The sequence below is a fragment of the Enterobacter sp. DVT3837 genome, assembly GCF_056238685.1.
This window is the reverse complement of record NZ_JBWDLA010000002.1, coordinates 519,045-1,435,266: the sequence shown is the minus strand read 5'-3', so window position 1 is coordinate 1,435,266 and position 916,222 is coordinate 519,045. Positions and strand designations below refer to the sequence as shown.

The window sequence follows — 916,222 nt, the reverse complement described above, 5'->3', positions numbered from 1 at the left end:
GGGCTACAGGGCAGGTGCTCTCTTCAAGACGGGTACGTTTCACAGTCAATTCTCCGGCGGGGTATGGTTTTATTATAAAACTAATCTGTCTACCGGGTAAGTCTGTTATTCATCAGTTTGAGAAATGCTTCCCGGAAAAGTGTTACGAATCTGTCACACTAAACGCGACATTTAAAACGAGTGAGGAATTAGGGATGAGAAAAGCACTACTCGCGCTGGCAATCGCCGGTTCCATTTCAGCGACATTTGGCGTGCAGGCGCAAGAGACGCCGGAAGGGTATCAGCTGGAGCAAGTTTTAATTATGAGTCGTCATAACCTACGCGCGCCGCTCGCCAATAACGGCAGCGTACTGGAACAATCGACGCCGAAGCAGTGGCCGGAATGGGAGGTACCAGGCGGTCAGCTCACCACCAAAGGTGGCGTGCTTGAAGTCTACATGGGCCATTACATGCGGGAATGGCTGGCTGAGCAGGGGATGGTGAAGACGGGAGAATGTCCGCCAGCGGATAGCGTCTACGCCTATGCCAACAGTCTGCAACGTACCGTTGCCACCGCGCAGTTCTTCATCACGGGGGCCTTCCCTGGATGCGATATCCCTGTGCATCACCAGGAAAAAATGGGCACCATGGATCCGACCTTTAATCCGGTGATTACCGATAACTCGCCTGAGTTCCGCGAAAAAGCGCTGAAGGCGATGGAAGCGGAACGGCAGAAAATGCAGCTCGGAGAAAGCTATAAGCTGCTGGAGCAGATGACCAATTATGCTGATTCGCCGTCCTGCAAAGAGAAGAAAATATGCTCGTTGGCGGACGCGAAAGATACCTTCAGCGCAGACTATGAAAAAGAACCCGGCGTATCCGGACCGTTGAAAGTGGGGAACTCGCTGGTCGATGCGTTTACGCTGCAGTATTACGAAGGTTTCCCGGCCGATAAGGTGGCCTGGGGAGAAATCAAAACCGACCAGCAGTGGCGCGTGTTGTCGAAGCTGAAGAACGGCTATCAGGATTCGCTGTTTACCTCCACCGAAGTGGCGCAAAACGTGGCGAAACCGCTGGTGAAATATATCGACAAAGCCCTGGTGACCGATCAGGCCAAAGCGCCAAAAATCACCGTGCTGGTGGGGCATGATTCGAACATTGCTTCGCTGCTCACCGCGCTGGATTTCAAACCGTATCAACTGCACGACCAGCAGGAACGTACCCCGATTGGCGGCAAGATTGTCTTCCAGCGCTGGCATGACAAAAATGCCAATCAGGAGCTGATGAAAATTGAGTATGTCTATCAGAGCTCGGAGCAGCTGCGAAACGCCAGCGTGCTGTCGCTGCAGTCTCCGGCGCAGCGCGTGACGCTGGAACTGAAGGGATGTCCGGTTGATGCCAACGGTTTCTGTCCGGTCGATAAATTCAATGCGGTAATCAACAACGCGGCGAAATAGAAGATACCCCCCGCCCTGGCGGGGGGATTGTTTCAGACGTTTTTACGTTCGATGGTTTGCTCACCCCAGAAGAGCGCGTCTTTGTCCGTCTTTTCGAAGGCGCGCATTAGCACTTCATCGCTGCCTTCTTCCCAAATCTGCTCTGCCAGCTTCTCGTCATATTTTGCGACTTCAAAAATGGCTTCGGCAATCTCCGGAGAGGTATTGCGTAAACTTGCCCATTCACCCACGCGGTGGGCTTTTGATTCTTGAGTAGGCATACTTGTCCTCCTGTTGGGTTAGCCGTTCAGTTTTTTGGCGAGACCTGCGACATATTCACCCTGATAGCGGGCGATAGTGAGCTCTTCATTGCTCGGCTGTCGGGAGCCATCGCCACCGGCAATGGTGGTTGCACCGTACGGTGTCCCGCCACGTACCTGAGAAACATCAAATAACTCCTGTGCGCCGTAGCCAATTGGCACAATGACCATTCCGTGATGAGCAAGGGTCGTCCAGGTTGAGGTGATGGTTTGTTCCTGGCCGCCACCGGTTCCGGTGGAGCTGAAGACGCTGGCAAGCTTGCCGTACAATGCGCCTGAGGCCCATAACCCGCCGGTTTGATCGAGGAAGGTGCGCATCTGGCCGGACATATTGCCAAAGCGGGTAGGTGTCCCGAAGATAATGGCATCGTAATCTGCCAGCTCCTGAGGCGTGGCGACCGGGGCATTTTGCGTTTTCCCCCCGGCCTTCGCGAAGGCTTCTGCCTGCATGGTTTCCGGTACGCGCTTCACCACAACCTCAACGCCATCCACCCTGTTTGCACCTTCTGCTACCGCGTGAGCCATGGTTTCGATGTGTCCATACATGGAATAATAGAGCACCAGAACTTTTGCCATTTTGCATCACTCCTCGTTTGTTTTTTCTGGCAGCGGATCGCTGCGTTCATTTAAAGATATGCCATCACAGCCAGACTGCAAAAATGAACGGCATTTCTTTGATTTATAACAAAATGGATGAGAAAACGCTTTGTAGCAAAATGAAACAACTTTTTGGCGGTCGATTTTTGAAACGATAAGAAAGGCTTATTAATGGCCGTTACGCAATCTCATACGAAAGGCTGAGATCATGTTGCAGGATATTACCTGTGACTTGCCTGATCGCCTCACTCCACTAAGCTTAGTCTCACGTGACACAGATAAAGGTACTCACCTGGTGTCGCGAGGTGAAAGAATCCTCTTTTACTGAATGCAATATGATGTCTAATGTTTCACATCCTGGAGGTTAGAGATGGCAAACCATCGTGGTGGTTCAGGTAATTTCGCTGAAGACCGTGAAAGAGCATCAGAAGCAGGTCGTAAAGGTGGCCAGTCCAGCGGGGGTAACTTCAAAAATGACCCTCAGCGCGCATCAGAGGCTGGCAAAAAAGGGGGTAAAAACAGCCATGGCAGTAACAAGTAATATGCCGGGCTGTACCCCTGCCGCCGGGGTTTCCCGGCGGTTTTTTTATTTCTGCAACATTGAACTGTAACCAAAGGCAACGCACACTACAGAATTGAGTTTAATTTCTGGTGCCGCATGTCTGTCTCACGCTTCAAATTCTCCGTTAAACCGCAGGAAGCCATCCTCATTCTTATCACCATGTTTTGGGGCGGGACCTTTCTGGCCGTCCAGTACGCGGTGACCCTCAGCGATCCGTTCTTTTTTGTTGGTCTGCGCTTTGCGACGGCAGCGATTGCCGTGGGGCTGATATCGCTTAAAACGCTGCGTGGACTGACGCTTAAAGAGCTTAAGGCGGGCATCGCAATCGGGGTGGCAATTGCGATGGGCTACAGCCTGCAAACGTGGGGGTTACAGACGATATCCAGCAGTAAATCGGCGTTTATCACTGCCATGTATGTACCGCTGGTGCCGTTACTGCAGTGGCTGTGTCTTGGGCGACTACCGGGGCTGATGTCCTGTATTGGCATCGTACTGGCGTTTATTGGTCTGATTTTACTTGCCGGGCCGGAAAACAACCTGCTGGCACTGGGGCCGGGGGAGATCATCACCCTGGTGGGGGCCATTGCCATTGCCGCGGAAATTATTCTGATCAGCGCCTGGGCGGGCAAGGTTGACGTTAAGCGCGTGACGGTGGTGCAGCTCGCTACGGCATCGCTAGTGGCGTTTGCTGCGATGGTTCCGGCAGGGGAGTCCGTGCCACCGATGTCCACCGGGTTGATTGTGGTCGCGCTGGGGTTGGGCATCTTTAGCGCCATTATTCAGGTCACTATGAACTGGGCGCAGCGCAGCGTATCCCCGACGCGGGCGACGGTGATCTACACAGGAGAACCCGTCTGGGCCGGGATTTTCGGGCGTCTCGCTGGAGAACGTTTACCGCTGCTGGCGCTGGTTGGTGCGGCGTTTATCGTCGTTGGGGTGTTGGTGAGTGAGCTAAAGCTCCGCAAGCGCCAAAGAGAGGTGAGTGATTTGACGGTTGAAAAAGGTTTTGATTGAAAAAATGCACAGATTTCTCCAGGATATGTACGGACAAATACCGTACATAGAAAAGTAAATCATGCCAGCACTTAAAAAACAGCGTATCGATCTTCGCTTAACCGACGAAGACAAAACAATGATTGAAGAAGCGGCGGCGATGACGAATCAAACGATCACCCAGTTTATGGTGAACAGTGCTTCGGAACGTGCTGCAGAAGTCATCGATCAGCATCGACGTCTCGTATTAAACGAAGCATCGTGGAATGCCGTAATGGATGCCATCGACAATCCACCCGAGCCGAATGAACGCCTGAAGCGAGCCGCGAAGCGTCTTAAAAACATGGAGTGAAGCGTCGTGGAAAATCTCACGATCGAAATGTTTTCAGAGGGAACCGAATACGCTTTCGAGGATTTCGATTGTGGTGAGCCCTCGCTAAATGCCTTCCTGAGAGAGCATCTGGTGCGCCAGCACAATGGGCGCATTCTGCGCGGCTATCTGCTAAAAGATCGTGACCATCCACACGTGCTGGGCTACTACACGTTGTCTGGAAGTTGCTTTGAAAAAGCGATGCTCCCTTCTAAGACGCAGCAGCGCAGGGTCCCCTATACCAACGTACCCAGTGTGACTCTGGGACGTTTAGCTGTTCATAAAACACTACAGGGAAATGAGTGGGGGACAACACTCGTCACGCATGCTATGCGGGTTGTTTACCTGGCTTCACAGGCTGTGGGTGTGCATGGCCTTTTTGTTGATGCGCTTAATGAGCAGGCAAAAAGGTTCTATCTGAAGCAAGGTTTTATCCCCCTGCAAGGTGATAACAGTAATTCTCTGTTCTTCCCTACAAAATCTATTGAACGATTGTTTGAGCAAGAGTGATTACGCTACATCCTGTTGTTCTTACTGAACATGCAGGTCGGGTAAGGCGTAGCCATTACCCGACATACAGGTTTCACGACTCCTGATGCACAACCTCGCCCTGCGGTGCGGCCGCTTTCCGGCGGCTCAGCAGGGCGTTAAGCAGAATCGCCCCGAAGGTCGCCGTACCTATTCCGCCAATCGTAAACCCGCCCAGCGTCAGGGCAAAATCGCCCGCGCCCAGTACCAGCGTGACCGCCACCATAATCAGGTTGCTGTTCTGGCTGAGATCGACGCGATGCTGTACCCAGATACGCGCGCCGGCCACGGCGATCAACCCAAACACCACAATGGATGCCCCGCCAATAACCGGCGACGGAATGGTGTGGATCAAAGCCCCGAATTTCGGTGAGAAACCGAGCAGCATGGCCATCACCGCTGCCGCCACAAAGACCAGTGTCGAATAGACTTTAGTCACCGCCATCACGCCGATATTCTCGGCATAGGTGGTCACGCCACTGCCGCCCACCGAGCCGGAGAGCATAGTCGCCAGCCCGTCACCGACAAATGCGCGGCCCATATACGGGTCCATACTGCGCCCGGTCATCCCCGCCACTGCTTTCAGGTGGCCTAAGTTCTCTGCCACCAGGATCACCGCCACAGGCGCGATGAGCATCATCGCCTGGGTGTTAAAGGTGGGAGAGGTGATCTGCGGCATGCCGAACCAGGCAGCCTGATGAAGCAGGGTAAAATCGACCGGTTTGCCAAGGCCAAAAACGTTCGCCAGCAGGGCATAGACCAGGCAGGCGACAATCAGCCCGACCAGAATCAGCAGCCGCTGGATCATCCCCCGGGTGAACACCGCCACCAGACCGATACAGAGCACGGTGATCACCGCCATCCAGCTTTCAAACGGCGAGCCGGAAACACTTCTGACCGCAATTGGCGCGAGGTTCAGACCAATCGCCATCACTACCGCCCCGGTCACAACCGGAGGCATCATGCGTTCGATCCAGCGTGTTCCGATCTTCATCACCACCAGACCGATCAGGGTGTAGACCAGACCGCAGGCGATGATGCCGCCGAGGGCCACGCTCAGGTTAGGGTTGATCCCCTGGCCTTTAAATCCGGTGGTGGCGATGACCACCCCCACAAAAGCGGCGCTGGAGCCCAGATAGCTGGGGACGCGCCCGCCGGTGACAAAAAAGAACAACAGCGTACCGATACCTGACATCAAAATGGAGAGATTGGGGTCAAGCCCCATTAGCATCGGCATCAGCACCGTGGCGCCAAACATCGCGACCGCGTGCTGGACGCCCATCACCAGGGTTTGCCCGAGAGGGAGCCTTTCATCCGGCGCGACCACGCCAGGTTCTGTGGAGGTCGATTTCAACTGCCAGTGGGGAAATCCGAACATTGCCATGAGCTGTCTCCTTAAGGAGGGTTAACAGGCGGGTCGCATAAGCGCGTGGTAGCCGCGGTCGAACCACACCAGCCCTTGCGGCGCGGGGTGGCGAATAATCGAAACAATGTCGCAAAACAGGATGTCGTGGGTACCCACGCTGACCACCTGGCTGATACGGCAGTCAAACGAGGCCAGCGCCTCTTCCAGACGCGGACAACCCGTGTCGCCCGTCTGCCAGCGGGCGGCGGCAAAACGTTCCTCCATGGGGGTTTTACCACCAAACAGGTTGGATAGCGGCTCTTGCCCGGCGCTCAGGGTATTCACGCAAAGCGTGCGGTTTGCGCTAAAGGTCGGCCAGACCGATGCGCCACGGTTCAGGCACACCAGCAAAGTGGGCGGTGAATCTGTGACGCTGCACACGGCGCTGGCGGTGAAGCCTGCCATCCCTGCCGGGCCGTCGGTGGTGATGATATTGACTGCTGCCCCGACGCAGGCCATGGCGTCGCGAAAGGTTTGTTTATCCGGTACTGTCATCATCGCTCCTTACGCCAGCCCGCAGGCATCGTCGAAGTCCAGACGCGGCAGGCGTCCGTAAAGTTTGTTCGTATCACCATAGCCAATGTTGATCAGCAGATTGCTTTTAAGCGTTGTGCCGGTGAAAAAGACCTCGTCGACCTTTTGTCGGTCAAAGCCGGACATTGGGCCGGTATCCAGCCCCAGGGCACGACAGGCAAAAATAAGGTATGCGGCCTGCATTGAGCTGTTGCGAAAGGCGGTCTCTTCGGCAAGTGCCGGGCTTGAGGTAAACCAGCTTCTGGCATCGCCATGCGGGAACAGTTCGGGCAGGCGCTCGTAGAATTCCCCGTCCCAGGCCACAATGGCTGTAACCGGGGCGGTGAGGGTTTTCTCCAGGTTGCCGCTGGAGAGGGCCGGGCGCAGCTTCTCTTTTCCCTCTGCACTTCGTACAAACACAATCCGCGCCGGGGAGCAATTGGCGGACGTGGGTCCCCATTTCATCAGGTTGTAGATCTCGCGCAGCGTCTCGTCGCTGACCGGAATGTCCTGCCAGCCGTTGTGAGTGCGCGCGCCAGTAAATAACGTCTCCAGCGCGGTGGGGTTAATGGCTTCGCTCATCAAAACTCCTTATAAAGCGGGTTCAGGGCTGTGCAGCAGGCTGGCAAGCCCGTTCAGCAGCAGGGTGTTAAAGATGTCAGGTTCGGTGACATTGCAGGCATGGCCGCCCTGGCGCATCACCGCCTTGTGGCTGTGTGGGATCGCTACCTGCAGTTCCGTGGAACACACCGAGGGCACCAGCATGTCGTCAATGGAACAGATGATGTGTACCGGGCAGCGAATGCGTACGGCGTGGCGGCTGAAGTCGGCCTTTTTCAGTGCGTCCAGCCTGCGCAACAGGTTGGCTTTGCCCTGAAAGTGGGCCAGCGCCAGGGCGTCTTCTGCCTCAAGACGCGGCGCGCGGGCGGCCATCCAGTCAGCCGGGTAGAGGAACAGCGGCTGTGCCTCTACCCACGCTTGCGCACCACCTGCATGCAGCAGACGCTCGCGGATCTGAAAGCAGCGGCGGGTATGGGCGTTTAGGGTCAGCCAGCCGTTGACGCACACCAGCGCAGTCAACGATTCAGGTTTATCGAGCGCCAGCTGCAGACCCACCAGCGCTCCCAGCGCATGGCCTACCACGCAGTAGCGCGTGATCCCGGCATCATTCAGCGCCTGCGCCAGCTCGTCGGCCATCTCAGCAAGGCTATAACCTTCCGGCAGGGTGGCGGGATTATTGCCCGTACCGCGCTGGTCATAGCACACCACCTGATACTCCTTCTCAAGTGTGGCCAACTGGGGCAGCCAGTAGCTGCCGCTGCCACCGAGTCCGGCAATCAGCACCACCACGGGCGCCCCCTCATACGGGGGCTGTGAGACAGAGAGTTTCATGGCGGCCTCACTTCGCGATGTGTGCAACGGACGCAATCTCAACGAGCGCCTCCGGCTTCACCAGCCCGCACTGAATGCAGAACCGGGCCGGTTTATCACCGGGGAAGAACTCCGCGTAGATTTCGTTAATCGCGGCGTAGTTTTTCCAGTCGGTGATAAAGATGCTGTTGAAGGTCACATCCTCCATGGTGCCACCCGCTGTTTCGATCACGTTTTTGATCGTCTCCAGCACGTGGCGCGTTTGCGCCTTTGGGTCGTTGATAAACACCACGTTATTGTCTTTATCAAATGGCAGCGTGCCGGAGACATACACCACGCCATCGGCAAGCGTGCCGGGAACAAACGGGGCAATCGGCGTACTGGTGCCTGCGGGGATGATTACGGATTTCGGCATCATGTCTCTCCTCAGGCAATACGGGCGAGTGGGGGATTCAGGGCGTCGCAGAAATCAGCCACATTACTCACCCAGCCAAAAAAGGTTTCGATATTAAACAGAGCCGCTTTCTGGGCGAATTCCGGCCCCGCCTGATGCGTTGCGTCTTCCAGCACGACACCGAAATACTCAAGGAAAAAGCCGTCACGCAGCGTGGATTCCACACAAACGTTGGTGGCAATACCGGTGAAGACCAGGTGGCGAATACCCCGGCTGCGCAGCAGGCTGTCGAGTGGTGTGTTGAAAAAGCCGCTGTAGCGTGGTTTGGGCAGCACGATATCGCCTGCCTCAGGAACCAGTTCATCCACCAGCTGGTAATCCCATCCGCCTTTTGCCAGCAGCTTGCCCTGTAACTCGGGTTGTTTGCGCATGGTTTTCAGGGCGTTCGATTTGTGGAAGTTGGGCGAGCCAGGGCCTCCAGCCTCCACGTATTGATCGTCCCAGCCGTTCTGAAACCAGATGATGAGCATCCCGGCGGCGCGGGCAGCGGCTACGGCAGTTTTAATGTTCTCAATCACCGGTTTGGTGGCGGAAACGTCGAACCCCGCCAGATCCAGATAGCCGCCCTGGCTGGCGTAGGCGTTTTGCATATCCACCACAATCAGGGCGCTCTGCTCTGCATCAAACGTGATGGTTTCCGGACGTGCAGCAAGTGTCGTCATTACGCAACCTCCTTTGTGATAGCGGGAATATGGGCGCGGCACTGCATCAGCGGCTGGATGCGCTCGCCGAAGGTTTCCACGCCGGTGAGGAAATCATCGAAGGTCAGCAGGACGCCTTCAGCGCCAGGCACTGCGGCCACTTCATCCAGCATTCTGGCGACGCTGGCGTACGAGCCAACCAGCGTACCCATATTGATATTGACGGCGGAGGTCGGGTCGGCCATCTGGCGCACGTTGGTATCTGAGCCGGAACGGGTATCCTTCTGGCTCTGTTCGGTGAGCCAGCTTAGCGCCTCCTCGTCTGCGCCATCTTTGTAACGCTCCCATCTGGCGCGAGCGGCGTCGTCGGTCTCGTCGGCAATCACCATAAACAGCACGTAGGAACCTACGTCGCGCCCGGTTTTGTCGGCGGCCTCTTTCATCCGTGCGGCGGTCGGGGCGAAGGCGGCAGGCGTGTTTACGCCTTTTCCGAAGCAGAAGTTGAAGTCAGCGTATTTAGCAGAGAATTCCATCCCCGCGTCGCTCTGTCCGGCGCAAATGACTTTCATAGGGACAGAAGGCTGCGGGCTGACGCGACAGTCATTCATGGTGAAGAAGTCACCTTTGAAATCGCTTTTGCCGGTGCCCCACAGATCGCGCAGCACCTGCACATACTCGGTGAGGTAGTCGTAGCGGCGAGAGAAGTAATCGTCACCCGGCCAGAGTCCCATCTGTTCATACTCTGGTTTTTGCCAGCCGGTCACCAGATTGACGCCAAAGCGCCCGCCGGAGATGGAGTCGATGGTGGAGGCCATACGCGCCACAATTGCAGGTGGCAGAGTGAGGGTGGCGGCGGTGGCGTAGATCTGAATACGCGAGGTTACCGTGGCCAGCCCGGCCATCAGAGTGAAGGACTCCAGGTTGTGATCCCAGAATTCGGTTTTGCCGCCAAAGCCGCGCAGCTTGATCATCGAAAGCGCAAAATCGAAATGGTAGTGCTCCGCTTTCTGCACGATGGCTTTATTCAGCTCGAAGGTCGGCATGTATTGCGGTGCGGTGGTCGAGATAAGCCAGCCGTTGTTGCCGATAGGGACGAATACGCCAATTTTCATCACGAACCTCTCTTCATCTCAGTGTGGGGTGAAAGTCAGACGTGGCGCTGCATCCTGCATATCCTGTTCAGCCTCGTGAAAAGGGTTTTGCAAAGGGGATGCCAGTTTTTAAAATGGCTTTGTTATTATGGTGTTAACGTGAAGTTGGTGAATTGAGTGCAAATAAAGTGGACTAAATGGTCAAAAGAAATGCACACAAAGCAGGCAACAGTGCGCGATGGCGGTGCAGGGGGGGAGGGGGATGCAGCACGATCCCGGTGCGGGCCGGGATCGCAAGTTAGCGTTTATTGTGGTTTCAACTGCTCGTTCATGCGTTTAGGCTCCGGCAGATCGCCCGTATCATTCAGTGCCCCCGGGAACGTCAACAGCCACGCTTTCACCTTCTGTTTATTGGTATGCACCGCGCTTAACCCTTCTAAACAGCCCCACAGCTCGCGGGTATTCTGCGGGGTGATCACGATGCAATCCGGCATCACGCGGATTTTTACCGCACGGTCATGCGCAAACCCGGAGCGGGACAACCAATCACCGGACAGCGGAAGATAGTTGCGTTCAATTCGCGTATAATGCTCTCGGGATGATGAACCCGACTATTATATGAGACAAAAGTATCAATAATGATTTTCCTTAGTTATAACCACCAATAGGAAATATATAGATCACTTGAGATCTTAACTTGCAGTAGTTGACCATGTTGTGCTCTTTCCAAAAATAGATTCAACACCATTTTGGATTTCCGAGATATCATCCAGATACATTATTCTTAAATTTTGAATCGCTCGAGAGCAGGCAACATAGAGTAAGTTTTTGGTATTAGCATGTGCTTTTTCATAAATAGGGTCGGATAATAAACGGTTACGTTCAGCCTCATTCTGCTGTAAAAAATCAAAATACCTCTTAAATTTACATATATCTTTACCAAAACTATGCTCTAAAATAATGGCAACATTCATATACTCTTCACCTTTTGTGCCATGATAAGTATGAAAGTTAATGTCACTAACCTCAATGCCATCAATAAAATTAACCCATTTGATTAAGGATTCGATTGGTAACAATAAAATACTGTCGATCTTTTCTTTCGCCACTTCCTCATCATCCGAATCACTATTCATTAATATGTTAATACTATCAATTGATAAATATTCAAGTGAATCAAGGGATGTAAGACTATCTTTATCATAGTTAACGCGTTTGATTAATAATTTAATCATGGCCTCATTTATATTACTATTTTTAAGGCAGTCTGTGATTAATTTCACCCAGTCTCCATATGACTGAATGTCTTTATTTTGTAACGCACTAATAGCCAAGCTTGCTTTGGAGAACGCGAGGTCATTTCCTAATGGACCAAAAATATTATAGTAGGAAACTATATCCTGCTGTATATCCTGATAAAGCTTAACAAAATGATAAATGGTTAAAACTGTTGGATGTAGTTTTTCTAATTGCTGAGACAAAACTTGGGTGTTCAAATTATCATAAAATATTGATGAATTTTTATACACATCATAAACATCTTCAAACCCGTTAAATGTTGCCATAAGACGATTGGTTAATACCAGACAATGAATTTTGCGATCGTTAATATCGAATTTGTCCGTATTACATAAATCTTTTTTATAATCAGCCAGGAAATTTCTCGCTGCCTCTATTTTATTGTCGTTGGCATAATGAGATAATATTACTAAACCCATGTTCCTTTCATCAAAGATAGGTTTTTGAACTATTTCATCAGAGCGAATGTCATTAGCGACATTAATTATTTGTTGATGTGAACGCCGATTGAATATTTTATATATATCACTAAGTCCACTATGAATTTGTGCAATATCTCGACCAACACCATCTTCATAAATACACTGTGCAGTGTCGCCGAAGTAACCTACCATCCAGTCTTTATTATGTTGTATAGCATAGTCATGGAGGATTTTGATAAGTTTAATAACGTTGCTGTGCGTATCTTGATATTCATCGATAAAGAAGTAAGGGTAACTATCAATAATAACACGGCAAAGAGTTGGATAAGTTTTAACGAGTTCCAATCCGTACTCAAGCAAAGTGTCATGGCTAAACTTCATATAGTGAAGCCTATCTATATTCACTCTGCTGTCGTAGAATACACGATTTAAGGTATTATTTTCTATTTTCTCTAGGCACTCTTTAAGTCTTTGTTTTTTGTAGAAAACCTCAACAACAAATTTGAAGTTTTTTATATTGCTTAAGCATTCATGTAAAAAATCCGGTTTATCGAAAAATGCGTCATTTTCATAGGCCTTTTTGAAACATTTAGCGCTAAGATTTTTAGAACGATAGAAAAAATCTCTTGTCTGCATGGCATATTGATAAAAATCTTGTCGCTTCGTTTCATCAAGATTAATATAAAACTTAGCCTTGTCAGGTTTAAATAATTCATTAGAATAATGATTTAATGCATTATGAATCTTAGCTTTATGGCAAATCAAAAGTTGAGGTTGAGCCTTTTTAATTATATCCCATAGCATTTCATGGATAGTTGAAACATGAACTTTATCTGAATTACCCAATCTGTTCTTAATTTCATTTACCGCTACATTAGTATAGGTGATACATGCTACTTTTTGCGGGCTATTAGTCGCTGCTATTTTGTTGCGCGTAACATATTTCAAAGTTTCTATAAGAGCATATGTTTTCCCAGCACCAGCACCAGCATTAAAACGAAAACTTTTAAAAACATCAATATGGCTAATAACGTTTCTTTGGACTTCTAATTCTAGAATCTCATTTTTTGTCATCAGGTTAAGCCTCTATAGTACCGTTTTTATAACTACTTTTTTAATGAGGTATTTTGTTTTTTACAGTTTAGATTCTAGCCATTTTAAGCCACTTTCTAGATAATTGGGCAACTTGGGTAAATCTTCGCCTACTTCCGCAGAAAGGAATTTAAACAACAATTTGTTTGAAAAATCACTTTTACTATCAGAAAGTTTCTTTTGTAGCATATAAGATCTACTAAATAAATTTTCTCTTGAATTGTGACCGTTGTAATTTAATGTATCTCGATATATATTAGGTTTACATTCTTTGAGTACTTCATTAATAAAATCATTGTTATAATTAGTTAGGATTAATGCCTCTTCAAAACTAGTGGCATATTGTTTCTGAATTGGGTCTTTTTGGAATACGACATAAATATTCTCATCCTCAAAAAAATCTATATCATCAAGCTTGTCAGAATCAGTTTCTGATTTATTTTGAAGTTGTACATTTAATTCTTTTAAGGTTGCATTAGTTGTTGTACGTCCACTTAGATCAGTAATTTGAACATAATCCTTTTCTTTGCCTTGCGTGTACGGTGTATCACCATCTTTGGGTTGTTGGCCGCATATGCTACAAACTTCACTTTCGTTATGCTTTTCGTTCTTTTCACACTTCTCACGTTTAATATCTAGATCGGTAACAATTAGGCTCGGAACGCTCAGTTTTTTCGCCAAAGGCAGATACAATTTACCGTGAGCACCATTGATGTTAAAAACGGAAATATAATGATTACTTAGTTTTTGATGTTTTTCTAGGTAATAATTAATTAGAGTCTCCTCTGTAATTCCCTCAACGAAGATGACTGCATCAGAGAAAAATAACTCTGATATTTTATATTTTATATGTTTTTTAATGAAGTTAAGTTTTTCCTTTTTATTTTCGTCCTCATTAGATACTACAACTTCATCAGTTAAGTTTATCGCTTTCGTACATCTATTAATAGATGTCAAGTAGTTAAGGTTATTGAACGTATTACTGCTGTGAATCTTACTATTGACGATATGAGATGAATGAGTCGTAATTGCTAATTGGCATTGTAGTATTTTTTTATTGGCAGCATAGCTATTGGCAATTTCTAACGCTTTTTTTACAGCATTATCAATGCGTTTGATGAAAAACTCCTGCATCTGAGGATGCATAAAAGCTTCAGGTTCTTCAATAAAAAGTAAATTAATTCTGCTGAGATGGCTTTTGTCTTCATAGCTGTCAACAAAATGTATTATTTCACCAATGATATTTAGTAGGTTTATGTAGCCTAAACCAAATTGGTCTTCTGGAATATAATCATCACCATCCATGAAATTATATTTGATTAGTCCCTTCATAATGGCATCATAACTAACATTTCCCGATAAGCTAAGATCAACTTTATTTGAGTTTTCTACTTGACCCAAAACTTGAGATATATCAGAACTTTTAGCGCCAACGTCTAGCGAAATCTGCTTGTTAATTCCCAGGATGCTTTTTTCCAATGTTGTGCGAGAATGAGTATCATTGCTGAACTGAAATGAAACTATTTTATTGAAAACGTCGCTTAGGACCCCTTCTTTTAGATGACGATTCGCTTTAATTTCTTTGATGTTTATTAGTTTTTTAAGTGAAAACTTTTCTGCTATCTCGTCTGATAGATCAACAAATAAAATATGATATAGATTTCCATCCACCTTAATAAGAGTGGAATCTTTCGATAGTAATGAATGGAATTTTTCGAATTGTTGTTTTTTTTCTAATTCACGGTCATCAAAACTAATTGTGCTAAAAATGTTTTTAACTTCTTCTTTGAACGCTGCCTCTTCAGCAAGAACAACTTTAACAATAATACATACAGTAACAGGTTTTCCATTTCCTTTTTCACTAATTGAGATGAAAGGAGATAAATGGGTCATCAAATCATCATCGCTAAAATCAATTTTAACCCTCAAAGTAAACTCTAGATTTGGTGTTTCTACATCTTCAAACTTTGTAGCAGGATTTTCTTCAAATTGTTTTTTATACTGACTAAATAGCTCATTAAGATAAGATAGATTGAAATCGGATGCTGACGGTTGAACATTCTGGCATAACATTTTCAACGCATTGACGATAGTTGTTTTTCCAGAATTGTTCTTACCTATTATTAAGGTTGTTGACGGAGCGATTACTGATTTTGTTTGATCTTCATCGATGCCCATTTCAATAACTGAAGGTTGAACGAAGCATATTGTATTATCTAGAGAACGAAATTTTCTATAATTTTTTATAGTGATGCTTTCTAAATACACGGTATTTCCTCCACCTATATCGGTTTAACTAGTTTGTATTGAAAATGTCCATACCATATTAACTATGTTTGTTATTTATTCAATACTATATTCAGTTTTAAATGGTTTTATTATTAAATTTGCTTTCCACTGAGCTCTAACTACTAAAATATTACGCCCACAATTGCTACATAAACCACCTATTCACCACTATACCCCCTACACATCGGCTTTCCACACCACGCTTTCGATTTTGTGTTTCTGCACAACCCCCATCCCCCAAAATGTCGAGACAACCCCCCGCATTTGCTATGCTATGGCAAACCAATAAGGAGAGCGCTGATGACACAAGGTGCAGTGAAAACACCCGGTAAACGTTCGCAGGCCGTGAGCGCCAAGAAGCAGGCCATCCTCAGCGCGGCGCTGGAGACTTTTTCACAGTTTGGTATTCACGGCACGCGCCTGGAGCAGGTGGCGGAGCAGTCCGGGGTGTCCAAAACCAATCTGCTCTACTATTATCCGTCGAAAGAGGCGCTCTATGTGGCGGTGATGCAGCAGATCCTTGATATCTGGCTGGCACCCCTCAAGGCATTCCGTGAAGAGCTGGCTCCGCTGGTGGCTATTAAGGAGTACATCCGCCTGAAACTTGAGGTGTCGCGTGATTACCCGCAGGCATCAAGGCTGTTCTGTCTGGAGATGCTGCAGGGCGCGCCGCTGTTGCAGGCGGAACTGACGGGGGATTTAAAGCAGCTGGTTGATGATAAATCGGCCATTATTGCCGGATGGGTCGCCAGCGGGAAACTGGCACCGGTCGACCCGCATCATCTGATCTTTATGATTTGGGCCTCCACTCAGCATTACGCTGACTTTGCGGCCCAGGTTGAGGCGGTGACCGGAAAAACGCTCCAGGATGAGGCGTTTTTCCAGAGCACGCTGGAAAATGTGCAGCAGATGATCATTGAAGGGATCCGCGTGCGTTAGTTTCCCGGCGGGAGAGGGCAGCTTAAGTCGCCCTCTTCACACTGCATCAGCGAGGCCAGAAACGCTTCACGCTCCACGGTTTTTTCTGCCAGACACTGATTAACGATCATTGGCTGAACGCTGCCTCCTTCCGTACCCGAACCGATAAATGTGCAGTCCGCATCGCGCAGGGCAATCCAGGCCTGCTGCGCCTTTTTCAGCAGATCTCGCTGGGGGGCTGCCGCGCGTTTGATGGCGGCCTGGTACGTCTGGTTGAGTTTTTTATCGGCAGCCTGATACTGCTGCGCGCTACAGGTGTTTAGTTCAAGCTGAGTGGTCGCTTTGTCGCACTCATCGGCCAATGCGCTGGCGCTCATCAGCATTACTGCGCCCGCAATAAGAATTCGTTTCATACACTCCCCAATAAAATAAGGCTCCGTCTCCGGAGCCTTATTAGCACAGCGTTAGCCGATTGTCATCAGGCTGGCGTTACCCCCTGCGGCGGCGGTGTTGACGCTGAGTGAGCGCTCAACGTACAGACGCTCCAGCAACAGGTTGGTTTCACCGCGGGCGAAGCCCTGCACCGAAACAATCGCCCCGCTGCGGGCTGCAACCTGCTCGCACAGTTCACGGAGCTGGTCAGAATCACCGTGGTAGATAACGGCGTCAAACGGCTGCGTCAGCAATGCATCCGCTTTCGCGAAGTGAATGCGGGACGAGACTGCTTTCGGCAGCTGTTTAGCCAGGTCGCGATGCAGCGCATCTTCCGGCCACAGCACTTCACAACCGGTCGCCGCGGCAGCAGCCAGCTGCACCAGCGCATCCTGCTCGTTATCCGCCACGCACAGCACGCGCTCACGCGGCATCAGCGTCCAGGTGTTGCGCTCGCCGGTTGGACCCGGCAGCAGACGCTGCGTACCTGCCTGCGCCAGCTCGCCATACTGCTGCGCGAGAGCACGCAGTTCAGGACGTTTTTCCGCCCACGTGATAAGCGCTTCCAGCGGCTGCGTCAGCACGGTTTTCAGCTGCGTATCCACCGGATAGTCTGCGTCCTGACGTGCCAGGGTGACGCCCAGCGCGTTCTCCGGACGGTTCGCCAGCAGACGGTACAGATAGAGCGGACCACCCGCTTTTGGACCCGTACCGGACAAGCCTTCGCCGCCGAACGGCTGCACGCCCACGACCGCGCCAACCATGTTACGGTTCACGTACAGGTTGCCCACTTTGGCGCTACCGGTCACCTGGGCGATGGTTTCGTCAATACGGGTATGGACACCCAGCGTCAGGCCATAGCCGGAAGCGTTGATCTGCTCAATCAGCGCGTTAAGGTTGTTACGGTTGTAGCGCACCACGTGGAGCACCGGACCGAAGACCTCTTTTTTCAGTTCGTCGAAGCTCGCCAGCTCAATCAGCGTTGGCGGCACAAAGGTGCCGGTGCGCCATTCGCGGGCATCTTCACTGTTTTCACGCACCGCCTGGAATACCGGACGGCCTTTGGCACGCATGGTCTGAATGTGGTTTTCGATGTTGGCTTTGGCTTCCGCGTCGATCACCGGCCCGATATCGGTGGTGAGACGGCCCGGATTGCCCATGCGGCATTCGGACATTGCACCGCGCAGCATCTTCAGCGTGTGGTCGGCCACGTCATCCTGCAGGCACAGCACGCGCAGGGCGGAGCAGCGCTGGCCGGCGCTGTCGAAGGCGGAAGCCAGAACGTCAACCACCACCTGCTCGGTGAGCGCGGAGGAGTCAACGATCATGGCGTTCATGCCGCCGGTTTCCGCGATGAGCGGCGTCGGACGACCCTGCGCGTCAAGACGGGTGGCGATGTTGCGCTGCAGCAGGGAGGCCACTTCGGTCGAGCCGGTGAACATCACGCCGCGCACGCGGTTATCGGCGGTGAGCTTCGCACCGACCGTTTCACCACGGCCAGGCAGCAGCTGAACCACGCCCGCCGGAACGCCGGCCTCCAGAAGAATGTTGATGCCCTGGGCGGCAATCAACGGGGTTTGTTCTGCCGGTTTTGCCAGCACGCTGTTGCCCGCCGCAAGCGCCGCGGCAATCTGGCCGGTGAAGATCGCCAGTGGGAAGTTCCACGGGCTAATACAGACGACCGGGCCAAGCGGACGGTGGGTTTCGTTATCGAAATCATCACGCACCTGGCCGGCATAGTAGTGCAGGAAGTCGACCGCCTCGCGCACTTCGGCAATCGCGTTGCTGAAGGTTTTACCCGCTTCGCGCACCAGGATGCCGATGAGCTGCTGCATCTGATCTTCCATCAGCACCGCAGCGCGTTCGAGAATGGCGGCACGCTCCTCTGGAGGGGTGGCGAACCAGATAGGGGCGTTATTTACTGCGCTGTCCAGCGCCTGATCCACTTCCGCGTCAGTCGCTTCACGCACGTAGCCGACGATATCTTTTGGCTCCGCCGGGTTAATCACTGGCTGCATTTCACCATCAGCGACAGGTTGCTCCAGCATTGGTTTGGCCTGCCATTTCTGCAGCGCGCTATTGAGCAGGGCAGAGGAGAGGGACGCCAGACGGTGTTCGTTGGCGAGATCCAGACCTGCCGAGTTCACGCGGCCTTTGCCGTACAACTCGCGCGGCAGGGCAATCTTCGGATGCGGCAGGCCAATCTGGCCTTCCTGCGCAGCCATCTTCTCCACCGCCTGTACCGGGTCGGCCACCAGCTCGTCCAGCGGCAGGGTGGTATCGGCAATGCGGTTAACGAAGGAGGTGTTCGCACCGTTTTCCAGCAGACGACGCACCAGGTACGCCAGCAGGGTTTCGTGGGTGCCCACCGGGGCATAGATACGGCACGGACGGTTCAGCTTGCCGTCCGCCACTTTACCGGTGACCTGCTCGTACAGCGGTTCACCCATGCCGTGCAGGCACTGGAATTCATACTGGCCCGGGTAGTAGTTCTGTCCGGCCAGGCTGTAGATCGCCGCCAGGGTGTGGGCATTGTGGGTAGCGAACTGCGGATAGATCAGGTTCGGCACGCCGAGCAGCTTTTTCGCGCAGGCGAGATAAGAGACGTCGGTGTACACCTTGCGGGTATAGACCGGATAGCCTTCCAGACCGTCCATCTGGGCGCGTTTGATTTCGCTGTCCCAGTAGGCGCCTTTCACCAGACGGATCATCAGGCGGCGACGGCTGCGGCTTGCCAGGTCAATCAGATAATCAATGACGAACGGACAGCGCTTCTGGTAGGCCTGAATAACGAAACCAATCCCGTTCCAGCCCGCCAGCTCTGGCTCGAAGCACAGTTTTTCCAGCAGATCGAGAGAGATCTCCAGACGGTCGGCCTCTTCGGCGTCGATGTTAATACCAATATCATACTGGCGCGCCAGCAGGGTCAGCGATTTCAGTCGTGGGTAGAGTTCTTCCATCACCCGGTCGTACTGCGCGCGGCTGTAGCGCGGGTGCAGCGCGGACAGCTTAATGGAGATGCCCGGGCCTTCATAAATCCCGCGACCGTTTGACGCTTTACCAATGGCGTGGATCGCCTGCTGGTAAGAAACCATATAGGCCTGCGCGTCGGCGGCGGTCAGGGCCGCTTCACCCAGCATGTCGTACGAGTAGCGGAAACCCTTATCTTCCAGCTTGCGGGCGTTTGCCAGCGCTTCGGCAATGGTTTCACCCGTGACAAACTGCTCGCCCATCAGACGCATCGCCATATCCACGCCCTTGCGGATCAGCGGCTCGCCGCTCTTGCCGATGATGCGGTTCAGGGAACGGGAGAGGTTGGCTTCGTTATGGGTCGAGACCAGCTTGCCGGTAAACAGCAGACCCCAGGTGGCGGCGTTAACGAACAGCGACGGGCTGCGGCCAATGTGTGACTGCCAGTTACCGTTGCTGATCTTGTCGCGGATCAGCGCGTCACGGGTGGCTTTATCCGGAATACGCAGCAGCGCTTCCGCGAGGCACATCAGCGCCACGCCTTCCTGTGACGAGAGGGAAAACTCCTGCAGCAGACCCTGAACCATTCCGGCGCGGCCGGTGGCGGTTTTCTGGTTACGCAGCTTGTCCGCTAATTGATACGCCAGGCTGTGTGCCTGCGCGGCAATCGCTTCTGGCAGGCGGGCCTGCTCCAGCAGCATCGGAACGGCGTCGGTTTCGGCACGGCGCCAGGCGCCGGTGATGGCGGCACGGCTGACGGATTGCGGCAGGATCTGCTCGGCAAATTCAAGGAACGGCTGATGACTGTCTTCGCCCGCGATCGGGGCTTCCTCACTTTCATTCGCCGCGCCAGCCAGCAGGGCAGGCAGCTCTGGCAGACCGTCTTCACTCTCCAGTCTTTCCAGATAATTAAAAATTGCCTGCTTGATTAGCCAGTGTGGTGTGCGGTCAATGCGGGTGGCTGCGGACTTAATCCGTTCGCGCGTTGCGTCATCCAGCTTAACCCCCATGGTGGTCATACCCATGCCAAAACTCCTGTTGTTCTTTAATAGTGTTCTGTCGTTAGCGTGAAATATCCACCATGTTGCAACTTTGTGCAACCGTGTTAAATGTGACCTGGTTTGCAACCCAGAAAATGAATGGATTGTTAATGAATGGTTAGCTGGAAAAAAGGAGCTGGCTTCTGCATCTCAGGCCTGTTTTTATGCGGCGCTTAACATTTTTAAAAGGTGCAACCCGTATAAGTGTGAGCGAGTGCAACCTATAGGAAAGTTGTATCAAGCCAGGGATGAATTTGATGTAAATGCAGTGTTAAATCGTTTGTCAGCGGGGTGCGCATACGGCAGGATAGCGCGCCCAACGGAAACACAAGATACATTCACCACGTTCCGGTGATCATATAACAAGGCAGCCCGGACGGTTGTCGCTCGACTTTTTGGAGAATTTGAATGGCTATTAGCACACCGATGCTGGTGACATTTCTCGTTTATATTTTTGGCATGATCCTTATAGGGTTTTTGGCATGGCGTTCAACAAAGAACTTTGACGACTACATTCTGGGCGGACGTAGTTTAGGCCCGATGGTGACCGCGTTATCTGCGGGGGCATCAGACATGAGCGGCTGGCTGCTGATGGGGTTACCAGGCGCGATTTTCATCTCCGGTATTTCAGAAAGCTGGATTGCCATCGGCCTGACTGTCGGGGCATGGATCAACTGGAAACTGGTGGCAGGCCGTCTGCGTGTGCATACCGAGGCCAATAATAACGCCCTGACGCTGCCGGATTACTTCACCGGACGCTTTGAAGATAACAGCCGCATCCTGCGCATTATCTCTGCGGTGGTTATTCTGCTGTTCTTCACCATCTACTGTGCCTCCGGCATTGTGGCGGGCGCGCGTCTGTTCGAAAGCACCTTCGGCATGAGCTACGAAACCGCCCTCTGGGCCGGTGCTGCGGCGACCATCCTGTATACCTTCGTGGGCGGTTTCCTGGCCGTAAGCTGGACAGACACCGTGCAGGCGAGCCTGATGATCTTCGCCCTGATCCTGACCCCGGTGATTGTGATTTTCACCGTTGGCGGCTTTGCCGATTCGCTGGAAGTGATCAAACAGAAGAGCATTGAAAACGTCGACATGCTGAAAGGGCTGAACTTCGTTGCCATCGTGTCGCTGATGGGCTGGGGTCTGGGTTACTTCGGTCAGCCGCATATCCTGGCGCGCTTTATGGCCGCGGACTCTCACCACACCATCGTGCATGCGCGTCGTATCAGTATGACGTGGATGATCCTGTGTCTGGCGGGGGCGTGTGCGGTAGGCTTCTTTGGTATCGCGTACTTCAACAATAACCCGGCACAGGCGGGCGCTGTTAACCAGAACGCCGAACGTGTGTTTATCGAGCTGGCGCAGATTCTGTTTAACCCGTGGATTGCCGGTATTCTGCTCTCCGCGATCCTGGCGGCGGTGATGTCTACCCTGAGCTGCCAGCTGCTGGTTTGCTCCAGTGCCATCACCGAAGACCTGTACAAAGCTTTCCTGCGCAAAGGTGCAAGCCAGAAAGAGCTGGTGTGGGTAGGGCGCTTTATGGTTCTGCTGGTGGCGTTGGTGGCGATTGCACTGGCGGCCAACCCGGAAAACCGCGTGCTGGGCCTCGTGAGCTACGCATGGGCGGGCTTTGGTGCGGCATTTGGTCCGGTCGTGCTGTTCTCCGTCATGTGGTCACGTATGACCCGTAACGGCGCGCTGGCGGGAATGATTATCGGTGCGCTGACCGTTATCGTCTGGAAACAGTTCGCATGGCTGGGCCTGTACGAAATCATACCGGGCTTCATTTTCGGCAGCGTTGGTATTGTGGTCTTCAGCCTGCTGGGTAAAGCGCCGTCCGCCTCCATGCAGAAACGCTTTGCTGAAGCAGATGCGCATTACCGCTCTGCACCGCCGACTAAGCTGCAGCCGGAATAATTTTTCCCTCGGAACACTGAAGGCCGGGCAAGCGGTAGCGCTGCCCGGCTTTTTTCTTGCCAAAATCCGTAATTTCCTGTGATATCCATGTGCTTATAACAATGAGGATAGCGAAGCATGACAATCAAAACAGGGGTAATGGCAGCGGCATTACTGATGCTGGCTGGCTGCACTGCGCCATCGCAACACGCGGCGGTAGAGACCTGCAAAGCGGATAACCAGATGCAGCAAACCACGCTCTATTTCGGACTGAACCGTCCGGCTGGGGCGCAGATCACCAGTAACGAGTGGCAGCAGTTTGTTGATCAGGACGTTACACCGCGTTTTCGTGACGGTCTGACGGTATTTGATGCGCGTGGGCAGTGGTTGGGGAACGACGGGAAAGTGGCGCGTGAACCGAGTAAAGCATTGATGCTGATCCACGGTAAAGATGCGCAGAGTGAAAAGAACATCGAAGCGTTACGCGGGATTTATAAATCCCGCTTCGCGCAGGAATCGGTGATGCGTGTCGACCAGCCGGTTTGCGTGCAGTTTTAATCACAACGGCGGGGTATCCCGCCGTTCTCATTTACAACACTAAACCCGCAAAACTCGCTGACAGCAGACTCACCAGCGTCGCTCCATACACCAGACGCAAACCAAAACGTGACACTACGTTCCCCTGCTGCTCGTTCAGGCCTTTAATCGCCCCGGCCACAATGCCGATGGATGCAAAGTTCGCGAACGACACCAGGAAGATGGACAAAATGCCCAGCCCGCGCGGTGACATCGCATGGGCGATTTTTTGCAGCTCAATCATCGCCACAAATTCATTCGCCACCAGTTTGGTTGCCATAATACTGCCCGCATTTAAGGCATCGCTCAGAGGAATGCCCACCAGCCACGCCAGGGGATAAAATACATAACCCAGGATTTGCTGGAAGCTCATGCCAAACAGGCTGGAGAAGAGGGCGTTAACGGCGCTAATAAGGGCAATAAAGCCAATCAGCATCGCCAGAATAATCATCGCCACTTTAAAACCAGCCAGAATATACTCGCCGAGCATTTCGAAGAAGCTCTGGGATTCATGCAGTTTTTCAAGTTTGATATCCGGCTCCGCTTCCGGGCGCGCCGGGTTGATAACGGAGAGAATAATAAAAGTGCTGAACATGTTCAGAATCAGCGCCGCCACCACAAATTTGGCATCGAGCATGGTCATATAGGCGCCAACAATCGACAAAGAGACCGTCGACATGGCTGTAGCCGCCATCGTGAAGAGACGACGTGAGGAGAGATCGCCCAGAACGCCTTTGTAGGCAATGAAGTTTTCAGACTGGCCGAGGATCAATGAACTCACCGCATTAAAGGATTCCAGCTTGCCTATACCGTTCAGTTTTGACAGCAGCGTGCCGATCACCCGAATAAATATCGGCAGAATTCGCCAGTGTTGCAGAATACCGATCAGCGCGGAAATAAAAATAATCGGACAAAGTACGCCGAGGAAAATGAACGCCAGCCCTTTTTCACCCATTCCGCCAAAGACAAAATTGGTGCCTTCGGCAGCAAATTTCAGCAGTGATTCAAAGAACCCTGAGACGTATTTAATCAGGAATAACCCGCTTTCGGCGTGCAGGAAAAAGAACGCCAGAGCAATCTCAATGACAATCAGCTGTAAAACAAAACGAATGCGAACTTTTCGGCGGTCGAAACTCGCCAGCCAGGCCAGCGCAAGAATAATCACCAGCGCCAGCAGGAAATGGACAATCTTAAACATAATTAATTTTCACCAGGTGTTTGAGGCAGGTATTTAGCCACAGCCCTGATTAACCGTAAATGGGCATTTTCGTTATAACTTATAAACTTAACGATAACGACGGCAACTATTACCAGACTTTGCGTTTACAACTCGTCATCAAAACAACACACATTTCGCTTGTTTTTCTCTTCGCCGTAATGATAATCACTATCACAAGAATTTACCTTTCTTTGCATCAGTTGACTGCGATAAACATTTAAGGTGTCGGCATGTTTGTTCCATTTCTCATTATGTTGCGTGAAGGGCTCGAAGCTGCCCTCATCGTCAGTCTCATCGCCAGTTATCTGAAGCGAACCCAGCGCGGACGCTGGATTGGCGTCATGTGGGTGGGGGTGTTCCTTGCCGCGGCGCTCTGTCTGGGCCTGGGCATCCTGATCAATGAAACCACCGGTGAATTCCCGCAGAAAGAGCAGGAGCTGTTTGAAGGTATCGTTGCGGTGATCGCGGTGGTGATCCTCACCTGGATGGTGTTCTGGATGCGTAAAGTCTCCCGTAACGTAAAGGTACAGCTGGAGCAGGCGGTGGATAACGCCCTGCAAAAGAGCAATAACCACGGCTGGGCGCTGATCATGATGGTCTTTTTCGCCGTCGCGCGTGAAGGCCTGGAGTCCGTTTTCTTCCTGCTGGCGGCGTTTCAGCAGGATGTCGGCATTTGGCCGCCGTTAGGTGCGATGCTGGGCCTTGCTACGGCTGTGGTGCTGGGTTTCCTGCTCTACTGGGGCGGCATTCGCCTTAACCTGGGGGCCTTCTTCAAGTGGACGAGTCTGTTTATTCTGCTGGTGGCGGCAGGGCTGGCGGCAGGGGCGATTCGCGCCTTCCATGAAGCGGGCCTGTGGAACCATTTCCAGGACGTGGCGTTTGATCTCAGCAACGTTCTTTCCACTCATTCACTGACCGGCACCCTGCTCGAAGGCATCTTCGGCTATCAGGAAACCCCGAGCGTCAGCGAAGTGGCGATGTACTTTATCTATCTCATTCCGGCGCTGGTGCTGTTCGCAATGCCGCCGCGTACCGGCTCGCAGGCGTCGCGCGTTACACCATAATATTTGCTTTGTTACAACATACTTTTAAAGGGAAGAGCCATGGCAATTCAGTTCCGTCGTAGTGCATTATGCGCAGGCATCGCCGCGCTGTTCGCTTCTGCATTCTCCGCCTGGGGTGCGGATGTTCCTCAGGTTAAAGTCACCGTCAATGACAAGCAGTGTGAGCCGATGACCCTCACGGTTAACAGCGGCAAGACCCAGTTTATTATCCAGAACCACAGCCAGAAGGCGCTGGAGTGGGAAATTCTGAAGGGTGTACTGGTGGTGGAAGAGCGCGAAAATATCGCTCCTGGCTTCAGCCAGAAGATGACCGCCAACCTGCAGCCGGGCGAGTATGAGATGACCTGCGGTCTGCTGACTAACCCTAAAGGTAAGCTGATCGTCAAAGGTGAAGCAACGGCCGATGCGACGAAAGGTGCGGCGGTGCTGAGCCTGGGTGAGGCGATTACCGCCTATAAAGCGTATGTCTCCAAAGAGACGGCCGACCTGGTTGCGGGTACTAAAGCCTTTACCGATGCGGTGAAAGCAGGTGATATCGAAAAAGCGAAATCCCTCTATGCGCCAACCCGTCAGCACTACGAGCGTATCGAGCCGATTGCCGAGTTGTTCTCTGACCTTGATGGCAGCATTGATGCCCGCGAAGACGATTTCGAGCAGAAAGCGGCCGATCCGAAATTCACCGGTTTCCACCGTCTGGAGAAAGCCCTGTTTGGCGACAACTCCACTAAAGGGATGGAGAAATACGCTGAGCAGCTGAACGGTGATGTGCTGGAGCTGCAAAAGCGCATCAGCGAGCTGGCCTTCCCGCCGTCAAAAGTGGTGGGCGGCGCCGCAGGGCTGATTGAAGAAGTGGCCGCCAGCAAAATCAGCGGTGAAGAAGATCGCTACAGCCATACCGATCTGTGGGATTTCCAGGCCAACGTCGACGGTTCACAAAAAATTGTCGATCTGCTGCGTCCTCAACTGCAGAAAGAGAACAGCGAACTTCTGGCTAAAGTGGATGCTAACTTCAAAAAAGTCGACTCCATTCTGGCGAAGTACCGTACCAAAGACGGCTTTGAAACCTACGATAAGCTGACCGATGCCGACCGCAACGCGCTTAAAGGCCCGATTACCGCCCTGGCGGAAGATCTCTCCCTGCTGCGTGGCGTACTGGGTCTGGACTAAGCACGATGAATAAGCATAACGAAAGCGAGGTGGTTGAGCCTTCACGTCGTCGGTTGCTAAAAGGGGTAGGGGCGCTGGGGGGCGCTCTTGCGCTGGCTGGTGGGTGTCCGGTGGCGCATGCGGCGAAGCCGCAAAGCCCGCCCGGCACGCTGTCCCCTAATGCTCGCATGGAGACGCAGCCGTTTTACGGTGAACATCAGTCGGGCATTCTGACACCGCAGCAGGCGTCGATGATGCTGGTGGCATTTGACTCACTGGCGAGTGATAAAGCGGATCTGGAGCGTCTGTTCCGTCTGCTGACGACACGTATCGCGTTTCTCACCGCAGGCGGGCCGGCACCGGAAACGCCAAATCCGCGTCTTCCGCCCATGGACTCCGGTATCCTGGGGCCGTTTATCGCCCCGGATAACCTGACGATGACCGTTTCGCTCGGTGAATCGCTGTTTGATGCGCGCTATGGACTGGCAAAACAGAAGCCAAAAACGCTGCAGAAAATGACGCGTTTCCCGAATGACTCTCTGGACGCTGCTCTCTGTCACGGTGACCTGCTTCTGCAGATTTGCGCCAATACCCAGGACACGGTGATCCACGCCCTTCGGGATATTATCAAGCACACGCCGGATCTGTTGAGCGTGCGCTGGAAGCGGGAAGGGTTTATCTCGGACCATGCTGCCCGCAGTAAAGGGAAAGAGACGCCGGTTAACCTGCTGGGCTTTAAGGACGGTACGGCCAACCCGGACAGCCACGATGGTGCGCTCATGAAGGAGGTGGTGTGGGTCACTGCCGATCAGGGCGAGCCAGCGTGGGCCGTTGGCGGTAGCTACCAGGCAGTGCGGATTATTCAGTTCCACGTGGAGTTCTGGGACCGCACGCCGCTCAAAGAGCAGCAGACGATTTTTGGTCGTGATAAGCAGAGTGGGGCACCGCTGGGCATGAAGAATGAGCATGATGTGCCCGACTACGCCGGCGATCCGAATGGCGATGTGATTGCGCTGGACAGCCATATTCGTCTGGCTAATCCGCGCACCAAAGAGACGCAGTCCAGCCTGATGATGCGCCGTGGCTACAGCTACTCTCTGGGCGTAACCAACTCCGGTCAGCTTGATATGGGGCTGCTGTTCGTCTGCTATCAGCACGATCTGGAAAAAGGCTTCCTGACCGTGCAGAAGCGGCTAAATGGAGAAGCGCTGGAAGAGTACATTAAACCTATCGGCGGCGGCTATTTCTTTGCCCTGCCAGGCGTACGCGATCAACACGCGTATCTCGCTCAAGGGCTGATTGAGGCCTGATCGCTGTCCCTGCGCCACGTTCGCAGGGACATTATTTTTTCATATGACGATTCTGTTGTTATATTTCTGTAATATTTCTGTATGAGACTGATTTCAACTGTAGGGACAGTCTTAAAGGTTGCAATCAGGTAAAATAAATGTTGCATTTATGATAACACCTGATGTAATTAAGATAAGACAGCGGTAGTTCCCGGCAGTGATGCTGAATCACTATGGAGATCGCGAATGGTTGCGTCCTGTACTGGACATGGTAAACACAACAACCGCAGCACCCGGCGCGGAGGCTCAGACTCCGGCAGCGATTTCCTCACCACTAAATTCTCCCCCCTTCCTCAAGAATCTCATTCGACCGACGTGCAGAACGGTGCGCGTAGCTGTTCCGTATCGTCATCCGATAAAGCAAGCAATGGCTTACAAGGAAGCCAACCCTCTGATGTTCGTGCGCATAATCGTGCTGAAACTGGCGCGTGTGATGAATACCAACAACTCAAGGTGCTATCCATGGGAAGACAAAAAGCAGTGATCAAAGCTCGTCGCGAAGCAAAACGTGTGCTGAGACGGGATTCACGTAGCCATAAACAGCGTGAAGAAGAATCGGTCACCTCGCTTGTGCAGATGAGTGGCGTAGAAGCAATTGGCATGGCGCGGGACAGCCGTGACAATTCTCCAATTGTGGCGCGCAATGAGGCTCAGGCGCACTACCTGAATGCTATCGAGAGTAAACAGCTCATCTTTGCAACCGGTGAAGCCGGATGCGGGAAAACCTGGATCAGTGCAGCCAAAGCGGCGGAAGCGCTGATCCATAAGGACGTGGAGAGGATTATTGTCACCCGTCCGGTACTGCAAGCTGATGAAGATCTCGGCTTCTTGCCCGGAGACATTTCGGAGAAGTTTGCCCCATACTTCAGGCCCGTCTACGACGTGCTGGTGAAGCGACTGGGGGCTTCCTTTATGCAGTACTGCCTGCGGCCAGAGATTGGCAAGGTGGAAATCGCGCCGTTCGCCTATATGCGCGGACGTACATTTGAAAATGCGGTCGTCATTCTTGACGAGGCTCAGAACGTGACCGCTGCGCAAATGAAGATGTTTTTGACGCGCCTCGGGGAGAACGTGACGGTTATCGTTAACGGCGATATTACCCAGTGTGACCTGCCATCCGGCGTGAAATCCGGACTGAGCGACGCTATGTCACGTTTTGAGGAAGATGAGATGATTGGGGTGGTCCGCTTCACCAAAGATGACTGCGTGCGATCGGCGCTGTGTCAGCGCACGCTGCAAGCGTATTATTGAGTTTGCTGTTCTGTTCAAAGCCCGGGAAACCGGGCTTTGTTTTTTTCCCTTGTATGTTTAAAGCCACTTTAGTTAACGTCGTTAAATAAAACTGTCGTCATCATCGCTGTAGTCGTCATCAGCATCGTCGTTCTGCCAGGTGTCGTTATTATTGCCGAACGGATCGTCCTGGTTGAGGAAGCGGGTGTCAGAGACATTATTAAAGTCGCCGTATTGATTACCGATAAACGACTCATTACCGGCGGGCGTTGTCGGTTCTTCGATGATGTTCACGATCTCTTCCGGCCGCGACTGATGGAACATACTGGTCAGCATCTCGGCCAGCACGACCCCACCGGCCACGCCAGCGGCTGTTTGCAGCGCGCCTGCCATAAAACTGCCGCCGCGAGGAGCCGAAGCCGGCGCTGCCGCCCGTGAATAATCCTGCGCCGGTGGCTGTTGCTGCTGGGCATTCCAGCTGTTGTCCGGCTGCGGGTTGCTTTTCCCGCCACCAAACAGGCCGCCGAGGAAACTGCCGCCCGTCGAGGGTTTGCTTTTTTGCGCGGCTAATTCGCTTTCAAGCTCCTGAACCCGGGTCTGTAGGCGTTTCAGCGCCGCTTCCTGAATCAAAATCGATTGCGCCATATAGTAGGGGGCCGCAGGCTGCTGTCTGACGAATTCCGCGATCTGACGCTCTGCATCGGCATCCCGTTGGCTGTTTTGGTGTTCGGTCTGTTTCAGACGTTCGAAAAGGCCGTTGATTAGCTGCTGTTCTTCATATTGCATGACAATAACCTTCCGCTCTCCAGGGGGGATACCGCCTAGTTTATCAGCGGTGATAAACTGTGTCTGGCGAGTGAAATGTTTGTTTAAGATTGGTTGCAAGTTAGCTGAAACTCGCTCTGCTTTTGGGGCGAAAAAAAAGCCCGCATTTTCATGCGAGCTCTTCTTTAAATATGGCGGTGAGGGGGGGATTGACTCGCTTTGCTCGCCCTGCGGGCAGCCTGTTCGCTGCGCTCTCAGTCTGTCCAACTGGCTGTCGCCAGTTGTCGAACCCCGGTCGGGGATTCTCATCCCCCCTGCATGAGTGCAACATGCGAAAAAAAAGCCCGCATTTTCATGCGAGCTCTTCTTTAAAGATGGCGGTGAGGGGGGGATTCGAACCCCCGATACGTTGCCGTATACACACTTTCCAGGCGTGCTCCTTCAGCCACTCGGACACCTCACCATATTGTTTTGCTGCCTGACCGCTTGGGGGGCAACGGGGCGCTACTATAGGGAGTTGCGCTAAAACGGTCAAGCAGATTTTCTGCTTTAGTGCCTGTTCGGTTAAGCCTTAATCAGCTCATGTCGCTTAGAGCCGGATTAACGCTGTGAATCGAGCACTTCGCTGTTTTTTACCACTTCCTGTGCTTTGCCGTAGCTTTCGATCAACAGCTGATAAGCCGGGAAGATGTGGGTATACACCTCGGCCCACTTGGCCGCGTCTTCACGGTTCCAGGTTCGCTGGATTTCTGAGGCGACTGCCGCTGTATCCATTGGCACTACGCCAGCCTGGACGACACGAGCCAGGGTGATCTCTTGTGCCATTTTGCTGTAGGTACCGGACGCATCGATCACCGCAAAGACTTTATAACCATCAGCAACCGCACTAATTGACGGGAAAGCCATGCAAACGCTGGTGATGGTACCCGCGATAATCAGCGTGCTGCGCCCGGTGGCTTTTACCGCTGCCACAAATTCCGGGTTATCCCAGGCGTTAATCTCTCCTTTACGTGGTACGTACTGCGCATGCGGCGCGTTGGCGTGGATTTCCGGGATAAGCGGGCCGTTCGGCCCCTGGGGAACGGACGCTGTCGTGATTACCGGGATCTTCGCCAGGGTAGCGATCTTTGCCAGCGCTGCCGCACGGGCACGCAGTTCCGGCATTGGCATATCCCCAACGGTCTGGAAAAGACCGCTCTGGTGATCGATAAGCAACATCACCGCATCGTTCACATCAATAACCGGACGCGCTCCGTTGAAATTTGCAGGTGTGGACATTTTCTTCTCCTTTATTACGTTCAGATCTGGCCGAAGCGGCCGGAGTTGAAATCACGAATGGCTTCGTTGATTTCGCTTTTACTGTTCATGACAAACGGGCCGTAGCCCACAATGGGTTCGTTCAGTGGCTCACCGGCCATCAGCAGCACTTTTGCATCGCTACTGGCTTCCAGATGCACTTTGTCGCCTTGCTGGCTTAAGACGACCAGTTGCGCTTCACCCGCTTCAGCCGTGCCGTTTACCGTGACGTTACCTTCCAGTACCACCAGCGCGGTGCTCCAGCCTTCTGGCTGATTGAGCGTCAAATGGCTTCCCTGATTCAGCGCAATATCCCAGACATTCAGCGGTGAAAAGGTGTGAGCCGGGCCGGTCACATCCTGGTAGCGACCGGCAATAACTCTCAGCGTGCCGCTGTTATCCAAAAGCGTCACGACTGGAATGTCGCTTTTGGTGATGCTCTGGTAGCCCGGTGCCGCCATCTTGTCTTTCGCCGGAAGGTTGACCCAAAGCTGCATCATTTTGAGTTCTCCGCCTTTCTGCGAGAACGCGCTGGAGTGGAACTCCTCGTGCAAAATGCCTGCGCCTGCCGTCATCCACTGCACGTCGCCGGGGCCAATTACACCGCCTTTGCCCGTGGAGTCACGATGCTCGACTTCACCGGAATAGACGATAGTGACCGTTTCGAAACCCCGGTGAGGATGTTGGCCTACGCCGCGTTTCGCACCATCTGCCGGAAAGGTGTATGGGCCCGCGTAGTCCAGCAGCAGGAACGGGCTGAGAGGCTCCCCGTGCGTCTGATAAGAGAACATTGAACGGACCGGGAAACCGTCGCCCACCCAGTGCTGTCGGGGAGCGGTATAAACACCTGTTACGTTTTTCATGATGAACTCCTGATGTTCAGTTGATGCAATTAGCTTATATTCAGGTTTAATATCCCGGTAGATAGTGAAAATGGCATTCACTGTTCTAATAATGGAACGATGAGGATTTATGCAGGATCTCAATGACTTCGTCTGGTTTGTGAAGGTGGTGGATTACGGTGGCTTTGCGGCGGCGGGAAGGGCGCTTGACCTGCCAAAGTCCAGGCTAAGCCGCCGGATCGCGCAGTTGGAAGAGCGCCTTGGCGTGCGGCTCATCCACCGAACAACCCGGCAATTTACGGTGACTGAGGTCGGGCAGACTTTCTATCAGCACTGTAAAGCGATGATGGTGGAGGCGGAGGCGGCAGAAGAGGCCGTGGCGGCACTGCAGGCAGAACCGCGCGGCATTGTCAGGATCACCTGCCCGATAACCCTGTTGCATGTCCATGTTGGTCCGATGCTGGCAAGATTTATGGCGCGTTATCCCGGCATCAATCTTCAGCTTGAGGCGACCAATCGACGGGTAGACCTGGTGGGAGAGGGCGTGGATATCGCGATCCGCGTCCGCCCTCGCCCGTTTGATGACAGCGATCTGGTGTTAAGGGTGCTGGCTGACAGGGGGCATTGTCTGGTCGCGAGTCCGGCGTTGATTCAACGCATGGGAGAACCGATAGCCCCGTCTGAACTCAGTGCCTGGCCCGGGCTAAGCATGAACGAGGGGAAACATATTCATAAATGGGCACTGTCCGGGCCTGGAGGTGCTAAAGCGGAGATCCATTATCACCCTCGATTGATCACCACCGATATGCTTGCGCTACGTGAAGCTGCCATGGCTGGCATCGGCGTGGTGCAGCTGCCGATTTTGATGGTGAAGGATCAGCTGGCGTCAGGCGAACTGATTCGGGTACTTGAGGCCTGGGAACCCAGACGGGAAGTGATTCACGCTGTTTATCCATCAAGACGCGGGTTGTTACCTTCTGTCAGGACGCTGGTGGATTTTCTGACCGAAGAATATGCGAAGATGGTTGAAGAATAGTTTTTTGTAGGTCGGGTAAGTGCAGCGCCACCCGACATAAAGAGCGCAGGGAGTCTCTGGATTCTCATCCCCCCGCAGCGTGCAATATGCGAAAAAAAAGCACGTACTTTCGTACGAGCTCTTCTTTAAATATGGCGGTGAGGGGGGATTGACTCGCTTTGCTCGCCCTGCGGGCAGCCTGTTCGCTGAGCTCTCAGTCTGTCCAACTGGCTGTCGCCAGTTGTCGAACCCCGGTCGGGGATTCTCATCCCCCCTGCATGAGTGCGACATGCGAAAAAAAAGCCCGCATTTTCATGCGAGCTCTTCTTTAAAGATGGCGGTGAGGGGGGGATTCGAACCCCCGATACGTTGCCGTATACACACTTTCCAGGCGTGCTCCTTCAGCCACTCGGACACCTCACCATATTGTCATCCCGTTGTTGTCGGGACGGGCGCTAATGTAAGGAAAAGCCGAACTGCCGTCAACTCACTTTTTCAGTAATTTAGCGTGTTTAGACAAACTTCAGGCAACCTGATTCTTAAATGTGCTGAAAGCGTCTTTTTTATCAGCAGCACAGTCGCGCAATAAATTTGTTATGCTGGCAATCCAGTTGAAAATCAAAATAATTCAGCGCAATAAAAGGTAGGAATGACTATGGATATACTCTTCTATCACCCCACGTTTGATGCGGCATACTGGATCAAGGCGCTTACCGCGGCGTTACCCGGCGCACGCGTTCGCGAGTGGAAGCGGGGTGACAACGAACATGCTGACTACGCGCTGGTCTGGCATCCGCCGGTAGAAATGCTGCAGGGGCGTAAACTGAAAGCTGTCTTTGCCCTGGGCGCCGGTGTGGACTCCATTCTGAGCAAGCTGAAGGCTCACCCGGAAATGCTGCCGGAAGATATTCCTCTTTTCCGCCTCGAAGACACCGGTATGGGCCAGCAAATGCAGGAGTATGCCGTGAGCCAGGTTCTGCACTGGTTCCGCCGCTTTGATGACTATCAGGCATTAAAACAGCAATCCCACTGGGAACCGCTGCCTGATTATCAGCGCGAAGATTTTACCATTGGTATCCTCGGTGCTGGCGTGCTGGGTTCAAAAGTGGCGGAAGCGCTTGCAGCGTGGGGCTTTCCGCTGCGCTGCTGGAGCCGCAGCCGCAAGGATTATCCAGGCGTTAAGAGCTTTGCCGGCACGGATGAACTGCCGGACTTTCTCAACGGTACGCGCGTGCTCATCAACCTGCTGCCCAACACGGCGGAAACAGTCGGCATCATCAATGAATCGTTGCTCAACCTGTTAGCCGATGAGAGCTACCTGATGAACCTGGCGCGCGGGGTGCATCTGGTCGAGCCCGATCTGCTGAAGGCCCTGGACAGCGGAAAGCTAAAAGGCGCCATGCTGGATGTCTACAGCCGCGAGCCGCTGCCTGCGGAAAGCCCTCTGTGGGCGCATCCGCGTGTGGCCATGACCCCGCACGTGGCTGCCGTGACGCGTCCGGCAGAAGCGGTGGCGTATATATCCCATACCATTAGCGAAATGGAAAAGGGTAATGCAGTCACCGGACAGGTCGACAGGCAGCGCGGCTACTGAGAGAAACCCGGCGTTCGCCGGGTTTTTGCTAATATTCGCCGCTGATAACTGCTATCCTTTGGAAAAACCGCAGAGGAGAGAGAGATGTATCCCGTTGACCTGCATATGCACACCGTCGCCAGCACCCACGCGTATAGCAATCTCCACGATTATATCGCCCAGGCCAAGCTTAAAGGCATCAAGCTGTTCGCTATAACCGATCATGGCCCGGACATGGCGGATGCGCCGCACTACTGGCATTTTGTGAATATGCGGATTTGGCCACGTCTGGTTGACGGCATTGGGATACTGCGTGGTATCGAGGCGAACATTAAAAATACCGACGGTGAAATTGACTGCACCGGTCCGATGCTCACTTCCCTGGATCTGATCCTGGCCGGTTTCCACGAGCCGGTTTTCCCTCCCCAGGATAAAGAGACCAACACCGCGGCGATGATTGCCACTATTGCCAGCGGCAATGTGCATATTATAAGCCACCCGGGTAATCCAAAATATCCGATTGATATTCAGGCTGTCGCCCAGGCGGCAGCGAAACACCGCGTGGCGCTGGAGATTAACAACTCCTCCTTTGTTCACTCGCGTAAGGGCAGTGAAGCAAACTGCCGTGAAGTGGCCGCTGCCGTGCGAGATGCCGGAGGTATGGTGGCGCTGGGCTCTGACTCCCATACCGCGTTTACGCTGGGTGATTTTAGTGAGTGCCTGAAGGTGCTTAATGACGTTAACTTCCCGGAAGCGCAAATCCTGAACGTGACCCCACGCCGGCTGCTCGATTTCCTCGAGTCGCGCGGCATGGAACCGATTGACGAATTTGCCGATCTTTAATTGTGTAATGGAATAATAAAAATGAACGAGTTCTCCATCCTTTGTCGCGTGCTGGGTACGCTCTATTATCGCCAGCCGCAAGACCCGCTGTTGGTTCCACTCTTTACGTTAATTCGTGAAGGTAAACTGGCGCAGAACTGGCCGCTGGAACAGGATGAGTTACTGGAGCGTCTGCAAAAAAGCTGCGATATGCAGCAGGTAGCGACCGACTACAATGCGCTGTTCGTGGGTGATGAATGCCGCGTTTCGCCATACCGTTCTGCCTGGCAGGAAGGGGCGACAGAAGCGGAAGTCCGTGCTTTCCTCTCCACTCGCGGTATGCCGTTGAGCGATACACCAGCCGACCATATTGGTACGCTGCTGTTGGCTGCATCCTGGATCGAAGACAACGCAGGTGATGATGAGAATGAAGCTATCGAAACCTTGTTCGAAACGTATCTGTTGCCATGGGTCGGAACGTTCCTTGGCAAAGTCGAAGCACATGCGACTTCGCCATTCTGGAGAACGCTGGCTCCGCTGACTCGAGACGCCATCGCGGCAATGTGGGATGAGCTGGAAGAAGAATACGAAGAGTGATTTAGATCACATTAACTATGCAACTATACATTTCAACTTACACGTAATGTGCTAGTGATCTCATTTCTATGGTGCGCTTCTGCTAAGATGCGCACCATGAACATATTACTTTGTATCGCATTAACCACTGGTATTCTCTCCGGGCTTTGGGGATGGGTAGCCGTGTCTCTCGGGCTGCTCAGCTGGGCTGGGTTTCTTGGCTGCACGGCCTATTTCGCCTGCCCGCAGGGGGGTGTTAAAGGTCTCTTTATTTCAGGCTGCACCCTGATGAGCGGTGTTATCTGGGCACTGGTGATTATGAAAGGCAGCGCGCTGGCCCCGCATCTGGAGATGCTGGGGTATGTCATGACGGGCGTGGTTGCTTTTTTGATGTGCATCCAGGCAAAACATCTGTTGCTTTCGTTCGTGCCGGGAACTTTTATGGGGGCGTGTGCGACCTTTGCAGGGCAGGGTGACTGGAAACTGGTTGTCCCCTCGCTGGCGCTGGGGTTGCTGTTTGGCTACGCCATGAAGAACAGCGGTCTTTGGCTGGCGGCGCGGCGGGAAAAAGCGCAAAGCATCACTGCGGTGAGTGAATAAAAAAAGGCGAGATAATCATCTCGCCTTTTTTATGCGCTTCCTGTCAGGATTCCGGAGGAACTGACATATCGCGGTATTTCACCAGTATCGGGTTCTGCACGTCTGCTTTGTTTTGCAAATCCCACAACCCGCGATCGATACCATCGTTAATTAAGAAGATAACGCCGGTTTCAATGGCAGACATCAGGCACATCATGACCGGTTCGTTAGAGGTGTAACCAATTTCACCCTCAAGCAAACGCTGGTAGTCGATGAAGCGGAATACCCCAGCCTGCACTTCATAAGACAGAATGGTTTTGCTGGTGTTCACCGAGGAGAGCACTTCGCCCGTACTGACGTTAACCACACGCAGGTTAACGGCGATTTGGTCGAGCTGATACTGGGTATCAGCGCCGATACCGAAGTAACGTGCTCCTACACCACCCGATTTAACGTTACTTTCGTAACCGATAATCGAACCTTCAATCATGACATTCGCGGCTGCCAGAGATTGCAGAGGCGTCCGGTTATTGTCCGCGACGGTGCCATTTTCCTGTGCTGCACGAATAATTTTTCGCTCATTCAACAGGTTCTGTAGCCCCTGGCGTTCCAGAGGAATAAACCAGTGTGAATCCTTGAGTGCGGTAACCAGCATGGCAGTGGCGCTTTGCGGCACCGCCGTGGAGAAGTTACTTGCCGGGTAAGGTTTAAATTGCCCGGTTTCATCCTGAATGTTGTAAACAGAGACAAATATCTTACCGGTTGGTGACGGTAAATGTGTTAAATCACGATAACTTTGGGCCCGAGGCATTAAAGTAGGTTTTGCAGCTTCTTTAGGTGGAGCAGTTAAACAACCGCTCAATAAGCACACTGCAACAAATATCAGGAAGCGCTGCATGATCATTGTCCTTATTTAGCTGTTGTTTAAAAATTAGTTGAATTACTTTGTAAACCGGAAACCTGGATTGTTGATGTTTTTCCAGTTTTACGATCGGTAACATTCAACTGGAGCTGTCCGTCCGTGTTGGCAATATCGACAATAAAGTCGTTGGTGACCATTCGACCAGGTTTACCGGTATTAATGTTGGTCAGTAACCCACCTAAAATCTGCGACTGAATAGCCTGTGTGAAGTTGTCCAGAGCAGACGGGGTATCAACGCTAAAATTCTTTAAGCTGGGATCTTTATAGGAGTTTTGCGCCTGAGCTTCATTCAGCAGGAACGCGCCGTTGTTAGGGTTACCGCCAAAGTTAGGGTTACGGAACTGGAACGTCATGTTCCCGGCCCAACTTATGGGGGTGATCAGCATTATCGAAACAACTGCATATGCAATACGCATGACAGCCTCCGCATATCGGTTCGTTAGAACTCGTCTTTTGCTAAATCGCTGGTGCTTAATAGGGCTTTATCTATTTGCAGGCGATTAATAGCGTCTTCTGATTGTGCCAGTGCTAAGGATACGTTTTTGTCGAAATCCATTTTGGTCGGGAATAAAAACGTTTGATAAATAACGGACTGATTAGCCGTTATTGTTATCCAGCTTCCCCATCGTGCACTGGGCCGCTCGTTGATTGTTATATTTCCAGTGTATGTGCTGTCCCATTTATCACTGAAGGCACGGTAAAAACTGTGCCCGATCGATGAGACAGTGTGGTCTGTTAACAATCCGGGAACTTCGACCTCGACGGCCTGCAGATTCCCGGCTGCGAGCAGGAAACTCGCTGCGGCGATCCAACTCAACGTGCGCTTCATGTGATTAACGCCTGAGGTTATCGTTTGCCCACGAAACCGCCTGAGTTCGGTTTTTCACAGCTATCTTCTTGAAAAGATTATAAAGGTGCGTCTTTACCGTATTTTCGCTGATAAATAACGAACGGGCGATTTCAATATTTGAAGCACCAATGCGTAACTTGTTCAGGATCTCTTTCTCACGGTGCGTTAGCAGTGCTGACTCTGAACTGTTATAGCGATAATTTCCGGAGTGTGTGATGAGGTAGCTGGCAAGTTTTTGCGAAAAATAACACTCTCCGCGCAATATACCTTGCAGCCCCTCTACTACCCGGTCCTCTTCTTCCGTGACGTAGAACACGCCATTGATATGCGGCCAGCTTTCAATATCTCTGAAAGGATACTCATCAGGCGTATTCAACAATAGCACGCGGATATTATTGTTTTTCCTGCTTAAAATATCCTGCCAGTAATGGATAAGCTTTTTATCAGCTTCCATCATATCGAGAAGAATAATGCTGCCAGGTGCAATATCATCGAAAGAACGTTGAATATTATGCAATTTCCCGCTCAGTGATAAAGATTGCTTTAAATGTTGTAATAAAGCTGTCGCTTGCAAAGAAGGTTTTGTGATCAACAGTAATGTATGACCATGTAAACTATGGACTTCATTATACATGATGAAACCCCACTTTTTTTTGGCACCTGGCAGCTGTCCTCCTGTAAAAAGAGGACACCAGAAGTACTGACAGATGTTGCACTGCTGTGTGTAGAATCAGACCATAACCTCCACAGGGAGGTAAATATAAAACCAATTTCGTACATCTAATTTCAATCTAGCTTTTACGAAGTTTAAAGCAAGTGTTAATCATGTAACTAAATGTAAAAATCAATATTAATTTGTGATATTTGGCGGTATTGAATGCCGCATTTTGATAATAAAGTTGTACATGCAAATATGTGTGCACAGATTTTAAAAATCATACAAATATTTATAATTAATTGATTTTATTGTTTATTTGTTATTTTTTAATGATTGTTGAGAGGTATGAGATGCCGATTTTTTCTAAGTCATGGAATGACGATGTTTCTGTCTTAAGAAAACACGCCTCGTGTCACGAGATGAGAAAAATGGCATCCTGCCGTTCCGTTTAAACAAGGCGGGATGAAGCGTGGACAGCCCTCGCGATGTTGTACAAGCTGGCGAGAAGAAATGTTTAATAAAAAAATAAGCTGTCCTGTTTAAAGCAATTTTTTCCTTAAATTACGACTTTGTGGTGACCCGACAAATAAAAATAAGCCGCGTGGGTGAGATATTTAAAATGTTTCAGCGGACATACTCTTCACCGTAACGACGCGTTAACACATCACGAGTCGTTTTAACAATATCATTGTTACATGGTTATGGAGTTCTTAAATAGCCAGGTCCAGGGTGACAACATGAAAAACATATCGTTATTTATGATGTTTACATTGCTGGGTGCGCCTGGATTTGTAACCGCGGCTAATTCAGATATGGCGAATGCTGAATATAATTTCGCGGTTAACGAATTAAGTCTTTCATCTTTAAATCAGGCAGCCATTATTGGTCAACGGGGCATTCTTAATGATGCTCAGGTCAACCAGGACGGTTCAAAACTATTATCAATAGTTTCCCAGGATGGGGCAGGTAACAGAGCGAGAGTTGATCAATCAGGGAGTTACAATATTGCCTGGATCGATCAAAGCGGCAACGGGAACGATGCAGGTATTACGCAAGATGGATATGGTAATAGTGCGAAAATTATCCAGCAAGGGTCGGGTAACAGAGCAAATATTACGCAGTACGGTACACAGAAAACCGCAGTTGTAGTGCAGAAACAGTCGCAAATGGCAATTAGCGTCATCCAGCGCTAACTATTTCGCGACGACTTTAATCAATCCGATGGGGGTTTACCATGAAATTTATCAAAGTGGCAGCACTCGCAGCAATCGTAGTTTCTGGTAGTGCAATGGCTGGTCTGATTGATCAGGGCGAATGGGGTCATGGCCATGGCGGATACGGTGGTCCAAATTCAACCCTGAATATTTACCAGAACGGTGGCGGTAACTCTGCTGTAGCATTGCAGACAGATGCCAGAAATTCAGTTCTGAATATTAGCCAGACCGGTGGCGGTAACGGTGCTGATGTTGGTCAGGGGTCTGATGACAGTAAAATTAACCTGACCCAGAACGGTTTCGGCAACAGTGCAACACTTGATCAGTGGAACAGTAAAAATTCTACTATGAATGTTAGCCAGTACGGTGGCCTTAACGGTGCATTGGTCGACCAGACTGCTTCTAACTCAACTGTCAACGTTACCCAGATTGGTTTTGGTAACCACGCGACAGCTCATCAGTACTGATACTGAAATCTGTGCTACAAAAAAACAGGGCATCTGCCCTGTTTTTTTTCGGGAGTTCATCATGAATACCTTAATTCTCCTCGCCGCGCTTTCCAGCCAAATCACGTTTAAAACGTCACAGCAGGAAAATATGACCACCATTATTCCGCAGGTTACTCTGACGGAGCCGTGCGATTGCCAGGTCCAGATTGTCTCTGTGCGGGAAGGGCAGGGCGGGCAAAGCTCTTCGCGACAGCAAAATACACTTTTTATACCCGCTAATCAGACGATTGATTTAATGCGGTTGAGTTTAAATATTGACGCGGGGGATACGGTAAAAATCGTTGTCACCATTACTGATGGAAAGTCGCTTCATTTATCACAACAATGGTCGCCGGCGGAAAAGAGTTTATAATTATTCATTAAATCAATATGTTATGAATGTGGCGGGCCAGCGGCGTTGAGCTATGCTGATATCAGGAACTGAGTAGTGATGTTCCGTAACGCGAGCCTTCGTTTGCCTTAATGAAGCGCGTTTACCCCTCAAGGACGATTCTCATTGAGGAGTGCATATAATGACCAAATATTTAGCTCAGCTTGCTACAGGCTTGGGTTTGATGGCTTCTGCTTTCATTCTCCCCGCTTATTCAGCCACCCTTGCAAATGGTGGGGTAATTCATTTTCGTGGTGCCATTGTTGCAGACCCCTGTGAAGTCACGCCGCAACAGCGACAGTTTGCCATGTCATGCCCGGATAATAACCGTATGCAAACGCGAATGGTCAGTTATGAAGAGGCGCTTAATGGCACGGTGACCGATTCCAGCCTCGCCACTCTCAGCATGAAATACCTTAATCCTGAAAAAACGCTCGCGATTGTCCAGATCCAGTATCGCTAATTCACTCTTCCGCTCCGCGGCGGAAGAGGATGTTGTCTGATAGTTTTTTCTCCCTGGCTCCTCTGCGATACACTTAAGAAAAAGGCGGGTTGCAGAGGGGCTTTATGAAACCGCAAATTGAAATCATTCATGGCGATATTACGACCATGCACGTCGACGTTATCGTCAATGCGGCCAATCCATCTTTGATGGGGGGAGGTGGTGTGGACGGTGCTATCCACCGGGCTGCGGGACCGCAGTTGCTGGAGGCCTGCAAAGTCGTGCGTCAACAGCAGGGAGAATGCCCTCCTGGTCATGCGGTGATTACGCTTGCAGGGAATCTTTCTGCCAAAGCGGTTATTCATGCTGTAGGTCCCGTCTGGCACGGTGGTGACCAGCATGAAGCGAGTCTTCTGGAGGAGGCATACCGAAACTGTTTGCGACTGGCTGCCGATAATGGCTATAAAACGATGGCATTCCCGGCCATCAGTACCGGCGTATATGGCTATCCGAAAGCGGCTGCAGCGACTATCGCCGTAGAAACGGTTTACCGTTATCTGTCGCTCAAACCGATGCCTGAAAAGGTTATCTTTGTCTGTTTTGACGAAGAAACCACCCATCTTTATCAACGGCTTCTGACCCAGCGTGGGCAGGAATCAGAAGCCTGAAACAACGGCGGCGCACTGAGTGCGCCGCCGTTGTTTATGACGCTTTCGCGGGTGGTTTTCCTGAAAAGAGAAAACGCAGAAGTGGGATCCGCAAATGAATCTCATAGAGTACGATGGCAACACCGACGACAAACACCAGTCCGGTAAAGAAACCCAGCGTGTTGGATGTAATATGCGGCGTGATGTAAGCCCCGAAAAACAGCGTCAGGGGATGATGCACAAGATAAATAAACAGCGATGCATTAACGAAGTAAGTCACGCGAGTGGACTTAAAGTTCAGCAGGCGGTGGCCGAGCGCGAATACCACATTGACCATCCACAAGCCCAGCAGCATGGTGATCACACTTTCCGTTTCATACATCCAGGCGTCGCCGCTTCCGTAGCGCTGATTCAGCAGATAAGCCGCAAACGCGAGTGTAGCCCCCAGCGCGCACCATGGCGATGGAGTGGTAAACAGTGATTTAAGTTTTGGATGAATAAATGCCAGCGCGCCGATTAAAAAGAACGGAATGTAGAACAGCGACTGCATCACCACGAAATTAAATAACCCATCGCTTAAAATCGGCGGATAGACGATAAACAGGGTACGTCTCAGGGCGGCATAGGCGACCCCTAACAGCAAAAAGAGCACCGTCAGTTTGCCCATCGTAATATTGGCGAAAAAGGTATCGGCTTTATAACTCAAATGGTGGCGCAGGCGGCTAAAAATCAACACACTGACCGTCGTAAGCACTACCAGAACCAGCAGGAACCACAGATGGGACACCAGCTCCCAGACCAGCGTGTTGTACTTTTCATACAATGAAAGATTCGGCCAGTTCTCCGCCTTGCCTTTGACGTATTGCAACATAATGAACTGCGGCAGCGTCAACAGCGGAATGGCGGTCAACATCGGGATACCTACGCGTTCCACGCGCACTTTCCACCAGCGTTTGAGCGGGTAACGTAGAAACAGCATGTAAGAGAAATAGCCGGATATGACAAAAAACACCTGCATACGGAAGGCGTGAATAAAGTCATTAAACAGCGTCAGCCACCAGGAGGGCATCTGGCTATTAACATGCCAGGTGTGGCTGGAGTAAATCAGTGAAATGTGAAAGGGGATCCCCAATAGCATCAGCCATGCCCGGATCGAGTCGAGGAAATATTCACGTTCTGTTGGTGTTGAGCTCATATAACTTTGTGCATTCTCAGACTTTTCGTCTTATCCCTAAGACTCATAATGGTTACATTCGAAGCCAACCCTACACCAAGACCGACACCCTGTCTCCAGGATAAGCACGTAAAGTGAATCGCGGGTTCTTTCATTTGCTTAATCCATGAGCCAGCAGCTGAACAAAGCAGTGATAATGTTGTCGGATTGCCTGAGTTTCCATTAAAATGGATCGGATCGATATAAGCACACAAAGGGGGAAGTGCTTACTTATTATGAAACATAAACCACAGATGATGAAAATGCGTTGGTTAGGTGCTGCAGTCGTGTTATCACTGTATACCTCATCGGCACTGGCCTTTAACATCGATGATGTCGCAAAACAGGCAAAATCGATGGCAGGCAAGAGCTACGAAGCGCCGAAAAGTAACTTGCCCTCCGTTTTCCGCGACATGAAGTATGCGGACTATCAGCAGATCCAGTTCAATCACGACAAAGCGTACTGGAACACTATTAAGACCCCGTTCAAGCTTGAGTTTTATCATCAGGGTATGTACTTCGACACGCCTGTTGCCATCAATGAAGTGACGGCAACGGCTGTACGTAAGATCAAGTACAGCCCGGATTATTTTAATTTCGGCGATGTGCAACACGACAAAGATACGGTGAAAGACCTGGGCTTCGCAGGCTTCAAGGTGCTTTACCCGATCAACAGCAAAGATAAAAACGATGAAATCGTCAGCATGCTTGGCGCCAGCTACTTCCGCGTGATCGGCGCGGGGCAGGTGTACGGGCTTTCTGCGCGCGGTCTGGCTATTGATACCGCGCTGCCATCAGGTGAAGAGTTCCCACGTTTTCGCGAGTTCTGGATTGAACGTCCAAAACCAACGGACAAACGTCTGACCATTTACGCGCTGCTGGATTCCCCACGTGCAACCGGTGCTTATCGCTTTGTGATTATGCCAGGTCGTGACACGGTGGTTGACGTGCAGTCTAAAGTTTACCTGCGTGACAAAGTGGGCAAACTGGGTGTTGCACCGCTGACCAGTATGTTCCTGTTTGGGCCAAACCAGCCGTCACCAGCAACGAACTTCCGCCCGGAACTGCACGATTCCAATGGCCTGTCTATTCATGCCGGTAACGGTGAGTGGATCTGGCGTCCGCTGAATAACCCGAAACATCTGGCCGTAAGTAGTTTTGCGATGGAAAACCCGCAAGGTTTTGGTCTCCTGCAACGTGGTCGTCAGTTCTCTCGTTTTGAAGATCTCGACGATCGCTATGACCTGCGTCCAAGTGCCTGGGTCACGCCGAAAGGTGACTGGGGTAAAGGGAAGGTTGAGCTGGTTGAAATTCCAACCAACGATGAAACTAACGATAACATCGTGGCTTACTGGACACCGGATCAGCTGCCGGAAGCCGGTAAAGAGATGAACTTCAAGTACACCATTACCTTCAGCCGCGACGAAGATAAGCTGCATGCGCCGGATAGCGCGTATGTTGTGCAGACTCGCCGCTCAACGGGGGATGTGAAACAGTCTAATCTTATCCGTCAGCCTGACGGCACTGTGGCCTTTGTTGTGGACTTCACAGGCCAGGATATGAAGAAACTGTCACCGGATACCGCCGTTGCTGCTCAGGCCAGCATTGGGGATAACGGTGAAATCGTTGAGAATACCGTGCGTTACAACCCGATAACGAAGGGCTGGCGTCTGACTCTGCGTGTGAAAGTGAAAGATCCGAAGCAGACCACTGAAATGCGTGCTGCGCTGGTCAGTGACGATCAGCCGCTGAGTGAAACCTGGAGCTACCAGCTACCTGCCAATGAATAATACATCTGAATATATTGATGCCATGCCGCTGACGGATATCGAAAAAGCGGCACTGCCTAAGAGCGACATCCGCGCGGTTCATACCGCGCTGGATGGTGAACATCATCAGTTTTCCCGGGATGATGATACGCCGCTGGGGTCAGTTAAGGCTCGTCTGGAGCAGGCATGGCCGGACTCGCTGGCAGAAGGGCAGTTGATTAAAGACGACGAAGGACGCGATCAGCTTCAGGCAATGCCGAAGGCTACGCGTTCCTCGATGTTCCCCGATCCGTGGCGTACCAACCCGGTTGGCCGCTTCTGGGATCGTCTGCGTGGACGTGATGTAACGCCGCGCTATCTGTCTCGCCTGACGAAAGAAGAGCAGGCTTCTGAACAGAAATGGCGTACCGTGGGGACAATCCGTCGTTACATCCTGCTGCTTCTGACGCTGGCACAGACGGTTGTCGCGACCTGGTATATGAAAACCATTCTGCCTTACCAGGGCTGGGCGTTCATCAACCCGACTGACATGATGGGCCAGGATCTCTGGGTCTCCTTTATGCAGTTGCTGCCGTATATCCTTCAGAGCGGCATCCTCCTGCTGTTCGCTGTCCTGTTCTGCTGGGTATCGGCCGGTTTCTGGACCGCACTGATGGGCTTCCTGCAGCTGCTGATGGGGCGTGACAAATACAGCATTTCCGCGTCAACGGTTGGGGATGAACCCCTTAATCCTGAGCACCGTACTGCGCTGATTATGCCTATCTGTAACGAAGACGTTGACCGCGTATTTGCGGGGCTGCGTGCGACCTGGGAGTCCGTTAAGGCGACCGGAAACGCGGAGCATTTCGACGTTTACATCCTGAGCGACAGCTACAACCCGGATATCTGCGTTGCAGAGCAAAAAGCCTGGATGGAACTGATTGCGGAAGTGCAGGGCGAAGGCCAGATCTTCTACCGCCGCCGTCGTCGTCGTGTGAAGCGTAAAAGCGGCAACATTGATGACTTCTGCCGTCGCTGGGGTAACCAGTACAGCTATATGGTGGTGCTGGATGCTGACTCCGTCATGAGCGGTGACTGCCTGAGCGGTCTGGTGCGTCTGATGGAAGCCAACCCGAACGCCGGTATTATTCAGTCATCGCCAAAAGCATCCGGTATGGACACGCTCTATGCGCGCTGTCAGCAGTTCGCCACCCGTGTTTACGGGCCGCTGTTTACCGCGGGTCTGCATTTCTGGCAGTTGGGTGAATCGCACTACTGGGGTCACAACGCCATTATCCGCGTGAAGCCGTTCATTGAACACTGCGCGCTGGCACCGTTGCCGGGTGAAGGTTCGTTTGCCGGCTCTATTCTGTCGCATGACTTCGTAGAAGCGGCGCTGATGCGTCGTGCTGGCTGGGGCGTCTGGATTGCCTACGACCTGCCGGGATCATACGAAGAGTTGCCGCCGAACCTGCTGGATGAGCTTAAACGTGACCGCCGCTGGTGTCATGGTAACCTGATGAACTTCCGCCTGTTCCTGGTCAAAGGGATGCACCCGGTTCACCGTGCGGTGTTCCTGACGGGCGTGATGTCTTATCTCTCCGCACCGCTGTGGTTTATGTTCCTTGCGCTCTCCACTGCGCTGCAGGTGGTGCATGCCCTGACTGAGCCGCAATACTTCCTGCAACCGCGCCAGCTGTTCCCGGTGTGGCCGCAGTGGCGTCCGGAACTGGCGATTGCGCTGTTTGCTTCCACCATGGTGCTGCTGTTCCTGCCTAAACTGCTCAGTATCATCCTGATCTGGTGCAAAGGCTCGAAAGAGTACGGAGGTTTCTGTCGCGTGACCCTTTCACTCCTGCTGGAAGTGCTGTTCTCCGTACTGCTGGCGCCGGTGCGTATGCTGTTCCATACCGTGTTTGTGGTCAGTGCGTTCCTGGGCTGGGAAGTGGTCTGGAATTCACCGCAGCGTGATGACGACTCGACGCCGTGGAGTGAAGCCTTTATGCGTCATGGCTCGCAACTTCTGCTGGGCCTGGTGTGGGCGGCGGGGATGGCGTGGCTGGATCTGCGCTTCCTGTTCTGGCTGGCGCCGATTGTATTCTCCTTGATTCTGTCCCCGTTTGTATCGGTCATCTCCAGCCGCTCAACGGTTGGCCTGCGAACCAAACGCTGGAAGCTGTTCCTGATCCCGGAAGAGTATTCCCCGCCGCAGGTACTGGTCGATACCGACAAATATCTGGAGCAGAACCGCAATCGCACGCTGGATGATGGTTTTATGCACGCCGTGTTTAACCCGTCGTTCAACGCGCTGGCAACGGCGATGGCGACAGCGCGCCACCGTGCCAGCCAGGTGCTGGAGATTGCCCGCGATCGTCACGTTGAGCAGGCGCTGAACGAGACCCCGGAAAAACTCAATCGCGACCGCCGTCTGGTCCTGTTGAGCGACCCTGTCACGATGGCGCGTCTTCACTACCGCGTGTGGTCCGCTCCGGAGAGATACTCTTCGTGGGTAAATTACTATAAAGAACTGAAACTGAACCCGCTGGCGTTGAAGGCGAAGTAAGTTGTTAAGTAGAGTGGGTAGCGAAGCGCCACCCGCCAAATAAAATACCGGCTTAATCGCCGGTATTTTTTTAGAGGTTTGAGATGAAAATTATCATCGTCGTCATGATGGCATGCCTGCTTAGCGGCTGCGGCAGCATCATCAGTCGCACCATTCCAGGGCAGGGCCACGGTAATCAGTACTACCCGGGTGTGAAATGGGATGTTCGTGATTCCGCGTGGCGCTATCTTACCGTGCTTGATTTACCGTTTTCGCTGATTTTCGACACGCTGCTGCTGCCGATCGATGCCAGCCACGGCCCTTACGAATAGCGTAAATTAACGCTCGTCCCACTCATCAGCTGCGGTTTGACCCTCTTCCGTATCCAGCGGTGGCTCGAGCTGAAACTCGCCCTCATCCCACTCGTGCAGGGTGTTCTCCTCCAGCCATTCCTGCCGCAGTTCGATTTCATCATAGTCGCCGTCAAAAACGGCCTGCGCACCTTCACCACTTAATATCGGCAAACATTCTCCTTCTTCCCCTTCATCGGCAAAGAATTCGGCCTGCCACATAATATCCCCATCCTGCAGAACGTATTTTTGGATATTAAGTTGTTGCACGTCAGCATCTTCTTCTTCAACGCCGGGGTTATCGGCGAGGAACTCTTCACGAGCGGCATCAATAGCTTCTTCCAGCGTGGCGTACATGGTCATTGGTGTCTCCCTGTTTTCCAGAAGGTTTCAGGGAAATAATAGCTGAATATAAGATCCTGCAAGTATGAATGCGAAAATAAGCTGTCAGGCGTTCGTGTTATTCAGCCACCGGTCGTAACGCACGGGATAAACTGAACCACGAGTAAATTGCATTGAACAGCACCACGCCCGCCGTCACGATAAAGACGGCGCGAAAACCGAAGCTTGCAGAAATGCCTGCCCCGATAAGCGGCCCGGTTACGTTACCGATGTCACGAAATGACTGGTTATAGCTAAAGATACGCCCGGCTATCTGATTCGTGGAGTTGTAGACCAGCAGGGTCTGAACGGCGGGGAGTAACGCCCCGTCGGCAGCGCCCAGCAAAAAGCGCAGAACGCCCAGCTGCCACGGGGATTGCACCATCGACATAGGGATAAGCAGCAGAACGGAAATCACCAGCGCGCAGATCAGGATCTTTTCCGGACCCACCCGGTCCCCCAGTTTGCCCAGTCTCGGGGCGCTAAGGAGCGCCGCCACGCCGGGAACGGAAGCAATCAGCCCGCTGATGAACGCAACATTGTTGACGTTACCGGCCAGGTCGCGAACGTACAGCGTCAGAATGGGGGCAATCGAACCGGTAGCTACCTGAATAATCAGGGTCGTCACGAACAGGCTCAGCACCAGTCTGGGGTTTTTCAGTGAGGTAAGAACATCCCTTGCGTGAAGCATCTCTTTTTTGGCGACAGGCGTGAAGTTTTCCCGAATACAGATCAACGTGACGACAAAGCACAGGAAAAGCACGCTGGCGGTGATGAAAAAGACGGGCCGCAAGCCGTAATTATCCGCCAGCAATCCGCCGGCCAGTGGCCCCAGCAAGGCACCACTCACGCCACCCGTTGAAAGCGTTCCCATTGCCCAGCCGCTCTTGTGACGCGGAATTTGGGTGGCTATCAGGGCATTTGCATTGGGAATAAATCCACCGAGCAAGCCCAGTAATGCGCGTAAAATCAGGAACTGCCAGACGTTTTGCGCAATACCCATCAAAGCCATGATGATGGCCATCCCCAGCGCCGAACGTAGCAGCATAATTTTACGCCCCTTACGGTCGGCAAGGCCGCCCCAGAAGGGTGTGGCAATCGCGGAAAAGAGAAACGTGACGCTGAACACCAGGCCAGACCACATATTGAGCGCGCTATGGCCCGTTACGCCCAGTTGCTCGACGTAGAGAGGCAGGAAAGGCATGACCAGGCTAAACGCCGCACCGGTAAGAAAACAACCAAACCATGCAACTGTGAGGTTACGTTTCCAGTTTATGGGGGCATCTGAGGGTGACATAACAATCCGCATAATGAGGTGCAGAACACCTGAGGCATGAAGTAATAAGCCTGCTAATTATGCGCCTGGGTTATGATTGCTGCAATGAGGAGGAGCTTTAAATGCTAAAACAGCATGCGGCCATGAAGACCGCATGCGAGTTAATACCGGGAAGGCGTGCCCTGTGGCCGCGTTTTAAAGCGACGGTGCAACCACATATACTGTTCCGGCGCGAGCATGATGCACTTCTCCACAACGCCGTTCATCCAGCGAGCGGTGGTCTCTGCATCATCCAGCGGCGGCGCGAGTTCAGGTTCCAGCATAATCAGCTCGTAACCAGACCCATCCGGTTTACGACGGGGAACAAAGGGCACGATCGCGGCTTTGGACATCCGCGCCAGCATCCAGGTGCCGGTTGTTGTGGCGGCTTCTTCAACAGCAAAAAAGGGGACAAATACGCTGGATTGCGGACCATAGTCGTGGTCAGGGGCGTACCAGACCACTTCACCTGATTTAAGCGCGCGTATCATGCCCTTTAGATCTTTACGGTCAATCATGCTTTTGTTGGAACGCATACGGCCGTTGGTCTGGATTAAATCGATGACCGGGTTATCGTTGGGGCGATAAACGCCAATACCCGGTGCCTGCATGCCAAACATTCGCGCCCCGATTTCCAGCGTCAGAAAATGCACGCCAATCAGCAGGACACCTGTCTGATTCGCCTGCAGCGTATGCACTGGCTCCATGCCGGTTCCTGTCACTTCGCTCCAGCGCGCCATACGTTTGTCCGGCCAAAACCACGCCATACCGGTTTCCATAAGCCCCATACCGACAGATTCGAAATTTTTCGAGACCATGTCATGTCGTTCTGACTCGCTCATCTGCGGAAAGCACAATTCAAGGTTGCGGTACGCAATTGTGGCACGACGCTTCATCAACTTTTGCGCGATATGGCCCAGAGATTTACCCAACCAGAAAATAACAGGGTAGGGAAGTTGCACCAGAAGCCATAAAAAACCAATGCCAAGCCAGGTCAACCAATAGCGGGGATGCAAAAGGGCGACGGTAAATTTGGGTAACTGGGTCATGTCTTTCCTGTGTTCTAACGTCCTGTTTCGCTATTGTCTCATTTTTTGAGACATAGCCAAAATATCTGCGTTCGAAACGTGCACGAATACAGCAATTGTTAAGCCTGATTAACCAGGGCGAGTGAAATGTAGCGTAAATTGTGTGGATGTAAATTAACTTTGTTTGCTATATCATGCCGACCGATTTTTCATTCTCTCTAACGATCCCAGGACTTGTACACCATGCCAGTGTTACACAACCGCGTTTCGAATGAGATGTTAAAAGCGCGTATGTTGGCTGAAACCGAACCGCGCACAACCATCTCATTCTACAAATATTTCACGATCAACGATCCGCAAGCGACTCGCGATGAACTTTACCAGGCATTCACCACGCTGAATGTCTTCGGACGCGTCTACCTTGCTCACGAAGGGATCAACGCGCAGATTAGCGTACCGGAAAGTAAAGTGAATGCTTTCCGCGATTTCCTTTACCGCTTCGATCCGGCACTTGATGGCTTACGCCTGAATATTGCTCTGGATGATGATGGAAAGTCGTTTTGGGTGCTGCGTATGAAAGTGCGTGAACGCATCGTGGCGGATGGCATTGACGATCCTGAATTTAACCCGGCGGATGTCGGTGATTACCTGAAGGCCGCAGAAGTGAATGCGATGCTGGACGATCCGGATGCCGTGTTCATTGATATGCGTAACCACTATGAGTATGAAGTGGGGCATTTCGAAAATGCGATGGAAATCCCGGCGGATACTTTCCGCGAGCAACTGCCCAAAGCGGTTGAGATGATGCAGGAACATAAAGATAAAAAGATCGTTATGTACTGCACCGGCGGTATCCGCTGCGAGAAGGCCAGCGCGTGGATGAAACACAACGGGTTTAATAAGGTCTGGCATATTGAAGGGGGGATTATCGAGTACGCCCGCCGTGCCCGTGAGCAGGGTTTGCCGGTGCGCTTTATCGGTAAAAACTTTGTCTTTGACGAGCGAATGGGTGAGCGTATTTCTGAGGACGTGATTGCTCAGTGCCACCAGTGCGGAGCACCGTGCGATACCCATACCAACTGCAAAAATGACGGCTGTCATCTGCTGTTCATCCAGTGTCCGGCCTGTGCTGAAAAGTTTAACGGTTGCTGTAGCGAACTGTGCAGTGAAGAGAGCATTCTGCCGGAAGAAGAGCAGCGTCGCCGTCGGGCTGGACGGGAAAATGGCAATAAGATTTTCAATAAATCTCGCGGCCGCCTGAATACCAAACTGGGTATCCCCGACCCGGAATAATGGTAACGCCCGGCAAGGTGAAAACCTGCCGGGCGAATTTATTATTTCTGTTGAACCCCTTCCACAGAAATAACCAGCTCGACATCCTGAGATGCCGGGCCTAAATCTGTTGTGATATTGAAATCTTTCAGATGAATTTTACCTGTTGCTTCAAAACCTGCACGTTTGCCGCCCCAGGGATCATCTCCCTGACCGATTAATTTCGCATCCAGGGTGACGGGTTTTGTTACGCCGTTAAGCGTCAGGTTTCCGGTAATATCCAGCTTATCACCCGCTTTTTTCACCTCCGTAGAGGTGAAGGTGGCTTGTGGGTATTTAGTGACATTCAGGAACTCTGCACTGCGCAAGTGTTTATCTCGTTCAGCATGGTTCGTGTCGACGCTGTTGGTATTAATGGTCACATTGACTTTATCGGTCGCAGGATTTTTCTCGTCGAAGCTGAATGTGCCGTCAAAATCCTTAAAGGTACCGTACAGCCAGCTATATCCAAGGTGCTGAATACGGAAATTGACGAAAGCATGTTGGCCCTCTTTATCAATTTTATAATCAGCCGCCACGGCGGAACCGGTGGTGAATAACAGAGAACCCAGTGCGATACCCAGCAGGTGTTTTTTCATTTTATACTCCAGAGTCAACTGACGAGCGGCCAAGCATGCGCTTTAGCGTATCGTCTTTATCAATAAAGTGGTGTTTGAGGGCGGCAAGCCCGTGCAGTACAGACAGGATCACGACGCTCCATGCCAGCCAGAGGTGAACGACCCCAGCAGTGTCAGCCTGAGAACCCGCATCGCTAAGCGTTGCCGGGACGTCAAAAATACCAAAGACGCTAATAGGTTTGCCATCTGCCGTCGAGATGAGATAGCCGCTAATGAGGATGGCAAAGAGCAGTATATAGAGCGCAATGTGCGCGGCAACGGCACTAATGCGAGTCAATTTACTGTTGGTCTTCGGCGCGCTGGGCGGTGGAGAAATATGTCGCCAAATCACGCGAATAACCAGTCCCAGCATCAACAGGACGCCAATGCTTTTATGTAACTCCGGTGCCTGATGATACCAGCCATCATAATAGCTGAGTGTTACCATCCAGAGACCCAGTCCGAACATAGCATAGACGGCAATAGCAAATATCCAGTGCAAACATATGGATATTATTCCATAGCACCGGGAAGAGTTACGTAATTGCATCAGAATGTCCATTTTCAAATTAACCGAAGGGTAAAAATGAACGGGAAGGTGTGATATTGCAACTGAAATAAATGTATATTGATTTTTATTTTATTTATTTCAGCGATTTTGAAAAGGATCGATAAAGGTAATTCAATCTCTTCGTGCAAGATGAAATTTAGAGTTTCAATAAAACTAAATTAATGTCAATTATTGTCAGTCTGGCTTTTCAATAAAATACAATGTAAACAAAATCAATAATGGCCAACAGTGCCCACAATAAGATATAGAGCATAAAATGCTCGCGAATATTATTCATAAGAAAGTTAACGATCCTGCGCATAACGCTCCGCAATGCAGCATGAATGAAACGGGCTCCGGGATGTCCGGAGCCTGTTAGGGATTATCTGTTAAAACGCGAGAGTGAGAAGGGGCTCAGATCAAACTGTGGCGTGATACCCTGAGCAAACTGCGCGGCGATTTCGCCCAGCACGGAAGCAAACTTAAAGCCGTGGCCGCTCAGTCCTGTGATGAGCAGAGTGTTGTCATGCCCCGGCAGCGTATCAATGATAAAGTCTTCATCTGGCGTGTTGTCGTAGGTACAGGCCGCGCCATACAGCAAGCCGCCGATGCCTGGAAGAATATTGCGCAGGAACGAGAAGGCCTCTGACCCATCCTGTGGGTAAGCGCCGAAGGGTTTACGCTCCTCAGGGGAGGAGATAGCCTGGCCCCCGTTGTGTTTACCGATTTTCAGTGCGTCTTTTTCTGACGGGAAGCCGTAGAACTGGTCGCCGTTGGGTAATTCGCCGGTGAAGGCCGGGAATTTATTCTGGGCGCTGTAACGACCATCCGACTGGAACCAGGAGAAGACCTTGCGCACCGGCTGGATCGGCAGAGCGGGCAGCAGGCGGGTAACCCAGGTTCCCGCGCTGACCAGCAGGCGATCCGCGGAATATTCACCGTCAAGGGTCGCTACCGTGACGCCATTATCGTCATGGGTGATGGCGTCTACCGGACAGTTGAACAGCTGCGCGCAGCCTGCCTTCGCGGCAAGCTCGATCCAGGTCTTGATCGCCGTTTCGCAATGCAGCACCCCGGAGTGGGCTTCAAAGAGGCCGATATAATCTTCCGGGACGGTAATTTCGGGCCAGCGCGCGGTAATACCCGTCGCGTCCAGCTTCTCAACGTCCAGATTAAAAGCTTTCGCGCTGCGTTCGACGTTGGCGAGAAAATCAGAACTAGCCGGGCCGAGGTTGATCACCCCTGTGCGCTCGAAAATGCGATCTTCAGTCTGTTTCGCCAGGTCATCCCACAGCGCCTGTGCGCGAAGCACCAGAGGAACATAGCGCTCACCTTCACCATACGCATGGCGTATGAGTCGGGTGTCGCCATGATGGCTACCCTCTGTATGAGGAGGGCGGTGGGCATCAATCATCAGGACGTTCAGCCCTGCCTGTGTCGCATAATATCCGGCGGCGGAACCTACGGAGCCGCTACCAATAATGATTAAGTCGTATCTCATATGCATCTCGTAAACTCACGTTATGTGAGCAGAGTAATTAACAACGCGGGGTTAGACAAGGGTGAAATAAATAAGGCACCGCAAGGGTGCCTGTTGAGTGAAAGGTTGGCATTCGTTTAGTGCCGCTTATACTCATTTTCCTGATAGTCGCCAGATTCTATTTTTGCAATACCTGCCTCTAAAATAGAAATAAACTGACGAGCGACGTCTGTTGTTAGCCACAGCGTCTGTCCAACTTCCGCTTCTTCACGGTTGAGTTGATTCGGGGTTTGGTAGTGCAAACGCAGCATCAGTGCATCGTAGCTATCTACGGTACTGATATCCCAGCCTACAAGCGGATGGGTCTGGATGACTTCACTATTCTTTTCCATTATAACCCCCTTAATGCGTGTTAGAAGACAACGGCTCTGAGGTTCAATGCATGTTTTTCTGAAGCTTTTTCAGTATACCAAGTAATAAGGGTTTCGACGGGAAAAATAAACAGGTAGCAACACATTTTTCTGCTTTTTAGGATTGTTCGAACAATAAAACACCATCTCGTTCACGATTTTTAAAGAAGATATCGGAATAATTTGAACTTTCAGAATTTTCAGGCGAAAAAAAAAGCCGGGGCGACCCGGCAAAAAAACACAATGAGGGAGCAGTATTAATCTGTGATGAACCAGTCGTCAGCGCTTTCCCATGTTTCTTGCAGAATTTCGCTGATGCGATCTTTATCTTCTTTCGCAGCACCGATGACGGAGAGGTTGTTTGCTGCCGCATAACGAACCGTTACGGCACCCGTATTGTCAGGAAAGGTGTTGTTAATTCGACGGGATAATTCCCCTGCCAGCGCATCCAGCGCGCCAACAGGCAGGACGGTAGTTTTGGCTATGGTGACTTCAATACGCATAAATGCCCCCTGTGTAATATACTGTTCATTTATACAGGTATATTGTCGGTTTGACAACAAGGGGCACTGAATATTTAGCGTTTTACTGTCCAGTGAACGGTTTCGCCCGCCAGGAATGGGACCAGAGTGTCATCCGTCAGGGCAATGGATTCCTCAACCTGGCTTGCTTTACGCTCCAGTTCGATGAAGGTGTCATTGACCGGCAGACCATAGAAGCGCGGGCCGTTGAGGGAGCAGAACGCTTCAAAATGCTGCAGTGCGTTCATCTCTTCAAACACGGTCGCGTAGCTTGCGAGGGCGGTTGGGGCGTTGAAGCAGCCCGCGCAGCCGCAGCTTGCCTCTTTACGATGGCGGGCGTGAGGCGCGGAATCGGTACCGAGGAACGCGCGAGAGAACCCGCTGGCTACCAGCTCGCGCAGGGCCTGCTGGTGAATGTTGCGCTTAAGGATCGGCAGGCAGTACAGGTGCGGACGTACGCCGCCTACCAGCATATGGTTACGGTTAAACATCAGATGCTGAGGGGTGATGGTGGCGGCAATAAGATCGTTGCCGTCACGCACATACTCTGCCGCGTCTTTGGTGGTGATGTGTTCGAACACGACTTTAAGCGCAGGCAGTCGCTGGCGCAGCGGTTCCATCACGGTCTCAATAAAGCGGGCTTCACGGTCAAAGATGTCAATCTCAGCGTGGGTGACTTCACCATGTACCAGCAGCGGCATGCCCAGTTTCTGCATGCGTTCCAGAACCGGCATGATGGCATCAATACTGGTGACACCGTGGCTGGAGTTAGTGGTGGCATTCGCCGGGTAGAGTTTTGCCGCAGTGAATACACCTTCGTTAAAACCGCGCTCTACTTCGTTCGGATCCAGTGAATCGGTCAGGTAGCACGTCATCAACGGGGTGAAATCATGCCCTTCGGGAACGGCATCAAGGATGCGCTGGCGATATGCGATTGCGGCATCGACGGTGGTGACTGGTGGAACCAGGTTAGGCATGACAATCGCGCGGCCATAAATTTCGCTGGTATAGGGCACGACGGTTTTCAGCATATCGCCATCACGCAGATGGATATGCCAGTCGTCTGGGCGGCGGATTTTAAGAACCTGGGGTTGTGCAGTCATGGAAGCTCCGGCTTGTCAGGAATCAGTCATTAGGATGGCTGTTTTTGCCGGACACAAATCATAAGCGGAAACGTTTTCGTTTGCACACTTTTCCGTAAAAAAAAGGGCGCCTCAGCGCCCTTCAGGTTAATCGGTGAAAGGAATGACAATTTCTCCCGGTTTCACCTCTATCCCTTTTGCATATTTTTTCGCAAGGGCTTCACCCTTACTCTTGTCTTCACTTAAGACATACGCAGGCTGCTGATTAAAATAATTACGCAGCGACTGGTTCAGATAGGGCATCAGCGTTTGCAGAACCGGAGCCATCTTATCCGGGGAAACCTGGGCATCGACCACTTCCATCTCCTGCAGGAAAATCGCGCCTTTCTCTTTATTGAAAACGGGAAGGGCCTTCAGTTTGAGCTTAATATTAGCTTTCTGGTTGCCAAAGAGAGAAGACATATCAAGATCTGCATCTCCTGCCAGAGTGACTTTGTTTGGCTCTTCACGTCCAATCTGGCTGGTGAGGTTGGATAGGACGATATGTGCGTCGGCAAGCCCTGGCACGCCAATGTCTTTAGAGAAATTGTTATGTTTTTCCAGCGCCTGATTAATTTCCTGTTCACTGACGGTATATTGCGTTAGCTGGTTACAGCCAACCAGCAGACCGCTGACAATCAATGCTGCGGCGAAAACAATTTTCTTCATAGTGTTCCTCAACGAAAAATCGGCGCTTCTGTCCTGTGACGTCAGTATGTCAGTGTGAAATTGCAGAAACCAGCAGAAAAAACTGAGAAATGGGAGCGGGAGTGTACTCCCGCTCAAGGGAAGTGCTACGCGCCAGGCTCGAGCATGCCGCTCGCGCTGCGTTTCTGGCTGAACTGCCACCACAGAGCCAGCAGTGTGATTAAACCCACCACGCCGAGCATCATCCAGGGCAGTTCGGGTTGATTCAGGGCTTTACCGGCATCAAATAACCAACCGCCGCCGGTGTAACCTAATGCGCCGCCAAGCGCCAGCCCCAGCCGGCTGAACCCCATATAGCTGCCACGCGCCCGCGCATCCGCAAGCGAAGCGCTCAGCGTTTCACGGGCGGGCTCGGCGATGATAGAACCAATATAGAACGTGCAAATCAGCGTAAACAGTTGCTGAAGGGAGTTCACCAGGCCGATCGGCATCATGCTCAGCGTCATCAGGAACAGCCCGGCCATCAGGCGATGCTCCAGACGAAAACGCCGTTCGCTCCAGCGGGCAATCGGATACAGCAGCGTCAACGACAGGCAGGCTTCGATGGCATACATCCATTTGACGGCAGCTGGGGTTCCTGCAATGTCGTTAACCATGATCGGCAGCATCAGCATCACCTGTACGGCGAGCATGTAGTAACCCGTCAGGGTTAACACGTACGTGACGAAACGCTTGTCGCGCAGCACACGACCGAGGCCTTCCCGGACGGGGACTTTGACCGTCGACAGTTTCCAGGCAGGCAGGAACAGGCCATTAAACAGCGCGCACAGAATAAAGAGCACCGCACCAGCGGCGCAGACCAGACGGAAGTCATACTGCAGCAGCCAGCTCCCCAGCAGTGCACCGATAACCGCACCCGCACTGTCCTGCATCATCAGAATCGAGAAGAAACGCCCTCTGTGCTGCGGACGAATGAGCTTCACCACCAGCGCAGTGCGAGGCGGATCAAACAGCGTGCCCCCGATACCGGAAAGGAAGCAGGAGAACCACAGCAGCCAGGGCTCCTGAGCGACCGCCATCGTGGCAAAACCTGCCGCGCGCAGCAGCATACCGGTAACGATCATTGGTTTCGCGCCAAAACGGTCAGCGATGGCGCCACCAAAGACACCGAGACCCTGCTGGACAAACTGGCGTAACCCCAGGGCAATGCCAACCATTAATGCCGCCCAGCCCATTTGATCGACAAAACGAATCGAGATAAGGGGGAATACGACAAAAAAGCCGAGCACGACCAGCATGTTATCGACGAGCAGGAAATATTTACCCAGGCTCCTGGCCTGTGATACGCGGGACATTTTCCCTCCGGGGAAAATAAGAAGGTGAGCACGCTAACATTCTGCGGTGTCATTCCGCTTTTTCCCACCCCTGTACGTGACAATATTTTTTTATCAAAAGGGTGCTTTGATAGAGAGTTCTCATCGAAAATGGTGAAAAGAGGGCAAAATGGTATGTCACTGTTTTCACAGACGGCGCAGGCGCAGGTATAGTAAAGCTAATGGGTAAGCAGAAGTGACGGGAAGGAGTGGGATCGATGTTTGGCTATCGCAGTAATGTGCCAAAAGTGCGTCTGACAACGGACAGGCTGGTCGTTCGTCTGGTGCATGAGCGTGATGCCTGGCGTCTGGCGGACTATTACGCCGAGAATCGCCAGTTTTTAAAACCCTGGGAACCCGTTCGGGATGAGAGCCATTGTTACCCTTCTGGCTGGCAGGCGCGTCTCAGCATGATTGCGGAATTTCACAAGCAGGGAAGTGCTTTCTATTTTGCGCTACTGGATCCCGAGGAAAAAGAGATCATTGGGATTGCCAATTTTTCCAACGTGGTGCGGGGATCGTTTCACGCCTGTTACCTTGGCTACTCCATCGGCCAGAAATGGCAGGGACAGGGGCTAATGTACGAGGCGCTAACGGTGGCTATTCGCTATATGCAGCGCACGCAACATATCCATCGCATTATGGCGAACTACATGCCGCATAATCAGCGTAGCGGTAATTTGCTGGCGCGATTAGGGTTCGAGAAAGAGGGCTACGCCAAAGATTATCTGTTGATAGACGGAGAATGGCGTGACCACGTTCTGACAGCATTAACCACCCGGGACTGGACTGCAGGTCGTTAAGGAGAAAAGATGAAATATCAGCTAAGCGGTACCGAAGCGCGCGTGATTGGGTGCTTACTCGAAAAACAGGTCACCACGCCAGAGCAGTACCCGCTCTCTGTCAATGCCGTGACGATGGCCTGCAATCAGAAAACCAACCGTGAGCCAGTCATGAACCTGAGTGAACACGAAGTTCAGGATGTGCTGGATGAGTTGGTCAAACGGCACTACCTGCGGACCGTCAGCGGCTTCGGTAACCGTGTGACGAAATATGAGCAGCGTTTCTGTAATTCCGAATTTGGCAATCTGAAGTTGAGCGCCGCAGAAGTCGCGGTGATTACCACGCTGTTGCTGCGCGGGGCGCAAACGCCGGGTGAGCTGCGTACTCGTGCTTCCCGCATGCATGAGTTTGCGGATATGCAGGAAGTAGAGCAGGTTCTGGAAGGGCTGGCCTCGCGTGAAGAGGGGCCTTATGTGGTGCGTCTGGCGCGCGAGCCAGGTAAACGTGAAAGCCGCTATATGCATCTGTTCAGCGGCGAAGTTGATATTTCAGTAAAGTCTCTGGTAACCGATGTAAGTGTTGAACAAGATGATTTGGTTACGCGCGTGGCCGCGCTGGAAGACGAGGTCGCAGGACTGAAACAGCGTCTGGATGCGTTGCTGGCACACCTGGGAGACTAAGGATGAAAAAATTACGCGTAGGCGTGGTAGGTCTGGGCGGCATCGCGCAAAAAGCCTGGCTACCGGTATTGGGTGCGGCGACGGACTGGACGCTTCAGGGGGCATGGTCACCGAATCGCGAGAAGGCCGAGCGGATCTGCGAAACGTGGCGCATCCCTTATGCCAATTCTCTTCAGGATTTAGCCCACGAGTGCGATGCGGTCTTTGTTCATACCTCAACGGCAACCCACTATCAGGTGGTGAGTGAGCTACTCCATGCAGGGGTTCATGTATGTGTGGATAAGCCGCTGGCTGAAAATGTCCAGGACGCGGAACGACTGATTGAGCTGGCGGCGCGTAAAAAACTGACGCTGATGGTGGGTTTCAACCGCCGCTTCGCGCCACTTTACCAACAGCTGAAAGCGCAGTCCGGCAGTCTGGCCTCGCTCCGTATGGATAAACACCGTACCGACAGTATCGGACCCAACGATTTACGCTTCACGCTGCTGGATGACTATCTGCACGTCGTGGACACGGCGCTGTGGCTCAGTAACGGTAATGCGCAGCTGCAAAGCGGGACGCTCCTGACGAATGAGCAGGGCGAGATGGTCTATGCCGAACATCACTTCGCAATTGACCATCTGCAGGTAACGACCAGCATGCATCGTCGTGCGGGCAGTCAGCGTGAGTCCGTTCAGGCGGTGACTGACGGTGCGCTTTACGAAATCACCGATATGCGTGAGTGGCGGGAAGAGAAGGGCAACGGCGTGGTGACGCTTCCGGCGCCTGGCTGGCAGAGCACCCTGGAGCAGCGCGGGTTCGCAGGATGTGCCCGCCACTTTATCACCTGTGTGCAAAATCAGACGGTTCCTGAAACGTCCGGCGAGCAGGCCATTATGGCGCAACGCATTGTGGAACGGCTCTGGCGAGAGGCGATGAGTGAATAATTCGCTGTAACATCTGCGGATAGTAATTCGTTGAAATCCGGGTAGACTAAGCGCCGGTTGTTGGTTTCGCCGGGTGGTGCTTACGCTTACCCGGCTTACAAATCCGTAGGGTTGTGGAAATTCACGTTAATGAACTTATTAAAATCGCTGGCAGCCGTCAGCTCGATGACCATGTTTTCCCGCGTACTCGGTTTTGCGCGCGATGCAATTGTGGCAAGGGTCTTTGGTGCAGGGATGGCTACGGACGCCTTTTTCGTCGCGTTCAAATTGCCAAACCTGCTGCGTCGTATTTTTGCGGAAGGGGCATTTTCTCAGGCTTTTGTTCCGATCCTGGCGGAATATAAAAGCAAGCAGGGTGAGGACGCGACGCGCGTATTTGTCTCTTATGTGTCCGGGTTGTTGACGCTGGCCCTGGCTGTGGTGACTGTCGTCGGGATGCTGGCAGCGCCCTGGGTGATTATGGTGACTGCGCCTGGTTTTGCCGATACGGCAGATAAATTTGCCCTGACCTCACAGCTTCTGCGCATTACCTTCCCTTATATTCTGTTGATCTCGCTGGCCTCGCTGGTGGGGGCGATACTGAACACCTGGAACCGCTTTTCCGTTCCGGCATTTGCGCCGACGTTTCTTAACGTCAGCATGATCGGCTTTGCCCTGTTTGCCGCACCGCATTTCAATCCGCCGGTACTGGCGCTGGCATGGGCGGTGACCGTGGGTGGCGTGCTGCAGCTGGCTTATCAGCTGCCGCATCTGAAAAAAATAGGCATGCTGGTGCTGCCGCGTATCAATCTCAAAGATGCCGGTGCAATGCGTGTTATTAAGCAGATGGGACCTGCGATCCTTGGCGTCTCCGTCAGCCAGATCTCGCTTATTATCAATACCATTTTTGCTTCTTTCCTGGTGTCCGGCTCGGTCTCCTGGATGTACTACGCTGACCGTCTGATGGAGTTTCCGTCCGGGGTGCTGGGGGTAGCGCTGGGGACAATCCTGCTGCCGTCGCTGTCGAAGAGTTTTGCCAGTGGTAATCACGATGAGTACTGTCGGTTGATGGACTGGGGGTTACGTCTTTGCTTCCTGCTGGCGCTGCCAAGCGCGGTGGCGCTGGGTATTCTGGCCAAACCGCTGACGGTCTCGCTCTTCCAGTACGGGAAATTCACCGCGTTTGATGCTGCCATGACGCAGCGCGCCCTGATTGCCTACTCGGTTGGTTTGATGGGGCTGATCGTCGTCAAGGTGCTGGCCCCGGGCTTCTACTCGCGTCAGGACATCAAAACACCGGTGAAAATTGCGATTGTGACGCTGATTATGACCCAGTTGATGAACCTGGCGTTTATTGGTCCGCTGAAGCATGCGGGCTTGTCATTGTCTATCGGTCTGGCCGCTTGTCTGAATGCCGGGCTGTTGTACTGGCAACTCCGCAAGCAGGATATCTTCACGCCGCAGCCGGGTTGGTCACGTTTCCTTGTGCGACTGATCGTCGCGGTGCTGGTGATGTCTGCAGCGCTGCTCGGCATGATGTACGTGATGCCGGAGTGGTCCCAGGGAACCATGCCATACCGTCTGATGCGGCTGATGGCCGTGGTGGTGGTTGGCGTGGTGGCTTACTTTGCCACGCTCGCCGTGTTGGGGTTCAAGGTGAAAGAATTCACCCGTCGTACGGCATAAACGCCAAAAGGGGAGTTCACCTTATGGTGCTCCCCACTGCATGATTTGTCGCTGCTGCTTCAAATCGAAATCTTTTTTACACCCGCAATACGTGCAGTAGCAGTCTGACCATCCGCACCGTACAGTCCGGTTTCTTTATGCGGTTTCAACACCTCAAGCGCTTGCTGATTACGCTCTATCTGACCTTCAAGCAGCCAGCCGTTATGCTGGTTAAGATCGCGCAGGTGTCGCGTTTTTTCAGTAATGGTCTGCCAACGCTCAACAATATCGTCATTTGCACTGCGCTTAGGATCTTGCTCAGCGCGGCGTTGTTGCTCCAGATAATCCAGCGTTGCCAGAAGCGAACTTTTGTCTTCAGTAATCCGCTGCAACGCGCTGCCGTTAATGTGACCGGAAGAGAGATGCTGTTGCTCTGCGTCCATTACCGTTTTCAGGTCGTTCAGGACAACCGTCATTTGATCCAGTATTTCTGACAGTCGACTCATACGGTTAGTTACTCTGTAAGAAACTCTGTGCTTCCTGAATCAGGGCATCAGCGATTTTGCTGGTGTCCATTTTCAGTTCACCGTTACGAATTGCCGCTTTCAGCGTTTCAACACGTTCCATATTGATATCGTTGCTGCCTGGCTGCATCAGTTTTGCCTGAGCATCACTCAGGGTTACGCTGGTGCTGTTAGACGTTGACGGTTTTTCCAGACGCGCTTTCTGCGCTGGCGTGTCATTCGTTTCGCGAGGTTGTACAGCGCTTACCGGCTTCAGGGCTGATGTACGATCAATGCTCATAGTGTTGTCCTCATCGAGGGTTCGCGGCGTTTGCGCCTGACATCATCATTAGTTGAATATTTATCGGCAAGCGGCGCGAAATCTTTAAAAAGATTATAGGTTAATCAGAATATTCCCATCAGAATCGACGGTTCCGCTAACCACCTGGCCTGAGGTCATTCTGACGCGGACGTTTTGTGCCACCGCAGCATTGTTTAACGCTTTCCCTTCGCTGTTGATACTAAAGCCATCTCCGTTGGCCACCACCATCACCTGCTGACCTGCTTTTATCCGCCATGCCTGGCGCAACATTGAGAGCTGTATCGGCTGGCCTGGGGCGACGTCGCGCAGACTGACAGCGTCCTGCGCCTGGTTAATTTCCAGCATCGTGCGTGGCGGCAACTGATCCAGACGGCCGCGTTTTAACGTCACGCTGTTTGTCTGCAGCACGCTGCCGCGCGCAATGGGCACGGCGGCGACAACATAATTGCCCGTCGCCTGAACTGCAACCTGTAAATAGCGTTTTTCGTTGGCGCAGCGTGCCAGCACGTTCACATTCCCCCAGAGCTTTGTGAACCCCACCACGCTGAATGAAGGCTGATCACACGTAGGGTAGAGATTCGGTGGCGTGCGTACGGTAACAGTGACGTCATCGCTAAAACCCGCCAGCTTTTCAGCGAAAAAAGCCGTCAGTTGATCCTGTAAGCCTTCAGCCTGCACCAGAGGGCTAAACAGCAAGAAAGTTGCCACCAGACCACGTTTTAACGTTTGCATCGCAAGTTCCACCGTTTCCAGAATTGAGTGAATTCTACCTGCAGTGGTTTTGCATCAACGGAATAAATAGCGACGCATTTTGCGCTTATTCCGTCGATAGGGGAGACCGGGTGAGATTTAAGCTGTGAACTGAAATTTTGCCATCAGCGGAGGAGACATGCTCGATAAACTCGACGCCGCGTTACGTTTTCAGCAGGAAGCGCTCAATTTACGCGCCCAGCGGCAGGAGATTTTAGCCGCCAACATCGCTAACGCCGATACCCCAGGGTATCAGGCGCGCGATATTGATTTTTCCAGTGAACTCAAAAAGGTGATGGAGCGTGGACGTGCCGAAGGAACGGGTGTTGCACTCGCCATGACATCCTCGCGCCATATTCCTGCTCAGGCGATGACCGCGCCAACGACCGATTTACTCTATCGCATTCCCGATCAGCCTTCACTCGACGGCAACACCGTGGATATGGACCGGGAGCGTACGCAGTTTGCCGATAACAGCCTGAAATACCAGACGGGACTGACCCTACTCGGCGGACAAATCAAAGGCATGATGAACGTCCTGCAGGGGGGCAACTGATAGATGGCCTTGCTGAATATTTTTGATATCGCCGGTTCGGCGTTAACCGCGCAGTCCAAACGTCTGAACGTGGCTGCCAGTAACCTGGCGAACGCCGACAGCGTGACTGGACCAGACGGCCAGCCTTATCGTGCCAAACAGGTTGTCTTCCAGGTTGATGCGGCACCTGGTGCGGCAACGGGCGGCGTGAAAGTGTCTGATGTGGTAGAGAGCCAGGCACCGGATAAGCTGGTGTATGAGCCCGGCAACCCACTCGCGGATGCTAACGGATACGTGAAAATGCCTAACGTGGATGTGGTGGGTGAGATGGTGAACTCCATGTCGGCTTCCCGTAGTTACCAGGCCAACGTCGAAGTGCTTAATACCGTGAAGAGCATGATGCTCAAAACACTCACTCTCGGCCAGTAAAGGAGACATGCATGTCCATCGCCGTAAATGTGAATGATCCTACGAACTCGGGTGTTAACAACACAAAGAGTACGACGGGTTCTAACTCCCTCACCGGGAGCAATGCCGCCGATCTTCAGGGCAGCTTTCTGACGCTGCTGGTGGCGCAGCTTAAGAACCAGGATCCCACTAACCCGATGCAGAACAACGAACTGACCACGCAGCTTGCGCAGATCAGCACCGTTAGCGGCATTGAGAAACTGAACACCACCCTCGGTTCCGTCTCTGGTCAGATTGGTAGCAGCCAGTCTCTGCAGGCGGCAAGCCTGATTGGCCACGGGGTGATGATCCCGGGCACCACCATTCTGGCGGGCTCCAGCACCACCGAAGGCAACACCACAACGACTACCACGCCGTTTGGCGTTGAGCTCCAGCAGGCGGCTGAGAAGGTGACTGCCACGATCACGGATTCCACTGGCGCGGTTGTCCGTACCATTGATATTGGCGAGCTGAAGGCGGGCGTTCACACCTTTACGTGGGATGGCAGCCTGACCGACGGTACTAAAGCACCAAACGGTTCCTACAAAGTGGCAATCAGCGCCAGCAACGGGACAACCCAGCTGGTGGCGCAGCCGCTGCAGTTCGCGCTGGTCCAGGGCGTGATTAAAGGAAGCGACGGCAACAAACTGGATTTGGGTACCTCAGGTACCACCACACTCGACGAAGTTCGGCAGATTATCTAAGCCTTAACACTTATCAGGAGTAAGTCATGGCCTTTTCTCAAGCGGTCAGCGGCCTGAATGCTGCGGCCACCAACCTGGACGTCATTGGCAACAACATCGCCAACTCCGCGACCTATGGTTTTAAATCCGGTTCTGCTTCCTTTGCAGACATGTTTGCCGGTTCCAAAGTCGGCCTGGGCGTCAAAGTTGCGGGCATCACTCAGGACTTTACCGACGGCACCACCACCAACACCGGTCGTGGTCTGGACGTCGCCATCAGCCAGAACGGTTTCTTCCGTATGGTTGATTCCAACGGCTCTGTGTTCTACAGCCGTAACGGCCAGTTCAAGCTGGACGAAAACCGCACGCTGGTTAACATGCAGGGCATGCAGCTGACGGGCTACCCGGTAGCGGGTACGCCGGCAACCGTTCAGACCGGTGCGAACCCACAGGCGATTACTATCCCGAATACCCTGATGGCGGCGAAATCGACCACCACCGCGACGCAGCAGATCAACCTAAACTCAACCGATCCTGTTCAAACTGCCCCGTTCGATGCGACTAACCCGGATACCTACAACAAAAAAGGGACCGTGACTGTATTCGACAGCCAGGGTAACGCCCATAACATGTATGTCTACTACGTTAAGACAGCCAACAATAAATGGGATCTTTACACTCAGGACGGCAGCGTTGCGGGTTCTACAGCAGCGAAAGCGGCGCAGATGAACTTTGATGCGAACGGTAACCTGGCGGGTGTCTATAACTACGACGCTGCGGGTGTGCTGAGCGCAACGCCAAACGCAACCCCTGCAATCAACATCACCACCGGTTCTGTCAGCGGTGCGACGGCGGCGACTTTCTCCCTGAGCTTCCAGAACTCCATGCAGCAGAACACCGGTGCGAACAGCGTGGTGGCAACCAATCAGAACGGCTACAAGCCTGGCGACCTGGTGAGCTACCAGATCAACGACGATGGCACCGTGGTGGGAAGCTACTCTAACGAACAGTCTCAGGTTCTGGGTCAGATCGTACTGGCAAACTTTGCCAACAACGAAGGTCTGAAATCGGAAGGCGATAACGTCTGGTCTGCCAGCCAGTCCTCCGGCGTGGCGCTGCTGGGTACCGCAGGTACCGGTAACTTCGGTAAGCTGACCAACGGCGCGCTGGAAGCCTCCAACGTGGATATGAGTAAAGAACTGGTGAACATGATCGTCGCGCAGCGTAACTATCAGTCGAACGCGCAGACCATCAAAACCCAGGACCAGATCCTCAACACGCTGGTTAACCTGCGTTAAGCGGCTAACAGGAAAGCGCAATGGATCACGCAATATATACCGCGATGGGCGCGGCAAGCCAGACGCTCAATCAGCAAGCCGTTACGGCCAGCAACCTGGCAAACGCCTCGACACCGGGTTTTCGTGCCCAGCTTAATGCGCTGCGCGCGGTGCCGGTTGAAGGGCTTTCCCTGCCAACCCGTACGCTGGTTACGGCATCTACCCCTGGCGCAGATATGACGCCAGGGCAGATGGATTACACGTCACGCCCACTGGATGTTGCCCTGCAGCAGGACGGCTGGCTGGCGGTGCAAACGGCAGACGGCAGCGAAGGCTATACCCGTAACGGCAATATCCAGGTGAGCGCGACGGGCCAGCTGACGATTCAGGGTCATCCGGTGATGGGGGAAGCGGGTCCGCTGACCGTGCCGGAAGGCTCGGAGCTGACTATCGCCGCGGACGGCACCATTTCGGCGCTGAACCCGGGCGATCCGGCCAATACCGTTGCGCCCGTCGGTCGTCTGAAGCTGGTTAAGGCGGAAGGCAAAGAGGTGCAGCGCGGCGATGACGGCATGTTCCGTCTGACCCAGGCGGCTCAGGCGACGCGTGGTGCCACGTTACAGGCCGATCCGAGCATCCGCGTGATGTCCGGCGTTCTGGAAGGCAGCAACGTTAAGCCGGTAGCCGCCATGAGCGACATGATTGCCAGCGCCCGCCGTTTTGAAATGCAGATGAAGATCATCAGCAGCGTGGATGAAAACGCGGGCAAGGCTAACCAACTTCTGGCTATGAGTTAACAGGACTCCTTATGATCAGTTCTTTATGGATCGCGAAAACTGGCCTGGACGCCCAGCAAACCAATATGGACGTGATTGCCAACAACCTGGCAAACGTGAGCACCAATGGTTTCAAGCGTCAGCGCGCCGTTTTCGAAGATTTGCTTTATCAAACCATCCGCCAGCCGGGTGCACAGTCTTCTGAACAGACGACGCTGCCGTCGGGTTTACAGATCGGTACCGGCGTTCGTCCGGTAGCCACCGAGCGTCTGCACAGCCAGGGCAACCTGTCTCAGACCAACAACAGTAAAGACGTGGCGATCAAAGGCCAGGGCTTCTTCCAGGTGCAGCTGCCTGACGGTACCTCTGCCTATACCCGCGACGGTTCGTTCCAGGTCGATCAGAACGGCCAGCTGGTGACGGCGGGTGGTTTCCAGGTTCAGCCTGCGATTACCATCCCGGCGAACGCCCTGAGCATCACCATCGGACGTGACGGTGTGGTCAGCGTGACCCAGCAGGGACAGGCCGCGCCGGTTCAGGTAGGCCAGCTCAACCTGACCACCTTCATGAATGATACTGGTCTGGAAAGCATTGGTGAGAACCTCTACACCGAGACGCAATCCTCCGGTACGCCAAATGAGAGCACCCCGGGCCTGAACGGCGCGGGCCTGCTGTATCAGGGCTATGTTGAAACCTCCAACGTGAACGTGGCGGAAGAGCTGGTGAATATGATCCAGGTCCAGCGCGCGTATGAAATTAACAGTAAAGCAGTGTCGACGACCGACCAGATGCTGCAGAAACTGACGCAACTCTAAGGTGTAGCCCGGTGCGGTAAACGCCGCGCCGGCTCCCTGTTTTCGAAGATGAAGGCAATGCAAAAAAACGCGGCGTTTCGTTATCCGATACTGACTGTTCTGGCTGTCACCCTCAGCGGGTGTGCCTGGATCCCGTCTAAACCTTTGGTCCAGGGTGCGACGACTGCCCAACCCGTTCCTGGCCCCGCGCCAGTGGTAAACGGCTCCATTTTCCAGACCGCGCAGCCGATTAATTACGGCTATCAGCCGCTGTTTGAAGATCGCCGCCCGCGTAACGTCGGCGATACATTGACCATTGTGCTGCAGGAAAACGTCAGCGCGAGCAAGAGCTCGTCGGCGAACGCCAGCCGCGATGGCAAAACCAATTTTGGCTTCGATACCGTGCCACGCTATCTCGAAGGGTTGTTCGGCAATGCGCGTGCTGATGTGAACGCGTCCGGCGGCAATACCTTTAACGGTAAAGGCGGCGCGAACGCCAGCAACACCTTCAGCGGCACGCTGACGGTCACGGTTGACCAGGTTCTGGTTAACGGCAACTTGCACGTTGTGGGTGAAAAACAGATCGCCATCAACCAGGGCACTGAATTCATTCGTTTCTCGGGCGTGGTTAACCCTCGCACGATCAGCGGCACCAACACCGTTCCGTCCACCCAGGTGGCGGATGCGCGCATTGAGTACGTCGGTAACGGCTACATCAACGAAGCGCAAAATATGGGTTGGCTGCAGCGCTTCTTCCTTAATTTATCGCCGATGTAAGCGAGGTGACCCATGTTTAAATCGATCTTCGCCGTGGCGCTGGCGCTGGTGGCAACGTTTGCCCAGGCTGACCGTATTCGCGATCTCACCAGCGTTCAGGGCGTACGCGAAAACTCCCTGATTGGCTATGGCCTGGTGGTCGGTCTGGATGGCACGGGTGACCAGACCACCCAGACGCCTTTCACCACTCAGAGTTTAAACAACATGCTTTCCCAGCTCGGTATTACGGTCCCGGCGGGAACCAACATGCAGCTGAAAAACGTGGCCGCCGTTATGGTTACCGCGTCCTACCCGGCGTTTGCGCGTCAGGGACAGACCATTGACGTGGTGGTCTCCTCAATGGGTAACGCCAAAAGCCTGCGCGGCGGTACGCTGCTGATGACTCCGCTGAAAGGCGTTGACAGCCAGGTCTATGCGCTGGCGCAGGGGAACATTCTGGTTGGCGGTGCGGGTGCATCCGCAGGCGGAAGCAGCGTGCAGGTGAACCAGTTGAACGGTGGACGTATCACTAACGGCGCCATCATTGAGCGTGAGTTGCCGACCCAGTTTGGCGCAGGCAACACCATCAATCTGCAGCTCAATAATGAAGACTTCACCATGGCGCAGCAAATTGCCGATACCATCAACCGCAGCCGCGGTTACGGTAATGCAACGGCACTGGATGCGCGCACCGTGCAGATCCGTACCTCAACGGGTAGCAGCAACCAGGTGCGCATGCTGGCAGATATCCAGAATATGGAAGTGAATGTTCCAGTGCAGGATGCGAAGGTGATCATTAACTCCCGTACGGGCTCGGTGGTGATGAACCGGGAAGTTTCTCTGGACAGTTGTGCCGTGGCGCAGGGTAACCTCTCCGTGACGGTGAACCGCTCCGCGAACGTGAGTCAGCCAAATACGCCATTTGGTGGTGGCCAGACGGTGGTGACACCGCAAACGCAGATTGATCTGCGCCAGAGCGGCGGGTCGTTGCAGAGCGTTCGCTCCAGCGCCAACCTGAACAGCGTGGTGCGTGCTCTGAACGCCCTGGGTGCAACGCCGATGGATCTGATGTCCATCCTGCAATCCATGCAAAGCGCGGGCTGTTTGCGTGCCAAACTGGAAATCATCTAATGCTGACCGATAGCAAACTGTTGACCAGTGCCGCCTGGGACGCCCAGTCGCTCAACGAACTGAAAACCAAAGCAGGTAAAGACCCGGCGGCGAATATCCGCCCGGTTGCCCGCCAGGTGGAAGGGATGTTTGTACAGATGATGTTGAAAAGCATGCGTGAAACCCTGCCGAAAGATGGGATGTTCAGCAGCGATTCAACGCGTTTGTACACCAGCATGTATGACCAGCAGATTGCGCAGCAGATGACTGCCGGTAAAGGTCTCGGTCTGGCTGACATGATTGTGAAACAGACCGAAGCCGCGCAAGGTATTCAGCCGCAAGAGCAGACGCAGCAAGTGCCGATGAAGTTCGACCTGGAAACGGTGACCAGTTATCAGAACCAGGCGCTGACGCAGATGGTGCGTAAGGCGATCCCGAAAACAACGGGGGGCGGTGATGAACCCCTCTCCGGCGACAGCAAAGACTTCCTGGCGCAGCTTTCTCTGCCTGCGCGACTTGCCAGTGAACAGAGCGGTGTTCCACACCACCTGATTCTGGCACAGGCCGCGCTGGAATCGGGCTGGGGTCAGCGACAGATCCGCAAGGAAAACGGCGAGCCGAGCTTTAACATCTTCGGCGTGAAGGCGACTTCCGGCTGGAAGGGACCAACCACGGAGATCACGACCACCGAATACGAGAACGGTGCGGCGGTGAAGGTCAAAGCAAAATTCCGCGTTTACAGCTCTTATCTGGAAGCGTTGTCCGATTATGTCGGCCTGCTGAGCCGAAATCCGCGTTATACCGCCGTTACCCAGGCGGCGACGGCGGAGCAGGGGGCTCAGGCTCTGCAAAATGCAGGTTATGCGACCGATCCGAACTATGCGCGTAAGCTCACCAGCATGATCCAGCAGCTGAAATCCATGGGCGAGAAGGTCAGCAAAGCCTATAGCACAGATATTGAAAATCTGTTCTGAAAGTTCTCAAGTCCCGGTGGAGGTTGCCGATAACCTTCATCAGGACTCGTGTCTGAACGTATAAAAGGAACCCCCATGTCCAGTTTGATTAACAGCGCCATGAGTGGCCTCAGTGCTGCGCAGTCGGCACTCAATACCGTCAGTAATAATATTTCAAGCTATAACGTGGCAGGTTACACCCGCCAGACCACGGTGCTGGGCGCGTCTAACAGCACGCTGACCGGCGGTGGCTGGGTGGGTAACGGGGTTTATGTCTCCGGTGTCCAGCGTGAGTATGACGCTTTCATCACCAACCAGTTGCGTGCCGCGCAAACGCAGAGCAGCGGCCTGACGACGCGCTATCAGCAGATGTCAAAAATCGACGATGTGCTGTCCGATACGACCAACTCGCTCTCTACGACGTTGCAGGACTTCTTCAAGAGTCTGCAAACGCTGGTAAGCAACGCGGAAGATCCCGCTGCACGCCAGACGGTGCTGGGAAAAGCGGGCGGTCTGGTCAATCAGTTTAAAACCAACGATCAGTATCTCCGCGATCAGGATACGCAGGTAAATACCGCGATTTCGACCAGCGTTTCTCAGATCAACAACTACGCCAAACAGATTGCGAATCTGAACGATCAGATTTCCCGTCTGACCGGTGTCGGTGCGGGTGCATCGCCAAACGATCTGCTCGACCAGCGCGATCAGCTCGTCAATGAGCTGAACAAAATCGTAGGTGTGGAAGTTTCTGTTCAGGATAGCGGTACGTTTAACATCTCTTTCGGCAACGGTTACAGCCTGGTGCAGGGCAGCAAAGCCAACCAGCTGGCGGCAGTTAAGTCCAGCGCTGATCCGGCTCGTACGACCGTAGCCTACGTCGACGACGTTGCGGGTAATATTGAGATCCCAGAAAAAATGATTACGACCGGCTCTTTAGGCGGTTTGCTGACATTCCGTAATGAAGATCTGGATAAAGCCCGTAACACCCTGAACCAAATGGCACTGGCCTTTGCCGATGCAATGAACACGCAGCATGAAGCCGGTTTTGATGCAAACGGTGATGCGGGCGGTAAGCTGTTCGACTTCGGTTCTCCGGCGGTTCTGTCCAATAGCAAGAATGGCGGTTCGGCCGTTGTTACGGCTTCTGTAACGGACAGCAAACAAGTCCAGGCGACAGACTATAAGCTGCAATTTAATGGCACCGACTGGACGGTCACCCGTACCTCCGATAAAACCAGCTTTACGATGAGCCCGGATGCAAGCGGCAATCTGTCGTTTGACGGTCTTAACGTCAATGTGAGCGGCACAGCAAACACCAAAGACAGTTTCACCGTGAAGCCTGTTTCCAATGTCATCATGAACATGGATCTGGCAATCAGTGACGAGTCTAAACTGGCGATGGCGTCGGTGCAGAACGGCGGTGAGAGTGACAACCGTAACGGTCAAAAACTGCTTGATTTGCAAAATGCCAAAGTGGTGGGGGGAAACAAAACCTTCAACGATGCGTATGCTTCTCTCGTCAGTACTGTCGGTAGCTCAACGGCGTCACTGAAAGTGAGCAGCCAGACGAAAGCGAATGTGGAAACACAGTTAGTTAAACAACAGCAGACCATCTCTGGGGTAAACCTCGACGAAGAGTATGGCAATTTGCAGCGTTATCAGCAGTATTACCTGGCTAATGCGCAGGTTCTCCAGACTGCCAGTACGCTCTTCGATGCAATTATCAACATTCGTTAAGGTTGAGGTGAACAATGCGTATTAGCACCCAGATGATGTATGAGCAGAACATGCGTGGGATCACTGATTCCCAGAGCAGGTGGCTGAACTACGGTGAGCAAATGTCCACCGGTAAGCGCGTCAATCGTCCGTCGGATGATCCTATCGCGGCTTCTCAGGCCATTGTTCTGTCACAATCGCAGTCACAAAATAGCCAGTTCGCGTTAGCGCGTACCTTTGCCACGCAAAAGGTTTCGCTGGAAGATAATGTGTTAACCCAGGTGAATACCGCGATATCCAGCGTGCGTGAGAAATTAGTCTACGCGTCGAACGGGACATTAAGCGATGATGACCGTCTTTCTCTGGCGACCGATATTCAGGGGATCCGCGATCAGCTCATGAACCTGGCCAACACGACGGATGGTAATGGTCGCTTTATCTTCGCGGGATACAAAACCGAAAGCGCACCGTTTGATGCCGCGACCGGGAATTACAACGGTGGTGCTGAGGCGATCACTCAGCAGGTCGATACGGCGCGGAATATGGCGATAAGCCATACAGGTCAGCAGATTTTCGAAAGCATCACCAGTAATGCGGAACAGCTGCCGGGCGGTGGATATGGCGAAACCAATATGTTCAAGATCCTTGATTCTGCTATTGCATCGTTGAAGACACCGATTGAAAACGATCCGGCTGCTGCCACTGCGCAAAGCCAGGTGATTGCCAATGCGCAAATCGGTATCAAAAACTCCCAGAACAATATCCTTACCGTTGTTGCGGACGTGGGCACCAAGATGAACGAGCTGGAAAAACTCGATACGCTGGGTGACGATCGTGCGCTTGGGCAGACTAAGCAGATGAGTGACCTGGTTGATGTAGACTGGAACGAAGCGATTTCCTCTTACACCATGCAGCAGGCGGCCTTGCAGGCGTCTTATAAAGCGTTTAGCGATATGCAGGGCATGTCTCTGTTCCAGCTGAACAAATAACATCTTGACCTCTTGGAACATGTCTTGAAACTGGGCATGTTTTACTGCCCAATCCGTCAGGATTGGGCATTTTTTTATGCAACTTCTGCTGGTGTGGAGGCGACTCGGGCGCTTTCAACCAGACGGATCCCCAGCGCAATGACGCCACAGACGGTTGCCAGAGCGACCACGCCCGTCCAGCCCGCCAGCGAGTAAATATTACTGCCTATGGCTGAGCCCAGTGCCATGCCGATAAAGATAACGGTAAAGAGCAGAGCATTAAGGCGGCCCCGGGCCTGTGGTTCAAGGCTGTAGACCAGATTCTGATGGGCCACCAGACTGGACTGCAGACCCAGATCGAACCCAACGGCAGAGACGGCAATCAGAATCAGCTGCCCGTGAATTCCCAAAGCAGGCATCAGGAACATCAGGGCAAACGAGACGGTCACAAGTAATGCGCCAAGCTGTGTGACTTTCCCGGCTCCCAGTTTATCTGCCAGCCCACCCGCCAGCGGGGCGGCTAATGCACCTGCTGCACCCGCAATACCAAAACCACCGGCTACGGCACTACCCAGGTGATAACGCTCCAGAAGCATAACCGCCAGCGTGGACCAGAAGGCGCTAAAGGCAATCGAGAGAAAACCCTGTGCCAGCGCTGCACGGCGCAATGCCGGATAACGACGCCACAGATGTTCCATAGAACGCATCAGCGCGGGGTAGCTCAGCGTGGAGTGAATGGCGAAACGGGGAAGTACAATCCACATCATCACCCCGATAAACGCAATGCTCACCGCAGCCAGTTGGTACATGACGCGCCAGCCAAAGGCTTCTCCCACCACGCCGCTAACAGTTCTCGACAACAAGATGCCCATCAGCAGCCCCGTCATTACCGTACCCACGGTTTTCCCCAGCTTCCCTTCCGGCGCGAGAATAGCCGCCGCCGGAACGATATCTTGTGCCATGGTGGCGGCCATGCCGATAAGCAAACTTGCCAGCAACAGGGAATGGAGTTGCCCGGTCAGGCTACAGCCCAGCAGGAACAGGGCGAGCGCCGCGCTTTTTATCAGAATTAACGTCCTGCGGTCATGACGATCGCCCAGTGGAAGCAGGAACAGAATGCCGAGCGCATAACCTGCCTGAGTTAAGGTTGGTACTAACCCCATGCCTTCAATGCTCAGATGAAGATCGGCACCCATGAGCGGAAGAAGGGGCTGGGCGTAATAGATGGATGCCACGCTAAAGCCAGCACCCAGCGCCAGCATGAAAATTACCCAGCGGCTGGCTGCGTGGGGGGAGGTCGTTGTGTTCATAAGATGTTCCTCATTCGTCGTGTGGGGCTATTTTTTATCAGTCTGCCTTGCGAGGGTAGCCAGCCCGGTGGTAAAACGCTTATACGTTAAACGTATGTCAGGGAGGTGTATGAAACGAGTTGAGCGTTTAGACAGAGTGGAATTGATGCGAACGTTTGTTCGTATCGTTGAAACCGGGTCGTTATCAGCAGCGGCAAGGCAGCTTTCAACCACTCAGGCCACGGTTAGCCGACGTTTGCAGTCTCTGGAGACCCTGCTGGGGGCTCGCTTGCTGCTGCGAACAACCCATGCGACCCGGCTTACTGACGATGGTGAGCGCTGCTATCAACACGCCCGACGCGTGATTGACAGCTGGCTGGCACTTGAAGATGAAGTTGGACAGGCTGAGGATGAACCGGTGGGGGTATTACGGGTGCGTGCACCGCACGCCTTTGGGCAGGACCAGTTTCTGAAGCCATTAACCGAATTTTTGCATCGTTATCCACAGTTGTCCGTTGAGTGGATGTTGCATGACAGGTCGGTAGATTTCCTGAGTGACAACATTGACTGCGCGATCCGCGTGGGTGCTGAGGTCGATCCGGCGACCGTATCTGTGCAACTGGCAGAGGTACCGCGCTCCGTCGTGGCATCCCCGGCACTGCTGGCGCGTTTTCCGGAGGTCAAAACGCCAGAGGATTTGCAGACACTCCCCTGGATCGCCATCAGTACCTTTTATCAGCGTCATATAGAGTTATTTGACGGCTCGGCACAACCAGCGCGTATCGCCATTACGCCGCGTCTCAGTACTGACAGTTTGTACGTGGCACGCAATACGGTACTGACCGGGCTGGGTGTCGCGATGGTCTCCAGCTGGACGGTGAAAGAGGATATTGAGGAAGGGCGCCTGATTCATCTTCTTCCTGAGTGGCAACCTGCGGCTCTGCCAGTCCATCTGGTTTATCCCTGGTCGCGTTACTATCCGGCGCGTTTACGTCGTTTTCTTGAGATGATGAAGCAAGTGATGCCGGACATTGCCGGAATGAGAAAGCCTGTAAACAAGCAATAAAAAAGCCGACCCGGAGGTCGGCTTTTTACTTGATGCCGTTACTCGACAGAGCGCGGGCGAGTCGCTGGTGCAGTCGCCTGATGCGTTGCACTGTGACCACCTGCTGAGCCTTTGCCTTCGAAATTGAAAGCAGGGCGTACCCAGTCACTGTGACGCGGGGTTTCAGGCACGTACTCAGGTGCCGGAGCGCGCGTCATAGGAGCTGTCGCCACGTGGGCAGAAGCTGGCGCAGACACAACCGGCTCCGGTTTCACCTCAGGTGCTTTCACTTCTTCGGCTGCACGAACAGGTTCAGCGACAATCTCAACATCCTGAACCACATTTTCAGTGACGGTTTCGGCCACGATTTCAGCGGTATCTTCAACAGCAGCAGCAGGCTGTACTTCTTCCGCGACCTCTTCTGCCACTACGGTATCTTCTTCAGCAATCAGCTGCGGTGCAGCATCAACCGGGGTGGCAATCACTTCCGGATGCGTGGTTTCTACCGTCACGGCATGCGGGGTTTCTACCTCAATAGCTTGCGGTTCAACCACGATGGCTGCTTCAGCTACGGCTTCTTCCACTGCTGCGACTGGCGCAATCAACTCTTCTGTCACCACCTGTTGTTCCACAACCTGCTCCGGACGAGCGACCGGGTAGCGGATCCAGACTTTACCGGATGCCATTTCAGGTGATGCGCATGCCACGGCTAATGGCATTGGTGACTGAGCAGGGTAGCGCTCATCACGATAACGACGGCGACGCTGCCCGCTGACGCGCAGATGGCGTGGAGAACGACGTGAACGGCGAGGCATACCGGCATTATCGCGGTTTTCACCGTTTTCATCCTGCTCAACCGTGTTTTCTACCACAGCAGGTAGATCAACTTTTGCCAGTTGGGTACCGGTTGCGCTCTCGCTTGTTTCAGCGGCGACAACGGCTGACTCTTCGGTAGCTTCGGTGGCGAAGCGAACTTTCTGAGTAAGCTGGCGCTGCTTGCGACGCGGCATAACCTGAGTCCGTTCTTCCTGCTCACCGTCCTGCTGTTCAACAGGCTCTTCGCGGTTCAGGTTTTTGACTTCCTGCTGCGCCTGACGTTTCTCGTCGTTACGACGACGGTTACGCTCGCGACGTGGCTGCTGGTCGTCACGCTGTTTGCTCTTCTCAGACTCATCGCCCGCCTGCTGGCGAATTTCACGATCTTCAACATTTTGCTGTTGTTTCTCGCGACGATTGCGACGGTTGTCTTCGCGTTGTTCACGGCCTTCACCGTTGTCTGAACGGTTGTCACGACGCTCGCTGCGGTCATTACGGTCGTTGCGGTCATTACGATCGCGGCGATTGTTCTGACGCTTACGACGGTCCTGCTGACGCTCAGGCTTGGTCGCTTTAGGCTCTTCTTTCGGTTGCTCTGGCTGAGCTTCCTCGCCGGCAAACATTTTCTTCAACGCGCCAAAGAAGCGGCTCAGAAGACCTGGTTGATCCGGTTGGGTTTTTTCCACGGTGGCTGCTGATTTCTGTACCGCAGGTTTTGCAGCAGGTTTTTCCAGCGCCGTTTCAGGTGGTGCTTCAGGCATGATAAAGGTGGCTAACGCAGGTTGCTCAGGCAATTTGCGCTCGGCAGGCTCTTCATCGGAAGGCAGAGCCATCTCTTCTTCATGCAGCTTCGGCAGCAGGTAGCTGAGCGTGGTTGTCTCTTCGCCTTTACGGACACGCAGCACATGATAGTGCGGGGTTTCCATCTGATCGTTTGGCACGATAATGCAGCGAACACCACCCTGACGTGCTTCGATGGCACTAACCGCTGCACGTTTTTCGTTCAGCAGGTAGGACGCAATTGGCACAGGCACAATGGCGTGAACCTCTTTGGTGTTCTCTTTCAGCGCTTCTTCTTCGATCAGACGCAGGATAGAGAGGGACAGAGATTCGTTATCACGGACGGTACCGGTGCCGGAGCAGCGCGGGCAGACGTGATGGCTGGATTCACCCAGTGACGGGCTCAGACGCTGACGGGACATCTCCAGCAAACCGAAACGCGAGATATGGCTAATCTGGATGCGTGCACGGTCCTGGCGCACTGCTTCACGCAGACGGTTTTCAACCGCGCGCTGGTGACGAACCGGGGTCATGTCGATGAAGTCGATAACAATCAGACCACCCAGGTCGCGCAGGCGGAGCTGGCGGGCGATTTCATCAGCGGCTTCAAGGTTGGTATTGAAGGCAGTCTCTTCGATGTCGCCGCCGCGTGTTGCACGCGCGGAGTTGATATCGATAGCGGTCAGCGCTTCAGTGGTATCAATAACGATAGAACCACCGGATGGCAGACGCACTTCACGCTGGAACGCTGACTCAATCTGGGATTCAATCTGATAGTGGCTGAACAGCGGGATTTCACCGGTGTACAGTTTGATTTTGCTGGTGAAATCCGGACGACCCAATGCGGCAATGTGCTGGCGCGCCAGCTCAAGCACTTTCGGGTTATCGATCAGAATCTCACCGATGTCCTGACGCAGGTAATCACGGAAGGCACGCACGATAACGTTGCTTTCCTGGTGGATCAGGAATGGAGCAGGGCGGCTTTCCGCTGCTTTCTGGATGGCTTCCCAGTGCTTCAGACGGAAACTCAGGTCCCACTGCAATGCTTCGGCTGATTTACCTACGCCTGCGGTACGCACGATAAGCCCCATGCCATCAGGCAATTCGAGACTAGCCAGCGCTTCTTTCAGCTCGGTACGGTCATCACCTTCGATACGGCGAGAGATACCACCCGCGCGCGGGTTGTTTGGCATCAGAACCAGATAGCTCCCTGCCAGGCTGATAAAGGTAGTCAGTGCGGCGCCTTTATTGCCACGCTCTTCTTTATCAATCTGAACGATAACTTCCTGACCTTCACGCAGAACATCTTTGATGTTTGGACGGCCATGGGAGTTGTAGTTTGCAGGGAAATATTCGCGGGCGATTTCTTTCAGAGGGAGAAAACCGTGACGCTCAGCACCGTAATCGACAAATGCAGCTTCAAGGCTTGGTTCAATGCGGGTGATTTTACCTTTGTAAATGTTCGCTTTTTTCTGTTCGTGTCCAGGACTTTCGATATCCAGATCGTACAGGCGTTGCCCATCCACAAGGGCGACACGCAACTCTTCTTGCTGAGTTGCGTTGATTAACATTCTTTTCATCGTAACTTACTCGTTATTCTTACATTGACGACAAAGCTGCGGGCAAGGTGACGCTTTCCGGGGTATGAACCGATGGCCTCGTGTCTATTCACGTCGCCAACCTCACGGTTGTCGCTCGCTTAAGAGGCGCAGAGTGTCGGTTGCCTGTATTTCATACGGAAACACAGCGCAATTATCAGGGGAATTGCCTGGGTAGAACTCTCCAGAGAACAATCCTTATACCGGGAAGTACTGCAACCCGCAGCCCGCTAACTGCCTGAAAGATCAATACGTCTTACGCCATTGCTGCGTGGATGATCGGTCAGACAAAATTGGTCATTCCGTCAACATCCTTACAAAACCTGGATTAAACACGGAAAACGGATTCATTATTCCACTGCTCGCCGGGTTATAGCAAGATGACTTTTACCAATTATCACCCGGTTACTCACAGTTTCTTCACTTCTGAATGGTGATTGGTTTAATAACCACCAAATCGGTTGCGTGAAACGGGGGGACAGGCCGGATAAAAGTAAATATAAGCATAGAAAAATGAGTGGCGCTAATGGCTGACGATATTTAGAATCGCCAACCATGAAAACAGAGACTCCAGCCGTAAAAATGGTTGCCATCGCCGAAGATGAAGCGGGGCAACGTATCGACAACTTTTTGCGCACTCAACTGAAAGGTGTGCCAAAGAGTATGATCTACCGTATCTTGCGTAAGGGTGAGGTGCGGGTTAATAAAAAGCGCGTGAAACCTGAGTATAAGCTCGAAGCTGGCGATGAAGTGCGTATTCCGCCAGTGCGCGTTGCAGAACGTGAAGAAGAGGTCGTTTCACCTAAGCTACAAAAAGTCGCGGCCCTGAGCGATGTGATCCTTTATGAGGATGACTACATTCTGGTGCTAAATAAACCGTCAGGTACTGCTGTTCATGGTGGTAGCGGTCTGAGCTTCGGCGTGATTGAAGGGCTGCGAGCCCTGCGTCCGGAGGCGCGTTTCCTCGAACTGGTGCATCGCCTTGACCGTGACACGTCCGGCGTACTGCTGGTGGCGAAAAAACGCTCTGCACTGCGTTCTTTACATGAGCAATTGCGTGAAAAAGGGATGCAGAAAGATTATCTGGCGCTGGTTCGCGGTCAGTGGCAGTCCCATGTGAAAGTGGTGCAGGCGCCATTGCTGAAAAACATTCTGCAAAGCGGCGAGCGTATTGTCCGCGTGAGCCAGGAAGGGAAACCGTCAGAGACGCGTTTCAAAGTTGAAGAGCGCTACGAGTTTGCCACACTGGTGCGCTGCAGTCCGGTGACCGGTCGTACCCACCAGATCCGCGTGCATACCCAGTTTGCAGGCCATCCTATCGCGTTTGATGATCGCTATGGCGATCGGGAGTTCGATAAGCAGCTGGCGGGCACGGGGCTGTCTCGTCTGTTCCTGCATGCGGCAGCGCTGAAGTTTACTCATCCAAATACGGGCGAAACCATCCGTATTGAAGCACCGCTGGATGACCAGTTAAAGCGCTGTCTGAAGGTTCTGCGCGGCTGATTTTGCCTGGTGCCCTCTCTCTGTGGGGGGCACCAGGACGCAATGGTTTTATCACGACGTCAGCGGATTACACGCTTCTCGCCTTAACATCTGACACAAGGCAATCAGCGGTAACCCAACCAGCGTGTTCGGGTCTCGACCTTCGAGTTTGTCGAACAGCGCAATCCCCAATCCTTCACTTTTAAAGCTCCCCGCACAGTTCAACGGTCGCTCACGACGCACATAATCCACAATCTCTTGCTCGCTGAGATGGCGGAAGTGCACATCGAAAGGCTCGCACTCCGTTTGCAGATGGCCAGAGGCCGAGTTGTACAGCGCCAGGCCCGTATAAAAGGTGACGATATTACCGCGTGCGCTCATCAGCTGCTGAATGGCATTCTCTTCGGTGTGAGGTTTCCCGGTGATAACGCCGTCAAGCACGCAAACCTGATCGGAGCCTATAATCAAATGCGAAGGATAATGTGCGGCGAGCGATTGTGCTTTCTCCTTAGCAAGACGCGTCACCAAATGACGCGGTGATTCGCCAGGCTGTGGCGTCTCATCAACGTCTGGTGCAGCACATTCAAACGGGATCCCGAGCTTTTCCAGCAGCATTCGGCGGTAGGGAGAAGTGGAAGCAAGTACGAGATTTGGCATATTTTTATCACCAGATATAGCGTATCGATGCCAGCCATTTTAAACTACAGGCCGCAATGTGTGCGAATAATTGGCAAAAGGCAGCCCAGGTTGCCTTTTTCTTTGACTATATGACGTTACAAAGTTAATATGCGCGCCCTATGCAAAAGGTAAAATTACCCCTGACTCTTGATCCGGTTCGTACGGCTCAAAAACGCCTCGATTACGAAGGTATCTATACTTCCGATCAGGCCGAGCGTATTGCCGAATCCGTAGTCAGTGTGGACAGTGATGTAGAATGCTCCATGTCGTTCGCTATCGATAACCAGCGTCTCGCCGTTTTAACCGGTGATGCAAAGGTAACGGTAACGCTCGAGTGTCAGCGTTGCGGGAAACCGTTTGTACAGCATGTTCACACAACGTATTGTTTCAGTCCGGTTCGTTCTGACGAACAGGCTGAAGCACTCCCGGAAGCGTATGAGCCGATTGAGGTTAACGAATTCGGTGAAATCGATCTTCTGGCTCTGGTTGAAGATGAAATCATCCTCACCTTGCCAGTGGTTCCGGTGCATGATTCTGAACACTGTGAAGTGTCCGAGGCGGACATGGTCTTTGGGGAACTGCCTGATGAAGCGCAAAAACCAAACCCATTTGCCGTATTAGCCAGCTTAAAGCGTAAGTAATTGAGGAGTAAGGTCCATGGCCGTACAACAGAATAAACCAACCCGTTCCAAACGTGGCATGCGTCGTTCCCATGACGCGCTGACTGCAGTTACCAGCCTGTCTGTAGACAAGACTTCTGGTGAGAAACACCTGCGTCACCACATCACCGCTGACGGTTTCTACCGCGGCCGCAAGGTTATCACTAAGTAATCACGCGCAAGCGTGATGAAGCTTAGTGAGGATTTCCCCGTGCAAACGGGGAATTTACCGAACCAGGCTGCGACGATACCTTGACACGTCTAACCCTGGCGTTAGATGTCATGGGGGGAGATTTTGGCCCTTCTGTGACAGTGCCTGCAGCATTGCAGGCACTGAATTCTAATTCGCAACTCACACTTCTTTTAGTCGGCAATCCCGACACAATCACGCCATTAATTGCAAAAGCTGACTTTGAACAACGTTCGCGTCTGCAGATTATTCCTGCGCAGTCAGTTATTGCCAGTGATGCCCGGCCCTCGCAGGCGATTCGCAATAGCCGTGGTAGCTCAATGCGGATGGCGCTTGAGCTGGTGAAAGAAGGGCGAGCGCAGGCTTGCGTCAGTGCGGGAAATACCGGTGCGCTGATGGGGCTGTCGAAATTGTTGCTCAAGCCTATTGAGGGTATTGAGCGCCCGGCGCTGGTGACGGTATTACCGCATCAACAGAAGGGCAAGACAGTGGTGCTCGATTTGGGCGCTAATGTCGACTGTGATAGTACAATGCTGGCTCAGTTTGCCGTGATGGGTTCGGTGCTGGCAGAAGAAGTGGTCGGGATCAACAATCCCCGTGTTGCGTTACTGAACATTGGTGAAGAAGAGACCAAAGGCCTGGACAGCATTCGCGAAGCTGCAGAATTGCTCAAACAGGTTCCTTCCATCAACTATATTGGTTATCTCGAAGCCAATGAGTTGCTGACGGGTAAAACGGATGTTCTGGTGTGCGATGGCTTCACCGGAAACGTAACGTTAAAAACCATGGAAGGGGTCGTGCGCATGTTTCTTTCTCTGCTGAAATCTCAAGGAGAAGGCAAAAAAAGCGCCTGGTGGTTGATTTTATTGAAGCGTTGGTTACAAAAAAGCCTGACGCGGCGATTCAGTCACCTCAACCCCGACCAGTATAATGGCGCCTGTCTGTTAGGATTGCGCGGCATCGTGATTAAGAGTCATGGCGCCGCCAATCAGCGAGCATTTGCTGTCGCGATTGAACAGGCAGTGCAGGCGGTGCAGCGACAAGTCCCTCAGCGGATTGCCGCTCGCCTGGAATCTGTATTAGCTAAAAGTGACTGAGCGTACATGTATACGAAGATTTTAGGTACCGGCAGCTACCTGCCAAAACAAGTGCGTACCAACGCCGATCTGGAAAAAATGGTAGATACGTCTGACGAGTGGATTGTCACGCGCACAGGTATCCGTGAACGTCGTATCGCCGCGCCAGACGAAACCGTGTCCACCATGGGTTACGAAGCCGCACAGCGTGCTATCGAAATGGCGGGCATCGATAAAGAAGAGATTGGCCTGATCGTGGTCGCCACGACGTCAGCCACGCATGCTTTCCCAAGCGCGGCGTGCCAGGTGCAAAACATGCTCGGCATTAAGGGCTGTCCGGCGTTTGACGTCGCTGCTGCGTGTGCAGGTTTCACCTATGCGCTGAGCGTTGCCGATCAGTATGTAAAATCCGGTGCCGTGAAATATGCGCTGGTCATTGGTGCTGACGTTCTGGCGCGTACCTGCGATCCAACCGATCGCGGTACGATCATTATTTTTGGTGATGGTGCGGGTGCGGTACTGCTGGGCCAGTCCGAAGAGCCGGGCATCATCTCCACGCATCTGCATGCCGATGGAAGCTACGGTGAATTGCTGACGCTGCCTAACGCCGATCGCGTTAACCCGGATAACTCCATTTACCTGACAATGGCGGGTAATGAAGTCTTCAAGGTAGCGGTGACTGAGCTTGCGCACATTGTCGACGAGACGCTGGAAGCCAATAACCTTGAACGCACCGCACTCGACTGGCTGGTGCCGCATCAGGCGAACCTGCGAATCATCAGCGCGACCGCTAAAAAGCTGGGCATGTCGATGGATAACGTTGTGGTGACGCTGGATCGTCACGGCAACACCTCTGCGGCATCGGTACCGTGCGCATTTGATGAAGCGGTACGTGATGGACGAATTAAACGGGGCCAACTGGTCTTGCTTGAAGCCTTCGGTGGTGGGTTCACCTGGGGTTCCGCGCTGGTTCGTTTCTAGGATAAGGAATAAAAAATGACGCAATTTGCTTTTGTGTTCCCGGGCCAGGGATCTCAAACCGTTGGGATGTTGTCTGAAATGGCAGCAAACTATCCGGTAATTGAAGAGACTTTCCGTGAAGCTTCAGATGCACTGGGTTATGATCTGTGGGCACTGACTCAACAGGGGCCGGCTGAAGAACTGAACAAAACCTGGCAGACTCAGCCAGCGCTGCTGACTGCATCCGTTGCGCTGTGGCGTGTCTGGCAGCAGCAGGGCGGTAAAGCGCCAGCGCTGCTCGCGGGTCACAGCCTGGGTGAATACTCTGCGCTGGTGTGTGCCGGTGTGATCGCGTTTGCTGATGCGGTACGTCTGGTGGAACTGCGCGGTAAATTCATGCAGGAAGCCGTACCAGAAGGCACGGGTGGCATGTCTGCCATCATCGGCCTTGATGATGCCGCCATTGCGAAAGCCTGTGAAGAATCAGCCGAAGGTCAGGTCGTTTCTCCGGTTAACTTCAACTCGCCGGGTCAGGTGGTTATCGCCGGTCATAAAGAAGCGGTTGAACGTGCGGGTGCTGCCTGTAAAGCCGCGGGCGCGAAGCGTGCTCTGCCACTGCCAGTGAGCGTGCCGTCACACTGTGCGCTGATGAAGCCTGCTGCCGACAAACTGGCGGTTGAGCTGAAAAAAATTACGTTTAACGCACCGACAATTTCCGTTGTGAATAACGTCGATGTGAAATGCGAAACAGCGCCGGACGCTATCCGTGACGCGTTGATTCGCCAGCTCTACAGCCCGGTACAGTGGACCAAAACCGTTGAGTTTATGGCGTCACAGGGCGTTGAGCATCTGTATGAAGTCGGTCCAGGTAAAGTCCTCACCGGTCTGACAAAACGTATTGTTGACACCCTGACAGCTTCGGCGATTAACGAGCCAGAAGCGATGTCAGCGGCACTCTCGCAATAAAAGAGGAATACCATGAGTTTTGAAGGAAAAATCGCCCTGGTGACGGGTGCAAGCCGCGGTATCGGGCGTGCAATTGCTGAAACACTGGTTGCGCGCGGCGCGAAAGTGATTGGTACAGCAACCAGCGAGAATGGCGCTCAGGCCATCAGCGAATATCTGGGTGCAAACGGTAAAGGTCTGGTACTGAATGTGACTGAACCTGCATCCATCGAATCTGTTCTGGAAAATATTCGCGCAGAGTTCGGCGAAGTGGATATTCTGGTAAACAATGCCGGGATCACTCGTGATAACCTGTTAATGCGAATGAAAGACGACGAGTGGAACGATATTATCGAAACCAACCTGTCATCTGTATTCCGTCTGTCAAAAGCGGTAATGCGCGCTATGATGAAAAAGCGTCATGGTCGTATTATCACTGTCGGTTCTGTGGTTGGTACCATGGGAAATGCTGGTCAGGCTAACTACGCTGCGGCGAAAGCAGGTCTGATTGGTTTCAGTAAGTCGCTGGCGCGTGAAGTCGCGTCTCGCGGTATTACTGTGAACGTTGTTGCTCCGGGCTTTATTGAAACGGACATGACGCGTGCGCTGACTGAAGAACAGCGTGCGGGTACACTGGCAGCAGTTCCTGCAGGTCGCTTAGGTGACCCTAAAGAAATTGCCAGTGCGGTTGCATTTTTAGCCTCTGACGAAGCGGGTTACATCACTGGTGAGACCCTCCACGTCAACGGCGGGATGTACATGGTTTAATCACGATGAAAAATATTTGCGTTATTGTAGGGATTGGCCTCAAAATAACGTAAAATCGTGGTAAGAACTGCCGGGATTTAGTTGCAAATTTTTCAACATTTTATACACTACGAAAACCATCGCGAAAGCGAGTTTTGATAGGAAATTTAAGAGTATGAGCACTATCGAAGAACGCGTTAAGAAAATTATCGGCGAACAGCTGGGCGTTAAGCAGGAAGAAGTTGTGAACTCCGCTTCCTTCGTTGAAGACCTGGGCGCAGATTCTCTTGACACCGTTGAGCTGGTAATGGCTCTGGAAGAAGAGTTTGATACTGAGATTCCGGACGAAGAAGCTGAGAAAATCACCACCGTTCAGGCTGCCATTGATTACATCAACGGTCACCAGGCGTAAGTGAACATCTCCAGGCGGTCATTCGACCGCCTGAGTTTTATCTTTTTTGTCCCACGAATCCCTTTTTTATCCCTCCCTGGAGGACAAACGTGTCTAAGCGTCGTGTAGTTGTGACCGGACTTGGCATGTTGTCTCCTGTCGGCAATACCGTAGAGTCCACCTGGAAAGCTCTCCTTGCCGGTCAGAGCGGCATCAGCCTAATCGACCATTTCGATACTAGCGCCTATGCAACGAAATTTGCTGGCTTAGTAAAGGATTTTAACTGTGAAGAGATCATCTCGCGTAAAGAACAGCGCAAGATGGATGCCTTCATTCAATATGGAATTGTCGCTGGCGTTCAGGCCATGCAGGATTCTGGTCTTGAAATTACGGAAGAGAACGCAACCCGTATCGGTGCCGCTATTGGCTCAGGAATTGGCGGTCTTGGCCTGATTGAGGAAAACCATACATCTCTGATGAATGGTGGCCCGCGTAAGATCAGCCCGTTCTTTGTTCCGTCCACGATTGTTAACATGGTGGCGGGTCATCTGACCATCATGTTTGGCCTGCGTGGGCCAAGCATTTCTATCGCGACCGCATGTACGTCCGGCGTGCATAACATCGGCCAGGCCGCGCGTATCATTGCGTACGGCGATGCAGATGCTATGGTTGCGGGTGGTGCTGAAAAAGCCAGTACCCCGCTGGGTGTTGGTGGTTTCGGTGCCGCGCGTGCGCTGTCTACCCGCAACGATAATCCTCAGGCGGCAAGCCGTCCGTGGGATAAAGACCGTGATGGTTTCGTACTGGGTGATGGTGCGGGTATGCTCGTGCTGGAAGAGTACGAACATGCTAAAAAACGCGGCGCGAAAATTTATGCTGAAGTCGTTGGCTTTGGTATGAGTAGCGATGCTTACCACATGACGTCGCCTCCAGAGAACGGCGCAGGTGCTGCGCTGGCTATGGAGAACGCGATTCGTGACGCGGGTATTACCCCGGCACAAATTGGCTACGTAAACGCGCACGGTACTTCTACGCCAGCAGGCGATAAAGCGGAAGCTCAGGCTGTTAAGTCTATCTTCGGCGAGTCTGCCAGCCGCGTACTGGTGAGCTCCACGAAATCCATGACCGGCCACCTGTTGGGCGCGGCGGGTGCAGTAGAGTCTATCTACTCCATTCTTGCCCTGCGCGATCAGGCTGTTCCGCCAACCATCAACCTGGATAACCCGGATGAAGGTTGCGATCTGGACTTCGTTCCTCACGAAGCGCGCCAGGTCAGTGGCATGGAGTACACCCTGTGTAACTCCTTCGGCTTTGGTGGTACGAATGGTTCCCTGATTTTTAAAAAGGTCTGAGCCTGACTGCCTGATGGCGATAAAAAGGTCCGCTTGTCGGACCTTTTTTATTCGGTTTTATCCCCTTGTCCGATGTTATTCACCTTGCCAGACTGTACGACCACGCATAAGGAGCCAGTATGTTTCTAATCAATGGTCTTGAGCAGGACACGCTGCCTGCAAGCGACAGGGCGACTCAGTTTGGTGACGGCTGCTTCACCACGGCGCGTATTCGTCATGGCGATGTCTGTTTACTTGCAGAGCATATCCGACGATTGCAGGGTGCCTGTGAAAAACTGCTGCTCCCTTTCACGGACTGGGACACCCTTGCCGGCGAGATGGCTCAACGGGCAAAAGGGCATTCCAGCGGCGTGCTGAAAGTGATCATCAGCCGTGGTAGTGGTGGCCGGGGTTACAGTGGCGCGAGCTGCCAGCATCCGGTGCGGATCCTCTCCGTTTCTGCATATCCTTCACATTATGAACGTTGGCGTCATGACGGTATCACGCTTGAATTAAGCCCGGTACGCCTTGGGCGAAACCCTGCGCTTGCCGGAATAAAACACCTTAACCGTCTTGAGCAGGTCTTGATTCGTGCTCATCTTGACCAGTCAGACGCAGACGAGGCCCTGGTCCTTGACAGCGAAGGGTTCATTACTGAATGCTGTGCGGCTAATTTATTCTGGCGGCAGGGCAGCGATGTCTTTACGCCGAAGCTTGATCAGGCTGGCGTAAATGGCATTATGCGCCAGTTTTGTCTACAGCAACTGGCACACTCTGGTTTTCGCGTTGTCGAAGTTAACGCAGCTGAGAATGCGCTGATAACAGCAGAAGAGGTCGTTGTCTGTAATGCGTTAATGCCAGTTGTACCTGTTCGCGCCTGCGGCCAACATCGCTGGTCATCGCGCGAGCTGTATCATTTTTTAGCCCCGTTATGTGAGCAAACCAGAACGTCATGAAGAAAATGTTGCGCTTTATCCTGCTCCTGGTTGTTGTGCTGGCTATTGCTGGCGGAGTCGGAGTGTGGAAGGTTCGTCAGCTGGCGGACAGCAAGCTTCTGATCAAAGAAGAGACAATATTTACCCTTAAAGCAGGAACCGGACGGCTGGCGCTGGGTGAACAGCTTTACAGCGATAAAATCATTAACCGTCCGCGTGTCTTCCAGTGGCTATTGCGTATCGAACCTGAGCTGTCGCATTTCAAAGCCGGTACCTATCGTTTCACACCTGGCATGACCGTCAGAGACATGCTGCAACTGCTGGAAAGCGGTAAAGAGGCTCAATTCCCGCTGCGTTTTGTGGAAGGGATGCGTCTGAGCGATTATCTCAAACAGCTGCGTGACGCGCCGTATATCAAACATACGTTAAAAGACGATAGCTATCAGACGGTGGCTGACGCGCTGAAGTTTGAACACCCGGAATGGGTGGAAGGCTGGTTCTGGCCAGACACCTGGATGTACACGGCAGGCACCACCGATGTGGCGATTTTGAAGCGGGCACATAAAAAAATGGTCACCGCAGTGGATTCCGCCTGGGAAGGGCGAATGGAAGGGCTGCCATATAAAGATCAAAACCAGTTTGTCACGATGGCCTCAATCATAGAGAAAGAGACGGCCGTCGCGGCCGAGCGCGATCGGGTTGCATCGGTGTTTATCAACCGTCTGCGCATCGGTATGCGTCTGCAAACCGACCCTACTGTCATCTACGGCATGGGAGAGAGTTATGCGGGTAAGATCTCGAGAAAAGATCTTGAGACGCCAACGGCGTATAATACCTACGTGATTAGCGGGTTACCGCCAGGCCCGATTGCCACACCAAGTGAAGCTTCTCTGCGTGCGGCCGCACATCCGGCTAAAACACCGTATCTCTATTTTGTGGCTGATGGAAAAGGGGGACATACCTTTAACACCAACCTTGCCAGCCATAATCGCTCTGTTCAGGACTATCTGAAGGCACTTAAGGAAAAAAATGCGCAGTAAATACATTGTCATTGAGGGACTCGAAGGGGCGGGTAAAACCACCGCTCGCAACGTGGTGGTTGATACACTCAACGCGCTCGGCGTTGCGGATATGGTCTTTACCCGCGAGCCGGGCGGCACACAGCTGGCTGAAAAGCTGCGCAGCCTGGTGCTGGATATTAAATCCGTCGGCGACGAAGTTATCACTGACAAAGCCGAAGTGCTGATGTTCTACGCGGCGCGCGTTCAGCTGGTTGAGACGGTGATCAAACCCGCCCTGGCCGAGGGCAAGTGGGTCATCGGCGACCGTCACGATCTGTCGACTCAGGCATATCAGGGCGGAGGACGCGGTATCGACCAGACGATGCTGGCCACGCTGCGTAATGCCGTGCTCGGTGATTTTCGTCCCGATTTGACGCTCTATCTGGATGTGACCCCGGAAGTGGGTCTGAAACGTGCCCGAGCGCGCGGTGAACTGGACCGTATTGAGCAGGAATCTCTCGACTTCTTTAACCGCACTCGTGCGCGTTATCTGGAGCTGGCAGCGCAGGATAGTTCTATTCGCACTATTGATGCGACCCAATCTCTGGAAGAGGTTACCCGCTCTATTCAGCAAACCGTGACGCAGTGGCTTCGGGAGCAGCAGGCATGAAATGGTATCCATGGTTGCGCCCACACTTTGAACAGCTGATCGGCAGCTATCAGGCGGGTCGGGGGCATCATGCATTACTGATTCAGGCGTTGCCAGGGATGGGGGATGATGCGTTGATTTATGCCATCACCCGTTTTCTGATGTGCCAGCAACCGGAAGGGCACAAGAGCTGTGGTAAATGCCGTGGCTGTCAGCTGATGCAGGCGGGCACGCATCCTGACTACTACACGCTTGAGCCTGAGAAGGGCAAAAACACGCTGGGTATTGATGCCGTGCGTGAAGTCAGTGAAAAATTGTACGAACACGCGCGACTGGGCGGCGCAAAAGTGGTCTGGCTTAAAGACGCCACACTGCTTACTGAGGCGGCAGCGAACGCACTCTTGAAAACCCTGGAAGAGCCGCCGGAAAAAACGTGGTTCTTCCTCTCTTGCCGTGACCCGGGACGATTACTGGCGACGCTGCGCAGTCGTTGTCGGCTTCATCACCTTGCAGTGCCTCAGGAATCGTGGGCGTTAAGCTGGCTGGAGCGAGAGGTGACAATGTCACAAAATGGTGCGCTGGCCGCATTGCGTCTTAGCAGCGGTGCGCCTGCGGCAGCTCTGGCACTGCTGCAACCTGATGTCTGGTCGCAGCGAGAGACGCTTTGTAAGGCAGTCGACGCTTCACTCAACAGCCATGACTGGCTAAGTTTACTGCCTGCACTGAATAGCGATCAGGCCGTTGAACGTCTGCACTGGCTGGCCTCCTTACTTCTGGATGCACTCAAGATCCAGCAAGGCGCAACGCTGCTGACCAACCTGGATGTGTGGCCGCTGGTGAACACACTGGCAAACCACCTCTCAGGTACGGTTCTGCACGCTATCCTTCATGAGGTTTGCCAGAGCCGTGAACAGCTTTTGACAGTCACTGGTCTTAATCGCGAGCTGTTACTGACCGACCAGTTACTGCGTATTGAACATTACCTGCAACCAGGCATCACACCGCCTGTTTCCCATCTCTGAGAGAGACATTATGTTTTTAGTCGACTCACACTGCCATCTTGATGGCCTGGATTATCAATCTCTGCATAAAAACGTGGATGACGTGCTGGCGAAAGCCGCCGCCCGCGATGTGAAATTCTGTCTTGCGGTAGCAACCACGTTGCCGGGCTACCGCTCCATGCGTGAGCTGGTGGGCGTTCGCGATAACGTGGTGTTCTCCTGCGGCGTGCATCCGTTGAATCAGGACGAGGCGTACGACGTTGAGGACTTACGTCGTCTGGCGGCGGAAGAGGGTGTTGTCGCGATGGGTGAGACAGGGCTGGACTATTTCTACACACCTGAAACTAAATCTCGCCAGCAGGAGTCCTTCCGCCATCATATCCGCATTGGCCGCGAACTTAACAAGCCGGTCATTGTTCATACCCGCGATGCGCGTGCCGATACGCTGGCGATCCTCCGGGAAGAAAACGTGACGGATTGTGGTGGCGTACTACACTGTTTCACAGAAGACAGAGAAACGGCGGGTAAACTGCTTGATTTGGGGTTTTATATTTCGTTTTCTGGGATCGTGACGTTCCGTAATGCAGAGCAGCTCCGTGATGCTGCGCGTTATGTTCCGCTCGATCGCATTCTGGTGGAAACAGACTCTCCTTATCTGGCACCGGTACCGCATCGCGGTAAAGAGAACCAGCCAGCCATGACGAGAGATGTAGCTGAGTACATGGCCGTGCTTAAAGGTGTCAGTATTGAAGAGCTGGCCCGCGTCACGACCGAAAACTTCTCTACGCTGTTCCATATCGACCCCGCCCGCCTGCAATCTGTTTGATACACCTGTTTTTTTTAGGCTCGTAATTAATAAATAAAACGAGTAAAGTTCACCGCCTCATTTGGGGCGGTGAGGGTGTTTTTAGACACATCCAGACATGCTTTTTGTAAATAACTGAAAGTTTTTCGACCGCCTTAAGCTGAAACGTGATAGCCGTCAAACAAACCCAGAGGGAATTATTTTACTCTGTGTAATAAATAAAGGGCGCTTAGATGTCCCGTCCACGGCACGGTACTCCCCCCGGGCCAATGCGTGAAAGCGTAAAAAAAGCACAAATACTCAGGAGCACTCTCAATTATGTTTAAGAATGCATTTGCTAACCTGCAAAAGGTCGGTAAATCGCTGATGCTGCCAGTATCCGTACTGCCTATCGCAGGTATCCTGCTGGGTGTCGGTTCTGCAAACTTCAGCTGGCTGCCAGCCGTAGTATCCCATGTGATGGCCGAAGCAGGCGGTTCTGTCTTTGCTAACATGCCTCTGATCTTCGCGATCGGTGTGGCTCTGGGCTTCACTAATAACGACGGCGTTTCTGCGCTGGCAGCAGTTGTGGCCTACGGCATCATGGTGAAAACCATGGCTGTGGTTGCACCACTGGTTCTGCACTTACCTGCAGAAGAGATCGCTGCGAAACACCTGGCTGATACCGGTGTTCTGGGCGGTATCATCTCCGGTGCGATTGCGGCCTATATGTTTAACCGCTTCTATCGCATCAAGCTGCCTGAGTATCTGGGCTTCTTCGCGGGCAAGCGTTTCGTTCCGATCATCTCTGGTCTGGCAGCGATTTTCACTGGCGTGATCTTGTCCTTCATCTGGCCACCAATTGGTTCCGCGATTCAGGCATTCTCTCAGTGGGCGGCCTACCAGAACCCAGTTGTTGCGTTCGGTATCTACGGCTTCGTTGAACGCTGCCTGGTACCATTCGGTCTGCACCACATCTGGAACGTACCTTTCCAGATGCAGATTGGTGAATACACCAACGCGGCAGGCCAGGTATTCCACGGTGATATCCCACGCTACATGGCGGGTGACCCAACTGCAGGTAAACTGTCAGGTGGCTTCCTGTTCAAAATGTACGGTCTGCCGGCTGCTGCGATTGCTATCTGGCACTCTGCTAAGCCAGAAAACCGTGCAAAAGTGGGCGGTATCATGATCTCCGCAGCGTTGACCTCGTTCCTGACCGGTATCACCGAGCCGATCGAGTTCTCCTTCATGTTCGTTGCACCGATCCTGTACGTTATCCACGCGATTCTGGCGGGTCTGGCGTTCCCAATCTGTATCCTGCTGGGTATGCGTGACGGTACGTCCTTCTCTCACGGCCTGATCGACTTCATCGTTCTGTCCGGTAACAGCAGCAAACTGTGGCTGTTCCCAATCGTTGGTGCGTGCTATGCCGTTGTTTACTACACCATCTTCCGTGTGCTGATCAAAGCACTGGACCTGAAAACTCCAGGTCGTGAAGATGCAACAGAAGACAGCAAAGCAGGTGCAACCAGCGAAATGGCTCCGGCACTGGTTGCCGCGTTCGGCGGTAAAGAGAACATCACTAACCTGGACGCGTGCATCACCCGTCTGCGTGTGAGCGTTGCCGACGTCGCGAAAGTAGACCAGCCTGGCCTGAAAAAACTGGGTGCAGCAGGTGTTGTTGTGGCTGGTTCTGGTGTTCAGGCAATCTTCGGTACTAAATCCGATAACCTGAAAACCGAAATGGATGAGTACATCCGCGGCCACTAAGTTGTGACCAGGGGAGACTAAGGCAGCCGAATGGCTGCCTTTTTTATTGGTGCGGAATATGTCTTAAAAAACGTCTCTAAGGCGCGCAAGCGGTCACTCTTCATACAGCAGATGAACATTCGGGAAAGAAATCGGGGGAGAAGGTTGAAAGGACAGGAGAAACTCGCTCATACTCTTGCGTTATGTCACACGATCGTTGAGAGAGTGTGTTAACAGCGGATGCACCACGTCAGACTAAACACAAAAGGAAAAGGTCATGGCTGAAGAAACGATTTTCAGTAAAATTATCCGTCGCGAAATTCCTTCGGATATCGTCTATCAGGATGAACTGGTGACGGCTTTCCGGGACATTTCCCCTCAGGCACCGACTCACATCCTCATCATTCCTAATATTCTGATTCCAACCGTAAACGACGTAAAAGCCGAGCACGAACTGGCGTTAGGTCGTATGCTGACGGTGGCCGCGAAAATTGCTGAACAGGAAGGGATTGCTGAAGACGGCTACCGCCTGATCATGAACTGTAATCGTCATGGCGGCCAGGAAGTTTATCATATTCACATGCATCTGCTGGGTGGACGTCCTCTGGGACCGATGCTGGCACATAAAGGTCTTTGACATGCTTAAAGGGCGTATTGCAGCGCTGATACTGATGGTGATGATTGCGGGGTGCAGCTCGCGTCCGGCGATCCCCGTGAGTGATGAACAGACGCTGGTGATGGAATCTTCTGTGCTTGCTGCGGGCATTACGGCGCAACAACCTGCGTTGACCATCAGTGAAATCAACTCTTCTGCTTCCTCTACGCTCTTTAATGAAAGACATGAGCCTGTGACGGTTCATTACCGTTTTTTCTGGTATGACGTAAGAGGTCTTGAAATGCACCCGCTGGAGGCGCCGCGCAGCGTCACGATTCCGGCAAGGTCGTCGGTAACGCTCTATGGCAGCGCCAACTATCTGGGTGCACATAAGGTGAGACTTTATCTTTATCTGTAAGGGGTGAACCTTGATTAAAAATATGAGCCGTTATGCGCTCGTGACAGCTTTTGCTTTATTCCTCGCAGGGTGTGTGACCCGTACTGAGCAGCCTGCGCCTGTGGAAGAAGCTAAACCCGGGACTGAGCAGCCGACACAACCCACGCAGCCGGAGCCAACCGTGCCGTCTGTACCGTCAATCCCGTCGCAGCCGGGCCCGATTGAACATCCGGATCAGACGTCACAACCAGCGCCACGCGTGCGTCATTATGACTGGAACGGTGCGATGCAGCCGATGGTGGGAAAAATGCTGCAGGCTCAAGGCGTGACGGCAGGCAGTGTGTTGCTGGTTGATAGCGTGAACAACCGTACCAATGGTTCACTGAACGCGGGTGAAGCGACAGAGACGCTGCGCAATGCTCTGGCAAACAACGGTAAGTTTACGCTGGTCTCGGCTCAGCAGCTCGCGGTGGCTAAACAGCAACTGGGCCTGTCACCACAGGATAGTCTCGGTACCCGTAGCAAGGCGATCGGTATTGCCCGTAACGTAGGTGCACAGTACGTGTTGTACTCTAACGCCACCGGGAATGTGAATACACCAGCTCTGCAGATGCAATTGATGCTGGTACAGACAGGCGAAATTATCTGGTCAGGTAAAGGTGCCGTTACGCAACAGTGAATTTACGCGTGAAGAGATCCTGACGCGTTATTTTCCCCAGTATCGCCTTATCGCGCCGCAGGCCCATTCCGGGCTTGGCGGCGCGAGTTGCATTATAGAGCATGGTGAACAACGACTGGTGCTGCGGCAGAATCATGATCCTTTCGCTCCTGCTTCCCATTTTCGTCGTCAGTTTCGTGCCCTGAAGCGTCTTCCGTCGGATCTTGTGCCTGAACCCTGTTTTTTCCGGCAGGGCTGGATGGCTGTTGCGTATCTGGCGGGTGAGGTCAAAAGCGAGCTCCCGGACACCCCTGTGCTTGCGGCTATGTTGTATCATTTGCACCAGCAGCCGCGTCTGGGGTGGCGAATCGCACTGCTTCCATTGCTTGAGCACTACTGGCAGCAAGCCCTGCCAGACAGACGTACTCCAATGTGGCTTGCACATCTTAAGCGGCTGCGTAAAGCGGGTGAGCCACAGCCGATGCGGCTCTCTCCGTTGCATATGGATGTTCATATCGGGAACATTGTTCATACGTCAGCAGGAGCCAGGCTTATCGACTGGGAATATGCCGGAGACGGCGATGTGGCGCTTGAGCTGGCGGCAGTCTGGACAGAGAGTGAAGCCGCGCGGCAAAACCTCGTCCGAGACTACGCCAGGATGGCACATTTTGATGTTGAAGCGCTTGCGCGTCAGGTCAGGCGGTGGCGACCTTGGGTCGTGATGCTGATGGCTGGCTGGTTTGAAATGCGTTTGCAGCAGTCCAGAGACAAACAATTTATTGCGCTGGCAGACGATGCCTGGCGTCAGTTACAAACTAAAGGATAAGAGAGGTTGGTGTGGGTCCAGTCATGTTGGATGTAGAAGGGTTTGAACTGGATGCGGAAGAGCGTGAGATTCTGGCGCATCCGCAGGTGGGTGGTCTGATCCTGTTTACCCGCAACTATCACGATCCGGCACAGCTGCGTGAACTGGTGCGTCAGATCCGCGACGCATCACGCAATCATCTGGTGGTGGCCGTCGATCAGGAAGGTGGACGCGTGCAGCGTTTTCGCGAAGGTTTTACCCGTCTGCCAGCAGCCCAGTCTTTTGCTGCGCTGCTGGGTACAGATGAGGGGGGAAAACTGGCGCAGGAAGCTGGCTGGCTGATGGCCAGTGAAATGATTGCCATGGATATCGACATTAGTTTTGCCCCGGTTCTGGACGTGGGACATATCAGCGCTGCCATTGGTGAACGCTCATATCATGAAGATCCACGTATTGCGCTGGCGATGGCGACCCGGTTTATCGACGGCATGCACGATGCGGGAATGAAAACCACCGGGAAACACTTCCCGGGCCACGGTGCAGTGACCGCGGACTCGCACAAAGAAACTCCGCGCGATCCGCGCCCGGAAGCGGAAATTCGAGCCAAAGATATGTCGGTGTTCCGCTCGCTTATCACTGATAACAAGCTGGATGCCATTATGCCAGCGCACGTGATTTACAGCGACGTCGACCCGCGTCCTGCCAGCGGCTCCCCGCACTGGCTGAAAACCGTTCTGCGTCAGGAGTTGGGGTTCAATGGCGTGATTTTCTCAGACGACTTGTCGATGGAAGGGGCCGCGATTATGGGCAGCTATGCGGAACGCGGTCAGGTGTCGCTGGATGCAGGTTGCGATATGATCCTGGTCTGCAATAATCGTAAAGGTGCCGTTAGCGTGCTGGATAACCTGTCGCCGATCAATGCACAGCGTGTTACACAATTGTATCATAAAGGTTCATTTAGTCGTCAGGAGTTGATGGATTCGGCCCGCTGGAAGGCGGTCAACGCCCGGCTTGAAGACCTGAATGAGCGCTGGCAGGCACATAAAGCCAGCCTGTAAACCCTCCCGGAAGGCGTAGCGTGGTGAGAAGACAATGATCATCTATTTACACGGTTTTGACTCAAACAGCCCAGGTAATCATGAGAAGGTGTTGCAACTGCAGTTTATTGATCCGGATGTTCGGCTGATCAGTTACAGCACGCGCCATCCGAAGCATGATATGCAACATCTTCTCAAAGAAGTGGACAAGATGTTGCAGCTCAACGTCGATGACCGTCCGTTGATTTGCGGTGTAGGACTGGGCGGCTACTGGGCGGAACGCATTGGCTTCCTGTGCGACATCCGCCAGGTGGTGTTCAATCCTAACCTTTTCCCGAACGAGAACATGGAAGGCAAAATTGACCGTCCGGAAGAGTACGTCGATATTGCGACCAAGTGCGTCAGCAATTTTCGTGAGAAAAACCGCGACCGCTGTCTGGTGATCCTTTCACGTAAAGATGAGGCGCTCAACAGCCATCGGGCTGCTGAACTGCTGCATCATTACTATGAAATTGTCTGGGACGAAGAACAGACGCACAAATTCAAAAACATCTCACCGCACCTGCAGCGTATCAAAGCGTTTAAAACGCTGGGTTAACCTCTCATCCGCAGGCACCAAAGCCCGGCCGCGAAAGCGTACCGGGCTTTCTTTTTGACCAGAATTGTCTACTTTTAAGCCATCAAAACTTGATGCATATCAATTTTGGTATGACCAATGCGCCTGACGTGGTATTCTCAATGCACCTGAATGGTTTCAGTGCTGTAACCTGTTGTTAATTAAGGGTTATTTTTATAACTTTTAATTAACAATTGGTTAATAATTTGAGGGGGTCACGTTGACTACGCCATTGAAAAAGATAGTGATTGTAGGCGGTGGTGCTGGCGGGCTGGAGCTGGCTACACAGCTGGGCAAGAAGCTGGGTCGCGGTAAAAAAGCCAAAATTACGCTGGTAGATCGTAACCACAGCCACCTGTGGAAACCGTTGCTGCACGAAGTGGCAACCGGTTCTCTGGATGAGGGTGTAGATGCGCTCAGCTATCTGGCGCACGCGCGCAACCATCATTTCCAGTTCCAGCTGGGCTCGGTGGTGGATATCAACCGTGAAAGCAAAACCATCACCCTGGCAGAGCTGCGCGATGAAAAAGGGGAGCTGCTGGTTCCTGAGCGTAAACTGGCGTATGACACGCTGGTCATGGCGCTGGGTAGTACCTCCAACGACTTCAACACGCCAGGCGTGAAAGAGCACTGTATTTTCCTCGATAACCCGCACCAGGCGCGTCGTTTCCATCAGGAAATGCTGAACCTGTTCCTGAAGTACACCAGCAATTTGGGTGCGAACGGTAAAGTTAATATCGCCATTGTCGGCGGTGGTGCGACGGGCGTAGAGCTGTCTGCGGAACTGCACAATGCGGTGAAACAGCTGCACAGCTACGGTTACAAAGGGTTAACCAACGAAGCGCTGAACGTCACGCTGGTTGAAGCCGGTGAGCGCATTCTGCCTGCGCTGCCGCCACGTATTTCCGGTGCGGCGCACAATGAGCTCACCAAACTGGGCGTGCGGGTGCTGACGCAGACGATGGTGACCAGCGCAGACGAAGGTGGCTTGCACACCAAGGACGGCGAATACATCAAAGCGGATCTGATGGTCTGGGCAGCGGGTATCAAAGCACCTGACTTTATGAAAGATATCGGCGGCCTGGAAACGAACCGCATTAACCAGCTGGTGACGGAGCCGACGCTGCAAACTACACGTGATCCTGAAATTTTTGCTATCGGTGACTGTGCTTCCTGCGCGCGTCCTGAAGGTGGATTCGTGCCGCCGCGCGCCCAGGCTGCTCACCAGATGGCAAGCCTGGTGCTGCACAACATTCTGGCGCAGTACAAAGGCAAGCCATTGAAAGGCTATGTCTATAAAGACCACGGTTCTCTGGTATCGCTGTCAAACTTCTCTACCGTCGGCAGCCTGATGGGCAACCTGATGCGTGGCTCAATGATGGTAGAAGGGCGCATTGCCCGCTTCGTGTATATCTCCCTGTACCGTATGCACCAGATTGCGCTGCACGGCTACTTCAAAACCGGGCTGATGATGCTGGTGGGCAGAATCAACCGTGTGATCCGTCCGCGTCTTAAGCTGCACTAATCTTTCACGCCCTCCGGGTCCTCCGGAGGGAGTTTTTAGCATATCATGCTGCTCATCATAGATTGAGTGCTTAAGAGTTCTCCTAAATACAATATATCTCCTCTCAACGCCCCTTTTTTGATCCTTTATCTTATTGGCGAAGCCTTGTCTCCATTGCAAAATTGTTACCAATAGCAACAAAGGAGGAAGTCCCGTGAATAAATCAATGTTGGCGGGTATAGGGATTGGCGTCGCGGCTGCGTTAGGTGTGGCTGCCGTTGCCAGTCTCAACGTATTAGATCGCGGCCCGCAGTATGCACAGGTGGTTTCTGCTACACCGATTAAAGAAACCGTGAAAACCCCTCGTCAGGAGTGCCGCAACGTCTCCGTGACGCACCGTCGTCCGGTACAGGATGAAAACCGCATTGCCGGTTCTGTTCTGGGTGCGGTAGCGGGGGGCGTGATTGGTCACCAGTTTGGTGGTGGTCGGGGTAAAGATGTGGCGACCGTGGTCGGCGCGCTGGGCGGCGGCTATGCCGGTAACCAGGTGCAAGGCGCGATGCAGGATAATGATACCTACACTACGACTCAGCAACGCTGTAAAACCGTCTATGACAAGTCGGAAAAAATGCTGGGTTATGACGTGACGTACAAAATTGGCGATCAGCAGGGCAAAATCCGCATGGATAAAGATCCTGGCACACAAATTCCACTGGATGGAAATGGTCAGCTGGTTCTGAATAACAAAGTGTAAAAAAGATGTTCTCTGAATTTAGCTCCTCATGCGCTCAGGCTGAGGAGCTTTTTTTTTGCTTCAGATTTTGAGTAGTTCAGGCCACAGTCGTAGGGTGGTGTCGGTAATACTCTGCAGTTTTTCCAGCGTTGCGCCTTCACGTGCGCTTATCGACATCCCCTGCAAAATACAGCTCAGGTATTGCGCCAGTATCTGTGGATTGCAATGCGCGGGAATTTCACCACGCTGCTGACGCTGTGCCAGAAACGCACTTAGCGTCTCCTCCTGCATGGCATGACGCGACTTCACCGTTTTAGCGATCTCTTTAGAGGACGCCGCAAGGGTGGCAGAGGTGTTAATCATAAAGCAGCCCGCAGGCGTATCTTTACTGGTGAAGCAAGTGGCGACGGTAGTGAAAAAGTCCCGTAGCGCCTGTTCAACGCTTTTCTCTTCACAAAAAAGTTGGGCTTCGTGCTTCGCTGCAAAGCGCGAAATGTATCTGTCCAGCACTGCCCTGAACAGCCCCTCTTTATTGGTAAATTCGGCATACAGCGTCGGCGCTTTGGCTCCGGTAGCTTCTACCAGATCGGAGAGCGAAGTAGCTTCATACCCATGTTGCCAGAAGAGAGTCATGGCCTTATCAAGCGCTGCATCCCTGTCAAACACTTTTGGTCGGCCACGGCTTTTCTTCGCACAACTCGTGACATCGGTTGTCATTTGCCGTTGGTCCTCTGTTGGTTTGGTGAATGACCATTATAAAAATAAACGCAACCCACCACCAGTGCAGAATGCTTAAAAATAAATTAATCATATGCGTATGAAAAATAACGACTTTAAAAATAAGTTAATGCTCGTTATAAAATTATGTTGACGCGTGACCTGGATCACACTTATCATTTACCTATCGATCGTTAACTAAATGATTAACGACCTCCAAATTCATCTGCTAAAGGTAAACATCATGAAAAACGTAAAAACCCTCATCGCTGCCGCAGTCCTGAGTTCACTTTCATTCGCAAGCTTTGCAGCTGTACAGGTGCAATCCACCCCTGTAGATCAGCATAAAGTTGGCACTATCTCTGCGTCTGCCGGTACTAACCTGGGCTCCCTGGAAGATCAGCTGGCGCAAAAAGCACAAGAGATGGGTGCAAAATCTTACCGCATCACCTCTGTTACCGGTCCTAACACGCTGCACGGCACTGCTGTTATCTACAAATAAGCCCGGCTGAACCCTCATTTATGCCACTGCAATAAAAAAACGCCCTGCATGAGCAGGGCGTTTTTCTTATCTGTGCGTTTACATCGCCTGTGAAGCGACGTTGTGATGTCGGGTGACATCGGTTGGCATTCCCGACCGGGCCTCCATTGCGCGCTCCATGACTACGCCATCGGTGCTGGTATTCGTTTTAAAACTTACCATTGCGGCATTCAGGTTAATGGGCAATGTCTGCGGGTCATCGCCGATGTTTTTCGATAATGGCTGGTGAACTTCTACCAGTCGCACGCCACCCGGCTCTTCCGAGACTTTAATCGGCGTATTGATAATATTCACCTTGGTTCCCGGTGTGATGACGTTGAAAAGCGTCTTGATATCGTCATCACGCAGACGAATACAGCCGGAGCTGACGCGCATGCCGATGCCAAAGTCTGCATTCGTTCCATGCAACAGATAGACACCACCGTAAGCCGCCAGGCGAATCGCGTGGTGACCCATTGGGTTGTCAGGTCCTGCCGGGACAACAACCGGAAGGTCGATGCCCTGTGCTTTATAACGGGCACGAATATTAGCCGTGGGTGTCCAGGTTGGGTTAGCGCGCTTATCTGATACTGTGGTAACCATCGTTGGCGTCAGGGTATCACCGCCCAACTGACCAATACCGATAGGGTAGACAGTAACTTCATTCTTACCCGGTGGGTAATAATAGAGACGTAATTCTGCCAGATTTATGACGATCCCCTCGCGCGGGGCGTCCGGCAGGATTGTTTGCAACGGGATGGTGAGTACGCTGCCCGCACGCGGTACATAAGGGTCCACGCCAGGGTTCGCCTGAAGAAGCGCCAGAAAACCGACGTTATATTTTTTGGCAATCGCTTCCAGCGAGCCACCATTGTTTTCAACCACATGAAAGCGGTTTTCCCCCACGACCTTGCTGCCCGGTGGTGGAAGTGGCCAGGTGTTTGCACGGGCAGGAAGCGCAACCGCGACGGTGGCTGCCAGCGCAAACAATGTTATCCAGCGAGTAAAACGCGAAGAGGTCATCATTACCATAATCCATATAAATATTAAGGTTATTGTTTTATAAGGCGTTAATGATAATTATGGCGAATGGGTGTGTCGGGAAGATCGGGTGAAGTGCAAAGTGTTTGTAAATTCTCCCCCCGCTAGAGGGGGAGAATGGGTTAAGCGATCGCGTTCTCTTCCAGTTGACGCATAAAGTGACGCACCCAATCCATGCGGGTTTTGCGTTCCGTTAGCTCCTGGGTAAATTTCAGGCGCGTTGGACCATCCAGACGGAAATGTTGCGGCTGCTTTTGCAGCAGACCGATCAGCCACATCGGGTTGACGTGGTTCTTCTCGGCAAATTCAATCACGCCACCTTTTTCATTCCCTTCGAGCTTCCGAATACCGAGCTTCTGCGCCTGCTGACGCAGGCGTGCGATGTCCAGCAGATTTCTCGCAGGGTCTGGCAGCAGGCCGAAGCGGTCGATCAGCTCAACCTTAATCTCTTCCAGTTCGTTCTCACTCTTCGCACTGGCGATGCGTTTATAGAACGACAGCCGGGTATTTACATCCGGAATGAAATCATCCGGCAGCAGGGAAGGCATACGCAATTCAACCTCGGTCTGCTGGCTGGTGAGATCTTCCAGCGACGGCTCGCGTCCGGCCTTCAGGGCATCGACCGCGTTTTCCAGCAATTCCATATACAGGGAGAAGCCGATGGTCTCCATGGAGCCGCTCTGGTCTTCACCCAGCAGTTCGCCGGCACCACGGATCTCCAGGTCGTGTGTTGCCAGCGCAAAGCCTGCGCCAAGATCTTCCAGGGAGGCGATCGCTTCCAGACGCTTTTGGGCATCGGTGGTCATCGCTTTCGGATGCGGCGTTAACAACCAGGCGTAGGCCTGATGGTGTGAACGCCCGACGCGGCCGCGCAGCTGGTGGAGTTGCGCCAGACCAAAGTGATCGGCTCGTTCGATGATGATGGTATTCGCCGTCGGAATATCGATCCCGGTTTCAATGATGGTGGTACACACCAGGACGTTAAAGCGCTGGTGGTGGAAGTCGTTCATCACCCTTTCCAGCTCGCGCTCACGCATCTGCCCGTGACCGATAGCAATGCGCGCTTCCGGTACCAGCTCCGCCAGCCTGTCCGCCGCTTTCTGGATATTTTCCACATCATTGTATAAGTAATAGACCTGACCTCCGCGCAGTACTTCACGCAGAATCGCCTCACGTACCACCAGATTATCGTACTCGCGGACAAAGGTTTTCACCGCCAGACGACGCGCCGGTGGGGTGGCAATAATGGACAGGTCGCGCATGCCGCTCATCGCCATGTTCAGGGTTCGCGGGATTGGCGTTGCGGTCAGGGTGAGGATATCGACATCGGCACGCATCGCTTTGATGCGCTCTTTATGACGTACCCCAAAGCGGTGCTCTTCATCGACGATCAGCAGCCCCAGGTCTTTCCACTTCACGTCGCTTTGCAGCAGCTTGTGGGTGCCGATCAGAATATCGATTTTGCCTTCACTTGCCTGTTCGAGGATCTGCGTCTGCTCTTTGGTGCTGCGAAAACGCGAGAGCATCTCAATACGTACCGGCCAGTTGGCGAAACGGTCGCGGAAGTTGTCGAAGTGCTGCTGAGCGAGCAGGGTGGTTGGCACCAGTACCGCTACCTGCTTGTTGTTTTCAACCGCAAGGAAGGCGGCGCGCATCGCCACTTCGGTTTTGCCGAAGCCTACGTCGCCACAGACTAAGCGGTCCATTGCCAGTGGCTGACACATGTCGCTCAGCACGGCGTTAATGGCCTGGGCCTGATCTGGCGTGGTTTCAAACGGGAAGCTGTCGCAGAACAGTTGATACTGTTCTTTATCATGTTTAAAGGCGAAGCCCTCTTTGGCCGCGCGTTGTGCATAGATATCCAGCAGCTCAGCCGCCACGTCACGCACTTTTTCCGCTGCTTTCTGGCGCGCGCGTGCCCAGGCATCGCCACCCAGCTTATGCAATGGCGCATTCTCTTCTGCGCCACCCGCGTAGCGGCTGATCAGATGCAGGGAAGAGACCGGAACATACAGTTTGGCGTCGTTCGCGTAGGTCAGCATCAGGTATTCACCTTTGATACCGCCTGCTTCTAGCGTGGTCATTCCCTGGTAACGCCCGACGCCATGCTCCAGGTGAACAATCGGCTGGCCCGGGTGTAGCTCGGCCAGGTTGCGAATCAGCGTGTCCGGGTTGATGGTACGACGGCTGTCCTGACGGCGACGTGCGACGCGCTCACCCAGCAGGTCGCTTTCACAAATCAGCGCCAGGTTATTGAGCGTATCAATAAACCCATGTTCGGCGGCGCCAATCATCAGATAACGACCGTTTCCGGTGGCTTCGCTCAGACGCAGGATACGCTTCGGCGCCACTTTAATGCGCCCCAGCAGCTCCCCGAGTGCTTCGCGACGGCCTTCACTTTCAACCGAGAACACCACCGGGCCGGTAAAGGATTCCAGAAACTTCCGCAGATTATCCAGCGGTGATTTCTGCTGCGCCTGAACGGCCAGATCTGGCAACGTCTGAAACGCGAGGTTGGTATTGGCGGCTTTGGCGGCAAGCGAATCGGTTTTAAGCTGCATACGCGGCCAACGCTTCAGCTCGGCGTTGAGTTCATCGGTTCGCAGCCAGAGCGCCTCCGGGGGCAACAGCGGGCGCATCGGGTCAACGCCGCGGCTTTCAAAGCGGGCGCGGGTTTCGTTTTCAAAGCGGCTGGCGCTGGCGTCGATATCTCCGGTGTTAACAATCAGCGTATTTGCCGGGAAGTAGCTAAACAGCGGAGGCAGGGGTTCATTGAAGAACAGCGGTTGCCAGTACTCAATACCTGCGGGCAGCGTACCTTTGCTGACCTGCTGATAAATATGTTCGGCATCGCGTTTGACGTCGAATTTATCGCGCCACTGGCTGCGGAACAGTTCGATAGCGGTTTTGTCCGTCGGGAACTCGTGGGCGGGCAGTAAATTGATAGATTCCACTTCTTCCAGCGTACGCTGCGTGTCAGCGTCAAACACGCGCAGGCTGTCGATTTCATCATCGAAAAAGTCCAGGCGATACGGTTGGTCACTCCCCATTGGATAGAGATCGAGTAACGCACCGCGCGTGGCGTATTCTCCGTGTTCCATCACCTGATCAACATGGCGATATCCGGCGCTGTCCAGCTGCACGCGCAGGGTGTCGCGGGACAGGCGCTGACCTTTTTTCATCACCAGCGCGTGACCGTGCAGATAGCTGTGCGGACAGACGCGCTGCATCAGGGTATTCACCGGTACAATCAGCACGCCACGCTGCATGGTCGGGAGTTGATACAGCGTCGACAAACGCGAGGAGATGATCTCCTGATGTGGGGAGAAGCTGTCATAGGGCAGCGTTTCCCAGTCGGCCAGGCTGAACACCAGGCTATCGGTGAACTGGCGAATTTCGTCGTGCAGACGCAGGGCGTTTTGCATGTCCGGGGCAACCAGAATTACCGGGCCAGGATGACGCTCAGCGATTTCCGCTACCAGCGTGGCGCACGCCGCGCCCGTGAGTTCACCCAGCTGGCGCTGGTCACCCGCTTTGACAGGCAAGGAATAACGATAGTGTTCAGGCATGGCTATGTCAGAGTCTCTTATGGATATACCAACAGTATTGGGGCATATCACTGATACGCAATGTCTTTATTATCCTCGATCGTTTTGTATAAGCAAACCAGAACCGCACAGGGGGAAAATTCGCCCCAGCAGGGGCGAAGAGAGCCATCAACGGGAGGATGGCGACAGGCTCAGCGTTGACGGAGGGGAGAAGAAAACGTCCCCGAACAGCGCGGTGGAGAGTTTACGCACCCCGAGCCCGGCAAGTGTACAGATAAGCAGGCTGGCAAACGGGTAGATCAGAAGCAGACCCAACTCCGCCCAGACCGGCCACAAGGCACTATTCATCTCGCCAATCAGGAACAGGCTAAAGGCCTCGATTAAGATGCGGTGGGTGGTATAAATCGCGATCGTGTTTGAGCCAATCACGTTCAGCAAGTTGTCAGGATGCACGGCATAACGCTGCTCAAGGTTATAAAAAAGCTTCATGATCAACACAATCGACAACACAGAGAGCAGTAGCGGGACGTTAGCAAACCACAGCACCACGGAGACGGCGGCGAAAGCGCCAGTTGCCAGCCAGATGCGGCGCAGGTTGAGGCTTTTCATCCACGCCATCATCTCTGCGCCATACCACGCCCCGAGGCTGTAGTAGATCATGTTGCGTACCACGCTGTTCATCCCCCACCACGGTAGCGGCAGGAAGTTGATCGCGATACTTGCCAGCGCCAGCAGCCCCAGTACCGGCAGCTTCCATCGGCTCAGCAGTTTACACAGCGTGAAGTACACCACCAGAGCATACAGATACCAGAGGCTGGTGCTGGCGGTGAGCATCCCCAGCACAAATCCTGAGAGCGAGTCGGCGTAGGCCGCATTCGATGATGTGGCGAGTTCACGCTCGGGTGCCAGCCAGGCATTCATATGGGTCAGCGCCTGCCATTGCAGGATGCCCCACAGCGCCAGGACCCAGACAATGCTCCAGATCCGTTTGTCGAGACTGGTTCGCCAGTCCACCTCAGCAATATAACGACGGATCAGATAGCCGGAGATAAAGAAGAAGACCGGCATTCGGAACGGAGCGAGATAGAGGTTAAAATAGACCCAGCATTTGGCGAGAAGGCCGGAGAGCGGGTGTTGCAGCCCGATCAGATGCGGATAAAACGTGATAACCGAATGGTAAATAACCACCAGGCAGATACACAGCCCTTTTATCTGGTTAATCCATAATGCTTTTTGCTTCATTGTTCGCCACTACCTTATTGCCATAAACGAACGAGCAATTGTTGTTAAACGACGCCTGGATGTAACGGGTAACAGTCTGTATCAGGAGCTTTTTCGGAAAAGGTGGAGGTTATAAGGCGAGTATTCAGACAATAGCACTCTGATTTATCTGAATTTTTCGGAAAAATGATTACCAAAGCTTACTGTTTCAGTCATTTACGCTTAGCGGATTCGCTTATATACTCGTGGGTCTGCTATCAGCAAACAGACGGATTTCATGTACCAACCTGTCGCACTCTTCATAGGCTTACGTTACATGCGTGGGCGCGCCGCGGACCGCTTCGGTCGCTTTGTCTCCTGGCTTTCGACTATTGGCATTACGCTTGGCGTGATGGCTCTGGTGACGGTACTGTCCGTCATGAATGGCTTTGAACGCGAGCTGCAAAACAACATCCTGGGGCTGATGCCGCAGGCCGTTCTCTCATCAACCAACGGTTCGGTTAACCCGCAACAGCTGCCGGAAAGCGCGGCGAAGTTACAGGGTGTCACGCGCGTTGCGCCGTTAACCACAGGCGATGTGGTGCTGCAAAGCGCCCGCAGCGTGGCGGTCGGCGTGATGCTGGGGATTGACCCGGCGCAAAACGATCCGCTGACGCCGTATCTGGTTAACGTAAAACAGACCGATCTGGAAGCGGGTAAATACAACGTGATTCTGGGCGAACAGCTTGCCGGGCAGCTTGGCGTCAACCGCGGCGATCAGCTGCGTGTGATGGTGCCGTCTGCCAGCCAGTTCACGCCAATGGGGCGCTTGCCAAGCCAGCGCCTGTTCAACGTGATTGGTACCTTTGCCGCCAACAGCGAAGTCGATGGTTACCAGATGCTGGTTAATATCCAGGACGCTTCGCGCCTGATGCGCTACCCGGCAGGGAATATTACCGGCTGGCGCCTGTGGCTCGACGCACCGTTGAAAGTTGATACCCTCAGCCAGCAAAAACTGCCGGAAGGGACCAAATGGCAGGACTGGCGTGAGCGTAAAGGCGAACTGTTCCAGGCCGTACGCATGGAAAAAAATATGATGGGGCTGCTGCTGAGCCTGATCGTGGCCGTTGCCGCGTTTAACATCATTACCTCACTGGGACTGATGGTGATGGAGAAACAGGGTGAAGTCGCTATTCTGCAAACCCAGGGACTCACGCCGCGCCAGATCATGGCGGTCTTTATGGTACAGGGTGCTAGCGCCGGGATTATCGGCGCGCTGCTTGGGGCAGTGCTGGGTGCACTGCTTGCCAGCCAGCTTAACAACTTAATGCCGATCATCGGTGCGTTGCTCGATGGTGCGGCGCTGCCTGTGGCGATTGAGCCACTACAGGTGATCGGAATTGCGCTGGCCGCGATGGCGATTGCGCTGCTTTCTACGCTTTATCCTTCCTGGCGCGCTGCCGCCACTCAACCCGCTGAGGCTTTACGTTATGAATAAGATCCTGTTGCAATGCGACAACCTGTCCAAACGCTATCAGGAAGGCACTGTGCAGACTGACGTGCTGCACAATGTGAGCTTTAGCGTGGGAGAAGGCGAGATGATGGCGATTGTCGGTAGCTCTGGTTCCGGCAAAAGTACCTTATTACACCTCTTGGGCGGGCTGGATACCCCAACCAGCGGAGACGTGATTTTCTCCGGCAAGCCGATGAGCAAAATGTCCTCAGCGGCGAAGGCCGAGTTACGTAACCGTGAGCTCGGTTTTATCTACCAGTTCCATCACCTGCTGCCGGACTTCACGGCGCTGGAAAACGTGGCGATGCCGCTGCTGATTGGCAAAAAGAAACCGGCAGAAATTAACGCCCGCGCCAGCGACATGCTGAAAGCGGTAGGGCTGGGCCATCGCGGTAACCATCGTCCCTCTGAGCTTTCCGGCGGCGAGCGCCAGCGCGTGGCGATTGCCCGTGCGCTGGTCAACAACCCGCGTCTGGTGCTGGCGGATGAGCCTACCGGTAACCTGGACGCGCGCAATGCGGACAGTATTTTCCAGCTTCTGGGCGAGCTGAACGCCTCGCAGGGCACCGCATTTCTGGTGGTGACCCACGACCTGCAGCTGGCAAAACGCATGGGACGCCAGCTTGAGATGCGTGACGGTCATCTGAACGCCGAGCTGACCCTGATGGGAGCGGAGTAATGGCTTCACCGTTATCGTTACTCATTGGGCTACGTTTTAGCCGCGGTCGCCGTCGCGGTGGCATGGTATCGCTTATTTCGGTGATTTCCACCGTGGGCATTGCGCTGGGTGTCGCCGTGCTGATTGTGGGGCTGAGCGCCATGAACGGCTTTGAGCGCGAACTCAACAACCGCATTCTGGCGGTGGTACCGCACGGGGAGATCGAGCCGGTTAACCAGCCGTGGAACAACTGGAGCGATGCCCTGACCAAAGTGGAAAAAGTGCCGGGCATTGCCGCCGCCGCCCCCTACATTAACTTTACCGGGCTGGTGGAGAGCGGGGTAAACCTGCGCGCCATTCAGGTGAAAGGGGTGAACCCGGCGCAGGAGGAGCGTCTGAGCGCACTGCCGAAGTATGTACAGAACGGCGCATGGGCGAACTTTAAGGCCGGTGAGCAGCAGATAATCATGGGTAAAGGCGTTGCCGATGCTCTGAAAGTGAAGCAGGGCGACTGGGTGTCAATCATGATCCCGAACGCCAGTGCCGACCACAAACTGCAGCAGGCTAAACGCGTGCGTCTTCATGTCACCGGTATTCTTCAGCTGAGCGGCCAGCTTGACCACAGCTTTGCGATGGTGCCGATGGAAGATGCGCGTCAGTATCTCGATATGGGCGACAGCGTGACGGGCATTGCCATTAAGGTTAACGACGTCTTTAACGCCAACAAACTGGTACGTGACGCAGGCGGTGTGACCAATAACTATGTCTACATCAAAAGCTGGATCGGCACTTACGGGTATATGTACCGTGATATCCAGATGATCCGAGCCATTATGTACCTGGCGATGGTGCTGGTGATTGGTGTCGCGTGCTTTAACATTGTCTCGACGCTGGTGATGGCGGTCAAAGACAAGAGTGGCGATATTGCTGTGCTGCGCACCTTAGGCGCAAAAGACGGTCTTATCCGCGCCATCTTTGTCTGGTACGGTTTGCTGGCGGGGCTATTCGGTAGCCTGTGCGGCGTGGTGATTGGTGTGGTGGTTTCTCTGCAACTTACGCCGATTATCAACGGCATTGAAAAACTTATTGGTCACCAGTTCCTGTCGGGTGATATCTATTTTATTGACTTCCTGCCGTCTGAACTGCACTGGCTGGACGTTTTTTATGTGCTGGTGACAGCACTTTTACTGAGTCTGCTGGCAAGCTGGTATCCGGCGCGTCGCGCAAGCCGAATTGATCCGGCGAGGGTACTAAGTGGCCAGTAATTACGTCATGATGTAGCGGTTTTGAGGCCGCTATGTCAGAAAGAGGAATGCATTATGTATTATGGATTTGATATTGGCGGCACCAAGATTGCGCTCGGCGTGTTTGATAAAGATCTCAAACTGCAGTGGGAAACCCGCGTTCCCACGCAGCGCAAAAGCTACGACGAATTTTTAACCGCCATTGCCGCGCTGGTGGCGCAGGCGGATGAACGTTTCGGCGTGAAAGGCAGCGTCGGCATTGGTATTCCGGGCATGCCCGAAACCGACGACGGTACGCTTTACGCGGCCAACGTGCCTGCCGCCAGCGGTAAACCGCTGCGCGCCGATCTCTCTGCTCTCCTTGAACGCGACGTGCGTTTAGACAATGATGCCAACTGCTTTGCGCTCTCGGAAGCCTGGGACGAAGAATTTACACAGTATCCCCTGGTGATGGGGCTGATCCTCGGCACCGGCGTTGGTGGTGGGATCATTTTCAACGGTAAGCCCATCACCGGGCGCAGCTACATCACAGGCGAGTTCGGCCATATCCGTCTGCCGGTGGATGCGCTTGATGTGGTGGGGCGTGATTTCCCGCTGACCCGTTGCGGCTGCGGTCAGCACGGCTGTATTGAGAACTACCTGTCAGGCCGCGGGTTTGCATGGCTTTACGAACACTTCTATCATCAGAAACTTGAAGCTCCTCAAATCATTACCCTGTGGGAGCAAGGGGATGCGCAGGCGCGTGAGCACGTTGAGCGCTATCTGGATCTGCTGGCGGTGTGTCTGGGAAACATTCTCACCATCGTCGACCCGGACCTGCTGGTGATCGGGGGAGGGCTTTCAAACTTTACCGCGATTACGGAACGGTTGTCCGGGCGTTTGCCCCGACATTTATTGCCGGTTGCCCGCGTGCCGCGTATTGAACGCGCGCGACACGGGGACGCAGGAGGCATGCGCGGAGCCGCATTCCTTCATCTCACCGATTAGTTTACGAGGTTTCTATGCTGTCGCGTCGCCAGGGTCGACTCAGCCGTTTTCGCAAAAACAAACGCCGCTTACGTGAGCGCTTGCGCCAGCGGATCTTTTTCAGAGACAGAATGATGCCAGAAGCGATGGATAAACCCAGAGTGGTGGTGCTGACTGGCGCGGGGATCTCCGCCGAGTCAGGAATTCGAACCTTCCGCGCGGCGGACGGGCTGTGGGAAGAGCACCGCGTGGAGGATGTGGCCACGCCGGAAGGCTTTGCCCGCGACCCGGATCTCGTGCAGGCGTTTTACAACGCCCGCCGTCGCCAGCTTCAGCAGCCAGAGATTGCGCCGAACGCGGCGCATCTGGCGCTGGCGAAGCTGGAAGAGGCGCTGGGCGATCGCTTTCTGCTGATTACGCAGAATATCGACAACCTGCATGAGCGGGCCGGTAACCACAACATCATCCATATGCACGGTGAGCTGCTGAAAGTTCGCTGTGCCTGGAGCGGTCAGGTGCTGGACTGGAAAGAGGACGTGCTGCCAGAGGATAAATGCCACTGCTGTCAGTTCCCCGCGCGGCTGCGTCCGCATGTGGTCTGGTTTGGTGAGATGCCGCTGGGGATGGATGAGATCTACAGTGCGTTGGCGATGGCAGATGTGTTTATCGCTATTGGCACGTCAGGCCATGTCTACCCGGCTGCGGGGTTTGTTCACGAGGCGCGGCTGCATGGCGCGCATACGGTCGAACTGAACCTGGAGCCAAGCCAGGTGGGAAGCGAGTTTGAAGAGAAGCACTATGGCCTGGCAAGTACGGTCGTACCGGAATTTGTCGACAAGCTGCTGAAAGGGCTGTAATCCAAAAAGGCACCCGTTTCCGGGTGCCTTTTTGTTATGAATTAAAGAACGCCAGCGTTTTCTCCAGCGACTTAGCCTGTTCGTCCAGCGAGAGGGCAGCCGCAGAGATTTGCTGAACCAGAGAAGCATTCTGCTGGGTCGTACTGTCCATTTGATTGACGGCAGTGCTCACCTGGCTAATTCCCCGATTCTGCTCGTCCAGGGCCTGAACCATATCGTTGATCACCAGATGGACATGCGATACGGCCTCAATGACCTGTTTCATCATGACCCCCGTCTCATTGACCAGCTCAACGCCTTTGCTGACGCGACCTGACGACTCGGCGATCAGCTGAGAGATCTCTTTAGCCGCGTTAGCGCTGCGCTGGGCAAGATTGCGGACTTCACCTGCCACTACCGCAAAACCGCGCCCCTGTTCGCCAGCCCGGGCCGCTTCAACGGCAGCATTCAGCGCCAGGATATTGGTCTGGAAAGCAATGCCATCGACGATGCTGTTAATCTCGCCGATCTTACGTGCGCTCTCATCAATCTCTCCAATTACAACGACCACGTCGTTCACCAGTGTTTCCCCGTGCCCGGCGAGCGTGGCGGCGCGGTCGGTCAACGTTGTCGCCTTATGCGCATTATCGGCATTGTTCTTCACCGTGACCGAAATCTCTTCCATGCTGGCGGCTGTTTCAACAATCGCTGCCGCCTGTTCTTCGGTACGTGAAGCGAGATCAAGATTACCCGCCGAAATTTCGCTGGTGCCGCCGTGTACGGAATGGCTGGCTTCGCTGATATTGTCGACGATGCGCTTGAGCTGCATCTGCATAGTGTGGAGCGCGTAAAAAATACTGCTGGTATCCCCGGGACGAACCGGGATGGTATTGTTCAGATCCCCTCGGGCAACAGCCAGGGCGATCCCCGCGGCATCTGACGGTTCGCCTCCAACCGGACGGTCAACTTTACGGGTAAATATCTGTGCCATCACCAGACTGACGGCAACGATGCTTAACACCATCAGGATGATAGCTTTCAGTAAAAATGCCCTTGCTTCGGCCATCACTTCGCTGACCGGTGTGACAATAGCCAGTTTCCACGGTGTCTGACTGTTGCCGATAACAATGTCCTGCCAGGTGATAAACACTTCTTCTTTCAGTAGCGGATCGTCCGCCCGGATGACGTCATTACCGGCAATCTTGCCCGCGTAAGGCTTGCCTGTGGCACGTTTGTCCGGACTGGAAACCACGTTATTACCCGCGGAGAGGAGCAGGGCATAACCAGTGCCGTTCCACGGTTTAATCGCCCCGATCATCGACTGCAGCGTGGCAAGCGAGAAGTCAGAGGTGACTGATCCCAGGAACTGACCATCACGCATGATGGGCGCGGCAATCGAGGTAAGCATCACGTCCACGCCGTTGTAGGGATAAATATAGGGTTCGATGATCACATCTTTATGCCGTTGCTTCGGCAGCAAATAATAATCGCCGCTGCCCGGCGATTCGAAATCCGTCAGCAAGTGCAATGCGGGTTTGCCGGTGGCGTCGCGGTCGACGTAGCGGGCGTAACGCCCGGCAGGGTCTTCACCGCTCTGCCCGGCAAAAGTGGCGTCTTTGTCGTCGAAAGCGTTGGGTTCAAAGGCCATCGACATGGAGAGAAACTGTGGGTGAGCCGAGAGATAATGGGTGAGCAACTGATTGAGGCTCTGACGATCGGTTACGCCCGCCTCGTGCAGCGCCAGAGCGCTGTTGCCCATATCCCGGGCGGCTGACAGGGCGGAATCCAGCTGTTTGCTGACCTGCAAAGACTGCACTTCGGCAATTTGTCGGATATGTTTTTTGGCGAGAATGTCTTGCTGTGCCATCCACTGCCACATCATAAACCCGATCGTTGCGGTAAAGCCCACCGTCACGGTGAGGAAAATGGACAATAGCATCAACGTCTTGACTCTCATTTTTTGTTTTCGGACTATGGCGTCTTTCATTCTCATCTCCCGTAATGTTGTGCATGTCGGGCAGGCACACATTACTTATCGGATATATCGCCTCCTTTCTGTAGAGTACCAGGTATATTTAATTTAAATTTCAGGATTTCAAATCCTGTTAGTTAGTGTGGATGCTTTTATTTTGTGCATTCAATCAAAATAGTACTCGATAATGCTCGTTATCGTCGTGTAGAAAGAGGATGCTAATAAATATAAAGTTGTAGAGGAGGATGGGATATGTACGGATTTATCGCGCGACAACCCATTTTTAATCCTGATATGAATACGGTAGCTTATGAGCTGCTTTTCAGAGATGGGATGACAAACCGTTTTCCGGATGTGTCGGCGGAATATGCCACCTCCAGAATGATATCCGACCAGTTTTTATGTGTGCCCTCTCAGCGCATCGCCGGGGCGCATGTGTCGTTTATTAATTTTCCTTCCAGGATGGTCATTGACCGCAGTGGAGAGGCGCTTGATAAAGAGAAAGTGGTCATCGAGATCCTGGAAGATGCTGTTCCAGGGGAAGAGTTATTGCTGGCCGTCAGGGAAATGCATGCGCACGGATACCACTTCGCACTTGATGATTTCACCCTTGCTCCGGAGTGGGATGCTTTTTTACCCTATATATCAATACTGAAATTCGATGTCAGAAATTATTCCTTAGCGCAAATTAAACAGTATCTGAATGAACGTAAACACCTGACCGGACATATTAAATATCTCGCTGAAAAAATTGAGACTAAAGAGGAATTCAAACTATACCGGGATGAAGGTTTTTCTCTTTTTCAGGGATATTTTTTCTGCCGTCCGGAGGTGATTAAATATAAAAGATTATCGCAAAATCAGCTGGCTATTTTCCGTCTGCAAATGGAAGTGGGACGCAATAAACCTGATTTTCGGATCATCGAGTCGTTGATAAAAACCGATCTCACCTTGTCGTATAAAATCATGCGCTATATGAAGCACACCGCATTTAAACATGTCGGCGCCTGTAATTTCAGTAAGTTAACCCTGAGTGAAGTGCTCAGATATCTCGGGGAAAACCAGCTCAGGCGGTTTGTTGCCGTCGTGGTCCTGGCGAGTGCGGGGAATGATACCGTCAGCGAGCTTTACCCGTTGAGCATGATGCGCGGAAAGTTCTGTGAACTGATTGCAGAGAAGATGAACGAACCGACGCTGGCTGAAAATGCCTTCATGTGCGGTCTGTTTTCACTGCTTGATACCCTCCTTGAACTGCCGATGGCTGAGTTGATGAAGCAAATCGCGGTGCCACAGAGTGTGAGCAATGCGCTGTGCCATCATGAAGGGCAGTTATCGGATATGGTTACGCTTTGCCGTTATTATGAGCAGCAGCGGTGGGACGATGCGACAAGGGTTCGTCAGGCGCTTGGGCTGTCAGATGAGGATGTGGTCGAGGCAATGCGAAGGGCAACACTCTGGGCGGGGGAGAATGCCGTGAGTTAAACGCTTCCTCACGCCGTACAGACGGCGTGACGAAGAACGCGGTGTGTTTATCTGCCCGCTTTCAATCTCTGGTAGTACTCCTCGTAAAGGCGGCTGGCGTCACCGACATCGTTTTGCCATTCACCTTTGCTGATGGTTTGGGCATCCGGATAAAGCGATTTATCGTTCGCCACAGCCGGGCTGAGCAGTTTGCGCGCAGCCAGGTTGGGTGTCGGATAGCCAATCGTCTCAGCAACCTGTTTAGCCACGTCCGGGCGCAGCAGGAAGTTAATCAGCTTCAGAGCACCATCCACGTTTTTCGCATTGGCAGGAATTGCGAGACTATCCATCCAGAAGATACCACCTTCTTTCGGCCAGACCACCTCAAGCGGCGTACCGGCCTGGCGGGCGACATACGCTGAGCCGTTCCAGACCATGCCCAGGTTCACTTCACCTTCCATATACGGGTTTGCCGGGTTATCAGAGTTGAAGGCCGCCACGTTAGGCATCAGCTTTTTCAGCTCGGTATACGCCGCTTCAATCTCTTTTGGATCCGTCGTGTTGCCAGAGTAGCCCAACTTGCGGAGCGCAACCTGGAATACCTCGCGTGCGTCGTCGGTTAACAACAGGCTACCTTTATACTCCGGTTTCCACAGATCGGCCCAGCTAGTCACCGATTTCGGATCGACGGCCTCGCTGTTAACGCCAATCGCAGTTGCTCCCCAGATATATGGAATGGAGTAGTCGTTATTTGGGTCGAACGGCTTGTTGAGCATCTCAGGATCGAGGTTTGAAAAATTGGTTAGCTTCGTTTTATCGATCTTCTGGATCATGCCCTCTTTGCGCATTTTATCGACAAAGTAGGTGGAAGGAACCACCAGATCGTACGCGCCGTCTTTGTAGGTTTTGAGCTTGGCGTACATGGTTTCATTCGATTCGTAGGTCGAGTAGATAACCTTGATGCCCGTCTCTTTGGTGAACTGTTCCAGCAGGCCCGGCGGCACATATTCGGTCCAGTTATAGAAGTAGAGCGTTTTGCTGTCATCAGCGTGTGCCGCACCCATGCCAAGCACCAGCGCCGCAGCGGCGAGCATTTTTTTCATTTCATTGTCCCCTGAGATTTTGTTTTATCACGAGCAATAACCTGGCTGGCGATCACCAGAACCAGCGAAAACACCAGCAGAATGGTCGCCAGCGCGTTCACCTCAGGTGAAACGCCGACTTTTACCATCGAATAGATTTTCAACGGCAGAATTTCATAGCTCGGCCCGGTCACAAAGGAGGAGACGACAACGTCATCCATCGACAGGGTAAAGCTGAGCAGCCATCCAGCCGCCACGGCGGGCATCGCCAGCGGCAGGATGATTTTGCGCAGGATGGTCATCTCGCTGGCGCCCAGATCTTTCGCCGCCTCCAGCATGCGCACGTCAAAACCTTTCAGGCGCGCAAAGACGGTCACCACCACAAAAGGCAGACAGAAGGTGATATGGGAAAACAGCAGTGACCAGAAGCCAAGCTGAACGCCCAGCAGCATAAACAGCACCAGTAGCGAAATCGCCATGACGATATCGGGTGACATCATCACCACAAATAGCATGCCGCTGACGAACGGTTTGCCGCGAAAGCGATAGCGGTAGAGCGCCACGGCGGTAAGGGAGCCAATCAGCGTCGCGAAGGTGGCGGAGAAAATCGCCATCGTCAGCGAGTGCTGAGCGGCCTGCAGCAGGCTGTCGTTGTTCATCAGCAGGCTGTACCAGTTGGTGGTAAACCCCTGCCAGTTAATCCCGAAGCGCGAGCTGTTAAACGAGTTCACGATCAAAATGATAATCGGGATATAAAGGTAAGCGTAAATGGCGGTCATAAAACCGCCGCGAAGCAGTCGACCGATCATTCGAGTTCTACCTTCTTGTTCAGCAGCCTTGAAGCGCGCCAGTAAATCAGCAGCATCAGGCCCATTACCACCGTCAGGGTAATGCTGGTGGCCGAGCCGAACGGCCAGTCACGGATGTTGAGGAACTGGCTTTTAATGACGTTACCAATCAGCAGGTTTTTCGCTCCGCCCATCAGGTCAGAAACGTAAAATAGCCCCATCGCCGGCAACATCACCAGCAGACTGCCCGCGATAATGCCGGGCATGGTCAGCGGAATGATAATGCGGGTAAAGGTCTGCAGTTTATTGGCACCCAAATCTTTAGCCGCTTCAAGCAGGGGTTTATCCAGCTTTTCAATGCTGGAGTAGAGCGGCATGACCATAAACGGCAGCAGGATATAGACCAGTCCAACGATCACTGCGCCCGGCGTAAACATGATGCGCATTGGCGTATCAATCACCCCCAGCCACAACAGAAACTCGTTGAGATAGCCTTTAGTACTCAGGAAGATTTTCAGCCCGTAGATGCGAATGAGCGAGTTGGTCCAGAAAGGCACTATCAGTAAAAATAGCAGCACCGGGCGGACCTTTTGCGGCAGATGCGCCAGAAACCACGCAAATGGATAACCGAGCACCAGACAGGCAACGGTGGCGAACAGCGCCATATTGAGTGAATGAAGAAGCACGTCAAAATAGAGCGGATCGAGCAGGCGCGCGTAGTTTTCCAGCGTAAAGACCAGCGAAACGAAGTTTGTATCGTCACGGGTCAGGAAGCTGGTGGCAATGATCATCAGGTTGGGTAAAAAGACAAATAACACAAGCCAACCGACGATAGTGGCAATCACCACATTCTGGAATTTACTTGTGTTCTTCATCAGCCAGTACAACCTCCCAGCTTTCTACCCAGTTGATAACCATTTTCTGGTCGAGAGAGTGGTCGAAGTCAGGGTCATCCTCATTAAAGAACTCGCTGACCATCACCATTTTGCCGTTCTCCAGTTCGACGACGGATTCCAGCGTCATCCCTTTATAGTTCCGCTCGCGGATATATCCGATAAGCCCCTCAGCCTCCGTATTACCGTGAATTTCATCGACACGCAGATCTTCCGGCCGCAGCAGAACGTTGAGTTTTTGTCCCTTTTCGACGGGGAAATTCACCGTGATATTGCACTCGCGACCTTCAACACTGGCGCGCACGCGCTGGTCGTCCAGACGTTCAATCACCGTGGCATTGAAGATATTGATCTCACCAATGAAGCTGGCGACAAACAGATTTTTCGGCTCTTCGTAGATTTCGCGTGGGGTACCGTCCTGTTCGATTTTGCCGTCGCGCATGACCACAATACGGTCCGACATGGTCAGCGCCTCTTCCTGGTCGTGGGTCACGAACACAAAGGTGATGCCAAGCTTGCGCTGCAGGGCTTTAAGCTCGTTCTGCATCTGCTTGCGTAATTTGTAATCCAGTGCTGAAAGAGACTCATCCAGCAGGAGCAGACGCGGTTTATTCACCACGGCGCGGGCGATGGCCACACGCTGCTGCTGACCGCCGGAAAGTTGATGGGGCTTACGCTGTGCGAACTCTTCCAGTTGCACCATACGCAGCGCGTCAGTGACACGCGGAGGGATTTCGCCGGCCGGCGTTTTTTGCATGCGCAAACCAAATGCCACGTTCTCGAACACGGTCATATGCGGGAAAAGCGCATAGCTCTGAAAGACGGTGTTAACGTGACGATCTTCAGCGGGGACCTGGGTAATATCCTGGTTTTCAAGATGGATTGTGCCGCTATCGACATTTTCCAGCCCGGCAATAAGGCGTAGTACGGTTGTCTTGCCGCAGCCAGAGGGGCCAAGCAGCGTGAGGAACTCACCGTCATTGATGGTCAGGTTGAGCTCTGAAATGACCTCTTTACCATCAAAACTCTTACGAATTCGTTCCAGTTGCACCAGCGGTGAACGTGAACGGGATTGTGTATTCAATTTTTGCGCTGTCCCATATAGACGCCTCAGGCAGCAGACTGAAGCGGGGTTTGTGTGTAACCACCTTGGTGACTCGTAATGAGGGCGGACATTCTACGGTAAACCACTGGAATCGCCAATCCTTGTCACTGATTCATAAGCTACATTTACTAGCGTATAACGATATAAACGGAATCTATGGTCACTCCCGTTTTTGCAACACCGATTTTGACGACAAGTTGGCTTGCTTGAATCTATCCGGCGTCTGAATGGGATTTTATTCCCGCGCCTTGATGAGTTCCGCGCCTGATGAACCTCCAGAAAATATACGGCTTCAATGAGCCTTTCCGTTTTACAGGTTCCTCAACAGGCCGGTGGGCCGTTAGTATCATCAATATCAGTATTCGCAAAACCAGATCAGTAATTCTTTAAACCGGTGTATTTCTGCCGTTATGCTACATAAGTTTGCTGTCGTGCCGTTAGGGCCCAGGCTATTCTGGCCAGCTTGTTTGCCAGAGCACAAGTGACGACAAAGTTGCTTTTCCGGCACAGTAAATCCCTGACCCAATCGGCCAATTTGCCAGACTGGTGTTCCAGTTTTTGTATGAATACCCTGGCACATTGAACCAACAAAGTTCGGATCTTTTTATTACCTCGCTTACTAATTCCCAGCAATGTCGTCCTACCTCCCGTGCTGTACTGCCGAGGTACAAGCCCTGTTGCCGCCGCAAAGTCACGGCTGCTGGCGTACTGCTTCCCGTCGCCAATCTCAGTTGAAATAGTACTCGCTGTCAGTGTTCCGACGCAGGGAATGCTCAGCAAGCGCTGTCCAACCTCATCTTCGTCCAACTTTCGTTTCAACTGGGATTCCAAATCTTTAATCTGCTCAACAAGATAGTGATAATGCTGTTGTAATTTCAGCAATAACTGGCTGAGGTAAAGAGGCAAACTATTATCCTCAAGAATGGTACTCAGTCGGCTAATAACGGCAGCTCCTCGGGGAACGCTAATGCCAAATTCCAGCAGAAAAGCATGCATTTGATTGGTTGTTTTTACCTTATCCTGAACCAGGGATTCACGGACACGATGCAGAGCCCGCATTGCCTGCTGAGATTCCGTTCTGGGCTGCACAAAACGCATAGACGGACGCGATGCAGCTTCACAAATAGCTTCGGCGTCGACAAAGTCGTTTTTATTGCTTTTAACGAACGGGCGGACAAATTGTGGTGATATCAGCTTTGGGGAATGCCCCAACTCTTCCAACTTGCGTGCCATAAAGTGAGAACCGCCACAGGCTTCCATTGCGATGGTTGTAGCGGGGCATGTCGCCAAAAATTCGATCAACTTTGGCCGGGTAAATTTTTTACGGTAAACAGCCTTCCCGCGACGATCCTGGCAATGAATATGGAAAGAGTTTTTACCCAGATCGATACCAATGAGCGCAATGTTTTCCATGATAGTTCTCCGAATGAAAGCCTGTCCTCAGCATAGTACCGGGAAGGAGGGAGTGACCATCTCATTAAATATTCTCGTTTGCGGGATAAAAGTGACCTGACGCAATATTTGCGTTTTGATGCTTATTGATAATGTTGTCACAAAAAGTGAGGGTGACTGCATGGATAAATTACTTGAGCGTTTTTTACAGTACGTTTCGCTGGATACCCAATCTAAACCGGGTGTCCGCCAGGTGCCGAGCACCGAAGGCCAGTGGAAGTTATTAAACCTGCTTAAAGAGCAGCTTGACGCCATGGGGCTGGTTAACGTCACGTTAAGCGATAAAGGCACTGTGATGGGAACGCTGCCTGCAAATGTCCCGGGCGATATTCCGGCGGTTGGTTTTATCTCCCATGTCGACACCTCTCCGGACTTTAGCGGCAAACACGTGAACCCGCAGATTGTTGAAAACTACCGCGGCGGTGATATTGCGCTGGGCATTGGTGATGAAGTGCTCTCTCCTGTGATGTTTCCGGTGCTGCACCAGTTACTCGGCCAGACGTTGATCACCACCGACGGGAAAACGCTGCTGGGGGCAGATGACAAGGCGGGGATCGCGGAAATCATGACCGCGCTGGCGGTACTGAAGGGTAAAAATATTCCACACGGTGATATCCGCGTGGCATTCACGCCTGATGAAGAGGTCGGAAAGGGGGCGAAACATTTCGATGTGGAGGCCTTCAACGCGAAGTGGGCTTATACCGTCGATGGTGGTGGTGTAGGTGAGCTGGAGTATGAAAACTTCAATGCCGCATCGGTGACGATCAAGATTGTCGGGAACAATGTTCATCCAGGCTCCGCCAAAGGAGTGATGGTGAATGCGTTGTCGCTGGCATCACGCATTCATGCGGAAGTACCTGTAGAAGAAAGCCCGGAGCAGACGGAAGGCTATGAAGGTTTCTATCACCTGACCAGCATCAAAGGCACCGTAGATAGCGCGCAGATGCACTACATCATCCGCGATTTTGACCGCAAAGCGTTTGAAGCGCGCAAGCGTAAAATGATGGAGATCGCGAAGAAGGTTGGGAAGGGCTTGCACCCTGACTGCTATATCGAGCTGATCATCGAAGACAGCTATTACAATATGCGTGAGAAGGTGATGGCGCATCCGCATATTATTGATATCGCCCAGCAGGCGATGCGCGATTGCGACATTGAACCGATCTTAAAACCGATTCGTGGCGGCACTGATGGATCCCAGCTGTCATTTATGGGGTTGCCTTGCCCGAACCTGTTTACCGGTGGCTACAACTACCATGGCAAACACGAATTTGTGACGCTGGAAGGGATGGAAAAAGCAGTGAAGGTGATTGTGCGGATAGCGGAGTTAACCGCGAAGCAGTAAGACATTGCCCGGTGTCGCTACGCTTACCGGGCCTACGATCAGAATGTAGGCCGGGTAAGGCGCAGCCGCCACCCGGCGTTAAGGCAAGGAATGCCCATGTCAAACTATCGTCGCCTCTACATCCCCGGTGGAACCTGGTTTTTCACCGTCAACCTGCAAAACCGCCAGAGTGATTTGCTTACCCGCCATATCAATAGCCTGCGTTCCGCCACTTCAACGGTTAAACGAGCTAAACCCTTCACCATCAACGCCTGGGTTATCCTTCCTGAACATATGCACTGTATCTGGACCTTACCGGAAGGAGACTGTGATTTTTCGGCTCGCTGGCGGGATATCAAAAAAACGTTCAGTCGTAACATTGAAATGCGTCACATCTGGCAGTCGCGCTTCTGGGAACACACCATCCGTAACGAAGAAGACTATCGGCGGCATATGGATTATATCTACATCAACCCGATGAAGCATGGTTATGTTAGCAAAGTTATCGACTGGCCGTATTCAACGTTTCATCGTGAAGTACGGGAAGGGTTGTATCCGGTGGATTGGGCTGGAGAGATTGAGGATTTTGCAGCGGGTGAGCGCAAATAATAATGCCCGGTGGCGCTGCGCTTACCGGGCCTACGGGATCGAGCTTTTGTAGGCCGGGTAAGGCGCAGCCGCCACCCGGCAAATGTTTACAACTCAGTCCTCAAAGAACCAGTACCCGCTGTTTACAAGCGCAGAGAGCATCGCGAGGAAAGAGGGATCTTCCAGCGCATCGCCGAAGGTATCAGCAGTCAGCACCAGATGGCTGGCGATGGCGTCGAGGGCAGGACGGTGTGGTGAATCCAGCTTCTCGCCATTGACGAACACCTCTTCGCCAATCCGCAGAACGCGCAACCCGCCCAGACGAACCAGCTTGTCGCCCTGTTGCAACGCATCATAAATTTCATCGGCCTGATACGGAGGTTCTGGCGGCGCAACGTCCAGCTCATGACGCGACTGGCTGATAAACTCACCAAACCACTGACGGAAATGTTCGGGCTCGTTGATCAAATCCAGCATCATGCCGCGCAGTTTATCCAGCTCTTCTGGCAGAATATCAGCCGGGTGCTCGCGCGCTGGGACATCGGGATCGCTGTAACGATAACTGCCCAGCTCGCGTTGCAGAACATAGTCGGCAAAACCGCTGATCATCTCGCGACCGCTTGGTGCACGGAACCCGACAGAGTAGTTCAGCGAATTTTCCAGTGAATAACCTTCGTGCGGGAATCCAGGCGGAATGTAGAGAATATCCCCCGGCTCCAGCTCTTCGTCGATGATCCCTTCAAAAGGGTCTACCTGCAGCAGGTCCGGATGTGGGCAGTGCTGTTTCATCGGCACTTTTTCGCCCACGCGCCAGCGGCGGCGGCCAGTTCCCTGAATGATAAATACGTCGTACTGATCCAGATGCGGACCCACACCGCCGCCAGGTACGGAGAAGGAGATCATCAGATCGTCCATTCGCCAGTCAGGCAGGGCACGGAACGGACGCATTAATGCGGCAGTCGGCTCGTGCCAGTGGTTGACCGCCTGCACCAGCAGTGACCAGTTGTTTTCACCGAGATGATCATAGCTTTCGAAAGGACCGTGGCTGACCTGCCATTTCCCGTCCTGGTGGCTGACCAGGCGGCTGTCGACTTCGTTTTCCATGGCCAGACCGGCCAGTTCGTCTGGAGAGATGGGGTCGATAAAATTACTGAACCCGCGTTTCAGAACCACCGGGCGTTTTTGCCAGTAACGTTCGATAAACTCAGGCCAGTTAAGTGTTAAGTGATAGTCCATATTTTTTTATTCCGCAGGCTCTTACTGACTCGGATTATAACGGAAGCTCAGGAGCCTGGGTGCGAGATCCTCGCATTTTTCACATAACGGGTTAACTATCGTTCAATATGGGCTGCTGACGACCAAAAATCACTTCCATTCTGGCGCCGCCCAGTAAGCTATCACCGGTTTCGATGTTGCCATCGTACTGGTCGACAATCTCACGTGCGACGGATAATCCCACTCCCTGGCCGGGACGCAGTGTGTCGGCACGCTGGCCGCGATCGAACACCATTTCACGTTTATTAAGTGGAATGCCCGGGCCATCATCTTCAACAATAATGTGCAGTTCGTTCTCTGTCTGACGCGCCGACACTTCTACAAACTCCAGGCAGTACTTGCAGGCGTTGTCGAGCAGGTTCCCCATCACTTCCATAAAATCATTTTTCTCGCCGACGAAGCTGATCTCTGGCGAGATATCGAGGCTGATATTTACCCCTTTTCGCTGATAAACCTTGTTCAGTGCAGACGTGAGGTTGTCCAGCAGTGGCGCTACAGGATGTAATTCGCGGCTTAATAACGCGCTACCCGAGCGCATACTGGCGCGATGCAGATAGTAGCCAATTTGCTGAGAGATACGGCTGATTTGTTCAAGCATCACCGGTTCAGCATCATCGACGCTGAGTTTTGAACTGCGCATTGAACGCAATGTGCTTTGCATTACCGCAAGCGGTGTCTTGAGGCTGTGCGTCAGGTCGGTAAGTGTGGTGCGGTATTTGTCATAGCGTTCGCGCTCGCTTTTCAGCAGGCGGTTGAGGTTCCGCACAAGGCTTGTCAGTTCACGCGTGGTTGCAGGGTTGAGCTTTTCACGGTGGTGTTCTTCCAGTTCGCGAACCTCTTTCGCCAGTGATTCGATGGGGCGCAAGCTCCACCACGCCGCCACCCACAGCAGTGGGATCACCAGCAGCAGATTCGCGGCCAGAACATAGATGAACCAGCTCCAGACCATATAAGAACGTTTCAGTTCCACTGGAATGGTGTCGATCACTACGATGGTCAACTGCGGCATGTTCAACGTCGCCGGATAAAGATTGATTGCAACGGAGTGAGTCATTTCCGTTTCGGCATCATCGGCGCGGATCTCATTCAGTTTCTGTTGCAGAGAGCGATCTTCACGAATCAGCGAGCTGGTGGTATTAAGATCGGCTTCAATTTCATGAAACCCGTTGGTTTTAAGCCACTCCGGACGAATGCTGTTGACCAGCCAGGGAATATCGCGCTGTGCCCAAAGCAATTTTCCCTTTTCGTTATAAATCAGGGCCAGCGTTGGACTCTGCTGGTTGAGGTTTTCCGGCATTTCAACGGTGATTTTGTTGTTTTCCCACTTTGCCAGGGTATAAAACAGATTACTTTCACCGCGCAACAGTCGGAAGGTCGTTTTATCGAAGCTGACGCTGTAGCCCACCAGCGCCACCATACCGTACGAAAGCGACAAGACCAGGACAACGGCGGCCGTTGCCAGTAAAAAACGAACCCGTAGCGAGAGGGGCAGTATGTGGCGCAAAATCCGTCTCATTTAGCGTAATTCGAACAGGTAGCCCTGACCACGGACGGTGGTAATCACATCCTGTGGATACTGCGCCTGAATTTTCTTACGCAAACGTCCCATTAGTACGTCAATGGTATGGCTCTCGCGCAGTTCAGCATCTGGATAAAGCTGGAGCATTAAAGAATCTTTGCTCACCACTTTGCCATTGTTACGGATCAGCGTTTCCATAATGGTGTATTCGAAGGCGGTTAGCTTGATCACTTCATTGTTGATGGCTAATTCCCGCCGGGAGAGATCAACCTGGAACGGAGGGATAGAAATGACCTGTGAGGCCAGCCCGCTGTTGCGGCGTAACAGCGCCTGCATGCGCGCCGCCACCTCTTCAATATGAAACGGCTTGGTGACGTAATCATCTGCACCCGCACTGAGCACTTCGACCTTGTCCTGCCAGCCTTCACGGGCAGTCAGAACCAGAACCGGGAGAGAAACATCATGGCTGCGCCAGCGACGAATTAACGACAAACCGTCTTCATCAGGTAACCCTAAATCGACGATGGCGATATCCGGCAGGTGTTCATTGAGATAATAATCGGCTTCTTTTGCATCTTCGGCATCGTCCACCTGATGTCCCATCTCCTGAAGCTGTACTTTCAGGTGATGGCGTAGCAATGCATTATCCTCAACAACCAATACGCGCATCATCTCTTCTCCCTAAATTAATGGTATGAATAGTTTAACGCTGATTATGTAGTTTGGAATCAGCGTCATGAAATTAAATGACTTTTTTAATACTCCCAATACCTTGGGGGCGTCCTGGGGGCACGGCTGTCGGCATCTGGTTGTTCAGCATGTTGACCTGGTCCTGGTTCATATCGCCGATCCACTTCGAATAAACCTCATACACCATGCGCGCATCCTCATGACCCATCTGGCTGGCGATAAAGGAAGGGTTAGCACCGGCCATAAGCGTCCAGCAGGCGTATGTGTGTCGGGACTGATAAGGATTTCTCTCACGTATTCCCGAAAGTTTAGTGCCCCGTTTCCATCCATACGAAATCGAGTTTTTGGAAAAAAAGCTCTCATTCACTGACGATTTCTTTTCCGGGGAAAACACAAACCGCAGATTTTGCGGCTCTGTTTTGCCGATTTCCCGGTGATGGAAAATGATCTGCTGCCTTGGGTTATTGCCGGTGATTTCGAACTGCTCTAGCAGCGCATCATGAGCAGGCTTAAGCAGTGTAATCGTTCTGATGCCAGCATCTGTTTTCGGCGGCACAAACACCCGTTTGTTTGTCAGGCTTCTTGATACGTGAATCTCACCTTTTCTCAGATCGATATCCTCCCACGCCAGAGCACAAATCTCGCCGGGCCTCATTCCCGTGTGGACGGCTACGATGATGATCAAAGCCAGTTTTCGGGGAAGGGCGGCAATCAGTGCCTGGTACTCATGAAGTAGAAGCGGATCGGGGTCTGCCTTAGATAGCTTCAGCCGGGACACGCCCTCATAAGGAGCGTGTAATATAAACTGACTTCGATTAGCAAGCTTCAGCATTTCTGATAAAACCGCCATCTGTTTATTGACTGTTGAGGGCGCGCGTCCCTTTTTAACCAGGTTAGGCATTGAAGGGTTTAATACGCTGCCGGTCAGCAGTTCTTTGCGGTAATTCAGGATATCGGCGTGCTGAATATCAGCCAGTGGAGTATTTTCTCCCACAACACGTTTCAGTGTGTTAACTGCAGATGTGAGAGAATGAAGGGTAGCCCCCGACACCTCCAGAGCCTTTGTATCAATGAAAAAATCGCTCAGCTCTTTAAATGTCGTGATCCGCTTTGTTGATGAAAACTTTTTCAGAGCCTTCGATTCAGGGAAGCGCGCAGCGTAGTCGAACTGGCCGAACTGGATCTCACTTACGATGACTGCACGAAGGTTTCCCGCCTTCTTGATGTTACTGCTGTTAACCACCCAGCCACGGAGAACTTCGCGGCAGCGAATGCCGCGATAGGTAAACGTGATTCTGATTTTTCCGTTATGAAGTTCAACGCCGGTTGGAAAGTTCATCATGCTTCCTGAATAAATCTATTAATCAGCGGAAAGTTGTACCAGACCAAAGCGCGTTTGCTTTCTCCACCGGGTACCGCGGGTACTCGCTTAAAATGAACCCCTTCAATCCAGCTTCCGAGGCGATAAGCTTTTATTTGCCTTTCATCCAGCCCCGTTTTCTCAGTTAGCCTTCCCGCCACCATCCACTCTTCATCGAAAATGATTTGCGCCATGCTTAACTCCATGACGCCGCCACGAGCACAATACCGTAGCGGCAGATAGTATATTGATTGTCAAAAATCACCGACCAAGGCCAGGGAGGCACATAAGATGCCTGGCACCGATCATTGCCGTTGCCACGTAACTACGGGGGCGGTTAACAACCTCAACCGTAATTTTTCTCCCTTTGAACTTGATGGTGTAAAAAGTCTCTTTGTCGCTGCGACCATGCTCGCCATATTTTTCAAAATGGCATTTGAGCGCGGCGGCGCATGCTGGCCCGCCGATGCTGTCTCCCTTGCTACGGTTAATCAGACGCACAGGAGCCTTCCTGATGGTTGATCACGCCGCGGGCAAGCCCGGCGGCCATAGCCGGTAATTCCTCATACTGATTGCAATATGCCGGGTTGGAACATAAGCCCTGCAGTGCTGCAATGGTCAGCTGCTGCAGGTATGTAACAGAAGAAAGCGGAGCGTTTGTTTCAGGTGCTGGTTCGGGCTCTGCTTTGGGCTTTGCAGTAACGGTCGGCGGAACGAGTACGACAGATTTTGGTGGTTCCGGTCGTCGGTATTCCACGATCGCATCAAGCGCTATTTTCTGGCGTTCACTTTGATCATCAGACCATTGATCAAGGATGCAGGCTGCCACCATTTGAATCTCATCAATTTCAAAATCGGGAGAGAGACAAAATTCAGTATCTGCAATATCTGTGATCATTAAATCTATGAGGTGCGCGACCGGATGCCCTGTACGCAATACATCACTTTCGGATTCCTCAAGAGACAGTTCCCGAGTGCGACCCGACATAAGATCGTTAAGGGCGTAGGCAATTTCTATTTCCCGCTCGCTCATTTCCGGACAATTTTCCGTTTTTTCGACTTCATATGAGGGGGAATTATTAATCAGCGCATCGACAGAGAAGACACCGCCGCCCAGGTTCTCCACCTTCGGCTGGTCCGTGGGCTGCTGCACTGGCGAGGAGCTCTGAGCGAATGCCTCGTTGAGTTCTTTGTCGAGCTGCGCAGCTTTGGCAGGGCAAACTGCTGGCGGCTGAGTTTCGCTAGGTATAGGCGGTTTGGTTTCAGCATTGTTTTTCTCCTGCTTGATGTTGCCGCATGCGATATCAACAGTTTTTTGATCCGGTTTAGCGTGGTTAGATTCGACGAGGTTGCGGTTAATGTAAGCACGCAGATCAACCGGCCTAAGATACAGGTCTTCCGGAGCGGTTTTAATCAGCGCGATAATGGCTGCGCGGGAGAAATCCAGAATTCCCGGCGTGCCACGTAATTTATTCCACCATGCAGAAAAGCGAGGGTCTGTTCCTGCACTTTCGATTTCTTTGGCGCGGCGCATAATTTCGGATGGTATGGCGTAGATATCGAAATCCATAGCAACCGAGAGAATACCAAGCGCGGTTTCCAGACGGAGAGTAGCGAGATTATGCACCAGGTCAGGGCTGCGATCGGTAGGGTTACTGCCGCCAAGGTTGGCTGATGTGTCTGGCTGGATGTCAGGGGATACGGGCTCACGTTTGGCGGCCGGAGTATCAATCCACTTAGTGATCCCTTTTTTGATATCAGGCCATTGCGTTGAAACCTTCATGGTTTTGCGCACCCACGCCAGTAATTCTTCCTGCCGCTCACCGCTAAGGGCAAACACTCGTGGCTCCTTCACAAAGGCCTGGGCCAGTTCACGCTGGAAGCATCCATCGTCATCATTATTTAAATCCACAACCTGGCCGTACTGCGAATCGGTGATTTCCTCCACTGCGCCGAATAGGGCAAGGCATGCCGCGCGGGAGTCCTGATCGAGGTTGCGTACTATCTTCATGCCCGCGGTACGGCCAGTTTCGATAGTATCGGTTTCTGGCTGCGGTGCAGCAGCAGGTTCACCTGCATTCACATTCCAGATAGCCACGGTATCGAAAAAATCAGACGAGAAAACATCCAGCTCAGGGCAGGGTAAATCCTCACGGGTAATGGTGCCAACTTACTGATTTAGTGTACGATGGTGTTTTTGAGGTGCTCCCGTGGCTTCCATCTCCATCAGTTGTCCCTCCTGCTCAGCTACTGAAGGCGTGGTGCGTAACGGTAAAAGTACTGCCGGACATCAGCGCTATCTCTGCTCTCACTGCCGTAAAACATGGCAACTGCAGTTCACTTACACCGCTTCTCAACCCGGTACGCACCAGAAAATCATTGATATGGCCATGAATGGTGTTGGATGCCGGGCAACCGCCCGCATTATGGGCGTTGGCCTCAACACGATTTTACGTCACTTAAAAAACTCAGGCCGCAGTCGGTAACCTCGCGCATACAGCCGGGCAGTGACGTCATCGTCTGCGCGGAAATGGACGAACAGTGGGGCTACGTCGGTGCTAAATCACGTCAGCGCTGGCTGTTTTACGCGTATGACAGGATACGGAGGACGGTTGTGGCGCACGTCTTCGGTGAACGCACTCTGGCCACACTGGAGCGTCTTCTGAGCCTGCTGTCGGCCTTTGAGGTCGTGGTATGGATGACGGATGGCTGGCCGCTGTATGAATCCCGCCTGAAGGGAAAGCTGCACGTAATCAGCAAGCGTTACACTCAGCGAATTGAGCGGCATAACCTGAATCTGAGACAACATCTGGCAAGGCTGGGACGGAAGTCACTGTCGTTCTCAAAATCGGTGGAGCTGCATGACAAGGTCATCGGGCATTATCTGAACATAAAACACTATCAGTAAGTTGGAGTCATTACCCCTTTGTTAAAGCAAATCCTGAACTAGTGCAGACAGCCGCCAAATTCGGCGCGGCGCTGCTGGGTGTTGGCGTGTCCATCGGCGTGTTATCACGTGCAATCAAAATCCTGAACACGGTGATCAATCTGTCTCCTGCCAAACTGGCGATAACTGCGCTGGCGGCAGGCGCGATGCTGATTATTCAGAACTGGGATGATGTTGCCCCGGTGATAAAGGCTGCATGGGTTGAAGTGGATAAAGTTGCCCAGGCATTTGGCGGCTGGGAAACTGTTCTGGGCGGTGTTGGCCTGTATATGACAGGGGTGTTTACTGTCAAAACGCTAGGTACTCTTCGTACAGCTCTGACCTTAGCAACGCAGCTTTCCGGTGTGCTGGGAAAAATTGCTACGCTGGGGGCGACCACTGTTCAGATTGCTGTCGCGATATACATGTTTGAGCAGCTTAAAGAGATAGCTGATGCAGCGAAGGAAGCCGACCATACCGATTCATTCTGGCAGTCGCTGAAAAATCGCTGGAACTCAGGCGGCTGGTATAACAACAAGCAGCAGGTGCAACAGCGTGAAATGCTGACAGGGCAGACAACGAGGGATAATTTTTCGCTAAATCCACCGTTCCTGGGTCAGGGGCCGGTGCTTGATCGTGCAGCTGCGCCAGCGGCACAACGCAGTGAGTTAAAAGTCACTTTTGATAATGCTCCACCTGGCATGAGAGTGCTGGATATCCCGAAAGCGGGTAATCCACTGATGGATGTGACTCACGATGTCGGTTATTCACCTTTCAGAAACAAATAGATGTATTTATGCTAGCATAGACGCCTGTTCTAGAAATGCTTTGGATATGTTTATGGGTGAGTCAATTTTACTGGCAATACTTTATGGGATTATTTTAAATGTACCTGCAGCTGTTTGTGGTGTGTTGGTTAATTTAATAGCTTTTCCCAAAAATAAACCATCTGCAGCCATAGTGGCTATATTATGCTTGGTCTTTTTGTTGGTGGCATTTCCTTTAGTAATGGATTTGTTCGGTAACAAAATAGGGATGTATGGCGCAGTCATAGCTACTATAATTTCCCTATTCTCATTTAACAGAACTGTAGATATTTAAACTAATAAGTATTTGTCAAAGATTAAAACCCGCTTCGGCGGGTTTTTTCATTGAGGTAACTCTATGGCCTTTTTTTCTTCAAACGACTGGCGCGATCGTCTTCGTGATGCGTCGTTTCGCGGCGTACCCTTCTCGGTGGAAGACGATGAAGGTTCATTTGGGCGCCGTGTTCAGGTACACGAATACCCCAATCGTGATAAACCGTTCACGGAGGATTTAGGACGGGCAACGCGCCGGATGACCATTAATGCCTATCTTGTGGGTGATGATTACGCCGATAAGCGCGATCGTCTTATAGGCGCTATTGAAACCGCCGGGCCGGGTACGCTTGTCCATCCTCAGTATGGAGAAATGCAGGGCAGTATCGACGGACAGGTAAGGGTCACGCACAGCAGTGCCGAAGGGCGCATGTGCCGCGTTTCCTTCCAGTTCGTGGAAAGCGGCGAGCTTTCTTTTCCTGTGGCGGGGATGGCGACGGCACAGCGCCTCACACAATCAGGCGGCCTGTTTGATGACGCTATCGAAAGCATGTTTTCTGCTTTCTCACTCTCCGGCATCGCTGATTTTATTCAAAATGACGTACTGGCCGACGCAGCCGCGATGCTCGGCGATGTTGCCGACGCGTTCCGGATGGTTGATTCCGGCGTCTCAGCGGCGATGCGACTGCTGCAGGGGGATTTGTCAGTCATTCTGATGCCGCCCAGCGCAGCCAGTGATTTCGTGAGAGCGCTGCAAAAAGCATGGCGCGCCGGTGACAGGCTTACAGGCGATACTTCAGACCTGGTGACAATGATAAAAACCATGTCCGGTGTAACCCTTGAGCCAGGGCTGGCGCCACGGGGAACCTGGCCGACAGAACCCGGTTCCGTTGGGATGCAGAAATCCCGCAGTAATATGGTTGCTGCAGCGATCCGTTCCACGGCAATCAGCACGGCATCCCAGACCGTCGCCACACTGGCACAGCCGAAAACCATCGTGGCGCCGCAGGGGCAAACCGGGAAGTTAACCGGCGGTGCATCAACTAACGATATCATCAATATTTCACATCCCGCGCTGGACGGCTCGGGCAGTACGACGGTGAAAGAAGATCCGCCCACGTGGGACGAATTAACTGAAATTCGCTCGGCACTGAATTCAGCTATCGATCAGGAGCAGCTGCGCATCACCGACGACAGGATTTTTCAGCAAATCACTGTGCTCAGAACGGACCTGAACCGGGATATTTCTGCACGTCTTGCACAGGTGGAAATCACGGCTGAGCGCACTCCCCCGGAGGTTCTCCCTGCGCTGGTGCTGGCGGCGGGCTGGTATGACGACGCGGCGCGGGAAGATGACATTCTCACCCGTAATGTGGTTCCCCATCCGGGTTTTGTGCCTGTTAAACCTCTGAGGGTACCGGTCCGATGAACAATACCGTTTTTTTACGTGTGAATGGCCGCGAGTGGGGCGGCTGGACATCTTCCCGCATCAGCGCGGGGATTGACCGTGTTGCCCGTGATTTTAACGTGTCGATCACCCGTCGATGGCCTGGCAGTGATGGTGTGCCGCAGATTAAAAACGGCGACCGCGTTGAGGTGATGATAGGTGATGACCTGGTGATTACGGGTTGGGTTGAGGCGTTACCGCTACGCTACGATGCAACGGCAATCACCATGGGGATCGTTGGCCGCAGCAAAACAGCAGACCTTATTGACTGTTCGGCGGCGCCAGCACAGCACAATGGTAAAAATCTTTTCCGTATCGCCAGCGCGCTTGCTAAACCGTTCGGTGTGGACGTCGTGGACGCAGGTACACCTGCGACTGCAGTCATTGACGCTCAGCCGGAACACGGTGAAACGGTGGTGGAGTGTCTTAACCGACTGCTGGGGCAGGTGCAGGCGCTGGCCTACGATGATGCACAGGGCAGGCTGGTGCTCGGTAAGCCAGGGGCTGAGAAAGCGGCCACGGCGCTTGTACTGGGAGAAAATATTCTTTCGTGCGATACAGAGCGCAGTGTCCGCGATCGGTTTTCCAGCTACCTGGTCACCGGCCAGCGCCCCGGCACAGATGACGATTTCGGTGAAGCAACGATCGCCGCCATTCGACAGAGCACAACAGATACCGGAGTGACCCGCTACCGCCCGCACACCGTCCAGCAGTCCGGCCCCGCGACGACGGACAGTTGCAAATCCCGCTGTGAGTTTGAGGTCAGACAACGTGCCGCAAAAACGCGTGAAACCACGTACACGGTTCAGGGATGGCGGCAGGGCAACGGCGAACTCTGGCGGCCAAATCTCTCGGTCATTGTCTACGACCCGTTGAATGGTTTCGATAACGAAACGCTTGTGATCGCCGAAGTGACATACATCAAAGACAACAACGGCACTACGTGTGAAATCCGCGTAGGGCCTGCTGACGCATACCTGCCAGAACCGGCTGCGCCGAAGAAAAAGAAAAAAACATCGGGAGGCTCAGAATTCTGATGGCTGGATCTTCTCTTCAGAACGTTGTCACGCGCGCTGTTATCACTGCGCTTGATACTGCAAAAAAATGTCAGGCTGCCGGTCTTCGGCTGATCGCCGGCGAACTGAAAGAAAACGTGGAACACCTGGAGCCGTACGGCTTTACGTCCGCTGCGCAAAATGGTGCAGAAGCCGTGATGCTGTTTCCTGGTGGCGATCGTTCCCACGGTGTTGCCGTGGTGGTCGCTGACCGGCGGTACCGTCTGAAAGGCCTGGCACGCGGAGAAGTCGCCATTTACGACGACCAGGGGCAGTCGGTAACGCTGACCCGTGCCGGGATCGTTGTCAACGGTGGCGGTAAACCGATAATTTTTACCAATGCTCCTAAAGCCCGTTTCGAAATGGCTATTGAGGCCACCGGCGAGATAAAAGATCTCTGCGATGGCGCGGGCAAAACGATGTCCGCTATGCGCACGACATATAACGGGCATACCCACAAAGAAAATGGCGACGGCGGCGGTACGACGGATAAACCAAACCAACCGATGAGCTAAATCATGATCCTCTATGTCAACGGGCTCCTGAAGGAGTCCACGGACCCACTCGACCTTTTAACACGTTCTGTCGTTATTTCTCTTTTTTCGTGGCGGCGCGCCGAGAGCGACGACCGTACACCAGACCCCTACGGCTGGTGGGGTGATACCTGGCCGACGGTACAGAACGATCGCATCGGCTCCCGCCTGTACCTGCTGAAACGCCGGAAGCTCACTAATAAAACTCCACAGGATGCACGCGAGTATATGCAGCAGGCGCTGGCCTGGATGACCGAGGACGGCGTGGCCGCACGCGTTAACGTAACCGCAGAACGTACCGGGATCGATACGCTGGCGGCGGGGATAACGATCTACCAGCGTGACGGCACCATTCACAACATTACTTTTGATGACATCTGGAGTGAACTCGATGGCTGACAGTCAATTTTCACGGCCTGAACTCCCGCAACTAATAGCCACCATCCGCAGCGATTTGCTGACGCGCTTCCAGGAGGATGTGCTCTTACGCAGGATGGATGCAGAAGTGTACGCGCGGGTGCAGGCCGCTGCAGTTCATACCCTCTACGGCTATATCGATTATCTGGCGCGCAATATGTTGCCCGATTTGTGCGATGAGGACTGGTTATACCGGCACGGAAGAATCAAGCGCTGCCCCCGAAAGGATGCCATGGCCGCGGCGGGATATGTGCGCTGGGATGGAATCAGCGGAACGCCGACGCTTCCCGCCGGTACGCAGATACAGCGTGATGACCAGGTGACCTTTACTACCACGCAAACCGTGAAAGCGGCAGGTGGCGTGTTGCGCGTGCCGCTGGCGGCTGATAGCCCTGGAGCAGCAGGAAACACTGATGACGGCATTGCCTTACGCCTGGGGACGCCGATAAGTGGCATCCCATCTACTGGTTATGCCGATACGGTGGTGGGCGGCGATGACATAGAAGAGCTGGAGACCTGGCGCGCCCGCGTAATGGAGCGCTATTACTGGATCCCTCAGGGTGGTGCTGACCCGGATTATGTCATCTGGGCCAAAGAGATTGCGGGTATCACCCGGGCGTGGACACTGCGCCACTACAAGGGAACCGGAACCGTAGGCGTCATGGTGGCAACCGGCGACCCGACGCACCCGGCACCGGGCGATGATCTTGTTCAGGCTGTCCGTAACCATATTCTGCCACTGGCTCCCGTTGCAGGCGCAGGTCTTTTCGTTTTCGCGGCTACTGAAAAAGTTATTCCGATGACGATCGCGCTGGCGAAAGATACCGCAGAAATCCGCGCAGCCGTAACCGCTGAGCTGAATTCTCTGATGTTGCGTGATGGTGTTCCTGACGGAAAAGTTTACCTGTCACGCATCAGCGAAGCGATCAGCCTGGCAACGGGTGAGGTCGCTCATCAGCTGCGAGCGCCGGTTGCAGACGTTGCGCTGGGATCTACCGAATTGCCCGTTGTTGGCACCATCACCTGGGCAACCTATACGGAGGCGAGCAGCTGATGGCAATGCAGGATGAGTATGAGCAACTCCTCTACAGGTTGCTTCCGCCAGGTCCGGCATGGGAGGGGGAAAACCCACTGATAGAAGGCCTTGCCCCGTCGCTTACGCGCGTGCATCAGCGTGCAGATGCGCTGATGAAGGAAATCGACCCGGCGCAGACAACAGAGCTGATTGACCGGTATGAAACCGTCTATGGCCTGCCAGACTCCTGCACGCCGGACGGTGTGCAATCGCTGGTCCAGCGTCAGCAACGTCTGGATGCAAAGGCCAACGTGGCAGGCGGAATCAATGAACAGTTCTACCGTAACCAGCTGGACGCGCTGGGTTATACCACCGCGACGATTGAACAGTTTCAGAACCTCGACAGCAGCCCCGATCCGGAATGGGGAGAATTCTGGCGTTATTACTGGCGCGTAAATATCCCTGCTGACGCCAACGTTAACTGGCAGACCTGCACCAGTGCGTGCAACTCCGCAATCAGAACCTGGGGCGACACGGTTGCAGAGTGCGTAATCGAAAAACTTGCACCGTCACATACTGTCGTCGTTTTTGCTTACCCGGAAGGAACAGATAATGCATCGAATTGATACACCTACTGCCCAGGCCGATAAATTTGGTCAGGGCAAAAATGGTTTTACTAATGGTGACCCGGCCACCGGCCGCCGTGCAACAGACCTGAACAGCGATATGTGGGATGCCGTTCAGGAGGAGATCTGCACGGCTATAGAGTCAGCAGGACTGACGCTGGATAAAACAAAACATGATCAGTTGTATCAGGCGATCGTAAAAATAATCACTTCAAAAATACCTGATGCCTTGCTGAGGCAAAACAATTTATCTGATGTAGTGGATAAAGCACTGGCACGCGGTAATTTGGAACTTGGTTCAGCTGCAACAAAAAATGTTGGCACGAACCGTGGAGACGTTCTTCAGCAAGGAGCTTGGGGAATTGGTACTTCAGTTCAGGATAGCGCTGCGGGAAGTACGCACGTCAGCAAGTTTATGTATGAACCTTTCCAGTCTGGAACATTGTACCCGGATAGCGTTTGCATTATTCAGAGCGGGGGACCAACACCGACCGAGTGGGGGCAGATTGCTATAAGCTATGGTGCCAATTTTAGAATATTTGCAGGGCATGGTATTTATAATAACCAGCCAGAAATAACTGAGCTCTATCACGACAAAAGGAAACCAACATCCAGTGATGTAGGAGCATATCCTATAACAGGAGGAAAACTGAATGGTAATTTGCAGGCAATTGGATATGTTCAGAGTGGTAAAGGTTATGATGTTGTGTCATCGCAAGATATTTGGGCAGCAAGGTCTATCTACGAGAATGGTCTGCGTGTATATAGCCCTAACAATAAGCCTTCCACAGCATCGTTGGCGGTAAATGGTTGGGAAAAAGATCTTGCAACTGGCGTTATTACTCAATGGGGAAGGGGGCTGTATAGTGATGGGCAATTAGTAAATTTTCCGATTGCATTTCCGAATGCTGCCTTTGCAGTATCGATTTCATCTAATCCTTATGATAATGCTGCTTTGGCAGAATTAGCTCAGGCTTACCCAGTTAGTAACAGTCAGTTTAGAACTGGCTGTGCAACGTTCAGTGGTGGCAATTTTGTTTCAAGCTCATTGAATTGTACTTGGATAGCAAAAGGATATTAAGATGAAATATTATTATAGCGCTAAGAATAATGCGTTCTATCCAGCTAAGCTAGTATCTTCCTATGAGGATTCCGGGTCATGGCCAGAGGATGCAATAGAGGTCGATGATGAGGTTTATAATGAGTTTTCTGCTGAGATTACACCAGAAGGAAAAGTGCGTATAGCAGGGGAGAGCGGCATGCCTGTCTGGGACGATTTTTCCCCTCAGTCCAAGGAATTAGTGGTTGCTTTTGCTGAAAATAAAAGGCGTCAATTGTTGAATAACGCAACTTCGGTGATCACAATGCTACAAGATGCTGTAGATCTAGGCATAGCGACAAACCAAGAAGTAAATTCATTGCTGGAGTGGAAAAAATATCGGGTGTTACTAAGCAGAGTTGATGTTTCCGCTACTAGAGATATTATATGGCCGGAAGAACCAAAAGATGCGGGCTGAGCCCGCAATAATAAAATCATGCTATTCTTAATATCATGTTTTTAATTTTTTTATTATTTTCAACGAAGTGGTAACATGCGGCAGCCATAGCTGTATTTAATACTCCCAGCAAAACCCATATTTGCCAATGAGGAAGCATAGCCAATGAATCATGGTGCAATGTTATATATATCATAATGGGTAATTGCATTAGATAGAAAGAATAACTTATCTTCCCAAGATACACGAAAGGTTTAGTGAGTTTAGTTATACTAAATTCCATGCAAGACAAGCAGTAAATAATGCTACTTGTAAATAACACTGTAATGTAGTTATTTCTCATCCATCCTTCGTTATGTTTAGGAGATAAGAAAAAAAGTGCCAGTATGGAGATAAACAAAATCGTATATTTAAATCTGGTGATTTTAAACCCAGATGTAAATAAACACCCTAAAGCTATGCCAATAGTGAATTCTGGTAGTCGATGAATCGGGCTAATATAGTATTGCGGGAACTCAGTACTTCCACTTATTTGCAATGAAATGGGGATGATAAGTGATGTGGCAATGTAAGATATTATAAGTGTAGTATATGGATTGTTTTTGATGATTGAAAAAAGGAGAGGGAATACTAAATAAAAAAACATTTCTGTAGAAACTGACCAAGAGCCTCCAAAATGCCATGCATTAAATGTTGATGGAAACCAAGACTGCGAACTGGTGAAGTATAGGAATAAGTAAGATAATATTTTTTTAAAATCATACTCAAAGAGAAAAGGTAAGGATACTATACCCATCATAATGTAAGCTGGATAAATTCTTGCGATTCTCAGTGAGAGGTATCTTTCTTTTATTCCACTACGAGAGGCCCAGGCCAACACAAAGCCGGAAAGGACAAAGAAAAAAGTCATTCCGATCGCCCCATTTTTAATAATATTCGAGATCCATTGTGGAGCAGTTAGGGGATATCTTATATTACAATGGAAAATAAAAACATAAAAGGCTGCTACAAACCTGAAAATGGTTAGCCCATAAAGCTCTTGACTTTTTACCATCAGTTTTTCTCATATAAAGAATTAGATTGAAACATTGTACAATGAACCATTAGAGATTGTAAGCAGAGGGATGTATAAGGAAGAATCGACTGTAGGCTTTCAGCAATGAAATCACGTATTTCTGCAGAATATTTGACAACTCTTCACTGCTTAATGCTAACTGAGCAGCCTCGCTATATGCAATAGCGGGCTGCCCTGTGTGGTTAAGGTTGCATCCAGCGATCACGGGCACGCCGTGCGATGGCGATCATTTTTTGTATCTCACCGAGTGTGAATTTTTCTGCTTCATCGCACGGCATAACAACATAGCCAGAACGGATCACATGTTCCAGACATGAATCTGGGGTCATGATCACTTCGCCAGGCATAAGAGGGTGGCAGGCCACGGGCAGGCCGTTTTCGAAATAGGTGATAACAGAGTAATTCTGTCGAGCCGAAGCCTGACTCGCCTGATGAGCAGATTCCATTATTTCATTATCAAGGACGTCTAAGACCCACCTACGGAATTCTTTTGCGACCGGAGTTCTGGCAAACATGGCGATCAGGTGGGCGCCGCGCAGGGAGAAAACGCGATTTTCACGCTGAACGCCTTTGGTGGTCAAATTGACCACCAAAGCCATACCGTCCGTAAATTCGTCAGCGTGTCGTGTGTGTATGCGGAGCACTGATTTATCATCAGCATATTCCAGTGCGGATGCTATATCGGCAGCGGTTAACCAAATCTGGTTATTGTGCGTTACTACGGAAAAATTATGGTCATGGAATGAGAGCTGAGTAGTCATAGTGACAACCTCAAGTGGTTACTGGTTTAACCACCACTACTGACGCCAATCAGGGTGGTGAACTGTGCAGGGTTGGCGTAACCGGGTAACCACCGGCGCGGATTTCTCCGCCCCCACACAGCCCACCATAATGCGGAGATGTGACTATGCAAGCGACAATAAAAAACACGCTCGCGGCGTGTCGTTGTCGCGGTTACCATCCGGAACGCCAATTCCGGCACCAGATTTTGCTGGTGCAGGGCGAGTATGGGAAAAAATCATTTTCATGTCAACGGCGGTTAAAAAAGTTCTCAATATCCAGTGAAAAAATGCCACGAAAATGAGTCGATTTTGGGGGCAAATTTGGGGGCAAAACTGCTCTGGGGGCATGATTTGGGGCGATAAAATGACCCTTATTGTCCGATAATGTCCGCACTACAATTTCAGTAAACCACTGAATGATAAGTAACTTATTGTTTTAGTGTTGATTGTAATTTTCGTTGTGCAGTCTAACGCTGATTATGTTGTTGTGGGGATAAACATTTAGTAAACCGGGGGAAAGCAACCCTCTTTCCGGGCGGAAAGAGGGTAGAGGGCCTTTACTTCAGTTCATCAACCATGGTGATGGCGCGACCAATGTAATTCGCCGGGGTCATCGCTTTCAGGCGGGTTTTCTCTTCTTCTGGCAATGCCAGACTGTCGATAAACTGTTTCATGCCTTCAGCGTCAACGCGTTTACCGCGAGTCAACTCTTTCAGTTTCTCGTACGGTTTTTCGATACCGTAACGACGCATCACGGTCTGGATTGGCTCAGCCAGAACTTCCCAGTTGTGATCCAGTTCGTCCAGCAGACGGTCACGGTTCACTTCCAGTTTGCTCACGCCTTTCAGGGTGGACTGGTAAGCAATCAGCGCGTAGCCAATGCCCACACCCAGGTTACGCAGAACGGTGGAGTCTGTCAGGTCACGCTGCCAGCGGGAAACCGGCAGTTTGCTTGCCATATGTTGCAACACGGCGTTCGCCAGACCCAGGTTGCCTTCAGAGTTTTCGAAGTCGATTGGGTTCACTTTGTGCGGCATGGTAGAAGAACCAATTTCACCGGCGATGGTTTTCTGTTTGAAGTGGTTCAGCGCGATGTAGCCCCACACGTCACGATCGAAATCGATCAGAATGGTGTTGAAGCGGGCGATGCAGTCAAACAGTTCGGCGATGTAGTCATGTGGCTCAATCTGGGTAGTGTACGGGTTCCACTGAATACCCAAAGAGGTGACGAACTCTTCGCTGAACTGATGCCAGTCCACTTCCGGGTATGCGGCGATGTGGGCGTTATAGTTACCGACCGCACCGTTGATTTTACCCAGAATTTCAACCTGTTCCAGCTGACGATACTGGCGCTCCATACGGTACGCGACGTTCGCCATCTCTTTACCCATCGTGGATGGGGTAGCTGGCTGGCCGTGGGTACGGGAGAGCAGCGGAATGTCGCGGTATTCCACGGACAGCGCTTTTACCGCGTCGATGATTTTACGCCAGTAAGGCAGTACCACATCTTTGCGTGCGGTAGAGAGCATCAGCGCGTGAGACAGGTTGTTGATATCTTCTGATGTGCAGGCGAAATGAATGAATTCAGATACGGCATGCAGAGCAGGCACAGCAGCCACTTTCTCTTTCAGGAAATACTCAACCGCTTTCACGTCATGGTTGGTGGTGCGCTCGATGGTTTTGATACGCGCGGCATCTTCTTCGTTGAAGTCAGCAACGATTTTATCAAGGTAATCGTTTGCCTGGGCGTCAAAAGCAGGAACTTCCTTGATTGCTGCCTGGGCGGCTAGCTTTTGCAGCCAGCGTACTTCAACCTGAACACGGAACTTCAGCAAACCATATTCGCTGAAGATCCCGCGCAGCGCGCTGACTTTATCGCCATAGCGTCCATCGACAGGGGATACGGCGGTCAGTGAGGATAATTCCATAATTCGCAACTCCGGGAGGTTAACAATGAGCAAGAATTTGTTTTGCCTGAGTAGTCAGGCGATTACGAGAAAACATTAACTGCAGGCGGCCGCCGCCAACCTGATGCCACAGCACAGCGGCGCGGATCCCGGCCAGCAGGGAGGCACGCACTTTTGCCTGGACCTGAGGGCTTTGCAGAACAGCAGGGGAACCGGTGACCTGAATACGCGGGCCAAGTGGGCTAATGACGTCAACATAAATGGCAGCCATGGCACTCAGCAGCGTTTCGGACTGCAGATCAAAATGGTCGAGCTGACGTTGCAACCCGGCAATGCGGTCACCAAGCGTATTGAGTGCACCTTTCGCTGCGCTCAGTTTACGCTCAAGCACCATCAGGCTTAACGTGTAGCGGGTCAACTCTGCGTTTAATCCCTGACGGCTACTGGCGTTCAGCACGCCAAGCAGGGTTTCAAGACCGAGACGAAGATTAGTTTCACTCCCACCGAAGACACCCAGGGTTGAGCCGGGGTTGAGGTCGATAACGCTGTTGAGTGAAACGTGCAGCGCATCAGCGTCGCAATGACCCTGATGCGCCAGCTGTTGCACCAGACGGGCAGACTGGCAAATTCCCGCCAGTGCCAGGGTGATGTCATAGTAGTTCTTCGCCACACGGTCTCCTTTATGTGTGCAATCGTGTTAAACAGCGGTCAGCGGCAGGCGCTGTTCAATGATCCCGCCACCCAGGCAGATTTCGCCGCTATAGAAAACAGCAGACTGACCCGGGGTGACAGCAGCAACAGGCTCGTCGAATCGCACGTCAATGCGATCGTCATCGAGCGCGGTAACAGTGCAAGGAATATCGGTCTGACGGTAGCGCGTTTTCACCGTGCAGCGCAGCGTGCCTTTCAGCGGTTCGCGATCGACCCAGTGCAGCTGTTGCGCGATCAGGCCAACGGACATCAGACGCGGGTGGTCGTGACCCTGAGCGACAACCAGAATATTGTTTTCGACATCTTTGTCGACCACGTACCACGGATCTTCGCTACCTTCTTTCGTCCCGCCGATACCCAGGCCTTTACGTTGGCCTAAGGTGTGGTACATCAGCCCCTGATGCTGGCCAATCTCTTCCCCGTCGACGGTAACAATTTTACCTGGCTGCGCAGGCAGGTAACGCCCCAGGAAATCGCGGAATTTGCGCTCGCCGATGAAGCAGATACCGGTAGAGTCTTTTTTCTTCGCGGTGATCAGGTCCAGCTCTTCGGCGATTTTACGCACCTGCGGCTTTTCCAGCTCGCCGACCGGGAACAGGCTTTGAGCGATTTGCTCGTGGCTCAGCGTATAGAGGAAGTAACTTTGATCTTTGTTACCGTCCAGGCCGCGCAGCAGCTGGCTTTTGCCATTCACATCGGCACGACGCACGTAGTGACCGGTCGCAATGAAGTCTGCGCCCAGATCTTCCGCCGCGAATTCCAGGAAGGCTTTAAATTTGATCTCTTTGTTGCACAGAATATCCGGGTTTGGCGTACGGCCTGCTTTGTACTCTTCCAGGAACAGTTCAAAAACGTTGTCCCAGTATTCTGCGGCAAAGTTAACGGTGTGCAGTTCAATGCCGAGCTTGTCGCATACGGCCTGCGCATCGGCGAGATCCGCAGCGGCAGTGCAGTATTCCTCGCCATCATCTTCCTCCCAGTTCTTCATGAACAGGCCCTCCACCTTATAGCCCTGTTGTTGTAACAGGTAGGCGGAAACGGAGGAATCGACACCGCCGGACATGCCGACGATTACTTTTTTCTGGCTGTTATCTGACATGGAATACTCACGACATTGAACTTCAAGGCGGCGTATTCTATCACGCCCCCCCACCATTGACACCCTCTGTAAACGGCCAGTTAAATTCTCCGATGACATCCAGCGGTAAGCGGCCAGAAGACTGCCAGCAGCGAATGCTTTCCGCAACCAGCGGCGAGCGCAGGTTTGGCGCGTTCAGAATCTCGTCAGCAGTGACCCACAGGCAGCGGTCGATATCATCATCCTGCGGCTCTGTGGCGCACATTTCGTTAAGCTCAACGGCGAATAAAAAGCGCAGGAAAGGCGTGTGGTCAGGCGCTATCCACTGGTGCAGGCGGATGAAGTGCTGAGGTTCGGCATGGATCCCCGTCTCTTCCCACAGCTCGCGTTTTGCGGCCTGCACCAGCGTTTCGTTTTCTTCGAGGTGTCCTGCGGGCTGGTTCCATAAGGCTTTGCCGCCAATCGTCTCCTCGACGACCAGGAATTTACCTTGCGCGTGAACGACACAGGCGACAGTGACATGAGGTTTGAACATAGTGACTCCTTAGGAGGTAGCGTCCCGCCATTCACCGTTAGCCAGGCTCTCCAGCGAGTAGTTGCCCATGGCGTAGCGAATCAGGCGCAGGGTAGGGAAGCCAACGTGTGCGGTCATGCGCCGAACCTGACGGTTTCGGCCTTCATAAAGGGTAATTTTGAGCCAGCTTGTCGGAATGGATTTGCGTTCGCGAATGGGCGGGTTACGCGGCCACAGCCACTCCGGTTCATTCACGCGTTCAATACCTGCCGGCAGAGTTGGACCGTCATTCAGCGTGACGCCGCTGCGTAATGTTGCCAGCGTCTCTTCATCCGGTTCACCTTCTACCTGTACGAAGTAAATTTTACCCGTGCGCTTCCCCGGCTGCGTAAGCTTCGCCTGTAGGGCTCCGTCGTTAGTTAAGACCAGTAGGCCTTCGCTGTCACGGTCCAGACGCCCGGCAGCATAGACGCCCTGGACTGGAATGTAATCCTTAAGCGTGCTGCGCCCGGCTTCATCAGTGAATTGCGGCAAAACATCGTAGGGTTTATTGAACAAAATAACCCGCTTCGGCTGGCTTTCTTGCGGTCTTCTGGCGGCTTGTCGCGAGCTGAATCGCTCAACCCGGTGTTTTGTAAAAGAAGTTTTCTTCATGGTATTTTCAGGCTCTATCAATTGCCGCATTATAGCCTAATAACGAAGACCTTTCATGGCGTCGGACAATCAGGTACTATCGAAGGGCTCATTACAATTTATTAACATAAGATCAGTAACAACCAGAAGCGCTCGAAGGAGAGGTTAATGGAAAGCAAAGTAGTTGTTCCGGCGGAAGGTAAAAAGATCACCCTGCAAAACGGCAAGATTAACGTTCCTCACAATCCGATTATCCCGTTCATCGAAGGTGACGGTATCGGTGTAGACGTTACCCCGGCAATGCTGAAAGTGGTTGATGCCGCTGTTGAGAAAGCCTACAAAGGCGAGCGTAAAATTTCCTGGATGGAAATTTACACCGGTGAAAAATCTACTCAAGTTTATGGCCAGGACGTCTGGCTGCCAGCGGAGACGCTGGACCTGATCCGCGACTACCGCGTTGCTATTAAAGGCCCACTGACTACACCTGTCGGTGGCGGTATCCGTTCTCTGAACGTTGCACTGCGTCAGGAGCTGGACCTGTACGTGTGTCTGCGTCCGGTTCGTTACTACCAGGGCACACCAAGCCCGGTTAAGCACCCTGAACTGACCGACATGGTTATCTTCCGCGAAAACGCAGAAGACATCTACGCAGGTATCGAATGGAAAGCTGACTCTGCAGACGCAGAAAAAGTGATTAAATTCCTGCGCGATGAGATGGGCGTGAAGAAAATTCGCTTCCCTGAACATTGCGGTATCGGTATCAAGCCGTGCTCCGAAGAAGGCACCAAGCGTCTGGTACGTGCGGCCATCGAGTACGCCATCACCAACGACCGTGACTCTGTGACCCTGGTTCACAAAGGCAACATCATGAAGTTCACCGAAGGCGCGTTCAAAGACTGGGGTTACCAGTTGGCGAAAGAAGAGTTCGGTGGTGAGCTGATCGACGGCGGCCCGTGGCAGAAAATCAAGAACCCGAACACTGGCAAAGAGATCATCATTAAAGATGTGATCGCCGATGCGTTCCTGCAGCAAATCCTGCTGCGTCCTGCTGAATACGACGTGATCGCCTGTATGAACCTGAACGGTGACTACATTTCTGATGCCCTGGCTGCACAGGTTGGCGGTATCGGTATTGCCCCGGGCGCGAACATCGGTGACGAGTGCGCCCTGTTCGAAGCGACTCACGGTACTGCACCAAAATATGCAGGCCAGGACAAAGTGAACCCAGGTTCTATCATCCTGTCCGCAGAAATGATGCTGCGCCATATGGAATGGTTCGAAGCCGCAGACCTGATCGTTAAAGGCATGGAAGGCGCTATCGCTGCCAAGACCGTGACCTATGATTTCGAACGTCTGATGGACGGCGCTAAGCTGCTGAAATGTTCAGAGTTTGGTGACGCGATTATCGCGAACATGTAATCCAGATTCTGGGTTAAACAAGAGCGGGGGCCTGAGGGTTCCCGTTTTTTTTACCTCTGCCTGCAGGAGACAACACGATGTTAGCCACTGTCCTTATCGCTGTCGTTGCATTCATCCATCTCTACATTCTTGTGCTGGAAATGTTTCTGTGGAACACCGAAACAGGGCACAAGGCTTTTAATCTGCGTCCCGATTTTGCGCGCGACACCCGCGTGCTGGCCGCAAATCAGGGGCTGTATAACGGTTTTCTGGCGGCGGGTCTGCTCTGGAGCCTCTGGCTCGGTGAAAAGGGCGTTCATGTGGCCATCTTCTTCCTGACCTGCGTGCTGATCGCCGGGCTCTTTGGCGCAGCCACCGCCAGCCGAAAAATTTTATATGTACAGGCCGTGCCCGCTTTCGCTGCGCTGCTTGCGTTACTCATCTGAAGCAATGCTTTGGTTGAGGTAAGGCGTCCGATATACTGATGGCTTTACCCTTACAGGTTAGCAACGAGATAGTTATGAATAACGATATCCCACTGAAATATTATGATATTGCCGATGAGTACGCGACGGAAGCCGCAGAGCAGGTCGCTGAATCAGAGCTCGATGCGCTGGCACATTATTTCCAGCTGCTGCTCACCCGTTTATCAAATAACGAGGAGATCAGCGAGGAAGCCCAGCAGGAGATGGCCACTGAGGCCGGGATCCGTGCTTCCCGCATTGATGATATTGCGAATTTCCTCAATCAGTGGGGGAATGAATAGTCTTCCTCAAAAGCCATTATGCTGATGCTTTGCTATGCAGCTCAGCATCACGCTATCAGACCACATGCATTTTTTACGCAGAATATGTGAAGCGGGGGCGTCGATAAACAACGCGAAAATAACGGTCAGACAGAAAAGTACCACTGGTAATAGTAAGGATAATTTCACGTTTTTAACCAAAATAAGAGTGTGCTTCAGGGTAATCTACCGTCTGATTGTTACAACTATATGTTTTTGGGCGAGGAATGAAAATGCCTGATCCGAAAAAACATGGGCACGCCAGACATCAGTGGCTACCGCGCGACTCCGACAAGTTTCTGCGCCAGCTCACTACGGGTCAGTGATTTTGAGAAATACCATCCCTGAACCAGGGCATCGGGATATCTGTCGGCAATAAAACGATATTGTATTTCATTCTCTACCCCTTCAAAAACAAGGGATTTATTCAGTCGGGCAAGGGCATCACTAAAAATAACAAAGATGTTCTGCTTATAATGTTCACTGATGCCATCGACCAGCGATTTGTCGATTTTGATTTCATCATATTCCAGAAGTGACAGTCTGGCCAGATTTGAATTTTGCACACCAAAATCATCTATTGATACCTTTATGCCAAGAGATTTTAATTCCCGACAGAATTCTTCAAGAATATCTACAGTGGAAACGGCCTTTTCAGAGAGTTCGATTTTTATCAAGGAGAGTGGAATGCGATGAATTAAACACGCGCGACGTAAGATAGCAATGAATTGCCCGTCTTCGATTTCCGTTCGGCCAACGTTGAGTGAGACGACCAGTTGATGTTTTGTTGCAAGTGGTGCAATTTCTAAAAGGGATTTTTCGATAATATTAATGTAATATTTTCTATACAGGCCAATCTTCTTGATTAATGGAATAAAAAGCTCCGGGGAGACATCACCGTGTTTTTGATCGTGCCATCTCGACAGAACCTCAATGCCCACTATTTTTTTATCCTGAATTCGAATGATTGGCTGATATTTAACACTGATGGTATTGGTGATGACAGCCTTGACCAGCGTTCGTTCGAGAGAAAAACGGTCTTCATAAATGCGGAAGAAAAAGAACGTTATCGCTACCCAGATAAAATACAAAATGACCACAAGAAACGTAAACACAACGGGAGATAGCGAAGCAAGCCCTGCGTTGTGATGTTTCACAATGACGCATAAATCCCAGAAAGCGCTGCACTGCGTGAGGGTGATGGTAAACAATGTCGAATGCAGCAAGTCCTGTTGCTTAAACGCAGGGGTGGTCGAAAAGAATGTTCTGCCAAAGTCTTTGGTGGTTGCACTCAGAGAGTAACTCGCTGTAACCGGAGAGAATTTATCGTAAGCGTAGCGGGAGGTGAAGATAATAATGTTATGATAAATTGCCGCGTTACCTGTAAAAAACTCTTTTTTGTCAAACTGGGCCAGAAGAAAGCCCCTTGGGGTTTTATGCAGTTCTGCAGGAAGTGCAACAGGAGTAGCGAGTTTACCCCAAAAAGCAGTACAGACTATTTTTCCTTTCTCTATGAATCCGACGTCACCAAAATAGAGACTGTCGAGTTTTATTTGCCTGTAACTATCAAGACTGGTTTTATCACATCCCTGTGTAGTGATGCTTTTGAGAGCCAGTGCCACGTTTTGGGACAGGTCTTCTGAATATTGTAAAAGCGTATGGGAAATCTCAAGCTGTTTGCTCTTCTGCTGGCTAACGATAACCGCATTGACCGCATAAAGAGACAGGACGACCAGAAGCGTTGAAATGATAGCAACAGCAATGATCTTTTTCATTTTCCCGTTATCCTGTCTGCTCCCTCATTTTACAAATCCTAACACAGACAGGACCAGGCACAAGCCTGATAGTCACGCCCGTTGATCACATTCAGAACGATAACTCATGCAAAAGCATCAGTTTTTTAAGATAGCTTTTGACTAAGCTATTTTTAATGCTATATGCAACGCTGAGTTAAACATAGCGCCTTTTTCAGGAACCCTACTTGTTTTTGTGGTAAGGAAAAATCATGCGCAACCTTATGATGCCCATCCTCTGCGCTTTATTTCTCTTTCTGAGTGGCATGTTAATTATTAACTGGCAGTTATGGCATATGGCTACACTCGGTTACACCCATACCGCCGCCGCAAGCACTCAAAAAATAGATAATATTCTTGCTGAAGCTGTCAGTGCCGCCAATACCGCTAAGCATGTTGCTGCACAAGGATGTACCCGTGACGGACAGCTGGAGCTGGGGACAGAAGCCGCACTGAAACCGCATCTGCGTGCCGTGATGATTCAGCAGCAAGGCCAAATCATTTGTACCTCACTGCCGGGAAATGGCGTATTAATTGTTCGTCCTCAAACGTTACCCAACGAAACATTGATGCTGTTACCGGGTAATCGACTGGTGAATGGTATTCCGGTTCTCATTTTCCAGATGCCGATCGCGGATGGGCGCGTGATTGTCAGCGTAAGTGACGCACATTTGCGGGATGTGATTGCAAGCGCAACAAATAGCGCTGACATGGCGTTGGTTGTAGGTGAAAGAATGCTTGCGCGCACCGGTGATGTGACGGACTGGAAAGCCGCCTCATGGGCAGGGGCGTTAACGGCATCGGCACATTTCCCGTTTAGCGTGGTCTGGCAGCCACCCGCTTTTTTCAGTCTGACGCGATTACTGCAACAAGGATGGAGCCTGATACTGCTCATTCTCGCATTGTCCATTACGGTTGGATTTTTGATCCGCCGTTACAAGGGGAAAAGCTCCTCATTTGAAGACGATCTGCGGAAAGCCATTTTGCACGGAGAGATCGTTCCTTATTATCAGCCGATCGTCAATGGTGATACCGGTGGGCTGTACGGTGTTGAGGTATTAGCAAGATGGAAGCATCCAAAATCGGGTTTTATCCCGCCGGATGTTTTCATTCCGATTGCGGAACGGAGCGGTTTGATTATTCCTCTGACCAAAGGGTTAATGGCGAAGGTGGTCAACCAGCTAAAGCCGCTTCTGCCTAAGCTACCAGACGGGTTTCACATCGGGGTTAACATCAGCGCCAGACATATCAATGCACCTTCTTTTATTGGTGACTGTCGTGTCTTCGGAAAGGGGTTTCAGGGGAAAGAAGTTAAACTGGTCCTCGAGGTGACGGAGCGTGAACCGTTGATCGATAATCCTCATCTTGTGGAAAATCTCAACACGCTACATAACGCTGGCTTTGTCATTGCACTGGATGATTTTGGGACGGGCTATTCAGGGCTTTCGTGCCTTAATGCGCTGGCCATTGATTATATTAAAATTGATAAGAGCTTTGTGAACCGGGTCTCTGAGGAGAAGGATTCAACGATTCTGCTGGACTGCGTCATTGATCTGGCTAAAAAACTGTCATTGCGCATTGTGGCTGAAGGCGTAGAAACGAGGGAGCAACTGGAGTATCTCAACCGTAATGAGATTACCCTTTTGCAGGGATACTATTTTGGTAAGCCCGTCTCCTATATTGACTTTATTAAAGTCATTTTATCTAAGCCCAGGGAGACTATGAGTTTGTAAAATGCAATTAAGGCCAGCTTCTGTTGTATGCTTAAGTGCAATTCATTTTCCTCTTATCCTGAGCTTTGTTACAGTGACAAGAGTTGTCAGCCAGGGATGTCAGGCGTGATAAGGTGGAAAAGCTCGTGCATGTAAAAAATACTTTCTACACAACAACCATTACCGTCATCATTGTCTCATTGATCATCTCGCTTTCGCTTGCTGTCCAAATTAGCACATCCAGACAGCAGTCAATCCAGCAAATTAATACCAGCGTTGCCAACCTGAGTCATACCCTGGATGTGTATACTGAGGGGATCATGCGCCAAAGCGAAATGCTGATTACGACTGTATCCGACATAATCGAAATTTATGGCATGACCCCACAACAGGCGACCAATATCCAGCGGATGATAAGCAACCAGGATAATCTCCTTACCCAGATTAATAATGTGGTTGTTTACGATGTCCGGGGCGAACTCTTTACCGCATTGCACGAAACTTTTTCTGGCCCCCGGAAAGGAGCGGACAGGGCTTTTTTTATCTACCACAAGAATAATAAGAGTCAGCAGATTTTTATTGGTGAGCCTGTGGTAAGCAGAACTAATGGTAAATGGGTTATCACCATTAGCCGACGCCTTGAAACCCATACCGGAGCGTTTAATGGTGTCGTCGTTGTGACACTGGGCATCGAAAACTTTCTGGCGCTCTACGGGCAGATTAATATTGGTCATTCTGGCGTCATTGGCTTAACGACACAGTCAGGCGTCTTGCTGGTCCGTTATCCCTTTAAAAATAACTATATTGGCGCGATTGTCTCTGATTCGCCTCTCTTCAGAAAATATCTCAAGGTACAAAATACCGGGATCGCCAGTTCTATTTCCCGGTTTGATAAAATCGAACGCATTTATGCCTATGAGAAAAACACACGTTACGGACTGGTCACCACGGTGGCCGTCAGCACCGATGAAGCACTCTCTCCCTGGCGCAAGCAGGCTATTCAGCTTGCCGTTCTTATTTTCGTTTTTACCGTAATACTCATTGTGGCGTCGTATTTCCTGTATTCGGATTTATCACGAAAAACCAGAGATAACAAAGAGCTGAAGATTATTGCCTCTGAAGATGCGCTGACGGGGCTTTTCAACCGCCGCAGTTTTGATGAAAAAATACTCTCGGAAATTGCGGGTTGCATAGCGCGCGGTGCGCCGATTTCGGTGCTGATCGTGGATGTGGATTACTTCAAAAAATACAATGATAACTATGGCCATCCTGAAGGGGATCGGTGCCTGGCTCTACTGGGAGACACTCTCAGGAAAAGTCTTACCCGTGATAACCAGATTGTGGCGCGGTATGGCGGGGAGGAGTTTGCGCTGATCTTACCTGATGCAGATATCCAGGAGGCGCGGCGTATTGCTCAGACGATTATTCGCAATGTCTTCTCTTTACAAATTGAACATGCGTTTAGCCCTTTTGGGCGGGTAACGGTAAGCGTAGGGGTCTCCACTGCACGTGCTGTAGAAATAGCCGGTAGCCAGCAGAGTATTATCATTGCTGCAGACCAGGCGCTTTATCAGGCAAAACGCGGCGGCCGTAACCAGTACGCTTTTGTTGGGGTATGAGCAGAAAAAAAAGCCCACTCAAGAGTGGGCAAGAAATACTGGAAGCAATGTGAGCAATGTCGTACTGAATACTTGAGTCTTTTACTCAACTACTCAGTGTTGAGAAAGATAATCTTTCTCAACAAAAGATGCAACCCCACAATTTATGTGAAACGCTCTTTTTTGTTGGTGAATAAACAGACGCTCTCTCACTGTGATGCTTATCACAAATTTTCTTTCTCTGATCCTGTGCTATTCTTTTTGTGTCGTTGATTTAATGACAAAAACCATACAGAGAGGAAAGTTATGGGAATTTTATCCTGGATTATCTTTGGGCTTATTGCGGGTATTCTGGCGAAGTGGATCATGCCGGGCAAAGATGGCGGTGGGTTTATTGTTACCGTAATACTGGGGATTGTCGGCGCGGTCGTCGGCGGCTGGATCAGTACGCTGTTCGGTTTTGGCAAGGTCGATGGCTTTAACTTCGGCAGTTTTGTCGTTGCAGTGATTGGTGCGCTGGTTGTTCTGTTTGTCTACAGAAAAATCAAAAGCTAAATCTGAACGCGTTGAAAAAGGCTGCCAGAGGGCAGCCTTTTTTACGTAGCGGGTTTACCACCAGCCGAGCTGTGTACCGGCAAAAGCCCCAATGGCAACGATCAACATAATGAGGGTTGTTTTTCTCATTTATGCCCCCGGTGCTGCGTAACCACCGACAAAAAACCACGCCAGAAAAACCACAGCCGTTATAAAAATAACGACCGGGAAGAGGATCCCTATTCTCATATCATCACCTGTTTCGGTTTCTATAACGCCGTAGAGTGTACGGGGTTAATCCATAGTGAGAAAGCGTGTTTTGCTTTTTCCTTTCTTATCCTGATACATCGCGATATCAGCGGCGTGTAACGCACTGTCCGGATCGGTTACGTCAGGATCAACTTCGATAACGCCAATGCTGGCTCCCGGGTAAATGATATGGACACTGCCCAACCAGTATTCACCCGCAATGCAGGCGCTGAGGCGTGTTTTTAGCAGGTTTATCTGCGTGCTATCACCTTCATTGCCCGTTTTGCTCAGAGAAGCCACCAGGAACTCATCGCCGCCCAACCGGCCAATGATATCGTCCTGCTGTTTTTCTTCCGTCAAACGCTTGCCCACTTCAACCAGGAACTGGTCGCCAGCTTCATGCCCGTAACGATCGTTAATCAGTTTGAAATCATTCAGGTCAATAAACGCGATGATGGCATTACGTTTAAGGTGTCGCGCCAGAGAAAACAGGGTCGTCAGATCCTCAAAAATGGCTCGACGGTTGGGTAAGCGGGTAAGGGCATCGGTATAAGAGTGCGCGATGAGCGCGGCATTGGCTTCCCGAAGCTGGGCCACCAGAGACTCTTTCTGAATGTACTGGGCAATCAACCCGGCGAACAATTTCAGAACCTGTTCGCCGCGCTCGCTGAGCGGTTTCTTTGCCGTGCTGGTGGCGCAGAGCGTTCCGTAAAGTGAACCATCAGCAAGATGAACAGGAATACTCATGTAGGTGGTAATGCCAAGCGCTTTCGCAGCCTCGCAATCAGGCCAACGTTCAGGAACATCATTGCTGAATAGCGTGTTGCTATCCAGTGCGCGCTTACACAGTGTTTCATCCCATGGAACACTCAGTCCCTCCGGGATCTCCATCTGCTTGCTGTTGCGGGCATAGAGAATATGCTGCAGTCGTGCTTTGATATCGACCTTCGTCAGGTAAGTCGACTCCATATCGGTCACAATCTCCAGCATCTCCAGCAGCTGACGAACGAGACTTTCAAGGGATTGTTCAGTGGCGAGGGTTTCTGAAACACGGGCAAGGATGATATCCGACATGACGTAGAATGACTCCCATGCAGAAGGCGTCTGCATCTGCATGTTATGCTGAATTTTTAGACTTCTGGCATAGTAAAACATGAATATAGAAAATTTAATATATGCGGGGGGAGAGGCGCAGGCGAAAAAAAGCCCCGTTGTTGAGACCGGGGCAAAGACATCTTGATTACGGAATGATGTTCTCTGGTCATGTTGAGAACACGCCACACTATAGCGTTGAAAAGTGCAGTTAAAATGGAGAAACCATGGAGAAAGCGCGAGTGACCCGTTACCCTTACACTATTGATGATGTCAAAAGGATCAATAAGATGAGATTTCTGCTTCTGGCGCTGGCACTTCTCCTGGCCGCCTGCACCACCAAAACACCACCACCTGATGCCCCGAAACCGCCTCACGTTGTCGGTATGGCAAACCCGGCCTCCGTTTATTGTCTGGAGAAAGGCGGGGAACAGATCCCTGTTCAAAGCCCACAGGGTGTCCGCACGGAGTGCAAGTTACCGGGTGGCGAAGTGATCGATGAATGGACGCTTTATCGTCGCGATCATCCGCAACCCACCAGGTGACAATGACATATTGACTGCGATACACTTCTCTTTAGGATTATTCTTAGCCAGTTTCTGGCCACCTTTACCGTGAGAGAAGTATGTTTCAGCTTAAACCGGGCAGCATGGCGATGATCATCGGTGCCCGCACAGCCTCTGGCCGTCGCAATATTGGTAAATCCGTTGAATTGTTTGGTCTTTGCCAGCCCGGCTTGCGTTTCGTTAACCCGGTCAATGGCGTTATGACGGAACTGCCCGCGACGGCGGATCGCGCGCTATGGCTGGTAACGGGAGATGTCTACGCCTTTGACAATCAGCACGGCTTTGCATTTGTTCGCCCTGAACACCTGATGCCGCTTACCCCGGATGAAACACCGCAAACCCTTGATGAGCTGATGATCGACTGATTACAGATGGCGCAGCCAGTCGGCTAATACCAGGGCATGATTTTGTGTCTTATCTTTTGCGCCGTAGAGCAGGGTGACGGTCTGCTTTTTTGCCCGCGCCGACAGGCGCATTCCTTCCTCTTTGTGCTGCGCCAGCTCTTCACGATAGGCCTTACTGAAGGCTGCGAAATCAATGTCTTCTCCGTGAAAGGCCTTGCGTAATTCATTTGATGGCGTGAGCGTTTTACACCATTCATCATACGCGAGGTCCGTTTTTTTAACCCCTCGCGGCCAGAGCCTGTCAACCAGAACCCGATAACCATCGTCCGGGCTTGCCTGCTCATAGACGCGTTTGCATTGAATCATATTTCCACCCTCCTAATTTAAGGTATTGTGATAATTGCAGAAGATCGGTAGTCTGAGGTTCCTTATGTTATCTGATAATTCCCTGGCATAAGGAACCTTTCATGGAACACCTCCCGGTAAAAACGACGCTGCGCATTGCGCTGGTTGGCGATTACAATCCTAATGTTATTGCACATCAGGCGATTCCGCTGGCCATTGACGACGCCGCAGCAGTCCTCGACCTCACCGCCGATTACGACTGGCTTGCCACGACCGAACTTACTAGTCCTGAAGATCTGGTAGGGTACGATGCCATCTGGCTGGTTCCTGCAAGCCCCTATAAAAACACGGAAGCTGCCTTTATCGCTGCACGCTATGCCCGTGAAAACAGCATTCCGTTCCTCGGTACCTGCGGTGGGTTCCAGCATGCGTTGATTGAGTATGCCCGTAACGTATTGGGCTGGAGCGATGCGGCACATGCCGAAACGGATACCGAAGGCACCATGGTGATTGCACCGTTGGCCTGTTCGCTGGTGGAAAAAACCGATGCCATTGAGCTGCGTAATAACACGCTGATCGCGAAAGCCTATGGTAAGCCGGAAATTGAAGAGGGCTATCATTGTAACTATGGCGTATCGCCGGCGTTTGCACAGGCGCTTGAAAACGGTGATATGCGCGTGACTGGCTGGGATGAGCAGGGTGAGATCCGCGCTGCAGAGTTGGTTACCCACCCCTTCTTTGTGATCACCTTATTCCAGCATGAGCGTGCGGCACTGGAAGGTCGCCCGGTGGTACTGGTACAGGCGATGCTGCGCGCGGCGCGCGGCTAAAAAAGCAGGCCCAACGGCCCGCCACAATGTTTAACGGGGCGTGATCTCCCGGTCACGCCCGGCGAGCATACCGCAGACAGCCATGGCTACCGCAGCCAACGCACAGCCCAGAAGCGGGATGCGCCAGTCTCCCGCAGTATCGTGAATTTTTCCCATCAGCGGTGGACCGCAGGCAGCGAGCAGATAGCCAATTGACTGCGCCATACCGGATAACGCCGCCGCCTGGTGTGCAGAGCTGGCGCGCAGGCCGATGAACGTCAGGCCGAGGATCATCGTTGCGCCGGTGCCAAAGCCGAACACCAGTGTCCACAGGACTGCCATCTCAGGTACGAACCACAATCCTGCCGCGCTGACTGCACACATGAGGGCCACAACCCCGGCGATTATCCGCTGATCCTTCAGACGGTGGAGGATCAACGGCACAGCAAGACCAGGTACGGCGGTGGCGAGCTGTAACAGACCATGCACCGAGCCGGCCTGTGCTTCGCTGTATCCGTGGCTGAGTAATATCGCCGGCAGCCAGCCGATGATAACGTAGTAAATCAGCGAGTTAATCCCCAAAAACAGCGTCACCTGCCAGGCGAGAGCAGAGCGCCAGATCGCGCGATTATGCAACGCCCCAGCGCCCGTTACCGTCGCGACGTGTTTTTGACGCCACTGTGGCAGCCAGAGCAGCAACGCGATCAGCGGAAACACCATCAGCATCAGCAGTGCGCCATGCCAGCCAGCGTCACCTTGTGCCAGAGGAACAATCAGCGCAGAGCCTAACGCCGCAGAGACCCCCATCGTCAGGGAATAGGCCCCGGTGAGACGGGCTACCTGACCTGGAAAATCACGTTTAATTAATCCCGGCAGCAGAACATTCCCCAGCGCAATACCGCAGCCAATCACCGCCGTACCCGTGAAAAGCAACGTTGCCGAGGGCAGGGAGCGAACCGCAATCCCGGCGCAAATCAGCAGCAGGGCGATAAACAGGCTTCGCTCCATGCCGATACGCCGGGCGACACCTGCGGCGAGCGGGGAGACAAGCGCAAAAGCCAGCAGAGGCAGGGTGGTCAGCAGACCGGTTTGTGCCGTGCTTAAGCCATAATCAAGGCGAATAGCGTCGAGCAGCGGGGCTGCCCCGGTGAAGGTAACGCGCAGCGTGGTGGCAATCATCAGGATGCCTGCAATCAACAGCGCGCTTTGTTTTCCAGAGATGCGAATAGCAGTTGTCATTGTGTTCTCATACGTTCAAGCGAGGGCACACAATACCGATTTTCTCAGTGGTTGAAATCAGGCTAAAATGACAGTTTATCGCTAATATCGGACAACATGATGATCGGTCTGGGACTGGATGGCTACGATCCTGATAGCCAGCACGATGCGGCCGTCGCGTTCCGCATTCGCGTGGTGGCGGAGGAACAATATATTCCATTGCATCATCACCGTAAGGGGCAGCTGATTCTGGCCCTTGGTGGTGCTATCACCTGCGAAGTAGAAAATGCCATGCTGATGGTACCGCCTCAGTATGCTGTCTGGATCCCCGGCCAGATGCCGCACAGTAACAGGGCTACGCCGGGAGCACAGCTCTGTTTTTTATTCATTGAACCTGGTGCTGCCAGTTTGCCCGATCGCTGCTGCACCCTGAAAATCTCTCCCCTGGTACGGGAACTGATTTTATCTCTGGCAGAAAAATCGCGTGAGCAGCTTCATCTTGCGGCTACGTCACGCCTGGTGGATGTCTTATTTGATGAACTGCCGCTGCAGCGTCAGGAGCATTTGCAGTTACCCGTTTCACCTCATCCCAAAATCCGGCTGATGAGTGAGAAGATGGCGGAAGAACCTGCCGCCTGGCAGACGCTGGCACAGTGGGCGAGCCACTTTGCCATGAGCGAACGCAATCTGGCGCGGCTGGTGGTGAAAGAAACCGGTTTAAGCTTTCGCCGCTGGCGTCATCAGCTGCAGCTAATTGTGGCGCTACAGCATTTGATTAGCGGGAAGTCGGTACAGCAGGTGGCACAGACACTGGGCTATGACTCTACCACCGCATTTATCACCATGTTCAGGAAGGGGCTTGGCCAGACACCGGCACGTTATATGGCTAACCTGACTACGACTTCCCAATAAACAGTGAGACCAGCCCCGCTGCAATCAGCGGGCCCACTGGCACGCCGCGAAAAAGCGCTACACCCAGCACGGTTCCCACCAGCAGACCCGCCACCAGCGAGGGCTGACTGCTCATCAGCGTGACGCCACGCCCCCCCAACCACGAGACAAAAATACCGACCGCAATCGCCACCAGCGATTTCCAGTTTACAAACGAGTGCAGCAGCGTTGAGGCAGGCAGCGTACCGCTGGCAATGGGAGCCATCACACCAATGGTAAGTATGATTATCCCGATAGTGAGGCCTTGTTTTTCTATCCACGGGAAAAAGGTGTTTAAGGGCGTCACGCGCACGATGATAAGCACCAGAATCGAGATGGCGACGGTGGTGTTATGGCTGATAAAGCCGAGCGCGGCGAGCGCCAGAAGAATGAGCAGAGTAGGGTCAAACATAGGGAATCCTTGCCAAAAAAATCATCCTGCTTACTTTACGCGGAAAAACGGCGGAGGACAGTTTTTAAAAGATCTCATCACTGTCATAACCTTGTCATTTCCGCGGATTAAAACGAAGACAGAAATCGCAAAAGGGGTCGCTATCATGAACGATCACATGTTTGTTGAGACGTTAATTATCTCCTCGTCGTTTTTCGCAATTGCCGTTATTCTCGTTGCCTCTGTTCTGTTTCTGGAAAGAAAAGGCTGACAGAAATGCCAGCCTGTGTGATTAGGCCTTATGGAACGTCACAAGCTCAGGACGGGCGATACGCAGATAATCCTGGGTATCCATAATCACAGATTTATCCAGCAGACCGGCGTTGAACGCGATCTCGTCAAAACGCTCGAACAGCAGCGGGTCGGCAACCAGCGTCAGATCGGGATGGAAGCTGAAAGGCGGGATAGCGCCGAAAACGCAGGCGGTCAGAGTATCAACTTCGGCCGGGCTGGCGAGAGACGCTTTTAATCCGCCAAAATGGCTGGCAAGCTGGCTCAGGTCGGCCTGCAGATCGGCGGCCAGGATCGCCAGAACGTGTTTTTTTACACCGTTTCCCTTTACTTTGCAGACCAGAGCTTTAGCGCCTTGCCTGAGATCGGTCCCGCGAATTTCACTCACCGCCTCACATTTCCCGACCGCCTCGTGCTCCATGACGCGAAACCGCGCGCCCTGTTCGGTGAGTAAAGCGATCAGCTGCTGGTGAGTCCCTGTCCCAATAACGTCATCAGACATAACGATTTTCCCGGTGATAATTCAGTATGCAGTTTTCTACATTAGCACGGGATGAACAGGGTCGAAAGAAAACAGCCAGCGAATTCGCTGGCTGTAGGGTCAGGCATTGCTGGTTGCAGATTGCTTGTGGAACAGCTCCCTGAACACCGGATAGATGTCATCCTGGTCACGGATATGCTGCATGGCAAAGTTATCGAACATAGATTGCAGATGTTCATATTCCCGCCACAGGGTCTGGTGCGCACGACGGGTAATCTCGATATAGCTGTAGTAACGCACGACGGGCAGAATTTTCTTCGCCAGAATTTCATGACACAGCGGCGAGTCATCTGCCCAGTTATCGCCATCCGAGGCCTGCGCGGCATAAATGTTCCACTGCGCCGGGTCGTAACGCTCTTTTACCACTTCATCCATTAGCTTCAGTGCGCTTGATACAATGGTTCCCCCGGTCTCCTGGGAGTAGAAGAACTCATGCTCATCCACCTCTTTGGCCTGCGTGTGGTGGCGAATATAGACCACCTCCACGTTCTTATAGGTTCTGCTCAGGAACAGGTAGAGCAGAATATAAAAACGCTTCGCCATATCTTTGGTGGCCTGGTCCATTGAACCGGAGACGTCCATCAGACAGAACATCACGGCCTGGCTGGACGGCTCCGGACGTTTTTCGTAGTTCTTGTAGCGCAGGTCGAAGGTGTCGATAAACGGCACCCGATCGATCTTCGCCCTCAACTCAGCAATCTCTTTACGCAGGCGCTCCTCTTCCAGCAGTTGTGCCGGTTCCGTGTTTTCCACGACTTTCAGGTTGCTTTCGAGTTCGCGCAGTTCGCGACGTTTACCTGCCGTCATGGCCGTGCGTCGCGCCAGTGAATTCTGCAATGAACGCACGACGCTGATATTGGCGGGTACGCCATTGGCGGTATAGCCCGCGCGATGGGTTTTGTACTCGTTAAGCTGACGATGCTGATTCTTTCTCAGATTCGGCAGCGCCAGATCCTCAAACAGCAGGTCGAGATATTCATCTTTCGAAATCTGGAAGACAAACTCGTCCTGACCTTCACCATCCTGGCTGGCCTGTCCCTGACCGCTTCCTGAACCACCGCCGCCGCCCTGAGGACGCTCAATTCTGTCGTTCTGAACGAAGTGGTCATTACCTGGGTGTACGCGATGGCGCAGTCCGCCACGCCCCTGATGAAACATCGGTTCGCTGATGTCATCGGTAGGGATGGAGACAGATTCGCCGCTGTCGACGTCAGTCACCGAGCGTTTGTTGATGGCCTCGGAGATAGACTGTTTAATTTGCGCTTTATAACGGCGCAAGAAGCGCTGGCGGTTCACCGTGCTCTTGTTTTTGCCGTTAAGACGCCGGTCAATAAACCAGGTCATATACCCCCCGTACTGCATTTGCCAACTTGCATTTTGTAGGCCCGGTAAGCGCGAGTGCCTACCGGGCACTTGTTTTAAGACGATTTACGCACACGCAGATACCATTCGCAGAGCAGGCGAACCTGCTTGCGGGTGTAGCCTTTTTCCATCATACGGTCGACAAAGTCGTCGTGCTTTTTCTGCTCATCGGTTGAGGTTTTGGCGTTAAACGAAATAACCGGCAACAGCTCTTCGGTATTGGAGAACATTTTCTTCTCAATAACCGTGCGCAGTTTTTCGTAGCTGGTCCAGTTCGGGTTACGTCCGCTGTTATGCGCTCTGGCGCGCAGCACGAAGTTCACAATCTCGTTGCGGAAGTCTTTCGGGTTGCTGATCCCGGCAGGCTTCTCGATTTTTTCCAGCTCTGCGTTCAGGGATTCACGGTCAAACAACTGGCCGGTATCCGGGTCGCGGTACTCCTGATCCTGGATCCAGAAGTCAGCATAGGTGACATAACGGTCGAAAATGTTCTGCCCGTATTCTGAATAGGATTCCAGGTAGGCCGTCTGGATCTCTTTGCCAATGAACTCGGCGTATTTCGGGATCAGGTAGCCTTTCAGGAACTCAAGGTAGCGTTCAGCCTGTTCCTGCGGGAACTGCTCACGTTCGATTTGCTGTTCCAGTACATAGAACAGATGAACCGGGTTAGCGGCCACTTCCGCATGGTCGAAGTTAAAGACGCGGGAGAGGATCTTAAACGCGAAACGCGTAGACAGACCGTTCATCCCTTCGTCGACCCCGGCGTAATCACGGTATTCCTGATACGACTTCGCTTTCGGGTCGGTGTCTTTCAGGCTTTCACCATCGTAAACGCGCATTTTCGAGTAGATGCTGGAGTTTTCCGGCTCTTTCAGGCGCGACAGGATGGAGAAGCGTGAGAGGGTCTCCAGAGTACCGGGCGCGCAAGGGGCATGTACCAGCTCACTGTGGTTAAGCAGTTTCTCGTAAATTTTGATCTCTTCAGAGATCCGCAGGCAATAAGGCACTTTGACGATATAAACACGGTCAAGGAACGCCTCATTATTTTTGTTGTTACGGAAGGTCACCCATTCTGATTCGTTTGAGTGTGCCAGAATGATGCCGTTAAACGGCAGGGCGGAGATACCTTCCGTCCCGTTGTAGTTACCTTCCTGGGTGGCTGTCAGCAGAGGATGCAGCACTTTAATCGGTGCTTTAAACATCTCTACGAATTCCATGATCCCCTGGTTTGACCGGCACAGCGCGCCAGAATAGCCATAGGCATCCGGGTCGTTTTGCGCAAAGTTTTCCAGCTTACGAATATCGACTTTCCCCACCAGGGCTGAGATGTCCTGGTTGTTCTCATCGCCGGGTTCCGTTTTGGCGATGGCAATCTGTTCCAGAATGGATGGCCACACTTTCACTACGCGGAATTTGGTAATGTCGCCACCAAACTCATGCAGACGTTTTGCCGCCCACGGCGACATAATAGTGCCAAGATAACGACGCGGGATGCCAAATTCTTTATCCAGAATTTGCGCATCTTCCTGCGGGTTAAACAGACACAGCGGATGGTCGTTTACCGGGCTGCGTTCTCCGTTCGCACTCAGCACATAAATAGGGACGCGCTGCATCAGTGATTTCAGGCGTTCAGCCAGAGATGATTTACCACCCCCCACTGGACCCAGTAAATAGAGGATCTGTTTCTTCTCTTCCAGACCCTGGGCGGCATGCTTCAGATACGAGACAATCTGTTCGATGGCATCTTCCATACCATAGAACTCTTCAAACGCCGGATATCGGGCGACCACCCGATTCGAAAAGAGACGGGAAAGCCGGGGTTCCAGGGCAGTATCAACCATGTTTGGCTCACCAATAGCCATTAATAGCCGTTCTGCCGCATTGGCATAGGCACTGCGATCTTGCCGACAGATGGTAAGAAACTCCTGCAGTGTGAACTCTTCGTCCTTGGCAGCTTCATAGCGCTGGCGATAGTGATCGAATATATTCATGGCATGCCGTCCTTTCGTTTTTTAGCACAGGATAAGAGCCGTTCGTATGAGTAGTGGAGGCTCCCGGAAGAGAATCTCTCGCACCTCACTGCCAGAGCAGCAACCTGTGTGCCAGGTCAGACGCTAAGAACCGCAGGGTGTTCAGGAAAACTCTTCTTAAATTAAAGCGTAGATGGCATTTGCAAAACTTGCATGCCGATAAAATCTAATTTCAATGACATATCAATAACTCATCCAAAAATTTCCATTGCCGATATAAGTCATAAGGGCATTCTTCACCTGGTGGTCATATAAATGAAAACGGCCTGTCATCTGAAAAATGAAAAATAACGGGTTAATCAAAGTGATTAGCAGGCAAAAAATTTGGGGAAGTACGGGTCTGGCGGTTACACTTCACCCGCTGATTATTTGACTACAGGAAAGAATGGATTGTGACCAAACTCAAACTTCTGGCATTAGGCGTACTCGCCGTAACCGCAGTTAGCACCGCACAGGCGGAAAGTCAGTGGACGGTTGGGGCGGGCGTTGGCGTCATTAACAGCCCATACAAACAGTATGACCGTGATCTTTACCCCGTTCCGGTTGTCACCTATGAAGGCGATAATTTCTGGTTCCGCGGTCTGGGCGGCGGCTATTATCTGTGGAACGATACGGCCGATAAGCTCTCGATCATGGCCTACTACGATCCGACGCACTTCAAACCAGGTGACAGTGACAGTCACGCCTTGCGTCAGCTCGACAAGCGTAAGAGCACCATGATGGCCGGTATCTCTTATGTGCATAACACCCAGTATGGCTTCCTGCGTACCGCGCTGGCGGGAGATACACTGGATAACAGCAACGGCTTTATCTGGGATCTGGCGTGGCTTTATCGCTACACCAACGGTGCGCTGACCCTGACGCCAGGTATTGGTGTGCAGTACAACAGTGAGAACTACAACGACTACTACTATGGCGTTTCTAAAAACGAGTCCCGTCGTAGCGGTCTGAAAAGCTACAGCGCAGATGATGGTTGGGATCCGTACCTGGAGCTGACCGCGAGCTACAACTTCCTCGGTGACTGGAACGTATACGGTACTGGTCGTTACGAGCGTCTGAGCGACGAAGTGAAAGATAGCCCAATGGTCGACAAGTCCTGGGCGGGCATTTTCTCTGTTGGTGTGACCTACAAGTTCTGATTGTGCATTAATACGGTGCAGTCAGTGCATCAAAACGGGGCGCAAGCGCCCCGTTTGCTTTATCTTGGTGCAACCAGATTAACGCTTAACAATGCGAATGGTTTGCCCTAAACGAGACGGTTTTTCTTCGCTGGCTTTCTGCGGCGTCGTCACGCAAGCCGTTTCTACGCAGACGAAGGTTTTGTAACCATCGTCTGGAACGTCAGCCATGCTAACAGAAAGTGCTGGACCTGGGTTCCAGCCCACTACGTCGCTGTGATGGTGGTGAACCACTTCAATTCCGCGGTTCAGGGCTCCGTCGTGGATCACGCTGCACGCTTCCGGATGCTGATATACGCGGTCGGTACGATCAGGGAACGTTTGTACCCCGTCGCTGAGCTTGCCTTCGTTGGCGTTGTCCACTTTGTCGATAAAGGTATCGCCAAGACCGCTCACCTTCACTGCGTTGATATCACCCACGTTGAAATAGGTGTGCAGGGCAGAGGTGGTTTCGAACTCGCCATGGGCTTCCAGTTCAATTTCACAGGTTTTAGCCAGCTTAAAGCGGGCGTAAAGGGTGAAATCGTGCGGCCAGAGGGCGCGGGTTTCATCATTAGCCTGCAGCTCAAAGGTCAGCACTGCGCCGTTGTCATCTTCATTATGCGCTTTCAGCGTCCACTGCTGGTTACGGGCAAAACCGTGAGAAGGCAAACCCGGTTGCGCGGACGGGCCGAACCACGGCCAGCAGATCGGCACGCCACCGCGGATCGCGGCCCCTTTTTTGAAAGAGGTTGCATCACTCAGCCACAAACCTTCAACTTCTCCTTCAGGTTTCCAGGAGAGGAGGTGGGCGCCGTTCAGCGCTACGGAGGCTTTTACGCGCGGATGGTCAACGACGATAATATCGGCACCGTCGATCTGACGGCGGGAGAGCACAGGGGTAAGTTGTTCGACTACCGGAAGTGCAAAAATTTTATTAATCATTACGCAATCCTCTGTCTTTAAAGCAATAAAAAAGGCGACCGTAGTCGCCTTTTTGGATCAAGCACTCATCCCAACTTATTTGGAGATGTGAGCGATCAGGTCCAGTACTTTGTTAGAGTAGCCGGTTTCGTTGTCGTACCAGGATACCAGTTTAACGAAGTTGTCGTTCAGTGCGATACCAGCTTTAGCATCGAACACAGAAGTGCACACTTCGCCGTTGAAATCGGTAGATACAACGTCGTCTTCGGTGTAGCCCAGAACGCCTTTCATTGCGCCTTCGGAAGCAGCTTTGATTGCTTTCTTAATTTCTTCATAAGAAGCAGCTTTTTCCAGACGAACGGTCAGGTCAACAACGGATACGTTAGGAGTTGGAACGCGGAACGCCATACCAGTCAGTTTGCCATTCAGTTCTGGCAGTACTTTACCTACAGCTTTAGCAGCACCGGTAGAGGATGGGATGATGTTCTGAGCCGCGCCACGGCCGCCACGCCAGTCTTTGTGAGACGGGCCATCAACGGTTTTCTGAGTAGCGGTGGTCGCGTGAACAGTAGTCATCAGACCTTCGATGATGCCGAAGTTGTCGTTGATAACTTTAGCCAGCGGTGCCAGGCAGTTGGTGGTGCAGGATGCGTTAGACACGATATCCTGGCCAGCGTAAGTTTCGAAGTTTGCACCACGAACGAACATTGGGGTGTTGTCTTTGGAAGGACCAGTCAGAACAACTTTCTTCGCACCCGCGGTAATGTGTTTACGCGCAGTTTCGTCGGTCAGGAAGATACCGGTTGCTTCAGCAACAACGTCAACACCGATTTCGTTCCATTTCAGGTTAGCTGGGTCTTTCTCAGCAGTAACGCGGATGGTTTTGCCGTTAACAACCAGGTGGCCGTCTTTCACTTCAACGGTGCCGTCGAAACGACCGTGAGTTGAGTCGTACTTCAGCATGTACGCCATGTATTCAGCGTCCAGGAGATCGTTGATACCAACGATTTCGATGTCAGAACGTTTCTGAGCAGCACGGAAAACAATACGGCCGATACGGCCAAAACCGTTGATACCTACTTTGATAGTCATATATTCCACCAGCTATTTGTTAGTGAATAAAAGGTTGCCTGTAAAATTACAAAAACCTTACGCAGCGTCAAGCGGAATCGTGTCAATCATTGCGACAAATCAATCCTGTGACTAACGTTTGTGCGACTGACTCGCCTCACTTTCCCTTTGAGCTTGCAACCAAATGGGGGCTGCGCCCGGGATTTTAAAGTCCTCACAGGATAAAAATGTGAACAAGATCACAATTGCCTGACCGCTTTTTCGCGACACATAAGTTTAGAACAAAAGTGCACGCAAGGGTGTTAATGTTTTGTTAGAATCCGGGTTAAAAGATGTCTGTTTCTACAGCGAGATGTAAGCATATGTCGAACCAACGTAACCCTGACGATTTGAAAAAAAACCTCACAGAAATGCAGTTTTACGTGACCCAGAATCACGGAACAGAACCGCCATTCACCGGGCGTTTACTGCACAACAAACGAGACGGCGTCTACCACTGTCTGGTCTGCGATGCCCCACTGTTCAATTCCCAAACGAAATTTGATTCCGGCTGCGGCTGGCCGAGCTTTTATGAGCCGGTAAGCGATGACGCAATCCGCTATCTGACAGATTCCTCACACGGCATGGTGCGCACCGAAATTCGTTGTGGAAACTGCGACGCGCACCTTGGTCATGTCTTCCCGGATGGCCCTCAGCCAACGGGTGAACGTTTCTGTGTGAACTCAGCCTCTATGAGCTTTACCGATGACGAAAACGGCGACCAGATCAAAGGTTGAAAAAACGATTCAGCAAATTATTCCTTTGAAAAGGAGAGATCGTGAATATTGATGACATGATTAACGGTATGACGCCGGAAATTTATCAGCGTCTGGTTACCGCCGTAGAACTGGGAAAATGGCCTGATGGCGTTGCGCTTACCCCGGATCAAAAAGAGAACAGTTTGCAACTGGTGATGTTGTGGCAGGCGCGCAATAACACGGATGCGCAGCACATGACTATCGACACCCAGGGTCAGATGGTGATGAAGAGTAAGCGCGAATTGAAAGAAGACTTTGGTATCACGCAGAAGCCGATTGCGACAATGAAAATGCAATAACGGTGCGCCTCACGCAACCCTCTCCCACCGGGAGAGGGCTTGATTGACTCACTACTTGTGTGGGATCCCGAGCGACTCCGCCAGCTGTTTCGCTAGCAGGTTTTCGTCGTCAGCCCCATACTCCCAGAACATCGCCCCGGCGAGACCTTTCTCTTTGATGTAGTCCGCTTTGATCGCAACGGAACGCGGGTTCTCATACGAAATCGCAAACAGCGCGTTGCCATCGGTGCCCTTCACCGAGAGCCACGGCACTTTCGCCTGATCGTCCCAGTGCTCGGTAAAACGCTTCTGCGGATCGTTCAACAGCTTCTTCACGATATCGTTGTACTTCACGTAAGTATCTTTGGTCAGGTCGTAGCCGAGTGACTTAAATAACCCGATCTCCTGAGCCCCAAAGTACGGCTGGGTCACTGGATTTTTTTGTGCATCCGGTTTGCTCCAGTCGATACCTGGTTCAACAGAGCGTTTCGGCACGCGGCCATAGAAACCGATCCCAAGGTTCATTTGCTGTGGCTTTAACCCGGCGGCAAGATAGTTATTAACCACAAAATCGACGCTGTACTTGTCTGCGGCAGCCACCGTCGGCCAGGCGCTGGAATCGTACAGATTGGCGTTGAAGTACTGTGTACCGTACGCCATGTCATAGGTCATCAGGTTGATGTAGTCGAGCAGGGGCGCAATGGCTTTCACATCCACCCAGCTTTTCGGACTTTCCGCATTGGCGCCTACCGCGATGGTAACCAGCTTTTTGTGCCCGAAGGCATACCGCATCTCTTTCAGCAGGGCGGTGAAATTATCCCTGTCGGCAGGCGTACTGGCAACCAGCCCCCAGGCGCCGTTGACCGGATACTCCCAGTCGAGATCGATCCCGTCCAGACCGTATTTGTCGACAATCTCCTGTGCGGAGCGGATAAATACCGCGCGCGTTTCTTTGGTTGCCGCGGCGCCGGAGAAGCCACGCGCCCCCCAGCCGCCAACGGAGAGTAGCACTTTAAGGTTTGGATTTTGTTTTCGCAGGGCAGGGATCAGGGCCAGATCGGAAGCAACTTTTGGCGATAGCCAGATCTGATGCAATTTCGCCGGATCTTTCAGCGCGGCGTTGGTTTCGTCTTTTTCGTCGTTATAGACCAGACCGAACGAGTAGTTGAGGTGGGTGATCTGGCGAACGTCCAGTTTATTGATATCACCACCCGGTCCGGCGGTGACATCGCCACCCCCGTTAAAGTAGCCCACGGACATCAGGGGTGCGGCGGAAGCAAGTGACGCGCAAAGCAAGGGTAATGCTGCCAGCAAGGGCAAACGTTTCATACAAGTTCCTCTTTGACTTAATAAAATTAACCACGCCACGGAAAAGGCGTGGCGAAAAAACAACCTGAGGAGAATAGCATTGCCGCTTCGCTGAGGATGCGAGGGAGTTCACTTTATGGGGATTGGGGAAGAAATGCCGGGTAAGCGCAGCGCCACCCGGCTTAAAAGACTACGCCTGCGTCTCGAGCCAGTCTTCGAGCGTATACAGCGTCGCGCCTTCAGCGGCCATATCCATAAACGCCTGGGCGCTGTCCTGTGGTTGAATGTTCACCCCTCGGCAGCCGTCGGTGATGACGCTGACGGTATAACCTAACTGGAGCGCATCCAGCACGGTGAACTTCACGCAGTAATCCGTTGCCAGACCCAGTACAACCAGCTCCGTGATTTCGTGGTGACGTAACCACGCGTCCAGCGCTGTTTTCTGGCGATGCCCGTTATCGAAAAACGCGCTATAGCTGTCGATAGTCGGGTTCTCGCCTTTATGGAACACCGCATCGACGGCTTTTTGATTCAGGAGCGGATGCAGCTCTGCGCCTTCCGTCTGCTGCACGCAGTGATCCGGCCAGAAGGTTTGCGGCAATCCGTCGAGTTCACCCAGAGTGAAAGGCTCAACGCTGTGCTGGCTGGCAAAGCTGCCGTGGTTAGCCGGGTGCCAGTCCTGGCTTGCGACAACCGCTTCACCGCGAGCTTTGCACCAGTCAATCAGCGTGTTTGCCACGTCAACGGTGCTGTCACCTTCGGCGACGGCCAGCGCACCGCCCGCGCAGAAATCATTTTGCAAATCGACCAGTAGCAGGGCGCGTTGCTTCATGAGCACTCCTTATTCGTCCGGGGTCAGTTCGCCGCGCAGGTTTTGCATCATCGCGCTGCGAATGGACTGAATGTCCAGATCCTGACTCAGTAAATAGTGAAGTTTAGTCAGCGTTGCCTCAACGGTCATATCGAAGCCGCTGATCACCCCAGCATGCGCCAGCGCGTTACCGGTGGCATAGCCGCCCATGTTGACCTTTCCGGACATACACTGGGTCAGGTTCACGACCACAATTCCGCGTTCGCTCGCTTCCTGCAACTCTTTCAGGAACTCGCCGTTCTGCGGCGCATTGCCCACGCCATAGGAGCGTAAAATTAGCGCTTTTACTGGCTGACGCAGGAAGTTGCGCACCACGTCGGCGGAGATTCCCGGGTAAATGGTGACCACGCCAATCGGTTGCGGAGTAATCGGATGCACAATCAGCTCGCCGGCGGTGTTCGGTGCCGGAGGCGTTCCCAGACGACGGATATGAATACCGGCTTCCAGCAGCGGCTGCAGGTTAGGGGAGGCGAAGGCGTCAAAACCGTCGGCATGGGCTTTAGTGGTGCGGTTGCCGCGATACAGACGGTTATTAAAGAACAGCGACACTTCGTTAATCGGGTAATTCGCCGCCACGTACAGGGAGTTAAGCAGGTTGATCTGCCCGTCGGAGCGCAGCTCCGCCAGCGGGATTTGCGACCCGGTAACGATAACCGGCTTGCTCAGGTTCTCCAGCATGAAGGAGAGCGCCGAGGCGGTAAAGGCCATGGTGTCTGTACCATGCAGGATCACGAAACCGTCGTACTGGTCGTAATGGGCTTTAATGTCATCCGCGATGTGCTGCCAGTCTTCCGGCGTCATGTCGGAGGAGTCCATCAGCGGCTCGTATTCGTGGATAGTAAAGTCAGGCATTTCCGGACGGTGGAATTCTGGCATCAACGCAAGCTGACGCTGAAGGTGGCCGGAGACAGGGATATAGCCGTTTTCAGAGCGCTGCATACCGATGGTACCGCCAGTGTAGGCTACATAAATCGATTTCTTCTGCATGGTAGTGAGTTCTTGTTCTTCAAAAGAAAAAAATCCCCTCTTCGCAGGAAGAGGGGACGGTTTTTAACGGACGTTCGCGCAGGTCAGGCAAAACGCGTAACGACTCTGTGGATCGTTAAAGGCCGCGAGCTTATCGCTCTCTGCTTTCATCGCTTTGGCGGCAGTCACCACTGGCGCAGGCAGGTACGCCTGCAATACCTCAGGCAACATGGCGCGAACCGAGCCGGACATACTGTTCATCACCAGATCAAAGAACGACGGTTCATCCTGGTAATACTCAACATGCCACTGCTTGAGCTTCGCCAGCTCAGCGGCTTTCTTCACCGCGTCATCGAAGTCGCCCAGGCTGTCGACCAGGCCGTTGCTCTTCGCATCCTGACCGGTCCAGACGTGACCCTGTGCAATCTGGTCTATCTGGTCCGGCGTCTTTTTACGGGAATCTGCCACCAGAGTGATAAAGCGTTTGTAGCCATTCTCAATACTGAGCTGCATCATCTCAGAAACTTCCGGCGGCAGGGATTTGGTCACCGACACATCCGCCAGCGGAGAGGTGGCAACGCCATCGGTGTGCACACCCAGCGAATCAAGGCTGTTTTCCACGGTGTTGATCACCCCGAAGATGCCAATCGAGCCGGTCAGCGTGCTTGGGTTGGCCACGATGTAGTTGGCTGGCGTTGAGATCCAGTAACCACCAGAGGCGGCCATTCCACCCATTGATACGACGACCGGCTTGCCTGCGGCACGCGCTGCTGCCAGTTCAGCGCGGATCACCTCTGAAGCACTGACGCTGCCCCCAGGGCTGTTCACCCGCAGGACGATCGCTTTCACTTTCGGATCCAGGCGAGCATCGCGGATTTGTGACGCGGTAGTATCACCGCCCACGTTACCCGGGGTCTCCTGACCGTCCATGATGGCGCCGTTGGCAAACACCACGGCGACGCTGTCACCGCTGTCATCCGGCTTTTTCGTTGAGTAATCATACATGCTGATGGCGCTGTAATTTTTATCCTCTTTGCTCCAGCCAAACTGCTTGCTCAGGGATTTTTCAATCTCGGCACTCGTGCCCAGAGCATCAACCAGTTTGTTATCAAGCGCATATTTCGCGGTATCACCGTCAACCTTACGCAGGCCATCCAGCACGCCCTGCGCGCCAGGGAACACCTGCTCAGGCGTAATCTGGCGGTTAGCGGCAACGGTGCCCAGATAGTTCTGCCACAGCTCGCCAATCCAGCGGCTGTCGGCTTCACGGGCGGCAGGGGACATATCATCGCGAATAAATGGCTCAACGGCAGATTTATAGGTACCGACGCGGAAGACGTGGGTGGTGACTTTCAGCTTGTCGAGAAGGGATTTGTAGTACAGACCATTGGTGGCAAAGCCGTGCAGATCCACCGTGCCCTGCGGGGAGAGCCAGATTTTATTAGCAAAGCTCGCCAGGTAATACTGCCCCTGGCTGTAGCTGTCCCCTACGGCAATCACCGGCTTGCCGCTGTCGCGGAATTCGCGCAGGGCTTTACCGATGTACTGCATGGATGGCTGATCGCCTCCGGCAAAATCTTTCAGATCCAGCACGATCCCCGTGATGTTACGGTCGTCTTTCGCCTGACGAATGGTATCGACAATATCAAACAGGGAGTTTTCCTGCAGGCGGTCTGAGGTTGCGCCAAACAGCTGGCGACCAATCACGCTCAGGCGACTGCTTGTGGACGGCTTATCAACAATCACGCCGGTGATATCGAGTAATAGCGCGCCGCGCGTTGAATGCTGAGCCTGATTTGCACTGCTGATGTGCATCCAGATGCCCGCGCAAACCAGAACCAGGAAGATGAAGAAGATATTCATCACCAGGTTGCGGACGAAGTTGAGCAGTCTCCACGTCCATTTAAAGAAACCGGCAAAGATTCGCCAAAGGGTTCGCATGTATTCTCCCTAACCAGAAAATGACTGTTTCCGTCGCCACTGGACGGTAATGTTGGGTTATCGTAATGACCCAACCGCCACTTGTCAGCAGGAATCGCCTGCCAGGCTGTAACAAAATCTGCCGTCGTGTTAATTTTGTGAGTAAATTTCAAGAAAGGAGTTAACCAATGGACGCACTCGAACTGCTTGTTAACCGCCGTAGCGCTTCCCGTCTGGCCGAACCTGCCCCGGCAGGCGAGCAGCTGGAGAACATTCTGCGTGCCGGCATGCGTGCCCCGGATCATGGCACGCTGCAGCCGTGGCACTTCTTTGTGATTGAAGGCGAAGGCCACGATCGTTTCAGCCAGCTGCTGGAGCAGGGCGCGATTGCCGCCGGACAGGATGAGAAAGGTATCGACAAGGCGCGCAGTGCCCCGTTCCGCGCACCGATGATCATCGCCGTCGTGGCAAAATGCCAGCCAGACCATAAAGTGCCGGTCTGGGAACAGGAAATGTCCGCAGGCTGTGCGGTGATGGCGATGCAAATGGCTGCCGTCGCGCAAGGGTTTAACGGTATCTGGCGCACCGGTGCATTAACCGAAAGCCCGGTGGTTCGTGACGGTTTTGATTGCGGTGAGCATGACAAAATTGTCGGTTTCCTCTACCTCGGCACTCCACAGCTTAAAGCCTCCAGCACCATCAGCGTGCCGGACACCACGCCTTTCGTCAGCCGTTTCTGATAACGCACGCTAAACTGTCTGGATTCTGAGCATCTGCCGCAGAATTCAGACAGTCATACTTACCTCTTTATGGAATGAGCGCTACCATAGCGCGATTGAGATGACAGGAGACGTCCATGAGCGAGCAAACCATTCGTTTAACGCAGTACAGCCACGGAGCCGGTTGCGGTTGTAAAATTTCCCCGAAAGTGCTGGAGACCATCCTGCACAGTGAACAGGCGAAGTTTGTCGACCCGAACCTGCTTGTCGGCAATGAAACGCGCGACGATGCTGCAGTTTATGACTTAGGTAACGGCACCAGCATTATCAGTACCACCGACTTCTTTATGCCGATTGTCGACAATCCGTTCGATTTTGGGCGCATTGCGGCCACCAACGCCATCAGCGATATTTTCGCCATGGGCGGTAAGCCGATTATGGCGATTGCTATTCTGGGCTGGCCGATCAACACCATCCCGCCGGAAGTTGCCCGCGAGGTGATCGAGGGTGGGCGTTTTGCCTGCCAGCAGGCGGGGATTGCGCTGGCCGGCGGTCACTCGATTGATGCGCCTGAGCCTATTTTTGGCCTCGCCGTCACTGGCGTGGTTCCTACTGAACGCGTGAAGCGCAACAGCACTGCGCAGGCCGGCTGCAAACTGTTCCTTACCAAGCCGCTGGGCATTGGCGTACTCACTACCGCTGAGAAAAAATCCCTGCTCAAACCGGAGCACAAAGGGCTGGCAACGGAAGTCATGTGCCAGATGAACCTCGCCGGTGCGGCTTTCGCCAACATTGACGGCGTGAAGGCGATGACCGACGTGACCGGCTTTGGTTTGTTGGGGCATCTTTCCGAGGTCTGTCAGGGGGCGGGCGTGCAGGCGCAGGTCTGGTATCAGGATGTGCCGAAGCTGCCTGGCGTGGAAGAGTATATTGCTCAGGGCGCGGTCCCGGGCGGTACTCAGCGCAACTTCGCCAGCTATGGTCATTTGATGGGCGAGATGCCTGAAGAATGGCGTAACCTGCTGTGCGATCCGCAAACCTCTGGCGGCCTGCTGCTGGCGGTCACACCGGAATCCGAAGCAGAGGTACAGGCGACTGCCGCCGAATTTGGTATTACCCTGACGGCGATCGGTGAGCTGGTGACCGCGCGCGGTGGCCGACCGATGATTGAGATCCGTTAATTCGATGCGGTTGTTTATTGCCGAAAAGCCGAGTCTGGCGCGAGCCATCGCCGATGTGCTGCCTAAACCGCATCGCAAAGGCGATGGCTTTATCGAATGTGGCAACGGGCAGGTGGTCACCTGGTGTATTGGTCACCTGCTTGAGCAGGCGCAGCCGGATGTCTACGACAGCCGCTATGCCCGCTGGAATCTGAACGATCTGCCCATTGTGCCAGAGAAATGGCGCCTGCAACCCCGGCCTTCGGTCACCAAACAGCTCAACGTGATCAAGCGCTTCCTGCATGAGGCCACTGAAATCGTCCACGCGGGTGACCCGGACAGAGAAGGGCAACTGTTGGTCGATGAAGTGCTGGACTATCTGGAACTGGCACCGGAAAAGCGTCAGCAGGTGCAGCGCTGCCTGATTAACGATCTCAACCCGCAGGCCGTTGAACGAGCGATCTCCCGTCTGCGCGCCAACAGCGAGTTTATCCCACTGTGCGTCTCCGCGCTGGCCCGCGCCCGTGCGGACTGGCTGTACGGGATTAACATGACCCGTGCGTATACCATTCTTGGGCGTAACGCGGGTTATCAGGGCGTGCTCTCTGTGGGCCGTGTGCAAACGCCGGTGCTGGGGCTTGTTGTGCGTCGCGACGAGGAGATTGAGAACTTTGTCGCCAAAGATTTCTTTGAAGTGAAAGCGCATATCGTCACGCCTAAAGACGAACGCTTTACCGCTGTCTGGCAGCCGAGCGATGCCTGTGAATCGTATCAGGACGAAGAGGGGCGACTGCTGCACCGTCCGCTCGCGGATCATGTGGTTAACCGGATCACCGGTCAACCTGCAATTGTCACCAGCTATAACGATAAACGGGAATCAGAACCTGCGCCGTTGCCATTCTCGCTATCAGCCCTGCAGATCGAGGCCGCGAAGCGCTTTGGTCTCAGCGCGCAGAACGTATTGGACATCTGCCAGAAGCTCTACGAAACCCACAAGCTGATCACTTATCCGCGTTCAGATAGCCGTTATCTGCCGGAAGAGCACTTTGCCGGACGTCATGCGGTGATGAACGCGATTAGCGTCCACGCGCCGGATCTGCTGCCGCAACCGGCGGTGAACCCGGATACCCATAACCGCTGCTGGGACGATAAAAAGGTGGATGCTCACCATGCGATTATCCCGACGGCGCGCGCCAGCAACGTCAATCTGACCGATAACGAAGCGAAGGTTTATAACCTGATTGCCCGTCAGTACCTGATGCAGTTCTGCCCGGACGCGGTGTTCCGCAAGTGCGTTATTGAGCTGGAGATTGCCAAAGGCAAGTTTGTCGCCAAAGCGCGTTTCCTTGCAGAAGCAGGCTGGCGTACGCTGCTGGGGAACAAAGAGCGTGATGAAGAGAACGACGGCACGCCGCTGCCTGTCGTCGCCAAAGATGACGAACTGCTGTGTGAGAAGGGCGAAGTGGTTGAACGTCAAACCCAGCCGCCACGCCATTTCACGGATGCGACGCTGCTTTCAGCCATGACGGGAATAGCCCGTTTTGTGCAGGATAAAGATCTGAAGAAGATCCTGCGAGCAACCGACGGATTGGGTACCGAAGCAACGCGTGCAGGTATTATAGAACTGCTGTTTAAGCGCGGTTTTCTGGAGAAAAAAGGGCGTTACATCCATTCAACGGAGCCTGGACGCGCACTGATTCATTCGCTGCCTGAGCTGGCGGCAAGGCCAGACATGACGGCGCACTGGGAGTCCGTGCTGACGCAAATCAGCGAAAAGCAGTGCCGCTATCAGGACTTTATGCAGCCGCTGGTGGGGACGCTTTATCAGCTGATCGATCAGGCGCGCAGCACGCCGGTGAAGCGGTTCCGAGGGATGGTTGCGCCAGGTGCTGGCGCGAAGAAACCCTTTAAAAAGAAGAAGAGCGCGGCATGAGTTTATAGGCCGGGTAAGGCGTAGCCGCCACCCGGCGAAAAACTTAAATCACACCCTGCCCAATCATTGCATCCGCCACCTTAACGAATCCGGCAATATTCGCGCCGCGCACGTAGTTGGTTTGTGATGCCTCACCGCCGTACTCCACACACGCATGGTGAATATCCAGCATGATATGGTGCAGACGCGCATCCACTTTCTCTGCTTTCCAGCCGAGACGTGCGGCGTTTTGCGCCATCTCAAGGCCTGATGTCGCCACGCCGCCCGCGTTCGCCGCTTTACCCGGTGCAAACAGCACGCCTGCTTCCAGGAACAGATCGGTCGCTTCGATGGTGGTCGGCATATTCGCGCCTTCAGCCACCGCCTTCACGCCGTTGCTAATCAGCGTGCGTGCGGCGTCGACGTCCAGTTCGTTTTGCGTGGCACACGGCAGGGCGATATCCACCGGCACGCCCCACGGCTGCTTGCCTTCCAGCCAGGTCAGGCCAAATTCCCGGGCATAGTCCGCCACGCGCCCGTCGCGGCTGGCTTTGATCTCACACAGGCGCGCCAGCTTCTCAGCCGTAAAGCCCGCGTCATCCACCACCGTACCGCCGGAGTCAGAGGCGGTCACCACGCGAGCGCCAAACTGCATTGCTTTCTCAATTGCGTACTGCGCCACGTTGCCGGAGCCCGATACCGCGACGCGCATGCCTTCGAAGCCTAAGCCGTGACGCTTGAGCATGGCTTCAGTGAAGTAAACCAGGCCGTACCCGGTCGCTTCCGGGCGGATCAGACTTCCGCCAAACGACAGACCTTTGCCGGTAAAGACGCAGGCGCTGTTGTTGGAGAGTTTTTTCATCATTCCGGCCATAAAGCCCACTTCTCGGCCACCCACGCCGATATCTCCCGCCGGGACGTCGGTGTCCGGACCAAGATGGCGATAGAGTTCGGTCATCAGCGCCTGACAGAAGCGCATCACTTCGCCTTCGCTTTTGCCTTTCGGGTCGAAATCACTTCCGCCTTTACCTCCGCCCATTGGCAAGGTGGTTAGGGCATTTTTAAACGTCTGCTCAAAGCCAAGGAATTTCAGGATCGACAGGTTCACCGAAGGATGGAAGCGCATCCCACCTTTGAACGGGCCGATGGCGGAGTTGAACTGCACGCGCCACGCGCGGTTGACCTGGACCTGATTGCGGTCATCCACCCAGGTCACGCGGAACTGGATCACGCGCTCTGGCTCTACGAGGCGCTCAAGCAGAGACATCTGACGATAACGCGGGTTTTCTTCAAGGAAGGGCCACAGAGTGGTCATCACTTCACGTACGGCCTGCGCAAACTCACTCTGATGCGGGTCGCGCTGTTGAACATGGGCAAGGAAACTTTCCAGAGAACGTGTCTGATCCATAGATATAAGAACCCCTTATGGTGTTTTATGATTATTGCTTATGCGATTTGTGTTGTTTTTTTGACTATACCACCCGCACCGCTTTGTCAGGCAAGCAGAAATTCATGCGGAAAGGGAAATTAATCATACGCAGCGCGTCATAACAAAAAGCGATGACGAGATAAATTAAAGGTTCTGCTTCGGTTAACCGTTATAGTTGTTAACAGAACACAACAGGAAGGCAAGTCTATGAACCGTTACGTGATGACCGCGTTATGTTTGATGTTTACCGCAGGTGCCCAGGCTGACCGTATTCGCCCGGATGTTCAGGTGAATGTGCCGCCGGAGGTCTTTAGCTCCAGCGGGCAAAGTGCCCAGCCCTGTAATCAGTGCTGCATCTATCAGGATCAGAACTATTCGGAAGGGGCTGTAGTGAAGGCGGATGGCGTCCTGTTGCAGTGCCAGCGCGATGAGCGCACGATCAGCACGAACCCGCTGGTCTGGCGTCGCGTAAAACAATAAAGGCTTCCAGCAGGGGAATATCCGCGGGGGCCAGGGCGTAGTCGAACGCCTCTTCAGGCGTACACCACACCAGCGCACTGTGGTAGTGCGCCGTCAGATCACCGCTAAACGCGGGAACGTGCCAGGCATGAAGGTTGATTAACCGCTGCGAAACTTCCCGCTGATGGCTTGCCACATACTGCCCCGGCTGGGCCTGAATACCGAGCTCCTCCCACAACTCACGGACAAGCGCCTCGGGTTGTGTCTCTCCGGCTTCAACTTTTCCACCAGCGAATTCCCACATACCGGGTTGGTCAGCATGGGCCGGGCGCTGCGCGAGTAAAATTTTATGGTCTTTTTCGATGATTGCCGCAACGACATCGACTGTTTTAAGCATGGTCGTCAATACTTGAAAGCGAAAACCACCATATTATCTTGCCCTTTGTCAGAGTCCAGTCATCAGGAGAATCAGGTGAAAGAAACCTCCACCTGGGTAGTGCCCATCTCAACCCTTCCGGCGAGTTTAAAACCGATTGCCGCCATGCAGAAAAAACACTTCGGTGTGGTGCTTAACCCCACGCGATGGTGGGGGCGTATGCCGCGTCTTTTCTGGCTGGTGGCGCTGTTTGTCGGTTTCCTCGAACGGCGTCATGCACGCCTGACGCCCGTGCTGCGCTCGCTGCTGATGACGCGGGTGTCGCAGATATGCCACTGTGCTTTTTGTATTGATGCCAACAGTCTGCGCCTTGCCGAACGCGTGGGCGCGCTGGATAAAGTCCAGGCCGTCAGCCACTGGCGTGACTCCGCGCTTTTCAATGAGCAGGAGCGCGCGGCGCTGGCCTACGCTGAGGCCGTTACCGCCACGCCGCCGCAGGTGGATGAGGCGCTCAAACGCGACCTCAAACGTCTTTTCACCGATGAGACGATTACCGAAATGACGGCACTGGTTGCGTTTCAAAATCTCTCCGCCCGCTTCAACGCCGCTCTCGATATCCCGGCGCAGGGACTGTGCGACACGTTAAAAGGAAAGCCGCATGCTTGATCGACATATCCATCCTCGGGTAAAGCCTGCCCTTAACCGGCTGGCGGCCTGGTTGGATAAACCCGGTATTACGCCCGACGGATTAACCGTGGCCGGGTTTACCGTGGGCGTGCTGGCGCTACCGTTTCTGGCCCTCGGTTGGTATCTTGCCGCGCTTGTCGCCATCGTATTTAACCGCCTGCTGGATGGTCTGGACGGCGCGCTGGCACGGAGGAGAGGGCTGACGGATTCTGGAGGCTTTCTCGATATCGCTCTCGATTTTCTGTTCTATGCCCTGGTGCCGTTTGGCTTTGCACTGGCAGCTCCCGAAGAGAATGCGCTGGCCGCCGCCTGGCTGCTGTTCGCCTTTATCGGCACCGGCAGCAGCTTTCTGGCCTTCGCCGCGCTGGCGGCGAAACACGATATCGACAACCCGGGCTACGCGCACAAATCGTTTTATTACATCGGTGGTTTAACAGAAGGGACAGAGACCATTGCGCTGTTTGTACTGTGCTGCCTGTTTCCGGCGCACTTTACGCTTTTCGCGTGGGTATTCGGCGCGTTGTGCTGGCTGACCACCACAACGCGCATCTGGAGCGGTTATGTGACGTTGAAGTCACTCAATTCTTAGAGGGAACTCTCGGGCCCGCGCTCGCCGGTTGAGACCGGGTTTTGCGGGTGGCTGCTCCATTCGTACCAGCCGCCGTCATAGACGGCGACGTTCTTCCAGCCCATCGCCCGGGCGTACATAAAGGTCTCAGAGGCTCGCCAGCCGGTACCGCAGTAAAATGCGACATGCTGTTCCGGCAGGATATTCCAGCTTTTCCACATGCTGGCGATGTCGTCGGCGCTACGCATGGTGCCATCCGGGTTATGGAAATCCTCCATGTGAGTGGCGTCGCTTCCGCCATGACCCCAGCGGGCACCGGCAATTTCACCTTTCGGTTTGATGTAGCTATAGCCGCTGGTTTCGCCAATAAACTCCGGCCACGAGCGAATGCTGACCAGCGAGGCATCCTTGCGATGTAACATCCCGCGCGCCTGCTCCATATCCACCATCAGCTGCGGCTGACCGGGGATCGGCGCACCAAAATCAGCGGCAGGTTTCACCTCTGCAGGCATACCGCGTTCGACGGGCAGACCCGCATCTGACCACGCTTTCCAGCCGCCATCGAGAATACGGACATCCTTCACGCCTGCATACAGCATAATATGCGCCACGCGCGCGGCAGCATACACATCACGGCCATACAAAATGACCGTGGTGTCATGACGGATACCGTGCTTTGCCAGCATCGCTTTCAGCTTGTCGTCAGAGACTTTATTCCACAGCGGCTCGCTTTCCACTTCGTTGGTGTCGATGTAGCCCGCACCGGGAATGTGATTCAGCAGATAAAATTTCGGCGCACCCCAGGCAGCTTCGATCACTTTCCAGTCTCCCGCCGGAACGGCAGTGACGGGTTTACCCTGCTGGAGCTGGTGGATCCACTGTGGGTAGACGAGTTGCTCGAAGTGAGGCAGGCGCTGTAGACGAGCAGGCGTTTGCAGGGCATCGCTGAGAAGCGAAACATGAGTGTATCCGGATTTCTCCAGATGGGCTTTCACGGCCTGGTTTGTGTTATCGCCGCCGTAGAGTGCGAGGGAGGTTGCGGGCGTAAGGTGATGCTGTTTTGCCCAGATAGCAATCTGCTCGTCGCTCATTGCGTCAAGCCAGGAGGCTGAAAGATTGAGCGCGGCAGGTTCATGGCCGGAGGTGCCGCTTAGCGACTGTGGCCAGCCGTTATAAAAGGCGCTGGCACGGGTGTCGATCACCGCACCGTGCTGTTCCTGAAGCTGAGACAGCGTCATTGTGTCAGGCATTTCAGCCGCCAGAGAGGAAAGGGAAGCGAGGCTGCAAAACAGAGCCAGCGCGGTCAGTTGAGAAACACGTTTCATCGTATAACCTGACGTCAGTAAAAGAGGGGGGCATTGTCGTCTCTCCCGAAATGTAAAACATTGCGTTAGCACATTATTGCCAGCGAGAAATCGCAATCACTTCACCGCTGGGTGGAATGTCTTCCTCATCATGCGTGACCAGAATAACCGGTATGCCGCGTGCCCGGACAACGTCAAACACCCATGTCCGAAACGTCGCGCGTAGCGTTTTGTCGAGGCGCCCGAACGGTTCATCGAGCAGTAACGCCTGCGGCTCAGCGAGCAGTGCCCGCAGCAGACTGACCCTGGCACGCTCCCCGCCGGAGAGAGTCGCCGGATCGCTGGCGTAGTGGTTTTTAAGCCCGGCGGAACTCAGGGCCTGCTCGACCGCATCCCGCCGTGCGCGTCCGACAATCCGCTCGGGTAATGCCAGCATCAAATTTTGACCAACAGTGAAGTGGTCAAACAGCAGGGCATCCTGAAAGAGAATACCCAGCCCGCGGGATTCTACAGGAAGCCTGTCGCAGCGGCGCTCGTCTAACCATAACTCGCCCTGGGCCTGGAAATCGTCGGACAGCGCGCCCACCATCCAGGCAAAAAGGGTCGATTTCCCACTACCAGATGGTCCCATCAGGGTGACAATCTCTCCGCGAGGCACACAGAAATTGACCTCGCGGAAAAGCGGTTCGATGGTGAGATCGTTTACCTTCAGCATTAACGTAATCCCTGACGATAGCGGCCCGCGAGCCGTGATAGCAGTGCGGCAAGGCCGAACACCATGCCCGTGACCAGCAATAACCCCAGCGCCCGGTTAGCCAGAACCGGGATACTGCCCCCGCTGCTGAGTGCGACGGTCTCCGTGGTGAGCGTGGTGAAACGGCCCGCGCCCAGCCAGAGCGTTGGCATATATTGCGCCATACTGACGGAAAAACCGGTGGCAAAAGCCAGCAGAGCCGGGCGCACCAGCAGGGGACATTTCAGCAGGCAGAAGATTTTTACCCGTCGCCAGCCGAGCGTTCTGGCGGTAAGGATAAGCCGGGGATCGATCCTGTGCCAGGCGGGTTGCAGCACCAGCAGCATCCACGGTAACACCCACAGCAGATGGCTCCAGAGCACGGCGACATACTGCCCGTCGATACCCAGTCGCAACGCAATAAAATATTGCCCGGTGACGAGCGGTAGCGCCGGAAGGGCGAGGGGTAACCACACCCACAACGTACCTCGCTGCGGCCCCCATTCAAGCCAGAGAAAAATGAGGACCAGGGCAATCAGGCTGGAAAGCAGGCCGAAGGAAAGGCTGGTACCCAGGGAGCCCATCTCGTCCCGCTGTACCAGCATCAGCAGTACTGCTACGCAAAGTACGCCGCACGCGGGTAACAGCCTGCTTATCGACCGCTCGGGCAGTGGGACAGGAGACGTGCGACGCGTCCCCGGCAGATCCGAAAGCGTGCGACGCCATGCCTTCCAGGCACCGTAACCCAGCGCGGCAAGTGCAGCCAACAGCAGGAGGATGAGCAGGCATAGCAGCATCCCTTTTGTTTGTTGTTGTGCGTCGCCCTGGCTGAGCCACTGCCAGGCCAGCACGGCCAGCGTGGGAGGGTTGCCTGGCCCAAGAACGATTGCCACATCCACGACCGAAATTGACCATGCAAGAACGGCCAGCATCACCGCCCCGAGGACTGGGGCGATAGCCGGAAGGAGCAGCCAGTTGAGTATCTGAAAACGTCCATAACCGAAGGTTTGCAGCACAACTTTTTGCTGTGCAAGACGTTTTTCCGGCAGTACGGCGTAAATAGCCCACAGCACAAACGCACTCTCTTTGACGGCGAGCGTCAGGCCCAGCCCTGCACCGTATCGGTCCAGCACAGGTGTACAGACGGTACAGACCTGGTAAAAAAGACCACCTTCCGCGAATAGCAGTAGAGCGCTAGTGGCGAACGCCACGTGGGGAATGGCTAACAGCCACGGCAGGCGCGTGTTGAGACGCCGCCAGCGTTTGCCGGGCCAGAGAAGCGCCAGCAGGGAAAGGGCGATTAGCAAGGAACCCAGCGTCGCAATGAGCGTTGAGACCAGCGTGGCGACGGTCGCCTGAGGCAGTTGCGGGTCGTTAAGCAGCGACTGCCAGTGAGTCACCGAAAATGCCGGGGCGAGCAGCATCGCACCAGCGGGCAGGATCGGCAGATAGATGGCCGCCATTGCCAGCCAGACAAGCCAACTCAACGGGTGCCGTAACGACGCAGCCATTCCTGCTCCAGCGCGTTAACCCAGGCCGATTGCGGCTCAGCCAGTATCTTCGGTAGCCCTTCAGGCGTGTGGGCTTGCAACTGTTTCGCTTCACCTTCGGGGAGTAATTTTACATCCAGTACGCTCGGGTCTCCCCAGATAGCCGGGTCAGCCTTGCGAATTTGCGCCTGCGGTGAAAGCAGGAAATTGGCGACCACTTTCGCACCTGCGCTCGCGCTGGCATTAGCCGGAATGGCGACAAAATGGACGTTACCGATCATCCCGGTGTGAAAACCAAAGCTGTAGCTGTCGGCTGGCAGTTCACCACTGGCGACTTTTTGTTGCGCATGTGCCGGGTTAAAGGTCAGCGACAGGTTCAGACTGCCGCTGGCAAGCAGGGCATCCATACGTGCTGGCGAAGGGGGAAAGTCTTTGCCTTCGCGCCACAGGAGTGGGTGGAGTTTGTCGAGGTAATCCCAAAGCGGGGCTGTTACCTGGGCAAAGGTGTTATCGGGTGCCTTTTGCAGCGCATCCGGCTGTGTGGTAAGTGTCAGGAGCAACTGCTCAAGAAACGCCGTCCCGGTAAAATCGGGCGGGCGAGGATAGCTGACTTTACCCGGATACTGCCGCGCGTAAGCCAGCAACGCCTGCGGATCCTCCGGCGGCGTCGGCATGCTCTTTGTGCGTGAGATAAAGGTCAGCTGCGCGCCGCCCCACGGCGATTCCGCCCCGTCAGTGGGAACAGCAAAATCTTCCGTTACGGGTTTGCGGGGATCGACATAGCGCCAGTTTGGTAGCAACTCTGCCCATCCGGTTTGCAGCAGGTTAGCCTCTTTTAATGTGCGGAAATTTTCGCCATTAACCCACAGCAGGTCGACTGATCCGTTGGTCTTACGTCCAGCGCTGGCTTCCGTCTGAATACGTTTTACCGCATCGGCGGCATCTGCCAGTGGGACAATTTTGAGGGTAATGGCGTAGTGCGTTTTCATCTCACCGCTTACCCACTCAAGGTAGCGGTTTACCGCCGGATCGCCGCCCCAGGCGTTAAACCAGACCGTCTGGCCTTTGGCTAGTTGTTGGATGGATTGCCAGCTGTCTGCGGCATACAAAGGGGTTGCCAGCAGCAGGCTGGTCAGAAACGTGCAAAAACGCACACGGCGCATAATGCCTCACTTTTTAGACGAAGGGGTATAACGGGTAAATAGCCGGCGTGTGACCAGCGGTAATAACCCCAGTAGTGTAAAGGCGAATACCATACCCGGCGACAAAATATCGCGCAGCGTTGACACTTTTCCCAGCTCGCGCCCGGCGTTCAGAAAGACAACCGTGGCGGGCAGCATGGCGAGCTGGCTGACCCACCAGTAACGACGTAGCCCAATGCGGGTAAGACCCATCAGCAAATTCACCAGAAAAAACGGGAACAGCGGCATCAGACGCAGAGCAAAAAGGTAGCCCGCGCCGTCATGCGCCATGCCGGCGTTTACCGTTTTCATCTGCTGAGCAAACCGCCGCTGGACCCAGTCGCGCAGCAGATAACGGCTGGCGAGCATCGCCAGCGTGGCACCAAGCGTTGAGGCAAACGAGACCAGTATGGTGCCTTCCCACAGAGGAAACAGCGCACCACCCAGCAGGGTCAGTATCGCCGCGCCGGGTATCGACAGGGCGGAAACCACCACATAGAGCGCAAAAAAGATCAGCGCACTTTGTAGCGGCGCGTGTTCAACATGAGAGAGTAACGCCTGCTGGTGAGTTTTAATTCCATCCAGGGAAAGTGTGCCCGGAGGAAGCGCGATAAATGTCAGAATAAATGCGCCCAGAAGGGCGCACAGGAAGAGTCTTTTTCGAATGTTCACACGTGATTACAGCTTGAATTTTGCCCAGACCGGCGCGTGATCGGACGGTTTTTCCATGCTGCGGATATCGTAGTCGATACCGGTTTCAATGCAGCGCTCTGCCAGCGGCGAGCTGGCCAGCAGCAGATCGATACGCAGGCCACGGTTGTCATCAAAGCCTTTTGAGCGGTAGTCAAACCAGGAGAAGCGGTCCTGTGTTTCCGGGTTGGCACTGCGGAACGTATCCACCAGACCCCAGTCAAGCAGACGCGCCATCCACTCACGCTCTTCCGGCAGGAAGGAGCATTTGCCGGTACGCAGCCAGCGCTTGCGGTTGTCTTCGCCAATACCGATATCGAGATCCGTCGGGCTGATATTCATATCGCCCATGATCAGCACCGGATTCTCTTTTTTCAGTTCGGTGGTCAGGTAGTCCTGCAGATCCTGGTAGAACTTTGCTTTGGCCGGGAATTTTGTCTCGTGGTCACGGCTCTCACCCTGCGGGAAGTAACCGTTAATGACCGTGATATTCCCGAGTGCAGAAGGCACTTCCGCCATGATAATGCGACGCTGTGCTTCTTCACCATCGCCAGGGAAGCCGCGGCGGACGGATACCGGTGGCGCTTTAGTGAGCAGCGCAACGCCATAGTGGCCTTTCTGTCCGTGATAGAAGACGTTGTAGCCGAGTTTCGCCACCTCTTCGAGGGGGAACATGTCGTCGTGAACTTTTGTCTCCTGCAGGCCGATCACATCTGGCTGATGTTGCTCAACGATAGCTTCAAGCTGATGAGGACGGGCACGCAGGCCGTTGATATTAAAAGAGACAAATTTCATAGTCGCTGCCAGTGCAAGGTGAATAGTGCATGGATGGTAGCAGAATTTGCGTCAACTGTTACGGGGATTGACCAATAACTGCGACAGATAATGCCAGTGGTGCAATATTTGCACCATTCTGACGCGTATCGCCCTCAAACAGGGCATAAATGACAGATAAATTTCGCGAGCGATCACAATTCCAGAATTATATTTGGCCTCTGCATACTCTTTCTTATTTTCATGCGGCAAAGCGCCGCCTGTCGTAAAAATATTCACTTTTTATGCGCTAATAGTGAATAACTCCATGTTGTAACTTATTGATATTCTGTTGGCTCAACCCGTTTATGCATTTTTATCGCTGGCTGGCACGAAGGCTGCAATCTACATTCACAGTGCAAACACTCAATTATTTAACATTCAAATAACTTTTTATTTACCGGATGAGGTCGCTATGTCTCTGTCAATTACGCGTGAAAATTTCGATGAATGGATGATGCCAGTATACGCTCCGGCGGCTTTTATTCCGGTTCGTGGGGAAGGCTCACGCCTGTGGGACCAGCAGGGTAAAGAGTATATCGACTTTGCAGGTGGGATTGCGGTGAACGCGCTGGGCCATGCTCATCCGGCACTGCGTCAGGCACTGAATGACCAGGCGGCGAAGTTCTGGCATACAGGCAACGGGTTTACCAACGAGCCCGCTCTGCGTCTGGCGAAAAAACTGATCGACGCAACATTTGCCGAAAAAGTCTTTTTCTGTAACTCGGGGGCAGAAGCGAACGAAGCGGCGCTGAAGCTGGCGCGCAAATATGCACACGACAAGTTTGGCACGCACAAAAGCGGTATTGTCGCGTTTAAGAACGCCTTCCACGGTCGCACGCTCTTTACCGTCAGCGCGGGCGGTCAGCCTTCTTATTCGCAGGATTTTGCACCGCTGCCACCCGATATTCGTCACGGTATCTATAACGATCTCCAGTCAGCCAGCGAGCTGATCAACGACACCACCTGCGCGGTAATTGTTGAGCCGATGCAGGGCGAGGGTGGCGTGCTTCCGGCGCAAAAAGCGTTCCTGCAGGGGCTGCGCGAACTGTGCGATCGTCATAATGCGGTACTGATTTTTGATGAAGTGCAAACGGGGGTGGGCCGTACCGGTGAACTGTATGCCTACATGCACTACGGTGTGACGCCGGACGTCCTTTCGACTGCCAAAGCGCTGGGCGGCGGCTTCCCGATTGGGGCAATGCTGACCACCGATAAATTCGCCAGCGTGATGACCGTGGGGACCCATGGCACCACTTACGGCGGTAACCCGCTGGCCACAGCCGTGGCCGGACAGGTTCTCGACATCATTAACACCCCTGAGGTGTTGAAAGGCGTTAAGCAGCGTCACGACTGGTTTGTTGAACGCCTGAATGCCATCAACAGTAAGACCGGCCTGTTCAAAGAAATTCGCGGTCTGGGGCTGTTAATCGGCTGCGAGCTCACCGCCGAGTTTGCCGGAAAAGCTAAACTTATTTCACAGGAAGCGGCAAAAGTGGGCGTAATGGTGCTGATTGCCGGTGCCAACGTGGTGCGTTTTGCTCCTGCGCTGATTGTCAGCCAGGAAGAGGTGCAAACTGGTTTAGATCGCTTTGCGCTGGCCTGCGAACATGTGAAATCCGGGGTGTCATCATGATGGTCATCCGTCCCGTTGAGCGCGGCGATCTCGCCGGGCTCATGCAGCTTGCCGGTAAGACGGGAGGTGGGTTGACCTCACTTCCCGCCGACGAAAAAACACTGTCGGCGCGCATTGAGCGCGCCCTGCACACCTGGCAGGGGACGTTGCCAAAAAGCGAACAGGGTTATGTGTTCGTTCTTGAAGATACCGACACCGGTGCTGTTGCCGGGATTTGCGCCATCGAAGTGGCTGTTGGGTTAAACGACCCGTGGTACAACTATCGCGTCGGCACGATGGTTCATGCTTCGAAAGAGCTGAACGTCTATAACGCGCTGCCGACGCTGTTTCTTTGTAATGACCACACGGGCGCCAGCGAGCTCTGCACGCTGTTCCTCGACCCGGCGTGGCGCAAAGAGGGCAACGGTTACCTGCTTTCTAAATCACGCTTTATGTTTATGGCCGCCTTCCGCGATCGCTTTAACGAAAAGGTAGTGGCCGAGATGCGCGGCGTGATCGACGACACCGGCTACTCACCGTTCTGGGAGAGCCTGGGCGAGCGCTTCTTCTCGATGGAGTTCAGCCGGGCGGACTATCTCTGCGGTACCGGTCAGAAAGCGTTTATTGCCGAACTGATGCCGAAGCATCCTATCTATACCCATTTCTTAACCCCGGAAGCGCAGGCGGTGATTGGCGAAGTGCATCCGCAAACCGCGCCCGCCCGCGCGGTGCTGGAGAAAGAGGGCTTCCGCTACCGTAACTATGTCGACATCTTTGACGGCGGGCCAACGCTTGAGTGCGATATCGACCGCGTGCGTGCGATTCGTAAAAGCCGGCTGGTTGAGGTCGCTGAAGGTCAGCCTGCGCCGGGTGACTGGCCGGCATGTCTGGTGTCGAACGAGAATTACACCAACTTCCGCGCCATGCTGGTGCGTACCAACCCGAAATGTGAACGTCTGGTGCTGACGGCTGCAGAACTGGATGCCCTGAAATGTAACGCCGGCGATACGGTTCGCCTGGTGCGTCTCTGCCCTGAGGAGAAAACAGCATGACATTATGGATTAACGGTGACTGGGTCACGGGCGAAGGCGAACAGCGCGTAAAGACCAATCCGGTAGGAAAAGAGGTGCTCTGGAAAGGGAATGACGCCAGCGTCGCGCAGGTTGAACAAGCCTGTCATGCCGCGCGCCGCGCGTTTCCGGCGTGGGCAAAACAGCCTTTCGCCGTGCGTCAGGCCATTGTTGAAAAGTTTGCCGGTTTGCTGGAGGTGAACAAAGCCGAACTGACGCGCATCATCGCCTCTGAGACCAGTAAACCGCGCTGGGAAGCAACAACCGAAGTGACGGCGATGATCAACAAAATTGCCATTTCGGTGAAGGCTTACCACACCCGTACCGGTGAACAGCACACCGTGATGCCGGACGGTGCGGCCACGCTGCGCCACCGTCCGCACGGCGTGCTGGCGGTGTTTGGTCCGTACAACTTCCCGGGGCATCTGCCGAATGGTCACATTGTGCCCGCACTGCTGGCGGGCAATACAGTGATTTTCAAACCGAGCGAGTTAACGCCATTAACCGGTGAGGCGGTGGTGAAGCTGTGGGAACAAGCTGGATTGCCACCAGGCGTGCTGAATCTGGTACAGGGTGGGCGTGAAACCGGTCAGGCGCTGAGCGCGTTGAGCGATATTGACGGTCTGTTGTTTACCGGCAGCGCCGGAACGGGCTATCAGTTGCATCGCCAGCTGGCGGGGCAGCCGGAAAAAATTCTGGCGCTGGAGATGGGCGGTAACAATCCACTAATCGTGGAAGATCCTGACGATATTGACGCTGCCGTGCATCTGACCATTCAGTCCGCCTATATTACCGCCGGACAGCGCTGTACCTGTTCCCGTCGCTTACTGGTAAAACGTGGTGCGCAGGGGGATGCCTTCCTGAAACGGCTGGTTGAAGTGAGCGCGCGTCTGGTACCTGCAACGTGGGATGCCGACCCGCAGCCGTTTATGGGCGGTCTGATTTCCGAGCAGGCGGCGTTGAATGTGCTGAAGGCCTGGCAGGATCACGTCGCGCGCGGCGCGAAAACGCTGCTCGAACCGAAGCAGGTTCAGCCGGGTGCCTCGCTGCTTACGCCGGGCATCGTTGAGATGAGCGGGGCGAGCAACGTGCCGGACGAAGAGGTCTTTGGTCCGCTGCTGTGCGTCTGGCGTTACGACGATTTTGATGAGGCGATTGCAATGGCCAATAACACCCGTTACGGCCTGTCGAGCGGGCTGATTTCGCCGCATCGCGAGAAGTTTGATCGGCTGCTGCTGGAAGCGCGCGCCGGGATTGTGAACTGGAATAAACCGCTGACCGGTGCAGCGAGCACCGCACCGTTTGGCGGCGTGGGGGCATCGGGCAACCATCGTGCCAGCGCGTGGTACGCCGCGGATTACTGCGCGTGGCCGATGGCAAGCCTGGAAACCCCGGCGCTGACGCTGCCGGAAACGCTCAATCCGGGTCTGGACTTTACCGGAGGGGATCGTCATGAAAGCGCGTGAAGTCAACTTTGACGGGCTGGTGGGGCTGACGCACCACTATGCGGGTCTCTCTTTTGGTAATGAAGCCTCGACGAAGCATCGTTTTCAGGTCTCCAACCCGAAACTGGCGGCGAAACAGGGGCTGCTAAAAATGAAAGCGCTGGCGGATGCCGGTTTCCCGCAGGCGGTTATTCCGCCGCAAGAGCGCCCAAACGTGGCAGTGTTGCGTCAACTTGGCTTCACCGGCAGCGATGAGCAGGTGGTTGAAAAAGCGGGTACACAGACACCGCATCTGCTCTCTGCGGCAAGCTCTGCCTCATCAATGTGGGTGGCCAACGCGGCAACCGTCGCACCGTCAGCCGATACGCTGGATGGAAAAGTCCATTTGACGGTGGCGAACCTGAACAACAAATTCCACCGCGCCACCGAAGCGGAAACCACCGAGCGCGTGTTGCGCGCCATTTTCAGTCATGACGACCATTTTGCGGTGCATCAGGCTCTGCCACAGGTGGCGATGTTTGGCGACGAAGGGGCTGCCAACCATAACCGGCTGGGAGGTGATTATGGCGACCCTGGTGTGCAGTTGTTTATTTACGGGCGTGAGGAGGGCGGTCATTCCGAACCCGTCCGCTATCCGGCCCGTCAGACGCTGGCGGCGAGTCAGGCCGTTGCCCGCCTGAATCAGGTCAATCCTTCCCAGGTGATTTTTGCCCAGCAGAATCCACAGGTGATTGACCAGGGCGTGTTTCACAACGACGTGATTGCCGTCTCCAACCGCCAGGTACTGTTCTGCCATGAGCAGGCGTTTGCCCATCAGGAGAAGCTGCTCGCTACGTTACATGAACGCGTGCCGGGTTTTATGCCGATTCAGGTGCCGACGCAGGCGGTCAGCGTGCAGGATGCAGTGGAAACCTATCTCTTCAACAGCCAGCTGTTGAGCCGTGACGATGGCAGCATGATGCTGGTGCTGCCGCAAGAGTCCCGGGATCATAAAGGGGTGTGGCGTTATCTGTCAGACCTGGTTAAGGCCGATAACCCAATTGACGAACTGCGCGTCTTTGACCTGCGTGAAAGTATGGCCAACGGCGGTGGTCCAGCCTGTCTGCGCCTGCGCGTGGTACTGACGCACAATGAAATGCAGGCCGTTAACCCGGCAGTGATGATGAACGAAACGCTGTTTAACACCCTGAACGACTGGGTGGATCGTTACTATCGTGACCGGTTAACGCAGGCCGACCTGGTCGACCCTCAACTGCTGCGCGAAGGTCGTGAGGCGCTAGACGCGTTGACATCAATCCTGCAACTGGGATCGGTTTATCCGTTCCAGCGCTAAAGGAGTGAGTATGGAAAATCTACTGGTGCTGACCCTGGCTGATGAAACACCTGAGCAAAGTGAGGGGGAGGGGCCCTCATTCCACTGGCGCTGGTTGGGGCGCGGAGTGCTTGAGCTGACGCCGACCGCAAAAAGCGATCTGTCACTGCTGCTCTCAACGGGGATTCATGGGAATGAAACGGCACCCGTTGAGATTGTCGATCTGCTGTTGCGCGCGTTGTATCGCGGAGATATCACCCTTAAGTGTCGTGTGCTGGTGGTGCTCGGCAACCCGCCAGCGCTGGCACAAAACAAACGGTATCTGGTGAGTGATATTAACCGTATGTTCGGTGGCCGCTGGTCGCAATTTCCACAGAGTGACGAAACGGCGCGGGCAGAGTGGCTGGAGAACGTCGTGAGCGCGTTTTTTGCCGCTGCGGGGCCTGCGCGCTGGCATCTGGATCTGCATACGGCGATCCGCGCGTCTTACCATGTTCGCTTTGGTGTTCTGCCGCAGCGTCATCAGCCGTGGGATGAAGCGTTCCTGAGTTGGCTGGGGGACGCCGGACTGGAGGCGCTGGTCTTTCATCAGTCACCGGGGGGAACGTTTACTCACTTTACCTGCGAACGTTTCGCTGCGCTGTCGTGTACTCTGGAGCTGGGAAAAGCACTCCCGTTCGGCCAGAACGATCTGACTCGCTTTGCACCTACGCATCTCGCTCTTCGGGCGCTGCTGGGAGGAACGGTTCCTGAGCACGCGCATCAGCCCGTTGAACGGTATCGGGTCGTGCAGCAGATCACTCGCCGCAGCGATGCCTTCCTGCTTCATATGGCTGCACATACGCTCAACTTTACCCCGTTCCGTAAAGGCGTCCTGTTGGCCGAAGATGGTGAGGATCGTTATGAAGTACAGAAGACAACCGAATATGTGTTGTTTCCTAACCCGTCGGTGGCGTTTGGTTTGCGAGCCGGATTGATGCTGGAAAAAATCTCCTGAGTATTTCCCCTCTCATCCTCTGAGGGGGGAAGCAAAAACCTTTTCTTAACGATTAAAGCGTTCGCACTTCTTTTGCAGAATATTCCTGGTGAATTGCTTTATTATTAATCTTCACTTCGCTATACTCATGCTTAATTTCTTTAAAATCATCGTGTTGTTTATTTTTTGTTGCAACTCTCCACGCTTTATCCTTATTTCCTCCACATTTGACGAAAATTTGTTTTTTACACTTTCATTGTTTTACCGTTGCTCTGACTAATTGACGATAAAGCCCGTAAAGTTAATCTCGTCAACACGGCATAGCGCCGAAGAATAACTGAAAGAAAGGAAATAAATTATGCGTAAACTTACTGCACTGTTTGTTGCTTCTACCCTGGCTCTGGGCGCTACCAGCATGGCGTTCGCCGCAGATACGACCACCACCGCTGCCGCGCCAACTGAAGGCAAAATGATGATGCATCATAAAGGCAAGCCGGGTATGCACAACGAGATGATGATGTTTAAAGATCTGAATCTGACGGATGCGCAGAAGCAGCAGATCCGCGATATCAGGAAAGGCGAACGCGACCAGATGAAACGTCCTCCGCTTGAAGAGCGTCGCGCAATGCATGACATCATCGCCAGCGATAGTTTCGATAAGGCGAAAGCTGAAGCGCAGATCGACAAAATGGCTGAGCAGCACAAAGCCCGCATGCTGGCTCACATGGAAACCCAGAATAAGATCTACAACATTCTGACTCCGGAACAGAAAAAACAATTTAATGCGAATTTTGAGAAGCGTCTGACAGAACGTCCGGCGATGGAAGGTAAAATGCCAGCACCAACCGAATAATCGGTTCAACATCTTAAGACCGCCGGGATCCTGTCCACAAAAGCGCTATCGCTGTGGACAGGACCGGCGGTTTTTCTTTCCTTCCCTCTTGTCTGCCACCGCGAGCGCGGTATGCTCCTGTAGTCGCTTCAGAGAATGTTTGTAGAGTCATGGCGTTAGAATTTTTATTAACGTTCAGTTAATGCCTGCCCGCTCTGCTGCCGATACTGTGTCTGTGAAACCCTAACGATAACAAACAAGACAGCAACGATAGCAATATCCTTGCCCTGGCACAGGTTGTGCCATTCAGGAGTGGTGATGGAGTTCTTTGATATCCGTAAGATGCCGGTCAGTCTCTGGCGCAATGGTGCTGGCGAAACGCGAGAGATTTGTTGTTTTCCTCCCGCGACGCGGGATTTTTACTGGCGTGCCAGTATTGCGACTATTGCCAGTAACGGTGAATTCTCCTCTTTTCCCGGTGTTGATCGGGTCATAACGTTACTGGAGGGAGGAGAGGTGACGCTGGATGCCGGTCAGGCATTCTGTCATACCCTGAAACAGCATCAGCCTTACAGTTTTTCTGGCGATCTACCGGTAAAAGCACTGCTGGCGGATGGAAGGATGGCAATGGATTTCAACATCATGACCCGGCGCGATTGCTGCCAGGCAAAAGTACGCGTTGCCGATCGTACCTTTACCACCTTTGGTTCCCGGGGCGGCGTGGTGTTCGTGTTAGGCGGCGCGTGGCAGTTGGGGGATAAATTGTTGACCGCCGATCAGGGGGCATTCTGGGAAGAGGGTACCCACACTCTCCGTCTGCTGGAGTCTGAAGGCACCTTATTGTTCAGTGAAATTAACTGGCTGGCGGGTCACTCAGCACAATGATCTCATATTTGCCGGTTAATACCGGCTTACAGAGTATTTTGTAGCCGTCATGATCGAATCCGGCGGGTGTGCGTAGCAAGGTTGCCGCGTCGTTTACATTGTCAACGGCGCCCAGCCAAAGCCAGTTATTGATGATGTGATACTGGGTCATCGCTTCACCCACTTCCTTTAGGGCAACGGCATTTTCCCACGGCCAGCAGGCGACACTGATGGCCGCCAGCCCGTTGAGAAGCCGGGCATGATGTTCCTCAACACTTTCTTTCCCACAACAAGCACCTGCGCAGCGCTTCAGAGCGGATCGGAAACAGGCGCGCCCACGGGTGGTTGCCTCCAGACCCAACAGGCTGTAACAAAGCTGTAAATCATCCGCCAGCGTTTGCAGGGCCTGGAGTGCCGCACGTTTATTCGCGAATAACCCATACAGATTTGGGGCATGTGAAAAATCGACTTCACGTGCGTAGACAATCTGCGGTTTGCCCGCGGTTATCTGCAGGGAGCAAAGCTGACGATTGCGGCGCAAGCGCTTATTGAACAGCGGTTGTTGCTCTTTGATAAGTCGGGCTTCAAGCAACAGCGCGCCCATTTCTCCTGCGGTCTGAACCCAGGTAATGCGTCGTGACTGGCGCAGCATGGCGGCCTCGTCCGGCGTACGGAGATGGGATAATACCCGGCTGCGAATATTGACGCTTTTACCGATATAGAGTGGCAGGGTGTTACTCTCACCGTGAAAGATGTACACGCCAGGCTGTTTAGGCAGCGCCTCCAGCCATGGGCGAAGGTGCTCGGGATATTCGTAGATAGCCGCCGCTTCAAACTCAAGACGCGGGGCGGATTGACGCCTGCTCACATACCACTCCCTATACTGTTCAGGTATACAGTGTAGCAGGAGTGTGGTGGTTAAAAAAGAGCCGGGTGGCGGCTGCGCCTTACCCGGCCTAGATTATGCGGGTTACCGTTTTGCTCTATTTCTTCCAGAAGTCGTCAAACACCGTGATAGGCGTGTGGCGCTTGTGCTCGGTTTTCAGATACCAGCCTTCGATGATTTTCGCGGTACCTTCATCCAGTTTTTTACCTTCCAGATAATCATCAATATTGTCATAGGTGACGCCAAGCGCCGCTTCATCTGGCAGGGAAGGGCGATCGTCTTCAAGATCCGCTGTCGGCGCTTTCTTGTAAAGATGCTCAGGGCAACCCAGCGTGGCCAGCAGTTGCTTACCCTGACGCTTGTTCAGACGGAAAATGGGGTTGATGTCGGTGCCGCCGTCGCCATATTTGGTGAAGAAACCGGTGATCGCTTCTGCTGCATGGTCGGTTCCAACAACTACACCTTTGGTCATCCCGGCGATGCTGTACTGCGCTTTCATGCGCTCACGGGCTTTCTCGTTCCCACGGACAAAATCACTCAATTCTATGCCGGCTTCGCGTAGCGCCTGCTCGCTTGCCAGGACCGAACCTTTAATATTGACGGTCAGTACGCGGTCAGGCTGAATGAACGAAATGGCATCCTGGCAATCCTGCTCGTCGGCCTGCACGCCATACGGAAGACGCACGGCGATAAACTGCAGTGTCTCATCACCGGTCTCTTCGCGAAGCTCTGAAATGGCCATCTGGCAGAGTTTACCGGTCAGCGTCGAGTCCTGGCCCCCGCTGATGCCCAGCACCAGGGATTTCAGGAAAGGGTTCGTTTTTAAATAAGATTTTAAAAAATCCACGCTGCGGCGGATCTCTTCATGTGCATCTACCGCAGGCTTCGCGCCCAGCGCCTGAATAATCTCTTGTTGCAGAGCCATCATGCCCTCCATATGCAGAACATAAACCGAATGTATTTACTGCTAAAACTAACCCTTTGGGCGAGAAACGACAAGGATCACAGTTTTGAGTGCGCTAATTTGCGGCGATTTAGCAGGTTATCATTGTTTTATTAGAATTTTCCGAAATTCGTCTGGCGTAATTCACAAAGTTGAACAATCGTACTTTTTATTCCATGCTTAGATAACACGCTGATAAACAAGAGGACGGAATATGAACAAGAACGTAGCAGGAATTCTTAGCGCAGCGGCAGTACTGACTATGCTGGCAGGGTGTACAGCTTACGATCGCACCAAAGATCAGTTCACACAGCCAGTGGTTAAAGATGTCAAAAAAGGCATGACCCGTTCGCAGGTGGCTGCGATTGCCGGTAAACCTTCTTCTGAAGTGACCATGATCCATGCGAAAGGAACCTGCCAGACCTATATCCTGGGTCAACGTGATGGTAAGGCAGAGACCTACTTTGTCGCCCTGGATGATACCGGCCATGTTATTAACTCCGGCTATCAGACCTGTGCTGAATACGACACCGATCCGCAGGCACCTAAGGCGTAGTAACCCTGCGTATCTGAGGATGTTAACAAACCGACCAGTGGGTCGGTTTTTTTATGCATACAAAAATCTTATTTCTTTGCGCGAATTATTTGCCCGAAATGTGAAGGGAGTCAACAAGCCAGGTCAATGAGAGACAATTTGAGTCTGTTCAGAATTATCCCCTGTCTGTACCATTGCGTATACTCACTCCAACGACAAACAACAATACACAAGCTACCTGTCTGCCGGGACAGCGAGTCGAGTGATAGCAAGATGGCAGGTAGTCATACAAGAGGGAAATTATGATGGAAAAGAAACATATTTACCTGTTCTGCTCAGCGGGCATGTCAACCTCGCTTCTGGTGTCAAAGATGCGTGCACAAGCTGAAAAGTATGAAGTCCCTGTGGTGATTGAAGCGTTTCCTGAGACGCTGGCGGGCGAAAAAGGCCAGAAAGCCGACGTCGTTTTACTGGGACCGCAAATCGCCTATATGTTACCCGAAATTCAACGACTGTTACCGAATAAACCGGTCGAGGTGATCGACTCAGGGCTGTACGGCAAGATTGATGGTTTAGGTGTATTGAAAGCTGCTGTTGCAGCCATTAAAAAAGCTGCTAATTAATTTTTATTTTTCCCGTCAAAGAGTTATTTCACACACAATACGCCGTAACTTGTGTTGCGGCATTTAAGGGTATTTTCCTATGAGTAAAGTCATCGCTTCACTTGAAAAGGTACTCCTTCCTTTTGCTGTTAAAATAGGAAAGCAGCCTCACGTTAATGCCATCAAAAACGGTTTTATTAAATTAATGCCGTTGACGCTGGCCGGGGCAATGTTCGTTTTAATTAACAACGTTTTTCTGAGCTTTGGTGAAGGTTCCTTCTTTTATTCATTAGGAATTCGGTTAGACGCTTCGACTATTGAAACCCTTAACGGTTTTAAAGCCATCGGCGGCAACGTCTATAACGGGACGTTAGGTATTATGTCGCTGATGGCGCCTTTCTTTATAGGGATGGCGCTGGCAGAAGAGCGGAAAGTGGATCCACTGGCCGCTGGTTTATTATCCGTTGCCGCATTTATGACCGTGACGCCTTACAGTGTCGGTGAAGCGTATGCAGTAGGCGCCAACTGGCTGGGCGGAGCTAACATCATCTCCGGTATTGTTATCGGGCTGGTGGTGGCGGAGATGTTCACCTTTATTATTCGTCGAAACTGGGTTATCCGTTTGCCAGATAGCGTTCCAGCTTCGGTTTCTCGTTCATTTTCCGCGTTGATTCCAGGCTTCATTATTCTTTCCATCATGGGGATTATCGCCTGGGCGCTCTCTCACTGGGGCACTAACTTCCACCAGATCATCATGGACTCTATCTCTACGCCGCTGGCGTCAATGGGTGGAGTGGTCGGTTGGGCGTATGTGATTTTCACTTCTCTGCTGTGGTTCTTCGGCGTGCATGGTTCACTGGCACTGGCAGCGCTGGACAGCGGGATTATGACCCCATGGGCACTGGAAAACGTAGCACTTTACCAGCAGTACGGCTCTGTTGACGCGGCGCTGGCAGCGGGTAAAACCTTCCATGTGTGGGCGAAGCCGATGCTTGACTCCTATATCTTCCTGGGCGGTACCGGGGCGACCTTGGGTCTGATCATCGTGGTCTTTATTGTCTCTCGTCGTGCTGACTACCGTCAGGTGGCGAAACTGGCGCTGCCTTCAGGTATCTTCCAGATTAACGAACCGATCCTGTTTGGTCTGCCAATCATCATGAACCCGGTGATGTTCATCCCGTTCATTCTGATTCAGCCGCTGCTGGCAGCCATTACCCTGACGGCCTATTACATGGGGATCATTCCACCAATCACCAACATTGCACCATGGACAATGCCGGCGGGTCTGGGCGCGTTCTTCAACACCAACGGCAGCGTGGCGGCCTTCCTGCTGGCGATATTCAACCTCGGGATTGCAACACTGCTTTACATGCCATTCGTGGCGATTGCGAACAAAGCAGCAACCATCATTGATGAAGAAGAGAGCGAAGAGGATATTGCCCTCTCACTGAAATTCTAAGATTGACCGGCGCGGGGAAACCCGCGCCAGCCACAAGGAGCTTAAAATGTTAGATTTGGATAGTATTGTTGCAGAAGAAAGCGCAGAGAACGATCTCGAAGAAGTGGTGATGGGGCTCATCATCAATTCCGGACAAGCCCGTAGCCTGGCCTATGCCGCCCTCAAGCAGGCCAAGCAGGGGGATTTCGCCGCCGCGAAAACCATGATGGATCAGTCCCGTACGGCGCTGAATGAAGCACACCTGGTGCAGACGAAGCTCATCGAAGGTGACCAGGGGGAAGGGAAGATGAAGGTTAGCCTGGTGCTGGTACACGCCCAGGATCACCTGATGACGTCGATGCTGGCACGCGAGCTGGTGGCGGAGTTAATTGAGCTTCACGAGAAAATGCAATAAGTCAGGTCAGGCAGCAGGAGGTCAGCACGATGGAAATTAAAACCGCACTTGAGCAGCAACTGTTTAATGGCAAGAATTTTCACGTGGTCATTTACAACAAAACGGAGAGCGCCAGCGGTCTGCACCAGCATGACTACTATGAGTTCACGATTGTTCTGACCGGCCGCTACTACCAGGAAATTAACGGTAAGCGCGTCCTGCTTGAACGGGGCGATTTTGTCTTCTTACCGATGGGATCCTATCACCAGAGCTTTTACGAATTTGGTGCCACACGCATTCTGAATGTGGGCGTCAGCAGACGCTTCTTTGAGAAGCACTATCTGCCGCTGGTACCGTTCTGCTTTGTGGCATCGCAGGTCTATCGTGTCAAAAACGAGTTTATGACCTGGATTGAAACGGTTATCGCCTCGCTTAACTTCCGCGACAATGAATTTGATGAGTTTATTGAAACGGTGACATTCTATGTGATGAACCGGCTGCGCCATCATCGCGAAGAGCAGCAGGTGACGGATGATGTTCCGCAATGGCTGCGCGGTACTGTGGAACTGATGCACGATAAAGGGCAGTTCAGTGAAAATGCGCTGGAGAATATGGTTTCACTGTCGGGAAAATCGCAGGAATATCTGACTCGCGCGACACAGCGTTATTATCGTAAAACACCTGTGCAAATTATTAATGAAATCCGCATTAATTTTGCAAAAAAACAGCTGGAAATTACCAACTATTCTGTCACCGATATTGCTTACGAATCCGGATACAGTAGCCCCAGTCTGTTTATTAAAACCTTTAAGAAATTGACATCGTTCACCCCGAACAGTTACCGGAAAAACTTGACGGTAATTAATTAACTTTAGGCGGCTTTACCCGCCGCGAATATTGCCTTGATTGCTTGCCCAAATAGCGGGAAGAGTACGCTATACCTTGCAGGCGATTAACCTGATACGCTAAGGGAGATATTATGCAAAAGAAATTAAAAGTCGTAACCATTGGTGGCGGCAGCAGTTATACCCCGGAATTACTTGAAGGTTTCCTGAAACGTTATCATGAATTACCGGTTAGCGAGTTATGGCTGGTTGACGTTGAGGAAGGTCAGGAGAAACTGAATATTATTTTCGACCTGTGCAAGCGCATGGTTGAGAAAGCCGGTGTGCCTTTAACCGTGCATAAAACCCTGGATCGTCGACTGGCGCTGAAAGATGCGGATTTCGTTACCACCCAGCTACGCGTGGGTCAGTTAAAGGCGCGTGAACTGGACGAACGCATTCCACTGAGTCACGGTTATCTGGGACAAGAGACCAACGGCGCGGGCGGCCTGTTCAAAGGTTTGCGTACCATCCCAGTCATTTTCGACATTATCAAAGATGTCGAAGAGATTTGCCCGAACGCATGGGTGATTAACTTTACCAACCCGGCTGGGATGGTGACCGAGGCGGTCTACCGCCATACGGGTTTCAAACGCTTTATCGGCGTCTGTAATATTCCGATTGGCATGAAGATGTTTATCCGCGACGTTCTGGAACTGACCGACAACGACGATCTCTCCATCGATCTGTTCGGCCTGAACCACATGGTGTTCATCAAAGATGTCATTGTGAACGGAAAATCGCGCTTTGCCGAACTGCTCGACGGCGTGGCCTCCGGTCGCCTGACGGCGGCGTCAGTGAAAAACATCTTTGACCTGCCGTTCAGCGAAGGGCTGATCCGCTCGCTGAATCTGCTGCCATGCTCGTACCTGCTTTACTACTTTAAGCAGAAAGAGATGCTGGCTATCGAAATGGGCGAGTACTATAAGGGCGGCGCGCGTGCGCAGATCGTTCAGAAGGTTGAGAAGCAGCTGTTCGATTTGTATAAAGATCCGAACCTGAACGTCAAACCGAAAGAGCTGGAGCAGCGCGGCGGGGCATATTACTCCGATGCAGCATGTGAAGTTATCAATGCCATTTACAACGATAAGCAAGCGGAGCATTACGTTAATGTGCCGCATCATGGTCATATCGACAACATTCCGGCTGACTGGGCCATCGAGATGACCTGTATTCTGGGGCGTGATGGGGCGAAACCACATCCACGCATCACCCATTTTGATGACAAAGTCATGGGCCTGATTCACACCATCAAAGGATTTGAAGTGGCTGCCAGTCATGCGGCGTTAAGCGGTGAGCTTAATGACGTGCTGCTGGCGCTGAACCTCAGCCCGCTGGTCCATTCTGATCGCGATGCGGAGCAACTGGCCAGTGAAATGATTCTGGCACATGAAAAATGGTTGCCGAACTTTGCTGCAACAATAGAGAAGCTGAAGTTCAAACACCGTTAAGGGGATGCGCAATGGAAAACCTGCTGATCGTCAATGCTGATGATTTTGGTCTCTCCAGAGGTCAAAACTACGGCATTATTGAAGCCTGCCGTCGGGGGATCGTGACCTCCACAACGGCACTGGTTAATGGTGAAGCGGTTGAACACGCGGCGCAGTTGAGCCGCGATGTTCCGGCGCTGGGCGTCGGCATGCACTTTGTGTTGACGCTTGGGATGCCGCTTTCGCAGATGCCAGGTCTGACTCGCGACGGACAGCTGGGTAAGTGGATTTGGGAACTGGCGGAGCAGGATGCTCTGCCGCTCGAAGAGATTACCCGTGAGCTGGACTGTCAGTTCAACCGCTTTGTTGATGTGTTTGGCAAGGAGCCGACGCACATTGACAGTCACCATCACGTCCATATGATCCCGGCGATTTTCCCGCTTGTTGCGAAATTTGCGCGACGTAAAGGGGTTGCAATGCGCGTGGATCGTGACGTGCAGGCGCTGCACGGTCTGTCATTCTTCTCTGTGCCCACAACGGACGGATTCAGCAGCGCGTTTTATGGCGAAGGGATCGATGAAGCACTGTTCCTGAAAGTGCTGGATGATTCCGCCGCCCGAGGCGAACGGTCGGTGGAGGTGATGGCGCACCCCGCTTTTGTTGATAACACCGTGCGTAAAAGCGCCTACTGCTGGCCTCGACTGGCGGAACTGGATGTGCTGACGTCGGCATCGCTCAAGTATGCGATTGCCGAGCGCGGATATCGGTTGGGAACGTTCAGGGATCTGTAAGAAGTGCCGGGGGGCGGTTTCGCCTTACCCGGCATTTTTTTACGCCGGTATCTGGTCAATCTTACTGCTGCGCGACCAGACGCGATGAACAGCGAGCAAATCAAACAGTTTCGTCATAAACGCGTCATTGACGTTATCGCCCTCCACAATGCCATCCTCACCCTGATCCGCCACCTTCAACTGCGCTTTAAACTGTCGCGCATCGCCGGATAGCGCGATCGGTTTAAGGTGTTTATAGGCTTCCAGCAAGTAATAGACGGCGTCGCCGTTGGTCAGCAGACTGTTAATATCCCCGCACGGCACAATTACCGCATCGACGGTTAGCGATGGCGCGCCGGCAAAAGTCGCCGCCACCGGCAGCACGGAGCCGTCATCGGCGGTCACTTCGCCCATGCGGGAATAAAGCAGTTTGGCGTGCACGCCTTGCTTTTTCAGCGCCTGCATAATTCCCAGCACATCACTGGCGCGGGTTTTATCATTCAGCAGAATGGCGACCACGCGGCCTTTAATTGAGCCACCCGGCACTGCGTACAGACTCAGTGACGGATCTTTTTTCACACCATTAACCGCTTTTGGCGGCGCCAGGTTGCGTTGCTCATCGGTGAGCGTAATACCCAGGTTATCGGCTACGCTTTGAGCAAGCTGAACATCAATATGCGCCAGCTGATCGACCACGCGCTCGCGGATATAGGTGCGCACCACTTTGCTGAGCTCAAAGCTGAAGCCGCCGATAATGTGCTGCTGCTCAATCGGCGTCTGGCTGTTCCAGAACAGGCGAGGGTGGGCGTAATACTCGCCAAACGACGGGCTGCGCTCGCGAATTTTGTTGCCATCAATACGCTCCTGATACGATTCGAATCCACCGCGTTTCGGCCCGGGTGGGGTTTCGCGCGGCCAGTTATCGTTGATGGAGTTCGGTTCATAGTTCGCCGGGTTGGTATCAATATCCTGACGGTGCATCCCGTCCCGCTGGAAGTTGTGGTACGGACAGGTTGGACGGTTAATCGGGATTTCGTGGAAATTCGGCCCACCTAGACGGCTGATCTGCGTATCGGTATACGAGAATAAACGTCCCTGTAAGAGAGGATCGTTGGTGAAATCCAGCCCCGGCACGATATGCCCCGGGTGGAACGCGACCTGTTCGTTTTCGGCGAAGAAATTATCCGGGTTACGGTTGAGCACCATTTTACCCACCAGCTGAACCGGCACCAGCTCCTCCGGGATCAGTTTGGTCGGGTCAAGGAGATCGAAATCGAACTTGCATTCGTCCTCTTCCGGAATGAGCTGCAGGCCCAGTTCGTATTCCGGGAAATCGCCCGCTTCAATGGATTCCCATAACTCGCGGCGATGGAAGTCTGGATCGCGTCCGGTGAGCTTCTGCGCTTCGTTCCACACCAGCGAGGCTTTACCCGCCACAGGCTTCCAGTGGAAGCGGACAAACGTGGCTTTTCCCTCGGTGTTGATCAGACGGAAGGTATGGATGCCAAATCCCTCCATCGTACGATAACTGCGCGGAATGCCCCTGTCTGACATCGCCCACATCACGTTGTGTAAGGTTTCAGGCTGCAGGGAGACATAGTCCCAGAAGGTGTCGTGCGCACTTTGTCCCTGCGGTATGGCCCAGTGAGGCTCTGGTTTTACCGCATGGACAAAGTCAGGAAATTTATGCGCATCCTGAATGAAAAACACGGGAGTGTTGTTGCCCACCAGATCGAAAATTCCCTCTTCGGTATAAAATTTGGTGGCAAAGCCGCGGATATCCCGGACGGTGTCTGCCGAACCCGCGCCGCCCTGCACGGTGGAGAAACGCACAAACACCGGTGTGATTTTATCCGGGTCGGAGAGGAAATCCGCTTTGGTGATCGCTTTCAGACTCTTATAGGGCTGAAAGTAGCCGTGGGCCGCGGAACCGCGGGCGTGGACGATGCGTTCCGGTATCCGTTCGTGGTCAAAATGGGTGATTTTTTCCCGCAGGATAAAATCTTCCAGCAGGGTCGGCCCGCGCGCGCCTGCGCGAAGGGAGTTCTGATCGTCAGCAATGCGCACGCCCTGATTGGTGGTGAGCGCAAAACCTTCGCCGCCTTTACGGTGTGGCGCTAGAGATTTCAGTTTTTCATTTCCCGTGTCCGGTGATTTCACGCTTCCCGGTGCGGTAGGTTGTTCGCCTGGGGCTGAAGGGCCGGGAGAGGGGCGGTGAGAGCCGTCAGCAGGGGCGAGGGAGTCCATTCCCGGTTGAGACTCTTCAGTGCCATGAATCGGCGATTGATGTGTTTTATCTTTGTTCGACATTGCACGATGCTCCTTGATTCATTGCTAAAAAACCTTTTAAGGATAGGACAATGTCGCAAGATGGTTTGCTAACTAAGAGTTTTCACATGCCGTCATTAGCGAAAGAAGCCATCTCACCCACTCGGGGCGCGACGGAAGGTAGCAGGATCGGCTATCATAGAATTTTCCTGCTTCAAGAATTTGCTTTAGTGAACCAGTCGCTTATGAAACCTCTTCGCCAACAAAACCGCCAGGTTATTAGCTATGTGCCCCGCGTTGAACCCGCGCCGCCGGATCATGCCCTGAAAGTGGAGGGTTTTCGTGATGTCTGGCTGTTACGCGGTAAATATGTGGCGTTTGTGCTGATCGGTGAACATTTCCGTCGTTCCCCGACTTTTACAGTACCGGAATCCGCGCAACGGTGGGCGATGCAGATCCGCCAGGATGAAGAGGTTGAAGAGTAACAGCCATAAAAAAAACCGCCATCAGGCGGTTTTTTTTAATTGTCAGTGTTTAACGGTGCGCCAGTTCGACGTCGTCTTCACTTTCCAGAATCGCTTTGTCAGTCTGCTTCAGCCACTGGCTGGTCAGCGTACCGGCCGTCATTGAGCCGCTTACGTTCAGCGCGGTACGCCCCATGTCGATCAGCGGTTCAACGGAGATCAGCAGCGCAACCAGCGTCACCGGCAGACCCAGAGCAGGCAGCACGATCAGCGCGGCGAAGGTTGCGCCACCACCGACACCTGCAACGCCTGCGGAACTTATGGTCACAATCCCTACCAGTGTAGCAATCCAGACTGGGTCAAGCGGGTTGATACCCACGGTTGGAGCAACCATCACCGCCAGCATCGCCGGGTAAAGACCTGCACAACCGTTCTGACCGATGGTGGCACCAAAAGAGGCAGAGAAGCTGGCGATAGACTCAGGCACGCCCAGACGGCGGGTCTGTGCTTCAACGTTCAGCGGAATAGACGCGGCGCTGGAACGACTGGTGAAGGCGAAGGTCAGCACCGGCCAGACTTTGCGGAAGTATTTCAGCGGGCTAACGCCGTTCACACCCAGCAGGATACCGTGCACCACAAACATAATGCCCAGGCCCAGATAAGAGGCAATCACAAAACTACCCAGCTTGATGATGTCCTGCAGGTTAGAGCCCGCAACCACTTTGGTCATCAGCGCCAGAACACCATAAGGGGTTAACTGCATCACCAGACGAACCAACTTCATCACCCAGCTTTGCAGGGTATCGATAGCGGTCAGCACGCGTTCACCTTTTGGTGCATCGTCTTTCAGCAGTTTAAGTGCCGCCACACCCAGGAACGCGGCGAAAATGACCACGCTGATGATGGAGGTTGGGTTGGCGCCGGTCAGGTCAGCAAACGGGTTCTTCGGAATGAAGGAGAGCACCATTTGCGGAACGGTCAGGTCCGCCACTTTACCTACGTAGTTGGTTTGAATCGCGGTCAGACGCGCTGTTTCAGCACTGCCCTGAACCAGCCCTTCGGCAGTCAGGCCGAACAGGTTGGTGACCAGTACACCTACCAGCGCCGCAATCAGCGTGGTAAACAGCAGCGTACCAATGGTCAGGAAGCTGATTTTCCCCAGTTGGGCCGCGTTATGCAGTCGGGCAACGGCACTCAAAATAGAGGCAAACACCAGTGGCATAACGATCATCTGCAGCAGCTGAACATAGCCGTTACCGACAATGTTGAACCACTGAATGGAATCTTTCAGAACTGGATTGTCGGAGCCATAAATTGCCTGTAATGCCAGACCAAATACAACACCCATGACCAGACCAACCAGTACTTTTTTCGCCAGACTCCACTGTTTGTGGCGCGCCTGCGCGAGAAGCAATAGCAATACAACGAACACAATGACGTTCGCGATGAGTGGAAAATTCATCCCCGTTCTCCTGATTTATTATGGGGTCGGTTTTTACCGATCCTGTTGGCGGAAGGTTAGCAGAAGTGTGATGTAGCGCTTATATCCAAATGGAATGGGTTATGACAAATGAGATAGTTTTGTCTGTTTACTGTTCAATCTGGTGATGAATAAAACGATTGAACTGAAATTGCAGCGAATTAATCATCTGGGAAGACCAGCGGACTGCACTGTTTTCGGGCAATGTTTGCGGCATCCAGACAGCATAGGCAAACAGCGCCATGCACAATACGCGCTCAAGCTGGTTACCTTTCTGCGGTGCAAGGATGGGAAAACGGAAACGCCAGCGGCAGGGCCAAAGCAGCGGCACGCCCGCAGGCGTTAGCATATCGGCGAGAATATGGCTTAAATAGCCCAGCACCATCCCCTGGATGGCATCTGCGGGGACAATCCAGCTTTCGGGCACTTTTAAGTAGAAGAGCGTCAGCAGGCCGAACACGGCCAGCAGACTATGCGTAAATCCCCGGTGGCCAAACGCGCGAGCGATAGGTTTTGATACCCACTTAAGGCGTTGCCCAAGAAAGGATTTGGGGTGGTCAATGTCGGGCAGCAAACAGGTCAATACGGCGGAAGGGACAATATGCCACCAGTCCCCCTGCGCCAGCACGGGGGTAAGTTCAGCGTTTTTGGCAAATACTGCGCACGCAATAGAAAAAAGCAGGTGGCCTTCCGCCGTCATGATAAAACCCACAAAACTGTCAATTCATACAGTATAGGGTTTTTATACAGTAGGCGGAAGAGGTGACGGTGTAACTGTTTGTCACAAACCCAACGCAGGCATTAACCGCCCTGCAGGTGATGCGTCGTCAACCCGACCAGTGAAGTAAGCTTCACATCGGCAAGGGCAAACCGGGGATCGTGGCGGGTTTCTTCGGCTGGAACCACAATGGAGCGCATCCGTGCGGCTTTCGATGCCACCATACCGTTTACGGAGTCTTCCAGCGCAACGCAGTTGAGCGGATCAATACCCAGCTTAGCGGCACAGTCCAGATAGACCTGCGGGTGCGGCTTGCTGTAAGGCAATTTTTCCGCTGATGCCAGCGCGTCGAAACTGTCGCGCAGTTCAAACATGATGAGCACTTTTTCCAGCATATGCAGCGGTGAAGCAGAGGCCAGACCGACTTTCAGCCCCTGAGCTTTACACAGCGCGACGGCTTCACGTACCCCAGGCAGCAACGGCTTGTTCTCTTCGACCAGCGAGATGGCGCGGCTGATAATGCGTGCGGTCACTTCATCACGATCCGGGCCAACCCACGGCTGTTGGGCAAACCACAGATCGACGACCATATCAATGCGCAGGCCAAGCGTGTCTGGAAGTTCATTACGGCGGCTGATATCTACGCCAAGGCTGGCGATGACGTCCAGTTCGGCGCGATCCCACAACGGTTCGGAATCGATCAGTAATCCATCCATGTCAAAAATTGCGGCAAGAATTTGGCGCGGTGTCGACATCACAACGTCTCCTTATCCAGGGTGTTCGACAGACGATAAGTGCTAAGCACAACCTGCAATTTAGCATATTGCCTTTAAAGATCGGGCGAAATTGATGACCAGCAGGTAGACTTAGGCACAAATAACGCGTCTTTATGAAGAGGAACTGATGACGTATCAACAAGCTGGACGCATCGCGGTCTTAAAACGTATTGCTGGCTGGGTGATTTTTATTCCAGCTGTCATTTCTACGCTGATCTCTGTACTGAAATTTATGTACGATCACAGCGAAAAACAGCCGGGTATTAATGCGGTAATGCTTGATTTTGCGCATGTCATGATTGAGATGATGCGTTTTAACACACCATTCTTGAATGTCTTCTGGTTCAACTCACCCACCCCGGATTTTCATCAGCAACTGAATATCGGCTTTTGGGTCATTTACGCACTGATCTTTATCGCCCTCGCATTGCAGGCCTCTGGCGCACGAATGAGTCGTCAGACGCGCTTTCTACGCGAAGGGGTTGAGGATCAGTTAATTCTGGAGCAGGCTAAAGGCCCGGAAGGGATGAGTCGGGAGCAGATTGAATCCCGCATTGTTGTGCCGCGTCATACCATTTTTCTGCAAATTTTCCCGCTCTATATCCTCCCGGTGATCATCATTGTGGCGGGATACTTCTTCTTCTCGCTGCTCGGTTTTCTGTAACAGATAAGGGTGGCGAAAGAGCCACCCTTATCTGCCTTCACGCGGCAAGTATACGTTCAAGGGCCCGCTGCGCGTTGACCAGGTGCTCCCCGCCAAACAGGATGGCTCGGTTCATCAGCGTATAAAGCTGATACACCGGCTGGCGATCGAGGAAACCGGGCGGCAGGGGGGAAACCGACTGGTACCCATCATATATTTGCGGTGGCTGTTCCGGATGCAGCGGCAACATGGCCAGATCGCATTCTCTGTCACCCCAGTAGCAGGCCGGGTCAAAGATATAAGGGCCGTTAGGGCCTAGCGCGCAATTATTTGACCACAAATCGCCGTGTAGCAAAGAAGGCTGAGGCTGGTGGGATGCCAGACGCTGCTGAACGTGCTCAACGATGGCATCTATATTGCCAAATTCCAGCCCTTTTTCAGCTGCCAGCTCAAGTTGCCAGCCAATGCGTTGCTCAGCAAAAAACGTCGACCAGCGACGCTGCCAGGCATTAGGTTGCGGGGTGGTGGAGAGATCGTTGTCAAAATCGAGACCAAACTGCGGCTGGTCGCTCCATTGATGCAGGTGCGCTAACTGTTGGCCGAGAATGAAAGCATTATGGGCATCTAACGGACGGGCTGGGAGATATTCCATCACCAGAAAGCTGTAGTCTCGGTCACTCCCTACGGCCAGAACTTGTGGGACCGTCACCGTTTTACTGCGCGACAACAGTTCCAGCTGGTCAGCTTCGGCGGTAAAGATCGGAAGCAGTTCCCGCTCATCACATTTAACGAAAAGGTCGCGTCCAGCGTAGCGTAAATGCCACGCGGCGTGGATCTCTCCGCCTGGCAGTTCGTTACGCAGTTCAATTTCACCTTCACCCAGTTGCTCACTTAAAAGATGACTGATAGCCTGCCACATGTTGTCTCTCCCATGTTGTCTGCCAGATCATAAAGTTAGCGCATAATTGCGGTAAAAAAATACGAACTAACGCACACCTGAGCGGTTTAAATTCATGCAGGGCACTTATTGTTCTTTTTTCTTCCAGCTTTCCCAGGTTTCCACGTCAATTTCGGCAGGCTTGTCAGTCACGCTTTCCACCAGACTGGTGCCCAGCGCATGTACCTCTTCCTGGCTCAGGGGACTGATTATGCCGAATGTCAGCGTGCCTAAATCATGAACATTGCCCTCGTCATCCGTGAGCGTGAGGAGAAAATTAGCCCGGGTGAACGCGTTGTTGAGCTCATTCAGCTCGGTGAGCGATGCTTCATGAAGGTTGACGGTTACAACGTAGCGGGTGATGTCACCACTGCTCATAATTCACCTCATTGTTATCATGAAAGTTTTCTTAGCATAGTCGATAGTCTGTGTTTGGCGACTACGATGTGAATTTCCCCTCCATAAAGAAGGGGAACGGGTGTTAATTGCGTGACAGGTAATCAACGATTTTTTGCGTATCGGCCAGTGAACAGAGACGCGTGCCCTGGTTGATGGTTGCAGCACTCCCCGCCGCCACACCGTAGCGTGTCATTTCCAGCAGTGATGCGCCCTGTGCCAGTTTCAGCGTCATTGCACCGACCATGCTGTCACCGGCACCCACTGTACTCTGACTTTTCATTGGGGGTGGCACAACCTGAACGGACGACGATTCATCGACTGCCAGCGCCCCCTGAGGACCAAGGGAGACCACAACGCGTCGCGCTTTACCGCTGCGCACCAACTCCTGTGCGGCGGTGCGAACATCATCTGGTTGTGTCAGTTCGCGGTTGACCAGTGCACTCAACTCTTTCTGGTTGGGTTTAACCAGCTCAAGATTGCCAGGCACTAATGCAGCCTGCAGGGCATCGCCGCTGCTGTCGACAATGCAGCGGATCCCGCGTTGTTGTGCAGCCCGGATGAGCGCTGTTAATTTTTCCGTGCTCACGCCGGGTGGCAGGCTGCCGCTCACTACCAGCAGTGCACCGCTTTCTATCGCCAGCACTTTCTCTTCCAGTTGACGAAATTCATCATCACTGAGCTTTGCGCCAGGCATGACAAAACGGTATTGCTCTCCGCTTGACTCCACGTGTACATGCAGGTTTTGTCGTGTCCAGTCTTTGGCATCGACTGTCTCTACGGCAACATGCTCATCTGCCAGCAAAGAGATCAGGTGTTCACCGGTGGCTCCCCCTGCGGGGAATATTGCTGTCGCTTTACCGCCGAGGTGCGTAATCGCGCGCGCCACGTTGATACCTCCACCGCCTGGCTCAAAGACAGGGGGCGTGCAACGCAATTTACCTTCCGGGTAAATCTGGGGCGTCAGGGTGGCGGAATCAAGGGAAGGGGAGAGCGTCAGAGTGTAGATAGAAACCATCATTACCTCCTTTTAGCATGGGTTCTTATTAGTCTGGCACCATTTATCAGGAAGGCAATGTAAATAACAGTATGATTTTAAATATGAATAGGGATGAAATAACATTTTGGGGATATATAAAATAAAACGCAATTTGAGATCGTTCTTATTCAAAAAATGAAATAAGAAAACATTGCTATGTTATTTGCGGCTTTTTATAATTTGTTACCTTTCTCTGGACGCCTTGTCATTGATCCTCAAGAAAGATTCCGGGACCGTGTGGTCTCTTTTTTTGTTGTACGGACTCCTTAATAAAATGAAGCTTTTGAAGACAGTACCCGCTGCACTGATGCTGGCGGGTGGCGTGTTTGTGGCAATGAACGCGAGCGCCGATGATACCGTTTTTACTGTCATGGACGATCCCACCACCGCGAAAAAACCGTTTGAAGGTAACCTGAACGCCGGGTACCTGGCACAATCCGGTAACACGAAAAGCTCCTCTCTGACAGCGGACAGTACGCTCACCTGGTACGGTAACACCACCGCATGGTCTCTGTGGGGAAATGCCAGCAACACTTCCGCTAATGATGAACGCTCTTCCGAGAAATATGCGGTAGGCGGACGTAGCCGCTACAACATGACTGACTATGACTACCTGTTTGGTCAGGCAAGCTGGTTGACTGACCGCTACAACGGTTATCGTCAGCGTGATGTGTTCACTGCGGGTTATGGTCGTCAGTTCCTGAATGGCCCGGTACACAGCTTCCGTTTTGAATTCGGTCCTGGTGTTCGTTATGACGAGTACACCGATGGCGATACCAAAACCCAACCTCTTGGCTACGCTTCCGGCACCTATGCCTGGCAGATGACCGACAACACCAAATTTACCCAGGGTGTTTCAGTATTTGGTGCCGACGATACGACGCTGAACTCCGAGACAGCGCTGAACGTGGCTATCAACGAACACTTTGGTCTGAAAGTGGCTTACAACGTGACCTGGAACTCTTCACCGCCAGAAACTGCACCGGATCATACCGATCGCAGAACCACTGTTTCACTGGGTTATAGAATGTAATAATGGCGGGCCGATGAAGATGTCGGCCCGTTTTACATCTTAGGCCTGTTGACGTACTTTCTGATGACGACTATTCGCCTCTAGCCCCAAATCATTGCCGCCCAACGCAGTAACAGCATAGCGCCGCAGATGGCTATCAGCACCAGCACCATTTTCCAGTGTTTTACGGCAAATCGTTTTGTTGGCATAACCTAATCCTTGTTCCTTGATACGCATAGTCTATCAAACAGGGCAGAAAAATGCCCCATCGCAGGGCGCGATTAGGTTATACCCGCTTAGGTGAGGCTCAGAACCAGTGGAATCGTTCGGCGAGAATCAACAATAAACCTGTGGCTGAAAGGATGTTCAATATCACAACCGTTCTACTAGATACGTTCATGGTATGCACCTTTGGGTTTAATGACCTGTTCAAGAGTAGCCCATCATCTCTGGAATGCGAGCTCCGGGGATATGCAACCGGCAAATTCATGCAAAAGTGCCAGCACACCAATCTGCCAGCAGAGGGTGCAATCTCCCTTTTGTTAGTGTTAACATTGCAAGGCTTGCCGTAAATCGGACGTTGTCTGATTTTCCTGCGGGTGAATGATGACGAACCAATTTGACGATTGTTGGTCAGATGGTGTCGTAATCTATTGTCAAATCACGATTATTTTCTTTGTATATGCTCTTATGTGTGGGGCATCACTGCAAATAAGGATATAAAATGCCTGTAATTACTCTTCCTGATGGCAGCCAACGCCATTACGACCACGCTGTTAGCCCAATGGATGTTGCCCTGGACATTGGTCCTGGTCTTGCGAAAGCGACCATCGCTGGCCGTGTTAACGGTGAGCTGGTGGATGCTTCCGATTTGATCGAAAATGATGCAACGCTTGCAATCATTACAGCGAAAGACGAAGACGGTCTGGAGATCATTCGCCACTCCTGCGCACACCTGTTAGGTCATGCCATCAAACAGCTGTGGCCAAACACCAAAATGGCGATCGGTCCGGTAATCGACAACGGTTTTTACTACGACGTTGACCTTGACCACACCCTGACTCAGGAAGATATCGACGCGCTCGAAAAACGTATGCACGAGCTCGCCGAAACGAACTATGACGTCATCAAGAAGAAAGTCAGCTGGCACGAAGCGCGTGAAACCTTCGTGAAGCGTGGCGAGAGCTATAAAGTCTCTATTCTTGATGAAAACATCTCCCATGATGACAAGCCTGGCTTGTACCATCACGAAGAATACGTCGACATGTGCCGTGGACCGCACGTACCGAATATGCGCTTCTGTCATCACTTCAAGCTGATGAAAATCGCAGGCGCCTACTGGCGTGGCGACAGCAACAACAAGATGTTGCAGCGTATCTACGGGACCGCATGGGCCGATAAAAAAGCGCTGAATGCTTATCTGCAGCGCCTGGAAGAAGCCGCGAAGCGTGACCACCGTAAAATTGGTAAGCAACTTGACCTGTACCACATGCAGGAAGAAGCGCCGGGTATGGTGTTCTGGCACAACGACGGCTGGACCATTTTCCGTGAACTGGAAACCTTCGTTCGTTCCAAGCTGAAAGAGTACCAGTACCAGGAAGTAAAAGGCCCGTTCATGATGGACCGTGTGCTGTGGGAAAAAACCGGCCACTGGGACAACTACAAAGATGCGATGTTCACTACCTCTTCCGAGAACCGTGAATACTGCATTAAGCCAATGAACTGCCCGGGGCACGTTCAGATCTTCAACCAGGGTCTGAAGTCCTACCGCGACCTGCCGCTGCGTATGGCAGAGTTCGGTAGCTGCCACCGTAACGAGCCATCAGGTGCGCTGCATGGTCTGATGCGTGTTCGTGGTTTTACTCAGGATGATGCGCATATCTTCTGTACGGAAGATCAGGTACGTGACGAAGTTAACGCCTGTATTCGTATGGTCTACGATATGTACAGCACCTTTGGCTTCGAGAAGATCGTGGTCAAACTCTCAACGCGTCCGGAAAAACGTATCGGTAGCGATGAGACCTGGGATCGCGCAGAAGCGGATCTCGCCGTGGCGCTGGAAGAGAACGGCATTCCGTTCGAATACCAACTGGGCGAGGGCGCATTCTACGGTCCGAAAATTGAATTTACCCTGTATGACTGCCTCGATCGCGCATGGCAGTGCGGTACTGTACAGCTGGACTTCTCCCTGCCGCAGCGTTTAAGCGCCTCTTATGTTGGCGAAGACAACGAGCGTCAGGTACCGGTAATGATTCACCGTGCAATTCTCGGTTCTCTGGAGCGCTTCATCGGCATCCTGACTGAAGAGTTCGCCGGCTTCTTCCCAACCTGGCTTGCGCCAGTGCAGGTCGTGGTGATGAACATTACCGATTCTCAGGCGGATTACGTTAAAGAATTGACGCAGAAACTACAAAATGCGGGCATTCGCGTAAAAGCAGACTTGAGAAATGAGAAGATTGGCTTTAAAATCCGCGAGCACACTTTACGTCGTGTCCCGTATATGTTGGTCTGTGGTGATAAAGAGGTGGAAGCAGGCAAAGTTGCCGTTCGCACCCGCCGTGGTAAAGACCTGGGCAGCCTGGACGTAAGTGAAGTGATTGAGAAGCTGCAACAAGAGATTCGCAGCCGCAGTCTTCAACAACTGGAGGAATAAGGTATTAAAGGCGGAAAACGAGTTCAAACGGCACGTCCGAATCGTATCAATGGCGAGATTCGCGCCCAGGAAGTTCGCTTAACAGGTCTGGAAGGCGAGCAGCTGGGGATTGTGAGTCTGAGAGAAGCAATCGAAAAGGCTGAAGAAGCTGGAGTAGATTTAGTTGAAATCAGCCCTAACGCCGAACCGCCAGTTTGTCGTATCATGGACTACGGCAAGTTCCTTTATGAAAAGAGTAAGTCTTCTAAGGAACAGAAGAAAAAGCAAAAAGTTATCCAGGTTAAGGAAATCAAATTCCGTCCTGGTACCGACGATGGCGATTATCAGGTAAAACTCCGCAGCCTGATTCGCTTTCTGGAAGATGGCGATAAGGCCAAGATCACGCTGCGTTTCCGCGGTCGTGAGATGGCCCACCAACAGATTGGTATGGAAGTGCTTAACCGCGTCCGTGACGATCTGAGTGAACTGGCAGTAGTCGAATCCTTCCCTACGAAGATCGAAGGCCGCCAGATGATCATGGTGCTCGCTCCTAAGAAGAAACAGTAAGGCCTTCAAGCAGCAAAATCTGTGGAGCCTTCGGGTTTCATAGGTTTTGTTCGCCTATGTTTCGTTTATTTAACAATGCGAAGTGGAAGTTATTAAGATGCCAAAAATTAAGACCGTACGCGGTGCTGCTAAGCGCTTCAAAAAAACCGGTAAAGGTGGTTTTAAGCACAAGCACGCTAACCTGCGTCACATTCTGACTAAGAAAGCTACCAAGCGTAAACGTCACCTGCGTCCAAAAGCCATGGTTTCTAAAGGCGATCTGGGCCTGGTAATCGCGTGCCTGCCGTACGCATAAGTCGTTAACGTTTAACTTTTTTAACTTAGAATAGATACAGGAGAGCACACATGGCTCGCGTAAAACGTGGTGTAATTGCACGTGCACGTCACAAGAAAATTTTGAAACAAGCTAAAGGCTACTACGGTGCGCGTTCACGCGTATACCGCGTTGCCTTCCAGGCTGTTATCAAAGCAGGTCAGTACGCTTACCGTGACCGTCGTCAGCGTAAGCGTCAGTTCCGTCAACTGTGGATTGCGCGTATCAACGCAGCAGCACGTCAGAACGGTATTTCTTACAGCAAATTCATCAACGGCCTGAAAAAAGCCTCTGTTGAAATCGACCGTAAGATCCTGGCTGACATCGCAGTATTCGACAAAGTAGCGTTCACCGCTCTGGTCGAAAAAGCGAAAGCAGCACTGGCATAAGCCAGTTGAGAGAGGGGGCTTAGCTCCCTCTTTTCATTTAACACCATCAGAAGATTGACTTTTACCGGTGCAACCTTTTCAATAAGGTCTTAACGGTATTTACCACACAAGGTAACGCAAGCATGAATGCTGCTATTTTCCGCTTCTTCTTTTACTTTAGCACCTGAATTCAGGAGGCTAGCGCGTGAAAGATGAAACGAAAAACAGCGCCAGATAAGCCTCCCGATGGAGGCTTTTTTTGTGCCTGAATTTGAGAGAATAACTCCACCAAATCGGTGTCTGCACCGACATAATGAGGAAAATCATGTCACATCTCGCAGAGCTGGTTGCCAGTGCAACAGCCGCCATTAATCAGGCCTCAGATGTTGCCGCGTTAGACAATGTCCGCGTCGAATATCTTGGTAAGAAAGGGCATCTGACCCTTCAAATGACAACCCTGCGTGAACTGCCGCCAGAAGAACGCCCGGCAGCGGGTGCGGTAATTAACGAAGCCAAAGAGCAGGTGCAGCAGGCGCTGAACGCACGCAAAGCTGAGCTGGAAAGTGCAGTGCTGAATGCGCGTCTGGCTGCAGAGACTATCGACGTTTCTCTGCCGGGTCGCCGCATCGAAAACGGCGGTCTGCACCCGGTTACCCGCACCATCGATCGCATTGAAAGTTTCTTCGGTGAGCTCGGCTTTACCGTGGCGACTGGCCCGGAAATTGAAGATGATTATCACAACTTCGATGCCCTGAACATTCCTGGCCATCATCCGGCACGCGCTGACCACGACACTTTCTGGTTCGACGCCACGCGTCTGCTGCGCACCCAAACTTCCGGCGTTCAGATCCGTACCATGAAGGATCAGGAACCGCCAATCCGTATTATCGCGCCGGGCCGTGTATATCGTAACGATTACGATCAGACCCACACGCCAATGTTCCACCAGATGGAAGGCCTGATTGTTGATAAAAACATCAGCTTCACCAACCTGAAAGGCACGCTGCACGATTTCCTGAATAACTTCTTTGAAGAAGATCTGCAGGTTCGTTTCCGTCCGTCCTACTTCCCGTTCACTGAACCGTCTGCAGAAGTTGACGTGATGGGTAAAAACGGCAAATGGCTGGAAGTGCTGGGTTGCGGCATGGTGCATCCAAACGTACTGCGCAACGTAGGCATCGATCCGGAAGTTTACTCCGGCTTTGCGTTCGGTATGGGCATGGAGCGTCTGACCATGCTGCGCTACGGCGTGACCGATCTGCGTGCATTCTTCGAAAACGATCTGCGTTTCCTCAAACAGTTTAAATAAGGGCAGGACAGAACAATGAAATTCAGTGAACTGTGGTTACGCGAATGGGTGAACACCACGCTGGACAGCGAAGCGCTTTCTAACCAGATCACCATGGCAGGCCTGGAAGTTGACGGCGTTGAGCCGGTTTCAGGTGCCTTTAATGGCGTGGTCGTAGGTGAAGTGGTTGAATGCGGCCAGCATCCTAATGCAGACAAACTGCGCGTAACAAAAGTGAATGTGGGCGGCGAGCGCCTGCTGGATATCGTCTGCGGTGCGCCAAACTGCCGTCAGGGGCTGAAAGTTGCTGTGGCAACCGTCGGTGCGGTACTGCCGGGTGATTTCAAAATTAAAGCCGCGAAACTGCGCGGTGAGCCGTCTGAAGGCATGCTGTGCTCGTTCTCCGAACTGGGTATTTCCGACGATCACAATGGCATCATTGAGCTGCCGCTGGATGCGCCAATTGGCACCGATATCCGTGAATACCTGAAGCTTGATGACAACACCATTGAAATCAGCGTCACGCCAAACCGTGCTGATTGCTTAGGTATCATCGGCGTAGCGCGCGATGTTGCGGTGCTGAACCAGGTTGAGCTGAACGTACCAGACATCACGCCAGTAGCTGCAACCATTACCGACACTCTGCCAATTCAGGTTGAAGCCGCCGATGCGTGCCCGCGTTACCTGGGGCGTGTTGTGAAAGGCATTAACGTTAAAGCGCCAACCCCTCTGTGGATGAAAGAGAAACTGCGTCGCTGTGGTATTCGCTCCATTGATGCGGTTGTTGACGTCACTAACTACGTTCTGCTGGAGCTTGGCCAGCCAATGCATGCGTTCGATAAAGATCGTATCGACGGCGGCATCGTTGTGCGCATGGCGAAAGAGGGTGAAACCCTGGTTCTGCTGGACGGCAGCGAAGCAAAACTGAACGCTGATACCCTGGTGATTGCAGATCATGGTAAAGCGCTGGCGATGGGCGGTATCTTCGGGGGCGAGCACTCAGGCGTGAACGACGAGACGCAAAACGTCCTGCTGGAATGCGCCTTCTTCAGCCCGCTCTCCATCACCGGTCGCGCACGCCGTCACGGCCTGCATACCGATGCCTCCCACCGCTACGAGCGCGGCGTTGACCCGGCGCTGCAGTACAAAGCGATGGAACGCGCGACCCGCCTGCTGATCGATATCTGCGGCGGCGAAGCTGGCCCGGTTATTGATGTGACAAACGAAGACACTCTGCCAAAGCGCGCAACCATCACTCTGCGTCGCAGCAAGCTGGATCGTTTGATTGGGCACCACGTTGCCGATGCGCAGGTCACCGACATTCTGAAGCGCCTGGGCTGTGAAGTCACCGAAGGTCAGGACGAATGGAAGGCCGTTGCGCCATCATGGCGTTTCGACATGGAGATCGAAGAAGACCTGGTGGAAGAAGTGGCTCGCGTATACGGCTACAACAACATCCCTGATGAGCCTGTACAGGCGGGTCTGGTGATGGGCACCCACCGTGAAGCTGACCTGTCTCTGAAGCGTGTGAAAACCATGCTCAATGATAAAGGTTACCAGGAAGTGATCACCTACAGCTTTGTTGATCCGAAGCTGCAGCAGTTGATCCATCCGGGCCAGGAAGCGCTGATCCTGCCAAGCCCAATCTCCAGCGAAATGTCCGCGATGCGTCTGTCTCTGTGGACGGGGCTGCTGGGTACGATTGTTTACAACCAGAATCGCCAGCAAAACCGTGTGCGAATTTTCGAAAGCGGTTTGCGCTTTGTACCGGATAATCAGGCAAATTTAGGCATCCGTCAGGATCTTATGCTGGCTGGTGCCATCAGCGGTAACCGCTATGAAGAGCATTGGGATCTGGCGAAAGGGACGGTTGATTTCTACGATATGAAGGGCGATCTGGAAGCAATTCTCGATCTGACCGGTAAATTATCTGAAATTGAATTCCGTGCAGAAGCCATTCCGGCACTGCATCCGGGGCAAAGTGCAGCCATTTATTTAGACGGCAAACGTGTTGGTTTCATTGGTGTTGTTCACCCTGAGCTGGAGCGTAAACTGGATCTGAATGGCCGTACCATCGTGTTCGAGCTGGAGTGGAACCCGGTTGCAGACCGCGTCATTCCTCAGGCGCAGGACGTGTCACGCTTCCCGGCGAACCGCCGTGATATCGCGGTTGTGGTCGCGGAAAATGTGCCCGCAGCAGATATTTTGGCCGAATGTAAGAAAGTTGGCGTAAATCAGGTAGTTGGCGTAAACTTATTTGACGTGTACCGCGGCAAGGGCGTAGCAGAAGGTTTCAAGAGCCTTGCTATCAGCCTTATCCTTCAGGATACCAGCCGTACACTCGAAGAAGAGGAGATTGCCGCTACCGTCGCCAAATGTGTAGAGGCATTAAAAGAGCGATTCCAGGCATCATTGAGGGATTGAACCTATGGCGCTTACAAAAGCTGAAATGTCAGAATATCTGTTTGATAAGCTTGGGCTTAGCAAACGGGATGCCAAAGAGCTGGTAGAGCTGTTTTTCGAAGAGATCCGTCGTGCTCTGGAAAATGGTGAACAGGTAAAACTCTCCGGTTTTGGCAATTTTGATTTGCGAGACAAAAACCAACGTCCGGGCCGCAACCCGAAGACGGGGGAAGATATTCCCATTACAGCTCGCCGCGTGGTGACCTTCAGACCCGGCCAGAAGTTAAAAAGCCGTGTCGAAAACGCAACGCCCAAAGCAGAGTAATATGAACTAACTAAAAAGGCCGCTCACGCGGCCTTTTTTCTTTGCGCTCTTTGGCAAACCCGCCGTAAAATCAATTACATCTTACGTCAATAAAACTGTACACATGCTTGATTACGCCTATCGCCAGCACCGTTCCGATCAACGTCGCCTGTTTTTGCTGGTGCTGCTTCTTGTTGTCGCCGCCGGCATAAGCCTGTGTGCGGGCGACAGATGGATAGGGCCTGAAAGCTGGATGAGCCCTGACGGGCAGATCTTCATCTGGCAAATACGTCTGCCGCGCACCGTGGCGGTGATCCTGGTGGGGGCTGCACTGGCGCTCTGCGGCACCATTATGCAGGCATTGTTCGACAACCCGCTGGCGGAACCCGGGCTGCTCGGCGTATCGAACGGCGCAGGCGTGGGGCTGATAGCGGCCGTCATGCTTGGCGGGGGAGCACTTTCCGGGTGGAGTATCAGCCTGAGCGCCATTACTGGCGCATTGCTGATAACGCTCATTCTCCTGCGTTTCGCCAGACGGCACTTATCGACCAGCCGTCTGCTGCTTGCCGGGGTAGCGCTGGGTATCATCTGTAGCGCGCTGATGACCTGGGCGGTCTATTTCTCGACCTCCTTTGACCTGCGTCAGCTGATGTACTGGATGATGGGCGGTTTTGGGGGCGTGGACTGGCACCAGGGCTGGCTGATGGTTCTTCTGATCCCGGTCATATTGTGGGCGACCATGCAGGCACAACCACTCAACATGCTCGCGCTGGGTGAAACATCCGCTCGCCAGCTCGGGATGCCACTGGCGTTCTGGCGTAATGTGCTGGTTATTGCCATTGGCTGGCTGGTGGGGGTCAGCGTGGCGCTGGCGGGGGCGATTGGTTTTATCGGGTTGGTTATTCCGCATATGCTTCGCCTGTGTGGCCTCACCGACCATCGAACCTTACTTCCGGCCTCGGCAGTCGCCGGGGCGGTAACACTGCTGGTGGCCGATATCATCGCCCGGCTTGCCCTGACAGCCGCGGAACTGCCCATTGGTGTAGTGACCGCCACGCTGGGCGCGCCGGTATTTATCTGGCTACTATTAAAAGCCGGACGTTAAATCACGATCCGTAAGACAACCAGAGGGAATGCTATGCAGTCAGATATCCTGAACACCAAAGTGACCACCATTGATGGCGATAACACCACGCTGGAAGGCTACAAAGGCAATGTATTGCTGATCGTCAACGTGGCATCCAAATGTGGCCTGACGCCACAGTACGAGCAGCTGGAGAACATTCAGAAAGCGTGGGAGAAAGACGGTTTCACCGTGCTGGGTTTCCCCTGCAACCAGTTCCTGGGCCAGGAGCCGGGCAGTGAAGAAGAGATCAAAACGTTTTGTAGTACGACCTACGGTGTGACGTTCCCGCTGTTCAGCAAAATTGATGTTAACGGCGAAGATCGCCATCCGCTGTATGCGAAGCTGATTGCTGCCGCGCCGACAGCCGTTGCGCCAGAAGGCAGCGGCTTTTATGAACGTATGGCGAGCAAAGGTCGGGCACCGCTCTACCCGGATGATATTCTGTGGAACTTTGAAAAATTCCTGATTGGTCGTGATGGCCAGGTGGTTCAGCGTTTTTCACCGGATATGACGCCTGAAGATCCGATTGTCATGGAGTCTATCAAGCTGGCGCTGGCGAAATAATGTCGTTGCTGATGCAGCTCACGGACGTTGCCGAGAAGGGACGTCTGGAGCCGATAACCGGTACCCTCAATGCGGGAGAGATCCTGCATCTTGTTGGGCCCAACGGTGCAGGGAAGAGCACGTTGTTGGCCCGTATGGCGGGGCTAACCTCCGGACAAGGGCAGATATCGCTGCTGGAGCATACTCTAACCGACTGGTCGCCGGTCTCGCTGGCGCACCGGCGCAGTTACCTTGTGCAGCAACAAATGCCCCCTTTTGCGATGCCTGTCTGGCATTATCTGATGCTGCATTTGCACGACAAACAACATACGGCACTGCTGACTGAAGTGGCTGCGGCCCTGGGGCTAGAAGATAAACTGTCCCGGCACGCCAGCCAGCTTTCCGGCGGAGAATGGCAGCGGGTGCGCCTGGCGGCGGTCATTGTTCAGATTCACCCGGCAGGTAACCCTCACGGGCGGATGCTGCTTCTGGATGAGCCGATGAGCGGTCTGGATGTGGCGCAGCAGGCGGCGCTGGATTCGCTGTTAAGTAGTCTGAGCCGAAAGGGTATCGCCGTGGTAATGAGCAGTCATGACCTCAACCATACCTTGCGGCATGCCCACCGGGTGTGGTTGCTGTCACGTGGAAAGATGATCGCCAGCGGGACGCGGGATCAGGTTCTTACGCCGCCAAATCTTGCCCTTGCGTACAATATGTCGTTCCGCAGGCTGGATATAGAGGGACATAAGATGCTGATTTCTACCGGGCAGGAGTAACCGTTTCTTGCCTGTTAGCACAATTGCACGCTAAATTACGAAAAGAACAAAAAAAGCAGAGGATTCGTCTGAAAATGCGATTCTGGTTTCTCCTGATGGCAGCGTTATTTCTCGCGGGATGCAGTAGCCATCGTGCGCCGCCGCCTAACCCACGGCTTTCAGATTCTATCACCGTCATTGCCAGCCTCAACGATCAGCTGAGCAACTGGCGCGGTACGCCTTATCGTTATGGCGGCATGAGCCGTGGCGGTGTAGATTGTTCTGGTTTTGTCCTGATGACGTTCCGCGACAAGTTTGACTTACAGCTTCCGCGCGAAACGCGCAAGCAGGCAGAAATAGGGACTGAAATTGATAAAGATGAGCTTCTGCCTGGAGACCTGGTGTTTTTCAAAACCGGGTCGGGTGAAAGCGGTCTTCACGTTGGAATTTATGATACAGACAATCAGTTTATTCACGCCTCGACCAGTCGCGGAGTGATGCGATCTTCTCTCGATAATGTGTACTGGCGTAAAAACTTCTGGCAAGCACGACGTATTTAGTCTGCCCCGGATGTGTCTTTATGACGGCATGGTAGCGAATAAATCATGCCGTTTTTTCGCAAATAAGATGATTAAAGTTAAATTTACCTAAAATTAGCTAAGCCCGCATGTGTCTGTTTTATCTAAAACTGGCTATTATTCAGTAACCAGGATAAGATTATTTTAGATTCAGGGATAAATCTGAAAATTAATACGGAACTAATGAAATTAATCTTATTAAAATCAAGACAGTGGAATTGTGTCGGCAATTGCTCCAGGATGTCCTCTCTCATCTTTAATGCGGGGCGAGTGCAATGATAAGTACGCTAGATAATGCTTACCAGTCTGAACTATTGTTCATGCCTGCCCGTAATAGTGCAGGTGAGCTTAAAGGTTTAGAGGTTCTGGTTAACTTTACTGGCGTCGGCACTGATGTAAGGATCCCCACTGACCTCGTTATCCCTCGTCTTACAGCGACAGAAGAGTTAGCGTTGTTTAACGAGAAACTGCAATTGCTTGATACCTGCAAACTGTTTTTTATTCAGCATCAGTTAATTGCATGGATCAATATTACACCTGTTATTGTTGAGTTTTTATTAAGCAATGGAAACGCTGTTTCAATCCTTGAGCGTTATCCGTTTATTGAGTTTACTGTTAATGAGAACTATCCAGGTTTAAATAACGGAAAAGACGATCTCCAGTTGGCAAGAATGGCGATTCATTTCCCGTTGGTTCTGGCAAACTTTGGTGCAGGCGCAGCATCCCTCAAAGCCGTCTATGATGGATTATTTAAACGGGTGATCATCGACAAAGGGTTCATTCAGCAGCGTGCATCGGAGCTCTCTTTTGAACCTTTTATGCGTGCAATTCTCTGGCAGATAACACCACATTGCCAGTCTGTCATCGTAGCCGGAATCGACGATCACAACCTGTTGCAACGTGTCTTGTCCTTTAACGTCGGCGCGATGCAGGGAGCGCTCTGGCCAGCGGTCAGTGCAGAGCACGTCACCACGCTGGTTCAGCGATAACCCTTTCTTTCACCCGTGTTTAAGTGCGGGTAAACCCTCTACACTAAAAGCAGGAGGACTTATGACCCTGTCTTTTACTGCTCACTGGCATGACGAGTTGCCTGGTTTTTACACAGCACTCAAACCAACACCCTTACAAAATTCGCGTCTTATCTGGCACAACGATCGGCTGGCAGAGGAACTGGCGATTCCACCTGCCATGTTTCAGCCTTCAGACGGCGCTGGCGTCTGGGGGGGCGAAAAGCTCCTCGCAGGCATGCAACCCCTGGCTCAGGTCTATAGTGGACACCAGTTTGGCGTCTGGGCGGGGCAACTGGGCGACGGCAGGGGGATCCTGCTTGGTGAACAACAGCTTCCCAACGGGGAGACGGTTGACTGGCACCTGAAAGGCGCAGGCCTTACCCCTTACTCGCGGATGGGGGATGGGCGTGCGGTATTACGTTCAACGATTCGTGAATGCCTGGCATCTGAAGCGATGCATGCGCTGGGGATCCCGACCACCCGTGCGCTGTCGATTGTCACCAGCGACACGCCGGTTGCGCGCGAAACGATGGAAAAAGGGGCGATGCTGATGCGCATTGCGCAAAGTCATTTGCGCTTTGGCCATTTTGAGCACTTTTACTATCGCCGCGAGACGGAAAAGGTGCGTCAGCTTGCAGACTACGCTATCGCTCATCACTGGCCACATTTGCAGGATGAGGATGATAAATACGTTCTCTGGTTCCGGGATGTGATTGCCCGTACTGCATCAATGATCGCGCGCTGGCAAACGGTAGGATTCGCCCACGGCGTCATGAATACGGACAACATGTCGCTCCTGGGGTTGACCTTTGATTACGGTCCGTTTGGGTTCCTTGATGATTATCAGCCGGGATATATCTGTAATCACTCCGATTATCAGGGCCGTTACAGCTTTGACAATCAGCCTGCGGTTGGATTGTGGAACCTGCAACGTCTTGCGCAAACGCTGTCACCGTTTATCGACGTTGATGCCCTGAATGACGCGCTCGATAGCTATCAGGATATTTTGCTGCGTGAATACGGTATGTTGATGCGCAACAAGCTGGGGCTGATGACCCAGGAAAGGGGAGATAACGAGATCCTCAATGACCTGTTTGCCCTGATGGCGCGTGAAGGCAGCGATTACACCCGCACTTTCCGGATGCTGGGCCAGACGGAGCAGCACAGTGCCGCCTCACCGTTGCGGGACGAGTTTATCGACAGGCAGGCGTTTGACGACTGGTTTGCCCGGTACCGCACGCGGTTGCAGCAAGAGCAGGTTGACGATACCACCCGGCACGCGCAGATGAACGCGGCGAACCCGGCGATGGTGTTACGCAACTGGCTGGCCCAACGGGCGATTGAGCAGGCAGAGCAGGGTGAGTATGACGAGTTACACCGTCTGCATGTGGCGTTACGCACGCCGTTTGCCGACAGGGATGACGATTACGTCAGCCGCCCGCCTGACTGGGGCAAGCGGCTGGAGGTAAGCTGCTCAAGTTAGTCATTTTGCCGGGTGATGCGACGCTCACCCGGCTTACCCGTCACTGTGCGACCCACCCACCATCCATGTTCCATGCGACGCCCCGGACATTTACGGCGCTGTCGCTGCACAAAAATAGCGCCAGTTCGCCCAACTGTTCCGGGGTGACAAACTCACCTGAAGGCTGTTTCTCCGCCAGAAGCTGGTCTCGTGCCTGGTCTGGTGCGACGCCATCGGCAATGCGTTTGTCGATTTGCTGTTGTACCAGAGGAGTCAGTACCCAGCCCGGGCAGATCGTATTGGCGGTAATCCCCGTGCGGGCGGTTTCGAGCGCCAGGGATTTCGTAAAGCCCACTACGCCATGCTTGGCGGCGACATAGGCCGACTTTTCTTTTGACGCGACTAGCCCATGAACGGAGGCAATGTTAATGATACGGCCCCAGTTTTTCTCACGCATGGCAGGCAGTGCCAGCCGGCTGGTGTGAAACACGGAAGAGAGATTCAGCGCGATAATGTCGTTCCATTTCTCTACCGGAAATACCTCAACAGGGGCCACATGCTGTATTCCGGCATTGTTAATCAGAATATCCACACTACCAAACTGCGATTCGGCGTAGCGCATCATGGCTTCAATTTGCAGTACGTCACGCAGGTCTGCATCGTGATAGCCCGGCTTTTGGCCGAGTTGCGCAATCTCTTCTCTTGCTGATTCGCTGTCGCCGAAACCGTTGAGGATCAGCTGCGCCCCGGCCTTCGCCAGCACGCGGGCGATCCCAAGTCCAATACCGCTTGTCGAACCGGTCACCAGAGCGGTTTTACCCTTCAGATTCATTTTTCTCTCCTTAAACAATGCCGGTCAGATAGAACACGGCAATGACAAAAAGCACTGCCAGACTTTTTATGAGGGTGATGGCGAAAATACCGCCATAGGCCTGACGATGACTCAGGCCGGTGATTGCCAGCAAGGTAATCACCGCGCCATTGTGGGGAAGCGTGTCCATACCACCGCTTGCCATCGAGGCCACGCGGTGCAGTACTTCCAGAGGAATATTGGCGGCGTGCGCAGCGGCAATAAAGCTGTCAGACATTGCCGCGAGTGCAATGCTCATCCCCCCGGAGGCGGAACCGGTGATCCCGGCGAGGACGGTCACGCTGATCGCTTCGTTTAACAGCGGGTTTGGGATTGCGGCCAGCCCTTTTGACAGCACCAGAAAACCAGGCAGTGCAGCAATAACGGCCCCGAAACCATATTCAGAGGCCGTATTCATCGCTGCCAGAATGGCGCCGCTGACCGCCGTCCGGCTGCCTTCAGCCAGACGCCCGCGGATATTGCGAAAACCAAAAATCAGCACCAGCATGATGCCGGAGATCAGCGCCGCCTCCACGGCCCAGATGGCGGTGATTTTACTCACTTCGGTCACAATCGGTTTCGCCAGACCTGGCAGGGTGAGCTCATGGCTCGTACCGTACCAGCCAGGGATCCAGCGGGTAAACAGCAGGTTGAGGATACCCACCAGCAGCAAAGGGGAGAGAGCAATCAGCGGATGCGGCAGATTTATGTTGTCCGGCGTTTCTGGTTCATTTTTGAGGTCCGAGCCGTAACCTTCATTGTTATTGAGTGCTTTACGGCGCTGACGCTCCAGCCAGAGCAGGCCAAAACAGATAATAAACAGGGAACCGATCACCCCAAGCCACGGCGCGGCCCAGGCGTTAGTACCAAAGAAGCTGGTGGGGATAATGTTCTGGATTTGAGGCGTGCCGGGCAGGGCGTCCATGGTAAACGAAAATGCCCCCAGCGCCACGGTGGCCGGGATCAGCCGTTTGGGGATGCCGCTCTGGCGGAACAGTTCGGCGGCAAACGGATAGACCGCAAACGCCACCACGAACAGCGATACGCCGCCATAGGTTAACAGCGCACAGACCAGAACAATGACCGGTATCGCGTGGCGACGACCGAGGATCCGAATGGCGGAGGCGACGATCGATCGTGAGAAACCGGAAAGCTCAATCAGCTTGCCAAAAACGGCACCCAGCAGAAACACCGGGAAGTAGAGCTTGACGAAGCCCACCATTTTTTCCATAAACAGACCGGTAAACGTCGGTCCGACAGCCCCCGGGTCGGTCAGCAACACTGCACCCAGCGCCGCAATCGGCGCAAACAAAATAACGCTATATCCGCGATAGGCCGCCAGCATCAGCAATGCCAGTGCCGCCAGGGCAATTAACACACTCATTACGACTCCTCACTATCATTGTTATATTCGGGTACCAACGAGATGTTTAACGCTCGACGGTCAGAGCGATGCCTTGTCCGCCGCCTACGCACAGGGTGACGAGTCCTTTTTTAGCCCCCTGACGCTGCATTTCGTACAGCAGCGTGACGAGAATGCGGCAGCCGGAAGCACCAATCGGATGACCCAGCGCAATCGCGCCACCGTTGACGTTCACCTTTGACTCATCCCAGCCGAGCAGCTTGCCCACCGCCAGCGCTTGCGCCGCAAAGGCTTCATTGGCTTCAATGAGATCCACGTCATCGAGCGTCCAGCCAGCCCGCGCCAGAGCCGTCTGACAGGCACTGACCGGACCAATTCCCATCACGGATGGGTCAACGCCCGTCACGGCGTAACTCGCGATGCGGCCCAGGATCAGCAAACCGCTTTCCCGTGCTTTTTCCTCGCTCATCAACAGTACCGCGGCGGCACCATCATTGAGCGTTGAGGCATTACCCGCCGTGACCGTGCCTTCCTCGTGTAAAAACGCGGGGCGCAGTTGCGCGAGCTGTTCTGCGGTGGTTCCCGGCCGGGGCTGCTCATCACGGCTGATGATCAGGGGCGGCTTTTTACCCTGTTTCACCGCCACTGGCACTATCTCGGCGTCGAATCGACCGGATTCAACCGCGGATGCAGCTTTTTGCTGCGACCGGGCGGCAAAAGCGTCCTGCTGCTCACGAGAAATGCCGTACTGTCGGGCGATGTTTTCTGCGGTGATCCCCATGTGGTAATCGTTGAACGCATCCCATAGCCCGTCGGTAATCATGCTGTCCTGCAGGTCTGTATGACCAAAACGCAACCCTGATCGCGCACCGTCCAGCAGATAAGGCGCGTTGCTCATGCTCTCCTGACCGCCCGCGATAACCACGTCGGCATCGCCACAGCGGATCGCCTGCGCGGCCAGTTGCACCGCTTTTAAGCCCGCACCACACACCAGATTGACCGTTGTCGCGGGCGTTTTGACAGGTAACCCGGCGCGGATTGCCGTCTGGCGCGCGGGGTTTTGTCCACAACCTGCCGTCAGCACCTGACCAAAAAGCAGCTCATCTATTTGATCTGCATGCAAACCGCTGGTCGCAAGCAGGTGTTGTACCGCAACTGCACCCAGTTCTACTGCAGAAAGGGAGGCGAGCGAACCGCGAAAACCACCCACAGGGGTTCGCGCTGCCCCGACAATCATGACGTTTTTCATGTTGAGTCCTCAGCTGAAGCGCATCTCGCGAACGTCGTCCGCCACTGTTATTTTCCCGGCCGTTTTCGCCACGATCTCGTCGATACTCACCCCCGGAGCGTATTCCCGAAGGATGAACGCGCCATCCATGATCTCCAGCAACGCGAGGTCGGTTAAGACCCGACGGATGCAGCCCACGCCCGTGAGTGGCAGCGTGCAGCGGGGGAGTAGCTTTGACTCACCGCTTTTTGACGCGTGGGTCATCACCACTATGATGTTCTGTGCCCCGGCAACGAGATCCATTGCTCCCCCCATCCCTTTCACCATCTTCCCGGGGATCATCCACGAGGCGATATTCCCTTCGACGTCCACTTCAAACGCACCCAATACGGTCAGATCGACATGACCGCCGCGGATCATGGCAAACGACTGAGCCGAGTCGAAAATGGCAGCACCGATCCGCGCGGTCACCGTCTGTTTACCGGCGTTAATCATGTCGGCATCGAGGTTCCGTTCATCCGGGAATTCCCCCATTCCCAGCAGACCGTTTTCCGACTGGAGCATCACATCCATCCCCGGCGGAATGTAGTTCGCCACCAGGGTAGGGATGCCGATCCCAAGGTTGACGTAGTAACCGTCGCGCAACTCGCGAGCGACGCGCATTGCCATCTGTTCACGGGTCAACATTGTCAGACTCCTTCCGCGCGCAGCGTGCGCTGTTCAATGCGTTTTTCAAACTGACCGACAATCAGCCTGTCGACGTAAATTCCCGGGGTGTGAATAGCGGACGGAGGCAGTTCACCTGGTGGCACAATTTCTTCCACCTCCACAACGGTTATCCGGCCCGCCGTGGCCATCAGCGGATTAAAGTTTTGCGCGGTATGGCGATAGATAACGTTGCCGTACCAGTCCGCTTTCCAGCCCTTGATGAGCGCGAAATCACCCGTAATGGACTCTTCGAGGACGTAGTGTTTACCTGCGAACTGGCGAATTTCTTTGCCTGCCGCCACGGGAGTGCCATAGCCGGTGGCGGTGTAAAATGCCGGAATACCGGCTCCACCCGCGCGCACTTTTTCTGCCAGCGTCCCCTGAGGCGTGAGTTCAATCTCCAGCTCGCCGCTCAATACCTGTTGCTCAAACAACGCGTTCTCACCGACGTAAGACGCCACCACCTTGCGTACCTGCCGCGTCTCAAGCAGTATTCCGAGGCCGAAACCATCCACGCCACAGTTGTTTGAAACCACCGTCAGGTCGTTCACCTGACGGCGTCTGACTTCTGCAATCAGGTTCTCAGGGATACCACACAAGCCGAAACCGCCTGCCAGCAAGGTCATTCCGTTCGTCAGCCCATCCAGCGCCTGCGCATAGCTACTGACGCGTTTATCCAGTCCCGCCATCGTCATCTCTCCCGTTGTCCGTGCCGGTATCATTAGGGGCGGTGACTCATTTGTTAATTTTGAATTTGTGACTCACTCATTTGGTTTTTTTATTAATTTACTGTTAACTAAATTTTTTCAATTAGTTAACAGGATGAAAAATGAGAATGAGTGTCAAACAGTTACGCGCGTTTTTAGCGGTAGCTCACACTCTGAATTTCGCGCACGCCAGCGAACGGCTAAATCTCTCCCAGCCGGCACTGAGCCTGACGATTAAAGGGCTTGAGGATGCGCTGGGAGGGCCGCTGCTGCAGCGGAGCACGCGTAAAGTGGCGTTGACACAGGAAGGGGAGACGTTTTTGCCCATGGCGCGGCAACTGCTTGCCGACTGGGATAACGTCGAAGAGGCGATGCATCAGTGTTTTACGCTACAGCGTGGCAAAATCTCGGTCGCGGCCATGCCGTCGTTTGCCGCGAATGTCTTACCGGAGGTACTCAAAGCCTTTCGCGATCGCCACGCCGGGATCAACGTCACCGTGCATGATGTCATCAACGAACACGTGATCGAGATGGTTCGGGAAGGGCGGGTGGAGATGGGGATCGCGTTTGAGCCGGCACCCACGCATAACCTGCTGTTTACGCCCCTGGGTCTCGACAGATTTGTCGCCATTGTGCCGAAAGATTCCTCTCTTGCCGGTAAAAAACGCTTGTCATGGGAAGAGCTGCTGACGCTGGATTTCATCACCCTGCAGCGGCCCTCAGCGGTACGTCTGATGATGGAAGAGGAGCTGGCCCGAAGCGGCAGAAAACTGGATGTGGCGCTGGAGAGTCATCAACTGGTGACGGTGGGGCGGATGGTCGCCAGTGGACTGGGAGGCAGCGCTGTTCCGGCATTGTGCGAAACGCAGATGGCGGCGTTAGGCGCGGTCTGTATTCCACTGGATAACCCGCTTATTGAGAAATGCATTGGCGTGATCCATCCAGGGCACACGCAGCTTTCAAAAGCGGCGCGTGCCCTGCTGGAAACACTGAAGGATTTTTATCAGCCTGGTCAGGGGGCGAGAAACACCTGCGGCGTGGCGTAAACTGGATGTCTGCCGACGAGCACTTCTGCCCCGTACCAGTGTGCCAGCGCATCAGCCTGCAAAACGGCTTCAGGTGCGCCTTCGCAGACCAATCTGCCATTGTGTAACAGCAGGATCCGATCCGCCCACAGCGCCGCCAGATTAAGATCGTGCAGCACGACGCAGACGTGGAGATCTCCCAGATGGGTCAGGGATTTCAGCAGGCGCAGCAGATGTTGCTGGTGATAGAGATCCAGCGCAGACGTGGGTTCATCAAGGAACAGCCAGCCGCGCGGCGCACCCTCGTGCCACAGCTGCGCCAGCGCCCGCGCAAGCTGGATCCGCTGCTGTTCCCCACCGGAGAGTGCGGCAAACTGCCTGCCCGCCAGCGGTAAACATCCGGTAATCTGCATCACCTCCTGAACAACTGCGGGTTCGGGGTAGCGAGTCCAGGGAGCGCGGCCCATGCCGACTACCGCCTCCACAGGCCAGTCGAAGCCGAGCTGCGTGTTCTGGCGCATCACCGCCCGGCGGCGAGCGAGTCTTTCCGGCTGCCAGGCATTGAGGGGGATATCTGCCAGGTTGCACTGCCCGCCAGTAGGGTTTAAATAGCCCGTGAGCAGCCGCAGTAACGTCGATTTTCCGGCGCCATTCGGGCCAATCAACGCCACCATTTCACCCATGGATAAATCCAGGGATACCTCGTTTATAAGCGTCCGGTGTCCGGTGTGGAAATCTATTTTTTCTGCACAATAGCGTTCAGCCATGCTCGCCTCCACGACGAAAGATCAGCCACAGAAACCACGGCGCGCCGAGAAGGCTGGTCAGCAAACCAACCGGCATTTCCGCCGGGGCGACCAGGGTACGAGCCACCGTATCCGCAATCAGCAGCAGTGCCGCGCCGGCGAGTACAGATCCGGGGATCACCGCCCGGTGATCTGCCCCGAGCCACATGCGCATCAGGTGGGGGACCACAAGACCGACAAAACCGATAACGCCACTGACCGCTACCGCAGCGGCGACCAGCAAGGCGCTACACAGCAGCAGGATCCGCTGCACAACCGCAACCTCCACACCGAGATAGTGCGCTTCTTCTTCACCTAATTGCAGTAAATTGAGCGCGCTGGCAAGACGCCATATCACCAGAAGAGTGGGCATCATCAGCGAGGTGACGGCCAGCAATGTTGACCATTGTGCCTGGCCGAGGCTGCCCATACCCCAAAGTGAAAGCTGGCGAAGCTGTGCATCATTACTGAGCCATGACAGCACACCGACGGCTGCCCCGCACAGGGCATTAATGGCGATACCTACCAGCAACAACCGGGAAAGCGAGCTGTTACGCTGCTGGCTGAGAAGGAAAATCACGAAAGTGGCAGACAGCGCGCCGAAAAAGGCCGCGATCATCGGGGCATAAAGCATGACCAGTGCAGGTAACGAGAGCGGAATAACCACCCATAACGCAACGGCAAGCGCCGCACCGCTGCTGATCCCGAGCAGGCCCGGATCTGCCAGCGGGTTACGAAATAACCCCTGCATTACACAGCCTGCCAGCGCCAGTGAACCCCCAATAACCAGCGCCAACAGCACTCGGGGCAGGCGTATGGTCAGCCAGATCTGACGCAGCGCATCATCGCTGCCGTTCCACAGTAGGCTGACCGGTAGATGCAACGCGCCAAAACCGGTCGCCACGATCGTCATCGTCGTGAGGAGTGCGGTCAGTATCCACAGTGACAAGGTGATCCGTCGGGACATCAGGGTAGTTGCTCCGCTCTGACGCGCAACTGTTGAATTGCCTGCGGCGTTCGCACGCCAAAGCCCAGAAGCGCCATATCATCAATTGCCAGCAGCTGCTTGTTGCGTCCCGCCGGCGTTTGCGCCAGACCCGGCAGTTTCCAGAGATTGTCTTCACCGCCCAGCGCGTTGATACCCTCCTGAGAAATCACCACCAGGTCGGGCTGGCTGGCAATCACGCCCTCCTGTGACAGCGGTTGATAGCGGGTAAAACCTTGCATCGCATTTCTAAGCCCCGCCGCCTGAATGGCGGCATCCGCTGCGGTCTGTTGTCCGGCAGCCATTGCGGTCATCCCTCCATGGTTGAGGATAAACAGCACCCGCTTGTTGAGTGGCGAGGCGGGCAGGGCGGTCAGGGCCTGACGTAACGTGTTACGCAGGATTTCTCCCTCAACCTCGCGATGTGTCGCTTGCGCGATGACCCGCACCTTTTCATCAATGACGCCCAGCGCGTTACTTGCCGGAACAGTGACGACCCTGATATGGCTTTGCTCAACCTGTTTTAATGCCAGAGACGGTTGCGCCTGGGCGCTTGCCAGCACCAGGGTGGGACGCATGGACAAAATGCCTTCCGCATTCAGCTGGCGCAAATATCCCACGTCAGGCAGATCGTTTGCTGCCTGTGGCCACTGACTGGTACTGTCGCGAGCCACCAGAGACGACTGTGCGCCAAGGGCAAAGACAATTTCCGTCACGTCGCCGCCAAGCGTAACGATTTTCTCCTGCGTGGCGGCAAACGCCATCAGGGGCAGGGCGCTGAGAACGGCGAGCCATTTTTTCATGCGGCCAACCCTTTCGCCGTTAAGGCGTCAATCTGGCTACGCCATTGGCTCTGTTCCGGCTCGCCTTCGGTACGCTGACCATACAGCTGAGCGATTTGCGTGCCGTCGGCGGCAAACAGCTCCAGGCTGGTGACATGCCCGTCAGCCGTCGGTTTGCGCGTGACCCATGTTTCCGCAATGGAATCTTCAAGCAGATGCAGGGTGAAGGTTGGGTTAAAGATGTTGAGCCAGCCTTTCATCGGCACCAGCTTTTCCACCGCGCCGGTGAAGATCTGCACGCAGCCGCGGTTGCCGACAAACACCATAATTTCGTTGCCGTCCCGGCGCGCCGTCTCCAGCAGCTGCGCCAGCGCGGAGTTCTCTACCCTGCAGGCCAGATCGTCACCCACCATGCGAAACGCCTGCTGGCGGCTGAGATTGTGGCGCTTCAGCAGGCCGAAGAACTGGTGCACGTCGGTCATGGCGCGCCACTCTGTGTCCACGAGCGCGGCTTGCGCGTTTTCTGCGTGAACCGGGACATCGGCCACCTTTAACGCCAGCGGTGGATTATCGGCAAAGATAAAGCGGCGCAGTACGTCGCTCCAGGCGGATACGTCGGTGCTATCGGTGGCGTAGACCTTCAGCAGCGCATCACCCTGATGGTCGAAGAACTGGATGCTTTGACGCTCGCCGCGCGCGGTAGCTTCACTGATGTGAAAAACGCTCGCCCACTGATTGAGGAACAGACGCAGATCCAGTCCGCGTGGGTTCAGTACCAGCCCGGCGTGACCGTGGAGATGCTGATTGGTGAAGGTCCCTACCTGCTCGTGAACGGCATGGTCATTGCGGCAAATGCATTTGGTTTCGCCCACGGCTTCCAGCGCGCCAAGGATATCGCGGATCTCACCGTTCAGGCGCCAGGCATCGTGACCGACGCGGGCAAAGGTCAGTTCAGCTTCACTGATGTTCATTAAACCTGCGATGTCACGCGCGTACTTACCCGGGTTTTCTTCTTTTAGCTCAAGCCAGCGTGTGTAGTGATTCATTGTTTCGTCCTTCTTCATGGATGCCCCGGTGAACCGGGGCGAGGGGGTTACCACTGATAGCTTACGAAAATCTTGCCGTTGCGACCGTCCTGCGGAATACCCTGCGGTGACCAGTATTCTTTGTCGAAGGCGTTACCCAACACCACCGTCGTTGTGATGCCTTTCAGTTGTGTCTGACCCTGATAGCTGACGTAGAAATCGTTGACCGCGTAGCCAGGCTGCTTTTTGTAACTGCTGCTGATGTGCGTTGAACGGTCAACAAAGGTACCTATCCAGCCCACGGAGAAACCGCTTTGCGCTACCGGGATATCCAGCTTGCTGGTGACGGTGTCCGGGTTAATGCTGGAGATGTACTCTCCCGTGTCGGTATCTTTCCCGCGCGTGCGGTTATAGGCCAGGTCAAGGTTGAAGATCTCGGCGGAGTATTTCGCCATGACGTCCCAGCCCCAGATTTTGGCATTGGGAACGTTATAGGACATGGTGGTCGCCGCTGCGAAATCGACGGTAGTGGAGATGTAGTCTTTGGCTTTCGTATCGAAATAGCTCGCTTTGAACTCCAGGGCATCGTTCGCCAGCATCAGATCGTCAAAGCGCAGACCAAAACCGAACTCCTGAGTTTCATTGGTCTCCGGACGCAGGTTCGGGTTTGGCACCCAGTAGTTGGTATAGAAGCGGCCTATCGAGAAGTGCTTCGCATCGTTATACATTTCACCCATGGTCGGCGCGCGGAAGGCCTGCGCGTAAGAGCCGAACAGCATTAGCCAGTCGGCTGGGCTGACGGTTAAGCCGGCGCGGGATGACCACTTATCGGCATCCACATCGTCATAACCATCACTGCTGCCGCGATAGTTGTCATAACGCGTCCCCCCCCAGAAGGGTGATGGGCAGATCGCGCAGGGTAATTTCATCCTGCAGCCAACCGGAGCTGAAGTCGATTTTTGCGTCCGGGAAACCGGTCGTCGCACCGCCCGGGCTTTGCTCCTGGCGGTAATATTCTCCGCCGTAGGTCAGGAGGTGTGAGGCAAAGGAGTCGCTAAACAGTCGGGTGCGGTTTTCCACCTTCCCACCTTTCGTGGTTTGCTTGCGGAATTCACCGCTGCCGTTGATGTTCTGGGCGTTAATGCGCGCTTCAGACCAGTAGATTTTGGCATCGGCGTTCAGCCAGTCATTGCCTTCCGGCGCGATGTTGTAGCCCAACTGAGCGTCACGCTGGATGGTGGAACGGTCAGTCATGGGGTTGCTGGAGGCATCCGCTTTAATGGTTTGCGGATTTTTGGGTTCCTGTGCGTCGTTGTTATAGTAGCGCAGGGAGCCGCTCAGGGTCTGCGCCGGGTCGATTTTCCATCGACCTTTTGCCAGCATGTTGTTAATGGATTCATCATTTGGCGCTGCTGTACCGTTGCTCTGACGAATGTCACCCCGGTCACGGCTCGACCAGGAGACCAGACCGTCCAGCGTGTCGGTGCGGCCATACGCGCTGGCCCCCATTCCGAGGCTATGATCGCCCGTTGCACCTGTAGCAAATACGCGGTAGCCGCTGTTTTTTCCCGGCTCCAGCAGGTCTTTGGCGTCGGCAGTATCATAGGAGATCACGCCGCCCAGCGCGCCACTTCCGTAGAGCAGGGCGGATGGTCCGCGAACCACTTCAACACGTTTAATCAGCGACGGATCGAGGAAGGTGCTGTTCAGGTGGCCGGTATCGGTTCCCTGGCGCACGCCGTCAACCAGCACCAGCACGCCGCGGCGGTCATAGCCGCGCAGGTTCACGTCCTGCCCGTTGGTGCGCCCGGTGCCGTCCAGTGTGAGACCAGGAACGTTACGCAGCAGGTCGGCAGCAGAGCTGGCGGTTTGTTTCTCAGGCGCGCTGGCGTCAATCACGCTCACCATCATCGGAGCTTCAAAGGCGCTGCGGGCGTTGCCCGTGGCGGTGACGGTAATATCATCTGCGGCAGCAAACGCGACGCCCGGCAGGGTACTGACGACTGCCAGAGCCAGAATTGACGGGCGTAAAGACGCGGAATGCAGGTATGGCATAGCAACTCTCCATTAAGAATCGAAAGCGCTGGCTGCCTGGGGAACACCTGGGTGGCTGGCGAAGTTATCGTGTTGTTTATTTAGTCAGGATCAGTTTTCCGGCATGGGTCTGGCGTAGCAGGTAATACTGACCGTCATGCTCGATAATCACCCGCCCCTCATCGCCGAGCAGGGCTTTGCTGTCAATCCGACGCTCGGTGGAGGCAGGGGCTGTGTGTTTTTTTTCTGGCGTTGCCGCGTTGTTATTCGTACGTGACATAATGTTTATAAATGACAATCAATGTAACAATGATAATCATTATCAATAAACTGTAAAATCACAGCAAGCGTTTTTGTGAAAAAAGGGTGAGAGGATCAAATTTGGGGGTGAAGTGCAGCTTGATGCCCTCACCCCGCCCCTCTCCCACGGGGAGAGGGAGAAGGGCTGGATTTTAGAAGCGCGTATCTACCGCAGAAGCCAGTTTCTCCAGCAGCAGTTCGCTGTCTTCCCAGCTCAGGCACGGGTCGGTAATTGATTGACCGTACACTATTGGCTGTCCGGCAACGATCTTCTGCGTGCCTTCCTTGATGAAACTTTCGGCCATAATCCCCGCGATAGCGGTTGAGCCGCTGCGGATCTGCTGGCAAATTTCATCGCACACATCTAACTGGCGGCGATGCTGTTTCTGACAGTTCCCGTGGCTGAAATCCACGACCAGATGTTCCGGGAGGTCGAACTCTGCCAGCGTTTCACAGGCGGCCGCAATATCTTCCGCGTGATAGTTGGGTTTCTTCCCTCCACGCATAATGATATGCCCGTACGGGTTACCGCTTGTCTGGTAGATGGTCATGTGACCGCTCTTATCCGGCGACAGGAACATATGGCTGGCACGGGCAGCGCGGATCGCATCTACCGCGATACGGGTGTTACCGTCAGTTCCGTTTTTAAAGCCGACCGGACAGGAGAGGGCGGAGGCCATCTCGCGGTGGATTTGGCTTTCGGTGGTACGTGCGCCAATTGCGCCCCAGCTGATGAGATCGGCGATAAACTGCCCGGTCACCATATCGAGAAATTCGGTCGCCGTTGGTACGCCCAGTTCATTGACCTGCAGGAGCAGTTTGCGCGCCAGCTCAATACCGTGGTTCACGCGGTAGCTACCGTTCAGATCAGGATCGGAAATCAGGCCTTTCCAGCCCACTACGGTCCGCGGTTTTTCAAAGTAGGTTCGCATCACGATCTCAAGGCGATGCTGGTATTTGTCCCGCAGCCCCTGAAGTCGTTTGGCATAATCCATTGCGGCATCCAGATCGTGGATGGAGCAAGGCCCAATCACTACCAGAAGACGTTTGTCTTCACCATTCAGGATTTTTTCAATGCGCCGGCGGGAAGCCGTGACATGTTCCGCAACGGTGGCGGAAACAGGATGCCGCAGTGCCAGTTCAGCTGGGGTAACCAGGCTGTCGATGCGCGCAGTGCGGAGTTCGTCGGTTTTATTCATGGAATGTCTCAGAAAATTTTTGCTTCATCGGCAGACTACCGGGAAGTGATGGGCATCACCTTAAACCAATCCCTGCTGATTTCAAGTTCGGGGCGACACCGCCCCGTGGTTGCCGATGATGATACCTGAATCTGAGCTAATGTACTAGCATATTAGTACATGCGACGATTAAGCCCCATGATGTCGAGAATTTTGGTGGCAATTTCTTCAACCGAATAGTTGGTGCTGTTCAGCCACGGGATCTGGTTTTTGCGGTACAGCGCTTCCACTTCGGAGACCTCCATCCGGCACTGGCGCATGGAGGCGTAGCGGCTGTTCTCGCGGCGTTCTTCGCGGATGGCGGCAAGGCGTTCCGGGTTGATCGTCAGGCCGAACAACTTATGTTGCAGAGGCTTAAGGGCGGCAGGTAGCACCAGGTTATCCATGTCGTCAGCAATAAAGGGGTAGTTTGCGGCACGAATACCAAACTGCATCGCCAGATAGAGGCTGGTTGGCGTTTTGCCGCAGCGCGATACGCCAAGCAGGATCACCTGCGCCTGGTCAAGATTACGCAGCGAGATACCGTCGTCATGTGCCAGGGTGTAATCAATGGCAGCGATACGCGCATCGTACTTGGTCAGATTGCCGGGGTTTAGCCCGTGGGTACGATGAGCGATCGGGGTCGGATCAAGCTTAAGCTCGCTTTGCAGCGGAGCCACCAGCGCCTGGACGATATCCTGACAGAAGCCTTCACTTTGCAGAATGATGGAGCGAATCTCGGGGATCACGATAGAGTAGAACACCAGCGGGCGGACGCCGGTCTGCTGGTAGATGGCATCAATCTGGTCCTTCACCGCTTTGGCGCGGCTCTCATTTTCGACAAACGGCAGCGTGATGCTGTTAATCGAAACGGGAAACTGCGACATCACCGCATGGCCCAGCACCTCGGCGGTGATCGCCGTACCATCAGAAATATAAAAAACGTGGCGATCGACAGCATTATCCATTTTACTCACCCTGAATATCATACCTAATTGCCTGAAAGCATAAATTAAAAAAGTAAATTACACAGCAAAGAACTTATCTTAATTATAAATGAAACGATGTTTTTGATTTTCCTGAAAAGTGGATTTCATTTTTCAAATAGCGACTTTATTTTTGTGGTTTCTGGCTGAATATATAGGAATCATCGGGTTCGTGGGTGATGGGAAAGTATCCGAAAAGTTGAAAATTTAAATTGCTTACACGATTCACCGTTTTTTTAGCGCTAATAAATATGCCACTATAAATACGTAGTCAGGTGTTACTTACTCCGATCAAATATCACAAAAGGATTGTTTCGATGTCCAACAATGGCTCGTCACCGCTGGTGCTTTGGTATAACCAACTCGGCATGAATGATGTAGACAGAGTTGGGGGCAAAAATGCCTCCCTGGGTGAAATGATTACAAATCTGTCGGGTATGGGTGTCTCCGTACCAAACGGGTTTGCCACAACTGCCGATGCGTTTAACCTGTTTTTAGACCAGAGCGGCGTGAACCAGCGCATTTACGACCTGCTGGATAAAACGGATATTGATGACGTTACCGAGCTTGCCAAAGCCGGGTCACAAATCCGCCAGTGGATTATCGACACACCTTTCCAGCCGGAACTGGAAAAAGCCATTCACGATGCGTACAACCAGCTCTCTGCTGACGATGCGCAGGCCTCCTTTGCCGTGCGTTCTTCTGCAACCGCAGAAGATATGCCAGACGCCTCGTTTGCCGGGCAGCAGGAAACCTTCCTGAACGTGCAGGGATACGATGCCGTGCTGGTAGCGGTGAAGCACGTGTTCGCTTCCCTGTTCAACGACCGTGCCATCTCTTATCGCGTGCACCAGGGCTATGACCATCGCGGCGTAGCACTTTCCGCAGGTGTACAGCGCATGGTGCGCTCGGACGTGGGCTCATCCGGCGTGATGTTCTCCATTGATACCGAATCCGGCTTCGACCAGGTGGTGTTTATCACCTCCGCGTGGGGTCTGGGTGAGATGGTGGTTCAGGGGGCGGTCAACCCTGATGAATTCTATGTCCACAAACCAACGCTGGCTGCTGGCCGCCCGGCGGTGGTGCGCCGCACTATGGGCTCGAAAAAAATCCGCATGATCTATGCCCCAACCCAGGAGCATGGCAAGCAGGTTAAAATTGAAGATGTACCGCAGGAGCAGCGTGACCGCTTCTCCCTGACTGACGCTGAAGTACAGGAACTGGCGAAGCAGGCGGTACAGATTGAAAAACACTACGGTCGTCCAATGGACATCGAATGGGCGAAAGACGGGAACACCGGCAAGCTGTTTATCGTGCAGGCGCGTCCGGAAACCGTCCGCTCTCGCGGCCAGGTTATGGAGCGTTATACGCTGCACGCGCAGGGTAAAATCGTTGCGGAAGGTCGTGCTATCGGTCACCGCATCGGTGCTGGTCCGGTCAAAGTGATCCACGACATCAGCGAGATGAACCGTATTGAGCCAGGCGACGTGCTGGTGACCGACATGACCGACCCGGACTGGGAACCGATCATGAAGAAAGCGGCGGCTATCGTCACCAACCGTGGCGGCCGTACCTGTCACGCGGCGATCATTGCCCGCGAGCTGGGTATTCCTGCGGTTGTCGGCTGCGGTGATGCCACTGAGCGCATGAAAGACGGACAGAATGTAACTGTCTCCTGCGCCGAAGGCGATACCGGCTATGTGTATGCCGATATCCTCGACTTCAGCGTGAAAAGTTCCAGTGTTGAAACCATGCCGGACCTGCCGCTGAAGATCATGATGAACGTTGGCAACCCGGACCGCGCGTTTGACTTCGCCTGCCTTCCGAACGAAGGTGTGGGTCTGGCACGTCTCGAATTTATCATCAACCGTATGATCGGCGTTCACCCGCGTGCACTGCTGGAGTTTGATGATCAGGACCCGAAACTGCAGAACGAAATCCGCGAGATGATGAAAGGCTACGACTCACCGAAAGAGTTCTACGTCGGCCGTCTGACGGAAGGGATTGCCACCCTGGGTGCCGCCTTCTACCCGAAACGCGTGATCGTGCGTCTGTCTGACTTTAAGTCTAACGAATACGCCAACCTGGTGGGCGGCGAGCGCTATGAGCCGGAAGAAGAGAACCCAATGCTGGGCTTCCGTGGGGCTGGACGTTATGTGTCCGAAAGCTTCCGCGACTGCTTCGCGCTGGAGTGTGAAGCGGTGAAACGCGTGCGCAACGACATGGGACTGACCAACGTCGAAATCATGATCCCGTTTGTGCGTACGGTGGATCAGGCGAAAGCCGTTGTGGACGAGCTGGCGCGTCAGGGGCTGAAGCGCGGCGAGAACGGGCTGAAGATCATCATGATGTGTGAAATCCCGTCCAACGCCCTTCTGGCCGAGCAGTTCCTGGAACACTTCGACGGTTTCTCAATCGGCTCGAACGACATGACGCAGCTGACGCTGGGTCTGGACCGTGACTCCGGTGTGGTTTCTGAGCTGTTCGATGAGCGTAACGAGGCGGTGAAAGCGCTGCTGTCGATGTCTATTCGTGCGGCGAAGAAACAGGGTAAATACGTCGGGATTTGTGGTCAGGGTCCATCCGACCATGAAGACTTTGCCGCATGGCTGATGGAAGAGGGGATTGATAGTCTCTCCCTGAACCCGGACACCGTAGTGCAAACCTGGCTGAGCCTGGCAGAACTGAACAAGTAACACCACCATAACCCGAAAAGGCGAGGAGATTATTCCTCGCCTTTTTTATTTCTCTTCTTATTTGCTCCCCATCACAAATAAAGTAAAAAACCAAATATCATAATTTGTCTGTTAATTTAGACAATTGTTAGCGCGCAAACCGTTGCTAATACTTGAGCCTTACTGCGCATTTCCCTACCGATGATGCGCAACTGGTTGAAATACGTTTTAACCTGATAAAAAGGCAAATAACAATGACACTTTCCTCTGTATTGCGTACCAAAGATAAAATAGGTTACGGCTTAGGTGATATGGCCAGCGCGCTGGTCTGGCAAACGGCTACGTTATTTCTTGCTTATTTCTATACGGACGTTTTTGGGTTGCCCGCCGCGATTATGGGCACCATGTTTTTAGTGGTACGCGTGGTCGATGCGTTTGTCGACCCGTGCATTGGTGCACTGGTCGACCGTACGCAAACGCGTCATGGCCGTTTCCGTCCCTGGTTGCTGTGGTTCGCCATTCCGTTTGGCGTGAGCTGCCTCATCACCTTCTATGTTCCGGACGTGGGACCTACGGCGAAAATTGCGTATGCCTGCGTGACCTACGCGATCTTAAGCCTGATTTATTCCGCGATTAACGTACCTTACTGCGCCATGCCCGGCGCGCTGACGCTGGATCCGCGCGAGCGTCACTCTCTGCAGTCATGGCGCTTTGGCCTGTCGTTTATCGGTGGGTTGATTGTTACGGTTATTGCCCTGCCGCTGGTCTCATTGTTAGGACAGGGCAACGTGCAGAAAGGCTATTTCTATGCCATGAGCCTGATGGGACTACTCGGGATTGTACTGTTCTTCTGCTGCTTCCTGATGACTCGCGAGCGTTATTCTCCGCGCAATGATACCTCCGGCTCCATGCTCACCGATTTAAAACTGCTGGCCGGAAACAGCCAGTGGCGTATTGTGTTCGTGTTTAATATTTTGCTGTTAACGGCGGTGGTGACGCGCGGTTCCGCCACCATGTATTACGTCAACTATGTGCTGTTGCGTCCGGAGCTGGTTTTTGCCTTTATTGTTTCCGGAATGGTGGCCTCCTTAAGCGGCGCATTATTATCCGAACGGTTGCTGGGCAAATTTGACCGCGTCCGGGCCTACCAGTGGACCATTATTTCCTTCGTCATCTTCGGCGCGCTGATTTTCTTCCTTCCCCCTTCGCAGGTCTGGCTGATCTTTGGCCTCAATATTGTCTTTAGCTTTGTGCAAAACCTCACCACACCGCTCCAGTGGACCATGTTCTCCGATGTGGTCGACTACGAAGAGCACCGCAGCGGTCGTCGCCTGGACGGGCTGGTTTTTTCCACCGCGCTGTTTGCCATCAAATTTGGCCTGGCGCTGGGTGGGGCGGTCGTCGGCTGGGTCCTTGGTATGGTGGATTACGCCCCGGGACAGGCAACTCAGGCACCGCATGTCCTCTCTACCATTAATGCACTGTTCACCCTTATCCCTTGCGCGTTGTTCCTCTGCATGGTCGCGCTGCTTGCTATCTACAAACTTAACAGCCGGCTGGTGGATTCCATTGCCCGGGAGCTGGCCAGCAAACGTGAGGTGAGACCTGACACGGGGCAACTCAGCCCGGCAACCCCTTCCGCACTACAGGAGTAAAACATGACAGCTATCTATAAGGACGCTGGACGTCCCGTGCACGAGCGCGTCGCCGACTTACTGGCACGTATGACCCCGGAAGAGAAGTTTGCCCAGATGCATGCGTACTGGCTGATCCTCGATGAAAACGGTAACCATCGTGAGCGCAGCGATCTGAGTGACGAATTCTCCGGGGTGAGCGAGCAGGCTTCGCTCAGTGAACGGCTAAAGCTTGGCGTCGGGCAGATCACCCGTCCACTGGGTACCCATATCGTCGACGCGAAAACTGGGGTGCGTGCCGCTAACCGCCTGCAGCGCATGATGATGGAGGAGACGCGTCTCGGCATACCGGCGCTGTTCCATGAAGAGTGCCTGGTGGGGCTGCTGTGCAAAGACGCTACGCTGTTCCCGTCGTCGCTGAACTACGGCTCTACCTGGGATCCTGAACTGGTACAGCGCGCGGCAGAGCAGATCGGTAAAGAGGCGCGGTCCGTTGGCTGTCAGCAGGGGCTGGCGCCGGTGCTGGATGTCTCTCGCGATGTCCGCTGGGGGCGTACCGAAGAGACCTTTGGTGAAGATCCGTGGCTGGTGGGGGTGATGGCCACCGCCTACGTGAAGGGCTTACAGGGCGATAAACGCGATCTGCTGGCGACCCTGAAACATTACGTGGGTCACTCGTTCAGCGAAGGCGCACGCAACCATGCGCCGGTCCACCTCGGATTCAGCGAGCTGAACGACACCTTCCTGCTGCCGTTTGAAATGGCGGTCAAGCTGGCAAACGCCGGTTCGGTTATGCCCGCGTACCACGATATTGATAACCAGCCGGGGCACAGCGACAGCTTCCTGCTGACCACCGTCCTGCGCGAGCAGTGGGGGTTCGACGGGATTATTGTCGCGGACTACGGCGGCGTCAGCCTGCTGCACCAGCACCACGGGATTTCCCACGACGCGGCCGAATCCGCTGCGCTGGCGTTCAACGCCGGGCTGGATGTCGAACTGCCGAAAGATGACTGCGCGCGGCATCTGGCGGAAGCGGTAGAGCGCGGGCTGATCTCTATGGCGAAGGTCGATGAGATTGTGGCGCGTACGCTGACGGAAAAATTCCGCCTTGGCCTGTTTGAAAACCCGTACGCGGATGAAAATGGTATCGATCTGCAAAACGATATGGCCCGCCAGGCCGCTCGGGAAGTGGCGACGAAATCGCTCACGCTGCTGGAAAACAACGGCATTTTACCGCTCGGGGGTAAACCCCGCGTGGCGGTGGTGGGGCCGACGGCGGACGACCCGCTCGCGCTGCTCAGCGGCTACAGTTTCCCGGTGCATTTGATCATCAGCGATATGGTAGAAGAGACCTCGCAGGTCACGACCCCGCGTGCGGCGCTGGAGCATTATCTTGGTGCCTCACAGGTCCGCTACGCCAAAGGGTGTCACATTATCGAAAAACGGATGGCGGGCGCGCCGGTCTTCCCGGGCGACAGCGGCGGCAAACCGATGCAGCAGTCGCCGGTTTCTCAATGTACTGATTTGATCCCCGAGGCTGTTAACGCTGCGCAAGAGAGTGATGTTGTAGTGGCTTGCGTTGGCGACCTCGCCGGATTGTTCCAGAGCGGCACGGTAGGGGAAGGGTCTGATACCGATTCTCTGAATCTGCCGGGTGTGCAGCAGCAACTTCTGGAGGCGCTGGTAGCCAACGGCAAACCGGTGATTGTCGTGATGACCGGAGGGCGGCCATACAACCTGCAGGGACTGGAAGACAAAGTAGCGGCACTCATTATGGCCTGGGCTCCAGGGCAGGAAGGGGGCTGGGCGATTGCGGACGTACTGACAGGGCGTGCGGAACCGCAAGGGCGTCTGGTAGTGAGCGTGCCGAAAAGTGCCGGGGCAATGCCGTATTACTACAATCACAAGCTCAAAAGTGGCGGTACGCCGTTTGCGTTCCATTTCGGATCTCGTTATCCGTTTGGTTTCGGCCTTGGCTGGACGCAGTTTAACTGGGGAACGGCGAAAGTGGTGGCATCCAGCGTGCCGGTTGACGGTGAGGTGACGCTGAGTGTGGATATTACCAATACCGGAGAACGCAGTGGCAGCGAGGTGGTGCAGGTTTACGTCAGGGATAAGGTTGCCACGCAGGTACGGCCACTTCAGGAGCTAAAGGCATTCCAGCGCGTCACGCTCTCGCCGGGCGAAACCGCCACGCTCACCTTTATGCTGCCAGTTGAGATGTTCAACTTCACCCGTCGGGACGGAAAACGCATTGTTGAGCCGGGTGAGTTTGAGTTGCAGATTGGCGCATCGTCGACGGATATCCGCGAGGTGGTGACGGTTAATGTGACAGGTGAAACGCGGGTGCTGTCTGCGGAGTGGCGGATGCTCAGTAGCTGTCAGGTTAAGCGCGCAAATGAAGGCATTGCGGTGTGTTAATCAATCGGGATCAGATCGGTTACCTTTGTTCCTGAAGGAAAGAATGTTAGAACAAGCCCCTGATGGGGCTTTTATGTTTAAAACTCTCTTGAAAGAGTAATGTACCCGTTGAACCTTATAGAGCATTCATCTTTATTCATAAGGCTTGTGGCAATGAAAACAGACTTCTTCCCTGCTTTGTTTGTATATGTATATTTTGCAGTTATAGATTTAACATCGTTATCATAGAAGCTGTCAAAATATGACTTTTCATCTAATAGCGGTTTATTGTTATTTCTGGCCTTATCCTCTTCATAATCTATCTTTGCTAACTCCTCTGCATAGAATCTAGATATAGGTGTAACATCGAGGATTTTTACTTTTGCTTTCATCTCGTCTACAGTTGAAGTGTCAATTTTTAAATCTTTAGAAAGTGCATCAAATAAGGATGATTCCATCGCTGCATTAGGTAATTCACACCCCGATTGTGCATAAGATATAACAGGAATATTAAATAGTAGAAATAATAATCTCTTCATATTAATCCTCAACTACCAGTATCTTATCTGTGCTTTTATTGATCGTGATACGCCCCTTTAAACCTAATATAATGCAACCATTTTAGGCACTTGAAGGATGTGCTCCACTGTTGCCGTGAATCAGAAAACCATCACGCCCGCACATTTGATTTTCTGGATAAGGTGTCAGCCTCATAGTGTAGGCTTTTGTCCTCTTGTGATAGAAGGCCGGTCCAATAGTATAAGTGCCTCTAGGAAGTGGGCCTTTATCCTTTACACACTCATTAGCTGAATCATTCTTAAAACCCGGTTTACCTGCATACATTGCATCAAACTGGTATGTACCGTTAAGATAAAAACTATGAGCACTTACTTTATATACCCAAGTCATTACGCTACCTCCTTGTTACCATTCCAAGAGTCAGAATGAATAATATTACCATCTAAATAGTGCCATGTGATTTTTTCATAAGCTAAATAGAATGCTTCAAGATGGTTATGCTTTTCATATGTAGGATTTTTAATATCAAACATGAAAGGCTCTACTTCATTGATTCTGACATTATCTAACGTCACCCTAAAATACTCTTCCTCTTATCCGTTATGATTAATGCGATAGAATTTTAATATAGCTTGCTTAAACCGCTTACCAGATGAAACACCTTGATAGATGTAAGGAGATGAACTGTCTACTTCTTTAATTAAAAAATAGTCTCCGTGCAGTCTCTTAGAAGTGATTTTCCCTGTTAAGTTATCAGTAGGTAGTTCTACGTTATGCATTAACTCTACAATCTCTATAGAACCTTCCCTACCGTGAACATCTACAGACCCTTTTACTTGATTTCCTGCATCATCAATCAGCCATAAATAAACAGGTATAGCCATTTTTAACCCTCCATTGAAAAGGGTTATGTTAGCACCATGATTAGCAGGATCAATTATTTAGATAATGAATGAATAAAGGAGAAATATCACTGAGAGGAAAGAAAAGCCCCTACCAATGAGCGGCAAAGTGTACTGCACCCATTTTGTTGGACGATGAAATGGAATAGTCCCTGATATGTCAAAGCCAAAATACCCCTTCGAAAAGCGCCTTGAAGTCGTGAATCACTACTTCACAACTGATGATGGTTACAGGATCATCTCTGCACGTTTTGGTGTGCCTCGAACACAGGTCAGGACGTGGGTTGCCCTCTATGAAAAACATGGAGAAAAAGGTTTAATTCCCAAACCTAAAGGCGTTAGTGCTGATCCAGAGTTGCGCATTAAGGTCGTGAAAGCCGTGACCGAGCAGCAGATGTCCCTCAATCAGGCTGCTGCTCACTTTATGCTTGCTGGTAGTGGTTCTGTAGCCAAGTGGCTGAAAGTCTATGAGGAGCACGGAGAAGCTGGTTTACGCGCACTCAAGATCGGCACCAAAAGAAACATTACAATGTCAGTTGATCCAGAAAAAGCGGCGTTAGCATTGGAGCTGTCGAAAGACCGACGTATTGAGGATCTTGAAAGACAAGTTCGATTCCTTGAAATGCGGCTTACGTATCTAAAAAAGCTGAAAGCCTTAGCTCATCCCGCGAAAAAGTGAAAGTACTCAACGAGCTAAGGCAGTTTTACCCTCTTGATGAGCTTCTCAAGGCAGCGGAGATACCGCGCAGTACGTTTTATTACCATCTAAAGGCTCTCAGCAAGCCTGATAAGTATGCGGATGTTAAAAAGCGTATTGGTGAGATTTATCACGAGAATAAAGGTCGTTACGGATACCGTAGGGTAACGTTGTCTCTCCATCGAGACGGGGAACGGATTAACCATAAAGCCGTTCAGCGCCTGATGGGAACCCTCTCGCTTAAGGCAGCGATTAAGGTCAAGCGATACAGCTCCTACAGAGGAGAGGTAGGGCAAACCGCCCCCAATGTTCTCCAAAGGGATTTCAAGGCTACACGGCCAAACGAGAAGTGGGTTACCGACGTTACTGAATTTGCAGTCAATGGGCGAAAGCTGTATTTGTCTCCAGTAATAGATCTCTTCAACAACGAAGTTATTTCTTACAGCCTGTCGGAAAGACCTGTGATGAACATGGTCGAGAATATGCTCGATCAGGCATTCAAAAAGCTTAAGCCTCACGAGCATCCTATTCTGCACTCTGACCAGGGATGGCAGTATCGTATGAGAAGGTATCAAAACATCCTTAAAGAACAAGGCATTACACAGAGCATGTCCAGAAAAGGCAATTGTCTGGATAATGCAGTCGTGGAATGTTTCTTTGGAACCTTAAAGTCGGAGTGTTTTTATCTTGACGAGTTCAGTAATATAAGCGAACTGAAGGATGCTGTTACGGAATATATTGACTACTACAACAGCAGAAGAATTAGCCTGAAATTAAAAGGTCTGAGTCCAATTGAATATCGAACCCAGACCTATGTGCCTCGTGTTTAACTGTCCAACTTTTTGGGGTCAGTACAAAGGCTTTACCGGAATTGCGGCAAATAGCCCCGCTAAACGGGAAGTAAAACGGGGGCGATAGTGTAGCGGATTACACGGGATGGAACAATTTTTAAAAGGGTAATACACAAAAACAACCTTCTGATTTTTAGGGGAATTTTAAGAGGCGTACAGGGGGTAGCATTTACTGCTAATTACACGTTTAGCACACCAGTAGTACACTTAAATTTCACCGTACTTTGTAACTCACTGTTTTTAAGCGAAAAAAAAGCCCATCGTGGGAGATGGGCAAAGACTACACACAGCAATTCGTTGTTTCACTCAGGGGATTTCCATGCTTATAAACCAAGGTGTTGATTTATAACCGTGTGCTAATACTAGGCATTGTGTTATTTAGCGTCGATCAGATTCGTCTCAATAGTTAAAGAGACGTAAAGATTTCTTGAGGTTAGCAGCAGATTTAGTGCAGGGAAGGTGGGTCTGACCAGTGCTCAATGAATAAATAGTTAAGTATTACTTAAGTATTAAGGGGCCGGGTAAGCATATCTTACCCGGCACTGCGGTTACTGACTGTTCTTATCTTCCAGCTCTTCCAGCTCATTCAGGATGAGGTCCGGGTCAGTACCCGGTGGCGGCACTTCATGCACCCAGGCGGAGAACAGACGCCATGTCACGGCGAGAAGCACCGGGCCAATAAACAGGCCAATCATGCCAAAGGCAATCAATCCACCAATAACGCCTGAGAGGATCAGGATCAGCGGCAGGTCAGCACCCATGCGGATGAGTATTGGACGAATGACGTTGTCCATCGTACCAACCACGCAGCTCCACACCAGCAGAACCGTTCCCCACGTGGTATCACCTGTCCAGTAAAGCCAGATGATGCTGGGTATCAGCACCAGCAACGGTCCCAGTTGCGCGAGACAGGTCATTAACATCACAACGGTAAAGACGGTGGCGTACGGTACGCCGGAAATTGCCAGACCGATACCGCCCAGTATCGCCTGCACCAGCGCCGTTACCACAACGCCAAGCGCAACCGCGCGCACAGCCTGTGCAGCCAGCAGTACCGCTGCGTCACCCCGTTTGCCCGCCAGACGGGTAGCAAAATGACGAACACCCAAAGCAACTTGCTCACCACGCCAGTAGAGCAGGGCACTGAAGACCAGCATCAGGGTACAGTGCATCATAAAGCGACCAATATGCGCCGCCTGTCCCACAAACCAGGTGGTGGTGGTACCAATATAAGGACGCACTTTCGCCATCAACGCGCTGCCGCCCATCTCCAGCAGGCTATGCCAGCCGCTATAGAGTTTGGCACCCACCACTGGAATACTGTTTAGCCAGGCGAGATCAGGTAACGTCAGCTCGCCACTGGTAATGGCTCGAATTATCGGACCACTGGAATCCACCAGACTATTCACCAGTAAAGCAATGGGAATAATAAACAGCAGGAACAACAAGAGTGTCATAACCAGCACCGCTAGCCCGCGGCGGCCAAATAGCAGCTTCTGCAAACGCAACAGTAAAGGCCACGTGGCAACGACAACGGTCGCAGCCCAGGCGAAGCCGAGAATAAAGGGTTGAACAATCCACAGACACGCAATAATCATGAGAGCCAGGAACAGCACCGACAGCAAGATTTGCGCAACATCCCTGGGCTGGCGAAGATTGACCATATTTGAAACTTCCTTTAATGAACACCAGCGTGGCTGGCGGGAACGGAAAACCGCGTCTCTCTAATCATTAGTGATCTCGGCGATTTTTGACAGGCGGATTTTGCCCGTAATTCTACGAAGCACATAAGAAAAAAATGTGATAAAACTTTCCAGACACAACGCAAACGATTTCAAATTACTCTAATTAGGGTCGACAGTCATGATCCCACAGATTTCTCAGGCACCTGGCGTCGTTCAGCTGGTGCTTAATTTTTTGCAGGCACTGGAGCAACAGGGTTTTACAGGTGATACCGCCACGAATTATGCCGACAGGCTGACGATGGCGACTGATAACAGTATCTACCAGCTTCTTCCCGATGCCGTTGTTTTCCCTCGTTCAACGGCCGATGTCGCGCTTATCGCCCGGCTGGCAACGCAGGAGCGGTTTGCTTCTCTGGTCTTTACCCCACGTGGCGGTGGCACCGGAACCAATGGCCAGGCGCTGAACCAGGGCATCATTGTTGATATGTCTCGCTATATGAACCGCATTATTGAGATCAACCCTGAAGAGGGGTGGGTGCGGGTCGAGGCGGGCGTTATCAAAGATCAGTTGAATCAGTATCTCAAGCCTTACGGCTACTTTTTTGCCCCTGAGCTCTCCACCAGCAACCGCGCGACCCTCGGCGGGATGATCAACACGGATGCCTCCGGTCAGGGCTCGCTGGTGTACGGTAAAACCTCCGATCACGTGCTGGGCGTGCGTGCCGTTCTGCTGGGCGGTGATATTCTTGATACGCAGCCGATGCCGGTTGCACTGGCGGAAACCCTGGGTAAAGATAACACCGCCAGCGGACGGATCTATCGTACCGTGCTGGAGCGCTGCCGCGAAAACCGTCAGTTGATCCTCGACAAATTCCCCAAACTGAACCGTTTTCTGACCGGGTACGATCTGCGTCATGTGTTTAACGATGATCTGACCCAGTTCGATTTAACCCGCATACTGACCGGCTCCGAGGGAACGCTGGCGTTTATTACCGAGGCGCGGCTTGATATCACCCGGTTGCCGAAGGTACGTCGCCTGGTGAACGTCAAATATGACTCTTTCGACTCTGCGCTGCGTAATGCACCTTTTATGGTTGAAGCACAAGCGCTGTCGGTTGAAACCGTCGACTCCAAAGTATTGAACCTGGCCCGGGAAGACATCGTCTGGCACTCCGTCAGTGAGCTGATTACCGATGTGCCAGATAAAGAAATGCTTGGCCTTAATATCGTTGAATTTGCCGGCGATGACGCGGAGCTTATTGAAAACCAGGTGACGACGCTCTGTCAGCGGCTGGATGAACTTATTGCGCAGGGTGAAGGTGGGGTGATTGGCTGGCAGCTCTGTAACGATCTGGCCGGCATTGAACGTATCTACGCGATGCGGAAAAAAGCCGTGGGGCTACTCGGCAACGCGAAAGGGGCGGCCAAGCCCATTCCGTTTGCCGAAGATACCTGCGTTCCGCCTGAGCATCTGGCTGATTATATCGTTGAGTTTCGTGCCCTGCTGGACAGCCACGGCCTGAGCTATGGCATGTTTGGCCATGTCGACGCCGGGGTGTTGCACGTGCGTCCGGCGCTGGATATGTGCGACCCGCAGCAGGAGATCCTGATGAAACAGATCTCCGATGACGTCGTTGCGTTAACCGCGAAATATGGCGGCCTGCTGTGGGGCGAGCACGGTAAAGGCTTCCGCGCTGAATACAGTCCGGCATTTTTCGGCGAGCAGCTCTATGCGGAGTTGCGCAAAGTTAAAGCGGCGTTTGACCCGGATAACCGTCTCAACCCGGGGAAAATCTGTCCGCCTGAAGGTGTGGATGCGCCGATGCTGCGGGTGGATGCCGTTAAACGCGGCACCTATGACCGACAGATCCCTATCGCGGTACGCTCCTCATGGCGCGGCGCGATGGAGTGCAACGGCAACGGCCTGTGCTTTAACTTTGATGTGAAAAGCCCGATGTGTCCGTCGATGAAAATCACCAGTAACCGTATCCATTCTCCGAAAGGGCGTGCAACGCTGGTGCGCGAATGGCTGCGTCTGCTGGCCGACCGAGGAGTGGATCCGCTCAAGCTTGAGCAGGAGCTACCGGAAAAACGCGCCAGCCTGCGTTCGCTGATTGAGCGCACACGGAATAGCTGGCATGCAAATAAAGGCGAGTATGATTTCTCCCATGAGGTGAAAGAGGCGATGTCTGGCTGTCTGGCCTGCAAAGCCTGCTCAACCCAATGCCCGATTAAGATAGATGTGCCGGAGTTCCGTTCGCGTTTTCTGCAGCTTTATCACACCCGATACCTGCGTCCGGTACGTGACCATCTGGTGGCGACAGTTGAAAGTTATGCGCCGCTGATGGCGCGTGCGCCAAAGACCTTTAACTTCTTTATTAATCAACCACTGGTGCGCAAGCTCTCCGAAAAACATATCGGAATGGTCGATCTGCCGCTGCTGTCGGTACCGTCGCTGCAACGACAGCTTGTCGGACACCGCTCAGCGAACATGACCCTTGAACAGCTTGAGGCGTTAACCCCCGAGCAAAAAGCAAATGTGGTGCTGGTGGTGCAGGATCCGTTCACCAGTTACTACGATGCGCAAGTGGTCGCGGATTTCATCCGCTTGTCAGAGAAGCTGGGTTATCAGCCAGTGGTTCTGCCGTTCTCTCCGAATGGTAAGGCGCAGCACATTAAAGGCTTCCTGACGCGTTTTGCGAAAACCGCGCAGAAAACTTCTGATTTCTTAAACCGTGTGGCGCAACTGGGTATACCGATGGTTGGCGTCGATCCGGCGCTGGTGCTTTGCTATCGCGATGAATACAAGCAGACGTTGGGCGATAAACGTGGTGATTTCCACGTCATGCTGGTGCACGAGTGGCTGCCGATGGCCCTGGAGGATAAGGCTGGTCAGGATGTCAGCGGTGAACCGTGGTATCTGTTCGGTCACTGCACGGAAGTCACCGCGCTGCCGGGTGCCCCTGCCCAGTGGGCCTCAGTCTTTGCCCGCTTCGGCGCGAAGCTGGAGAGCGTCAATGTGGGCTGCTGCGGCATGGCCGGAACCTACGGACACGAAGTGAAAAATCACGCGAACTCGCTCGGTATCTACGAGTTGTCCTGGCATCAGGCGATGCAGCGTTTGCCGCGAAACCGCTGTCTGGCGACAGGCTACTCCTGTCGTAGTCAGGTGAAACGGGTAGAAGGTAACGGGGTACGCCACCCATTGCAGGCTTTACTGGAGATAATTGGATGATCTGGAAACGAGCTGTAACGCTGCAGGCGCTCAACGCCATGGGCGAGGGGAATATGGTGGGACTGCTGGATATCCAGTTCACCCGCATCGGTGACGATGAGATTGAGGCTACAATGCCTGTCGATCACCGTACTCATCAGCCGTTTGGTTTATTGCACGGCGGAGCGTCCGTCGTGCTGGCTGAAACGCTGGGCTCTGTGGCAGGGTATCTCTGTACCGAAGGGGAGCAGAAGGTCGTCGGGCTGGAGGTGAATGCTAACCATATTCGCTCGGTGCGTAGCGGTCGTGTGCGCGGTGTTTGCCGCGCGCTGCACGCCGGAAGTCGCCATCAGGTGTGGCAAATTGACATTCTCGATGAGCAGGATCGTTTGTGCTGCTCGTCGCGGCTGACGACGGCGGTTGTGTAAAGTTTTCAGATGTTTTGCCTTTGGTCAAAAGTTAGCCACTGTGTTGTGATATAGTGGTCAGGTTTTGTACATAAGCGAGGACATCATGGATACTGAAATAACCCCAACACAGCTGGCAATTGAATATTTACGTCGCGATAAGAGCAACCTGTCTCCGGCGCAGTACCTGAAAAAGCTGAAACAGCTTGAGCTGGAATTTGCAGATTTGCTGGCGCTCTCTTCGAATGAACTGAAAGAAGAGATCTACTTTGCCTGGCGGTTGGGCGTTCACGTCCATTGAGTGTATGTAAATGAAAGGGCCGCGATTGCGGCCTTTTTTGTACCCGGAATTTAGTATCTGGCGGGGAGTTTATTGATTCTAATGAGCCTGCCTTCTTCCATCTCGATAAATCCACCGGTTTTTAAATCCGCCAGAATACGCATCACGCCGCTGCGGGAGAGCTGGGTTTTCTCCCGAATGTATCGCTCCGCCGTCACGCTGCGTCGATAGCCTTCGTCTTCCTCCATTAGCTTAACGAGCTGCTGGCGAATCATCTCATACGCAGTGGGGGCACCCTGGGGCATCACGTTGTTATAAAGTCGGCTATAGACAAACATCAGCTGTCTGGAGAGCAGACCCCATAGCCCTTTTTCTTTAATAATATCAGCCACCTGTTCAGTAGGGATACTACCAATCAGGCAAGGGCTCACCGTGATGAGGTAATCATTGAAATAGATGTCTGTCAGGTTAGCAAGACCAAACAGGGCAGGGCTGCGAGCGGTGGAAAGCATCATGTTATCGCTGCTGCGGTAGAGTGCAATCGTCCCCTCCAGGATTAAATAACAGATCCCCTGACCGTTAACCTCAAGGTTAAGTCGTTCGCCGCGGCCCGTTCGACGCACGGTGCAATAGGGCTCCAGATGCGCGATCAGTTCCTGGGCGTAAGGGGAGCCGCGAGACGATTTATCTGTAGAGGACATAGCCGTAAACCTGGAAGATGACCTTATGCTTATAGTTTCGCTCTTCTCTCGCGCTATCTCCAGATATTATTGTGCTTTCAGTACTTCCGGGGTAAATGGTTAACCTCTATCAGCACGCCACGTTCCATGGTGATGTATTTCCCCGTACGCAGTTCTGCCAGAATCCGCATTATACCGCTGCGGGAAAGGTAGGTACGGCTCTTAATGTAGGCCGCTGCGGTGATGTTTTGTCTAATTGCCTCAGGCTCCTGCATTAATTCAACCAGCTGAAAGCGGATGATATCGTATGCGGACATCTGTGAAATTTGTGCACAGTGCTCATACACCCGTGATGCTGTATAGATCAGCAATTTAGAAAAATGTTCCCAGAGATCGTGCTGTGCAACCACGTTGTTAAACGCATCCAGCGACATGCACGCTAATTCGGATGTCTCCAGTGCCCTGACGTAAAGATGTTCCGATGAAAACTGACTGCTAACACCCAGTATAAAGGGGGCTGATTCCGAATTTAACACAATGCCGTCGCCGCGGCGGTGCAGCGCCACGCTGCCGTGTAATAGCATAAAACAGTGGCGTTCGTCATTTCGGTAATATTGTACGACTTCACTTTTCGAAAGAATGATTTTCTCTGCGACAGGAAGGACATTATCAATTAAGCGCTCTATGTGCTTTAAGGGTTTTAATCCCAGCACCGATGATTTCTCATTGTCTAATTCGGTTGCAATTCGCGTGTTCATAATATACCTCACTTCAACAGGTGTGATCGTTTTTCAATCAGCGTGGAGAATTATCTTAAAAATCAGCGAAGCAGGGAATAACAGTCAAAAGTCTAATAATAGACCAGGAGGAGTAGGCATCTTAACGCTATGAATTTTATCGTTATAAGGTGAAGGTCTAAAAGTAGACTGACGATAAAGCGCACAGTTTAAATGTTTATTTTTTGTTAAGCCCCAGTCTACAGCTAGACCTGAAAATAGATTGTTTCGCGGAAAAGAGTTGTATAAGTTTTGACTCGCCGACAGAAATGCCAATCTGAAACGCTCGCCATGATGAGAGTTTTATTTTGTTTCTGATGGCACCTAAAAATAATGGCAGAATGAGGATTGTCTGTTTTGCCTGAATATCAGTAATAAATAAAGTAATACAGGAAATGGCTTTATGAAAAAGAAAATTATTGCTGCCATGTTTGCGGCAGGCTCTGCATTGACAATGACTCAGGCTTTCGCTGCGGCAGGTACGGTTAATTTTAACGGTAATATTTTGGATAATGCCTGCGATGTAGATGTGGCATCCCAGAATCAGGTTGTGGTCCTCGGTGATTACTACAAAACGGAATTCCCGACAACGGGTTCCAGAACCGCGGCGACGCAGTTCGATATCGTACTGAAAAACTGCCCGGTGACCGTTACCTCCGCGAAGGTGCGTTTTGACGGAACGCCAGATTTAACCAACGCAAGCCTGCTGGCGATTGATTCCTCCGTTGTGGGTGCAGCAACGGGCGTGGCCATCAACCTGATGTCGGCTGATAAGGCCGATTTACCGCTGCATGGTAGCAACAGCTATTCCTATGCTCTGAGCAGCACAACTGATAATACGCTCAATTTCTATGCTCAGTATATTTCGACTGCGGCATCAGTGACCGCGGGCCCGGCTAATTCGGTTGCTAACTTCTCTGTGGTTTATAACTAAGTCTTTTGCAGTAATCAGTATGGGGCCACCCGGCCCCTTTGTTTTATGAGGTATTCAATGCGTTTTATCAAAACAATCGGCCTGGCCGCGACAGCGTTACCGCTGACATTTTCAATGGCCAATGCCGGCGTCATTATTGGCGGCACGCGCGTTATTTTCGACGGTGCAAAAAAAGAAGCATCAATTAGCGTAGATAATGCCGATAGCGCTTCCTTTTTAATTCAGTCGTGGATTGATACACCGGAGGGAAAAGCAGATAAAGCGCCTTTTATCATTACGCCTCCGCTTTATCGACTTGATGGCGGCCAGAAAAATATCGAACGCATTGTCATGGCGGGTTCACTCCCTCAGGAACAAGAAAGTTTATTCTGGCTCAATATAAAAGCTATTCCTTCTGCAACGAAACAGGCTAACTCACTGCAAATTGCGGTGAAAACGCGTATCAAGTTGATTTATCGCCCGGCAAATCTTCACGCGTCAACGCCTGAAGAACAGGTTGAAAAATTAGCATGGCAACGCAACGGGAATGAAATTCAGGTAACGAATCCGACTCCCTATGTAATCAATTTTAATGAAATATCCGTAGGCGGAAAAAAACTGGATGATGTTTCGTATGTATTACCCGGCGCGTCGGCCCGGTTCCCGTTATCTCATGGAACCAACGGAAATACGCTGACGTTTAAAGTTATCAACGATTATGGAAGTCCCGGCGCTTTACATCAAGCCAGTTTGTGATTTTGAAAAACGGTAATACCTGCATTACTCAGGTCATCAGCAATGAAAATACAGCATTATAAAGTACGACCTCGACGTCTGGCGACACTCATCGCCCTGGTGATGACGGGTTCTTCACCCACGCTTTATGCCAGCGAAACGTTTAATACCGAACTGGTTGAGCTGGATAACCCGGGAATAGGGAAAGCAGATTTATCCGCGTTTGAAACAGGCTCTCAGGCACCGGGGACGTACCATGTTGATATTATTCTTGACGATCAGCTCATTGAGACCCGGGATATTACCTTTGCCGCAGCGAAATCGCCCGATGGAAATGACGTATTACAGCCATGCCTGAGCATTGAACAATTAAAACAGTGGGGGGTTAAGACTGCGCTTTTTCCTCAGTTGGGCTCAGCGAAAAGCGCCTGTGCCGATCTTAAAGCCATTCCGCTGTCCTCGACGGATTTCCAGTTCAACGCGCAGCGTCTGGTTATCAGTATTCCGCAGGCTGCTATCGATATACCGGCGCGTGGCTATGTGCCGCCGGAGATGTGGGACGAAGGTATCAATGCCGCCATGCTCAATTACAGCCTGAGCGGGGCCAACACCTGGGCGAAAACCGATGAGGCTGCCAGAACCGACAGCCTGTATGCCAACCTGCGTCCGGGGATCAACATTGGGCCGTGGCGTCTGCGCAACTACACCACCTGGTCCCGGGATGCGTCGGGTCAGGATAAATGGGACACCGTTTATACCTATGCGCAGCGGGCCGTTATTCCCCTGAAAGCGCAGCTGACGCTAGGCGACAGCTCTTCTCCGGCTGACGTGTTTGACAGTATGCCTTTTCGCGGCGGCCAACTGGCATCCGACGATGACATGCTGCCGGATTCCCTGAAGGGTTACGCGCCCGTGGTTCGCGGTATTGCGCGCACGAATGCGCAGGTGGTGGTGCGCCAGAATGGCTATCAGATCTACCAGAGTTATGTCGCCCCGGGGGCGTTTGAGATAACCGACATGTACCCGACGGGCGGTGCCGGGGACCTTGACGTGACGATCAAAGAGGCTGATGGAAGTGAACAACATTTCACCCTGCCTTACGCCTCACTGCCGGTGCTGCAGCGCGAAGGGCGTCTGAAGTATGCCATCACGGGCGGCCATTATCGTGCCTATAACAGCAGGGTGGAAAAGACGCCTTTCGGGCAACTGACCGGTATTTATGGTCTCCCGTATGGCCTGACGCTATACGGTGGCGTTCAGGGGTCAGGCAAGTACCGGTCGCTCGCCGTTGGGGTGGGTAAAAACATGGGGGATTTTGGTGCGCTCTCTACCGACGTTACCCAGGCCTGGTCTACACCGGATAAAACGGCAAAAACCAACGGGCAGTCCTGGCGCGCGCGGTACAGCAAGAACTTTATCGATACCGGAACGAACTTCTCTATTGCGGGGTATCGCTATTCGACCAGCGGCTACTACGGGATGCAGGAAGTGCTGGATTCCTGGGGAGACAGTACCTCGCTGCAGGACAGGCGGCGTAACCGCGCCGAATTGACCATGAGCCAGACGTTGGGCGGGGATATGGGTTCCCTGACCCTCAGCGCCGCGCGGGAAGACTACTGGAATTCGGGCAAATCGATGGCATCCTGGAGCGTCGGGTATAACAACTACTGGCATAACATCAGCTATGGCGTGACCTGGACATACAGCAAAAACGCCAGTGCAGCCTCTTATGGCACCGAAAGCAGCAAAACGTACGACCACGATCAGCTTCTGGCATTTAACGTCAGCGTGCCGCTGGAGAAATTCCTCCCGCAGACGTGGACGAACTATGGCATGAACGCCAGCAAAAATAACGGCACCACGCACAACCTGGGTATGAACGGCGTGGCCCTGGAAAACAATGCCCTGAACTGGAACGTGCAGCAGGGCTTCGGCACGGACGGCGTCGGATATACCGGCAACATTAACGGTGACTACAAAGGGACCTACGGCGAAGTGACGGCGGGCTATGGCTACGACAGGAGCAGCGAGCGTCTGAACTACGGCCTGCAGGGGGGGATTCTGGCCCATGCGGACGGCATCACCTTTTCCCAGCCGCTGGGGGAAACCAATGCCCTGATTAAGGCACCCGGCGCCCATGGGGTGGATATTCGAAACCAGTCCGGCATGCGAACGGACTACAGAGGCTATACGGTGGTTAGCAACCTCTCCGTGTACCGCAAAAACGACCTCACGCTCGATCCGGAAAATATGCCTGATGACGTTGAGCTGGAGATCAATACGCGTACGGTCACGCCGACGCGAGGCGCGGTAGTCAGGGCTGATTACCTTTCCAAAGTGGGGCGCAAGGTGTTGATGACCTTGATGGACAACGGCCGCTTCGTTCCTTTTGGGGCGGTAGTGACGCTCGCTGGAGACGGTCACGGTAGCTTTATCGTCGGCGATCGAGGACAGGTCTACTTAACCGGCATGAGCGAGCAGGGGACGCTGGTCGTCGCGTGGGGAAATCAATCCGCCCAGCAGTGTCGTGCGGATTTCACCCTGCCGAAACAGGCCACCTACGGTGGCGTCACCCTCGTTAACGCTCTTTGCCGTCAGGGACATTAAGATGAAAACGATGAAATTTTTGCTGTTGCTGTGTTTTTTTGTGGGCTGGAATTATGCCCACGCCGGGACGTGCATGACGATCGTTCCGCAGACGTCTACGCTGTCGGTGGGCACCCTCACCGTGCAGCGCGATGCGCCTGTTGGAACGGTGATATTCTCCGGTGCTGCGTCGGGCACCGGATCGTATCTGACCGGTTGCACCAATCCATTAATGCTGGGTTTTAGCATGCGTTATAACGGCGCCACGCTCAGTACCTATGGGAATCATGTTTACAATACCAACGTCAGCGGGATTGGGATTCGATTTTCATCGAACAATTATTTCGAAAACCCGAGCAAGGTAATGGTGCCAACTTACTGATTTAGTGTACGATGGTGTTTTTGAGGTGCTCCCGTGGCTTCCATCTCCATCAGTTGTCCCTCCTGCTCAGCTACTGAAGGCGTGGTGCGTAACGGTAAAAGTACTGCCGGACATCAGCGCTATCTCTGCTCTCACTGCCGTAAAACATGGCAACTGCAGTTCACTTACACCGCTTCTCAACCCGGTACGCACCAGAAAATCATTGATATGGCCATGAATGGTGTTGGATGCCGGGCAACCGCCCGCATTATGGGCGTTGGCCTCAACACGATTTTACGTCACTTAAAAAACTCAGGCCGCAGTCGGTAACCTCGCGCATACAGCCGGGCAGTGACGTCATCGTCTGCGCGGAAATGGACGAACAGTGGGGCTACGTCGGTGCTAAATCACGTCAGCGCTGGCTGTTTTACGCGTATGACAGGATACGGAGGACGGTTGTGGCGCACGTCTTCGGTGAACGCACTCTGGCCACACTGGAGCGTCTTCTGAGCCTGCTGTCGGCCTTTGAGGTCGTGGTATGGATGACGGATGGCTGGCCGCTGTATGAATCCCGCCTGAAGGGAAAGCTGCACGTAATCAGCAAGCGTTACACTCAGCGAATTGAGCGGCATAACCTGAATCTGAGACAACATCTGGCAAGGCTGGGACGGAAGTCACTGTCGTTCTCAAAATCGGTGGAGCTGCATGACAAGGTCATCGGGCATTATCTGAACATAAAACACTATCAGTAAGTTGGAGTCATTACCCCCGAGCAATACCTTCTCATATAACGCACAAACCTCATACGTCGACTGGTATGGCGGAAAAATTGAACTGGTGGTGACCGGGCTGGTTTCATCTGGGGCACTCACGCCAGGCGTAATCGGTGTGGTAACCCTTCAGGGCAGCGACGCTATTTATCGCGATGGTCTGACAACGCAGTTAAGCAGCGGAACGATCAATGCCCTGGCATGCACAATTAATACGCCACAACTAACCTTCGCCATTGGAAATATACCCACCTCTTCTTTTAACGCAGGCGTGGGAACGTCGCCGGCAGGGGCGCAAAATACGCAGAATCTCGGATTAAACTGCAGCACCGGAACCAATATTAACGTCACTTTAAGCGGTATTCAAAATCCGGATATCAGCAATACCAGCGTAATGGCCTTAACGGGTCAAGGTAATACCGGAACGGCAAAAGGAGTGGGCGTTCAACTCATCTATAACGGTACTCCACTGGCCATGAATAGCCGCCTGTTATTAAAACAGTCGACGGGTGGAGTCGAAACGCTCCCGTTAACGGCCCGTTATTATCAAACGCAGGGGACCGTTCAGTCGGGAACGGCCAACGCCTCGGCCACGCTTAATATAACCTACCAGTAGCAGGTGAGAAGATGAAAATATCGCACAAAAAAACGCTCCTGCTTGCCCTGTTGAGCTGGAAGGTGTTTTCAGCCGATACGGTCAATATTGGCGTAACGGGGAATATCGTTGCGTCACCCTGCATATTTAATGGCGGAAATACGAATCTGGATATTAATCTTGGCAATATTCAGGCATCAAATATGGTGACGCCGGGATCCACGTCTGACCCGGTTGCGTTCAATTTGCTCTTTACAAGTTGTCCGCTGGGAACCCGTAGCATCACGGTGACGTTCACAGGTAACTCGGATCCCGCAGCAGGGGCGGACTACTACATGAACAGCGGCTCGGCCACTGGCGTTGCCGTCGCTATGAGTGACGCCGCAACCGGCTCGCTTAAAGGGACTGGCTCCAGTATCACAAAGGCCATTGCGGCAGACAGCACTGCCACGATACCTATGCAGGCCTGGGTAAAATCCGCTTCAGGCGGAGCAACGCCCGGAAGCATCAGTGCAGTTGTCGTTATGACCATGCAATATAATTAGTTAAGCAGACGTTCTGGAGGTAAATGTGCATGCCATTCACTTTTTATTGAAAGGGATGACGGTGTTGGTTCTTATTTTTTCAATTATATGGGCCTTTATTGACTCCCCCTCATTTAATAACAGCAGTATGGAGCGAAATAGCGATTCAGAGGTGGTGGTAGGTTGCCATTTCAATTCACTCATGGCAGCGGATTAACCTATGCTGAACATTCTGATAAAAGAGTCTGATTTACTGTTTCAGTATGGCTTACAGGTCTTTCTCGCTGATTTATTTCAGCGAGGTTTCAGAGAAGAGGTCCAGTTTTCATCTCATTTTACCCATGACGGCGTAAGTGTCGCCGATATTGTGGTGCTCTCGCTGTGTGTCGGCGAGGTTTTCACCTGCATACCGGAGTTACAGTCGCGTAAAAAGGGGATCGTGATAGGCCTGGTGGATGACGAGTGTCGTGAAGCAACGACCCCGTCATGTTTTGAAGATATTATTTTAATTTCGCGAAGAGCGTCGGTTTTGAAGATCAGAGAGATAATCTATTTTGCCTGGTATAAAACGCAGTTGCCCGGCTATCGCTGGAATAAAAATGTCTGTCTTGACTGCCATCATAAAAAACTTTCTCCACAGCAGATCCGCATTATGGCGAGTTTTTATAAAGGACTGTCGGTCATGGAGATTGCGCACGAGTTGAATATCAGTGATAAGACGGTATTCAGCCATAAATATATGCTGATGCAAAAATTCGATCTGCGAAATGATTATGAATTAATCGTGTTGCTTAACAGACTGGCCGAGAAAAATAGCGCTCCCAATTTTTTTCGGGACTATCTAACCATGGATATCAAGAACTATGAGGTTGCCGCGTCGTCTGCCCGTTAAATATGCCGTATTTTTAGCCAGCGCGGTCGCGTTCAACGTTAGAGGAGCCGGATTAATTGAGAATGACCGCCAGCTGCGGGACGATCTGGCGTGGTTAGCCGGGCGTCATCTGTTCGCATTATCGCTATCAACCCGGCCGCTAAGTGAGTCGGAAATCAGCCGTACGATGGCGGCGCGGTATGACGCTCGCGATCCGGTGAGCGAGCAGGTTGTTCGCCGGGTTCAGATGCGCCTTGCGCAGATAAAAACGCTCATCGTGCCGTGGGGTGACGTGGCAACCGGTCGGGACCCGCTGCCGCAGGGACCAGGCATATTCAGCGGGCAGAACAGTCGTTGAGTACGATGCTAAACACCAACGGTGAGTACTGGGATGTCACGCTTCAGGGGAACGTAGAAGAAACACAGTGGGTTTCCGATGCCTCACATCTGAACCCGAACGGTAGCTATGCTGCGGTAAGCGTTGCGAATCAATGGTTGAGCTTTGGCGAGATCCCGCAGTGGTGGGGCGGAAGAGGACGCCCTCAGACGTTGACAGCGTTTCGTGATGGCTTTTCTTGGCCGGGATAATACGGGAAGCCAGAAACGCGACCCGGGCGACCAGTTGGGCGGCATCGATCTCCAGATCCCGCCAGGGGAGATGCCTATCGCCCTTTACGGGCAGGTCATATCACGGCGGTCTGTATCAGCAGGGCTGGCCGCTGGCAGATTCCAGGTAGGAGATGACGCGGGTCTGATGGTGCAGTTCTCTATGCATAGCCCTCCCTGATTTTTCACACCGGGTGGCGCTTCGCTGACCCTGCCTACAAAATCTCAGGTGTTGGCAGGGTCAGGCGTCGCCGCTTCCCGGCATATTCTCAGACGTTGAGGGCAGTGATTAGCCGCGTCTTCATGCTTTGATAGGCCGTGGTCGCATAGTCCTCCGCCCAGCGCTGATCCTCAATCGCCTCCAACTGCACCGCGCAGTATTTCGTCTCCGGCGTTTTGGAGATGGGATCGAGGTTGTCCTGCGTCAGTTCGTTACAGGCCCCAATCCACCACTGATAGGTCATATAGACCGCCCCGGCGTTGATACGCTCGCTAATGCTGGCGCGGGTAATCACTTTACCACGACGCGAACGCACCCAGACCAGTTGCCCGTCTGTAATGTCCAGCTTAGCTGCATCGGCAGGGTTCATTTGCACGCGGCCAGGCTCGTCGGCCAGGCTTTGCAGCGCGGCGCAGTTCCCGGTCATGGAGCGGCAGGAGTAGTGCCCCACCTCGCGTACCGTACAGAGCACCAGTGGGAAATCCGCATCCGGGGTTTCCGCCGGCGCGCGCCACGGGGCGGCAAAGAGCTGCCCTTTACCGGATGCGGTGTCGAACTGATTGCCTTTGTACAGGTACGGGGTTCCCGGATGATCCAGCGTCGGGCACGGCCACTGGACATGACCCATCTCACCTATTTTTTCATACGTCACGCCGAAGAACAGCGGGCACAGCTCGCGCATCTCGTCCCAGATCTGCTGGTTAGACTCGTAATGCATCGGGTAGCCCATTTCGCTTGCGAGCAGGCTGATGATCTCCCAGTCGCGCTTCACGTTGCCGCTGGCTTCGATGGCTTTGCCAAAACGCTGGAACCCCCGGTCGGCACAGGTAAATACGCCGCCGTGTTCGCCCCAGGAGGTGGCGGGGAGAAGAACATCCGCCACTTCCGCTGTTTTGGTCATAAAGATGTCCTGAACTACCACAAAGTCGAGGGCCTCAAAACCGCTGCGAACCAGGCCGAGATCGGCCTCGGTCTGAAGCGGATCTTCCCCCATGATGTAATAGGCTTTGACCTTACCTTCCAGTGCCAGGTGGGGCACTTCAGTTATGCGTGTTCCGACACGATCGTCCATTTTGTTGACGTCAATCCCCCACGCATCAGCGAACTTCTGCCTGATTGCCGGGTCCGTGACGTCCTGGTAACCCGGGAACATATTGGGTAGAACCCCCATATCGCAGGCGCCCTGTACATTATTTTGGCCGCGTACAGGGCCAACGCCGACGGCAGGTCGTCCAAGGTTGCCGGTCAGCAGCGCCAGGCTGGAAAGTCCTTTGACCACATCGACAGCCTGACCAAACTGCGTTACACCCATGCCCCACATCACGGTGGCTGACGGTGCCGCCGCAAAAGTGCGCATCGCCTGTCGAACATCGCGGGCGGGAATGCCGGTAAGATGTTCGACATTCTCTGGTGCGTAGTCTTTTACCGTCTGACGATAGGCCTCAAGCCCTTCTGTAAAACGCGCAACGTAGTTTTTGTCATAGAGTTCTTCTTCCAGCAGCACATAACCAAAGGCGTTCACCAGCGCCATGTTACTGCCGTTTTTCAGTTGCAGATGCTGATCGGCAATGCGCGCCGTTTCAATGCGACGCGGATCGCAGACGATGATTTTTGCACCGTTTTCCCGGGCCTTCAGCACACGTCTGGCGACGATAGGGTGAGAGTCTGCGCAGTTATAGCCAAAGACCAGCAGACATTTTGAATTTTCGATGTCGTTGATGGAGTTACTCATTGCCCCGTTGCCCAACGTTTCCTGTAAGCCGGCAACGGAAGGACCGTGACAGACGCGTGCACAGCAGTCGACGTTGTTGGTGTTCAGCACAGCACGGGCAAATTTCTGCATCACATAGTTGGTTTCATTCCCGGTACCACGGGAGGAGCCGGTGGTCATGATCGACCGTGGGCCGTACTGCTCTTTAATGCTGCTGAGTTTGTGGGCGGTATAGCGGATTGCCTCTTCCCAGGTGACGGGAGTAAATGCCTCTCCTTTGTGGTAGCGGATCATCGGTTGGGTCAGGCGTGGGGTGAGGAGACGGGTATCGTTGAGGAAATCCCAGCCGTAAAAGCCTTTCAGACACAGGGTGCCCTGGTTTGTGACGCCCTCTGCCGCTTCGGCACGGATAATACGGTTATTTTCAACGACAAGGTTTAATTTACAGCCTGCACCGCAGTAGGGGCAGACGCTGGCGATCTTTTTCATCAATAACAGACCTGTTAAGAAATGAAGCAAAGTTGGCTGGAAAACCCAGCCCCGTAAACGGAAGTAAGCAGGAACCGTGCCAGATTGGCTTTGCTGGTTTTACAGGGGGTTAAGCGGGGAAGGCGCGTGTCATCGTCAGAACATTCGTCAGTTTTGACGATGACACGAGAGCAGGATGAGTGGCCGCGATATTACAGGTCGTCCATGGTGTAGCCCACGACAATTTCCAGGGTCTTGCGAATAACATCCGCCTGGACAACGTCGTTGGTCGATTCCAGCGTCTGAATGAGCCAGAGGATGATCGCTTTGTTGGAGAGATGCCCTTCGGAGGCCAGAACGCAGCGTACTGCAGTAGAAAAAACAGCGGACTCTTCAGCAAAACGATCGCCTGCGTGACGGAAATATTCCGACAGCGCACTGTCTAAAAAAGCAGAATGGTATTCGGGTTGAAGCTGAATATTTTGTCTCATTTGTTCTCACCGTAGCTGTTAAATGACAGTCAATGTATTTTTTTGGGGTTGGACGGTTTTCCACTTCCAAATAACGGCACAACATTGTCTTTGTTATCGTTGAGAGATCCCTCTCTGTTCGTTCGTCCTTGCGCGGTTCTGCGACGTGTAAAGGCGATGCTGTTTGAGCCGATCTCGGCAATCACCACCGCAAGTGTCTCCCTCCGCCAGGGATCCTTTTCATGTTTTTTCATGACCCGCAGACGCTGTAGCAATCCTTCGGTTGTCACTGGCCCCCGCTCTTTCAGAAGAGAAAGGACGGCTTCACCGATAAGCTGGTCTATCAGTCGATCTGCGTCACTGCTGTTCATGGCATTACCGCTCGAAGAGGAGACCAAGCAGCATGTGATAATGTTGTTCCTCTTCCGGGCCATCGGCCCTTTCGAGGCGGCTTAACAGTTTGGTACAGAGCGATTTGCGATTGAGGTTTCGCCCGTCGCTAAGAATCTCAACCACGACCTGCCCCAATGTTTCCTGCTGAGTAGGAAGTGCTGCTTTTTCGAAGTACTGTGCAATCGCTGCTGCCGAATCTGCGACATAACCGTTCTGTTGCATGTTTCACTCCTGTAAAAATTCGTAATCAGTAACGTTACATTTAAGGTATACATAATTCGCAAATCTGTACATTAAAAATGTACAGATTTTTGATTTATTTGTGATATTTTTAATTAATTTCTATTATTTCAATGTGTTATTTGATTTTCGTGAAACGGTATCTCTACAAGATATATTGTACAAATCAGAGCGGCACTTTTAAGTTGTACGGCGCAAAAAAAGGAATCATTAAACGGCGTAAATGATTGAGTTGTAAATTATTTGTCAGGCAATTAATGTGCTATAAAAGATCCGTATCCACATGTTTTTGTGGTCAGAACCTTAACCCCCCAGGAATAGCATGCTTACAACCATCATTTACCGCAGTCATATTTGCGAGGACGTTCCAGTGAAAGCGCTGGAAAAAATGGTCGCTGCTGCAAATAGTAAAAACCGGCAATCCAATGTCACGGGGATCTTGCTGTTTAACGGCACTCATTTTTTTCAATTGCTCGAAGGGCCAGTCGAACACGTTTCGTCAATCTATGAGCAGATCTGTAAGGACGCACGCCACCATAACGTGGTGGAGTTGATGCGCGATCACGGGCCTACCCGGCGTTTTGGCAACGTGGGTATGGAGCTGTTTGATTTGCGCCAGTTCGACAGGGAAGAGGTACTTCAGCAGGTGCTTAACAAAGGCACCACACGTTATCAGTTGACATACAATGACCGTCCTTTGCAGTTTTTCCGCACCTTTGTCGAGGCCACTGAGAAAGCCAACTATTTTGAATTGCCTCCGGCGGATTCATGGGATTTTATCCCCGAAGAAACACCGCTATCCGCGCAACCTGAGGTGGTGGCAAAAGGAGCGGACTGCAGTTTTGCGTTTCAACCCATCGTCGATCCGTTCATGCAGCAGGTCGTCTCCTGGGAGGCGCTTCTCCGCACACCGTCCGGGGATTCACCAGGTGTGTACTTCGCCAACCGCCCACGTGACGACGTGTACGCATCTGATTTGCACAGCAAGCAGGTTGCGCTCTCAATGGCCAGCGCGCTGGGGCTACAGGACCAGACATTATCCCTCAACCTGCTACCTATGACGCTGGTTAATGTTCCGAATGCCGTGGACTTCCTGCTCACCACGATTGATGCAAATGGCTTTGTGCCCGAGCAAATTGTGGTGGAGTTTACGGAGAGCGAAGCCATTTCCCGTTTCGAAGAATTTACCCATTCGGTCAGACAGTTAAAAAGTGCGGGTATCAGTGTGACGATCGATCACTTTGGTGCCGGTTTTGCCGGGCTACAGTTACTGGCACAGTTCCAGCCGGACAGAATTAAAATTAATCGCGACCTGGTCGCAAACGTGCACAAAAGCGGCCCCAGACAGGCCATCATTCAGGCGATCATCAAGTGCTGTACCTCCCTAGAAATTCAGTTCTGTGCGGTCGGCGTGGAGAAGGCGGAAGAGTGGATGTGGCTGGAGTCTGCGGGAATTTCTCAGTTTCAGGGACACCTTTTTGCCAGCCCCCGGCATGGCGGAATTCCGGCTATTGTGTGGCCAGAGAAAAAGTCCGAGTTCTGAAAAAGCTGTACACAGTTCGACTGACGTGACTGTACGAACGGTAAAATTTATACAACAATGTATGAACAGGTAAATGGCTTGTAACGCAATCACCTGCTTAAAACGAGGTCTTAGTTATACAAATGGTTTGTACAATCTGATAAGGTTGGTGTAGTTGGGTATGGAAGTACTGTGCGTGAGGGAGTTAATGGCCTATTACAGTATCGGCGAAGTGGCCGAACGATGCGGTATCAACCCCGTTACGCTGCGTGCCTGGCAGCGCCGTTATGGATTGTTGAAGCCGCAGCGCAGCGAAGGGGGTCATCGTCAGTTTGACGATGAAGATATCCTGCGTATTGAAGAGATCAAGCGCCTGATGAAAAGCGGCGTCTCGGTCGGAAAAGTCAAAGCCTTACTGGAAAACAAGGACGTACTGACTCAGGGTAACTGGGTTTCATTCCAGGAAGAGATGATGACCGTTCTGCGTTATGCCAGCCCGGCAAAGCTGCGCGCCAAAATTGGTGAGTTCCGCCGCGATCACGCGCTGGATGCACTGATTGATAACATCATCTCTCCCGTCCGCCAGCGAATGAATCAGGACCAGAACACCGTGCGTCACATGGCAAGCCTGCTTGACGGCGTCCTGATTGAATTCGCGATTGCAAGCCTGGCGGAGTCCCGCAAGAAAGCGGGTAAAGACGCGCTGCTTATTGGCTGGGAATGCGAGGACCGTACTCATCTGTGGCTTGAGGCTGCTCGCTTATCGCAGAAAGGCTGGCATATTGATGTGCTGGCGGAACCTATTGACTCACCGCGTCCGGAACTTTTCCCGGGGCAAAAAATCTTCGTCTGGACGGGGAAATCCCCAACGCCTCGCCAGCAGGAACAGCTCGATCACTGGCGTGAACAAGGGTTCTCTGTGTCGTTTCATATTTAAACTAAGGGGTCCGGAAGGGCCTTTTTGCTTTAGATTTCGTCATCATCTGACCTGTTTCGTCAATCCAGCGGCGTCGGTTCGTCGATTTCGAATACCATAATACAATAGCGTACAAAAAATAGAATAATTGATGTTCATTAAGCACAATACTCTACTTTTTTTCGGGAAATAATGTCATTAGCCTGCGATTAGCTATCACGGATTTATCTTCAGTACCGTAAGTATTTTTGATTGCTTTTTCTCAGGGCGGAATCCTTGGGGGATAGTTTGTATTTTTCAAAGTATTTTTCCTAAGGTTGAGTATAAATTAAATTATGAGGTTATATAGGATGAGGAAAAATAGCATTTTTTATTCAGGCCAGCGGCGTTCTGATGTAAGCAATAGTTATCTTCTGGGAAATGGTTACCGTGGTTTTAACCCCATTCTGAAACGTTTTACTGGCCAGGATAACATGAGCCCATTTGACGCCGGGGGGGGGAACGGTTTTGCCTATTGCAGTGGTGATAGCATTAATAACACTGATGCATCCGGGCATGGTCCATTGCTGGATTTTATTTTCATCTTTGCAGGTTTTGTTGGGCGTAATGTTCGCAGAGCCTCTGAAGAAATGGAGGTTGCCGGACAGGCAATGAACAGAGTCGAAGGGATGATGGATTTGGAGGTTGGTAGAAATGTTGTTTCAGCAGTTGCCACAGACGGTTCTTCATTTACTCCAGGAGATGCCTTAAACGCGCAAAAGGGATTTTTCGAAGATTTTTTGCGCCAACAAGATATTTTAGTAGATGGCTGGCAAAGTAATAACAAATTTAGCGCGTTATATAATAGTGATAGCCGTGAATTGAAAGGCACAATAAAACTTGTGCTCAACAAGGAAGGTGGGTTTACAGCTAGAATTAAACTTACGAAAAGAGTAGCATACCGTTTAAGTTGGGGGGAAGGTTCGGGTGTTATATTTAGGAGACCAAGCCAGACGGTGGCTAAATATTATCTTGATTCCACTGTGCATAAAGCCTTTATCAATCATTTTGAACGTTCGGTGCGAAGCCGTTTTCTGCATGCCCTACCAGATTATGCCGAGGCCTCTCAACTCTTTAGACCACGCCGACAAGGTCCGCGCATTGCCGTTGAAAATCTAAATTTACCCCCTGCCTATGATACCCTGGGTTTATTGTTTGATTCTGCACCTCCCGCATATAGTGAAGTGTAAACACGTATTATTTTGCCGATATATAGTGTAAATCTTCCTGGCCTGGCCTGGCCTGGCCAGGCCATTCGGTATGATTGAATAAGTGCTATCTCCAGGGTGGTGCTTACATATGCTGCCTGCCCGTTGTTCACTGCAAGACAAAAATCTATCTTAAAAATAGGCATTTCCGATGCATATTTTATTTTTTCCTCTTCCTTCGTGTTTTTGGATGAATAATGCATTATTTATCAATGCATTGAACAATTAAATCCATCCCTCCGGCCTGTCGCAACAGGGTCTATGCTTAATAAAAGTAGCCAAAAAGGGCGGTTTAGCCGAATGCCCCTGCTGCCAGAGGGTTGAAGTGATAATCGTTATCACTAACATGGTGTTATGCCCTGATGGCTAATCAGATGAGGTGGACCTATGGAACTGCATTCAGAAACCTTCAATCCTGCCGATTTTACCTGGCGCGGTTTAACGCTCACGCCAGCGGCGGCGGCACATATTCACGAGCTGGTGGCGAAAAAGCCCGAGATCCTCGGCGTGCGCCTTGGAGTCAAACAGACGGGATGCGCAGGCTTCGGCTACGTGCTTGATACCGTCACCGAACCCGAGAAAGATGATCTGGTCTTCGAGACCGACGGCGCAAAATTGTACGTCGCGCTGCAGGCCATGCCCTTTATCGACGGTACAGAAGTGGACTACGTACGGGAAGGTTTAAACCAGCTGTTCAAATTTCACAACCCGAAAGCCAAGAACGAATGCGGCTGTGGCGAAAGCTTTGGGGTATAGGCGGAACTATGTCTCGTAATACTGAAGCAACGAGTGAAGTAAATACCTGGAGCGGGGGGCACCTCAACTATAAAGAGGGGTTCTTCACCCAGCTGCAGACCGACGAGCTGGCGAAAGGCATTAACGAAGATGTCGTGCGGGCGATCTCGGCGAAACGTAATGAGCCAGAGTGGATGCTGGAGTTTCGCCTGAGCGCTTACCGCGCGTGGCTGGAGATGGAAGAGCCGCACTGGCTGAAAGCGCATTATGACAAGCTGAATTATCAGGACTACAGCTACTACTCAGCGCCATCCTGCGGCAGTTGCGACGATACCTGTGCCTCTCAGCCTGGCGCAGTACAGCAGACTGGCGCTGAAAACAGCTTCCTCAGCAAAGAGGTGGAAGAAGCCTTCAACCAGCTGGGCGTGCCCGTACGTGAGGGCAAAGAGGTGGCGGTAGACGCCATTTTTGACTCCGTCTCAGTGGCAACCACCTACCGTGAAAAGCTGGCAGAGCAGGGGATCATTTTCTGCTCCTTCGGTGAAGCCATTCACGAGCACCCGGAACTGGTGAAAAAGTACATTGGGACCGTGGTGCCCTCTAACGACAACTTCTTTGCGGCGCTCAACGCGGCGGTGGCCTCTGACGGTACCTTTATCTATGTGCCGAAAGGCGTGCGCTGTCCGATGGAACTCTCGACATATTTCCGCATCAACGCCGAAAAAACCGGTCAGTTTGAACGGACCATTTTGGTGGCCGATGAGGGCAGCTATGTCAGTTACATCGAAGGGTGTTCCGCCCCGGTGCGTGACAGCTACCAGCTGCACGCGGCGGTAGTGGAGGTCATCATCCATAAAGATGCCGAGGTGAAATACTCGACGGTACAAAACTGGTTCCCGGGTGACGGCAATACCGGTGGCATCCTGAACTTCGTGACCAAACGTGCGCTGTGCGAAGGTGAAAACAGCAAGATGTCGTGGACCCAGTCAGAAACGGGCTCGGCTATCACCTGGAAATACCCGAGCTGCATTCTGCGTGGGGATAACTCCATCGGTGAGTTCTACTCTGTGGCGCTGACCAGTGGCCATCAGCAGGCCGATACCGGGACCAAGATGATCCACATCGGGAAAAATACCCGGTCGACCATCATCTCGAAAGGCATCTCCGCCGGACATAGCCAGAACAGCTATCGCGGGCTGGTGAAAATCATGCCGACGGCCACCAATGCGCGGAACTTTACCCAGTGTGACTCGATGCTGATTGGCGCAGACTGCGGGGCGCATACCTTCCCGTACGTCGAGTGCCGTAACAACACGGCCCAGCTTGAGCACGAGGCGACGACGTCACGGATTGGGGAAGATCAGCTCTTCTACTGCCTGCAGCGCGGGATCAGCGAAGAAGATGCTATTTCGATGATTGTGAACGGCTTCTGTAAGGACGTGTTCTCTGAACTGCCGCTGGAATTTGCCGTTGAAGCCCAGAAACTCCTCGCCATTAGTCTTGAACACAGCGTCGGTTAAGGAAAGCACATGTTACGTATTAAAGATTTACAGGTTAGCGTGGAAGACAAAGCGATCCTGCGTGGCCTCAATTTTGATGTCAAACCGGGTGAAGTTCACGCCATCATGGGGCCAAATGGTTCCGGGAAAAGTACGCTTTCAGCGACGCTGGCAGGCCGTGAAGATTATGAAGTGACCCACGGCTCGGTCGAATTTAACGGCAAAGATCTGCTGGAAATGTCCCCGGAAGATCGTGCGGGAGAGGGCATCTTTATGGCCTTCCAGTACCCGGTAGAAATCCCTGGCGTCAGTAACCAGTTCTTCCTGCAAACGGCGCTGAATGCGGTGCGCAAGTATCGCGGCCTGGAGGCGCTGGACCGCTTCGATTTCCAGGATTTGATGGAAGAGAAGATCAAACTGCTGAAAATGCCGGAAGATCTGCTCACCCGCTCGGTTAACGTTGGTTTCTCTGGGGGTGAGAAAAAACGCAACGACATCCTGCAGATGGCGGTTCTGGAACCCGCGCTGTGCATTCTGGATGAGACCGACTCCGGTCTGGATATTGACGCCCTGAAGATTGTCGCTGACGGCGTTAACTCGCTGCGCGATGGTAAGCGTTCGTTCATTATCGTCACCCACTATCAGCGTATTCTCGACTACATCAAGCCGGACTACGTCCACGTGCTTTACCAGGGGCGCATTGTGAAATCGGGTGATTTTACGCTGGTTAAACAACTGGAGGAGAAGGGTTATGGCTGGCTTACCGAACAGCAGTAATGCGCTCCAGCAGTGGCACAGACTGTTTGAAGCCCAGGGTGAGACACGCTCTGAGCAAGCGCAGCAGCATTTACAGCAGATGCTGCGTCTCGGCCTGCCTTCGCGAAAGCATGAGAACTGGAAATACACCCCGCTTGATGGCCTGATGAACGGCGAGTTTGTCACCCGTCTGGCGGATATCACCCCGGTGCAGCGCGATGCGCTGGCACTGAGTGTGGATGCCGTGCGTCTGGTGTTTGTCGATGGTCAGTTCCGCCCGGAACTGAGCGATGACACGCAGGAGAGCGGGTTCGGCATCGCGATTAACGACGATCGTCAGAGCCTGACGACAGCAGTTCAGCCGGAAGTGTTTCTGCATCTCACTGAAAGTCTGGCGCAATCTGTGACGCATATTAATGTGAAGCGTAACCAGCGCCCGGCCAAACCGCTGTTGCTGATGCATATCACCCAGGGGCTGGACGGCGACGAGATCAACACGGCTCACTACCGCCATCATCTTGAACTGGCTGAGGGGGCGGAAGCCACGGTGATTGAGCATTACGTCAGTCTCAACGATATCCGACACTTTACCGGATCGCGTCTGACGATGAACGTTGCCGCCAATGCCCATCTTCACCATATCAAGCTGGCGTTTGAGAATGCGCAGAGTCACCACTTCGCCCATAACGATATTTTGCTCGGTCAGGATGCCGCAGCCTACAGCCACAGTTTTCTACTCGGTGGCGCCGTGCTGCGCCATAACACCAGCACGCAGCTTAACGGTGAAAACACCACGCTGCGCATCAACAGCCTGGCGATGCCGGTCAAAGCGGAAGTGTGCGACACGCGCACCTGGCTTGAACACAACAAGGGCTACTGCAACAGCCGTCAGTTGCACAAAACCATTGTCAGCGACAAAGGGCGTGCGGTGTTTAATGGCCTGATTAACGTGGCGCAACACGCGATTAAAACTGACGGGCAGATGACCAATAACAATCTGCTGCTGGGACGACTGGCAGAAGTGGATACCAAACCGCAACTGGAGATCTATGCCGACGACGTGAAATGCAGCCATGGTGCGACGGTCGGGCGGATTGATGATGAGCAGATGTTCTACCTGCGTTCCCGTGGCATCGACCAGCAGGCGGCGCAGAAAATGATTATCTATGCGTTTGCCGCCGAACTGACGGAAGCGTTGCACGATGGCCTGTTAAAACAGCAGGTGCTGGCCCGTATTGGTCAGCGTCTGCCTGGAGGCGAAGTATGAGTTTTCCCGTAGAGAAAGTGCGGGCAGATTTTCCGGTTCTGACCCGTGAAGTGAACGGTCTTCCTTTGGCCTACCTGGACAGTGCGGCCAGCGCACAGAAGCCGAATCAGGTGGTGGATGCGGAAGCCGAGTTCTACCGTCATGGCTACGCCGCCGTGCATCGGGGGATCCACACGCTGAGTGCTGAAGCGACTCAACGCATGGAGAATGTGCGTACGCAAATAGCCGCCTTTCTCAATGCACGGTCACCGGAAGAGCTGGTGTTTGTGCGGGGTACCACGGAGGGGATCAACCTTGTCGCCAACAGCTGGGGCAACGCGCAGGTCCACGCAGGTGACAACATCATCATCACCCAGATGGAGCACCACGCCAATATTGTGCCGTGGCAGATGCTCTGTGAGCGTGTGGGGGCGCAATTGCGGGTCATTCCGTTGAATGAAGACGGGACGCTGCAGCTCGAGCAGCTTGACGCATTACTCGACGATAAAACCCGGCTGGTGGCGGTCACTCAGGTCTCCAACGTACTGGGGACGGAAAACCCGGTCGCAGAGATTGTCGGGAAAGCCCATCAGTCCGGCGCGAAGGTGCTGATTGACGGTGCTCAGGCGGTAATGCACCACGCGGTTGATGTTCAGGCGCTGGACTGTGATTTCTACGTCTTCTCCGGGCATAAGCTGTATGGCCCAACGGGGATTGGCGTGTTGTATGTGAAAGAGGACATCCTGCAGGCGATGCCGCCGTGGGAAGGCGGCGGGTCGATGATTGCCACCGTCAGCCTGTCGGAAGGGACTACCTACGCCCGTGCGCCGTGGCGTTTTGAGGCGGGGACACCTAACACAGGCGGGATTATCGGACTGGGGGCGGCGGTCTCTTATGTCTCCGCGATCGGCCTTGATAGTATTCAGGAGTACGAACAGCTGCTGATGCACTATGCGCTTGCGGAGCTTGCCAGCGTGCCGGATCTGACCCTCTATGGACCTGCCGACCGGCAAGGGGTGATCGCGTTTAATCTCGGGAAACACCATGCTTATGACGTGGGCAGTTTCCTCGATAACTACGGCGTGGCGGTCCGTACCGGACACCACTGCGCCATGCCGCTGATGGCGTTTTACCAGGTGCCGGCAATGTGCCGCGCGTCGCTGGTGATGTACAACACAATGGAAGAGGTCGACAGACTGGTGGCAGGGCTAAAACGTATTCACCAGCTGCTGGGCTAACGGAGAGGCAAAATATGGCAGAGTTGCCGGATAAAGATAAATTGCTGCGTAACTTCGGGCGTTGCGCGAACTGGGAAGAGAAGTATCTCTATATTATTGAGCTGGGACAGCGTTTACCTCCGCTCAGTGAAGAGGCGCATAACCCGGAGAATACCATTCAGGGCTGCCAGAGCCAGGTGTGGATTGTGATGGAGCAAACTCACGACGGCACAATCCAGTTGCACGGCGACAGCGATGCAGCGATTGTAAAAGGGCTTATCGCCGTGGTGTTTATTCTTTATCACCAGATGTCGGCGCAGGACATTGTTGCGTTTGATGTCCGCCCGTGGTTTGAAAAAATGGCTCTGACTCAACACCTCACCCCCTCCCGTTCCCAGGGACTCGAAGCGATGATTCGCGCCATTCGCGCTAAAGCTGCAATCCTTAGCTAGACTTATAAAACAGCATTCATTCTGTTTCGCGAGGTGGTTCCCGCCTCGCTGGTTTTTCAGCTTTCTGACGTTCTGTCAGTGAATAAGGAATCTCAGCATGAAGCGCGCGTCTCTCATAACTCTATTACTCCTTGGTTCGCTCGGTGCTCTTAATTCGGCCCGCGCGATGGACTACCCATTGCCGCCCGCAGGCAGTCGTCTGATTGGGCAAAATCAAACCTACACGATACAGGAAGGGGATAATAAGCTGCAGACCATTGCCCGCCGGTTTAATACTGCAGCCCAGGTGATCCTGGAAACCAACAATACTATTGCGCCGATAAACCCTGCCCCGGGAACCGTTATTACCATTCCGTCGCAAATGCTGTTGCCGGATACGCCCCGCGAGGGGATTGTGGTGAATCTCGCTGAGCTTCGGCTCTACTACTTCCCGCCGGGAGAAAACATTGTTCAGGTTTTTCCGCTCGGCATCGGACAACTGGGGCTGGAAACACCCGTCACGACCACGCGGGTGAGCCAGAAAATCCCTAATCCTACCTGGACACCAACACCGGGCATCAGAGCACGCTCTCTGGAGCAGGGGATTAAATTACCTCCGGTTGTACCCGCCGGGCCGAATAACCCGCTAGGACGCTTTGCACTGCGTTTAGGCGTGGGTAATGGGGAATACCTGATCCACGGCACCAGTGCGCCGGACAGCGTCGGCCTGAGGGTCAGCTCTGGCTGTATGCGGATGAACGCCCCGGATATTAAAGCTCTGTTTGAACAGGTACGGGTTGGCACGCGGGTACAGATTATCAATGAGCCCGTGAAGTTTTCCGTCGAACCGGATGGTAAACGCTATATTGAAGTCCACCGTCCGCTGGCGCAGGTTGAGGGGGAAAACCCGCAGGTTTCGCCAATCACGCACTCCGCAGACTTTGCGACATTTGTTTCTCAGGTGGGAAGTGATAAAACGCTTATCAATAAGGCCCTGTCACGCCGTGCCGGGATCCCGGTTGTTGTATCGTCGGGTAGCGCGCCATCAGCCAGTAATAACGTGTTGTCGGTGCAGAACAGTCAGGCGTCTGCTGCCGTAGCGGAAGATGAAGGGGAGAAGGTGACGCAGTAGCAGTTTGATGCAGGCAAAAAAAATGGCGCACAATGTGCGCCATTTTATTAACAGGTACTATTACTTACGGTATTTAGTAGCCTGGTTGTCCAGACGCTGGTTAGCGCGAGCTGCGTCGTCTTTAGCAGCCTGAACGTCGGAACGCATTGCGTTCACGTCGTTGCTCAGCTGGTCAACTTTAGCGTTCAGAGTCTGAACGTCAGAAGACAGCTGATCGATTTTAGCGTTGCTGGAGCAACCAGCCAGCAGAGTAGAACCCAGGATTACCGCGCCCAGTACCAGTTTAGTACGATTCATTATTAATACCCTCTAGATTGAGTTAATCTCCATGTAGCGTTACAAGTATTACACAAAGTTTTTTGGGTTGAGAATATTTTTTTGATGGGAATACCCCTATTTTTGATCGTTCGCTCAAAGAAGCATCGAATCAGCCCTTTTCGGGCAAAAATCTATGTAAAAAAAGGCATTTATCATCGGATTCATCTTAGATAATTCGCAATTAAATAGAAAAACCCGATTTGCATTTTGAATGACTTTGGCTAATGCCAGGAATAAAAAAAGCGCCCCGAGGGGCGCTTTTTACCAAAATTAATTCGTTCGGGAATTATTACAGCACGTGAACAGATGCTGTATTGGTAGTTCCGCTTGGTACCAGTGCACCAGAAACCATAACCACAACGTCACCTTTCTGAGCCAGGCCACGATCAACCAGCTCCAGAGCCACTTCTTTACCCAGGCGATAGAAATCATCGGTAGAGGCAATTTCTTTCACCAGGTGAGGCACAACGCCTTTGCTCAGTACCAGCTGACGAGCAGTGGTTTCATTGGTGGTCAGTGCCAGGATGGTCGCATCCGGGAAGTATTTACGCACAGCGCGAGCAGATTTACCGCCCTGGGTGGCAACCACGATCAGTGGCGCTTCCAGTTTCTCTGCAGTTTCAACTGCACCACGGCACACCGCTTCAGTGATGCGCAGTTTACGGCTGTCGTTGTTGTAATCCAGACGGCTTTTCATCACACGGTCGGTGCGTTCGCAGATGGTGGCCATGATGGTCACTGCTTCCAGCGGATATTTACCCTTCGCGGATTCGCCAGACAGCATAACTGCATCAGTACCGTCGAGGATGGCGTTTGCCACGTCGCCTGCTTCTGCGCGGGTTGGGCGTGGGTTTTTGATCATGGAGTCCAGCATCTGCGTTGCAGTGATAACCACTTTACGCGCGCGAACACATTTCTCGATCATCATCTTCTGCGCGAAGATCACTTCTTCAACCGGGATTTCAACGCCCAGGTCGCCACGTGCAACCATGATGCCGTCAGAGGCTTCGAGGATTTCGTCGAAGTTGTTCAGGCCTTCCTGGTTTTCAATTTTGGAGATGATCTGGATCTTCTCGCCGCCGTGCGCTTTCAGGTGCTCACGGATCTCAACCACGTCGGAACGTTTGCGGATGAAAGAGGCTGCAACGAAGTCAACGCCTTGCTCGCAACCGAAGATCAGGTCTTGTTTGTCTTTTTCAGCCAGTGCTGGCAGCGCGATGGAAACGCCCGGCAGGTTAACGCCTTTGTTTTCACCCAGGTCGCCGTTGTTCAGCACTTTACAGATAACTTTGTTACCTTCGATAGCGGTGACTTCCATACCGATCAGACCATCGTCTACCAGTACGGTGTTACCGACGGACAGGTCGCTGGTGAAGCCTTCATAGGTCACAGCAACGATTTCGCTGTTGCCGACAACGGATTTGTCAGTAGTGAAGGTGAAAGTCTGGCCCGCTTTCAGAGAGACATCGTTACCGCCTTCCAGTTTGATGGTGCGGATTTCAGGACCTTTAGTATCCAGCAGGATCGCGGCTTTTTTACCGGTCTTGCTCATCACGTTGCGCAAATTCTGGATACGCTGACCGTGTTCTGCGTAGTCACCATGGGAGAAGTTCAGACGCATCACGTTCATGCCGGCATCCAGCATTTTGCTCAGCATCTCTTCAGATTCGGTTTTCGGGCCGATAGTACAAACAATTTTCGTCTTTTTCATGACAGTCTTAGTCTTTAAGTTGGGAAGGATATGGAAATCTCGCTCCTGGGGCGCACCGCCGCGGAGTCAAACCTGTGTTGCAAAAGAGTATATGACACGCACTAAGGATAGGAGACATCAAATGAGCGTGCAGAAGAAAGTGTGCCTGAGTGACAGCCCAACGAAGGAGAGGAGAAGTTGTACGTTGTTTTTTGTATTCCAAGCGCTGAAACCATTCACCAGGGATTAGGCGCGCATTATACGCTGATTTTTAGCTAAAAGGAAAATGGAAACGGTGTTTCAGAAATAATCTGTGAAGTTTCACATAATATTGTTATCAAGGCGTTAAGCCATAATGACAACTTATGGCGGCAGGGGATTAACCTGCCGCATTTTGCTTATTTTTTCAGCGCCTGGCTGAGGTCGGCAATCAGGTCTTTTGGATCTTCAATTCCCACTGACAGGCGGATCAGCTGCGGCACAATGCCGTTTGCCAGGCGTTGCTCCAGCGGAATCGAGGCGTGCGTCATGCTGTAAGGCTGGCTCACAAGGCTCTCAACGCCGCCCAGGCTTTCCGCAAGGGTGAACAACTTCAGGTTGCGAATCACTTCTGTTGCACGTTGCGCATCGCCTTTTACGACAACAGAAATCATTCCGCCGGGCAATGCCATCTGCGTGCGGGCAAGCGAATATTGTGGGTGCGATTCCAGTCCTGGATAGAACACTTTTTCAACCTGCGGATGTTGCTCCAGCCATTGCGCAATCGCCAGCGCGTTGGTGCTGTGCTTTTCTACCCTCAAAGCCAGCGTGCGAATACCGCGCAGCGTCAGGAAGCTGCTGAACGGATCCAGTACGCCACCGACCGCGTTTTGCAGGTAGCCAAGTTTGTCCGCCAGCGCCTGGTTATCTCCTACCACCGCCAGTCCGGCGACGACGTCAGAGTGGCCGTTAAGGTATTTGGTGGCGGAGTGCACCACGATATCGAAACCCGATTCCAGCGGACGGTGGATCACCGGCGACGCGAAGGTGTTATCCGCCACGCTGATGACGTTATGACGACGGGCGATCGCCGCAATGGCCGCCAGGTCCGCCAGCTTCAGTAGCGGGTTGGTTGGCGTTTCTACCCAGATCATACGCGTATCCGGGCGAATGGCGGCCTCCAGCCCGGCTAAGTCATCAGGTTTAACCCAGCTGACCTGCAGGCCGGTGCTGTGCTTGCGCACGTTCTCGATCAGGCGATACGTCCCACCGTAAACGTCATCGATGGCGACAATATGGCTGTCTTTATCCAGCAGTTCGAGCACCGTGGAGATGGCAGCCAGACCGGAGGCAAACGCGTAGCCGCGCGTGCCGCCCTCCAGTTCGGCAATCGCCGTTTCCAGCGTGTGGCGGGTGGGGTTGCCGCTCCGGGAATATTCATAGCCGGTATGTTCCCCGGGAGACGGTTGCGCAAACGTTGAGGTGGCGTAAATCGGTGGCATAACTGCACCATGTTGATCGTTAAACTCGCCGCTATGTACGCTCAAGGTAGCCAGGTTTTTCATCATCTATTCCTTTATTGCTGAAGACGGTTGCGCCAGGCGGTCAGAACGTCGCTGCGCGTAATCAGACCGAGAAAACGGTCGTTGTCATTGATCACGGCCACCAGACCGCGGTCGAAAATGGTATTCAGGTCGCTCTCTGGTGCGCGTTTATCGAGGAACTCCACCTGACGGGTCATGGCCTCAGTTACGGGAAGTGCGAAGCGATCGCCATCGCCGCCGATATGCCGCAGGAGATCCCATTCGTCGATAATGCCGACGACCTTGCCGTTCTCCAGTACCGGCAACTGGGAGATGTCATACAGACGCATGCGTGCCAGTACGGTGGCAAGCGTGTCGTCCGGGGCGGCGGTGACGGTAGCCCCTTCATCGTGGCGCAGGGCGATATAGTCGGAGAGATCGCCTGCCTGCGGGCGCGTGATCAGGCCTTGCTGACGCATCCAGTCATCGTTGAACATCTTCGAGAGGTATTTATTGCCGCTGTCGCAGGCGAAAGTCACCACGCGCTTCGGCGTGGTCTGCGCCTGGCAGTATTTCAGCGCCGCCGCCAGCAGCGTGCCGCTGGAGGAGCCTGCCAGAATACCTTCCGTTTTCAGCAGCTCGCGCGCGGTGGTGAAGGCTTCCCGGTCGGTGATGCGCCAGGCGCGATTCACGCCTTCGATGTGGGCCAGCGGAGGAATAAAGTCTTCGCCAATTCCCTCAACCAGCCAGGAGCCGGCATCGTGATATTTCCCGGTTTCTACCTGGTCTGCCAGAACGGATCCTGCTGGGTCTGCCAGCACAAACTCCGTGTGCGGAGAGTGCTCGGCGAACCACGCCTGCAGGCCGCCCAGCGTCCCGCCTGAACCCACACCCACTACGATAGCGTCGATCTTGCCGTCCAACTGCTCATACAGTTCCGGGGCTGTGGTGGTGCGGTGTGCCAGCGGATTGGCTTCGTTATTGAACTGGTCGATGTAAAACGCGCCGGGCAGTTCATTAGCCAGGCGCTGCGCGTAATCCTGGTAATAGGCGGGATGGCCCTTATTAACGTCGGAGCGGGTCAGTACCACCTGGGCACCCAGCGCGCGCAGGTGGAAAATTTTCTCGCGGCTCATTTTGTCCGGTACCACCAGGATCAGCGAGTAGCCTTTCTGAGCGGCGATCAGAGCCAGGCCGAGACCGGTATTTCCCGCCGTCGCCTCAATGATCGTGCCGCCCGGCTGCAGCTGGCCGGTACGCTCCGCTTCGTTAATCATCGACAGCGCAACGCGATCCTTAATAGAACCGCCCGGGTTCTGGTTTTCCAGCTTCAGGAACAGCGAGCAGGGACCGGTATCAAGCTTATGCAGCTGGATAAGCGGGGTACGACCAATCAGTTCGGTGACGGAGTGATAAATCGTCATGATATTTTCCTTTCTGGATGTCATGACGGGATGATAGGGCGGTGTAATTTTCGCAATAAAGAACCATTCACTGCCGTTTAGAACTGAAAGGAATATAAATGCCATTTTTGGATGTCAGGATAGCAAGACGTAAAGTTGTCTGGATGTGAGGATGGCTATACCAGTGAGAAATGCTGCAAAAATGACCGATTTTTAAGGGTGTCAGCCAGCAGATATACATCTGGCAGATAATCATTGCTGAAATTGGTCTAAATGCTTCCCTCCCGGTAAATCCGCTGTTTATTTCCCACGGTTATAACACATGCCTTTTTATTCATTTAAAAGCTGATAACGCCTGTTTACACTCGTTTGGACATCCATACTTCTAAACCGCCATGAGCGGGACGGATAACGAATAAGAATGATTGTACTGAGTAATATTTCGAAGGTTTTTGACAACGGAAAAGTGGCACTGACTGCCGTTGATGACGTCAACTTGACGGTAGAGCAGGGACAGATTTACGGAATTATTGGTTACAGTGGGGCCGGGAAAAGCACGCTGATTCGTCTGCTGAACGGTCTGGAAAAACCCAGCACCGGAAGTGTCACCATTAATGGGCAGAACATTTCTGCCGCCAGTGGCGAGGCGCTGCGCCAGGCACGCCTGAAAATCAGTATGGTGTTCCAGCATTTCAACCTGCTGTGGTCGCGCACGGTTTCAGAAAACATCGCGTTTTCAATGCAAATTGCTGGTGTGCCGAAAGCGAGAATCAAGGCGCGCGTGGCCGAGCTTGTCGAGCTCGTTGGGCTGAAAGGGCGTGAGAATGCCTACCCGTCGCAGTTAAGCGGCGGGCAGAAACAACGTGTCGGCATTGCACGAGCATTGGCGAACAACCCTGACGTGCTGCTTTGTGATGAAGCCACGTCAGCGCTCGACCCGCAGACTACCGATCAGATCCTCGATCTGCTGCTGGATATTAACCGCCGCTTCAAACTGACCATCGTGTTGATCACGCACGAGATGCACGTGGTGCGCAAAATCTGCGACCGCGTGGCGGTAATGGAGAACGGTAAAGTGGTGGAAGAAGGGGATGTGCTGAGCGTCTTTACCCATCCACAACAGCCCATTACGCAGCAGTTTGTCCGCCAGGTAAGCCAGTATGCCGAGGAGGAAACCTTCAATAGCGAGCTGGCAAACGATCTGGAAGGCACGGTCATCAAACTGACGTTTACCGGGCACAGCACGCATAAGCCGATCGTAGGTGAGTTGACCCTCCGCTACGGCCTGCCGTTTAACATCCTGCACGGGAAAATGACGCAAACCGCCCATGGCGTGTTTGGCCAGCTCTGGGTGCACGTCGTGGCATCTGACGAACAACTGAACAATATCCTCGCCGACCTGCAGCACAGCGATATTGAAGGCGAGGTGATTAAACATGGCTGAGAATCTCTTTCCGCATCTCAAATGGGATCAGCTCTGGGCGGCGACGCTGGAGACGCTGTACATGACGGCGCTTTCAGGCGTGGCGACGTTTGTGCTGGGCATCGTGCTGGGTCTGGCGCTGTTTTTAACCGCACGCGGTGGGTTGTTTCACAATCGCACGGTGTATAGCTTCATTTCGATTGTGGTGAACGTGTTCCGTTCTATTCCGTTCATCATTTTGATTGTGTTGCTGATCCCGTTCACCAAGACCATTGTTGGCACCATCCTTGGCGCCAACGCGGCACTGCCGGCACTGATTGTCGGCGCCGCACCGTTCTACGCACGCCTGGTGGAGATCGCCCTGCGTGAAGTGGATAAAGGCGTCATCGAAGCAACTCGCTCGATGGGCGCACGACTGAGCACGTTAGTGTTTCGGGTTTTACTGCCGGAATCATCACCTGCACTGGTATCAGGTATTACGGTGACGCTGATTGCGCTGGTGAGTTACAGCGCGATGGCGGGGGTGATTGGCGCCGGTGGTTTGGGAAATCTGGCTTATCTGGAAGGATTCCAGCGCAACCATGGTGACGTCACGCTGGTGGCAACGGTGACTATTTTAATCATCGTTTTCATCATTCAGTTCTGCGGCGACATCATTACTTCACTGTTAGATAAACGCTAATAAATACACACAGGAACCACATCATGAAAAAGACACTGACATTGATCGCTGCAGCAACCCTGAGTGCCCTGAGCTTTGCCTCCTGGGCAGATACCCTGACCGTGGGGGCATCCAACACGCCACACGCTGAAATTCTGGAGCAGGCAAAACCGATTCTGGCGAAGCAGGGTATCGACCTGGAGATTAAACCGTTCCAGGACTACATTCTGCCCAACACTGCGCTGGCGGGTCATGATATCGACGCGAACTATTTCCAGCACATCCCTTACCTGAACAGCGTTCTGAAAGATCATGCGGGCGACAAGGATTATGATTTTGTCAGTGCAGGCGCGATCCACATTGAGCCAATCGGCATTTACTCTAAAAAATATAAGTCGCTGAAAGATCTGCCGGAAGGCGGCAAGATCATCATGCGTGACGCTGTTTCTGAAGAGGGCCGTATCCTCTCTATCTTTGAAAAAGAGGGCGTGATCAAGCTGAAACCGGGCATCGACAAAGTGACCGCGCGCATCAGCGACATCGTAGAAAACCCGAAAAAGCTGCAGTTCACCCCTAACGTTGAAGCCTCTCTGCTGCCGCAGATGTACAACAATGATGAAGGCGCTGCGGTGGTGATCAACGCCAACTACGCGATTGACGCCGGTCTGGATCCGGTTCACGACCCGATTGCGGTTGAGAGCGGTGAAAACAACCCGTACGCCAACATCATCACCGTCCATCGCGGTGACGAGAAGAAGAAAGATATCGTTGCGCTGGTGAACGTGTTGCACTCGAAAGAGATTCAGGACTGGATCCGCACCAGGTACAAAGGCGCAGTCATTCCAGTAAACAACTAATTAGCTGATTTTACAGATGAAGCCCGGCGAGTCTCTCGCCGGGCTTCTTTTTTGTATCCGGCAGGAGAATCATTTAAGCTCAACGTTTAACAGGCAATGGAGTGATGACGATGGGTAATGTGACTAAAGATGAAGCGCTGTATCAGGAGATGTGCCGGGTAGTCGGTAAGGTGGTGCTTGAGATGCGTGATTTAGGGCAGGAGCCAAAGCATATTGTCATTGCCGGAGTACTGCGTACCGCGCTGGCGAACCAGCGCGTTAAACGCAGTGAATTAACAACCGAAGCGATGGAAACGGTGGTTAAAGCGCTGGCCGGGTGATACGCCAGCGTTTCGCAAGCTGCTCCAGCGAGCAGCAGAGCAGGTAGTAGACCACACCCGTAAAGATAAAAATGGCCGCCGGGTAGATTTGCACCCGGTTGTTGACCTGTCCCGCGACTGTGGTCAGTTCCGGTACGTTCACGATAAACGCCAGCGACGTATCCTTCAGCAGGCTGATAAAAATCCCCACCAGTGACGGCAGAATATTCCTCAGCGCCTGCGGCAGCAGTACGCGCAACAACGTTTGTTGCGTGCTGAATCCCTGAGACAGGGCAGCCTCATATTGCCCGGAGGGTAGCGCGTTAAGTCCGGCCAGCACTGAGTGCATCACGGTTGCCGCCGTAAACCAGGCCAGGGCCAGCGTGACGGTAAGCGCTCCCGGCATGTCGCCTCCGGTAATGAGCGGCAGCAGATACCACATCCAGAAAATCACGAAGATGAGCGGGATACCGCGGATCAGCTCTGCCCACAAGAAGAGCAGCTTGCGTAGGAGCCCGGTAAAGCGCCAGGCCAGACACGCGAGAGCAACCCCGCCGGGCAGAGCAATGACGGCTGCTCCAGTCGCCATCATCAACGAGAGCAATACGCCGCCCGGTTCACCCGCTGCCGCACGTCCCCACAGCAGATAATCGAGGTTATCGGTGATGACATTAAGTCCGGCAATCATGTTTTTCACTCCCTGCGGTGACAGCGATGGGGCGTTTACGTTTCGCCTGAGGTCCAATACGAACCAGCACCATTCCCATGACCAGACCGGTCAGGAGATAGAGTGCGGTACCGACAGTAAATGCTTCCAGCGCATGCGCGTTGTAGCTTTCAATCTGCCTGACCTGGTAGGTGAGTTCGGCAAAGCCAATCCCGCTGGCGAGCGAGGAGAGCTTCATCAGATTAAGGTACTGCCCCACAACGGGCTGCCAGGCGTTGGCCAGGCCCTGCGGCAGAAGGATGTGACGAAACAAACGCCACGAAGAGAAACCCTGAGCCAGCGCGGCCTCCCGTTGTCCGGCAGGCACAGAACGTAACCCTGACTCCACCTCTTCGATTAAAAACGCCGAGGTAAAGACGCCCAACCCCCAGGCGGAACATAAAAACTCGGGTGTAAACCACCAGACGTCGCCGGGCAGAATTGACCAGCTGTGATCCGCGTTAACCACGTCGCGAAACGCCTGTGGTAATCCGTTCCAGGCGGCAAAATACCAGAACAGCAGCTGCACCAGCAGCGGCGTATTGCGAAACAGCGATACCCAGCCACTGACGATGGCGCTCCCGAGACGTCCGCCGGAAAGGCGCAGGAGCATAAAAAGTAACGCCAGCAGGCTTGCCAGCATGATCCCCATAATCGTGACCCACAGGGTGGTGAGAAATCCGGAGAATATCCACTGCAGGGGCTGTCCGGTCAGTACCCCGTGCCAGTCGAGCGCGGGCATTACAGATGCTCCTGATGCAGTGGGTTAAGCACCTTTTGCAGGAAACGCTGCGCGCGCGGATGTGAGGGCTGACTAAAAAACTGCGCCGGCGGTGCAATCTCGAGAATTTGCCCGCCGTCGATAAAGACGATCCGGTCGGCAATCTCCCGGGCAAACTGCATCTCGTGGGTCACGACGATCATGGTGATCCCGCTGTGGGCGAGGGCTTTCATCACAAACAGCACTTCGCCAATCATCTCAGGATCGAGAGCCGATGTCGGCTCGTCGAAGAGAATGATTTGCGGCGAAGAGGCCAGAGCACGGGCTATCGCCACGCGCTGCTGTTGACCACCAGAAAGCTCTGCCGGGAAATGGTGGGCTTTTTCCAGCATTCCGACTTTCTCCAGCAGGGACAGCGCGCGCTCCTGGGCAGGTTGCGGCTTCCAGCCGTGAACCTGCTCCAGCGCCAGGGTGATGTTCTGGCTGGCGGTGAGATGGGCATAAAGATTGAATTGCTGGAACACAAACCCCACGCGGCTGCGCAGTTGACGCAGCCCGATACCAGACAGCTTGCCGGTCGGTTTGTTGTCGACAAGGATCTCCCCGCCGCTCAGGGTTTCAAGCTGGTTGATGAGACGAATCAGGGTGGATTTACCGGAACCCGAAGGGCCGAGGATGGCGACCACTTCTCCGGGCGTGATGGTGAGGTTAATGTCGTTTAAAACCTGATGGTCACCGTAACGTTTGTCCACATGACGAAACTCGACGCTGGCCTGTTCCAGATGTGAAAAATCCGCGGCACCGGCCGCGGAGTGTGAAAATAAACCTGAGAGCATATTACTTAGCTTCTATTTTAAAGGCGCGAGGCTGTGGAGCTGGAGTGCCTGGACCAAACCAGACGTCGTAGATTTTTGCCGCCTGGCCGTTCTTCTCGAGATTAACCAGCTCGTTGTTAACGGCCTTCAGAAGCGCGGTTTCACCTTTCTTCACCCCCACGCCAATCTCTTCTTTACTGAGCAGATCGGGCAGGATTTTGAAGTTGGCTTTATCCGGCGCCTGCGCCAGCAGACCGGCCAGAATAGTGCTGTCCTGGGTGATTGCCTGCACGTTGCCATTGCGCAGTGCCGTCAGCGCCAGTGGAATATCGTCATAAGAGAGCACGCGGGACTGCGGGAAACGCTGGTGCAGCGCCTGTTCGCCCGTGGTTCCTTTGACCGCGCCAATACGCGCCCGACTATAGTCATCGAGCTTGTCCGGTGATTTCGCCGGAACCAGGAACTGCTGGCCGGTGACGAAGTAAGGCGTCGAGAAATCAATGACCTGTGCGCGTTCCGGGGTGATGGTGATATCCGCCACGATCAGGTCGGCTTTGCCGGACTGCAGCAGCGGAATGCGGTTGGCCGGATTGGTGGCAACCAGTTCAAGCTTCACGCCGAGTGATTTAGCCAGCGCTTTGGCGAAGTCCACGTCGTAACCCACGATCTCATGCGTTTTGGCATCAATCGAGCCAAACGGCGGGTTGGCATCAAATGTGGCTACTTTCACCACCCCTGCTGCCTTGATATCCGCCAGCTGATCGGCCTGCGCCTGCGCTGAAAACAGGCCCCAGGCTGCCACTAATCCCAGAACCAGCGTCCGTTTTTTAAACCCTTTCATTTTTGCTGCCATAGTCATACGCCATCCCGTTGTTTTTGTTTTACCCCGTTACGCTCCCATAAGGGAAAGCTATCGCCAAATAAGAAATCGTTCTTTGCTATGAGCAAAAAAGCATTAGTGAACAAGGTGTTAATGAAGAGTGAAAAGGACGGGGGGCTATTTGCAGATCCTGCACATCGACAGTGGATTTTGGTATTTCCCCTCCACGGGATTTGGGTGCTTAACTGAAGGCAGATACGGCGAGAGAGGGTAAGACGATGAAAAAATGGATCAGCACGTTACGGCGGTTTTTTGCGGCCCGGCCAGCGAATGCGGAGAACAGCGCGCAACGTGTTCTTGAGTCGATACTGCCTGTCGCCAGCCTGTATGGCGTAGACGTTGCCAACATTGACCCGGAGTGGTTCCATGATAAAACGCCACGCTGAACTGCGCCGCACGCGCGAAACGTACTGGAACGAGGTGTGCGCGACGTTTAACGAGTGAAATAAAAAAGCACCGGTTTCCCGGTGCTTTTTTATTAGATCTTGCAGGCGTCGCCGCAGTCGTCGTCGGCGACAATCGCCTGCGCTTTTTTATCCGCGTCGTCCAGACGTTCCGCATTACGCTCTTCTGCTTCATCCAGACCGTTAAACACTAAGTTATCGAGATCAATTTCCATGTTGCACCTGCTCTGTTCAGTTTTTGATACTGGCACAGTATAGGGCAAAAAAAGCCAGCAATGTACCTCGCAGCACATAAGGATAATCCCTGCCATACTCAGTGCTTTATCGCTGAGGAGAACACATGATTACCCTCTGTAAAACCTGCGGAACCGCCTATGATGCACAGCCTGACAGATGCCCGATCTGCGAGGATGACCGTCAGTATGTGCCCGTCACGGGCCAGGTGTGGACAGATTTCGATACCGTAACCGCCACACACAGCAACAAATGGCAGCAGCTGGAGCCGCAATTGTTCAGTATCAAAACGGTGCCCGCATTTGCTATCAACCAGCGGGCATTGCTCCTGCGTACCCCGCACGGCAATATTCTCTGGGACTGTATTGCTAACCTCGACCCGGCAACTAAAACGCTCATCACTGCGCTCGGCGGTATCAGCGCGATTGCGATTTCGCATCCGCACTATTACACCACGATGCAGGAATGGGCTGCGGCGTTTGATGCACCATTGTATCTGCACGCCAGCGACAGAGAATGGGTCATGCGCGATAGCCCGGCAATCCACTTCTGGCAGGACGATGCGCTGGAAATTTTCCCGTCGGTTACTTTGCTGCGCCTCGGCGGTCATTTTGCTGGCGGGACAGTGCTGCACTGGCAGGAAGGTGCGGGGGTATTGCTGGTGGGCGATATTCTGCAGGTCACGCCGGGGAAAGACGCTGTCTCGTTTATGTGGAGTTACCCAAATTATCTTCCGCTGCCGGCCCGGACCGTAGCATCGGTAGTGAGTCATCTGAAAGGCAGAACGTTTGCACGTCTGTACGGTGCTTTCGAAGGGCAGAACATCCAGGCCTTCGCGGACGAAATTGTGCAGCGGTCGGGCCAGAAATATATTGCTTGTCTGAAGTAAACCACGATGGGTAAACTTTACGAGTGTGATCTCGATCATGCCTAAACTAAAACAGATAAAAGAGACATTGCTATGCAACATATCATTGAAGGTTTTCTCAGCTTTCAAAAAGAGATTTTCCCGCAACGTAAAGAACTCTTCCGCAGTTTAGCGTCCAGCCAGAATCCCAAAGCGCTGTTCATCTCATGCTCCGACAGCCGTCTGGTCCCGGAACTGGTCACCCAGCAGGAGCCAGGACAACTCTTTGTCATTCGTAATGCTGGCAACATTGTGCCGCCGTTCGGACCTGAGCCTGGCGGTGTGTCCGCAACCATCGAATACGCTGTTGTGGCGCTGGGTGTGACGGATATCGTGATTTGCGGTCACTCCAACTGTGGTGCGATGAAGGCGATTGCCGATAACGCGAACCTGGAGCCGATGCCTGCTGTGTCGCACTGGTTGCGCTATTCCGATGCGGCAAAAGCGGTGGTTGAGAAGAAAATCTGGGATAAGCCGATCGATAAAGTCAACGCGATGGTGCAGGAAAACGTATTTGCGCAGCTGAGCAACATTAAGACCCATCCATCCGTGGCGGTGGGCCTGCGTAACAACTCTATCCGACTGCACGGCTGGGTGTATGACATTGAAAGCGGCGAAATTCGCGCGCTGGATAAAGCGACGAAAACCTTCGTTTCGCTGTCTGAAAACCCGGAAGTGTATTTCGAGTAATCCATTACAGCAGGGCATGGATGCCCTGTCAGTCCTCACTATACGGTAATTTCCGCCGTAACCCAGACGCGGTTTTTTCTGCCGCTTTCGCCATCGCCTCTGCAATCTCTGCACACTCCGCCAGCCCCTGAACGAAGGGACGATCGTGCATTAGCCACGGTATCGCGCCGAAGGCGATGCGCCCGCGAACGGTGTCAGGCGCTTTTAAGGTGTAATCTTCGCCGATGTCGGGTATCTCTTCACCCGTTGCTTCCAGCTGCTTGCGCAGCGTCGGGAAGGGCAGATCTTTCGTTTTGAGCGGCTTTTGCCCGCGCGCATCAATAAAAACGTCGAAACGGTAGACGGTCTCTTTTGTGGCGATTGCTGCGCTATCGCTGCCAATATCCAGCGTGTAATTATCACCGAGCGCAGCCACGCTAATAATGCCGGCTTCGCGAAGCGCGAGCAGCCTGCGAATAGACTGTGGAGGGATAGCCGCATAGTTGTCGATAAAGACCCGGGCCAGCCCTTGTTTGAAGCGCTTACTATCGCGATCGTCGAGATGCGGTACGATCGTCTGAACCACTTCATGGAGCCGAAGCACGGTGTAGCGCCAGGCCACGGTGCGGTGTTCCTGTTTGTTTCTCTCAACCTCGTCGAGGTTTTCTTCGGCCCAGGTGAACGGGTCGTGTCGTTTACGATCTTCAAACCAGGCCTCACGCATGCTGTCTGCCGTCTGCTTATGCAGAGCAACTTTCTTACACCATGCCGGGTCAGCAAGTTCAAGCTCTCTCACCATCAGGGCAAAAATGCGATCAAGCAGGCCATCCGGCCCTTTGGCAATTTCGCGTTCAACCGCGAGCTCAGTCAACACTGACAACGGTTCGTAAGGAATAGGGCAGTAAAAATCGGCTTCCGGGAGAATGCCCGTTCGGGACATCAGGACAATCTTTAACGCCTCGCTGCCTGTATCCAGAACGAATTTACCGTCGCGAAACGCGCCGTGCTGCATCACTACCGCCATTGCCGCGTCAAGACCGCTTAACGATGTTCCCATAACACCAACACGGCAGGGCGGAATTTTGGCATCCATCAGACCGGACCACGGGCTTGGGAAATACGTACGAGAGGCTTCGTCGTCTGCAGGCCAGACGTGGCCGGTGGCGATAACCGCAAGGTCAAAGCGTTCAGGAAAACTGCTGTCGTTGACGGAAAGCGTGACGCCATCATTCGTGGGCACGATGTCGGTGACCCGGGCAGACTCATGGATTTCAACATGGAACCCGCGTTTTTTCGCCTCTTTTACGATTGACCAAAAGCTGTCGCGGAAATACTCACCCAGCAGGAGACGGGGCAGGAACTGCCGGTCATGCAAACGGGATTTATCCACCTTAAAGCGTGCCAGATGGGTTTCGCTCTGGCCCTTAAGCCAGTCGAGGTAGGACATGAACAGTGGCGGGATTTCAATGCTCGCAATGTTCGCCAACATCAGACGAGAATTATCGTCGTCGTTATAGGGCATACCCACGCCCGCGTTATCAGCTTGCTCAAAGACGTAAACCGAAAGCGGCTGCCGATTTTTAAGAAGTGCGTAAAAGGTATAAATCCCTGTAGGGCCGGAACCGATAATGGCGATTTTCTTCATCGACGGTATTCCTCTTTTTTTCCATGAGGAAAGCGTAGCAGGAGAACAGTGATGAAAATAAGGGATTAGGATAATTCAGGAAATCAGAGGATAATTTGCACCATTTCAGGACTGAAATGGTGCGTCCGAGTGGACTCGAACCACCGACCCCCACCATGTCAAGGTGGTGCTCTAACCAACTGAGCTACGGACGCAGAATGGTGCGTTCAATTGGACTCGAACCAACGACCCCCACCATGTCAAGGTGGTGCTCTAACCAACTGAGCTATGAACGCAACGTGTTGTCGGTGACAACGGGGACGAATATTAGCGGCACAGCACCAATGAGGCAAGAGGGAAAATGCATTTTTCTCTCTGATTTCACGCGATTGCTGTATTACCGCGCAAAGTGAAGATAAAGTAGCCGCCGGCCGGCGGCTACTGCGTAATTAACGTGCTGCGCGTTGCAAAATGACCGTTGATGGCTGACGTTGCAGGAAGCGCATTCGCATCATCATCATAATTGCCGCAGAGGTCAGACCGATGATAAAGCCCATCCAGAATCCGGCCGGACCCATGCGGTCAACCACCAGGTCGGTCAGGGCCAGAATGTAACCACACGGCAGACCCAATACCCAGTAGGCGATGAAGGTGATAAAGAAGATGGAACGCGTGTCTTTATATCCACGCAGCACACCGCTGCCAATCACCTGAATGGAATCAGATATCTGGTAGACCGCTGCCAGCAGCATCAGATGCGACGCCAGAGCCACGACTTCGGGGTTGTCATTGTAGAGCAGGGCGATTTGTTCGCGTAGCGTGACGGTAAAGAGCGCCGTACAGACAGCCATGCAGACACCGACACCCAGCCCGGTTCGCGCGGCTGTTTGCGCGTCTATCGTCGAACCTTGCCCCAAACGGAAGCCGACACGGATAGTCACCGACGCCGCCAGCGACAACGGCAGGACGAACATCAGCGAGCTGAAGTTCAGCGCAATCTGGTGCCCGGCTACGTTCACAATGCCCAACGGGGAGACCAGCAGGGCGACCACGGCGAAAAGCGTCACCTCGAAGAACAGCGCGAGGGCAATCGGCAAACCTAGCTGCACCAGACGCGTCATGATGCTCCAGTCTGGCGTACTAAATCTGTTCTCGTTGCGGATATCGCGCATGGAACGGGCGCGTTTTACAAAGGCGATCATCGAGAAGAACATCACCCAGTAAACGGCTGCCGTCGCCACGCCGCAGCCGACGCCACCCAGTTCCGGCATTCCGAAATGACCGTAAATAAAGACATAGTTCACCGGAATATTGACCAGCAAACCAATAAAGCCCATTACCATCCCGGGCTTGGTTTTCGCCAGACCTTCACACTGGTTACGCGCCACCTGGAAAAAGAGGTAGCCTGGAGTCCCCCAGAGCAGGGCGCGCAGATAACCCACGGCTTTGTCAGCCAGTGCCGGGTCAATGTTATGCATGGCGCGAATAATATGGCCAGCGTTCCAGAGCACCACCATAATCAGCACGGAGACAAACCCCGCCAGCCAGAAACCCTGACGGACCTGGTGGGCAATGCGCTCGCGACGACCCGAGCCATTGAGCTGGGCGATAACAGGCGTGAGCGCGAGCAGCAGACCGTGGCCGAACAGGATGGCCGGAAGCCAGATTGACGTGCCGATAGCAACGGCCGCCATATCGGTGGCACTGTAGCCACCTGCCATTACCGTATCCACAAATCCCATTGCGGTCTGGGCCACTTGCGCGACGATCACTGGTATAGCCAGTGCCAATAACTGGCGCGCTTCATTCATGTACTTCTGCACGTGAACACCTTTATTTTGTTGTTATTTGAGAGACTAAAAAAGCCGCCGAAACGGGCAGCAAGAAGAAAATGCAGGGGGGTGCCAGCTATTGTAGCGGGCTTTAGCTATTTATCTAGTGAAAAAATCGCCAGAAAATGCGCTCCGCTGGCAACCTGTTTTTCCAACTGTTATTGTGATGGGATTAAACGGTGTCACCACCGTCCGGAAAAAACAGGAGTTGTAAGCATGTTTACTGGTATTGTGCAGGGCACCGCCAAAGTGGTGTCCATTGATGAAAAACCTAATTTCCGTACTCATGTTGTTGAGCTGCCGGAATATATGCTTGAGGGCATTGAAACCGGTGCCTCGATTGCGCATAACGGCTGCTGCCTGACCGTGACCGAAATTAACGGCAACCAGATTAGCTTTGATTTAATGAAAGAGACGCTGCGTATCACCAACCTGGGTGAGCTGGCTGTTGGGGATACCGTCAACGTAGAAAGGGCGGCGAAGTTCAGCGATGAGATTGGCGGGCATCTGATGTCGGGGCACATCATGACCACTGCCGAAGTGGCGAAAATTGTGACCTCGGAAAATAACCGTCAAATCTGGTTTAAAATGCAGGATCCTTCATTAATGAAATACATCCTGTACAAAGGGTTTATTGGTATTGATGGGATTAGTCTGACTGTCGGGGAAGTGACGCCGACGCGTTTTTGTGTGCATTTAATTCCTGAAACGCTGCAGCGCACCACGCTGGGGGCGAAAAAACTGGGGCATCGCGTAAATATCGAAATCGATCCGCAAACTCAGGCGGTGGTGGATACCGTTGAGCGTGTGCTGGCGGCAAAAGAAGCTGCAATAATTAAAACAGCAGAAGAAGAATAAAAAATAACCCCGGGTAACCGGGGTTATTTTTTTAGCGGGCGACCCGCAAACCGTGTTCAATGCCACGGCTGAAGACCACCTGCCAGAGCTGAATATCCCGCGCGCGAAACGCCCCCGCGCAGGCATTTAGATAATAGCTAAACATCCGCTTGAATCGTTCAGAATAGTTGTCCGCAATCTCAGGCCAGGCTTCCTGAAAACGAGCATGCCATGCCATCAACGTGGTGTCGTAATCCGCACCGAAGTTATGCCAGTCTTCCATCACGAAATGGGGTTCACTGGCGTTGGCAATCTGGCGAACGGACGGTAAACAGCCATTCGGAAAGATGTATTTGTTGATCCACGGGTCAACGTTGTTATCGGTTCGCTTAGAGCCGATGGTATGCAGCAGGAAGATGCCGTCCGGTTTCAAATTACGATCCACCACGTCAAAATAGGTGTTGTAGTTCTTCGGTCCCACGTGCTCGAACATACCCACCGAAACGATACGGTCAAACTGTTCGTTAAGATCGCGGTAATCCTGTAGCCGGATATCCACATCGAGACCCTGGCAGCGTTCCCGTGCCATCTTTTGCTGTTCAGCTGAAATAGTGACACCCACCACGCTGACGCCGTAGTGCTTCGCCATAAACCAGGCCAGCCCACCCCAGCCGCAGCCGATATCCAGCACGCGCATTCCGGGTTCTAACTTCAGTTTCTCGCTAATTAGATGCAGCTTAGCCTGTTGAGCCTCTTCCAGCGTCGAAGCCTCTTTCCAGTAAGCGCAGGAATATTGCATGAAGGGGTCAAGCATACGGTTGAACAGGTCGTTGCCGAGATCGTAATGCTCTTTGCCGACGATCCACGCGCGTTTTTTACTTTGCAGATTAAACAGCCGGGCAGAGGCGACGCGCAGTGTGTCTTTCAGATTGCGGGGGAGTTGATTTTCCAGACCGGCACGCAACACGCTGGAGAAGAAGATATCCAGCCGTTCGCACTCCCACCAGCCGTCCATATAGCTTTCCCCCAGGCCTAACGAACCCTCCCGCAACACGCGCTTAAAAAAGTCGGGATGTTTAACCTGGGGATCGGCTGGCGACGATCCATTGATAGTGATGCCTGCTCGACCTAACAGTTCACTGACGATCCGGGACCAGTTATCGTCCGGAACGCTGACTTCTTCTATACACGATGAACTCATAGCTTCTCCATCACCCTGTGTGATCAGAACCTTCAAACAGCGTAGACGCTTTTTTTGGTTTGTGAGAAATCTCACGGTAAATACCGCGAGGCTAATATCCGACGTAGAACAGAGGAAGGGAGATAACCCTTGCCGAAATGCCTTCCATGGTAAAACGGGAGCACTCCGGCTCCCGTTAACACTTAATATTTATCGTATTTAATCGAACCAAATTTAGTATAGGCCTCAAAATTTGGTGATTCAATAAAAAATTCTTAGCAACCTAATCACTGGAAGTTAACATAATTTCCGGCGCGATTACGCATGCGATGTTTCAACCGGCGTGCTGTTATTCAGCTCACGCTGTGCGGAAGCCTGCATACGGTAGCCCACAAAGGCCAGCACAACGGTCACCAGCATCACGGTAGTGGTGGTCAGGAGCGGTGTGGCAATCAGCGCAGAGACCACCAGGCTTGCCAGGAAGCACAGACCCAACTGCAGGGTGTTCTGCAGCGCAGCCGCGCGACCCGTCGCCTGCGGGAACGGACGTAATGCCTGCGCCACAACGATAGGGTAGATTGCCCCGTTAGCAACGGCCATCACGCAGAATGGCATTAAAATTTCTACCAGACCGGTGCCAGGGATAAAACCAACGGCCCATGTCCTGATAACGCTCAATGCATACAGCACCAGCAGCCACGGCAGCATCTGCTGACCTTCCCATTTCTGCAGCGCCGCACGACAGCCGTACCCACCCACCAGGAATGCGATGGTTTGCGGGACATAGCTCAGGCCGATCGCCGCCGGGCTGTACCCCATATCGTGCAGAATAAATGGCGAACCGGTCAGCCACGCGAAGAAACTCGCCGAGCAGGCGGCATAAATCAGGACATTACCGCGATACGCTTTGGCACTCAGCAAAGAGGTAAAGGTAATGGGCTTCGCATCCGCATGTGCCTCTTTTTTATGCGCTGGTTTGAGCGCGAATGCCGGCAGCATAAGTACCAGTGTGATGGCAAACAACGTGGCAAAGATAGCCTGCCACTCGAAATGCACCAGGATCCAGCTGCCCAGCAGCGGGGCGAGGGCAGGTGAAAGCCCTACCAGCGGCATAATGGTGGCGAAAATCCGGTTGGTGCGGTTGGCTGGGTAGTAGTCGGTAACAAGGGCCTGCCAGGTCACCGCTGCTGCACAGACGCCGACGGCCTGCACAAAGCGCAGCACCAGCAGCCAGGTTGCATCGCGTACCCATAACATACCCAGACAGCCGACGGCAAAAATGCCAAGTCCCAGCAACAGTACTGGTTTACGGCCAAAACGATCTGATAGCGGCCCCCAAAGTAGCTGCGCGAAGGCGAAACCGGCGAGGAACAAACTCAGGCTGGCGCTGATGGCCGCTGCAGGGGTTTGCAAATCTTCCTGCATGGCGGCGAAAGCCGGCAGGTACATATCAGTGGCCAAAAAGCCCAGCACGCTTAAGCCGCCGAGCCAGACTAAAAAACCTTTCCTGGGTTGCATTGTTTTATTCTCCTGAGGAGGCAGGTATACATTGGCGCTGAGTGTAGGGAGTGCAAAGCCGCTTGTGAAACGCTAATATTTGGCGTGTGCATTCAAATTTTTTGCAGGCAGAAAATGTGGTCAGATTATTCTCTTGAAGTGGTCGATGCTGTCGCGCGTAACGGCAGTTTCAGTGGAGCGGCGCAGGAGTTACACCGCGTGCCTTCAGCTATCAGCTATACAGTACGTCAGCTCGAGGAGTGGCTGGCGGTTCCGCTGTTTGAACGGCGACATCGTGATGTGGAATTAACGCCCGCCGGCGCGTGGTTTTTGAAAGAAGGACGTTCTGTCATCAAAAAAATGCAGATCACCCGCGAACAGTGTCAGCAGATCGCTAACGGCTGGCGGGGGCATATTTCCATCGCGGTGGATAATATCGTCAAACCCGAGCGTACCCGGCAAATGATTGTCGACTTCTATCGTCATTTTTCTGACGTCGAATTGCGGGTCTCGCAGGAGGTGTTTAACGGCGTCTGGGATGCGCTGGCGGACGGCAGGGCAGAGATGGCGATCGGGGCCACGCAGGCGATTCCGGTTGGGGGACGTTATGCGTTTCGCGATATGGGGATGCTGAGCTGGAAATGCGTGGTGGCAAGCGATCATCCGCTGGCGGCTCTGGAAGGCCCCTTGAGCGACGATACGCTACGCAACTGGCCATCGCTGGTGCTGGAGGATACGTCCCGTTCATTACCCAAGCGTATCACCTGGCTTCTGGATAACCAGCGGCGGGTGGTTGCACCCGACTGGGAATCGTCGGCGACGTGCCTCAGTGCTGGCTTGTGCGTTGCGATGGTGCCCGTTCATTTTGCGCGGCCGCGAATTGACACCGGAGAGTGGGTTGAGTTGACGCTAGAGAACCCGTTCCCGGATGCGGCCTGTTGCCTCACCTGGCAACAAAATGATGTCTCGCCAGCGATGGCCTGGCTGCTGGATTATCTGGGAGACAGCGAAACGCTAAACCGGGAATGGCTACGGGAGCCAGCTTAACTGGCCCCGTGAAGAGATTACCGGCGGTAGTCGCGGAACGGACCATCCGCAACGGAGCGGCGTTCAATAAGACGCGGGTGAACTTCAATGGACTGTGACTCTTCTCGTTTGTTGACGATCCTGTCCATCAGCATATTAAAGGCGGTTTCACCCAGTGAGTCTTTCGGCTGGTGAATGGTCGTTAATGCCGGCGTAAAGAAGCGCGCGTTACGCACGTTGTCATACCCGATCACAGAAATATCCTGCGGTACACGCAGACCCAGCTCATCGGCAGCACAGAGGGCACCCATTGCCATGATGTCGCCCCCGCAGAAAACGGCGGTCGGACGGTGCTGCTGGGAGACGATCTGCTGCATCGCGCGGTAGCCCGACTCCGGTTCGAAGTCGCCCTGCACGATCCAGTTTTCCGGAACGGTGATCAGCGCTTCTTCCATCGCTTTCATAAACCCAGCCAGACGACCTGCACCGGTATTGCGCTCCAGTGGACCCGGGATCACACCGATCTCGCGGTGACCGCGTTCTATCAGATAACGACCCGCCATATAACCGCCTTCAAAGGCGTTATCGATAACGGAATCGGTGAAGTCCGCGCGGGCTTCACCCCAGTCCATCACCACCATTGGGATATGGCGATACTCTTCCAGCATGGACAGCACAGTTTCCGGATACTCGGAACACATCACCAGCAGGCCATCAACGCGCTTTTGCGCCATCATCGACAGGTAGGCGCGCTGTTTTTCAATGCTGTTCCACGCGTTGCCCAGAATCAGGGTATAGCCTTTTTGAAAACAGTTTTTCTCAACCGCTTCAATGATCTCGGCAAAATAGGCCGCTTCACTGCTGGTCGCCAGCAAACCAATAGACTTGGTGTGATTAACCTTGAGGCTACGCGCAACCGCACTTGGCGAATAGTGCAGTTCTTTGATCGCTGCCCAGACGGCGTTGCGCGTCTCTTCCGCCACAAAGCGGGTTTTGTTAATTACATGTGATACGGTTGTAGTGGAAACGTTTGCGCGTTTTGCTACATCTTTAATTGTTGCCATTAAATGTCACTCCAGACCATATCCTAAACTCCTGAAAAAATTGAAGGTAAACGTTTGCCTTCTCTCACCCTTATCGCGCAATTTTGAATTGCGACACGCCGGGAAAACGACACAGGACGTCAGGAGGGGGTCAATGGCCGGTACGCTAATAAATTTAGCGTGGAATTTTGTCCTATCTTGATGAAAAGGGGAAGAGGTAAAGTGGTTATCCGTTTAAATCCAGGAAGATTTTTGACGTAAATTGTGCAAAAATGAGCAAGCTCACTTTTCGTGGGGGGATTAAAAGGAGAAAAATTGATGAGTTCCGATCTGAAGTTTTCGCTGTTCACCACCGTTATTGTGCTGGCTTTGATTGTCGCAGCGGGTCTGACGGCCGCACTGCACTGATTTACGCGGAGGGAGAGCCTTCTCCCTCCCGATTCCCCTGATTGTTACTTCTCTGGCAAAAATCTTTTGCCATTTTGTTAACTTCTCATTTTTTGTGATTGATGTCATGCTTTCCGCTTCTTTGTTCTGTGTCACCTCATGACACGGCATCCGGAGTTGACGTATGAAAATCAATTTTCCCCTGCTGGCCCTGGCGATTGGCGCTTTTGGGATTGGCACCACTGAATTCTCCCCGATGGGTTTACTGCCTGTTATTGCCAGAGGCGTGGATGTCTCGATCCCTGCCGCAGGGATGTTAATCAGCGCCTACGCTATCGGCGTGATGGTCGGGGCGCCGCTGATGACGCTTCTGCTTTCGCATCGCGCGCGCCGCAATGCGCTGATTTTCCTGATGGCGATTTTCACCCTGGGCAACGTGCTTTCCGCCATTTCGCCGGACTACACCACATTGATGCTGTCCCGCATTCTGACCAGCCTTAACCACGGCGCGTTCTTTGGGCTGGGGTCGGTCGTAGCCGCAAGCGTGGTGCCAAAACACAAGCAGGCGAGTGCCGTGGCAACCATGTTTATGGGACTAACGATTGCCAACATCGGCGGGGTGCCTGCGGCAACCTGGCTGGGTGAAGCGATCGGCTGGCGTATGTCTTTCCTGGCGACGGCCGGTCTCGGTGTGATCGCGATGGTGGCACTGTTCTTCTCCCTGCCGAAAGGCAGCGCGGGGGAACGTCCTGACGTGCGCAAAGAGTTGTCTGTGCTGGTACGCCCGCAGGTGCTCTCGGCATTGCTGACGACCGTGTTGGGGGCAGGGGCGATGTTTACCCTCTATACCTACATTTCTCCCGTGCTTCACGACATCACTCACGCGACACCGATCTTTATCACTGCGATGCTGGTGTTGATTGGCGTGGGCTTCTCGATTGGTAACTATCTGGGTGGGAAATTTGCCGACCGTTCCGTGAGCGGGACGTTGAAGGGCTTCTTAACCCTGCTGATTGTCATCATGATTGCTATTCCGTGGCTGGCACGTAATGAGTTCGGAGCAGCCATTGCGATGGTCGTCTGGGGAGCTGCCACCTTTGCTGTGGTTCCACCGCTGCAAATGCGCGTGATGCGTGTCGCCCATGAGGCGCCGGGTCTTTCGTCTTCAGTGAATATTGGCGCGTTCAATCTCGGTAATGCGCTCGGTGCAGCCGCCGGTGGCGCGGTTATTTCCGGGGGGCTGGGATACAGTTTTGTACCGGTGATGGGGGCGATTATTGCCGCGCTTGGTCTGCTGTTGGTGATGATGTCCGGTCGTAAGCAGCCAGAAACAGTCTGCGCTGCTGAATAAGCAAAAAAACGCAGAAGGGCGAACCCTTCTGCGTGTCTCTTATGCGGCGAAGTTCTTCGCCACAAACTCCCAGTTAACCAGTGCCCAGAAGTGCTCCAGGTAGTTCGGGCGCGCGTTACGGTAATCAATGTAGTAAGCGTGTTCCCAAACGTCCACGGTCATCAGCGGCTTAGCGCTGGTGGTCAGTGGGGTACCCGCGTTAGAGGTGGAAACGATAGCCAGTTTGCCATCGGCTTCTTTTACCAGCCACGTCCAGCCAGAACCGAAGTTCTTGATAGCTGCATCGGTAAATTTCGCTTTGAAATCCGCGAAGCTGCCAAAGGCGGCGTTGATGGCGGTAGCCAGTTCACCGGCAGGTTCGCCACCGGCGTTTGGCGCCAGGCAGTGCCAGTAGAAGGTGTGGTTCCACACCTGAGCTGCGTTGTTGAATACGCCCCCCTCAGAGCTTCGGACGATCTCTTCCAGCGTTTTGCCTTCAAAATCGGTGCCCTTGATCAGGTTGTTCAGGTTGGTGACGTACGTCTGGTGATGCTTGCCGTAGTGATATTCCAGGGTTTCCGCAGAAATGTGCGGTGCCAGGGCGTCTTTTGCATACGGTAGTGCAGGTAATTCGAACGACATTGCTTCTCTCCTTATTGTATTTTGTGTTGCCAATAACCACACAGACAACGAGGAGAGAATAGCAAATTGAAAGGGTATGCAAAAGAGGAACTTACCCTGCCGCGACGCGGCAGGGCAGGGATTAGCGAATGGTTTTAGGTGTCATGACGCGACGCGCGCCGACGTAGTGGCGAACCCAGTAGTCTTCACTCAGCGAGGTGATCTGAATATCCTGACCGCTGCGTGGTGACTGAATGAATTTTCCGTTACCGACATAGACACCGACGTGGTCAGCCGTGCCGCGACCCTGTGTACGGAAGAAGACCAGATCGCCGTTTTCCAGCTCACCACGGTCAACCGGAGAAGCATCGCGCAGGTGGTACATTTCATTGGCAGTACGTGGAATGCGGAACTTCACCAGATCTTTATAGGCGTAATAGACGAGGCCACTGCAGTCAAAACCGGTACGCGGTGAACTGCCACCCCAGTGATAAGGTTTGCCAATTTGCCCCATCAGTTTGTTCATCGCGGTTTTTTGCGCTTTCTGTACACGCACTTTATGCACTTCCGCTATTTTCGTGACCTTCGTGCATTTCGCCTTGTGGCCTTTACGCGTGATGCATTTTTCAGTCACGAGGTTGGCGGCAGTCTGCGAGGCTTTACTTTTGGATGTGTGAGCAGTGCGGGAAGATTTTGTTTTTGTCTTGCTTGAAGCGGTTTGTTTAGTCTGAGCAGTTGTTTTTTTCTTATCGTTCTTACTGGTGGTTTTTTTCTTACGTTCTGTGGCTTTCACCAGATGGTTCTTTTGCACAGCAGAATGCCGCGCCTGCTGAGAGGCGTTTGCCACTGGCGTGAAAGTGAGTGATGTAAACAGTAAAGCACAGAGCGTGATCGAGATTTTATTTATCCGCGCCACTGGGCAGTCCCCTGATAAATGCAGGTCATCTATAGTACCTGCGTATGATTTACAAAGCCCGTCGATTCTAATCCATAAAAACCCGAGAAGTTAATAGCATTTTTCAATCTACAATCGAGTTTCGTTAGCAAGTGCAAAAAAATTCATCGTTCTGTCGCACATTTGTTCACTCCCTAAGCAAAACCCTGAGTGCAGCAGGGTTAAACACCATTTGCAATGCAACTTTTCATGAGTCGCGGTAAAATAAATAAACGTGACAAAAATGTTATTTTCCGATGCCAGTCTGAACCGCTACAATGTCAGACTAATGCCGTAACAGAAGTTAAAGGAAGCAAGACATGAGCACCACTATTGAAAAAATCCAGCGCCAGATCGCTGAAAACCCGATTCTGCTGTATATGAAAGGTTCTCCGAAGCTGCCAAGCTGCGGCTTCTCCGCGCAAGCCGTTCAGGCACTGTCTGCCTGTGGTGAGCGTTTTGCTTACGTTGATATCCTGCAAAACCCGGACATCCGCGCTGAGCTGCCTAAGTACGCTAACTGGCCGACGTTCCCACAGCTGTGGGTAGACGGTGAACTGGTTGGCGGTTGCGATATCCTGATTGAGATGTATCAGCGCGGTGAACTGCAGCAGCTGATCAAAGAGACGGCGGCTAAGTACAAAACTGAAGAGCCGGACGCAGAGTAACTTTCTGCCGAAATAAAAAAGCGACCTCTTCAGGTCGCTTTTTTTTACTCTTCGCTGTCGCCCATCGGCAGCGGCCAGCCGCCCAGACGTTTCCAGCGGTTGACGATCTCACAGAACAGCTCTGCAGTGCGTTCCGTGTCATACAGGGCAGAGTGCGCCTGCGTACCGTCAAACTCAATACCTGCCGTGATACAGGCCTTTGATAACACCGTTTGCCCCAGCGCCAGGCCACTCAGGGCGGCAGTATCGAAGGTGACAAATGGGTGGAAGGGATTTCGTTTGAGCGAGGCACGCTCTGCGGCGGCCATGGTAAAGCTGTGATCGAATGTGGCGTTATGGGCTACCATGATCGCGCGGCTGCAGTTGCTCTCTTTCATACCTTTACGCACCATCTTAAAAATGGCGTGCAGCGCATCATATTCACTGACTGCACCACGTAACGGGTTATGCGGGTCGATACCGTTAAACGCCAGTGCTTCCGGCTGTAAGTTTGCCCCTTCAAAAGGATCAACGTGGAAATGCAGCGTGGTGTCCGGTGTAAGCCAGCCCTGTTCATCCATCTTCAGCGTGATGGCGGCAATTTCGAGCAGCGCATCGGTTTTAGCGTTAAATCCGGCTGTTTCTACATCAATGACAACGGGATAAAAACCACGAAAACGGTCGCACAGACCGCTAAATTGAGCGTTATCGGACATCAGGGTCTCTTACATGGGGAAAAAGCAGAGCGCATTATGGCAAATTTTGGAAGGGTATGCAGTAAAACTACGGGCGCATATTGCGCCCTGAGGGATCAGTTGCCCAGACCGCGACCGGCGTCTTTGGCTTCAATCAGCTCGATTTTGTAACCGTCCGGATCTTCCACAAACGCAATCACGGTAGTGCCACCTTTGACCGGGCCCGCTTCGCGCGTCACGTTACCGCCGTTGCTGCGAATGCGCTCACACGCTTCCGCCGCGTTGTCCACTTCCAGCGCGATATGGCCGTAGGCCGTACCCAGCTCATAGCTGTCTACGCCCCAGTTGTAAGTCAACTCAATCACCGCTTCGTCCGTTTCCGGGCCATAACCCACAAACGCCAGCGAGTATTTGTATTCCGGGTTTTCACTGGTGCGCAGCAGTTTCATACCCAGGACGTTAGTGTAGAAATCAATAGAACGTTGCAGATCGCCAACGCGCAGCATGGTGTGAAGTAGGCGCATAATTTCCTCATTAACCTATGGAATAGAATATGTTTTTGAACAGAAACGATGTTTTAGTATAGCGGCGAATTGTCGCCGCTATCAATGCTCATTGGAGGGATTACAGAGAAGGGTAGTCGGTGTAGCCTTCTGCACCACCGCCGTAGAAGCTTTCCGGACGCTGTGGGTTCAGTGCCGCTTTCTGCTGCAGGCGGGCAACCAGATCCGGGTTGGCGATGTAGTCGCGGCCAAACGCGACGGCGTCGATCAGACCTTTATTGATCAGATCTTCGGCTTTCTCAGGAGTATAGGCTCCCGCACCGATGATCACGCCGTGGAAACGGTCGCGTACTTTCTGACGGAAAGCCTCTGTGTAAGGCTGACCACCGGCCCAGTCGGGCTCGGACATGTGCAGATAAGCAATACCACGTTTCGCCAGCTCTTCAATCAGATACAGCGCGTCCGCTTCTTCGTTCGGACCGTTGTCGACGTTCTGGAAAGAGCCAATCGGGGAGACGCGGATACCAATACGATCCGGACTCCACTCCTGGCATACGGCGTCAACCACTTCCAGTACCAGACGGGCACGGTTTTCGACGCTGCCGCCATACTGATCGGTGCGATGGTTAGACGACGGTGACAGGAACTGATGCAGCAGGTAGCCATGCGCGGAGTGCAGTTCAATCAGGTCAAACCCGGCTTCACGCGCATTGGCTACGGCCTGGCGGAAGTCGTTAACGATACCCGGGATCTCGTCCAGCTCAAGTGCGCGTGGCATAGAAGTATCAACGCGGATTGCGTGACCATTTTCATCACGCAGTGAAGTACGGGTATTCGCGCTCAGGGCGGAAGCGGAAACCGGTGCCTGACCGCCTGGCTGAATGCTGTTGTGAGAGATACGACCGGTGTGCCACAGCTGAACCGCAATACGACCTTCTTCAGCGTGAACGCCCGCGGTGATTTTCTTCCATGCGGCGATCTGTTCCGGGCTGTGAAGACCCGGCGCGCCCGCATAACCTTTAGCCTGAGCAGAAATCTGTGTGGCTTCCGTGATGATCAGGCCAGAGCTTGCGCGCTGACGATAGTATTCACCCATCAGTGGGGTTGGGATGTCACCCGGCTCAATGCTGCGTAGACGGGTAAGCGGAGCCATAAACACGCGGTTTGGTGCAGTGACGGCACCCACTTTCAATGGGGTAAATAATTTTTCAGCTGACATAAAGACTCCTGAGTAGACCAGTCGACTAGTAATGAGGTAAATAAAAACGCCTGTTAAACGCCAGGCGTAGTAATGCTGTTTTTCACATGTGCCAGTGCGCTTTCCAGCGGCACGGCACTGCGCGAAATCTTGGCCTGCAGATTAGCGCCCAACCAGAGGGCGTATAACACCTGCGCCTGAGTTAAAGGCTCACCGGAAAAGGCCAGCGTTTTTTCATCGCGGCCTTTCTCCAGTGCCTGAGCCAGCAGGGCGATAACACCACTGGCACCTTTATCCATTGCCGTGCGCATGTCTTCGGAGAGATCGCACACTTCAGCAGAAAGTTTTACCGTCAGACATCCGCTGATAATGCCCTGCTGGCAGAACTGGTTCAGCGTTTCCTGATAGTAGTTCAAAACACGATCGCGATAGTTACCTTTACCCGATGCAAAGTGGGACGCCAGACGCTGGTGATAACCAGCATAATGACGCTCCAGCATTGCGACGCCAAATGCCTCTTTGGACCGGAAGTAGTGGTAAAACGACCCCTTCGGTACCTCAGCGGTTTTTAATAGCTCGCTCAGACCCATACCGGTGAACCCGCGATGCATGCAAAGTTGCTCGCCGGTCGCCAGTAAATGTTCGCGGGTATCGTGTTCAGTATTTCTGCTCATGGCCGCACTCTAATAGACCGTTCGGTCTAATGCAAGCGAGTTTATTGACGACACGCGTGCAGAATATCCAGTTGCTGTTGATAAACCGTTGATTTCACGTCCATCATACCCAGTACAGTCGAGAACAAATTGTCCTGAGAAACCGCATTTTTTGCCGCATGGTCACGTAAACACTGCTCGTTGATGCCAAAGTTTTTCGCATAGTCCGGTGACAACCAGAACATAAACGGAATGTGTGTTTGCTGTTCCGGTGCCAGCATGTACGGCGTGCCGTGCAGATAGATACCGCTTTCACCCAGCGATTCGCCGTGATCTGAGAGGTAAATCAGCGCAGTGTTCATGCTTGCCTGTCGTGCTTTCAACGTATCAATCGTTTTACTGACCACGCTGTCGGTATACAGGATCGTGTTGTCATAGGTGTTTATCAGCGCCTGATGATCGCAATCCTGAATTTCGTTGGTGTCGCAGGTTGGGGTGAATTTACGGAAATTATCCGGATAACGGCGATAGTACGCGGGGCCGTGACTGCCCATCAGGTGGATAACCAGAACGGTATCTTGCTTCAGGCCATCCAGGACGTTGTCCAGGCGGTAGAAATTCACGTCGTCGATGCAGGACTTGTCTTTGCAGAACTGATCCAGTTTCCACTGCGTCATGTCGGTATGGGGGATGCGATCGCAGGCACCTTTACAGCCGCCATCGTTGTCGCGCCACAGCAGATTGATACCCGCATGCTTGAGCACGTCGAGCAGTCCTTCCCGATGATGAGCCAGGTCAGCATCGTATTTGCTGCGCGTCATGCCGGAGAACATGCAGGGAACGGATACCGCGGTTTCAGTACCACACGAGGAGGCTTGCGGGAAGTTAATCACATCCTGCTTTTTCAGTTCCGGGTTTGTTTCGCGTTCGTAGCCGTTCAGGGAGTAGTTCGCCGCGCGTGACGCTTCGCCGACGACAAGCACTAGAACGGTTTTCTTTTGCTGACCTGAAATCAAGGGTCCTTTGTGTGCATCTTCGCCAATCCGCACCAGCGTCTGATCGCCTGCAAACCAGCGCATTTTGCTGTACTTCATCACGGCACTGACGTAGTTCGCGGGGGTGACCATTTTGACAATGCTTTTGTTATTACGAAACAGCGACGCGTAATCTTTATAAAATACGGCGGCAATAAGGATAATCACCAGCAGGGCACCGAGCATTGCGGCAACGCGCATCAACAGGGCATACCACCATTTCCCGGTACGAATGCGGGTCAATACCAGCACTACGGATGGAATGAGACCGGCAACAATAATCCACAAAATCATCTGTGGCGTTACCAGGGCGGTGGCTTCCTGGGAGTTCGTTTCGAACACGTTCACGATCATGTTCTGATCGATAACCGCGCCGTAGGTGTACATAAAGTAGGTGGCAGCGGCGCACCCGAGCGTCAGCACAATCAGCAGCGGCTTGCGAATAAAGGGAATATTGAGCAGGCTAAACACAATCACCCAGCCGCAAAACAGCACCAGCGGTACGGTAGCGGCAAAGAGGATATCGTGAAGATGAGCGGGGGCGATAATTGCCCAACTGCGTTGTATAAATAGCGCGTTTACCAGGGTAAAGAAGAGCGCACAGCCAAGAGTAAATTTAATGTCGTTACACTGTAACTTTTTAATTAACCGCATCGAATGAAAAACCTGTCATTTTAATGATGGGGCGAGTATAGAGAGGGAAGATTAGTGAAACCTTAATGCCACAAATCTGTGGTAAAGCCCTTGCACGCGGCATGTTTAACGTCTTCACTGTAAGTGATAGCGGTAATCTGGAGGTGAGTGTGGCAGAGCAACTGGAGTTTTTCCCCATCCAGAGCCCGTGCCGGGGTATTTGTCAGGTAGATGAACGTGGATATTGCCGCGGGTGCATGCGTACCCGTGATGAACGTTTCAACTGGCAAACCTTTAGCGACACGCAAAAACAGGAGGTGCTTCGACTCTGCCGACAGCGACTTCTGCGCAAAATACGCGCAAATAAAGCGGGTGAGGCAGAAGAACCCCAGCAACCTTCACTTTTTTAACACGGTAATTGCGTATACTCATGACATCACGTCCTTGAGGAAAATGTTATGGTTCAGCGAATTACCCTTGCCCCCCAGGGGCCAGAATTCTCCCGTTTTGTGATGGGCTACTGGCGCCTGATGGACTGGAATATGTCCCCCCTCCAGTTGGCGAGCTTTATTGAAGAGCATCTCGATTTAGGGATCACCACGGTCGATCATGCCGATATTTATGGTGGCTACCAGTGTGAAGCCGCGTTCGGAGAGGCGCTCAAGCTGGTTCCGGCCCTGCGTGAACGCATGGAGATCGTCACGAAGTGCGGTATTGCCACCACGGCAAAACCTGAGCATGCCCTCGGTCATTACATCACCGACAGTGCGCATATCATCAAAAGTGCTGAGCAGTCGCTGGTCAATCTGGCGACGGATCATATCGACCTGCTGTTAATCCACCGTCCCGATCCGCTCATGGATGCCGATGAAGTGGCCGAAGCGTTTCTGAATCTGCATCAGAGCGGGAAAGTCCGTCATTTTGGCGTCTCAAACTTTACCCCGGCACAGTTTGCGCTGCTTCAGTCGCGCCTGCCATTTACCCTGGCCACTAACCAGGTCGAGATATCCCCGGTTCACCAGCCGCTGCTGCTGGATGGGACGCTTGACCAGCTACAACAGCTTCGCATTCGCCCGATGGCGTGGTCGTGCCTGGGAGGGGGACGCTTGTTTAATGACGATGAATTCCAGCCGCTGCGCAATGAACTGGAAACCATCGCCCGCGAGCTCAATGCTGAGAGCATCGAACAAGTGGTGTACGCGTGGATCCTGCGCCTGCCGTCAAAACCACTGCCAATTATTGGTTCTGGTAAAATTGAACGCGTACGCTCTGCGATTGCGGCAGAAGAGCTGCAGATGACCCGTCAGCAGTGGTTCCGCATCCGTAAAGCCGCACTCGGCTACGACGTACCGTAAACCAGCAAAAAGTGACTTTCCGGTGAAATGTTTGCCCCTGGTATAAACTTAAGGGGCAAAAAATAACCCGTGGAGGTCATATGAAGCGTTTTGCTCTGGCGCTCGTCACGCTGGTAGTCTGCGCTGGTGCGCAGGCGGCCAGTGATGAAGTGGAAATGAATCTTGTCACCTCTCAGGGTGTGGGGCAGTCCATCGGAACGGTGAAAATAACCGAAACCGACAAAGGACTGGAGTTCGCACCCAACCTCAAAGCACTCCCACCCGGTGAACATGGTTTCCATGTTCATGCCAACGGTAGCTGTCAGCCTGCGCTGAAAGAGGGGAAAGCCTCGGCGGCGGAATCAGCGGGCGGCCACTTTGATCCCCAACACTCCGGTAAACATGAAGGTCCGAACGGGATGGGGCATCTCGGCGATCTCCCTGTTCTGGTGGTGAATAACGACGGGAAAGCCACAGAGCCCGTCGTTGCGCCACGGCTGAAAAAGCTGGCTGAGATTAAAGGCAAAGCGCTGATGATCCATGTTGGTGGTGACAATATGTCCGATCAGCGTAAACCGCTTGGCGGTGGCGGGGTGCGTTATGCCTGCGGCGTAATTTGATCCCCAATGGTTCCCGGAGGAGGCGCTTGCTCCAGCTGTGACAGTGAGCAGTGCAGGCGCCAGATGATCGAGGCCAAATCACGTGCGGCAGGCAAATGGTGCCGCGCGAGGGTATCGCAGATCCGCTGCAGCTCAGTCAGTGTGGCTTCGAGGGGACGTTGCTGGACACCGCGTTCACTCATGACATCACGTAGCAGGGAGATGCAAACATCCCGAACCTGTGAGAGGGGATCAGAGCGTGTTTCCCATACGCGAAGCTGCCAGACGACGTGTGAACAGTTCAACAGCACTACGCCCCAGCGCAACAGCCAGCGGCGGGAAAGTGCGTCCTGGCTGTTATTCAACTGGCTGACATGGTGATATACCAGCGATTCATACTCATTTTCACTCAGATGCGGTTTACGACTGAGTTGGTCGACAAACCCCCGGCGTAACTCCCGGATGTGCCGACGACTCTTGCGCGCATCTGAACCGGGGCGTAACACCGCGAAGGCCAGCCAGGCCAGTCCGACACCGAGGATCTTCGCCAGGTTGTCATTGAGAAAACTGGCGTAATCGTAAACCGGCGGATTCGTCACGGAAATAAACGACCCCATAAAAACAATCAACTGTCCCCATAGCCCCGCCAGTTTAGGCATTTGCAGCTTCAGAAGCTGCATGGTGGTTAACAGCGGAAACAGAAACAGCAGAAACTGCCACAGGTCACTTATCTGCACCATCAGGCCGAACTTCACCACAAAACTGAACAGAGACAGTAATACCAGGGTGCGCATCAGTAGCGTAAGAGAGTTAAACGGTGAGGCAGCAACGGAGTAAAGCACGCAGCTGATGGCAGCGAGCGTCAGGGCAGCTGTACCGGAGTCCCACTGCGTGGCAATACTCCACGCCCCCACCAGCATCAGTGCGCAGAAGGTGCGAAAGCCGCTCCACAGTGCTTCGAGATAGTCTGTATGGCGTGCGAGCGCTGGACTACCCGGGACGTTGAATTCAGTCACCGGGGTGGCATTCTCGACGGCGCTAATCCAGCGGCTGCTTCGCAGATACAGCCGGCAGAAATAATTAAGACGCTGCCAGAAGGCGCGATGACGATAATCGTACTCATCGACCGGGGCGAGCGGCGCAATGATCTTCGCGACGGTGTAGATGTCCGCATCCGGGCGTGCAAGCGTTGCGAGCAGTACGTCAATCACCGCACGGGTGTTTTCTGGTGGCGTCGGCCAATTGAGTAACATCCGGCGCAGGCTGGAGATAGCGCTGGTCATGCGCAGCTGCTGGTGCAGCAGATAGTTAAGCAGGGTATTCTGACGGCGAAAGCGGTAATGGCTCCAGAAGGCCTGGATGCGTAACAGATTCATGGTCAGGATCTGCCCGATGACCTTTTCATGGGCGAGACGGATCTCATCGTTGGTATCAGGTTGCCACAGCAGGCTTGCGTGCTCCAGCAATCGGGCATGCATGGTTTTCAGCGCGGTGATGAGCGCGGTGCCGTCGGACGTACTGGGCAGGATCATCATCATAAACCCGCCGCTGAGGATACCGACAATCACTTCACAGACGCGCGCCTGAGCGATATCCCACAGTTCGGTGGTATCGAGTACGTTAACCACCGGAAAGGCAATGATGGCGGCGGTATAGCCCGCCAGCTGGAAAGCATAGGCGACGTTGTTGGTAAAATGAGCGCAGGCCCAGGTACAGCATCCCAGCCATGCCGCCATGCTCAGCAAGAACAGCCATGGATCGTTCAACGTATGACCGGCGATAATTAACGCTGCAGTGGCACCCAGCAGGCTGCCTGCGATACGACCGAGGCTTTTACTGATAACACCTCCGACCGTGGGAAAACTCACCACCGCCGCAGAGGTCATCGCCCAGTAGGGTTCATCAAGGTTCAGGTAATAGGCGATGGTCAGCGCAAGACACATCGCGATGCCATTACGCAGCGCATAGCGCCACTGGGGACGCGTCGCTTTCATCCACGGCGTGTTACGCCAGGAGAGCACCTGCAGTTTCATTAACGGGTTCCGATGGAGACGGTACAGGTCGTGCCGGATACCAGGGTGATGTCCTGCGGTAGACGGTCAAACTCTACGCGAACCGGAACGCGTTGAGCCAGACGCACCCAGGGAACGTTCGGCTTAATGTCCGGTACCAGGCCGGAATCCGTTTCAACGCTTTGATCGTATATCGCCCGACCAATACTGGATACGTGACCCTGTAACTTTTGCGAGCTACTATAAAGGGTAATGGTTGCCGGAGAACCCTCGCGGATATGGCGAAGTTTGGTCTCTTCAAAATAGCCCACGACATAGAAGGAGTGGCTGTCGACGAGGGCAAACACCGGCTGTCCGGTAGTGGCATAGTTACCCACACGCGCTGAAAGGTTGGTCACCCATCCGTCGACAGGCGATGTTATAACGGTTTGGGTTAGCTCCCACTGGGCTTGTTTCAGCGTAGCCTCAGCCACATTGACGCTTGCCTGCATGGCCTTAACGTTGATATTCGCAGTATCTAAATCTTCTGCAGAGATGTAATTTTGCGATAAATGTCGGCGGCGGTTTGCCTCGTTGTTGGCTTTCGCTAAGTCAGACTGGGCTTTTGCCAGCTGAGCCTGGGCATTCAGAATCGCAATGTGATACGGGGTATCGTCGATACGGAATAGCACGTCCCCCTTTTTAACATACTGGTTATCGTTAACAAGAAGCGCCGTGATACTCCCTGAAACCTGGGGAGTAATGCTGACCTGTTCAGCGCGAATTTTGCCATCACGCGTCCAGGGTGATTGCATATAAAAATTCCACAGCCACCAGCCTGCAACCAGCGCGAGAGCGAGGACAAACAACGTGGAAAAGTACTTCAGCGTTTTCAGGGGCATATTCACCACACCAGCAAGACAGCAAGGCCCAGACACACGGAGAGGGCAAACAGGGAGAGATCCATCAACATGGGATGCCAGATTTCGCCGGAATACATCCAGTCACGAAGCAGACGATGTGCGATGAGCCAGAGAATAAAACCTACCAGCACGGCTTTAAACAGAGGCGGAAAGTAGACTGATGCACCGAAGATCAAGTCCTGAAGGGGCAAACCTTCTGAGTGATGAAAAAACGTCACAGGTAGAAATCCTTTGCAGTGAACAGAATGTCACAATGGCTTGTCTTAGTATGATGAGGTATCACAATTCAGTGTAAGTCATACTTTTAAGTTCCATGAATGCAGTATTGCATTTGTTTTGGCAATATAAATGCTGCACACTATTCTAAAATCAGTATAATAACTTAGCAAGCTAATTATAAGGAGATGAAATTGGAATCGCCATTAGGTTCTGATCTGGCAAGGTTGGTACGCGTCTGGCGTGCTCTGATTGACCATCGCCTGAAACCTCTGGAATTGACACAGACACATTGGGTTACGCTGCATAACATTCATCAGCTGCCGCCTGAACAGTCGCAAATTCAACTGGCAAAAGCGATAGGTATTGAGCAACCGTCGCTGGTGCGTACGCTTGACCAGCTGGAAGAGAAGGGACTCATCTCCCGGCAAACCTGCGCCAGCGATCGTCGCGCTAAGCGGATTAAACTCACAGAGAAAGCGACTCCCATCATTACTGAAATGGAAGCCGTGATTACCAAAACGCGGGGTGAAATCCTCTCGGGTGTTTCTCCGGCGGAGCTTGAAATGCTCATCAGCCTTATTGGTCGCCTGGAACAAAACATCCATGAGCTGCAGTCGCGCGACTGACATTCCAAAGGGCCTTGCAACAGCAAGGCCTTTTTCATTTAAAGACGACTACGCGGTTACGGCCTGTCTCTTTTGCTTCGTACATTGCCTTATCGGCACTTTCCACGCACTCTTCTGCAGTAATCCCTGATGAGGTTGCCGTAAATATTCCCATGCTGATAGTGATCGGTTCTGGTAACTGCCCCTCGCTGCTGGCCTTATCAAAGCCGCTCAGATTGAGCCGTATGCGTTCAGCCACCTTGTAAGCCTCTTCTGAAGAGGTGTTAGCCAGCATCAGTACAAACTCTTCGCCACCGATACGGGCCGCAATATCTTGTGGGCGCACGGAATCCATCAGCAGATGAGCGACAAACTGCAACACTTTGTCTCCCTGGAGATGCCCATAGTTGTCGTTGATTCGCTTAAAGCGGTCGAGATCGCTGACGATAACAGAAACAGGACGACTGGCTTTGGCGATATCCAGGGCCTGATTTAATGATTCATAGAAATAACTGCGGTTATAAAGCCGGGTGAGCGGATCGCGAATCGAGTTCTGATACGATTGCTGATACTTTAAATGTGAGTCACGATACAACCTGAAGACATCATAAAGCAGAACAAAAATAATAAGCAGCGTAGCAACCGTTTCAAATAATCGGGCCCGATACCAGGCGATATCTTCAGCGTGTCCGCCAGCCAGTAGCATTGTCAGCGTCACAATATAACAGACGCATAAGAAATTACCGCCAACCCAGAAAAGGTTACGTACCCGGGTAATAAACATTAGTGTTGCTAACGTTACTATCCAGAGAACAATAAGAAGAATATTAATGGCCTGGCTCCAGAGAACCATAAATTGCCGGGTTTCATTATCGACAAGATCCAGTAATAACAGTGATGAATGACTGGAACAAAACCACGCCAGAGCCACCATAGAAACAGTAAAGATAAATCCGCCAGTCACGATGGAAATATGTACCGGACGTGAAAGCGGGTAATCCCGGATGGTATAAAGCAAGGCTGAAAGGATAATGAGAACCGCCATGATAAGATGGCGGAACATAAAGAAGATCATGGCATCATTATAGTTAACTGCATTGAACTGATAGAGAGCTAACCAGGAAGGGAAGCTGGATAGCGTTCCTACCATCATCATCGCCGAGCCGGCAAAGGCTAAGGCAATTGCAATCAGATACAACCTTCTTCGATCACACCAGTATTTCATTGCCATAAAACAGGCAATAAACAGGTGAAATACCAGTAAGAAAATGGTCAGTGTAGGGAATAATAACGGAGAGAACGACGGTACCCGTTCGACAAGTTCTAAAAATAAACCCTGCAATAGCCCAATGACGGCAATGCAGCCGATACAGAATAAGAAATAACGGTTCTTCACACAATTATTCATCGCAAGCATATAAGTTTTAACAAAATTATAATAAATAAAAAAAGGCAATTGCGATGAGTTTAACTAATGAATTTTATAAATACTTTGCGCAGGAACAATATCAAGACTAATTAATAATAAGTTAAGTATATATTTGTGTGAAAGTATTAATTAATATTATATTTTTGTAAATGGATGTGGCCTGGTGACCACATCCAAAAACGAATTAACGTGGAGAAACGGTAACCTGGCTTCCGTTGCTCGCCAGAACAACGCGCTGGCCTGCAGAGAAACGCGTGCTACCTTGTTTCTGAACAACCATGATGGTGCTGCCATCATCTTTACGGATTTCCAGCTCTACACCCTGGGTTTTGTTCATCGCACCCTGAACGCCCTGGCCTGCTACACCACCGGCAACGGCGCCTGCTGCGGTCGCCAGAGAGCGGCCTGTACCACCGCCGACGGTATTACCCAGGAAACCACCCAGCACAGCACCGCCGATTGCACCCATCACGTTGTTTTCATCACCACCCTGGATTTGTACAGGACGGGCATTAACAACGGTACCGTAAGTCACATTCTGAACCTGTTTCGCTTCAGAAGCGCTGTAAACGTCGCCAGAAAGTGAACTGTCATTCACACAGCCAGCCAGAGTTAAACCAATCAGCGAAACGCCCAGTACACGTAAAATCATTTGAATCTCCTGTTCACCAAAAACGCCCGATTGAGGGCATCCGTTATGGCTAAATTATATGGCATAAGGGGCCATAGTTCATATCTTTGCACTAACAATGGGAAAATTGTACTTGAATTTGACTTAACGAGACATAAACAGTCTTCGCACGTGTTACCCGTCTGACATTGTTAAAAAATATTATCGCCGGATAGCAAAGCAGCGCTGTTTATGGTTGAGTGGATACTCTTAGCCCACGCAACGTAAGGAAAGCGCATGAAATCGGGTCGCTACATTGGTGTGATGTCAGGCACCAGTCTGGATGGGGTAGATGTCGTTCTGGCCGCCATTGATGAAAACATGGTGGCGCAGCAGGCGAGCCTGACCTGGCCAATCCCCATTTCACTGAAAGAGGATATTCTGAGTATCTGTCAGGGGCAGCAACTCACCCTTTCCCAGCTAGGGCAGCTCGATGTACGCCTGGGAGCGCTGTTTGCTGATGCGGTACAGGCGTTAATGCACAAAGAACATCTTCGTCCACAGGATGTGGTTGCCATTGGGTGTCACGGACAAACTGTCTGGCATGAGCCAGGTGGCGAAGCACCGCATACCCTGCAAATTGGTGATAACAACCAGATTGTGGCAAAGACCGGTGTAACGGTGGTGGGCGATTTTCGTCGTCGCGATATTGCGCTTGGAGGACAGGGTGCACCGCTGGTGCCCGCTTTCCATCAGGCTTTACTGGCGCACCCTTCAGAACGCCGTATGGTGCTCAATATTGGTGGTATCGCCAATCTGTCCATGCTCATCCCGGGACAGCCCGTACGTGGCTACGATACCGGCCCGGGCAATATGTTAATGGATGCCTGGATCTGGCGTCAGTGCGGTCAACCGTATGATAAAAACGCGGAGTGGGCGAGCGCGGGTAAAGTGATTATTCCGCTGTTGCAGTCCATGTTAAGCGACCCTTATTTTGCACTACCGGCACCGAAAAGCACGGGGCGCGAATATTTCAACTATGGCTGGCTTGAGCGCCAGCTGGCGCAATTCCCGGCACTCGCGCCGCAGGATGTCCAGGCAACACTTGCTGAGTTAACGGCCGTGTCGATATCTGAACAGGTGCTTCTCAGTGGCGGATGCGAACGTCTGCTGGTGTGCGGGGGAGGAAGCCGAAATCCGCTGGTGATGGCGCGTCTTGCCGGGCTACTGCCGGGTACAGAAGTCACGACGACAGATGAAGCGGGTATCAGTGGAGATGATATGGAAGCGCTGGCCTTTGCATGGCTTGCCTGGCGCACGATTGCCGGGCTACCGGGCAATTTACCGTCGGTAACCGGTGCGCGTGAGGCGAGCGTCCTTGGTGCCATTTTCCCGGCCAACCCTCGTCAGAATCAGAGTTAACTGAAATTCAGCGTCGCGTATTGTCGTTAGAATGGAATAAAAACAGGAGGGCAGTCACGCCCTCCAGGACCAGGAAAGTCGTCGGAATACGCTCATGAAAAAACTTCTTCTTATTGTCGCGCCTTTGTTGCTGTCAGGATGCAGCGTCTATAACCAACTCGTTGAGCGTATGCAGACCGATACGCTGGAGTATCGTTGCGATGAAAAGCCGCTGACCGTTAAGCTGAATAACCCGCGCCAGGAAGCCAGTTTTGTGTACGACAATAAATTGCTGACCCTGAAGCAGGGCATCTCGGCCTCCGGTGCACGTTATACCGATGGTATCTATGTCTTCTGGTCGAAAGGGGACAGCGCCACGGTCTACAAACGTGACCGTATCGTGCTGAACAATTGTCAGCTGGAAAATCCGAAGCGTTGAGATTTTTACAGGGGCGGCGCACAATAGCGCCACCCAATCTCAATGTCAGCTAACGCCATGTCAGATAACGACGAACTGCAGCAAATCGCGCATCTGCGCCGTGAATACACCAAAGGTGGCCTGCGTCGCCAGGACCTTCCCGCTGAACCCCTCGTGCTTTTTGAACGCTGGCTGAAACAGGCTTGCGAAGCGAAACTGGCCGACCCAACGGCTATGGTTGTCGCAACGGTCGATGAAAACGGTCAACCGTATCAGCGCATCGTATTGCTCAAGCATTATGACGAGAAAGGTTTGGTGTTCTACACCAACCTGGGCAGTCGCAAAGCACATCATCTGGAAAACAATCCGCGTATCAGCCTGCTGTTCCCTTGGCATATGCTGGAGCGTCAGGTCATGGTGACAGGCAAAGCGGAACGTCTCTCGACGCTGGAAGTGGTGAAGTATTTCCACAGCCGTCCGCGCGACAGCCAGATTGGCGCCTGGGTCTCAAAACAGTCGAGCCGAATTTCAGCTCGCGGCGTGCTGGAAAGCAAATTTCTTGAGCTGAAACAGAAGTTCCAGCAGGGTGAAATCCCTCTGCCGAGTTTCTGGGGCGGTTTCCGCATCCCGATTGAGCAGATGGAGTTCTGGCAGGGGGGCGAACATCGCCTGCACGATCGCTTTTTATACCAGCGCGACAATGGCGGCTGGAAAATCGACAGACTGGCACCGTAATCCCCGAAATTTGTTGATTTAAGCGCTAGCGCACACCGCGCTTGCGCTTTATTCTATGGTACTTTCGCATCAGGCGAAAAGTCGTGTACCGGCAAAGGTGCAGTCGTTTATACATGGAGAATTTGATGGCAAGCAGTAACTTGATTAAACAATTGCAAGAGCGGGGCCTCGTGGCTCAGGTGACGGACGAGGAAGCGTTAGCAGAGCGACTGGCGCAAGGCCCGATCGCGCTCTATTGCGGCTTCGATCCCACCGCTGACAGCTTGCATTTGGGGCATCTTGTTCCATTGTTATGCCTGAAACGCTTCCAGATGGCGGGCCATAAACCTGTTGCCCTGGTTGGCGGTGCGACAGGTCTGATTGGTGACCCAAGTTTTAAAGCCGCTGAGCGTAAACTGAATACCGAAGATACCGTGCAGGAGTGGGTGGATAAGATCCGCAAACAGGTTGCACCGTTCCTCGACTTCAACTGTGGTGATAACTCCGCCATTGCCGCTAACAACTATGACTGGTTTGGCGGCATGAACGTGCTGACTTTCCTGCGTGACATCGGCAAGCATTTCTCTGTTAACCAGATGATTAACAAAGAAGCCGTGAAGCAGCGTCTGAACCGTGATGACCAGGGTATCTCCTTCACCGAGTTCTCGTACAACCTGCTGCAGGGTTATGACTTTGCCTGTCTGAACAAACTGCACGGTGTTTCCCTGCAGATTGGCGGTTCTGACCAGTGGGGTAACATCACCTCCGGTATTGACCTGACCCGTCGTCTGCACCAGAACCAGGTCTTTGGTCTGACCGTTCCGCTGATCACCAAAGCCGACGGGACCAAATTCGGTAAAACCGAAGGTGGCGCGGTATGGCTTGATCCGAAAAAGACCAGCCCGTACAAATTCTACCAGTTCTGGATCAACACGGCTGATGCCGATGTATACCGCTTCCTGAAGTTCTTCACCTTTATGGACATTGAAGAAATCAATGCCCTGGAAGAAGAGGACAAAAATAGCGGTAAGGCGCCACGTGCACAGTACGTGCTGGCGGACGAAGTGACTAAACTGGTTCACGGTGAAGAAGGTCTGGCCGCGGCAAAACGCATTACGGCAAGCCTGTTCAACGGCACACTGAGCGATCTGAGCGAAGCGGACTTCGAACAGCTGGCGCAGGACGGCGTGCCAATGGTCGAGATGGAAAAAGGTGCTGACCTGATGCAGGCGCTGGTGGACTCCGAGCTGCAGCCTTCCCGTGGTCAGGCGCGTAAAACCATTGCGTCTAACGCTATCACCATCAATGGTGAGAAGCAGTCCGACCCGGAATACACCTTCACTGACAGCGATCGTCTGTATGGTCGCTACACGCTGCTGCGTCGCGGCAAGAAAAATTACTGTCTGATCTGCTGGAAATAATTAAAAGTAGCCAGGGGCGTGGGAAACCACGCCCCTTTTGTTTTTACAGGGTTTGGTAAGAAAAAAATGAAGAACATCCTCGCCATTCAGTCCCACGTTGTTTTCGGACATGCTGGCAATAGCGCAGCGGAATTTCCAATGCGCCGCCTCGGTGCCAACGTCTGGCCGCTCAACACCGTACAGTTCTCCAACCACACGCAATACGGCCAATGGACCGGCTGCGTAATGCCGCCTTCACACCTCACGGAAGTTGTGCAAGGAGTTGCCGATATCGGCCAGCTCAAACGTTGTGACGCGGTACTGAGCGGTTATCTCGGTTCAGCAGAGCAAGGAGAGCATATCCTCGGTATTGTTCGCCAGGTGAAAACGGCAAACCCAGCGGCAAAATTCTTCTGTGACCCTGTTATGGGCCATCCGGAGAAAGGCTGCATCGTGGCACCGGGTGTCGCAGAGTTTCATGTTCGCCATGCGCTGCCCGCCAGCGATATCATTGCGCCAAATCTGGTCGAACTGGAGATCCTTTGCGAGCATCCCGTTAACAGCGTAGAAGAGGCGGTAAGCGCGTCCCGCGAGCTGATAGCTCTGGGGCCAGAAACTGTGCTGGTGAAACATCTCGCGCGTGCAGGGCTTAGTAAGGACCGTTTTGAGATGCTGCTGGTGACGAAAGACGATGCCTGGCATATCAGCCGTCCGCTGGTGGATTTTGGCCCACGTCAGCCGGTAGGGGTTGGGGATGTGACCAGCGGTCTGCTGTTGGTGAAACTCCTGCAGGGTGCAACGTTGCGAGATGCCCTGGAGCATGTCACCGCGGCGGTATACGAAATCATGATTGCGACGAAAGAAATGCAGGAGTATGAATTACAGGTCGTTGCGGCACAGGATCGTATTGCTAAGCCGGAACACTATTTTAGCGCAACGCAGCTTTAAAAGATGCCGGGTGGCGCTGCGCTTACCCGGCCTACTCCACCCGTAGGCCCGTGCAAGCGCAGCGCCGCCGGGCGATGTTAGTTAAGACCTTCCGCTTTCAGCGCTGCAGCTACCGCAGGACGTTCTGCCATGCGTGTCATATACGATGCAATATGGTCTAACCCTTCCAGGTTCAGCTTAACCGCGCGCGCCCAGCGCAGTACGGTAAACAGGTACGCATCGGCAATTGTGAAACGCGAACCACAAATCCACTGGTCGTCTTTCAGCGATTCGTTAACGTACTGCAGCTTTTTCTCAAGAAGCGCACGCAAGGTGGGTTTGTACTCTTCTGGCGTATCGGGACGGAACAGCGGCGTAAAGCCTTTATGCAGCTCGGTCGCAATGTAGTTCAGCCACTCCAGCGTTTTATAGCGAGAAACCGTACTTACCGGTGCCAGTAACTGGCGATCGGGCACGCTATCTGCCAGAAACTGCATAATCGCCACACCCTCGGTCAGCAGAGTACCGTCATCCAGCAACAGTGCCGGAACTTGTCCCTTCGGGTTGATGGCAAGAAAATCATCACCGTTTTCCAGACGTTTTTTCATCAGATCAACGCCATCCAGCGTAAAATCTTTGCCGCTCTCGCGCAGGGTGATATGGGAAGCAAGAGAGCACGCGCCCGGTTTGTAGAACAGTTTCATCGGTAACTCCTTTTTGCTGAGGTTTCAGCTATGTTAGTGCGCGAACGGGTAAAAAAAAAGCCGCTAATGCATTAGCGGCTTCTGTTATGTCGTTTCTCAATGATATTACGCGGTAGCGGTTTTAGTCGCTTTAGCGGTCTTGTCGTCGTCCTGAGTCATACGATTCAGTTTCGGTGCCGTCAGCAGCATCAGAGCAGCGATGACTGCTGTAGCGATACCAATCTGCATGAATACAGTACCGTAGACGTTCAGAGAGACCAGTGGGTCAGTGACGTTATCCGGAACGGCCATCAGGTTTGCAATCTTACCTGCAATGATTGCTGCACCGGCAGTGGTCAGGAACCAGCTACCCATAATGAAGCCCATCAGACGCTGTGGTACCAGCTGTGCAACCATCGCCAGACCCAGACCGGAGATCATCAGTTCACCGATAGACTGCAGAGCGTAGCTCAGGATCAACCAGTTAACGGAAACGATACCTGCATCAGTCGCGAATTTGGTACCCAGTGGCAGCACCAGGAAGGCGCCGGAGCACAGCACCATGCCGATGGCAAACTTGTGCGGCATTGGCAGACGGTCACCCATCTTGTTATAGATAGCGGCCAGAATTGGGCTGCCAATCATAATCCAGAACGGGTTCAGGGCCTGATACTGCTCCGGTTCGAATGCGATACCCAGAATTGAGTGCTCAACGTTACGAATGGCGAAGAAGTTCAGAGAGGTTGGCATCTGGCTGTACAGTACGAAGAAGATAATCGCTTCCAGCATCAGAATGAACGCCACAATCATCTTACGACGTGCAGCACCCTGCATGGCGAAGGCTTCTTTTGCGAAGATAATCACGATACCCAGTGCAACCACACCCAGAACCGCACGTGCGATACCCTGGTTGTGCAGCAGCCAGGTCGCGATTGCTGCAAGGATCACAACGCCTACAATGGTCGCCAGCAGTTTACCCACATGTACGGGTTCGAAGTCAGGTTTTGAACCGTAGTTTTTAACCCAGCGTTTGCAGAAGGCAAAGTTGACAACGGTGATCAGCATACCGACCACGGACAGGGAGAACGCCACGCTCCAGCCGAATTTAGCGGCCAGCCACGGTGTTGCCAGCATGGAGAAGAAGGAACCGATGTTCACGGACATGTAGTACATGGTGAATGCACCGTCCAGACGCGGGTCATCTTTGCTGTAACAGGTAGAGAGCAGGGAAGACGGGTTCGCTTTGAACAGCCCGTTACCCACGGCGATGGTCGCCATGCCCATATACACGACAGCAGCATCATGACCAGACCACGCAACCAGCGCATAACCGATTGCCAGTACAATGGCACCCAGCATGATAACGCGTTTAGTACCGAGAACTTTATCACCCAGCCAGCCGCCGATTGCGACCAGACCGTAAACCAGAGCACTGAAGGAGGAGAACAGCGTGATGGAATCGGCTTCGGACATACCCAGCTGTTTTACCAGGTAAACCGCCATGATCCCTTGCAGGCCGTAATAACCAAAACGCTCCCATAACTCGATAGAGAAGATGAGATAGAACGCTTTTGGTTGTTTAAAAGCGTTAAGACTTACGCTTTCATCTGTTGGTTTATTGTTTGCAGTAGACACATATACCTCTTTTTTTACATCCCATATTAACGGGGGTGTTCATAGCGTGATGGCCATAGTCCATACGCCTTATAGTTATTTTGGGAGGAGAAACGGCGGGTAATGTTCACTATCCTGCTCCATCTGGCAATACGTTTGTAATAATCTGTTACATATATCTTGGGTGGTATAATCGTCGGTTTATATAAATGTTATTCAGCGTTAAATTTCATACGGTGAGTAAAGGTAGTTTTTTCGACTGGTAATGACCGGTCATAATTGGGTTTTGGCGATATGTTCTGCTATTTGCCTCCTGGTGCAGTGATATAGCCCATATTCTGAAAAATAGCTGGTCTTATCTACGGTGATGGGAGGGATGTGTCTTGTCAGATAAAGGGTTTAGGCCGATTTTGACAACAAAAAATCAACATGAAGTTATCAGGGTGATCGCGATCACAGATATATAGAAATTTTTGGATATAAAAAAACTATTAACCTGTTTGAGCGTTAAATGGCCGAACAAGTGACAAGCCAGGGTAAGCAACAGGCGGACAAATAACGGCCAAAAGAAGCGCGTTTGGTAGCCCTTCTTTTAGCGGGGGAATTAGTCGATCAGGGATACACTTTTTCTTTGTATTCGCAGAGATCTTCAATGATGCAGGAGCCGCAGCGAGGCTTACGGGCAATGCAGGTATAACGCCCGTGCAGAATCAGCCAGTGGTGGCAGTCAACCTTAAATTCGGCAGGAACCACTTTGAGCAGTTTCTCCTCAACCTGCTCGACATTTTTGCCGGGTGCGAAGTTGGTGCGGTTAGATACGCGGAAGATATGCGTGTCGACAGCGATAGTCGGCCAGCCAAATGCCGTATTTAGCACAACGTTCGCGGTTTTTCGACCTACACCGGGTAACGCCTCAAGCGCCGCGCGATCTTCCGGCACTTCGCCACCGTGCTGTTCCAGCAGGATCCGGCAGGTCTTAATCACGTTCTCCGCTTTGCTGTTAAACAGGCCGATGGTTTTGATATAAGACTTCACGCCTTCCACGCCCAGTTCCAGCATGGCCTTCGGCGTATTGGCAACAGGATAGAGCAGGGCGGTGGCTTTATTGACGCTTACATCGGTAGCTTGTGCAGAGAGCAGCACGGCGATCAGCAGCTCAAACGGGGAGTTAAAGTTCAACTCTGTCGTCGGGTGTGGGTTCTCGTCCCTCAGACGAGTCAGGATCGCAATGCGCTTTTCTTTATTCATGAGGCCTTCTCGGGTATCCCTTCCTGGACGCTGCGCTCTGCCGCGCGGCGCTTACGTTTCTCATCAATCAGGTATTTTATCGCCAGCATCATGCCGAGGCCAATAAATGCGCCTGGCGGCAGCATGGCCAGCAGAAATGGCGTGTCGGTGTGGAACACTTCAATGCGCAGCGCCCTGGCCCAGCCGCCCAGCAGCGCGTCTGCACCGTCAAACAGCGTACCGTTGCCGAGGATTTCACGTATTGAGCCCAGCACAAACATGGCTCCCGTGGCGCCCATACCAATTGAAAAACCATCCAGCGCCGACATGGCCGGACTGTTTTTCACCGCGAAGGCTTCCGCGCGTCCAACCACGATACAGTTGGTGACGATAAGCGGAATAAAGATGCCCAGCGACTGATACAGACCGAATGCGTAAGCGTTAATCAGCATCTGGACGATACTCACGACCGAGGCAATGATCATGACGTAAATTGGAATACGGATTTCCGACGGCGTCCAGCGGCGCAGGGCTGAGATGGAGAGGTTGGTCAGGGTCAGTACCAGCGTGGTCGCCAGACCCAGACCAAGCGCGTTGGTGGCGGTGGAGGTGACCGCCAGCAATGGACACATTCCCAGAAGCTGTACCAGCGCGGAGTTGTTCTTCCACAACCCCTGGACAATAACTTCTTTAACCTGGCTCATGATTACTCCTCACAGGCCGGAAGATTGTTGATGTGCGCGGGCAGCGTTTCAGCATACAGCCCGGCTCGTTTTACGGCGTTAACCACGGCGCGTGGGGTGATGGTCGCCCCGGTGAACTGGTCGAACTCGCCGCCATCTTTCTTCACCGCAAAGGCAGTATCTCCTTCGCCATGAATCACTTTACCGGCAAAATGCAAAATCCAGTCGCTCAGACGGGTTTCAATTTTATCGCCAAGGCCCGGCGTCTCATGATGTTCCGTTACGCGGGTGCCCAGTATCGTACCGGAGAAATCGCTGCCAACGAGCAGTTGAATGGCACCGGAATAGCCATCGGGGGCGGTCGCTTCCATCACCGCGCCCACCGGTTTATCCCCTTTACGGGCGATAAAGACGCGATGTGCGCCTTTGCCTAACTGCGGCGCCTGGACGATGAAACAGCTTTGCTGCAGGTCATTATCGTAGAAATCAGACGGGATCACCTGATCGAACAGCGCTTTTTGCTGCTTCGAAGCCTGTTCTTCGATGGTCGTTTTGGTCAACGAATTCACCAGTGCCGTCAGCCCAGTCAGGATCGCGGCGAAGACAGCCAGCGTAACGCCGTGTTTTTGCATTGTTTTCAACATGGCGAAACCCTTAACGATGTCCGTACACGCGCGGACGCGTGTAATAGTCGATGAGCGGAACGGTAATGTTGGCGAGCAGGACGGCAAATGCCACACCATCCGGATAGCCACCAAAGCTGCGGATCAACCATACCAGCAACCCAGCCAGCGCACCGAAGATCAAGCGGCCACGGTTGGTCGTTGACGCGGTAACCGGATCCGTCAGGATAAAGAATGCGCCTAACATGGTCGCGCCGGAGAGCAAATGCAACTGCGGGCTGGCCAGTGACTCGGGGGAGAACACCCAGCCCAGCGTGGCACAAACCGCCAGCGTCACGAGGAAGCTGACCGGGATATGCCAGCGAATGGCTTTTTGTTGCAGCAGGAACAGACCGCCCAGCAGATACGCCAGGTTAACCCACTGCCAGCCTGCGCCTGCCAGCACGCCACTGTAGATGGCTGATTTCATAATCTGTTCAACGCTGTGGCCCGCGTGCAGGGACGTTTTAAACGTATCGAGAGGCGTCGCCTGGCTGATACCATCCACGCCCATACGCAGCGTGTTCATATCAGCGCCGAGTGCGGTATGGCCGGTAAAGATCACGTGCAGGGCATCCATAAAGCCCGGAACCGTTGCCGCAATCTCATGCGGTGGCAACCAGCTTGTCATCTGTACCGGGAAGGAGATCAGCAGCACCACGTAGCCGATCATTGCCGGGTTAAACGGGTTATGGCCGAGCCCACCATACAGTTGTTTGGCAATTATCACTGCGAAGACGGTACCGAGTACCACCATCCACCATGGGGCAAACGGTGGAATACTGATGGCCAGCAGCAGGCCGGTCAGTAGCGCGGAGTTGTCGGCAAGGATGCGGGAAACGACCATCTTGCGCAGTTTAAGCACCAGGGCTTCAGCGGCTAAGGCGCTGACACAGCCCAGGACTATCTGGAACAGGGTTCCCCAGCCGAAAAACCAGCACTGAACGGCAATGCCCGGCAGCGCGGCCAGGCAGACCAGCATCATAATGCGCGATGTCTGGCGCTGGTTGTGGGTGTAAGGGGAACTTGCGATTCTGAAAACCATTTAATCCTCGTTAACTGCTTGCTGTGCGGCTTTCTTCGCCTGAACGCGCGCGATGGCAGCGGCGACGGCAGCTTTACGCGGGTCGTCATTTGCGGCCTGCGGTTGCTCTTCCTGCTGCGCCGCTTTACGGGCTTTGGCGCGGGCTATTGCTGCTTCAACGGCGGCTTTGCGCGGGTCGACCGGCGTTTCGGGTTCGGTAGTTTGCGTCTGTTGTGCTGTCTTACGGGCTTTGGCACGGGCTATTGCCGCTTCGACGGCAGCTTTGCGTGGATCCACGGCCTCTTTCTCGACCACCACGTTTTGCTCACCGGCTTTACGGGCTTTGGCGCGGGCAATTGCCGCTTCAACGGCGGCTTTACGTGGATCAACCTCAACTTCAGCCTGAGCTGTTTGTGCTTTTTCAGCCTGACGGGCGCGAGCCGCTGCTTTACGCGCTTCGCGGGCCGCAATCGCTTCGCTATTATCCGGTTTCTCACCCGCCGGGATCACCACGGTTTGGGCTGCGGTCGCTTTTTTCTCGCGAACGCGCGCCAGTGCCGCGTTAATGGCATCCTGATCTTTCTCACCTGGCTGAACAGCAGCCTGCTTATGGCGTTCCTGACGAGCCGCTTTTTCGCGCTCCAGTCGAGCCTGGCGCGCTTCAAAGCGGGCTTTTGCTTCGGCTGCACGTTTTTCTTCCATTGAGATGGCATAAATTTCAGCCTTCTCCTGGCGGAAATACTGCACCAGTGGAATGTTACTTGGGCAAACCCAGGCGCAGGCTCCGCATTCAATACAGTCAGCCAGATTATGGGCTTGTGCTTTGTCGTGCAGTTGGCCTTTACTGTACCAGTACAACTGCTGCGGAAGCAGGTCCGCCGGGCAAGCGTCGGCACAGGCACTACAGCGGATACAACCTTTCTCCTCCTGCTCTTTGCCCATTTCGATTGGGGAAGGCGCAAGCAGGCAGTTCGTGATTTTGACCACCGGGACATCCAGCCACGGCAGGGTAAAGCCCATCAGTGGGCCGCCCATGATCACCATCTGGTCGCTGCCAGGGCAAAACTCAGCCTGTTCCAGCAGGTGACGAACCGGCGTTCCCAGTCGCGCCCAGACGTTCCCCGGACGCGAGACAGACTCTCCGGTCAGCGTTACCACGCGCTCGGTCAACGGCTCGCCGTCAATCACCGCGCGCTTCACCGCATAGGCGGTCCCGACGTTTTGCATCAGCACACCGATATCTGAGGAGCGTCCACCGTGTGGCACTTGTTTACCGGTAAGAATCTGCGTCAGCTGTTTTGCGCCACCAGAAGGGTACTTGGTTGGAATGACGCGCAGGGCGATATCATGGCTACCGGCCAGTACGGCGCGCAGCATTGAGATGGCCTGTGGTTTATTGTCTTCAATACCAATCAGTACTTCTTTCGGCTGCAGAATGTGCGCGAGAATGCGAATACCTTCCACCACCTGGGCGGCGCAATCCTGCATCAGACGATCGTCTGCGGTAATATACGGCTCGCATTCAGCGGCATTGATAATCAGCGTCTGTATTTTATCGCCACCGCCACGCAGTTTGACACCGGTAGGGAAGCCTGCGCCGCCCAGTCCGGCAACACCGAACTGATGAATACGCTCGATGAGCGCGTCGCGACTCCGGTTGCGGTAGTCGCCCCAGCCGTCACGCTCGATCCAGCGATCTTCACCGTCGGCTTCAATAATGACGCTGAGTTCTGAAAGTGCTGACGGGTGAGCCACCGTATGCGGGGCAATCGCCACCACTTTACCGGACGTTGGCGCGTGTACAGGCAGCATTCGTCCCCGGCCAAAGGTCAGCGGCTGGCCGCGAAGAACCGTATCGCCTTCTTTCACACACAGCTCGCCCTCCGCGCCAATATGCTGCTTGAGCGGCATAACGTAGCGCGTCGCCAGCGGAATTTGACGCAGTGGGGTGCCGTTGGACTGGGTTTTCATCTCCGGCGGATGAATACCGCCGTCAAACTCCCAGATCTTCTCTTTTCTGAAAGCAGAAAATAACTTAAGCATGTTGTTCCACAGGAATGTTGCGAACCGGAATGGTTTGAAGATCCCACTTCCAGCTTTCGGTAGTCGTTTCAACCGGGCGCAGTTCAATACATTGCGTCGGGCATGGCGCTACGCAGAGGTTGCAGCCAGTACACAGATCAGCGACGACAGTGTGCATGGCGCGGGTTGCGCCAACGATGGCATCTACAGGGCAGGCCTGAATACATTTGGTACAGCCGATGCAGTTCGCTTCGTCGATCACAGCAAGGGCGCGAACCGGCTCCTGGACGTCCGCATCGCCATCAATCGGCTGCGGGTCAACGTTCAGCAGAGCCGCAATTTTCAGCATTACCGCCTCACCACCCGGTGCACAGCGGTTAATTTTTTCACCCTGAATCCCTACCGCTTCGGCATAGGGGCGGCAACCGGGATAGCCACACTGTCCACATTGGCTTTGTGGAAGAAGCTCATCAATTTTTTCAACAACAGGATCGTCCTCTACCGCAAAACGGCGGGAGGCGTAACCCAGGATAAGGCCAAACACCAACCCCAGGACGCTGATAGAGGCGATGGCAATCCAGATAGCATTCATTACAACTTCACCAGACCACTAAAGCCCATAAAGGCCAAAGACATTAAACCTGCGGTCACCAGCGCAATCGCGTTACCGCGAAACGGCGCAGGGATATCCGCTGCGGCGAGGCGCTCACGAATAGAGGCGAACAGCACCATCACCAGAGAAAAACCGACGGCCGCAGAAAAACCATACAGTGCCGATTGCATAAAGTTATGCCCAAGGTTGATGTTCAGCAGCGCTACGCCGAGCACGGCGCAGTTGGTGGTAATCAACGGCAGGAAAATCCCCAGCAGGCGATAGAGCGCCGGACTGGTTTTGCGTACCACCATTTCGGTAAATTGCACAACCACTGCAATAACCAGAATAAAGGCCAGCGTACGGAGATAGGTTAACCCCAACGGGATAAGGATCCAGGTATCAATCCACCACGCGCAAATAGACGCCAGCGTCATGACAAAGGTGGTCGCCAGCCCCATGCCCATTGCAGTTTCCAGTTTTTTGGAAACGCCCATAAATGGACATAGGCCAAGGAACTTCACCAGGACGAAGTTGTTAACCAGCACTGTGCCGACAAAGAGCAGTAAGTAATCGGTCATTATTTAGCCTGAAATAAAAAAGCCGCCTATTATCGGATAAACCAACGCAGGCGACAACAGGTTATCTGTAAGGTTATTACGGGTTCACAAAGGTGTTTTTCACCCGTGTCGAACGCTTAAAATAGGGCACCAGCAGCGCAGCGGCCAGTAAAGGGAAAAGTAGCTGGCGGACGGCCAGGGCGTCAGAAACCGGCGAAAAAGCAAAAGCTTTTACCGCCAGCAGGACCGAAATCAGCAGCCAGATAATGTAATGCTTAGGCACACTTTTACGGCGCTTAAAGAAAGCGATGGTCAGCCACAGCGTGTAGTACCACATCCCTATCGCGAAAACGAACGATACAAACCACATCGCAATATTAAGCACACTTTGCGACATCAGCGTCTGGATGGCATGCGGGGTAATCAGTGCGGTGGTATAAAGCAGCAGCGCAAGTGATGCGCTTAATAAGGCAACCAGCAGCCATGCCAGTGGGGCGATTAACCAGCCTCCAATGCGTTCTCCAGGCGTTGCGGTCATAAACTCTCCCATAATCTGCGCGAAATGTTGTACAGCCAGTTTGCAGGGCGGAGAGTATATAACATTTCGCGCTGATGGCTACTTTCTTATAAAACGTAACGCCAGACAGACTTAGGCACTTCACCCACATTGAACAAACGGCCTCCGGAGACCAGTTCCGCACGGCGATGGTCAGCGGCACGATACATGTTGATGATTTCCTGATTATCCGACAGGGTGTAGTTCAGATGGTCAAACAGTTTTTCCAGGCTTTCAAGCGAATTGATCTTGCGAAATTTTAATAAATAGTCCTGAACTGTCATATTAATAATTTTCCATATAAAAGTGAGTAATACCAGTTAAGGTAATTCGTTCGAATAATAAACGGATTAATAAAGACGTAAACAGCCCACTCAGGTAATGCGACTAAATTAGGAGTTTTCTTTGCTGAAAGTTTCAGGCATCAAATGATGCCTGGAAGAGAAGGTTAACCGTGTTCACCAGGGCTGGCAATACGTAACTGACATATTGTGTCACTCTTTATTGCAGTAACCGGTTACTTAGGTTGGGCGACTGTGACAGGCTCCGGCGGCTGGTAGTTATCGATATGGCTGGCAACGCCAAGCAAAATGACCGATACCCCAAGAACAATCCATCCCGCTAATTCAATGATTCGATTAATAATTGACGTCATGATTCGTAGTTGTAATTTATCCATAAATACAGGGAGCAGATGTTACAGCGGCGTTTCCCCGGCGGCAAGTGCTTTGGGAACGGTTCCCTTAAACAAAATCAGGTGGTTAATACTATGTAACAAAAACAACCCATACAACCTGCTATTTTAAGTCATATGGCACATTATTAATCTGTGGTAATGCCAGGCTAGCCAGTGTGAAATAAGAACGCCATAAAAGAGGATGACACTATGAGTGATAATATCCGCGTCGGGCTTATTGGTTATGGATATGCGGGAAAAACGTTTCATGCGCCTTTGATCGCCGGGACGCCCGGAATGGCGCTGGCTGCCGTATCCAGTAGTGATGCAACTAAAGTCCATGCCGACTGGCCTTCCGTGCCGGTTGTCTCTGAACCTAAACATCTTTTTAACGATCCGAATATTGATTTAATTATCATCCCCACGCCAAACGACACGCACTTTCCGCTGGCAAAGGCGGCGCTGGAAGCCGGCAAGCACGTGGTCGTTGATAAACCCTTTACCGTGACGTTGTCACAAGCACGCGAGCTTGATGCGTTGGCAAAGAGCCTGGGCAGGTTACTTTCGGTATTCCATAACCGTCGCTGGGACAGCGATTTTCTGACCGTAAAAAGGCTTCTCAGCGAAGGTACGTTGGGGGAGATCCTCTTTTTTGAATCGCATTTTGACCGTTTTCGCCCGCAGGTACGAAACCGCTGGCGCGAGCAGGCCGGTCCGGGTAGCGGCATCTGGTACGATCTGGCCCCGCATCTTCTGGATCAGGCCGTGAATCTGTTTGGCCTGCCGGTGAGTATGACGGTCGATCTGGCACAGCTCAGGCCTGGCGCGCAGACAACGGATTATTTCCATGCGGTTTTGAGTTACCCACAGCGTCGAATTGTGCTCCACGGGACGATGGTGGCGGCCGCAGAACCCGCGCGTTATATCATTCACGGTACGCGCGGTAGCTATGTGAAGTTTGGTCTCGACCCGCAGGAAGATCGCTTAAAAAACGGAGAACGTTTGCCGCAGGAAGACTGGGGCTATGATATGCGAGACGGTGTCGTGACGCGGGTTGAAGGTGAGGAACTGGTGGAGGAAACCTTGCTGACTATTCCAGGTAACTACCCGGCTTATTATGCAGCTATCCGCGATGCGCTGAACGGAACGGGGGAAAATCCGGTTCCGGCCAGCCAGGCCATTCAGATTATGGAGCTGATTGAGCTGGGCATCGAATCAGCCAAACATCGCGCCACGCTCTGTCTGGCATAAGGTACAGGTATTTTGTAGGCCGGGTAAGGCGCAGCCGCCACCCGGCAAAAAGGCTTACGCGGATGCCACCTTATCCCGCAGCGCCTGCTTCTGTTCAGGCGTCAGGAAGGCGATCTCCAGGCCGTTGATCTGCGCCTGACGAATTTGCTCGCGGCTCAGACCCGCCTGAGGTGCAGCAATGTTGTATTCGTGAATAATATCCACCCCCTGAACCGCCGGATCGTCAGTGTTCAGTGAGGCCAGCACACCGTGCTCAAGGAACGTTTTCAGCGGGTGCTGTGCCAGCGTTGACACGGTGCTGGTCTGAATATTAGACGTCAGGCAAGACTCAATTCCGATGCGCTGTTCCGCCAGGAAATCCATCAGAGCGCGATCTTCTACCGCTTTTACGCCGTGGCCGATACGCTCGGCGCCCAGCTCGCGGATGGCCTGCCAGATGCTTTCCGGACCTGCCGCTTCACCTGCATGAACGGTAATGTGCCACCCGGCGTCACGCGCGCGGTTGAAATGGGACAGGAACAGACTGCCCGGGAAGCCCAGCTCATCACCGGCGAGGTCGACCGCAGTGATGGCATCGCGATGCGCCAGCAGCGCTTCCAGTTCCTGCAGGCAGGCTGCCTCACCGAACGTACGGCTCATGATGCCAATCAGACGGGCCTGGACATCAAACGTTTTACAGCCTTCGCGGACGCCTTCAATGACGGCTTCCACTACGCCTGCAACGGGCAGGTTGTGGGTCATCGCCATATAGCCTGGCGAGAAACGCAGTTCGACGTAATGCAGACCGTTACGGGCGGCATCTTCGATGTTCTCGAACGCCACGCGGCGGCAGGCATCCAGCGAGGCCAGCATCTTCACGCCCCAGTCGAGTTTGCTCAGGAAGCTGACCAGATCCGGTTCATTAGAGGTGACCTGAACATGAGGGATCAAGGACTCAAGTGTCTGAGCAGGAAGCGTTAAATTGAACTGGCGGCCAAGATCGAGGATGGTTTGGGCACGAATGTTACCGTCAAGGTGACGATGAATATCAGTTAATGGCAGGCGTGTATCAATCATGGTCGCACTCTTTTCTGGTTAAAGTGCGCCATATTATAAAAACAAAACGAGGTAAAAAGCTATTTGCGCAATGGAATATTCCGTTGCGCAAATGAATTACAGTAGCGTGTTAATCCCGGCGATAAGGCGTTGAACCCCTTGTTCCAGCTTGCTGCGCGGGCAGCCAGCATTCAGGCGCACGAAGCCATTTCCCTCTTTGCCGTAGGTATTTCCTGGCATGATGGCGACTTTTTGCTTCTCGATCAGCACTTTTTGCAGCGCCCGGTCGTCAATGTTCAGTGGGCGCAGGTCAATCCAGGCCAGATAGGTCGCTTCTGGCGGCTGCCAGTTCAGTTTCGGAAAAGCGCTGTTTATTTCCTGCGCGATATACGACAAATTTTCTTCCAGATAACGCCGCAAGGCATCCAGCCACGGCTCTCCCTGCTGATAGGCGGCGATATGTGCCGTCAGTGCCAGCACGGAAGGGGAAGAGAGTCCGTCCCGGCCTTTCAACGCGCTAAGATAACCGTTACGGCTTTCTTCATCACCAATCAGGCCGTAAGCGCCGGTCAACGCCGGAATATTGAAACTTTTCGAACCGGAGGTGAGAAGCGCCCATTTGCCCCGTGCTACCGCGTTCCACGGCGTGTGACGACGATCTCCCCACACCATGTCCATATGTATTTCATCGCTGATCACCGCCACGTCATAGCGTGCGCACAGTTCCGCCATGTGGGTCAACTCATCCCGCGTCCAGACCTTGCCGGTCGGGTTTTGCGGGCTGCACAGCAGCAAAATTTTGTTTTCAGATTTTGCAAGGGCCGCTTCCAGCGCAGCCATATTTCCCTGCCAGCCTGCGGCATGCTTTTCCATCTCGACGGGCACCACCTGACGAGCATTGCCTTCAATGGTTTTGTAAAACGCATCGTATGCCGGGGTGTGTACCACCACGCCGTCGCCGGGGTTTGACCAGAGACGAATCAATTCAGAGACCATATAAATGACGGAAGGACCATAAACGACGGTTTCCGTATCAATCTGGCTATTAAACCGCTGCTGGAACCAGTGCGCGACGGCTGCCAGGAACTCCTCGTTCTTCCAGCGGCTATAGCCAAACACGCCGTGATGAATGCGCTGTTGCAGCGCATCGGTAATGCAGGGGGCGGTGGCGAAATCCATATCCGAGATAGTGAAGGGCAGCAAATCGGCCGCGCCAAAACGGTCGGCGACGTAATCCCACTGTGTACACCAGGTGCCGTGACGATCCACGACGGTAGAAAAATCAAACATGACGTACGTCCTTAAAGTAAAACCCCCTCATGGTGAGGGGGCTGAGGCATCAGGCTTCGACAGTTCGCATCAGGGTCGCCAGCTCATCTTTCACTGACTGTACCTGTGGGCCGATAACCACCTGCAAATTGTGCTGATTTAGTTGCACCACGCCGATGGCCCGGTTGGCTTTCAGGGCGTTGGTGTCTACTTTCGACATATCCGCCACTGACAGACGCAGACGGGTAATGCAGTTATCCAGAGAGGTGATGTTATCCGCACCGCCCAGCGCCGCCAGAATAGCAGGGGTGTTATAGCCGGATTTACCCAAGGTCCCGGCAACAGCCTGCTCAACATTGCTCGCTGTATCGGTATCACGACCTGGCGTTTTCAGATTAAAGCGGGTGATGGCGAAGCGGAAGATACCGTAATACACCGCGAACCAGATAGCCGCCACGACCGGCACCAGATACCACTTGGTGGACAGGCCGTGCAGAATACCGAACACCACGAAGTCGATCACGTTGCCGTCGGTGTTGCCGATGGTAACGCCCAGTACCGCCATCACGGTAAAGCCCAGACCGGTCAGCACGGCGTGGATGAGATACAGTACCGGTGCGACGAACAGGAACAGGAATTCGATTGGCTCAGTGGTACCGCCTACCACGCAGGCGATCACGCCGGAAATCAGCAGGCCTTTAATTTTATGACGATTCTCCGGGCGTGCACAGTGGTACATTGCCAGCGCAGCGCCAGGAAGGCCGCCGAGGAAGGCAGGCATTTTCCCCTGAGACAGGAAGCGGGTTGCGCTTTCGGAGAAGCCGTGCGTAGTTGGGCAGCTTAATTGTGCCTGGAAGATAGTCAGTGCACCGCTCACATCGTGACCGCACACCTCCATGGTACCACCCGCTTCGGTGAAGCGAATCAGAGCCACGAGGATATGTTGCAGGCCAAACGGCAGCAGCAGGCGTTCACCGGTACCGAAGATCATCGGTCCAAAATCTCCCGCGCCGTTAATGATGCGCCCAATGCCGTTGATACCCATCGCAAAGACTGGCCAGATCAGCGGAATGATCAAACCAAACAGACCCATTACCACCAGGGTAACAATCGGCACAAAGCGGGTACCACCGAAGAACGCCAGCGCATCCGGCAGACGGATATTGTGGAAGCGTTCGTGCAACATCCAGATGATCACCCCGGCGATCACCGCACCGAGGATCCCGGTATCAATAGACTGGATACCAATCACGCTCTGAATGTTGTTAGCTTTCAGCACCGCAGCGTCGGTGGTAGGCAGAATGCCTTTCGCGGTCAGCCAGAAGTTAACGGCCAGGTTCATCACCGCGTAACCCACAAAACCGGCAAACGCGGCCACGCCTTTATTCTCGCGCGCCAGACCCAGCGGGATAGCAATACAGAACATCACGGGCAGGAAACTGAAGGCAAAGGAGCCGACCTTACTCATCCAGATAAAGATCGCCTGCAGCACTGGCGCGCCGAGGAACGGGATCAGCGTGATGACGTCTTTACTGCTGAGTGAACTGCCGATCCCGAGCATGATCCCGCAGAACGAGAGGAGTGCCACGGGCAGCATAAAGGTTTTACCCAGTTGCTGGAAAAACTCCCACAGCGATATTTTTTGTGCTGCTTTCGCCGTCATAAAACGACTCCTTTATTGTTAAAATCAGTTTATCTGCTTCAATGCTGCGAGAAGATAAAACGTTTTATCAAAGTTTAGTGCGCGCTAAATCACATTCTCAGGCTTTGACTGGTAGTATAAAGATAACGTATTGATAAAACGTTTTACCGATCTCATTTCAGGGAGTCACGCCGACACATGGCTGTAGCGAAAAAAATCACCATCAACGATGTTGCGCTGGCGGCGGGTGTTTCCGTCAGCACCGTTTCTCTGGTGCTTAGCGGGAAAGGGCGGATCTCTCCTGCGACCGGCCAGCGGGTGAACGAGGCGGTTGAACAACTGGGCTTTGTGCGCAACCGCCAGGCATCGGCGCTGCGCGGTGGGCAAAGCGGGGTGATCGGTTTGATTGTTCGTGACCTGACGTCTCCCTTCTATGCAGAACTGACCGCAGGGTTAACCGAGGCGCTTGAAGCGCAGGGACGGATGGTCTTTCTGCTGCACGGCGGTCGTGAGGCCGATCAGCTGCTTTCCCGCCTGGATATGTTGCTTAACCAGGGGGTCGACGGGGTGATCGTCGCCGGTGCGTCAGGCGTGGGTAGCGAGCTGTGTGAACGTGCCGCCGAAAAAGGCGTGCCTTTGGTGTTTGCCTCGCGCGCCAGTTACCTGGATGAGGCTGATACGCTGCGCCCGGATAACATGCAGGCCGCACAAATGTTAACCGAACATCTTATTCGTCGCGGTCATCAGCGCATTGCCTGGCTCGGTGGCAAAAGTTCGTCCCTGACCCGGGCCGAGCGGGTAGGCGGCTACTGCGCGACGCTGATTAAATACGGCCTGCCATTCCACAGTGAATGGGTCGTTGAGTGCGAATCCAGCCAGAAGAAAGCGGCGGAAGCGATAAGCGCGTTGTTGCGCAGCAGCCCGACGATCAGCGCCGTGATTTGCTATAACGACGTGATTGCCATGGGAGCCTGGTTTGGGCTGATCCGCGCCGGGCGTCAGAGCGGCGAGGGCGGGGTAGAAACCTTCTTCGGCCATCAGGTGGCGCTCGGGGCATTTGCCGACGTCGGCGAAAACGCGCTGGACGATCTTCCAATCGTCTGGGCCACGACGCCCGCGCGGGAGATGGGCTACACGCTGGCAGACAGGATCATGCAGCGCATCGAGAATACGGATGTCCAGGCCGGGCACCAGATTGTGGCGGCGCGGTTGGTGACGGTGAAATAATCTCCGCTGCACATCGCCCGGCGGCGCTGCGCTTGCACGGGCCTACAACGACTCTGAATCGTAGGCCGGGTTAGGCGTAGCCGCCACCCGGCTAAAAGATTGTACAATCTCAAACACTCATTGGTTTAATCACTAATATGATTAATTTTTAGAACGTTCATTTATGGTGAAATTATTATTTTTCTGTGTTCGCCAAATGTGCTCTTTCGTATACGTGCTAAAGGATACTTTTGAACAAGTTTTGTAAAATCCACATCATTGTCATTAAAATGAGGGCCCAGAATTATCGACTTAACTTCTAACGGGTGAAAACCATAGTCACTGTAGTGTCCAGAATTAGCTGTTTTCGAATAGGTTGATATTCTCCATTCTTTTTCGTATGCCCAATCTTCTGTTTTGATAAATGTGATTTCATTGTTGATATAGTTAATTGATTGACTGTCTGGTAAGAAAAGTAAATCTGCCATACCCTCAGCAGTATAAGTTAAAGGCATTTCATTTGTATAATTTATTGGCTTTGCTATTAACCATGCACTATCAAGTTCATCAATGCATTCAAATTCAATAACAACACCTTTGTATCCGTCAGCATAATGATTCCACATTGGTGGGATTGTTGCACTTTCGGATAGGCATAGAATTCTTCTATCATTGAGCATACCTCGCCACATATTTTTCATATCTTCTATAGCAATAGATGCTCCTGGCCCAACAGGAGGATTAATTTCAATTTCATGAAATTTTTCCGCTAAACCTGGAGGGATGCCGTAGGGGAAAAGTTTTTTATAAATTTCTAGAAGCGCCCTTATTCTTGGGTTCAAATTTACAAGATCCTGTCTTGGGTTAAGCAATTCCTGCTTCAGTTTTTGCGCTAATGCTTTACCTAGAGAAATTTCGTTGATATTTTTCATTACCTCTCGAGGTACATCAAATGGGTCATTAAATATTATTGGTGAACTCCACCTTAGACTGCAATTTTCGAGAACAATTTTGGCAGTATTTGCTGGCATATATTTATAAAACATTTGTCGCTCATGTGTTCTGTATGGTTTTCGCATAATTCGTCTCGAAAAATTAGTTGGTTGTGATTGCCAATAATTATAGTAACCAAACAGGCTGCCTAAATCTAGGTATTGAGAATATTATATCATTTCATATTTAGAATTCGAATGATTCCAAGTGTGCATTTTGGAATGCCTCTCGCATTTTTGATTAAAAAATAAAGGAAAAAAGAAGGGCCAATTTCTTTTTTTTGTAGTATCCATTAGAGTTCCTCCACTGCGGCAAATTCCGCAGTCAGGCGTGGAAACCTGAACCATCACACGACGACACAGTTTTAGTGTCGGGGCAGCGCATATCCTTGTAAAATCAACGGTGGCGCTGATAGGGCAGTCGAAAGACTGGCTGAAGACCGTGTGATTCAGTTTCCACCCCTGTCAGCGCCGCCACCCTCTGAGCGTGGAAACTTAGACGGTGGCCTTAAAACATCACACGGAGGCTGCCATATGGCTACGATCCCAACTCTTGCTAACCCTCAATCCACTGACAGTATTGCCTGCCAACTTCTTGACCTGCCGATATCCTCAACGCTGGATCTCTTCGAACTGACGGATTGCTGCTGCGCTTTTGTTAATGTGCTGCTGGAAACCCACGACAAAGCAGAGCGCTTAGCGTTGTGTGGCCGTCTTGCTTTTACTCTCGATGAGATAAAAAACCGATGCGATGAAGATTTACCTCTTCATCTGGTAGAGCAACTGAGCACCGAGTCACCTGCACAATCCTGCGTTCCGTATTGCTGGCAAGATACTGCGATGCTGGTGGGATATGCTCAGGCAGTTAATCAGGCCCTGTTGAGTCAGACTCTGGCAAGTGCTGTCTCGCAAGAACTTGCTGGCTTATTGCATGACCTGGTTTATCTCCTGGCTGACTTTGTCAGAGAACCTTACCTGCCGCACTGAGGTCACGCCCGGCGGCGCTGCGCTTGCACGGGCCTACAACGGATTGGAATCGTAGGCCGTGTAAGCGTCAGCGTCACCCGGCAATAAAAAACCCCTCATGCGAGGGGTTTTGACGTTTACTGCTGCGGTGCAGCCGGTTCGGCTGGCGCTGCCGGTTCAGCCGGGTCCGGCATCCCCAGAGCCGGCATACCAAACATGCCGACGAAGTCTTCCAGCGGCATTTTATCGCCGTTGAGCGTGACCTGGCCGTTGGCGTACTGCAGGCTGGTGGAAATCGTGTTGTTCTCCACCTTGGTGATGCGGAACATCTGGCCCATCGCCGCCAGGCCTTTCACCTGCTGGTTCGCCAGCTTGCCGGCGTCTTCATCACCGTAGCCTTCCAGTTTCGCAATTTGGGTCATAAACTCGGTTGCCATCTCCATAGGGATGGTCAGCTTGCTGTCGAGCGACTTCACGCTGCGATCCACTTCCTGTGCCAGCGTTTGCGGTTCACCCGTGGCGGTTGCCGGATCTTTCAGGAAAAGAGACAGGTTGAAGTTGGTTTCACCTTTGCTGTTTTTCCAGCTCAGCGGTGCAACGGTTATCACCGGCTCGCCTTTCAGCAGGATCGGCAGGTTATTGAACAGCACCGCTATCGCCTGCTGCTGATATACCTCAGGGTTCTGCTGCAGTGCGGTATCGGTCAGCAGCGCCTGGCTCTCTTTGCTGTATTTCTGGCTAAACTCATGCCACGCCTGACCGTCAATATTGCCGATCTTCAGAGAGAGTTTGCCGGTTCCCAGATCCTGATTCTGCACTTTCAGGCTCTTCAGCGTGTAGTCCAGTTGAGTATTGATACTCTTACCGTCTTTGGAAACGTCGGATTTGCCGTTGACGTCCATGCCTTCCAGCACGGCCATCTCTTTTCCTTCAACCGCAATGGCAACCTTATCGAGAGACAGTTTTTGATCGCCGATACGCTCTTTAAAATCGGTCATTCGGCTATTGCCGTCGGCTTTCAGATTATTGAAGGTGAGCTGAACTTTCTGGTTGTATTCATTGACGGCATTGACCAGACCACTTTCCGCTTCACCCGTCAGGGAGAACACGTTTCCGTCGCGGTCAGCATCAAGCTTGAAGTTACCGCCGCTGAAGGCGACTTTCTCATTCTCTTTCTCGTAGTTCAGCGCTTTCAGGGCAATATCGGAACTCGTGTCACCGGCATAGCTGATGCGGGTGTTAATCTCGAAAGGTGATTCATTCTTCGCCAGGTCGAACAGCGGTTTGGTCAGGTCGTTGTTCACCAGTACGGTGTGAACGGATGCCATCGACGGGATCAGGTTAAAGGACTTCAACTGCGCCAGAGGCAACGGACCGTGGCTGACCACTTCATCCAGCACCACACTCTGGCCCGATTTCAGCCAGCCGTTTTCAGTACCGGCAACCGGCTTCACCACAACCTGCATATGGCTGGTAAATACGCCGCGCTGATAATTCTGGTAGCTCAGCTCAAGACCTGCTTCCGGCGCGCTGCGTTTAAGCTCGCTGTTAGCCTGCGCCACCATCTCAGCCAGACGGCCTTCCAGCTGTTTCCCGGTAAACCAGGAGGCACCTGTCCAGACCACGCCTAACGCTACAATCACTCCAACCGCTACGACCGATTTTTTCATTGCGACTATCCCTAAAATGAAACCAGGCGGTAGACACCGCCCGGAGATATAAAGCCAGCAACTAGCTTAGCAAGAGTTGTTAAAAAATTCAGTAAGTCCCTATAGCTTATTAAAAACGCGCGCCAGGCGGCCTTTACCGCTAATGCTAACCGGAGATTCATTGGCCGCAACGAAAGCCGACTCGCCCGGCTTGAGCACCAGACGCTGTTCTCCCTTATGCAGCACCGCTTCGCCTTCTACGCAGAACAGGATCGCCGCGCTCTCCTGCGCGATGGTCGTTTCTGTCTGGCTCAGGTCGTGCAGTGAGAAAGCAAAATCCTCAACCGGGATAGGGAAGTCCAGCTCTGCGCCGTTTTTCACCGGCTGAGTCAGCAGCTCGCCGGCCGGTTTCGCCACGAACTTCACATTGGCAACCAGCTCAGGAATATCGATATATTTCGGCGTCAGACCCGCGCGCAGCACGTTGTCGGAGTTGGCCATTACCTCCAGGGCGACACCCTGCAGATAGGCGTGAGGCGTTTCGGCAAACAGGAACATCGCTTCGCCCGGGTTCAGCTTCACCACGTTCAGCAGCAGCGGAGAGAACAGTCCGCTGTCGTCCGGGTAGAATTCGGAAATCAGGCGGATAGTCTCCCACGGTTCACCTTGCTGCGTGTTTAGCGCTGCTTTAAGCACCGCCAGCGCGTGCGATTTCTCTTCACCCTGCATGTTAAGCAGGCTGGCAAACAGCTGGCTCAGCGCGTCTGCGTTTTGGTTTTCGAGGAAGTGGGCGATAGCCTTGCTGGCACCCGCGACCGGTTGCAGCAGGGAAATGATCTCTGAAAACTCGCGGAACGCATTCATCGCCAGGAACGGGGTCAGCGCAAAGACCAGCTCCGGCTTATGGTTAGGATCTTTGTAGTTACGCTCGGCGGCATCTAACGGAATGCCTGCGGCGTTCTCTTTGGCGAAACCAATCTCAGAGGCTTTCTTGTTCGGGTGAACCTGAATGGAGAGCGGCTGGTCGGCGCACAGTACTTTAAACAGGAACGGCAACTCACCAAAACGGCTGGCAACCTTGTCGCCCAGCAGCGCGCCTTTATCGGCATCAATGACGTCGCGCAGAGCGCGAATCTGGCCGCTGGCATCTTCAATTTTTGAGCTGCTCTTCGGGTGCGCCCCCATCCACAGTTCTGCCATCGGCAGGTTGTTCGGGTTCGCGATACCGTAGAGATCCGTTAACGCAGTTTTACTTCCCCAGGCGTAGTTTTGCACTGAGTTAATGAGTTTTTGCATTATCAAGCCCTGATTCAAATGTGGAATTAACTCCGGGTATTAAAGCAATAAACCACGTGGAAGTAACCTGCGGATGTAAAAAGTCGTACTAGTCTCAGTTTTTGTTAAAAAATTGTGTAGGATAAGCTGACTCGCTTTTAAGCGGGCAGCGGAACATCTGCCCAAATAATCAGACTGAAGCAGTAAGTGAGAGAACAATGTCGAATAAACCCTTTCATTATCAGGATCCTTTCCCGCTGAGTAAGGATCAGACCGAGTATTACCTGTTAACCCGCGATCACGTTTCCGTCTCTGAGTTTGAAGGACAGGAGATCCTCAAGGTCGATCCGCAGGCGCTGACGCTGCTGGCGCAGCATGCGTTCCACGACGCTTCGTTTATGCTCCGTCCCGCGCATCAGCAGCAGGTTGCCGATATCCTGAGCGACCCGCAGGCCAGCGAGAACGATAAATACGTTGCCCTGCAGTTCCTGCGTAACTCAGACATCGCGGCGAAAGGTGTTCTGCCAACCTGCCAGGACACCGGCACGGCGATCATCGTCGGTAAAAAAGGCCAGCGCGTCTGGACCGGCGGCGGTGACGAAGCGGCGCTGGCGCACGGCGTCTACAACACCTACACCGAAGATAACCTGCGCTATTCGCAAAACGCGGCGCTGGATATGTACAAAGAGGTTAACACCGGTACCAACCTGCCTGCGCAGATTGACCTCTATACCGTAGACGGTGACGAGTACAAATTCCTCTGCATCGCCAAAGGCGGCGGTTCAGCCAACAAAACCTATCTTTATCAGGAAACCAAAGCGCTGCTCACCCCGGGCAAGCTGAAGAATTACCTGGTTGAGAAGATGCGCACCCTCGGCACCGCGGCGTGCCCGCCGTACCATATTGCCTTCGTGATCGGCGGTACCTCGGCTGAAAGCACGCTGAAGACCGTGAAACTGGCCTCAACGAAATACTACGATGGCCTGCCAACGGAAGGGAACGAGCACGGCCAGGCGTTCCGCGACGTGCAGCTTGAGCAAGAACTGCTGGAAGAAGCGCGTAATCTGGGCCTGGGTGCGCAGTTTGGCGGCAAATATTTTGCTCACGATGTACGCGTGATCCGTTTGCCGCGTCACGGCGCATCCTGCCCGGTCGGGATGGGCGTGTCCTGCTCTGCGGATCGCAACATCAAGGCCAAGATCAACCGCGAAGGTGTGTGGATCGAAAAACTGGAAAACAACCCAGGTAAGTACATTCCGGAAGAACTGCGTAAAGCAGGTGAGGGTGAAGCGGTTCGCGTTGATCTGAACCGTCCGATGAAAGAGATCCTGGCGCAGCTTTCACAGTATCCGGTGTCGACGCGTCTCTCCCTGAACGGCACGATTATCGTCGGACGCGACATTGCGCACGCGAAGCTGAAAGAGCGTCTGGACAACGGCGAAGGGCTGCCGCAGTACATTAAAGATCACCCGATCTACTACGCAGGCCCGGCGAAAACGCCAGAAGGGTATGCGTCCGGTTCGTTAGGCCCAACCACGGCAGGCCGTATGGACTCGTACGTTGACCAGCTGCAGGCCAACGGCGGCAGCATGATCATGCTGGCGAAAGGCAACCGCAGCCAGCAGGTGACGGACGCCTGCCACAAGCACGGCGGCTTCTACCTCGGCAGCATCGGCGGCCCGGCAGCCGTGCTGGCTCAGGGCAGCATCAAGAGCCTGGAGTGCGTGGAATACCCGGAACTGGGTATGGAAGCGATCTGGAAAATTGAGGTGGAAGATTTCCCGGCGTTTATCCTCGTGGATGACAAAGGTAACGACTTCTTCAAACAGATCCAGTCTTCCCAGTGTTCGGCGTGTGTGAAGTAAGCTAAAACTCTGCCGGGTAGCGTCAGCGCCACCCGGCATAATAAAGAGCGCACAAAGCGCCATACAGTAATTCAGAAGCCATCAATACTTATCTCTTAAGCATGTGAGCAATCCCATCTTTGTTATCAAGGAGAAAGTAATGACAACGCATCGTCGCGAAACAGATTCTATGGGCGCGATCGACGTCCCGGCCGACAAACTTTGGGGCGCACAAACCCAACGTTCGCTGGAACACTTCCGCATCTCAACTGAGAAAATGCCCGTTTCGCTGATTCAGGCGCTGGCACTGACGAAACGCGCTGCAGCCAAAGTGAATCAGGACTTAGGGTTGCTGGCTTCAGAAAAAGCCTCGGCCATCATCAGCGCGGCTGATGAGGTGCTGGCAGGCAAGCACCCTGATGAATTCCCTCTGGCCATCTGGCAGACCGGTTCCGGCACGCAAAGCAACATGAACATGAACGAAGTGCTGGCAAACCGCGCAAGCGAGCTGCTGGGCGGCGTGCGTGGTATGGAGCGTAAGGTTCACCCGAATGATGACGTGAACAAGAGCCAAAGTTCGAACGACGTGTTCCCGACGGCAATGCATGTGGCGGCGGTCATCGCTATTCGCGAGCAGCTTATCCCGCAGCTGAATGTGCTGAAAAAGACGCTAAACGAAAAAGCGCAGGCCTTCCGTGACATCGTCAAAATTGGCCGTACGCACCTGCAGGACGCCACGCCGCTGACGCTCGGCCAGGAGATTTCCGGCTGGGTCGCGATGCTGGAACATAACCTGAAGCATATTGAGTACAGCCTGCCGCATCTGGCGGAGCTGGCGCTCGGCGGGACGGCGGTCGGGACCGGGTTAAATACCCATCCTGAATACGCGGTGCGCGTGGCGGAGGAGCTGGCAAACATCACCGGGCAGCCGTTCGTTACGGCACCCAATAAGTTCGAAGCGCTGGCGACCTGCGATGCGCTGGTTCATACCCACGGCGCGCTGAAAGGGCTGGCGGCCTCGCTGATGAAAATTGCCAACGACGTACGCTGGCTGGCTTCGGGTCCGCGTTGCGGTATTGGTGAAATCAGCATCCCGGAAAACGAGCCGGGCAGCTCCATCATGCCGGGTAAAGTGAACCCGACCCAGTGCGAAGCCATGACTATGCTTTGCTGTCAGGTGATAGGCAACGACGTGGCCGTTAACATGGGAGGCGCATCCGGCAACTTCGAGCTGAACGTCTATCGTCCAATGGTGATCCACAACGTTCTGCAATCCATTCGGCTGCTGGCGGACGGGATGGAAAGCTTTAACGAGCACTGTGCGGTAGGTATTGAGCCAAACCGCGAGCGCATCAGCCAGTTGCTCAACGAGTCTTTGATGCTGGTGACGGCGCTCAATACCCATATCGGCTACGATAAAGCCGCCGAGATTGCCAAAAAAGCGCATAAAGAGGGGCTGACGCTGAAAGCCTCCGCCCTGGCGCTGGGCTACCTGACGGAGGCGGAGTTCGACGCCTGGGTTCGTCCGGAAGCGATGGTCGGCAGCCTGAAATAATCATCCCGCCACATACAGGTGCAGCCGCGGAATAATCAGCTGTAGCGGCTGCGCCTGAGGTCTGTAACGGTGCTGGATATTTTCAGCATCGTAATTCAGAAGTTCACCGATATCCGGCACGATAGCACCCTGATCGGCATCGTAAAGCGCAATCAGCGGTGTCGGACAGGCATACTGCACCTGTTTCTGTTGACCGGAATACCAGACGCGGGCGATAGGCTGGACCTTCACCGGGCGCTTTATTTTGAGGCGCGTGTCCGCCGGTAGCGAGGCGATGCTGTGATACTCCTGCTCCAGGCGTTCAATCCACTGTTCCCGCGACCACGGTGCCACGGTGCGCGGCGTCTTCAGACTTTTTTCCAGTTGCGCCAGAATCTCATCCTTGGTGAAGTTTTTAATGATGTGCTTATTGGCCCAGCCGAAGCGCAGCGTGGCGGGATGACGCAGTACCGTCAGCGTGCGGTAGGCATTCAGGGTAATCAATCCAGGAAGCTGACGATGCACCCACTCGAACCGGGCAGCAGGGGCCAGGCCTGACTCTTCGGTGATGATCTTTTCAAATGCCGCTTTCAGAGTGTTGATATACGTAATCTGACCTTCCAGCGCTTCACGCGTTGTCGCATCGGTTTGCAGGCAGATCACGCCAGGCAGACGAACAGCCGCCTTACTGCTGCGTTGTTCTGACTGCTGCTGAATAAAAAGGTGACGATAATGTTTTAATGCCAGTTCAAATGCGGCTTTGCCGATGTGCTGTTTCACGTCGATGGTATCCAGCGGATCGTGTTCAGCCCCTTTGGCTACATCCGGTAGGGTAAAGACGCGCGCGGCCAGCAGGCGGCAGGTTTGCAAGCGTTCTGTCAGCGTAAGTAATTCATGTTCTATTTCGCGAAAGGTGCTGTTGAGCCTTTCGATGAGATCGTAAGTCGCCATAAATATACTCATTAGTTACAACATACTTATCATATAGCACAGCACGCCGGGTCAGGCCAGCGTGCGGTTTAAGTCAGGCAGGAACGGGAAGGGCGATGTTATGGTATACCGGCCAGCTAAAGCAGAAGCGCGCGCCACCGAGTTCGCTCTCCTCGCAATGCACAGTTCCGCCCATCGCCTGTGCGATAGAGTAGACAATCGCCAGCCCCAGACCGCATCCGCCAGTGGCGCGATCGCGGCTGGGATCGAGACGCACAAACGGTTCAAACACCGTTTCTCGCGCTTCCGGGGCAATTCCCGGCCCGTCGTCTTCTACAGTCAGGCGGGCCTGATTGCCCTGTAAATCCAGCCCAATCTGCAATGTGCTTTCGCTGTACCGCATGGCGTTGTTGATCAAGTTGTCCAGCACGCGCTCCATCAGGCGCATATCCAGAGCACCATAATCACCCGAGGTAACGCGGGTCAACAGCGTGCGTTGTGGGTTCACGCTCTGGACATCATCAATGTGAGTTTGCAGCCAGTCAGGCAGATCCGGCGTGCTGAGGTTCAGCTCGTTCTGCGGGCGGTCGAGGCGCGCGTAGGTCAGCAGCTCCTCAATCAGCGCTTCAAGCTGGCCAATATCGCGATTCAGAGCCTGAGATTCCGCTTCCGTCAGATTCTCGCTCATCTCCAGACGATAGCGCAGGCGAACCAGCGGCGTTCGCAGCTCGTGTGCAATCCCGTCGATCAACTGCTTCTTACTGGCGATTAGGGCATTGATGTTATCTGCCATCTGGTTAAAGGCCACGCCCAGACGTTCAAAGCTGGAACCGCTGTCGAAGTGAATACGTTCGGTAAAATGTCCCTCGCCAAAACGCTGTGCGGCGGATTCCAGTTTCAGCATGTCCTGCCAGTGTGGCCGCATCCAGATAAAAACCGGAAACGCGAGTGAAATGGCGATAAAGGCCATCAGGGCCATATCCAGCAGACGCATCTGGTGGAGATAATAGAGGTAGGGCACCGGCCCGACGGCCAACACGTAGTGGCTGCGTGGAATACGCTGGATAAAGGTATATTTCTCATCCAGCGCGACAATGTCTCCGTCGCGAAGACGCTGCATGGCACGCGCGTCCAGATCGAAATCTTTCAACGGCTCAATGCGTAAATCAAACGACAGGTTCAGATCCAGCTCTTTCAGGGTTTTTGCCCAGTCGTGCGGTGGGATCTCTCTCAGCTCGCTGCGCATCAGATACAGCGAGCTTTTCATCAGGTCATCCAGCGACTGCCTGCCTGCACGTTCGGCAGTGAATTTATAGACCAGCCCGACCAGCATGGTCATCACCAGGAAGCAGACAAACAGCAGAAGATAAAACTGCACAAACAGCTTTTTCATTAACGATTCCGGATGATGAAATAATCAGGTTTCCCAGGCGTGCGGGGCAAACAGGTAGCCTTTGTTACGCACGGTTTTAATGCGGTACGGCTCGGTGGCGTTATCCTGCAGCTTTTTGCGCAGGCGCGATATCGCCACATCAACGCTGCGATCCATGCCGTCATAACTTACTCCGCGCAGGTTTTTCAGCAGCGCATCGCGATCCATGATTTGCCCGGCATGTGTTGCCAGCTCCCAAAGCAGGTCAAAATCTGCTGTCGAGAGCGCAATAAGCTCGTCGGAAAGCAGTACCTGACGGTTGATCGGATCAATGGAAAGCGTCCCAAAACGCATCGCTTTGTGCGGCGTCAGCGACGGAGCAGGCGCTTCGCGTTCAATGCTGGCGTGCTGGCGTAAATGAAGACGCAGGCGCGCGAGCAAAACGGCAGGCGGTGTGGTTTTCAGAATGTAGTCATTGGCACCCATCTCAAGCGACAAAATATGGTTCATATCGCTGTCCAGCGATGTGAGCAGGACAATAGGACCGTCCCAGCGGGCGCGCAGGTCGCGGCAGAGCGTCATGCCATCTTTTCCTGGCAACATGATATCCAGCAGTACCAGGTCCGGGTTTTCACGCACGACGACCTCTTCGGCGCGATCGCCACGAGGCTCAACAATGACGTCCATATCATGTTTACCCAGATAGGCGGCGATCAATTGCCCGACTTCGGGTTCGTCTTCAACATAAACAATCTTATTCATACAACGTCTGTTATCGTGAAAAATGTCAACATACACCGCAGAACCTTAACCTTCCATTAATCTTTCAAAATTAGCATCAGTTCCGTTATTCTGACTCATATTGTTACTTGATTGTTTCAGGAAAGAAAAAGTATGGGGCTGGTGATTAAAGCCGCGCTTGGGGCGCTGGTGGTGTTACTGATTGGCATTCTGGCAAAAACCAAAAATTATTATATTGCCGGGCTGATCCCACTCTTCCCGACTTTTGCGCTCATTGCGCACTATATTGTGGCCTCTGAACGGGGCACAGAAGCATTGCGAACGACCATCGTGTTTGGCATGTGGTCTATCATCCCGTATTTCCTCTACCTGTTATCGCTCTGGTATTTCACCGGTTTTCTGCGACTTCCCCTGGCGCTGAGCGGGGCAGTGGTCTGCTGGGGGCTCAGCGCCTGGGTGTTAATCTTCTTCTGGAGCCGTTTTCACTAGCGCAGTGGTCGGCCTCCGTCCACGGCAAAGGTTCTGCCGGTGACATAGCAACTGGTGAGCAGGTAATCCACAAGGTCAATCACCTCTTTTTCGCCTGGGGCGATTTTCATCAGCGACTTGTTCAGCGCCTGCTGGCGATACTCCGCATCATCGGTTTCGTTAAATAAAATCATTGCCGGAGCGATGGCATTTACCTTCACCTCGGGCGCGAGTTTGCGGGCAAACGAGCGCGTCATGTTATCCAGCGCGGCTTTACTGGCTGCATAGGCAATGTGCTTGTCGCTGCCACGCTCCACCACATAATCGGTGAAATGGATAATGTCACCCGCAGCATGCCCGTGGCCGCGCAGCAGATCCTGCAGCGCGTGATTAAGCAAATAGGGCGTATTAACGTGGATCTGTAACATGGCAGAGAGCGTTTCGCTGAGCGACGTGCCGGGCTTTTCGGCACACCAGGCACTGGCGTTATGGATAACGGCACGTAGCCCCGTCGTGGTGGACTTCACCTTATCCGCAAAGGCCAGAATGCCTTCATCGGTTGAAAAATCCGCCTGAATGCAGACAGCTCCTGCTTTCCGTAATCCTTCGACAGAGGGATATTCAGTACGATAACTGACGATGACCGGATGGCGAAGGTTGAGAAAATGATGGGCAAGGGCGAGGCCGATACGGCGGCCTCCACCGGTAATCAGTATTGGGTGAAGCTGTTCATTTCCCATCGTATTCTCCTTTACAGTTCAACAATGGGAAAGGCGATGCTATCCCATTAACATCCAGGTTGCCGGTAAAGCAGCAACCAGTAACAGTCCGATTAAGGCCATCTCGCGGCGTTTAAGTGCGTTTTCCAGCTGATGCGTGCGGCGTGCATAGATAAACACCAGCAAACCCGGTGCATATAACACTACAGACAGCAGCAAATGCATAGGCCCGGAAGCATACAACAACCACAGACCGTAAATACAGGCTCCTACACCCACAACATAGTGCGCCGGGCGTGTGGCGATTTTTAACAAATATGCGCCCACTAAGAAATAGGGTACCAGAATCATCTCGGAGGCGATGGTCAGCAGAGTGTTATAGTCAGAACCTGTGAGCCAGATCAGCACCAGACAGACCTGCACGCTGATGTTAGTCAGCCAGAGTGACGCGGACGGCGCACTGTTTTTGTTCTGACGAGCAAACAGGCGTGGAAACGCTTTGTGCGTGGAGGCCAGAAACGGGACTTCAGCGGCCATGATGGTCCAGCTCAGGTAAGCGCCACAGACGGAGATGATCAGCCCCGCAGCAATCACCACATCGCCCCAGGGACCGAGCATTTTCACCATCAGCCCTGCCATTGATGGGTTACGCATTCCGGCCAGCTCAGGACGTGCTACCACGCCCAGAGACAGCAGCGTCACCAGCAGATAGACCCCCAGCGCGGCCAGTACGGCCAGCAAAGTTGCACGGCCCACATCGCGTTTATTGCGTGCCCGGGCGGAAACCACGACCGCGCCTTCAACACCGATAAACACCCACAGGGTGATGAGCATCGTGTTTTTCACCTGCTCCCAGACAGGTACGCCCAGCGCAACGCCGGTGAAATCGAGCTTAAATACGTCCATACGGAACGCAATAAAGGCCAGCACGATAAACAGACCAAGCGGGACCAGCTTCGCGAGGGTTGCCACGAGGTTAATACTGGCTGCTGTTTGTACGCCACGTAAAACCAGCCAGTGAACGAACCACAGCAGTACCGAGGCACCCACAATAGACTGCCAGGTGTTACCATCGCCAAAGAGACGCAGCTCAGGCGTGTCGGTAAAGAAACTCAGCGCCGAGAAGACGATCACCAGATAGGAGACGTTGGCGATAACCGCGCATAACCAGTATCCCCATGCGGAGCAGAAGCCAATCAGCTCACCAAAACCTTCACGTGCATAGGTGAAAATACCGCCGTCCAGATCCGGTCGGATGCGGGTCAGCAGCAACATTGCGAACGCCAGCAGCAATATCCCAACGCCGGTGATACCCCAGCCAATGAGGAGTGCGGCTGGGCTAGCCACCGCCGCCATGTTCTGCGGTAAACTGAATACGCCCGCACCCAGCATTGAGCTTAAAACGAGTGCAGTCAGAGCACTCAGGCCAAGTTTCTTTTCCATTGGCTTCCTGTTATGAAAAGTCCAAATCCAGAATAATTATTTCGCACAGGCGCATAAAAATGGTGGATCACACTAAGGCGCGGGATTTTACGGAGTGTAACGAAAGCATGCAATGACGTGTGGCAGAAATTCAAAAAAAGTAACAAAAAAAGGCGGCATTGCGCCGCCTTTGATCAATGATTTTGTTACTTGTAGAGATCGGCGCTGATCGTCACGTTGTTGCCACGTTCCTGCCACTGGCGGGTGATGTGGTAGTATTTCGCCCCTTTCTTCGCCGCACGCTTCGCGACCTGATAAGAGACTTCCGTCATGTTGCCGTAGTTGCCGGTAAACTTGATGCTGTCGAACGGCACCATCTGCGCAGCAGTGGCGTTGTTCAGCTCTTCAATTTTGGTACCGTCTGGCAGCGTCACGGAATAACGGCCACCTTTCGTGGATTGCGTTTCGAAGAAACGACCCACTTCAGCGCTTGGTGCAGCAGATGTTGCTACGCCAGGGATTTCAACTTTCTTCGCTGCCTCACCGCCTTTTGCGATTGCCGCGCGGCCTGCTTCGGAATCAGCCGGGATAACATCCGGACTTTGCAGAACACGTTTTTTCGCATCTTCTTTATAGATGAACGCGGTAATGCGCTGGTTGCCGCCCTGGTTAGCATCTACCTGACGCACGATATAGAAAGAGTATGCACCTTTCTCTTTCGCCGCTTTGGTGATGGCATCGTTCACTTCAGGCTGGCTGCGATAGAAGCCCTGAACGGTGACGGTGTCATAAGGTTCCAATGCGATCGCTTGATCTTTTGGCAGTTCAACGATGCCATTAATCACGCGATTTTTCGGTGCATCAGCTTTCGGTGCATTGTCTTTGAACAGCGCAATCGTTACGCGCTGATTACCGCTGTTGCCATAATCAGACTGGTCAACGACGTAAAACGAGGCCGCACCATTTTTATCGGCGGCTTTTGATGCGGCGGCGACGGCATCGCCAATGGAATTGTAACGACCCACAATGACCGTATGGTCAAAAGGTTTTAACGCTGCCGCTTGCTCCGGCGTTAACTCTGTTGCGGCATTCGCAGACAGGGCGGTCGCACAGAGAAGTGCGGACGCCAGGAGTGTGTTCTTAAGCTTCATAAAAATAATCCTTCGCCTTGCGCAAACCATGTACTGGTATTGTTGTTAATTTGAGACGGTCCCGATTATGGCATTTTAAACCTGTCGCTGTCTGCGGCATTTTTCACTGCCAGTGCTTACTGAATCACCGAATTCGATAACATTTAGTGATATGTTGAAAAAACAGACGTTTGACAAGTAAAACTGATAAAGCTTATGACTTTCACAAGTTAATTTAATGTTAATAACTTGTTCTCTTATGGCGCTATATCATGTTTTTACCGCTTCGCTTGCGCGATTTATCGGCTTCGACGATGAATTTAAGGTAAATATCACTGTCAGTGACGCCGATCGCTTATTTTTCACAGATAAAGTAAGAAATAGTGTTTTCTGGCGGTAGATCACGGGCGCTATTTTCAGTAGGTTATAGACAGTTTGTTACTGTTTTATTTTCCGGGGTTAATCATATCTCGTCGCTATTGTGATGGCGAAAATTGATACAAACCACGGGCATTTATCGACAAACCATCATCAAAAACCGATGGAAGGGAAAACTATGCGTATTGGGGTACCAAAAGAACGGTTAGCCAATGAAACCCGCGTAGCGGCAACACCGAAAACGGTGGAGCAACTGCTTAAACTGGGTTTTACCGTCGCGGTTGAAAGCGGCGCAGGCAAACTGGCGAGTTTCGATGACGAAGCCTTCATCCAGGCTGGCGCGGAAGTGGTGGACAGTGCTGAAGTCTGGCAGTCACCGGTGATTCTGAAGGTGAACGCACCGGAATTGAGTGAGATTGCGCTGCTCAATCCAGGTACGACGCTGGTGAGTTTCATCTGGCCTGCGCAAAATCCTGAGCTGATGGAGAAGCTGGCGGCACGTGGCGTGACCGTGATGGCCATGGATTCTGTGCCGCGTATTTCGCGTGCCCAGTCGCTGGATGCCTTAAGCTCCATGGCAAACATTGCCGGCTACCGCGCCATTGTTGAAGCGGCCCACGAATTTGGTCGCTTCTTTACCGGTCAAATCACTGCGGCGGGTAAAGTCCCTCCGGCGAAGGTGATGGTGATTGGCGCGGGCGTTGCGGGTCTTGCTGCAATCGGTGCAGCAAATAGCCTGGGGGCTATCGTGCGCGCGTTTGACACCCGTCCTGAGGTTAAGGAACAGGTTCAAAGTATGGGTGCCGAATTCCTTGAGCTGGACTTCAAGGAAGAAGCAGGCAGCGGCGATGGTTACGCGAAGGTCATGTCTGAAGCCTTTATCAAAGCGGAAATGGAACTCTTCGCCGCCCAGGCGAAAGATGTCGATATTATTGTCACCACTGCGCTTATCCCGGGTAAACCCGCGCCGAAGCTGATCACCCGTGAAATGGTAGATTCCATGAAGCCGGGCAGCGTAATTGTCGACCTGGCGGCGCAAAACGGCGGTAACTGTGAATATACCGTCCCGAATCAGGTGACCACGACCGCGAACGGCGTGAAGGTGATCGGTTATACCGATCTGCCAGGCCGTCTGCCAACGCAGTCTTCTCAGCTGTACGGCACCAACCTCGTTAACCTGCTGAAACTGCTCTGCAAAGAGAAAGACGGCAACGTCACCGTTGATTTCGACGATGTGGTCGTACGTGGCGTTACCGTGGTTCGTGAAGGTGAAATCACCTGGCCTGCGCCACCTATTCAGGTTTCTGCTCAGCCTCAGGCTGCACCGAAAGCGGCGCCAGAACCTAAAGAACCCGCCAAACCCGCTTCTCCATGGCGCAAATACGCGATCATGGCGCTGGCGATTATTCTGTTCGGCTGGCTGGCTAACGTTGCACCGAAAGAGTTCCTTGGCCACTTTACCGTCTTCGCGCTCTCCTGCGTGGTGGGTTACTACGTGGTGTGGAACGTTTCCCATGCCTTGCATACGCCACTGATGTCGGTCACCAACGCCATCTCGGGGATTATCGTGGTTGGGGCGTTACTGCAGATTGGTCACGGCGGCTGGATCAGCTTCCTGAGCTTTGTTGCGGTGTTGATCGCCAGTATCAATATTTTCGGTGGTTTCACCGTGACTCAGCGCATGCTGAAAATGTTTCGTAAAGGCTAAGGGGTAGCATATGTCTGGAGGATTAGTGACAGCCGCATACATTGTTGCTGCAATCCTGTTTATTTTCAGTCTGGCGGGGCTTTCCAAACACGAAACGTCTCAGCAGGGTAATAACTTTGGTATCGCCGGGATGGCGATTGCACTGATTGCCACCATCTTTGGGCCGGACACCGGCAACGTTGCGTGGATCCTGGTGGCGATGATCATCGGTGGTGCGATTGGTATTCGTCTGGCGAAACGCGTTGAAATGACCGAGATGCCGGAGCTGGTTGCGATTCTGCACAGCTTTGTCGGTCTGGCGGCGGTGCTGGTAGGCTTCAACAGCTACCTGTACCACACCCCGGGTCTGGAACCGATTCTGGTGAACATCCACCTGACGGAAGTGTTCCTCGGAATCTTCATCGGTGCGGTCACCTTCACCGGCTCCATTGTTGCGTTCGGTAAACTGCGCGGGAAGATCTCGTCTAAACCGCTGATGCTGCCAAACCGTCATAAGCTGAACCTGGCGGCGCTGGTGGTGTCGTTTGTGCTGCTGGTGGTCTTCGTGCGTACCGAAAGCGTGGGTCTGCAGGTACTGGCGTTGCTGGTGATGACCATCATTGCGCTGGCATTCGGCTGGCACCTGGTAGCCTCCATCGGTGGTGCGGATATGCCAGTGGTTGTCTCCATGCTGAACTCCTACTCCGGTTGGGCGGCTGCGGCGGCAGGTTTTATGCTGAGCAACGACCTGCTGATCGTCACCGGTGCGCTGGTGGGTTCTTCCGGTGCGATCCTGTCTTACATCATGTGTAAGGCGATGAACCGCTCGTTCATCAGCGTTATCGCCGGTGGGTTTGGTTCTGATGGTTCCTCGACGGGTTCTGACGAAGAAGTGGGTGAGCACCGCGAGATTAACGCGGAAGATACTGCTGATATGCTGAAAAACTCGCATTCAGTCATTATCACCCCAGGCTATGGCATGGCGGTAGCACAGGCTCAGTATCCGGTCGCGGAGATCACTGAGAAGCTGCGCGCGCGCGGGATCAAGGTTCGCTTTGGTATTCACCCGGTGGCAGGGCGTCTGCCAGGTCACATGAACGTACTGCTGGCGGAAGCGAAAGTGCCTTACGACATCGTGCTGGAAATGGACGAGATCAACGATGATTTCGCCGAGACCGACACCGTGCTGGTCATCGGTGCTAACGACACCGTTAACCCGGCGGCGCAGGACGATCCGCGTAGCCCAATCGCCGGTATGCCGGTTCTGGAAGTGTGGAAGGCGCAGAACGTCATTGTCTTCAAACGCTCCATGAACACTGGCTATGCCGGGGTTCAGAACCCGCTGTTCTTCAAAGAGAACACCCATATGCTGTTTGGCGACGCCAAAGCCAGCGTGGATGCTATTCTGAAAGCGCTGTAAGTTGTACTAAATGAAAAAGCCGCCAATTCTGGCGGCTTTTTTATCCCCAAACGCTGTTTAATCGTCTTCCGGGTCGTCCATCTCAACCGGCGTCTGGTACTCATCCGGTTTAATGACCAGCAGGTCACAACGCAGATGGTCGATCACCTGTTCGGCGGTATTGCCGAGGAATGCGGCAGAAATACCGGTTCGACCAATGGTGCCCAGCACGACAATCCCGGCCTGCAAATGTTCGGCTAAATCCGGGATAACCTCTTCAGGCAACCCTTTTTCCACGTGGGTCATTTTCTCATCAATGCTGAATTTCTGGCGCAGCGCTTTCATGGCCAACAGGTGCTGACCACGGATGGCGTCGTTATACACGCTCGGGTCAAATTCAGGCAGTTCAATGGCGATATTGATCGGCGTCACCGGATACGCGCCAACCAGATGCACTTCGGTGTGGTTGACCTGTTCAGCGAGCTGGATTGTCTCCTTAACCAGCTTCTCGTTCAGCGCATTGTGGTAATCCTCTTCGCTGGCGAGATTGACTGCCACGACGGCCTTACCGCCTTCAGGCCACGGCTGGTCTTTCACCATCCAGACCGGGCAAGGGCATTTACGCAGCAGATGCCAGTCGGTAGGGGTGAAGATCACGGATTCCAGCTTGTCGTGCTGGTGCGCCATCTTCAGCAGCAGGTCATGCTCACCGGCAACGACTTCCTGGATAATGGCTTCGAAAGGTCGGTTATGCCAGACCACCTTAATATCAATAGGAACTCCCGCTTCCAGGTAATACTTCGCCTGTTCGCGGATCCACGCGGTACGCTGGCTGATCACTCCCTGACGCATAGCGGTGCGCTCGTCAGGCGACAGAAGGGTGGTCATCTCATATGAGAAGTCATAGATCGGCAAAAACGCTTTGATTTTGCCGCCAATCCGTTGATGTAAATACACAGCACGTCGTAATGCCGGCTGATCGTCCTGATTCGGATCGATAGCTACCAGCATGTTTTGATACTTTGCCATACAGGTCTCCTTACTACTGTCACCACAGTCTGTAATTAAAAGAGTAACCTATATATCCTGAATGAAACAGGGGGGAGGTTTTGCCAGATCAATAATTCATGAAAAATTATCAGAGGAAAAGAACGGTCGTTGTCACCGCAATAAATGCAATAAACAGCAACACCATCACTGCTATCGCAAAGGTCGTGGAATCCTGAACGTAGGTTTTTTCCTCCCCCTTCATCGGGCCGACAAGCATGATCCAGATGAAGATAAAGGTCACTGAGGCAATCACGACTGAAACGAAAAATAAACTTTCTCTCAATTCATAACCTCAACGAGAACCTTTTGGGCGCTGTGTGGGGACGTGCTACGGTGAAAATGTCAGATAACGGAAGTGTTAATATGCCAGACCAATAAATCAAGAAAATTTATTGGTCTGGCAATATACATATGGGCTTTATGCCACGTTACGGGCGTGCCCGGCAAGAACGGCCAGTGCTTCGCCGTTTTCGATCGTGATGTATTTACCCTTAACAGCCAGCATACCGCTTTTCTGGAAACGGCCCAGCAGACGGCTGATGGTTTCCACGGTCAGGCCCAGGTAGTTGCCGATATCGCCACGCGTCATGGTCAGACGGAATTCGCGTGGAGAGAAACCACGCTCAGCGAAGCGACGGGAGAGGTTGTAGATAAACGCAGCCAGGCGCTCTTCTGCATTCTTTTTGGAAAGCAGCAGGATCATGTCCTGATCGCCTTTGATCTCACCGCTCATCAGGCGCATCATCTGCTGGCGCAAATTAGGCATTTTTCCGGACAGGTCATCCAGAGTTTCAAACGGGATTTCGCAAACCATAGAGGTTTCGAGTGCCTGAGCAAAGCTCGGGTGGTGGCCAGTGCCGATGGCATCAAAGCCAACCAGGTCACCCGCCAGATGGAAGCCGGTGATCTGCTCATCACCCTGTTCGGTGATGGTGTAGCTCTTGATGGTGCCAGAACGGATAGCATAGAGCGATTTCAGTTCGTCTCCCGCTTTAAACAGCGTCTGCCCTTTCTGAATAGGCTTTTTGCGCTCGATGATATTATCAAGCTGATCAAGTTCATGCTCATTCAGGGTAAACGGGATACAGAGCTGGCTGATGCTGCAATCCTGGCAATGGATAGCACAACCGCCAGACTGAATGCGTCGTATAATTCGCTTTTCCGGGATCATAGGTTTGCTCAAGCCTTAATTGATATTGGTCAATTTTAACATCTTTTTGGTAAGTACGTAAGCCTGGCAAACTCTCAATAAGAACAAGAGACGGCAATGTGCTGCCATCTCCTTGAAATTCCACAGCTTGATTATGGATTTTTAGCCTAACCGGTAGAAAATTAAGCACAAAAAGCCTGGGATTTACAGCAGAAGATACCCTTCGTGACGCAGTAACCACTCTTTGCGCTGTACGCCTCCGGCATACCCCGTCATGGTGCCGTTGCGGCCAATCACTCGATGGCAGGGCACCACGATGCTGACCGGGTTGGAGCCATTCGCGGCACCCACTGCGCGTGCCGCCCCGGCGCGGCCTAACTGCTCCGCGAGCTGGCCATAATGCATGACCTGTCCGCACGGGATAGTCCGCAGCGCTTGCCACACTTCGCGCTGGAACGGTGTTCCGGCCGTGGCGGTGGGTAGGGTGTCGATGCTGCTGAGATCGCCCTCAAAGTACGCCGCAAGCTTGTCGCTCAGTCCACCAGGGTTGGTGGCACTGATACGTTCATACCCCTGTGAGCGGTAATGAATATCGAGCAGATCTTCCATGCGATCGCTGTGCTCTTCCCACTCAACGGCACGCAGACAAAACTGCTCGTCCGCGATCACCCACAGCGGCCCAAGCGGCGTCGCAATCTTATCTTCGAGTAATCTCAGCATCCTCGTTCCTTTAGTTCAGCCTCGGGTAGATCCCCGGTCCAATTGGCAGGCCGACAAGATACCACGCCACCAGCATGACCAGCCATACTCCTAAAAAGATAAGCGGGTAGGGCAAAACCAGCGAATAGTAGGTACCCAGTTTGGCTTCAGGTTTATAGCGCTGCAGGAAGCCTAAAAACAGCGGAACAAACGGTGATACCGGCGCCAGCGGGATGACGGAGGAGTCAGCGATGCGGAACAGAATCTGGGCAAATGCCGGGTGGAACCCCAGCATCATAAACATCGGCACGAATATCGGGGCCAGAATTGACCAGATGGCCGATCCGCTGGCGATGAACATGCACAGCAGGGATGACAGTAGCGCCAGACCGACAAACGCCGGGACGCCGCTTAACCCGGCAGCCTCCAGCGCGTCGGTCAGGCCGACGGCCATAAATTTGCCCATGTTGCTCCAGTTAAACATGGCGACGAACTGAGCCAGCGGGAAAACCATCACGATAAAGCCCGCCATCTCTTTCATCGGCTCGATCATCAGCTGCGGCAGATCGCCCTGACGGCGAATCTTGCCGGTAGCGATGCCGTAGGCGAGCGAAACGACAAAGAAAAACAGAATAATCAGCGGCACAATACCCTGAATAAAGGGTGAGGGAAGTACGGTATGTTTGACCGGATCGCGCAGAATACCGCTTTCCGGCACCACCATTAGCGCCACCAGGGCGATAAAGGCCAGCGAGACCACGCCCGCCACGCGCAGGCCGAAGCGCTGTTCTTTGCTCAGGGTTTCCAGCTTTTCATCGCTGCGACCTTCCCATTTTCCCAGACGCGGTTCGATGATCTTATCGGTTATCAGCCCGCCGACAATCGTCAGGACAATGACCGAGCTTGCCATAAAGTACCAGTTATCGATGACGCTGACATGCATCGCGGGGTCGATAGTTTTCGCCGCCTCCGTACTGATGCCAGAGAGCAGTACGTCGGTAGTGACAATCAGCAGATTGGCGGTAAAACCGCACCCGACACCCGCAATTGCCGACAGCAGACCCGCTACAGGGTGACGTCCGACTGCGAGGAAAATCAGCGCGCCCATGGGCGGCATAATGACCAGCGCAGCATCGGAAGAGATATGGCTGAAGAAGGCGATAAACAGCACCATATAGCTGGCGTAACGTGCGCTGACGTGAGAGGCCATTTTCACCATCAGGGCCGGTAACAGTCCTACGCGCTCCGCGAGCCCTGCACCCAGAACCAGCGCCAGAATGGCACCAAGCGGGGCGAAACCGCTGAAGTTTTTGATGACGTTGGGTAAAAACCAGTGCAACCCTTCCACGCTGAGCAGGTTTTTTACCGCCACCAGGCTGCCGTCAGCCGGACTTCGCACGCTGACGCCGAAGGCGGAGAGCACGGCAGTGGCGACCATTAAAATCAGAATCAGATAGATAAACAGCAGGAAAGGGTGCGGTACTTTATTGCCGATCCTTTCAACCCAGCCATAGAGCTTACCGGATGGGGAATGCGAAGGTATGGATGACATACTCATGGGCGTTCCTCGTGACTATTGTGTTGTTGTGTTGTGTTTTTTTATTTTAAAGGTGACGGTGTCACATCTTGTGGGATCGGACACACGTACGGTTTTTCTTGTATTTGTTGTTCGAACTCTTCCCGGCATTTTTTCAGCAGTTCTGCATCCTGCAGCAGATTTAGCGCGGTAGCCCCCATCACTTTTCCGGCCAGCAGCATGCCTTTATGGGCAATGGAGGTACGCCCCTGAGCGACCAGTTGCCAGGTGTGCAGCGGCGTGCCGACGGTAAAGCAGGGGCTGAAGCACTGGGCGACCGGCATTTTCCAGCTGACGTCGCCCACGTCGGTTGAACCCGCCAGCACGTTGTCAGTAATGGCATACGGTGCGACGTCGTCCACCAGCAACGTCTCCTGGTGGCGGCGGGCAAAGGCTTTACCGGCTTCCCCGCCTGTTGCAGCAATATTTTTCAGACTGTTTTGCAGATCGTTTGGCGTCAGCGTGGCGCGGATCTCGCGGGCAAAATCGCGCTCTTCGGTGGTCCATTCGGGCGTACCGTAGTGCTGCATTGCGCGATACATCGCCGCCTCGAGCGTACGGTTCGGCAGGTAGCTGGAGCAGGCTTTATCAAAGCGACACTCGACGGTGGTTTCGGTCATCATCGCTGCGCCCTGAGCGATTTTCCCAATGCGTTCATAGATTTGTTGTGCGTCGGCCATCTCCGGGGCGCGGATCAGGTACAACACTTCGGCCTGCGCCTGCACCACGTTGGGTGAAATGCCCCCGGTATCGGTAATGGCGTAATGGACGCGCGCTTTTTCGATGATGTGTTCGTTAAGGAAGTTGGTGCCAGTAGTCATCAGTGTCACGGCGTCCAGCGCGCTGCGTCCAAGATGGGGAGAGTTGGCCGCATGCGCCGCCACGCCGTGAAAACGCCAGGCGGCCTGAATGTTGGCCAGCGTACTGACGTTAAACATGCCATCAAACGCGTCCGGGTGCCAGGTGACGGCGGCATCGACGTCATCAAACAGACCCTCACGCACCATAAAGGTTTTTCCGGAGCCGCCTTCTTCACCGGGGCAGCCGTAAAAACGCACTGTTCCGCTACCACGGTGTTGTTCCAGCCAGCTTTTTACCGCCATTGCCCCCGCAAATGCTGCGGTACCTAAGAGATTATGCCCGCAGCCGTGGCCGTTAGCTCCCGGCGTGGCGGATTGCGCTGCTGCACAGTGCGCCTGCTGGCTTAAGCCGGCCAGCGCGTCGTATTCGCCCAGCAGAGCGATAACCGGTTTCCCGCTGCCGAAGCTGGCGATAAAGGCATTCGGAATGCCACCCGCTTCACGGGTTAGCGTGAAGCCTTCGGCCTCCAGCGCACTGGCGAGCCGTTCAGCTGACCAGAACTCTTCAAAACGCGTTTCGGGATGATCCCAAATCTCGTCGGCAATATCGGTTAACATCCGACATCGCGTGTCGATCGCATCGGCAATAAAAGCGTAGTTCTCCTGCATCACACACCTCGCGTCCACGGGAAATTAAGCGCAGTCCGCGCCAGCGTTTCGATGGCAACAGCCATTATCTGCTCATCAAAGTCGAATTTTTCATTGTGATGTCCGGCGCTCAAATTCGTGCCAAACACCATATATGACGCCATGCCGCCGTTCTGCTGCACGCGGGCCATCATTAACGTGGCGTCTTCGGAACCCGCCGGGGCTTTAACGTTATCAATGGCATGCACCACGCCGGACACCTGGCCTGCCTGCTCGCGCAGATAATCGACCCAGGCGGGGGTGGGGGCGCTGGAGGTGGCGGCTCCCATCAGGCGTATCTCGGCCGTCACGCCATAGAGTGCCGCCGCGCCGGTAATAACAGACTGTGCCCGTTCAAAGACATACTGATTAATGGCTTCGCTTTCGCCGCGGGTTTCAACCTTGATCATCGCATTGGCAGGCACCACGTTGCGTCCGCTGCCCGCCTGCATTACCCCAACGTTCACCCGGGATGCACCTTCGCTGTGCGGTGCAATGCTGTGCAGGGCGATGGCGGCTTGCGCCGCGGCGAGCAGAGCGTTACGCCCGTCCTCCGGTTTACCGCCTGCGTGTGCGGCAACGCCGGTAAAGTTCACGTCGAACTTGGTCGTCGCCATAAAGTTATCGCTGCCGCAGACAACCGTACCGGCAGGCACGCCGGTACCAATATGGATGGCCGTGAAATAGTCCACGTCGTCCAGCGCTCCGGCAGCGACCATGGCGCGTGCGCCGCGCGTCCCTTCTTCGGCAGGCTGGAAGATCAGTTTGAGGGTACCATTGAGTTGTGATTCACTCTGCTTAAGCACCTGTGCCAGTCCCAGACCAATGGTGGTATGGCCGTCGTGCGCGCAGGCGTGCATCATCCCAGGATTGCAGGAGGCAAATCCGTCGCGATACGGGCGGTGGCTGTCGTCGAGCGCTTCACTTAAATCAAGGGCATCCATGTCCACGCGAAACGCCAGAGTCGGCCCTGGTCGGCCGGTATTGAGGGTCGCTACAATCCCGGTAAATCCGCCTTCAAACGGCGCGAGCCATTTCTCAGGCGCGCCTTGTGCACGGGCTCGGTCAAACTCCCGCGCAAGGGTGGCGTCATCAGGCAGCCCCATACGGCTTTCGGCATCCACTACGTCGCGGCCCATCGCCAGTTCGTAACCCATTGAGTCAAGGATTTCCGCGACCTTCGCGGCGGTACGAAACTCCACCCAGCCGGATTCTGCAAAATGGTGAAAATCGCGACGCCATGCCCTTAGCTGCGGCGTTAATGTCTGGATGTATTGCGCCAGTGTGTCCATATCTGTTCCTGTTATCATTAAAATATGTGAACTGCTTCACGATGTGATAGTTTTTACTTATCACTAACCGTTTTTTCACAGTTTTAACCGTTCAGGAATTACCCTCGCACATCCCTTTCTATTAAAGTAGATGACAGTTTCTTTACTCTGATAAACAACGGTTATCGGTCGGGCTATGTCATTTCAGATTAAATTTCATCAAATCCGGGCGTTTGTTGAAGTCGCGCGCCAGGGCAGTATTCGTGGTGCCAGCAGGGCGCTCAATCTGTCACAACCGGCGCTGACCAAATCCATCAAAGAGCTGGAAGAAGGCATGGCGGCGCAGCTTTTTGTGCGCAGGAGTAAGGGCGTGGCGTTGACCGAATGTGGCGAAGGTTTTTACCCGCGCGCCAGGCTGATTCTGGAAGAGTTACGTGCGGCGCAGGATGACATTCGCCAGCGGCAGGGGGAACTGGCCGGGCAAATCAACATTGGGATGGGGGCCAGTGTTTCACGCAGCCTCATGCCCGCCGTCATCACCCGCTTTCATGCGCAGCACCCGCAGGTCAAAGTCCGGATTATGGAAGGGCAACTGGTGTCGATGATCAATGAACTACGCCAGGGGGAACTGGACTTTACCATCAACACCTATTATCAGGGACCTTACGACCATGAATTTACGTTTGAAAAGCTGTTCGAAAAACCGTTTGCGGTATTTTGCCGGAAAGGGCATCCGGCGACAGGAGCAACCTCTATTAATGAACTTTTGCATTATAACTGGACAATGCCGACGCCACGGGGAAGTTATTATAAGCAATTAGAGGATGTATTTAACCATCGCTCACAAATACCGCGGATTGGTGTGGTCTGTGAAACGTTTACTTCCTGTATTAGCCTTGTCGCGCAAAGTGATTTTTTAAGTATATTGCCACTGGAACTGGGCTGTGACCCGCTGCTGGCGCACCGTCTGGTCATGATCCCGGTTATCGAGTCGCTTCCAAAAGCGGCATATTATTTAGTTCAGCGCCGTGATTCACGTCAGACGCCTCTTGCCGAATCGTTAATAACGCAATTCAGAAGAGAAGTGAGAAAAATAGTTGTAGAGTGAAGTTTATATAATAAAAAAAAACAGGGTCTGCCCGACATCAGACAGACCCTACAGTACACACAGCAGTGCGTCCTTTCGCAGATCCTGAGTGTTATATCCATGGGGCAGGTTTATTTAGTTATAACACCTTTCCTGAAAATTGAAAGGCGGGTGAGTGATTGATTTCACGAATTTTTAACACAAATCACTTATTTTATCTTTGCTAAAATTTTAGTTAAGTGTGATTTAAGTCTGTGGGGGGATTATTATATCTATTCATCAGGTTAATATTTATACCATACCTCGCGGTATAACGGTTATTGAGGCCCCTGTCTGGCACAGGTATAGTACAGTCCTCAGATGTAGCCGGAGGATATCCATGAACCCTGACGACAAATCCTTTTTTCTTGACGCCATGGAGGATGTCCAGCCCCTGAAGCGCAGCCCGGATATTCACTGGCAGCCAAGCCGCAATACGCGGTCGCGCCAGGAGATGGATACCGAACAGTTGGATAACTTCCTGACCCTGGGCTTTCTGGAACTTCTGCCCCTTGAAGAGGCGCTGGCGTTCCAGCGCGAAGGGGTGCAGCAGGGCGTTATTGATAAGCTACGCACGGGTAAATATGCCCGCCAGGCCAGCTTAAATCTCTTACGTCAGCCCGCCGAACGCTGCCGTCAGATGCTGTATTCTTTTATTCGCCAGGCCGGACGTGACGGGTTACGTAACCTGATCATCATTCACGGGAAAGGGCGTGAGCAGAACTCCCATCCTAATGTGGTGCGCAGCTATCTGGCGCGCTGGTTAACCGAGTTTGAGGAAGTGCAGGCTTTCTGCGTGGCGCTGCCGCATCACGGCGGCAGCGGGGCATGTTATGTTTCGCTACGAAAATCCGATGAAGCGAAACAGGAAAACTGGGAGCGGCACGCCAAGCGCAGCCGCTAGCGGGCGATAGCCTCGCCCGCCATAGACTTAGAACGTTTCCCAGTTGCTGTCGGTAGAGGCGGTTGTCGTTGCCGGACGCAGCAACTGCGGTGTCTTCACATTGGCCGGGCGCGGGGCTGCGACTTTTTCTTTGCCGTTCAGACGAAATGCCGCCACTGCCTGGCGCAGCTGTTCAGACTGATCTTCCAGCGCCGCCGCCGCCGTGGCGGACTCCTGCACCAGCGCGGCGTTTTGCTGTGTCACACTGTCCATCTGTGAAACGGCCAGGCTTACCTGTTCGATACCACGGCTCTGTTCATCGGATGCCGACGAAATCTCACCCATAATATCGGTCACACGGGTAACGGCAGCGACAATCTCTTTCATGGTGGTGCCTGCTTCGCTAACCTGCTCAGAACCGGTATTCACCCGGCTGACGGAGTTTTCGATAAGCCCTTTGATCTCTTTCGCCGCCTGCGCACTGCGGCTCGCCAGCGTACGGACTTCGCCTGCCACAACCGCAAAACCACGACCCTGCTCCCCGGCACGAGCAGCTTCCACCGCTGCGTTAAGTGCCAGAATGTTCGTCTGAAAAGCGATGCTGTCAATCACGCCGGTAATGTGCGCAATTTGCTGCGAACTGTCAGCAATTTCGGTCATGGTGCGAACAACGTTATCCACCACGTGACCGCCACGGGCTGCGGTTTCAGAGGCGTTTTTCGCCAGTAGCGTAGCCTGACGGGCGTTATCGGAGTTCTGTTTAACCGTTGCGGTCAGTTCTTCCATGCTGGCGGCGGTCTCCTCGAGCGAGGAGGCCTGCTGCTCGGTGCGGGCGGAAAGATCGTTGCTGCCTGCGGCAATTTCGCCAGCGCCGGTGTAGATGGAGTCAGTGCTCCCACGTACGGCGCTGACGGTGGTCACCAGCGACTGCTGCATATCCTGCAGACCTGCGGCCAGTTGACCCATCTCATTGCGACCCGTGATGACGATATCCTGCGTCAGATCGCCGCCCGCAATCGCGCGAATATGGTTCATAATGGTGTTGAGGGGTTTTAACAGCAGATGTTGTAAGCCCTGCCAGATCACTACCAGTACCGCGATAACGGCCAGCAAAATAGCCGCCAGCGTCCATTGCATTTGGGTAAAGCTGCTCTGGTTCTCTTCCGTTGCGGCCTTCAGCAGGGTGTTGTTTTCGGCACGCCAGCGGTTATAGACCGCTTCCATATCGTCCTGGGCCTGTTGAGCGTCCAGATCGCCATAGGCCTGGTAGTTATCGGCACGCAGGTACTCAATCGATAAACGCATCACTTCGTGCATCTGGTTCCAGGACTTCTGCATTTCGTCGGTTAATGCCGCATCCTGACCCTTAACCTGCGGCAGTTTCTGCCACTCTTTGTTGTAGGCTTCGGCTTTTGCCAGCGAGTCGCCTGCGGTGCCAAGCAGTTTGTTTATCGCCGCAAGGGAAGCCGGGTCACGCTGGTTTTTCAGGTAGCGGATCGCCACGCGGGTGACGGTGACGCGGGTTTTCACCAGCGTGTTCACGCTGTCGCTCAGACTCTCCTGTTGGGCATTGAGCACCCCGGAGTTCTGGAAGTTATGGCGATCGTTGCTGACAGCAGAGTAGAACAACCCTCCCGTGACAACTTGCAACAGACAGAATATGGTGAGGGCAAAGATAATACCGGTAATCACGTGCAGGTTTTTCAGCATAGCGGTCGTCCGTTAGAGAAAATGCAGGGGTACTCCAATACTATCGTCGTAGAGAATTTAAACTTTAATTTAACTCGCGCTTAACCAAGGGTTCTCTCAGGGAACCTGTTGTAAATCCGGATCATTTTTATGAGGCAGGTTAACATGAGCAGCATTGATAAAAGCGGGACGTACGCGCTCGGGACGCGGACGGTTAAACGACTGGGCTATGGCGCGATGCAGCTCGCCGGGCCGGGCGTCTTTGGTCCACCGAAGGATAAGCTGGCCGCGCTGGAGGTGCTACGTGAAGCCGTCGCGGCGGGGGTGAACCACATTGATACCAGTGATTTTTATGGTCCGCATATTACCAATCAGCTGATCCGAGAAGCACTTCATCCTTACCGGGACGATCTGACTATCGTGACCAAAATCGGTGCCCGTCGCGACAGTAAAGGTGCCTGGCTGCCGGCCTTTTCCGCGCAGGAACTGACTCAGGCGGTGCATGACAACCTGCGTAATCTGCAGCTTGACGTGCTGGACGTGGTGAATTTGCGAATTATGTTCAGCACACACGGGCCTGCGGAAGGGGCGATTGCGGAACCGCTTTCCACCCTGGCAGAGTTACAACAGCAAGGGCTGGTGCGTCATATTGGTCTGAGCAATGTGACGGCCACTCAGGTTGCGGAAGCGCAGAAGATGGTGCCGGTGGTGTGCGTGCAGAACATGTACAACATTGTAAACCGGGAGGACGATGCGCTGGTGGATGGGCTGGCACAGCAGGGCATTGCGTATGTACCGTTCTTCCCGCTCGGAGGTTTTACGCCACTGCAATCTTCCGGGCTGCAGGCCGTTGCTGATTCACTGGGCGCAACGGCAATGCAGGTGGCGCTGGCGTGGTTGTTGCAACGTTCCCCGAACATCTTGCTGATCCCCGGAACCTCTTCCGTGACGCATCTGCGGCAAAACCTTGCGGCGGGGGCACTGCACCTACCGCCTGAAGCCGTGAAAACGCTAAATTCGCTGGTGGACTAAACCTGATATAAGCAAAGCCCGGAAAAATTCCGGGTTTTTGTTTGCAACACCCTGAGATTTGTCTCTTTTTTCAGTGGTTTTTTTTAATGTTGTCGACCATGCTCTTTGTACTGATAATGCTAAGTACAGTTGAGACGGCAATGCGCAATGTCTTTATTCCTGTCATAACAGCAGTGGCTATTTTTATTGCTGGCGTTTTTATCCTCAATATACAGCTCTGGTATTCAGCTCGGGTTGATAGCTCGTCGGGAGCCAGATACGCCGTTAACAATATCAATGCCATTCTTGATGAAGCACGGGTTGCAGCCAGAACCGCGACGGAAATTATTGCGAAGGGATGTGATGCAGATGGGCAGTATCAGCTTGGTACGGAGGCCGCTCTGCAACCCCATCTCAGAACCATCGTTATTCTGAAAAAGGGGCAACCCTGGTGTTCATCTCTGCCGGGGAATCGTATTTTATTATTAAATATTAATGATATACCTTTTTCAGAATTACTGCTCACGCCGGCGAGCGATACGGTAAACGGACGACCTGTTTTGTTATTTCAGACCCACTTTGCCACCAATCGAATTATGGTCAGCGTGAGCGATAGCCATATCCGTGACGCTCTGAGTACGCCCCTGGAGCATGTTAATTACGCACTGGTGGTGGGCGGTTACGCTCTTGATGCTTCCGGCAATTTCACCATCACTCATCGCCAGGAAACACAGGTCGGGCAGGCCCGGTCGGGAAATTACCCCTATAGCGTCAGATATAATCTTCCTCCTCTGTTTAGCGTACAAAGGCTGATCGAACACGGGGCAGGCATCATGCTGTTTTTACTGCTGATCTCCGGTACTGCCGCTTACGTTTTGCATAAGTATCTGAACAAAAACACCCTGCCTGAAGAGTCACTTCGTACCGCAATTGCCCGGGGGGAAATCGTTCCGTTTTACCAGCCTGTGGTGAATGGCAGAGAAGGCACGTTGCGGGGCGTGGAGGTGCTGGCAAGATGGAAGCATCCGCAGGCGGGCTATATTTCTCCGGCTACATTCATTCCCATTGCTGAAAAATCGGGGCTGATTGTTCCTCTGACGCAAAGCCTGATGGCGCAGGTGACGACACAGATGAACGCGATTTCCACGAAATTACCGGAAGGGTTTCACGTCGGGTTGAATTTCAGTGCCCCCCACATTGCGATGCCGACCTTCCTGGATGAGTGCCTGAAGTACAAGGATAGTTTCGTCAGAAAAAATCTGAACCTGGTGATCGAAGTGACAGAGCGGGAACCGCTGGATATTGATGAAAACCTTGTCCAGACCCTGAATGTGCTCCATGAAAAAGGGTTCGCTATTGCACTGGATGATTTTGGTACCGGCTATTCTGGACTCTCTTATCTGCATGATCTGCATATTGATTATATCAAAATTGACCATAGCTTCGTCAGCCGGGTGAACGAGCATGCGGACTCTACCCGCATCCTCGACTGTGTGCTGGATCTGGCGCGTAAACTCTCCATCAGCATTGTAGCGGAAGGCGTAGAGACGAAGGCGCAGCTAGACTACCTCAATCGCAATAACATCGTCTTTCAGCAGGGGTACTACTTTTTTAAACCGGTTCCGTTTACCGAGCTTATTCATATTTTGTTGTCGAAGCCGAAGGTGAAAGTGGTGGTGGAGTAACCTGCAGAAGCTGCTGCTGAATTAAATCCTCTCAAACTTCAATGCGTTTGGGATCGTCTGCGGAAATGACCTTGATCCTGGGGCATTATCCGTAATACTGTATTTATATACAGTATGTGGCGAGAAAGGCATTTATGAACACTCTCTTTTCTTATCATCCAAAGCAATACATTGAATTACCTTTATTTTTGGAGCGTGTTGCCTGTGGTTTCCCAAGCCCTGCGCAGGATTATGTGGAGGATCGCCTCGATCTCAACAGGCTGGCGGTCAGACACCCGAGTGCAACCTATTTCGTCAAGGTGAGCGGAGACTCGATGATTGGCGCCGGGATCGGCGACGGCGATCTGCTGGTGGTTGATCGCTCGTTAAATGCTGAACATGGCGATATCGTGGTGGCGTCGGTCGCCGGTGAATTTACCGTGAAAGAGTTGCAGACCCGTCCGGTCCTGAGACTCCTGCCGCATAATGTCCGCTATCAGCCGATCACCTTTCAGTCCGAAGAGGAGCTGCAAATCTTCGGGGTTGTTACCCACACACTCAAAACGCATAAACATGTTCGCGCTGGTTGATGTGAATAGTTTCTATGCCTCCTGCGAGAAGGTGTTCCGTCCCGATCTGGAGGGGAAACCTATCGTGGTAGTTTCGAATAACGACGGCTGCATTATTTCACTGTCGCGGGAGGCAAAGCAGCTCGGTATAAAAATGGGTGAGCCGTATTTCAAATTCAAAGAGAAGAGCTACCCCTCCCGGGTGTACGTCTTTAGTTCGAATTATGCACTCTATGCCGACCTCAGCAGCCGGGTGATGCAAACCCTGACCGATCTTGCCCCGGCAATAGAGATCTATTCCATTGATGAAGCGTTCGTGAATGTGTCAGGTGTCAGCCACTGCATGTCGCTGGAAGCGTTTGGTCGTCAGATGCGTGCGCAGATACTTAAAAATACGGGCTTAACGGTTGGCGTCGGTATTGCCCCGACAAAAACGCTGGCGAAGCTGGCCAACTATGCGGCCAAGCGGTGGTCGAGTACCGGTGGCGTGGTGGATTTATCGGATCGCGAGCGGCAGCGCAAACTGCTGGCGAATGTACCGGTAGACGAGGTGTGGGGCGTTGGACGGCGCATCACGAAAAAACTCAATGCGATGGGGATCTCCACGGCACTGGCGCTGGCGGATGCCTCATCCTGGGTCATTCGTAAACATTTTAACGTGGTACTGGAGCGCACGGTGCGAGAGCTTCGCGGTGAACCCTGCCTTGACCTGGAAGAGTTTACTCCCACAAAGCAGCAAATTATCTGTAGCCGTTCGTTTGGACACCGGATTACGCAATACGAAGAGATGCATCAGGCCATTTGCGCCTACGCGGAACGTGCAGCAGAAAAACTACGCGGCGAGCATCAATACTGCCGCTTTATCAGCGTGTTTTTGCGCACTAGCCCTCATGCCGACAACGAAATTTATTACGGCAATCAGGCTTCAACCATCCTGATGACGCCGACCAACGACTCACGCGATATCATCCGTGCAGCCACGGAGGCGCTGGGGCGTATATGGCTTGACGGGTATCGCTACATGAAAGCGGGGGTGATGCTGGCGGACTTTTTCAGTACGGGTGTCGCCCAGCTTAATTTGTTTGACGATAACCGTCTGCGCGTCAACAGTGCGGCACTGATGGACATGATCGATAGCGTCAATCATTCCGGCAAAGGGAAGATATGGTTTGCCGGGCAGGGGATTGAGAAATCCTGGGCAATGAAACGCGAGATGCTGTCTCCGGCTTATACCACGCGGTACGCGGATTTGCCGGTGGCGAGGTAGAGTACTCCTGCGTTATTTCTTTTGCGTCAACCAGGTTGCCGCCGCCGTCAGCACGCCGATCAACGGCATTTGGCCCGCACCTGCCAGGAAGTTATGGCGATCGATGTCATTATTTTTATGGATATCAGCAAAGCGGGTAAGCGCCGTTTTTTCATCCGCAGCGCTGATCTCCTCAAACTGCTTTTCAAACCCCTGAGCGGTCAGCTGAGAAGCTGCATCGATGTTTGCGCTCTCGATCGCAACGAGATCCGGGCCTTTCCTGAAGAAACTGTAATCGGGCATATGTGCTCCATAAAGAAGAGGATACGGTGAAAATACTCTATTCCTTATGGTCAAAAAGTGCACGTGATTTGCGGGGGGAATGTTCAGTTTTTCTTCATGATCTCAGGCAGTAATTGCTCAATCACGCTGACGACACGTCGGACGCGCTGTGGAATAAAGCGGGCATCAGGGAAAACGGCATAGAGGAATCGGTCGGGTAACCGCCAGGCGGGTAAGATCGGCACCAGTGTGCCATTTTTCAATGCTCTGGCCGCAAGCGGTAGCTGCATGCCTCCGATTCCGATGCCTGACTCCAGCGCCTGTAATAGCGCGTCGCTGGTATTGGCGCGGAAAACGGTATTCACCTTCACGTCGAGGGTCTCTTCCTGAGAAAGCAGCCGCAATGGGGCATCCAGCGGGATGCCGCTAAATCGTACATGTGGCAGCGTCGCCAGCTCCCTGACGCTGTGCACCGCCTGAAATTCAGGGGCGGCAAACAGCGCGGTTTCAACACGTGCCAGCACGCGAGCCGCATGCGCCAGAGGAGGCTCACTGCTTAGTCGTATTGCGACATCCACCCCTTCTGTCACCAGGTCGGCAATGCGATCATCAAGGGAAAGCATCAGGTGCAATTCTGGATGCAGGCGTTGCAGCGAAAGCAAATGTAGCAAAAAGATCTGGCCCAGCCCGCTCGGCAGCTGGACATGCACTCTCCCCTGAAATTGCTGATCGACAGGATCCAGCCGCATCTCAGCTTCCCGCATGGCATCCAGCACAAGCTGCATATCACGGCTGTAACGCTCTCCCTGTTCAGTCAACTTCATTGATCGCGTTGTACGATGCAGCAACACGACACCAAGCTCTTGTTCAAGGGCGGCGATCTGCTGGCTGACCGCAGATTGCTTCATCCCGCTCTGGCGGGCGGCGGCAGAAAAGGAACCTGCTTTTGCAACGCAAAGAAAGGTGGAAATGGCGTTGAGTTTATTATTCATTTAATGATTTTTCTGATAAGTGCCATCGGTTTAAGGGGATATCCAATAAAAAAATAATATATGACACTGCGCCTGTCACCCTTTCTGGAGAAACTTCATGAATAAGATGCCGCAACAAAACGTCGCGCTGGTCGCTGGTGCCAGCGGAATTGTGGGCAGACAGCTCGTCAAAACGCTCCTGCACAATAAATGGCAGGTGATCGGTCTTAGTCGCCATGCAGTGACCCATCCGGATGCTATTCCGATGGTGAACGTCGATTTACTGGATGCGCAGAACAGCGCAGAGGTGCTGCAACCCCTGAGTGATATCACCCATATTTTTTACAGCGCCTGGGCGAACGCAGCAAACTGGACAGACATGGTCGAGCCGAACGTTACGATGCTGCGTCATCTGGTCAGTCATATCGAAAAAACAGCACCGCTGCAGACGGTCAGCCTGATGCAGGGGTACAAAGTCTATGGTGCACATCTGGGGCCGTTCAAAACCCCGGCACGCGAAAGCGATCCTGGCGTACCGGGTGCAGAATTTAACGCCGCTCAGCTCACGTGGCTCAGCGATTTTCAGCATGGGAAAAGCTGGCACTGGAATGCCATCAGACCGGGCGTGGTGGGAAGTACCGTGCCCGGCAACACGATGAATCTGGCGCTGAGCATCGCTCTGTATGCGTCTTTGTGTAAGGCTCAGGGGCTACCTTTGCGCTTTCCCGGTACCGAGCAGACCTGGCACAGTATCGTTGATCATACTGACGCCGGGTTGCTGGCCGAGGCAACGCTGTGGGCTGCCACGACATCTGCGGCGCAGAATCAGGCTTTCAACGTGAATAACGGAGATATCTGGCGCTGGAGTGAGCTATGGCCGCGCATCGCACGCTGGTTTGAACTGGAATCTGCTCCGCCCGTGAGGTTGTCATTTCATCAGCTGTTTAAGGACTATCGTGAGGTATGGCGCGAGCTTGCCAGAGATCGGCTGGTAGAAACGGATATTATGCAGCTGAATGACGGACATTTTGCCGATTTCGTCTTTAGCTGGAATTACGACATGTTCGGTGATGGCAGCAAGCTTCGGCGGTCTGGCTTCACGCGAATGCAGGCAACCGATGAGATGTTTTTCAACCTGTTCGCGCAGCTGAGAGCGGCACGTATTATTCCCTGACTGTAAGGGGGGGCAGTGACGATCGGCGCGTTATACTCACGGGCTGATAATAAGGTATGGCAGGGCAGGAATATGCACGAGAGTCTAAAAAAGATATCTCCCAACCCTTCAATCTCTCTGGACCCGTAACTTTACGACTTTTCTGCCAGCCAGCTCGTGACACAGCGCGCCAATCTGTTCCACGGCATTCAGCAGGCGGGGCGTTGGTTCGTTTGCGCAGTTTAGCCGCAGAAAGTGCGTTAATTCTGCGCCAGGGGAAAACAGCGGGCCAGGGCTGACGCCGATGCCCAACGCCAGCGCACGACGATGCACCTCCAGCGCGTTGATCTGCTGAGGAAGTTCTACCCACAACAGGAAACCGGCAGTGGGCACGTTAACACGTGTCCCCGGTGGGAAACTCGTCTCGACCCGCGCAACGACGGCGTCTATTCCCTCTGCGATCCGGTGCTTTAACCGCCGCAGATGTCGATCGTAGTCGCCACTTGCGAGGATCTCGCTCGTTGCGGCTTCCAGCATTGGCGCACCTGCCCACTCTCCGGCCATACGCGTCTGCAATACCTGCACGTGGTAGCGCCCGGCGGCAATCCAGCCGATCCGCCAGCCTGGCGCAAGCGTTTTAGAGAGCGAACTGCAGTAAATCACGTTTCCGCTCTGGTCGAACGCTTTGCAGGCCGGAGGGCGTTGCCCTTCGCCAACGAGGTCACCATAGACATCGTCCTCAATTAAAGGGATCTCTGCCTGCTCAAGCAGAGCAACAAGCTCTTGCTTGCGCGCAACGGGCATACTGGCACCTAAAGGGTTTTGCACGGTGGGTGAGGCCAAAACGGCAGCGGGGCGGTGGTAGCGAATGGCGTCAGCCAGCGGTTCCAGTAACAGGCCTTCAACGGGATCGGTCGGGATCGCTAAGGCTCTTAGGCCTAAATCTTCCAGCAGCAGGAGTGTACCAAAGTAGGCAGGCTGCTCAATCGCTACGACATCACCTGGCTGGCACACTGCCTGAAGGGCAAGGCGCAGCGCCTGCGTTGCACCCGCAGTGATGATGAGATCATCCGCGCCGAAACGGGCTCCCCATTGCGCAGAACGCGCGGCAATCTTACTTCGTAAATCACGTCTTCCCGGAGGCAGGCTATAGCTTTGTCCGTGTGCGTCCAGACGGCGGACGGCAGAGTGCAACGCCCGTTGCAGCATATCGCCGGGTAGCCATGCGGGGTCAGGCAGGGCTGCGCCCAACGGTATCAGACGGGCTTCTGCACTGCTGAACAGCGAGCGGGCCACGGCGGACATTGTCACAGGGACCGGACCAGGTACGGAGTGCGAAGGTTCCGCAAGCGGAGTGATGCTGGTCTGGCAGATGAAGTAGCCCGAACGCGGACGCGCCACAATCAGCCCCTCTGCTTCAAGGCAACGAAGGGCTTCCAGCGCCGTCGGAAGGCTAACGTGCTCGCGTTCGGCCAGTTTACGCGCGGAGATCATCCGGTCGCCGACCCGCAACGCACCAGAAGTCAGTGTTAGACGGAGCATCTCAGCTATTCGGCGGTAATGTGGGGACGACGGAGATGGGGCAGACATGGGCATCTGTTCAGGCTGATTTTCGATAAAACTGACTATACAGCCAATGATGCGCGCCATCTATAGTGTCCGACATGTTCAGGACAAGGAGGCATTATGCAGAGCAATAATTTCAACATCTCTACTTATTTCAAACGCATAAACTACACCGGACCGGTGGCTGCCGATACGGCCACGTTACATGCGCTTATGCGTCATCAGCTCTTTTCAGTTCCCTTTGAAAATCTGGACGTGCAGGCGGGCAAAATTGTCTCGCTGGCACCAGACGATATTGCCGATAAGGTGTTAACGCAGGGGCGCGGCGGTTACTGCTATGAGGTGAACGGTCTTTTTGCCATGGCGCTGGAGGCGGTAGGTATTCCTTACCGTTTCGTGGCGGCACGCCCGATGTTCTACCCTGCGCGACGACCGAAAACCCACATGGCGCTCATCGCTGAGGTAGATAGTCGACAGTGGCTTTGCGATCTCGGGTTCGGCAGCTACGGCATCCGTGCACCGATGGCGCTGGACACGCTTGATGTCGATATCACCCAGGATTTCGACACGTTTCGGCTTAGCCGTAGCGCAGAGGGCGAATATCTGCTTCAGGCAAAAGTGGAGGGGGAATGGGCCCGTCAATACGGCTTTGATCTCACGCCTCAGGAATGGATTGATTTCGTTCCGGCCAACTACCTTAACTCCACGCATCCGGATGCCATCTTTGTCCAGAAGCTGGTGGTGGTGCAGCATCGCCCGGAAGGACGTGAGATTTTATTGGGCGATGTGCTGAAGACGATCACTGCGGATGGGGTTGAAATACAGCAACTGGCGGAGGGAGAAATCTCCCGTATGCTGAAAGACCGTTTTGCGTTGACGACGGCGTAAAACAGAGGGGCGGCCTGCTGTCACACTGCCCCGAGAATCGCCCATACGGCTGGTATGGGCGGTGCGAGTTTATTTCTTCTTATTCATCATCGCTTTTAAATCGGCAAACGGGTTAAACGTGGCGACGCCCACGTCTTTTTGCGCGTCTTCCCCTGCAACCACGGTGGTACCGTACTGATCCGCTTCGGTGTATTTCGAGTGTTCATGGTCATGGCAAAACAGGCACAACAGTTCCCAGTTGCTGCCATCTTCCGGGTTGTTGGTATGGTCGTGATCGATATGGTGAACCGTGAGTTCACGCAGATTGGAATAAACAAACTCTCGCGAGCAGCGACCACACACCCATGGATAGATTTTTAATGCTTTTTCGCGATAGCCGCTTTCCAGCCGCGCGTAGTTTTTAGGGATCAAAGCCATTGCCGGTTTTACCTGCCATGAAAAGAGTGGGGGATATTATATCCCATTATGGAGCGTAATGACGAACTCCTCAATTCTGTCAATTTATTTGAATCATTCCGTTAAATAAACGGCGTTTATTCTCACCGGGTAATGCGTAAAGTAGGTGAGATGCAAAGTCCCATCAGGATAAATCGTTATGAAAAAGATCGGGTTTCTGTCGTTTGGTCACTGGACACCTTCACCGCAGTCCGGCACGCGTTCAGCAGCGGATACATTGCTTCAGTCCATTGATTTGGCCGTGGCGGCCGAAGAGCTGGGGGCAGACGGCGCGTATTTCCGTGTGCACCACTTTGCCCGGCAACTGAGCTCCCCGTTCCCTCTGCTGGCCGCAATAGGCACCAAAACGAAAACCATTGAAATCGGTACTGGCGTCATTGATATGCGCTATGAAAACCCGATGTACATGGCAGAGGATGCCGGAGCCGCGGATCTGATCTCAGGTGGGCGTTTGCAGCTTGGAATCAGCCGGGGTTCCCCGGAGCAGGTTATTGATGGCTGGCGTCATTTTGGCTATGTCCCGCAGGAAGGGGAAAACGAATCTGATATGGCACGCCGCCATACCGAGGTACTGCTCGAGGTATTGCGTGGAGAAGGTTTTGCAAAACCGAATCCACAACCTATGTTCCCGAACCCGCCGGGGTTGCTGCGCCTTGAACCTTATTCCGCCGGTTTGCGCGAGCGTATCTGGTGGGGCGCCGGTTCGAATGCGACGGCAGTGTGGGCGGCAAAACTGGGAATGAACCTGCAAAGTTCTACCTTAAAAGACGATGAAACCGGTGAGCCGTTCCATATTCAGCAGGCAAAACAGATCCGCGCTTACCGTCAGGCGTGGGCGGAAGCAGGGCATACGCGTCAGCCACGAGTCTCGGTTAGCCGCAGTATTTTTGCGCTGATGGACGATCGCGATCGGATGTACTTCGGCTCCAGCCGGAGCGACAGCGATAGCGTCGGTTATCTTGATGAGAAAACGCGTGCAATCTTCGGACGTAGCTATGCCGCAGAGCCTGATAAGCTGATTGAACAGTTGAAAAAGGACGAGGCGATTGCCGAGGCCGATACGTTATTATTGACCGTGCCGAATCAACTTGGTGTGGATTACAATGCGCATGTGATTGAGTCCATTCTCAAACATGTCGCACCGGCAATGGGCTGGCGCGAGTAGCCATTCTGTAATCAGCCGTGAGATCGTAATGGAAAACCTGGCCCTCTGGTATCGACGTTTTGGCGAGCCAGATTCTGTTCTGCAGCCGGAAACAGCGCCATTGGGCGAGCTTGCTCCAGGTCATATTCGTGTGCAAATGCTGTTTTCCCCGGTGAACGCGTCCGATCTTATCCCCATTACCGGGGCCTATCGCCACCGGACGCCGCTACCGGCGGTGGCAGGGTATGAAGGCGTCGGGATTGTGACCCAGGCACCAGCCCCCTTCACGGGGCTGGTGGGCAAGCGCGTCTTACCCTTACGGGGGCAGGGAACCTGGCAGCGCTATGTTGATTGCCCGGCTGAGTATACGATCCCAGTTCCGGACAATATCGACTCACGCCTGGCCGCACGGGCCTATATCAATCCGCTGGCGGCGCAGATGATGCTCGCTCACTATCCACCACAGGGAAAGCGGGTGTTGCTCACGGCTGCCGGTTCTGACTGTGCCATTCTGCTCGCGCAGTGGGCGCGTCAGAGGGGAGCGCAAGCGGTATACGGTATTCACCGTTCGCCTGTACATGCTGAAAGGCTGGATGCGATGGGGATCATTCCCGTCGCGCAACAGGATACGAAGAGAATCGGCGCTATCGCTGCGTGTGCCGATGTTGTTTACGATGCAACCGGAGGAGCGCTTGCGGAAGCTATTCTCAACGTGATGCCCGAGCAGGGCATGTTTGTTTGCTACGGACTGCTCTCCGGGCAAACCTTCCGTCAGCAGCGCCCCATGCCGCGCGTGGCATGGTTTCATATTCGTAACTATCTCGATGCGCTCAGCGTGGAGGCGTGGCATGCCGAGTTCGAACGCATCTGGCCGCAGTTGCGTGGTAGCCAGTACAGCCATGCCACGGTGTACCCTCTGACGGAATGGCAGAGGGCGCTAAGTGCGTACCGTGAAGGTGGCAGAACCGGCAAGCCTATCCTGTCGATGATGGCGTGACCGCTATTGATGGCTCATATCGCTCAGCAGCACGGCAATACTTTGCCCACCTGCCGTCTGTTCCAGGCCAATCTTCACAATGATGGTCAGCGGAACGGAAAGCAGCATCCCAACGGGTCCGAGCAGCCAGCCCCAGAAAATAAGGGACAAAAATACCACCAGTGTGGACAACCCCAGTCCACGTCCCATCATCCGTGGCTCAAGAATGTTGCCGAACACCAGATTAATCACCAGGTATCCTGCCAGCAGAATCAACGCGTCATAGAACCCGCTGAAAACCAGCATCTGAAGAATAGGAGGAATTGCTGCCAGTACGGAGCCGATGTTAGGGATGTAGTTAAGCGCGAACGCCAGCAGTCCCCAGACAAATGCAAAGCGGACATCCAGCGCCATGAGCATTCCCCAGACCACCCCTCCTGTGACCAGACTAATGGCCGTTTTTAACACCAGATAGCGGGAAACGCTGTCCAGCGCACGTTGAATTGCCCCCATACCTTCAACCGGACGAACCATGATCTGCTGCAGCTTTGTGGGAAGCTGCGGTACCTCCAGTAACATGAACACCACCGTTAAGAACAGCAGGAAAATAGACGTCATGGCATTGGAGAGTTGCGCCAGCAGGCTGGTGACAAGCGTCATGGCCGCGTTGGGATCGATATATTTCAGGAGTTCCTCAACCGAGACTTCTATGCCTGCACGCTGCAGCCAGGGTTCAATTTGCAGGAGCGGTATCGCCAGTGACGAACGGTATTTCGGCAATGTTCGCGCCAGTTCATTGAGCGACGTCCCCAGGTAAGCGACGAGCAGAACCATCGCAATAATAATGATGCTGATAAGCAGGGTGATCGCCAGTACGCGCGGAATGCGTAATCGAGTCATACGCTGTACCAGCGGGTTAAGGATCACCGCAATAAACAGCGCCAGAACAAAGGGGACAATGATGTCGGCGGCAAAACGAACGCCTGTCAGAATGATCACCAGCATGCCCAGCATGATGACAATTTTTAACCCGTTCAGGGTAATGATGGGTTTAGCCATGGTGACTCCGGAATAATCTTTTTATTTATAATAAATGCGAAACCCGCTGTAATAAAGTAACCAAAATCAAACGGGGTGGGTAAAGAATTGCAAAGACTTTGAGTAAAATCCTGACTTATGGTACAAATCTGGCGTGTTTAACTACCGAGGACAATTTTGATCCGCAAAGACGAGAAGCAACACCGCGGATAATTGTAATTTTATGGACAATTTGTTCAGGACGTACTTTTCAAACAATACTGCTGTATTTTCCTCTTCCTTCTGCCTGCTTTCTGGTGAGCAACACTGGCGCACCGCACTATAGTCACATCTTCTGCCTGAGCTGGCGCTACGCGCTTAGCTGTCCGATTTAATTTCATATTTTTTGGTTTGCTGTTCGCGGCGGGCCACGATGGATTATATTCTCAAGCAGGAGAAAAACATGTTTTACTGGATTTTATTAGCTCTAGCTATTATCGCTGAAATTACCGGCACGTTGTCGATGAAATGGGCAAGTGTCAGCGATGGCAACACCGGTTTTATTTTAATGCTGGTGATGATTTCACTTTCTTATATTTTCCTCTCATTTGCAGTGAAAAAAATTGCGCTGGGTGTGGCCTATGCCCTGTGGGAGGGGATCGGTATTTTGCTGATTACACTGTTCAGCGTCATGATATTTGACGAAACGCTCTCCACGATGAAGGTTGCCGGGTTAACGACCCTGGTTGCGGGTATTGTGCTGATTAAATCGGGTACTCGTAAGCCGACAAAACAGCAGAAGGAGCAGAACCATGCAACAGTTTGAATGGGTTCATGCGGCCTGGCTGGGTTTTGCCATCGTGCTGGAAATTCTGGCTAACGTCCTGCTGAAATTCTCGGATGGTTTTCGCCGTAAAGTGTATGGACTGATGTCGATTGCGGCGGTTCTGGGGGCGTTCAGTGCCCTGTCCCAGGCGGTAAAAGGAATCGACCTTTCTGTTGCCTATGCGCTTTGGGGAGGGTTTGGTATCGCCGCCACGCTGGCAGCAGGTTGGGTGCTCTTCGGTCAGCGTTTAAATAACAAAGGCTGGGTAGGATTGATATTACTGCTTGCTGGTATGATCATGATAAAACTCGCCTGATATACTGACAGCCATTATTTACAGGCAGCGAAATTCGCTGCCTGTAGTACTCTTAGAAAAGCATAACATTGAAGAGGATGGCTGATGTATCGCACATTGAGCTGGCGCAATATTCCTACTGCGAGAACATTGTTTGCCATGGTCTTCATCGCGGGGATCGGCTTAATCATTTCCATTGTCGCACTGCTCTATCTATCCCTGCACCTTATCAGCACGAAAACCAATGAAATTGACGAACACCGCTCGGCACTTTCCGTGCAGGGTGCCATTCAGACATCCGTCAACCGAGTCTCCTCTCTGGTCCTGGATAACGCTGTCTGGGACGATGCGGTACACGAGACGTACCGTCCAACCCTGGATCCCAACTGGCTGTATAACACCTGGGGCGCTGGCTTTAAAATTAACAACCTTTATGACGGCACTTTCGTTCTTGATGAACACTTCAATGTCATCTGGGGATCGTTTCAAAGCCAACCGTTCAAAGAGACGAACCTTGATTTTTTTGGTAAAGGCTTCAAAGGGCTTATTAACCAGTACGGACAAGCACTGCCCGGTGATAAAAATATCTATGCGGGCATCACCCGAACGCGTAACGGCATTGCATTTATTGGGATAGGGCTGATTCGCCCGATGGTTGGAGATTTACAGGTTACCGATGGAACACGCCGCTATCTGGTGATTACGCGTCATCTGAACGCGAAAATATTATCCGATCTGGGGACGACCTTTCAGATTGATAACCTCAATTTTACCCCTGAAAAAATCAATAATCTGAGTATGCCCCTGCGCAGTTCAGCAGGAGAGTTACTGGGATACCTGAACTGGCAGGCTCGTCTTCCGGGAGCACAAGCCGCCCGGGCTGCATCGTCTGATATCAGGCAGATTGTGGTGCTGGCGTCGGCGCTGATCCTGCTCTTCATTCTGGTGAGCGGTGTGGGGCTGTACAAACTTGCGCGTGGAGAAAATCAGGCGCGTATGGTCGCGAGAACGGACTGGTTAAGCCATCTGCCGAACCGACGTGCGCTGATCGAAGACCTGGATCGCGTGAGTTTACGCGGCGATATTGACGTCAAAAGCGTGGTGTTTATCGATCTGGATGGCTTTAAGGATGTCAATGACATCTACGGCCATAGCGTGGGTGACGATCTCATTGTAGTGATAGCGAAAACGCTGAATGAACGCGTCCCACCGGGAGGGATGCTGGCACGCATGGGCGGCGATGAATTTGCCATGACCATCGGCGGTGATGGCGCGGAAGCGCAGGCCACTGCGTTTGCCCGTTCGGTGCTGGATTTTCTCAACATCCCGATTCGGCTAGGGGAGCGCACAATCCATATCGGCGCCAGTATAGGTATTGCCAGCGGCACCCTGATCGAATGCACCAGTACTGAGTTGTTTCGCCGTGCGGATATTGCCATGTATCACGCCAAAATGAGTGGAAAAGGGCGCATCACCCACTATGACGCGGCGCTGAACAGTACCCGTGAACGTAAGCTGGCGATTGAGAATCAGATCAGAAGCGGCCTGGAACGCGATGAGTTTGAGGTCTGGTACCAGCCAATTATTGACGCTCACAGCCAGAAAATGAGCAGTGTCGAAGCGCTGGTTCGCTGGCCGCGTCGACCGGGCGGGCCACTTGACCCGGACACCTTTATCACCATTGCAGAGACCAGTGGTTTGATTTACAAACTGGGCCAGTTTGTCTTGCAGCGGGCCTGTCAGGATCTGGAGCCATTCAGTGAGTTAAAACTCTCCGTGAATATCTCTCCTGCACAATTTCGCGATCCCGAATTTGAAGACAAAGTGGCCAGTGTGCTGGAGACCACGCGTTTCCCGGCCAACAGATTGCAGCTTGAGGTAACAGAGACCTATGTGCTGGAAAACCCGGAGCGTGCCCGCATGGCAATAGCCAATCTTAAAGCGCTTGGAACCGCGGTGGCGCTGGATGATTTTGGCACGGGCTATTCCAGTATTGGGTATTTACGGCGTTTTAACTTCGACACCATTAAGATTGAGAAATCACTGGCCGGGCTGGTGGGCAACGATGAACAGGCGGCAGCGCTGGTCAGCGGCACAGTGCGGATCGCCAATGCGCTGGGCATGGCGGTGGTGGCGGAAGGGGTGGAAACCGAGAAACAAATGAAACTGCTACGGCTGGCTGGCTGCGATCAACTGCAGGGTTTTTGGTTCAGCCAGCCGATGCCAATTGAGTCAATCAGAGAATTACATCAGATCAGGCAGTGCTGATTTACTGTTGCGCCAGCGCTTCCAGCTTGTCGCGAAAACCGGTAACAGACAACGCCCGGTTATCTGCGCGCCAGCGATCTTTCGCCGCAGGCGCGGAACTCTGGACACCAATCAATTGCCAGCCGTTATCCGTTTTCAGCATTAACGGTGAACCGCTGTCGCCTGGCAGCGTATCGCACTGATGCGAAAGCACGCCGGTTTGTGCCCAGCCCGTCACAACACAGTCGGTGTGAGTGTAAAGCGCATCCAGATGATCAACAGGGTAGCCTGACTGCGTCACCTTGCGGTCGGCAGCTTTCAGGGCGGCGGTGAGTGCGGCTTTATCTCCGTCAAATAACGGCAGCGGCGTAATACCTGAAGGCGGGTAGCGCAAAATGATCAGGCCAAAATCCCATGAGGCGGCTGCCGGTGGCACTATCCAGCCATCACCATCGGGTTTCAGGCGTTTGCCGAGAGAAGGGTCAACCCGGCCTTCAATACCGTGGATTTCATAGCGCCAGATTCCTTTTTGCGACACAAACCGCAAGGCAACCGCTTTGTCTGGCTTACCGTTTGGCGGTGTCAACAGACAGTGGCCGGCCGTCAGGGCAAGCTGCGGGGTGATCAACGTCGCGGTACACAAGTTACCGCTGGCGGTTTCCAGTTGCCCTATCGCATCCCAGGGCGCCTGGGTAGGATCGGTGACGCGAGTCCGGTCATCATGACCGAAAAAAAGCGTTTTTAGATCTTTCGCGCTAATGGTGTCATCACCGCCATCATCCGCATGTGAAAATCCAGAAAAAAGACCAAACGTTCCCAGTAACAACACAACAGATTTACGCATATCACACTCTGGTGGGGGTAATTATGATTATTAAAAGTGAACCCTATGAAAATACTATAGACGGGACAGCGCTAAAGTGGGAGTAAAATCAGCGTGCTACAATCAGGAAAGATAAAAATGGCTTGCGATGAGCGCGCATAAAATAAGCAGGATCAGGATCAGCTCAAACCGATAGCGTCGCAGCATACGCCCTCCGGATAAAAAAACGGCGCGGAACCTGTTCCGGTTCAGCGCCGGTTTACCAACGTGCCCCGAAGGGCACGATTAAGCTTGTACTCTTACGCAGCTGGCTGTGCAGCTGGTTTAGCAGCTTCGTGTTTTACTGCTTTTTTGTGGTGCTTTTTAGCGGCCTGAGCTTTCTGCTCTACAGCTGGTTTGGTCGCTTTTTTGTGGTGGTGCTTTTTAGCAGCCTGCGCTTTCTGCTCTACAGCTGGTTTGGTCGCTTTTTTGTGGTGCTTTTTAGCGGCCTGCGCTTTCTGCTCTACAGCCGGTTTAGCGGCTTTTTTGTGGTGCTTTTTGGCAGCCTGAGCTTTCTGCTCGGTTGGTGCTGCGGTTGCTGGTGCAGCGGCTTCTTTTTTCACTGCTGCTTTATGATGTTTCTTATGGTGAACCGCTTTTGCTGGAGCAGCAGTAGTGGTTGCAGCTGGAGCGGCAGCCGGTGCAGCGGTTGCAGTAGTTTCAGCAGCAAACGCAGCAGAAGACAGACCCATAGCAGCGGCAACAACCAGAGCTAATACTTTATTCATTCTCATACCCTCGAATTTGGTTTTTCATTTAACCCCACTGCGGGGCCGTTGAAATAACTATATCCCTGTAAATTCGAGGTTTCCGTGAGTGATTGGTATCGCTGTGTAACCATATGTACATTGCCGGGGCTTCCCAGAAAATAATGCCTGCACAGATGACCCCCTCTCCCTTGAGGGTGTACAGAGGGAGAGGGCAGGAGTGAGGGGGGAACTACGGCTGTAGTGGTCATTCCGTTCACTTTATGTTCCTTGCTACTCTGTAACGACGTGACCGGTGAACGTGCCAGGGTGGCTCAATCGCCACCCTGGCGACCCCGGGCCAGGGCGTCGCTGCGAGTCAATTATTACGCCTGGAAAATCTGAATCGCTTCTGCTTAAAAAATTTACTGGAGATCCCTCAGCCTGGCCAAACAGATTACAGATAACGCGAAGTCAGGTGTTCCCGGAAGTAGCGGATATTCAGATCTTCACCTGTCGCTTGGGTAATTAACTGCGACGTGGTAAAGCGGCTACCGTGCTGCCAGATGTTCTGGCGCAGCCAGTCAAACAAAGCGGAAAAATCGCCCTCAGCGATGGCGGCCTGTAAACCCGGAAGCGCAGTCTTTGCTGCATGGAATAGCTGTGCAGCATACATCGCGCCCAGCGTGTAGGACGGGAAGTAACCAAAACCGCCGTCGGTCCAGTGGATATCCTGCATGCAGCCGTTGCGGTAGTTGTCTTTCGTGGATAATCCGAGCCAGGCCTGCATTTTCTCGTCCCACAGGGCGGGAATATCGTCCACCTCGATCTCGCCGTTGATCAGCGCACGCTCAATCTCATAGCGCAGCACCACATGTGCCGGGTAACTCACTTCGTCCGCATCGACGCGAATATAGCCCGGCTTCACGCGCTGGTTCCAGGCAATAAAGTTCTCTTCGCTGAACGCCGCCTGGCTGCCAAAGCGGGCGTGCACTGCAGGGAGGAGATGTTTGAGGAAGGCCTCACTGCGGCCGAGTTGCATCTCAAAGAACAGGCTCTGGGATTCATGGATGGCGGTGGAGCGTGCCAGAGCGATAGGCTGTCCTGCCCACGCTCGCGGCAGGTTTTGTTCGTAGCGGGCATGCCCGGTTTCATGAATCACACCAAACAGCGCGCTCAGCAGTTCATCCTCATCATAACGCGTGGTAATTCGCACATCTTCCGGTACGCCACCGCAGAACGGGTGCGCACTGACGTCCAGGCGTCCGCCGTTAAAATCGAAGTCCAGCATCTGCATAGCTTCCAGCCCCAGCTCACGCTGTGTTGCTGTCGGGAAGGGGCCTTGCGGTGGAACAAACGAACGCTGAGCCTGTTTTTCCACCACGTTTGCCAGCAGGTCCGGCAGCCAGGATTTCATATCGCCGAACAGGACGTCCAGACGCGCGCTGGTCATGTCGGGCTCAAAAATATCCAGCAGCGCGTCGTACGGCGTACAGCCTTTGGCTTCGGCCCGCAGGCGAGCCTCTTCGCGACTGAGTTTGACCACCTCTTTCAGGTTGGCGGAAAAGCCCTGCCAGTCGTTGGCGGGGCGCTGCGTGCGCCAGGCGTGTTCACACTTGCTGCCCGCCAGGGATTTGGCTTCCACCAGCGATTCTGGCAGCAGCGAGGCCTGCTGATATTGACGCGTCATTTCGCGCAGGTTGGCTTGTTCGATATCATTCAGATTTTCATCTGCCGCCGCCGCTAACAGGTCGCCGACTTTTTTATCGGTCAGGATCTGGTGTTGCAGGACGCTTATCTCCGCCAGCGCCTCGCCACGGGCAGCGCTGCCGCCTGGCGGCATCATGGTGAACATATCCCAACTGGCGATGGAGGAGAGGTGGGAGAATCGGGAGAGACGCTGGAAGGTGCGGGTGAGTTGTTGGTAGTTGTTGTTTTTCATGAAGTCCTCGTGTCTGAATCAGCCGATGACAAAAATTAGCATCGGCTTGATTTAAACACGAAGGCGGTGGATTGTTAATGCAGACGTTTATGCAAACTGGCGCCAACCAGCAGCGCGGCGCACAGCATCAGCGCAATAAACCCCCCCACGCCGTTCCAGCCGTAGTTATGCCAGAACACGCCGCCGAGCGTCCCGGCAATACTGGAACCGAGATAGTAGCTAAACAGATAAAGCGACGACGCCTGACCTTTGGCCCGACGGGCGCGTGGGCCTATCCAACTGCTGGCGACCGAGTGGGCGGCGAAGAATCCCGCGGAGAAGAGCAGCATTCCAGCAAAAATCAGCCACAGGGAGGAGAAGAGCGTCAACAGCAGGCCGAGTAACATCACGCCTGTGAATACCAGCATCACCGGTCCCCGCCCGAAGCGTGCCGTCATCGCTCCGGCTTTTGGAGAACTCCATGTTCCGGTCAGATAAGCGACAGAAAGCAAACCGACAACGGCCTGACTCAGATGCCACGGTGAGAGCATCAGGCGGTAGCCAATATAGTTAAACAGCGTGACGAAGGAGCCCATCAGCAGGAAGCCGACCAGAAACAGGCGCGGCAACCCTTTATCACGCCAGTGCAGACGGAAGTTGATAAACATCGTTTTAGGGCGCAACGAGGTGGGGCGGAAATGGCGCGATTCCGGCAGAATTTTCCAGAACATCAGTGCAGAGGCAAGGGCGAAGCAGCCAATGACAGCCAGCGCAATACGCCAGTTAAAGAGGTCCGTAAATACCCCACTCAGCAGACGCCCACTCATCCCGCCGATGGAGTTCCCGCTGATGTACAACCCCATTGAGAAGGCAACAAAACTCGGGTGGATCTCTTCGCTGAGGTAGGTCATCCCTACAGCGGCAACCCCACTGAGCGATAAACCAATCAGCGCGCGCATCACCAGAATACCGTGCCAGCTGGTCATCATGGTCGAGAGTAACGTACAGACCGAGGCCAGCATCAGCGCGGTAACCATCACCGGTTTGCGACCGATGGCATCGGAAAGTGGGCCGGTAAAGAGCAGGCCAATTGCCAGCATCCCGGTGGAAATTGAGAGCGAAATGCTGCTGCTGGCAGGCGATACGCCAAACTCGTGAGAGAGAACGGGCAGGATCGGCTGAACGCAATAGAGCAATGCAAACGTTGCCAGACCCGCTGAGAAGAGCGCCAGCGTGACGCGCATAAATTGAGGTGTACCGCGTTTAATGAACTGAACCGGCTGAGATGCTACGGGTAAATCATTGATATCTCTGGCCGGATCGATATCAATGGCAGTTGTACGACTCACACAGTTTCCTTGCTTAAACATCCCCGTGATTTCTGGTGACGGGTATGACCACACGATCAGGGTAGGAAAATGTAAATATTCTGTCTAATATATTAATAATCTCAAATGATACTTTAAAAATATGAATATTGAGCTGCGTCACCTCCGCTACTTTGTTGCCGTTGCCGAAGAACTGCATTTTGGCCGCGCGGCAGCAAGACTGAATATCTCTCAGCCACCGCTAAGCCAGCAGATTCAGAGCCTGGAGCAGCAGGTTGGGGCGCGTCTTCTGGCCCGTACTAACCGCAGCGTGAGTCTGACGGCGGCGGGAAAACAGTTTCTGGCCGACAGCAGACAAATCCTGAGTATGGTCGAGGAGGCCGCGGCCCGGGCAGAACGGTTGTATCTCGGGGAAACTGGAGAATTGCGGATCGGGTTTACTTCGTCCGCACCGTTTATCAGCGCCGTCTCGGAGACACTCTCCTCATTCCGCCGGCATTTTCCGGATGTTCATATTCAGACGCGCGAAATTAATACCCGCGAACAGATTGCGCCACTGAATGAAGGTTCGCTGGATCTGGGACTGATGCGTAACACTCAACTGCCGGACACGCTGTCGTGGCAGGTGATCCTGCGCGAACCGCTGATGGCGATGATCCCTCACGATCATCCGCTGGCTTCGCGTCCGTCTGTCACGCTGGCAGAGCTGGCAAAAGAGCCGTTTGTCTTTTTTGACCCGCAGGTCGGGACGGGCCTGTATGATGATATTCTGGGTTTGATGCGCCGCTACGATCTTGCCCCGGTTATCACCCAGGAAGTTGGGGAGGCGATGACCATTATTGGTCTGGTCGCTGCCGGGCTGGGCGTGTCTATTCTTCCGGCCTCCTTTAAACGGGTACAATTGCGCGAAATGCGCTGGGTTACCATCGCTGAAGAGGACGCCGTTTCAGAGATGTGGCTGGTATGGTCAAAACATCATGAACAGAGTCATGCCGCTCAGCGTTTTAAACAGCAGTTAATTAGCGCCTCTGCAGGGCGATATTTATAGGGAAATACGGGTAAAAATGTGCAGTAAATCACATGGCTAAGTAAATATTTGACGACGGCCATGGAAGTGCTTCACCATAGCCCACAGTTTATTTCGAAGCTCGAAAATAAGGGAGTACGAGGTGGTTGCTGATAGTCAGCCAGGGCATATTGATCAGATTAAGCAGACCAACGCTGGCGCGGTGTATCGCCTGATTGATCAGCTTGGTCCGGTTTCGCGTATCGATCTTTCGCGCCTGGCACAACTGGCACCTGCCAGTATCACCAAGATTGTCCGCGAAATGCTGGAAGCCCACCTGGTTCAGGAGACCGAGATCCAGGAGCCGGGCAGCCGTGGCCGTCCGGCGGTCGGGCTGGTGGTCGAGACGGAAGCGTGGCACTACCTGTCACTGCGCATCAGTCGGGGAGAAATCTTCCTTGCGCTGCGCGACCTGAGCAGCAAACTGGTGGTGGAAGACAGGCTTGAACTGCCGCTCAATGCTGAGGAACCGCTCCTCGATGCGATTGTCTCGCATATTGATAACTTCTTTATCCGCCATCAGCAGCGGCTTGAACGCTTAACGGCGATAGCCATCACCATGCCGGGCATTATTGATACCGAAAACGGCATTGTTCACCGTATGCCGTTTTACGACGATGTCAAAGAGATGCCGTTGGGTGAAGTGCTGAAAAACCATACCGGTGTGCCGGTCTATATTCAGCATGACATCAGCGCCTGGACGATGGCTGAGGCACTGTTTGGCGCGTCACGTGGTGCGCGAGACGTCATTCAGGTTGTCATCGATCATAACGTCGGGGCGGGTGTTATCACTGACGGACGCCTTCTGCATGCCGGAAGCAGTAGTCTGGTCGAAATCGGCCATACCCAGGTCGACCCTTACGGTAAACGCTGTTATTGCGGGAACCATGGCTGTCTGGAGACGATTGCCAGCGTGGAAAGCGTGCTGGAACTGGCGCAGGCGAGGCTCGGCCAGTCCATGAGTTCCTCGCTACACGGACAACCCTTAACGGTGGATTCCCTCTGCGCTGCCGCGCGTCAGGGCGATCTCCTGGCGAAGGACATTATTACCGGTGTAGGTAACAACGTTGGCCGCATTCTGGCCATTATGGTGAATCTTTTTAATCCGCAAAAAATCCTGATTGGTTCACCGCTCAGCCAGGCGGCGGAGATCCTCTTCCCGGCTATTTCGGCCTGCATTCATCAGCAGTCGCTCCCTGCGTATAGCAAAAATATTGCGGTAGAAAGTACCCAATTCTCCAACCAGGGCACGATGGCAGGTGCGGCGCTGGTCAAAGATGCCATGTATAACGGCTCGCTGTTGATCCGCCTGTTACAGGGTTAACTCTTTTCCGCAGATGTAAGAAAAATTGCGCTATCTCAAGCCGGGTAGCGCACGCATCCCGTAGACTTCCCCCACTGAATTATTTACCTGGTTTATATTTCGAAGCATACCCAAGAGGTGGAGCGAGTCATGCTTAAGCGTTTCTTTGTTACTGGTACAGATACCTCTGTCGGCAAGACAGTGGTATCCCGCGCATTACTGCAGGCACTGGCTGCAAGCGGTAAACGCGTTGCAGGGTACAAACCGGTCGCAAAAGGCAGTAAAGAGACGCCAGAGGGATTGCGTAATAAAGACGCTCTGGTGCTGCAAAGCGTCTCGTCGCTGGAGCTGCCTTATGACGCGGTTAATCCAATTGCGTTAAGCGAAGAGGAGAGCAGCGTGGCGCACAGCGGTATGATTAATTACCCCCTGCTGTCTGATGGCCTGGCAAACCTGAGCGGGAAGGTTGATCACGTTGTGGTTGAAGGGACGGGCGGCTGGCGCAGCCTGATGAATGATTTGCGCCCGCTGTCTGAATGGGTGGTGCAGGAACAACTTCCTGTGGTGATGGTTGTGGGTATCCAGGAAGGCTGCATTAACCATGCGCTGCTGACGGCACAAGCCATTGCCAATGACGGCCTGCCGTTGATTGGCTGGGTGGCAAACCGCATCAACCCAGGACTTGCGCACTACGCTGAAATCATCGACGTGCTGAGCACAAAACTGCCTGGGCCTTTGGTCGGTGAGTTGCCGTACCTGCCCCGCGCAGAGCAGCGCGAGTTAGCGCAATACATCGATCTCTCTGCCCTCGGTGGCGTGTTGACCGTAGATCGAGTCGTGGCGTAACGTCCTCGACAGCACGGACGCCACGACACAGGCGACCAACAAGCCGGGCAGTAAAAAATACTGCCCGGTCATTTCACAGACCATCAGCGCCGACATAATGGGCGCATGTGTGGTTGCGGCGAGTAACGTTGCCATCCCTGCCAGCCCCAGCAAAATTGCCGTCTCAGAGCCCGGTAACCACAGCGCGAAAAGTTGAGCAAACAGCATCCCCGTCGCCATACCGACAAACAGCGTAGGCGTAAATACCCCTCCCGGCGCACCCGAGCCGCTGCTGGCCAGTACCGCCAGCAGTTTACAGATAAACACACCGGCAATGACCGACAGCAACGGGGGCGCGATCAGAAAAGCCTGAACCACGCTGTAGCCATTTCCCCATACCTTAGGCGTCAAAAGGGACAGCAGCCCGACGATCAAACCGCCGAGCGCCAGTTGCCACGGCGGTGAAAGTTTGATACGCAGGAATAGCCCATGGCTGAACGTCATCAGCCACATCAGCAGTGGGCCGCAGAGGCCCGCCAGCAGACCCATAGCGAGCAACAGGGCATAATCTGCCGCGTTGAGTATGCCACTCAGATGTACGTCATAGAGCGTGAGGGTTCCGGGCGCTAAAAGATGCGTCGTGAGCAGCGCCACCACCGCAGCAATAACCACGGGGCCAAGCGAGGCCAGCATCAGCGTGCCAAACAGAATCTCCGCAATGAACAGGCTTCCGGCTAGCGGAGCATGGTAGGCGCTGGCCATCCCGGCCGCGGCGCCGCAGGCGATCCAGAGTTTCCATTCGGATTTCGGCGTAAAGCGGCGGGCGAAAAAGGAGGCGGCGAGGGCGGCAAGCAGGATCATCGCGCCTTCGCGGCCAATGGCACTCCCGCTGGCAACGACCAGCAGTGACGCAAGGGATTTCACCAGACTGGCGCCGTAGTCAAACTGACCGTCACCGGTCTCCAGCGCTTCCATATAATCAGTTGGGGCGTGAGGGCGCTGCGCGGTAAATCGTTGCCATCCCCATAACAGTAACCCGGCCGCCAGCCCACCCAGGGCAGGCGTCAGTGCGCGCCGCCAGGGAGAGAGCGCGGCGGCGGCATTCACCAGGCTGCCGCTGTCGTTACTGAGAAACAGCCACTCCAGCAGATACATGCTGTGGCGGAACACCGCAACGGCCAGCGCGGCCAGTACGCCAGTGAGGGTGGCTATCAGGAGTCGACGAAACATTGCCCGGATGTCGGGATAAGTGTGAAGACGTTGCATGAGTCGCGATTAAACGGAGTCGATGCAATATTGTGGCGGGAAATGGCAGGGTTAGCAAAAGGTATGCGTGCGAAAAAGCCGGGCGACGCCCGGCCGTATTTCTACACCATTCCGTTATTACCGTGACGCAAAAATGCCGGGCGCTGGTTGAGTCGTTCAAACCAGGCATCAACGGCGGGTACATCAGGTTTGTCGAAAGGGGTCATTTTCCAGCGATTCACCGACAGCCCGAGCACAACATCTGCGAGAGTAAACCCTTCGCCTGCGGCAAAGGCACCGGTGCGCTGTAACTGCCCCTCAAGGAGGGTGATGCACCCGTTCCACTCTTTTATCCCCGCAGCAATCCTTTCGGCATCGTTATAGTCCGGGTTGTTACGCCCCAGCGCCGGGAAGACATAGCGCCAGGCGTTATTGAACTCGGTTGCCTGCCAGTCCATCCAGCGTTCGACATTGGCACAGGCCTGAGGCTCTGACGGCAGCAGATCATAACGTCCTGCCTTGCGCGCCAGATAACGGCAGATAGAGTTGGATTCCCACAGAACGAAATTATCATCGATCAGCACGGGCACCATGGCGTTAGGATTCAGCGCACGAAATTCATCCGTTTCGGTGGAGGCAAAGCCGCTGCCGTAATCTTCCTGCTGGTACGCGATACCGGCTTCTTCGCAGGTCCAGAGCACTTTACGAACGTTGATCGAGGTGGTTTTACCGAGAATGTTTATCATTGCGCAGGTGTCCTTTAGGGGCGTTCATTGTGCGAAAACAATACATCAGTTCAGCAGAGGAGGTTGGGGCAAAATTTGGTGGGGAGTGCTTTTCCTGACCAGACAGAACGTTTCTGGAAGACGCCTCGCAAACCGCAAAGTAACCTTGTGAAATTAAGGGCTATGTCTTTTCTTAAACCGATCGGGGTCGTAAAGTGCCTGCGTTGCGGCACATCCGCAATCGGGCGTAGGAACCCGTATCTACCATATAGTGACATTTCGTATGTCGCGGCAGCGCCGATCCCGTTACAATTGCGGTGGCGCTGGCGGAGCAGCCGCAAGGCTGGCCGTTTTTCTATATGGGCGGTATTCCTACCTCTGTCAGCGCTACCCCTCGGGCGTAGGAACTCATTGGGTAGTTAATTGAACTACATATAGAAGGATGCCTTACGATGTCTACGATCCCAACCCTGACTTACCTCCCGTCTGACGAAAGCGTCATTCTGCAACTTATCTCCCGGCCGCTTCCGGCTGATGCCGATCTTTTTGACGTTGCCGACAACTGTGCCGCGCTGGTGAGTGTGCTGGTCGAAATCGAGGATGCAACGATGTTTACGACGCTTTGCGAGCGTCTGCTGCACGCCCTGCGGAAGCTAAGGGAACTCTGCGATGTCGATCTTCCGCCAGACCTGATCGCGCAACTGATCATGGGTGAGAAACTGAATTCCTGCGTGCCGGACTGCTGGCAGGATACCGTGACCCAGGTGGACTATGCTCTGGCGCTGACACAAGCGGTTAAGGGCGGAACGCTACCTGCGAATGTAGCGAAAGAGCTAACAGGCTTGCTGCACGATATGGTGTGGCTGCTGGCGGAGTTTGTGAAGGAGCCGCGCATTACTGCGCATTAAGGGTGCTGGTATGGAGGGGCGGTAGCGCCCCTTTGACGTCGTGATAAAAGTAATCAGTTCCTCGTATCCAGGAGTGACGTCCCGTAGGAATTGTCGATGGTACAAAGCCAGCGACCATCGCTCTCCTGTCGAAAAACATAGGTGGCGCGACGTGATATTTCCGTTCTTCCACCCTTGCCATCAGGAAAACGCAGAATGGTTTCCATGATAACAAGCGCATTGCCGCCACCTTCTATCACCCGCATCTCCCCTTGTTCGACAACCAGCTGATCCTGAAAATAATCTGCGATGGCAATAAACGCGCTGCGGATGTTTTCTTTACCTTTAACGGTCATGCCGGGCTTGACCACCAGAGCCGCGTCTTCGGCGTAGTACTCCATCAGGGCGTCATAGTTTTTGGTGGTGATGGCGCGATCGCAGGCTTCGATGATCTGACGCAGCGGATGTGGGGTCATGCGCATTTCCTTTTTAAGTGATTAACACGTATTAACGTAACAGCCTGGTCCGTTTGTATAGCTACCAGGTTTATGGGGGAGTTCGGGGTTTAGGTAACGTTAGGGCGGCTATGAGCGAAGAGCTGACGAGATAACGACGTTTAAGATCCGTTCTGAACGTCAAGCGGACGTCGTAACTCGAACAGGATTCCTGCTAAGATAAGGCATTGATGAAAAAGCATTCAATTGCCAGAAGTTGGCGAAGACAATGGAAGGGAGGAATAATGTTTACCCCGGAGTTTATAAATGAAGAACGCGGCGAGTTTCTTCTTGTGGCCAACCACGGTCTGCTATCACCAGAATCGATAAGACTCAGTATTGCATACAATATTGCCAGAATAGGCTGGGGACTATCGCAGCTTCCACCGCATATTCACACATGCCGGGTCGTCTATGACATCAGAGGGCAATCCATCCCTGATCATGTTCAGGCCCAGGTCAGGCAAGCGCTTGAACAAGTAGCCATTGTGGAGTTTAAAAGCTGATGGGACTTCAGTTAATTATCAAAGCAGAACGTAGCAAGATAGAAAAAGCATTGGGATTGCTGACGTCAGAATGTGAAATATTCCCGGTCGCTGAAGGCCTTTTCGGTATTTCCATTTCGGAGCGAAGTCTCTCATCCGCGGGTGAAGCTGCCATCCTAAAAAAAATTGAACCACTCACACGTTTTGACCTGTGGCAGGGAGCCTGGCAGGAGCCCAGGAGACGTTGGCTTTGGTGAGTTTCAGCGCTGAACGAGTTGTGGAAGTCGTATTGCGTGTTGGGCACAGATCGCCTGTCCTCATTAGCAAAGCGGTTTAAGTCTCTCAATATAAAGATATGTATGTCTGCTCTTTGCACGAAGCTATCGTAGGTTAGGCCCAAGGACAGCTTTGAGCGAGGAGCGGACATTTGATTGCAGCAGATATGTAGAAAGGAGTCTGGGCTAGCCGCAATGAAATAAGGTTCTCAGACTTATTGAGGTGAAAAATAAACATAAACTGATGATTTGGGGTTCAGGCTGGGAGTGCACTGACGCGCTGCGTTTGTCCAACGGCTCACGGGCACGCAATAAATTGTACCCACGCTCACCGTTTTCACTAGTGGGCCCGCGGGCCCATTTTGCGTAAAAGAGACATTCCGGTAGATATTTCGTTTCAAATCTTGAGTCATGCACCCTGATGCATAACCATTCATGCTCTCAGGATTCACCTGCGCTGTTTTGCGTAATTTTTGCCTAGTAAGCTGTGGTTTTTCATCGACTCCGCACTCAAATCGCTCTGAGCACGTCTGAGCGGTGCGCGTAATGAGGCGTTATGGTAAATCGATTGTCTGCCCATTGCTAGGTGCTTAATTCATGTTTGTTGTGTGTCGCTTTAGTTGAGCATGTGGTGTTTACTTAATATTATTCAAGCTCTCACACGATTCGACCGATAAAAACTACTTCAATAGAAAAATTGTGGAGTATTTAATGCGTACTGTAACTACAGAAAAAGAGTTGGCTAAAGCCGTTCAAGACGACTTGGATACGATCGTTATTGAAGGAGATTTAGCTAGTAAGACAATAAAAATAAAGGCGACAGGAAAAGCTGCATGGGCAATAGCTTTTGGTGCAATAAGTCTTGCTGCATACTCACTTATTGCAACTTTAGGTACTGGTGGTGCAACTGCGCCTGCTACCGCAACCTCTGGACTAATAGCTGGCGGCGCAGCTGTTACTGTCTTAGGTAGCGCAACTACCGCAAGCGCTATAGCTGTGGCTGTCGCTGCAGGAGGTGTTGGCGTGCTATCAAAATTGAGATCTTATAAAATCGTTGAAAAATCACAGGACCGCGTGGTCTTAGCGCGAGGGTGACTGTTATGCCTATAGCCAGACAGCCGACTACATATGAATGTGTGAGGTGTGGTTGGAAAGAAACCATAGTTAATGGCGGTGATGTCGTTATTGAGGGGGTCGATATGTTTACTGTTTGCCCAAAATGCAAATGTGATCGAATAACAGCAAGGTTATCGTCAAAAAGTGAGAAGCTGATTGGTGAGTTTAAAAAAATTTTTCATTAACACATCAATTAATGGATCAGCAAAAATCCCGTTATTGCGGGATTTTTTATTGGTTCGAGCAATGAGGCGTTATGCATAAATTGATGCTGTGATCTGCCCCCAATGGCTAAGGATAGCGTTGCATCGACCCATTGAACTCACAGCGAACAGCAGACGTTTGTCATTGAGTATCCATGGTTCTTGCTAGCAATGCCGTGAGTCAAACAATTGGGAACATGTCACCGCTCCTGGCACAAAGCGGGCGAGCTAACTAAGAAGCAAGTCAGCTGTGAGCGAAGACTTGACCTGCCCCCAGGATTAGATACAACCTTCAGTTAGTAATGTCGGTTGGTTTTTCTTCATATTTCCTGTTTCGCCAGTCCGTTGCGAATTCAGCTGGTGTCTGGTAATCCAGCGATGAATGGGGACGGCACTCGTTATAATCCTGCCGCCAGTCATTAATCGTTTTCCGGGCATGAAGAATATCGCTGAACCAGTGTTCATTCAGACACTCATCGCGAAAGCGTCCGTTAAAACTCTCAATAAATCCGTTCTGCGTTGGCTTACCTGGCTGGATAAGCCGTAGTTCCACACCATGCTCAAAGGCCCATTGATCGAGCGCGCGGCAGGCAAATTCCGGGCCCTGATCGGTTCTTATTGTCGCCGGATAGCCCCTAAACAGCGCGATGCTGTCCAGAATACGCGTGACCTGAACGCCTGAAATACCGAAAGCAGCGGTGATTGTCAGACACTCCTTCGTGAAATCATCCACACAGGTCAGGCACTTGATCCTCCGACCGTTGGCCAGTGCGTCCATAACGAAATCCATCGACCATGTCAGGTTCGGCGCATCCGGGCGCAGAAGCGGAAACCGTTCGGTTGCCAGCCCTTTACGGCGTCGTCTGCGTTTTACGCTCAGTCCATTAAGGTGGTAAATACGGTATACCCGCTTGTGATTGACGTGAAGGCCCTCCCGACGCAGCAGCTGCCAGATGCGGCGGTAGCCAAAACGCCTGCGCTCCAGTGCCAGCTCAGTGATGCGCCCTGATAAATGCGCATCAGCTGCCGGACGCTGAGCCTCGTAGCGGCAGGTCGACAGGGACAAACCTGTAAGCCTGCAGGCACGACGTTGCGACAGACCGGTCGCATCACACATAAACTCAACGGCTTCCCGCTTCTGGTCTGTCGTCAGTACTTTCGCCCCAGAGCCACCTGAAGTGCCTCCTTATCCAGCATGGCTTCGGCAAGTAGCTTCTTGAGGCGGGCGTTCTCCTCTTCAAGAGATTTAAGCCGCTTCACCTCAGGAACTTCCATGCCACCAAACTTCTTGCGCCAGGTGTAGAAAGTGGCATCGGAAATGGCGTGCTTACGGCAGAGCTCACGGGCAGAAACTCCGGCTTCCGCTTCGCGAAGAATACTGATGATCTGTTCGTCGGAAAAACGCTTCTTCATGGGGATGTCCTCATGTGGCTTATGAAGACATTACTAACATCGGGGTGTATTAATCAACGGGGAGCAGGTCAGACTGGCTGTTAAACCGACGTTACGTCCTGATGTTCAGCAATTGAATGCCGGAGGTAGCGGGTCGGCGTTGTCCCCGTATATTGGCGGAAGAAGACAATAAAGGCACTGTCACTGACAAAATCTAGCTGCTGTGCAACCTGACTTAGCGACATACCCTCGCACAACATTTCCATCGCTTTCAGCAGCCTCCACTGTTGCCTCCAGCTCTGATAACTCATTCCCGTTTCCCGGATAAATATACGGCTTATCGTGCGTTCACATGCCCCTACCTTCTGGACTAATTGTCCAAGCCGTGGGGGTAATTCGCCATTGCGGATGGTGTTTAGCCAGGTATTCAGGCGAATATCTGAGGGAAACCGTAACGTCCAGTTTTCGCGATGGGCATTTTTAATTTCCTCACAAAAAACATTGATTAGACTGCTTTGTCGTTCTGCGGGCATTCCCCATGGCCAGAATGCCATCCGCTCGATCACCTCAAAGAACAGGGGATTAACTTCAACAATCTGCAGAGGTAATGCTGATAACGGTAAAGTGCTAGAAAAGTACAGAGAACGGTAGGCCATCGTACCCTTCATTATGGCGCGATGAACCGTGCCGGCCGGTATCCATGCCGCACGCCTGGGTGGAAGCAGGCAAAGGGTATTATCCAGCTCAATTGTGATACTTCCCGCCGCCGAAAAAAGTAACTGATGACGAAGGTGGCTGTGCATCCCTGAATCATGTACCCCCATATCGGATGCAATTCCGATAACCAGATCGTCGAACAGATCCGGATCGAAAGAATCTTGAGGGTTTATCTTCATTGAATGTCCGATTTTAAATATATGTAGTCGTAATAATGGTAATTCGACATGGCAACTTCCGCAATGATAGCTGCATATTCTGCTTATCTGAGGATTGTTGTTATGAACACCGATAAACAGCCACCGTTGTGGCTTCTGACATTACTGATTATGTTTCCTCAACTGGTCGAAACCATTTACAGCCCTGCATTGCCTGACATTGCCCGTGCTTTTCAGGTAGGCAGTGAACGTGCCGCGCAGACACTTTCTGTCTATTTTGTCGCGTTTGCCGTCGGCGTTGCGCTCTGGGGCTGGTTAAGCGACCATATCGGTCGGCGACCGGCGATGATGGCCGGACTACTGTGCTACGGGACCGGTTCCGCACTGGCGCTTGTAGCTTCAGGCTTTAGTATTTTGCTCATGGCTCGCATGGTGGCGGCCATGGGGGCAGCAGCCGGATCCGTTGTCGTTCAAACCATGTTACGTGATAGTTACGAATCGACGGCCTTAGCCCGCGTCTTTTCTGTTATGGGTGCGGCGTTGGCAATCAGCCCGGTTTTCGGTCTGGTGAGTGGAGGCTGGCTGGTTAGCCTGTATGGACATACCGGCGTATTTGTTGCGCTGGGGTCACTGGCGCTGGTTCTGCTGACACTGACCGCATTCTTGCTGCCAGAAACGCGGTCGGAAAATACTTCCAGTACCCGTTTTGGCGGGCTGGTTTACCGAATGGCGGGTGATGGAAGGCTGTGGAAAAATGCAGTGCTTGTTGTGCTGCTCAATACTATGATTTTCAGTTACTACAGCCTTGCGCCGTTTCTTTTCGGGCAACTGGGCTGGAGTCCCAGGGCTTTCGGATGGACGGGAATTTTACTGGCTTTTGCTTCTCTGTCGGGCAGCCTCTGGAACCGGAAACTGTTGTCTATCGGTTTGTCACCAGAACAACTGGTGAAGAATGCCTGCCTGCTGGCCCTGTTATCGGGAATTGCTGCATGGGTTTTACAGCAATCTGTATGGATCCTATTGCCGATGACCGGGATTGTGGTTGCCTATGGCATCGCGATTCCAAACGTGTTGAGCCAGGCCCTGAGGCAGTATCGTGAACAGGCCGGGGCAGCCGGAGCGCTGTTTGGATTAGTCTACTATATGTTGTTGGGAATGATGCTGGGACTTGCCGGTATCGTGCAGCAGCTGGGATTAGTTCTGACAGCTTGTGCAGTAACAGCCTGTTTTTGCAGCCTTTCTCGCCACTAAGCCTGCTGGATTTAATATTGACCTGGGAACCTGTCAGAGAATGGGTTCCCGGTGCAATATAGAATGGTTTACGCCAGCTGCAGCCCGATTAGCTAAGGAATGGCCGTCATGCTGGAAAATTCATTCAGGAAAGCGTTGATAGCGTAGCGCGTAATTTCTCTGCACCACCGTAAAGAGCATGTCCACTAATCATATGCTCCGTGCCATTAACCGTCGCCAGCAGCACAGGCACTCCTCGGATACCTCGCTGATTCATAAGACGCTTCACTTTCGCGATCCTCTCGTCCGTGATATGCCGCAGCGCTTTATCGGTTTCAAGCGCCAGAGTGACTCCTTCATGCTTTAACGCAAGGTTGTTTTTCCCGGCCCAGTCCTCAACGATATCACCCACCACGTCAGGTCTTGAGGTGTCTCGCCCCTCAACATAGCGGGCATGCTGTAGCGTATGAAGAAGATGTGTCTCGGCCGACGGGTTGATGTCACGAACCATGGTCAGAGCACGATTCATAAACGTCGAATCAAACCGCGTACCGCTCATCAGAAGCTGATGATAGCGCTCGCTGAAAGGCTGCCCGGTGAGTGAAGCGATGCGCCGATCGTTAGACCAGGCGTACTCCGCCCATTCCGCGGTGATGTCCCGGGCTCCCTCATCGCTGAACAGCCCGCTGGGCATTAGCTCAAGTTTATCAGCGTGGTGCTGAGCAAGGTAACCCAGCGCCGGCGCGCTGGCGTAGCACCAGCCGCAAAGTGGATCAAATAAATACTGCAGTCTCTCAAAACGCATGTTGCCTCCTTCATAACGGAATAGCGTCATCATAATGCGTTCGAACCTCGTTAAATACGGGCATTCAGTAAATGCAGTGTTGCGTAAAATGAGCGAATGGCTTAAGCCGGTACACCCACGAATTTATTGTCTGACCGGTAGTCGTCATGACGTCTACCGGTACACGCTCATATTCAGCACCTTCAAACTGATCGAGTACATCCCAGTGATTATGCAAATTCGCTGAAGTGAAAATAAAACCCTGAACACGATTACCTGAGTCATCCAGCACGATCCCCGGATACCCCATCTCTGCACCCCAGCCTTTATTTAACAGAGACCCGCCCACGTGTCCTTCCTGCCACGACCCACCGATATTCTCAAGAATATGCGCATTAGGTCTGCCTGGACCGAGCGTCCCGTACACGAACAAACTTTCCATTATCCCTCCGATAACATGATGAAAATAAAATGGTTATTTGTTTCGATTTTGATTTTGGGACGAGGGCCTGACAAATCATTTGTTCTCACATCATGCGTGAATTATTATCACGCGTATGATGTTCGATCGCCTCCCACCCTTGCAAACGCTTCGGGCTTTTGAAGCCACTGCGCGGCTCTCCAGCATGACGCTGGCGGCAGCGGAGTTGCACGTCACGCACGGCGCGATAAGCCGGCAAATCCGGAAGCTTGAAGATCATCTGGGGATAAAGCTATTTCACAGACTGACGCGACAGATAATCCTGACGGAGGAGGGGGCTGAATTCCACCCTGCGGTTACACGCCTTCTGGGTGATTTAGTGAGAGAGTCCGAGCGTTTACGCGAAAGGAGCCCAGCAAAAAGTTTGCGTATCAGTACAACGGTTTCATTCGCCAGTAGGTGGTTGGCCCCACGTCTCAGCCGTTTCAGGCAGCGGCATCCTGAACTCGATATTCAGCTGGATGTTACTGACATTAATGTGGATCTTAACGATGGTCAGGTCGATGCAGCAATTCGTTATGGCCGTGGTAATTATCGCGACGTCTGTTCTGAGCGAATCTTGAGTGAAACAGTCACCCCTGTCTGTAGCCCCGACTTTATTAAGGAACATAACGGTCTGAAAGAAATTAAGGATCTTTCAAACTGCGTGCTTCTTCATGAGTACAGAATGCTGGCGAACTGGGAGGCATGGTTTGAAATGGCCGGAGAAAACCATTTCAGCGGCCATCAGGGGACCTTATGGACGCTTGGCAGCATGGCGACCGAAGCCGCTATACGTGGCGAAGGCGTGGCTCTGGGACGGAGTGTGCTGATTGCAGATGATGTCGCTGCCGGAAGGCTTGTTGTTCCGTTTCCGCAATACAAACTTAAAGCAGAACGGGGATACGATTTAGTTTACCGTTTGGATAATAAGGATTCGTTTAAAATACGAACGCTGAAGCAATGGCTGTTCGAAGAAATAAGCCTGCTGAAAGATTAACAGGGAACCCTACAAACAGCTAAAAAAGCCGCAAGCAGTTATCTCCTTACGGCTTCGGAACAGGTAATGATTATTCTCGTAATCAGGCCGCTTTCACCGCTCTGATTTTTTTATCATCAACCGCATCGGCTTCTGTTTTATCTGCAACAACGGCGGCATTGAGATCGGGAAGCTTGCTGGTACGCAGAATATGCTGCACGGCCTCTTTCTGCTCGGCGAGATACAGACCAAGATCTTCAGCCAGTGTTTCATCCATCTGCATTCCGCTTTGCAACAGCCAGTCGGTGAACGCGTCTGCCATATCAAGCAGCTTGTCGTGAGCGTCAGCTTCTTTCTTACTGGCAAATGTCATTTTCTCTTCACCTTTTCTTACGACAACATATTTTGTTTCAACAGCCATTATGCGCACCTCATACTGTAATTATATACAGCATAACAGCTCCGGGTTTATGTTGCAGCTAAAAAATGCTGACATTTCTAGCGGGCAGGGGGCTCATTCGAAAATCGTGCGCTGATCGCATCACGTTCATAGCCCTGCGGCTGGGTCAATATCTGGTATAAATCGGGGCGGCGACCGTGGATCCAGCGGCGTCCGGTGCTCATGGCAAGCAGACTTAAATCCAGCTCAGCGCTCACCATCGCATCTTCAGCCGCCCAGGTTTCATTCACGATCCTGCCATAGGGGTCGAGGATCATGGCATTCCCTGTGCGCACTTCGTCATCATCTGCACCCACACCGTTGCTGAAGAGAACAAATAATCCATTGTCATGTGCACGGGCAGGCAGCCAGCGCATGAGCCATTCCCGACCGCTTGCCCCTTTGAATGCGGCCGTAATTTCCTCCTTGCGCGTTTCCCGCTCCTCCCAGAGCGACAGCGGAATAGGCTTCATTCCGTGAGGGCTGCGGGAATCGGTACCGCCTGTTTGATGCGGTGCGAGAAGAATATCGGCACCCAGCAACGCCGTCGCGCGTACATTTTCGACCAGATTATTGTCCCAGCAAATCAATATGCCGACTTTCACTCCCCACGGCGTATCAAAAACGGTAAAGCTGTCCCCGCTGCTGATAGCTGGATGTTCAAAAGCATGGAGCTTACGGTGCGTATGCATTGAGCCATCCGGCATACAGGCAACATACGCATTGTAGAGGCGGCCATCGTCGGCGCGTTCAATAAGACCGGCGCCAATAAGCATTTGATGTTTGATCGCCAGAGAGCGAATGAGCGTCAGGGAAGGGCTTTCAGCAATCGGCTCTGCCAGAGCTGATACCTCCGCTGAGGTGAGTTTGGGGACATGCCAGTAGCCGGTGATACACATTTCAGGGAAGGTGAGAATTTTCACCTGCTCAAGCGCCGCTTGCTCAATAAATTTCTCCATTATCAGCAGGTTGTATTTTTTATTACTGGCCTGATGCTGAAACTGTACGGTTGCCGCCTTTAAGGATTGATGTTCGTTCATGATGTATCTCCAGTTGTCATCGAAACTGAATTACATAACGCTTTCCGATAACTGTATAATCAAAACATTTCTGATTTTAATAACCATCTGGAATGCAAAATTGAACATCCGGTTGCTTAAAGCCTTTGTGGTACTGGCTGAAAAAGGGAACTATGCCGATGCGGCGCGGGCGCTGTTTATCTCGCAACCGGCATTGACCAAACAGATTAATCTCCTCGAATCTCAGGTGAATATGTCTCTTTTTTCACGAGGTCGTCACGGCGCAGTACTGACGGCCAACGGCAAACGTTTACTGCCAGAGGCTGAAAAAGTGGTCAGGCAAACCCAGTTATTTATGCAGCATGCTGAGCGAGTCTCAAAAGGGGTTGAAGGGCATATTGCCGTCGGGTTTGGTCTCTCAAGCTTTTATCTGGCACCACGCTGTATTGCAGACTTTCGTCGCGACTTCCCGGGAGTCGAGATGTCCTTGACGGATCTGCCTTCATTCCAGCAGTACGAGCAATTGCAAAATGATGAGCTACAGGTGGGGTTTGTCAGGGTTCCTCCCCCCGTGGCGCTTGAATACCTGCCGTTATTTACCGATCGGCTGGTTCTGGTTGCGCCCGCCGCGTCGCCGACAATGTCTGTGGCTGAGTGGCTCGCGAAACGCCCTCTGTTGCGGCTTTATGATGAGCGAGGACGGGGTTTAAACGCACAGATTGACCGCTTCCTGCATGACAACGGTCTTTTCATCTCATCGACGCAACTGACTGACGATATACAAACTATCGTCGCGATGGTGGTTGCGGGGATCGGTGTGGCTATTCTGCCCACCAGCGTGACCCATATCGCGCCGCCGGAACTGGTGATTATTCCGCTAACGGGGGAGTCAATAAGCTGGGAGGTGGGCATCGCCTGGGACGCAAGCAGGGAGGATGTCATCCGTGACAATTTCATTGCTAGCGTAGCTGCTGCGTTTCCGGGCCACCCAGACTCCGCCGCCATGCGCCAGGCGCCTGACCATACTGACGTTTAAAGCTGCGGTTGAAGGACTGCTGTGAGTCAAAGCCCAGCGCGATCGCCACGTTCAGGATCGGTTCATCACTCTGAGCCAGCCGTTCGACCGATTTTTGCAGCTTTTGCGCGCGAATATACTCGGCGAGAGGGGAGCCAGTATGCTCTTTGAAGAGCCGCTGGAGGTGCCATTTTGAGTAACCGGATCGCCTGGCGACGGACTCAATGTCCAGACGGCTATCAAGGTTGTTGTCGATCCAGTCGAGTAAATCATGCATAAATGCGCCAGTGTTCATCTGGTTACCCTCATACCGCTCGTCTAAAAGTATCTTTGTCTGTTGCATTTAAAGGTTGGCTGGTTTTTACGTTAATTGCAAGTTTTATTGTTGCATTTAAATCCTTGAGCGAAACGGCTCTTTTCCCTTCGACTCAAATAGCACATAAAGTGCAACAATTATTCTTGCACTTAGTTAAGCGCCTTCCTACAATCGCCGCGAATAGTGTATTCATTACTGTTACAGTTTTGTGGCGATGAACGGCACAAATGGCCTTAAGCCAGCTACCGGACAAAGGAAGTGGCGCGGCATCTCCTGCGGCGTCTTGTCCGGCGGCTACAATTATCGGAATAAAAATAATGAGCCTGCAAAAAACCTGGGGTAACTTTCATCTGAGCGCGCTGGGGGTAATGTTGCTCTCCGTGCTGCTCGTCGGATGCGATAACAGTGTCGCGCAAAACGCTGCGCCACCTGCGCCCGCCGTCAGCGCTGCTGACGTGGTTGTGAAATCCATTAGCCAGTGGGATAGCTTTAACGGTCGGATTGAGGCGGTGGAGAGCGTTCAGTTACGTCCGCGCGTCTCCGGTTACATTGATAAAGTGAATTACACCGATGGCCAGGAGGTGAAAAAGGGCGAGGTGTTATTCACCATTGATGACCGAACCTATCGTGCGGCGCTGGAACAGGCGCAGGCGAACCTGGCGAGAGCCAAAACGCAGGCCAGCCTGGCACAAAGCGAGGCCAACCGTACCGATAAACTGGTCAATACCAACGTAGTCTCCCGTGAAGAATGGGAGCAGCGTCGTTCAGCTGCCACCCAGGCACAGGCCGACATTCGCGCCGCTCAGGCGGCAGTGGACGCCGCACAACTTAACCTGGATTTCACCAAAGTCACCGCGCCTATTGATGGCCGCGCCAGCCGGGCGCTGATCACCAGCGGTAATCTGGTGACTGCGGGGGACACCGCCAGCGTCCTCACCACGCTGGTCTCGCAGAAAACGGTTTACGTTTACTTTGACGTGGATGAGTCGACCTATCTTCACTACCAAAATCTGGCCCGCAGCGGGCAGGGGGCGTCCAGCAATCACATGGCGCTTCCGGTGGAGATTGGTCTGACGGGCGAGGAGGGTTATCCCCATCAGGGCAAAGTGGACTTCCTTGATAATCAGTTAACGCCGAGTACCGGCACCATCCGTATGCGCGCGCTGCTGGATAACGCGCAGCGTCAGTTCACGCCAGGGCTCTTTGCCCGCGTACGCCTGCCGGGCAGCGCGGAATTCAAAGCCACGCTGATCGACGACAAAGCGGTGCTGACCGATCAGGATCGCAAATACGTGTATATCGTGGATAAAGAGGGGAAAGCACAGCGTCGCGACATCACGCCGGGGCGTCTGGCAGACGGTTTACGCATCGTGCGGCAGGGGCTGAACCCTGGCGATAAAGTCATCGTCGAGGGCTTACAAAAAGTGTTCATGCCGGGGATGCCGGTTAACGCGAAAACCGTTGCCATGACTACCAGCGCCGCCCTTAACTGATCCCTTACCTGAGAATCCGACCCATGGACTTTTCCCGTTTTTTCATCGACAGGCCCATTTTTGCCGCCGTCCTGTCGATTCTGATTTTTATCACAGGATTGATCGCCATCCCGCTGTTGCCGGTGAGCGAATATCCTGACGTTGTGCCGCCAAGCGTGCAGGTGCGCGCGGAATACCCGGGCGCCAACCCGAAAGTGATTGCCGAAACCGTGGCGACGCCGCTGGAAGAGGCGATCAACGGCGTTGAAAACATGATGTACATGAAATCCGTTGCGGGCTCGGACGGCGTACTGGTGACCACCGTCACCTTCCGTCCGGGAACCGACCCGGATCAGGCACAGGTACAGGTGCAAAACCGCGTCGCGCAGGCCGAGGCACGCCTGCCGGAAGACGTGCGGCGTTTGGGGATTACCACCCAGAAACAGTCGCCAACGCTGACGCTGGTGGTGCATCTGTTTTCGCCCAACGGGAAATACGACTCCCTGTATATGCGTAACTACGCCACGCTGAAGGTGAAGGACGAGCTGGCGCGCCTGCCCGGCGTCGGCCAGATTCAGATTTTCGGCTCAGGCGAATACGCGATGCGCGTCTGGCTGGATCCTAACAAGGTGGCAGCCCGCGGGCTGACCGCATCGGACGTGGTCACGGCGATGCAGGAGCAGAACGTTCAGGTGTCCGCCGGGCAACTGGGTGCCGAGCCGCTGCCGAAAGAGAGTGATTTCCTGATCTCCATTAACGCCCAGGGGCGTCTGCATACTGAAGACGAGTTTGGCAATATTGTCCTGAAAACGACGCAGGACGGTACGGTTGTCCGCCTGCGCGACGTGGCGCGTATCGAAATGGGTTCCGGCAGCTATGCGCTGCGTTCCCAGCTTAACAATAAAGACGCGGTCGGGATTGGTATCTTCCAGTCTCCGGGGGCGAACGCCATTGATTTGTCTAACGCGGTGCGCGCGAAAATGGACGAACTGTCCACGCGTTTCCCGGCAGACATGAAGTGGGCGGCTCCTTACGATCCGACGGTCTTTGTGCGCGATTCGATTCGTGCTGTCGTACAAACGCTGCTGGAAGCGGTGGTGCTGGTGGTGCTGGTGGTGATTCTGTTCCTGCAAACCTGGCGCGCGTCGATCATTCCGTTGATCGCGGTGCCGGTTTCTGTCGTGGGGACGTTCAGCATTCTCTACCTGCTGGGCTTTTCACTAAACACCCTGAGCCTGTTCGGGCTGGTACTGGCTATCGGTATCGTGGTGGACGATGCCATCGTGGTGGTGGAAAACGTCGAGCGAAATATCGAAGAAGGGCTTGCTCCGCTTGCGGCGGCGCATCAGGCGATGCGTGAGGTTTCGGGGCCGATTATCGCGATTGCGCTGGTGTTGTGTGCGGTGTTTGTGCCGATGGCGTTCCTCTCAGGCGTCACCGGGCAGTTCTATAAGCAGTTTGCGGTGACGATCGCGATTTCGACGGTGATTTCCGCCATCAACTCGCTGACGCTTTCTCCGGCACTGGCGGCTCTGCTGTTAAAACCGCACGGCGCACCGAAGGATTTTCCGACCCGGCTTATTGACCGTCTGTTTGGCTGGATTTTCCGTCCGTTTAACCGCTTTTTCCACCGCAGCTCGAACGGTTATCAGGGGCTGGTGGGGAAAACGCTCGGACGACGCGGTGCGGTATTTGCGGTGTATCTGCTGCTGCTCTGTGCGGCGGGCGTGATGTTTAAAGCGGTGCCCGGCGGCTTTATTCCGACGCAGGACAAGCTGTACCTGATTGGCGGCGTGAAAATGCCGGAAGGTTCGTCGCTGGCGCGCACCGATGCGGTGATCCGCAAAATGAGCGAAATCGGGATGAATACTGAAGGTGTGGACTATGCGGTCGCGTTTCCGGGGCTGAATGCGCTGCAGTTCACCAACACGCCGAATACCGGGACGGTCTTCTTTGGCCTGAAGCCGTTCGACCAGCGCAAACATACTGCGGCGGAAATTAACGCTGAGATCAACGCAAAAATCGCGCAAATCCAGGAAGGCTTTGGCTTCTCCATCCTGCCACCGCCGATTTTAGGTCTGGGTCAGGGGTCGGGCTATTCGCTGTACATCCAGGATCGCGGTGGTCTGGGCTATGGCGCGCTGCAAAACGCGGTGAACACCATGTCCGGTGCGATTATGCAAACGCCGGGGATGCATTTCCCGATCTCAACGTACCAGGCTAACGTGCCGCAGCTGGACGTGCAGGTTGACCGCGATAAGGCGAAAGCGCAGGGCGTGTTGCTGACCGATCTTTTCGGTACGCTGCAGACCTATCTGGGTTCGTCGTACGTGAATGACTTCAACCAGTTCGGGCGTACCTGGCGCGTGATGGCGCAGGCTGACGGGCAGTTCCGCGACAGCGTGGAAGATATTGCTAATCTGCGCACCCGTAACAGCCAGGGCGAAATGGTGCCGATTGGCAGTATGGTGAAAATCACGACCACCTACGGGCCGGATCCGGTGATTCGTTACAATGGTTATCCGGCGGCGGACCTGATTGGCGATGCCGACCCGCGCGTGCTCTCATCAGCGCAGGCGATGACGCAGTTGGAGGGGATGGCTAAGCAGATCCTGCCGAACGGGATGAATATTGAGTGGACGGATCTGAGCTTCCAGCAGGCCACCCAGGGCAATACGGCGCTGATCGTCTTCCCGGTAGCGGTACTGCTGGCGTTCCTGGTGCTGGCGGCGCTGTATGAAAGCTGGACGCTGCCTCTGGCGGTGATCCTCATCGTGCCGATGACCATGCTCTCCGCGCTGTTTGGCGTCTGGCTGACCGGGGGCGATAACAACGTCTTCGTGCAGGTGGGGCTGGTGGTACTGATGGGGCAGGCCTGTAAAAACGCGATTCTTATCGTGGAGTTTGCCCGCGAGCTGGAAATTCAGGGCAAAGGCATTATGGAAGCGGCGCTGGAGGCCTGTCGTCTACGTTTACGTCCGATAGTGATGACCTCCATCGCCTTTATTGCCGGGACAATTCCGCTGATACTCGGTCACGGTGCGGGTGCGGAAGTGCGCGGCGTCACCGGGATCACCGTCTTCTCCGGGATGCTGGGCGTGACCCTGTTTGGTCTGTTCCTGACACCGGTGTTCTACGTGACGCTGCGTAAACTCGTGACGCGCGGTAAAGTGGAAAGGGAAGTGCTGCCTGCGTAAGGACATTGCAGATAATAAAAAACCGCCTTCACTGTGAAGGCGGTTTTTTTTCGTAAAAATTAATGGGCTTTTTTATACAGGGCGATAAGTTCAGGCACCGGATCGCACCCGCTGGTATCGGCTTTTTTGACCTCTTCCAGCGCGCTTGCCACAGTGTGGCGTGCTAATACCGCTAACGAAGCTTGCTCCGCTTCTTCGGAAATTGACTTGAAATACCAGCAGGCGTTAGCGCTGACTACGCAGCGAGCCGGTACGTCTGGACGCGACGCCCATAGCTTTTTATCTTCGATGACCGAAAGGTAGATGTCGCGCAGGGTGATCTCTTCCGGCGGGCGACCAAGATGAATAGAGCCGTTACGGCCAAGCGTTGAGACAATAATGCCATCACGCGTAAGCGGAACCATCAATTTGCGGATAAAGCTCGGGTTGGCTTCCAGGCCGTAGGCCAGAATGGCACTCGTCGAACGTTCACCCAATTGCTCCGCCATCGCTACGCTGAGAACCATCTGCAAAGCTGTCGGGAAGCGGTAATCTAACATTTCTCTTTCCTGGGTTGCGGTGAATCTTATTCTTTTTGGCACCGCAGAGGTGAATAATCAATGAGCAACAATATAACAAATACGGTCATTTTTTTGAAGCAATCTGCGGCATTCGTGATCGAACATCCTATTTTTTTCACCGCTTCACGCTTTTGATCATCGCGATCCGATACAACTTGAGCGTGATCGGTGGTGAATGGACAAACCAAAGGCTACGTAATCAACACTTAATCAGAGAGAAAACCATGAGAAAAATCGTTTCGTTTGTTCATGTGTCGCTGGATGGTTTTGTCGCATCTAACGCTGAGGGGCAGGCGAGTCTGGACTGGATTTGCATAAGCCCCGATTTGTTTGAATACGTGGAGAAGCGGATTCAGCAGACCGACACCGCCCTATATGGGCGTACCACCTACCAGATGATGGAATCGTACTGGCCCACTGCTGCCGATAAGCCTGACGCCAGCCCGCATGACCTTGCGCATTCGCGTTGGTATAAATCTGCCAAAAAAGTGGTGTTGTCGAAAACGCTGTTGGAAAAAAATCACCCTAATACGCAAATTATCAGTAGCAACTTAAGCGACGAAATCAATAAGCTCAAGCAAAACGCGGGCAGCGAAATCTTATTGTTTGGTAGCCCCTCAGCGACTCACGCGCTAATGGCGGAAAACCTCATCGATGAATATTGGCTATTCGTCAATCCCGTTCTGCTGGGGCAAGGCATTCCCTTGTTCAAAAATATACAAGACAGAACCTCACTCATGTTGGTGAAGAGTCATATTTTCCCGTCGGGGGTAGTGTGCCTGCAATACGAGGTGAAACGAAATCGCTAAAGTAAGTTCCGCAAACACCTACTAAGTAGGTGTTTTGTCGGAATATTATGATTTACACTTTACCAAGCAGAATATTCAACATGCGACGCAATGGTTCCGCGGCTCCCCACAATAGCTGATCGCCTACCGTCAGGACCGAGTAGATAGGTTCATTGTTTAGCGACATTTTTTTGTAACGGCCAATACCCACCTTAAGCGAACCGCTGATATATGCCGGTGTTAGTGTGCTGATACTCTCAGCCTTGTTATTGGGCACATAGTTAACCCAAGGGTGAGAATTCATCACTAATTCTGCAAATTCTTCTTCGGGGACTTCACGCTTGAGCTTAAGGGTTATAGCAGCACTGTGGCAGCGGATTACGCCGACTCGTATGCATAAGCCGTTTACCGGGATCGTGCCGGGAGACAGACCTAAAATTTTGTTCGTTTCAGCCTCACCTTTCCATTCTTCACGGCTATTGCCATCGCCTAAATCGCTGTCAATCCAGGGAATGATGCTGCCCATCAAAGGAGCACCGAAGTTCTGGGTCGGCATATCAGCGCTGTTAATCAATTCACTGACCTTGTTAACTAAAGGAAGCACTGAACCTGAGGACGCCAGCTCATCCGAAGATAAATGGTTATTTATGTAAGCACTTTGTGTGATTAATTCCCGTACATATTGTGCACCCGCACCCGATGCGGACTGATAGGTCATCACACTCATCCATTCGATCAAGTCAGCCTTTATCAACCCAGCCAGGCCCATAAGACTCAGCGTAATGGAACAGTTGCCACCGACAAAAAGCTTAATACCTTCTTTGATTGCTCGATCAATATTTGTGCGGTTGACGGGGTCGAGAATAATGCAGGCTTTCTCATCCATCCGCAGCGCGGAGGCCGCGTCAATCCAGTAGCCTTGCCAGCCCTGGTTAAGCAAAGCCGGGTAAACGGCTTTGGTATAATCCCCACCTTGACAGGTTATGATGATATCCATATCGGCCAGGGCGCTAATGGAATTAGCATCTTTAAGCGTGTAGCTGACGCCATTAATGACAGGACCAGCAGCACCTGCACTGGAGGTGCTGAAAAAATGTGCAGAAATATTGTCGAAGTCGTTCTCTTCAACCATTCGCTGTAGCAAAACAGAACCGACCATACCTCGCCAGCCAACAATACCAACTTGCTTCATTTGCTTAACCTTAATCACGTTACGAAAATGTTAATTTTCTTCGGGGCACGTTATATCTCATTCCATAATCAAGGTCATTATGAATTGCATTAGATTCCGGCAATATTAATATATTTCATGCGGCATCAGCATTTGTTATACCTTTGCCATATAAAATATCACCACAACTACTTGATATCTATGGCATTAATTCCATCGTAACCTTTGGTGGTTGTCTGGAATAGATTGGCATTATGGGTGGCATTGAAAATTTATTCCTTGAGCAAGCATCCGCTAAGATGCCAGTGCTATAATTGCTATTATTTTTAGGTGGTACAACAGGGAATGAGCCATCTTGACCAGACAAAAATATATCAGTGCGATTATTCTGATCGTGGTTTGCACAACCTCACTGTTTACCGCGCTGGCTGTTCGTAACGTGCATGATTTACAGAACTATCTGGGGTACGTTGCTGAAAATGGGAAATCGGCACTTTTTCATGAAGAGTCTATTAACCAGAATATTGCCACCCGGCTCTCGCGCGAGTTTTATCGTCGAATAGCCGATCCGGACTCTGACGATAGCGAACGGGCATCAATATGTCAGCAGTTAGAAACCGAGGGTAATATTTACGGATTCAATCTGTTGAAGAAAAACAGGAATAACCTTGAAGGTACCCTGCAAACCCGCAATACCTCGTGTAACGAGTGGGCGGGAGACATTGGCGCACTTTCGGTTATTCACACCGCTGATCGCGCAGCCCAGTCGAAGTACAGCTTTTCAAATTATTCCGGCTATACGTTCAGGAACATCAGATACTATATCGATCTTGCTCATAACTATATTTATATTAATCAGCTAGTTAATACCCACAACTATACCTTCAGTAACTGGCTTGAGGGTAATAATGGCAGCATCAATATTGCACATAGCGCACACACGATTTCGATTGATGATAATGCCCTTAAAGATCTACTGAAGGGGGAAACCACGCTGTCTCATATTTATCAGGATGGCTACACCCGCAATAATATTATTAGCATGCTTACCCCGGTATTTCTGGGTGATAAAGTAAAAGGCATTCTGATTACAGACATCAATGTTGACGATCTGGTCGTTTCGTTTAATACTGTCGATCGTCCGTTGTTATGGCGATTCCTTTCTTTATATGTCACTGATAATGGAACCGGCATCCATATTGCTTTCCATAAGCCATATATCAAATCTTTTGCTTTGATCAGTTATGAAGATTCACTCACCCAGTATTACACTCTGCATGTGAAACTGGATGCTTTCTACGTCATTATTGCGAATTTATGGCTGTTTCTGCTTTATCTCCTTGGTACCTGGGCATTATGCCGATATGCGTATAAGCAGTTAATCAGACAAACGTTGCTTTCCAGGGATAATGTGACGGACGCAATGACCGGACTGTATAACAGAAAAGTCATTACACCTGAGCTGGAACATAAAATCCGCTCACTCGTTGACAGAGCTATCCCTGTCACGATCATCGCCATTGACAGTGATGGCCTCAAAAGAATCAATGATTCTCTCGGTCACCATATGGGGGATAAAGCGATACAGACGCTGGGGATGGTTCTTGGCAATGTCATTCGTAAAAGTGACTACGGTATCAGGCTTGGGGGCGATGAGTTCTGTTTACTTCTTATCGATTATACGCTGAATAAATCCCGCGAAGTTATTACCCGTGCGCAGAAGCAATTACTCACGATTGACCCGGATAAACTGGTGGCATTTTCCTGGGGGGCATATCAGTTGCGGCCTGGAGACACGCTGGATGTCGCGATGCTGAAAGCCGACGAGTTACTCTATCAGCATAAACGCAGCAAATATGAAGAACGCCGATAAACACGCGTGCATGAGTCAATATTTCTTGCACGATAGCGCTCAGTGTAATCTGATTAAGGACGATCTAAGGCCGAACTATATGGTGGCATGCCATTACATGGGTGATGTATTTTGGCATTTTTACGTTCGCTTCGGGTAGATATATTCCGCTAATCCCTTTGACAGAACATCGAAAACTAATTTGCAGCACCGACTATTACGCAGGTCTTCGTGCATAACGAGCCATGTATCAAGGTATAAAGAAAAGAAATGTGGAAGTATCCGCTGTAGCGGAACATATCCATTGGCCAGTTGTACCTGGCATATGCCAATGCCTGCACCGGCGCGAATCAGGCTTAGCTGAGCCACGTCGCTGTCAGTGCGTATAGAAAAGAGATCCCGATTTAGCTGCGGGTATTTTTTCAATACATTACGGATGAAAGGCGTATTCCGATCAAAACCAACCAGCGCGTGTTTCAACAGATCTTCGGTATTGTCAGGCGCGCCATGTCGGGCAAGATAAGCAGTGGACGCGTGTAGACCGAGCTCAATGCTGCCAACGCGACGAGCAATAAGCTGCTCCTGTATTGGCGTCGTCATGCGTATCGCAATATCTGCTTCTCTATGCAGTAAATCCTGAACCCGATTGGACAGCACTAATTCAATCGTGATTTGCGGGTTGGATTCCCTGAGCTGCGCAATGAGTGGCGGGAGTACCTCGACACCAATAATCTCACTTGCAGAGACACGTACTACACCGCGAATGGACGCGCTGCTAGCACCAACGTTGGCCGCTGTACGCTCCAGCGTGTTAGCCGTACTCTCCATCGCTTCGGCATGTTCCCTCAACGCCTGCGCAGTTTCAGTTGCCAGCAATCCCGTTTGCGACCGCGTGAACAATACCTGGCCGAGGGCAGATTCCAGTGCAGCTATGTGCCGACCTGCCGTTGGTTGCGTAATACCAAGCATGCGGGATGCACCGGAAAGAGACCCTTCTCTGAGCACCGCAAGAAATGTTCGGTACCACTCCCATGGAATAGATGTCTTCATACAAATTTGTATACCTGCCCTATATTGATATGCAATACCATTTAGCTCTGCCTGTACTTATGCTGTCAATCTGAAATCAGCAAAGAGGCAAATACGATGGAAACCAGAGGGAAGGTCTTAATACTAGGCGCTACAGGCGGTATTGGTGGTGAAACTGCTCGACAACTCATTCGGGAAAAATGGGAGGTACGTGCATTAAAACGAGGAAGCCATGGAAGCGAACTTAATGGCGAAATCCGGTAATGGTGCCAACTTACTGATTTAGTGTACGATGGTGTTTTTGAGGTGCTCCCGTGGCTTCCATCTCCATCAGTTGTCCCTCCTGCTCAGCTACTGAAGGCGTGGTGCGTAACGGTAAAAGTACTGCCGGACATCAGCGCTATCTCTGCTCTCACTGCCGTAAAACATGGCAACTGCAGTTCACTTACACCGCTTCTCAACCCGGTACGCACCAGAAAATCATTGATATGGCCATGAATGGTGTTGGATGCCGGGCAACCGCCCGCATTATGGGCGTTGGCCTCAACACGATTTTACGTCACTTAAAAAACTCAGGCCGCAGTCGGTAACCTCGCGCATACAGCCGGGCAGTGACGTCATCGTCTGCGCGGAAATGGACGAACAGTGGGGCTACGTCGGTGCTAAATCACGTCAGCGCTGGCTGTTTTACGCGTATGACAGGATACGGAGGACGGTTGTGGCGCACGTCTTCGGTGAACGCACTCTGGCCACACTGGAGCGTCTTCTGAGCCTGCTGTCGGCCTTTGAGGTCGTGGTATGGATGACGGATGGCTGGCCGCTGTATGAATCCCGCCTGAAGGGAAAGCTGCACGTAATCAGCAAGCGTTACACTCAGCGAATTGAGCGGCATAACCTGAATCTGAGACAACATCTGGCAAGGCTGGGACGGAAGTCACTGTCGTTCTCAAAATCGGTGGAGCTGCATGACAAGGTCATCGGGCATTATCTGAACATAAAACACTATCAGTAAGTTGGAGTCATTACCCGAAATCCAGTGGATAGCGGGCGATGCTCTCGACAAAGAACAAGTCGCCTCTGCGGCGAAAGACTGTTCTGTGATCGTTCACGCCGTCAACCCACCCGGCTACCGAAACTGGCAGCATCTTGTATTGCCTATGCTGCGCAACACAATCAATGCAGCAGAACGAAATGGATCCTTGATAGTGTTTCCAGGTACCGTTTACAACTATGGCCCTGATGCCTTCCCGCTGTTACGAGAAGATGCTCAGCAAAGGCCAGTCACAAGGAAAGGAGCGATCAGGGTACAAATGGAGAAAGAACTTGAGGCCTATTCACAGCGTGGCGGACGGGTTCTGGTCGTCCGCGCGGGGGATTTTTTTGGACCACACGCTGGTAATAACTGGTTTTCTCAAGGTTTGATCAAGCCTGGCACGTTGCCAAAGGTAATTTCTAATCCAGGTACGGCTGAAACAGGTCATCAGTGGGCCTATTTACCTGATATCGCGAAAACTATTGCTGCATTGCTGGCGCGACGTGAAGAACTTGAGCCATTTGCGCGATTCCATATGCAAGGACATTGGGATCCCGACGGCAGCCAAATGGTCAGGGCGATACAACGTATCACCGCACACTATGGCGGTGTTGCCAAAATACACTCATTTCCGTGGTGGTTTATGCACCTGGCAGCACCTTTCAACGCAACCTTGCGCGAACTTCTGGAAATGCGGTATCTGTGGCGTCAATCGGTCCGCCTGGACAATACGAAACTCGTGACTTTTTTAGGTGCCGAGCCGCATACCCCTCTTGATGAGGCTGTTCGTATGACATTACAGGGACTGGGATGCCTCACAGCACGAAGCGGTCGATCTAACTGAGCCAAAGGTCTGCTTTGAATGAAGAGCGGAAGTTGGTAATTGTTGAAACCATCAAGGCGGACATTACGTGCATTGTCGTGTATTAATTAACGGGTAGAAAGTCAAAGTGAGTGAACAGGAAATGAGTGTAGGTGAATTGTATTTGGATGGAGCGCACGTCCTATCTGAAAAAGAGTTTCATTCCATTATGTCTGCATCATTAGACTTTGGGCCTTACTATGGTAGAAATCTCGATGCATTGTGGGATCGCCTTAGCACCGATGTTGAAAGGCCAGTAAAAATAATATGGTTAAACTCTGATTTATCCAGAATATATCTTGGCAGTTATTTCGACGAAATTATCAAGGTTTTTGAGAGGGCAAAACTGCAAGACCTGAATTCAAATTGGGAAGAAAAGTTCGAGTATGTATTGAAATAACCCGTACCCGCTGGATAGTCCGGCGTAGTGGCATACCGATTTTGGCAACATAAACATAAGTGTGAAATGTCCGCTCCTGGCACTCAGGTGACCTACATAACGGCGTTCACCGAGGCTCAACTGGACAGTAAGATGTTTTTGTCCAGTTGTACCTGCCTGTGGCATTTATCTCAGTAATACCTGAATCAGCTGAACGAAGATATACACTGTCGCTGCCACTTGTATAGTCCGGAACCCCCATCTGAGATAGCGCCATTCATGGCGTTCTCTGGCATCAGCTGCTTCAATAGCGGGGTCAGAACATTTTCTTTTCCTGGCCCTGAATTCATCGATTACCCACAAGATGAGAATAAAGATAATGATGGTTTTCTGAAGGATGGGATTATCCACAAAGAGTGACTCCGGCCTGCCCGCTGATACAAGCAGAATAGATGAACCACCTTCAGGTAGCCACCACTAAATGTAGGGGTGATATTCGTTTTCGTTCTGGTGGATTTTGCGGTGACTCTGTCCATGGCAGTTTGCTCCCCTGCTATCTGACCGGCAGCGATGAGCGAATAGCGGAAGTTTACGCACCTCTTCAGGATATAGAATTTAATTATTCACTAAATTTTAATCATACCAAGATTCTTGTTCTGAATTATGCAAAGGTATTGTAATCTCGAGTCGCTTGGAAAAGGGAAAATAACCTGCACCAATGCTGTTTTTTAACCGCGTCCTGTACAGTTGGGCTTCAGACCCATATACAGGGAAATTTTTGGAATGCATAAGGAAGCGGCTCGGATGCTAGGCACACTTACTGACTGATTTGTGAGTAATTACAGGCATTGCCATTAGCCCCAGAATTACTACCCTCGGTTACAAACGTCACCTCTACCTTGCCGTTGATCCAACGGCCTGGTCCGAATGGAGTTGTGTTCGGTACAACATCCCACACTATAATCCCGTCTTTTTTGGAAGACCTATTCAAGAATAATTTAGCCCCTTCTGTCGGCCCGCTTGAAGCCGCAAAGTGGATGGCGCAAACATCATATCCGGGAGGAGCCTTATAACTCCAACTGCCGTTACATCCATTCCCAAATGGAAATGCTTGAGTCTTACACCCCAAATCCGGGCTGATTACCTTCTGGGTTTCTATTGACGGTTGGGAGAGCTGGAACTCATCATCAGCCGGTACGTAAAACGAACAAGAATAAGCGGAACCATCGTGAACCATATTCAGGTTAGCGACTAGGCTAGAGTTTTTTGGTTTTGACACCGGGATTTGCATTGTTCCAGGATTAATCAAATATGCAGGCGGCAGTAATTTCCCAGCCGGAGTACCATCAAACTCGGCTACAGAACCTGGACTCAAATACGACTGGCTTATTTTAGGCTGAGAAAGGGACGATTTTTTCCATACAATATTCAACAATACCTGTTGTGAATATGGTGTTGAGTAGCAACTAAGCCCCTCCCTATCTGTCATGCATTTTGACCATTCATTTACCACTTTCTCAGAAACCGTTTTTTGCATAAGAAATTCAGATGCAGCTGAGGCGTTAGAGCTAGAGTTCTGGCTGCAAAATGTGCTTTTCCATTCATTGAACTGTTCCTGTGTTGCGGACTGGGAGGCAGAGTTTCCACCCGAGGCGCTTGCACCAAATGGTCCATATGAAATCCCTCCAGATGCCGAACTTCCAGAGCTTTCAGCCTTTTGTACGTATGTTTTAGCCTGATTATAGTCAGAAGCACATAGCTGCGCATAAACGGCTTGCTGCTGAGATTGTGCTTTATGGCTTGTTAACTCATTAAAAAAGCCATTGGTCAAAATATCTCTGCATTCATCGCCAAAAGCCAAGGGTGCCACTAAGCATGAAATTATTAGTGCCTTAATTATCACAATCACTTTACCAATAGATGCTATCATCTTCATGGGGATATCTCTGTATTATTAGATAGTTACTAGGGAGTAAAGATTCGAAACCGCCATTAATGACAACTTGACTTAGTGGGGGAGGGGCACAAATAAACATACTGCAACCTCTTTTTTTACCATGTCAATTAGTTTTAAATTTAATTCCTTTTTGTTTTTAATCAACTCAGTTTTAATACATTCATACTTTTTTTGCTTAATAAAGCTCATCATCATCCCAGAACGTCTAGTTTCAATATTTTTTGCCATGTGTACAATGCAATTCAGGATATTAATATTACTACCACACGAAAGTACTACATACTTATCCTGAACTATCCGAACTTGCCGCTTTCTTTTATTTCAGTGAATAACATCCGTCTGAATGAACTGGATAGCTATATTTAACCAACTGCACAGATATATGAAAGGTCCACATTTGGCACAAAGCGGACATCATTGTCTGTAACTGGGCCATTGTTCATTCATAGCATTTTGACGACATCATCTAACCAGTCTGGAAGATGTTCTCTATACCAGTTGAGATACAAAGGAAATGCTGCTTTTTGCCGCTCCTTGAGCAGCACAATGACTTCGGTGACAATCCATGCTTTGGCAATAGCGTTTAGAAATATCAATAAACGCTCGCTTCGTTCCCAGGCCTTTTATCAGAGGCGCAAGGTCGATAGCGGCACTCCCTTTTCCAAATCTTTCCCAGTCGAAAAGAACTAAAGCACCGTTTTCTCTTCTTCCCCAGTTGCCGGCATTGCTATCTCTTGATACCAGGTTTTGGTTACCAAACAAAACATCACTATATTTCTGAAAAAGCCGTAGCTGCTGTGCAGTTTTATCAGGTAATGCCAGGAGCTACAGCCAACCCTTCAACCATAAGCAAGTCAAAGCCCTTAGCGGTAGAGCGTTTTTTCGGCCACCGGAATAATTAGCCTTGATTGCCAGTCCGCAAGCGTCAACTGTGCGAGCTTGCCCAGCGCGGTATAAAACGGATGCCCGGCGTTGTCGACAAACACCGACAGGAAGCGGGTGCTCCACGGCAACAGGTGCCAGGCCAGAAGCTGATCGCACTGCGCCTCGCGGCCATTCTCGGCCAGCCACGCCGCAAGCAGCAGCACGGTACCGAAATGATCTTCCGGTTCGTTCTGCTGCATCTCAAAGGCGATATTGTTTTCCCGCATCCACTGGCGCAGCGCGAGAGTCGAGTCGCCAAACAGGACGGATTCACGATCCAGCCAGACGGAACCCCACGGCGGAGCGGGCAGGGCGTAAGGGCCGATAAACAGCCGTTGCCAGGCGTCCGTCAGCGGCTCATCGGAAGATAAGGCAAACGTATCGGCAACAGGCAGCAGCGTTTCCGATGGCAGGGGCCAGTCCTGAACCCATTCACCAGCGCAAAGGGCCTGCACCAGCGGTGCAGCCTGCTCGCTGTCAGGAGAAAAATAAAACAGCGCGCCCAGTACCCGGGCGCTAAACGCTAACGATTCACGATGCGATATGTCTTTCATTAAACCTTCCTTGCTCGCGCGGATGACGTCCGCGCGACTGTGTTAACCTATAATACTGACCATAGAATAAACCATGGTCTTGCGTTTCACCCTCTACACCTTCTCGATCTGCACCAGATTGGTGTGCTGCGGGTTGCCTTTCGCCAGCGGAGAAGGTCGATGGGTTGTCAGGGTGTTGATACAAGAGCCATGGTCGATACGGTCGCCGTTCATATTGGCGTCGTGCCAGGCTCCCTGTCCCATGGCACTCACGCCGGGCATGATGCGCGGCGTGACTTTCGCTTCAATTCTCACCTCACCGCGATCGTTAAAGACACGCACCGTATCGCCGTTTTTAATGCCGCGTTTTTCAGCATCAACAGGATTAATCCAGACCTCCTGACGACAGGCCGCTTTCAGCACGTCGACGTTGCCATAGCTCGAATGAGTGCGAGCTTTAAAATGGAAACCGAACAGCTGCAGCGGGAATTGGGTGCGCTCGGGAGCATCCCAGCCGTCAAACGTCGAAGCGTAAACCGGAAGAGGGCTGATGGTTTCATCTTTGGCCAGCTCCCAGGTTGCCGCAATCTCTGCAAGTTTGCTGGAGTAAATCTCAATCTTACCCGAAGGGGTTTTCAGCGGGTTAGCCTCCGGGTTATCGCGAAATTTTTTATAGGCCACGAAGTGCCCGTTGGGATCTTTGCGCTTATAGATGCCCATTTGTTTCAGTTCGTCATACGACGGCAGCTGCGGATCTTTTTCGAGCATTTTGGCATACAGATACTTCAGCCATTGTTCCTGGGTACGGCCTTCGGTGAATTTCTGATGAATATCAGCCCCAAGACGTTTTGCCACTTCGCTCATGATCCAGTAGATCGGCTTGCGTTCAAACTTCGGTGCGGTCACGGGCTGAAGGAAAATCAGGTAACCCATGTTCCCGGCGTAATCATTGGGAATGATGTCTTCCTGCTCGACGGTCATGAGATCCGGCAGCAGGATATCGGCGTATTTCGCCGACGATGTCATGAAGTTGTCGATCACCACGATGGTTTCGCACCTGGTTTCGTCCTGCAGGATGTCGTGGGTTTTATTGATATCGGAGTGCTGGTTGATGATGGTGTTGCCCGCATAGTTCCAGATAAATTTGATGGGCACATCAAGCTTATCTTTACCGCGAACGCCGTCGCGCAGGGCGGTCATTTCCGGCCCACGAGCGATGGCATCCGTCCAGCTAAAGCAGGAGATTTGCGTTTTTACCGGGTTATCCGGCAACGGCATACGTTCGATGGTGATGGTATACGTCGACTCACGCGCGCCGCTGTTACCGCCGTTGATCCCCACGTTTCCGGTTAAAATCGGTAACATGGCGATGGCGCGGGCTGTCAACTCGCCGTTAGCCTGACGTTGTGGCCCCCAGCCCTGACAGATACAGGCCGGTTTTGCGGAGCCAATTTCGCGCGCAAGCTTAATGATGCGGTCTGCCGGTATGCCCGTAATGCGCGAAGCCCACTCCGGGGTCTTGGCTGTTTGGTCGTCGCCCTGGCCGAGAATATACGCTTTGTAGTGACCGTTAGCGGGAGCGCCTTCCGGGAGCGTTTTTTCGTCGTAGCCAACGCAGTATTTGTCCAGGAAAGGTTGGTCAACCAGGTTTTCGTCGATTAATACCCAGGCGATACCGGCCACCAGTGCGGCATCGGTGCCTGGACGGATCGGGATCCATTCATCTTCACGTCCTGCTGCGGTGTCGGTGTAGCGCGGGTCGATGACGATCATGCGTGCGTTGGAACGCTCGCGAGCCTGCTCGAGGTAATACGTAATTCCGCCGCCGCTCATGCGGGTTTCCGCCGGGTTATTACCGAACATCACCACCAGTTTGGTGTTTTCGATGTCAGACGTGCTGTTGCCGTCATTGCTGCCGTAGGTGTACGGCATCGCGCAGGCGATTTGCGCGGTGCTGTAGGTGCCATAATGACTCAGAAAACCGCCGTAACAGTTCATCAGGCGCGCGACCAGAGAAGCATAGGGGGAGGAGCGGGTGATATTGCCGCCAACAATACCGGAGGAGTAGTTAATGTAAACCGCCTCGTTGCCGTATTTTTCCACCACACCTTTCAGGTTGCGGGCGATCGTATCCAGCGCTTCATCCCACGAAATACGCTCGAATTTGCCTTCACCGCGTTTGCCCACGCGTTTCATCGGGTAGTTCAGACGGTCAGGGTGATTGATCCGACGCCGAATAGAACGCCCGCGCAGGCAGGCGCGAACCTGGTGATTACCGTAAATATCCTCACCGGTGTTATCGGTTTCGACCCAGTACACTTCGTCGTCACGGACATGCAGACGCAATGCGCAGCGGCTACCGCAGTTGACCGAACAGGCGCCCCAGACCACTTTATCTTCCACAGGGCTTATGGCGTTTTGCACCGCAGCGGCGGCGCTTTTCACGCCAAAGGGCAACGATAAACCACCGGCGGCAAGCGCCAGAGAACCTAAGGCAGTAGATTTCACGAGTGTTCGACGGCTAATTCCGCCGTGATGTTCAGTATCGGACATGGCTCACCCCATCATTATAATTGCGTATTATTTTTCACGTAATTACAACCGGGCTAATGATGGGGTGAGTGTTACTTATTTGGGGGTATTAAATATTAATCCTCATCAAATCAAAGGGGATTGAGGGTGAATTACTGAGCTTCAGCAGCACCGTTGCCCGTACGGGTGTACAAGATTTTAAAGGTATCGTTGGCGCAATGACCCACCACCTGCGTGCCCGGCTGGTCAGCCTGGTCGTTTGGCACAATGCTCAGGGTAAAACCTGACTCCGGCACGCCGTTGTTGATGATTTTCTGCTGAATGTCGCTTTTCACGCGTTCGCAGGAATCCGGTGCCGCCAGCGCGGCCGTTGAAGCACTCATTAACAGCAGGGCGGTAATCCAGGGTAACCGTTTCATCTGTAGCTCCTTATCTCTGTGTGTAGATTAATTTTAGCAGGCTTCGTGTAAACAACTGTATTTGCTAATATGATTGGGAATAATCTCTCTGTACGGTAATGAATGTGAATAAATACGCAGCGATAACGCTACTGGCAGCGACACTGGTGGGGTGTGATAACAACACCGCGCCGCTGTCGTTTACCCCCGAGATGGCGAGCTTTTCGAATGAGTTTGATTTTGACCCTCTGCGCGGTCCGGTCAAAGACTTTACCCAGACGCTGTTCAATGAAAAAGGGGAAGTGTCTAAACGGGTCACCGGTACCGTGTCGACAGAAGGATGTTTCGATACCCTGGAGCTGCACGACCTCGAGGCTAACACCGGTGTGGCGCTGGTGCTGGATGCCAACTACTACCTTGATGCGGAAACTCAGCAGCGCAAAGTGAAACTGCAGGGAAAGTGCCAGCTGGCGGAATTACCATCAGCCGGGGTGACGTGGGATACCGACGATAACGGTTTTGTGGTGGCGGCGCACGGCAAAGAGATGGAGGTGAAGTACCGCTACGACGCGGACGGTTACCCGCTGGGTAAAACCACCGTCTCCGGGGATCAGCATTTATCCGTTCAGTCGACACCGTCTAAGGATATTCGCAAAAGGATGGATTACTCAGCAGTGAGCATGCTGAATGACAAGCCGTTGGGCAACGTGAAGCAGAGCTGCGACTACGATCGTCATAATAATCCTGTCAGTTGCGATCTCACAATAACGGACGATAGCGTCAAACCCGCCGTTGAGCGCAAATACACGATCAAAAACACGATTGAGTACTACTGAGCATAAAGCCGCGCAGGTTACTGCGCGGTAGGTTTCAGCAGGCTGGCACTGGAGGTTTTGTGTCCGGCCAGGTGCTGGTGCTGGAAGATGCACATGCGAATGGTATTGCGGTATTCACCGTTGATAAAGAATTCGTGAATCAACTCACCTTCCACCATAAAGCCCAGCTTGCGGTAGATGTGAATCGCTTTTTCGTTCTCTTTATCGACTATCAGGTAAAGCTTGTAGAGATTCAGGACGTTAAATCCGTAATCCATCGCCAGCTTCGCCGCGCGTGAAGCAAGACCTTTCCCCTGATGCTCAGGTGAAATAATAATCTGAAACTCTGCCCGACGGTGAACGTGGTTGATTTCAACCAGTTCAACAAGCCCGGCTTTTTCACCTTCACACTCCACCACAAAACGACGTTCGCTCTGATCGTGTATGTGCTTATCGTAAAGATCGGACAGCTCGACAAAAGCCTCGTAAGGCTCTTCGAACCAGTAGCGCATTACGCTGGCGTTGTTATCGAGCTGGTGGACAAAGCGCAGGTCCTCACGCTCCAGCGGACGGAGTTTTATATCACAGGGCGCTGACATTAAGGCGCTACCGTGCGGCCAGTACGGCGATCCAGGCAGCGCAGGGTATTTGGCTCCCAGTAAGCATTAACGTTTGCACTTTGCTGGCATTTATCGCGCGCGTCAAAAGCGACATCCTCTTTGTCCCACTCTTTTTCCGCACGTTTGTTAACCTTCTGACGAAGGTTGCGGGTGTCATTCCATTGTTCTTTGTCCATGGCGGCGTTCTGGCGGCTCTGCGCGCTATCACCAGACTCAATAACGAGTTTACTGGTTTCCGCTGTTGCTGAGGCGGCAAAGGCGAACGATGACAGCGCCAGCAGGGCTGTCAGACAAAGGCGTTTGCTTAATGTAGTCATCGCGTTTCCTTTTAAGTGAGTGCAGATAATCACGTTATCCCGTTCAGATTCTACACCAAAGTAAAATTACGTCATACCCGTAGGCAGGGTATGGAAAAGTAAAGGACATCATCAGGTATGATGTCTAAATAAATCCTCATACAACGTTAAATATGATCAAAACCACACTCCTTTTTTTCGTCACCGCGCTCTGCGAAATCATCGGATGCTTCTTGCCCTGGCTCTGGCTGAAGAAGGGCGGAACGGTCTTGTTGCTCATCCCGGCCGGCGTGGCGCTGGCGCTGTTTGTCTGGCTGTTAACGCTACACCCGGCAGCCAGCGGTCGTGTCTATGCGGCTTACGGTGGAGTCTATGTCTGTACCGCACTGCTGTGGCTGCGCGTGGTGGATGGAGTAAAACTCAGCGCATACGACTGGGCCGGCGCGCTGATTGCCCTGTGCGGTATGCTGATTATTGTTGCGGGATGGGGGCGAGCCTGAGCGCCTGGTTTTTGTGACCGCTCGCTGATTTTATGATCATTATACTTGTATGGTAGTAGTGTAGTTGAGTAAATTTCCAACATCACAACCAACGATGTAAGGAAAGGAATTATGAAGATTGTCGCGGCTGACGTGTTTGTTACCTGCCCGGGGCGGAACTTTGTCACGCTTAAAATCACTACCGACGAGGGGATTATCGGTCTTGGCGACGCCACGCTAAACGGGCGCGAACTTTCCGTAGCGTCTTATCTGAAGGATCACCTCTGCCCGCAGTTAATTGGTCGTGATGCCCACCGCATCGAAGATATCTGGCAGTTTTTCTATAAAGGTGCTTACTGGCGTCGTGGCCCGGTTACCATGTCGGCCATCTCTGCCGTGGATATGGCATTGTGGGACATCAAAGCCAAAGCGGCGAACATGCCGCTCTACCAGTTGCTGGGCGGCGCGTCCCGGGAAGGGGTGATGGTTTATTGCCACACCACCGGGCACACCCTTGACGACGTGCTGGAAGATTACGCCCGTCACAAAGAGATGGGTTTTAAAGCGATCCGCGTCCAGTGTGGCGTACCGGGCATGAAAACCACCTACGGCATGTCAAAAGGGAAAGGGCTGGCGTATGAGCCTGCCACGAAAGGAGACTGGCCGGAAGAGCAGCTTTGGTCCACCGAAAAATACCTCGACTTCACCCCAAAGCTGTTTGACGCGGTACGCAGTAAATTTGGTTTCAATGAACATCTTCTGCACGACATGCACCATCGTCTGACGCCCATCGAAGCGGCGCGTTTCGGCAAAAGCATCGAAGAATTCCGTATGTTCTGGATGGAAGATCCTACACCTGCGGAAAATCAGGCGTGCTTCCGCCTGATCCGCCAGCACACCGTTACGCCAATTGCGGTGGGAGAAGTGTTTAACAGCATCTGGGACTGCAAGCAGCTCATTGAGGAGCAGCTTATCGACTATATCCGTACCACCATTACCCATGCGGGGGGGATCACCGGGATGCGCCGCATCGCGGATTTTGCCTCGCTCTACCAGGTGCGTACGGGTTCACACGGCCCGTCGGATCTCTCGCCAGTGTGCCATGCGGCCGCGCTGCATTTCGACCTGTGGGTGCCGAACTTCGGCGTGCAGGAATACATGGGCTATTCCGAACAGATGCTGGAGGTCTTCCCGCACAGCTGGCGCTTTGATAACGGTTATATGCACCCGGGCGATAAGCCGGGCCTGGGTATTGAATTTGATGAAAAGCTGGCAGCGAAGTATCCGTACGATCCTGCCTATCTGCCGGTGGCCCGTCTTGAAGACGGCACGCTGTGGAACTGGTAAGTGAGGAACGAACGATGAAAAGCATAGTGATTCAGCAGCCGAACCAACTGGTGATTGAAGAGCGTCCACGCCCGGAACCTGCTGCCGGAGAAGTGCGTGTCAGCATTAAACTGGCCGGGATTTGTGGCTCAGACAGCCATATTTACCGGGGGCATAACCCGTTTGCGATGTATCCGCGAGTGATCGGACATGAATTTTTTGGCGTCATTGATGCTGTGGGCGAGGGTGTCGACAGTTCGCGCCTGGGCCAGCGCGTCTCGGTTGACCCGGTGATCAGCTGCGGGCACTGCTATCCGTGTTCCGTCGGAAAACCGAACGTCTGCACCTCGCTGGTGGTGCTGGGGGTTCACCGTGACGGCGGATTCAGCGACTATGCGGCAGTGCCCGCTAAAAATGCCTGGCCTATCCCGGACGCGATCCCGGATAAACACGCCGTCATGGTTGAACCCTTCACCATTGCCGCCAACGTGACGGGGCAGGCCAACCCCACCGAGCAGGACGTTGCGCTGATATACGGCGCAGGACCGATGGGGCTGGTCACCGTTCAGGCGCTGAAGGGCGTCTACAAGGTGAAGCAGGTTATCGTGGTTGACCGCATCGATGAACGCCTGAAAATGGCCCAGCGCAGCGGCGCGGACTGGGTGTTGAATAACCCAGGCGCTAACCTGAACGGAACAACGCACTACACGGTTTACGATAATGTTAACTATCTTCCACCATATCCCTCATATGACATGCAGTGGCTGAAGGCATCTCCGACAAGGGTCTATTTCAAGATTCAGATTGATGCTTCATTAAATCCGCCCAGCGATATAACCACGCAGGTAAAAAACATGGTTATCTCCGTGTTCAATGGAGAATATGACGGAATTGGAAAGGCCAGAATTGGCTCAACAATAAACTCCGGTAAATATTACGCGCCAATAATTTCAATCAATCCTGACACGGTTGGCGTGCTGTTACTTCAGGTTTCATTAAACGGAACCACATTCACTCCGTCTGTGACGATGGGTATCGACCAGGTGCCAACAATCCAGGCGTCGGATATCACTGTAACATTGGTTTAATGGGAGAGTGCTAAATGTGGAAGGACACAATCCTCACACAATACTCAGCAAGCCAAAAACTCCTTTCTATAATCGATACATTTAATCAGGCTATAAGCCTTGATGATTTTACCGATGAGTTCATAGCAAAGGTATGGGATTTAACGACATGCCAGACATATGGATTGGACGTTTGGGGTAAGATTGTTGGGATTGGAAGATATATTGTTGCCCCAATTGAAAATAATTCTTTTGGCTTTAGTGAAGCAGATGATACTAGTCCAGATTACCCCACCCCATTCAACGACGCTCCTTTCTTTGCCGGGGTGCAGGAAACAACAAACGTAAGGCTAGGAGACGATGCATATCGCACGCTAATACTCTGCAAAGCCTTTACCAACATTAGTGTTGCCACTATTCCTGAAATTAATAGATTCCTGAAAATGCTTTTTTATAAAAGAGGAAGGGCGTATTGCGTAAATTACAGAGATATGACTATTGGGTTAACATTTGAATTTGAACTGGCCCCCTATGAAGAGTCAATACTTACTAGCTACAACGTTACACCAGTTCCCAGCGGAGTTCTTGTAAATGTAAGGCAGATTGTTGCGCCTTACTTCGGTTTTTCCAGCGATGCGTATCCATTCAATGATGGAACATTTTACAGAGATTAAACATGAACAGATCTGATGCCCCCCCAAAAAAACCAGTCCCATTTGCGGTTAATGGGCAAAGAGAGGCATTATTGCCTTCAACACCTGCTGGAGATAATACAGCATCGTATAATGATGGCTTCCCTCCAGTTACAATGATTCTTAAATCAGCAGGTGGCTTGCCCCCAAAAGGCCAGGATATGAATCAAATCCTGTATGAGCTTTCCACTTTGGCTAGATGGTCTAGTGCTGGCGCTCTAAACACATATGACTCTTCATTTTCAACTGGAATTGGTGGGTATCCATCTGGGGCTGTCATTCTAAGTGATGACGGAAATACCATCTTTATAAATAGAAATGATGCAAACACAACAAATCCGAATTCTGGAGGAGCTGGATGGCTGGATATTGTTAAATATTTAAATGTTTTAAAGGTTGGTGATTACGGTGTTGGTGGAAGTATCGCAGGAAGTGCCGCTGCTAACGCCCACGTAGGCGGATTCTTGTATGAAGCTTTTCAGGCAGCCAACCTTTACCCAGAGAGTGTAACAATAACTCAATCAGGCGGACCTACAAATAGCGAGTGGGGGCAATTAGCCATTTCTTATGGCACTGCGTTCAGAGCATTCCTTGGGCGACAGATATTTGGTGGGGCTCCAGAAATTAGTGAGTTATATCATGTTAGGAACAAGCCAACACCTTCAGATATAGGCGCTCAACCAGTAGATTCAACCCTAACAACTCTTAGCGGAAAGGATGCAGCAGGGCTAAGAAGCGTTCTTGGGCTTGGAACAACAGCCACAAGAAACGTTGGTACAGGGGCGTCACAAATACCTGATATGAGTTCGTTTTTAAGCGGATCAACTGCATCGGCGTTTTGGTATAAATTTCCTGGTGGAATGGTGATGATGGGTGGTAACGCATCCGGAATCGCCTCTGGAACTACAGGTAACGGGGTTTTCTTCCCGGTACCATTCCCAAATGCCTGCTCAAGCGTTGTCGTGACATTAGTCAGCAACGGTTTGTATGCCAATACAGTATCCTTTAATACATACATCCCTGGAACGGACCGGTTTAACGTTTATACGAATACAAGCGGCACGTATACTATTTATTACCTGGCGTTTGGGAGTTGATATGAACAATTACGTATGGTCAGCATTGCATGTTTCATTCTTCCCAAAATCGATGCTACAAGATTATGAATCTGCCGGGTGGAATTTGTCTGATGCGGTAGACGTTATTGACAGCCTTTTCCAAACATACAGAGCAATGCCACCAGACGGGAAGATGCTTGGAGTTGTTGATGGTATGCCTGCATGGATTGATAAGCCGCCAGTTCCAAATAGCGCATTACTCTCAGACGCACTTACATCTTTGGCATCCGATTACAAAAATGACATTGCGCAATTAAACACTGCATATCTGGCAGCTATCGTAAGTGATGGCCCATCTGAAACAACAAAACAGCAAGCCGTTAGAGATCAAATTACCCAGCGAAAAGCCAAGTACGTATCTGATATCGCTGCTGCAAAATTACAATATCCTATATAAGGTGGTCATCATGGCAACACAATCAAACGAAGAACAACAGAGCCTGCAGCAACAGGATTCTACCGTGAAATTCTGTCCGATATGCGGATCAACAATGCATCAGCAAGATTATCTGAATGGGAAGTGGTGGTTTTGCGATGACGCAGAATGCGGTTTTTTTGAGCCTGTGTAAAATAATTCGGTTGCAGGAATGTAAAGCCCTCCATGGAGGGCTTATATTTATTTTGCGTATTTCTTTCTAAACCCAAGAAATGGTTTTTCAATCAATTCAAAGCATACCTTGGAAAAGACGAGAATTGCAGGAAGTAGAATTAGAAAGTTAATTACAGCATTGATATTGTCATTTGCAACAAATCTCGGAATTCCGAATGTTTTATGGAATGAGTAAAGAACCACGCCGTGCAATATGTATTCAGAAAAGCTTACTTCACCAAGCTTAGATAATGCATTGTCTATGATGTAAGGTATCTTTATGCTTGACGACAAGTACGCGAGCACAAAAACACCCCACATGAAAGCCTCCAGATATGATAAAGAGGTTACATATGGTGTTGGTATGTACCACAAACCTTCAGATCTTAGCGCTAAAAGAGAAAAGAAGACAATTGCAGAACTGGCGATGATAAAGATCGGATTAGAGAATTTATCCTTATAGTTTATATATAGATATCCAAACACCATCCCAATTAATAGCTGGTCAAATCGCCCAAGCATTGTTAAGTAGTAATAATGATTATTCAGATATGAATCTGAACCTAGCTCCCCGCCATAGATTGCTACTATCATGGTTCTCCACGCAAGCCAAAAAAGAGACAGATATACAATGTATCTTACGCCATATCTGTTAAGAAAAAGAGCAAGGAACGGGAATATTAAATAAAACTGAAATTCAACCGCTATAGTCCAAGTTTGACCAAAATGGGCTAATAGTGGGGATGATTGCAAATTTGAGAAAAGGAACAAGGATAACGCATCAGAAAATGTGGCGGTCCCTCTCGATAGAGCCATGGCGGTAATCCATGCAATAGAAAGGAGTGGGAAGATGCGTATAAATCTATTGAAGATAAAAGATTTATAAGAAATATCCTTTTTCCCTCCATCAGATATGATGGTGAATAGAAAACCACTAAGCACCAAAAATAACGTAACTCCCGTATCACCAGCGAGCATGAAATTTATGAATGGATTGCTCGACTCCTTTCCTCCGAATGCCGTATAAGAATGCACAAAAACAACAAATGTTGCTGCTATAAAACGTAGATGGTCAATCCTTGAAAGGTATTGTGAGTTTAGACTTTTCATCTTTATCCACTTGAAAATGAAAAAATATTAGCATGTAAGATAGTGTTGCGCCACGCACATCATTAGTAAATGGAACGAGTTTTTTGTTACATACACTTGATCGACACCACCGGTCAATAATACTGTATATGTATGGGTCTTCCCCGATCATGGTGGGAAGGCTCAGAACGCCATATTCAGCTTTCCGTAGTGGAACATCACCCCCAGTTTAAAGCGCTCCCGGTTTCGGTATCCCCTGGCTTTTATCCTCAGCAGCCTGATCTTGCTGTTAAGTGCCTCCGCATTTCCGTTTGAGACACTGTGTCGCATCGCATTCAGGATCCCGTACAGCCTTTTTCCTATCGTTTTCGCGGCATTTTTCATCATGGGAACGTCACTGTTAGCCGCCAGCGCCAACCATCTCTGCCAGTCACTCCGTCTTTCCTCGCTCCATGGCCTGTTCCAGATATCCTTTGCCAGCTCTTTCAGCGCCCAGCACTGGCTCGTCAGCTTCATCTGTGCACGCAGCCACATCAGCTTTTCCTGCCGGGATTCGGTCATCCACTTATCGCTGTACTGCCACAGGAAGCGGGTTCCTTTTGCCTGGTGTCGGCTTTCAACAGGGAGGTGCGGATGTTCATTCTGACGGGTTTTATCAACTACCTCGCCCAGTTGCTTCGCCACATGGAAGCGGTCAAAGGCGATTTTCTCAACCGCACTGGGTAAGTGGATACGCGCTGCTCTTATATAGCCCGCGTTCATGTCCATTGAGAGCGTTTTGATAGCCAGCAACTGCCCATCAGTGAGCGTGCGAAGATAGCCGGCAAGACTCTCTGTGCCGCGATCATCCGTTAAGGCCAGCGCCCGACCATCGCGATCGGAGATCACCGTTATGTAACGATGTCCTTTTTTAAAGGCGACCTCATCCACATTCATATGACGGGCGGATAATGGCTTTTTTATCCGGGCAAGACCTCGCTTAACTGCCCGGGTCATAATGCCGTCAACCGCATTCCAACTGAGCTTAAGTTGCTTCCTGACAGCATCAACGGTGCTGATTTTCAGCCATGAGAGAACGAACGATTCGAATAGCAACGTATACCGGCTTCCGGGGCCAGCCCACGGAACAGGCAACGTCAGGCAGCCATGCTCCGGACACATAATTCGTGGAACATCGGCTTCAACAATAGTGGTGAACTGGCAGGTATCAAGATGGCGCCATTTACGATGACGGTGATCGTGAACAGAACAGGATTTACCGCAGGTCGGACAGGCTAGCCGGGTGTTTTCAGCGATCTCAATAGTGACAGTAACAGAACCGGCATTTTCATCGAGAGAAAGGGACTTTACCTGCCACGGATCGGACAGGTTGAGAATATGAGCGTAGAGGGACTTTTCGTCCATGGCGGTGACCTCTGGCGATTAAATACACCATTATCATGCCTTCAGCCACCACAACAAGGGAAGACCCATATGTATACAGTAACTATCGGAGGTGCATCATGGGGTTTCCATCGCCAGCAGCAGACTACGTTGAAGAGCGCATATCACTCGACAAGCGTCTTATCTCTCACCCTTCTGCCACCTACATGATGATAGCTGGTGCAACATATCTGAGCGCTGGAATCATGAAGGGCGCCATGCTCATAGTCGATTCGTCCCTGACGCCGAAGGACGGTTCTTTGCTTGTCTGTGCTGTTGATGGTGAGTTCAGGATTATGCGATACAGGACACATCCTCAGCCGTATCTGGAAAACCCTGAAAACGGTAGAAGGGAGTCGTTACCGCAGAATGACGAAGTGTCAGATACATCGCGTCCGGTGTTTGGGGTGATTACGTACAGCATCAACGATACGCGTTCTGGAGAGTTCGATGATTGTCCGGTGACGTGATGGGGCATATGTGGGACAAAAAATTAGCGCAAACTCACTCAAACACACAGAAGGTGATGATTCAGCTTGCGCTAATGCTTTGCTTTTTACCTGATTGCTCTTTACATACTCACAATTACATTTTTCTCACCTTTAAATTATGGATTTCCAGCTCTACTCGCTTGGGGCCGCCCTGGTCTTCCATGAGATCTTCTTCCCGGAACAGTCTGCTGCGATGGCGCTGATCCTGGCGATGGGAACCTACGGTGCAGGCTATATTGCGCGCATCGTCGGGGCCTTTATCTTTGGCAGAATGGGGGACAGCATCGGCCGTAAAAAAGTGTTGTTCATCACCATCACGATGATGGGGATCTGTACCACCCTCATCGGTGTCCTGCCGACCTATGCGCAAATCGGGATTTTTGCACCTGTTCTGTTAGTGACGCTGCGCATTATTCAGGGGCTGGGTGCCGGGGCAGAGATCTCCGGAGCCGGGACCATGCTGGCAGAATATGCCCCGAAAGGGAAACGCGGCATAATCTCCTCGCTGGTCGCGATGGGGACCAACTGCGGGACGCTGAGCGCAACGGCTATCTGGGCAGTGATGTTCTTTGCCCTCGATCGTGAACAGCTGCTCGCATGGGGCTGGCGCGTACCGTTCCTTGCCAGTGTGGTGGTGATGATCTTCGCCATCTGGCTGCGGATGAATCTCAAAGAGAGCCCGGTATTTGAGAAAGTCAGCGATACAGAGACCGTGGTTCCCGATACATCTTTAGGTGCCATGTTTAAGAGCAAATCCTTCTGGCTGGCAACAGGTTTGCGTTTTGGTCAGGCGGGTAACTCAGGTCTGATTCAGACGTTCCTTGCCGGTTATCTGGTTCAGACGTTGCTGTTTAATAAAGCGATTCCCACTGATGCGCTGATGATCAGTTCGGTTCTCGGGTTTATCACCATCCCACTGTTAGGTTGGCTGTCGGATAAAGTGGGTCGTCGTCTGCCGTACATTATCCTGAATATCTCCGCCATTATTCTGGCGTACCCGATGCTGTCGATCATCGTTGATAAGAGTTATGCGCCGGGTGTGATTATGCTCTCGATCATCGTTATCCATAATTTTGCCGTTCTGGGGCTGTTTGCGCTGGAAAACATCACTATGGCGGAAATGTTTGGCTCACGTAATCGCTTTACCCGTATGGCTATTTCAAAAGAGGCGGGGGGACTGGTGGCGGTCGGGTTTGGCCCAGTGCTGGCCGGGATCTTCTGCAATATGACCGGCTCCTGGTGGCCGATTGTCGCCATGCTGGTGGCCTATTCCGTGATTGGGCTGGTTTCTGCATTCCTGATGCCGGAAGTGCGTGACCGTGATCTGAGCGCGGCGCAAGATGCAGCGGAAGTCGCGCCAGAAGAGTCCGTAAGCTACGGAGCCGTCTCCTCACGGCGCTGATGGTTTATAACTTGAGTAATTTGTCACACAACTTTCAGCGTGTGTCACACCACATGAACAAAAGTTAATATAAATCAAAATTTCAAACTGAAGTATCAGTATGGTTAATGGCAGTTATTTTTTTACCCCAACTGCCATTCTAGTTGGTGTAGTCAGCAGGCACTGCCGCTCTGGTCAATGAGCGGCAGTGGTTCACAGCGTTCTACTTAACGAGTCTTAATCATGGAAAACCGGTTATTACAGGCGAAAGCCACGCTTCCTCAGTACACTCGCGACGACCTGAAGGCACGCATTGTTCATCTTGGCTTCGGCGCATTTCACCGTGCGCATCAGGCGGTTTATGCCGACATTCTCGCAGCGGAACACGGCAGCAACTGGGGTTATTGTGAAGTAAACCTGATTGGCGGCGAGCAGCAGATTGCCGATCTCAACGCGCAGGATAACCTCTATACCGTGGCGGAGATGTCTGCCGATGCATGGACATCTCGCGTGGTCGGAGTGGTCAAAAAAGCACTCCATGCGCAGGTTGACGGGCTGGAGACCGTGCTGGCCGCGATGTGTGAACCGCAGGTGGCAATTGTCTCGCTGACGATCACCGAGAAAGGGTATTGTCACTCACCCGCGACCGGGCAACTGATGTTCGATCATCCGTTAATTGCCGCCGACCTGCAAAACCCCCATCACCCGACATCCGCACCCGGGGTAGTGGTTGAAGCCCTGGCGCGCCGTAAAGCTGCGGGTCTGCCTGCTTTCAGCGTGATGTCCTGTGACAACATGCCGGAGAACGGCCATGTGATGCGCAATGTCACCTGTGCTTATGCTCGCGCTGTCGATGGTGAGCTGGCGGACTGGATTGAATCCAGTGTCACCTTCCCGTCAACGATGGTGGACCGCATCGTGCCTGCAGTAACGGTAGACACGCTGAATAAAATCGAACAACTGACTGGCGTGCTCGACCCGGCGGCAGTGGCCTGTGAACCGTTCCGCCAGTGGGTGATTGAAGATAACTTTGTTGCCGGGCGTCCTGAATGGGAAAAAGCCGGGGCCGAGCTGGTGTCAGATGTTATTCCGTTTGAAGAGATGAAGCTGCGTATGCTCAATGGCAGTCATTCATTCCTTGCCTATCTTGGTTATCTGGCGGGTTACCAGCATATCAACGACTGTATGCAGGATGAGAATTACCGCCTTGCCGCGCATAAGCTGATGCTCAACGAGCAGGCGCCAACCTTAAAAGTGAAAGGCGTCGATTTAGGTCATTATGCCGATCTGCTGATTGCTCGCTACAGTAACCCGGCCCTGCGTCATCGAACCTGGCAAATTGCGATGGACGGTAGCCAGAAGCTCCCGCAGCGTATGCTGGATTCTGTGCGCTGGCACCTGGTGCATCAAAAGCCGTTCCCGCTACTGGCATTGGGTGTGGCTGGCTGGATGCGCTATGTTGGCGGTGTGGATGAACAGGGTAATACCATTGAGGTGAGCGATCCGCAACTGGCCGTGATTCAGGCGGCAGTGAAGGGAAGTACCGAGGGGGAAAGCCGTGTGAAAGCCCTGCTTGGCATCGAGGCTATTTTTGGCAGAGAGTTACCTGAAGAGGCTAGCTTTGTGGATGCGGTGATGAGCGCGTATCAGACGTTGCTACAGAAGGGAGCAAAAGCCACGGTGGCACAGTACGCCGCGCAACGATAATTCATCTCATGCCGCCGTTCGCGGCGGCATGTACGGGTACAATTTAGTGCATACCCAGGCGAATCAGTTCAATCGGTTCGAACTTACCTTCGCATCCTTCCACTTCCACCGTTTTGCTACGACGCACTTGCGCGGCATCAAGACCGTCGCTATGGATCGCTTTAATGACCCCAGTATGGCCTGTGCCGTTTATCATGACGCGGCTGCCAGTGGTAATTGCATTACGGTTACGGTCGTATGTCATCATGGTATATTCTCCTCTCTAACTTATCCGTTACGGCGCTAATTCAGGTTTGCCGTTCACGGGGCATATAAATACGCCTGTCCGCGCTTCATGTTTTTGTTTTTGATCAAACTCACACTTTTTTGTTTATTGCATCGAGTGCTGACGGTTCACGACAGCAATTTACAAAGCAGACCGTTATTTTCATAAGCTGATAGTTTCGATAGGGAAGCGTTGAGGGTTGGTTTATATTTCTGATGCCATTCTGGAGACAGGAAATAACCCTTCATCGGAATAAGGAGTCAGGCTTATGTATAAGAAGATTTTGATGCCTGTTGATGTGTTTGAAATGGAGTTAAGCGATAAAGCGGTACGCCATGCGGCCAACCTGGCAAAGGCTGAGGGTGCGTCGATTACCCTGGTCAACATTCTTCCGGCCAGCAGTCGCTCACTGCTGCGCGGGTTTAACGCTGATATTAAAAAGTTTGAAGAGTATATGACCGCTGAATCCGGGAAGAAAATGAACGAGTTAAAGAGACTGTTCGATATCTCCCCTGAGAATATTCACGGCATGGTTCGTTTTGGCAATGTCCGCGATGAAATTATCAAGCTGAGCAAGGAGGGGGAATATGATGTGATCGTCATCGGGTCGAAAAACCCGGGCATCACCACTCATCTGCTTGGTTCAAATGCGGAGTCTATTCTGCGCTATGCCACTATTCCGGTATTAGTCGTTCGTTAATTTCTTCGCCGCATCCGTAAGGGGTGCGGCAAATGTTACTCTTCGCTGAACCACTCGCTATTTTCCTGGCGAATAAGCTGCACAGATTCACTAATTTCCTGCAAATGCAGTGTCATCGCTTTTTCCACACCGTCGGCATCGCGTTTTTCAAGCGCACTGAAAATATCATGATGCTGGCGGAGCAGCATTTCCGGCGGGGAGACGTGATCGAGGCTCATGTAGCGCACGCGGTCGATGGTGGCCTTAATGTTCTCGATGGTGTCCCAGGCCAGCTGGCAATCGGCAATCTGCGCCAGTTTCTGGTGGAATTCGTCATCCAGCAGGAAGAAATCATTGAGCTGTTTACGGTCTATCGCAATGCGCTGCTGGTGCAGATTTTGCTCCAGCAGATAACATTGGTTGTCGTTGATAAGCGTTGCAGCACGGCGCGCGACGGCACATTCAATCGCCTGGCGAACAAAACAGCCGTTGCGCACCTGAGAGAGTGAAATTTTGTTCACATAGCTGCCGCGCTGCGGGCGGATCTGAATCAGACCGTTTTCTGCGAGCTTAATAAACGCTTCGCGCACCGGCTGACGGGAAACGTCAAAACGCACGGACACCTCTTTTTCAGAAAGCGGTGTACCCGGTGGGATCAGGCAATGGACAATATCACGTCGCAAAATGCGATAGATTTGCTGGTTTACTGGCTGGGTGGGATTGAGTTGCGATTCAGCGGCCATGAGTTGTCATTTCTCAGAGAGTTAGCCTGAACATACTACCATTTTTTTATAACCCGAAACAGACCCGGCCCGCAGGCCGGGAAGGGCTCAGTTAGCCACGATGGACGCTAAGTCCGGCAAAACTCTGGCTGACCGGCATCATTTCTACGGTGTTGATGTTGACGTGTTTCGGCAGCGTCGCCACCCACCACACCGTTTCAGTGACATCTTCCGGCGTCAGCGCGTTAGCGTTTTCGTAGGTTTTACCCGCTTTCGCGTCATCGCCTTTGAAACGCACGTTGGAGAATTCAGTCCCGCCAACCAGACCCGGTTCGATATCGGTGACGCGAATGGCCGTACCGTGCAGATCGGTACGCAGGTTCAGGCTGAACTGGCGCACAAACGCTTTGGTCGCGCCATAGACGTTGCCGCCCGCATATGGCCAGCTCCCGGCGGTGGAACCAATATTGATAATGTGGCCGCGGTTGCGCTCGACCATGCCCGGCAGCACCGCGCGGGTCATATAGACCAGCCCTTTGTTGTTGGTGTCGATCATGTTTTCCCAGTCTTCAACGCTGGCTTTATGGGCAGGCTCCATGCCCAGCGCCAGACCGGCATTGTTAACCAGCACATCAATGGCACGCCATTCGGCAGGCAGGTTAGTAATCATCTCTTCAATGGCCGCGCGGTTACGCACATCCAGTTGTGCGGTCAGGATGCTGTCACCCAATTCGTCTTTCAGCTCCTGCAGGCGCTCCTGACGACGGCCCGTTGCAATCACCTTGTGTCCGTTGGCGACGAAGCGACGCGTGATGCTTTCACCAAAACCCGCTGTCGCCCCGGTAACTAAAATAATCATCTCACTGTTCCTCAACGCTTTTTGTGTTGTACTAACATAGCACGGTCGCCGAGGGTGCGTTAAGGCAACATTTGTATGACAGCATTGCAGGGGATGGCGGCCTGGCCTATACACAATATCATTCAAGTTGCATCAAGGCGGCGACGCAGCGAATCCCCAGGAGCTTACATAAGTAAGTGACTGGGGTGAACGAGGAAAGCCAACGCAGAGGCAGCTTGAAGGATGAAGTGTATACTCTGGGAGGATACCCGTACTCAGGAGCAAAAGATGACGGCCACGAATCCCTTTTTTGAAATCAGCCTTTTACCTTACCAGGCACCTCATTTTGATGAAATCAACGATAGCCACTATCGCCCGGCTTTCGATGAAGCGCTTCGCCAGAAGAGGGCGGATATTGACGCCATTGTCTCTCAGACCACTGCGCCAGACTTCACCAACACCGTACTGGCGCTGGAGAAAAGCGGCGCCATGCTCACGCGCGTCAACAGCGTTTTCTTCGCCATGACCTCCGCACACACCAATGCGTACCTGCAGGAACTGGAAGAGCAGTTCTCTACCGAACTTGCCGCGCTGGCGAACGATATCTGGCTAAACGACACGCTTTTCGCTCGCGTGGAGAGCGTCTGGCAGGACCGTGCCGCGCTGGACGCTGAATCCCGTCGGTTGGTTGAGGAGACATATCAGCGGTTTATTCTGGCCGGCGCACGTCTGAATGAGACAGAAAAAACCGAGCTGAAGGCGCTTAATACCGAGGCGGCCTCTCTGACCAGCCAGTTTAATCAGCGTCTGCTGGCTGCTGATAAAGCTGGCGGGCTGGTGGTGGATTACGCACACCAGCTTGATGGGCTTAGCGCTGACGAAATCGCTGATGCCGCACAGGCTGCCACCGAGAGAGAGCTTAACGATCGCTGGTTGATCCCGCTCCTGAACACCACCCAGCAACCCGCGCTTTCGGCGCTGCGCAATCGTCAGACGCGGGAAAATCTGTTTAACGCAGGCTGGACGCGTACCCAGAAAGGGGATGAGAACGATACGCGCGCGCTGATCCTTCGTCTTACTGCGTTACGTGCACGTCAGGCTCGCTTGCTGGGCTTTGAGGATTATGCCAGCTGGAGCATTGCCGACCAGATGGCGAAAACGCCAGACGCCGCGCTTACCTTTATGCGTGGCATTGTGCCTGCCGCACGTACCCGCGCGGAACGCGAGCAGGCCGATATTCAGAATGTCATTGATGACGAACAGGGTGGTTTCACCGTGCAGGCCTGGGACTGGGCCTTTTATGCGGAGCGCGTGCGTCAGGCAAAATATGCCCTCGATGAGTCGCAAATCAGGCCGTATTTTGCGCTCAATAACGTACTGCACGATGGCGTATTCTGGACGGCCAGCCAGCTGTTTGGCATCCGCTTTGTGGAGCGCTTTGATATCCCGGTTTATCACCCGGACGTTCGCGTATGGGAAATTTTCGACCACACGGGTGTTGGTATGGCACTGTTCTACGGTGACTTCTTTGCCCGTGACTCCAAGCAAGGTGGGGCGTGGATGGACAGTTTTGTCGTGCAATCCTATGAATTTGCCACCCGTCCGGTTATCTACAACGTCTGTAACTATCAGAAACCGGGTAATGGACGCCCGGCGCTACTCTCCTGGGATGATGTGATTACCCTGTTCCACGAGTTCGGCCATACGCTACACGGGCTGTTTGCCAGCCAGCGCTACGCCACGCTCGCGGGTACCAATACCCCACGTGATTTCGTTGAGTTTCCGTCGCAAATAAACGAACACTGGGCCAGCCATCCTCAGGTATTTGCCCATTACGCCCGTCATTTTGAAACCGGTGAACCGATGCCGGAAGCGCTACGGAGAAGCATGCTGAGTGCGACTCAGTTTAACAAAGGCTATGACATGACGGAGACACTCAGTGCCGCGCTGCTGGACATGAACTGGCACAGTATTCGTGAGCCTGTTGAAAGTGTCGAGGCGTTTGAAGCCGCCGCCCTGAAAAAAGAGGGGCTGGATCTGCCCGCCGTACCGCCGCGTTATCGCAGCAGCTACTTTGCCCATATCTTTGGTGGCGGTTACGCGGCGGGGTATTACGCTTACCTGTGGACACAAATGCTGGCGGACGATGGCTATCAGTGGTTTGTCGAGCAGGGCGGTTTAACCCGTGAAAACGGGCAAAAATTCCGTGAGGCGATTTTATCCCGTGGTAATAGTACAGATTTAGCGGAACTGTATCGTAACTGGCGCGGGCACGATCCAAAGATTGAACCGATGCTGGAGAATCGCGGATTGAGCGCGTAATGCCATAGTTGGCGGGTCATCCAGGGTTAGCGCCCGCTTGACCCGCTCACCGTTGAGGACAAATGGTCATAAAAAAAGCCTGCGTTAAGCAGGCGCTAATGATGATGCATAATTGTTATTCTAATCTTAATTCAAAAAATTAACTGCGAACCCGAGACATCACAAATATTTTTGTGCTGCATCGAGTATTTCCTGAGAGGTAAGTTCCCGATCCGAGGCAACATAGATAACATCATGATCGCCTGTTAAAGACGGAAAACCAGCAGACATTATTTGAAGATTAACCTCTTCGCCATTCGGGTATTCTTCACGTATGGATGTAATGCCCTTAAGCACGGTCATAACTTTGCTCGGCTTACCATTAAAGAACACTATCACCTTTTTCATATATCACCCTGTAATCATTCGTGATTTTTTAAGCTGATGCCGTCCAAAGAGACTGATTTATTCATTGTTCTAACTTTTTCGAAAATTAAAGCAAGCAATATCCTGACTTAACGTGTACTGTGGCAGTCCATTTAATCAGGAGAAGCCTATGTCTGGACGTAAAAATACGCAATTTCGTCGAAATCATTTAGTCAAATGTCCCTGCCCAAACTGCTCGAAAGATTCAGAGCACAGCTATAATCGCGTACAAAAGGGCGCACAGCTTGTTTGCCCATATTGCAATACTCTTTTTAAGTCCTCTCAACGATTTTAAAAAAATAATATCGCCAGAAAATTAAAAAGCAATGCTAAGGACCCGTCTACTCAGGAAAACCGTCATCGTTATCGCGGGTCCGTGGTGATATTATTTATCGCAAAGCGTTACGTTGCCTGCTGCAGGGCCTTTACTGCCGCTAATGATAGCAAACTCGACTTTTTGACCTTCAAAAAGTGTGTTGAAACTGTCCCCCTCAAGGGCGGAAAAGTGGACAAAAATATCTTTACTGCCATCAAGCGGGGAGATAAAGCCAAAGCCTTTATCTTCGTTAAACCACTTAACCAGACCTAAAATTTTTGACGACATATATACTCCATTTGAATGCTTTTAAAGTAGTAACGTTATGATAGGAAACGTATAAACTGTATACGTATGGACTCAAAAGGAGGGGGTATCAGCGATAGCGCCTGGTTATGAGGACTGCTTAGTAAAATGTTACATTCAGTATTGCATCGAACCAACGAGATCATTAATGCACGGACAGGATTAATTAGCAAATTTTATTTTAGCCGTCTGGGCGCGTGTGCTTGCTGAGTGGTCGCGTAGCCGGGCACAGAGCCCGGCTTATGTTCAAATTGCATGACAGCTTACGGAAGCGATAATTTTATTACCACCCATATTACCCATAATCAAATCGAGTAATTTTCGGTATTCCTCCCGGGTAATCACTTCAGCCCGAATTTCGGTGGTTCCTTCTGTTTTCGCTGCCGTTGAATAAATGGCTTTCAGACTTAACGTCAGCTCTTGTGCCATTTTGACGACATTCTGACGCACGGCATCTTCATGCTCATCATTACAGGTCACTTTCAGAACATAACATTTTTCGCCTTCGTGAAGCGCGGGGAGTTGATTAATCCGCTGCGCGGCTTCGCGAAGCAATATGTTAGCACAGAGAATAATTACGCTGGCCATCGCGGCATTCCAGAATTGGCCTAATCCGCATAGCACACCAATTCCGGCCGAACACCACAGCGTTGCCGCGGTATTCAGACCCCGAATATTCATTCCCTCACGCATAATCACGCCTGCGCCGAGGAAACCTATTCCGGAGACGATCTGTGCTGCGATGCGCCCCGGGCTATCAGGAGAAGTGGAGACGGAACTTAAAATAAACACTGCCGCGCCTGTAGCAACCAGTGCATTGGTACGAAGCCCGGCCATCCGCTGGCGCCATTGTCTTTCTGCGCCAATAATTGCGCCCAGCAGCATTGCTGCGAGCAGATGAGAGATATATGGGAACATCATCCTGTCGCCTGTTTACGTTATTCAATAATAAACGTCAGTGCTAAAGCACTATATGACGCCATTTAAACACTGCGTATTTTCAGCGCGACGGCGGCGGGAAGAGTGAATGTGTAAACAGAAACATAGCGATTACCCACAATTATAGCGGTTCTTAAAGTGTCGGGATGCAATCGCGTTGAGATGATTGCTGCCCACCGTTCAGGTAAGCAGCGTGAAATCGCACTAGCTTACCTTCGTATCATATATAAGGTGACTTTCCAACGAAGGACTCCTGTGTAAATTTATCGCCAGTATAATAAGGCTTTATAATGAGTAAAGCGAAAAAACAACGTTCGTTATGAATTGTTTAAGTTCGGGGAAAAGTTTTATAGATGTCACCTGATTTTCAACAATACCCGGTATACTCGATTGTATTTATAACAGGCTGTAACATGCTAAGGCAGGCAGTATGTCTCTTCGTTCACTGCGGGCGTTGTGCCTGACCAGTTTTTTCATTGCGGATGTCCGCGATGGTCTTGGTCCTTTTCTCGGTATTTTTCTGACTGAACGTTACTGGTCCCCAGATGATATCGGCATACTGATGACGGCTGGTGGTCTGGCGGGATTACTGGCCACGCTGCCGGCGGGATTTATCACCGACACCTCACGCAGCAAGCGATCCGTGCTGGCGCTGGTGTGCCTGCTCATCACCCTCAGCACGCTCCTGCTCTGGTTTAGCCAGCAGAGCAGCGTTGTTGCTGTTTCGCAAATTGTCAGCGGTATCAGTGCGGCATTTGTGGGGCCGCTGATCGCCGGTATAACGCTGGGGCTGACCGGCCAGAGCGGGTTCAGTGCGCAGATGGGCAGAAATGAGGCGTTCAATCACGGCGGCAACTTTGTCACTGCACTGATTGCAGGCGGCATTGCCTGGTACTGGGGCGTGGGCGGGATTTTCCTGCTGATGACCTGCACGACGCTGCTCACGCTCTGCGCGCTGCTTGCCATTCGCCACGGCGATATCGACAACAACGCCGCGCGCGGGCTGTCATCTCAGGCGAACCTGCCGGTTCCCGGTTTTGCGGTGCTGATGAAAAACCGTGCGCTGTTTGTGACCGGGCTGACGCTGCTGCTGTTTCACCTGGCAAACGCCGCGCTGCTGCCGATGCTGAGCATGAGAGTTGCAGCGGCACCTGCCTCGATTAACCCCGGTTTGTATGCGGCGGGTACCGTCATCATCTCACAGGCCGTGATGATCCCCGTTGCCATCTGGGTCGCACACCGCATAGAACGCTACGGCTACTGGCGCTTAATTATGCTGGCGCTGCTGGTTATGCCGGTGCGCGCGGCGCTGGCGGCATCTACGGACGCGCCGTTAATGATGATACCGGTACAAATCCTCGACGGACTGGCCGCCGGGATCCTGGGTGTCGTGGTACCGTCGTTTATTGTGGTGCTGCTGCGCGGAAGCGGGCACGTCAATGCCGGGCAAAGCGTGGTGATGCTGATGCAGGGGATTGGGGCATCCATGAGTCCGGCGTTAACCGGTACGATCGCCGGTCATTACTCTTTTGCGACGGCGTTCAGCGTACTGAGCGCGATTGCCCTGGTGGCCGTCCTGCTGTGGTGGCGCTGTGCTCATCGGACATGGGAAACTGACAGTTCGCCGGGTGGGGCATAGCCGCCACCCGGCGCTAGGCTTATGCCAGTTCGTTAGGGCACGCTTCGCCCTTTTCCAGCTGCAGTAGATTCCCCAGCGTGGTTTCCGAAATGCTGATCAGCGCTTCGGCAGTCAGAAACGCCTGGTGTCCGGTAAACAGCACGTTATGACAGGCAGACAGGCGGCGGAACACGTCGTCCTGGATCACATCATTAGACTTGTCTTCAAAGAACAGATCGCGCTCGTTTTCATACACGTCCATCCCCAGCGCGCCAATCTTCTGCGTTTTCAGCGCTTCGATGGCGGCCTGAGAGTCAACCAACCCACCGCGGCTGGTGTTGATGATCATCACGCCATCTTTCATCTGGTCAAATGCCGCCTGGTTCAGCAGGTGGTAGTTTTCCGGCGTCAGCGGGCAGTGCAGGGAGATCACGTCAGACTGTGAGAACAGGGTTGGCAGGTCGACGTATTCGACGCCCAGTTCCAGCGCCGCAGCGCTTGGGTAGGGATCAAATGCCAGCAGACGCATGCCGAAGCCTTTCAGAATGCGCAGGGCGGCGACGCCAATTTTACCGGTGCCGATCACGCCGGCGGTTTTGCCGTACATGGTAAAGCCGGTCAGTCCTTCCAGCGAGAAGTTAGCATCACGGGTGCGCTGATAAGCGCGGTGAATACGACGGTTGAGCGACATCATCATGCCAATCGCATGTTCCGCGACCGCTTCCGGTGAGTACGCCGGCACGCGAACCACCTTCAGACCCAGCTCTTTCGCCGCGTCGAGGTCAACGTTGTTAAAACCCGCGCAGCGCAGGGCGATGTATTTCACCCCCTGTTTTTTCAACTCTTCCAGCACCGGACGACTGCCGTCATCGTTCACAAAAATGCAGACGCCTTCGCAGCCGTGCGCCGTTTTGGCGGTTTTTTCGGACAGCAGAAAGTCGAAAAATTCAAGCTCAAACCCGTAAGCCTCGTTAACATGTTGCAGATACTTTTTGTCGTACTGCTTTGTGCTATATACCGCGAGTTTCATAAGACTTTCTCCAGTGATTTTGCATTCACGTTAGCATGATTAAAATTATCTTACAATTTTTGAAATATTATTGAATTCAATAAGTTCTATCAATTATTCTAGAGCATCTATCCTTAAAAATGGCATTCCCTTCAACTGACTGGCTAAACATGCGACAATGATCGGCAATGTCGGCTTAATTCTTTCGCTAAATCAGGATATTAACTGCCCATGAAGGGTAAATACAAAGCCGCAATTGCGCTTTCACTGCTGTTCATCCTCTTGCCGCTGACGCTGCTGATGACGCTCGCCCAGTGGGTTCCAACGCTTGCCGGTATCTGGCTACCCGTCGGGACACGTATCGCCTTTGAACAAAGCCCCAAAATCACCCGTCACGCACTGGTCATTCCCGATGTTCGCTATCTGGTTGAAGACTGTGAGATTGCCCGGGTCGATAACGTGACGCTGTCACGTCCCAGTCGCTGGAAACTGGATATCGGTGCGCTCGAGCTTAATTCCGCGTGTTTAAGCAAAATCCCTCAGTCTGCACCCTCAACGGTTGCGCCCAAAACGCTGGCACAGTGGCAGGCGGTTTTACCGAAGACCTGGCTTACCGTTCATCGCCTGACGCTCTCGCCCTGGCAACAATGGCAGGGCGAGCTTTATGCCTCGCTGACGCCAGCCAGCCAGGAGATTACCTATAAAGGCGAGCAGGTCAGCATTAAAGGGAAACTTCGTGGACAGTTGCTCTCCGTCAGCCAGTTCGATGTACAGCTTCCCGATCGGCCTCAGCCCATAAAACTGGTGGGCGAGTTCACTCTGCCGCTGGTTCCCGATGGGGTACCGGTTAAAGGCCACGCGGTCGCGACCTTTAACGTGCCACAGCTCACCTCATTGGTCGATGCCGATCTGGACTGGGAGGAAAATCAGGGACAACTGGTGGTGATGGCGCGCGATAATCCCGACCCGCTGCTCGATCTCCCGTGGCAGATCACGGCAGAACAGCTGAATATCAGTGACGGACGCTGGAACTGGGACCTCTCCGGTATGCCGCTGAGCGGGCGAGTTGGCCTGCGAGTCGACAACTGGCAACAGGGACTGGAGAAAGCTACCTTGTCCGGACGTCTCAATGTGCTTACCCAAGGTGATGCAGGGAAAGGCAACGCGGTTCTGAACCTTGGGCCGGGCAGGCTCAGTATGGAAAACAGCGACATGCCGCTGTATCTGAGCGGTGAGGCGAAACAAAACGACCTTATTCTCTACGCCAGACTGCCGGCAAAACTGACCGGAAGCCTGTATGAACCTCAGCTTTCCTTTGAGCCGGGGGCGCTGCTTCGTTCACGCGGACGCATTATTAACTCCCTCAATATTGATGAAATTCGCTGGCCACTGGCGGGCGTCAAGCTCACGCAAAAGGGTGTTGATGGCCGTTTGCAGGCCATTCTGCGGGCCCATGAAAACGAAATGGGCGATTTTGAGCTCCACCTGGACGGCCAGGCCAACGACTTTTTACCCGACAACGGTCTGTGGCAGTGGCGCTACTGGGGAAAAGGGGGCTTTACGCCGATGAATGCGCGCTGGGATGTCGCCGGGAAAGGCGAATGGCGTGACAACCTCATTGAGCTAACTGCGCTCTCCACCGGTTTTGACAAACTTCAGTACGGTACGATGGAAGTCAGCAAGCCGCGTCTGGTGCTGGATCAACCGGTGCGCTGGTTCCGTGACCCCGAAAAACCCACCTTCAGCGGCGCGCTGGCGCTCAATGCGGGACAAACCCGCTTCTCCGGCGGGAGCGTGTTACCGCCCTCAGTACTGACCTTTAGCGTCGACGGAACAGACCCAACGATTTTCCAGTTCAAGGGCGACCTCCATGCAGACAAAATTGGCCCGGTACAGGTAAATGGTCGATGGGATGGGGAACGTCTTCGCGGGCAGGCCTGGTGGCCGAAACAGTCGCTTACCGTATTTCAGCCGCTGATACCACCGGACTGGAAAATGACGCTGCGTGACGGGGAACTCTATGCGCAGGTCGCCTTCTCGGCGGCGGCCGATCAGGGCTTTGAAGCCGGTGGGCACGGCGTGCTGAAATCCGGCAGCGCCTGGATGCCTGATAACCAGGTCAACGGCGTCGATTTTGTGCTGCCGTTCCGCTTCAGCGAAGGGACCTGGTCCCTGGGCACGCGCGGCCCGGTCACGTTGCGCATAGATGAAGTCGAAAACCTGGTGACCGCGCGCAACATCACCGCCGACTTACAGGGGGATTATCCCTGGACGGAGGACAATCCGCTTCTGCTCACCAACGTGAAGGTGGAAACCCTCGGCGGGAAGATCACCATGCAGCAGCTGAGGATGCCGCAGCACGATCCGGCCTTGCTGCGCGTAGATAATATCTCTTCCAGCGAGCTGATTAGCGCCGTCAATCCGAAACAGTTTGCCATGTCGGGGCCGGTCAGCGGGGCGCTGCCGTTCTGGCTGGACAATGAAAAATGGATCATCAAAGATGGCTGGCTGAGAAACCCCGGGCCCATGACGCTGCGTATCGACAAAGATACCGCAGACGCCATTGTGAACGATAATATGGTCGCGGGCGCCGCGATTAACTGGCTCCGCTATATGGAAATTTCGCGTTCGTGGACGAGAATCAATTTAGATAACCTGGGGCAATTAACCATGCAGGCCACCATCAAGGGGACCAGCCGTGTCGATGGCAAAAGCAGCACCGTCAACCTGAACTATACCCATGACGAGAATGTCTTTACCCTCTGGCGCAGCCTGCGTTTTGGAGACAACCTGCAAACCTGGTTTGAGCAACACGCGGCGATACCCGGTCCCCGCAGTTCGACTGGCAAGGAAAGTGAGGAACAACAATGAAAAAGATGGCTGGTGTACTCACCGTTGCCGTTGTCGCGCTACTGAGTGGCTGTACGCCGCGCATTGAAGTCGCGGCACCGAAAGAGCCGATTACCATCAATATGAATGTCAAAATCGAACATGAGATCCACATTAAGGTCGATAAAGACGTTGAAACTCTGCTGAAATCGCGCAGCGATCTGTTCTGAGGACGCCATGAAACGATTAGCTCTGATTTTACTGGCACTGGGGATGAACGTGCAGGCGGCCGCGCTCACCTTAAATGATGCCCGGGCGCAGGGGCGCGTAGGGGAAACCCTGAGCGGGTATCTTGCCCCGATCCAACAGGATGCGGAAACGCTGGCGCTGGTTAACCGTATCAATGCGGCGCGCACGGAAAACTACCAGAAGCTGGCTGACAGCAATAATTTACCGGTCGATGAAGTGGCGAAAATGGCGGGACAAAAACTGGTTGCCCGTGCTCAACCCGGCGAGTATGTGAAGGGCATTAACGGAAAATGGCTGAAAAAATAGTTAGCGGTAGCGCTTGCGGTATTCACCTGGCGAGACGCCAAAACGCTGCTTAAACGCCGTGGAAAAATGGCTATGGTCGGTAAATCCCCAGCTGTAGCCAATCCCCGCCAGCTTTTCGTCATCACTGGTAGAACGCAACACCTGCGCGCACAGATCCAGACGACGGTTTTTAATGTACTGCGCCACCACCAGCCCTTTCTCGGCAAACATGCGGTAGAGGCTACGCACGGACATACCGCTTTCGGCGGCAATCCATTCCGGGCGCAGAGATTCGGACTGAATATGATCGTCGATCAGCGCCACCACATGCAGGAACTGGCGTTCCTTACGCGGCTGAATCAACTCGCGCTGCTGGAAAGCGGGGCGCAGCAGGCAGACCATCGCTTCGAGCGCGGCTTCACTCTCCCGGTCACTCAGATCGGCATTGTTCATACTGTCCATTAACAGACGATGACTCAGCTGTACCGTTGGCAACGAACGGGAAAGGGTGAGCGCGCAGTTGATCTCCTGAAACCGACACTGCTGCTCAATGATCTGACGGGGTACCAGCAGCGAAATCTGACGGGATTTTTCCTGCCAGTTGATTGAGCAGGGGCGGGATGCGTCAAGCAGCGTGATATCACCGGTTTTTAGCACAGAGCGCCGGTCATCCTGCTCAATTTCTGCGCTGCCTTCAAGCTGGAACACGGTATAGAACCAGGCATCATTACTCTGAGCGATCTCCTGACGGGAGCGGAACAGATTCACGCCGCCTGCGGTAACGGTACTGAGCTTCAGGCTGCGCGCGTAGCTGGTTTCCAGTTCGCCGAAGAATTTTCCCTCCAGAGGACGCGCGTTAAAGCGCCCGCAAACCTGGTTAATTTGCGCCAGCCACTGCTGATACTGTTCCTGCTCGCTTGCACACGCCATCGTTTCTCTCACTGCGCCGTCAACGTTTTCGCATTGTTGCATTTGTGTTGCATTTTGTCAGAGCTATGAGGCTGACTATAGGAAAGAACACTCACCGGGAACAGTGATATAAGGCGGAATTATCACGATTTGCGGAGCCTGTCACAGGTGGCAAAGCGAATGTCACACAGACAAAAGCGAGAATGCGAAACCCCTCTTAGACTGGATTAACACCCGACGAATAATAACGAAGGAGTACCCTATGTCTGAATCACTGGTGGCAATCCAACCTGCTGTGCAGCAGTTTCTAGACCGACATCATGGCCTGTGGATCGAAGGGCGTCAGGCCGCATCAGACAGTGAAAAACGGCTGAATGTCTACAACCCGGCCACGGGCGAGGTGATTGCCTCGACCGCCGATGCCAGCGTTGACGATGTTGACCGCGCCGTGATGTCCGGCTGGCGCGCGTTTGTTGCCCGCAGCTGGGCCGGAAAATTACCAGCTGAACGCGAGCGGATCTTGCTCCATTTTGCCGATCTGGTTGAGCAGCACAGTGAGGAGCTGGCTCAGCTTGAAACGCTGGAGCAGGGCAAATCCATTAACATTTCCCGCGCTTTTGAAGTAGGTTGCACCCTGAACTGGATGCGCTATACCGCCGGGTTGACCACGAAGATCGCTGGCAAAACGCTGGATCTCTCTATCCCATTGCCACAGGGGGCCCGCTACCAGGCGTGGACGCGCAAAGAGCCGGTTGGCGTGGTGGCCGGAATTGTACCCTGGAACTTCCCACTAATGATCGGGATGTGGAAAGTGATGCCTGCGCTGGCCGCGGGCTGTTCCATTGTGATTAAACCGTCAGAAACCACGCCGCTGACCATGCTGCGCGTGGCGGAGCTGGCCAGCGAAGCGGGCATCCCGGACGGGGTGTTCAACGTCGTAACCGGTAGCGGCGCGGTGTGTGGCGCAGCGTTGACCTCGCATCCGCACATTGCGAAAGTGAGTTTTACCGGTTCAACGGCAACGGGTAAGCAAATTGCCCGCACGGCGGCGGACACGTTAACCGGGGTGACCCTGGAACTGGGCGGGAAAAACCCGGCCATCGTGTTGAAAGATGCCGACCCTGCCTGGGTGATTGAAGGCCTGATGACCGGCAGCTTCCTGAATCAGGGACAGGTCTGTGCGGCAAGCTCCCGCATCTATATCGAAGCGCCGCTGTTTGACACGCTGGTCAGCGGGTTTGAACAGGCGGTGAAATCGCTGAGCGTCGGGCCGGGCATGTCGCCGGAAGCCTTTATTAACCCGCTGGTTTCGCGTGCGCATTGCGACAAGGTGCAGACTTTCCTCGATGAAGCGAAGTCCCGTCATGCGGAACTGATCGCCGGCAACCGTGGGCCGGAAGGTAAAGGCTATTACGTTTCACCAACGCTGGTGGTGAACCCGGATGCCGCGCTGAGGCTCACTCGTGAAGAGGTATTTGGCCCGGTGGTCAACCTGGTGCGAGTGGCCGATGGTGAAGAGGCGCTCCAGCTGGCAAACGACACCGAGTATGGCCTGACGGCCAGCGTCTGGACGCAGAATATCAGCAAGGCGCTGGAATATACCGACAGGCTGCAGGCGGGTACCGTCTGGGTAAACAGCCATACGCTGATCGACGCTAACCTGCCGTTCGGCGGGATGAAACAGTCTGGCACCGGACGTGACTTTGGCCCGGACTGGCTGGACGGCTGGTGCGAAACGAAGTCGGTGTGCGTGCGGTATTAAAAAACAAGCCGGGTGGCGGCTACGCCTCACCCGGCTTTATTAACGGGACCACCGATCCCGCCCGGCCTCTTTCGCCCGATACAGCGCCGCGTCAGCCCGGGCGATGATCTCGGGACCCGCCAGACCGTCCTCCATTCCCGCAATCCCCATGCTGGCGGTGACAACCCCGCTAACCTTCGAACCACTGTGCGGTATCGCGGCTGAATACAACCCCTCCTGAATGCGTAGAGCAACCTGTTCTGCCATGTTCTCCGGACAGTCAAACAGGATCACTACAAACTCTTCACCACCGTAGCGAGAAACAACGTCGTGAGGTGTACGTACTGACTTTTTCAGCACCTGCGCTACCTGCGCCAGGCAGTCGTCACCCGCCTGGTGGCCATAAGTGTCGTTGTAAAGTTTGAAATAGTCGACATCCAGCATAATCAGCGAGAAGGCTTTTTTCTGATCAACCGCGTTCTCCAGCACGGTTTCCATGGCCCGGCGGTTTGCCGTCTGGGTTAACGCATCCAGATGCGCCAGCGCGTCCAGCCGCAGAATGAGTCGCTGATTCTGCTGGTTACGTCGCCAGGCTTCTTCGAACCAGTTCAGGAGGATAAAGCGCCCGCAAATCAGGATCAGGGTGAATACCACCCAGATCACGGCAAAGCGCAGGTTAACGCTCTGGTTCAGGGCGATGCTTGCAGACGGCAGGGCGATCCAGAGCGGCAGGACAAAAGAGAGCAGCCCCGACGGGTGAAAATAGAGCGCGGTCATTCCCGCGAGCAACAGAATCACGAAGATTGGCCAGGCGTGAGGAAGCTGAACAACCGTGATCAACAAATAACTACACAATGACCACAGCAGGCTGCAGATAAACAGCACGACACTGATCCCGACGATACGTCGCCAGGCCATAACCATCAGCGCGGTTGAAAGGATAATGACCCCCAGCATTGAGGTATCGACCATCATCGTAAGGTATTTCGTTGCACCGACCTGGCTGTCGATGTTACCGAACAAGACGTTGCGCAGCAGGAGCATCAGCGCAAAGCTCACGTTCACGAAAGCCAGCCACGGTAGATTCATCGACAGGCCATGGTGCACCATGGATTTTCGGGTGGGCCAGGTGGCTAGCTCGGGTGGTGTATTGCGTCTTTTTTCCATAAAGGTTGTTTACCCGTCCGGGGGCGTGAAGGTGAGATATCATTAACTATAAGCAGGTTGGATGAATCATCAAAATGAAAGGCAAAAAAACCGGGCATTACGCCCGGCTGCTGATTATTTCTGTTCGTCTTTTTTCCTGCCGAGCGTTGGCGTCTCGTCAAAGAAGTTCCACGGTTTAAGCAGAGTATGTACCCATTCCGTCGGCATGATCGGCCACTCTTCGGCACGGGCGACGTGGGTTGTCCCTGTGGTCATCCAGACGACGTCATCCTGGTTATTCAGTGACTCGTTATCTTTGCTGTACTGCCCCAGGCCCGTATCGTGGATGGAACGGTTAGGGAATTTCCCTTCCGGGTACAACTCATCAGGATGGTAACGGGTGACCCACAGCTGCTTATCCATAAAGCTCAGCCGGTGGTAAATCCACTCGTCCGGGGCAAACTTCGCGCCCGTCGCTACCGGGTGTGTACCGCCCGCGTAAGGGATAATCTGGTACGAGACCGGGTTGCCCATGCGGTTCTCTTTGCTGGTATTGCTTAACAAGCGAATAGTGCCCGGGTCGAATTTCTGTGCCGCCTGCTGCTCGGTATCAATGTCGTACTGATTGATCTGCATGGTACTGGTGCGCGGGCCACCGGCGGTGTTCGGTTTAACCTCCGGATCCATCGCTACCAGTTTATTGTTGATGCCATCCACATCCATATCAAGACGGAAGTTATAGATATGCTGGTGGGTAGTACCCACGATGTTGTGATCGATCAGTGTGCCGTATTTGGTGTCGTCTTTCGCGGTGGCGTCATGCATGGTTTTCGCCAGTACGCCTTTCACCGCTTCGATACCCGTCGCACCAGCATCAATTCCAATGGTGCCATTTTCATGGAATACCCAGTCGAAGATGTAATCGTAGTTACCGACAGTACTCACCCAACGTACCACCAGTTCACGACGCTCGGTGCTAACGTTTGGCTGTCCCATCTCCTGATGCTTGTATTCTGGCCCGGCGTAGCGTTCGAAAATGGCGATTGCGCGCGGGATCTCCATTGGCGCACCGGTGTAATCCGGGATCGTTTCATTGAGCATCACGGCGTTAGACGGCACGTCTTTCCCCCGTACCAGCGAAGAGGTCAGGGTGCCCATGCCATAGTCGCCGGAATCCAGATAGGCTTTGAAATACCAGCCCACGTCCGGGTCGCCGTAAGGGACGATCATGCCACCTAAGGAGCCCTGATACATAACCTGGCGCTTTTTGCCGTTATCGTTGTACGTCACAGTCGAAATCATCGGGCCGACGCGGGAATCCAGGCTCAGGTGGAAATCCCAGTTCTGCCAGTGCACTATATCACCGGTAATGGTGTAGTTCTTGCCTTCTGGCTCGACGATCTCAAGGGGCTTTTTCGCTGTTTCGATACGGTCACGGCCGTCATACGGACGCGGAGCCATGGGAACCGGAATAACAGCGCCTTCTTCAATTTTCTGGATTTTCTTCTGCTCAAGATCGACTACGGCCACCAGGTTTTCAATCGGATGCGCCCAGTAGTTACCGTCACCGACGTCCAGGTAGCTGACCACTTTCAGCAGGCGATCTTCCTGCTTCAGGCCGTCTTTACCGTCAAAATAGCCGACGGTCAGCGGCGTGGTAATCACTTTCTTCGTATCGGTGATACCGTGTTTTTTAAGCACCTCTGCAAACTCAGTGCTCTCGTTGATGATCTGCTGAACCGCGGTGAAGTCATCCAGCAGCACCATGCCGTGTGCGTCTTTTACCGGTTCCCAGCTCAGGATCTTTTTGTCCTTCAGATCCACCCGGCTTTCGATAACGTGCTTCCCGTCGAGCATAACCACGTTCGCCTGGCGGGGAGAATCCACTGCCGTACCGTTAAGCACAAAGTCCCACACTTTGGTCTTATCTGGCTCAGCAAGGGCAATCTGGGTAAAACGGGTATTCGGTTTGAAATCCGCAGAGGTTTTGACGATCTCTACGGCTTGTTTGATTTCGTCAGCCGTTAGCGCGTTTAACGGGTGAGGGCGTTTTTCAACCTGGAAAGTCTGGTCGAGGCCGGACTGGAAAACGTCGTTGATGAAGGTGTCAGAGATAAAGGCCTTTTTGCCTTTCATCACCACCGGTACCTGCAGCTTGAGGGATTTACCGTTGACGATAGCGGTTTTCGCCCCCGGTTTGACCTTCACAAAAGCACCGTCTTTCGCGATGGTGAACAGTTGTGCGTAATCATCCCATTGGACATCCGCGCCAAAGTCCTGCAGCGTTTTGTCCATCGGGACCATGTGCGCCTCGCTGCCGTGAGCGAAAACAGGGGATTGCCAGGCGCAACACAGCGCAACAGCCATAGCCAGTGCCGTTCTACGGGCAGAAAAAGAAGAATTGCTTCCCATCGTAGACCTCATCTTGTTGTGTTTATTGTGTGGTGACAGCCTTATCCTGACAGGCGCCTGAGAAAAGCGTTTGCCTGCATCTGCCAGATTATTTGTCAGTCTTGCCAGGTTAAAAAAAGACCGGGGTGGCATCACACCCCGGTCAACGTGCGAGAGAGAAAAGTGTCAGGCGTCACCCTGCTGGCGCGCCACCAGCGTCAGAATGGAGTAGAGCGCCACGGCCTGCTGATGCTGGTTAAAAATCTCAACGGCCCACTCCACCACGCCCGTCGGTTTTTCCTCGGCGGTGCGTTGTTTCTTCAGCGTTTTACGTTTGCAGGTCAGGCGCACCTGAATGGTATCGCCCGGTTTAACCGGCTCGATAAAGCGCAGGTTTTCCATGCCGTAGTTGGCAATCACCGGCCCGACACCCGCATCAACGAACAATCCTGCTGCGGCGGAAATCAGGAAATAACCGTGGACCACGCGTTCGCCAAAGATTGACTCTGCCGCGCCAATCTTGTCCATATGCGCGTAAAAGTGATCGCCGCTCAGGCAGGCAAAGTTCACGATATCCGCTTCTGTGAGCGTACGACGCGGCGTCAGCAGGCTGTCGCCCGGCTGCAACTCCTCGAAGTATTTACGGAACGGATGAACGCGATCTTCCTGCACGTCAGCACCGCGCACCCACTGTTTGCCAATGGCAGCCAGCATGGATGGACTGCCCTGAATGGCGGTGCGTTGCAGATAGTGCTTCACTGCGCGCAGGCCACCCAGCTCTTCACCGCCGCCCGCGCGACCTGGACCACCGTGGACCAGTTGAGGAAGCGGAGAACCGTGGCCGGTAGACTCTTTCGAGGATTCCTCATTGAGGACCTGAATACGTCCGTGAGCGCGTGCCGCGCCGGCAATAAACTGGCGGGCGGTTGCCAGATCCGCAGTGACCAGCGTCCCGGCCAGGCTTCCACCGCCCGCGCGGGCAAGCTGCATCGCGTGGGCTGCATTGCGATACGGCATCAGGGTCGCAACCGGACCAAAGGCTTCAGTCGCGTGAACTGCCGGTGTTTCATCCGGCTGCGGACAGAACAGCAGGGTCGGTGGGAAGAAGGCACCAGTAGCCTGCAAATCCGCTTTGCCCCCCAGGCGGATTTCACAGCCTGCGGCAACCAGCTGATCCACTTTCTCCTGAACGTCCGCACGCTGTTCGCTGTTCACCAGCGCGCCCATTTTTACCCCTTCCTGCGCCGGGTCACCCACCACCACTTTTTCCAGCCGCGCGATTAGCGCCTGGCTGACGGCATCGAGCCGCGTCTGCGGCACAATGATGCGGCGGATCGCCGTACATTTTTGTCCGGCCTTGGCGGTCATTTCACGGACGACTTCCCGAATGAACAGGGCAAATTCTGGCTGGTCTGGCGTAACGTCTTCCCCGAGTACGCAGCAGTTCAGGGAGTCAGCTTCCATGGTGAAGGGAATGGAATTCGCCACAATATTGTGGTGCACGCGCAGGCTTTGCCCGGTACTGGCGGAGCCGGTAAACGTCACCACGTCCTGGCTGTCGAGATGATTCAGCAGATCCCCTGCGCCACCGCAGATTAGACTGATGGCGCCGTCCGGTACCAGGCCGCTGTCGATAATGGATTTCACCATCGCCTGGGTCACCTGCGCTGTGGCGGTAGCGGGTTTGATGATGGCAGGCATCCCGGCGAGCCAGGTGGGTGCCAGTTTTTCCAGCATGCCCCAGCACGGGAAGTTAAAAGCGTTGATATGGACCGCCACGCCTGATTTTGACGTCAGGACATGGCGTGCGGCAAAACCACCTTCCTTCGACAGAGGGATCAACTCATCCTCAGGCCACAGTGTGTCATCCGGCAGTTCGCGGCTGCCCAGGCTGGCATAGGTGAAGAGGGTACCGATACCGCCTTCAATATCCACCCAGCTGTCTGCCTTTGTCGCCCCGGTCTGGGCGGACAGGGCATAAAACGTCTCTTTGTGACTAAGCAGATGTTTCGCCACCGCCTTCAGCATGGCAGCACGTTCGATAAAGGTCATTTTGTGAAGTGCTTCGCCGCCGTGCTCAATGGCATAGCGACGGGCGGCCGCCATATCCAGCCCTTCGCTGGTCGCGCTCCACAGCGCTTCGCCAGTGATGGCGTGATGAATAGTGCGTTCGCGGCCCCGGCCAGACTGCCAGGTACCGGACAAGAAGCTGGCTAACTGCTGCATCGCTTATCTCCAAATGTTACGAAAATTCACCATTAATAGTTTGATCGTGAATCATAAAAATCAAGCTGAGTTTTAATGATTTGTTAACATTGTGATCCGGCACTGATGAAGTGCAGTGCGCAAAAGCCCGGATGTTAGGGTGTGCTGTAAAAGCCTTGCGAGCGGCATCACAAAACCAGGAAACAATTCTTGGGGTTATATTTAACCTTTGTGTAACTTTTAAAAAACAAAGTGATTCAACATTTCGCTTTAGATTGCAAACTAACGAATCATAAAGGTGATGACGTGACGCAAGAACAACGGTTTGAGCAGCGCATAGCGCAGGAGACGGCGATAGAGCCCCAGGACTGGATGCCTGAGGCCTACCGCAAGACGCTGATCCGCCAGATTGGCCAGCACGCGCACTCCGAAATTGTCGGCATGCTGCCCGAAGGTAACTGGATCACCCGCGCACCGACGTTGCGTCGTAAAGCGATCCTGCTGGCGAAAGTGCAGGACGAAGCCGGACACGGTTTGTACCTGTATAGCGCGGCAGAAACGCTGGGCTGCGCGCGGGAAGACATCTACCAGAAGATGCTCGACGGCAAGATGAAATACTCCTCCATCTTCAACTACCCAACCCTGAGCTGGGCCGATATCGGCGTGATCGGCTGGCTGGTGGACGGCGCCGCCATCGTTAACCAGGTGGCGCTGTGCCGGACCTCTTATGGGCCGTATGCCCGCGCAATGGTGAAAATCTGTAAAGAAGAGAGCTTCCACCAGCGTCAGGGCTTTGAAGCCTGCATGGCGCTGGCGCAGGGTAGTGAAGCCCAACGCCAGATGCTCCAGGACGCCATCAACCGTTTTTGGTGGCCGGCACTGATGATGTTTGGGCCGAACGATGACAACTCGCCGAACAGCGCCCGCAGCCTGGCCTGGAAAATCAAACGCTTCGGCAATGACGAACTTCGCCAGCGTTTTGTCGACAACACCATTCCCCAGGTGGAGATGCTCGGCATGACGGTGCCCGATCCCGACCTGCGTTTTGACGACGAGAGCGGTCATTACCGTTTCGGCGAGATCGACTGGCAGGAATTTGAAGAGGTGATTAACGGGCGTGGCATCTGTAACCACGAACGCCTGGCCGCCAAACGCAAGGCCTGGGAAGAGGGGGCGTGGGTGCGTGAAGCTGCACTGGCGCACGCAGAAAAACAACATGCCCGCAAAGTGGCTTGAGAGGAATCACGATGAGCAATGTCTACTGGCCGCTGTACGAAGTGTTCGTACGCAGCAAACAAGGTTTGTCCCACCGTCACGTGGGAAGTCTGCATGCCGCTGACGATCGCATGGCGCTGGAAAATGCGCGTGATGCTTATACCCGCCGCAGCGAAGGGTGCTCCATCTGGGTGGTCAAGGCGAGCGAGATTATCGCTTCCCAGCCGGAAGAGAGCGGCGAGTTCTTCGACCCGGCGGAAAGCAAGGTCTACCGCCACCCGACGTTTTACACCATTCCTGATGGCATCGAGCATATGTGAGGTTGGGGATGAAAACAGTCACTGCATATGCCCTTCGTCTGGGCGACAACGGTCTGGTGCTTTCGCAGCGTCTCGGCGCCTGGTGCGGTCACGCACCGGAGCTTGAGATCGACCTCGCGCTGGCAAATATCGGTCTCGACCTGCTGGGGCAGGCGCGCAATTTCCTGACCTATGCCGCGGAGCTGGAAGGTCAGGGCGATGAAGACACGCTGGCATTTGGGCGTGACGAGCGTCAGTTCCGCAATTTACTGCTGGTGGAGCAGCCGAACGGCAACTTCGCCGACACGATTGCTCGTCAGTACCTGATGGATGCCTGGAATGTGGCGCTATATGAACGCCTTGCACACAGCAGCGACAGTCAGCTTGCCGCCATTGCCGCAAAAGCCATTAAAGAGGCGCGCTACCATCTGCGCTTTAGCCGTGGCTGGCTGGTGCGCCTGGGCGATGGCACCGAAACCTCCGCGCAAAAAATGCAGCAGGCCATCGATAACCTGTGGCGCTTTACGGCCGAACTGTTCGAAGCCGATGACGTTGAGCTGGAGCTGATTGCCTCCGGCGTGGCGGTTGAACCGCGCACCTTGCGCCAGCCGTGGGAAAGCGAAGTGTTTGCCGGCCTGGCAGAAGCCAACCTGAAGGTACCCGACGAAGTGGCGTATCGCACCGGAGGCAAGAAAGGGCTACATACCGAACATCTGGGCCCGATGCTGGCGGAAATGCAATATCTCCAGCGCGCGTATCCGGGTCAACAGTGGTAATAGCGGAGGTCATGATGCAGCGTTTTGCTGAGATTGCACCTGCGGAGATCCCGCAGATCTGGTCGCTGTTAAGCCAGATCCCGGACCCGGAAGTGCCCGTGTTAACCATCACCGATCTGGGCATGGTGCGAAGCGTCGCACCGCAAGGTGAAGGCTGGGTCATTGGCTTCACGCCGACCTACTCAGGTTGCCCGGCGACGGAACACCTGCTGGGTGCTATCCGCGAAACGATGACCGCACACGGGTTTACGCCGGTTCATATTGTGCTCCAGCTTGAACCCGCCTGGACCACCGACTGGATGACTGCTGATGCCCGCGAGCGTCTGCGTGAATATGGCATCAGCCCGCCGGTCGGCCACAGCTGTCATGCCCATGTGCCCGCAGAGGTGACGTGTCCGCGCTGTGCGAGCACCGATACCTCGCTTATCAGTGAATTTGGTTCAACGGCCTGCAAAGCGCTCTATCGCTGCAACACCTGCCGTGAGCCTTTCGACTATTTCAAATGTATTTGAGGCTGCCATGACAACGTTTCATTCATTAACAGTGGCAAAAGTGGAACCTGAAACCCGTGATGCGGTAACGATCACCTTCGCGGTGCCGCAGGAATTACAGGACGCGTACCGCTTTCGTCCGGGGCAGCACCTGACCCTGAAAACGAAGCTAGGCGGGGATGAACTGCGCCGCTGTTACTCCATTTGCCGGAGCAGCGCACCGGGTGAGATCAGCGTGGCGGTCAAAGCCATCGAGGGCGGACGATTCTCCCGCTATGCCCGGGATCAGATTAAACAGGGTATGGCGCTGGAGGTGATGGTTCCTCAGGGCCAGTTTGGCTACCAGCCGCAGGCGGAACGTGAAGGACACTATCTGGCGATTGCCGCAGGCTCCGGGATCACCCCGATGCTGGCGATTTTATCCGCAACGCTTGCCACCGAACCGAACAGTCATTTCACTCTGATTTACGGCAACCGCAGCAGCCAGAGCATGATGTTCCGCCAGGCCCTGGCGGACCTGAAAGACAAATACCCGCAGCGTCTGCAGCTGGTCTCCATCTTCAGCCAGGAGCGTCTGGATAGCGATCTTCTCCATGGTCGTATTGACGGGGAAAAACTGCAGGCACTGGCGAAAACGCTGATCAACTTCCGCCAGTACGATGAAGCGTTTATCTGCGGTCCGTCGGCGATGATGGATGAGGCCGAAAGCACATTAAAAGCGCTGGGGATGCCGGAAAAAGCCATCCATCTGGAACGTTTTAATACGCCAGGCTCTACGGCTAAACGCACGGTTAGCGTGCAGGCGGAGGGGCAGAAAGTCACCGTTCGTCAGGACGGCCGTGACCGTGAAATCACCCTGACGGCGGACGATGAAAGTATTCTTGATGCCGCGCTGCGCCAGGGGGCGGATCTGCCGTATGCCTGTAAAGGCGGCGTGTGCGCCACCTGTAAATGTAAAGTGCTGCGCGGCAAAGTGGACATGGTGACCAACTATAGCCTGGAGCCGGACGAACTGGCCGCCGGGTATGTGCTGAGCTGTCAGTCGCTGCCGTTAACCGCTGACGTGATCGTCGATTTCGACGCGAAGGGGATGGCATGAGCGAACTGATTGTCACCCGCCATGGCCGCGTGTTGCAGCTGACGCTGAACCGTCCGGCGGCACGCAACGCCCTCAACAATTCGCTGCTGACGCAGATTGCGGAACAGCTTGAGGCGGCGGCCTGTGATAGCGGCATTTCTGCCTGCGTTATTTATGGCAACGAGCGTTGCTTCGCGGCCGGAGCGGATCTCAACGAAATGGCAGATAAAGACTTGCCGGCCACGTTGAACGATATCCGTCCGCAGCTGTGGAAGCGGATAGACGCGTTTAACAAACCGCTGATTGCCGCCGTGAACGGCTTCGCGCTGGGGGCTGGATGTGAACTGGCACTGCTCTGCGACGTGGTGATCGCCGGGGATAACGCGCGTTTCGGTCTGCCGGAAATCACCCTCGGGATTATGCCTGGCGCGGGCGGCACGCAGCGCCTCATTCGCAGCGTGGGTAAATCCCTCGCCAGCAAAATGGTGCTGACCGGGGAAAGTCTCTCCGCGCAACAGGCGCTGAGTGCTGGGCTGGTCAGCGATGTGTTCCCGGTATCCCTGACGCTGGAGTATGCCCTGAAGCAGGCGGCATTGATGGCGCGTCATTCGCCGCTGGCCTTGCAGGCCGCGAAACAGGCGCTGCGCCAGTCTCAGGAAGTGCCATTGCAGGCAGGATTGGCACAGGAACGTCAGCTTTTTACGCTGCTTTCCGCGACCGAAGACCGCCGGGAAGGTATCAATGCCTTCTTACAGAAACGCACCCCCGACTTTAAAGGACGCTAATTGTGGAATTTATCCTGAGTAACGTAGAGCAAGGCGTAATGACCATTACGCTGAATCGCCCGGAGCGTCTGAACAGCTTTAACGACGTGATGCATCAGCAGCTTTCGGAGTGCCTGAAACAGGCCGAACGTGATGACACCATCCGCTGTCTGCTGATCACCGGGGCAGGACGCGGTTTCTGTGCCGGTCAGGATCTGAATGACCGCAATGTTGACCCCAACGGCCCGGCGCCGGATCTGGGCATGTCCGTGGAGACGTTTTACAACCCGCTGGTCCGCCGCCTGGCAAAACTGCCGAAGCCGGTCATCTGCGCGGTCAACGGCGTGGCGGCCGGTGCCGGGGCTACGCTGGCGCTCGGATGCGACATGGTCATTGCGGCGCGTTCCGCCAACTTTGTCATGGCCTTCAGCAAGCTTGGGTTAGTCCCGGACTGCGGCGGCACCTGGCTGCTGCCGCGCGTTGCCGGACGCGCTCGCGCTATGGGGCTGGCGCTGCTGGGGGACAAACTCAGCGCCGAACAAGCGCAGGCCTGGGGGATGATCTGGCAGGTGGTGGACGACGAGCAGCTTTCCGCCACGGCACAGCAGATGGCGCTGCATTTTGCCTCACAGCCGACGTTTGGTCTGGGGTTGATCAAGCAGGCCATCAACGCGGCGGAAACCAACACCCTCGATGCGCAACTCGATCTCGAGCGCGACTATCAACGCCTGGCCGGGCGCAGCGACGACTACCGCGAGGGCGTCAGCGCCTTCCTGGCAAAGCGCGCGCCGAACTTTACGGGGAAATAAGATGTTGAACATACGCACTGTCGCCGTGATTGGCAGCGGCACGATGGGCGCCGGAATTGCCGAAGTCGCGGCCAGCCATGGTCATCACGTCCTGATATACGACATCTCCGCAGATGCGATCTCGCGCGCCATTGACGGCATTCGCCAGCGTCTGGCTTCCCGGGTGACGCGGGGAAAACTCTCCGCAGATGCCGGTAGCCAAATCCTGGCCAGACTGCTGCCAGTGACCGATATCGAGGCACTCTCGGCGGCAGATCTGGTGATTGAAGCGGCCTCTGAGCGTCTGGAGGTGAAAAAGGCGCTGTTTGCACAGCTGGCCGCGATCTGCCCGGCTCAGACGGTGCTGACCAGTAACACCTCGTCTATTTCAGTTACCGCGATTGCGGCCGACGTGCACCACCCGGAGCGCGTGGCGGGACTGCATTTCTTTAACCCGGCACCGGTAATGAAGCTGGTGGAAGTGGTCAGCGGGCTGGCGACCTCTCCGGAAGTGGCCGATGCGCTGTGCGAGCTGGCGCTCAACTGGGGGAAACAACCCGTTCGCTGCCAGTCAACGCCGGGGTTCATCGTGAACCGTGTTGCACGTCCGTTCTACTCTGAAGCCTGGCGCGCACTGGAAGAACAGGTGGCCGCACCGGAAGTGATTGACGCCGCACTGCGCGAAGGCGGCGGTTTCCCGATGGGACCACTGGAACTCACAGACTTGATTGGTCAGGACGTTAACTTTGCCGTGACCTGTTCGGTGTTTAACGCCTTCTGGCAGGAACGCCGTTTTCTGCCTTCGCTGGTCCAGCAGGAGCTGGTGCTGGCGGGGCGACTCGGTAAAAAAAGCGGAAAGGGCGTTTACGACTGGCAAGGGGATAAACCCGACGTGCAGTGGGTTGAGCCCGTGGATGCCAGTTATCGTCCGATGCGCATCGAAAAGAAAAGTGACGGCGTCACTGAAATTGACGATGTGTATCTGATGGAAACGCAGGGTGAAACCGCTCAGGCGCTGGCGTTGCGCCTTAACTGCCCGGTGGTGATGGTTGACCGTATTGAACGCGATGTGGCGGTGATTGCGGCGGCAGCCAGCAACCCGCAGACCGCGACGTTAAAAGCCATCTGGTACCTGCAACAGCAGGGCAAACGGGTCGTACAAATTGCCGATTATCCGGGCATGCTGGTCTGGCGCACGCTGGCGATGATTGCCAACGAAGCGCTGGATGCCCTGCAAAAAGGGGTGGCCAGCGAGAAGGATATTGATACCGCCATGCGCCTCGGTGTGAACTACCCGAGCGGTCCGATTGCCTGGGGGGAGCGTCTGGGCTGGCAACGTCTGCTGACGCTGCTGGAGAACCTGCAACGTCATTACGGTGAAGAACGTTATCGTCCCTGTTCACTGCTGCGCCAGCGTGCGCTTCTGGAGAGTAGCTATGAGTCCTAACGCCTGGCATAACGCCCGCACGATGTACGAAAAGGACGCCTGCGCGCAGGCGTTGGGAATCGACATCATTGAAATGGACGAAGGCTATGCGGTGGTGACGATGACCATCACCCCGCAGATGCTAAACGGCCACAAAACCTGTCACGGCGGACAGCTTTTCTCGCTGGCGGACACCGCCTTTGCCTACGCCTGCAACAGCCAGGGGCTGGCGGCGGTCGCCTCCGGTTGCTCGATTGATTTTCTGCGTCCGGGCTTTGCCGGGGATACGCTGACCGCCATCGCGCGGGTAAAGCATCAGGGCAAACTCACCGGCGTGTATGACATTGAAATTCAGAATCAACAACAGAAAACCGTCGCCCTTTTTCGCGGAAAATCGCACCGCATTGGCGGCAGTGTGACAGGAGAAGCCTGATGCGTGATGCATTTATTTGTGATGGCGTACGAACCCCCGTGGGGCGTTACGGCGGCGCACTTTCCGCAGTTCGCGCTGACGATCTGGGGGCCGTTCCGCTGCGTGCGCTGCTGGCGCGTTATCCGCAGCTTGATCTGGAGCGGATTGATGATGTGATCCTCGGCTGCGCCAACCAGGCGGGGGAAGACAACCGCAACGTGGCGCGCATGTCGTCCCTGCTGGCAGGATTACCGCAGACGGTTTCCGGCACCACCATTAACCGCCTGTGCGGTTCGGGGCTGGACGCGATTGGCTTTGCAGCCCGCGCTATTAAAGCAGGCGATGGCGATCTGTTGCTGGCGGGCGGCGTGGAGTCCATGTCCCGCGCGCCGTTTGTGATGGGGAAAGCCACCGCCGCGTTTCAGCGTCAGGCAGAGATCTTTGATACCACCATCGGCTGGCGTTTTGTGAATCCGCTCATGCATCAGCACTTCGGAACTGACAGTATGCCGGAAACGGCAGAGAATGTAGCTGAATTGTTAAATATCAGCCGTGCCGATCAGGACGCTTTTGCGCTACGCAGCCAGCATAGAACCGCCAGGGCGCAGCAGAACGGTATTCTGGCGCAGGAGATTGTGCCGGTGCTGGTGCCGGGTAAAAAAGGCGCGGTAACGGAATGTAGCGTGGATGAACATCCACGGGCGGATACGACACTTGAACAGCTTGCCGGACTGAAAACACCGTTTCGTAAAAATGGGGTGGTTACGGCGGGGAATGCCTCTGGCGTGAACGACGGCGCAGCGGCGCTGATCGTCGCCAGTGAACAGATGGCGCTCGCGCAGGGATTAGTCCCGCGTACGCGTATTGTGGCGATGGCGACGGCAGGCGTGGAACCGCGTCTGATGGGCTTAGGCCCGGTACCTGCCACCCGCAAAGTGCTGGAGCGAGCCGGACTCAGTATCAACGATATGGACGTCATCGAGCTTAACGAAGCTTTTGCTTCGCAGGCGCTGGGCGTGCTGCGTCAGTTAGGGTTACCCGATGATGCCGCTCACGTTAACCCGAACGGGGGAGCCATTGCATTAGGCCACCCGCTGGGGATGAGCGGTGCCAGACTGGCGCTGGCCGCAAGCAATGAATTGCATCGACGCAACGGGCGCTATGCGCTGTGTACGATGTGCATCGGTGTGGGTCAGGGCATTGCCATGATCCTTGAGCGTGTTTGAGCGAATAACAATGTGAGTACCCTACAATGACAAATACAACAAAGCTTGACCCGATCGAAACAGCATCCCTTGACGAATTACAGGCCCTTCAGACCGAGCGTCTGAAATGGACGCTGCACCATGCCTATAACAACGTACCGATGTACAAACGCAAGTTTGACGCAGCGGGCGTTCACCCTGACGATTTCAAAGAGCTGGCGGATATCCGTAAATTCCCGTGCACGACCAAGCAGGACCTGCGGGATAACTATCCGTTCGATACCTTTGCCGTACCGATGGAGCAGGTAGTGCGTATTCACGCCTCCTCAGGCACTACCGGCAAGCCAACGGTGGTGGGTTATACCCAAAATGATATCGACACCTGGGCCAATCTGGTGGCCCGCTCCCTGCGCGCCGCGGGCGGCAGTGCAAAAGACAAAATTCACGTAGCCTATGGTTACGGGTTGTTTACCGGCGGTCTGGGCGCGCATTACGGTGCGGAACGTTTAGGCGCAACGGTGATCCCGATGTCGGGTGGTCAGACGGAGAAGCAGGCGCAGCTTATCCGGGATTTCCAGCCAGATATGATCATGGTGACGCCATCCTACTGCCTTAACCTGATTGAAGAACTGGAACGCCAGATGGGCGGCGATGCCAGTACCTGTTCTCTTCGTGTGGGCGTGTTCGGCGCCGAGCCGTGGACGCAGGCCATGCGCCGTGAGATTGAAAAACGGCTAGGGATCACAGCGCTGGATATTTATGGTCTTTCTGAAGTGATGGGCCCCGGCGTGGCGATGGAGTGTATCGAAACTGCTGATGGTCCGACCATCTGGGAAGATCATTTCTATCCGGAGATCGTCAACCCGAACGACGGCACGCCGCTTAATGACGGCGAGCAGGGTGAACTGCTGTTTACCACGCTGACGAAAGAGGCGCTGCCGGTGATCCGCTACCGTACCCGTGACCTGACACGCCTGCTGCCAGCAACCGCGCGCAGTATGCGTCGTATGGACCGGATCAGCGGTCGCAGTGACGATATGCTGATCATCCGTGGCGTCAACGTCTTCCCGTCGCAGCTGGAAGAGGAAATTGTGAAGTTCGAACATCTCTCGCCGCATTACCAGCTGGAGGTGAACCGTCGCGGACATCTTGATTCACTTTCCGTGAAGGTGGAGCTGAAAGAGAGCAGCCTGACGCTGACGCACGAACAGCGTTGCCAGGTGTGCCACCAGTTGCGCCACCGCATTAAATCCATGGTCGGGATTTCAACCGACGTGATGATCGTTAACTGCGGCAGTATCCCGCGCTCAGAGGGGAAAGCCTGCCGGGTGTTTGATTTGCGTAAAGTCGCGGCCAACGGCTGAGTTTCTTCTTCCCTCTCTCCTCCGGAGAGAGGGAATGCAGAACTATGCTATGATTCATCCGGGACAAAAATTACAACAGAATGAATCACATGAAACTCGACGCCTTCATCCAGCACGCAGTCAGCTCCGTTCCGGTCAGCGGGACATCCCTTATCTCTTCATTATACGGTGACGCGCTTTCCCATCGCGGGGGCGAGATTTGGCTCGGAAGCCTGGCGGCATTACTGGAGGGTATGGGGTTCGGCGAACGGTTCGTGCGAACTGCGTTATTCCGCCTTAACAAAGAGGGCTGGCTTGACGTCTCGCGCATTGGACGCCGCAGCTTTTATCGCCTGAGCGACAAAGGGCTACGCTTAACCCGCCGCGCGGAGAATAAGATCTATCGCGCGGAGTTGCCCGCCTGGGACGGAAAATGGTTATTGCTGCTCTCTGAAGGCCTGGACAAAACCACGCTTGCTGACGTCAAAAAACAGCTGATCTGGCAGGGGTTTGGCACGCTGGCGCCGAGCCTGATGGCCTCGCCATCGCAGCATCTGGCGGATGTGCAGTCCCTGCTTCATGATGCTGGCGTGGCGGAAAACGTCATCTTCTTTGAAGCTCACTCGCCGCTGGCTTTATCCCGCGCTGCGCTGCGTTCGCGGGTGGAAGAGTGCTGGCAACTGACCGAACAAAACACGATGTACGAAACGTTTATTAGCTCGTTCCGACCGCTGCTGCCGCTGCTGAAAGAGGCGACACCAGAGGAGCTGACGCCAGAGCGTTGTTTCCAGATCCAGCTGTTGCTTATCCATTTTTATCGTCGTGTGGTGCTGAAAGACCCATTGCTGCCGGAAGAGCTACTGCCAGCGCACTGGGCCGGGCAAAGCGCCCGGCAGCTCTGCATCAATATTTATCAGCGTGTGGCACCGGGGGCGCTGGCGTTTGTCAGTGAGAAAGGCGAAACCTCCGTCGGTGAACTGCCCGTGCCTGGCACGCTCTACTATCAACGCTTTGGTGGTCTTACGAGCACATAAGGAGTGAGGATGCCTGTTTATCAAATTGATGGTCTGACGCCGGTCGTACCTGACGAGAGCTATGTTCACCCGACGGCGGTACTCATTGGTGATGTGATCCTGGGGAAAGGTGTTTATGTCGGCCCGAACGCCAGCCTGCGCGGAGATTTTGGCCGTATTGTGGTGAAAGATGGCGCGAACATTCAGGATAACTGCGTGATGCATGGTTTCCCTGAGCAGGACACGGTGGTGGAAGAGGACGGCCATATCGGCCACAGCGCTATTCTGCATGGCTGTGTTATCCGCCGTAACGCACTGGTGGGAATGAACGCTGTGGTGATGGACGGCGCGGTGATTGGTGAAAACAGCATCGTCGGCGCGGCGGCATTTGTGAAGGCGAAAGCGGAAATGCCCGCAGGGTATTTGATTATTGGCAGCCCGGCCAAAGCGATTCGCGAGTTGAGCGAGCAGGAACTGGCGTGGAAAAAACAGGGTACAAGGGAATATCAGGTGCTGGTGGAGCGCTGCAAGCTGACCATGCACCAGGTGGAACCGCTGCGTGAAGTGGAGCCTGGGCGGAAACGGCTGACGTTTGATGAGAATTTAAGGCCGAAGTCGGCGGTGTGAGGTGAGATATTGAAGCAGGGGCGGATGGAACCGACCCATGCTGCGGTTATCTGTACAGTTGCAATTAAATGAGGCTAATTATTTAATCCCTGGTGCCGATAATCTTTTTCTCTGATTATATATGAAGGAACATGTATGCATTACGCACGGCCTTTACTACGCCCTCTGTTTTTACTTTCTCTGTTGCCGTTTTCTTTTGCTCAGGCCGCTGAAAAGCCTGAACTTATCGGCGGTGGCATCAACCCCTTGTCTGTTACCCGCATCCACGATCGTGTGAGTTATATGGTGTCGTTAAACTTCAATAACGGCAAAACAGCGCAACAATGGCGTTCAGTGGATTGTAAGCAGGGTAAGTCCGAGCTTCTGTACAAGGATTTACTGGATGATGAAGGGTTAACCAAAGTCCGTTTTTACGGCGACAGCTACATGCGGTATGCGCCAGCACAGGATGATAAGCTGATGACGGCAGAGGATATCCGTAAGATCTGCCAGCTACCGGTAAAAGAACCCCTGTGGGAAAGATTATCAGCCACGTCTGCAACGGGCATTACCGATCTTGTCGATGTTAACAGCATTCATCGCGTTGGCGACATTTTAACGGTACGCATGGGATATGATTTTGCCGATATCATCTGGGAACCGCCTTATGACGCGCCGCTTGAATTAAAGATTGAGCACTATTTCTATAATTGCAAAACCCATCAGGGCGACGCTGTCGCTGCAATGAACTTCGATGGCCAGGGTCACGTAACGGACTCACTCATCACGGCTGATATTGTTCGCCGCAAAAGTAGCTTCAAGATTGACGCTCAAAAGGCACAACACTTTGAGCAACTCTGCCAGCTACCTGCAGGCAAAACCTTCACCGCTGAAGGGCGCTTTGTACCCGCGGTGAACAAGTCAGCATCCACGTTGATGGGGCCCTCAATGCCCGATCTGAGCAATAATAATCCGCAATGGCTGAGTAAATACCCCCTTTCTGCTGCTATTGATCGCCAGGTGCAGGCATTGATCAAATCCTGGGCGATGCCGCGTTTTAAACAGGTTCGTTACACCGAAGTCAGCGCGCTCGGTAAGATTAAAGTCCAGTTGGATGCGCAATCGGATGGTTATATACGTAAGCTGGAAGATTATGGCATCTGGACGGTTCAACGTTTAACGCTGGCTAATCTGTTGCAACTGAAATTCGCCATGTCCATCAGTAGCGGTGCCATGTTGCTCAACACATTGCAGACGGATCTGCATTTCCCGTTAGTACAGGGTCAAAAATATCAGGCTAAATTGGAAAATATTGATGCGGATAAGAAAGTCACATCGTCAGCGATGCGCTGTGAAGTGACGGGGGAAGGGGATGCGCAGCGTATCGCACCTGAGTTTAGTGGGAAATATTTGTTAGTTGAGTGTCACGAAAGTAATGAGGGGCAACCGGATAACAGGAGCAAATTAGCCTGGCTGCAGGATCTCAATATCTTCGTCCCTGTTGCTCAGCAACTGGGCGATAAGCCTGAAAGGTTGGTGACGCTGGAAAATGTGAGTGTGACGCGATAATCAATAACCAGGCCTTACCGAGCTATTATGAAATAAGGACATAAAATGACCAATTCAGCGTTTCAGTGGACGTGCATTAAATGTGATAAAGAGATCCCACAGCATCTTGAATATTGTTCTGAGTGCGAAGAAAAACGATATCGCAAAATAGGTGGTTTGTTATATCTGCCATTTATCAATATGCTGTTTATCGCTTACGCCTACTTTAACTCTATGGCAGTAACGTTAAGTGCCGGGATGGAAACGGTAGGTCGTCTTCCGCTCTCCCAGACGACCTATCTCTTTGTTGCTAGTGGGATTAACTTAGTTTTCCTGCTCTTTATCATCTATATTGTTTCTCTGTTTTTGCGGAAAAAGAAAGAGTTACCTCTGGCTTATTGTGCTTTGCTTGTTTCGGGTATCGCTCTGATGCTAATTGACAGGGTCGCCACTTCTTACATCTTTCCGCAGATCTCCCTGAATATGGCTCAGATAATGCCTATTATTATGCATGTGATATACGCTTGTATCTGGATCCCGTACTTCCGTACCTCCGTTCGGGTTAAAAAGACGTTCATTTGGTAGACGAGGCTGGCCGCCAGTACACGATAGGGAAGCAATATTTTTTGGCGTTGTTGGGAGGTCATCTCAGCAACCCAACCAATATTGGGTGTCTCCCACATATCCGAAAGTATGCTAAAATTTGTACAGCGATAAGCCGAAGATAAAACGTCGCAATTTCAGCGCGTTAGCCAAAGTGAGTGATTATGGATAATAGTCCACATGAACAGACAGTTTGGAAAAGATACCGCGCATGGTTGTGGTGCGGAAGTTTTTATCTGGTTGCATTGCATTGTTCTGCAGATGAAATAAACCTGTACTCAATAAACACGGGTTCATACGTCTATCATCTTACAAACAATCACGGACAATATACTGAGAATTTTGAGAATAACTTTATATCCGTGGAGAGGAAGTTCTCGGATGATTCGAAATATAGCTTTGTGCTAGGCACAATGAAAAACAGCTTTGATAACAGATGTCTGGCTGCCGGCGTCAGAAGAGACTGGGCAGGGTGGGATAACGGTTGGGTTTTTAAAGGGATATATGGATACGTCGGTGAGTTTTTCTTTGATGCTTTCAGTGATTGTGGTGACCATGGGTCATACCATGATTTCAAAAAAGTAACAGGAATCGGCTTTTCTCCCTACATATACCATGGATTTCAATACAATTTTACGTCTTATTTTGGGATGGATGTGGGTATTATAATTCCATCCGTATTTGTCATTACAGCACAGTGGAGCTTTAGATGAATCCTTCACCTGGTGTGACGACATTATAGAATGAAGTGATGTACCACCCGTTGGTTGTGCGACATATAGTAACATCTTCCTCTCCGCTTTATCGCAGGGCTGCGACAGCAGCCCTTTGAAAATTCTGGTAATATTCGCCTTCAACCCGTTTGGGGTTATATAACACTACCGGTTTCACCCTCACTCGCAGTCTCTTTGCTTTGAATGAAGCGGAGTGCCAGATAGAGGTCTGGCGCCAGAATCATTTCATCATCATTGATAGTTGGTCGACTTTCTTTGAACCAGCGTGTTAATTCCGTTTTCCTGCCCGCAAGGATGAGCTTAATCTGTCGACCTTTCAGGTCACGCTTTAGCTCATTAATGGTTGCCAGGACACTGATATCTGAATAGGTGAAGCAGGCAACGGCATCAATGACCACCCATTTAGGCTGTTCTGCTGCGCCTTCAACTAAGTTCAACACGCGGCGTTTAAAATAAGCCACATTAAAATAGGTCAACGGTGAGTTAAATCGATACATCAGCACGCCCGGAACCATTTTAATATCGGTGGTATTCCCTAATGAGTGGATCATGCCATTTTCGTCTGTTCCCAGTAAATGCTCAGAGGGGCGAAAGACGGTACGCAGGAACTGTAACAGGCCAAGCAGCACCGCAAGGCCGATCCCCTGAATAACGCCGATAATTAAAACACAGCCAAACGTGAAAAAGGCCAGGCGAAATGCTTGTTTATTTCTTCGTCTCAGGTTCCATAGCCCACGCAAATCAATTAATGACCACGATGCATACATTAGAACAATGCCTAAGGCAGAGACCGGAATAAATTGTAAGGGTTGGGTGAAAAAGAGTAATACGACTCCAATGATTAAGGCTGCGACAATGGATACCAGCTGACTTTTTCCTCCAGTGGAATCATTAACCGCGGTCCGGGAATCGGCCCCACTAATAGCAAACCCCTGAGATAACCCCGACATGATATTCGCAATACCCAGCGCTCTGAACTCTGCATCAGCATTAATTTCATAGCCATTTTTCGCGGCAAAACTGCGGGCGGTCAGCATCAGACTGACAAAACTAACCAAAGCCAGGTTCAGCGCCGGGATCACTAAATCACGCATCGGGCCCGGCTGGAACGCCACCCAGTTAACGACCGGTAAACCGGGCTGGAAGCCTTCCCCCCCAATAGTGGCAATACCATACTGTTGCGCAGATGTCCCCCATACCAGAAACGTCGTTATCACGATGGCAATCAACGGTGCGGGCCAGTGGCTGCGAAACGTTTTGATCGCCATTAAAATCGCTAACGTTAAAATGGATATTCCTAAGGTTAATAAATGGCTGTCTGAAATTCGGCCCGGTAAGGCAATAATTTTCTCAATAACCTGCGCTTCATCAAGCTTGATCCCGAAAACCTTGCCTAATTGCCCGACAATAATCGTCACGGCTACGCCATTAAGCAGGCCAGTCAGAATAGGGTGAGAAAGCAGATCGGCAAGGGCACCCAGGCGAAATTTACTGGCAAGCAGACACCATCCGCCCATCATCAATGTCATGACGATCGTCAGTTGCCAGTGCAGTTCGGGATTTCCGGCAGAAAGAGGAAACACGACGGCGGCAATCACCGCGCAGGTCGTTGCGTCGGGGCCAACAATAAGCTGACGTGAAGAGCCAAACAGCGCATAGGCTATCATTGGTAAAACGCATGAATACAGACCTACGATAGCCCCAACACCCGCCAACTCAGCATAAGCAATAGCAACGGGCAGTGCTACAGCCGCAACGGATAACCCGGCTTTAACATCATGTTTTAACCAGCTTTTATCGTAGGCTAATAAATTTTGTAACCCTGGCATGTAGTTTAATAAAAATTTTCCGAACACGTTTTTCTCCGGATATTGATCTTACCTACGTAATGATGGCACGCTTCTAAATAAAATTTTTGTTTTAAAATGGTTCCAGGCTTTGCCGGCATTGGCAGTTGTTACTCTCAGGAGCGCGATATGACCACCTTTTATCAATTTTCTGCTACCAGTCTGCGCGGCCAGGTTATCTCAATGGCTGACTATGCTGGCAAACTGGTTTTGGTGGTGAACACTGCCAGTCAGTGTGGATTCACGCCACAATACTCTGGCCTTGAAGCGCTCTACAAGAAGTATGCTGGCCATGGGTTTGTGGTGCTGGGTTTCCCCTGCAACCAGTTTGGTAAGCAGGAACCCGGTGGTGCTGATGAAATCGAGCAGACCTGTTATATCAACTACGGTGTGAGCTTCCCGATGTTCGAGAAAGTAGAGGTCAACGGCAATGCCGCGCACCCGGTGTTTCGTTACCTGAAAAATGAATTGCCCGGGGTGCTGGGGGGACGGATCAAGTGGAATTTCACGAAGTTCCTGATAGGTCGCGATGGTACACCGCTTAAGCGTTTTGCACCGTTCACGACGCCGGAGAAAATGGAAGCCTCCATCCTCGCCGCACTCAAGATCTGAGTGTTCCCGTTATTCGAGATATTTGCTTCTGGCGTACTTTTGGCAAACGGCAGGTAGTATGACCGCCCGTTGACAGGGAGGCGTATACAATACCGCAAGGGATAAACTGATTGAAGCCGTCGCGTATAATCACTTATTCTTTGCCGTTTAAACATGCAGGAGATGCGTCATGATCGGCGAAACGCGCGGGCGGGGAAGACCACGAAAAACAGAAAGCACCTATGCAGATACCCGTAATGATCTGATCCGCAGCGGACTTGAACTCCTGACGCAGAATGGATTTCTTTCGACGGGAGTCGATGCCATTGTCAAAAATGCCAGTGTTCCAAAAGGCTCATTTTATTATTACTTCAAGAGCAAAGAGGAATACGTCCAGACCGTTCTGAGTGCTTACGACAGTTTCTTCGAGCACAAACTAAAAAAACATCTGCATGCGTCATCCTGCGCACCCATGCTACGCCTGGAAAATTTTATACACGATGCCTGCGACGGGATTAAAAAGTACAATTTCACCCGGGGCTGCCTGGTTGGAAATATGATGCAGGAAAGTCCGGGGCTTCCACCCTCCTTTATTAAACAGCTACAGGATATTCTTGAAAGCTGGCAAGCGCTTGTGGCGACCTGTTTGTCCGATGCATTATCTTCCGGTGAAATATGCTCTGATATGAATGACAAACAACTGGCCGCTATTTTCTGGAGTGGTTGGGAGGGGGCTGTAATGCGTGCCAAACTTTATTGTTCCACCCAACCTGTGTACGACTTCTGGAGCTACTTCAAAACGTCTGTACGCTATCAACCATCGCAGGATGTGGCACCTGAACAGTAAAAAGAGAGGGGCTGACAGCAGCCCCTTAAGAGAACGATAATCCTGTCGCTTTAGCTACATTTAATCACTGCCCGGCCACGAATGCCGCCGCTAAGAAGTGCTTCGGCCACCGAGATGGCCTCACTGAGCGGATATACGCTGGTCAGGCTATCCAGTCTGGATTCTGGTAAATACGTAATTGCCTGCTGCCAGATCGCCGCTCTTTTCTCTTTCGGGAACATGACACTGTCAATTCCTTTCAGCGTAACGCCACGCAGAATAAACGGGGCCACATTACCCATCATATCCATACCCTGGGCCATGCCGCAGGCCGCAACAATACTACCATAGCGAACTCCGGCGCAGGCATTACAGAGCGTGTGACTGCCCACCGTATCAATCGCGGCAGCCCAGCGTTCTTTCTGCAACGGTTTGCCTGGGCTGGAAAGCTCAGTGCGATTAATAATCTCATTGACCCCGACCGTTTTATAAAGCCATTCGGATTCTTGCGGGCGACCGGTAGACGCGGTGACCTGGAAGCCCATTGACGCCAGGATCATGGCCGCAATACTTCCGACGCCTCCGCTGGCTCCGGTAACAAGTACCGAGCCATCTTCAGGCTTAACACCGTGGTTCAGCAGGGCGTCAACACACAGCATCGCGGTAAAGCCTGCAGTTCCGATGGCCATGACGTGTTTACTGTTTGCGCCAGCCGGAAGCGGCGTCAGCCAGTCGCCTTTTACCCGTGCCTTTTCGGACAACCCGCCCCAGTGTTTTTCCCCTACACCCCAGCCGGTGAGGAGAACCTGATCACCGACCTGATATTCCGGATGCGAACTGGCGGACACAGTGCCAGCAAAATCGATGCCCGGCACCATCGGGAACTGACGGACGATAGGACCCCGCCCGGTGATAGCCAGGGCATCTTTGTAATTGATGGAAGAGTAGTCAATGTTGACAGTGACATCCCCGTCAGGCAGATCGCTTTCAGCTGTCTCAACAAATTGCGCAGAGTAATGGTCTTCTTTCTTGTTGATTAATAATGAGTTAAACATTTTTACCTCGTAAGTTTGGTTGTATGGCTACCCGTAAACAGCAGTATAATTTCAATATTGACCGATCGTCTAATAATCAGTGCTACTATCCCAGCGTTTTAGCAATATTCAAGAATTGTTTGTTAATTCATCGCATTATCGGGTGAGCTTTTGATTCGAATCAAAATGAGGAGCTGAATGCAGATTATGTATGCTCGTTTCAGACGTGAACCGGGAAATAAAACACACGTCAGACTCTGTTCAAATAGCGTTGGGGATAATCAGCGGGGCGGTTATCGGGCCAAACCCGCCGGCCTTTGCCAGCGGGGGGAACTGAATCCTTACTCCCAGCGTTTCAACAGCAGGCTAGCGTTGACGCCACCAAAGCCAAAACCGTTCGACAGCGCGTAGTTCATCTTCTGAGGACGAGCCGACAGCGCCACCAGGTTCAGGCCTTCCGCGTCTTCATCGGGGTGAGACAGGTTCAGCGTCGGCGGCACTATCTGGTCACGCAACGCCTGAATAGTGAAGATGGCCTCAATTCCGCCGGCTGCACCTAACAGATGACCGGTTGCTGATTTTGTGGACGTAATAGCAACGGGATGCGTGCCAAACAGGCTTTTAATCGCTGCCAGTTCACCTTTGTCTCCTACCTGAGTCGAAGTGGCGTGGGCATTGATATGGTCAATCTCTTCTACTGAGACACCCGCCTGACGAATGGCCATTTCCATGGCACGACGTGCGCCGTTACCGTCTTCCGGACCCGCTGTCAGGTGATACGCATCTGCGCTGGTGCCGTAGCCTACCAACTCTGCCAGCGGCGTGGCGCCACGTGCCAGTGCGTGCTCCAGCGACTCAATCACGATAAGCCCGGCACCTTCTCCCATCACAAAACCATCGCGGTCACGGTCAAAGGGGCGAGAAGCCGCTTCCGGCTGGTCATTGGATGCGGTGGAGAGTGCTCTTGCTGCGGCAAACCCGGCAAGGCTAACGCGATGAATCGCCGCTTCTGAACCGCCACAGAGGGCGATATCGGCCTCGCCGCTGCGGATCATTCGTGCAGCATCGCCAATGGCCTGCGCTCCTGCCGCACAGGCGGTGACCGGCGCGCCGATGGGACCACGAAAACCGTGGGCAATAGACACATGTCCGGCGGCGAGATTGGCAAGAAAAGAGGGGATGGTGAACGGAGACAGGCGACGCGGCCCGCGCTCATCCGTCGTATGTACCGCATTGGCGATCTCGCTGAACCCGCCGATCCCAGTCGCGATGACCGTTGCAGTACGATCTTGTTCTGTCGTTGATGCAGGCGACCACCCGGCCTGCGTCAGAGCTTCACGCGCGGCAACCAGCGCAAATTCGATAAAGCGATCCATCTTTTTACGTTCTTTGGCCGGAATGGTTGCCAGCGGATCGAAGCCGTGCAACGGGTCGTTCTCAATGGACGGAACCTGTCCAGCGACTTTGCAGGGAATATCGTCGACCAACTTCTCGCTAAGCTTTGTAATACCTGACTTTCCTGCCAGCAGCGACTGCCAGACGTGTTGTACACCGCAGCCCAGTGGGCTGACAATCCCCATCCCGGTTACAACAATGCGTTTAGCTGAAACGCCCATAAACAACTCTCCTGTATGAGTAATGTGCCGGCGACTTTTTCAGCAATGAAACCAGCAGCGCGACAATCAAAAAACCGATCATGATGAGGTCAATTACTTCGGGAAATACCTTGCTTCGTTCCTCCCGCTAATTCAGGTCGGATTCATGGCTGGCATCTCTGTAAGGTTCGGGTTGGAATTTTTGCGCGCTATCGCCTTCGCGTTTGCGCAGCAGATATTCGTGGCGGTATTTCATCATCGGTGAGGCTGCGGGTCCCGGTACCATGGTGTATTTGCCTGTAACAATCTCCTCACCGGTTGCTTTATCGACCAGGATCGGCTCCACAGAACGCTGGGTTTCACTTTCCACCAATTGCATCTGACGGCCTTCGGGTGAAAAGTGGCGGCTTCCCCATTCCGCCATCGCCAGCAGAACCATGCGAAAATCGCGTCCGCTTTGTGTGAGGTGATATTCGTAGCGCGGTGGTGAACTGCTGTAGCAAATCTTCTCCAGCAATCCGTCATCTACCAGCGACTTAAGACGGCGCGAAAGAATATTGGGCGCGACGTTACTGCTTTTCTGGAACTCGTCAAAGCGGGTAAAACCCGAAGCGGCGTCGCGCAGGATCATGATGCTCCAGCTGTCACCAATACGGCCAAGACTACGGGCGATGGGGCAGGGAGCGTGGCAAAGCAGTTCATTTTTCATGGGCTGACCTGGATGAATAGGTGGCTTTCGCAAGCAAATTGGCATAGTAACTATCAAAATGCAAGTTACTTAAGAATCAATCTGAATGCTGCACTGGTCATTGATGGACGTCTGGAGCTGAGTGTGAAAGGAAAAAAATCTCTGGTACGTCTGGTCAACTTTATGTAGCGAAATCTGGCGTTCCTCATTCTGTAGAACCAGGCAGCTCTGGCATACTGGTTATCATTGATTTACCAGAAACGGAAGTTGCCTGAAATACACTCGAGAACCTTCGATAAAAAAGAAATGACCTTTGGCGGTGAATAAAAACATGATAGCTTTATGGTTGATAGAAGATCTCTCACGCTTTGAGTTAATGAGTGAACTCAGGAATATAAATGATCGATGATATCCGTTACCTGATAGTTTTTGCAAAAATTGTACAAGCTGGATCGATTTCAGGTGGCGCAGACGCTTTAGGGCTTACTACCGCGACAGCAAGCACACATCTTTCTAAGCTGGAGAAAAATCTGGGAAGTGCTTTGCTATACAGAAATACACGCAAATTATCCCTGACACATGATGGAGCAAGTTTGCTCGAAACCGCTAACGCTATGTTAGAACTCTATGAAAAGGGATTTATCGAGTTTAAACAGCGTTCTATTTCAACAAGCAATAAGTTGAATCTTTCTATCCCTGCAGTTTTTATAAATAGTGTATTCACACGCCATCTTGCAGGTTTTATAAAGGAATACCCGGACGTTTGCCTGAATATTTCTTATTGCGACACGCGCAAAGATATCATTGCCGATAGTATTGATGTTGCATTTCGAATTGGCGAACTACCGGACAGCGCACTCAAAGCACGGCATCTTTTTGTATTGCCCCGACACGTTGTTGCGTCAAAGCAATTTCTGAGCAATTACCCGCCTGTCAACCATCCTGATGACTTAGAAAAAATGCCCTGGATTGGTCTGAGCATGCTGCAGAGCAGTCGAGAATTCAGGCACAAAAATGGCGAGATAGCTGTAATTAAGTATACGCCAACGGTTTACGTTGATAATGTCGAAGCTGCCTATACTCTTGCAAAGCATCAGGTTGGAATCGCTGCTCCTCCTTGCTATCTCAGCAAAGAGGATATTAAGCAGGAAGACATGCAGTTGGTTCTCCCTGACTGGTCACTGGAACCACTAAAAGTCTATGCGATTTGGCCCTCAAATATATCTACCAGCAGTATCGCGTATACGTTAATTAATAATATTTACAACTCTTTTGAATCCCATTCATTATGATTGATTTAAAGGTTTGATAATTAAATGGGTTAAATGTAGTCAGTGTGCAAAATAGTTTTTCATTGGGCGAGAAGCATGTAGGAGGCAGTGATGATCAGTGTTCCGCCCATACATAAATTAAAGGCGCGGGTGCGTCCGGCGCTATTAAGTAATGTTGAAATATTCTTCCCAAGAACGGCCCATGCAGCTAATGAGAGATAGCACACTAAGAAATAGGTGGTTATGAAAACTATCATTGGGAAATTGTTTGACGGCTCAGAAAAAAGTACTACTCCAGATGCACAGGCAATCCAGGCTTTAGGGTTGAGCCATTGAAGTAAAAAGCCCTGAATGAAGCCAGGTGCCTCTGATTTTGTTAATGACAACTCAGACTGGGATGAAGCTATCTTATAACCTACGTATATTATAAACGCTGAGCCTGCCACGTTGAGATATTTGAAGAAGAGTGGGTGCTGCTCAATGATAGTATAGAACCCAAAGCCAGTAATAATAAGTAATAGAGTAAATCCTATTGTCGCACCTGAGACGAATGGGAGCGTTCTTCTAAATCCATGGTTCGCGCCTGATGATATAATAACCATGTTGACTGGTCCTGGCGAAATGGACATGGTGAGGGAGAACAAAAACATTGCGAAAAATAAAGTCATTTTATCTCCGTATTCTTATCGACGATTCTGTACTAAAGCACATTTTTAATGCACGACTACATTCCTGTTATTCTCATAGTCTATAGATAAAAATGACCAGATAAAGTGGGTTTTCTATAAAGGTGTATTTGATTTTTTCACATAATCCTTTTAATAAACATGTCGGAGATTCAATTAGTTAATTATTATTTGCACGTTTCGCATGTGTAGCCATCAACAATTACTCTTTGGCACCGTAGCCACGGTGTGATCGTCAGCCCGGTAAGCAAACCTTCCGGGCGATCAGCGGAACGCGACGGTCGGGAAATTTACCAGTCAGTGCAGAAACAACAAACCCTGCGACAAACATCACGGGCAGGAGTGTATTGAACGCGCGTTTGAAGTCATCGAGGATCAAGGTAGCTGATTGTCTGTTTCTAATGGTATAACGTGCTGCGGCAATCGGGTTGCCGTAAGCTAACTACACTCCCAAAGGTTTATATGAAACAAATTACGTTCAGTGACCTGCAGCAACAAAGCGAGCAAGCCGCAAATTCCCCTCGCTTACGCGCTCATCGAAATTTGCACCCTGAGCTCAGCGATCCGGTTCAGCGTCTGGCTATTGCTATGGAACCAGGTACCTATGTTCGTCCTCATCGTCACCCGCACACGTTTGAACTGCTGACGGCTCTTAGCGGGCGCTTTTTAGTACTGAATTTTGATGACAATGGTAACGTGACCCAGCGTGTTGTACTGGGTGAAGATTGCAAGGTGCTGGAGATGGACGCGGGGATCTGGCATGCCGTGTTATCGCTGGATAAAGGCGGGGTCATTTTTGAGGTAAAACACGGTGGCTACCAGCCTGTTGCCGAACAAGATTCAGCCCCATGGGCACCTGCTGAAAACGAGCCAGGTACCGCGGAGCTAATGAAATGGTACGCTCAGGCACAAGTGGGTGACGGTGGTTTTACGCTGTAATGGTGCTCACAAGCCCTTGCAGGAAATCTTCTACCTGAGCAGGTGTCGCTGTATCTGCCTGGAAAAGAATATCGAGCGTGACGTTCTTCAAACCGCAGAAGCCGAAAATACCCTCGATTATCTGCGTCTGAATCGCCGTTGAGTAACCATGCTTATCGAATCCGCTGAGATCGGTGCCAGCAGTTGCTACAAGGCGAACGGGAACGTCACGTAAATTCCCCACAATCCGGCCATCTTCTGCCACCTTGTATGCCCAGTCCAGCGTCAAAACGCGATCAAACCAGCCTTTTAACAGACCGGGGACTGACCACCAGTACACCGGGAAGACAAACACCAGCATATCCGCTCGCTCAACACGCTGCTGCTCACGCAGAATATCGCCGGGAAGGGCGCTGGGATCGCCGTGATATAAATCAAGATCGGGACGAGACATGGCCGGATTAAACCCTTCAGCATGCAGATCGGCAATTTCAACCTGCGTACCTTGCTCGCGTAATTTCACGGCAATATGGGTTGCCAGCGAATGGGATAATGAGTTGTCGACAGGGTGAGCCGTCACGATCAATGCGTTATTAATGGCATTTGTAGCAGACATAGTGACCTCGAATGGGTAAGAATTGACGCTTATGTTACCATTGGTAACTTAAGCGTCAATCCACCCCGAGCGATCATTTTGTGCTATTCACGTAGGTCTCCAGCACGCCAGTCATGGCACCACTGAGCATATCTTCTGCAATATTTCGGGCGAGCGCGCCGTTACCTGCGGCCGTGCTGAGAGCATCTGCTGCACCAATGATGGCCGTCAGTACCGCTTCGCCCTGGACACCTTTCAGAACGATAAAAGGGGAAAGCGCGGTACGCAGACAGTCGGCACATTCCGCCACGCAGGCTTCCCGAAACGTTTGCAACGCGCGGGAGCCGGACAGTGCCGCGGCGATCGGCCCGGTTTCAGGCCCGGCGGTAATGGCGCAGTCGATATAGGCAGCGCTGAAAAAGCGGATCGTCTTTTCCAGTGTTTTGCTGTCGACCGCCAGCGTCTCACGGAATTTCGCCAGTTGCCGATCGCTATAATCCTGGTACAACGCCATCAGCAACCCTTCACGATCGCCAAAGTGGTCGTAGGGGATAGGTTTTGTCACGTTGGCCCGCTCGGCCAGATAACCGAGCGTCAGTGCCTCCGTGCCTTGCTGGCGGACAATACCACGCGCAACCTCCAGCAGTTGCACGCGGCGATCCTCTTTTCTTAAGCGCTTAACAACCATGCTTTCCTCAAAACTTTTATCTACTGATGGTAGTTTACACGTTTTCTGCGGGGTGCTGCACGCGTTGTTCCACCGGGTGGATCCTGAACCAGATCGCATACATTGCAGGCAGGAACACGAGCGTAACGATTGTTCCCCCTAACGTTCCGCCGATTAGCGTATAGGCCAGCGTTCCCCAGAAGACCGAATGCGTCAGGGGAATGAATGCCAGCACTGCAGCCATTGCGGTCAATAATACCGGTCGCGCCCGCTGGACCGTCGCCTCGACTACCGCCTGGAGCGGGTCGAGACCTTCTTTCTGGTTATGGTCGATTTGCCCAATCAGAATCAACGTATTGCGCATAAGAATGCCTGAAAGAGCGATCAATCCGACCAGCGCATTGATGCCAAACGGCTGATTGAAAACCAGCAGTACAGGCACCACGCCAATCAGCCCCAGCGGAGCGGTTAAGAACACCATCACCATCGCCGAGAGTGAACGCACCTGCAGAATGATGATGAGAAGCGTCAGGGCAATCATGATCGGGAACAGCGGCAGCATGGCTTTTGTCGCTTTCCCCGATTCCTCAATAGAACCTGCCATCTCGATACCGTATCCAGGCGGTAGGGCGTCAACAATCGGCTTGAGCTGTTTCATGATGGCGACAGACACATCCGGTGGCTGAAGATTGTCGGCGATATCGCCCCGCACGGTAATCGTGGGGGTACGATCGCGTCGGCGCAGTATTGGGTCTTCCATGCCAATCTCAATTTTGCCGATTTGAGACAGCGGAATACGCTGTCCCGCATTGCCGACAAGGGTGAAACCCTCGATTTTTGCCGGGTCAAGACGGATATCACCCGCGGCACGACCAATGACTTCAACCGAACGAATATCTTCCTGCACAGAAGTAATCGGCACCCCGGATAGCAGGAACTGCAGCTGCTGAGCGACGGTGCTGGAGGTTAACCCGGTGGCCTGCAGGCGGTTCTGATCCAGAGTGAAATGTAATACGGGCACGCGCGATCCCCAGTCGGTGTTGACGGTTCTCATCATCGGGCTGGCCTGGAGTACGGCTTTCACCCGATCGGCAATGTCCCGTACTTGATCAACATTCGGCCCTGAGACTCGCCAGGCAACCGGGAAGGGGGAGTACGGACCAAACACCAGCTGCGTCACCCGCACGCGCGCTTCAGGCGCAAGCCCGTTGGCGACGGCGTCTCTGAGCCGCAACTTGAGCGCCTCGCGCGACGTTTCACCGTCCGTCAGGATCACGATTTTCGCAAATGAAGGGTCGGGCAACTCGGGTGCCATCGCCAGATAAAAACGGGGCGAGCCCTGACCAATATAGGCAGTGACAATTTTGGCTTCCGGCTGCTGGCCGAGCCACGCTTCAATTTTTGACGTTGCGGCGCTGGTTTGCGCAATTGAGGTACCGTAAGGCATCTGTACCTCAACCAGCACTTCCGGGCGATCGGAGGTCGGGAAGAACTGTTTTTTTACCAGCCCCATGCCGAGCACGGCCAGGATGAAAATGGCGACCACAGAACCAGCCACCCGCCATTTTCTGGCGATAACGCGGCCAAGCAGCTGGCGAAAACGGTTATAGCGGGGCGTGTTATAGATGGCGGCATGACCCCCTTCCACTTTGGGGATGTTGGGCAGGATCTTCACACCCAGATACGGTGTGAACACCACGGCGACAAACCACGACGCAATCAGTGCAAGGCCAACAATCCAGAACATATTGCTGGTGTATTCCCCGGCTGTCGACTGGGCAAAACCATTCGGCATAAAGCCAATCGCCGTTACCAGCGTACCGGCCAGCATCGGCGCTGCGGTATGGCTCCAGGCGTAGGCGGAAGCTTTGATTCTGTCGTAACCTTCCTCCATCTTCACCACCATCATTTCGATGGCGATAATGGCGTCATCAACCAGCAGACCGAGGGCGAGAATCAGGGAGCCAAGGGTGACGCGGTCAAAGTTTATTCCCGCGGCTTCCATCACCACGAAGACAACCGCCAGCGTCAGCGGTACCGCCGCCGCAACGACCACCCCCACGCGCCAGCCCATGCTGACAAAACAGACCACCATGACCACAAGCAGGGCGACAAAGAATTTGATCATGAATTCATCGACCGACGAGCGAATATTCACGGACTGGTCGGTGACTTTGCTCAGGGACATGCCAAGCGGCAGGCTATCATTTATTTTTGCCGTTTCCGCATCCAGCGCTTTACCCAGCGCCAGACCGTTCCAGCCTTCACGCATCACAATGCCCAGCAGAAGAGCGGGTTCATGCTGATTACGAATCAGCATCGTTGGGGGATCTTCATAGCCGCGTTCAACCGTTGCCACATCGGCCAGCCTGATCGTTTTCCCCTGAGCCACAAAAGGTGTATTGCGGATCTTCTGCAACTCATTGAATGCTCCATCCAGGCGGATAAAAATCTGTGCGCCCCGGGTCTCAATGGAACCCGCAGCGGTTAACGCGTTCTGGCTGTTGAGTGCATTGAAAATATCCTGCGGCGAGAGCCCCATTGTCGCCAGACGGTCATGCGAGAAGGAGATATAAATCCGTTCGGCCTGTTCACCAATAATGTTCACTTTCTTCACGCCAGGTACGTGCAGAAGCTGCTGGCGCAGGCCTTCGGCATCACGTACCAGCTGCCGCTGTGGCTCGCCTTTCGCTTTCAGGGCAAAGAGGGCAAAGGTAACATCCGAGAATTCGTCATTGAACATCGGGCCGATGACGCCCGCCGGGAGATGTTGGGATTCATCCCCAAGCTTCTTACGCGCCTGATAGAACTCCTTCTGTACCTCTGTTGGCGGGGTCTTGTCCTGCAATGATAGCGTGATAAACGCCATACCAGGACGGGTATAGGTCTCCGTACGGTCATACCACTTAAGTTCCTGCAGCCGCTTTTCCAGCGGTTCGGCAACCTGATCCTGGATTTCTTGCGCGGTGGCACCCGGCCAGACGGTAATCACCGTCATTTGTTTCACCGTGAAGGGCGGATCTTCCGCGCGTCCGAGCCCAAAAAAGGCGTAAATACCGGCAATTGTCACAAGAACGATCAGGAACAGCGTGATGGATCGCTCGCGGACGGCCAGCGCTGAGAGGTTGAAGCGATTTTCGCTCATGGCGTGTTCTCCGCCAGGACGGCACTACGTTGTACGGCAAGCCTGACGATTTCACCTTCATGCAGAAGGTGGGCACCTAATGCAACAATCTTCTCGCCGGGCTTCACAGCACCTGTGACCTGCACCGCATCTTCACCCACGCTCAGTACTTTGACGGGCGTCCATACGACCTTTGTTGGTTGGCTGGAAATGCGCCAGACGCCCGGACCTTTGCCTGCATCATAGAGCGATGCCAGTGGGACCTGCATGACCTGACCTTCCGCTTTATTGTCCTGAATGTTCAGCGTGACGGTAGCTCCTAACGGTGCATTCGCCATTGCACCTTCCAGTACGTACCGTGCTTCAAAGGTGCGGGTTGTGGCGTCGGCTGAATCTGACAGCAGGCGCAGCGTCGCGGTGACCGGGTGTTTTTCATTGCCATAAAGTGTGGCTTGCGCTGCGCTGCCGACGGCAGGGCGCAACGTTTCCGGAAGCTGCACGAGCGCTTCACGCTGTCCTGCTCTGGCGAGCCTGATTACGACCTGCCCGGCACTGACAACCTGACCCGGTTCGGCGAGCGTCTCCATTACCACGCCGTCTGAATCCGCCAGCAGAACGGCATAGCCCGTAGCATTTTGCGCTACGTTGGCTTGTGCCCGGGCGGCGCTGAGATCGGCCCTGGCCGTATCGGCCGCCGCTTTGATCTGGTCATACTCCGAGGCAGACACGGCGCCGGAGGCCACAAGGCCGCGATAACGCGCCTCATCGCTGGACGCTTTTCTCGCACGCGCCTGGGCCGCGTCCACCGCGCGTTGCTGTGCCTGGGCCTGTAATCTCAGGTCAACCGGATCCAGGCGCAGTAAGGGTTGCCCCTGTTTGACACTCTGTCCCGTATCAACCAGGCGTTCGAGGATTTTTCCCTGAACCCTGAAACCTAAATCGCTTTGTGTTCTTGCGACCACCACACCCGTAAAAGCGTGGAGAGACTCGTTCGCAAGCTCAACGGAGGCCGATCTAACAAGCGGTGGCCTGGTGCGTGGGTCATCACTCGCGGAAATATCGCCGCACGCCACAAGGGCAAACGGCAAGAGACAAACGGCAACGCGGGCTGAAGTGAGCCTGAGCATGGGAAACCTTTTTGAAATAACAGGACGGTATCCGCATTCTCTGACTAGTGACCAATATTGTCAATGGTCACAAATCAGGGGGCCAGGCTTCTTAAAATCAGTGAGGAGAGAAGTACCGCCGCAGTGGGGGCCATTTCGAGGTTGTACTGCAACTGAATGGGGTTAATGAAAGGGCACATCACCATGTGTATGGCATGGGTGACTTCATCCAGCGGTGTTTTTCTTTCGAACTCGCCGGCCTGCCTGCCTTCTATAATGATGCTCTCGATCAGCTTCATCAGGCTTTCCGCGTACCTTTCCGTCGAAGGCCACTGCTCGCGTGCGGCAACGGCGGCAATGTCGTAAAGCTTACGGTCGTGGAAAAACAGCTCGCTTCCTGCCTCGGTGAGCGCTTTGAAAAGACGGCGTAATTTCTCGCTTGCTGAAGGCGCATCATTGATGGCGGAAAGCACTGCCGCCATAATCAGCTCCAGGCGGTTAGCGCAGATCACTTCACCAATTGCTTGTTTGGAATCGAAAAACTTATAAATGTAGGACTTTGAAAAACCGATGGATTTAGCCAGTTCGGCGACGGTGGTTTTCTCATAGCCGTAGTGACCGAAGTGCTCAAAAGCCGCTTCGACGATTTGCTCTCTGACAGAGTGGTCAAGGGGACCACGTGTTGATGGGGCGTTCATATTTTTAGTCATTATTTAAGCTTAGCGTGACGGGATTTGATTGACAACGAGTGACCATTTTATACTTTGGTTACCTTCTGTTTTGTCATAAGCCATTCAGACGGGACAATCAACCAGATGGGGTAAGTGTATCACTGTTTTTCGCGCGCGATGGCATCTATCTGTGGCGATGTGTGAGGGTTTCAGTGCAATTCCTTTGCACTGAAACGAGAGTATTTTTCTTAAGGAGAGCGTGGACGTAATATTTTTTCAACGATGAGCAACAGACGTTTGCGTGTTACGAATCGGTGTAACTGCCCCAGTAGCCAGTTGCCACACCCGGTAATCAGATAGCTGCGGTTAGCATCGACAGCCCTTAATGCCAGGGTAACGACTTTATCCACTGGCATCCTTTTACCTACCGAGGCTTCTTCGGCATTGACCACATCAAAAAAGGCCGTGTCCGTTGCACCGGGGCAAAGCACCAAAATGCGAATACCCTGTGTGCGGTATTCTGCCCAAAGCGCACTCGAGAAGGAGAGTAAAAAAGCTTTTGTTGCGCCATAAATCGCCATGTAGGGGTCCGGTTGTAGCGCCGCGGTTGAAGCCACATTGATGATCACCCCAGACCCTTTCTTGAGCATTCCGGGTAGTATCGCGTGAGTCAGTTCCACGGGTACCAGGCAGTTCACGTTTATCTCATCACGCTGACGATCCATGGACAGTTTTCCGAAGGGACCATAGGTGGCGAACCCGGCGTAATTGATCAGAATGTCGGGGTAACGTCTTAATTTTTCCAGCCGTTCCGTAATGGCAGAAATGGCATCTGGTTCCACTAAGTCCTGGACAATAATAGCGATTGATACACCATGCGTTTTGACTAGCTCTGTAGCAAGTGCCTGTAGCTTTTTCTCGGAGCGGGCGATCAGAATCAATGACACGCCGCGGTTCGCAAGTTGCCGGGCGAAATCACGACCAATTCCCGAGGACGCCCCGGTAATCAACGCTGTTTTTCCTGTATAATCAAAAGAATTCATATTTTAAATCCCGTATCCCTGATAGATGCAACACAGGATAAACCGTGCACTTAGGTACACGGTCAAGCGTGATTTTTACAAGGTGAGGGCGGCGCGATGCGAATTGGCGAACTGTGTGCGAAAACGGGATTGTCAAAAGAGACGGTACGTTATTATGAAAGGCAGGGGTTGTTAGAGAATATCCCGCAACCTAATCGTAGCAACAACTACAAAGTGTATTCCGCGGTCGATTTACAGCGATTGAAAATGATCAAGCATGCCAAAATACTGGGCTTTACCTTAGCCGAAATATCCGACGTTTTAGCTGTTTGGGTCGATGACAAATTTACTGCAGAGCAAAAAAAAGCGTCTCTGCGCCGCAAGTTGCAGCAGCTGGAAGAGAAAGAAGCGGCGTTAATTGAACTCAGAGCCAGGATAACTAACGCCATTAATAAGGTTGGCGAACCTTGCGTAGATGAATTTTGATAGACCGAGAGAGGAGGCCGCAAAAACCGATGCGGCCTTATATGTCAGGCAGCCAGTTCAGGCATCTGCTCCTTCACAAAATTCAATACCTTTTTCGCGTCCAGAGACGCATATGGCAGACTCTCAACAATGGCGATTGAACGCGTATTCCCCACCGTTTCTTTTATCTCATCGAGTTTGTACTGAATATGCGGCGCAATGAGGAAACCATCGAAAGCGGGAGCGACACTGACGAAATTATCCAGCCCTACAGCACTAATCATCAGTGGATAACCTTCGCGTTCTGCCAGAGACTGCATCTTTTTGGCGAGCGAGTTTGCGGTATTACCAAACAAACAACATATCAGAAGCTTTTTCATGTTTTGTTCCTCCTGAAAACCGCTCTTAGGGTAGTCCTGAGGGTGTCACCGAAATGAGTGCTGTCTCTTATTTCGGCGACAAATTAATGCTCTTTTAGCCAGTCGAGAAAAAACTGACTAAATGCCGTGACCTGAAGCGGCTGTAATTTGCGTTGTGGGTAAACAAACTGCAGCCCGACGTCTTTGCGGTCGTAACGGCTAAACCCGGTGAAGCTGTCGGCAAACAGCACCATGAGCTTACCGCTCTCAACATCGTCTTTGACGTCCCACCACGATTTTCCTGCAATACCCGCGCCACTGAGCGCCCACTGACGAAGCAATGCTCCGTCGTCGCACACCATGGCAGGTTCTATACGAACGATGGTTTCTTCTCCCTCACTTTCAAAACGCCATTCGTTCATCACCACGCCCTGAGACTCAAGTGCCAGGCATCGGTGCTGGGCTAAATCGGCAAAGGTGGAGGGGGTACCACGATCGCTAAGATACGCCCCGGAGGCGACCAGCACCCGATGATTCGGACGGATATTTCTGACGACAAGGCTGCTGTCCGGCAGGTTGCCGAAACGCACGCTCATATCCAGCCGGTTAGCGACCAGATCCTCAACATGCTCCCTTAAGTAGATGAAAAATTTCACTTCAGGATGGCATCGGGAAAATTCAAGAACGGCGGGGCTAAGATACTGTCTGCCAAAGTCAGAGGGTGCAGAAAGGCGAATGTTGCCGCTGAGTACACCTTCTTTTTGCGTCAGTAACGACTCGGCGTGATGCATCTCTTCCAGCACGCGAAGCGCGGCATGGTAAAACTCTTCGCCTGCACGGGTCAGCGTAATGGCGCGCGTAGAACGATGGAACAGGCGTGTCTGGTAACGCTCTTCAATCGCTTTTAACCTGGCCGTCATGGTGGCAGGGGAAGGCGACAGGCGTCGTCCGGCGGCGGAAAGACTACCCGCCTCGGCAACTTCAACCAGTAATGCCATGTCTTCAAGTTTGCCCATTATTCATTTTTTCCGAAAAGTGCATCTGTTTTTGCTGTAATTATCAAAAGAAGAGGTGAGCTGTAAAGTGATTTCATCCAAACCACTCGAGATGAAATCATGAACCGTACTTCACTTTTTGAACGTTACAGGTTAGGTGAGCTAAACCTCAAAAATCGTATCGTTATGGCGCCGATGACCCGCGCGCGTTCCCTTCAGCCAGGAAATATTCCGACCTCACTGATGGCTGAGTATTACCGACAGCGTACCAGCGCGGGATTGATCATTACGGAAGCCACGCAGATCTCGCCTCAGGGCCAGGGATACTCATGGACACCCGGTATCCATTCGCCGGAGCAGGTTTCAGGATGGCAACTCACGACGGGCGCTGTGCATCAGGCGGGTGGGGTGATTTTTTCTCAGCTCTGGCACGTCGGCCGGATGTCGCACGCCAGTTTTCACAAGGACGGTAAGCCCGTCGCCCCTTCAGCACTGGCGCCGGACGCCAAAGTGTGGGTGGTGAATGAACAGGGGGAAGGTCAAATGGTTGACTGCCCGCAGCCGAGAACGCTCTCGCGAAAGGACATTCACAGCATCATCGCGGATTACCGCCAGGCGGCACTGAATGCCGTTCAGGCCGGGTTTGACGGCGTAGAGGTTCACGGCGGAAACGGCTATCTGATCGACCAGTTCCTGCGTCAAACCTCCAACAAACGTACGGATGAGTATGGCGACACGCTTGCTAACCGGATCCGCTTTGCCCAGGACGTGTTGAACGCGATTGCGGAGGCTATTGGTCCCGAGCGTACGGGCATCCGGCTTTCACCGTTTATTACCCAACGTGGGATGAACGATCCGCAGGTGACGGAAGCCATACTCGCTCTTGCGGCCTGGTGTGAGCAAAAAGGGATCGCGTTCATCCACCTGGCGGAAGCTGACTGGGACGATGCGCCTCAGGTGCCTGACCATTTCCGTCAATCGCTTCGCGAGACGTTTAGCGGAACCCTTATCGTCGCAGGAAACTATGACCTTGATAAAGCGGAAAAAATACTTGCTGCTGGTTATGCCGATTTGATTGCGTTCGGACGGCCGTTTATTGCCAACCCGGATTTACCTCACCGGCTGGCGCACCAGTTGCCTCTGGCTCAGGTGCGAGACCCCGCCACGTTGTTTGGTGGCACTGCGACGGGATATACCGATTATCCAATATACAACCTGCAAGAGAATGATTTGCAGTTATCTAAGGAAGGTGCGAATAAGCAGGTCATTTCTTCCCAAGCTGACTCGCTGATTAAAATTTCGCGGATCTGGGCCGATTTTTTTCCCGCAAACACATCGAATCAGCCTATTTAGGCTATTTTTTCCACCATTTCTGGCGTTATTTCCGGTTTTTACTGAGATCTCTCCCACTGACGTATCATTTGGTCCACCCGAAACAGGTTGGCCAGGGTGAATAACATCGCCAGTTGGTTATCGTTTTTCAGCAGCCCCTTGTATCTGGCTTTCACGAAGCCGAACTGCCGCTTGATGATGCGAAACGGGTGCTCCACCCTGGCACGGATGCTGGCTTTCATGTATTCGATGTTGATGGCCGTTTTGTTCTTGCGCGGATGCTGCTTCAAGGTTTTTACCCTGCCGGGACGCTCGGCGATCAGCCAGTCCACATCCACCTCGGCCAGCTCCTCGCGCTGTGGCGCTCCTTGGTAGCCGGCATCGGCTGAGACAAATTGCTCCTCTCCATGAAGCAGATTACCCAGCTGATTGAGGTCATGCTCGTTGGCCGCGGTGGTGACCAGGCTGTGGGTCAGGCCACTCTTGGCATCGACACCAATGTGGGCCTTCATGCCAAAGTGCCACTGATTGCCTTTCTTGGTCTGATGCATCTCCGGATCGCGTTGCTGCTCTTTGTTCTTGGTAGAGCTGGGTGCCTCAATGATGGTGGCATCCACCAAAGTGCCTTGGGTCATCATGACGCCTGCTTCGGCCAGCCAGCGATTGATGGTCTTGAACAATTGACGGGCCAGTTGATGCTGCTCGAGCAGGTGGCGGAAATTCATGATGGTGGTGCGATCCGGCAGGGCGCTATCCAGGGATAATCGGGCAAACAGGCGCATGGAGGCGATTTCGTACAGGGCATCTTCCATGGCACCGTCGCTCAGGTTGTACCAATGCTGCATGCAGTGAATACGCAGCATGGTCTCCAGCGGATAGGGCCGTCGGCCATTGCCCGCCTTGGGATAAAACGGCTCGATGACAGCGGTCATATTCTGCCATGGCAGAATCTGCTCCATGCGGGAGAGGAAAATCTCTTTTCGGGTCTGACGGCGCTTAGTGCTGAATTCACTATCGGCGAAGGTGAGTTGATGGCTCATGATGTCCCTCTGGGATGCGCTCCGGATGAATATGATGATCTCATATCAGGAACTTGTTCGCACCTTCCCTAAATAACGTGTCGAGAGAGATTATGAAATATTCAACATTTTTTTCCCCAGGCATAATGGCGCTTATTCTTGCTGGTACCACGGGAACCGCATTTTCGGCCCAGGTTGAACTGGTGAAGCCGGAACATCTTATTGTCGATAAAAGCTTGACGCAGACGCAATTAGCGGCGAATGAATATGTTGCCAGAGAGTATGCAACGTTCTGGAATACGGGGAAAGAGTCCCTGGCCCGTGATGCCCTGGCGATTAATTTTATTGATAAAACGCCTCCTGAAGGTCGCAAGCAAGGTCCAGAAGGCGCTATTTTAGCTTCCCGGGCATTTCGTACGGCCGTACCTGATTTACGCTGTGACGTTGAGCAAATGATTATTTCGGGTAGCCGTGTCGTATCCCATTTACATTTTCACGGCACATTCACCGGGACATTTGGCAAGCTAAAAGGAAAGGGGCAGAAAATAGATTTTATCGCCACGGATATTTATGAGATCGGTGACGGCAAAATTGTGGCTAACTGGCATATTGAGGACAACCTGACGCTGATGAAGCAACTGGGGGCGTTGTAAATTCATCACTCCGGGGTCTGCCCGGAGTGATGCGAAAATCCTATAAACCCAGATCGCTCAGAGAGGGGTGATCGTCCGGGCGTATGCCCAGTGGCCAGTGGAACAGTCGCTCTGATTCGTTGATCGGCATATCGTTGATACAGGCAAAACGACGCTTCATGAGCCCATTCGGCTCAAACTCCCAGTTTTCATTGCCGTATGAACGGAACCAGTTGCCTGAATCATCATGCCATTCATAGGCGTAGCGAACCGCGATCCGGTTATCCGTAAATGCCCAGAGCTCTTTAATCAGGCGATAATCCATCTCTTTTTTCCATTTCCGCTCCAGAAACGCCTGGGCCTCTTCACGGTTGGTGGCGAATTCCGCACGGTTGCGCCATTGGGTATCAAGTGAATAGGCGAGTGCGATTTTCGCCGGGTCGCGACTGTTCCAGCCATCTTCTGCCAGTCTGACTTTTTCGATAGCACTTTCACGCGTGAAGGGCGGTAATGGAGGACGTGTGTTCATGGCGATTACCTCAGGGTTACATTATGTAGACAGGTCTGTCTACTTGCGGTAATCTATGCCTGTGAAATAACGTTGTCAACATCCGTTTTGAGGCTACCGAAAAGTGAAAACAGACCCCGTAAGCAACGATACAAAAATCAGCGTCAGGGATAAGATATTACTGACGGCGCACGATCTGTTTTATTCCACAGGTTTCAGGGCGACGGGGGTGGATACGCTGATTAAAGCGTCGAAAGTGACAAAGGTGACTTTCTATCGCCATTTCCCGAGTAAAAGTTTACTTATTCTTGCCTATTTGCACTATCGGCATGAAATATGGATTAGCTGGTTTGAGTCCACGCTGCGTCGACATCTCGTTGAAGGTAAAATACCTTCTGATGCGATATCTGAAACGCTTTTCGAATGGTTTATTTCGTCCGATTTCCACGGCTGCGCGTTTATTAATGCCAGCGCAGAGGCAAAATCGGAAGATATTGAAAGCGAAATAAAAGAGATATGCCGCGATCATAAAATCGAAACAAAGAAAATCATTGCGCAGATGACGGGCATGACGAATGAGAACGTCGCCAACGAAATCATGTTGCTCATTGACGGCGCAATTATCCATGCACAAATGGGCATGGATACGGATGATGTCATCCCTCCATTGAGGAGGGCATTAGCCGGGTTGATAGAGGGTTAATGAGACTTCCCCTTAACCCTCAACGCGGCGGCTGATGAACGTTTTCAGTATTTCTCCTGCACTATGAATATGTCGCATGACTTCAGCCCGTGCTTTCTCTGCATCCCGTTCCTTGCAAGCTGTAAGGATGCCTGCATGGTCATCCTGAAAAACTGGGGTTTCAGAAAGGAGCTTTCGCTGGAGATATTCATATCGCTCTATCTGATTGCGGGTATCATTAATCAACTTCAGCAGGCGTTGGTTTTTGCACCCACTGTAGATAAGATCGTGGAACTCCCGGTTTAGTGCGCCCTGCATTTCAAATTCAGTCGTTCTGGCGAGCAGCGTATGCGTCAGTTCTGCTCTCGCCAGCGTATCAGAATTCACCATTTTCGCGCTCTGAAAGACGGCTTCACCTTCCAGCAAGGCGCGTAGGGAGTAAATCTCATCCAGATCCTCAACGGATAGCGTTCTGACAACAGCGCCGCGATTCCTGAAAATTTCCACCAGCCCATCGCGTTCAAGCTGTCTGATCGCTTCTCTCATGGGAATTCGGCTGACAGAGAAATAACTGGCGAGATCCCTTTCAACAAGCCTTTCTCCATCACGCAGACGGCCGCTGTTGATCATCTTTCTTAATTCACTGGCGAGCACGTCCGGGGTCGAAAGGGCGTTCAGTTGCATACTGTTTCTCCTGAAAAGATAGAATAATGGTATACCATCTGCTAGCTTACGTCGAGTCAGGGGATGTGCGAACAAACATCGCGAGTAAAACCCATCGGATATCATTATCGGGAGTATCAAGATGAGCCATCGTGAGCATCATTATCAGGTTAAGGTTGAGTGGAAAGGGAACAAAGGCCGTGGGACGGAAGCCTATAAAGCCTATGATCGGCTTTATGACATCACGGCGGGTGATAAATCTCCGATTGCAGGTTCATCAGATCCTGCATTTCTTGGTGATGCATCATGCTGGAATCCTGAAGATCTTCTTGTCGCGTCAGCCTCTGCCTGTCACAAATTATGGTATTTGCATCTTTGCGCTGAAGCGGGGATAAGCGTTTATACCTATATTGACCGGGCGGAAGGAACGATGCGCGAAGGAGAAAAGGGATGTTTCACCTCTATTGTGCTCAAGCCCGACATTACGCTTCGTCCTGGGGATGATATCGATCGCGCTGTGGCACTTCATCACCGCGCGCATGAGCTTTGCTTTATTGCTAACTCGCTGAATTTCCCTGTGACGTGCGAGCCAACAATACTGCATAGCGCCAGCTCACACGTCGATGAGCAATAACGCTAAGCGTTGACTAACCTTCACACCGGAAATGAGCAAATGGCCTATAACCGTACTTTCGCTCTCGATATAAGCTGGAAAACGCTGCTGAAAGACGCGGGGCTTGAGCCAGTACGCATTCTCCGCAGGGCAGGATTACCTGACGATCTCTTTTTGCAAAAAGCGCGCGGACTCGATACGCATGAATACATCCGCTTCTGGAGCGCGCTGGAGGCCGAAACGAACCATCCTGCCTTTCCCGTACCGCTCATTGAGTTGATCTCAGCGGATGTGTTTGATCCACCACTTTTTGCCGCACTGTGTAGCAGCAATATGATGCAGGCTGTCCAGCGTCTGGCCAGATATAAACAGCTTATTGCACCCATGGTTCTGGAAACAACGGTGGAACAAAACGGCATACTTACCGTTTCACCGCGCTGGCTCTATGCGATAGCTATCCCGCCGTCTCTGCAGGCGGCAGAGCTGGGCTTCCTGCTCAAGCTTCTGCGGCTGGGGACCCGCGAACCGGTTAACCCCTTACAGGTCCGTGTCTCTGCACTGCCGTCAGCGGTTCAGAACAGCCACTTTTCCCATTTCTTTGGAACTGACGTGCAATATGGAGAACAGCCTGCCATCAGCTTTTCCTCGACTGATGCTCTTCGGCCGTTTTTAACGGCAAATGAGGGGATGTGGCAGGTATTTGAACCAGAACTTCAGCGTCGTCTCAGTCAGTTAAATGAACTGGCTTCAACCGCCGAGCGCGTTCGTGCGGTACTCCTGGAACTTATTCCCGGTAACGAAGCGACTATTGAAAAAGCGGCGGAGCGTCTGGGAATGAGCAAACGCACGCTGCAACGCAGGCTTGAGCAAGAAGGGGGTAACTTTCGCAACCTTGTTAATGCTTGTCGCGAACACCTGGCCCGTCATTATCTTCGTAATACGCGTCTTTCCGGGTATGAGATCGCATTTTTGCTTGGCTTTGAAGATCCTAACTCATTCTATCGCGCATTTATGACCTGGACGGGCCAGACCCCTGAAGCGGCCAGGACAGCCATGCGTCTTGAGTAAACAGGTGCATATTTATCGCTCGATGGCGCAGTTTGCGAGTCATATGGCGCGGTACGCTAGTTAACGTAGGGCCTAAGGAGGGCAAAATAACGACAGTCTACTCACCGAGGTATTTATGTTTACTCAGGACAAGAAAACCGCGCTGGTCACCGGTGCATCGTCAGGTATGGGCAAAGTCATCGCCCGTCGTCTTATTCAGGATGGCTATCAGGTTTACGCTGCTGCCCGTAGCGTTGAGAAAATGAACGATCTCGCCCAGCTTGGTGCGCGCGCTCTGCGGATGGATATCTCGCGTGATGAAGACATTTTGGCTGCAGTAGATACCATCGTGTCGCAGACAGGTGGGGTTGACGTACTGGTCAACAATGCGGGTTTTGGGCTCTATGGACCGGTTGAAGAGATCGGTATTGATGAAGCTCGCTATCAGTTTGAGGTGAACGTGTTTGGAGCGGCCCGCCTTACGCAACTGCTGCTCCCGGCCATGCGCGCCAGACGCCATGGTTACATTATCAATATCACTTCAATAGGAGGGAAAATTTACACCCCCCTGGGAGCCTGGTATCACGCTACGAAACATGCACTCGAAGGATGGTCTGACTGTCTGCGTCTTGAAGTGGCTGAATATGGAATTAAGGTTGTGATTGTTGAACCGGGTTTAATCGAGACAGGCTTTGGTGAAGTGGTCAGCGGCAGTATTGTCAAACGTTCAGCTAGTGGCCCTTATGGTCATCTGGTGGGGAAGGTGGCGAACTCGGTCAAAAATGCTTACGGGAATGGCAGAGGCAGCGACCCGAAGGTGATTGCGGACGTGGTTGCCCGCGCCGTTAACAGTCCTCATCCACGTACACGTTATGCTGCCGGCAAGTATGCAAAGATGCTCATCCGCATGCGCGTCTGGTTGGGTGACCGTCTGTTCGATCGCGTTATTCTTAGCCAGACCCGATGATCCGAGCGCCGAGGATAAAAAAAACTCGGCCTCCGTATGCGCCGCTACACAATGCTGTAAACACCGGCTCCCCAGTATCTCTTACCCGGGCGAGTCTGTTCTTTCCAGCCTAATGCGATCAGTTCTTTTGCAATAAACCGGTTCATGATCCCGTGTCCCATGAGCAAGACGGGTCCGTCGGAGCCCTTAGCCGCCGTCACGAGGAACTCTGCCGCCTTAACGGCACGACTTTTTGCCATTCTTACGCACTCTACCTCTCCAGACAGGCCACAGAGCCAAAGTACTCGAAATAACGCTGCCCAATGAAAAGGCGATAACCGCAACCCCGGGATACGGAATACCGGTAGCTCCGCCTCCCGAAACACGTCATCAATGAAGCCGGGTTCACACCCCAGTGTTTTTAACGATGAGAGGGCTCTCGGAAGCGGACTGCTGATGAAGGTGAGTGCGCGATAAATCAGGACTTTACTGATTTCCGGCGGCATATCGCGGCCCGTAGAAGAGAGATTATAGTTGTCGATCCACTCCGGCATTTCCCTGCACGACACTTTTGGCGCGCCTGCGTATTGGGGCTTTCCATGTCGCATCAAAATAATTTCCATAAAAATCTTATCGTCTGTCATCCACTCGTCGCAGGCAGACTAGCGCGTTCTGGCGAAAATGTTCTACCACTTGTTTTAGTGGGGAGCACGCGTTCTATATAACGAGCAGGGGGAATCCATCTATCCGGCCTACATCATTAGTCATTCGGAGTATGGTTTTAACCAACTGAAATATAAATGATATAAATAAAATCCCCACACAAACCTGGACAAATAACAGTAATTGTGTAAGTTTTAATTATGCGATTACGCCACGTTATATACAGCCGGGATGTGACCCATGAGCACGTTGCACACTGTCGTGAGTCGTTTTGTGAATTACTACACCGCACTGGATAGCCAGCCACCTTCTGCGCTGGCTGAGCTTTATCATTCAAATGCCACGCTTATCGATCCGTTCGGCGAGCATCAGGGGATTTTTGCGCTTCAGCGCTATTTCACCCATCTGCTGGCCAATGTCGAAGATTGCCGTTTCACTATCGATCCGCCGCTGTGCAGCGAAAGCTGCTTTGCGGTCACCTGGGTAATGCACTGGTCGCACCCGCGCATTGCGGGTGGAGAGCCGCTCGAACTGCCGGGGTGTTCGGTAGTGGAGACGGAAAACCATCTCATCACACGTCAACGTGATTACTACGATGCAGGAGAGATGCTCTACGAACACCTTCCTCTGCTTAGCTGGGCGGTACGCGGCGTGAAGCGGAGGGTGAAATCATGAAGACGGTGCTCATTACTGGCGCAAGCTCGGGTATTGGCGCCGGGCTGGCGAAATCATTTGCCGCTGACGGCTACCACGTGATTGCCTGCGGGCGCGATCCTGCACGTCTTGAAGCCCTGCACCAGAGCTGCCCCAATCTTACCGTTCGCCTGTTCGATATGACAGACAGGGACGCCTGTCGCCAGGCCCTGACCGGCAGCTATGCCGATTTGATCATTCTTTGCGCCGGTACCTGCGAATACCTCGATCATGGCGAGGTAGATGCGGCGCTGGTGGAACGCGTTATGGCGACAAACTTCCTCGGCCCGGTGAATTGCCTTGAGGTGCTGCAGTCGCAGATGGCTGTCGGCAACCGTGTGGTGCTGGTGAGCTCGATGGCCCACTGGCTTCCATTTCCACGCGCGGAGGCCTACGGCGCGTCCAAAGCGGCGCTGAGCTGGTTTGCCGAGAGCTTGCGTCTTGACTGGGAGCCAAAAGGGATTGCTGTCACGGTTGTTTCTCCGGGTTTTGTTGACACGCCTCTGACGCGCAAAAATGATTTTGTCATGCCTGGCCGGGTGACTGTCGACGACGCGGTTAAGGCTATCCGCACCGGGCTGGCGGCAGGAAAAATGCATATCGCGTTTCCTGACGGTTTCGGCCTGATTATGCGATTACTCTCCGGACTGCCTGCGTTTCTTCAGCGCGCGCTGCTGCGCAGGATGGTGCGTTCATGAACATTGCGATTATCGGCAGCGGCATCGCCGGCCTGACCTGCGCCTGGCGCCTGGCCGGGCACCATCGGGTGACGCTGTTTGAAGCGGGAGCCACGCCCGGCGGCCATACCGCAACGGTTGACGTGACGACACCTCAGGGCACATACGCGATCGATACCGGGTTTATCGTCTACAACGACCGCACCTACCCGCGGTTTATGGGGCTACTCAGCGAGCTGGGCATCAGCGGGCAAAAAACGCAGATGAGCTTTTCGGTGCACAATCCCGCGACGGGGCTGGAGTACAACGGACACACCCTGACATCGCTGTTTGCCCAGCGTCGAAATCTGGCGAATCCGACGTTCTGGCGGCTGCTCGGGGAGATCGTCCGCTTCAATCGGCTGGCGAAAGAGACGCTGGCTGGGGAGGTGGACCCGAATGCCACGCTACAAACGTTTCTGGAGCAGCACGGCTTCACGCCGTTTTTTGCGCGCCACTACATTCTGCCGATGGGGGCCGCCATCTGGTCATCGTCGTTGCAGGAGATGAAGCGTTTCCCTTTGCCGCTCTTTTTACGCTTCTTTCACCATCATGGCCTGCTGGATATCACCCATCGCCCGCAGTGGTACGTGGTACCCGGCGGCTCGCGGGAGTATATCCGCGCCATGCTGGACAAATTGGGCAACCGCATGACGCTACACCTCAACGTGCCGGTGCAGCGGGTGAGCCGCCACGCTCGCGGGGTTACGCTTCAGCTTGAAAACGGCAGCCATACCTTCGACCAGGTCATTTTTGCCTGCCACTCCGACAGTGCCCTGGCGATGCTTGATGACCCCACGCCCGCAGAGCGCGAGGTGCTGGGCGATATCGGCTGGCAGCGCAACGAGGTCGTTTTACACAGCGATCCGCGCTGGCTGCCGGTGCGGCAGCGGGCATGGGCCAGCTGGAACTACCGCCTGAGCGAACACGAGCAGGCCAGCGCCTGTGTTACCTACAACATGAATATTTTGCAGGGGTTGCCTGTGGGTAGCCCGCTGTTCTGCGTCACCCTGAACCCGGACACGCCGGTGGATGAACGCTTCGTTCTGCAACGTTTTGTTTATGAACATCCGCTTTTTAACCCGAAAAGTTGGCGGGCACAGGCGCGGCGGGGCGAGATCAACGGCCACCAGAGAAGCTGGTTTTGCGGGGCCTACTGGTACAACGGTTTTCATGAAGATGGCGTGCGCAGCGCGCTGGACGTGGTCAATGCGATAGCGTCCGGAGAGGGGAACTGAGATGAACAGCTGCCTCTATCATGGCGTACTACGCCACCGTCGCCTTCAGCCGAAAACCCATGAATTCCGCTACACCGTCTTTATGGCCTGGCTGGATCTGGATGAACTGCCGCTGCTGGCCTCCGTCGGCGTGCGGCGCAATCGCTTTGCCGCCGCCGCGTTTTATGACGCGGACTATCCGCTCGGCTCGCCGCTCAAAGAGAACGTGCTGAACAGGCTGGAAAGCCTGACCAGAGAACGCCCGGACGGGCGGGTGATGCTTCTGACGCAGTTGCGCTATTTCGGCTTTCATTTCAATCCGGTCAACTTTTACTACTGCTACGACGGGAAGGGAACGCTGCGCTGGGTGCTGGCGGAGGTTCGCAACACGCCGTGGAATGAACGTCATTACTATGCCGTTAACGGACAAAATGCGCAGCCCACGGAAAAAGCGTTTCACGTTTCCCCCTTCAACCCGATGGACATGGTCTATCACTGGCGCTTTAACGACCCGGATAACACGCTGCATATGCACATTGAAAATCATCAGGAAGGGAAAGTTTTCGATGCCACGCTGGCGCTACGCTGGGCGCCTCTGACACGCCCGGCACTGCGCTCACTGCTATTGCGCATCCCGCTCATGACCCTGAAAACCGTTTTTGCCATTTACTGGCAGGCGCTGCGCCTGTGGCTCAAGCGTGTGCCGCTGTATAACCATCCCGTCAGCAGGAGTGAACGCTCATGACCGATCCTGTCTTTGCGCTTGAACCCGATATCCCGCGCAACGTCCGCATCGCGCGCTGGCTGCTTTTTCGTTTGCTAAGCGGTATTCGCGGCGGCTCGCTGACGCTGCGCGAAGGGGCACAAACTTTCCATTTTGGCGAGACATCCTCCGCGCTGCATGCGGATGTGCAAATCCTTTCTCCCGGCGTCTACTGGCGTGTCTTAACCGGCGGTAGCCTTGCCGCGGCAGAAGCCTGGATGGACGGCGAATGGGAAACCACGCAACTCACGCCGCTTCTCGAGCTGTTGGCGCTTAACGGCGAGGTACTTGGCCGTCTGGAAAACGGCTTCCGCCTGCTTGGCAGGCAGCTGGAGCGGATACGCCACTGGACGCGGCGTAACTCCCGCGCGCAGGCACGTGAAAATATTGCCGCCCATTACGATCTGGGCAACACCTTTTATGCCCATTTTCTGGATAAGGAGCTGCTCTATTCCAGCGCGCTGTTTACCGCGGACGAGCAGGATCTGACGGCGGCGCAGCAGGCAAAAATGGCGCGTTTGTGCGAACAACTGGCTCTGAATGAGACCGATCACCTGCTGGAAATTGGCACGGGCTGGGGCGCGATGGCGGAATACGCCGCGCGTCACTACGGCTGTCGGGTAACCACTACCACGCTGTCGAAAGAGCAATATCTCTGGGCGACGGAGCGGATCGCTCGCGCTGGATTGCAGGATCGCGTCGAGGTACTGCTTTGCGATTACCGTGACCTTACCGGGCAGTATGACAAGCTGGTCTCAATAGAGATGATTGAAGCCGTAGGGCAGCGCTACTTGCCAGTGTTCTTCCGTACCTGCCAGGCGCGGCTGCGTCCGGGAGGTCGCATGGCAATTCAGGCCATTACCATTCAGGATCAGCGCTATCGCGACTACAGCAAAAGCGTCGATTTTATTCAGCGCTATATTTTTCCCGGCGGCTTCTTGCCGAGCATTACCGCGATGAATGAGCTGATGACACGCCACACCGATTTCGTGGTGCGTAATCTCTTCGACATGGGGCCCGACTACGCCCGCACGCTGGCCCACTGGCGGCAGCGCTTTATCCATACCTGGCAGGAGATTGAAAAACTCGGGTTCGATGAGCGTTTTCGCAGGATGTGGCTTTACTACTTTGGCTACTGCGAAGCCGGGTTTAACGCCCGCACCATTAGCGTAGTGCAGTTGACCGCTGAGCGCGTATGAAACGATACCTTCAGGTCTTCCTGCTGGCCATAGCGTTCGATCTTTACTGGGCGCTGGTGGTGCTTTTTCGAGAACAGGGCCTGATTATCTGGCTCGCGCTGGCGATCCTTGCCTGTCTGTTGTTGCCGTCAGCATACCGTCTGTACGCAATCGGTCTGGCCGCAGCGGGCTGCCTGCTGGATGCGCTCTGGGCGTTAACGGGGCTGATTTCCTTCAGGAGCGAGTCCCTGATACCGCTATGGATGGTGGCATTGTGGCTGATGTTCGCCACTGTCTGGACACAGCTTACGCTCACTACGACCTTACCCGGCTGGCTGCTGACTCTGCTGGCAGCCACAGGAGGACCGGTGGCGTACCTGATTGGCGAGCGACTGGAGGCCATCACGTTTCTGGAGCCGACCTTTATCGTCGTCAGTTGGATGGTGCCGGGCTGGCTGGTGTTGATGCTGTTTTTCCACCTGCTGTTGGGTAGACAAAAATGAGGTCTGCCGTTTTGCTTATCTGGCTGATGACCATGTCCCCTCTGGTCCAGGGGGCCGACTGGCTGGCCTGGCGTAAGGTAGGGGATGCCACGCTGACCTGGGGACCGTTCACCGTCTATACCTCCCAGCTGCGCACTCCCGATGGTCGATACAGCCGGGAAAATCAGGATCAGGCGCTAATTATTACCTATGCGCGCGATATCGATCGCGAAGATCTGGTTGAAGCGACCCGCGACCAGTGGAAGGCTCAGGGGATCCTGGCGCAGGAACCGCAAAGCGAAGCCTGGCTGCGTATGCTTCAGTCACTGTGGCCGGATGTCAGACCGGGTTCGCAACTGGCATTTGTCATCAATGATAAGCAGGGGCAGTTCTGGTATCGCGAACCCACTCCCCAGAAAAGTTTTATTCCCCTGGGACCACGCCAGTCAGAAGCATTCAGTACTCGCTTTCTGGCGATCTGGCTTGGCCCACGCACGCAGTATCCAGACCTGCGTCAGCAGTTAATCGGAGGCCAAAAATGAAACGTATCCTGATGATGGCACTGGCATTCTTGATGCTGCTGGCCGGCTGTAGCACCGACGTGACCGAGTATCGCCAGCAGCAGCCGAGGCTCGATATCTTCCACTACTTCCAGGGCAAAACCGAAGCGTGGGGGATGGTGCAGGATCGCAGCGGTAAGCAGATCCGCCGTTTTCATGTGGAAATTACCGGGGACGTTATCGGCGATACGCTGACGCTCAATGAACACTTTGTTTATGACGACGGTGAAAAGCAGCAGCGGGTCTGGCAAATCCGCCGCGTGGGGAACGATCGCTACGAGGGAACGGCAGGGGACATTGAAGGGGTTGCCACCGGGCAGGCAGCAGGCAACGCCTTTAACTGGCATTACAGCATGAATGTGAAGGCGAACGGCAGTACCTGGCTGCTCAAGTTTGACGACTGGATGTACCTGCAGGATGAGACACATCTGTTCAACAAAACCGAGATGAAGAAGCTGGGCGTCACCGTCGCCACGGTGACGCTGTTCTTTAACCGGAAGGGTGAGTGATTCGCCGTTATGCGAGCTCTTTGCGAATAATCTCCGCCCCGGCGCTCAGGGCCTTCAGTTTACCGTTGGCAACCTGACGGGAAAGAGGAGCCATACCGCAGTTGGTTGACGGGTAAAGCTTATCGGCATCAACAAACTGCAGGGCTTTACGCAGCGTATCGGCCACTTCTTCTGGCGTTTCGACGCTGTTAGTGGCGACATCAATCGCGCCAACCATCACTTTTTTACCGCGAATCAGCTCCAGCAGATCCATCGGTACGCGGGAGTTGTGGCACTCCAGGGAGATAATGTCGATGGTAGAGGTCTGCAGTTTAGGGAAGGCCTCTTCGTACTGGCGCCACTCCGAGCCGAGCGTCTTTTTCCAGTCAGTGTTGGCTTTAATACCGTACCCGTAGCAGATATGTACCGCCGTTTCACATTTCAGGCCTTCAACGGCGCGTTCCAGCGCGGCGATGCCCCAGTCGTTGACCTCATCAAAAAAGACGTTAAACGCTGGCTCATCAAACTGAATAATATCGACGCCAGCTGCTTCTAATTCTCTTGCTTCCTGATTCAGGATTTTGGCGAACTCCCAGGCCAGCTTTTCACGGCTTTTATAGTGCGCGTCGTAAAGGGTGTCGATCATGGTCATCGGCCCAGGCAGGGCCCATTTGATTGGCTTGTCCGTGAGCTGGCGTAGGTACTTCGCGTCATCCACGAATACCGGTTTCTGGCGCGCAACGGCAGAGACCACGGTCGGCACGCTGGCGTCATAGCGGTTACGAATGCGTACGGTCTGGCGGTTTTCAAAATCAACGCCGCTCAGGTGTTCAATAAAGGTGGTGACAAAGTGCTGGCGGGTTTGTTCACCGTCGCTGACGATATCAATACCCGCACGGATCTGCTCATCCAGAGATAAACGAAGTGCGTCCTGTTTCCCCGTGAGTAATTCCTGATCCTGTAATTTCCAGGGTGACCACAGCGTTTCAGGTTGAGCAAGCCAGGTCGGCTTAGGCAGGCTGCCAGCCGTAGAAGTCGGGAGCAATGTTTTCATAGTAAAAGACCTTTTTTAATGTATTAAAGCGTGTAGTTATCAGACCACTGCTCAAGAATGTGTTGGTAAGGCTTAATGAAGTATTCTTCGGTAAATCGACCCTGTTCAATCGCCAGACGGCTTCGCTCTTCGCGGTCATAAACAATTTTTGTTAATGAGTGATCCTGCTGGTTCAGATCCGGTCGATAGAAAAGTCCCGCCGCCGAGTTAGCGTTATAAATTTCCGGGCGATAGATTTTCTGGAACGTTTCCATCGTGCTGATGGTGCCGATCAGTTCCAGATCGGTGTAATCACTCAGCAAATCGCCGGTAAAAAAGAACGCAAAAGGTGCGACGCTGTTTTCAGGCATGAAATAGCGTACGTTAAGGCCCATCTTCGCGAAGTACTGTTCTGTTAAAGACTCGCCATCTGGCTGATACTCGATGCCGAGCACAGGGTGCTCGTTCCCCGTACGACGGTAGGTGTCTTTGCTGGAGACGCTCAGGCAAATTACAGGTGCCTTTTTGAAATTATCTCTGTACTCAGATGAGCTCATAAAATGGCGGAAGATATTGCCATGCAGCTCGCCAAATTTTTCCGGAATGCTGAAGTGTTGCTGGTTCTTGTTGTGCTCGAGCAGCAGCACGCTGAAATCATAATCCCGCACATACGACGAGAAGTTATTCCCGACAATGCCAGGGATACGCTGGTTGTTTTTCTTGTCGACAATGGTGGTCTGCAGTATCTCAATGGCCGGGAATGCTTTCTCAGCACCGATGTTCATCTCAACTGAAATGATTTCAAGTTCGACCGCATAGCGATCGGCATTTGGGTTATCCCAGCGCGCCAGGGCGTTAAAACGGTTGTTGATCATCACCAGCGTATTGCGCAGGTTTTCCTGACGCTTTTCCCCGCGCGCCAGGTTGGCAAAGTTGGTGGTCGTACGCGTATTTTCAGACGGGTTGTAATTCTCATCGAAGCAACTGCGCTTAAGGGTATATGTGAAAGCTTTGCTCATTGTGGTTATGCATCCTAAGTTCATGTTGCCAAGAAGTTACCGATGCATAATTTATGCCTGAGCCCGCGGCGCAGGGGAAGTGACTTAATTTCAATGCAACATGAGGGAAGTTCATTAACAGGATTGCACACAGGCTGGAGAGTGAAGTGAAAGAGGAAGGGGCATCGCGCCCCTTAGCGTTAGGCTGTAGGCCGTTCGTTCCAGGCGTCGCTGTGCATGATGTTCCCGTCGACGATGCGCCAGGTAATTTTTTCATACTGCAGGCTTACGCTTTCAACGTGGTTCATTTTATCGTTGGCAGCGATCTTCACGTTTGGCACGCTGCAGTTAACACCAGTAACCTTTACGTTCTCCATTAGTACGGAGTAATAACAGACTTCCTGTCCGGCATCATTAATATGATAGAACTTGATTTCAGCGCTTTTAAGCGCCTGACCGGTAGATGCTGCTTTGTAGAGATAGGGCGTGGAGCTATCAACTTCCTTTTCAATCCGCATGGATGAGTGTTGACGCGTGCCGGTGATCTTGCCGTTAGCGCTGTCTACCGGGAGGTTGATGCCATGGCTCAGCCCTATGATCTCAATGCTGCCTTCACGGTCTTGAACATCAACAGAACCTTTAATATGTGCTCCACCGTCGTCTTTTAGCCACATGTAGGGAGGAATTGGCATTCGTTATTTCCTTATTTTATTGAATAGCAGAGTTGTTAAGCGATAAATAACCGTGGTGAGGGTCAGTACAATTAAAATATCAATATTGGTATATGTGTCATATATTGTTTCAGCATTCACATCGCCATAAATAAAATCACATATAGATGAGGCGACGTCGAGGTCTAAATAGCGTTCAGCGGGCCCCAATGTGCGGCCAACTATAATGCTGATGCATATAAACCAGGCCGTTTTCAATAGCCTGATGCCCCATTTACGGGCAAGTGCTGGTATAGCCACTTTCACTCACCTCAACCCAGCCGCGTGCCATCAGCGAACGCATACAGGGAACTTCAATAAGCTCTGTACTCATGAGAGCATTCCGGATCAATGCGTAATCAGAATTATGGGCAATCGTGATACATCCCTCAGATACCGTACCCGGATGCAGCCGAAACAAACCCCGGTAGACGTTATCAATCCAGGTACCATCATCGATTCCCCAGTCATCCTTGTATAAAGCAAACCACTCTGAATCGCCACGGATAATCTAGACACTTCCGAGCCGTTGATAATACTGGTTTTCATATTCTGTCGGTGACATCTGATCGCTAGAACCATGCCGACGCTTACTGTTATAAAACATTTCGATGTAATCAAAAATATCACTGCGGGCTTCTTCCCGCGTTCCGTAGATCTTTTTCTTTATCCGTTCGCGTTTCAACAACTGGAAAAAGCTTTCTGCGACCGCATTATCATGGCAGTTACCGCGACGGCTCATGCTGCCCTCCAGGCCGTGTGATTTCAGGAACGACTGCCACTCATGGCTTGTGTACTGACTGCCCTGATCCGAATGAACCAGCACCTGTTTTTGGGGATTACGCCGCCATACAGCCATCAGCAGTGCGTTCAGGACAATGTCCTTTGTCATCCGGGATTGCATGGACCAGCCGATAATTTTGCGTGAGAACAGATCAACAACCACAGCAAGATACAGCCAGCCTTCGTGGGTCCTGATATAGGTTATGTCGGTTACCCAACGCTCATCCGGAGCATCCGGATTGAACTGTCGCTGGAGCCTGTTGGGCGACACGATACTGGCCTCGCCTTTACGTGCCCGCGGGCTCTGGTATCCGACCTGAGCCTTTATCCCGACACGTTTCATCAGTCGCCAGACTCTGTTGACTCCGCACTGTTGCCCGCTGTCCCGCAGATCCAGATGGATCTTGCGATAACCATAGACGCATCCCGATTCCAGCCAGAACTGTTTAATCTGTCCTGTCAGTCTCAGGTCTGCCCGATGGCGTTGTGAATGCGGCTGCTGAAGCCATGCGTAAAAGCCACTGGGATGAACATCCAGCACCCGACAGAGCAGGCGAACAGGCCAGCAACGGGCGTTGTCACGGATAAAGGCGTACCTCAGTCGGACAGTTTTGCGAAGTACGCCGCTGTAGATTCAATTGGTCAACGCAACAGTTATGTGAAAACATGGGGTTGCGGAGGTTTTTTGAATGAGACGAACATTTACAGCAGAGGAAAAAGCCTCTGTTTTTGAACTATGGAAGAACGGAACAGGCTTCAGTGAAATAGCGAATATCCTGGGTTCAAAACCCGGAACGATCTTCACTATGTTAAGGGATACTGGCGGCATAAAACCCCATGAGCGTAAGCGGGCTGTAGCTCACCTGACACTGTCTGAGCGCGAGGAGATACGAGCTGGTTTGTCAGCCAAAATGAGCATTCGTGCGATAGCTACTGCGCTGAATCGCAGTCCTTCGACGATCTCACGTGAAGTTCAGCGTAATCGGGGCAGACGCTATTACAAAGCTGTTGATGCTAATAACCGAGCCAACAGAATGGCGAAAAGGCCAAAACCGTGCTTACTGGATCAAAATTTACCATTGCGAAAGCTTGTTCTGGAAAAGCTGGAGATGAAATGGTCTCCAGAGCAAATATCAGGATGGTTAAGGCGAACAAAACCACGTCAAAAAACGCTGCGAATATCACCTGAGACAATTTATAAAACGCTGTACTTTCGTAGCCGTGAAGCGCTACACCACCTGAATATACAGCATCTGCGACGGTCGCATAGCCTTCGCCATGGCAGGCGTCATACCCGCAAAGGCGAAAGAGGTACGATTAACATAGTGAACGGAACACCAATTCACGAACGTTCCCGAAATATCGATAACAGACGCTCTCTGGGGCATTGGGAGGGCGATTTAGTCTCAGGTACAAAAAACTCCCATATAGCCACACTTGTAGACCGAAAATCACGTTATACGATCATCCTTAGACTCAGGGGCAAAGATTCTGTCTCAGTAAATCAGGCTCTTACCGACAAATTCCTGAGTTTACCGTCAGAACTCAGAAAATCACTGACATGGGACAGAGGAATGGAACTGGCCAGACATCTAGAATTTACTGTCAGCACCGGCGTTAAAGTTTACTTCTGCGATCCTCAGAGTCCTTGGCAGCGGGGAACAAATGAGAACACAAATGGGCTAATTCGGCAGTACTTTCCTAAAAAGACATGTCTTGCCCAATATACTCAACATGAACTAGATCTGGTTGCTGCTCAGCTAAACAACAGACCGAGAAAGACACTGAAGTTCAAAACACCGAAAGAGATAATTGAAAGGGGTGTTGCATTGACAGATTGAATCTACAGCGGCTTTTTTTAATATGTCCCGTTCGTCAGTAACCCGCTTCAGCTCTTTCTGGAGACGGCGGATCTCGGTCTGAGCATCTGACTGTTCTTTATGAGTGGAGGAATCCGGACCGTACTTCTTTATCCAGGCGTAAAGGCTGTGGGTGGTGATATCGAGACGTGTTGCCACGCTGGAAACAGAATAACCACGATCAACAACCTGTTTGACTGCTTCAATTTTAAACTCTTCGGGATAACGCTTACCGCTCATGGGCACCTCTCTTTAAGCCATCTTAAATGACTCTGAGGTGTCTGTTAAACCCGTGGCGATTCAATCATCGCGGCCAAATTCTGCGCCAGATCTCACCTTGTTCCACCGATCCTGAACCTTCGCTTTTAATCCTGAAAAGAAACCTCCAGTCCCTCTGTCAACAATCCAGTATTTACCTGGGGGAATTGGACCCGATCCTTTGACTGCACCACATAATCCATTGTTTCTGTAAATTCCCTGCCCGGAATGCGCCATAAACACGCCAACGCCGTGCAGGTTAAAAGGCGCATAGTCAGCACCGTTAAGCAGCATTGTTCCTTTTAAGGCCATATTTTCTCCTTAGTATTTTAATAAGAGAAAAGAAGCCTACGCCTGATGTGGGTACAGATATTCAACTCACATCATATTTCTGCGCTGCTGATTTTTTTTAAGAAAATGACCTGACAATTTTTAATCACTCTTTAGGCGTTAACGCTAGTTAATGCTGAATGAATAATGAGCCAGACTCAGTTAAAAAAACGACATGCCTACTTCTCTGGCACACGCTCCGCAATTCCCGCTATAATCCCCAAAATTTCCAATTGGTTTAGAAACGATCATGACAAAACTCACCTTACAAGAGCAGATGCTGAAAGCAGGCCTGGTCAGCAGCAAGAAAGCGGCGAAAGTGCAGCGCACGGCAAAGAAATCACGCGTTCAGGCGCGTGAAGCTCGGGAAGCGGTTGAAGAGAACAAGAAAGCGCAGATCGAGCGCGATAAACTGCTGAGCGAGCAGCAAAAACAGGCAGTACTGGCGAAAGAGTTTAAAGCCCAGGTGAAACAGTTGATTGAGATGAACCGCATCACTGTTTCAAGGGGCAACATTACCTTTAACTTCACCGACGGTAATCTGATCAAGAGAATCGAGGTTGATAAGCAGACTCAAACTCAGTTGATTAACGGTCGTCTGGCGATTGCCCGCCTGGTCATCAACGCCAGCGGCGACTGCGAATACGCAATTATCCCGGCGGTGGTGGCAGACAAAATTGCCCAGCGCGATGCCGACAGTATCGTATTAAACAGCGCGCTCAGCCAGGAAGAGCAGGACGAAGACGATCCGTACGCGGACTTCAAAATTCCGGACGATTTGATGTGGTAAATCCCCTCAGAACGGGGCGGCGTGACGGGCGTTAACCGGCTCTCCGCTCACGGGATGAATAAAATTCAATTCGCAGGCATGCAGCATCAGCCGGGGCACGTCTTCCGCCCCCGGCACTTCAAGACCACCATAAAGATCGCAGCCCAGAATCGGGTGCCCCAGCTGCTGGCAGTGAATGCGCAGCTGGTGGGTTCGCCCGGTCTCCGGGGTGAGTTTCACCCGTGTTAACGGCAGTCCCGTCTCCTGATAAAACCGTTCCACCACCCGATAGTGGGAGCGGGCGGGTTTACCGTTTTTCGCGCAGATCGACATCAATGGGAATAGCGCCGGATCTTTGGCAATCGGCGCATCAATTACACCTTCGTCATTTTCAACATGTCCGCAAAGCAGGGCGCTGTAGACTTTCTCCACGCTACGCTGGCTGAACTGTTCGCACAGTGCGGCATTGATAGCTTTATTGCGCGCAACCACCATCAACCCTGAGGTACCAAAATCCAGGCGGTGTACCAGCGTGCAGCCAGGGAACGTCTGGACCAGACGATAATGGACAGAATCGAGGTTTTGCGGATTTTTACCCGAGAGGCTGAGCAGACCGGAAGGCTTATTGATCAGCAGCAGATGTTCATCCTGCCAGAGGATCTCGATGTCGTCGTGACACGGTGGGGCAATAAAAGAATCAATAATCGCAGACATCAGGCCGCCCGGCTGGAGAGTGGGAGCGGATGATAACGAAATGCGGAGAAAAGAAAAACCCTCCCACCGGGCGGTGAGAGGGGAATATCTTAAGCAGCTACGAAACTGTCGATAGCAGATTTCGCATCGGTCTGCGCTTTGGTCGCCATTTCAGGACCGTAGGCAATACCTTCAGCGAACACGAAGTTCACATCAGTGATACCGATGAAGCCCAGGAAAACGGTCAGATATGGTGCAACCAGGTCGGTTGGGGTGTCTTTGTGGATACCGCCACGGCTGGTCAGTACGATCGCACGTTTACCTTTTACCAGGCCTTCAGGACCGTTCTCGGTGTAACGGAAGGTTACGCCAGCACGCGCCACCAGGTCGAAATAGTTCTTCAACTGAGTTGGGATGTTGAAGTTGTACATTGGGGCGTTAATGACGATAACGTCGTGCGCCTGCAGCTCAGCAATCAGTTCGTCGGACAGGGCCAGAGCTTCCTGCTGACGTGGGCTCAGTGGTGCATCGCTTGGACGCAGCGCGCCAACCAGCTCGCCGTCCAGCACAGGAATTGGGTTTGCAGCCAGGTCACGCACGGTGATTTCGTCAGCAGAATGCTGTTCACGCCACTGTTCAACGAAGTAATCAGACAGCTGACCAGACTGAGAGTACCCTGCCAGAATACTGGATTTCAAAACTAATACTTTGCTCATGGGTGATTCCTGTTATTGCATTTGATTGAAGGGGGTTGCCCCGTTGCTTGTTGACACTCTATTCACAATCCTGCCATAGAGATAGCGCAATATATCGAAGCCTATGTTCGAATTTTTTGAATAAGGCGCTGAAAGCACCAATGTGGTACTCTATAGCAATCATTAAAAAGAGATTTTACCTGGCAGTGCACTGCCCGTTAACGCTATGACAGAACAACAAAAACTCACCTTCGCGATGCTACTGCAACAGCTTGATTCGCTGACGCTGCGTGATAAACAGCGCTTTGCCCGACGTTTACACGGCGTGAAGAAGGTTAAAAATCCTGATGCACAACAGGCCATTTACCAGGAGATGGCAAAAGAGATTGAACAGGCGGCAGGGAAAGTTGTGCTGCGTGAAGCTGCGCGTCCGGCGATCAATTACCCGGATAACCTGCCCGTCAGTCAGAAAAAACAGGACATCCTCGAAGCTATCCGCGATCACCAGGTGGTGATTGTCGCGGGTGAAACCGGTTCGGGGAAAACCACCCAGCTGCCGAAAATCTGTATGGAGCTTGGCCGCGGGATCAAAGGGCTGATTGGCCACACCCAGCCGCGTCGTCTGGCGGCGCGTACAGTTGCGAACCGTATTGCCGAAGAGCTGCAAACGGAGCCGGGCGGTTGCATCGGTTACAAGGTGCGATTCAGCGACCACGTTAGCGATAACACCATGGTCAAGCTGATGACCGACGGTATTCTGCTGGCGGAAATCCAGCAGGATCGCCTGCTGATGCAGTACGACACCATCATTATTGACGAAGCGCACGAACGAAGCCTGAACATCGACTTCCTGCTCGGCTACCTGAAAGAGCTGCTGCCGCGTCGCCCGGATCTGAAAATCATCATCACCTCCGCAACCATCGACCCGGAACGCTTCTCGAAGCATTTCAACAATGCGCCGATTATCGAGGTATCAGGACGCACCTATCCTGTAGAAGTCCGCTACCGCCCAATAGTGGAAGAGGCGGATGATACCGAGCGTGACCAGCTGCAGGCTATTTTCGATGCCGTTGACGAACTGGGTAACGAAAGCGCGGGTGATATTCTGATCTTTATGAGCGGCGAGCGCGAAATTCGCGACACCGCCGACGCGCTCAGTAAGCGCGATCTGCGCCACACGGAGATCCTGCCGCTGTACGCACGTCTGTCAAACAGCGAACAGAACCGCGTGTTCCAGGCGCACAGCGGGCGACGTATCGTGCTGGCGACCAACGTGGCGGAAACCTCGCTGACCGTACCGGGGATCAAATACGTTATCGACCCGGGTACGGCGCGTATCAGCCGCTACAGCTATCGCACCAAAGTTCAGCGCCTGCCGATTGAGCCGGTTTCCCAGGCCTCGGCGAACCAGCGTAAGGGCCGCTGTGGTCGTGTGTCAGAAGGGATCTGTATTCGTCTTTACTCTGAGGACGATTTCCTGTCGCGTCCGGAATTTACTGACCCGGAAATTCTGCGTACCAACCTGGCGTCCGTTATCCTGCAGATGACTGCCCTGGGGCTGGGCGACATCGCGGCGTTTCCGTTCGTGGAAGCGCCGGACAAACGCAACATTCAGGACGGTGTACGTCTGCTGGAAGAGCTCGGCGCTATTACCACCGATGAGCAGGCAACGGCCTATAAGCTGACGCCGCTGGGTCGCCAGCTCAGTCAGTTGCCGGTCGACCCGCGTCTGGCGCGTATGGTGCTGGAAGCGCAAAAACACGGCTGCGTGCGTGAAGCGATGATCATCACCTCGGCGCTCTCCATTCAGGATCCGCGTGAACGTCCGATGGACAAACAGCAGGCGTCTGATGAAAAACACCGCCGCTTCCACGATAAAGAGTCCGATTTCCTCGCCTTCGTGAACCTGTGGAACTACCTCGGTGAGCAGCAGAAAGCGCTCTCCTCGAACCAGTTCCGCCGCCAGTGTCGCGTGGATTTCCTCAACTACCTGCGCGTACGCGAGTGGCAGGATATCTACACCCAGCTCCGCCAGGTGGTGAAAGAGCTGGGTATTCCGGTCAACAGTGAACCGGCGGAATACCGGGAAGTGCATATCGCACTGCTGACCGGTTTGTTGTCCCATATCGGGATGAAGGACGCAGAAAAGCAGGAGTATACCGGCGCGCGTAACGCCCGTTTCTCCATCTTCCCCGGTTCCGGCTTGTTCAAAAAACCGCCGAAATGGACCATGGTGGCCGAGCTGGTGGAAACCAGCCGTCTGTGGGGGCGCATTGCGGCGCGTATCGATCCGGAATGGGTTGAGCCGGTGGCGCAACATCTGCTGAAACGCTCGTACAGTGAGCCACACTGGGAGCGTGCGCAGGGCGCGGTAATGGCAACTGAGAAGGTGACCGTCTACGGTCTGCCTGTCGTGGCCGCGCGTAAGGTCAACTACAGCCAGATCGATCCGGCGCTGTGCCGCGAGCTGTTTATCCGCCATGCGCTGGTGGAAGGTGACTGGCAGACTCGCCACGCCTTCTTCCGCGAAAACCTCAAACTGCGCGCCGAGGTGGAAGAGCTGGAACACAAATCCCGCCGTCGCGACATTTTGGTGGACGACGAGGCGCTGTTTGAGTTTTACGATCAGCGCATCAGCCATGATGTGATCTCTGCCCGTCACTTCGACAGCTGGTGGAAGAAGGCCAGCAAAGAGACGCCAGACCTGCTCAACTTTGAGAAGAGCATGTTGATTAAGGAAGGGGCGGAGTCAGTCAGCAAACTTGATTACCCGAACTTCTGGCATCAGGGCAACCTCAAGCTGCGGTTGACCTATCAGTTTGAACCCGGCGCAGACGCGGATGGGGTGACCGTACACATTCCGCTACCACTGTTAAACCAGGTGGAAGAGAGCGGGTTCGAGTGGCAAATTCCTGGCCTGCGTCGCGAACTGGTCATTGCATTAATCAAATCTCTGCCGAAACCGGTGCGCCGCAACTTTGTGCCTGCGCCAAACTATGCGGAAGCCTTTTTAGGCCGCGTCACGCCGCTGGAACTGCCGCTGCTGGACGCGCTGGAGCGTGAATTCCGACGCATGACCGGCACGACCATCGACCGCGATGACTGGAACTGGGATCAGGTGCCCGATCACCTGAAAATCAGCTTCCGCGTGGTGGACGATAAAAACAAAAAGCTGCAGGAAGGGCGTTCCCTGACCGAATTGAAAGAGGCGTTGAAAGGCAAAGTCCAGGAGACGCTCTCTGCGGTTGCGGATGACGGTATCGAGCAGAGCGGATTGCACATCTGGAGTTTTGGTCAGCTTCCGGAAAGCTACGAGCAGAAGCGCGGTAACTATAAGGTGAAGGCCTGGCCTGCGCTGGTCGATGAGCGCGACAGCGTGGCGATCAAGCTGTTTGATAACCCGCAGGAACAGCAACAGATGATGTGGCGCGGCCTGCGCCGCTTGCTGCTGTTGAATATCCCGTCGCCGATTAAGTATCTGCACGAGAAGTTACCGAACAAAGCCAAACTGGGGCTGTACTTTAACCCATACGGTAAAGTGCTGGATCTGATCGACGACTGCATCTCCTGCGGCGTGGACAAACTGATCCACGAGGCGGGTGGTCCGGTCTGGACCGAAGCAGGTTTTGCTCAGCTTCATGACAAGGTTCGCGCGGAGCTGAACGACACGGTGGTAGATATTGCCAAACAGGTCGAGCAAATCCTCACCACCGTTTTCAATATCAACAAACGTCTGAAAGGGCGCGTGGATATGACCATGGCGCTGGGGCTGTCAGATGTAAAAGCACAGATGGCCGGGCTGGTGTACCGCGGGTTTGTCACCGGAAACGGCTTTAAGCGACTCGGCGATACGTTGCGTTACCTGCAGGCGATTGAAAAACGGCTCGAGAAAATGGCTATCGACCCACATCGCGATCGCGCTCAGATGTTGAAAGTGGAGAGCGTGCAGCAGGCGTGGCAGCAGTGGCTGAATAAACTGCCACCGACACGCCGCGACGATGAAGACGTTCAGGCAGTCCGCTGGATGATCGAAGAGCTCCGTGTCAGCTTCTTTGCCCAGCAGCTCGGTACGCCGTATCCGATTTCGGATAAACGTATTTTGCAGACAATGGAGCAGATTTCCGGTTAAAACCCTTGCCCGGTGGCGCTGCGCTTACCGGGCCTACGGAAGAAAATGTAGGCCGGGTAAGGCGTAGCCGCCACCCGGCTGGTTATCGTTCCACAATTGCCAGCGTAAACCCGTCCCACCCCTTAACCCCCACCGTCTGCAACGCGGTGGCGGTTAAACGGGGATTGTCCCCAATCATCTCGATAAACCGACGAACACCCTGCACGCGCGCATCGTCACTTTGCTCGTTAATCACTTCGCCCTCGCGTACCACGTTATCACCAATAATCAACGTCCCTGGGCGGGAGTAGTGCAGCGCCCATTCCAGATAACCTGGGTTGTTTGGCTTATCTGCATCAATAAAGATCAGGTCGAATGGCGGTATATCACCGAAATTCTCGAGCGAGTTCAGAGCCGGGCCTTCTACCAGTTCAATACGGTTGTTTAGCCCCGCGAGGTGGATATTCTGGCGGGCAATTTCGGCATGGGTTGGATCCGCTTCAAGCGTAATCAGCTTTCCGTCTGGCGGCAGAGCGCGAGCCATCCAGATGGAACTATAGGCACCGAGCGTGCCAATCTCAAGAACACGCCGCGACTGCGTCAGACGGACAAACAGCGCCAGCAGTTGACCCTGATTGGCCGCTACATCGTGTTCGGGGAGCCCGCCGCGTTTGTTGTTTTCCAGTACCTGACGCAAGACATCATCTTCAGGAATAAGCGAAGAAATCATGAAATTATCTACTGCTGACCACTGTTGTTGCATAGATTGGCTCCTGAGAGTAAAAACTGGGGGCGAAATAGGGACCTGGTAATCGTAGCACTTCAGGCATTGAACCTTCGTAAATCTGGCCCCGAAGTTCCCTGTAAAATCGTTCACGGTATAATTGAGCCGCACTGGGTACTTTTTTAAACAGCACACGCAACAGAATGTTTTGAGTGATAGAAAACCAATAGCATAATAGGCAGATGCAATCCGATTCGGCGCTCGCCTGTACTTTATTAGCCAGAAGCCGTCCCCCTGAAGAGACTCACAGGAGAAGTTCATCATGGTTCAGACCCATTTCCCCATTCTGCCTGATGCCACTCTGGCGGCGATTAATACTCTCGGCACATGGCTGGCGCAGGATGATCTGAGCGGTTCCCGTCAGAACCCGGATGTCGACAGGGTGATTCTGGCAGGAAACGCGGTCATTCCGACTATTGATGCGGCCTGCCGTATCGCCGCACAAAACGAGATCCCGTTGCTGATTAGCGGCGGTATCGGCCATTCGACCGCGTTTCTATATGCGGCCATTGGCAGTCACCCGCGTTATCACACGATACCGGTCACTGGGCGGGCGGAAGCCGGTATTCTGGCCGACATTGCACGCGAGTTCTGGCAGATCCCTGAGGGACGTTTGTGGATCGAAGATCAATCCACCAACTGTGGTGAAAACGCGCGTTTTAGCTGGAACATACTGAAACAGCATCAGCGAGCTACCGGGCGAGTGCTGGTGGTGCAGGATCCGACAATGCAGCGACGTACCATGGCGACGTTTGCCCGCGTGTGCCGGGATGAACCCGTTTCGCCTCAGTGGATAAGCCACCCGGGTGTTACGCCGACACTGCGGAACGGCAAAGATGGGGTGGAATTTAGCGAGGGCAACACCGGACTGTGGCCCGTTGACCGCTACCTGTCACTGGTTCTGGGGGAACTGCCGCGACTGTATGATGACGTTAACGGCTATGGTCCTGCCGGACGTGATTTTATCGCTCACGTTGAGTTTCCTGATGCCGTGGCTGACGCATGGGCATTGCTACAGCAGGATCCGGTCCTGAAAACCGCCTTATCCCGGCGCTCGCTTCTCTGAGCATCCTGCGGTTTCCCCCTCCGCAAAGAGGGGGAAGGCATTACAGCGCGGCGTACTTATCCAGCGTACGCACCAGCTGCGTCACAAAACCATATTCGTTGTCATACCAGGCGACGGCTTTCACCAGTTGCAGATCGCCCGCTTCCGTTACCTCAGTTTGCGTGGCATCAAATACCGAACCAAAGTGCGAACCGATCACATCTGACGACACAATCTCTTCATCGGTATAACCAAACGATTTATTTCCCTGCGTCGCCTTTTTCAACGCGGTATTGATCTCCTCAACCGTGACCTTTTTACCCAGAATGGCGACCAGTTCGGTGACGGAGCCGGTTTTAACCGGCACGCGCTGCGCGTGGCCTTTCAGTTTGCCACTCAGCGCGGGGATGACCAGGCCGATGGCTTTTGCCGCACCGGTGGTATGCGGAATGATATTTTCTGCCGCCGCGCGTGAGGCACGAAGATCTTTTCCGCGAGGCCCATCTACCAGTGCCTGGGTACCGGTATAGGCGTGAATAGTCGTCATGGTACCGACTTTAATTTCAAAGGCATCATGCAGCGCTTTTGCCAGTGGGGCGAGGCAGTTGGTGGTGCAGGAAGCGACGGAAATGATGGTATCACTGGCGTCAATGGTGTCGTCATTCACGTTATAAACGATGGTTTTCATCTCTCCGGCTGGGGCAGAAATAAGCACTTTCTTCGCGCCTGCATCCAGATGCGCTCGTGATTTTTCTTCGGAGGTGTAAAAGCCGGTGCACTCCACAACGATATCCACACCTGCGGCTTTCCACGGAATATGCTTCGCCTCTTTTTCGGCGTATACCGCAATAGTTTTACCGTCAACAATCAGCGCATCTTCAGTGAAATCCACGCTCCACGGGAAACCACCGTAGTTGGAATCATGCCTGAGCAGATAGGCCAATACTTTGGGAGAGGTGAGGTCGTTGATGGCGACGACGGTGTTGCTATCCTGGGTTTCAAGAAGGCGGCGCAGTACAAGGCGTCCAATGCGTCCAAATCCGTTAATGCCAATTTTACTCATGGTGTTCTCCTGTGAACGTGTCGATACGACAGTTTGAACTCATCCAGGCTTAGACCATCACGGGCTGGGCGGCAATTGAAGATGCTTCATGCGGAAGGAAGTATTTGAAAAACCATACAGAAAAATTGATGAATTTTTAAGGAAAGGGGATTATGTTGACGCGATATCCGTTTTTTTCAGGAAATCCCATGCGTACTAAATATACAAGCCTGCAAATCGCAATTCACTGGCTGGTGTTTCTGTTAATCATCGTTGCTTATTGCGCGATGGAGTTTAAAGGTTTCTTCCCGCGTACCGCTCGCCCATTGATCAATATGATCCACGTCTCATGCGGAATCACCATTCTGGTGCTGATGGTGACGCGTCTGCTGGTTCGTCTCAAATTCCGCGCGCCACCGATTCAACCAAAGCCAAAAGCGATGGTGACGGGGATGTCTCATCTGGGGCATCTGGTGGTGTATATGCTGTTCATTGCGTTACCGCTGATTGGTATTGTGATGATGTACAACCGGGGCAGCGACTGGTTTGCTTTTGGCATGGTGATGCCGCATGCGGCGGAATCCAATTTTGATCTGGTCGATGTGCTGAAAGAGTGGCACGTTACGCTGGCGAATCTGGGCTATTTTATGATTGGCCTGCACGCACTGGCAGCACTGATGCACCACTATTTCTGGAAAGATAATACCCTTCTGCGCATGATGCCGAAAAAGCGTCAATAAATGCGGAAAACAGGCCGGGTAAGCGCAGCGCCACCCGGCTTTTTTTTAGCGCAGCTGAGCACGCTCTTCAGTAGTTAACGCCAGCGCCTGCGTTGATCCGGTCTCAGACGATTTCACTGCCGCTTCCAGTACAGCCATAACCGCTAAAGCTTCGACAGGATTAACGGGGTTGGTGATTTTCCCGAGAACCGCATCACGTACGTTAATGTAATACTGGCGCTGATCGCCTTTCGGGGTCGCAATAGTCTGCTGTGCTCCGTCTGCTCCATAGAGCACCATGCTGTCGCTGTCTTCGCCCCAGGTTGCACTGCCGGGAATCACCCCTGCGAGCAGCTGCGCTTCCTGCTGATCGATTCTGGCTTTCACCACGCTGCCCTTATCCCCGTGGACCGTAAAGCGTGCCGTACCGCCTGCGACCAGCATGCTGGCATGCAGAATGACCTTATGTTGCGGATAATTTAAGACCACGTGCGCCCAGTCGTTAATTTCTGCACCGTCGCGCAGCGTCGCGATATTCCCCTGAACCGACTGCGGCAGGCCAAAGAGCTGAAGCGTCTGGTCAATCAGGTGAGGACCCAGGTCAAACCACAGGCCGCTCCCGGGGACGTTCTGCTCGCGCCAGCGCACGCGTACTTCCGGACGGAAACGGTCAATATGCGACTCCAGATGTTTAATCTTGCCGAGCGTACCTTGCTCAATAATCTGCTTAATGCCGAGGAAATCGCTGTCCCAGCGGCGGTTGTGAAAGACGGAGAGCAAAAGCTGCTTTTCATCCGCCAGCGCAATCAGGTCGCGGGCTTCCTGCATGTCGAGGGTGAAAGGCTTATCCACGACCACATGTTTCCCGGCGTTCAGCGCAAGCGTGGCCAGCGGCGCGTGGGTGGCGTTGGGGGAGGCAATAACGACCAGATCGACATCCGGATGCTGAATGGCCTCTTCCGGTGTTGCAACCACCTGAACATCCGGAAGATCGCGTTTAACTTTTTCTTCATCACGAGAAGAGACGACCGCCAGCTTAAGTCCATCGACGGACTGGATCAGCGGTGCATGGAAGGTTTTGCCGACAAATCCATACCCGATCAATGCAATGTTGATTGTTTTCACTTTACTCATGACCTTCTCCACGTTGATTCGCGCAAACCGTGACCTGCAATGCGCTATGGTCCCCAAGCTCAGGCCAGGGACGATCCAGAAACAGTTGTTGGATGTTGGATAACTCGCAAACCAGATACGGTTCGCAGCGGTTGACTTTAAGGTGGTCGGCGACAATCCAGTGAGCATGGCTGACGGCAAGCATCGCGCGCTTGACCTCCGCATCTGCTTCTGTACTGGCACTCAGACCGAGATCGGCATGGATGGCGCACGCCCCGAGAATAGCGATATCCGCACGATAACGGGACAGGAGGGAGAGGGTGGCGCTTCCGGCGAACAGGCGCTGCTTTTGGTCCCATTTTCCACCGAGCAGGATCAGCTCAATATTATCCTGGTCGCTAAAATGCTGGGCAATATCCAGCGAGGTGGTGATAACAGTGAGCGGCCCCTGAAGAAAGGTGGCAACAGCCATCACCGTGCTTCCGGCATCCAGAAACAGGGTGGAGCCCGGTGGAACTGCCTGCGCGACCTGTTTACCCAGACGCTGTTTGGCTTCGGGCAGCAACGTACTGCGCCCCTGACGATTCATGGCGGAAAGATTGAGTGCAATAGCCCCGCCATGATTCTTCTGCGCAAGGCCCTGGTTTTCAAGGTCAGTCAGATCGCGGCGGATGGTGTCTGCTGAAACCTGAAGCTTTTCTGCCAGCTCGGTGATACTGGCCTGTCCTTGCTCACTAATAATATCAAGTACATATCGTTGACGAGCCGTTTTGTGCATGAACAAATCCTGCAAAATGTCGCAATAGTTAGCATAATACAGCATTTCAGCGCAGAGAGAAGCACAATGTCGTCACCAGGATACGCAAGTGGGGTAATGATTCAGGTGGGTGATTATTAAAATTATATTAAGTGCTTATAAGTAAACCGTTTTAAATGTTAACCATAGTGTTATTGTTATGTTTTATTTAATAGTTTGGATTATGTCGCTATTGTATCACCCTTATCTGGCTATATATTTCAATTAAATTTGAATTAACGAATCAAAATAACGTAAATTTGTTTTTTAATGGTCATATATGTCGACGTGTAGGCTTTAACTACGTAAGTTGACACTTCTTTGAAAATCTTTGTGTCTGACCCGTCATGAAATTAACGCAAAAATGTGCATATAACGAATTAGGAATTTTCCTTAAATAACAGGGGGTTTATATGTTTCATTTGAAAGTCCATTTTCGAGGTTTTGTCCAGAAACCCCATGTTTTTTCTTATTTGTAACACCGCATTAACATTGTGGGTGTAGTGGCCTATACCGCATTTTGTTATGCTGCTAACCAGTTTAAGAAATAAGTAAATTCTTAATTGAAATAAGACGCAGACAGAACTCAGTTCCAATGGAAATGGGTATGGGAAGTATTACCTGAAATCCGGCAAGGAAACCGAAGAAATATTTGTCTAATTATCTATACCTCTTTTTGGGTATTTGTTTGAGTATCACTCAGAGTCAGGGAGATAAAATGACGAAATTGAGTAAACCTAAGTTCCTTCGATATGCAGCCGCGATGGCATTATTTTCGATAGCCATAAATACCGCTTGTGCCAATAGTGGGCAGGTGGGGATTGCCCCGGTTTCCACAACAACATTAAAAGAAAGTATTCTTTTTGCTATCGATCGCGATCCGTCAATTAGTCAGCAGGCCGCGCAATTAGGTATTGGTCAGGCACAAATAGATGAAGCGCGCAGCGGTTGGATGCCGCAAATATCGTTAAACGGGAGTACAGGGCACAGCCAGACCACCGATTCCAGCGGGTCACTGAAGAATTCAGCCGCCTGGGGGCTGAGCCTGACGCAGCTGCTGTACGATTTTGGCAAAACCAATAACAGCATCAGTCAGTCTTCCGCCCAGCGTGATAGCTACCGCTATCAGCTGATGGGCACGCTTTCGGATGTGGCGGAAAAAACGGCGCTGAGCTATGTAGAGGTCAAACGCTATTCCGATCTGTTGCTGGCGGCAAAAGAGAATGTTCAGGCGCTCAAAAACGTCGAGCAGCTGGCAAAACTGCGCGCTGATGCAGGCGTGAGCTCCACGTCCGATGAGCTCCAGACCCGCACGCGTATTGCCGGCATGCAGGCGACGGTCGCTCAGTATCAGGCCGCCCTTAACAGCGCCCGCGCCAGGCTAGCGGTTTTAACCGGAATGCAGGCAGAGGTCTATTCGCCGGTGCCTGCGAATCTTGCCGTGGAGCCGGACTCGCTCAATCGCATAGATTATTCGCTGATACCGGCGGTGATGGCCGCGCAGAACATGGAACGGTCTGCTCAGTATGGCGTGGAAACGGCGAAGTCCCAGCACTGGCCGACGCTAAGTCTGAAAGGAGGGCGTACCCGTTATGAATCGGACAACCGTTCTTACTGGGACGACCAGATACAGCTCAACATAGATGCCCCACTGTATCAGGGGGGCGCGGTTTCCGCACGCGTTCGACAGGCGGAGGGCGCACGGGCCATGGCCTCCTCTCAGGTCGATCAGGCGCGTTTCGATGTCCTGCAAAAGGCTTCCGTGGCGCAGGCGGACTGGACCGGCGCTCGGGGAAGAATGGAAGCCGGGAAGCAACAGCTGGAAAATGCACTGCGCGCCCGCGATGTCTATAAAAATGAATACACCCTGAGCAAGCGGAGCATTAACGATCTGCTCAGCGTTGAGCAGGATGTCTGGCAGGCCACCTCGGCAAAAATAATCGCTGAGTATGATGGCTGGAGTTCGGCAATTAATTATGCTGCTGCGGTTGATAATTTAATGCCACTTATTGGAGTAGAGAAAAGCGCTACCGCAAAACTACCCGATTTGAGTTAAAAAAAGGCGCACATTGGTTGCGCAAAATAAGTCTGAAAATAATGGGTGATTTTTCCCAGGGATAGCTACATCCATCTGGTGGACATATCCACAGGAATCCTTACACCTGCAAGGAGAAGAAAATGAGTAACGTAAAGGTTGTTGATGTCATCATTCGCAAAACGGCGGAGAAAACGAAATTAACAGGTGAAGGAAATCTGTCGGTCTCTATTTCATCGCCAAGCGTGATTGAAATCCAGGGTTCTGCTCAGGATGTGGCGCGTTATGTTCGCCAGGGTAAAGATCTCCTCATTTATATGAAAGATGGCAGCGTTATTCGCTGCAATAACTATTTTGTCGAAGATCCAGAAACGCATAATCAGTCAGAACTGGTGTTCAACGACCGTCAGGAACTGACACATATTTCTTTTGCCGATGCCGGGGAAGCGTCAGGCGCTGCAGTAACTGAATTAACCGCGCAGGCCACACCGATTAGCAGCATTGAGCCTTTCCTCGAGCAGGGAAGCGTTTTGAGCGACGCGCCGTGGGGCTGGATTGCGGGCGCTGTGTTAGGCGGTGGTGCCATCGGGGCACTGCTGGCTCACGGGGGAGACGGTGAAACCAAAACAAGGGTTGTTGATAATACCAAAGAGGTTGAAAGCGCAACGCCCACCTTTTTGCTGACAGATAAAGCGGGTGACAAGCAGGGGGTGCTGAGTGCAAAAGAGGTCACGGACGATAACACCCCAACCTTTAGTGGTACCGGCCAACCGGGCGCAACCATCCAGATCAAAGACAGCAGCGGCAGTACCATCGCCAGTGCAATGGTCGCTAAAGACGGTACCTGGACGGTAAAATTACCAACCCAGACCGACGGGGAGCATACCTGGTCGGTCGTGCAGATCGACGGCAGTAAAACCACCGCTGCGGGCAGTATTACCGTGACGGTTTCTACCGCCGATGCCTCTATTACGCTGGCCACCACGGCGGGCGATAACGTGCTTAACGCCAGCGAGCAATCCGAGGGCTTTACGCTTTCCGGTGCCAGCAAAAACCTGGCGCAGGGTACTGAACTCACCGTAACGCTGAACGGCAAAACCTACACGGCCGAAGTGGGCGCAGACGGCGCATGGCTCGTTAACGTGCCTGCAGCTGACGCGCAGGCGTTGGGCGACGGCACCTGGACGGTCAACGTCAGCGGTAAGGACGCGGCGGGGAACACCGTGAGCGGAAGCCAGACGATTGGCGTCGATACCACCGCGCCAACGCTGTCTGTTGATACCCTCGCGCAGGACAACATCATCAATGCGGCTGAGCACAACCAGCCGCTGAAGCTGACCGGTAAAACCAATGCGGAAGCCGGTCAGATAGTCACCGTGACGCTGAACGGTAAAAACTACAATGCCACCGTGGCGGGTGACGGTACCTGGACCGTCACGCTGGCGGCGAACGACGTACAGGCGCTCAGCGAGGGCAATCACACCCTGACGGTGAACGTCAGCGATAAAGCGGGCAACGGCTCGTCTGTTACCGCAGATTTCACGGTTGATATCACCGCACCGGTTGTCACCATCAATACCGTGGCGGGCGACGATGTTCTCAATACCAGCGAGCAGGGTCAGGCACAGATTATTTCCGGCCTGGCGAACGGTGCAGCTGCGGGCGATGTGGTCACCGTGACCCTTGGCGGCCAGACTTTCACCGGCGTGGTGCTTGCGGACGGTAGCTGGAGCGTCGGCGTTCCTGCGTCCGTGCTGGGCGCGCTGGGTGAAGGCAGCCACACGATTTCGGTTTCCGTGACTGACGCGGCAGGCAACACCGGCAGCGCCACGCACGGCATTACGCTGAGCGGACACCCGCCAGAATTTACGATTGACGCCATCAGTCAGGACAATGTTCTGAATGCTCAGGAGGCGATGCAGCCGCTGAGCCTGACCGGTACCAGCAATTTGCCGAACGGCAGCGCTATCACGGTGACGCTGAACAACGTTAACTATCAGGCGACCGTCGAAAACGGTATCTGGGCTGTTCAGGTACCGGTTTCTGACGTGCTGAATCTGGCGAACACGCTTTATACCGTCAGCGTCAGCGGTACCGACAGCGTGGGTAACAGCGGTTCTGCAGAAGCGAATCTGCTGGTGGATACTGTCCTTCCGCAGGTCATTATCAATACGTTTGCGGGCGACAACCTGGTCAATAACGCCGAAGCGGGCGTCGATCAAACCCTCAGCGGCCGCGTCACCGGCGCGGCGGCGGGCGATACCGTTTCTGTCACCGTCGGCGGCAAGAGCTATACCGCAACGGTTGGCAGCGATCTGACCTGGAGCGTGAAAATCACGTCAGCGGATCTTCAGGCGTTCGGTGACGGTGATTTAACCTTCACCGCATCGGTGACCAATGGGCACGGCAATACCGGCACCGGCGAGCGTGATATCAATATCAACGCTGAGCTGCCGGGCCTGCGCGTGAACACCATTTCCGGCGATGACGTGATCAACGCCATCGAGCAGCAGCAGGATCTGAGCGTCACCGGCTCCAGTACTCATCTGGCAGCGGGGACGCAGATTGTCGTCACCATTAACAACGTCGAGTATGTCACCGCGGTTAACGCCAGCGGCAACTGGCAGATCGGCGTACCCGCAGTGGACCTTCAGGCCTGGACGGCGGGAGGTATGACGGTCAGCGTCAGCGCAGAAGATACCTGGGGCAACACTGTTGCGGCTGAACACCCGATCGAACTCGATCTGAACGCAGTGGCGGTCACCATTGATACCGTCTCCGGCGATGACCTGCTGAATGCGGCAGAAAAAGGCAGTGATTTAACCCTTTCCGGTCAGACGCAGGGCGTGGAAGCGGGGCAGACCGTGGTGGTGAAATTCGCTGACCAGACCTTTACCGCGCAGGTGCAGCAGGATGGCTCCTGGAGCCTGACCGTACCCGTCAGCGCCATGGAAACCCTGATCGACGGTCGCGCGCAGGTGAGCGTTAGCGTCACTAACGTCAACGGTAACAGTGCCGACGCGTCGCGCGTGGTCACCGTAGATACTCAGCCGCCGACAATAACGATCGATAATCTGACCACCGACAACATCATCAATGCGGCAGAAGCGCAGCAGGATTTAGTGTTAAGCGGCAGCAGCAATGCTGAAGCAGGCCAGGTGGTCACTGTGACGATGAACGGTAAAACCTATCAGACCACGGTTCAGACGGACGGTACCTGGCAGTTGAGTGTACCAGCGGCTGACGTCGACGCGCTGGCAGATGGCATTGTGACCGTGACGGCAACCGTGAGTGATGTGGCGGGGAACACCAGCAGTGCCGATCGCATTGGGCTGGTGGACGCGACCGTGCCGCAGGTGACGATTAACGACTTTGTCACCGATGCCAACACCGTTAACCAAATCGCCCATTCACAGGCGCAGATCCTGAGCGGCTCCGTCACCGGTGCGGCTGCGGGCGACAGGGTAACCATCTCCATTAATAACGTGGATTACACCACCGTGGTCGATGCGGCAGGTCACTGGAGCCTGGGACTGCCTGCGTCAGTGGTGCAAGGTCTGGCTGACGGTACCTGGACGATTAACGTCTCCGTGACCGACCAGTCCGGTAATACCGGAAGCCATTCACTGGATGTGGTGGTGAATACCGTGACGCCTGTCATCGGTATCAACACGCTGGCGGCGGACGATGTGATCAATGCTACAGAGAAAGGCGAAGATCTGCTGCTCTCCGGCACCAGCAACCAGCCGGAAGGCACCACCGTTACGGTGACCCTGAACGGCATTCACTACACGGCCACTACTGACGCCAGCGGAAACTGGAGCGTCACCGTGCCTGCTTCCGCGGTGAGCGCGCTGGGTGAAGCCCATTACACCGTGACGGCGGACGTCACCGACAGCGTAGGTAACAGCGCGTCAACCTCACACGACGTGCTGGTGGACAGCTCGCTGCCGGTTGTGACGATCAACACGCTGGCGGGCGACAACATCGTTAACGCAGCGGAAGTGGCGGCAGGGCAAACCCTGACCGGTAAGGTAACGAACGCGGCTTCAGGTGACACTGTCACTATTATCCTGGGCGGCCAGACATACACCGCTACCGTGCAGGACGATCTGACCTGGAGCCTGCCGTTAAGCGAGAGCCAGCTGACCGCGCTCGGCAACGGCGATCTCACCGTATCCGCCAACGTCACCAACGCGCACGGTAATACCGGCTCTTCTTCTCTCGACTTCACCATCGACGCCCAGCTCCCGGGACTGCGGATTGATACCGTGGCGGGTGACGACGTGATTAACGTGATCGAGCACGCTCAGAACCTGATTGTGTCCGGCACCAGCACCGATCTGGCCGCGGGCAGCATCGTCACCGTAACCATTAACGGCAACACTTATTCTGCAACCGTGCTGGCGGACGGTTCCTGGCAGGCGGCAGTGCCGGCGGCGGATGTATCTCAGTGGGCGGACGGTTCGCTGAAGATCACAGCAAGCGCACAGGATACCTCCGGTAATCCGGTCGCTATCGGGACTGTCGTGGATGTCGATCTTGCACCTGTGGCTATCACCATCAACAGCGTGACCGATGACAACGTGCTCAACGCGGCGGAAAAAGGCCAGGATCTGGTGCTGTCCGGCACCTCATCCAACGTTGAAGCGGGCCAGACCGTGACCATCACCTTCGCGGGTAAAACGTATACCACCACGGTGGATGCCAACGGGGACTGGACGTACACCGTACCGGCAGCCGATTTGAGCGGCCTGAAAGACGGTGACGCCAGCGTGCAGGTCAACGTCACCAATGTGAACGGTAACGCGGCGTCTTCGGCGCAGGAATTCAGCGTCGATACCACCGCGCCGACGGTGACCATCAACACCATCAGCCAGGACAATATGCTGAACGCGGCCGAGGCGGCTCAGGATCTGACCCTGAGCGGCACGTCTACTGCCGAAGCAGGCCAGACGGTGACCGTGACCTTCAACGGCAATCAGTACGCTGCGCAGGTGCAGGCCGACGGTAGCTGGACGCTGGACGTCCCGGCGGCGGACATGGCAGGCATCACCGACGGCAATGCGGCGGTCACGGCGACGGTGTCCGATAAAGCAGGCAACCCGGCCAGTGCGGGTGCTTCTGTGCTGGTTGACACCACCGTACCGCAGATTACCTTCAATATCGTCGCGGGCGACGACATCGTGAATATTGCCGAGCACGGCCAGGCGCTGATTGTTTCCGGTAAGGTTACGGGGGCACAGGCGGGCGACGTGATTACCGTGACCCTGAACGGTAAAGACTACACCGCGATGCTGGATGCGTCCGGAAGCTGGAGCGTGGGTGTTCCGGCGGCGGACGTGAGCGCGCTGGCTAACGGCGACCAGACAATGTCGGCGACCCTCACCGATAAAGCGGGCAACAGCACCACTGCCACGCATGATTTTGACGTCTCCCTGACCGCACCGGTTATCGCCATCAATATCCTGGCGGGTGACGATGTGATCAATGCGGCAGAGAAAGGTGAAGATCTGCTTCTTTCCGGTACCAGCAACCAGCCGGACGGAACCACCATTACGGTGACGCTGAACGGTATCAATTACAGCGCCATCACAGACGCCAGCGGTAACTGGAGCATCACCGTTCCGGCGGCAAACGTCTCTGTGCTGGGAGAAGCAAGCTACGTCGTGGCGGCGAGTGTAACTGACGCCGCAGGCAACAGCGCGAGCACCAGCCACAGCGTACTGGTCGACAGCGCGTTGCCGCAGGTCACCATTAACCCTGTCGCCACGGACGATGTCATCAACGCAGCGGAAGTGGCTGCCGGGCAGACCCTGAGCGGCAAAGTGAGCGGCGCAGCGAAGGGTGACACTGTCACTATTAGCATCGGCGGAAATACGTATACGGCTACGGTTCAGGACGATCTGAGCTGGTCGGTCAACGTGCCGTCTACGGTCTTAACCGCCATCGGTAACGGCGATCTGACGGTTTCAGCCAGCGTCACCAACGGCCACGGCAACACCGGAACAGTCGAGCGCGACATCACCATTGATGCCAACCTGCCGGGCCTGCGCGTTGATACCGTAGCCGGCGACGATGTGATCAACAGCATCGAGCACGCTCAGAACCTGATTATCACCGGCTCCAGCGAGGGCCTGGCAACGGGTGCGGCGTTAACCGTGACCGTCAACGGCAAAACCTACGCGGCGACGGTGCTCGCTGACGGTACCTGGGCGGCGGCCATTCCGGCAGCAGACGTCAGCGCGCTGACTGCTGGCACGCTCACTGTGACCGTTGAAGGCCAGAGCGCAGCGGGTAACCCGGTTTCTATCAGCCATGACGTGAAGGTGGATCTGGCGGCAGTCGCCATCAGCATTGACCCGATTGCCACAGACGACGTGATTAACGCGGCGGAGAAAGGCGCGGACCTGGTGCTGTCCGGCAGCACCACTAACGTGGAAGAAAACCAGACCGTCACCATCTCATTTGGCGGTAAGTCTTACACCGCGACGGTGGATGCGGACGGCAACTGGACGGCGACCGTACCGTCTGCCAATTTGGTCAGCCTGAAAGACGGCGACGCCAGCGTGCAGGTAAGCGTCACCAATGTGAACGGTAACAGCGCGTCGGCGGGCCGCGAGTACAGCGTGGATGCGACCGCGCCGACGGTGTCTATCGAGATTGTCAGCGACAACAACATCATCAATGCGGCCGAAGCGCAGCAGGATCTGGTGATTAACGGTGTGACCAACGCCGAAGCGGGCCAGACCGTCACCGTCACGCTGAACGGCGCGAATTACACCACCACCGTGCAGGCAAACGGCAGCTGGAGTGTGACCGTACCGTCTGCGGATCTGGGGGCGATTGCCGACGGCAACTATACCGTCAGCGCCGCCGTGTCTGATAAAGCGGGTAACCCGGCCTCAGCGGAGCGCGATGTGCTGGTTGATACAACCGTACCACAGCTGACCATTAATACCGTTTCTGACGATGATGTGATCAACAGCGCCGAGCATGCGCAGGCATTGATTGTTACCGGCTCTGTGACCGGCGCGGCGGCGGGCGATGTGGTCACCGTCACCATCAATAACAAATCTTACACCGCCACGATCGACGCCGCTGGCAACTGGAGCGTGGGCGTGCCGGCAGCAGATGTTACGGCTCTGGCCGCCGGGGATTACACCATCACCGCGGCGCTGACGGATAAAGCGGGCAACAGCAACAGCGCCACGCACGGCGTGGAGGTGAACCTGACCGCACCGGCGCTGACAATTGACACCGTTTCCGGTGACGATGTGATCAATAGCACCGAGAAAACGCAGGATCTGACCCTTTCCGGTACGGCGTCCGGGCTGGCTGCAGGCGCGGCCGTGACCGTAATGCTCAACGGCAAAGCGTACAGCGCTACGGTTGATAGCAACGGAAAATGGACCACGACCGTTCCGGCTAACGAGGTGGGGCAACTTGGCGAGGCGCTTTATACCGTTACCGCATCGGCAACGGATAGCGTCGGCAACAGCACCAGTACGTCGCACACCGTGAACGTGGAATCCGTTCTGCCGGGCGTGATTATCAACACCGTTGCGGGCGACGACGTGATCAACGCTGCTGAGTTGGCAGCCGGCCAGACCATCAGCGGCAAAGTGGTGAATGCCGAAGCGGGCAACACCGTGACCGTGACGATTGGTGGTAACAGCTACACCGCAACCGTGCAGAGCGACCTGACCTGGTCCGTTAACCTGCCGTCGGACGTTCTGACCGCGCTGGGTAACGGCGATCTGACTGTGACCGCTAGCGTCACAAACGGCGTGGGTAATAGCGGAACGGGCGAGCGCGATATTGCTATCGACGCTAACCTGCCGGGCCTGCGCGTGGATACCGTGGCGGGTGACGACGTGATCAACAGCATCGAACACGGGCAGAATCTGATTATCACCGGCACCAGCGACGGGTTGGCGACTGGCGCGGCGTTGACCGTGACCGTTAATGGCAAAACCTACCCGGCTATCGTGCTGGCTGACGGCTCCTGGAGCGCGGCGATCCCGGCGGCAGACGTGGGGGCACTGGTTGCAGGCACGGTCACGGTGACCGTTGCAGGCCAGAGCAGCGCCGGTAACCCGGTCTCAATTAGCCACGATGTGACGGTGGACCTGGCAAACGTCGCCATCAGCATTGACGCCATTGCCTCAGACGATGTGATCAATGCGGCTGAAAAGGACGCGGATCTGGTGCTCTCCGGTGCGACTTCAAACGTGGAGGAAAACCAGACCGTCACCATCACCTTCGGCGGCAAGAGCTACACCGCGACCGTTGGCGCTGACGGCAAATGGACCACCACGGTGCCCGCCGCCGATCTGACCAACCTGAAAGACGGCGATGCCAGCGTGCAGGTGAGCGTGACCAACGTGAACGGCAATAGTGCATCGGCGGGTCGCGAGTACAGCGTGGATACCACCGCGCCGTCCGTGACTATCAATACGCTTGCGGCTGACGACATTCTGAATGCGACAGAGGCTCAGGCTGACCTGACCGTGTCCGGCACCAGCACCGCCGAAGCGGGTCAGACGATAACGGTGTCACTGAATGGCAAAGACTACACCACAACCGTGGGCGCTGACGGCGGCTGGACGCTGAACGTCCCGGCGGCGGATGTTGCGGCGCTGACGGACGGCAGTGTGACCGTCACCGCATCGGTAAGCGACAAAGCGGGTAACCCGGCGTCGGTTGATCACAACCTGACGGTGGACGTCACCGTCCCTGCAGTGACCATCAACACTATCGCTGGCGACGACGTGATTAACGTGGCTGAGCACGCTCAGGCGCAGATCGTCAGCGGCTCCGCCACCGGCGCGGCAGCAGGTGATAAGGTGACCGTCACGATTGGCGGACAGACTTACACCACCGTGCTGGACGCGGCGGGTAACTGGAGCGTGGGTGTACCGGCGAATGTAATTTCCGGCCTCAGCGACGGCACCGTGACCGTCACAGCGTCAGTTACCGACGCAGCGGGGAACACGGGCAGCGGCACCCATAACGTGACCGTTGATACCGGTCTGCCATCGGTCAACTTCAACGCCATCAGCGACGATAACGTGCTGAACGCGGTGGAAAAAGGTCAGGATCTGAGCGTGAGCGGCACCAGCGCTAACCTCGCGGAAGGCACCGTGGTGACGGTGACCCTGAACGGTAAAAACTACACGGCCACCACGGCTGCAGACGGCAGCTGGAGCCTGACGGTTCCGGCAGCGGATCTGGCCGCTCTGGGTCAGGCTAATTACACCCTGAACGCGACCGCCACCAACGGCGTGGGCAACAGCGTGAGTAATACCGCGAACCTGCTGGTGGACACTGCGCTGCCGACCGTCACCATCAATACCGTGGCGGGTGATAACGTCATCAACGCGGCGGAAGTGGCTGCAGGTCAAACCCTGAGCGGTTCGGTGGCAAATGCCGAAGCGGGCAATACCGTCACCGTCACTATTGGCGGCAACCGCTACACCGCAACGGTGCAGAACGATCTGACCTGGTCCGTGAACGTGCCGTCTGACGTGCTGACCTCGCTCGGCAACGGTAGCCTGAGCGTAACGGCGACCGTCACCAACGGTCATGGCAACACCGGAACCGGCGAGCGCGGTATTACCATCGACGCTAACCTGCCGGGTCTGCGCGTGGATACCGTCGCGGGTGACGATGTCATCAACAGTATTGAACATACGCAAAACCTGATCGTCACCGGCTCCAGCGACGGGCTGGCGGCAGGTACGGCGCTGACCGTCACCGTCAACGGTAAAGACTATGCGGCCACGGTGCTGGCGGACGGCACCTGGAGCGCCGCGATCCCGTCCTCAGACGTGAGCGCGTGGCCGGAAGGCACCGTCAAAATCAGCGTTACCGGCGACAGCTCTGCGGGCAACCCGATTACCATCAGTCACGATGTGACGGTGGATCTGGCGACCGTTGCCATCAGCATCAATGCCATCGCCACCGATGATGTGATTAACGCGGCGGAGAAGGGCGCGGATCTGGTGCTGTCAGGCACCACGACCAACGTTGAGGCGGGGCAGACCGTGACCCTGAGCCTGAACGGTAAAATCTATACCACCACCGTGGACGACAGCGGTAACTGGACCTACTCCGTACCATCTGCGGATCTGGCACACCTCAAGGATGGCGATGCCAGCGTGCAGGTGAGCGTCACCAACGTGAACGGCAACAGCGCCTCGGCGGGCCGCGAGTACAGCGTGGATGCGACCGCGCCGTCCGTGACCATCAATACGCTTGCGGCTGACGACATCCTGAATGCCACCGAAGCGCAGGCTGACCTGACCGTGTCCGGCACCAGCACCGCTGAAGCGGGTCAGACGGTGACCGTGAGCCTGAACGGTAAAGAGTACACCACAACCGTGGGCGCGGATGGCAGCTGGACGCTGAGCGTTCCGGCGGCGGATCTGGCCGTGCTCGGCGACGGCAGCGTCACGGTGACGGCGAGCGTCAACGATAAGGCGGGTAACCCGGCGTCGGTTGATCACACGCTGACGGTGGACGTGACCGTGCCTGCGGTGACCATCAATACCGTGGCGGGCGACGACGTGATTAACATCACTGAGCACGCGCAGGCGCAAATCATCAGCGGCTCCGCCACCGGCGCGGCAGCGGGCGATAAGGTCACCGTCACCATCGGTGGACAGACGTACACCACCGTGCTGGACGCGGCGGGTAACTGGAGCGTTGGCGTACCGGCAAATGTGATTTCCGGCCTCAGCGACGGCACCGTAACCGTTACTGCGTCAGTCACCGACGCGGCGGGCAATACCGGTACCGGCAGCCACAACGTGACCGTCGATACCGGTCTGCCATCGGTGGCCTTCAGCGCCATCAGCGGCGATAACATCCTGAACGCAGTGGAGAAAGGTCAGGATCTGAGCGTCAATGGAACCAGCGCCAACCTGACGGAAGGCACAGTGGTTTCCGTGACCCTCAACGGTAAAAACTACACCGCCACCACGGCGGCGGATGGCAGCTGGAGCCTCACGGTTCCGGCGGCGGATCTTGCCGTGCTGGGCGAAGCCAGCTACACCCTGAGCGCGGTAGCGACCAACGCCGTGGGCAACAGCGTCAGCAACACCGCGAACCTGCTGGTCGACACCGCGTTGCCGACCGTCACCCTCAACACCATAGCGGGTGATAACGTCATCAACGCGGCAGAAGTGGCCGCGGGGCAGACCATTAGCGGCAAGGTAGCGAACGCGGAAGCAGGCAATACCGTCACCGTATCCATTGGCGGCAACACGTACACGACAACCGTGCAGAGCGATCTCACCTGGTCCGTTAACGTGCCGTCCGACGTTCTGACCGCGCTGGGCAACGGCGATTTGACTGCGTTAGCTTCCGTCACCAACGGCCACGGCAACACCGGCACAGGCGAGCGTGATATCACCATCGACGCCAACCTGCCGGGTCTGCGCGTGGATACCGTGGCGGGCGACGACGTGATCAACAGCATCGAACACGGACAGAACCTGATCCTCACCGGCTCCAGCGACGGGCTGGCAGCAGGTACCACGCTGACGGTAACCGTCAATGGCAAAACCTATGCGGCCTCCGTGCTCGCAGACGGCAGCTGGAGCGCGGCGATCCCGGCGGCAGACGTCGGGGCCCTGGCAGCAGGCACGGTAACCGTGACCGTTGCAGGCCAGAGCGCGGCGGGCAACCCGGTAACGATCAGTCATGACGTGACCGTTGACCTGACGGCGGTGGCTATCAGTATTGATGCAATTGCCACCGACGACGTGATTAACGCGGCGGAGAAAGGTACGGATCTGGTGCTTTCCGGCAGCACCTCGAACGTTGAGGAAAACCAGAGCGTCACCATCACCTTCGCGGGTAAAACGTACACTGCGAAAGTGGATGCCGACGGTAATTGGACGGCCACTGTGCCTTCCGCTGATCTCGCGGGCCTGAAGGACGGCGATGCCAGCGTGCAGGTGAGCGTGACCAATGTGAACGGCAACAGCGCGTCTGCAGGTCGCGAGTACAGCGTGGACGCCACCGCGCCAACCGTGACTATTGATACGGTTGCAGGCGATAACGTGATTAACGCCAGCGAAGCGTCCGCAGGTGTGACCCTCTCCGGTACCACCACGGCGGAAGTCGGGCAGACGGTCAGCGTGACGCTGGGCGGTAAAAGCTACACCACGCAGGTACAGCAGGGTGGCATCTGGAGCGTGAACGTGCCGGGCACCGATCTGTCCGCCCTGGCGGATAACGGCTACACCGTGCAGGTCAGCGTGAACGATGCTGCCGGTAACCCGGGCAGCGCGGGCAAAGCGATTACGCTTGATACCACGCCGCCAACCGTCAGCTTTAACGTTGTCGCGGGCGATGATGTCATTAACAGCGTGGAGCACGGACAGGCACAGATTGTCAGCGGCACGGCAACCGGTGCGAGCGTTGGCGATAAGCTGGTCATTACCATCGGTTCGAATCAGTACACCACTACCGTTGACGCCAGCGGTAACTGGAGCGTGGGCGTTCCGGCAAGCGTGATTTCCGCGCTCACCGACGGCACCGTGACCCTTAGTGCGACCATTACCGACAGCGCGGGCAACAGCAGCACCCAGACACACGATGTGGTGGTCAACACCGCGTCTGTGGCACTCACGGTTAACACCCTCAGCGGGGATGATGTGATCAACGCGTCTGAAGCCGGTTCGTCACTGGTGATTAACGGTTCCAGCGCCCAGTTCGCCAGCGGGACCCAGGTCACCGTGACCCTGAACGGCAAGAGCTATACGGCCACCATCCAGAGCGACGGCAGCTGGACGACCACCGTACCTGCTGCCGACGTGGGCGCGCTGGCCGATGGCGCGAGCTACCAGGTGTCTGTGTCGGCGCAGGACAGCGCGGGCAACAGCGCGTCGGCGACGCACAGCATCAGCGTAGATACTACGGCGCCAGTCGTGAGTATTGCGACGCTGTCGGGCGATGACATGCTGAACGCGGCAGAAGCGCAGCAGCCGCTGACGGTGCATGGTTCGTCCAGTGCAGAGGCGGGTCAGACCGTCACCGTGACGCTCGGCGGGAAAACCTACACTGCAACCGTAGCTATCGATGGCACCTGGACGCTCGACGTGCCGGCAGCCGATCTGGCTGCGTTGAGCCAGGGCGCTCTGACCTTGACCGCATCGGTCAATGACAAAGCCGGTAACAACGGCCAGACCACGCACACGTTAACGGTCGATACCGTCGCGCCAACCGTGACCATCAGCACCGTGGCTGATGACGATATCGTCAACAACGCAGAGCAGCTGGCGGGCCAGACCATCCGTGGCACAACCACAGCGGAACAGGGGCAGACGGTGACCGTCTCCTTAAACGGACACAGCTATCAGGCGACCGTCGGGGCAGATGGTTCGTGGTCGGTCTTCGTGCCGGGACGTGATTTCCTCGGTCTGAGCGACGGGGATTACACGATTACCGCCTCGGTGAACGATAAGGCAGGTAACCCGGGCAGCGCCACGCACGACGTGACGCTGAACGGCGACGTCCCAACCATCACTATTAACACTTTTGCGCAGGACGATATCGTCAACGCCGCCGAGCACGGCACGCCGCTGGTTGTTAGCGGCACCACCAACGCCCCGGCGGGCCAGACGGTGACCATCACGCTGAACGGTAAAACCTACGCGGCAACCGTCCAGAATGACGGTACCTGGAGCTACACGGTCGGCAGCGCAGAGGTGAGCGCGCTGGCAGACGGCGGTTCTTACGTCATCAACGCGCAGGTCAGCAACACCATCGGCAATAGCGCCAGCGACAATCATACCGTTACGGTGGATCTCACCGCGCCGTCGATGGGGATCAGCATTGATTCCCTGCAAAACGACACCGGTCTGAGCGCGAGTGATTTCATCACTAACGATAATCAGGTGGTGGTGAATGGCTCGCTGACCGCGCAGCTCGGCAATAACGAGAAGGCGCAGATCAGCCTGGACGGTGGGAATACCTGGCTCGACACCACGGTCACCAACCAGCGCTGGAGCTACACCGATACCCGCGATCTGCCTGACGGGGACTATACCTACCAGGTGCGGATTATTGACCAGGCGGGCAACGTGGGCTCTACCGCCTCTCAGGTGGTGACGGTGGACACCACGCCGCCAACCACGGTAGGCACGGTAGTGAGCTATACCGACGGTGAAGGCGAGCGTCAGGGCACCTTTGGCAGCGCGGTGGCAACAGACGATAACTCGCCGCTGATCAACGGGACGCTTAACCGCGCTCCGGACGACGGTGAAATTGTGCAGCTCTATCGTGACGGGGTCCTGCTCGGCCAGGTGACCATGAACGGCAGTGCCAGCTGGTCCTTCCAGGACAACGGCCTGAGTGATGGTAACCACACTTACATTGTGCGTGTCACCGACAGGGCCGGTAACTACACGGAGTCGGACGGGTTTGTCCTGAACGTTGATACCAGCATCCCGACCACCACGGCGGCGATTACCGCGCAGACCACATCGGATACCACGCCGATTGTCAGCGGTACCGTCTCTGCCGATCTGGTGAACGGCGAATACCTGGTGGTAACGGTGAACGGCAAAACCTACACCTCCCAGACGGGCGGCGCGGTAGTGGTCGATCCGGCACATAACACCTGGTATCTGCAGATCCCGGACGGCGATGCGCTTAGCGTGTCGAGCTACAGCGTGACGGCGCAGGTGAAGAGCAGCGCGGGTAACGGTAATACCACCGGCACGGCGACCGGCAGCCTGGTGATTGATACCACCTCGGTGAATACCGACTGGGCAACCACGGCGGGGAACAGCAACAACTCCACCATGACCCTCGGCATGAACAGCAGCGGTCTGTGGAATATCATTGCTAACGGCCAGTCTTACTCCAGCAGCGATAGCTCGAGCTATGCCGGGAATACGCTGACCAACACCCGCGGCTTCTACGTGGTGAGCCAGACCGCCGCCGACTTTGACCGTAACGGCACGCAGGACATTTTCGCCACGGAGAACACCTATGGCGGATCCACGCAGGTAATGTGGACCTACGATGGCAGCACCTATAACGCCAGCCAGCTGGCGGTGGGGACCACCATCTGGTACGGCGGCGTAATTGCCTACGACAAAACCGGCGATGGCTATCTTGATCTGGCGTACGGCGACTCCGGTGCTGACTCCATCACCTATTTGATCAATAACAATGGAGTACTCTCGCCTGATGGTACCTACGGCGGTGCGGGATTCTGGGGACAATTCACTACCATGCGTGAAATCTCCGGCGTCGATATTAACAATGACGGCACCGTGGATGTGGTTCAGCACACCAACCGCAGCGGCGCGAACTCGTTAACCGTGATCAACAACAACGGTAACGGCACGCTCTCCATCGGCCAGAACCTGACCAACGTGTTTGTGGCTAACGCCTCGAATACCACCACGGCGGCGTCCATGACGTGGGCGGATTTCAACGGCGATGGCTACATGGATCTGTACCTGGGCAGCAGCTACAACAACAACGGCGGGGTGATCTACTACAACGACGGTACCGGGAAGCTCTCTGCCACCAAGAGCGCGGTGGAAGCCTCGAACGCTACGGCAGGTTATCTGTCAGTGGCGGTGGACTGGAACGGCGACGGGCAGATGGACATCATCAAGCTCAGTACCTATGGCGGCTCGCAGACGGCGACCCTGTTCACCAACAACGGTTACGGTTCCACCTGGACCTCAAGCCAGCTGGCTTCGGGCCTGGCGAACGTCACCGGCGTGGCGGCCGTGGACTACAACTGGGACGGCGCGCAGGATCTGCTGGTGTCTCAGCAAAACGGTAAGGTGGTGCTGGTACAAAACAGCAAAACCATTGCTGACGGCACTGCGATGCATCTGCACATTGTCGATAGCGAGGGCATCAACGCCTACTACGGCAACACGGTCAATCTGTATAACGCCGCGGGCGTGCTGGTGGCGTCGCAGATCATCAACGCCCAGTCCGGTATCGGTTCGAACGATACCTCTGCACTGGTGAGTTTCTACGGGCTGGATCCGAAAGAAACCTATTCGGCAGAGATCCTGAAGATCACCAACGGCGTGTCGGATAACGTCACCTGGAGCGGTCTGGAGGCGGGCAACGGCAAAGAGGGCTACGTCCTGACGGCCGAAGCCGCCACCGGCGGCCACAGCGGGACCATCACCGGGACCGGGTATAACGACACCTTTATCGCAGAGGATGGCACCTATACCTACAACGGTTCCGGCGGCTGGAATACCCATTCCGACTACGACACCTGGAGCAATACCGGTGGGATGGACGTGGTGGATTACCGCAACGCAACGTCCGGGATTACGGTTGACTTACGCCTCTCAACCGCCCAGAACACCGGGTTCGGTACCACGCGGCTGCTGAACATTGAAGGGATTAACGGCTCTGACTTCGACGACGTTATCACTGGCAACAGCGGTGATAACCAGTTCGAAGGCCGAGGCGGAAACGACACCTTCAACATCGGCAGCGGCGGTCACGATACGCTGCTCTATAAGCTGATCAACGCGTCGGATGCCACGGGCGGTAACGGTCACGACGTGGTGAACGGCTTTACGGTCGGCACCTGGGAAGGGACGGCGGACACGGATCGTATTGACCTGCGCGATCTGCTCTCCGGCAGCGGCTACACCGGCACGGGCTCGGCGAGCTATGTGAACGGCGTGGCCACGCTGGACAGCAGCGCGGGCAATATCAGCGATTACATCCGCGTGGTGCAGAACGGCAGCAATACCGAAATCCAGGTGGATCTGGACGGTACCGGCGGTCAGTTCACGCCAACCACCCTGGTGACACTCAACGGCGTTCAGACGGATCTGGCGACGCTGCTGGCAAACCATCAGCTGTTAATTGCGTAAAACAGCGCCGCGGGGAGCGATCCTCGCGGCTTTTTGCGTTTATTTACACGAATAGCAATAACCCTATATTTCACAAGATTATTTTGCGGGCTCGTTTAGAGACGGTTCGATTTTCAATCATCCCGTAAAGGTATCATTTCAGTGCGTAATTATCGCGCTGGACAGGACGTAGCATTATGAAGACACATCCACAGTACGAACCCTGGCTGCAGGGCATGTTCATCATCGCGAAGCATTATCGGCTGGATTTTTCTGCGGAGCATGTTCGGGTCACCATTAATCATGAAAGTCAGTCTCCGCGCCAGCTGGTGCTGGAGGAGATGGCGCGCCAGCTTGGGCTGGGGATGCGTATGGTCGCGGCAGATGCCGTATCCCTTGACCCGTGGCGCTTGCCGATGCTGGCGGAATTCACCGGCGGGCAAATCGCGGTGATCGCTCGCATGGACGGTGAAGGTAATGTCAGTCTGCAGTTCAGTGGCGACGGAGGTCTGGAGACAACGCTAACGCGTGAGGAGCTAGGTTCACGGTTAACAGGACTGATGGTGCTGCGCCCGCTTGAATCCGCGCCGGATGCCCGCGTGGATGACTACATCAAACCGTATGAAAAAAACTGGTTCTGGCAACTGGCGCTGAAGGACTGGCGACGCTACAGCGACATTATGCTGGTGGCGCTGGTCGCTAACGTGCTGGCGCTTTCCGGCATGGTTTTCTCCATGCAGGTCTACGACAGGGTGGTACCGTCGCAGTCAGAAGCCACGCTGTGGGTGCTGTTTGGCGGCGTGATGATTGCCATCGTGTTCGAATTCATCATGCGTATGCTGCGCGTACATATTTCTGACGTGGTGGGGAAGCGTGCCGATCTGCGCATATCCGAACGCGTTTTTGCCCATGCGCTACGGATTAAAAACGGCGCGCGCTCTAAATCAACCGGATCGTTTATTGCCCAGATCCGCGAGCTGGAGTCGGTGCGCGAGCTCATCACCTCCACCACCATTGCGGCACTCTCCGATCTGCCGTTTTTCCTGCTGTTCGTCTTCATCCTGTGGATGATTGGCGGTCCGCTGGTGCTGGTGGTTCTGCTCGCCGTGCCGTTGCTGCTCATTCCGGGTCTGCTGGTGCAGCGTCCGCTGGGTAAACTCTCCAGCGAAGGGATGCGTGAATCCGCCATTCGTAACGCCACGCTGGTGGAAGCGGTGCAGGGCATTGAAGACATCAAGCTGATGCGCGCCGAGCAGCGTTTCCAGAACCAGTGGAATAACACCAACGACGTTGCCGCCAGCGTTGGTATGAAGCAGCGCTGGCTGACGGGCCTGCTGCTCACCTGGACGCAGGAGGTGCAGTCGATTGTCTATGCGGTGGTACTGCTGGTGGGCTGTTATCTGGTGATCAGCGGCGACATGACCACCGGTGCGCTGGTGGGGACCTCGATTCTGGCATCGCGCACAATTGCGCCGCTGTCGCAGATCTCAGGCGTGCTCTCGCGCTGGCAGTCGGCAAAAGTGGCCCGCAAGGGGCTGGACGACCTGATGCAGCGTCCGATTGACGATCCGCAGCACGGCAAAAAGGTGCACAAAGCGCACCTGCGCGGCGATTACAGGCTTGAGGACGTCGGGTTTTACTACGACGAAGAAGAGAAACTCACCGTACTCAACATCAGCAAGCTGCAGATCCGTGCCGGAGAACGGGTTGCGGTGCTGGGGCGAAATGGTTCCGGTAAAAGCACGCTGTTACAGCTTCTGGCGGGTATGCAGGAGCCGCAGCAGGGGAGCATTCTGCTGGACGATATTGCCCTGAACCATCTTGATCCGGCCGACGTGCGTCGTGATATGCAGTTGCTCAGCCAGCAGGCGCGCCTGTTCTTTGGCTCGGTGCGCGACAACATCCTGATGGGGAACCCGCTCGCCACTGACGATGAAATTCATCATGCGCTGGTCAACAGCGGTGCGCTGGAGTTTGTGCGCAAACAGAAAATGGGGTTGAACACCATCATCAACGAGGGAGGCACGGGGCTATCGGGCGGCCAGCGCCAGGCGCTGTTGTTGGCGCGCGCCCTGATCACCTCACCGCATATCCTGCTGCTGGATGAGCCTACCGCCTGGCTGGATGAAGTGAGCGAGAAGCAGTTTATTCAACATCTTCACAAGTGGCTGGGTAAACGCCGGACGTTGGTTGTGGCAACTCACCGCTTGCCTATTCTGGACCTGGTCGACCGTATCATTGTGCTGGAAAACGGTAAGGTGGTGATGGACGGTCCACGTGACGCGATCCTGCATCAGCACGGTATGGCACCGCAAAAAGCGGCTCAGCGCACCGTGACCATGAAACCGGCAGCGGTGGCAGAGGAGGGCGCGGCATGAATGATTTCTCACGTTTCAATAGTCGTCTGAAGGAGCCGCGCTTACCGCGATCGTCCCTGGTGGCATGGTCGCTGTTCGCCCTGCTGGCGGTGTTTATCATCTGGGCGAGTCTTTTCCAGCTTGATGAAGTCACTACCGGCAACGGCAAAGTTATACCTTCATCGCATGAGCAGGTGATTCAGTCTCTTGAGGGCGGCATTATTCACAGCCTGATGGTGCGCGAAGGTGACATTGTTGAACGCGGTCAGCAGCTTGCGCAGCTTGACCGGACCAAAACCGAGTCAAGCGTGCTGGAGAGTGAGTCTCGTCTGAATGCCGCGCTGGCAACGGCTGCGCGCCTGAAGGCCGAAGTGAACGATACGGAGCTCGCGTTTCCTGAGGAACTGGATGACGACGTTGAGCTGGTCAAGCAGGAAACAGCGCTTTACCAGTCCCGTCGCGAGAGTCTGGAAAAAGGGCTGGCTGGTTTGCGTCAGGGGGCAGAACTGGTGCAGCGAGAGCTGTCGTTAACCCGACCACTGGTGACCCAGGGTGCGGCCAGCAAGGTTGAGGTATTACGTCTTGAGCGTCAAAAAAATGAGCTTGAGAATAAAATCACCGAGATGAAAAATCAGTACTACGTTCGCGCCCGTGAAGAGCTGGCAAAAGCGAATGCGGAAATTGAAGCCCAGCGTTCGGTGATGAAGGGGCGCGAGGATTCCCTGACAAGGCTGACCTTCAATGCGCCGGTTCGCGGGATTGTTAAGGATATTGACGTTACAACCGTTGGTGGCGTTATTCCCCCCAACGGCAAACTGATGAGCCTGGTTCCGCTGGACGATCAGATGGTGGTTGAGGCGAAAATCTCACCGCGTGATGTGGCCTTTATCCATCCAGGCCAGAAAGCGCTGGTGAAAATTACGGCCTATGACTACTCCATTTACGGTGGGCTGGAAGGAGACGTGACCATGATTTCCCCGGACACCTTACAGGATGAAGTGAAAAGAGACGTCTACTATTATCGCGTTTACATCCGTACCGACAATAACCATCTGACCAATAAGCAAGGCAAAGAGTTTCCGGTCTTTCCAGGCATGATAGCCACGGTTGATATTAAAACGGGCAGTAAAACTATTCTGGATTATCTGTTGAAACCATTGAATAAAGCGAAAGAGGCGTTACGAGAGCGATAGGCGAATGGCGTTCGGAACACCGAACGCCTGCTGAGTTAAGCGGTTGACGTCACGTGATGAGCGTGGCGGCGATCTTTAGGAACAACGTTAATGTAATGCGTGACATATGCAAAATATAATCCGGCATAATTTTCAACGAGTTCGATAAACGCCGGGTATATCGACATACGCCCATCACCGCGATCTTTCAGATAACCTGCCTCTTGTGCCGATTTGATGATTCGGTTGACGTGAATTCTTGAAACAAAAAATTCTTTTGCGAGTGTGCTTGCTGAATATTCAATAGTTGCACCATGGGCAGATTTGTTTTTTATGGCCTGCAGGTATAGATAGAGCATAATCATTCGACCGCCATCTTTATCGATGAATAATCCCACTTCAGGCAAAACCTTTCTGAACGTTAATCCCCGAAAAAGATATTCTGCCGCGCGACGGAAAAAATTATTTCTCAACACGTCATTATCCAAAAGGTTAACGTCAATATTAAATGCCGGATAAAGAATGCTGACCGGCAAAAATGCCCCGGACATATATCGCTTTAGTTCATTCAGGCCTTTTTCAGTTGGCGCTATTCTCGTTTTGCGTCTGTCTTCCGTGCAGCGCCAGGTGCTGATGCGCCCGGTGGTTCTGAGTATCGTAATGATTGCAATAACGCTGTTGGGGCTGGCTATTTTATAGCGAGAACATAACTCTTTTATTTCCGAGACAGATTCAGCCTGATTTCCAAAAATAAAACAACACATGGAAAGGATAATGTTAAATCGTGATTCCTGCAGCATTGTTTTGTAGAACAAAGGTTGTTTTTTGTAGATGGTGTCATTAATGGTGTAGTGCTCTAATATTGCCTCACTGAATCGCGGATTGTTCTTTATAACATCCCTTCGATGTAGCAAGGCCCTGGATGAGATATGATTATCCATAGCGTATTTCTCGTATTTGAATGAGCCGATAGATGAAGTATCCAGCCTTCTTTTTCGGAATTTTCATTATACCCTGAGAATGAAACATTTACCGTGGTTATTTGAAAAGAAAAGTATATTTTCAGGTTGTGTGGCGTGAAGTGATTAACGCAAAGATGTTCCAGTGAGGACTGTTTCTTACCCTGTTGTTGTACGGTAAAATTAATACTCACATCAGGTGCATGACATTTTATGCATTCACAAATGGAAATGGCGCGTTGGTGCCCAGGAGCAGGTTATGACCCAAAAAATTTCTCTCAGAAATGGGGCTTGCGATGACCAAAAGTTTGTCATCTCAGCCTGCGGCTTCACATTTCAGGGATATCGTCTGATCCTGGAAAAATACGGGATAGAGGCATCGCTTATTCGCTTTGTTGGGGATGAGATATCTCAACGAGACAGAAAAAATATTCTTATAAATCAGAGTGCTCACATTGTGGTGTTCCTCGGGAAAGGTATTGTCAATCTCCTTGAGAGTCTGAAACGCCTGGCATCCGTACTTAATTCGCTACCCGTTATTCAACGTGTTACTCTGTATGGTGATATACCAGACAGCTGGCTGTATCGCACCCTGGGTAGCCTTTTAAATAGCAGCCGTCAGTTATCGCTGATTCGCATGGCCAGCGTGTCTGATATAATAGGCTCCATCAGCATGCATGATAATATATTTAAGGATGGTTCTCGTTTATTGCGGGATCACTCTCTGGATTATTCTGCTAAAGGAAATTTTAAATGGCTAACCCGAAGGGAGGTTGATGTTTTATTAAGTTTCTACCGGGGCATGTCCGTAAAAGAATTGTGCGACACAATGGGGCTATCTAATAAAACGGTATATACTCACCGAAAGGAAGGTGTTCAAAAATTACATTTAATCAAGCAATGGGTAAACGATCCACACAATTTCAATGTGGGTGAGAGTATTAAGCGCAAAAGTCAAAAGACAGACTTTACGGAAAAGGAAACAGAGATTTTTAACGCGCTGCTTAAGCGGGAAATTTTCCCTGTGTACCAGATCATTACCGACCATAACAAAAAAGGGGTTGGTTTTGAAATACTTATTCGCTGGAATAAAAATGGTAAAATCGTCAAGCCAGTCAGTTTTTTGGCTGATATTTCAAATAATGAAATATGGCTAAAGATTACGGCGTTAGTTATCCATGCTGCCGTGTCTGGTATTAATAAATATAACGGGAAGTATTATTTTTCAGTTAATATACCACCCCGACTGGCTTCCGGGAATGCATTGCCTGATATGGCAAAGAAAGCTATCGACATGCTACTCAAACCGCGGTGGGCCGAAAATTTAGTCTTTGAATTCGCGGAGGATATTGATGTCACGAAGGACACCAGGATCCCTGAAACTATGCGCCATTTACGGAGTACGGGATGTCGATTATTTTTGGATGACTGCTTCTCTAACCATCAAACCATGTTCCCGGTGCGACAGGTACATTTTGATGGGCTCAAACTAGACAAGGACATTGTTGAGCATTTCGTGGCAAATGACAATGACTATCACCTTATTAAAGCGATACAACTTTATAGCGATATGACCGGAACAGATTGCATTGCAGAGGGAGTTGATAGCGAAGAAAAATTTGAGAAATTAGCTGCCCTGGGCGTCAAAAACTTTCAGGGGTATTATTTATCTCGTGCTGTGAAAGAAGATGAGTTAGACCGCATGGTACGGTTATTTAGCTAGTGAGGAAAAAAAGCCCCGAAGGGCCTTGAGTTATTTTCGACCCAGCAACAGGCCGAGCACAATACCGACAGCACCAGCGGCGATTAGGCCAGTGAGAGGGTTGTTTCTGACCGCTTCGGTGACATCGGAGACCGCATCGCTGGCCTGCGCGGCATATTTTTTCACGACACCTTTTACCTGATGTTTTGGTGAATCAACGAATTCACCAAACTGCTGCTGCGCTGAACCTGCGAGTTCATCAAGTTTATTTTTTGCTTTGTCTTCAGCAAACTGGGTATTTTTATCAGTACCGAAATCAGACATTTTTGCCTCCTTTTGTTGATAGTTAAAGGATAGCCGCTCTTTGTAGAGGTGAGAGACGAAAGGCTAAATTCGGCACCTGACAGGATGGTTTTCGGATATATCTCTATATCGGGAACCCGTTATTTCTCATTGTCATCCAGACCGTAATTTATGCCAGGGTAGCACAGTTTCAGGAGCGGCAGGCCGGGTAAGCGCAGCTACCCGGCCGATATAGCGGTCAATGAGGTATAGTCATTTTAACGGCAGGTAGATATCCGTTTGCAGCGCATGTTCCGGCACCTCGTGAATAAAGTTGAGGTAGTGGAAAAATACCGGGGCATCGCGCAGCGTTTCGCCGCTGGCCGGTAGCCAGTCGCGAAACATCACCCATACCGTGGCGGAAATGTTATCCAGCGAACCTGAGTGACGCCCGACGGCGTATCGACCACCGTCGATTTCACCACTGGAAACCCCGAAGTCATTTTCTGGTATCGCTTCAGAGATACTGCCGCAAATATCGAAACGAAAGGCGTCTGCGGGTGTGGTTGCCGGGTCATCCCAGGCAATGCCAAAGGTGCTGCTTTCGTGTACGGGTGATAAGCCCGAGGTTTTACGCCAGGCAATAAATTTCGCCGCGCTGTCATTAACCCTATCTGGGCTGCCACGGTGCTGCAGCACTGCCACTCGGGTCTGTGGGAAATCGACAATCTTAATTTCCATTGTTTTTTGCTCCTGAAAGGTCATTTTCGGTACGCGCTGGTGCCAGCTCAGCCAGTCCGGCTGTTGCCGAAACTGACGGGGGCTTATTCCAAATGCGTTTCTGAAGGCGCGGCTGAACGATTCGGGGGTCTGAAATCCGGCATCGAGCGCAATATCAATCACCTTATCCTGTGGATTAAACGCCAGTCGCCAGGAAGCAAGACGAAGGCGTAGCCACTGGATATAGCGATACAGCGGCTGGCCGCTGAATGCCAGAAACTGCCGGTGAAAATGAAAAGGTGAACAGCAGGCTATCGCGCTGAGCTTCTCCAGCGTGAGCGGCTCATCGAGATGGTGGGCGATATAGTCGCACACCATCGTGAAGCGCTCGCGGTAGGCCGTTTTGATTGCATCGTTCATTGCATCCTCCTGATGACCCACTTTGCCTCACCAAACGGCCAGAATCCTGACCGATCTTGCTAATTATGGAGAAGTTATACTGGCCGCATATCGTTGTGCGGCAGCAATCGCCCTGTCGTCAAAAATATACTGTTCGAAATGATGGCTCGCATCGGTGACGCGGTAAATTTTCCATTTACCGTCTTCATTGCGCAGATACACGTTTAACCGCTGTTTTTGCCCATTACCTGCACCCAGCTCTACGTTAACAACTTTTCCGGACACTGAGTTTATTGCGTTGCTTACGCTCAGGTCAGGGATCCACTCCGCGGCATAGTCTTGTGTAGGTAATGGTGCCAACTTACTGATTTAGTGTACGATGGTGTTTTTGAGGTGCTCCCGTGGCTTCCATCTCCATCAGTTGTCCCTCCTGCTCAGCTACTGAAGGCGTGGTGCGTAACGGTAAAAGTACTGCCGGACATCAGCGCTATCTCTGCTCTCACTGCCGTAAAACATGGCAACTGCAGTTCACTTACACCGCTTCTCAACCCGGTACGCACCAGAAAATCATTGATATGGCCATGAATGGTGTTGGATGCCGGGCAACCGCCCGCATTATGGGCGTTGGCCTCAACACGATTTTACGTCACTTAAAAAACTCAGGCCGCAGTCGGTAACCTCGCGCATACAGCCGGGCAGTGACGTCATCGTCTGCGCGGAAATGGACGAACAGTGGGGCTACGTCGGTGCTAAATCACGTCAGCGCTGGCTGTTTTACGCGTATGACAGGATACGGAGGACGGTTGTGGCGCACGTCTTCGGTGAACGCACTCTGGCCACACTGGAGCGTCTTCTGAGCCTGCTGTCGGCCTTTGAGGTCGTGGTATGGATGACGGATGGCTGGCCGCTGTATGAATCCCGCCTGAAGGGAAAGCTGCACGTAATCAGCAAGCGTTACACTCAGCGAATTGAGCGGCATAACCTGAATCTGAGACAACATCTGGCAAGGCTGGGACGGAAGTCACTGTCGTTCTCAAAATCGGTGGAGCTGCATGACAAGGTCATCGGGCATTATCTGAACATAAAACACTATCAGTAAGTTGGAGTCATTACCTCTTGTGTATAGGTAAAATAATCGGAACCGATAATTTCCTGCTCATTGAGAGAAAGAATTTTCTTCAGACGGAAGAGCGTGTCGCGCGCAATATACTCACGCATTTTTGGTGAATCGAGATTATCTTCATGGGTATCTGTAACGAAGGCCGTGAGGTAGAACGAATAAAAATCATTGATACGTTTTTCCGGCGAATCCATCTCTGCTGAACATCCCGTCAATAACAGGCACATCAAAAGAACGTTACGCATCAGTTTTTCCTGTAAATTTTGTAAGAAGGGCGCGCAGAACGATATCCCGGACCACCCCACATATCTCTTTGTCTGAAATCTGAGTACCAGGTAGTGCCGTCGTAAATTGCCATGTGACCCGCAGGATTACCGCCATCATAGGGCTGAATAACAACCACATCGCCTTCCTGTAATGTTTCGCCTTGTCCTAAGACACGAAATCCTGCTCGTTCAAGGTTATTGCCATAGTCTTTAGCGTAAGGTGCATTTCCTATATCAATTCCGCCTGCCCGAACTGCCTTACGAGTAAATTCCCCGCAGCGTTTTGCGATGAAATGCCGGCATTCTGGCTGGCATGCACGAATGCTGCGTGTTTGTTCCATGTAATGTGCTAACTCCTGTTGTAGATGAAAGCGTCAATAGACAACGAGAAATTTAATTCTGTTAGGCAATTAATGTTATTAAAAAATAATATATTTCAGCGGGTTATTGGTTTTTGTATTTGATGTGTGTAGTTAATGAATTGCTGAAAATGATCTGTTGTTATCACAATCCAAAATGGAAGGTTTACATCGCCTGGTAAATACAATTACGCCCTCATATGTAAGGTGAAAGTTATCAATCCAACTTAAATTTGATGACAAAATAAGAGCTTCTGATGGTGGGGGATATAAAGAACGAAGTCCAAATCAAGCGTTATTAATAATTTCCACATGTTCGCGATAGAACTCTTTAACCCAAGTTAGATAAATGAGATACGCTCTATTAAAACTTTATCTGCTTAAACCGGATAGAAAAAGTAACTAGCACGAAAGCGAGTTGTGAGGCGCGAGAATGTGCTGGTCGAGGAAATTTTTATATGTTGCAGTATGAATTATGTAAAGTATGTGATAGAAAAATTATTGGGCCTGCAAAAGCATTTTTTCATTTGGTTCACAATTCCATCATGCCCATTAGGATGTTATCTTAGTTCCTCATCATCATACAGACGTAAGGATAATCTATGTCTTGGCAAGGCGTACCATTCAAGCTTCTTGAAGCCGGCAGTGTTGAACAGCTTTTTTTGAAACTAACGTCTCTTCCTAAAATAACTATCGACACGCCTACTGACTACAGTCAACTCTGGTTAACGGTTGGAGCTACTTTCCTTGGCGGTATCATTCCTGCACTGATTGCTTGGAGAACGTTTCACGTAAATGCAAAAAATGTAAGAAAAGAAAGAGATGAGCAGCAGCGGTTCTTAAAATCTGAAAGGGCAAAGCAACAGTTGTTTATGATGGGAGAGCGTGCTTCTCAATTTGCCTCATTGAAAGAAGAACGTGAAATACAAAAAATGCTAACCCAAAAGACAATTAATGCACAAGTTATTTCTGCTAACAGGCAGAAATGGATTAATGATTTTCGTGATAATATTGCTGAGTTTTGTTTGTTAATGTTCAATCACTACGATGCCCGTTCAAGCTATCTGATTACTGAGCGTAAGTTGCGGGTAATAACTGATATATATAAAGGCACTAATTACTCAGAGGATTTTAGAGCTCGTTATCAGGATGCAAGTGATGAATTTGCAAGTTGCCTGGAGAGATCTCAATTAACTCACAATGGAATGGATAAAATGAAATTCCTTATACTTCTAAGTTTGAATCCTAAAGAAAAAGAAACTCACGAAATTAAACGATTGATGATTTTTTTAAAGACTTCAATAAATAGATTGGTTATTGATGAAGCTTCAGGTGGATTGGCTAATGTAACCGAAGTTTATACAGACTTATTAAATGGTTCAGAAGAATTAATGGAGGTAGTGGGGGGGATTCTTAAGAGAGAATGGGAAAGAGTGAAGTTATGTGAATAGACTAAAGCTTTTGTGAAGGCTAAATATTAGATTTAACAATTTAGAATTGATGCATGATAACCATGGAAAACGTAATGTTTACAGACAGTTGTTTGTGATAGTACCATACCCCCCTATAGTATCAGGAGGGCGTATGCCGCATTCACCCGAAGACAAAAAACGTATCCTTACCCGCGTCCGTCGCATTCGTGGGCAGGTCGATGCCCTTGAACGCGCGCTGGAGTCGGGCGATCCCTGTTTAGCCATCCTGCAGCAAATCGCCGCCGTGCGCGGTGCTGCCAATGGCCTGATGGGCGAAATGGTCGAAATTCACCTCAAAGATGAGCTGGTGACGGGGGAAACAACGCCGGATCAGCGAGCCGTGCGCATGGCGGAAGTCGGCCATTTGCTGCGCTCTTATCTAAAATAAACCCACATACCTCACAATAAGGGAAGACAATATGAAATCTCGCGCTGCTGTCGCATTTGGCCCCGGTCAGCCGCTCAAAATCGTTGAAATCGACGTGGCACCGCCGAAGAAAGGCGAAGTGTTGATCAAAATAACCCATACCGGCGTATGTCATACCGATGCGTTTACGCTGTCGGGTGACGATCCGGAAGGCGTTTTCCCTGCGGTACTCGGTCATGAAGGTGGCGGGATTGTGGTAGAAGTGGGCGAGGGCGTGACCAGCCTGAAACCAGGGGATCACGTGATCCCGCTGTACACCGCGGAGTGCGGCGAGTGTAAGTTCTGTAAATCCGGTAAAACCAACCTCTGCCAGGCGGTTCGCGCCACTCAGGGCAAAGGGCTGATGCCGGACGGCACCACCCGTTTCTCTTATAACGGCGAGCCGGTTTATCACTACATGGGCACCAGCACCTTCAGCGAGTACACCGTTTGCGCGGAGATCTCGCTGGCGAAGGTGAACCCGCAGGCGCCGCTGGATAAAGTCTGCCTGCTGGGCTGCGGCGTGACTACCGGTATTGGCGCGGTGCATAACACGGCAAAGGTCAAAGAGGGCGATACCGTGGCGGTGTTCGGTCTCGGCGGCATTGGTCTGGCGGTGATTCAGGGCGCGGTTCAGGCGAAGGCCGGCCGTATCATCGCAGTCGACACCAATCCGGAGAAATTCAAGCTGGCGGGTGAAATGGGCGCGACCGATTTCGTGAACCCGAAAGATCACGAAAAATCGATTCAGGATGTCATCGTTGAGCTGACCGACGGCGGCGTTGACTTCAGCTTCGAATGCATCGGCAACGTGAACGTGATGCGTTCTGCGCTGGAGTGCTGCCACAAAGGCTGGGGCGAGAGCATCATCATTGGGGTTGCCGGGGCGGGTCAGGAGATTAAAACTCGTCCATTCCAGCTGGTGACAGGTCGCGTGTGGCGCGGTTCCGCGTTTGGCGGCGTGAAAGGGCGTACTCAGCTCCCGGGTATGGTTGAAGATGCCATGGCCGGAAAAATCCAGCTCGATCCGTTCATCACCCATCGTTTGCCACTGGAGCAGATCAACGACGCGTTTGATCTGATGCACGAAGGGAAATCCATCCGCACCGTTATTCATTTCGGCGACAAGTAATTCTTCTGCCAGCGGTTTTTCACCGCTGGCATTTCATTAATAATCTTCTCTAAAGTGTGACCAGTGCGGCGTTTTTAGCCGTAATCTAAATCTCTGCCGTGCCGATGACTATTTAACGGGCGTGTTTTTACGCATCTTACCTATAAGAGAGTCGACGGTCATGGACAACACTACTTCGATGCAGGCGCAGCGCAAGCTGAGCTTCTTGCATCACATCAGGCTGGTTCCGCTGTTTTCCTCCATTCTCGGTGGCATTATTCTGCTTTTTGCCTTGAGCTCAGGTCTGGCGGGATATTTCCTGCTTCAGGCCGATCGCGATCAGCAGGATGTCACATCTGAAATTCAGGTGCGTATGGGGCTGTCGAACAGCTCAAACCATCTGCGAACCGCGCGTATCAATCTTATCCACGCCGGTGCGGCAAGCCGTATCGCGGAGATGGATGCCATGAAGCAGAACATCAGCGATGCGGAAACGCGTATTAAGCAGTCTCAGGAGAGTTTCACCGCCTATATGAATCGCGCCGTGCGTACCGCAGAGGGCGAAGCGCTGGATGCTGACCTGAAAGCACGATATGACGCCTATATTGCGGGTATGCAGCCGATGGTGAAATTCGCCAAAAACGGTATGTTCGAAGCGATTATCAACCATGAAAACGAAACCGCGCGTCCGCTGGACGACGCTTACAACGCCGTGCTGCTGAAGGCGATTAAGATCCGTACCGACCGTGCCAATGCCCTGACGGCACAGGCGCACAGCCGCACACAGCTGGGTCTGATGTTTATGATCGGCGCGTTCGCGCTCGCACTGGTGCTGACGGCATTGACCTTTACCGTGCTGCGCCGCACGGTGATCCATCCTCTGCAGCGTGCGGCGAAACGTATCGAGAATATCGCCAAAGGCGACCTGACGATGCCGGACGATGTGGCCGGACGTAGCGAAATTGGCCGCCTGACGCGCGATCTGCAAACCATGCAGCACTCGCTTGAAAACACCGTGGGTACCGTACGTCAGGGGGCGGAGGAGATCTACCGTGGAACCAGTGAAATCTCTGCCGGTAACACCGATCTCTCTTCGCGCACTGAACAGCAGGCTGCTGCCATTGAGCAGACCGCCGCAAGTATGGAACAACTGACCGCAACGGTGAAACAGAACGCGGATAATGCTCACCATGCCAGTAAACTGGCGGAAGATGCCTCCGGTAAAGCCAGCCGTGGCGGCCAGATGGTCTCCGGGGTGGTCAAAACCATGGGTAACATCTCCAGCAGTTCGAAAAAAATCTCTGAGATTACCGCAGTGATTAACAGCATTGCCTTCCAGACCAATATCCTGGCGCTTAACGCAGCGGTAGAGGCGGCGCGGGCGGGTGAACAGGGGCGTGGGTTTGCTGTGGTAGCAAGTGAAGTACGTACCCTGGCAAGCCGCAGTGCGAATGCCGCAAAAGAGATTGAGAGCCTGATCAACGAGTCGGTCTCGCTGATCGACCAGGGTTCTGGTGAAGTTGTCGCCGCCGGCAACACCATGAATGAAATCGTGGAGGCGGTTAAACGGGTGACTGACATCATGCTGGAGATTGCCGCAGCGTCTGATGAGCAGAGTCGTGGCATTGTGCAGGTGAGTCAGGCGATTTCTGAAATGGATAAAGTGACTCAGCAGAACGCCTCTCTGGTGGAAGAAGCCTCCGCAGCCGCAGCATCTCTGGAAGAACAGGGCGCGCGTCTGACCGAGGCGGTTGGCGCGTTTCGTTTGAGCAGCGTGAAGCCAGGCCGAGTGGCTACACCAGCCTCAGTGACGAAGAGCACGCCGCTACGCCACGCGGCGACGGTTTCCGGGGATAACTGGGAAACGTTCTGAGTTGCGCCACCAGAAAAAAAGGGACCTTTCGGTCCCTTTTTTCATCTGTTACTTCTTATCGGGTAAGGCATACGCGATAACGTAATCACCGCGATCCGGTGACTGACGGGCACCACCGGCGTTAATGATGATGTACTGTTTGCCGGTTTTCGGCGACACGTAGGTCATCGGGCCGGACTGGCTGCCCACCGGCAGACGGTCTTTCCAGATCTCTTTCCCGGTGGCGGTATCAAACGCGCGCAGGTAGAAGTCCTGAGTGCCGGCAAAGAACAGCAGACCAGACTGAGTAGAGAGCGAGGCACCCAGTGTCGGCATACCAATTGGGATCGGCATATGCATACGAATGCCCAGCGGGCCGGTATCTTCCACCGTACCGACAGGAACCTGCCACACCAGCTTGCCGGTTTTCAGGTCAACGGCTGACATGGTGCCAAACGGCGGCTTCTGGCACGGAATGCCCAGCGGCGACAGGAAACGTTCGCGCATGGCGCCGAACGGCGTGCCGTCCATCGGTACGATACCCATCTCGATGCCGCTGGCGTTTTTCGCCACGTTAGCGCGCGGTACCATGTAGTTTGCCAGCCCCAGGCGCATATCGTTGACGAACATCAGGCTGTTGTTCGGGTCAACGGAGACGCTGCCCCAGTTCATCCCGCCGAGCGAGCCAGGGAACTGCAGGGAACGGTCGAGACCTGGCGGCGTGAAGACGCCCTGATGGCGCATCTCTTTGAACTGAATACGGCACAGCAGCAGGTCAACAGGCGTCGCCCCCCACATGTCGGACTCGGTCAGCGTCTGGTTGCCAATCATTGGCATACCAACAGAATACGGCTGGGTTGGAGAGTAGCGCTCACCTTCGACGTTACCCGCCGGGACAGGACGCTCCTCAACCTTCGCCACCGGCTTACCGGTTTCGCGGTTGAGCATGAAGATCATACCCTGCTTGCTGGTCTGCACCAGTACAGGCGTGGTACCGCCCTTACCGTCGGGCAGGTCGTACAGCAGCGGCTGGGAAGGCAGATCAAAGTCCCACAGGTCGTGGTGGGTGGTCTGGAAATGCCAGCGGACCTGACCGGTGGCTGCATCAACCGCCACGATAGATGAGCTGTATTTATCATCCAGCGCGGTACGTTCACCTGCCCAGAAATCCGGGGTGGCATTGCCGGTTGGCAGGTAGATCAGGTTCAGTTTGGCGTCGTAAGACATCGCCGACCAGACGTTCGGCGTACCGCGCGTGTAGGTCTGGCCTTCCGGCGGCAGGCCGGTCAGGTTCGGGTTACCCGGATCCCACGCCCACGCCAGTTTACCGGTGTGAACGTCATACGCGCGCACCACGCCCGGCGGTTCGCCAGTGGAGTAGTTATCCGCGACGCGACCGCCGACGACAACAACATTCCCGGCAACCAGCGGCGTAGACGTTTGCTGATAGTAGCCCGGCTTGATCTCGCCCATGCCGACGCTCAGGTCAACGGTGCCATGGTCGCCAAAGTCTTCGCAGACCTTACCGGTATCCGCGTTGATGGCAATCAGGCGGGCATCAGTAGTGGGCAGGAACAGGCGGCGAGGGCACGCGGCAGGCTGTGTCTCAACCTGTGACGTTGTCACTGAAGAGCGATCCTCAAAATAGCCCAGACCACGACAACGCTGCCAGTTAGGTGCTGTGGCTTTGGAATCATAGCGCCACTTCTCTTTACCTGAGTCGACATCCAGCGCCAGCACTTTACTGTATGGCGTACAGACATAGAGCGTGTCGCCAATCTGCAATGGCGTGTTTTGATCTTCCGCGCCAGAACCATTGCTCTGCGGGATATCACCCGTGTGTGCAACCCAGGCAACTTTCAGGTCACTGACATTCTGCTTGTTAATCTGGTCCAGCGCGGCGAAGCGGTCGCCGTGCGTGGTGTTGCCCCAGTGCTCCCAGTTTTTTTGCTGCTCGCCGGGTGCGACGGGTTTAACCGGAACGGGCTCGTTAGCCGCCACGAGGGTTTGCGGTTTAAACATCCAGCCCAGGCTGACCAGCATAGCCACCGCAAGCACGGCTGCGATACCAAAAACGGGAGCCTTGTTCGGTGCGTTATGGTTTGCTGCACGCAGAAAAGGCCACACGATGGCGCAGAGGAATGCCAGTACGGCAAACGTAAAGAGGCGGGAGAAGAGCGGCCAGAAATCCCAGCCCGCATCGCTTACAGCCCAGAACAGCGAGGCGATAAACGCGATGCTATAAAGCACTATCCCACTGGTGCGACTGGTGAAAATCAGGATCGCGGCAATCACCATCACCACGCCCATTATCAGGAAGTACCAACTTCCACCTACGGAGGCGAGCTTAAAGCCCAACCCGCCGACGGCCAGACCGATGAGCATCATCAGTCCGGCAAGTAGCCACTGCAGAATACGAGGTATCCCGCGCGGCGCGCTGCCAAATGCCATTTTCTGTCTCCTTTAGATCCCCCCGCCGTGCCGGAAATGTACCAGTTGGGTAATAATTGCAGAGGGAGCAATGATAAATACGAGTGAATTCGGGTTTGTAAAATGATTTGTGAACCATTTGGTGAATTCACAGGTATGATAAAACTGTTAAATTGTTTTACGCAATTGTTAATGAATAATTTCGCATTAATTGATTAGAGCACAGGACTGCCCCTCGCCCCCTTTGGGGAAAGGGGTAGAGTGAGGGGAAAGGTTTCTAGACCGGCATAGATTTGCGAATGGCGCTCAGCAGCGTCTGTGCACCTGTGGAAAGCGGGGTATCTACCCGCGTCAGAATACCGATGGGTTCACCGGCGCCAGGCGACGTCACCGGCAGTGCGGTAAGCGTACCCTGGCGTAAATCATCTTTTACCGCGCCGGAGGGAACGAACCAGACGTAGTCATAATCCAGAGTAAGCTGGCGTGAAAGCGAGGCCGAAAGCGTTTCGATACAACCCGAAGGCAGCGAACATCCCTGCATTTTCAGCAGTGTCTCGGCGGTGTCTCGCGGGACCGTCCCTTTAGGGCAGACCACCACAGGCCACTCCATGACGCGGCTTAACGTCACGGTATCCTGCAACAGAGGGTGGTCAGGACGCACAACCAGCTTCAGTGATTCCAGGAACAACAGTTCGTAATTCAGACCACCCATCAGTTCGGGATCGGACATTCGACCGATGCCAAGATCCAGTTCACCTGATTTCAGCCCCGCGAGCAGCATGGTGTTATTCATGGTGGCAACCTGAATCGTGGTATGTCTTTGCTGTTTGTGGAACTGACCGATGACCGGAGGAAGAATACCCAGTGCAGCGGTAGGCAGGGCTCCCACGCGCACAACTTCGCTGGCGTGCTCTTCTTTGCGATTGAGGGACTGGCCCGCGGTGTTGAGGGCATCAAGCACTTTTACGGCGTGCGTGAGAAATTGCTCGCCCACCAGGGTCAGTTGTGCCCCCAGACGACCACGGTCAAAAAGACGTGTACCGGTAAGTTGTTCCAGCTCATTCAGCGTTTTCGAGAGAGCAGGCTGGCTCAGGTTAAGAGTTTCAGCCGCACGCCCCAGCGTTCCCTGTTGAGCGACGGCCACAAATGTATGCAAATGGCGCAAGCGTATGCGCTGACTGAACAGACCATTTTTTTCCATAGGCGATGTTAAAAACAGAGCGATGCGGGTGACAAGTTAAGTTGTTTAATTTTGATAACCTGATAGCAAAATATTTTTAACATTTGATCTGTTTGAGTTACAACATGTTTTTCGACGGGGGCACAAAAGCGAACGTCCGTGTTCATTTATTGCGCATTCAGGAGAGGAGTGGCTAACCGATTTAGATCACGCCGTCACCGCCGTCAGAGCACCACACCTGGCCGGACGTAAAGGAACATTCATCCGAGGCCAGCGTGACGTACAATGGTGCAATCTCGACGGGCTGGCCCGGACGCCCCAGCGGGGTGTCGCCACCGAACTCCTTCACTTTTTCCATCGGTTGCCCGCCGCTGGATTGCAGCACCGTCCAGTAAGGACCTGGGGCGACCGCGTTGACGCGAATGCCTTTTGGCCCCAGCTGTTTGGCTAATGCCTTGGTAAATACCGCCAGACAGGCTTTCGTCTGGGCATAATCCAGCAGTACGGGGCTGGGCTTCACCGCCTGCACGGAGGAGGTATTAATGATAACGGATGAGGCTTTCAGGTGGCGCAGAGCGGCTTTGGTGATCCAGAAAGGGGCATACACGTTCGTTTTAAACGTCGCGTCGAATTCTTCGGTGGTCAGTTCCTCAATTGATTCCCGGAACTGCTGGCGACCGGCGTTATTCACCAGAATATCCAGCCCGCCAAGTTGGGTGGCGGCCTCATCAACCAGGTTCTGGCAGAAGGTTTCGTCCCTGATATCGCCCGGAAGCGCGACGGCAGTGCGGCCTTCAGCTTTAATCAGGTCAATAACGGCTACCGCGTCCTGCTCCTCTTCCGGCAGGTAGTTGATGGCAATATCGGCACCTTCACGGGCATAGGCAATCGCCACCGCACGTCCAATACCGGAGTCTCCGCCGGTTATCAGCGCTTTTTTTCCGGTGAGGCGTCCATGCCCTTTGTAACTGGTTTCCCCATGGTCAGGTACAGGTTGCATTTCGGATGCCAGTCCCGGCGGCGTTTGCGGCTGTTCCGGGAACGGGGGTTGCGGGTAAGCGTTCGTACGTTGTTGGGTATCGCTCATAGCTGACTCCTTAAGTCAAGGGGTGAGATTTGATGGATAACTGCAGCGTTAACGCTTCGCTGAATTATTTCTGCAAACGATCTACGCGGACGACGGCAGGGGATGATTTTTTATCAAGCGAACCGTTAATACCGATCATCTGGTCGGGTTTTACCGTTCTGCCGTCGAAGACTGTCTGGGGAATAATAACGTCGATTTTTCCGGTTTTATCCTGAAATACAAATTTATCGCCGCTACCGTCAATAAGATTACCGCGCAATGAAATTGTCGCACCATCGTGCATTTGTTTTGCCTGAGTGATTGTCATAATGCGCGCATCGTCGGTTCCGCGATATCCGCTATCCAGTGAATGAGGTGGCGGTGGGGCTTCGCCTTTTTGTAATCCGCCGTTATTATCTGCCCATGCGGTCGGAGCCAGAAATATCACTAAAGCGAAAGCGGATGATAATTTCATCTGATATCCTTCATCTTTGGGTGTATTGAATTATTAAGTATTATTGCTATTCCTTTATGGGGCAAATGTGATAAGTCCTAAAAACACGCACCTTAAAAATCGAAGGTATTCTACTATTGGCCGCCATAATAATTGCTATACAGGTATGCGAGAAATTAAATATGCCATGATTGAACGCCATGTATATATTTCGAATATTCCTTTCGAGAAATGACAGGCGGACAGAGAAACATTCTTTTTCGCGACAACAGTCCGCCGTCATGGCGTTCCTCAGTGATAGCCTTCGGTATCCGAAACCTTGCCCCGGAAGACGTAGTAGCTCCAGGCGGTGTACACCAGGATCACCGGAATAATCAGTAATGTCCCGACCAGCATAAACAGCTGGCTGGCAGGCGGGGCCGCGGCCTCCCACAGGGTGATACGCGGCGGAATAATGTTCGGCCAGAGGCTGATGCCCAGTCCGCTAAACCCGAGGAAAATAAGTCCCAGCGTCAGCAGAAAAGGGCGCGCGTGGCTGGTCGGATTGCGGGTCAGGCGCCAGATCAACACGCTGAAGATCCCGACCAGTAGAGGAACCGGCAGGAACCAGAAGAAGTTGGGTAGGGTAAACCAGCGGTCGGCCACGTACTGCCAGCCGAGCGGCGTCCAGACGCTCACCACCGCAATTACCACTATCAGCGCCAGCAGCACGTGGCGGGTCAGCTCGCGCATACGGACCTGCAACGCGCCTTCGCTTTTCATAATGAGCCAGGTTGTGCCCAGCAGCGTGTAGGCGACGACCAGACCGATGCCGCAGAAGAGGTTAAAGGGTGTGAGCCAGTCCAGCGCCGAGCCAACAAACCGCCGTCCCTCCACGTCGAAGCCGTTTATCATCGCCCCCACCACCACGCCCTGGCTGAAGGTGGCGAGCAGGGAGCCGCCAGCAAAGGAGTAGTCCCAGAACTTGCGGTGTGAGGGGGTGGCTTTGAAGCGGAACTCAAAGGCGACGCCGCGAAAAATGAGGCCGATCAGCATCGCGGTGAGGGGGATCGTCAGCGCATCAATAATGACCGCATAGGCCAGCGGAAATGCGCCGAAGAGCCCCGCGCCGCCGAGTACCAGCCAGGTCTCGTTACCGTCCCAGACGGGCGCCACGCTGTTGACCATCACATCGCGCTCTCTGGCATCGCCCACGAAGTTGAACAGCAGGCCAATGCCCAGATCGAAGCCATCCATAATGATGTACATCAGCGTGGCAAACACGATGATGGCAAACCAAATCACTGAGATATCGACACCCATCAGATTTTCTCCTCTTCCGGAACAGACTCAGCGGCAGACAGCGGACGGGCAGGCGTGCCCGAGGTGTTTGACGTCAGCGTATCGACGGGCTGAGGACCTTTCTTAATCAGCCGGATGAGATAGAGATAGCCTACGCCAAACACCGACGAGTAGACGACGAAGAACGCCAGCAGGCTGATGCTCATCTGCAAGGTGCTGTGCAGCGATACCGCGTCGATGGTGCGAAGGTAGCCATAGACCACCCACGGCTGACGTCCCACTTCGGTGGTTACCCATCCGGCGAGCAGCGCCAGCAGCCCGGCAGGCCCCATGCAGAGGGCAAACCAGTGGAACGGACGCGAGTGGTAAAGTCGATGGCGATAGCGCAGCCAGACGCTGATAAGACCAAGGGTAATCATCAGCAGTCCCATCCCGACCATAACGCGGAACGACCAGAAAACGATGGTCGAGTTTGGGCGATCTTCTTTCGGAAAGTCTTTCAGCGCCGGGACCTGCTTATCCAGGCTGTGCGTCAGGATAAGGCTGCCGAGCGCGGGGATTTCCAGACCGTATTTGGTGCGCTCCTCGTCCATATCCGGCAGGCCAAACAGCAGCAGCGGGGTAGCCTCGCCGGGAGGATTTTCCCAGTGCCCCTCAATGGCGGCAATTTTGGCCGGCTGATGCTCAAGCGTGTTCAGGCCGTGCATATCGCCCACCACCGCCTGAATGGGCGCGACCACCAGCGCCATCCACATCGCCATCGAAAACATGGTGCGAACGGCGGGGGTATCGTTACCGCGCAGCAGATGCCATGCGCCCGATGCCCCGACAAACAGCGCGCTGCTCAAAAAGGCGGCGATAGCCATATGAATAAGGCGGTAAGGGAAGGAGGGGTTAAAGACAATCGCCAGCCAGTCCTGCGGGATAACCTGCCCGTTCTCGATAGTGAAACCCTGCGGGGTATGCATCCAGCTGTTGGAGGCGAGGATCCAGAAGGTCGACATCAGCGTGCCGAGCGCCACCATGCAGGTTGAAAAGAAGTGCAGACCCGGACCGACCTTATTCCAGCCGAACATCATGACGCCAAGGAAACCGGCTTCCAGGAAGAAGGCGGTTAACACCTCATAGGTCAGGAGTGGGCCGGTTATACTGCCGGCGAACTGTGAGAAGCCGCTCCAGTTGGTGCCAAACTGATACGCCATGACCAGGCCGGAAACGACGCCCATCCCGAAGTTAACGGCAAATATCTTGAGCCAGAAATGGTACAGCGATCGCCAGACGTCGTTTTTGGTGCGCAGCCACATGCCCTCCAGCACCACCAGATAGCTGGCGAGCCCGATGGTGATCGCAGGAAACAGGATGTGGAACGAGACGGTAAAAGCGAACTGAATTCTTGCTAAATGGAATGCATCAAGTGCGAACATGGTCCGTACCTCTGAAACGATGGGGCACGCGCATCGCCGGGCTGCTTTTTGCTACCAGGCAAAACCGATTACGGTTTTTGATACCGGTGCCGCAATCGGCCACGGTGAGCAGGTCGGAATGCGGATCGCCGTGCCAACTTCCGCGAACCTCTTTACCTAAAGATAGAGTGTAGACCCTGTTGGCATAATCCTCGTCTGGAGACAGTGTGAGGATAAAATAATGGTTCCGTTTGGGGTTGTTCAGGGGGCCAGTAGCACACGGTTTGACCACTGTCGTCTTAAGATCACAAATCAGAAATTCTTCCCCCAGGAAGGAACGGGTTTCTCTACACTCCAGGTAATATTCACTGGAGGCATGACATCATGGCGAACACCATCACGGCTGATGACATTCGGGAACGCTTTTCGCAGGCTATGTCGGCGATGTACCAGCAGGAAGTTCCGCAATACGGCACTTTGCTCGAACTGGTCGCAGACGTAAACCTGGCGGTTCTGGAAAATAACCCGCTATTACATGAACAACTGGCTAATGCCGATGAACTGGCGCGCCTGAACGTGGAGCGCCACGGGGCGATCCGCGTCGGCACGGCACAGGAACTATCAACCCTGCGTCGTATGTTTGCCATCATGGGCATGTACCCGGTCAGCTATTACGATCTCTCTCAGGCGGGGGTGCCGGTCCACTCCACGGCGTTTCGTCCGATAGACGATGCGGCGCTGTGCCGTAATCCGTTTCGTATCTTTACCTCGCTGCTGCGTCTTGAGCTGATTGAAAACGTTGCGCTGCGTGAACGCGCGGCGGAGATCCTGTCTCACCGGAACATCTTTACCCCACGCTGTCTGGCGCTGATCGAGCTCCATGAGTCGGAAGGGCAGTTTACTGACGCACAGGCGCACGAATTTGTGCAGGAAGCGCTGGAAACCTTCCGCTGGCATCGTCATGCGACGGTCGATCAGGAAACCTATCTGGCCCTGCACAACGAACACCGGCTGATTGCCGATGTGGTTTGCTTCCCGGGCTGCCACATTAACCACCTCACGCCGCGTACCCTGGATATCGACCGGGTGCAGGAGCTGATGCCGAAGTATGGTATAGAACCAAAAGTGCTGATCGAAGGACCTCCTCGTCGCGAAGTGCCTGTGCTCTTACGACAGACCAGCTTTAAGGCGCTTGAAGAACCAGTGCTGTTTGCCGGAGAACATAAAGGCACACATACCGCGCGGTTTGGCGAAATTGAACAGCGCGGGGTGGCGCTGACGCCAAAAGGCCGTGAACTGTACGACAGCCTGCTTGCACAGGCCGGTACCGGTAAAGATAACCTGACCCACCAGCTGCATTTGCGGGAGATCTTTAACGCTTTCCCGGACAGCGAAATGCTAATGCGTCGTCAGGAGCTGGCCTATTTCCGCTATCGTCTGACGCCTGCGGGGGAAGCGCATCGCCACGCGTTTCGTCCCGGAGACGATCCGCAGCCGCTGATCGAACGTGGGTGGGTGGTCGCTCAGCCGATTACCTACGAAGATTTCCTGCCGGTCAGCGCTGCCGGGATATTCCAGTCCAATCTTGGGAACGAAACCCAGGCGCGCAGCCACGGAAATGCCAGCCGCGATGCCTTTGAAGCGGCGCTGGGCTGCCCGGTGTATGACGAGTTTACGCTCTATCAGGAGGCTGAAGTACGAAGCAAACAGCGTTGCGGTTTGCTCTGAAACCGTTACTCTGCTGGGGTGTGATGGAAAAATTAAGGTCGTTATGCAAAATCCTTCCGCCCCTGTGGTTGAAACGCGCTGCGGCGCACTGTCTGGTTTAACCGATGAAAATGTCCATGTCTGGTGCGGTATTCCCTACGCCGCACCGCCCGTGGGCGAGTGGCGCTGGCGTTCCCCGCGGCGGCCTGAACCGTGGGATGGACTTCGCGAAGCCACCACCTTTTCGGCCTCAAGCTGGCAAAGCAGCGAGTATTGTCAGGAGCTAGGCGGCGGCGATCCGGGCCAGTTTTCTGAAGATTGTCTCTATCTCAACGTCTGGTCTCCCAAAGAGCGCGCGGAATCGCTTCCGGTGATGGTCTGGCTGCACGGCGGCGGGTTTACCATTGGTGCCGGGGGGCTGCCGCCCTATAACGGCAAAGCGCTGGCAATGCGCGGTGTGGTTGTAGTCACGATCAACTATCGCCTCGGTCATCTTGGCTTCTTTGCACATCCTGCACTGGAGGGCGAAGAATATCGCGTTGTGCATAATTTTGCCCTGCTGGACCAGATCGCCGCGCTCGAATGGGTGCGGGATAACATTGCTGCGTTTGGCGGCGACCCTGCTAACGTGACCCTGTTTGGCGAATCCGCGGGCGCGCGCAGCGTGCTTTCGCTGCTGGCCTCGCCATTGGCAGAAGGATTGTTCCATAAGGCGATTGTACAAAGCGGTTACACCTTACCTGACACGCCGCGCGAGCAGGCACTGCAGAAGGGGGAAGCGCTGGCCGCCCATTTTGGCCTGGAGAATGCGACAGCCGAGGAGCTACGCGCTATTCCGCCCGACGCGTTCTGGCCATTAACCGCACCGCTGAACATTGCCCCGGCACCCATCGTCGGGGATTGCGTGCTGCCGGAAGCGATGCTCGATGTCTTCTTTGCCGCCCGACAACATCCTGTGCCGGTGATGATTGGCTCAAACAGCGATGAAGCCAGCGTGATGGCGGTGTTTGGTATCGATCTTGCCGGGCAAATCCAGAAACTGCGCCGCGAACGTCGCTTTGGTCTGGGGCTGATTAAGCTGCTCTATCCTGGCGTCAAAGGGGACGAAGAGCTGGGCCGACAGGTGTGCCGCGATATGGCGTTCACCACGATGGGCTACGTAGTGATGCAGGCTCAACAGCGCATCGGCGGATTGTGCTGGCGTTACTGGTTCGACTATGTCGCGGAAGCAGAACATGACACATACATCAACGGCGCCTGGCATGGCAATGAAGTTCCCTATGTGTTCGATACGCTTCGTCAGGTAGAACCGTCGCGTCAGTATGTTAATGCACGCGATCTCCAGTTTGCTGCCCAGGTGGCCGATTATTGGGTAAGTTTCGCGCGTGACGCCGGGAGGCGCGACATTCTGCCGGGCCCCACGCACTGGCCAGCATGTCGCAAAGGGAGGGACGTTCTGTTACGTATTGGATTGAATAAACATGCAGGTTTCAGGCTTGAAAACCGCTTTATGCGTGCCCGCATGAGTCTCTTCAAGCGGGTGATGAAACATCACGTCAGCCTCGACTAAGCAAACAAGCGCGAAACGCCGCCAGCCCATTTTCTTCGCCAGGCGTTTCGCGCAGCACCAGGCGGTAGCTCGCGCCGGTTTTTATACTTGTCTCATAGGGCCGCGTTAGCCTTCCGGCACGGACATCTTCTTCTACCAGCGTTTCGTCGGCAATGGCGACGCCCAGCCCCTGAATGGCCGCCGTAATGGCGAGATCCATCGTATCGAAGTGTTGATTTTTGTGCATAACAAAGCCCGGGCCTTCCTGTTTTGCCAGCCACAATGACCAGTCTGTCTTATCCCTTGTGGGGTGAAGAAATGTCAACGAACCCAGTGCGGCACTCGCGCGCATAGGGCTAAGCACCGGGGTTAACGCCTCTTCAAACAGCAGGTCGCCGGCACTCATGTGCGTGCCGAACACGATGGCCGCGTCGTAAGATTCGGTTTTGAAATTCACGTTGTGATCGGTGGTGGTGGTCAACGCAATTTGCAGATCCGGCTGTTCACGCTCCACCTCCAGCAGGCGGGGGACCAGCCAGCGCATGGCGCAGGTGGGGGCTTTTAAGCGGATGACGGTTTGCTGGCTGCGGGCCTGGTCGGCCACCGTCAGCAATTGCTCAAAAGACGATTGCAGTTCAGGCAACAGGGCACTTCCCTGCGGTGACAGCCGCAACCCACGCGCATGACGCTCAAATAGCGGAAAGCCAAACCACGCTTCAAGGGAAGCGATCTTGCGGCTCACTGCCCCCTGTGTCAGGCAAAGCTCAGCGGCGGCGTGGGTGAGGTTCAGGTGACGCGCGGTGACTAAAAATGCGTCGATGGCATTGAGCGGGAGCGAACGGCGCGACATATAAACACCTCAGTTATGCATTTTTCTCATGGCTATTATGACAACAATTCGATTGTCCCGACAACTCACTTGTTGTTTGAATAGTTATGCAATGTCCATGAGAAGGGAAAGAGGATGACTTTACGAACGCCGGTGCAAACACGCTCTAAACTGCCTGATGTGGGTACCACCATTTTTACCGTTATCGGCCAGCTCTCGGCGCAGCATAACGCGATTAACCTTTCTCAGGGCGCACCGAACTTTTCCTGCGACCCGAAGCTGATTGCGGGCGTCACCCGCGCAATGGAGGCAGGGCATAACCAGTATGCAGCGATGACCGGTCTGCAGCCGCTCAAAGAACGAATTGCCGATAAAATTGCCACCCTCTACGGCACGCAGTATGACCCAGGTAGCGAGGTGCTGGTCACCGCCAGCGCCAGCGAAGGACTTTATTCGGCAATCAGCGGGCTGGTGCACCCGGGCGATGAGGTGATCTATTTTGAACCGTCATTTGACAGCTATGCGCCAATTGTCCGCCTGCAGGGGGCAACCCCGGTCGCCATCAAACTCACGGTGCCGGATTTTGCCGTCAACTGGGATGAAGTGCGTGCCGCGATCACCCCGCGTACGCGTATGATTATCATCAATACCCCGCACAACCCGAGCGGTCAGGTTTTCTCAGCTAATGATCTGCAGCAGCTGGCGGCGCTGACGCGCAATACCGATATCATTATTTTGTCTGACGAAGTGTACGAACACGTCGTTTTTGATGGTGAACCGCACCACGGGATGGCTACACACCCGCAGCTGGCGGAACGTAGCGTGATTATCTCTTCTTTCGGAAAAACCTATCACGTTACCGGATGGCGTGTGGGTTACTGTGTTGCTCCGGCGGTACTGATGGACGAGATTTGTAAAGTCCATCAATTTTTAATGTTTTCTGCCGATACGCCAATGCAGCATGCCTTTGCTGAACATATGGTCGACCCGCAAACCTGGCTGTCGCTGTCGGCGTTTTACCAGCGTAAGCGCGATCTGCTGCAAAGCCTGCTTGAGGATTCGCCGTTTACCCTGTTGCCGAGTGCCGGGTCGTTCTTCATGCTGGCGGACTACAGCCAGTTTAGCGATGAGCGTGATAGCGAGCTGGTGAAACGGCTGATCGTTGAGTACGGTGTTGCCACCATTCCGCTGTCGGCGTTTTATGCGGACGGTACGGATAATAAATTGATTCGTCTCTCTTTTGCGAAAGATGAGGCGACGTTACGGGCAGGTGCCCAGGCCCTGTGTCGGGTTAAACCACGCTGAGGAGTATTGGATGAAATTACGCGCGTTAGTTGTCGGCATGGGATTGCTGTGTACCTTTTCTTCCTTCGCGGCTACCGAGCTGCGTTACGGTCTGGAAGCGGAATATCCGCCGTTTGAGAGCCGTAATGCGGCGGGCGAACTGGAAGGGTTTGACGTTGAGCTGGGGAATGCCATTTGTAAAGCCGCAGCGCTGAAGTGCACCTGGGTTGAAACCTCGTTTGATGCGTTGATTCCGGGGCTGGTGGCGAAGAAATTCGACGCGATCAACTCGGCGATGAATATCACCGAACAGCGCCGCAAGAGTATTGATTTTACCCAACCGATCTACCGTATTCCGTCGCAGCTGGTCGGTAAGGCCGGAACGGCGGTAGAGGCGACTCCCGAAGGGCTGAAGGGAAAAACCATCGGTGTGCTGCAGGGATCCATTCAGGAAACCTATGCGAAAGAGCACTGGGAAAAGCAGGGTGTCACCGTGGTGTCTTATAAAGATCAGAATATGGCCTGGGGCGATCTGCTGAATGGTCGGATCGACGCCTCGCTGGTCATGTCAGCGGCCGGGCAGGCAGGTTTCCTCAGCAAGCCGCAGGGGAAAGGGTTTGGCTTCATCGGCAAACCGGTGTCTGACGACACTATCCTCGGCAGTGGGATCGGTTTTGGGTTGCGTAAAGGTGACGAGGCCACCAAAAAGCAACTTGATGCCGCGATTGATAAAGTACGTGCCGACGGCACGATCGCTAAACTCGCTGATAAGTACTTCCCGGGTATCGATGTCAGCGTAAAATAACCGCCTCATTGGCCCCGGCGAACGATGTCGCGCCGGGGCATTTTTCTACACATTCTCCAGGCTTTCTTTACACCACTTTCGGGCCGTTCTGGTCGACAGAAAATATTTCACACTTTGTTCATATAATCACCGGCCAACAATTGGATTCTTAACCATTTTTGTTTAGGCTGTGCGTTCTTTCTTGCCGTCATTTCGCCGAGCGCGAAACACATTCACACGACCATAAGGACGTTTTTCCAGGCATGAATCGCAGACGTTTTCTAAAAGGCTCGCTGGCAGTGGCAGCCCTGAGCGGCACATCTGGCCTTGCTTCTCTGTTTTCCAAAGCGGCATACGCTGCTGACTCTGACATTGCTGACGGCCAGAGCCGTCGTTTTGATTTCTCCGTACTGCAATCCATGGCGCATGACCTGGCGAAAACCCCGTGGGGTGGTGCGCCGCGCCCGCTGCCGGACACGCTGGCCACCATGACACCGCAGGCGTACAACGCCATCCGCTACGATGAAAAGCAGTCTCTGTGGAATAACATTGAAGGGCGTCAACTGGACGTGCAGTTCTTCCATATGGGAATGGGTTTCCGTCGCCGCGTGCGGATGTTCTCGCTCGACCAGTCTACTTCTATGGCGCGCGAGATCCACTTCCGTCCGGAGCTGTTCAGCTATGGTGAAACGGGTGTGGATACCAAACAGCTGGAAGGGCAAAGCGATCTCGGCTTTGCGGGCTTCCGTGCGTTTAAAGCCCCTGAACTGGCGCGTCGCGATATCGTCTCTTTCCTCGGTGCGAGCTATTTCCGTGCGGTTGATGACACCTACCAATATGGTCTTTCCGCACGTGGTCTGGCGGTGGATACCTTTACCGACACGCCGGAAGAGTTCCCGGATTTCACCTCGTTCTGGTTTGAAACCGTCAAACCTGGCGACACCACTTTTACCGTTTATACGCTGCTGGACAGCCCAAGCATCACTGGTGCTTATAAATTCGTGATCCACTGCGAGAAGAGCCAGGTGATTATGGAGGTGGAAAACCACCTCTATGCGCGTAAAGACATTAAGCAACTCGGCATCGCACCGATGACCAGCATGTTCAGCTGCGGTAATAACGAACGCCGCATGTGTGACACCATTCACCCGCAAATTCATGACTCCGACCGCCTGGCCATGTGGCGCGGCAACGGGGAGTGGATCTGTCGTCCGCTGAACAACCCGCAGAAGCTGCAGTTCAATGCCTATATGGACAAGAATCCGAAAGGGTTCGGCCTGCTGCAACTTGATCGCGATTTCTCGCACTATCAGGACGTGATGGGCTGGTATAACAAACGCCCAAGTCTGTGGGTTGAGCCGCGCAATGACTGGGGCAAAGGCTCAGTTGGCCTGATGGAGATCCCGACTACGGGTGAAACGCTGGATAACGTCGTCTGCTTCTGGCAGCCAGAAAAAGCGGTCAAAGCGGGCGACGAGCTGGACTTCAAATATCGCCTCTACTGGAGCGCCATGCCGCCAGTGCGTTCTCCGCTGGCAACGGTCTTCGCGACCCGCACCGGTATGGGTGGCTTCCCGGAAGGGTGGGCACCCGGCGAAAATTACCCGAAAGTGTGGGCCCGTCGCTTCGCTATCGACTTTGTCGGTGGCGACCTGAAAGCGGCTGCACCAAAAGGCATCGAGCCGGTCATTACGCTCTCCAGCGGTGAAGCGAAGCAGGTTGAGATCCTTTACGTTGAACCGTTTGACGGCTATCGCATTCTGTTTGACTGGTATCCAACATCGGATTCGACCGAACCAGTGGACATGCGTTTGTTCCTGCGCTGCCAGGGGGATGCCATCAGTGAAACCTGGCTGTACCAGTATTTCCCGCCAGCACCGGATAAACGTCAGTACGTTGACGACCGGGTAATGCGTTAACGATTGATACCCTCTCCCGTTGGGAGAGGGTTAGTGTGAGGGGTCATGACCGCAGCACAATCCGAAATTATCCCGGTGTCTGACACCGTCGAACTGCGCGCCGTTGAAGAGCGCTACGCCGCCGAACTGCACAACCTCGTCGTCAAAAACAGAGCTTTTCTGCAAACCGCCTTTGACTGGGCGCAGCACGTGGGCAGCGAAGAAGATACCCGCCGTAACGTGCAGAGTAACCAGATGCTGCACCAGCGCGGCTACGCCAAAATGTTTTTGATCTTTAAGGATGATGGGCTGGTCGGCGTGCTGTCGTTTAACACGATTGAACCGGCCAACAAAGCCGGGTACATCGGCTACTGGCTGGATGAAGCGCATCAAGGGCAGGGGATCCTCTCTCAGTCATTGCAGGCGTTTATGCGTTACTACGCTGAACGCGGTGAAATCCGTCGTTTTGTGATTAAGTGTCGGGTCGCGAATCAACACAGCAACAATGTTGCCCTGCGCAACGGTTTTACGCTGGAAGGTTGCCTGCGGGAAGCGGAATTCCTCAATGGTCATTTCGACGATGTGAACATCTACGGCAAGATTTATACGCTATAGCGCGCCCAGCAGGGGCGTGCGGGTAATGCGCTGGTTGCCATTAATGACCTTCTCGCCGCGCAGATGAATATTCTCACCGGCAAACGCTTCAATCACCGCATCGTCGGTGATTTCAACCCGGTGCTCAATCAGCACATCGCCGCTGATCCTCGCCCGTCCCTGAATTACGACTTTATCATCCAGCATGATCGGCCCACCGCGTAGCCATGCCTGTCCCCCAATCAGAACGTGGTGTTTAATGATGCAGTTTCCTTCTACCACCGCATCCTCCGCGACCTGAGAGCTGTAGCGCACCGTCGGAATGGCATCGTCGTCAAAACCGGCAATCACGCGGGCGTTGCCATAGACCTTTGCGCAGTCGCACACCCAGACGTTATTGAGATCGTTGCCTTGAAGGATTGCGTTGTCGAATATTTCGGCGCGGTGCTCAACAAAGGCATCATTCACCATCGCATCGCCGTAGATTTGCGCCTGATGAACAATGCGTGACTGGCTCACCGTCGCGTTATCGTAGATTTGCAGGATCTGTTCATGGTCCGGCGTCAGGCCTTTTGCGGCAATAACGACGCTGTTGTGAAGCACGCGGGCATTGCCATAAATATGACATTCACCCCGAACACAGGAGTGCTGAATGGTGACGTTGTCACTTATTCGGGCTCCATGGCTGACTTCAGCCTCGTCCAGCCAGCAATTGCCGCTGATATGCGCTTCGTGGCTAATGATGCAAGGCAGGGTAAGCCGCGCGTTGCCGGATACGGTGGCACCGGCGAACACCACGCTGTTTTCGTCGTAGATCCAACAGTCACCGTCTTGTGCGAGGGCGCGCTCATCGTCAATCCATCCACCTTTCGTACCTATCGTCACGTCGTTAAACTCTGCCGTGGCGATAATCTGCCGTAATGTGGTCGAGTGGGTTGTTTCGCCATTTTTCCATTGCCAAAGGCGTGTATCGTCGCTCAGGCGATATTTGTTCATCTTGCTCTCTCTGATAACCGTCTTAACTAAACGTAGCAAATATTTCGGTTTTCGAACGGTTGGCAACCAGACGGTAAACGCCTTAAAATGGCATTCAAAATGCACTTTAAATTTATGCAGGATCAGGAAAAAATAATGACCGTCGATGAGAATTACTTCACAGAGAAATATGGCTTAACCCGAACGCATTCCGAGGTGCTGTTCAGTGCAGAAAGGGTTAAACCGGGTAAAACGCTGGATCTGGGGTGTGGCAATGGCCGTAACAGTCTCTACCTTGCTGCTAACGGTCACGAGGTGACGGCCTGGGATAAAAACCCGATGAGCATTGATAATATCGAGCGCATCAAGGCGGAAGAAGGGATCGACAACCTCCACACGGCGATAAAAGATCTCAACACCCTGAGTTTCGACGGCGAATATGATTTTATTTTGTCCACCGTAGTGCTGATGTTCCTGGATGCAAATACCATCCCCGGTCTTATCGCCAATATGCAGCGCTGCACTACACCAGGCGGTCACAACCTGATTGTCGCCGCCATGGATACGGTGGACTACCCGTGTACCGTTGGTTTCCCGTTTGCATTCAAAAGCGGTGAACTGAGCAACTACTATGAAGGCTGGGAGTTGCTCAAATACAACGAAGACGTTGGTGAACTGCACCGCACCGATGAAAACGGCAATCGCATTAAGCTGCGCTTTGCCACCATGCTGGCGCGTAAGCCCACTTAACGGGCGGCCAGCAGGCAGAGTTGCAGGGCTGTCTGGTAAGAGGCCTCGAACGACGACAGCGGCAGAAATTCAAACTTCGAGTGGAAGTTATGCGCGCCGGTGAAGAAGTTTGGCGTAAGTAGCCCTTTTGCCGAGAGTGCCGCACCGTCTGTGCCGCCGCGCATCGGCGTCGGTTTCGGCGTGATGCCGAGCGATTCCATCGCTTCAAACATCAGGTCGATAGCGCGCCTGTCTTCGCCAATCGCATTGCTGATATTGCTGTAGGTATCTTCAATGCGATAGTCCACGTTGGCCGTTGGATGTTGGGCGGCTATCAGCGAGGCAACGTCGGCAATCTGCTGCTTGCGGGCGGCAAAGCTGTCCTTGTCAAAATCGCGGATATTCGCTTTGAGGATAGCCTCGTTTTGCCCCGCCTGAATACCGTTAAACCAGATATAGCCCTCACGACCTTCGGTACACTCGGGCGTTTGCTGGCGGTCAAAATGGTTGATGTAATCGGTCGCCATCAGCAGGGGGTTCACCAGCACGCCTTTGGCGGACATGGGGTGTGCCGTCACGCCCGTAAAGCGGATTTCCGCGGCTGCCGCATTAAAATTCTCGTAGACAATTTCACCCAGCTCGCAGCAGTCAATGGTCCAGGCAAAATCAACATCGAAGCGTTTCAGATCGAGCGCCTTCGCGCCGCACAGGCCAATTTCTTCATCCGGGACAAATGCGACCACAATGTCGCCGTGTTGATGCTCCGCGGTCAGGTTTTCCAGCACGGTCATGACTACGGTAACGGCTGATTTATTGTCTGCGCCCAAAACGCTGGTTCCGTCACTGAAAATAATCTCCTCATCCGGATAGGCCAGAATTTCCGGATGCTCTTTTACGCGTAACCAAATGTCTTTGTCTTTATTCAGGCAGAGGTCTTCACCTGTAAATGTTAATATCTGCGGATGAATATCCGGTGATAATCCCACGTCGACGGTATCAATATGGGTAATAAAACCAATACGCGGCGCACCGGCGACGTTACCTTTTTTCACCGCGGTCACCGTGGCGAATTCATCAATCACAATGTCGTCTAACCCCAGCTGTGCCAGCTCCTGAGCAAGCTCCCGCGCCATGTTGTGTTGGCCTGGCGTAGAGGGCAGCGTTTTTACTCTGGCATCGCTCTGGCTGGTGATGGAGAGATAGCGAAAAAAGCGGTGCGTTAATTGTCTGGAAAGTGGCGAGCCCATAGTGATTTATTCCTTATTTATTTTTCAGGTGTTTGCCACTTCACTTTAATGTTATTTATGAAATGGCAAAAGAATTAATTAGCCGTCGAATTAAAAAGACAGGAATAAATGATGAAAAGCAAACTCACAATCTTAACGCTTGCTCTTGCGGCGCTCACCGTCAGTTCCACTGTCGCTGCGAAAACGCTAGTGTATTGTTCCGAAGGATCGCCGGAAAACTTTAATCCTCAGTTATACACGTCGGGCACCAGCGTGGATGCCAGTGCCGTACCTGTTTATAACCGGCTGGTCGATTTCAAACCTGGCACCACGGAGCTGGTACCCAGTCTGGCAGAGAGCTGGGAGGTCAGCGACGACGGTAAAGTCTATACCTTCCATCTGCGCAAGGGGGTGAAATTCCAGAGCAATAAATTGTTCACACCGACCCGGGACTTTAACGCCGATGACGTCATCTTCTCGTTTATGCGGCAGAAAGATGTGAATCATCCTTACCATAACGTCTCTAACGGCAGCTATTCCAATTTCGAAAGTCTGGAGTTTGGCAGTCTGATAACCGCCATTGATAAAGTCGATGATCACACCGTGCGCTTTACGCTGGCACACCCGGAGGCGCCGTTTGTCGCGGATCTGGCATGGTATTTTGCCTCGATCCTCTCTGCGGAGTATGCCGACGCGATGCTGAAAGCGGGGACACCACAGAAGGTGGATATGGAGCCGATTGGCACCGGGCCGTTTAAGCTCACACAGTATCAGAAGGACTCCCGCATTCTTTTCACCGCGTTTGCAGAATACTGGCAGGGTAAATCGAAACTCGATCGACTGGTGTTTACCATCACGCCGGATGCTTCAGTACGTTTTGCCAAAATCGAAAAGAACGAATGTCAGGTGATGCCGTTCCCGAACCCAGCCGATCTGCCGCGTATGAAGGCGAACAAAGACATCAACCTGATGAGCAAGGCAGGGCTGAACACTGGTTTTCTGGCGTTTAACACCCAAAAGCCACCGCTGGATAACGTGAAGGTTCGCCAGGCGCTGGCCATCGCCATCAACAAATCAGCCATTATTGACGCGGTGTTCCATGGCACGGGGACCGCCGCGAAGAACCTGCTGCCGCCAGGGGTATGGAGCGCCGACAGTGAACTTAAGGATTACGATTACGATCCGGAAAAGGCAAAAGCGCTGCTGAAGGAAGCAGGTTTTGCAAACGGGGTGAACATTGATTTGTGGGCAATGCCGGTTCAGCGTCCGTACAATCCGAATGCGAAACGTATGGCCGAAATGATTCAGGCCGACTGGGCGAAAGTGGGCGTACAAACTCACATTGTCACCTATGAATGGGGTGAATACCTCAAGCGCGTGAAGGGCGGGGAGCATCAGGCTGCGCTGATGGGCTGGACGACCGCAACGGGCGATCCGGACAACTTCTTTGGTCCGCTATTTACCTGCACCTCTGCAAATGGCGGTTCGAACTCGGCGAAGTGGTGCTATAAGCCGTTTGATAAAATTATTGCGGAGGCAAAATCAATAACCGACCACGATAAACGTGTGGCGCTGTATAAAGAGGCTCAGCAGATGATGCATGACCAGATGCCAGCGGTGATGATTGCGCATTCAACCATTTTTGAACCGGTGCGCAAAGAGGTGACGGGTTATGAAATTGACCCGTTCGGTAAGCATCTGTTCTGGCAACTGGATATACATCAGTAATTTTTCACTGCCCGGCACGCATCCGGGCAGTCTTTTTGCAATTTGTGCTCCCGACATCATTTTTTGTCACAACAAACCCTCCAGTCCTTTGCTATAACTTCAAATGCATACTTGCAGATAACATGGAAAACCATCATGCGTACTCAAACTTTTTTAAAAGTTGCAGTGCTTACTGGTCTGTTGGCTTTGGCGGGCTGTTCATCAAAAGTGGCCGCTCCCGAACAATACTCAGGCTTTTTAAAAGACTATTCTGGTTTAAAGGAAACAACTTCTGCAACGGGTAAACCGACCTTACGTTGGGTTGACCCGTCATATAACGAAGCTAATTATGACAATATTGTCTGGAACCCGATTACTTATTATCCGGCTCCAAAGCCAACCACGCAGATTGGTCAAAAAACACTGGATGAGCTGCTGAGTTATACCAACAACAAAATGAAAACCTCGATTGGTCAGCGTAAACCGATCGTTACCACACCAGGGCCGCGTAGCCTGATCTTCCGTGGTGCGATTACCGGTGTAACCTCTAAGCAAGAAGGTTTGCAGTTCTATGAAGTGGTGCCAGTGGCACTGGTTGTTGCAGGTACGCAAATGGCGACCGGTCACCGCACAATGGATACCCACCTTTACTTTGAAGGTGAGTTGATTGATGCAAAAACCGGTAAACCTGTTATTAAAGTGGTTCGTAAAGGCGAAGGTAAAGAGCTGACGAACAAAAATACCCCAATGGGCTTTGCAACCCTGAAACAGGTTGTTGATGACATGGCGACCGATGCCACCATGTTTGATGTGAAAAAGACCATGAAATAACCAGGAAAGGCCTGCATTGCGCAGGCCTTATTTATTTACGCTGTTCGTAAGCGCCTGATCCAGGTTTCGGGTTTAGTAAACATCACCATATTCCCCCCCAGAATCAGCAACAATCCGACGATACCGTTAATATGCCACACGTAACCTTCATAAACCGTTGAGATGGAGAGGGCGACCAGCGGGAAGAGCAGCGTACTGTAGGCTGCTTTACCAGGGCCAATACGTCCCACCAGCGTAAAGTAAGCACCGAAAGCAATCACCGAACCAAACAAAGCCAGATAGAGCAGCGCGCCAATGTAGCTCACCGTCCATTCCGGGGTGAAACTGTCGCCTCTGAAAAGGGCAATGCACCCCATCACCAGTGTGCCATACAGCATCGCCCAGGCGTTGGTAGTCATAGTTTCAAGGCCTTTGCGCTGATGGCGCATGCTGATCATATTGCCCAGCGAGAAACCGTAGGTACCGAGTGCGGAGAGACCAATACCCGTCAGGAGTGACGCGCTCCAGCCACTGGCCAGAAGATCGTCCCAAAAGAGGGTGATAATGCCAATCAGCCCCAGAGCCGCAGCGGTCCAGAACCGCGCTGGTGGGCGTTGGCCGAAGAAAATAAAGCTGTTAATGGCGTTATAGAGCACCGCCATTGAGAAAATCACCGATTCCAGCCCGGTGTTGATGTGCGAGGCCGCGGTATAAAAGCACCAGAAGTTAAAGCAAAAAACGCAGCATCCCTGAAGTATGCAAAACAGATGATCCCGCAGCGCCAGTTTGCGCAGTCTACGCAGGGCGAGTAACACCACCATCATCGTGAGGCTGGCAACCGCGAAGCGCCAGAAAATGGATACGGGGGCCGCCACGGAACCCTGCTGCAGGAAAATCGCAATCCAGGTGGTTCCCCAGATAATTACCACCAGTCCGTATAATAATGCGTTCATACTTTTTCTCTTCTCAAACCACGGAAGTGGGCAGTATGGCGCGCTGAGCCGCAAGGGGCTTGCACTGCCTTGCGGTAGACTTGCAAATTCTTGCGCTTTTTTCTTTTATGGGGACTGGCAACCGGCGGCAACAATTCTTAGACTGATATTCTGATCAATAACACGCTAACGGTTATGTCTCACGCTTACGATACCTTTGAAACGCTGCGCCAACAGAATGCAGTCCTGCGGGAAACCGTCTCGTTGAACTCGGGTATTCAGCTGGCAGCGTGGTACAACAAGCACGATACGATAACGGTAAAAAGCAATCATCATACCCTTAGCCTGTACGTGGCTGACGGTTACGAAAGTTATCAAAAAACGCCGGGCGGCTGGAAAAATGGCGGTGGTCCGGATCGTTTCTGTTTGATGCCCAAAGAGAGCGAATCAACGTGGGATATCCGGGATGACCTGTCGTTTGTGCATCTCTACTGCACCGATGAACATCTGCGCGACGTGGGAGAAAAAATCTGGGACAAGCGGCCACTTTCGCTGACCCTGGACGAGCGTATTTTCGGCAGTGACCCGAAGATAACCGCGTTGTACCGTCAGTTTTTACTTGGCTGCGACTGGCAGCAGCACGCTAACCAGCTCACCCTGAGCACGGCCTCTACGCTGCTGTTAACGCATCTGCTGCAAAACTACTCGAACGTTCAGTGGAAATTGCCGGTCGTCACGGGCGGGTTATCCCCGTTCGTGTTGCGTAACGTGCTGGCCTTTATCGAAGAGAACCTGGGGCAGCCCCTGACGCTGGCAGAACTGGCTGCACAGGCCTCCCTCAGCGAATACCATTTTGCCCGCATGTTCCGCCAGTCGACGGGGCTGGCGCCGCATCAGTACGTGATGCAGCGCAGAATGGAAAAGGCGAAAGCGCTGGTACAACACACGGCGACGCCGCTGACGGACATCGCGCTTGCCTGTGGGTTTAACTCCGCCAGCCACTTCAGTAACCGCTTTCGCAGCGTGACGGGAATGACGCCTTCTCAGCTACGCGCGGCGAGTGCGTGATAACAGGGCATAGCACACACCGCCCAGAACCAGTCCCCAGAATGCCGAACCAATGCCCAGGAGCGTCACACCGCTCGCGGTCATCAGGAATGTGACTATCGCTGCGTCACGTTCCGCTTCGTGATTCAGCGCCTGATACAGACTTCCGCTGATGGTGCCGAGTAACGCCAGACCCGCCAGCGTCTGGATCCAACTGAGCGGTAGCGCCGTCATGATTGCAGTAATAGAACCACCGAAAATACCGGCTAACAGATAAAATCCCCCGGCCGCGATGGCTGCCAGCCAGCGTTTACCTGCATCCGGGTGCGCATCCGGGCTCTGACAAATGGCGGCGGTAATCGCCGCGATACAGATGGAAAAGACGCCAAAGGTCGAAAACAGCAGTGCCAGCCCGCCCGTAAAGATGATGAGCGGCGAAACCGCCAGCGGGTAGCCGGAGGCTTTCATCGTGGCGAATCCCGGGGCATTTTGAGAGGCCATGGTCACCAGGAAGAAAGGGATGCCCACGCTCACCAGGCTGGTGAAGGTGAAGGATGGCGCAATAAACTCCGGCATAACAAGGGAAAGGGTGAATTTATCCGTGACAACGTCACCATTTACCCAGGCCACGATGCCGCCTGCCAGAAGCGTGACCACAATGGCATAGCGGGGGGCCAGCGCTTTTGCCATTAGCCACGCGGCAATCATGCTGCCGCACAGCAGAAAGTGCCCCTCCAGATGGGCAAACGCATGCAGCCCAAACTGCAAAAGCACCCCTGCCAGCATGGCAGCCGCAAGCGAATGGGGGATCAACTTCATCAGCCGGGCGAATAGCCCGGTGATGCCGCAGAGTAAAATGAGCGCATTGGCAAAGATGAACACGCCGATCGTTTCAGCCAGCGTGACACCGTGCAGGCTGGTCGCGAGCAGCGCCGCACCGGGTGTTGACCAGGCGGTGAGTACCGGCGCTTTATACCACCAGGAAAGCGCCAGCGTGCTGACTCCCATCCCAATCCCGAGTGCCGTCATCCAGCCCGCAATCTGTTGCGCATTTGCGCCGGCTGCCGCTGCGGCCTGCCAGATGATGGCAGCAGAACTGGCGTAGCCGACCAGGACGGCGACAAAACCCGCCAGAACAGCTGGAACAAGGTGTGTTGAAGAATCGCGCATGAAGACTCCGTTGTGCGTTATAGCGTCCGTGGTAAGGTAACACTGTGCGTTATAGCGTACAAGTGGTATGCTCATCCTCACCAGGAGGGCACATGGACATCACACAACATCTTGCAACCACACTGAAAACACTGCGCCAGGATCGCGGCTGGAGTTTGTCGAAGCTGGCAGAAGAGACGGGGGTTTCAAAAGCGATGCTCGGGCAAATCGAGCGCAATGAATCCAGCCCGACGGTATCAACATTGTGGAAAATCGCCACCGGGCTGAACGTACCGTTTTCCACCTTTATCACCCCAGAGGCGGACAAGCAGGCTGTTTTTGACCCGCAGCAGCAGGCCATGGTGGTAAAACCGCTGTTCCCGTGGGATGAGACGCTGAAGTTTGATCATTTCTCCATTTCCCTGGCACCCGGCGCGCTAAGCGAGTCAACGCCCCATGAAACGGGTGTGATTGAGCATGTGGTGGTGATAAGCGGCGAGCTGGAGATGCAACTGGAGGGTGAGTGGCAGACAATTCCTGCCGATTCGGGCATCCGTTTTGCCGGAGATAAACCGCACGCGTACCGTAACAGCAGCGACCGGACGGTGCATTTTCACTCCCTAATCCATTATCCCCGCTGACGCTACGCAAAACTGTTTCGCTGTCGCATACTTCTGACTACAATAGCCGCCATTTTGACCATAACGGATAACGACGAAGTATGCGCCTGCAATCCCATCATCTTGAACTTTTAAGCCCGGCCCGCGACGCCGCCATTGCCCGTGAAGCGATCCTTCACGGTGCAGATGCCGTCTACATTGGCGGTCCAGGCTTTGGTGCCCGCCATAACGCCAGCAACAGTCTGCAGGATATTGCTGAACTGGTACCGTTCGCCCACCGTTTCGGGGCGAAAGTGTTCGTGACCCTGAACACCATTCTTCATGATGATGAACTGGAACCTGCGCAACGTCTGATCACCGATCTCTACCAGACCGGGGTCGATGCCCTGATTGTCCAGGATATGGGCGTTCTTGAGCTGGATATTCCACCTATTGAACTGCACGCCAGCACCCAGTGCGATATCCGCACCGTTGAGAAAGCCAAATTCCTCTCCGACGTCGGTTTTTCGCAGATCGTTCTGGCGCGTGAACTGAACCTGAACCAGATCCGTGATATTCACCAGGCGACAGACGCGACGATTGAATTCTTTATCCACGGCGCGTTGTGCGTAGCATATTCCGGCCAGTGCAATATTTCTCACGCCCAGACCGGGCGCAGCGCTAACCGTGGCGATTGCTCTCAGGCTTGTCGCCTGCCGTATACCCTGAAAGACGATCAGGGGCGCGTCGTGGCGTTTGAAAAACATCTGCTTTCCATGAAGGATAACGATCAGACCGCCAACCTCGGTGCGCTGATTGATGCAGGCGTGCGCTCCTTCAAGATTGAAGGGCGGTATAAAGATATGAGCTACGTGAAGAACATCACCGCGCACTATCGTCAGATGCTGGATGCCATTATTGAAGATCGTGGTGACCTGGCACGCGCGTCAGCCGGTCGTACCGAACATTTCTTTATTCCGTCGACCGATAAAACCTTCCATCGTGGCAGTACCGACTATTTCGTGAACGCCCGTAAAGGTGACATCGGCGCGTTTGATTCGCCGAAATTTATCGGCTTGCCGGTCGGTGAAGTTCTGAAAGTGGCGAAGGATCATCTGGACGTGGAGGTCACGGAGCCGCTGGCGAACGGCGATGGCCTGAACGTGATGATTAAGCGTGAAGTCGTAGGATTCCGTGCCAATACGGTTGAAAAAACCGGAGAAAATCGCTATCGCGTGTGGCCGAATGAAATGCCTGCCGATCTCTATAAGGCAAGGCCGAACGCGGCGCTAAACCGTAACCTGGATCATAACTGGCAGCAGGCGCTGCTGAAAACCTCCAGCGAGCGTCGCATCGCGGTGGATATTGAACTGGGAGGCTGGGAAGAGCAGCTGATTTTGACCATGACCTGCGAAGACGGCATCAGCGTGACGCATACGCTTGATGGCCAGTTTGAGGTCGCCAACAATGCGGACAAAGCGCTAAACAACCTGAAAGAGGGGGTGGCGAAGCTGGGGCAGACGATTTACTACGCGCGTAATATTGAGGTGAATCTGTCGGACGCACTGTTCGTGCCGAACAGCCTGCTTAACCAGTTCCGTCGGGAAACCTCGGAAATGCTCGATGCGGCTCGTCTGGCTCACTATCCGCGAGGTAGCCGTAAAGCTGAAGCTGTTCCAGCGCCCGTTTACCCGGATACGCATTTATCGTTCCTGGCTAACGTCTACAACCATAAAGCACGTGAATTCTATCATCGTCACGGCGTGCAGCTGATCGACGCGGCCTATGAAGCACATGAAGAGAAGGGTGATGTGCCGGTGATGATCACCAAGCACTGTCTCCGTTTTGCGTTTAACCTGTGTCCTAAGCAGGCGAAAGGGAACATCAAGAGCTGGAAGGCCACACCTATGCAACTGGTGAATGGTGACGAAGTGCTTACCTTGAAATTTGACTGCCGTCCTTGCGAAATGCATGTAATTGGCAAGATGAAAAACCATATTTTCAAAATGCCAGCGCCGGGGAGTGTCGTAGCCTCAGTAAGCCCGGACGAACTTATGAAAACCCTGCCTAAACGCAAAGGTAATTAATTAACGAAAGTGGGTAATGGTGCCAACTTACTGATTTAGTGTACGATGGTGTTTTTGAGGTGCTCCCGTGGCTTCCATCTCCATCAGTTGTCCCTCCTGCTCAGCTACTGAAGGCGTGGTGCGTAACGGTAAAAGTACTGCCGGACATCAGCGCTATCTCTGCTCTCACTGCCGTAAAACATGGCAACTGCAGTTCACTTACACCGCTTCTCAACCCGGTACGCACCAGAAAATCATTGATATGGCCATGAATGGTGTTGGATGCCGGGCAACCGCCCGCATTATGGGCGTTGGCCTCAACACGATTTTACGTCACTTAAAAAACTCAGGCCGCAGTCGGTAACCTCGCGCATACAGCCGGGCAGTGACGTCATCGTCTGCGCGGAAATGGACGAACAGTGGGGCTACGTCGGTGCTAAATCACGTCAGCGCTGGCTGTTTTACGCGTATGACAGGATACGGAGGACGGTTGTGGCGCACGTCTTCGGTGAACGCACTCTGGCCACACTGGAGCGTCTTCTGAGCCTGCTGTCGGCCTTTGAGGTCGTGGTATGGATGACGGATGGCTGGCCGCTGTATGAATCCCGCCTGAAGGGAAAGCTGCACGTAATCAGCAAGCGTTACACTCAGCGAATTGAGCGGCATAACCTGAATCTGAGACAACATCTGGCAAGGCTGGGACGGAAGTCACTGTCGTTCTCAAAATCGGTGGAGCTGCATGACAAGGTCATCGGGCATTATCTGAACATAAAACACTATCAGTAAGTTGGAGTCATTACCACGAAAGTGTGTATCCGGTTTGCGCGATTTTTGCCACAGGTGGTGTTCGCGCAAACCTTCCGCTGATTCTTCTGCTTCACTTCGCAACTCATCGCTGTCAGCTTCATGCCGAAGCTGATGCCCAACATTTTTTACCCATAAATACTCATGACCTTTGTGCCCGGCCATCAGTTGGCCTGAAAACAGGGCGCAAATCAGCATTATGAGTGTTAACCCTTTTTTTATCATGTGTTCACCGCGAAATGACAGAGCAGGAATATCATGCCTGTTATTTCATGGTGTTATTATTCAAAAGTTCAAATTATCGCAAAGAGAATGTCAAATATTGTCGGAATAAAAGACAGCCAGGAAACATCTTAAAAATCATCTGATATATTGCAAGCCGCCATTTTTGGTACATAACTGGACAGTTACTTTAAAGATTATTCCTATATAATAGCAAGTCTATGGCTAAGGAATGGGTCCTGATTAATGAAAAAAATGATAACGTTTGGGATTGTAGCGGCTGCTGTTGTGGCTGCTGCTGGGTTTCACTACGCTGGTGACAACGAACCGGAATATATTAAGTCCGCACAAACACGTGTTGGTTCATATTTAACCAGAGATTATGGCCGTGTTGCCTGCAATAGCACCAAAGTGAACGATCAACATTGGGAATTAGACTGCACCAATCAGTTGCGGGGAAAAACATTTCAGTTTGCCGTGTATCCTTCTGATAAAGCACCTTATAGCGTCGCGCGTTCGTTTTATCTGGAAGCAATGAATGATGACGCAAAATTGAGCGCTGAACAGGGGCTGATGCGTTATTTGCAAATCAATACCAAAGCGGGTTAATAGGGCTGTTTACCTCTCGTTAAGATAAAAGGTGTTAGGTTGTAATGGATCCGCTGCCCGGCCATGGAGTGTCGGGACGTAGAGCATAAAATACAAATCTATCCATGCAAGCATTTACCGCCAGATAATGGCGGTTTTTTTTTACATGTCGTCATGATGTATGCCGCGGTTTATGATTTCAGCCGATAGTGCGACTGCACCAGACCTGAAGGGAAGCTGTGGCTTGATACCAGTGTCAAATCAATATCCTGGGGCAGGCTTCCGAACAAAGGCTTTCCTGAACCAAGCAGAACAGGGACGGTCGTGATAACCATATCCGCGACCAGCCCTTCACGCAGGAACGACTGTATCACCTGTCCGCCATCGAGATAGACGCGATGGACGTTCTGCGCCGCCAGGTCATCGAGCACCTCTGTTGGTGTGCGATGAGAGAACTGTACTTTGCCCTTCAGGGCCTCCGGCACGGGAGTATTCGCCAGCTGTCGGGAGAGTACCAGCACGGGCCGGTCATAAGGCCATGTGTCAAAGGACAATACCTTCTCATAGCTCCCTCGTCCCATTACGATCCACTCTTTGTCCGCGATGAACGCTTCATAGCCATGATCTTCTGTCGGGTCATCGCGCTGCAAAAGCCAGTCGATATCGTCATTCTCTCGGGCGATATAGCCATCAAGACTGACCGCGATAAAAACGTGTGTGGTGATCATCAGGTGCTCCGTATTTCAACACAACCAAAAGAGTGATGCCTCAGCGAGCAGTACCTGAACCTGAAAATTGCTTGCGATACTGTGCCGGGGAAAGTGCAAACTGCTGGCGAAAATGATGGCGCAACGTCGATGCCTGACCAAATCCAGTTTGTTCTGCAATACTGTCGATACTTAAACGGCTGCTTTCAAGATAATCTTTTGCCCGCAACAGGCGTTCATTTATCAACCAACGCGCTGGGGTCATTCCTGTCGCTGCCTCGAAGCGACGAAGGAAAGTGCGCTGGCTCATGCCCACCCGACGCGCCAGCGAATCGACGCTATGAGGCTCGACAAGATGATTGTGGAGGAAATCAAAAAGCTGGCCCAGGCGCTGGCTTTCCCGCAACTGCGCGACCGGGCGACTCAGCTGTTGCGGTTGTGAGCCATCCCTGTGAGGGGGAATGACCAGCCGACGCGCAACGCTATTGGCCGTTTCCATTCCATAATCCCGTCGTACAACGTGCAGGCAAAGATCAATTCCTGCCGCACTGCCTGCGGAGGTAAGAATATCTCCCTCATCCTGATAGAGCACATCCTCGACCACCTGGATGTCAGGGTAACGGGCTTTAAGCGCGTCAAGATAGCGCCAGTGCGTCGTGGCTTTACGTCCGTTCAGCAACCCCGACGCCGCCAGCACAAAGACCCCCGAACAGATGGACAGCAACTGGCAGCCTCGCGCGCTGGCCTGGCGTAATGCCTCACAAAGTGTGTCCGGGACTGGTGAATCCAGGCCTCTCCAGCCAGGAATCACGATCAGATCGGCAGATTCAAGCAGGCTTAAATCGCCGTCGGTTATTATACGGATCCCACCGGTTGCCCGTAGTTCACCGCTATCAATACCCGCCACCGCAAAACGATACCATTCGTCCCCCAGTTCAGGACGCGGTAGACCAAAGATCTCCACCGCCACGCCAAACTCAAAGGTACACAGACCGTCATACGCCAGCACAGCCACCAGCGGCCGCGTTATCTGTCTTAAGTTTGTCATCTTTTTGCTGTTTTCTGGCATACGCGCGGGCATTCACGGGCTGAATTTGTGGATAGAGTAGTGTTAACACAAACGCCAAAGATGAGGAAGTATCATGAGTTATGTTACTGAATTTCCGGCTGCGGAACCGCAGGAAGCTGTCACCCATTTTCTGCGCCGCCTGAGCGTCGAAACCGACTGTGCTGATGTGCATCATGCCATCGTCAACCAGGAGCAAGATTTTGTGCTGCTGCACGTAGTGGGGAGTCCGGAGCAGTTTGCACGCCGTCATGTGCCTGGTGCTTTGCACCTGCCGCGTAGCCAGATTACTTCTGAGCGCATGGCGCAATGGCCTGAAGGCACGCTTTTCGTTGTCTACTGCGCAGGGCCGCACTGTAACGGCGCGGACAGAGCGGCGCTCAAGCTGGCACGACTCGGGCTGCCGGTCAAAATCATGCTCGGGGGGATCACCGGCTGGGAAGATGAAAAGTTCGCCTTTGCCAGCAGCGAAACAGCTACCGCGCTGTGAAGATGAATTTTATTCAACACCCGTGAAATTTTCTCGTTTGCCGGAATATGACAGATATGACATCTTTTTTGGACATTTAGACATCCAGAAGTCTAAATGTTCAAATAATGAATTATCACTTCTGGCAATTATCGCCGGCAGACTGAGGAGAATTCCATGCAACGACAACACGCCCCGTATCGCGCCGATGTAGTAGGCAGTTTTTTACGTCCGGACACCATCAAACAGGCCCGCCTGAAATTTGCCAGCGGCGAAATTGATGCCGGAGAACTTCGCGCGGTGGAGGATGAGGCGATCCGCCATGTTGTCGAGCAGCAGTGCGCATGTGGGCTCCATGTGGTCACCGACGGCGAGTTTCGCCGCGCCTGGTGGCATTTCGATTTCTTCGACGGTCTGCAGGGCGTTGAGCGTTACGATTCACAGCAGGGTATTCAATTTAACGGGGTACAAACCAAAGCCCATGGCGTGCGCGTCATCGGCAAGCTGGGCTTTGGCGAGCATCCGATGCTGGAAGATTTTCGTTATCTGAAAAGCATCAGCGGCAACGCTCAGCCGAAGATGACCATTCCCAGCCCGAGCGTGCTCCATTTCCGCGGAGGCCGTAAAGACATTGATGCGACGGTTTACCCGGATCTGAATGACTATTTTGACGACCTGGCGACCACCTGGCGTGATGCCATCCGCGCATTCTACGATGCAGGCTGCCGTTATCTGCAGCTGGATGACACCGTCTGGGCGTATCTCTGTTCTGACGAACAGCGCCGTCAGATCCGCGAACGCGGCGATGATGCCGATGAACTGGCGCGTATCTATGCCCGCGTGCTAAACAAGGCGCTGGAAGGGAAACCGGACGATCTGACCATCGGGCTGCACGTCTGTCGCGGGAATTTCCGTTCAACCTGGATTTCCGAAGGCGGCTACGAGCCGGTGGCGGAAGTGCTGTTTGGCACGGTCAACGTTGATGCCTTCTTCCTTGAGTATGACAACGACCGCAGCGGCGATTTTGCACCCCTGCGCTTTGTTCGCCCGGGCAAGCAGCAGGTGGTGCTGGGCCTTATCACCACTAAAAACGGCGAACTTGAAAACCCGGAAGGGGTAAAGGCACGTCTGGAGGAGGCGGCAAAATACGTGGCGAAAGCGCAAATTTGCCTCAGCCCACAGTGTGGTTTTGCCTCCACGGAAGAGGGCAACACGCTAAGTGAAAACCAGCAGTGGGATAAAGTGCGTCTGGTGACGCAGATCGCCAGCGAAGTCTGGTAAACCCTTCGTTCCCGGCGCTGCATTATAAAAGTGCAGCGCTGTGCCATTCTGAGTCGTTCTCTTTACATCCTGCTTTCACTTTCCCTGCAATCGCGCTTTTTCCATTCTGGCATCCTTTTTGCTCCTGCTTAGCTGGCACATTTTTTTCCGCGTCCACGCCGTAACGGACGTCTTCGCACAGCGTTCTTTTTCAGGAGTGAAAATATGCACCGTCGTACCTTATTGAAAGCCTTCGCGTTGTCAGCTTCTGTTGTTGCTATGGGAATGAGTTTTGGCGTGCAAGCGGCCGATACCATCAAAGTGGGCATCATGCATTCTTTGTCCGGCACGATGGCTATCTCCGAGACCCCGCTGAAAGATGTTGCGCTGATGACGATCGATGAGATCAACGCCAAAGGGGGCGTACTGGGTAAAAAGCTGGAACCGGTAGTGGTTGACCCGGCGTCGAACTGGCCACTGTTTGCTGAGAAAGCTCGCCAGCTGTTAAGCCAGGATAAAGTTGCGGTCGTGTTCGGTTGCTGGACATCGGTGTCGCGTAAATCGGTTCTGCCGGTGTTTGAAGAACTGAACGGCCTGCTGTTCTATCCGGTGCAATATGAAGGCGAGGAGATGTCACCGAACGTCTTCTATACCGGCGCGGCACCGAACCAGCAGGCGATCCCGGCGGTGGAATACCTGATGAGTGAAGACGGCGGTGGGGCAAAACGCTTCTTCCTGTTAGGTACCGATTACGTTTACCCCCGTACGACCAACAAGATCCTGCGTGCCTTCCTGCATTCGAAAGGTGTCGAGGATAAGGATATCGAAGAGGTTTACACCCCGTTTGGTCACAGCGACTACCAGACTATTGTTGCCAATATTAAGAAATTCTCCGCAGGCGGTAAAACCGCCGTGGTATCGACCATCAACGGAGACTCCAACGTACCGTTCTACAAAGAGCTGGCCAACCAGGGCCTGAAAGCGACCGACGTGCCGGTAGTGGCATTCTCCGTGGGTGAAGAAGAGCTGCGCGGGATAGACACCAAACCGCTGGTCGGCAACCTGGCTGCGTGGAACTACTTTGAGTCTGTGGATAACCCGACCAACCAGGCGTTCGTGGCGGATTACAAAGCCTATGCAAAAGCGCACAAGCTGCCGAATGCCGACACCGTGGTCACGAACGACCCGATGGAAGCCACCTACGTGGGCATCCATATGTGGGCACAGGCGGTGGAAAAAGCCGGTACTACCGATGTAGATAAAGTGCGCGCGGCGATGGCAGGCCAGTCATTCAAAGCCCCTTCAGGTTTTACGCTCACCATGGATGCCACCAACCATCACCTGCATAAGCCGGTCATGATCGGTGAAATTGAAGGGAACGGTCAGTTTAACGTGGTGTGGCAGACTGAACAGCCGGTACGTGCCCAGCCGTGGAGCCCGTTCATTGCCGGGAATGACAAAAAGTCCGATCAGCCGATGAAAACCGCCAGCAACTGAGCCATTACCGCAGGGAGATAATCCATGAACGTCATGCGCACGATCGTCGCTATTGTGTGGCTTGCCGGTCTGCTGCCAGGGATGGCGCAGGCATCGGATGCCGATCGTTTTGTTGCCGCCAGTCGCAGCCAGCAGGCTGACCTGCTGACGCAGTGGGCCGCAGCGCCGGATGCCGCAAGGTTGCCGCTGCTTCAGGCACTGCAAGATGAAAACCTCTACACCGACAGCCAAAAGCACGCGTTTGTGCAACGTAATGGCGACATCATGCCGCTGGGAGAAACCAAAACTGCAGAGGGGCCAACCAAAGCCGTGCGTCTGACCAACCGGCTGCGGGTGCTTGCCGCAACAGCCATTGCCACACATCAGCTTGTGAGTGACAGTGTCACTGAAAGACGTGCTGCGGCTCGCCAGCTTCAGCGTGACGCTCAGCCAGGCATGCTCGGTTTCCTGCAAACGCGGGTTGTGAGTGAAACCGATGATGTGGCGCGCCAGGCGCTGCTGCTGGCGGTGGCGAATCTTCAGCTGGCAAGTCCGCAGGCAGAGGTGCGCCGCAAGGCAGTCGAGCTGTTAGGTCAGTCCGACGATCCGGACGTGCAGTCAAAGCTAACACCGTTTGCGCAGGTGCAGACCGAGCCTGATGCTGGCGTTCGCGCTGCCGCAGAAGAGAGCCTTAGCCAGATTAAGCATCGCCTGATGTGGGGCGATCTGCTGGGACAGGCGTTTATGGGACTCTCTCTGGGATCGGTGCTGCTGCTGGCCGCGCTGGGTCTTGCTATCACCTACGGTTTGCTGGGGGTAATCAATATGGCCCACGGTGAGATGCTAATGCTCGGGGCGTACGCTACATGGATGGTGCAGCAGGTGATGGCCGGGCTTGCTCCCCAGTGGCTGGCGCTCTATCCGATTATCGCGTTGCCGGTGGCGTTCTGCCTGACGGCGGGCATCGGGATGGTGCTGGAGCGTACCGTGATCCGTCACCTGTACGGTCGTCCGCTGGAAACGCTGCTGGCAACCTGGGGCATCAGCCTGATGCTCATCCAGCTGGTGCGCATGACCTTTGGCGCACAGAATCTGGAGGTGGCAAACCCGGCATGGTTGTCTGGCGGCGTGCAGGTCTTTGCTAACCTGACGTTGCCGTGGAACCGCATAGTGGTGCTGGGATTCGTGCTGCTGGTGCTGTTCTTCACCTGGCTGATTCTGAATAAAACCCGTCTGGGGCTTAACGTGCGTGCGGTGACACAAAACCGCAGCATGGCTGCCTGTTGTGGGGTGCCGACGGGGCGTGTCGATATGCTGGCTTTCGGGCTTGGCTCAGGCATTGCCGGGTTAGGCGGCGTGGCGTTATCTCAGCTTGGGAACGTCGGGACAGAGCTGGGTCAGGGCTATATTATCGACTCTTTCCTCGTGGTCGTTCTCGGTGGCGTAGGCCAGCTGGCAGGCAGCGTGGCCGCAGCCTTTGGTCTTGGGATCTTTAATAAAATCCTTGAGCCGCAGATGGGGGCGGTACTGGGCAAGATTCTGATTCTGGTGGCGATCATTCTGTTTATTCAGAAACGACCGCAGGGGTTGTTTGCACTGAAAGGGAGGGTTATTGACTGATGAGCCAGCCACTCACCTTAACGCTGGCGCGTAAAGCGCCACGAACCATTCAGATTGTCGGCAGCCTGCTGGTGGCGTGTCTGCTGATATTGCCGTTTTTTGCCTTACTCCCTGCCACGCATCCGCTGGCGTTATCAACCTGGATGCTGACGCTTATCGGTAAGATCCTCTGCTACGCCATCGTTGCGGTGGCGCTGGATCTGGTGTGGGGCTATGCCGGAATGTTGTCCCTTGGGCACGGTATTTTCTTCGCGCTGGGTGGCTATGCGATGGGCATGTACCTGATGCGCCAGGCCGCAGGTGACGGTTTGCCCGCGTTTATGTCGTTTCTCTCCTGGACCGAAATGCCGTGGTTCTGGTGGGGAACCCAGTACTTTGCCTGGACGCTGGTACTGATTGTCATGGTGCCTGGCCTGCTGGCGCTGGTGTTTGGCTGGTTTGCCTTCCGCTCGAAGATCAAAGGGGTCTACTTCTCAATTATGACCCAGGCGCTGACCTATGCGGGGATGTTGCTGTTCTTTCGCAACGAAACCGGTTTTGGCGGTAATAACGGCTTTACCGGTTTCACCACGTTGCTGGGGTTTTCGGTGACGGAAACGACCACGCGTATTGCGCTGTTTCTGGCGACCGTATTGTTGCTGCTCCTGGCGTTAGGCACCGGATTTGCACTGGCGAAGAGCAAGTTTGGCCGTATTTTGACTGCCGTACGGGATGCCGAAAACCGCCTGACGTTTTGCGGGTACGATCCTCGCGGGTTCAAGCTGCTGGTGTGGACACTTTCTGCAGTGCTGTGTGGCCTTGCAGGGGCACTCTACGTTCCGCAGGTGGGCATTATCAACCCAGGAGAGATGTCGCCGACAAACTCGATAGAAGCGGCAATCTGGGTAGCGCTGGGCGGACGTGGCACGTTGGTGGGGCCGGTGATAGGCGCAGCGCTGGTGAATGGGGCAAAGAGTGTTTTCACGGTCGCGATGCCGGAATACTGGCAACTGTTTCTCGGGATGATTTTTATCGCCGTGACCCTGTTTTTACCACGCGGCGTTTACGGTCTGTTTCGTAAGGGAGAGAAGTAATGCAGCCAGCTGAAGGATTATTCACCCGCCAGTTACCTGGCGATCGCTGCCGTGAGCAGACCGACCCGGTACTGCAACTTGAGGCCATTAATGTCAATTTCGATGGGTTTCAGGCCCTGACGGATCTGACGCTGAATATCGGTGTGGGCGAGTTGCGCTGCGTGATTGGTCCCAATGGTGCAGGGAAAACCACGCTGATGGATGTCATCACTGGCAAAACACGGCCGAAAAGCGGCAAAGCGATTTATGACCAGTCTATTGACCTGACGCTGCTTGAGCCCGCCGCCATTGCCCGTCAGGGGATTGGCCGAAAATTCCAGAAACCGACGGTATTTGAAGCGCTAACGGTGTGGGAAAACCTTGAGATTGCCATGAAAACCGATAAATCCGTCTGGGCGAGCCTGCGGGCAAAACTCAACGGGGAACAACGTGACCGGATTGATGAAATGCTGGTTTTGCTGCGGCTGAGTAGTGAACGTGACCGCCTGGCCGGGCTACTTTCGCACGGGCAAAAACAGTTCCTCGAGATCGGCATGCTGTTGGTCCAGGATCCGCATCTGTTGTTGCTGGATGAGCCGGCGGCCGGGATGACCGATGCGGAAACCGAATATACCGCTGAGTTGTTCAAAACGCTGGCGGGCAAGCATTCTCTGATGGTGGTGGAGCACGATATGGGCTTTGTAGAAACCATTGCCGATCACGTGACGGTACTGCACCAGGGGCGCGTGCTGGCGGAGGGATCGCTTCGCGAGGTGCAGGCCAATGAGCAGGTGATTGAAGTCTATCTGGGACGCTAAGGAGCGGTGATGTTACAGGTTAACGAACTGAATCAATATTATGGCGGCAGCCATATTCTGCGCGGCGTGAGCTTTGAAGCCATCACTGGCGAAGTCACCTGCCTGCTGGGGCGTAACGGCGTCGGGAAAACTACGCTGCTGAAGTGCCTTATGGGTCTGATCCCGGCGAAAACCGGGGAGGTGATTTGGCAGGGCAAAAAAATCACCTATAGCAAGCCGCACCAGCGGGTGCAGTCTGGCGTGGCGTATGTCCCGCAGGGGCGTGAAATTTTCCCTCGCTTAACCGTTGAAGAAAATTTGCTGCTTGGCCTGTCGCGGTTTTCTGCCCGCGATGCAAAGCATGTTCCGGAAGAGATCTGGCAGTTGTTCCCGGTGCTTAAAGAGATGAAACAGCGTCGCGGGGGCGATCTCTCCGGAGGACAACAGCAACAGCTGGCGATTGGTCGAGCGCTGGCAAGCCGCCCGCAATTGTTGATCCTCGATGAACCCACCGAAGGTATACAGCCGTCTGTCATAAAAGAGATAGGTCAGGTGATCCGCACCCTGGCGGATCGGGGCGATATGGCGATCCTGCTGGTCGAGCAGTTTTATGATTTTGCCGCCGGGCTGGCCGACAGCTATCTGCTGATGTCGCGCGGCACCATCATTCAGCGAGGACGAGGTGAAAATATGGAGCAGGAGGGCGTTCGCGGCCTGGTTGCGATTTGAAATGTTATAATATAACATTCTCATTCTTATCAAACGGAATGAGGATGTTATGTTGGCTGCACATATTGGAAAATTTGCCATGACTCTGGGGGCGCTGCTGGTCAGCGGCCAGCTGTTTGCTCACTCGCACGGCCATCAGATGACCGAAGCGGAACAGAAAGCGGCGAACGGCGTGTTTGAGGATAAAGACGTGAAGGACAGAGCGCTATCTGACTGGGACGGTACCTGGCAGTCGGTCTATCCGTTCCTGCTCGATGGTTCGCTGGATCCGGTCTTTAGGCAGAAAGCGCAGAAGGATAAAAGCAAATCCTTTGATGAGGTGAAAGCCTACTACCGCACGGGATATGCGACGGACGTGGATGCCATCGGCATCGAAAATAACGTTATGGAATTTCACAAAGGTAAAGAGGTTAGCCGCTGTCATTATGATTACAGCGGCTACAAAATCCTGACATACGCGTCAGGTAAGAAAGGCGTTCGCTATCTGTTTGAGTGCAAGGACACCAGCAGCAAGGCGCCGAAATTCGTGCAGTTCAGCGACCATACCATCGGACCGAAGGCCTCTTCGCACTTCCATATCTTCATGGGCAACACCTCCCACGAGGCGCTGCTGAAAGAGATGGATAATTGGCCGACCTACTACCCGAACGAGATGTACAAAGAGCAGGTGGTGGAGGAGATGTTACACCATTGATGCTTTACGGCCGGGTAGCGGCAATGCCTTACCCGGCCTACACGTGCTACGCTACATTGGGTGACTCGCACCATACCTTCACGCTCATCCCGCGCAAGATCATCAGCCAGGCAATCACAATGGCGACCATCATAATCACAAATAACGACCAGTGCGGCAGGTTGGTCAGGATAATACCGGTGATCATTGGGTTTGCCGCTGCGCCGAGCCAGCCCAGCGCCTGCGCGGAGAAGTAGCTCGCTTTCATTCCCGGTGGAGCGATATTGTCGATCAACATGTATTCACCCGGTGCATAGATGATTTCGCCGAGCGTAAAGATGGCGGCAGCAATACCCCAGTAAATCAGGTTTTCTCCGGAGAGCATAAAGCCGCCGAGTCCCATAATAAAAAACAGGGTCGCGAGGGTCATCAGCGGGCGAATATTGCTGGCAGAGATCTTGCGGCCCAGCGCATATTGCAGCGTCACCACCACGGCGGCGTTGACGGGCAATACCACAGCGACCACTTTTTCAGCGAAATCACTGTCTGCATGCGCGGCCAGAACATATTGCGAAATACAGCTGGCGAACGACCCGCCCACGTAGGACGCCAGCAGGCCAGAGAGCGTGTACCAGAACAGCGCGCGGTCTTTCAGCAATACTGACGGCTGCCAGGGCATTTTCTCCTCGGTGGTATCCAGTGCGACGCTTTTTTGCACGAAGAAATGGATAAATCCGAGCGGCAGTGCGGCACAGAAGGCGGCCAGCCAGAACGGCAGCTGCAGGCTGTACATCACCAGCAGGGTGCCAATGGGCGGCCCGATCGTCCAGCCAATATTCAGGAAGCTGTAGTTCAGCGAGAAGACACGCGCTTTCTGACTTGCGGTGAGCACGTCGGAGAACCAGGCCTTCAGCACCGTCGAAAAGACGGAATAGGCGCAGTTGATCAGCGCAAAGAACAGCACCACCAGCGTGACGTTATCGACCAACGGGATCGCGACAAATCCGGCAATAAAAGCCACGATCGCGATCAGCATGTAGCGTTTTTTATCAAACTTATCGGCAAGAATGCCAAACCCCAGGCTGAACACCACGCCGATAGTCAGCGCAATCGTCAGGGCATAACCAATATTCTCGACGCTCATGCTATAGACGCGCGTGAGATAGATGGTCATAAACGGCAGCGTTGCCCCCCGACCGATTGTTAACAACAATGACGATGCCAGCAGCGCTGCGGTTGAGCGCCTGAGAGATGGTTTCATATTCCTGCCCGACAATTGCTTATGCTTTTTATGTTGTGTTCTAAAAGGAGTATCACGACATAAGGGGCTTGTATAGCACCCAATTTATCCGTAAGTGCTTCGCCTGACTGCCAGAATTAATGATCTTCTCGCAGCGTGCTTTTTTCTGTTACCTTGAAGTGTTAACAAATAATTAATAATTCAGGGGCAGGGTATGACGCGTAAAGACGGGCTGCTGGCGTTGCTGGTGGTCGTAGTATGGGGGCTCAATTTTGTGGTCATCAAGCTGGGGTTGCACAACATGCCCCCGCTGATGCTGGCCGGTTTACGTTTCATGCTGGTGGCGTTCCCGGCGCTTTTTTTCGTCGCCCGTCCTAAAATCCCGTTGAAACTGCTGCTGGGCTATGGCCTGACCATCAGCTTTGGCCAGTTCGCTTTTCTCTTCTGTGCCATCAAGTTCGGAATGCCGGCCGGTCTTGCCTCGCTGGTGTTACAGGCGCAGGCGTTCTTTACCATTATCCTCGGCGCGTTTGTGTTTGGTGAGCGCCTGCAGGGCAAACAGCTGGCGGGGATCACGCTCGCGGTGTTTGGCGTGCTGGTACTGATTGAGGCCAGTCTGAACGGTCAGGATGTGGCGTTGCTCGGCTTTATGCTGACGCTGGCGGCGGGGCTGAGCTGGGCCTGCGGGAATATCTTCAACAAATTGATCATGCAGCATGAGGCGCGCCCGGCTGTTATGTCGCTGGTGGTCTGGAGTGCGCTGATCCCGATAATCCCGTTTCTGGCGGCGTCGTTTATTCTGGATGGTCCGGATGTGATGCTGAACAGCCTGGTTGAAATCGATCTCACCACGATTTTGTCGCTACTCTACCTGGCGTTTGTCGCCACTATTATCGGCTATGGGATCTGGGGGTCACTGCTTGGCAAGTATGAAACCTGGCGCGTCGCACCGCTGTCGCTGCTGGTTCCGGTGGTGGGGCTTGCCAGTGCGGCACTCTTACTGAATGAAACGCTGAGCGCGCTGCAGCTGCTTGGCGCTGTGCTGATCATGGCCGGGTTGTATATTAATGTCTTTGGTTTGCGCGTGCGTCGGGCGACGCGGGTCAGTGGAAAGGCATAAAAAAGCCCCGCATCTGCGGGGCAAAACGAATCAGAGGCCGTGCTAATTGTAATAAGGCACGCCTAATTCGTCGGACTTGTCGCTACCTGCACCCATGTGGTTGAAATCGTAGGGTGACCGGTCATGTGCTGACGGCAAAATCATCGTATCAGGATTATTTTGCTGCGTTGCACGAGGGGTTTGCTCCGCGAAGGTCTGGCTGGAGAACAGCACCAGCAAGGCGAGGGCGGCGGAGGCGATAGCTTTCATGATTTCCTCGGTTACGTCTTTAAAGGCGATGATTAACTACAATGTTTTAACGGATACAGGTATCGGGATTCGCCCGGCACGCTGGTAATTCGGTACTTATGAGGCGGCACGTCAAAGTAGTTCTTGAACGTACGCGTCAGGGTTTGTTGCGATTCAAATCCGTAACGCTCCGCCAGATAAAGGATCGGCTCATTGCTTTCTTTCAGTTTCTGGGCAATTTCTGTCAGCTTGCGGCTGCGAATATATTGACCTAATGAATGGCCGGTCTCTTTTTTGAACATCCGTTGCAGGTGCCATTTGGAGTAACCTGAACGCTCGGACACTTTTTCAAGGGAGAGCGGCGATTCCAGGTTATCTTCGATCCAGTCCAAAATGCTATGAATGGTAATAGCGTCAGTATTGCGTCTGGACATCGTCATACCTCTTATTCTGATTACGGCAGTATTTTCTTAAGCAAAAGCTCAAGGGTTGCCACTTCATCTGCCGTTAAGTTTTTTGTGAGTTCCTGATGTAATTTTTGTCCTACTAATTGATGACATTGTTCGCACATCGCTGCGCCATCCTCGGTGAGTTTCACCAGTACGCCGCGTTTGTCATTCGGGTTAGGGCTTCGTTCTATCCATCCTTTGCAGACGAGACGATCCAGCATGCGGGTTAGCGCACCCAGATCGACAGAGAGCACCTTTTTCAGCTCAACCGGCGTGATACACATTTCGCAGCGAATGGAACACAGCACTTTGAACTGTGTTGCGGTGATATCCAGCGGTGACAGGTAGTCATTGAGCAGGCGATCTTTTTTCTGATTGACCATATGAATAAGACGACCCAGTGGAATAATGTCGTTAAAGAGATCACTGGTGCTTTTCACAATGGTTGCCCTGGCAAGTAGTTTAGTCACGGCAGATATTATTGCTCAGGCAAGTATAAGTCAACTGAATGAATTAACCGATGCCACGAATTGCTAAAACGTTTCATGTACGTTTTTTGAGGTCTTTCAAATCAAATAGATAACCGGGAGTAATTATTCACGGAGGAAAATAATCGTTACGCTGAGCAGATGGCTGAACGTCACACTTTCCCCCTATAATTGCTGTGTTAAATATGAATAAGGACAACAACGCACTATGTTGGATTTGATTAAAGCAATTGGTCTTGGGCTGGTGGTATTGCTGCCGTTGGCCAACCCGTTAACGACGGTTGCGCTCTTCCTCGGGCTCGCGGGGAACATGAACAGCGCCGAGCGTAATCATCAGTCGATGATGGCCTCCGTGTATGTATTCGCCATCATGATGGTGGCTTACTACGCCGGACAACTGGTGATGAACACCTTCGGGATTTCTATCCCTGGCCTGCGTATCGCCGGGGGGCTGATTGTGGCCTTTATCGGTTTCCGTATGCTGTTCCCGGCACAAAAAGCGCATGAGTCACCGGAAGCGACCAGTAAATCGGAAGAGCTGGAAACCGAACCGAGTGCGAATATCGCCTTTGTACCAATTGCCATGCCGAGCACGGCGGGGCCGGGTACCATCGCGATGATCATCAGTTCCGCATCCACGGTGCGTGACAGCGCAACCTTCCCGGACTGGGTACTGACGGTTGCGCCACCGCTGATTTTTGCGTTGATCGGCATCATCGTGTGGGTGTCTTTGCGCAGTTCTGGTGCGATTATGCGCTGGGTAGGCAAGGGCGGTATCGAGGCGATTTCCCGTCTGATGGGCTTCTTACTGGTCTGTATGGGCGTGCAGTTTATTATTAACGGCGTACTGGAGATTATTAAAACTTACCATTAATTTCATTGCCGGGTGGCGGCTTCGCCTCACCCGGCACAAACAAACGTTACCCGTGCTGCCTGTGTTCTTCAAGCGCCACCGGCCATTTACGGAAGATCAGCACTGACCAGATCAGCGCTACCAGCGCAGGGATGGCTCCCAGATAGCCAATCGCCGACATCGACACATGCAGGCTAATTTGATTTCCCACCAGCGCGCCCGCGCCAATGCCCAGATTAAAAATCCCTGAGAACAGTGACATGGCGACGTCCGTCGCATCGGGTGCCAGGGCCAGGACTTTCACCTGCATGCCCAGACCAATAATCATGATCGCCACTCCCCAGAATAGGCTGAGGATCGCCAGATGGTTTTCACTTCCCGCCGCGGGCATCAGTAACAGCAGGCAGGCCAGCAGCAGGCCAATGGCACTACTCACCAGAGTGGAGGCATGCTGGTTACCCAGCTTACCAAACAGAATGCTGCCAATAATGCCCGCTCCACCAAGGATCAACAGTAATACCGTGGCAAAGTTGGCGCTAAAGCCCGCCACAACCTGTACAAACGGCTCAATGTAGCTATACGCCGTGTAATGCGCCGTCACCACAATGACGGTAAGCAGGTAGATACTCAGTAACGCCGGGCGACGCATCAGCAGCGGCAGGCTTTTCAGCGAGCCAGAATGTTCGCTTGGCAGCGTCGGCAGCAGTTTGATCAGGCAAACCAGCGTGATCAGTGCCCCCATGCCGATGGCGAAGAAGGTGGTACGCCAGCCGAAGTATTGCCCTACGATGCGGCCAATAGGCAGACCCAATACCATCGCCAGCGCCGTACCGGTGGCAATCAGGCTCAGCGCCTGGGCTCGTTTACCGGCCGGTGCCAGCCGTATAGCCAGAGACGCAGTAATTGACCAGAACACAGCGTGGGCAAAGGCAATACCGACGCGGCTAATGACCAGCACGGTAAAGCTCCACGCCATAAACGACAAAACGTGACTGGCAATAAACAACGCAAACAGACCGATTAACAGCTTACGCCGCTCCATCTGGCTGGTCATGAGCATAAACGGCAGGGACATCAGCGCCACCACCCAGGCGTAGATGGTCAACATAATGCCCACCTGCGCCGTTTCCATCTGGAAACTTTCCGCGATATCAGACAACAGCCCAACCGGAACAAATTCTGTGGTGTTAAAAATAAATGCGGCAATAGCCAGCGTGACCACCCGTAGCCACGCAACTCTGCGGGAAACTGTGTTCGTTGTCATAGGGATGTCGGAGATTCGTTGCTGAAAAGAAGAGATGTCGATCTTAAAACGTTAAATGGTGAAAACTCAATCATTATGTGATGCAGATCTCAATATTTACCTTATGAAAGCGGTAGCCGGGAACGTCGTTTTCATTGAATATAAAAGAACAACATAATAAAAACAGGCGGTAAGACAATGCAGGAGATTGATTTTTATCTGGTTGATGCCTTCAGTGACAAAACCTTTGGCGGCAATCCGGCAGCGGTTTGCCCGTTGAAGACATGGTTACCCGATGAGACCTTGCTGAGAATGGCGCAAGAGCATAATCAGTCGGAGACGGCTTTTTTCGTCTGCAGTAAAGGGGGGATTGAGCTACGCTGGTTTACCACCCTTACGGAAGTGAATCTCTGCGGTCACGCCACGCTGGCGGCGGCGTATGTCCTGTTTACCGAACTGGATTATCCCGACTCGCGGATCCACTTTGATACCGCATCTGGCCGCCTGACGGTAAGCCGTGGAGGTGACTGGATGACACTGGATTTCCCGGCATGCCCAACTCATGAAGAGACGCCCCCGCCGGAGATGCTCTCGGCCCTGGGGATCAGCCACTACGCTGAAGCCCGTAAAGGCCGGGCCTGGCTCATCATGCTGGACGATCGCCAGCAGGTCGAAGCGCTCGCACCAGACATCTCCGCGATGACGCCAGGCGAACATAAAGTGACGGTAACGGCACGGGGAGACGGTGAATATGATTTTGTCAGCCGCTTCTTCTCGCCGGGGGTGTCCGTCCCGGAAGATCCGGTTACTGGCTCTGCACATACGATGCTCATTCCTTACTGGAGTGAAAAACTGCGTAAAACGACGATGCTTGCTCGTCAGGTTTCCGTACGCGGCGGGGATGTCCGCTGCGAGTTGAAAGACTCACGCGTGCTGATGAGCGGCCAGGCAGCACTTTATTTAAAAGGCACAGTTTTTCTGCGCTGAATACCCATAACAAGAGAGGAAGAGACAATGCAGGAAATTGAATTTTATCTGGTGGATGCCTTTAGTGACAAAACGTTTGGCGGCAATGCGGCAGCAGTGTGTCCTCTGGAAGAGTGGTTGCCGGACGAGACGCTGCTCAAAATGGCGCAGCAGCATAACCAGTCTGAGACAGCTTTTTTTGTACGAACCGACGACGGGTTTGAGCTGCGCTGGTTTACCACGCTTGATGAAATTAACCTGTGCGGCCATGCCACGCTGGCGGCATCACACGTTATTTTCGAATACCTTGATTACCCTCATACCGAAATCACCTTCACCACGCGCTTTGTCGGCGAACTGACGGTAAAACGCAGCGGCGACTGGCTGACCCTGAATTTCCCTGCGTGGTCAACGGAGGGGGTCGATAACCCACCTGCGGTGCTGTTTAGCGCGCTGGGCATCACAGAGGCGAAAGAGGTGCGCGTTGGTCGAGATTACATGGTGGTGCTGGAGAGCCAGCAGGCGGTGGAAGCACTAACGCCGGACATCGCGGCGATGCTCCCGCTGGATAAAATGGTTTGCGTGACGGCGCCGGGTGATGAGTACGATTTCGTCAGTCGCTTCTTCTGCCCGGGTGAAGGGGTGCCGGAAGATCCGGTCACAGGATCCGCCCACAGCATGCTGATCCCATACTGGAGGGAGAAGTTGGGTAAAACCTCACTGAATGCCCGCCAGGTGTCGTATCGCGGCGGGGATCTGCGCTGCGAACTGAAGGGTGACCGGGTGTTAATTGGCGGCCAGGCGACCTTGTATCTGAAAGGGCGTATCTATTTACGCTAAGAGTGGATCGCTATAAGTTAATACTATGAAGCACCATGGCAGGGCTGCGCTATGTTGAAGTTTAGTCTCACAAAAAAAGCAAGGAGCCTGCCATGTATTCCATTACCTCTGAGTCTGCCCGTCACCCGGATATCCTCAAACTGATTGCGGCGCTTGACCGCTATCAGAGCGAACTCTATCCCGCCGAAAGTAACCATCTGCTTGATCTGACTGCGCTACCAGAGTCATCGTTAATTTTGATGATCATTCGCGACCAGCAGCTCCAGGCTGTCGGGTGTGGAGCGGTCGTTCTCAACGGTGACGGAACGGGGGAGATGAAGCGGGTCTATATCGACCCGGCCCATCGGGGCCAACATCTTGGAGAGACGCTGCTGGCCGCACTGGAGGACGAAGCCCTCAGCCGACATTGCCACACGGTACGGCTGGAGACGGGCATCAAACAGCGCGCTGCGGTTCGGCTTTACGAACAGTGCGGGTACGAAATGCGCCCGGCGTTTGCGCCGTACGTTGACGATCCGCTCAGCCTGTTTATGGAGAAGGCACTGGTTGTGGACGTTCGTTTAGCTGCGCTATAAAGGCCTCCAGCTGGCGAGTCATTGCCCCGCGGCGCCACACCAGCCAGGTGGTCAGCCAGCGCCAGTTTTCCGCCAGCGGCCACGCCTCAACCTGATGATGCCCCGGCATGCTTTCAAGCATTGAACGGGGCATCAGCGCAATACCCGCACCCGCGATAACACAGGCGAGCATACCGTGATAGGACTCCATCTCGTGAATGCGCCCGGGCGTGGCTCTGTCCGCATGAAACCAGCTTTCCAGGTGTCGACGGTACGAGCAGTTCGCGCGAAAAGCGTAGACGTCGCTACCGCTCACCTGCGTGGCACGTTTGACCTCCGCATGTCCGGCGGGGGTGACCAGCATCATTTCTTCGCGGTAGACGGGCATTCCCTCCAGTTCCGGGTGCGAAAGTGGCCCGTCGACAAAGGCGGCGCTTAAGGTTCCCTCGAGTACGCCATCAATCATCGTCCCGGATGGCCCGGTAGAAAGGGCAAACTGGATACGCGGGTAGCGCTGGTTAAACTGCGCCAGCGTCTCAGGAATGCGTACCGCAGCGGTACTTTCCAGCGCCCCGAGGGCAAATAACCCCTGGGGTTCATCTCCCGCGACGACCATGCGCGCTTCATCCACCAGCGCCAGGATCTGCTTGCTGTAGCGCAGGAAGTTATGCCCGGCGGGGGATAAACGCAAACGCTGGTTCTCACGAATAAACAACTCAACGCCAAGGTCAGCTTCCAGCTGGCGGATGCGGGTCGTCAGGTTAGACGGCACGCGATGCACCTTCTGCGCCGCCTGGGTGATACTGCCTGTCTGTGCGACGGCGTTAAACATTTCAAGCTGGGTTAAATCCATAGCATTCTCGATTCGTGAATAAGGTGGTTAGTATTATTCATTTTTAAGAAATAGCAGAGTGGGCCACAATTAATCAACCGTTTTAACGTGGAGAACATCATGACTTATTCACCTGCAACATATGCCTTCTCTGTGAACCCGACGACGGGGGAAACGCTCGCAGCCTGGCCGTGGGCAACCCAGGAGGAGGTTGAACACGCGATTTCACTGTCTGACGCGGGTTTTCGTCAGTGGCGACGCGAAAGCGTTTCACACCGTGCGCAGAAACTACGCGATCTCGGCGCAGCGCTGCGCAACCGTGCGGAAGAGATGGCGCAGACGATCTCCCGGGAAATGGGAAAACCCATTCTGCAGGCGCGGGCGGAAGTGGCAAAATCCGCCGGTCTGTGCGACTGGTATGCTGAGCATGGCCCGGCGATGCTGCGCGCGGAGCCCACGCTGGTGGAAAACCAGAAGGCGGTGATTGAGTACCGACCAATGGGACCGGTTCTCGCGGTGATGCCGTGGAACTTCCCGCTCTGGCAGGTGCTGCGCGGTGCGGTACCGATCCTGCTCGCCGGAAACAGCTATCTGCTTAAGCATGCGCCAAACGTCCTCGGTTCAGCCGATCTTATTGCGCAGATTTTTGCAGACGCAGGGTTTCCTGAAGGCGTTTTTGGTTGGGTGAATGCCACTAATGATGGCGTGAGCCAGGTGATTAACGATCGTCGTATTGCGGCAATTACCGTAACCGGCAGCGTGCGCGCCGGTGCGGCGATTGGCGCGCAGGCCGGAGCGGCGCTGAAAAAATGCGTTCTTGAACTGGGGGGCTCTGACCCATTCATCGTTCTCAACGATGCTGACCTCGATCTTGCCGTGAAGGCGGCGGTGGCGGGTCGCTACCAGAACACTGGACAGGTGTGTGCGGCAGCAAAACGCTTCATTGTGGAAGAGGGTATTGCGGATACCTTTACCCAACGTTTTGTCGATGCGGTTTCTGCGCTGAAGATGGGTGCTCCGGATCGGGAAGAGAACTATATTGGCCCAATGGCGCGTTTTGACCTGCGCGATGAACTGCATCAGCAGGTGCAGGCCACGCTGGCTGAAGGGGCAACGTTGCTGCTGGGCGGGGAGAAAATCAGCGGTGAGGGCAATTATTATGCCCCGACCGTACTCGGCAATGTGACGCCTGAGATGACGGCCTTCCGCCAGGAGCTGTTTGGTCCGGTCGCGGCCATTACGGTTGCGAAAGACGCGGAGCACGCTCTGACGCTTGCCAATGACAGCGACTTTGGTCTGTCAGCAACCGTCTTTACCGCTGACGCAGCGCTTGCGGATAAATTCTCGCGCGAGCTGGAGTGCGGCGGCGTGTTTATCAACGGCTTTAGCGCCAGCGATGCGCGCGTGGCCTTCGGTGGCGTGAAGAAAAGCGGCTTTGGCCGCGAGCTTTCCCACTTTGGGCTGCACGAGTTCTGCAACGTGCAGACGGTGTGGAAGGATCGCGTGTAATTTATACGGCCCTCATCACGAGGGCCGTTGTCATTTCTTTGCAATGGTTCTGTCATTTTCATTTCGTAGACTCGCACGCGTCTAACGCATTGTTAATGAAGAAAATCATGAACCTAACGCAAATTTTCCGCCGTATTGCGCAGCGTGTTATCCCTCGTCACTTTGGCCTGCTGACGGGTATTTTTTGTATTATTGGCCTTTTCTCCGCGCTGCAGCTCTCCTCTTCATTTTTGCTTAACGCCTCACTGAACGAAGCCCAACGCAACGAGCAGCAAAATCTGCTGGCGTATCAGCAACAGAGTAAGCTGGATCTGGCCCGCGTTTCCCTGCTGGCAGCAAGCGATCTGCTTAACCGATCCGGCGTCTGGTTTATGCAGGATAAAGAGACCGGCTCCGACGGAAGCTGGCATAGCCTGATGGATGACGCGCAAAAGGCGCTGACGGTTTCTCAGCAGGCATGGAAGGCCTGGCTGGCGCTCAATCCGCCGAAAGATGAAGCCCTGACGAACAGCTATCAGCTGTTCTACGGCGCGATCAAAGAGCAGGCGGAAGGTCTGGTCAAAACCAACACTATCGACGCGTTTTTTGCCGTACCGGCTCAGGCTTTTCAGACAGACTTTAACGACAATTACGCGCGCTACCAGCAAGCCAGCGAGCAGCAGGCTGTGCAGGGCCGCCAGACGTTGATGGCGCAGCTTTCCGGTCTGCAAACGTTGTTCCTGTTTGCTCCGGTTTTGTTACTCGCCATCGCTATTGCCGTCTGGTTCGGCATGTCCCGATGGGTGATTACGCCGTTGCGTCGGTTGATTGCGCATATCAACCGACTGGCTGCCGGAGATCTCTCCGGCATCCCGCCGGGTGTCATACGTTTCAACCGGGAAATAGGGCAGCTCAGCGACAGTATTGCCACCATGCAACAGGGTTTGCAGCAGCTGGTGTCTGAGGTCAGCAATGCGACCACCTCTATGGTTGAGAACATTGGTGCCCTGGCGCAGGGCAACCAGAAGCTGTATCAGCAGTCGGCACGTCAGGCGAAAGAGCTTGAGGACGTAACGGCGCATATTGCGGCACTGGAAACGCATGTAGAAGGGAACACCGGTTACGCCAGACTCGCCAGCTCGCGGGCTGATGAAGCGCGCCAGGCGGTAGTTGGCGGAGATCGGATGATGTCTGCCGTTAATGCCTCTATGCAGGCGATCGTCGACCGATCCTCAGAGATGCGCGGGATCGTGGCAATGATCGACAGCGTGGCGTTTCAGACCAATATCCTGGCGCTGAATGCCGCCATCGAGGCTGCCCATGCCGGGAACCAGGGGCGGGGGTTCGCCGTTGTCGCCAGGGAAGTCGGACTGCTGGCCAGAAAGAGCAGTCATTCGACGCAGACTATCCAGGAGCTAATCAATCGCTCTTTGCAGGGCATTGAAGACGGTTCCCGCGCCGTTAACCTGATGGAGGAGAACTTGCAGCAGGTCACCGGTCTGGTGGGGAATTTAAGTAGTTTGCTGAATGAGATCTCAGCCGCCACGCTCAGTCAGGGAGAGAGTATTCATCGGATGACGAGCCAGCTGCAGGCGCTTAATCAGGTCTCCCGTCAGACGGATTTACTGGTCTCTGACGCCTCGGATTCCTCAGTGCGGCTGCAAAAGCAATCCGATCTTTTATTGCAGGCGGTTTCGCGTTTTCGTCTTAGCGCCTGACGCAATACATTAGCCTCTGTTATACTCGCAGCCCGTTTTAGCCTGAGGGCAAGGAGCAAAGTGTGGCTGCGGTCATCCATAATGAGATGTTGGACGAGATTCTGGCGCAGGTTCGTCCGTTAATTGGAAAGGGGAAAGTTGCCGACTACATTCCGGCCCTTGCCTCGGTCAGCGGGAATAAACTTGGCATCGCTATCTGCACCCTGGACGGACAGCGATACCAGGCAGGCGACGCAACTGAACGTTTTTCCATTCAGTCCATTTCCAAAGTGCTGAGTCTGGTTGCAGCTATGCGCCAGTATGAAGGTGACGAGATCTGGCAGCGCGTGGGTAAAGATCCTTCCGGCCAGCCTTTTAACTCACTGCTGCAGCTTGAAATCGAACAGGGTAAACCGCGAAATCCCTTTATCAATGCCGGGGCGCTGGTGGTCTGCGACATGTTGCAAAGCCGCCTTAGCGCGCCGCGTCAGAGAATGCTTGAGATTGTTCGCCAGCTTTCAGGCGTAGACGATATCGCCTACGATCCGGTGGTTGCGCGCTCGGAATTTGAACACTCCGCCCGCAATGCCGCCATCGCCTGGCTGATGAAATCCTTCGGCAATTTCCATAATGACGTGGCGACTGTACTGCAAAATTATTTCCATTACTGCGCCCTGAAAATGAGCTGTGTTGAGCTGGCTCAGACATTCCTGTTCCTGGCGCACCAGGGGCACGCTCCGCATCTTAACCAGCCGGTGGTTTCGCCTCTGCAGGCGCGTCAGATTAATGCGCTGATGGCAACCAGCGGGATGTATCAAAACGCTGGCGAGTTTGCCTGGCGCGTCGGCCTCCCGGCAAAATCGGGCGTTGGCGGCGGTGTGGTGGCAATTGTGCCTCATGAAATGGCGATTGCCGTCTGGAGCCCGGAGCTGGATGAAACGGGGAATTCACTTGCCGGTGTGGCGGTTCTGGAAAAACTGACCCAGCGTCTTGGGCGTTCCGTGTACTGATGCCTGACCTTGACCCTCTCTTTTCCCGCCTGGCGCGATCGACTTTTCGTTCGCGCTTTCGCTTAGGCGATAAGGAAAGACAGTACTGCTGGGACAAAGGTGCCGAAACCATCGATCGGCATGCCGCTGACTTTGTAGAAAAGCGCCTTGCTCCGGCCTTGCCGGTAAATGATGGCAAACAGACACCGATGCGTGGTCACCCGGTGTTTATTGCCCAACATGCTACGGCCACCTGTTGTCGGGGTTGTCTGGCAAAATGGCATAACATTCCGCAGGGTGTTCAGCTTACGGCGCAGCAACAGCATTATATCGTCAGCGTGATCCACCACTGGCTGGTGCTCCAGATGAACACCTAAATTTGACGAGTTATGATCCCGTTGTAATTGTGTTATAGATGCATCCTAAGTTAGTCCCGACTATGCTGACGACCGCAGTAATTGCCATAAGCAACATATGGAATGATATTTAATGCGTTCTGCTCTTACCGCTTTCAGGCTGTTCCAACCCGATACGCCGCTGCGAAATGCGTTGGCGATTTTTATTCTCACCACCTTATTCTATTTTGTGGGGGCGGAATTACGGCTGATTGAGGCTTTGTCGCTGTTTTGGCCGCTGAATGGCGTCATGGCGGGGATCTTTGCCCGTTATGTCTATCTGAATCGCCTGCATTATTACGCGGTGTCGTATGTTGCTATGCTGACGTACGACGCAGTGACGACCAACTGGGGAATGGCCTCAGTGGTGATTAATCTGTCTAATATGATCTTTATCGTTGTTGTCGCCGTGCTGGTTCAGCGCGACAGACGGTTAATGAATAAAACCCCAGACCCGCTCAACGCGTTACGTCTGTTTAACTACTGCCTGATTGCCGCGCTGCTTTGTGCGTTGCTCGGTGCGGTGGGGTCAGTGGGGATTGATAGTCACACCTTCTGGCCGCTGTTTGCCGACTGGTTTAGCGAACAATTCTCAACCGGCGTGCTTGTTGTGCCTTGTATGCTCACGTTACGTATGCCCCTGCGTGAATTCAGGTTACGTCTTGAACAGCTCTTGCCGGTGATTGCCTTGATCGTCTCGGTGGTTGCATCGGTGGTGATTGGCGGGGCGGGGAGTCTCTCATTTCCTCTTCCTGCGCTTATCTGGTGTGCGGTTCGCTACTCATTGCCTGCGACCTGTCTGCTGACGTTTATCACGGGCGCGACTGAAATCATTCTGGTCGCCAACTCGATTATTAATATTGCCGTGGCGACGCCGTTTACGACGCCGATGATGTTTTCAGCCCGTCTGGGGATCGCCACAATGGCAATCTGCCCGGTGATGGTATCCGTCAGCATGGCAGCGATTAATTCCCTGATTCGCCAGGTTTCTCTCAGGGCGGATTACGACTTTTTAACGCAGGTTTACTCGCGTTCCGGCCTTTATGAGGCGTTAAAGCGTGAAGAAACGCACCGCCATTCACGTTTTCTGACCGTCATGCTGCTGGATATTGATTACTTCAAAAGCATTAATGATAACTACGGCCATGAGTGCGGTGATCGTGTGCTCGCGTCGTTCGCCCAGCAGGTTCAGGAGGTCGTTGGTGAAGATGGGATGGTGGCGCGAATGGGCGGAGAAGAGTTCGCGGTGGTGGTAAATTCTGGCGACGCACAGAATGGTTTTGAACTGGCTGAGCGTATCCGGTCCACTGTTTCCAGTCACCCTTTTACATGGCGTCAGCAAGCGCTCCATCTGACGGTCAGTATTGGCCTGGGGAGTGGCAAGGCTGAGTCATGGCAGTTGACTGAGGTCTTCAACAAACTGATGGCCGAAGCGGACGATCATCTCTATCGTTCAAAAAAAGCGGGTCGAAATCGTACCAGCGCCCGGGTGTCGGACGAGCAAATTGCCGCGACCTCCGGGAGTGAAACATAGCTGCGTTAATCGTCATAAGGCATTGACGTGAATAGTAAGCGACTTAGCAGGATGTTAGAACACTGACAATGTCCCTGTTTAAGCTACGCTTTGAGTAACGCTTTACGTCAGGAGACATTATGAAAGCACCTGCAATCCCTGAAAATGAAACGGAACGTCTTAACTCACTGCGTGAGTCTGGTTTGCTCGAGATTGACGGTTCCCCATCGTTTGACCGCTTAACACGACTGGCAAAGCGATTCTTCCAGGTGCCGCTTGCGATGGTCAATCTTATTGATGAACATGCCCTGATCGTTAAATCAGCCGATGGGCAGGCACCCGGCAGTGTGCCACGTAACATCTCATTTTGTGGCCATACGATCCTTACCGAAGCGCCGCTGGTGGTGGGAGATATGCTACAGGACGATCGTTTTGCTGATAATCCGCTGGTGGCAGGCGAACCCGGTGTTCGTTTCTACGCGGGCTTCCCATTGCGCCTGCGCGATGGCGCAAGCGTAGGTTCGCTGTGCCTGATTGATTACGCTCCCCGGGAGTTTTCTGACGCCGACCTTGCTGTCCTGGGAGACCTTGGCGCACTGGCGGAAGATGAATTTGCTGCCATCAGCGCGGCGACCACGGATGAATTAACCGGGCTATTCAACCGTCGGGGTTTTAATCAACTCGTGCGTTTCACGCTTTCCGTTGCCCGGCGCCGGGCCGAGCCGCTGACGCTCGGCTGGCTGGATTTGGATCGCTTTAAGGAAATTAACGATCGCTTCGGGCATGAAGAGGGGGATAAGGCGCTGAAAGCCATGGCGCAACTGATGCGTGCTTCTTTCCGTGAAGCGGATCTGCTGGTTCGTTTTGGCGGGGACGAGTTCGCCGTGCTGTTTGCGGATACGGATGAGCAGGGCGCCTGGATTGCCATGCAGTATCTCGTCGAGCAGGTAGAAAACTATAACGCCCGCAAGTTACACCCCTGGTCGCTTCACTTCTCATGGGGGCTAAGTGAATTCGATCATAACGGCAACGACCTGCAGCAGTGGTTAAAAGATGCTGATGAAAAGATGTATGCCATGAAACAGCAGCGCCAGCGCGCCCGGTGACATAACAAAAGCCTATGTCCGATCCGTTTGCGTTAAGAAGATGTTAAATGCACAGTGAGCGTATTCAACGTAAGGAATAACAATGAATACCTCACTGCAAATCAAAAGCCTCACCCGCGAAGACATTCTCACCCATATTGATGCCCTGGCCGGGATCCTCGAAAACTGTGTCAACGGCGGCGCATCCGTCAGCTTTATGCTTCCCTTTAGTCTGGAGAAGGGCCGCTCTTTCTGGCGCGGTATTGCTGAAAGCGTAGGGCGCAATGAGCGCCTCGTGCTGGCCTGTGTCGACCCGCAGGACGGCATCATCGGAACGGTGCAGTTAATCACAGACCAGCCGGAAAACCAGCCGCATCGCGCCGATGTAGCGAAGCTGCTGGTTCATGAGAAAGCGCGTCGGAAAGGGGCCGCGATGGCGCTAATGGAAGCGCTTGAAGTTCAGGCCAGAGCCAGAGGCATTTCCGTGCTGGTGCTTGATACTTCCGCAGGCAGCGGCGCCGAGACGTTTTACCAGCGCGCTGGCTGGCAAAAGGTCGGCGAGATCCCACGCTATGCTCTTATGCCGGACGGTGCCATGACGGCCACGTCCGTGTTCTACAAGTTCCTGTAATTATTTTGCACAACTGCACCGGGATTGATCAAAACAGGGTTTCTGGTCGTCAGATTTTGATAAGTTATCGTACCAATCTTATCAGGCTGTATGACTAATTATAAAAGGAACCTAAAGTGGACACTCTCAACCGTCGTGATTTTCCCGGTGCGCAATATCCTGAACGTATCATTCAGTTTGGTGAAGGCAATTTCCTGCGTGCGTTCGTCGACTGGCAACTCGATTTGTTAAATGAACATACCGATCTTAACGCTGGTGTGGTTATCGTTCGTCCTATTCAAAGTGACTTCCCGCCGTCGCTTAGCACACAGGATGGCCTGTATACCACGATTATTCGTGGCCTGAATGCGCAGGGTGAGGCGGTGAGCGATGCCCGTCTTATCCGTTCCGTTAACCGGGAGATCAGCGTCTATAGCCAGTATGATGAGTTCCTGAAACTGGCTCACAACCCGGATATGCGCTTTGTTTTCTCGAATACCACCGAAGCCGGGATAAGTTATCACGCCGGTGACAGATTTGAAGATGCCCCCGCAGTGAGTTACCCGGCGAAGCTGACGCGACTGCTGTTTGAGCGTTTCAGTCACTTCAACGGCGCGCCAGACAAAGGCTGGATAATCATTCCCTGTGAATTGATTGACTACAACGGAGATGCACTTCGTGAACTGGTGTTGCGCTATGCGCAAGAGTGGGCGCTGCCTGCCGCTTTTATCCGCTGGCTGAACGAGGCCAACAGCTTCTGTTCGACGCTGGTCGACCGTATTGTGACCGGTTATCCGCGTGACGAAGTGGCCACGCTGGAAGCTGAGCTGGGTTATCACGATGGGTTCCTGGATACGGCTGAACATTTCTATTTATTTGTCATTCAGGGACCGGCATCCCTTGCCCGTGAGCTTTGCCTGGATAAATACCCGCTAAATGTGCTGATTGTTGATGACATCAAGCCATACAAAGAGCGAAAAGTCGCGATTCTGAACGGTGCACACACGGCGCTGGTGCCGGTGGCATTTCAGGCAGGGCTGGATACGGTAGGTGAGGCGATGAATGATAGCGACGTTTGCGCCTTCGTCGAGAAAGCGATTTATCAGGAAATTATTCCTGTTCTGGATCTACCGCGTGATGAACTGGAATCTTTCGCCAGCGCGGTAACAGGTCGGTTCCGTAATCCTTACATCAGGCATCAGTTGCTCTCTATTGCGCTCAACGGCATGACCAAATATCGCACTCGTATACTGCCGCAGCTGCTGGCAGGGCAGAAAGCGACAGGTAAATTACCTGCACGCCTGACATTTGCCTTAGCGGCACTGATGGCGTTCTATCGTGCAGAGCGTAACGGGGAACGCTATCCGGTGCAGGATGATGCACACTGGCTCGAACGTTATCAACAGCTGTGGGCGCAGCATCACGATAAGCAGATCAGTACCCGTGAGCTGGTGCAGGCGGTATTGAGCGTAAGTGAGCACTGGGAGCAGGATCTCACTCAGGTTCGTGGCCTCGTAGACCAGGTGACACTGGATCTTGATGCCATTTTGTTGAAAGGAATGCGCTCAGCGGTAAAACCGCTTTGCTAAGGACGTTACCCGGCTTCGGCCGGGTTTAATAATAACGCCATTTAGTTACAACATACTATTATGCCTGTTTTAAAATTCAGATGCAGCACCGTGCGGTTAAAGCTAAACAGGTGTGAAAATTCAATGTTCCATTAACATGCTTGCAACCGTGTGGGGGATCACGTTTAATAACCACGCTCTTTTCTTTTCTGAAACTCACTATGATTGTTCGTCCTAAGCAGCACTGGCTGCAAATGATTTTTGTCTGGCATGGCTCAGTACTGCCTAAAATCTATACCCGACTATTACTTAACTTCCTGTTATCTATCGCCGTGATCGTGATGCTACCGTGGTATACCTCTCTCGGCATCAAATTTACGGTTGCGCCATTTAGCATTCTCGGCGTGGCGATCGCTATCTTTTTAGGTTTCAGAAACAACGCCTGTTATTCGCGCTACGTTGAAGCTCGCCTGCTTTGGGGGCAACTGATGATAGCGGCCCGCTCTCTGTTTCGCGAGGTAAAAAACACCCTACCAGACGATAAGTATCTGGGTGAATTTGTCCGCCTGCAGATTGCCTTCGCCAACTGTTTACGCATGACCCTGCGCCGGGAAATGAACGCCGGTCAGTTGTCTCGCTATCTTGCCGCAGATGATTTAAAAAAAGTGATGGAAGCCAACTCGCCGGCGAACCGTATTTTGCTGATCATGGGAGAGTGGTTGGCTGTTCGACGTCGTAACGGACAACTATCAGACATTCTTTTCCACAGTCTGAATAACCGTCTGAACGACATGTCCATCGTTCTGTCTGGGTGTGAGCGTATTGCGACGACTCCAGTGCCGTTTGCGTATACGTTAATTCTGCACCGTACGGTGTATCTGTTTTGCATCATGCTGCCGTTCGCGCTGGTTGTGGACCTGCATTACATGACGCCGTTTGTCTCTGCGCTGATTTCTTACACTTTCATCTCGCTGGATGCACTGGCGGAAGAACTGGAAGACCCGTTTGGTACAGAAAATAATGACCTGCCATTGGACGCCATCTGCAACATGATGGAACGCGATCTGCTGCAGATGAACGATGAAGAGACTATTCCTGACAGGCTGATGCCGGATAAACATTACCAGCTGACCTGACGGGCGTTCCACTCGTCGCGGGTGATCTCCCACAGCTCAGAATCCAGTATTCCGCTGACGTACGCTTTCTTTTCTGTCCTGATAAGCCGCATGCCGCTACTGTCCGAAATACGTCGGGAGCGGCTATTTGCAGCGGCTTTTGGCGCACGCAATACCGACTTGTTCAGTGTATTAAACCAATAATCCGTTGCTGCAATACTGGCCTCACGCATAAATCCCTGACCCTGAAACTCCGGAGCCAGCCAAAAACCACGGTTATTATCTTCGACATCGTAAAGGCAGATAATGCCCATCAGTTCATCGGGAACGTCGCGACGGCGGATGCTCCAGAACCAGGCAATTCCTTTTGCCATATCCGGCAGCGCCACATTATTGACATAGTTTTCCGCGCCGTTATCCGGGTAGGGCCAGGGTACAGAAGAGACCATATAGCGGACGATCTCCCAGCGCGGATAAAGCTTCTGTATCTGGACGGCATCTTCGGCAACCAACGGTTTTAGCAATAGGCGTTCTGTCGTGAGAGTCGGTATCGTCATCCGCGGATCTCCATATTTAAGCGTTATGCTTTTGTTTGGGTTCTGATATTTTCACTTCTATCACATTCTATTTGGTTGCGTTATAAGTAATTTACTACCAAAATTTTGCTTTGCATTCCGAACGGTTACAGTCAGATAGGTTGAGTTCAATTTATCCACACGCAAAAGGAGTATTGTATGGTTTTGCCTGGAATGAACCCTGAGAGAAATCTCCCCGGCTATGATTTTGCACGCATTGCAGGGCTTGGGGCTGCAGATTTTGATTTCAACGCGCTAGGTTCCGCTATGGACTGTAATCGCGAATTTGCTAAGGCCGGGATCATTTATTCTGACGGTGCTCAACGCTACCTGGTTCGATCTGGGCAACGTCATGCTAATGGGCAAAGTGGCATTGTAACCCATGTTATTGTAACTAAAGCAACATCCCAGCCATCCGCTTCTATCGTAGGTAAATCCTTGACTGATGCAGTGACATCCACATCCATGGGAACTGAGCTAGCATCAACGGTACTTTCATGTGGTGCGATGATCATTACTGGAGGCGTGATGCTTGCGGGCACTGCAGCAACACCTATTACCGCAGGAGGCAGTGGCGTCTTAGTGGCTATTGGCTACGCTGGTACCATCGCCACTGGGTTGCAATGTGTTAATGGCCTTTATCGTATCTATGATTTGGTTGAAAACGGTGGCGGAAATGTTGCCTGGCTCGATACGCAAGAATGGTACGTAGCAACCTCTACATCACTGGATTTAATTTCGTTAGCAAGTGCCGGAGGTGCATTAAAAGAAGCGATTACCACCTGGCGTGCAATGAAATCCATATCTTCTTTGAAAGCCACTGAGTGGTTGAAAAACTATCCTCGTCAGGATCGCGCTCGTTTGACCGAATTGATAATTCGCGCACAAAACCCGGGTATAAGTAACAAAGAGATTAAAGCTCTTATTCGCGCAGGTCTTTATCCGAAACGCTTTCCTACCGGACCGGTTCATAGACTGGCCCCCTGAATCTCCAGACAACCAATATCACTTAAATAAGTGATAATCTTAATACTAGTTTTTAGACTAGTCATTGGAGAGCAGATGATTGATGTCTTAGGACCGGAGAAACGCAGACGGCGTACTACACAGGAAAAGATCGCTATTGTTCAGCAGAGTTTTGAACCGGGAATGACGGTCTCCCTTGTTGCCCGGCAACACGGTGTGGCAGCCAGCCAGTTATTTCTCTGGCGCAAGCAATACCAGGAGGGAAGTCTTACTGCTGTGGCCGCAGGAGAGCAGGTCGTTCCTGCCTCTGAACTTGCTGCTGCCATGAAGCAGATTAAAGAACTCCAGCGCCTGCTCGGCAAAAAAACGATGGAAAATGAACTCCTTAAAGAAGCCGTTGAATACGGGCGTGCAAAAAAGTGGATAGCGCACGCGCCCTTATTGCCCGGGGATGGGGAGTAAGCTTAGTCAGCCGTTGTCTCCGGGTGTCGCGTGCGCAGTTGCACGTAATTCTCAGACGAACCGATGACTGGAAAGATGGTCGCCGCAGCCGTCACTCAGATGATACGGATGTGCTTCTCCGTATACACCATGTTATCGGAGAGCTGCCCACGTATGGTTATCGTCGGGTATGGGCGCTGCTTCGCAGACAGGCCGAACTTGATGGTATGCCTGCGATCAATGCCAAACGTGTTTACCGGATCATGCGCCAGAATGCGCTGTTGCTTGAGCGAAAAACCGCTGTACCGCCATCGAAACGGGCACATACTGGCAAAGTGGCCGTGAAAGAAAGCAATCAACGATGGTGCTCTGACGGGTTCGAGTTCCGCTGTGATAACGGAGAAAAACTGCGAGTCACGTTCGCGCTGGACTGCTGTGACCGTGAGGCACTGCACTGGGCAGTCACTACGGGCGGCTTCGACAGTGAAACAGTACAGGACGTAATGCTGGGAGCGGTGGAACGCCGCTTCGGCAACGAGCTTCCGGCGTCTCCAGTAGAGTGGCTGACGGATAATGGTTCATGCTACCGGGCTAATGAAACACGGCAGTTTGCCCGGATGTTGGGGCTTGAACCGAAGAACACGGCGGTGCGGAGTCCGGAGAGTAACGGCATAGCAGAGAGCTTCGTGAAAACGATAAAGCGTGACTACATCAGTATCATGCCTAAACCAGACGGGTTAACGGCAGCAAAGAACCTTGCAGAGGCGTTCGAGCATTATAACGAATGGCATCCGCATAGTGCACTGGGTTATCGCTCGCCACGGGAATATCTGCGGCAGCAGGCCAGTAATGGGTTAAGTGATAACAGGTGTCTGGAAATATAGGGGCAAATCCAGTTCAGATAGAACTCACTCGACAACTTGGACAAGTGGTCACAAGTGCCGCGGCTCTGGCTGGGAGTGCAGTGAGTGGAGTTGTTGCAGCGCCCAGTAACATACCACGGACCGGTAAATACATTATCGGTACCATCCAGTCGCTGGCGGTATTCTGATGAGGTTTCTGAGTTTTTTAACCGGACGGGTTTTCCTGGATCTTCTGCAGCATGGCAGAGAGATAGAGGAAGCTATTGCTCGTCGTGATCCTCGTTTGTTGAACTATTCCACTCCCGAGATGGAACAGTATTTTTCTCGTCCCCTTAGCGAGTTGCCGCGTCAAAATCCTTACCCGGTAGCCACGTTGTTCCCTCTGTTTTTAGTGGTGTTTGCGTTTAACCTTTTGCCTTTTCTCCATACTATGCAGGGGTTATCTCCATTAAATCATGCACTGAGCTTTTTCGTACCATCATTAATAATGACAGGCGCGCTCATTGTTATAAGCGTGCTTCTGGCACGAGGGGCAACGTCGGGATTGCTGGGGTTTATGACGCTGTTCATAGTTATGCTGGTACTAACCCTCGTTCAGACGCTATATCTTCTGCTTTCCCATGACGGAAGTATTTGGCCACTAGTCATCGCATTCTCCGCACTGTTACTTTGTCGGGTAGTGATGAATAGCAGTGGTTTTGTGCTGTTTACGCTGTATTGTCGTACTCAGCGTCTTGCCAGGCTGGCACGTGAAATGCGGCTAAAAATCCGTTAAAGAGATGTTGTGACGTTACCGAAAACTAAGTCGGGTTTTGATAATGGCGAACTCTTTGTAATACGAGGGAATACATGGCTGTCACGGTAAGAGCTTTACGCGCAGATGATTATTCTCAATGGCGTCCCCTGTGGGATGGCTATACCCATTTTTATGACTGCTTCCTCGAGGAGTCTGTGACCGCATCGACATGGGAAAGGGCGCTATCAGGTCGTTCACAGATGTTCTGCCGCGTAGTAGAGAAGAACGAAAAGGTCATCGGTTTCGCGATGTGCATTCTGCACGAAGGAACCTGGTCGACAGCGCCCATTTGTTACCTGGAAGATCTGTTTGTCGATGCCACCGAGCGCGGGGCGGGAGCCGGAAAGGCGCTCATTGATGCTCTGATAGAGGAAGGCAAACGGGAAGGGTGGTCAAAACTATACTGGGTCACCCGGGAGAACAATCCGGCGCGTAAACTCTATGATAAATATGGTGAAGCTGACGATTACGTCCGCTATCGCCTCTCCCTGTAAATCTGTAACGCCTGTGTTTGTATCACACTGTATCAGCGCCCGGGATACATACACAGGCTTGCAATAAACCCGCTTTCGCACATATCCGCTATACATTGAGGTGTTGTTATATCCCCGTGAAATGTACTCAACCGGAGATACCAACATGTTCAGCAAACTCGCGTACTCAACCCTCGCACTGACCGTTTCTCTTGGCACGGTGATGTCCTGTCAGGCCGAAGCCACCGGCACAAACTTCGCGTCAGCTTTTGATCATCCACTGCAAATTAACGCCGGCGATCTGAATGTCGGTTATGTCGATATCGGCCCCAAAAATGGTCAACCGGTCATTTTATTACACGGCTGGCCTTACGATATTCACAGCTACGCCGAGGTAGCGCCTGCGCTGGCGGCCAAAGGCTACCGGGTGATTGTGCCTTCTCTGCGCGGCTACGGCACCACGCGCTTCCTGTCTGCAAAAACGCCACGCAACGGCCAGCCTTCGGCGATGGCGAAAGACATTGTTAACCTGATGGACGCTTTGAATATCAAACAGGCGGTGTTCGCGGGATACGACTGGGGTGCCCGTACGGCGGATATCGTTGCGGCGCTTTGGCCAGAGCGCGTTAAATCACTGGTGTCGGTGAGTGGATATCTCATCAGCAGCCAGCAGATTGGCAAACAACCGTTGCCGCCAAAAGCCGAACAGCAGTGGTGGTATCAGTTCTATTTCGCCACCGAGCGTGGTGCTGAAGGCTATGCCAAAAACACGCATGATTTCGCGCGCTTAATCTGGTCGCAGGCATCGCCTGACTGGAAATTTAGCGATGCAGCCTTTAACGCCAGCGCCAAATCCCTTGATAACCCGGATCACGTCGCAGTGACGCTCAGCAACTATCGCTGGCGTTTAGGGCTGGAAAAAGGGGAGCGTAAATACGACAGCTACGAGCAAAAACTGGCGACTTTGCCGAATATTACCGTCCCGACCATTACCATTGAAGGCGGAAATAACGGTGCGCCCCACCCGGCACCGCAGGCCTATGCAGGTAAATTTACCGGTAAATATGAGCACCGCACCTTCGGCGCAACCGTGGGGCACAACCCTCCTCAGGAAGATCCACAGGATTTCGTCAAGGCGGTTATCGACGCGGATAAGCTGTGATATGTGCTATTTTCAATACGTTACCCCTCAGTCAGGAGAGTTCGGTGGAGCATATTGATCATATCCTTGTCGTCGATGACGACAAGGATATTCGTGAACTGATTGTCGACTATCTCATTAAGTCCGGTTATCGCGCGACCGGTGCGGCAAACGGTAAAGAGATGCGTGCCGTGTTGGATAAACAGCATATCGACCTGGTAGTGCTGGATGTCATGATGCCCGGTGATGATGGACTCACCCTGTGCCGACAGCTTCGCAGCGGCAAACACAAAGATTTGCCCATCCTGATGCTGACGGCGCGCAGCGAAGAGACGGACAGGATCCTGGGACTGGAAATGGGGGCGGATGATTACGTTGTGAAGCCGTTTGTCGCCCGTGAGCTACTGGCACGTATCAAAGCAATTTTGCGGCGGTTTCGCACAATGCCGCCCAATTTACAGGTGACCGAGGCAGGACGACTGGTGATGTTTGGTGAATGGCAACTGGATACCGTCGCCCGCCACTTAATTGACCCGGAAGGGGTGATCGTGGCGCTCAGCGGGGCGGAGTATCGCCTGCTGCGCGTATTCCTCGACCATCCTCAACGTGTTCTCTCCCGTGATCAGTTACTCAACCTGACGCAAGGGCGCGACGCCGAACTGTTTGAACGTTCTATCGATTTGCTCGTAAGCCGGGTTCGCCAGCGTCTGAATGAAGATGCACGCACGCCTGCCTATATTAAAACCGTGCGCAGTGAAGGCTATGTTTTTACCATGCCCGTGACAATCAAAGAGGTTAATGAATGACGCTTTGGCCACGCTCACTGCTTGCCCGACTGCTGATCATTGTGCTTGCGGGTCTCTTGCTGGCCAACGCCCTGAGTATGACGCTGGTCATGGTTGAACGAATGCACAGTGCCCGCACGGTGATGCTCGGTAATCTGGAATACGATGTTGCAACCAGCGTGGCCATTTTAGACCGGTTACCCGCCAGTGAACGCGCGGCCTGGCTTCCGCGACTTGAACGGGGTAACTATCGTTATATCCTCGGTGCAGGTGAGCCTGGCGCCGCGCCGACGGATAAGCGTTCTCAGGATGCCATCCGAACGTTAAAAGAGACCCTCGCGGCTGACTATCCGCTCAGTTTTACCGCGGTTCCAGGTTCTGTTTCCCATATTCAGGCACATCTCACATTGCACGATGGCTCGCCGCTGACCATTGACCTGATCCCCCGAATGCCGCCGGTCGCAAGCTGGCTACCTGTTGTTCTCATCCTGCAACTTTTGCTCCTTGCTGCCTGCTCCTGGATCGCGGTACGACAGGTGATACGGCCTTTTTCACAATTTACCCATGCAGTAGATACGCTGGATCCTTCGGCAAATGCCCCCATGAAAGAGAAGGGACCGGTTGAAGTACAACGAGCAGCGCATGCCTTCAATGCAATGCAGACTCGCATCCAGTCCTATATCAAAGACCGCGCGCAGATCCTCGCCTCCATTTCTCACGATCTCCAGACCCCAATAACACGCATGAAACTGCGTGTCGAAATGGCTGAACAACCTGAGCTTCGCGACAAGCTATTAAATGACCTTGATAACATGTCGCGTCTGGTGCGGGAGGGGATTGCATATGCCCGGTCATCAGAATCACTGGAAGAGACGTCGCTGAAACTGGAGTTGAACGCGTGGGTAAATAGCATAGCGTGCGATTATCAGGACATCGGTAAAAACGTGCAGTTTCAGGCAAGCGAGGCTCGTTTACCCGTTGTTACGCGCCCGCAGGCGCTTCGTCGGGTGATGACTAATTTGCTGGATAACGCTCTGAAATTCGGCGAGCGTGCCGTCATCGCTATAGATGATTCGTCTACCGAAGAGGTGGTCATTCACATCATGGACGGTGGGCCGGGAATACCCGAGGCCGAGCTCGCGGCCGTGTTGCAGCCTTTTTATCGGGTTGAAACATCGCGCAACCGTGACACCGGCGGAACCGGGCTTGGTCTGGCTATTGCCGCGCAGCTCACCGCCCAACTCGAAGGAAAGCTGAAGCTGGTAAACCGCGCAGAGGGAGGGCTCGACGTCTCCATTGCACTGCCTCGACGCTAATTGTACGGCTTTGTATCTCTCAGGGAGACAGATACAGAGCCAGACAAAACCTCAGGTTTTACACATATCCTGAACACATCGGTACGATGAAATAGCCTCACTGCAGCGTTGCAGCATCTGTCATGTGAGGTCACTATGTTTCTGATAATCGCTTTTTTAGGTGGGATGATAAGCCTGCTCAGTCCATGTACGCTCCCGGTTATTCCGCTCCTGTTCGCCGGCTTTCAGGGGCAACGACGACATATTCTGGCGCTCTTTGCGGGGATGATCGTGATGTTCACCCTGGTGGCGATGGCCGTCACCGTCGCCAGCGAGTGGATTGCAGAGGCAACCATTATCGGGCGCTGGGTCGCGCTTGTCATTCTGGCTATCGCCGCGCTGAGCTTAATCTCTCCGTCCTTTGCCCGGCGTATTGCGCAGCCTGCCGTCAGCGTGGGAAATGCCCTCAATACCCGAAGCGGGCAAACGCGCGGTATAGCATCGGCTTTTCTGGCCGGACTAGCCGTGGGGTTGCTCTGGTCTCCCTGTGCCGGACCGATTCTGGGCGCCATTTTCAGCATTAATATTGCGGGGAATTCAGCCATTGCGACAGGGGCTCTGCTGGCCGCCTATGGCAGCGGATGCGCGCTGATGCTGGGATTGCTTATTATCGGTGGGCGAAAACTGATGGCACCGCTGAGAGCAAAGTCGGCGCTGATGGAGAGATTACGCAAGGCTGCGGGGGGCGTGATGCTAGCGGCTGTGGCTTTGAATGCAACAGGCGTAACATCCATATTGAAAGGCGCTAACGGCGTTGCCGACTATCTGGAAACATCGTTGCTGAATCTGGCAAAACCGGCAACCACACCGGTGAAGCTTCAGCCAGTCGTGATGGCTGAGCCCAGCAGTCAGTTACCTTCGTTAAGCGGTGGAACAGGGTGGATAAATGGTGACAGTGTCACGTCTGAATCGCTGCGCGGTAAGGTAGTGCTGATCGATTTCTGGACATGGGACTGTATCAACTGCCAGCATACGCTCCCGCATGTGCGTGACTGGGCGACAAAATACCAGTCACAGGGTCTGGTGGTGATTGGGGTCCACACGCCCGAGTACCCCTGGGAAAAACCGCTTTCCTCGGTAAAAAATGCGGTGAATAAGTGGCAGTTGCCCTATCGGGTTGTGACCGATAACAACTATCAAATCTGGAATGCTTTCGGCAACCAGTACTGGCCCGCACATTACTATTTTGATGCGAAAGGGCAGTTACGCTACACCTCTTTTGGCGAAGGCAACTATGAACAGCAAGAGAAGGTCATTCAACAGCTGCTCAAAGAAGCCCGCTCATAAGCCATCAGGGTTGACGTTTAGCAACAATAAACAGCCGTGGAAAAGCCAGCAGTATCTGCCCGTTTTCCTGGAGCGGATACTGCTCTACCAGTAGTTCATGGTAGCGTTTCAGAAAATGTTTCTGCTCGCTCTCATTCAGCTCCTGCAGCCAGGGGCGCAAACCGGTGGCGCTGACCCAGTCAATAATGGCCTGGTGAGAGCTCATTTTATGAAAATACGTTGTCCGCCAGATATCTACGTCGCAACCGGCTTCTGACAAAATATCAAAATAGGCATGTACGCCGGGCAACGGTTCACGACCACGATCGGGATAATCTTGCTCCAGCGCCACTTCACGCATCGCCACATGGGTGGGTTCGAGCCAGTTGTCAGGCATCTGGATCGCCAGCACGCCATTTAACATAAGCAAAGAGACAAGGTGAGGCAGGAGATCGTAATGGTCAGGGATCCATTGCAGCGATGCATTAGCGTAAATCAGACTCAGCGGCTGGCCGGGCTTATACTGGCGAATATCGGCTTCAACAAAATGGCAGTCAGGTAACGCCTTGCGTGCTTCTTCCAGCATCGCAGGTGAATTATCAACCCCAGTGATATGTGCCGATGGCCAGCGATGCTGTAACAGGGCAGTACTGTTGCCTGGCCCGCAGCCCAGATCAACGATGGAGGAGACGTCATCCAGTGGAATTCTGGCGAGCAGTTCAGCGGCAGGACGCGTTCGTTCTGCACCATATTGCAGGTAAAGAGAAGGGTTCCAGTCAGCCATAGTCAGATCTCCGTTTTGCCTGTTTTTGCAAGAATAGCACAGGCAGACACCTGCACAGTGGCAGGTGTCATGACTCAGGCAAATTACAAAATGCCTTTCAGTGCAACATGGTAAAGCAGCATGATGGTTTTCCCGTCGACAATCTTACCCGTTTCAATGCCCTGTAATGCTTCTTCCAGCGTCATTTCGAGTACATCGATATCTTCGCCCTCAGCCTTGATCCCGCCGCCTGAGCTGGTTTTGTCTTTCGGATGGTACTCGGCAAGGTAAAAATAGAGTTTTTCCGTGACGGATCCCGGGCTCATATACGCTTCAAAGATTTTCTGCACGCATGAAACGCTAAACCCAGTTTCTTCTTCCGCTTCTGCTTTAATGCGGCTCTCTGGATCCATGTTATCGAGCAACCCGGCAGCGGCTTCGATCAAATCGTCCTCGTGGCCGTTGATAAATACAGGAAAACGGAACTGGCGGGTCAGGATCACCGTCTTTTTCTCACGGTTGTAGAGCAGGATTGTCGCGCCGTTACCCCGGTCATAAACTTCACGGTTTTGCCGCTGCCATTCGCCATCACGGCGCTGCAGGTCAAAGGTATATTTTTTAAGGACATACCAGTTATTTGACAGCGTTTCACTGTCAATAATGCGTACATCTGCACGTTTTGATTGCACGATTGTTCCTCCTTACGTAAAGTAATCATCATAACCAGCATTATCGTGCAACTTCAAGATTAAACATGCAACACCAGGAATCCTAATGCTCACCAGTCAGCGAAAACAATTGATTATTGAAAAGCTCGAAGCCGAAGGGCAGGTTCAGTCGAAAGCACTCAGCATTCTCTTCGATGTCTCTGAAGACACTATACGGCGCGATCTACGTGAGCTGGCGGCAGAAGGGCGTTTACAGCGCGTTCACGGTGGCGCGCTACCGTCATCTTCCGCTATTGCTCCGTTCGCAGAGCGTCAATTCGTTAAGATGGATGCGAAAAAAAAGGTGGCTCAAAAAGGTGCACAGCTCATCTCTTCGGGTCAGGTGGTGATCGTTGACGGTGGAACAACGACCGCCGAACTGATTACTTTTTTACCTCCTGACTTGCACATCACCGTGGTAACGCACAGCCCGAGTATCGCTCTGGGACTCGTTAATCATCCTTCTGTCGAGGTGATTCTGATTGGTGGCCGCCTGTATAAACACTCTATTGTTGCGGTCGGTGCGGGTGCCATTGAAGGTATCGAAAATATTCACGCAGATCTGTTCTTTATGGGAGTGACCGGCATCCACCCTGAGGCGGGACTGACGACCGGTGATTTTGAAGAAGCGTGCATCAAACGTGCATTTTCCGGCAGAGCCGCCGAGACGGTTGTCCTGGCCTCACCGGAAAAAATAAACACCGCGTCATCGTTTGTGATTGGCGATGTGTCTCTGGCGAATACCATCGTTATCGATGGCAACACCGATGAGGACTGGATCCGGGCGATATCGGAAAAAGGGGTATCTATCATTGCGTAAGTGAAGGGCTGGTCTATGCTAAAAAAGCGATCGGCCTTGATTTGGCTTTTTGAAAAATAACGATAATTCTCGCGTTTTCGGTGGCGAATATGAACAGGATTGTGCTCGCGCTTTTAACGTGTTTTCTCTTCTCTGTGCTTGTGAATTCCCATGCGGCGGAACCTCGACAGGAGCCCACTGAAAAGGAGCGTGCCCGCACGGTCTATATTTTCCATCAACCGATCGTCATGCTACAGGCGAAATTCGGACTTACCACGCCAGAAGAACGGGTGTTACGCATCCGCAATACGCTACGAAATTTCACTGAAGCTGATGTTCGCGAACCGCTAAAGATTGTGTCAGTAAATCGTTATAACCAGCCGGGACGGCTCATCGTGATGAACGGCAAACCGGTGATGCTACTGACAGCAGGCGATCTCGACGAGGGAGACGATCTTACGCTTGACCAGGCGGCGCAGCGCGTACTGGCGCGTATGGAAGCGCAACGCTCAGCATTGAGCGATCAGTATAACAGCGGCTGGCTGGCGCTATCGGCGGTGAAGACCGTAGCGGGACTGCTGGCACTGGTGCTGTTCTGGTACGGCACATACCGTTCATGGCGCTGGATCAAACGTGTTTATCGCCGGCGTATTTTTGAGAATCGAAGCTGGATACCCCAGCGCTGGCGGCGGTTTATCGGTGCTATCGAAACGCGCCTGTATGCGTTGTTGATGATTTTACTGGGAATTGTCGCACTCTATGTCTGGCTGAGTTGGACCTTCAGCCTGTTCCCATGGACGCGCGTCTGGGGAGAGTCTCTGGGAGAGTGGTCCGTACGCGTGGTACGCGATATCGCGCTGTCTATTGTCTCAGCGTTACCGGGCCTGTTGATTGTTCTGATCATCTTCCTTATTACCGCCTTCATTTTGAAGTTGTTAAAGATGGTACTCAATCAGGTGGAAGCAGGGCGTTTGCAACTGCCCGGTATCCATCCTGAAACGGTTGGTGCAACCCGCAAGCTGATTTCAGTCGTAGTGTGGCTCTTTGCGCTTTCGGCAGCATATCCTTTTTTGCCCGGGGCCAATTCACTGGCTTTTAAAGGCATCAGTGTTTTCTTTGGCCTGATGCTCACGCTAGGCTCTGCCGGGGTGATGAACCATGCAATGAGTGGTCTGGTTTTGATTTACTCGCGTGCTCTCCGCAAAGGAGACATGATTCGGGTGGCAGATAACGAGGGGCTGGTAAGTGAAATTGGTATGCTTGCAACCAAAATTATCACCCGTGAAAACTACGTGGTTACCGTGCCGAACGCTGTCGTGGTAAGCGGTAAAATTACCAATTTGAGTGCGCAAAGTACAAACGGTGGCGTTAACCTGACTGTCGGCGTCACCATTGGTTACGACACGCCATGGCGTCAGGTTCATGCAATGTTGGAGCTGGCGGCCAAACGTGCCAAAGGAATCGATCTTTCACAGCCACCGTTGGTGCGACAGTTGAGTCTGATGGATTGGTACATTGCTTATGAATTACAGGTACGACTGCTGCCGGATGTGTCACTGGCAGATGGCCGTAACGAACTGCACAGCAATATTCAGGACGTCTTCAATGAATTTAACGTGCAGATCATGTCTCCGAACTTTGTATTGCAACCGGAAAACAGTGTGATGGTGCCAAAAGAGAACTGGTATAGCGCACCAGCGACGCCACCTGAAAACGGAAGAGGATGAACCGCGTCTGGAAGGTACTTTCAGTGGGCTCAATGACCAGGGCAATGGCAACAGATAATGTGTAGATTTCCCCTGGATTCATATTTGTTATTGCAAGATTTAAAAGTCACCTCTTTTAGCCAGGTTGAAATGTCACCCTTCCAGAAACACTCCAATAAATCCCTATTACTTCCTGATAATCACACCCGGAGGCTGACATTATATTTAGCTGTAACAATACACACTGTTTTAACATACAGCCTCTGTAAGTTTGCTTAAACGCGATTTGTAGGGCTGGATGATTACCTAATAGGTAATCGTGGTTACATCCATAATCGCTAAATAACGCGTCTGGCGCTTGATTTGAACGGTGTGTGGGGAAGAATATAAAGAAAACTATGACTGGGAATGAATTATTCGATAGAATAGGGGTTCTGATGATCGTGAGGTCAAAGGAAAACAGGGCAGCTATCAGATCTTGGCCTAGGAAACTAAGGATTCTGATAGCTGCCGGAACTCAGTATTAAAAATACTGAATACAGCTTGAACTATAAACGCCATTACTGCGGTTATGTCAAGTTGCGCGGCATTATGTAGTAAATCCTACTTATCCGCCAGGTATTTTTGATTTGCAGATGAAGATGGTTCGTCTGGTATTGAGTTCTAAATCATTAACAAATGTGTGTGGGTAACAGTTTCTAAATGCACTGTTATCCTAGCAAAAAATGATATAGGACATTGATATGAATAAAGTTAGTGATGTTTATACCCCTGAAGTATCCCGCCACAAACTGTCAGTGCGCTTTGGAGATAATCTTCCAATGATTGAAGCTATTCGCCATATGAATAATTCAAACCTTTGCGTATTCGCTGCACTATGTGATGGCCATACAGTGACTACCACAGGTTATGATATCCCGGCTGATTTTTGGGTTAATCGGGCATCTGCGGTTGCATGCTCCTTAAAACAGTTGTATTTGCCTATCGAAACTCAAACAATCCAAACCAAAGCGGATGTTGGTGGCACTACTAAGCAATCTGTTTTTTACATGTCTGATATCTCAATTCAGAGGCTGGAAACAGAACCTGAAAAAATCATGAGTGAGTGTGAGAAACTCCAGGGGGTACAGAAAAAATCCTGTGCTCAGAAAGATATGGCAAGGCTTTATAAAAGCTTCGGAGAAGAAGGCGTTCTCGAGCTTCTGAGAAACGCCTGTAGTGCTAATGATGCACCACCTTCAGGTGAACAAAAAGCTGGATGATTAAATGAAGAAATTTTTCTCCGTTTAATCATCCAGTAGAATAGGGGGCTAGCGTTTCAGGCTAGCCCTGAACTCTTCCGGGTTAACCAGCACGGGGTTAATGCTCCTCAGTTGCTCCTGAATTCTTGCCTGTGCTCGTCGTTTGGGCATCTTTTGACTTCTGTCCCGCTTTCCATCACGCTCCAGTTCATCCATCTTTTCCTGAGCCAGTTTCAGGACTGCACCAAGCCTTTTGTTATCAACAATTTGTCCCTGATCGATACATTCCAGCTTGTCGAAGACCTGATATTTGAGTGATCGGAAGCCATATTTGAACGCCAGAGTGCCATCCGGGTAGTCATAAACTGTTATTTTTTCACCTGCAATTCGAGTATTTTCCTCTGTCGGCTCAACAAGATATATCATCTTGTCGTAACGGAACGTCAGAGTTTTCGATAACTTGCGCGATTCCTGCCATGCAAAGATATCATCCAGCTCTTCGCCACTTTCTGCCACCGGGCGATGCAAATCTTTGGGATACTTTGCGGGCCTGGCGAAACGACGATTGAAGTCAGCGATGAAGGTATCCAGCCAAGCGTTTGCTGCTTCAATGCTGCTGATTCCTTCAAGACGCATTTCCTTGATAAGTCGGTCCTGAAGTGTCTGATTTGCTCGCTCCACGCGACCTTTAGCCTGTGGACTGTTGGCACAAATCAGCTCGATCCCCAGTTCAGAAAGTACGCGACCAAACTGTGTGACACCGGTTGTGGTGGAACCACCATTATTGACCCTGAAAATACCGTGCTTGTCGCTGTAGAACGCCAGGGGCTTGCCGTGTTGCTCAAGATACTCACGGGTGGCCATCATATAATCAAATGCTGATTCAGTCTCACCAAAGCGGAGGTGCATCAGGCGACCGGTAGCGTCATCAATAAAGACGAGCAGACAGCATTTGGGGGCGCGTCCTTCAAACCAGTCGTGCGGGGAACCATCGATCTGAACCAGCTCTCCGAGGCAGTCACGTCGGTATCTGGGCTGATGAACCCGAGGCCTGCGACGTGAGTAAGGAACCCAGAGCCCATCAGCCGTCATCCATTTTCTGAGGGTTTCAACAGACACCGTTATGTCGTGGCGTTCGCGCAATTTTTCTGCGGCCAGCGTTGGTCCAAAGTCGCTGTAATGATCGTGAAGTAACGATAGAACATGCAACTTGAGTGACTCAGGAAGCCTGTGATTACCGGGGCGACCACGCCGAAGGTTTGCCAGACCTGCGGCACCAGACTCGCGAAAGCGGTTCATTAGACGCTGTGTCTGACGTTCGGTGAGAGCAAGCTGGTGCGCCGCATCACGACGGCGCATGCGTTTTTCAACAACCGACTGAATGACGTTGATCCGGCTGAGTTCTTTATCTGACATGGTCACAAGCATCCTGATGTCTCCATGGCCCGAGGATTGGATCCTTTATGCCAGAAAAAGTGACATCACTAAATGGGTTAAAAGTGACATCATAATATTGCAGTTACAATATTGGTGCGCATAATGTATATTATGTTAAATATGGTGGGTTTGCTCTTAAGTTCATGAGTCCCTCTCTTTCAGGAACTTACCGATGAATCAGTCAGTTGCCAAAGTTTAGTTGTGGACTTACGATGACTTCATAACGCAAAAGCTACAATATCTCCTGTTTTATCAGGGAGCTTGATGGCTTCTTTACTTATCTGCTCGGGAAGTAGCACCTGAGTGACGAGACCGACATAATCCCTAACGGGTTTTTACATTCGGCACTCTCCAGAACCAACAAGTCCACCTATGGTAACCACGTCAGAAACGTTTGAATCGCCACGGATAATCTAGACACTTCCGAGCCGTTGATAATACTGGTTTTCATATTCTGTCGGTGACATCTGATCGCTAGAACCATGCCGACGCTTACTGTTATAAAACATTTCGATGTAATCAAAAATATCACTGCGGGCTTCTTCCCGCGTTCCGTAGATCTTTTTCTTTATCCGTTCGCGTTTCAACAACTGGAAAAAGCTTTCTGCGACCGCATTATCATGGCAGTTACCGCGACGGCTCATGCTGCCCTCCAGGCCGTGTGATTTCAGGAACGACTGCCACTCATGGCTTGTGTACTGACTGCCCTGATCCGAATGAACCAGCACCTGTTTTTGGGGATTACGCCGCCATACAGCCATCAGCAGTGCGTTCAGGACAATGTCCTTTGTCATCCGGGATTGCATGGACCAGCCGATAATTTTGCGTGAGAACAGATCAACAACCACAGCAAGATACAGCCAGCCTTCGTGGGTCCTGATATAGGTTATGTCGGTTACCCAACGCTCATCCGGAGCATCCGGATTGAACTGTCGCTGGAGCCTGTTGGGCGACACGATACTGGCCTCGCCTTTACGTGCCCGCGGGCTCTGGTATCCGACCTGAGCCTTTATCCCGACACGTTTCATCAGTCGCCAGACTCTGTTGACTCCGCACTGTTGCCCGCTGTCCCGCAGATCCAGATGGATCTTGCGATAACCATAGACGCATCCCGATTCCAGCCAGAACTGTTTAATCTGTCCTGTCAGTCTCAGGTCTGCCCGATGGCGTTGTGAATGCGGCTGCTGAAGCCATGCGTAAAAGCCACTGGGATGAACATCCAGCACCCGACAGAGCAGGCGAACAGGCCAGCAACGGGCGTTGTCACGGATAAAGGCGTACCTCAGTCGGACAGTTTTGCGAAGTACGCCGCTGTAGATTCAATTGGTCAACGCAACAGTTATGTGAAAACATGGGGTTGCGGAGGTTTTTTGAATGAGACGAACATTTACAGCAGAGGAAAAAGCCTCTGTTTTTGAACTATGGAAGAACGGAACAGGCTTCAGTGAAATAGCGAATATCCTGGGTTCAAAACCCGGAACGATCTTCACTATGTTAAGGGATACTGGCGGCATAAAACCCCATGAGCGTAAGCGGGCTGTAGCTCACCTGACACTGTCTGAGCGCGAGGAGATACGAGCTGGTTTGTCAGCCAAAATGAGCATTCGTGCGATAGCTACTGCGCTGAATCGCAGTCCTTCGACGATCTCACGTGAAGTTCAGCGTAATCGGGGCAGACGCTATTACAAAGCTGTTGATGCTAATAACCGAGCCAACAGAATGGCGAAAAGGCCAAAACCGTGCTTACTGGATCAAAATTTACCATTGCGAAAGCTTGTTCTGGAAAAGCTGGAGATGAAATGGTCTCCAGAGCAAATATCAGGATGGTTAAGGCGAACAAAACCACGTCAAAAAACGCTGCGAATATCACCTGAGACAATTTATAAAACGCTGTACTTTCGTAGCCGTGAAGCGCTACACCACCTGAATATACAGCATCTGCGACGGTCGCATAGCCTTCGCCATGGCAGGCGTCATACCCGCAAAGGCGAAAGAGGTACGATTAACATAGTGAACGGAACACCAATTCACGAACGTTCCCGAAATATCGATAACAGACGCTCTCTGGGGCATTGGGAGGGCGATTTAGTCTCAGGTACAAAAAACTCCCATATAGCCACACTTGTAGACCGAAAATCACGTTATACGATCATCCTTAGACTCAGGGGCAAAGATTCTGTCTCAGTAAATCAGGCTCTTACCGACAAATTCCTGAGTTTACCGTCAGAACTCAGAAAATCACTGACATGGGACAGAGGAATGGAACTGGCCAGACATCTAGAATTTACTGTCAGCACCGGCGTTAAAGTTTACTTCTGCGATCCTCAGAGTCCTTGGCAGCGGGGAACAAATGAGAACACAAATGGGCTAATTCGGCAGTACTTTCCTAAAAAGACATGTCTTGCCCAATATACTCAACATGAACTAGATCTGGTTGCTGCTCAGCTAAACAACAGACCGAGAAAGACACTGAAGTTCAAAACACCGAAAGAGATAATTGAAAGGGGTGTTGCATTGACAGATTGAATCTACAGCGGCTTTTTTTAATATGTCCCGTTCGTCAGTAACCCGCTTCAGCTCTTTCTGGAGACGGCGGATCTCGGTCTGAGCATCTGACTGTTCTTTATGAGTGGAGGAATCCGGACCGTACTTCTTTATCCAGGCGTAAAGGCTGTGGGTGGTGATATCGAGACGTGTTGCCACGCTGGAAACAGAATAACCACGATCAACAACCTGTTTGACTGCTTCAATTTTAAACTCTTCGGGATAACGCTTACCGCTCATGGGCACCTCTCTTTAAGCCATCTTAAATGACTCTGAGGTGTCTGTTAAACCCGTGGCGATTCAGAGAAAAAAATTGTTGACCATGAATTTGTTTTTATTAAAGGCTCAGGTAAGTTAACTCCGTTAACTTACGATGCAATTCGAACATTTTATAAGGAAAAAATTGATCCGGCATTCATTGCCCTATTCTCTCATTATCGTGCGAAAAGTAATAAAAGTATTAATAATATGGTTAATATAACACCACACGTTGGGCGGCATACTTGGGCTAATATCACTCTTGAGTTTATTTACAATAGTCTCCTGGCAGCCAGCGCCCTGATGGCACTGACCGTTCAGATAAAAAAATAAAACGTAGTTATTGATGCCAGACGACACTTTCGTCCAGAGATACCCGCCCTTCCCTGTAACTCAGGGAGGGATGTCTTTTATCTGGGATCCCAAAAGAAATACCGTAAAGCAGCCTGAAACTCTCAGGAACATTTAATATTCGACGCACCGTTTGGGCAAAATAACTCAGCACTGCCTGTGGAACGCCTGCGTAACCTCGAGCTGCCAGAGAAAGCAGGAATGTCTGGGCATACATACCGGCGTCCGAGGCTACGCGAACGTTGTCCCCTACAGCAGGAATGAACAGCAGAGCAACATGAGGCGCGCCGAAAAATCTCACATTACGCTCGACCACTTCTGAGCGACTTAAGTTATCCCCCCGCGCAACGCCCAGTGCCTGATAGTACGAGCGCCCCTGCTCCGAAGCCCGTTGCCTGAATGGCTCGGGATAAGCTTCTTTATCAAAGGTAAAATCAAGACTGTAGTTCCCCGCCCTCAGATCTTCCGTCAGTGCGTGGCTTAATTCACGAAGTTTATCTCCTGCAACAATATGCAGGGACCAGGGTTGAGTATTGCAGTTGGATGGTGCGCATTGCGCTTCGAGCAAAATGTCTTTGAGGATCTCTCTGGGGATAGGAGTTGGAAGAAAGGCTCTTGCCGAGTATCTGTTTTTTACTACCTCACTAAATGTTGGCTCTTGCGAACTCATTTGCTTCTCCGCCTGAAAGTAATTTGAAGTGAATGATTCACTCTATCCAGATCCATCCTGTCACATCAGTCTCATCGTTTTCATTCCCGGTTCCAGATTAGGTCTATGAATTCTATTCATAGCGCCTATTTAAGCAGCGTAATTATCTTTAACCGCAACTTCGTTAATCTGGGTCTATCGCGTGAACACGCAAGCGGAAAATGGCTACAGCTGATGGACATACCCCAGCCTGCGCGGCTGGGGCATCATCGAATGCTAACTAAATATTTTTATCGAAGAAGACGTCTAACTTTTGCAAAGCCTCATCAACATATTTGGGTACCCAATACGTCTCGATATGGGTAGCGCCATCGATCAGGAAGAGTTCTTTGTCCTTCGTACCGGTGGCTTTCGCGAACGCGTCTTCAGTCATATAGAGCGTATCCGCTTTTGAACCGGCAATCATCAGCAGTGGTTTATTGATGAGAATGATATGGTCCGTTACGTCAAAGCTCATCAAATCCAGCAGACTGCTAGTGGTGTATTTAAACGTAGAGTTCGGATGGGCGTGAGTTTTCCAGTAGTACTCGTAGCCCTGGCGATACAAGGCAAAAGGTAATTTAGCAATCTGTTCATCAGTCAGGTTGGCATCGCCGGAGTAAAGCACTTCTCCTCCGGCTGCTTCCTGAGCACGTGCGTCAGAAGCCTGCTGAAGACGCTGCTGGATAGTATCCAGCTGTGAATCCTGCATACCGTTGCGGCGCACAAGGCCTGAATTAAACATGCTGATAGTTGCAATCGATTTAAACCGTTTGTCCGTCTCGGCAGCAACCAGTGAATACCCACCGCCTCCGCAAATACCCAGAAGACCGAGGCGGGCGGTATCTACACCGGGATACTGGCTGATGTAGTCAGCCATGCCGTGGATATCCTCAATGCGATTAGCGGGTTTATCCACGCTGCGAGGCATCCCACCGCTGGCACCCTGATAAGCCGCGTCGGCGGTAATGGTGATGTAGCCCTGCTCGGCAAGACGCTGAGCATATAACCCGGCGACCTGTTCTTTTACGCCGCCATTAGGATGTGCAACCACCACGGCCGGGTATTTTTTGGCGGGATCGTAGTTAGCAGGGGTATAGACATTCGCAGCAATCTGGATGCCATGCAGATCGTATTTCACTGGGTGAATATTGACCTTGCCTTTGACGTTCTCGGTGATGGCTCCGTCATAGACGAGAGTGAATGGATTTTTTTTGTAATCAGCCGCATTGACTGAGGTCACTCCGGCCATAGCCGTGAGTAGCATTGCACTGATAAGCGTGAATTTCATGGTCTCTCCCGATGAGTATCGGCCTGGTTATTCAGGCTCGCAGAATCAAATTTGCAGGCTCAGATTAGGCAGAGAGCGCTGTCAGCATCGTGACGGGGAAATAACATTTTTGTCAGGAAACAAACTGGGATGGGAAAGTATTTCTGACAGCGCTGTCAGGAAACCGTCAGCTTTATGTTGGCAATCAGGAGGCACAATGATCTCGATTGAAAAGTTAAAAGGAAGTCTCTTATGCGCCTGTTGTTAGTCGAAGATGAAGAAAAAACGTCAACCTATCTCTCCCGTGCACTGGGTGAGTCCGGGTTTACGGTAGATGTCTCTGCAGATGGCGCGGAAGGACTTCATTACGCGCTGGAGTTCGACTACGACGCGATAATCCTGGATGTGATGCTGCCGGGGATGGATGGTTACCGGGTACTTGAGGGTGTGCGGGCAGCCAAACAGACGCCGGTGCTGATGCTTTCGGCTCGCGGCTCTGTCGATGAACGCGTTAAAGGACTGCGTCTTGGCGCGGATGATTATCTGCCCAAGCCCTTCTCGCTGATTGAGCTGGTGGCGCGTATTCAGGCACTGGTGCGCCGCCGCGCTACGGATGGCGCAGACATCACCCAGCTGCAAATTCACGATCTGCATCTCGACCTGCTGGCTCGTCGCGTATTTCGCGCCGGAACACGGCTGGAGCTGACCGCGAAAGAGTTTTCCCTGTTGAGCCTTTTGGCCCGGCATCAGGGAGAGATTCTGTCAAAAATGATGATTGCGGAGCAGATATGGGACATGAATTTCGACAGCGATGCCAACGTGGTTGAAGTGGCCATTAAACGCCTGCGGGCCAAAGTGGATGCGCCGTTCGACGTCAAACTACTGCATACCGTTCGTGGCATGGGTTATGTCCTCGAAGTCCGGTCAGAATAATAAAGGGGATAAGCATGCCTAAGCGTTCCATCTCCGTTCATCTGGCGCTGATGTTTGCCTTATCCGCGCTGCTGATTGTGTCCATTATCGGCATCTTGCTCAGAAGCTCCTTGCATGACTCTTTGCAAAAGCAGATGCACAACGAATTGTTGTTCCGCGAATCATTAATGAGCCCGTGGATCACCGCACGAACCTCGGCTGACAGCTGGTCGACATTGGCCAATAAATTCACCGTATTAACCAATTCTGAAGGTGAGCGCGTTCGCTACTGGATAGTAAGCAATAACCCACGCTTTAGCATGGGGGGAACGCCGCCGGTGGGCGTTCAGTGGTCTTCTTTACGGGAAGGCTTTAATAAAGTGCCCGGCGCATCAGAAGGTGCATGCTCGCTGTTTCTGTTAGTGAAAACGATCCCCGCCAACGGTGAAAGGCCTGAGCTGCGCTATGTGGTTGCCATTGACTCCACGCCGTACATGGGCACACTCGATGCGTTCACGCGGACATTGCTGATCATTACCGCACTGGGCGTCGTGATTGTCGCCTTACTGGGATACGCCGTTTCAAGGATCGGTCTTCGTCCCGTTGGGGCGCTCAGTAAACAGGCCCGGCAACTCGCTCCCGGGGACCATGGTCAGCGCCTGAATACCGAAGCATTACCTGACGAATTACAGCAGTTAGCATCCTCTTTTAATGGCGTGCTGGAACGGCAAGAGGTCGCCTGGCGACAACTCGAAAGCTTTAATGCCGATGTTGCGCATGAACTTCGAACCCCACTGACTAACCTGATTGGCCAGACGCAGTTAGGTCTCTCACGCCGACGCTCGCAGGATGAACTGGAAGAGTTACTGGGTTCCAACCTGGAAGAACTTGAACGCATGACCTCGATAGTAAACGACATGCTGTTCCTGTCCCATGCTCACGCGGGTGAGCATGCGTCCCAGCGGACTAAGGTGTCTCTGCGGGAAGAAACCCTGAAAACAGCGGAGTACGTTGAACCTTCTTTTGCTGAAAAACAGCTTTCTCTGGATATAGAGGGCGACGTCACCGCACATATCGACCGGCGGCTTTTCCACCGCTCACTGGCTAATTTACTGGAAAACAGCGCAAGACATTCTCCGTCCAATAGCACGGTTACGGTGCGCTTAAGCGAAAAAGGTCATCAAGCCTGTGTTGAAGTGTCAAATCCAGGCGAGCCGATAGCGCCAGAGCACTTACACCGGCTTTTCGAGCGTTTTTATCGCGTCGACACCTCCCGGGCCAGGAGTGATACCCACCATGGGCTGGGCCTGTCGATCGTCCGCGCCGTCGCCATTATGCACCGGGGAGATGTCTTTGCCCGTAGTGAAGGTGGCATCAATACTTTTGGCCTCACCTTTGCGCTACAAGCGGATAAAGCGGCAGACAATGCTCAATCCGGTACTGAGCCGGGACCCGGGTTAGCTGACAGAATTGTCAGGGGGGCGTCAGCCTGACGTCATTACCCTCCCGATAAAATCATCGCAGGCAATCCCCTCTTCATTGATAAGGACGCTTTGCATGATCGGACATTTACGTTACCTCGGGCTGTTACTGCCCTTCTTCACATTTTCATCCTGGGCAGCGGAACAAAATCCCGCTGCCCATATCGCCCCCGCAGGAAGTCAGAATGCGGTGTTCGGGCCAGCCGAGAACTTTACCGGTCGTGTCAGGGTTGATCCTCTCTTCAAACCGGATAACGACATCCCTGTTTCCGGGGCTTATGTCACGTTTGAACCCGGCGCTCGTTCCGCCTGGCATACGCATCCGGCAGGTCAGCGGCTGATTGTGACCTCGGGTGTTGGGCTCACCCAGCAAGAAGGCCAGCCGGTGCAGGTTATCCGCGCCGGTGACGTTGTCTCTTGCCCGGCGGGCGTCAAACACTGGCACGGGGCGGCCCCCGGCAGCGCGATGACGCATCTGGCGATAACCGGGATTGTGGATGGCAAAAGCGTTAACTGGATGGAGAAAGTGACAGATGAACAATACCACGCCCATTAAAACATTAGCGGCAGCGGTACTGCTGACCTTTGGTTTTGGTCTCGCGGCACATGCTGCGCCCGTCAATAAAGGAGCCTCAGAAATGAACCACGAACAAACGGTTTCAGATACGCTGTCAGCCAGCCAACAGGCCATCCCGTTGATTGCGGCATCGATGGCCAGCAGCCAGATGGATAAGCTGAATGCAGCCCTGAATCAGGGTCTTGACGCAGGGCTCACGATAAACGAAACCAAAGAGATTCTCGTCCAGCTTTATGCCTATACGGGCTTCCCCCGTAGCCTGAATGCGCTTAGTGAACTGATGAAGGTCGTCGAAGCACGTAAACAACGTGGTATCAAAGACGTTGAGGGTAAAGAACCGATTGCCCCGATCCCTGTCGGGGGTGAGCTTCGCCGTGTTGGTACCGCAAACCAGACAAAAATCTCAGGCGCTCCCGTCCAGGGCCCACTGTTTGATTTTGCCCCGGTGATTAACCAGTTCCTGCAAACGCACCTTTTCGGCGACATTTTCGCCCGTGATAACCTCGACTGGCAAAGCCGCGAGCTGGCAACGGTTGGCGCATTAGCGGCCACGCCGGGCGTCGAATCACAACTGCTGTCGCATACGCGAGCAAGCATGCGGGTCGGCCTGACGGCGTCGCAGCTGCGCCAGCTGGCACAGGTTCTGCGTGAACATGGCGAAAATGATGCAGCAACGCGAGCTGAAAAGGCGCTGCAGCAGGCGCTCGCAAACAATTAGGAGTGGATTATGGAGCATGATCCCAGCCGCAGAATGTTAATCACCGCACTTGCCGGGCTTACGCTGGCGAACGTTTCTTTTGCATCAGCTGCGACCGGAACCGCAAACGTGCAGGGTAAAAGCCGTGTTCTGGTGGCGTACTTTTCCCGCAGCGGAAATACACGAGTCATTGCTGGCGTCATTCACCGCAGCCTGAATACCGATCTGTTTGAAATCGAACCGGCTACGCCTTATCCAGAAGACTATTTTCAGACCGTTGAACAGGCGAAAAATGAGCGTGAGCGGGGAGTAAAACCCGCATTGAAAAATAGCGTCGCAGATATCTCACGCTACGAGACCGTGTATTTAGGCTTTCCGATCTGGGGGACCAGCGTACCGCCTGTCGTGCAAGCATTTCTCAGCAGCCACAACCTTGCGGGCAAATTACTCATCCCCTTCATTACTCACGGTGGCTACGGTAAAGGAGACAGCGACGACATCCTTGCCCGTCTCGCCCCAACTGCGCGTCGAGAAAAACCGCTGGTCATTGAATGCGACCAGGAGCGAAGAACCACTGAAACGGTCACCAGCTGGTTAGAGACAATACGCAGTTAATCGTCCGCATTCATGAGTCTGCCAAATAAGGGCAATCAGGGGTGCTAAATAATTAACGCGGACAACTCAGATATTATTGAACGGCAAACATAACAGAGGATGTAATCTTGAAGACAATCTTAAAAACGCTGGCCATCTGCGTAATGGCGGGTGGCCTGATGGCTCAGTCGGTATACGCCGGGCCGCTGGTCATTCAGGAGCAAGGAAGCTTTTCTGCTGGCGGGACGACCATCACCGCACCAGGAACATTTGACGCGAAAAAGCCGCTGGATTCTGCAGGCCAAACCTACCATGGCGATCATGCATCTGTGTTCTACCAAATCCCGGAGAATCCGCATAAATACCCTATCGTCATGCTGCACGGCGCAGGTCAGTTCTCCCGTACCTGGGAAAGTACCCCGGATGGTCGCGAAGGGTTCCAGAACATTTTCCTGCGTCGCGGGTTCTCAACTTATCTTGTCGATCAGCCGCGTCGGGGCAGCGCCGGACGCACTACTGTAGAAGGTACTGTTACGCCTAAGCCGGATGAACAGATGTGGTTCAATCAGTTCCGCGTTGGCGTGTGGCCAGAGTATTTTAAGGGCGTTCAGTTCTCTCACGACAAAGAAGCACTGAATCAGTATTTCCGTCAGATGACCCCAAATACCGGGCCGTTTGATATCAATGTTATCTCTGATGCGATGTCCGCCGTCGTGGATAAATCCGGCCCGGCAATCCTCTTCACCCACTCTCAGGGTGGCGGACCAGGCTGGTATACGGCGATGAAAAATGACAAGGTCAAAGCCATCGTCGCCTTCGAGCCTGGCAGCAGCTTTGTTTTCCCGGAAAAAGAACTCCCAGCCCCTATGCCAAGCGCGTTCGACACGCTGAAGGGTGAGCCAGTGCCGATGGAACAGTTTATGGCTCTGACCAAAATCCCGATTCTGATTATTTACGGCGATAACATACCGGATAAACCTGTCGCCATGCCCGCGCAGGACAGCTGGCGCGTACGTCTGGCGATGGCTCGCGAATGGCGTGATGTGGTGAACAAGCATGGCGGGGATGTCACTGTGACGCATCTGCCAGAAGTGGGAATCAAAGGGAATACCCACTTCCCGTTCTCTGATCTCAATAATGTGCAGATTGCTGACCTGGTGAGTCAGTTTTTGAAAGAGAAAAATCTGCAGTAGACGTTTTAGAAAATCACCTAAATCGTTTAAAAGAGCGCCCAACCCATAGTGGGCGCTCATCGCCTTGGGTAACTTATTCAAGTACCGGCAAAATATAATCTTTACGCGCACTTTGCCACGCAAGAACAGCGAGGCCCAACGCAATGAAGGACAGAATCGCGCCCGCCCAGTTCGGAGAAGCCAGTCCAAAACCCGCAGCAATGGTTACCCCGCCAGCCCATGCCCCCAGTGCATTTCCCAGATTAAACATGCCGATATTGACCGAGGCCGCCATTGTCGGGGCTCCCGCATGGCTGGCGCGCTCCATAACCAGTTTCTGAATCGGTGAGACCGTCGCGAAGCCGAAGGCCGCCATCAGGAAGACTGAGATGCCGGCAACCCACTGGCTTTCAACACCCGCCCAGAAGACCAGCAGCACCAACCCCTGAGCCGCGAGGGTAACGAACAGCGTGCCAAACAGAGAGCGGTCAGCGAAGCGTCCACCAATCCAGTTACCGACAGCAAGTCCCAGACCAAACAGCACCATTAACCCTGCCACGCCGCCTGAGGAGAAACCGGCCTCCTGCACCATCATTGGCGCAATATAGGTAATCGAGGTGAAAAAGGCGGCCGGACCGAAAATCGTGATCCCCATGACCAGCAGCACCTGCGGGTCAACAAAGGCTCTCAGTTCGTTGCGTAAAGCAATCGCTTTGCCTTTCGCAATATGCGGAACCAGCACGGCTATGCTTGCCATCGTCAGCACCCCGATACCAGCAATGATCCAGAATACCAGCCGCCAGCTAAAGGTTTGCGCAAGCCACGTACCCGCCGGAACGCCAAGCAGATTGGCTAACGTCAGCCCCGAAAACATAAAGGCAATGGCGCTTGCCTGGCGTCCGGGCGCCACCAGCGATGCGGCAATAATCGAGCCGATACCAAAAAAGGCACCGTGATTAAAAGAGGTAATAATACGACCGACAATTGCTATCGCCATCGTCGGCGCGATGGCCGTAATGATATTACCGACCGTAAAAATACCCGCCAGCGTAATCAGCATGGCCTTTCGGGGGATCCTCGCGCCAATAATCGTTAACAGCGGTGCACCAATAAATACGCCCAGCGCGTATGACGTCGCCATCATTCCCGCCTTCGGGATACTGACGCTAAATTCTGCTGCGATTTGTGGCAGGATCCCGGCGATGACAAATTCCGTCAGGCCGATACCAAATGCGCCCACGGCGAGGGCGAAAAGTGCGATAGGCATTGCAACTCCATTATTCGTTTTATGGCTTAATAATATTAGGTAAAATTAAGTATATTCATATTTTCATTCAGATTGAGAAGCCCTATGAGCGCATTTGATAAAGAAAAAGATGGTATTCGGCAGACAAGACATAAACCGGCGGAATTGGATGCCATTGACCGAAAAATATTAAGTGCCCTCGCAGAGGACGCAGGACGCAGCTACACGGAATTGAGTGAGATTGTGAATTTATCAGCCCCGGCAGTTCACGATCGCGTAAAACGACTGAAGCGTGACGGGGTGATTAAGGGTACCGTGGCGGTCCTGGATGGCTGCAAACTGGGACGGACGCTGTTAACGTTTCTGGTTATCGACACCAGTAGCTATCAAGCAACGCGCGCCCTTTTGCAGTTCACCAACCGCAAGGAAGTGGAAGAGTTACACACCGTTGCCGGCGACGGCTGCGTCTTTATCAAAGTACGCGCCGCCGATACCGAATCGCTGGAAAATTTCCTGATGGAGATTCAGAGCCTTGAGGGCGTACGTTCCGTACGCAGCTATATTGCGCTTTCCACTTTTCTGGAGCGCGGGCCCTCGCCGGATTAACGCGCACCGGCCTTCTGGCGTGCGGTAAAAAAGGTCAGTACGCCCGCGCAAAGGAGCAGCACGCTACTCATGGCAAACATGCTCTGCCAACCGAGGTGGTCAAACACGATGCCTCCTGCCGTTGATCCAAGGGCGATGGAGAGCTGAATCACCGCGACCATGAGCCCGCCTCCGGCTTCAGCGTTATCAGGCAACGTACGCGCAATCCATGTCCACCATCCGGTTGGCGCAGCGGTGGCCAGCATGCCCCAGAGCCCTAACAGCAACGAAACCGTCCAGACCAGATGCCCGGTCAGCATCAGGCCGATGGCAATGACGGCCATCAACCCAGGTATGGCCATCAGCGTAGGGTAGAATTTTCTGTTGAGGAATGTCGAAACAACCAGCGTGCCGATAAAACCGGCTACGCCGATAATCAGCAAAATCAACGACAAGCCTGAGGAATCAACCCGCGTCACGGTCTCCAGGAACGGGCGCACATAGGTAAATAGCGTAAACTGGCCCATGAAAAACAGGCCGCAGGCCAGCATGCCAACCGCAACCACGCGGCGGCTAAGTATGCGGAATACATCGCCAGGTGACGTGCGGCTTTTATTCGCATCCATACTGGGCAGGCTGATGCACTGCCAGATAAAGGCGACCACCGCGATGGGCACCAGGCACAAGAAAGCGCCTCGCCATCCGACCGTGGCACCCAGATAGCTTCCCAGCGGCGCGGCCACGACCGTCGCCAGCGCATTACCGGCATTGAAAATCGCCAGCGCACGCGTGACCTGTTGCTGCGGCACCAGACGAATCGCCGTTGCCGCAGACATCGACCAGAATCCGCCAATCGCCATACCGATCATCGCGCGACCGATCATATACATCAGATAACTGGAAGCCAGCGCAATAATAAGCCCCGATACGGCCATCAGAACCGTCATTCCCAGCAGCAGGAATTTACGATTCATCTTTCCTGCTAGCGTCGAAAGCGTCAGGCTGGTCAGAACCGCCAGTGCGCCGGAGATAGCAATCCCCTGCCCAGCCAACCCCTCCGTCACGCCTAAATCGCGGGCAATCGGCGTGAGCAGGCTGACGGGCATAAATTCAGAAGCAATCAGCACAAACACGCACAGGGTCATGGCAAAAATACCGCCCCAGTATGCGCGCTGATGATGAGGTGATGGTGTTTGGTTTAGCGTCGACATAGTGAAATTTCACGAAGGCCAGGATAAAAGCCACCAGCCAGAGGCCGGTGGCTTTGCATCAATTCAGGAGAGGGTTTATTTCAGTCTGGTCTGGAAAAATTGTTCGAATTTCGCGAAAGGTATTTTTCCGGCCACGTTATCGTACAGATCCACGTGATTTGCCCCAGGCACCACCACCAGCTCTTTGTCTTTACTACCGACCGCCTTGTAAGCATCTTCAGCAAAATAGCGTGAATGCGCTTTTTCACCAGTCACAATCAGCGTCGGGATGGTGATTTCACTGGCGTAGCTCAGCAGCGGCATATTCATAAATGATAGCGGCATCGTTGCCGTCCACGCCCCGGTCGAGTTAACGGAACGTTCGTGGAAGCCGCGCGGCATGCGATAGTAGTCAAAGAACTCTTTCAGTACCGGATGTGGATTTGCCGGCAGCGTTTCTGGCAGAACGCGCTTGCCCGCGCTGACCTTGCCGTTGCTGTCGACGCTAATATCATGAGCACCGTGTGCGAACGTGCCGCTCTGCGCATCCTTCCAGCGCTGTTCATTCAGATATTGCAGAACAGCACGACGGTCGGTGGTGGAATAACGGTCTTTGCCATCCCCCACACCATGGCCCATCGCCCGGCTCATGTCGTACATCACGCTGGTAGCCACCGCTTTAACGCGGGTATCCATCGCGGCATCGTTCAGCGCCATGCCGCCCCAGCCACAAATACCGAGCAGCCCGATACGGTTGCGATCCACCTCTTTTTGCAGCCCTAAGAAATCCACCGCCGCGCTGAAATCTTCAGTGTTGATATCCGGTGAGGCGACGTTTCGCGGATAGCCGCCGCTTTCCCCGGTGTAAGAAGGATCGAACGCCAGGGTAACAAACCCTTGTTCCGCCAGCGTCTGCGCATACAGGCCGCTGGATTGCTCTTTCACCGCGCCAAATGGCCCACTGACCGCAATCGCCGCCAGCTTGCGATCGCCACGGTCTTTAGGCAGGTAAAGATCGCCCACTAAGGTGATGCCATATCGGTTCGGGAACGAGACTTTACGATGTTCGACTTTCTGGCTCTCGGCGAACGTTTTATCCCATTTATCTGTCATGGACACAGGGGCATTAGGATTGGTTGAATCAGCATAACTCATTGTCGTGACTCCACTTAATGATGCGAATAACAGCATGGCCGGTATCGCGGTTTTTAGCGTTCGGGTGAAGGCTTTCATAAAAATCCCCATAAAAAAAACAGAGAGATACAGGTTTCCGACGGACAACGCTGCGGTGCTTTGCTTTGATGGGGTCATTATAGTGAGCAGAATTAGTGCTGATTAGGGGGCGATTACTGCTAAGATTGATACCATATTGTTATAAATTAATACTGAATTTGCTGTCATTCCGGGGGGATTTTTCAATGGCGAAAAGGGAGAACTACAACGAGCTGTACCTGTTTATGCAGGTGGTGCGGGAAGGCAGCTTTACCGCAGCGGCTCAGCGGCTGGGGCTTGCTCAGTCAGGAGTCAGCCGTTCTGTTCGCGAGCTTGAAGAAAGGCTGGGCGTCCAGCTGCTGGTGCGCACCACGCGTAAACTATCGCTGACGCAAGCAGGCGAGCAGCTCTATCAGAAGACGGCATCTGGATTTGATACGTTAGATCTTGGGCTTGCCACGCTGGCGCACTATCGAGAGACGCCCTCCGGTACGGTACGTATCAATGCCAGCCAGCACGCGATTGATAAATGCCTGCTGCCAAAGCTGGCGGTATTTAAACAGCGCTATCCTGATATCAGACTGGAACTGATGAATGAGAGCCGGTTCGTCGATATCATCGAAGAGCGATTCGATGCTGGTGTCCGTCTGGGGCCTGAAGTCGGCCAGGGCATGGTCGCGGTGCGCATCACGCCCGATATGGAGATGGCGATTGTGGGGACTCCGGAACATTTTCGTCGCTATGGTTTTCCGCAAACCCCGACTGATTTAAAGGCACATCCCTGTATCGCCTATCAGTTTGCCGACGGCAGCGTATACCAGTGGGAACTCAATCAGGATGATAAAAAAATTACCCACCGGCCTGAAGGGCAATGGGCCCTATCCGACAGCTATATGGAGGCAGAAGCCGCCCGGCTGGGCCTCGGGTTAGCCTATGTCCCTGTTGAACTGGTCGACGATGATTTAGAACACGGTAAGCTTATCAGGGTATTACAGCGTTACAGCCTGCGAATGGAAGGATTGTTTCTCTATTATCCCCATCGCAACGTCTCTCCCGCCCTGCGGATGGTCATTGATACATTGAAAATCTGAACGTTAACAACGACCGACTCTTCACTGTGCAAAATTGTGTCAGGTAGTCTCTCTGCTTTCAATTCTAAGGTCTGCTTTGAGCTGAAGAGCGGACTTATCCGTACAAGGCCTACCATCCAGAAATGGAAGTTCCCCCAAAAGGAAAACACTCGCAAACCTTCTAGACAACCTTTTCCCGAGCATTTAGCCTGAATTAAAATTTTAATATCTGTCAGGCTAGTTCATTATGAAAAATGATATCAGAACCCTCGACCTTAACCTTCTTAAGGCCCTTGATGCATTACTGGATGAGGGAAGCGTGACTCGGGCTGCACAGCGCCTCTCACTGACGCAGCCTGCCGTCAGTGGTATGCTTATTCGCTTGCGTGATTACTTTGACGATCCACTCTTTGTTCGCACCAGCCACGGTATGGTCCCCACAATGCGGGCCAACGAACTTTCTACGCCGGTAAAACAAATCCTCACCGATATCGCTATCCTGCTGAAACCAAAGAAATTTGATCCCGTGACGGTGGAACTGACTTATACCATCGTCGCAACGGACTATGCACTTAAGGCTGTTGTCGTTCCGTTGATGGCTGAGCTAAAACAACGTGCACCGTATATTAAAATCGCCGTGCGGCCCGTGGACAATGAGCGAATGTATCAGCAGTTATCTCGGGGTGAAGTTGATATGGCTTTGATAACACCGCAAACAACCCCCGAAGACCTGCATGGAAGAGCGCTCTATGAAGAAGATTATGTCTGCGTAGCACGACGTCATCATCCTCTGGCAGCGAGTTCAGAAATGACGCTCGAACAATTTTGCAAACAGGAACATATTCTGGTGTCTTCAGAAGGTAACTTCACCGGTGTTACAGATGAAGCACTGGCTAAGCTCAGTCTGACACGACGAGTAGGCATGTCAGTTAATAGTTTTCAGGTGATACCTGATATATTACAAGTGACTGATATGATTGCAGTTGTACCTCGCCGCATGGTCCTGACTAACAACGATCTCATCATTCTCCCTTTGCCCCTTAAAGTACCCGGCTTTACCAAGAGCATGGCCTGGCATGAGCGAACCCATCGTGACCCAAGTCATCAGTGGATTCGTGCTTTATGCGCAGAAGTAAGCCAACATCCCGCGTCCTGATATAATTTATCTTATTAAGAATATAAGTAATGACAATTCGCCTTATAACTCCATTGCACCAATAATCACTGTCATCACGTTACTGCCGTAATGACACACGCAGTGCACTCAACTATAGCAATTGGAGAAATTTATGAACGCGATTAACTGGCCAGAAGGCTTTGTTCCGGGTTTTACCGATAACTTTGTTTCTAATGAAATGATCATCTCAGGTCTGAACGTCAATGATGTCTGGCCGCTCCTGAGTCAGCCATTGCTATGGCCGGAATACTATAAAAATTCCGCCGATGTGCGCTTTTATGACAACAAAGGTCCAGAATTGGAAAATGGGGTTCGCTTCTACTTCAGCACGTTTGGTTTCCCAGTTGAAGCTCAGGTTGTGGAGTTTGTTCCACCTGCTGAAGGTAAACCTGCTCGTCTGGCATGGCACGGATGGGCCGGTGAAAAAGATACCGCTCAACGACTCGATGTCCATCATGCGTGGCTACTGGAGGATCTTTCCGGTCACAGGGTCCGTATCCTAACGCAGGAAACACAGAACGGAGTCCCGGCAAAAGATCTGGCAAATACCCGCCCGAACCCAATGCTTAATGGTCATCAGGAATGGCTTGACGGCCTGATTCGAGCAGCAAAGAAATAATAAACCGCTTTCCACAGTCATATCACTGAGGCTGCACTTCCCCGCAGCCTCAAGAATATTTGCCCGTTTGCTATTGCACTTGATTACAGGTAAATCATGTAACCCCCGCAAGTGACACCGCGCGGCCATATCTGTAATGTCCCCTCCTGGCACAAAGCCGACCTTGAGCCCCTCCAAATTAATGAACACATCTAATAAACCCTAGCTAATTACCCCATCTAATCGAATAAATCACTTTGCGTTATGCTTTTCCTACACAACAGCTGAAGGATAACGTCATGCAAACTGTAAAACTGAACAACGGTATTGAAATGCCCCTACTGGGCTTTGGTGTGTTTCAGATGTCTGATGCCGCTGAATGCGAAAGAGCCGTTATTGATGCGATCGATACGGGATACCGCCTGATCGATACCGCAGCGTCTTACCAGAATGAAACCCAGGTCGGGAACGCTCTGAAACAGAGCGGTATCGCGCGTAACGAACTTTTTGTAACGACCAAACTGTGGCTACAGGATACCAATTACGAAGGCGCTAAAGCCCAGTTCGAACGCTCCCTGAATCGGCTGCAACTTGATTACGTCGACCTGTATCTGATTCACCAGCCTTACGGCGATGTCCATGGAGCCTGGCGTGCCATGGAAGAACTGCATCAGGCAGGAAAAATTCGCGCCATTGGCGTCAGCAATTTCCATCCTGACAGACTGGCCGACCTTATCGCATTCAACAAAGTGGTCCCTGCGGTAAACCAGATTGAAGTTAACCCCTTCAACCAGCAGCTGCATGCTGTTCCGTGGAATCAAAGCCATGGCATTCAGCCGGAAGCCTGGGCACCGTTTGCTGAGGGTAAAAATGGCCTGTTCCAGCATCCCGTGTTAACGGCGATTGGCCAGAAGTACGGCAAAAGCGTGGGCCAGATTGTGCTGCGTTGGATCTTCCAGCGAGGTATCGTTTCGCTGGCGAAATCGGTGCGCAAAGAACGCATGGAAGAGAACATCAACATTCTCGATTTTGAACTCAGTTCTGAAGATATGCTGCAGATTTCCGCCCTCGACACCGCAACCAGCGCCTTCTTCTCTCACCGCGACCCGGCGATGGTGGAATGGCTGACTGGCCGCAAACTTGATGTTTAAGTCGCGATAAAAGAGGTATTCATTCAATGCAAAAACGTTATCTGGGTAAATCCCGACTCGAAGTCTCCGCGCTTGGGCTCGGCTGCATGGGCTTAAGCCACGGCTATGGTCCGGCGACCGATACTCGTCAGGCTATCGAGCTCATTCGCGCAGCGGTTGAACGTGGCGTCACCTTCTTCGATACCGCTGAAGTGTATGGCCCCTTCCTTAATGAAGAGGTTGTCGGCGAAGCCTTAAAACCATTTCGTGACCGCGTGGTCATCGCCACCAAGTTTGGTTTTACTTTTGGCGACGACAACAAGCAGCAGATTTTAAACAGCCGTCCGGAGCATATCCGTGAAGCGGTGGAAGGATCTTTACGCCGTCTTAACACTGATGTCATTGACCTGCTGTATCAACACCGTGTCGACCCGGATGTCCCGATTGAAGATGTTGCGGGAACAGTGAAGGACCTGATCGCTGAAGGCAAAGTTAAACATTTCGGTCTGTCCGAAGCGGGTGCGCAAACCATTCGTCGTGCGCATGCTGTACAACCTGTCACGGCCCTACAAAGCGAATACTCAATGTGGTGGCGCGAGCCTGAGCAGGAGATCCTGCCGTTACTGGAGGAACTTGGTATTGGTTTTGTACCCTTCAGCCCATTAGGCAAAGGATTCCTGACGGGATCGATTAAGCTAGGAACCACTTTTGGCAAGGATGATTACCGCAGCACCGTGCCGCGTTTCGCCGGGCAGGCGATTGAAGCCAATGAAAAGCTGGTCTCATTGCTGGGTGAACTGGCGGCAGAGAAAGGCGTGACGTCTGCACAAATCGCGCTGGCATGGCTGCTGGCACAAAAGCCGTGGATTGTTCCTATCCCTGGTACCACCAAACTGCATCGACTGGAAGAAAACCTTGGGGCTGCCGACATCATTCTTTCACAGGATGACTCACGGCAGATAACACAGGCGCTTGAAACGATTAAAATCGTCGGCGAACGTTACTCCCCTGAACATCAGGCCCGCGTGGGCCGTTAATACCCGGACGGGTCCGCTAAGATTGGCGGACCCGTTATTCCTGGTAGCGAAGTGCATCGATCATCAGCGCAAAAGCGGGCGGATGCTGCTTACGGCTCGGGTAGTAAAGATAATATCCGGGGAAAGACGGACACCAGTCCTGCAGAACCTGAATAAGCTCTCCTGACTTTATATAATCCTGCACCCTGTCTTCAGGTATACAGGCAATGCCAAAACCGGATAACGCCGCATCAATCCTTTCTGCCTGCAGATTAAACGTGACCTGCCCTTCCACTCTGACCCGTAACGGTTTCCCATCCTTCTCAAACTCCCAGTGGTAAAGCCCACCGGCTGTCGGAAGGCGCATATTGATACACCGATGATTTTGTAGCTCGTGCGGCGTTTCTGGTGCAGGGTTTGTAGAGAAATAAGACGGTGCTCCCACCACAGCCATTCTCATGTCCGGGCCAATTCTTACCGCTATCATGTCCTTATCCACGCTTTCGCCCAGACGGATCCCGGCATCAAAACGCTCCTCAACAATATCGACAAAGCCGTTATCAACCACCAGTTCGAGATTAATTTCCGGATATTCCCTGAGGAAGGGTTTTAGCTTCGGCCATACCAGACTTCGTGCGGCATGCTCCCCGGCTGATAAACGAATATTGCCAGAGGCGGTGCCGTTCAGCTGAACGAGCGATTCAAGTTCCTGTTCAAGATCGGCAATACGCGGTTCAAGGCAGGCAATAATTCGCTCACCGGCTTCTGTAGGGGCCACGCTTCGGGTCGTGCGGGTCAGAAGACGGATATTCAGCCTTTCCTCCAGCGCCTTCATCGCGTGGCTGAGAGCAGACTGAGAAACGCCCAGTTTGCCCGCAGCTTTGGTAAAACTTCGTTCCCTCGCCACCACAAGAAAGATTTGCAGTTCGTTGAAATTTTCTTTGAGCATCGGCGATTTCCTTATGGAGGCATTCCCTTCATCGCGTACTCATGAAGGGTGTTCATAGACACAATCATTTTAGCCCTATTACTGACAATAATGATAATTGATATTCTGACCGTATCAAAAATAAGTCTGAATTATCAGTAGGTTTATCATGAGAATACTCGTTGCAGGGGCGACTGGAAGTATTGGCCTTCATGTCGTCAACTCAGCAATCAAAATGGGCCATCAGCCTGTAGCGCTGGTCAGAAATAAGCGCAAAGTGAAATCGCTTCCTCCGGGAACGGATGTTTTTTACGGCGATGTTTCATTGTCTGAAACACTCACTGATTTGCCGAAAAATATTGATGCCATCATCTTCACGCTCGGTTCCGATGGCCAGGGGCGTATTGGTGCCAGGGCGATAGATTACGGCGGAGTGCGCAATATTTTACGAATATTCAGGGATACACCTGTTCGTATCGGCCTGATGACCACGATTGGCGTGACCGAACGACTCAGCACCTGGAATCAACGCACTGAGGTTCATGACTGGAAAAGACGTGCGGAGCGTCTGGTCAGGGCAAGTGGTCACCCCTATACCATCGTCAGGCCCGGCTGGTTTGATTACAACAATGATGATGAACACCGAATCGTTATGCTTCAGGGAGATCGTCGCCATGCAGGAACACCGGAAGATGGTGTGATATCCCGGGAGCAAATCGCCCTGGTTCTGGTCAGTGCCCTGACCCAAGACGAGGCAAAAAATAAAACGTTCGAGCTGGTGGCTGAACGAGGTGAAGCACAGCAGGATCTTACCCCACTGTTTGCAGATCTGCTGGCTGATGATCCACAAAAAATTGATGGGGTTCTGGACATAGACAATATGCCTCAGCGTGAAGAACCTGAGTGCATTATTAACGAGCAGAACCTGTATTCAAGAAAATTAACCAATCTACAACCCTGACAATTTTGTCATATAGCGGTCAGCCTCATGTCAGCTTAGGTCTGTATATTTGAATACACAGATGGAGGAAGTTACTCCTGATACAAGACCAGTTTCATGCATATTGTTAAAGAGGTACGAGATATGAAAGCAATACTTATTACTACATTGGTCATGGGATTTATTTCAGTGAATGCCGCATCTGCCGCTCAGGAAATTAACCACGCAGATGGGAAAGAAAAGATCGGTGTAGTCTCAGCCAGCAATGCCTATACGCTTGATGAATTATCGGATGCGCTCTCTCGTAAGGCAGATGAGCAAGGGGCAACGTCGTTCAAAATTCTGTCTACTACCGGGAATAACCGGCTGCACGGTGTTGCTGAAATCTATAATTAAATCATTAACATCCCGAACAAGATGTGTCACAACCCTCTTATAGTGAGCGTCGATTTATGTTCAGAACAGAAGACATCATCGATGAGATAACCCAATGGATTGATTCAAATTTACACAAACCGCTGAAGATAGAGGATGTTGCTACGCGTGCAGGATACTCTAAGTGGCATCTTCAGCGGATTTTTGTGCAGGTAAAAGAAGTTAACCTTGGAAAGTATATTAAAGATAAAAAGCTCAGACTTGCGGCGAAAGATCTTATTGAAACTAATGAACCAGTGATAAACATAGCCTATAAATATGGATTTGATTCACAACAGACTTTTACTCGGTTGTTCTCTAAAAAATACAAATTGCCACCATTAAAATATCGAAACACCGAAAGGATAAAAAACATGTACCTTTGCAGTCGATTCATGGCACAAAGCGGAAGAGCCAACAAAGCTGAAGGTCCGATGTGAGCGATATACGCCGTAAAGGAAGAGAAAGTGTCGTAACCCTTAATACGTTCAATAAGTTAGAGTCTGGCTAATCACCCGACTAGACGTAACCGTCCAACGCTAAAGAGTATTTAAAGCTTATCGCAATCGGTCATACTTAACAACTTGTCATGACCTACCCGTGATGGAGGCTAACTGACTGTTACTGCCGACTGCCTGACCAACAGTCGCGCAGACCAGGCTAATAACGGTGCTCACACCTATGTTTACGTACCGTTTTTACACAGTTGCCACGCACTCACCACCTGAATTCTTAGATGCCTTAACGCACCTGTTTGTAAAAATAGCCGAAGTTAACTGACGTTGACCGGTCTGCATGGAACACGCTGGCTCCGTGAGAAAGTAGATCATAAGTAACATCGGCATGAGGGTGGTGTTTCGTGCCCGTCGCGCACTGAACGAAATTAGCTGGCCTAAAATGCCGGGTATTCCCTGCAGTCCAGCAATGACAGGAACCATGATGCGGCACCTGAATGACTCCTAGCCTGTTCCAGCGGAAGGGACCGAAGTGACGTTGCATGTCATCAATGACATAGGGATTAAGATTAATATCTCCAGTCATCAGTATCGAGGGCTGGAAAGGGAACATGGCGTAGCGTGGAAAAAACCTGAACTGAGTCCTGCCAACGGGACCGGCATACATACACAATGAGATATTGTTTCTGGCTTTTGAGGAATGACCGAAATGTTTTTCGTAGCAGGCTTTTAGCCTGGCGCGCCAGTTAACAGGCATTGACCGAACATCGCCATCTAAACCAAGGGTTCCGATGAGGGTATCTATCTCTACTTTAACCTGCGTCAGCTCAATTCCTGATTTTTTGGCACAGGTTTTCCCGCCAATCACCTCTACAAGGTTAAGACCGGCTTTGTTGAATAAATAAGATTTCGTGCGAACGACCCTGTAGCTGGCTGGATTTTCAGGCAATACGCACGCTTTCTGGCATCCCAGCCTTTGTCATCCTGTTCAACGCACGCACCATGGCCATAGCTTCCGCTACCTGACCATCGTAGTCACGCAGCGTCAGTGAATCTCCCAACAACTGCTTCATTCTGTACATTGCCGTTTCCGCTATCGAGCGACGGTTATATTCCGTTGTCCATTTCCACCGTGCATTGCTTCCGCTCAGCCGCTGATTAGCAACGGCACGGTTGCGGTCTGCGTACTCACCGGGCCAGTAACCTGCTCCTTTTCGGGGAGGAATAAGCGCGCTGATTTTTTTGCGGCGCAGTTCATCGTGACAGAGCCGGGTATCGTAAGCCCCGTCTGCCGCGGCTGCCCTGATTTTTCTGTGAGTCTGCCGGATAAGGCCCGGGAAGGCTTCTGAGTCCGTGACGTTATTCAGCGACAGGTCTGCACAGACAACTTCATGTGTGTTGCTGTCAACAGCAAGATGCAACTTTCGCCAGATACGACGGCGCTCTTTGCCGTGCTTTCTGACTTTCCATTCGCCTTCACCAAAGACCTTCAGCCCGGTGGAATCAATCACCAGGTGTGCGATTTCACCCCGGGTGGACGTTTTGAAACTGACATTAACCGACTTTGCCCGCTTACTGACACTGGTGTAATCCGGGCAGCGCAACGGAACGTTCATCAGGGCAAAAATGGAATCAATAAAACCCTGCGCAGCCCGCAGGGTCAGCCGGAATACGCGTTTAATCACCAGAACGGTGGTGATGGCGAGATCAGAATAGCGCTGGGGCCTTCCTCGTGATGAAGGCGTTGCCGACTCATACCAGGCCTGAATCGCCTCATCATCCAGCCAGAAAGTGAGGGAGCCACGGTTGATGAGAGCTTTGTTGTAGGTGGACCAGTTGGTGATTCTGAACTTTTGCTTTGCCACGGAATGGTCTGTGTTGTCGGGAGGATGCGTGATCTGATCCTTCAACTCAGCAAAAGTTCGATTTATTCAACAAAGCCGTTAAGACCCTGCAGCGATTTTTCTGCGTTGTAAAACATAAACTCAAACGTGTTACAGGCATTTCGCAAGGGGTGATTTTGATGGATCCGCGTGACCGTTATTCCTGACTGATGCACAGGGCGCCCAATCTCCATAAATGCAGAATCGGCAGCATCGTAATCGAATTCAGAATCACTACCGCTATCATCCGTTGAAATCACGTCCTGATCTCTGTCGCTTTCAGGAATGGATCCTTCAACCCAGTCGGGATCATCCGGGAGAAAACTATCAGGCTCGGGTCCTGAATAGTCAGGCCCCCCGTTACCCTGAACCAGCACGATTTCGCCAATGCGGTTTTCCTTATTTTTCACTTCGATCCAGCGAGCCGGATTAAGCTGAAATAATGCAACGGATGGCGATGTGCCTTTTTGACCCATCACCGAAATTTCGCGGATACTTTGAACCCATTCGGTATAAGGAAGGACTAACTTTTTAACATAGTGTTTGTCCAGTAACGCTTCAAGCCCATTAACGTGGTCATCATCAAAATGGGAGATGACCAGCATATCAATATCTGTGCCCGCTGCACCAAACCACAAAGGCAAATAATCCACACTGTCACATATGGATTTTTCACTGGTCGAGCCACAATCATATACCCAGGTAAAATGCGATGAGGGTCCCGGCGCAGACATATCCCATGTAATTCTCCCTGTAAAAAGGGTACCGTTGCCTACTGGGTGGAAGGTTTGTGAAACGCCATAAACCATAATCGTTGCTCCTTCAACAAATGCCTGAATGCTGTTAAATTCAACAATTAAATGCTGTTTAATTCAACAATTATCGGCAGAAAGACTGTTTACTTTACACCCAATGTATAAATAGATTAAGTGACCTGCTCCCCGTTATTAACACACCCCGATGTTAGTAATGTCTTCATAAGCCACATGAGGACATCCCCATGAAGAAGCGTTTTTCCGACGAACAGATCATCAGTATTCTCCGCGAAGCACAAACCGTAGTTTCTGCCCGCGAGCTCTGCCGTAAGCACGCCATTTCAGATGCCACCTTTTACACCTGACGCAAGAAGTATGGCGGTATGGAGGTGCCCGAGGTTAAGCGGCTTAAATCTCTTGAAGAGGAGAACGCCTGCCTCCTCCCAACTACCTGATTGTTAGGTTGCTGTCCGGTGAGAATGACATTGCCCAGCCTATCGGTTTTCTGGCGAACATTTTCATATTCACCTCTGTAAACCCTGACATTCATGACAAAGATGTCATTAGCATGTCATGCAGCAAACAGAAGCCATTCGATATAATTAGTGCAACTTATCAGAAAGGCTGAATCACTTCATCAATACTCGGCGTCAGAGTATGCAAGGAAATAAATATCCAGCCCTCTCCCGGATAAATAAACACTGCCGAACCTGTTTCAGTTATGGAACTGAAAATATCGGTTGTACTTCCCCGGACATCACTAATTCAGAAATGGAGAGTTATCATGAAAAATATCGTATTAACATCTTTGCTGGGCTTTGGTTTAATTTCTTCGGCCTGGGCCACTGAAACCGTGGATATCCATGAGCGCGTCAACAATGTGCAAGCTCCTGCTCACCAGATGCAGTCTGCCGCAGCTCCTGTCAGGATCCAGGGTACTGTTCCTCGTATGACCGGTATGGACCAGCATGAACAGGCCATTATTGCTCATGAAACCATGACGAACGGATCGGCGGATGCGCACCAGAAAATGGTGGAAAGTCATCAGAAGATGATGGGAAATAACACTGTATCCATGACCGTCTCGTCAACGTCTTACGCAGCGATGGATGAGCATGAAAGAGCAGCGGTTGCCCATGAATTCATGAATAACGGTCAGTCCGGCCCACATGAGGCCATGGCAGAAGCGCACCGCCGCATGATCAATGCAGGCTGAATGCGATTGCATTCCCTGCTCTGTTTTGTACAACTCACCTTCAGCCAACAGCGCTGACGGTGTACCGCCTTCGGACGGAAACAAGCCTGTCTGCCCGGCGGTTACCGGGCAGCAGCAGCCAAATATTAATCTTCGCTTGTCATGCACTCGACTTCAGTTCATTTGCGGGAACAGTATTGAAAGGCAGCGGCCCTAACTGCATCACGCTTCCCGCCTGTTCACCTAGCTGTTGCCACTGGCGTTTCATCGCACTCAGCCTCAGTGCCAGATAACCCTTTGAACTCTGCTGCAGGTTGGTCAGCGTTTGCTGGTAGCTATCAGCAACGGTCTGCCATCCGTTGACCAGCAGCTTAGCGGAATCAATGGCAGACTGAGAAAGTCTTTCACTGGCCGTCAACTGGTTATAAACCGTGTCAAAAACAGCCACCTCCAGTTCAAGCCCGACGAGATTGGTCAACGTTGTGCTGTACTCTTTTTGCGCTTTGACGATATCGGCAGAGCTTATGGTCATCGCCAGCGTTCCGCCTGCGACCAGGGTAATACCCGCAGCCAGAAGCGTTTGCGTTGCCCCACCGGTTTCGATAATTGTTGTGGCCGCAATGACAATCATGCCGATCCCTATAATGTCGCTCACCGCTCCCGCCGAAATCTGCACAATATCTGCATCCATCTGTTTATTCAGATCGTTTAGCTTCTGCCGGAGTGCCGATATTTCCCCTTTATCACCGGTAATTTGCGTCTGCACGGTTTCTTTAGCCGCTTTAAATGTGCTCTGACTGCTGTTGATCCCATTCACATAAACCTGGACGTTATCGACAAACACTCCCGTGGAAGTGACGTTTTTCTGAGCAAGAGAAAGCAACTGTTGGATACCCTGCTGGATATAATGAAGCTGGCTTTTATCCCCCATGTCATATTTTTGTGCCGCCGGAAGAAGTGCATCGACATAAGCCCCCACCTGATTCGAAAAATTACGCACATTCACCAGCGAAGAGATGGCCGCCGGATTAATCGAAGATAACCATTCCTGCGCCTGATCGCGCGCAATAGCCTGCTGTGCAGGAAGATCGGGTAAAATATCTAAATGAATATTGGGTTGACATAATACAGTGCTCGCATAAGTCTGTTGAGCAATCGATGAAGCACCGATGCCCTGAATACCTGTCATTAAGGCATTGGTTGATGATGATTCAGTATCATTTTTCGCAGCTGCAATGGCTTGCATGATCATAATGAAAACCTCAAAGTCGTTAATTGGTTTTTGGCTTACTGCAATTGCTCAACGGTGCGCATCACTTCCTGCCAGTTCGCCTGTACGGTATTAACGGAGACTATAAGAAAATCCGCAGTCACCTGTTGTTGGGTGACCTCCGACAGGTCGGCCGTCACGGTTTGCCAACCATATTGAAGAGATTGTGTCAGGCCACACAAAATAGCGGTTCCTTTGGTCAATGCGTTCAATGCATCACTGGTGGCGCCGAGTTGTCCTATTTCCTGATAAAGCATCCCCGTTTCCTGTTGCGCCTGAGCAATCGCCTGCTCCGTGCTTTGCACATAGCCAGTTAATTCCATAATCGCGGCGCCAATCCCAAAAGTAAAAATGCCGATGATAATTTCCATCCTCTTTTTACTTTCAAGCTCAGCTTTCAGCGCATTCAGCTGAGCGTTAAGAGCCTCTAACCTTGCCCGATCGGCAGCTAATAACTGTTGCGCCCTTTGCTGATCGGCTAGCAAGTTCCTTGAGTCCGTCGTAATGTCATTATTAAAGGAAATAACAACCTCATTGAAATCATTCAGAGATGCAGATAGCGGCGTGCTGTCGGAGAGTAATTGCTTAATCTGCCCCTGAGCTTTTGTGAGATATTCCTGTCCGTCAGGCCCATTTAATTCAGAACGGATGTTGGCAACCGTAGAATCCAGCTCGTCTCCAAAATTGATAACCTCGGAATACAACGAATCCATTCTCACCACAATGTCAGACAGATAATAATTCGCATGATTGTGGACGGAGAGGATATTTCCATTCAGATCGGGGATCTGCGGATCGTTAATGGGCGGAAGCTGTTCTAATTGTTGTGCGACCTGCGTCATCTGTTGACGCACATTTTGTTGAGCCGTTAATGCCTGAGTAAAGCTGACTTTCAATGCTGGCATACTCTGAACCTTAGACACGGGTCACTTATTGGCATCATCGTGAAACGATGCGTCCGGTTTGTCTGTTAAAACAATCAGACCCTCACGGGCCTGATTGATGATTAATAAACGCTATGCAGCAGCCAGCCGTGCAAACGTCGCCGTTGGGTTAGGCAACAGGATCCCACTGCTGGTGACCGATGCGTTGCTGACCGGTAAAGAACCATAATCCAATAGCTTACGGGCGTGATTGCCAACATCATCCCAGTCCGCTTTCGCCGCATTGAGTTGCGCGATCAGGAAATAGCCTAAATCAGGGGTCGCGCTGGTCAGCGCCGACTGGAAGACAATAAAGTCCTGTTCAAGCGTCTGCCAACCTGCCAGTAAAGAACCCGCGGCCTGAACCGCAGCGGATGCCTGGCCCGAAAGATTCTGAACAATCGTATTCACGTTTTTGGTGGCAGAATACTGTTGTTGTAGTTTTGTTTTGGTTGTAATGGCCGTGCTGAGCGCGCTGGTTTGCTTGGCATAGTCAACTCCCCCGGCAATGGCAACACCAGCACCGGCCCCGACGACCACCAATCCACCGACAATCAGTGCGGTACTGACACCTGCGGTCGCAATTTCCGCCAGTGCCCCCACAGCAATCATTAATCCTCCTACCACTGCAGCGGTTGAACCCGCTGCAATCATAGTCAAGTCTTTACTCATGGCGGAATTAATAGCGTCGATCTGTTTCCCCAGTGCGGCAATTTGTCCGTCTTTACCGGCTAATGCCGCTTCTGCCGTAGTAAAATCACTGGCGAAATTGCGGGCATCTTCGGCAAGCGTGGTCTGGAAACCGCCCACTGAATTAACCACGTTATGCGTAGCGGTTTGTTTTTGAGCGACCAACGCCTGAAGTTGCTGAACACCCAGTTTAAAAGTATTAATTGATGCTGTGTCCGAAGGGTTTTGCTGTATTTTTACCGCCAGCTTAACCAAAGGATCATAATAGGAATCAAAATTGTTAGAGAAGCTCACAATATCCGTATTGGTTGAGATCATTTGCGGCTGTATGACATCACGCCAGGATGTGGCATGGTCTCTGGCCTTTGCCTGATGTTCCGGTAGATCGGGTAATATATCCGGCAGGGAGAGATCGGCCTGCGTTAAAATGGTGCCGACATAGTTTTGAATGATCACGGCTGCTGTGGTAGAGGCATCAGCGCTCGCTTTCATGTTATTACTGTTAATCGATGGATTGGTGCCAGCCTGTAGAATATGATTTAGCATTATTAAATACCCTTTCAGTTACTAAGAACGGAGTGAACTCTTTGAACTCGGTTAAATATAAAACACCAAGTTAATAAAAATCACTTATTTAAGAAAAGACCGTCAAAGTCTGGAATGCTTTCCTAAATCACGCATTGACACAATATTAATTAAAATTCAGATTCTGGTGATTCCGACAATATGTGGAGCGCCCTGCAAAGGCTGGAAGATTTCAACAATAGATTCCCACACCACTAATGCAGGCGGAATTGAAGCAAGGCATTTGAAGCGATAATTTGTCCCGGCCACTAACTGCGTTGAGACGGCCTGCGGCTCATACGTTACACCAACAAATCCCGCCATGGCTTCTTTAAATACCTGCCAATCTTTTTCGGTCAACGTATGATAAGCCGTCCAGCCACCAACAATAGTCTCTTGATTCGACATGATATTTCCTCGATATTAGTCATCCTACTCATTTGGCTTTTCGGAGTTCGCCCCATCTATTTTGAAATGGTTTCTGGGATCCATTTATTTCCATACAGATTTGTCAACAAAGCCCCCGCCAGCTTCAATCTGGCAGAAGCTGTTTGTGATATATTTTATATTTTAGCCAGTGCAATAACTGGCAATCAGAACGTTCTTAAATATGGGTGGTGTAATCACTTCCCGCAACTGACTTTAATAATACAGAATTTCATTTTGCCGCTCCATTAATCGCGCAATGTAATACACCACTTAATGACAAAAACAAAGCATAAATAACAAATATAAGATCTTAATCAAGAATAAAATCTCAAGTGCTTAATTATTATCAGGATAAATACCCCTCCATTCAGAAAAAGGTAAAAAAACGGTTTTGTTTTAAATTAACAATTAAGCAATCGTTAATTGTTAATTTATTTTTCTTAATCAAAACTTAATTGCATAAATATTTTATATTTTGATTTATCGACCTTTTTGTGGCTGGAATAAAAAACCCGCAAAGTCATCTGCGGGTTTTCAACTTCATAAGCTAAGGTCCGAATGCATTGCATTATCCCAGACGCGATATCCTTGGCCTCGCCTCGTCAAGATGTGCGCGTAACGCCGCCACGCATGGCGCAAAGCTGGCAGAAAAACGGTTGCAATCGCTGACCAAAGCATAAAAGCGCTCAGCCAGTTCAAGTGACTCATGCCAGATTTCTCCCGCAATCGCATCAAGGAGCATTGCCGGACGAAGTGTATTCACCATTCCGCCCCCCGACTTCGGCGCAAATCCCATGGGCAGCATGTCATAGGCAGGCGCAAGATGATAAGGACGCCCATGGGCGCTAATAAACGACAAATTCCCGTGGTGCATGTCGGTATTGCCGATCAACATGCCAAATGCCCAAAGCCGCGCCGTTCCTGCGATGGCATCAGGATGAACACATCCCTGCTTAACCAACTCGTTAACCAATACGGGCCAGGCCTCTCTTGCTCGGCCGACAAATTCCGCCTCCAGAGCCCGTAAAGAAAAAAGACCTTTACGGCCAAGTGGTCCTACACGATCAAACCGTGGGATTTCAAGGAAACGCTGTCCACCAAAATCAAATACCTCTGTTTCAACATCAAGCACTTTTAACGCAAGATGTTCTGCGAGTAGAAGATCTCGCCAGCGTTCGCTTATGGGGTTATCGTCGGGAGCCGTGAACTTCACGATGACATGACCACGTTCTGTATAGGTGCAAAATTTTGGTTGTTCACCGCCAGCTGATGACCCCGGGACCTCTCCGGAGCTAACGGCCAGAGCCAAAGACGGATATGCCGTTGCCCGCTCCACTGCAACAGGCTGCGGCATATCCACAAAATGGTTCCGCGCTTGCTCTCCTATTAATACGTTCCCTACCGCATCGTGCCCATGAGCCAGTAAAGCCCTGATAACATCGGAGTCTGTCCAGTTTTCAGGATTTGCCGGCAGGCCAAGTTCAGTTGAAAATCGAGATGCATACGCCCGGCCAAGATATCCCTGAGGCCGCATATCAAAGAGCCACCAGGGCAGCCCATCGCTATGAAGACAGATGTTATCCGCTTGCTCCATCACAAAACCATCGGGATAAACCGGTATGAGCTGCCCCAGCGGCTTGACCTTGCCCTCTTCGGTGATGCGGTAAATGGGGGCCGAACTGAACCCACGAAGCGCATCGCGTAGTACGTAATGAATAGATGGACCAGAGCCAATACGCACCACTTCATCACCAAGCGCTTTAATCGCTCTCGAAGCCGTAGGCTGACTAATTCCCATATTATCAGTAAGTTGCCTTACCGATATTGGGCCTTTCCTCAGCAACTGACGTAACGTTTCGGATCGATTTGTCATGGTGTTGAATCGCTTTATGAATAGGTTATTGAATAGCTAATTTATCAGCTATCCGTTCCCCTGTCATCTTCACGAAATGCGCTCGCTGTTTTGTGCCTCCGCATCCAAATCAATTTATACGCCGCAGGAATAATAAACAGCGATAACAGCGGAGCCGTGATCATTCCCCCAATCATTGGTGCTGCTATCCGGCTCATCACTTCTGACCCCGCACCGGTTCCCCAGAGAATAGGCAGTAAACCTGCAATGATCACCGCAACGGTCATCGCCTTCGGTCGAACACGCAGTACGGCACCATGATAAAGCGCTTCATCGAGCCCCTCTGCGGTAAATGTTTCCCGATGAGATAACTCCGGATGCGCTTCAATGGCATGTCGCAGATACATCAGCATGACCACACCAAACTCGGCTGCAACCCCGGCAAGAGCGATAAACCCGGTGCCTGTTGCCACAGACATATGGAAGCCCTGCCAATAGAGGAACCATATCCCCCCGACCAGGGCGAAAGGCAGACTCATCAGGATCAATAAGGCTTCATCTACGCGACGGAATGCCAGGTACAGCAGAATGAAGATGATCATCACCGTCATCGGCACCATCAGCTTCAGTTTCTTGTTCGCGTGCTCGAGCAGTTCAAACTGTCCGGAGAATGACACGCTGGTACCTGGCCGCAGCTTCACGTTCTGACTGATGGCCGTCTTAATGTCATTTACCACCGATACCATATCCCTGCCCCGCGCATCGATGTAAATCCAGCTGGCGGGCCGGGCATTCTCCGTTTTCAGCATCGTGGGGCCGGACACGACTTTAATATCAGCCACATCTCCCAGCGTGATCTGCTGTTTCATCGGCGTAAGGATCGGCATCTGTTTCAGCGCATTTGGGCTGTTCCGGTAGTCCTGGGGATAGCGGATATTTATTGGATAGCGGGCGACACCTTCCACCGTTTCACCCACCGTCGCCCCACCGATGGCCGAAGAGACGAACAGTTGCACATCGCCCACCGTCATCCCATAGCGGGAAGCTTTTTCACGGTCGATGTCCACATCAATATAGCGCCCCCCTTCCAGGCGTTCTGCCAGGGCAGAAACCACGCCCGGCACCGTTTTGGCTACTGCTTCAATGCTCTGCGCCGTGGCATCGATATCAGCCAGAACGGTACCGGACACCTTGATGCCAATGGGGCTTTTTATCCCGGTTGAGAGCATATCAATGCGGTTGCGGATAGGCGGGACCCAAAGATTTGCCAGGCCCGGCAAACGTACCGTTTTGTCCAGTTCGTCAATAATCTTGTCAATCGTCATGCCGGGCCGCCACTGATCTTCCGGTTTCAGCTGTATCGTGGTTTCTACCATTTCGAGCGGTGCGGAATCCGTTGCCGTTTCGGCTTTACCGGTTTTGCCAAAAACAGAGGCGACTTCAGGAACGGTTTTGATGAGTTTATCCGTGGTCTGCAGGATCGCGGCGGCTTCAGCCGGCGAAACGCCTGGCAATGTTGACGGCATATACAGCAGGTCCCCCTCATTGATCTTCGGCAGAAACTCACCGCCAACCTGGCTCAGTGGCCAGATAACCGTGAAGATGGATAACGCCGCGACCAGCAGAGTGGTTTTCGGCCAGTGAAGCACCCTAATCAGTAGCGGATGATAGGCCTTAATCAACAACCGGTTCAGTGGATTACGGGTCTCAGCAGGGATCTTCCCGCGTATCCAGAACCCCATCAGGATAGGAATCACGATGATAGCCAACGCGGCCGCACCCGCCATGGAATAGGTTTTTGTAAACGCCAGCGGACCAAACAACCGCCCTTCCTGCCCTTCAAGGGTAAAAATGGGGATGAACGATAAGGTGATGATCAGCAGACTAATAAACAGCGCAGGGCCCACTTCGACGGAGGCGTTAGTGATAACCTTCCAGCGCGTGGCGTTGTCAATCTGTTCCCCCGGATGCTGGTGATCCCACTCCTCCAGCCGTTTGTGCGCGTTTTCAATCATCACGATGGCCGCATCCACCATCGCGCCAACGGCAATAGCAATGCCTCCCAGCGACATGATATTGGCGTTCAGCCCCTGGAAGTGCATGACAATAAAGGCAATACACAGCCCAAGCGGCAGTGAGATAATCGCCACCAGCGCAGAGCGTACATGCCACAGAAACAGCGCACAGACGATGGCGACCACAATAAATTCTTCGAGGAGTTTAGAACTCAGGTTATCTATGGCCCGGTCAATTAACTGGCTGCGATCGTAAGTAGTCACAATTTCGACCCCTTCGGGCAAACTCGCCTTTAGCGTTTCCAGTTTATCTTTCACCGCCGTAATGACGTCGCGCGCATTTTTGCCCGAACGCAGGATCACGACGCCACCAGCGACCTCTCCCAGACCGTTAAACTCTGCTATCCCACGCCGCATTTCCGGGCCTGTTTGTACGCGGGCAACGTCACGCAGATAAACCGGGACCCCGTTTACACCGGTTTTCAGGACAATGTTATTGAAATCATCAATGGTCTGGAGATAACCGCTGGCGCGGACCATATACTCCGCCTCCGCGATTTCAACAGATGATCCCCCTGCTTCCTGATTAGACGATTCAAGCGCCTGCTTAACTTCCGGCAGGCTGATACCGTACTGGGCCAGTTTTAACGGATTGACCTGAATCTGATACTGCTTAACCACACCGCCCACGGACGCGACTTCAGCCACGTTCGGGATGGTTTTGAGTTCAAATTTCAGGAACCAGTCCTGCAATGAGCGCAGTTCTGAAAGATCGTGCTTTCCACTGTGGTCAACCAGAGCATATTCAAATATCCAGCCCACGCCCGTGGCATCAGGACCGATTTCAGAACTCACCCCCGCAGGCAGTTTGCCCTGAACCTGATTAAGGTATTCCAGAACGCGAGATCGGGCCCAGTACAGATCGGTGCCATCTTCAAAAATAACATATACATACGAGTCGCCGAACTGAGAAAATCCGCGCACGGTCTTTGCGCCTGGCACCGACAACATGGTAGTCGTAAGCGGATACGTGACCTGATTTTCAACAATCTGCGGGGCTTGGCCGGGATAGCTGGTTTTAATAATCACCTGAACGTCAGACAGGTCGGGCAAGGCGTCGACCGGGGTATTGATGATGGTCCAGGTACCCCACACGCTGAGGAACAGCGCCCCCATCATCACCAGGAAACGGTTGGCGACTGACCGCCGGATAATCCATTCAATCATCATCGTCTCCTTAATGACCTGAATGCGTGTCGTCAGTTTTTTCAGCACGGCGCATACGTTCCAGCGCACCGGTAATATTGGCCTCGGAGTCAATCAGGAACAGACCACTGACCACCACCGAATCCCCTTCGTTCAGTCCAGTATCAATAGCGGACTGCTGCTGAGATTCGTGCAGAACGTGGATCTTTTTGGGCACAAAACGACCATCAGCATCGACGGTAATCACACGCTGTTCTTTGCCGGTGTCTATCACGGCCTGGGACGGGATCAACAGCATTTCCGGGCTTTGGGTATTCAGTTTCAGAAACGCATTCATGCCCGGTTTCAGGAGCTCATCCTTGTTTGATACCTGTAATCGCACCTGCAATGTGCGGGTCGTTTGATCCACGCTGGGCAGAAGGTTCCATTTTTCGACCGGGAACGATTTATCCGGATAAGCGGGTACGGAAATATCAAACTGCGACGAGTTTTTCAGCAGATAAGCGATAGATTCAGGTACTGCAGCGCTGATCCAGACCGGATCCATTCCCTGAATTTGCGCGACCACTTTCTCTTTAGAAATATTCATACCGGTACGCAGGTCAAAAGCCGTGATCACGCCGTCAATCGGTGCCTTTATGGTAAACCGGGTCTGGATAGTCCGGGTTGCACGTAGCCTCTGAATGTCATCGTCCGGCATGCCGGCAAGCCGAAGCCGTTCCAGAACCCCCTTTATTTGCGTGGGTGTACCGCCGGTACCGGATAACAGCAGAAACTCACTCTGCGCCTCAACCCAGTCCGGTATGGTGATATCAATAAGTGGAGTGCCTTTCTTCACATGATCGCCAATTGTCAGGGGGTACACTTTCTCAACAAAGCCTTCCGAGCGTGCCTGAACAATGACGAATTGATATTCGTTATAACTGACGTTAGCCGGGATCGTCTGGGAGTAATTCAGTGCTCCACGGGTGACTTTTTGTGTTTTTAACCCCAGATTCTGGACCTGAGTCGGATCAATACGTATACCGACACTGCTTTTTTCGTTATTTTCATCCGCATATTTCGGCACCAGGTCCATATCCATAAACGGCGATTTACCGGGCTTATCGAATTTAACGTCTGGTTTCATCGGGTCATACCAGAAAAGCACCTTTCTTTCAGATGCGCTATTTTCTGTTTTTTCAGATGCATGAATTGTTTGCCATGCCGTCACGGATATCACTCCTCCAATCAGGAGACTGCTGATAATCATGGTGGCATATTTTATTTTGAAAGAGGTCATGCCAATCCTCTCTATTTAATGCTCTTAAGTAAAGAGATATTGCCCTGCTGAACAAATGAAAAATCAACATGACGGCCTGGTTTTAAGGCATTGATGCTCTCGTCAGCATTGGTAAAAGTGAAACGCATGGTCATTGCAGGCCAGCCGATTGCAGGTATAGCTTCGTGAGAAATCGTGATTTTTTTATTCGTGAGGTCAACGTCTTTCACGACACCCGTGGCGTTGATGATTTGCTCTGTGCCGGCATCACTGGCGACACTCATCTCCCCATGCTGATGAACTTCAGCCTGAAGGCTGGCGGAGAACATCACAGAGATCGCAGCGAATACAACGGCTTTAAGAGAATTACGCATTTTTATTTTCCTGTTTAATTAAATAAGTTTACTCAACCCAACCGCCACCCAGCGCGGTGAACAGATTAATTTCATTAACCTGCCGGGAATAGATAAGGTCGAGGATGTTTTGTTGCGTAGAGAAAAGCGAACGTTCCGCATCAAGCACATTCAAATAACTGACCGCGCCACTGGAATATAACCCTCGGGCACGCTGAAGCGTTATTTGCAGCGAATTAAGATAACGCTGCTGTGCATCAAGCTGCTGGTTGATGCTGTCTCGCAACGCGAGCGCGTCAGCAACCTGTTTGAAAGCGGACTGTATTTTCTGTTCATAATTAACAACGGACTGCTGCTGGCGAATTTCAGCCAGTTTCAGATTGGCTTTATTCCTGCCCGCATTAAAAATGGGGATCTCAATTTTAGGGATAAAATTCCACATCCCACTCCCTGGCGTAAAGAGGCTGGATAATTCCGTGCTGCTTGTCGAAAGACCACTGGTTAACGATATGGACGGGAAAAAGGCCGCACGTGCCGCGCCGATACTGGCATCAGCCGCTTTAAGCTGATACTCCGCTTCCATAATATCCGGACGCTGCAGCAGTATTTCTGATGACAGATGCGGCGGCAGTTTTACTGGTGCAATATCGCTGGCGTCCATCTCTTTTTCGGACGGGAGCGCGCGATAGGTTCCAAGAATCAGCTGCAGGGCATTGTTGGCCTGCGACAGTTCCCCTTCTCTTTTGGCAATTTCTGCCCGGGTACTTTCAATTTGCCCACGAGCTTGTTCAAGCGCCAGGACGTTCGTGCTGCCGGTCACCAGCTGTTGCTCAACGAACGCCAGGGACTGCTGGTAATTTTTCAGCGTATCCCGTGCAATACGCAGTTGTTTATACGCCAGTTGTTGGTTGAAATAGCTCTGCGACACATTCGAGACGAGCAAAATATGCACGGCGCGACGCGCCTCTTCACTGGCGAAATAATTTTGTCGGTCAGCCTCACTCATGTTTCTGAGCTTGCCGAAGAAATCGAGATCGTAGCTAAGCGCAATACCCGCGTCATACTGTTGTGTGCCAGGTTTGTCACCTTTCAGACCACCGCTGTAAGTGATACCAGACGATCCATTCAGCTGAGGATAACGATCTGCGTCGGTCACATTGAACTGTGTCCGGGCCTCCTCAACCTTCAGCGCGGCCATTTTTAAATCTCGATTGTTATTCAGGGCTACGGTAATCAACCCGGCGACCTGAGGATCAGCAAAAAAATGACGCCAGCCAGTGTCCTGATATCCCGTCACTGCGGGTGTGAGGCCGTTGCGTGAAAGCGAAAATTGCTGAGGTACTGGTGCCGCCGGTCGCTGGTAGTCAGGTGCCAACGAGACACAGCCTGCCAGAATAAATACCGTGCTGATGCTAAGTCGTTTTAACAGGAACATAACGGTTCAAATGAAGTCCAGAGTATTGTTAGGGCTACTCTACTGAACGCATCCTGTTTGACGGGTGACAGGATAATGACAATGTTGTCATTTTTACCCTAAGTCATTGTTAACGATCGCAGGCTCACTAGAATGTCATCAGCAGCCAGTCAGGGGAGCAAGATGAAAATATTGATCGTTGAAGATGAAATTAAAACCGGTGAATACCTCAGCAAGGGGCTCACTGAAGCAGGGTTTATTGTCGACCACGCTGACAATGGGCTGAATGGGTACCATCTCGCCATGACCGCCGAATATGATCTACTGATACTGGATATCATGCTTCCCGATGTGAACGGCTGGGATATTGTCCGCATGCTTCGTTCTGCCGGAAAAGGCATGCCGATACTGTTACTGACTGCCCTCGGCACGATCGAACACCGGGTTAAGGGGCTGGAGCTGGGGGCAGATGATTATCTGATAAAGCCATTTGCTTTTGCTGAGCTTCTCGCCCGGGTGAGAACGCTGCTAAGACGCGGAAATACGGTGATCACAGAAAGCCAGTTTCAGGTGGCGGACCTGGCGGTAGATCTCGTTTCAAGAAAAGTGAGCCGCGCCGGAAACCGTATTCTGTTGACCAGCAAAGAATTCAGCTTGCTGGAATTTTTCATGCGTCATCAGGGAGAAGTGCTCCCCCGCTCCCTGATAGCCTCCCAGGTTTGGGATATGAACTTTGACAGCGACACAAACGCGATTGACGTTGCGGTGAAACGACTGCGGGCGAAAATAGATAGCGATTATGAGCCTAAACTGATCCAGACGGTGCGCGGCGTGGGTTATATGCTGGAGGTCCCGGATGCGCAGTAAGCCCCTCAGGCGCCCTTTTTCTCTTGCTCTGCGGCTAACCTTTTTTATCAGCCTCTCCACGATCCTGGCCTTTTTCGCCTTTACCTGGTTTATGCTGCATTCCGTTGAAAAACACTTTGCCGAGCAGGATGTTAACGATCTGCAGCAAATCAGCACCGCGATGCAGCGCATCTTGCAGTCCCCGTCAGAACCCGATCAGAAGAAAGTCAGTAAAATCAAAGAGTCGATTGCCAGTTACCGCAACGTTGCCGTCCTGCTTCTTGATCCGCAGGGAAATGAACTGTTCAGCTCGGCACGAGGGGCGGCATTACGCCCGGCGATGAACTCGGCAGACTTTAGCATGCACCGTCGCGCACAGGACGTATTTCTCTGGTCGGTAGAGGAACCCGCCGGGTCAATGCACGCCGGGTCTGATATGAAAATGGAAACGTACCGGATTATCGCCTCTTCAGGAACAGCGACGCTGCAGGGAAAAACGCAGCGCTATGTCATGCTGATCGGGCTCTCCATTAATTTCCATCTGCACTACCTTGAGGCGCTGAAAAAAAATCTGTTTGCGATCGCCACGGCGATCGGCCTGCTGATTATTCTTATCGTTCGAATCGCGGTTCGCCAGGGACACCTGCCGCTGCGTAACGTCAGCAACGCCATTAAAAACATCACCTCTGAAAATCTGGACGCGCGACTGGAGCCCTCCCGCGTGCCTGTCGAACTGGAACAGCTGGTGATCTCATTCAACCATATGATTGAAAAGATTGAAGATGTCTTTACCCGCCAGGCCAACTTCTCTGCCGATATCGCGCACGAAATCAGAACGCCCATCACGAATCTGGTGACGCAAACCGAAATCGCGCTGAGCCAGAACCGTTCGCAAAAGGAGCTGGAAGATGTCCTGTACTCAAGCCTTGAAGAATACAACCGGATGACCAGAATGGTCAGCGATATGCTTTTCCTCGCCCAGGCGGATAATAACCAGCTCATTCCTGACAGGGTCATGTTCGACCTGAGCGCAGAGGTCGTTAAAGTGTTCGATTTCTTTGAGGCGTGGGCGGAAGAACGCAACGTATCGCTGAAATTCAACGGTATGCCCTGCCTGACGGAAGGCGATCCGCAGATGTTCCGAAGAGCAATTAGTAATCTGATCTCCAATGCGCTGCGCTATACCCCAGAAGGGAAAGCGGTCACCGTCTCGATCAGAGAACAGGAAAGCGATTTTGAACTGGTGATTGAAAACCCCGGAACCCCCATCCCGGAAGAACATCTGCCAAGGTTGTTTGATCGTTTTTATCGGGTTGATCCATCCAGACAACGTAAAGGTGAAGGGAGCGGCATTGGGCTTGCCATCGTCAAGTCCATCGTCACTGCGCATCACGGTAAAGTGCATGTGGAATCGGATACCGTATCGACTCGCTTCATCCTCACCGTACCGCGAAAAGGTGTATGAGTCGTCAGCGTACCGCCCGACACACGTCGCGAACCTTCTCTCTGAGCCACTGATGACCAGGGTCCCTTTCCATTCGCGGGTGCCACATCTGTGAGACCGTAATGGTTCGGGTCCTGAAGGGCAGTTCAAAGACGTGCGCATGCCCGGTCATCGGTTGATTCAGCAAATACAACGCCGGCACCATCGCGATCAGATCGGACGTCAGCGCGACGGATAATGCCGTCGGAAAACTGGGCACCACGCTGGCGACTTTACGTTTCATCCCTAATTCCGCCAGCGCCTCATCGACAAAACCGTGTAACGATCCGTCGGGCGAGGCGACCACATGCCCCCAGGAGACATAGTCATTCAGGCTCACTGTCGGGCGTGACGCCAGCGGATGCCCCTTGCGCACCGCGCCAACAAACCGATCCTGAAATAACCTTTGCAGACGGATTTCAGGCCCCATATTGCTCTGCACGCCAATTTCCAGGTCAACTAATCCCTCGCGAAGATAGCGCGACGTTTTCTCCGGTTTCGGGGTGAAACGGATACACACGTCAGGCGCGACGTCCGCCACGGCGGCAATTAGCAAGGGCCCAAACGCCACCACAAAACCGTCGTTGGCTCTGATGGTGAACAGCCGCGCCAGACTTTCCACCTTCAGTGTGTCGGCAGAGGGCTGCAGCACCGCCCTCGCCTCATGCACGGCGCTTCTGGCACGGTCCCGTGTGGCTTCGGCCCAGGGTGTCAGTACCATATGACGCCCGGCCCGCACCAGGATCGGATCGCCAGTCACCTCCCGAAGTCTGCTCAACGTACGGCTCATGGCGGAGGTACTCAGGTTTAAACGCCGCGCCGCGCCCGCCACACTGGCTTCAGCCAGCAGGATGTCGAGCGCAACAAGCAGATTAAAATCGGGATCGGACACGGTGGCTCCTCATATAAGGCGTTTAATGCAACCATAAGTTGCAGGTGCTGCGTCTTCCGCCCTGTATACCCCATGGTTATAGTTTCGTCATCAACATTCTTATCTGGAGTTACGGTGATGATGCTATTTTCAAATCAACCCGGCGATGAAGGGCTGCCGGGAGATGAACGCGCCCGGGTCATGGCTGCAGTGATGACCACCACGCTGATGGGCGTCTTTGATGGCACCATGATCAACATAGCGCTGCCCTCCATGGCGAATGCCATGCAGGTGTCCGCGAATGTCGCGGTCTGGTTTGCGAATGGTTATCTGTTGTCGGCGGCAATGACACTCGCCATTTTCGCTGCGCTGGCGGCTCGCATTGGCTATCGGCGGGTCTTTCTGGCCGGGCTTACCACCTTTACGCTCACCTCCCTCGGCTGTGCACTGGCGAAAACACCCGAGGTGTTGATCGGAATGCGTATATTGCAGGGTATCGGCGGTGCGGCCACCCTCAGTATAGCCCCGGCGATACTGCGTTCCGTGTTCCCCGGTCGACTGCTTGGCCGCATTCTGGGGTTACACGCTCTGCTTATCGCCTCCAGTACCGCGATTGCGCCCGTGCTGGGCGGCACGATACTGGACACACTGAGCTGGCAATGGTTGTTCGCCATTAACATTATTCCAGGAAGCATTGCCTTGCTGCTGGCCTGGAAGGCTTTACCGCGCAAAGCGGCTGTTGATAGTGCTCCCTTTGATACGATGGGGGCGGTGCTCTCTGCCGCACTGTTAGGTTCGACGATCATGACGGCCAATAGTTTTCAGCACGTGTTGCAAAGCGCTGGTCAGGAAAGCGTGACGTGGGCGCTTATCGCCATGGTCAGTGCCATCGCCTTTATCTGGCATATTCGCCGCAGCCGGGCGCCATTACTGCCCCCCGTCATGTTCAAAAATAGCCGCTTTACACTTGCCGCGTTGACCTCTCTGGCTTCATTTGTGAGTCAGGGCATCACGTTTGTCGCGCTGCCGTTCCTGTTTCAGAGCGTCTATGGCTACAGTCCGGTCGTTTCCGCCCTGCTTTTCACACCGTGGCCAATCGGTATCGTGCTGATTGCCCCGCATGCCGGGCGTTGGGCGGATACGCTTTCAGCACCGCTGATCTCGACCATCGGACTGATTATTTTTGTCGTCGGGTTGGTTCTGCTGGCGACGTTACCTTCCAGCCCTTCCGCATGGAATATCTGCCTGCGTAGCCTGGTTTGCGGTGTGGGGTTTGGTTGCTTCCAGAGCCCCAATAACCGGGAAATGCTCTCGAATGTGGCGCGGGAAAATGCCAGTTATGCGTCCGGGGTGTTGTCTATCGTCCGGACATTTGGTCAGTGTCTCGGCGCTGCCGTGGTAGGCGTTCTGCTGACCGTCGCCGCAGCACCCGAACATCAAACGCTTGATGAGCAAACGGTCCATCTGGCGCTGTGGATCGCCGTGATTGCCTCAACGGGATCGGTATTGTTTAGCCTGAGCAGGCTACGTCCCGCAGTTCGGGCCGCAGCCTAAACCTGGTGCAGCGCTTGACGGCGCTGCACCTACGTTTATTCCAGAGCGAGCAACGCAAAGCTCGCCAGCCAGTGTCCGCCGCTGTAGTGGCTACCCACCACATGCTCTACGCTTGCGGCAAGATGTTTTGTCACGGCATCACGCAATGCCTGCTGCGCCGGATGGTTTGCCGGCAATGCTTTGGCAATATGCTTCATACACCAGGCACGGCTCAGGTTTAATCCGTCCAGATGAGCAATTTTCGGGTCGGTTCGGTCACTCACTTCCGCCGGGTTCATCAGTGCCGCAATCGACCCCACCTCCGGCAGAAACGCGTCAAACCACGCCGGGAAGTCCTCTGACACCTTGCTCATCAGTAACGCTTCGGTCAATGCACCGGAAATATACTCATCACCGCCGGGTTCGTAGTGGGCCGGATAGCACGTGTCGGCAAGATAAAACCGCTCCGCCGCCGTCAGAATAGCCTGCTCAAGCGCGCTATCTTCCACTACCCGGGCGTAATCAAGCGCCAGGGCGAGCGCAAACGCCGTGTTGTAGTGCGTCCCGACGCGGATCGGATAGGTGAGCTTGTTCAGGTAATCTACCAGCCTGTCGCGAATGTCCAGCGTTAAGGGTTGGAGTGTCTGATACCAGCCTGCGGCCTGAGGCAACGACGACTGTTTCAGTTCCTGGGCCAGCGCCAGCAGCCAGCCGTAACCATACGGCCGCTCAAACGACGCGCGGAACGGTGCTGTGAAATAGTCCAGCTCCTTCGCCACGTTCTCTTCAGTCAGGTGCTCAGCGAAGAGCGCGACAATCTCCTCTCTGCACGGCAATTCTGGATAAAGACGCACGCAGCGCAGCAGCAGCCAGTAGCCGTGCACCGCCGAATGCCAGTCAAAACAGCCGTAGAAAATCGGGTGCAATTCGCGAGGTGGCAGAACATCTCCATCATCATTCAGCAGGTGCATAATGTGGTTCGGATATTCCTGGCGCAAATAGGTCAATGGCATGCGGGCAAACGCGTCAGCCTGATGTTGCGTTAATTCCATAACAGCTCCTTAGCGAAACACGAGGAAATACATTAAGAACACGTTCACCACCAGCAGGGTTAACGCGGTTGGGATCTGGATCTTGATCACCTGATATTTGTCTTTCAACTCCAGCAGCGCGGCGGGAACGATATTGAAATTCGCCGCCATCGGCGTCATTAGCGTGCCGCAATAGCCCGCGTACATGCCAATCGCCAGCAGCGGCGCCGGGTTGCCGTGATGCACGTTGATCAGGAACGGTAAGGCGATGCCGGCACTCAGCACCGGGAAGGCCGCAAACGCGTTACCCATGATCATGGTGAACAGCGCCATACCCACGCAGTAGATGACCACCAGCATGAAGCGGCTATCCGGGTTAACGAACAGGCTGACCACCTTCTGCACTGAATCACCGGTATTGGCCGCCACGAACACGCCGCCGAGCATGGCCAGCATTTGCGGCAGGATCACCGCCCAGCCGATGGTATCAACAAGACGACGGGACTGACGAACCGCATGCAGCGGCGTGCCTTTGGTCAGCCACCAGCCTGTGAGGATCGCCGCGACACAAGCCACGCAAAGTGCCGCCAGGGTGAGTTGTTTCTGATCGAGCAGGAACACACCGCCTACAGAAACCCCTTTCAGGAATAACGTCCCGAGAACCGTCACCACCGGGATCATCAGTGCGGGCAGGAACAGCCAGTTTTTGAGCCGGTTTGACGAGGCAACCCGCTCTTCATCGGAGGCCATTTTATAGTGCCCTTTCCCGACCAGCCCAAAACCCGCCAGCAGCGCGATAACGATAACGCCGCCGCCAATAATCCGGTAGGCCAGCGATTTACCGAGCTCCTGCACCATCAGGTCGCCAAACAGGAAGATCCCGCCGAATAAAAACCAGAACAGCGCAGTGGTAAAACGCTTAGGATTGGCGCGATCGCGCAGGGTCATCACAACCAGCAGCATCACGACAAAGCCAATCAGGTAGTACACGCGGTTAATGGTAATAAGCGTCATCATTGCGCGGCCTCCTGCGTTCCCTGCTCCGCGCGCCAGGCCATCACGTCGCGACGGATGCTGGCATCCAGGCGCAGGAGGCGCGTCATATGAATAATCAATGCCGCAATGGCGGTCGGGATGGCCCACAGACCAATATGGAGCGGTTCAATGCCCTGAATGCCATTCTCTTTCAGGAACGCGTCAATCAGCAGCACCGCGCCAAAGGCAATAAAGATGTCTTCCCCAAAGAAGACCGCGATGTTGTCACACGCGGCGGCATGGGCTTTGATTTTGTCGCGAATGTGCTGCGGCAGCTCGCCATATTCGTTCAGCGCCGCCCCTTCGGCCATCGGTGCCAGCAGCGGGCGCACCGTCTGCGCATGACCGCCCAGCGACATCAGACCCAGTGCAGCCGTACCCTCACGGGCGACAAAATAAAGCATGAGAATACGCGCCGAGGTCGCGCTGGCGATCTTCGCCACCCAGGCCTGAGCGCGTTCTTTAAGTCCGTAGTACTCCAGCAAACCGATAACGGGCAGGATCAGAATGAAGGTAGCCAGCGATCGGCTATTCACAAACTTCTCGCCGAAGGTTTCCAGCAGCATACCGAAATCCATGCCGACCAGCAGACCCGTCGCCAGCCCCGCCACCACAACCACCAGTAGCGGGTTGAAGCGCAGTGCAAAACCAATAACCACGATCGGTATCCCGATCAGCGGTAACAGCGTAGTACCGTCCATAAACGTTTACCCTATCGAAAGTGAGCGTTGCGCGCCGACGGCTATTTTTTTAATTTGCGGCGAGCGATGTTGTGTTTTGTTGGCAGACTTCGCAAAACCTGCGCTAAAAAGCTATATCTGAACCTCAAAAACATGTAAACAAATTATCAATAAAATGTTCTTATTTTATCGACGAGTTTACATTTCTGGCTAAGGACCCTTATGACCACCAAAAAGAGTACTTCAACACCTCGCGACGATATCAATGATGGCCGTATCGTCTCCTCCCATCATCTGGTGTCTGCGCGTTGTGCAGAATTATCGGAACTGGAGTACGCATTAATCATGACCAGCAATGCGTTTAACAAATGGATGGTGCGCTGTATGGCCGCAGCTGGTGAGCCTGATATGGGGGCGTTTGATGTCTCACTGCTGCATCATGTGAATCACCGCAACCGCAAGAAAAAGCTGGCCGATATCTGCTTCGTCCTCAACGTGGAAGATACCCACGTAGTGACCTATGCCCTGAAAAAGCTGGTCAAAGCAGGCTACGTGACGAGCGAGAAAGCGGGTAAAGAGCTCTTCTTCTCCACAACGGAGGAAGGTAAAGCGTTATGTATGAAATACCGTGATGTACGGGAAGCGTGTCTTATCAATATTCAGGCAGAAAGTGGCATTTCAGGGGCATCAATTGGAGAAACCGCACAACTGTTACGCACGATAGCATCACTGTATGACACTGCGGCCCGGGCGGCAGCCTCACTGTAAGTTGAGTTGCCACATAAGGTTCATTTTTCTGTCATTGAACTCCATTACGCTTGCGGGATTTTAACAAGATGTTGAGGAAAGAAGTGTGAATTCAATGGCTAAGGTATTACTGCTGGCATTACCCGTATTCAGTACAACGGCAATGGCGGCTAACCGTGACCTGTGTGAACCCAAAGCGTATGAAATGGCCCTGCGCTATCAGCAGAAATCGGCCGAGATTATGGCGCTTCAGATGCAGACGTATCGGTTTGCTACTGAACGTTTCAATGAAAAATTAAAAGATCTGAAAACGCCAGAGAATTACGCCGTCGTCATGGATCTGGATGAAACTGTCCTTGATAACACCCCTTTACTGGTGCGCGATACGGAACAGTGTCACGATTTTACCCAATGGGACACCTGGAGTGACTGGGAGAAACAGGGAAAACCGGGTTTGATCCCTGGCGCGAAAGCCTTTCTTGACCACGTGAATCAAAGCAAAGTCCGTATTTATTATGTTTCGGATCGTATGCAGGAAAACAAAGCCGACACGCTCAATACGTTAAAATCTCTGGGACTTCCACAGGTTACAGACGAGAGCGTACTTCTGGATACGGTCAGCAAAGAAGAGCGTCGCCAGAGTATCCTCAAAAAACAGCAGATCGTGATGCTGTTCGGCGACAGCCTGCCGGATTTCGCCGTGCAATTTAAAAACAAAAAACCGAGCGAGCAGCAACGTGAGCTGGTTGAGGCCAGCGCTGAACACTTCGGCAATGACTGGATTGTGCTGCCTAATGCCGCTTATGGCTCCTGGTCAAAAGCCACGCCGGACAGCTGGAACGCACCGCTGAAAAAATAACGTCTTACGGGCCGGGAATGGTGTCTGCACCACCCGGCTATTATGCTGGCTCCTGTCATTATTAGGTAGGTTCTTCTATTTTTACGGAGAAGTAAGATGAGCGCTTTCAAAGGAGACTCTTATGCTTACCGTGAAAAAACTTGCTCTGTCCACGCTGATATCCAGTGCATTACTTCTCTACCCTTCATTACAGGTTTTGGCAAATACGCCTCAGCACGTTGTTGAACAACCAGCTGGCGGATACCGCGTTCAGGTCGGCGATATTATCGTCACTTCGTTTACAGACGGGAGCGTCGCTCAGGATCTGCATAAATTACTGCGCCGGACAACGCCGCAAAAGATTGATGCTTTGCTCGCGAAAAATTTCCAGACCAACCCGGCTGAAGTGTCCATTAACGCTTTCCTGATTGCGATGCCCGGACACAAAATCCTGGTGGATACCGGTTCAGGCCAGCTCTTTGGCCCCGGTAACGGTGGACGTCTGATTGAGAGCCTTGCCACGCAGGGGGTTAAGCCGCAGGACATTACCGAAATCCTGCTCACTCACGTCCATTCCGATCATGCTGGCGGCCTGGTGAAAGACGGTAAGCCGGTGTTCAGCAATGCGCGCGTTTTCGTTGGAAAACCGGAAATCGACTTCTTCTTTAACGAAGACAATCAGAAAAAAACGGGTTACGGGCAGAACTACTTTGACGTCGCGCAGAAAACGTTAAAACCTTACCTTGATGCCGGTAAAGTGGTGCCTTTTAGCGGCACTTCTGAGATCCTGCCGGGCATTACCGGCACGGTTCATCCCGGCCATACCCCGGGTTCGGCATTCTATACCCTGGAAAGTAAAGGCGAGAAGATCACCTTCGTGGGAGACATCATTCATGCCGCGGCGGTCCAGTTCCCGCAGCCCGACGTGACCATCACCTACGATGAAGATCAGAACAAAGCGGCACGCGTGCGCGAAGAGGCGTTTGCGGGCTTTGTGAGAAATAAAGACCTGGTTGCCGCGCCCCATCTACCGTTCCCGGGTATCGGCTATGTCACCAAAGGCGAAAACGGCGGCTATGGGTGGGTGCCTGTCACCTATACCAACCGGGACGCCAGCCGTGCGGAATAAGCATCAGCGCGGGATGTCATTGCCGCTTCCCGTGCTTTCTTGTACCCTTTCACCGGTTAACCCAACCCCATTAAAATTGAGACATCCGGACGCTTATGACTGCACACATTTCTAACGATCCTTTGCATGGCGTAACGCTGGAGATGATGGTCAACGCCCTTGTGGCGAAATATGGCTGGAACGAGTTGGGCGACCGAATCAAAATTAACTGTTTCAGAAAAGATCCCAGCGTTAAATCGAGCCTGAAATTTTTGCGCCGTACCCCGTGGGCGCGCGCGGAAGTCGAAGCCCTGTATCTGGACTCCCTCAACGATGAAGGACGCGCAGAACAGGAAACGCCCGCCTTTAATCCCTGGGCTAACAGTCGGATTATCAAGAGCTAATACGCAAATGACGCGACATGTAAAACGGATTGGTGCGCTGGCTGGCTGCGCGCTTTTACTTGTGAGTTGCTCCTCAAAACCACCGAAATCACTGGTTACCCCTCTTCCCACCGTCAGTACACCGACGCAGCAGTCCAACGAGCCGATGCGCGGGATCTGGCTGGCGACCGTCTCCCGCCTCGACTGGCCACCGGTGGCATCAGTGAATGGCCGCAGCGCTGACCAACGCATCGCGATGCAAAAGCAGGCACTGACCAGCAAGCTCGACAATCTTAAGCGGCTAGGAATTAACACCGTGTTTTTCCAGGTGAAACCGGACAGCACGGCACTCTGGTCGTCAAAAATTTTACCGTGGTCAGATATGCTGACGGGCAATATCGGTGAATATCCAGGTTACGATCCACTGCAGTTTATGCTGGATGAAGCGCACAAGCGCGGCATGAAGGTGCATGCCTGGTTCAACCCATACCGCGTGTCGACCAACACCAAACCCTCGACCATCGCCGCCCTGAACCGGACGTCATATCAGACCCCGTCCAGCGTCTATGTCCAGCACCCGGAGTGGGTACGCATTTCTGGCGATCGTTTCGTACTCGACCCGGGCATTCCGGAAGTGCGCGACTGGATCACCCGAGTGGTCACCGAAGTGGTGGCAAACTACCCGATAGACGGCGTGCAGTTTGATGATTACTTTTATGCTGAATCACCCGGTTCGGCGCTCAATGACGGGAAGACTTACCGGCAGTACGGCCAGGGATTTGCCTCAAAAGCCGACTGGCGCAGGCACAACACGCAGCAGCTGATCGTGCAGGTTTCCCGCGCGGTTAAACAGACAAAACCCGGTATCGAGTTTGGCGTCAGCCCGGCTGGCGTGTGGCGTAACCGTTCATTTGACCCGGCAGGCTCGGACACACGCGGCGCTGCAGCCTATGATGAATCCTACGCCGATACGCGTCAGTGGGTGCAGCAAGGCCTGCTGGACTACATCGCCCCGCAGATTTACTGGCCTTTCTCCCGGGATGCTGCGCGCTACGACGTGCTGACCAAATGGTGGGCCGACGTCGTTAAGCCGACCCACACTCGCCTGTATATCGGCATTGCGTTCTATAAAGTGGGTGAACCGTCGAAAAATGAACCGGACTGGATGGTTCAGGGTGGCGTGCCGGAGCTGAAAAAACAGCTCGATTTGAACGATTCTCTACCCAACGTAAATGGTACGATCCTGTTCAGGGAAGATTACCTGAACCAGCCGCAGACCCAGCAGGCGGTTAACTACCTGAAAGGTCGCTGGGGTAGCTAAGTGAAGAGCAGGCAGAAACACCCCGTTTCTGCCTGTTTTTTTTATGGCTTCGGCCCGAACATTGCCTCAAGCTGTTTTTCATCCGGCATACCCACCACCTGCTGAAGCTCATTTTCCGCATTCAGATAATAAATGGCTGGCGTGGCGTTAGCGCCCAGAGCGTCCATTAACGCCTGGTGTTTCTGCAGTATTTCAACGGTTTCACGGGATGCGCTGCCTTCCGGTTTGGGCAATTTTTTACCGCCAGATAATTCGTAATCACGCCAGGCCGAGACCGGATCTTTCGCATTTAGTATAGCGGCGGCATTACGTCCGCTGTTGGGGTTGAGAAACGCCACCAGCAGCGTATTGAGCTGAACGTTACCGGCCTTCACCCACGGTTGCGCCTCTGACCAGAACTGTTTGCAGTACGGGCAGAACGGATCGGCAAAGACGAAGATTTTACGCGGAGCGTTCTCCGCCCCTTCCTTCAGGGGATGCGCCGCGTTAAGCTTTTTCCACATTTCGCGTCCCATTGGGGCATAGATCTCTTTCTGGAAATAACCTTCGCTGAGGTTTTTTCCTTTGTCATCGTACAGATACCCCGAGATCACGTGCTTGCCGTCCGGCGTTAAAAAGAGCGTCACGCCCATATCCTGATACTGTCCAAGCCAGGCTGGCGCGCCGCCAGGTGCATCCAGTTTCTTAATGATTTTAATGTCCTGCTGCTCGCTAAAGTGTTTTACCACATCCGGTATGGCTTCAGCCGCCTGCGCCAGCCCTGAAGATACCAGCGCCGAAAGTAACAGTAATTTATTCATTTCCCTCTCCGGTTTATCGGGGGCATCAAGCCCCCCTTTCAGGTTAGCGGTTTTTCAGTGCGTCACTGACCATTTCATCGAACTGTTCAAACGGCACCCAGCCGGGAAGCAATCCTTCACCGATGAGCGTGGCGGGTGTTCCCTGAATCCCCATTTTCTCTGCAACGATCAGGCTGCGCTTAATCGTCATCAGGCTCTCCTCATCTGGCGTCGTGACACTCACCCCCGCCCGTTTTTGCGCCTCCTGAATGCTGGCGTCATCGTGGTACCCCTTTCTCGCCATCAGGGTATGGTTCAATTTCATAAACTGCTCCGGATGCGCGCGCCAGAGCGTTAAGGCATCACGCGCTGCGGTCAGCGAACTTTCCGAGCGGAAAGGCAAAAACTTAAAGACCACTGCGACATCCGGGTATTTTTCGACAATTTTCTCCAGGTACGGGTCGAATTTTTTGCAGTACGGGCAGTTGTAGTCCGTAAAGACCACAAGCGTCAGTTTTGGGTTTTTCGCGCCGATGCGCGGGGAGTTCGGATCGTTAAACAGGAAATCAGAGATCATCTTCTGCGCACGTTGTTCCTGTTCCGGCGTCAGGGGTGTTGCCGCCATCACCTGAACAGAGGCCAGAAGTAGCAGCAGCGTAATAAGGATTTTTTTCATAAAACGGTTAGCCTTTTGCGTTGTTCAGGGTGGTGACAAGGGTGCGCTTATCCAGCAGCGGCGAGAGGATCTCCCCGTCCGGGATACCGGGGCCATACACCTCATTAAACGGAATGGCGTAGCGATTTCGCTTCTCAAGAAACGCAGCGATAAGCGCGGAAGGCTGGCTCCAGTCTCCGCGCAGGGCCACCACGTCCGGCTGACTCAGTGCGGCAATGATTTCCGGCTGATTCAGTACCCGATGCTCGTTAACCTTACAGGTTACGCACCAGTCGGCAGAGATATCCACAAACGCCCGTTTCCCCTGCGCAAGCGCCATCTGGATGGCCTCTTCACTTAGCGGCTGCCACGGGATCGTCTGCTCCACACTTTGCGTTGCGAGAACAGGTGATGCGTTAAGCAACCCGCGCAGTTGGTATCCACCAAATACCGACAGGGAGATCACGACCAGCCAGAACAGTGGCGAGGACCTTTGCCCCTTCAATGCAAAAAGCGCCAGTGCGACAACAATCAGCACCAGCATCGCGATCTGATCAATCGTATCACCCAGATGCAGGTTCAACAGCGTCGCCAGCCAGAGGCTGGAGGCCAGCATCATCAGGCCCAGGATCACCTTAAGCGTGTTCATCCAGCGGCCGGGTTTCGGCAGCAGCATGGCCGTTTTGGGCACCAGGGCGACGAACAGCCACGGCAAACTCATTCCCACGCCGAGCATCAGGAAAATAAGCCACAGGGTCTGCAGCGGTGCTCCGAGGGCAAACGCCACGGCAGTACCGAGGAATGGTGCGGAGCACGGCGTGGCCAACAGCGTGGCGAACATCCCTTCACAGAAACTGCCGCCCAGCCCCGCGCCGCCTGTTGCGGCCAGGCGTCCTGCGGTGGCAGAAGGCAGCAGCATCTCAAACACCCCAAACAGATTCAGCGCGAAGAGGAAAGTCACGGCGACCATCAGGCCGATAAACCACGGGTTCTGGAACTGAATACCCCAGCCCAGCGATGCCCCGGTCAGCTTAAGCGCAGTCACCATCGCGGCAAGCAGCATAAAGGAGGTGAGGATCCCGGCGCTGGTTGCCAGAAAACGCAGCCTGATCGTTCGTTTGTTCGAGCCCGCATGCAGGATACTGTTGAGCTTCATGCCCATCACCGGCAATACGCAGGGCATCAGGTTCAGGATCAGCCCACCCAACAGCGCAAAGAGCATCATTTTGCCCGTGCCGGGCGCTGCGGACGCAGCAGGCGTTGCTCCAACCGTCATTACGGTTTGCTGGGCTTTACTGCCATTGGTCAACACAAACGACAGAGCTTTACCTTCCAGCGAGGTGGGCTTATCTCCCCACTCATCGGTGACGGGAACGGTCACCCGAAGCTGATGGCCGTCGTGCTTAATGACGGGTTCTCCCGGAAGAATATCCCCCTCCAGCGGGTCAAAATAGATCCCCGGATTGTCCCACTTTCCTTCCGTTGTCCCTGTAATGACCAGATTGCCGTCCGCCAGCCAGGCGGTGAGGTCAGATGAAACGCCCGACGAGCCGGGAATAGAGCGCATCGCATGGTCAAAAGCGTCACGAAAACCTGCATCGACCGGCTGGGTAAAATCAAGATGCAGCGGGTAGTCCGTCAGCAGGCAGACATTACTGCACGTGGAGAGCGTCAGCGTTCCGTCGACCGCGTCTCCCTTCACCCCGTCGAGGACAATCGGGATCGTGACCTTGTCGTGATATCCCTGCGTGGTCATGCCGGAGATATCGAAACGCGAAGGCACTGGCCAGGACCAGCTGTCCGTTACGCCTTCCGGCCAGCTGATTTTCGGCGCGACACCGCCCTCGCCCGGCGCACGCCAGTAGGTTTTCCAGCCGGGCTTTAGCTCGACGGTGAGCAAGCCCTGAATGCGGTTTTGATCTCTTTCCGCCTGAAAGCGGATACGCGCGTGATCGTTTTGTGGGGAGACCTGCCAGCCAGTGTCTGCCGCATGGGTAATACCGATGCAGGACAGCCACAGGAAGACGAACCCCCTGAAAAGGTTAAACATGTTTTACTCCGTGAATAGTGAAAATTATCGTGTGGTGACGATGTTTTTCATTCACGGAAAACGCAGTTTTTAAGATGTATTCGGGGAGGCGGCGCCTGAACGGGTTGTTCTCTGGAAACAAATACCCGCCCCTGCGTAAACAGCTGCAGGAGGGCAAAGAAGATAATAATGGCCGGTAGCGCACCGTCGAAGAACAGCGGCTGCGCGCAGAGAAGCGAGTGTGCGCCCAGTTGACAAGGTGACGGGCCGGGCTGTTCAGTGTTGCTGTTTTGAGCTGGGGCGTCAGCTATCTGGGAAGTTTGCGGATCCAGTCCCTGTAAAAAATGGTTGAGATACACCGCACGCTGCACGAGACAAAGTGCCATCGCGAGACAGGTGACGATCAAAAGCCATTTTCCGAGAAGCTGACGGTTGCGCATAACATTCCAGAGTAACAAGACGCCCCGATCATAAACGATAGTGATGAATCTACAAGTGCCGGAAGTGTAAGGTTTTGTCTGTCGCCGCTATTCACCGGTCAGCGCGTCATAAACATCCCGCAGCCGCGTACGCAGAAACAACACCGCCTTGTGCTTACGGGATAACAGCGCCTGCTCGCTGGCACCCGTCTCCTCTGCCAGCATTTTAATGCTGTAGCCGTGAAGCTCGGTCTTTTCGAATACCTCCCGCTGCGGCGGTGGAAGTTCAGACAACGCCTGTTCCAGTTCTTCCCACAACAGCGTTTTGAGATACTCCTCTTCCGGTGTCTGCGGCACACCGAACAGGGTTTCGGCCAGCTCGTCTTCCGGAAAACCGTCTTCATCGTCGCCCGTAAAATAGCCGGAGAGCGAAACCTCGCGTTTTTTCCGCGACCGGTCAGTCATCTCATTACGCGCCGCGCGGAACAGCCACGCAGCAACGTTCTCGACTGGCTGTTGCACTTTCATCAGCTGATACGTGACTTCCTGCAAAATGTCGTCGGCATCATCACGGACGGACGTGCGCCCGCGTATGAAGGCTTTCAGCCTGGCGCGACAGGCATTGAGCGCCGACATCAGCATGGTTCCGCCCGCCTCCCCGGCTTTCATTTCGCTCACTCTGCTTCCGGCGTTTTTGGCGCGTTGTCATCGCGCTTATCGTCACGATGGCCGTGCCAGCCGCAGTGACCGCGCCCGTGGCGACCAAACCCTTCGCGACGCTGCTGAATAAACGCCTCGCGCTGTTCGGGGGTCATGTTCATCCAGCGCTCGTGCATCCGGCGGTGTGCACCAAACATCCCGGGACGGAAACCCAGCCCGCCAAACAGAATGCGGCTCAGCACCAGTATGCCCAGCGCCTGCCAGAACCCGATGGCTTTCACGCCGAGGATCGCCGGAAGCAAGGCGTTCCACAGGGACATTACCAGCAGGCCGAGTGCAACGAAGATCACTGCGCCGATGACTAAACCCTTGCCCATACGGTGGCGACCGAATCCGCGTCCGTGACCTCTTTCGTGCATATCAAAATCTCTCATGGTGTGTACCTCGTTTACAGTAACTGATTATGGCTTGTGATGAGGTAGACGAATGAGGGAGGGAAATATTGCTGGGGTGAATGTAAAATTCTTTGTGCTGACGGATTTGAATACATAGCGCTCACTGCTGGCGGGAGCTATCTCAGTACGGTCAATCTTCCGGCATGGCAGATTATCCTGATCGGATAGCAATCGGCAGGTTTGCCCGAATCAGGGCGCTCATTGCTTAAGCCCTTTATCCGGGTTGCACTGCATATGATCCCAGCCTTTATAATTTCTGACTTCAGGTACGCGAGTCGGCAAGTTTTGCCAGTTAGCTAACTCAGAAGCTGTTAGGTATTTAAGAGACTTCGGTGGAAGGTACGATAGCCCCCAGGCTGCACCAGCAAAACCCGGTCGAAGGTGATGTTTGTCACCGTCTTCATCGACATAATCAACGCCGGAGCCTCCGGGTAAAATCCGAGGGTCATCGAAGGGTTTTGAACTCATGTAAAGATTGCCCTGACGAGTAAGCAAAAAACCCTGATCGTTAACAACCGTAAACGAGAGCATATTTTCTCTGGATGGACTTTTTGAGCCATCCGGTTCGACCGTATGAAAGCCGGTGTTAAATGGCGCAACTTGCCAGGTTTCACCGTAATCTTTTGAAACAAGGAAGGCATCAGTTTCCCATCCGGGAATGGCAATATAACGCTCAGAGGGATGCACGTACTTGTCAGCAAACGCCCGGTAAAACTGGCTGGCGACTTCAGATCGGATACCGCGCACCGGGTCAACGTAGTACAACGCGCCCTGGCAGTTCCAGCCCTTCAGTTCCAGGTAACGATGATCGTCAAACCGGTAAATCACCTGCGTCAGCGCGTCCTGTGACTGTGTGCATCCCGCCATCAGCATCAGCCCGGCCAACATTGCATGGGCAACTCCTTTATTCATCATCCGATTTTCCTTCTCGGTTCAGTGGGTATTGTGCTGAATCCTTCAACGGGAGGCTTGCCCGAATCAGAGTGCTCATTGCTTAAGCCCTTTATCCGGGTTGCACTGCATATGATCCCAGCCTTTATAATTTCTGACTTCAGGTACGTGAGTCGGCAAGTTTTGCCAGTTAGCTAACTCAGAAGCTGTTAGATATTTAAGAGACTTCGGTGGAAGGTACGATAGCCCCCAGGCTGCACCAGCAAAACCCGGTCGAAGGTGATGTTTATCGCCATCTTCATCGACATAATCAACGCCGGTGCCCCCGGGTAAAATTCGCGGATCATCGAAGGGTTTTGAACTCATGTAAAGATTCCCCTGTCGAGTAAGCAAAAATCCCTGATCGTTAACGACCGTGAACGAGAGCATATTTTCTCTGCCTGGTCTGGTTGTTCCATCGGGTTCAACGCTATGCGTAGCCGGGGAGAATGGTGCTGACTGCCAGGTTTTACCGCAATCTTTTGAAACTGCAAAGGCATCAGTATCCCAGGACGGAATGGCAATATAACGCTCGGAGGGATGCACATACTTGTTCGCAAATGCCCGGTAAAACTGGCTGGAAACCTCTGAGCGTATACCGCGCTGCGGGTCAACGTAGAATAATGCCCCCTCACAGTTCCATCCCTTCAACTCCAGGTAACGATGATCATCAAACCGGTAAATCACCTGCGTCGGCGCGTCCTGTGACTGTGTGCATCCCGCCATCAGCATCAGCCAGGCCAACGTTGCATGGGCAACTCCTTTATTCATCATTCGACTTTCCTTCTCGGCTCAGAGGGTACGGTGTTAAAACCTTCAACGGGAGGCATCGGCCATTGCAGATTTGCCACTTCACGGTTATGGACTTCCGGGTAGCGAGCGGGGATCACACGGGTTGCATTCATAAACTGGTTCACTACACCAAACTCGCCGGTAGGCAAGACTGAACCTGGCTTGTTCATGAATTTTTTGGTGGTTTCAGAAGGTAGTTCGCCTGATCTGTAGTATTTCGATGCATCACGATCATCTGACCAATCGCTGCGCCAGTCGGCAATACGCAGTAATTTCTTCCAGAATGCACCATGCTCAAAATCAAACGATTTGCACGGACCGATAGCCATGTCATAGGCCATCGCCAGTTCCGGTACTTTAGGTGACATAACGATGGACGAATGCTGACTGAACATCACATCGTCTGAAGAACTGAATAGCTTGTGCAGTTCGGCTTCGGTCAAATTCCGGCGTACAACGATTTTTTTGTTGGCATCGTTAACACCGGTGATTTCACCGCTGACGATATCGATATTGTGCCAATACTCAAGCGTGTTGATTTCGCTTTTCGTCAGGACATGGCCGGGCCGTAGATGTTTGAACGGTTCAAACGGAGGGCAGTCGAAAACTTCCTCCTTAGTACGCCGGGAGTTGCTGGTTGCTCCCACTTTGGCGTTATACGAAACCATAACGTCATTCCCCCCTACAGGTGCTTTGTAGGCGTTATCTTTGTCCGTACTGGTATCGAGAGGGTTTAGTTGCCCCATGAGAGTGAAAATAAACGGCTCAGGCAGGGCTTCACCGTTTGGAACCACATCGCTGTAGTCCCAGCTTGCGTTCGTCAATGTGGAATAAGCGAAATCACCTTTCCCCACAGCAGGCTTACGGAACGGTTTTCCATCTGGCGCATGACCAACACTACTGTTCTGGAAAAAAACGCGCTGGCGTAAATTGGGGATGGTGTCGGCCAGCTTTTGTGGAACCCCGCGCCAGCCGAAACCCTGAACAGGAAGCAGTGATACGGTCCCATCATTCGGGCAGAAATAGTTATAAACTTTGCCGAAGTTATTGCGCTGATTTAAAGGTGAATCATACCAGTTACTGCTGAACTCCTTGCGCGGGAGCGCCATCGTGTCGAGCAGCGTTTTTTGATCTGTGGCGGTCATTAGCCCGTCACCGCTGGACGCAAATTTTTCATTCGTCGCCATCAGACGGCAGAAATTCACAAAGGTTTGCTGCCGGGCGGCATCTGTCTGGTGATGACCTGGCTGACCGTTCTCCAGCCAGCGATTTTCGAGCGAATACGGGGAGTGATTGAGGATCACGCAATCAGCCGGAGGCTCCCCCGCCTGCTTAACCAGCATGTTTGCCAACATGGTGATGATGGTTCCCTGGCTATGCGCAACGATATTAATCGTGTCTTTGGCGGTAGGCTTATTTTGGCGAATGGTTAAAATCAGATTTGCCAGCCGTTGTGCTGCATAGAACTGATAAATACGGTGTGGGTTGCTGTATACCGGGTGGGTAAAGTCGCCGCCGTTTGCCAGTTCACTGCGACTCAAAAATCCGACCGCACCAAGCGCTGCGCCCCCTGCTCCCGGGCCAAGCATATCAGGGATGCTGGTCGTGGCATTGGCGAACGTTCCACCTCCCCAGACGCCATTTAGGTCCAGAGTATTGTGAAAGCAGTCCATCGCATACTTACCACCGAATCGCTTCAGGATCGCCGGGTCATTTTCGCGATAAGCATCATACGGTAAGGGGGTTTCTGCGTTATTGCCGCTGTTGCGCATGGCTTCGCGGTACTGCCGCTGGTCATCCTCCCACATTGCCTTATCAACCGGGCGATATCCCCAATAAAACGGGATCACCGGTGAGCGCACGGGAGTATTTGAGCAGACCATTTGCTTTTTCTGTGAGTCAGTACAATCCTCCATTACCCCATCCGCATTACGGATTTTGTAGGTTTTCTCTTCCCACGTATGCGGCCATAAGTCATCGCGACCCAGTCGCTTTTTCAACCCTTCGATGATGCCGCGCTCCTGGTTCTGATAGGCTTCCCCCACGTCATTCACACCATGAACCAGGATCACAATGCCTGGCATTGGACGATGAACAGGGCAGTTCGTGGTGTACATCGGTTTACCGGCATTAACCGGAACACCGATACACTGCTGCGCCAGGAAACGTTTGTTGTGTGCGCCGAAACTTTGCGGATCCTGAGACTCTGGAGCCTCATCAAATGGGTTGGCGTTCTGCGTATCAGATGACTCACTCATACGGTTCCTCCGGGGCTTCTAACTCATGGACTAATTCGAGTGACCAGGTGTCAAGTTCAGACGTGTTAAGTAGCGGTGATTCGCCGTTATCATCGGTGATCCCCTCAATGACTTCGCCCTTTTTATGGAGCCTGAAGCGTTGACCTTTCAGAATATGATCCGGGTCGTCGGGGGCATGTAGCCGGAACTGCTGAGCCAGCTCGCCTTCTGAAAAGGTAGGCTTCAGATGGTCAAGACTTGCTTTCGCCATGTAATCGACGGCGGGTGCTTTTATACGGATGTAATGCGGGGCAATGAACTCCATTTCACCCTTCTTAAGGCGAATGCCTGCACCTCCGCACATCAACAGCAATTCCTCTTGCGCATTCAGGACAATTTTGCCCTGGGAGCTGGTGAGGTTAATGTTCTGATTCGCGACGGCGTTAATTTCCCCCTTCTGTGCAGTCAGCCGAATAGACCCTTTTGCAGCAGTAAACACCATCTCTGCTTTACGGACGAATACGGAGAAGACTTCCCCAGCGGCCAGAGTCATGCGCCGAAAGGCGTTAGCACTCATGTCCTGCCTGGCCGTTGTGGTCATGTTCTCCCCGGCATGGAGCAAGACTGATTTAGGGGATGTGAGAGCTATGCCGGTTTCACCATGAAGAGAGAGCGTGGCATCTTCTGGTTTTGCTACTCGCTGCCGAAGTTCAGTCACCGACGATAGATCGGCGGCTGGCGTATCTGCTATTTCCGAACTGGCCTGAAGCGAACTGGCCAGTTGTAACGCAGATTCAAGCTGCGCTATGGTCGCAGCCATGTCGTTCTGATTGCCTGTTGCTTTTAGTTTCGCCTCTGTGGTGATGTGAAAGCCTTCAGCAGAACGAAGCGAAGCTTGCTTGTCGGTGCGTAACTCAACGCCTTCCCCGCGCCGCTTACCCCTGGCATCGACCAGGTGCCCTAAATTCAGTTGCGACTTGCCGTACTCCGTCGCGACTTTGATGTGCTCACGGTCTTTCTTATCCTCCATCCGAAGTTTGTTATTTCGTGGAGTCCTGATGACGTTGCGTGTGCTGTTGCGGTCAGTAACTAAATCAGGGTTTATTTCATCATGGAAGGCATGGGCAATGAACGGACGTTCCGGGTCGCCATTTTCAAACGCAATGCCAACTTCAGTATTATCCAGCAGGGGAAAATGTATCCCATAGGTATCACCGGCGTACTGCCTCCCTAACCTGACAGGCATACTCTCCAGACCCTTTTTCCATTCAGCCTGGTCAAAGTTAAACTGCACCCGATAACGACCCTGATTATCTATTCGCGAAAGCTGATCGTTAATGCTTATCCCCGACACTCTCGCCGGGATTGTACCTGTGATGATTGGTCGTGGCAGACGTTCAGGGCGATAACACCAGATTTCGCTGAATGGAATCCCTTTAATTTCACTTTGAAAACTGCTCTTGCGTGAACCTGTGGAGCGGATGCTGGTGACAACCATCCCTTCGTCAAAGGCTGCTGGTTTATTGCCGGTGATATCGAAATCGAATCCAGGCACAATAGCGGGATCGTCGGCTACGGCTTCCAGTGTAATCATATTGGTAAGCAGGCACTCATGACGAATTCGGGCATAGTGCCAACTGGTTTCGGCGTGTTGGCCTTTGCCTATCGCGTAACGGTCACCGGATGCCAGATGATTATCCGCGTAGTGATATTCTCCACCGTAAACCAGTTCCGGCTGGCGTGATTTATCGGCCTGTGTTTCGAGTGCTCTGTAATTCCTACTCTCCCGATAGTTGTAGTTACGCACATCGACCGAGCCAGGAACGATGGTATGCCTGGTTGTCATTTTTCGCAGGCTGTAGAAATTACCTACGGTTCCAGCAGGGTTGATTGCTGCGATCTTATGGTTGTGTACATAGTGCGCCCCGGAATCTCCGAACACGATAACAACAATATGGTCATGATCGGGATGTAGCTCAAACCGGAACCATATACCCACTTCAGACAGCAAGCGCTGGATGAACCCCAGATCGCTTTCCTTCCACTGAACAATCATTTCCCGCTGCGGATATTCCCAGTGAAGCAGGTCAAAATTGATTTCATATCCCTCAAAACCATGTTCTTTGAGGATGCGTTTAACCAGTTCTGGTACAGATACATTCTGATAGATAGCGCTGCGATAGCGGGCGTTAAGAAGCGCCAGAGGATGTTCCAGCACAGCTTCGTACAGCGTTTCTTCAACGCTGCTGCTGATTCTGCTGAGTTCAGTTATGACGCCAGGGATTTTACGCAAAGCGACCCATTTTTCACGATCGGGAAAATACTTTGACCATGCAGGGTTGGCGGCTCGAAGAATAAATGACGCTTCTTTCTGGACGATATGAAAGGCTTCAGCGTCGTCAGTGGTGGAGGTGAAACGGATTGTATATCGATACGGGGTACTCAGTGCTTCTTCGCCGGTAAATGATTCCACATCGGCAATCAAGTCTGACCGGCTGATGGTCAGGAGATATTTATTCAGGCTTTCTTCGGGATTGAAAACGACTGGTGAGTGAGAAAACCGTATTTCGCGTCCATTCATAAGCGTCCTTTTACAGTCACATGACCGATCTTTCCGCAATGGCAAATTTGCATTAAGTTCAAAGCAGGTGGCAAACTATACAACCAAAAACCTTTCTCTTTTAATGGGTATTTACATAAATATGCTTCAGCGCAAATTTTTGACATCTCACTCAAGGAGGGATTCGGATGAATCAGCGATTCATTTTAGTGGGTGATACCACGACTCACGGCGGCACAATCGTACAGGGTATTTACACGCACACCGTTGACCGTGCTGCAATGGTAGTTACCGGCCATAAGTTCAATTGCCCTCAATGCGGTAAAGAGGCCACGTTAATTGGATCGAGCCATGTCACTGTTAATGGTCAACGTCGCGTTCTGCATGGAGATAAAACAACTTGTGGGGCAAAGGTGATCAGTCGGTATAAAAGCAGTGTGTCAGAAACGGGAGAGAAAGATTAAGGAAAATCACACGATTTCCGCGCAACATCAGACACAAAAAAGGCTCCCTCAGGAGCCTCTCCCTAAAATCAAGCCTGCACCGGCAAACTAAAACTCGAAATACTTCTCGAAAGCTGCTGCGCCTGCTCTTCCAGCGATGCCGCGGCCGCTGCGGACTGCTGCACCAGCGCGGCGTTCTGCTGGGTTACGCCATCCATCTCGGTTACCGCCTGTCCGACCTGGCTGATCCCACGGCTCTGCTCTTCAGAGGCGACGGAGATCTGCTCCATCAGCGTATTCACTTTATTAACAGAACCAATAATGGAATCGATCACCTCGCCCGAACGGTTCACCAGCTCGGCACCGTTTTTCACGCTGGAAACCGACTGCGCAATCAGGCTCTCGATGTCCTTAGCCGCCACTGCGCTTTTCTGTGCCAGGGTGCGAACTTCACTGGCCACAACCGCGAAACCGCGCCCCTGCGTACCGGCGCGCGCCGCTTCAACTGCCGCATTGAGCGCCAGAATATTGGTCTGGAAGGCGATGCTGTTGATAACGCTGGTAATGTCTTCGATGCGCTTCGAGTTCGCCGCGATGGTATTCATGGTGTCGATGACTTCACGGGTCACCGCTTCACCGGTATGGGCATTTTTCACCGCATCCTGCACCAGTTTTCCGGCCTGATAGACGTTATCGGTATTGTTCGCCACGGTTGCGCTCAGTTCTTCCATGCTGGCCGCCGTCTGGGTTAACGCGGAAGCCTGCTGCTCGGTACGTGACGCCAGGTCAATATTCCCGGAGGCAATCTCTTGCGCTGCGTGGGTCACGGTATGGCTCGCATCGCGCACCTGGGCGATCGTCGCAAGCAGCGCCTGGCGCATCTGCTCCATCGAACTCATAAGATGGTCGATTTCGTTACCGGAGCGTCCCTTCACCGGCACCGGGATGTCCAGCTTGCCTGCCGCAATCTGGCTGCAGTGTTCGCGTACCAGGTTTACCGGGGCAAACACAAATCGCTTCATCAGCAGGCTGACCGCGGCAATCACCACCACAAACAGGCAGGCGATAGCGGCAATCATCACCAGGCCGGAGACGAAGTTGCTGCTCGCATCTTCGTTCAGGCTTTTGGCGTATTTCTGGTGGACGGAAAGCACCTGGTCGAGAACGATCTCGTACTGGCGGTCGAGGCGGGACACGTTCGGGATCAGGGCGTTAAATTTGGCAACATCGTGCGCTTCGGCAGCATTGATCAGCGGTACCAGTCCCTGGTTGCGGTAGTTTTGCCAGGCATCCTGATAGGCACTCACCAGCGGCGCTTCATCCGTCAGACGCGGTGAATCCATAAAGGCAGCAAAGGCGTGGTCCGCTTTGGTCAGCGCCTCTTTCACTGCGGCAAGCTTCGCAGACTCATCTGCCGAGTTGCCCGCTTCCACCATCTTCACATACTCCATCACCCGAACGCGCAGGGTGCGGCTGTGGTTGATGGGGTCAATAATCGACAGCACAACCTGGATCTCTTTGTTCACATTATCCAGGGAATTATTACTTTTAATGATGAGGCCAACGCTGGTGACGGTGCTGACAACAAAAAAGAAAAGCAGTGAGAACAGGACAATCAGGGACGACTTTTTCAACGACATAGACCAATACCTCAAGGAGAATTATTCCTTATGGTTATCGGCGCATCCAAAACTTAAATTAATTAAAGTTATTGATGTATCGGTCAGAGCTATATAGATGACTTATAGCGTCGTTGCAGGGTGGCATCCAGCTTGCGCTGCAAGGGCTGTGGTGTCTCCCCTTCGATCAATTTGCTAATTAAATCAAAGCAGTGCCAGGCCAGCTGGCGGTTATCCTGACGAATGGTATCGACAGGGATCGTCAGCGAATCGTAGAGGTAGTGATCGTCAAAACTGGCTAACCTGATATCGCTTTGCAACAGGTTGTGTTGACCCATGTAGCGCAATACCCCTTCCAGCAGACCGCAGGCGGCGGTGAAAAGCGCTTTCGGCGGACGTCCCAGGCGGGCGCAAAGTTCAGCGAACATCTCGTATCCGGAGCTCGGATGATAGTTGCCGTGAATGATCCACTCCGGGCGCAGCGTTACATTGGCTTCACGCAAACCTTGCTTAAACCCTTCCAGGCGGTCGCGCGTCGGGGAAAGGCGCGGTTGACCGCCGAGGAAGTAAAACTCATCAGGATGCTGACGCGCTATGTCAGCCACCAGTTCCGTCGTCGGGGTAATGGAATCGGTGATCACCAGCGGCAGCGCGCTGTCGTTGATGTGGCGGTCAAAAAGGACAACGGGCAGTTGCTCACTCAGCTTGTGGTAGTCCGCATCGTTAAGCATGCTGGAAGCCACAATCAGCCCGTCCACCTGACGCGCCACCATGTTGTTCACCACTACCGTCTCCTGCCCCGGGTTTTCATCGCTACAGGAGATCAGCAGCTGAACGCCAGCCTCACGGCACAGCGTCTCCAGCTCGTGAGAAAACACGGCAAAACCGTAGTTGGTAATTTCAGGAACCACCAGCCCAATGGTGTGGCTACGGTTATCACGCAGCGACCGGGCATGAATGCTGGGCTGATAGTGGTGCTCTTTGGCAATCGCCAGCACGCGTTCACGCGTCTCTTCCGCTACGCGCAGCTCTTTGCTGCGTCCGTTCAGGACCAGGCTGGCGGTGGCTTTTGATACCCCCGCCAGTTCCGCGATGTCTTTAATGGTGACGCGTTTTGTTTTTCTCACAACGACTTAGATCCGGCTGCCAAAACCCTCATTCTATCATGCAGGCGCGCAGCGACCAGTAGCGTAATGTGATGACGGACTCACCTTCGAATCGTACACGGGCCGGATGGTCAGGAAAATAGCGGCTGCTCATCACTCCTTCACCGTGATTGATGAAAATTTCAACGCTGGAGCGGTCGCACAGAACGCGTAAATGGCGGACGTCCCCCAGCCAGTAACGGGTCAATGTTTCCCCGGTTTTCAGACTGGCGCGTTCCAGACGCAGCCCCTGGTCATCGACCGTGAGACGCAAGGTTCCGCCGAAATCGACGTTCGCGCGCGATGTACTCAGTTCAAACTCCAGACACGTCGCATCCAGTTCTGGCGCATCACTGGCGATCCCCTGCCAGCGTTGTTCACCTTCACGCAGCGCTTCCAGTTCACGAGCCGGGGTCTGCCAGAGCTTGCCGTCGTGGTAGCGTAATTCGCGCGGACAGGTCATCTGGTGCATCCAGCCATGCGTTCGTGTTGGCTGAAGCATCTCTTCTCCGTCCGGCACGCCCATCCAGCCGATCAGAATGCGGCGACCGTCTTCCGCCAGCGTCGTTTGCGGCGCGTAAAACTCAAACCCGGCGTCCAGCTCGTGCAGATCGCCGTGATCGAATGCGGCGTTTGCATAGTCAAACGCCCCGCTAATCCATGCGGCTGGATAGGTGTTGAGATAGCGATGCGGCTCGCGCGCCAGCCCCTGCGGACAGCAGATCAGAACATGCGTCCCGTCGAGGGCAAACAGATCGGGGCACTCCCACATATACCCTGCGTCCGTCAGGCCGTTAACGCCGTGACCGGCGATCTCGCCGCAGGACGCCCAGGTGTGCAAATCAGCGGATTTGAACAGCAGCACTTTGCCGCGTTTTTGCAGATCCTGCGCGCCCAGCACCATGTACCACTCCCCATTGTGCTGCCACACCTTCGGGTCGCGCACGTGGCCGGTGTAACCTTCCGGTAGCGCAAGCACAGGTCCGAGTTTCTTAAAGCTGCCGTCCGGTTGTTCCACGGCCAGACACTGCCAGGCGGTGCGGTCTCCGTCATCGAATTTGACGTTGCCGGTGTAACACAGGGTCAAAACACCCTCGTTATCCACGGCGCTACCAGAGTAGCAGCCGTTGCGGTCATACTCTTCGTCGGGCATCAGCGCCAGCGGCTCATGCTGCCAGTGCACCAGATCCGCAGAACTCCAGCGCCCCCAGCATTTAAACCGATGTTCGCAGTCCAGCGGGTTCCACTGATAAAACAGATGATAACGCCCGGCAAACCAGATAAACCCGTTGGGATCGTTCATCAGCCCCGTCACCGGCGCGGCGTGCCATTGCGGATAATGGCTGTCTGCGAGCGCGCGCGGCTGGCCTTTCATAACGGCCTGCAGGATCGCAGGCCAGCGTGAAGGTAACGTCATTATTCTGAGTCCGTTTTATATTTCAGCAGCAGCGAGACGGTAAACGCCACGCCGAAGGCAATCACCATGCCGATAATATAGTTGAGCAGAGAGCTTGCCTGCACAATGGCCATACCTGGAATAGCGGTCAACCCAACGGCAGTCATATAAACATGCACTGAGACCACCCAGGCCCCGCCCACCGCACCGCCAATCAACGCGGCAATAAACGGTTTTACGAAACGCAGGTTGATACCAAAAATGGCCGCTTCAGTAATACCGAGCATGGCAGAGAACGCCGACGGTAAGGTAATGGCTTTGATTTTGGCATCTTTGGTTTTGAACCACACCGCCAGACAGGCGCCGCCCTGTGCTACGTTCGCCATCGCCCAGATCGGCAGCAGGAAGTTAACGCCAATCGACGGGTTACCCAGCAGACCTGCTTCAATCGCGTGGAAACTGTGGTGAATACCGGTGATCACAATCACCGAGTAAAGCCCGCCAAACAGCAGCCCGGCCAGCCAGCCCGCGTGTTCAATTAATGTGCTCAGGATAAAGGAGATGCCGTCGCCCAGCGCACGGCCCGCCGGACCAATAATCAGTAAGGCGATAAATCCGGAGATAACGACGGTAAGGAACGGTGTCAGGATCAAGTCTAACGCATCCGGGATCGCGCGACGCAGGTTTTTCTCCACGATGCTCATGAACCAGACGGCCAGCAGCACGGGGAATACCGTGCCCTGGTAGCCAATCATCGCGATCTCAAGGCCGAAGAAATTCATGGTGTGGAAGCCCGACGCCACGCCCCAGGCGTTGGTCAGCGCCGGGTGCGTCAGAATGCCGCCCAGCGTCGCGCCGAGATACGGGTTGCCGCCAAATTCCCGCGCGGCGGTAAAACCAATAAGAATAGGCAGAATGATAAACGCCGCCGAGCTGCACATGTCCAGCATGATGTAGATGGCGTTATCCGCATTGACCCAGCCGTAGGTTTTCACCATACCGAGCAGGCCCATCAGCAAACCAGAGGCAACAATTGCGGGAATGATCGGAACAAAGATGTTTGAAAGCAGACGGGCAATGCGCTGGAACGGGTTCAGCTTGCGCGCCGCCAGATCCGCGGCTTCGGATTTACTGGATTCGCTAATCCCCGCCGCCTGAATAAACGCGGCGTAAACCTTGTTGACCACGCCCGTGCCAAAAATCACCTGCATCTGCCCGGCGTTACGGAAACAGCCCTTCACGCCCTCGACCTTGCCGATAGCCTGCTGATCTGCCAGCGCGTCATCGACCAGCACCAGACGAAGACGGGTTGCGCAATGCGCCGCGCTGGCGATATTTTCCTTGCCACCGAGCAGCGGAATAAGCTCGCGGGCGATTTGATTAAAATCCATAGATACCTCTGCCTGACCTCTTTTTATGATGTGCGAAACGCCCCCGCCAGGCGGGAGCGTGATGGATTAAAACCAGGTTTCCATCTGGATCCCAAAGTTCCATTCCCCGCCTGCGTTGAACCCGCTGCTGCCAAAGGCATCATCGCTGGCGTAATGATCCAGTTTGCTGCTCCAGTCCATCCAGGTGGCAAACAGGCGCAGCTCCGGACGGCTGAAGAAATCGCCGATTTTGCTCGCTTTTAACGTTGGCGCAAAGGTCAGCTTGTAGAAACTGCCGTTGACGGCGTTGCGGTCCTTATAGCCTTCCGGGTTTAAATCCATGTACTGATAGCTTCCCTCAAACGCCAGGGCGAAGTTCTGCGTCACCTCTTTAATCAGGCGGGTGTTGAGCGTCACCCACTCATAGCTATCGCCCTTGACGTAACGATCTTTACTGCTTTGCGCCAGGACAGCAGGCGCAACGCTCCAGCCCCCGCCAATCGGCGTGACACCGTAACTTGCAAAGCGCCAGGTATCCGCCTCAGACAGCAGTGCGCCATCGGAACCGATGCTTTTCACTTCCGCACCCAGCCCGTGACCGTACAGCAGCGCCGTTTTGGCTGTCCCTTCCCGCAGGCCGTAGAAACTCTCATTGTGCAACCCAACCAGGGCATGAACGCCGGTATTGGCGGCATCGGTTTTGATAAGATCGCCGTTGGTGTCTTTACGGTCGTCGTTATCTTTTGCCCGCAGACCGCTTACCATCAGCTGGAACGGTCCGGCGAAGTGGTTCATGCTGAGGATATAGTTCTGAACGTTATTGTCGGTCTGCTCCACGCTGCCGAAGTTGCGGCCGTAAATAGAGAAGTTACTGCGCAGCGAATCGTTCCATTTCACGTCGTAGACGCCGCCGCCGGTACCGGCAAGGAACACGACGTCGGAATCCAGCCAGTGAATATCAAAGTTGTCGCGGTCAAAGCGTTTACCCGCCCAGAAGGTACTGCCCTTCAGCGCACCGGTGAAATCAGGCAAGTTACCCAGCTCCGCAAAGGCCTGACGAATATTGAGATCGCTGGTATCGGCTGACCAGTCGTTATAGGTCCTCTGACCGTCGGCCAGCATTGCTTTGAAGCGCGTGGTCGCCCCGTTATCCAGGGTTTGTTTATGCTCCAGGTTCAGCTCAACGTAGGTGTCGGCTTCGTTACCCAGACGCCCTACTGCTCCGCCCGTTTCCCCGGCTGGTGTCAGATAAGGGCCGCTTTTGCTGCTGGAGGCCGCATCGTTCATCAGCAGGCCAGAACGGGCATAGCCGTGGAACTCAAACCCACCGCTTTGGTCCGCTTTTTTCTCCAGCGCGGCGGTGCGTTGAGCCACTTCCTGAGTTGTCGTTTGCGCCTGCTGCTGAGCCGCAACCAGTTGCTGCGTTTTTTGTTCTGCATCCGTCGCGCGTTTCTCAGCAACCTGTGCGCGCGTCTCCGCGTCCTGAAGACGTTGTTCCATTGCCGCAAGTCGCGCTTCGATGCTTGTCATATCCGTTTGGGCAAAAACAGAGGTACTTCCGGCCAGCATGCCTATCATCACGGCAAGTCTGCGTTTTTTATACATTTTGTCGCATCCCTAAAAGAAGTCATTAAACGTGCTAAATTGCTAAACCGGTTTAGGTTGCTGATACTAAACCGCTGAATTTTGGATCGGCAATCTTTTTTGCTAAACCGTTTTAGTAAGTGTGATCGAGGCGACAATTCAGGCCGCCGGATGGCGGCCAGCAATGGGAGGAATTACAGGGCGTGCTGATATGGCAGAGCCGTCATGGCTCCTTTTGCCGTGGTGGCTAACGCACCGCAGCGTTGAGCTAAAGCGATAACGGACGTCAACGGCTGACCGGCGGCCAGCCCGTAAAGCAGCCCCGCCACAAAGGCATCGCCTGCGCCGGTCGTATCAACACATTTCACAGGCGTGGCCGGATAGTGTTTCACGGTGCCCTCATGCCATGCGATGACGCCCTCTTTACCCTGTGTAACCAGCACCAGATGTGCCGGGCAGCGATTCATGAGCTTATCCAGACCGGTCTCCACCTGCGTTTCGCCAGTGAAAAAGGCCAACTCTTCGAGAGAAAGTTTCACCACGTCTGCACCCTGCAGAGCGCGTTCGAGACAGCGGCGAAGTTCGTTCTCATCCTGCCAGAGGTCCGGGCGAATATTGGGATCGAAACTGACGTAACCACCCGCTTCCCGGATGGAGGCCATCGCCCTGAAGGTCGCAGAACGGCTTGGCTCTGCGCTCAACGCGATGGAACAGACATGCAGCCACTCCCCGGCGCTGAAGCTCGGCAGATCGGCCGTTTCCAGAAACAGATCGGCGCTCGGGCGCACCATGAAGGTAAACGAGCGTTCGCCGTGGTCATCAAGATCGACCACCACCGTTGAGGTGCGGTGCGCCGGGTCCAGGCGCATATACTTCACGTCGACCCGCTCGTCGGCTAATGTCTTAGACATAAAACGCCCGAACGGGTCATCGCCAACTCTGCCGATAAAGGCGCTTCGACCGCCCAGCCGGGCTATACCGACGGCGACGTTTGCCGGTGCACCGCCGGGACACTGCAGTAATCTGCCTTCGCCGTCAGGCAGCAAATCCACTACCGCATCGCCAAGTACCCAGATTTTTTTCATGTGATCCTCTTAGCTAAACATTATTAAACCGTTTTAGCTATTTAAGCACAGGTCAGGAAAAGGGGAAATAACGAGGGTGGAAAATTGGCTTAACGCACCAGATGCGGCCAGTGAATATCGCCTACGCCATTAAGCTGTGGACGGGCAAACAGAAAGCCCTGGAAACGGCGGATCCCGGCTGATTCAAGCCAGCACCACTCCTCCATTTTCTCGATCCCTTCCGCCACCAGGGTGATTTCGAGGTCGGAGCAACAGCTGACAATCGAGCGCACGATCGCCTGTTTCGGGCCGCTAAGATGAATATTGCTGACAATTTCCCGGTCAATTTTAATTTTATCCGGCTGGAACCGGGTCAGCAGCGAAAGCCCCGCATAGCCGGAACCAAAATCGTCAATCGCCAGGCCAATGCCTTCGGCACGAAGTTGTTTAATGGCGCTATTAAACTGGTTGAAGCCGGAAATCATCTCGTTTTCAGTGACTTCAATGACAACCTGCTCCGGTTTAAGCCCGTGTTTTTTAATTTGATCCGCCAGAAATGCCACGGCGCCAGGAACATTGACCAGCGACATCGGTAACAGATTTACCGCAATTTTATGGTTACCAATACCGAACTTTTCAGCCAGCGCAAAGGCATAGGCTTTCGTCTGAAGGTCAATTTCGTAGATTTTGTCCGGGTCGAGGGAGCTGAAAAAATGCTCCGGACTGCCGCCATCATTACCGCGAATGAGGGCTTCAAGTGAACTAATCTTCCCTTCGGAGGGCTCAACAATGGGCTGGAGCGCAAACTGGCAAGATTGGTTAGCCAGCAGGCCCAGGCTATCACCAAACGGTAATGTCTCCGGTGAGAGCGTCCATTTTGTCGGGTCGTAACGTTCCCCAGACGAGGACGGTCGCTGATCTGTAATAAACCTCTGGATAAATTTGAATACCCGATCATCAGAGGCGAGATAGCTGTCCAGCTTGCTGTAACGCAGTACCGACTGTAGCACGTCTTTCGCTGACTGGATCTGCAGGTCGAAGAGCAGCATACCGACATTTTCGAACCGTCTGCGCGGACCGTAGTCCCGCATCAGTTCAACCACACCACTGTGCCGTTTATCCTCACGGATGGTGTGGAACAATTTGACCACACTCTCTTCCGACCCTTCTAGGATTTGCATAACATCACTCCCTTTAGCCAGGAGGACGCCGGTAATATCCAGTTTTGTGTTGCGGCCCCTGGCCCGCTCCACCAGCTCCCGCAGTTCGGTGGACGGGTGGGATAAATTCAACTGGCTTCGATAAATGAGCGTTGTCAGCACAAGAGCGGGTTCCAATGAGAGAGAAAGGTGCCTTGAACCTACTGTTTATCATAATTAATCAGTGCGACCTAACATATTCACGCCACAAGGGTTCTTTACGGTTATTGATCCCCGATCCGGCCGTCGATCCTCTCCAGCATGTAGTCGTAGAACGGGTTCGAGGTGACTCGCATGAGCGCCTCTTTTCCGACGCTCAACACGGACGTTTCTCCCCAGAGCGCAATCGTCCCCAGGCTAATGCCATAGTGGTTTTTCACGCCAGGTTCGCGGCCATACAGATCGTCATCCGGCGGGAACGGCACGGCAATATGCGATAGGGAGTAGACATCCTGCGGCCAGGACTGTGCAAGCGGTATGACTGTCTCATGGGTGCTGCCTGCCGGGGTTATTTTCGCCACCGTCGAGAAACTGCGCTCGCTGGCATTGGTGATAATCGTGACACTGTAACGCCTCTGTTCGACGGGCAGCAGCGCCGAGGCCGCCGTCCAGGATGACGGCTTAAACAAAGGACGGAAACTTGCCGCCTGGTTGATATCAAACATGACCAGTTCACTGCCGTTCGCCGGAAGCTGATCAAATAACCCGGTTACCACCGCGCGGGTGCTGACCGTAGAATCCATCACTGACTGAAACGCCAGAACCGGCGGCAACTGCCCCAGTTTGTGTTCCCGCGCCGCGCGGCCAATCTGCTCCTGAAGGGTCTTCGTCAACAGCCACGACTGGCGGGCGGCATTTACCGGGAACGAGTTGTATTTATACGGATTATATTCCGGCGAAATATTTAGCCACGCCGCTTTGGCAAACGCCGGCAGCAGCGCCGGTAACCCAGCGAAACCGGCAAACCGCGCAAAGGCCGTCACGCCAATCATCGGTGAAAGCAGTACCACCTGCTGCGGTCGATGAAGTGAAGTGGAATCCAGCGCATCAAGGGTATATTTCATCGCCAGCGCCCCGCCGTTGGAGTACCCCACCAGATGGAGTGGCGCACTCTCTCCCGCCAGACGCGTGGCTTCCCGCACGGCAAGGCGCGTTGCCGCCAGCCACATCTCCCAGTCAACGTCCGTCAGCGCGCCGGGCGCGGTGCCGTGTCCGGGTAGCCGCGGTACCACTGCCACAAACCCGTGCTGCTGATAATGCAAAGCCAGGTGTCTGACGCTGTAAGGAGAGTCCGTCAATCCGTGCAGCAACACCACCGCACCGCGCGGCTTTCCGGCAGGCATCAGCACAAATGAACGGTTGGCATCTGGTGAAAACTGACCGGGCCACACCAGGCTCTGGCGGTAATAACGGTTTAACGGGGTTTGTTCCTCGCCCGCTGTTTTCGCCGTCACCGCGTTATCCAGATCGGTGAAAATCGCCTTTTCCCGGGCCTGATACCCGGCAAAATCGGCTTTGTCCAGCTCGCGCACGGACATCTCATCTGCCCGCCAGGTATGCCAGAGGTGCAGTTCCGGGCCCTGCTGAGACAGATACACCCGCACAGCAAGCAGCACGACCAGGACGATCCCCGCTACCATCGCTATTTTTTTTGCGAGAGCCATCAGGCGCACGCTCACACGCCAGGACAAATTCGCCATGCCGGGATCCCTTTTATTTTCACTGTGTTTATATCTTATCAAAAATGTGAAGAAGCTGACGTATTCAACAAATTCATACCTGCCCGCTCAGACAGTGCACCAAAAGTGAACTAGGCTGCACAAATGTTGATCATTGGTTAATTAAATATTGCATGAAGTTTGCGTCGCAGCAGGTTCTCACTGCCCTGTGACTCTGGCACGCGTCATGCATTGTTAATCAGGTAACACAATTCTGGCGACTGACAGCCTGTTAACAGCGAGGCGGTATGACGACAAAACCCGAGATGTTGAGCCGTATCGAAGCGACCTTCAGCCAACTGACGCCCAGCGAAAAACGGGTTGGCAGCTGGCTACTGGCGCACACCGCGCAAATTCCGTTTGAAACGGCAGAGAGCGTCGGTCTGGCGACCGGTACCAGCGGCATCACCGTCGGACGCTTTCTGCGCAAGCTGGGGTATCGTAACCTGGAAGACGCCAAGAAAAGCCTGCGCGACCCTTACCAGCCCTGGGGCATGAATGAGCGTCTGGACTCCTGGCAGCAGCAGCGTCCCCTGCCCAATCGCCTTCAGCACGCTTTGTCGCTGGAAGTGGATGCCATCACGCAGGTGTATCAGTTGGCGCAAACGGACACCTTCCGCCAGGTGGTGCATCAGTTGGCTCACGCGGAGGCCGTTTTTGTGCTGGGGATTCAGTCGACCCGCGGGATCGCCAACGCCTTCTTCAGCCACCTCGAGTATCTCCGCCCGGGCGTCAGCTATTCCGAGGGGGCATCCGGGAGCTGGGTTGAATCTCTGAACTCAGGATTTTCTCATCCCTATGTGGTGCTGACAGATACCCGCACCTACTCCGCAGTCGCTCGGCAGTACTGTCGTGTGGCGAGTGAGAAACAGATCCCCCTGGCCTTGATCACTGATATCTGGTGTCCGTGGGCACGCGATTATCCGATTGATTTACTGCAAGTGAAAACCGATACCGGCCATTTCTGGGATTCGCTTGCCCCCGTGAGCTGTCTGTTCAACCTGCTGCTGTCGGGCGTGGTGGAAGCGTTAGGTGACGCGCTTCCGGCGCGCCTGGCCGTAAACCGACAATTACAACAAGAGTTTGGCCAATTCGAACGCTAAAGGAGCGGAGCTATGCCCGAAGAGAGTGAACTGATTGATGTGGCGAAAGCGTTTCCCACGCTGCACATCGATCTGAAGTACGCCACCGCCGACAACATCACTGGCCGCCCGATCTATCAGGAAGCACAGTGCCTGCTGCATACCGACGCTGCCACCGCACTCGCGAAAGCCATCGGTATTGCCACGCTGGCCGGGTTGAAACTGGTGGTGTACGACGCCTATCGACCGCAACAGGCGCAGGCCCAGCTGTGGGATGCCTGCCCAAACCCGGAATATGTGGTGGATGTGGCGATTGGCTCCAATCACAGCCGCGGTACGGCTATCGACGTCACGCTGATGGATGAACATAACACCGTGCTGGATATGGGTGCCGGTTTTGACGAAATGCATGACCGGTCGCATCCGTATCATCCCTCCGTGCCACCGCACGCCCAGCGCAACCGTCTGCTGCTGAACGCCATCATGTTCGGCGGCGGTTTTGTGGGGATCAGCAGCGAATGGTGGCATTTCGAACTGCCGAATGCCGCCAGCTATCCGCTGCTTGACGACCGTTTTGCCTGTTTTCCATTGACGCACACCCCTCTTTGAACCTGGAGCACTGCCATGAAAACAACGCTTCTCACGACCGTAATTACCGCCACGCTGGCACTGAGCGCCCCGCTGGCGCTGGCTGACGTCCCGAAAGACATGCTGGTGATCGGTAAAGCAGCTGACCCGCAAACGCTCGATCCTGCCGTAACGATTGATAACAACGACTGGACCGTCACCTATCCGTCCTATCAACGACTGGTGAAATACAAGCCCGGTACAACCGAAGTGGAAGGCGATCTGTCAACAGGATGGAAAGCCTCCGACGACCAAAAAGAGTGGACCTTTACCCTGACGGACAACGCGAAATTCTCCGACGGCACGCCGGTCACCGCCGAAGCGGTCAAGCTCTCGTTCGAACGCCTGCTGAAACTCAGCCAGGGGCCGTCTGAAGCCTTCCCGAAAGACCTGAAAATTGATGCCGTTGATGACCATACGGTGAAATTCACGCTCAGTCAGCCGTTTGCCCCGTTCCTCTACACGCTGGCGAACGACGGTGCCTCCATCATTAACCCGGCGGTGTTGAAAGCCAATGCGGCGGACGATGCGCGCGGTTTTCTGGCGCAAAACACCGCTGGTTCAGGCCCGTTTATGCTGAAAAGCTGGCAGAAAGGTCAGCAACTGGTACTGGTGCCAAATCCCCACTGGCAGGGTGATAAACCGCACTTTAAACGCGTGTCCGTGAAAATAATCGGTGAGAGCGCCTCCCGCCGACTGCAGCTTTCCCGTGGCGATCTGGATATTGCTGACTCTCTGCCGGTGGATCAGCTAACCGCACTGAAACAGGAAGGCAAAGTGGCCGTCGCAGAATACCCTTCTTTGCGCGTGACCTACCTGTATCTTAACAACAGTAAGGCACCGCTCAATCAGGTGGATTTACGCCGGGCTGTCTCCTGGGCGACGGATTACCAGGGAATGGTGAAAGGTATTCTTAGCGGCAATGGCAAGCAGATGCGTGGCCCGATCCCGGACGGCATGTGGGGCTTTGACGCGACGGCCATGCAGTACAGTTTTGACGAGGCCAAAGCCAAAGCCGCGCTGGAGAAGGTGAAAGACAAACCGGCCAGCCTGACCTTCCTCTACTCGGACAACGACCCGAACTGGGAGCCTATCGCCCTCTCCACCCAGGCCAGCCTCGGCAAACTCGGCATTAACGTCAAGCTGGAAAAACTGGCAAACGCCACCATGCGCGACCGTGTCGGTAAAGGTGATTATGACATTGCCATCGGCAACTGGAGCCCGGACTTTGCCGACCCGTATATGTTCATGAACTACTGGTTCGAGTCGGACAAAAAAGGGCTGCCAGGCAACCGTTCGTTCTATGAGAACAAAGAGGTTGATTCACTGCTGCAGGCCGCGCTGAAAACCACCGATCAGGCGGAGCGCACCAAAGACTACCAGCAGGCGCAAAAAGTGGTGATCGACGAAGCCGCGTACGTTTATCTGTTCCAGAAGAATTACCAGCTGGCGATGAACAAAGACGTTAAAGGCTTCACCTTTAATCCGATGCTCGAGCAGGTGTTCAACATCGCCACAATGAGTAAGTAACGGTTCTCGCCGGGGGAAAGTGTATGACGTTCTGGAGCATTGTGCGCCAGCGCTGCTGGGGGTTACTCCTGGTGGTGGCCGGTGTCTGTATTATTACTTTTATTATTTCACACATGATCCCCGGCGATCCGGCCCGTCTGCTGGCCGGTGACCGTGCCAGCGACGAAATTGTACAAGGCATCCGCCAGCAACTGGGGCTGGACCAACCGCTGTACATCCAGTTTGGTCGCTACGTGGAGGCTCTCGCCCACGGTGATTTAGGGACGTCGATTCGCACCGGACGTCCGGTTGCAGAAGATTTAAAAGCCTTTTTCCCCGCCACGCTGGAACTGGCTTTTTGTTCCCTGCTGTTGGCCCTGGTGATTGGCGTGCCGCTGGGGATTTTGTCAGCGGTGTATCGTAACCGCTGGCTGGATCATCTGGTGCGGTTGATGGCAATGACCGGGATCTCCACCCCCGCATTCTGGCTCGGGCTGGGCGTCATTGTGCTGTTCTATGGTCATCTGCAAATTCTTCCCGGTGGCGGTCGGCTGGACGACTGGCTTGACCCGCCAGCTCATGTCACCGGGTTTTATCTGATCGATTCCCTGCTGGAAGGCAACGCAGAGGTGTTTTTGAACACCCTGCAGCATCTGATTTTACCCTCACTGACGCTGGCGTTTGTGCATCTGGGCATTGTGGCGCGGCAGGTACGCTCGGCCATGCTTGAGCAGTTGAGCGAGGATTACATTCGTACCGCCCGCGCCAGCGGGTTGCCAGGCTGGTACATCGTGCTGCGCTATGCCTTACCAAACGCCATGATCCCGTCAATTACCGTACTCGGGCTGGCGCTGGGCGATCTGCTTTACGGTGCCGTGCTCACCGAGACCGTCTTCGCCTGGCCCGGAATGGGGGCCTGGGTGGTGACGTCCATTCAGGCGCTGGATTTCCCGGCGGTGATGGGCTTCGCGGTCGTCGTCTCGCTGGCCTACGTGCTGGTTAATCTGGTGGTCGATCTGCTTTACCTGTGGATCGACCCGCGAATCGGGCGCGGAGGTGCCGAATGATGTTAACGCAGGAAACGCCCGTACCGGGTAAAACCGTGAGACAACGCATCAACTGGGCAAAGCTCTTCTGGATGCTGCGTCAAAGCCCGCTCACGATCGTCGGTGGCGTCATTATGATCGCCATGCTGCTCCTGATGGTGACCTCACCGTGGATAGTGCCGCACGACCCGAACGCGCTGGATCTGACCGCCCGCCTGCAGGCACCGTCGGCGCAACACTGGTTTGGCACTGACGAGGTGGGCCGCGATCTGTTCAGCCGCGTACTGACGGGCAGTCAGCAATCCATTACCGCCGGGCTGGCCGTTGTGGTCATTGCAGGAGGGATTGGCTCGCTGCTGGGCTGTTTGTCCGGTGTTCTGGGCGGGCGCGGCGACGCCATCATCATGCGGGTGATGGACATTATGCTCTCTATTCCCTCCCTGGTACTCACCATGGCGCTGGCAGCCGCGCTGGGCCCGAGCCTCTTTAACGCCATGCTGGCGATTGCGATTGTCCGCATTCCGTTTTACGTCCGCCTGGCGCGCGGACAAACGCTGGTGGTGCGCCAGTTTACCTATGTCCAGGCCGCCCGCACGTTTGGCGCATCGCGCTGGCATTTAATCCGCTGGCATATCCTGCGCAATGCCCTGCCACCGCTGATTGTGCAGGCCTCACTGGATATCGGTAGCGCCATTCTGATGGCCGCCACGCTGGGCTTTATTGGTTTGGGTGCTCAGCAACCGACCGCCGAATGGGGCGCAATGGTGGCCGTTGGCCGTAACTACGTCCTCGACCAGTGGTGGTACTGTGCCTTTCCTGGTGCAGCCATTTTGATTACTGCCGTGGGCTTTAATCTGTTTGGTGACGGTATCCGCGATCTGCTGGATCCGAAATCGGGAGGGAAACAGTCATGACCGAATCGGTATTAACCATTGAAGATTTACATCTGAGCTTCCCGATTTTTCGCGGTGAGGTCCATGCCCTCAACAACGTCTCGCTGGAGATCAAACGAGGTGAAATCGTTGGCGTTGTTGGTGAGTCGGGTTCGGGAAAATCGGTTACCGCCATGCTGGCTATGCGCCTGCTGCCGGAAGGCAGCTACCATATTCATCACGGTCAGGTGAGGCTATTGGGTGAAAATGTCCTGACGGCATCCGAGCAACAGCTTCGCCAGTGGCGAGGCGCTAAAGTGGCGATGATTTTTCAGGAGCCGATGACTGCACTCAACCCGACGCGGCGGATTGGCAAACAGATGGTGGAGGTGATCCGCCAGCACCAGCCGCTTTCGCGGGGTGAGGCGCAGCAGAAGGCGATTACTCTGCTGGAGGAGATGCAAATCCCGGACGCGAAACAGGTCATGGAACGCTATCCGTTCGAGCTATCAGGCGGCATGCGCCAGCGGGTGATGATCGCCCTTGCCTTCTCCTGCGAGCCTGAACTTATCATCGCCGACGAACCGACCACGGCACTGGATGTCACCGTTCAGTTACAGGTGCTCCGGCTGCTGAAACACAAAGCACGCGCCAGCGGCACCTCGGTGCTATTTATTAGCCACGATATGGCCGTGGTGTCGCAACTCTGCGATCGCATGTATGTGATGTACGCGGGTAGCGTGATAGAAAGCGGATCCACGCAAACGCTGATCCACCATCCCGTGCACCCTTATTCTATTGGTCTGTTGCAGTGTGCACCGGAAAATGGTCAGCCGCGCGACATGCTTCCGGCGATCCCCGGCACAGTACCCAACCTCAGCCAGCTTCCGCAAGGATGCGCTTTCCGCGAGCGTTGCTTTGCCGCCGGGGCGAAATGCAGTGAAACACCGCGCTTACAACCCAATGGCGCTGAAGGCCAACAGGCTGCCTGCTGGTATCCACAACGGGAGCAACACCATGTCTGATGTACTGCTGGAACTGGATAGCGTGCACGTGAATTTTCCGGCACGCAAAAACTGGCTTGGCCGCGTAACGGAACAGGTACATGCCCTCAACGGGCTTGATTTACAGATCCGCCGGGGAGAAACACTGGGTATAGTCGGTGAGTCCGGCTGCGGGAAAAGCACCTTGGCTCAGCTATTAATGGGTATGCTTAAACCCAGCACCGGCGCCTGCCAGCGGACACAGCACGCGGGCGGCATGCAGATGGTTTTCCAGGACCCGCTCTCCTCACTCGACCCGCGTCTACCGGTCTGGCGCATTATCACCGAGCCGGTGTGGGTGCAAAAACGCAGCAGCGAGCGCGAGCGCCGCCAGCTGGCTGAAAACCTGGCACTGCTGGTAGGTATTCGCCCGGAGTATCTCGACCGACTCCCGCACGCCTTTTCCGGTGGACAACGTCAGCGCATTGCCATCGCCCGGGCGCTATCGTCCGATCCGGATATTATAGTGCTCGATGAACCCACCAGCGCGCTGGATATCTCGGTGCAGGCGCAAATCCTCAACCTGCTGGTAAAACTGCAACAGCAGCGTAATCTGACCTTTGTATTGATCTCCCATAACGTTTCGGTGGTCAGGCATATGAGCGACCGCGTGGCAGTAATGTATCTGGGTCAGATTGTTGAACTGGGCAGTGCCGCACAGGTGTTGGGGGAGCCGTGCCATCCTTACACCCGGCTGCTGCTTGACTCCGTTCCCAGAACAGGTCAACCGCTGGATGAGGGGCTGGCGCTGCGTAAGACTGAACTTCCCGGAAACCGTCATTTGCCGGTTGGCTGTTTTTTCCGTGATCGCTGCCCGATGGCAATGGAGGGATGTGAACATCCGCAACCGTTACAGCCCTCACATGAGGGCCGGAACGTTCGCTGCTGGCGGAATCTGGATTAGATTTGCGCCATCCCGCCGTCTACAAACAGCTCGATGGCGTTAATAAAGCTGGCCGCGTCGGAGGCCAGAAACGCCACTGCTTTACCCACTTCACCCGGCGCGCCCAAACGTCCGAGCGGTACCTGAGCGGCCAGCGCGTCATACAACCCCTGACGGTGTTCTTCAGGCACCAGATCGCCAAGCCCCGGGGTTTTGATCGGGCCCGGGCTCACCACGTTGACGCGGATCCCCCGGCCCTGCAAATCCAGCGCCCAGGAACGCGCAAAGTTGCGCACGGCAGCTTTACTGGCGCTGTAGACGCTAAAGTTGGCCGTCCCCTTAACGGAGACCGTCGAGCCGGTCAGAATAATCGACGATCCGGCGGAGAGCAGCGGCAGCGCCTTCTGCACCGTAAACAGCACCCCGCGAACGTTGGTGCCGAAAATACGGTCAAACTGCTCTTCGGTGATCGCGCCCAGCGGCAGCATATCGCCGCCACCCGCATTGGCGAACAGGATATCAAGGCGGCCTTCTTCTTTGGCGATCCGGGCATAGACCTCGTCCAGATCGGCAAGCTTAGAGACGTCCGCGCGAATGCCCACTGCACCAGAAGCAATCTCTGCGACCGCCGCGTCCAGCTCGGCCTGACGACGTCCGGTGATGTACACCTTCGCGCCCTGCGCCGCCAGCTCCTGTGCCGTTGCCAGACCAATACCTGTGCTGCCGCCGGTTATCAGTGCAATTTTTCCTGAAAGAGTCGTGTTCATGTTATTTACCTTGTGTTGGGTTTGCTATGGACAAACTTTAGCCCTTGTGTGATTAGTGAAAAATGGGCAAAAATGAAAATGACTATTTACATACAGAAATAATCAGGGGGCCTAATGGACCAGTTAATGGCGATGCGCGCCTTTACGCGGGTAGTGGAATCCGGCAGTTTTACCCGCGCGGCAGACTCTCTGAATATGCCGATAGCCACCCTGAGCAAGCTGGTGAAATCGCTTGAGGCGCATCTGGAAATACGACTTTTGCACCGCACGACGCGCCGGGTCGTCACCACACCTGAAGGGGCGAAATACTATGAAAAAGCGCTCAGGGTTCTGATAGATATCGAAGATATCGACACCGCGTTTCGCGTTTCCCGCGCGACGCCAAAAGGGCGTTTGCGGGTTGACGTGGGCGGCTCCACCGCCCGCGACGTGCTCATTCCCCTGCTGCCGGATTTTATGCAGCGTTATCCGGAAATCCGCATCGACCTTGGGGTAGCCGATCGTCCGGTGGACCTCATCAGCGGTAACGTTGATTGCGTGATCCGCGGCGGCCCGCTGAACGACTCGACTCTCATCGCCCGCCATATTGGCAACGCCGAAATGGTCACCTGCGCGACGCCAGGCTACCTGAAAAATCACGGCGTTCCCGCCTATCCGCAGGAGCTGTGCAATGGCCACAAGCTCATCAGCTACCTCTCGCCCGTCACCGGGCGGGCATTTCCGTTTCGCTTCAGAGAGAACGGCGAGACGCTGGAAATAAATATTCCGCATTATCTCGGTGTAAATGAAAGTAATGCCCACCTGGCGGCTGCCGCGGCGGGGCTGGGCATTGTGCAGACCTTTGAGTATTCGGCAAATGCGTATTTACAGGCGGGTACGCTGACGGCGATCCTGGGCAACTGGCGCCCTGCTGCCTATCCGTTTCACGTGGTATACCCGCAGAACCGCCATTTGACGCACCGTCTTAAGGTGTTTATTGCGTGGCTGGCGGAGGTGTTCCCCGCCGCGCTGAAGGGATAGCCGGGCGCGAACCCGGCTGGGACTTAGTTAAGCTTATAGTCCAGCGTAATTTCGGCTTTCAGGAGCTGCGATACCGGGCAGCCCGCTTTCGCTTTCTGAATAATGCCATCGAACTGCTGAGGGGCAATGCCTGGGACGGTCACCTTACTTTTCAGGGCAACCTTCGTGATAGCAAAGCCGCCGTCGGTTTTATCCAGAGAGACGTCCGCGGTGGTATCAATGGAATCGGCGGTATAGCCCGCTTCGCCAAGCATCAGCGACAGTGCCATCGAAAAACAGGCCGCATGTGCTGCGCCAATCAGCTCTTCGGGGTTGGTCCCCTTTTCGCCCTCAAAACGGGTATTGAAACCATAAGGCTGTTGATTGAGAACGCCGCTCTCGGTGGAAACCGTTCCTTTTCCGCGCTTAATGTCGCCAGACCAGTGTGCCGAACCGTGCTTATGAATAGTCATTCTTGCTCTCCTTTTGGCTTACAAAGGGTTAAGTATAGACTACGGATCTGACCCACCCTGGAACACAGACTTTTCCAGGACTTTCACCTGCTGCACCAACAAAAAGGATAATGATATGGCGCTAAAAATCAGGATGGCCGTTGCCGTAACCACACTGGCTCTATCGCTGTCTTCACTGGCGAAAACGCCGGAGAACTTTATCTATACCAGCTCCGGCGATCTCGATGCGGCGTTTCCGCTTGTTGCGCGAAGCGACATCGGCGGCGTGCAGATTGTTTACAACTGGCGCTTGCTTGAACCCGAGAAGAACAAGTATGACTTCTCGCGCATTGAGCAGGATCTGGCGCGTCTTAAGACTGCCAGGAAAAAGCTCTTCATCCAGATTCAGGATCGTTTCTTTGAGCCTAATGCCCGCTACGTGCCGGATTATCTGATGCACGATAAGCAATATGGTGGCGGGATTGCACCGCAGTTCGATAACCCCGGCGAAGGAAAACCAGTCGGTTCAGGATGGGTGGCGCGTCAGTGGGATCCTGCCGTGCGCCAGCGCTACCAGGCGCTACTGGCCGCCCTGGCGAAACGCTTTGATGGCGAGGTATACGGGGTAAACCTGCCGGAAACCGCCATTGATATCGACGAAAAAAATCCGCCGGCCGGATTTACCTGCGACAGCTATTTCGCGGGTGAAATGGAAAACCTCGCCTTTGCGCGAAAGGCTTTTCAGAAATCACACGTTGTGCAATACGTGAACTTCTGGCCGTGCGAGTGGGATAATGACCACAACTACATGGGGCGTCTGTTTGCGTATGCCAGCGCTAACAATATCGGCCTGGGTGGACCGGACATTGTTCCCAACCGCAAGGCCCACATGAAGAACGCCTATCCCTTCTTCCATAAAAATAAACACACGCTGCCGCTCATCGCCATGGCGGTTCAGGAGCCGACCCTGACCTATAAAAATCCGCAGACCGGTAAGCCCTTTACCAAAGCCGAGTTTGACCAGTTCGCAGAACAGTACCTCGGGGCCGATATTATTTTCTGGAGCACCGCCACGCCCTGGCTAAAGGCAAAGTAATCAAGAGCGTTCGCGGCTATCATGCCAGATAACCGGCCAGTTCATCGAGAAACACGCGCAGTGCAGCTGGCTGATATTCCCGGGACTGATAAATGCCATGGATGGCAAGCGGTTTCGGCTCCAGCGCGCTCAGCACCGGCACCAGTAAGCCCTGGTCCAGCGCGGCAGACGCTTCACGCTCCGGCAGCATCGCAATACCACAATGCTTTATCGCCGCATCCATCAACAGCGAAGAGATGCTGGCGCTCAGGTTGCCGCTGACGGCCACGCTCAGGTTTTCGCCTTCCGGGGTCAGAAAGTGCCAGGACTGCCCGGCGAAAAAGCTGTAGTGCAGGCAGTTATGCTGTGCTAATTCTTCGGGGCTGACGGGCGTCCCGTGCAGTGCAAGATAATCGGGTGAGGCACAGAGAACCGAGCGACATTCTCCCAGCCGACGGGCAATCATGCCGGGTTCAGGGTTATCCGTAATGCGCACAGCGACATCAATGCGCTCTCCCACCAGGCTGACCGGGTGGTTGTTCACATCCAGCTCGATGCGCAGTTGCGGATAGCGCGAAAGCAGACCGGGCAACACCGGCGCAATCAGGTGCATGGCGGTAAAGTGCGCACAGGCCACCCGCAACGTGCCAGACGGCAGATCTTTCTCTGACTGACCTTCGATTTCCTGCGAGATCTGCGAGAGTGTCCGCGTTTTTTGCAGCACCTTTTCCCCTGCTGCGGTCAGGGTTAACTTGCGCGTTGAGCGGTTAACCAGCCGTGTTCCCGCCCACTTCTCCATTTGTTCAAGGTAGCGGCTCACCATCGGTCGGGAAATCCCCAGCGCGCGGGCCGCCGCGCTCAAACTTCCCAGCTCGCATATCCGGTTGTAGACCTGAGCGGCAATAACGCGATCCATAGAAACTCCATTTGCTCGATTTATGAAACTAAGCATGTCTTGTTTCAGGAATTCTGGCAAATGTGAATATCCGTACAATAGAGACTTTCCTGCACAACAGAGACAACAGTATGAAACTCACTCACCTTGCTTTGCTTTCCACCCTTTTCACTCCGGCTGTTTTTGCCGCACCGTTGACCATTGATACCTATAACCCGCAAGAAAAAGGGATTTTCGCAGTCTCATCAACGCTGGTCTCCGGCCCGAAAGAAGCGGTTCTGTTTGATGCGCAGTTCAGTGTGAAAGATGGCGAAGCGCTGGTAGAGAAAATTCGCCACAGCGGTAAAACGCTGAATAAGATTGTGATCACGTCTGGCGACCCCGATTTTTACTTCGGTCTGCAGCCGCTGGTAAAAGCCTTCCCGAATGCCAAAGTGGTAGCCACCCAGCATGTCGTTGACCATATTAAAGCCACCAAAGACGCCAAGCTCGCCTTCTGGGGTCCACAGATGAAAGACGGCGCGCCAACCGAGCTGGTTGTGCCGCAGGTGCTTACCTCCACCACGTTTATGGTTGACGGGGAAAAGATTGATATTGAGCAACCAGACAGCTACGCGGCTTATGTCTGGATCCCGTCAGCGAAAACCATTCTTGGCGGTACCGGGGTTTCCTGGGGCATTCACGTCTGGACAGCAGACACCCAGACACCCGCGAGCCGTAAGCAGTGGCAAGAAACGCTGGATGATATGGCCGCACATAAGCCCGCGCGCGTCATTCCGGGGCATTATCTCGGCACGCCGCCAGCCGGAACCGGGGCTATCGACTTTACCCGTCAGTACCTTCAGCAGTTCGAACTGGCGTTAGGTCAACATAAAAACTCAGCCAGCGTAATCGACACGATGAAAAAACAGTGGCCGAACCTTGCAGAAGCCAGCTCACTGGAGCTGAGCGCCAAAGTGATTACCGGCGAAATGAAGTGGTAATGTAAAAACCTGCTATGCTGGATGTGCAACCTAAGGGGTTACATTTCGTTTGCGTGAGCAAACTGGTCCTTAAAACTATCAACAGGATTGAGGAGTTAACATGAAATCGAACCGTCAGGCACGCCACATTCTGGGGCTGAACTACAAGCTTTCAAACCAACGTAAAGTGGTGATTGAAGGCGACCATGAAACGCAAGTCACCCACGCCACCGGCAGAAAACGCCACGCGGGCAAGTAAGTTCCAGAAACAGAACCTCAACACCATCGGTCTTCCGATGGTGTTTTTGTTTATGTGTTGCGGTAATTCATATTTAGCTCCTTTATAATACCGCTGACCGAATCCCGTAGCACAGGCCAGAAAGATGACAAACAGCAGTGTCAGGGACGGATCTTCATAAAAAGAGTGAGTGACATGGACAACAAACTGAAAAAACATCGTTCCTTATATATCCCTTATGCCGGACCGGTTTTACTCGAATTCCCCCTGCTTAACAAAGGCAGCGCCTTCAGCATAGAAGAGCGCAGCAGCTTTAACCTGCTGGGTTTACTGCCCGAAGTGGTTGAGACCATTGAAGAACAGGCAGAGCGCGCGTGGATCCAGTATCAGGGTTTCAAAACTGAAATCGACAAACACATCTACCTGCGTAACATTCAGGACACCAACGAAACCCTCTTCTATCGCCTGGTACAGAACCATCTCGAAGAGATGATGCCGGTGATCTACACCCCGACGGTGGGTGCGGCTTGCGAGCGCTTCTCAGAGATCTATCGTCGCTCTCGCGGCGTTTTCATCTCTTATCAAAACCGTCACAACATGGACGACATTCTGCAAAACGTGCCTAACCACAATATCAAAGTGATTGTGGTGACCGACGGCGAGCGTATTCTCGGCCTCGGCGACCAGGGCATTGGCGGGATGGGGATCCCCATCGGTAAACTCTCTCTCTACACCGCCTGTGGCGGCATCAGCCCGGCGTATACCCTGCCGGTGGTACTGGACGTCGGCACCAACAACCAGCAGTTGCTCAACGATCCACTTTATATGGGCTGGCGTCATCCGCGAATCACCGACGATGAGTACTATCAGTTTGTTGATGATTTCATCCAGGCCGTGAAGCACCGCTGGCCGGACGTGCTGCTGCAGTTTGAGGACTTCGCGCAGAAAAACGCCATGCCGCTGCTGAACCGCTATCGCGACGAGATCTGCTCGTTCAACGACGACATCCAGGGTACCGCAGCGGTCACCGTGGGTACGCTGATCGCCGCCAGCCGCGCGGCAGGCAGCCAGCTGAGCTATCAGAAAATTGTCTTCCTCGGCGCAGGCTCTGCCGGCTGCGGTATTGCCGAGCAGATTATCGCTCAGACGCAGCGTGAAGGGTTAAGCGAAGAGCTGGCGCGCTCTCGCGTCTTTATGGTTGACCGTTTCGGCCTGCTGACCGACGGTATGCCAAACCTGCTGCCGTTCCAGACGAAACTGGTGCAGAAGCGCGAAAACCTGAAAAACTGGGATACCGACAACGAAGTGCTCTCCCTGCTGGACGTGGTGCGCAACGTGAAGCCGGATATTTTGATCGGCGTTTCCGGGCAAACCGGCCTCTTCACCGAAGAGATCATTCGCGAGATGCACAAGCACTGCGAGCGCCCTATCGTGATGCCGCTCTCTAACCCAACCTCCCGCGTGGAAGCGACGCCGCAGGACATCATCGCCTGGACTGAAGGTAACGCCCTGGTTGCCACCGGCAGCCCGTTCGATCCAGTGGTGTGGAAGGATAAAACCTATCCGATCGCCCAGTGCAACAACTCTTACATCTTCCCGGGCATTGGTCTGGGCGTAATCGCCTCCGGCGCGTCTCGCATCACCGATGAAATGCTGATGTCGGCGAGCGAAACCCTCGCAGGCTACTCGCCGCTGGTCAACAACGGTGAAGGTCTGGTGCTGCCGGAGTTGAAAGACATTCACAAGGTGTCGCGCGCTATCGCGTTCGCGGTAGGTAAAATGGCGCAGCAGCAAGGCGTGGCGGTGAAAACCTCTGCCGACGCGCTGCAGCAGGCCATTGACGACAACTTCTGGAAGCCTGAATACCGGAGTTATCGCCGGACGTCGATTTAATCTCCTCCGCCCGGTGGCGCTTCGCTTACCGGGCCTACGGGTTGGGTGTTTTCCCTCTCCCTGTGGACTCAGGAATCCGAGTAATTTTTTACCTGAAGCGATGCATATTGCATCACGTAAATTAATGACTTACAGCGACGCCTTGGTCCGGCGGTGAATCGCCGAAGCGGCGATTTACCGCCGGGAACCCGGGTCGCCAGGGTGGTGGCGACTGAGCCACCCTGGCACGTTCACAGGTCATGTCGTTACAGAGTAGCAAGGAACATAAAGTGAACGGAATGACCACTACAGCCGTATGTTCCCCTCACCCTAACCCTCTCCCACAGGGAGAGGGAATTACATTTGTCCCCCCACTAGCCAAACCCCTTTTCCCCCGCTACACTCCTTTCATCCATTAACCCACTGAATATATAAGGAGGCCAATTATGCTGTACTGTGAAATTTTCAATGTTTCACATACATTTGGTGATCGCACCAGCTCAAGCGTTATCGGTATCGTGCTGCGATAACTTCTGCTTGAGCGAAGACACCAACCCCTGAAATCCCTTCTCTCGGGCTTACTGAGTTATCGTCAGCGATGTTTGACGAGGCATAAACATGCCTGTAACTCTTGGGTAAGCAACAATGAGCACTTTACTCACTGCACAATCTTTACGCGTTGATACGGCGTTTGGCACGCTCTTCGACTCGCTATCCTTTACGCTGAAAAAAGGCGATCGCATTGGCCTGCTGGGCGATAACGGCTGCGGCAAAAGTACGCTGCTGAAGGTACTGGACGGCACTGACGCTCCTGCCGCAGGAACGGTTTCGCTGGCCGGGCAGTGCCTGATGGCACGGGTAGAACAACACCTCCCGGACGCTATTTTTCCGCTGACCATGCTGGATGCCGTGCTGGCACAGTTACCTTCTGCTGAACGTGACAGCCTGCGCTGGAAAGCCGAAACGCTGCTGGCAAGCATGGGCTTCACGCCGCAGGATATGGCGCTGCAATCCGCCACGCTGAGCGGCGGGCAGCACACTCGCCTGCTGCTGGCGCGGGTATTGATTCACGAGCCGGACCTGCTTTTGCTGGATGAACCGAGTAACCATCTCGATTTGCCGACCATGCTTTGGCTTGAGCAATTTTTGCAGAACTGGTCAGGCAGCTTTGTGCTGGTCTCGCATGACAGACAGTTACTTGATGCCGTCACCAACGGTAGCTGGATCCTGCGCGATAAAACGCTGCACTACTTCGCCCTTCCCTGCACGGCCGCCCGCAAGGCGCTTGAAGCAAAGGATGAAAGCGACGCGCAGCGCCACAAGGCGGAGCAAAAGGAGATCGACCGTGTGACCGCCAGCGCGAAGCGGCTGGCGACCTGGGGCAAGGTTTACGACAACGAAGACCTGGCCCGCAAAGCCAAACAGATGGAAAAACAGGTCGAACGGCTGAAGGAGAGCCAGACGGCGCTCACGGCAGGCATTCCGTGGACGTTAACCCTGCGTGGTGATGCGCTGCGGGCCGACCGTCTGCTGGAGATGGAAAATCTCGGCGTCCCCCCTGCTCCTGGGCTACCCAGCCTGTTCAGCATTGAGACAGCGCGCCTGAAAAGCGGCGATCGTGTGGCGATTGTCGGTCGTAACGGCTGCGGCAAATCGTCACTGATGAAGCTTATCTGGCGACAGTTTACCGATGAACTGACCCACGACGGGCTGAAGCTGCACCCCCGCGTGTCGCCAGGCTATTACGACCAGACGCTGAATCAGCTACCGGACAACGCCACGCTGCTCGACGCGCTGGAGCCTTTCGCGCCGGATCCGCAGAACCGCAAAATGGCGCTGATAAGCGCAGGTTTCCCGTGGGCGCGTCACGGGCAAACGGTCAGCACGCTCAGCGGTGGCGAGCGTTCACGCCTGTTGTTCGTGGGCCTGACGCTTGCTCGCTATAGCCTGTTGATGCTGGATGAACCCACCAACCACCTCGACATGGAAGGCAAAGAGGTGCTGGCGCAAACCCTTCAGCAGTTCGAAGGCGGTGTTCTGCTGGTCAGCCATGACCGTCAGTTGATCAGCCAAAGTTGTAATCGTTTCTGGCTGATTGAAGAAGGAAAGCTGAGCGAGTGGCACGATGCAGAAGCGGTGTTTGAGCGTCTGCGTGAAGGCGCTGGGCTAGTGACATCTGCGGCGCCCGTTGCTGCCGCGACGGTTCAACCCTCGCCGTATGACGATCTGCTTGAACGGCTGGTCGCTCTGGAAACGCTGCTGGAAGACGATCTGGCGCGTAAGCCGAAGCATCAGAAGCCACAGCTTCAGGCGCAATGGCGTAAAGAGATTAAGGAGATAGAAGCACAGCTGTAAAACTGCGCCCGGCGAGTTGCTCGCCGGGCCAGTCTTTTCCCCCTTAATAATTAGAGGGATCGCCGTATTCTTAATCTTAAATCGAATCAAATGATGACATTATGTTGCCGTAGCCTTGCATTACCAGGCTAATGTATCAATCCTTAAGGGGTATTACACCTGCTATGCAAATTCTAATCATGAACAAGGAGATACACATGAAGGCTGCTGTTGTCACTCAGGATCACCAGGTCAATATCACCGAAAAAACGTTAAGACCGTTAAAGCATGGAGAAGCCCTGCTTAAGATGGAGTGCTGTGGCGTATGCCATACCGATCTCCACGTGAAGAACGGTGATTTCGGCGATAAAACCGGGGTTATCCTGGGCCATGAAGGGATTGGTATCGTAAAAGAAGTTGGTCCTGGCGTGAAATCGCTTAAAGTCGGCGATCGCGCAAGCGTGGCATGGTTTTTTGAAGGCTGTGGTCACTGCGAATATTGTAATACCGGCAACGAAACCCTGTGTCGCGATGTAAAAAATGCCGGTTACTCCGTGGATGGCGGCATGGCGGAAGAGTGCATTGTTACCGCGGATTACGCGGTAAAAGTGCCGGACGGTCTGGATTCGGCTGCTGCCAGCAGCATCACCTGCGCTGGCGTGACCACCTACAAAGCGGTAAAAGTGTCTGGTATTAAACCGGGCCAGTGGATTGCAATTTATGGTCTGGGCGGGCTGGGTAACCTCGCACTGCAGTACGCTAAAAACGTCTTTAACGCCAAAGTCATCGCTCTTGACGTTAACGATGAACAGCTGAAGCTGGCGGCAAGCATGGGTGCGGATTTAACTATCAACTCACGCAGCGAAGATGCCGCTAAAATTGTGCAGGAAAAAACCGGCGGCGCGCATGCCGCAGTCGTCACTGCCGTCGCAAAAGCAGCATTCAACTCAGCGGTTGATGCCGTGCGTGCCGGTGGCCGCGTGGTCGCGGTTGGCCTGCCACCGGAAGCAATGAGTCTCGATATTCCGCGTCTGGTGCTGGACGGTATTCAGGTTGTCGGTTCGCTGGTCGGTACCCGTCAGGATCTGCAGGAAGCGTTCCAGTTTGCGGCAGAAGGCAAGGTCGTGCCGAAAGTCACGATGCGTCCGCTGGAAGACATCAACGCCATCTTTAAAGAGATGGAACAGGGTCAGATCCGTGGCCGTATGGTGATTGACCTGCGTTCATAATCACCCACCGTTCAAGTACCGCTCCTGACAGGGGCGGTTTTTTTTATAGCCATTTTCCGGCAATCCTTATCTTAATTCCTTTGTTCCCTTGTTTTCCCCCGCGCCCGATGATGAATCCGACGCTAACAAGAAGATAACAAAGGAATTCACCATGCAAACCCCGTTTCGTCTGCCGCTGCTGACGGCGCTGATTCTGACGACCACCGCAGCCTGGTCCGCGGATGCGCCTGTTAAAGGCGGCACGCTGATTTATCTGGAGCAACAGGCACACACCAACCTCTACCCGCCCGCCGGTGGCTTCTACCCGAACGGCGGCATTCTGAACCAGATCACCGACAAACTGACCTGGCAGAACCCCAGGACGCTGCAGGTGGAGCCCTGGGTGGCAGAAAGCTGGACCACCAACGCCAATAAAACCGAATACACCTTTAAAATTCGCCCTGGCATCACCTTCTCTGACGGCACGCCGCTGGATGCCAACGCCGTGGCGAAAAACTTTGATACCTACGGTTTAGGCAATAAGGCGCAGCGCCTGCCGGTGTCAGAAGTGATCAATAACTACGATCGTAGCGAAGTCATCGACCCGCTGACCGTGAAGTTCTACTTCAAAAAACCGTCGCCGGGGTTCCTGCAAGGCACCGCCACCATTGGCTCGGGTCTGGTCTCACTCAGCACGCTGAAACGCAATTTTGAAGAGCTGGGGGATGCCCGTCATATCATTGGCTCCGGCCCGTTTGTGGTAAAGGACGAGAAGCTGGGTCGCGAAGTAACGCTGGAAGCGCGTAAGGACTACCAGTGGGGTCCCAAAAATCTGGCGCAACAGGGGCCAGCCAATCTTGATGGCATCAAGTTTATCGTGACTCAGGAAGACAGCGTACGCGTGGGCGCCCTGCTGGCCGGTCAGGCTGATTTTATTCGCCAGGTGCAGGCATATGACGAAAAGCAGGCTACAGATCAGGGTTATAAGATCTATGCTGCCCCGACGCGCGGGGTGAACGACAGCATCAGCTTCCGTCCGGATAACCCGCTGGTCTCCGATATTCGCGTGCGCCAGGCGCTGCTGCATGCCACCAACGCAAAACAGGTGGTTGAGACCCTCTTCTCGGCCAACTATCCGCAGGCGAAGTCAGTGATTGCCGATTCCGCCGCAGGTTTTGTCGATCTCAGCGACAAATTGGCCTTTGACCCGGCTAAAGCCAACCAGCTGCTGGACGACGCAGGCTGGAAAGCAGGCAGTGACGGGATCCGCGCCAAAGACGGCCAACGTCTGGCGCTGACGGTGTATGAATCCCTGCCGCAGCCGCAAAATAAAGAGGTGCTGCAGCTGGTTGCCCAGCAGTGGCGACAGGTGGGCGTGGCGCTGAGCGTCAAAGCCGGTGACGCAGGCAGCCGCACGCTGGATAACCTTGACCCGCTGAAAACCCCGTTAACCGTCTCCGAAGTGGGCCGCGCCGATCCTGACGTGGTGAAAAGCATGTTCTACCCGGCTAACCGCGACGCGCTGCTGCAAAAAGGCGGATCCAGCGACAAGGTCAAAAACTTCCGTGACGACAAGCTGAATGAACTGCTGGTGAACATTTCTGCTGAAGTCGATCCGCAAAAACGCCTGCAGCTGACGGGGGACGCCCAGCGCTACCTCCTGGATAACGCCTACGTCATTCCGATTTTCGAGGAGCCGCAGGTCTTTGCCGGTGCGCCGTGGCTGAAAGGCGTCAATTTTGAAGCGGTAGGCCGCCCGTCGTTCTACGGCGCGTGGATTGAGAAACACTGAGGAGCCGACGATGCGCCACGCACTTCTTCAACGCTTTGGGCACGGGCTGCTGGTACTGTGGGCCGCCTTTACCCTCTCGTTCGTGTTGCTCCAGGTGCTGCCGGGCGACGCGGTGCTGATTAAATTTCAGAACCCGGACCTGGGCTTAAGCCCGGCGCAAATCGAGGAGATGCGCGTGGCCTACGGCGCGGACAGCCCGCTGTGGCAGCAATACGGCCATACGCTGCTGGCGATGCTGCGCGGGGATTTCGGCTATTCGCTACAGGCAGGCGTGCCGGTCAGCGAGCTGATTGCCAGCAATCTGCCGGATACCCTGAGCCTCGCCCTGCCTGCCTTTTTACTCGCGGTCCTGCTGGCATTTGCGCTGGCCTTTGCGTCGCGCCTGCCGGGTCTGCGCTGGCTGAGTAATACCCTCCAGTCTCTGCCAGTCCTGTTTATCTCTTTACCGACGTTCTGGCTGGGGATTGCCCTTATCCAGCTCTTTTCTTTCCAGCTCCGGCTGATCCCGGTGATTAACCCGACGCCGCTGCAGGGGCTGATCCTGCCAATCGTAACCGTCGCGATCCCAATCTCCGCCCCGCTGGCACAAATTCTGATGCGCAGTCTGGACCAGGTGGCGACGCAGCCGTTTGTCGCCGTCGCCCGTGCCAAAGGGCTGAGTGAAACCGCTGTCCTGTGGCGTCACGTGACCGGCAACGCCCTGCTGCCAGTGCTAAATATTGCCGGGCTGCTGCTCGGCGAGCTGATTGCCGGGGCGCTGATCACGGAAACCGTTTTTGGCCGCAGCGGTCTCGGGCAACTGACCCAGCAGGCGGTGAATAACCAGGATATTGCCGTACTTCAGGCGGTGGTGATGATTTCCGCCCTCGGTTTTGTCCTGATCAATCTGCTGGTGGACCTGCTGATGCCGCTGCTGGATCCCCGTCTGCAAACCGTTACCGGAGGTGCATCATGAGCCTGGTCGATTACGCTGCCGCCGCGCGAAAACGCGTTCCCGCCTGGCAGGGCGTCGCGTGGCAACCAGGACTGTGGCTGGCATGGGCAGTAATTATCATTGCGCTTTTTGCCGCCGTGGCGCCCGGCCTGTTAACCCACTACAGCCCGATTGAGGGCATCGCCGGTGCACAGCGCCTGGCGCCGCAGGCGGGCCACTGGCTCGGCACCGATCAGCTTGGCCGCGATGTTTATACCCGTATTGTTTATGGTGCGTCCCACTCCCTGAGCGCGGCGCTGGCCGCCGTGACGATGGGTCTGCTGGCAGGCACCGGCTTAGGGGTGGTTGCCGGGGCGTTCGCCGGACGCGTCGAGTCTCTTCTGATGCGCTTCGTCGATGTGCTGTTGTCCATCCCGTCTCTGCTGCTCTCGCTGACGGTGATTATTCTGCTCGGGTTTGGCACCGTTAACGCCGCGATTGCCGTAGGCGTGGCTTCAATAGCCAGCTTCGCCCGCCTCGCGCGCGGTGAAGTCGTGCGCATCCGCCACACGGATTATGTCGAAGCGGCGTTTGGCAGCGGCGGGACGTTTTTCGCCGTGCTGTGGCGACACATCCTGCCCAATGCCTTAACTGCCGTCATCGCCTTTGCCACGCTGCAGTTTGGTCAGGCCATCCTGGCGCTCTCCACGCTGAGCTTCCTCGGTTACGGCACCCCGCCGCCGGTGCCGGAGTGGGGCTTATTGATTGCAGAAGGCCGTAACTATCTCTCTACCGCCTGGTGGCTCACCACCTTCCCCGGCGTGGTCGTCATCGCCGTGGTGCTGGCCACCAACCGTATCAGTCAACAGTTCAGCGGAGGCCTGAAATGACCGTACTCTCGGTAGAAAACCTGACCATCAGCTACCGTACCGCGCGCCGGTGGCGCGAGGTGGTGCATAACGTCAGCTTCACGCTCGGGCGAGGAGAAATGCTGGCCTTTGTCGGCGAGTCCGGCTCCGGCAAAACGACCACGGCGCAGGCGATCATCGGTCTGCTGGCCGATAACGCCCGGCGCGATGCGGGAAAAATCATTCTCAACGGCGAGGAGATAAGCCAGTGGTCCGCTAAGCGTCTCGATACCCTTCGCGGCGCGCGAGTTAGCCTGGTTCCGCAGGACCCGGGTAATTCGCTCAACCCGGTGAAGACCATCGGTGCGCAGGTTGGAGAGATTATTCAGCTACACCAGAAAGTGACTCGCGCTCAGCGCGACGAGCAGGTGCTCGCCCTGCTGACAAAGGTCGGCCTGAGCCACCCCGAACAGCGCATGAACCAGTATCCGCACCAGCTCTCCGGCGGGATGAAACAGCGCGTGCTGATTGCCATCGCGATAGCGCTGCGCCCGGACGTCATCATTGCCGATGAGCCTACCAGCGCGCTGGACGTGACGGTGCAAAAACGCATTCTTGACCTGCTGGATATCCTGCGCCGGGAATCGGGTACCGCCGTTCTGTTTGTCACCCACGATCTCGCGCTGGCCGCTGAGCGCGCGGACAGGCTGCTGGTTTTTCGCGATGGCGAGGTTCAGGAACAGGGAAACACCGCCGATATCGTGCGCATGCCGCAGCACGCCTACACCCGCCAGCTGTTAAGCGATCTCCAGGGCCAGCGCCTGACCATTGCCCCGGTGGCAGGTCTGCCGCTCGCGTCACCGGCCATTCGCGCCCGCGCCATCAGCAAACAATTCTCCCTGGGCAAAGGCCATCAGCTTCAGGCGCTGGATCGGGTAACCTTTGACGTCAGGCGCGGCAGCACGCATGCGCTGGTGGGTGAGTCCGGCTCCGGAAAAACCACCCTCGCCCGTATTTTGCTGGGTTTCGAACAGGCAGACAGCGGACAGGTCATTATTGATGATATTGATGCCACCACGCTTAGCCGCGAGGCCCGTCGCCAGCTGCGCCAGAAGATCCAGTTTGTCTACCAGAACCCGTTTGCCTCTCTCGACCCGCGTCAGACGCTGTTTGAGATCATCGAAGAGCCCCTGAAGAACTTTTCTCGCCTCAGTAAGGCGGAGCGAAAGGTCCGGGTGGAGACCGTGGCGCAGCGGGTTGCCCTGCCCGTCGATATTCTGAGTCGCACTGCCCGCGAGCTTTCAGGCGGGCAGCGCCAGCGCGTGGCTATCGCCCGGGCGCTGATCCTGGAGCCGACCATTCTGGTGCTGGACGAAGCCACCTCCGCGCTGGACGTCACTGTGCAGGCGCAGATCCTGGCTCTGCTTCAGCAGCTGCAGCAGCAACTGGGGTTGACCTATCTCTTTATTACGCACGATCTGTCCACGGTTCGCCGAATCGCCCACAGCGTCACGGTGCTGCGCAGCGGTCAGGTGGTCGAACAGGGCGACGTCGGAACCTTATTCGCCTCACCGCAGAACGGCTATACCCGTGAGCTGATTGCCGCCATTCCCCATTTTTCACCCGCTACGGAGGAGTTCGCATGACGCGAAAACGCCTGGGATTTTTCACCCGCCTGCTTGACGACGCTACGCCGAAGGAGCGCTATCGTCTGGCAACTGAACAGATCCGCCACGCCGAACGCCACGGCTTTGACAGCGCCTGGATTGCTCAGCACCACTTCCACGAAAGCGAAGGTGGCCTGCCGTCGCCGCTGCTGTTTCTGGCACACGTCGCCGCGCATACGGAAACCATTCGCCTGGGCACGGCCATCATTACCCTGCCGATGGAAAACCCGCTGCGCGTGGCGGAAGATGCCGCCGTGCTGGATCTGCTTGCAGACGGACGCCTGGAAGTAGGCTTTGGCTCAGGCGGCACGCCGACCTCTTTTCTGCCGTTCGGCCTGACGTTTGAAGAACGTGCGACCGCGTTTGCCGAGAACCTGCATGTGGTCCAAAGCGCCTGGCGCGGTGATTCGCTTACCCATCCGGATAACCACCTTTACCCGCCAGCGCCACAGCTGGCCGACCGTATCTGGATAGCCACCTTCTCAGTTGACGGTGCCGTTCGCGCCGCGCAGGCCGGACACGGTTTAATGCTCTCCCGCACGCAGCCGCGCCCGGCAGATCGGCTGGATTTAACGCTCGACGCGATCCAGAACCCGATTGTGGATGCCTACCTCGATGCGCTGCCAGCAGGCATCGCCCCGCGCATTCTGGCCTCCCGTACAGCCTTCGTCGCTGACAGCGATGACTATGCGCTCAGAGTCGCAACGCCGGGTCTCGCGAAACAAGCTCAGCAGCATCGCGCTGCCGGATACACGGTCAAAGGTGACAACGTTACTGATTATCGTCGTCAGTTCGATGCCCATATCGGTTCGCCTGATACGGTGCTGCGTTCACTTAATGCGGACTCCATTCTCAGGCGCGCCACGGATATCTCATTCCAGGTCCATTCGGTCGAGCCCACCCATCGAGACACGCTGCGCTCCATCGAACTGATCGCCGAACATATTGCCCCCCACATCCTTTGAGGAGACACCTATGTCATTAAGTCAGGACATTCTCGCCGAGCTGGCGGAAATTAAACCCGGTTCCCCTCTGGCAGAGGCGCGCGCCACGCGTGATGCCGCCACACGACACGCGCAGGGCAGCTACGAAATTCTCTTCAGCCAGCAGGACACCGATTTCCCACTCGATGAACGCTTCACTGTGGCAGCAAAAGTTGCCAGATGGCACAACGCAGAGGCGCTGGCCGCGCACTACGCAGGGTTTGGCCTGGCCGATCCGACCACGGAACGGCTGACCCCGGCGCTGAGCTTCGCGCGTCTGCTGACGTTCTCACCCGTCGAAGCGACGCCTGCAGCGTTAAAGGCGCTGACCCAGGCGGGATGGAGCAAGGAAGGCATTGTTACCCTGGCGCAGCTCGTCGCATTTGTGAGCTTCCAGAGCCGACTCATTACCGGGCTGCGGCTGCTGAACGACAGGCCTGTCGCCACAAGCGATGCGCCGGTGGCGGCAGGCGTCTGGCACACGACCGCCACCACGGTCACCGGAAAGGCGGCACCCGTAGCGTTCACCCAGCAGGAGCTTGGATGGGAACCGTGGATAGCGGCCAAACCGCTGGCGGACTTCCGAGACGATGAGGTTGCCATCCTGGCGAAATTTGGCCATACCGATTCCGACTACTTCCGCCTGCTGGCGCGCAACCTGCCGGTGCTTGAACAGCGCACGTTGACCGATAAAGGAATTTTTTATACATCGGGGGGATTGCCGCGCGCCGAGCGCGAGCTGGCCGCAACGGTCGCCAGTAAAATTAACGGCTGCATCTACTGCGCATCTGTCCATGCGCGGAAAGCCAGCCAGCTGTCAAAGGATGACGCTGCGGTAGAGGCGCTTCTGGCGGTGCGTCCGGGGCAATCCCTGAGCGACGGGCAGTCTGCGCGCTGGCAGGCGGAGATCAATTTTGCGGCGGCGCTGTCGGTTACGCCGCCTGCCGCCACGCCGCTGCACCTTGCCGCGCTGGAAAAAGAGGGGCTGGATACCCTGGCGCAGCTTGATCTGGTGCAGTCCGCCGCGTTCTTCGCCTGGGCCAACCGCCTGATGCTGACGCTGGGAGAGCCCTGGCTAGCATGACTCCATCAGGCTAGCGCGCGAGCGTTAGCCTGAGCCTGTCTGGCCCGCAGATGGCCGTAGATCAGCAGCGAACTCATGGCCGAAAACGAAAGGAGTGCGGCAGGCAGCGTGACATAACTCCAGCTAAAGCCAAGCGTAATCATCATGCCGCCGAAAAATGCGCCAACCGCACTGCCGAGATTAAATGCCATCTGACCGCCTGCGGCACCCAGCATCTCACCGCCCTTCGCATTCTGCAGGAGCAGAATTTGCAGCGGCGCAGAGAGCGCGAACAGCCCGGCACAGCAGATAAACCCCATGACCAACGAGGCCGTTTTCAGTTCTCCAAAGGCAAAAAGCAGCAGCAGAGAAGTCACAATCACCATGTCGGTGGTGGCAGCAATGCGCAGCGGGCTAAAGCGCCCCGAGAGTTTGCCGCTCAACAGATTGCCCAACACCATACCAAGTCCCATCAACATCATGACGGCTGTCATCACCCCTTCGGTGAAGCCAGAGACGTTGACCATAAATGGTTTAACGAAACTGAACCAGGCAAAAACCCCGGCGTTGCCAAACATGGTGGCAGCAAAAATCAGCCAGGGTTCTGGTTTTTTAAGGAAGTGGAACTGCTCGGTCAATTTGATTTCTGATGTGTCGTGGATATCCGGTACCCAGAGCAGAACCGAGAGGATCACCAGCGCATCGAACACTGCAATCAGGAAAAAGGTATAGCGCCAGCTGAATTCGTGCCCCAGCCAGGTACCCAGTGGAACGCCCACCAGGTTGGCTACGGTCATACCGGCGATCATCCCGGCCACCGCGACCGTCACTTTCCCCGGTGGCGCAATTTTAGAAAGGATAATTGCCCCGACGCCGAAAATCGCGCCGTGCGGAAAACCGGATATTAAGCGTCCCGTCGCAAGCCAGAAATATGACGTTGAAAAGGTAAACAGGGCGTTTCCGACGGCGGACATCGCCACCAGAAACAGCAGCGTAGTCTTTAAAGAGAGCTTGCCAGAAAACAGCGCCATAATCGGCGCGCCAATCACCACCCCGAAGGCATAAAACGAGATCATATTCCCGGCAGAGGGAATTGAAATCCCGGTGTCATGGGCCAGCTCGGTTAACACTCCCATAATGCCAAATTCAGCCATTCCCAGACCAAAGGTGCTCAGCGCCAACGAAAAAATTGTCTTTTTCATACCTCAACCACTGGTTAATCACTCGCGACGGGCATTATTGAATAATCTTGTATGGTGAGCCAGTTCAAATGAGCGGGCTGACACGTTAATCCATTAATTCAGATGCTTTATCCAATATTTTTTTAAATCTGGTGAGAGGGTTTGAGGTGTAGTTTTTACAATGCGCTTTCTGCCGCTGCTTTAGCGCGTGTAATAGCGCCAGTATTGAAAATTGGATGCTCGTGATTGTTCGTTATGTCACGAACGCGGTAGATTTTCCATGCATCACCTTCACGACGAAGAAATACTTCAAGGTGTATGCTTCTCCCGCCACCCGCCCCCTCAATGACCTGGACTACTTCACCGTTTAAAAATGGTCTTGCGTTTTCCACTCGTAACGCAGGTATCCATTCGCGAGAGTAATCCTGAGTATATGTAAAATAGTCGGACTCTATTAACTCTTGTTCAGAGATTTCCTGAATGGCACCAATGCGAACAATAGTATCAGCAGAAACATATTTACGCAGTTCGTCGGCAGGGTAAGGCCTGGCTTCATCACTGCCGAATGCGGAAAGATAGGATTTATAAAATGATTTGGTAGTGTCTTGCGCACTCTGATCATGATTGGCTGTCGAACTACATCCCACCAACAACATACCGAATAATATAAATATCCTTTTCATCAATGCATCCTGTAAATTTTAAAGGTTGGTTGCATTTTGCGATACCCCGGCCCTGAATTCCGCCCCATAATCTTTTGCATAATCTGTGTTCGGTACCTTAACACCTCCAGCCAGAATGGCCAGTCGGGTAAATTTAGCACATTCACTATGAGAGTGCCCCAGAGCGTGTGAACGGAGATACGAAACTGCAGCTTCTTTATTCCAACTCATTCTTAGTTCCTTTAAGTAAGTAAGAATGAAATTATTACGTTAACCTGTAATAAATTGTGGGATTAAAAATGCTGAAATTGATAGTTATTGCGACGATCTGACAGGGGTACTGATGCAATGCATCTTTGCGAATACCCCTGTCGGATCGCCGGAAAGCAAAAACCCCGCGCTGGCGGGGTTCTCGTCATGTTCAGATTGTTAGCTTATCGTCGCTGCCGTGCGGCGCAACTCTGCCAAGCATAAAAGGATTATCGAACTTTCTGACCTGTTTTCAAGTTTTACGACGGAAATCAGCACAACCGCTTTCAGCAGCAGACTTCGCGCGCGTGATGGCTCCTGCATTAAATATTGGATGTTCGTAGTTATCGGTTACATCACGGACCCTGTATATCTTCCATGTACCAGACTCACGCCGAACATATACCTGAAGCTCTAACTTCCCTCCGTGCTCCTTACCAATCCATACGGGCAAAATCTCGCCACCCATAAAAGACCTGGCGTCACCAACAGTGAGTGCCGATACCCACGATGGATCATAGTCCTGCGCATAAGCGAAGTAATCAGATCCAATAAGGTCTTGTTCGGGTATCGACTCAATATTATCCAGTCTTTTGAGCGTGTCGGCAGAGACATATTCACGCAGCTCGGACGGAGAGTAATTATTGTCGCTGCTGGTAAGAGACATCAGATAAGTAGAGTAAAAAGAATGTACTCGCATCGGAGCAGACTGATACTGCTTAGCTGAGCAAGCGGATAGCAAGCATGCACATAACACTATTGCAGCACGCATCAATTCTTCCTGTAAATTTTGAAGGATGGCTGAGCTGAGCGATACCCTGGGCCGGGGTACATTCCGTGCTGTCGGAAATCAGAAATCCATTGTGTTCCGTCATACATTGTCATATGCCCGCTTGAGTTTCCACCCGGATAGGGTTGAATGACAGCGACATCACCACTCAATAATGTTGAACCCGGTGGAACTTCATGAAACCCCGCTCGCAATAATGATGGCCCGTAATCTTTTGCGTTTAGGGTTCTCTCCAGCCTGATGCCACCTGCTTGTATTGCTTCCCTGGTAAAGGTTGCACATTCGTTATGTGAACGACCAAGAGCGCGTGATCGAAGATGTGAAACTGCAGCTTCTTTATTCCAACTCATTCTTAGTTCCTTTAAGTAAATAAGAATGAAATTATCCCATTAACCACACAATGTGAGCGGTATTAAAAGTGCTGATTTTGTTGCGTCCGCGACGATCTATTACACTTCATAGTGCGGCCTCGCTTTTTTCCCGCGCCGGATAACCTGAGGATGACAATCATGGGAAGCAAAAAGAAAACCAGTGCCACTGTTGATGTCGTAAAAAATGCACCGCTAAAAACCAAAGAGTATGAGCAAGAGCTTCGTCGCCTGCACGTTGAACTGGTTAAGCTCCAGCAATGGGTTGTCGCCAAAGGACTCAAAGTGTGTATTGTTTTTGAAGGACGCGACGGCGCCGGCAAAGGCGGTACCATTAAAGCGATCACCGAGCGCGTCAGTCCACGCGTGTTCCGCGTGGTTGCCCTCCCCGCGCCAACTGAAAAAGAGAAAACCCAGCTCTATTTTCAACGTTATGTTCCCCATTTGCCTGCCGCCGGGGAGATCGTCATATTTGACCGAAGCTGGTATAACCGTGCGGGTGTCGAGCGGGTAATGGGATTTTGCACCCCTGAGCAAGTTGAGAAGTTCCTTGACGGCACGCCAGTGATGGAAAAAGCGATGGTGGATGCAGGGATCATCCTGCTGAAGTACTGGCTGGAGGTGACGCCGAAAGAGCAGGAGCGCCGTCTGCGTGACCGCATTAACGATGGTCGTAAAATCTGGAAGCTGTCACCGATGGATATTAAATCCTTTAACCTGTGGGACGAGTATACCCTTGCGCGCGACGCGATGTTTGAAGCCACCGATACCGCCTGGGCGCCGTGGTTTGTGGCGCGTTCAGAAGATAAAAAACGCGTGCGCCTGAATATTATTTCGCACCTGCTTACGCAAATCCCGTATAAAGAAATTCATGTCGACAAGGTGGATTTACCGAAGCGTAAAATAGGCAAAGTGAAACCCACGAAATACCCGTTCCGGTATGTGGAAGAGCGGTTCTGAAATTACTGGAATACGCCTCGCAGAATGTAGATTACCAGGGGGTAAAGTATTGTTTTTTGTTGGCTGCGGTTGATAATAACCGCACCAACAAAGGAGCTTAAAATGAAACCAAACCGAAGCAAAGACTATGGTAAAAGGGAGAGCGTGGCGAGTGGAGTCTCCCGTGAAGCCCAGACACAAGAGGCGCAAAGACGACAGCATCAGCAAGATAAAGAGTTCATAAGAGCCATGAATGAATTTACGGCTAAAGCGGGATTATTATCAGACGATCCTTTCTTTGGAGGGATTTAATGTGCTTTCAGTTTGACGTTTACCGTAACCCTTCAGAGAGAACCCGGGACTATCAACCTTATTTTATGATAATTCAACATGACTATTATGATGATTTATCAACAAGACTGATTATTCCATTAAGTTACCACAATTATTTATGTGGACATATCAACGCCGCGGCGCCCTTAGTGAATATTGATTTTGAGCGATATTTTCTTAACACCGCTGGCATAACACACGTGGAGAAAAAGAAACTAAATAATAAAAATTATGTATGCAATCTTCGCAGCGCGAGGAGTACTGTGATTGCGGCGATCGATGCATTAGTGACCAATACATAACGTAGGCCCGCGCAAGTGCAGCGCCGCCGGGCAAAGCCGACGGCGCAGGTCTTACTTCATGCCTTCCGTACTTTCCTGTTTCGCTTCCAGACGTTCCACATCACGATACCAGCGCGGGTGGTGTTTTTGCGCCCAGCGGCGGCTCACCTTCCCTTCAATCATCCCTTTAATCGATCCTTTCACCCAGAACGCCATATACATATGGATCAGGATGGCGTGGATCAGAATGATTGCTGACGTCGCGTGGATCAGTAGCGCATAGCGCACCACCTGAATCGGAAAGAAGTGTGCAAAATACGGACGCCAGATAATCACGCCGGTCACCAGCAGCACAAAAATCATGCTCATGATAGTCCAGAACATCATCTTCTGCCCTGCGTTGTATTTGCCCACTTTGGCGACTTTATGCTCGTTACCCTTCAGGACTTCGACGATCCCTTTCACCCATGGGATATCCTGCTTGTCCGGGATGTTGTGATGGACAAAGCGCACGAACATAAACATCAGCACCACGAAAATCAGCACGCCGAAAAACGGGTGCAGAATACGCCCCATTTGCGGAGTACCGAAGGTTTCGGTCAGCCACTGCAGCGTCGGGAAGAAGAACGAAATCCCCGACACCGCCACCAGGAAGAAGCAGATCACCACCGTCCAGTGACAGGCGCGGTCGACAAACTTCGTGCGCACGATCATTTTCGACTTACTCATGATGATCCTCCTCGTCGTCTACCTCTTTGTTTGGCCCAATCCCAATGTAGTGATAAATCAGCCCGGCAAAGGTGGCGATAAAGCCCGCCGCTGAGAGCGGTTTAAGCGCCCCTTTCCACAGATTGATGGACGTATCGATCGCCGGATCCTTCGGTAAGTTGTGGTACAGCTCCGGCTGGTCGTTATGGTGCAGCACATACATCACGTGCGTGCCGCCCACACCCTGCGGATTATAAATACCGGCCTTGTCGTAACCGCGTGCTTTCAGCTTGTCTACCCGCGCCTGCGCCACGTCCAGCATCTCTTTTTTGGTGCCGAAGTGGATAGCGCCGGTCGGGCAGGTCTTCACGCAGGCTGGCTCCTGCCCGACGCTGACGCGGTCCACGCATAAGGTGCATTTGTATACCCGGTTATCCTCTTTATTGAGGCGCGGGATATTAAACGGACAGCCCGCAATGCAGTACCCGCAGCCGATGCAGTTGTCCTGCTGGAAGTCGACGATCCCGTTGGCGTACTGAATAATCGCGCCGGCAGACGGGCACGCCTTCAGGCAGCCCGGATCTTCACAGTGCATGCAGCCATCTTTGCGGATCAGCCACTCCAGCCTGCCGTTCTGCTCGGTTTCGCTAAAGCGCATTACTGTCCAGGATTTGGCGCTCAGATCCGCCGGGTTATCGTAAACCCCTACGCAGTGCCCAATGTTGTCGCGGATATCGTTCCACTCCGAGCACGCCACCTGGCAGGCCTTGCAGCCCACGCAGGAGGAGACATCGATAAGCTTGGCGACCTCTGCCTTGTAGTCCCGCGCGCGGGGCGCGGGAGTTATCGGGTTAGTCGCGGAGCGTTTGATAACGTCTTGTGTTTCCATCGCCATGTAATCGCTCCTTACGCTTTCTCGATGTTAACCAGAAAAGCCTTGTACTCCGGCGTTTGCGAGTTGGAATCGCCAACGTTTGGCGTCAGGGTATTGGCGATGTAGCCTTTCTGCGCCACGCCCTCAAAGCCCCAGTGCAGCGGAATACCGACGGTTTCCACCTGCTGCCCGTTCACGTTCAGAGATTGCAAGCGGCGAGTGACTACCGCCACTGCGCGAATAAAGCCGCGCTTGCTGCTCACCTTCACGCGGTCGCCGTTGGCAATGCCCTTCGCTTTTGCCAGGGTTTCGCTTATCTCCACAAACTGTTCCGGCTGGGCGATGGCATTAAGCCGCGCATGCTTGGTCCAGGTGTGGAAGTGCTCGGTCAGGCGATAGGTGGTCCCCACGTACGGGAACTTATCCTTCTTACCTAAACGCAGCACATCGTCCTCATAGATACGCACCACCGGGCTGGAGACCACGTTTGGATGCAGCGGGTTGGTGCCGAGCGGCGTTTCCATCGGCTCGTAGTGTTCCGGGAACGGCCCTTCCGCCAGCTTGTTGAGGGCAAACAGGCGTCCCAGCCCTTCCGGCTGCATGATAAACGGCCCGGTGTTGCTGCCCGGCGCGGCGGTGTTGTAGTCCGGGATATCGTTCCCCGTCCATTTTGTCCCGTTCCACTGAATCAGCATCCGTTTCGGATCCCACGCTTTACCGTTGATATCCGCCGAGGCACGGTTGTAGAGCACACGACGATTGAGCGGCCACGCCCATGCCCAGCCCAGCGTATTGCCCAGCCCGGACGGGTCAGCGTTATCACGGTTAGCCATCTGGTTACCCTGCTCCGTCCAGCTACCGGCGTAGATCCAGCAGGAAGACGCCGTCGTGCCGTCGTCGCGCAGCAGCGCGAAGCTGTTCAGCAGTTGGCCTTTCTTCGCCACCAGGTTGCCCTTAGCGTCATAGAGATCCGCCAGCGCAACGCCATTGTTCTCTTTGGCGACTTCCTCTGACTCAGGATGGTCAGGCTGCTTGTAGTTCCAGCTCATCTTCAGCAGCGGCTCAGCGCCTTTGCCGCCTTCGGTGCGGTACATTTCGCGCAGGCGATGGTAAATCCCGGCCAGGATCTCGCCGTCGTTACGCGCTTCGCCCGGAGCGTCCTGGCCTTTCCAGTGCCACTGCAGCCAGCGGCCAGAGTTAGCAATAGACCCGTCTTCTTCCGCAAAGCAGGTGGACGGCAGGCGGAACACTTCGGTCTGAATGGATACGGTATCGACATCGTTCATCTCGCCGTGGTTCTGCCAGAAGTTAGAGGTCTCAGTGACCAGCGGATCGATAACCACCATGTACTTCAGCTTGCTCAGACTGCGCACAACCTTGTTTTTATCCGGGAACGAGGCCACCGGGTTGAAGCCCTGGCAGATGTAACCCGTGACGTCGCCCTTATCCATCATGTTGAAATACTTGATGACGTCGTACGCCTGGTCCCACTTCGGCAACCACTCAAGGCCCCAGTCGTTCTCCTTCTGCGCCGCGTCGCCGTAGAAGGATTTCATCAGGCTGACGTAGAACTTCGGATAGTTGCTCCAGTAGTTCACCTGATCCGGCAGCGTCGCTTTCGGCGTATTGGCCTCAAGATACGTTTGCAGATCCGCCTGCTTTTCCGACGGCAGCGTCAGGTAGCCCGGCAGGCTGGTTGACAGCAGGCCAAGGTCGGTGAGCCCCTGAATATTGGAGTGACCACGCAGGGCGTTAACACCACCACCGGCCATCCCCATATTGCCGAGCAGCAGCTGGATCATCGCCATGGTACGGATGTTTTGCGCACCAACGGTGTGCTGCGTCCAGCCCAGCGCATACAGGAACGTCGTGGTTCTGTCGGCGGGACTGGTTGAGGCCAGCACCTCACAGACTTTCAGGAAGTCCGCTTTCGGCGTGCCGCAGATGTTTTCCACCACCTCCGGCGTATAGCGGGAAACGTGCTGTTTCAGCAGGTTCCACACGCAGCGCGGGTGCGTCAGGGTTTCATCACGCAGCGCATAGCCGTTTTCATCGAACTGATAGTTCCAGGACGTTTTATCGTACTGGCTTTTTTCGGCGTCATAGCCGCTAAACAGCCCGTCATCGAAGGCAAAATCATCCCGCACCAGAAGATTCGCGTTGGTGTAGTGTTTAACGTATTCCGCGTTGATTTTATTGTTTTCAATCAGGTACAGCAGGACGCCAGACAGGAACGTAATGTCCGTCCCGGAGCGAATAGGCGCATAGATATCCGCCACCGATGCCGTACGCGTAAAGCGCGGGTCGACGACGATAAGCGTCGCATCGTTGTTATTTTTCGCTTCCATCGCCCAGCGGAACCCCACCGGATGGGCTTCCGCGGCGTTACCGCCCATCACCACCACGACGTTAGCGTTTTTGATATCAACCCAGTGGTTGGTCATCGCACCGCGACCAAATGTTGGAGCAAGACTTGCTACCGTTGGTCCGTGTCAGACGCGCGCCTGGTTGTCTACCGCCAGCATGCCGAGAGAGCGCACAAATTTTTGCGTCAGCATGCCGGTTTCATTACTCGCCGCAGAGGCGCACAGCATCCCGGTGGAAAGCCAGCGGTTAACCGTTACGCCCTGGGCGTTCTTTTCAATAAAGTTAGCGTCGCGGTCGGCTTTCATTAATTTGGCAATACGGGAGAAGGCCTCATCCCAGGAGATACGCTGCCACTTGTCGGAACCCGGCGCGCGGTATTCCGGGTAGCGCAGGCGGTTTTCGCTGTGAACGTAGTCCAGCAGCCCCGCCCCTTTCGGGCAAAGCGCCCCGCGGCTCACCGGATGATCCGGGTCCCCTTCAATATGGTAAATCGCTTCTCTGGCGTTCTTCGCGCCATCGCCCAGGCTATACATTAAAAGCCCACAACCTACGGAGCAGTATGTGCAGGTGTTACGGATCTCTTTTGCGCGCAGCAGCTTATAGTTGCGTGCCTGAGCCAGCGCCATTTTGGGAGCAAATCCCAACATGGCTGCCGTTGTTCCGGCCATACCGCCCGCGCAGATTTTAAAAAATTGTCTGCGGCTGACGTCCATTGTTGTCCTCTTTTTCGAATAAGACTTCGCGCCGCAAACTAGCAGTAACTCCCCTGATTTTTTTGCGTCAAATCAAGGTCATCTGTCTTCACCCCCTTAATAGTCACCACCGGTACATTTAAATACCCCTTTTTGATTAACGGTTTAAGAGAATAATTGGCGACAGCGTCAGGATGAATGCGATACATTTTTCCTTTGATTTTTATTGCAATGGCGAAGTAATGGACAGAAAAAAAGCAACGCTTATTGGGCTGGCGGCAATACTGTTATGGAGCACGATGGTTGGGCTCATTCGCAGCGTGAGCGAGGGGTTAGGGCCAGTAGGCGGTGCGGCAATGATCTACACCGTCAGTGGATTATTGTGTCTGGTGACGGTGGGATTTCCTGATATCCGCAAATTCTCGCCACGCTATCTTATTGCAGGCAGCGTGCTGTTTGTCAGTTATGAAATTTGCCTGGCACTCTCGTTGGGCTATGCCGCGACGCGATCGCAGGCCATTGAGGTCGGCATGGTCAATTATCTGTGGCCGAGCCTGACGATTGTATTTGCCATTTTGTTCAACGGGCAAAAATCAACTCTGTGGGTGATCCCCGGCTTAGCCATCTCATTGCTGGGCGTCTGCTGGGTATTAGGCGGTGAACAGGGATTACATCTTGAGGAGATCACCCGCAATATCGTTTCCAGTCCACTGAGTTACGCGCTGGCGTTTGCCGGGGCATTTATCTGGGCGGCCTACTGCACCGTAACCAGCAAATTTGCCAAAGGGCAAAACGGTATTACCCTTTTTGTTTTGCTGACTGCGTTAAGTCTTTGGGTGAAATATGCCCTTAGCGAGCAGCCAGGAATGGTATTCAGTGTCCCGGTTGTCGTGAAGCTATTAATGTGCGGTGTTGCTCTGGGTTTTGGCTATGCCTCATGGAATATCGGTATTCTCCATGGCAACGTCACGGTACTTGCCGCCGTATCCTATTTTACCCCTGTACTTTCTGCCGCTCTGGCTGCCGCCCTGCTGAGCTCTCCACTCTCTTTCTCGTTCTGGCAAGGCGCGCTGATGGTCTGCGCCGGGTCGCTGCTTTGCTGGTTCGCGACACGAAAATAAGGGTCCGTCGCTCTGCCGGGAGGCGTGTATTCCGGCAGAAAATTAACATAAATTTAATATGTGATCGCGCGTCAAAATATTCATAAGCTCATTAGAGAATGTGTTTAAATTCTGTTTATATTATCGTTGTTTTGCATTCCCCCCCTCCTCTCTTCTTGACATAAACTGACACCGTAGCGCAATTACTCTCCTGCGAATATTAACAACCTTAATAGCACAAAGTGCAATAGTGTGTTTCTGTGTATTTCAGCAAAAAACACGGTAATTACGTGCATTCAATAACCTAACACAATGATTTACGGTAAACGGTTAAGCTTAATTCTACAAAATGCACCGATAAAATTGATAGTAACATAACTAAATTAAACCATTGAAAAACTATATTGCGGATAATAGATCTGATAAGAAAATATACAAAACCCGGTTAAACACTCTTCATTTCATTCTGTTTAGCGACCATTTATCCGATCTCGATCACACTAAAGGAAATTATTAGCAATAATTTGAAACTTATTATTGAAAGGCAACTACAACATTTTTAAAAATAGCATGCCATTGACGAACAGCCTCGTTTAGAAATCGTTCGAAGTGGCTCAGGAAATACTTAAGAAAATTATAAGGAATATTTAAGATGAAACTTAAATTAGTTGCAGTGGCAGTGACTTCCATGTTGGCAGCAGGCGTTGTTAACGCTGCTGAAATTTATAACAAAGACGGTAACAAGCTGGATCTGTACGGTAAAGTAACAGGTCTGCACTATTTCTCTGATGACACCAGCAACGACGGCGACAAAACCTACGTACGTCTGGGCTTCAAAGGTGAAACTCAGATCAACGACCAGATGTCCGGTTACGGTCAGTGGGAATATGAATTCAAAGGCAACAACGATGAAAGCAACGGCGACAAAGGCAACAAAACGCGTCTGGCTTTCGCTGGTCTGAAATTCAACGAATTCGGTTCTTTCGACTACGGTCGTAACTACGGTGTTGCTTACGACATCGGCGCATGGACTGACGTTCTGCCAGAGTTCGGTGGTGATACCTGGACGCAGACTGATGGCTTCATGACTCAGCGTGCCACTGGCGTTGCAACCTACCGTAACACCGACTTCTTCGGTCTGGTTGACGGTCTGAACTTTGCCGCTCAGTACCAGGGTAAAAACAACAAGCGCGACATCACCGAAGCGAACGGTGACGGTTGGGGCTTGTCTTCTACCTATGAAATGGACGGTTTCGGCGTGGGTGCAACCTATGCGAAATCTGACCGTACCAACAATCAGGTTCGTGCTGGTGAAGTGGCTAATACCATGAACGCTGGCGGTGACAACGCAGAAGTTTGGGCTGCTGGCCTGAAATACGATGCAAACAACATCTACCTGGCAAGCACCTACTCTGAAACCCGCAATATGACCAACTTCGGTAAAGGTTATATCGCGAACAAAGCTCAGAACTTTGAAGTTGTTGCTCAGTACCAGTTCGATTTCGGTCTGCGTCCATCCGTTGCTTACCTGAAATCCAAAGGTAAAGACATCGGTACTTATGGCGACCAGGATCTGGTTGAATACGTTGATGTTGGCGCGACTTACTACTTCAACAAGAACATGTCTACCTACGTTGATTACAAAATCAACCTGCTGGACGACAACAAGTTCACCAAAGATGCAGCTATTGCTACCGACAACATCGTTGCTCTGGGTCTGACTTACCAGTTCTAAGATTTGTCAGTATAAAAAGGCCAGCCTTCGTGGCTGGCTTTTTTTATACCAGTTTGACTGGCGTAATAAAGGAGCACGCCATGCACATATTCAAAGGACGCTGTCTATGCGGGATGAGCCAATTCAGCGTTTCCCTCAACAATTTCGACGTCTATGCCTGCCACTGTACGCAATGTCAGAAGTGGTCAGGTGGAATTGCCATGTATCTGGAAGCCGTGGGTAAACCGCTTGTGGAGCAAGACTCGATTGCCCCTTCTCACTTCTCGTCCTCTGCGCGAGGAGAACGCTGGTTCTGTCCGGGGTGTGGTTGTCCTCTGTGGTTCAAGCTGACCTCAACAGCACGCTATTTTATTCCATGGACATTACTTGAGATGAGCGAAGATGAACGACGTCGGCTGGTGCTCGCCGCTGAAATCTATACCGAAACCCAGCCCGCATTCTTTGGTCTGACCGGACAATATGCGCGCTACAGCGGTTCAGAAATTGAAGCCATGGATAAGCACTGTTTGCTTACCTCATAGGAGATTCTCCCCCGCGGCCCGACGAAGCCAGTTTTGCAGTAGCTTACCGTCCTCAGTCATCTCCGAATCCGAACGAACACAGAGGTAGTAGTCGCGCCCGTCATCAATGGGTAAGTCAAATATCTTCACCAGCTCACCACTCTCAAGATAAGGCGCGATCAGCGGCTCACGCATCAACGCGCAGCCCAGCCCGGCCTGTACTCCCGCCAGCGTCAAAAGTCCGTCCTCAAACAGGGGGCCACTGCGCCGCAGAGGGCGTTTCACTCCCTGTAACAGGAACCACTGTGACCATGTGATGCGCTCCTCATCGTGCAGCAACGGCATTTGCAGCAGTTGCTCTGGCGTGTCGATATGGCCATGAATGCGCAAAAATGCACGGCTGCATACAGGCACCATCTGACCGGAGATCAATTTTTCACTCTGATATCCCGCCCACTGACCGTTGCCGAAGCGAATCGACATATCCGACGCATCGCTCAGATAGTTACGATGATTGGCATACACTACGTTGATCTCGGTTTGCGGATTGGCACGCATAAAAGCAGGCAGACGCGGGATAAACCACCCCATGCCAAAAAGCGGGATCAGGCTGATGGTGACCTGACGCGTTTGCGCCTGTTCAGCCAGATGCTCCGTTGCCTGGCGCAACACGTTAAAAGCCGCACGGATAGAGCGGTAATATTCACGTCCGTGCTGGCTCAGCACCAGCCTGCGCCCCTGGCGTTCCGTCAGCGGCATTTGCAGGAACCCTTCGAGCACCTTGAGCTGGTGACTGACAGCAGACGGTGAAATATCCAGCTCCTGTGCCGCCAGCGTAACACTGCCCAATCGGGCGATAGCTTCAAAAGCACGTACAGCCCGTAGCGGCGGATCATTGGCCAGTCGACTTTCTCCATAAATGGGTAGGCCAGGTGACTGTTCTGTTTTATTCATATGTTGATTTCTTTAGACTTTATACCCGAAAACGGAATTTTTATATTTTCATATAAATCATAAAGATAAAACAATATCTGTTTATCATAAGAAATAATATATGTGTATTTTACAATTTATTTCATTTGTTGGATGGTAGCCGCAGAAAGAGCACTTTGCAGGAACCTACGTTGGATACATTCATACAACAACTGATCAACGGTGTGATGCTGGGAAGCATCTACGCGTTGATCGCGCTGGGCTATACCATGGTGTATGGCATTTTGCGCATTATTAACTTTGCCCATGGCGATATTCTGATGGTGGGTGCATTAACCACACTTTCTGCCATGAACAGCCTCAACAATACTTTCCCGCACCTGCCGCTTCTGATTCAGCTCGGTTTTGCCTTGCTGATCGCCATGTCCGTTTGTGCCCTGCTGGCGATGGCCGTGGAGCGCTTTGCCTACCGACGCCTGCGTAACGCGCCGCGTCTGGCACCGCTGATCTCCGGGATTGGCGTCTCGGTGCTGCTGCAAACCGTGGCGATGATCGTCTGGACGCGCAACCCTCTGATGTTCCCTCAGATCCTGCCCATGGAACCGATCGCCGTGACGTCAGGAAGTGAACTGCATCCCCCTGCCATTGTGACCGTCACCGGCATTGTTACCGTGGTGCTGGCGCTTACAGTGATGACAGGGCTATGGCTGCTGGTGGAATACACCCGCCTGGGCCGTGGCATGCGCGCCGTGGCGGAAAACCCGCGCGTGGCTACGCTGATGGGGGTTAACCCCAATGCCATTATTACCCTGACGTTCGCCATTGGCGGCATCTTTGCCGCGCTGGCAGGCGTCATGATGGCGAGCAACTACGGTAACGCCAGCTTCTCAATGGGCTTCCTGCCGGGAATTAAAGCATTCACAGCCGCCGTACTGGGCGGTATTGGCAACATTCGCGGCGCAATGATTGGCGGGATCCTACTTGGCATTATTGAGGCACTGGGCGCTGGCTACCTGGGTGAACTGACCCACGGAGTGTTCGGCAGCAATTACCAGGATGTCTTTGCCTTCATCGTGCTGATTCTGGTACTGGTCTTCCGTCCGGCAGGTCTGCTGGGTGAGCGTGTGGCAAACCGAGCGTAAGGGATACTATGACAACCGTACAACTACAAACGCCGACCGCTACGCGCAAATTCTGGTCCGGTATGAGTTTGTTCTGCCTCGCGCTGCTGATTGCGCCAGTGGTTGCCAGCCAGCTCGGCGGAAATTACTGGGTGCGCGTCATTGACTTCGCCCTGCTCTACATCATGCTGGCGCTGGGGCTGAACATTGTGGTCGGTTACACCGGCCTGCTGGACATGGGCTTTATCGCCTTTTACGCAGTGGGTGCCTATCTGGCCGCCCTGCTGGCTTCACCGCACCTGCTTGAAGTGTTCCCGATCCTCACGGTCTGGTTCCCGGACGGGCTGCACACGTCTTATCTGTTGATTATTCCCATAGCGGCACTGGTTGCAGCGGTGTGCGGCATCGTGCTCGGTGCGCCAACGTTAAAGCTTCGTGGGGATTATCTGGCGATCGTGACGCTGGGGTTTGGGGAGATCATCCGCATCCTGATGCGTAACCTCGACCGTCCGGTGAATATCACGAACGGTGCGAAAGGTATTACCGGCGTCGATACCCTGAATCTTTTCGGCCTGAAATTCAGCGGTGTGTATCACTGGTTCGGTTTTAAAGTGCCTGCCCTATGGCTGTGGTACTACCTGCTGATGCTGGTGATTGTGGCCATTATTTTTGTTTGCCTGCGCCTGCAACACTCGCGTATTGGTCGCGCCTGGCATGCCATTCGTGAAGATGAGGATGTGGCCCGCGCGATGGGCATCAACGTCCGTAACTATAAGCTACTGGCCTTTGCGATGGGTGCCTCATTTGGCGGCGTGGCGGGTGCCTTGTTCGGCGCGTTTCAGGGCTTTGTCTCCCCGGAATCCTTCACGTTACAGGAATCCATTGCCGTGCTGGCGATGGTGGTGCTGGGCGGTATGGGGCATATTCCGGGCGTGATCCTCGGCGCGATACTGCTTACCGCCCTGCCGGAACTGCTGCGCAGTCAGGCAGCCCCGGTTCAGCAGGCGCTGTTCGGTACGGTGCTGATTGACCCCGAAGTGTTGCGTCAGCTGTTCTACGGCCTGGCGCTGGTGCTGGTCATGCTGGTTCGTCCTGCCGGGATCTGGCCGGTACGCCACAAGGAGGTGAATACATGAGTCTGTTAACCGTACGCAACATGTCCAAACGTTTCGGCGGGCTTACCGCCGTGGATGACGTTTCGATCGCCGTGAACAAGGGTGAAATCTACGGACTGATAGGCCCTAACGGGGCGGGAAAAACCACCTGCTTTAACCTGCTCACCGGGCTTTATCCGGCGGACAGCGGTGAATTTTCAATCGCCGATAAGCCCTATTTCCCCAGACACATTGAGAAGGTCACCGCCGCCGGGATTGCGCGTACCTTCCAGAACGTGCGCCTCTTTAACGACATGTCGGTGCTGGAAAACGTAATGGTGGGTCGCCACGTGCGCACCCGTAACGGTCTTTGGGCCGCGCTGAGCCGCCACAAACGCGCCCGCGCAGAAGAAATGCAAACCCGTGAGCTGGCCTGGCACTGGCTGGAATACACCGGCATTGCGAAGTTCGCCCACTACCGAGCCTGCGATCTGGCCTACGGCCATCAGCGTCGACTTGAAATCGCCCGAGCGCTGGCAACCGACCCTCTGCTGCTGGCACTGGACGAACCCGCCGCCGGGATGAATGCAGCAGAAAAAGTAGCGCTTGGCGAGTTACTCATCCGCCTACGTGATGACGGTAAAACCCTTCTGATGATTGAACATGACGTCAAGCTCGTGATGGGCATCTGCGATCGCCTGACGGTGCTGGATTACGGCAAAACGCTCGCCAGCGGCACGCCGGAGAGCGTTCGTCGCGACCCGGCAGTGATCGCCGCCTGGCTTGGAGGCAACGCCCATGTCTGAATTACTGAAAGTGGAACGCGTGGACGTGCATTACGGCGGTATTCAGGCCGTACGCGATGTCTCTTTTACCCTGCACGAGGGCGAGCAGGCCACGCTGATCGGCGCGAACGGTGCGGGTAAAAGCTCCACCGTGCGCGCCATTACCGGGCTGGAAAACTTTAGCGGTCGTATTGAATTCAACGGTAAAGCGGTGCGTAAGCACAAGCCCGAAACCCTGCTCCGTGACGGACTGGTGATGGTCCCGGAAGGCCGGGGAATCTTCTCCCGAATGACGGTGCTGGAAAACCTGCAGATGGGCGCCTGGCTCAGGCGTGACACTGTCACCGTAAAGCGCGAGATGAACGAGATTTTCGAGCGCTTCCCGCGTCTGGGCGAGCGCCAGCATCAACTTGCCGGGTTGCTGTCCGGCGGAGAGCAACAGCTGCTGGCCCTTAACCGCGCCCTGCTCAGTCGCCCGCGCCTGTTGATCCTCGACGAACCCTCAATGGGACTTGCACCGAAGATGGTAGAAAACATTTTTGCCGTCATAGCCGGCCTGCGCGAGCGCGGCGTTGCCCTGCTGCTCATCGAACAAAACGCCCGCCTGGCGCTGGAAGTCACCGACAGCGCGTGGGTGATGGACAGTGGCAGCATTGTTCATCACGGCGAATCGAAAGTGCTGCTCAATGACGACCAGATTGCACAGATTTATTTGGGCGAAATGCCCGCTTAACAACACTAACCAGCATCAGGGAAATACAATGAAAACAGTAAAAATCAGCGCGCTCAGCGCCGCTATTCTGCTCGGTGGTTTTGCCTCAACGGGCGCATGGGCCGCCGACAGTGAAACCGTGGTTATCGGTCTGGCGGGCCCGCTCACTGGACCATCGGCCCGTATCGGTAAAGATCTGGAGAATGGCGCACAGCTGGCGATTGATGACATCAACAAGCAGCACCCGACCATCGGCGGCAAAGCGGTGACATTCAAACTGCAGTCCGAAGACGATCAGTCTGACCCGCGCACCGCCGTGGCCGTGGCGCAGCGTCTGGTGGATAGCGGCGTGGCGGGCGTTGTCGGTCACTGGAACACCGGTACCAGTATTCCGGCTGCGCGTGTGTATCACGATGCCGGTATCGCTCAGGTTGCGCCCGTAGCGACCGGTCACGCCTATACCAAACAGGGTTTCGATACCAGCTTCCGCGTGATGGGCCACGACGATGACGGCGGCCAGTTGGCCGGACAGTACGCGGTAAATACCCTGAAAGCGAAACGCATTGCGGTGATTGACGACCGTACCGCGTTTGGTCAGGGGCTGGCGGACCAGTTCATTAAATCGCTGGAAGCACAGGGCGTGAAGGTTGTCGATCGTCAGTACGTTGATGACAAAACGGTGGACTTCAGCGCCGTACTGACCGCCATCCGGAGTAAAAACGCCGATCTGATCTTCTTCGGCGGCGTCGACAGCCAGGCAGCACCGCTGGCGCGTCGTATCAAACAGCTGGGCATGAACGCCACGCTGATGGGCGCAGGCGGATTTGTCAGCCAGACGTTCCTGCAGCTGGCGCAGAAAGAAGGCGAAGGCGTGGTCGCGCTGGAGCCGGGTCTGCCCGTTGACCAGATGCCGGGTGGAAAGGCATTCGAACAGGCCTATCAGGCCCGCTACCACACCCATATCGAACTGCACGCCCCGTTCGCCTATGACGCCACCCGCGTGCTGGTTGCGGCGATGGAAAAAGCAGATTCCGTTGAGCCGTCCGACTATCTGCCCGCCCTGCGCGCCATCAGCTACTCCGGCGTCACCGGCCAGATAGCGTTTGATAAAGAAGGTAACCTGAAATCGCCGTCTTTCACCGTTTACAAGGTTGTCGACGGCAAATGGCAGCCGCAAACCGTGCTGGGTGGCACAAAAGCGAAGTAACGCAGTGAGGGCAATGTGATGAGTGATAATAACGAGCTGGGCATTCTCGCCCGCCGCAAAATTGAAGCAGAAATTATTAAGCCAATTTATGAAATCCTGGTGCGCGAGATAGGGAAAACCCGCGCCCAGGCGGTCATTGGTGAGGCCATTGAGCAGGCCGCGATTGACGCAGGCAAAGCGTTTGCCAGCAAAGAACCCAACGGCGCGAACGTAAAGAGTTTTATCGCTCTGCAATATCTGTGGGAGAAAGATAACGCGCTGGAGGTGAAGGTGATTGACGCCGACGACCAGCAGTACAACTACAACGTGACCCGCTGTCGCTACGCGGAGATGTATCACGAGATGGGGCTGGGCGAGATTGGTCATCTGCTCTCCTGCGCGCGCGATGAAAAATTCATCGTTGGCTATGCACCGGACGTGGAACTGACCCGTACCACCACCATCATGCAGGGCGGTTCATGCTGTGATTTCCGCTACCGCAGCAGTAAGGACAAGACATGATCCGCGTCAACGCCGAACGACTGTGGTCAACGCTTGAGATGATGGCGCAGATCGGCGGCACGCCTGCCGGTGGCGTCACCCGTCTGGCACTGAGCGAGGAAGATCGTATTGCGCGAAACCTGCTGCGCGGCTGGGCGCTGGACGCGGGTTTCACCTGCGACGTCGACAGCATGGGCAATATGTTTATCCGTCGCCCGGGGAAAAACCCGCAGCTTGCCCCGGTCATGACGGGTTCACATGTGGATACCCAGCCGCAGGGCGGTAACTACGACGGTGTTTACGGCGTGCTGGCAGGGCTGGAACTGCTGCGAACCCTTAACGATCATCACGTTGAGACTGAACGTGACGTTGTGCTGGTGAACTGGACTAACGAAGAAGGTGCGCGCTTTACGCCAGCCATGCTCTCTTCAGGGGTCTGGACGGGGCAATTTAACGAAGCATACGCGCATGCACGTGCGGATAACGATGGCATCACCGTGGGCGAAGCGCTGGATAGCATTGGCTACCGGGGTGAAACCCCTGCCCGCGCGTTTCCTGTTCACGCCTGCTACGAACTGCACATCGAGCAAGGACCGATCCTGGAAGACGAAGCCCTGGATATCGGGTTAGTCAGCGCGGCAATGGGCCAGCGCTGGTTTACCCTGACGCTGGACGGATTTGCCGCCCACGCAGGCACCACGCCGATGCACAGCCGCCGCGATGCGCTGACCGCCTTCGCAGAGCTGGCGCTGAAGGTGGAAGAGATTGGCTATCGGCATGCCCCAGACGGACGCGCGACGATCGGTATGGCGCAGGTTACGCCAAACTCGCGCAACGTCGTGCCGTCTCGCGTGGAATGCAGCGTTGAGTTTCGCCACCCGGAGCAGCAGGCGCTGGAAACCATGGAGGCGGCGCTGCATAAGGTGGCTGAAAGCCTGAGCCTGCGCGGCGTGTCGGCTCTCGTTGAGCGCATTTTTGACTACGCGCCCATCGCGTTTGATGCCGAATGCCTGGCTCGTACGGAGAAGGCCGTGGCGAAACTGGGCTATTCGTCGAAACCGATGGTCTCCGGCGCGGGTCACGACACCTGCTATGTCAGCAAAATTGCGCCCGCCAGCATGATCTTTATCCCCTGCGTGAAAGGCATTAGCCATAACGAAGCGGAAAGGATCCTGCCAGAATGGTCGGAGAAAGGGGCGAATGTGTTATTGCATAGCGTCCTGTCTGCGGCGCTTGAGAAATAGAATGGTGCGAAAGCAGAGGACCTCTGCTTTCGCCAGAGTCTACACGGCAACGCGTCGGCTGATTTCGACAACCCTGTCGCTGGGAAGGTGATAGTGGTTGATGACGTGCGTGCAGTTGCGCTTCATGAAAGCAAAAATATGCCGTTGCCATGCTGCCATACCCGCTGTTCCATCACCGGCTACGATAGTTTCATGTCCAACATACCAGGTGGCATCATCATTCGCGAACAGCACGTTGATTTCACTGACACCCTGCAACAAATGCGGGATATCCGGGTGCTCCATAAAACCGTATTGTGCCACGCCGTGCCAGTAACCTGGCGCGCGCTGCTCTACCCTGATCCGTTGTTCTTCCCCCACATAGGGCACATTCAGGATGTCAATGGTCAGAGATAACACATCTCGCTGTAGCACCTTGTTGCGCGCAACATGCCAGCGCATGACCGGCGGGATATTGTTCTGTGTACGGGTCAAAAAAACGGCGGAACCTGCAACTCTGGGTACCGTCTTTTGCTGAAGCTGGTTAAAGAACGCATCCACGCTGATGCCCTTCTCGCCCACCGATGCGGATACCGCCTTAACGCCGCGGTGCCAGATCAGCATCACCGTACAAATCGCTGCGGCCATCAGCAGCGGAATATAGCCGCCTTCCAGGACCTTAATCAGATTGGCAAACAAGAATGTGGCATCAATCACCAGGAAACAGAGGGCAATAACCGCGCTGCTGACCCGGCTCCAGTGCCACACTTCCCGCATTGCCACAAATAGCAGGCCCGTCGTCATCAGCATAGTTAATGACACGGCAATACCGTATGCAGCAGCAAGCTTGTCGGAAGATTTGAAGAACACCACCAGCCCAATCGTTACCACCATAAGCAGCCAATTGATTGTGCCTATATAGATTTGACCGTAGCTTTCTGCCGCCGTCTGTTTAATCCGTAAACGGGGTAACCAGCCGAGTTGGGTAATGGTGCCAACTTACTGATTTAGTGTACGATGGTGTTTTTGAGGTGCTCCCGTGGCTTCCATCTCCATCAGTTGTCCCTCCTGCTCAGCTACTGAAGGCGTGGTGCGTAACGGTAAAAGTACTGCCGGACATCAGCGCTATCTCTGCTCTCACTGCCGTAAAACATGGCAACTGCAGTTCACTTACACCGCTTCTCAACCCGGTACGCACCAGAAAATCATTGATATGGCCATGAATGGTGTTGGATGCCGGGCAACCGCCCGCATTATGGGCGTTGGCCTCAACACGATTTTACGTCACTTAAAAAACTCAGGCCGCAGTCGGTAACCTCGCGCATACAGCCGGGCAGTGACGTCATCGTCTGCGCGGAAATGGACGAACAGTGGGGCTACGTCGGTGCTAAATCACGTCAGCGCTGGCTGTTTTACGCGTATGACAGGATACGGAGGACGGTTGTGGCGCACGTCTTCGGTGAACGCACTCTGGCCACACTGGAGCGTCTTCTGAGCCTGCTGTCGGCCTTTGAGGTCGTGGTATGGATGACGGATGGCTGGCCGCTGTATGAATCCCGCCTGAAGGGAAAGCTGCACGTAATCAGCAAGCGTTACACTCAGCGAATTGAGCGGCATAACCTGAATCTGAGACAACATCTGGCAAGGCTGGGACGGAAGTCACTGTCGTTCTCAAAATCGGTGGAGCTGCATGACAAGGTCATCGGGCATTATCTGAACATAAAACACTATCAGTAAGTTGGAGTCATTACCCGCGTGGATTACTGGTAACCCTGGCGGCACCTACGCTGATTTTTGCCGGGTCGCCGACGCTCTCAATCTGCACGACATAATCCACCTGATCCTGCACAATGCTTGCCGGCATGTTGGGGAACGGTTTCAGGGTTTCGGTAAGCAAGACCACCTTTTTGGCATATTGCGCATCGACCATCGCGTAGCCGAGGGAGCCGCACTGCGATGTACCACCGTTACCGCTGGCATTGCCGTATTCGTCGCTGCAGGAGACCGCCAGAAACGCAACATCAATCGTAATTTCGCCCTGCTGAATCAAATTCACCCGTCCACCGTGGGAGTGGATCTGCACCGGCTCGTCCATCAGCCCGTGCGAAATCGCGTCCGCCAGTTCGCCGCGCATCCCGGAGGTATAGATTTTGCCGATCACACCATTACGAATGTGTTCAATAAGCGGTGCATTGCATGTCATCAGGGAGCTGGAGGCAAGCGTGAGCCCTTTCAGACCGCGCTGAGCGAGCTTATCCATCACGTAATTGATGACCTTATCTCCTTCGCGGAAGGCGTGATGAAAAGACACGGTCATACCGTCATGCAGGTCGCAGCGGGCCAGCACATCGTCGATGCTTGCAAAAAGTTTGCGCTGATATTTTTGCTGGCTGTCAGCAAGATAAGGCGTCATCGCGTTAGCGCCGCTGAATGCGACGTACTCACGGCGAGAGCCAGGAATGTAATGCAGGGTTTCAGTTTGGTTTTTCATTATTCATCCTGTCGCTTGCGATATGGGGAATTACTGACGAATGCCAGAGGCATTTTTGCGTTCGATAACCACGCGGGCATGGTTGATAATCGGCGCGTCGATCATTTTGCCGTTTAGCGAAATCACCCCCAGTCCGTTACGTTCCCCCTCCTCTGCTGCAGCAATTACGCGCTCTGCGTAATCCACCTCTTCCTGCGTTGGCGCGTAGGCGTTATGAAGAATTTCAATTTGTCGTGGATTAATCAGCGATTTTCCGTTGAAGCCCATCCGGCGAATGAGATCCACTTCTTTCAGGAAACCGGCCTCATCATTCACATCCGCGTACACCACGTCGAAGGCGTCAATACCGGCCCCGCGCGCGGCATGCAATACGGCGCACCGGGCATAAAACAGCTCTGTTCCGTCGCCTCGCTCGGTTTGCATATCCATCACATAGTCAAAGGCGGCCAGCGCAATACCCATTAAGCGGTCGGAGGATTTCGCAATAGCGACAGCGTTAATCACGCCAACGGCAGATTCTATCGCCGCCATTAATTTCGTTGAGCCAACGGGACGCCCGCAGGTTTCTTCAATGCGGACGATTTCACGTTCCAGCTGATGAATATCTTCCGGGGTGTCGGTTTTGGGTAGACGAATGACATCGACCCCCGCCCTGACGGCGGCTTCCAGATCTTTTAATCCAAAAGGCGTATTCAAAGGGTTAATTCTGACAACGGTTTCAATATCGTTGTACATCGGATGTTGCAGGGCATGAAATACCAGAAGACGGGCGCTGTCCTTTTCTTTTAGCGCTACGGCATCTTCCAGATCAAACATGATGGAGTCAGGTTTATAGATAAATGCCGTCGAAAGCATGGCGGCACTTGAACCGGAAATAAATAACATACTGCGGCGTAACTTTTTCATTATAACTTTTCCCATGAAATCTCTTCCCGCGCTGTACCTCTGAGCAGTGCAGCCTGAACACGAGCGCGGATCACACAATCCAGCGCACCTTTATCATCAATAATGATCTGCCCCTGATTGATGCCGAACGCAGAAAGGGTTTCATTGACGACCTCTGTAATTCGGTCGCCGAACTGCTTATACACTTCGCTTTGGATGACCACATCCAGCCCGCTCTCGACGGGGCTAACCTTCACCATCAGGTCGCTGGACTCCAGCGTTCCCGCCATCGCGGCTTGCACAATTTTCATATTAATTTTCCTGTGATAATGCGGTTAAACCGCTGCCGATAACGGTTTGGATAAACAAAGCTGATGCTGTACCCCGTTATTCAGATACGCACGCGTGGTGGTTGGCACCATGCGGCTGGCGGCAGAGATTTTGTTTTCATTTAATAAACGACGAACGGCTGAAGCTGATACCGGCACATTATTTCCATCCGTTTTTCTTTCTATTTCATGTACGCTGATACGAGCCGACACACTCGTTTCATCTTCCAGCCAACGGTGCATCGCCCGGTTATATTCAGCGGTTAACTGGCAGAATGGCTCGGTGCCGACAAAACGATGATTTATACTCAGCGCGGGGGCGATATAATTCCTGAACAGCATGAGGTCAATTGCGGCATAGACTTTATCAATAACCTTTTTATCCTTCAGAAAATAGCCCGGAAATGTCCCGCGTGAAATAATGTATGCCGACCCCGGATGAACGGTGACATTAGAAAGGTGTCGCGAACCGTCCTTAACCATCGCAAACCGTTCTTTAAACGAAAAAGCGGAGACATCTTCCTGAACGACGAAAACATGTAACCAATCACACTGGCTTGCCGCATGTTCAATCAGATATTGATGGCCCAGAGTGAACGGATTTGCATTCATCACAATAGCGCCAATATCTTTCCCCGGCATGAAATGATGGCTACGCAACTGGCTGCAATAACGATGAATACCGACCGGCGTATTCTCCATTAATGCCGCACAATTCTCGATCGTCACCAGCGGATAAAACCCGCATCCGCGAAATGACTTAACGTTATCAGGACAGGTAAAAAGAAAGAGATGATGTTCACCGTTCTGTGCTGCCAGAAGCTCGGCCTCATGAATTAACGTCAGGCTTAGCGACGTACCCCGCCACGCGGCGTCTACTGCAATGCATTTTAACGTGTTACCCGCAATGCCAGTGCAGGCGACAAGATGGCGTTGATAGCGCGCAACAATAAATTGCTCAATATCGTCATCAATGCCCAAACCGTTGTGGGCCAGGAAGCGGGTAATCTCCTCTCTGGCCTGAGCGTTACCCGTTTTAATGACCTCAAACTCTGGCGTTCTGGCGGTGTACATCTTCTCTCTCCTGAGCGTCTAGACAGTCAATTCTTGTTGCTGAGGTTGCGCTTCCACGATGGTGTTCGTCAGGCGACCTATGTTTTCAATTTCGACTTCAACCCGATCGCCATCATGCATAAACAGAGGTGGATTACGTTTTTTACCGACGCCGCCAGGCGAGCCGGTAATAATGACGTCTCCGGCGCTGAGGGAGGTGAATGTGCTGATATAGGCGATAAGATCCGCTACTTTGTGGATCATGCTGCCGGTGGAATCATTCTGAACCAGCATGCCGTTCAGCCAGGTATGGATGGTCAACGCATGAGGATCGGGGATCTCATCCGCCGTGGTCATGTAAGGGCCGAAGGCGCCGGTTTGCTTCCAGTTTTTACCGGCGGTGAACCAGGCGTGCTGCCAGTCGCGTACGGAACCATCCATATAGCAACTGTAGCCCGCGACATGGCTGAGCGCATTTTTGGCGTCAATTCGGGTGCCAGGTTTACCAATGATTACGGCCAGCTCACCTTCATAATCAAACTCGCTTGAGAGAACTGGTTTTAAAACGGGCCGCGCATGTCCGGTTTGTGAATCAGGAAAGCGGATAAACAGCGTCGGGGCATTATTCGTCTCGGCAAATTCTTTTCTTTTTTCTGCGTAATTCATCCCAACGCAGAAAATCTTTCCTGGCTCTTCTATTACGGGCAGGAAGGTAATGTCTTCTGGCATCATATCCACAGGGCAATCGTGATATTGCCTGGCGACGTCAACCGCATCCCATTGAAGAAGGTCTTTCAATGTCGCATAGTGGTGGCCGATTTTATTACCCAGATCGATAATTCCAGACTGTGTATAAATCCCGTAGCTTTTACGGCCCTGATGAATATAACTTGCTAGTTTCATAATAATACCCGTTTGATATACGTACTCATTCTGTGTTCACGCCCTGAGGCGTGAACACATTGCCATGCTATTTATTCAGCTGACTGCGCTGGAACCAGTGCTTGTTTATTGCCGGATGCCAGATACGTTGCCACCACAACACCTACGCCAAGTAATGCCAGAATAAATCCAGTCATACCCTGCCAGCCCATTGAATGGAAGACGAAACCGTTGATAAAACCAATAACCGAACCGCCCATGTAGTAGAAGAATAAATAGAGCGCGACGGCCTGGCCTCTTGCATGAGTTGCATTTTTACTGACCCAGCTTAAACCGATAGAGTGGCAGCCGAAGAAACAGCCGGTAAAAATCACAGCGCCAACAATAAAGGTGACGACATTCGACGTCAGCGTCAGCAGCATGCCCAGAGCCATGATCAGGAACAGCACGCGCAAGACTTTCATTGCGCCATATTTTGCCGATAAGCGACCTGCCTGCGGAGCCGTAAAGAAACTCAGGGCAAAGCTAAAGGAGAGCAGACCTGCATTTGCCGGTGAAATATGGAACGGCTCACCTTTCAGGAAGAAGGCCAGATAGTTATACAGTGAGGTGAATGCGCCGAAGATAATGAAGCTGATGACAAACGCCAGCGCCAGATTTTTGTTTTTAAAATGCGATGCCGCCCCTTTCACCATACGCATTACGTTAAGACTCTGCGTAGGCGTGAAGTTTTTCGATTCTGGCAGCAGGAACTTCACCAGAATGGCAACCGCAATCAAACTGACCGCAAACCCGTAGAAGATGACATTGATTGAAACGTGGTCGATCAGCTGGCTGGCAACAATACGTCCGGACATTCCACCCATCGAGTTCCCAAAGACAAAATATCCCGTCACGATGCCTGCCGCCACCGGTGCAACCTCTTCACTGATGTAGGCCGTTGCCGCCGCCGCGATGCCACTCAGCGCCAGACCAATCACCGCACGCAGCGCCACCAGCATTGCCCAGGATTCCACCAGCGGGCACAGCAGCGTCAGAATGCCGCCCAGCAGAAGGGAGACGATAATTAACCGTTTTCTGCCGTAGTGATCGGATAATGTACCGGTAAACAGCAACCCAATTGCCAGCAATGCGGTTTCTGCTGACAGAATAATACTCACCTGACTGACAGGAACGTTATATTCCACAGCAAGCGTCGGGAGCAGTGGCTGAATAAAGAACAGAGAAGCAAGCTCAGCAAGCCCTGATAATGCCAGGGCCAGAATCACGCGAATATGCGCACTGGCTTTTACAGGATCAGGAGCCCTCTGGGTATTGTTAGCATGAGTTAACGCCATAATAACCTCAGTATTATAGTTAAGGTACAGAATGTAATTTTTTTAATGCTGGTTGTTTATTTGATTAATATTTTCATCAATCAACTTCAGACAATGTATTTTCAGGCACACAAACAACACCTTCAAATAACTTGCGTGTAGTACGAATAACAGCCGCACGGGTGTTTTCGATTTTGTCACCCTCCCTCAATAATGAAACGGATATTTTTCCGCTGGGGTGTTCAATATCAATAATATTGGTAAATAACCCCTTTGGACGGTCGGCGATGATTTTAAAGGCCACTGAGCCCTCAATCAGCGTCACGGTCGATATGCCGATCGAACCGGTAATGGCCAGCGACTTATGGCATGTATGTGGCATGAAATAACGAACCTGGAGCGTTCCGCCTTTACATGCCCGACTGAGGAGAACCGGTTTAGGGATCACTTTGTTCGATACATCCCCTAATCCCATCGCCGTGCCAGCCTGGCGCCGCACGCTCTCCAGCCTTTCTTTAAACTCACGATCGGCATCCAACTCTGCCGGTGACTCCCCTCCTGTTTTCCCTAGTGCTGATGCCTCAATCAGCACCATCGGCATCGCCATATCAATACAGGTGACTTCGATACCATCGAATACATCCGTCACGCTGTCGGTCGGCAGCAGTTTCCCTGTTTTAGACCCCGCAGAATTCAGGAACGTTAAGCCAATCGGTGCCGCTGTACCCGGCACACCGTCGATTTGGGTATCGCCTTCATACTCAACCCGATAGTCTGGCGTCTGAACTTCAGCATCAACCAGAGTACCGGTATTGAGATTGCGGATACGCACTGTCGTCACCGGGCTTTGCGCCTTCACCAGCCCTTTTTCAATGGCAAAAGGCCCCACGGCGCAGAGCATATTCCCGCAATTTGGTGTGGTATCGACACGACGTTCGTTCACCATCACTTGTGCGAATAAGTAATCTACATCCGCGTCCGGACTGTTGGACGGACTGACGATCGCCACCTTACTGGTTTGCGGGCTTCCGCCACCAATGCCGTCAATTTCGAGTTCATGGCCTGCGCCCATTAGGCTGAGTAATACCGCGTCACGCGCTTCGGTTTCCGCTGGCAGGTCGCTGGCCAGAATGACGGGACCTTTTGACGTACCGCCACGCATTAATACGCAAGGGATCTTTAACATGTCTTTTTCTCATTTCGTTTTTATCAGGAACGCAATAAGGTTTTCACACTCCAGTTGATAACTCTAATGTCAAAAAAAGAAGGATTAATACGCTTTGCACATTAATACCCCCTGCGTTAGCATGGTTAAGATGAAGCGAGAATGGGGTGCAGATATGCAGCATGAATTACAGGGAATACAAGCGTTTGTAAAAATTGCAGAAATTGGATGTTTTACAAAAGCATCGCAATTTCTTCACATCTCACAACCTGCTTTAACACGCAGAATTCAGAAACTGGAAGAAAGCCTGGGGACCACGCTGTTTGAACGTTCCACTCGCAGCGTCAAGCTGACGACGGTGGGCCGAGAGTTTTTACCTAAGGCAAAGAATTTAATAGATTTTTATGAAAGCTCAGTCATGAGTATTAAAGAGATGGCAACACATCAGGCAGGTGTTATTACCGTTTCCTGTATCCCTACTGCCGCGTTCTATTTTCTGCCTTCAGTGATACGAGATTATAACAATGCCTATCCAAACATCCGTATTCGCATACTTGAGCACAGTGCCAGCGATTGTCTCGAAGCCGTTTTAAATGGCGACGCAGATTTCGGTATAAATATGATAAACATCACACATCCAAATATCGATTTTGCGCCGTTGGTGAATGAACCCTTTGTTCTGGCATGTCGCCGCGACAATGAACTGGCAAAAAAGCCGCTGGTAACATGGGACGATCTGGCTGGAATGAAGCTGATTGGGGTTAGGCGTTCAAGCGGAAACCGTTCCCTTATCGATCAGGCGTTTGAGAAAATGGCGTGGAAACCTAACTGGTTTTATGAAGTTCGACATCTTTCAACGTCACTGGGGATGGTAGAAGCGGGTCTCGGGGTCTCTGTCGTTCCCAGCCTGGCTATGCCGGCCGATGAGCATCATATTCTGGTCAGCCGGCCGCTGATTGAACCCGTCATACGGCGCACGTTAGGCCTTGTACAGCGCAGGGAAACGCCTCTCAGCCCGGCGGCGGAAAAATTCAGAGACATGCTTGTTCAACTGTGGTCTGGAGAAAAAAACAGCCCGTGGATCAGCAAGTTTACCCAGCTGTAAGCCTTATACGGCAAAGGGGCGTTAGCCCCTTTTCACCTTATTTCCCTGCCTGTGGATGTGTTTCAAACCCTGCCATCACCGCTGTCAGTTCCGCCAGTGAAAAGCCGTGCTTAGGATCATCAATGCCCAACCCAAAACGCGTCTGCATCAGTTGATACAGCGCCGCAGCATCAGGAAGATGGATCTGCTCCTCCACATGGCCATTCTGCCAGTGGGTAAAGTTGAAGTTGGTCAGCGTCAGCTTGCCACCGTCCGGCAAGTGGCGGCACATCAGCAAATGATGACGGAAATGCGACTGCGGCCAGTGTGCTGACCAGAAGTTGCCCATGACATAATCACTGAAATATTGCGTCGTCAGATCAAAATGGTACATCGACTGCCAGTGCTCGTGGTGCCGGAACTGCAATACCCAGTCATTGCCCTCGCTCAGCAAACGATACGCCCCGTGCGGCGTTGTCTGTTCTTCGTTAGCGAGCAACCGAATCGGCGCCGTCAGCGTCTGTCCGCCAAAGCCTACGTCCGCAATCCAGCGCTCACCGTTAAGCTCAACCAGCAGCAGACGGTGTGTTCGCGGCGGCATTTGTGGTGGATTCGCTAATACCACGCGCCCGAGCACACTGCGTACCGTAAAACCGACTTCGCGCAGCACCCGTTCGAATAAGCCATTTTGCTCAAAACAATATCCCCCACGTCGCGCTGTTAGCAGTTTGTCGACCAGACACCGATCGTCAAGATGGATTTCACGCGGCAGGACGACATCAATATTCTCGAAAGGGATCGCACAGTTGTGGTGTAAATGCAGCGCGCGCAGCGTGTCGATATTAACCCCGGTCGGTTGATTCCAGCCGATACGGGCGAAATAGGCAGTCAGAAATGGGGACATGCATCAGTTTCCTTTGATAGTGATGTTTTGTTTATAAACTAATTCTACGCGCCCACTTTGATTTACGTGCTTTTTCGTCATACTCATCGTTGTACATGAGGAGACCCTATGAGCTACTTTCGCCCCGTTGAATTACATCATGCCAGCCGTCTGCTGAACCACGGCCCTACTGTGCTTATCACCAGTCGGGATGAAAGCCTCGACAGACGCAACGTTATGGCCGCCGCATGGTCAATGCCCGTTGAGTTTGAACCGCCGCGTATCGCGATCGTCGTGGATAAAAGTACCTGGTCGCGTGAGCTGATTGAACGCAGTGGGATGTTCGGCATCGTTATCCCCGGCGTGGCGGCGGCAAACTGGACCTGGGCAGTCGGTAGCGTTAGCGGGCGCGATGAAGACAAATTTAACTGCTACGGGATCCCGGTGGTGAACGGTCCGGAACTCGGTTTGCCCGTCATTGAAGAAAAATGTCTGGCATGGATGGAGTGTCGTTTACTCCCGGTGACCGCAGCGGCTGAAAAATATGACACGCTGTTTGGTGAAGTGGTTTCTGCCGCAGCCGATGAACGCGCGTTCTTCGCCGGACGCTGGCAGTTTGACGGAGATAAGCTGAATACGCTGCATCATCTTGGTGCGGGGACGTTTGTGGCTAGCGGGAAGATAGTGAAGGCGCTGGATTGATTTAATTAATTATATCCTGCTGAATTATATTAAATTTTTATGGCATTTTAAGTTTACCATGACGTGGTAAAACGGAGGATATTTCCAGGGCTGTTGCATTAGCGATCTCTCAATAAGGAAATATCAATGTCATGGAATAAATATGCCGCTGTTGAATATGCCAAAAATCATGTTTATCAAGAAAGTCACAGAAAGTGTGAGCTTTTTGTGAAAAACGCGATAATTGCTGGCGGCTTGCCTATTCATGGAATAGGTTCGGCAAAGAACATGGGTCTAACTTTGTCTCAGGTTGGGTTCCAAAAAGTTATCGGAGCCCCGCAGTTAGGCGATGTTGTAGTTATACAGTCCATAGCAAACCATCCAGATGGTCATGTTTGTATTTATGATGGCCATCAATGGCTAAGCGACTTCGCGCAACGTACTATGTATCCTGGTTCAGGATATAGAAAATCCCACCCTTCTTATCAGCTTTACAGGCATTATTGATATGAAAATCATACCCATTCTTTCCTTATTAATAACCTGCTCGGCCTGCGCAGGCTATAGTGATAATGCGGCAAAAGCAGCGTTAAATTTCAATAAATGGTACATTGCGCAATATACTGCAAACAAATTCCCCATCACGGACAATGCTGAAATAAATAAATACGTCACAGCAAGCACCATGAAAAAATTGCGTCATGCTCAGGATCCTCGCTTTGCTGATGAAGAGTTTTATGATGCTGATTTCTTTCTGAAGTCGCAGGATATTGAGGAAGATTGGGCAGATAATGTGACTGTGGTTTCATCCGAATACGATCCCGTTTGCACCAATATTTATGTGTCGTTCGGGAAGAAAGAGGAATATACGGTCATCGATTGTATGGTTAAAGAAAAAGGTATCTGGAAGATTCAGTCTGTTTCAGGACAAGCAATTCAGCGCAACGAACATCTCAAATAGAAAAACACATGGTAGCCCAACGACTACCATGTGCAATTAATTAACTCTTAGCACGTCGTGAAATAATCTCATCCGCAACATTTCGCGGTGCTTCCGCAAAATGATGGAACTCCATCGTATACGTCGCACGCCCCTGTGACATCGAGCGCAGCGTGGTGGCATAACCAAACATCTCTGCCAGCGGCACGTCAGCGCGAATAATCTGGCTTCCGTACTGCTCTTCCATCCCCTGCACCATGCCACGGCGAGAAGAGAGATCGCCCATAATGTTGCCGGCGTACTCTTCCGGTGTTTCCACCTCAACATGCATGATCGGCTCAAGAATCACCGGATCCGCCCTGCGAGCGCCCTCTTTAAATCCGAGGATCGCCGCCATGCGGAACGCCATCTCCGAGGAGTCGACATCGTGATAAGAACCAAACGTCAGCGTCGCTTTGACATCGACCACCGGATACCCCGCCAGCACGCCGCTGTTCATCGCTTCCCGAAGCCCTTTTTCAACGGACGGGATATACTCGCGCGGCACCACGCCGCCCTTGGTGGCATCTTCAAACGTAAATCCGCTGCCCGGTTCAGTCGGCTCAAGGCTCAGTACCACATGACCGTACTGTCCTTTACCGCCGGACTGACGGACAAACTTACCTTCGATATCCTTCACCGCTTTACGCAAGGTTTCCCGGTAGGTCACCTGTGGACGACCGATGTTCGCCTCGACGCCAAACTCACGCTTCATGCGGTCGACGATAATCTCAAGGTGTAACTCACCCATCCCGGAGATAATCGTCTGGCCGGACTCTTCGTCAGTATGCAGGCGGAAAGAGGGGTCTTCCGCCGCCAGACGCTGCAGCGCGATCCCCATTTTTTCCTGATCGCCTTTGGTTTTCGGCTCGATAGCAAGGGAGATAACCGGATCCGGAAACTCCATGCGTTCAAGCGTGATGACGGCATTCGGATCGGTGAGCGTGTCACCGGTTGTCACATCTTTCAACCCAACGCAGGCCGCGATATCACCGGCGCGCAGTTCATCCACCTCGTGGCGATCGTTGGCATGCATCAGCACAATACGCCCAATGCGCTCTTTCTTCCCTTTCACCGGGTTATACACCGCGTCGCCTTTGCGCAGCACGCCAGAGTAAACGCGGATAAAGGTCAGTTGCCCGACGTACGGATCGCTCATCAGTTTGAATGCCAGAGCGGAGAACGGCTCATCATCACTGGGATGACGCTCAGCGTGCTGGCCTTTTTCATCCACGCCATCAATGGCTGGCACATCCAGTGGTGACGGCATCAACTCAATGACCGCATCGAGCATGCGCTGCACACCTTTGTTTTTGAACGCGCTGCCGCACAGCATAGGCTGGATTTCACCCGAGATAGTGCGAATACGCAGACCTCTGATGATTTCCGCCTCGTCCAGATCGCCGGTTTCCAGATATTTATCCATGAGCTCATCGCTGGCTTCCGCCGCCGCAGAGACCATTTTTTCCCGCCATTCCTTCGCGGTACTCAGTAAATCATCCGGCACGGGCGCATAGGTGAACACCATGCCCTGGGTGGCATCGTCCCACAAAATGGTACGCATTTTGATGAGATCCACCACGCCGGTGAAGTGTTCCTCCGCGCCAACCGGAATAACAATCGGTACCGGGTTCGCTTTCAGACGTTCCTGCATCATACGTACGACGCGGAAGAAGTCGGCACCCGGACGATCCATTTTGTTAACGAAGGCCAGCCGCGGCACGTGATATTTATTCGCCTGACGCCAGACGGTTTCGGACTGCGGCTGAACGCCGCCAACGGAGTCATACACCATCACGGCACCGTCGAGTACACGCATGGAACGTTCCACCTCAATGGTGAAATCCACGTGCCCCGGGGTGTCGATGATGTTGATCCGGTGCGGTTCAAACCCTCTGTCCATACCCGGCCAGAAGCAACTCACGGCCGCGGACGTAATGGTGATCCCGCGCTCTTGCTCCTGCGCCATCCAGTCAGTTGTTGCCGCGCCATCGTGTACTTCACCCAGTTTGTGGCTCATCCCGGTGTAAAAAAGGATGCGCTCGGTGGTGGTCGTTTTACCGGCATCGATATGCGCGGAGATACCGATGTTGCGATAACGTTCGAGGGGGATGGGTCGGGGCATAATATTTCCTTAGTCAGTAAGACAGGTTGTGACGACCAGGATGGTCGTGTATTCGTTCGTTTGCTATAATAGTCCCATTGTACGAGTATTATCGAACTATTTTTTAACGATTGACCTATTGTTGATATAGCTCAATCTGACACCAGACGCAGGAAAACGATGATCCAAAACCACCCCGAAACTGAACAGATACTGCTGGAAAATGTGTTGTTTGCCCTCGGCAACCCGCTCAGGCTGTCGATTATCCGCAGGCTTGCCGATGGTTGCGAGCTAAGCTGTAACGCACTACGCCCGGAAGATGTGGTGAAGTCCACAATGACACATCACTGGCGCGTATTGCGTGACAGCGGAGTGATCTGGCAACGTCAGCAGGGACGAGAGAATATGATTTCTTTGCGTAGAGACGATCTCGATGCCCGTTTCCCGGGACTGATGGACATACTGTTACAGGCTAAATAATAGCTTGAAACGCCCCGTCAACATTTGAGGGGGCATCACGTCAGCGAAGGGATTTATCTTACGTGCATACGATATTCAATCATGCCGCTTTTTTTCGCGACCCAGTCATACAATCGTTGCCCGCGGTAGTTGGTTTCATGTGTATGCCAGTAAAGATGACGCGCATGATGTTTTCTCGCTTCTCGCTGAACATATTCTATTAACTGTTTACCAATGTGTTTGCCCCTGACGGCATCGCAAACATATAAATCTTCAAGATAACAGTAATCGCTCTCCGCCCAGGTTGAACGGTGGAAAAGATAATGCGCAAAACCCACCACCTCTCCGTTATATCTTGCCACTAAGCAAAATAGTGGCTCAATAGGGCTGAAAAATCGTTGCCAGGTGCGCTGAGTGACTGCCCCGGAGAGATCGACATTATAAAATTCTTGATATTTACCCCACAGTGGCATCCAGCTCTCGTAATCACTTTCCTGAACAGCCTCAATGGTCACAATCGTATTATTCATAACAACCTCTTTGTTTATTCATTCACGGTTTCGGGATGAGTGTATGCGCTAAATGGCACGTTTAGCCCCGCCAATTTTCGCAAGTGAAGCAGACCAATTTTGCCGTGTTGTTTTATAATGGAGGCCACACGAGGGAGAGTGGGTAAAGATGTTTAAGCACGCACAACTTGAAACGGTTAAGGCATGGATTATTGATCCTTCCAACGGATCGCTGCCCCTGCATGAAAGGATCCAGAGAGCAATACGGACACTGATACTGGAAGGGATCTTATCTCACGGTAAGGCCCTTCCCGCTTCACGCGCGCTGGCGAGTTCACTGAGTGTTTCCCGGGATACGATTGAAGCAGCTTATTCCAGCCTGCATGCAGAAGGTTTTATTGAGCGGCAAACCGGCAGAGGAAGCTTTGTCTCTTCCAGCGCACGGTTTTTAAAACCGCATTCCCGGCAGCAGCATCCTGCCGCTGATAGACGAAAGGCAAAACTCAGCGCTCGTGGAAAGATCATCTATGAAAGTGGCGGGATCCGCGAATTTTCCTCGCCCCGCCCACTGGCACCGGGTATCCCCGAGACGCGCATGTTTCCCATTCCAACCTGGGAGCGACTTCAGCGGCAGGTTCTTAAGGAATATCAACACCAGATATTAGAGCAAAGCCCTCCGCAGGGCATGGAACGCCTACGGCGAGCAATCGCGGAATATGTCAATCTTGAGCGGGGGACGCGTGCGAGGGCTGAACAGATCATCATTCTGACCAGTTCTCAGCAGGCCCTTGCTCTCTGTTCCCACGTGCTGATGGACGCAGAGGATGGCATTGCCATTGAAGATCCCTGCTATCAAGGGGCATACAAAGCGTTTAAATCTGCCGGACTACACTGTCTTCCGGTTCCTCTTGACGATAAAGGCATCTCAATTGACGCGCTGAATGCTCTGACCAGTCCTGCCAGGGCTATCTACCTTACCCCTTCTCATCAATATCCTACCGGGGTGACGCTCTCTCTTGACAGACGCCTGGCTGTCATTGACTGGGCAAATCGTCACTCCGCCTGGATCATTGAGGACGACTACGACAGTGAGTTTCACTATGAAGGGAAGCCTATGGCCTGTCTTCAGGGGCTTGATGCGTTCAACCGGACAATTTATATCGGGACTTTCACCAAGTCCCTGTTCCCCGGGCTACGTATTGCGTACATGATTGTTCCCTCAGAACTGGTAGAGTCGATGACCACGGCCAGGACATTAATGGACGGCCATACCGCCTCAATATCCCAACTGACGCTGGCGAAATTTTTGGAGGGAGGGCATTTTGGTGCCTATATTCGCAAGATGCGTAGCGTTTATGTTACTCGCCGCAACAAACTGGCCAGTCTGATGGATGAGTATCTTTCTGATTATGTTGAGTGCGTAATACCAACAGGTGGAATGCAGATGCCTTGTCACCTCAGGCACGGGATCTCCGAGAAGGAGATTGCCGCCGCCGCCCGCCGCGCAAATGTTGATATATTAGGGCTTACCAGTTTATATGCAGACAAACCCCTGACCAGCGGTTTTTTGATGGGTTTTGCCGCTTATACGGAGAGGGAAATAGAAGACGCAGTCAAAAAACTGGCCGCAATTTTCCGTCTTGTTTGAAGCTGTCGACTGTCCATCGGTCGAAACTCGTTGCGGGCGAACCCGGCTGCAAACAAGGTTTCACCGGGAGATACTGTGTCCCTCCCGGCCTCTTATCAGGACGCCTGCGTCGACGCGAATTTCTTCGCAATCATTTCAGCGGTAGGCTGTAATCCCCCCAGGCTCCATTGCTCCGGGTCATGCTCATCAATACGGATCCAGACCGAGCGCCGGAATTCCGGATCCCCTTTCCCTTCGATTTCCACCATTAAGTCCGTCATTCGGCGCAACAGCTCGCTCTTCTGCTCGGCATTCATGATCCCTTTAATCGTTTGTACATTTACAAAAGGCATTGTATTCTCCCTATAAGCAAGGTCTAAAAATCATACTTAGATTAAAAAGGAAAACATCCTGTGTCAAAAGATAAATTGTTGCCTTACCTCTCGCCCGAACTGTGCGGTCTGGCTGAAGGGGCAAAAATCTTGGGCGATCAATGGATTTTGTTGATTCTGAGAGAGGCGTTTTACGGTGTGACGCGTTTCGAAACCATGCGAATACATACCGGAATAACGAAACAGACGTTAGCGACACGTTTAAAGTTGATGACAGAACTGGGGTTGCTTTCCCGTATACCTTACCGGGAAGAGGGAGCACGGGAACGGTATGAGTACCAGCTTACCGACAAAAGCCGCACCCTTGCCCCGGTGCTTTTATCTTTGATGGAATGGGGACACAAACATGTTTTACACACCGCACCGCATTTAACCCTGGTGGATAAAGAAAGCGGCGAACCGGTGCATATTGGTTATGTGAATGCGCAGGGTCATGAGGTGAAACAAAACCATGTTCAGATTGTGCCAACAACAAAGGGGTAAGCCCGGGGGGTTACCCGGCTTACCCCTGCTACGTTACATAATCCAGCCCATCAGCAGCGTGGCGATGATCACCGTCGATGCACCGCCGATACGGGTGGCAATCTGTGCAAACGGCATGAGCGACATTCGGTTAGAGGCAGACAAAATAGCCACATCCCCTGTCCCGCCCAGACCACTGTGGCAGCAGGTGACAATGGCCGCTTCCACAGGATACATATTCAGACGCGAGGCAATAAAATAGCCGCTCAGCGCCATCGCAATCACCACCGAACCACAGACCACCACGTAGCCCACCGAGAAGACTGACACCACGCTCTCAAGCGGCACGTATAACATTCCCAGACCAATCATCAGTGGCCAGACGAGCGCAGCCGAGACGAATTTATAGCAACTGTGCGCGCCCTGTTCCATTGAAGCCGGGATCACCTTGAAGTACTTACACAATACGGCTATCAGGATCATCAGCACCGGACCGGGAATGTGTACCAGTTTTTCAAACAACCCGCCGACGATGAAAAATGCGCACACCATCAGTAACCCGCCTCCCATCAGATGGAAATCTGTCTGCTGAGCACTGTCCGCGCCCGCAAAGAGGCTGCTGTCTTCTTTGCTACGGGTTAACATGCCATTACCCGACAATGCAGGACGTTTCATTCCCAGACGCGCCAGCGAGCCTGCACAAATAATGGCGAAGATATTCCCCACCACCGCGGCGGGCGCCAGTTGAGCAACATAGACGTCCGGTGTATGACCAAGGATTGCCGAATAGGCCAGGGACAACGGCAAAATCCCCTCACCAATCCCGCCACCAATGATCGGCACGATGATAAAAAAGAAGGTGTGGTACGGGGTATAGCCAAACAGTGAACCCACGATGAGCCCGCTCAGTACCGCCATGAAAGTCCCGGCCACCAGTGGGATAAACATGCGCATCATCCCCTGGATAAGCAGTATCCGGTTCATCCCCAGAATGCTCCCTACCACCAGACAGGCGATGACGAAATAGAGCAGATTTGCCTCTTTCATCAACAGATGCACCGTATCCAGCGTGTGTTTTTCGAAGACACCAAAATAGACCAGTACGGAGGGGACCATCAGACACAGGATTGCCGGGCCGCCGATGTCTTTCAGCAACGGGATTTGCCGCCCCACTTTCGCAAACGCAAAACCAAGGGTCATGATGACTGCGAGTCCGCCGATCATATTTTTCGGCAGCAAGCCTGCCCAGGCAGAGGTCGCCACAATGGCAGCGATCCCGACGAATAGCATCAACGGAACTGCGCCAACCTCGGTATTGTAAAGCCCAAAGGCGAAACGCGTGGACGACAACTCAGAAGTCGGTACAGGATTATCTTTCATATAATCACCTGATAATTGTGTTCGGATATGCAAAGAAAAGGAATAAACACGGAATTATTCCAATACGGATAAATGTTATTTAATATCAATTAAAGACTTACGTGGCCTTTTCTAAAAACAGGCTCAGTGTAAAAAATAACATGCGGGGCCTGAAAGAAGTGTGAACAATACAACCCTTTCCCGTTAAATAACTTTATTCATCATTTAGTAACTAAAGTTATTTTAGGCAGGCATTGCTGTTTTCTTGTGCCTAATCAATTTTTGCCACCCCTATTACTTATCCAACTAACGCAATCATTTTGAAATTAATAAAACCAGAGAGAGTGTGACCATTGTCACTCTTACCGTGCTATCTAACCGCTAGATTAGCGCTGCAACAAAACACATAAAATACCCTACAGGAAATACTATGCCTTCATTACTATTACAGTCGCTGTTTCCGCTCGTCTTTATAATGCTGCTTGGGTGGTTAAGCGGGAAACTCGGGTATTCCCGACGTGAAGATGCAAACGTTATGGCGACCGTGGTGATTCGTTTTGCACTTCCCTTTCATCTTTTTATTGGCGCATTGCATACCGACCCGAGCAAAATTAAGAACCTGACGTTTATGGCGGTCCTGGTTGTCGGTTTAATGGGTTCGTATTTATTGACATTATTTATTTCACGTTTTGTTTTTCGTCACGATATAAAAACCAGTGCCATTCAGTCTCTGGTTTGTGCCTTTCCGGATATGGCCTACTTTGGGGCACCCGTGCTTGCAGTGTTGATTGGGCCAGAAGGATTCATTGGCGTACTGATCGGCAATATCATCACCAGCGTTATCATGATCCCGTTGACTATCGTCCTGATTCGTATGGGAGATAAGAACAGTCATGATGGTCTGGAATCGCTGCATCCTGGCGCGATGGTGATACAAAACCTCATCAAAGCGGCACGTAATCCTATCGTCTGGATACCCGTTTCCGGTGTATTGCTCAGCCTGGCTGGCGTACAGATCCCGTCAATTCTCAGTATGCCCATTGAGATGGTTGGCAAAGTCTCCGGTGGACTGTCACTGTTTGCTCTCGGCCTGTTATTTTACGGTGAACGTCCAAAATTGAATGTGCAGACATTTACCAATATCAGTATTAAAAACCTCATTCAACCCGCCATCATGGCCGTAGCCGGTATCGCATTTGGTCTTAGCCATACCTTACTCCAGCAGGTTGTTATTATTGGGGCGACGCCTTCCGCTATCGCCGCAGGTATGTTTGCCATACGCAGCGACACCTATATTGATACTGCCTCATCCTCCATATTAATTGGCACTGCCGTCGGAGTACTGACTGAAGGCATTATGATCTATTTAATCTCTTAATCTGTTTTATTTAAAAAATTCAGGAGTTAACCATGTCTCGCAAAGAAGTTCTGTACACTCCCTATAACGGGGCCGTATTGCTGGAAAACCCATTATTAAATAAAGGTCTCGCGTTCATAAAAGAAGAACGTGATAATTTTAACCTGCATGGTTTATTGCCTCACAACGTTGAAACCATTGAAGAACAGACGGAACGCGCGTGGGTACAATTCTGTCATTTTAAAAGTGATATTTCCCGTCATGTGTATCTGCGTAATATTCAGGATACCAATGAGACCCTGTTTTACAATCTCTTACGCTCGCACCTGAAAGAGACATTGCCAATTATCTATACTCCGACGGTAGGTGAAGCTTGCGAGCATTTCTCCACCATTTACCGTCGGGCACGCGGGTTGTTTATTTCATGGCCAAACCGCCATCGTATTGATGAGATGCTGCAAAGTTTCTCGCGCAACGATATTCGAGTGATTGTAGTGACTGACGGGGAACGTATTCTGGGGCTTGGCGATCAGGGTATCGGTGGAATGGGCATCCCGATTGGTAAGCTGTCGCTGTATACCGCCTGCGGAGGGATCCATCCGGCTTCCACCCTGCCCATTATGCTGGATGTCGGGACGAATAATCAGCAGCACCTGGACGACCCGATGTATATGGGCTGGCGCCATCCGCGCATCAGCGACGATCAATATGCTGAATTTATGGATATGTTTGTCAGCACCGTCAAAGCACGCTGGCCAAATGTTCTTCTGCAGTTTGAAGACTTCGCGCAGAAAAACGCCACTAAACTGCTCCAGCGCTACCGCGACCAGCTGTGCTGCTTCAATGATGACATTCAGGGAACGGCAGCCGTCACCGCAGGTACGCTGATTGCGGCAGCCCATGCAGCGGGTACACGCATTCGCGATCAGCGTGTGGTTTTCCTGGGCAGCGGTTCCGCCGGATGCGGAATAGCAGAAAAAATTGTGGCCCTGATGGTTGATGACGGCCTGACCGAGTCCGAAGCCCGCAGCCGGATCTTTATGGTTGACCGCTTTGGCTTGCTGACCGACGATATGACCAACCTGCTCGACTTCCAGAAAAACCTTCTCACCGCGCGTGATGCGATTAGCCACTGGCAGGTAGAAGCCAATAATATCTCCCTGCTGGAAGTGGTAAAAAATGCACATCCGACGGTGATGATCGGCGTTTCAGGCCAGCCAGGACTCTTCAGTGAAGAAATTGTGAAAGAGATGCATCGGCACTGCCCGCGCCCTATTATCATGCCGCTCTCGAACCCGACATCACGGGCAGAGGCGCAGCCACAGGATCTTATCGCGTGGACCCAGGGTGCCGCACTGGTGGCCACCGGTAGCCCGTTTGCCCCGGTGTTCTGGCAAAACGAGCAGTACGACATCGCCCAGTGTAACAACGCCTATATTTTCCCGGGTCTGGGGCTAGGGATCCTGGCCAGCAACGCCCGCCGTGTGACGGAAGAGATGTTGATGGCGGCAAGCCGCAGCCTGGCCGCGCAGTCTCCACTGGTTACCACCGAGAAAGGGGGCTTGTTGCCGCCGGTCGATCGCATTGAAACGGTGTCACGCCAGATTGCCCTCGCCGTTGCCCGTGCGGCGATTGATCAGGGCGTCGCCCCGGCGATAGACAACGAAATCTTGCTGGCGCGCATCGAGCAGACCTGGTGGCAAGCAGATTACGCACCTTATCGCAGGTCTGCCCTGTAGGGGATATTTATGCCCTCACCACAAGAGTGAGGGCATGGTTTTTTGCCTCAGTGCTGTATGCCAGACCGCTCAGAAATCTCTTCAGCGGATAAGATATTAACGGAGGACGTCACGTCTTTTGCACGCGCATATCGGTCCGGCACCCCCTCCGGGCGGGTTTTGAAGCGCCGGTGCAACCACATATACTGTTCTGGTGCCATGCGTACCGCTTGTTCGATCGCTCTGTTCATCTGCGTCGCAACAGATTCTTTATCTCCCCCCTGCAACGCCTCGCTGATATCCTCCAGAATAATCAGTTCATAACCGCTGCCATCCGCCCTGCGTCGCGGCACAAAGGGAATGACGGCGGGCTTAGCGCTTTTGACCAGCATATAGCTTCCAGCGGTCGTCGCGGCATCCGGAACCGCAAAGAACGGCACAAAGACGCTATTGGTTTTGCCATAGTCATGATCCGGGGCATACCACAAAATTTCATTCTGCTTCAGCGAGCGGATCATGCCTTTTAAATCATGACGATCGAGCATAGATTTATTGGAACGCAGACGCCCTCGCGTCTGTAGCCAGTCCAGCAGGGCATTATTATTAGGACGATATACGCCAATACCGGGGTTGAGCATGCCAAATATCCGCGCGCCCAGCTCAAGTGTGAGAAAATGCATTCCCACCAGCACCACGCCATTACCTTTCGCCCGCGCCGTTTCCATGTGCTCATAGCCCCTAACGGTAAAGCATTTCTTAACCCGCCACGCAGGCCAGAACCATGCCATTCCGGTTTCAATCACCCCCATTCCTACCGATTCAAAATTACGCTGCAGCAATGACTCTCGCTCCGCCTTTTTCATCTCCGGGAAACAAAGCTCAAGGTTGCGGCGGGCAATTTCGACGCGGCGGGGAAGCAAGCGCATCGCCAGTCGACCAAGACCATGACCAATTCTGAACAGAAGCGGATAAGGGAGCAGCATGATAAGCCACAGCGCGGCAATGCCTGCCCAGCTTAGCCAGTAACGGGGATGAAGAAAGGCGAATGAAAAACGGGGTAATTTTGTCATCAGAAAATTATCCTTTAACGTGTCTGTCCTTAATTGATTCTGTTGGAGATCTTTCCTAAGGATTAATAATAAGTCAGTCAGAAACGTTAAGTGTAGCGGATAAGACAAAACGCATTTTTATCGTTTTTTGCGAAAAACGGGAAGTTGAACCGGGGAGGACTTATCCGCTCCCCGGCAAAAGATTTACATCGAATACCCTGGCTTCTTAATCAGCTCATCCAGCTTCGGACCTATCTCGGTATCCCAGACCTGGGCCTTCCAGTCTTCCGGCGCTACCTGGTTCAGCGCAACCGACACGGAACTGTCTTTGCTGTTGAAATGGCGAATGATGAGGTCGGCAATATCCGCCGCCAGCGCAGTTTTTTGTTCGTCGTTCAAATCGCGGGGAAAACATTTGATATCTACATGTGGCATGTGCAGGTTTCCAGTTATGAGCCAGGGTTCCACGTTATCAGATAATATTGTTTGTCTTTAACACCTTGTGCAGTTTCGGAAGCTGAGTAACTGTATCCGCAATCGCTGATATCTTCGGGGTATTCGCGGCAAACCATTCATGACGAGGCCCCCAGGTGCGCGTGACCACAATATACACATCAAGCAGCGTCAGGCGTTCACCCAGCGCATAAGGGCTCGCCTTGAGCTGACTGTCGAACCACTGATAGAGCGATTTACGGTACTCAATGCAATTTTTTTGCAGCTGCTCTGGCGCATCGGGCGCCCAGCGCTCGGGATAATCGGCATACGTGAAGGTGGGATAAACATTGGCGACAAACCAGATCAGTAAACGCTGAAACTGCTGGCGTTCGGCCTGTTCTGGAGGTGGAGCAAGCTCGGGACATTTATCGAGTACCATCAGAGCAATCGCCGCGGTTTCTGTCATGATGGTCCCATTTTCCAGCTCCAGCGTGGGCACCTGGCACAGCGGGTTCAGCTTGTGCAACAGCTCACGCTGCGGACCGGGCTGGTCAAACCCGTCCACGTTGATAAATTGATAAGGGATATCAGCCAGGGTTAGCATCACTTCACTGATTGCCGAGCCCCAGCCGGGTACGCCATAGAGTTTAATCATGTTGCCCCCTCAGGGATAAAAACCCTAAGTGTAGAGCACCTTTAGTAGGTTAGTAGGTTATCCCAGGGGGGTTGACCTCGGAGCGCTCCACTGCTTCGCCCTGCTCTCCCCAGCGCGCCAGCACCTTCTGGTAATCTCCCCGCTTAATTGCCCCGTCCAGTACGGCTTGCAGAGCATAAACCAGCTGATTCCCTTTTTTGGTCGTGGTGGCAACCCAGGCTTTTTTCGGCCCTAAACCGACCACGCGGGTTTTGCCTGTCAGTGCAGCTTTATACGCCGACACCGACTGCGGCCCAAAAAAGACATCTGCCCTGCCGGACTGAATATAGAGATTGCCCGAGGCATCGTCGGTCAGATAGACCGGTAGCGCAGGTTCACGCCCTGCCTTTTTGTTCTCTTCGTTCCAGCCCAGCAGAATACGTTCCTGATTCGTGCCAGAGCCAACGATCACCTTTTTCCCTGCCAGATCTTCCGCACTTTTGATTGACTGAATCTCGCTCGTGGATTTCACCGAAAAGGCCAGTGAATCGACGCGATAGGTCGCAAAATCAAATTTCTCTTTCCGCTGCTCGGTTACTGCTATATTCACCAGCGCCACATCATAGCGCCCGGAGGTGATCCCCAGCGGCCAGTCTTCCCACGCCGTGGGGACCAGCTTCAGTTTTAGCCCCAGACTGCCCGCCAGCAGACGAGCAATATCCGGATCGCTGCCAATCCGCGTTCGGTTATCGCTGGCAAGCAGCGCCAGCGGCGGAGAGTTCAGCGCCGAAATGGCCACCGTCAGTGTTCCCGGTTCAACGAACGTATAATCCGCAGGTATCTTTGCCACCGCCTGGGGATCGACCGTTACCGGCAGAGGTCGCTCGTTTGCTGTTAAATCTAAGCTTGCGTGGCTGGCAGCCGAAAAGATCAGCCCCACCAGAAGTCCATATTTCATCTGCGCTCCTTACAGCACTTTTGACAGAAACTGGCGCGTTCGCGGGTGCGACGGACGGTTTAGAACCTCGTCACTGCTGCCCTGCTCCACAATTTTACCGTCGACCATAAACACCACCTGATCCGCCACTTCCCGGGCAAAACCAATCTCGTGGGTCACCACCACCAGCGTAGTGCCGGATCGGGCCAGTTTTTTGATCACGTCCAGTACTTCGCCCACCAGCTCCGGGTCGAGAGCCGAGGTGGGTTCATCAAACAGCATCACGCGAGGACGTAACGCCAGCGCACGAGCGATGGCAATGCGCTGCTGCTGACCGCCGGAGAGATGACGCGACCAGGCATCCGCTTTATCGCGTAAACCCACGACGTCAAGCAGGCTCCAGGCATGCTCTACCGCCTCTTTTTTGCTGAGTTTCTTATGCGCGACAGGTGCCTCAATTAAATTTTCCAGCACCGTGAGATGCGGAAAGAGATTGAAGTTCTGGAACACGTAGCCCACGTTGACACGCTGTTTGAGGATCTCTTTCTCCTTAAGCTCGTAGAGTTTGTCTCCCTGACGGCGATAGCCAATATAATCCCCATCGATCTGGATAAAACCCTCGTCGACTCGCTCCAGATGGTTAATGGTGCGCAAAAGGGTCGATTTACCCGAGCCGGACGGCCCGAGGATCACCGTGACCGATCCCGGAGGGATCTCAAGCGTGACGTTGTCGAGCGCTTTGTGGCGGCCAAAAAACTTACTGACTCCGGTAATGGAAATGTGTCCTTCAGGAGAGGCTTGCATGGATGGGCTCCTGTGCTGGCGAGGTGGTAACAGACCGGGTACGGCTGGCCGCACGGTTCTGATTAACGGCAGAACGGCGTTCGCTGCGGGCAAGACCGCGCTCAACGACATGCTGTATAGCGGACAAAACGGTGGTAATCACCAGATACCAGGCAGCCCCCACCATCAGCAGAGGGATCACCTCCTGCGTACGGTTGTAGATCATCTGAATGGTATAAAACAGTTCCGGCATCGCCAGGACATAAACCATCGCCGTACCTTTGGCGAGACTGATGATTTCATTGAATCCCGACGGCAGAATGGTGCGCAGTGCCTGGGGCAAAATGATGCGCACCGTGCGTCGCCATGCAGGCAGACCAAGCGCAGCGGCAGCTTCATATTGCCCGTGGTCAACGCCGAGAAATCCGCCGCGAATAATCTCTGCGGTATAGGCGCTCTGAACGAGGGTTAACCCCACTACCGCAGTGGAAAACTGCCCCAGCACGTTGATGGTTTCAAAGCTGCCCCAGGTGATGCCGGTGAACGGCACGCCGAGCGAGAGTGTGTCGTAGAGATAGGAAAAGTTGTACAGGATGATCAGCACCACGATCAGCGGTAACGATCGAAACAGCCAGATGTAACCCCACGCCAGGCTGCTCAACAGCCAGGATGAAGAAAGTCTCGCCAGGGCCAGCATGCCGCCAATCACCACGCTCAGCGCGGTGCCGATCAGCGTCAGCAGAAGCGTTTGCCCTACACCTTCAAGGATCACCGGGTCAAAGAACCAGCGGGCGAACACTGCCCACTCCCAGCGCGGGTTAAAGGCTACGGACTGAATCACGACCGCCAGCACAAACAGCGCTACCGCGGCGCCAACGGCCCGCAGCGGATAACGCGCCGGGACCACCTTAATGGTTTCAACGTTGCTCATCGTCGTTCCTCATGCGGTTTTACTGAACGCTTCGCGTACCAGCGTTTTGGTGAAACGCAGCCGACCGTCAAACGGTGGCTGACTGTACTCTTCCGGATTGCGGTTGAGATCGAACTGCGGTTGGTACCCCTGGCTGAGATAGAGCCTGACCGCCTCCGGCTGACGAAAACCGGTGGTGAGGTAAATCTGGCTGTAACCGGCCAGCACCGCCCTGCGCTCCAGTTCCGCCACTACCCGGCCAGCAAGTCCCTGCTGACGCAGGGATTTATTTGTCCAGATACGTTTAATTTCAGCGGTACGCTCGTCAAAGGGTTTGTATGCGCCGGTGGCAATAATCTCGCCATCGCGCTCCAGCACGATGAACAGCCCCTGCGGCGCTAAGTACCACTCGGTAAGTTCCACTTCAGCGTCTTTAGAGAAGTAGTCACCGTAGCGGGCCGCATATTCTCCAAACAGCCCCTCGATAACAGGTTGAAGATCCGCATCTTCTGGTGACACATCCCGGAATTGTTCGCTCATAGCCCCTCCTTAGTCACCCAGACCCGCCGGGTTTACTTCAGATTGCGGGATACGCTCCACTCCTTCTCCCCAGCGGTTCAGCACTTTGTCGTAATCACCGTTTTTGATGACGCCGTTAAGTGCGGTTTGCACCGGCTCGACCAGGCCACTGCCTTTTTTCAGCGTCACCGCGATGTGCGCCGCCTTCGGCCAGCCACCGTCGACGCTGCCCACCAGTTTGGTTTTACCGGTTAACGCCGCTTTCCACGCGCCTATTACGTTCGGGCCAAAATAGGCATCCGCACGTCCTGACTGGAGTGCCAGCGTTTGCGCCGCATCGTCTTTGGTGTAGACAGGGGTAAAGGGTTTGAGCCCTTTCTTGAGGTTTTCGTCATTCCAGGCCAGCAGGATGGCCTCCTGATTGGTGCCTGAGCCGACGATAATTTTCAACCCGGCAATATCTTCTGCTTTCTCTATCGACTTCAGCGGGCTGGTCGATTTCACGTAGAAGCCGAGGGAATCCTTACGGTAGGTGGCAAAATCAAACTTCTCTTTGCGCGCTTTAGTGACCGTGATATTGCTGATGGCCGCGTCATATTTCCCGGAAGCCACGCCCAGCGGCCAGTCCTCCCAGGAGGTGGGCACCACGTTCAGCTCCAGGCCCAGGCTGTCGGCCACCAGACGGGCGACATCAACCTCGCTGCCCAGCAGCGTTTTGTTGTCATCTGAAAACACCGTCAGCGGCGGTTGATTCAGCCCTGCCACCGCGACGGTAAATTTGCCCGGTACGGCAAACCGATAATCCTTAGGCAGTTTTGCTACTGCATCACTGTTTTTGGTCGTGTTGATCGGCGTTTTATTGGCCTCAATGCTGACGCCAGTACCGTTAATGTTCACATTCTCTGCCCAGACGGCAGGAGTAAAGGCCAGCGCAAGCGCCAGAATAAGCGTTTTTTTCTGCATAGCGGTATTCTCTTTTATTGTTTTATGAACTGGTTTTGGGGTTCGTCTAAGCCCAGACTTTCGCGCAGCGTGGTGCCCGGGTATTCGGTACGGAACAGGCCACGGCCTTGTAAAACGGGCACCACCTGGTCAACAAAGCGCGGGAAGGTGTCCGGCGTCCCACCCTGAATGATGAATCCGTCAGCCGCATAATCCTCAAACCAGGCTTGCAGACCGTCCGCCACCTGCTCCGGCGTACCGGAAAAACGCGGGCGCGGTGAAGCCGCCTCAAGCGCCACCTGACGCAGGGTTAAGTTGCGCTCCCGGGCATTACGTTTGATTTCATCGGTAGTACTACGGAAGCTGTTTTTACCTAAATCACCGATATCCGGGAACGGTTCATCGAGTGGATACTGGCTGAAATCGTGGTGCTCGAAATAACGCCCAAGGTAGTTCAAAGCATCATTAATCGACACCAGCGCCGCCGTCGTTTGATATTGGTTTTCCACATCATCGGCGTCTTTTCCGACAATCACGCTAACGCCCTGGAAAATATGCAGATCTGACGTGCGGCGTCCGTTAGTTTCCAGTTGCTGCTTCACGTCGCGGTAAAAAGCTTTTGCCTCGTCGAACGTATCGTGATGGGTAAAAATGGCGTCGGCATGTTTCGCCGCCAGTCTTTTACCGTCATCCGACGCGCCCGCCTGAAAGACAATCGGACGCCCTTGTGGTGTACGGCCAATATTCAGCGGTCCGGCGACCTGGAAGAAGTCACCGTAGTGATCCAGCGCATGCAGTTTGGCCGGGTCAAAAAATTGACCGCTCTCTTTATTGCGTACAAAGGCGTCACCTTCCCAGGAGTCCCAGAGCCCTTTCACTACGTCGAGATACTCGTCTGCAATCCGGTAACGCAGGGCATGTTCCGGGTGCTTTTCGCGGGAAAAGTTCTTCGCAGAACCTTCCAGCGGCGAGGTCACCACGTTCCAGCCCGCACGCCCGTTGCTCAGGTGGTCAAGGCTGGCGAACTGGCGCGCCGTGGTAAAGGGCTCGCTGTAAGAGGTGGATAAAGTTCCCACCAGCCCCAGACGCGAGGTGATACTTGCCAGCGCGGACAATACCGTCAGCGGTTCAAAACGATTTAAAAAATGCGGGATCGATTTTTCGTTGATATAAAGGCCATCAGCAACGAATAAGAAATCGAGTTTCCCCTCTTCCGCTTTTAATGCCGTCGCTTTTACAAATTCAAAATTAATACTGGCATCAGCGGTGGCCGCCGGGTGGCGCCAGGCTGACATATTCCCGGATGCACCATGCAAAATGGTCCCCAGCCGCAATTGTCGGGTTGCAGACATATTTACCTCTTCTGAATTAAACGTGTTGCAGGGCTTTTTCCGCAAGCTGTGCAAAATAGCGGGCAGCCGGCTCAATTAGGGCTTCATCCGGATTAAATGCCGGGTGGTGTAAACCAAACGAACTATTGCTGCCAATGCTGACAAATGCCCCCGGGATCTGCTGCAAATAGACGGCAAAATCTTCCCCTCCCATATGCAGTTCGGCGTGCCGGGTCTCATACCCCGCTTCCCGGGCGACCGAGGTGGCAAAATCTGCCCAACGTTCATCATTCACCAGCGCGGTGGGCCCGGCGTACCAGGTAATATCAATCTGTGCGCTGAAGGCGCTGGCAAACCCGGCGGCGATTTCTTCCACGCGGGTTTTAACATTCTGCTGCACCTCCGTACGATGAGTGCGCAGTGTGCCTTCCAGCTCGACGCTTTCTGGCAACACGTTCCAGGTATTCCCACCCGCAATACGCGTAACGCTCAGTACCACCGAATCCAGCGTATTGACGTTACGGCTGGCGACGCTTTGCAGAGCGGTCACCAGTTGACTCGCCAGAACAATCGCATCGTTGCCTTCATGTGGCCGGGCAGCATGCGCGCCTTTACCGGTTATGCGAATCACAAATCTGTCGACGTTGGCATAGAATGGCCCGCCACGGGTGGCGAACTCGCCGACCGACAGCGAAGGTTCGTTATGCATGCCGAAAATCGCGCTGACATCACGCAACGCACCGGCCCGCACCAGGCTTTTCGCACCACCAAAGTTCTCTTCGGCAGGCTGAAACAGGATTCGCACCCGGCCGTTGAGCGAGGCTTCCCGCTCTTTCAGTTTTAACGCGGCCCCAAGGATCACGCTGGTGTGGATATCATGCCCGCAGGCATGCATCACACCCGCACGCTGTGAGCTAAACGGCACCCCGCTGCGCTCTTCAATCGGCAAAGCGTCTATATCTGCCCGTAGCGCAATCAGCTTGTCACCGGTCCCGATTTCCGCCACCAGACCGGTTGGCAGTGCGTAAGGCAACGGCGTTATGCCTGCCTTTGTCAGCCACTGGTGCAGGCGTGCGGTGGTTTCTACTTCCTGACCTGACAATTCCGGGTTCTGATGCAGCTCGCGCCGCCAGGCAATCAGTTGTTCGCCAAAGCTCATACCGTGACCTCCTTGTTAAGCCGCTCCTGGGCCAGCAGACGCAGGGACTGCACGCGCGCAACGCCATCCGCAACCGGGGTATCAATAATGAATTCGTCAATGCCCCACTGTTCATGCAGGGCGTTCAGTTGTTCCAGGACTGATTCAGCCGTACCGGCCAGCAGAGACTGGGCCCGACGGGCAATACGTACCGGTTCGCTGCCCGCCTGACGTGCAAAGGCATAAGCCTGTTCTTCGCTGGCGACGGTCACGCGCTGGCCGTTTGCCAGCTCAACGCCCCACACCTCGACCTTCTGCGCAAGCGCGTCCGCTTCAGCCTGCGTCGGCGCAACAATTGCCTGCACCGCCACCATCACGTCGCGGACGCTGTTTTCACGCCAGGTGGCGATCACCTCGCGCAGCAGGTCAGGATCGCCATTCAGGTGCGCAGCAAAAACAAAGTGCCAGTCGAGTTTTGCGGCCAGCAGCGCGCTTTCAGCACTTGCGCCCAGCAGAAAACCCTGTGCAGGTACGGGCGGTAGCGGCGTTGCGCGAACAACCTCTTCCGCAGCCTGGTTTTCTGGGCGGATCCAGTGGTCAAGATGAGCCAGTTGTTCGGCAAAGCTGCCCTTTTCCTGTTGATTCAGACCCTGCTGCAGCGCGCGGGTCGAGAGTGGCAGCCCGCCCGGGGCTTTTCCGACGCCGAGATCAACGCGACCCGGCGCCAGGGCGGCCAGAACGTTAAAATTCTCGGCAACTTTATACGGGCTATAGTGCTGGAGCATGACGCCGCCCGACCCCACTCGAATGCGCGTTGTTTGTCCCAGGATCCAGGCAATCAGCAGCTCCGGTGAGGGACTGGCCAGCTGCGGTGTGTTGTGATGTTCGGCAATCCAGAAGCGGTGATAACCCAGGTTCTCTGCCTGTTGCGCCAGCGTCAAAGTACGCGCCAGTGCATCGGCAGCGGTTTCGTTTTCAGCGATGGGGCTTTTATCCAGAATGCTGATTCGCCATGACATGTTGCGTTCTCGTTTGACTTAACATGGCGACATTATTAAAGGCGTAATTCACTACTGAGAAACAATTAATTTACATTTAGTTTGCCGGAAATCAGATATCCAAAACCATGCAAAGACTAAGACTTTTGAGGTGCAACCACTTTTCTGCCCGCATCCGAGCCAACAGGGTCGCGCAAATCATCACGTTTTCATTCTGTTAACGAAACGCTATTTCGACATCTTAATTTACCTCGCGGAGGTGATCTCCCGCTTTTAATTTGGCTTATGTCATTTATTTGCAGGGGATGACGAAACTGCGCTCGAAATTATTTTCATTTTTATTACATTGACTCAGTTTAATAGATAAAAAATAATTAGCACCAGGTATTTCGGACAAGCAGAATTTAATAGAGAATACACAGCAGACAGCTATAAAAATAATCACATCAATCTTGCCTGAGAGTTTACCGGGCGGTTTTTATTCTTTCACATCATCATGGAGTTACTCATGAGGCGTAACAGTCCCGTTACACAAAGCGAGTATTTTCTTAACGAAGGCTCGACGTTAATGTCGACCACCAATACGCAAAGTCATATTACCTATGCCAATTCCGCTTTTATTGAAGCTAGCGGATATAAAGAAGAACACCTTATGGGCGAACCGCATAATATTATTCGCCACCCCGACATGCCTGCCGAGGCGTTTGGTGACATGTGGTTTACCCTACAACAGGGGGAAACCTGGACAGGGCTAGTCAAGAACCGTCGTCAGAACGGCGATCACTATTGGGTACGCGCTAATGTGACGCCAGTCTGGCAGGATGGAAACTTAACAGGCTATATCTCCGTGCGGAATATTCCAGCACGCGAAGAGATCGCTGCCAGTGAAAAACTCTATGAGAAAGTACGCAATAACGAATTAACGCATCATCGTTTTTATAAGGGATTATTGGTTCGTCGCGGTTTATTTTCTTTCATGTCTCTTTTTAAACGACTCAGTACCAGCAAAAGAATCTATCTCGGTATTACAGTGACGGCCCTGTTTTCCTGTTTGCTGATTTTATTATTCCCGAATACGCTTACACAGTTCGGCGGTCTGGTTCTGCTATTTATAACCCTGGCATATTATCTTCATGCACAAATTGCCCGGCCGGTAAAATCCATTGTTCAACAGATGCAGTGCGTGGTTTCAGGGCGTAAAACCGAGTATTACCACTTTGACAGGATCGATGAAATCGGTCTGATGATGCGTCTGGTCAACCAATCCGGTTTAAACCTGAATTCTCTGGTCGACGATGTCGGGGCGCAGATTAACGGGATTGGCACTATCAGCCAGCAGGTCGCCAAAGAGGGCGCGGATCTGCAGGCGCGTTCTGAAGAGACCGCAGACTTTCTGCAGCAAACCGCAGCCGCAGTGGAAGAAATTGCCAGTGCCGTTAAGCAGACGGCGGAAACCGCAAAAGAAGCGATCCTGATGGCGGATCGCACCAGTGCCAGCGCCCACTGCGGTGAAGCGATGATGAAAGAGACTATCGGCATGATGCAATCCGTTTCGCAGGATAACAGTCAGATCGTCGATATCATCAGCGTTATCGATCGCATCGCCTTTCAGACCAATATACTGGCGCTAAATGCTGCCGTTGAAGCGGCACGCGCAGGTGAAGCCGGGCGCGGTTTTGCGGTGGTGGCGGCTGAAGTGCGAAACCTTGCGCAGCACTCCGCGACGGCGGCTAAAGAGATCAAAACGCTTATTGAGAAAAACGTCTCCAGTGTGAACGCGGGTGTGGAAAAGGTGGAACAAACCGAAACGCAGCTGACGGTCATGATCGACAATGTTCTGCAGATGTCCTCCCTGATTAAGGAGATCGGTCATGCCACGCAGGAACAGACTCAGGCGCTGACGCTTATCAACGCGTCCATCTCCCGTATTGGTGCAATGACGCATAACAATACGGGGATGGTGGATAATGTCACTCAGGCCGCTAATCACCTGACGCAGCGCACAACGCGCCTGCAGCAGGCAATTTCCGTTTTTGGCGGTTAGTCGTTCAGGCACTGCTCGTCAGTAACTTTTTCCAGCCACTTTACCGGGCTACCGTTTACGGATTCGGCGATGGCAATGTGCGTCATCGCCCTGGTTAAGCGGCTCAGCCTCTTTGCCCCACTCCTGTAACCAGTCACGACCCTGCGTCACGATCATCTTTATTACCCAAGCCGTCGCCAGCATACCCTCGCCTTTTCGTTGCTGATTGAAGCGTTGTGTTTGCAATGAGTTCATTTCACTGCGCAACCATTAAGCAATATTGATGAATAAATCATCAAGTCACTAATGGGTTCGTCTAAAAAATCATCACGATTCAGCATCTTGTGATCCACGTCTGCTCTGACCACACGATTTCCTTCGACCTGCATCACTTTCGGCACGGTTATATTTTGCGTCGCTTATGAATTGCAGGTAGGATGCCTCGCCATGTTTCGCCTTATCCATACGTAGAATCACTGGGAAGGCGACATGTGTTTGCGCAGAAGCAATCGTTTGTATTGCACTCTGCCAGGCAGGACTATCACGATAATGGTTCAGACAGGCAAACAGGTAACTCAATGAAAACAAGCAATAAAAGCGCAGCCGATCATCATGCTGCTAAACGTCGCTGGTTGAATTCCCACGAAGAGGGCTACCACAAAGCGATGGGCAACCGTCAGGTTCAAATGATCGCCATCGGCGGCGCTATCGGAACGGGTCTGTTTTTAGGTGCAGGCGCTCGCTTGCAGATGGCGGGCCCGGCTCTCGCCCTGGTCTATCTGGTGTGCGGGATCTTCTCTTTCTTTATTCTTCGTGCACTGGGCGAACTGGTATTGCATCGCCCTTCAAGCGGCAGTTTTGTCTCTTACGCCCGTGAATTCCTCGGTGAAAAAGCGGCCTATGTTGCAGGCTGGATGTACTTCGTCAACTGGGCGATGACCGGTATTGTCGATATCACCGCCGTGGCGCTGTATATGCACTACTGGGGCGCGTTTGGTGATGTGCCGCAGTGGGTCTTTGCGCTTGGTGCGTTGGCCATTGTCGGCACCATGAACATGATCGGCGTGAAGTGGTTTGCGGAGATGGAATTCTGGTTTGCACTGGTCAAAGTGCTGGCCATCGTCGTGTTCCTGATCGTGGGTACTGTCTTCCTCGGCAGCGGTAAACCACTGGATGGTAATGCCACTGGCTTCCATCTGATAACCGATAACGGCGGATTCTTCCCGCACGGTCTGATGCCAGCGCTGGTACTGGTTCAGGGTGTGGTGTTTGCCTTTGCCTCTATCGAACTGGTGGGTACTGCTGCGGGTGAATGTAAAGATCCGCAGACGATGGTGCCAAAAGCCATTAACAGCGTGATCTGGCGTATCGGTCTGTTCTACGTTGGTTCCGTGGTACTGCTGGTTCTGTTACTGCCGTGGAACGCCTATCAGGCGGGTCAGAGCCCGTTTGTGACCTTCTTCTCTAAGCTGGGCGTGCCTTATGTTGGCAGCATCATGAACATCGTGGTACTGACCGCAGCGCTCTCCAGCCTGAACTCCGGGCTTTATTCTACCGGCCGTATCCTGCGCTCCATGTCCATGGGCGGTTCTGCGCCGAAGTTCATGTCGAAAATGAGCAAGCAGCACGTGCCGTATGCCGGTATTCTGGCGACGCTGGTAGTGTATGTATTCGGCGTATTCCTGAACTATCTGGTCCCGTCCCGGGTCTTCGAAATCGTTCTGAACGTTGCTGCGCTTGGTATTATCGCATCCTGGGCCTTTATCGTGGTCTGCCAGATGCGTCTGCGTAAAGCCATTAAAGAAGGTAAAGCCGCTGACGTGAGCTTTAAGCTGCCTGGTGCGCCGGTGACCTCCTGGCTCACCCTGCTCTTCCTGTTCAGCGTGCTGGTACTGATGGCGTTCGATTACCCGAACGGCACCTACACCATCGCCACTATACCGCTGCTGGCTGTACTGCTGATTGCTGGCTGGTTTGGCGTGCGTAAACGCGTTCACGAAATTCACAGCACCGCGCCGGTTCATCCTGATGATGAAAAACACGACGCACCGCTGGTTGAAGAAACGTCGCGTTAATCATTAAAAAGGGAAGGCAGATGCCTTCCCTTTTTTTTACATCACAGCGTGATACGAATTACGTCGTCAGGTTGGGTCGCTTCCTGCTGACGAGTAGATTTCTGTTTTACCGTCACATACAGCGTTTTGCCATCCGCAGAGAGCGCCAGGCTGTTCGGGTAGACCGGCGTGTCGAAGGTTTTCGTCACTTTGTAAGATTTCGCGTCAATCACGCTCACCTTACCGGCTTCACGGTGCGTCACATACGCTTCATTGCGTGCCGGGTTAAACAGCACGGCCAGTGATTCTGGTGCTGAGATTTTCTCGATCACGCTGCCGTCTTTCAGGCTCACCACCAGCACTTCCGGCTGTTTTGAATCGGTCAGGAACGCACGCCGGCCGGCAGTATCGAGGCTCAGATTCAGGTAGAAGTGCTCTTTCCCGTCGTCCTGCACTTTTTTACGACTCAGGATTTTGTTGGTGGCCGTATCAATCGTCACCAGCTCACCGTCGGCATTGGTGGTATAGAGGCGTTTCGCCTGCGCATCCAGCGCCAGGCCGGTGCTATAGGTGCCGGTATTAGCAATAGTCTCTTTCAGCTTCAGCGTTGCGCCATCCACCACCCAAATCACGCTCTCTTTACCCACACCAGTGATATAGACGGTGTTAGTGCTGTCATCAGCCACCAGCTGGCGCGGCTGCAGCGGTTTGACGGTTTCACTGCGCTGGCGATTATCGAGCACCAGACGCCCTTTCACGTCGCCCGTTTTGGCATCAATCGCCGTCACCGCGCCGTTGATGGTGTTACCGAACCACAGCGTTTGGCTCGCCTTGTCAAAGGTAGCACCGAAAGGTTTGAGATCGCTATGAATCGCCTGCGTCACGTCCAGCGTGACCGGGTCAAGGCGATAGATAACCCCGCCCTTATCGGTTTTACGGCTTTGCGACGTCGCAACCCACAGCGCATTCTCCTGCTGGCTTACCGCCATTTCATACGCCCCTTTCCCCACCGCTTTACGCAGGATCTCTTCGGCGGCGTGCACCTGGAAGGTGCTGGCAAACAGTAACGTAGCAGACAGCAGAGAAAGGCTCAGTCGCGGCGAGCACAGATGACGTAAAGACATAACAATTCCTTTTCTGAAAAGAGGGTTTTCTGCTGACATCACTTCCGGCAGGCAACGTCCTGGCATTGCCTTTTGATAATGAGAATAGTAATCATTAATCAACAAAATGTGGAGTTTTTCTTTCCCTCGCCCACATTCATTAACGCAACGTGCGGTTAAAGTTTTCAAAACATTTACAAAACATTTAACATATAGGCACATGTTCCATTTGGTTCGTTTAGATACCACAACCGGTTTTACTCATGAAAATCATTTCCGCCCGTAAGGCATCTCTGATGCTGGTTCCTGTTATTGTTGCGCCTCTCACTGCGATGAGTGCGGATGAACAGACCATGATCGTCAGCGCTACACCGCAAACTGTATCGGAACTCGATACTCCAGCCGCGGTGAGCGTCGTGAATGGCGATGATATGCGTCAGGCCACGCCACGCATCAACCTGTCTGAATCACTGGGTAGCGTTCCAGGCCTGCAAATTCAAAACCGCCAGAACTATGCGCAGGATCTCCAGCTGTCAATGCGTGGATTTGGTGCCCGTTCAACCTTTGGCGTACGCGGTATCCGCATGTATGTCGACGGTATTCCAGCCACCATGCCTGACGGACAAGGGCAAACCTCCAACATCGATCTTTCCAGTGTGGACACTGTTGAAGTGCTGCGCGGCCCCTTCTCTGCCCTGTACGGCAACGCCTCGGGTGGTGTGATTAACATCAACACCCAGACCGGGCAGCAGCCGCCGACCATTGAGGCCAGCAGCTATTACGGCAGTTACGGTACCTGGCGCTATGGCATGAAAGCCACGGGCGCAATGGGTGACGGGACACACGCAGGCGATGTGGATTACACCGTTTCCACCACCCGCTTCACCACTAAAGGCTATCGTGACCACAGCGGTGCGCGGAAGAATCTCGCCAATGCCAAACTGGGTGTGCGTATAGATGATGTCAGTAAACTCACGCTGATCGTTAATAGCGTGGACATGAAGGCTAACGATCCGGGTGGACTCGATTACCAGGAGTGGCGGAATGACCCGCGCCAGTCTCCGCGCGGCGATCAGTACAACACCCGTAAGACCATCAAACAGACCCAGGCCGGTCTGCGCTATGACCGCCAGCTCAGTGCCCAGGACGACCTTAGCGTGATGATGTATGCCGGTGAGCGTGAAATGACGCAGTATCAGTCAATACCTTATCAACCGCAGCTTAAGCCATCTCACTCTGGTGGTGTGATTGATATGCAGCGCCATTACCAGGGCGTTGATACCCGCTGGACGCACCGTGGCGAGCTGCTGGTGCCGGTGACCCTTACCACCGGCCTGAACTATGAAAACCTGAGCGAAGATCGTCGCGGGTATGAAAACTTCGTGATGAATAACGGCGTGCCGGAATACGGTGTGAAGGGTGATAAGCGCCGTAACGAGCGTAACCTGATGTGGAACGTCGACCCTTATCTGCAAAGCAGCTGGCAGCTGACACAGAAGCTCTCTGTGGATGCGGGTGTGCGTTACAGTTCGGTCTGGTTCGACTCCAACGATCATTACATTACGCCGGGCAACGGGGATGACAGTGGTGACGCGAGCTATCACAAGTGGCTCCCGGCGGGCTCCGTGAAATATGTCATGACGGACGCGTGGAATCTCTATGCTGCTGCCGGGCGCGGATTCGAAACGCCAACAATCAACGAACTCTCATATCGTTCAGATAACCAGGGCGGTCTGAATATTGGCCTGAAACCTTCCACCAACAATACGTATGAAGTGGGGAGCAAAACCCGTATCGGCAATGGTCTGCTGACGGCTGCGCTGTTCCGTACAGATACTGATGATGAGATCGTGGTCGATTCCAGTTCCGGCGGCCGTACCAGCTATAAAAATGCCGGTAAAACCCGTCGTCAGGGGGTGGAGGTTTCCCTGGACCAGCAGTTTGCTGAAAACTGGAAGCTGAAAATGGCGTGGACCTATCTGGACGCCACCTACCGTACCAACGTATGCAGCGACGCAGACTGTAATGGAAACCGCATGCCAGGTATCGCCCGCAACATGGGTTATGCCTCGTTTGGCTGGCAGCCGGAGGAAGGCTGGTACGCAGGTTCAGATGTCCGCTACATGAGCGATATCATGGCCGACGACGAAAACACGGCGAAAGCCCCGTCGTACAGCGTGGTTGGGCTGAATACCGGGTATAAACTCAACTATGGTAACTGGGGAATGGACGTCTTTGGCCGCGTAGATAACCTGTTCGACAAAGAGTACGTCGGCTCGGTTATTGTCAACGAATCCAATGGTCGTTATTACGAGCCTGCACCCGGGCGTAACTATGGCGTAGGTATGTCGATCTCTTATCGCTTCGAGTAAGCAAAAAGAAAAGTTTATTTTATTAATGAAATAACCCTCCTGGGTAATGGTGCCAACTTACTGATTTAGTGTACGATGGTGTTTTTGAGGTGCTCCCGTGGCTTCCATCTCCATCAGTTGTCCCTCCTGCTCAGCTACTGAAGGCGTGGTGCGTAACGGTAAAAGTACTGCCGGACATCAGCGCTATCTCTGCTCTCACTGCCGTAAAACATGGCAACTGCAGTTCACTTACACCGCTTCTCAACCCGGTACGCACCAGAAAATCATTGATATGGCCATGAATGGTGTTGGATGCCGGGCAACCGCCCGCATTATGGGCGTTGGCCTCAACACGATTTTACGTCACTTAAAAAACTCAGGCCGCAGTCGGTAACCTCGCGCATACAGCCGGGCAGTGACGTCATCGTCTGCGCGGAAATGGACGAACAGTGGGGCTACGTCGGTGCTAAATCACGTCAGCGCTGGCTGTTTTACGCGTATGACAGGATACGGAGGACGGTTGTGGCGCACGTCTTCGGTGAACGCACTCTGGCCACACTGGAGCGTCTTCTGAGCCTGCTGTCGGCCTTTGAGGTCGTGGTATGGATGACGGATGGCTGGCCGCTGTATGAATCCCGCCTGAAGGGAAAGCTGCACGTAATCAGCAAGCGTTACACTCAGCGAATTGAGCGGCATAACCTGAATCTGAGACAACATCTGGCAAGGCTGGGACGGAAGTCACTGTCGTTCTCAAAATCGGTGGAGCTGCATGACAAGGTCATCGGGCATTATCTGAACATAAAACACTATCAGTAAGTTGGAGTCATTACCGGCTTTTCGCGCCATCATCCCGGATGAGCCCGAAAACGAAAAATACAAATTTTGCACGTTTTGATGTTTTTACGTACTTCCCACCACCAGGCATGACGATACAGGATATATCGGACCGGCGTCGTTTTATTAAACTCACGTTTAAAAATAGCATTGAGCTTTAGCTACAGGAATTGAACATGCTTGATTTGGATCATTTAGAAAAAGCGCAAAGGATCAGTCTTACCATGCAAGTTGAACTCAGTTTGAAAGGAGCGTTAATTACAGGCTCACTCAAACCTGGGGCACGACTGATTACGAAAGAGATCGCCGATAAATTAGGCACCAGTATTACCCCGGTTCGTGAGGCGCTTTTGCGTCTGGTGTCATCAGGGGCGTTACATGCCACGCCAGCACAGGCATTTCTGGTGCCTGAGGTGACGCTGGAGCGTTATAACGAGATTAATGCCATCCGAAAACAACTTGAGCCGATGGCGGTTGCCGCAGCATGTCAGAATATGTCTGACGGCAAGCTGGACGTGCTGCACAAATTGTCGGACGCCTTTCATGACGCCATGCGTAATGGTAACGTTCAGCAGGCCTTGCATGCGAATCGTGTCTTCCGGTTTACGCTTTATCAGTATGCGGAAATGCCTACGCTCAATGCCTTAATTGAACAGTTGTGGGTCCGCATCGGGCCGTGCATTAACTATCTGCACCAGGAACTCAACGACATCACGATGTCGACATATCACTATGATGAGCTACTTGCGGCCCTTGAGCGACGGGATGTGGGCGACTGCCAGAAGGCGATTGATAAGTTGATTGATGAAGCAAATTCTCTTTTACAGCGACAATATTTTAACTAAGAGATTATTTAACACAGCGACTATATACCGTAGCTAATTATTTATTCGGTGAATAACTCCTGATGGCTTATTGCCATCAGGAGGGTGGTAATGACTCCAACTTACTGATAGTGTTTTATGTTCAGATAATGCCCGATGACCTTGTCATGCAGCTCCACCGATTTTGAGAACGACAGTGACTTCCGTCCCAGCCTTGCCAGATGTTGTCTCAGATTCAGGTTATGCCGCTCAATTCGCTGAGTGTAACGCTTGCTGATTACGTGCAGCTTTCCCTTCAGGCGGGATTCATACAGCGGCCAGCCATCCGTCATCCATACCACGACCTCAAAGGCCGACAGCAGGCTCAGAAGACGCTCCAGTGTGGCCAGAGTGCGTTCACCGAAGACGTGCGCCACAACCGTCCTCCGTATCCTGTCATACGCGTAAAACAGCCAGCGCTGACGTGATTTAGCACCGACGTAGCCCCACTGTTCGTCCATTTCCGCGCAGACGATGACGTCACTGCCCGGCTGTATGCGCGAGGTTACCGACTGCGGCCTGAGTTTTTTAAGTGACGTAAAATCGTGTTGAGGCCAACGCCCATAATGCGGGCGGTTGCCCGGCATCCAACACCATTCATGGCCATATCAATGATTTTCTGGTGCGTACCGGGTTGAGAAGCGGTGTAAGTGAACTGCAGTTGCCATGTTTTACGGCAGTGAGAGCAGAGATAGCGCTGATGTCCGGCAGTACTTTTACCGTTACGCACCACGCCTTCAGTAGCTGAGCAGGAGGGACAACTGATGGAGATGGAAGCCACGGGAGCACCTCAAAAACACCATCGTACACTAAATCAGTAAGTTGGCACCATTACCCGAAAAGCCATGTCAGTTAATTAAAGACAATATATCGTATCTTCACAAATAAATATGGCGGGAAACCCCGCCATATTGTGGTTTATTTATTGTCGCCCACGACGCGAATCACGACTTTGCCGAAGTTTCGCCCTTCCAGAAGGCCAATCAGCGCCTCAGGCGCGTTCTCCAGGCCGTCAGTCACCTGTTCACGATAGTGAATTTTGCCCTCCTGCACCCAGCGCCCCATCTCTTGCTGGAACTCTTTAATGCGATGCCCATAGTCCTGGCCGATGATAAAGCCCTGCATACGAATGCGTTTCTTCAGAATGGTCGCCATCAGGAGCGGCAAACGGTCCGGGCCGTCAGGCAGACCCGTCGCATTATAGCCACTGACCAGACCACACACCGGGACGCGCGCGGAGGTATTCAGCAGCGGCAGAACGGCGTCAAAGACTTTCCCGCCGACGTTTTCATAATAGACATCAATTCCTTTCGGACAGGCGTGTTTCAACTGGTCGGCAAAATCCGCAGCGTGGTGATCCAGACAGAGGTCAAACCCGAGGACCTCAACCGCATGGCGGCATTTTTCTGCGCCACCGGCCACGCCGACCACCCGGCAACCTTTGATTTTGCCAATCTGCCCAACGGTCGCGCCAACCGGGCCTGTTGCGGCAGCAACCACCAGCGTTTCCCCCGCTTTAGGTTGCCCGATATCCAGCAACCCCATATAGGCGGTAAAGCCCGGCATACCCAGAATACCCAGCGCCCAGGAAGGATGAGACGGATTTTCACCCAGCTTGACCAGGCCGCTGCCGTCCGAGAGTTCATACTCCTGCCAGCCGCTGTAGCCCAGCACCCATTCACCGGCTTTGAAGTCGGGATGGTTTGAGCGCTCAACGCGACTGACCGTCCCTCCCACCATCACCGCACCGATCTCAACCGGCGGTGAATAGGATGGCGCATCGCTCATGCGGCCACGCATGTAAGGGTCCAGCGACAGCCAGACCGTACGGAGCAAAAGCTGCCCCTCAACTGGCGCTGGAACAGGTTGCTCCTCCAGACGAAAATTCTCCGCGACCGGCGCACCCTGTGGGCGGGAGGCCAGTACCCAGCGGCGATTAAGGGAAACAGATTGATTCATCAGGAACTCCTTCTGGTTCAAATGTCATTACAGCCTGGCTCACGATCGGCGTTATCGCTTTAACATTACGAGCCAGATTGGTTAAGCCGTACGACCAGATAGATGCAGGTTTCATTCGTCTCGTTGATGAACCGACAGTCATTAGGCGGCCCCAGCTCCAGACAGTCCCCGGCCCGCATCTCGTGGCGCGTATCGCCCTCCTGGAACACCAGCTCACCCATTTGTAGCCAGATAAGCTGACGAGCCAGCGCATAAGAAGAGGCTGGCATAGGCACATCGCTCCCCGCCGGGAGTTCAACCTGAACAAGGTCAATGGGAAGATCTGTGCGGGGAGAAACGTGGCGGCGAAGGTAATGCGTTTGTGGATCGCGCCAGACGGGCTGGTTGGCGACGCGCAGTAGTTTTCCCTCTTGCATCTCGGCTCTGGCAATCAGCATCGACATGCTGATGCCAAAAGCCCCCGACAAGCGGGCAAGCAACGTTGCCGTAGGGCTACTGTCCCCACGTTCTATCTTGTGGATCATCGCACGCGAAACGCCTGCCCGGTCAGCAAGCTCGCTCAAAGACCATCCGCGAGACTCGCGTTCAAGGCGAATTCTTGCGCTAATCCGTTGATTCATGGTGTCTGTTATGGTGTTCATGACGTCATACTATAGTGTATGAACGGCATTTCAATGGGCTTTTGATAACAAAAAAATATGGCTTATGTCATAGCTATCTGGCGATACAGTTGTGTAATATCGTAGTTAAATCGTAATACTATAGTGAACAACACACAGAGGTTTCATCATGATCGTTCGTCATGCCTGCAAAGAAGACTGCGCTGCGATAGGAGAAATTTACAACCACGCGGTGTTGCACACTGCCGCAATCTGGAACGATAAGACCGTCGACACCGATAATCGTATCGCCTGGTTTGAGGCACGCACCCTCGCAGGTTACCCGGTACTGGTCAGTGAAGAAGACGGTGTTATCACGGGCTATGCCTCTTTTGGTGACTGGCGTGCCTTCGACGGTTTTCGTCATACGGTAGAACATTCGGTCTATGTTCATCCGGATCATCAGGGCAAAGGGATTGGTCGCACATTGATGAAAGCGCTGATTAACGAAGCCCGCGTCATCGGCAAACACGTGATGGTCGCAGGCATCGAAGCGCAGAATCATGCCTCGATTCATCTCCATGAAACGCTCGGTTTTGTGACGACGGGTCAAATGCCGCAGGTGGGTACCAAGTTTGGCCGCTGGCTGGACTTAACCTTTATGCAGCTGCAACTGGATGAGCGCAGCGACCCGGACGCCATCCCATGAATCAGTCAATGACGCTGGCTTTTTTGGTGGCGGCGGGAATCGGTCTGGTGGTGCAAAATACCTTAATGGTGCGCATCACCCAGTCCTCCTCCACTATTCTTATCGCAATGCTGCTGAATTCACTGGTCGGCATTGTGCTTTTTGTCAGCATTCTGCTGCTGAAACAGGGCTTCGCCGGATTTAGCGAGCTGGCCGCAACGGTGCGCTGGTGGACGCTGATCCCGGGGCTGCTGGGTTCGTTTTTCGTGTTTGCCAGTATCAGCGGATACCAGAACGTAGGCGCGGCGACGACCATCGCTGTGCTGGTGGCAAGCCAGTTGATCGGCGGGCTGGTGATGGACGTGCTGAGAAGCAACGGCATACCGCTGCGCGCCCTGATCGGCCCGGTGTGCGGCGCGGTGATGTTGGTCGTGGGGGCCTGGCTGGTCGCGCGACGCCAGTTTTGATCGCTACAGAATGGTGCCGCCTTTCGTTAGCTGTTCCTGTCGCGCCTCCAGCTCCTCTTTATGCTGCTTACCGTGGTGTGAAATCGCGGTGCGCAGACGTTGCTGCTGGGTGTAGCGATCTTCACGGCTGAGCTCTGCATCATCGCTTAATTCAATCAGCAGTTCATTCATGTGGGTAATTACGCTCTCTTCGATGGCGGCATCGACGCGGGCGATAACATCGTTTAAATGTGACATTGTCACTCCTTGTGAATTGCCGGGTGGCGGCTACGCCTTACCCGGCAATAATAAGCTTAGTTCAGCTTCGCTTTTGAGAAATCGCTGCCCATCAGGCTCACGCTGTAACCCGTGACGTTGCTGCGGGTAGCGTAGAACGTTTTCCCGTTCGCCAGTGCGATCCACGGCGCCTGCTGGTAGAAAATCTCCTGCGCCTGACCGTAGAGTTTAGCGCGCTCAGCCGGGTTGCTGGTCAGCTTCGCTTTTTGCACCAGGGAATCATACCCCTTATCGCACCAGCGTGCTGCGTTTGAACCCGTTTTAATGCTGTTGCACCCCAGCAGTACGTCGGCAAAGTTGTCCGGGTCACCGTTATCGGACATCCAGCCGAACAGCGCAGAGTCATGCTCACCTTTACGCATGCCGGAGAGGTATTCGCCCCACTCGTAAGAGACAATTTTGGCCTTCACACCGACTTTCGCCCAGTCGCTCTGGATCATCTCCGCAATACGGCGCGAATTAGGGTTGTACGGACGCTGCACCGGCATTGACCACAGCGTCACTTCTACGCCCTTCTCCAGCCCGGCCTGCTTCAGCAGGGCTTTCGCTTTTTCAGGGTCGTAGCTGTAGTCCTTCAGGTCTTTATTAAAGCCCATCATGTTTGGCGGAATTGGTGATTTTGCCACCGTACCCGAGCCCATAAAGACCGCATTGACGATGGCTTTCTTGTCGGTTGCGTAGTTTAGCGCCTGACGTACCAGAACATTATCAAACGGTTTTTTCTCGGTGTTAAACGCCAGATAGCCGGCGTTCAACGCATCGACAGAGTGCAGCGTCAGGTCTTTGTTATTTTTAATCACATCAAACTGCACCGGGGACGGAGCAGGAATGATCTGGCATTCGTTGGTCTGCAATTTCGCCAGACGCGTTTCCACATTTGGCGTGATGGAGAAGATCAGGTGTTTTGTCGGTACCTCGCCCTCCCAGTAGTTCGGGTTAGCGACATAGCGGATCAGTGAATCCACTTTGTACTGCTGCAGCACATAAGGCCCTGTACCGATCGGCCAGGTATCCACGTTCTCTGGCGTGCCTTTTTTCAGCATCACGTCAGCGTATTCAGCGGAGAGAATAGAGGCAAAATCCATTCCCCAGTCGGCAAGGAATGCAGCGTTGGGTTCACTGAGGGTGAACTGAACATGGTAATCATCGACCTTTTTAACGTCCTGAATCAGTTTATCGAGGCCGACGTCATTAAAATATTCGTAGTTGCCCTGCGAGACGTTGTGATAAGGATGCTTAGGGTCTTTCTGACGCATGACGGAGAAAATGACGTCGTCGGCGTTAAAGTCACGGGTCGGTTTGAAGTATTTATTGCTGTTGAACTTCACCCCTTTACGCAGGGTAAACGTATAGGTCTTACCGTCTGGTGAGATTGTCCAGGACTCCGCCAGCGACGGAACCGGCGTATTTTTCACCGGATCGAAATTGATCAGACGGTTATACAACACCTGAGAGCTGGCCACGAAAGACGGGCCGGAGCTGGCGATTTGCGGGTTGAAAGACTCGGGTGAGGCTTCAGAGCAGTAAATAATGGTGTCATTATTTGCCGCCAATGCGGCACCGGCTGGTAAAAGCGTGCTCAGCGCAAGGGCGAGCAGTGTTTTCCCTGTAGACATGGTTATAACCCTGGATGTTTTATTATATAGGACAGTAATAACAGCACAGGCTTAATGACCTGGCAAATAACGAAACACTATCAGGTTATTCTAAAGTCACGTTTTTCGCTGGTTTTGCAGTCAATGCAGAAAAAGATGATTTGCCTTAAGTGCCATTATCCGTCAAGCACAACCGTCACTTTCTATGCCGCAAGAAATCGGCGCTTTTAGCGTCTCTTCCTCCGTTTGTTTGCTTCCTCATTTCGTTAAAGTAACGGTGTGAAGAAGTATATGGGATCAAATCGTGGCAAAAACTCTTTTACGCAGCGGTAATCTGGATGATTTTCAGGCCGTTGGCGGCGGCGGACAAGCCGTTTTTGAATCAGCGTTACAAATCCGGGAAGCGCTCCGGTTGCGCAAACAACAGGCCATTGTCGACTGTCTGGCCATTCCACAGGTCAACGATAGCGGTGACCGTGTAGACTGGTATTCCCCGATAGAGGGGAGTGTTACCAGCTGGAAAGCGGCCGATGAAGACGACCGTTTTCGCGCCCTGCGCTATCTGGAAAATACGCTTGCCAGCGTCGAGTCGTTGAGTAAGAAGTGCCTCCAGTCACCTAAAACAGCACAACAGCTTTTTGGTTCACTGCTGTCAAAAGCGTTCCAGTTTCCGGGCGAAAACTTTCTCTTTCTGGTCGAAGGAAAACCGGTCATTAGCTTCTGGGGCTTTGTAAACCTGAACGAAAATGCGCGCGACGATGTCCTCGACTGTCTGCGCGAATCACTGATCCCTGAGCCCGCCCCCGTTGTGATTGAAGATCCTGAACCGGAACCTGAGCCGGAACCGATCATCACCTTCGAACAAGCAGACGAGCCACTGATTGCACCGTCGACGGTGGTGCGCATTACGCCGGAGGATCTGTATGAGCCAGAACCTGCTCCAGTCGCGACACAACCACAACCTGCTCAGGAACCCACCCCGACAACCGTTGTGAAAAAGCGTCGTATCCCGCTGTGGACGCTGCCCGTTGCCGCCGTGATCGTTGCCGCCATTGCCGCACCGCAGCTGTGGCCAAAACAGTCCCCTTCCGCGCAGCCTGCACCTGCACCTATGCCAGAGCCTGTAGAAATTGCGCCGAAACCGATCAAAGCAGTTGAACCACTGGCGATGAAATTACCGTTGCATCAGGCTGAGGTAGTGGCAAGCAAAGAAAAAGAACCTGCTCCTGCTCCTGCTCCTGCGCCCGCCCCGGTCGTTATCGTCGCGATTCCGAAAGATGCGATGGTTATGGAAGGTCAGCAAGTGAAAGCGGGATCGACGCGCTTCCTCAACGGGACCTGGCGCGCCATCCTCGATGTGAAAGATCCGGTGACCGGTAAGCCACCGTCACTGCGCTACCAGATCCAGAACAACAAAGGTTTCGCCCGTGTAGTACATGGTGACAACATTGTCTGCCGCGCAGAGATCTTCTCCGGGCTTCACAGCAATGGTGAACTGATGATTAAGAGTCGCGGTAATGCCCGCTGCACCGACGGTTCACGCTACCCGATGCCGGAGGTTTCCTGTAAAGCAGGCACCAGCGATATCGCAGAATGTCGTGCTCGCTATGATGCAAACACCGTCGTCGTCCCACTGACGTTCAAGAAAGCAGGTGCCTGATCCTATGCTGGTAAATCTTTGCGACTATAAACAAAGCGTCACGCTTATCGCTAACAGCGGCGTGCAGTTCCTTGATTTCGGCCTGACGCCGCAGGACACCGCCAGCAACGGGCGCTTCGTACGTAAAACCGCGAACGGCCCGCTTCTGCGTCTCGATTTCGACCTGGTGAACGGGCGTTATACTCTGCCCGGGTTGAACGGCGGGCAGCCTGAAGTGGTGAAACCGGAAACCACCATTGCGCTACATCAGTCGCTGGCGGTCCTTGATGGTGTCTGGCTTCCTGTTCCATTCCTGCGCTTTAACCCGCCACGGACCTTTGTTGACGGCCCGGATAACTGGGCTCGCGTTCAGGTCCGCAAGCTTGATAAACCCGACACGGCAGGCAATACGCACCGCGTGACCCTCGCGCTTGACAGCCAGATTGCCGAACATGCCACGTCCGCGCTGTCCCCGGTCGAAAACGACATTCTGAACGGAACCCGTTTCGCTCTGGCCTGGCGGGATAACGAAGTGGAAAGTTTCCTCGACCAGACCTGGATTGACGGCTGGCTGCGTGAGGCATTCACCCAGTATGCCGACGGTGTTGAAAACCGCTCTGAACGTGATCTGCAACAGGCGATGCGTAGTTTTGAATATCAGGCACACTGGCTCAACCTGCTGACCATGCTCGGTGAGCAGCTTACCGTGCCGGAAGTGAAATTTGTCACTCATACGCTCAGTACCCCTGCCATTCCGGTCGACCTGATCCTCGATGTGGGCAATACCCATACCTGCGGCGTGATTATTGAAGACCACGGGGATGCGAACGATGGTCTGCGCCAGACTGCCGAGCTGCAGGTACGTTCGTTGAGCGAGCCACAATTCCTCAATGAACCCTTGTTCACCAGCCGTCTGGAGTTCTCAGAAGCGCGTTTTGGCAAGCAGCACTTCTCGGTTGAAAGCGGTCGCGAAGATGCCTTTGTCTGGCCGTCGATTGTCCGCGTCGGCGATGAAGCACGGAAACTGGCTACCCAGCGCCTGGGAACCGAAGGTAACAGCGGCATCTCCAGCCCGCGTCGCTACCTCTGGGATGAAACACCGGTGGTTCAGGACTGGCGATTTAGCCAGATGAACAGCAAAACCCAGCGTGAACCTCTGGCTACCGCGTTTCCGCTGATGAACCTGATGAACGATGACGGTGAGCCGCTCTTTACGCTGCCGCAGGACGAGCGACTGCCAGTCTTCTCGCCGCAGTACAGCCGTAGCACGCTGATGACACACATGTTGTGCGAGCTGCTGGCACAGGCTCTGGGTCAGATCAATAGCGTCGCCACGCGCTTGCGTCTGGGCTTCCCGGCATCTCCGCGCCAGTTACGAACCCTGATCCTGACCCTGCCGTCGGCCATGCCAAAGCAGGAGCGGGAGATTTTCCGTCGCCGCATGTTCGAAGCGATCGCCATTGTCTGGAAAGCAATGGGATGGCACCCGCAGGATGAAGATTTCGCCACCCGCAAACAGCAGGAAAAAAGTGTGGTGCCGGTTCCTGAAATCCAGATGGAGTGGGATGAAGCCAGCTGCGGTCAACTGGTCTGGTTGTATAACGAAGCCATTTCTCGTTTTGGCGGCCAGACTGAGGCGTTCTTTGCCTCCCTCGCCCGCCCGGATCGTGAACCTGAGCCCGGCGTTCAGCCGGGGCGTTCACTGCGCGTCGCGTCCATCGACATTGGTGGCGGCACAACGGATATGGCGATCACCCATTATCAGCTTGATGATGGCTCGGGTAACAACGTTAAAATCACGCCGCAACTGCTGTTCCGTGAAGGGTTTAAAGTCGCGGGCGACGATACCCTGCTTGATGTGATTCAGCGCTATGTACTGCCCGCCCTGCAAACGCAACTGCAGAAATCGGGTATTGCGGACGCCTCGCTGCTGATGGCTTCGCTCTTCGGTGACTCCGGCCGAATTGACACCCAGGCAGTATTGCGCCAGCAAACGGCGCTTCAGCTCTTTATGCCGATTGGCCATGCCATTCTTGCCGCGTGGGAATCGAGCGATATTGACGATCCGCTGGCTGGCCTGCATGCCACCTTTGGCGATCTCCTGCCGCAGAAACCGACCCGCAACGTGATGAATTATCTGCAACAGGCGATCGATCATGCCCTGCCTGCGGGTTCTGAAACGTTCGATCTATTCACCGTTCCGCTGCACGTAAATTTCCGTGAGATGCAGGATGCAATGCTGGCTGGTCAGTTTACGCTGGCTTCGCCGCTCCATGCAGTATGTGAGGCGATTTCCCATTACAGCTGCGATATTTTGCTGATCACCGGGCGTCCTGGCTGCCTGCCTGGCGTTCAGGCACTGATTCGTCACCTGCAGCCGGTTCCGGTCAATCGCATCGTCTGGCTGGATAAGTATCAGGTTCATGAGTGGTATCCGTTCAGCCAGCAGGGCCGCATTGGCAACCCCAAATCAACAGCCGCCGTGGGTGCGATGCTTTGCAGCCTGGCGCTTGATCTGCGTCTGCCGCGCTTTAACTTTAAGGCAGCAGATATTGGTGCGTATTCAACCGTGCGGTATCTGGGTGTGCTGGATAATACGGTCAACACCCTGCGCGAAGAGAACGTCTGGTATCAGGATATCGATCTCGATAAACCCGGTGCGAAACTCGACGCGCGTCTGCACTTCCCGCTGCGCGGTAACGTCACCCTCGGCTTCCGCCAGCTGGCAAACGCACGCTGGCCGGCCACACCGCTCTATACACTTAGCATCAACTCGGCTGAACTGGCCAAAGCGATTGCGGGTGATGGCGTGCTGAACGTGCGGCTTAAACTCTGCGGTGGCAGCAAGCAGGAAGGCCCGGAGTCCTTCGAACTGAGCGATGCCTGGCTCCAGGACGGCACCCCGGTCGCCCCTGACGCGTTAACCTTCAAACTGAATACTCTGGCCGATCGCCGTCATAGCGGTAGCCACTACTGGATCGACAGCGGGAGCGTATACCTGAAATGACAGTGACGACGACCACCACTCAGGCTCTAATTGGGTGGATTAATGAGACGCGCCTGAACGCCCCGGTGCTGGATAACGATGCCGACGCCCTGCTTGCTCGCATCAACGCGGTGCAGGCGCGGGAACAAGCCATTGAACATGCCCTGACTCGCCAGAGCAGCATTGGGCTTTACGGTCATTCTCAGAGTGCAAAAGCGCACCTACTTTTGTCTCTGTGCGGTAGCGGCAACGGACGCCTGAACGTGACACCAGGCCAGCGCACCTTTGACTATTTTTCCCATATCAATCCGGGACATGCCCTGACAAACATGGCCGTCCGCTTCACCCGGGGACATGCAGACGTCATTGATGAGGCGTTTCCTCTGCGTCTGAGTCTGATCACCGAGGCCGAACTGGTACAGCTGTTTATTGCCCGCACGACGCAGCACCCGCAGATGCGCGCCGTGGATAAAGCCGTCATTGAGACGCGCCTGGAAAAATGGCGCGGTCTGCGTCAGCCGCAGGGCGTGCCTGGCATCACGTCTCAGGAAGTCGGGGCAATTGCCCGCTTCTGGCAGAACACGGTACCCGCCGCAAAACAGCAAATTGATGATGCCCTGTGGCACCAGTTTGCCCAACTGGTCCCCTCCCTTGATCTCAGCACGCGAGCCAGCGTCTGGTCACTGTTGTGGGGTGAGCAACAGGAGTTGACCCAGCAGTGGTTAAAACTCGCCCATGTGCTGCATCAGACCAGCCATGCCAGCGAACTTGCCGCGCCGCTTAGCCTGCTGGTGGATAGCTTCGGCCTGCCCGGTGAAGGGTTCCTGACGCACGACGGCACGTTAACCCTTCAGGAAGCGCAGGAGACGCTGCTTCATCCACTGAATAACGGTGAGATGCTCAATGCCATCAGCATCCCCGTCGATGTGCTTGCCTTCCTGACCCGCGAGCTGGTGTTACCGGTTGAGAACAGTGCCCTGGATAATGTCGATATTATTGATATTCCTGTATTTGAAGAAAATAATGCCGATCCGTTACACCAGGCTAAATCACAGTGGCTGCTTGAGCACTACCGTCAACAGCTACAGCCAGATGTTCTGGTTATTTGCAATGCCACCGCACAGCACGAGCAGACGGCCAAAAAAGCAAAAGTGTTAATGAACTGGGTCAAAGAGACACAGCCTGCTGAAGAATCTGCCCTGCCGGGTCTGGTGTGGGCAATTACCCCTCATGACGCTCGTTTTACCACCAGGCAGAATCTCGATGAAGCCGTACAGCATCTGCTCGGTAAACCGGGTTTGCGCTGGGGCACCCTCCAGGCACTGGACAGCCACAGCATGCAGCGCGTGATCGAGTGGTTGTCTCAGGCTACATTACCTGCCCAGCGGCAGAAGCGTCTTAGTACGCTGAAAAACTTGCTGCGGCAGGAGCTTTCGTCTCTGATGCAAAGCTATCTGGCGCCGCTGGTTGAGGCCCCCGGAGCCAGACGAACCCGTGCAGAAAGTATGGTGCGAACCCTTCAGGGCTGCGCCGCCCGCCACGGTGAACTGCTGGAGGGTCTTCTGCCGCCGCTTAAAGCCTTTGAAACCCTGCTGGCCGTTCAGCAACCCCGTGAGGAGCAAGTTAACGGGTTGTTTACGGATTCCATTGACCTGTTTGCCGATAACGCACAGGAAAGTACCGGCATGTTCCAGACCAAAGACAAAGCGCGTCTGGCACACCGAGTGTGGATAAATCATCTGCGTCAATGGAGCCGCAATGATGCCACGGCAGCCCGTCTTGGACTGGAGCCCGGGGTGTTGCAGCAAATCGCAGATGTTCTGGTGGTAACCAGCTACCGGCTTAACCTGCCTCAGCAACTTCAGCGCATTGTTGAAACGGATAAAAGTAGCGCCGCACAGCTGCATGCTGTGATGGGTAACTTTGTTGGCTGGTTGGGTTACGACCAGACACCTGTTACAGCACGTCCGGCAAGCCGCATCCGTAAGGGTAATGCCATCTTTGTCACACCGGTGGTGAGTAGCGCGGAACCTCGTCTTACCCGACTGGGGGAACAGCCCGTACATGCGGCTACCGCGTATGTTTACGACTGGCTGGTTGCGCTCTATAGCCGGGCGATAGAGAACATTGATTACCAGCATCCGCATGATGTTCAGCCCGACTCTCGCCAGGCGCTGCAGGCATTATTGCGCTGATCTTTTTAGCCCGCAGCAATGCGGGCTATTATCACGCTGCCACGCACTCTGCTAATGCTTGTGCCAGCGCGGACGGGTTTTCCCAGGACATTGAATGCCCGGCTGCTGGGATGATTTTCACTTCAACGCCCTTCTGCTTCAGATTATCCACATCGTTATCCGGCAGCGACAGCTCGCCGAAAATCAACGTCACCGGGCAGGCCAGAGACAGGAATTGTGCTTCCCATTCGGGTTCCACACCTTCCACCAGGCTTGATGCGCCCCGCCACACGGCATAAGGGGCATTACTCTGCAGGCACCCCGCCCACGCCGTCGTTTCTGCGCTGAGCATGGCACCATAACCCCGTTCCAGAAACTGTTGCTCGGTTTGCGCTGCAATAGACCGGCTGAACATTCCGCCACCTGCGTGAAAATTGGGTTCTGACACCATCACCCCTCTGACGCGCGGTGCCAGCAGACCCGCTGCTTCGATAGCAATGCTGCCACCCATGCTGTGGCCATAGAGCCAGAAGGCATTCAGTTTAAGATGGTCAATCAGCTCCGCCACAACGTGCGCCTGGTCAGTGGTTTTGTAGCTGTAGTGCTCAGGCTTATCGCTATAACCGCTGCCGGGCAAATCAATAAGAATGGCTCTGCGCGCGCCAAATGATGGATCACGAACGACTCGGGGATATTCATAGGAAGAGGCGCAACCCAACCCGTGAATGAAGACGACGGGATCGTCAGCCCCGGGCAAATCATGCCAGCGCACAGTGCAACCAGCCTGTTGCGAGTAAAAACTGTTCATAAGCACTCCTTTTATGATGCACTGTGTATTTATACAGTTATCACATCTGGAATGCTATGTTCATCTTTTAAAACTGGAAGCGAGCTTCAGAAAAGCGAGACCAGCAGCGCAACGGGAAAGCTCATTGGCCAGGTAGATCCCACCAGAAAAGCACTCAGCAGGCGTATACGTTTACGGTCTTTAGAGAGGAACCAGGTAATTAATGCGCAGATGGAAGCCATGATTGCGTAAAAAACCAACATCTTTTGATACAACGTCATTCTGTATACCAGAGCCGAAAAAATAACCGCACGCAATATGCGTCACATGTTGATACAGATCAAGTTTTTTCGTTACAGAATAACCACTTAAAAATTATGGCTAATAACAATTGGGTATTTTACGCAACATTAGTGGCGAAATGAGAGTACACCCGGCCGCGCAAGCGACCGGGCATGATGGTTAGTGTTTAATCATGACATGCCGGACAACCGTATAATCCTCAAGCCCGTAAACCGACATATCTTTTCCGTATCCGGACAATTTCATGCCGCCATGTGGCATTTCGCTCACCAGCATAAAGTGGGTGTTCACCCAGGTACATCCGTACTGCAGGCGCGCACTCAGGCGATGGGCGCGCCCCACATCTTTAGTCCAGACGGATGATGCCAGGCCATATTGCGAGTCGTTAGCCCATGCCAGCACCTGCGCTTCATCGTCAAACTCGGTCACGCTCACCACCGGACCAAACACTTCTCGCTGAACAATGGCATCTTCCTGTTTTGCACCCGCCAGCAGGGTTGGCTGGAAGTAGTAGCCCGTCCCCTCTTTTTTACTGCCTCCCGTGACAACGCGGATATGGCCGAGCGCTTTCGCCTCATCAACAGCTTTACAGACCCGTGAAAGATGGGCTGCCGAACTCAGCGGCCCAAGCTCGGTAGAGGCATCCTCCGGGGCACCCATTTTGAGGCTGGCTACTGCTGTCCCCAGTTTTTCAACAAGCCGGGCATAAATCCCCTTCTGGGCATAAATACGGCAGGCTGCCGTACAGTCTTGTCCGGCATTGTAGAAACCGAAAGTACGAACACCTTCGACAACGGCATCGAGGTCGGCATCATCAAAGACGATAACCGGCGCTTTGCCCCCCAACTCCATGTGGGTGCGCTTAATCGAAGACGCGGTATGCCCGATGATATGTTCCCCGGTGGCAATCGAACCGGTCAGTGAGACCATACGCACTTTTTCATGTCCGGTCAGCGGATCACCTACCGTTTTACCTCGACCAAACAGCACGTTCAGAACGCCTGCCGGGAAAATATCCTTCGCCAGTTCTGCCAGTTTTAAGGCTGTCAGCGGCGTAATTTCAGAGGGTTTGATCACCACACAGTTACCGGCCGCCAGCGCAGGTGCCAGCTTCCATGCAGCCATCATCAGCGGGTAGTTCCACGGTGCGATAGAGGCGACAACACCAATCGGGTCGCGACGGATCATCGAGGTGTGGCCATCAAGATATTCCCCGGCGGCCAGCCCGTTCAGGCAACGCGCAGCCCCGGCAAAGAAACGAAAAACGTCGACGACGGCCGGAATTTCATCACCCAGAACACAGTGCAGCGGCTTGCCACAGTTAAGAGACTCAAGCCGGGCAAACTCTTCACCATGCGCCTCAATGACATCAGCCAGTTTCAGCAGGCACTCAGCACGCATTTTAGGTGTGGTTTGGCCCCATTCGCTGAAAGCACGATCCGCAGCCTGAACGGCCGCATCAACCTGAGCAGGTGAGGCTTCAGCAATCTCCAGCAGTACCTCTCCGGTGGCAGGGTTATAAACCGGCTGTTTTTCTCCTTCTCCGGCAACCAGTTCACCCTTTATCAGCAGATGTTTTTGCATAGCATTATCCTGTTGAAATTAAAGTTATTTCCCGCTACCGGCAATGTTCTCGCCGTCGCGGGTTAGCCACCAGGCTCCCAGAATGGGGATGGTCGTCACCAGCATCACCAACAGTGCAACGACGTTGGTGACCGGCACGTCGCGTGGACGCCCGAGCTGATTGAGTAACCACAGCGGTAACGTACGCTCGTGTCCCGCGGTAAATGTTGTGACGATGATCTCGTCGAACGACAGCGCAAACGCCAGCATGCCCCCGGCCAATAGCGCTGAGCCTAGATTGGGCAGCACGACATACCGGAAGGTTTGCCAGCCGTCAGCCCCCAGATCCATCGACGCCTCAACCAGACTCCAGGAGGTACGTCTGAACCGGGCAATAACGTTGTTAAACACCACCACCACACAGAAGGTGGCGTGTCCGACCACGATGGTGAAAAATCCCGGTTCGAGGTTGATAGCCTTAAATGCTGTCAGTAGCGCCAGACCGGTGATGATCCCCGGTAGCGCAATCGGCAACAGCAACAACAATGAGATCGCGTTTTTGCCGAAAAACTCACTGCGCCACAGTGCCGCTGCAGCAAGCGTGCCAAGCACGAGGGCGATTGCGGTTGATAAGGCGGCAATTTGAAGTGACAACGTCACGGATTCAATAATATCGCCGCGCCCTGCCGCCACGCTAAACCACTTCAGCGTCAACCCTTGTGGCGGGAAACTGAACGCAGCGTCTTCGGTGTTAAAGGCATAGGTCGCGATAATCAGCAGCGGGAAGTGCAGGAAGATTACCCCTCCCCACGCTGCCACTTTCAGGAACAACGGTGCGCGTTCAGAGTGCATCGAATGCTCCCAGACGTTTCACGAACGCCAGATAGAGAGAAATAAGCACGATGGGAACCAGAGTAAACGCCGCGGCCATAGGCATATTGCCGATCGCCCCCTGCTGAGAATAGACCATGTTCCCGATGAAATAGCCCGGCGGCCCCACCAGTTGCGGAACAATGAAATCCCCCAGCGTCAGGGAAAAGGTGAATATTGACCCTGCGGCAATGCCCGGGATCGCCAGCGGTAAAACGACATAACGAAAGGTCTGACGGGGACGCGCACCGAGATCGGCCGAGGCCTGCAGTAATGAAGCGGGCAGCCGTTCCAGCGCCGCCTGTACGGGCAGGATCATAAACGGTAACCAGATGTAGACGAAGACCAGAAACCGCCCTAGTCCTGAGGTGGACAACGTGTTTCCGCCAATCGCCGGTAGCGTCAGCATTGAGGCCAGGATCGGCTCCAGCCCCATATGGCTGAGAAACCATTGCGCCACGCCATCCTTCGCCAGCAGTAAAGTCCAGGCGTACGCCTTAACAATATAGCTCGCCCACATCGGCAGCATCACCGCAATATAGAAGAATGCTTTCCACTTACCGCTGGTATAACGCGCCATATACCAGGCCATCGGGAATGCCAGGATTGCGCTGGCAATGGTGACCGCTATTGCCATCATCAGCGTACGCAGGATGATATCGTAGTTTGCCGGGTTGAAGAGTGCCTGGATATTAGCCAGCGTCAGATCCGGCGTCACCGCCATAGTGAAGTCGTCAAAGGTGTAAAACCCCTGCCACAGCAGGGTCAGGAGCGAACCTAAGTAGACGATGCCAAACCACATCAGCGGAGCAAGCAGGAGCAGGAACAAGCCGAGCGATGGCTTTCGCCAGAACAGAGCCGTTATGCGGCTTAAGCGGCTGCGTGGTGCGGGAGGATGAGCGACACTCATATCCATTTCACCTCTCCTCAGACAGACGGATCATGGCATCCCGTGACCACGACGCCATCACTGCCTGCCCCGGCTCAACGCCACTCAGCATCGTGATATCACTAAGATTGGCCTGGCTCACCAGCAGTTTTGCCCCATCAGCGAGTTTGAGCTCCAGACGTGTTGCCGCCCCCTGATACTGTACCGCCTGCACGACGCCCTGAACCTGAACTTCACCGCTCTCATTGAGGCGAATATGCTCAGGACGTAGCGAGTAAGTGCCTTCCAGACCACAGACTTTCTGCGCAAGGCCAGCATCAAAGACATTGGAGGTGCCGACAAAACCGGCCACAAACGGGGTGCGCGGGCGCATGTAGAGATCGCGGGGTGTATCGACCTGCTCAATACGTCCGTTATTGAACACCGCCACCCGGTCTGACATGGAAAGGGCTTCGCCCTGATCGTGGGTGACAAAAATAAAGGTGATACCCAGTTCCTGCTGAAGCTTCTTCAGCTCGAACTGCATCTGCTCGCGCAATTTGAGGTCAAGTGCGCCTAAAGGTTCGTCCAGCAGCAAGACGCGTGGTTCATTGACCAACGCGCGCGCAATCGCAACGCGCTGGCGCTGACCGCCAGAAAGTTGTGAGGGCTTACGGGCTACGGCAAAGCTTAAGCCCACTTTTTCCAGGGCATCCCGGGCCTGTGCATGGCGTTTTTTCTTGTCGACACCTTTGACCATCAATCCGTAGGCGACATTATCGAGGATCGACATATGCGGGAACAACGCATAGTCCTGGAATACGGTGTTCACATCCCGTTCCCACGGAGGAAGTTCGCTCGCCTCTTTGCCAAAGATAGCGATCGTGCCGCCTGAGAGCTGTTCAAAACCGGCAATCAGACGCAGGCAGGTGGTTTTGCCGGAGCCCGAAGGCCCCAGCATGGAGAAAAATTCTCCGTCACGAATCGCAATAGTGACCCCATCCACCGCCCGTACCTCGCCGTACAGACGAGAAACGTTATTAAACTCTACGGCATACGTCATGTTCTGCTCCCGGGCGATTAACGGCCGCCCATGATGGCGATGTAATCCTGCGTCCAGCGACTGTATGGCACGTATTTGCCGCCTTCAGCGATAGGGGTTTTCCAGAACATGATTTTGTCGAACTCGTTATATCCGTTTGTTTCGCAACCTTTATCACCCAGCAACGTACTGGCTTTACACCCTTCAGGAACCACAGGCAGTGAGCCAAACCATGCCGCCAGATCGCCCTGCACCTTCGGTGTCAGCGACCAGTTCATCCATTTGTAGGCGCACATCGGATGTTTTGCCTGCGCGTGAAGCATGGTGGTATCCGCCCAGCCAGTAACCCCTTCTTTCGGGAAGACGGTGGCAATCGGCTGGTTCTCAGCTTTCAGGGCATTCGCCTGATAAGGCCAGGCGCTGGAGGCGACGACGCCTTCATTTTTGAAGTCACTCATTTGTACGGTCGTGTCATGCCAGTAACGGTGGATCAAGGCGTGCTGATCGCGAAGCACCTTGAGTACGGCGGCATACTGTTTCTCCGTGAGCTGGTACGGGTCGGTAATACCCAGTTGCGGTTGAGTAGCTTTGACAAACAGCGCGGCATCGGCGATGTAAATCGGGCCGTCATACGCCTGCACACGCCCCTGATTGGTTTTACCGTCCGGGAGATCCTGTTTGGTAAAGACCACGCCCCAGCTATCCGGCGGTGTCGGGAAGGTTTTGGTGTTGTACATCAGCAGGTTTGGCCCCCACTGATAGGGAGTGCCGTAGACTTTGCCACCTACGTTATACCATTCTCCTTTCACAATCCGTGAATCGAGGGTTTTCCAGTTGGGGATGAGGTCGGGATTAATGGGCTGCACGCGTTTGCCCATGATCAGGCGCAGGGAAGCATCACCCGACGCGGTGACCAGGTCGTATCCCCCTTTCGCCATCAGGCTCACCATCTCATCCGACGTGGCCGCCGTTTTGACGTTGACCGCGCATCCGGTCTCTTTTTCAAACTGGGTGACCCAGTCATAATTTTTATCCGTCTGTCCGCGTTCGATGTATCCCGGCCAGGCAATAATATCCAGTCGTCCTTCCCCGTCACCGATAGCCTTTGGTGGTTCTGCGGCTTGCGCTGTCATGATAGTCATGCCGAGCGCACACAGGCTGCTGCGGGCAAATTTTTTGCTCATAAGGGTTACTCCTGTCGCAATGGAATTTAGCGGCAGCCATGCCGTAAAAATATCTCCCTTATTAAACGTAGACCGCGTAAATGCGCCGCACCGTGCGGCTTAAGGAAATTTCATCAAGGTGTGACCGAGGACGCATTCCCCGTTAACTGGATTATAGACAAGGAGTTAGCGATGGGAGACGGTATGCAGATTTCCTGGGATATGGCGCCACGAAATATTCGCCGTGCCGCCATACGAATAAGGAATGATTATTTAAATGAAGGTAAGAAAAGTTTATTTCAGCATACTGCTAATTAATTTCCCCAACTGAATAACCGCCTGTTCTTCACGCTCCCCCCATGCCCAGGAGGTATTAAAACGAAAGAATGGCGTCCAGGCGTCAGAGGTGGAAAACATCTTTCCGGGGGCAATACTAATGTGGTGAATCAAAGCCTTTTCGCTAAGTAGCCCTGCATCCAGCTGCGCCGGAAGCTCCAGCCATAAAAAGTAGCCGCTATCATTATGGTGAATTTTGACCCCGGCAGGCATATGCCGCAAAAGGGACTGCCAGGCCTGCTGCTTTCGCTCGGCCAGCGTGCGTCGCAGGCGGCGCAGATGCGCGTCGTAACGTTTAGTCGCCAGATAGTCCACCAGCGCCAGTTGCATCGGAGAACTGGTCGATAACGTGCTCATCAGTTGAAGCTGCTGAATACGGCGTGCGTGTTTTCCCGCCGCCACCCAGCCGATACGAAACCCCGCCACCAGACATTTCGAAAACGATGAGCAGTGAAGCGTCATCTCCTCCCGGTCCCAGGCCTTCGCCGGAAGCGGTTTTTCCCGACCAAAGTAAAGCTCGCTATAGACATCATCCTCAATCAGGATGACGTTATGCTTCGTTAACAGCGCCACCAGATGCGCTTTTTTCTCGGCACTCAGCGTAAAGCCAAGCGGGTTTTGCCCATTGGTCATGAGCCAGCAGGCTTTTACCGGGTATTCATTCAGCGCCTGCTCAAGCGCATTCAGGTCGATCCCCTCGCGGACATCCGTCGCAACCGACAGCGCCTTGAGTTTCAGGCGTTCCAGCGCCTGCAATGCGCCGTAGAAACAGGGATTCTCGACAATCACCCAATCCCCAGGTTCAGTCACTGCCTGCAAACTGAGATTCAGCGCTTCAAGCGCGCCAGCGGTAATGACGATCTCTTCCGGTGAGATGTTCATCCCCTGCTGGGCATAGCGACGAGCAATGGCGTGGCGGAGATCAACATTACCCGGGGGTAGATTTTCAATGACGCTCATTGCGGTCGCCGTTTTACTGACATTCGCCAGCGAACGGTTGAGCTGCTGAAGCGGGAAAAGTCGGGGATCGGGAAACGCGGAAGCAAAAGGAACAACCGATGGATCGCGGCTGGCCTGCAATACGTCGAAGATATAGGTGTTGATATCGACCGCTTCGTCACGCATCACCTGGGCAGGCGGAGCAGGCTGTTGTGTCGTCGGGCGCGAGGCAACGTAATAGCCCGACTGTGGTCTGGCGACGATGCGCCCCTGACTTTCCAGCATCTGGTACGCGTGGCCAACGGTCATAAAACTCATGCCGCTGCTCACCACCTGCTCGCGCAGAGAAGGCAACTTATCGCCCGGCAACCATACGCCAAGCTCAATCTGCGAGATAATTTGTTGCGCCAGACGCTGGTATTTTTTCATCAGATTCTCCTTAATGCCGACAGTGTATATCAGCAGGAGAAAAAGAGAAGTTTTTGCTAACTGTTATGAAAAGCGGTGTTGATTACTTGCGGTACTCGATAACGTGGCTCTGGGCTGAATGTGCAACGGTCAGGTGATCGAGCGTAATCATCGACGATTTGCAAAAAATGCATTTCGCACCAAACGGGTTTTTCTCAGACACATCAAAGACTGAGGTACGGTACTGCGAACCATGACAGCATGGGCAGCGGAAATGAATGTAAGAAGTCATAGGATTCTCCTGTGAACGTTAAAACGTAAATTGCTAATGGGCCTTTCAGGCGATAGTGGTTTGAAACAAAAACTAATCGGAGTGTAGAAAGAGAACCAGGAGCGGCTGCGGAGAGGCACAACGTGATGAGGACTACTTTATAAAACTACGTCAGATATTTTTTTGGACTCAAAACCAGAAGGTCATTAACGCATGGTGTTGAAGACAAAGCAAGCAGTTTCATGCGTAAAATTCATAAAAATAAATTTTTTATTCAAAAACACGATGTATATCAGATGTTCAATTCCTAATTATTCCTCCAACTGTTATAGATAAATTTTACTTTTCTGCCTCTGATAGTTTGATTTCTGCCCCTATAGCATAACAGCACACCGTTTGACATTGAGGTTGTGCATGTTTGGTTTAGATGCTTTTCATCTTGCACGGATACAGTTTGCTTTTACCGTATCCTTTCACATCATTTTCCCGGCCATCACCATCGGCCTGGCAAGCTATCTTGCCGTGCTCGAAGGCCTGTGGCTTAAAACCAAAAATCCGGTCTGGCGCTCGCTGTACCATTTCTGGTCGAAAATTTTTGCCGTTAACTTTGGTATGGGCGTTGTCTCCGGGCTGGTGATGGCCTACCAGTTTGGTACCAACTGGAGTGGATTTTCGCAGTTTGCGGGCAGTATTACCGGCCCGCTGCTGACCTATGAAGTGCTGACCGCCTTCTTCCTGGAAGCAGGTTTCCTTGGTGTGATGCTTTTCGGCTGGAACAAAGTCGGGCCTGGTTTGCATTTCTTCTCTACCTGTATGGTGGCGCTGGGGACCATTATCTCCACCTTCTGGATCCTCTCATCAAACAGCTGGATGCAGACCCCGCAAGGCTATGAGATCGTCAACGGTCAGGTCGTGCCGGTGGATTGGTTCGCCGTGGTATTTAACCCCTCCTTCCCTTACCGACTGCTGCATATGTCGATAGCCGCGTTCCTCAGCAGCGCGTTATTTGTCGGCGCTTCCGCGGCATGGCATCTGCTGCGCGGGAATAATACTCCAGCCATCCGCGCGATGTTTTCTATGGCGCTGTGGATGACGCTAATTGTCGCCCCCATCCAGGCCATGGTCGGTGATATGCACGGGTTGAACACGCTAAAGCACCAGCCCGCTAAAATCGCCGCCATTGAAGGTCATTGGGAAAATCCGCCAGGAGAACCCACCCCGCTGCTGCTGTTTGGCTGGCCGGATATGGAACAGGAGCGCACCCGCTTTGGTCTGGAGATCCCTGCGCTGGGGAGTCTTATCCTGACGCACAGCCTGGATAAACAGGTTCCGGCTCTCAAGGAGTTCCCGAAGGAAGACCGCCCGAACTCGACCATCGTCTTCTGGTCATTCCGCATTATGGCCGGCTTAGGCATGCTGATGTTGCTGCTCGGCGTTGTGGCGCTGTGGTTACGCTATAAAAAGCGTGTTTACGCTTCTCGCCCTTTCCTGTGGTTTGCCCTGTTGATGGGGCCATCCGGGCTGATTGCGATTCTGGCCGGATGGATCACCACCGAAGTGGGTCGCCAGCCGTGGGTTGTTTATGGTCTGCAACGAACGAAAGATGCGGTTTCAGCGCATGGTGACCTGCATATGAGCGTGAGTTTGCTGGCCTTTTTCGTCGTTTACACCTCGGTGTTTGGCGTGGGTTACAGCTATATGGTGCGCCTTATCAGGAAAGGTCCGCAGCCTCATGAATCTTATGCCACCGAATCAGACGGACGTCCGGCACGCCCACTCTCTGCCGTCACAACTGAACATAAGGAGCAGCCATAATGGGTATCGATCTTTCCATTATCTGGTTTGTCATCATCGTCTTCGCCACACTGATGTATATCGTGATGGACGGTTTTGATCTCGGGATGGGTATTCTGTTTCCGACGACACAAAATGCCGACGATCGCGATGTGATGGTCAACAGCGTCGCCCCGGTCTGGGACGGAAATGAAACCTGGCTGGTGCTCGGCGGTGCGGCCCTGTTCGGTGCATTTCCACTGGCCTATGCGGTGATCATTGATGCCCTCACCATCCCGCTGACATTAATGCTGATCGGACTTATTTTCCGTGGCGTAGCATTCGAGTTTCGCTTTAAAGCAACGCCGGCGCACCGTCCCTTCTGGGATAAAGCGTTTATTGGTGGTTCAATTCTGGCTACGTTTACCCAGGGTGTCACGGTGGGCGCAGTGATCAACGGCTTTACCGTGACTGGCCGGGCCTATACTGGCGGGCCCTTTGACTGGTTCACCGCGTTTAACCTGTTCTGCGGTGCCGGTCTGGTGGTGGCCTATGCACTGTTAGGCTCTACATGGCTGGTGATGAAAAGCGAAAATGCCCTTCAGCAGCGGATGCGTGGGGTATCCAGAACGCTGTTAATCATTCTTCTGGCCTTCATTGCCGCAATCAGTATCTGGACACCGCTGGCGCAGCCAGCCATCGCCGCGTGCTGGTTCACGCTGCCGAATCTGTTTTACCTGTTGCCTGTTCCGGTGCTGGTGGTGCTTCTGAGTCTGTATCAGTGGCGTTGCCTCAATAATCCTGCAAGCCATAATCGCCCATTCATCCTGACGTTAGGATTGATATTCCTCGGCTTTAGCGGTCTTGGAATCAGCATCTGGCCGCATATCATTCCACCGTCAATCACCCTGTGGCAGGCCGCCGCGCCGACGCAAAGCCAGGGCTTTATGCTGGTGGGCGCGTTGTTGATCATTCCCATTATCCTGGTCTACACCTTCTGGAGTTACTACGTGTTTCGCGGAAAAATTCAGCATGGGGAGGGTTATCACTGATGCAACAACCTGTCTGGAAAAGATTGATGTGGCTGGCCATTATCTGGGGCGGAAGCGTACTGGCGCTGGCTGCGGTCAGTATGTTCTTTCGTATGTTGATTACAGCCGCAGGGTTTAAATCTCACTAATCTTCATATCGGGCAACGTCTTCGTTGCCCGACACCTGCCCGCACTTTCAGATAAACCCCATTAACGCACGACAGCGTATCGTTACACTGGAAAAAGATTCACAGTATTTATAGTTTGAGACGAAAAATGAAAAAGCTCATTGCGTTAAGCGTTATTAGCCTGGTCCTCTCCGGTTGCGTTAATCCGGGGAAAGCTTCCGTTCAGCCGGAGCAACTGAAGAATCATCGCTTTGTTCTGGAAAATGTGGACGGTAAAGCCGTGAAGGCCACAGCAACGCAACCTGAGATTAGCTTTAGCGCCCTGCCAGATATTAGCCTGGTGAATAACATTCGTGTTTCAGGCCTGATGTGTAATCGCTTCAACGGGCAGGGGAAATTATCCGAAGGCGAGCTGAAAGTCAGCGGTCTGGCCATGACGCGTAAACTTTGTACTGAACCACAGCTTAACGAGCTGGATCGCGCTATCGGCGACATGCTGCGCAAAGGGGCGCAGGTCGACCTGACAGAAGACCAGTTAACGCTGGCGACAGCCGATAAAACGCTGTTGTTTAAGCGTGCAGAATAATCAGTAGTTACCGCAAGTTCCAACGGCAAGCGACTGTTCGCTGCAGCGTTTGCCGTTTGGCAAGGCGCACATCCCGATAGCAGAACCGTCAAGCTGGCGGGCAACAGACAACGAACCGCCAATCATCGCGCAGTTGGCCTGGCCGGAGCTGGACATCGCCGCTTTCATTCCAGGCGCCACGTGGGCCGCCGTTGCTTGCTGGACTGGTTCACTGCTACATGCCGACAATAATAACGCCGCACACCCTACCAAAAATGCTGAGCGCATGCTCTCTCCCCCATGAATAATGCGAAACCTATGCATAATAGGCATCACATCCCGTGTCGTCGAGAGCGGAAGTGCGTATTTATGCGTCCCGGAAACAATTTCTCGCAATTTTTTTGGCAAAACTTTGATCTACTCATTGATGCCGAGAATACCGAGGACACAAAAGCGAAAATCGTCGAATCCCCTGTTTGCTAGACTAAAGAGATAATATTCAGGGGTAGTCGCCTAATGACTGCCCCTCTAATTTTGCGCAATGTAAGGGTGTCGTCCTATGCAAACTATTGACGGTAATGGTGCAGTTGCCTCAGTCGCGTTTCGCACCAGCGAAGTTATCGCCATCTATCCGATTACGCCAAGTTCTACCATGGCTGAGCAGGCAGATGCCTGGGCGGGAAATGGCTTAAAAAACGTCTGGGGAGATGTCCCAAGAGTGGTTGAAATGCAGTCTGAAGCCGGTGCGATTGCCACGGTACATGGTGCGCTTCAGACAGGCGCGCTCTCCACGTCGTTTACCTCTTCTCAGGGATTGTTATTGATGATCCCGACGCTGTACAAGCTCGCCGGTCAGCTCACCCCCTTTGTTCTGCATGTTGCGGCACGAACCATCGCCACCCACGCCCTTTCCATCTTCGGTGACCACTCCGACGTGATGGCCGTGCGCCAGACGGGCTGCGCGATGCTTTGTGCCAGCAGCGTACAGGAAGCACAAGACTTTGCCTTAATTTCGCATATCGCCACGCTGAAAAGTCGCGTTCCATTTATTCACTTCTTTGATGGTTTCCGCACCTCTCACGAAATCAACAAAATTGTCCCGCTGGCTGACGACACTATTCTGAATCTTCTGCCGCAGGCGGAAATCGACGCGCACCGCGCCCGCGCCCTTAACCCGGAGCATCCGGTGATCCGTGGGACTTCAGCGAATCCGGATACCTATTTCCAGTCCCGTGAAGCCACGAACCCATGGTACAACGCGGTTTACGACCATGTTGAACAAGCGATGGCTGACTTTGCCGCCGCAACCGGACGAGAATACAAACCGTTCGAGTACTACGGCCACCCGCAGGCAGAACGGGTGATTGTGCTGATGGGATCCGCCATTGGAACCTGTGAAGAGGTGGTTGACGAGCTACTGACGCGCGGCGAAAAAGTTGGCGTGCTTAAGGTGCGTCTCTATCGTCCGTTCTCAGCTAAACATCTGCTTTCTGCCCTACCTGAAAGCGCGCGTGCTGTGGCGGTACTTGACCGTACCAAAGAGCCCGGCGCACACGCGGAACCCCTGTATCTGGATGTCATGACCGCCCTGGCTGAAGCATTTAATAACGGCGAACGTGAAACGCTACCGCGCGTGATCGGCGGCCGCTATGGTTTGTCCTCCAAGGAGTTTGGACCGGACTGCGTGCTGGCGATATTTAACGAGTTAAATGAAGCGAAACCGAAGCCTCGCTTTACGGTCGGCATTTATGATGATGTGACTAACCTTTCCCTGGCTTTGCCAGAAAATACGTTACCATCGAATGCCAAACTTGAGGCGCTGTTCTATGGTCTGGGCAGCGACGGCAGCGTCTCGGCGACCAAAAACAACATCAAAATCATCGGCAATTCTACCCCGTGGTATGCCCAGGGATACTTCGTCTATGACTCCAAAAAAGCCGGTGGTCTGACCGTTTCCCACCTGCGCGTGAGCGAACACCCCATCCGCTCGGCTTATCTTATTTCGCAGGCTGATTTTGTTGGCTGCCACCAGCTGCAGTTTATTGATAAATACCAGATGGCCGAGCGCCTGAAACCCGGCGGTATTTTCCTGCTGAATACGCCATATAGTGCAGATGAAGTCTGGGCGCGTCTGCCGCAGGAGGTACAGGCGGTCCTCAACCAGAAGAAAGCCCGTTTTTATGTGGTTAACGCTGCGAAAATTGCCCGCGAATGTGGTCTGGCCGCGCGTATTAATACCGTTATGCAAATGGCCTTTTTCCATCTGACCAACATCCTGCCTGGCGACAGCGCACTCATGGAACTGCAGGGCGCAATTGCCAAAAGCTACAGCAGCAAGGGGCAGGAACTGGTCGAACGCAACTGGCAGGCGCTGGCACTCGCTCGCGAATCTCTGTTTGAAGTAGCGCTGCAACCTGTGAATGCTGCAAGTCCAAATCGTCCTCCGGTGGTATCTGATGCGGCGCCTGATTTCGTTAAGACCGTGACGGCGGCAATGCTGGCCGGGCTGGGCGATGCCCTTCCCGTCTCTGCCCTGCCGCCAGATGGGACCTGGCCAATGGGGACCACGCGGTGGGAAAAACGCAACATCGCCGAAGAGATACCCATCTGGAAAGAAGATCTGTGTACCCAGTGCAATCACTGTGTAGCGGCATGCCCACATTCGGCCATTCGCGCCAAAGTGGTTTCCCCGGAAGCAATGGCGGATGCCCCGGCCAGCCTGCATTCTCTGGATGTGAAATCGCGTGATATGCGCGGACAGAAATACGTTCTGCAGGTCGCACCGGAAGATTGCACCGGTTGTAATCTGTGCGTTGAGGTGTGCCCGGCGAAAGACAGACAGGACCCGAATATCAAAGCCATCAATATGATGTCGCGTCTGGAGCACGTTGAAGAAGAAAAAGTAAACTATGACTTCTTCCTGAACTTACCGGAAATCGATCGCAGCAAGCTGGAACGTATTGATATTCGAACGTCGCAGCTCATCACGCCGTTATTCGAGTACTCCGGTGCCTGCTCTGGCTGCGGTGAAACGCCTTATATTAAGCTGCTGACTCAGCTCTACGGCGACCGGATGTTGATTGCCAATGCCACCGGCTGTTCATCTATCTACGGCGGTAACCTGCCCTCCACGCCGTACACCACTGACGCGAATGGTCGAGGCCCGGCATGGGCAAACTCATTGTTCGAAGATAATGCCGAATTTGGTCTCGGCTTCCGTCTGACCGTCGACCAGCATCGCGCTCGAGTGATGCGTTTGCTGGAACAGTTTGCCGGGCAGATCCCTGCTGAGCTCAATGAGGCACTACGCGCAGAAGCCACATCAGAAGTTCGTCGAGAGCAAGTTGCTGAGCTGCGGCATGCCCTTCAGGGGGTAGCGGGTGCTGAACAACTTCTGACTGACGCTGACGCCCTGGTTGAAAAATCGATCTGGCTGATTGGTGGTGACGGCTGGGCTTACGATATTGGTTTTGGCGGGCTGGATCACGTGTTGAGCCTGACCGAAAACGTCAATATTCTGGTCCTGGATACGCAGTGTTATTCCAATACCGGCGGTCAGGCATCAAAGGCTACGCCGTTGGGCGCCGTCACAAAATTTGGTGAACACGGAAAACGTAAGGCGCGCAAAGATCTCGGTGTGAGCATGATGATGTACGGTCACGTTTACGTCGCGCAAATCTCGCTGGGTGCGCAACTTAACCAGACGGTGAAAGCTATTCAGGAGGCGGAAGCGTATCCAGGCCCGTCGTTGATCATTGCCTACAGCCCATGCGAAGAGCATGGCTACGACCTGGCACTCAGCCACGATCAGATGCGTCAGCTGACAGCTACCGGATTCTGGCCACTTTACCGGTTCGATCCGCGCCGTGCGGACGAGGGCAAGTTACCGCTGGCGCTGGATTCGCGTCCACCGTCAGATGCCCTGGCCGAAACGTTAATGCAGGAGCAACGCTTCCGCCGCCTCAATGCGCAACAGCCTGAGGTCGCTGAGCAGCTATGGAAAGATGCCGCCGCTGACCTGCAAAAACGGTATGATTTCCTGGCGCATATGGCCGGTAAAGCCGAAAAATCAACCAGCGATTAATCCCCCCGCCCGGCTTGTCCGGGCATTTTTTTGCCATAAAAAAAGCCCGATGTAATCACATCGGGCCAATCCAGTTAATTAATAAATATCTATTTAGAAAACTAAATAGCATTCATTTAAATTATGGATAAATAATCTTAAAGGCATATAACAGCACAGAGACTAGCTTACTTAACCCCTTATTAATAATTTTTATTTTATATAATTCATCACGAATCATTCATGAAACCAATGATCATTTCCGTCGTTTTATTCAGTTTAGATTTTACTTAGTTCGTAACAATTATACTTTATTACTCTTACACTGGAGTGATTTAGCATGGGACAACTTTCTCATTCGGAAAGTTCAACAGGTAATTAAATAAAAACAACTGCAAAGGAATATCACAATGCAAAGAAAAGTACTGGCTCTGATGATTCCGGCTCTGTTAATGGCTGGTGCTGCGCATGCAGCAGAGATTTATAATAAAGACGGCAACAAATTAGATCTGTACGGAAAAGTAGATGGTCTGCACTATTTCTCCGACGATAAAGGTGCTGATGGCGATCAGACCTACATGCGTTTGGGTTTCAAAGGGCTTTGTTGAATAAATCGAACTTTTGCTGAGTTGAAGGATCAGATCACGCATCCTCCCGACAACACAGACCATTCCGTGGCAAAGCAAAAGTTCAGAATCACCAACTGGTCCACCTACAACAAAGCTCTCATCAACCGTGGCTCCCTCACTTTCTGGCTGGATGATGAGGCGATTCAGGCCTGGTATGAGTCGGCAACGCCTTCATCACGAGGAAGGCCCCAGCGCTATTCTGATCTCGCCATCACCACCGTTCTGGTGATTAAACGCGTATTCCGGCTGACCCTGCGGGCTGCGCAGGGTTTTATTGATTCCATTTTTGCCCTGATGAACGTTCCGTTGCGCTGCCCGGATTACACCAGTGTCAGTAAGCGGGCAAAGTCGGTTAATGTCAGTTTCAAAACGTCCACCCGGGGTGAAATCGCACACCTGGTGATTGATTCCACCGGGCTGAAGGTCTTTGGTGAAGGCGAATGGAAAGTCAGAAAGCACGGCAAAGAGCGCCGTCGTATCTGGCGAAAGTTGCATCTTGCTGTTGACAGCAACACACATGAAGTTGTCTGTGCAGACCTGTCGCTGAATAACGTCACGGACTCAGAAGCCTTCCCGGGCCTTATCCGGCAGACTCACAGAAAAATCAGGGCAGCCGCGGCAGACGGGGCTTACGATACCCGGCTCTGTCACGATGAACTGCGCCGCAAAAAAATCAGCGCGCTTATTCCTCCCCGAAAAGGAGCAGGTTACTGGCCCGGTGAGTACGCAGACCGCAACCGTGCCGTTGCTAATCAGCGGCTGAGCGGAAGCAATGCACGGTGGAAATGGACAACGGAATATAACCGTCGCTCGATAGCGGAAACGGCAATGTACAGAATGAAGCAGTTGTTGGGAGATTCACTGACGCTGCGTGACTACGATGGTCAGGTAGCGGAAGCTATGGCCATGGTGCGTGCGTTGAACAGGATGACAAAGGCTGGGATGCCAGAAAGCGTGCGTATTGCCTGAAAATCCAGCCAGCTACAGGGTCGTTCGCACGAAATCTTATTTATTCAACAAAGCCGTTTCAAAGGTGAAACCCAAATCAACAACATGATGACCGGTTACGCGCAGTGGGAATACAACATTCAGGCGAACAACACTGAAGGCTCAGATAACCAGTCCTGGACACGTCTGGCCTTCGCGGGTGTAAAAGTCGGTGACTACGGTTCCTTCGACTATGGCCGTAACTATGGTGTTCTGTATGACATTGAAGGCTGGACAGATATGCTGCCAGAGTTCGGTGGCGACTCCTACACCAAAGCTGACAACTTTATGACCGGTCGTGCGAACGGTGTAGCAACCTACCGTAACACCGACTTCTATGGTCTGGTACCGGGCCTGAACTTTGCTCTGCAGTATCAGGGTAAGAATGAAGACGCCAGCAACAACCAGGAAGGTACCAACAATGGCCGTGACACACGCCATGAAAACGGTGACGGCTTCGGTATCTCTACCACCTATGACTTTGGGATGGGGATCAGCGCAGGTGCGGCCTATACCTCTTCTGACCGTACCAACGAGCAGGTCATGAATACCACGGCTGGTGGTGACAAAGCCGATGCCTGGACTGCTGGTCTGAAATATGACGCCAATAATATCTACCTGGCGGCAATGTATTCTGAAATCCGTAACATGACGCCTTATGGTGATAATACCGACGCCGTGGCGAACAAAACTCAGAACTTCGAAATCACCGCGCAATACCAGTTCGACTTCGGTCTGCGTCCAACCCTGTCCTACCTGCAGTCTAAAGGTAAAGACCTGGGCAACGGCCAGGGCGATCAGGATCTGGTTAAATATGCTGAAGTAGGTGCGACCTATTATTTCAACAAAAACATGTCCACCTATGTTGATTATAAAATCAACCTGCTGGACGAAGATGAAAGTTTCTACAAGAACAACGGCATCGGTACCGATGATGTTGTTGCGTTAGGCCTGGTGTACCAGTTCTAATTGTCCGGGCCCGTAAAATTATGCGGGCCCATTTTTTTTGAACCACGTCACAAAATGGAGAGTTTCTGACGAACTGGTTGAGAGTAAGTTGAAAGAAAGCTGGTTACACTTACGGTTTAGCCCTTTCATCACTAAGGACAACAGCGTTGTTAAGTCGTGTATCCGTTGCAGTACTTACTCTTTTAGCGCTTCTGTGGATGGCGCTAATTTTTGATTTTGGTGATATCGTTGGTCACCTCAGCACTCTTCTGAACCACCTGGATGGCGGTTAGCCTTAATCCTGAAAACACTCATTTTTTGCGGAAAGAGAGATAGCCAAAAACCCCACTATCCCCGTCCATAGGATGGTTAACCCCGTCCATCACCGTAACCTCCGGGAAGTCGAACGGCGATACGTTTTCAAAACAGGCAACATTCACACCGTATTCGTTCGGGTTGGAACGCCGCTGATGGAACGTATAAATCCCGCATATTGAGCAGAAGAAATGCCGGGCCGTACCCGTGTTAAATCGGTACTCCGTGAGCTTATCCTCCCCTTTGGTTACGGTAATCCCCGATAACGGCGCGGATACCGCCACAGCCCCCCGCATTCGGCAAAAAGAACAGCTGCAGCGCCGCGCAGTATTAAAGCCATCAGACAGTGCGACGGTAAATACCACCGCGCCACAATGGCACTGCGCATGACGAAGTTCACCCATCGGTTACACCCCTTTCCTCACAAGCGCAGCAGCCTTAACGAAAACCTCATCTTCAACGCCGTCTCCCTTCTGCCTGCCTAGCCTGACCAGCTCATTGACGATGCTATCGCGATCGATCGGTTTCTGCGCTGAAACCAGCCCAATGACGGCGGCACCGATCGCCAGCGCAACTAAACCTGTTTGTTCATCTTTGTTTTGCATATTCGAGCTCCCTTTTACAACAGAAAAGCGTAGCAGGAATATGTTAAAACGGAATGGTGTTCAACTGCTCTGTTAATACCATGAAAGCGGTTCAAACAGGTACGACTTCCAGTATCGACAGGTACGAGCGGGTGTTTATTATTGTATTTAACTTAAGATTCGCCTGTTCAAACAAGTTTTGATATTCAGATTTTGTCCTTGCCCGCCCTCCGTCAAAGCTTGTTAAAAGAAGCAGGTCAATCTCATACCGTCCCTGTGAATCGCCACGGGTTTAACAGACACCTCAGAGTCATTTAAGATGGCTTAAAGAGAGGTGCCCATGAGCGGTAAGCGTTATCCCGAAGAGTTTAAAATTGAAGCAGTCAAACAGGTTGTTGATCGTGGTTATTCTGTTTCCAGCGTGGCAACACGTCTCGATATCACCACCCACAGCCTTTACGCCTGGATAAAGAAGTACGGTCCGGATTCCTCCACTCATAAAGAACAGTCAGATGCTCAGACCGAGATCCGCCGTCTCCAGAAAGAGCTGAAGCGGGTTACTGACGAACGGGACATATTAAAAAACTGTCCATGGGTGAAACCCCGTCCTGAGTCTCAGAAACTCCCCGGAAAAGTTGGCAGGCTAATTTAGCGAAGGAAGCAGCCGTCGGCCTTTTGGTGGTATGACCCCGTAAAAAAACATGGTTCAGGGACTGTGGCGGATCCGGCAGTGGTGACTTTGATCCCGTTCAGGAAGGTGATTTCTCCGTCGTCCCCTCCTTCGTTCATCGAAAAATGAGCAAGGAGATTTCCATGAAAAAATCCTCCCGAATGTCTGTTATCCATCCTCATGCTGCGGGCGTTGATATTGGCGCTGAATTCCACGTAGTCGCCGTTCCACCGGATGCTGACGCCGAGCCGGTCAGAACTTTTCAAAGTTTCACTGGCGACCTTCATCGGATGTCCGACTGGCTCAAAACCTGTCACATTACGACCATTGCCATGGAGTCCACTGGCGTTTACTGGTTGCCTGCTTTTGAGATCCTTGAGGCTGCGGGTTTCAATGTGATCCTTGTTAATGCCAGAGACGCAAAAAATGTTCCCGGTCGCAAGACTGATGTCAATGACGCACAGTGGCTGCAGAAGCTGCATTCATTTGGCCTTCTTCGGGCCAGTTTCAGACCTGAACACGACATTTCCGTACTCAGGTCTTATTTGAGACAACGGGAACGCCTGACTGAATACCGGGCTGCTCATATCCAACATATGCAGAAGGCGTTGATGCAGATGAATGTTCAATTGCATCATGCCGTATCGGATATTACTGGCGTTACCGGTCTTTCAATCGTCAGAGCTATTGTCAGTGGTGAGCGCGATCCTTCAGTATTGATCCAGTATCGTGATGTCAGATGTAAAAAGACGCCAGAGGTTCTTCAACAGGCACTGACAGGGAACTGGCAGCCTGAACATCTTTTTGCACTTGAACAGTCGGTGGCATTTTTCGATTTTTACCAGGAAAAAATCCGTGAGTGTGATGATCAAATCGAAACTTCATTATTGCAGCTCAGCACCGGAACTGAAGAGCCTGAAGGAGTATTGCCCTCCGCCAGACATCGTACAAAACAGCCCAATCAGCTTTCCTTTGATGTCAGGCCATTACTCTGGAAAATTACCGGAGCAGACCTGACACAGATACATGGGTTCGGACCTTATCTGGCACTAAAATTCGTTGCCGAATGCGGTACTGACATGAATCGCTGGCCGGATGCGAGCCATTTTACCTCGTGGCTGTGTTTGTCCCCGGGGAATAAGATCTCCGGTGGAAAAGTACTGTCCTCGAAAACACGGCGTTCATCCAGTCGAATTGCTGCTGCACTAAGACTGGCAGCCACAACAATTGGCCGGAGCGATACAGCGCTGGGTGCTTTTTATCGTCGATTATCATCCCGTATCGGGAAAGCAAAAGCAGTCACTGCAACGGCAAGAAAACTGGCAATACTGTTCTACAATGCCCTTAAATACGGTCAGAAATATGTCGATCCTGGCGCGGATTATTATGAAGAGCGCTACCGTAATCGCGTACTCGACGGGCTTAAACGAAGGGCAAAATCACTGGGTTACTCTCTCCAGCAAGATCCCGAGTTATGCGTGTGAACCGGGAGTTTCTCAGGAAAGCCGCTGTAGATTCAATTGGTCAACGCAACAGTTATGTGAAAACATGGGGTTGCGGAGGTTTTTTGAATGAGACGAACATTTACAGCAGAGGAAAAAGCCTCTGTTTTTGAACTATGGAAGAACGGAACAGGCTTCAGTGAAATAGCGAATATCCTGGGTTCAAAACCCGGAACGATCTTCACTATGTTAAGGGATACTGGCGGCATAAAACCCCATGAGCGTAAGCGGGCTGTAGCTCACCTGACACTGTCTGAGCGCGAGGAGATACGAGCTGGTTTGTCAGCCAAAATGAGCATTCGTGCGATAGCTACTGCGCTGAATCGCAGTCCTTCGACGATCTCACGTGAAGTTCAGCGTAATCGGGGCAGACGCTATTACAAAGCTGTTGATGCTAATAACCGAGCCAACAGAATGGCGAAAAGGCCAAAACCGTGCTTACTGGATCAAAATTTACCATTGCGAAAGCTTGTTCTGGAAAAGCTGGAGATGAAATGGTCTCCAGAGCAAATATCAGGATGGTTAAGGCGAACAAAACCACGTCAAAAAACGCTGCGAATATCACCTGAGACAATTTATAAAACGCTGTACTTTCGTAGCCGTGAAGCGCTACACCACCTGAATATACAGCATCTGCGACGGTCGCATAGCCTTCGCCATGGCAGGCGTCATACCCGCAAAGGCGAAAGAGGTACGATTAACATAGTGAACGGAACACCAATTCACGAACGTTCCCGAAATATCGATAACAGACGCTCTCTGGGGCATTGGGAGGGCGATTTAGTCTCAGGTACAAAAAACTCCCATATAGCCACACTTGTAGACCGAAAATCACGTTATACGATCATCCTTAGACTCAGGGGCAAAGATTCTGTCTCAGTAAATCAGGCTCTTACCGACAAATTCCTGAGTTTACCGTCAGAACTCAGAAAATCACTGACATGGGACAGAGGAATGGAACTGGCCAGACATCTAGAATTTACTGTCAGCACCGGCGTTAAAGTTTACTTCTGCGATCCTCAGAGTCCTTGGCAGCGGGGAACAAATGAGAACACAAATGGGCTAATTCGGCAGTACTTTCCTAAAAAGACATGTCTTGCCCAATATACTCAACATGAACTAGATCTGGTTGCTGCTCAGCTAAACAACAGACCGAGAAAGACACTGAAGTTCAAAACACCGAAAGAGATAATTGAAAGGGGTGTTGCATTGACAGATTGAATCTACAGCGGCGTACTTCGCAAAACTGTCCGACTGAGGTACGCCTTTATCCGTGACAACGCCCGTTGCTGGCCTGTTCGCCTGCTCTGTCGGGTGCTGGATGTTCATCCCAGTGGCTTTTACGCATGGCTTCAGCAGCCGCATTCACAACGCCATCGGGCAGACCTGAGACTGACAGGACAGATTAAACAGTTCTGGCTGGAATCGGGATGCGTCTATGGTTATCGCAAGATCCATCTGGATCTGCGGGACAGCGGGCAACAGTGCGGAGTCAACAGAGTCTGGCGACTGATGAAACGTGTCGGGATAAAGGCTCAGGTCGGATACCAGAGCCCGCGGGCACGTAAAGGCGAGGCCAGTATCGTGTCGCCCAACAGGCTCCAGCGACAGTTCAATCCGGATGCTCCGGATGAGCGTTGGGTAACCGACATAACCTATATCAGGACCCACGAAGGCTGGCTGTATCTTGCTGTGGTTGTTGATCTGTTCTCACGCAAAATTATCGGCTGGTCCATGCAATCCCGGATGACAAAGGACATTGTCCTGAACGCACTGCTGATGGCTGTATGGCGGCGTAATCCCCAAAAACAGGTGCTGGTTCATTCGGATCAGGGCAGTCAGTACACAAGCCATGAGTGGCAGTCGTTCCTGAAATCACACGGCCTGGAGGGCAGCATGAGCCGTCGCGGTAACTGCCATGATAATGCGGTCGCAGAAAGCTTTTTCCAGTTGTTGAAACGCGAACGGATAAAGAAAAAGATCTACGGAACGCGGGAAGAAGCCCGCAGTGATATTTTTGATTACATCGAAATGTTTTATAACAGTAAGCGTCGGCATGGTTCTAGCGATCAGATGTCACCGACAGAATATGAAAACCAGTATTATCAACGGCTCGGAAGTGTCTAGATTATCCGTGGCGATTCACTGCTCATTATTTTCGTCTTTGATAAGGGGTTCAAAAACCAATAATCGTGAACGTTCTTTCATTGCCTTTCTGCAGCACTGCAGTATCTGAACGGCTTTCGCGTCTGGCCAATCCATCAAGATGTATTTAAGGAGATAAATATCCGCATCAGGACAGGTCTCAAAAAAGCTACCCTCTACCGTCCTCCACCGGCGATCGTCATTCAGCAAATGCAGTCGGTTCCGCGCAAGCACATCCTTTTGGTCAAAAAGGATCCCGGTAAGGCCTGGATTTCGACGTAAAACAGCCAGTAATAAATTCCCCAGTCCCCCGGCGATATCTGCAACGACGGCGTGATGAGGGAACGCATAGCAATCCACAATGACTTCATTTTCCACGGATGACATAGATGCCATACCGGCATGAAAAATATTGCTGCCCGTAACCGTGTCATCATGCTGCCAGTATTCGTAAAAAGGCTTACCAAACAATTCATTGAAAACAGGTTTGCCTTGTAATATTTCATCCATTCTGGACGCTGGCTGCCAGAAAGTGGGATCGGTCAGCATAAGTACCGCTGCACGCAAGGAAAATTCATACTCAGAACAAAGGAATTTTGCTGAATGGCTAAGACTGTATTCGTCTTCAGTTAATTCGTTGAACACCCCACGGGAGGATAATAATCGCATGATTCTATGCAGATAGTCGCGATCGACATTAAGCTCCAGGGCCAGTTGCTTAATTGATTTTTTTCCTTCGATCAGATGGTCCGCGACGCCTAACACCGCAACTGCCCTAAGTGCTGCCTGCCAGACAAAACCCATACTTTGCTCTAATAAACACATCCCTTCTTTACGGCTGAGTGAATCCAGACTATTAAGCTGTGTCATTTTCTGCTCCTTACCCAGTACAGACGTGTTGAACAACTAAAAAGCTGTTAGCAAGCGTAAGACTGAAAGTGAGCTTTATCCATCATGAAAAGAATATTTAGCAAAGTTAACTCATACAATTTCGTATCGCTTTAAGTACAGAATTTTCAATACGTAAAAAAACAAGTCCACTTATCATTTTTTGGAATAATAAAACAATGAAATTATTATAGAGGAAATAATTGTTGGCGATTGCTAAAACCCCGTAAAAAGACGGGGTTTCAGTATTTAGAATCTGGGTGTCAGTCCGTATTTTGGTGTTTTAATATTTGCCGCCCATACCTTTATGTCGTTTTGAAGCAGTACGGTGAAATCAGACTTAAGATGCGTCACCATGCCATTAACACTATCAGCATCAATCACAGAAAAATGTTCAATTTTGCTCAGGCCCACCTGAACACAGTGATATTGTGCAGGCAGTGCTTTGCCATTGACGTTAAGCTCTTTCCTGTCTCCACCACATTGTCCTTCAGAAATATAGGACACCAGCAGATTGGCAGACCGCCGCTCCGGTTGGGATATACTCACCATGACAGGAAAACCCTCTGAAGTTTGTGTCATGTCATAAAGAACGGCATTTTTTATATACCATGTATTATATTCCCGCTCCTGAAACGCGGACCAGGCAGGTGCAGCAATGAATGCCAGCATCGCCAGTGTAATAGATTGAATTTTCATGGGATGTTGTCTTATGTGTTGTTGCACTTATTATTCAGATTGTGCAAAAAACAGCAAGCCATAGAGAATAAACCTACTACTATTAGCGGTGCCGGTGTCTGTATTGAGAAACTTTTGACGATCTTTTAATGCCGCAGGTGTTCCTCTTTCAGCAAGGCATAACAATATTCATCACCCCATTCTCCCTTAAAAAAGATGTTCTGCCGATAATGGGCTTCCCGTCGAAAATGGAGTTTTTGCAAAAGGTTTGCAGCGCGAATATTGCGTGTATCCACAACGGCGATAAGCCGGTGCTTGTTATAGTGCGTAAATAGCAGAGTGATTATGGCATTGATAGCTTCCCGGGCATAACCCTGATTCTGATATTTCACATCAAAGGTCATACCCAGTTCAGCCTGCCTGCCTTCGTCAAAAAAATGAACACCAATATCCCCATTCACAGCCCCGTCCATTTGCCGTTCAACGATAATCTGGTACCACGTGTCATCGCAGTTAAACGCAAGGGTGTTCTGCTGAGCATATAATTTCTCCGCATCCTGCATCGTAAAACGATCCCAGCTCTGAAAACGGGCCACCTCAGGCTGGTTGCGGTAGCACGAAATTTCCGGCAAATCGGCGGATGCCAGTGGACGCAGTAACAAACGCGAGGTTTGTAATGGCAATCTGTATTCCATTATTTCTCTCTTATATCCCGTTATCTTTACTTTCTGGATGAGCCGTTCGGATTGCTTCAAGCCCAACGCGCTGACCGAAAGACAGTTCTAACGTGTTACCGTCAGGGTCGGCAAAAAATACATAGTAACCGACGGGATCCCCCAACTCTTCCGGCGCTTTTCTTAACACACCTTCAGCGCTTGCCATCTCCGTTTTCCTGTCGAGTTCTTCACGGGTGGCGCAGGCAATGCCCAGATGACCAAAGTTACCCAGCGGCGTATCGGTTACGTTATCCGCCTGTACCAGCACCAGGGCGAAAGGACGGGTATGGTCGCTTAGCCACGCCACTTTACGGGCATCAGGAATATCGGGTTCACGGGAGTGAATAATCTCCATACCCGCGTAACGACGATAGAAAGCAATGCTCTTTTCAAGATCCCTGACCATGAACGCGACATGTGTAAAACCGACATCAATATCTTTCATTTTAAGATGTTACTCCTTTATCAACCTGTGGCAGGCATCTTAAAAGCTCAAGTTAACTTGATGTCAACAGGCATTTCACCCGCCCCTGTCGACGCTCATGAAGAGATAAAAGGAGAGAAATGGTAAGCCGCCGCCATCACGGTGATGCTGACGATAACGCTGATAAAAAAGTACGTTTTGAATGGCTGCTTTTGGGTTTTATGGCGAAAGAGTTGTTGCCCCAAAATGGCCCCAGGCCAGCCCCCTGTCACACCAAATACCAGCAACGTCGCTTCCGGAACCCTGCGCATACCTTTACGCGCCGCCATTTTATCTGCGCCATACATAACCATCGTCAGTACATTGATCAGCAGCAACCACATCACCACTGGATACGAGGTAAGAATGCTGCCGACCGCAGCGAGGATCAGGAGTAAATAACAAAAACGATTGAGAGTCATAGTACAAGCCAGTGGATGTTAAGCGATTTTGAAGAATCATTATACGCGATATCACGCATGTATCAGGCTCAGGCTATTTATCTTTTGTCATCCGGAGTTGCATTGACCAGCCAATAACTTTGCGCGAGAACAGGTCAACACAGCCAGCCTTTGTGGGTTCGGGTGTAAAGTTCAGAATACCATTTAGAACAACGTAAACCATGAGCTAGCTAAACACGTTGCTTATGTGTAAAAAGGGGGATTCATTCAGCAGGTGATCATCGTGAAATACATTCGGCTAATTTTAAAGCTCATAACAGCATCACTTTATGTGTTCCTGGTTGTTTTTGGCTCTGGATTTGTAGGTTCCAGTACAACCAATGCAATTAACCTTGAAACACTTAACCTAAATTATTCATCAATTGCAAAGGACTCGGCAGTATACGCAATCTGCGCAACTGGTGCGGCATTGGTTGTTCCACCTGCCCTATATTTCATCCAGCATTATGTCTGGCCAGTGTTGAAGTTTATCGGCTTGAAGATTCGCTACTTCTTCCATGGATACTAAAAGTCTCGCCACTGGCGAAGCGATCTGCTAGAGCCTGCGATTTGTTTTCATGCCCAGGATGCGGAAGGGCAAACAGAAAGCCTACTACTCTTTATCAAGTATCGGCGCCAGATTTAACGCTGCTGTAAAACGTGCTGGCATTCGCCGTCGGAATCCGTACCATACGCGGCATACTTTTGCCTGCTGGCTTTTATCTGTCAGCGCTAACCGTCTTTCATAGCCAGCCAGATGGGGCATGAAAACGCGCAAATGGTTTATGAAGTCTACGGTGCGTGGATTGAAGAAATGAATGGCGAACAGGTGCTGATGCTTAACGATAAGCTCGCACGCTGAAAAATTTTTGCCCCTATTGGCTCCGAAGGTAGTAATACATGCAAGAAAATCAAGCAAATACAAAGAAAGAGCAATACAACCTGAACAAACTGCAAAAGCGACTGCGCCGTAACGTGGGCGAGGCCATTGCAGACTTCAACATGATTGAAGACGGTGACCGTATTATGGTTTGCCTGTCAGGGGGTAAAGACAGCTACACCATGCTGGAGATCCTGCGTAATCTTCAGCAAAGCGCGCCGGTGAAGTTTTCCCTGGTGGCGGTCAACCTTGACCAGAAACAGCCGGGCTTCCCGGAGCACATTCTGCCGGAATATCTGGAGAAGCTGGGCGTTGAGTACAAAATCGTTGAAGAAAACACCTACGGTATTGTGAAAGAGAAGATCCCGGAAGGGAAAACCACCTGCTCTCTCTGCTCCCGTCTGCGCCGCGGCATTCTGTATCGCACCGCAACGGAACTGGGCGCAACCAAAATTGCGCTGGGCCATCACCGCGACGATATCCTGCAGACACTGTTCCTGAACATGTTTTACGGCGGCAAGATGAAAGGCATGCCACCAAAACTGATGAGCGATGACGGCAAGCACATTGTCATCCGCCCTCTTGCCTACTGCCGCGAGAAGGATATTGAGCGTTTCTCTCAGGCCAAAGAATTCCCGATTATTCCATGTAACCTCTGTGGCTCTCAACCGAACCTGCAGCGCCAGGTGATTGGCGACATGCTGCGTGACTGGGACAAACGTTATCCGGGTCGCATCGAAACCATGTTCAGCGCGATGCAGAACGTTGTGCCGTCCCACCTCGCGGATGTTGAGCTGTTCGACTTCAAAGGTATCAACCACGAATCAGACGTGGTGAATGGCGGCGATCTGGCGTTTGATCGGGAAGAGATCCCTATGCAGCCTGCTGGCTGGCAGCCAGAAGAAGATGACAATCAGTTAGAAGAACTGCGTCTGAACGTACTCGAAGTGAAATAAAATGATAGCGTCTCAGAAAGAGATTCTGAGACGCTATATCCTTTACTTCAGTAGACGAACGCGGCAGGTTTTCCCTTTAATTTTCCCGTTTTGCAGCTGCTTCCAGGCCTTATGCGCAACCGCCTGGCGAACCGCCACATAAACATGTGACGGATGCACCGCAATCTTACCGATATCCGCCCCATCCAGACCCACATCTCCGGTCAGCGCACCTAATACATCACCTGGACGCATCTTGGCTTTTTTACCGCCATCAATGCACAGCGTCGCCATTTCAGCCTCCAGCGGTACGTGGCTGACACCGGCTGGTGGGGTCATCCAGTTCAGCTTAATCTGCAGCATTTCTGAGAGAATATTGGCGCGTTGCGCCTCTTCCGGCGCACAGAAGCTGATCGCAAGGCCGCTGTTTCCTGCACGTGCCGTACGGCCGATACGATGGACGTGGACTTCAGGATCCCACGCCAGCTCATAGTTCACCACCAGCTCAAGCGATTTGATATCCAGCCCCCGCGCCGCCACGTCGGTCGCAACCAGTACACGGGCGCTGCCGTTGGCAAAACGGACCAGCGTCTGATCGCGATCGCGCTGCTCCAGATCGCCATGCAGCGACAATGCACTCTGCCCCGCCGCATTTAGCGCATCGCATACTGACTGGCAGTCTTTTTTGGTATTACAGAACACCACGCAGGAAGTAGGCTGATGCTGGCTCAGCAATTTCTGCAGGAGAGGGATTTTTCCCTGCTGCGAAGTTTCAAAGAACTGCTGTTCAATGGCTGGCAGGGCGTCAACACTGTCGATTTCAATGGTAAGCGGATTTTTCTGCACGCGGCCGCTGATGGCGGCGATGGCTTCCGGCCATGTGGCAGAGAACAACAGCGTCTGGCGATCGGATGGTGCAAAACGGATCACCTCGTCAATCGCATCGCTGAAGCCCATATCCAGCATCCTGTCTGCCTCATCCATCACCAGCGTTTGTAACGCATCCAGCGAAACGGTGCCTTTTTGCAGGTGGTCCAGCAGGCGACCTGGCGTCGCGACAATAATGTGCGGCGCATGCTGGAGCGAATCACGCTGTGCACCGAAAGGCTGTCCGCCGCAGAGGGTTAAAATTTTGGTATTTGGCAGGAAACGCGCAAGGCGACGCAGTTCACCCGCGACCTGGTCTGCCAGTTCACGGGTGGGACATAACACCAGAGACTGGGTCTGAAACAGCGCGGCATCAATATGTTGCAACAGGCCAAGACCGAATGCCGCCGTTTTCCCACTGCCCGTTTTCGCCTGTACGCGTACATCACGGCCCTCAAGAATAGCGGGCAGTGCCGCCGCCTGAACCGGCGTCATCGTGAGGTAACCCAACTCGTTGAGGTTGTCGAGTTGGGCGGCGGGAAGAACATTCAGGGTAGAAAAAGCAGTCACAATAATCTCTCGTGGTCATCTTCGCAGTCAGATGGCGCGTATCCTCGCAGATCTCGCGGTTTGATGCGACATTTTAATCGGTTCTTCATCTGGCGGCGGGTCGGGCATCGGCTGAGGACGCGGGATGGGATCGGGCATCGGTACGGGATCGTTGGGGGTTGGGCCGGTCGGAATGGACTGTAACAATGGCATGCTCATATTTCCCTCCAGGTTTAGGCGTACTCTTCTTAGGGTAGACGCTGGGAAACAGGAGGCAAAAAAAAGCCGACTATGAAGTCGGCGTCGTACGAATCAATTGTGCTATGCAGTAATTCAAAAAAGGAAGTAAGACAATATGGAGCGCAACGCCCATCGCTTGACGTTGCATTCACCTGCGGGAGTAATATTGCACCTTACGGGGTAGATGTTTATTGACTTCGCTCAATTAAAAGAGCGTTTTGAACCGCGTAAAACGTGAAAAAAACGTAAATTTACAGCCATTTACTGCGATGTAACCACCATGCAACACCACCAATCACAACAACTAACATGACGCAAAAAGCGGTAAAGCCGTAGCGATAGGCATTCCCCGGAATTCCCCCCAGGTTCACACCAAACAAGCCGGTCAGAAACGTGCTGGGCAAAAATACCATCGCCATCAGGGACATTGTATAGGTTCTTCTCGCCAGGGATTCCTGCATCACCTGGGCGATTTCGTCTGCCATCACTGCCGTTCTGGCGATACAGGAATCAATTTCGTCCAGCCCGCGGCCCAGCCGGTCGGCGATATCCTGCATTCTGCGTCGCTGATCGTCATTCATCCAGGTCAGTCTTTCGCTTGCCAGACGGGCATATACGTCACGCTGGGGCGTCATATAACGACGCATAACGATCAACTGCTTACGCAATAACGCCAGAAATCCACGCGGTGGGATCTGCTGATCGAGCAAGTTATCTTCCAGGTCGATGATTTTATCGTGCAGTTCTTCGATAAACTCGCTCGCATGATCGGTAAGGGCGTCGCAGACGTCCACCAGCCAACTGCCACAGTCGATCGGCCCGGTACCTTCTTTCAGATCGTTAACAATGTCATCCAGCGCCAGGACTTTACGCTGACGGGTGGAAACAATCAGACCATCATCCATATAGACGCGCATCGCAACCAGCTGATCGGGACGTTCATCCGTGCTGCCATTAATGCAGCGCAGGGTAATCAACGTTCCGTCTCCCATTCTGCTCACGCGAGGTCGCAGACTTTCTCCCGCCAGAGCATCGCGCACATTGTTAGGCAAGAGCGGCGTCGAAGCCAGCCAGTCAGCGCTGTCCGGATGGGTGTAGTTCAGGTGTAGCCAGCAAGGATGCTCGTTATCAATGACATCGCTATCCTCCAGCGGTCGGGCACCGCCGCGCCCATCCAGCACCCACGCAAAAACTGCGTCAGGAACGTTAAGTTCAGATCCTTTAATGCTCTCCACTGCGCCTCCGCCTTTTAAGCTCTTTCGATGTCAGTCTAGCTTTCATCAGGGGTTAAGCAACAACTATATGCGGCATCGCGCTGAAATCGCTCAGGAATTGAGCGTATTGCAACAGGTTCCTCTAGACAGTCGCAGGCAAATCATTAGAGTTAAAGAAATGCTGCTAGATTGATCTAAAAATATGCTGGGGTAAGTGCGTGACCATAAAAAAGAACTGCGTCGCATTCGATTTGCGCCTTGCAGAAATGCGCGCAATCGCGATAAAAACCAGCATGACCTGGTTCCTGTGGGTGAACATATTGTTTTCGCTGTTCATCCTGGGGAGACGTTATTTTGCTCCGATTGGGGTGTTAACACCTTCCCTTCATCCAGCAGGATTGATGGAAGGCATGATGGTTATCATTCTTACCCTCTCGGCAGGCGTACTCTTTATACTGCGAATGGCACCGCTGCAAAACGCCCCCTGGCTCAGAAGCCTGGCCAGAGGCGTTGTTGTCGGATTAAGCCTCTGCTGGGCGACGTGCTTTTACGTATTAATCACCAGTGAAGATATTCGGATCATCTTCCCGTTCGCTGCACTCCTACTGTTTGCGTCGCTCATTTCCCTCTATTTCGACCCCAGAGTGCTATTAAGTTTTATCATCCCTGTGTGGGTGACCATTCTGGTTACCACACTGTTTCACCCCACTCAGCTCACCGTCCTGAGCGCGCTGCAATGGGTCTTACTGGCAGGCTTAATTGAATCCGGGAGACGGATCCTTAACCGCTGGTTTATTCTTGCGCTGCAACGTGAACAAGAAAACGCCGATCTTATTCATCAGCTAGGTATGCTCGCCAGCAAAGATCCGTTGACCGGGTTAGCCAACCGTCGAAGTTTTGAAGCGCGTATGGATCAGGAAATTGCCAGCCATCAGCAGGATGGGAAAGGATTTGGATTGATTATGCTGGATGTCGATCATTTTAAACTCTACAACGACCATTACGGGCATCAACAAGGGGATCGCTGTCTGATCATGATTGCGGGTGTACTTGAATCTGCGAGCCGTGAAAACGAAGGCATTGTAGGCCGGGTGGGTGGCGAAGAGTTTATGGTATTACTCCCCGAGGCCGATGTCAGCACGGTGCGATCAACTGCTGAACGCATTTCCCGCATGCTGGAAAGCCAGGCATTCGCGCACGCCCTCTCCCCAGTCAATCCTCACGTAACGGTGAGTCAGGGATTAACGCTCTGGACACAGGGGCAATCGCCCCAATCGGTCATTGGCTGTGCGGATAAAGCCCTGTATATGGCGAAGCTGCAGGGACGTAATCGCTGGGTAGAAGCATAAAAAAAGCCCGGCGTACCAGGCTTTTTTGTTCCGTCACAGGGAGTGACCGGGTCGCGGGTGGAACGACAAATTGCCCGCATGTGATGAGAACGTGATGTCTGCCTCATCGCTATTATTAAGCCGGAAGTTACGTGTGCGCGTCTGCAGTTCGATCACCTGATTACGCAACACATCAGATGAACCATTGAGTTCCTCAGCCATCGCAACATTGCTTTGTGTGACCCGTTCAAGCTCGGACAACGCCAGAGTGATCTGAGAAATGCCTTTCTCCTGCTCTGATGTGGACGTGGAAATCTCGTCCATCAACCGGCTAACTTTTCCCGACCCCGCCACGATCTCATGCATATTCTTTTCTGCCTGAGACACAACAGTGACACCCTGAGTGACGTTAGTGCTGGTGACTTCAATCAGCGCTTTGATATTTTTCGCGGCCTCCGCGCTGCGGTGTGCGAGGTTTCTTACCTCTTCCGCAACCACCGAGAAGCCTTTTCCATGATCTCCCGCCCTCGCCGCCTCGACGGCCGCATTAAGCGCCAGAATATTCGTCTGGAACTCAATACCATCGATGAGCGAGATGATTTCTGTCATCTGCTGTGCGCATTCGGTAATGGATTGCATATTAGTCGCGACCTGCCCCATCAGCTCTCCTCCCTTGCGAGCCTGTAACGTCGCCACATTCGCCTGTTCGCTCGCCAGCCGGGTGTTATCGGCATTGTTTTTAGTGCTCGCGGCCATCTGTTCCATGCTGGCCGCAGTTTGCACCAGAGATGCAGACTGTTGCTCCGTTTTCACCGAGAGCTGCGCACTTCGGGAAGAGAGTTGATCCGATAACGTCATGGCGGTTTGCGACGATGCCCTGATCTCCCGGACAAGCGTGGCAATGTTGCTGGAGAGGCTATTAATCCCCGGGATTAATCTGCCTGCACAGTTATTACCAAACTCAGGAATAGATATGCCAAGATTGCCTGCGGTCACTTCTTCAATACTTTTTTTCACAGTATTGATCGGTGTCACAAGATACTTTGTCATGTAGCCCCAAAGTAAAAATAGCGCAAAGAAATTTAATAAATTAAGTGAAACGAAAAGCGAGACATTGCTGGAAAATAGAACAACGACACCTGCATTAACCAAAAAAAGACAAAAAAGGAACCAGACAATGAAGGTTCTGACACTAATATTTCTTAGCATGATTATACCCACGTTTTATATTTTGGTCGGCATTTAGACTTATAGCATCGGCTCTGAACTTTGTCCTCACAAACACCGTCGGTTTTTTGTTTTACCGTTAGCTGCCTGAGATTTAGCTTAAGTCAGATAAAAAGAGTGTATTAGTAAAAATGTTCTGCGTGGCATGCTGCGATACTGGTCTCCTGCCACGTTAAGCGATACCATCCCCTGCGGTGAGAGGTTGTTTTTACCCTCATATTTAAGGAGCTTTGCTATAGTTATTCCTGTTTGTTTAGCAATGCTAAATAGATTAATAAATGGAATATATTTTATATTCCTTACTATTTTTAGAGTTTTAATATGACTGGCCATTTTTCACGATAAATAACTAATATTGTTTAATGCGCATGTTCGTTGCCAGATAGAGATGTGCCCGGCAGGCGAAATCGGTAACCCTCTCAGGAGTGGGATTGCATAATGCTCAATATATCGTGGGACCCTGTACTCATCGCCATCTCTTATCTGGTGGCTTTTATCGCCTCCTTTGTCGCTCTGGACAGCGCCGGGAAAATCCCCCTTTCCAGCCGCAAGGCGGCAATGTTCTGGCGCATTGCCGGAGGCGTCACGCTGGGCATCGGGATTTGGTCAATGCACTTCATCGGCATGCTGTCGATGCAAATGCCAATGATGATGAGCTACGACCTTTGGTTAACACTTGCGTCTCTTGGTGCGGCAGTTGTTGCGTCGTCCGTGGCCATTAATATTGCCGTCACCGGCAAAAAACTTTCTCCCTTTCGACTGTTCTTCGCCACGGTGATCCTGAGTGCGGGCGTGGTGTCTATGCACTACATCGGTATGGCCGCATTGATGCTGGACGGCAGCATCGTCTGGGATCGGCGTATTGTGGGTTTATCTGTGCTGATTGCCGTTGTTGCTTCCGGCGTTGCCCTGTGGCTGGCTTTCCGACTGCGCGATATTCACAAAGGGGTTTTTGTCAGTCGCATTCTTGCAGCCTTTATTATGGGCGCCGCCATCTGTGCGATGCACTATACCGGTATGAGTGCCGCGCATTTTCATGAAATGTCACATACCCTCCCCGGTGGGATCAGCGAGCTGGGATTGTCTATCTGGGTTTCGGTCACTACGCTCACCCTGCTCGGCGTAATGCTTATTATCTCGCTTGTAGATTCTCACTGGCGCACCAATCGCCTGACTGAAAATCTTCGACAACTCAACCGCCAGTTAGAGCTACAGGCTCGCTTTGATGCACTCACTGGGCTCGCCAACCGCCACCAGATGGATATTCGCATGCAGGACTGTCTGCGCAGCGCGCTGCTCAGCAACAAGCAATTTGCCGTGATTTTCCTGAATGTCGATCACTTCAAACGCGTCAACGATACCTGGGGTCACAATGTCGGTGATGAGTTGTTAATCACGCTTGCACAACGCATCACGGCCCGACTCACGCGTGAGATGACCCTGGCCAGACTAGGAGGGGATGCCTTTATCTTACTGGTTCCAGAATGCGACGACGACAAACTCAATGCGCTGCTCGCTACGTTACTCGGGGATATGCGTCGTCCTCTTTCAATCTGTGGACACACGTTAAGTACAACCGTCAGCGCGGGGGTTAGCCTCTACCCACAGGATGGAGAAACGTTGCATGAACTTAAACTGAAGGCGGATGCGGCTTTACATCACGTTAAAGAGGATGGCCGTAATGGCTGGGCTATTTACCGGACTGAAATGTCGACGGCGGTTCCGGCTAAACCTGGCTTTTTACAGGAACTCACCCAGGCACTTGAACGCGATCAGTTTGAGCTTTGGTACCAACCAACCTGGCATGCCGAAGAGAAAACGATTCACGGTTTTGAAGCGCTTCTCCGCTGGCGCCATCCTGAGCAAGGGGTGTTGCTGCCTAATCTGTTCTTACCCTCGCTGGAACAAACAGGTTTAATTATTCCGGTTGGCAACTGGGCAATTGAAGCAGCATGCCGACAGCTTCATTTCTGGACTGAACAAGGTTTTAGCCAGTGGACGTTGTCATTCAACTTATCCCCTGTTCAGTTCGAACAGCCAGACATCTTCTATATCGTATCGTCGATGCTGGAAAAATATAACCTGTCTCCTTCCCGGCTGATCCTCGAGGTGACTGAGAGTACCGCGCTTAAAAATCTCGACCGCAGTATCGAGTTACTCAATGCGTTTAATCAAGCGGGGATCACCGTCTCGATTGATGATTTCGGGACTGGCTATTCAAACCTGCTGATGTTGAGCGTTCTTCCGGCAAAAGAGCTCAAAATTGATAAAAGTTTTGTGATGTCGATGCTGGAAAATGAAAAAAGCCGCAAGCTGGTTGAAACCATTATCAACATTGCACGGACCATGGAGATGAATGTGGTTGCAGAAGGGATCGAAACAGAAGAGCAGCAAGCGGTACTGACCAGCCTCGGCTGCGATTATCTGCAGGGGTTCCTTTTTTCCCGTCCTTTACCTGCCGAACAGGTGCCGTGGCTGCTGTTGCAGAAGAACTCAGACAAACAAATTATACCAATTGGTAAAATTCATTCAGAACACGTATTTATTTCACAAAAAAATCATGCCTGACGAGTTTAAGTAGAGTATGTTTCAAAAGAGTACGCACGAGTCAATCCGATCATGATTGTCAGGCACAATGTGCCGATGAACAGGAAATGCCTATGTCGCAAAATGGTTTTGATGCGCTGAATGTAATTAAAACACCCGTGTGGCTTATTTCAGCTGTTTCGGAACAGATCATTTTTGCAAATGTGGCCGCAGCTCAGGTAATGGGTGACAAAACACTGAATGATTTGCGCAAAGGAATTTATTCCGCGAGTGCGCAAACTGTGCTGTCGATGTACGTTTCTGAACTCAAAACGGAGCAGGAGATCGTCGAAATCTGGACCATTAAGCGGGATGGACAAGATGCCCCACTGAGCTGTCGACTCTCGCTAGCCCACTACGCACCCTATGGTGATGTGATTGTTTTCGAAGGGATCTCTTCGCAAATCGTCTCCGGGCTGAAAGCCAGCCGTTCTGCAACCTACCGGCGCAAAAAACAGGGGTTTTACGCACGCTTTTTCCTGACCAACAGCGCACCGATGCTGTTAATCGATCCTGCCCGCGATGGCCAAATCGTCGATGCAAACCTGGCTGCGCTCAATTTTTATGGTTATTCACATGATGAAATGTGCAGTAAACATACCTGGGAAATAAATACTCTTGGAAGAGATGTTATACCCATTATGACCGAAATTGCCGCACTGCCCGGTGGTCATAAACCTCTCAACTTTGTTCACCGTCTTGCCGATGGCTCCACCCGTCATGTGCAGACGTATGCCGGGCCTCTTGAGATTTACGGTGACAAGCTCATGCTGTGCATCATCCACGATATCACCGAGCAAAAAAGGCTGGAGCAAGAGCTGGAACACGCTGCCTCGCGTGACGCCATGACGGGTCTGCTCAATCGTCGGCAGTTTTACACCCTTATCGATCAAACCAGCCAGAATCATCTTCCCGCGCAACAGCAATTTAGCCTGCTGCTAGTGGATACCGATCATTTTAAAAACATTAACGATCTCTTTGGTCATCTGAAAGGTGATGAAGTACTTATCGCCCTCTCCCGAACGCTGGAAGCCTGTGGCCGGAAAGATGATCTGGTGTTCCGCTGGGGTGGTGAAGAGTTCGTCATCCTGCTGCCGCGTACATCCCTCGAAACCGCTTTGCTGATTGCCGAATCAATCCGCTCTGCTGTTTCCCGCATCACTATCCCGGGCTTACCTCGGTTTACCGTCAGCATTGGCGTGGCGCGACATACCCCGGGTGAGAGTATTGATGACCTGTTTAAGCGTGTGGACGATGCGCTTTATCGCGCCAAAAATGATGGACGCAACAAGGTCCTTGCAGCGTGAAACTGGAGTATCCAGGAAAGCCCCGTTACAATGCCCGCCTCGTATAAACCGAATAGCGGTGGGTAACGTCTTCAATGAGTAAAACAGAAATAATACTCACCTTAATTATTCTGAGCCTTATTATATTTGGTTTCTGGTTTATTTTTAGCGGTGAAATCTGGTACCTGGTAGAATTTCTGGAAAACAGCCTCTACCCCACTTTCGATACGCCATAACACACGTTTAATTTATTGTTTCACCTACCGAATTTGTCAGCTACCTGAATCCCTTAACGCCACGTAAAATACGCGGCGTTATCATCCAGTAACGTTGATAACGAATCACTAAATCATTTGCTTATGTTGCCCGTTCTCTGACGGGCTTTTTTTATTTCCGGCATTTCAGCCATACCAGGCTATATCTTAATCATCTTTATTCACAGAGGTGAGGAATGATGAGCAAGAAGATCCTGATGCTGGTTGGCGATTACGCCGAAGATTACGAAACGATGGTGCCCTTTCAGGCTTTACAGATGATTGGTCACCAGGTTGATGCTGTCTGCCCCGATAAATCAAAGGGCGATTATGTCATGACGGCGATCCATGATTTTGACGGTGCCCAGACCTATAGCGAGAAACCCGGTCACCGTTTTACGCTCAATGCCGACTTTTCCGCAGTAAAAGAGCAGGACTACGACGCACTGCTTATCCCCGGCGGGAGAGCCCCCGAATATCTGCGGTTAAATGATGACGTGCTGAAGCTGGTACAGGCATTCGACGCCGCGCGTAAACCGATTGCCGCCGTGTGTCACGGCCCGCAATTGCTTGCTGCCGCAGGCATTCTGAAAGGACGTACCTGTAGCGCCTACCCGGCCTGTGCCCCTGAAGTCCGTCTCAGCGGCGGACACTACGCGAATATTGGCATCGATCAGGCACATGTGGACGGCAATCTGGTTACTGCTCCCGCCTGGCCTGCACATCCCCAGTGGCTGGCAAAATTTAATGCATTGTTAGAATAGTGCGGTAAGTAAAAACTGGCGCAGCTTAGCGCCAGTTTCGCTTAGGTGATGGCTATACGTCAGTGCTTCTCAATATACATCGTACGGCTATACGCCACGTCTTCCGGGTTATTGATAGGATACCCTTTCACCCAGGGCTTAATCAGTCGACCATTGGTGTACTGGTAAATTGGCGCGATGGGGGCTTTCTCCATGAGGATTTTCTCCGCCATGTTGTAGTCCGCATTACGCGCTTTCGCCGTTGTTTCCAGTGTCGCCTGGTGAACAATTTTATCGTAAGCCGGATCGTTAAAACGCGAAATATTGCCGGTATGAGTTGACGTCAGCAGCGACAGGAACGTCGAGGGTTCGTTGTAATCACCGACCCATGAGGCGCGGATTACGTCAAAATTGCCGGTGTTGCGGCTATCAATGTAGGTTTTCCACTCCTGGTTTTGCAGTTTGACATCCACACCAAGATTTTTCTTCCACATGGACGCCACCGCAATGGCGATTTTCTGGTGGTTTTCGGATGTGTTATACAGCAGGTTCAATTTCAGCGGGCGCTGGGGACCGTAACCCGCAGCCTGCAGCAAGGTTTTTGCCTGAGCATTCAGCTCCTGCTGTGACATCTGCTCAAACGGTGAAGACTCTGGGGTAAAGCCCGCCGTCACGTCTGGGGTAAAATGCCATGCTGGCTTCTCACCGGTCCCTAATACCTTTTCCGCCATAATGCGGCGATCGATGGTCATACTCAGCGCCAGACGAACGCGGGCATCCGCTGTCGGACCTTTTTGCGTGTTAAACGCGTAATAATAGGTACCCAGTTGAGGCGGGGTATAAACTTGCCCCGGTATATCCTTCAGGAGTTTCTGATACATGTTTTTCGGGAACGATTCGGTAATATCAATATCTCCCGCCAGATAGCGTTTGGTGGCAGACGACTCCTGATTGATTGGAATGAACGTCACTTTTTGCAGGACAGTTTTTGCATTGTCCCAGTAATGCGTATTTGGAACGACAACCAGTTTTTCATTCACCACGCGGTCATTAAGAACGTATGCGCCATTTCCAACCAGAGCTCCTGGACGCGTCCATTCCTTACCACTTTCAACGTTGGCTTTTTGCACCGGATAGAACGCAAAGCTTGCCGTCAGGTTGCTAAACCACGGCAGCGGTTTGTCCAGCTGGACGCGTAACGTTCTGGCATCCACCGCCGTCACGCCCAGGGTGTCTGGTGCCGCTTTACCGTCAATAATGGCCTGGGCGTTGTTGATACCTGCCAGTGCGGCAAACCAGGCAAACGGAGAGGTGGTTTTCGGGTCGACCAGACGCTGCCAGCTGTAGACAAAATCCTGCGCGGTGACGGGCGTTCCGTCAGACCATTTCGCGTTATCGCGCAGGGTGAACGTCCAGATACGGTTATCGTTACTCTGCCAGCGCGTCGCTACCCCCGGAGTTAATTCCCCTTTCTCATTCTGATTAACCAGTCCTTCGAAGAGATCGCGAATCACCTGAATCTCTGGCAACCCCACCGCTTTTGCCGGATCGAGCGAGGCAGGCTCATCTTTAATATGTCTGACTAGCTCCTGTTGTTGCGCCAGTACCGTGCCCTGTGGCACATCAGCAGCGTACGAGAGTGTTGAGAGTCCGCACAGACATAGTGCAGCACAAAGACGCGAGACAGGATGCTTCATACGATCCCCTTTAATGAATTCAGATAACAAGCAGATGCGTAATTATTTGTTTCGAAAAAGAGAAATGCAAATACCTTCGCCCGGAAAAGTGATTTGCGGCAATTCTCAACCGATAAGGAAACTATTTGATTAACAGCGAATTTTGCACAACACTGCCTGTAGAGACTTCTTTATCAGGATTTCGTATGGCAATCACCCGACCAAGAGCGGAACGAGGCGCCTTTCCGCCGGGCGCTGAGCAATATGGCCGCTCATTTTTAGGCGCATCGCTGATCTGGTTCCCTGCCCCCGATGCCGATCGCAATAGCGGTCTGGTCATTGCCGGCACGCATGGCGATGAAAATTCCTCTATCGTCACGCTCTCATGTGCACTGAGAACACTGACGCCCAAACTACGGCGTCATCACGTCATTCTGGCGGTGAATCCGGATGGCTGTCAGCTTGGATTACGCGCGAATGCGAGAGGAGTCGACTTAAACCGTAATTTCCCGGCAGCAAACTGGCATGCCGGGGAAACGGTTTATCGCTGGAACAGCGCCGCCGAAGAGCGGGATGTGGTCCTGCTGACGGGAGACACCCCGGGTTCGGAGCCGGAAACACAAGCGTTGTGCCAGCTTATCCATAAGATCCACCCCGCCTGGATTGTCTCCTTCCACGATCCGCTGGCCTGCATTGAAGATCCACGGCACACCGAACTGGGCGCATGGCTGGCAGAGGCTTTCGCCCTGCCGCTGGTTACCAGCGTTGGCTATGAAACGCCCGGCTCATTCGGAAGCTGGTGCGCCGATTTGAGCTTACCGTGTATCACCGCTGAATTCCCGGCAATCTCATCCGATGAAGCCAGCGAAAAATACTTAAAAGCGATGGTGGAACTTCTGCGCTGGCAGCCTCAAAGATGAAGCACGCCGCTGGTAAAATTAAGCGCCGGTGAAACGTCAACCGCCAACCATGTCGGGCCATCCAGGTCAGCAAAACTGGCCTGATTGACCAGCGGGAGTGCCGCATTGATCGCCCGGGATGTACAAAGCATGCATCCCAGCATCACGGAAAAACCCTCCGACCGGGCCTGAGCCGCCAGGGCCAGCGCTTCCGTTAGCCCACCGGTTTTGTCGAGCTTAATGTTGATCATCTCATAGCTGCCCTGTAGCCCGCTCAGACTCTCGCGGGTATGACAGCTTTCATCCGCGCACACAGGCAACGGATGGATAAAATTCTTCAGCGCCGCATCATCCTTTGCGGGTAGAGGTTGTTCCAGCATCGCCACGCCCAGGTCAGCCAGCAGCTGACATCGCGCGGCAAGCCCTTCGGGATGCCATGATTCGTTGGCGTCAACAATCAGTGTGGCCGACGGCACTGCCGCGCGAATGGCAACCATTCTTTCGCTAATCAGACGATCGTCGAGCTTCACCTTTAACAGGGTGGCCCCTGCATCAAAAAGCGCTTTTGCGCTGGCAGCCATCTGTTCCGGCTCACCAATAACAACGGTTTGCGCCGTAACGACCGATTGCGGCAAGGTCACCCCCAGCAACGATGTCAGGGATTTTTGCTCTTTAGCAGCTTCAAGATTCCAGAGCGCGCAATCAATAGCGTTACGTGCCGCTCCTGCAGGTAAACGCTGCTGTAATGCTTCGCGCGAGAGCCCTTTTTGCAGATCGGGTACCAGAGTCATGATAGCCGCCATCACTGACGCAGCACTTTCTCCATAGCGTGGGTATGGCGTGCATTCTCCCGTACCTTTAAACCCCTCTTCTTCAATTTCAACCACCACCACACCGGCCTCACTTCGGCTGCCGCGGGAGATGACAAATGGGCTATGCAATGGCCAGGCTTCTTCATAGACTTTAACGCTTCTCATCACTGACTCCTTGCGGCCCGGAAAGGCGAAAAATTTGGTTTGCCGTGTTATCCGCTGATGGCATACACTAGCCCCGACGTTAACTATATGTAAACAGGAAGATATCTATGTCACAACTCGTTCATTTCCAGGGCAACCCGGTTGCTGTTGCAGGTTCCATTCCGCAGGCTGGCAGCAAAGCTCAGGCTTTTACTCTGGTGGCTAAAGATCTGTCTGACGTCACACTGGCTCAGTTTGCGGGTAAACGCAAAGTGCTGAACATTTTCCCAAGCATTGATACCGGTGTTTGTGCTGCATCCGTACGTAAGTTCAACCAGCTGGCGACTGAAATGGACAACACGGTTGTGCTGTGCATTTCCGCTGACCTGCCGTTTGCCCAGTCTCGTTTCTGCGGTGCCGAAGGCCTGAGCAACGTTATCACCCTCTCCACTCTGCGCAGCCAGGATTTCCTGGAAAAATACGGCGTCAGCATCGCGGAAGGCCCGCTGAAAGGCCTGGCAGCACGCGCTGTACTGGTTATTGATGAAAATGACAATGTCGTATTTAGCGAACTGGTTAACGAAATCACCACCGAACCAGATTACACTGCTGCGCTGGACGTGCTGAAAGCATAATAATTGCTTAGCAATCTATACAGTACTTTCTAAACCTCGCGATGGCGGGGTTTTTTATTTCCTCAAAGCTGAATCGTTCAAGCTATTATTGCCATAATTCACATTAATTGTGCAAAACCATTCGCAATATTTAACAATATAGCGATCTATATCCCATAACCATTCCCCAAAATTCATATTTTCATGCCTGGTGAAGCACATCACATTTCCATTTTTGTTAAACCTTTAGATTTTCTTACGAAATCAAATAATCGTTTCAGCAAAAAGGAATGAAAATGAAAATCAAACTGGCGTTTACGATACTCGCAGTACTGATCTCTGGCCAAGTTGCGGCTAAAACCTGGGTGCTGACAAGTGCTGAAAGCAGCGTGGAGAAAGGGAACTGGAAGATTTCCAGCGGTGAGCTGAACGTTAAAGATCAAACGTTCAGCATTGAGCAAAAAGTCTTACACGGGGGTAAACAGGAAGGCAGTAAAGTCATCATCATCAGCAGTAAAAATGGACTGACAATTGCGTTAAGCCCGACTCGTGGTATGGATCTCCTGCACGTCGAAGGGTTTGGTACCAAACTCGGGTGGAATTCCCCAGTTAAAGAGGTCGTGAACCCGGCCTATATTAATCTGGAAAGTCGAAACGGGCTCGGCTGGCTGGAAGGTTTCAATGAGATGATGGTGCGATGTGGCTATGAGTGGACAGGCCATCCGGTCACCGCTGATGGACAAATCTATACCCTTCACGGTAAGGCGGGTAATACGCCTGCCTCGCAGGTGGAAGTGGAAGTTGCTGATGCTGCCCCACATGAGATTCGCATTCGCGGTTTAATCAAAGAGAGTACGTTCAAGAAAGCCGATCTGCAGACCATGACCGAACTGCGTTACGTTCCTGGAAGCAACCAGTTCAGCCTGCATGATGTTCTGACTAACCATGCTGATTACCCTCATGATTATCAAATCATCTATCACAGTAACTTTGGAACACCGATCCTCGAAGAAGGCGCGCGATTCCTTGCCCCGGCGGTAAGCGTGAGCCCATTCAATGATTACGCCAAAGCCGGTGTTAACGACTGGCAGACTTATGCAGGGCCAACAAAAGGCTTTGATGAGATGGTCTTTAATATCAAACCTCTCGCGGATAATAACCACGAAACGCTTGCAGCGGTGATCAATAAAGCCGGTGATAAAGGTGCGTCAATTCAGTTTGATACTCGCCAGTTGCCCGTGCTGACTCTCTGGAAAAACACCGACACGCTGAAACAGGGTTATGTGACAGGCATTGAGCCAGGTACCAGCTACGCGTACCCCGTCACCATCGAACGCGAGCAGAAACGCGTTAAGCAGCTGCAGCCAGGAGCCAGCACGCAGTTTGATTTGACCTATACCCTGCTTCACAACCCGCAACAGGTGAAAGATGTGGAAAACAGAATTGCGTCGATTCAGGGAGACACCAAAACAGAAATCGTAACCACGCCTCTTGCGAAGGAATAAGCGAAAAGAAAAAAGCCTCTTTACAGAGGCTTTTTGTTATTCGTCGCCCTTCTTATGATTTAAACCATACTCACGCAGCTTATTCGCTATCGCGGTATGCGAGACACCAAGGCGTTTCGCCAGCTTGCGGGTGCTTGGATAGCTGCGATAAAGCTGTGTCAGCACTGAACGCTCGAAACGGCTGGTGATCTCATCCAGTGAACCTTCCATCGCCTCTTCACCGACGGATACTGACCCGGCGTCGTAATCAGGCAACAGGATATCCTGCGGACGTAATTCATATCCTTCCAGCTGCGTCAGAGCCCGATAAACGGCGTTTTTGAGCTGACGAATGTTACCTGGCCAGCCATAGCGCATTAATACCGTGCCGAGATCGGCAGACAGCTTAGGACGTGGAACCCCCTGCTCGTCGGCAAAGCGAGCCACGAACAGTTCCGTTAATGGCATGATATCCTGCGGACAATCGCGCAGCGGTGGAATGTTGAGTGTCAGGACGTTGAGGCGATAATAGAGATCCTCGCGGAAGATCCCCTTTTGCACCAGTTCCACCAGGTTTTTCTGGGTGGCGCAAATGACGCGCACGTCCACATGCACTTCATGATCCTCACCCACGCGGCGGAACGTACCATCGTTCAGGAAACGCAGCAGCTTAGCCTGCATGCGCGGCGACATTTCGCCGATCTCGTCCAGCAGCACCGAACCACCGTTCGCCTGCTCGAAGAACCCTTTCTTGCCTTCCGGAGCATGACCAAACAGCTCGCTTTCGACGGCATCTTCCGGGATAGAGGCGCAGTTAAGCGCCAGATACGGTTTTGCAGCACGCGGGCTCGCCAGGTGTACGGCGTGAGCGAGCAGGTCTTTCCCGGTGCCGGTATCGCCGGTAATCAGCAGCGGCGCAGTCAAACTCGCGAGCTTACGGGCCTGGTCAATCACATGACGCATTTTCGGGCTGACGGCAATAATCTGGCTGAATGCCCCTACATCCTGACTGGAGAGGTTTTGCAACTGACGTCCCATACGTAACGTTGATCGCAGCATGATCACCGCGCCAGTTAACACGCGGGTATTGCTTTCCCCTTTCAGATAGACCGGCGTGATCTCCATCAGGAAATTCTGTCCGTTGATAACAACGTGCTCGCTATGTGTGTTCTGGGGGTTGCTGTCCAGCCAGCGCTGGAAGTTAAAACCGGGAATCAACTGCGCGGCGTTGTGGTTGCTGAGCTTGTCCTGGCTCTGCGCAAAAAGCTGGCAGCTGGCGTGGTTAACGCGTTCTACTTTGCTTTTCAAATCCAGAGAGAGAAAAGGCTCTGGCATCGCTTCCAGCAGCGCGCTCAGCGCCAGATGCTCACGCTCAGAGGGCATCCACGGGATAGTCCGTACATCCGTAACGCCAGCGATACGGCGGATTTCGGCCATCAGGCTACTGAAGGTATTAAATTCAATTTCGGCAAAATTGAGGTAAATCTTCCCGACAGGGTCGATCTCAATGCCACGTAAATCAATGCTACGTAAAACAAGAAGATCGAGTAATTCGCGGGTCAGACCGAGACGGTCTTCACAGAAGACTTCAAGACGCATGGGAAATTCACCGTTTTAAGCCAATAACAGTAAAATGATATGTCAGAACACGGTGATCCGGAAGATGGCTGTCAACAAATATTGACAGCCAGCACGATTAGTGAACAAAACCTCAAGGGGCAGGTTTTTTATTGAGCGTTTCTTTGAGCTGACCGATCAACTCGCGCCTGAAATCCCCCAGCCGCGGCTTGTCGTCATCAATCCAGGGAAGCGGACGACAGACTTCCATCGCTTTAATGCCTAAACGCGCCGTCAATAAACCTGCCCCAATACCCTGAGCAGCACGGGCTGAGAGCCGTGCCGCCAGATCCTGCGACATCCAGTCCATTCCCACTTCGCGCACCAGCTCACTCGCACCGGCAAAGGCGATATTGAGCAAAACAAGTTTAAACAGTCTGAGCCGGCTGTAATAACCCAACTCGATGCCGTAAAGATTCGCGATACGGTTAATCAGGCGTAAGTTACGCCAGGCGATAAATGCCATATCGACCAGCGCCAGCGGGCTAACGGCAATCATCAACGTGGATTCCGCCGCAGAGCGGCTAATCTCGCGCCGCGCCTGGGCATCCAGCACCGGCTGGACCATATGAGAATAGAGCGTTACCACTTCGCGGTCATTCTGGGTTTCATGGATGGCGGCATACCAGCGCTGAAGTGCCGGATGCGATTGATCAATTCCAGCCTGACTGGCGAGCTTTTCACAAAATGCGCGACCTTTTCCGGTAGCGTGACTGTGAAGCAGATCCCGCGCTTCATCGCGCTCATGCGCGCGCTGCCGCAGACGCCAGAGGCGACGCCACTCCGTTACAACCGACCCAATACCCGCCCCCACAATCAGGGCACCCGCAGCACACCCGCCGAGCGCGACCCAGTCCTGGGTTTGCCAGGCATTCATCGTCCATTGTACGCCCTGCCCAACCACACTTACGCCAAACAGCGCCAGACCGGCGGTGACCATCTTACGCCACAGGCTGCGTTTCGGGCGTAAAGCAGCCTCAACGACAGCTTCCGCCTGGCCTTCCTCTACATCAGGCTCCTCCGTCAGCGCCGGGGCAAAGTTTTCAGCCTGCGCACCACTGAACGTTTGTGCCGTTTTAAACGCTTCCTGATTCTTTTGCTCAAGCGTTCCGGTAAAGTCTATGCGTGGTTTTAACGGTTCCGTCATCGCAATTTATCTCCAATCAAAAACTCCAGTGCCGCATCCAGACGAATGTGCGGTAACGGTTGATCGACGCTCATGGCCTGGGGTCGGAAGGCTTCAAACTGGAAGCCCTGGCTCTGCCAGAACGCCTGGCCTGGAAGCCGCGCGGGCACTTCACCCGGATAAACGGTAAGTGGCTCGCCGTCGCTGAGACGGTTCCCGCGCAATGCCGGTATTTTTTCGCCGTTAAGGTCTATCAGCCCACTTTGCGTCGCCTGCACGGACGCCAGCCCAAGGCAATCCATGCTGATCCCTTCGAAAGCGGCATTTTGCCAGGCATCCTGGACCAGTTGTTGCAGCAGCGACACCATATTGGCGTGTTGATCGACCGTAACATGATCGGCTTTGGTGGCCGCAAACAGCAGCTTGTCGATCACCGGCGAGAACAGGCGGCGAAATAACGTCCGCTGACCATAGTGAAAACTCTGCATCAGCTGTGTCAGCGCGAGGCGCATATCGTTGAAAGCCTGTGGCCCGCTGTTAAGCGGCTGAAGACAATCCACCAGCACTATCTGACGATCAAAACGTAAAAAGTGGTTTTTGTAGAAACCTTTGACCACCTTTTCACAGTAGTAATTGTAACGCTCGCGCAGCATCCCGGCATTCGTGTGCTTGTCGGCCTGAGCCAGTTTTGACTCTCCGGTGCCATCCACGTCCGGCCACGGGAAGAACTGCAGCGCGGGCGCTCCGGCTAAATCGCCCGGCAGGACAAAACGCCCCGGCTGGATAAAATGCAGGCCTTCCTGTTTGCACTGATGCAGATAGGCCGTCCAGGCTTCCGCGATAGCCGCCAGACGGTTTTCATCAGCAGGCGCGAGCGGATCTAAGCCTTCGCACAATTGCCGCCATTTTGCTGACCACTCCGCGCGGTGACCCTGTAACAAACTCGTCATCTGACGGGACCAGCTAAGATAATCCTGCGCCAGCATGGGTAAATCGAGCAGCCATTCGCCAGGATAATCGACGATTTCAAGATACAGTGTTGAGGTATCTTTGAAGTGGCGCATCAGGGATTCATTGGAACGAAAGCGTAACGCAAGACGAATTTCACTTACCCCTCGGGTTGGCGTCGGCCACGTGGGTGGGTCGCCATAAAGCTGTGCCAGCCCTTCATCATACGTAAATCGTGGAATGCCAAAATCGCGCTGAGGTACGCGCTTAACGCCCAGCAGACGCTCTTCCCGCACGGCGCTAAGCAAAGGCAAGCGTGCCCCGGCGTGCAGGTTAAGAAGCTGATTCACCATCGCGGTGATAAATGCCGTCTTACCACTGCGGCTCAAACCTGTCACCGCCAGACGCAAATGACGGTCAACACCGCGGTTCACCAGTGAATTGAATTCGTTCTTAAGTCGCTTCATCGCCGTCCTTTTTGCCTGAAGGATTATCTCTTTTTAAAAATATGACATGGGGGCTACATGAAAGGAATAAAACCGTACAGTGAAACGGCACGCTGATGCGCATGCCATACCACTATTATTTAAATTTTCCTGCGAGACGTCCGGCCAGTTTCTGCAGCAGTGGCTCCAGCGCCACGGCCAGCAACAATCTGACGGGCTTACGGGCAACAGATTTGATTGCCCACCCCGCCACACCCGCCGGGCCGTAACGTAACGCCGTCAGCAGGACCAGTTTACCTGCGATTTTCAGGCCGGGTTTGACCTTCTGACCGGCCTGTTGCCAGTTTTGCTTCATGTAGGCTCTCTCTTAAAGCTGACGAAAACGACTGCGCAGCGTAAAGGTATCCGAGGTGACATAGCGCTCCATTTCCCGCAACCGCTTTTCACCTGCGGCCAGTTGATCGTCCACTGCATTCAGGAGATCGCTGCTGGTTGGCGCACCTTCCGCAGCCAGTTCACCTTCCGGCATCGGGTCGAGCACAAATGACAGAATGATGTACGCCACCAGGGTGATAAACGCGAGGCCGAAGAAAATAGACAATACCGTGACGACACGGACCAGCTTCACTGGAACATCAAGATAATGGGCCAGCCCGGCGCAGACGCCGCGCACCATACCCTGCTGCGGAATTCGCCACAGTTTTTTGTTCAGATTCAGTCCAGACATTAACGATCCCTCCAGTTTGGATGCTCGGCATCCAGGATATCTTCCAGTGCCTGAATGCGTTCGCGCATTTTATTCGCCTGTTCCGATAGCTGTACCAGACGCTGTTGTTCATTCTGGGAAAGCTCGCCCCGTGAAGAACGATTGCTGTAGTGCAGCCATAACCAAATCGGCAAAACGAACAGCACGAAAATAGTCAGAGGTATGGCCAGAAAAAGCGCGCTCATGTGTACTCCTTGTCTTACGATGCATGGCGGCACGCTCAGGTGCCGCATAAATTATTATTGGTTATCTTGCTTCATTTTGGCTTTCAGTGCCGCCAGCTGCTCGCTGATTTCATCGTCGGCTTTCAGGTCAGCGAACTGTTGATCCAACGACTTCTGCTTACCGATGCTATGGCTTTCGGCTTCCGCTTCCATTTGATCGATACGACGTTCAAACGATTCAAAACGCGCCATCGCTTCATCCAGTTTACCGCTGTCCAGCTGACGGCGAACGTCTCGTGAAGAGCTTGCCGCCTGGTGGCGCAGAGCCAGTGCCTGTTGACGCGCACGGGTTTCGCTCAGTTTGTTTTCAAGCTCACCAATCTCTTTCTTCATGCGGTTGAGAGTGTCATCCACCAGCGTCACTTCATGCTCAAGCGCTGCAATCATGTCCGCCAGCTTCTGTTTTTCAATCAACGCTGCACGGGCCAGATCTTCTTTATCTTTACGCAGCGCAAGCTCGGCTTTTTCCTGCCATTCATTCAGCTGAGCGGTAGCCTGTTCAATACGACGCGTTAACTGTTTCTTCTCAGCCAGCGCACGGGCGGAGGTAGAACGCACTTCAACCAGCGTGTCTTCCATCTCCTGAATCATCAGACGTACCAGCTTCTGCGGATCTTCCGCTTTCTCAAGCAGTGAGTTGATGTTGGCGTTCACGATGTCGGCAAAACGAGAAAAAATACCCATAATCTAATCCTCATAGTTCTGTTATCGGGCAATGCCCTGCTGTACAGATAATACAAATACCATGCCAGTTTTTTATCTTATTGATTTTAATCGAACTGATTGATTTTAACGCAACGGATAACTATGCTTACCTGGTGAATATCGCTAAGGAGTGGTTAATTTCATCATGCCTGGATACAAAGACAATCTACTCGGTGAAGCAAACAGTTTTCTGGAAGTGCTGGAACAGGTCTCTCGCCTCGCGCCGCTGAATAAACCGGTGCTCATCATTGGTGAGCGCGGTACGGGTAAGGAACTGATCGCCAACCGCCTGCATTATCTATCCGGGCGCTGGGATGGCCCCTTCATTTCCCTCAACTGTGCGGCGCTGAATGAAAATCTGCTCGACACCGAGCTTTTCGGCCATGAAGCGGGCGCGTTTACCGGCGCTCAAAAACGCCATCCGGGGCGTTTTGAACGCGCCGATGGCGGCACACTCTTTCTTGATGAACTGGCCACCGCCCCCATGCTGGTGCAGGAAAAACTGCTGCGCGTGATTGAGTACGGCGAGCTGGAACGCGTCGGCGGCAGCCAGCCGCTGCAGGTCAATGTGCGCCTGGTGTGCGCCACTAACGCCAACCTGCCGGAAATGGTGGCGGAGGAAAAATTCCGTGCCGATCTGCTTGATCGCCTGGCTTTTGACGTCGTTCAGCTTCCACCGCTGCGCGAGCGCAAAAGCGACATCATGCTGCTGGCAGAGCAGTTTGCTATTCAGATGTGCCGGGAGCTCGGCCTGCCGCTGTTTCCAGGTTTCAGCGAATCTGCTCAGGAAACACTCCTTGCTTACCGCTGGCCGGGCAATATCCGTGAACTGAAAAACGTCGTTGAGCGTTCTGTTTACCGCCACGGCAGCAGTGAGACGGAGCTGGATAACATCATTATCGATCCTTTCCAGCGCACCATGCAGCCGGCTTCCGCACCGTCGTTAGCAAGCGAGTCACCCACTCTTCCTCTTGATTTGCGTCAGTTTCAGCATCATCAGGAGCAGCAGTTGCTTGAGCAAAGTCTGAAGACGGCGAAATATAACCAGAAACGCGCGGCTGAACTCCTGGGTCTGACCTACCATCAATTAAGGGCATTGCTCAAAAAGCATCAAATGCGCTGACAATATCAGCACTTACCCGCAGACATTTTTACGAAGCAGGCGTAAGTGCGATACACTTTGCAGATCGAACCTAAAAACCTTAAAAATTATGCGTCTGGTTTTATCGTCCTTTTTTGCACTCGGTCTCTTCAGCAGCCTGGCCTTTGCTGCGCCCGAGCACGTTGCGCAGCCTGATATTCGTGACAGCGGCTTCGTCTATTGCGTAAGCGGTCAGGTGGATACTTTCAACCCGCAAAAGGCGGGCAGCGGCCTGATTGTCGATACGCTTGCCGCACAACTTTACGATCGTCTGCTGGATGTCGATCCTTACACCTATCGTCTGGTGCCTGAGCTTGCGGAAAGCTGGGAAGTGCTTGATAACGGCGCCACCTACCGTTTTCATCTGCGTGATGATGTCGCGTTTCAAAAAACGCCGTGGTTTACCCCAACGCGCAAGCTGAATGCGGATGATGTGGTCTTTACCTTCCAGCGAATCTTTAACCGCAACCACCCGTGGCATAATGTAAACGGCAGCAACTTCCCCTATTTCGACAGCCTGCAGTTTGCCGACACGGTTAAAAGCGTGCGCAAGCTGGATAACCGGACCGTTGAATTTACACTGACGCGCCCGGATGCCTCCTTCCTCTGGCACCTGGCAACCCATTATGCGTCAGTCATGTCTGCTGAATATGCGGCGAATCTGACTAAATCGGACCATCAGGAGCTGCTCGATCGTCAACCTGTCGGCACCGGTCCGTTCCAGCTCGCCGAATACCGCGCGGGTCAATATATTCGCCTGCAACGTCACGAGCATTTCTGGCGCGGCACGCCGCTGATGCCGCAGGTCGTGGTCGATCTCGGTTCTGGCGGGACGGGACGACTGTCAAAACTGCTGACCGGGGAGTGCGACGTGCTCGCCTGGCCTGCTGCCAGCCAGCTCACCATTTTGCGCGACGATCCGCGCCTGCGCCTGACGTTACGCCCGGGTATGAATATTGCCTATCTGGCGTTTAATACCGACAAACCGCCGTTAAATAATCCTGCCGTCCGCCATGCCCTTGCGCTGGCGATCAACAATCAGCGCCTGATGCAGTCGATCTACTACGGCACGGCGGAAACCGCCGCCTCAATTTTACCGCGCGCCTCATGGGCCTATGACGGTGAAGCTAAAATTACGGAGTACAATCCGGCAAAAGCGCGTGAACAACTGAAAGCGCTGGGCGCGGAAAACCTGACCCTGCAACTTTGGGTGCCCACCAGCTCCCAGGCATGGAACCCAAGTCCACTGAAAACCGCCGAACTGCTGCAGGCCGATATGGCGCAGGTGGGCGTGAAAGTGATCATCGTACCGGTTGAGGGTCGTTTCCAGGAGGCACGCCTGATGGACATGAACCATGATTTAACCCTGACCGGCTGGGCGACCGACAGTAACGATCCGGACAGCTTCTTCCGGCCGCTTCTGAGCTGTGCGGCGATCAACTCGCAGACCAACTATGCCCACTGGTGTAACCGGGAGTTTGACGCTGTGCTGCAAAAAGCACTGGCTTCCCAGCAGCTGGCCTCACGTATCGACGCCTATGATGAAGCACAGAAGATCCTTGCCCAGGAGTTGCCCGTACTGCCGCTGGCCTCTTCCCTGCGCCTTCAGGCCTATCGTTATGATATTAAAGGTCTGGTGTTGAGCCCGTTTGGCAACGCCTCGTTCGCCGGAGTGTCGCGCGAAAAAGAACAAGAGGTGAAAAAACCATGATTATTTTTACCTTACGTCGGCTTCTTCTGTTGCTGGTGACGCTCTTTTTCCTGAATTTCGTCGGCTTCAGCCTGAGCTATTTCACGCCGCATGCCCCACTTCAGGGGTCATCGCTGTGGGATGCCTGGATCTTCTGGTTTAACGGTCTACTGCACTGGGATTTTGGCGTCTCCAGCATTAACGGGCAGTTGATCTCCGATCAGCTAAAAGAGGTTTTTCCGGCCACGATGGAACTGTGCATTCTGGCCTTCGGCTTTGCTTTGATGGTCGGCATTCCCGTGGGCATGCTGGCCGGAATTTATCGCAACAAATGGCAGGATAAGTTTATCAGCGCTCTCGCCCTGCTCGGCTTCTCGATCCCTGTCTTCTGGCTGGCGCTGCTGCTGACGCTTTTCTTCTCACTGACCATGGGCTGGCTTCCGGTCTCCGGTCGTTTTGACCTGCTCTATACCGTTAAATCGGTGACCGGTTTTGCAATCATAGACGCATGGCTCTCTGATTCGGTGTGGCGTCATGAGATGATCGTCAGCGCGCTGCGCCATATGGTATTGCCGGTGCTAACGCTGGCGGTTGCCCCAACGACCGAAGTGATCCGTCTGATGCGTCTGAGCACCATCGAGGTGTTTGATCAAAACTATGTCAAAGCCGCCGCCACGCGTGGATTATCACGTCTGACCATTTTGCGCCGTCATGTGCTACACAATGCGCTGCCACCGGTGATCCCACGACTCGGGCTACAGTTCTCCACCATGTTAACGCTGGCAATGATCACCGAGATGGTCTTTAGCTGGCCGGGGCTCGGACGCTGGCTGATAAACGCCATCCGCCAGCAGGACTATGCGGCTATTTCCGCAGGTGTCATGGTGATTGGCTCGCTGGTGATTATTGTTAACGTGATCTCCGATATTTTGGGTGCGATGGCTAACCCATTGAAGCATAAGGAATGGTATGCCTTACGATAACGTATACAGTGAAAAGCGCACGCCCGGTGTGCTGCGTACCGTGTGGCGTAAATTCTATGGTGACACCACGGCAATGATCGGCCTGTATGGCTGTGCCGGTCTGGTCTTGCTTTGCGTCTTTGGCTCGTGGTTTGCGCCGTATGGCATTGACCAACAGTTCCTTGGCTATCAGCTGCTGCCGCCTTCCTGGTCACGCTACGGTGAGGTCTCTTTCTTCCTGGGCACTGACGACCTGGGTCGTGACGTCTTGAGCCGCCTGTTGAGCGGTGCAGCGCCAACGGTGGGTGGCGCATTTGTGGTGACCTTTGCGGCAACGATCTGTGGTCTGGCGCTCGGCATTTTTGCAGGTTCCACCCATGGCCTGCGTTCGGCGGTGTTGAACCACATTCTGGACACCCTGCTCTCGATCCCGTCTCTGCTGCTGGCAATCATTGTCGTCGCGTTTGCGGGTCCGCATCTGTCGCATGCCATGTTCGCCGTCTGGCTAGCGATTTTACCCCGCATCGTTCGCTCGGTTTACAGCATGGTGCATGATGAGCTGGAAAAAGAGTATGTCGTCGCCGCCCGTCTGGACGGGGCAACAACGTTCAATATTCTGTGGTTCGCCGTTCTGCCGAACATCGCTTCCGGGCTGGTCACCGAGATCACCCGCACCCTGTCGATGGCGATTCTGGACATCGCGGCGCTCGGTTTCCTCGACCTCGGCGCACAGCTGCCGTCACCTGAATGGGGTGCAATGCTCGGCGATGCCCTGGAGCTCATCTACGTGGCGCCGTGGGTGGTTATGTTGCCAGGTGCGGCCATTATGGTGAGCGTGCTGCTTATCAACCTGCTGGGCGACGGTATTCGCCGTGCAATTAACGCGGGGGTGCAATAATGCCGCTTCTTGATATTCGCAACCTCACTATCGAGTTCAAAACCGGTGAAGGCTGGGTTAAAGCCGTCGATCGCATCAGTATCACGCTCGCTGAGGGTGAAATTCGCGGGCTGGTGGGAGAATCCGGTTCGGGCAAGAGCCTGATCGCTAAAGCCATCTGCGGTGTGGCAAAAGATAACTGGCGCGTGACCGCTGACCGTATGCGGTTCGATGATATTGACCTGCTGCGCCTCTCCCACCGCGAGCGTCGTAAGCTGGTGGGCCATAACGTCTCAATGATTTTCCAGGAGCCACAATCCTGTCTCGACCCGTCCGAGCGCGTGGGCAAACAGCTGATGCAGAACATACCAGGCTGGACCTATAAAGGCCGCTGGTGGCAGCGCATTGGCTGGCGCAAGCGTCGCGCCATTGAGCTGCTGCACCGCGTCGGGATCAAAGATCATAAAGATGCCATGCGCAGCTTCCCGTATGAGCTGACCGACGGCGAGTGTCAGAAAGTGATGATTGCCATCGCGCTGGCTAATCAACCGCGTTTGCTGATTGCCGACGAGCCGACAAACGCGATGGAACCGACCACGCAGGCGCAAATTTTCCGCCTGCTGTCGCGTCTCAACCAGAATAACAATACCACCATTTTGCTGATCAGCCATGACCTGCAGATGCTTAGCAAATGGGCCGACAAAATTGATGTCATGTACTGCGGGCAAACGGTCGAAACAGCGCCCAGTGAAGATTTGATCAACGCGCCGCATCATCCATACACGCAGGCGCTGATCCGTGCCATTCCGGATTTTGGCAGCGCCATGCCGCATAAGAGTCGCCTGAATACGTTGCCAGGAGCCATTCCACTGCTGGAGTCCTTGCCGATAGGCTGTCGTCTAGGCCCGCGTTGCCCGTATGCTCAGCGTAAATGTATTGAGACACCACGCCTGACCGGGGCCAAAAATCATCTTTACGCCTGTCATTTCCCACTGAACATGGAGAGAGAGTGAAATGGTCGAAACTTTGCTGGAAGTTCGCAACCTGAGTAAGACCTTTCGCTACCGTACGGGGCTGTTTCATCGTCAAACCGTTGACGCGGTGAAACCGCTGAGCTTTACGCTGCGTGAAAAACAGACCCTGGCGATCATCGGCGAGAACGGTTCCGGGAAATCCACCCTGGCGAAAATGCTCGCCGGCATGGTTGAACCGACGGCAGGCGAAGTGTTGATTGACGATCATCCCCTGGAATTCGGTGATTACTCTTTCCGTAGCCAGCGCATCCGTATGATTTTCCAGGATCCGTCAACCTCGCTCAATCCACGTCAGCGCATTTCGCAAATTCTGGATTTTCCGCTGCGTCTGAACACCGACCTGGAGCCAGAGGCGCGCCGTAAGCGTATCTTTGAAACCCTGCGTATGGTTGGGTTGTTGCCCGATCACGAAAGCTATTACCCGCATATGTTAGCCCCGGGTCAGAAACAGCGTCTGGGCCTGGCGCGCGCGTTGATTTTGCGCCCGAAAGTGATCATTGCCGACGAAGCGCTTGCCTCGCTGGATATGTCGATGCGTTCGCAGTTAATCAACCTGATGCTGGAATTGCAGGAAAAACAGGGTATCTCTTATATCTACGTCACCCAACATCTGGGGATGATGAAACATATCAGCGACCAGGTCATGGTCATGCACCAGGGGGAAGTCGTCGAGCGCGGCAGCACGGCGGATGTGATGGCGTCCCCGCTTCATGAACTGACGAAAAGACTGATTGCCGGGCATTTTGGTGAAGCATTGACCGCCGATGCATGGCGAAAAGACCGTTAACCGCGCGTTGAAAGAGTGGTCGGATTAACTAAGCACGCGACACGTGATATTATCGCCGCGTTTTAACGACGATTGTCCCAAGAAGATGACGATCGCCACAACAATGAATATAAGGATTAAAGCTATGGGTTTTCTTTCCGGTAAGCGCATTCTGGTGACCGGCGTTGCCAGCAAACTGTCCATCGCATACGGCATCGCACAGGCTATGCACCGCGAAGGCGCTGAGCTGGCGTTCACCTACCAGAACGACAAGCTGAAAGGCCGTGTTGAAGAGTTTGCCGCGCAGCTGGGTTCCAGCATTGTTCTGGAATGTGACGTTGCACAAGACGAAAGCATCGATGGCATGTTTGCTGAACTGGCAAAAGCATGGCCGAAATTCGACGGTTTCGTTCACTCCATCGGCTTCGCTCCTGGCGACCAGTTGGACGGCGACTACGTGAACGCGGTTACCCGTGATGGCTTCAAAATCGCTCACGACATCAGCTCTTACAGCTTCGTGGCGATGGCTAAATCTTGCCGCGCGATGCTGAACCCGGGCGCAGCGCTGCTGACCCTGTCCTACCTGGGCGCAGAACGTGCCATCCCTAACTACAACGTTATGGGTCTGGCTAAAGCGTCTCTGGAAGCCAACGTACGCTATATGGCGAACGCAATGGGTCCTGAAGGTGTGCGCGTTAACGCCATCTCTGCAGGCCCAATCCGTACCCTGGCGGCTTCCGGTATTAAAGATTTCCGTAAAATGCTGGCACACTGCGAAGCGGTTACCCCGATTCGTCGTACCGTTACCATTGAAGACGTGGGTAACTCTGCTGCATTCCTGTGCTCTGACCTTTCCGCGGGTATCTCCGGTGAAGTGGTTCACGTTGACGGTGGCTTCAACATCGCGGCAATGAACGAGCTGGAAATTAAATAAGTTTTGACTCTCTTCCCGCATGGGAAGAGAGTTTTTCCCTCCGCACCACCCCTTCGTTATTCCGTTCTGCTATTTGTTATCACCTAACAATATTTTTCCCTTTATCAGCCTTACGCCAGGATATTGATCGCCATTTTGAGATCAAGGAACGCACATGGAACAACGCCGTTTTTCCGGCAAAGGCCACTGGTACCACGAAACCCAGTCCAACCACGCGCAAACGGATGTTCTGCCCCTGGTGCCCGAAGCCGCTAACGTCGACGATCGTTTTTTGCTCGATTTAGCCCTGACTGATGAGATTGTTGCCGCCTGTACTGGCTGGCTTACTCCTGCCAGAGCCTTATGCCAACTGCTGTTTCCGCTCTCAGTTCCCGTGAATCGCCTGCAAACGCTCAGCGCTTACGATCGGCTCAGTACCGCGTTAACCGTTGCGCAGGCCTGCGGCGTTCAGCGGCTGTGTAACCACTACGCCGCCCTCCTCGCCCCGCTTCCCGGCCCGGACTCCTCGCGTGAAAGCAACCGACGTCTGGCGCAAATCACCCAGTATGCCCGCCAGCTCGCCAGCTCTCCTGATGTCATTGATGATAAAGCCCGGAACCAGCTTGATGAGGTGGGCCTGTCAACCTACGACATTGTGGTGATTAACCAGATTATCGGCTTTATTGGTTTTCAGGCTCGCGTAGTCGCGGTGTTTCAGGCTCTGCTGGGACATCCTGTTCGTTGGTTGCCGGGCCATCATATTCAGCCGCACAGCCTGCCCACGCCCCATGACGCGTGGGTACCGCTTTTACCCGTCGTCGAACTGCGCTATGCAAGTGCACATCAGCTTGAATCTCTCTCCCGCTGGCAGTCGGAACCCGCGCTTGAAGCGCTGACACCGGTCCTTTGCCATGAACCGACGCTACTCGACCTGACGGGAGAAATCCTGATCAACATTCGCGAAGAGATTTCTCTGACCTCTCCCGCACTTTCGGCAGCAACAGAACTGCTGACACGCTCTCCTGACCGCTTCAGCGCCGCACAGTTTACCCCGCTCATGGATGCAGGACTCCCTGCCGTACATGCAATCGAACTGCTAAGCCAAAGCGCATTTGATGGCTGGCTCAATCGTCTGAACGTCGCGTTTGGTAAAGAGGAATAACCATACTAATTACCCAAAGAGCGCTTGCTGATACAGTGAGAATCGCGTAAAACTGTCAGCCGCTCAATGGCTACGAAAATAGAACATTATGTTTCAGGACAACCCGCTGCTAGCGCAGCTTAAACAGCAACTGCATTCCCAGACGCCGCGTGCAGAAGGGGTCGTAAAAGCCACAGAAAAGGGTTTTGGCTTCCTTGAAGTTGACGCGCAGAAAAGCTATTTCATTCCGCCACCGCAGATGAAAAAAGTGATGCATGGCGATCGCGTCATGGCCGTCATTCATACCGAGAAGGATCGTGAGTCCGCCGAGCCGGAAGAACTGATCGAACCGTTCCTGACCCGTTTTGTGGGCAAGGTGCAGAGAAAAGACGATCGTCTTTCTATCGTGCCGGATCATCCCCTGCTGAAAGATGCTATTCCCTGCCGCGCCGCCCGTGGCGTTGAGCATGATTTTAAAGAAGGTGACTGGGCAGTAGCAGAAATGCGCCGTCATCCTCTGAAAGGCGATCGCGGTTTTTATGCTGAATTGACCCAGTTCATCACCTTTGGCGACGACCATTTCGTGCCGTGGTGGGTGACGCTTGCACGCCATAATCTTGAAAAAGAGGCGCCGAATGGCGTTACAACTGAGATGCAGGATGAAGGCCTAGTTCGTCGCGATCTCACTGCCCTGGAATTTGTCACCATTGACAGCGCCAGTACAGAAGATATGGATGATGCCCTCTACGCTGAAGAGAGTGCCGATGGCAAACTGCATTTGACTGTCGCCATTGCGGACCCAACCGCGTGGATTGCTGAAGGCAGCAAGCTGGACGATACGGCGAAAACCCGCGCATTCACCAACTACCTGCCTGGCTTTAACATCCCGATGCTGCCGCGCGAGCTGTCAGACGACCTCTGTTCACTGCGTCCACATGAAGTGCGTCCGGTACTTGCCTGCCGCATGACCATCGCTGCAGATGGCACGATTGAAGATGATATTGAGTTCTTCGCCGCGACCATTGAATCAAAAGCCAAGCTGGCTTATGACAATGTTTCCGACTGGCTGGAGAACACCGGCAGCTGGAAACCGGAATCAGACGCCATTGCCGCTCAGATTCGTCTGCTGCACCGTATCTGTCTGAACCGCGGCGAGTGGCGTAAAACCCATGCGCTGGTGTTCAAAGACCGTCCGGATTACCGCTTTGTTCTGGGTGAAAAAGGCGAAGTGCTGGATATCGTGGCCGAGCCACGACGCATTGCCAACCGCATTGTTGAAGAAGCGATGATTTCTGCCAACATTTGCGCCGCTCGCGTGCTGCGAGACAAACTGGGCTTTGGCATTTACAACGTCCACACTGGATTTGATCCGGCCAATACCGAAGCGCTGGCAGCCTTGCTGAAAAATCACGATGTGCACGTTGATCCAGAAGAAGTACTGACGCTGCCGGGCTTCTGCAAGCTTCGTCGCGAGCTTGACGCACAGCCTTCTGGTTTCCTGGATAGCCGCATTCGTCGCTTCCAGTCCTTCGCGGAAATCAGCACAGAGCCAGGCCCGCACTTTGGTCTTGGCCTGGAAGCCTACGCGACCTGGACATCCCCGATCCGTAAGTATGGCGATATGGTTAACCACCGCCTGCTGAAAGCGATTATCAAAGGCGAAACGATTGCACGTCCTCAGGACGATACCACCCAGCAGATGGCCGATCGTCGTCGTCTGAACCGGATGGCAGAACGTGACGTTGGGGACTGGCTGTACGCGCGTTTCCTGAAGGACAAAACCGGTACAGATACCCGCTTTGCTGCGGAGATCATTGATATCAGCCGTGGCGGTATGCGCGTCCGTCTGGTGGATAACGGTGCTGTCGCCTTTATCCCTGCTCCGTTCCTGCACGCTGTCCGTGACGAAATGGTCTGTAGCCAGGAAAATGGGACTGTGCAAATTAAAGGTGAAACGGTTTACAAAGTCACAGATGTGATTGACGTAAACATCGCTGAAGTTCGCATGGAAACCCGCAGCATTATCGCGCGCCCTGTCGCCTGATAACCTGTTAAAATGTCGGTCCTTTCTTTGCAGGAGAGGCCGACATTTTACTTTTATCTTTCACCACAAAATCATCACTTTTTCTTACTATTTTCAATCTCCCTCCGCCCAAACTCACCATAATTATCTACAGTAAAAGAGTGTTGTTATATTCGGTTACGTGAATTTTTATACGCTACGTATCCTTTTTAGCGTGACTCGTTTTATTATAAGAATTCAGGGAAAAAACAATAAGTTCACTTCGGTTTTGCCGCTGTTTCACAACGGAAAAGTCGACAGCAAATGAATAATTTGTGCGCTAATGAGCAGCTGCGGGAGAATACATGATGGACGATCTGGAGCAGAATTTGCTGTTTCGTTACATGGGCACTCACAGCCCGTGGTGGCGATTATCAGCTGACAGCAACGCTCTGCATCTTGCCGCAAGTGAAAATGCTGACGTGACTCAGGTGGTGTCGCTGGACGACGAACAGGCTGACCTCATCCGTCAGTTAACTGTTATTACCTCCAGCATTTCAATGACGCTCTCTTTGTACGGGGAAAATGTCCCTGTCCATCTTGTCGGACGCAAAATAACCCGTAATGAGTGGGCTGGCACCGCGTCCTCCTGGAATGATACCCCCTCCGTGGCCCGCGATCTGGCACAGGGTCTCTCATTTGCGGAACAGGTCGTCTCAGAGGCCAACTCCGTCATTGTTATTCTCGATCATAACGGTAATATCCAGCGTTTTAACCGACTAAGTGAAGAGTACACCGGCCTGAAAGAACACGAAGTCATTGGCCAGAACGTGTTTAAGCTCTTTATGAGCCGCAGCGAAGCAGCGGCCTCAAAGCGCAACATTACCGGTTTCTTTCGTAACGGCAGTTCGTATGAAGTCGAACGCTGGATCAAAACGCGAAAAGGACAAAGATTGTTTCTGTTCAGAAACAAATTTGTTCACAGCGGCAGCGGTAAAAATGAAATTTTTCTTATCTGTTCCGGTACCGATATTACAGAGGAACGTCGTGCTCAGGAGCGGCTGCGCGTGCTGGCCAATACCGACACCATCACCGGGTTGCCAAACCGCAATGCGATCCACGAACTGATTTCAGATGCCATCGACAGCCGTGGCGAAACGCAGGTTGGCGTGGTCTATCTCGATCTTGATAACTTCAAAAAGGTCAACGATGCCTACGGGCATATGTTTGGCGATCAGCTGCTACAGGCTGTCGCCCTCGCTATTTTGAGTTGTCTTGATGAGGGCCAGATACTGGCTCGACTCGGTGGTGATGAGTTTATTGTCATGGCCACAAATACCTCGCAGAGTTCTCTGGAGGCAATGGCGTCGCGCATTTTAACCCGTCTGCGCCAGCCGTTCAGAATTGGTCTGATTGAAATTTACACCGGTTGTTCTCTGGGTATCGCGCTCGCACCACAGCATGGCATTGACCGGGAAAGCGTCATTCGCAATGCCGATACTGCGATGTACACCGCCAAAGAGAACGGACGGGGTAAGTTTTGTGTCTTCTCACCTGAGATGAACCAGCGCGTGTTTGAATATCTCTGGCTGGACACCAACCTGCGTAAAGCGCTTGATAACGATCAGTTGCTGATCCACTACCAGCCCAAAATAACCTGGCGTGGGGAAGTCCGTAGTCTTGAAGCGCTGGTCCGCTGGCAGTCACCAGAACGCGGTTTGATCCCTCCGCTGGAATTTATCTCTTATGCCGAAGAGTCGGGTTTGATTGTGCCCTTAGGTCGCTGGGTGATGCTGGACGTGGTTCGCCAGATCGCTAAATGGCGCGACAAGGGGATTAATCTGCGCGTGGCCGTGAACGTCTCTGCGCGCCAGCTGGCCGATCAGACTATTTTCAGTGATTTAAAACAGGCGCTCAAAGATCTGAACTTTGAATACTGCCCTGTGGACGTTGAGTTAACCGAAAGCTGTCTTATCGAGAACGAAGAGCTGGCGCTTTCAGTAATCCAGCAGTTCAGCAAGTTAGGGGCGCAAATTCATCTGGATGATTTTGGCACGGGCTACTCTTCGCTCTCGCAACTGGCCCGATTCCCGATCGATGCCATTAAACTCGATCAATCTTTTGTCAGGGATATTCATAAGCAATCCATCTCCCAGTCCCTGGTTCGCGCGATTGTTGCGGTGGCACAGGCGTTAAATCTGCAGGTGATTGCGGAAGGCGTGGAAAGTGCAAAAGAAGACGCCTTTCTGACTAAGAATGGCGTCAACGAACGGCAGGGTTTTCTTTTTGCTAAGCCGATGCCCGCTGCCGTATTCGAGCGATGGCTAAAACGATATCAATCGCGAAATCAGCGTTAACTGGCTTTGCGTAAACCCGCCGCATGATGGCGGTTTTGCAGTATAACCAGACGCTCCATATAGGCGATATCTTTTGGCTCGAGGCAGAATGCGGCATCAACCCAGTCTTCTGTAATGTCCATCAACTCGCTGCGGGGCAATTGCAGAACGCGTGTACGGGCACGTAACATTGATCTTATACCGTTCAATTTTGGCCGCAGCGTGTCGATAAATGTCCTGACAGAGACGTAGCTTTGTCCAGGTTCAAACAGCACATCCACCAGCCCGTGCTGTTCGTACCATTCTGCCGTATGCGATTCCCCTTTATAGATGAGCTCCTCTGCCAGTTTCATACCGGAGCGACGTGCAACAAGTGAGTATCCCCCCATGCCCGGGAACAGGTTGAAGGCAATCTCGGGGAAACCTAAACGGGCATCGCGCTGAGCCAGTACGAAATGGTGCGCCAGAGCGGCCTCAAACCCGCCACCTAACGCACTGCCTTCTACCATTGCCAGCGTGATAGCCCCCGAATCAAACCCGCGTGATGCCGCATGAACGCAATCAACGCAGGCGCGTGCATATGCCCGTAACGCTTCCCGACGTCCGTTCTGAATGCACTCGACGAAGAACTGTAAATCACCTCCTGTATTGTACATTTCTGGAACCAGCGACCCGGTTATCCAAAAATCGACCTCAAAACCGGACTGACGCACCAACCATGAGAGGTTCATGATCTCCTCAATTAGCGCATGATTGAAGCAAGGACGCGGCTGGGCCTGCAGCATCATCCAGACTGTACGGCGCTCCGCCTCGTAATACCCTGATAACTGCGTGAAACGTTTAGAATCGGTAAACAGTGTGCATGTAGGCTGATTGATAACTGTCATAGTCTAATTCCTCTTATAAAAAAGCGCCTTGCGCGCAGTTTTAGACTAATCCACTCATTAAGCCCACTGCATGAGAGGGAATAAATTTATCACTGTTGTTTATGTAATTTAGTTATTGCATTTTTTCCCTTCTCTTTTGATCCTATTTTCTGCATCATTGAAAATATTAACTTTTCGCTCCTGGGGTGAGATTATGTCTACTATTGATGCACAAGCTGTAGCACAACGTATTGATACCGTGCTGGATATCCTGGTGGCGGGCGATTATCACTCTGCGATCCGTAATCTTGAGATCCTGAAGTCTGAACTTCTTGCTCAGAATGGCGCCGACATTGCGCCAGAAAACCGACAGCCAAAGGCGCCGTGGGAAGTTTAACCCCAGCGTTCCCGACCTCGTTCCGCTTTATTAAATGGATGCTATGAATTCCCGACAACAAATTATTTTGCAGATGGTCATCGATCAGGGGCGCGTAAGTGTGGTCGATCTCGCTAAAACCACGGGTGTTTCTGAAGTCACCATCCGTCAGGATCTTAATCTGCTGGAAAAACAGAGTTACCTGCGTCGTGCGCATGGATATGCTGTCCCACTCGACAGCGAAGACGTTGAAACGCGAATGATGAATAACTACGCGCTTAAACGTGAACTGGCAGAATTTGCCGCGTCTTTAGTGAACAATGGTGAGACCGTTTTTATTGAAAACGGCAGCAGCAATGCCCTTCTGGCGCGTACGCTTGCCGATCAAAAAGACGTTACCATCATCACGGTCAGCAGCTATATCGCGCATTTACTCAAAGAAACACGCTGTGAAGTGATTTTGCTGGGGGGAATTTACCAGAAAAAAAGTGAAAGTATGGTAGGTCCTCTGACACGCCAGTATGTCCAGCAGGTTCATTTCAGCAAGGCGTTTATCGGGATCGACGGCTGGCAACCGGAGACAGGTTTCACCGGCCGGGATATGATGCGTTCTGACGTAGTAAATGCTGTACTCGAAAAAGAATGTGAAGCCATTGTGCTTACGGATAGCTCTAAATTTGGCGCTGTTCACCCTTATACAATGGGGCCAATTTCTCGCTTTAGTCGCGTCATTACCGATGAACGTTTGAGCGACGTCCACCGTAATAAACTGGAAGATGACGGACTCATCGTCAATATTATTAAAACCCCCGCCTGAGCACATTATGCGCCCGACTTTCGGGCGCATACGCAGCCCATTCTCTGAGATGATTCCTAACCTCCCTTTAAGAGTTTTTACCTGTTTAAGCTGGCCTAAAGTCGTAAAATTAATGTTAGCGATATAACAGGAAGTGACTATCACCTGCGTGATTACGTAACGCCTGCGCGACCAGCTTTCGCGGAGAACAGAATTAAGTATTCGATTCGTCTATACTTAATGTGTACATCTTTCCGTGAATCGATAATTCAGGAGAAAGTATTATGACCTTAACCAGCAAAAAAGTAGCCGCCGCTGTTCTGGCAATCACTGTAGCAATGTCCCTGAGCGCTTGCTCTAACTGGTCTAAACGTGACCGCAACACCGCTATTGGTGCCGGTGCCGGTGCTCTCGGTGGTGCAGTATTAACAGATGGTAGTACGCTGGGGACATTAGGTGGGGCGGCTGTCGGTGGTATTATCGGTCACCAGGTTGGTAAATAATAATTCGATAAGCCATCCCCGATATTACTCTATTTAGAACGCATTTCAGGTCTGACTTACGCACGTATATAAAACAAGCCACGGCATTTGTCGTGGCTTATTTCTGTTAGCCGCCTGCCAGCTTAACTTTCATGCCTTTGGCTTCGAGCAGCGATTTAATTAAATCGCGTTTATCACCCTGAATTTCGATTATGCCGTCTTTCACGGCACCACCGCAGCCACATTTCTTTTTCAGTTCAGCCGCCAGCTTTGCCAGTTCCGCATCATCCAGATCGATCCCGGAGATAAGGCATACCCCCTTTCCTTTTCGCCCACTGGTCTGACGCTGGATCCGAACAATACCGTCCCCCTTCGGACGTTCCGCTTTCGTTTTCGGTTCGTCTATCCGTCCGCTTTCGGTAGAGTAAACAAGACGGCTGTTGGAATCTGTCATTACGCCCCCTTTTTCAGCGACGCGTTGATAGCCTTAAGGGTCTCTGCCGGGTTCGCAGACTGCGTCACCGGACGTCCGATGACCATGTAATCAACACCTGCAGCCAGTGCCTGTTCAGGTGTCATTATACGGCGCTGATCACCCACGTCGCTGCCTGCAGGGCGGATCCCCGGGGTAACAAGTTTAAAATCCTGACCCAGGACTGATTTGAAACGCACCGCCTCCTGAGCCGAACAGACAACACCATCAAGACCGCAATTTTGTGTCAGACGTGCGAGGCGCTCAGCATGTTCCGCAGGTGACAACGTCACACCCAGGTCGCGTAAATCACTTTCGTCCATACTGGTCAGCACGGTGACCGCAATCAGCAGAGGCGCGTCTTTACCTAACGGCAGAAGCGCTTCGCGGGCGGCCGTCATCATTCTTGCTCCACCCGACGCATGAACGTTAACCATCCATACCCCCAGCTCCGCGGCTGCAGCAACAGCGTGCGCCGTGGTATTTGGAATATCATGGAATTTAAGGTCGAGGAAAACGTCAAAGCCGCGCTGTTGCAGATCGCGTACGATTTGCGGCCCAAACAGCGTGAACATCTCTTTGCCAACTTTCAGACGGCAGTCGCGAGGATCGATACCGTCGACAAAGGCCAGAGCTGCGTCGCGCTTATTGTAATCAAGCGCAACAACAACAGGAGAATCCGTAATTACGCGGGAAATGGAGGAAGTAACAGACGTCATGACCAGCCCTTTTCGTCTATGGGCGCGCAGCGGCGCGGAACAGATAAACGGCGAGCATTCTACCTGCCGCCGCCGCAAATTGACAGAATCCATTTGTTTTCCTGCCAGGCTGGCAAACCGCACGGAGTTCAGGAAGCGGTAAACATCATCAGTATGTTGTAACTAAAATGCAGTGTTTTAAAAAATTACTGCCCGTCGAGGCCACGAATTGGCTTGATGGTGGACCATGCACGGCATGAAGGACAGTGCCAGTAGAGAGTATACGCCGTAAACCCGCACTTCTGGCAACGATAGCGCGGCTTGCTGCGCACCTGCTCGCCTACCATGTCGCGCAGCACCATCAGGCTCTCTTTAGCACGCCCCTCTTCAGCATCATTCAGGTGGTAATCCATCAGCTTATGGAATACCCGCATGGTCGGATGACGCTGCAACTGACGCGTAATATAAACCTGCGCGGTGTCGCTCCCCTCATACTTCTCAACCACGTCTGAAAGCATCAGCTCTGCGGTCGCACCGGTATTCTCTTCCACACAACGACGCAGGAACGCCACCCACTCTTCCTGCTTACCCAACTGTTGATAGCAGGTTTGCAGCATCTCCAGCGTTTCACTGACCAGCTCTTTGTCCTGGTCGATAACACGCAGCAAGCTTTCAACGGCTTTGGCGTAATCGCCATTCGCCATAAAGACGCGCCCCATCATGATCGAAATACGCGCGCTATTACGATCGGCGGCTGCGCCTTTCTTCAACAACGCCATGGCTTTGTCCATGTCGTCGCTGCCCATCTGCTGAAGGGCTAATTCGCAGTAGAAATGCGCTATCTCTACGCGCTGTTTATCTTTACCCAGCTTAACCAGACGTTCCGCGGTATCGATAGCTTTTTGCCAGTCGCTGGTGGCCTGATAAATCTGCAGCAGCTGCTGTAGTGCGCCGATACGGAAATCAGTTTCATCCACCAGCTGCGAGAACATATCTTCAGCACGATCGTACAGCCCTGCGGCCATATAATCCCGCCCCAGCTGTTGTACCGCAAGGAGTCGCTGGTCGTAGGTCAGGGAGGCACTTTCCATCAGGGTCTGGTGGATACGAATTGCGCGGTCAACCTCGCCGCGTGAGCGGAACAGGTTCCCCAGGGTGAGATGCGCTTCAACGGTTCCCGTATCCTCTTTCAGCATATCGAGGAACAGGTCTACCGCTTTGTCCTGCTGATTACTCAGCAGGAAGTTAACCCCCGCAACGTAGTCACGGGAGAGTCGGTTGGCCTCATCCTGCTTTGTTTGTTGCGCACTTCTGCGGCCCATATACCAGCCATAGGCTGCGGCTACAGGCAAAAGCAGAAACAACAACTCCAGCATAGTCGATTATTCCTTCACGACCGGCACACCAGAGCTTTCCGGAATGTCGGACGCAGGCGCAATGTTATTTTCGAGGCGTTTAATTTTACGTTCAGCGCGCGCAAGAGAAACACGGACTTTTAACCAGAAAAGACCACAAACCAGCCAGCCAATGGCAAAGCCCGCAGCAAATAAGACCGCCAGCAGGCTCGATACCCGGTACTCGCCCTGCGCCAGCAGATAGTTAAACGTCACCTGTTGGTCGTTTTGTGCACCCAATGTGACTGAAATGACAAAAATCGCCAATACCAGTAAGAAAATGAGTAAATATTTCACATTACTTCCCGTTATGTGGTTCAAGCGAATAAAGTGTGTTCAATTCACCGCAATCAGTCTTATAAACTACCATTTTAGTGACGGGCGCGAAACGGAAAAAGTAACGCGCCAGCTATGGATTTATGGGCGAAAGACGGATTATCAACCGTCAACCGTCACTTTGCTCCCTTTCGGCAATTTCTTCTTTCTCTTCGAGCGGTGGCGTTAACGGACCGCAGAGTCGTTCGGCAAGCCAGGTCGCCAGCGTGACCAGCAGCCATGAGATCAGCGTAGCGACCACCAGGTCCTGCGGCCAATGCATCCCCAGCAATAGGCGGCTGCCCATCACTCCGGTCGCCCAGGCCAGTAAAATCACGATAGTCACGGTTCGACGTCTCGGCCAGAGTAATCCAACGCCCAGTAACGCCCAACTGGCCGCAAACATGGTGTGGCCAGAAGGAAACGCGAACCCCGTCTCTTTTTGCCAGTGTTTACGCAAAAACTTCGGAATATCCTGCTGTTCAGCAAGCTGTTCTTTCACCAGTGCGCCACGATCTTTACGTTTTAAATTGTAGAATTCATCCACAGGAATATGGTGAGTTTTTTCCAGCCAGACGACAAAAGGCCGTGGCTCCTGAACGCGATCTTTAACCCAGGATTTCACGCCCTGACCAATCAAAATGGCAGCACCGAGGATCGCAAAAAGCATTAGCGCTGCCCGCAGTCGAAAACGCAGACACCACAGAAACCACGCGCAGAGAAGGACATGGGTAATAATTCCCCACGGCTGTGTGACGGTTTCCGTTATCCAATATAACGTTTTCAGCCATGCCGCATTCTGCCCAGGCTGCCACATCCAGCCCGAAACCCATACGGCCAGAGGCATAATCAGTAAAATGGCCGCACCTGCTGCCGTACGTCTGGCGATTGAAAGCATGTCTTCTCCTTTTTTGCTAAGCGTCACAATCATAACTGAAATTTATTCGATACGTGGATATGTCGGATCGTGCGTTTAACGTTCATATAGCATGGTGCCCATTAGGTGAACATGCTGAGCTTGTGGCAAAATGAACTGATACAGAAAGCAAAACAGGCGAAAGGCACGGCACGTGTCAGCCTACTCTGGAGAATCACATGCAGCTTAAACGTGTGGCAGAAGCCAAACTGCCAACCCCATGGGGCGATTTCCTGATGGTGGGATTTGAAGAACTGGCAACCGGACAGGATCATGTCGCGCTGGTGTACGGCGACATTTCAGGGCAGACACCGGTTCTGTCCCGCGTACATTCGGAGTGTCTGACGGGTGATGCGTTGTTCAGCCTGCGCTGTGATTGCGGTTTCCAACTGGAAGCAGCGCTGACTCACATCGCAGAGGAAGGCCGTGGGGTTCTGCTCTATCATCGTCAGGAAGGCCGTAACATTGGTCTGCTGAATAAAATCCGCGCCTACGCGCTGCAGGACCAGGGCTACGATACGGTGGAAGCGAACCATCAGCTCGGCTTTGCCGCCGATGAGCGTGACTTCACCCTGTGCGCTGATATGTTCAAGCTTTTGGGTGTAGATGAAGTTCGTCTGTTGACCAATAACCCGAAAAAAGTGGAAATCCTGACCGAGGCGGGGATCAATATCGTTGAGCGTGTACCGCTGATTGTGGGCCGCAATCCCAAAAATGCCCACTATCTTGATACCAAAGCCGCAAAAATGGGCCACCTGCTGAAAGAGTAAGAGCAAAAAGCCCGGCACGCGTGCCGGGCTGGTTTCGTCAATCCAGCATCTTACGAATCACGTAATGCAAAATACCGTCGTTCTGGTAATAGGTCAGCTCTGTTGCCGTATCAATACGACACCGGCACTCCAGTACCTCGGTTTTTCCGTCTGCCCGCGTTAATTTCACTGGCACCGTTTTACCGGGCTGTAAATTTTGCAGACCACTAATGTCAATCTGCTCCTCTCCGCTCAGGCCCAGCGTTTTACGCGTGACGCCCTGCGGAAACTCAAGCGGTAGGATCCCCATCCCAATAAGATTCGAGCGGTGAATTCGTTCGAACGATTCGGCAATGACCACACGAACACCAAGCAGACGCGGACCTTTCGCTGCCCAGTCACGGCTTGAGCCAGAACCGTACTCTTTCCCGGCGATCACCGCCAGCGGCGTACCTTCCTGTTGATATCTGACAGCCGCATCATAAATCGAAACGACTTCCGTACCTGGCAGATAGCGCGTCATGCCCCCTTCCACGCCCGGAACCATCTCGTTACGGATGCGAATATTGGCAAACGTCCCGCGCATCATGACTTCATGGTTACCGCGACGCGACCCGTAGGAGTTAAAGTCACGGCGTTCGACACCCCGACTTTGCAAATAACGGCCTGCCGGGCTGTCGGCTTTGATGCTCCCTGCCGGAGAGATATGGTCCGTAGTGACAGAATCTCCCAGCATCGCCAGAATGCGCGCGCCGTGGATATCTTTAAGCGGCGCAGGTTCAGCCTGCATTTCATCGAAGAACGGCGACAGGCGAATATAGGTCGAATCATCCTGCCAATCATAGGTATCCGACCCTGCGACGTTGATGGCTTTCCATTCCGGCGTACCTTCAAAGACTTCCGCATACTCTTTGCGGAACATCTCGGTTGACACTTTTTCAACGGCCAGCGCGATCTCACGCGAAGACGGCCAGATATCTTTCAGGTAGACCGGGTCATTCTTGCGATCGTGACCAATAGGGTCGGTCACCAGGTTGATATTCATGTTTCCTGCCAGCGCATATGCCACCACCAGCGGAGGCGAGGCGAGCCAGTTAGTTTTCACCAGCGGATGTATGCGCCCTTCAAAATTTCGGTTGCCGGAAAGGACTGCGCCTACCGTCAGATCACCCTGTTTGATCGCCGTTTCAATCGGCTCAGGAAGTGGGCCAGAGTTACCGATGCAAGTGGTGCAACCGTAACCCACCAGGTTAAAGCCCAGTTCGTCGAGATACGGTGTCAGTTTGGCCTGAGCCAGGTAATCCGATACGACTTTGGAGCCCGGTGCCAGCGAAGCCTTGACCCACGGCTGAGGTTTTAGCCCAAGCTCAACCGCTTTTTTGGCCAGTAGACCTGCTGCCATCAATACGCTGGGGTTTGAGGTATTGGTACAGGAAGTAATGGCTGCAATAACCACCGCGCCATCCGGGAGCTGATACTGATGCCCGTTCAGGACATAGTCGATCGGGCGATGATCTTTTTGCGCCACGTTCACTTCCAGCGCATTGCTGGCGGCAAACGCTTTGGGCACGTCAGTCAACGCGACCCGATCCTGAGGGCGTTTCGGCCCGGCAAGGCTCGCCTCAACGCTGCCCATATCGAGCTCAAGCGTGCTGGTGAAGACCGGTTCATCGCCCGGGTTGCGCCACATGCCCTGCGCTTTGGTATAGGCTTCCACCAGCGCGACCTGCTCTTCGCTGCGACCGCTAAGCCGCATGTATTCCAGCGTCACATCATCGATGGGGAAAAAGCCGCAGGTTGCACCATATTCCGGAGACATATTGGCAATGGTGGCGCGGTCGGCCAGCGGCAGCGAATCCAGCCCATCACCATAGAATTCAACAAATTTACCTACCACACCATGCTTACGCAGCATCTGAGTGACGGTGAGTACCAGATCGGTAGCTGTTATGCCCTCTGACAGTTTTCCGGTGAGCTTGAAGCCCACCACATCCGGGATGAGCATGGATACCGGTTGGCCGAGCATAGCGGCTTCGGCTTCGATACCACCAACCCCCCACCCCAGCACGCCGAGGCCGTTGATCATGGTGGTATGTGAATCCGTTCCCACCAGCGTGTCCGGATAAGCCACCCACTCTTTATCCTGCAGTTCACTCCAGACGGCTTTACCCAGGTACTCAAGGTTAACCTGATGGCAAATTCCGGTGCCTGGTGGCACGACGCTAAACCGGCTGAATGCCTGTTGTCCCCACTTCAGGAAGACATAGCGCTCGTGGTTGCGCTCCATCTCCAGACGCACGTTCTCGCCAAAGGCGTCGTCATCACCAAAGCGGTCGACGGTTACGGAGTGGTCAATGACGAGGTCCACAGGGGAAAGCGGATTCACTTTTGCGGTATCCCCGCCGAGGCGTTTAACGGCCTCGCGCATAGCGGCTAAATCAACCACTGCGGGAACACCGGTGAAGTCCTGCATCAGGACCCGGGCCGGGCGATAAGCGATTTCTCTGTCGGCGTGGGCATGCTTCAACCACCCTGCCAGCGCCTGGATATCTTCGAGGGTGACAGAATCACCATCCTGCCAGCGTAAGAGATTTTCCAGCAAAACTTTCAAGGACTTGGGTAAACGCGAAATGTCCCCAAGCGTCCTGGCAGCCAGCGGCAGGCTGTAGTAATGCCAGGTTTTATTTTCTGCCTGTAATGTGTCCTTACTGGCTTCGCGTAGGGTTAACGACATAAGCTCCTCCTTAATTACAGAGATGTCCTGACAATCATCAGGGCCGTAATTAAAGATAACACAAAGACGCTGTAACGTTTTGATAACAACCCAAATTGATAAATTCAGATGTGTTCAGAAGGTGAAAACAAAAAACCCCGCCGCAGCGAGGTTTTACAATTTAACGGAAGGCCAGCCAGATGAGCTGGCTCCAGAACAGAATCGACACGGTAAAAACGCCGATCCATGACCAGTATTTATGAGACGTCGTGTTATTCATCATAGGGACACCAGGCATTATTTATAAACGTTTCCGAGGTCGCCCTCAGTTCTATATTACTGATGTGTATTTATTAAAGAGTACAAAAATGCGGAGTCACTATTCAGACTATTTGCATCATTACGCAATCAACTAAATTATTGTTTTTTGGGTTCGTCTTCCGCGAACACATCAATAAAGGCTTGCTGCTGCGGCGTCAGTTTCCAGGATGCAGGCACAGTATTCGCAGGTGCTTTCCGCACCTTGTGACCATTGTCACGATGCTGACGCATCTGTTTTACCGTCTCTGTTCGTACCGTCAGTGCCATAGTTAACCCCAATATTTCCATGCCAGGAGAGCAACCACCGCCCAAAAGGAGGCGGAGACGAGAAAGACCGCCAGCCAGGCTTTACGCTTAAGCGCAGGATCCCTTTGCGGTTCTTCACTTCCAGAAGGCATTGCTAACCTCATACAATCGACATCGCTTATCATTTAGGACCAAACAATTGGTACAATTAATCATCTGTTGAGATAAATCCTAAAGAAACTTTAGCCGAAAAGCCAGTGAATTTATGCATTGGGAGGTATGAAATATTCAATCTTTTGACCAGAAATAAATAACTGAAAAGAAATATTTGCGAAGCGTCAAATTAGTTTCTACTTTTGTCGCCAATTCACGACATTATAACCCTGCAGATAAAATGGGTAATGACATTATATGGCAGGGGAAGCGTAGATGATGATAATTCTAATTTAGCTTTGAGACGTTATTTCGGTATCTTTCCCTGATGGAAAGATACCGGGAGTGATTATTTTGCCGGGAGTTTGATGTCTTTAAACATCTCTTCAATATCTTCATTCGAGCGTAATGCGACGGCAGTATCAACCACGTCACGTGTTAAATGCGGGGCAAAGCGCTGAATAAAATCATACATATAGCTACGCAGGAAGGTACTGCGACGGAATCCAATTTTCGTTGTGCTGTGGCTGAAAATATCGTGCGCATCAAGACGCACCAGATCGGGGTCTGAAACCGGATCAACCGCCATGCTGGCAATGACACCCACCCCAAGGCCAAGCCGTACATAGGTCTTAATAACGTCAGCATCGGTGGCGGTAAAGACAATACGCGGCGTTAATCCTGCGCGGTTAAAGGCTGTATCAAGTTCTGACCGTCCGGTGAAGCCGAATGTATAGGTCACTAAAGGATATTGCGCCAGCTCTTCAATAGTCACCGACCCTTTACCCGCCAACGGGTGATCGGGAGTCACCACAATCGAACGGTTCCAGTGGTAGCACGGGAGCATAACCAGATCGTCATACAGGTGAAGTGCTTCCGTCGCGATGGCAAAATCCGCGTTTCCCTTCGACACCGCTTCAGCAATTTGCGTCGGTGACCCCTGATGCATATGCAAAGAGACGCGCGGATAACGCTCAATAAAGCCCTTAATAACACCTGGCAAGGCATAACGCGCCTGGGTATGCGTCGTGGCAATATACAGTGAGCCTTTGTCCGGCCAGGTATGCTCCCCCGCCACAGACTTAATCGCGTCGACTTTAGAGAGGACTTCCCGCGCAATGCGGATGATTTCCTGTCCTGCCGGCGTTACCTGCGTGAGATGTTTGCCGCTGCGGGCGAAAATCTGGATACCTAATTCGTCCTCCAGCATACGCACTTGTTTGCTGATGCCAGGTTGCGAGGTATAAAGCCCCTCAGCGGTAGACGAGACGTTAAGGTTGTGATTCACCACCTCAACGATATAACGAAGCTGCTGTAATTTCATGCCAGACCATCCGATTTAGCGCATGCGGTCAATCGCTTAAGACGATTTAATAATAAAAAACAGATTAACTATAACCACTATATCATTTATAGCCTGACTGTATAGTACGGAACAAAAAATAATAACAAGGTAATAAAAAAGGGCCGGAAATCCGGCCCTTTTACAGGTAAGTTACGGTTAGGGAAGATTATTTCTTGCCTTCAACCCATTTGCCATCGACAAAGAAGGCTGACCATCCGGTCGCTTTACCCTCTTTCTCTGCCGCAACGTACTGCTGCTTAGTTTTACGGCTAAAACGCACCACGGTTTTGTTGCCTTCCGGATCCTGCTGTGGCGCATCGGCCAGATACCGCAGTTTCTCAGGCAGACGATCGCGGAAGCGATGCAACTCTTCCACCAACGGTGCGCGCGTTTCACGCGATTTCGGGAAGGTGTTGGCGGCAAGGAAGACACCTGCGGCGCCGTCACGCAACACGAAGTACGCGTCTGATTTCTCACACGGCAACTCAGGCAGCGGAACAGGATCTTCCTTCGGCGGCGCCACCTCACCATTACGCAGAATTTTGCGCGTGTTTTTACACTCGTCGTTAGTACACGCCATGTACTTACCGAAACGCCCCATTTTCAGGTGCATTTCAGAACCACACTTCTCGCACTCCACAATCGGACCGTCATAGCCTTTGATGCGGAATTCACCCTCTTCGATCTCGTACCCGTCACACGTTGGGTTATTACCGCACACGTGCAGTTTACGTTTTGGATCGATCAGGTAGCTGTCCATTGCCGTGCCGCATTTTTTACAACGGCGTTTGGCGCGCAGGGCGTTGGTTTCTGCGTCATCACCTTCCAGCACGTTAAGAACTTCGTTCTCAGGAACCAGGTTAATGGTGGTTTTGCAGCGCTCTTTTGGCGACAGCGCATAACCGGAGCAGCCAAGGAACACGCCCGTTGTTGCAGTACGGATCCCCATCTTGCGGCCGCAGGTTGGGCAGTCGATGCTGGTCAGTACCATCTGGTTAGGCAGCATCCCGCCTTCTTCAGGATCTTTCTCCGCTTTTTCAAGCTGACCGGTAAAGTCGCTGAAGAAGCTGTCGAGTACCTTTTTCCATTCCGCCTGATGGCTGGCAACCTGGTCGAGGCTGTCTTCCATCTGCGCGGTGAAATCGTAATTCATCAACTCGCGGAAGTTGGCTTCCAGACGGTCAGTCACGATTTCACCCATTTTCTCCGCATAGAAACGACGGTTTTCAACGCGTACGTAGCCACGGTCCTGAATGGTCGAGATGATTGACGCGTAGGTCGACGGACGACCAATACCGCGTTTTTCCAGCTCTTTCACCAGGGAGGCTTCGCTGAAGCGCGCAGGCGGCTTGGTAAAGTGCTGAGCCGGGATCAATTCGACCAGAGACAGCTCGTCACCTTTGTTAACCGCCGGCAACGTGCGGTCTTCATCACCTTTACGCAACGCTGGCATGACTTTCGTCCAGCCATCGAAGCGCAGGATGCGGCCACGCGCCTTCAGTCGGAAATCACCTGCGCCGACAGTCAGCGTGGTGGAGTCGTACTGCGCTGGCGTCATCTGACATGCTACGAACTGGCGCCAGATCAGCTGATAAAGCTTCTGCGCGTCGGCTTCCATGTCTTTCAGCGACTCGGCTAAAACAGAGACGTCAGAAGGACGGATCGCTTCGTGCGCTTCCTGAGAGTTCTCTTTGCTGGCGAACTGATTGGCACTTTCCGGCAGGTATTTCTTACCGAAATTGTCACTGATGTAGCTGCGCACCATGTTAACCGCGTCCTGGCTCAGGTTGGTTGAGTCGGTACGCATGTAGGTGATGTAACCCGCTTCATACAGGCGCTGGGCCATCATCATGGTTTTCTTTACGCCATACCCCAGACGCGTGCTTGCAGCCTGTTGCAGCGTAGAGGTAATAAACGGCGCACCTGGCTTGCTGCTGGTGGGTTTATCTTCACGCTCCAGCACCTGATAGCGTGCTTTTTCCAGCAGCGCCACGGCGGCCATGGTCTGGTCGCGGTTTTCAGGGCGGAACGGTTTGTCGTTCTGATGGCTCACCTGCAACGGCAGAGCGTCACCGCCCGGCGTGGTCACATTGGCGTCGACTTCCCAGAACTCTTCCGGCACGAAGGCTTTAATTTCGCGCTCACGCTCGACGACAAGACGCACAGCGACAGACTGCACACGACCTGCAGACAGGCCACGGGCAATCTTCTTCCACAGCAGTGGAGAGACCATGTAGCCCACAACGCGGTCCATAAAGCGACGCGCCTGCTGGGCGTTTACACGGTCGATATTCAGCTCGCCCGGCTTCTCAAACGCCTGGCGAATCGCATTCTTCGTAATTTCGTTAAACACTACACGGCTGTAGCGTTTGTCATCACCACCGATCACTTCCCGCAGGTGCCACGCAATGGCTTCCCCTTCGCGGTCAAGGTCGGTTGCGAGATAGATGTGGTCTGCTTTTTCAGCAAGCTGCTTCAGCTCGTTAACGACTTTTTCTTTCCCGGGCAACACTTCATATTGTGCATCCCAGTTATGCCATGGGTTAACCCCCATGCGGTTGACAAGCGCGCTACGTTCATCCTTTTTAGGCTTTTTGGCCCCTTTGGTGGAGGTAGAGTCTGCGCTCTTTTTGCTGGCTGAGCCACTGGTCGGCAAATCGCGGATATGACCCACGCTGGACTTAACCACGTAGTCATTACCCAGATACTTATTGATCGTTTTGGCTTTTGCCGGGGACTCAACGATGACGAGAGCTTTACCCATATTCACCTTTACCTAATTTAATTCTTCCAGGAATACGCCGCACGTTGATTTCCCTTCCGCTGACGGCGAGCCAATGATATTGCGGCCGCGTCAGGAGATATCAACCCCTTTGTCTTACCGGACGTCAAAGAAAACACGCCCAGGTGATTGAGTTATCGGGTATTTTTCTCACATTTCGTATAATTCGTGACGAATTCCCGGTCGAATGTCAAGCAATTCTGTTGCCAGAATGACGAAAGCGCACACTCTACCTGATAAAATTCGTTACGCAACTTTATTAGCATGCAAAAGCAAATCCCGCCAGCCAGGCCCCTGCTCCTTATCCCCTCAGATTACAGGGAAAATTTGCCCCCAAAGCGCGCTCGGCGTAGACTATTGTCACTGTTTAAGGAGTGGATTATGCAGAATACGACCCAACCTATTGACCGAGCCTCTCTGCTTATCGAAGCAAACAAGCTTATCCGTGACCATGAAGATACGCTGGCAGGCATTGAAGCCACAGGCGTAGAGCAGCGCAATGGCGTGCTGATTTTCAGCGGCGAATACTTCCTTGACGAACAGGGGTTACCGACCCCGAAAAGCACCGCCGTGTTTAACATGTTTAAATACCTGGCGCATACGCTTTCAGAGAAATATCACCTGGTCGATTAATGCAAAACGCGAGGCATGTGCCTCGCGTTATTGTTTACAGCAGCGGTTTTTGTCCGCGCTGCAGCCAGCGGAGCAGCAGGCGGTCCGCACTCTCTGCCGCACTGTTGGTGAAGCGGTCAAGCAGTCGCTTACGTTGGGTATAACGCACGCCGACCAGCTCACGCCCGTCCATCAGATTCAACAACAGGTCGTCACTGGTACCCACTTCATCCACCAGCCCTTTCTCCTGCGCCTGGATACCGTACCAGTGCTCGCCCGTCGCGACCTGTTCAATATCGAGCGTGGGGCGCATACGGTGCACAAAGTCTTTAAAGAGGTGATGCGTTTCATTCAGGTCTTCACGGAATTTCTGTCTCCCTTCTTCCGTGTTTTCACCGAGCAGCGTCAGGGTCCGTTTGTACTGACCCGCCGTGTGAAGTTCGATATCAATCTCTTTATTCTTCAGGAAACGGTTAAAGTTAGGGATCTGCGCGACCACACCGATTGAGCCAATAATGGAGAACGGCGCGGCAACAATTTTGTCCGCTACGCAGGCCATCATATAACCCCCGCTCGCCGCCACTTTGTCCACCGCAACGGTTAATGGGATCTGTTTTTCACGCAGACGCTGCAACTGTGAGGCTGCCAACCCGTAACCGTGAACGACACCGCCAGGGCTTTCAAGACGCACGACAACCTGATCCTGCGGGGTCGCCACGGCCAGAACGGCAGTCACTTCCTCCCGCAGCGAGGAAACTTCATGCGCATCCATACTCCCCTTAAAATCGAGTACATAGACACGTGGCGTAGCCTTATCCTGCGGCGCATTGAGCTTTGCTTTTGCCTTTGCCGCTTTGGCTTCCTGTTTGTGCTTTTTCTTCTGCGCTTTCTGCCACAGTTTTTGTTGATGACTATCAAGCAGCGCCAGAGACATATCTTCCTGCATCTCTTTATATTGCTCGCTCAGACGCGTGATGCGTAACTCCCCACGCTGACGCTTGCGCTGCGTCAGGTTGACAATCAGAACGGCAACCACTGCGATGGCAATGACAACCGTCGCGATTTTGGCCAAAAACAACCCATATTGAGAAAGTAATTCCACGCGTTCCACCTTGATTTAACCACGAATCTTTCACGGCAGTGTACAACAGCCCTGCCCATGCGTCTCGCTCGTGACATTACCTCTGCGAGCCGTCTTCAGGAATCCCCGGCCTGGAGTTTAAATATTTGCAAATTGTTAATTTTACAGTAATGCGTCCTGTAGACTGATTGAATTATTAGGCTAATTCGGGCATAAAGCCGAAAAGTCATCATGAAGGCGTCATCGCGTCACTGTACGCCTGAGGAGTCACCGTGCATTATCAACCACAAAAAAACCTGCTACAGAACCGGATCATTCTCGTTACCGGTGCCAGCGACGGAATTGGCCGCGAGGCGGCTCTGACGTACGCTGAATATGGCGCAAGCGTTATTCTGATTGGCCGCAACGAAGAGAAATTGAAAGGTGTCGCGCAGGAAATTGAAGCTGCTGGTGGAACACTGGCGGCGTGGTACACGCTCGATTTACTCACCTGCACTCCCGAAGTGTGCCAGGAACTCGCCCAACGCATCAGTACCCGCTACCCAGTACTGGACGGCGTGCTGCACAACGCCGGCTTGCTTGGGGATGTTTGCCCAATGGATGAACAGGATCCTGATACCTGGCAGCAGGTGATGCAGGTCAACGTCAACGGGACGTTTTTCCTTACCCAGGCATTGCTTCCTTTATTACTCAAATCTGAGTCAGGCTCGCTGGTCTTCACCTCTTCCAGCGTGGGTCGCGAAGGCCGGGCGAACTGGGGAGCTTATGCCGTATCAAAATTCGCCACCGAAGGCATGATGCAGGTGCTGGCGGAGGAATATCAGAGCCGCCATCTGCGCGTAAATTGCATTAACCCCGGTGGAACGCGCACCAAAATGCGTGCCAGCGCGTTCCCGACCGAAGATCCACAGAAGCTGAAAACTCCGGCTGATATAATGCCGCTCTATCTCTGGCTAATGGGCGATGACAGTCGCCGCAAGACAGGGATGACCTTTGACGCCCAGCCAGGCCGTAAACCAGGAATTTCCCAATGAGTGAAGAACGCCATCAGCAGCGCCAGCAGCGTCTGAAAGAACAGGTCGATGCTCGCGTCGCGGCAGCCCAGGACGAACGCGGGATCATTATCGTGTTCACCGGCAACGGTAAAGGTAAAACCACTGCCGCATTTGGTACCGCTACGCGTGCCGTCGGGCACGGGCAGAAAGTCGGTGTCATCCAGTTTATCAAAGGCATATGGCCCAACGGCGAGAGGAATTTGCTTGAGCCTCATGGCGTCGAGTTTCAGGTAATGGCGACCGGGTTTACGTGGAATACCCAGAACCGGGAAACCGACACCGCCGCCTGTCTCGCCGTCTGGGAACATGCCAAAAGAATGCTGGCCGATCCCTCGCTAAACATGGTGTTACTGGATGAGATCACCTATATGGTCGCCTACGACTACCTGCCTCTGGAAGCAGTGCTGGGTGCGCTGAAGAACCGACCTGCACATCAGACGGTGATCGTCACGGGGCGTGGGTGTCATCGGGATATTCTGGAGCTGGCAGATACCGTTAGCGAGCTGCGTCCGGTGAAACATGCGTTTGATGCGGGTATCAAAGCGCAAATCGGTATTGATTACTAAAAAAAGCCCGGTCACGCTGACCGGGCTTCTGTTTTAACCGTTGTTGTTACGGCTGCCGGAACGGCGGTTGCTGCTCACCTGGCTGTGGCGTTTCACCGCACGACGGATCTGATTCGCCTTCATGCGACGACGATCTTTCTCTACTGCCACTTTAGAGGTGGTTTCTGGCGTCAGACCAACCAGCTCGCGCAGATAGTTAGTTTGCGTCAGATCCAGTTCGGTATAACCGCCACGCGGCAGACCTTTTGGCAGCAGAATGTCGCCGTAACGGACGCGGATCAAGCGGCTCACCTGAACGCCAACGGCTTCCCACAGACGACGTACTTCGCGGTTACGGCCCTCGGTCAGCGTTACGTTGTACCACTGGTTAATACCTTCACCACCGGTAAATTTGATGGTTTTGAACGCTGCAGGACCGTCTTCCAGCTGAACGCCGCGCGACAGATCGCGCAGTTTATTCTCATCAACCTGACCAAAGACGCGCACGGCGTATTCACGTTCCACTTCACGGCTTGGGTGCATCAGACGGTTTGCCAGTTCACCATCGGTGGTAAACAGCAGCAGACCGCAGGTATTCACGTCCAGACGACCTACTGCAATCCAGCGAGCGCCACGCAGTTTAGGCAGACGGTCAAACACCGTCGGGCGACCTTCCGGGTCGTTGCGGGTACACAGTTCGCCTTCCGGCTTGTAGTAAGCCAGCACGCGGCAAATCTGTTCAGCGGACTCTTTTACGGAGATAAGATGACCGTCAATACGGATCTTCAGCCCCGGTACAATTTCTACGCGGTCGCCCAGCGTGGCGATTTTACCGTCCACACTCACGCGGCCCGCTTCAATAATGGCTTCGATTTCACGGCGTGAGCCGTGGCCGGCGCGCGCCAGCACTTTCTGTAACTTCTCGCTCATTGAGCTTCCTCAGGTGTCGCCTTCACAGGCGTCGAATCAGGTCAAAAGAGGGCTTACCCCTGCTTTGATGGCCGCGTAGTATATCTGCTTACACCATTACAAGAAAGGCTTAACATCACCCACGCCTTCACGAATCACTTCTGGTGCATCTTCGGTCAAGTCGACCACGGTGGTCGGCTGCTGTCCGAGATAGCCGCCGTGAATAATCAGCTCGACCACCTTCTCGAGACGATCTTTGATCTCTTCCGGATCGGACTCGGTAAACTCGCTCCCCGGCAGCATCAGCGAGGTCGAGAGCATCGGTTCGCCGAGGGTTTCCAGCAGCGCCTGCGCAATCGGGTTCGACGGTACGCGCATGCCGATGGTTTTACGTTTTTCCTGCAGAAGACGGCGCGGAACCTCTTTCGTCCCTTTCAGGATGAACGTGTAGTTACCCGGCGTATTGTTCTTAATCAGGCGAAACGCCACGTTATCCACATAAGCATAGGTCGACAACTCAGAGAGATCGCGACACATCAGGGTAAAGTTATGGCCGTCCGGCAGCTGGCGAATACGGCAAATGCGTTCCATCGCCCCTTTGTCTTCAATTTTGCAGCCCAGCGCATAGCCAGAATCGGTCGGATAGACAATGACACCGCCTTTGCGAACGATCTCTACGGCCTGGTTAATCAGGCGTGGCTGCGGGTTATCCGGATGGATATAGAAAAATTGACTCATACTTCCCTCTCTTCAATTTGCTGCGGCTGTTCCCAGAGCGTCCAGACAGGCTCAACGCCAGCGGGCAGCCAGAGCTTGCGCCCCAGTTCGATCCAGGCGCAAGGCTGATGGAAATCAGACCCTTGTGACCCAAACAGGCCGAACTGACGGGCATAAGTTGCGAGCTGCGCGCGCTCATTGGGCGCCTGCTGACACTGGGCGACTTCCATCGCCTCACCACCGCATTCGGCAAAGTGTGCCAGCAGTCTTTTCAGCCATTTAGCAGAAAGATTATATCGCCCCGGATGGGCCAGCACGGCCTTGCCACCAGAATGATGAATCACATCAATAGCTTGTTTTATTGTACACCACTGTGGCGGAACGTATCCGGTTTTCCCGCGAGCAAGATATTTTTTAAAAACATCCGCCATTGTCGTGGCTTTGCCCGCCTCTACCAAAAAACGGGCGAAATGACCGCGCGTGACCGCCCCGCCGTTCGCCAGCTTTTGAGCACCTTCCAGCGCGCCCGGAATATGCGCCTTTTCCAGACGTTCACCAATCATCTCTGCGCGCTGGTTGCGGCGCGTTTTTTGTTCTTGCAAAAAGGCCCGAAGTGCCGGATGGTCTATATCGATATTCAGGCCAACAATATGAATTTCATGGTTTTCCCAGACGGTGGAGATTTCGACACCGGACACCAGATTAAGCGCCAGCCCGCTGCGGGCGATTTCGGCGCGCGCCGCCGGAATGGCATCTGTCGTATCGTGATCGGTTATCGCCAGCGTACCGACGCGCATTTCAACGGCACGATGAACCAGGTCCTCGGGTGTCAGCAGGCCATCAGAGGCCTGTGTATGGCTGTGTAAATCATAAATAATCGCGTAGGTGGTATCGCTCAAAGCACTTCCCATAGCAGGTTGGAGACATCCGAAACCGCCATGATACCGACTTAACGTGAAATTCTGAAATCAAGGGTTGACAACTCGCCATCGAACTAGTTAACTAGTACGCAAGTTCACACGAGAAAGGTATCTGAAAATGACAGCACATTTCACTCTGCACGGTTGGTGGCGCACTTCCTGATCATCGGGCAGTGTCACGCGTCTGCGAAATGCAAACAGATACCCAGCCCGCTACTAAGCGGGCTTTTTTTTGAACAGAATAAATGAGAACAACATCATGCAAACAGCCAAACCACACCTCGAACTGCTAACCTGCGAGGCGGCCTATCGCCACAACCCCACCGCGCTGTTTCATCAGGTGTGCGGTGCTCGCCCGGCAACGTTGCTGCTGGAATCTGCGGATATCGACAGCAAAGACGATCTCAAGAGCCTGCTGCTGGTTGACAGCGCGTTGCGCATTACCGCTTTAGGTGACACTGTCACCATTAAGGCACTGTCAGAAAATGGCGCGTCGCTGCTGCCGCTGCTGGATACCGCCCTGCCTGCCGGAATTGAAAATGAACGTCATCCGGAAATGCGGGTTCTGCATTTCCCGCCGGTCAGCCAGTTGCTGGATGAAGATGCACGTCTCTGTTCTCTGTCCGTTTTCGATGCTTTCCGCCTGCTGCAAAACCTGGTGTCCGTACCGGAAGATGAGCGTGAGGCAATGTTCTTCGGTGGGCTGTTTGCGTATGACCTGGTCGCGGGTTTTGAAGATTTGCCGGAAACAGAGCAAGGCAACCGCTGCCCTGACTACTGCTTCTACCTGGCGGAAACCTTGCTGGTGATCGACCATCAGAAAAAATATACCCGCATTCAGGCGAGCCTGTTCACGCCGTCTGTGTCTGAAAAACACCGTCTTGAACACCGCATCTCGCAGCTGCAGCAGCAAATGACAGAAGCACCGCCTGCGCTTCCGGTGCAGCGCGTGGAGAAGATGACATGTGACGTCAACCAGACTGACGATCAGTACGGCGCCGTTGTTCGCCAGATGCAAAAAGCGATTCGTGCCGGTGAAATTTTCCAGGTTGTCCCTTCCCGTCGCTTCTCTCTGCCCTGCCCGTCTCCGCTGGCGGCCTACGACGTGCTGAAGAAAAGCAACCCGAGTCCGTACATGTTCTTTATGCAGGACAACGATTTCACCCTGTTTGGAGCGTCACCAGAAAGCTCACTGAAATACGATGCCACCAGCCGCCAGATTGAGATCTACCCCATTGCCGGGACGCGTCCGCGCGGTCGCCGTGCTGATGGTTCACTGGATCGCGATCTCGACAGCCGCATCGAACTCGAAATGCGTACCGACCACAAGGAGCTTTCCGAGCACCTGATGCTGGTCGATCTGGCGCGTAACGACCTGGCACGCATTTGTACTCCGGGTAGCCGTTACGTCGCTGACCTCACCAAAGTCGACCGTTATTCATTTGTGATGCACCTGGTTTCCCGAGTGGTCGGTGAACTGCGCAGCGACCTCGACGTGCTGCACGCCTATCGCGCCTGCATGAACATGGGAACCCTGAGCGGTGCGCCAAAAGTCCGCGCCATGCAGTTGATTGCCGGTGCCGAAGGCCGTCGTCGCGGTAGTTACGGCGGTGCGGTGGGTTACTTCACCGCCCACGGCGATCTTGATACCTGTATCGTAATCCGTTCTGCCTATGTCGAAGACGGTATTGCCACCGTCCAGGCGGGCGCAGGCATTGTTCTTGATTCTGTTCCGCAGTCTGAAGCTGACGAAACACGCAGTAAAGCGCGTGCGGTACTTCGCGCCATTGCTACCGCACACCATGCACAGGAGATTTTCTGATGGCTGACATTCTGCTGCTCGATAATATCGACTCCTTTACTTATAACCTTGCAGATCAGCTACGTGCGAATGGTCATAACGTCGTTATCTACCGCAACCACGTGCCGGCACAGACGCTGATTGACCGACTGGCCACCATGCAAAACCCAGTGTTGATGCTCTCTCCAGGACCCGGTGCACCGAGTGAAGCTGGCTGTATGCCAGAACTGCTGACGCGTATGCGCGGAAAGCTGCCGATTATCGGTATCTGTCTCGGCCACCAGGCCATCGTTGAAGCCTATGGCGGCTACGTTGGCCAGGCGGGCGAAATTCTGCACGGCAAAGCATCCAGCATCGAACATGACGGTCAGGCGATGTTTGCCGGGTTGCCTAACCCACTCCCGGTGGCGCGCTACCACTCGCTGGTGGGGAGCAACATTCCAGCCGGGCTGACCATTAACGCCTCGTTTGAAGGGATGGTGATGGCGGTGCGTCATGATGCGGATCGCGTCTGCGGTATGCAGTTCCACCCGGAATCGATTCTGACCTCTAACGGTGCTCGTCTGCTGGAACAAACTCTCGACTGGGCATTACAGAAGCTGGAACAGACTAATACCCTGCAGCCGATTCTGGAAAAACTGTACCAGGCGCAGACCCTGAGCCAGCAGGAAAGCCACCAGCTCTTCTCCGCCGTGGTTCGCGGCGAGCTGAAACCTGAACAGCTTGCTGCTGCACTGGTGAGCATGAAAGTGCGCGGTGAAAGCCCGCAGGAGATCGCCGGTGCCGCTACGGCCCTGCTGGAAAATGCCGCTCCGTTCCCGCGCCCGGACTATCCGTTTGCCGATATTGTTGGCACCGGCGGTGACGGCAGCAACAGCATCAACATCTCCACCGCCAGCGCCTTCGTGGCGGCGGCGTGTGGTTTGAAAGTCGCGAAACACGGTAACCGCAGCGTTTCCAGCCGGTCAGGCTCTTCCGATTTGCTCGCCGCATTCGGTATTAATCTCGATATGAACGCCGAGCGTTCCCGTGAAGCGCTGGATGACCTGGGTGTCTGTTTCCTGTTTGCGCCGAAGTACCACACTGGTTTCCGCCACGCGATGCCGGTCCGTCAGCAGCTCAAAACCCGTACGCTGTTTAACGTACTGGGGCCACTTATCAACCCGGCTCATCCGCCGCTGGCGCTGATTGGCGTCTATAGCCCTGAACTGGTGCTGCCGATTGCTGAGACACTGCGTGTTCTGGGATATCAACGTGCCGCCGTGGTCCACAGTGGAGGAATGGATGAGGTGTCGCTGCATGCGCCAACGCTGGTAGCCGAACTGCGCGACGGCGAGATCCTGAGTTATCAGCTGGAAGCAGCCGACTTCGGTTTAGCACCGTATCACCAGGAAGCGCTGGCAGGCGGTACGCCGGAAGAAAACCGTGACATTCTGACGCGCTTATTACAAGGTAAAGGAGAGGTCGCTCATGAGGCCGCCGTTGCTGCCAACGTCGCCATGCTGATGCGTTTGCACGGAGAGGAAGACCTGAAGGCCAACGTTCAAAAAGTTCTGGATGTACTGCGCTCTGGTGCAGCTTACGATCGCGTTACCGCACTTGCGGCAAGAGGGTAAAGAATGCAGACCGTTTTAGCGAAAATCGTTGCCGATAAGACCATCTGGGTGGAAGCACGCAAGCAACAACAGCCGCTTGCCAGTTTCCAGAATGACGTCGTTCCAAGTAGCCGTCGTTTCTATGATGCCCTGCAGGGTGCACGCACTGCGTTTATCCTTGAGTGCAAAAAAGCGTCCCCGTCTAAAGGTGTTATCCGTGACGATTTCGACCCAGCGCGTATCGCTGGTATTTATAAGCATCATGCGTCCGCCATTTCTGTGCTGACGGATGAGAAATATTTCCAGGGCAGCTTTGATTTTCTGCCCATCGTCAGCGGCATCGCACCACAGCCGATTCTGTGCAAAGACTTTATTATCGACCCGTATCAAATCTGGCTGGCGCGCTTTTACCAGGCTGACGCCTGCCTGCTAATGCTCTCGGTGCTAGACGACGAACAGTATCGCCAGCTTTCTGCCGTGGCACACAGTCTGAACATGGGCGTGCTGACAGAAGTCAGTAATGAAGAAGAACTGGAACGCGCGATTGCGCTGGAAGCCAGAGTGGTCGGCATTAACAACCGCGATCTTCGCGACCTGTCGATCGACCTCAACCGCACCCGCCAGCTCGCGCCGCGTCTGGGCTCCGGTGTGACGGTGATCAGCGAGTCCGGTATTAACAGCTACGCGCAGGTACGTGAGTTGAGCCACTTCGCCAACGGTTTCCTGATTGGCTCCGCCATGATGGAACATGACGACCTCAACGCTGCGGTGCGCCGGGTGTTGCTGGGTGAAAACAAAGTGTGCGGCTTGACCCGCGAACAGGATGCCCGGGCTGCGTATGACGCGGGGGCGATTTACGGCGGGCTGATTTTTGTCGATTCATCTCCACGAGTTGTCAGCGTAGAACAGGCGCGCGAGGTGATAGCGGCAGCGCCGCTCAGCTATGTCGGCGTTTTCCGCAATGCGGATATCACGGACGTGGCGGCAAAAGCCGACGCTTTATCCCTGAGCGCGGTCCAGCTCCACGGTGATGAAGATCAGGCGTATATAGACGCTCTGCGTACCGCGCTGGCACCGCAGGTGCAGATCTGGAAAGCACAGACCGTAGGCGACACCCTGCCAGCGCGTAATCTTAATCATGTTGATAAATACGTGCTGGATAACGGTCAGGGCGGCACCGGTCAGCGTTTTGACTGGTCGCTGCTGAATGGTGAAAAGCTGGATAACGTCCTGCTGGCGGGCGGATTAAGCCCGGATAACTGCGTGGAAGCCGCCAAAACGGGCTGCGCAGGCCTCGATTTCAATTCAGGCGTAGAGTCGCAACCGGGTATCAAAGATGCCAGCAAGCTGGCCTCGGTATTTAAAACTCTGCGTGCATATTAAGGAAGAGAAGATGACGACATTACTAAACCCTTATTTTGGTGAGTTCGGTGGGATGTACGTCCCGCAAATCCTGATGCCCGCTCTGCGCCAGCTGGAAGAGGCGTTTGTCAGCGCGCAGAAGGATCCGGCATTTCAGGCTGAATTTACCGACCTGCTGAAAAACTACGCTGGTCGTCCAACGGCACTGACCAAGTGTCGCAACCTGACCGAAGGCACCAAAACCACGCTGTACCTTAAGCGCGAAGATTTGCTGCACGGCGGCGCACACAAAACTAACCAGGTGTTGGGTCAGGCGCTGCTCGCCAAACGTATGGGTAAAACCGAAATCATCGCCGAGACCGGCGCGGGTCAACACGGTGTGGCATCGGCACTGGCCAGTGCCCTGCTCGGCCTGAAATGCCGCATTTATATGGGCGCAAAAGACGTTGAACGTCAGTCGCCGAACGTGTTCCGTATGCGCCTGATGGGTGCAGAAGTGATCCCGGTTCACAGTGGTTCAGCCACGCTGAAAGATGCCTGTAACGAAGCGCTGCGCGACTGGTCTGGCAGCTATGAAACCGCGCACTATATGCTCGGTACCGCTGCGGGTCCTCACCCGTTCCCGACTATCGTACGTGAATTCCAGCGCATGATTGGTGAAGAGACCAAAGCGCAGATCCTTGAAAAAGAGGGTCGTCTGCCGGATGCGGTGATCGCCTGCGTCGGCGGTGGATCTAACGCTATCGGCATGTTTGCCGATTTCATCGACGACACCCGCGTTGGCCTGATTGGCGTTGAGCCTGCTGGTCATGGAATTGAAACGGGTGAGCATGGTGCGCCACTGAAGCATGGCCGCGTTGGGATCTACTTCGGTATGAAGTCCCCGATGATGCAGACCGACGAAGGCCAGATTGAAGAATCATACTCTATCTCAGCGGGCCTGGATTTCCCGTCGGTTGGGCCACAGCATGCGTACCTGAACAGCATTGGTCGTGCGGATTATGTTTCCATTACCGATGATGAAGCGCTGGAAGCATTTAAAACATTGTGTCGCAGCGAAGGGATTATCCCGGCGCTGGAGTCATCTCACGCACTGGCACACGCGCTGAAAATGATGAAAGAAAACCCGGAGAAAGAGCAGCTGCTGGTGGTTAACCTTTCCGGTCGCGGTGACAAAGATATCTTCACCGTTCACGATATTCTGAAAGCACGAGGGGAAATCTGATGGAACGTTACGATAACGCATTTGCAGAACTGAAATCCCGCCAGGAAGGCGCTTTCGTTCCCTTCGTTACCCTGGGCGACCCGGGCCCGGAACAGTCGCTGAGGATTATTGATGCCCTGATTGAAGCCGGTGCCGATGCGCTGGAGCTGGGTATCCCGTTCTCTGACCCGCTGGCGGATGGCCCAACCATTCAGAATGCGACGCTGCGCGCCTTTGCGGCGGGCGTAACGCCAACCCAGTGCTTTGAGATGCTGGCCGCCATTCGACAGAAACACCCGACAATCCCAATCGGCCTGCTAATGTACGCCAACCTGGTGTTTAACCGCGGGATCGATGAGTTCTATGCCGAGTGCGCACGCGTGGGTGTTGATTCTGTACTGGTGGCGGATGTGCCGGTTGAGGAATCTGCACCGTTCCGCCAGGCAGCAATGCGCCACAACGTTGCCCCGATTTTCATCTGCCCACCGAATGCTGATGACGAGCTGCTGCGCCAGATTGCCTCTTACGGTCGCGGGTATACCTACCTGCTCTCCCGTGCGGGCGTGACCGGTGCTGAGAATAAAGCCGCACTGCCGCTGCATCATCTGGTAGAAAAGCTGGCTGAATACCATGCCGCACCGCCGCTGCAGGGATTCGGGATTTCCTCTCCTGAACAGGTCTCGGCAGCGATTGAAGCAAAAGCAGCAGGGGCGATTTCCGGCTCGGCTATTGTCAAAATCATCGAGAAGAACGTTGATAAGCCCGAGCAGATGCTGGCCGAACTGAAAACATTCGTAAGCGCAATGAAAGCCGCAACCCGAAGAGCATAACCCCTTCGCCGTCTGGCAACTCCGCCAGACGGTTCCCTTCTTCTTTTTATACTCCCTCTTCACTTTACAGCATTAATATCAACTGCAATAAATAGCAAACTAATACTTAATTACCCACTTCACTAAACAGGCAGTCAACAATATCGTTTTGTCGATTTACTTATTATAAGGAAAGTATAATGTATGCGCATGTTTGCTATTGCAATAATATTTGGACAACATGTTGAGAAATTTCATTTTTGGCTGGGAAGAGTGTGACCTGAGTATTTACCGTCAGGCATATGCTACTTATGGCGGTAGTGTATGCACACATCCGGATGTGCTAACTTACCTTTCGAGCAAACGAAATAAAGAAATCAAGTTCTTTTGCAGAAAAAAAGATGGCATTGTCGTTTCATCAATTTATTCTATTAATGGGTCACTGAATCTCTACTCAAAATCACATCCTTTTGTTTTTGAGGATATAATTTTACCCAGCGCCACCCATTCAAAATCCTTTCTTCCCGTCAGGACGAAAAAACTTTCACCACTACAGAAAAGTTCATTCATCAACTCCTTCAGCAGTAAAATGCTGAATGATGAGATATGTCACATGAAACCGCTATTTTCTACAAAAACGGTTAGAAAAAGAAATGGGGAAAGGAGTCGTTTTCTCAAGCTTGGAGGTGAAATACTGGATGTGAACAATCTTTCCACTGACGAGATTTGCGACAGTTACATAGACTTGTTTAATGTTCGCTGGCGCGGCAAAGTATCGCCCTACCCAAGAGAAAATCTACTGGATGCCATTAATAGCTTGAGACATATGATTTTTGGATCCGCACTCGCAATCAATAAGAAAATCATAGCCATTGATTTAATATTTAAAACCGAATGCCCCGGGTGGATTTACTTCGACGACATCAATGGAGGATACGACCCTCAATACAATAATATTGGTGCGGGAAGCATCTTGCTTTGGGAAAATTATAATCGAGCCAGAGAACTGTGTGAGCAGAATGAGAAAAAAATCATTTTCTCTCTTGGGAAATACTTCAGCGGAATGGAGTATAAAAAACAGTGGTGCAACATTAGTCCATTGAGGTGTGTATTTTAATTACGTTTTGATGAAAAACCTCACGCTCACCTACTATAGTTAATCTATTGTCCCTTCACAAACACACTCACATTATGCTTTTTTCTGTCAGATCTTATTTTCACGGGCGCATGCGGTTAATGCTCGCCATTTTGGCCGGAGTAACCTGCTTTGTAGCCCTTCCCCCTGATCTGGGATATCTGCAACGGCTGCTGATAGGCTGGAATGTGCTGGCGTGGCTATATCTGTGCTTTATGTGGTTTCGTATGTTACGTACTGATGTGCGGGATATTCCGCATATTGCCAAAATTCAGGATGAGAGCGCGGGGCTGGTGCTGGGCATGGTGATAATCGGCTGCCTGGCCAGCATTCTGGCGATCCTCATTGAGCTAACCTCACTCAAGCACCTCACCGGATCGCCGCGCGTGCTGCATCTGCTGTTGACGGGCACCACGCTGGCCGTTTCCTGGGCCTTACTGCCCACCTCATTTGCGATGCATTACGCTCACCACCATTACCTGCACCGAACTAAAGACGTCATACCCATGATTTTTCCAGAAAAACCGGAGGAACCCGGTTACTGGGATTTTCTTTATTTTTCGTTCACCATCGCGGTAGCGTCACAAACTGCCGATGTGGCGACCGGTACCACCGACATGCGGCAAATTACGTTGCTCCAGTCGGTGATTTCTTTTGTTTTCAATCTGGCGATTCTGGGTCTGTCAGTAAACGTTGGAGCCGGGCTACTGAGCTAAACCCATCTGAATTTCCGCATCGAAGAAACAACTCAGTATAACCGGTGTTCAGTGCTATCTCTGTTCCGAAGTCGTGCTGCCGTTGGGTGAGCAGCACGGTTTAATGATTGAGGTCATAAAAACAGGCAGTATTTTGGAGAGCAGTTTTGGAGAAACAAAAAACGTTATATATTCCAGTCCGTTAAATCAACATACTCCTTCTGAGTTCAGAGGCTTTCTCATGTCATGGCAATACTTTAAACAGACTTACCTGGTTAAGTTCTGGTCACCTGTACCGGCCGTTATCGCGGCGGGGATCCTTTCTACCTACTATTTCGGCATTACCGGCACCTTCTGGGCCGTCACCGGCGAGTTCACGCGCTGGGGTGGGCAACTGCTACAACTGGCTGGGGTACATACCGAAGAGTGGGGTTACTTTAAACTCATTCATCTGGACGGCACACCGCTCACCCGCATCGATGGGATGATGATCATGGGTATGTTCGGAGGATGTTTAGCTGCGGCGCTATGGGCAAATAACGTCAAGCTGAGGCTGCCTAAAAGCCGAATCCGTATTCTGCAGGCGATTGTCGGCGGCATGATTGCCGGCTTCGGCGCGCGTCTGGCGATGGGGTGCAACCTTGCCGCCTTCTTCACTGGTATTCCTCAGTTTTCACTGCATGCCTGGTTCTTTGCCGTCGCCACGGCTATCGGCTCTTACTTTGGCGCAAAATTTACCCTTCTCCCGCTGTTCCGTATTCCGGTCAAAATGGTCAAGGTGAGTGCAGCTTCTCCACTGACGCAAAAGCCCTCTCAGGCCCGTCGCCGCTTCCGCCTGGGTATGTTGGTCTTTTTCGCCATGCTGGCGTGGGCGCTGTGTACAGCCCTGAACCAGCCGAAACTCGGTCTGGCGATGCTGTTTGGCGTGGGTTTTGGCCTTCTCATTGAACGCGCACAGATCTGCTTTACTTCGGCGTTTCGCGATATGTGGATCACCGGCCGCACGATGATGGCGAAAGCGATTATCGCCGGGATGGCGGTCAGTGCCATCGGCATCTTCAGCTATGTCCAGTTAGGTGTCGAACCGAAAATCATGTGGGCAGGTCCTAACGCGGTGATTGGCGGTCTGCTGTTTGGCTTCGGGATCGTGCTGGCTGGCGGGTGTGAAACCGGCTGGATGTACCGCGCCGTTGAGGGTCAGGTGCATTACTGGTGGGTGGGTCTGGGAAATGTTATCGGCTCGACGATACTGGCTTACTTCTGGGACGACCTCTCCCCTGTGCTTGCCACCAACTGGGACAAGGTGAACCTGCTGAGCACCTTCGGCCCCCTCGGCGGTCTACTGGTCACTTATGGTCTGCTGCTGGTAGCCTTTTTACTGGTTGTCGCACAGGAAAAACGTTTCTTCCGCAGAGCCACTGTTAAAAACCAAACGCAGGAGAATGCCGCATGAAAGAGATCGTGCCTGATTATCGCCTGGATATGGTCGGCGAACCCTGCCCCTATCCGGCAGTTGCCACACTTGAAGCGCTTCCGCAGCTCAAAAAAGGTGAAATTCTGGAAGTGGTGAGTGACTGTCCGCAGTCCATCAACAATATTCCGCTGGATGCCAAAAACCACGGTTACACGGTGTTAGATATCCAGCAGGACGGACCGACCATCCGCTATTTAATTCAGAAATAATGCTGTCACGGACGCCCCTATCTGGGGTGTCTCTCCCGCCTCAAAACCTGCCTTATATCCCACTTTGACCGCGAATACAGTGAATGTCATTACAACAGCACTACACTTTAAGTGGATAAAAAACAAACAGGAGGTGTGGCATGTTTAATTCGATTCTTGTTCCTGTCGATATCTCTGAGAGTCGCCTGACCGAACAGGTGATCCCTTATGTACAGGCAAACGCAGCAATCAGTAACGGTAAAGTTCATTTTCTGACGGTCGTTCCCTCTTTCCCCTACTACTCCTCTCTTGGGCTGGCCTATTCTGTTGAGATGCCAAAACTGGCGGAAATACAGCAGGAGGCGCTGGAGAAACTCAATGAGATGGTAAAACAGTTCAATTTGCCCGCAGAACGCGTTCAGACACATGCCATTTCTGGCGCGCCTAAAGACCAGATCCTGAAACTGGCAGACAGTATCAACGCAGACCTGATCATTATTGCCTCTCATCGGCCTGATATTACGACCTATCTGTTAGGCTCAAACGCGGCAGTCGTTGTCCGCCACGCAAAATGTCCGGTGCTGGTTGTGCGCTAGGGGAAATTCTGCAGAAAGACTGGCCGTTTTTTGGCCAGTCTCAGGAGATGAAATCAGAAACGATAACCCGCGGAGAACATAAATACCCACGGATCCAGGCGAGTACTGATACTTTGCTGCTGACCGCCTGCTTTGAAGCGTACGTCAGTATCAATATCCATGTACCAGACAGAGGCGTTAATTAACCAGTCACGGTTAATCAGATAATCAAGACCTACCTGCCCGGCCATGCCCCAGGAATCTTTCAGACTGAGGTCTGACAAACCAGCCTCTTTACCGGTATCGTTAAATTTCTCATCAAAGAAGGTCGTGTAGTTCACACCGGCGCCAATATACGGACGCACTTTGCTGCTGGCATCGCCAAAGTACCACTGCGCCATCAGCGTTGGTGGTAAATGGTGAACTGTGGCGATATCGCCTGTCGGCCCAAGGCCTACGCGATGGCGGAATGGCGTTGCAGCCAGAAGCTCAACACCAACGTTATCCGTCGCCATATAGGTGAACGTTAAACCTAACTGGGTGTTATTACTGACGTTAAAACCGCCCATACCCAGCACGTTATCCGATCCTTCCGTTGGGCGAACCGTAGCCGAACCGGCACGAATAAAGAATTCGCCTGCTTCATGCGCATATGCGCCGCCAGAGAGACTGCTTAATACAAGGGCTGCCACCGCTAATTTTTTCATATCCGCTCCATCGTTGTGGTTTTAATCGCGGGTGAGAATATACTCACAAATGAGTAATAAGTGATCTGCCGCAGATCACATTAAAACCAGTAACTTAACATTCATTGATCTGGGTTAATTTTTTGTGGCACATTGAAAAGCAATAAGTTGTTCCCATGTCAATTTTTGGCATTTCACAGTTACAAAATTTTCCCTTTTCCCCCTCTTGCTCTTCCTCTGGTGGCTGGATAATTTATCGCTCTCACAAGTTGATTTGATGCGTTCTTCTTTTGCAGGTGTGCCATGAGTGATACGAACCCGTGCATGACGTGCGGAGCCTGTTGTGCGTATTTTCGAGTCTCTTTCTACTGGGCCGAAGCCAGCGATGGTGGCGGTACCGTTCCGGTTCATCTCACAGAGCCGCTAACGCCTTTTCTGCGCTGCATGAGTGGCACCAACCAAAAACAGGTCCGCTGTGCAGCGCTACAGGGTGAGCCCGGGGTTTCGACCCGATGTTCCATCTATGAGGATCGCCCCAGCCCGTGCCGGGAATTTGCCATGTCTGGGGAAGATGGGCAGGTCAACGAAGCCTGTAACCGCGCACGCGCGCGCGTTGGATTACCGCCGCTTTACAAAGATATGCTTTTCCATACAAGCCTTGATGCTGCCACAGCAGGTGCATCCGGTGTACAATTGCCGGCTAATTAACACCTGCAATACTCAAGGAGAGTGCATGTCTATCACGGCGAAGTCTGTCTACCGTGACACGGGAAACTTTTTCCGCAATCAGTTCATTACCTTTTTACTGATCGCGTTGCTTTGCGCCTTTATCACGGTGGTGCTTGGCCATGCGTTCTCACCGAGTGAAGAACAAATTGCCAGCCTGAGCCAGGGCGACCACCTTGCAGGAAGCGTAGGGTTGTTTGAACTGGTACAAAACATGACGCCTGAGCAGCAACAAATTCTGCTGCGGGCTTCCGCTGCATCCACTTTCTCAGGTCTTATTGGTAATGCGGTGCTGGCCGGTGGCGTTCTGCTAATGATTCAGCTGGTGTCGGCGGGACATCGGGTCAGCGCTTTACGGGCGATTGGAGCCAGCGCACCGGTCTTACCTAAGCTGTTTATCCTAATCTTCTTAACCACCATGCTGGTGCAGATGGGGATTATGCTGGTCGTGGTACCGGGTGTGTTGCTGGCTATCGTGCTCTCTTTTGCCCCTGTGATGGTTGTGCAGGATAAAATGGGAATTTTTACCGCGATGCGCAGCAGCATCAGACTGGCATGGGCTAATATGCGTCTGGTGGCCCCCGCCGTGATCGGCTGGCTGCTTGCTAAAACGCTCTTGTTATTGTTTGCGCCGAATTTTGCGGTATTAACGCCTAATGTTGGCGCCGTGGTGGCGAATACGCTGAGCAATCTCATTTCAGCGGTACTGCTCGTCTATCTGTTCCGCCTGTATATGTTAATTCGTCAGTAATCCCGAGGCGGGGGGACATCGCTGTCTCCCGCCCCGCTCAGAAGATGGAATCACAGAATGAAGCAGTTTCTTGATTTTTTACCGCTCGCGGTGTTTTTCGCTGTCTATAAGTTGTACGACATTTTTGCTGCAACAAAAGCACTAATCGTTGTGACCGCCGTTGTGCTGATCTATAGCTGGATTCGCTATCGCAAAGTCGAAAAAATGGCGCTCATCACGTTCATTTTAGTGGCGGTGTTTGGTGGATTGACCATTGCCTTGCATGATGTTGAATTTATTAAGTGGAAGGTTACTGTTATTTATGCGTTGTTTGCAGCAGCATTACTGTTCAGTCAATGGTTCATGAAAAAGCCCCTTATCCAGAGCATGTTAGGTAAAGAACTAACGCTACCGCAGGTAGTCTGGTCGCGTCTGAATACTGCCTGGGCAATCTTCTTTATTCTCTGCGGTCTCGCTAATATCTATATCGCCTTCTGGCTGCCGCAGGATATCTGGGTCAACTTTAAGGTCTTTGGCCTGACCGCGCTGACGCTTATCTTCACACTGTTAAGCGGTGTATACATCTATCGTCATATGCCGCAGGACGACAACCACTGATTAATGACTGACCAGAACGTCAACGACAGGCGTTCTGGTCTATTCTCTCCGCACGCGAATCATAGTAGCATCCCGCCTGAAGTCTTCCGTTACGAGTTAAAACAATGACAACAACTAACGCCCCTCAGGGCGAACTGGTTTTACGCACACTGGCAATGCCCGCTGACACCAATGCCAATGGCGATATTTTTGGCGGCTGGCTGATGTCGCAGATGGATATGGGCGGCGCAATTCTGGCAAAAGAGATCGCCCACGGGCGCGTGGTGACGGTGCGGGTGGACGGCATGACCTTCCTGCGCCCCGTTGCGGTAGGGGATGTGGTCTGCTGCTACGCGCGCTGTGTCAAACGCGGCAACACCTCTATTTCCATCAACATCGAGGTCTGGGTGAAGAAAGTCTCTTCTGAGCCGATTGGGCAACGCTATAAGGCCACCGAAGCACTGTTTATTTATGTCGCCGTGGACAGCGAGGGTAAGCCTCGTCAGCTTCCGCAGGCCTGATCGACAGGCAAAAAAAAGCCTCCTTTCGGAGGCTTTTTTTATTCCATCTGCGCCCCGCCGTTCAGGCGGAAAACGATATTGACGATCAATCCGCTGCCAGGCTTGCCTGGCTCATAGCGCCATCTGCGCATCGCCGATTTCACTTCGCGCTCAAACATATTAGAAGGCTGAGCGGACAAGATTTCCACGTTATCCACGCGGCCATCCGCAGTGACGTCAAATTTTACCCGTACGCGGCCTTCAATACGTAAGGCCTGAGCTCGCGCCGGGTACTGAGGCTGGTTGCGACTTACGGCACGCGGGCCCGCTGGCGCGGTAACCGTTGGCTTTGAGGTCGTTGCCGTATTGTTCATCACCGGGCGTGAAGGCGCCGCATTTTCTACTGGCTGGGTCGCGCGCGGTTCAACCGGACGTTCCTCGCGTTTTGGACGCTCCTCGACCTTCTTCACCGGTTTTGGCTTCGGCTTAGGTTTTGGCTTCGGTTCAGGCTTGTGGATCACCACCGGCGCTTCCTTCGGTGGAGCCGGAACAGGTTCGGGCTCAGGTTCAGCCACCGGCTGTGGCGGCGGAGGGGCAACCTGCGGCGGTTCGAGATCCGCTGGCGATACCATCGTCACCGAAATCGGCTGCGCGGGCGCGGGCATTTCAATAACCTGATGAACCGAGGTATACAGCAAACCCGCCACAACAGCACCGTGAATCACGACAGAAAGCAGCGTCGGCCAGGGAAAGCGGCGAGGTAAATCAAGGGTCATCGAAGTCATATTCATCAACGTTAAAAAACCGAACCCTGATTTTAAATGCAAATAGCAATCATATTCAATAAGACACTTTGTTCTGGCGCAACTTTAGCGCATGAGAGGCCAAAAAAGCGCATTCAGATCAGGGTTTTAACATTGTTTTTATTTTACATTGCAGTCGTTTGCCCTTTCACATAACGTAACTGACACTTTTACCGGTTAAGGAGCTTCGCCGTGTTTTACGTGATTTACTCTGAAGATGTTGCTGATTCGCTCGACAAACGCCAGGCTGTGCGCCCTGCGCATCTGGCACGTTTGCAGCTGCTCCAGGATGAAGGCCGTTTACTGACCGCCGGCCCTATGCCTGCAGTAGACAGCAACGATCCGGGTGCCGCCGGTTTTGCCGGTTCCACAGTGATTGCTGAGTTTGAATCTCTGGAAGCTGCTCAGGCCTGGGCTGATGCGGACCCATACGTTGCGGCCGGTGTGTATGCGAAGGTGACGGTTCGCCCTTATAAAAAAGTGTTCTGATGTTAAAAGGCTCCAGCAGGAGCCTTTTTTACGTTAGACGTCTTTACACCGGGTAAATTGCTGCTCTGTCATCAGACTTCCCCACTGGTCCCCCTCCCACTCTTTGGCTAATCTGAAACCAAATAATTCATACAGACGTCGTGCGGCGGATAGTTTATTGAATGTCCACAAATGCACAGCAGAAAAACCCACGTTATCGCAAAAACCTATAGCTTCGGTCAGAAGTTTTTTCCCCACGCCAAATCCGCGACAGCCATCATCAAGAATAAACCAGCGAAGGTGAGCTTCCCCCGGTTCTAAATCTTCACCATCAATAGCCACCGAGCCGACAATTTTATCGTTCAATATTGCCAGCCAGACCTGATTACACGGCTTCTCCAGTCGCTCACTAAACTCGGCCAATCCAGAAGCCACTTTGGCCTCGAAGAAACGGCCAAAATTATGTTCCCGGGAATAATAACTGGCATGCATCTCCGCGATACGGCCAATCATGCCAGGCAGATAGCCCGGCACAATTTTCAGCGCGTCAGATTGAATCTCAACCGGCGTTTCACGGCCAGCCAGCAGCGCCCTGGCATAAAGTGAAAGACCCTGAGATATTGTTTTCTGTTGCAACGGATCCAGTGGTTTTATTGCAGTGAGCACCCGAGCGCTACTGTAGGTATTAATTTGTCTGACGGTTTCCTGCCCTTTTGCCGTCAGTCGTAGATACTTCGTTCTGGCGTCTTCACTGGAAACGACTTCTTCAAGTTCGCCTGCTGCAATAAGGCGTGCCAACATCCGGCTGACGCTGGATTTTTCCAGGCCTAACAGTTGCACCAGTTGACCAGCGGTCATTTCTTTCCGCAAATCAATTTCGACAAGTGTATGAACCGCCGAGGGTGAATAATTCGTTGAGGCCAGCGTCGAGGCCATAAAACCTAATTCGCGCACCATCAAACGTGAGGCGCTACGGATATCGCTGACAAGAGGGGTTTCGATGTGCATGTTATTGTCTCCGCCATTTAGTTGTACTATACAACCAAATGGCGGGAAGTTGTCAAACATTAAAAAGGCTCCCGCAGGAGCCTTTTTGTTTCTTCACATCAATGCAGCGATGCCAACCTTGCCGCAAACCCAACAAACAGCAGCCCTATCAGACCGTTCCCCAGCTTTGCCAGTTTCTTTTTGGTTTTCAGATAACGCGTCACAAACGCGCCAGAGAAGATCAGGAAGCTCATATACACAAAGCTTATTAGCTCCAGCGTTGTCGCGAGGATCAGGAAAGAAGTGCCGGTGCTCTGGGCATTCACATCAATAAACTGAACGAAGAACGATACGTAGAACAAAATCGCTTTGGGATTGGTCAGGCTTAACACCAACGAGCGTTTCATGATCGTACTGGCAGGTTCGGGCCCGCTCTCATGAGCGTTTTTTTGACGGTTCACCACCGACCAGAGCATTTTGCCCCCCAGCCAGAGCAGATAAAAAGCCCCGAGATAGCGCACGATGTTAAACAGTACCGGCGTGGTCTGGATTAATGCCGCAACACCCGCCCAGGCCAGAAACATCAGTACCGCATCGCCGATAAATACACCTGTCGCGGCGAGGTACCCTTTTTTAACGCCGTGACCAATCCCGGTTTTGAGCACAAACAGGGTATTCGGCCCAGGTACCAGCACGATAAAAAATGCGCCTACAACGTACGTCCAGAAATTCAGTACACCAAACTCCGCAAACACTTCTCCCTCCTTTTGCTAAAAACAACGGGAATATCGCTGCAAAAACGCTATTCCTAAAAATCAGACGCTATAAAATCAGTGGGCACCTTGCGGTGCCCTCATGGTTATCAGATATCCTGGACTGCGAACAGCAACGCATTGCGGTGCCGGGTCATTCCACATTTTCTGATGGCGTGAATACGCATATTGCGGCGGGATTGTGCTTCCAGCCAACGTGCCTTGCGACGACTCACCTGTCGCAACATGCGCCAGCGCCCTACTTCAGTTCTACTGCGCTTCATGTCTACAACTCTTTCTCTAACAGAGATGCCATTATAAACCCAACACTACAGCAAACCAGCGCTTTTACCTGGCGTTTTTATTTGCCAGATGAATCCTGATGCGTACACTCATAACAATACGCTTTCAAAAGGATTTTTTAACCTATGACAACCTTCTACACCGTGGTGAGTTGGCTGGTCATTCTGGGATACTGGCTGTTAATCGCGGGTGTGACATTACGCATCCTGATGAAGCGCAGAGCCGTACCCTCTGCCATGGCCTGGCTTCTGATAATCTACATCCTCCCGCTGGTAGGGATCATTGCCTATCTCTCTTTCGGTGAGCTTCATCTGGGCAAGCGCCGCGCCGAGCGTGCCCGCGCCATGTGGCCCTCGACCGCGAAGTGGCTTAACGACCTTAAAGCCTGCAAACATATTTTTGCCGAAGAGAACAGCAGTGTTGCCGCGTCGCTGTTTAAACTTTGCGAGCGCCGTCAGGGGATTGGCGGTGTCAAAGGCAATCAGCTCCAGTTGCTGACCACTTCTGACGATGTTATGCAGGCGTTGATCCGCGATATTCAATTGGCCCGCCATAACATTGAGATGGTGTTTTACATCTGGCAGCCCGGTGGTATGGCCGATCAGGTTGCTGAATCCCTGATGGCCGCAGCACGTCGGGGCATTCACTGCCGACTGATGCTGGACTCTGCAGGCAGCGTGGCATTTTTCCGCAGCCCGTGGGCGGGAATGATGCGTAATGCCGGTATCGAAGTGGTTGAGGCGCTGAAGGTTAACCTCCTGCGTGTCTTTTTGCGCCGGATGGATCTCCGCCAGCACCGTAAGATGATCATGATCGATAACTATATTGCCTACACCGGCAGTATGAACATGGTCGACCCACGCTTCTTTAAACAGGATTCGGGGGTTGGGCAATGGGTTGATTTGATGGCAAGAATGGAGGGGCCGATTGCCACCTCTATGGGTATCGTTTACTCATGCGACTGGGAGATTGAAACCGGTAAACGTATTCTGCCACCACCACCGGACGGCAATATTATGCCGTTTGAAGAGGCCAGCGGGCACACCATTCATACGATTGCATCCGGGCCAGGCTTCCCTGAAGATTTGATTCATCAGGCGCTGCTGACGGCAACCTACTCAGCCCGTGAATACCTGATCATGACCACGCCATACTTTGTCCCCAGCGATGACCTGCTGCACGCAATCTGCACGGCGGCGCAACGCGGTGTCGACGTGAGTATCATTTTGCCACGCAAAAATGACTCCCTACTGGTAGGCTGGGCCAGCCGGGCATTCTTTAGCGAACTGTTGGCCGCAGGGGTGAAAATTTATCAGTTTGAAGGCGGATTACTCCATACCAAGAGCGTTCTCGTCGACGGTGAATTAAGCCTGGTGGGCACAGTCAACCTGGATATGCGGAGTCTGTGGCTCAATTTTGAAATCACACTGGTGATTGATGACGCCGGTTTTGGCGGTGACCTGGCGGCGGTGCAGGATGATTATATCTCCCGCTCGCGACTGCTGGATGCCAGACTTTGGGTAAAACGTCCGCTGTGGCAGAGAATTGCCGAACGACTGTTTTACTTCTTTAGTCCGTTGCTGTAAAACGTGCCCAACGATGTTAAACAGGTAGTCATCATGGAAATGGATCTGAACAATCGCCTGACCGAAGACGAAACGCTCGAACAGGCCTATGACATTTTTCTCGAACTGGCGGTTGATAACCTCGATCCCGCAGACGTGATCCTCTTTAATCTGCAGTTCGAAGAGCGCGGCGGTGCCGAATTGTTCGACCCTTCAGAAGACTGGGCTGAGCATGTGGATTTCGACCTTAATCCTGACTTCTTTGCCGAAGTAGTGATTGGGCTGGCCGATGAAGATGGCGGCGAAATAAATGACATCTTCGCCCGCGTCCTGCTGTGCCGCGAGAAAGACCACAAACTGTGCCATATCCTCTGGCGCGAATAGTAAAAAAGGCTGCGATTGCAGCCTTTTTTATTTAATCCGGTAATTCGCTTCCGCAGCGGTTACAAAACCGTGCGCTGTGTTCATGCTCACCCTGATGACAATTCGGGCATTTGCGCTGCTGTTTGCGACTCTGAAAGGCACTGCTCATATGTGTGGTAATGAGCCCTGTTGGGATTGCAATCACCGAATAGCCAATCAGGATCAGCACTGATGCCACAATACGTCCCAATGGGGTATGCGGTGTGATATCACCATAACCCACGGTCGTCACGGTCACGATGGCCCAATAGACCGAGGCATTGAGCGTCGTGAAGCCATATTTTGGCCCTTCTATCAGATACATCAGCGCGCCGAAAACAATCATGACGATGGCAATAAATGAATAGAACAGAATAAGCTGGTGCCGTGCGCTGACTATCGCGCTCCAGAACACGTGCAATGACGGCATAAAACGCAGTAATTTAAGGATACGTAATACCCGAATGACGCGCATCGCTCGCCAGGCAAAGACGTAACTCAGGCTAATTTCCGGCCACAGCCACATCACATAGAGCGGCAGGATGGTCGCTAAATCAATAAATCCCCAAAAGCTGAAAACATATCTGGCCGGGTTGGGCCAGCAAATGACTCTCAGGAAATATTCCGCGGTAAAGACCAGAGTAATCGCCAACTCAAGCCAGACAAAAATATGCCACTCGTCAAACGTCAGGTGGTATTGCGTCCCGACACCAGACTCAATAAAGATCACAACCACGCTGAGCAGCGCAAATAAACCACAGAGGCCTTCGAAGCGTCTCCCGGATACGGTTTCAGGATCGAATAAAAAATGGTAAAGCCGCCGACGGGCGGGCGTGATTAAAAGCGACACAGTAACCTCGCAAAAAATAAGGGCTGACATCATGTCAGCCCTTGCGATTATAACGGGTCTACTTTCAGGCAGGAAACCGCATGTCGGAAACTGCCTTCCAGAACCGGTCGCGTTTTCGCACATTCCGGCCCGGCCATTGGGCATCTCGTACGGAAGACGCAGCCCGACGGCGGGTTAATCGGTGAGGGTAATTCCCCTTCCAGAAGCTGAATCGTTTTATTCTTTTCCAGATCGGGATCGGGGATCGGTACTGCGGACATCAGCGCTTTGGTATAAGGGTGCAACGGGTTGTGGTACACCTCATCATAGGTGCCCAGCTCCACTGCATGGCCTAAGTACATTACCAGTACGCGGTCCGAGATGTGTTTCACCACGGCCAGATCGTGCGCGATAAAAATGAGTGACAGCCCCATTTCACGCTGCAGTTTCTGCAGCAGGTTGACCACCTGTGCCTGAATGGACACGTCCAGGGCGGAGACGGGCTCATCACAGATGATCAGCTTCGGTTCGAGGATCAACGCACGTGCAATACCAATACGCTGACACTGGCCGCCTGAGAATTCGTGCGGGTAGCGGTTGATAAGGTTAGGCAACAGGCCAACTTTCATCATCATCGCCTTCACGCGATCGCGAACTTCCTGACGAGCCATCTTCGGATGATAAGTACGCAGCGGCTCGGCAATAATCTCACCGATGGTCATACGCGGGTTCAATGATGCCAGTGGATCCTGGAAAATCATCTGGATATCACTACGCACGTCACGCCACTCGTCAGGCTTCATCCCCAACAAGTCTTTACCCAGCCAGGCCACTTTGCCGCCGGTGGCTTTTACCAGACCAATAATGGCGCGCGCGAAGGTAGATTTACCGCAGCCAGACTCCCCTACCACGCCCAGGGTTTCGCCTTCGTACAAACGCAGCGTGACACCATCGACCGCTTTCAGGGTCTTAGATGGTTGCCAGAACCACTGTTTACCGTCTTTGATGTCAAAATGCACTTTAAGGTCAGCGATTTCGAGCAGCACATTGCGTTTTTCATCTAATGCGTTCATACCAACTCCTCCTGCGGCTTAAAGCAGGCGCGCAGGCGGCCTGGTGCAAACGCTTCCAGCGGCGGAGCGCTGTTGCAGATTTCCATCGCATGCGGGCAACGCGGCTGGAACGGACAACCTTTCGGCAGACGCAGCAGGTTTGGCGGGTTACCCGGAATGGTGAGCAGAGATTCCCCTTCCGCATCGAGACGCGGTACCGCATTCAACAGACCAATTGAGTACGGGTGGGCTGGGTGATAGAACACATCACGCGCGTTGCCATATTCCATGGTACGGCCGGCATACATCACCAGCACTTTGTCACAGATGCCCGCCACAACGCCAAGGTCGTGGGTGATCATGATGATCGCTGTGTTGAACTCGCGCTTAAGCTCGTTTAACAGGGTCATGATTTGTGCCTGAACGGTGACGTCCAGCGCGGTGGTGGGTTCATCAGCAATCAGCAGTTTTGGCCGGCACAGCAACGCCATCGCAATCATCACACGCTGACGCATGCCACCAGAAAATTCGTGCGGGAACATACGCATGCGCTTACGGGCTTCCGGCATTTTCACCGCATCCAGCATTTTGACTGACTCTTCAAACGCTTCCGCTTTGCCCAGACCTTTGTGCAGCATCAGGACTTCCATCAGCTGCTCGCCAACACGCATGTACGGGTTCAGCGAAGTCATCGGATCCTGGAAAATCATCGAGATCTGTTCGGCACGCAGCTTGTTCAGCTCATGTTCCGGCAGGTTGAGGATTTCACGTCCGTTGAATTTCGCGGAACCTCCGATAACACCGTTTGCAGCCAGCAGTCCCATCAACGCAAATGCAGTCTGGGATTTTCCGGAACCAGATTCACCAACAATCCCCAGCGTTTCACCTGCACGCAGGTCGAAGTTGAGATCGTTAACGGCGGTTACGTCTCCGTCCGGGGTTTTAAAGGTTACACGGAGATCTTTCACATCCAGCAGAAGTTTGCTCTGCTGTTGCGCCTGCGGCGCAGTGGCCGTTTCAATAATTGTCATGACGGCGCTCCTTAACGGTCTTTCGGGTCGAGGGCATCACGCAGGCCATCGCCGATAAAGTTGAAACAAAACAGGGTAACGACCAGGAAACCCGCCGGATAAAGCAGTAACCACGGAGAGACTTCCATGGAGTTTGCACCATCACTCAGGAGTGCACCCCAGCTGCTCAGAGGCTCTTGCGTACCCAGCCCCAGGAAGCTCAGGAAGGATTCAAACAGAATCATGCTTGGTACCAGCAGTGAAGCATAAACCACCACCACGCCCAGCACGTTAGGAACGATATGGCGAACCACAATATTACCGATTGATACGCCACCCACCTGCGCGGCTTCGATAAACTCTTTGCGTTTGAGGCTCAATGTCTGTCCGCGGACAATACGCGCCATATCCAGCCAGGAAACCATCCCGATAGCCACGAAAATCAACAGGATGTTCTGGCCAAAGAAGGTCACCAACAGGATAACGAAGAACATGAACGGGAAGGAGTTCAGGATTTCCAGCAGACGCATCATCACGGAGTCCACTTTACCGCCAAGGTAGCCTGAGAGTGAGCCATAGAGCGTGCCCACAATCACCGCCACCAGTGCAGCAGCGATACCAACCATCAGCGAAATACGGCCTCCGATAGCCACTCGTACCAGCAGATCGCGTCCGGAGGAATCCGTACCAAAATAGTGTCCGGACTCCATATCAGGTGCACTGGACATCATGCCCCAGTCGGTGTCGAAATAGGTAAATTGCGACAGCATCGGCGCCAGTGTCACAAACAGCGCGATGATCACCAGTACGGCCAGACTGGCTACCGCGGCACGGTTGTGCATAAAGCGGCGGCGCGCGTCCTGCCAGAGGCTACGACCTTCTACTTCCAGTTTTTCACTGAAGTTTTCCAGCGCCTCGCTGTTTTTCTTACTCAACATCATGGCGTGCTCCAGTTAGTAACGGATTTTCGGGTCGATGACGGCATACAGCACATCGACAATTGCGTTAAAGAGAATGGTCAGCGCACCAACGAGAATGGTCAGGCTCAGTACCAGCGAATAGTCGCGGTTGAGCGCGCCATTTACGAACAGTTGACCAATACCCGGCAGACCGTAGATCGTTTCGATAACCATTGAGCCAGTGATGATACCGACGAATGCCGGCCCCATGTAGGAGAGCACAGGCAACAGCGCCGGTTTGAGCGCGTGGCGGAAGATAATCCGACGCATCGGCAGCCCTTTAGCGCGCGCGGTTCGAATGAAGTTCGAATGCAACACTTCGATCATTGAACCACGGGTGATACGCGCAATGCTGGCGATGTACGCCAGAGATAATGCCACCATCGGCAAAATCATGAACTTTAACGCCCCGCCGTTCCAGCCACCGCCAGGTAGCCATTTCAGCGTGATGGCAAATATCATCACCAGTAACGGCGCGACAACGAAGCTGGGTATGACTACCCCAGTCATCGCCACCCCCATTACGGTATAATCCCATTTGGTATTTTGTTTAAGCGCGGCGATAACGCCTGCAGTCACCCCGAGAACAACGGCCAACAAGAATGCCGCAGCACCCAGCTTTGCCGATACCGGGAAGCTGGAAGCCACCAGGTCGTTAACGGAATAGTCTTTATATTTGAATGACGGTCCAAAATCACCGTGAGCCAACTGCTTCAGATAATTGAAGTACTGGGTGGAGATAGGATCGTTCAGGTGATATTTCGCTTCAATATTCGCCATGACTTCTGGCGGCAACGTACGTTCACCGGTAAATGGACTTCCCGGCGCAAGACGCATCATGAAGAAGGAAATTGTAATCAGAATAAACAGCGTTGGAATCGCTTCAAGACAGCGACGTAGGATAAATTTAAACATTGCCCGTACCTTCTGGCGTGTGCCTATATATTGTGACGTCGGTTAGACACCGTGGGGCGAGCGAACTCGCCCCACTCATTGCCATTAATGCTTGATAATATACAAGTTTTTAACGTAGATATTATCCATCGGGTCTTTACCGGTATAGCCACCTACCCACGGTTTCACCAGACGGGCGTTGACGTAGTAGTAAACCGGAACGATCGCGGAATCTTTATCCAACTGCAGCTCAGCTTTAGAGTACAGTTCAGTACGCTGTGCTTCGTCAGTTGTTTTCAGCGTGTCGCCAATCAGCTTGTCGAATGCCGGGCTCTTATAGTGCGCGGTGTTGTTCGAGCTGTCGCTCAGCATGGTGTTCAGGAAGGAGGTTGGTTCGTTATAGTCCGCACACCAGCCAGCACGCGCCACATCGAAGGTGCCCTGATGACGGCTATCCAGGAAGGTCTTCCACTCCTGGTTCTCCAGCTTCACGTTTGCGCCCAGGTTCTTTTTCCAGATCGAAGCGACGGCGATAGCCAGTTTTTTGTGCAGATCGGAGGTGTTATACAGCAGGCTGAAGGTCAGCGGCTTATCAGCAGTATAGCCAGCTTCGGCGAGCAGTTTCTTCGCTTCTGCGTTACGCTGCTCTTGCGTCTGTTTGAACCAATCTGGTTCAGTCAGTTTTGCGCCATCAGTGTATGGAGGGGTATAGCTGTATGCTGGCAGATCGCCCTGGTTTTTCACTTTGTTCACGATGATATCGCGATCCAGTGCCAGTTTCAGTGCCGTACGGACACGAACATCGGTGAATGGTGCTTTCTGGTTGTTGATTTCGTAGTAATAGGTGCACAGATACGGATCAACATGCACTTCTTTAGGAATTTCTTTTTTCAGCTTCTGGAACAGTTCAATCGGCATGTTGTTATAGGTCATGTCGATTTCACCGCTACGGTAGCGGTTAACGTCAGTCACTTCGGAAGAAATTGGCAGGTACGTCACCTGATTAATCACGGTTTTCGCGTTGTCCCAATATTGCGGGTTACGCTCCAGAACCATACGTTCGTTGACTACCCAGTCTTTCAGTTTGTAGGCACCGTTGGTCACGATATTGGCAGGCTGAGTCCATTTTTCACCAAATTTTTCCACTGCGGATTTTGGAACTGGAGATACAGACGGGTGAACAAGCAGCTTATAGAAGTACGGAACAGGTTCGCTCAACGTGACTTCAAAGGTATTCGCATCGATCGCTTTCACGCCCAGGTCGGTGACCGGTTTTTTGCCTGCGATGATGTCATCAATATTGGCAATGTGGCCATATTGCAGGTAGCTCGCATACGGAGAGGCAGTATTTGGATTCGCCAGACGCTGCCAGCTATAAACGAAATCTTCGGCGGTAACCGGCGTGCCGTCTGACCATTTCGCATCTTTACGCAGATGGAAAGTCCAGACTTTGAAATCTTTATTTTCCCATTTTTCTGCTACACCCGGAGCCGGGTGGCCGTCTACGTCAGTCACCAGCAGACCTTCGAACAGGTCGCGGTTAACGTTTGACTCGGGAACACCTTCAATTTTATGCGGGTCAAGAGACTGAACTTCCGCACCGTTGTTACGAACCAACGTCTGTTTTTCAGCCAGTTGAACACCTGCAGGTACGTCCGCAGCCATTGCAGCGTTGCCCGCGATTAGCGCAGTTAAAATCCCCGCCGCTACCAGATTTTTTTTTGTGATGATGGACATTGTGTTGGTACTCCACTCATTATAATGACTGGCCTTCGCCAGCTGTGTAATCCCCTGTTGGGGCCTGTACAGCGCAGGAGTTTTTTTTGCTGCTGCCAGGTTCTTCTTTTTTACTTCTTGCTATCACCGACTTTTTTATTACTGACCGCTCGTATGGCCGTCTTGCGTCGATTCTTTACAGGCCTCCCCTGTTTGAGACCTGCGCTGGATATCTGAGAAGAGAAGCATATGAAAATAATTCTCATCTACTTGTTTTATGCTGCAAAATAGTAGGCCGGAAAGTATCAAATGGCGTAAACGCACGCCAATACATTTTGCAAATTTGTTAAGCAATTCTCTTTTACGGTGAGAGCCGTATCGTTGAGGGCAGCCTTGCCAGACATCAAACGCCACTAAAAAACATGACATTCAATAAGATAGAGGAAACCTCCTCTACAAGCGCGTCGCTGCGCTATCATCGAGTGTTTTTGTACAAAAATTTAACAACTGGTTATTATTTAGCACATTCATCTAGGGGAATGTTGAAATTACTAATATCATTTCGGTTATCTCTCAGCAAGCCCCAGAGTATCATGTGAGTAAAATAACAGAGCGATCGAAGGTTTTCTGCGCAGGTGGGTTGGAAGGAAATTAATAACTTATTGAAATACAAGAGATGAACATTATTAGTAGAATTTATTATGATATGTGAGCATTTCAACTTTAGTTATATGATTTGCTGATAATCACGTAAAAAAACGGAGCTGTAGCTCCGTTCTTTCATATGAAATATTAGTGTAACAAGCCGGGGAAAATGCTTTTAATACCGGTGACAATAAATTCGATCCCTAACGCCATCAACAGCAGGCCCATGATACGCGTTATAACGTTGATGCCCGTCTGCCCCAATAAGCGCACCAGCCAGGGCGCCATACGGAATACTCCCCAGCAGCAGAGCGCGAAAATGGCAATGGCCACGGAAAAGCCAATCAAATGCATCAGGCTATGGTAACGCGTACCCCAGACAATCGTTGAACTGATGGCTCCGGGGCCAGCCATAAGCGGTAACGCCAGCGGTACCACGCCAATGCTTTCACGGATGGCAGTTTCTGACTTCTCCTGTTTGTTCTGTTTATCCTCACCCAGCTTACCGCTGATCATAGACATGGCGATGGTCACAACCAGGATCCCACCCGCAATGCGGAAAGAGTCGATCGAAATCCCGAAGAGCTGAAGAATGGCGTCCCCCAGAAAAAGGGAGGTGAGCAATATGATAGCCACTGACAGGTTGGCGGTGAGGTTGGTCTTGTTCCTGGCCGCCGCCGTCTGGTAACTGGTCATACTAATGAAGACAGGAATGATCCCCACCGGGTTGACCAGGGCAAACAAACCAATAAAAAATTTAAAATACGTTGGAAAATCAAAGAGCGTTTGGATCACGTTTTGCTCCGCTTATGCGCATGCCCGGGACTGACAATTTGTCATGAGAAATCGCGCTGAAGATACCCTTTTTATTAGCATACTTCACTCGAAATCTGTGCCAAAACGTTATCATTTCAGGATGTTAAACATATGTAGAATCAATGATAGCGCCACTTCCAATACTTACGTAATTATTTAACACTGGAAAAATCTCAAAGAAATAACCCTGCTGAAAGGTATCAGCTTGGGGGAAAATTGACGCAGATCATGATTTTCGTACTCAGAAGTGAGTAATCTTGGTTACACCCCAGGGAGGTCACCTGACAAAAAGGAATGATGCTAAAGTAAGGCTCTTTTAGTAAATTAGTGTGCTGGTGTAGAAAGTAACTCTTTGTTTTATTTTGTGTTACGCAAGTCATATCAGCTCTGTCTATACTGTCTGACGTATCGAGCGCTGGTTTACTAAAAGAGTTTAAACATTATCAGGAGAGCATTATGGCTGTTACTAATATCGCTGAACTGAACGCCCTCGTCGAGCGCGTTAAAAAAGCCCAGCGTGAATATGCCAATTTCACCCAAGAACAGGTTGATAAAATCTTCCGCGCGGCCGCTCTGGCTGCTGCAGATGCTCGAATCCCTCTCGCTAAAATGGCCGTTGCCGAATCCGGTATGGGTATCGTTGAAGATAAAGTGATCAAAAACCACTTTGCTTCTGAGTATATCTACAACGCCTATAAAGATGAGAAAACCTGTGGCGTGCTGTCTGAAGACGACACCTTCGGTACTATCACGATTGCAGAACCTATCGGCATCATTTGCGGTATCGTTCCAACCACCAACCCAACGTCTACTGCTATCTTCAAATCACTGATTAGCCTGAAGACCCGTAACGCAATTATCTTCTCTCCGCACCCACGTGCTAAAGATGCAACGAACAAAGCTGCTGATATCGTATTGCAGGCGGCTATCGCTGCAGGCGCACCAAAAGACCTGATCGGCTGGATTGACCAACCTTCTGTTGAACTGTCCAACGCACTGATGCACCACCCAGACATTAACCTGATCCTGGCGACCGGTGGTCCTGGCATGGTTAAAGCAGCGTACAGCTCCGGCAAACCAGCAATCGGCGTAGGCGCAGGTAACACTCCTGTTGTTATCGACGAAACGGCTGATATCAAACGTGCTGTTGCTTCTGTTCTGATGTCCAAAACCTTCGATAACGGCGTTATCTGTGCATCTGAACAGTCCGTTGTTGTTGTAGATTCCGTATATGACGCGGTTCGCGAACGCTTCGCCAGCCACGGCGGCTACATGCTGCAGGGCAAAGAGCTGAAAGCCGTTCAGGACATCATCCTGAAAAATGGCGCACTGAACGCCGCTATCGTTGGGCAGCCAGCGTATAAAATTGCTGAACTCGCAGGTTTCACCGTTCCGGCAACCACTAAGATCCTGATCGGTGAAGTGAAAGTTGTTGATGAGAGCGAGCCATTTGCACACGAAAAACTGTCTCCGACTCTGGCAATGTACCGTGCGAAAGATTTCGACGATGCAGTAGAGAAAGCAGAGAAACTGGTTGCCATGGGCGGTATCGGTCACACCTCTTGCCTGTACACCGACCAGGATAATCAGCCAGAACGTGTTGCTCACTTCGGTCAGAAGATGAAAACTGCACGTATCCTGATTAACACCCCTGCTTCTCAGGGTGGTATCGGTGACCTGTACAACTTCAAACTCGCTCCTTCCCTGACTCTGGGTTGTGGTTCCTGGGGTGGTAACTCCATCTCTGAAAACGTTGGTCCAAAACACCTGATCAACAAGAAAACCGTTGCTAAGCGAGCTGAAAACATGTTGTGGCACAAACTTCCGAAATCTATCTACTTCCGCCGTGGCTCTCTGCCAATTGCGCTGGATGAAGTGATTAC

General features: G+C 53.1%; 884 protein-coding genes, 4 tRNA genes, 3 other RNA genes, 30 pseudogenes and 2 other annotated features (2 of these 923 only partly in view). Of the genes and pseudogenes, 485 read left to right on the top strand and 436 right to left on the bottom strand.

The annotated features are described in order from the left end of the window. Window positions 1-43, bottom strand: partial view of a winged helix-turn-helix transcriptional regulator gene (locus tag AC0XWG_RS21955; RefSeq protein WP_114978276.1) — the 5' end (the start) only. It extends 401 nt beyond the left edge of the window; only the first 43 of its 444 coding nucleotides appear in the window; it begins with the start codon at window positions 41-43; the stop codon falls past the left edge of the window. 151 nt (window positions 44-194) lie between these two features. On the opposite strand from AC0XWG_RS21955, the gene agp reads away from it, so the two are divergent. Continuing rightward, window positions 195-1,436 (top strand): bifunctional glucose-1-phosphatase/inositol phosphatase, encoded by a 1,242-nt coding sequence (gene agp, locus AC0XWG_RS21950; protein WP_237992211.1) that lies wholly within the window; start codon window positions 195-197, stop codon window positions 1,434-1,436. 32 nt (window positions 1,437-1,468) lie between these two features. Here the strand turns inward: agp and AC0XWG_RS21945 are convergent, their stop codons facing one another. Both AC0XWG_RS21945 and wrbA read right to left on the bottom strand, forming a co-directional pair. Then, window positions 1,469-1,696, bottom strand: a complete 228-nt coding sequence (locus AC0XWG_RS21945) for a YccJ family protein (protein WP_028019124.1) — start codon at window positions 1,694-1,696, stop codon at window positions 1,469-1,471. Window positions 1,697-1,714: 18 nt separating this feature from the next. Then, complete coding sequence (gene wrbA, locus AC0XWG_RS21940) at window positions 1,715-2,311, bottom strand: NAD(P)H:quinone oxidoreductase (RefSeq protein ID WP_028019123.1); 597 nt, start codon at window positions 2,309-2,311, stop codon at window positions 1,715-1,717. Window positions 2,312-2,702: 391 nt separating this feature from the next. Here wrbA and AC0XWG_RS21935 point away from each other — a divergent pair, with 391 nt between their 5' ends. The 4 genes from AC0XWG_RS21935 (at window position 2,703) to AC0XWG_RS21920 (ending at window position 4,767) form a co-directional block, all read left to right on the top strand. Further along, window positions 2,703-2,873, top strand: a complete 171-nt coding sequence (locus AC0XWG_RS21935) for a con-10 family general stress protein (RefSeq protein ID WP_001273664.1) — start codon at window positions 2,703-2,705, stop codon at window positions 2,871-2,873. A 117-nt stretch (window positions 2,874-2,990) separates the two neighbouring features. Further along, on the top strand, window positions 2,991-3,908 hold the full coding sequence (locus AC0XWG_RS21930) for a DMT family transporter (protein ID WP_028019122.1): 918 nt from the start codon (window positions 2,991-2,993) through the stop codon (window positions 3,906-3,908). A 61-nt stretch (window positions 3,909-3,969) separates the two neighbouring features. Continuing rightward, window positions 3,970-4,239 carry a type II toxin-antitoxin system TacA family antitoxin gene (locus AC0XWG_RS21925; protein ID WP_028019121.1) on the top strand — a complete coding sequence of 90 codons (270 nt, stop codon included), beginning with the start codon at window positions 3,970-3,972 and terminating at the stop codon, window positions 4,237-4,239. A gap of 6 nt (window positions 4,240-4,245) precedes the next feature. Beyond that, the gene (locus tag AC0XWG_RS21920) at window positions 4,246-4,767 is read left to right on the top strand and encodes a GNAT family N-acetyltransferase (protein WP_049008446.1); all 522 of its coding nucleotides are present in this window, start codon (window positions 4,246-4,248) and stop codon (window positions 4,765-4,767) included. Between the two features lie 73 nt (window positions 4,768-4,840). Here AC0XWG_RS21920 and rutG read toward each other — a convergent pair whose 3' ends face one another. The 10 genes and pseudogenes from rutG to AC0XWG_RS21870 form a co-directional block, all read right to left on the bottom strand. Continuing rightward, window positions 4,841-6,169, bottom strand: a complete 1,329-nt coding sequence (rutG, locus tag AC0XWG_RS21915) for a pyrimidine utilization transport protein G (protein WP_475681058.1) — start codon at window positions 6,167-6,169, stop codon at window positions 4,841-4,843. A gap of 21 nt (window positions 6,170-6,190) precedes the next feature. After that, window positions 6,191-6,685: an NADH-dependent FMN reductase RutF gene (gene rutF, locus AC0XWG_RS21910; protein ID WP_134707644.1), complete on the bottom strand. Its 495-nt coding sequence runs from the start codon at window positions 6,683-6,685 to the stop codon at window positions 6,191-6,193. A 9-nt stretch (window positions 6,686-6,694) separates the two neighbouring features. Beyond that, the gene (locus AC0XWG_RS21905) at window positions 6,695-7,285 is read right to left on the bottom strand and encodes a malonic semialdehyde reductase (RefSeq protein WP_475681057.1); all 591 of its coding nucleotides are present in this window, start codon (window positions 7,283-7,285) and stop codon (window positions 6,695-6,697) included. Between the two features lie 9 nt (window positions 7,286-7,294). Continuing rightward, complete coding sequence (rutD, locus tag AC0XWG_RS21900; protein WP_475681056.1) at window positions 7,295-8,095, bottom strand: pyrimidine utilization protein D; 801 nt, start codon at window positions 8,093-8,095, stop codon at window positions 7,295-7,297. 7 nt (window positions 8,096-8,102) lie between these two features. Next, window positions 8,103-8,489, bottom strand: coding sequence for a pyrimidine utilization protein C (gene rutC / locus AC0XWG_RS21895; RefSeq protein ID WP_028019115.1), 387 nt, complete (start codon window positions 8,487-8,489; stop codon window positions 8,103-8,105). Between the two features lie 11 nt (window positions 8,490-8,500). Continuing rightward, window positions 8,501-9,190: a pyrimidine utilization protein B gene (gene rutB, locus AC0XWG_RS21890; protein WP_475681055.1), complete on the bottom strand. Its 690-nt coding sequence runs from the start codon at window positions 9,188-9,190 to the stop codon at window positions 8,501-8,503. Further along, complete coding sequence (gene rutA, locus AC0XWG_RS21885) at window positions 9,190-10,281, bottom strand: pyrimidine utilization protein A (RefSeq protein WP_475681054.1); 1,092 nt, start codon at window positions 10,279-10,281, stop codon at window positions 9,190-9,192. Before rutA ends, rutB begins: the two co-directional genes overlap by 1 nt. Window positions 10,282-10,565: 284 nt before the next feature. Next, window positions 10,566-10,853, bottom strand: a pseudogene (locus AC0XWG_RS21880) (SymE family type I addiction module toxin); the annotation flags it as partial. A gap of 99 nt (window positions 10,854-10,952) precedes the next feature. After that, window positions 10,953-13,055: a UvrD-helicase domain-containing protein gene (locus tag AC0XWG_RS21875; RefSeq protein WP_475681053.1), complete on the bottom strand. Its 2,103-nt coding sequence runs from the start codon at window positions 13,053-13,055 to the stop codon at window positions 10,953-10,955. 60 nt (window positions 13,056-13,115) lie between these two features. Then, entirely contained in the window at window positions 13,116-15,341 is a 2,226-nt protein-coding gene (locus AC0XWG_RS21870; RefSeq protein ID WP_475681052.1) for an ATP-dependent nuclease, read from the bottom strand. Between the two features lie 321 nt (window positions 15,342-15,662). On the opposite strand from AC0XWG_RS21870, the gene rutR reads away from it, so the two are divergent. Then, a complete protein-coding gene (gene rutR, locus AC0XWG_RS21865; protein WP_028019111.1) occupies window positions 15,663-16,301 on the top strand; it encodes an HTH-type transcriptional regulator RutR in 639 nt (212 codons plus the stop codon). On the opposite strand, the gene AC0XWG_RS21860 is transcribed toward rutR, so the two are convergent. Together AC0XWG_RS21860 and putA are read right to left on the bottom strand one after the other, a co-directional pair. After that, window positions 16,298-16,693 (bottom strand): lysozyme inhibitor LprI family protein, encoded by a 396-nt coding sequence (locus AC0XWG_RS21860; RefSeq protein WP_475681051.1) that lies wholly within the window; start codon window positions 16,691-16,693, stop codon window positions 16,298-16,300. The genes rutR and AC0XWG_RS21860 overlap by 4 nt on opposite strands. Before the next feature lie 51 nt (window positions 16,694-16,744). Then, window positions 16,745-20,707 (bottom strand): trifunctional transcriptional regulator/proline dehydrogenase/L-glutamate gamma-semialdehyde dehydrogenase, encoded by a 3,963-nt coding sequence (gene putA / locus AC0XWG_RS21855; RefSeq protein ID WP_475681050.1) that lies wholly within the window; start codon window positions 20,705-20,707, stop codon window positions 16,745-16,747. Between the two features lie 423 nt (window positions 20,708-21,130). Between putA and putP the strand changes: the two genes are divergently transcribed. After that, window positions 21,131-22,639, top strand: a complete 1,509-nt coding sequence (putP, locus tag AC0XWG_RS21850) for a sodium/proline symporter PutP (protein WP_108090243.1) — start codon at window positions 21,131-21,133, stop codon at window positions 22,637-22,639. 117 nt (window positions 22,640-22,756) lie between these two features. Then, window positions 22,757-23,176, top strand: coding sequence for a DUF3574 domain-containing protein (locus AC0XWG_RS21845; RefSeq protein WP_028019107.1), 420 nt, complete (start codon window positions 22,757-22,759; stop codon window positions 23,174-23,176). A 31-nt stretch (window positions 23,177-23,207) separates the two neighbouring features. Here AC0XWG_RS21845 and AC0XWG_RS21840 read toward each other — a convergent pair whose 3' ends face one another. After that, the gene (locus AC0XWG_RS21840; protein WP_475681049.1) at window positions 23,208-24,392 is read right to left on the bottom strand and encodes a NupC/NupG family nucleoside CNT transporter; all 1,185 of its coding nucleotides are present in this window, start codon (window positions 24,390-24,392) and stop codon (window positions 23,208-23,210) included. 251 nt (window positions 24,393-24,643) lie between these two features. Here AC0XWG_RS21840 and efeU point away from each other — a divergent pair, with 251 nt between their 5' ends. The 4 genes from efeU to phoH all read left to right on the top strand — a co-directional run bounded on the left by efeU (window position 24,644) and on the right by phoH (window position 29,223). Continuing rightward, complete coding sequence (gene efeU / locus AC0XWG_RS21835) at window positions 24,644-25,477, top strand: iron uptake transporter permease EfeU (RefSeq protein ID WP_128348385.1); 834 nt, start codon at window positions 24,644-24,646, stop codon at window positions 25,475-25,477. A 39-nt stretch (window positions 25,478-25,516) separates the two neighbouring features. Continuing rightward, window positions 25,517-26,644 (top strand): iron uptake system protein EfeO, encoded by a 1,128-nt coding sequence (gene efeO, locus AC0XWG_RS21830; protein WP_128348386.1) that lies wholly within the window; start codon window positions 25,517-25,519, stop codon window positions 26,642-26,644. Window positions 26,645-26,649: 5 nt separating this feature from the next. Then, entirely contained in the window at window positions 26,650-27,933 is a 1,284-nt protein-coding gene (gene efeB / locus AC0XWG_RS21825; RefSeq protein WP_475681048.1) for an iron uptake transporter deferrochelatase/peroxidase subunit, read from the top strand. A gap of 501 nt (window positions 27,934-28,434) precedes the next feature. Continuing rightward, the gene (gene phoH / locus AC0XWG_RS21820) at window positions 28,435-29,223 is read left to right on the top strand and encodes a phosphate starvation-inducible protein PhoH (protein WP_008503509.1); all 789 of its coding nucleotides are present in this window, start codon (window positions 28,435-28,437) and stop codon (window positions 29,221-29,223) included. An 81-nt stretch (window positions 29,224-29,304) separates the two neighbouring features. On the opposite strand, the gene AC0XWG_RS21815 is transcribed toward phoH, so the two are convergent. The 5 genes from AC0XWG_RS21815 to AC0XWG_RS21795 all read right to left on the bottom strand — a co-directional run bounded on the left by AC0XWG_RS21815 (window position 29,305) and on the right by AC0XWG_RS21795 (window position 32,126). Beyond that, window positions 29,305-29,988 (bottom strand): DUF2076 domain-containing protein, encoded by a 684-nt coding sequence (locus tag AC0XWG_RS21815; RefSeq protein ID WP_475681047.1) that lies wholly within the window; start codon window positions 29,986-29,988, stop codon window positions 29,305-29,307. 171 nt (window positions 29,989-30,159) lie between these two features. After that, window positions 30,160-30,296: non-coding RNA, RtT sRNA (locus tag AC0XWG_RS21810), on the bottom strand. 46 nt (window positions 30,297-30,342) lie between these two features. Continuing rightward, a tRNA-Ser gene (locus tag AC0XWG_RS21805) sits at window positions 30,343-30,430 on the bottom strand. A gap of 137 nt (window positions 30,431-30,567) precedes the next feature. Continuing rightward, on the bottom strand, window positions 30,568-31,245 hold the full coding sequence (locus tag AC0XWG_RS21800; protein ID WP_028019100.1) for an isochorismatase family protein: 678 nt from the start codon (window positions 31,243-31,245) through the stop codon (window positions 30,568-30,570). Window positions 31,246-31,265: 20 nt separating this feature from the next. After that, on the bottom strand, window positions 31,266-32,126 hold the full coding sequence (locus tag AC0XWG_RS21795) for a pirin family protein (RefSeq protein WP_128348389.1): 861 nt from the start codon (window positions 32,124-32,126) through the stop codon (window positions 31,266-31,268). Window positions 32,127-32,235: 109 nt separating this feature from the next. On the opposite strand from AC0XWG_RS21795, the gene AC0XWG_RS21790 reads away from it, so the two are divergent. Next, window positions 32,236-33,141: a LysR family transcriptional regulator gene (locus AC0XWG_RS21790; RefSeq protein WP_049007328.1), complete on the top strand. Its 906-nt coding sequence runs from the start codon at window positions 32,236-32,238 to the stop codon at window positions 33,139-33,141. Between the two features lie 132 nt (window positions 33,142-33,273). Here AC0XWG_RS21790 and AC0XWG_RS21785 read toward each other — a convergent pair. After that, window positions 33,274-33,409, bottom strand: a non-coding RNA gene (locus tag AC0XWG_RS21785) — RtT sRNA. A 46-nt stretch (window positions 33,410-33,455) separates the two neighbouring features. After that, window positions 33,456-33,543: transfer RNA gene (locus AC0XWG_RS21780), tRNA-Ser, on the bottom strand. A gap of 232 nt (window positions 33,544-33,775) precedes the next feature. Between AC0XWG_RS21780 and ghrA the strand changes: the two genes are divergently transcribed. The 4 genes from ghrA to AC0XWG_RS21760 all read left to right on the top strand — a co-directional run bounded on the left by ghrA (window position 33,776) and on the right by AC0XWG_RS21760 (window position 36,691). Then, window positions 33,776-34,714 carry a glyoxylate/hydroxypyruvate reductase GhrA gene (gene ghrA / locus AC0XWG_RS21775; RefSeq protein WP_475681046.1) on the top strand — a complete coding sequence of 313 codons (939 nt, stop codon included), beginning with the start codon at window positions 33,776-33,778 and terminating at the stop codon, window positions 34,712-34,714. A gap of 84 nt (window positions 34,715-34,798) precedes the next feature. After that, entirely contained in the window at window positions 34,799-35,536 is a 738-nt protein-coding gene (locus AC0XWG_RS21770; protein ID WP_028019096.1) for a phosphatase, read from the top strand. A gap of 21 nt (window positions 35,537-35,557) precedes the next feature. Then, complete coding sequence (locus AC0XWG_RS21765) at window positions 35,558-36,112, top strand: TorD/DmsD family molecular chaperone (protein ID WP_128348391.1); 555 nt, start codon at window positions 35,558-35,560, stop codon at window positions 36,110-36,112. Window positions 36,113-36,208: 96 nt separating this feature from the next. Next, window positions 36,209-36,691, top strand: coding sequence for a DUF1097 domain-containing protein (locus tag AC0XWG_RS21760; protein ID WP_075204560.1), 483 nt, complete (start codon window positions 36,209-36,211; stop codon window positions 36,689-36,691). Window positions 36,692-36,734: 43 nt separating this feature from the next. On the opposite strand, the gene csgG is transcribed toward AC0XWG_RS21760, so the two are convergent. Genes csgG through csgD form a run of 4 tightly spaced genes read right to left on the bottom strand, consistent with a single transcriptional unit; the run spans window position 36,735 to window position 39,076 of the window. Beyond that, on the bottom strand, window positions 36,735-37,568 hold the full coding sequence (gene csgG, locus AC0XWG_RS21755) for a curli production assembly/transport protein CsgG (protein WP_028019093.1): 834 nt from the start codon (window positions 37,566-37,568) through the stop codon (window positions 36,735-36,737). Window positions 37,569-37,594: 26 nt separating this feature from the next. Beyond that, a complete protein-coding gene (gene csgF, locus AC0XWG_RS21750; protein WP_049007574.1) occupies window positions 37,595-38,008 on the bottom strand; it encodes a curli production assembly/transport protein CsgF in 414 nt (137 codons plus the stop codon). A 23-nt stretch (window positions 38,009-38,031) separates the two neighbouring features. After that, the gene (gene csgE, locus AC0XWG_RS21745) at window positions 38,032-38,421 is read right to left on the bottom strand and encodes a curli production assembly/transport protein CsgE (RefSeq protein ID WP_049007573.1); all 390 of its coding nucleotides are present in this window, start codon (window positions 38,419-38,421) and stop codon (window positions 38,032-38,034) included. Between the two features lie 4 nt (window positions 38,422-38,425). After that, on the bottom strand, window positions 38,426-39,076 hold the full coding sequence (csgD, locus tag AC0XWG_RS21740; RefSeq protein WP_028019090.1) for a biofilm master transcriptional regulator CsgD: 651 nt from the start codon (window positions 39,074-39,076) through the stop codon (window positions 38,426-38,428). 761 nt (window positions 39,077-39,837) lie between these two features. Here csgD and csgB point away from each other — a divergent pair. The 5 genes from csgB to ymdB all read left to right on the top strand — a co-directional run bounded on the left by csgB (window position 39,838) and on the right by ymdB (window position 42,303). Further along, window positions 39,838-40,293 carry a curli minor subunit CsgB gene (csgB, locus tag AC0XWG_RS21735; protein WP_128348392.1) on the top strand — a complete coding sequence of 152 codons (456 nt, stop codon included), beginning with the start codon at window positions 39,838-39,840 and terminating at the stop codon, window positions 40,291-40,293. A 41-nt stretch (window positions 40,294-40,334) separates the two neighbouring features. Further along, window positions 40,335-40,781, top strand: coding sequence for a curli major subunit CsgA (gene csgA / locus AC0XWG_RS21730; RefSeq protein ID WP_049007911.1), 447 nt, complete (start codon window positions 40,335-40,337; stop codon window positions 40,779-40,781). Between the two features lie 61 nt (window positions 40,782-40,842). Further along, the gene (gene csgC / locus AC0XWG_RS21725) at window positions 40,843-41,175 is read left to right on the top strand and encodes a curli assembly chaperone CsgC (protein ID WP_128348393.1); all 333 of its coding nucleotides are present in this window, start codon (window positions 40,843-40,845) and stop codon (window positions 41,173-41,175) included. A 160-nt stretch (window positions 41,176-41,335) separates the two neighbouring features. Further along, window positions 41,336-41,656: a type 1 fimbrial protein gene (locus AC0XWG_RS21720; RefSeq protein WP_049007910.1), complete on the top strand. Its 321-nt coding sequence runs from the start codon at window positions 41,336-41,338 to the stop codon at window positions 41,654-41,656. A gap of 104 nt (window positions 41,657-41,760) precedes the next feature. Beyond that, the gene (ymdB, locus tag AC0XWG_RS21715; RefSeq protein ID WP_028019085.1) at window positions 41,761-42,303 is read left to right on the top strand and encodes an O-acetyl-ADP-ribose deacetylase; all 543 of its coding nucleotides are present in this window, start codon (window positions 41,761-41,763) and stop codon (window positions 42,301-42,303) included. A gap of 34 nt (window positions 42,304-42,337) precedes the next feature. On the opposite strand, the gene mdoC is transcribed toward ymdB, so the two are convergent. Continuing rightward, complete coding sequence (gene mdoC, locus AC0XWG_RS21710) at window positions 42,338-43,477, bottom strand: glucans biosynthesis protein MdoC (RefSeq protein ID WP_108090235.1); 1,140 nt, start codon at window positions 43,475-43,477, stop codon at window positions 42,338-42,340. A 254-nt stretch (window positions 43,478-43,731) separates the two neighbouring features. Here mdoC and mdoG point away from each other — a divergent pair, with 254 nt between their 5' ends. The 3 genes from mdoG to AC0XWG_RS21695 all read left to right on the top strand — a co-directional run bounded on the left by mdoG (window position 43,732) and on the right by AC0XWG_RS21695 (window position 48,117). Then, complete coding sequence (gene mdoG / locus AC0XWG_RS21705; protein ID WP_028019083.1) at window positions 43,732-45,285, top strand: glucans biosynthesis protein MdoG; 1,554 nt, start codon at window positions 43,732-43,734, stop codon at window positions 45,283-45,285. Next, the gene (mdoH, locus tag AC0XWG_RS21700; protein ID WP_028019082.1) at window positions 45,278-47,806 is read left to right on the top strand and encodes a glucans biosynthesis glucosyltransferase MdoH; all 2,529 of its coding nucleotides are present in this window, start codon (window positions 45,278-45,280) and stop codon (window positions 47,804-47,806) included. The genes mdoG and mdoH overlap by 8 nt, the downstream gene beginning before the upstream one ends. A gap of 83 nt (window positions 47,807-47,889) precedes the next feature. Further along, window positions 47,890-48,117, top strand: a complete 228-nt coding sequence (locus AC0XWG_RS21695; RefSeq protein WP_013097162.1) for a YceK/YidQ family lipoprotein — start codon at window positions 47,890-47,892, stop codon at window positions 48,115-48,117. A gap of 6 nt (window positions 48,118-48,123) precedes the next feature. Here the strand turns inward: AC0XWG_RS21695 and AC0XWG_RS21690 are convergent, their stop codons facing one another. From AC0XWG_RS21690 to AC0XWG_RS21680, 3 genes are all read right to left on the bottom strand, one after another. Then, window positions 48,124-48,498: a MysB family protein gene (locus AC0XWG_RS21690; protein WP_023311118.1), complete on the bottom strand. Its 375-nt coding sequence runs from the start codon at window positions 48,496-48,498 to the stop codon at window positions 48,124-48,126. Window positions 48,499-48,595: 97 nt separating this feature from the next. Further along, window positions 48,596-49,813 carry a multidrug efflux MFS transporter MdtG gene (mdtG, locus tag AC0XWG_RS21685; protein ID WP_475681045.1) on the bottom strand — a complete coding sequence of 406 codons (1,218 nt, stop codon included), beginning with the start codon at window positions 49,811-49,813 and terminating at the stop codon, window positions 48,596-48,598. Between the two features lie 140 nt (window positions 49,814-49,953). Further along, on the bottom strand, window positions 49,954-50,880 hold the full coding sequence (locus AC0XWG_RS21680; protein WP_208594646.1) for a Kdo(2)-lipid IV(A) acyltransferase: 927 nt from the start codon (window positions 50,878-50,880) through the stop codon (window positions 49,954-49,956). A 222-nt stretch (window positions 50,881-51,102) separates the two neighbouring features. On the opposite strand from AC0XWG_RS21680, the gene trhO reads away from it, so the two are divergent. Further along, window positions 51,103-52,152, top strand: a complete 1,050-nt coding sequence (gene trhO, locus AC0XWG_RS21675) for an oxygen-dependent tRNA uridine(34) hydroxylase TrhO (protein WP_028019079.1) — start codon at window positions 51,103-51,105, stop codon at window positions 52,150-52,152. A 41-nt stretch (window positions 52,153-52,193) separates the two neighbouring features. Here trhO and AC0XWG_RS21670 read toward each other — a convergent pair whose 3' ends face one another. The 9 genes from AC0XWG_RS21670 to mdtH form a co-directional block, all read right to left on the bottom strand. Then, on the bottom strand, window positions 52,194-52,769 hold the full coding sequence (locus AC0XWG_RS21670) for a YceI family protein (protein ID WP_028019078.1): 576 nt from the start codon (window positions 52,767-52,769) through the stop codon (window positions 52,194-52,196). A 1-nt stretch (window position 52,770) separates the two neighbouring features. Further along, window positions 52,771-53,337: a cytochrome b gene (locus tag AC0XWG_RS21665; protein WP_475681044.1), complete on the bottom strand. Its 567-nt coding sequence runs from the start codon at window positions 53,335-53,337 to the stop codon at window positions 52,771-52,773. A gap of 208 nt (window positions 53,338-53,545) precedes the next feature. After that, window positions 53,546-53,659 (bottom strand): YceO family protein, encoded by a 114-nt coding sequence (locus tag AC0XWG_RS21660; RefSeq protein WP_032639612.1) that lies wholly within the window; start codon window positions 53,657-53,659, stop codon window positions 53,546-53,548. Between the two features lie 60 nt (window positions 53,660-53,719). Continuing rightward, on the bottom strand, window positions 53,720-54,838 hold the full coding sequence (gene solA, locus AC0XWG_RS21655) for an N-methyl-L-tryptophan oxidase (RefSeq protein ID WP_028019076.1): 1,119 nt from the start codon (window positions 54,836-54,838) through the stop codon (window positions 53,720-53,722). 116 nt (window positions 54,839-54,954) lie between these two features. Then, entirely contained in the window at window positions 54,955-55,209 is a 255-nt protein-coding gene (gene bssS, locus AC0XWG_RS21650) for a biofilm formation regulator BssS (protein WP_008500827.1), read from the bottom strand. Between the two features lie 275 nt (window positions 55,210-55,484). Further along, a complete protein-coding gene (gene dinI / locus AC0XWG_RS21645) occupies window positions 55,485-55,730 on the bottom strand; it encodes a DNA damage-inducible protein I (RefSeq protein WP_108090228.1) in 246 nt (81 codons plus the stop codon). 74 nt (window positions 55,731-55,804) lie between these two features. After that, window positions 55,805-56,851, bottom strand: a complete 1,047-nt coding sequence (gene pyrC, locus AC0XWG_RS21640; protein WP_028019074.1) for a dihydroorotase — start codon at window positions 56,849-56,851, stop codon at window positions 55,805-55,807. 126 nt (window positions 56,852-56,977) lie between these two features. Then, complete coding sequence (locus AC0XWG_RS21635) at window positions 56,978-57,538, bottom strand: lipoprotein (protein WP_028019073.1); 561 nt, start codon at window positions 57,536-57,538, stop codon at window positions 56,978-56,980. 125 nt (window positions 57,539-57,663) lie between these two features. Then, window positions 57,664-58,872 carry a multidrug efflux MFS transporter MdtH gene (gene mdtH, locus AC0XWG_RS21630; protein ID WP_108090226.1) on the bottom strand — a complete coding sequence of 403 codons (1,209 nt, stop codon included), beginning with the start codon at window positions 58,870-58,872 and terminating at the stop codon, window positions 57,664-57,666. A gap of 236 nt (window positions 58,873-59,108) precedes the next feature. Between mdtH and rimJ the strand changes: the two genes are divergently transcribed. The 4 genes from rimJ to murJ all read left to right on the top strand — a co-directional run bounded on the left by rimJ (window position 59,109) and on the right by murJ (window position 62,944). Further along, window positions 59,109-59,693 carry a ribosomal protein S5-alanine N-acetyltransferase gene (rimJ, locus tag AC0XWG_RS21625; RefSeq protein ID WP_013097146.1) on the top strand — a complete coding sequence of 195 codons (585 nt, stop codon included), beginning with the start codon at window positions 59,109-59,111 and terminating at the stop codon, window positions 59,691-59,693. A gap of 9 nt (window positions 59,694-59,702) precedes the next feature. Further along, window positions 59,703-60,353: a YceH family protein gene (locus AC0XWG_RS21620; RefSeq protein WP_049007900.1), complete on the top strand. Its 651-nt coding sequence runs from the start codon at window positions 59,703-59,705 to the stop codon at window positions 60,351-60,353. A gap of 2 nt (window positions 60,354-60,355) precedes the next feature. Further along, complete coding sequence (locus AC0XWG_RS21615; RefSeq protein ID WP_028019070.1) at window positions 60,356-61,279, top strand: Gfo/Idh/MocA family protein; 924 nt, start codon at window positions 60,356-60,358, stop codon at window positions 61,277-61,279. A gap of 129 nt (window positions 61,280-61,408) precedes the next feature. Beyond that, on the top strand, window positions 61,409-62,944 hold the full coding sequence (gene murJ, locus AC0XWG_RS21610; protein WP_108090225.1) for a murein biosynthesis integral membrane protein MurJ: 1,536 nt from the start codon (window positions 61,409-61,411) through the stop codon (window positions 62,942-62,944). 59 nt (window positions 62,945-63,003) lie between these two features. Here the strand turns inward: murJ and flgN are convergent, their stop codons facing one another. From flgN to flgA, 3 genes are all read right to left on the bottom strand, one after another. Next, window positions 63,004-63,429, bottom strand: a complete 426-nt coding sequence (gene flgN / locus AC0XWG_RS21605; protein WP_028019068.1) for a flagella biosynthesis chaperone FlgN — start codon at window positions 63,427-63,429, stop codon at window positions 63,004-63,006. Between the two features lie 4 nt (window positions 63,430-63,433). Beyond that, window positions 63,434-63,727 (bottom strand): flagellar biosynthesis anti-sigma factor FlgM, encoded by a 294-nt coding sequence (flgM, locus tag AC0XWG_RS21600; protein ID WP_028019067.1) that lies wholly within the window; start codon window positions 63,725-63,727, stop codon window positions 63,434-63,436. A 93-nt stretch (window positions 63,728-63,820) separates the two neighbouring features. Next, on the bottom strand, window positions 63,821-64,480 hold the full coding sequence (gene flgA, locus AC0XWG_RS21595) for a flagellar basal body P-ring formation chaperone FlgA (protein WP_028019066.1): 660 nt from the start codon (window positions 64,478-64,480) through the stop codon (window positions 63,821-63,823). Between the two features lie 157 nt (window positions 64,481-64,637). On the opposite strand from flgA, the gene flgB reads away from it, so the two are divergent. The 11 genes from flgB (at window position 64,638) to flgL (ending at window position 74,534) form a co-directional block, all read left to right on the top strand. Next, on the top strand, window positions 64,638-65,054 hold the full coding sequence (gene flgB, locus AC0XWG_RS21590) for a flagellar basal body rod protein FlgB (RefSeq protein ID WP_028019065.1): 417 nt from the start codon (window positions 64,638-64,640) through the stop codon (window positions 65,052-65,054). Between the two features lie 3 nt (window positions 65,055-65,057). Then, the gene (flgC, locus tag AC0XWG_RS21585; RefSeq protein ID WP_013097138.1) at window positions 65,058-65,462 is read left to right on the top strand and encodes a flagellar basal body rod protein FlgC; all 405 of its coding nucleotides are present in this window, start codon (window positions 65,058-65,060) and stop codon (window positions 65,460-65,462) included. 11 nt (window positions 65,463-65,473) lie between these two features. Then, on the top strand, window positions 65,474-66,184 hold the full coding sequence (gene flgD / locus AC0XWG_RS21580; protein ID WP_128348401.1) for a flagellar hook assembly protein FlgD: 711 nt from the start codon (window positions 65,474-65,476) through the stop codon (window positions 66,182-66,184). A 26-nt stretch (window positions 66,185-66,210) separates the two neighbouring features. Continuing rightward, a complete protein-coding gene (gene flgE, locus AC0XWG_RS21575) occupies window positions 66,211-67,461 on the top strand; it encodes a flagellar hook protein FlgE (RefSeq protein ID WP_475681043.1) in 1,251 nt (416 codons plus the stop codon). A 20-nt stretch (window positions 67,462-67,481) separates the two neighbouring features. After that, complete coding sequence (locus AC0XWG_RS21570) at window positions 67,482-68,237, top strand: flagellar basal body rod protein FlgF (RefSeq protein WP_023311138.1); 756 nt, start codon at window positions 67,482-67,484, stop codon at window positions 68,235-68,237. Window positions 68,238-68,248: 11 nt separating this feature from the next. Next, window positions 68,249-69,031: a flagellar basal-body rod protein FlgG gene (gene flgG / locus AC0XWG_RS21565; RefSeq protein ID WP_008500810.1), complete on the top strand. Its 783-nt coding sequence runs from the start codon at window positions 68,249-68,251 to the stop codon at window positions 69,029-69,031. A gap of 57 nt (window positions 69,032-69,088) precedes the next feature. Then, window positions 69,089-69,787, top strand: coding sequence for a flagellar basal body L-ring protein FlgH (gene flgH, locus AC0XWG_RS21560; RefSeq protein ID WP_032666985.1), 699 nt, complete (start codon window positions 69,089-69,091; stop codon window positions 69,785-69,787). A 12-nt stretch (window positions 69,788-69,799) separates the two neighbouring features. After that, window positions 69,800-70,897: a flagellar basal body P-ring protein FlgI gene (locus AC0XWG_RS21555; protein WP_028019060.1), complete on the top strand. Its 1,098-nt coding sequence runs from the start codon at window positions 69,800-69,802 to the stop codon at window positions 70,895-70,897. After that, the gene (flgJ, locus tag AC0XWG_RS21550; RefSeq protein ID WP_049007893.1) at window positions 70,897-71,850 is read left to right on the top strand and encodes a flagellar assembly peptidoglycan hydrolase FlgJ; all 954 of its coding nucleotides are present in this window, start codon (window positions 70,897-70,899) and stop codon (window positions 71,848-71,850) included. Before AC0XWG_RS21555 ends, flgJ begins: the two co-directional genes overlap by 1 nt. Window positions 71,851-71,925: 75 nt before the next feature. Further along, window positions 71,926-73,566, top strand: a complete 1,641-nt coding sequence (gene flgK / locus AC0XWG_RS21545; protein ID WP_128348403.1) for a flagellar hook-associated protein FlgK — start codon at window positions 71,926-71,928, stop codon at window positions 73,564-73,566. A gap of 14 nt (window positions 73,567-73,580) precedes the next feature. After that, window positions 73,581-74,534 carry a flagellar hook-associated protein FlgL gene (gene flgL / locus AC0XWG_RS21540; RefSeq protein ID WP_128348404.1) on the top strand — a complete coding sequence of 318 codons (954 nt, stop codon included), beginning with the start codon at window positions 73,581-73,583 and terminating at the stop codon, window positions 74,532-74,534. 74 nt (window positions 74,535-74,608) lie between these two features. Here the strand turns inward: flgL and AC0XWG_RS21535 are convergent, their stop codons facing one another. Beyond that, a complete protein-coding gene (locus tag AC0XWG_RS21535; protein WP_134707533.1) occupies window positions 74,609-75,823 on the bottom strand; it encodes an MFS transporter in 1,215 nt (404 codons plus the stop codon). A gap of 109 nt (window positions 75,824-75,932) precedes the next feature. On the opposite strand from AC0XWG_RS21535, the gene AC0XWG_RS21530 reads away from it, so the two are divergent. Next, complete coding sequence (locus tag AC0XWG_RS21530; RefSeq protein ID WP_475681042.1) at window positions 75,933-76,868, top strand: LysR family transcriptional regulator; 936 nt, start codon at window positions 75,933-75,935, stop codon at window positions 76,866-76,868. 38 nt (window positions 76,869-76,906) lie between these two features. Here the strand turns inward: AC0XWG_RS21530 and rne are convergent, their stop codons facing one another. After that, window positions 76,907-80,023 carry a ribonuclease E gene (gene rne / locus AC0XWG_RS21525; RefSeq protein WP_475681041.1) on the bottom strand — a complete coding sequence of 1,039 codons (3,117 nt, stop codon included), beginning with the start codon at window positions 80,021-80,023 and terminating at the stop codon, window positions 76,907-76,909. A 573-nt stretch (window positions 80,024-80,596) separates the two neighbouring features. Here rne and rluC point away from each other — a divergent pair. Then, window positions 80,597-81,544: a 23S rRNA pseudouridine(955/2504/2580) synthase RluC gene (rluC, locus tag AC0XWG_RS21520; RefSeq protein ID WP_028019053.1), complete on the top strand. Its 948-nt coding sequence runs from the start codon at window positions 80,597-80,599 to the stop codon at window positions 81,542-81,544. Window positions 81,545-81,595: 51 nt separating this feature from the next. Here rluC and AC0XWG_RS21515 read toward each other — a convergent pair whose 3' ends face one another. Further along, window positions 81,596-82,180, bottom strand: coding sequence for a Maf family protein (locus AC0XWG_RS21515; protein ID WP_028019052.1), 585 nt, complete (start codon window positions 82,178-82,180; stop codon window positions 81,596-81,598). A 140-nt stretch (window positions 82,181-82,320) separates the two neighbouring features. Between AC0XWG_RS21515 and yceD the strand changes: the two genes are divergently transcribed. From yceD to AC0XWG_RS21405, 22 genes are all read left to right on the top strand, one after another. Beyond that, window positions 82,321-82,842 (top strand): 23S rRNA accumulation protein YceD, encoded by a 522-nt coding sequence (gene yceD, locus AC0XWG_RS21510; RefSeq protein ID WP_014883375.1) that lies wholly within the window; start codon window positions 82,321-82,323, stop codon window positions 82,840-82,842. Window positions 82,843-82,858: 16 nt separating this feature from the next. Continuing rightward, window positions 82,859-83,032: a 50S ribosomal protein L32 gene (rpmF, locus tag AC0XWG_RS21505; RefSeq protein WP_003857964.1), complete on the top strand. Its 174-nt coding sequence runs from the start codon at window positions 82,859-82,861 to the stop codon at window positions 83,030-83,032. An 80-nt stretch (window positions 83,033-83,112) separates the two neighbouring features. Beyond that, window positions 83,113-84,147, top strand: a complete 1,035-nt coding sequence (gene plsX, locus AC0XWG_RS21500; RefSeq protein WP_475681040.1) for a phosphate acyltransferase PlsX — start codon at window positions 83,113-83,115, stop codon at window positions 84,145-84,147. A gap of 6 nt (window positions 84,148-84,153) precedes the next feature. Beyond that, a complete protein-coding gene (locus tag AC0XWG_RS21495; RefSeq protein WP_028019050.1) occupies window positions 84,154-85,107 on the top strand; it encodes a beta-ketoacyl-ACP synthase III in 954 nt (317 codons plus the stop codon). Window positions 85,108-85,122: 15 nt separating this feature from the next. Then, entirely contained in the window at window positions 85,123-86,052 is a 930-nt protein-coding gene (fabD, locus tag AC0XWG_RS21490) for an ACP S-malonyltransferase (RefSeq protein ID WP_028019049.1), read from the top strand. Between the two features lie 12 nt (window positions 86,053-86,064). Beyond that, the gene (fabG, locus tag AC0XWG_RS21485) at window positions 86,065-86,799 is read left to right on the top strand and encodes a 3-oxoacyl-ACP reductase FabG (protein ID WP_028019048.1); all 735 of its coding nucleotides are present in this window, start codon (window positions 86,065-86,067) and stop codon (window positions 86,797-86,799) included. A 154-nt stretch (window positions 86,800-86,953) separates the two neighbouring features. Then, entirely contained in the window at window positions 86,954-87,190 is a 237-nt protein-coding gene (gene acpP / locus AC0XWG_RS21480; protein ID WP_003857954.1) for an acyl carrier protein, read from the top strand. 89 nt (window positions 87,191-87,279) lie between these two features. Then, window positions 87,280-88,521: a beta-ketoacyl-ACP synthase II gene (gene fabF, locus AC0XWG_RS21475; protein ID WP_008500794.1), complete on the top strand. Its 1,242-nt coding sequence runs from the start codon at window positions 87,280-87,282 to the stop codon at window positions 88,519-88,521. 119 nt (window positions 88,522-88,640) lie between these two features. Next, window positions 88,641-89,456, top strand: coding sequence for an aminodeoxychorismate lyase (gene pabC / locus AC0XWG_RS21470; protein ID WP_128348407.1), 816 nt, complete (start codon window positions 88,641-88,643; stop codon window positions 89,454-89,456). Beyond that, window positions 89,453-90,475 (top strand): cell division protein YceG, encoded by a 1,023-nt coding sequence (yceG, locus tag AC0XWG_RS21465; RefSeq protein ID WP_208594631.1) that lies wholly within the window; start codon window positions 89,453-89,455, stop codon window positions 90,473-90,475. The genes pabC and yceG overlap by 4 nt, the downstream gene beginning before the upstream one ends. Next, a complete protein-coding gene (tmk, locus tag AC0XWG_RS21460) occupies window positions 90,465-91,106 on the top strand; it encodes a dTMP kinase (protein ID WP_049007885.1) in 642 nt (213 codons plus the stop codon). Before yceG ends, tmk begins: the two co-directional genes overlap by 11 nt. Continuing rightward, the gene (gene holB / locus AC0XWG_RS21455; protein WP_128348409.1) at window positions 91,103-92,107 is read left to right on the top strand and encodes a DNA polymerase III subunit delta'; all 1,005 of its coding nucleotides are present in this window, start codon (window positions 91,103-91,105) and stop codon (window positions 92,105-92,107) included. The genes tmk and holB overlap by 4 nt, the downstream gene beginning before the upstream one ends. Before the next feature lie 10 nt (window positions 92,108-92,117). Then, complete coding sequence (locus AC0XWG_RS21450; protein ID WP_028019043.1) at window positions 92,118-92,912, top strand: metal-dependent hydrolase; 795 nt, start codon at window positions 92,118-92,120, stop codon at window positions 92,910-92,912. Window positions 92,913-93,209: 297 nt separating this feature from the next. Further along, window positions 93,210-94,643, top strand: a complete 1,434-nt coding sequence (gene ptsG, locus AC0XWG_RS21445) for a PTS glucose transporter subunit IIBC (protein WP_108090213.1) — start codon at window positions 93,210-93,212, stop codon at window positions 94,641-94,643. A gap of 256 nt (window positions 94,644-94,899) precedes the next feature. Beyond that, the gene (gene hinT, locus AC0XWG_RS21440) at window positions 94,900-95,259 is read left to right on the top strand and encodes a purine nucleoside phosphoramidase (protein WP_028019040.1); all 360 of its coding nucleotides are present in this window, start codon (window positions 94,900-94,902) and stop codon (window positions 95,257-95,259) included. A 1-nt stretch (window position 95,260) separates the two neighbouring features. Continuing rightward, entirely contained in the window at window positions 95,261-95,635 is a 375-nt protein-coding gene (locus tag AC0XWG_RS21435) for a YcfL family putative periplasmic lipoprotein (RefSeq protein ID WP_028019039.1), read from the top strand. Window positions 95,636-95,645: 10 nt separating this feature from the next. Continuing rightward, window positions 95,646-96,293 carry a penicillin-binding protein activator LpoB gene (lpoB, locus tag AC0XWG_RS21430; RefSeq protein WP_028019038.1) on the top strand — a complete coding sequence of 216 codons (648 nt, stop codon included), beginning with the start codon at window positions 95,646-95,648 and terminating at the stop codon, window positions 96,291-96,293. Then, window positions 96,274-97,098, top strand: coding sequence for a thiamine kinase (gene thiK / locus AC0XWG_RS21425; protein ID WP_128348410.1), 825 nt, complete (start codon window positions 96,274-96,276; stop codon window positions 97,096-97,098). The genes lpoB and thiK overlap by 20 nt, the downstream gene beginning before the upstream one ends. A gap of 11 nt (window positions 97,099-97,109) precedes the next feature. Beyond that, a complete protein-coding gene (gene nagZ, locus AC0XWG_RS21420) occupies window positions 97,110-98,135 on the top strand; it encodes a beta-N-acetylhexosaminidase (RefSeq protein WP_128348411.1) in 1,026 nt (341 codons plus the stop codon). 34 nt (window positions 98,136-98,169) lie between these two features. Beyond that, window positions 98,170-98,712, top strand: coding sequence for an alpha/beta hydrolase YcfP (ycfP, locus tag AC0XWG_RS21415; RefSeq protein WP_028019035.1), 543 nt, complete (start codon window positions 98,170-98,172; stop codon window positions 98,710-98,712). 238 nt (window positions 98,713-98,950) lie between these two features. Then, complete coding sequence (locus tag AC0XWG_RS21410; RefSeq protein WP_028019034.1) at window positions 98,951-100,255, top strand: NAD(P)/FAD-dependent oxidoreductase; 1,305 nt, start codon at window positions 98,951-98,953, stop codon at window positions 100,253-100,255. Between the two features lie 193 nt (window positions 100,256-100,448). Next, a complete protein-coding gene (locus AC0XWG_RS21405) occupies window positions 100,449-100,988 on the top strand; it encodes a glycine zipper 2TM domain-containing protein (protein WP_008500779.1) in 540 nt (179 codons plus the stop codon). Window positions 100,989-101,048: 60 nt separating this feature from the next. Here the strand turns inward: AC0XWG_RS21405 and AC0XWG_RS21400 are convergent, their stop codons facing one another. Further along, window positions 101,049-101,684: a TetR/AcrR family transcriptional regulator gene (locus AC0XWG_RS21400; protein WP_028019033.1), complete on the bottom strand. Its 636-nt coding sequence runs from the start codon at window positions 101,682-101,684 to the stop codon at window positions 101,049-101,051. A gap of 244 nt (window positions 101,685-101,928) precedes the next feature. Between AC0XWG_RS21400 and bhsA the strand changes: the two genes are divergently transcribed. Then, window positions 101,929-102,186: a multiple stress resistance protein BhsA gene (gene bhsA, locus AC0XWG_RS21395; protein WP_008500777.1), complete on the top strand. Its 258-nt coding sequence runs from the start codon at window positions 101,929-101,931 to the stop codon at window positions 102,184-102,186. Window positions 102,187-102,264: 78 nt separating this feature from the next. Here bhsA and ldtC read toward each other — a convergent pair whose 3' ends face one another. The 3 genes from ldtC to AC0XWG_RS21380 all read right to left on the bottom strand — a co-directional run bounded on the left by ldtC (window position 102,265) and on the right by AC0XWG_RS21380 (window position 108,035). Beyond that, window positions 102,265-103,230: a L,D-transpeptidase LdtC gene (gene ldtC / locus AC0XWG_RS21390; protein WP_128348412.1), complete on the bottom strand. Its 966-nt coding sequence runs from the start codon at window positions 103,228-103,230 to the stop codon at window positions 102,265-102,267. A 137-nt stretch (window positions 103,231-103,367) separates the two neighbouring features. Continuing rightward, window positions 103,368-106,814, bottom strand: coding sequence for a transcription-repair coupling factor (gene mfd / locus AC0XWG_RS21385; protein WP_128348413.1), 3,447 nt, complete (start codon window positions 106,812-106,814; stop codon window positions 103,368-103,370). Window positions 106,815-106,961: 147 nt separating this feature from the next. Continuing rightward, window positions 106,962-108,035, bottom strand: a complete 1,074-nt coding sequence (locus AC0XWG_RS21380; protein ID WP_128348414.1) for an acyltransferase family protein — start codon at window positions 108,033-108,035, stop codon at window positions 106,962-106,964. Between the two features lie 256 nt (window positions 108,036-108,291). On the opposite strand from AC0XWG_RS21380, the gene lolC reads away from it, so the two are divergent. The 5 genes from lolC to cobB are packed head-to-tail and all read left to right on the top strand — an operon-like array spanning window position 108,292 to window position 113,231. Beyond that, a complete protein-coding gene (lolC, locus tag AC0XWG_RS21375) occupies window positions 108,292-109,491 on the top strand; it encodes a lipoprotein-releasing ABC transporter permease subunit LolC (RefSeq protein WP_028019029.1) in 1,200 nt (399 codons plus the stop codon). Further along, entirely contained in the window at window positions 109,484-110,185 is a 702-nt protein-coding gene (lolD, locus tag AC0XWG_RS21370; protein WP_028019028.1) for a lipoprotein-releasing ABC transporter ATP-binding protein LolD, read from the top strand. The genes lolC and lolD overlap by 8 nt, the downstream gene beginning before the upstream one ends. Next, entirely contained in the window at window positions 110,185-111,429 is a 1,245-nt protein-coding gene (lolE, locus tag AC0XWG_RS21365) for a lipoprotein-releasing ABC transporter permease subunit LolE (RefSeq protein ID WP_475681039.1), read from the top strand. Before lolD ends, lolE begins: the two co-directional genes overlap by 1 nt. 54 nt (window positions 111,430-111,483) lie before the next feature. Then, window positions 111,484-112,395 (top strand): N-acetylglucosamine kinase, encoded by a 912-nt coding sequence (gene nagK / locus AC0XWG_RS21360; protein ID WP_475681038.1) that lies wholly within the window; start codon window positions 111,484-111,486, stop codon window positions 112,393-112,395. Window positions 112,396-112,409: 14 nt separating this feature from the next. Further along, window positions 112,410-113,231 carry a Sir2 family NAD+-dependent deacetylase gene (cobB, locus tag AC0XWG_RS21355; RefSeq protein WP_028019025.1) on the top strand — a complete coding sequence of 274 codons (822 nt, stop codon included), beginning with the start codon at window positions 112,410-112,412 and terminating at the stop codon, window positions 113,229-113,231. Window positions 113,232-113,265: 34 nt separating this feature from the next. Here cobB and AC0XWG_RS21350 read toward each other — a convergent pair whose 3' ends face one another. Next, window positions 113,266-115,197, bottom strand: a complete 1,932-nt coding sequence (locus tag AC0XWG_RS21350) for a methyl-accepting chemotaxis protein (protein WP_257246966.1) — start codon at window positions 115,195-115,197, stop codon at window positions 113,266-113,268. Window positions 115,198-115,434: 237 nt separating this feature from the next. Here AC0XWG_RS21350 and AC0XWG_RS21345 point away from each other — a divergent pair, with 237 nt between their 5' ends. Then, on the top strand, window positions 115,435-116,664 hold the full coding sequence (locus AC0XWG_RS21345) for an EAL and HDOD domain-containing protein (protein ID WP_028019023.1): 1,230 nt from the start codon (window positions 115,435-115,437) through the stop codon (window positions 116,662-116,664). 47 nt (window positions 116,665-116,711) lie between these two features. Here the strand turns inward: AC0XWG_RS21345 and potD are convergent, their stop codons facing one another. The 5 genes from potD to AC0XWG_RS21320 form a co-directional block, all read right to left on the bottom strand. Continuing rightward, the gene (potD, locus tag AC0XWG_RS21340) at window positions 116,712-117,746 is read right to left on the bottom strand and encodes a spermidine/putrescine ABC transporter substrate-binding protein PotD (RefSeq protein WP_475681037.1); all 1,035 of its coding nucleotides are present in this window, start codon (window positions 117,744-117,746) and stop codon (window positions 116,712-116,714) included. Next, window positions 117,743-118,534 (bottom strand): spermidine/putrescine ABC transporter permease PotC, encoded by a 792-nt coding sequence (gene potC / locus AC0XWG_RS21335; RefSeq protein WP_014169603.1) that lies wholly within the window; start codon window positions 118,532-118,534, stop codon window positions 117,743-117,745. Before potC ends, potD begins: the two co-directional genes overlap by 4 nt. Then, complete coding sequence (gene potB, locus AC0XWG_RS21330) at window positions 118,531-119,388, bottom strand: spermidine/putrescine ABC transporter permease PotB (RefSeq protein ID WP_049007869.1); 858 nt, start codon at window positions 119,386-119,388, stop codon at window positions 118,531-118,533. Before potB ends, potC begins: the two co-directional genes overlap by 4 nt. Beyond that, window positions 119,372-120,520, bottom strand: coding sequence for a spermidine/putrescine ABC transporter ATP-binding protein PotA (potA, locus tag AC0XWG_RS21325; RefSeq protein WP_176691069.1), 1,149 nt, complete (start codon window positions 120,518-120,520; stop codon window positions 119,372-119,374). Before potA ends, potB begins: the two co-directional genes overlap by 17 nt. 399 nt (window positions 120,521-120,919) lie before the next feature. Then, window positions 120,920-121,924 carry an IS110-like element IS4321 family transposase gene (locus AC0XWG_RS21320; protein ID WP_000427623.1) on the bottom strand — a complete coding sequence of 335 codons (1,005 nt, stop codon included), beginning with the start codon at window positions 121,922-121,924 and terminating at the stop codon, window positions 120,920-120,922. A 160-nt stretch (window positions 121,925-122,084) separates the two neighbouring features. On the opposite strand from AC0XWG_RS21320, the gene pepT (AC0XWG_RS21315) reads away from it, so the two are divergent. Both pepT (AC0XWG_RS21315) and AC0XWG_RS21310 read left to right on the top strand, forming a co-directional pair. After that, window positions 122,085-123,308, top strand: a complete 1,224-nt coding sequence (gene pepT / locus AC0XWG_RS21315) for a peptidase T (RefSeq protein WP_032666982.1) — start codon at window positions 122,085-122,087, stop codon at window positions 123,306-123,308. A 96-nt stretch (window positions 123,309-123,404) separates the two neighbouring features. Beyond that, window positions 123,405-123,896 carry an REP-associated tyrosine transposase gene (locus AC0XWG_RS21310; RefSeq protein ID WP_128348828.1) on the top strand — a complete coding sequence of 164 codons (492 nt, stop codon included), beginning with the start codon at window positions 123,405-123,407 and terminating at the stop codon, window positions 123,894-123,896. Between the two features lie 93 nt (window positions 123,897-123,989). Here AC0XWG_RS21310 and AC0XWG_RS21305 read toward each other — a convergent pair whose 3' ends face one another. From AC0XWG_RS21305 to AC0XWG_RS21275, 7 genes are all read right to left on the bottom strand, one after another. Further along, complete coding sequence (locus tag AC0XWG_RS21305) at window positions 123,990-125,111, bottom strand: ribosomal protein uL16 3-hydroxylase (RefSeq protein ID WP_108090189.1); 1,122 nt, start codon at window positions 125,109-125,111, stop codon at window positions 123,990-123,992. A gap of 91 nt (window positions 125,112-125,202) precedes the next feature. Beyond that, on the bottom strand, window positions 125,203-126,666 hold the full coding sequence (gene phoQ / locus AC0XWG_RS21300; RefSeq protein ID WP_028019016.1) for a two-component system sensor histidine kinase PhoQ: 1,464 nt from the start codon (window positions 126,664-126,666) through the stop codon (window positions 125,203-125,205). After that, the gene (gene phoP, locus AC0XWG_RS21295; RefSeq protein ID WP_475681128.1) at window positions 126,667-127,338 is read right to left on the bottom strand and encodes a two-component system response regulator PhoP; all 672 of its coding nucleotides are present in this window, start codon (window positions 127,336-127,338) and stop codon (window positions 126,667-126,669) included. Window positions 127,339-127,411: 73 nt separating this feature from the next. Next, on the bottom strand, window positions 127,412-128,698 hold the full coding sequence (locus AC0XWG_RS21290; protein WP_047747794.1) for a site-specific integrase: 1,287 nt from the start codon (window positions 128,696-128,698) through the stop codon (window positions 127,412-127,414). Further along, entirely contained in the window at window positions 128,698-128,913 is a 216-nt protein-coding gene (gene xisR, locus AC0XWG_RS21285; protein WP_475681036.1) for an excisionase family protein, read from the bottom strand. The genes AC0XWG_RS21290 and xisR overlap by 1 nt, the downstream gene beginning before the upstream one ends. 67 nt (window positions 128,914-128,980) lie before the next feature. Beyond that, window positions 128,981-129,220, bottom strand: coding sequence for a DUF4060 family protein (locus AC0XWG_RS21280; RefSeq protein WP_475681035.1), 240 nt, complete (start codon window positions 129,218-129,220; stop codon window positions 128,981-128,983). Then, window positions 129,207-130,817 carry an exodeoxyribonuclease VIII gene (locus AC0XWG_RS21275; RefSeq protein ID WP_475681034.1) on the bottom strand — a complete coding sequence of 537 codons (1,611 nt, stop codon included), beginning with the start codon at window positions 130,815-130,817 and terminating at the stop codon, window positions 129,207-129,209. The genes AC0XWG_RS21280 and AC0XWG_RS21275 overlap by 14 nt, the downstream gene beginning before the upstream one ends. Window positions 130,818-130,929: 112 nt before the next feature. On the opposite strand from AC0XWG_RS21275, the gene AC0XWG_RS21270 reads away from it, so the two are divergent. From AC0XWG_RS21270 to AC0XWG_RS21215, 12 genes and pseudogenes are all read left to right on the top strand, one after another. Beyond that, window positions 130,930-131,627 (top strand): IS1 family transposase gene (locus AC0XWG_RS21270; RefSeq protein WP_223216367.1). Its coding sequence is split into 2 segments (ribosomal slippage): window positions 130,930-131,179 and window positions 131,179-131,627, totalling 699 coding nucleotides; the frame shifts between segments, so codons are not numbered across the junction. Window positions 131,628-131,668: 41 nt separating this feature from the next. Beyond that, window positions 131,669-132,433: a hypothetical protein gene (locus AC0XWG_RS21265; protein ID WP_475681033.1), complete on the top strand. Its 765-nt coding sequence runs from the start codon at window positions 131,669-131,671 to the stop codon at window positions 132,431-132,433. Beyond that, complete coding sequence (locus AC0XWG_RS21260) at window positions 132,402-132,746, top strand: hypothetical protein (RefSeq protein WP_475681032.1); 345 nt, start codon at window positions 132,402-132,404, stop codon at window positions 132,744-132,746. Before AC0XWG_RS21265 ends, AC0XWG_RS21260 begins: the two co-directional genes overlap by 32 nt. Window positions 132,747-132,809: 63 nt before the next feature. Continuing rightward, window positions 132,810-134,153 carry a DNA circularization protein gene (locus AC0XWG_RS21255; RefSeq protein ID WP_475681031.1) on the top strand — a complete coding sequence of 448 codons (1,344 nt, stop codon included), beginning with the start codon at window positions 132,810-132,812 and terminating at the stop codon, window positions 134,151-134,153. Further along, a complete protein-coding gene (locus tag AC0XWG_RS21250) occupies window positions 134,150-135,208 on the top strand; it encodes a phage baseplate assembly protein (RefSeq protein WP_475681030.1) in 1,059 nt (352 codons plus the stop codon). Before AC0XWG_RS21255 ends, AC0XWG_RS21250 begins: the two co-directional genes overlap by 4 nt. Next, complete coding sequence (locus AC0XWG_RS21245; RefSeq protein WP_475681029.1) at window positions 135,208-135,741, top strand: phage baseplate assembly protein V; 534 nt, start codon at window positions 135,208-135,210, stop codon at window positions 135,739-135,741. Before AC0XWG_RS21250 ends, AC0XWG_RS21245 begins: the two co-directional genes overlap by 1 nt. 3 nt (window positions 135,742-135,744) lie before the next feature. Then, window positions 135,745-136,158, top strand: coding sequence for a phage GP46 family protein (locus AC0XWG_RS21240; protein ID WP_475681028.1), 414 nt, complete (start codon window positions 135,745-135,747; stop codon window positions 136,156-136,158). Further along, on the top strand, window positions 136,151-137,230 hold the full coding sequence (locus AC0XWG_RS21235; protein ID WP_475681027.1) for a baseplate J/gp47 family protein: 1,080 nt from the start codon (window positions 136,151-136,153) through the stop codon (window positions 137,228-137,230). Before AC0XWG_RS21240 ends, AC0XWG_RS21235 begins: the two co-directional genes overlap by 8 nt. Then, window positions 137,230-137,817 (top strand): YmfQ family protein, encoded by a 588-nt coding sequence (locus AC0XWG_RS21230; RefSeq protein WP_063144566.1) that lies wholly within the window; start codon window positions 137,230-137,232, stop codon window positions 137,815-137,817. Before AC0XWG_RS21235 ends, AC0XWG_RS21230 begins: the two co-directional genes overlap by 1 nt. Beyond that, window positions 137,804-138,014, top strand: a pseudogene (locus AC0XWG_RS21225) (phage tail protein); the annotation flags it as partial. The gene AC0XWG_RS21230 and the pseudogene AC0XWG_RS21225, both read left to right, overlap by 14 nt. 218 nt (window positions 138,015-138,232) lie before the next feature. After that, on the top strand, window positions 138,233-138,898 hold the full coding sequence (locus tag AC0XWG_RS21220; RefSeq protein ID WP_475681127.1) for a gp53-like domain-containing protein: 666 nt from the start codon (window positions 138,233-138,235) through the stop codon (window positions 138,896-138,898). 1 nt (window position 138,899) lies between these two features. Beyond that, the gene (locus AC0XWG_RS21215) at window positions 138,900-139,334 is read left to right on the top strand and encodes a tail fiber assembly protein (protein ID WP_475681026.1); all 435 of its coding nucleotides are present in this window, start codon (window positions 138,900-138,902) and stop codon (window positions 139,332-139,334) included. 16 nt (window positions 139,335-139,350) lie between these two features. On the opposite strand, the gene AC0XWG_RS21210 is transcribed toward AC0XWG_RS21215, so the two are convergent. From AC0XWG_RS21210 to rluE, 7 genes are all read right to left on the bottom strand, one after another. Continuing rightward, window positions 139,351-140,367, bottom strand: a complete 1,017-nt coding sequence (locus AC0XWG_RS21210) for an acyltransferase family protein (RefSeq protein WP_475681025.1) — start codon at window positions 140,365-140,367, stop codon at window positions 139,351-139,353. A 203-nt stretch (window positions 140,368-140,570) separates the two neighbouring features. Further along, window positions 140,571-141,149 (bottom strand): BRO-N domain-containing protein, encoded by a 579-nt coding sequence (locus AC0XWG_RS21205; protein WP_475681024.1) that lies wholly within the window; start codon window positions 141,147-141,149, stop codon window positions 140,571-140,573. Between the two features lie 578 nt (window positions 141,150-141,727). Continuing rightward, window positions 141,728-143,098, bottom strand: coding sequence for an adenylosuccinate lyase (gene purB / locus AC0XWG_RS21200; RefSeq protein WP_028019014.1), 1,371 nt, complete (start codon window positions 143,096-143,098; stop codon window positions 141,728-141,730). Between the two features lie 19 nt (window positions 143,099-143,117). Beyond that, window positions 143,118-143,747, bottom strand: coding sequence for a high frequency lysogenization protein HflD (hflD, locus tag AC0XWG_RS21195; protein WP_028019013.1), 630 nt, complete (start codon window positions 143,745-143,747; stop codon window positions 143,118-143,120). Window positions 143,748-143,774: 27 nt separating this feature from the next. Continuing rightward, entirely contained in the window at window positions 143,775-144,887 is a 1,113-nt protein-coding gene (gene mnmA, locus AC0XWG_RS21190) for a tRNA 2-thiouridine(34) synthase MnmA (RefSeq protein WP_128348826.1), read from the bottom strand. 40 nt (window positions 144,888-144,927) lie between these two features. Further along, window positions 144,928-145,401 carry an NUDIX hydrolase gene (locus tag AC0XWG_RS21185; protein ID WP_028019011.1) on the bottom strand — a complete coding sequence of 158 codons (474 nt, stop codon included), beginning with the start codon at window positions 145,399-145,401 and terminating at the stop codon, window positions 144,928-144,930. Between the two features lie 9 nt (window positions 145,402-145,410). Continuing rightward, complete coding sequence (gene rluE, locus AC0XWG_RS21180; RefSeq protein WP_128348825.1) at window positions 145,411-146,064, bottom strand: 23S rRNA pseudouridine(2457) synthase RluE; 654 nt, start codon at window positions 146,062-146,064, stop codon at window positions 145,411-145,413. Between the two features lie 117 nt (window positions 146,065-146,181). Between rluE and icd the strand changes: the two genes are divergently transcribed. From icd to AC0XWG_RS21165, 3 genes are all read left to right on the top strand, one after another. Further along, entirely contained in the window at window positions 146,182-147,432 is a 1,251-nt protein-coding gene (icd, locus tag AC0XWG_RS21175; RefSeq protein WP_028019009.1) for an NADP-dependent isocitrate dehydrogenase, read from the top strand. A gap of 77 nt (window positions 147,433-147,509) precedes the next feature. Next, complete coding sequence (locus AC0XWG_RS21170; protein WP_049007861.1) at window positions 147,510-147,857, top strand: DUF1304 domain-containing protein; 348 nt, start codon at window positions 147,510-147,512, stop codon at window positions 147,855-147,857. A 74-nt stretch (window positions 147,858-147,931) separates the two neighbouring features. After that, on the top strand, window positions 147,932-148,177 hold the full coding sequence (locus AC0XWG_RS21165) for a DUF2543 family protein (protein WP_028019007.1): 246 nt from the start codon (window positions 147,932-147,934) through the stop codon (window positions 148,175-148,177). A 293-nt stretch (window positions 148,178-148,470) separates the two neighbouring features. Here the strand turns inward: AC0XWG_RS21165 and AC0XWG_RS21160 are convergent, their stop codons facing one another. Then, the gene (locus AC0XWG_RS21160; protein WP_128348723.1) at window positions 148,471-149,970 is read right to left on the bottom strand and encodes an EAL domain-containing protein; all 1,500 of its coding nucleotides are present in this window, start codon (window positions 149,968-149,970) and stop codon (window positions 148,471-148,473) included. Window positions 149,971-150,200: 230 nt separating this feature from the next. Here AC0XWG_RS21160 and AC0XWG_RS21155 point away from each other — a divergent pair, with 230 nt between their 5' ends. The 3 genes from AC0XWG_RS21155 to AC0XWG_RS21145 all read left to right on the top strand — a co-directional run bounded on the left by AC0XWG_RS21155 (window position 150,201) and on the right by AC0XWG_RS21145 (window position 153,853). Continuing rightward, window positions 150,201-151,721, top strand: a complete 1,521-nt coding sequence (locus AC0XWG_RS21155) for an EAL domain-containing protein (RefSeq protein WP_475681023.1) — start codon at window positions 150,201-150,203, stop codon at window positions 151,719-151,721. Between the two features lie 113 nt (window positions 151,722-151,834). Beyond that, complete coding sequence (locus AC0XWG_RS21150) at window positions 151,835-153,319, top strand: sensor domain-containing diguanylate cyclase (protein WP_475681022.1); 1,485 nt, start codon at window positions 151,835-151,837, stop codon at window positions 153,317-153,319. A 285-nt stretch (window positions 153,320-153,604) separates the two neighbouring features. Next, a complete protein-coding gene (locus AC0XWG_RS21145) occupies window positions 153,605-153,853 on the top strand; it encodes a GlsB/YeaQ/YmgE family stress response membrane protein (RefSeq protein ID WP_028019003.1) in 249 nt (82 codons plus the stop codon). A gap of 129 nt (window positions 153,854-153,982) precedes the next feature. Here AC0XWG_RS21145 and AC0XWG_RS21140 read toward each other — a convergent pair whose 3' ends face one another. Both AC0XWG_RS21140 and AC0XWG_RS21135 read right to left on the bottom strand, forming a co-directional pair. Beyond that, window positions 153,983-154,081: a YoaK family small membrane protein gene (locus tag AC0XWG_RS21140; RefSeq protein ID WP_014883431.1), complete on the bottom strand. Its 99-nt coding sequence runs from the start codon at window positions 154,079-154,081 to the stop codon at window positions 153,983-153,985. Window positions 154,082-154,126: 45 nt separating this feature from the next. Next, window positions 154,127-155,155 (bottom strand): sensor domain-containing diguanylate cyclase, encoded by a 1,029-nt coding sequence (locus AC0XWG_RS21135; protein ID WP_049007916.1) that lies wholly within the window; start codon window positions 155,153-155,155, stop codon window positions 154,127-154,129. Between the two features lie 308 nt (window positions 155,156-155,463). Here AC0XWG_RS21135 and AC0XWG_RS21130 point away from each other — a divergent pair, with 308 nt between their 5' ends. Together AC0XWG_RS21130 and AC0XWG_RS21125 are read left to right on the top strand one after the other, a co-directional pair. Further along, window positions 155,464-155,718 carry a putative hemolysin gene (locus AC0XWG_RS21130; protein ID WP_108090202.1) on the top strand — a complete coding sequence of 85 codons (255 nt, stop codon included), beginning with the start codon at window positions 155,464-155,466 and terminating at the stop codon, window positions 155,716-155,718. Between the two features lie 80 nt (window positions 155,719-155,798). Further along, complete coding sequence (locus AC0XWG_RS21125; RefSeq protein WP_028019000.1) at window positions 155,799-156,104, top strand: hypothetical protein; 306 nt, start codon at window positions 155,799-155,801, stop codon at window positions 156,102-156,104. On the opposite strand, the gene AC0XWG_RS21120 is transcribed toward AC0XWG_RS21125, so the two are convergent. Further along, window positions 156,105-156,449 (bottom strand): DUF488 domain-containing protein, encoded by a 345-nt coding sequence (locus AC0XWG_RS21120; protein ID WP_475681021.1) that lies wholly within the window; start codon window positions 156,447-156,449, stop codon window positions 156,105-156,107. It lies immediately after the preceding gene. A 101-nt stretch (window positions 156,450-156,550) separates the two neighbouring features. Between AC0XWG_RS21120 and AC0XWG_RS21115 the strand changes: the two genes are divergently transcribed. After that, window positions 156,551-157,258, top strand: coding sequence for a CTP synthase C-terminal region-related (seleno)protein (locus AC0XWG_RS21115; protein WP_128348725.1), 708 nt, complete (start codon window positions 156,551-156,553; stop codon window positions 157,256-157,258). 30 nt (window positions 157,259-157,288) lie between these two features. Here the strand turns inward: AC0XWG_RS21115 and AC0XWG_RS21110 are convergent, their stop codons facing one another. Continuing rightward, the gene (locus AC0XWG_RS21110) at window positions 157,289-158,476 is read right to left on the bottom strand and encodes a CynX/NimT family MFS transporter (RefSeq protein ID WP_475681020.1); all 1,188 of its coding nucleotides are present in this window, start codon (window positions 158,474-158,476) and stop codon (window positions 157,289-157,291) included. Between the two features lie 99 nt (window positions 158,477-158,575). Here AC0XWG_RS21110 and AC0XWG_RS21105 point away from each other — a divergent pair, with 99 nt between their 5' ends. Beyond that, window positions 158,576-159,367, top strand: a complete 792-nt coding sequence (locus tag AC0XWG_RS21105) for an AraC family transcriptional regulator (protein ID WP_475681126.1) — start codon at window positions 158,576-158,578, stop codon at window positions 159,365-159,367. On the opposite strand, the gene AC0XWG_RS21100 is transcribed toward AC0XWG_RS21105, so the two are convergent. Then, entirely contained in the window at window positions 159,351-159,797 is a 447-nt protein-coding gene (locus AC0XWG_RS21100) for a DUF441 domain-containing protein (RefSeq protein ID WP_008500737.1), read from the bottom strand. The two genes, AC0XWG_RS21105 and AC0XWG_RS21100, sit on opposite strands and share 17 nt — an antisense overlap. A 145-nt stretch (window positions 159,798-159,942) precedes the next feature. Between AC0XWG_RS21100 and yoaI the strand changes: the two genes are divergently transcribed. Then, window positions 159,943-160,047, top strand: a complete 105-nt coding sequence (gene yoaI / locus AC0XWG_RS21095; protein ID WP_010430055.1) for a small membrane protein YoaI — start codon at window positions 159,943-159,945, stop codon at window positions 160,045-160,047. Between the two features lie 21 nt (window positions 160,048-160,068). On the opposite strand, the gene AC0XWG_RS21090 is transcribed toward yoaI, so the two are convergent. The 3 genes from AC0XWG_RS21090 to yeaG form a co-directional block, all read right to left on the bottom strand. After that, entirely contained in the window at window positions 160,069-160,569 is a 501-nt protein-coding gene (locus tag AC0XWG_RS21090) for a YbaK/prolyl-tRNA synthetase associated domain-containing protein (protein WP_028018995.1), read from the bottom strand. Between the two features lie 99 nt (window positions 160,570-160,668). Then, window positions 160,669-161,952: a YeaH/YhbH family protein gene (locus tag AC0XWG_RS21085; protein ID WP_028018994.1), complete on the bottom strand. Its 1,284-nt coding sequence runs from the start codon at window positions 161,950-161,952 to the stop codon at window positions 160,669-160,671. 74 nt (window positions 161,953-162,026) lie between these two features. After that, on the bottom strand, window positions 162,027-163,961 hold the full coding sequence (yeaG, locus tag AC0XWG_RS21080) for a protein kinase YeaG (RefSeq protein ID WP_028018993.1): 1,935 nt from the start codon (window positions 163,959-163,961) through the stop codon (window positions 162,027-162,029). Window positions 163,962-164,392: 431 nt separating this feature from the next. On the opposite strand from yeaG, the gene AC0XWG_RS21075 reads away from it, so the two are divergent. Then, entirely contained in the window at window positions 164,393-165,139 is a 747-nt protein-coding gene (locus AC0XWG_RS21075) for a MipA/OmpV family protein (RefSeq protein ID WP_475681019.1), read from the top strand. A gap of 78 nt (window positions 165,140-165,217) precedes the next feature. Here the strand turns inward: AC0XWG_RS21075 and AC0XWG_RS21070 are convergent, their stop codons facing one another. Beyond that, a complete protein-coding gene (locus AC0XWG_RS21070) occupies window positions 165,218-166,102 on the bottom strand; it encodes a D-hexose-6-phosphate mutarotase (RefSeq protein ID WP_475681018.1) in 885 nt (294 codons plus the stop codon). A gap of 75 nt (window positions 166,103-166,177) precedes the next feature. Continuing rightward, entirely contained in the window at window positions 166,178-167,173 is a 996-nt protein-coding gene (gapA, locus tag AC0XWG_RS21065; RefSeq protein ID WP_014831506.1) for a glyceraldehyde-3-phosphate dehydrogenase, read from the bottom strand. A 341-nt stretch (window positions 167,174-167,514) separates the two neighbouring features. Here gapA and msrB point away from each other — a divergent pair, with 341 nt between their 5' ends. Together msrB and AC0XWG_RS21055 are read left to right on the top strand one after the other, a co-directional pair. Then, entirely contained in the window at window positions 167,515-167,928 is a 414-nt protein-coding gene (gene msrB / locus AC0XWG_RS21060; RefSeq protein WP_028017182.1) for a peptide-methionine (R)-S-oxide reductase MsrB, read from the top strand. 41 nt (window positions 167,929-167,969) lie between these two features. Beyond that, on the top strand, window positions 167,970-168,248 hold the full coding sequence (locus AC0XWG_RS21055; RefSeq protein ID WP_475681017.1) for a YeaC family protein: 279 nt from the start codon (window positions 167,970-167,972) through the stop codon (window positions 168,246-168,248). Window positions 168,249-168,299: 51 nt separating this feature from the next. Here the strand turns inward: AC0XWG_RS21055 and chiD are convergent, their stop codons facing one another. The 4 genes from chiD to sppA all read right to left on the bottom strand — a co-directional run bounded on the left by chiD (window position 168,300) and on the right by sppA (window position 173,313). Next, window positions 168,300-169,556: a chitinase ChiD gene (gene chiD / locus AC0XWG_RS21050; protein WP_475681016.1), complete on the bottom strand. Its 1,257-nt coding sequence runs from the start codon at window positions 169,554-169,556 to the stop codon at window positions 168,300-168,302. A 169-nt stretch (window positions 169,557-169,725) separates the two neighbouring features. Then, window positions 169,726-170,367, bottom strand: a complete 642-nt coding sequence (gene pncA, locus AC0XWG_RS21045; RefSeq protein WP_108090176.1) for a bifunctional nicotinamidase/pyrazinamidase — start codon at window positions 170,365-170,367, stop codon at window positions 169,726-169,728. Window positions 170,368-170,376: 9 nt separating this feature from the next. Then, window positions 170,377-171,393 carry an asparaginase gene (ansA, locus tag AC0XWG_RS21040; RefSeq protein ID WP_008500705.1) on the bottom strand — a complete coding sequence of 339 codons (1,017 nt, stop codon included), beginning with the start codon at window positions 171,391-171,393 and terminating at the stop codon, window positions 170,377-170,379. Between the two features lie 63 nt (window positions 171,394-171,456). Continuing rightward, entirely contained in the window at window positions 171,457-173,313 is a 1,857-nt protein-coding gene (gene sppA, locus AC0XWG_RS21035) for a signal peptide peptidase SppA (RefSeq protein WP_475681015.1), read from the bottom strand. A gap of 167 nt (window positions 173,314-173,480) precedes the next feature. Between sppA and AC0XWG_RS21030 the strand changes: the two genes are divergently transcribed. The 3 genes from AC0XWG_RS21030 to AC0XWG_RS21020 all read left to right on the top strand — a co-directional run bounded on the left by AC0XWG_RS21030 (window position 173,481) and on the right by AC0XWG_RS21020 (window position 177,104). Beyond that, window positions 173,481-174,032, top strand: a complete 552-nt coding sequence (locus AC0XWG_RS21030) for an NAD(P)H nitroreductase (protein WP_475681014.1) — start codon at window positions 173,481-173,483, stop codon at window positions 174,030-174,032. A gap of 116 nt (window positions 174,033-174,148) precedes the next feature. Then, window positions 174,149-175,192: a selenide, water dikinase SelD gene (selD, locus tag AC0XWG_RS21025; RefSeq protein WP_028017188.1), complete on the top strand. Its 1,044-nt coding sequence runs from the start codon at window positions 174,149-174,151 to the stop codon at window positions 175,190-175,192. 4 nt (window positions 175,193-175,196) lie between these two features. After that, window positions 175,197-177,104, top strand: coding sequence for a DNA topoisomerase III (locus AC0XWG_RS21020; protein WP_028017189.1), 1,908 nt, complete (start codon window positions 175,197-175,199; stop codon window positions 177,102-177,104). Window positions 177,105-177,147: 43 nt separating this feature from the next. Here the strand turns inward: AC0XWG_RS21020 and gdhA are convergent, their stop codons facing one another. Then, the gene (gene gdhA, locus AC0XWG_RS21015; RefSeq protein WP_475681013.1) at window positions 177,148-178,491 is read right to left on the bottom strand and encodes an NADP-specific glutamate dehydrogenase; all 1,344 of its coding nucleotides are present in this window, start codon (window positions 178,489-178,491) and stop codon (window positions 177,148-177,150) included. 228 nt (window positions 178,492-178,719) lie between these two features. Between gdhA and AC0XWG_RS21010 the strand changes: the two genes are divergently transcribed. After that, window positions 178,720-178,992 (top strand): YnjH family protein, encoded by a 273-nt coding sequence (locus tag AC0XWG_RS21010; protein WP_028017191.1) that lies wholly within the window; start codon window positions 178,720-178,722, stop codon window positions 178,990-178,992. Here the strand turns inward: AC0XWG_RS21010 and AC0XWG_RS21005 are convergent. Further along, entirely contained in the window at window positions 178,952-179,368 is a 417-nt protein-coding gene (locus AC0XWG_RS21005) for a pyrimidine (deoxy)nucleoside triphosphate diphosphatase (RefSeq protein ID WP_108090172.1), read from the bottom strand. The two genes, AC0XWG_RS21010 and AC0XWG_RS21005, sit on opposite strands and share 41 nt — an antisense overlap. Window positions 179,369-179,443: 75 nt before the next feature. Here AC0XWG_RS21005 and AC0XWG_RS21000 point away from each other — a divergent pair, with 75 nt between their 5' ends. Further along, a complete protein-coding gene (locus AC0XWG_RS21000) occupies window positions 179,444-180,013 on the top strand; it encodes a carboxymuconolactone decarboxylase family protein (RefSeq protein WP_108090171.1) in 570 nt (189 codons plus the stop codon). Then, the gene (locus AC0XWG_RS20995; protein WP_028017194.1) at window positions 180,006-180,623 is read left to right on the top strand and encodes a CDP-alcohol phosphatidyltransferase family protein; all 618 of its coding nucleotides are present in this window, start codon (window positions 180,006-180,008) and stop codon (window positions 180,621-180,623) included. The genes AC0XWG_RS21000 and AC0XWG_RS20995 overlap by 8 nt, the downstream gene beginning before the upstream one ends. Here AC0XWG_RS20995 and AC0XWG_RS20990 read toward each other — a convergent pair. From AC0XWG_RS20990 to xthA, 6 genes are all read right to left on the bottom strand, one after another. Further along, entirely contained in the window at window positions 180,620-181,927 is a 1,308-nt protein-coding gene (locus AC0XWG_RS20990) for a sulfurtransferase (RefSeq protein ID WP_475681012.1), read from the bottom strand. The two genes, AC0XWG_RS20995 and AC0XWG_RS20990, sit on opposite strands and share 4 nt — an antisense overlap. Window positions 181,928-182,000: 73 nt before the next feature. Further along, a complete protein-coding gene (locus AC0XWG_RS20985; RefSeq protein WP_475681011.1) occupies window positions 182,001-182,621 on the bottom strand; it encodes an ATP-binding cassette domain-containing protein in 621 nt (206 codons plus the stop codon). Then, window positions 182,621-184,150, bottom strand: a complete 1,530-nt coding sequence (locus tag AC0XWG_RS20980) for an ABC transporter permease family protein (protein WP_475681010.1) — start codon at window positions 184,148-184,150, stop codon at window positions 182,621-182,623. The genes AC0XWG_RS20985 and AC0XWG_RS20980 overlap by 1 nt, the downstream gene beginning before the upstream one ends. Continuing rightward, a complete protein-coding gene (locus tag AC0XWG_RS20975; RefSeq protein WP_475681009.1) occupies window positions 184,123-185,292 on the bottom strand; it encodes an ABC transporter substrate-binding protein in 1,170 nt (389 codons plus the stop codon). Before AC0XWG_RS20975 ends, AC0XWG_RS20980 begins: the two co-directional genes overlap by 28 nt. A 6-nt stretch (window positions 185,293-185,298) precedes the next feature. Continuing rightward, on the bottom strand, window positions 185,299-185,982 hold the full coding sequence (locus AC0XWG_RS20970) for a TVP38/TMEM64 family protein (RefSeq protein ID WP_028017199.1): 684 nt from the start codon (window positions 185,980-185,982) through the stop codon (window positions 185,299-185,301). Window positions 185,983-185,988: 6 nt separating this feature from the next. Further along, window positions 185,989-186,795 carry an exodeoxyribonuclease III gene (xthA, locus tag AC0XWG_RS20965; RefSeq protein ID WP_032666813.1) on the bottom strand — a complete coding sequence of 269 codons (807 nt, stop codon included), beginning with the start codon at window positions 186,793-186,795 and terminating at the stop codon, window positions 185,989-185,991. Window positions 186,796-187,228: 433 nt separating this feature from the next. Between xthA and astC the strand changes: the two genes are divergently transcribed. The 7 genes from astC (at window position 187,229) to ves (ending at window position 194,948) form a co-directional block, all read left to right on the top strand. Continuing rightward, window positions 187,229-188,449, top strand: a complete 1,221-nt coding sequence (astC, locus tag AC0XWG_RS20960; RefSeq protein WP_049007831.1) for a succinylornithine/acetylornithine transaminase — start codon at window positions 187,229-187,231, stop codon at window positions 188,447-188,449. Beyond that, on the top strand, window positions 188,446-189,480 hold the full coding sequence (astA, locus tag AC0XWG_RS20955; protein WP_028017202.1) for an arginine N-succinyltransferase: 1,035 nt from the start codon (window positions 188,446-188,448) through the stop codon (window positions 189,478-189,480). The genes astC and astA overlap by 4 nt, the downstream gene beginning before the upstream one ends. Then, complete coding sequence (gene astD, locus AC0XWG_RS20950) at window positions 189,477-190,964, top strand: succinylglutamate-semialdehyde dehydrogenase (protein WP_475681008.1); 1,488 nt, start codon at window positions 189,477-189,479, stop codon at window positions 190,962-190,964. The genes astA and astD overlap by 4 nt, the downstream gene beginning before the upstream one ends. Further along, window positions 190,951-192,276, top strand: a complete 1,326-nt coding sequence (astB, locus tag AC0XWG_RS20945; RefSeq protein WP_049007829.1) for an N-succinylarginine dihydrolase — start codon at window positions 190,951-190,953, stop codon at window positions 192,274-192,276. The genes astD and astB overlap by 14 nt, the downstream gene beginning before the upstream one ends. A 10-nt stretch (window positions 192,277-192,286) precedes the next feature. After that, window positions 192,287-193,252, top strand: a complete 966-nt coding sequence (astE, locus tag AC0XWG_RS20940; protein WP_475681007.1) for a succinylglutamate desuccinylase — start codon at window positions 192,287-192,289, stop codon at window positions 193,250-193,252. A gap of 337 nt (window positions 193,253-193,589) precedes the next feature. Beyond that, window positions 193,590-194,084 carry an ATP-independent periplasmic protein-refolding chaperone Spy gene (gene spy / locus AC0XWG_RS20935; RefSeq protein ID WP_028017206.1) on the top strand — a complete coding sequence of 165 codons (495 nt, stop codon included), beginning with the start codon at window positions 193,590-193,592 and terminating at the stop codon, window positions 194,082-194,084. 297 nt (window positions 194,085-194,381) lie between these two features. Further along, a complete protein-coding gene (ves, locus tag AC0XWG_RS20930) occupies window positions 194,382-194,948 on the top strand; it encodes an environmental stress-induced protein Ves (protein ID WP_028017207.1) in 567 nt (188 codons plus the stop codon). Here the strand turns inward: ves and cho are convergent. Together cho and nadE are read right to left on the bottom strand one after the other, a co-directional pair. Beyond that, entirely contained in the window at window positions 194,917-195,795 is an 879-nt protein-coding gene (gene cho / locus AC0XWG_RS20925) for an excinuclease Cho (RefSeq protein WP_032666814.1), read from the bottom strand. The genes ves and cho overlap by 32 nt on opposite strands. 115 nt (window positions 195,796-195,910) lie before the next feature. After that, window positions 195,911-196,738: an ammonia-dependent NAD(+) synthetase gene (gene nadE, locus AC0XWG_RS20920; protein ID WP_108090159.1), complete on the bottom strand. Its 828-nt coding sequence runs from the start codon at window positions 196,736-196,738 to the stop codon at window positions 195,911-195,913. Window positions 196,739-196,970: 232 nt separating this feature from the next. On the opposite strand from nadE, the gene osmE reads away from it, so the two are divergent. The 7 genes from osmE to chbG all read left to right on the top strand — a co-directional run bounded on the left by osmE (window position 196,971) and on the right by chbG (window position 202,830). Continuing rightward, window positions 196,971-197,312, top strand: a complete 342-nt coding sequence (gene osmE / locus AC0XWG_RS20915) for an osmotically-inducible lipoprotein OsmE (protein WP_008500677.1) — start codon at window positions 196,971-196,973, stop codon at window positions 197,310-197,312. 284 nt (window positions 197,313-197,596) lie between these two features. Next, on the top strand, window positions 197,597-197,914 hold the full coding sequence (gene chbB / locus AC0XWG_RS20910; RefSeq protein ID WP_014883474.1) for a PTS N,N'-diacetylchitobiose transporter subunit IIB: 318 nt from the start codon (window positions 197,597-197,599) through the stop codon (window positions 197,912-197,914). Window positions 197,915-197,993: 79 nt separating this feature from the next. Further along, window positions 197,994-199,352 carry a PTS N,N'-diacetylchitobiose transporter subunit IIC gene (chbC, locus tag AC0XWG_RS20905; protein ID WP_475681006.1) on the top strand — a complete coding sequence of 453 codons (1,359 nt, stop codon included), beginning with the start codon at window positions 197,994-197,996 and terminating at the stop codon, window positions 199,350-199,352. Window positions 199,353-199,398: 46 nt separating this feature from the next. Next, the gene (gene chbA, locus AC0XWG_RS20900) at window positions 199,399-199,746 is read left to right on the top strand and encodes a PTS N,N'-diacetylchitobiose transporter subunit IIA (protein WP_028017211.1); all 348 of its coding nucleotides are present in this window, start codon (window positions 199,399-199,401) and stop codon (window positions 199,744-199,746) included. Continuing rightward, window positions 199,743-200,594, top strand: a complete 852-nt coding sequence (gene chbR, locus AC0XWG_RS20895) for a transcriptional regulator ChbR (protein WP_256125016.1) — start codon at window positions 199,743-199,745, stop codon at window positions 200,592-200,594. The genes chbA and chbR overlap by 4 nt, the downstream gene beginning before the upstream one ends. 110 nt (window positions 200,595-200,704) lie before the next feature. Further along, entirely contained in the window at window positions 200,705-202,060 is a 1,356-nt protein-coding gene (locus AC0XWG_RS20890; protein WP_028017213.1) for a 6-phospho-beta-glucosidase, read from the top strand. Between the two features lie 11 nt (window positions 202,061-202,071). Beyond that, window positions 202,072-202,830 (top strand): chitin disaccharide deacetylase, encoded by a 759-nt coding sequence (gene chbG, locus AC0XWG_RS20885; RefSeq protein ID WP_128347992.1) that lies wholly within the window; start codon window positions 202,072-202,074, stop codon window positions 202,828-202,830. 39 nt (window positions 202,831-202,869) lie between these two features. On the opposite strand, the gene katE is transcribed toward chbG, so the two are convergent. After that, the gene (gene katE, locus AC0XWG_RS20880) at window positions 202,870-205,119 is read right to left on the bottom strand and encodes a catalase HPII (RefSeq protein ID WP_475681005.1); all 2,250 of its coding nucleotides are present in this window, start codon (window positions 205,117-205,119) and stop codon (window positions 202,870-202,872) included. A gap of 50 nt (window positions 205,120-205,169) precedes the next feature. Here katE and cedA point away from each other — a divergent pair, with 50 nt between their 5' ends. Further along, window positions 205,170-205,562, top strand: coding sequence for a cell division activator CedA (gene cedA, locus AC0XWG_RS20875; RefSeq protein ID WP_306671787.1), 393 nt, complete (start codon window positions 205,170-205,172; stop codon window positions 205,560-205,562). Window positions 205,563-205,611: 49 nt separating this feature from the next. On the opposite strand, the gene AC0XWG_RS20870 is transcribed toward cedA, so the two are convergent. From AC0XWG_RS20870 to hxpB, 3 genes are all read right to left on the bottom strand, one after another. Beyond that, complete coding sequence (locus tag AC0XWG_RS20870) at window positions 205,612-207,003, bottom strand: L-cystine transporter (protein ID WP_475681004.1); 1,392 nt, start codon at window positions 207,001-207,003, stop codon at window positions 205,612-205,614. A 127-nt stretch (window positions 207,004-207,130) separates the two neighbouring features. Next, a complete protein-coding gene (locus AC0XWG_RS20865) occupies window positions 207,131-207,721 on the bottom strand; it encodes a metal-dependent hydrolase (protein WP_014883483.1) in 591 nt (196 codons plus the stop codon). Between the two features lie 101 nt (window positions 207,722-207,822). Further along, entirely contained in the window at window positions 207,823-208,494 is a 672-nt protein-coding gene (hxpB, locus tag AC0XWG_RS20860) for a hexitol phosphatase HxpB (RefSeq protein WP_028017217.1), read from the bottom strand. A 148-nt stretch (window positions 208,495-208,642) separates the two neighbouring features. Between hxpB and AC0XWG_RS20855 the strand changes: the two genes are divergently transcribed. Continuing rightward, on the top strand, window positions 208,643-209,179 hold the full coding sequence (locus AC0XWG_RS20855; protein ID WP_049007596.1) for a YniB family protein: 537 nt from the start codon (window positions 208,643-208,645) through the stop codon (window positions 209,177-209,179). A gap of 37 nt (window positions 209,180-209,216) precedes the next feature. On the opposite strand, the gene AC0XWG_RS20850 is transcribed toward AC0XWG_RS20855, so the two are convergent. From AC0XWG_RS20850 to pfkB, 3 genes are all read right to left on the bottom strand, one after another. Beyond that, a complete protein-coding gene (locus AC0XWG_RS20850; RefSeq protein WP_475681003.1) occupies window positions 209,217-210,077 on the bottom strand; it encodes a fructosamine kinase family protein in 861 nt (286 codons plus the stop codon). A gap of 105 nt (window positions 210,078-210,182) precedes the next feature. Next, entirely contained in the window at window positions 210,183-210,473 is a 291-nt protein-coding gene (ghoS, locus tag AC0XWG_RS20845) for a type V toxin-antitoxin system endoribonuclease antitoxin GhoS (RefSeq protein WP_028017220.1), read from the bottom strand. Between the two features lie 103 nt (window positions 210,474-210,576). Then, window positions 210,577-211,509, bottom strand: coding sequence for a 6-phosphofructokinase II (gene pfkB / locus AC0XWG_RS20840; protein WP_049007599.1), 933 nt, complete (start codon window positions 211,507-211,509; stop codon window positions 210,577-210,579). Window positions 211,510-211,804: 295 nt separating this feature from the next. Here pfkB and AC0XWG_RS20835 point away from each other — a divergent pair, with 295 nt between their 5' ends. Beyond that, on the top strand, window positions 211,805-212,563 hold the full coding sequence (locus AC0XWG_RS20835) for a DUF481 domain-containing protein (RefSeq protein WP_028017222.1): 759 nt from the start codon (window positions 211,805-211,807) through the stop codon (window positions 212,561-212,563). Between the two features lie 80 nt (window positions 212,564-212,643). Here AC0XWG_RS20835 and yniD read toward each other — a convergent pair whose 3' ends face one another. After that, window positions 212,644-212,751 (bottom strand): small membrane protein YniD, encoded by a 108-nt coding sequence (yniD, locus tag AC0XWG_RS20830; protein ID WP_008500658.1) that lies wholly within the window; start codon window positions 212,749-212,751, stop codon window positions 212,644-212,646. A 98-nt stretch (window positions 212,752-212,849) separates the two neighbouring features. Then, on the bottom strand, window positions 212,850-212,942 hold the full coding sequence (gene yncL / locus AC0XWG_RS20825; RefSeq protein WP_021241082.1) for a stress response membrane protein YncL: 93 nt from the start codon (window positions 212,940-212,942) through the stop codon (window positions 212,850-212,852). 324 nt (window positions 212,943-213,266) lie between these two features. On the opposite strand from yncL, the gene thrS reads away from it, so the two are divergent. From thrS to selO, 14 genes are all read left to right on the top strand, one after another. Beyond that, window positions 213,267-215,195, top strand: a complete 1,929-nt coding sequence (thrS, locus tag AC0XWG_RS20820) for a threonine--tRNA ligase (protein ID WP_049007602.1) — start codon at window positions 213,267-213,269, stop codon at window positions 215,193-215,195. Between the two features lie 3 nt (window positions 215,196-215,198). Next, on the top strand, window positions 215,199-215,741 hold the full coding sequence (gene infC / locus AC0XWG_RS20815) for a translation initiation factor IF-3 (protein WP_023616141.1): 543 nt from the start codon (window positions 215,199-215,201) through the stop codon (window positions 215,739-215,741). A gap of 97 nt (window positions 215,742-215,838) precedes the next feature. Next, window positions 215,839-216,036, top strand: coding sequence for a 50S ribosomal protein L35 (rpmI, locus tag AC0XWG_RS20810; RefSeq protein WP_001124225.1), 198 nt, complete (start codon window positions 215,839-215,841; stop codon window positions 216,034-216,036). Between the two features lie 50 nt (window positions 216,037-216,086). Next, window positions 216,087-216,443 (top strand): 50S ribosomal protein L20, encoded by a 357-nt coding sequence (gene rplT, locus AC0XWG_RS20805; protein WP_000124850.1) that lies wholly within the window; start codon window positions 216,087-216,089, stop codon window positions 216,441-216,443. A 117-nt stretch (window positions 216,444-216,560) separates the two neighbouring features. Continuing rightward, window positions 216,561-216,685, top strand: a sequence feature (Phe leader region). Then, the gene (gene pheM / locus AC0XWG_RS20800) at window positions 216,566-216,610 is read left to right on the top strand and encodes a pheST operon leader peptide PheM (RefSeq protein ID WP_001386830.1); all 45 of its coding nucleotides are present in this window, start codon (window positions 216,566-216,568) and stop codon (window positions 216,608-216,610) included. (Overlaps the previous feature by 45 nt.) A 62-nt stretch (window positions 216,686-216,747) precedes the next feature. Beyond that, a complete protein-coding gene (gene pheS / locus AC0XWG_RS20795; RefSeq protein ID WP_010426091.1) occupies window positions 216,748-217,731 on the top strand; it encodes a phenylalanine--tRNA ligase subunit alpha in 984 nt (327 codons plus the stop codon). 15 nt (window positions 217,732-217,746) lie between these two features. After that, the gene (gene pheT / locus AC0XWG_RS20790; protein ID WP_128347991.1) at window positions 217,747-220,134 is read left to right on the top strand and encodes a phenylalanine--tRNA ligase subunit beta; all 2,388 of its coding nucleotides are present in this window, start codon (window positions 217,747-217,749) and stop codon (window positions 220,132-220,134) included. A 4-nt stretch (window positions 220,135-220,138) separates the two neighbouring features. After that, window positions 220,139-220,438 carry an integration host factor subunit alpha gene (gene ihfA / locus AC0XWG_RS20785; RefSeq protein ID WP_003857805.1) on the top strand — a complete coding sequence of 100 codons (300 nt, stop codon included), beginning with the start codon at window positions 220,139-220,141 and terminating at the stop codon, window positions 220,436-220,438. Window positions 220,439-220,541: 103 nt separating this feature from the next. Beyond that, the gene (btuC, locus tag AC0XWG_RS20780; RefSeq protein WP_108090155.1) at window positions 220,542-221,522 is read left to right on the top strand and encodes a vitamin B12 ABC transporter permease BtuC; all 981 of its coding nucleotides are present in this window, start codon (window positions 220,542-220,544) and stop codon (window positions 221,520-221,522) included. 33 nt (window positions 221,523-221,555) lie between these two features. Then, complete coding sequence (locus AC0XWG_RS20775) at window positions 221,556-222,107, top strand: glutathione peroxidase (protein ID WP_028017227.1); 552 nt, start codon at window positions 221,556-221,558, stop codon at window positions 222,105-222,107. Next, window positions 222,107-222,862, top strand: a complete 756-nt coding sequence (gene btuD, locus AC0XWG_RS20770; protein ID WP_108090153.1) for a vitamin B12 ABC transporter ATP-binding protein BtuD — start codon at window positions 222,107-222,109, stop codon at window positions 222,860-222,862. The genes AC0XWG_RS20775 and btuD overlap by 1 nt, the downstream gene beginning before the upstream one ends. 74 nt (window positions 222,863-222,936) lie before the next feature. Next, window positions 222,937-223,401: an NlpC/P60 family protein gene (locus tag AC0XWG_RS20765; protein ID WP_028017229.1), complete on the top strand. Its 465-nt coding sequence runs from the start codon at window positions 222,937-222,939 to the stop codon at window positions 223,399-223,401. A 293-nt stretch (window positions 223,402-223,694) separates the two neighbouring features. Next, window positions 223,695-224,408: an EAL domain-containing protein gene (locus AC0XWG_RS20760; RefSeq protein ID WP_475681002.1), complete on the top strand. Its 714-nt coding sequence runs from the start codon at window positions 223,695-223,697 to the stop codon at window positions 224,406-224,408. 61 nt (window positions 224,409-224,469) lie between these two features. Next, window positions 224,470-225,912, top strand: a complete 1,443-nt coding sequence (gene selO / locus AC0XWG_RS20755) for a protein adenylyltransferase SelO (RefSeq protein ID WP_028017231.1) — start codon at window positions 224,470-224,472, stop codon at window positions 225,910-225,912. A gap of 40 nt (window positions 225,913-225,952) precedes the next feature. Here the strand turns inward: selO and AC0XWG_RS20750 are convergent, their stop codons facing one another. From AC0XWG_RS20750 to AC0XWG_RS20730, 5 genes are read right to left on the bottom strand one after another with little or no spacing between them, the layout of a single operon-like run. Next, the gene (locus AC0XWG_RS20750) at window positions 225,953-226,723 is read right to left on the bottom strand and encodes a 3-hydroxybutyrate dehydrogenase (RefSeq protein ID WP_208593881.1); all 771 of its coding nucleotides are present in this window, start codon (window positions 226,721-226,723) and stop codon (window positions 225,953-225,955) included. A gap of 10 nt (window positions 226,724-226,733) precedes the next feature. Continuing rightward, on the bottom strand, window positions 226,734-228,125 hold the full coding sequence (locus AC0XWG_RS20745) for a GntP family permease (RefSeq protein ID WP_049006733.1): 1,392 nt from the start codon (window positions 228,123-228,125) through the stop codon (window positions 226,734-226,736). 46 nt (window positions 228,126-228,171) lie between these two features. Continuing rightward, window positions 228,172-229,353 (bottom strand): acetyl-CoA C-acetyltransferase, encoded by a 1,182-nt coding sequence (locus AC0XWG_RS20740; RefSeq protein ID WP_475681001.1) that lies wholly within the window; start codon window positions 229,351-229,353, stop codon window positions 228,172-228,174. Between the two features lie 9 nt (window positions 229,354-229,362). Beyond that, entirely contained in the window at window positions 229,363-230,019 is a 657-nt protein-coding gene (locus tag AC0XWG_RS20735; RefSeq protein WP_475681000.1) for a CoA transferase subunit B, read from the bottom strand. 2 nt (window positions 230,020-230,021) lie between these two features. Then, window positions 230,022-230,729: a CoA transferase subunit A gene (locus AC0XWG_RS20730; protein ID WP_475680999.1), complete on the bottom strand. Its 708-nt coding sequence runs from the start codon at window positions 230,727-230,729 to the stop codon at window positions 230,022-230,024. Between the two features lie 140 nt (window positions 230,730-230,869). On the opposite strand from AC0XWG_RS20730, the gene AC0XWG_RS20725 reads away from it, so the two are divergent. Continuing rightward, entirely contained in the window at window positions 230,870-231,793 is a 924-nt protein-coding gene (locus AC0XWG_RS20725) for a LysR family transcriptional regulator (RefSeq protein WP_475680998.1), read from the top strand. Here AC0XWG_RS20725 and AC0XWG_RS20720 read toward each other — a convergent pair. From AC0XWG_RS20720 to ppsR, 8 genes and pseudogenes are all read right to left on the bottom strand, one after another. After that, window positions 231,760-232,539: a heme ABC transporter ATP-binding protein gene (locus AC0XWG_RS20720; protein WP_128347986.1), complete on the bottom strand. Its 780-nt coding sequence runs from the start codon at window positions 232,537-232,539 to the stop codon at window positions 231,760-231,762. The two genes, AC0XWG_RS20725 and AC0XWG_RS20720, sit on opposite strands and share 34 nt — an antisense overlap. Further along, window positions 232,532-233,524 carry a FecCD family ABC transporter permease gene (locus AC0XWG_RS20715; RefSeq protein ID WP_028017238.1) on the bottom strand — a complete coding sequence of 331 codons (993 nt, stop codon included), beginning with the start codon at window positions 233,522-233,524 and terminating at the stop codon, window positions 232,532-232,534. The genes AC0XWG_RS20720 and AC0XWG_RS20715 overlap by 8 nt, the downstream gene beginning before the upstream one ends. Then, window positions 233,524-234,345, bottom strand: coding sequence for a heme/hemin ABC transporter substrate-binding protein (locus AC0XWG_RS20710; RefSeq protein ID WP_028017239.1), 822 nt, complete (start codon window positions 234,343-234,345; stop codon window positions 233,524-233,526). Before AC0XWG_RS20710 ends, AC0XWG_RS20715 begins: the two co-directional genes overlap by 1 nt. Next, entirely contained in the window at window positions 234,342-235,370 is a 1,029-nt protein-coding gene (gene chuS, locus AC0XWG_RS20705) for a hematinate-forming heme oxygenase ChuS (RefSeq protein WP_128347985.1), read from the bottom strand. Before chuS ends, AC0XWG_RS20710 begins: the two co-directional genes overlap by 4 nt. A 47-nt stretch (window positions 235,371-235,417) precedes the next feature. Continuing rightward, a pseudogene (locus AC0XWG_RS20700) lies at window positions 235,418-237,404 on the bottom strand (TonB-dependent hemoglobin/transferrin/lactoferrin family receptor). Between the two features lie 76 nt (window positions 237,405-237,480). After that, window positions 237,481-237,663: a hemin uptake protein HemP gene (gene hemP / locus AC0XWG_RS20695; RefSeq protein ID WP_108090143.1), complete on the bottom strand. Its 183-nt coding sequence runs from the start codon at window positions 237,661-237,663 to the stop codon at window positions 237,481-237,483. Between the two features lie 172 nt (window positions 237,664-237,835). Then, complete coding sequence (aroH, locus tag AC0XWG_RS20690) at window positions 237,836-238,882, bottom strand: 3-deoxy-7-phosphoheptulonate synthase AroH (RefSeq protein WP_108090142.1); 1,047 nt, start codon at window positions 238,880-238,882, stop codon at window positions 237,836-237,838. A gap of 152 nt (window positions 238,883-239,034) precedes the next feature. Next, on the bottom strand, window positions 239,035-239,868 hold the full coding sequence (gene ppsR, locus AC0XWG_RS20685; protein WP_028017244.1) for a posphoenolpyruvate synthetase regulatory kinase/phosphorylase PpsR: 834 nt from the start codon (window positions 239,866-239,868) through the stop codon (window positions 239,035-239,037). 335 nt (window positions 239,869-240,203) lie between these two features. Here ppsR and ppsA point away from each other — a divergent pair, with 335 nt between their 5' ends. The 3 genes from ppsA (at window position 240,204) to AC0XWG_RS20670 (ending at window position 246,616) form a co-directional block, all read left to right on the top strand. After that, on the top strand, window positions 240,204-242,582 hold the full coding sequence (ppsA, locus tag AC0XWG_RS20680) for a phosphoenolpyruvate synthase (RefSeq protein WP_028017245.1): 2,379 nt from the start codon (window positions 240,204-240,206) through the stop codon (window positions 242,580-242,582). A gap of 233 nt (window positions 242,583-242,815) precedes the next feature. After that, window positions 242,816-244,216: an MFS transporter gene (locus AC0XWG_RS20675; protein WP_028017246.1), complete on the top strand. Its 1,401-nt coding sequence runs from the start codon at window positions 242,816-242,818 to the stop codon at window positions 244,214-244,216. A gap of 3 nt (window positions 244,217-244,219) precedes the next feature. Next, window positions 244,220-246,616, top strand: a complete 2,397-nt coding sequence (locus tag AC0XWG_RS20670) for a glycoside hydrolase family 3 N-terminal domain-containing protein (RefSeq protein ID WP_475680997.1) — start codon at window positions 244,220-244,222, stop codon at window positions 246,614-246,616. 77 nt (window positions 246,617-246,693) lie between these two features. On the opposite strand, the gene AC0XWG_RS20665 is transcribed toward AC0XWG_RS20670, so the two are convergent. The 3 genes and pseudogenes from AC0XWG_RS20665 to AC0XWG_RS20655 form a co-directional block, all read right to left on the bottom strand. Next, window positions 246,694-247,134: a Shiga toxin A subunit gene (locus tag AC0XWG_RS20665; RefSeq protein ID WP_108090139.1), complete on the bottom strand. Its 441-nt coding sequence runs from the start codon at window positions 247,132-247,134 to the stop codon at window positions 246,694-246,696. Between the two features lie 82 nt (window positions 247,135-247,216). Continuing rightward, window positions 247,217-247,504 (bottom strand): tlde1 domain-containing protein, encoded by a 288-nt coding sequence (locus tag AC0XWG_RS20660; protein WP_241659980.1) that lies wholly within the window; start codon window positions 247,502-247,504, stop codon window positions 247,217-247,219. Beyond that, window positions 247,504-247,998: pseudogene (locus AC0XWG_RS20655) on the bottom strand (Hcp family type VI secretion system effector). The gene AC0XWG_RS20660 and the pseudogene AC0XWG_RS20655 overlap by 1 nt, the downstream one beginning before the upstream one ends. Window positions 247,999-248,173: 175 nt before the next feature. Between AC0XWG_RS20655 and AC0XWG_RS20650 the strand changes: the two are divergent. Continuing rightward, window positions 248,174-249,543, top strand: a protein-coding gene (locus tag AC0XWG_RS20650) for an IS3-like element ISKpn8 family transposase (protein WP_085949440.1) whose coding sequence is annotated in 2 segments (ribosomal slippage) — window positions 248,174-248,654 and window positions 248,654-249,543 — 1,371 coding nt in all. Because the reading frame shifts where the segments join, the coding sequence is not laid out codon by codon here. A 266-nt stretch (window positions 249,544-249,809) separates the two neighbouring features. On the opposite strand, the gene rprA is transcribed toward AC0XWG_RS20650, so the two are convergent. Together rprA and ydiK are read right to left on the bottom strand one after the other, a co-directional pair. Beyond that, window positions 249,810-249,917: antisense sRNA RprA (gene rprA, locus AC0XWG_RS20645), an RNA gene on the bottom strand. A 195-nt stretch (window positions 249,918-250,112) separates the two neighbouring features. Further along, a complete protein-coding gene (gene ydiK, locus AC0XWG_RS20640; RefSeq protein ID WP_049006386.1) occupies window positions 250,113-251,228 on the bottom strand; it encodes an AI-2E family transporter YdiK in 1,116 nt (371 codons plus the stop codon). A 199-nt stretch (window positions 251,229-251,427) separates the two neighbouring features. Between ydiK and ydiJ the strand changes: the two genes are divergently transcribed. The 3 genes from ydiJ (at window position 251,428) to AC0XWG_RS20625 (ending at window position 255,171) form a co-directional block, all read left to right on the top strand. After that, a complete protein-coding gene (gene ydiJ / locus AC0XWG_RS20635; protein WP_128347980.1) occupies window positions 251,428-254,484 on the top strand; it encodes a D-2-hydroxyglutarate dehydrogenase YdiJ in 3,057 nt (1,018 codons plus the stop codon). Then, window positions 254,481-254,891: a 1,4-dihydroxy-2-naphthoyl-CoA hydrolase gene (gene menI, locus AC0XWG_RS20630; protein WP_028017253.1), complete on the top strand. Its 411-nt coding sequence runs from the start codon at window positions 254,481-254,483 to the stop codon at window positions 254,889-254,891. Before ydiJ ends, menI begins: the two co-directional genes overlap by 4 nt. Window positions 254,892-254,976: 85 nt before the next feature. Further along, complete coding sequence (locus AC0XWG_RS20625) at window positions 254,977-255,171, top strand: YdiH family protein (RefSeq protein ID WP_010430192.1); 195 nt, start codon at window positions 254,977-254,979, stop codon at window positions 255,169-255,171. A 50-nt stretch (window positions 255,172-255,221) separates the two neighbouring features. Here AC0XWG_RS20625 and AC0XWG_RS20620 read toward each other — a convergent pair whose 3' ends face one another. Together AC0XWG_RS20620 and AC0XWG_RS20615 are read right to left on the bottom strand one after the other, a co-directional pair. Beyond that, window positions 255,222-255,851 (bottom strand): helix-turn-helix domain-containing protein, encoded by a 630-nt coding sequence (locus tag AC0XWG_RS20620; RefSeq protein WP_108090137.1) that lies wholly within the window; start codon window positions 255,849-255,851, stop codon window positions 255,222-255,224. Between the two features lie 77 nt (window positions 255,852-255,928). Beyond that, complete coding sequence (locus AC0XWG_RS20615; protein ID WP_108090136.1) at window positions 255,929-256,588, bottom strand: winged helix-turn-helix transcriptional regulator; 660 nt, start codon at window positions 256,586-256,588, stop codon at window positions 255,929-255,931. Window positions 256,589-257,009: 421 nt separating this feature from the next. On the opposite strand from AC0XWG_RS20615, the gene AC0XWG_RS20610 reads away from it, so the two are divergent. The 11 genes and pseudogenes from AC0XWG_RS20610 to AC0XWG_RS20560 all read left to right on the top strand — a co-directional run bounded on the left by AC0XWG_RS20610 (window position 257,010) and on the right by AC0XWG_RS20560 (window position 264,748). Continuing rightward, the gene (locus AC0XWG_RS20610) at window positions 257,010-257,540 is read left to right on the top strand and encodes a fimbrial protein (protein ID WP_475680996.1); all 531 of its coding nucleotides are present in this window, start codon (window positions 257,010-257,012) and stop codon (window positions 257,538-257,540) included. A gap of 57 nt (window positions 257,541-257,597) precedes the next feature. Next, a complete protein-coding gene (locus AC0XWG_RS20605) occupies window positions 257,598-258,275 on the top strand; it encodes a fimbrial biogenesis chaperone (RefSeq protein WP_108090134.1) in 678 nt (225 codons plus the stop codon). 42 nt (window positions 258,276-258,317) lie between these two features. Beyond that, window positions 258,318-260,861 carry a fimbria/pilus outer membrane usher protein gene (locus AC0XWG_RS20600; protein WP_475680995.1) on the top strand — a complete coding sequence of 848 codons (2,544 nt, stop codon included), beginning with the start codon at window positions 258,318-258,320 and terminating at the stop codon, window positions 260,859-260,861. A 1-nt stretch (window position 260,862) separates the two neighbouring features. After that, a pseudogene (locus tag AC0XWG_RS20595) lies at window positions 260,863-261,198 on the top strand (fimbrial protein); the annotation flags it as partial. A gap of 57 nt (window positions 261,199-261,255) precedes the next feature. Continuing rightward, window positions 261,256-261,953 (top strand): IS1 family transposase gene (locus tag AC0XWG_RS20590; protein ID WP_223216367.1). Its coding sequence is split into 2 segments (ribosomal slippage): window positions 261,256-261,505 and window positions 261,505-261,953, totalling 699 coding nucleotides; the frame shifts between segments, so codons are not numbered across the junction. Window positions 261,954-261,969: 16 nt separating this feature from the next. Beyond that, window positions 261,970-262,587, top strand: a pseudogene (locus AC0XWG_RS20585) (fimbrial protein); the annotation flags it as partial. Between the two features lie 11 nt (window positions 262,588-262,598). Then, window positions 262,599-263,111: a fimbrial protein gene (locus AC0XWG_RS20580; protein WP_108090131.1), complete on the top strand. Its 513-nt coding sequence runs from the start codon at window positions 262,599-262,601 to the stop codon at window positions 263,109-263,111. 199 nt (window positions 263,112-263,310) lie between these two features. Then, on the top strand, window positions 263,311-263,982 hold the full coding sequence (locus AC0XWG_RS20575) for a helix-turn-helix transcriptional regulator (protein ID WP_108090130.1): 672 nt from the start codon (window positions 263,311-263,313) through the stop codon (window positions 263,980-263,982). Continuing rightward, on the top strand, window positions 263,954-264,319 hold the full coding sequence (locus tag AC0XWG_RS20570) for a hypothetical protein (RefSeq protein ID WP_108090129.1): 366 nt from the start codon (window positions 263,954-263,956) through the stop codon (window positions 264,317-264,319). Before AC0XWG_RS20575 ends, AC0XWG_RS20570 begins: the two co-directional genes overlap by 29 nt. After that, a complete protein-coding gene (locus AC0XWG_RS20565; protein ID WP_128347979.1) occupies window positions 264,316-264,549 on the top strand; it encodes a capsule assembly Wzi family protein in 234 nt (77 codons plus the stop codon). Before AC0XWG_RS20570 ends, AC0XWG_RS20565 begins: the two co-directional genes overlap by 4 nt. Next, window positions 264,527-264,748, top strand: coding sequence for a hypothetical protein (locus AC0XWG_RS20560; RefSeq protein WP_108090127.1), 222 nt, complete (start codon window positions 264,527-264,529; stop codon window positions 264,746-264,748). The genes AC0XWG_RS20565 and AC0XWG_RS20560 overlap by 23 nt, the downstream gene beginning before the upstream one ends. 88 nt (window positions 264,749-264,836) lie before the next feature. Here AC0XWG_RS20560 and fdhF read toward each other — a convergent pair whose 3' ends face one another. The 4 genes from fdhF to ycgZ form a co-directional block, all read right to left on the bottom strand. Beyond that, entirely contained in the window at window positions 264,837-266,987 is a 2,151-nt protein-coding gene (gene fdhF, locus AC0XWG_RS20555; RefSeq protein ID WP_475680994.1) for a formate dehydrogenase subunit alpha, read from the bottom strand. Between the two features lie 191 nt (window positions 266,988-267,178). Further along, a complete protein-coding gene (locus AC0XWG_RS20550; RefSeq protein ID WP_028017255.1) occupies window positions 267,179-267,457 on the bottom strand; it encodes a biofilm/acid-resistance regulator YmgB/AriR in 279 nt (92 codons plus the stop codon). 29 nt (window positions 267,458-267,486) lie between these two features. Next, complete coding sequence (locus AC0XWG_RS20545) at window positions 267,487-267,807, bottom strand: hypothetical protein (protein ID WP_028017256.1); 321 nt, start codon at window positions 267,805-267,807, stop codon at window positions 267,487-267,489. A gap of 4 nt (window positions 267,808-267,811) precedes the next feature. Beyond that, window positions 267,812-268,051: a regulatory protein YcgZ gene (gene ycgZ, locus AC0XWG_RS20540; RefSeq protein ID WP_028017257.1), complete on the bottom strand. Its 240-nt coding sequence runs from the start codon at window positions 268,049-268,051 to the stop codon at window positions 267,812-267,814. Between the two features lie 340 nt (window positions 268,052-268,391). Here ycgZ and AC0XWG_RS20535 point away from each other — a divergent pair, with 340 nt between their 5' ends. From AC0XWG_RS20535 to ldtE, 10 genes are all read left to right on the top strand, one after another. Then, complete coding sequence (locus AC0XWG_RS20535) at window positions 268,392-269,612, top strand: diguanylate phosphodiesterase (protein WP_475680993.1); 1,221 nt, start codon at window positions 268,392-268,394, stop codon at window positions 269,610-269,612. Between the two features lie 187 nt (window positions 269,613-269,799). Next, window positions 269,800-270,528, top strand: a complete 729-nt coding sequence (locus AC0XWG_RS20530) for a MerR family transcriptional regulator (protein ID WP_128347977.1) — start codon at window positions 269,800-269,802, stop codon at window positions 270,526-270,528. Between the two features lie 329 nt (window positions 270,529-270,857). Continuing rightward, window positions 270,858-271,736 (top strand): RHS repeat-associated core domain-containing protein, encoded by an 879-nt coding sequence (locus AC0XWG_RS20525; RefSeq protein WP_164881337.1) that lies wholly within the window; start codon window positions 270,858-270,860, stop codon window positions 271,734-271,736. A 405-nt stretch (window positions 271,737-272,141) separates the two neighbouring features. Next, complete coding sequence (gene sufA, locus AC0XWG_RS20520) at window positions 272,142-272,510, top strand: Fe-S cluster assembly scaffold SufA (protein WP_475680992.1); 369 nt, start codon at window positions 272,142-272,144, stop codon at window positions 272,508-272,510. A gap of 8 nt (window positions 272,511-272,518) precedes the next feature. Beyond that, the gene (gene sufB / locus AC0XWG_RS20515) at window positions 272,519-274,009 is read left to right on the top strand and encodes a Fe-S cluster assembly protein SufB (RefSeq protein WP_028017261.1); all 1,491 of its coding nucleotides are present in this window, start codon (window positions 272,519-272,521) and stop codon (window positions 274,007-274,009) included. A gap of 9 nt (window positions 274,010-274,018) precedes the next feature. Next, window positions 274,019-274,765 carry a Fe-S cluster assembly ATPase SufC gene (sufC, locus tag AC0XWG_RS20510; protein WP_128347975.1) on the top strand — a complete coding sequence of 249 codons (747 nt, stop codon included), beginning with the start codon at window positions 274,019-274,021 and terminating at the stop codon, window positions 274,763-274,765. Further along, entirely contained in the window at window positions 274,740-276,011 is a 1,272-nt protein-coding gene (gene sufD / locus AC0XWG_RS20505) for a Fe-S cluster assembly protein SufD (protein ID WP_108090122.1), read from the top strand. Before sufC ends, sufD begins: the two co-directional genes overlap by 26 nt. Beyond that, entirely contained in the window at window positions 276,008-277,228 is a 1,221-nt protein-coding gene (gene sufS / locus AC0XWG_RS20500) for a cysteine desulfurase SufS (RefSeq protein ID WP_128347974.1), read from the top strand. Before sufD ends, sufS begins: the two co-directional genes overlap by 4 nt. Window positions 277,229-277,242: 14 nt before the next feature. Continuing rightward, the gene (gene sufE, locus AC0XWG_RS20495) at window positions 277,243-277,659 is read left to right on the top strand and encodes a cysteine desulfuration protein SufE (protein ID WP_028017265.1); all 417 of its coding nucleotides are present in this window, start codon (window positions 277,243-277,245) and stop codon (window positions 277,657-277,659) included. A gap of 97 nt (window positions 277,660-277,756) precedes the next feature. Continuing rightward, the gene (gene ldtE, locus AC0XWG_RS20490) at window positions 277,757-278,770 is read left to right on the top strand and encodes a L,D-transpeptidase LdtE (protein ID WP_108090120.1); all 1,014 of its coding nucleotides are present in this window, start codon (window positions 277,757-277,759) and stop codon (window positions 278,768-278,770) included. Between the two features lie 60 nt (window positions 278,771-278,830). Here ldtE and lpp read toward each other — a convergent pair whose 3' ends face one another. The 5 genes from lpp to AC0XWG_RS20465 all read right to left on the bottom strand — a co-directional run bounded on the left by lpp (window position 278,831) and on the right by AC0XWG_RS20465 (window position 283,704). Beyond that, on the bottom strand, window positions 278,831-279,067 hold the full coding sequence (lpp, locus tag AC0XWG_RS20485; RefSeq protein WP_001082307.1) for a murein lipoprotein Lpp: 237 nt from the start codon (window positions 279,065-279,067) through the stop codon (window positions 278,831-278,833). Between the two features lie 310 nt (window positions 279,068-279,377). Next, window positions 279,378-280,799, bottom strand: a complete 1,422-nt coding sequence (gene pykF / locus AC0XWG_RS20480; RefSeq protein WP_028017267.1) for a pyruvate kinase PykF — start codon at window positions 280,797-280,799, stop codon at window positions 279,378-279,380. 7 nt (window positions 280,800-280,806) lie between these two features. After that, window positions 280,807-281,001 (bottom strand): protein YnhH, encoded by a 195-nt coding sequence (gene ynhH / locus AC0XWG_RS20475; protein ID WP_418721936.1) that lies wholly within the window; start codon window positions 280,999-281,001, stop codon window positions 280,807-280,809. A 175-nt stretch (window positions 281,002-281,176) separates the two neighbouring features. Next, window positions 281,177-282,322 carry a trans-sulfuration enzyme family protein gene (locus AC0XWG_RS20470; RefSeq protein ID WP_128347973.1) on the bottom strand — a complete coding sequence of 382 codons (1,146 nt, stop codon included), beginning with the start codon at window positions 282,320-282,322 and terminating at the stop codon, window positions 281,177-281,179. 11 nt (window positions 282,323-282,333) lie between these two features. Next, on the bottom strand, window positions 282,334-283,704 hold the full coding sequence (locus AC0XWG_RS20465; protein WP_128347972.1) for a pyridoxal-phosphate dependent enzyme: 1,371 nt from the start codon (window positions 283,702-283,704) through the stop codon (window positions 282,334-282,336). 400 nt (window positions 283,705-284,104) lie between these two features. On the opposite strand from AC0XWG_RS20465, the gene AC0XWG_RS20460 reads away from it, so the two are divergent. The 4 genes from AC0XWG_RS20460 (at window position 284,105) to fumD (ending at window position 286,944) form a co-directional block, all read left to right on the top strand. Then, a complete protein-coding gene (locus AC0XWG_RS20460; RefSeq protein ID WP_028017270.1) occupies window positions 284,105-285,127 on the top strand; it encodes a methionine ABC transporter ATP-binding protein in 1,023 nt (340 codons plus the stop codon). Beyond that, on the top strand, window positions 285,120-285,788 hold the full coding sequence (locus AC0XWG_RS20455; protein ID WP_128347971.1) for a methionine ABC transporter permease: 669 nt from the start codon (window positions 285,120-285,122) through the stop codon (window positions 285,786-285,788). The genes AC0XWG_RS20460 and AC0XWG_RS20455 overlap by 8 nt, the downstream gene beginning before the upstream one ends. A gap of 23 nt (window positions 285,789-285,811) precedes the next feature. Further along, a complete protein-coding gene (locus AC0XWG_RS20450; protein ID WP_128347970.1) occupies window positions 285,812-286,624 on the top strand; it encodes a MetQ/NlpA family ABC transporter substrate-binding protein in 813 nt (270 codons plus the stop codon). 110 nt (window positions 286,625-286,734) lie between these two features. Next, a complete protein-coding gene (fumD, locus tag AC0XWG_RS20445) occupies window positions 286,735-286,944 on the top strand; it encodes a fumarate hydratase FumD (RefSeq protein ID WP_008500615.1) in 210 nt (69 codons plus the stop codon). Here fumD and AC0XWG_RS20440 read toward each other — a convergent pair. Genes AC0XWG_RS20440 through AC0XWG_RS20425 form a run of 4 tightly spaced genes read right to left on the bottom strand, consistent with a single transcriptional unit; the run spans window position 286,925 to window position 290,018 of the window. Then, entirely contained in the window at window positions 286,925-287,611 is a 687-nt protein-coding gene (locus AC0XWG_RS20440) for an amino acid ABC transporter permease (protein ID WP_128347969.1), read from the bottom strand. The genes fumD and AC0XWG_RS20440 overlap by 20 nt on opposite strands. Next, on the bottom strand, window positions 287,595-288,371 hold the full coding sequence (locus AC0XWG_RS20435) for an amino acid ABC transporter permease (RefSeq protein WP_128347968.1): 777 nt from the start codon (window positions 288,369-288,371) through the stop codon (window positions 287,595-287,597). Before AC0XWG_RS20435 ends, AC0XWG_RS20440 begins: the two co-directional genes overlap by 17 nt. Then, on the bottom strand, window positions 288,371-289,186 hold the full coding sequence (locus AC0XWG_RS20430; RefSeq protein WP_128347967.1) for an amino acid ABC transporter ATP-binding protein: 816 nt from the start codon (window positions 289,184-289,186) through the stop codon (window positions 288,371-288,373). The genes AC0XWG_RS20435 and AC0XWG_RS20430 overlap by 1 nt, the downstream gene beginning before the upstream one ends. A gap of 1 nt (window position 289,187) precedes the next feature. Continuing rightward, window positions 289,188-290,018: an ABC transporter substrate-binding protein gene (locus tag AC0XWG_RS20425; RefSeq protein WP_475681125.1), complete on the bottom strand. Its 831-nt coding sequence runs from the start codon at window positions 290,016-290,018 to the stop codon at window positions 289,188-289,190. A gap of 245 nt (window positions 290,019-290,263) precedes the next feature. Between AC0XWG_RS20425 and AC0XWG_RS20420 the strand changes: the two genes are divergently transcribed. Beyond that, window positions 290,264-290,431: a hypothetical protein gene (locus AC0XWG_RS20420; protein ID WP_032666818.1), complete on the top strand. Its 168-nt coding sequence runs from the start codon at window positions 290,264-290,266 to the stop codon at window positions 290,429-290,431. Window positions 290,432-290,523: 92 nt separating this feature from the next. Here AC0XWG_RS20420 and AC0XWG_RS20415 read toward each other — a convergent pair whose 3' ends face one another. Beyond that, window positions 290,524-290,664, bottom strand: coding sequence for a hypothetical protein (locus tag AC0XWG_RS20415; protein ID WP_003857665.1), 141 nt, complete (start codon window positions 290,662-290,664; stop codon window positions 290,524-290,526). A gap of 125 nt (window positions 290,665-290,789) precedes the next feature. Here AC0XWG_RS20415 and AC0XWG_RS20410 point away from each other — a divergent pair, with 125 nt between their 5' ends. Next, window positions 290,790-291,572: an MBL fold metallo-hydrolase gene (locus tag AC0XWG_RS20410; protein ID WP_028017277.1), complete on the top strand. Its 783-nt coding sequence runs from the start codon at window positions 290,790-290,792 to the stop codon at window positions 291,570-291,572. A gap of 72 nt (window positions 291,573-291,644) precedes the next feature. Continuing rightward, window positions 291,645-292,280 (top strand): carbonic anhydrase, encoded by a 636-nt coding sequence (locus AC0XWG_RS20405; protein ID WP_108090114.1) that lies wholly within the window; start codon window positions 291,645-291,647, stop codon window positions 292,278-292,280. A gap of 28 nt (window positions 292,281-292,308) precedes the next feature. Here AC0XWG_RS20405 and AC0XWG_RS20400 read toward each other — a convergent pair whose 3' ends face one another. From AC0XWG_RS20400 to mdtK, 4 genes are all read right to left on the bottom strand, one after another. After that, entirely contained in the window at window positions 292,309-293,904 is a 1,596-nt protein-coding gene (locus AC0XWG_RS20400) for an FAD-NAD(P)-binding protein (RefSeq protein WP_128347966.1), read from the bottom strand. A 117-nt stretch (window positions 293,905-294,021) separates the two neighbouring features. Then, a tRNA-Val gene (locus AC0XWG_RS20395) sits at window positions 294,022-294,098 on the bottom strand. Window positions 294,099-294,102: 4 nt separating this feature from the next. Beyond that, window positions 294,103-294,179 (bottom strand) — tRNA-Val (locus AC0XWG_RS20390). Between the two features lie 153 nt (window positions 294,180-294,332). Beyond that, the gene (gene mdtK / locus AC0XWG_RS20385; RefSeq protein ID WP_028017280.1) at window positions 294,333-295,706 is read right to left on the bottom strand and encodes an MdtK family multidrug efflux MATE transporter; all 1,374 of its coding nucleotides are present in this window, start codon (window positions 295,704-295,706) and stop codon (window positions 294,333-294,335) included. Between the two features lie 225 nt (window positions 295,707-295,931). Here mdtK and AC0XWG_RS20380 point away from each other — a divergent pair, with 225 nt between their 5' ends. Beyond that, complete coding sequence (locus AC0XWG_RS20380) at window positions 295,932-296,573, top strand: riboflavin synthase (protein ID WP_028017281.1); 642 nt, start codon at window positions 295,932-295,934, stop codon at window positions 296,571-296,573. A 31-nt stretch (window positions 296,574-296,604) separates the two neighbouring features. Here AC0XWG_RS20380 and cfa read toward each other — a convergent pair whose 3' ends face one another. Next, a complete protein-coding gene (gene cfa / locus AC0XWG_RS20375; protein WP_108090111.1) occupies window positions 296,605-297,753 on the bottom strand; it encodes a cyclopropane fatty acyl phospholipid synthase in 1,149 nt (382 codons plus the stop codon). A 297-nt stretch (window positions 297,754-298,050) separates the two neighbouring features. Then, window positions 298,051-299,250 (bottom strand): purine nucleoside transporter PunC, encoded by a 1,200-nt coding sequence (punC, locus tag AC0XWG_RS20370; protein WP_475680991.1) that lies wholly within the window; start codon window positions 299,248-299,250, stop codon window positions 298,051-298,053. Between the two features lie 114 nt (window positions 299,251-299,364). Here punC and punR point away from each other — a divergent pair, with 114 nt between their 5' ends. Beyond that, a complete protein-coding gene (gene punR, locus AC0XWG_RS20365; RefSeq protein WP_128347964.1) occupies window positions 299,365-300,276 on the top strand; it encodes a DNA-binding transcriptional activator PunR in 912 nt (303 codons plus the stop codon). A gap of 17 nt (window positions 300,277-300,293) precedes the next feature. On the opposite strand, the gene purR is transcribed toward punR, so the two are convergent. After that, window positions 300,294-301,319: an HTH-type transcriptional repressor PurR gene (purR, locus tag AC0XWG_RS20360; RefSeq protein WP_028017285.1), complete on the bottom strand. Its 1,026-nt coding sequence runs from the start codon at window positions 301,317-301,319 to the stop codon at window positions 300,294-300,296. 297 nt (window positions 301,320-301,616) lie between these two features. Here purR and cydH point away from each other — a divergent pair, with 297 nt between their 5' ends. Continuing rightward, a complete protein-coding gene (gene cydH, locus AC0XWG_RS20355; RefSeq protein ID WP_020688313.1) occupies window positions 301,617-301,706 on the top strand; it encodes a cytochrome bd-I oxidase subunit CydH in 90 nt (29 codons plus the stop codon). Between the two features lie 163 nt (window positions 301,707-301,869). Next, on the top strand, window positions 301,870-303,036 hold the full coding sequence (locus AC0XWG_RS20350) for an MFS transporter (protein WP_475680990.1): 1,167 nt from the start codon (window positions 301,870-301,872) through the stop codon (window positions 303,034-303,036). Window positions 303,037-303,075: 39 nt separating this feature from the next. Here the strand turns inward: AC0XWG_RS20350 and sodB are convergent, their stop codons facing one another. Both sodB and AC0XWG_RS20340 read right to left on the bottom strand, forming a co-directional pair. Continuing rightward, window positions 303,076-303,657: a superoxide dismutase [Fe] gene (sodB, locus tag AC0XWG_RS20345; protein ID WP_028017287.1), complete on the bottom strand. Its 582-nt coding sequence runs from the start codon at window positions 303,655-303,657 to the stop codon at window positions 303,076-303,078. 121 nt (window positions 303,658-303,778) lie between these two features. Then, the gene (locus AC0XWG_RS20340) at window positions 303,779-304,552 is read right to left on the bottom strand and encodes a C40 family peptidase (RefSeq protein ID WP_028017288.1); all 774 of its coding nucleotides are present in this window, start codon (window positions 304,550-304,552) and stop codon (window positions 303,779-303,781) included. 338 nt (window positions 304,553-304,890) lie between these two features. Here AC0XWG_RS20340 and grxD point away from each other — a divergent pair, with 338 nt between their 5' ends. Continuing rightward, window positions 304,891-305,238, top strand: coding sequence for a monothiol glutaredoxin 4 (gene grxD / locus AC0XWG_RS20335; RefSeq protein ID WP_003832760.1), 348 nt, complete (start codon window positions 304,891-304,893; stop codon window positions 305,236-305,238). Window positions 305,239-305,282: 44 nt separating this feature from the next. On the opposite strand, the gene rnt is transcribed toward grxD, so the two are convergent. The 5 genes from rnt to eptA form a co-directional block, all read right to left on the bottom strand. After that, window positions 305,283-305,933, bottom strand: a complete 651-nt coding sequence (gene rnt, locus AC0XWG_RS20330; protein WP_049006331.1) for a ribonuclease T — start codon at window positions 305,931-305,933, stop codon at window positions 305,283-305,285. A gap of 95 nt (window positions 305,934-306,028) precedes the next feature. After that, window positions 306,029-306,436 carry a lactoylglutathione lyase gene (gene gloA, locus AC0XWG_RS20325; RefSeq protein ID WP_013096923.1) on the bottom strand — a complete coding sequence of 136 codons (408 nt, stop codon included), beginning with the start codon at window positions 306,434-306,436 and terminating at the stop codon, window positions 306,029-306,031. A 100-nt stretch (window positions 306,437-306,536) separates the two neighbouring features. Continuing rightward, on the bottom strand, window positions 306,537-307,634 hold the full coding sequence (nemA, locus tag AC0XWG_RS20320) for an alkene reductase (protein ID WP_049006327.1): 1,098 nt from the start codon (window positions 307,632-307,634) through the stop codon (window positions 306,537-306,539). Window positions 307,635-307,687: 53 nt separating this feature from the next. Next, window positions 307,688-308,287 (bottom strand): TetR/AcrR family transcriptional regulator, encoded by a 600-nt coding sequence (locus tag AC0XWG_RS20315; RefSeq protein ID WP_028017291.1) that lies wholly within the window; start codon window positions 308,285-308,287, stop codon window positions 307,688-307,690. 41 nt (window positions 308,288-308,328) lie between these two features. Further along, a complete protein-coding gene (gene eptA, locus AC0XWG_RS20310) occupies window positions 308,329-309,954 on the bottom strand; it encodes a phosphoethanolamine transferase EptA (RefSeq protein ID WP_128347960.1) in 1,626 nt (541 codons plus the stop codon). 101 nt (window positions 309,955-310,055) lie between these two features. On the opposite strand from eptA, the gene AC0XWG_RS20305 reads away from it, so the two are divergent. From AC0XWG_RS20305 to sodC, 3 genes are all read left to right on the top strand, one after another. Then, the gene (locus AC0XWG_RS20305; protein WP_161788399.1) at window positions 310,056-310,343 is read left to right on the top strand and encodes a DUF1289 domain-containing protein; all 288 of its coding nucleotides are present in this window, start codon (window positions 310,056-310,058) and stop codon (window positions 310,341-310,343) included. A 48-nt stretch (window positions 310,344-310,391) separates the two neighbouring features. After that, window positions 310,392-311,288, top strand: a complete 897-nt coding sequence (locus AC0XWG_RS20300; protein WP_049006321.1) for an aldo/keto reductase — start codon at window positions 310,392-310,394, stop codon at window positions 311,286-311,288. A gap of 80 nt (window positions 311,289-311,368) precedes the next feature. After that, window positions 311,369-311,887 carry a superoxide dismutase [Cu-Zn] SodC gene (gene sodC / locus AC0XWG_RS20295; protein ID WP_475680989.1) on the top strand — a complete coding sequence of 173 codons (519 nt, stop codon included), beginning with the start codon at window positions 311,369-311,371 and terminating at the stop codon, window positions 311,885-311,887. On the opposite strand, the gene AC0XWG_RS20290 is transcribed toward sodC, so the two are convergent. Genes AC0XWG_RS20290 through AC0XWG_RS20280 form a run of 3 tightly spaced genes read right to left on the bottom strand, consistent with a single transcriptional unit; the run spans window position 311,866 to window position 314,998 of the window. Further along, entirely contained in the window at window positions 311,866-313,899 is a 2,034-nt protein-coding gene (locus AC0XWG_RS20290) for an FUSC family protein (RefSeq protein ID WP_128347959.1), read from the bottom strand. The genes sodC and AC0XWG_RS20290 overlap by 22 nt on opposite strands. After that, window positions 313,899-314,759, bottom strand: a complete 861-nt coding sequence (locus tag AC0XWG_RS20285) for an efflux RND transporter periplasmic adaptor subunit (protein ID WP_028017297.1) — start codon at window positions 314,757-314,759, stop codon at window positions 313,899-313,901. Before AC0XWG_RS20285 ends, AC0XWG_RS20290 begins: the two co-directional genes overlap by 1 nt. A 2-nt stretch (window positions 314,760-314,761) precedes the next feature. Further along, a complete protein-coding gene (locus AC0XWG_RS20280; RefSeq protein ID WP_028017298.1) occupies window positions 314,762-314,998 on the bottom strand; it encodes a DUF1656 domain-containing protein in 237 nt (78 codons plus the stop codon). Window positions 314,999-315,184: 186 nt separating this feature from the next. Here AC0XWG_RS20280 and slyA point away from each other — a divergent pair, with 186 nt between their 5' ends. Then, on the top strand, window positions 315,185-315,625 hold the full coding sequence (gene slyA / locus AC0XWG_RS20275; protein WP_028017299.1) for a transcriptional regulator SlyA: 441 nt from the start codon (window positions 315,185-315,187) through the stop codon (window positions 315,623-315,625). 34 nt (window positions 315,626-315,659) lie between these two features. Here the strand turns inward: slyA and AC0XWG_RS20270 are convergent, their stop codons facing one another. Together AC0XWG_RS20270 and slyB are read right to left on the bottom strand one after the other, a co-directional pair. Next, window positions 315,660-317,021: a sensor domain-containing diguanylate cyclase gene (locus AC0XWG_RS20270; protein ID WP_028017300.1), complete on the bottom strand. Its 1,362-nt coding sequence runs from the start codon at window positions 317,019-317,021 to the stop codon at window positions 315,660-315,662. A gap of 196 nt (window positions 317,022-317,217) precedes the next feature. Further along, window positions 317,218-317,685, bottom strand: coding sequence for an outer membrane lipoprotein SlyB (gene slyB, locus AC0XWG_RS20265; RefSeq protein WP_008500578.1), 468 nt, complete (start codon window positions 317,683-317,685; stop codon window positions 317,218-317,220). 255 nt (window positions 317,686-317,940) lie between these two features. Here slyB and anmK point away from each other — a divergent pair, with 255 nt between their 5' ends. The 5 genes from anmK (at window position 317,941) to pdxY (ending at window position 322,524) form a co-directional block, all read left to right on the top strand. Continuing rightward, window positions 317,941-319,065, top strand: a complete 1,125-nt coding sequence (anmK, locus tag AC0XWG_RS20260) for an anhydro-N-acetylmuramic acid kinase (RefSeq protein WP_028017301.1) — start codon at window positions 317,941-317,943, stop codon at window positions 319,063-319,065. Window positions 319,066-319,159: 94 nt separating this feature from the next. Next, window positions 319,160-319,483 carry a C-type lysozyme inhibitor gene (gene mliC, locus AC0XWG_RS20255; protein WP_028017302.1) on the top strand — a complete coding sequence of 108 codons (324 nt, stop codon included), beginning with the start codon at window positions 319,160-319,162 and terminating at the stop codon, window positions 319,481-319,483. A gap of 57 nt (window positions 319,484-319,540) precedes the next feature. After that, the gene (pdxH, locus tag AC0XWG_RS20250) at window positions 319,541-320,197 is read left to right on the top strand and encodes a pyridoxamine 5'-phosphate oxidase (protein WP_028017303.1); all 657 of its coding nucleotides are present in this window, start codon (window positions 319,541-319,543) and stop codon (window positions 320,195-320,197) included. Window positions 320,198-320,322: 125 nt separating this feature from the next. Continuing rightward, window positions 320,323-321,597 carry a tyrosine--tRNA ligase gene (gene tyrS, locus AC0XWG_RS20245; RefSeq protein WP_028017304.1) on the top strand — a complete coding sequence of 425 codons (1,275 nt, stop codon included), beginning with the start codon at window positions 320,323-320,325 and terminating at the stop codon, window positions 321,595-321,597. A gap of 66 nt (window positions 321,598-321,663) precedes the next feature. Further along, window positions 321,664-322,524: a pyridoxal kinase PdxY gene (gene pdxY, locus AC0XWG_RS20240; RefSeq protein ID WP_128347958.1), complete on the top strand. Its 861-nt coding sequence runs from the start codon at window positions 321,664-321,666 to the stop codon at window positions 322,522-322,524. Window positions 322,525-322,601: 77 nt separating this feature from the next. On the opposite strand, the gene gstA is transcribed toward pdxY, so the two are convergent. The 12 genes from gstA to blr all read right to left on the bottom strand — a co-directional run bounded on the left by gstA (window position 322,602) and on the right by blr (window position 332,769). After that, entirely contained in the window at window positions 322,602-323,207 is a 606-nt protein-coding gene (gene gstA, locus AC0XWG_RS20235; RefSeq protein ID WP_028017306.1) for a glutathione transferase GstA, read from the bottom strand. 105 nt (window positions 323,208-323,312) lie between these two features. Continuing rightward, on the bottom strand, window positions 323,313-324,821 hold the full coding sequence (gene dtpA, locus AC0XWG_RS20230; protein ID WP_028017307.1) for a dipeptide/tripeptide permease DtpA: 1,509 nt from the start codon (window positions 324,819-324,821) through the stop codon (window positions 323,313-323,315). 591 nt (window positions 324,822-325,412) lie between these two features. Beyond that, window positions 325,413-326,048, bottom strand: coding sequence for an endonuclease III (gene nth / locus AC0XWG_RS20225; RefSeq protein ID WP_049006313.1), 636 nt, complete (start codon window positions 326,046-326,048; stop codon window positions 325,413-325,415). Next, on the bottom strand, window positions 326,045-326,731 hold the full coding sequence (locus AC0XWG_RS20220) for an electron transport complex subunit E (RefSeq protein WP_128347957.1): 687 nt from the start codon (window positions 326,729-326,731) through the stop codon (window positions 326,045-326,047). The genes nth and AC0XWG_RS20220 overlap by 4 nt, the downstream gene beginning before the upstream one ends. A gap of 2 nt (window positions 326,732-326,733) precedes the next feature. Continuing rightward, complete coding sequence (rsxG, locus tag AC0XWG_RS20215; RefSeq protein ID WP_475680988.1) at window positions 326,734-327,354, bottom strand: electron transport complex subunit RsxG; 621 nt, start codon at window positions 327,352-327,354, stop codon at window positions 326,734-326,736. 10 nt (window positions 327,355-327,364) lie between these two features. Then, window positions 327,365-328,417: an electron transport complex subunit RsxD gene (gene rsxD / locus AC0XWG_RS20210; protein ID WP_028017311.1), complete on the bottom strand. Its 1,053-nt coding sequence runs from the start codon at window positions 328,415-328,417 to the stop codon at window positions 327,365-327,367. Beyond that, complete coding sequence (gene rsxC / locus AC0XWG_RS20205; RefSeq protein ID WP_475680987.1) at window positions 328,418-330,439, bottom strand: electron transport complex subunit RsxC; 2,022 nt, start codon at window positions 330,437-330,439, stop codon at window positions 328,418-328,420. Further along, complete coding sequence (gene rsxB / locus AC0XWG_RS20200; RefSeq protein ID WP_028017313.1) at window positions 330,432-331,010, bottom strand: electron transport complex subunit RsxB; 579 nt, start codon at window positions 331,008-331,010, stop codon at window positions 330,432-330,434. The genes rsxC and rsxB overlap by 8 nt, the downstream gene beginning before the upstream one ends. Beyond that, the gene (gene rsxA / locus AC0XWG_RS20195) at window positions 331,010-331,591 is read right to left on the bottom strand and encodes an electron transport complex subunit RsxA (RefSeq protein WP_008500564.1); all 582 of its coding nucleotides are present in this window, start codon (window positions 331,589-331,591) and stop codon (window positions 331,010-331,012) included. Before rsxA ends, rsxB begins: the two co-directional genes overlap by 1 nt. A 76-nt stretch (window positions 331,592-331,667) precedes the next feature. Continuing rightward, on the bottom strand, window positions 331,668-332,108 hold the full coding sequence (locus AC0XWG_RS20190) for a DUF2569 domain-containing protein (protein ID WP_023311379.1): 441 nt from the start codon (window positions 332,106-332,108) through the stop codon (window positions 331,668-331,670). 86 nt (window positions 332,109-332,194) lie between these two features. Beyond that, window positions 332,195-332,410 carry a transcription modulator YdgT gene (ydgT, locus tag AC0XWG_RS20185; protein ID WP_006174966.1) on the bottom strand — a complete coding sequence of 72 codons (216 nt, stop codon included), beginning with the start codon at window positions 332,408-332,410 and terminating at the stop codon, window positions 332,195-332,197. Window positions 332,411-332,643: 233 nt separating this feature from the next. Further along, window positions 332,644-332,769: a division septum protein Blr gene (gene blr, locus AC0XWG_RS20180; RefSeq protein ID WP_168112406.1), complete on the bottom strand. Its 126-nt coding sequence runs from the start codon at window positions 332,767-332,769 to the stop codon at window positions 332,644-332,646. A 243-nt stretch (window positions 332,770-333,012) separates the two neighbouring features. Here blr and AC0XWG_RS20175 point away from each other — a divergent pair, with 243 nt between their 5' ends. Next, window positions 333,013-334,053: an oxidoreductase gene (locus AC0XWG_RS20175; protein ID WP_128347953.1), complete on the top strand. Its 1,041-nt coding sequence runs from the start codon at window positions 333,013-333,015 to the stop codon at window positions 334,051-334,053. 54 nt (window positions 334,054-334,107) lie between these two features. Here the strand turns inward: AC0XWG_RS20175 and add are convergent, their stop codons facing one another. The 3 genes from add to malX all read right to left on the bottom strand — a co-directional run bounded on the left by add (window position 334,108) and on the right by malX (window position 338,020). Beyond that, complete coding sequence (add, locus tag AC0XWG_RS20170; protein WP_128347952.1) at window positions 334,108-335,109, bottom strand: adenosine deaminase; 1,002 nt, start codon at window positions 335,107-335,109, stop codon at window positions 334,108-334,110. Window positions 335,110-335,205: 96 nt separating this feature from the next. Further along, the gene (locus AC0XWG_RS20165; protein WP_128347951.1) at window positions 335,206-336,378 is read right to left on the bottom strand and encodes a MalY/PatB family protein; all 1,173 of its coding nucleotides are present in this window, start codon (window positions 336,376-336,378) and stop codon (window positions 335,206-335,208) included. Window positions 336,379-336,427: 49 nt separating this feature from the next. Beyond that, complete coding sequence (malX, locus tag AC0XWG_RS20160) at window positions 336,428-338,020, bottom strand: maltose/glucose-specific PTS transporter subunit IIBC (RefSeq protein ID WP_475680986.1); 1,593 nt, start codon at window positions 338,018-338,020, stop codon at window positions 336,428-336,430. Between the two features lie 177 nt (window positions 338,021-338,197). Here malX and AC0XWG_RS20155 point away from each other — a divergent pair, with 177 nt between their 5' ends. After that, on the top strand, window positions 338,198-339,226 hold the full coding sequence (locus AC0XWG_RS20155) for a Mal regulon transcriptional regulator MalI (protein WP_049006298.1): 1,029 nt from the start codon (window positions 338,198-338,200) through the stop codon (window positions 339,224-339,226). A gap of 161 nt (window positions 339,227-339,387) precedes the next feature. Here AC0XWG_RS20155 and AC0XWG_RS20150 read toward each other — a convergent pair whose 3' ends face one another. After that, complete coding sequence (locus tag AC0XWG_RS20150) at window positions 339,388-340,251, bottom strand: DUF2971 domain-containing protein (protein ID WP_241659979.1); 864 nt, start codon at window positions 340,249-340,251, stop codon at window positions 339,388-339,390. A 480-nt stretch (window positions 340,252-340,731) separates the two neighbouring features. On the opposite strand from AC0XWG_RS20150, the gene AC0XWG_RS20145 reads away from it, so the two are divergent. Continuing rightward, window positions 340,732-341,184, top strand: coding sequence for a hypothetical protein (locus AC0XWG_RS20145; protein WP_128347947.1), 453 nt, complete (start codon window positions 340,732-340,734; stop codon window positions 341,182-341,184). Between the two features lie 116 nt (window positions 341,185-341,300). Here AC0XWG_RS20145 and AC0XWG_RS20140 read toward each other — a convergent pair whose 3' ends face one another. Together AC0XWG_RS20140 and manA are read right to left on the bottom strand one after the other, a co-directional pair. Next, window positions 341,301-342,833 carry a YdgA family protein gene (locus tag AC0XWG_RS20140; RefSeq protein ID WP_108090044.1) on the bottom strand — a complete coding sequence of 511 codons (1,533 nt, stop codon included), beginning with the start codon at window positions 342,831-342,833 and terminating at the stop codon, window positions 341,301-341,303. A gap of 99 nt (window positions 342,834-342,932) precedes the next feature. After that, the gene (gene manA / locus AC0XWG_RS20135; RefSeq protein WP_128347946.1) at window positions 342,933-344,108 is read right to left on the bottom strand and encodes a mannose-6-phosphate isomerase; all 1,176 of its coding nucleotides are present in this window, start codon (window positions 344,106-344,108) and stop codon (window positions 342,933-342,935) included. 197 nt (window positions 344,109-344,305) lie between these two features. Between manA and fumA the strand changes: the two genes are divergently transcribed. Together fumA and fumC are read left to right on the top strand one after the other, a co-directional pair. Then, a complete protein-coding gene (gene fumA, locus AC0XWG_RS20130; RefSeq protein WP_028017321.1) occupies window positions 344,306-345,952 on the top strand; it encodes a class I fumarate hydratase FumA in 1,647 nt (548 codons plus the stop codon). A gap of 139 nt (window positions 345,953-346,091) precedes the next feature. Next, window positions 346,092-347,486: a class II fumarate hydratase gene (gene fumC / locus AC0XWG_RS20125; RefSeq protein ID WP_128347945.1), complete on the top strand. Its 1,395-nt coding sequence runs from the start codon at window positions 346,092-346,094 to the stop codon at window positions 347,484-347,486. Here fumC and tus read toward each other — a convergent pair whose 3' ends face one another. The 3 genes from tus to rstA form a co-directional block, all read right to left on the bottom strand. Further along, window positions 347,487-348,416 (bottom strand): DNA replication terminus site-binding protein, encoded by a 930-nt coding sequence (gene tus, locus AC0XWG_RS20120; protein WP_128347944.1) that lies wholly within the window; start codon window positions 348,414-348,416, stop codon window positions 347,487-347,489. It abuts the gene before it with no gap. A gap of 73 nt (window positions 348,417-348,489) precedes the next feature. Next, the gene (rstB, locus tag AC0XWG_RS20115) at window positions 348,490-349,788 is read right to left on the bottom strand and encodes a two-component system sensor histidine kinase RstB (protein ID WP_128347943.1); all 1,299 of its coding nucleotides are present in this window, start codon (window positions 349,786-349,788) and stop codon (window positions 348,490-348,492) included. A gap of 24 nt (window positions 349,789-349,812) precedes the next feature. Next, window positions 349,813-350,529 (bottom strand): two-component system response regulator RstA, encoded by a 717-nt coding sequence (gene rstA / locus AC0XWG_RS20110; protein WP_028017325.1) that lies wholly within the window; start codon window positions 350,527-350,529, stop codon window positions 349,813-349,815. Window positions 350,530-350,661: 132 nt separating this feature from the next. Here rstA and AC0XWG_RS20105 point away from each other — a divergent pair, with 132 nt between their 5' ends. After that, window positions 350,662-350,997: a GlpM family protein gene (locus AC0XWG_RS20105; RefSeq protein WP_028017326.1), complete on the top strand. Its 336-nt coding sequence runs from the start codon at window positions 350,662-350,664 to the stop codon at window positions 350,995-350,997. Here AC0XWG_RS20105 and folM read toward each other — a convergent pair. From folM to ydgH, 3 genes are all read right to left on the bottom strand, one after another. Then, window positions 350,994-351,716, bottom strand: coding sequence for a dihydromonapterin reductase (folM, locus tag AC0XWG_RS20100; protein WP_049006290.1), 723 nt, complete (start codon window positions 351,714-351,716; stop codon window positions 350,994-350,996). The two genes, AC0XWG_RS20105 and folM, sit on opposite strands and share 4 nt — an antisense overlap. Before the next feature lie 39 nt (window positions 351,717-351,755). Beyond that, window positions 351,756-353,138, bottom strand: coding sequence for an amino acid permease (locus AC0XWG_RS20095; RefSeq protein WP_028017328.1), 1,383 nt, complete (start codon window positions 353,136-353,138; stop codon window positions 351,756-351,758). 185 nt (window positions 353,139-353,323) lie between these two features. Next, on the bottom strand, window positions 353,324-354,268 hold the full coding sequence (ydgH, locus tag AC0XWG_RS20090; RefSeq protein WP_028017329.1) for a DUF1471 family protein YdgH: 945 nt from the start codon (window positions 354,266-354,268) through the stop codon (window positions 353,324-353,326). Between the two features lie 535 nt (window positions 354,269-354,803). On the opposite strand from ydgH, the gene pntA reads away from it, so the two are divergent. Then, window positions 354,804-356,333, top strand: a complete 1,530-nt coding sequence (gene pntA, locus AC0XWG_RS20085; RefSeq protein ID WP_128347942.1) for a Re/Si-specific NAD(P)(+) transhydrogenase subunit alpha — start codon at window positions 354,804-354,806, stop codon at window positions 356,331-356,333. A gap of 10 nt (window positions 356,334-356,343) precedes the next feature. Beyond that, the gene (gene pntB, locus AC0XWG_RS20080) at window positions 356,344-357,732 is read left to right on the top strand and encodes a Re/Si-specific NAD(P)(+) transhydrogenase subunit beta (RefSeq protein ID WP_028017331.1); all 1,389 of its coding nucleotides are present in this window, start codon (window positions 356,344-356,346) and stop codon (window positions 357,730-357,732) included. A 57-nt stretch (window positions 357,733-357,789) separates the two neighbouring features. On the opposite strand, the gene uspE is transcribed toward pntB, so the two are convergent. The 7 genes from uspE to AC0XWG_RS20045 form a co-directional block, all read right to left on the bottom strand. Further along, on the bottom strand, window positions 357,790-358,740 hold the full coding sequence (gene uspE, locus AC0XWG_RS20075; protein ID WP_028017332.1) for a universal stress protein UspE: 951 nt from the start codon (window positions 358,738-358,740) through the stop codon (window positions 357,790-357,792). A gap of 109 nt (window positions 358,741-358,849) precedes the next feature. Further along, window positions 358,850-359,044: a hypothetical protein gene (locus AC0XWG_RS20070; RefSeq protein WP_008500541.1), complete on the bottom strand. Its 195-nt coding sequence runs from the start codon at window positions 359,042-359,044 to the stop codon at window positions 358,850-358,852. 135 nt (window positions 359,045-359,179) lie between these two features. Further along, on the bottom strand, window positions 359,180-359,932 hold the full coding sequence (gene fnr / locus AC0XWG_RS20065) for a fumarate/nitrate reduction transcriptional regulator Fnr (RefSeq protein ID WP_006174991.1): 753 nt from the start codon (window positions 359,930-359,932) through the stop codon (window positions 359,180-359,182). A 183-nt stretch (window positions 359,933-360,115) separates the two neighbouring features. Then, the gene (ogt, locus tag AC0XWG_RS20060; protein WP_049006287.1) at window positions 360,116-360,631 is read right to left on the bottom strand and encodes a methylated-DNA--[protein]-cysteine S-methyltransferase; all 516 of its coding nucleotides are present in this window, start codon (window positions 360,629-360,631) and stop codon (window positions 360,116-360,118) included. A 10-nt stretch (window positions 360,632-360,641) separates the two neighbouring features. Next, window positions 360,642-362,168 carry a p-aminobenzoyl-glutamate transporter gene (gene abgT, locus AC0XWG_RS20055; protein WP_128347941.1) on the bottom strand — a complete coding sequence of 509 codons (1,527 nt, stop codon included), beginning with the start codon at window positions 362,166-362,168 and terminating at the stop codon, window positions 360,642-360,644. Window positions 362,169-362,209: 41 nt separating this feature from the next. After that, window positions 362,210-363,655 carry a M20 family metallopeptidase gene (locus tag AC0XWG_RS20050; protein WP_475680985.1) on the bottom strand — a complete coding sequence of 482 codons (1,446 nt, stop codon included), beginning with the start codon at window positions 363,653-363,655 and terminating at the stop codon, window positions 362,210-362,212. Next, complete coding sequence (locus tag AC0XWG_RS20045; protein ID WP_128347939.1) at window positions 363,655-364,965, bottom strand: M20 family metallo-hydrolase; 1,311 nt, start codon at window positions 364,963-364,965, stop codon at window positions 363,655-363,657. Before AC0XWG_RS20045 ends, AC0XWG_RS20050 begins: the two co-directional genes overlap by 1 nt. 175 nt (window positions 364,966-365,140) lie before the next feature. On the opposite strand from AC0XWG_RS20045, the gene AC0XWG_RS20040 reads away from it, so the two are divergent. Together AC0XWG_RS20040 and smrA are read left to right on the top strand one after the other, a co-directional pair. Further along, window positions 365,141-366,052 carry a LysR family transcriptional regulator gene (locus AC0XWG_RS20040; RefSeq protein WP_475680984.1) on the top strand — a complete coding sequence of 304 codons (912 nt, stop codon included), beginning with the start codon at window positions 365,141-365,143 and terminating at the stop codon, window positions 366,050-366,052. A 358-nt stretch (window positions 366,053-366,410) separates the two neighbouring features. Then, the gene (gene smrA / locus AC0XWG_RS20035) at window positions 366,411-366,974 is read left to right on the top strand and encodes a DNA endonuclease SmrA (RefSeq protein ID WP_028017338.1); all 564 of its coding nucleotides are present in this window, start codon (window positions 366,411-366,413) and stop codon (window positions 366,972-366,974) included. 27 nt (window positions 366,975-367,001) lie between these two features. Here the strand turns inward: smrA and tcp are convergent, their stop codons facing one another. Further along, the gene (gene tcp / locus AC0XWG_RS20030) at window positions 367,002-368,663 is read right to left on the bottom strand and encodes a methyl-accepting chemotaxis citrate transducer (protein WP_028017339.1); all 1,662 of its coding nucleotides are present in this window, start codon (window positions 368,661-368,663) and stop codon (window positions 367,002-367,004) included. 144 nt (window positions 368,664-368,807) lie between these two features. On the opposite strand from tcp, the gene AC0XWG_RS20025 reads away from it, so the two are divergent. From AC0XWG_RS20025 to umuC, 4 genes are all read left to right on the top strand, one after another. Then, window positions 368,808-369,674 (top strand): aldo/keto reductase family oxidoreductase, encoded by an 867-nt coding sequence (locus AC0XWG_RS20025; RefSeq protein WP_128347938.1) that lies wholly within the window; start codon window positions 368,808-368,810, stop codon window positions 369,672-369,674. A 140-nt stretch (window positions 369,675-369,814) separates the two neighbouring features. Continuing rightward, entirely contained in the window at window positions 369,815-371,338 is a 1,524-nt protein-coding gene (locus AC0XWG_RS20020) for an EAL domain-containing protein (protein WP_475680983.1), read from the top strand. 134 nt (window positions 371,339-371,472) lie between these two features. Then, a complete protein-coding gene (umuD, locus tag AC0XWG_RS20015; RefSeq protein WP_028017342.1) occupies window positions 371,473-371,907 on the top strand; it encodes a translesion error-prone DNA polymerase V autoproteolytic subunit in 435 nt (144 codons plus the stop codon). After that, window positions 371,891-373,153: a translesion error-prone DNA polymerase V subunit UmuC gene (gene umuC / locus AC0XWG_RS20010; protein ID WP_028017343.1), complete on the top strand. Its 1,263-nt coding sequence runs from the start codon at window positions 371,891-371,893 to the stop codon at window positions 373,151-373,153. The genes umuD and umuC overlap by 17 nt, the downstream gene beginning before the upstream one ends. 12 nt (window positions 373,154-373,165) lie before the next feature. Here umuC and AC0XWG_RS20005 read toward each other — a convergent pair whose 3' ends face one another. Together AC0XWG_RS20005 and AC0XWG_RS20000 are read right to left on the bottom strand one after the other, a co-directional pair. Continuing rightward, the gene (locus tag AC0XWG_RS20005; protein ID WP_028017344.1) at window positions 373,166-373,435 is read right to left on the bottom strand and encodes a hypothetical protein; all 270 of its coding nucleotides are present in this window, start codon (window positions 373,433-373,435) and stop codon (window positions 373,166-373,168) included. A gap of 83 nt (window positions 373,436-373,518) precedes the next feature. Next, on the bottom strand, window positions 373,519-374,406 hold the full coding sequence (locus tag AC0XWG_RS20000; RefSeq protein WP_475680982.1) for a LysR family transcriptional regulator: 888 nt from the start codon (window positions 374,404-374,406) through the stop codon (window positions 373,519-373,521). Window positions 374,407-374,503: 97 nt separating this feature from the next. Between AC0XWG_RS20000 and AC0XWG_RS19995 the strand changes: the two genes are divergently transcribed. Then, a complete protein-coding gene (locus AC0XWG_RS19995) occupies window positions 374,504-375,559 on the top strand; it encodes an SDR family oxidoreductase (protein ID WP_128347937.1) in 1,056 nt (351 codons plus the stop codon). Window positions 375,560-375,667: 108 nt separating this feature from the next. Here the strand turns inward: AC0XWG_RS19995 and AC0XWG_RS19990 are convergent, their stop codons facing one another. After that, window positions 375,668-377,188 (bottom strand): aminotransferase-like domain-containing protein, encoded by a 1,521-nt coding sequence (locus tag AC0XWG_RS19990; protein ID WP_475680981.1) that lies wholly within the window; start codon window positions 377,186-377,188, stop codon window positions 375,668-375,670. A gap of 36 nt (window positions 377,189-377,224) precedes the next feature. Here AC0XWG_RS19990 and AC0XWG_RS19985 point away from each other — a divergent pair, with 36 nt between their 5' ends. Beyond that, on the top strand, window positions 377,225-377,992 hold the full coding sequence (locus tag AC0XWG_RS19985) for an arylamine N-acetyltransferase family protein (RefSeq protein WP_108090036.1): 768 nt from the start codon (window positions 377,225-377,227) through the stop codon (window positions 377,990-377,992). A 69-nt stretch (window positions 377,993-378,061) separates the two neighbouring features. Here the strand turns inward: AC0XWG_RS19985 and yajD are convergent, their stop codons facing one another. Beyond that, window positions 378,062-378,409 carry an HNH nuclease YajD gene (gene yajD, locus AC0XWG_RS19980; RefSeq protein WP_006808895.1) on the bottom strand — a complete coding sequence of 116 codons (348 nt, stop codon included), beginning with the start codon at window positions 378,407-378,409 and terminating at the stop codon, window positions 378,062-378,064. Between the two features lie 178 nt (window positions 378,410-378,587). On the opposite strand from yajD, the gene AC0XWG_RS19975 reads away from it, so the two are divergent. Beyond that, a complete protein-coding gene (locus AC0XWG_RS19975) occupies window positions 378,588-379,613 on the top strand; it encodes an LLM class flavin-dependent oxidoreductase (RefSeq protein ID WP_128347933.1) in 1,026 nt (341 codons plus the stop codon). 28 nt (window positions 379,614-379,641) lie between these two features. Next, on the top strand, window positions 379,642-380,589 hold the full coding sequence (locus AC0XWG_RS19970; protein ID WP_128347932.1) for a zinc-dependent alcohol dehydrogenase family protein: 948 nt from the start codon (window positions 379,642-379,644) through the stop codon (window positions 380,587-380,589). Between the two features lie 3 nt (window positions 380,590-380,592). On the opposite strand, the gene AC0XWG_RS19965 is transcribed toward AC0XWG_RS19970, so the two are convergent. Further along, window positions 380,593-381,627 (bottom strand): AI-2E family transporter, encoded by a 1,035-nt coding sequence (locus AC0XWG_RS19965; RefSeq protein WP_028017353.1) that lies wholly within the window; start codon window positions 381,625-381,627, stop codon window positions 380,593-380,595. A gap of 133 nt (window positions 381,628-381,760) precedes the next feature. On the opposite strand from AC0XWG_RS19965, the pseudogene AC0XWG_RS19960 reads away from it, so the two are divergent. The 4 genes and pseudogenes from AC0XWG_RS19960 (at window position 381,761) to AC0XWG_RS19945 (ending at window position 384,974) form a co-directional block, all read left to right on the top strand. Then, window positions 381,761-381,931 (top strand): annotated as a pseudogene (locus AC0XWG_RS19960) (protein YdgV). A gap of 117 nt (window positions 381,932-382,048) precedes the next feature. Further along, window positions 382,049-382,411, top strand: coding sequence for a multidrug/spermidine efflux SMR transporter subunit MdtJ (mdtJ, locus tag AC0XWG_RS19955; protein WP_028017354.1), 363 nt, complete (start codon window positions 382,049-382,051; stop codon window positions 382,409-382,411). After that, window positions 382,398-382,727: a multidrug/spermidine efflux SMR transporter subunit MdtI gene (mdtI, locus tag AC0XWG_RS19950; RefSeq protein WP_028017355.1), complete on the top strand. Its 330-nt coding sequence runs from the start codon at window positions 382,398-382,400 to the stop codon at window positions 382,725-382,727. Before mdtJ ends, mdtI begins: the two co-directional genes overlap by 14 nt. Window positions 382,728-382,811: 84 nt before the next feature. Continuing rightward, the gene (locus tag AC0XWG_RS19945) at window positions 382,812-384,974 is read left to right on the top strand and encodes a bifunctional diguanylate cyclase/phosphodiesterase (protein ID WP_475680980.1); all 2,163 of its coding nucleotides are present in this window, start codon (window positions 382,812-382,814) and stop codon (window positions 384,972-384,974) included. Between the two features lies 1 nt (window position 384,975). On the opposite strand, the gene AC0XWG_RS19940 is transcribed toward AC0XWG_RS19945, so the two are convergent. The 5 genes from AC0XWG_RS19940 to AC0XWG_RS19920 all read right to left on the bottom strand — a co-directional run bounded on the left by AC0XWG_RS19940 (window position 384,976) and on the right by AC0XWG_RS19920 (window position 389,771). Further along, window positions 384,976-385,797, bottom strand: coding sequence for a trypsin-like serine peptidase (locus tag AC0XWG_RS19940; protein ID WP_129325368.1), 822 nt, complete (start codon window positions 385,795-385,797; stop codon window positions 384,976-384,978). A gap of 102 nt (window positions 385,798-385,899) precedes the next feature. Beyond that, window positions 385,900-385,983, bottom strand: a complete 84-nt coding sequence (gene ydgU / locus AC0XWG_RS19935) for a small membrane protein YdgU (RefSeq protein ID WP_021241182.1) — start codon at window positions 385,981-385,983, stop codon at window positions 385,900-385,902. A 92-nt stretch (window positions 385,984-386,075) separates the two neighbouring features. Next, window positions 386,076-386,543, bottom strand: a complete 468-nt coding sequence (asr, locus tag AC0XWG_RS19930) for an acid resistance repetitive basic protein Asr (protein WP_028017358.1) — start codon at window positions 386,541-386,543, stop codon at window positions 386,076-386,078. 415 nt (window positions 386,544-386,958) lie between these two features. Then, complete coding sequence (locus AC0XWG_RS19925; protein ID WP_475680979.1) at window positions 386,959-388,443, bottom strand: carboxypeptidase M32; 1,485 nt, start codon at window positions 388,441-388,443, stop codon at window positions 386,959-386,961. Window positions 388,444-388,517: 74 nt separating this feature from the next. Next, window positions 388,518-389,771, bottom strand: coding sequence for an MFS transporter (locus tag AC0XWG_RS19920; RefSeq protein WP_049005701.1), 1,254 nt, complete (start codon window positions 389,769-389,771; stop codon window positions 388,518-388,520). A gap of 121 nt (window positions 389,772-389,892) precedes the next feature. Here AC0XWG_RS19920 and AC0XWG_RS19915 point away from each other — a divergent pair, with 121 nt between their 5' ends. From AC0XWG_RS19915 to bioD, 3 genes are all read left to right on the top strand, one after another. Beyond that, entirely contained in the window at window positions 389,893-390,798 is a 906-nt protein-coding gene (locus tag AC0XWG_RS19915; RefSeq protein ID WP_475680978.1) for a LysR family transcriptional regulator, read from the top strand. Window positions 390,799-390,919: 121 nt separating this feature from the next. Continuing rightward, on the top strand, window positions 390,920-392,140 hold the full coding sequence (mlc, locus tag AC0XWG_RS19910; RefSeq protein ID WP_028017362.1) for a sugar metabolism global transcriptional regulator Mlc: 1,221 nt from the start codon (window positions 390,920-390,922) through the stop codon (window positions 392,138-392,140). A gap of 129 nt (window positions 392,141-392,269) precedes the next feature. Beyond that, the gene (gene bioD, locus AC0XWG_RS19905) at window positions 392,270-392,965 is read left to right on the top strand and encodes a dethiobiotin synthase (protein ID WP_028017363.1); all 696 of its coding nucleotides are present in this window, start codon (window positions 392,270-392,272) and stop codon (window positions 392,963-392,965) included. On the opposite strand, the gene clcB is transcribed toward bioD, so the two are convergent. Together clcB and AC0XWG_RS19895 are read right to left on the bottom strand one after the other, a co-directional pair. Then, entirely contained in the window at window positions 392,900-394,210 is a 1,311-nt protein-coding gene (gene clcB, locus AC0XWG_RS19900) for a voltage-gated ClC-type chloride channel ClcB (RefSeq protein WP_134708336.1), read from the bottom strand. The two genes, bioD and clcB, sit on opposite strands and share 66 nt — an antisense overlap. 101 nt (window positions 394,211-394,311) lie before the next feature. After that, window positions 394,312-394,935, bottom strand: coding sequence for a glutathione S-transferase family protein (locus tag AC0XWG_RS19895; protein WP_134708337.1), 624 nt, complete (start codon window positions 394,933-394,935; stop codon window positions 394,312-394,314). 431 nt (window positions 394,936-395,366) lie between these two features. Between AC0XWG_RS19895 and AC0XWG_RS19890 the strand changes: the two genes are divergently transcribed. Next, on the top strand, window positions 395,367-395,822 hold the full coding sequence (locus AC0XWG_RS19890) for a hypothetical protein (protein WP_128347924.1): 456 nt from the start codon (window positions 395,367-395,369) through the stop codon (window positions 395,820-395,822). A gap of 53 nt (window positions 395,823-395,875) precedes the next feature. Here the strand turns inward: AC0XWG_RS19890 and AC0XWG_RS19885 are convergent, their stop codons facing one another. Then, a complete protein-coding gene (locus AC0XWG_RS19885; protein ID WP_475680977.1) occupies window positions 395,876-396,277 on the bottom strand; it encodes a YybH family protein in 402 nt (133 codons plus the stop codon). A gap of 263 nt (window positions 396,278-396,540) precedes the next feature. On the opposite strand from AC0XWG_RS19885, the gene AC0XWG_RS19880 reads away from it, so the two are divergent. The 3 genes from AC0XWG_RS19880 (at window position 396,541) to AC0XWG_RS19870 (ending at window position 398,150) form a co-directional block, all read left to right on the top strand. Continuing rightward, window positions 396,541-396,801 carry a hypothetical protein gene (locus tag AC0XWG_RS19880; protein ID WP_028017368.1) on the top strand — a complete coding sequence of 87 codons (261 nt, stop codon included), beginning with the start codon at window positions 396,541-396,543 and terminating at the stop codon, window positions 396,799-396,801. Then, entirely contained in the window at window positions 396,801-397,037 is a 237-nt protein-coding gene (locus AC0XWG_RS19875) for a hypothetical protein (RefSeq protein ID WP_256066410.1), read from the top strand. The genes AC0XWG_RS19880 and AC0XWG_RS19875 overlap by 1 nt, the downstream gene beginning before the upstream one ends. Window positions 397,038-397,766: 729 nt before the next feature. Further along, window positions 397,767-398,150, top strand: a complete 384-nt coding sequence (locus tag AC0XWG_RS19870) for a hypothetical protein (RefSeq protein ID WP_028017370.1) — start codon at window positions 397,767-397,769, stop codon at window positions 398,148-398,150. Between the two features lie 516 nt (window positions 398,151-398,666). On the opposite strand, the gene AC0XWG_RS19865 is transcribed toward AC0XWG_RS19870, so the two are convergent. Both AC0XWG_RS19865 and AC0XWG_RS19860 read right to left on the bottom strand, forming a co-directional pair. Then, window positions 398,667-399,787 (bottom strand): IS3 family transposase gene (locus AC0XWG_RS19865; RefSeq protein ID WP_134708787.1). Its coding sequence is split into 2 segments (ribosomal slippage): window positions 398,667-399,529 and window positions 399,529-399,787, totalling 1,122 coding nucleotides; the frame shifts between segments, so codons are not numbered across the junction. Window positions 399,788-399,867: 80 nt separating this feature from the next. Further along, complete coding sequence (locus AC0XWG_RS19860) at window positions 399,868-400,662, bottom strand: AraC family transcriptional regulator (protein ID WP_134708339.1); 795 nt, start codon at window positions 400,660-400,662, stop codon at window positions 399,868-399,870. Between the two features lie 102 nt (window positions 400,663-400,764). Here AC0XWG_RS19860 and AC0XWG_RS19855 point away from each other — a divergent pair, with 102 nt between their 5' ends. After that, complete coding sequence (locus tag AC0XWG_RS19855; RefSeq protein ID WP_475680976.1) at window positions 400,765-401,892, top strand: MFS transporter; 1,128 nt, start codon at window positions 400,765-400,767, stop codon at window positions 401,890-401,892. A gap of 124 nt (window positions 401,893-402,016) precedes the next feature. Here the strand turns inward: AC0XWG_RS19855 and AC0XWG_RS19850 are convergent, their stop codons facing one another. Both AC0XWG_RS19850 and AC0XWG_RS19845 read right to left on the bottom strand, forming a co-directional pair. Beyond that, window positions 402,017-402,676 (bottom strand): DsbA family protein, encoded by a 660-nt coding sequence (locus tag AC0XWG_RS19850; RefSeq protein WP_475680975.1) that lies wholly within the window; start codon window positions 402,674-402,676, stop codon window positions 402,017-402,019. 64 nt (window positions 402,677-402,740) lie between these two features. Next, window positions 402,741-403,097 (bottom strand): gamma-glutamylcyclotransferase family protein, encoded by a 357-nt coding sequence (locus tag AC0XWG_RS19845; protein WP_028017374.1) that lies wholly within the window; start codon window positions 403,095-403,097, stop codon window positions 402,741-402,743. 115 nt (window positions 403,098-403,212) lie between these two features. Between AC0XWG_RS19845 and gcvA the strand changes: the two genes are divergently transcribed. Continuing rightward, window positions 403,213-404,115 carry a transcriptional regulator GcvA gene (gcvA, locus tag AC0XWG_RS19840; protein WP_475680974.1) on the top strand — a complete coding sequence of 301 codons (903 nt, stop codon included), beginning with the start codon at window positions 403,213-403,215 and terminating at the stop codon, window positions 404,113-404,115. An 82-nt stretch (window positions 404,116-404,197) separates the two neighbouring features. Here gcvA and AC0XWG_RS19835 read toward each other — a convergent pair whose 3' ends face one another. Continuing rightward, window positions 404,198-404,515 (bottom strand): YebG family protein, encoded by a 318-nt coding sequence (locus AC0XWG_RS19835; protein WP_475680973.1) that lies wholly within the window; start codon window positions 404,513-404,515, stop codon window positions 404,198-404,200. Window positions 404,516-404,592: 77 nt separating this feature from the next. Continuing rightward, entirely contained in the window at window positions 404,593-405,573 is a 981-nt protein-coding gene (locus tag AC0XWG_RS19830) for a nitrilase family protein (RefSeq protein WP_475680972.1), read from the bottom strand. Window positions 405,574-405,673: 100 nt separating this feature from the next. Between AC0XWG_RS19830 and AC0XWG_RS19825 the strand changes: the two genes are divergently transcribed. Continuing rightward, the gene (locus AC0XWG_RS19825) at window positions 405,674-406,588 is read left to right on the top strand and encodes a LysR family transcriptional regulator (RefSeq protein ID WP_475680971.1); all 915 of its coding nucleotides are present in this window, start codon (window positions 405,674-405,676) and stop codon (window positions 406,586-406,588) included. Here AC0XWG_RS19825 and AC0XWG_RS19820 read toward each other — a convergent pair. Further along, window positions 406,512-406,862, bottom strand: coding sequence for a helix-turn-helix domain-containing protein (locus tag AC0XWG_RS19820; protein ID WP_028017378.1), 351 nt, complete (start codon window positions 406,860-406,862; stop codon window positions 406,512-406,514). The genes AC0XWG_RS19825 and AC0XWG_RS19820 overlap by 77 nt on opposite strands. 338 nt (window positions 406,863-407,200) lie before the next feature. Here AC0XWG_RS19820 and oqxA point away from each other — a divergent pair, with 338 nt between their 5' ends. Both oqxA and oqxB read left to right on the top strand, forming a co-directional pair. Continuing rightward, window positions 407,201-408,376, top strand: a complete 1,176-nt coding sequence (gene oqxA, locus AC0XWG_RS19815; RefSeq protein ID WP_049005664.1) for a multidrug efflux RND transporter periplasmic adaptor subunit OqxA — start codon at window positions 407,201-407,203, stop codon at window positions 408,374-408,376. A gap of 23 nt (window positions 408,377-408,399) precedes the next feature. Then, window positions 408,400-411,552, top strand: a complete 3,153-nt coding sequence (oqxB, locus tag AC0XWG_RS19810; RefSeq protein ID WP_475680970.1) for a multidrug efflux RND transporter permease subunit OqxB — start codon at window positions 408,400-408,402, stop codon at window positions 411,550-411,552. A 59-nt stretch (window positions 411,553-411,611) separates the two neighbouring features. Here oqxB and oqxR read toward each other — a convergent pair whose 3' ends face one another. After that, window positions 411,612-412,091: an efflux pump transcriptional repressor OqxR gene (gene oqxR / locus AC0XWG_RS19805; RefSeq protein ID WP_028017381.1), complete on the bottom strand. Its 480-nt coding sequence runs from the start codon at window positions 412,089-412,091 to the stop codon at window positions 411,612-411,614. Window positions 412,092-412,336: 245 nt separating this feature from the next. On the opposite strand from oqxR, the gene AC0XWG_RS19800 reads away from it, so the two are divergent. After that, on the top strand, window positions 412,337-412,921 hold the full coding sequence (locus AC0XWG_RS19800; protein ID WP_049005660.1) for a dihydrofolate reductase family protein: 585 nt from the start codon (window positions 412,337-412,339) through the stop codon (window positions 412,919-412,921). Between the two features lie 52 nt (window positions 412,922-412,973). Here the strand turns inward: AC0XWG_RS19800 and asd are convergent, their stop codons facing one another. Continuing rightward, window positions 412,974-414,092 (bottom strand): aspartate-semialdehyde dehydrogenase, encoded by a 1,119-nt coding sequence (asd, locus tag AC0XWG_RS19795; protein WP_475680969.1) that lies wholly within the window; start codon window positions 414,090-414,092, stop codon window positions 412,974-412,976. 334 nt (window positions 414,093-414,426) lie between these two features. On the opposite strand from asd, the gene dgcJ reads away from it, so the two are divergent. Further along, window positions 414,427-415,944 carry a diguanylate cyclase DgcJ gene (gene dgcJ, locus AC0XWG_RS19790; RefSeq protein ID WP_238934272.1) on the top strand — a complete coding sequence of 506 codons (1,518 nt, stop codon included), beginning with the start codon at window positions 414,427-414,429 and terminating at the stop codon, window positions 415,942-415,944. Window positions 415,945-416,064: 120 nt separating this feature from the next. Here the strand turns inward: dgcJ and AC0XWG_RS19785 are convergent, their stop codons facing one another. Further along, window positions 416,065-416,973: a LysR family transcriptional regulator gene (locus tag AC0XWG_RS19785; protein ID WP_134708346.1), complete on the bottom strand. Its 909-nt coding sequence runs from the start codon at window positions 416,971-416,973 to the stop codon at window positions 416,065-416,067. A gap of 96 nt (window positions 416,974-417,069) precedes the next feature. Here AC0XWG_RS19785 and AC0XWG_RS19780 point away from each other — a divergent pair. The 4 genes and pseudogenes from AC0XWG_RS19780 to AC0XWG_RS19765 form a co-directional block, all read left to right on the top strand. Next, window positions 417,070-417,213: pseudogene (locus tag AC0XWG_RS19780) on the top strand (NAD-dependent epimerase/dehydratase family protein); the annotation flags it as partial. Window positions 417,214-417,266: 53 nt separating this feature from the next. After that, a protein-coding gene (locus AC0XWG_RS19775; protein ID WP_223216367.1) for an IS1 family transposase occupies window positions 417,267-417,964 on the top strand; the annotation gives its coding sequence in 2 pieces (ribosomal slippage) (window positions 417,267-417,516 and window positions 417,516-417,964; 699 coding nt in all). A gap of 19 nt (window positions 417,965-417,983) precedes the next feature. Beyond that, window positions 417,984-418,829: pseudogene (locus AC0XWG_RS19770) on the top strand (Rossmann-fold NAD(P)-binding domain-containing protein); the annotation flags it as partial. 106 nt (window positions 418,830-418,935) lie between these two features. After that, entirely contained in the window at window positions 418,936-419,247 is a 312-nt protein-coding gene (locus AC0XWG_RS19765) for a barstar family protein (protein ID WP_239519041.1), read from the top strand. 165 nt (window positions 419,248-419,412) lie between these two features. Here AC0XWG_RS19765 and AC0XWG_RS19760 read toward each other — a convergent pair whose 3' ends face one another. The 6 genes and pseudogenes from AC0XWG_RS19760 to AC0XWG_RS19735 form a co-directional block, all read right to left on the bottom strand. Beyond that, a complete protein-coding gene (locus AC0XWG_RS19760; RefSeq protein WP_049005647.1) occupies window positions 419,413-419,637 on the bottom strand; it encodes a hypothetical protein in 225 nt (74 codons plus the stop codon). A gap of 406 nt (window positions 419,638-420,043) precedes the next feature. Beyond that, a complete protein-coding gene (locus AC0XWG_RS19755) occupies window positions 420,044-421,162 on the bottom strand; it encodes a hypothetical protein (RefSeq protein ID WP_475680968.1) in 1,119 nt (372 codons plus the stop codon). Between the two features lie 464 nt (window positions 421,163-421,626). Next, window positions 421,627-422,008, bottom strand: a pseudogene (locus tag AC0XWG_RS19750) (phosphotransferase family protein); the annotation flags it as partial. Between the two features lie 38 nt (window positions 422,009-422,046). Continuing rightward, complete coding sequence (gene dmsD / locus AC0XWG_RS19745) at window positions 422,047-422,661, bottom strand: Tat proofreading chaperone DmsD (protein WP_475680967.1); 615 nt, start codon at window positions 422,659-422,661, stop codon at window positions 422,047-422,049. A gap of 93 nt (window positions 422,662-422,754) precedes the next feature. Then, complete coding sequence (gene ynfE, locus AC0XWG_RS19740) at window positions 422,755-425,193, bottom strand: selenate/tellurate reductase subunit YnfE (protein ID WP_475680966.1); 2,439 nt, start codon at window positions 425,191-425,193, stop codon at window positions 422,755-422,757. A gap of 131 nt (window positions 425,194-425,324) precedes the next feature. Next, window positions 425,325-425,591 (bottom strand): DUF1161 domain-containing protein, encoded by a 267-nt coding sequence (locus AC0XWG_RS19735; protein ID WP_028017576.1) that lies wholly within the window; start codon window positions 425,589-425,591, stop codon window positions 425,325-425,327. Between the two features lie 104 nt (window positions 425,592-425,695). Between AC0XWG_RS19735 and AC0XWG_RS19730 the strand changes: the two genes are divergently transcribed. Further along, entirely contained in the window at window positions 425,696-426,406 is a 711-nt protein-coding gene (locus AC0XWG_RS19730) for a YnfC family lipoprotein (RefSeq protein WP_028017575.1), read from the top strand. Window positions 426,407-426,423: 17 nt separating this feature from the next. On the opposite strand, the gene speG is transcribed toward AC0XWG_RS19730, so the two are convergent. Beyond that, a complete protein-coding gene (speG, locus tag AC0XWG_RS19725; RefSeq protein ID WP_028017574.1) occupies window positions 426,424-426,984 on the bottom strand; it encodes a spermidine N1-acetyltransferase in 561 nt (186 codons plus the stop codon). Further along, window positions 426,984-427,322 (bottom strand): DUF1283 family protein, encoded by a 339-nt coding sequence (locus AC0XWG_RS19720; protein ID WP_028017573.1) that lies wholly within the window; start codon window positions 427,320-427,322, stop codon window positions 426,984-426,986. The genes speG and AC0XWG_RS19720 overlap by 1 nt, the downstream gene beginning before the upstream one ends. A gap of 152 nt (window positions 427,323-427,474) precedes the next feature. Between AC0XWG_RS19720 and AC0XWG_RS19715 the strand changes: the two genes are divergently transcribed. From AC0XWG_RS19715 to AC0XWG_RS19685, 7 genes are all read left to right on the top strand, one after another. Next, window positions 427,475-427,801 carry a YnfA family protein gene (locus AC0XWG_RS19715; protein WP_049005635.1) on the top strand — a complete coding sequence of 109 codons (327 nt, stop codon included), beginning with the start codon at window positions 427,475-427,477 and terminating at the stop codon, window positions 427,799-427,801. A 111-nt stretch (window positions 427,802-427,912) separates the two neighbouring features. Continuing rightward, on the top strand, window positions 427,913-429,127 hold the full coding sequence (manD, locus tag AC0XWG_RS19710; RefSeq protein ID WP_108090004.1) for a D-mannonate dehydratase ManD: 1,215 nt from the start codon (window positions 427,913-427,915) through the stop codon (window positions 429,125-429,127). 14 nt (window positions 429,128-429,141) lie between these two features. Further along, a complete protein-coding gene (locus AC0XWG_RS19705) occupies window positions 429,142-430,194 on the top strand; it encodes a Zn-dependent oxidoreductase (protein ID WP_475680965.1) in 1,053 nt (350 codons plus the stop codon). A gap of 14 nt (window positions 430,195-430,208) precedes the next feature. Further along, window positions 430,209-430,847, top strand: a complete 639-nt coding sequence (locus AC0XWG_RS19700) for a baseplate wedge 1 family protein (protein WP_475680964.1) — start codon at window positions 430,209-430,211, stop codon at window positions 430,845-430,847. A 2-nt stretch (window positions 430,848-430,849) separates the two neighbouring features. Further along, window positions 430,850-431,962 (top strand): gp53-like domain-containing protein, encoded by a 1,113-nt coding sequence (locus AC0XWG_RS19695; RefSeq protein WP_475680963.1) that lies wholly within the window; start codon window positions 430,850-430,852, stop codon window positions 431,960-431,962. 1 nt (window position 431,963) lies between these two features. Continuing rightward, window positions 431,964-432,380, top strand: a complete 417-nt coding sequence (locus tag AC0XWG_RS19690) for a tail assembly chaperone (RefSeq protein WP_475680962.1) — start codon at window positions 431,964-431,966, stop codon at window positions 432,378-432,380. A 10-nt stretch (window positions 432,381-432,390) separates the two neighbouring features. Continuing rightward, window positions 432,391-432,552, top strand: coding sequence for a hypothetical protein (locus AC0XWG_RS19685; protein WP_475680961.1), 162 nt, complete (start codon window positions 432,391-432,393; stop codon window positions 432,550-432,552). A gap of 47 nt (window positions 432,553-432,599) precedes the next feature. Here the strand turns inward: AC0XWG_RS19685 and AC0XWG_RS19680 are convergent, their stop codons facing one another. Both AC0XWG_RS19680 and AC0XWG_RS19675 read right to left on the bottom strand, forming a co-directional pair. Next, window positions 432,600-433,682, bottom strand: coding sequence for an acyltransferase family protein (locus tag AC0XWG_RS19680; protein ID WP_475680960.1), 1,083 nt, complete (start codon window positions 433,680-433,682; stop codon window positions 432,600-432,602). Between the two features lie 162 nt (window positions 433,683-433,844). Further along, window positions 433,845-435,065: an ISL3-like element ISKox3 family transposase gene (locus AC0XWG_RS19675; RefSeq protein WP_000343760.1), complete on the bottom strand. Its 1,221-nt coding sequence runs from the start codon at window positions 435,063-435,065 to the stop codon at window positions 433,845-433,847. A 98-nt stretch (window positions 435,066-435,163) separates the two neighbouring features. Between AC0XWG_RS19675 and AC0XWG_RS19670 the strand changes: the two genes are divergently transcribed. From AC0XWG_RS19670 to AC0XWG_RS19660, 3 genes and pseudogenes are all read left to right on the top strand, one after another. Continuing rightward, window positions 435,164-435,553: a HumD family translesion DNA polymerase gene (locus AC0XWG_RS19670; RefSeq protein ID WP_475680959.1), complete on the top strand. Its 390-nt coding sequence runs from the start codon at window positions 435,164-435,166 to the stop codon at window positions 435,551-435,553. Window positions 435,554-435,692: 139 nt separating this feature from the next. Next, window positions 435,693-436,976, top strand: a pseudogene (locus AC0XWG_RS19665) (MFS transporter); the annotation flags it as partial. Between the two features lie 222 nt (window positions 436,977-437,198). Continuing rightward, entirely contained in the window at window positions 437,199-438,662 is a 1,464-nt protein-coding gene (locus AC0XWG_RS19660; protein ID WP_208594980.1) for a mannitol dehydrogenase family protein, read from the top strand. Between the two features lie 43 nt (window positions 438,663-438,705). Here AC0XWG_RS19660 and ydfZ read toward each other — a convergent pair whose 3' ends face one another. Further along, window positions 438,706-438,909 (bottom strand): putative selenium delivery protein YdfZ, encoded by a 204-nt coding sequence (gene ydfZ, locus AC0XWG_RS19655; protein WP_014831738.1) that lies wholly within the window; start codon window positions 438,907-438,909, stop codon window positions 438,706-438,708. Between the two features lie 286 nt (window positions 438,910-439,195). Here ydfZ and AC0XWG_RS19650 point away from each other — a divergent pair, with 286 nt between their 5' ends. Beyond that, the gene (locus tag AC0XWG_RS19650) at window positions 439,196-439,627 is read left to right on the top strand and encodes a universal stress protein (RefSeq protein WP_028017567.1); all 432 of its coding nucleotides are present in this window, start codon (window positions 439,196-439,198) and stop codon (window positions 439,625-439,627) included. 35 nt (window positions 439,628-439,662) lie between these two features. On the opposite strand, the gene AC0XWG_RS19645 is transcribed toward AC0XWG_RS19650, so the two are convergent. Together AC0XWG_RS19645 and ydfG are read right to left on the bottom strand one after the other, a co-directional pair. After that, the gene (locus AC0XWG_RS19645; RefSeq protein ID WP_028017566.1) at window positions 439,663-440,349 is read right to left on the bottom strand and encodes a GntR family transcriptional regulator; all 687 of its coding nucleotides are present in this window, start codon (window positions 440,347-440,349) and stop codon (window positions 439,663-439,665) included. A 91-nt stretch (window positions 440,350-440,440) separates the two neighbouring features. Further along, window positions 440,441-441,187 carry a bifunctional NADP-dependent 3-hydroxy acid dehydrogenase/3-hydroxypropionate dehydrogenase YdfG gene (gene ydfG / locus AC0XWG_RS19640; RefSeq protein ID WP_028017565.1) on the bottom strand — a complete coding sequence of 249 codons (747 nt, stop codon included), beginning with the start codon at window positions 441,185-441,187 and terminating at the stop codon, window positions 440,441-440,443. A 267-nt stretch (window positions 441,188-441,454) separates the two neighbouring features. On the opposite strand from ydfG, the gene dcp reads away from it, so the two are divergent. Next, the gene (dcp, locus tag AC0XWG_RS19635) at window positions 441,455-443,488 is read left to right on the top strand and encodes a peptidyl-dipeptidase Dcp (RefSeq protein WP_475680958.1); all 2,034 of its coding nucleotides are present in this window, start codon (window positions 441,455-441,457) and stop codon (window positions 443,486-443,488) included. A 159-nt stretch (window positions 443,489-443,647) separates the two neighbouring features. Here the strand turns inward: dcp and AC0XWG_RS19630 are convergent, their stop codons facing one another. Further along, window positions 443,648-443,875 carry a hypothetical protein gene (locus tag AC0XWG_RS19630; protein ID WP_028017563.1) on the bottom strand — a complete coding sequence of 76 codons (228 nt, stop codon included), beginning with the start codon at window positions 443,873-443,875 and terminating at the stop codon, window positions 443,648-443,650. A 148-nt stretch (window positions 443,876-444,023) separates the two neighbouring features. Between AC0XWG_RS19630 and AC0XWG_RS19625 the strand changes: the two genes are divergently transcribed. After that, the gene (locus AC0XWG_RS19625) at window positions 444,024-444,188 is read left to right on the top strand and encodes a YnfU family zinc-binding protein (protein ID WP_218064858.1); all 165 of its coding nucleotides are present in this window, start codon (window positions 444,024-444,026) and stop codon (window positions 444,186-444,188) included. Between the two features lie 90 nt (window positions 444,189-444,278). Here the strand turns inward: AC0XWG_RS19625 and AC0XWG_RS19620 are convergent, their stop codons facing one another. Then, on the bottom strand, window positions 444,279-444,497 hold the full coding sequence (locus AC0XWG_RS19620) for a cold shock domain-containing protein (protein WP_028017562.1): 219 nt from the start codon (window positions 444,495-444,497) through the stop codon (window positions 444,279-444,281). Window positions 444,498-444,761: 264 nt separating this feature from the next. Further along, window positions 444,762-445,436, bottom strand: a complete 675-nt coding sequence (locus AC0XWG_RS19615; RefSeq protein WP_371128440.1) for an MgtC family protein — start codon at window positions 445,434-445,436, stop codon at window positions 444,762-444,764. A 448-nt stretch (window positions 445,437-445,884) separates the two neighbouring features. Here AC0XWG_RS19615 and AC0XWG_RS19610 point away from each other — a divergent pair, with 448 nt between their 5' ends. After that, a complete protein-coding gene (locus AC0XWG_RS19610) occupies window positions 445,885-447,093 on the top strand; it encodes an MFS transporter (protein WP_475680957.1) in 1,209 nt (402 codons plus the stop codon). 19 nt (window positions 447,094-447,112) lie between these two features. Here AC0XWG_RS19610 and AC0XWG_RS19605 read toward each other — a convergent pair whose 3' ends face one another. Then, on the bottom strand, window positions 447,113-448,102 hold the full coding sequence (locus tag AC0XWG_RS19605) for a 2-hydroxyacid dehydrogenase (RefSeq protein WP_028017559.1): 990 nt from the start codon (window positions 448,100-448,102) through the stop codon (window positions 447,113-447,115). 210 nt (window positions 448,103-448,312) lie between these two features. Here AC0XWG_RS19605 and AC0XWG_RS19600 point away from each other — a divergent pair, with 210 nt between their 5' ends. From AC0XWG_RS19600 to AC0XWG_RS19590, 3 genes are read left to right on the top strand one after another with little or no spacing between them, the layout of a single operon-like run. Beyond that, window positions 448,313-450,952, top strand: a complete 2,640-nt coding sequence (locus AC0XWG_RS19600) for a YdbH family protein (protein WP_475680956.1) — start codon at window positions 448,313-448,315, stop codon at window positions 450,950-450,952. After that, window positions 450,949-451,140 carry a YnbE family lipoprotein gene (locus AC0XWG_RS19595; protein WP_028017557.1) on the top strand — a complete coding sequence of 64 codons (192 nt, stop codon included), beginning with the start codon at window positions 450,949-450,951 and terminating at the stop codon, window positions 451,138-451,140. Before AC0XWG_RS19600 ends, AC0XWG_RS19595 begins: the two co-directional genes overlap by 4 nt. Window positions 451,141-451,147: 7 nt before the next feature. Then, window positions 451,148-451,465 (top strand): YdbL family probable chaperone protein, encoded by a 318-nt coding sequence (locus AC0XWG_RS19590; protein ID WP_028017556.1) that lies wholly within the window; start codon window positions 451,148-451,150, stop codon window positions 451,463-451,465. On the opposite strand, the gene feaR is transcribed toward AC0XWG_RS19590, so the two are convergent. Continuing rightward, complete coding sequence (gene feaR, locus AC0XWG_RS19585; protein ID WP_475681124.1) at window positions 451,466-452,374, bottom strand: transcriptional regulator FeaR; 909 nt, start codon at window positions 452,372-452,374, stop codon at window positions 451,466-451,468. Between the two features lie 241 nt (window positions 452,375-452,615). On the opposite strand from feaR, the gene AC0XWG_RS19580 reads away from it, so the two are divergent. Then, a complete protein-coding gene (locus tag AC0XWG_RS19580; protein ID WP_049006774.1) occupies window positions 452,616-454,115 on the top strand; it encodes an aldehyde dehydrogenase family protein in 1,500 nt (499 codons plus the stop codon). 39 nt (window positions 454,116-454,154) lie between these two features. Here AC0XWG_RS19580 and AC0XWG_RS19575 read toward each other — a convergent pair whose 3' ends face one another. The 3 genes from AC0XWG_RS19575 to paaZ form a co-directional block, all read right to left on the bottom strand. After that, window positions 454,155-455,261, bottom strand: a complete 1,107-nt coding sequence (locus AC0XWG_RS19575; RefSeq protein ID WP_128347906.1) for a GGDEF domain-containing protein — start codon at window positions 455,259-455,261, stop codon at window positions 454,155-454,157. A gap of 114 nt (window positions 455,262-455,375) precedes the next feature. After that, the gene (tynA, locus tag AC0XWG_RS19570) at window positions 455,376-457,652 is read right to left on the bottom strand and encodes a primary-amine oxidase (protein WP_475680955.1); all 2,277 of its coding nucleotides are present in this window, start codon (window positions 457,650-457,652) and stop codon (window positions 455,376-455,378) included. Between the two features lie 165 nt (window positions 457,653-457,817). Next, window positions 457,818-459,857 carry a phenylacetic acid degradation bifunctional protein PaaZ gene (gene paaZ / locus AC0XWG_RS19565; RefSeq protein ID WP_128347904.1) on the bottom strand — a complete coding sequence of 680 codons (2,040 nt, stop codon included), beginning with the start codon at window positions 459,855-459,857 and terminating at the stop codon, window positions 457,818-457,820. 285 nt (window positions 459,858-460,142) lie between these two features. On the opposite strand from paaZ, the gene paaA reads away from it, so the two are divergent. The 16 genes from paaA (at window position 460,143) to AC0XWG_RS19485 (ending at window position 474,116) form a co-directional block, all read left to right on the top strand. Next, window positions 460,143-461,072 (top strand): 1,2-phenylacetyl-CoA epoxidase subunit PaaA, encoded by a 930-nt coding sequence (paaA, locus tag AC0XWG_RS19560; protein WP_028017549.1) that lies wholly within the window; start codon window positions 460,143-460,145, stop codon window positions 461,070-461,072. An 11-nt stretch (window positions 461,073-461,083) separates the two neighbouring features. Further along, window positions 461,084-461,371: a 1,2-phenylacetyl-CoA epoxidase subunit PaaB gene (gene paaB / locus AC0XWG_RS19555; protein ID WP_006175064.1), complete on the top strand. Its 288-nt coding sequence runs from the start codon at window positions 461,084-461,086 to the stop codon at window positions 461,369-461,371. 8 nt (window positions 461,372-461,379) lie between these two features. After that, window positions 461,380-462,126: a 1,2-phenylacetyl-CoA epoxidase subunit PaaC gene (paaC, locus tag AC0XWG_RS19550; RefSeq protein ID WP_128347902.1), complete on the top strand. Its 747-nt coding sequence runs from the start codon at window positions 461,380-461,382 to the stop codon at window positions 462,124-462,126. Between the two features lie 14 nt (window positions 462,127-462,140). Then, the gene (gene paaD, locus AC0XWG_RS19545) at window positions 462,141-462,638 is read left to right on the top strand and encodes a 1,2-phenylacetyl-CoA epoxidase subunit PaaD (RefSeq protein ID WP_475681123.1); all 498 of its coding nucleotides are present in this window, start codon (window positions 462,141-462,143) and stop codon (window positions 462,636-462,638) included. A gap of 7 nt (window positions 462,639-462,645) precedes the next feature. Continuing rightward, window positions 462,646-463,716 carry a 1,2-phenylacetyl-CoA epoxidase subunit PaaE gene (paaE, locus tag AC0XWG_RS19540; RefSeq protein WP_028017546.1) on the top strand — a complete coding sequence of 357 codons (1,071 nt, stop codon included), beginning with the start codon at window positions 462,646-462,648 and terminating at the stop codon, window positions 463,714-463,716. Then, a complete protein-coding gene (gene paaF, locus AC0XWG_RS19535; protein ID WP_028017545.1) occupies window positions 463,713-464,480 on the top strand; it encodes a 2,3-dehydroadipyl-CoA hydratase PaaF in 768 nt (255 codons plus the stop codon). Before paaE ends, paaF begins: the two co-directional genes overlap by 4 nt. Next, entirely contained in the window at window positions 464,480-465,268 is a 789-nt protein-coding gene (gene paaG, locus AC0XWG_RS19530; protein WP_128347900.1) for a 2-(1,2-epoxy-1,2-dihydrophenyl)acetyl-CoA isomerase PaaG, read from the top strand. Before paaF ends, paaG begins: the two co-directional genes overlap by 1 nt. Before the next feature lies 1 nt (window position 465,269). Then, window positions 465,270-466,694 carry a 3-hydroxyacyl-CoA dehydrogenase PaaH gene (paaH, locus tag AC0XWG_RS19525; protein ID WP_475680954.1) on the top strand — a complete coding sequence of 475 codons (1,425 nt, stop codon included), beginning with the start codon at window positions 465,270-465,272 and terminating at the stop codon, window positions 466,692-466,694. Next, window positions 466,684-467,106 (top strand): hydroxyphenylacetyl-CoA thioesterase PaaI, encoded by a 423-nt coding sequence (gene paaI, locus AC0XWG_RS19520; protein WP_028017542.1) that lies wholly within the window; start codon window positions 466,684-466,686, stop codon window positions 467,104-467,106. The genes paaH and paaI overlap by 11 nt, the downstream gene beginning before the upstream one ends. Next, window positions 467,106-468,311 (top strand): 3-oxoadipyl-CoA thiolase, encoded by a 1,206-nt coding sequence (gene pcaF, locus AC0XWG_RS19515; protein WP_128347899.1) that lies wholly within the window; start codon window positions 467,106-467,108, stop codon window positions 468,309-468,311. Before paaI ends, pcaF begins: the two co-directional genes overlap by 1 nt. A 26-nt stretch (window positions 468,312-468,337) precedes the next feature. Further along, window positions 468,338-469,654 carry a phenylacetate--CoA ligase PaaK gene (gene paaK / locus AC0XWG_RS19510; RefSeq protein ID WP_028017540.1) on the top strand — a complete coding sequence of 439 codons (1,317 nt, stop codon included), beginning with the start codon at window positions 468,338-468,340 and terminating at the stop codon, window positions 469,652-469,654. An 80-nt stretch (window positions 469,655-469,734) separates the two neighbouring features. Continuing rightward, window positions 469,735-470,667, top strand: a complete 933-nt coding sequence (gene paaX, locus AC0XWG_RS19505; RefSeq protein ID WP_028017539.1) for a phenylacetic acid degradation operon negative regulatory protein PaaX — start codon at window positions 469,735-469,737, stop codon at window positions 470,665-470,667. A 9-nt stretch (window positions 470,668-470,676) separates the two neighbouring features. Further along, window positions 470,677-471,273, top strand: a complete 597-nt coding sequence (paaY, locus tag AC0XWG_RS19500; RefSeq protein ID WP_108089988.1) for a phenylacetic acid degradation protein PaaY — start codon at window positions 470,677-470,679, stop codon at window positions 471,271-471,273. Between the two features lie 135 nt (window positions 471,274-471,408). Continuing rightward, window positions 471,409-472,821, top strand: a complete 1,413-nt coding sequence (locus AC0XWG_RS19495; protein ID WP_475680953.1) for a hypothetical protein — start codon at window positions 471,409-471,411, stop codon at window positions 472,819-472,821. A gap of 45 nt (window positions 472,822-472,866) precedes the next feature. Then, complete coding sequence (locus AC0XWG_RS19490) at window positions 472,867-473,385, top strand: DUF2569 domain-containing protein (protein WP_028017536.1); 519 nt, start codon at window positions 472,867-472,869, stop codon at window positions 473,383-473,385. Between the two features lie 182 nt (window positions 473,386-473,567). Continuing rightward, the gene (locus AC0XWG_RS19485; RefSeq protein WP_238934273.1) at window positions 473,568-474,116 is read left to right on the top strand and encodes a hypothetical protein; all 549 of its coding nucleotides are present in this window, start codon (window positions 473,568-473,570) and stop codon (window positions 474,114-474,116) included. A 155-nt stretch (window positions 474,117-474,271) separates the two neighbouring features. Here AC0XWG_RS19485 and AC0XWG_RS19480 read toward each other — a convergent pair whose 3' ends face one another. After that, the gene (locus AC0XWG_RS19480) at window positions 474,272-475,993 is read right to left on the bottom strand and encodes a SulP family inorganic anion transporter (protein ID WP_128348923.1); all 1,722 of its coding nucleotides are present in this window, start codon (window positions 475,991-475,993) and stop codon (window positions 474,272-474,274) included. A gap of 120 nt (window positions 475,994-476,113) precedes the next feature. On the opposite strand from AC0XWG_RS19480, the gene AC0XWG_RS19475 reads away from it, so the two are divergent. Then, window positions 476,114-476,596 carry a glutathione peroxidase gene (locus AC0XWG_RS19475; RefSeq protein WP_028017533.1) on the top strand — a complete coding sequence of 161 codons (483 nt, stop codon included), beginning with the start codon at window positions 476,114-476,116 and terminating at the stop codon, window positions 476,594-476,596. A gap of 169 nt (window positions 476,597-476,765) precedes the next feature. Then, window positions 476,766-477,422: an acrylate utilization transcriptional regulator AcuR gene (gene acuR / locus AC0XWG_RS19470; protein ID WP_128348924.1), complete on the top strand. Its 657-nt coding sequence runs from the start codon at window positions 476,766-476,768 to the stop codon at window positions 477,420-477,422. 50 nt (window positions 477,423-477,472) lie between these two features. On the opposite strand, the gene acuI is transcribed toward acuR, so the two are convergent. From acuI to AC0XWG_RS19455, 3 genes are all read right to left on the bottom strand, one after another. Next, window positions 477,473-478,456 carry an acrylyl-CoA reductase (NADPH) gene (acuI, locus tag AC0XWG_RS19465; RefSeq protein WP_134708367.1) on the bottom strand — a complete coding sequence of 328 codons (984 nt, stop codon included), beginning with the start codon at window positions 478,454-478,456 and terminating at the stop codon, window positions 477,473-477,475. A gap of 320 nt (window positions 478,457-478,776) precedes the next feature. Next, window positions 478,777-480,051, bottom strand: coding sequence for a beta-ketoacyl-ACP synthase II (fabF, locus tag AC0XWG_RS19460; protein WP_108089983.1), 1,275 nt, complete (start codon window positions 480,049-480,051; stop codon window positions 478,777-478,779). A gap of 127 nt (window positions 480,052-480,178) precedes the next feature. Further along, the gene (locus AC0XWG_RS19455; RefSeq protein WP_028017529.1) at window positions 480,179-480,739 is read right to left on the bottom strand and encodes a winged helix-turn-helix transcriptional regulator; all 561 of its coding nucleotides are present in this window, start codon (window positions 480,737-480,739) and stop codon (window positions 480,179-480,181) included. 377 nt (window positions 480,740-481,116) lie between these two features. On the opposite strand from AC0XWG_RS19455, the gene AC0XWG_RS19450 reads away from it, so the two are divergent. Continuing rightward, window positions 481,117-482,010: a LysR family transcriptional regulator gene (locus tag AC0XWG_RS19450; protein ID WP_128348925.1), complete on the top strand. Its 894-nt coding sequence runs from the start codon at window positions 481,117-481,119 to the stop codon at window positions 482,008-482,010. Between the two features lie 59 nt (window positions 482,011-482,069). Here AC0XWG_RS19450 and AC0XWG_RS19445 read toward each other — a convergent pair whose 3' ends face one another. Continuing rightward, window positions 482,070-482,657, bottom strand: coding sequence for a LysE family translocator (locus AC0XWG_RS19445; RefSeq protein WP_128348926.1), 588 nt, complete (start codon window positions 482,655-482,657; stop codon window positions 482,070-482,072). 480 nt (window positions 482,658-483,137) lie between these two features. On the opposite strand from AC0XWG_RS19445, the gene AC0XWG_RS19440 reads away from it, so the two are divergent. Further along, window positions 483,138-483,614: a WbuC family cupin fold metalloprotein gene (locus AC0XWG_RS19440; protein ID WP_028017518.1), complete on the top strand. Its 477-nt coding sequence runs from the start codon at window positions 483,138-483,140 to the stop codon at window positions 483,612-483,614. On the opposite strand, the gene AC0XWG_RS19435 is transcribed toward AC0XWG_RS19440, so the two are convergent. The 6 genes from AC0XWG_RS19435 to AC0XWG_RS19410 form a co-directional block, all read right to left on the bottom strand. Then, complete coding sequence (locus AC0XWG_RS19435; protein ID WP_049006829.1) at window positions 483,604-484,209, bottom strand: NAD(P)H-dependent oxidoreductase; 606 nt, start codon at window positions 484,207-484,209, stop codon at window positions 483,604-483,606. The genes AC0XWG_RS19440 and AC0XWG_RS19435 overlap by 11 nt on opposite strands. A gap of 73 nt (window positions 484,210-484,282) precedes the next feature. Then, window positions 484,283-484,876 carry a TetR/AcrR family transcriptional regulator gene (locus tag AC0XWG_RS19430; RefSeq protein ID WP_049006831.1) on the bottom strand — a complete coding sequence of 198 codons (594 nt, stop codon included), beginning with the start codon at window positions 484,874-484,876 and terminating at the stop codon, window positions 484,283-484,285. Between the two features lie 34 nt (window positions 484,877-484,910). Further along, on the bottom strand, window positions 484,911-488,000 hold the full coding sequence (locus AC0XWG_RS19425; protein ID WP_475680952.1) for an efflux RND transporter permease subunit: 3,090 nt from the start codon (window positions 487,998-488,000) through the stop codon (window positions 484,911-484,913). Beyond that, a complete protein-coding gene (locus tag AC0XWG_RS19420; RefSeq protein WP_128348928.1) occupies window positions 487,997-489,106 on the bottom strand; it encodes an efflux RND transporter periplasmic adaptor subunit in 1,110 nt (369 codons plus the stop codon). The genes AC0XWG_RS19425 and AC0XWG_RS19420 overlap by 4 nt, the downstream gene beginning before the upstream one ends. Window positions 489,107-489,180: 74 nt before the next feature. Next, complete coding sequence (locus AC0XWG_RS19415; RefSeq protein ID WP_028017513.1) at window positions 489,181-489,795, bottom strand: TetR/AcrR family transcriptional regulator; 615 nt, start codon at window positions 489,793-489,795, stop codon at window positions 489,181-489,183. Between the two features lie 209 nt (window positions 489,796-490,004). Then, on the bottom strand, window positions 490,005-490,799 hold the full coding sequence (locus tag AC0XWG_RS19410) for an SDR family NAD(P)-dependent oxidoreductase (RefSeq protein ID WP_475680951.1): 795 nt from the start codon (window positions 490,797-490,799) through the stop codon (window positions 490,005-490,007). A gap of 96 nt (window positions 490,800-490,895) precedes the next feature. Here AC0XWG_RS19410 and AC0XWG_RS19405 point away from each other — a divergent pair, with 96 nt between their 5' ends. Beyond that, a complete protein-coding gene (locus AC0XWG_RS19405; RefSeq protein ID WP_134708374.1) occupies window positions 490,896-491,264 on the top strand; it encodes a MerR family transcriptional regulator in 369 nt (122 codons plus the stop codon). 44 nt (window positions 491,265-491,308) lie between these two features. On the opposite strand, the gene AC0XWG_RS19400 is transcribed toward AC0XWG_RS19405, so the two are convergent. Together AC0XWG_RS19400 and AC0XWG_RS19395 are read right to left on the bottom strand one after the other, a co-directional pair. Next, the gene (locus tag AC0XWG_RS19400; RefSeq protein WP_475680950.1) at window positions 491,309-491,623 is read right to left on the bottom strand and encodes a PTS sugar transporter subunit IIB; all 315 of its coding nucleotides are present in this window, start codon (window positions 491,621-491,623) and stop codon (window positions 491,309-491,311) included. 83 nt (window positions 491,624-491,706) lie between these two features. Next, window positions 491,707-492,618, bottom strand: a complete 912-nt coding sequence (locus tag AC0XWG_RS19395; protein ID WP_475680949.1) for a LysR family transcriptional regulator — start codon at window positions 492,616-492,618, stop codon at window positions 491,707-491,709. A gap of 99 nt (window positions 492,619-492,717) precedes the next feature. Between AC0XWG_RS19395 and AC0XWG_RS19390 the strand changes: the two genes are divergently transcribed. Then, window positions 492,718-493,950 carry an alkene reductase gene (locus AC0XWG_RS19390; RefSeq protein ID WP_475680948.1) on the top strand — a complete coding sequence of 411 codons (1,233 nt, stop codon included), beginning with the start codon at window positions 492,718-492,720 and terminating at the stop codon, window positions 493,948-493,950. Window positions 493,951-493,988: 38 nt separating this feature from the next. On the opposite strand, the gene AC0XWG_RS19385 is transcribed toward AC0XWG_RS19390, so the two are convergent. After that, window positions 493,989-494,969: an IS5-like element ISKpn26 family transposase gene (locus AC0XWG_RS19385; RefSeq protein ID WP_000019450.1), complete on the bottom strand. Its 981-nt coding sequence runs from the start codon at window positions 494,967-494,969 to the stop codon at window positions 493,989-493,991. A gap of 92 nt (window positions 494,970-495,061) precedes the next feature. On the opposite strand from AC0XWG_RS19385, the gene AC0XWG_RS19380 reads away from it, so the two are divergent. Next, the gene (locus tag AC0XWG_RS19380; RefSeq protein WP_129324803.1) at window positions 495,062-495,601 is read left to right on the top strand and encodes an ester cyclase; all 540 of its coding nucleotides are present in this window, start codon (window positions 495,062-495,064) and stop codon (window positions 495,599-495,601) included. Between the two features lie 40 nt (window positions 495,602-495,641). On the opposite strand, the gene AC0XWG_RS19375 is transcribed toward AC0XWG_RS19380, so the two are convergent. Further along, window positions 495,642-496,109 carry a nuclear transport factor 2 family protein gene (locus tag AC0XWG_RS19375; RefSeq protein ID WP_475680947.1) on the bottom strand — a complete coding sequence of 156 codons (468 nt, stop codon included), beginning with the start codon at window positions 496,107-496,109 and terminating at the stop codon, window positions 495,642-495,644. A 103-nt stretch (window positions 496,110-496,212) separates the two neighbouring features. Here AC0XWG_RS19375 and AC0XWG_RS19370 point away from each other — a divergent pair, with 103 nt between their 5' ends. After that, complete coding sequence (locus AC0XWG_RS19370) at window positions 496,213-496,791, top strand: TetR/AcrR family transcriptional regulator (protein ID WP_475680946.1); 579 nt, start codon at window positions 496,213-496,215, stop codon at window positions 496,789-496,791. A 12-nt stretch (window positions 496,792-496,803) separates the two neighbouring features. Here the strand turns inward: AC0XWG_RS19370 and AC0XWG_RS19365 are convergent, their stop codons facing one another. Beyond that, window positions 496,804-497,454 (bottom strand): GntR family transcriptional regulator, encoded by a 651-nt coding sequence (locus AC0XWG_RS19365; RefSeq protein ID WP_049005989.1) that lies wholly within the window; start codon window positions 497,452-497,454, stop codon window positions 496,804-496,806. Between the two features lie 121 nt (window positions 497,455-497,575). Here AC0XWG_RS19365 and AC0XWG_RS19360 point away from each other — a divergent pair, with 121 nt between their 5' ends. The 3 genes from AC0XWG_RS19360 (at window position 497,576) to AC0XWG_RS19350 (ending at window position 500,060) form a co-directional block, all read left to right on the top strand. Continuing rightward, window positions 497,576-498,067: an OsmC family protein gene (locus tag AC0XWG_RS19360; RefSeq protein ID WP_028017503.1), complete on the top strand. Its 492-nt coding sequence runs from the start codon at window positions 497,576-497,578 to the stop codon at window positions 498,065-498,067. A 39-nt stretch (window positions 498,068-498,106) separates the two neighbouring features. Continuing rightward, the gene (locus AC0XWG_RS19355) at window positions 498,107-499,114 is read left to right on the top strand and encodes an AraC family transcriptional regulator (protein WP_475680945.1); all 1,008 of its coding nucleotides are present in this window, start codon (window positions 498,107-498,109) and stop codon (window positions 499,112-499,114) included. Window positions 499,115-499,229: 115 nt separating this feature from the next. Beyond that, entirely contained in the window at window positions 499,230-500,060 is an 831-nt protein-coding gene (locus AC0XWG_RS19350; RefSeq protein WP_407220495.1) for an oxidoreductase, read from the top strand. A gap of 44 nt (window positions 500,061-500,104) precedes the next feature. On the opposite strand, the gene AC0XWG_RS19345 is transcribed toward AC0XWG_RS19350, so the two are convergent. Beyond that, window positions 500,105-500,683: a histidine phosphatase family protein gene (locus AC0XWG_RS19345; protein WP_475680944.1), complete on the bottom strand. Its 579-nt coding sequence runs from the start codon at window positions 500,681-500,683 to the stop codon at window positions 500,105-500,107. 259 nt (window positions 500,684-500,942) lie between these two features. Here AC0XWG_RS19345 and AC0XWG_RS19340 point away from each other — a divergent pair, with 259 nt between their 5' ends. From AC0XWG_RS19340 to AC0XWG_RS19305, 8 genes are read left to right on the top strand one after another with little or no spacing between them, the layout of a single operon-like run. Continuing rightward, window positions 500,943-501,377, top strand: coding sequence for a nuclear transport factor 2 family protein (locus AC0XWG_RS19340; RefSeq protein WP_475680943.1), 435 nt, complete (start codon window positions 500,943-500,945; stop codon window positions 501,375-501,377). Continuing rightward, window positions 501,374-502,093, top strand: coding sequence for an SDR family NAD(P)-dependent oxidoreductase (locus tag AC0XWG_RS19335; RefSeq protein ID WP_028017498.1), 720 nt, complete (start codon window positions 501,374-501,376; stop codon window positions 502,091-502,093). Before AC0XWG_RS19340 ends, AC0XWG_RS19335 begins: the two co-directional genes overlap by 4 nt. Next, complete coding sequence (locus AC0XWG_RS19330; protein WP_028017497.1) at window positions 502,090-503,349, top strand: NAD(P)/FAD-dependent oxidoreductase; 1,260 nt, start codon at window positions 502,090-502,092, stop codon at window positions 503,347-503,349. The genes AC0XWG_RS19335 and AC0XWG_RS19330 overlap by 4 nt, the downstream gene beginning before the upstream one ends. Before the next feature lies 1 nt (window position 503,350). Further along, window positions 503,351-504,073 carry a DUF1365 domain-containing protein gene (locus AC0XWG_RS19325; RefSeq protein ID WP_475680942.1) on the top strand — a complete coding sequence of 241 codons (723 nt, stop codon included), beginning with the start codon at window positions 503,351-503,353 and terminating at the stop codon, window positions 504,071-504,073. Beyond that, complete coding sequence (locus AC0XWG_RS19320; RefSeq protein ID WP_475680941.1) at window positions 504,070-505,290, top strand: class I SAM-dependent methyltransferase; 1,221 nt, start codon at window positions 504,070-504,072, stop codon at window positions 505,288-505,290. Before AC0XWG_RS19325 ends, AC0XWG_RS19320 begins: the two co-directional genes overlap by 4 nt. Further along, window positions 505,287-505,772 (top strand): DUF2878 domain-containing protein, encoded by a 486-nt coding sequence (locus AC0XWG_RS19315; protein WP_475680940.1) that lies wholly within the window; start codon window positions 505,287-505,289, stop codon window positions 505,770-505,772. The genes AC0XWG_RS19320 and AC0XWG_RS19315 overlap by 4 nt, the downstream gene beginning before the upstream one ends. Beyond that, window positions 505,769-506,293 carry a chalcone isomerase family protein gene (locus AC0XWG_RS19310; RefSeq protein WP_475680939.1) on the top strand — a complete coding sequence of 175 codons (525 nt, stop codon included), beginning with the start codon at window positions 505,769-505,771 and terminating at the stop codon, window positions 506,291-506,293. Before AC0XWG_RS19315 ends, AC0XWG_RS19310 begins: the two co-directional genes overlap by 4 nt. Continuing rightward, on the top strand, window positions 506,290-506,820 hold the full coding sequence (locus tag AC0XWG_RS19305; RefSeq protein WP_475680938.1) for a DUF3833 domain-containing protein: 531 nt from the start codon (window positions 506,290-506,292) through the stop codon (window positions 506,818-506,820). Before AC0XWG_RS19310 ends, AC0XWG_RS19305 begins: the two co-directional genes overlap by 4 nt. A gap of 7 nt (window positions 506,821-506,827) precedes the next feature. On the opposite strand, the gene AC0XWG_RS19300 is transcribed toward AC0XWG_RS19305, so the two are convergent. From AC0XWG_RS19300 to AC0XWG_RS19275, 6 genes and pseudogenes are all read right to left on the bottom strand, one after another. Further along, entirely contained in the window at window positions 506,828-507,853 is a 1,026-nt protein-coding gene (locus AC0XWG_RS19300) for a methionine synthase (RefSeq protein WP_129324790.1), read from the bottom strand. A gap of 23 nt (window positions 507,854-507,876) precedes the next feature. Then, window positions 507,877-508,851, bottom strand: a complete 975-nt coding sequence (locus tag AC0XWG_RS19295) for a DUF1852 domain-containing protein (RefSeq protein ID WP_049006007.1) — start codon at window positions 508,849-508,851, stop codon at window positions 507,877-507,879. 179 nt (window positions 508,852-509,030) lie between these two features. Then, window positions 509,031-509,522 (bottom strand): Hcp family type VI secretion system effector, encoded by a 492-nt coding sequence (locus tag AC0XWG_RS19290; protein WP_114977308.1) that lies wholly within the window; start codon window positions 509,520-509,522, stop codon window positions 509,031-509,033. 3 nt (window positions 509,523-509,525) lie between these two features. Beyond that, window positions 509,526-509,801: a hypothetical protein gene (locus tag AC0XWG_RS19285; protein WP_475680937.1), complete on the bottom strand. Its 276-nt coding sequence runs from the start codon at window positions 509,799-509,801 to the stop codon at window positions 509,526-509,528. Beyond that, window positions 509,776-510,042, bottom strand: a pseudogene (locus tag AC0XWG_RS19280) (tlde1 domain-containing protein); the annotation flags it as partial. The pseudogene AC0XWG_RS19280 and the gene AC0XWG_RS19285, both read right to left, overlap by 26 nt. Window positions 510,043-510,051: 9 nt before the next feature. After that, window positions 510,052-510,945 (bottom strand): annotated as a pseudogene (locus AC0XWG_RS19275) (IS3 family transposase); the annotation flags it as partial. Between the two features lie 67 nt (window positions 510,946-511,012). On the opposite strand from AC0XWG_RS19275, the gene AC0XWG_RS19270 reads away from it, so the two are divergent. Further along, window positions 511,013-512,164, top strand: coding sequence for an IS30-like element IS30 family transposase (locus AC0XWG_RS19270; protein WP_001254932.1), 1,152 nt, complete (start codon window positions 511,013-511,015; stop codon window positions 512,162-512,164). A 9-nt stretch (window positions 512,165-512,173) separates the two neighbouring features. Here the strand turns inward: AC0XWG_RS19270 and AC0XWG_RS19265 are convergent. Continuing rightward, a pseudogene (locus AC0XWG_RS19265) lies at window positions 512,174-512,422 on the bottom strand (transposase); the annotation flags it as partial. 63 nt (window positions 512,423-512,485) lie between these two features. After that, a pseudogene (locus AC0XWG_RS19260) lies at window positions 512,486-512,752 on the bottom strand (tlde1 domain-containing protein); the annotation flags it as partial. Between the two features lie 268 nt (window positions 512,753-513,020). Here AC0XWG_RS19260 and AC0XWG_RS19255 point away from each other — a divergent pair. After that, window positions 513,021-513,560, top strand: coding sequence for a DUF2058 domain-containing protein (locus AC0XWG_RS19255; protein WP_049006011.1), 540 nt, complete (start codon window positions 513,021-513,023; stop codon window positions 513,558-513,560). A gap of 6 nt (window positions 513,561-513,566) precedes the next feature. On the opposite strand, the gene AC0XWG_RS19250 is transcribed toward AC0XWG_RS19255, so the two are convergent. Beyond that, complete coding sequence (locus tag AC0XWG_RS19250; RefSeq protein WP_475680936.1) at window positions 513,567-514,253, bottom strand: RluA family pseudouridine synthase; 687 nt, start codon at window positions 514,251-514,253, stop codon at window positions 513,567-513,569. 89 nt (window positions 514,254-514,342) lie between these two features. Beyond that, complete coding sequence (gene azoR / locus AC0XWG_RS19245; protein WP_028017486.1) at window positions 514,343-514,948, bottom strand: FMN-dependent NADH-azoreductase; 606 nt, start codon at window positions 514,946-514,948, stop codon at window positions 514,343-514,345. Window positions 514,949-515,153: 205 nt separating this feature from the next. Between azoR and hrpA the strand changes: the two genes are divergently transcribed. Further along, window positions 515,154-519,056, top strand: coding sequence for an ATP-dependent RNA helicase HrpA (gene hrpA / locus AC0XWG_RS19240; RefSeq protein ID WP_208595252.1), 3,903 nt, complete (start codon window positions 515,154-515,156; stop codon window positions 519,054-519,056). 82 nt (window positions 519,057-519,138) lie between these two features. Here hrpA and AC0XWG_RS19235 read toward each other — a convergent pair whose 3' ends face one another. Continuing rightward, window positions 519,139-519,798 (bottom strand): O-methyltransferase, encoded by a 660-nt coding sequence (locus AC0XWG_RS19235; protein WP_028017484.1) that lies wholly within the window; start codon window positions 519,796-519,798, stop codon window positions 519,139-519,141. Between the two features lie 283 nt (window positions 519,799-520,081). Here AC0XWG_RS19235 and AC0XWG_RS19230 point away from each other — a divergent pair, with 283 nt between their 5' ends. After that, a complete protein-coding gene (locus AC0XWG_RS19230) occupies window positions 520,082-520,885 on the top strand; it encodes a YdcF family protein (RefSeq protein ID WP_475680935.1) in 804 nt (267 codons plus the stop codon). A 40-nt stretch (window positions 520,886-520,925) separates the two neighbouring features. Here the strand turns inward: AC0XWG_RS19230 and gap are convergent, their stop codons facing one another. After that, on the bottom strand, window positions 520,926-521,927 hold the full coding sequence (gene gap / locus AC0XWG_RS19225) for a type I glyceraldehyde-3-phosphate dehydrogenase (protein ID WP_028017482.1): 1,002 nt from the start codon (window positions 521,925-521,927) through the stop codon (window positions 520,926-520,928). A gap of 188 nt (window positions 521,928-522,115) precedes the next feature. Here gap and cybB point away from each other — a divergent pair, with 188 nt between their 5' ends. Then, entirely contained in the window at window positions 522,116-522,646 is a 531-nt protein-coding gene (cybB, locus tag AC0XWG_RS19220; protein WP_032666827.1) for a cytochrome b561, read from the top strand. 45 nt (window positions 522,647-522,691) lie between these two features. Here cybB and AC0XWG_RS19215 read toward each other — a convergent pair whose 3' ends face one another. Together AC0XWG_RS19215 and AC0XWG_RS19210 are read right to left on the bottom strand one after the other, a co-directional pair. Continuing rightward, a complete protein-coding gene (locus AC0XWG_RS19215) occupies window positions 522,692-523,759 on the bottom strand; it encodes an oxidoreductase (protein ID WP_257247120.1) in 1,068 nt (355 codons plus the stop codon). Next, window positions 523,752-524,516, bottom strand: a complete 765-nt coding sequence (locus AC0XWG_RS19210; protein ID WP_049006022.1) for a DeoR/GlpR family DNA-binding transcription regulator — start codon at window positions 524,514-524,516, stop codon at window positions 523,752-523,754. The genes AC0XWG_RS19215 and AC0XWG_RS19210 overlap by 8 nt, the downstream gene beginning before the upstream one ends. A 781-nt stretch (window positions 524,517-525,297) precedes the next feature. Here AC0XWG_RS19210 and AC0XWG_RS19205 point away from each other — a divergent pair. The 5 genes and pseudogenes from AC0XWG_RS19205 (at window position 525,298) to AC0XWG_RS19185 (ending at window position 546,984) form a co-directional block, all read left to right on the top strand. Next, on the top strand, window positions 525,298-526,590 hold the full coding sequence (locus AC0XWG_RS19205; RefSeq protein WP_371128442.1) for a TolC family outer membrane protein: 1,293 nt from the start codon (window positions 525,298-525,300) through the stop codon (window positions 526,588-526,590). A 122-nt stretch (window positions 526,591-526,712) separates the two neighbouring features. Further along, window positions 526,713-541,475, top strand: a pseudogene (locus AC0XWG_RS19200) (Ig-like domain-containing protein); the annotation flags it as partial. Between the two features lie 123 nt (window positions 541,476-541,598). Further along, window positions 541,599-543,455: an FG-GAP repeat domain-containing protein gene (locus tag AC0XWG_RS19195; RefSeq protein WP_475681122.1), complete on the top strand. Its 1,857-nt coding sequence runs from the start codon at window positions 541,599-541,601 to the stop codon at window positions 543,453-543,455. A 176-nt stretch (window positions 543,456-543,631) separates the two neighbouring features. After that, complete coding sequence (locus tag AC0XWG_RS19190) at window positions 543,632-545,812, top strand: type I secretion system permease/ATPase (protein WP_128347763.1); 2,181 nt, start codon at window positions 543,632-543,634, stop codon at window positions 545,810-545,812. Further along, window positions 545,809-546,984, top strand: coding sequence for an HlyD family type I secretion periplasmic adaptor subunit (locus AC0XWG_RS19185; RefSeq protein ID WP_049007286.1), 1,176 nt, complete (start codon window positions 545,809-545,811; stop codon window positions 546,982-546,984). Before AC0XWG_RS19190 ends, AC0XWG_RS19185 begins: the two co-directional genes overlap by 4 nt. Before the next feature lie 35 nt (window positions 546,985-547,019). Here AC0XWG_RS19185 and AC0XWG_RS19180 read toward each other — a convergent pair whose 3' ends face one another. Next, window positions 547,020-547,904: a hypothetical protein gene (locus AC0XWG_RS19180; protein ID WP_028017474.1), complete on the bottom strand. Its 885-nt coding sequence runs from the start codon at window positions 547,902-547,904 to the stop codon at window positions 547,020-547,022. Between the two features lie 277 nt (window positions 547,905-548,181). Between AC0XWG_RS19180 and AC0XWG_RS19175 the strand changes: the two genes are divergently transcribed. Continuing rightward, complete coding sequence (locus AC0XWG_RS19175) at window positions 548,182-549,645, top strand: EAL domain-containing protein (RefSeq protein WP_128347762.1); 1,464 nt, start codon at window positions 548,182-548,184, stop codon at window positions 549,643-549,645. A 30-nt stretch (window positions 549,646-549,675) separates the two neighbouring features. Here AC0XWG_RS19175 and AC0XWG_RS19170 read toward each other — a convergent pair whose 3' ends face one another. From AC0XWG_RS19170 to AC0XWG_RS19160, 3 genes are all read right to left on the bottom strand, one after another. Next, window positions 549,676-549,948, bottom strand: coding sequence for an ElaB/YgaM/YqjD family protein (locus AC0XWG_RS19170; protein WP_475680934.1), 273 nt, complete (start codon window positions 549,946-549,948; stop codon window positions 549,676-549,678). A gap of 231 nt (window positions 549,949-550,179) precedes the next feature. Beyond that, on the bottom strand, window positions 550,180-551,046 hold the full coding sequence (locus tag AC0XWG_RS19165) for an AraC family transcriptional regulator (RefSeq protein ID WP_475680933.1): 867 nt from the start codon (window positions 551,044-551,046) through the stop codon (window positions 550,180-550,182). A 63-nt stretch (window positions 551,047-551,109) separates the two neighbouring features. After that, a complete protein-coding gene (locus AC0XWG_RS19160) occupies window positions 551,110-551,385 on the bottom strand; it encodes a DUF3828 domain-containing protein (protein ID WP_475680932.1) in 276 nt (91 codons plus the stop codon). Window positions 551,386-551,426: 41 nt separating this feature from the next. Between AC0XWG_RS19160 and AC0XWG_RS19155 the strand changes: the two genes are divergently transcribed. After that, window positions 551,427-552,124, top strand: a protein-coding gene (locus AC0XWG_RS19155) for an IS1 family transposase (protein WP_223216367.1) whose coding sequence is annotated in 2 segments (ribosomal slippage) — window positions 551,427-551,676 and window positions 551,676-552,124 — 699 coding nt in all. Because the reading frame shifts where the segments join, the coding sequence is not laid out codon by codon here. Here AC0XWG_RS19155 and AC0XWG_RS19150 read toward each other — a convergent pair. Together AC0XWG_RS19150 and AC0XWG_RS19145 are read right to left on the bottom strand one after the other, a co-directional pair. Further along, the gene (locus AC0XWG_RS19150; RefSeq protein WP_475680931.1) at window positions 552,118-552,390 is read right to left on the bottom strand and encodes a DUF3828 domain-containing protein; all 273 of its coding nucleotides are present in this window, start codon (window positions 552,388-552,390) and stop codon (window positions 552,118-552,120) included. The genes AC0XWG_RS19155 and AC0XWG_RS19150 overlap by 7 nt on opposite strands. Beyond that, window positions 552,390-552,757: pseudogene (locus AC0XWG_RS19145) on the bottom strand (hypothetical protein). Before AC0XWG_RS19145 ends, AC0XWG_RS19150 begins: the two are co-directional and overlap by 1 nt. A 615-nt stretch (window positions 552,758-553,372) precedes the next feature. On the opposite strand from AC0XWG_RS19145, the gene AC0XWG_RS19140 reads away from it, so the two are divergent. The 4 genes from AC0XWG_RS19140 (at window position 553,373) to AC0XWG_RS19125 (ending at window position 557,632) form a co-directional block, all read left to right on the top strand. Beyond that, window positions 553,373-554,221, top strand: a complete 849-nt coding sequence (locus AC0XWG_RS19140; RefSeq protein ID WP_128347760.1) for a hypothetical protein — start codon at window positions 553,373-553,375, stop codon at window positions 554,219-554,221. A 133-nt stretch (window positions 554,222-554,354) separates the two neighbouring features. After that, a complete protein-coding gene (locus AC0XWG_RS19135; protein ID WP_003857256.1) occupies window positions 554,355-554,630 on the top strand; it encodes a metal/formaldehyde-sensitive transcriptional repressor in 276 nt (91 codons plus the stop codon). A gap of 31 nt (window positions 554,631-554,661) precedes the next feature. Continuing rightward, window positions 554,662-555,780: an S-(hydroxymethyl)glutathione dehydrogenase/class III alcohol dehydrogenase gene (locus AC0XWG_RS19130; RefSeq protein WP_108089953.1), complete on the top strand. Its 1,119-nt coding sequence runs from the start codon at window positions 554,662-554,664 to the stop codon at window positions 555,778-555,780. A 160-nt stretch (window positions 555,781-555,940) separates the two neighbouring features. Beyond that, window positions 555,941-557,632, top strand: coding sequence for a methyl-accepting chemotaxis protein (locus tag AC0XWG_RS19125; RefSeq protein ID WP_128347759.1), 1,692 nt, complete (start codon window positions 555,941-555,943; stop codon window positions 557,630-557,632). Between the two features lie 48 nt (window positions 557,633-557,680). On the opposite strand, the gene AC0XWG_RS19120 is transcribed toward AC0XWG_RS19125, so the two are convergent. From AC0XWG_RS19120 to AC0XWG_RS19095, 6 genes are all read right to left on the bottom strand, one after another. Continuing rightward, window positions 557,681-560,062, bottom strand: coding sequence for a glucose/quinate/shikimate family membrane-bound PQQ-dependent dehydrogenase (locus AC0XWG_RS19120; RefSeq protein ID WP_128347758.1), 2,382 nt, complete (start codon window positions 560,060-560,062; stop codon window positions 557,681-557,683). Window positions 560,063-560,318: 256 nt separating this feature from the next. Further along, a complete protein-coding gene (locus AC0XWG_RS19115) occupies window positions 560,319-561,242 on the bottom strand; it encodes a LysR substrate-binding domain-containing protein (protein WP_028017465.1) in 924 nt (307 codons plus the stop codon). A gap of 181 nt (window positions 561,243-561,423) precedes the next feature. Beyond that, window positions 561,424-562,308, bottom strand: coding sequence for an SDR family oxidoreductase (locus AC0XWG_RS19110; RefSeq protein WP_028017464.1), 885 nt, complete (start codon window positions 562,306-562,308; stop codon window positions 561,424-561,426). Between the two features lie 64 nt (window positions 562,309-562,372). Beyond that, window positions 562,373-562,762, bottom strand: coding sequence for a YdeI family stress tolerance OB fold protein (locus AC0XWG_RS19105; RefSeq protein WP_049007278.1), 390 nt, complete (start codon window positions 562,760-562,762; stop codon window positions 562,373-562,375). Between the two features lie 270 nt (window positions 562,763-563,032). Then, entirely contained in the window at window positions 563,033-564,043 is a 1,011-nt protein-coding gene (gene cydB / locus AC0XWG_RS19100) for a cytochrome d ubiquinol oxidase subunit II (RefSeq protein ID WP_028017463.1), read from the bottom strand. Further along, complete coding sequence (locus AC0XWG_RS19095; RefSeq protein WP_475680930.1) at window positions 564,043-565,446, bottom strand: cytochrome ubiquinol oxidase subunit I; 1,404 nt, start codon at window positions 565,444-565,446, stop codon at window positions 564,043-564,045. Before AC0XWG_RS19095 ends, cydB (AC0XWG_RS19100) begins: the two co-directional genes overlap by 1 nt. On the opposite strand from AC0XWG_RS19095, the gene AC0XWG_RS19090 reads away from it, so the two are divergent. From AC0XWG_RS19090 to AC0XWG_RS19080, 3 genes are all read left to right on the top strand, one after another. Further along, window positions 565,445-565,606: a hypothetical protein gene (locus AC0XWG_RS19090; protein WP_164881334.1), complete on the top strand. Its 162-nt coding sequence runs from the start codon at window positions 565,445-565,447 to the stop codon at window positions 565,604-565,606. The genes AC0XWG_RS19095 and AC0XWG_RS19090 overlap by 2 nt on opposite strands. 203 nt (window positions 565,607-565,809) lie before the next feature. Further along, entirely contained in the window at window positions 565,810-567,153 is a 1,344-nt protein-coding gene (gene hglS, locus AC0XWG_RS19085) for a 2-oxoadipate dioxygenase/decarboxylase HglS (RefSeq protein ID WP_028017461.1), read from the top strand. A 43-nt stretch (window positions 567,154-567,196) separates the two neighbouring features. Continuing rightward, on the top strand, window positions 567,197-568,702 hold the full coding sequence (locus AC0XWG_RS19080) for a carboxylesterase/lipase family protein (protein ID WP_128347754.1): 1,506 nt from the start codon (window positions 567,197-567,199) through the stop codon (window positions 568,700-568,702). Here the strand turns inward: AC0XWG_RS19080 and AC0XWG_RS19075 are convergent. Further along, window positions 568,689-569,531 (bottom strand): LysR family transcriptional regulator, encoded by an 843-nt coding sequence (locus AC0XWG_RS19075; protein ID WP_257247183.1) that lies wholly within the window; start codon window positions 569,529-569,531, stop codon window positions 568,689-568,691. The genes AC0XWG_RS19080 and AC0XWG_RS19075 overlap by 14 nt on opposite strands. Window positions 569,532-569,645: 114 nt before the next feature. On the opposite strand from AC0XWG_RS19075, the gene AC0XWG_RS19070 reads away from it, so the two are divergent. From AC0XWG_RS19070 to rimL, 4 genes are all read left to right on the top strand, one after another. Further along, window positions 569,646-570,815 carry a pyridoxal phosphate-dependent aminotransferase gene (locus AC0XWG_RS19070; protein WP_049007272.1) on the top strand — a complete coding sequence of 390 codons (1,170 nt, stop codon included), beginning with the start codon at window positions 569,646-569,648 and terminating at the stop codon, window positions 570,813-570,815. A gap of 10 nt (window positions 570,816-570,825) precedes the next feature. Then, entirely contained in the window at window positions 570,826-571,599 is a 774-nt protein-coding gene (locus AC0XWG_RS19065; RefSeq protein ID WP_049007271.1) for a transporter substrate-binding domain-containing protein, read from the top strand. A 242-nt stretch (window positions 571,600-571,841) separates the two neighbouring features. Then, window positions 571,842-573,497, top strand: coding sequence for a glucan biosynthesis protein D (locus AC0XWG_RS19060; protein ID WP_028017456.1), 1,656 nt, complete (start codon window positions 571,842-571,844; stop codon window positions 573,495-573,497). Between the two features lie 45 nt (window positions 573,498-573,542). Further along, entirely contained in the window at window positions 573,543-574,091 is a 549-nt protein-coding gene (gene rimL, locus AC0XWG_RS19055) for a 50S ribosomal protein L7/L12-serine acetyltransferase (RefSeq protein WP_028017455.1), read from the top strand. Here rimL and ydcK read toward each other — a convergent pair. Further along, window positions 574,086-575,066: a YdcK family protein gene (ydcK, locus tag AC0XWG_RS19050; RefSeq protein ID WP_475680929.1), complete on the bottom strand. Its 981-nt coding sequence runs from the start codon at window positions 575,064-575,066 to the stop codon at window positions 574,086-574,088. The genes rimL and ydcK overlap by 6 nt on opposite strands. 135 nt (window positions 575,067-575,201) lie before the next feature. On the opposite strand from ydcK, the gene tehB reads away from it, so the two are divergent. Then, window positions 575,202-575,795 (top strand): tellurite resistance methyltransferase TehB, encoded by a 594-nt coding sequence (gene tehB, locus AC0XWG_RS19045; protein WP_128347776.1) that lies wholly within the window; start codon window positions 575,202-575,204, stop codon window positions 575,793-575,795. Here the strand turns inward: tehB and pepT (AC0XWG_RS19040) are convergent. Continuing rightward, window positions 575,792-577,021, bottom strand: a complete 1,230-nt coding sequence (gene pepT, locus AC0XWG_RS19040; RefSeq protein ID WP_128347750.1) for a peptidase T — start codon at window positions 577,019-577,021, stop codon at window positions 575,792-575,794. The genes tehB and pepT (AC0XWG_RS19040) overlap by 4 nt on opposite strands. A 111-nt stretch (window positions 577,022-577,132) precedes the next feature. Between pepT (AC0XWG_RS19040) and AC0XWG_RS19035 the strand changes: the two genes are divergently transcribed. Beyond that, window positions 577,133-578,728 carry an ABC transporter substrate-binding protein gene (locus tag AC0XWG_RS19035; RefSeq protein WP_128347749.1) on the top strand — a complete coding sequence of 532 codons (1,596 nt, stop codon included), beginning with the start codon at window positions 577,133-577,135 and terminating at the stop codon, window positions 578,726-578,728. 135 nt (window positions 578,729-578,863) lie between these two features. After that, on the top strand, window positions 578,864-579,538 hold the full coding sequence (locus AC0XWG_RS19030) for a DUF3313 domain-containing protein (protein WP_049007223.1): 675 nt from the start codon (window positions 578,864-578,866) through the stop codon (window positions 579,536-579,538). A gap of 35 nt (window positions 579,539-579,573) precedes the next feature. On the opposite strand, the gene AC0XWG_RS19025 is transcribed toward AC0XWG_RS19030, so the two are convergent. After that, window positions 579,574-580,470 (bottom strand): DMT family transporter, encoded by an 897-nt coding sequence (locus AC0XWG_RS19025; protein ID WP_028017449.1) that lies wholly within the window; start codon window positions 580,468-580,470, stop codon window positions 579,574-579,576. A gap of 174 nt (window positions 580,471-580,644) precedes the next feature. Here AC0XWG_RS19025 and AC0XWG_RS19020 point away from each other — a divergent pair, with 174 nt between their 5' ends. Then, a complete protein-coding gene (locus AC0XWG_RS19020) occupies window positions 580,645-581,517 on the top strand; it encodes a helix-turn-helix domain-containing protein (RefSeq protein ID WP_049007224.1) in 873 nt (290 codons plus the stop codon). Here AC0XWG_RS19020 and AC0XWG_RS19015 read toward each other — a convergent pair. Continuing rightward, window positions 581,497-582,666, bottom strand: a complete 1,170-nt coding sequence (locus tag AC0XWG_RS19015; RefSeq protein ID WP_475680928.1) for a benzoate/H(+) symporter BenE family transporter — start codon at window positions 582,664-582,666, stop codon at window positions 581,497-581,499. The genes AC0XWG_RS19020 and AC0XWG_RS19015 overlap by 21 nt on opposite strands. A gap of 92 nt (window positions 582,667-582,758) precedes the next feature. Here AC0XWG_RS19015 and AC0XWG_RS19010 point away from each other — a divergent pair, with 92 nt between their 5' ends. From AC0XWG_RS19010 to AC0XWG_RS19000, 3 genes are all read left to right on the top strand, one after another. Continuing rightward, window positions 582,759-583,286 (top strand): helix-turn-helix domain-containing protein, encoded by a 528-nt coding sequence (locus tag AC0XWG_RS19010; RefSeq protein ID WP_475680927.1) that lies wholly within the window; start codon window positions 582,759-582,761, stop codon window positions 583,284-583,286. A gap of 80 nt (window positions 583,287-583,366) precedes the next feature. Continuing rightward, on the top strand, window positions 583,367-585,331 hold the full coding sequence (locus tag AC0XWG_RS19005; RefSeq protein WP_028017445.1) for a peptidase U32 family protein: 1,965 nt from the start codon (window positions 583,367-583,369) through the stop codon (window positions 585,329-585,331). A 67-nt stretch (window positions 585,332-585,398) separates the two neighbouring features. Then, window positions 585,399-586,096 (top strand): IS1 family transposase gene (locus AC0XWG_RS19000; protein ID WP_223216367.1). Its coding sequence is split into 2 segments (ribosomal slippage): window positions 585,399-585,648 and window positions 585,648-586,096, totalling 699 coding nucleotides; the frame shifts between segments, so codons are not numbered across the junction. Window positions 586,097-586,114: 18 nt separating this feature from the next. Here the strand turns inward: AC0XWG_RS19000 and AC0XWG_RS18995 are convergent. Further along, window positions 586,115-586,339, bottom strand: a pseudogene (locus tag AC0XWG_RS18995) (DUF2554 family protein); the annotation flags it as partial. 243 nt (window positions 586,340-586,582) lie between these two features. On the opposite strand from AC0XWG_RS18995, the gene AC0XWG_RS18990 reads away from it, so the two are divergent. Beyond that, the gene (locus AC0XWG_RS18990; protein WP_475680926.1) at window positions 586,583-586,945 is read left to right on the top strand and encodes a hypothetical protein; all 363 of its coding nucleotides are present in this window, start codon (window positions 586,583-586,585) and stop codon (window positions 586,943-586,945) included. Between the two features lie 170 nt (window positions 586,946-587,115). Here AC0XWG_RS18990 and AC0XWG_RS18985 read toward each other — a convergent pair whose 3' ends face one another. Then, the gene (locus AC0XWG_RS18985) at window positions 587,116-587,652 is read right to left on the bottom strand and encodes a dihydrofolate reductase family protein (protein ID WP_475680925.1); all 537 of its coding nucleotides are present in this window, start codon (window positions 587,650-587,652) and stop codon (window positions 587,116-587,118) included. Window positions 587,653-587,692: 40 nt separating this feature from the next. Then, window positions 587,693-588,700 (bottom strand): transcriptional regulator FtrA, encoded by a 1,008-nt coding sequence (gene ftrA, locus AC0XWG_RS18980; RefSeq protein WP_475680924.1) that lies wholly within the window; start codon window positions 588,698-588,700, stop codon window positions 587,693-587,695. Between the two features lie 73 nt (window positions 588,701-588,773). On the opposite strand from ftrA, the gene AC0XWG_RS18975 reads away from it, so the two are divergent. The 8 genes from AC0XWG_RS18975 to zinT all read left to right on the top strand — a co-directional run bounded on the left by AC0XWG_RS18975 (window position 588,774) and on the right by zinT (window position 596,794). Then, window positions 588,774-589,187, top strand: a complete 414-nt coding sequence (locus tag AC0XWG_RS18975) for a rhodanese-like domain-containing protein (protein ID WP_475680923.1) — start codon at window positions 588,774-588,776, stop codon at window positions 589,185-589,187. Window positions 589,188-589,343: 156 nt separating this feature from the next. Further along, complete coding sequence (locus tag AC0XWG_RS18970) at window positions 589,344-590,447, top strand: cobalamin-independent methionine synthase II family protein (protein WP_049007231.1); 1,104 nt, start codon at window positions 589,344-589,346, stop codon at window positions 590,445-590,447. 204 nt (window positions 590,448-590,651) lie between these two features. Beyond that, window positions 590,652-591,923 carry an urea ABC transporter substrate-binding protein gene (gene urtA, locus AC0XWG_RS18965; RefSeq protein WP_128347741.1) on the top strand — a complete coding sequence of 424 codons (1,272 nt, stop codon included), beginning with the start codon at window positions 590,652-590,654 and terminating at the stop codon, window positions 591,921-591,923. A gap of 24 nt (window positions 591,924-591,947) precedes the next feature. Continuing rightward, window positions 591,948-593,522 (top strand): urea ABC transporter permease subunit UrtB, encoded by a 1,575-nt coding sequence (gene urtB / locus AC0XWG_RS18960; protein ID WP_475680922.1) that lies wholly within the window; start codon window positions 591,948-591,950, stop codon window positions 593,520-593,522. Further along, a complete protein-coding gene (gene urtC, locus AC0XWG_RS18955) occupies window positions 593,522-594,595 on the top strand; it encodes an urea ABC transporter permease subunit UrtC (RefSeq protein WP_028017436.1) in 1,074 nt (357 codons plus the stop codon). The genes urtB and urtC overlap by 1 nt, the downstream gene beginning before the upstream one ends. Beyond that, a complete protein-coding gene (gene urtD / locus AC0XWG_RS18950; RefSeq protein WP_257247199.1) occupies window positions 594,595-595,392 on the top strand; it encodes an urea ABC transporter ATP-binding protein UrtD in 798 nt (265 codons plus the stop codon). Before urtC ends, urtD begins: the two co-directional genes overlap by 1 nt. A 9-nt stretch (window positions 595,393-595,401) precedes the next feature. Then, window positions 595,402-596,100, top strand: coding sequence for an urea ABC transporter ATP-binding subunit UrtE (gene urtE / locus AC0XWG_RS18945; RefSeq protein ID WP_049007235.1), 699 nt, complete (start codon window positions 595,402-595,404; stop codon window positions 596,098-596,100). A 52-nt stretch (window positions 596,101-596,152) separates the two neighbouring features. Continuing rightward, a complete protein-coding gene (gene zinT / locus AC0XWG_RS18940; RefSeq protein ID WP_128347738.1) occupies window positions 596,153-596,794 on the top strand; it encodes a metal-binding protein ZinT in 642 nt (213 codons plus the stop codon). Between the two features lie 46 nt (window positions 596,795-596,840). Here zinT and ydeE read toward each other — a convergent pair whose 3' ends face one another. Continuing rightward, on the bottom strand, window positions 596,841-598,034 hold the full coding sequence (gene ydeE, locus AC0XWG_RS18935) for an efflux MFS transporter YdeE (protein WP_475680921.1): 1,194 nt from the start codon (window positions 598,032-598,034) through the stop codon (window positions 596,841-596,843). A gap of 193 nt (window positions 598,035-598,227) precedes the next feature. Between ydeE and eamA the strand changes: the two genes are divergently transcribed. Next, the gene (gene eamA / locus AC0XWG_RS18930; RefSeq protein WP_028017431.1) at window positions 598,228-599,133 is read left to right on the top strand and encodes an O-acetylserine/cysteine exporter; all 906 of its coding nucleotides are present in this window, start codon (window positions 598,228-598,230) and stop codon (window positions 599,131-599,133) included. Window positions 599,134-599,175: 42 nt separating this feature from the next. On the opposite strand, the gene marB is transcribed toward eamA, so the two are convergent. From marB to marR, 3 genes are read right to left on the bottom strand one after another with little or no spacing between them, the layout of a single operon-like run. Then, window positions 599,176-599,382, bottom strand: coding sequence for a multiple antibiotic resistance protein MarB (gene marB / locus AC0XWG_RS18925; protein ID WP_028017430.1), 207 nt, complete (start codon window positions 599,380-599,382; stop codon window positions 599,176-599,178). Window positions 599,383-599,414: 32 nt separating this feature from the next. Further along, the gene (marA, locus tag AC0XWG_RS18920) at window positions 599,415-599,795 is read right to left on the bottom strand and encodes an MDR efflux pump AcrAB transcriptional activator MarA (RefSeq protein ID WP_008502237.1); all 381 of its coding nucleotides are present in this window, start codon (window positions 599,793-599,795) and stop codon (window positions 599,415-599,417) included. Window positions 599,796-599,815: 20 nt separating this feature from the next. Continuing rightward, window positions 599,816-600,250 carry a multiple antibiotic resistance transcriptional regulator MarR gene (gene marR / locus AC0XWG_RS18915; protein ID WP_028017429.1) on the bottom strand — a complete coding sequence of 145 codons (435 nt, stop codon included), beginning with the start codon at window positions 600,248-600,250 and terminating at the stop codon, window positions 599,816-599,818. A gap of 256 nt (window positions 600,251-600,506) precedes the next feature. On the opposite strand from marR, the gene AC0XWG_RS18910 reads away from it, so the two are divergent. After that, entirely contained in the window at window positions 600,507-601,172 is a 666-nt protein-coding gene (locus tag AC0XWG_RS18910) for a MarC family NAAT transporter (RefSeq protein ID WP_049007238.1), read from the top strand. 46 nt (window positions 601,173-601,218) lie between these two features. Here AC0XWG_RS18910 and AC0XWG_RS18905 read toward each other — a convergent pair whose 3' ends face one another. Then, window positions 601,219-602,415 carry a sugar transporter gene (locus tag AC0XWG_RS18905; protein WP_128347735.1) on the bottom strand — a complete coding sequence of 399 codons (1,197 nt, stop codon included), beginning with the start codon at window positions 602,413-602,415 and terminating at the stop codon, window positions 601,219-601,221. A 177-nt stretch (window positions 602,416-602,592) separates the two neighbouring features. On the opposite strand from AC0XWG_RS18905, the gene AC0XWG_RS18900 reads away from it, so the two are divergent. From AC0XWG_RS18900 to AC0XWG_RS18890, 3 genes are all read left to right on the top strand, one after another. After that, on the top strand, window positions 602,593-603,381 hold the full coding sequence (locus tag AC0XWG_RS18900) for a PhzF family phenazine biosynthesis protein (RefSeq protein WP_475680920.1): 789 nt from the start codon (window positions 602,593-602,595) through the stop codon (window positions 603,379-603,381). A 27-nt stretch (window positions 603,382-603,408) separates the two neighbouring features. After that, window positions 603,409-604,200, top strand: a complete 792-nt coding sequence (locus AC0XWG_RS18895) for a PhzF family phenazine biosynthesis protein (protein WP_475680919.1) — start codon at window positions 603,409-603,411, stop codon at window positions 604,198-604,200. A 92-nt stretch (window positions 604,201-604,292) separates the two neighbouring features. Continuing rightward, on the top strand, window positions 604,293-604,775 hold the full coding sequence (locus AC0XWG_RS18890; RefSeq protein WP_128347732.1) for a GNAT family N-acetyltransferase: 483 nt from the start codon (window positions 604,293-604,295) through the stop codon (window positions 604,773-604,775). Here AC0XWG_RS18890 and ptrR read toward each other — a convergent pair. Then, window positions 604,729-605,607 (bottom strand): putrescine utilization regulator PtrR, encoded by an 879-nt coding sequence (ptrR, locus tag AC0XWG_RS18885; protein WP_128347731.1) that lies wholly within the window; start codon window positions 605,605-605,607, stop codon window positions 604,729-604,731. The genes AC0XWG_RS18890 and ptrR overlap by 47 nt on opposite strands. Before the next feature lie 99 nt (window positions 605,608-605,706). On the opposite strand from ptrR, the gene sad reads away from it, so the two are divergent. From sad to AC0XWG_RS18840, 9 genes are all read left to right on the top strand, one after another. Beyond that, window positions 605,707-607,095, top strand: coding sequence for a succinate-semialdehyde dehydrogenase (sad, locus tag AC0XWG_RS18880; RefSeq protein ID WP_475680918.1), 1,389 nt, complete (start codon window positions 605,707-605,709; stop codon window positions 607,093-607,095). A gap of 107 nt (window positions 607,096-607,202) precedes the next feature. Then, window positions 607,203-608,792: a methyl-accepting chemotaxis protein gene (locus AC0XWG_RS18875; RefSeq protein ID WP_028017412.1), complete on the top strand. Its 1,590-nt coding sequence runs from the start codon at window positions 607,203-607,205 to the stop codon at window positions 608,790-608,792. Between the two features lie 62 nt (window positions 608,793-608,854). After that, entirely contained in the window at window positions 608,855-609,781 is a 927-nt protein-coding gene (glsB, locus tag AC0XWG_RS18870; RefSeq protein ID WP_028017411.1) for a glutaminase B, read from the top strand. Further along, on the top strand, window positions 609,781-610,137 hold the full coding sequence (locus tag AC0XWG_RS18865; RefSeq protein WP_049005509.1) for a DUF4186 domain-containing protein: 357 nt from the start codon (window positions 609,781-609,783) through the stop codon (window positions 610,135-610,137). Before glsB ends, AC0XWG_RS18865 begins: the two co-directional genes overlap by 1 nt. Before the next feature lie 112 nt (window positions 610,138-610,249). Further along, a complete protein-coding gene (locus tag AC0XWG_RS18860; RefSeq protein ID WP_128347729.1) occupies window positions 610,250-611,689 on the top strand; it encodes a sensor domain-containing diguanylate cyclase in 1,440 nt (479 codons plus the stop codon). Window positions 611,690-611,808: 119 nt separating this feature from the next. Next, complete coding sequence (locus AC0XWG_RS18855; protein WP_028017408.1) at window positions 611,809-612,774, top strand: sensor domain-containing diguanylate cyclase; 966 nt, start codon at window positions 611,809-611,811, stop codon at window positions 612,772-612,774. A gap of 82 nt (window positions 612,775-612,856) precedes the next feature. After that, window positions 612,857-613,384 carry a GNAT family N-acetyltransferase gene (locus AC0XWG_RS18850; RefSeq protein WP_128347727.1) on the top strand — a complete coding sequence of 176 codons (528 nt, stop codon included), beginning with the start codon at window positions 612,857-612,859 and terminating at the stop codon, window positions 613,382-613,384. A gap of 116 nt (window positions 613,385-613,500) precedes the next feature. Beyond that, a complete protein-coding gene (locus AC0XWG_RS18845) occupies window positions 613,501-614,952 on the top strand; it encodes a tagaturonate reductase (RefSeq protein ID WP_028017406.1) in 1,452 nt (483 codons plus the stop codon). A 200-nt stretch (window positions 614,953-615,152) separates the two neighbouring features. After that, window positions 615,153-616,067 (top strand): bestrophin family protein, encoded by a 915-nt coding sequence (locus AC0XWG_RS18840; RefSeq protein ID WP_238934275.1) that lies wholly within the window; start codon window positions 615,153-615,155, stop codon window positions 616,065-616,067. Here AC0XWG_RS18840 and AC0XWG_RS18835 read toward each other — a convergent pair. Continuing rightward, window positions 616,052-616,603, bottom strand: a complete 552-nt coding sequence (locus tag AC0XWG_RS18835; RefSeq protein ID WP_134708422.1) for a GNAT family N-acetyltransferase — start codon at window positions 616,601-616,603, stop codon at window positions 616,052-616,054. The genes AC0XWG_RS18840 and AC0XWG_RS18835 overlap by 16 nt on opposite strands. 177 nt (window positions 616,604-616,780) lie before the next feature. Here AC0XWG_RS18835 and AC0XWG_RS18830 point away from each other — a divergent pair, with 177 nt between their 5' ends. The 8 genes from AC0XWG_RS18830 (at window position 616,781) to AC0XWG_RS18795 (ending at window position 624,728) form a co-directional block, all read left to right on the top strand. Then, window positions 616,781-617,608: a hypothetical protein gene (locus AC0XWG_RS18830; RefSeq protein ID WP_475680917.1), complete on the top strand. Its 828-nt coding sequence runs from the start codon at window positions 616,781-616,783 to the stop codon at window positions 617,606-617,608. A gap of 75 nt (window positions 617,609-617,683) precedes the next feature. Further along, a protein-coding gene (locus tag AC0XWG_RS18825; RefSeq protein WP_089541817.1) for an IS3 family transposase occupies window positions 617,684-618,912 on the top strand; the annotation gives its coding sequence in 2 pieces (ribosomal slippage) (window positions 617,684-617,999 and window positions 617,999-618,912; 1,230 coding nt in all). Window positions 618,913-619,078: 166 nt separating this feature from the next. After that, window positions 619,079-619,666: a hypothetical protein gene (locus AC0XWG_RS18820; RefSeq protein WP_128347725.1), complete on the top strand. Its 588-nt coding sequence runs from the start codon at window positions 619,079-619,081 to the stop codon at window positions 619,664-619,666. 74 nt (window positions 619,667-619,740) lie between these two features. Continuing rightward, complete coding sequence (locus AC0XWG_RS18815) at window positions 619,741-620,181, top strand: GNAT family N-acetyltransferase (RefSeq protein ID WP_128347724.1); 441 nt, start codon at window positions 619,741-619,743, stop codon at window positions 620,179-620,181. A gap of 145 nt (window positions 620,182-620,326) precedes the next feature. Further along, on the top strand, window positions 620,327-621,322 hold the full coding sequence (locus AC0XWG_RS18810; protein WP_028017400.1) for an alpha/beta fold hydrolase: 996 nt from the start codon (window positions 620,327-620,329) through the stop codon (window positions 621,320-621,322). A gap of 44 nt (window positions 621,323-621,366) precedes the next feature. Next, entirely contained in the window at window positions 621,367-622,107 is a 741-nt protein-coding gene (locus AC0XWG_RS18805; RefSeq protein ID WP_475680916.1) for a response regulator, read from the top strand. After that, window positions 622,104-623,402, top strand: a complete 1,299-nt coding sequence (locus AC0XWG_RS18800; protein ID WP_475680915.1) for an ATP-binding protein — start codon at window positions 622,104-622,106, stop codon at window positions 623,400-623,402. Before AC0XWG_RS18805 ends, AC0XWG_RS18800 begins: the two co-directional genes overlap by 4 nt. A 135-nt stretch (window positions 623,403-623,537) precedes the next feature. Next, a complete protein-coding gene (locus tag AC0XWG_RS18795; protein WP_475680914.1) occupies window positions 623,538-624,728 on the top strand; it encodes a cytochrome c biogenesis protein/redoxin in 1,191 nt (396 codons plus the stop codon). 4 nt (window positions 624,729-624,732) lie between these two features. Here AC0XWG_RS18795 and tam read toward each other — a convergent pair whose 3' ends face one another. Together tam and AC0XWG_RS18785 are read right to left on the bottom strand one after the other, a co-directional pair. After that, window positions 624,733-625,491, bottom strand: coding sequence for a trans-aconitate 2-methyltransferase (gene tam, locus AC0XWG_RS18790; protein ID WP_049005519.1), 759 nt, complete (start codon window positions 625,489-625,491; stop codon window positions 624,733-624,735). Between the two features lie 83 nt (window positions 625,492-625,574). Then, complete coding sequence (locus AC0XWG_RS18785; protein ID WP_049005520.1) at window positions 625,575-626,159, bottom strand: NUDIX hydrolase; 585 nt, start codon at window positions 626,157-626,159, stop codon at window positions 625,575-625,577. A gap of 85 nt (window positions 626,160-626,244) precedes the next feature. Here AC0XWG_RS18785 and AC0XWG_RS18780 point away from each other — a divergent pair, with 85 nt between their 5' ends. From AC0XWG_RS18780 to AC0XWG_RS18770, 3 genes are all read left to right on the top strand, one after another. Continuing rightward, complete coding sequence (locus tag AC0XWG_RS18780) at window positions 626,245-626,997, top strand: DeoR/GlpR family DNA-binding transcription regulator (RefSeq protein WP_028017394.1); 753 nt, start codon at window positions 626,245-626,247, stop codon at window positions 626,995-626,997. An 89-nt stretch (window positions 626,998-627,086) separates the two neighbouring features. Next, the gene (locus AC0XWG_RS18775) at window positions 627,087-628,703 is read left to right on the top strand and encodes a mechanosensitive ion channel family protein (RefSeq protein WP_475680913.1); all 1,617 of its coding nucleotides are present in this window, start codon (window positions 627,087-627,089) and stop codon (window positions 628,701-628,703) included. Between the two features lie 722 nt (window positions 628,704-629,425). Next, the gene (locus AC0XWG_RS18770) at window positions 629,426-629,944 is read left to right on the top strand and encodes a hypothetical protein (protein WP_475680912.1); all 519 of its coding nucleotides are present in this window, start codon (window positions 629,426-629,428) and stop codon (window positions 629,942-629,944) included. Window positions 629,945-629,992: 48 nt separating this feature from the next. Here the strand turns inward: AC0XWG_RS18770 and AC0XWG_RS18765 are convergent, their stop codons facing one another. Both AC0XWG_RS18765 and AC0XWG_RS18760 read right to left on the bottom strand, forming a co-directional pair. Continuing rightward, window positions 629,993-631,339: an ISNCY family transposase gene (locus AC0XWG_RS18765; protein WP_475680911.1), complete on the bottom strand. Its 1,347-nt coding sequence runs from the start codon at window positions 631,337-631,339 to the stop codon at window positions 629,993-629,995. Window positions 631,340-631,773: 434 nt separating this feature from the next. Then, a pseudogene (locus tag AC0XWG_RS18760) lies at window positions 631,774-632,667 on the bottom strand (IS3 family transposase); the annotation flags it as partial. 67 nt (window positions 632,668-632,734) lie between these two features. On the opposite strand from AC0XWG_RS18760, the gene AC0XWG_RS18755 reads away from it, so the two are divergent. After that, window positions 632,735-633,886 (top strand): IS30-like element IS30 family transposase, encoded by a 1,152-nt coding sequence (locus AC0XWG_RS18755; protein ID WP_001254932.1) that lies wholly within the window; start codon window positions 632,735-632,737, stop codon window positions 633,884-633,886. A gap of 9 nt (window positions 633,887-633,895) precedes the next feature. Here AC0XWG_RS18755 and AC0XWG_RS18750 read toward each other — a convergent pair. From AC0XWG_RS18750 to AC0XWG_RS18740, 3 genes and pseudogenes are all read right to left on the bottom strand, one after another. Next, a pseudogene (locus tag AC0XWG_RS18750) lies at window positions 633,896-634,144 on the bottom strand (transposase); the annotation flags it as partial. A gap of 358 nt (window positions 634,145-634,502) precedes the next feature. Next, a complete protein-coding gene (locus tag AC0XWG_RS18745; protein WP_475680910.1) occupies window positions 634,503-635,183 on the bottom strand; it encodes a nitroreductase in 681 nt (226 codons plus the stop codon). 259 nt (window positions 635,184-635,442) lie between these two features. Further along, complete coding sequence (locus AC0XWG_RS18740; protein WP_475681121.1) at window positions 635,443-636,468, bottom strand: alpha/beta hydrolase; 1,026 nt, start codon at window positions 636,466-636,468, stop codon at window positions 635,443-635,445. A 255-nt stretch (window positions 636,469-636,723) separates the two neighbouring features. Between AC0XWG_RS18740 and AC0XWG_RS18735 the strand changes: the two genes are divergently transcribed. From AC0XWG_RS18735 to AC0XWG_RS18710, 6 genes are all read left to right on the top strand, one after another. Further along, on the top strand, window positions 636,724-637,404 hold the full coding sequence (locus tag AC0XWG_RS18735) for a heavy metal response regulator transcription factor (protein ID WP_475680909.1): 681 nt from the start codon (window positions 636,724-636,726) through the stop codon (window positions 637,402-637,404). A 14-nt stretch (window positions 637,405-637,418) separates the two neighbouring features. Continuing rightward, entirely contained in the window at window positions 637,419-638,876 is a 1,458-nt protein-coding gene (locus tag AC0XWG_RS18730; protein ID WP_128347716.1) for a heavy metal sensor histidine kinase, read from the top strand. 64 nt (window positions 638,877-638,940) lie between these two features. Next, window positions 638,941-639,420: a (R)-mandelonitrile lyase gene (locus AC0XWG_RS18725; RefSeq protein ID WP_128347715.1), complete on the top strand. Its 480-nt coding sequence runs from the start codon at window positions 638,941-638,943 to the stop codon at window positions 639,418-639,420. Beyond that, window positions 639,398-640,159: a carboxymuconolactone decarboxylase family protein gene (locus tag AC0XWG_RS18720; RefSeq protein ID WP_128347714.1), complete on the top strand. Its 762-nt coding sequence runs from the start codon at window positions 639,398-639,400 to the stop codon at window positions 640,157-640,159. The genes AC0XWG_RS18725 and AC0XWG_RS18720 overlap by 23 nt, the downstream gene beginning before the upstream one ends. Window positions 640,160-640,168: 9 nt before the next feature. Beyond that, window positions 640,169-640,753: a flavodoxin gene (locus AC0XWG_RS18715; RefSeq protein WP_128347713.1), complete on the top strand. Its 585-nt coding sequence runs from the start codon at window positions 640,169-640,171 to the stop codon at window positions 640,751-640,753. A gap of 107 nt (window positions 640,754-640,860) precedes the next feature. Continuing rightward, window positions 640,861-641,925: an alpha/beta hydrolase gene (locus AC0XWG_RS18710; RefSeq protein WP_475680908.1), complete on the top strand. Its 1,065-nt coding sequence runs from the start codon at window positions 640,861-640,863 to the stop codon at window positions 641,923-641,925. 73 nt (window positions 641,926-641,998) lie between these two features. Here the strand turns inward: AC0XWG_RS18710 and AC0XWG_RS18705 are convergent, their stop codons facing one another. After that, window positions 641,999-643,171: an MFS transporter gene (locus tag AC0XWG_RS18705; protein WP_475680907.1), complete on the bottom strand. Its 1,173-nt coding sequence runs from the start codon at window positions 643,169-643,171 to the stop codon at window positions 641,999-642,001. Between the two features lie 84 nt (window positions 643,172-643,255). Between AC0XWG_RS18705 and AC0XWG_RS18700 the strand changes: the two genes are divergently transcribed. Further along, entirely contained in the window at window positions 643,256-643,756 is a 501-nt protein-coding gene (locus tag AC0XWG_RS18700) for an Lrp/AsnC family transcriptional regulator (protein WP_128347710.1), read from the top strand. Here AC0XWG_RS18700 and AC0XWG_RS18695 read toward each other — a convergent pair. Continuing rightward, the gene (locus AC0XWG_RS18695; protein ID WP_166465538.1) at window positions 643,753-644,880 is read right to left on the bottom strand and encodes an MFS transporter; all 1,128 of its coding nucleotides are present in this window, start codon (window positions 644,878-644,880) and stop codon (window positions 643,753-643,755) included. The genes AC0XWG_RS18700 and AC0XWG_RS18695 overlap by 4 nt on opposite strands. 141 nt (window positions 644,881-645,021) lie before the next feature. After that, the gene (locus tag AC0XWG_RS18690; protein ID WP_128347709.1) at window positions 645,022-646,080 is read right to left on the bottom strand and encodes an alpha/beta hydrolase; all 1,059 of its coding nucleotides are present in this window, start codon (window positions 646,078-646,080) and stop codon (window positions 645,022-645,024) included. Window positions 646,081-646,343: 263 nt separating this feature from the next. On the opposite strand from AC0XWG_RS18690, the gene AC0XWG_RS18685 reads away from it, so the two are divergent. The 5 genes from AC0XWG_RS18685 to AC0XWG_RS18665 all read left to right on the top strand — a co-directional run bounded on the left by AC0XWG_RS18685 (window position 646,344) and on the right by AC0XWG_RS18665 (window position 651,149). After that, window positions 646,344-647,228 (top strand): LysR family transcriptional regulator, encoded by an 885-nt coding sequence (locus AC0XWG_RS18685; protein WP_063444329.1) that lies wholly within the window; start codon window positions 646,344-646,346, stop codon window positions 647,226-647,228. A gap of 226 nt (window positions 647,229-647,454) precedes the next feature. Next, complete coding sequence (locus AC0XWG_RS18680; RefSeq protein WP_128347707.1) at window positions 647,455-648,363, top strand: LysR family transcriptional regulator; 909 nt, start codon at window positions 647,455-647,457, stop codon at window positions 648,361-648,363. A gap of 133 nt (window positions 648,364-648,496) precedes the next feature. Next, window positions 648,497-649,003 carry an SRPBCC family protein gene (locus tag AC0XWG_RS18675; RefSeq protein WP_043016095.1) on the top strand — a complete coding sequence of 169 codons (507 nt, stop codon included), beginning with the start codon at window positions 648,497-648,499 and terminating at the stop codon, window positions 649,001-649,003. Between the two features lie 278 nt (window positions 649,004-649,281). After that, window positions 649,282-650,133 (top strand): aldo/keto reductase, encoded by an 852-nt coding sequence (locus AC0XWG_RS18670; protein ID WP_475680906.1) that lies wholly within the window; start codon window positions 649,282-649,284, stop codon window positions 650,131-650,133. Between the two features lie 26 nt (window positions 650,134-650,159). Further along, window positions 650,160-651,149 (top strand): aldo/keto reductase, encoded by a 990-nt coding sequence (locus AC0XWG_RS18665; RefSeq protein WP_475680905.1) that lies wholly within the window; start codon window positions 650,160-650,162, stop codon window positions 651,147-651,149. A 34-nt stretch (window positions 651,150-651,183) separates the two neighbouring features. Here the strand turns inward: AC0XWG_RS18665 and AC0XWG_RS18660 are convergent, their stop codons facing one another. After that, window positions 651,184-652,077, bottom strand: coding sequence for a LysR family transcriptional regulator (locus tag AC0XWG_RS18660; RefSeq protein WP_128347704.1), 894 nt, complete (start codon window positions 652,075-652,077; stop codon window positions 651,184-651,186). A 148-nt stretch (window positions 652,078-652,225) separates the two neighbouring features. Here AC0XWG_RS18660 and AC0XWG_RS18655 point away from each other — a divergent pair, with 148 nt between their 5' ends. The 3 genes from AC0XWG_RS18655 to AC0XWG_RS18645 all read left to right on the top strand — a co-directional run bounded on the left by AC0XWG_RS18655 (window position 652,226) and on the right by AC0XWG_RS18645 (window position 653,850). Next, the gene (locus AC0XWG_RS18655) at window positions 652,226-653,017 is read left to right on the top strand and encodes an SDR family oxidoreductase (RefSeq protein WP_128347703.1); all 792 of its coding nucleotides are present in this window, start codon (window positions 652,226-652,228) and stop codon (window positions 653,015-653,017) included. Between the two features lie 123 nt (window positions 653,018-653,140). Next, window positions 653,141-653,392 (top strand): YdgH/BhsA/McbA family protein, encoded by a 252-nt coding sequence (locus tag AC0XWG_RS18650; RefSeq protein WP_475680904.1) that lies wholly within the window; start codon window positions 653,141-653,143, stop codon window positions 653,390-653,392. Window positions 653,393-653,448: 56 nt separating this feature from the next. Next, the gene (locus AC0XWG_RS18645; protein ID WP_475680903.1) at window positions 653,449-653,850 is read left to right on the top strand and encodes a helix-turn-helix domain-containing protein; all 402 of its coding nucleotides are present in this window, start codon (window positions 653,449-653,451) and stop codon (window positions 653,848-653,850) included. Window positions 653,851-654,151: 301 nt separating this feature from the next. On the opposite strand, the gene AC0XWG_RS18640 is transcribed toward AC0XWG_RS18645, so the two are convergent. From AC0XWG_RS18640 to AC0XWG_RS18630, 3 genes are read right to left on the bottom strand one after another with little or no spacing between them, the layout of a single operon-like run. Next, entirely contained in the window at window positions 654,152-654,814 is a 663-nt protein-coding gene (locus AC0XWG_RS18640) for a hypothetical protein (protein WP_475680902.1), read from the bottom strand. After that, window positions 654,807-655,775, bottom strand: coding sequence for an IS5 family transposase (locus tag AC0XWG_RS18635; protein ID WP_000654811.1), 969 nt, complete (start codon window positions 655,773-655,775; stop codon window positions 654,807-654,809). Before AC0XWG_RS18635 ends, AC0XWG_RS18640 begins: the two co-directional genes overlap by 8 nt. Window positions 655,776-655,792: 17 nt before the next feature. Next, the gene (locus AC0XWG_RS18630) at window positions 655,793-656,557 is read right to left on the bottom strand and encodes an MBL fold metallo-hydrolase (RefSeq protein ID WP_475680901.1); all 765 of its coding nucleotides are present in this window, start codon (window positions 656,555-656,557) and stop codon (window positions 655,793-655,795) included. A gap of 191 nt (window positions 656,558-656,748) precedes the next feature. On the opposite strand from AC0XWG_RS18630, the pseudogene AC0XWG_RS18625 reads away from it, so the two are divergent. After that, a pseudogene (locus tag AC0XWG_RS18625) lies at window positions 656,749-656,943 on the top strand (transposase); the annotation flags it as partial. A gap of 344 nt (window positions 656,944-657,287) precedes the next feature. Further along, a complete protein-coding gene (gene silE / locus AC0XWG_RS18620; RefSeq protein ID WP_475680900.1) occupies window positions 657,288-657,719 on the top strand; it encodes a silver-binding protein SilE in 432 nt (143 codons plus the stop codon). Between the two features lie 139 nt (window positions 657,720-657,858). Here the strand turns inward: silE and AC0XWG_RS18615 are convergent, their stop codons facing one another. The 9 genes from AC0XWG_RS18615 to AC0XWG_RS18575 form a co-directional block, all read right to left on the bottom strand. Beyond that, window positions 657,859-658,950, bottom strand: coding sequence for an HBL/NHE enterotoxin family protein (locus AC0XWG_RS18615; RefSeq protein WP_028018978.1), 1,092 nt, complete (start codon window positions 658,948-658,950; stop codon window positions 657,859-657,861). Window positions 658,951-658,985: 35 nt separating this feature from the next. Continuing rightward, window positions 658,986-659,873 carry an HBL/NHE enterotoxin family protein gene (locus AC0XWG_RS18610; protein WP_128347700.1) on the bottom strand — a complete coding sequence of 296 codons (888 nt, stop codon included), beginning with the start codon at window positions 659,871-659,873 and terminating at the stop codon, window positions 658,986-658,988. A 111-nt stretch (window positions 659,874-659,984) separates the two neighbouring features. Next, complete coding sequence (locus AC0XWG_RS18605) at window positions 659,985-661,127, bottom strand: HBL/NHE enterotoxin family protein (RefSeq protein ID WP_028018976.1); 1,143 nt, start codon at window positions 661,125-661,127, stop codon at window positions 659,985-659,987. A 156-nt stretch (window positions 661,128-661,283) separates the two neighbouring features. After that, window positions 661,284-661,553 (bottom strand): hypothetical protein, encoded by a 270-nt coding sequence (locus AC0XWG_RS18600; RefSeq protein WP_024908520.1) that lies wholly within the window; start codon window positions 661,551-661,553, stop codon window positions 661,284-661,286. 589 nt (window positions 661,554-662,142) lie between these two features. Further along, on the bottom strand, window positions 662,143-663,447 hold the full coding sequence (gene yjjJ, locus AC0XWG_RS18595) for a type II toxin-antitoxin system HipA family toxin YjjJ (protein WP_028018975.1): 1,305 nt from the start codon (window positions 663,445-663,447) through the stop codon (window positions 662,143-662,145). A 44-nt stretch (window positions 663,448-663,491) separates the two neighbouring features. Beyond that, complete coding sequence (gene silA, locus AC0XWG_RS18590) at window positions 663,492-666,668, bottom strand: Cu(+)/Ag(+) efflux RND transporter permease subunit SilA (protein ID WP_128347698.1); 3,177 nt, start codon at window positions 666,666-666,668, stop codon at window positions 663,492-663,494. A gap of 10 nt (window positions 666,669-666,678) precedes the next feature. Continuing rightward, the gene (locus AC0XWG_RS18585; RefSeq protein WP_128347697.1) at window positions 666,679-667,929 is read right to left on the bottom strand and encodes an efflux RND transporter periplasmic adaptor subunit; all 1,251 of its coding nucleotides are present in this window, start codon (window positions 667,927-667,929) and stop codon (window positions 666,679-666,681) included. Between the two features lie 11 nt (window positions 667,930-667,940). Beyond that, window positions 667,941-668,282, bottom strand: coding sequence for a cation efflux system protein CusF (cusF, locus tag AC0XWG_RS18580; RefSeq protein WP_128347696.1), 342 nt, complete (start codon window positions 668,280-668,282; stop codon window positions 667,941-667,943). Between the two features lie 28 nt (window positions 668,283-668,310). Next, window positions 668,311-669,696, bottom strand: a complete 1,386-nt coding sequence (locus tag AC0XWG_RS18575; protein ID WP_028018971.1) for an efflux transporter outer membrane subunit — start codon at window positions 669,694-669,696, stop codon at window positions 668,311-668,313. A gap of 162 nt (window positions 669,697-669,858) precedes the next feature. On the opposite strand from AC0XWG_RS18575, the gene AC0XWG_RS18570 reads away from it, so the two are divergent. Both AC0XWG_RS18570 and AC0XWG_RS18565 read left to right on the top strand, forming a co-directional pair. Next, entirely contained in the window at window positions 669,859-670,542 is a 684-nt protein-coding gene (locus AC0XWG_RS18570) for a copper/silver response regulator transcription factor (RefSeq protein WP_128347695.1), read from the top strand. Next, on the top strand, window positions 670,532-671,986 hold the full coding sequence (locus AC0XWG_RS18565) for a Cu(+)/Ag(+) sensor histidine kinase (protein ID WP_475680899.1): 1,455 nt from the start codon (window positions 670,532-670,534) through the stop codon (window positions 671,984-671,986). The genes AC0XWG_RS18570 and AC0XWG_RS18565 overlap by 11 nt, the downstream gene beginning before the upstream one ends. Window positions 671,987-671,990: 4 nt before the next feature. On the opposite strand, the gene AC0XWG_RS18560 is transcribed toward AC0XWG_RS18565, so the two are convergent. Next, the gene (locus AC0XWG_RS18560) at window positions 671,991-672,896 is read right to left on the bottom strand and encodes a LysR family transcriptional regulator (RefSeq protein WP_128347693.1); all 906 of its coding nucleotides are present in this window, start codon (window positions 672,894-672,896) and stop codon (window positions 671,991-671,993) included. Between the two features lie 117 nt (window positions 672,897-673,013). Between AC0XWG_RS18560 and AC0XWG_RS18555 the strand changes: the two genes are divergently transcribed. Next, complete coding sequence (locus AC0XWG_RS18555; RefSeq protein ID WP_128347692.1) at window positions 673,014-674,429, top strand: MFS transporter; 1,416 nt, start codon at window positions 673,014-673,016, stop codon at window positions 674,427-674,429. A 35-nt stretch (window positions 674,430-674,464) separates the two neighbouring features. Here the strand turns inward: AC0XWG_RS18555 and AC0XWG_RS18550 are convergent, their stop codons facing one another. Genes AC0XWG_RS18550 through AC0XWG_RS18540 form a run of 3 tightly spaced genes read right to left on the bottom strand, consistent with a single transcriptional unit; the run spans window position 674,465 to window position 677,175 of the window. After that, complete coding sequence (locus AC0XWG_RS18550) at window positions 674,465-675,460, bottom strand: DUF2891 domain-containing protein (RefSeq protein ID WP_128347691.1); 996 nt, start codon at window positions 675,458-675,460, stop codon at window positions 674,465-674,467. A gap of 9 nt (window positions 675,461-675,469) precedes the next feature. Further along, the gene (locus tag AC0XWG_RS18545) at window positions 675,470-676,456 is read right to left on the bottom strand and encodes a DUF979 domain-containing protein (protein WP_028018965.1); all 987 of its coding nucleotides are present in this window, start codon (window positions 676,454-676,456) and stop codon (window positions 675,470-675,472) included. Then, a complete protein-coding gene (locus tag AC0XWG_RS18540; RefSeq protein ID WP_008501655.1) occupies window positions 676,453-677,175 on the bottom strand; it encodes a DUF969 domain-containing protein in 723 nt (240 codons plus the stop codon). Before AC0XWG_RS18540 ends, AC0XWG_RS18545 begins: the two co-directional genes overlap by 4 nt. Window positions 677,176-677,376: 201 nt before the next feature. On the opposite strand from AC0XWG_RS18540, the gene AC0XWG_RS18535 reads away from it, so the two are divergent. From AC0XWG_RS18535 to AC0XWG_RS18515, 5 genes are all read left to right on the top strand, one after another. Then, window positions 677,377-677,922, top strand: a complete 546-nt coding sequence (locus tag AC0XWG_RS18535; RefSeq protein WP_128347690.1) for a winged helix DNA-binding protein — start codon at window positions 677,377-677,379, stop codon at window positions 677,920-677,922. A 94-nt stretch (window positions 677,923-678,016) separates the two neighbouring features. After that, window positions 678,017-678,760: a 5'-nucleotidase, lipoprotein e(P4) family gene (locus tag AC0XWG_RS18530; RefSeq protein WP_416233448.1), complete on the top strand. Its 744-nt coding sequence runs from the start codon at window positions 678,017-678,019 to the stop codon at window positions 678,758-678,760. 121 nt (window positions 678,761-678,881) lie between these two features. Next, window positions 678,882-679,868, top strand: coding sequence for an MBL fold metallo-hydrolase (locus tag AC0XWG_RS18525; protein ID WP_128347688.1), 987 nt, complete (start codon window positions 678,882-678,884; stop codon window positions 679,866-679,868). A gap of 95 nt (window positions 679,869-679,963) precedes the next feature. Continuing rightward, window positions 679,964-680,251 (top strand): VF530 family protein, encoded by a 288-nt coding sequence (locus AC0XWG_RS18520; protein WP_028018961.1) that lies wholly within the window; start codon window positions 679,964-679,966, stop codon window positions 680,249-680,251. Between the two features lie 7 nt (window positions 680,252-680,258). Next, window positions 680,259-681,551, top strand: coding sequence for a glycoside hydrolase family 10-like protein (locus AC0XWG_RS18515; protein ID WP_475680898.1), 1,293 nt, complete (start codon window positions 680,259-680,261; stop codon window positions 681,549-681,551). Window positions 681,552-681,592: 41 nt separating this feature from the next. Here AC0XWG_RS18515 and dsbG read toward each other — a convergent pair whose 3' ends face one another. The 10 genes from dsbG to AC0XWG_RS18465 all read right to left on the bottom strand — a co-directional run bounded on the left by dsbG (window position 681,593) and on the right by AC0XWG_RS18465 (window position 693,088). Next, window positions 681,593-682,351: a thiol:disulfide interchange protein DsbG gene (gene dsbG / locus AC0XWG_RS18510; protein WP_475680897.1), complete on the bottom strand. Its 759-nt coding sequence runs from the start codon at window positions 682,349-682,351 to the stop codon at window positions 681,593-681,595. A gap of 43 nt (window positions 682,352-682,394) precedes the next feature. Beyond that, on the bottom strand, window positions 682,395-683,006 hold the full coding sequence (locus tag AC0XWG_RS18505) for a DsbA family protein (RefSeq protein ID WP_129325115.1): 612 nt from the start codon (window positions 683,004-683,006) through the stop codon (window positions 682,395-682,397). Between the two features lie 7 nt (window positions 683,007-683,013). Further along, window positions 683,014-685,035 (bottom strand): protein-disulfide reductase DsbD family protein, encoded by a 2,022-nt coding sequence (locus AC0XWG_RS18500; RefSeq protein WP_475680896.1) that lies wholly within the window; start codon window positions 685,033-685,035, stop codon window positions 683,014-683,016. Between the two features lie 47 nt (window positions 685,036-685,082). After that, window positions 685,083-685,454: a hypothetical protein gene (locus AC0XWG_RS18495; RefSeq protein WP_049007666.1), complete on the bottom strand. Its 372-nt coding sequence runs from the start codon at window positions 685,452-685,454 to the stop codon at window positions 685,083-685,085. An 87-nt stretch (window positions 685,455-685,541) separates the two neighbouring features. Then, window positions 685,542-686,102: an RNA polymerase sigma factor gene (locus AC0XWG_RS18490; RefSeq protein WP_134708220.1), complete on the bottom strand. Its 561-nt coding sequence runs from the start codon at window positions 686,100-686,102 to the stop codon at window positions 685,542-685,544. Window positions 686,103-686,107: 5 nt separating this feature from the next. Then, on the bottom strand, window positions 686,108-686,527 hold the full coding sequence (locus AC0XWG_RS18485) for a hypothetical protein (protein WP_475680895.1): 420 nt from the start codon (window positions 686,525-686,527) through the stop codon (window positions 686,108-686,110). Window positions 686,528-686,746: 219 nt separating this feature from the next. Continuing rightward, complete coding sequence (locus tag AC0XWG_RS18480; protein WP_475680894.1) at window positions 686,747-687,463, bottom strand: T6SS immunity protein Tli3 family protein; 717 nt, start codon at window positions 687,461-687,463, stop codon at window positions 686,747-686,749. Between the two features lie 72 nt (window positions 687,464-687,535). Further along, the gene (locus tag AC0XWG_RS18475) at window positions 687,536-688,249 is read right to left on the bottom strand and encodes a T6SS immunity protein Tli3 family protein (RefSeq protein WP_475681120.1); all 714 of its coding nucleotides are present in this window, start codon (window positions 688,247-688,249) and stop codon (window positions 687,536-687,538) included. Then, the gene (locus AC0XWG_RS18470; RefSeq protein ID WP_475680893.1) at window positions 688,249-690,528 is read right to left on the bottom strand and encodes a T6SS effector phospholipase Tle3 domain-containing protein; all 2,280 of its coding nucleotides are present in this window, start codon (window positions 690,526-690,528) and stop codon (window positions 688,249-688,251) included. Before AC0XWG_RS18470 ends, AC0XWG_RS18475 begins: the two co-directional genes overlap by 1 nt. Then, window positions 690,521-693,088, bottom strand: coding sequence for a type VI secretion system Vgr family protein (locus AC0XWG_RS18465; protein ID WP_475680892.1), 2,568 nt, complete (start codon window positions 693,086-693,088; stop codon window positions 690,521-690,523). Before AC0XWG_RS18465 ends, AC0XWG_RS18470 begins: the two co-directional genes overlap by 8 nt. A gap of 167 nt (window positions 693,089-693,255) precedes the next feature. Here AC0XWG_RS18465 and AC0XWG_RS18460 point away from each other — a divergent pair, with 167 nt between their 5' ends. Continuing rightward, window positions 693,256-693,531 carry a PAAR domain-containing protein gene (locus AC0XWG_RS18460; RefSeq protein ID WP_475680891.1) on the top strand — a complete coding sequence of 92 codons (276 nt, stop codon included), beginning with the start codon at window positions 693,256-693,258 and terminating at the stop codon, window positions 693,529-693,531. 68 nt (window positions 693,532-693,599) lie between these two features. Here the strand turns inward: AC0XWG_RS18460 and AC0XWG_RS18455 are convergent, their stop codons facing one another. The 8 genes from AC0XWG_RS18455 to AC0XWG_RS18420 form a co-directional block, all read right to left on the bottom strand. Beyond that, window positions 693,600-695,150 (bottom strand): methyl-accepting chemotaxis protein, encoded by a 1,551-nt coding sequence (locus tag AC0XWG_RS18455; protein WP_475680890.1) that lies wholly within the window; start codon window positions 695,148-695,150, stop codon window positions 693,600-693,602. A gap of 89 nt (window positions 695,151-695,239) precedes the next feature. Next, window positions 695,240-696,256 (bottom strand): LacI family DNA-binding transcriptional regulator, encoded by a 1,017-nt coding sequence (locus AC0XWG_RS18450; RefSeq protein ID WP_028018952.1) that lies wholly within the window; start codon window positions 696,254-696,256, stop codon window positions 695,240-695,242. Between the two features lie 28 nt (window positions 696,257-696,284). Continuing rightward, on the bottom strand, window positions 696,285-697,691 hold the full coding sequence (locus AC0XWG_RS18445) for a sucrose-6-phosphate hydrolase (protein WP_108089887.1): 1,407 nt from the start codon (window positions 697,689-697,691) through the stop codon (window positions 696,285-696,287). After that, on the bottom strand, window positions 697,691-699,061 hold the full coding sequence (locus AC0XWG_RS18440) for a sucrose-specific PTS transporter subunit IIBC (protein ID WP_049007660.1): 1,371 nt from the start codon (window positions 699,059-699,061) through the stop codon (window positions 697,691-697,693). The genes AC0XWG_RS18445 and AC0XWG_RS18440 overlap by 1 nt, the downstream gene beginning before the upstream one ends. Window positions 699,062-699,127: 66 nt before the next feature. After that, window positions 699,128-700,645 (bottom strand): carbohydrate porin, encoded by a 1,518-nt coding sequence (locus AC0XWG_RS18435; RefSeq protein WP_475680889.1) that lies wholly within the window; start codon window positions 700,643-700,645, stop codon window positions 699,128-699,130. 173 nt (window positions 700,646-700,818) lie between these two features. After that, window positions 700,819-701,709 (bottom strand): aminoimidazole riboside kinase, encoded by an 891-nt coding sequence (locus AC0XWG_RS18430; protein ID WP_208594943.1) that lies wholly within the window; start codon window positions 701,707-701,709, stop codon window positions 700,819-700,821. A gap of 89 nt (window positions 701,710-701,798) precedes the next feature. After that, complete coding sequence (locus tag AC0XWG_RS18425) at window positions 701,799-703,010, bottom strand: diguanylate phosphodiesterase (RefSeq protein ID WP_028018947.1); 1,212 nt, start codon at window positions 703,008-703,010, stop codon at window positions 701,799-701,801. A 101-nt stretch (window positions 703,011-703,111) separates the two neighbouring features. Continuing rightward, the gene (locus AC0XWG_RS18420) at window positions 703,112-704,587 is read right to left on the bottom strand and encodes an alpha/beta hydrolase (RefSeq protein WP_475680888.1); all 1,476 of its coding nucleotides are present in this window, start codon (window positions 704,585-704,587) and stop codon (window positions 703,112-703,114) included. Between the two features lie 266 nt (window positions 704,588-704,853). On the opposite strand from AC0XWG_RS18420, the gene AC0XWG_RS18415 reads away from it, so the two are divergent. Genes AC0XWG_RS18415 through AC0XWG_RS18385 form a run of 7 tightly spaced genes read left to right on the top strand, consistent with a single transcriptional unit; the run spans window position 704,854 to window position 711,688 of the window. Further along, window positions 704,854-705,708 (top strand): MurR/RpiR family transcriptional regulator, encoded by an 855-nt coding sequence (locus tag AC0XWG_RS18415; RefSeq protein WP_028018945.1) that lies wholly within the window; start codon window positions 704,854-704,856, stop codon window positions 705,706-705,708. A gap of 12 nt (window positions 705,709-705,720) precedes the next feature. Then, window positions 705,721-706,296: a D-alanyl-D-alanine dipeptidase gene (gene ddpX, locus AC0XWG_RS18410; RefSeq protein ID WP_028018944.1), complete on the top strand. Its 576-nt coding sequence runs from the start codon at window positions 705,721-705,723 to the stop codon at window positions 706,294-706,296. A gap of 15 nt (window positions 706,297-706,311) precedes the next feature. Then, a complete protein-coding gene (locus AC0XWG_RS18405) occupies window positions 706,312-707,844 on the top strand; it encodes an ABC transporter substrate-binding protein (protein ID WP_475680887.1) in 1,533 nt (510 codons plus the stop codon). A 23-nt stretch (window positions 707,845-707,867) separates the two neighbouring features. After that, the gene (locus tag AC0XWG_RS18400; protein WP_128347677.1) at window positions 707,868-708,890 is read left to right on the top strand and encodes an ABC transporter permease; all 1,023 of its coding nucleotides are present in this window, start codon (window positions 707,868-707,870) and stop codon (window positions 708,888-708,890) included. Then, window positions 708,887-709,783 (top strand): D,D-dipeptide ABC transporter permease, encoded by an 897-nt coding sequence (ddpC, locus tag AC0XWG_RS18395; protein WP_475680886.1) that lies wholly within the window; start codon window positions 708,887-708,889, stop codon window positions 709,781-709,783. Before AC0XWG_RS18400 ends, ddpC begins: the two co-directional genes overlap by 4 nt. Further along, window positions 709,780-710,766 carry an ABC transporter ATP-binding protein gene (locus tag AC0XWG_RS18390; protein ID WP_028018940.1) on the top strand — a complete coding sequence of 329 codons (987 nt, stop codon included), beginning with the start codon at window positions 709,780-709,782 and terminating at the stop codon, window positions 710,764-710,766. Before ddpC ends, AC0XWG_RS18390 begins: the two co-directional genes overlap by 4 nt. Next, window positions 710,759-711,688, top strand: a complete 930-nt coding sequence (locus AC0XWG_RS18385; RefSeq protein ID WP_475680885.1) for an ABC transporter ATP-binding protein — start codon at window positions 710,759-710,761, stop codon at window positions 711,686-711,688. The genes AC0XWG_RS18390 and AC0XWG_RS18385 overlap by 8 nt, the downstream gene beginning before the upstream one ends. Here the strand turns inward: AC0XWG_RS18385 and AC0XWG_RS18380 are convergent. Next, window positions 711,685-712,434 carry an SDR family NAD(P)-dependent oxidoreductase gene (locus AC0XWG_RS18380; protein WP_028018938.1) on the bottom strand — a complete coding sequence of 250 codons (750 nt, stop codon included), beginning with the start codon at window positions 712,432-712,434 and terminating at the stop codon, window positions 711,685-711,687. The genes AC0XWG_RS18385 and AC0XWG_RS18380 overlap by 4 nt on opposite strands. Before the next feature lie 114 nt (window positions 712,435-712,548). Here AC0XWG_RS18380 and AC0XWG_RS18375 point away from each other — a divergent pair, with 114 nt between their 5' ends. Beyond that, window positions 712,549-713,454: a LysR family transcriptional regulator gene (locus tag AC0XWG_RS18375; RefSeq protein ID WP_028018937.1), complete on the top strand. Its 906-nt coding sequence runs from the start codon at window positions 712,549-712,551 to the stop codon at window positions 713,452-713,454. 23 nt (window positions 713,455-713,477) lie between these two features. On the opposite strand, the gene AC0XWG_RS18370 is transcribed toward AC0XWG_RS18375, so the two are convergent. Continuing rightward, window positions 713,478-713,906, bottom strand: a complete 429-nt coding sequence (locus AC0XWG_RS18370) for an OsmC family protein (protein ID WP_023311893.1) — start codon at window positions 713,904-713,906, stop codon at window positions 713,478-713,480. Between the two features lie 115 nt (window positions 713,907-714,021). Here AC0XWG_RS18370 and AC0XWG_RS18365 point away from each other — a divergent pair, with 115 nt between their 5' ends. Continuing rightward, window positions 714,022-714,981, top strand: coding sequence for a hypothetical protein (locus tag AC0XWG_RS18365; protein WP_049006486.1), 960 nt, complete (start codon window positions 714,022-714,024; stop codon window positions 714,979-714,981). 19 nt (window positions 714,982-715,000) lie between these two features. On the opposite strand, the gene AC0XWG_RS18360 is transcribed toward AC0XWG_RS18365, so the two are convergent. Beyond that, on the bottom strand, window positions 715,001-715,876 hold the full coding sequence (locus AC0XWG_RS18360) for a LysR family transcriptional regulator (RefSeq protein WP_128347673.1): 876 nt from the start codon (window positions 715,874-715,876) through the stop codon (window positions 715,001-715,003). Between the two features lie 110 nt (window positions 715,877-715,986). Here AC0XWG_RS18360 and AC0XWG_RS18355 point away from each other — a divergent pair, with 110 nt between their 5' ends. The 11 genes from AC0XWG_RS18355 (at window position 715,987) to AC0XWG_RS18305 (ending at window position 729,756) form a co-directional block, all read left to right on the top strand. Beyond that, window positions 715,987-716,838, top strand: coding sequence for a Vmh family MBL fold metallo-hydrolase (locus AC0XWG_RS18355; RefSeq protein WP_475680884.1), 852 nt, complete (start codon window positions 715,987-715,989; stop codon window positions 716,836-716,838). 100 nt (window positions 716,839-716,938) lie between these two features. After that, a complete protein-coding gene (sra, locus tag AC0XWG_RS18350) occupies window positions 716,939-717,076 on the top strand; it encodes a stationary-phase-induced ribosome-associated protein (protein WP_008501714.1) in 138 nt (45 codons plus the stop codon). Between the two features lie 174 nt (window positions 717,077-717,250). Next, window positions 717,251-718,948 carry an NAD-dependent malic enzyme gene (locus AC0XWG_RS18345; RefSeq protein WP_028018933.1) on the top strand — a complete coding sequence of 566 codons (1,698 nt, stop codon included), beginning with the start codon at window positions 717,251-717,253 and terminating at the stop codon, window positions 718,946-718,948. A gap of 624 nt (window positions 718,949-719,572) precedes the next feature. Next, complete coding sequence (locus tag AC0XWG_RS18340) at window positions 719,573-721,282, top strand: ABC-F family ATP-binding cassette domain-containing protein (RefSeq protein WP_475680883.1); 1,710 nt, start codon at window positions 719,573-719,575, stop codon at window positions 721,280-721,282. Window positions 721,283-721,479: 197 nt separating this feature from the next. Continuing rightward, on the top strand, window positions 721,480-722,490 hold the full coding sequence (gene adhP, locus AC0XWG_RS18335) for an alcohol dehydrogenase AdhP (protein ID WP_049006495.1): 1,011 nt from the start codon (window positions 721,480-721,482) through the stop codon (window positions 722,488-722,490). 151 nt (window positions 722,491-722,641) lie between these two features. Continuing rightward, entirely contained in the window at window positions 722,642-724,261 is a 1,620-nt protein-coding gene (locus tag AC0XWG_RS18330) for a TIGR04028 family ABC transporter substrate-binding protein (protein WP_128347669.1), read from the top strand. 10 nt (window positions 724,262-724,271) lie between these two features. Beyond that, a complete protein-coding gene (locus AC0XWG_RS18325) occupies window positions 724,272-725,216 on the top strand; it encodes an ABC transporter permease (protein ID WP_023327539.1) in 945 nt (314 codons plus the stop codon). After that, window positions 725,213-726,064, top strand: a complete 852-nt coding sequence (locus AC0XWG_RS18320; protein ID WP_028018926.1) for an ABC transporter permease — start codon at window positions 725,213-725,215, stop codon at window positions 726,062-726,064. Before AC0XWG_RS18325 ends, AC0XWG_RS18320 begins: the two co-directional genes overlap by 4 nt. Further along, a complete protein-coding gene (locus AC0XWG_RS18315; RefSeq protein WP_475680882.1) occupies window positions 726,061-727,668 on the top strand; it encodes a dipeptide ABC transporter ATP-binding protein in 1,608 nt (535 codons plus the stop codon). Before AC0XWG_RS18320 ends, AC0XWG_RS18315 begins: the two co-directional genes overlap by 4 nt. Continuing rightward, the gene (locus tag AC0XWG_RS18310) at window positions 727,665-728,654 is read left to right on the top strand and encodes a putative FMN-dependent luciferase-like monooxygenase (protein WP_475680881.1); all 990 of its coding nucleotides are present in this window, start codon (window positions 727,665-727,667) and stop codon (window positions 728,652-728,654) included. Before AC0XWG_RS18315 ends, AC0XWG_RS18310 begins: the two co-directional genes overlap by 4 nt. 10 nt (window positions 728,655-728,664) lie before the next feature. Then, entirely contained in the window at window positions 728,665-729,756 is a 1,092-nt protein-coding gene (locus AC0XWG_RS18305) for an alkylhydroperoxidase domain protein (protein WP_407220570.1), read from the top strand. A gap of 5 nt (window positions 729,757-729,761) precedes the next feature. Here AC0XWG_RS18305 and araJ read toward each other — a convergent pair whose 3' ends face one another. From araJ to AC0XWG_RS18280, 5 genes are all read right to left on the bottom strand, one after another. After that, window positions 729,762-730,937 carry an MFS transporter AraJ gene (araJ, locus tag AC0XWG_RS18300; protein WP_407220572.1) on the bottom strand — a complete coding sequence of 392 codons (1,176 nt, stop codon included), beginning with the start codon at window positions 730,935-730,937 and terminating at the stop codon, window positions 729,762-729,764. Between the two features lie 155 nt (window positions 730,938-731,092). Then, window positions 731,093-731,599, bottom strand: a complete 507-nt coding sequence (locus AC0XWG_RS18295) for a YqhG/Tai3 family protein (RefSeq protein WP_134708173.1) — start codon at window positions 731,597-731,599, stop codon at window positions 731,093-731,095. A gap of 18 nt (window positions 731,600-731,617) precedes the next feature. Further along, window positions 731,618-731,809, bottom strand: a complete 192-nt coding sequence (locus tag AC0XWG_RS18290) for a hypothetical protein (RefSeq protein ID WP_238934216.1) — start codon at window positions 731,807-731,809, stop codon at window positions 731,618-731,620. 271 nt (window positions 731,810-732,080) lie between these two features. Next, complete coding sequence (locus AC0XWG_RS18285) at window positions 732,081-732,599, bottom strand: YqhG/Tai3 family protein (protein ID WP_128347662.1); 519 nt, start codon at window positions 732,597-732,599, stop codon at window positions 732,081-732,083. Further along, window positions 732,599-732,967: an NlpC/P60 family protein gene (locus AC0XWG_RS18280; protein ID WP_128347661.1), complete on the bottom strand. Its 369-nt coding sequence runs from the start codon at window positions 732,965-732,967 to the stop codon at window positions 732,599-732,601. The genes AC0XWG_RS18285 and AC0XWG_RS18280 overlap by 1 nt, the downstream gene beginning before the upstream one ends. A gap of 159 nt (window positions 732,968-733,126) precedes the next feature. Here AC0XWG_RS18280 and ppk2 point away from each other — a divergent pair, with 159 nt between their 5' ends. The 3 genes from ppk2 to AC0XWG_RS18265 all read left to right on the top strand — a co-directional run bounded on the left by ppk2 (window position 733,127) and on the right by AC0XWG_RS18265 (window position 734,559). Next, window positions 733,127-733,945 carry a polyphosphate kinase 2 gene (gene ppk2 / locus AC0XWG_RS18275; protein ID WP_208594960.1) on the top strand — a complete coding sequence of 273 codons (819 nt, stop codon included), beginning with the start codon at window positions 733,127-733,129 and terminating at the stop codon, window positions 733,943-733,945. 102 nt (window positions 733,946-734,047) lie between these two features. Then, window positions 734,048-734,236, top strand: a complete 189-nt coding sequence (locus AC0XWG_RS18270) for a type II toxin-antitoxin system CcdA family antitoxin (RefSeq protein WP_049006512.1) — start codon at window positions 734,048-734,050, stop codon at window positions 734,234-734,236. Beyond that, complete coding sequence (locus tag AC0XWG_RS18265; protein ID WP_128347660.1) at window positions 734,236-734,559, top strand: CcdB family protein; 324 nt, start codon at window positions 734,236-734,238, stop codon at window positions 734,557-734,559. Before AC0XWG_RS18270 ends, AC0XWG_RS18265 begins: the two co-directional genes overlap by 1 nt. Window positions 734,560-734,610: 51 nt before the next feature. Here AC0XWG_RS18265 and fdnI read toward each other — a convergent pair whose 3' ends face one another. The 3 genes from fdnI to fdnG are packed head-to-tail and all read right to left on the bottom strand — an operon-like array spanning window position 734,611 to window position 739,200. Then, window positions 734,611-735,267, bottom strand: coding sequence for a formate dehydrogenase-N subunit gamma (gene fdnI, locus AC0XWG_RS18260; RefSeq protein ID WP_028018918.1), 657 nt, complete (start codon window positions 735,265-735,267; stop codon window positions 734,611-734,613). Continuing rightward, entirely contained in the window at window positions 735,260-736,141 is an 882-nt protein-coding gene (gene fdxH, locus AC0XWG_RS18255; RefSeq protein WP_049007245.1) for a formate dehydrogenase subunit beta, read from the bottom strand. Before fdxH ends, fdnI begins: the two co-directional genes overlap by 8 nt. An 11-nt stretch (window positions 736,142-736,152) precedes the next feature. Next, complete coding sequence (fdnG, locus tag AC0XWG_RS18250) at window positions 736,153-739,200, bottom strand: formate dehydrogenase-N subunit alpha (protein WP_475680880.1); 3,048 nt, start codon at window positions 739,198-739,200, stop codon at window positions 736,153-736,155. Between the two features lie 221 nt (window positions 739,201-739,421). Between fdnG and yddG the strand changes: the two genes are divergently transcribed. From yddG to AC0XWG_RS18235, 3 genes are all read left to right on the top strand, one after another. Continuing rightward, on the top strand, window positions 739,422-740,300 hold the full coding sequence (yddG, locus tag AC0XWG_RS18245; RefSeq protein WP_475680879.1) for an aromatic amino acid DMT transporter YddG: 879 nt from the start codon (window positions 739,422-739,424) through the stop codon (window positions 740,298-740,300). A gap of 631 nt (window positions 740,301-740,931) precedes the next feature. Further along, entirely contained in the window at window positions 740,932-742,014 is a 1,083-nt protein-coding gene (ompC, locus tag AC0XWG_RS18240) for a porin OmpC (RefSeq protein WP_028018913.1), read from the top strand. 80 nt (window positions 742,015-742,094) lie between these two features. Continuing rightward, window positions 742,095-742,535, top strand: coding sequence for a GFA family protein (locus AC0XWG_RS18235; RefSeq protein ID WP_128347657.1), 441 nt, complete (start codon window positions 742,095-742,097; stop codon window positions 742,533-742,535). On the opposite strand, the gene AC0XWG_RS18230 is transcribed toward AC0XWG_RS18235, so the two are convergent. Further along, window positions 742,530-743,468, bottom strand: coding sequence for a LysR substrate-binding domain-containing protein (locus AC0XWG_RS18230; protein WP_128347656.1), 939 nt, complete (start codon window positions 743,466-743,468; stop codon window positions 742,530-742,532). The two genes, AC0XWG_RS18235 and AC0XWG_RS18230, sit on opposite strands and share 6 nt — an antisense overlap. A 170-nt stretch (window positions 743,469-743,638) precedes the next feature. Between AC0XWG_RS18230 and AC0XWG_RS18225 the strand changes: the two genes are divergently transcribed. The 7 genes from AC0XWG_RS18225 to AC0XWG_RS18195 are packed head-to-tail and all read left to right on the top strand — an operon-like array spanning window position 743,639 to window position 750,090. Beyond that, on the top strand, window positions 743,639-744,589 hold the full coding sequence (locus tag AC0XWG_RS18225) for a branched-chain amino acid ABC transporter permease (protein ID WP_108089847.1): 951 nt from the start codon (window positions 743,639-743,641) through the stop codon (window positions 744,587-744,589). Window positions 744,590-744,597: 8 nt separating this feature from the next. Continuing rightward, window positions 744,598-745,704, top strand: coding sequence for a branched-chain amino acid ABC transporter permease (locus AC0XWG_RS18220; protein ID WP_049007294.1), 1,107 nt, complete (start codon window positions 744,598-744,600; stop codon window positions 745,702-745,704). Continuing rightward, on the top strand, window positions 745,701-746,468 hold the full coding sequence (locus tag AC0XWG_RS18215) for an ABC transporter ATP-binding protein (RefSeq protein ID WP_475680878.1): 768 nt from the start codon (window positions 745,701-745,703) through the stop codon (window positions 746,466-746,468). Before AC0XWG_RS18220 ends, AC0XWG_RS18215 begins: the two co-directional genes overlap by 4 nt. Beyond that, window positions 746,461-747,180: an ABC transporter ATP-binding protein gene (locus tag AC0XWG_RS18210; RefSeq protein WP_128347655.1), complete on the top strand. Its 720-nt coding sequence runs from the start codon at window positions 746,461-746,463 to the stop codon at window positions 747,178-747,180. Before AC0XWG_RS18215 ends, AC0XWG_RS18210 begins: the two co-directional genes overlap by 8 nt. A gap of 28 nt (window positions 747,181-747,208) precedes the next feature. Then, window positions 747,209-748,366 (top strand): branched-chain amino acid ABC transporter substrate-binding protein, encoded by a 1,158-nt coding sequence (locus AC0XWG_RS18205; protein ID WP_108089843.1) that lies wholly within the window; start codon window positions 747,209-747,211, stop codon window positions 748,364-748,366. Window positions 748,367-748,384: 18 nt separating this feature from the next. Beyond that, entirely contained in the window at window positions 748,385-748,867 is a 483-nt protein-coding gene (locus AC0XWG_RS18200) for an L-2-amino-thiazoline-4-carboxylic acid hydrolase (protein WP_128347654.1), read from the top strand. After that, window positions 748,864-750,090, top strand: a complete 1,227-nt coding sequence (locus AC0XWG_RS18195; RefSeq protein WP_128347653.1) for a Zn-dependent hydrolase — start codon at window positions 748,864-748,866, stop codon at window positions 750,088-750,090. Before AC0XWG_RS18200 ends, AC0XWG_RS18195 begins: the two co-directional genes overlap by 4 nt. 39 nt (window positions 750,091-750,129) lie before the next feature. Here AC0XWG_RS18195 and AC0XWG_RS18190 read toward each other — a convergent pair whose 3' ends face one another. Continuing rightward, a complete protein-coding gene (locus tag AC0XWG_RS18190) occupies window positions 750,130-751,059 on the bottom strand; it encodes a KUP/HAK/KT family potassium transporter (protein ID WP_475681119.1) in 930 nt (309 codons plus the stop codon). A 49-nt stretch (window positions 751,060-751,108) separates the two neighbouring features. On the opposite strand from AC0XWG_RS18190, the gene AC0XWG_RS18185 reads away from it, so the two are divergent. Then, window positions 751,109-751,806 (top strand): IS1 family transposase gene (locus AC0XWG_RS18185; protein ID WP_223216367.1). Its coding sequence is split into 2 segments (ribosomal slippage): window positions 751,109-751,358 and window positions 751,358-751,806, totalling 699 coding nucleotides; the frame shifts between segments, so codons are not numbered across the junction. Between the two features lie 16 nt (window positions 751,807-751,822). Here the strand turns inward: AC0XWG_RS18185 and AC0XWG_RS18180 are convergent. The 7 genes and pseudogenes from AC0XWG_RS18180 to AC0XWG_RS18150 form a co-directional block, all read right to left on the bottom strand. Beyond that, window positions 751,823-752,560 (bottom strand): annotated as a pseudogene (locus tag AC0XWG_RS18180) (citrate lyase subunit alpha); the annotation flags it as partial. 30 nt (window positions 752,561-752,590) lie between these two features. After that, entirely contained in the window at window positions 752,591-753,466 is an 876-nt protein-coding gene (gene citE / locus AC0XWG_RS18175; RefSeq protein ID WP_475680877.1) for a citrate (pro-3S)-lyase subunit beta, read from the bottom strand. Continuing rightward, window positions 753,466-753,756: a citrate lyase acyl carrier protein gene (gene citD, locus AC0XWG_RS18170; RefSeq protein WP_128347643.1), complete on the bottom strand. Its 291-nt coding sequence runs from the start codon at window positions 753,754-753,756 to the stop codon at window positions 753,466-753,468. Before citD ends, citE begins: the two co-directional genes overlap by 1 nt. Before the next feature lie 24 nt (window positions 753,757-753,780). After that, window positions 753,781-754,848, bottom strand: coding sequence for a [citrate (pro-3S)-lyase] ligase (citC, locus tag AC0XWG_RS18165; RefSeq protein ID WP_128347642.1), 1,068 nt, complete (start codon window positions 754,846-754,848; stop codon window positions 753,781-753,783). An 18-nt stretch (window positions 754,849-754,866) separates the two neighbouring features. After that, window positions 754,867-755,730, bottom strand: coding sequence for a fumarylacetoacetate hydrolase family protein (locus AC0XWG_RS18160; protein ID WP_128347641.1), 864 nt, complete (start codon window positions 755,728-755,730; stop codon window positions 754,867-754,869). 71 nt (window positions 755,731-755,801) lie between these two features. After that, a complete protein-coding gene (locus AC0XWG_RS18155; protein ID WP_108089827.1) occupies window positions 755,802-757,046 on the bottom strand; it encodes an MFS transporter in 1,245 nt (414 codons plus the stop codon). Window positions 757,047-757,122: 76 nt separating this feature from the next. After that, window positions 757,123-758,211 carry a 4-oxalomesaconate tautomerase gene (locus AC0XWG_RS18150; RefSeq protein ID WP_475680876.1) on the bottom strand — a complete coding sequence of 363 codons (1,089 nt, stop codon included), beginning with the start codon at window positions 758,209-758,211 and terminating at the stop codon, window positions 757,123-757,125. Between the two features lie 154 nt (window positions 758,212-758,365). On the opposite strand from AC0XWG_RS18150, the gene AC0XWG_RS18145 reads away from it, so the two are divergent. Beyond that, complete coding sequence (locus AC0XWG_RS18145) at window positions 758,366-759,295, top strand: LysR family transcriptional regulator (RefSeq protein ID WP_049007304.1); 930 nt, start codon at window positions 758,366-758,368, stop codon at window positions 759,293-759,295. Between the two features lie 37 nt (window positions 759,296-759,332). Here the strand turns inward: AC0XWG_RS18145 and nhoA are convergent, their stop codons facing one another. After that, window positions 759,333-760,178 carry an N-hydroxyarylamine O-acetyltransferase gene (gene nhoA / locus AC0XWG_RS18140; protein WP_128347639.1) on the bottom strand — a complete coding sequence of 282 codons (846 nt, stop codon included), beginning with the start codon at window positions 760,176-760,178 and terminating at the stop codon, window positions 759,333-759,335. A 108-nt stretch (window positions 760,179-760,286) separates the two neighbouring features. Between nhoA and AC0XWG_RS18135 the strand changes: the two genes are divergently transcribed. The 3 genes from AC0XWG_RS18135 to AC0XWG_RS18125 all read left to right on the top strand — a co-directional run bounded on the left by AC0XWG_RS18135 (window position 760,287) and on the right by AC0XWG_RS18125 (window position 761,799). Further along, window positions 760,287-760,859, top strand: a complete 573-nt coding sequence (locus AC0XWG_RS18135) for a flavin reductase family protein (protein ID WP_108089824.1) — start codon at window positions 760,287-760,289, stop codon at window positions 760,857-760,859. Between the two features lie 126 nt (window positions 760,860-760,985). Further along, on the top strand, window positions 760,986-761,345 hold the full coding sequence (locus tag AC0XWG_RS18130; RefSeq protein WP_128347638.1) for a CHAP domain-containing protein: 360 nt from the start codon (window positions 760,986-760,988) through the stop codon (window positions 761,343-761,345). A gap of 1 nt (window position 761,346) precedes the next feature. Then, window positions 761,347-761,799 (top strand): DUF3828 domain-containing protein, encoded by a 453-nt coding sequence (locus AC0XWG_RS18125; RefSeq protein WP_128347637.1) that lies wholly within the window; start codon window positions 761,347-761,349, stop codon window positions 761,797-761,799. Between the two features lie 40 nt (window positions 761,800-761,839). Here AC0XWG_RS18125 and fusA read toward each other — a convergent pair whose 3' ends face one another. Continuing rightward, window positions 761,840-763,942 (bottom strand): elongation factor G, encoded by a 2,103-nt coding sequence (gene fusA, locus AC0XWG_RS18120; RefSeq protein ID WP_028018895.1) that lies wholly within the window; start codon window positions 763,940-763,942, stop codon window positions 761,840-761,842. 159 nt (window positions 763,943-764,101) lie between these two features. On the opposite strand from fusA, the gene AC0XWG_RS18115 reads away from it, so the two are divergent. Continuing rightward, entirely contained in the window at window positions 764,102-764,401 is a 300-nt protein-coding gene (locus AC0XWG_RS18115) for an ArsR/SmtB family transcription factor (RefSeq protein WP_028018894.1), read from the top strand. Between the two features lie 53 nt (window positions 764,402-764,454). Here the strand turns inward: AC0XWG_RS18115 and AC0XWG_RS18110 are convergent, their stop codons facing one another. After that, window positions 764,455-764,910 (bottom strand): GNAT family N-acetyltransferase, encoded by a 456-nt coding sequence (locus AC0XWG_RS18110; RefSeq protein ID WP_049007310.1) that lies wholly within the window; start codon window positions 764,908-764,910, stop codon window positions 764,455-764,457. Between the two features lie 148 nt (window positions 764,911-765,058). On the opposite strand from AC0XWG_RS18110, the gene pdxR reads away from it, so the two are divergent. Then, complete coding sequence (gene pdxR, locus AC0XWG_RS18105; RefSeq protein ID WP_475680875.1) at window positions 765,059-766,537, top strand: MocR-like pyridoxine biosynthesis transcription factor PdxR; 1,479 nt, start codon at window positions 765,059-765,061, stop codon at window positions 766,535-766,537. 95 nt (window positions 766,538-766,632) lie between these two features. Here pdxR and AC0XWG_RS18100 read toward each other — a convergent pair whose 3' ends face one another. Then, entirely contained in the window at window positions 766,633-766,869 is a 237-nt protein-coding gene (locus AC0XWG_RS18100; RefSeq protein WP_028018891.1) for a tautomerase family protein, read from the bottom strand. Between the two features lie 60 nt (window positions 766,870-766,929). Here AC0XWG_RS18100 and AC0XWG_RS18095 point away from each other — a divergent pair, with 60 nt between their 5' ends. Continuing rightward, window positions 766,930-767,391, top strand: a complete 462-nt coding sequence (locus AC0XWG_RS18095; protein WP_128347635.1) for a winged helix-turn-helix transcriptional regulator — start codon at window positions 766,930-766,932, stop codon at window positions 767,389-767,391. A 33-nt stretch (window positions 767,392-767,424) separates the two neighbouring features. On the opposite strand, the gene AC0XWG_RS18090 is transcribed toward AC0XWG_RS18095, so the two are convergent. Further along, window positions 767,425-768,750: a 2-hydroxycarboxylate transporter family protein gene (locus AC0XWG_RS18090; RefSeq protein WP_028018889.1), complete on the bottom strand. Its 1,326-nt coding sequence runs from the start codon at window positions 768,748-768,750 to the stop codon at window positions 767,425-767,427. Window positions 768,751-769,159: 409 nt separating this feature from the next. Between AC0XWG_RS18090 and AC0XWG_RS18085 the strand changes: the two genes are divergently transcribed. Both AC0XWG_RS18085 and AC0XWG_RS18080 read left to right on the top strand, forming a co-directional pair. Continuing rightward, the gene (locus AC0XWG_RS18085; RefSeq protein WP_028018888.1) at window positions 769,160-770,107 is read left to right on the top strand and encodes an AEC family transporter; all 948 of its coding nucleotides are present in this window, start codon (window positions 769,160-769,162) and stop codon (window positions 770,105-770,107) included. Window positions 770,108-770,139: 32 nt separating this feature from the next. Beyond that, window positions 770,140-771,825, top strand: coding sequence for an NAD-dependent malic enzyme (locus AC0XWG_RS18080; RefSeq protein WP_049007314.1), 1,686 nt, complete (start codon window positions 770,140-770,142; stop codon window positions 771,823-771,825). Window positions 771,826-771,872: 47 nt separating this feature from the next. Here the strand turns inward: AC0XWG_RS18080 and AC0XWG_RS18075 are convergent, their stop codons facing one another. The 10 genes and pseudogenes from AC0XWG_RS18075 to AC0XWG_RS18030 all read right to left on the bottom strand — a co-directional run bounded on the left by AC0XWG_RS18075 (window position 771,873) and on the right by AC0XWG_RS18030 (window position 781,501). Next, window positions 771,873-772,874 (bottom strand): Kdo(2)-lipid IV(A) acyltransferase, encoded by a 1,002-nt coding sequence (locus AC0XWG_RS18075; protein ID WP_128347633.1) that lies wholly within the window; start codon window positions 772,872-772,874, stop codon window positions 771,873-771,875. 183 nt (window positions 772,875-773,057) lie between these two features. Beyond that, entirely contained in the window at window positions 773,058-773,288 is a 231-nt protein-coding gene (gene pptA / locus AC0XWG_RS18070; RefSeq protein ID WP_475680874.1) for a tautomerase PptA, read from the bottom strand. 37 nt (window positions 773,289-773,325) lie between these two features. Then, a complete protein-coding gene (locus AC0XWG_RS18065; protein ID WP_475680873.1) occupies window positions 773,326-773,943 on the bottom strand; it encodes a glutathione S-transferase family protein in 618 nt (205 codons plus the stop codon). A 49-nt stretch (window positions 773,944-773,992) separates the two neighbouring features. Continuing rightward, entirely contained in the window at window positions 773,993-774,880 is an 888-nt protein-coding gene (locus AC0XWG_RS18060; protein ID WP_475680872.1) for a transporter substrate-binding domain-containing protein, read from the bottom strand. Window positions 774,881-774,889: 9 nt separating this feature from the next. Beyond that, window positions 774,890-775,663, bottom strand: a complete 774-nt coding sequence (locus tag AC0XWG_RS18055) for an amino acid ABC transporter ATP-binding protein (protein ID WP_028018882.1) — start codon at window positions 775,661-775,663, stop codon at window positions 774,890-774,892. After that, window positions 775,647-776,573: an amino acid ABC transporter permease gene (locus AC0XWG_RS18050; RefSeq protein WP_108089815.1), complete on the bottom strand. Its 927-nt coding sequence runs from the start codon at window positions 776,571-776,573 to the stop codon at window positions 775,647-775,649. Before AC0XWG_RS18050 ends, AC0XWG_RS18055 begins: the two co-directional genes overlap by 17 nt. Window positions 776,574-776,582: 9 nt before the next feature. Beyond that, the gene (locus AC0XWG_RS18045) at window positions 776,583-777,092 is read right to left on the bottom strand and encodes a GNAT family N-acetyltransferase (RefSeq protein WP_028018880.1); all 510 of its coding nucleotides are present in this window, start codon (window positions 777,090-777,092) and stop codon (window positions 776,583-776,585) included. Window positions 777,093-777,101: 9 nt separating this feature from the next. Further along, window positions 777,102-779,365, bottom strand: a pseudogene (locus AC0XWG_RS18040) (NtaA/DmoA family FMN-dependent monooxygenase). Window positions 779,366-779,381: 16 nt separating this feature from the next. After that, the gene (locus tag AC0XWG_RS18035; protein ID WP_028018877.1) at window positions 779,382-780,503 is read right to left on the bottom strand and encodes an amidohydrolase; all 1,122 of its coding nucleotides are present in this window, start codon (window positions 780,501-780,503) and stop codon (window positions 779,382-779,384) included. Beyond that, window positions 780,500-781,501 carry an LLM class flavin-dependent oxidoreductase gene (locus AC0XWG_RS18030; RefSeq protein ID WP_128347630.1) on the bottom strand — a complete coding sequence of 334 codons (1,002 nt, stop codon included), beginning with the start codon at window positions 781,499-781,501 and terminating at the stop codon, window positions 780,500-780,502. Before AC0XWG_RS18030 ends, AC0XWG_RS18035 begins: the two co-directional genes overlap by 4 nt. A gap of 487 nt (window positions 781,502-781,988) precedes the next feature. Between AC0XWG_RS18030 and AC0XWG_RS18025 the strand changes: the two genes are divergently transcribed. Next, window positions 781,989-783,524, top strand: a complete 1,536-nt coding sequence (locus AC0XWG_RS18025) for a methyl-accepting chemotaxis protein (protein WP_128347629.1) — start codon at window positions 781,989-781,991, stop codon at window positions 783,522-783,524. Here AC0XWG_RS18025 and AC0XWG_RS18020 read toward each other — a convergent pair. After that, window positions 783,521-783,680, bottom strand: a pseudogene (locus AC0XWG_RS18020) (cupin domain-containing protein); the annotation flags it as partial. The gene AC0XWG_RS18025 and the pseudogene AC0XWG_RS18020 overlap by 4 nt on opposite strands. Before the next feature lie 401 nt (window positions 783,681-784,081). On the opposite strand from AC0XWG_RS18020, the gene ansP reads away from it, so the two are divergent. Next, window positions 784,082-785,578 (top strand): L-asparagine permease, encoded by a 1,497-nt coding sequence (gene ansP, locus AC0XWG_RS18015; RefSeq protein WP_028018874.1) that lies wholly within the window; start codon window positions 784,082-784,084, stop codon window positions 785,576-785,578. Window positions 785,579-785,619: 41 nt separating this feature from the next. Here the strand turns inward: ansP and yncE are convergent, their stop codons facing one another. Beyond that, entirely contained in the window at window positions 785,620-786,681 is a 1,062-nt protein-coding gene (gene yncE / locus AC0XWG_RS18010; protein ID WP_407220609.1) for a 7-bladed beta-propeller protein YncE, read from the bottom strand. Window positions 786,682-786,923: 242 nt separating this feature from the next. On the opposite strand from yncE, the gene pqqU reads away from it, so the two are divergent. The 3 genes from pqqU (at window position 786,924) to AC0XWG_RS17995 (ending at window position 790,690) form a co-directional block, all read left to right on the top strand. After that, window positions 786,924-789,032 carry a TonB-dependent receptor PqqU gene (gene pqqU, locus AC0XWG_RS18005; RefSeq protein ID WP_475680871.1) on the top strand — a complete coding sequence of 703 codons (2,109 nt, stop codon included), beginning with the start codon at window positions 786,924-786,926 and terminating at the stop codon, window positions 789,030-789,032. A gap of 97 nt (window positions 789,033-789,129) precedes the next feature. Continuing rightward, a protein-coding gene (locus AC0XWG_RS18000; protein WP_223216367.1) for an IS1 family transposase occupies window positions 789,130-789,827 on the top strand; the annotation gives its coding sequence in 2 pieces (ribosomal slippage) (window positions 789,130-789,379 and window positions 789,379-789,827; 699 coding nt in all). 194 nt (window positions 789,828-790,021) lie between these two features. Then, window positions 790,022-790,690 (top strand): GntR family transcriptional regulator, encoded by a 669-nt coding sequence (locus AC0XWG_RS17995; RefSeq protein ID WP_128347626.1) that lies wholly within the window; start codon window positions 790,022-790,024, stop codon window positions 790,688-790,690. Between the two features lie 101 nt (window positions 790,691-790,791). Here the strand turns inward: AC0XWG_RS17995 and AC0XWG_RS17990 are convergent. The 3 genes from AC0XWG_RS17990 to AC0XWG_RS17980 form a co-directional block, all read right to left on the bottom strand. Next, window positions 790,792-791,489, bottom strand: a protein-coding gene (locus AC0XWG_RS17990; protein ID WP_223216367.1) for an IS1 family transposase whose coding sequence is annotated in 2 segments (ribosomal slippage) — window positions 790,792-791,240 and window positions 791,240-791,489 — 699 coding nt in all. Because the reading frame shifts where the segments join, the coding sequence is not laid out codon by codon here. Window positions 791,490-791,626: 137 nt separating this feature from the next. Beyond that, a complete protein-coding gene (locus AC0XWG_RS17985) occupies window positions 791,627-792,667 on the bottom strand; it encodes an NADP-dependent oxidoreductase (RefSeq protein WP_129325155.1) in 1,041 nt (346 codons plus the stop codon). A 65-nt stretch (window positions 792,668-792,732) separates the two neighbouring features. Then, a complete protein-coding gene (locus AC0XWG_RS17980) occupies window positions 792,733-793,308 on the bottom strand; it encodes a helix-turn-helix domain-containing protein (RefSeq protein ID WP_475680870.1) in 576 nt (191 codons plus the stop codon). A 148-nt stretch (window positions 793,309-793,456) separates the two neighbouring features. Between AC0XWG_RS17980 and AC0XWG_RS17975 the strand changes: the two genes are divergently transcribed. Then, a complete protein-coding gene (locus AC0XWG_RS17975) occupies window positions 793,457-793,975 on the top strand; it encodes a GNAT family N-acetyltransferase (RefSeq protein ID WP_462071718.1) in 519 nt (172 codons plus the stop codon). Then, on the top strand, window positions 793,972-794,421 hold the full coding sequence (locus AC0XWG_RS17970; RefSeq protein WP_028018867.1) for a DMT family transporter: 450 nt from the start codon (window positions 793,972-793,974) through the stop codon (window positions 794,419-794,421). Before AC0XWG_RS17975 ends, AC0XWG_RS17970 begins: the two co-directional genes overlap by 4 nt. A gap of 3 nt (window positions 794,422-794,424) precedes the next feature. On the opposite strand, the gene AC0XWG_RS17965 is transcribed toward AC0XWG_RS17970, so the two are convergent. Next, on the bottom strand, window positions 794,425-794,658 hold the full coding sequence (locus tag AC0XWG_RS17965) for a YdcY family protein (protein WP_028018866.1): 234 nt from the start codon (window positions 794,656-794,658) through the stop codon (window positions 794,425-794,427). A gap of 56 nt (window positions 794,659-794,714) precedes the next feature. Then, on the bottom strand, window positions 794,715-796,313 hold the full coding sequence (locus AC0XWG_RS17960) for an ABC transporter substrate-binding protein (RefSeq protein ID WP_475680869.1): 1,599 nt from the start codon (window positions 796,311-796,313) through the stop codon (window positions 794,715-794,717). Between the two features lie 283 nt (window positions 796,314-796,596). Between AC0XWG_RS17960 and AC0XWG_RS17955 the strand changes: the two genes are divergently transcribed. From AC0XWG_RS17955 to AC0XWG_RS17945, 3 genes are read left to right on the top strand one after another with little or no spacing between them, the layout of a single operon-like run. Continuing rightward, window positions 796,597-797,952: an SrfA family protein gene (locus tag AC0XWG_RS17955; RefSeq protein WP_128347623.1), complete on the top strand. Its 1,356-nt coding sequence runs from the start codon at window positions 796,597-796,599 to the stop codon at window positions 797,950-797,952. Window positions 797,953-797,956: 4 nt separating this feature from the next. Further along, complete coding sequence (locus tag AC0XWG_RS17950) at window positions 797,957-800,938, top strand: virulence factor SrfB (RefSeq protein WP_128347622.1); 2,982 nt, start codon at window positions 797,957-797,959, stop codon at window positions 800,936-800,938. Continuing rightward, window positions 800,935-803,112, top strand: a complete 2,178-nt coding sequence (locus AC0XWG_RS17945; protein WP_128347621.1) for a virulence factor SrfC family protein — start codon at window positions 800,935-800,937, stop codon at window positions 803,110-803,112. The genes AC0XWG_RS17950 and AC0XWG_RS17945 overlap by 4 nt, the downstream gene beginning before the upstream one ends. A 31-nt stretch (window positions 803,113-803,143) precedes the next feature. Here AC0XWG_RS17945 and AC0XWG_RS17940 read toward each other — a convergent pair whose 3' ends face one another. From AC0XWG_RS17940 to ymcF, 9 genes are all read right to left on the bottom strand, one after another. After that, a complete protein-coding gene (locus AC0XWG_RS17940) occupies window positions 803,144-803,899 on the bottom strand; it encodes an alpha/beta fold hydrolase (RefSeq protein ID WP_128347620.1) in 756 nt (251 codons plus the stop codon). Window positions 803,900-803,985: 86 nt separating this feature from the next. Then, on the bottom strand, window positions 803,986-804,159 hold the full coding sequence (locus AC0XWG_RS17935) for a GhoT/OrtT family toxin (RefSeq protein WP_013096478.1): 174 nt from the start codon (window positions 804,157-804,159) through the stop codon (window positions 803,986-803,988). Between the two features lie 181 nt (window positions 804,160-804,340). Beyond that, window positions 804,341-805,765, bottom strand: a complete 1,425-nt coding sequence (gene patD / locus AC0XWG_RS17930) for an aminobutyraldehyde dehydrogenase (protein ID WP_128347619.1) — start codon at window positions 805,763-805,765, stop codon at window positions 804,341-804,343. 24 nt (window positions 805,766-805,789) lie between these two features. Beyond that, a complete protein-coding gene (locus AC0XWG_RS17925; RefSeq protein WP_108089803.1) occupies window positions 805,790-806,596 on the bottom strand; it encodes an ABC transporter permease in 807 nt (268 codons plus the stop codon). Continuing rightward, window positions 806,586-807,530 (bottom strand): ABC transporter permease, encoded by a 945-nt coding sequence (locus tag AC0XWG_RS17920; RefSeq protein WP_049007339.1) that lies wholly within the window; start codon window positions 807,528-807,530, stop codon window positions 806,586-806,588. Before AC0XWG_RS17920 ends, AC0XWG_RS17925 begins: the two co-directional genes overlap by 11 nt. Window position 807,531: 1 nt before the next feature. After that, entirely contained in the window at window positions 807,532-808,545 is a 1,014-nt protein-coding gene (locus AC0XWG_RS17915; RefSeq protein WP_028018857.1) for an ABC transporter ATP-binding protein, read from the bottom strand. 17 nt (window positions 808,546-808,562) lie between these two features. After that, window positions 808,563-809,708, bottom strand: coding sequence for a putative ABC transporter substrate-binding protein YdcS (gene ydcS / locus AC0XWG_RS17910; RefSeq protein WP_128347618.1), 1,146 nt, complete (start codon window positions 809,706-809,708; stop codon window positions 808,563-808,565). Between the two features lie 273 nt (window positions 809,709-809,981). Then, entirely contained in the window at window positions 809,982-811,391 is a 1,410-nt protein-coding gene (locus AC0XWG_RS17905) for an aminotransferase-like domain-containing protein (protein ID WP_475680868.1), read from the bottom strand. Window positions 811,392-811,473: 82 nt separating this feature from the next. Continuing rightward, window positions 811,474-811,662 (bottom strand): cold shock small protein YmcF, encoded by a 189-nt coding sequence (ymcF, locus tag AC0XWG_RS17900; RefSeq protein WP_032666971.1) that lies wholly within the window; start codon window positions 811,660-811,662, stop codon window positions 811,474-811,476. A gap of 393 nt (window positions 811,663-812,055) precedes the next feature. Between ymcF and AC0XWG_RS17895 the strand changes: the two genes are divergently transcribed. The 4 genes from AC0XWG_RS17895 to hslJ all read left to right on the top strand — a co-directional run bounded on the left by AC0XWG_RS17895 (window position 812,056) and on the right by hslJ (window position 815,159). Continuing rightward, a complete protein-coding gene (locus AC0XWG_RS17895; protein ID WP_128347616.1) occupies window positions 812,056-813,456 on the top strand; it encodes a cytochrome ubiquinol oxidase subunit I in 1,401 nt (466 codons plus the stop codon). Then, window positions 813,456-814,466 (top strand): cytochrome d ubiquinol oxidase subunit II, encoded by a 1,011-nt coding sequence (gene cydB, locus AC0XWG_RS17890; protein ID WP_475680867.1) that lies wholly within the window; start codon window positions 813,456-813,458, stop codon window positions 814,464-814,466. Before AC0XWG_RS17895 ends, cydB (AC0XWG_RS17890) begins: the two co-directional genes overlap by 1 nt. Next, a complete protein-coding gene (locus tag AC0XWG_RS17885; protein ID WP_475680866.1) occupies window positions 814,466-814,594 on the top strand; it encodes a DUF2474 domain-containing protein in 129 nt (42 codons plus the stop codon). Before cydB (AC0XWG_RS17890) ends, AC0XWG_RS17885 begins: the two co-directional genes overlap by 1 nt. A 127-nt stretch (window positions 814,595-814,721) precedes the next feature. Beyond that, window positions 814,722-815,159 (top strand): heat shock protein HslJ, encoded by a 438-nt coding sequence (hslJ, locus tag AC0XWG_RS17880; RefSeq protein ID WP_028018852.1) that lies wholly within the window; start codon window positions 814,722-814,724, stop codon window positions 815,157-815,159. On the opposite strand, the gene AC0XWG_RS17875 is transcribed toward hslJ, so the two are convergent. Beyond that, the gene (locus tag AC0XWG_RS17875; protein ID WP_025759109.1) at window positions 815,160-815,426 is read right to left on the bottom strand and encodes a putative hemolysin; all 267 of its coding nucleotides are present in this window, start codon (window positions 815,424-815,426) and stop codon (window positions 815,160-815,162) included. Window positions 815,427-815,697: 271 nt separating this feature from the next. Between AC0XWG_RS17875 and nifJ the strand changes: the two genes are divergently transcribed. From nifJ to AC0XWG_RS17855, 4 genes and pseudogenes are all read left to right on the top strand, one after another. Beyond that, entirely contained in the window at window positions 815,698-819,222 is a 3,525-nt protein-coding gene (gene nifJ / locus AC0XWG_RS17870) for a pyruvate:ferredoxin (flavodoxin) oxidoreductase (protein ID WP_475680865.1), read from the top strand. Between the two features lie 389 nt (window positions 819,223-819,611). Beyond that, a pseudogene (locus tag AC0XWG_RS17865) lies at window positions 819,612-819,800 on the top strand (porin); the annotation flags it as partial. Window positions 819,801-819,830: 30 nt separating this feature from the next. Beyond that, entirely contained in the window at window positions 819,831-820,799 is a 969-nt protein-coding gene (locus AC0XWG_RS17860; protein WP_000654811.1) for an IS5 family transposase, read from the top strand. A 57-nt stretch (window positions 820,800-820,856) separates the two neighbouring features. Then, window positions 820,857-821,786: pseudogene (locus AC0XWG_RS17855) on the top strand (porin); the annotation flags it as partial. A 290-nt stretch (window positions 821,787-822,076) separates the two neighbouring features. On the opposite strand, the gene AC0XWG_RS17850 reads toward AC0XWG_RS17855, so the two are convergent. Then, window positions 822,077-822,484: a GFA family protein gene (locus AC0XWG_RS17850; protein WP_028018849.1), complete on the bottom strand. Its 408-nt coding sequence runs from the start codon at window positions 822,482-822,484 to the stop codon at window positions 822,077-822,079. Between the two features lie 3 nt (window positions 822,485-822,487). After that, window positions 822,488-822,685 carry a hypothetical protein gene (locus tag AC0XWG_RS17845; RefSeq protein WP_475680864.1) on the bottom strand — a complete coding sequence of 66 codons (198 nt, stop codon included), beginning with the start codon at window positions 822,683-822,685 and terminating at the stop codon, window positions 822,488-822,490. Between the two features lie 319 nt (window positions 822,686-823,004). On the opposite strand from AC0XWG_RS17845, the pseudogene AC0XWG_RS17840 reads away from it, so the two are divergent. The 5 genes and pseudogenes from AC0XWG_RS17840 to AC0XWG_RS17820 form a co-directional block, all read left to right on the top strand. Beyond that, a pseudogene (locus tag AC0XWG_RS17840) lies at window positions 823,005-823,247 on the top strand (transposase); the annotation flags it as partial. 230 nt (window positions 823,248-823,477) lie between these two features. Then, window positions 823,478-824,818 carry an IS110 family RNA-guided transposase gene (locus AC0XWG_RS17835; RefSeq protein WP_008786676.1) on the top strand — a complete coding sequence of 447 codons (1,341 nt, stop codon included), beginning with the start codon at window positions 823,478-823,480 and terminating at the stop codon, window positions 824,816-824,818. 13 nt (window positions 824,819-824,831) lie between these two features. After that, a pseudogene (locus tag AC0XWG_RS17830) lies at window positions 824,832-824,909 on the top strand (hypothetical protein); the annotation flags it as partial. Beyond that, on the top strand, window positions 824,906-826,057 hold the full coding sequence (locus tag AC0XWG_RS17825; protein ID WP_001254932.1) for an IS30-like element IS30 family transposase: 1,152 nt from the start codon (window positions 824,906-824,908) through the stop codon (window positions 826,055-826,057). The pseudogene AC0XWG_RS17830 and the gene AC0XWG_RS17825, both read left to right, overlap by 4 nt. Window positions 826,058-826,069: 12 nt before the next feature. Further along, window positions 826,070-826,963 (top strand): annotated as a pseudogene (locus AC0XWG_RS17820) (IS3 family transposase); the annotation flags it as partial. Between the two features lie 15 nt (window positions 826,964-826,978). On the opposite strand, the gene AC0XWG_RS17815 reads toward AC0XWG_RS17820, so the two are convergent. From AC0XWG_RS17815 to AC0XWG_RS17795, 5 genes are all read right to left on the bottom strand, one after another. Beyond that, a complete protein-coding gene (locus AC0XWG_RS17815; protein ID WP_475680863.1) occupies window positions 826,979-827,851 on the bottom strand; it encodes a methyltransferase in 873 nt (290 codons plus the stop codon). A gap of 267 nt (window positions 827,852-828,118) precedes the next feature. Next, the gene (locus tag AC0XWG_RS17810; RefSeq protein WP_028018847.1) at window positions 828,119-828,568 is read right to left on the bottom strand and encodes a hypothetical protein; all 450 of its coding nucleotides are present in this window, start codon (window positions 828,566-828,568) and stop codon (window positions 828,119-828,121) included. A 125-nt stretch (window positions 828,569-828,693) separates the two neighbouring features. Beyond that, entirely contained in the window at window positions 828,694-829,242 is a 549-nt protein-coding gene (locus AC0XWG_RS17805; protein WP_475681118.1) for a GNAT family N-acetyltransferase, read from the bottom strand. Window positions 829,243-829,252: 10 nt separating this feature from the next. Further along, window positions 829,253-829,708: a VOC family protein gene (locus tag AC0XWG_RS17800; protein WP_028018845.1), complete on the bottom strand. Its 456-nt coding sequence runs from the start codon at window positions 829,706-829,708 to the stop codon at window positions 829,253-829,255. A gap of 95 nt (window positions 829,709-829,803) precedes the next feature. Then, entirely contained in the window at window positions 829,804-830,148 is a 345-nt protein-coding gene (locus AC0XWG_RS17795) for a DUF1294 domain-containing protein (protein WP_128347604.1), read from the bottom strand. A 262-nt stretch (window positions 830,149-830,410) separates the two neighbouring features. Between AC0XWG_RS17795 and AC0XWG_RS17790 the strand changes: the two genes are divergently transcribed. The 3 genes and pseudogenes from AC0XWG_RS17790 (at window position 830,411) to ttcA (ending at window position 832,002) form a co-directional block, all read left to right on the top strand. Next, window positions 830,411-830,695, top strand: a complete 285-nt coding sequence (locus AC0XWG_RS17790; protein ID WP_128347603.1) for a hypothetical protein — start codon at window positions 830,411-830,413, stop codon at window positions 830,693-830,695. Between the two features lie 34 nt (window positions 830,696-830,729). Further along, a pseudogene (locus AC0XWG_RS17785) lies at window positions 830,730-831,028 on the top strand (tyrosine-type recombinase/integrase); the annotation flags it as partial. A 38-nt stretch (window positions 831,029-831,066) separates the two neighbouring features. Then, entirely contained in the window at window positions 831,067-832,002 is a 936-nt protein-coding gene (gene ttcA, locus AC0XWG_RS17780; protein ID WP_128347602.1) for a tRNA 2-thiocytidine(32) synthetase TtcA, read from the top strand. A 42-nt stretch (window positions 832,003-832,044) separates the two neighbouring features. On the opposite strand, the gene dbpA is transcribed toward ttcA, so the two are convergent. From dbpA to zntB, 3 genes are all read right to left on the bottom strand, one after another. Then, window positions 832,045-833,418 (bottom strand): ATP-dependent RNA helicase DbpA, encoded by a 1,374-nt coding sequence (gene dbpA / locus AC0XWG_RS17775; protein ID WP_128347601.1) that lies wholly within the window; start codon window positions 833,416-833,418, stop codon window positions 832,045-832,047. A 27-nt stretch (window positions 833,419-833,445) separates the two neighbouring features. Next, on the bottom strand, window positions 833,446-833,616 hold the full coding sequence (ynaL, locus tag AC0XWG_RS17770; protein ID WP_154231563.1) for a proline-rich small protein YnaL: 171 nt from the start codon (window positions 833,614-833,616) through the stop codon (window positions 833,446-833,448). 272 nt (window positions 833,617-833,888) lie between these two features. Then, window positions 833,889-834,872: a zinc transporter ZntB gene (gene zntB, locus AC0XWG_RS17765; RefSeq protein ID WP_049006940.1), complete on the bottom strand. Its 984-nt coding sequence runs from the start codon at window positions 834,870-834,872 to the stop codon at window positions 833,889-833,891. Window positions 834,873-835,069: 197 nt separating this feature from the next. Here zntB and AC0XWG_RS17760 point away from each other — a divergent pair, with 197 nt between their 5' ends. Beyond that, window positions 835,070-836,200 carry a GGDEF domain-containing protein gene (locus AC0XWG_RS17760; RefSeq protein WP_128347600.1) on the top strand — a complete coding sequence of 377 codons (1,131 nt, stop codon included), beginning with the start codon at window positions 835,070-835,072 and terminating at the stop codon, window positions 836,198-836,200. Window positions 836,201-836,233: 33 nt separating this feature from the next. On the opposite strand, the gene AC0XWG_RS17755 is transcribed toward AC0XWG_RS17760, so the two are convergent. After that, window positions 836,234-837,388, bottom strand: a complete 1,155-nt coding sequence (locus tag AC0XWG_RS17755) for a methyl-accepting chemotaxis protein (RefSeq protein ID WP_475680862.1) — start codon at window positions 837,386-837,388, stop codon at window positions 836,234-836,236. A gap of 456 nt (window positions 837,389-837,844) precedes the next feature. Here AC0XWG_RS17755 and AC0XWG_RS17750 point away from each other — a divergent pair, with 456 nt between their 5' ends. The 4 genes from AC0XWG_RS17750 (at window position 837,845) to AC0XWG_RS17735 (ending at window position 842,296) form a co-directional block, all read left to right on the top strand. Continuing rightward, a complete protein-coding gene (locus AC0XWG_RS17750) occupies window positions 837,845-839,974 on the top strand; it encodes a putative bifunctional diguanylate cyclase/phosphodiesterase (RefSeq protein WP_475680861.1) in 2,130 nt (709 codons plus the stop codon). A gap of 92 nt (window positions 839,975-840,066) precedes the next feature. After that, window positions 840,067-841,299, top strand: coding sequence for a sensor domain-containing diguanylate cyclase (locus AC0XWG_RS17745; protein ID WP_128347597.1), 1,233 nt, complete (start codon window positions 840,067-840,069; stop codon window positions 841,297-841,299). A gap of 74 nt (window positions 841,300-841,373) precedes the next feature. Next, on the top strand, window positions 841,374-841,514 hold the full coding sequence (locus tag AC0XWG_RS17740; RefSeq protein ID WP_049006936.1) for an Ecr family regulatory small membrane protein: 141 nt from the start codon (window positions 841,374-841,376) through the stop codon (window positions 841,512-841,514). A 218-nt stretch (window positions 841,515-841,732) separates the two neighbouring features. After that, a complete protein-coding gene (locus tag AC0XWG_RS17735) occupies window positions 841,733-842,296 on the top strand; it encodes a DJ-1/PfpI family protein (protein WP_028018835.1) in 564 nt (187 codons plus the stop codon). A gap of 59 nt (window positions 842,297-842,355) precedes the next feature. Here AC0XWG_RS17735 and AC0XWG_RS17730 read toward each other — a convergent pair whose 3' ends face one another. Next, entirely contained in the window at window positions 842,356-843,972 is a 1,617-nt protein-coding gene (locus tag AC0XWG_RS17730; protein WP_475680860.1) for a peptide ABC transporter substrate-binding protein, read from the bottom strand. 185 nt (window positions 843,973-844,157) lie between these two features. Between AC0XWG_RS17730 and mpaA the strand changes: the two genes are divergently transcribed. Beyond that, on the top strand, window positions 844,158-844,871 hold the full coding sequence (gene mpaA / locus AC0XWG_RS17725; protein ID WP_028018833.1) for a murein tripeptide amidase MpaA: 714 nt from the start codon (window positions 844,158-844,160) through the stop codon (window positions 844,869-844,871). Here mpaA and ycjG read toward each other — a convergent pair. Further along, window positions 844,862-845,827 carry an L-Ala-D/L-Glu epimerase gene (gene ycjG / locus AC0XWG_RS17720; RefSeq protein WP_028018832.1) on the bottom strand — a complete coding sequence of 322 codons (966 nt, stop codon included), beginning with the start codon at window positions 845,825-845,827 and terminating at the stop codon, window positions 844,862-844,864. The two genes, mpaA and ycjG, sit on opposite strands and share 10 nt — an antisense overlap. Before the next feature lie 107 nt (window positions 845,828-845,934). Here ycjG and tpx point away from each other — a divergent pair, with 107 nt between their 5' ends. Continuing rightward, window positions 845,935-846,441, top strand: coding sequence for a thiol peroxidase (tpx, locus tag AC0XWG_RS17715; RefSeq protein WP_049006931.1), 507 nt, complete (start codon window positions 845,935-845,937; stop codon window positions 846,439-846,441). A gap of 275 nt (window positions 846,442-846,716) precedes the next feature. Then, window positions 846,717-847,925 (top strand): aldose 1-epimerase family protein, encoded by a 1,209-nt coding sequence (locus AC0XWG_RS17710; protein ID WP_108089776.1) that lies wholly within the window; start codon window positions 846,717-846,719, stop codon window positions 847,923-847,925. 36 nt (window positions 847,926-847,961) lie between these two features. On the opposite strand, the gene tyrR is transcribed toward AC0XWG_RS17710, so the two are convergent. The 7 genes from tyrR to pspA all read right to left on the bottom strand — a co-directional run bounded on the left by tyrR (window position 847,962) and on the right by pspA (window position 853,715). Then, window positions 847,962-849,503 carry a transcriptional regulator TyrR gene (gene tyrR / locus AC0XWG_RS17705; protein ID WP_049006928.1) on the bottom strand — a complete coding sequence of 514 codons (1,542 nt, stop codon included), beginning with the start codon at window positions 849,501-849,503 and terminating at the stop codon, window positions 847,962-847,964. A 112-nt stretch (window positions 849,504-849,615) separates the two neighbouring features. Further along, entirely contained in the window at window positions 849,616-850,668 is a 1,053-nt protein-coding gene (locus tag AC0XWG_RS17700; RefSeq protein WP_028018828.1) for a YcjF family protein, read from the bottom strand. Continuing rightward, complete coding sequence (locus tag AC0XWG_RS17695; RefSeq protein ID WP_028018827.1) at window positions 850,665-852,062, bottom strand: YcjX family GTP-binding protein; 1,398 nt, start codon at window positions 852,060-852,062, stop codon at window positions 850,665-850,667. Before AC0XWG_RS17695 ends, AC0XWG_RS17700 begins: the two co-directional genes overlap by 4 nt. A gap of 115 nt (window positions 852,063-852,177) precedes the next feature. Next, complete coding sequence (pspD, locus tag AC0XWG_RS17690; RefSeq protein WP_028018826.1) at window positions 852,178-852,396, bottom strand: phage shock protein PspD; 219 nt, start codon at window positions 852,394-852,396, stop codon at window positions 852,178-852,180. 12 nt (window positions 852,397-852,408) lie between these two features. Beyond that, window positions 852,409-852,768 carry an envelope stress response membrane protein PspC gene (pspC, locus tag AC0XWG_RS17685; protein WP_028018825.1) on the bottom strand — a complete coding sequence of 120 codons (360 nt, stop codon included), beginning with the start codon at window positions 852,766-852,768 and terminating at the stop codon, window positions 852,409-852,411. After that, window positions 852,768-852,992: an envelope stress response membrane protein PspB gene (gene pspB, locus AC0XWG_RS17680; RefSeq protein WP_028018824.1), complete on the bottom strand. Its 225-nt coding sequence runs from the start codon at window positions 852,990-852,992 to the stop codon at window positions 852,768-852,770. The genes pspC and pspB overlap by 1 nt, the downstream gene beginning before the upstream one ends. A 54-nt stretch (window positions 852,993-853,046) precedes the next feature. Beyond that, window positions 853,047-853,715: a phage shock protein PspA gene (gene pspA / locus AC0XWG_RS17675; RefSeq protein WP_028018823.1), complete on the bottom strand. Its 669-nt coding sequence runs from the start codon at window positions 853,713-853,715 to the stop codon at window positions 853,047-853,049. A 166-nt stretch (window positions 853,716-853,881) separates the two neighbouring features. Here pspA and pspF point away from each other — a divergent pair, with 166 nt between their 5' ends. The 10 genes from pspF to pdeR all read left to right on the top strand — a co-directional run bounded on the left by pspF (window position 853,882) and on the right by pdeR (window position 866,619). Beyond that, a complete protein-coding gene (gene pspF / locus AC0XWG_RS17670) occupies window positions 853,882-854,859 on the top strand; it encodes a phage shock protein operon transcriptional activator (RefSeq protein ID WP_128347594.1) in 978 nt (325 codons plus the stop codon). Window positions 854,860-854,947: 88 nt separating this feature from the next. Beyond that, window positions 854,948-856,588: an ABC transporter substrate-binding protein SapA gene (gene sapA, locus AC0XWG_RS17665; protein WP_028018821.1), complete on the top strand. Its 1,641-nt coding sequence runs from the start codon at window positions 854,948-854,950 to the stop codon at window positions 856,586-856,588. Beyond that, entirely contained in the window at window positions 856,585-857,550 is a 966-nt protein-coding gene (gene sapB / locus AC0XWG_RS17660; protein WP_028018820.1) for a putrescine export ABC transporter permease SapB, read from the top strand. Before sapA ends, sapB begins: the two co-directional genes overlap by 4 nt. Further along, window positions 857,537-858,427 (top strand): putrescine export ABC transporter permease SapC, encoded by an 891-nt coding sequence (gene sapC, locus AC0XWG_RS17655; RefSeq protein ID WP_475680859.1) that lies wholly within the window; start codon window positions 857,537-857,539, stop codon window positions 858,425-858,427. Before sapB ends, sapC begins: the two co-directional genes overlap by 14 nt. Next, entirely contained in the window at window positions 858,427-859,419 is a 993-nt protein-coding gene (gene sapD / locus AC0XWG_RS17650; protein WP_028018818.1) for a putrescine export ABC transporter ATP-binding protein SapD, read from the top strand. Before sapC ends, sapD begins: the two co-directional genes overlap by 1 nt. Before the next feature lies 1 nt (window position 859,420). Further along, window positions 859,421-860,227 (top strand): putrescine export ABC transporter ATP-binding protein SapF, encoded by an 807-nt coding sequence (gene sapF, locus AC0XWG_RS17645; RefSeq protein WP_028018817.1) that lies wholly within the window; start codon window positions 859,421-859,423, stop codon window positions 860,225-860,227. Window positions 860,228-860,351: 124 nt separating this feature from the next. Continuing rightward, complete coding sequence (gene fabI / locus AC0XWG_RS17640) at window positions 860,352-861,140, top strand: enoyl-ACP reductase FabI (RefSeq protein ID WP_003856831.1); 789 nt, start codon at window positions 860,352-860,354, stop codon at window positions 861,138-861,140. 154 nt (window positions 861,141-861,294) lie between these two features. After that, window positions 861,295-862,281, top strand: coding sequence for a carboxymuconolactone decarboxylase family protein (locus AC0XWG_RS17635; RefSeq protein WP_128347593.1), 987 nt, complete (start codon window positions 861,295-861,297; stop codon window positions 862,279-862,281). A gap of 88 nt (window positions 862,282-862,369) precedes the next feature. Then, a complete protein-coding gene (locus tag AC0XWG_RS17630) occupies window positions 862,370-864,304 on the top strand; it encodes an exoribonuclease II (RefSeq protein WP_028018810.1) in 1,935 nt (644 codons plus the stop codon). A 323-nt stretch (window positions 864,305-864,627) separates the two neighbouring features. Next, window positions 864,628-866,619 (top strand): cyclic di-GMP phosphodiesterase, encoded by a 1,992-nt coding sequence (pdeR, locus tag AC0XWG_RS17625; protein ID WP_128347592.1) that lies wholly within the window; start codon window positions 864,628-864,630, stop codon window positions 866,617-866,619. Here pdeR and AC0XWG_RS17620 read toward each other — a convergent pair. After that, window positions 866,616-867,485, bottom strand: coding sequence for a crotonase/enoyl-CoA hydratase family protein (locus AC0XWG_RS17620; protein ID WP_128347591.1), 870 nt, complete (start codon window positions 867,483-867,485; stop codon window positions 866,616-866,618). The genes pdeR and AC0XWG_RS17620 overlap by 4 nt on opposite strands. A gap of 193 nt (window positions 867,486-867,678) precedes the next feature. Here AC0XWG_RS17620 and AC0XWG_RS17615 point away from each other — a divergent pair, with 193 nt between their 5' ends. The 3 genes from AC0XWG_RS17615 to osmB all read left to right on the top strand — a co-directional run bounded on the left by AC0XWG_RS17615 (window position 867,679) and on the right by osmB (window position 869,139). Continuing rightward, on the top strand, window positions 867,679-867,861 hold the full coding sequence (locus AC0XWG_RS17615; RefSeq protein WP_114977050.1) for a YciZ family protein: 183 nt from the start codon (window positions 867,679-867,681) through the stop codon (window positions 867,859-867,861). Between the two features lie 43 nt (window positions 867,862-867,904). Further along, window positions 867,905-868,657: a DNA-binding transcriptional regulator YciT gene (yciT, locus tag AC0XWG_RS17610; protein ID WP_028018807.1), complete on the top strand. Its 753-nt coding sequence runs from the start codon at window positions 867,905-867,907 to the stop codon at window positions 868,655-868,657. 263 nt (window positions 868,658-868,920) lie between these two features. Further along, window positions 868,921-869,139, top strand: a complete 219-nt coding sequence (gene osmB, locus AC0XWG_RS17605) for an osmotically-inducible lipoprotein OsmB (RefSeq protein WP_028018806.1) — start codon at window positions 868,921-868,923, stop codon at window positions 869,137-869,139. Window positions 869,140-869,245: 106 nt separating this feature from the next. On the opposite strand, the gene yciH is transcribed toward osmB, so the two are convergent. The 5 genes from yciH to pgpB form a co-directional block, all read right to left on the bottom strand. Further along, window positions 869,246-869,572: a stress response translation initiation inhibitor YciH gene (gene yciH, locus AC0XWG_RS17600; RefSeq protein WP_028018805.1), complete on the bottom strand. Its 327-nt coding sequence runs from the start codon at window positions 869,570-869,572 to the stop codon at window positions 869,246-869,248. Beyond that, complete coding sequence (gene pyrF / locus AC0XWG_RS17595; RefSeq protein ID WP_475681117.1) at window positions 869,572-870,309, bottom strand: orotidine-5'-phosphate decarboxylase; 738 nt, start codon at window positions 870,307-870,309, stop codon at window positions 869,572-869,574. Before pyrF ends, yciH begins: the two co-directional genes overlap by 1 nt. A 185-nt stretch (window positions 870,310-870,494) precedes the next feature. Continuing rightward, window positions 870,495-871,664 carry a lipopolysaccharide assembly protein LapB gene (lapB, locus tag AC0XWG_RS17590; RefSeq protein WP_028018803.1) on the bottom strand — a complete coding sequence of 390 codons (1,170 nt, stop codon included), beginning with the start codon at window positions 871,662-871,664 and terminating at the stop codon, window positions 870,495-870,497. Between the two features lie 6 nt (window positions 871,665-871,670). Beyond that, on the bottom strand, window positions 871,671-871,979 hold the full coding sequence (locus tag AC0XWG_RS17585) for a LapA family protein (RefSeq protein WP_023312067.1): 309 nt from the start codon (window positions 871,977-871,979) through the stop codon (window positions 871,671-871,673). 148 nt (window positions 871,980-872,127) lie between these two features. Then, window positions 872,128-872,895, bottom strand: a complete 768-nt coding sequence (gene pgpB, locus AC0XWG_RS17580; RefSeq protein ID WP_475680858.1) for a phosphatidylglycerophosphatase B — start codon at window positions 872,893-872,895, stop codon at window positions 872,128-872,130. 197 nt (window positions 872,896-873,092) lie between these two features. Between pgpB and ribA the strand changes: the two genes are divergently transcribed. Beyond that, window positions 873,093-873,683 (top strand): GTP cyclohydrolase II, encoded by a 591-nt coding sequence (ribA, locus tag AC0XWG_RS17575; protein ID WP_028013401.1) that lies wholly within the window; start codon window positions 873,093-873,095, stop codon window positions 873,681-873,683. Between the two features lie 37 nt (window positions 873,684-873,720). Here the strand turns inward: ribA and acnA are convergent, their stop codons facing one another. From acnA to topA, 6 genes are all read right to left on the bottom strand, one after another. Continuing rightward, a complete protein-coding gene (gene acnA / locus AC0XWG_RS17570; protein WP_475680857.1) occupies window positions 873,721-876,396 on the bottom strand; it encodes an aconitate hydratase AcnA in 2,676 nt (891 codons plus the stop codon). Between the two features lie 160 nt (window positions 876,397-876,556). Beyond that, window positions 876,557-876,655: a small membrane protein YmiC gene (gene ymiC, locus AC0XWG_RS17565; protein ID WP_049006961.1), complete on the bottom strand. Its 99-nt coding sequence runs from the start codon at window positions 876,653-876,655 to the stop codon at window positions 876,557-876,559. A 137-nt stretch (window positions 876,656-876,792) separates the two neighbouring features. Continuing rightward, the gene (locus tag AC0XWG_RS17560) at window positions 876,793-876,963 is read right to left on the bottom strand and encodes a hypothetical protein (protein ID WP_032666965.1); all 171 of its coding nucleotides are present in this window, start codon (window positions 876,961-876,963) and stop codon (window positions 876,793-876,795) included. 2 nt (window positions 876,964-876,965) lie between these two features. Next, window positions 876,966-877,106 carry a YmiA family putative membrane protein gene (locus AC0XWG_RS17555; protein WP_218064857.1) on the bottom strand — a complete coding sequence of 47 codons (141 nt, stop codon included), beginning with the start codon at window positions 877,104-877,106 and terminating at the stop codon, window positions 876,966-876,968. 338 nt (window positions 877,107-877,444) lie between these two features. Further along, window positions 877,445-878,419: an HTH-type transcriptional regulator CysB gene (gene cysB / locus AC0XWG_RS17550; RefSeq protein WP_006175683.1), complete on the bottom strand. Its 975-nt coding sequence runs from the start codon at window positions 878,417-878,419 to the stop codon at window positions 877,445-877,447. 187 nt (window positions 878,420-878,606) lie between these two features. Beyond that, window positions 878,607-881,204 carry a type I DNA topoisomerase gene (gene topA / locus AC0XWG_RS17545; protein ID WP_028018800.1) on the bottom strand — a complete coding sequence of 866 codons (2,598 nt, stop codon included), beginning with the start codon at window positions 881,202-881,204 and terminating at the stop codon, window positions 878,607-878,609. A 399-nt stretch (window positions 881,205-881,603) separates the two neighbouring features. Between topA and AC0XWG_RS17540 the strand changes: the two genes are divergently transcribed. Then, window positions 881,604-881,855 carry a YciN family protein gene (locus tag AC0XWG_RS17540; protein WP_023312072.1) on the top strand — a complete coding sequence of 84 codons (252 nt, stop codon included), beginning with the start codon at window positions 881,604-881,606 and terminating at the stop codon, window positions 881,853-881,855. Between the two features lie 34 nt (window positions 881,856-881,889). Here AC0XWG_RS17540 and sohB read toward each other — a convergent pair whose 3' ends face one another. Further along, on the bottom strand, window positions 881,890-882,936 hold the full coding sequence (gene sohB / locus AC0XWG_RS17535) for a protease SohB (protein ID WP_028018799.1): 1,047 nt from the start codon (window positions 882,934-882,936) through the stop codon (window positions 881,890-881,892). Between the two features lie 251 nt (window positions 882,937-883,187). Between sohB and AC0XWG_RS17530 the strand changes: the two genes are divergently transcribed. Together AC0XWG_RS17530 and cobO are read left to right on the top strand one after the other, a co-directional pair. Next, window positions 883,188-883,949, top strand: coding sequence for a YciK family oxidoreductase (locus AC0XWG_RS17530; RefSeq protein ID WP_028018798.1), 762 nt, complete (start codon window positions 883,188-883,190; stop codon window positions 883,947-883,949). Beyond that, complete coding sequence (cobO, locus tag AC0XWG_RS17525) at window positions 883,946-884,536, top strand: cob(I)yrinic acid a,c-diamide adenosyltransferase (protein WP_028018797.1); 591 nt, start codon at window positions 883,946-883,948, stop codon at window positions 884,534-884,536. The genes AC0XWG_RS17530 and cobO overlap by 4 nt, the downstream gene beginning before the upstream one ends. Before the next feature lie 33 nt (window positions 884,537-884,569). On the opposite strand, the gene rluB is transcribed toward cobO, so the two are convergent. The 3 genes from rluB to rnm form a co-directional block, all read right to left on the bottom strand. Then, a complete protein-coding gene (gene rluB, locus AC0XWG_RS17520) occupies window positions 884,570-885,445 on the bottom strand; it encodes a 23S rRNA pseudouridine(2605) synthase RluB (RefSeq protein ID WP_008502809.1) in 876 nt (291 codons plus the stop codon). A 96-nt stretch (window positions 885,446-885,541) separates the two neighbouring features. Further along, window positions 885,542-886,162, bottom strand: coding sequence for an L-threonylcarbamoyladenylate synthase (locus tag AC0XWG_RS17515; protein ID WP_003856793.1), 621 nt, complete (start codon window positions 886,160-886,162; stop codon window positions 885,542-885,544). Beyond that, window positions 886,159-887,052 (bottom strand): RNase RNM, encoded by an 894-nt coding sequence (gene rnm / locus AC0XWG_RS17510; RefSeq protein ID WP_128347586.1) that lies wholly within the window; start codon window positions 887,050-887,052, stop codon window positions 886,159-886,161. Before rnm ends, AC0XWG_RS17515 begins: the two co-directional genes overlap by 4 nt. A gap of 127 nt (window positions 887,053-887,179) precedes the next feature. Between rnm and trpL the strand changes: the two genes are divergently transcribed. The 11 genes from trpL to uspF all read left to right on the top strand — a co-directional run bounded on the left by trpL (window position 887,180) and on the right by uspF (window position 897,920). Further along, a complete protein-coding gene (gene trpL, locus AC0XWG_RS17505; RefSeq protein WP_106993556.1) occupies window positions 887,180-887,224 on the top strand; it encodes a trp operon leader peptide in 45 nt (14 codons plus the stop codon). Then, window positions 887,201-887,295: a sequence feature (Trp leader region), on the top strand. (Overlaps the previous gene by 24 nt.) A gap of 25 nt (window positions 887,296-887,320) precedes the next feature. After that, the gene (locus tag AC0XWG_RS17500) at window positions 887,321-888,883 is read left to right on the top strand and encodes an anthranilate synthase component 1 (protein ID WP_049006894.1); all 1,563 of its coding nucleotides are present in this window, start codon (window positions 887,321-887,323) and stop codon (window positions 888,881-888,883) included. After that, a complete protein-coding gene (gene trpD, locus AC0XWG_RS17495) occupies window positions 888,883-890,478 on the top strand; it encodes a bifunctional anthranilate synthase glutamate amidotransferase component TrpG/anthranilate phosphoribosyltransferase TrpD (protein ID WP_028018794.1) in 1,596 nt (531 codons plus the stop codon). Before AC0XWG_RS17500 ends, trpD begins: the two co-directional genes overlap by 1 nt. Before the next feature lie 3 nt (window positions 890,479-890,481). After that, a complete protein-coding gene (gene trpCF, locus AC0XWG_RS17490; protein WP_128347585.1) occupies window positions 890,482-891,840 on the top strand; it encodes a bifunctional indole-3-glycerol-phosphate synthase TrpC/phosphoribosylanthranilate isomerase TrpF in 1,359 nt (452 codons plus the stop codon). A 10-nt stretch (window positions 891,841-891,850) separates the two neighbouring features. Beyond that, window positions 891,851-893,044: a tryptophan synthase subunit beta gene (gene trpB / locus AC0XWG_RS17485; protein WP_049006888.1), complete on the top strand. Its 1,194-nt coding sequence runs from the start codon at window positions 891,851-891,853 to the stop codon at window positions 893,042-893,044. Beyond that, window positions 893,044-893,853: a tryptophan synthase subunit alpha gene (gene trpA / locus AC0XWG_RS17480; protein ID WP_128347584.1), complete on the top strand. Its 810-nt coding sequence runs from the start codon at window positions 893,044-893,046 to the stop codon at window positions 893,851-893,853. Before trpB ends, trpA begins: the two co-directional genes overlap by 1 nt. Window positions 893,854-894,073: 220 nt before the next feature. Further along, a complete protein-coding gene (locus tag AC0XWG_RS17475) occupies window positions 894,074-894,949 on the top strand; it encodes a GNAT family protein (protein ID WP_128347583.1) in 876 nt (291 codons plus the stop codon). A 74-nt stretch (window positions 894,950-895,023) separates the two neighbouring features. Next, the gene (locus AC0XWG_RS17470) at window positions 895,024-895,683 is read left to right on the top strand and encodes a DUF1345 domain-containing protein (protein WP_128347582.1); all 660 of its coding nucleotides are present in this window, start codon (window positions 895,024-895,026) and stop codon (window positions 895,681-895,683) included. 220 nt (window positions 895,684-895,903) lie between these two features. After that, window positions 895,904-897,115 (top strand): selenium metabolism membrane protein YedE/FdhT, encoded by a 1,212-nt coding sequence (gene yedE / locus AC0XWG_RS17465; protein ID WP_134708120.1) that lies wholly within the window; start codon window positions 895,904-895,906, stop codon window positions 897,113-897,115. Beyond that, entirely contained in the window at window positions 897,112-897,345 is a 234-nt protein-coding gene (gene yedF / locus AC0XWG_RS17460) for a sulfurtransferase-like selenium metabolism protein YedF (RefSeq protein WP_003856774.1), read from the top strand. The genes yedE and yedF overlap by 4 nt, the downstream gene beginning before the upstream one ends. Window positions 897,346-897,485: 140 nt before the next feature. Next, window positions 897,486-897,920, top strand: coding sequence for a universal stress protein UspF (uspF, locus tag AC0XWG_RS17455; protein ID WP_028018787.1), 435 nt, complete (start codon window positions 897,486-897,488; stop codon window positions 897,918-897,920). A gap of 53 nt (window positions 897,921-897,973) precedes the next feature. Here the strand turns inward: uspF and ompW are convergent, their stop codons facing one another. Beyond that, on the bottom strand, window positions 897,974-898,606 hold the full coding sequence (gene ompW / locus AC0XWG_RS17450; RefSeq protein WP_028018786.1) for an outer membrane protein OmpW: 633 nt from the start codon (window positions 898,604-898,606) through the stop codon (window positions 897,974-897,976). 282 nt (window positions 898,607-898,888) lie between these two features. Here ompW and AC0XWG_RS17445 point away from each other — a divergent pair, with 282 nt between their 5' ends. The 4 genes from AC0XWG_RS17445 (at window position 898,889) to yciA (ending at window position 901,159) form a co-directional block, all read left to right on the top strand. Then, window positions 898,889-899,293: a YkgJ family cysteine cluster protein gene (locus AC0XWG_RS17445; protein ID WP_028018785.1), complete on the top strand. Its 405-nt coding sequence runs from the start codon at window positions 898,889-898,891 to the stop codon at window positions 899,291-899,293. Window positions 899,294-899,318: 25 nt separating this feature from the next. Further along, window positions 899,319-900,062 carry a YciC family protein gene (locus AC0XWG_RS17440; RefSeq protein WP_032656704.1) on the top strand — a complete coding sequence of 248 codons (744 nt, stop codon included), beginning with the start codon at window positions 899,319-899,321 and terminating at the stop codon, window positions 900,060-900,062. Between the two features lie 57 nt (window positions 900,063-900,119). Next, complete coding sequence (locus AC0XWG_RS17435; RefSeq protein WP_028018783.1) at window positions 900,120-900,659, top strand: septation protein A; 540 nt, start codon at window positions 900,120-900,122, stop codon at window positions 900,657-900,659. Between the two features lie 104 nt (window positions 900,660-900,763). Beyond that, complete coding sequence (gene yciA, locus AC0XWG_RS17430) at window positions 900,764-901,159, top strand: acyl-CoA thioester hydrolase YciA (RefSeq protein ID WP_008502796.1); 396 nt, start codon at window positions 900,764-900,766, stop codon at window positions 901,157-901,159. Between the two features lie 38 nt (window positions 901,160-901,197). On the opposite strand, the gene tonB is transcribed toward yciA, so the two are convergent. After that, window positions 901,198-901,914: a TonB system transport protein TonB gene (tonB, locus tag AC0XWG_RS17425; protein WP_128347613.1), complete on the bottom strand. Its 717-nt coding sequence runs from the start codon at window positions 901,912-901,914 to the stop codon at window positions 901,198-901,200. A gap of 219 nt (window positions 901,915-902,133) precedes the next feature. On the opposite strand from tonB, the gene AC0XWG_RS17420 reads away from it, so the two are divergent. Then, window positions 902,134-902,430: a YciI family protein gene (locus AC0XWG_RS17420; RefSeq protein WP_128347580.1), complete on the top strand. Its 297-nt coding sequence runs from the start codon at window positions 902,134-902,136 to the stop codon at window positions 902,428-902,430. Between the two features lie 33 nt (window positions 902,431-902,463). On the opposite strand, the gene AC0XWG_RS17415 is transcribed toward AC0XWG_RS17420, so the two are convergent. The 3 genes from AC0XWG_RS17415 to AC0XWG_RS17405 form a co-directional block, all read right to left on the bottom strand. After that, window positions 902,464-903,417, bottom strand: a complete 954-nt coding sequence (locus AC0XWG_RS17415) for a helix-turn-helix domain-containing GNAT family N-acetyltransferase (protein ID WP_128347612.1) — start codon at window positions 903,415-903,417, stop codon at window positions 902,464-902,466. Window positions 903,418-903,515: 98 nt separating this feature from the next. Continuing rightward, the gene (gene leuE, locus AC0XWG_RS17410) at window positions 903,516-904,151 is read right to left on the bottom strand and encodes a leucine efflux protein LeuE (protein WP_028018779.1); all 636 of its coding nucleotides are present in this window, start codon (window positions 904,149-904,151) and stop codon (window positions 903,516-903,518) included. Window positions 904,152-904,258: 107 nt separating this feature from the next. Then, window positions 904,259-904,432, bottom strand: a complete 174-nt coding sequence (locus tag AC0XWG_RS17405) for a YciY family protein (protein WP_021240326.1) — start codon at window positions 904,430-904,432, stop codon at window positions 904,259-904,261. Window positions 904,433-904,576: 144 nt separating this feature from the next. Between AC0XWG_RS17405 and cls the strand changes: the two genes are divergently transcribed. Continuing rightward, window positions 904,577-906,037, top strand: coding sequence for a cardiolipin synthase (cls, locus tag AC0XWG_RS17400; RefSeq protein ID WP_049006868.1), 1,461 nt, complete (start codon window positions 904,577-904,579; stop codon window positions 906,035-906,037). 33 nt (window positions 906,038-906,070) lie between these two features. After that, window positions 906,071-906,400, top strand: a complete 330-nt coding sequence (locus tag AC0XWG_RS17395; RefSeq protein WP_006810881.1) for an HI1450 family dsDNA-mimic protein — start codon at window positions 906,071-906,073, stop codon at window positions 906,398-906,400. A gap of 31 nt (window positions 906,401-906,431) precedes the next feature. Here AC0XWG_RS17395 and AC0XWG_RS17390 read toward each other — a convergent pair whose 3' ends face one another. From AC0XWG_RS17390 to AC0XWG_RS17360, 7 genes are all read right to left on the bottom strand, one after another. Then, window positions 906,432-907,301 (bottom strand): ion transporter, encoded by an 870-nt coding sequence (locus AC0XWG_RS17390; protein ID WP_206616242.1) that lies wholly within the window; start codon window positions 907,299-907,301, stop codon window positions 906,432-906,434. Between the two features lie 14 nt (window positions 907,302-907,315). Continuing rightward, a complete protein-coding gene (gene oppF / locus AC0XWG_RS17385) occupies window positions 907,316-908,320 on the bottom strand; it encodes a murein tripeptide/oligopeptide ABC transporter ATP-binding protein OppF (protein WP_028018776.1) in 1,005 nt (334 codons plus the stop codon). Next, window positions 908,317-909,330: an ABC transporter ATP-binding protein gene (oppD, locus tag AC0XWG_RS17380; protein ID WP_028018775.1), complete on the bottom strand. Its 1,014-nt coding sequence runs from the start codon at window positions 909,328-909,330 to the stop codon at window positions 908,317-908,319. The genes oppF and oppD overlap by 4 nt, the downstream gene beginning before the upstream one ends. 11 nt (window positions 909,331-909,341) lie before the next feature. Then, window positions 909,342-910,250 carry an oligopeptide ABC transporter permease OppC gene (gene oppC / locus AC0XWG_RS17375; RefSeq protein WP_049006867.1) on the bottom strand — a complete coding sequence of 303 codons (909 nt, stop codon included), beginning with the start codon at window positions 910,248-910,250 and terminating at the stop codon, window positions 909,342-909,344. A 12-nt stretch (window positions 910,251-910,262) separates the two neighbouring features. Further along, window positions 910,263-911,183, bottom strand: a complete 921-nt coding sequence (gene oppB / locus AC0XWG_RS17370) for an oligopeptide ABC transporter permease OppB (protein ID WP_028018773.1) — start codon at window positions 911,181-911,183, stop codon at window positions 910,263-910,265. An 84-nt stretch (window positions 911,184-911,267) separates the two neighbouring features. Continuing rightward, the gene (gene oppA / locus AC0XWG_RS17365; protein ID WP_028018772.1) at window positions 911,268-912,899 is read right to left on the bottom strand and encodes an oligopeptide ABC transporter substrate-binding protein OppA; all 1,632 of its coding nucleotides are present in this window, start codon (window positions 912,897-912,899) and stop codon (window positions 911,268-911,270) included. A 771-nt stretch (window positions 912,900-913,670) separates the two neighbouring features. After that, window positions 913,671-914,318: a YchE family NAAT transporter gene (locus AC0XWG_RS17360; protein ID WP_021240330.1), complete on the bottom strand. Its 648-nt coding sequence runs from the start codon at window positions 914,316-914,318 to the stop codon at window positions 913,671-913,673. Between the two features lie 477 nt (window positions 914,319-914,795). Here AC0XWG_RS17360 and adhE point away from each other — a divergent pair, with 477 nt between their 5' ends. Next, window positions 914,796-916,222, top strand: the 5' portion of a protein-coding gene (gene adhE / locus AC0XWG_RS17355; protein ID WP_475680856.1) for a bifunctional acetaldehyde-CoA/alcohol dehydrogenase. Its footprint extends 1,252 nt past the window's final position; the window shows 1,427 of its 2,679 coding nt (coding positions 1-1,427); it begins with the start codon at window positions 914,796-914,798; its stop codon lies off the right edge, out of view.

Bases quoted from the DNA above. Each gene is read 5' to 3' on its own strand.
- agp (WP_237992211.1), top strand. From the start codon at position 195: ATGAGAAAAGCACTACTCGCGCTGGCAATCGCCGGTTCCATTTCAGCG.
- AC0XWG_RS21945 (WP_028019124.1), bottom strand. From the start codon at position 1,696: ATGCCTACTCAAGAATCAAAAGCCCACCGCGTGGGTGAATGGGCAAGT.
- wrbA (WP_028019123.1), bottom strand. From the start codon at position 2,311: ATGGCAAAAGTTCTGGTGCTCTATTATTCCATGTATGGACACATCGAA.
- AC0XWG_RS21935 (WP_001273664.1), top strand. From the start codon at position 2,703: ATGGCAAACCATCGTGGTGGTTCAGGTAATTTCGCTGAAGACCGTGAA.
- AC0XWG_RS21930 (WP_028019122.1), top strand. From the start codon at position 2,991: ATGTCTGTCTCACGCTTCAAATTCTCCGTTAAACCGCAGGAAGCCATC.
- AC0XWG_RS21925 (WP_028019121.1), top strand. From the start codon at position 3,970: ATGCCAGCACTTAAAAAACAGCGTATCGATCTTCGCTTAACCGACGAA.
- rutG (WP_475681058.1), bottom strand. From the start codon at position 6,169: ATGGCAATGTTCGGATTTCCCCACTGGCAGTTGAAATCGACCTCCACA.
- rutF (WP_134707644.1), bottom strand. From the start codon at position 6,685: ATGACAGTACCGGATAAACAAACCTTTCGCGACGCCATGGCCTGCGTC.
- AC0XWG_RS21905 (WP_475681057.1), bottom strand. From the start codon at position 7,285: ATGAGCGAAGCCATTAACCCCACCGCGCTGGAGACGTTATTTACTGGC.
- rutD (WP_475681056.1), bottom strand. From the start codon at position 8,095: ATGAAACTCTCTGTCTCACAGCCCCCGTATGAGGGGGCGCCCGTGGTG.
- rutC (WP_028019115.1), bottom strand. From the start codon at position 8,489: ATGCCGAAATCCGTAATCATCCCCGCAGGCACCAGTACGCCGATTGCC.
- rutB (WP_475681055.1), bottom strand. From the start codon at position 9,190: ATGACGACACTTGCTGCACGTCCGGAAACCATCACGTTTGATGCAGAG.
- rutA (WP_475681054.1), bottom strand. From the start codon at position 10,281: ATGAAAATTGGCGTATTCGTCCCTATCGGCAACAACGGCTGGCTTATC.
- AC0XWG_RS21875 (WP_475681053.1), bottom strand. From the start codon at position 13,055: ATGACAAAAAATGAGATTCTAGAATTAGAAGTCCAAAGAAACGTTATT.
- rutR (WP_028019111.1), top strand. From the start codon at position 15,663: ATGACACAAGGTGCAGTGAAAACACCCGGTAAACGTTCGCAGGCCGTG.
- AC0XWG_RS21860 (WP_475681051.1), bottom strand. From the start codon at position 16,693: ATGAAACGAATTCTTATTGCGGGCGCAGTAATGCTGATGAGCGCCAGC.
- putA (WP_475681050.1), bottom strand. From the start codon at position 20,707: ATGGGTATGACCACCATGGGGGTTAAGCTGGATGACGCAACGCGCGAA.
- putP (WP_108090243.1), top strand. From the start codon at position 21,131: ATGGCTATTAGCACACCGATGCTGGTGACATTTCTCGTTTATATTTTT.
- AC0XWG_RS21845 (WP_028019107.1), top strand. From the start codon at position 22,757: ATGACAATCAAAACAGGGGTAATGGCAGCGGCATTACTGATGCTGGCT.
- AC0XWG_RS21840 (WP_475681049.1), bottom strand. From the start codon at position 24,392: ATGTTTAAGATTGTCCATTTCCTGCTGGCGCTGGTGATTATTCTTGCG.
- efeU (WP_128348385.1), top strand. From the start codon at position 24,644: ATGTTTGTTCCATTTCTCATTATGTTGCGTGAAGGGCTCGAAGCTGCC.
- efeO (WP_128348386.1), top strand. From the start codon at position 25,517: ATGGCAATTCAGTTCCGTCGTAGTGCATTATGCGCAGGCATCGCCGCG.
- efeB (WP_475681048.1), top strand. From the start codon at position 26,650: ATGAATAAGCATAACGAAAGCGAGGTGGTTGAGCCTTCACGTCGTCGG.
- phoH (WP_008503509.1), top strand. From the start codon at position 28,435: ATGGGAAGACAAAAAGCAGTGATCAAAGCTCGTCGCGAAGCAAAACGT.
- AC0XWG_RS21815 (WP_475681047.1), bottom strand. From the start codon at position 29,988: ATGCAATATGAAGAACAGCAGCTAATCAACGGCCTTTTCGAACGTCTG.
- AC0XWG_RS21800 (WP_028019100.1), bottom strand. From the start codon at position 31,245: ATGTCCACACCTGCAAATTTCAACGGAGCGCGTCCGGTTATTGATGTG.
- AC0XWG_RS21795 (WP_128348389.1), bottom strand. From the start codon at position 32,126: ATGAAAAACGTAACAGGTGTTTATACCGCTCCCCGACAGCACTGGGTG.
- AC0XWG_RS21790 (WP_049007328.1), top strand. From the start codon at position 32,236: ATGCAGGATCTCAATGACTTCGTCTGGTTTGTGAAGGTGGTGGATTAC.
- ghrA (WP_475681046.1), top strand. From the start codon at position 33,776: ATGGATATACTCTTCTATCACCCCACGTTTGATGCGGCATACTGGATC.
- AC0XWG_RS21770 (WP_028019096.1), top strand. From the start codon at position 34,799: ATGTATCCCGTTGACCTGCATATGCACACCGTCGCCAGCACCCACGCG.
- AC0XWG_RS21765 (WP_128348391.1), top strand. From the start codon at position 35,558: ATGAACGAGTTCTCCATCCTTTGTCGCGTGCTGGGTACGCTCTATTAT.
- AC0XWG_RS21760 (WP_075204560.1), top strand. From the start codon at position 36,209: ATGAACATATTACTTTGTATCGCATTAACCACTGGTATTCTCTCCGGG.
- csgG (WP_028019093.1), bottom strand. From the start codon at position 37,568: ATGCAGCGCTTCCTGATATTTGTTGCAGTGTGCTTATTGAGCGGTTGT.
- csgF (WP_049007574.1), bottom strand. From the start codon at position 38,008: ATGCGTATTGCATATGCAGTTGTTTCGATAATGCTGATCACCCCCATA.
- csgE (WP_049007573.1), bottom strand. From the start codon at position 38,421: ATGAAGCGCACGTTGAGTTGGATCGCCGCAGCGAGTTTCCTGCTCGCA.
- csgD (WP_028019090.1), bottom strand. From the start codon at position 39,076: ATGTATAATGAAGTCCATAGTTTACATGGTCATACATTACTGTTGATC.
- csgB (WP_128348392.1), top strand. From the start codon at position 39,838: ATGAAAAACATATCGTTATTTATGATGTTTACATTGCTGGGTGCGCCT.
- csgA (WP_049007911.1), top strand. From the start codon at position 40,335: ATGAAATTTATCAAAGTGGCAGCACTCGCAGCAATCGTAGTTTCTGGT.
- csgC (WP_128348393.1), top strand. From the start codon at position 40,843: ATGAATACCTTAATTCTCCTCGCCGCGCTTTCCAGCCAAATCACGTTT.
- AC0XWG_RS21720 (WP_049007910.1), top strand. From the start codon at position 41,336: ATGACCAAATATTTAGCTCAGCTTGCTACAGGCTTGGGTTTGATGGCT.
- ymdB (WP_028019085.1), top strand. From the start codon at position 41,761: ATGAAACCGCAAATTGAAATCATTCATGGCGATATTACGACCATGCAC.
- mdoC (WP_108090235.1), bottom strand. From the start codon at position 43,477: ATGAGCTCAACACCAACAGAACGTGAATATTTCCTCGACTCGATCCGG.
- mdoG (WP_028019083.1), top strand. From the start codon at position 43,732: ATGAAACATAAACCACAGATGATGAAAATGCGTTGGTTAGGTGCTGCA.
- mdoH (WP_028019082.1), top strand. From the start codon at position 45,278: ATGAATAATACATCTGAATATATTGATGCCATGCCGCTGACGGATATC.
- AC0XWG_RS21695 (WP_013097162.1), top strand. From the start codon at position 47,890: ATGAAAATTATCATCGTCGTCATGATGGCATGCCTGCTTAGCGGCTGC.
- AC0XWG_RS21690 (WP_023311118.1), bottom strand. From the start codon at position 48,498: ATGACCATGTACGCCACGCTGGAAGAAGCTATTGATGCCGCTCGTGAA.
- mdtG (WP_475681045.1), bottom strand. From the start codon at position 49,813: ATGTCACCCTCAGATGCCCCCATAAACTGGAAACGTAACCTCACAGTT.
- AC0XWG_RS21680 (WP_208594646.1), bottom strand. From the start codon at position 50,880: ATGACCCAGTTACCCAAATTTACCGTCGCCCTTTTGCATCCCCGCTAT.
- trhO (WP_028019079.1), top strand. From the start codon at position 51,103: ATGCCAGTGTTACACAACCGCGTTTCGAATGAGATGTTAAAAGCGCGT.
- AC0XWG_RS21670 (WP_028019078.1), bottom strand. From the start codon at position 52,769: ATGAAAAAACACCTGCTGGGTATCGCACTGGGTTCTCTGTTATTCACC.
- AC0XWG_RS21665 (WP_475681044.1), bottom strand. From the start codon at position 53,337: ATGCAATTACGTAACTCTTCCCGGTGCTATGGAATAATATCCATATGT.
- AC0XWG_RS21660 (WP_032639612.1), bottom strand. From the start codon at position 53,659: ATGCGCAGGATCGTTAACTTTCTTATGAATAATATTCGCGAGCATTTT.
- solA (WP_028019076.1), bottom strand. From the start codon at position 54,838: ATGAGATACGACTTAATCATTATTGGTAGCGGCTCCGTAGGTTCCGCC.
- bssS (WP_008500827.1), bottom strand. From the start codon at position 55,209: ATGGAAAAGAATAGTGAAGTCATCCAGACCCATCCGCTTGTAGGCTGG.
- dinI (WP_108090228.1), bottom strand. From the start codon at position 55,730: ATGCGTATTGAAGTCACCATAGCCAAAACTACCGTCCTGCCTGTTGGC.
- pyrC (WP_028019074.1), bottom strand. From the start codon at position 56,851: ATGACTGCACAACCCCAGGTTCTTAAAATCCGCCGCCCAGACGACTGG.
- AC0XWG_RS21635 (WP_028019073.1), bottom strand. From the start codon at position 57,538: ATGAAGAAAATTGTTTTCGCCGCAGCATTGATTGTCAGCGGTCTGCTG.
- mdtH (WP_108090226.1), bottom strand. From the start codon at position 58,872: ATGTCCCGCGTATCACAGGCCAGGAGCCTGGGTAAATATTTCCTGCTC.
- rimJ (WP_013097146.1), top strand. From the start codon at position 59,109: ATGTTTGGCTATCGCAGTAATGTGCCAAAAGTGCGTCTGACAACGGAC.
- AC0XWG_RS21620 (WP_049007900.1), top strand. From the start codon at position 59,703: ATGAAATATCAGCTAAGCGGTACCGAAGCGCGCGTGATTGGGTGCTTA.
- AC0XWG_RS21615 (WP_028019070.1), top strand. From the start codon at position 60,356: ATGAAAAAATTACGCGTAGGCGTGGTAGGTCTGGGCGGCATCGCGCAA.
- murJ (WP_108090225.1), top strand. From the start codon at position 61,409: ATGAACTTATTAAAATCGCTGGCAGCCGTCAGCTCGATGACCATGTTT.
- flgN (WP_028019068.1), bottom strand. From the start codon at position 63,429: ATGAGTCGACTGTCAGAAATACTGGATCAAATGACGGTTGTCCTGAAC.
- flgM (WP_028019067.1), bottom strand. From the start codon at position 63,727: ATGAGCATTGATCGTACATCAGCCCTGAAGCCGGTAAGCGCTGTACAA.
- flgA (WP_028019066.1), bottom strand. From the start codon at position 64,480: ATGCAAACGTTAAAACGTGGTCTGGTGGCAACTTTCTTGCTGTTTAGC.
- flgB (WP_028019065.1), top strand. From the start codon at position 64,638: ATGCTCGATAAACTCGACGCCGCGTTACGTTTTCAGCAGGAAGCGCTC.
- flgC (WP_013097138.1), top strand. From the start codon at position 65,058: ATGGCCTTGCTGAATATTTTTGATATCGCCGGTTCGGCGTTAACCGCG.
- flgD (WP_128348401.1), top strand. From the start codon at position 65,474: ATGTCCATCGCCGTAAATGTGAATGATCCTACGAACTCGGGTGTTAAC.
- flgE (WP_475681043.1), top strand. From the start codon at position 66,211: ATGGCCTTTTCTCAAGCGGTCAGCGGCCTGAATGCTGCGGCCACCAAC.
- AC0XWG_RS21570 (WP_023311138.1), top strand. From the start codon at position 67,482: ATGGATCACGCAATATATACCGCGATGGGCGCGGCAAGCCAGACGCTC.
- flgG (WP_008500810.1), top strand. From the start codon at position 68,249: ATGATCAGTTCTTTATGGATCGCGAAAACTGGCCTGGACGCCCAGCAA.
- flgH (WP_032666985.1), top strand. From the start codon at position 69,089: ATGCAAAAAAACGCGGCGTTTCGTTATCCGATACTGACTGTTCTGGCT.
- AC0XWG_RS21555 (WP_028019060.1), top strand. From the start codon at position 69,800: ATGTTTAAATCGATCTTCGCCGTGGCGCTGGCGCTGGTGGCAACGTTT.
- flgJ (WP_049007893.1), top strand. From the start codon at position 70,897: ATGCTGACCGATAGCAAACTGTTGACCAGTGCCGCCTGGGACGCCCAG.
- flgK (WP_128348403.1), top strand. From the start codon at position 71,926: ATGTCCAGTTTGATTAACAGCGCCATGAGTGGCCTCAGTGCTGCGCAG.
- flgL (WP_128348404.1), top strand. From the start codon at position 73,581: ATGCGTATTAGCACCCAGATGATGTATGAGCAGAACATGCGTGGGATC.
- AC0XWG_RS21535 (WP_134707533.1), bottom strand. From the start codon at position 75,823: ATGAACACAACGACCTCCCCCCACGCAGCCAGCCGCTGGGTAATTTTC.
- AC0XWG_RS21530 (WP_475681042.1), top strand. From the start codon at position 75,933: ATGAAACGAGTTGAGCGTTTAGACAGAGTGGAATTGATGCGAACGTTT.
- rne (WP_475681041.1), bottom strand. From the start codon at position 80,023: ATGAAAAGAATGTTAATCAACGCAACTCAGCAAGAAGAGTTGCGTGTC.
- rluC (WP_028019053.1), top strand. From the start codon at position 80,597: ATGAAAACAGAGACTCCAGCCGTAAAAATGGTTGCCATCGCCGAAGAT.
- AC0XWG_RS21515 (WP_028019052.1), bottom strand. From the start codon at position 82,180: ATGCCAAATCTCGTACTTGCTTCCACTTCTCCCTACCGCCGAATGCTG.
- yceD (WP_014883375.1), top strand. From the start codon at position 82,321: ATGCAAAAGGTAAAATTACCCCTGACTCTTGATCCGGTTCGTACGGCT.
- rpmF (WP_003857964.1), top strand. From the start codon at position 82,859: ATGGCCGTACAACAGAATAAACCAACCCGTTCCAAACGTGGCATGCGT.
- AC0XWG_RS21495 (WP_028019050.1), top strand. From the start codon at position 84,154: ATGTATACGAAGATTTTAGGTACCGGCAGCTACCTGCCAAAACAAGTG.
- fabD (WP_028019049.1), top strand. From the start codon at position 85,123: ATGACGCAATTTGCTTTTGTGTTCCCGGGCCAGGGATCTCAAACCGTT.
- fabG (WP_028019048.1), top strand. From the start codon at position 86,065: ATGAGTTTTGAAGGAAAAATCGCCCTGGTGACGGGTGCAAGCCGCGGT.
- acpP (WP_003857954.1), top strand. From the start codon at position 86,954: ATGAGCACTATCGAAGAACGCGTTAAGAAAATTATCGGCGAACAGCTG.
- pabC (WP_128348407.1), top strand. From the start codon at position 88,641: ATGTTTCTAATCAATGGTCTTGAGCAGGACACGCTGCCTGCAAGCGAC.
- yceG (WP_208594631.1), top strand. From the start codon at position 89,453: ATGAAGAAAATGTTGCGCTTTATCCTGCTCCTGGTTGTTGTGCTGGCT.
- tmk (WP_049007885.1), top strand. From the start codon at position 90,465: ATGCGCAGTAAATACATTGTCATTGAGGGACTCGAAGGGGCGGGTAAA.
- holB (WP_128348409.1), top strand. From the start codon at position 91,103: ATGAAATGGTATCCATGGTTGCGCCCACACTTTGAACAGCTGATCGGC.
- AC0XWG_RS21450 (WP_028019043.1), top strand. From the start codon at position 92,118: ATGTTTTTAGTCGACTCACACTGCCATCTTGATGGCCTGGATTATCAA.
- ptsG (WP_108090213.1), top strand. From the start codon at position 93,210: ATGTTTAAGAATGCATTTGCTAACCTGCAAAAGGTCGGTAAATCGCTG.
- hinT (WP_028019040.1), top strand. From the start codon at position 94,900: ATGGCTGAAGAAACGATTTTCAGTAAAATTATCCGTCGCGAAATTCCT.
- AC0XWG_RS21435 (WP_028019039.1), top strand. From the start codon at position 95,261: ATGCTTAAAGGGCGTATTGCAGCGCTGATACTGATGGTGATGATTGCG.
- ycfP (WP_028019035.1), top strand. From the start codon at position 98,170: ATGATCATCTATTTACACGGTTTTGACTCAAACAGCCCAGGTAATCAT.
- AC0XWG_RS21400 (WP_028019033.1), bottom strand. From the start codon at position 101,684: ATGACAACCGATGTCACGAGTTGTGCGAAGAAAAGCCGTGGCCGACCA.
- bhsA (WP_008500777.1), top strand. From the start codon at position 101,929: ATGAAAAACGTAAAAACCCTCATCGCTGCCGCAGTCCTGAGTTCACTT.
- ldtC (WP_128348412.1), bottom strand. From the start codon at position 103,230: ATGATGACCTCTTCGCGTTTTACTCGCTGGATAACATTGTTTGCGCTG.
- mfd (WP_128348413.1), bottom strand. From the start codon at position 106,814: ATGCCTGAACACTATCGTTATTCCTTGCCTGTCAAAGCGGGTGACCAG.
- AC0XWG_RS21380 (WP_128348414.1), bottom strand. From the start codon at position 108,035: ATGAAGCAAAAAGCATTATGGATTAACCAGATAAAAGGGCTGTGTATC.
- lolC (WP_028019029.1), top strand. From the start codon at position 108,292: ATGTACCAACCTGTCGCACTCTTCATAGGCTTACGTTACATGCGTGGG.
- lolD (WP_028019028.1), top strand. From the start codon at position 109,484: ATGAATAAGATCCTGTTGCAATGCGACAACCTGTCCAAACGCTATCAG.
- lolE (WP_475681039.1), top strand. From the start codon at position 110,185: ATGGCTTCACCGTTATCGTTACTCATTGGGCTACGTTTTAGCCGCGGT.
- nagK (WP_475681038.1), top strand. From the start codon at position 111,484: ATGTATTATGGATTTGATATTGGCGGCACCAAGATTGCGCTCGGCGTG.
- cobB (WP_028019025.1), top strand. From the start codon at position 112,410: ATGCTGTCGCGTCGCCAGGGTCGACTCAGCCGTTTTCGCAAAAACAAA.
- AC0XWG_RS21350 (WP_257246966.1), bottom strand. From the start codon at position 115,197: ATGAAAGACGCCATAGTCCGAAAACAAAAAATGAGAGTCAAGACGTTG.
- AC0XWG_RS21345 (WP_028019023.1), top strand. From the start codon at position 115,435: ATGTACGGATTTATCGCGCGACAACCCATTTTTAATCCTGATATGAAT.
- potD (WP_475681037.1), bottom strand. From the start codon at position 117,746: ATGAAAAAAATGCTCGCCGCTGCGGCGCTGGTGCTTGGCATGGGTGCG.
- potC (WP_014169603.1), bottom strand. From the start codon at position 118,534: ATGATCGGTCGACTGCTTCGCGGCGGTTTTATGACCGCCATTTACGCT.
- potB (WP_049007869.1), bottom strand. From the start codon at position 119,388: ATGAAGAACACAAGTAAATTCCAGAATGTGGTGATTGCCACTATCGTC.
- AC0XWG_RS21320 (WP_000427623.1), bottom strand. From the start codon at position 121,924: ATGGAAAACATTGCGCTCATTGGTATCGATCTGGGTAAAAACTCTTTC.
- pepT (WP_032666982.1), top strand. From the start codon at position 122,085: ATGGATAAATTACTTGAGCGTTTTTTACAGTACGTTTCGCTGGATACC.
- AC0XWG_RS21310 (WP_128348828.1), top strand. From the start codon at position 123,405: ATGTCAAACTATCGTCGCCTCTACATCCCCGGTGGAACCTGGTTTTTC.
- AC0XWG_RS21305 (WP_108090189.1), bottom strand. From the start codon at position 125,111: ATGGACTATCACTTAACACTTAACTGGCCTGAGTTTATCGAACGTTAC.
- phoQ (WP_028019016.1), bottom strand. From the start codon at position 126,666: ATGAGACGGATTTTGCGCCACATACTGCCCCTCTCGCTACGGGTTCGT.
- phoP (WP_475681128.1), bottom strand. From the start codon at position 127,338: ATGCGCGTATTGGTTGTTGAGGATAATGCATTGCTACGCCATCACCTG.
- AC0XWG_RS21290 (WP_047747794.1), bottom strand. From the start codon at position 128,698: ATGAACTTTCCAACCGGCGTTGAACTTCATAACGGAAAAATCAGAATC.
- xisR (WP_475681036.1), bottom strand. From the start codon at position 128,913: ATGGCGCAAATCATTTTCGATGAAGAGTGGATGGTGGCGGGAAGGCTA.
- AC0XWG_RS21260 (WP_475681032.1), top strand. From the start codon at position 132,402: ATGTCGGTTATTCACCTTTCAGAAACAAATAGATGTATTTATGCTAGC.
- AC0XWG_RS21255 (WP_475681031.1), top strand. From the start codon at position 132,810: ATGGCCTTTTTTTCTTCAAACGACTGGCGCGATCGTCTTCGTGATGCG.
- AC0XWG_RS21250 (WP_475681030.1), top strand. From the start codon at position 134,150: ATGAACAATACCGTTTTTTTACGTGTGAATGGCCGCGAGTGGGGCGGC.
- AC0XWG_RS21245 (WP_475681029.1), top strand. From the start codon at position 135,208: ATGGCTGGATCTTCTCTTCAGAACGTTGTCACGCGCGCTGTTATCACT.
- AC0XWG_RS21240 (WP_475681028.1), top strand. From the start codon at position 135,745: ATGATCCTCTATGTCAACGGGCTCCTGAAGGAGTCCACGGACCCACTC.
- AC0XWG_RS21235 (WP_475681027.1), top strand. From the start codon at position 136,151: ATGGCTGACAGTCAATTTTCACGGCCTGAACTCCCGCAACTAATAGCC.
- AC0XWG_RS21230 (WP_063144566.1), top strand. From the start codon at position 137,230: ATGGCAATGCAGGATGAGTATGAGCAACTCCTCTACAGGTTGCTTCCG.
- AC0XWG_RS21220 (WP_475681127.1), top strand. From the start codon at position 138,233: ATGTATGAACCTTTCCAGTCTGGAACATTGTACCCGGATAGCGTTTGC.
- AC0XWG_RS21215 (WP_475681026.1), top strand. From the start codon at position 138,900: ATGAAATATTATTATAGCGCTAAGAATAATGCGTTCTATCCAGCTAAG.
- AC0XWG_RS21210 (WP_475681025.1), bottom strand. From the start codon at position 140,367: ATGGTAAAAAGTCAAGAGCTTTATGGGCTAACCATTTTCAGGTTTGTA.
- AC0XWG_RS21205 (WP_475681024.1), bottom strand. From the start codon at position 141,149: ATGACTACTCAGCTCTCATTCCATGACCATAATTTTTCCGTAGTAACG.
- purB (WP_028019014.1), bottom strand. From the start codon at position 143,098: ATGGAATTATCCTCACTGACCGCCGTATCCCCTGTCGATGGACGCTAT.
- mnmA (WP_128348826.1), bottom strand. From the start codon at position 144,887: ATGTCAGATAACAGCCAGAAAAAAGTAATCGTCGGCATGTCCGGCGGT.
- AC0XWG_RS21185 (WP_028019011.1), bottom strand. From the start codon at position 145,401: ATGTTCAAACCTCATGTCACTGTCGCCTGTGTCGTTCACGCGCAAGGT.
- rluE (WP_128348825.1), bottom strand. From the start codon at position 146,064: ATGCGGCAATTGATAGAGCCTGAAAATACCATGAAGAAAACTTCTTTT.
- icd (WP_028019009.1), top strand. From the start codon at position 146,182: ATGGAAAGCAAAGTAGTTGTTCCGGCGGAAGGTAAAAAGATCACCCTG.
- AC0XWG_RS21170 (WP_049007861.1), top strand. From the start codon at position 147,510: ATGTTAGCCACTGTCCTTATCGCTGTCGTTGCATTCATCCATCTCTAC.
- AC0XWG_RS21165 (WP_028019007.1), top strand. From the start codon at position 147,932: ATGAATAACGATATCCCACTGAAATATTATGATATTGCCGATGAGTAC.
- AC0XWG_RS21160 (WP_128348723.1), bottom strand. From the start codon at position 149,970: ATGAAAAAGATCATTGCTGTTGCTATCATTTCAACGCTTCTGGTCGTC.
- AC0XWG_RS21155 (WP_475681023.1), top strand. From the start codon at position 150,201: ATGCGCAACCTTATGATGCCCATCCTCTGCGCTTTATTTCTCTTTCTG.
- AC0XWG_RS21145 (WP_028019003.1), top strand. From the start codon at position 153,605: ATGGGAATTTTATCCTGGATTATCTTTGGGCTTATTGCGGGTATTCTG.
- AC0XWG_RS21140 (WP_014883431.1), bottom strand. From the start codon at position 154,081: ATGAGAATAGGGATCCTCTTCCCGGTCGTTATTTTTATAACGGCTGTG.
- AC0XWG_RS21135 (WP_049007916.1), bottom strand. From the start codon at position 155,155: ATGTCGGATATCATCCTTGCCCGTGTTTCAGAAACCCTCGCCACTGAA.
- AC0XWG_RS21130 (WP_108090202.1), top strand. From the start codon at position 155,464: ATGAGATTTCTGCTTCTGGCGCTGGCACTTCTCCTGGCCGCCTGCACC.
- AC0XWG_RS21125 (WP_028019000.1), top strand. From the start codon at position 155,799: ATGTTTCAGCTTAAACCGGGCAGCATGGCGATGATCATCGGTGCCCGC.
- AC0XWG_RS21120 (WP_475681021.1), bottom strand. From the start codon at position 156,449: ATGATTCAATGCAAACGCGTCTATGAGCAGGCAAGCCCGGACGATGGT.
- AC0XWG_RS21115 (WP_128348725.1), top strand. From the start codon at position 156,551: ATGGAACACCTCCCGGTAAAAACGACGCTGCGCATTGCGCTGGTTGGC.
- AC0XWG_RS21110 (WP_475681020.1), bottom strand. From the start codon at position 158,476: ATGACAACTGCTATTCGCATCTCTGGAAAACAAAGCGCGCTGTTGATT.
- AC0XWG_RS21105 (WP_475681126.1), top strand. From the start codon at position 158,576: ATGATCGGTCTGGGACTGGATGGCTACGATCCTGATAGCCAGCACGAT.
- AC0XWG_RS21100 (WP_008500737.1), bottom strand. From the start codon at position 159,797: ATGTTTGACCCTACTCTGCTCATTCTTCTGGCGCTCGCCGCGCTCGGC.
- yoaI (WP_010430055.1), top strand. From the start codon at position 159,943: ATGAACGATCACATGTTTGTTGAGACGTTAATTATCTCCTCGTCGTTT.
- AC0XWG_RS21090 (WP_028018995.1), bottom strand. From the start codon at position 160,569: ATGTCTGATGACGTTATTGGGACAGGGACTCACCAGCAGCTGATCGCT.
- AC0XWG_RS21085 (WP_028018994.1), bottom strand. From the start codon at position 161,952: ATGACCTGGTTTATTGACCGGCGTCTTAACGGCAAAAACAAGAGCACG.
- yeaG (WP_028018993.1), bottom strand. From the start codon at position 163,961: ATGAATATATTCGATCACTATCGCCAGCGCTATGAAGCTGCCAAGGAC.
- AC0XWG_RS21070 (WP_475681018.1), bottom strand. From the start codon at position 166,102: ATGATTAATAAAATTTTTGCACTTCCGGTAGTCGAACAACTTACCCCT.
- gapA (WP_014831506.1), bottom strand. From the start codon at position 167,173: ATGACTATCAAAGTAGGTATCAACGGTTTTGGCCGTATCGGCCGTATT.
- msrB (WP_028017182.1), top strand. From the start codon at position 167,515: ATGTCGAACCAACGTAACCCTGACGATTTGAAAAAAAACCTCACAGAA.
- chiD (WP_475681016.1), bottom strand. From the start codon at position 169,556: ATGAAACGTTTGCCCTTGCTGGCAGCATTACCCTTGCTTTGCGCGTCA.
- pncA (WP_108090176.1), bottom strand. From the start codon at position 170,367: ATGAAGCAACGCGCCCTGCTACTGGTCGATTTGCAAAATGATTTCTGC.
- ansA (WP_008500705.1), bottom strand. From the start codon at position 171,393: ATGCAGAAGAAATCGATTTATGTAGCCTACACTGGCGGTACCATCGGT.
- sppA (WP_475681015.1), bottom strand. From the start codon at position 173,313: ATGCGAACCCTTTGGCGAATCTTTGCCGGTTTCTTTAAATGGACGTGG.
- AC0XWG_RS21030 (WP_475681014.1), top strand. From the start codon at position 173,481: ATGGACGCACTCGAACTGCTTGTTAACCGCCGTAGCGCTTCCCGTCTG.
- selD (WP_028017188.1), top strand. From the start codon at position 174,149: ATGAGCGAGCAAACCATTCGTTTAACGCAGTACAGCCACGGAGCCGGT.
- AC0XWG_RS21020 (WP_028017189.1), top strand. From the start codon at position 175,197: ATGCGGTTGTTTATTGCCGAAAAGCCGAGTCTGGCGCGAGCCATCGCC.
- gdhA (WP_475681013.1), bottom strand. From the start codon at position 178,491: ATGGATCAGACACGTTCTCTGGAAAGTTTCCTTGCCCATGTTCAACAG.
- AC0XWG_RS21010 (WP_028017191.1), top strand. From the start codon at position 178,720: ATGAACCGTTACGTGATGACCGCGTTATGTTTGATGTTTACCGCAGGT.
- AC0XWG_RS21005 (WP_108090172.1), bottom strand. From the start codon at position 179,368: ATGCTTAAAACAGTCGATGTCGTTGCGGCAATCATCGAAAAAGACCAT.
- AC0XWG_RS20995 (WP_028017194.1), top strand. From the start codon at position 180,006: ATGCTTGATCGACATATCCATCCTCGGGTAAAGCCTGCCCTTAACCGG.
- AC0XWG_RS20990 (WP_475681012.1), bottom strand. From the start codon at position 181,927: ATGAAACGTGTTTCTCAACTGACCGCGCTGGCTCTGTTTTGCAGCCTC.
- AC0XWG_RS20985 (WP_475681011.1), bottom strand. From the start codon at position 182,621: ATGCTGAAGGTAAACGATCTCACCATCGAACCGCTTTTCCGCGAGGTC.
- AC0XWG_RS20980 (WP_475681010.1), bottom strand. From the start codon at position 184,150: ATGGCTGCGTCGTTACGGCACCCGTTGAGTTGGCTTGTCTGGCTGGCA.
- AC0XWG_RS20975 (WP_475681009.1), bottom strand. From the start codon at position 185,292: ATGCGCCGTGTGCGTTTTTGCACGTTTCTGACCAGCCTGCTGCTGGCA.
- xthA (WP_032666813.1), bottom strand. From the start codon at position 186,795: ATGAAATTTGTCTCTTTTAATATCAACGGCCTGCGTGCCCGTCCTCAT.
- astC (WP_049007831.1), top strand. From the start codon at position 187,229: ATGTCTCTGTCAATTACGCGTGAAAATTTCGATGAATGGATGATGCCA.
- astA (WP_028017202.1), top strand. From the start codon at position 188,446: ATGATGGTCATCCGTCCCGTTGAGCGCGGCGATCTCGCCGGGCTCATG.
- astD (WP_475681008.1), top strand. From the start codon at position 189,477: ATGACATTATGGATTAACGGTGACTGGGTCACGGGCGAAGGCGAACAG.
- astB (WP_049007829.1), top strand. From the start codon at position 190,951: ATGAAAGCGCGTGAAGTCAACTTTGACGGGCTGGTGGGGCTGACGCAC.
- astE (WP_475681007.1), top strand. From the start codon at position 192,287: ATGGAAAATCTACTGGTGCTGACCCTGGCTGATGAAACACCTGAGCAA.
- spy (WP_028017206.1), top strand. From the start codon at position 193,590: ATGCGTAAACTTACTGCACTGTTTGTTGCTTCTACCCTGGCTCTGGGC.
- ves (WP_028017207.1), top strand. From the start codon at position 194,382: ATGGAGTTCTTTGATATCCGTAAGATGCCGGTCAGTCTCTGGCGCAAT.
- nadE (WP_108090159.1), bottom strand. From the start codon at position 196,738: ATGGCTCTGCAACAAGAGATTATTCAGGCGCTGGGCGCGAAGCCTGCG.
- osmE (WP_008500677.1), top strand. From the start codon at position 196,971: ATGAACAAGAACGTAGCAGGAATTCTTAGCGCAGCGGCAGTACTGACT.
- chbB (WP_014883474.1), top strand. From the start codon at position 197,597: ATGGAAAAGAAACATATTTACCTGTTCTGCTCAGCGGGCATGTCAACC.
- chbC (WP_475681006.1), top strand. From the start codon at position 197,994: ATGAGTAAAGTCATCGCTTCACTTGAAAAGGTACTCCTTCCTTTTGCT.
- chbA (WP_028017211.1), top strand. From the start codon at position 199,399: ATGTTAGATTTGGATAGTATTGTTGCAGAAGAAAGCGCAGAGAACGAT.
- AC0XWG_RS20890 (WP_028017213.1), top strand. From the start codon at position 200,705: ATGCAAAAGAAATTAAAAGTCGTAACCATTGGTGGCGGCAGCAGTTAT.
- chbG (WP_128347992.1), top strand. From the start codon at position 202,072: ATGGAAAACCTGCTGATCGTCAATGCTGATGATTTTGGTCTCTCCAGA.
- katE (WP_475681005.1), bottom strand. From the start codon at position 205,119: ATGTCGAACAAAGATAAAACACATCAATCGCCGATTCATGGCACTGAA.
- cedA (WP_306671787.1), top strand. From the start codon at position 205,170: ATGTCGCAAGATGGTTTGCTAACTAAGAGTTTTCACATGCCGTCATTA.
- AC0XWG_RS20870 (WP_475681004.1), bottom strand. From the start codon at position 207,003: ATGAATTTTCCACTCATCGCGAACGTCATTGTGTTCGTTGTATTGCTA.
- AC0XWG_RS20865 (WP_014883483.1), bottom strand. From the start codon at position 207,721: ATGACGGCGGAAGGCCACCTGCTTTTTTCTATTGCGTGCGCAGTATTT.
- hxpB (WP_028017217.1), bottom strand. From the start codon at position 208,494: ATGTCGACACCGCGCCAAATTCTTGCCGCAATTTTTGACATGGATGGA.
- AC0XWG_RS20855 (WP_049007596.1), top strand. From the start codon at position 208,643: ATGACGTATCAACAAGCTGGACGCATCGCGGTCTTAAAACGTATTGCT.
- AC0XWG_RS20850 (WP_475681003.1), bottom strand. From the start codon at position 210,077: ATGTGGCAGGCTATCAGTCATCTTTTAAGTGAGCAACTGGGTGAAGGT.
- ghoS (WP_028017220.1), bottom strand. From the start codon at position 210,473: ATGAGCAGTGGTGACATCACCCGCTACGTTGTAACCGTCAACCTTCAT.
- pfkB (WP_049007599.1), bottom strand. From the start codon at position 211,509: ATGGTTTCTATCTACACTCTGACGCTCTCCCCTTCCCTTGATTCCGCC.
- AC0XWG_RS20835 (WP_028017222.1), top strand. From the start codon at position 211,805: ATGAAGCTTTTGAAGACAGTACCCGCTGCACTGATGCTGGCGGGTGGC.
- yniD (WP_008500658.1), bottom strand. From the start codon at position 212,751: ATGCCAACAAAACGATTTGCCGTAAAACACTGGAAAATGGTGCTGGTG.
- yncL (WP_021241082.1), bottom strand. From the start codon at position 212,942: ATGAACGTATCTAGTAGAACGGTTGTGATATTGAACATCCTTTCAGCC.
- thrS (WP_049007602.1), top strand. From the start codon at position 213,267: ATGCCTGTAATTACTCTTCCTGATGGCAGCCAACGCCATTACGACCAC.
- rpmI (WP_001124225.1), top strand. From the start codon at position 215,839: ATGCCAAAAATTAAGACCGTACGCGGTGCTGCTAAGCGCTTCAAAAAA.
- rplT (WP_000124850.1), top strand. From the start codon at position 216,087: ATGGCTCGCGTAAAACGTGGTGTAATTGCACGTGCACGTCACAAGAAA.
- pheS (WP_010426091.1), top strand. From the start codon at position 216,748: ATGTCACATCTCGCAGAGCTGGTTGCCAGTGCAACAGCCGCCATTAAT.
- pheT (WP_128347991.1), top strand. From the start codon at position 217,747: ATGAAATTCAGTGAACTGTGGTTACGCGAATGGGTGAACACCACGCTG.
- ihfA (WP_003857805.1), top strand. From the start codon at position 220,139: ATGGCGCTTACAAAAGCTGAAATGTCAGAATATCTGTTTGATAAGCTT.
- btuC (WP_108090155.1), top strand. From the start codon at position 220,542: ATGCTTGATTACGCCTATCGCCAGCACCGTTCCGATCAACGTCGCCTG.
- AC0XWG_RS20775 (WP_028017227.1), top strand. From the start codon at position 221,556: ATGCAGTCAGATATCCTGAACACCAAAGTGACCACCATTGATGGCGAT.
- btuD (WP_108090153.1), top strand. From the start codon at position 222,107: ATGTCGTTGCTGATGCAGCTCACGGACGTTGCCGAGAAGGGACGTCTG.
- AC0XWG_RS20765 (WP_028017229.1), top strand. From the start codon at position 222,937: ATGCGATTCTGGTTTCTCCTGATGGCAGCGTTATTTCTCGCGGGATGC.
- AC0XWG_RS20760 (WP_475681002.1), top strand. From the start codon at position 223,695: ATGATAAGTACGCTAGATAATGCTTACCAGTCTGAACTATTGTTCATG.
- selO (WP_028017231.1), top strand. From the start codon at position 224,470: ATGACCCTGTCTTTTACTGCTCACTGGCATGACGAGTTGCCTGGTTTT.
- AC0XWG_RS20750 (WP_208593881.1), bottom strand. From the start codon at position 226,723: ATGAATCTGAAGGGTAAAACCGCTCTGGTGACCGGTTCGACAAGCGGT.
- AC0XWG_RS20745 (WP_049006733.1), bottom strand. From the start codon at position 228,125: ATGAGTGTGTTAATTGCCCTGGCGGCACTGGCATTGCTGATGCTGGCG.
- AC0XWG_RS20740 (WP_475681001.1), bottom strand. From the start codon at position 229,353: ATGAAAAACGTCATGATTGTCGGGGCAGCGCGAACCCCTGTGGGTGGT.
- AC0XWG_RS20735 (WP_475681000.1), bottom strand. From the start codon at position 230,019: ATGTTGACCCGTGAACAGATGGCAATGCGCGTCGCTCGCGAGTTGCGC.
- AC0XWG_RS20730 (WP_475680999.1), bottom strand. From the start codon at position 230,729: ATGGCGGGACTGGATAAACGCGTCAGTAGCTATGCGCAGGCGCTGGAT.
- AC0XWG_RS20725 (WP_475680998.1), top strand. From the start codon at position 230,870: ATGAGAATGAGTGTCAAACAGTTACGCGCGTTTTTAGCGGTAGCTCAC.
- AC0XWG_RS20720 (WP_128347986.1), bottom strand. From the start codon at position 232,539: ATGGCTGAACGCTATTGTGCAGAAAAAATAGATTTCCACACCGGACAC.
- AC0XWG_RS20715 (WP_028017238.1), bottom strand. From the start codon at position 233,524: ATGTCCCGACGGATCACCTTGTCACTGTGGATACTGACCGCACTCCTC.
- AC0XWG_RS20710 (WP_028017239.1), bottom strand. From the start codon at position 234,345: ATGAAAAAATGGCTCGCCGTTCTCAGCGCCCTGCCCCTGATGGCGTTT.
- chuS (WP_128347985.1), bottom strand. From the start codon at position 235,370: ATGAATCACTACACACGCTGGCTTGAGCTAAAAGAAGAAAACCCGGGT.
- hemP (WP_108090143.1), bottom strand. From the start codon at position 237,663: ATGTCACGTACGAATAACAACGCGGCAACGCCAGAAAAAAAACACACA.
- aroH (WP_108090142.1), bottom strand. From the start codon at position 238,882: ATGAATAAAACCGACGAACTCCGCACTGCGCGCATCGACAGCCTGGTT.
- ppsR (WP_028017244.1), bottom strand. From the start codon at position 239,868: ATGGATAATGCTGTCGATCGCCACGTTTTTTATATTTCTGATGGTACG.
- ppsA (WP_028017245.1), top strand. From the start codon at position 240,204: ATGTCCAACAATGGCTCGTCACCGCTGGTGCTTTGGTATAACCAACTC.
- AC0XWG_RS20675 (WP_028017246.1), top strand. From the start codon at position 242,816: ATGACACTTTCCTCTGTATTGCGTACCAAAGATAAAATAGGTTACGGC.
- AC0XWG_RS20670 (WP_475680997.1), top strand. From the start codon at position 244,220: ATGACAGCTATCTATAAGGACGCTGGACGTCCCGTGCACGAGCGCGTC.
- AC0XWG_RS20665 (WP_108090139.1), bottom strand. From the start codon at position 247,134: ATGAAGAGATTATTATTTCTACTATTTAATATTCCTGTTATATCTTAT.
- AC0XWG_RS20660 (WP_241659980.1), bottom strand. From the start codon at position 247,504: ATGACTTGGGTATATAAAGTAAGTGCTCATAGTTTTTATCTTAACGGT.
- ydiK (WP_049006386.1), bottom strand. From the start codon at position 251,228: ATGGTCAATCTTCGCCAGCCCAGGGATGTTGCGCAAATCTTGCTGTCG.
- ydiJ (WP_128347980.1), top strand. From the start codon at position 251,428: ATGATCCCACAGATTTCTCAGGCACCTGGCGTCGTTCAGCTGGTGCTT.
- menI (WP_028017253.1), top strand. From the start codon at position 254,481: ATGATCTGGAAACGAGCTGTAACGCTGCAGGCGCTCAACGCCATGGGC.
- AC0XWG_RS20625 (WP_010430192.1), top strand. From the start codon at position 254,977: ATGGATACTGAAATAACCCCAACACAGCTGGCAATTGAATATTTACGT.
- AC0XWG_RS20620 (WP_108090137.1), bottom strand. From the start codon at position 255,851: ATGTCCTCTACAGATAAATCGTCTCGCGGCTCCCCTTACGCCCAGGAA.
- AC0XWG_RS20615 (WP_108090136.1), bottom strand. From the start codon at position 256,588: ATGAACACGCGAATTGCAACCGAATTAGACAATGAGAAATCATCGGTG.
- AC0XWG_RS20610 (WP_475680996.1), top strand. From the start codon at position 257,010: ATGAAAAAGAAAATTATTGCTGCCATGTTTGCGGCAGGCTCTGCATTG.
- AC0XWG_RS20605 (WP_108090134.1), top strand. From the start codon at position 257,598: ATGCGTTTTATCAAAACAATCGGCCTGGCCGCGACAGCGTTACCGCTG.
- AC0XWG_RS20600 (WP_475680995.1), top strand. From the start codon at position 258,318: ATGAAAATACAGCATTATAAAGTACGACCTCGACGTCTGGCGACACTC.
- AC0XWG_RS20580 (WP_108090131.1), top strand. From the start codon at position 262,599: ATGAAAATATCGCACAAAAAAACGCTCCTGCTTGCCCTGTTGAGCTGG.
- AC0XWG_RS20575 (WP_108090130.1), top strand. From the start codon at position 263,311: ATGCTGAACATTCTGATAAAAGAGTCTGATTTACTGTTTCAGTATGGC.
- AC0XWG_RS20570 (WP_108090129.1), top strand. From the start codon at position 263,954: ATGAGGTTGCCGCGTCGTCTGCCCGTTAAATATGCCGTATTTTTAGCC.
- AC0XWG_RS20560 (WP_108090127.1), top strand. From the start codon at position 264,527: ATGGCTTTTCTTGGCCGGGATAATACGGGAAGCCAGAAACGCGACCCG.
- fdhF (WP_475680994.1), bottom strand. From the start codon at position 266,987: ATGAAAAAGATCGCCAGCGTCTGCCCCTACTGCGGTGCAGGCTGTAAA.
- AC0XWG_RS20550 (WP_028017255.1), bottom strand. From the start codon at position 267,457: ATGAGACAAAATATTCAGCTTCAACCCGAATACCATTCTGCTTTTTTA.
- AC0XWG_RS20545 (WP_028017256.1), bottom strand. From the start codon at position 267,807: ATGAACAGCAGTGACGCAGATCGACTGATAGACCAGCTTATCGGTGAA.
- ycgZ (WP_028017257.1), bottom strand. From the start codon at position 268,051: ATGCAACAGAACGGTTATGTCGCAGATTCGGCAGCAGCGATTGCACAG.
- AC0XWG_RS20535 (WP_475680993.1), top strand. From the start codon at position 268,392: ATGCTTACAACCATCATTTACCGCAGTCATATTTGCGAGGACGTTCCA.
- AC0XWG_RS20530 (WP_128347977.1), top strand. From the start codon at position 269,800: ATGGCCTATTACAGTATCGGCGAAGTGGCCGAACGATGCGGTATCAAC.
- AC0XWG_RS20525 (WP_164881337.1), top strand. From the start codon at position 270,858: ATGAGGAAAAATAGCATTTTTTATTCAGGCCAGCGGCGTTCTGATGTA.
- sufA (WP_475680992.1), top strand. From the start codon at position 272,142: ATGGAACTGCATTCAGAAACCTTCAATCCTGCCGATTTTACCTGGCGC.
- sufB (WP_028017261.1), top strand. From the start codon at position 272,519: ATGTCTCGTAATACTGAAGCAACGAGTGAAGTAAATACCTGGAGCGGG.
- sufC (WP_128347975.1), top strand. From the start codon at position 274,019: ATGTTACGTATTAAAGATTTACAGGTTAGCGTGGAAGACAAAGCGATC.
- sufD (WP_108090122.1), top strand. From the start codon at position 274,740: ATGGCTGGCTTACCGAACAGCAGTAATGCGCTCCAGCAGTGGCACAGA.
- sufS (WP_128347974.1), top strand. From the start codon at position 276,008: ATGAGTTTTCCCGTAGAGAAAGTGCGGGCAGATTTTCCGGTTCTGACC.
- sufE (WP_028017265.1), top strand. From the start codon at position 277,243: ATGGCAGAGTTGCCGGATAAAGATAAATTGCTGCGTAACTTCGGGCGT.
- ldtE (WP_108090120.1), top strand. From the start codon at position 277,757: ATGAAGCGCGCGTCTCTCATAACTCTATTACTCCTTGGTTCGCTCGGT.
- lpp (WP_001082307.1), bottom strand. From the start codon at position 279,067: ATGAATCGTACTAAACTGGTACTGGGCGCGGTAATCCTGGGTTCTACT.
- pykF (WP_028017267.1), bottom strand. From the start codon at position 280,799: ATGAAAAAGACGAAAATTGTTTGTACTATCGGCCCGAAAACCGAATCT.
- AC0XWG_RS20470 (WP_128347973.1), bottom strand. From the start codon at position 282,322: ATGAAAAACCTGGCTACCTTGAGCGTACATAGCGGCGAGTTTAACGAT.
- AC0XWG_RS20465 (WP_128347972.1), bottom strand. From the start codon at position 283,704: ATGACGATTTATCACTCCGTCACCGAACTGATTGGTCGTACCCCGCTT.
- AC0XWG_RS20460 (WP_028017270.1), top strand. From the start codon at position 284,105: ATGATTGTACTGAGTAATATTTCGAAGGTTTTTGACAACGGAAAAGTG.
- AC0XWG_RS20455 (WP_128347971.1), top strand. From the start codon at position 285,120: ATGGCTGAGAATCTCTTTCCGCATCTCAAATGGGATCAGCTCTGGGCG.
- AC0XWG_RS20450 (WP_128347970.1), top strand. From the start codon at position 285,812: ATGAAAAAGACACTGACATTGATCGCTGCAGCAACCCTGAGTGCCCTG.
- fumD (WP_008500615.1), top strand. From the start codon at position 286,735: ATGGGTAATGTGACTAAAGATGAAGCGCTGTATCAGGAGATGTGCCGG.
- AC0XWG_RS20440 (WP_128347969.1), bottom strand. From the start codon at position 287,611: ATGATTGCCGGACTTAATGTCATCACCGATAACCTCGATTATCTGCTG.
- AC0XWG_RS20435 (WP_128347968.1), bottom strand. From the start codon at position 288,371: ATGCCCGCGCTCGACTGGCACGGGGTACTGACCGGACAGCCCCTGCAG.
- AC0XWG_RS20430 (WP_128347967.1), bottom strand. From the start codon at position 289,186: ATGCTCTCAGGTTTATTTTCACACTCCGCGGCCGGTGCCGCGGATTTT.
- AC0XWG_RS20425 (WP_475681125.1), bottom strand. From the start codon at position 290,018: ATGGCAGCAAAAATGAAAGGGTTTAAAAAACGGACGCTGGTTCTGGGA.
- AC0XWG_RS20420 (WP_032666818.1), top strand. From the start codon at position 290,264: ATGAAAAAATGGATCAGCACGTTACGGCGGTTTTTTGCGGCCCGGCCA.
- AC0XWG_RS20415 (WP_003857665.1), bottom strand. From the start codon at position 290,664: ATGGAAATTGATCTCGATAACTTAGTGTTTAACGGTCTGGATGAAGCA.
- AC0XWG_RS20410 (WP_028017277.1), top strand. From the start codon at position 290,790: ATGATTACCCTCTGTAAAACCTGCGGAACCGCCTATGATGCACAGCCT.
- AC0XWG_RS20405 (WP_108090114.1), top strand. From the start codon at position 291,645: ATGCAACATATCATTGAAGGTTTTCTCAGCTTTCAAAAAGAGATTTTC.
- AC0XWG_RS20400 (WP_128347966.1), bottom strand. From the start codon at position 293,904: ATGAAGAAAATCGCCATTATCGGTTCCGGCCCTACAGGGATTTATACC.
- AC0XWG_RS20380 (WP_028017281.1), top strand. From the start codon at position 295,932: ATGTTTACTGGTATTGTGCAGGGCACCGCCAAAGTGGTGTCCATTGAT.
- cfa (WP_108090111.1), bottom strand. From the start codon at position 297,753: ATGAGTTCATCGTGTATAGAAGAAGTCAGCGTTCCGGACGATAACTGG.
- punC (WP_475680991.1), bottom strand. From the start codon at position 299,250: ATGCAACCCAGGAAAGGTTTTTTAGTCTGGCTCGGCGGCTTAAGCGTG.
- punR (WP_128347964.1), top strand. From the start codon at position 299,365: ATGTGGTCAGATTATTCTCTTGAAGTGGTCGATGCTGTCGCGCGTAAC.
- purR (WP_028017285.1), bottom strand. From the start codon at position 301,319: ATGGCAACAATTAAAGATGTAGCAAAACGCGCAAACGTTTCCACTACA.
- cydH (WP_020688313.1), top strand. From the start codon at position 301,617: ATGAGTTCCGATCTGAAGTTTTCGCTGTTCACCACCGTTATTGTGCTG.
- AC0XWG_RS20350 (WP_475680990.1), top strand. From the start codon at position 301,870: ATGAAAATCAATTTTCCCCTGCTGGCCCTGGCGATTGGCGCTTTTGGG.
- sodB (WP_028017287.1), bottom strand. From the start codon at position 303,657: ATGTCGTTCGAATTACCTGCACTACCGTATGCAAAAGACGCCCTGGCA.
- grxD (WP_003832760.1), top strand. From the start codon at position 304,891: ATGAGCACCACTATTGAAAAAATCCAGCGCCAGATCGCTGAAAACCCG.
- rnt (WP_049006331.1), bottom strand. From the start codon at position 305,933: ATGTCCGATAACGCTCAATTTAGCGGTCTGTGCGACCGTTTTCGTGGT.
- gloA (WP_013096923.1), bottom strand. From the start codon at position 306,436: ATGCGCCTACTTCACACCATGCTGCGCGTTGGCGATCTGCAACGTTCT.
- nemA (WP_049006327.1), bottom strand. From the start codon at position 307,634: ATGTCAGCTGAAAAATTATTTACCCCATTGAAAGTGGGTGCCGTCACT.
- AC0XWG_RS20315 (WP_028017291.1), bottom strand. From the start codon at position 308,287: ATGAGCAGAAATACTGAACACGATACCCGCGAACATTTACTGGCGACC.
- eptA (WP_128347960.1), bottom strand. From the start codon at position 309,954: ATGCGGTTAATTAAAAAGTTACAGTGTAACGACATTAAATTTACTCTT.
- AC0XWG_RS20305 (WP_161788399.1), top strand. From the start codon at position 310,056: ATGTTTAACGTCTTCACTGTAAGTGATAGCGGTAATCTGGAGGTGAGT.
- AC0XWG_RS20300 (WP_049006321.1), top strand. From the start codon at position 310,392: ATGGTTCAGCGAATTACCCTTGCCCCCCAGGGGCCAGAATTCTCCCGT.
- sodC (WP_475680989.1), top strand. From the start codon at position 311,369: ATGAAGCGTTTTGCTCTGGCGCTCGTCACGCTGGTAGTCTGCGCTGGT.
- AC0XWG_RS20290 (WP_128347959.1), bottom strand. From the start codon at position 313,899: ATGAAACTGCAGGTGCTCTCCTGGCGTAACACGCCGTGGATGAAAGCG.
- AC0XWG_RS20285 (WP_028017297.1), bottom strand. From the start codon at position 314,759: ATGCCCCTGAAAACGCTGAAGTACTTTTCCACGTTGTTTGTCCTCGCT.
- slyA (WP_028017299.1), top strand. From the start codon at position 315,185: ATGAAATTGGAATCGCCATTAGGTTCTGATCTGGCAAGGTTGGTACGC.
- AC0XWG_RS20270 (WP_028017300.1), bottom strand. From the start codon at position 317,021: ATGCTTGCGATGAATAATTGTGTGAAGAACCGTTATTTCTTATTCTGT.
- slyB (WP_008500578.1), bottom strand. From the start codon at position 317,685: ATGATTTTACGTGTACTGGGCGTTTCGCTGATTGGTTTAACTCTGGCT.
- anmK (WP_028017301.1), top strand. From the start codon at position 317,941: ATGAAATCGGGTCGCTACATTGGTGTGATGTCAGGCACCAGTCTGGAT.
- mliC (WP_028017302.1), top strand. From the start codon at position 319,160: ATGAAAAAACTTCTTCTTATTGTCGCGCCTTTGTTGCTGTCAGGATGC.
- pdxH (WP_028017303.1), top strand. From the start codon at position 319,541: ATGTCAGATAACGACGAACTGCAGCAAATCGCGCATCTGCGCCGTGAA.
- tyrS (WP_028017304.1), top strand. From the start codon at position 320,323: ATGGCAAGCAGTAACTTGATTAAACAATTGCAAGAGCGGGGCCTCGTG.
- pdxY (WP_128347958.1), top strand. From the start codon at position 321,664: ATGAAGAACATCCTCGCCATTCAGTCCCACGTTGTTTTCGGACATGCT.
- gstA (WP_028017306.1), bottom strand. From the start codon at position 323,207: ATGAAACTGTTCTACAAACCGGGCGCGTGCTCTCTTGCTTCCCATATC.
- nth (WP_049006313.1), bottom strand. From the start codon at position 326,048: ATGAATAAAGAAAAGCGCATTGCGATCCTGACTCGTCTGAGGGACGAG.
- AC0XWG_RS20220 (WP_128347957.1), bottom strand. From the start codon at position 326,731: ATGAGCCAGGTTAAAGAAGTTATTGTCCAGGGGTTGTGGAAGAACAAC.
- rsxG (WP_475680988.1), bottom strand. From the start codon at position 327,354: ATGTTGAAAACAATGCAAAAACACGGCGTTACGCTGGCTGTCTTCGCC.
- rsxD (WP_028017311.1), bottom strand. From the start codon at position 328,417: ATGGTTTTCAGAATCGCAAGTTCCCCTTACACCCACAACCAGCGCCAG.
- rsxC (WP_475680987.1), bottom strand. From the start codon at position 330,439: ATGCTTAAGTTATTTTCTGCTTTCAGAAAAGAGAAGATCTGGGAGTTT.
- rsxB (WP_028017313.1), bottom strand. From the start codon at position 331,010: ATGAATGCTATCTGGATTGCCATCGCCTCTATCAGCGTCCTGGGGTTG.
- rsxA (WP_008500564.1), bottom strand. From the start codon at position 331,591: ATGACCGATTACTTACTGCTCTTTGTCGGCACAGTGCTGGTTAACAAC.
- AC0XWG_RS20190 (WP_023311379.1), bottom strand. From the start codon at position 332,108: ATGACCGCAACGCCTGGAGAACGCATTGGAGGCTGGTTAATCGCCCCA.
- ydgT (WP_006174966.1), bottom strand. From the start codon at position 332,410: ATGACAGTTCAGGACTATTTATTAAAATTTCGCAAGATCAATTCGCTT.
- AC0XWG_RS20175 (WP_128347953.1), top strand. From the start codon at position 333,013: ATGAGTGATAATATCCGCGTCGGGCTTATTGGTTATGGATATGCGGGA.
- add (WP_128347952.1), bottom strand. From the start codon at position 335,109: ATGATTGATACACGCCTGCCATTAACTGATATTCATCGTCACCTTGAC.
- AC0XWG_RS20165 (WP_128347951.1), bottom strand. From the start codon at position 336,378: ATGTTTGATTTTTCTACCGTCGTGGATCGTCACGGCACCTGGTGTACA.
- malX (WP_475680986.1), bottom strand. From the start codon at position 338,020: ATGACGGCGAAAGCAGCACAAAAAATATCGCTGTGGGAGTTTTTCCAG.
- AC0XWG_RS20155 (WP_049006298.1), top strand. From the start codon at position 338,198: ATGGCTGTAGCGAAAAAAATCACCATCAACGATGTTGCGCTGGCGGCG.
- AC0XWG_RS20150 (WP_241659979.1), bottom strand. From the start codon at position 340,251: ATGTTTTATAAATATATGCCAGCAAATACTGCCAAAATTGTTCTCGAA.
- AC0XWG_RS20145 (WP_128347947.1), top strand. From the start codon at position 340,732: ATGGCTACGATCCCAACTCTTGCTAACCCTCAATCCACTGACAGTATT.
- AC0XWG_RS20140 (WP_108090044.1), bottom strand. From the start codon at position 342,833: ATGAAAAAATCGGTCGTAGCGGTTGGAGTGATTGTAGCGTTAGGCGTG.
- manA (WP_128347946.1), bottom strand. From the start codon at position 344,108: ATGCAAAAACTCATTAACTCAGTGCAAAACTACGCCTGGGGAAGTAAA.
- fumA (WP_028017321.1), top strand. From the start codon at position 344,306: ATGTCGAATAAACCCTTTCATTATCAGGATCCTTTCCCGCTGAGTAAG.
- fumC (WP_128347945.1), top strand. From the start codon at position 346,092: ATGACAACGCATCGTCGCGAAACAGATTCTATGGGCGCGATCGACGTC.
- tus (WP_128347944.1), bottom strand. From the start codon at position 348,416: ATGGCGACTTACGATCTCATCGAAAGGCTCAACAGCACCTTTCGCGAA.
- rstB (WP_128347943.1), bottom strand. From the start codon at position 349,788: ATGAAAAAGCTGTTTGTGCAGTTTTATCTTCTGCTGTTTGTCTGCTTC.
- rstA (WP_028017325.1), bottom strand. From the start codon at position 350,529: ATGAATAAGATTGTTTATGTTGAAGACGAACCCGAAGTCGGGCAATTG.
- AC0XWG_RS20105 (WP_028017326.1), top strand. From the start codon at position 350,662: ATGGGGCTGGTGATTAAAGCCGCGCTTGGGGCGCTGGTGGTGTTACTG.
- folM (WP_049006290.1), bottom strand. From the start codon at position 351,716: ATGGGAAATGAACAGCTTCACCCAATACTGATTACCGGTGGAGGCCGC.
- AC0XWG_RS20095 (WP_028017328.1), bottom strand. From the start codon at position 353,138: ATGGAAAAGAAACTTGGCCTGAGTGCTCTGACTGCACTCGTTTTAAGC.
- ydgH (WP_028017329.1), bottom strand. From the start codon at position 354,268: ATGAAGCTTAAGAACACACTCCTGGCGTCCGCACTTCTCTGTGCGACC.
- pntA (WP_128347942.1), top strand. From the start codon at position 354,804: ATGCGTATTGGGGTACCAAAAGAACGGTTAGCCAATGAAACCCGCGTA.
- pntB (WP_028017331.1), top strand. From the start codon at position 356,344: ATGTCTGGAGGATTAGTGACAGCCGCATACATTGTTGCTGCAATCCTG.
- uspE (WP_028017332.1), bottom strand. From the start codon at position 358,740: ATGGCAAAGTATCAAAACATGCTGGTAGCTATCGATCCGAATCAGGAC.
- fnr (WP_006174991.1), bottom strand. From the start codon at position 359,932: ATGATCCCGGAAAAGCGAATTATACGACGCATTCAGTCTGGCGGTTGT.
- ogt (WP_049006287.1), bottom strand. From the start codon at position 360,631: ATGCTGAGATTACTCGAAGATAAGATTGCGACGCCGCTTGGGCCGCTG.
- abgT (WP_128347941.1), bottom strand. From the start codon at position 362,168: ATGAGTATGTCATCCATACCTTCGCATTCCCCATCCGGTAAGCTCTAT.
- AC0XWG_RS20050 (WP_475680985.1), bottom strand. From the start codon at position 363,655: ATGCAGGAGAACTACGCTTTTATTGCCGATGCGATCGACACGCGATGT.
- AC0XWG_RS20045 (WP_128347939.1), bottom strand. From the start codon at position 364,965: ATGGACACACTGGCGCAATACATCCAGACATTAACGCCGCAGCTAAGG.
- AC0XWG_RS20040 (WP_475680984.1), top strand. From the start codon at position 365,141: ATGTCATTTCAGATTAAATTTCATCAAATCCGGGCGTTTGTTGAAGTC.
- smrA (WP_028017338.1), top strand. From the start codon at position 366,411: ATGAACCCTGACGACAAATCCTTTTTTCTTGACGCCATGGAGGATGTC.
- tcp (WP_028017339.1), bottom strand. From the start codon at position 368,663: ATGCTGAAAAACCTGCACGTGATTACCGGTATTATCTTTGCCCTCACC.
- AC0XWG_RS20025 (WP_128347938.1), top strand. From the start codon at position 368,808: ATGAGCAGCATTGATAAAAGCGGGACGTACGCGCTCGGGACGCGGACG.
- AC0XWG_RS20020 (WP_475680983.1), top strand. From the start codon at position 369,815: ATGCGCAATGTCTTTATTCCTGTCATAACAGCAGTGGCTATTTTTATT.
- umuD (WP_028017342.1), top strand. From the start codon at position 371,473: ATGAACACTCTCTTTTCTTATCATCCAAAGCAATACATTGAATTACCT.
- umuC (WP_028017343.1), top strand. From the start codon at position 371,891: ATGTTCGCGCTGGTTGATGTGAATAGTTTCTATGCCTCCTGCGAGAAG.
- AC0XWG_RS20005 (WP_028017344.1), bottom strand. From the start codon at position 373,435: ATGCCCGATTACAGTTTCTTCAGGAAAGGCCCGGATCTCGTTGCGATC.
- AC0XWG_RS20000 (WP_475680982.1), bottom strand. From the start codon at position 374,406: ATGAATAATAAACTCAACGCCATTTCCACCTTTCTTTGCGTTGCAAAA.
- AC0XWG_RS19995 (WP_128347937.1), top strand. From the start codon at position 374,504: ATGAATAAGATGCCGCAACAAAACGTCGCGCTGGTCGCTGGTGCCAGC.
- AC0XWG_RS19990 (WP_475680981.1), bottom strand. From the start codon at position 377,188: ATGGCGCGCATCATTGGCTGTATAGTCAGTTTTATCGAAAATCAGCCT.
- AC0XWG_RS19985 (WP_108090036.1), top strand. From the start codon at position 377,225: ATGCAGAGCAATAATTTCAACATCTCTACTTATTTCAAACGCATAAAC.
- yajD (WP_006808895.1), bottom strand. From the start codon at position 378,409: ATGGCTTTGATCCCTAAAAACTACGCGCGGCTGGAAAGCGGCTATCGC.
- AC0XWG_RS19975 (WP_128347933.1), top strand. From the start codon at position 378,588: ATGAAAAAGATCGGGTTTCTGTCGTTTGGTCACTGGACACCTTCACCG.
- AC0XWG_RS19970 (WP_128347932.1), top strand. From the start codon at position 379,642: ATGGAAAACCTGGCCCTCTGGTATCGACGTTTTGGCGAGCCAGATTCT.
- AC0XWG_RS19965 (WP_028017353.1), bottom strand. From the start codon at position 381,627: ATGGCTAAACCCATCATTACCCTGAACGGGTTAAAAATTGTCATCATG.
- mdtJ (WP_028017354.1), top strand. From the start codon at position 382,049: ATGTTTTACTGGATTTTATTAGCTCTAGCTATTATCGCTGAAATTACC.
- mdtI (WP_028017355.1), top strand. From the start codon at position 382,398: ATGCAACAGTTTGAATGGGTTCATGCGGCCTGGCTGGGTTTTGCCATC.
- AC0XWG_RS19945 (WP_475680980.1), top strand. From the start codon at position 382,812: ATGTATCGCACATTGAGCTGGCGCAATATTCCTACTGCGAGAACATTG.
- AC0XWG_RS19940 (WP_129325368.1), bottom strand. From the start codon at position 385,797: ATGCGTAAATCTGTTGTGTTGTTACTGGGAACGTTTGGTCTTTTTTCT.
- ydgU (WP_021241182.1), bottom strand. From the start codon at position 385,983: ATGCTGCGACGCTATCGGTTTGAGCTGATCCTGATCCTGCTTATTTTA.
- asr (WP_028017358.1), bottom strand. From the start codon at position 386,543: ATGAATAAAGTATTAGCTCTGGTTGTTGCCGCTGCTATGGGTCTGTCT.
- AC0XWG_RS19925 (WP_475680979.1), bottom strand. From the start codon at position 388,443: ATGAAAAACAACAACTACCAACAACTCACCCGCACCTTCCAGCGTCTC.
- AC0XWG_RS19915 (WP_475680978.1), top strand. From the start codon at position 389,893: ATGAATATTGAGCTGCGTCACCTCCGCTACTTTGTTGCCGTTGCCGAA.
- bioD (WP_028017363.1), top strand. From the start codon at position 392,270: ATGCTTAAGCGTTTCTTTGTTACTGGTACAGATACCTCTGTCGGCAAG.
- clcB (WP_134708336.1), bottom strand. From the start codon at position 394,210: ATGCAACGTCTTCACACTTATCCCGACATCCGGGCAATGTTTCGTCGA.
- AC0XWG_RS19895 (WP_134708337.1), bottom strand. From the start codon at position 394,935: ATGATAAACATTCTCGGTAAAACCACCTCGATCAACGTTCGTAAAGTG.
- AC0XWG_RS19890 (WP_128347924.1), top strand. From the start codon at position 395,367: ATGTCTACGATCCCAACCCTGACTTACCTCCCGTCTGACGAAAGCGTC.
- AC0XWG_RS19885 (WP_475680977.1), bottom strand. From the start codon at position 396,277: ATGACCCCACATCCGCTGCGTCAGATCATCGAAGCCTGCGATCGCGCC.
- AC0XWG_RS19880 (WP_028017368.1), top strand. From the start codon at position 396,541: ATGTTTACCCCGGAGTTTATAAATGAAGAACGCGGCGAGTTTCTTCTT.
- AC0XWG_RS19875 (WP_256066410.1), top strand. From the start codon at position 396,801: ATGGGACTTCAGTTAATTATCAAAGCAGAACGTAGCAAGATAGAAAAA.
- AC0XWG_RS19870 (WP_028017370.1), top strand. From the start codon at position 397,767: ATGCGTACTGTAACTACAGAAAAAGAGTTGGCTAAAGCCGTTCAAGAC.
- AC0XWG_RS19860 (WP_134708339.1), bottom strand. From the start codon at position 400,662: ATGAAGATAAACCCTCAAGATTCTTTCGATCCGGATCTGTTCGACGAT.
- AC0XWG_RS19855 (WP_475680976.1), top strand. From the start codon at position 400,765: ATGAACACCGATAAACAGCCACCGTTGTGGCTTCTGACATTACTGATT.
- AC0XWG_RS19850 (WP_475680975.1), bottom strand. From the start codon at position 402,676: ATGCGTTTTGAGAGACTGCAGTATTTATTTGATCCACTTTGCGGCTGG.
- AC0XWG_RS19845 (WP_028017374.1), bottom strand. From the start codon at position 403,097: ATGGAAAGTTTGTTCGTGTACGGGACGCTCGGTCCAGGCAGACCTAAT.
- gcvA (WP_475680974.1), top strand. From the start codon at position 403,213: ATGATGTTCGATCGCCTCCCACCCTTGCAAACGCTTCGGGCTTTTGAA.
- AC0XWG_RS19835 (WP_475680973.1), bottom strand. From the start codon at position 404,515: ATGGCTGTTGAAACAAAATATGTTGTCGTAAGAAAAGGTGAAGAGAAA.
- AC0XWG_RS19830 (WP_475680972.1), bottom strand. From the start codon at position 405,573: ATGAACGAACATCAATCCTTAAAGGCGGCAACCGTACAGTTTCAGCAT.
- AC0XWG_RS19820 (WP_028017378.1), bottom strand. From the start codon at position 406,862: ATGAACACTGGCGCATTTATGCATGATTTACTCGACTGGATCGACAAC.
- oqxA (WP_049005664.1), top strand. From the start codon at position 407,201: ATGAGCCTGCAAAAAACCTGGGGTAACTTTCATCTGAGCGCGCTGGGG.
- oqxB (WP_475680970.1), top strand. From the start codon at position 408,400: ATGGACTTTTCCCGTTTTTTCATCGACAGGCCCATTTTTGCCGCCGTC.
- oqxR (WP_028017381.1), bottom strand. From the start codon at position 412,091: ATGTTAGATTACCGCTTCCCGACAGCTTTGCAGATGGTTCTCAGCGTA.
- AC0XWG_RS19800 (WP_049005660.1), top strand. From the start codon at position 412,337: ATGAGAAAAATCGTTTCGTTTGTTCATGTGTCGCTGGATGGTTTTGTC.
- asd (WP_475680969.1), bottom strand. From the start codon at position 414,092: ATGAAGCAAGTTGGTATTGTTGGCTGGCGAGGTATGGTCGGTTCTGTT.
- AC0XWG_RS19785 (WP_134708346.1), bottom strand. From the start codon at position 416,973: ATGAAGACATCTATTCCATGGGAGTGGTACCGAACATTTCTTGCGGTG.
- AC0XWG_RS19755 (WP_475680968.1), bottom strand. From the start codon at position 421,162: ATGAAGATGATAGCATCTATTGGTAAAGTGATTGTGATAATTAAGGCA.
- dmsD (WP_475680967.1), bottom strand. From the start codon at position 422,661: ATGAAAGACATATCGCATCGTGAATCGTTAGCGTTTAGCGCCCGGGTA.
- ynfE (WP_475680966.1), bottom strand. From the start codon at position 425,193: ATGTCCGATACTGAACATCACGGCGGAATTAGCCGTCGAACACTCGTG.
- AC0XWG_RS19735 (WP_028017576.1), bottom strand. From the start codon at position 425,591: ATGAAACGGTTACCCTGGATTACCGCCCTGCTGTTAATGAGTGCTTCA.
- speG (WP_028017574.1), bottom strand. From the start codon at position 426,984: ATGTCAGCGCCCTGTGATATAAAACTCCGTCCGCTGGAGCGTGAGGAC.
- AC0XWG_RS19720 (WP_028017573.1), bottom strand. From the start codon at position 427,322: ATGACTACATTAAGCAAACGCCTTTGTCTGACAGCCCTGCTGGCGCTG.
- AC0XWG_RS19715 (WP_049005635.1), top strand. From the start codon at position 427,475: ATGATCAAAACCACACTCCTTTTTTTCGTCACCGCGCTCTGCGAAATC.
- manD (WP_108090004.1), top strand. From the start codon at position 427,913: ATGAAGATTGTCGCGGCTGACGTGTTTGTTACCTGCCCGGGGCGGAAC.
- AC0XWG_RS19705 (WP_475680965.1), top strand. From the start codon at position 429,142: ATGAAAAGCATAGTGATTCAGCAGCCGAACCAACTGGTGATTGAAGAG.
- AC0XWG_RS19700 (WP_475680964.1), top strand. From the start codon at position 430,209: ATGTGGAAGGACACAATCCTCACACAATACTCAGCAAGCCAAAAACTC.
- AC0XWG_RS19695 (WP_475680963.1), top strand. From the start codon at position 430,850: ATGAACAGATCTGATGCCCCCCCAAAAAAACCAGTCCCATTTGCGGTT.
- AC0XWG_RS19690 (WP_475680962.1), top strand. From the start codon at position 431,964: ATGAACAATTACGTATGGTCAGCATTGCATGTTTCATTCTTCCCAAAA.
- AC0XWG_RS19685 (WP_475680961.1), top strand. From the start codon at position 432,391: ATGGCAACACAATCAAACGAAGAACAACAGAGCCTGCAGCAACAGGAT.
- AC0XWG_RS19680 (WP_475680960.1), bottom strand. From the start codon at position 433,682: ATGAAAAGTCTAAACTCACAATACCTTTCAAGGATTGACCATCTACGT.
- AC0XWG_RS19675 (WP_000343760.1), bottom strand. From the start codon at position 435,065: ATGGACGAAAAGTCCCTCTACGCTCATATTCTCAACCTGTCCGATCCG.
- AC0XWG_RS19670 (WP_475680959.1), top strand. From the start codon at position 435,164: ATGGGGTTTCCATCGCCAGCAGCAGACTACGTTGAAGAGCGCATATCA.
- AC0XWG_RS19660 (WP_208594980.1), top strand. From the start codon at position 437,199: ATGGAAAACCGGTTATTACAGGCGAAAGCCACGCTTCCTCAGTACACT.
- ydfZ (WP_014831738.1), bottom strand. From the start codon at position 438,909: ATGATGACATACGACCGTAACCGTAATGCAATTACCACTGGCAGCCGC.
- AC0XWG_RS19650 (WP_028017567.1), top strand. From the start codon at position 439,196: ATGTATAAGAAGATTTTGATGCCTGTTGATGTGTTTGAAATGGAGTTA.
- AC0XWG_RS19645 (WP_028017566.1), bottom strand. From the start codon at position 440,349: ATGGCCGCTGAATCGCAACTCAATCCCACCCAGCCAGTAAACCAGCAA.
- ydfG (WP_028017565.1), bottom strand. From the start codon at position 441,187: ATGATTATTTTAGTTACCGGGGCGACAGCGGGTTTTGGTGAAAGCATC.
- dcp (WP_475680958.1), top strand. From the start codon at position 441,455: ATGACGGCCACGAATCCCTTTTTTGAAATCAGCCTTTTACCTTACCAG.
- AC0XWG_RS19630 (WP_028017563.1), bottom strand. From the start codon at position 443,875: ATGAAAAAGGTGATAGTGTTCTTTAATGGTAAGCCGAGCAAAGTTATG.
- AC0XWG_RS19625 (WP_218064858.1), top strand. From the start codon at position 444,024: ATGTCTGGACGTAAAAATACGCAATTTCGTCGAAATCATTTAGTCAAA.
- AC0XWG_RS19620 (WP_028017562.1), bottom strand. From the start codon at position 444,497: ATGTCGTCAAAAATTTTAGGTCTGGTTAAGTGGTTTAACGAAGATAAA.
- AC0XWG_RS19615 (WP_371128440.1), bottom strand. From the start codon at position 445,436: ATGATGTTCCCATATATCTCTCATCTGCTCGCAGCAATGCTGCTGGGC.
- AC0XWG_RS19610 (WP_475680957.1), top strand. From the start codon at position 445,885: ATGTCTCTTCGTTCACTGCGGGCGTTGTGCCTGACCAGTTTTTTCATT.
- AC0XWG_RS19605 (WP_028017559.1), bottom strand. From the start codon at position 448,102: ATGAAACTCGCGGTATATAGCACAAAGCAGTACGACAAAAAGTATCTG.
- AC0XWG_RS19600 (WP_475680956.1), top strand. From the start codon at position 448,313: ATGAAGGGTAAATACAAAGCCGCAATTGCGCTTTCACTGCTGTTCATC.
- AC0XWG_RS19595 (WP_028017557.1), top strand. From the start codon at position 450,949: ATGAAAAAGATGGCTGGTGTACTCACCGTTGCCGTTGTCGCGCTACTG.
- AC0XWG_RS19590 (WP_028017556.1), top strand. From the start codon at position 451,148: ATGAAACGATTAGCTCTGATTTTACTGGCACTGGGGATGAACGTGCAG.
- feaR (WP_475681124.1), bottom strand. From the start codon at position 452,374: ATGGCGTGTGCAAGCGAGCAGGAACAGTATCAGCAGTGGCTGGCGCAA.
- AC0XWG_RS19580 (WP_049006774.1), top strand. From the start codon at position 452,616: ATGTCTGAATCACTGGTGGCAATCCAACCTGCTGTGCAGCAGTTTCTA.
- AC0XWG_RS19575 (WP_128347906.1), bottom strand. From the start codon at position 455,261: ATGGAAAAAAGACGCAATACACCACCCGAGCTAGCCACCTGGCCCACC.
- tynA (WP_475680955.1), bottom strand. From the start codon at position 457,652: ATGGGAAGCAATTCTTCTTTTTCTGCCCGTAGAACGGCACTGGCTATG.
- paaZ (WP_128347904.1), bottom strand. From the start codon at position 459,857: ATGCAGCAGTTAGCCAGCTTCTTGTCCGGTACCTGGCAGTCTGGCCGG.
- paaB (WP_006175064.1), top strand. From the start codon at position 461,084: ATGAGCAATGTCTACTGGCCGCTGTACGAAGTGTTCGTACGCAGCAAA.
- paaC (WP_128347902.1), top strand. From the start codon at position 461,380: ATGAAAACAGTCACTGCATATGCCCTTCGTCTGGGCGACAACGGTCTG.
- paaD (WP_475681123.1), top strand. From the start codon at position 462,141: ATGCAGCGTTTTGCTGAGATTGCACCTGCGGAGATCCCGCAGATCTGG.
- paaE (WP_028017546.1), top strand. From the start codon at position 462,646: ATGACAACGTTTCATTCATTAACAGTGGCAAAAGTGGAACCTGAAACC.
- paaF (WP_028017545.1), top strand. From the start codon at position 463,713: ATGAGCGAACTGATTGTCACCCGCCATGGCCGCGTGTTGCAGCTGACG.
- paaH (WP_475680954.1), top strand. From the start codon at position 465,270: ATGTTGAACATACGCACTGTCGCCGTGATTGGCAGCGGCACGATGGGC.
- paaI (WP_028017542.1), top strand. From the start codon at position 466,684: ATGAGTCCTAACGCCTGGCATAACGCCCGCACGATGTACGAAAAGGAC.
- pcaF (WP_128347899.1), top strand. From the start codon at position 467,106: ATGCGTGATGCATTTATTTGTGATGGCGTACGAACCCCCGTGGGGCGT.
- paaK (WP_028017540.1), top strand. From the start codon at position 468,338: ATGACAAATACAACAAAGCTTGACCCGATCGAAACAGCATCCCTTGAC.
- paaX (WP_028017539.1), top strand. From the start codon at position 469,735: ATGAATCACATGAAACTCGACGCCTTCATCCAGCACGCAGTCAGCTCC.
- paaY (WP_108089988.1), top strand. From the start codon at position 470,677: ATGCCTGTTTATCAAATTGATGGTCTGACGCCGGTCGTACCTGACGAG.
- AC0XWG_RS19495 (WP_475680953.1), top strand. From the start codon at position 471,409: ATGCATTACGCACGGCCTTTACTACGCCCTCTGTTTTTACTTTCTCTG.
- AC0XWG_RS19490 (WP_028017536.1), top strand. From the start codon at position 472,867: ATGACCAATTCAGCGTTTCAGTGGACGTGCATTAAATGTGATAAAGAG.
- AC0XWG_RS19485 (WP_238934273.1), top strand. From the start codon at position 473,568: ATGGATAATAGTCCACATGAACAGACAGTTTGGAAAAGATACCGCGCA.
- AC0XWG_RS19475 (WP_028017533.1), top strand. From the start codon at position 476,114: ATGACCACCTTTTATCAATTTTCTGCTACCAGTCTGCGCGGCCAGGTT.
- acuR (WP_128348924.1), top strand. From the start codon at position 476,766: ATGATCGGCGAAACGCGCGGGCGGGGAAGACCACGAAAAACAGAAAGC.
- acuI (WP_134708367.1), bottom strand. From the start codon at position 478,456: ATGTTTAACTCATTATTAATCAACAAGAAAGAAGACCATTACTCTGCG.
- fabF (WP_108089983.1), bottom strand. From the start codon at position 480,051: ATGGGCGTTTCAGCTAAACGCATTGTTGTAACCGGGATGGGGATTGTC.
- AC0XWG_RS19455 (WP_028017529.1), bottom strand. From the start codon at position 480,739: ATGAAAAATGAACTGCTTTGCCACGCTCCCTGCCCCATCGCCCGTAGT.
- AC0XWG_RS19450 (WP_128348925.1), top strand. From the start codon at position 481,117: ATGATCGATGATATCCGTTACCTGATAGTTTTTGCAAAAATTGTACAA.
- AC0XWG_RS19445 (WP_128348926.1), bottom strand. From the start codon at position 482,657: ATGACTTTATTTTTCGCAATGTTTTTGTTCTCCCTCACCATGTCCATT.
- AC0XWG_RS19440 (WP_028017518.1), top strand. From the start codon at position 483,138: ATGAAACAAATTACGTTCAGTGACCTGCAGCAACAAAGCGAGCAAGCC.
- AC0XWG_RS19435 (WP_049006829.1), bottom strand. From the start codon at position 484,209: ATGTCTGCTACAAATGCCATTAATAACGCATTGATCGTGACGGCTCAC.
- AC0XWG_RS19430 (WP_049006831.1), bottom strand. From the start codon at position 484,876: ATGGTTGTTAAGCGCTTAAGAAAAGAGGATCGCCGCGTGCAACTGCTG.
- AC0XWG_RS19425 (WP_475680952.1), bottom strand. From the start codon at position 488,000: ATGAGCGAAAATCGCTTCAACCTCTCAGCGCTGGCCGTCCGCGAGCGA.
- AC0XWG_RS19420 (WP_128348928.1), bottom strand. From the start codon at position 489,106: ATGCTCAGGCTCACTTCAGCCCGCGTTGCCGTTTGTCTCTTGCCGTTT.
- AC0XWG_RS19415 (WP_028017513.1), bottom strand. From the start codon at position 489,795: ATGACTAAAAATATGAACGCCCCATCAACACGTGGTCCCCTTGACCAC.
- AC0XWG_RS19410 (WP_475680951.1), bottom strand. From the start codon at position 490,799: ATGAATTCTTTTGATTATACAGGAAAAACAGCGTTGATTACCGGGGCG.
- AC0XWG_RS19405 (WP_134708374.1), top strand. From the start codon at position 490,896: ATGCGAATTGGCGAACTGTGTGCGAAAACGGGATTGTCAAAAGAGACG.
- AC0XWG_RS19400 (WP_475680950.1), bottom strand. From the start codon at position 491,623: ATGAAAAAGCTTCTGATATGTTGTTTGTTTGGTAATACCGCAAACTCG.
- AC0XWG_RS19395 (WP_475680949.1), bottom strand. From the start codon at position 492,618: ATGGGCAAACTTGAAGACATGGCATTACTGGTTGAAGTTGCCGAGGCG.
- AC0XWG_RS19390 (WP_475680948.1), top strand. From the start codon at position 492,718: ATGAACCGTACTTCACTTTTTGAACGTTACAGGTTAGGTGAGCTAAAC.
- AC0XWG_RS19385 (WP_000019450.1), bottom strand. From the start codon at position 494,969: ATGAGCCATCAACTCACCTTCGCCGATAGTGAATTCAGCACTAAGCGC.
- AC0XWG_RS19380 (WP_129324803.1), top strand. From the start codon at position 495,062: ATGAAATATTCAACATTTTTTTCCCCAGGCATAATGGCGCTTATTCTT.
- AC0XWG_RS19375 (WP_475680947.1), bottom strand. From the start codon at position 496,109: ATGAACACACGTCCTCCATTACCGCCCTTCACGCGTGAAAGTGCTATC.
- AC0XWG_RS19365 (WP_049005989.1), bottom strand. From the start codon at position 497,454: ATGCAACTGAACGCCCTTTCGACCCCGGACGTGCTCGCCAGTGAATTA.
- AC0XWG_RS19360 (WP_028017503.1), top strand. From the start codon at position 497,576: ATGAGCCATCGTGAGCATCATTATCAGGTTAAGGTTGAGTGGAAAGGG.
- AC0XWG_RS19355 (WP_475680945.1), top strand. From the start codon at position 498,107: ATGGCCTATAACCGTACTTTCGCTCTCGATATAAGCTGGAAAACGCTG.
- AC0XWG_RS19350 (WP_407220495.1), top strand. From the start codon at position 499,230: ATGTTTACTCAGGACAAGAAAACCGCGCTGGTCACCGGTGCATCGTCA.
- AC0XWG_RS19345 (WP_475680944.1), bottom strand. From the start codon at position 500,683: ATGACAGACGATAAGATTTTTATGGAAATTATTTTGATGCGACATGGA.
- AC0XWG_RS19340 (WP_475680943.1), top strand. From the start codon at position 500,943: ATGAGCACGTTGCACACTGTCGTGAGTCGTTTTGTGAATTACTACACC.
- AC0XWG_RS19335 (WP_028017498.1), top strand. From the start codon at position 501,374: ATGAAGACGGTGCTCATTACTGGCGCAAGCTCGGGTATTGGCGCCGGG.
- AC0XWG_RS19330 (WP_028017497.1), top strand. From the start codon at position 502,090: ATGAACATTGCGATTATCGGCAGCGGCATCGCCGGCCTGACCTGCGCC.
- AC0XWG_RS19325 (WP_475680942.1), top strand. From the start codon at position 503,351: ATGAACAGCTGCCTCTATCATGGCGTACTACGCCACCGTCGCCTTCAG.
- AC0XWG_RS19320 (WP_475680941.1), top strand. From the start codon at position 504,070: ATGACCGATCCTGTCTTTGCGCTTGAACCCGATATCCCGCGCAACGTC.
- AC0XWG_RS19315 (WP_475680940.1), top strand. From the start codon at position 505,287: ATGAAACGATACCTTCAGGTCTTCCTGCTGGCCATAGCGTTCGATCTT.
- AC0XWG_RS19310 (WP_475680939.1), top strand. From the start codon at position 505,769: ATGAGGTCTGCCGTTTTGCTTATCTGGCTGATGACCATGTCCCCTCTG.
- AC0XWG_RS19305 (WP_475680938.1), top strand. From the start codon at position 506,290: ATGAAACGTATCCTGATGATGGCACTGGCATTCTTGATGCTGCTGGCC.
- AC0XWG_RS19300 (WP_129324790.1), bottom strand. From the start codon at position 507,853: ATGAAAACATTGCTCCCGACTTCTACGGCTGGCAGCCTGCCTAAGCCG.
- AC0XWG_RS19295 (WP_049006007.1), bottom strand. From the start codon at position 508,851: ATGAGCAAAGCTTTCACATATACCCTTAAGCGCAGTTGCTTCGATGAG.
- AC0XWG_RS19290 (WP_114977308.1), bottom strand. From the start codon at position 509,522: ATGCCAATTCCTCCCTACATGTGGCTAAAAGACGACGGTGGAGCACAT.
- AC0XWG_RS19270 (WP_001254932.1), top strand. From the start codon at position 511,013: ATGAGACGAACATTTACAGCAGAGGAAAAAGCCTCTGTTTTTGAACTA.
- AC0XWG_RS19255 (WP_049006011.1), top strand. From the start codon at position 513,021: ATGACAAAACTCACCTTACAAGAGCAGATGCTGAAAGCAGGCCTGGTC.
- AC0XWG_RS19250 (WP_475680936.1), bottom strand. From the start codon at position 514,253: ATGTCTGCGATTATTGATTCTTTTATTGCCCCACCGTGTCACGACGAC.
- azoR (WP_028017486.1), bottom strand. From the start codon at position 514,948: ATGAGCAAAGTATTAGTTTTGAAATCCAGTATTCTGGCAGGGTACTCT.
- hrpA (WP_208595252.1), top strand. From the start codon at position 515,154: ATGACAGAACAACAAAAACTCACCTTCGCGATGCTACTGCAACAGCTT.
- AC0XWG_RS19235 (WP_028017484.1), bottom strand. From the start codon at position 519,798: ATGCAACAACAGTGGTCAGCAGTAGATAATTTCATGATTTCTTCGCTT.
- AC0XWG_RS19230 (WP_475680935.1), top strand. From the start codon at position 520,082: ATGGTTCAGACCCATTTCCCCATTCTGCCTGATGCCACTCTGGCGGCG.
- gap (WP_028017482.1), bottom strand. From the start codon at position 521,927: ATGAGTAAAATTGGCATTAACGGATTTGGACGCATTGGACGCCTTGTA.
- cybB (WP_032666827.1), top strand. From the start codon at position 522,116: ATGCGTACTAAATATACAAGCCTGCAAATCGCAATTCACTGGCTGGTG.
- AC0XWG_RS19215 (WP_257247120.1), bottom strand. From the start codon at position 523,759: ATGAGTAAAGTGAAAACAATCAACATTGCATTGATCGGGTATGGATTT.
- AC0XWG_RS19210 (WP_049006022.1), bottom strand. From the start codon at position 524,516: ATGCACAAAACGGCTCGTCAACGATATGTACTTGATATTATTAGTGAG.
- AC0XWG_RS19205 (WP_371128442.1), top strand. From the start codon at position 525,298: ATGGCATTATTTTCGATAGCCATAAATACCGCTTGTGCCAATAGTGGG.
- AC0XWG_RS19195 (WP_475681122.1), top strand. From the start codon at position 541,599: ATGTGGACCTACGATGGCAGCACCTATAACGCCAGCCAGCTGGCGGTG.
- AC0XWG_RS19190 (WP_128347763.1), top strand. From the start codon at position 543,632: ATGAAGACACATCCACAGTACGAACCCTGGCTGCAGGGCATGTTCATC.
- AC0XWG_RS19185 (WP_049007286.1), top strand. From the start codon at position 545,809: ATGAATGATTTCTCACGTTTCAATAGTCGTCTGAAGGAGCCGCGCTTA.
- AC0XWG_RS19180 (WP_028017474.1), bottom strand. From the start codon at position 547,904: ATGGATAATCATATCTCATCCAGGGCCTTGCTACATCGAAGGGATGTT.
- AC0XWG_RS19175 (WP_128347762.1), top strand. From the start codon at position 548,182: ATGACCCAAAAAATTTCTCTCAGAAATGGGGCTTGCGATGACCAAAAG.
- AC0XWG_RS19170 (WP_475680934.1), bottom strand. From the start codon at position 549,948: ATGTCTGATTTCGGTACTGATAAAAATACCCAGTTTGCTGAAGACAAA.
- AC0XWG_RS19165 (WP_475680933.1), bottom strand. From the start codon at position 551,046: ATGAACGATGCAATCAAAACGGCCTACCGCGAGCGCTTCACGATGGTG.
- AC0XWG_RS19150 (WP_475680931.1), bottom strand. From the start codon at position 552,390: ATGCGTAACGTTCTTTTGATGTGCCTGTTATTGACGGGATGTTCAGCA.
- AC0XWG_RS19140 (WP_128347760.1), top strand. From the start codon at position 553,373: ATGTCTTGGCAAGGCGTACCATTCAAGCTTCTTGAAGCCGGCAGTGTT.
- AC0XWG_RS19135 (WP_003857256.1), top strand. From the start codon at position 554,355: ATGCCGCATTCACCCGAAGACAAAAAACGTATCCTTACCCGCGTCCGT.
- AC0XWG_RS19130 (WP_108089953.1), top strand. From the start codon at position 554,662: ATGAAATCTCGCGCTGCTGTCGCATTTGGCCCCGGTCAGCCGCTCAAA.
- AC0XWG_RS19125 (WP_128347759.1), top strand. From the start codon at position 555,941: ATGGACAACACTACTTCGATGCAGGCGCAGCGCAAGCTGAGCTTCTTG.
- AC0XWG_RS19120 (WP_128347758.1), bottom strand. From the start codon at position 560,062: ATGGCATTTGGCAGCGCGCCGCGCGGGATACCTCGTATTCTGCAGTGG.
- AC0XWG_RS19115 (WP_028017465.1), bottom strand. From the start codon at position 561,242: ATGGAAAAAAATGGTCTGTTCAGTCAGCGCATACGCTTGCGCCATTTG.
- AC0XWG_RS19110 (WP_028017464.1), bottom strand. From the start codon at position 562,308: ATGAGCGATACCCAACAACGTACGAACGCTTACCCGCAACCCCCGTTC.
- AC0XWG_RS19105 (WP_049007278.1), bottom strand. From the start codon at position 562,762: ATGAAATTATCATCCGCTTTCGCTTTAGTGATATTTCTGGCTCCGACC.
- cydB (WP_028017463.1), bottom strand. From the start codon at position 564,043: ATGGGTGTCGATATCTCAGTGATTTGGTTTGCCATCATCGTGTTTGCC.
- AC0XWG_RS19090 (WP_164881334.1), top strand. From the start codon at position 565,445: ATGGTCCGTACCTCTGAAACGATGGGGCACGCGCATCGCCGGGCTGCT.
- AC0XWG_RS19095 (WP_475680930.1), bottom strand. From the start codon at position 565,446: ATGTTCGCACTTGATGCATTCCATTTAGCAAGAATTCAGTTCGCTTTT.
- hglS (WP_028017461.1), top strand. From the start codon at position 565,810: ATGGCGAACACCATCACGGCTGATGACATTCGGGAACGCTTTTCGCAG.
- AC0XWG_RS19080 (WP_128347754.1), top strand. From the start codon at position 567,197: ATGCAAAATCCTTCCGCCCCTGTGGTTGAAACGCGCTGCGGCGCACTG.
- AC0XWG_RS19075 (WP_257247183.1), bottom strand. From the start codon at position 569,531: ATGTCGCGCCGTTCGCTCCCGCTCAATGCCATCGACGCATTTTTAGTC.
- AC0XWG_RS19070 (WP_049007272.1), top strand. From the start codon at position 569,646: ATGACTTTACGAACGCCGGTGCAAACACGCTCTAAACTGCCTGATGTG.
- AC0XWG_RS19065 (WP_049007271.1), top strand. From the start codon at position 570,826: ATGAAATTACGCGCGTTAGTTGTCGGCATGGGATTGCTGTGTACCTTT.
- AC0XWG_RS19060 (WP_028017456.1), top strand. From the start codon at position 571,842: ATGAATCGCAGACGTTTTCTAAAAGGCTCGCTGGCAGTGGCAGCCCTG.
- rimL (WP_028017455.1), top strand. From the start codon at position 573,543: ATGACCGCAGCACAATCCGAAATTATCCCGGTGTCTGACACCGTCGAA.
- ydcK (WP_475680929.1), bottom strand. From the start codon at position 575,066: ATGAACAAATATCGCCTGAGCGACGATACACGCCTTTGGCAATGGAAA.
- tehB (WP_128347776.1), top strand. From the start codon at position 575,202: ATGACCGTCGATGAGAATTACTTCACAGAGAAATATGGCTTAACCCGA.
- pepT (WP_128347750.1), bottom strand. From the start codon at position 577,021: ATGGGCTCGCCACTTTCCAGACAATTAACGCACCGCTTTTTTCGCTAT.
- AC0XWG_RS19035 (WP_128347749.1), top strand. From the start codon at position 577,133: ATGAAAAGCAAACTCACAATCTTAACGCTTGCTCTTGCGGCGCTCACC.
- AC0XWG_RS19030 (WP_049007223.1), top strand. From the start codon at position 578,864: ATGCGTACTCAAACTTTTTTAAAAGTTGCAGTGCTTACTGGTCTGTTG.
- AC0XWG_RS19025 (WP_028017449.1), bottom strand. From the start codon at position 580,470: ATGAACGCATTATTATACGGACTGGTGGTAATTATCTGGGGAACCACC.
- AC0XWG_RS19020 (WP_049007224.1), top strand. From the start codon at position 580,645: ATGTCTCACGCTTACGATACCTTTGAAACGCTGCGCCAACAGAATGCA.
- AC0XWG_RS19015 (WP_475680928.1), bottom strand. From the start codon at position 582,666: ATGCGCGATTCTTCAACACACCTTGTTCCAGCTGTTCTGGCGGGTTTT.
- AC0XWG_RS19010 (WP_475680927.1), top strand. From the start codon at position 582,759: ATGGACATCACACAACATCTTGCAACCACACTGAAAACACTGCGCCAG.
- AC0XWG_RS19005 (WP_028017445.1), top strand. From the start codon at position 583,367: ATGCGCCTGCAATCCCATCATCTTGAACTTTTAAGCCCGGCCCGCGAC.
- AC0XWG_RS18990 (WP_475680926.1), top strand. From the start codon at position 586,583: ATGAAAAAAATGATAACGTTTGGGATTGTAGCGGCTGCTGTTGTGGCT.
- AC0XWG_RS18985 (WP_475680925.1), bottom strand. From the start codon at position 587,652: ATGATCACCACACACGTTTTTATCGCGGTCAGTCTTGATGGCTATATC.
- ftrA (WP_475680924.1), bottom strand. From the start codon at position 588,700: ATGCCAGAAAACAGCAAAAAGATGACAAACTTAAGACAGATAACGCGG.
- AC0XWG_RS18975 (WP_475680923.1), top strand. From the start codon at position 588,774: ATGAGTTATGTTACTGAATTTCCGGCTGCGGAACCGCAGGAAGCTGTC.
- AC0XWG_RS18970 (WP_049007231.1), top strand. From the start codon at position 589,344: ATGCAACGACAACACGCCCCGTATCGCGCCGATGTAGTAGGCAGTTTT.
- urtA (WP_128347741.1), top strand. From the start codon at position 590,652: ATGCACCGTCGTACCTTATTGAAAGCCTTCGCGTTGTCAGCTTCTGTT.
- urtB (WP_475680922.1), top strand. From the start codon at position 591,948: ATGAACGTCATGCGCACGATCGTCGCTATTGTGTGGCTTGCCGGTCTG.
- urtC (WP_028017436.1), top strand. From the start codon at position 593,522: ATGAGCCAGCCACTCACCTTAACGCTGGCGCGTAAAGCGCCACGAACC.
- urtD (WP_257247199.1), top strand. From the start codon at position 594,595: ATGCAGCCAGCTGAAGGATTATTCACCCGCCAGTTACCTGGCGATCGC.
- urtE (WP_049007235.1), top strand. From the start codon at position 595,402: ATGTTACAGGTTAACGAACTGAATCAATATTATGGCGGCAGCCATATT.
- ydeE (WP_475680921.1), bottom strand. From the start codon at position 598,034: ATGAAACCATCTCTCAGGCGCTCAACCGCAGCGCTGCTGGCATCGTCA.
- eamA (WP_028017431.1), top strand. From the start codon at position 598,228: ATGACGCGTAAAGACGGGCTGCTGGCGTTGCTGGTGGTCGTAGTATGG.
- marB (WP_028017430.1), bottom strand. From the start codon at position 599,382: ATGAAAGCTATCGCCTCCGCCGCCCTCGCCTTGCTGGTGCTGTTCTCC.
- marA (WP_008502237.1), bottom strand. From the start codon at position 599,795: ATGTCCAGACGCAATACTGACGCTATTACCATTCATAGCATTTTGGAC.
- AC0XWG_RS18910 (WP_049007238.1), top strand. From the start codon at position 600,507: ATGTTGGATTTGATTAAAGCAATTGGTCTTGGGCTGGTGGTATTGCTG.
- AC0XWG_RS18905 (WP_128347735.1), bottom strand. From the start codon at position 602,415: ATGACAACGAACACAGTTTCCCGCAGAGTTGCGTGGCTACGGGTGGTC.
- AC0XWG_RS18900 (WP_475680920.1), top strand. From the start codon at position 602,593: ATGCAGGAGATTGATTTTTATCTGGTTGATGCCTTCAGTGACAAAACC.
- AC0XWG_RS18895 (WP_475680919.1), top strand. From the start codon at position 603,409: ATGCAGGAAATTGAATTTTATCTGGTGGATGCCTTTAGTGACAAAACG.
- AC0XWG_RS18890 (WP_128347732.1), top strand. From the start codon at position 604,293: ATGTATTCCATTACCTCTGAGTCTGCCCGTCACCCGGATATCCTCAAA.
- ptrR (WP_128347731.1), bottom strand. From the start codon at position 605,607: ATGGATTTAACCCAGCTTGAAATGTTTAACGCCGTCGCACAGACAGGC.
- sad (WP_475680918.1), top strand. From the start codon at position 605,707: ATGACTTATTCACCTGCAACATATGCCTTCTCTGTGAACCCGACGACG.
- AC0XWG_RS18875 (WP_028017412.1), top strand. From the start codon at position 607,203: ATGAACCTAACGCAAATTTTCCGCCGTATTGCGCAGCGTGTTATCCCT.
- AC0XWG_RS18865 (WP_049005509.1), top strand. From the start codon at position 609,781: ATGCCTGACCTTGACCCTCTCTTTTCCCGCCTGGCGCGATCGACTTTT.
- AC0XWG_RS18860 (WP_128347729.1), top strand. From the start codon at position 610,250: ATGCGTTCTGCTCTTACCGCTTTCAGGCTGTTCCAACCCGATACGCCG.
- AC0XWG_RS18855 (WP_028017408.1), top strand. From the start codon at position 611,809: ATGAAAGCACCTGCAATCCCTGAAAATGAAACGGAACGTCTTAACTCA.
- AC0XWG_RS18850 (WP_128347727.1), top strand. From the start codon at position 612,857: ATGAATACCTCACTGCAAATCAAAAGCCTCACCCGCGAAGACATTCTC.
- AC0XWG_RS18840 (WP_238934275.1), top strand. From the start codon at position 615,153: ATGATTGTTCGTCCTAAGCAGCACTGGCTGCAAATGATTTTTGTCTGG.
- AC0XWG_RS18835 (WP_134708422.1), bottom strand. From the start codon at position 616,603: ATGACGATACCGACTCTCACGACAGAACGCCTATTGCTAAAACCGTTG.
- AC0XWG_RS18830 (WP_475680917.1), top strand. From the start codon at position 616,781: ATGGTTTTGCCTGGAATGAACCCTGAGAGAAATCTCCCCGGCTATGAT.
- AC0XWG_RS18820 (WP_128347725.1), top strand. From the start codon at position 619,079: ATGAGGTTTCTGAGTTTTTTAACCGGACGGGTTTTCCTGGATCTTCTG.
- AC0XWG_RS18815 (WP_128347724.1), top strand. From the start codon at position 619,741: ATGGCTGTCACGGTAAGAGCTTTACGCGCAGATGATTATTCTCAATGG.
- AC0XWG_RS18810 (WP_028017400.1), top strand. From the start codon at position 620,327: ATGTTCAGCAAACTCGCGTACTCAACCCTCGCACTGACCGTTTCTCTT.
- AC0XWG_RS18800 (WP_475680915.1), top strand. From the start codon at position 622,104: ATGACGCTTTGGCCACGCTCACTGCTTGCCCGACTGCTGATCATTGTG.
- AC0XWG_RS18795 (WP_475680914.1), top strand. From the start codon at position 623,538: ATGTTTCTGATAATCGCTTTTTTAGGTGGGATGATAAGCCTGCTCAGT.
- tam (WP_049005519.1), bottom strand. From the start codon at position 625,491: ATGGCTGACTGGAACCCTTCTCTTTACCTGCAATATGGTGCAGAACGA.
- AC0XWG_RS18780 (WP_028017394.1), top strand. From the start codon at position 626,245: ATGCTCACCAGTCAGCGAAAACAATTGATTATTGAAAAGCTCGAAGCC.
- AC0XWG_RS18775 (WP_475680913.1), top strand. From the start codon at position 627,087: ATGAACAGGATTGTGCTCGCGCTTTTAACGTGTTTTCTCTTCTCTGTG.
- AC0XWG_RS18770 (WP_475680912.1), top strand. From the start codon at position 629,426: ATGAATAAAGTTAGTGATGTTTATACCCCTGAAGTATCCCGCCACAAA.
- AC0XWG_RS18765 (WP_475680911.1), bottom strand. From the start codon at position 631,339: ATGTCAGATAAAGAACTCAGCCGGATCAACGTCATTCAGTCGGTTGTT.
- AC0XWG_RS18755 (WP_001254932.1), top strand. From the start codon at position 632,735: ATGAGACGAACATTTACAGCAGAGGAAAAAGCCTCTGTTTTTGAACTA.
- AC0XWG_RS18745 (WP_475680910.1), bottom strand. From the start codon at position 635,183: ATGAGTTCGCAAGAGCCAACATTTAGTGAGGTAGTAAAAAACAGATAC.
- AC0XWG_RS18740 (WP_475681121.1), bottom strand. From the start codon at position 636,468: ATGCTACTCACGGCTATGGCCGGAGTGACCTCAGTCAATGCGGCTGAT.
- AC0XWG_RS18735 (WP_475680909.1), top strand. From the start codon at position 636,724: ATGCGCCTGTTGTTAGTCGAAGATGAAGAAAAAACGTCAACCTATCTC.
- AC0XWG_RS18730 (WP_128347716.1), top strand. From the start codon at position 637,419: ATGCCTAAGCGTTCCATCTCCGTTCATCTGGCGCTGATGTTTGCCTTA.
- AC0XWG_RS18725 (WP_128347715.1), top strand. From the start codon at position 638,941: ATGATCGGACATTTACGTTACCTCGGGCTGTTACTGCCCTTCTTCACA.
- AC0XWG_RS18720 (WP_128347714.1), top strand. From the start codon at position 639,398: ATGAACAATACCACGCCCATTAAAACATTAGCGGCAGCGGTACTGCTG.
- AC0XWG_RS18715 (WP_128347713.1), top strand. From the start codon at position 640,169: ATGGAGCATGATCCCAGCCGCAGAATGTTAATCACCGCACTTGCCGGG.
- AC0XWG_RS18705 (WP_475680907.1), bottom strand. From the start codon at position 643,171: ATGCCTATCGCACTTTTCGCCCTCGCCGTGGGCGCATTTGGTATCGGC.
- AC0XWG_RS18700 (WP_128347710.1), top strand. From the start codon at position 643,256: ATGAGCGCATTTGATAAAGAAAAAGATGGTATTCGGCAGACAAGACAT.
- AC0XWG_RS18695 (WP_166465538.1), bottom strand. From the start codon at position 644,880: ATGACCCTGTGCGTGTTTGTGCTGATTGCTTCTGAATTTATGCCCGTC.
- AC0XWG_RS18690 (WP_128347709.1), bottom strand. From the start codon at position 646,080: ATGAGTTATGCTGATTCAACCAATCCTAATGCCCCTGTGTCCATGACA.
- AC0XWG_RS18685 (WP_063444329.1), top strand. From the start codon at position 646,344: ATGGCGAAAAGGGAGAACTACAACGAGCTGTACCTGTTTATGCAGGTG.
- AC0XWG_RS18680 (WP_128347707.1), top strand. From the start codon at position 647,455: ATGAAAAATGATATCAGAACCCTCGACCTTAACCTTCTTAAGGCCCTT.
- AC0XWG_RS18675 (WP_043016095.1), top strand. From the start codon at position 648,497: ATGAACGCGATTAACTGGCCAGAAGGCTTTGTTCCGGGTTTTACCGAT.
- AC0XWG_RS18670 (WP_475680906.1), top strand. From the start codon at position 649,282: ATGCAAACTGTAAAACTGAACAACGGTATTGAAATGCCCCTACTGGGC.
- AC0XWG_RS18665 (WP_475680905.1), top strand. From the start codon at position 650,160: ATGCAAAAACGTTATCTGGGTAAATCCCGACTCGAAGTCTCCGCGCTT.
- AC0XWG_RS18660 (WP_128347704.1), bottom strand. From the start codon at position 652,077: ATGCTCAAAGAAAATTTCAACGAACTGCAAATCTTTCTTGTGGTGGCG.
- AC0XWG_RS18655 (WP_128347703.1), top strand. From the start codon at position 652,226: ATGAGAATACTCGTTGCAGGGGCGACTGGAAGTATTGGCCTTCATGTC.
- AC0XWG_RS18650 (WP_475680904.1), top strand. From the start codon at position 653,141: ATGAAAGCAATACTTATTACTACATTGGTCATGGGATTTATTTCAGTG.
- AC0XWG_RS18645 (WP_475680903.1), top strand. From the start codon at position 653,449: ATGTTCAGAACAGAAGACATCATCGATGAGATAACCCAATGGATTGAT.
- AC0XWG_RS18630 (WP_475680901.1), bottom strand. From the start codon at position 656,557: ATGGTTTATGGCGTTTCACAAACCTTCCACCCAGTAGGCAACGGTACC.
- silE (WP_475680900.1), top strand. From the start codon at position 657,288: ATGAAAAATATCGTATTAACATCTTTGCTGGGCTTTGGTTTAATTTCT.
- AC0XWG_RS18615 (WP_028018978.1), bottom strand. From the start codon at position 658,950: ATGATCATGCAAGCCATTGCAGCTGCGAAAAATGATACTGAATCATCA.
- AC0XWG_RS18610 (WP_128347700.1), bottom strand. From the start codon at position 659,873: ATGCCAGCATTGAAAGTCAGCTTTACTCAGGCATTAACGGCTCAACAA.
- AC0XWG_RS18605 (WP_028018976.1), bottom strand. From the start codon at position 661,127: ATGCTAAATCATATTCTACAGGCTGGCACCAATCCATCGATTAACAGT.
- AC0XWG_RS18600 (WP_024908520.1), bottom strand. From the start codon at position 661,553: ATGTCGAATCAAGAGACTATTGTTGGTGGCTGGACGGCTTATCATACG.
- yjjJ (WP_028018975.1), bottom strand. From the start codon at position 663,447: ATGACAAATCGATCCGAAACGTTACGTCAGTTGCTGAGGAAAGGCCCA.
- silA (WP_128347698.1), bottom strand. From the start codon at position 666,668: ATGATTGAATGGATTATCCGGCGGTCAGTCGCCAACCGTTTCCTGGTG.
- AC0XWG_RS18585 (WP_128347697.1), bottom strand. From the start codon at position 667,929: ATGACCTCTTTCAAAATAAAATATGCCACCATGATTATCAGCAGTCTC.
- cusF (WP_128347696.1), bottom strand. From the start codon at position 668,282: ATGCGTAATTCTCTTAAAGCCGTTGTATTCGCTGCGATCTCTGTGATG.
- AC0XWG_RS18575 (WP_028018971.1), bottom strand. From the start codon at position 669,696: ATGTTCCTGTTAAAACGACTTAGCATCAGCACGGTATTTATTCTGGCA.
- AC0XWG_RS18570 (WP_128347695.1), top strand. From the start codon at position 669,859: ATGAAAATATTGATCGTTGAAGATGAAATTAAAACCGGTGAATACCTC.
- AC0XWG_RS18565 (WP_475680899.1), top strand. From the start codon at position 670,532: ATGCGCAGTAAGCCCCTCAGGCGCCCTTTTTCTCTTGCTCTGCGGCTA.
- AC0XWG_RS18555 (WP_128347692.1), top strand. From the start codon at position 673,014: ATGATGCTATTTTCAAATCAACCCGGCGATGAAGGGCTGCCGGGAGAT.
- AC0XWG_RS18550 (WP_128347691.1), bottom strand. From the start codon at position 675,460: ATGGAATTAACGCAACATCAGGCTGACGCGTTTGCCCGCATGCCATTG.
- AC0XWG_RS18545 (WP_028018965.1), bottom strand. From the start codon at position 676,456: ATGATGACGCTTATTACCATTAACCGCGTGTACTACCTGATTGGCTTT.
- AC0XWG_RS18540 (WP_008501655.1), bottom strand. From the start codon at position 677,175: ATGGACGGTACTACGCTGTTACCGCTGATCGGGATACCGATCGTGGTT.
- AC0XWG_RS18535 (WP_128347690.1), top strand. From the start codon at position 677,377: ATGACCACCAAAAAGAGTACTTCAACACCTCGCGACGATATCAATGAT.
- AC0XWG_RS18530 (WP_416233448.1), top strand. From the start codon at position 678,017: ATGGCTAAGGTATTACTGCTGGCATTACCCGTATTCAGTACAACGGCA.
- AC0XWG_RS18525 (WP_128347688.1), top strand. From the start codon at position 678,882: ATGCTTACCGTGAAAAAACTTGCTCTGTCCACGCTGATATCCAGTGCA.
- AC0XWG_RS18520 (WP_028018961.1), top strand. From the start codon at position 679,964: ATGACTGCACACATTTCTAACGATCCTTTGCATGGCGTAACGCTGGAG.
- AC0XWG_RS18515 (WP_475680898.1), top strand. From the start codon at position 680,259: ATGACGCGACATGTAAAACGGATTGGTGCGCTGGCTGGCTGCGCGCTT.
- dsbG (WP_475680897.1), bottom strand. From the start codon at position 682,351: ATGAATAAATTACTGTTACTTTCGGCGCTGGTATCTTCAGGGCTGGCG.
- AC0XWG_RS18505 (WP_129325115.1), bottom strand. From the start codon at position 683,006: ATGAAAAAAATCCTTATTACGCTGCTGCTACTTCTGGCCTCTGTTCAG.
- AC0XWG_RS18500 (WP_475680896.1), bottom strand. From the start codon at position 685,035: ATGTTTAACCTTTTCAGGGGGTTCGTCTTCCTGTGGCTGTCCTGCATC.
- AC0XWG_RS18495 (WP_049007666.1), bottom strand. From the start codon at position 685,454: ATGCGCAACCGTCAGCTTCTCGGAAAATGGCTTTTGATCGTCACCTGT.
- AC0XWG_RS18490 (WP_134708220.1), bottom strand. From the start codon at position 686,102: ATGAAAGCCGGGGAGGCGGGCGGAACCATGCTGATGTCGGCGCTCAAT.
- AC0XWG_RS18485 (WP_475680895.1), bottom strand. From the start codon at position 686,527: ATGAGAGATTTTGATATGCACGAAAGAGGTCACGGACGCGGATTCGGT.
- AC0XWG_RS18480 (WP_475680894.1), bottom strand. From the start codon at position 687,463: ATGATGAATAAAGGAGTTGCCCATGCAATGTTGGCCGGGCTGATGCTG.
- AC0XWG_RS18475 (WP_475681120.1), bottom strand. From the start codon at position 688,249: ATGAATAAAGGAGTTGCCCATGCAACGTTGGCCTGGCTGATGCTGATG.
- AC0XWG_RS18470 (WP_475680893.1), bottom strand. From the start codon at position 690,528: ATGAGTGAGTCATCTGATACGCAGAACGCCAACCCATTTGATGAGGCT.
- AC0XWG_RS18465 (WP_475680892.1), bottom strand. From the start codon at position 693,088: ATGAATGGACGCGAAATACGGTTTTCTCACTCACCAGTCGTTTTCAAT.
- AC0XWG_RS18460 (WP_475680891.1), top strand. From the start codon at position 693,256: ATGAATCAGCGATTCATTTTAGTGGGTGATACCACGACTCACGGCGGC.
- AC0XWG_RS18455 (WP_475680890.1), bottom strand. From the start codon at position 695,150: ATGTCGTTGAAAAAGTCGTCCCTGATTGTCCTGTTCTCACTGCTTTTC.
- AC0XWG_RS18445 (WP_108089887.1), bottom strand. From the start codon at position 697,691: ATGACGTTACCTTCACGCTGGCCTGCGATCCTGCAGGCCGTTATGAAA.
- AC0XWG_RS18440 (WP_049007660.1), bottom strand. From the start codon at position 699,061: ATGGATTTTAATCAAATCGCCCGCGAGCTTATTCCGCTGCTCGGTGGC.
- AC0XWG_RS18435 (WP_475680889.1), bottom strand. From the start codon at position 700,645: ATGTATAAAAAACGCAGACTTGCCGTGATGATAGGCATGCTGGCCGGA.
- AC0XWG_RS18430 (WP_208594943.1), bottom strand. From the start codon at position 701,709: ATGAAAAAAATCTGGGTACTTGGCGATGCGGTAGTGGATTTGCTGCCT.
- AC0XWG_RS18420 (WP_475680888.1), bottom strand. From the start codon at position 704,587: ATGGCGAATTTGTCCTGGCGTGTGAGCGTGCGCCTGATGGCTCTCGCA.
- AC0XWG_RS18415 (WP_028018945.1), top strand. From the start codon at position 704,854: ATGACGACAAAACCCGAGATGTTGAGCCGTATCGAAGCGACCTTCAGC.
- ddpX (WP_028018944.1), top strand. From the start codon at position 705,721: ATGCCCGAAGAGAGTGAACTGATTGATGTGGCGAAAGCGTTTCCCACG.
- AC0XWG_RS18405 (WP_475680887.1), top strand. From the start codon at position 706,312: ATGAAAACAACGCTTCTCACGACCGTAATTACCGCCACGCTGGCACTG.
- AC0XWG_RS18400 (WP_128347677.1), top strand. From the start codon at position 707,868: ATGACGTTCTGGAGCATTGTGCGCCAGCGCTGCTGGGGGTTACTCCTG.
- ddpC (WP_475680886.1), top strand. From the start codon at position 708,887: ATGATGTTAACGCAGGAAACGCCCGTACCGGGTAAAACCGTGAGACAA.
- AC0XWG_RS18390 (WP_028018940.1), top strand. From the start codon at position 709,780: ATGACCGAATCGGTATTAACCATTGAAGATTTACATCTGAGCTTCCCG.
- AC0XWG_RS18385 (WP_475680885.1), top strand. From the start codon at position 710,759: ATGTCTGATGTACTGCTGGAACTGGATAGCGTGCACGTGAATTTTCCG.
- AC0XWG_RS18380 (WP_028018938.1), bottom strand. From the start codon at position 712,434: ATGAACACGACTCTTTCAGGAAAAATTGCACTGATAACCGGCGGCAGC.
- AC0XWG_RS18375 (WP_028018937.1), top strand. From the start codon at position 712,549: ATGGACCAGTTAATGGCGATGCGCGCCTTTACGCGGGTAGTGGAATCC.
- AC0XWG_RS18370 (WP_023311893.1), bottom strand. From the start codon at position 713,906: ATGACTATTCATAAGCACGGTTCGGCACACTGGTCTGGCGACATTAAG.
- AC0XWG_RS18365 (WP_049006486.1), top strand. From the start codon at position 714,022: ATGGCGCTAAAAATCAGGATGGCCGTTGCCGTAACCACACTGGCTCTA.
- AC0XWG_RS18360 (WP_128347673.1), bottom strand. From the start codon at position 715,876: ATGGATCGCGTTATTGCCGCTCAGGTCTACAACCGGATATGCGAGCTG.
- AC0XWG_RS18355 (WP_475680884.1), top strand. From the start codon at position 715,987: ATGAAACTCACTCACCTTGCTTTGCTTTCCACCCTTTTCACTCCGGCT.
- sra (WP_008501714.1), top strand. From the start codon at position 716,939: ATGAAATCGAACCGTCAGGCACGCCACATTCTGGGGCTGAACTACAAG.
- AC0XWG_RS18345 (WP_028018933.1), top strand. From the start codon at position 717,251: ATGGACAACAAACTGAAAAAACATCGTTCCTTATATATCCCTTATGCC.
- AC0XWG_RS18340 (WP_475680883.1), top strand. From the start codon at position 719,573: ATGAGCACTTTACTCACTGCACAATCTTTACGCGTTGATACGGCGTTT.
- adhP (WP_049006495.1), top strand. From the start codon at position 721,480: ATGAAGGCTGCTGTTGTCACTCAGGATCACCAGGTCAATATCACCGAA.
- AC0XWG_RS18330 (WP_128347669.1), top strand. From the start codon at position 722,642: ATGCAAACCCCGTTTCGTCTGCCGCTGCTGACGGCGCTGATTCTGACG.
- AC0XWG_RS18325 (WP_023327539.1), top strand. From the start codon at position 724,272: ATGCGCCACGCACTTCTTCAACGCTTTGGGCACGGGCTGCTGGTACTG.
- AC0XWG_RS18320 (WP_028018926.1), top strand. From the start codon at position 725,213: ATGAGCCTGGTCGATTACGCTGCCGCCGCGCGAAAACGCGTTCCCGCC.
- AC0XWG_RS18315 (WP_475680882.1), top strand. From the start codon at position 726,061: ATGACCGTACTCTCGGTAGAAAACCTGACCATCAGCTACCGTACCGCG.
- AC0XWG_RS18310 (WP_475680881.1), top strand. From the start codon at position 727,665: ATGACGCGAAAACGCCTGGGATTTTTCACCCGCCTGCTTGACGACGCT.
- AC0XWG_RS18305 (WP_407220570.1), top strand. From the start codon at position 728,665: ATGTCATTAAGTCAGGACATTCTCGCCGAGCTGGCGGAAATTAAACCC.
- araJ (WP_407220572.1), bottom strand. From the start codon at position 730,937: ATGAAAAAGACAATTTTTTCGTTGGCGCTGAGCACCTTTGGTCTGGGA.
- AC0XWG_RS18295 (WP_134708173.1), bottom strand. From the start codon at position 731,599: ATGAAAAGGATATTTATATTATTCGGTATGTTGTTGGTGGGATGTAGT.
- AC0XWG_RS18290 (WP_238934216.1), bottom strand. From the start codon at position 731,809: ATGAGTTGGAATAAAGAAGCTGCAGTTTCGTATCTCCGTTCACACGCT.
- AC0XWG_RS18285 (WP_128347662.1), bottom strand. From the start codon at position 732,599: ATGCGTGCTGCAATAGTGTTATGTGCATGCTTGCTATCCGCTTGCTCA.
- AC0XWG_RS18280 (WP_128347661.1), bottom strand. From the start codon at position 732,967: ATGAGTTGGAATAAAGAAGCTGCAGTTTCACATCTTCGATCACGCGCT.
- ppk2 (WP_208594960.1), top strand. From the start codon at position 733,127: ATGGGAAGCAAAAAGAAAACCAGTGCCACTGTTGATGTCGTAAAAAAT.
- AC0XWG_RS18270 (WP_049006512.1), top strand. From the start codon at position 734,048: ATGAAACCAAACCGAAGCAAAGACTATGGTAAAAGGGAGAGCGTGGCG.
- AC0XWG_RS18265 (WP_128347660.1), top strand. From the start codon at position 734,236: ATGTGCTTTCAGTTTGACGTTTACCGTAACCCTTCAGAGAGAACCCGG.
- fdnI (WP_028018918.1), bottom strand. From the start codon at position 735,267: ATGAGTAAGTCGAAAATGATCGTGCGCACGAAGTTTGTCGACCGCGCC.
- fdxH (WP_049007245.1), bottom strand. From the start codon at position 736,141: ATGGCGATGGAAACACAAGACGTTATCAAACGCTCCGCGACTAACCCG.
- yddG (WP_475680879.1), top strand. From the start codon at position 739,422: ATGGACAGAAAAAAAGCAACGCTTATTGGGCTGGCGGCAATACTGTTA.
- ompC (WP_028018913.1), top strand. From the start codon at position 740,932: ATGAAACTTAAATTAGTTGCAGTGGCAGTGACTTCCATGTTGGCAGCA.
- AC0XWG_RS18235 (WP_128347657.1), top strand. From the start codon at position 742,095: ATGCACATATTCAAAGGACGCTGTCTATGCGGGATGAGCCAATTCAGC.
- AC0XWG_RS18230 (WP_128347656.1), bottom strand. From the start codon at position 743,468: ATGAATAAAACAGAACAGTCACCTGGCCTACCCATTTATGGAGAAAGT.
- AC0XWG_RS18220 (WP_049007294.1), top strand. From the start codon at position 744,598: ATGACAACCGTACAACTACAAACGCCGACCGCTACGCGCAAATTCTGG.
- AC0XWG_RS18215 (WP_475680878.1), top strand. From the start codon at position 745,701: ATGAGTCTGTTAACCGTACGCAACATGTCCAAACGTTTCGGCGGGCTT.
- AC0XWG_RS18210 (WP_128347655.1), top strand. From the start codon at position 746,461: ATGTCTGAATTACTGAAAGTGGAACGCGTGGACGTGCATTACGGCGGT.
- AC0XWG_RS18205 (WP_108089843.1), top strand. From the start codon at position 747,209: ATGAAAACAGTAAAAATCAGCGCGCTCAGCGCCGCTATTCTGCTCGGT.
- AC0XWG_RS18200 (WP_128347654.1), top strand. From the start codon at position 748,385: ATGAGTGATAATAACGAGCTGGGCATTCTCGCCCGCCGCAAAATTGAA.
- AC0XWG_RS18195 (WP_128347653.1), top strand. From the start codon at position 748,864: ATGATCCGCGTCAACGCCGAACGACTGTGGTCAACGCTTGAGATGATG.
- citE (WP_475680877.1), bottom strand. From the start codon at position 753,466: ATGAAAAAGTTACGCCGCAGTATGTTATTTATTTCCGGTTCAAGTGCC.
- citD (WP_128347643.1), bottom strand. From the start codon at position 753,756: ATGAAAATTGTGCAAGCCGCGATGGCGGGAACGCTGGAGTCCAGCGAC.
- citC (WP_128347642.1), bottom strand. From the start codon at position 754,848: ATGTACACCGCCAGAACGCCAGAGTTTGAGGTCATTAAAACGGGTAAC.
- AC0XWG_RS18160 (WP_128347641.1), bottom strand. From the start codon at position 755,730: ATGAAACTAGCAAGTTATATTCATCAGGGCCGTAAAAGCTACGGGATT.
- AC0XWG_RS18155 (WP_108089827.1), bottom strand. From the start codon at position 757,046: ATGGCGTTAACTCATGCTAACAATACCCAGAGGGCTCCTGATCCTGTA.
- AC0XWG_RS18150 (WP_475680876.1), bottom strand. From the start codon at position 758,211: ATGTTAAAGATCCCTTGCGTATTAATGCGTGGCGGTACGTCAAAAGGT.
- AC0XWG_RS18145 (WP_049007304.1), top strand. From the start codon at position 758,366: ATGCAGCATGAATTACAGGGAATACAAGCGTTTGTAAAAATTGCAGAA.
- nhoA (WP_128347639.1), bottom strand. From the start codon at position 760,178: ATGTCCCCATTTCTGACTGCCTATTTCGCCCGTATCGGCTGGAATCAA.
- AC0XWG_RS18135 (WP_108089824.1), top strand. From the start codon at position 760,287: ATGAGCTACTTTCGCCCCGTTGAATTACATCATGCCAGCCGTCTGCTG.
- AC0XWG_RS18130 (WP_128347638.1), top strand. From the start codon at position 760,986: ATGTCATGGAATAAATATGCCGCTGTTGAATATGCCAAAAATCATGTT.
- AC0XWG_RS18125 (WP_128347637.1), top strand. From the start codon at position 761,347: ATGAAAATCATACCCATTCTTTCCTTATTAATAACCTGCTCGGCCTGC.
- fusA (WP_028018895.1), bottom strand. From the start codon at position 763,942: ATGCCCCGACCCATCCCCCTCGAACGTTATCGCAACATCGGTATCTCC.
- AC0XWG_RS18115 (WP_028018894.1), top strand. From the start codon at position 764,102: ATGATCCAAAACCACCCCGAAACTGAACAGATACTGCTGGAAAATGTG.
- AC0XWG_RS18110 (WP_049007310.1), bottom strand. From the start codon at position 764,910: ATGAATAATACGATTGTGACCATTGAGGCTGTTCAGGAAAGTGATTAC.
- pdxR (WP_475680875.1), top strand. From the start codon at position 765,059: ATGTTTAAGCACGCACAACTTGAAACGGTTAAGGCATGGATTATTGAT.
- AC0XWG_RS18100 (WP_028018891.1), bottom strand. From the start codon at position 766,869: ATGCCTTTTGTAAATGTACAAACGATTAAAGGGATCATGAATGCCGAG.
- AC0XWG_RS18090 (WP_028018889.1), bottom strand. From the start codon at position 768,750: ATGAAAGATAATCCTGTACCGACTTCTGAGTTGTCGTCCACGCGTTTC.
- AC0XWG_RS18085 (WP_028018888.1), top strand. From the start codon at position 769,160: ATGCCTTCATTACTATTACAGTCGCTGTTTCCGCTCGTCTTTATAATG.
- AC0XWG_RS18080 (WP_049007314.1), top strand. From the start codon at position 770,140: ATGTCTCGCAAAGAAGTTCTGTACACTCCCTATAACGGGGCCGTATTG.
- AC0XWG_RS18075 (WP_128347633.1), bottom strand. From the start codon at position 772,874: ATGACAAAATTACCCCGTTTTTCATTCGCCTTTCTTCATCCCCGTTAC.
- pptA (WP_475680874.1), bottom strand. From the start codon at position 773,288: ATGCCACATGTAGATATCAAATGTTTTCCCCGCGATTTGAACGACGAA.
- AC0XWG_RS18065 (WP_475680873.1), bottom strand. From the start codon at position 773,943: ATGATTAAACTCTATGGCGTACCCGGCTGGGGCTCGGCAATCAGTGAA.
- AC0XWG_RS18060 (WP_475680872.1), bottom strand. From the start codon at position 774,880: ATGAAATATGGACTTCTGGTGGGGCTGATCTTTTCGGCTGCCAGCCAC.
- AC0XWG_RS18055 (WP_028018882.1), bottom strand. From the start codon at position 775,663: ATGCAAGCCTCTCCTGAAGGACACATTTCCATTACCGGAGTCAGTAAG.
- AC0XWG_RS18050 (WP_108089815.1), bottom strand. From the start codon at position 776,573: ATGAGCAACGTTGAAACCATTAAGGTGGTCCCGGCGCGTTATCCGCTG.
- AC0XWG_RS18045 (WP_028018880.1), bottom strand. From the start codon at position 777,092: ATGAGCGAACAATTCCGGGATGTGTCACCAGAAGATGCGGATCTTCAA.
- AC0XWG_RS18035 (WP_028018877.1), bottom strand. From the start codon at position 780,503: ATGAGCTTTGGCGAACAACTGATTGCCTGGCGGCGCGAGCTGCATCAG.
- AC0XWG_RS18030 (WP_128347630.1), bottom strand. From the start codon at position 781,501: ATGTCATGGCGAATCAGCATTCTGGATAAAAGCCCCATCGCTGAAAAC.
- AC0XWG_RS18025 (WP_128347629.1), top strand. From the start codon at position 781,989: ATGAGGCGTAACAGTCCCGTTACACAAAGCGAGTATTTTCTTAACGAA.
- ansP (WP_028018874.1), top strand. From the start codon at position 784,082: ATGAAAACAAGCAATAAAAGCGCAGCCGATCATCATGCTGCTAAACGT.
- yncE (WP_407220609.1), bottom strand. From the start codon at position 786,681: ATGTCTTTACGTCATCTGTGCTCGCCGCGACTGAGCCTTTCTCTGCTG.
- pqqU (WP_475680871.1), top strand. From the start codon at position 786,924: ATGAAAATCATTTCCGCCCGTAAGGCATCTCTGATGCTGGTTCCTGTT.
- AC0XWG_RS17995 (WP_128347626.1), top strand. From the start codon at position 790,022: ATGCTTGATTTGGATCATTTAGAAAAAGCGCAAAGGATCAGTCTTACC.
- AC0XWG_RS17985 (WP_129325155.1), bottom strand. From the start codon at position 792,667: ATGAATCAATCTGTTTCCCTTAATCGCCGCTGGGTACTGGCCTCCCGC.
- AC0XWG_RS17980 (WP_475680870.1), bottom strand. From the start codon at position 793,308: ATGAACACCATAACAGACACCATGAATCAACGGATTAGCGCAAGAATT.
- AC0XWG_RS17975 (WP_462071718.1), top strand. From the start codon at position 793,457: ATGATCGTTCGTCATGCCTGCAAAGAAGACTGCGCTGCGATAGGAGAA.
- AC0XWG_RS17970 (WP_028018867.1), top strand. From the start codon at position 793,972: ATGAATCAGTCAATGACGCTGGCTTTTTTGGTGGCGGCGGGAATCGGT.
- AC0XWG_RS17965 (WP_028018866.1), bottom strand. From the start codon at position 794,658: ATGTCACATTTAAACGATGTTATCGCCCGCGTCGATGCCGCCATCGAA.
- AC0XWG_RS17960 (WP_475680869.1), bottom strand. From the start codon at position 796,313: ATGTCTACAGGGAAAACACTGCTCGCCCTTGCGCTGAGCACGCTTTTA.
- AC0XWG_RS17950 (WP_128347622.1), top strand. From the start codon at position 797,957: ATGCTGGTAAATCTTTGCGACTATAAACAAAGCGTCACGCTTATCGCT.
- AC0XWG_RS17945 (WP_128347621.1), top strand. From the start codon at position 800,935: ATGACAGTGACGACGACCACCACTCAGGCTCTAATTGGGTGGATTAAT.
- AC0XWG_RS17940 (WP_128347620.1), bottom strand. From the start codon at position 803,899: ATGAACAGTTTTTACTCGCAACAGGCTGGTTGCACTGTGCGCTGGCAT.
- AC0XWG_RS17935 (WP_013096478.1), bottom strand. From the start codon at position 804,159: ATGACGTTGTATCAAAAGATGTTGGTTTTTTACGCAATCATGGCTTCC.
- patD (WP_128347619.1), bottom strand. From the start codon at position 805,765: ATGCAAAAACATCTGCTGATAAAGGGTGAACTGGTTGCCGGAGAAGGA.
- AC0XWG_RS17925 (WP_108089803.1), bottom strand. From the start codon at position 806,596: ATGCACTCTGAACGCGCACCGTTGTTCCTGAAAGTGGCAGCGTGGGGA.
- AC0XWG_RS17920 (WP_049007339.1), bottom strand. From the start codon at position 807,530: ATGGATATGAGTGTCGCTCATCCTCCCGCACCACGCAGCCGCTTAAGC.
- AC0XWG_RS17915 (WP_028018857.1), bottom strand. From the start codon at position 808,545: ATGACGTATGCCGTAGAGTTTAATAACGTTTCTCGTCTGTACGGCGAG.
- ydcS (WP_128347618.1), bottom strand. From the start codon at position 809,708: ATGAGCAAAAAATTTGCCCGCAGCAGCCTGTGTGCGCTCGGCATGACT.
- AC0XWG_RS17905 (WP_475680868.1), bottom strand. From the start codon at position 811,391: ATGAAAAAATACCAGCGTCTGGCGCAACAAATTATCTCGCAGATTGAG.
- ymcF (WP_032666971.1), bottom strand. From the start codon at position 811,662: ATGACTTCTTACATTCATTTCCGCTGCCCATGCTGTCATGGTTCGCAG.
- AC0XWG_RS17895 (WP_128347616.1), top strand. From the start codon at position 812,056: ATGTTTGGTTTAGATGCTTTTCATCTTGCACGGATACAGTTTGCTTTT.
- cydB (WP_475680867.1), top strand. From the start codon at position 813,456: ATGGGTATCGATCTTTCCATTATCTGGTTTGTCATCATCGTCTTCGCC.
- AC0XWG_RS17885 (WP_475680866.1), top strand. From the start codon at position 814,466: ATGCAACAACCTGTCTGGAAAAGATTGATGTGGCTGGCCATTATCTGG.
- hslJ (WP_028018852.1), top strand. From the start codon at position 814,722: ATGAAAAAGCTCATTGCGTTAAGCGTTATTAGCCTGGTCCTCTCCGGT.
- AC0XWG_RS17875 (WP_025759109.1), bottom strand. From the start codon at position 815,426: ATGCGCTCAGCATTTTTGGTAGGGTGTGCGGCGTTATTATTGTCGGCA.
- nifJ (WP_475680865.1), top strand. From the start codon at position 815,698: ATGCAAACTATTGACGGTAATGGTGCAGTTGCCTCAGTCGCGTTTCGC.
- AC0XWG_RS17850 (WP_028018849.1), bottom strand. From the start codon at position 822,484: ATGGGTGAACTTCGTCATGCGCAGTGCCATTGTGGCGCGGTGGTATTT.
- AC0XWG_RS17845 (WP_475680864.1), bottom strand. From the start codon at position 822,685: ATGCAAAACAAAGATGAACAAACAGGTTTAGTTGCGCTGGCGATCGGT.
- AC0XWG_RS17835 (WP_008786676.1), top strand. From the start codon at position 823,478: ATGAAAAAATCCTCCCGAATGTCTGTTATCCATCCTCATGCTGCGGGC.
- AC0XWG_RS17825 (WP_001254932.1), top strand. From the start codon at position 824,906: ATGAGACGAACATTTACAGCAGAGGAAAAAGCCTCTGTTTTTGAACTA.
- AC0XWG_RS17815 (WP_475680863.1), bottom strand. From the start codon at position 827,851: ATGACACAGCTTAATAGTCTGGATTCACTCAGCCGTAAAGAAGGGATG.
- AC0XWG_RS17810 (WP_028018847.1), bottom strand. From the start codon at position 828,568: ATGAAAATTCAATCTATTACACTGGCGATGCTGGCATTCATTGCTGCA.
- AC0XWG_RS17805 (WP_475681118.1), bottom strand. From the start codon at position 829,242: ATGGAATACAGATTGCCATTACAAACCTCGCGTTTGTTACTGCGTCCA.
- AC0XWG_RS17800 (WP_028018845.1), bottom strand. From the start codon at position 829,708: ATGAAAGATATTGATGTCGGTTTTACACATGTCGCGTTCATGGTCAGG.
- AC0XWG_RS17795 (WP_128347604.1), bottom strand. From the start codon at position 830,148: ATGACTCTCAATCGTTTTTGTTATTTACTCCTGATCCTCGCTGCGGTC.
- ttcA (WP_128347602.1), top strand. From the start codon at position 831,067: ATGCAAGAAAATCAAGCAAATACAAAGAAAGAGCAATACAACCTGAAC.
- ynaL (WP_154231563.1), bottom strand. From the start codon at position 833,616: ATGAGCATGCCATTGTTACAGTCCATTCCGACCGGCCCAACCCCCAAC.
- AC0XWG_RS17755 (WP_475680862.1), bottom strand. From the start codon at position 837,388: ATGCTAAGAAATATTAGTGTCAGAACCTTCATTGTCTGGTTCCTTTTT.
- AC0XWG_RS17750 (WP_475680861.1), top strand. From the start codon at position 837,845: ATGCTCAATATATCGTGGGACCCTGTACTCATCGCCATCTCTTATCTG.
- AC0XWG_RS17745 (WP_128347597.1), top strand. From the start codon at position 840,067: ATGTCGCAAAATGGTTTTGATGCGCTGAATGTAATTAAAACACCCGTG.
- AC0XWG_RS17740 (WP_049006936.1), top strand. From the start codon at position 841,374: ATGAGTAAAACAGAAATAATACTCACCTTAATTATTCTGAGCCTTATT.
- AC0XWG_RS17735 (WP_028018835.1), top strand. From the start codon at position 841,733: ATGAGCAAGAAGATCCTGATGCTGGTTGGCGATTACGCCGAAGATTAC.
- AC0XWG_RS17730 (WP_475680860.1), bottom strand. From the start codon at position 843,972: ATGAAGCATCCTGTCTCGCGTCTTTGTGCTGCACTATGTCTGTGCGGA.
- mpaA (WP_028018833.1), top strand. From the start codon at position 844,158: ATGGCAATCACCCGACCAAGAGCGGAACGAGGCGCCTTTCCGCCGGGC.
- ycjG (WP_028018832.1), bottom strand. From the start codon at position 845,827: ATGAGAAGCGTTAAAGTCTATGAAGAAGCCTGGCCATTGCATAGCCCA.
- tpx (WP_049006931.1), top strand. From the start codon at position 845,935: ATGTCACAACTCGTTCATTTCCAGGGCAACCCGGTTGCTGTTGCAGGT.
- AC0XWG_RS17710 (WP_108089776.1), top strand. From the start codon at position 846,717: ATGAAAATCAAACTGGCGTTTACGATACTCGCAGTACTGATCTCTGGC.
- tyrR (WP_049006928.1), bottom strand. From the start codon at position 849,503: ATGCGTCTTGAAGTCTTCTGTGAAGACCGTCTCGGTCTGACCCGCGAA.
- AC0XWG_RS17700 (WP_028018828.1), bottom strand. From the start codon at position 850,668: ATGACGGAACCGTTAAAACCACGCATAGACTTTACCGGAACGCTTGAG.
- AC0XWG_RS17695 (WP_028018827.1), bottom strand. From the start codon at position 852,062: ATGAAGCGACTTAAGAACGAATTCAATTCACTGGTGAACCGCGGTGTT.
- pspD (WP_028018826.1), bottom strand. From the start codon at position 852,396: ATGAAGCAAAACTGGCAACAGGCCGGTCAGAAGGTCAAACCCGGCCTG.
- pspC (WP_028018825.1), bottom strand. From the start codon at position 852,768: ATGTCTGGACTGAATCTGAACAAAAAACTGTGGCGAATTCCGCAGCAG.
- pspB (WP_028018824.1), bottom strand. From the start codon at position 852,992: ATGAGCGCGCTTTTTCTGGCCATACCTCTGACTATTTTCGTGCTGTTC.
- pspA (WP_028018823.1), bottom strand. From the start codon at position 853,715: ATGGGTATTTTTTCTCGTTTTGCCGACATCGTGAACGCCAACATCAAC.
- pspF (WP_128347594.1), top strand. From the start codon at position 853,882: ATGCCTGGATACAAAGACAATCTACTCGGTGAAGCAAACAGTTTTCTG.
- sapA (WP_028018821.1), top strand. From the start codon at position 854,948: ATGCGTCTGGTTTTATCGTCCTTTTTTGCACTCGGTCTCTTCAGCAGC.
- sapB (WP_028018820.1), top strand. From the start codon at position 856,585: ATGATTATTTTTACCTTACGTCGGCTTCTTCTGTTGCTGGTGACGCTC.
- sapC (WP_475680859.1), top strand. From the start codon at position 857,537: ATGCCTTACGATAACGTATACAGTGAAAAGCGCACGCCCGGTGTGCTG.
- sapD (WP_028018818.1), top strand. From the start codon at position 858,427: ATGCCGCTTCTTGATATTCGCAACCTCACTATCGAGTTCAAAACCGGT.
- sapF (WP_028018817.1), top strand. From the start codon at position 859,421: ATGGTCGAAACTTTGCTGGAAGTTCGCAACCTGAGTAAGACCTTTCGC.
- fabI (WP_003856831.1), top strand. From the start codon at position 860,352: ATGGGTTTTCTTTCCGGTAAGCGCATTCTGGTGACCGGCGTTGCCAGC.
- AC0XWG_RS17635 (WP_128347593.1), top strand. From the start codon at position 861,295: ATGGAACAACGCCGTTTTTCCGGCAAAGGCCACTGGTACCACGAAACC.
- AC0XWG_RS17630 (WP_028018810.1), top strand. From the start codon at position 862,370: ATGTTTCAGGACAACCCGCTGCTAGCGCAGCTTAAACAGCAACTGCAT.
- pdeR (WP_128347592.1), top strand. From the start codon at position 864,628: ATGATGGACGATCTGGAGCAGAATTTGCTGTTTCGTTACATGGGCACT.
- AC0XWG_RS17620 (WP_128347591.1), bottom strand. From the start codon at position 867,485: ATGACAGTTATCAATCAGCCTACATGCACACTGTTTACCGATTCTAAA.
- AC0XWG_RS17615 (WP_114977050.1), top strand. From the start codon at position 867,679: ATGTCTACTATTGATGCACAAGCTGTAGCACAACGTATTGATACCGTG.
- yciT (WP_028018807.1), top strand. From the start codon at position 867,905: ATGAATTCCCGACAACAAATTATTTTGCAGATGGTCATCGATCAGGGG.
- osmB (WP_028018806.1), top strand. From the start codon at position 868,921: ATGACCTTAACCAGCAAAAAAGTAGCCGCCGCTGTTCTGGCAATCACT.
- yciH (WP_028018805.1), bottom strand. From the start codon at position 869,572: ATGACAGATTCCAACAGCCGTCTTGTTTACTCTACCGAAAGCGGACGG.
- pyrF (WP_475681117.1), bottom strand. From the start codon at position 870,309: ATGACGTCTGTTACTTCCTCCATTTCCCGCGTAATTACGGATTCTCCT.
- lapB (WP_028018803.1), bottom strand. From the start codon at position 871,664: ATGCTGGAGTTGTTGTTTCTGCTTTTGCCTGTAGCCGCAGCCTATGGC.
- pgpB (WP_475680858.1), bottom strand. From the start codon at position 872,895: ATGCTTTCAATCGCCAGACGTACGGCAGCAGGTGCGGCCATTTTACTG.
- ribA (WP_028013401.1), top strand. From the start codon at position 873,093: ATGCAGCTTAAACGTGTGGCAGAAGCCAAACTGCCAACCCCATGGGGC.
- acnA (WP_475680857.1), bottom strand. From the start codon at position 876,396: ATGTCGTTAACCCTACGCGAAGCCAGTAAGGACACATTACAGGCAGAA.
- ymiC (WP_049006961.1), bottom strand. From the start codon at position 876,655: ATGAATAACACGACGTCTCATAAATACTGGTCATGGATCGGCGTTTTT.
- AC0XWG_RS17560 (WP_032666965.1), bottom strand. From the start codon at position 876,963: ATGGCACTGACGGTACGAACAGAGACGGTAAAACAGATGCGTCAGCAT.
- AC0XWG_RS17555 (WP_218064857.1), bottom strand. From the start codon at position 877,106: ATGAGGTTAGCAATGCCTTCTGGAAGTGAAGAACCGCAAAGGGATCCT.
- cysB (WP_006175683.1), bottom strand. From the start codon at position 878,419: ATGAAATTACAGCAGCTTCGTTATATCGTTGAGGTGGTGAATCACAAC.
- topA (WP_028018800.1), bottom strand. From the start codon at position 881,204: ATGGGTAAAGCTCTCGTCATCGTTGAGTCCCCGGCAAAAGCCAAAACG.
- AC0XWG_RS17540 (WP_023312072.1), top strand. From the start codon at position 881,604: ATGCAGAATACGACCCAACCTATTGACCGAGCCTCTCTGCTTATCGAA.
- cobO (WP_028018797.1), top strand. From the start codon at position 883,946: ATGAGTGAAGAACGCCATCAGCAGCGCCAGCAGCGTCTGAAAGAACAG.
- rluB (WP_008502809.1), bottom strand. From the start codon at position 885,445: ATGAGCGAGAAGTTACAGAAAGTGCTGGCGCGCGCCGGCCACGGCTCA.
- AC0XWG_RS17515 (WP_003856793.1), bottom strand. From the start codon at position 886,162: ATGAGTCAATTTTTCTATATCCATCCGGATAACCCGCAGCCACGCCTG.
- rnm (WP_128347586.1), bottom strand. From the start codon at position 887,052: ATGGGAAGTGCTTTGAGCGATACCACCTACGCGATTATTTATGATTTA.
- AC0XWG_RS17500 (WP_049006894.1), top strand. From the start codon at position 887,321: ATGCAAACAGCCAAACCACACCTCGAACTGCTAACCTGCGAGGCGGCC.
- trpD (WP_028018794.1), top strand. From the start codon at position 888,883: ATGGCTGACATTCTGCTGCTCGATAATATCGACTCCTTTACTTATAAC.
- trpCF (WP_128347585.1), top strand. From the start codon at position 890,482: ATGCAGACCGTTTTAGCGAAAATCGTTGCCGATAAGACCATCTGGGTG.
- trpB (WP_049006888.1), top strand. From the start codon at position 891,851: ATGACGACATTACTAAACCCTTATTTTGGTGAGTTCGGTGGGATGTAC.
- trpA (WP_128347584.1), top strand. From the start codon at position 893,044: ATGGAACGTTACGATAACGCATTTGCAGAACTGAAATCCCGCCAGGAA.
- AC0XWG_RS17475 (WP_128347583.1), top strand. From the start codon at position 894,074: ATGTTGAGAAATTTCATTTTTGGCTGGGAAGAGTGTGACCTGAGTATT.
- AC0XWG_RS17470 (WP_128347582.1), top strand. From the start codon at position 895,024: ATGCTTTTTTCTGTCAGATCTTATTTTCACGGGCGCATGCGGTTAATG.
- yedE (WP_134708120.1), top strand. From the start codon at position 895,904: ATGTCATGGCAATACTTTAAACAGACTTACCTGGTTAAGTTCTGGTCA.
- yedF (WP_003856774.1), top strand. From the start codon at position 897,112: ATGAAAGAGATCGTGCCTGATTATCGCCTGGATATGGTCGGCGAACCC.
- uspF (WP_028018787.1), top strand. From the start codon at position 897,486: ATGTTTAATTCGATTCTTGTTCCTGTCGATATCTCTGAGAGTCGCCTG.
- ompW (WP_028018786.1), bottom strand. From the start codon at position 898,606: ATGAAAAAATTAGCGGTGGCAGCCCTTGTATTAAGCAGTCTCTCTGGC.
- AC0XWG_RS17445 (WP_028018785.1), top strand. From the start codon at position 898,889: ATGAGTGATACGAACCCGTGCATGACGTGCGGAGCCTGTTGTGCGTAT.
- AC0XWG_RS17440 (WP_032656704.1), top strand. From the start codon at position 899,319: ATGTCTATCACGGCGAAGTCTGTCTACCGTGACACGGGAAACTTTTTC.
- AC0XWG_RS17435 (WP_028018783.1), top strand. From the start codon at position 900,120: ATGAAGCAGTTTCTTGATTTTTTACCGCTCGCGGTGTTTTTCGCTGTC.
- yciA (WP_008502796.1), top strand. From the start codon at position 900,764: ATGACAACAACTAACGCCCCTCAGGGCGAACTGGTTTTACGCACACTG.
- tonB (WP_128347613.1), bottom strand. From the start codon at position 901,914: ATGACCCTTGATTTACCTCGCCGCTTTCCCTGGCCGACGCTGCTTTCT.
- AC0XWG_RS17415 (WP_128347612.1), bottom strand. From the start codon at position 903,417: ATGCACATCGAAACCCCTCTTGTCAGCGATATCCGTAGCGCCTCACGT.
- AC0XWG_RS17405 (WP_021240326.1), bottom strand. From the start codon at position 904,432: ATGAAGCGCAGTAGAACTGAAGTAGGGCGCTGGCGCATGTTGCGACAG.
- cls (WP_049006868.1), top strand. From the start codon at position 904,577: ATGACAACCTTCTACACCGTGGTGAGTTGGCTGGTCATTCTGGGATAC.
- AC0XWG_RS17395 (WP_006810881.1), top strand. From the start codon at position 906,071: ATGGAAATGGATCTGAACAATCGCCTGACCGAAGACGAAACGCTCGAA.
- AC0XWG_RS17390 (WP_206616242.1), bottom strand. From the start codon at position 907,301: ATGATGTCAGCCCTTATTTTTTGCGAGGTTACTGTGTCGCTTTTAATC.
- oppF (WP_028018776.1), bottom strand. From the start codon at position 908,320: ATGAACGCATTAGATGAAAAACGCAATGTGCTGCTCGAAATCGCTGAC.
- oppD (WP_028018775.1), bottom strand. From the start codon at position 909,330: ATGACAATTATTGAAACGGCCACTGCGCCGCAGGCGCAACAGCAGAGC.
- oppC (WP_049006867.1), bottom strand. From the start codon at position 910,250: ATGATGTTGAGTAAGAAAAACAGCGAGGCGCTGGAAAACTTCAGTGAA.
- oppB (WP_028018773.1), bottom strand. From the start codon at position 911,183: ATGTTTAAATTTATCCTACGTCGCTGTCTTGAAGCGATTCCAACGCTG.
- oppA (WP_028018772.1), bottom strand. From the start codon at position 912,899: ATGTCCATCATCACAAAAAAAAATCTGGTAGCGGCGGGGATTTTAACT.